Genomic DNA, 922,746 nt, shown 5'->3' with positions numbered 1-922,746 from the left:
CGCTCCCGGCAACTTCGACGGCAACGGCGCCAGCCTCTCCGCCCAGGGGCTCGCGACGGTCGGCGTCACCCCGGGGGCCACCGTCACCAAGAACGGGCTGACCTTCAAGTGGCCCAACGTCGCGGTGGGCACCCCCGACAACGCCATCGCCTCGGGACAGTCCCTCAAGGTGACCGGCACCGGCAAGACGCTCGGCTTCCTGCTGACCGGGACCTACGGCGCGGTGTCCGGCCCCGCCACCATCGTCTACAAGGACGGCACGAGGCAGACCTTCACCCTCAGCTCACCCGACTGGTACGGCACGCCCAGTCCGGCAGGCGACGCCGCCGTCGTGGCCCCCTACCAGAACCGGCCGAACAACCAGCGGCAGAACACCGCCGCGACCATCTACTACGTCGGCGTGCCGCTGCAGAACAAGGAGATCTCCCGCGTCGACCTGCCCAACATCAGCGCGCGGGCGGCGAACAACGTCGCGACGATGCACATCTTCGCGGTCGCGCTCGACGCCATCATTCCGCCCCCGCCGGCGGTCAAGCTGACCGTCACCGCCACCACCCGCTGCATCGGCTCCTCGGCCTACCTGGCGGTCACCGCCGTCAACGACTCCGACGTGCCGGCCACGATCACGCTGACCACCCCGTACGGCACCAAGACCGTGGCCGACGTGGCTCCGGGCAAGCAGGCCTACCAGTCCTTCAACACCCGGACCGCCCAGATCGGCGCCGGCAAGGTCACCGTGACCGGCACCGCGACGATCGGCGGCAAGGAGGTCACCTCGTCCTACGACGCCCCCTACAACGCGGCCAGTTGCTGACGACATCATGGGCGTCCCCGGCTGACCGCTGACCGCACCGCCGGGGACCACCCTCCACCCGCCGGGGCCGGCCGCCGATCCGCCGGCCGGCCCCGCCCCCCACAGATGGAGCGATCACAGGTCTCCATGACCGTCGCCGCCGGCGAATACCACTCCACCCTCACGCTTTCACTGTTCAACCAGACCTGACCCCGCGGGTGTGGCGCTGCCTCCGCCTCCCTCTGCCGGACGACCCCGAATGGCTCACCACACAGGGACAAGCTGTGGTGGAATGCCTGATAAGGGATCATGGGGAGCCCAGAAGAGCGAGAAGGGGGCAGCGTGGGGTTTTATGCCGAGACGGGGGCGATCTCGTTCCGGGCGAAGGTACGCGGCTGCCTGCTCGGCGGGGCGATCGGCGACGCCCTCGGCGCGCCCGTCGAGTTCGACCCGCTGGCGGTCATCCAGCGCGACCACGGCAGCGCGGGCCTGGTCGACTTCACCCCCGACTGGCGGGGCCAGGTCGGCCTGGTCACCGACGACACCCAGATGACGTTGTTCACCGCCGAAGGGCTGATCCGCGCCGACGTCCGCGTACGCGAGAGAGGCGTCGGCAGCGAGGCCGACGTGGTCCGCAACGCCTACCTGCGCTGGCTCGACACCCAGGAGCACCGCTCCCCGCCGCCGGCGGACGGTCTCGTCCGCACCGGCCGGCTTCGTGAGCAGACCTGGCTCTACTCCCGTCGCGCGCCCGGAAACGCCTGCCTGTCAGGGCTGCGCGTCGCGCCCGGCCCGGCCGCCGCTCCCGGCGAGCCCGGGCCGGTCAATCCCCGGTCGAAGGGCTGCGGCACGGTGATGCGCTCGGCGCCGTTCGGGCTGGCCGCGCGCGATCCGTACGCGGCCTTCGATCTCGCGGTCAGATGCGCCCAGATCACGCACGGTCACCCCACCGGCTACCTGGCGGCGGGAGCCTTCGCGGCGATCGTCTCCCTGCTGGTCGAGGGCAGGCCGCCGATGGAGGCCGTACACCACACCCTCGAACTGCTGCGGGACAAGCCCGCGCACGAGGAGACCACCACCGCCCTGCAGGCCGCGGTCGCCCTGGCGGACGCGGCGAAGCCGTCACCGGAGACGGTGGAGTCACTCGGTGGCGCCTGGGTGGCCGAGGAGGCGCTCGCGATCGGCGTCTACTGCGCTCTGGTGAGCGGCGACGACGTGGAGCGGGCGCTGCTGCTCGCGGTCAACCACTCCGGCGACAGCGACTCCACCGGCTCCGTCTGCGGCAACCTGCTCGGCGCCCGGCTCGGCGAGGCGGCCCTTCCCGAGCGATGGCTGTCCCGGCTGGAAGGCCGGGAGGTCATCACCGAGCTCGCCGACGACTTCGCTGACCAGTTCAGCGGCCAGTTCAGCGGGGGCCGCGCGGCGCCCGGCAAATATCCCGGCTGCTGACCCGCTCCGGCCGATGGTCGTCATCGACGTGGCGTGCCACCAGTTGTCACTCCAATTTGTCGGTTGTTTCGCCTGGCCCCGCGACTGAGGCGGAGATAAGTTCCATCAAGGAGGAACTTTCCACCTCCACTCGGAGGAATATATCGGGCAATCCGAAATAGCTCGCCGGCCGGGTGTCCGGTTGCCGAGGCTATAGGACGATGTCTACCTTTGACATCGAATGCGACGCGGGGGCGTGGAGCGAGCGGATCGGGGGACGGCGTGACGGAAGAGATGGTGCCCAACCCTCGTCACGCGCAACTCGTGGAACTACTCAAGGAAGTGCAGAGCCGAGCGCACGAGGTCGGCCAGGCATATCAAGGCGTTTATGCTGCGATGCAGTCGGACAAGGTCTGGACGGGACCGACCGCTACGAAATGGACAACCGAGGTGGCGGACCGGCATCACCGCCTGGCCCAGCTCGTACGGCAGATGACCCACGCGATCGAGGACGAACTGCACCGGCATCCCGCGATGGTGACCCGTTCCCAGGCCGAGCTCATCCGGCACCAGCTGACCGGACGCCCCTGAACGCTGTGCCCGCCTCGGTCCAGGAAGGACGCGATGACATCTCCCAGCGGCGATTTCTGCGGCATCGACCCGGCGGCGATGAACTCCATGGCGGCCGACCTGCGCCGGGCCGCCGACCGGCTCACCGCCTTCTCGGCCGACTTCGAGGGACTGTTCCGGGCGAACGAGGTGAGCACCACTCCCCTCAGGCAGGTCACCGCCATCGCCGACTGGGGCCGGGGCCAGGTGCCCAAACTCTCGGAGCGGGCCGAGCTGATCAAGGCGCTGAACGGGACCGGCGACCACACCTTCGCCCGCCTGCCGGACGCACTGGACAGCTTCGCGACCGGCCGCGACCTGGGCCTCATGTACGGCACCGGCCTCTTCGAGAACTCTGACTTCACCTCCGAAACGAAGGGCGAGCTCGCCCACCAGCACATCAAGGAGATCGCCGCCCTCGCCAAGGACCCCGCCGCAGCGGCGGCGTTCTTCGCCACGCTGCCGAAAGAGGTGCGCGAGGCGCTGCCGGATCTTCTCACCGCAACGGGCAGCCCCACCGCCAAGGAGGACCTGGCCGCGTTCAGCGCCGCCCTGGGCGTCGCTCTGCGCGCACCCGGCCGCATTCCGGCCGTGGAGAAGCTGAAGGCCGAGCTGGTAAGCAAGCCGGCCGACCGGGGCGTGGCGTGGAACCGGCTGGCGCTGCTTGCCGGAGCGAAGGCACCGACAGACGTCCGTGTGGCCGCCGCCCGCGCTCTCGCCCTGGACGACTTCATGAAGGACCCGCGCCAGGATTGGTTCGGCGGCAGTGCGAGCCTGTCCCGGACATACGGCTACTCCCCCGACACGATCGCCCTCGCGCTGGAGGTCCTTGTCGGGGACGGCAAGGCCGCACGAGCCACCTTCGCCCAGCTGGGCGGCGACGGTGCAAAGCTCAGTCCGGTCGAGATGATGAAGCGGTTCCTTGACTACAGCAAGACGGTCGGCTCCGGCAATGAGATAACCGGCGCCTTCGGCCGCGCACTGGCGACCGCCTCCGGAGCGTACGACGAGAAGGACGGGGCGCACTCGACGGAGGCCGCGAGATTCGCCTTCGACGTGATCCGCGAGATTCCCAAACTCGGCGTCCCGTACCCGATGCGAACGTCGATGGCCGAGATCGCGGGCTCCTACGCCACCGAGTTCACCGAGGGAGCCAACCTCGGCGATGCCAATCGCACCCAGCCCAGCGCCTTCGGGCCGGTCGAGACAATCGTGCCCGGCCTGAACCCGGTGTTCCGGCTCAGCCCGAAGGACACCTACGAGTTCATCAAGACGTTCGCGGATTCGGCCGCGCACATCAAGCCCTTCGAAGAAGGAATGGGCGACCTCACCGACAGGCTCGTCAACAACGCCGCCAAGATGGACCACGGTAAGAGCACCGATCATCTCGAACGGGCGATGCGGGCGCTCGGCTACGTCGCCGGAATGCAGTTCGCGACCGAGCGGGAGGTGCAGGGAAAACTCGACGCCGAGGACCAGGCCCGAGTCAAGGCAGAGATGTTCGCGTATGGCCTCGGTCTCGGCGTCACCGGGTTCGCCATCTCAAGCGTCGCCGGCCAGATTCTGTGGCTTGGCGTGTCCACCTTCACACCACTCGGCGTGGAACCCGCGATCACACCGGACAACACCCGGATGAGCGAACTGGACGCAAGGGATCGCGCCGCCTGGATGGCCCGAGAGTCCTGGCTGGCGAACATCCTGATGTCCAACGGCTTCAAGGCCAAGGTCCCTCCGAACGACCCACGCTTCTCCAAGGCACCCATCGCCGGAGCAGACGGCAAACTGCTGCCCTTCTCCGAGATTGCCAAGAAGAAGGAAGCCGTCCGCAACTTCGACAACTGGCTCATCGCCAACGGCTCCGGCGGACTGAACGACCGAAAACTCGGTGAGGTCCAGACATCTCTTGAGGAGCGCTTCGCAGGGGCAAGGAAAGTCGCAGAAACTCGAGGCCCATCCCCATACGAGTAATACTTTGCCTCATTTCATGAGAGGCAATCCGTCTCGCCCCGAACCTCAAATCTCCCCTTACCCGGAGCGGAAAGCTCAATCCGCGTATGATATTGGTCGCTCACGGCCTGCTGATAAGTTGGAGTCATGCCAGCTTTGACCAACCTGTAGTCAGCAATGGCGTCGAGCGTACCCACCAGCGCGAGTGTTATCCCCTCAGGATCTCCAGATCCAACCCTAGCTCTCGCCTTAACCGCATAGCTGCGTTTGTATTTATCGTTCCCGCAGGGAATGTCCCTGCCTCCGGGATCAGTTACCTCCACGTCTGTACCAAAAGCGTGCTGCACGGTCTGGTCGATGTGACGTTTGAGGATCTGCCCGGCTTCGGCTGCTGTTGGTTCAGGATCGCTACATGCGGACAGGGTCAGTCCAGCTACCAGGGAAATCGAAGTAATAAGCCGCAGTCGAAGCGTCACGCGATCCTCCAGACAACCAAGCCCACCTGCCGCACACCATGATGTCAACCAACCGGCCCATCGTACGTCCGGTTTACGGAATTACCTAGACCAGTCTCGCGGCATGGGCCAATACACGTGACCCGTTCACCAGGTCCAATAAACTCGGCTCTTTCCTGTCCCAATACCTGCGCTTGGCCGGCCCCGAGGTGGTCCGCGTCTCGCCGGGCGAGTGACCTGCGAGTGTTCCGGGAGGGGCGGCCTCTCATCACACCCCCTCAGGCAGGAGAGGCCGCCCCGGCCCCGCCGACCATGGCAACTGCGGTCGGCGGGGCAGCTCAGCGTGCGCAGCCGGTCAGCAACCCTCGCCACAGGTCACGGACCCGGCAAGTGATCAACCATTCGGTCTCGCGCACCTCGGGTTCCGAGCGCGTTTGGTCCGTACGGCGGATGAACATCAGTCCCCCCGCCGCGCACTACGACACGGCCAGGCACTCCTCGCAGGTGTGCCGGACGACCCGGACGGACGGGGTCCGCCTGGTCTCGGGCAGCCACCGAAGCCGTATGTGGCCGGGCTGGGCGGGCGGCAAGTGCAGACCAGGACAGGGGAAGCCAGTCCGCGTCCGGCCGCCGACCACTCACGCAGGCTGGACCGGCGTCGCCGGTCTCACCCGCTCGGCGTCGCCCTCCTGCCCCCAGGAGACGCCCTGCTCGGGGGCCTGCTGCTCGGCGATGCTCTCCTGCCGGGCGATGGCCCGGCACAATTCGACCAGGTCGTCGCCGTCGACCGTGCGGCACGCCCCCGCCTGCTCGACGAGCGCGGGGAACGGCCGCTCCCGGGACGCCCACAGGCACCCGGCATCGCTGCGCATGATCTTCCACCCGGCGAACCCCGGCGGTGAAGAAACGGCTCTATGGTTTGTCACAGGTCAGGACCTCGATTCCTGGCCAAGGGGTCCGTACGGCGTTCCCGCGCCTGCGGACCCCGCCTGTTCACCTCTTCCACCACCAATGACAACAGTCGGTAACCCCTGCGTCACAGATGCGATCGGGGGACACTGGGTGTGGTCACGACGCCCCACGTCTGACGAAGAGGTGCACAAGATGATTGCCGAACTTCCCGCATGGGCCGTGCGGCTCCGCGCCGAACGACGCGACCGGCTGTGGAGCCAGAAGGAGATGGCCCGTCGCCTGGTCGAAGCCGCCGACGAGGACACCCGCAAAGCCTGCCCGCCCGCGAAACCATCATCCGCAGGATCAAGGCGTACGAGGCCGGGCACAACGAACCCCGTGACCCCTACCGCATGCTCTACGCCCGAGCCTTTGGCATCACCGAACCCGACCTGTTCGGCGCCTCGCTGCCCGTTCTCCAACAGGACGACCCGGCCAGTGGTTACGAACGGCTCCGCCTCAGCCTTGACGAGGTGATGTCCGCCGGAGCCATGTCCGAAGCCGCGCTCGAACACTGGGAGACGACGACTCTCCTGCATGGAGAGGCCGTTCGCAGCCGATCTGCGAAAGTCCTGGTGCAGGATCTCGCGGCCGATCTCAATGACCTACGGCAGGTGATGGAGCGCCACCGATCGGCGTCCGCACTGCGGAGACTGACCCGAGTGGTCGCCCAGATGTCCGGCCTAATGTGCCTGACCTTGATTAAGCTCGACAACAGGACGGCTTTCCGAGGTTGGGCACGCACCGCACGCATCGCGGCCACCGAAGCGGGCGACACGACGACCCATTCCTGGGTCCTGGCTCAGGAGTCGTACGGGCACTACTACGCGGCTGACTACGCGGAGGCCATTCGAGTCGCCCAAGGAGCCCAGAGCGTCGCCTCATCCTGCGCCGGGGCGGTCCTGGGAGCCGCGTTGGAAGCCCGCGCGCACGCGGCTCTCAGCCCGTCCAGAGCGCCGGAATCCCGCGCCGCTCTTGCCCGCGCGAAACGAATTCTGGATGAGTTGCCGCCCGGCGAGGTCAACGCCTCTGCGTTCGGCTACAACGAAGCACAGTTCCGCTTCCACGAGGGCAACGTGTTCACTCATCTGGGCGACACGGCCGCGGCCTGGGCCGCGCAACAGTCGGCGCTGCGGCTGTGCCCTGAAGGCGATTACATGGACCGTACGCTCACCCGGCTCGATCGAACCATCTGCTTGGTCCGTGACGGGGACATGACCGGCGCGCTGGAGTACGCAACAGGCACTCTGGCTCCTCTGAGCAAGCAACAGCGGCTGGGGATCATCGCCGTACGTGGACGCGAAGTCCTCCGGGTCCTTCCCCGGCAGCAGGACCGGCCGGCTACACGCCAGTTGCGTGAGCTTCTGTCGCCCAGCACCTATCGAGGGGGTAACTGGATAGGTCCTTCGGCTGGTGCGTGTGATGTCACGCAACTGCGAGTAGCGCGCCGCCTTGGGTGACGTCGCGGAGGCGGTCCAGGAGTGTGAGTGGCCGGGCGGTTCCGGGCAGCCAGGGGCGCCCCTCGGCGAGTTCGACCAGGGCGTGGAAGAAGTGAACGCCGTGTTTGTGTGCGGTGGCCAGGTAGCTGCGGATCGCGCAGAACTGCTGCGCTCCGGCCAGGGTACGCAGGCAACCGGACACCTTCTGCCTCAGCTTGATCATCCGGATCTCGCGCTCGGCCGCATTGTTATCGAAGGGCACCCGCTCATCTCGGGTGAACCGCAGGTAGTCGTCGCGGCGGTCAAGCATCCGCCTGGCCAGCGCGTTGTGCTTCTTCATCAGTTTGCTGGAGCGAGCAGCGGTGTCGTTCTTGGCGATCGTGGCGGCGGCGCGCCACAGCCGGGCCTGCCCGGTCAGGGCGGCCTGGTCCAGGTGCTTCAGCCCACCGGCCTCGATCGCGGCTTCGACCAGAGCTTTCATCTCGATCAGAGCGTCGCTCGCCTGCCGGGCCCAGCACCAGTCCCCTTCGGGGGTGGTGTCAACGACCTGCTGCAACTCACGCAACAGATGAGCACTACACAGAGCATGCGTGGCATCGGTGTAGGTGTCGTAGGGCGCCCAGGCGTCGTGCACCGCGACCCCGGTGAAGATGGGCAGGACCCCGGCGGCGTCCATGGCCTCGACACCACGCTTGCGATGCACGGTGATCAGGCTCCACTTCCCCGTGGAAGCCGAGTGCACCCAGTACAGCCGCCCCTGGACCCGGAACCCGGTCTCGTCGAAATGCGCGACCGGCGCGGCGGCGATCTCCCGGACCGCGCGGGCCAAGAACCCGTCCAAGCGGGCGGCGGCGCGCCTGCCCACGTTCAGCACGGTCGCTCCGCAGACCGGAACGCCGAACAATTCCTCCAGCGCCTTGGCGGTGCGGTCCTTGGACAGGAACTGCCCGATGTACAGGTACAAGATGATCGCGGTGATCCGGGTGCCGTACTGCACCGCCGCCGTCACACCCTCCGGAGCCTGTCCGCGGGTAACGGTCCCGCACGAGCACTGCCGCGCAACCAGTTGATGCTCGGTGACCTCGACCGTGATGGGCGGGATGTCGAACACCTGGCGGCGCTCCATACCCGCCTCGGGCGCGCCGGCCAGGCTGTTGCCGCATCCCCGGCACGCGTGCGGTTCGTGCCGCTCGCGCCGGGTCGGGTTGTCGACTATCTTCAGCGTCTCGCCCGGATGGCCCTTGGCCCGGCCAGGCTTACGCTGCCCGGTCTTACGCAGCGATTTCGGCGCGGGTTTGGCAAGTCCATCCGACGATGGAGGCTTGGAGGAGTTGCCAGAGTTGAGCCCGAGCCGTGCCTCCAGATCAGCGATCCGCGCGTTCGCCTTGGCCAACTCACCGCTGGCCTGCTCCAGCATGTCGCTCAGCCGTACCACCAGCGCTGCGAGCTCGTCGTACGACGGCTTCGGCACGGAGGAGATCGACACCCGACAGATGATCGAGCATCACGCACTGCTGATCAAATCGGACACCCTTGCGAAGAGCCTAACCAGTTACTCGAGGGGAAGAGCAGGCATGACCGTAACCATAACGTCAGCGAGTGCCGAGCACACCGACGCGATCGTCATCCTCCTTGAGGAGATGGACCGCTTTTACGGGGCAACGCAATTCGAGTCCTTCGACGTTCGGACGCACCAAGTGCGACAGGCGCTCTTCACCGATCCACCCGCCGCGCATGCGCTTCTCGCCTGGGACTGTGGACAGCTTGTGGGGATCGCCTCGTACTCCTTCCTGTGGCCCGCCGTCGGGCTGGCACGGTCGCTGTATCTCAAGGAGCTCTTCGTCAGCGGCTCACGACGCCGGGCCGGAGTAGGAACGTCGCTGATGAACGCGCTTCTCGACATCACGGCGAAGCTGGGGTGCAGCCGCATCGAGTGGACAACTGACCACGGAAACGCAGCCGCCCAGCAGTTCTATGAGAAGCTGAATCTGTCACTGCTGCCATCCAAGCTGTTCTATCGAGCTGACGGCGATCTGCTCCCGCGTTCAGCCGATTCCTGGTCCTGACTCGCACCGAGTGGGATGCTCGCAGAATGGCGATTCAGGTTTCGGTGTGCGGGCCCCGGGACTGCACGGCCGAGGACGAGCGCAACGCGCGTGAGGTCGGTCGGCTTTTGGCCGAGCGCGGCGCGGTGGTGATCTGCGGCGGATACACCGGAGTGATGGCAGCGGTGACGGCGGGAGCGCGCTCCGCCGGCGGGACCGTCGTCGGCATCCTGTCCCGTCCGGACCGCGAGCACGCCAACCCCGACCTGAGCATCGTGATCCCCACCGGAGTCGGCGAGGCGCGCAACAACATCATCGTCAACTCCGGGGACGCCGTGATCGTCATCGGCGGCTCCTGGGGCACCCTCTCCGAACTCGCCCTCGCCATGCGTCACGGCCGAGCCCCCGTCGTTCAGCTCGGGGGCTGGCGCCTCCTCGACCAGCACGGCGATCCGGTCCCAGGCATACGGCACGCCACCTCGCCCGATCATGCCCTGGAACTGACGGGCCTCTGGTCGTAGTCCCCGTCTGACAAGAAGGTGCACGCGGTGACCGCCGAGCTTCCCCTGTGGGCCGTACGGCTCCGCGCCGAACGACGCGACCGGCTGTGGAGCCAGAAGGACATGGCCCGTCGCCTGGTCGAAGCCGCCGACGAGGGCACCCGCAACGGCCTTCCCGCCCGCGAGACCATCATCCGCCGCATCAAGGCCTACGAGGCCGGGCACAACGAACCCGGCGACCCCTACCGCATGCTCTACGCCCGGGCCTTCGGCACCACCGAGGCCGATCTGTTCGGCTCGGGACGGCAACGGTTCCTCTCCGCCGTCGGTGCGCCGGATCCGGACCTGTACGAGCGCATCACGAAGGCCATCGGGTGCCCGCGGCGCGTGGATGTCGCCACGATCGAGTGGCTCGAACGCTGCCTGGGCGAACACCGCCGCGTCGAGGACACTTTGGGAAGCGGCCCGCTGCTTCCGGTCGTGCGGGCCCAACTCGACGCGATCACTGCGCTCGCTCAGGGGGCTCCGCGACCGCTCGCGGACCGCGTGGCCGCCATGCTCGGGCAGTACGCCCAGTTCATCGCCTGGATGTACCAGGACTCCGGCGACCATGCCGCCGCGCTCGCCTGGTACGACCGTTCCCACGGCTGGGCGCTGGAGGCGTGTGACGCGGCCCTGGCCTCCACCACGCTGAACATGCGCGCCCACCTGGCCTGGAGCATCGGTGACCAACTCCGCTGCGTACGGCTCGCGGAGGCGGCGCGCTGGCACGACGGGCGGACGACCCCTGGTGTACAGGGCATGGCGGCCCAGATGGCGGCGCGGGGCCATGCCGAAATGGGCGAAGCCGAAGCAGCGCGGCGGCTGCTCGAAGAGGCCGAGGCGCTGATCCGGGCAGCGGGCGGACATCCCGAGGACGAGCCGCCGTGGATGTACTGCTACGACGACGGCTGGTTCGACATGCAGCGCGGAATGGCCGAACTGGCCCCCGGCGACGGCCCGCGCGCGGTGCGGTTCCTCGACCGCGGCTTGGCGACCCTGCCGGCGGAGTACCGGCGCGACCACGCCTGGTCGGGACATGCCTGGCGCGCGCCCACGTTCGGGCAGGTGACGCCGAAGCCGCCGAGCACCTCGCGGTGGCAGTTGCGCCCGACGCCGTCGCCGTCAACCGCTACGCCGTTCACGACCTGCGGGAACTGGCCGGCGAACTGCACACCGTCCACCCCCGAAGCGCACAGCGGATCGAAGACGCCCTGCGGGCTGCCGCCGAGCGATGACAACCCCGACACTCGCTCTACTCCTGTGGTGTCTGCCTGCCGGGATCGCCCAAGCCGACCTGGCGGAACCCATCCGGGCGGTCCGGCACGAACTCGGCACTCCTGTCGGAGTGGCCAATCCTTATCCGTACGGGAGAAGGGCAATCGATCTCGTCGCCGCGCGCCCCACGTTCCTCAGGCAGATCAACCCCAGCATGCTGAAGGCGTGCCAACTACCCGACCTGCTGCAGGATGCGCAGGGAAAGATCAAACGCCCCAGCCGATGGTGATCAGAAAAACATAGAGCCCGTCCGAGGACGGGGCTCCGGGCCACCCATCGAGATGGATGGTGCAGTGAGGGCAGTAAACGGGTTCGCTTACGTGTCTGTCAAGGCACTCACCGTAATCGAGGGACGCGACCTAAGGGAGTTCGTACGGCGACGGCTCGGTGAAGCGTTCCTGTCCCAGGACGGCGAGCAGCCGCAGCTTCTCGTAGCCCTCGCTGCGCGGAGGGGCGGTGAGCACGAGCAACGCCTGCGACTGGTCCTCGGTGAACAGCACCTGACAGTCCAGCTCGATCGGGCCGAGCTCGGGATGGATGAGCGTCTTGTGGTCCTCGAAGCGCTTCGCGACCTCGTGCCGGTCCCACAGTTCTGCGAACTCGGCGCTCGTCTTCCGCAGCGCCCGGACCAGCTCACCCGCCCGGGACCGCTCCCCCATCGACCCGTACGCGACGCGCAGGTTCGCCACCTGGGCGCGGCTCTGCCGGTCACGGTCGTCCTCGGGATAGCGCAGCCGCTCCGAGGGATCGGTGAACCACCGGTAGATCTCACTGCGGGCAAGGCCCGTGTAACCGGACCTGTCGCCGAACAGCGCGTCCGCCATCCGGTTCTGCACCAGCGTCTCGCCCAGGTAGTCGGTGGACATCGCCGCGAGCGCCGCGACCTCCTCGCGCCGCAGTCCGGGCGTACGGCGGCGGGCTCCGGCCGCGAGCCCGACGTCCTCCGGACGCAGGGCCTCACGGCGGCGGAGGAAGTCGGCGAGTCCGGCGCGGTCCATGCGCCCAGTATCCGCCCGGCGCCCGCGAGGCGATGACCGCCAACGGGGGACCGCTGATCCCCCGATAAGCGCTCTCTGCACCCGCGGCGGGCCGACGGCGAAAATGGGAGCATGGACATCTCGGGAAACACCATATTCATCCCCGGCTCCACCAGCGGGATCGGGCTCGCGCTCGCCGTCGCGCTGCACGACAGGGGAAACACGGTCATCGTCGGCGGACGGCGGGCCGACCTGCTGGAGCGCATCGCCGCCGAGCATCCCGGCATCGGCACCGTACGGATCGACACCGCCGACGCCGCGAGCATCGAGGCCGCCGCGAAGGACGTGCTGGCGAGATATCCGGACCTCAACGTGCTCGTCACGATGGCCGGCATCATGCGCGTCGAGGACCGGCACCGGCCCGAATCGTTCCTCGCCTCCGCCGAGGCGGTCGTCACGACCAACCTGCTCGGCACGATCCGCCTGATCGCCGCGTTCGTCGAGCACCTGCGGGCGCAGCCGGACGCCACCATCGTGACCGTCTCCTCGGGCCTCGCGTTCGCGCCGCTCAAGGCCACCCCGAGCTACAACGCGTCGAAGGCCGCCATCCACATGCTCAGCGAGTCGCTCCGGCTGCAGCTCGCCGACACGAGCGTGAAGGTCGTCGAACTCGAGCCGCCGTCCGTCCGCACCTCGCTGCTGCCGGGCCAGGAGGACAGCGAGGCGGCGATGCCGCTCGACGAGTTCGTGGCGGAGGTGATGGAGCTGTTCGAGACGCGGCCCGACGCGAAGGAGATCCAGGTCGAGCGGGTGAAGTTCCTGCGGTACGGCGAGGCGCGCGGCGACTACGACCAGGTCGTCGCGAGGCTCAACGCGTCCGACCCGCACGGCAAGGAGTAGCCGGGCGCGCGGCGCCGGGGCGGGCGACGGCCCGCCCCGGCGGACGGCTCAGTCCTTGTTCGACTGCCGCCAGTCGCGCACCGCGTCGCGGATCTTGTCGAACACCGCCACCGGCGGGCCGGTCAGCATGTTCACGGTCGCGGACTCCCCGGCGCCCGGGTGCGGCCGGGTCGGCGCGATCGCCTCGGCCGCCCGTACGGCGCCGGCCATCCGGCGCAGCCGCTCGGCGGAGAGCTCCTGGCGCAGGCGGGGGAACTCCTCCTGCTCCTCGTGCGTGGCGTGCTCGACGACCGCCTTCTCCAGCATGGCGAGCCTGGCGTCGAACTCGGGATGGTTCACGCCGAGGTCGTACAGGTCGGAGAGGGCGTGCTTGGCCTCGCTCTCCTCGTGCAGGCGGGCCTCGACGACCTCGTCGCCCGCCGACGAGCGCGCGGCGGGGTGCACGACCTGCTCCTCCGCGCTCTCGTGCACGGCCAGCAGCCGCACGAGGTCGTTGAACAGGTCGCCCTTGCGCTCGCCGTCCGCCACGACGATCCCGGCGAACAGGCCCTTGATCTGCTCGTGCTGCGCCAGCAGCAGGTCGATGACATCGCGGTCTTCGGTAGTGGTCAACTCGGTCACCTTTCGCTTCGGAACTGTGGCTCGCTTCGGGGCTTGCACTTCGGCAACCGGGGCCCACCTGCCCCTTTCCCACTCCCCTATGCCTGCCGTCCGCCGGATCCACCGGATCCCCTAAACCCCGCTTTCCAGGTTGACTTAGTGGGTATTTCTGTCGCATCCTTGGCGCATGCACCTGGAGACTCTCCACTGGTCGAACCTGCCCGTCGATCTCCGCAGGCAGGCGAGTGCTCTGTGTACGGCCTCCGCACCCGAGTGAGCACAGGCATCGGAACCGTACGACCAGGAGCATGGAATGACCGCTAACGCATCCACCCTCACCCGCACTCGGCTGGCCGACATCGCCCACGCGCTGGCCACCTCCCCCGACGAATGGATCCAGCGCGTACGGCTCAGCACCGACGGCCGCTGGTACGAGCGCCTGCACGGCGACGACGACCACGAGATCTGGCTGATCAGCTGGCTGCCCGGCCAGTCGACCGGGTTCCACGACCACGGCGGCTCGCGGGGTGCCTTCGCCGTCGCCCTCGGCAGCCTGCGCGAGCACGACCTGACCGTCGAACGGGATCTCGACGCCGGTGACGCGCGTGAGTTCGGGCCCGACTACGTGCACGAGGTGCGCAACGTCTCGTCCGCCCCGGCGGTCAGCGTGCACGTCTACTCGCCCCCGCTGTCGAGCATGAATCGCTTCGACCTCACCGACGGCCGGCTGACCAGGATCGCCGAGGAAGGCGCGGAGCAGTGGTGACGGGCGCGGCGGCTCCGGTCCGCCCGACAGGTGCCCGGAGCATCGACGAAATCCTCGCCGACAGCCGGCGCCGCCTGCGCCGGCTCACGCCGGAGGAGGCGTACGGCAGGGTCCAGGCAGGCGCACTGCTCGTCGACATCCGCCCCGCGGCCCAGCGGGCGGCGGAGGGCGAGGTGCCCGGCGCGCTGATCGTCGAACGCAACGTCCTGGAGTGGCGCTTCGACCCCGCCCAGGACGCCCGGCTGCCCGAGGCGACCGGATACGACGTGGAGGTGATCGTGATCTGTTCCGAGGGCTACACGTCGAGCCTGGCCGCCGCGTCGCTCCACGACCTCGGGCTGACGCGCTCCTCCGACGTCGTGGGCGGGTTCGTGGCCTGGCGGGCCGCGGGACTGCCCGCGACCGGCGGGCGTCCCGCGCCCTCCTGAACAGCCCGCCCGAACAGCCCTTCCGAGACCAGACCGCCGCGCTCTCCTTCTCCGCCGCGACCGTGGTGCCCACTCCCGGGCACCGCGCGATGAGGCCCTCGTCCCTGAGCAGGTCGAGGGCGTCTCTGACGGTGTTGCGCGAGGCCCCGAACTCCCGGGCGAGAGCGGCCTCCAGGGGCAGGTGGCCACCGTCGAAACCACCGCGCACGATCTCGCACCGCAGCAGGTCGGCCACCTGGCGGGCCCGGTCCGCCCGCCGCCGCCTCACATCCGCCAGCTCCATGGGGAAGAAGCCCAGCTTCCCCGTAGGAATATATGGATAACGGCCGGATTACGCCACCCCGAGCGGCCTCTCCATACCGCTGACCTGGTGGTACGCCCGCACAGAGCCGAGAACCGCCGCCCTCCGCCGTTCCCTTCACCCGTCTCCGCAGGCGACGGCGGCCTCGGGCGCGGGCTGGCCGGGCGGGCACCGGCCCGCGCCGGGCTCACTGCTCGCGCAGGCCCCAGGGGGTGCCGTACGCGGTGAGCAGGTCGAGGAAGGGCCGCGGCGGGAAGGCCTCGGGCCCCAGGACTCCGGCGCCGGACCAGGCGCCGGAGGCCATCAGTTCGAGGGCCACGACCGGGTTGACGGCGGTCTGCCACACCACCGCCTGGGAGCCGTACTCGCGCATGGACCACTGGTTGTCGACCACGTGGTAGAGGTACACCTCGCGCGGGCCGCCGTCCTTGGTGCCCTTGACCCAGGTGCCCGCGCACGTCTTGCCGCGCATGCGCTCCCCGAGGGTCGCCGGGTCGGGCAGGCACGCCGCGACCACGTCCCGCGGGGACACCTTGACGGCGGTGCCGCCCCCGGCGGCGACCTGGACGGGCTCGGTGCGGTCCAGCCCCAGCAGATGCAGGGTCCGCAGCGTGTCGATGAACTCCGCGCCCAGCCCGTACTTGAAGGTTACCCGCTCGGCGTCGATCCAGCGGGGCATGAGCAGGACCTCCTCGTGCTCGACGTTGACGCACTCGACCGGGCCGATGCCCTCGGGGAAGTCGAACACCTCGGGCTCGCTGAAGGGCGGGGTGGTGAACCATCCCCGGCCGGCCTCGTAGACCACCGGGGGGTTCAGGCACTCCTCGATCGTGGTCCAGATGTTGAACGACGGCGCGAAGTCGTATCCGTCGACCGTGAGGTCGGCGCCGTCCCGTACGCCGATCTCCTCGATGTGGTCGAAGAGCTCGTCGGCGGCGTACCGGGCGAACACGTCCGACAGCCCGGGCTCCACGCCCATGCCGACCAGCGCGAGCCTGCCTGCCCGCTCCCACTCGGCGGCAGTCTCGAACTGGGCGTCGCCCAGCTTGACCCCGCACTCCTCGTGCGGACGCTCCGGATGGGGCCGCGACAGCGACATCGCCATGTCCAGGTAGTGCGCGCCGGCCGTCAGCGCCGCCCGGAACAACGGCATGACGAACCGCGGGTCCGTGGCGTTGAGCAGGACGTCGCAGCGGTGCTCCGCCAGCAGCGCCGCGACCGCGGCCTCGTCACTCGCGTCGGCCCGGCGGGCGCTGAAGCGGGCGCCCGCCTCCCCGAGCGCGGCGACGGCCGCCTCGGCCCGGGACAGGTCGTAGTCGGCGACGACCATGTGCTCGAAGAAGGACCTGCGGGCCGCGATCCGGGTGATCGCCGTACCCACTCCACCGGCTCCGACAAGCAGCACACGCATGGTACAAACATCCCTTTCTTGGACAAACAGCTCTGATGTGTCGATCCAACGCCACCATCACCCCGAACGTCAATGGCGTTGGCATAAGGTGGGCGGCGAGGAGAGGGGGACGCCGTGCCGAAGCCGGTGGTGGGCGAGTCGTCGCGCCGGAGGCGCCGTCCGACGAAAAGCGGGGTGGTCCTCTCCGAGGGCCTGATCGTGCGGACCGCGCTGCGCATGCTGCGCGAGCACGGCCCCGCCGGGCTCACCGTACGGCGGCTCGGTCTCGCCCTGGGAGCCGACCCCAGCACGCTCTACCGTTACTTCAGGGGCGTCGACGACCTGACCCTCGCCATCGGCGACCTGCTCATCGGGCGGGCGATGGACGGCTGGCGCGGCGGCGGCGACTGGCGCGCCGGCCTTCGCGACCTGGGCCTGCGCATCCACGCCGCCTACCTCGAGCACCCGCAGGCCGCGGTGCTGACCGCCAGCCGCATCAGCGGCAAGGCGCACGAGATCGCGGCCGACGAGGCGATCCTCGGGCTGCTGCGCGGCGCCGGGTTTCCCGACCATGTGGCGGTCGGCGTCTACCACACCTTCATCGACATGACGCTGGCCTTCGCGGCGCTGGACGCGGCCTCCCTGGCGCTGCCCGCCGAGGCGCGCGAGGCCGACGAGGAGATCTGGCGGGCGACCTACGCCCGCCTGCCCCGGGACACCCACCCCAACATCGCGGCGGTCGCCCCCCTGCTGGTCGCCCACATGAACGACAGCGCCTACCCCGCCGCCCTGGAGATGCTCCTCGACAGCGCCGCGTCGCGGCTCAGGCGCTCCATGTCCCCGTCGGCTCGGCCCGGCCGGGACTGAGCCCGCCGGAGTCGCAAGGGGGCAGGCGCGGGGACGGGTGAGGGCGGGGGCGGGCAGGCAGGGGCAGGGCCGGAGGCCGGGAATGCTGCGGGCGGCCGGGGCGAGGGCCGGGCAGGCGAGGGCCGGGCAGGCGGGGACCGGGGCCGCCCGGACAAGGGTGCCTAGGGGTTTTCCACGCCTATCGCGCCTTTTAGTGTGATTGGTGTTTCAGCAGAAAGGCGAGTTCGCCTCCTTCAAGTTCGCTCGAACCGAGTGGACTCAGATCGAGCCCACTCGAATCGCGACCGTCGCGGCGGTATTCCCTTCCCCCACATCACGAGAGCGCCGGCGGTTCCGCGAGGACGCCCCGGCCCGCCTCTCGCCACACGAATATCCCGAAAACCCGCTCGATCCAGATAACCCGCTCAACCCAGATAACCCGCTCAACCCAGATAACCCGCTCAACCCAGATAACCCGCTCAACCCGGAAGACCACGTTCCGCGCCCCAAGGAAGGAGCAGCCATGGAGGAGACGACCGTTCCGGCCGAGGCGACGGAGGAGCTGACGGCGGAGACGCTGATCGAAGAGGTGTCGATCGACGGCATGTGCGGCGTCTACTGATGACCGATCCCCTGGACGAGGCCTGGGAGCTGTCTCCCCGAGTGGCCCTGCGGCCGGAGCCGTTCGGGGCGCTGGCCTACCACTTCGGCAACCGGCGGCTGACCTTCCTCAAGCGCCCCGAGCTGGTCTCGGTGCTCCGCGACCTCTCCGGCGAGCCCGACGCCCGTGCCGCGCTGACCCGCGCCGGCGTTCCCGCCGGCCGGTGGCCCGCGTACGCGGAGGCCCTGAGGGGCCTCGCCGGCGCGGACATGATCAGGCCGCGCGGGCAGGCGGAGACGAACCGGGCCCGCCCGGCCCAGGGCACGGCAGCACAGGGCACGGCAGCACAGGGCACCGCAGGCCAGAGCACCGCAGGCCAGACCATCGCGGCTCAGAGCGGGGCGGCGCACATCGCGGCAGCGCAGGCCGGTCCGGCGCGGTCAGGGACGGTGAGCGGGTCGCTGGCCAAGCGGTTCGAGTACGGCCTGGCCGCCCCCATCTGCCTGACCTGGGAGCTCACCTACGCCTGCAACCTGTCGTGCGTACACTGCCTGTCGTCGTCGGGTCGGCGTGACCCGCGTGAGCTCGCCACCGCCCAGTGCGAGGCGGTGATCGACGAGCTGCAGGCGATGCAGGTCTTCTACGTCAACATCGGCGGCGGCGAGCCGACCGTGCGGCCCGACTTCTGGCACCTCGTGCAGTACGCCGTGAACCACCAGGTCGGGGTGAAGTTCTCGACCAACGGGACGCGCCTCACCCCCGAGCGGGCGCGGTTCCTCGCCGCCACGGACTACGTCGACGTCCAGGTGTCGCTCGACGGCGCCACCCCCGAGGTCAACGACCGCGTCCGCGGCCCCGGGTCGTACGAGACGGCGCTGCGGGCGCTCGACAACCTCGCCGCGGCCGGGTTCGCCGACGCGAAGCTCTCGGTGGTCGTGACCCGCGAGAACGCGGGCCAGCTCGACGAGTTCAAGGCCATCGCCGACGAGCGCGGGGCGACGCTCCGGCTCACCCGGCTGCGCCCGTCGGGGCGGGGCGCCGACGTGTGGGACGAGCTGCATCCGACGGCGGCCCAGCAGCGCGACCTGTACGAGTGGCTGCTGCGCGCGGGCGAGGACGTGCTCACCGGCGACTCGTTCTTCCACCTCGCGGGGTACGGCGAGGCGCTGCCGGGGCTGAACCTGTGCGGCGCCGGCCGGGTGGTCTGCCTGATCGACCCCCTGGGCGACGTGTACGCCTGCCCGTTCGCGATCCACGACCGCTTCCGCGCCGGCAACGCGCTCTCCGACGGCGGGTTCGCCGCCGTGTGGCGGGAGTCGGAGCTGTTCGGCGACCTGCGGTCGCCGCAGACCTCGGGCGCGTGCACCGGATGCGAGTTCTTCGACTCGTGCCGGGGCGGGTGCATGGCGGCCAAGTTCTTCACCGGCCTGCCGCTCGACGGGCCCGACCCCGAATGCGTGCAGGGACACGCCGCCGCCGCGCTCGCGGCGGGCGGCCGTACGGTGCCCCGGCCCAGCCAGGACCACTCCCGCCGCCCCGGCGCCCGGCGGGCCGGAGCCGGGCCGGTTCCGGTGCGCATCGGACGCCGTCCCTCCCCCGCCGCACCGCCCGTGCACGCGTGCGCGGAGAGCCCGCTCGCCGGGTTCACCCCCTCATCCGACGTGTAGCGGAAGGACGACAGCTCGTGGCCGCGAACGCCTGGTTCGAGACGGTTGCGGAGGCGCAGCGCAGGGCGCGGCGCCACCTGCCGAAGTCGGTGTACTCCGCGCTGCTCGCCGGTTCCGAAAGGGGCCGGACGTACCACGACAACACGGCCGCCTTCGCCGAACTCGGCTTCGCGCCGCACGTGGCCGACCTGCCCGCCAAGCGCGACCTGGCCACCACCGTCATGGGACAGCAGATCTCCCTGCCGGTGCTCATCTCCCCCACCGGGGTGCAGGCCGTGCATCCCGACGGGGAGGTCGCGATGGCGCGCGCCGCGGCGGCGCGCGGCACGATCATGGGGCTGAGCAACTTCGCGAGCAAGCCCGTCGAGGAGGTCGTGGCCGCCAACCCGCAGACCCTCTTCCAGATGTACTGGATGGGCACCCGGGAGACCATGGCCGCGCACATGGAGCGGGCCCGCGCCGCCGGGGTCAAGGGGCTGATCGTGACCCTGGACTGGACGTTCTCCCACGGCAGGGACTGGGGCAGCCCCTGGATCCCCGACCGCCTGGACCTGAAGGCGCTCGCCCGCTTCGCGCCGCAGGGCCTGACCCGGCCGCGCTGGCTGCTCGGCTTCGCCAGGACCGGCCGCCTGCCCGACCTCACCGTTCCCAACGTGGCGGAGCCCGGCCGTCCCGCGCCGACGTTCTTCGGCGCGTACGGCGAGTGGATGCAGACCCCGCCGCCCGGCTGGGAGGACGTGCGGTGGATGCGCGAGCAGTGGGACGGCCCGTTCATGCTCAAAGGCGTCTCCCGGCTCGACGACGCCCGCCGCGCGGTGGACGCCGGGGTCACCGCGATCTCGGTGTCGAACCACGGCGGCAACAACCTGGACGGCACGCCCGCGACCATCCGGCTGCTCCCGGGCATCGCGCGGGTGGTCGGTGACCAGGCCGAGGTCCTGCTCGACGGCGGCGTACGGCGCGGGGGCGACGTGGTCAAGGCGCTCGCACTCGGCGCGCGGGCCGTGATGATCGGACGCGCCTCGCTGTGGGGCCTCGCGGCGAACGGCCAGGCGGGGGTGGAGAACGTGCTCGACGTCCTCAGGGGTGGCATCGACTCGGCACTGCTCGGGCTGGGCCGCGCGTCGATCCACGACCTGGAGCCCGACGACGTGCTGGTCCCGCCGGGCTTCACCCGGGAGATCGGGGCCACTCGCGAGATCGGGGCCGGCGGGGAGATCGGGGCTCCACGCGATGCGTGAGAGGGGCGAAGGCGAAGGCTGCCTGGCGGACCTGTCGTGGCCCGCGCTGCCGCCCTCGCCGACCGTGCTGGTGCCGCTCGGCTCCACCGAGCAGCACGGCCCGCACCTGCCCCTGCACACGGACACGGCGGTCGCGGCGGCGGTGGCGAGGGCCGCCGCCGCCCGCCTTCTCGCAGCGGCTCCGGACGACCCCGTCCTCGTGGCGCCGGCCGTCGCGTACGGCGCGAGCGGCGAGCACCAGGACTTCCCCGGCACGATGTCCATCGGGACCGCCGCCCTCCGGTTCCTGCTCGTCGAGCTCGTCCGCTCCCTGTCCCGCTGGGCCGGGCGCGTCGTGATCGTGAACGGTCACGGCGGGAACCTCGGCGCCCTCACGGCCGCGACGTCGCTGCTGCGCGGCGAAGGCCACGACGTGTGCTGGGCGCCGTGCGCGGCCGGGCCGGCCGACGCCCACGCCGGTCACACCGAGACCTCGCTCATGCTGCACCTGGCCCCGGGCCTGGTGGACATGGCCCGGGCGAAGCCGGGCAACCTCGCTCCGCTCGCCGAGATCATGCCCGACCTCGCGGCCGGGGGCGTCGCCGCCGTGTCGCCCTCCGGCGTGCTCGGCGATCCGACCACGGCCACCGCCGGGGAGGGAGGCCGCCTGCTCGACCGGATGGCCGGCGACGTCGCCGCCCGCATCCGGCACGGACGGGCCGACCACACCGGCCGCCTCCTGCCCGCACCCGCCCCGCCGTCCGGAGCCGCAGCCGCAGCACCCACCCCCGCCCCCGCGACGGCCTCCCCGACATGAGCCAGGTGAGCGGCGGGAGCGGCGGGAGCGGCCGGGACGGGGGCCCTCGGGTCGCCCTGGTGACCGGGGCGGCACGCGGGATCGGCGCCGCCGTCGTGCGGACGCTGTGCGCCAGGGGCTACCGGGTGGTCGCGGTCGACTCGTGCGCGGCGGACGGCCCGGCCCGGCCCGCCGGGGTGACCTACCCGCTCGCGGCCGACGCCGACCTGAAGTCGCTGGCCGACGACCTCCCCGGCGTTGTGGTGCCGTACATCGCGGACGTGCGCGACCGCGACGCGCTCGCCCGCGCCGCCGCCGTGGCGGCGGACCGCTTCGGCCGGCTGGACGCGGCCGTGGCCGCCGCGGCGGTCATGGCCGGCGGCCTGCCGCTGTGGGAGACGCCGGACGCGCACGTCCGCGCGCTGTGGGAGACCGACGTGCTCGGGGTGTGGAACACCGCCGCGGCGTGCGTCCCGCACCTGCTGGCGGGGCCCGAGCCGGGAGCGTGCCGCTTCGTCGCGGTCGCCTCGGCGGCCGGTTCACACGGGCTGTTCCGCCTGTCGGCGTACACGATGGCCAAGCACGCGGTGGTCGGGCTGGTGCGCGGCCTCGCGGCCGACCTGGTGGGCACCGGGGTGACCGCTGCGGCCGTCTCCCCCGGTTCGACCCGCACGCCGATGCTCGCCGCCACCGCCGAGGTGTACGGCCTGGACGGCGTCGAGGGCTTCGCCTCGTCCCAGCTGCTGCGCCGCCTGATCGAGCCCGCCGAGATCGCCGAGACGATCGCGTTCTGCTGCTCTCGCGAGGGAGGCGTCGTCAACGGATCGGTGATATCGGCGGACGGAGGCTTCACCCCTTGACATCTTCCCCTCCCTGACGGGAGGGGATTCCAACCCTCACAGGTTGGTCTTCCTGCTTCGCCGCCGGTTGCCCGCTCGGAGGACTCCGTTGAGGTCTTACACCAGCTCCACAGGCGTTTCACCTCTCCGCCGGCCCGGCGGCGAGGATGTTCCTGGCAGCGTTGACATCCCGGCCATGGACCGCGCCGCAGGCGCACTCCCACTCCCGGACGTGCAACGGCATCGCCTCGGCCAGCGCCCCGCAGGCCGAGCACAGTTTCGAGCTGGGGAACCACCGGTCGATCACCACGAGTTCCCGCCCGTACCACTGCGCTTTGTACGCCAGCATCGAGCGGAGTTCCCGCCAGGAGGCGTCGGAGATGGCGCGGGCCAGCGAGTGGTTCTTGACCATGGCGCGGACTGTCAGGTCCTCGATCACGACCACTTGGTTCTCGCGGACGAGCCGAGTGCTGAGTTTGTGCAGGAAGTCCCGGCGCCGGTCGGCGATCCGCGCGTGCAGGCGGGCGACCTTCACCCTGGCCCTGGCCCGGTTGCTGCTGCCTGTGGTTTTGCGGGCGAGGGCACGCTGAGCCCTGGCCGGTGCGCGCCGGTCGGCCCGCTCATGCCGGGGGTTGGTGATCTTCTCACCGGTCGAGAGAGTCACCAGGGCGGTGATCCCCGCATCCACCCCGACCGCGTCCCCGCTGGGGGTGAGGGGGCGGATCGTCTCCTCCACCAGGAGGGACACGAACCACCGGCCCGCCGCGTCCTTGCTCACCGTCACGGTGGACGGCTGCGCCCCTTCCGGGAGGGGACGCGACCACACGATGTCCAGCGGGATGTCCATCTTCGCCAGCGTGAGCTGCCCGTCGCGGTAGCGGAACGCCGAGCGGGTGTATTCGGCCGACGCCCGCGACTTCTTCCGCGACTTGAAGATGGGGTACCTGGCCCGCTTGGCGAAAAAGTGCGTAGACCAGGCGCACGCACCCGAACGTCCGGGCAAGCTCGGCGGCCTGCTCGGGGGTGGGATAGAAGCGGTACTTGTAGGCCCGCTTCACCGTCTGCGCCACGCCGCACATCATGCCACCCGATCAGCTGACGCTCGCGTGAATTCGCACAGCGGTTCGCCTTCCGGCGAAACGCCTACCCCCGCCCCGCTCCGTAGGGAGCCCGATCCCTCCCCCACCTGCAGGCGGGGGTTTCCTCGGAGGCATTGATGACCCACGATCAGATCACCCGCGACGAGATCCCGGACAACCCGACATCCGGCGACCCGGCTCTCAATGACCGGGCCGACGGCGGCCTCGGCCGCGGGGGCGGGGGCGAGGGCGAGGGCGAGGGAGCGGGTCCCCGTACGCCCGGCCGGCTTCCGGACGGTTTCACCGTCAGGCTGAACCGGCGGGTCCGGGTCCGCGACGGCGGCCGCACCCTCGTGGGCGGCGCGCCGACGCGCGTCATGTACCTCACCAAAGCCGCCGCGGATCTGTTCGACGGCCGTAGGCTGCGGGTCCGCGACCGCGTCTCGGCGCTGCTCGCCGACCGGCTGCTGGAGGCGGGCCTGGCCGACCCGGTCGTCGAAGACCTGCCCGGTCTCGACCCCTCCCAGGTGACGGTGGTCGTGCCGGTGCGCGACCGTCCCGCCGCGCTCGACCGGCTGTTGTCGGGCATCGGCGGCCGGCACCGGGTGATCGTGGTGGACGACGCGTCGGCCGCCCCGGACGCCGTCGCCGAGGTCGCGGCGGCGCACGGCGCGGTGCTCGTCGCGCTGGCGGAGAACGCCGGCCCCGCCGCGGCCCGCAACGCGGGCCTGCGCCGCGTGACCACGCCCTACGTCGCCTTCGCGGACTCCGACGTGGTTCTCGAACCCGGCACGGTGCCGACCCTGCTCCGGCACTTCGCCGACCCCCTGGTCGCCGTGGCCGCGCCGCGCGTGCTGGGGCTCCGCCTGCCGGGCCGGGACCGCTGGATCCGCCGCTACGAGGACGCGCGGTCCTCCCTCGACCTGGGCCTCGACCCCGGCATCGTACGCCCGAGGGCGCCGGTCTCCTGGGTCCCGAGCGCGTTCCTGCTGGCGCGGGCCGACGCGCTCGGCCACGGCTTCAGCGCCGAGATGCGCGTCGGCGAGGACGTCGACCTGGTGTGGCGGCTGGCGCGGGCGGGCCGGCGGGTGCGCTACGAACCGGCCGCGACGGTGCGGCACGAGCACCGCACGGTGGTCCACGACTGGCTGCGGCGCAAGGCCTTCTACGGCACCGGCGCCGACCTGCTCGCCCGGCGCCACGGCCGCGACGTGGCCCCCGCCGTGCTGGCGCCGTGGAGCGCGGCCTTCGTGCTGGCGCTGCTGGCGCAGCGGCGGTGGTCCCTGCCGGCCGCGGCGCTGATCTTCGCGGGCACGGCCGCGACGATGTCGGCCAAGGTCAGGCGGAGTGAGCACCCGGTGCGCCTCGCCCTGACGCTGACGTCCGACGGTGCCGTCGCCGCCGTCTGGCAGGCGGCGGCGCTCCTGCTCCGCCACTGGTGGCCGCTCGCCGCCGTCGGCTGCCTGCTGTCCAAGCGCCTCCGCCGGGCCGTGGCCGCCGTGGCCGTCATGGACGCGCTGACCGATCTGCGGCGCACCGGCGCGCATCTCGACCCGGTCCGCTACGCCGTGGCCCGGCGCCTGGACGACGCGGCGTACGGGTCCGGTCTGTGGCTCGGCGCGATCCGCGGGCGCTCGGTGCGCGCCCTGCTGCCCGACATCCGCTGGAAGACGCGTTCGTCGAGGCCGTCCCGATAGAAGCCGTCCGCCTGGAGAACGTCCGCCTTGGAGCCGTCCGCCTGGAGAACGGCCGCCTGGAGAAGCCGGTGAGCCGCCGCCCCGGGAGCGCCCGGGACGGCGGCCGCGGCGTCACCGGACACCGGTGAGCGCGTCGGTGCGGTGACACGCCACCCAGGACCGGGGCGACCCGTAGTCCGGCAGGCGCAGCCGGGGCCGGGGCCTCTTCGGCCCGGCGACCGGCGCGAGTTCTCCGTTGTCCGCGCGGTCCGCCGCGACGGCGTACAGGGCGCACACCAGCGCGCAGATCTCCTCCTCGGTGGGGTTTCCCGCGACCACCCGCAGTTCGGCGCCGGCCATCACATCGGGGGGTTTCCGTGCTTGCGCCGCGGCTCCGACGCCTGCTTGGCCCGGAGCAGACCGAGCGCCCTGGTCAGGGTGGCCCTGGTCTCGCCCGGGTCGATGACGTCGTCCACCAGTCCGCGCTCGGCGGCGTAGTAGGGGTGCATGAGCTGCCGGCGATACTCCTCGACCCGCCGGGCGTGCGCCTCGACGGGGTCGTCCGCCGCGGCGATCTCCCGGCGGAAGATGACGTTGGCCGCGCCCTCCGCGCCCATGACCGCGATCTCGTTGGTCGGCCAGGCGAAGGACAGGTCCGCGCCGATCGACCTGGAGTCCATCACGATGTACGCGCCGCCGTACGCCTTGCGCAGCACCATCGAGATGCGCGGCACGGTCGCGGCGCAGTACGCGTAGAGCAGTTTGGCGCCGTGCCTGATGATGCCGCCGTGCTCCTGGTCGGTCCCGGGCAGGAAGCCCGGCACGTCGACCAGGCTGACCAGCGGGATGTTGAAGGCATCGCACATCTGGATGAAGCGCGCGCCCTTCTCCGACGCCTTGATGTCCAGCACCCCGGCCAGGTGGGCGGGCTGGTTGGCGACGATGCCGGTGACGTGGCCGTCGAACCTCGCCAGCCCGCAGATGAGGTTCTGCGCCCAGCCCGCGTGGAACTCGAAGAACTCCCCGTCGTCGACGATCTCCTCGATCACCGCCGACATGTCGTAGGAGATCGCCGGATCAGCCGGCACCAGGTCGAGCAGGGCGTCGTTGCGCCGGTTCGCCGGGTCGGTGCAGGTGATCGACGGCGGCAGTTCCTGGTTGTTGGCGGGCAGCAGGGACAGCAGATAGCGGACTTCCTCAAGACAGGACACCTCGTCGGGGCAGACGAACCCCGCCACTCCGGAGAGTGTGCCGTGCACCCGCGCACCACCGAGGTCGTCGGCGCTGATCTCCTCACCGGTCACCGCCTTCACGACGTCCGGGCCCGTGATGAACATCTGGGCCGTGTTCTGCACCATGAACACGAAATCGGAGAGAGCCGGCGAGTACGCCGCTCCCCCCGCGCACGGGCCGAGCATGACGTTGATCTGTGGAATCACTCCCGACATCCGCACATTGCGCCGGAAGATACCGCCATAGCCGGCAAGCGCGGTCACGCCTTCCTGGATCCGCGCCCCGGCGCCGTCGTTCAAACCGATCAGCGGCACCCCGGCGGCCTCGGCCAGATCCATCACCTTGTGGATCTTCTCGGCGTGTGCCTCGCCGAGCGCGCCGCCGAACATCCGGAAGTCGTGGGCGAAGACCATGACGTCACGGCCGTAGACCTTGCCCCACCCCGCCACCACACCGTCGGTGTACGGCCGGCGGTGCTCCAACCCGAAACCGGTGGCCCGGTGCTGCCGGAACGCCTCCACCTCCACGAACGACCCGCTGTCGAGGAGCACGTCCAGGCGTTCCCGCACGGTGAGCTTGCCCTTGGCGTGCTGGCGCGCGGTCGCCTCCTCACTCGGGCCAGAATGGATGCTCTCCTTGAGCACCTGCAAATCCGCCAGCCGTTCCCGCATCGATTCTTTCGGCAGGTCGCTGACCCGCGTGACCACGGTCCCCATATGTATTCCTCCTGACGGCACAACCGGGTGCCCTCAGGGTAAGGCGGCCGATGAACGCGACAACACCCCTAAAAAGGACGGCGACCGCGCCAATAGGACGCGACCCAAAAAGGACCGGAAACAGTCCGGATATCGGTGTTCCGGTCCACCGGTGGCCGGCCCCTTACGGGCCGGCCACCGGGACCGCAGTGGCGTCACGTGGGACCACGGTGAACTCAGCCGACGGCGGCCCCGCCGAACTCGAGGACCGCGGGCAGGTCGGCCCGGCTGCTGATGTCGAGCTTGCGGTAGATCCGGGTGAGGTGCTGCTCCACCGTGCTCACCGTCAGGTACAGCTCACCGGCGATCTCCCGGTTGGTGTGCCCGGCGGCGGCCAGCACCGCGACCCGGCGCTCGGCCTCGCTCAGCAGCGCTGCACTGCCCCCGCTCAGCGCCGGGGCGGCCTGCCTGCCGGTCTCGGCCGCCGCCGGCGCGCCGCCGATCTCGGCGCCGCACTCCTTCATCAGGGCCCGCGCCCGGATCATGATCATGCCAACCCTCCGGTGCTCGCCCAGGCCGCGGTAGGCCTCCGCGAGGTCGAGGAGCGATCGGGCCTGCTCGTAGCGGTCGCCGCCGTTCTGCAGCAGGTCGGCGGACTTGCGCAGGAGCATCGGCCGGTGCCGCGGCTCGCTGGTGGCCGCCAGCAGGCGGATCGTCATGCCGAGCTCCCGCGGCGTGCGGGAGTTGCAGCGGGACAACTGGTCCTCGATCAACTTCGCGGCCTGCTCGGAGCGCCCCATCTGCAGGCAGGCCTCGGCGGCGTTCGCCCGCCACGGCAGCAGGCCCGGCACGTCCAGGCCCCACCTGCCGGTCAGCTCGCCGCAGAGCTGGAAGTCCCGCAGGGCCAGCGCCGCCTGCCCGACCGCCAGGCTGTAGCGGCCCCTGGCGTACAGGTAGTGCAGGCCGTACCGGCTCTCGAACATGGCGTCCAGCACGGGCCGGTCGAGGAGGTCGTGCACGTCGTCGAACCTGCCCATTGCGGTCAGCGCGATCACCAGGCTGCCGAGCGGGCTGCCCACCGTGACACCCCAGCTCGTGATGGGCATGAACTCCAGCGCGGCCCGCGCGTACTGCTCGGCGCTGACCATGTCGCCCTGCCGTACGGCCATCTCGGCGCGGATGGCCGAGAGCCTGGCCTGGCGGCTCGGGGCGCGCCGCGAGGACGCCTCGACGCTGAACAGGTCGCACAGCGGCGCGGCCTTCTCCGCCTGCCCGCCGTAGGTGAGCGCGAGCAGCGCGCACTCGACGGTGTCCATCGACATCTCGTCCAGGCGGGCGAGCCGCAGGATGCGCTCGACGGCGATCAGGGCGCCCTCGTGCGGGCCGTTCACGAGCACCTGTGCGAGCGCGGTCGCCGTCTCCAGGCGCCGCCCCGCGGCCACCGACACCAGTGCTGTTCCGGTGTCCGCGCGCGGCTCGCCGAGCGTGGACGCGAAGGCGGGATGGGTGGCGCGCAGCCACGGGCGCGCGATGTTGAGCTCCATCACCGTCTCGGGGTCGCTCTCGTATCCCGCGGTGGTCAGGTGCGCGATCACGTCCTGCGCGTCGTCGTACCTGCCGTGCCAGAGCAGCGCGCGGGCCAGGACCACGCCGTCGCCGCCGCGCAGGTGGCCGCGCTGCATGGCCTCGGTGAGATCGGCCAGGTGCCGGTCGGGCGCCTCGGGGTTGATGCGCCACTCGGCGCGCACCAGCATCGTGGCGATCTTGAGACGGCGCCTCTCGTCGGTGCACGCCTGCCACGCGAGGCGCAGGTAGTCCACGCCACGCTCAGTCCGGCCCTCGCGCAGCGCGTCCCTGGCCGCGTCCTCCAGCACCGGCACCACCCAGGGAGCGTCGATCGGGCCCGCCTGGACGAGGTGATCGGCGATCACCGACGTGGCCGCGCCGTCCGCGTGCGCCAGTTCGGCGGCGCGGCGGTGCAGGTCCCGGCGCTCGTCGAGGCCCACCTCGGCCAGCACGGCCGTACGGGCCGACTCGTGCCGGAACCGGCCCACGCTGAGCACGCCGCCGGCCGTCAGCGCGTTCATTGCCCTGCTGGTGTGGGTGTGGCCCAGGCCGAGCAGCCGGTCGAGCGAGTCGGTCTCGCCGAGCACCGCCAGGCACCGGGCGATCCGGAGCAGCTCGGGCTCGCCCCGGTGCAGGCAGGTCAGCACGGCCTGGCCGTACCGCTCGCCGGCCACCGGCTCGTCCGCCGCCGGCTCGCCGTCCCGTTCCCGCGCGGACGGGCCGCCGAGGTAGTCTTCGATGAGGGCGGCGGCCAGCAGCGGGTTGCCGGCACTGTAGGCGTACCAGTCCTCGGCGAAGCGGACCGCGACCTCCTCGCCGGCCCGCTCGCGCACAAGCGTGTGCACGCCCTGCCGGGACAGCGGGTTGAGGTGCACGACCCCGCAGTACGGCTGGCGCAGCAGGTCGGTCCAGAAGAAGGTGTCGGTGCTGCGCACGTAGTCGGAATAGCTGAAGATCGCCATGATCCGGGCGAAGCGTACGCGCCGGGCGAGGTAGGCCAGGCACAGCAACGACGGGCGGTCGGCGTAGTGCACGTCGTCGACCACGATCACCAGGGGATAGCGCTCCGACAGCTCCAGCAGCACGGTGCACAGAGCGTGCGCGATCTGGGCGTCCACCTGGTCCAGGGTCTCGGAGGCGAGCCCGGAGCTCATCGCGGTCCGCTTGCCCTCCTCGAGCAGCGCGAGCGCTCGCACGCGCTCCTCCTCCACCAGCGGCGCCTCTTCGATGAGCTGGCCCAGCACGCCGAGCGGCAGGTCCTGCTCCATGCGGGACGCGGTCGCGGCGACGGGCAGGGCGCCCAGCTCCACGGCCTGCCCGGCGAACGCGTCGAGCAGCGCGCTCTTCCCGGTGGCGACCGTGCCGCTGAGCATCGCGACCTTGCCCTTGCCGGTCAGTGCGGCCGCCAGCATCTCCTGTAACGAGGCCAGTGCCTCGTCTCTCTCGATCAAGTTCATCAAGCGGGCCCCCTCCAGCTGAGCTTCCGTCCTTACGAATGGACGCTTGCCTGCTTGTTGGAGACGATGTTCTCGCTGGCCGCTTTTGGATCTCTATCGCGCGCTTATCCCGTGCCCCGGCGTCCCCGCCACGGCCTCCTGAGCTGTGTCTCCACGCTCCGGGACGCCACGCTCCGGGACGCCACGCACCGGAAGACACCTCACGCACCGGGGCGGGACGCGCGACACCCGCCGCCCCCGGCCGTAGCAGGACGGAGGCGGCGGGTGTCGCGTCAGAACTTCAGCGGGCGGCCGGAGGGAGTGCGCAGGTCGGGCGCTTCGTCCCGGGCGGCGGGACGTCCCGAGGGCCGGCTCTTCTTCAGCTGCTTTCGCGTCATCGCGTCGTGCCCTTCCGTGCGGAGCCCGTGGACGAGGGCCGGAGGATGGTCGTGCGCGGTCACGCGGTGGTGGCCAGCCGCCGCCTGCGCGGGCGCGCGTGCGCGTCGCCCGGTTCGCGGTGGTGCCTGCCGGAGGGCTCGGCCCGCCGGGCGGCCCGGTGGACGACGGCCTGCACCGCCCGGAGCGCGGCCGCCTCGGCGTCCCCCTCGATTCCCACGCCCCAGTGCGTACGGCCTCCCAGGCGGCACTCGGCGTAGACCGCGACGCCCGCCGCGACGTCCCGCTCCCCCTGGCCGACGCCGGTCCGGTGGACGGCGCGGACCTCGATCCCCCAGTCGGCGAGGCTTACCCGGAGCGCCTGCAGCGCGTCCGCGCGCTCGGCGCCCACCTCGAAGCCTCCGCCGTCCACGTGCAGTTCGACGGCGAGCGGCTCCGGCCCGAAGACGGGCGGCCCGGGCGGGCACGTGTACTCGCTCTCGAACAGGTCCCGCACCCCGCTGGGGGTGATCTCCATGCCTTCGCTGTCGGCCCGCCGCTGCACCACCCGGGCGAAGTCGATCTGCAGGTCACGCGGCAGGTGCCTGCCGTACCAGGTGCTCATGATGTAGGCGACGCCGCCCTTGCCGGACTGGCTGTTGATCCGCACCACGGCCTCGTAGGTCCGGCCCACGTCCGCGGGGTCGACGGGCAGGTACGGCATGGCCCAGGGCATCTCGTCCATCGGGGCGCCGTGCGCGGCCGCCTCGCGCTCCAGCGCGTCGAAGCCCTTCTTGATGGCGTCCTGGTGGGAGCCGGAGAAGGAGGTGTAGACGAGGTCGCCCCCGTAGGGGTGACGCGGGTGGACCGGGATGCCGTTGCACTCCTCGACCACGCGGCGGATCGCGTTGAGGTCGGAGAAGTCGACACCCGGGTCGACGCCGTGGCTGAACAGGTTCATGCCGAGCGTGACCAGGTCCACGTTGCCCGCGCGCTCGCCGTTGCCGAACAGGCAGCCCTCGATGCGCTGCGCGCCGGCCATCATGGCCAGCTCCGCCGAGGCGACGCCGGTCCCCCGGTCGTTGTGCGGGTGGATGGACAGGCAGACGTGCTCCCGCCGGGACAGGTTGCGGTCGAGCCACTCGATCTGGTCGGCGAAGACGTTGGGCGTGCTCCGCTCGACGGTCGTCGGGAAGTTCAGGATGATCTCCCGCCCGGGGCCGGGCTGCCAGACGTCCATGACCGCCTCGCAGACCTCCAGGGAGAAGTCCAGCTCGGTGTCGTTGAACAGCTCGGGAGAGTACTGGAAGCCCAGGTCGCAGTCGCTCAGCGTCTTGTCCGCGTATTTCATCATCAGGCGCGTGCCCTGGACGGCCAGGTCCTTGCACTCGTCCCTGGTCATCCCGAACACCAGCCGCCGGAACAGCGGCGACGTCGCGTTGTAGAGGTGGATGGTGGCGCGGGGAGCGCCTTCGAGGCTCTCCACGGTCCGCCGGATCAGCTCGTCGCGCGCCTGCACCAGAACGGAGACGCGCACATCGTCGGGAATGAGGTCGCGCTCGATGAGCTCACGCAGGAAGGCGTGGTCGTCCTCGCTCGCCACGGGAAAACCGACTTCGATCTCCTTGTAGCCCATCCGGACCAGCAGATCGAACATGGCCGTCTTGCGCGCCGGGCTCATCGGACTGACCAGCGACTGGTTGCCGTCGCGAAGGTCGGTGGAAAGCCAGCGAGGCGCCCGCGTGATGACGTTGTCGGGCCAGCGGCGGCCGGACATCCGGACGGGTTCGGGGGCGCGGTAGCGCCGCAGCGCCTTGGTCATCCTCGTCAACGGAAGATCCCTTCTCTCTGGCTCAGGGTTAACCGTTCGAACCGAAATACGTCGAATAAGAACAAGGCGACAGTGTCACCTGGATCTGGAAGGAGGACACGTCACCGATGATGCGGAACATCACGGCGATCTCCGGATATGCGGCGGCCATTCCGAGATTGACGAAGTAGTGGTCGCTGTCGAATATCATGCGGTAGAGCCCGCGCTCCAACTGGGCGGTGTCCCATCCCTTCACGACGCCCGCACCGTCGGTCTCGGCGGTGGTCACGTGCCACCAGATGCCGTCGACCTCGCGCTCCAGGCGCAAACGAACGCCGGCCGCACCACGGCCGAAAACGCTGTCCAATGCCTGCGCCGTTATGTTCATCTCTCAGCTCACACCTGTCTATCGGACCCTGGGGACCGATCTCGAAGTCTCCGGTGACGTTTTCCGGGTCGCTTCCGCACAGCCTCGCAGCGCCGGCTATCGGTTCGCCTTCGCCGCTCTATCGGGGGCGCGGCGCCGTGCACGGGTGACGAGCCACCGGGCCGAGGCCACCCGGACAAGGGTGCCTAGGGGTGTCAACACGTCTTCCGAGACTTTTATAGTGATATCAGCGAAAGCGCAAGTTTGAACGATTTGTGAGCCTCATGAGAGGTGACGCCTCTGAGTACGCGACAGCCGCGGAAACCGTGAATCCAGCGATGAGAGACGAACGAGTCGCACGAACGAAAATGGAGCCGTCGGGAATCGACCCGACGGCTCCATTCGTCTGCCCGGCTCACCCACGGGCGGCGGCTCATTTGCGCACGGGGGTCTCCACGGTCCGCGGCGGAGGCCCGGAGGCCGGACGGCCGCGGACCGGCCGGGGGGAGCGCCGGCCGGGTGGCTGCGCCTTCTCCTCGTCGAGACGGCTCGCCACCACGCGGCGCGCGCCGGCCTCGTCGGAGCGGCCCGACTCGCGCTCCAGCAGGCCGATGCGGCGGCTGGCGAGGGCCACGCCCTGGTCGTCGCCGGTCTGCCGGAACAACTCCAGCGCGGTGTCGAGGCTGCCGCGGGCGTCGGCGTAGCGCTGCTCGGCGGCCGACAGCAGGCCCGTCGAGTAGTGCATGACCGCCTGTCCCCTGCGGTCCCCGGCCTGGCGGGCGGCCGTCAGAGCCAGAATGTTCATGTCGCGCCAGTCGTCGAAATAGACCCCGGACTCGAAGAAGGGCGCGGCGCAGATGGCCAGGTCCCAGGACAGGTCGGCGAGACCGGCCTGGGCGGCCTGACGGATCCCGGACACCAGCGTCAGCCGTTCGCGTTCGTACCACGGGAGCGGCTGCTGGACGAGCCGGCGGACCAGCGTGTCGGGCAGCGGCCAGCGAGCGGCTCCGCTGTGGAGGCCCGCGTAGTCGTCGCCGTACTGCTCGCGGTGCGCGTCCCGCGCGAGGTGGAGCAGGCAGCTCAGCACCCTGGCCAGCGCGGCGCCGCGCTCGGCGGCGGGTTCCTCGGCGGCCAGGCGCTCCCTGGCGAAGACCCGGATGAGGTCGTGGAAGCGGTACCGGCTCTGCGCACCCCTCCCCGTGCCGGTGATCTCGACGAGCTGGGCGTCGGCCAGGTCGTCCATCAGGTCCTGGGTCTCGTACAGCGGCCGGTCCAGCAACGCGGCGCTGACCCACGAGGGGAACGGCTGGAAGTCGAGGATGGCGAGCCGGCGAAACAGCGTGCGGGCCAGGTCGCCGGTGCTCTCGTAGGCGACCGCGATGCTGGCCCGCATGCCCATCTCGCCGTGCCTGAGCTCGTCCAGCCGCCGGGTCTCGTCCTGCAGCCGCCCCGCCAGATGCTCGATGCTCCAGTGCGGATGCGCGGAGAGACGTGATCCGGCGATGCGCAACGCGAGCGGCAGCCGGCCGCAGAGCTCGGTGAGGGCCCGGGCCGACGCCGGATCCGACCGCACCCGGTCCTCTCCCGCGATGTGGGCGAGCAGCCGCATCGACTGGTCCGGGTCGAAGGTCTCCACCTCGACGTTCCGCGCGCCGGGCAGGCCGGTCAGCCTGCCGCGGCTGGTGACGATGACCGAGCAGCCGGAGCTGCCCGGCAGCAACGGCACCACCTGGCTCTCGCCGGCCGCGTCGTCGAGCACCACCAGCACCGTGCGGCCGGCCAGCAGGCCGCGGTACATCTCGGCCCGCTCGTCCAGCGTCTCCGGTACGGCGCCGCCCGGGACGCCGAGCGCCCGCAGGAACCGGCCGAGCACGTCGAAGGGATGCACCGGGCGGGCCGCCCCTCCGTGGAGGGCGGCGAACAGCTGCCCGTCCGGGAACCGCCCGGCGACGGTGTGGGCGGTGTGGACGGCGACGGTGCTCTTTCCGACGCCCGGCTTGCCGATGATGACCGCGATCGGCACGGCGGACGACGCCCGTTCCGCCGGGGACGGCGTGACGAGGCGGCGTACGGCGTCGACCTGCGGGGCGCGGCCGGTGAAGTCGGCGATGCCGGCTGGCAGCATCCGCGGGGCGCCGGCCCGGGGCGCCGTCGTCACGGCGGCGCTCACCGGTGGCGTCGGCGCCGGCCGCCCCGTGTCGACGGAGACCCGGATCGCGTGTTCGAGCAGCCGCAGCCGCTCGTTCGGCTCTATCCCCAGCTCCTCGACGAGGATCCGCCTGCCCTCACGGTAGACGTGCAGGGCCTCGGGCTGCCGTCCCGACTGGTGGAGGGCGGTCATCAGCTGGCCGCGCAGCTGCTCGCGCAGCGGATACCGCTCCACCAGTTCCGTCAGCTCGGCTATCACCTCCCGGTGCCGTCCCAGGGAGAGCTCCAGCTCGATGCAGTTCTCGTGGGCGGCGATCCGGTCCTCGGTGAGGCGGCGGGCGGCCGCCCGGATCAGCCTGCCGTCGATCCCCTCCAGTGCGTGGCCCCGCCACAGGGCGAGCGCCTCGCGGTAGTGCCCGACGGCGGCCGAGGCCGCGCCGGCCGAGGCCGCCCGCCGGGCCGTCAGGACCAGGGTTCCGAAGCGGTCGGAGTCGAGTTCGTCGTCCCCGATCTCGATCGCGTACCCCTGGGAGTGAGTGGAGATCAGGTTGGGCCGGCCGTGCTGGGCGAAGACCCGGCGCAGGGCCGAGATACATATCTGCACCTGTGAGCGGCAGGTCGTGGGCGGGTTGTCGTCGTAGACCGCCTCGATGAGCCTGCCGATGGACGTGCCCCTGCTGTGATCCAGCAGGAGCACGGCGAGGGCCGTCTGCTGTCTCGTGCTGCCCAGGTCCACGCGATGCGCGCCGTCCATGACTTCCAGAGGCCCGAGAATGCGAAACTTCACCGCATGACTCCTTGCACTTATCGGGCCCGTCCTCCGGGCCCACAAGGATGATCGGTTTCACATGTTGATGGGGATGGACGAGAAGATTACCGTTGCGGACTGATCCTATGACCCAACCGATGGGGATTCCAACAGGTTGGCAGTCCCGGCAGCGGCCGCCTTAGGACAGACCGGCCCGATGTGTGGGTGTCGCCAGCACGACCCGCAGCCGCTCGGCCACCTCCGGGCCCAGCTTCGCCGCGACGGCCAGGATGCGGGCGACGGCCTCCACAGCCGACGCGTCGTCGCCCCGCGCCCGGTGCGCGTCCCGGAGCAGCTTGAGCGCGTTGACCTCGTCCAGCGGCACGCCGGCGAGCAGGTCGAGCGCCTGCTCGGCGGCGGTGACCGCGCCGGCGGAGTCGCCCTCGGCGAGGGCGAGCTCGGCCAGTGCGGCCAGCACCCGGCCCCTGCTGAGCCGGTCGTCGGTGGTGGTGGCCAGCATCAGGGCGTGCCGCAGCGTGCCGCTCGCCTCGGCCCTGGCGCCGAGCCGCAGCTTCGCCAGGCCCGTGCAGATCAGGGCGTACGACTCCCCCATGGGATCGCCGATCTTCTGGTAGACGGCGAGCGCCGCCTCCACGATCGTGAGCGCCGCCGCGTACCGGCCCAGCTCCAGATAGGTGTAGCCCAGCCTGACCTGGATGTAGGCCTTCTGCCGTCCGCTGACGCCGCCCGCCAGTTCCATCGCGTCCGACAGCAGGGCCTCGGCGCCCTCGGGGTCGGAGAACAACAGCCGGATCTGCGCGAGGTGGCAGAGCACGTTGCTGGTGTTGCTCGGCGTGCCGTGGCGCCGTGAGAGGTCGAGCGCCTGCCGGCACCGCTCGGCCGCGGCGTCGAGCTGTCCGGTGACCAGGTGGAGATAGCCGAGGTTGGCCAGCGCGGTGGCGAGGGAGCGCTGGTCGTCCAGCTCGGTGAACAGCTGGATCGCCGCCAGGTAGTCGCGGCGCGCGTCGTCGAACCTGCGCTCGTTGGAGGCCAGCGCCCCGTTGACGTACAACATGGCGGCCTGCCCGGCCATGTCCCCCGCCTGCTGCACGGCGGCCATCGCGAGCTGCTGCGCCTCGCGCCAGTCGTCCAGGTAGAACCGCGACAGGAAGAAGGTGGCGGCGCCGAGCGCCAGCCCCCAGCAGACCTCCGACAGACCGGCCTGCGCCGCCTGCCTGATGCCCGAGACGAGAATGGACCGTTCTCGTTCGAACCAGGTCAGCGGGTGCTCCACCAGCCGGTCGACCAGGGCCTCGGGCAGCGACCACGCCGGGGGCGGGATCAGGAGGCGGTCCTCCAGCTCGTTCCTCCTGGCCGCGTCGACGAGGGTCAGCAGGCCGCCGAGCATCCGGCCCAGGGCCGCGCTGCGCTCGGCGATGGGCTCCTCGGCGGCCAGGCGCTCGCGGGCGAAGACCCTGATGAGGTCGTGGAAGCGGTAGTGGACGTTGACGCCCCGGCCGGTGCCGGTCGTCTCCAGCAGCTGGGCGTCGGCGAGGTCGTCCAGCAGGTCCTGCGCCTCCGCGACGGGCCGGTCGAGCAGGGCCGAGCCGAGCCAGGCGGTGATGATGTCGCAGTCCAGGATGGCCAGCCGCCGGAACAGCCGCCTCGCGTCGCCGCTCACGCTCTCGTACGTGAGGGAGATGCTCGCCCTGATCGCCATCTCGCCGTGCTTGAGCTCGTCGAGCCGCCGGGTCTCGTCCGCCAGCCGCTCCACGAGCTGCTCGATGCTCCAGTGGGGGCGGGCGGCCAGCCGGGCGCCCGCGATGCGCAGGGCCAGCGGCAGGTGGCCGCAGAGCTCGGCCAGGGCCACCGAGAAGGCGGGCTCGGACTGCACGCGCTCGGCCCCCGCGATGCGGGAGAGCAGGTCGAGCGACTGCGCCGAGTCGAAGACGTCGACCTCGACGTGGACGGCGCCCGACAGTCCGGCCAGGCGGCTCCTGCTGCTGAGGACGACCGCCGCGTTGGGGCTTCCGGGCAGCAGCGGCAGGACCTGGCCCTCGGTGCCGACGTCGTCCAGGACGATCAGCACCTTCTTGTCGGCGAGCAGCATGCGGTAGAGCTCGGCCCGCTCCTCCAGGCCGTCCGGGACGGAGGAGCCGGTCACGCCGAGCGCCCGCAGGAAGCGTTCCAGCACCCTGATGGCGGCGACCGACCGGGAGGAGCCGCCGTGGAGGTTGGCGTAGAGCTGGCCGTCCGGATAGTGCTCGACGACCCGGTGCGCCACGTGCACCGCCATGGTGCTCTTGCCGATGCCGGGCTTTCCGGACAGCGCGACGATGGGCACGGCGTATCTGCCGGGACCGCCGCCGGAGCCCACCAGCCGTTCCATGATCTCGTCCACCAGTTTGGACCGGCCGCTGAAGTCGGCGATGTCGGTCGGCAGCAGCCGGGGCACGGCGACCGGCGGAGGGGGTGGCGGAGGCGTGCTCACCCGCACGGCGGTCGCGGGCGGGTTCAGCTCGGGGTCCGAGGTGAGGATCGCGTGCTGGAGCCGCTGGAGCCGCTCGTGCGGCTCGATCCCCAGCTCCTCGATCATCACGCGCCTGGCCTGGTTGTAGGCCTGCAGGGCCTCGGCCTGCCGGCCGGAGCGGTAGAGGGCCAGCATGAGCTGTCCCCGCAGCCGTTCGCGGAGCGGATACTGCGCCACCAGCGCGGTCAGCTCGCCGACCAGCTCGTGGTGGTGGCCGAGGTCGAACTGCAGGTCGACGCAGTCCTCGTTGGCCGCGACGCGGTCCTCGTCCAGGCGCATCGCGGCCGCCTGGACCACCCTGCTCTCGATGCCCTCCAGGGCGGGGCCCCGCCACAGGGCGAGCGCGTCGCGGTAATGGGCCACCGCGTCCTCGGCGCGGTTCTCCGCCCGGGCCTGCTTGGCCCGGCGCAGGAGGTGCTCGAACCGGCCGAGGTCGAGGCCCTCGTCGGCGATGCGCACCGCATAGCCGTTGGACTGCGTCGCGATGATGTCGGGCCTGCCGCAGTTGCCGAACAGGCGCCGCAGGGCCGAGACGCAGATCTGGATCTGGGCTTTGGCGGTCGGCGGAGGGGCGTCGTCGTAGATGGTCTCGGTGAGGCGGGAGACGGTGACCGTCCGGCCCGCCTCCAGGAGCAGCGCGGCGAGGACCGTCTGCTGTCTGGCTCCCCCGAGCTCCAGCCTTCGGTCAGTGAGAACGACCTCAAGTGGGCCCAGGATCCGGAAGTCCACCCACATCTCCTGTTGAGCTGGCGTAGCTCCCCCATGCCAGAGAACCTGACCGAGAGATTAATCCATCCCAATCGTGTGTGCTACGCCCGAACCTCAACAGCTGAGCCGTTCTCAACGACTTTCAGTCACTGTGATGCAGGGTGTCCCGTAAAGTCTCTTTCCAGATGAAAATGTATAAGACAAATGTATAGGACATATGGCGGCCCGACGGCCGCCGCACCCCTCGGCGTGCGGCACGAGACCATGCCGTTCGTGTCCGCCCTTGCCACACGCCGAGCGCCCCCGTGGTACCCGGCGAGGCCGCCCCCCTCGGCTGCTTCGACCGGGCACCACCCGTCATGGGCTGATCTCCCAGAGTGCGCGTACTTTCGCTGACGATCCGTCCAGAGCGGCACACCGCGTCAGCTTCGACTGTCCCAGATTGGGAAAGTCGCCCTACCCCCAACCGATCCCGCTCCACTGTGAGCGCGACCGGACCTAGTGAGAATCACACGATTCGATTTCCAGCCGGCAACAAGAATTCACGCCCTGTTAACGGGGCTCCCAGATCACGGAAACCCGCAGCAGAGCTTCGTGGCGGGCACCTCGTAGACCGGCTTGGCGTCAATGACGGCACCGGCGGCGGCGCCTCCGCTGAGCGGGAAGGCCACGAACGCGAACGTGACGACCATGGCTCCGACGATCCGGCCGAGGCGCGACAGCAGGGTGTTCTTCATCTCTTACCTCTCACATTGGCTGGGAACTCTGTCCGACGCCTTCACGGTAGGAAAGGCCGCCATCCGTCCGTTATTGGATCGGCTTTTTACAGGTCAGGGCGGGTTCGCGGGCGGCCCTGTGCTCCCGGGAGCCGTGGCACCGCGGCCACGAGGCGCCGTGTGCAGGGATGACGCGGCGATCCGAGCACCTCGGCGGTGGCTCCGCGCTCGACCACCCTCCCCCGGTCGAGGACCACGGTCTCCTCGCACAGCGCGGCCACGACGGCCAGGTCGTGGGAGACCAGCACCACGGTCAACCGCCTGTTCTCCCGCAGGTCGGCGAGCAGATCGAGGAGCCTGAGCCGGGTGGCGGTGTCCAGGGCGCTGACCGGCTCGTCGGCCAGCAGCACCCGGGGGGAGGCCGCTATCGCCCGCGCTATCGCTATCCGCTGCCGCTGCCCCCCGGAGAACTCGTGGGGATAGCGGCGGGCGGCGTCCGGAGGCAGTCCCACCGTGCGCAGCGCCTCCTCGACCATGGCCGTCGCCGCCGCGCCGCGGGCGACGCCGAGCGAGCGCAGGGGCTCGCCGACGATCCGGTCCACCCGCCGGCGTGGGTCCAGCGAGGAGTACGGGTCCTGGAAGACGGGCTGCACCGCGTGCCGCAGCGCCCGCATCCGTCCGCGCAACGGCAGGCCGTCGAGGAGCACCTGCCCCGTGCTGGGCCGCAGCAGCCCCAGCATGAGGCGGACCAGCGTGGTCTTGCCCGCTCCCGACTCCCCCACCAGAGCCAGCCCGCGGCCCGCGGTGACCTCGAAGGAGACGTCGCCGAGCACGGCGGGACCACGCCGGTAGGCGAAGCCCAGGTCGCGTACGCCGAGGATCGGAGGCGCCGGCGACGGTGGTGGTGGTGGCAGCGGCGGTGGCGACGTCACGGCAGCATCCGTTCCAGCGCTCCGTGCAGCCGCCGGGCGGCCGACACGAGGTCCTGGGTGTGCGGGTGCGACGGCGCCCCCAGCACGTCCCCGACCGCGCCCTCCTCCACCGCCCTGCCCCCCTCCAGCACCAGGATCCGGTGGCTGATCCGCGCCACCACGGCCAGATCGTGGCCGACGAACAGCAGCCCCATGCCGCGAGCCGCCACCAGCCGGTCCAGCAGCGCGAGCATCTCCGCCTGGACCGTGCCGTCCAGCGCGGCCGTGGGCTCGTCGGCGATCAGGAACGCCGGATCGCAGGCCAGCGCCATGGCCGTCGCCACCCGCTGGCGCTGGCCGCCGGAGATCTCGTGGGGATAGGACCGGGCGATGCGGTCCGGGTCGCTCAGCCGCACCTCCGCCAGCGCCTCGATGACCGCGCGCCGCGCCGCGGCCCCGCGCAGGCCGCGGTGGCGTCGCAGCGGCTCGGCGACCTGCGCGCCGACCCGCATCAGGGGGTCCAGGGCGGCGAGCGGGTCCTGGAAGACGACGGCGATCCCGCGGCCCCTGACCGTGTTCAGCACCCGCTCGGGCGCGCCGAGGATCGGCTCGCCGTCCAGGAGGACCCGGCCCGAGGCGGCCATGCCGGCCGGCAGCAGGCCGGCGACCGCCAGCACGGTCAGGGACTTGCCCGCGCCGGACTCCCCGATCAGCCCGAGCCGGTCTCCCCGGGCCAGGCGGAAGGACAGGTCGTGCAGCAGTTCGCGGCCGTCCGCCGTGCGCACCGTGAGATTCTCGGCTTCGAGCAGTCTCACCAGCGCCCCCGCAGCAGCGGGTCGGCGACCTCGCGGACGCCGTCGGCCACCAGGTTGGCGCCGATCACCAGGAGCACGAGCAGCAGTCCCGGGGCGACGATGCCGCCGGGGGCGACCAGCACCGTCGCCTGGGCCTCCCGCAGCATGTGTCCCCAGGAGGCGTTCGGCGGCGGCGGGCCGAGCCCCAGGTAGGACAGGCCGGCCTCCGCCAGGACGGCCCGGCCCAGCTGGAGGGCGAGGTTCACGGCGAGCGCGGGCCAAATGTTGGGCAGCACGTGCCCGGCGACGATCCCCGGCCAGGACGTGCCCGAGGTGCGGGCCGCCGTCACGTAGTCCTGCGCCAGCACCCGCTTCACCTGCTGCCTGGCCGGTCTCGCCACCACGGCGGTCATGGCCAGCCCGATGGCGGTCACGGCGGACAGCAGCGATCCCCGCCTCGCCGCGACCACCAGCATCGCCAGCAGCAGCGTCGGGAAGGCGATCAGGATGTCCAGCGCCACCGCCATCACGTCGTCCAGCCACCGTACGGCGAAACCGGCCGCGAGCCCGGCCAGCAGGCCGAGCGCTCCGCCGAGGGCCACCGCCCCCGCTCCGATCGACAGTGCCACCCGGGCGCCGATCATGAGCTGGGTGAGCAGGTCCCGCCCCAGCCGGTCGGTGCCCAGCCAGTGCTCCGGGCCCGGTGGCTCCAGCCTGCCGCCCGACGTGTCGCCCGGGTCGTACGGCGTCCACAGCGCCGAGACCAGCGCGATCGCGACCACCCCGCCCAGCAGGACGCAGCCCGCGACCAGCGCCCGCGACCTCACGCGGACGCCGTAGTACGGCGCAGCCGCGGGTCGATGAGGCGCTGGGCCGTGTCGGCCACGAAGCCGATCGTGAGCACGGTGGCCGTGCTCAGCGTCAGGACGCCCTGGATGACGGGGTAGTCGTGCTGGGCGAACGCCCGCACCAGCATGCTGCCGAGCCCCGGCAGCGCGAAGACGTTCTCCACGACGACCGCCCCCAGGAACGTGGTGGCCAGTTCGATGGCGAGGATCGGCACCACGGGCGCGGCGGCATTGCGCAGCCCGTGCCGCCGGAGCGCGGCGCGGAGCGGGGCGCCGAGCGCCCTGGCGGTCCGCAGGTAGTCGCTGTCGAGCACGTCCAGCGCGGCGGAGTGGACATAGCGGGTCAGCGAGGCCGCCATCACCAGCGCGATGGTGAGCACGGGCAGCAGGAGCGAGGTGAGCGCGGCGGCCGGGTCGGCCCAGTCCTCGGCCGGGAAGCCGCCGGCCGGCAGCCACCGCAGCCGCAGCGCGAACACGGTGACGAGCAGCATGCCCACCCAGAAGACCGGCACGGCGAGGCCCAGCTGACTCACCCCCGCCAGCAGTGTGCCGTACCAGGTGCCCCTGCGCAGCGCGATGAAGAATCCCGTGGGCACCGCGACCAGCGCGGCCAGCAGGAAGGCCAGCACCGTCAGAGGTACGGTGACGCCCAGCCGCCCGGCGATCTCGGACGCCACGGGCAGGGAGCTGACCAGCGACCGGCCGAGGTCCAGCCGCGCCAGGTCCCGCAGCCACCCGCCGAACTGCTGGGACAGCGGCAGGTCGGTGCCGAGCTCGTGCCGGGCGGCGGCCGCCTGCCGCGCGGTGGCGCCCATGTCGAGCAGCGCGTTGGCCGGGTCGCCGGGGAGCACCCGGAGCAGCACGAACAGCGCCACGCTGGAGACGGCGAGGGACACAGCCAGCAGGATCGCCCTGCGGACGAGATAGGCGGCCATCGGTCAGCGCCTGTCGATCCCGTAGACGGGGAACTGCGCCTGGACCGCGTTCGCCGCGTACCCGGTCACGCGGGCGGAGGCGACGACGATCTGCGGGTTGAGGTAGAGCCAGTCGCTGGCGGCGTCCTCGACGATCTCGCGGTTGGCCCGCCGGAGCAGGTCGGTCTGCTCCCGTGTGTTCTTCGCGGACTCCGACCTCCGGATCAGGTCGGCGACCTCGGGGTTGTCGTACCCCCAGTAGAAGCCGGGGTCGCCGTAGTAGCGGATGTCGCGGTCGTTGACGTGTTCCTGGAGGGTCGCGGCGAAGTCGTGGTGCTGGAAGACACGGGAGTACCACTCGTCGGCGCTGATGATGTCGATCGTCACCGTGATGCCGACCTTGGCCAGTTCCGACTTCACGAACTCGGCGATGGTCGGATGAGGGTCGTACTGCGGGGTGTCGAGCGTCATCGCGAAGCCGTCGGGGTAGCCCGCCTCGGCGAGCATCCTCTTCGCCGCCTCGACGTCGTAGGCGTTCTGCCCGCTCAGGTCCTCGTACCAGGGGTCGGAGGGCGGCACCATCGAGCCGATCACCATGCCGCGCTCGCCCCAGATGGACCGCAGCAGTTTCGCGTCGTCGATCGCGGCGCTGACGGCCCTGCGCACCAGCGGCTTGTCGAAGGGCGCGCGCCGGCAGTTGAAGGCGAGCAGCAGCTTGGTGGTGGACGTGCCCTCGGTGACCCGGAACGCCGAGGTGTCGGAGAACGGCGCCAGCGCGTCCGGGCTCTGCACGCTGGTGACGACGTCGACCGCGCCGGACAGCAGCGCGTTGTCGAGCGCCGCCGCCTCGGTGTAGTAGCGGAACGTCACCTGCCCGCATTTGGGCGCCGCCCCCCAGTAGCCGCCGAATCGCTCCATGGTCAGCGTGGCGCCGCGCTTCCAGGACGCGAGGCGGTAGGGACCGGTGCCGTCCTCCGCGGTCTTCGGATCGGCCAGCGTGTGGTTGACGATCCACACCTGGCTGAGGTTGTAGACGAGCGAGATCGACCTCCTGGAGAGCCGGACCACGACGGTGTGGTCGTCCGGCGCGTCGACGCTCCTGATCATGTCGAGCACGTTCTTACGTGAGGACGTGGACGTGCCGGCGAGGACGCGCCGCAGGCTGTGCCGGACGTCGGCGGAGGTCATCGGAGTGCCGGAGTGGAAGCGGACGCCACGGCGCAGCACGAAGGTGTAGGTGAGGCCGTCGGGGCTGACCGTGTAGTCGGAGACCAGCGACTTCTCGACGGCGCCCGCCTCGGTGAGGCGGAAGAGGGCCTCGTAGACGTTGCCGGCCAGCGCCTCCGCCGCGCCCTGTCCCCCGCCTCCGGCGTTGTCCAGATTCTGCGGCTCGTAGAGAGACCCGACGGACAGGGCACAGGAAGCGGACGCGCTGCCGCTGGGAGATGAAACGCAGGCCGTGGCCGACAGGATGACGACGGACAGCACGGCGGTAAGACGCCTTATCTGAAATTTCAACTTTCCCCCCATTGCATACCCCGGGCCATCCTTGCGCCTTGTCGCCCGGTCTGACCATAGACCGGGCCTGCGAAAATCGCCGTGCAGTCAAGAGGCGCGAGTGGAGGAAAGTGTCAAGTGGCGCAAGCCCGCCGCACTACCCGGCGGGCTCCCAGTTTGCGTTTTTCCGCAATTCGGCAGGTTAGGGTGGCCATTTACCCCCGCAGCGCGCTGGCCTGGCCGGGCAGGGCAGGCGTACGACCGGCGACGACCTCACGGATCACCCGCATGACGTCGGCAGCGTGGTCGTTGATGAAGAAGTGCCCGCCCCGGTAGACCCCGAGGTCGAACCGGCCGGTGGTGTGCTCGGCCCAGACGCGTGCCTCCTCGACCGTGACCTGGGCGTCCTCGTCCCCGATCAGCGCCACCAGGGGGCAGTCGAGCCGGGGACCCGGCCGGTAACGATAGGTCTCCGCGGCCCGGTAGTCGTTGCGCAGCGCCGGGAGGATCATCTCCACCATCTGCGGATCCGCGAAGAGCCGCGGATCGGTGCCCGAGAGCTTGTCGAGGCCGGCGATGAAGTCGTCGTCGCTCAGCAGGTGCACCCGCTCGTCGCGGAAGGTCGAAGGCGCCCGGCGCCCCGACACCACGAGGCCGCGGGGGTCCACTCCCGCCTGCGTCAGCCGTAGGCCGACCTCGAAGGCCAGCGTCGCGCCCATGCTGTGGCCGTAGAGGTAGACGGGCGGGCCCTCGCACCAGGGCCGCACCAGGGGGGCCAGCACGTCGGCCAGCACGTGCAGGTCGCCGATCAGCGGTTCGGTACGCCGGTCCTGCCGGCCGGGATACTGGATGGCCAGCACCTCGATGCCCGGCGAGAGGGTCCTGGACACCGGGAAGAAGTACGTCGAGGCGCCGCCCGCGTGCGGGAAGCAGATCAACCGGGCGGCGGCGTGCGGCGCCGGGTGGAACCTCCGGACCCAGCCGTCGCTTCCGTTCAGTTCGGACATCTCACTCAGCTCCCCATTGTCGTCACACGTCGGGCGGCGTCTCCCCCGCCGCCGGGAGGACGGGCCGAGGGTATGCCGCGTCATTCATTGAAACCGTGCGGGAGCGGCGGCGCCACCGGAGAATCGCCCCTAAACACCGGCGTGCGTCCCCTTGTCCGGAAAACAGCATGGGTACGGCGTCGCGGGGCGCCCGCGATGCCGTACCCATTGAATTCGGCCTGTCTGAATTCAGGATTATGCGCGAATGACTTTCTTCCGGCGGTCAGGTGGGCAGGGCGGCCTCGAGCGGCCGGTTGCGCAGCGTCCGCAGCACCGCGACCAGGGTGCCTCCGAGGGTCAGGACCGCCGCGGCCCCGGCGATCAGCAGGAAGATCAGCGGTGACCCGGCCGGCACGAGTTTGCCCGTCCGCCCGAGGGCGAACGTCACGAACGCGAGCGGCGCGATGAGTGCTCCGAGGCCGATGCCGATCAATGCCGTGAGAGCGCCCTCCACCGCCGTCATCCGCAGCACCTGCCTGCGGGTGGCGCCGATGAGCCGCTGCAGGCCGAACTCGCGTCTGCGGTGACCGGTGGCCAGGAACAGCGTGTTGATCACGGAGATCGCGATGAAGCCCATCAGCAGCGCGAGGAAGAGGTAGTTCACCAGCTCCTCCGCCCCGAGATGGTGCTCGAACGACCCGCGCAGGGTCTGCCGGTCGACGATCTGCGCTCCGGGGAAGGCGGCGACGACACCGCTCAGCGCGGCGGACAGCTGCGCGACCGACGTCCCGGGCTGGGGCGCGGCGAGGATGTAGAGCGGCAGGCCGGCGGTGGTGTGCTTGGACAGCAGGTCGATCGGCAGGATGATCGACTCGAAGCTCACCTTCTCCGACATCAGCCCCACGATCTTGACGTTCACCCGGGAGTTGTCGCCGAGACGCAGCGTGATCGTGTCGCCGACGCCCCTCTTCAGCTCTTTGGAGTAGACATCGTTGATGACGACGGTGTCGCCCTGCAGCTGCGTGAGCGAGCCCGAGGTCATCGTGGCCGCGCCCACCTTCTCGGCGGCGTCGGCGGTGAAGCCCTTGAACTGCCAGCCGCCGAGGTCCGCGCCGGCCCGCGGGTCCGGCGGGTCGTCGACGAACCCGGCGCTCGCGGTGAACTCCGACGCCGCCCCAACCCCGGCCACCTCGCGGACCCGGGGCAGGGCCTCCGGACCGAACCCGCCGGGCGGCGCCTTGATGATGACGTTGCCGGCCAGGCTCTCGGTGTAGATGTTGATCGACGCCGCCTCCGTCGTGATGACGTAGGTGGTGGCGGTGGCGACCGAGGTCATGAGCATGATCGGGGTGATGACCGCAGCCAGTTGCGGCACCCGCGCCCTGGCGTTCAGCGCGGCGAGGTAGCCGGACACCGACGACAGCCGCCGCAGCGGCGGGGTGAGCACCGCGACCAGGACCCGGGTGATGTCCCGGCCGAGGAGCATCACGCCGAGCGCGAACAGGATGGCCGCCCAGTTGGCCGGGCCCGCGATGAAGGGCCCGGTGACCAGGTTCAGCGCGACGAAGACCAGCCCGCCGCTGTAGGCGAAGAGCACCAGGCCGATGATCCGCCGGACCCAGCCCGCCCGCTTGACCACCGCGTCGGTGCCGGCCATGGCGGCGGTGGGCCGGGCGCGCAGGGCCCGCTTCCCGGCGATCAGGCCGGCGCCGAGCGAGGTCGCCACGGCCAGCACGTAGGCGATGACCGGAAGCACCCATCCGCGCTCGTAGGACAGCTCTTCGGGGGCCACGCCGATCCTGACCACCATCCGGTACAGGAACTCGCCGACGAACCATCCCGGCAGGACCGAGAGCGTGGTCGCGAGCAGCGACACCACCAGCGCCTCGGCGAGGATCATCCTGCGGGTCTGCCAGGGCGTGGCGCCGATCGCGCGCAGCACCGCGATCTCCCGCTCCCGGTTGCTGGCGACCAGCGAGAGCGTGGAGGCGACCGCGAGCAGCCCGGCGACCAGCGACAGCGCGACGAAGATGCCGGCGATCAGGATCAGGTCGTGGACTTCGAGGGAGGAGGGGAACTCGGCGTTGCCGCGGTCGTCCCCGGTGAGGACCGCGATGCCGGGAGCGCCCACGGCCGCCGAGGCCTTCGCGCCGAGCGCGGCGGCGCCGGTGCCGGGCTGGGCGACGAGGGAGATCGTGTCGACCCGGGCGGGGTCCCGCGCGAGCCGTTGGACGTCCGGGGCGGTGAAGAAGATGGAGCGCTCGGTCGTCGGCTGCGCCGGGGCGACGATGCCCGTGACGGTGAAGTCGCCGACGGCGCCGTGCGCGCCGATTTTGATCGTGTCTCCGGTGGACGCCCCGATCCGGCGCGCGGTATCGGTGTCGAGCGCGACCTCCCCCGCACGCTGCGGCGCGGCGCCCGCGCCGATCGAGTAGGGGCTGAGCACCGCCGATCCCCAGTCGCGCCCGTGGGCCTCGGTGTCGACGGGCCTGCCGTCGCGGAGCACGAACGTGTCGAAGGCGACGTCGGGGATGGCCGTCTTCACGCCGGGAATCGCGGCGAGCCTGGTCACCAGGTCACGGTCGATCTGCACGTGTTCGTTGAGCGCGCCGACCGGGTTGTCGGCCAGGATGTAGCGCGGGTCGCCCGCGACCACCACGTCCGCCCCCGCGAGGCGCTGGGGCAGGACGGTCTGCCGCAGGCCGGTCTCCATCATCCCGCCCGCGGCGACCAGCATCATGCTGCAGAAGAACATCCCGATGAAGGTCGCGACATATCCCCCCCACCGGTAGCGGAGGGTTCTCCGGGCAAGCTGGAACATCAGCGACCGCCCTCCGCGCGCGCGACCGAGCGCTGCTTCGCCCACTCGCCCAGCCGGGTGAGCTGCTCGGCGACCGACTCGGCCGTGGGGTTGGCCATCTCGGTGACCACCGACCCGTCGACGAGGAACACCACGCGGTCGGCGTAGGAGGCGGCGACGGGGTCGTGGGTGACCATCACCACGGTCTGGTCGTACAGGCGCACCGACTCACGCAGCAGTTCGAGGATCTCGCGGGCGGTCCTGGAATCCAGCGAGCCCGTGGGCTCGTCGGCGAAGATCACGGCGGGGCTGGCCACGAGCGCCCTGGCGATGGCCACCCGCTGCTGCTGCCCGCCGGACAGCTCGCTCGGCCGGTGGCCGGCCCGGTCGCCCAGGCCCACCTGGGTCAGCACGTCCCTCGCCCTGGCCTTGTCGATCTTTCGTCCGGCCAGTCGCAACGGCAGGACCACGTTCTGCTCCGCGGTCAGCGCGGGCATCAGGTTGAACGCCTGGAAGATGAATCCGACCTTGTCCCGCCGCAGCAGGGTCAGCGCGGTCTCGCTGAGGCCGTTGATCTCCTGGCCGTCGAGCTGCACCGATCCCTCGGTCGGCTCGTCGAGGCCCGCCGCGCAGTGCAGCAGGGTCGTCTTGCCGGAACCCGACGGGCCCATCACCGCGGTGAGCGTGCGCCGTTCGAAGCTCACCGTGACGGATTCGAGCGCGACCACGCTGTTGTCGCCCGTGCCGTAGACCTTGCGAACTCCGGACAGCGACACCGCATGCGGCGTCGGGGATTGCCGACTGCTCATGTGAACTCCTCACATGCTCGTGTGTCGTGTGGGGATGCACTGGACGTCGCCGCGGGCAGAGAGGGAACTCCGGGATCGAAGACGCCGAGAGGGAAGGGGGTCCGGCTCTCCGGCGGTGCCGGTGGAAGCCGGACCCCAGAGCGCGGGCGGTGCGGCGAGGGTGGGTTCGGGTGGGGCTCGCCGGCCGCCGCGTCGTGCCGGTCAAATCGCGGTGGGGACCTCCGGAGTGACCGGCCCGGGGAGCACCTCCTCTCCTTCCTTCGTGTACGTGACGTGGCTGAGCCGGGTCACCAGCAGCACGGCCGACACGAGCGCGATCACGATGCCGAGGATCGCGGTGAGGCTGGTCGCCTTGGCGAACGCCTCACGGGCGACCGCGAGCAGCGCTCTCGCGGCGTCGGGCGCCAGCGACTGGGTCACGGCGACCGCGCCACCCATGGTCTGCCGGGCGGCGCGCACGGCCTCGGCCGGCACACCGTCGATCTGGGTGCCCAGGTAGTTCCGGTAGATCGCGGCACCGATGGTGCCGAAGATCGCCAGGCCGAGTGCGCCGCCGAACTCCTGCAGCGTCTTGGTGAGCGCGGAGACCGCGCCGACCTGCCGCGGCGGAGAGATCGCGACCGCCATGTCGGTCAGCAGGGCGAACAGCAGCGCGGTGCCGACGCCGATGCCCACGATGCCGCTCACGACCAGGAAGATGCCGCTGTCGGCGGTGACCTGGGTCATGATGCCGAAGCCGATCGCGGCGAGCAGGAACCCGGACGCCATCAGGTAGGCCGGCTTCACCTTCTCGACCATGCCCATGGCGACCGGCACGAGGCTGCCCGCGATCACCGGGGACGCCATCGACCACAGCGCGGCCGGCAGCGGCCGCAGGCCGATGACCTCCATCAGGAACTGCGTGGTGAACACCGAGAACCCGATCACCAGGAAGAACCCGGTGGCGCTGACCGTCAGCACCGGCAGGAAGCCGCGGGTCCTGAACAGCTGCGGAGCGATCATCGGGTGGGTCAGGTGACGCTGCCGCAACGCGAAGATCACCGCGAGCACGATGCCGCCGACGACCGCGCCGAGCGGGACCGCCTCCAGGCCGTTGATCGCGAGCTCCTTGACGCCCCAGATCACGCTGAGCACCGCCACCAGCGACAGCAGCGCGCTGAGCGTGTCGAACCGGCCGACCTGGTCGCGCGGCGGCCGGAAGGCGGGGACGAGGAACGGCATCGCGATCAGCAGGATCGCGATGATCGGAGCGTTGATCAGGAAGATCGAGCCCCACCAGAAGTTGTTCAGCAGCACACCGCTCAGCACCGGCCCGAAGCCCGCGCCGGCCGAGATGGCCAGCGAGAACACCGTGATGGCGGTGCGGCGCTGCTTGGCGTCGGTGAAGATGACCGGCAGCAACGCGAGCGAGGACGGCATCAGCGCCGCTCCGCCCAGGCCCTGCACCGCGCGGCACACGATCAGCATCTCGGGACTCGTGGCGAACGCCGAGCCGAGGGACGCGAGCCCGAAGATGGTGCAACCGATCATCAGGGTGCGCCGGCGGCCGAACAGGTCGCCCAGGTTACCCATGGTCAAGAGCATGCCGGCCAGTACGAACCCGTAGATGTCGATGATCCACAGCTGCTGCGTGCTGGAGGGCTTGAGGTCTGCCGCGATCGACGGGATGGCGAAGTAGAGCACCGTGATGTCGATGGCGACCAGCAGAGGCGGCACCGCGAGTGCGACGAGCGCCAGCCATTCCTTACGTCCGGCGAGTTGATTCGTAGTCATGATTTAATCATACGTCCGTATTAGACCCTTGTATAGACCGAGTTGCCGCTGAGGATCCTGATCATGTGGTCGCTCCGTCTCGTCATCGGGGGTGACAGGGGAGGTGAACACGGATTCCGCACCGCAAGACAACCACGCCGTCACGGCGATCTGAAGGCAGAAGGCACAGGTCAGGGGTGTAGTAGGGGTCCGGCGGCCGACGCACCCCTACCGCGCGCCGAGGCCTCGCGGCGATGTCAGGGGTGCTTGCGGGAAGCGACGGACATCCCCGGCAGGACATCCTGTTCGGGAGATTCCTTGACGCACATACCACAGGAGGGCCGTATGGGCCGCGTGGAAAACAAGGTCGTTGTGATCACCGGTGCGGCGCGTGGGCAGGGACGCAGCCACGCCGTCCGGCTGGCGGAGGAAGGCGCCGACATCATCGCGCTGGACGCCTGCACGGACATCGAGGTCGCCCAGTATCCGATGGCCACCGTCGAAGACCTGAAGGAGACCGTCCGCCTGGTCGAGCAGACCGGCCGCCGGATCTTCAGCCGGCAGGTGGACGTCCGCGACCGCGCCGAACTGCAGAACGCGATCGACGACGGCGTGGCCGAGCTGGGCAGGCTGGACGTCGTGATCCCCAACGCCGGGATCAGCGTGCTCGGGCCGGACCGGCCGATCACCGCGTTCACCGACACCGTCGACATCAACCTGGTCGGCGTGATCAACACGATTCACGCCACGTTGCCGCACCTGAGCGAGACCGCCTCGGTCATCGTGGTCGGCTCGATGGTCGGCCTGATCCCCGACCGCGGGGACCCGGGCCCGATGGGCCCCGGCGGCCTCGGATACAGCCTGGCCAAGTCCACGCTGATCCAGTACGTGAACACACTGGCGCTCCAGCTCGCGCCCTCGGGCCGGCGGGTCAACGCCATCCACCCGACCAACGTCGACACCGACATGATCCAGAACGAGTCCGTGTGGCGGCTGTTCCGGCCGGACCTGGAGCACCCGACCCGGGAGGAGGGCAACGCCTCCTTCGCCATGATCCACGGCATGCCCATCCCGTGCCTGGACCCGTCCGACGTCTCGCACGCGATCGTCTACCTCGCGTCGGACGAGTCCCGCTACGTCACCGGCAACCAGTTCAAGATCGACGCCGGTGCCCTGCTCAAGAGGGGCGTGTGGTAAATCATGCGCTTTGGGTTGTTCTACCACCACCAGGTGCCGAAGCCGTGGACCGAGGACAGCGAGGAGCGGGTGCTCAGGGAGTCCCTTGAGCAGATCGAGCTCGCCGACCGCCTCGGCTACGACTATGTGTGGGAGACCGAGCACCACTTCATGGAGGAGTACTCCCACTCGGCCGCCCCCGAGGTCTTCCTGGCCGCCGCCGCGGCCCGGACGAAGAACATCCGGCTCGCGCACGGGATCGTCTCGATCCCGCCGAACGTGAACCACCCCGTACGCGTGGCCGAGCGCCTGGCCACCCTCGACCTCATCTCCGGCGGCCGGGTCGACTTCGGCAGCGGCCAGGGCAGCACGCAGCTGGAGGTGGGCGCCTTCGACGTCGAGCGCGACAAGAAGCGCGAGCAGTGGCGGGAGGCGATCGACGTCATCACCCGCATGCTCACCGAGGTGCCGTTCACCGGCCACCAGGGTCAGTGGATCAACGTCCCGCCGCGCAACGTGGTGCCCAAGCCCAAGCAGAAGCCCCACCCGCCGCTGTGGGTGGCGTGCAGCTCGCCCGAGACGGTGGAGTACGCCGCGCGCAACGGCATGGGCGCGCTGTCGTTCGCGTTCGTCTCCCCCGAGGAGGCCAAGGAGCGCGTCGAGACCTACTACGACCTGATCGCCTCCGAGGAGTGCGTGCCGGCCGGCTACGCGGTCAACCCCAACTTCGCGCTGGTCATGCCGTTCATGTGCCACGAGGACGAGGAGACGGCGCTGGACCGCGGCGTGCACGGCGCCCACTTCTTCGCCTACTCGTTCCTGCACTACTGGATGCACGGCGCGCACCGGCCGGGCGCCACCGACATCGCCAGGGACTTCGCGGAGAACCGCGACGCCTTCGGCTTCAGCCGGCACCTGCCCCCGGAGACCCGGGCCGACATGGACCCCGACCTGCTCGCCCGGATCGACAACCTCCGCAAGGCCATCGGCACGCCCGACCAGCTGCGCGAGCTGGTCCGGTCGTACGAGGCGGTCGGCGTCGACCAGATCATCTTCCAGGTGCAGATCGGCGCCAACAAGCACGAGCACATCTGCGAGTCGCTGGAGCTGTTCGCCCGGGAGGTCATGCCCGAGTTCGCCGAGCGCCGGGAGGACCTCGACGCGGCCAAGGCCGCGCGTCTCGAGGTGCCGATCAAGGACGCGCTCTCGCGCCACCAGCCGGCCACCGTCGACGTCTCCCACGTGGTGATCAGCGCGGAGCAGGCGGAGATGCTGGAGAACACCGACGACGAGGACGACTGACGGCCACGTCGCGCCACGTCACCCGGCGGAGGGCCCGGAAGGCGATGCCTTCCGGGCCTTCATCGTGCCTGCCCTCGGATGCGCCGGCGGCCGACTGTGCCTGCCCTCGGATGTGCCTGCCCTCGGATGTGCCCGGGCGCTCAGACGTGCTCGGGCTCGGGCTCCCGGGCGCCGCCGTTCCACATCAGGCCGGCGGCGATCTGGCGCAGCGCCACGGTGAGGTCGTGACCCGACGGCGCGTGGCCGGGGTCGATCAGCCACTGGACCATGACCCCGGTGACCAGGGCCTGGTAGAACGAGCCGACGGCGCGGGCGGTCTCCTGGTCGGTGTCCTCGCTCACCGTGCCGAACAGCCGGCCGAGGCCCTCCCTGCCCTGCTCCAGGCCGTCGGCGAGCACCTGGCGCACGGTCGGGACGTGCTCGATCTGCGCGAACACCTCGATGTTCGCGGCGCACAGGGCCCGGTCGTTGGCGAACAACTCGACGAGGCGGCTCCAGATGGACTCGAACCGCTCCAGCGCGCCGCCGTCCTGGCCCATCGCCGCGGCGAGCGCGCCCTCCAGTTCCTTGCCCCACTCCCCGAGCGCGTCGATCAGGGCCTCGTTGAGCAGGTTCTCCTTCGACCCGAAGTGGTACCCGATCGAGGCGAGGTTCGTATCGGAGACCGCCACGATGTCACGGGTGGTGGTACGGGCGTACCCCTTCTCGCGCAGGCAGCGCTTGGCGCCCTCCAGCAGGTCCTCGCGGTGTCCCATAATCGAAATCCTTACGCCGTCTAATACAGTTGTCTTAATCATACGTAAAAACGCGCGGCCGCCAAAGGGCGCCCGCTCGGCGAGCGGGCGCCCTGCGGGGCCATGACCATGGGTTACAGCGTCTCAAGCTCGTTGTCGAGGATCGCGAACAACTCGTCGGCGGTGGCCGAGCCGAGATCGATCTCCGGTGCCGGGAGCCTGGCGGCGAACAGCTCCACCAGATGGCGGGCGACCGCCGCGGCCGTCGGGTAGTCGAAGATCAGCGTTGGCGGCAGCCGGTGCCCGGTCGCCGTGGTGAGCCGGTTGCGCAGCTCCAGCGCGCTCAGCGAGTCGAAGCCGAGGTCGAGGAAGCCGCGGTCCGGTCCGATCGCCGTGTTCCGGTCGTGCCCGAGCACGGCCGCGGCGTGGGTGCGCACCAGGTCGAGCACCACCCGCTCGCGGTCGGCCGGGGCCAGCTCGGCCAGGCTCGCGGCGAGGTCGGAGGCGGCCGGGCGGCCGTCCGCCTCGGCGGCCACCCGCCGGACCCGCCGGCTGCGCAGGCCGCGCAGCAGCGCGGGCACCTCGTCGGTGCGGGCGTCCAGCGCGGTCCGGTCCACCCGCAACGGCACCAGGGCCGGGACACCGGCGGCCAGCGCGGCGTCGAACAGCGCCAGCCCGTCCGACGGGGACAGCGGCGGCAGGCCCTGCCGCCGCATCCGCTGCCGGTCGGCCTCGCCGAGGCCCGTGCTCAGGCCGGTGTCGACGTCCCACAGCCCGAACGCCATGGACGTCGCGGGCAGGCCCGCCGCCGTACGGTGGACGGCCAGCGCGTCGAGGAAGACGTTCGCGGCGGCGTAGCCGGCCTGGCCCGCGGCGAGCACCTGGCCGCCGGCCGAGGAGACGAGGACGAACGCCGACAGATCCAGCCCGGCGGTCAGCTCGTGCAGGTGCCACGCCCCGTCGGCCTTGGCCCGCAGCGACAGGTCGACGTCGGCCGGGGTGATCGTGTTGATCAGGGCGTTCTCCGCGACGCCCGCCGCGTGCACGACGCCGGTCAGCGGGCGCCCGCGCGGGACCCCGGCGAGCAGCGCCGCGACGGCGGCCCGGTCCGACACGTCGCAGGCGGCCACGGACACCTCCGCGCCGAGCGCGCGCAGCTCCCCGGCCAGCTCCGCCGCGCCGGGCGCGGCGGGGCCGCGCCGGCCGGCGAGCAGCAGGCTCCGCACGCCGTGCTCGGCGACCAGATGCCGGGCGATCACTGCGCCGAGCCCGCCGGTGCCGCCGGTGATCAGCACCGTGCCGGTGGCCGGCCACGGCGCGCTGTCCCCGGCCCCGGCGGCAGGCACCGTGGCAGTCACCGTGCCAGGCACCGTGCCAGGCACCGTGGCGGGCAGGGCGGCAGGCACCCTGGCGGGCAGGGCGGCGGTCGCGGGAGCGGGCACGCGGGCGAGCCTGGGCACCAGGATCTCGCCGCCCCGCACCGCGACCTCGGGCTCGCCGGACGCCACGGCGGCGGCGATCATCCCCTCACCGGTCTCCGCGTCGACGTCGACCACGGCGAACCGGCCGTGGTTCTCCGCCGCCGCGGCCCGCGCCAGGCCCCACACGGGCGCCTGGCCGACGTCGATCGCCTCGTCGTGGACGCGGACGCCGTTCCGGGTCAGCAGGACCAGCCGGGAGTCGGCGTACCGCCGGTCGGCCAGCCACGCCTGGACGGCGCCGAGCGCGCGCCCGCAGGCGGCCCGTACGGCGGCGGGCACGTCGGCGGCGGGCACGTCGGCGGCGGGCACGTCGGCGGCGGCCTCGTCGCCGCCGAAGCAGCGGTAGGCCACCAGGTCGGGCACGTTCTCGCCCAGCTGGGCCAGGTCGTCCACGACGGGCACCGCGCCCGTGCCCGGCGGCGGGGCGTCCGGCCTGGTCCACTCGACCCGCAGCAGCTCCGAGCCGGTCGGCGTGCGCAGCGCGCCGGCGTCCACGGCGCGGGAGACCAGCGCGCCCACCGACAGCACCGGCCGCCCGGACCAGTCGGCCACGAGGACCCCGGTGACCTCCTCGCGGCCCTGGCGGCGGATCCGCACCCGCAGCGCGGCCGCGCCCGTCGCGTGCAGCGACACCCCGGTCCACGCGTACGGCAGGAGGGTCTGCCCCGCGCTGTCCTCGTCCAGCAGGTCGGCGTGCATCGCGGCGTCGAGCAGCGCCGGGTGGATGCCGAACCGGCCGGGTTCCACGTGCTCGGGCAGCACCACCTCGGCGTACCAGTCGTCGCCGTCCCGCCAGGCGGACCGCAGGCCCTGGAACGCCGGGCCGTAGTCGTACCCGCGATCGGCGAGGCGCTCGTACGCGCGGTCCAGGTCCACCGGGGCCGCGCCGGGCGGCGGCCACTCGGCGAGCTCGGGCGCGGGCGGTGCCGCGAGCGCCGCCGAGAGCGCGCCCTGCGCGTGCCGGGTCCAGGGGGCGTCGAGCGGCCCGCCCGCGGGCCTGGAGTAGACGGTCACCGCCCGGCGGCCGGTGTCGTCGGCCGCGCCGAGGCTCACCTGCACCTCGACCGGCGCGTCGCCGAGCACCAGCGGCGCGTGCAGGGTGAACTCGTCCAGCGTGGGGCAGCCGACGTGGTCGCCCGCCGCGATGGCCAGCTCGACCAGGCCGGTTCCGGGGAACAGCACGGTGCCGGAGATGGCGTGGTCGGGCACCCAGGGCTGGGCCTGGGCGGACAGCCGCCCGGTCAGCAGCAGCCCGCCGGTGTCCGGCACGGCGACCACCGCGGTGAGCAGCGGATGGCCGACGGCCCGCTGCCCGAGGCCCGCCGCGTTCGCCGTCGCGCCGCACTCGTCGTCGGACCAGTACCGGCGGCGGGCGAAGGCGGTGGTCGGCAGGTCCGCGACGCGCGCGCCGCGGCCCTCGAAGAGCGCGGGCCAGGAGACCGGGACGCCGCCGGTGTGCAGGCGGCCGAGCCCGGTGAGCAGTGCCCGGGTCTCGGGCACGGTGCGGGCGAGCAGGGCGACCGTCTCGGCCCGGCCGGGTTCGAGCATCTCCCCCGCCAGGCCGGCGAGCGCGCCGTCCGGGCCGATCTCGACGAACCGGTCGGCTCCGGCGCTCGCCAGGAAGCGGACGGCGTCGGCGAAGCGGACCGCGTCCCGCGCGTGCCGCACCCAGTGGTCCGCCGACCAGGTGCCGGCGGGCGCCGGTTCGCCGGTCACCGTGGACACGATCGGGACGCGCGGCTCGCCGTACGCGATCTCGGCCGCGACCGCCGCGTACTCGGCGAGCATCGGCTCCATCAGCGGCGAGTGGAACGCGTGCGACACGCGGAGCCGGCTGGTCTTGCGGCCGAGGGCGGCGAAGTGGGCGGCGATCGCCTCCGTCTCCTCCGCGTCGCCGGAGACGACGACGGAGCGCGGGCCGTTGACCGCGGCGACGCCGGCCCGGCCGGTGAGCAGGGGCAGCACCTCCTCCTCGGCAGCCGCGACCGCGATCATCGCGCCGCCGGGAGGCAGGGCCTGCATGAGCGTGCCGCGCGCCGCCACGAGCCGCGCCGCGTCGGACAGGGACAGCACACCGGCGACGTGGGCCGCGGCCAGTTCGCCGATGGAGTGGCCGGCGAGGTAGCCGGGCGTGACGCCGAACGACTCCAGCAGCCGGTAGAGGGCGACCTCCAGCGCGAACAGCGCCGGCTGGGCGGACCCGGTCCGGGCCAGCGCCTCCGCGTCGCCGCCCCAGACGACCTCCCGCAGCGGGCGGGCCAGCCAGCCCTCCAGCGCGGCCACCGCCTCGTCGAACGCCGAGGCGAAGACCCCGAACGTGCCGTGCAGCTCCCGGCCCATGCCGAGCCGCTGCGTCCCCTGCCCCGCGAAGAGGAAGGCGGTGCGGTGCGCGGCGGCCTCGCCGCGCCACAGGTTCGGCCGGTCGCCGCCGTCGGCGAGCGCGGAGAGGCCCGCCACCGCCTCGTCCCGGTCCGCGGCGATCACGACGGCTCGGTGTTCGTGGACGGCCCGGCCGGTGGCCAGGGTGGCGGCGACGTCGAGCAGATCCGGCGCCGACACGGCGGCGGACCCTGCGGCGGACCCGGCGAGCAGGCGCGTCCGCAGCGCGCCGGCCTGCGCGCGCAGGCTCTCCTCCGTACGGGCGGACACGAGCAGGGGGACGGCGGGCAGGGGGACGGCGGGCAGGGGCAGGGGGGCGGGCGCGGGCGGCTCCTCCGGGGCCTCGCCGATGATGACGTGCGCGTTGGTGCCGCTCATCCCGAACGACGACACCCCCGCGTAGCGCGGCCGCGCGCCGGCCGGCCACTGCCGCACCTCGCGCAGCGGCTCCGCCCGGCCGGCCGACCAGTCCACGTGCGGGGTCGGCTCGTCGAGGTGGAGGATCTTCGGGAGCACCCCGTTGCGCAGCGCCTGCACCATCTTGATGACCCCGGCCACGCCCGCCGCGGCCTGGGTGTGGCCGAGGTTCGACTTGATCGAGCCGATGAGCAGGGGCGAGCCGTCCTCGGGCCGCTGCCGGCCGTAGGTGGCGAGCAGGGCCTGCGCCTCGATCGGGTCGCCGAGGGTGGTGCCGGTGCCGTGGGCCTCGACCACGTCCACGTCGGCCGGGGAGAGCCCGGCGTTGCTCAGCGCCTGGCGGATCACCCGCTGCTGGGACGGCCCGTTCGGGGTGGTCATCCCGCTGGACGCGCCGTCGGAGTTGATCGCCGACCCGCGCAGCACGGCGAGCACCGGATGCCCGTTGCGGCGCGCGTCCGACAGGGTCTCCAGCAGCACCACGCCGGCGCCCTCGGAGCAGCCCGTGCCGTCCGCGTCGGCGGAGAACGACTTGCACCGGCCGTCCCTTGCGAGGCCGCGCTGGGTGTTGAAGAAGACGAACATGTCCGGGTTGGCCATCACGGTCACGCCGCCGGCCAGCGCGAGCGAGCACTCCCCCGTACGCAGCGCCTGGGCGGCCAGGTGAATGGCGACCAGCGACGACGAGCAGGCGGTGTCGATCGTGACCGCCGGGCCCTGCAGGCCGAGGGTGAAGGCCACCCGGCCGGTGACGTCGCTGCCGCCGCTCGTGCCGAACCCGTAGTCGTGGTACATTACGCCGCCGAAGACGCCGGTCGTGCTGCCGTTCAGCGACGCCGGGTCGATGCCGGCGCGTTCGAAGGCCTCCCAGCTCACCTCCAGCAGGATCCGCTGCTGCGGGTCCAGCGTCAGCGCCTCACGCGGCGAGATGCCGAAGAAGCCGGCGTCGAAGTCGGCCGCGTCGTAGAGGAACCCGCCCTCCCGGGCGATGCTGTGGCCGGGTTTGCCGGGCTCGGGGTCGTACAGGCCCTCCAGGTCCCAGCCGCGGTCGGCGGGGAAGGCGGACACCCCGTCCCGGCCGTCCACGGCGAGCTGGAACAGCTCCTCGGGCGTGCTGACCCCGCCGGGATACCGGCAGGCCATACCGATGATCGCGATCGGCTCGGTCGCCGCCGCCGCGAGTTCCGCGTTGCGCTGCCGCAACGCCTCGTTGTCGAGCAGAGATTTCCGCAGCGCCGCGACAATCTCCTCAACCGGGACGTCCATGTACCCCTCCTGCTCAGTTCGACCCGGACAACGCCGCGCGCACAAGGTCGCTGACCGTCATTTCGGTGATTTCCTGCATCGTCGGCAGGCTCGGTTCCGCCTGCCCCTCCTCCGGAGACGTCTCGCCGGGCAGACCGGGCAGCAGCTCCTCCCGCAGGTAGCCGGACAGCTCCCGCGGGTTCGGATAGTCGAACATCAGCGTCGCCGGCAGCCGCAGCCCGGTGGCCGCCGACAGCCGGTTGCGCAGCTCGATCGCGGCCAGCGAGTCCAGGCCCAGCTCGGTGAAGCCCCTGCCGATGTCGATCGCGTCCGGGTCGGCGTGCCGTACGGCCGCCACCTCCGCCCGCACCAGGTCGAGCAGGATCCGCTCCCGGTCGGCCGGTCCGGCGTCCGCCAGCCGTTCGGCGAGGGTCCGCTCCGCCGGCCGGGCGGCCTCGGGCCGCGCCGCCTTCGCGGGCACGAAACCGGCCAGCATGGGCGGGACGGACGGCGCGGCGGCGAGCGCGGCCCGGTCGAGCCGGAGCGGCACGAGCACCGCGTCCGGCCGGGCCAGCGCGGCGTCGATCAGCGCCAGCCCGTCCTCGGTGGACAGGGCGGGCATGCCGAGCGCGGCCATCCGGCGCTCCTCCGACTCCCCGTCGACGGCCTCGCCGCCGAGCCCGGTCCGCGTGGACCAGAGCGGGAAGGCCAGCGACGTCGCGGGCCGCCCGGCGGCCGCGCGGTGCGCGGCGAGGGCGTCGAGGAAGCGGTTGGCCGCGGCGTAGTTGCCCTGCCCGGCGCCGATCAGCAGCCCGGCGAACGAGGAGAACAGCACGAAGGCGGTCAGATCGGCGTCGGCGGTGAGCTCGTGCAGGTTCCAGGCGCCGTCGACCTTGGGCCGCAGCACCGCCTCGACCTGCTCGGGCGTCAGCGACCCGATCAGCGCGTTGTCCATCACGCCGGCCGCGTGGACCACCGCGCGCAGCGGCCGGTCCGGCGGGATCGCGGCGAGCACGCCCGCCAGCGCGGCCCGGTCGGCGACGTCGCACGCCGCGATCGACACCCGCGCGCCGAGGCCGGTCAGCTCGCGCTCCAGGCGCCGCGCCTCCTCGGTGTCCCGGCCGCGGCGGCTGGTCAGCAGCAGGTGCCGCACGCCGTGCGCGGTGACGAGATGCCGGGCGAGGTGCGCGCCGAGACCTCCGGCGCCGCCGGTGACGAGCACGGTGCCCTCCGGGTCCCACGGCGGCGTCTCGCGGTCCGCGGTCGCCGGGGCCAGCCGGGGCACGCGGGCGACGCCCTGCCGCAGCGTGATCTCCGGCTCGCCGGAGCGGATCGCGGGCAGCAGCACGGCCGTCGACGCCGGGGTGCCGTCGGTGTCGACGAGCACGAACCGGCCCGGATTCTCCTGCTGCGCCGCGCGGACCAGGCCCCAGACCGGCGCGTGGGCCAGCTCCTCGGTCCCGTCCGCGTCACCCACGGCGTGCCTGGTGAGGATCACCAGCCGGGAGGCGGCGAGGCGCTCGTCGGCCGGCCAGGTGCGCAGCACCTCCAGCACCTCGTGGACGGCCGCCCGCGTCCGTACGGGGACCTCGGCGGGCTCGGCGAGGCACTGGTGGATCACCAGGTCGGGCACCGGCGCGCCGGCGTCGATCGCCGACACCAGCGCGGCGAGGCCGTCGTACGCGCCGCCGGCCCGCCGCGCGAGGCCGAAGTGGTCGGCCCCGGCCAGCACCGGGGCGGTCCCGGCCGTCGCCCCCTCCAGCGGCAGGTCGCGCCATTCGAGCCGGAGGACCGACCCGCCCCGCGGGTCGCCGCCGGCCGTCCCGGTCACCTCCCGTGCGGCGAGCCGCCGCACCGTGGCGACCGTACGGCCCCGGTCGTCGGCCAGTGTCATCGTGGACAGTTCGTCGCCGCGCAGCCGGCGGATGTGCACCCGCAGCGCGGCGGCGCCACCCGTGTGCAGGGTCGTACCGGTCCAGGCGAACGGGATGACGGTGCGGCCCTCCCGCAGGCCCTGCTCGTCGAGCAGGTCGGCGTGGAAGGCGGCGTCGAGCAGCGCCGGGTGCAGGCCGAACCTCCGTGCCTCGGCCGCCGCCCCCTCGGGCAGGGCGACCTCGGCGTAGACGTCGTCGCCGTCGCGCCAGGCCGCGCGCAGCCCCTGGAACGCCGGGCCGTACTCGTATCCGCGGGCGGCCAGCAGGTCGTACCCGCCGGTGATCGCCGTCTCGGTGGCGCCGGGCGGCGGCCACTGGGTGAGGTCGGCGGCGGGCTCGGCGAGGGCGGGATCGTCCTGCGCGGCGAGCGTGCCGGTCGCGTGCCGCGTCCACCCGCCGCCGTCCTCAGGCCGGGTGTGGATGTGAATCACCCGGGCCCCGGCCGGGTCCGGCGGTTCCACGGTGACCTGCAGGGCGAGGGCGCCGCGGCCCGGCACGACGAGCGGCGCCTCCATGACCAGTTCGGCGATGGTCCGGCAGCCCACCTCCTGACCGGCGCGCAGGGCGAGCTCGACCAGGCCGCTGCCGGGCAGCAGGATCCGGCCCCGTACGCGGTGGTCGGCGAGCCACGGCTGGCTGCTCGTGGACAGCCGCCCGGTCAGCACCACCCGGTCGTCGGGCGTGGCCACGACGGCCGACAGCAGCGGGTGCGCGGCCGCCTGCTGGCCGAGGCCGGTCGCGTCGGCGGCGACCTGCGGCGCGTCGAGCCAGAACCGGCTGTTCTCGAAGGGATAGGTCGGCAGGTCCACCTGCGTCGCGCCGGTCCCGGCGAAGAACGCCCGCCAGTCGACGGGGACGCCGCCGGTGTGCAGCCGGGCGAGCGCGGTCAGGACGGCGGCCGGCTCGGGCCGATCCCGCCGAGCGGTGGCCGTGAACAGCGCGGTGTCCAGGGCGGTGTCCGGGGCGCTCCGCTGGGCCAGGGCGGTGAGCACGCCGTCCGGGCCGAGTTCGGCGAAGCGGGTGACGCCCGCCGCCGCCAGGGCCGAGACGGCCGCGGCGAAGCGGACCGGCCGCCTGACCTGGTCGACCCAGTAGTCCGCGGTGCACAGCTCCGCGCCGGCGACCTCGCCGGTGACCGTCGAGACGACCGGGATCGACGGTGCCGTGTAGGTGAGCGACCCGGCGACCGCGCGCAGGCCGTCCAGCATCGGCTCCATGAGCGGCGAGTGGAAGGCGTGCGAGACCCGCAGCCGGGTGGTCTTTCGTCCCTTCGCCGCGAACTCGGCCGCGATGGCGAGCACCTCGGCCTCGTCGCCGGACAGCACGACCGAGTCGGGGGCGTTGACCGCCGCGATGCCGGCCCGGCCGGTCAGCCGTGGTGTCACCTCGTCCTCGGTGTCCGCGACCGCGACCATCGCCCCGCCGGGCGGCAGCGCCTGCATCAGCGCGCCGCGGGCGGCCACCAGCGCGGCGGCGTCCGGAAGAGACAGCACCCCGGCGACGTGGGCCGCGGCCAGCTCGCCGATCGAGTGCCCGGCGAGATAGTCGGGCCGCACCCCCCAGGATTCGAGCAGTCGGTAGAGCGCCACCTCCAGCGCGAACAGGCCGCTCTGGGCGTACACCGTCTGGTTGACGAGATCGCCGTCCTCGCCCCACAGCACCTCGCGCAGCGGCCGGTCGCCCTGGTGATCGGGGTGCCGGTCCAGGTGGCGGTCGAGCTCGGCGAGCACGGCGTCGAACGCCTCGGCGAAGACCGGGAACGCCTCGTACAGCTCGCGGCCCATGCCGGGGCGCTGGCTGCCCTGCCCGGTGAACAGGAACGCGGTCTGCCCGCCCGTGCCGGTCACTCCGGTGACGAGGCCGGCCACGCCGGGGTCGACGGTGTCCGCGGCGGCCAGCGCGGCCAGGCCGCGCTCCGCCGAGGCGCGTCCGTCGGCGAGCACCACCGCGCGGTGGGCGTGCGCGGTCCGGCCGGTGGCCAGCGAGTAGCCGACGTCGCGAAGGTCCGGTTCCGGCTGGAGCTCCAGATGGGTCAGGAGCCGGCCCGCCTGGGCGCGCAGCGCGCGCGGGGTCCGGCCGGAGACCACCAGCGGCACGATCGGCAGGCCGGTGGGACCGGACGACCGCGTCTCCTCCGCCGGTGTCTGCCCAGTCGGCGTCTCCCCAGTCGGCGTCTCCCCAGTCGGCGTCTCCCCAGTCGCTGTCTCCTCGGCCGGCGCCTGCTCCAGGATCAGATGCGCGTTGGTGCCGCTGAGCCCGAACGACGACACCGCCGCCCGGCGCGGCCTGCCCTCCTCGGGCCAGGCCACCGGCTCGGTCAGCAGCCGCACCTGGCCGGAGTCCCAGTCCACCTGCGGCGACGGCTGGTCCACGTGCAGGGTGCGCGGCGCCGTCCCCGCCCGCATCGCCATCACCATCTTGATCACACCGGCCACCCCGGCCGCCGCCTGCGTGTGACCGATGTTCGACTTCACCGACCCCAGCCAGAGCGGCCGCTCCCGGCCCTGCCCGTACGTCGCGATGATCGCCTGCGCCTCGATCGGGTCGCCGAGGGTGGTGCCGGTGCCGTGACCCTCCACCACATCCACGTCAGCCGGGGAAAGCCCCGCCGCCGCCAGCGCCTGCCCGATCACCCGCTGCTGCGACGGACCGTTCGGCGCCGTCAACCCGTTCGACGCACCATCCTGGTTCACCGCCGAACCCCGGATCACCCCCAGCACCCGATGCCCACGCCGCCGCGCGTCCGACAACCGCTCCAGCACCAGCAGGCCGGCGCCCTCGCCCCACGCGGTGCCGTCGGCCCCGTCGGCGTACGACTTGCACCGGCCGTCGGCGGCCAGCCCGCGCTGGCGGCTGAAGTCGACGAACACCTCCGGCGTCGGCATGACCGTGACGCCGCCGGCCAGCGCCAGGTCGATCTCGCCGCGCTGCAGCGCCTGGTGGGCCATGTGTACCGCCACCAGCGACGACGAGCACGCGGTGTCCACGGTGATGGCCGGGCCCTCCAGGCCGAAGGCGTACGCGACTCGCCCGGAGGCGACGCTGGCGGCGCTGCCGTTGCCCAGGTAGCCGGCCAGTTCCTCGGGGACCTCGCGCAGCCGGCTGGCGTACTCGTGGTACATCACCCCGGCGTAGACGCCGGTGCGGCTGCCGCGCGCGGACCTCGGGTCGATGCCGGCCCGTTCGAACGCCTCCCAGGCGGTCTGCAGCAGCAGCCGCTGCTGCGGGTCCATCGCCAGCGCCTCGCGCGGCATGATGCCGAAGAACTCGGGGTCGAACTCGGCGGCGTCGTACAGGAACCCGCCCCGGCGGGTGTAGGTCTTGCCGGGCACGCCGGGCTCCGGGTCGTAGACGCCGTCGTCCCAGCCGCGGTCGGCGGGGAACTCGCCGATCGCGTCGACGCCGTCGGCGACCAGCCGCCACAGGTCCTCGGGCGACCGTACGCCGCCGGGGTAGCGGCAGGCCATGCCGACGATCGCGATCGGCTCGTCCGCGACCCGCTCCGCGGCGCGAGTGGTGAGCACGGGGGCTCCGCCGGTTCGGTCGGCTGCACGGTCGCCCATCAGGGCGGCCAGGCGGTCGGCGAGGTGCGCGGCGACCGCGCGGGCGGTCGGGTGGTCGAAGACCAGCGTCGCGGGCAGTGTCAGGCCACTCGACGCGCCCAGCCGGTTGCGGAACTCCATCGCGGCCAGCGAGTCGAAGCCGAGATCGGTGAACGGGCGGTCCGGGTCGATCTCGCCCGACCCGGCGTGGCCGAGCACCGCCGCCACGTCCGCGCGTACGAGGTCGAGCAGGATCCGGTCGCGGTCGGCGGCCGGGCGGCCGGCCAGCCGGTCGGCGAGCGCGTTCCCGGCCGCCGGGGCTGCGGCTGCCTGGGCTTTCGCGCGGGCGGCGAAGGCGCGCAGCGGCGCGGGCAGTTCGTCGGTGCGGGCGCGCAGGGCGGCCCGGTCCAGCCTGATCGGCAGTTGCACCGGGTCCGCGCCGAGCAGCGCGACGTCCAGCAGCGCGAGGCTCTCGTCGGCCGACAGCGGCGTGATGCCCTGCCGTTCGATGCGGGCGACGTCGCTCTCGCTGAGCCCCTCCGCCATCCCGGCGCCGGTCCACAGGTGCCACGGCAACGAGAGGGCGGGCAGTCCGTGGGCGTGCCGGTGCGCGGCCAGGCCGTCGAGGAAGGCGTTCGCCGCGGCGTAGTTGCCCTGGCCCGCGCCGGCCAGCGTGCTCGCCGTGGAGGAGAACAGGACGAAGGCGCTGAGGTCGCGGTCGCGGGTCAGTTCGTGCAGGTGCCAGGCCGCGTCGGCCTTGGGCGCGAACACGGTGTCCAGCCGGCTCTGGGTCAGCGACTCGATCAGCCCGTCGTCCAGCACCCCGGCCGCGTGCACCACCGCCGTCAGATCCGGCACCCCGTCCAGCAACCGCGCCACCGCCTCCCGGTCGGCCACATCACAGGCCACCACCCGCACCCGCGCACCCAGCTCGGTCAGCTCCGCCGCCAGCAGGTCGGCCCCCGGCGTGTCCGGACCACGACGCCCGGCCAGCACCAGCGACCGCACCCCATGCGCCGTCACCAGATGCCGCGCCACCCGCGCCCCGACCCCACCAACACCCCCGGTCACCACCACCGACCCACCACCGAACCCCACCGACCCGGAGCCAGAAGCCACCTGGGCAGAGCCGGAAATCGCCGACGCGGAGCCGGAGGTCACCGGCCCGGAGTCGGGGGTCGCCGACGCGGAGCCGAGGGTCACCGGCTGGGTTTCGGGGGTCACCGTGGTCAGGCGCGGCACCCGCACCTGACCGGCCCGGATCAGCAGTTCAGGCTCACCCGTGGCCACCGCAGCGGCCAGCACCGCCTCCGACTCCTCGGTCCCGTCGATGTCGGCCAGCACGAACCGGCCCGGCCACTCGGCCACCGCCGACCGCACCAGCCCCCACACCGGCGCCACCGACACATCCACATCCTCACCCGCCAGCCCCACCGCACCCCGCGTGACCACCACCAACGGCCCACCCGGCTCCGGAACGGCGACCCACTCCCGCACCCGCTCCAACACCCCGGCCACCACCGACCGCATCCCCGACAGCACCCCAGACAGGGCCTCGGAAGTGGCGGGGACGTCGAAGCGGGTGAACTCCGGCGTGGCGGCCGACTGGGCCGAAGCGGTGACCGGAGCGGGGACCCAGTCGACTCGGTAGACCCGCTCCCCCACCGCCTGGGCCGACATCGCCCGGCACACATACGACTCCACCGACGCCACCGGCGCACCGGAGGCGTCAGCGATCTCCAATGCCACCGCGTCCCCCGCGACATCCGCCACCGGCGTGATCCGCACCCGCACCAGCGACGCCCCCGCCGCGAACACGCTCACCCCACCGAACGCGAACGGCAACCGCACCACCCCGGCATCAGCGGCCTCCCCGGCCGCAGCCTCGGCGCCGGGATCGGCGCTCACATCGGTCGCCTGCAACACCGCGTCCAGCAACGCCGGATGCACCGCGAACCCGCCCGCCTGCACACCCCCGCCCTGAACGCCCCCGCCCTGAACACCATCAGGCAACGCGACCTCCGCGAACACCTCCCCCGCACCCCGCCACACCTTCCGCAACCCCCGGAACGCCGGCCCGTACCCATACCCCCGACCGGCCAACTCCGGATACCACGACGACACATCCACCACCTCGGCCCCCCGAGGCGGCCACTCCGCCAAATCGAACCCCGCCACCCCCACAACAGGACCCACCACACCCGACGCGTGCCGCACCCACACCCCGCCCCCGTCACCATCCGGACGGGAGAAGATCTGCACCGAGCGCGTCAGTCCGTCACCGGCCGCGCCGAGGACCACCCGCAGGGCGACCCCGCCCTCGGCGGGCAGCACGAGCGGCGCTTCGAGGACGAGCTCGTCGAGGCTGGGGCAGCCCGCCCAGTCGCCCGCCTGGGTGGCCAGCTCGATGAACCCGGTGCCGGGGAACAGGACCCGGCCCGAGATCACGTGGTCGGCCAGCCACGGATGCGTCCGCGGGGAGACACGACCGGTCAGCACCACCTCGCCGGACTCCGGCGACTCCACGGCGGCCGACAGGATCGGGTGCGTGATGTGGTCCAGCCCGGCCGCGCCGACGTCGCCCGCGCCGTACGTGTACCCGTCGAGCCAGAACCGCCTCCGCTGGAAGGCGTACGTCGGCAGGTCCAGCTCGACCGGGGCCTCGCCGCCGAAGTACGCGGCCCAGTCGACCGCCACTCCGTGCCCGTACGCGCGGCCGAGGCCGGCGACGAGTTCGCGCGCCTCGTCGCGGCCCTTGCGCGCGAGGGCGACGAACGCGGCCGCGTCCTCCGCGACGCAGGCCTGTCCCATCGCGGCGAGCACCGCGTCCGGCCCGAGCTCGACGAAGGCGGTGACGTTCCGGGCGGCGAGGTCGCCAACGGCGTCGGCGAACCGGACCGGCTCCCGCACGTGCCGCACCCAGTGTTCCGGCGAGCCCAGCTCCTCGGCGGTGGCGAGCGTGCCCGTGAGCGTGGACACCACGGGGATGGCCGGAGGCGCGAACGACAGTTGCTCCGCGACGCCGCGGAAGCCGGCGAGCATCGGCTCCATGAGCGCCGAGTGGAAGGCGTGGCTCACCCGCAGGGGGGTCGTCCGGTGGCCGTCGGCCGCGAGAGCCGCGGCGACCCGCGACACGGCCGCCTCGTCACCGGAGATCACCACCGACTCCGGCCCGTTGACCGCCGCGATGTCCACGCCGTCGCCGAGCAGCGGGCGCACCCGCTCCTCCGCCGCGCGTACGGCGACCATCGCCCCTCCGGCCGGCAGCGCCTGCATCAGGCCGCCCCGCGCGGCGACCAGGCGGGCCGCGTCGGCCAGGGACAGCACCCCGGCGACGTGCGCGGCGGCCAGCTCGCCGATCGAGTGCCCGGCGACGTAGTCCGGCCGCACCCCCCACGACTCCAGCAGCCGGTAGAGGGAGACCTCCAGGGCGAACAGCGCGGCCTGGGCGTAACCGGTCTGGTTCACCAGGTCGCCGTCCTCGCCCCACAGCACCTCGCGCAGCGGCCGGTCCAGGTGGCGGTCCAGCTCGGCGAGCGCGGCGTCGAACGCCCCGGCGAAGATCGGGAAGGCGCCGTACAGCTCGCGGCCCATGCCGAGGCGCTGACTGCCCTGTCCGGTGAACAGGAACGCCACCTTGCCCTCGCGGGCCGCTCCGGCGGGCGCCGAGCCGTCCGCCAGCGCGGCGAGACCGGCCGCGAGCTCGGCTCTGTCCGTGCCGGTCACGACGGCCCGGCATTCGAGCGCGGCGCGCGTGACGGCGAGGGCGCGGCCGAGCTCGCCGATCTCCGCGTCCGGCAGCGTCTCCAGGTACGGCAGCAGCCGCTCGGCCTGGGCGCGCAGCGCCTGCGGGGTGCGGCCCGACACGACCAGCGGCACGGTCGCGGGGGCGGGCAGCGGTTCCCTCGCGGGTTCGGCCGGCGCCGACTCGACGATCACGTGGGCGTTGGTGCCGCTGATCCCGAACGACGACACCGCCGCCCGGCGCGGCCTGGCCTCCTCCGGCCAGGCCACCGGCTCGCTCAGCAGCCGCACCTGACCGGCGTCCCAGTCCACCTGGGGTGAGGGCTCCGCGGCGTGCAGCGATCTCGGCAGCTCGCCGTGGCGCATCGCCATCACCATCTTGATCACACCGGCCACCCCGGCCGCCGCCTGCGTGTGACCGATGTTCGACTTCACCGACCCCAGCCAGAGCGGCCGCTCCCGGCCCTGCCCGTACGTCGCGATGATCGCCTGCGCCTCGATCGGGTCGCCGAGGGTGGTGCCGGTGCCGTGACCCTCCACCACATCCACGTCAGCCGGGGAAAGCCCCGCCGCCGCCAGCGCCTGCCCGATCACCCGCTGCTGCGACGGACCGTTCGGCGCCGTCAAGCCGTTCGACGCACCATCCTGGTTCACCGCCGAACCCCGGATCACCCCCAGCACCCGATGCCCACGCCGCCGCGCGTCCGACAACCGCTCCAGCACCAGCAGGCCGATGCCCTCGCTCCAGCCGACGCCGTCCGCGCCCGCGCCGAACGACTTGCACCGGCCGTCGGCGGCCAGCCCGCGCTGACGGCTCATGTCCACGAAGGTGTCGGGGGTGGACATGACGGTGACGCCGCCCGCCAGGGCCAGGTCGCACTCTCCCCCGCGCAGCCCGGCGGCGGCCAGGTGGATGGTGACCAGCGACGACGAGCACGCCGTGTCCACGGTCATCGCCGGGCCCTCCAGCCCGAAGACGTACGCGACCCGCCCGGACGCGACCCCGGCCAGGCTGCCGTTGCCGTGGTAGGCGGCGATCTCCTCGGGCAGCGGGCCGAGCCGCAGGCCCCAGTCGTGGTACATGACCCCCGCGTAGACGCCGGTGCGGCTGCCGCGTACCGACCTCGGGTCGATGCCGGCCCGCTCGAACGCCTCCCAGGAGACCTCCAGCAGCAGCCGCTGCTGCGGGTCCATGGCCTGCGCCTCACGCGGGCTGATGCCGAAGAAGTCGGCGTCGAAGTCCGCCGCGTCGTACAGGAACCCGCCCTCGCGGGTGTAGCTGGTGGCGGGACGGCTCAGCTCCGGGTCGTACACGTCATGCGGCCAGCCCCGGTCGGCGGGGAACTCGCCGACCGCGTCGACGCCGTCGGCGACCAGCCGCCACAGGTCCTCGGGCGACCGTACGCCGCCGGGGTAGCGGCAGGCCATGCCGACGATCGCGATGTCCTCGGTGGGGGCGATGGCGACGGTGGTCTCCCGGCGGGCCCGCACCGGCTTCGCGTCGATGGTCTCGGCCAGGTGGGTGGCGAGCGCGAGGGGCGTGGGGTAGTCGAAGACCAGGGTCGCGCTCAGCTTCAGGCCGCTGATCGCGTTGAGCCGGTTGCGCAGCTCCACCGCCGCGAGCGAGTCGAAGCCGAGTTCGTTGAACGCGCGCGCGGGCGCGACGGCGGCGCCGCTCTCATGCCCGAGTACGGCGGCGGCCTCGGCGCGGACCACCTCGACCAGGGCATCGACACGCGCGGCGCCGGACAGGCCGGCCAGCCTCTCGGCGAGGCCCCCCTTGCCACCGGCGGGGGCGTTGCGGGCGCCCGCGCGCTTCGTCGCCGGGCGCACCAGCCCGCGCAGCAGCGTCGGGATGCCGTCGGCGCGTTCGCGGACCGCCCGGTGGTCCACCCGGACCGGGACGACCGCAGGCACACCGCTGCGTATCCCGGCGTCCAGCAGCGCGAGGTTCTCCTCGGACGACAGCGGCACCAGCCCGGACCGCGCGATGCGCGCCAGCGCGGCCTCGTCCAGTCCGGCGCCCATCCCGGCGCCGGCCCACAGGCCCCAGGCCAGCGAGGTCGCGGGCAGTCCGCAGGCGTGCCGGTGGGCGGCCAGGGCGTCGAGGAAGGCGTTGGCCGCGGCGTAGTTGCCCTGACCGGGCGCGTCGAACAGGGTCGCGGTGCTGGAGAACAGGACGAAGGCGCTGAGGTCGCGGTCACGGGTCAGCTCGTGCAGGTGCCAGGCGGCGCCGGCCTTGGGCGCGAACACGGTGTCCAGCCGGCTCTGGGTCAGCGACTCGATCAGCCCGTCGTCCAGCACACCGGCCGCGTGCACCACCGCCGTCAGATCCGGCACCCCGTCCAGCAACCGCGCCACCGCCTCCCGGTCGGCCACATCACAGGCCACCACCCGCACCCGCGCACCCAGCTCGGTCAGCTCCGCCGCCAGCAGGTCGGCCCCCGGCGTGTCCGGACCACGACGCCCGGCCAGCACCAGCGACCGCACCCCATGCGCCGTCACCAGATGCCGCGCCACCCGCGCCCCGACCCCACCAACACCCCCGGTCACCACCACCGACCCACCACCGAACCCCACCGACCCGGAGCCAGAAGCCACCTGGGCAGAGCCGGAAATCGCCGACGCGGAGCCGGAGGTCACCGGCCCGGAGTCGGGGGTCGCCGACGCGGAGCCGAGGGTCACCGGCTGGGTTTCGGGGGTCACCGTGGTCAGGCGCGGCACCCGCACCTGACCGGCCCGGATCAGCAGTTCGGGCTCACCCGTGGCCACCGCAGCGGCCAGCACCGCCTCCGACTCCTCGGTCCCGTCGATGTCGGCCAGCACGAACCGGCCCGGCCACTCGGCCACCGCCGACCGCACCAGCCCCCACACCGGCGCCACCGACACATCCACATCCTCACCCGCCAGCCCCACCGCACCCCGCGTGACCACCACCAACGGCCCACCCGGCTCCGGAACCGCGACCCACTCCCGCACCCGCTCCAACACCCCGGCCACCACCGACCGCATCCCCGAAAGCACCCCTGACAGCGCCCAAGACGGCGCGTCGCCCGATGGCCCGGACGACTCCGCAGACGACGGTCCCTCCGCCGGCACACCAGACGGTGCTTCCGCCAGCGCGTCCGACGAAGCGTCCCGGAGTGCGCTTGACGGGGCTTCGGGGGTGCCGGGGACGTCGAAGCGGGTGAACTCCGGCGTGGCGGCCGACTGGGCCGAGGCGGTGGCTGGGGCGGGGACCCAGTCGACTCGGTAGACCCGCTCCCCCACCGCCTGGGCCGACATCGCCCGGCACACATACGACTCCACCGACGCCACCGGCGCACCGGAGGCGTCAGCGATCTCCAACGCCACCGCGTCCCCCGCGACATCCGCCACCGGCGTGATCCGCACCCGCACCAGCGACGCCCCCGCCGCGAACACACTCACCCCACCGAACGCGAACGGCAACCGCACCGCCCCCACATCGGCCCCCTCGGGACCGCCAGCGGGATCGGCGCTCACATCCGTCGCCTGCAACACCGCGTCCAGCAACGCCGGATGCACCGCGAACCCACCCGCCTGCACACCCCCGCCCTGAACGCCCCCGCCCTGAACACCATCAGGCAACGCGACCTCCGCGAACACCTCCCCCGCACCCCGCCACACCTTCCGCAACCCCCGGAACGCCGGCCCGTACCCATACCCCCGACCGGCCAACTCCGGATACCACGACGACACATCCACCACCTCGGCCCCCCGAGGCGGCCACTCCGCCAGATCGAACCCCGCCACCCCCACAACAGGACCCACCACACCCGACGCGTGCCGCACCCACGCCCCGTCCCCGTCACCATCCGGACGGGAGAAGACGTCGACCACCCGCCGCCCGGCGTCGTCCGGTTCGGCCACCACGACCTGCACCGACACTCCGCCGCTGCGCTCGGGCACGACCAGCGGGGCGTGCAGGGTCAGGTCCTCGACCTGCGGGCAGCCGGCCTGGTCTCCGGCGTACACGGCCAGTTCGAGGAGGGCGGTGCCCGGGAGCAGCACGCGGCCCGAGATCACGTGGTCGGCCAGCCACGGATGCGTCCGCAGGGACAGGCGGCCGGTCAGCACCACGCGGTCCTCTCCGGCGGCGCGCAGCACGGCGCCGAGGAGCGGATGGTCCGCGGGCGCCTGGCCAAGGCCCAGGGCGTCGTTCGGCTCCTGCGGGGACATCCAGAAACGCCTGCCCTGGAAGGCGTACGTCGGCAGGTCGACGCGGCGGGCGGCCGGGCCGTACGCCGAGCCCTCCAGTGCGGCACCGCGCGTGTGGGCGACGGCCACCGCGGACAGCAGCTGGCGCACCTCACCGCGGTCCCGCCGCAGCACGGGCACGAAGGCGAGGTCGCCGGAGGCGTCGGCGAGGCAGTCCTGGGCCATCGCGCTGAGCACGCCGTCCGGCCCGATCTCCACGAACGTGTCCACGCCTCTGGCGTGCAGCGCGGCGACGCCGTCGCGGAACCGCACGGCGTCGCGGACGTGCCGCACCCAGTAGTCCGGCGAGCACAGCTCCTCGGCGGTGGCGAGTTCGCCGGTCACGGTGGACACGACCGGCAGGCTCGGCGGCGAGTACGTCAGGATCCCGGCCATCCGCGCGAACTCGGCGAGCATCGGCTCCATCAGCGGCGAGTGGAAGGCGTGGCTCACCCGCAGCCGCCTGGTCTTGCGGCCGTCGGCCTCGAACCGGGCCGCGATGGCCAGCACCTCCGCCTCGTCGCCCGAGACGACGACCGCCCGGGGGCCGTTGACCGCCGCGATGCCGGCGCGGCCGGTGAGTAGCGGCGTGACCTCGTCCTCGGCCGCCTGGATCGCGACCATCGCGCCGTCGGCCGGGAGGGCCTGCATCAGGCGGCCGCGGGCGGCGACCAGCGTGGCCGCGTCCTCAAGCGACAGCACCCCGGCCACGTGCGCGGCGGCCAGCTCGCCGATCGAGTGCCCGGCGACGTAGTCCGGCCGCACCCCCCACGACTCCAGCAGCCGGTAGGCGGCGACCTGCACCGCGAACAACGCCGGCTGCGCGTACGCCGTCTGGTGGAGGAGGTCGGCCTCAGGGGTGCCGGGCTCGGCGAACAGCACGTCCAGGAGCGGGCGGTCGAGCTGGAGGTCCAGATATCCGGCGGCGTCGTCCAGGGCGGCGGCGAAGACGGGATACGTCCCGCACAGTTCGCGGCCCATGTCCAGGCGCTGGCTGCCCTGCCCGGTGAACAGGTACGCCAGCGCGCCGCCGGTGACGCTTCCGCTGACGACGTCCGGGCCGCTCTCGCCCTGGGACAGGGCGCGCAGCCCGCGCAGGCACTCGTCCCGGCCGGCGGCCAGGACGACCGCCCGGTCCTGGAACGCCGTACGGGTGGTCACCAGGGAGAATCCGGCGTCGGCGGGCGTCACGGTGTCGTCGGCCGCCAGCATGTCGTGCAGCCGGGCGGCCTGGGCCCGCAGCGCATCGTCTCCCCGGGCGGACACCGGAACCAGGCACGGCGCCGTCGTCCGGGCCGGCGTCGTCTCCTGATCGGGCGTCGTCTCCTGATCGGGCGCCGTCTCCTGATCGGGCGCCGTCGCCGTGTCCGACGGCGGCTCTTCGATGATCACGTGGGCGTTGGTGCCGCTGACGCCGAACGCCGAGACGCCCGCCCGCCGGGGCCGTCCGTTCTCCTGCCAGGGCACGGGCTCGGTGAGCAGCGACACGCGGCCCGCCGACCAGTTCACGGCCGACGACGGCTGGTCGACGTGCAGGGTCTTCGGCAGCACCCCGTGCCGCATGGCCAGCATCATCTTGATCAGGCCGACGACGCCGGCCGCCGCCTGGGTGTGGCCGATGTTCGACTTCACCGATCCCAGCCACAGCGGGTCGTCCGGCCCGCGGCCCTGGCCGTACGTGTCGATGATCGCCTGTGCCTCGATGGGGTCGCCGAGCGTGGTGCCGGTGCCGTGCGCCTCGACCACGTCCACGTCGGCCGCCGCGAGGCCCGCGTCGGCGAGCGCCTGCCGGATCACCATCCGCTGGGCGCGGCCGCTCGGCGCGGTCAGGCCGTTGGACGCGCCGTCCTGGTTGATCGCCGAGCCACGCAGGACCGCGTGCACGGTGTGGCCGTTGCGGCGCGCGTCCGACAGCCGCTCCAGGACCAGCACGGCCGCGCCCTCGGAGAAGCCGGTGCCGTCGGCGGCCTCGGCGAACGGCTTGCAGATCCCGTCGGGCGCGAGACCGCGCAGCCTGCTGAACGCCGTGAACACCCCGGGGCTGCTCAGCACGGCCACGCCGCCCACCAGCGCGAGGCCGCACTCGCCGTTGCGCAGGGCCTGCGCCGCGACGTGCACCGCGACGAGCGAGCCCGAGCAGGCGGTGTCGATCGCGAGCGCCGGTCCGAGCAGCCCGAGCGTGTACGCCACCCGGCCGGCCACCACGCTGGTCGCGTTGCCGGTGATCAGGTAGCCGTCGAGCCCGTCGGGCGCGTCGGCGATTCGCGGGCCGTACTCCTGGGGCTCGACCCCGATGTAGACGCCGGAGCGGCTGCCCGCGAGCGAGGCCGGGTCGATGCCGGCGCGCTCGATCGCCTCCCAGGCGGTCTCCAGCACGAGCCGCTGCTGCGGGTCCATGGTCTGCGCCTCGCGCGGGCTGATGCCGAAGAAGTCGGCGTCGAAGAGCGTCGCCTCCGGCAGGAAGCCGCCGCGCCGCAGGTAGGTGGTGCCGGGCTGGTCCGGGTCGTGGTCGAACAACCTCTCCAGGTCCCAGCCGCGGTCGTCGGGGAAGTCGGTGAGGACGTGCCGGCCGTCGTCGACCAGGCGCCACAGCCCATCGGGTGAGTCGACCCCGCCGGGCAGGCGGCAGCCGATGCCGACGATGGCGATCGGCTCGTCGAGGGCCCGCCGCTCCCCCGCGACCGGCTCCGGGCCGGCCTCGGGGCCGGTGTCCCCGAGGAGCTCCGTACGCAGGAAGCCGGCGAGGGACGCCGGTGTCGGGTGGTCGAAGGCGGCGCTCACCCCCAGCGCGAGCCCGGTCACGGCGTTGAGCAGGCTCTGCAGTTCGACCAGGGCGATCGAGTCGAGACCGAGATCCCGGAACGCCCGGCGGGCCGAGACCTCTGCCGGGGCCTCCGGCCGGAACCTGCGCAGCACGGCTGCCGTCTGCGTGCACACCAGATCGAGCAGAAGGCGGTTTTGCTCGGCGAGCGGCAGACCGGTCAGGCGGGCGGCCAGCGCCGCTCCTCCATCCGGTATGCGTGTTGCCCACGACCCGTCGAACCCAGACTCAGACATGGCGTACCTCTGCCGAAATATAGGTGCCTGAAAAGGCGACACATCTCACCCACTATCTAGGCAAACCATAAGACAGGGAATCACCCGCCCAATAACCCCTATCGCCCCCAGACTTCGCCCGCGGTCGCGGCGCCCGGCGTTGCCGGAAGTCGCGGTGGAGTGTTATCAAAAAATAGTGATCCATGGCCATATGTCTCTGCACCGGATCCGTCTGGGTAACGATCTGCTGCACGAATTCCTCTTGCAATGGGCGGAATGGACGCCGGACAGTCCAGCCGTCATACAGCCGCGCGGCGACGGCGAATTCGACGTCATCACCTACGAAGGACTGCTGCGCCGGGTGGAGGAGTACGCTGCCGGGCTCGACGCGGCGGACCTCGACGTCGGCGACCGCGTCGTGCTCGAGTCGGACACCACCGCGGCGGGAATCGCGATGTTCCTGGCCTGCTCGGCGCGGGGCGTCACCTACATCCCGGTGAGCAGCGAGACCCCGCGGGCCCGGCGGCTGTCCATCGTCGAGTCGGCCGAGCCCGCGCTCTACCTGCGCGCCGCCGACCGGCCCGAGGTCGAACTTCCGCCGGAGGTCGGGACCGGGGTGTTCGGCCCCGACGGGGTGCGGATCGACACCGCACCCCGGGGCCGCCGGGCCGAGTGGCGCACGCCGATCCCGTCGGACCCGGCGTACATGATCTTCACGTCGGGCAGCACCGGCCGGCCGAAGGGGGTGGTGATGAGCCACCGGGCGGCCCTCGCCTTCTTCCGCGGGATGCTGGCCCACGAGATCGTCGGGCCCGGCGGGCGGGTGGCGTCCACGTCGCCGTTCCAGTTCGACTTCTCGCTGCTCGACATCGCGCTCGCCCTCGGCAGCGGCGCCGCCGTCGTGCCGGTGCCGCGCGACCTGCTCCGCTGGCCCAGGCGGTTCGTCGGGTTCCTGCGGGACGCGCAGGTCACGCAGGTCAACGGGGTGCCGTCGATCTGGCGGCCGGTGCTGCGGCACGAGGCCGGCGCCCTCGCGGAGCTCAACCGGATCTCCGGCATCCTCTACTCCGGCGAGAACTTCCCGCTTCCCGAGCTGCGGCGGATCCAGGAGCTGCTGCCCGGCGTGCGGATCGTGAACTGCTTCGGCAGCACGGAGTCGATCGCCGCCTCCCTGACCGACGTGCCCGACCCGCTCCCGCCCGACCAGAAGCGCCTGTCCATCGGCCGCGCGCACCAGGGCGCGGACCTGATGCTGATCGGCGAGTCGGGCAACCCGATCAACACGCCCGGCGTCGTCGGCGAGCTCTACCTGCGCAGCGCCGCCCTGTTCAGCGGCTACTGGGACGACCCCGAGGCGACCGCGAGGGCGCTCGTGCCCGACCCTCTCAACCCGCGCTCCGGCCAGCCGGTCTTCCGTACGGGCGACCTCGCCTATCTCGGCGAGTCAGGCGAGCTGTACTTCTGCGGCCGGGCCGACTCGCAGGTGAAGATCCGCGGCAACCGGGTCGAGCTCGGCGAGGTGGAGCGGCGGATCCTCGAGTTCCCCGGCATCGCCGGGGCCGCGGCGACCATGCTGCCGCGGCCGGGAGGAGATCCGGTGCTCGCGGCCTTCGTCGTGCTGGAGCCCGGCGCGCCCGCGCTGGAGCACCGCGACCTGGAGGCGTTCTGCCTGGCCACGCTGCCCGACTACATGGCTCCGCAGCGCATCGTGCAGCTGCGCGAGCTGCCCCTCACGCCCAACGGGAAGGTGGACCGCCTGGCGCTGGCCGCCCAGCACGGGTGAGCCGCCCGGGCCACGAGCCGCGACCGGTCCTCGCGTCAGGCGCCTGCCGCGAGGACCGGTCGCTTCGTCGTACGGGCCGGTCGTGCGGGGACCTTCGTCGCACGGGGACATAGGCACCGGGATGGGAGTGTGTGGGCATGCCACGGCCCTCCCCGGTGGCTGGGGGTGGGGCCACCGGGGAGGGCCGTGCCCTCGGGAGGGTTCCTCGGTCGATCAGGCGGTTCAGGATCAGGCGGTTCAGGCGATCGCGGCGGCCTCCCGGGCGAGGCGGGCCCGGTCGATCTTCCGGTTGGAGTTCAGCGGGAAGTCCTCGACGTGCCGGTACTCCCGGGGCAGCAGGCCGGACGGCAGTACCCGGCGCAGCCGGCCGGCCAGCTCGGCCTGCCGGGTGGGCACGCCGGTGTAGAAGGTCACCAGCTCGGTGGTGCCGTCGACCGTACGCGTCACCGCGACGGCGTCCTGGACGCCTGGGCAGGAGCGCAGGGCGTGCTCGATCTCGGCGAGCTCCACCCGCCAGCCCTGGACCTGCACCTGCGAGTCCAGCCGTCCCAGATAGACCAGCTCGCCGTTCGGCAGGACCCGCACGCGGTCTCCGGTGCGATACCAGCCGCGGCCGTCGTGGCGCAGGAACCTGCCCTCGTTGTCGTCCGGATCCAGATATCCCGAGGTCAGCTGCGGGCCGGTGATGCACAGCTCGCCCTCGGTGTCGCTGTGCTCGCCGTCCGCGGTGCGCAGCAGCCAGTCGTGGCCCTCGTGCACCGCGCCGATCGGCGCCAGGCCGTTGACGCACAGCCCCGGCGAGGTCTCCGGCGACCAGCGGTGCCCGGTGACGGTGATGGTCAGCTCGGTCGGACCGTAGATGTTCTCCAGGGTCGACCCGGGGGCGGCGGCCTGCCAGCCGGCCGCGTCGTCCCCGCGCAGCGCCTCGCCCGCGAACAGGCTCCAGCGGAGCGTCGGCATCGAGCCGGGCGTGAGTCCGCCCCGCCTGCGGACCAGGACGATGCCGCTCGGCGTGGAGAACCAGACGGTCATCCGCCGTTCGGCCAGGAAGGCCGGCAGGTCGAGGTAGGCGGTGGCCGGCACGGGGTGGACGCTCGCGCCCGCGCCCCACGCGCAGAACATGTCGAACATCGCGCAGTCGAAGTTCAGGTCGAACGTCTGTGAGAACACGTCGTCCGGGCCGAAGTCGTAGCGCTCGTCCATCAGCCGGAAGTAGTGGGCGGTGCTGGCGTGCGTGATCGGCACGCCCTTGGGCCGGCCCGTCGATCCGGAGGTGAACAGCAGGTACGCGATGTCGGTCGGCGCCACCGGCAGGGGGGCGTCGAGCGCCGTCCCGGCGGCGGGCCGGTCGACGCCGATCACCGGGATGTCCGTGCCCGACGCGGCGATCTCGTCGAGCACCCGCCGCCCGTGCCCGTCCGCGAGCACCACGGAGACGTCCGCGGCGGTCAGCATGCGCCGGGTCCGCTCCACCGGGAAGTCCGGGTGCAGCGGCGCGACCGCGGCTCCGGAGTAGAGACCGGCGAGGATGCCGGCGTAGCTCTCCACGGACTTGCCGGCCAGCACGCCGACCGCCTTCGGCCGTGCGCCCACGACGTCGAGCAGCGCGCCCGCCAGGCGGAGCGCGTGCTCGTGGAGCTCCGCGTAGGTGAGCACCCGGTCGCCGTCCCTGACGGCCGGGCGGTCGGGCGCGAGCGCGAGCCCGCGCAGGAACCGGGCGTACAGCGCGTGCTCGTCGGTCACGCCGGTCACGTGACCGTGCTGAGCGTCGCCCAGAGCGCGCCCGGCGTGGCGAAGTTGCCGAGGCTGAGCATGTCGTCGCGGAAGCGGACCTGGTAGGTGCTCTCCAGTGACGCGAGCAGGTCGACCATGCTCATTGAGTCGAGGCCGAGGTCACGCAGGTCGCTGCTCTCCGTGAGCTGGGTCCCGTCCGGCAGGAACGGCAGGTGTTTGCGGAGTAAGGTCTCGAATCGCTCGTCCCACATGATGACTCTCTCCACGGGGTGGTCTTCTAGGAAGGGCTCGCCCCGGCTCGGGCGAGGGTGTCTTGTGCGGCGCGCTGTTGGGCGGCGCCGCGCTCCTGGGCCGTGCGGTGCTCCTGGGCGGCGCGGTCCCGCCGGCGCGGACGCACGGCCCAGCGCGGGTCGAGCGCGACGACCTCGAAGTTGCGGGTGGTGACGCCCACCCGGCCCCAGAGCTGGTCGGGACCGGAGACGTACAGCTTCGTGACGCCCCGCTCCCGCAGCGTGCCGACGACGGCCGGCCAGCGGACCGGGCGGACGATCCCGTCGAGCAGGATGTCCCGGACGCCGGCCGCGGTGTCCCGTACGCCACCGTCCTGGTCCGCGACGACCGGAATCGCCGGGTCCGTGAACGTGAGCGTGGGGAACAGTTCGGCCTCCACCCTGTCCCGTAGGCCGCCGAAGGCGCGGCAGTGCAGGGGCGGGTCCATGACGTAGAGCGGAAGCCCGCCGTGCGCCCGCAGCCGGCCGCGCAGCCCGTCGAGCACGTCGCGCCGTACGGACAGCATGTGGAAGTCGTCGTCGACGTGACAGGAGACCTCGTACCACTCGCCGCGTTCGTCCATCTCGGCGAGCAGTTCGGCCAGCTTCTCCTTCGGCACCCGCACGAACGACTGGGTCACCACGTCGGGGTGCTCGGCCGCGAAATATTCGGTCTCGTAGCGCACCAGTTCGGCGGTGAGCCGCACCCCGTCGGCGAAGCTCAGCGCGCCGGAGTGGACGGCGGCCGCCTTGCCGCCGAAACTCGCTCCGGCGCACAGGCCCGGCGCGACGCCGGACTCCTCCCGCGCCCACGTCGCGAGCGCCACGCAGTTGACGAAGAAGGCGACCTGCGCGTATTCGGAATAGTCGCCGCCCGTCTCGCGGTAGCGTTCGAAGAGGTCATATCCCAGCACGTCGCCGGCGACCGCCACCAGCCGCCTGGCGACCGGGTTGACCAGCATGAACCTGGCCACGGTCGTGAAGTCGCACGGCCCCATGCCGGGAAAAACGATGGCGCTGTCCATGCTCAGAGGCGGCGGCCCGTGATCGGGAAGCCGGGGAACATGCCCGGCTTCACCTGGCCGTACAGAGTGCTGTCGTTGATCGTGGCGGTGAACTTCAGCTTGATCGGCATGGGCTTGGTCACCTTGAGCTTCCAGGTGACGGCGTTGCCGGTGACCTTGCCCTCCAGCAGCTCGGGGTTCGGCTCATCGGTTCCGGTAAGCGCGCCGACCAGTTCCTCCCCGTTCGACTTCAGGTCGAAGAAAAGGGTCTGCTTGCCCATGGGGCTCTGCATTTCGACCGCCCACTTGCCGTCGACAGGCATGGCATTCCTCACATTCACATAGCGGCTGATTCGAATTTCAACGTACACCGGCGGAGAACACGGCGGCACCCTTAGCGACCCCAGACGAGACGAACACCGACAGCTTTTCCTCGAGCAGGTCGAGTTCGTCGCGGATATGCGGCAGGGAAAGGGGCCGTTCGGCGTAGAGCGCGGCCTCGCGCTGTTCCGCGGTCTGGCCGTAGAGCATGCTGGTCGCCGCGCGGAAGCGCAGCGCGCCGGGGTCGTCGCCGAGGTGGTGGCCGCCGAGCACCGCCACCCCGAAGTCGTCGAGCAGCACCCGCTGCAGGGACGCCGAGTCGGTGACGCCGTGCCAGTCGAGCCTCTCGCGCAGCGGTCCGAAGTCCGGGTAGACGTAGAAACCGCCGGTCGGCGGGCGGCACAGCGCGCCCGCGCCTGCCATGATCTCGTGGACGGCGTTCGCCACGACGCCGTGCAGGCGGGTGTCCGCGGCGATGCGGCGCACCACCTCGGGCGGCTCGGCGAACACGTACTCCGCCACGGCCTGCATGGGGCCCGCCAGGGTCGACCAGATCTCGCTGGCGACCGCGAGCACCTCGTCGCGGATCCGCTCGCCCCACGGGCCGGACGGGAACCGGGCGGCGCCGATCCGCCAGCCGCCGAGCGCGATGCTCTTGCTCAGGCCGGTCAGCACGATCGTCCGGTCCGGCACGACCTCCGCCGGGCTCAGCACCGGGCGCCAGGGGTCGTGCACGATGTCGCGGTAGATCTCGTCGGAGAGGATCAGCAGGTCCTCGCCCTCGGCGATCTCGCACAACTCGCGGACGAGGGCCGGCGAGGCGACCGTGCCGGTCGGGTTGTCCGGCGTGGTGAGGACCAGGATGCGGGGGTTGTGCCCGGAGGCGCGCGCGGACCGGATGGTCTCGCGCAGCGCCTCCGGCTCCGGCACGCCGCCGCACTCGTCCGGGATCGGCACCCCGAACACCTTCTTGCCGGCCAGCCGCGCCTGCGGCGCGTAGGTGACCCAGGACGGCCTGGCCAGCAGGACGTCCCCGGGGAGCACCAGTTGCAGCGCCATCAGCAGCGGTTTGCTGCCCGGCGCGAGCACCGTCTGGTCGGCGTCGGTCGGCATGCGGCGGCGAGTGAAGTAGCCGGCCACCGCCGCGAGTGCCTCGGCGGAGCCCGCCACCGGTCCGTACGCGTTGCGCGACGCGCCCTCCAGCAGGCGGGAGACCAGCGGCCGGAAGACCGGCAGCCGTGACTCGCCGAAGCCCAGGTGCACGATGGCGGCGCCCTCGGCTCTGCGCCGGGCGACGAGTTGGTCGAGCGCGAGGTTCGGGGAGACGCTACGACTGGGCATGGGCCGCCTCCCTCGTCCACCGCCCGATCCGGGCCGCCCCGCCGTCGATGGCCGTCATGATGTCGTCGGGGGTGTCCGGGTCGAGTTCGAGCTCGGTGAGCCAGGCGGCCGTCGGCGAGTAGTGCGCCCGGAAGGGACGGCCGACGAGCGACGGCTGGCGGGCCTGCATGAACCGCAGGCGGAAGTAGCGGCCCTGCGGGGTCTCCTCGACCCCGTCCACGATCACCTTGCCGGGGGTCGCGGACATGACCGGTCCGCGCACCGTCCGCGCGAGGCCGGGCAGCGTGCGGAACGCCCCGTGGAAGATCTCCACCGAGCGGGCGAGCGGCACCCGGAAGTAGGCGTGCGGCCCGGTGTCCCGCTCGACGAACTGGTAGTACGGCACCGCCCCGGCGGCGAACTCCAGCCGCCAGAGCCGGGCCCAGGTGTCCACGTCGTCGTTGACGTACTTGATGAGCGGGGCCTGGCAGTACACCACCGCGCCGGTGCCGCGGATCCTGGCCAGCGCGGTGCGCGCCTCGTCGGTCTCCAGCTCGCGGGGGTGGCTGTAGTGCGCCATGACCGCGAGCGTCCGGCCCGAGGCCACCACCCGCTCGAACAGCCGCAGGAGGTCGTCGGCGTCGGGGTCGGTGGTGTACCGGTACGGCCAGTAGGCGGGCGACTTGCTGCCGATCCGGATCGTGCGCACGGTGTCCACGGCGAGCAGCGGCTCGATGTGGCCGCGCAGCCGCTCCGTCGTCATGATCATCGGGTCGCCGCCGGTGATCAGCACGTCCGAGACATCGGGGTGCCGGCCGAGGTATGTGATCAGCTGGTCGGGGTTCGGCGCGGCGAAGCGGAGGTCCGCGTCGCCGACGAACTGCGCCCACCGGAAGCAGTAGGTGCAGTAGGCGTGGCAGGTCTGGCCCTGGCTCGGGAAGTACAGGACCGTCTCGCGGTACTTGTGCTGGAGGCCGGGGATCTGCACGTCGCCCAGGGTGGGCACGTTCAGCTCCTTCTGCCCGGACGGATGCGGGTTGAGGTCCGCGCGGATGGTCCGGACGGCCTCCTGGAGGCGGCTCCGGTCGCCGGTGGCGCTGAACACGGACAGGATCCGCTCCTGCTCGTCCGACAGCATCCCGCGCTGCGGGAACACCAGCCGGTAGATCGGGTCGTCGGGGACGCGGGTCCAGTCGATCAACTGGGACAGGACGTAGTCGTTGACCCGGAACGGCAGGACGAGCGAGATCAGCCGGATCGCCTCGCGGGCGTCGCCGGAAAGCCCGTACCTGTCACCGATCTCATCGATATGACGAGGGCCGTAGGCGCGAAATCGCCCGACCTCCAAGGAACTGCCAGCAAGCAGCGTCATGCCGAAGTTCCTCCGATCTTCTGAGTCTGCTTGTTGCGAGCACTTGACGATAAATAGAATTCGGTCACCCGGTATACCCCTAATTATTCGTGCAGGCCCTTAGAAATCGCCTGCCCGCACGGGCGTCGCAGCGCGGTCCGGGACGCTCTCCAGGAACTCCCGGACAACCCGCAGGAAACGCTCCGGCTCCTCCAGATGCGGCAGGTGGCTGGAATCCTCGAAAATCTGCCAGCGGACGTCGGGAATGAGATCGGCGAACGGCTGGACGGCGGCCGGAGTCACCTCGTCGTGCCTGCCGGAGATGAGCAGCGTGGGCACGGCGATGTCGGGGCAGCAGTCGACGACGGAGTAGTCGCGCAGCGTGCCGTTTACGTGGAACTCACTCGGCCCGTTCATCGTGTAGTAGACGGCGGGGTCGTCGTGGATCTCCATCAGGGAGGCGATGAAGTCCCTGGGCAGCGGGTCGAGACGGCAGACGTGCCGGTCGTTGAAGACCTTCACGGCCCGCACGTACTCCGCGCTGTCGGTGGTGCCGGCCTCCTCGTGCCGGGTGAGCGTCTCCGCGACGTCCGGCGGGAGCGCGCGGCGCAGCACCGCCAGTTCCCGCAGCCACAGGGGGTACGACGCCGGGGAGTTCGCGATGACCAGCCCGCGCAGGCCGGCGGGCCGCGTCGCCGCGTGCCGCGCGGCCAGCACGCCGCCCCAGGAATGGCCGAGCAGCGTGTAGTCGCCGGCGATGCCGAGCGCGACCAGCAGATTCTCCAGTTCGTCCAGGAACAACTGGGGAGTCCAGAAATCGGCGCCCCGGCCGGGCAGGCGGGTCGAGCCGCCGTTTCCCAGCTGGTCGTAGTGGACGACCGGACGGCCGTACCCGGCGAGCTCGGCGATATTGCGCAGGTAATCGTGGGTGCTGCCGGGACCGCCGTGCGCGACCACCAGAGGCGGCACGCCCGCCCGCAGATCGCCGGTCACCCGATACCACGTCCGGTATTCACCGAAGGGCACGGTGCCCTTCGCGTTCGGCGCGAGAGCCATTGTTATTCCTCGAATCAGCCGGAACTCGGATCAGCTGGACCCGAATAAATCGAAACTCGGCTCAGCCGGAAATGGACTGCAGCCATTCGTCGACGACCCGCGCCGTGACATGCGCGCGTTCGTCGATCATGGTGAAGTGGTTCGCCTGCACCTGCCGTACGGTGTGGGCCGCGTCCCACGACGTGGCCTGCCACCCGTCCTCGGGCTCGGGGCCGAGGAACGACTCGGTGCACTGCGCGAACAGCACCGGCGCGGACACCGTGCCGATGTCGAGGTCGGGCAGCATGTCGAACCAGCAGCCCATGCCGGACAGCCGGGCGCTGTCGAAGCCGCCGAACATCTCCTCGACGTCGAACAGGCCGGCCGCGAGCCGCTGCATCGGGATCGCCTGCCCGGCGCCCTCGTGCAGCTTGAAGGTGTCGAGCAGGACCAGGCCGCTGGGCGCGGTCCCGTACCGCTCCTCCAGGCACGCGGCGGTCGCGTGGGCGAGGGTGCCGCCGGAGGAGTAACCGAGCAGCACGAACGGCTCGCCCCCGGCCGCCGCGATGACGGCCTCGGCCAGCGCGAGCACGCCCGCCTCCGGCGTCGCGGGAAGGCTGTCGCCGGCCGTGAATCCCGGCGTCGGGATGGCCGAGACGTGCCGCGGGGTGAGGTGCCGTACGAGCCGGGCGTGCTGGTGGACGCCGCCGGTGACCATCGGCGTCGACAGGCAGATCAGCCGCGGCCGCGCCGGGCCGTCGGCGAGCTGCACCGCCGGGATCGGCCCGCCGAGGTCGGCCGGGGTGCTGAACTTCGGCCGCAGGTTGGACACCGCGCGCAGCAGGTCGAACGCCCCCGCCACCTGGTTGTCGGTGATCGCGGCGCGGAACAGGGCGCTCAGCGTGTCGGGCGCCCGCTCCCCCGCCGCCGGCGTGGCCGCCGCCCCCGGCGCGGGGGCGCCGGCCGGCGTGACCGCCATCTCGTCGTGCAGGTACGCCGCCAGCTCCCGCGGCGTCTTGCTGTCGAACACCACCATCGGCGGCAGCCGCAGGCCGGTGGCCGCGTTGAGGCCGTTGCGCAGCTCCATCGCCGACAGCGAGTCGAACCCGGACTCCAGGAAGTCCTTGTCGAGGTCGACGTCGGCCGCCCCGGCGTGGCCCAGCAGCACGGCGGCGACCCCCCGCACCAGGTCCTCCAGCGCGGCCTTCCGCTCCGGCTCGCCGAGACCGGCCAGCCGGTCGCGGAACGCGCCCGGGTCGGCCTGGCCGACGCTCGCCCGGCGCCGCCCCGTGCCGGCGAGGCCGCGCAGCAGCGCCGGCGGCTCCCCGGGGCGGGAGCGGAGCGCGGCGCGGTCGACGCTCAGCGGCGTGAGCGCCGGGTACGGCGACGCCAGCGCCGCGTCGAACAACGCCAGGCCCTCCTCGGCGGTCAGCGGCGGCAGACCCTGGCGGCGGAGCCGGTGCAGGTCGGTGTCGCTGAGCCACTGGCTCAGCCCCGTGTCCACGTCCCAGAGGCCGAACGCCATCGCGGTGGCCGGCAGGCCGCTCGCGTGCCGGTGGACGGCCAGGGCGTCCAGGAAGACGTTGGCCGCCGCGTAGCTCGCCTGCCCGGCGGCGAGCACCTGGCCACCGGCCGAGGAGAACAGCGCGAACGCGGTCAGGTCCAGGTCGCGGGTCAGCTCGTGCAGGTGCCAGGCGGCGTCCGCCTTGGGCCGCAGCACGCCGTCCAGCCGCTCCGGCGTCATCGTGGACACCAGGCCGTTGTCGCCGATCCCGGCCACGTGCACCACGCCGCCGAGCGGGTGCTCGGCGGGCACGCCCGCCAGCAGCCCGGCCAGCTGGTCGCGGTCGGAGACGTCGCAGGAGGCGACGGTGACCGTCGCGCCGTGCGCGGACAGCTCGGCGACCAGCTCCGGGGCGCCCGCGGCGGCGAGGCCGCTGCGGCTGGTCAGCACCAGGTGCCGTACGCCGTGCCGCACCACGAGATGCCGCGCGACGAGACTGCCGAGCCCGCCCGTGCCTCCCGTGACGAGCACGGTGCGGTCCGGACGCCACGGCGACTCCGGCGCTTCGGCCGCCGCCGGGACGGGCACCAGCCGCGGCACGCCGGCCACGCCGTTCCGCACGATCACCTCGGGCTCCCGCGACGCGACCGCCTGGGCCACCACCGCGGGAGTCTCGGTGCCGTCCAGGTCGAGGATGGTGAACCGGCCCGGGTTCTCCGCCTGCGCGGCCCGCAGCACACCCCAGACCGGCGCCAGCCCCGGGTCGACGGTGAGCGCGGCGGGCGCGGCGTCCGAGGTGACCACGACCAGCCGGGCGTCGATCAAACGCTCGTCGGCGAGCCAGTCCCGCACCATGGTCAGCACGGCGTCCGCCGCGCCGCGGACGCCGGCCAGGACGTCTCCGGTCTCCGGGGCGGGGCAGCGGAAGATCGCCACCTCCGGCGCCGCCGGGAGGGCGGCCAGCCCGGTGACGTCGTCCACGACAGGGATGCCGAGGCCGAACTCGTCGCCGCCGACCGCCACCCAGGCGTCGGTGGCCGGTTCGGCCCGCGTGCCGGGCAGCTCACTCCATTCCGGGCGCAGCAGCGTTTCAAGCCCGCCCGGCCGGCTCGCGGCCAGCTGCTCCGGCGAGATCGCCCGCAGCGTCAGGCGCTCGACCGAGGCGACCGGCGTACCGGCCGGATCGGCGATGTCCAGCGCCAGCGTGTTCTCACTGAGCCAGGTCAGCCGCACCCGCAGGGCCCGCGCGCCCACCGCGTGCAGCGCGACCCCGTGCCAGGCGAACGGCAGCAGCGTGCGTTGCGCGTCGTCCGCCTCGTCGGGTACGGCGAAGCTCAGCCCGTGCATGGCGGCGTCGAGCAGCGCGGGGTGGAGTCCGAAGAGGGTGGCGTCCTGGTGTTCGTGGTCGGGCAGGGCGACTTCGGCGTACAGTTCCTCGCCGTGCCGCCAGGCCGCGCGCAGTCCCTGGAAGGCCGGGCCGTAGCCGTAGCCGCGCTCGTTGAGGATCGGGTAGGCGTCGGTGAGGTCCACCGCGGTGGCCTCGGCCGGAGGCCACTGGCTCAGATCCGCACCGGCCAGGTTCGCATCGGTCGTGTTCGTGGTGGCCGAGCCGGGGGCCAGGATGCCCTCGGCGTGCAGCGTCCAGGGCAGGTCGGCCGGGGCCTGCGCGGCCCGCGAGTAGATCGCCACCGTACGGCGACCGTCGTCGTCGGCGGCGCCGACCACCACCTGCACCTGCACCGCGCCCTCACCGGACCCGGCCGCCGGCAGCACCAGCGGCGCCGCCAGCGTCAACTCCTCCACCTGGCCGCACCCTGTGTGCTCGGCCGCATGCAGCGCCAGCTCCACCAGACCGGTCCCCGGCAACAACACACTCCCGAACACCTGATGATCGGCCAACCACGGATGACTCCGCACGGACAGCCGGCCGGTGAAGACCACCGCGTCCGAGTCCGGCGCGGGGATCGCGGCGCCGAGCAGCGGGTGCTCGACCGTCGCGAGCCCGGCCGACTCCGCGTTCACGCCGTCGCGGTTCGGCGGCACCCAGTAGTGCTGACGCTGGAAGGCGTAGGTGGGCAGGTCGACCCGGGTGGCGCCGGTCTCGGCGTAGAAGGCCTGCCAGTCGACCGGCACGCCGGCGGTGTGCAACTGACTCAGGGCCGCGACGACCGTGCCCGGCTCGGGGCGTCCGGCCCGCATGGTGGCCGTGAAGACCGCGCTGTCTGCCTCGTCGAGGGTCTGCTGGGCCATCGCGGTGAGCACCGCGTCCGGGCCCAGCTCGACGAACCGGGTCACGCCCTGCTCAGCCAGGGTGGTCACGGCGTCGGCGAACCGCACCGCACCCCGCACCTGACCCACCCAATACTCAGCGGTCCCGAACTCGGTGTCGGCGAGGCCGCCGGTGACCGTGGACACGATCGGGATCGACGGCCGCCCGTAGTCCAGGGACTCCGCCACTTCGGCGAAGTCGGCGAGCATCGGCTCCATCAGCTGGGAGTGGAAGGCGTGGGAGACCCGCAACCGGCGCGTCTTCCTCCCCTGCTCCGCCAACCGCGCCGCCAAAGCCAGCACCGGGCCCTCCTGCCCGGACACCACCACCGCGCGCGGCCCGTTGACCGCCGCGATGTCCACCCCGCCCGTCAACAGCGGGATCACCTCGTCCTCGGTGGCCTGCACGGCGACCATCGCCCCACCCGCAGGGAGCGCCTGCATCAACCGGCCCCGCGCCGCCACCAGACGGCACGCGTCCGGAAGCGACAACATCCCCGCCACATGCGCGGCGGCCAGCTCACCCACCGAATGACCGACCAGGTAATCCGGCCGCACCCCCCACGAGGTCAGGAGGCGGAACAGGGCCACCTCCACCGCGAACAACCCCGCCTGCGCGTACGCCGTCTGATCGGCCGCCTCGGCGTCGGAGCCCCAGATCACCTCCCCCAACGGCCGATCCAGATGCGCATCCAGCGCGTCCGCGACCGCGTCAAACGCTTCGGCGAACACCGGGAACGCCGCGTGCAGCTCCCGGCCCATGCCCAGGCGCTGGGCGCCCTGACCGGTGAACAGCACACCGACCTTCCCCGAAGATCGGGCGACACCCTGCACCACCCCAGGAACGGTGCGGCCCTCCGCCACCGCCGCCAGCCCCGCCAACAGGGCGGCCCTGTCCCCACCGGTGACCACCGCACGCCGCTCGAACGCCGCCCGCGTCATCGCCAGCGACAACCCGACATCCGCGACACTCAGAGCGGGGCGGTCCTGCACGAAGCCAAGCACCCGCGCCGCCTGACCGGCCAACGCGTCCGCCGTCTTCCCCGACACCACCCACGCCACCGGCGTTGCGGCCTCTGGCTGCGAGTCGTCGGCGCCATCGGCGAGCACCACACCCTGGACCATGTCCGGAGAGGGTGCCTCGGTGGGAGTGACATCGGCTGCGGCGAGGTCGGCAGGGGGCTGCTCGATGATGACGTGGGCGTTGGTCCCGCTGATACCGAACGACGACACCGCCGCCCGGCGTGGACGGTCCACCTCCGGCCACGGCATCGCCTCGGTCAGCAACCGGACCTGACCGGCCGACCACTCCACGTGCGGGGACGGCTCGTCCACGTGCAACGTCCTCGGCAGCACCCCGTGCCGGATCGCCTGCACCATCTTGATGACCCCGCCCACACCGGCCGCCGCCTGCGCGTGCCCGATGTTCGACTTCAGCGACCCCAGCCACAACGGCCGATCCTCCGGGCGCTCCTGCCCGTAGGTCGCGAGCACCGCCTGCGCCTCGATCGGATCACCGAGGGAGGTTCCGGTGCCGTGACCCTCGACCACGTCCACGTCGCTCACCGACAACCTGGCGTTGGCCAGCGCCTGGCGGATCACCCGCTGCTGGGAGGGGCCGTTCGGTGCCGTGAACCCGTTGGACGCGCCGTCCTGGTTCACCGCCGAGCCCCGGATCACGGCGAGCACCCGGTGCCCGAGCCGGCGCGCGTCCGACAGCCGCTCCATGAGCAGCAGTCCGGCGCCTTCCGCCCAGGCCGCGCCGTTGGCGCCGGCCGCGAACGACCGGCAGCGGCCGTCCGGCGACAGCCCCCGCTGCCGGGAGAACTCGATGAACATGGCCGGTTCGGACATCACGGTGACTCCGCCGGCCAGCGCCAGGGAGCACTCCCCCGACTTGAGCGCCTGACCGGCCAGATGCAACGCCACCAGCGACGACGAACACGCCGTGTCCACGGTGAGGGCCGGTCCCTCCAGCCCGAGGGTGTAGGCCACCCGGCCGGAGACGAGGCTGCCGCCGCTGCTGCTGGCGACGCCGACGCCCTGCCCGTAGTCGTGGTACATCACCCCGGCGAAGACCCCGGTCCTGCTGCCGCGCAGCGCTCCCGGGTCGATGCCCGCGCGCTCGAACGCCTCCCAGGAAGTCTCCAGCAGCAACCGCTGCTGCGGGTCCATCATCACCGCTTCGTTCGGAGAGATCCCGAAGAAGCCGGGGTCGAACTCCGCCGCGTCGTACAGGAACCCGCCGTGGCGGGCGTACGTCTTGCCGGGGACGCCCGGCTCCGGGTCGTAGATGCCCTCGACGTCCCAGCCGCGGTCGGCGGGGAACTCGCCCACCGCGTCGACGCCGTCGGTGACCAGCCGCCACAGGTCCTCCGGCGAGGCCACCCCGCCGGGATACCGGCAGGCCATGCCGATGATCGCGATCGGCTCGTCGTCGAGCGGCGCCCGCACGGCGACGCCGGCCTCGTCCCGCGTGCCGCTGAGCGTCTCGCCGATGTGCTCGGCCACCGCGAGCGCGCTGGGATAGTCGAAGACGAGGGTCGCGGGCAGCCGCAGCCCGGTGGCCTCGCCCAGCACGTTGCGCAGTTCGACCGCGGACAGCGAGTCGAAGCCGAGCTCCTGGAACGCGCGGTCCGCCTCGATCGCGTCGGCCGAGGTGTGGCCGAGCACCGCCGCGACGGTCGACCTCACCAGGTCGAGCAGCGCGGCCGAGCGCTCCGCCTCGCCGAGCCCGGCCAGCCGCTGCCGCAGCGCCTCGCCGCCGCCCGAACGGGCCGCCTGCCGGATCGGCACCCGCACGAGGCCGCGCAGCAGGTGCGGAAGCTGCTCCGGCTTGGCGCGCAGGGCCACCGGGTCGATGCGCAGCGGCACACGTACGGCGCCGGGGGCGGCGAGGGCCGCGTCGAAGAGGGCCAGACCGTCCTCCGCGGTGAGCGCGGGATAGCCCATGCGCCGCATGCGGGTGAGGTCGGCGTCGCTGAGCAGCGCGCCGAGACCGGCGTCCACACCCCACAGGCCGTACGCCATCGACGTGGCGGGCAGGCCGCAGGCGTGCCGGTGGGTGGCCAGCGCGTCGAGGAAGACGTTCGCGGCGGCGTAGTTGCCCTGACCGGCGGCGAGGACCATGCCGCCCGCCGAGGAGAGCAGCACGAACGCGGCCAGGTCGAGGTCCTTGGTCAGCTCGTGCAGGTGCCACGCGGCGTCGGCCTTCGGGGCGAGCACGGCGGCCAGCCGTTCCGGGGTCAGCGCGCCGACGAGGCCGTTGTCGGCGACGCCGGCGGCGTGCACGACGGCGGTCAGTGGACGCTCCGCCGGGATGGCCGCCAGCACCTCGGCCAGCGCGTCGCGGTCGGCGGCGTCGCACGCGGCGATGGTCACCTCGGCGCCGAGCGCGGTGAGCTCGTCGCGAAGCTCCGCCGCGCCCGGCGCGTCCGGGCCCCGCCGGCTGGTGAGCACGAGCGAGCGCACGCCGTACGCCGTGACCAGGTGGCGGGCGAGCAGCCCGCCGAGGCCGCCGGTGCCGCCGGTGATGAGCGCGGTGCCCTCGGGGTCCAGCGCCGGGGCGGTCGCCTCGGCCGGCCGCGGGGGCCGCGTGAACCGGGGGACGAAGACCTCGCCGGCCCGGATCGCGGCCTCCGGCTCGGCCGACGCGACCGCGGCGGCGACCGCGCCGGGCGAGCCGGGGTGGTCGTCGACGTCCAGCAGGGCGAACCGGCCAGGGTTCTCCGCGATCGCGGCCCGCACCAGGCCCCACACGGGCGCCTGGGCCAGCGCCAGGTCGCCGGCCTCCCCGGTCGCGACCGCGCCCCGGGTGACCACGACCAGCCTCGCGTCGGCGAACCGGTCCTCGGCCAGCCACTCCTGCACGATCTCCAGCACGGCGGTGGTCACCGACCGGACGCCGGACGGAACGTCCGCGGCGGGCGCGTCCGGCGCCTGCCAGACCACGGCGCCGGGCACGACGGCCGCGTCCGCGAGCACCCGGAGGCTCTCGACGACCGGCACGCCGTCGGGGAACGGGCCCGTGCCCAGAACCGCCCAGTTCGTGTCGTCCGATGCGGCCGGCGACGGGCTCCACTCGATGCCGAACAACGCCTCGTCGGCGACGTCCCGCGTCGCGCTGAGCTGGTCGGCCGACACCGGCCGGGACACCAGCGACGCGACCGTGAGCACAGGCCGGCCGGTCGCGTCGGCGACGTTCAGCGCCAGGCCCCGGGTGGCCGACGGCGTGAGGCGTACCCGCGCCGCGGGCGCGCCGGTGGCGTGCAGCGACACGCCGCCCCAGACGAACGGGAGGACCGTCTCGCCCTCGCCCCGCCCGTCGCCGTCCACCAGGATCGCGTGCATCGACGCGTCGAGCAGGGCGGGGTGGAGCCCGAAGAGGGCGGCGTCCTGGTGCGCCTGGTCGGGCAGGGCGACCTCGGCGAACAGGTCCTCGCCGCGCCGCCAGGCCGCCCGCAGCCCCTGGAAGGTCGGGCCGTAGCCGTAGCCGGCGGCGAGCAGCTCCTCGTACGCGCCCCGCACGTCGATCGGCGTCGCGCCCGGCGGCGGCCACTGTTCGAGCGACTCCCCGCGGACGTCCGGTCCCTCGGCCAGCACACCCTGGGCGTGTACGGTCCAGCTCTCCGCGTCGTGGTCGGGGCGGGACCGCACCAGCAGCGGCCGCCGGCCGGCGTCGTCCGCGGCCCCGACGACGACCTGCACCGCCAGGCCGTCGCGGTAGGCGCCCTCCGGCAGCACCAGCGGCGCCTGGAGGGTGAGCTCCTCCAGGATCGGGCAGCCGGCCTTGTCCCCGGCGTGGACGGCCATCTCCACGAATCCGGTGCCCGGCAGCAGGACGTTCCCGTAGACCTGGTGATCGGCCAGCCACGGGTGGGTGTGGACCGACAGCCTGCCGGTGAGGACCAGGCCCCCGGAGTCGGGCAGGGGGATGACCGCGCCGAGCAGCGGGTGCTCGACGGCCTCCAGCCCGGCGGAGGACAGGTTGCCGACGTAGTCGGCCGCCCAGGACTCGGACAGGTAATCGTAGGTGTCGAGCCAGTAGCGCTCGCGCTGGAAGGCGTAGGTGGGCAGGTCGACGCGGGTGGCGCCGGTCTCGGCGTAGAAGGCCTGCCAGTCGACCGGCACGCCGGTGGTGTGCAGCTGACCGAGGGCGGCGACGACGGTGCCGGGCTCGGGCCGCTCGGCCCGCATGGTGGCGGTGAACACCGCGCCGTCGGCCGCCTCGTCGAGGGTCTGCTGGGCCATCGCGGTCAGCACCGCGTCCGGGCCCAGCTCCACGAACCGGGTCACCCCCTGGGCGGCCAGCGTGGTCACCGCGTCGGCGAACCGCACCGCGCCGCGCACCTGGTCCACCCAGTATCGCGGGGTACCCAGCTCCTCACCGGCGAGGGCGCCGGTGACCGTGGACACGATCGGGATCCGCGGCGCGTCGAACGACACCGTGCCGGCCACCTCGGCGAAGCCGGCCAGCATCGGGTCCATCATGTGGGAGTGGAAGGCGTGGGAGACCCGCAGCTGGCGAGTCTTGCGTCCCCGGTCGGCGAACTGTGCCGCGAGGGCCATCACCGGGGCTTCCTGTCCCGAGATGACCACCGCGCGGGGGCCGTTGACGGCGGCGATGTCCACCCCGCCCGTCAGGAGGGGGGTCACCTCGTCTTCGGTGGCCTGGACGGCGACCATCGCCCCACCGGGCCGGAGCGCCTGCATCAGCCGGCCCCGGGCCGCGACCAGGCGGGACGCGTCGGCGAGCGACAGCATCCCGGCGACGTGCGCGGCGGCCAGCTCACCGACGGAGTGACCGGCCAGGTAGTCCGGCCGCACCCCCCACGACTCAAGGAGGCGGAACAGCGCCACCTCGACGGCGAACAGTCCGGCCTGCGCGTACGCGGTCTGGTCGGCGAGACCGGGGTCGGCGCCCCAGATCACCTCACGCAGCGGCCGGTCCAGATGCGTGTCCAGTTCGGCGACGACGGCGTCGAAGGCTTCGGCGAACACCGGGAAGGCCGCGTGGAGTTCGTGGCCCATGCCGAGGCGCTGGGCGCCCTGACCGGTGAACAGCATGCCGATCTTGCCACCGGAGCGGGCGATGCCCTGCACCACCCCGGGTGCGGTGCGGGTCTCGGCCACCGCGGCGAGCCTCGCCAGCAGGGTGGCGCGGTCGCCGCCGGTCACCACGGCCCGCCGCTCGAAGGACGTGCGCGTCGTCGCCAGCGAGTAGCCGATGTCGGCGATGCCGAGTGAGGGGTTGTCCTGCACGAAGGCAAGCGCCCGGGCCGCCTGCCCGGCCAGCGCGTCCGGCGTCTTGCCCGACAGCACCCAGGCCACCGGGGCCGTGCTCTCGCCCTCGCCCTCGATCGGGGTGGGGGCGGGGGCCTCGGCGACAGTGACATCAGAGGCGGCGAGGTCGGCGGGGGCCTGCTCGATGATGACGTGGGCGTTCGTGCCGCTGATGCCGAACGACGACACCGCCGCGCGGCGGGGGCGGTCCACCTCCGGCCACGGCATCGCCTCGGTCAGCAGTTCGACCTGGCCGGCCGACCACTCGATGTGCGGGGACGGCTCGTCCACGTGCAGCGTCTTGGGCAGCACCCCGTGCCGGATCGCCTGCACCATCTTGATGACCCCGCCCACACCAGCGGCGGCCTGGGCGTGACCGATGTTCGACTTGAACGATCCCAGCCACAGCGGCCGCTCCTCCGGGCGGTCCTGCCCGTAGGTCGCCAGCACCGCCTGCGCCTCGATCGGATCACCGAGAGTGGTGCCGGTGCCGTGACCCTCGACCACGTCCACGTCGCTCACCGACAAGCGGGCGTTCGCGAGCGCCTGGCGGATCACCCGCTCCTGCGACGGGCCGTTCGGAGCGGTCAGCCCGTTGGAGGCGCCGTCCTGGTTCACCGCCGTACCGCGAACGACCGCGAGCACCCGGTGGCCGAGCCGCCGCGCGTCCGACAACCGCTCCACCAGCAGCACACCACAGCCCTCGGCCCACGCCGTGCCATCCGCCCCGGCCGCGAACGACCGGCACCGCCCATCCGGCGACAACCCCCGCTGGCGAGAGAACTCGATGATCGCCTCCGGCGTGGCCATCACCGCCACACCACCCACCAACGCCAGCGAACACTCCCCCGACTTGAGCGCCTGCCCGGCCAGATGCAACGCCACCAGCGACGACGAACACGCCGTATCCACCGTCACCGACGGGCCCTCGAACCCGAACACGTACGACACCCGGCCCGAAGCGATGGATCCGGTGTTCGCGTTCGCGGCGTAGTCGTGATACATCATCCCGGCGAACACCCCGGTCGCCGACCCCCGCAACGCGCCCGGGTCGATGCCCGCCCGCTCCATCGCCTCCCACGAGGTCTCCAGCAGCAACCGCTGCTGCGGATCCATCACCAGCGCCTCGTTCGGCGAAATCCCGAAGAACCCCGCGTCGAACTCCGCCGCCTCGTGCAGGAACCCACCCGACTTCACATAACTGGTGTTCGGCCGCTCCCCACTCGGATCGAACAACCCCTCCACGTCCCAGCCACGATCAGCCGGCCAATCCGAAATCGCGTCCACACCATCGGACACCAGCCGCCACAAATCCTCCGGCGAGGTCACCCCACCCGGATAACGGCACGCCATTCCGATGATGGCGATCGGCTCATGCTGGGCGGCGATGATTTTGCGGTGCTCGCCGCGGAGCCGTTCCGTCTCCTTCAGCGAGGCCCGTAGCGCCTCGACCAGCTTGACGTCGGAGTCACTCATCGCCATCCTCACAATTCCTGCGTCATATCGTCGAGTTCCAGGCCCTGGAACGCCATGTTGATGAGACTCTCGGCGTCCATTTCGTCAATGGACGCCGTGGGTGCCGAATCGGCCGATTCGGCGGACTCGGCGCGGGCTCCGCCGAGTTCCAGCAGGGTGTCCAGCAGGCCCGCGTCGCGGAGCCTGCTCAGGGGGATCGCGTTCAGGATCCGGCGGACCTGTTCCTCGGTGTCCGCCGAGCCGTTCCGCCCGTCCGCGTCGGTCGCGAGTTCGCGGTCGAGGTGGGCGGTGAGCACGAGCGCGTTCGGGTAGTCGAAGACCAGCGTCGCCGGCAGGCGCAGCCCGGTGACCGTGTTCAGTCCGTTGCGGAATTCGACGGCCGACAGCGAGTCGAAGCCGAGCTCGCCGAATGCCCGGTCCGGCTCGATCGCCTCCGAGCCGCTGTGCCCGAGCACCAAGGCGGCCTGGGTGCGCACGATGTCGAGCAGCGCCGCCTGGCGTTCGGCCTCGGACAGACCGGCCAGGCTGCTCCGCAGGGCGGCGGCGGCCGACGCGCTTCCCGTGCCGCGCCGAGCCGGGCGGCGTACGAGGCCGCGCAGCAGGGCCGGCGGCTCGGTGCCGGCCGCGACCGCGGCCAGGTCGAGCCGGATCGCCACCACCGTGGCCGCGTCCCCGGCGCAGGCGAGGTCGAACAGCGCGAGGCCCTGCTCCTCCGTCAGCGGTTCCACACCGGTACGGCTGAGCCGCTGCCGGTCGGCGTCGGTCAGTCCCCCGCCGATGCCGCCTTCGTCGTCCCAGAGGCCCCAGGCCTGCGACTGCGCGGTCAGCCCGGCGGCCCGGCGGTGCAGCGCCAGCGCGTCGAGGAAGGCGTTCGCGGCGGCGTAGCTGCCCTGACCGGGGTTGCCGAACACACCGGCGGCCGAGGAGAACAGCACGAACGCCGATAGGTTCCGGTCGGCGGTCAGTTCGTGCAGGTTCAGCGCGGCGTCGACCTTGGCGCGCAACACGTGGTCCACACGCTCGGGGGTGAGCGAGGAGATCACGCCGTCGTCGAGCACACCGGCGATGTGCACGACGCCGGTGACGTCCACCGTCGACAGGAGCCCGGCGAGCGCGGGACGGTCGGCGGTGTCGCAGGCGGCGACCGTCACGTCGGCGCCCAGCGCGGCCAGTTCGTCGCGCAGCTCGGCGGCCCCCGGGGCGGCGAGGCCGCGGCGGCTGGTCAGCAGCAGGCGCGTCACGCCGTACCGCGTGACCAGGTGCCGGGAGACGAGCCGGCCCAGTGTGCCGGTCGCGCCGGTGACCAGGACGGTGTCGTCAGGTCCGAAGGACGCGGCGGGTGTGCCACCCTCGGCGGGGACCGGCGGCCGGGCGAGCCTCGCGGCGTGCGTCACGCCGTCGCGCACGACGATCTGCGGCTCGTCCGCCGCCAGAACGGTCGCGAGGTCGGCCGAGTCGTCGGTGTCCAGCAGCAGGATCCGGCCCAGGTTCTCCGACTGCGCGGACCGCACCAGCCCCCAGACCGCGGCGCCCGCGAGATCGGCGGAGTCCTCTCCCGGCAGTGGTACGGCGCCCCGCGTCGTCACGGCCAGCGTCGAACCGGCGAACCGGGGATCGGCCGCCCAGGCCTGCAGTACGGCGAGCGCCTGGTGCGTCGCGGCCCGCACCGCCGCCGCGTCGCAGCCGCGGCCGGCGTCCAGCACGACCACCTCCGGAGGCACGGCGTCGTCGGCCACATCGGCCCAGGCCGCCCACGACACGGGGACCGCCGCCGGGGCTGCGGCGATCGGCGTCCAGGACAGCTGGAAGAGCGAGTCGCCCGCGCCCGGCTCCGCCGCGCGAAGCTGCTCGGTCGACGTCGCGCGCAGGGTCAGGGACTCGACCGACGCCACGGGCACGCCGTACCGGTCGGTGATCTCCATCGACAGCGAGGTGTCGCTCAGCCAGGTCAGCCGCACGCGCAACGCGTCGGCTCCGGCCGCGTGCAGCACGACCCCGCGCCAGGCGAAGGGCAGCAGCGCCTGCTCGCGGTCGGCCGCGCCGTCCGGAGGCACGAGACCCAGCCCGTGCAGCGCGGCGTCCAGCAGCGCCGGGTGCACGCCGAACGCGGCGGCGTCCTCCCGCGCCTGCGCCGGAAGCTCCACCTCCGTGAAGATCTCCTCGCCGCGCCGCCACGCCGTCTTCAGGCCCTGGAACGTCGGGCCGTAGCCGTAGCCGCGCTCGTGCAGGATGTCGTACGCGTCGCTCACGTCCACCGGGGTCGCGTCGGCCGGGGGCCACTGCAGGTGTCCGGTGGAGGCGGTGGGCGCGGAAGCCGTCAGGGTTCCTTCGGCGTGGAGCGTCCACGCCTCGTCCGCCGGAGCGTTCTCCCTGCGGGAGTAGACCGCGACCGTACGCCGGTCGGCCTCGTCGGCGGCGCCGACCACGACCTGCACCTGCATCCCGCGATCACGCGAGCCGGGATCGCCGGCGGGCAGCAGCAGCGGCGCGGCCAGGGTCAGCTCCTCCAGGACGGCGCAGCCGACCTGGCTTCCCGCCGCGACCGCCAGCTCCACGAAGCCCGTGCCGGGGAACAGGATGTTGTCCAGCACCTGGTGGTCTACCAGCCAGGGGTGCGTACGGACCGACAGCCGGCCGGTGAACGAGACCCCGTCCGAGTCGGGGGCGGGGATCGCGGCACCGAGCAGCGGGTGCTCGACGCGCTCCAGGCCCATCGCCGCCGCGTCCACGCCCTCCTGCTCGTGTTCGAGCCAGTAGAACTCGCGCTGGAAGGCGTAGGTGGGCAGATCGACCCGGCGGGCGCCGGTCTCGGCGTAGAAGGCCTGCCAGTCGACCGGCACGCCGGCGGTGTGCAACTGACTCAGGGCCGCGACGACCGTGCCCGGCTCGGGGCGTCCGGCCCGCATGGTGGCCGTGAAGACCGCGCTGTCTGCCTCGTCGAGGGTCTGCTGGGCCATCGCGGTCAGCACCGCGTCCGGCCCCAGCTCAACGAACCGCGTCACCCCCTGCTCAGCCAGGGTGGTCACGGCGTCGGCGAACCGCACCGCACCCCGCACCTGACCCACCCAATACTCAGCGGTCCCGAACTCGGTGTCGGCCAGGCCGCCGGTGACCGTGGACACGATCGGGATCGACGGCCGCCCATAGTCCAGGGACTCCGCCACTTCGGCGAAGTCGGCGAGCATCGGCTCCATCAGCTGGGAGTGGAAGGCGTGGGAGACCCGCAACCGGCGCGTCTTCCTCCCCTGCTCCGCCAACCGCGCCGCCAAAGCCAGCACCGGGCCCTCCTGCCCGGACACCACCACCGCGCGCGGCCCGTTGACCGCCGCGATGTCCACCCCGCCCGTCAACAGCGGGATCACCTCGTCCTCGGTCGCCTGAACCGCGACCATCGCCCCACCCGCAGGGAGCGCCTGCATCAACCGGCCCCGCGCCGCCACCAGACGGCACGCGTCCGGAAGCGACAACATCCCCGCCACATGCGCGGCGGCCAGCTCACCCACCGAATGACCGACCAGGTAATCCGGCCGCACCCCCCACGAGGTCAGGAGGCGGAACAGGGCCACCTCCACCGCGAACAACCCCGCCTGCGCGTACGCCGTCTGATCGGCCGCCTCGGCGTCGGAGCCCCAGATCACCTCCCCCAACGGCCGATCCAGATGCGCATCCAGCGCGTCCGCGACCGCGTCAAACGCTTCGGCGAACACCGGGAACGCCGCGTGCAGCTCCCGGCCCATGCCCAGGCGCTGGGCGCCCTGACCGGTGAACAGCACACCGACCTTCCCCGAAGATCGGGCGACACCCTGCACCACCCCAGGAACGGTGCGGCCCTCCGCCACCGCCGCCAGCCCCGCCAACAGGGCGGCCCTGTCCCCACCGGTGACCACCGCACGCCGCTCGAACGCCGCCCGCGTCATCGCCAGCGACAACCCGACATCCGCGACACTCAGAGCGGGGCGGTCCTGCACGAAGCCAAGCACCCGCGCCGCCTGACCGGCCAACGCGTCCGCCGTCTTCCCCGACACCACCCACGCCACCGGCGTTGCGGCCTCTGGCTGCGAGTCGTCGGCGCCATCGGCGAGCACCACCACACCCTGGACCATGTCCGGAGAGGGTGCCTCGGTGGGAGTGACATCGGCTGCGGCGAGGTCGGCAGGGGCCTGCTCGATGATGACGTGGGCGTTGGTCCCGCTGATACCGAACGACGACACCGCCGCCCGGCGTGGACGGTCCACCTCCGGCCACGGCATCGCCTCGGTCAGCAACCGGACCTGACCGGCCGACCACTCCACGTGCGGGGACGGCTCGTCCACGTGCAACGTCCTCGGCAGCACCCCGTGCCGGATCGCCTGCACCATCTTGATGACCCCGCCCACACCGGCCGCCGCCTGCGCGTGCCCGATGTTCGACTTCAGCGACCCCAGCCACAACGGCCGATCCTCCGGGCGCTCCTGCCCGTAAGTCGCCAGCACCGCCTGCGCCTCGATCGGATCACCGAGGGAGGTCCCGGTGCCGTGACCCTCGACCACGTCCACGTCCCGCACCGACAAGCGGGCGTTCGCCAGCGCCTGGCGGATCACCCGCTCCTGCGACGGACCGTTCGGAGCGGTCAGCCCGTTGGACGCGCCGTCCTGGTTCACCGCCGTACCGCGAACGACCGCGAGCACCCGGTGGCCGAGCCGGCGCGCGTCCGACAGCCGCTCGACCAGGAGCACACCACAGCCCTCGGCCCACGCCGTGCCGTTCGCGCCGGCGCCGTACGCGCGGCACCTGCCGTCGGGCGACAGTCCCCGCTGGCGGGAGAACTCGATGAAGGTGTCGGGGGTGGCCATCACCGCCACACCACCGACCAGCGCCAGCGAGCACTCCCCCGACCGGAGCGCCTGCCCGGCCAGGTGCAGCGCCACCAGTGAGGAGGAACACGCGGTGTCGATCGTCACCGAGGGGCCTTCGAACCCGAAGACATAGGACACGCGGCCGGAGGCGATCGACCCGGTGTTCGCGTTGGCGGCGTAGTCGTGGTACATCATCCCCGCGAACACCCCGGTCGCCGACCCCCGCAGCGACCCCGGGTCGATCCCGGCCCGCTCCATCGCCTCCCATGAGGTCTCCAGCAGCAACCGCTGCTGCGGGTCCATCGTCAGCGCCTCGTTCGGCGAGATCCCGAAGAAGGCCGCGTCGAACTCCGCCGCCTCGTGCAGGAACCCGCCCGACTTCACATAGCTGGTGTTCGGACGCCTGCCCTCGGGGTCGAAGATCTCCTCGATGTTCCAGCCGCGGTTGACCGGCAGGTCGGAGATCGCGTCCACCCCGCCCGCGACCAGGCGCCACAGGTCCTCGGGCGAGGTCACCCCGCCCGGATAGCGGCACGCCATGCCCACGATCGCCAGCGGCTCGTCGGCCGAGCCGGCCGTGGCCGCGACCGCCGTACGCCGGGTGTCTGCGCCGACCACCTCGGCCGCGATGTGCTCGGCGACCGCGAGCGCGTTGGGGTAGTCGAAGACCAGCGAGGCCGGCAGCCGCAGTCCGGTGGCCGCGTTCAGTCCGTTGCGGAGTTCCACGGCGGACAGCGAGTCGAAGCCCAGCTCACCGAAGGCCCGGTCGGGCTCGATCGCCTCGACCCCGGCATGTCCGAGGACGGCGGCCGCCTGCGTACGCACGATGTCGAGAGCGGCGGCGACCCGCTCGGCCGCGGTCAGTCCGGCGAACCTCTCCCGTACGGCGGATGACGCGCCGCCGGCCGCGGCGGCCACCCGGCGGGTGGGCACGCGGACGAGCGTGCGGAAGAGCGACGGGAGCTCCGCTCCCGCTTCGGCGAGCGCGGCGAAGTCCAGCCGGATCGGCACCAGCGTGCCGGAGTCCACGGTGCACGCGACGTCGAACAGCTCCAGCCCCTGCTGAGCCGACAGGGGCTCCACCCCGTTGCGGCTCAGCCGCTGCCGGCCGGTGTCGCCCAGCTCACCGGCCATCCCGGCGTCGTCGGCCCACAGTCCCCAGGCCAGCGACTGGGCGGTGAGACCGGCCGCCCGGCGGTGCGCGGCCAGCGCGTCCAGGAACGCGTTCGCCGCGGCGTAACTGCCCTGACCCGGCGTGCCGAAGACTCCCGACGCCGAGGAGAACAGCACGAACGCCGACAACTCACGATCACGCGTCAGCTCGTGCAGGTTCAGCGCCGCGTCCACCTTCGGACGCAGCACCCGGTCCACCCGCTCCGGAGTCAACGACCCGATCACACCGTCGTCCAGCACACCCGCCAGATGTACGACTCCTGCCAGCGGATGCTCCGCCGGGATGCCTGCCAGCACTCCCGCGAGCGAGGCACGATCAGCGGCGTCGGCCGCCACCACCGACACCCGCGCACCGAGATCCTCCAGCTCGCCGACCAGGTCGGCGGCGCTCTCGGCCGATGCGCTCCTGCTGGTCAGCAGCAGACGACGCACCCCGTGCGCCACCACCAGATGCCGCGCCACCAACCGGCCCAGCATCCCCGTGCCACCCGTGACCAGCACCGTCCCCTCGGCGGAGAACGACGTCACCGGCTCGACCTCAGTGGTCGCGGCGGGCACGCGGACCAGCCGGGGCGCGTACGCGGCTCCGTCGCGGAGCGCCACCTGCGGTTCGCCGAAGGCCATGACGGCGCCGACGTCCACGCTGTCGTCCGCGCTCTCGTGCAGGTCGGCGAGGACGATCCGGTCGGGGTGCTCCCGCTGCGCGGTCCGCACCAGCCCCCAGACGGCCGCGCCGGCGAGGTCGGTCACGTCGTCCGCGCCGGGCAGCGGGGCGACCGCCCCCCGGGTGACGACCAGCAATCTGCTGTCGGCGAACCGCTCGCCGGCCGCCCACTCCTGCAGCGCGGCCAGCACCTGGTGGGTCGTGGCTCTGACCGCCGCGGCCTCGTCCGCGGAAGCCCCGCCCGAGTCGCCGGAGGGCACCCGGAGCACGATGGCATCCGGCACCGTCGGCGCGGCCGGGTCAAGGGCCGCCCAGTCGGCGTACGTCAGGGAGACGGCCGACGGCGTCGGCATCTTGGTCCAGTCGACCCGGTAGAGCGAGTCGTGCAGTTGCGCGGGCCGCAGCTGTTCCGGCGCGACCGGCCGCGACGTGAGCGACCGTACGGCGGCGACCGGCGCTCCCTCGGCGTCCGCGATCTCCAGGGAGAAGGCGTTCGGCCCCGCGGGCGTCAGCCGGACGCGCAGCGCCGTCGCGCCGACGGCGCTCAGCGACACGCCCGCCCAGGAGAACGGCAGCATCGTGGGGCCGCCGTCGGTGTCGTCCCCGCCGAAGTGCAGCGCGTGCAGTGCCGCGTCGAACAGCGCGGGGTGGAGTCCGAAGAGGGTGGCGTCCTGGTGTTCGTGGTCGGGCAGGGCGACTTCGGCGTACAGTTCCTCGCCGTGCCGCCAGGCCGCGCGCAGTCCCTGGAAGGCCGGGCCGTAGCCGTAGCCGCGCTCGTTGAGGATCGGGTAGGCGTCGGTGAGGTCCACCGCGGTGGCCTCGGCCGGAGGCCACTGGCTCAGGTCCACACCATTCTGCGCGGTCTCGGAGGCCAGGACGCCTTCGGCGTGCAGCGTCCAGGGCAGGTCGGCGGGGGCCTGCGCGGCCCGCGAGTAGATCGCCACCGTACGGCGGCCGTCGCCGTCGGCGGCGCCGACCACCACCTGCACCTGCACCGCGCCCTCACCGGACCCGGCCGCCGGCAGCACCAGCGGCGCCGCCAGCGTCAACTCCTCCACCTGGCCGCACCCGGTGTGCTCGGCCGCGTGCAGCGCCAGCTCCACCAGACCGGTCCCCGGCAACAACACACTCCCGAACACCTGATGATCGGCCAACCACGGATGACTCCGTACGGACAGCTGACCGGTGAAGACCACGCCTCCGGACTCGGGCAGCGGGAGGACGGCGCCCAGCAGAGGATGCTCGACGGCCTCCAGCCCGGCCGAGGAGAGGTTGCCGATGTGGTCGGCCACCCAGGACTCGGACAGGTAGTCGATCGGGTTAAGCCAGTAGCGCTCGCGCTGGAAGGCGTAGGTGGGCAGGTCGACCCGGCGGGCGCCGGTCTCGGCGTAGAAGGCCGGCCAGTCGACCGGCACTCCGGCGGTGTGCAACTGGCCGAGGGCCGCGACGACGGTGCCCGCCTCGGGCCGCTCGGCCCGCATGGTCGCGGCGAAGACCGTGCTGTCGGCCTCGTCGAGGGTCTGCTGGGCCATCGCGGTCAGCACCGCGTCCGGGCCGAGCTCGACGAACCGGGTCACGCCCTGGGCGGCCAGGGTGGTGACGGCGTCGGCGAACCGGACCGCACCCCGCACCTGGCCCACCCAGTACTCCGGGGTGCCGAACTCGTTATCGGCGAGGCCGCCGGTGACCGTGGACACGATCGGGATCGACGCCCGCCCGTAGTCCAGGGGCTCCGCCACGGTCTGGAAGTCGGCGAGCATCGGCTCCATCAGGTGCGAGTGGAAGGCGTGGGAGACCCGCAACCGGCGCGTCTTCCTGCCCTGCTCCGCCAACTGCGCCGCCAGAGCGAGGACCGGGGCTTCCTGCCCGGAGACCACCACCGCGCGCGGGCCGTTGACCGCCGCGATGTCCACCCCGCCTGTCAGCAGAGGCAGTACCTCTTCTTCGGTGGCCTGCACGGCGACCATCGCCCCACCCGCAGGGAGCGCCTGCATCAGCCGGCCCCGCGCCGCGACCAGACGGCACGCGTCCGGAAGCGACAACATCCCCGCCACATGCGCGGCGGCCAGCTCACCCATCGAGTGACCGGCCAGGTAGTCCGGCCGCACCCCCCACGAGGTCAGGAGGCGGAACAGCGCCACCTCCACCGCGAACAACCCCGCCTGCGCGTACGCCGTCTGATCGACCGCCTCGGCGTCGGAGCCCCAGATCACCTCACGCAACGGCCGATCCAGATGCGCATCCAGCGCGTCCGCGACCGCGTCAAACGCTTCGGCGAACACCGGGAACGCCGCGTGCAGTTCGCGGCCCATGCCCAGGCGCTGGGCGCCCTGACCGGTGAACAGCACACCGACCTTCCCGGTGGAGCGGGCGACACCCTGCACCACCCCAGGAACGGTGCGGCCCTCCGCCACCGCCGCCAGCCCCGCCAGCAGGGCGGCTCTGTCCCCACCGGTGACCACCGCACGCCGCTCGAACGCCGCCCGCGTCATCGCCAGCGACAACCCGACATCCGCGACACTCAGAGCGGGGCGGTCCTGCACGAAGCCAAGCACCCGCGCCGCCTGCCCGGCCAGCGCGTCCGCCGTCTTCCCCGACACCACCCACGCCACCGGAGCCACCGAGCCCACCGGAGTTCCGGCCTGGGCCTCACCGTCGGCGGGGACCAGAGCGGTGCCATCGCCGGACACCGACCCAGTGGCAGCGCCGGCGAGCACCACACCCTCACCCTCCACTGCGGCGGCAGACTGCCCGCTCTCGGCCAGGACCAGAGTGGTGCCATCGGACACCTCGGCCGTGGACGAGGAGACGGTGCCGGTGAGCAGCGCCGGAGAGGGCGACTCGGCGAGAGTGACATCAGCGGCGAGGTCGGCGGGGGCCTGCTCGATGATGACGTGGGCGTTCGTGCCGCTGATGCCGAACGACGACACCGCCGCGCGGCGCGGGCGGTCCACCTCCGGCCACGGCATCGCCTCGGTCAGCAACCGGACCTGGCCGGCCGACCACTCGATGTGCGGGGACGGCTCGTCCACGTGCAGCGTCTTGGGCAGCACCCCGTGCCGGATCGCCTGCACCATCTTGATGACCCCGCCGACACCCGCGGCGGCCTGGGCGTGACCGATGTTCGACTTCAGCGATCCCAGCCACAACGGCCGATCCTCCGGGCGCTCCTGCCCGTAGGTCGCCAGCACCGCCTGCGCCTCGATCGGATCACCGAGAGTGGTGCCGGTGCCGTGACCCTCGACCACGTCCACGTCGCTCACCGACAAGCGGGCGTTCGCGAGCGCCTGGCGGATCACCCGCTCCTGCGACGGACCGTTCGGAGCGGTCAGCCCGTTCGACGCGCCGTCCTGGTTCACCGCCGTACCCCGCACCACGGCCAGCACCCGGTGGCCGAGCCGGCGCGCGTCCGACAACCGCTCCACCAGCAGCACACCACAGCCCTCGGCCCACGCCGTGCCATCCGCGCCCGCCGCGAACGACCGGCACCGCCCATCCGGCGACAACCCCCGCTGGCGGGAGAACTCGATGATCGCCTCCGGCGTGGCCATCACCGCCACACCACCCACCAACGCCAGCGAACACTCACCGGATCGCAGCGCCTGCCCGGCCAGGTGCAACGCCACCAGCGACGACGAACACGCGGTGTCGACCGTGACCGACGGGCCCTCGAACCCGAACACGTACGACACCCGGCCCGAAGCGATCGACCCGGTGTTCGCGTTCGCGGCGTAGTCGTGATACATCATCCCGGCGAACACCCCGGTCGCCGACCCCCGCAACGCGCCCGGGTCGATGCCCGCCCGCTCCATCGCCTCCCACGAGGTCTCCAGCAGCAACCGCTGCTGCGGATCCATCACCAGCGCCTCATTCGGCGAAATCCCGAAGAACCCCGCGTCGAACTCCGCCGCCTCGTGCAGGAACCCACCCGACTTCACATAACTGGTGTTCGGCCGCTCCCCACTCGGATCGAACAACCCCTCCACATCCCAGCCACGATCAGCCGGCCAATCCGAAATCGCGTCCACACCATCGGACACCAGCCGCCACAAATCCTCCGGCGAGGCCACCCCACCCGGATAACGGCACGCCATGCCCACGATCGCCAGCGGCTCGTCGGCCGAGCCGGCCGTGGCCGCGACCGCCGTACGCCTGCTGTCCGCGCCGGCCACCTCGGCGGCGATGTGCTCGGCGACCACCAGCGCGTTGGGATAGTCGAACACCAGCGACGCCGGCAGCCGCAGCCCGACCTGGGCGTTCAGCGCGTTGCGGAACTCGACCGCCGACAGCGAGTCGAAGCCCAGCTCGCCGAACGCCCGATCGGGCTCGATCGCCTCCGCCCCGGCGTGCCCCAGCACGGCAGCCGCCTGCGTACGCACGATGTCCAGCAGCGCCGCCACGCGGTCCGCTTCGGACAGCGGCGCCAGTCGCTCGACCAGTCGCGCCGCCGCCGCGGGAAGTCCGGCCGCGCTTCTGCGGGCCGGTCGCCGGACCAGGCCGCCCAGCAGCGCCGGCGCCTCCGAGCCGGCCGCGGCGAGCGCGGTGAGGTTCAGCCGGATCGGCACCACCGCGGCGGCGTCCGAGGCGCAGGCCGCGTCGAACAGTTCCAGCCCTTGCTCCGCCGACAGCGGCTCCACACCGGTGCGGCTCAGCCGCTGCCGCTCGACGGCGGTCAGCTCACCACCCATGCCGCCCTGGGCGTCCCAGAGACCCCAGGCCAGCGACTGGGCGGCGAGTCCGCCCGCCTGGCGGTGCGCGGCCAGCGCGTCCAGGAACGCGTTCGCCGCGGCGTAGCTGCCCTGACCCGGCGTGCCGAAGACTCCCGACGCCGAGGAGAACAGCACGAACGCCGACAACTCACGATCACGCGTCAGCTCGTGCAGGTTCAGCGCCGCGTCCACCTTCGGACGCAGCACCCGATCCACCCGCTCCGGCGTCAACGACCCGATCACACCGTCGTCCAGCACACCCGCCATGTGCACCACCGCCGAGACGTCCACCCCGGCCAGCAGAGCGGCCAGCGCGTCACGATCGGCCACATCACACGCCACCACCGACACCTCGGCGCCGAGCCCGGCGAGCTCACCGATCAGATCGGCGGCGCTCTCGGCCGAGGCACTCCTGCTGGTCAGCAGCAGACGACGCACCCCGTGCGCCACCACCAGATGCCGCGCCACCAACCGGCCCAGCATCCCCGTGCCACCCGTGACCAGCACCGTCCCCTCGGCGGAGAACGACGTCACCGGCTCGGTCTCAGCGGTCGCGGCGGGCACCCGGACCAGGCGGGCCGCGTAGATCACCCCGTCGCGGACCACGACCTGCGGCTCGCCCAACGCCACCACGACCGGCACGTCCACCGAACCGTCGGTGTCCACCAGAACCACCCGGCCGGACAACTCCGACTGCGCCGAACGCACCAACCCCCACACCGCGGCACCGGCCAGATCGGTCACATCCTCACCCGGCAGCCCCACGGCACCCGACGTGACCACCGCCAGCACCGCATCCGCCGACGACTCCTCCCCCGGCCACGACCGCAACGCCGACAACACCGCATGCGTCGCCCTGCGCACCGCATCCGCCGACACACCCGCTTCAGAGCGGACCACGACCACCTCGGCCGGGCCGGCCGGGTCGATCGGGGTGGTGACCGGTGACGCGCCGCCGATCGGCGCCCACGAGAGGCGGAACAGCGGGGCGGCCTGCCGCGATCCGGCCGCGTCGAGCCCACCGGCCGGGATCGTCCGTACGGTCAGCGACTCGACCGACGCGACCGGGGCACCGGTGTGGTCGGCGACGGCGATGCGCACCGCGTCCGGGCCGACCGTCGTGACCCGGACACGCACCGCCTGCGCGCCGGTCGCGTGCAGAGTGACCCCCGCCCACGAGAAGGGCAGCGCCGCCTCCTCGCCGATCACGCTGGTCAGCCCGATGGCGTGCAGGCACGCGTCCAGCAGCGCCGGGTGGATCCCGAACCGATCGGCCTCCTCCCGTACGGACTCGGGGAGCGCCACCTCGGCGAAGACGTCGTCACCGCGCCGCCAGGCCGTCTTCAGGCCCTGGAAGACGGGTCCGTACGTGATTCCGGCCTCGGCCAGGTCGGCGTACAGGCTGCCGATGTCGACCGGGACGGCGCCGGCGGGGGGCCATTCGGACTCCGCCGCCGGCGGCTCCGGCACGCCCGGGACCAGCAGTCCGGTGGCGTGGCAGACCCACGGGGCGTCGACGTCCTCGCTCCGTGAGTGGACGCTGACCGCCCGGCGGCCCGACTCGTCGGCGGCGCCGACGGAGACGCGCACCGGGACGCCGCTTTCGGGCAGCACCAGCGGAGCCTGCAGGGTCAGTTCTTCAAGCACCTCGCAGCCGACCTGGTCACCGGCGCGGATCGCCATCTCGACGAAGCCGGTGCCGGGGAACACCACGTTGCCGAGAACCTGATGGTCGGCCAGCCAGGCCTGCGTGCGGGAGGACAGCCGCCCGGTCAGCACCACGCCGTCCGACTCCGGCGACGTGACGACGGCACCCAGCAGCGGGTGGTCCGCCGAGTCCAGGCCCGCCGACGCGATGTCGGCCACCCCTGCCGAGGCCCCGGCCCATGCTTCCCTCCAGTAGTCGAGGGTGTCGAGCCAGTAGGACTCGCGCTGGAAGGCGTAGGTGGGCAGGTCGACCCGGCGGGCGCCGGTGTCGGCGTAGAAGGCCTGCCAGTCGACCGGCACGCCGGCGGTGTGGAGCTGGCCGAGGGCCGCGACGACCGTGCCCGCCTCGGGCCGCTCGGCCCGCATGGTCGCGGTGAACACCGCGCCGTCGGCCGCCTCCTCGAGGGTCTGCTGGGCCATCGCGGTCAGCACCGCGTCCGGCCCCAGCTCCACGAACCGCGTCACCCCCTGCTCAGCCAGGGTGGTCACGGCGTCGGCGAACCGCACCGCGCCCCGCACCTGGCCCACCCAATACTCGGCGGTGCCGAACTCGGTGTCGGCGAGGCCGCCGGTGACCGTGGACACGATCGGGATGGACGCCCGCCCGTAGTCCAGGGGCTCCGCCACGGTCTGGAAGTCGGCGAGCATCGGCTCCATCAGGTGGGAGTGGAAGGCGTGGGAGACCCGCAACCGGCGCGTCTTCCTGCCCTGCTCCGCCAACTGCGCCGCCAGAGCGAGGACCGGGGCTTCCTGCCCGGAGACCACCACCGCGCGCGGCCCGTTGACCGCCGCGATGTCCACCCCGCCTGTCAGCAGAGGCAGTACCTCTTCTTCGGTGGCCTGCACGGCGACCATCGCCCCACCCGCAGGGAGCGCCTGCATCAACCGGCCCCGCGCCGCCACCAGACGGCACGCATCCGAGAGACTCAGCATCCCGGCCACATGCGCGGCGGCCAGCTCACCCACCGAATGACCGGCCAGATAGTCCGGCCGCACCCCCCACGACTCGACGAGGCGGAACAGCGCCACTTCCACCGCGAACAACCCCGCCTGCGCGTACGCCGTCTGATCGGCCGCCTCGGCGTCCGCGCCCCAGATCACCGCACGCAGCGGCCGATCCAGGTGCGCGTCCAGCTCGGTTGCCACGGCGTCGAACGCTTCGGCGAACACCGGGAACGCCGCGTGGAGTTCGCGGCCCATGCCCAGGCGCTGGGCGCCCTGACCGGTGAACAGCACACCGACCTTCCCCGAAGAGCGGGCGACACCCTGCACCACCCCAGGAACGGTGCGGCCCTCCGCCAGTGCCGCCAGCCCCGCCAACAGCCCGGCCCTGTCCCCACCGGTGACCACCGCCCGCCGCTCGAACGCCGCCCGCGTCGTCGCCAGCGACAACCCGACATCCGCGACGCTGAGGCCGGGGTGGTCCTGCACGAAGCCAAGCACCCGCGCCGCCTGCCCGGCCAACGCGTCCGGCGTCTTCCCCGACACCACCCACGCCACCGGCGTTGCGGCCCGGGACTCGTCCTCGTCAGCCTCTTCGGCAACACCGGCGAGCAGGGCCGGGGCGGGAACCGGGGAGGGGACCTCGGCGGCGAGGTCGGCGGGGGCCTGCTCGATGATGACGTGGGCGTTGGTGCCGCTGATGCCGAACGACGACACCGCCGCGCGGCGCGGGCGGTCCACCTCCGGCCACGGCATCGCCTCAGTCAGCAGTTCGACCTGGCCGGCCGACCACTCCACGTGCGGGGACGGCTCGTCCACGTGCAGCGTCCTCGGCAGCACCCCGTGCCGGATCGCCTCCACCATCTTGATGACCCCGCCCACACCAGCGGCGGCCTGCGCGTGACCGATGTTCGACTTCAGCGACCCCAGCCACAGCGGCCGATCCTCCGGGCGGTCCTGCCCGTAAGTCGCCAGCACCGCCTGCGCCTCGATCGGATCACCGAGGGAGGTTCCGGTGCCGTGGCCCTCGACCACGTCCACGTCGCTCACCGACAACCTGGCGTTGGCCAGCGCCTGGCGGATCACCCGCTCCTGGGAGGGGCCGTTCGGCGCGGTCAGCCCGTTGGACGCGCCGTCCTGGTTCACCGCCGTACCGCGAACGACCGCGAGCACCCGGTGGCCGAGCCGCCGCGCGTCCGACAACCGCTCCACCAGCAGCACACCACAGCCCTCGGCCCACGCCGTGCCGTCCGCGCCCGCGCCGTACGCGCGGCAGCGGCCGTCGGGCGACAATCCCCGCTGGCGGGAGAACTCGATGAAGGCCTCCGGCGTGGCCATCACCGCCACACCACCCACCAGCGCCAGCGAACACTCCCCCGACCGGAGCGCCTGCCCGGCCAGGTGCAGCGCCACGAGCGACGACGAACACGCCGTGTCGACCGTCACCGACGGGCCCTCGAACCCGAAGACGTACGACACCCGGCCCGAGGCGATCGATCCGGTGCTGCTGTTCGCGGCGTAGTCGTGATACATCATCCCGGCGAACACCCCGGTCGCCGATCCCCGAAGCGACGCCGGGTCGATCCCGGCCCGCTCCATCGCCTCCCACGAGGTCTCCAGAAGCAACCGCTGCTGCGGATCCATCACCAGCGCCTCGTTCGGGGAGATCCCGAAGAACCCCGCGTCGAACTCCGCCGCCTCGTGCAGGAACCCACCGGACTTCACATAACTGGTGCCGGGCCGGGTGCCGTCGGGGTCGAAGAACTCGTCCACGTCCCAGCCGCGGTTCACCGGGAACTCGGAGATCGCGTCGACGCCGTCGGCGACAAGCCGCCACAGATCCTCCGGCGAGGACACCCCACCCGGATAACGGCACGCCATGCCAACGATCGCCAGCGGCTCGTCCGTCGCGTCCGTGGCGGAACGTACGGCGGTGATCTTCCGGCCCGCACCGGTGAGTTCGGCGGCGAGGTGGCGGGCGAGCGCGGTCGGCGACGGGTAGTCGAACACCAGCGAGGCGGGCAGCCGCAGGCCGGTCTCGGCGCTCAGCGCGTTGCGGAACTCCACCGCCGACAGCGAGTCGAAGCCGAACTCGCCGAAGGCCCGGTCCGGCTCGATCGCGTCGGTGGAGGCGAAGCCCAGCACCTGCGCCACGTGTCCGAGCACGAGCCGCAGAAGCATGGGCTGCCGCTCCTCCTCGGGCAGTTCGGCCAGCCGCCGCGCGAGCGCGCCGTCGGCGGATCCCGCCCCGGCGCTGCGCCGGCGGACCGCGGGGACGACGCCGCGCAGCAGGTGGGGCAGGTTCTCGGCCTGGGCGCGCAGGCCGGGCAGGTTCAGGGTCAGCGGCGCCAGCACCGGCTCGGCGGTCGTGCGGGCGGCGTCGAAGGCGGCCAACCCGGTCTCGGCGGTCAGCGGGACGAAGCCGCCCTGGGAGAAGCGCGACTGCTCCAGGGTGCCGGCCATGCCGGTCGCCCACGGGCCCCAGGCCAGCGACTGCGCCACCAGCCCGCCCGCGCGGCGGTGCGCGGCGAGGGCGTCCAGGAACGCGTTCGCCGCGGCGTAACTGCCCTGACCCGGCGTCCCGAACACTCCCGACGCCGAGGAGAACAGCACGAACGCCGACAACTCACGATCACGCGTCAGCTCGTGCAGGTTCAGCGCCGCGTCCACCTTCGGACGCAGCACCCGATCCACCCGCTCCGGCGTCAACGACCCGATCACACCGTCGTCCAGCACACCCGCCATGTGCACCACCGCCGAGACGTCCACCCCGGCCAGCAGAGCGGCCAGCGCGTCACGATCGGCCACGTCACACGCCACCACCGACACCTCGGCGCCGAGCCCGGCGAGCTCGTCGCGCAGTTCGGCGGCGCCGGGCGCCTCCGGGCCGCGGCGGCTGGCCAGCACCAGGCGGCGCACGCCGTGCCGGGCCACCAGGTGCCGGACCACGAGCTCGCCCAGCGCACCGGTGCCACCGGTGACCAGGACGGCTCCGTCGCCGAACCCGGCGGTCTCGGCGTCCCGAGCACCGGCCGGCACCCGGGCCAGGCGGGCCGCGTAGATCACCCCGTCGCGGACCACGACCTGCGGCTCGCCCGACGCCACCACGACCGGCACGTCCACCGAACCGTCGGTGTCCACCAAAACCACCCGGCCGGACACCTCCGACTGCGCCGAACGCACCAACCCCCAGACGGCAGCACCGGCCAGATCGGTCACATCCTCACCCGGCAGCCCCATGGCACCCGACGTGACCACCGCCAGCACCGCATCCGCCGGCGATTCCTCCCCCGGCCACGACCGCAACGCCGACAACACCGCATGCGTCGCCCCACGCACCGCATCCGCCGACACACCCGGCTCAGAGCGGACCACGACCACCTCGGCGGTCGACGGATGGGCCGCGCTCACCGGGAGGGGCGACCACTCCACCCGGTAAAGGTTCTCCGGCAGGGCCGGCGACGACGCCTGCTCGGCGGAGATCGGGCGCAGCGTCAGCGAGTCGGCCGACAGCACCGGCCGCCCGCTCGGGTCGGCGACGTCCAGCGTCACCGTCCCGGCGCCGGCCGGGGTCAGCCGTACGCGGACGGCGGGCGCTCCGGCGGCGTGCAGGGTGACCCGTGACCACGCGAACGGCACGACGGCCTGCTGCTCGAACAGCCCGGCGAAGGCCGCGGTGTGCAGGCAGGCGTCCAGCAGGGCCGGGTGGATGCCGAAGTCGGCGGCGGACGACGCCGCCTGCTCGGGCAGCGCGACCTCGGCGAACACCTCGTCGCCGGAGCGCCAGACGGCCCGCAGGCCCTGGAAGACCGGGCCGTAGCCGAGGCCGGCTTCGGCGAGGTCGCCGTACAGGTCGCCGAGTTCGACCGGCGCGGCCCCGGGCGGCGGCCACTCGGCCGACGCGTCTTCGGCGGGGGCGGCCCCGGCGGTCAGCACGCCTTCGGCGTGCAGGGTCCACGGCAGGTCCGTGCCCGGCTCGTCGAGACGGGAGTAGATCGCCACCGTGCGCGCCGGGGACGCGGCGTCCTGCGGGCCGAGCACCACCTGGATCCGGACGCCGCGGTGGACGGAGTCCGCCTCCGGCAGCGCCAGCGGCGCGTGCAGGTTCAGCTCGTCGAGCACGGCGCAGCCGACCTGGTCGCCGGCGCGGATCGCCAGTTCGACGAACGCCGTCCCGGGCACCAGGACCCGGCCCATGACGCGGTGGTCGGCGAGCCACGGCTGCGCGCGGGTGGACAGGCGGCCGGTGAGGATGACCTCCCCGGAGTCGGGCATCTGGACGACCGCGCCCAGCAGCGGATGCCCCGGGGCGTCCAGCCCGGCGGCCGCCACGTCGGCGGTCGGAGCGGCCTCCACCCAGTATCTGCGCCGCTGGAACGCGTACGTCGGCAGGTCCGCCCGCGTGGCGCCGCTCCCGGCGAAGACGGCCTGCCAGTCGACGGGAAGCCCGCTCGTGTGCAGCCCGGCGAGGGCGGCGATCATGGCGGCGGGCTCCGGCCGGTCCTTGCGGAGGGTCGGGAGGAGTGCGCCGGTTCCGGCGGTCTGCCGGGCCATCGCGGTCAGCACCGCGTCCGGGCCGAGCTCGACGAACCGGGTCACGCCCTGGGCGGCCAGGGTGCCGACGGCGTCGGCGAACCGCACCGCGCCCCGCACCTGCTCCACCCAGTAGCGCGCGGTCCCGAACCCCGAGTCGGCGAAGACGCCGGTGACAGTCGACACGATCGGGATCGACGGCCGCCCGTAGGTCAGCGACTCCGCCACTTCGGCGAAGTCGGCCAGCATCGGCTCCATCAGGTGGGAGTGGAAGGCGTGGGAAACCCGCAACCGGCGCGTCTTCCTGCCCTGCTCCGCCAACTGCGCCGCCAAAGCCAGCACCGGGGCTTCCTGCCCGGAGACCACCACCGCGCGCGGGCCGTTGACCGCCGCGATGTCCACCCCGTCCGTCAGCAGCGGGGTCACCTCGTCTTCGGTGGCCTCGACCGCGACCATCGCCCCGCCGGACGGCAGCGCCTGCATCAGCCGGCCCCGCGCCGCCACCAGCCGGCACGCATCGGCGAGCGACAGCATCCCCGCCACGTGCGCGGCGGCCAGCTCACCCACCGAATGACCGGCCAGGTAGTCCGGCCGCACCCCCCACGACTCGACGAGGCGGAACAGCGCCACCTCCACCGCGAACAGTCCGGCCTGCGCGTACGCCGTCTGATCGACCGCCTCGGCGGCCTCGCCCCAGATCACCGCACGCAACGGCCGATCCAGATGCGCGTCCAGCGCGTCCGCGACCGCGTCAAACGCCTCGGCGAACACCGGAAACGCCGCGTGCAGCTCCCGGCCCATGCCCAGGCGCTGGGCGCCCTGACCGGTGAACAGGAAGGCGGTGTCGCTCTCGGCCGCCGTGCCCCGCACGACGGCCGCCGAGGGCTCGCCCGCGCCGAGCTCGGCCAGGCCGCGCAGCACGGACTCCCGGTCGGCCGCCAGCACCACCGCCCGGTGCGCGAGCGCGGCCCGGCTCGTCGCCAGGGAGTAGCCGAGGTCGACGACGGACGTGTCCGGCGACCCGTCCAGGTGCTCCAGCAGCCGGGCGGCCTGGGCGCGCAGGGACTCGGCGTCGCGTGCCGAGACCGGCAGCGGCACGGGCGTCGCGGCCGGCCACGCGCGCGGGCTCACCGGAACGCTCTCCGCCTCCGGCTCGGCGGGGGGCGCCTCCTCCAGCACGACGTGGGCGTTGGTGCCGCTCACCCCGAACGACGAGACGCCCGCCCGGCGCGGCCGGTCGCCCGACGGCCACGGCCGCCGCTCGGTCAGCAGCCGGACGTGCCCCGCCGTCCAGTCCACGTGCGACGACGGCTCGGTGACGTGCAGGGTGCGCGGCAGCACGCCGTGCCGCATGGCCATGACCATCTTGATCACGCCGCTGACCCCGGCGGCGGCCTGCGCGTGGCCGATGTTGGACTTGACGGAGCCCAGCCACAGCGGCCGGTCGGCCGGCCGGTTCCTGCCGTAGGTGGCGAGCAGGGCCTGCGCCTCGATCGGGTCGCCGAGGGTCGTGCCGGTGCCGTGGCCCTCCACCGCGTCGACGTCCGCCGTGGTCAGCTCGGCGCCGGCGAGCGCGTCGCGGATCACCCGCTGCTGCGCCGGGCCGTTCGGCGCGGTGAGGCCGGTGCTGGCGCCGTCGGAGCCGACCGCGGAGCCGCGGATCACGGCCAGCACGTGGTGCCCGTTGCGCTGCGCGTCCGACAGGCGCTCCAGCAGCAGCAGACCGGCGCCCTCGGCCCAGCCGGTGCCGTCGGCGCTGTCGGAGAACGCCTTGCACCGGCCGTCCCGCGCGAGGCCGCTCTGCTTGCTCATCCCGATGAACGGGCCCGGCGTGGACATGACCATCACGCCGCCGGCCAGCGCGAGCGCGCACTCCCGGTTGCGCAGCGCCTGCGCCGCCAGGTGCAGCGCCACCAGGGACGACGAGCACGCGGTGTCGACTGTCAGGGTCGGCCCCTCCAGGCCGAGGGTGTAGGCCACCCGCCCGGAGATCACCGCGGACGCGGTGGCCGTGCCCAGGTAGGCCTCGGCCACCTCCGGCGCCGCGTCCAGCAGGCCCGCGTAGTCCTGCATGCCGGAGCCGACGAACACGCCGACCCGCTCGCCGCGTACGGAGTGCGGGTCGAGCCCGGCGCGCTCCAGCGTCTCCCAGGCGACCTCCAGCACCAGGCGCTGCTGCGGGTCCATGGCGAGGGCCTCGCGGGGCGCGATGCCGAAGAAGCCGGCGTCGAAGCCGGCCACGTCGGCGACGAAGCCGCCCTCCCGGACGTAGCTGCGCTCGGTGTCGAGGTCCCAGCCGCGGTCGACCGGGAACGGGCCGATGGCGTCGACCTCGTCGGCGACGAGCCGCCACAGCTCCTCGGGTGAGGTGACGCCGCCCGGATAACGGCAGCCCATGGCGACGATCGCGATGGGTTCGGTGGCATCGGCCTCCACCTGGCGCAGGCGCGAGCGGGTCTGGTGCAGGTCCGCCGTGACCTTGCGCAAATATTCAAGGAGCTTCTCGTCGTTGCCCATCAGCGAGTCCCCAGTTAGTCCTCAGTCGGTGCCAGGTCGGCACCGGTCAGTGCTCGGTCATCAGTTCGGAGTCGATGAAGGCGAACAGGTCGTCCGCCGACGCCGTGGCCAGCCGCTCGGCCGTCGTCGCCTCCTCCGGCGCGGACGTCAGCCCGTCCAGCAGGGCCTGTAGCTGCGCGGCCACCCGTACGCGTTCCTCAGGAGCCAGCGCGTCCGCCTGCGCGCCGATCCGGTTGAGGTCGGCGAGCACGGCGTCCGCGGACGGCTCCTCCTGCGCGCACAGCGTGGCGCGGAGGTGCTCGGTGAGGGCCTTCGGCGAGGGGTGGTCGAACACCAGCGTGCTCGGCAGTTTCTCCCCCGTCGCGGTGTTCAGCCTGGTGCGCAGTTCGACCGCGGCGACCGAGTCGAAGCCCATGTCCTCGAACGACCGGCCGGGCTCGACCTCGGTCGCGTCGCCGTAGCCGAGCACCGCCGCCACCTGCGTACGGACCAGGTCGAGCAGCGTGCGCTGCTGTTCGGCCGGGCTCATCTCGCGGAGACCGGACAGCGCGGGGGATGGCCCGGCGGGCTCGGCTGCGCCGCCGACGCCGACTCCGGAACCGGCGTCCGCGCCGGCCGGCGGCAACGCGTTCAGCAGGGGCCGCGGCCGGGCCAGGGTGTAGGCGGGGACGAAGCGCGGCCAGTCGAAGTCGGCGATCACGACCTCGGTGTCGTCGTGGTCGAGCGCCTGGCCGAGGGCCTTGACGGCCCGCTCGGGCCGCATCGCCGGGGTGCCGATCCGGCGCAGCACCGCGCCGAGCTCGGCGTCGACCATGCCGCTCTCCCAGGGGCCCCAGGCGATGGAGGTGGCCGTCAGGCCGCGGGCCCGCCGGTCGCGCGCGAGCGCGTCCAGATAGGCGTTGGCGCTGGCGTAGGCGGTCTGCCCGCCGCTGCCCCAGATCGCCGCGCCCGACGAGAACAGCACGAACGCGTCGAGCGGCCGGTCGGCGAGCAGCTCGTCGAGGTGCCGCGCGCCCGCCACCTTGGCCGCGCCGACCTCGGCGAACTCCTCGACGCCGAGGTCGGCCGGCGACGCGATCCGCTGCAGGACCCCGGCGGCGTGCACGACGGCGGTGAGCGGCGGCCCGGCGGGCAGGTTGTCCAGCAGTTCTCGTACGGCGTCCCGCCGGGCGACGTCGCAGGCGACGACGCTCACCCGGGTTCCCCGGGCGGTCAGCTCCGCGGCGAGCTCGGCCGCTCCGGGGGTGGCCTCGCCCCTGCGGCCGGCCAGCACGATGTGCTCGGCGCCGCGGCCCGCGAGCCATCGCGCCACGTGCGCGCCCAGCCCGCCGGTGCCGCCGGTGACGAGGACGGTGCCGCGCGGCCGCCACGATCTCGCGGGTGCGGCGCCGCCGAGACCGGCCCGCACCATGCGCCGGCCGAGGATCCGTCCGGACCTGACCGCGACCTGGTCCTCCCCGGTGGTCCCGGACAGGACGGCGGCGAGTCCGTCGACGGACGCCTCGTCGATCGTCTCGGGCAGGTCGACCAGGCCGCCCCAGCGCTCCGGGTGGTCCAGGGCGACGCCGACGCCGAGGCCCCAGATCGTCGCCTGGCCGGGGCTCGGCGGCGCGTCGGCGGCGTCCGTGCTCACTCCCCGTCTGGTCGCGCACCACAGCGGCGCGGCCACTCCGGCGTCGCCGAGCGCCTGCACGAGCGTGAGGGTTGTGGCGGTGCCGGCGGGCAGCGCGTCGTGCCGGGGATGTGGGCGCTCGTCGAAGGCCAGCAGGGACAGCACTCCCGCGAGGGGCGTCCCGCCCGCGAGGGCCCGGCGGACGGCGGCGGCCGTCGCGGCGCGGTCGTCACCGGCTTCCAGCACCTCGACGGTCGCGCCCCGGCCGGTGAGCCCGGCCGTCAGCGTCGCGACCGCCGCGCGGGCGCCGTCCCCGATCTCTCCGCCGGGTACGGCGACCAGCCACGCGCCGGTCAGCGCGGAGCCGCCGGCGGGCACCGCGTGCCAGTCGATCGTGTAACGCCACGCGTCCAGGTCGGCGTCCGGCAGGGCCGGGGTCTCCCGCCAGTACTGCTTGCGCTGGAAGGCGTACGTGGGAAGGTCGGTCCGGGTGCCGCCGGTGCCCTCGTAGAAGGCCCGCCAGTCGATCGTACGGCCGCGCACGTGCAGGGCGCCCAGCGCCGAGACGACATCGTGCGCCTCGCCGGCGCTGCGGGAGGACCCGCGCAGCAGCGGCACGTACGCGCGGTCCTCGCCCGGCGCGCCGTCGGCGGCCAGCGCGGTGAGCACGGCGGCGGGGCCGAGTTCGAGGAAGGTGGTGACGCCGCCGTCCGCCAGCCACCGCACGGCCTCGTGGAAGCGCACGGTCTGCCGGGCGTTGCGGAGCCAGTAGTCGGCGTTGGCCAGCTCGGCCGCGCCGACCGGCCCTCCGGTGACCGTCGAGACGAGCGGGACCCGCGGCGGGTGGTAGGTCAGCCCCTGGGCCAGGGTGCGCAGTTCGGCGAGCATCGGCTCCATCAGCGGCGAGTGGAACGCGTGGGACACGCGCAGCCGCCGGATCTTGCGGCCCTTGGCCTCGAACCGCGCGGCGAGCTCGCTCACCGCGGCGTCGACGCCGGAGATCACCACGGCGGACGGCCCGTTGATCGCGGCCAGGCCGACCCGGTCGTCGAGCAGCGGCGCGATCTCCTCCTCGCTCGCCTGCACACTGATCATCGCCCCGCCGGCCGGCAGGGCCTGCATCAGCCGCCCGCGCGCCGCCACGAGCTCGGCCGCGTCCGCGACCGACAGCACGCCCGCCGCGTGCGCGGCGGCCAGCTCGCCGACGGAGTGACCGGCCAGATAGTCGGGCCGCAGTCCCCACGCCTCCAGCAGCCGGAACAGCGCCACCTCGATCGCGAACAGCCCGGCCTGGGTGTAGAGGGTCTGGTCGATCGCCCCGGTGTCGTCGTTCCACAGCACCTCCCGCAGGGGTCGCGCGAGGTGGACGTCCAGCTCGGCGGCGACCTCGTCGAACGCCTCGGCGAACGCGGGGAACGCGGCGTGCAGCTCCTTGCCCATCCCCGGCCGCTGCGCCCCCTGGCCGGTGAACAGGAACGCCGTCCCGCCTCGGGGCTGCGCCACGCCGCGCAGCACATCGCGGCCGTCGGTGCCGTACACCAGGGCGGTCAGGCCGCGCCGCAGGTCCTCGCGGTCGGCCGCGACCAGCACCGCGCGGTGCGGCAGCGCCGCCCGCGCGGTCGCCGAGGTGAACCCGATGTCGGGCAGTGACAGCTCCGGCCTGGTGTCCAGGTGGGTCAGCAACCGCACGGCCTGCGCGGGCAGCGCCGCACCGGTGTGCGCGGAGAGCAGCACCGGCAGGACCGGCACCGTCGAGGCCGGCGGGCGCGAGAAGACCTGCGGGTCCTCCTCGGTCGCCGGCGGCTCCTCGATGATCACGTGCGCGTTGGTGCCGCTGAGCCCGAACGAGGAGATCCCCGCGCGGCGCGGGCGCCCGGAGGCGGGCCAGGGAACCGGCTCGGCCAGCAGGCGGACGGCGCCAGACGACCAGTCCACGTTCGGCGAGGGCTCGTCGACGTGCAGCGTCTTGGGCAGGACGCCCTGACGCAGCGCCATGACCATCTTGATGATCCCGGCCACGCCCGCCGCCGCCTGGGTGTGGGCGATGTTCGACTTCAGCGACCCCAGCCAGAGCGGCCGGTCGGCCGGTCGGTTCCGGCCGTACGTCGCGATGATCGCCTGCGCCTCGATCGGGTCGCCGAGCGTCGTCCCGGTGCCGTGGCCCTCGACCACGTCCACGTCCTGGGCCGACAGTTGGGCGCTGGCGAGCGCCTGCTGGATGAGCCGTTGCTGGGACGGCCCGTTCGGGGCGGTCAGGCCGTTGCTCGCGCCGTCGGAGTTGACCGCGCTGCCGCGGACGACCGCGAGGATCGGGTGACCGCCCCGCTCGGCGTCCACGAGGCGTTCGACCAGCAGCAGGCCGACACCCTCGCCCCAGGCCGTGCCGTCCGCCGCCGCCGCGAACGACTTGCACCGGCCGTCGGCCGCGAGCCCCCGCTCCTGGCTGAACCCGACGAACGAGTCCGGCGCGGCCATGACGGTCGCGCCGCCGACGACGGCCAGCGTGCACTCACCGGCCCGCAGCGCCTGGATCGCCCAGTGCAGCGCCACGAGGGAGGACGAGCAGGCCGTGTCGACCGTGACCGCCGGGCCCTCCAGGCCGAAGCTGTAGGCGATCCGGCCGGACGCCACGCTGGCCAGCCCGCCGGCGCCGCCGCCCGGCGCGTAGTCGTGGTAGACGATGCCCGTGAAGACACCGGTACGGCTGCCGCGCAGCGTCGCCGCGTCGATCCCGGCGCGTTCGAACAGCTCCCAGGTGGTCTCCAGCAGCAGGCGCTGCTGCGGGTCGGTCTCCCGCGCCTCCCTCGGGCTGATCTTGAAGAAGTCGGCGTCGAACCGGCCCGCGTCGTGCAGGAAGCCGCCCATGGTGGTGTAAGTCTTGCCGGGCGCGCCGGGTTCGGGGTCGTAGAGCCCGGACACGTCCCAGCCGCGGTTGACGGGGAACGACGAGACGGCGTCGCCCCCGCTCGCCACCAGCTCCCACAGGTCCTCCGGGGACGAGATGCCGCCCGGGTAGCGGCAGCTCATCGCGACGATCGCGATCGGCTCGCCCTGCCGGGCCTCCATGTCGCGGAGCAACCGCTTGGTCCGGCTCAGATCGGCGGTCGCCCGCTTCAGGTAGTCCCTGAGTTTGTCGACGTCAATCATGTCAATCTCCACTGGAAGGGACTGTCGGCGAATCGACGCCGAGTTCGCTGTCGATGGCCGCGAACAGTTCCTCGTCGCTGGCGTAGCTGAAGTCGTTGTTCGTCGCGGCGAGGCCGCCCACCACCCGGGAGTCCTGCCAGCGGCGCAGCAGCGCCTCCAGACGGGCCGTGATCCTGCCGGACTCGTCGCCCATCACGTCGCAGTTCTCCATGGCCGTCTCCAGCGCGTCCAGCTCCGCGAACACCGGCGAGGCCGGGCCTCCGGCACTGATCTCGCCGTCCAGATAGGCGGCGATCGCCTGGCACGTCGGATAGTCGAAGACCAGGGTCGACGGCAGCGAGAGCCCGGCCAGCGCGCTCAGCCGCTTGCGCAGCTCGATCGCGGCCAGCGAGTCGAAGCCGAGCTCGGACAGCGCGCGGTCGGCCTCGACCGGCTCCTGCGAGGAGTGGCCGAGCACCACGGCGACCTGTTCCTGGACCAGGTCGAGCGCCGCCTGCGCCCGCGCGGCTCCGGACAGGCCGCCGAGCCGCTGCCGCAGCGCCACTGCGGCGTCCTCGTCGATCGGCGGCAGGTCGACCGCCATCCGGCCCACGCTCGGCCGGTCCGCGTCGATCCAGTAGCGCTGACGCTGGAAGGCGTAGGTGGGCAGGTCGACCCGGCGGGCGCCGGTCTCGGCGTAGAAGGCCTGCCAGTCGACCGGCACGCCGGCGGTGTGGAGCTGGCCGAGGGCCGCGACGACCGTGCCGGGCTCGGGGCGTCCGGCCCGCATGGTGGCCGTGAAGACCGTGCTGTCGGCGTCGTCGAGGGTCTGCTGGGCCATCGCGGTCAGCACCGCGTCCGGCCCCAGCTCCACGAACCGGGTCACACCCTGCTCAGCCAGGGTGGTCACGGCGTCGGCGAACCGCACCGCGCCCCGCACCTGACCCACCCAGTACTCCGGAGTGCCGAACTCCTCGCCGGCCAGACCGCCGGTGACGGTCGACACGATCGGGATGGACGCCCGCCCGTAGTCCAGGGGCTCCGCCACGGTCTGGAAGTCGGCGAGCATCGGCTCCATCAGGTGCGAGTGGAAGGCGTGGGAGACCCGCAACCGGCGCGTCTTCCTCCCCTGCTCCGCCAACTGCGCCGCCAGAGCGAGGACCGGGGCTTCCTGCCCGGAGACCACCACCGCGCGGGGGCCGTTGATCGCGGCGACGTCCACCCCGCCCGTCAACAGCGGGATCACCTCGTCCTCGGTCGCCTGAACCGCGACCATCGCCCCACCCGCAGGGAGCGCCTGCATCAACCGGCCCCGCGCCGCCACCAGACGGCACGCGTCCGGAAGCGACAACATCCCCGCCACATGCGCGGCGGCCAGCTCACCCACCGAATGACCAGCCAGGTAATCCGGCCGCACCCCCCACGACTCCAGAAGACGGAACAGGGCCACCTCGACGGCGAACAACCCCGCCTGCGCATACGCCGTCTGATCGACCACCTCGGCGTCGGAGCCCCAGATCACCTCCCCCAACGGCCGATCCAGATGCGCATCCAGCGCGTCCGCGACCGCGTCAAACGCTTCGGCGAACACCGGGAACGCCGCGTGCAGTTCGCGGCCCATGCCCAGGCGCTGGGCGCCCTGACCGGTGAACAGCACACCGACCTTCCCCGAAGATCGGGCGACACCCTGCACCACCCCAGGAACGGTGCGGCCCTCCGCCACCGCCGCCAGCCCCGCCAACAGGGCGGCGCGGTCACCACCGGTGACCACCGCACGCCGCTCGAACGCCGCCCGCGTCGTCGCCAGCGACAAGCCGACATCCGCGACGCTGAGGGAGGGGCGGTCCTGCACGAAGGCCAGCACCCGCGCCGCCTGACCGGCCAGCGCGTCCGCCGTCTTCCCCGACACCACCCACGCCACCGGAGCGACCGAAGCCACCAGAACACCGGCCTGGACCTCGCCCTCGCCCGACTGCGAGTCGTCAGCGCCATCGGCGAGCACCACACCCTCGACCAGGGCCGGGGCGGGAGACTCGGTGAGAGTGACATCAGAGGCGGCGAGGTCGGCGGGGGCCTGCTCGATGATGACGTGGGCGTTTGTCCCGCTGATACCGAACGACGACACACCCGCCCGACGGGGACGGTCCACCTCCGGCCACGGCATCGCCTCGGTCAGCAACCGGACCTGACCGGCCGACCACTCGATATGCGGGGACGGCTCGTCCACATGCAGCGTCCTCGGCAACTCCTCGTGCCGGATCGCCTCCACCATCTTGATGACCCCGCCCACACCCGCGGCAGCCTGGGCGTGGCCGATGTTCGACTTCAGCGACCCCAGCCACAGCGGCTGCTCCTCCGGGCGGTCCTGCCCGTAGGTGGCCAGCACCGCCTGCGCCTCGATCGGGTCACCCAGCGTCGTCCCGGTCCCGTGGCCTTCGACCACGTCCACGTCCCGCACCGACAACCGCGCGTTCGCCAGCGCCTGGCGGATCACCCGCTCCTGGGAGGGGCCGTTCGGAGCGGTCAGCCCGTTCGACGCACCGTCCTGGTTCACCGCCGAGCCCCGCACCACCGCGAGCACCCGGTGCCCGAGCCGGCGCGCGTCCGACAATCGCTCGACCAGCAGCACGCCGACGCCTTCACCCAGGGAGGTGCCGTCCGCGCCCGCGCCGTAGGCGCGGCAGCGGCCGTCCGGCGACAGCCCCTGCTGCTCGCTGAAGTCCACCAGCATCTCCGGGGTGGCCATCAGCGTCACTCCGCCTGCCAGCGCGAGGGAGCACTCCCCCGACCGCACCGACTGGGCCGCCAGGTGCAGCGCCACCAGCGACGAGGAGCACGCGGTGTCGATCGTGACCGACGGGCCCTCGAACCCGAAGACGTACGACACCCGGCCGGAGGCGATCGATCCGGTGCTGCTGTTCGCGGCGTAGTCGTGGTACATCATCCCCGCGAACACCCCGGTCGCCGATCCGCGCAGCGAGCCCGGGTCGATGCCGGCCCGCTCGATCGCCTCCCAGGAGGTCTCCAGCAGCAGCCGCTGCTGCGGGTCCATCGTCAGCGCCTCGTTCGGGGAGATCCCGAAGAACCCGGCGTCGAACTCGGCTCCGTCGTACAGGAAGCCGCCGCCCTGCGCGTACACCTTGCCCGGCGCGCCGCGCTCGGGGTCGTACAGCGCGTCGACGTCCCAGCCGCGGTCGGCGGGGAACTCGGAGATCGCGTCCACGCCGTCGGCGACCAGCCGCCACAGGTCCTCAGGCGAGGCCACCCCACCGGGATACCGGCAGGCCATGCCGATGATCGCGATCGGCTCGTCCGCACCCAGTGCGGCCGCCGACGCGGGCGCCGGGACGGCGGCGGAGGCCGCCGCCGGGGCGAGCAGTTCGGCCAGGCGGTTCGCCGCGGCGCGGCTCGTCGGATAGTCGAAGATCATCGTCGCGGGGAGCCGGAGGCCCGTGGCCGCGTTGAGCCGGTTGCGCATCTCCAGCGCGGTCAGCGAGTCGAAGCCCAGCTCCTTGAAGGCCCGGTCCGGCTCGATCGCGTCGGCCGACGAGTGCCGGAGCACGTCCGCGACGCAGGTCCGCACCAGATCGAGCAGCGTACGGCCGACCTCGTCGGGCCCGAGCCCGGCCAGCCGGTCGGCGAGCGAGCCGTCGGCCGTCCCGGTGTCGCGCGCGGCCCGGCGCGGCGGCCGCCGTACCAGGTCGCCGAGCACGGTGGGCAGCGCGTCGGCGGACGCCTGGGCGCGCAGCCCGGCCGCCTCCAGGCGGACCAGGGCGAGGAGGGCGTCCCCGGCGGCGAGCGCGGCGTCGAACAGGATCAGCCCCTGCTCGGGGGTGAGCGGCGGAAGCCCGTCGCGGCGCAGTCTCCGCGCGTGCTGCTCGTCGAGCGCGTCGGCCATGCCGACCCCGGTCCACGGGCCCCAGGCCATGGAGGTCGCCGGCAGGCCCGAGGCGCGCCGGTGGGCGGCGAGCGCGTCGAGGAACGCGTTCGCCGTGGCGTAGTTGGCCTGCCCGGCGGCGCCGATGGTGCCGGCGACCGAGGAGAAGAGGGCGAAGACGGCCAGGTCGAGGTGCTCGGTCAGCTCGTGCAGGTGCCAGGCGGCGTCCGCCTTGGGGCGCAGCACGGCCTCGAAGTCGTCCGGCGTGAGGGTGGCGAGCACCCCGTCGGCGAGCACGCCCGCGGTGTGCACGACGCCGGTGAGCGGGTGCCCGGCCGGAATCGCGTCGAGGACGGCGGCGAGCGCGGCCCGGTCGGCGACGTCGCAGGCCGCGATGACGACGTCGGCTCCCAGGCCGGTCAGCTCCTCGCGAAGCTCCGCGGCGCCGGGCGCGGCGTCGCCCCGGCGGCTCGTCAGCACCAGGTGGCGCACGCCGTACGCGGTGACCAGGTGCCGGGCGACGCGCCCGCCCAGGCCACCGGTGCCACCCGTGATCAGCACCGTTCCGTCCGGGTCGAGCACCCGGCCGCCGGGCACCTGAGCGTAGAGCGCCCCGCCGTCTGCCGCGCCGTCCTGTGCGGCGTCGGCCGGGAGGTTCGTGCTGTCCGTTTCGGGGACCACGGCCAGGCGGGGCATGAACAGTTCGCCGTCGCGCAGCGCCAGCTCGGGCTCGCCCGTGGCGGCGGCGCGGGCCAGCGTCTCGGGGCCCACGTCGGGATCATCGGTGTCGACCAGCACGAACGCGCCGGGGTTCTCGGCCTGGGCCGCCCGGACCAGGCCCCACACGGGCGCCTGCGCCAGATCGACGGGACCGCCGTCCACGGCGACGGCTCCCCGGGTGACCAGCACCAGCGGGCCGGTCGCGGCGCGCTCGTCGGCGAGCCGGTCGCGCAGCGCGGCGAGCACCTGCCGAACCGTCTCCCGCACGTCACCCGGCACATCGCCGCCGGACGTGAGGGGACAGCGATAGACGGCGACCCCGGCGCCTGCCCCGGCATCGGCCGACGAGGCCCCCGCGGGGACGTCGGCGGGTGCGGAGACCGGCCGCCAGACGATCCGGTACGGCGAGAGCGCCTTCGCCTCCGCCGCCGGAGCCAGCTGCTCGGCGGAGACCGGCCGGCTGACCAGCCCCGACACGGTCAGCACCGGACGGCCCGCGGGGTCGGCCGCCTCCAGGCGCACCGCGTCCGGCCCCTCCGGCGTCAGCCGCACCCGCAGCTCGGTGGCGCCGACCGCGTGCAGCGTGACGCCGGTCCAGGCGAACGGCAGGACGGTGTCGCCCGGCCCGGTCACCAGGGCCGTGTGGAGGGCGGCGTCCAGGGCGGCCGGGTGCACCGCGAACCGCTCGGCGTCGGCGTGTGCCTCCTCGGGGAGCCGCACCTCCGCGAACAGTTCGTCGCCGCGCCGCCAGGCCGCGCGCAGCCCCTGGAACACCGGGCCGTAGGCGTACCCGCGCTCAAAGAGCCGGTCGTACGCGCCGTCGAGCGCGATCGCGGTCGCGTCGCGCGGCGGCCAGACCGCGAGGCCGGCGCCGTACGGCGTCTCGGCACGGTCGCGCAGGGCGCCGGACGCGTGACACGTCCACGGCCCGTCGGGGTCGTCGTCCCGGCGCGAGTGGACGGCGACCGGGCGGGCGCCGGACGCGTCGGCGGGCCCGGCCACGACCTGGACCAGCACGCTCTCGTCGTCCGCCAGGATCAGCGGCGCCTGGATGGTGAGCTCTTCGAGCACCGGGCAGCCGGCCTGCCGGCCCGCGGTCAGCGCCAGGTCGACGAAGCCGGTGCCCGGCATGAGCACCGTGCCGAGCGCGTCGTGGTCGGCCAGCCAGGGGTGGGTCTTCAGCGAGACGCGGCCGGTGAACAGGTGCCCGTCGCCGTCGGCGAGGGCGACGGCCGCGCGCAGCAGCGGGTGGTCGATCGGCTCCTGGCCAAGCGCGGTCACCTCGACGGCCGACTCCGGGTTCTGCCAGTAGCGCTCGCGCTGGAAGGCGTACGTCGGCAGGTCGATCACGCGCGCGGCGGGCCGTCCGGCGGTCCAGTCCACCTTCGCCCCGCAGACGTGCGCGTTCGCGAGCGAGGTCAGGAACCGGGTGAGGTCGCCCTGGTCGCGGAGCAGCGACCCGACCACAGCGGCGTCGGCCTCCTCGGCCTCGAAGGTGGCCTCCACGCCGTGCCGCAGCACCGGGTGCGGGCTGCACTCGACCCACAGGTCGAACCCGTCCCGCAGCAGTGCCCGGGTGACCTCGTCGAACCGCACGGTCTCGCGGAGGTTGGTGTACCAGTACTCCGCGCCGAAGGCGGTGGTGTCGGCGAGGTCGCCGGTCACCGTCGAGTAGAACGCGACCGACGCGGGCCGGGGGGTCACCGGGGCGAGGATCTCGACGAGGCGCTCACGGATGGCCTCGACGTACTGGGAGTGGGACGCGTAGTCGACCGGGATGTTCTTGGCCCGCAGGCCCTCGCCGGTCAGTTCGGCGAACAGTTCGGCCAGCGCCCCGGGGTCACCGCAGACCACCACGGAGCCCGGGCCGTTGACCGCGGCCAGGCACAGCCGCCCGCCCCAGCGCTCGATGCGGGCGGTGGCGTCCTCCGCGCCGAGCGGAACGGACATCATGCCGCCCTGTCCGGCGAGCTCCTCGCCGATCAGCCTGCTGCGCAGGGCGACCACCCGCGCGCCGTCCTCCAGGGACAGCGCGCCCGCCACGACGGCCGCGGCGATCTCGCCCTGCGAGTGGCCGACGACGGCCTCCGGGACGACTCCGTTCGCCCGCCACAGCTCGGCCAGCGACACCATGACGGCCCACAGCACGGGCTGCACGACGTCGACCCGGTCGAAACCGGGCGCTCCGGGCTCGCGCCGCAGCACGGCGAACAGGTCCCAGTCGACGAACGGCTCCAGCGCCCGCGCGCAGGCCGCCATCCGGCCGGCGAACGCGGGCGCCTGGTCGAGCAGGTCCGCCGCCATCCCGGCCCACTGCGACCCCTGGCCGGGGAAGACGAAGACGGGACGGCGGGTCACCGGCGCGACACCGGTGACCACCTTGGCGTCGTTCCGGCCGGCGGCGAGCGCCGCCAGCCCCGCGACCAGTTCGTCCCGGTCATCTCCGAGGACGACGGCCCGGTGCTCGAAGCGGGCGCGGGCCGTCGCGAGCGAGTGGGCGACGTCCGCCGCCGCCGGCTCCGGGCGGGCGTCCAGGTGGGACCGGAGCTGCCCGGCCTGGGCGCGCAGCGCCTCCGGGCTCCTCGCCGACAGGATCCACGACGTCACCGGGGACGCGCCGGCCTCCGCCGGGGAGTCCGATGTGGACTCACCCGGGGTCTCGCTGCCGGTCTCGCTATGGGAAGCGGCCGGGGAGCCGGCCGCCTGTTCGATGATCACGTGGGCGTTGGTGCCGCTGACGCCGAACGACGACACCGCGGCACGCCGCGGCCGGTCGACCTCGGGCCAGGGCGTCGCCTCGGTCAGCAGCCGGACGTTGCCCGCCGACCAGTCCACGTTCGGGGTGGGCGCGTCCACGTGCAGGGTCCTGGGCAGCAGCCCGTGCCGGATCGCCTGCACCATCTTGATGACCCCGCCCACGCCGGCCGCCGACTGGGTGTGCCCCAGGTTCGACTTGAGGGAGCCCAGCCACAGCGGCCGGTCGTCGGGGCGGTTCTGGCCGTACGTCGCGATGACGGCCTGGGCCTCGATGGGGTCGCCGAGCTTGGTGCCGGTGCCGTGGCCCTCGACCGCGTCCACGTCCGCCGGCGACAGCCCGGCGTGCTCCAGCGCCCGGCGGATCAGCCGCTGCTGCGACGGCCCGTTGGGCGCGGTCAGCCCGCTGCTCGCGCCGTCCTGGTTCGTCGCCGTCGCGCGCAGCACGGCCAGCACGGGGTGGCCGTTCGCCCGCGCGTCCGACAGCCGCTCCAGCAGCAGCACGCCGCAGCCCTCGCCCCAGCCGGTCCCGTCCGCGGCCGCCGCGTACGACCGGCACCGGCCGTCCGGGGAGAGCGCCCGTTGCTTGCTGAACTCGACGAAGGCGTCCGGGCTCGCCATCAGGCACACGCCGGACGCGAGGGCCAGTGTGCTCTCCCCCGCGCGCAGGGACTGCGCGGCGAGGTGCACCGCGACGAGGGACGACGAGCAGGCCGTGTCCACCGTGACGCAGGGGCCCTCGAAGCCGAAGACGTAGGACACCCGGCCCGAGGCGACGGAGCCGGTGCCCTGCGCGTCGGCGTAGTCGTGGTACATCATCCCGGTGAACACGCCTGTGGCGCTGCCCTTCAGCGTCCCCGGGTCGATGCCGGCGCGTTCGAACGCCTCCCAGGTGGTCTCCAGCAGCAGCCGCTGCTGGGGGTCCATCGCCAGGGCCTCGCGGGGTGAGATGCCGAAGAAGGCCGCGTCGAATTCACCCGCGTCGTACAGGAACGCCCCCTCACGGGTGTACGCCTTGCCGGGTTTGCCGGGTTCCGGGTCGTACAGGTCCTCCGGCCAGCCGCGGTCGGCGGGGAACGCCGAGGTCGCGTCGACCTCGTCGACGACCAGGTTCCACAGGTCCTCCGGCGAGGCCACCCCGTGCGGGTAGCGGCACGCCATCCCGACGATCGCGACGGGTTCGCCGGAGGATCGGTGTTCCAGCTCGGCGAGCCGTCTCTTCGCCTCCCGCAGGTCGGCGGTGGTCCGCCTGAGGTATGCGAGCAGCCTCTCCTCGTTGCCCATTTCTTCTCCGCGAGGTCCCTATGCCGAGGTCTGGGAAACGGCCGAATCAGCGGGTGCGGCGTCGAGGACGCCGGAGAAGCCGGGATACTGCGCGATCGCCTCTTCGGCGGTCAGCGGCGGCAGCTTCGGTCCACGCATCATCGCCACCAGCAGCGGCAACGTCATCATCTTCTTGGGGGTGATCACCAGGGACGCCGCGCTGTAGGTCGCACGGGCCATGGCGGGGTGCTCGGTGACCACGCGGCTCCACCGCGCGGCCATCTTGAGCTGCGATGCGCCGCCGCGGAGGGTCAGGTTGGTGCGCACGTTCGGGAACCACCGGTCCTGGCCGATCGCCACTTCCCACCAGGGCTCGCCGGCCTTCGCGATGCGCCGCTGCGCCCGCCGGGCCAGGCCCTCGGTGAACCCCGTACGCTCCACTTCCTCCCGGAGCGCGAGCGCGCCGAAGGCCGAGATCGACATCCCGGTGGCGTAGTTGGGGTTGAGCGTCATCGCCGCGTCGCCGAGCACGACGAAGCCCTCCGGGACGATCCGCTCGAAGTGCCTGCGCCGGTTGGCCAGGCCGCGGTAGGCCCGGATCTCGCCGAGCGGCGTCGCGCCCGCGAGCAGGTCCGCGATGATCGGGCTCCGCATGCCGCGGGCGAAGTCGAGCCAGCCCTCCTCGTCGGTGGGCGGGTGCGCGCCCCTGGTGCCGATCAGCGCGACGATCCAGCGGCCGTCCTCGTTGGGGAGCAGCGCGGCGCCGCGGCCCGGCTCTCCGATGCTGTTGTCGGCCTGGATCAGGATGCCCGGGAAGTCGTCTCCCGCGGACGGGGGCGCCAGGAACGACCGTCCCGCGTACGCGAAGCCGGCGTCCAGCGTGTCCTCGGCGACCTCGGGCAGGCCCAGGTCGGTGAGCCAGCGGGGAGAGTCGGAACGGCGGCCGGCCGCGTCGACGACGAGGTCCGCCTCGATCGTCTCCTCCGGCCCGCCGTCACGCTCGACGCGTACGCCGGTGACCCGGGAGGCGTCGCCGGTCAGCCCGACGACCTTGGCCGACTGGATCAGGGTGATCCGGTGGTAGCTGAGCGCCTGGCGGCGTACGACGTGGTCGAGCAGCGGGCGGCTGCAGGTGACGACGAAGGGGTCGCCGTCGAAGCGCCGGCTCCAGCCCTGCGGGGACAGCATCGCCATCCGCTCGCCGATCCGCAGGTGGTGCGCCCCATGCGCGTAGAGCAGGTCGGTCGTCTTGGGCAGCAGCGTGTCGAGCGCCATCGCCCCGCCGCCGAAGAGCATGTGGTTGTGGTGGCCCTGGGGAAGCCCGCGCCGCTGGGCGGGCGAGCTGGGAAAGGTATCGCTCTCGATGATGGTGACCCGGTCGACGTGGCGGGCGATCGCAGTCGCCGCCAGCATCCCGGCCATCCCACCGCCGATGATCGCCGCGTGGGTCATCGTCGCACTCCCGGTTTCAGACGCTCGCCGCTCGGCGCTGGGCCTCCTGCTCCAGCGCCGTGAAGGTGTGGTGCATGTCGCGTGCCATGCCCTTGGCCCAGAACAGCTTGAAGACCGGCGTGAACCAGCCGGTCAACTGGACCCGGCGGGTCACCCTGACCTGGCCGGCGCCGATCTGCTCGTAGGTGTTGGTGATGGCCATGGCTCCGCCGGGCATCGGCGACTCGGTCGAGTACTCCTTGCCGGGAATGACCGCGACCACCGTGAACGGGCCTCCGGGGGCGCCGCGCGGCTTGGTCCAGCCCTCCGCGCCCGGCACGAAGTCGCCCTCGAAGCGCGACACGTCGACGTGCGGGTCCCAGCTCGCCCACGAGGCCGGGTCCGACACGGTCTCCCAGACTGAGGCGATGTCGCCGGTGATGGTGGCTGACTCCGTAAGACTCAGCATGAGGTACCTCTTCACTCATCAGGGTTCTTCGGGTGAGCTGGCCGTCGACCACGGCGGCGAACGCTCATTTGCTGATTCATTGAATCGGGATGCAACCCCGAACCGCCAGAGGATTCGCCCCCTATCATTGGCTTAGCAGGGATAGGGGTTTATTGTCCTTTTCAAGGGGAAACGCCCTGAGTGGCGACCGGGAGAATTCGCCCGCAAATGGGGTTAATAGTGGGAGTGCGCGCGATATTCAGCGCCGACCGCTCGATGCCCTGCGCCTGACACGCCGGGCGAAGACAGCCGGGCGGCGCCGCGAGCCGTCGGCTCACGCGCGGGGCGCGGGCCCAATGACGGGCCTGGTGACGGGCCTGGTGACGGACGTGACGACAGGTGGTCGTGACGACAGGTGGTGGGGACGGAAGGCCGGTGACTCACACCGGCTTGCGGACCACGCCGGCCTCCCTGGCCGGCAAGGCGAAGTCACGCTGATACCACAGCAGCGGGGTGCCGCCGACGTTCAGTCGCGTCGCCACCATCGACCCGACCAGCAGGTCGTGGTCCCCGACCGCGAGGGTGCCGCTCGACACGCAGCGGAAGGCCGCTTTCGCGTCGAGCAGGCAGGGCAGGCCGGAGTCGGGCCAGTAGCCCAGTTCGCCGCCCGCGAAGCGGTCGACGCCGTGGGTGGCGAAGGTCCTCGCCAGGTCGCGGTGCTGCTCGCCGAGGACGTTCACCACGAACTCGCGACAGGAGGTGATGGCCGCGTGGCAGCTCGATCGGCGGTCCACGCCGACCAGCAGCAGCGGCGGCTCAAGGGATCCAGACGTGACGGAACTGGCAGTGAAACCCCAGCGACGCCCATTCTCGTCCACTGTCGTGACGATTGTGAGCGGTGCCACGAGTTCCGCCATCGCCTGGCGAAAGGCGCCTGCGTCTATAAGTGATTCCACTTGCATTGTCACGATTTGAGTTTCACATCACGACATAGCCGGGCACATCCCCTGTTGACCCCTAACACCGACCGAAATTCGGTCGCCGGCGGGCGCAGGGAGCCCATGGTGAGCCCCCGGCGGCAACGATGGCCGCGATCCGGCGGACGGACAACCCCTACCGGGATCACCCCTGACAGACCCTGCAGATGCGCCCGCCGTGCCCCACGATGGATCTCCGACGCTTTCTCCCGCGGCGCCGGCCCGCTTAACTGGGCATCATGAACGAACCTGCGGCGATCAGGAGCATCCTGCCGCCCGAAGTGGTGGCGGTCGACACCTTTCACGACGCCCATGACGGGATGCTCTTCGCGGCGGAGGAGAAGGCCGTTAGCCGATCCGTGGACAAGCGCCGCAACGAATTCACCACCGCGCGCATCTGCGCACGCCGGGCGATGAAGCTGCTCGGCGTGCCCGAGCAGCCCATCCTGCGAGGTGATCAGGGCGAGCCGAAGTGGCCCGCGGGCCTGGTCGGCAGCATCACCCACTGCGCCGGCTATCGGGGGGCCGTCCTCGCCCCCCGCGGTGAGGTCGTCACCCTCGGCATCGACGCCGAACCCGACGACGCCCTGACGAACGGCGTCCTCGAAGCGATCTCCCTGCCCGAGGAACGCCTGGCCCTGCAGAAACTGGCCCGCAAGCATCCCGGTGTCGCGTGGGACAGGCTGCTGTTCTCGGCTAAGGAAGCGGTCTACAAGGCGTGGTTCCCGCTGACGAAGCGCTGGCTCGACTTCGAGGACGCGATGGTGACCATCGACCCCGACAACGGCCGCTTCACCGCCGCGCTGAAGGTCAAGGGGCCGTACGTCTCGGGAGCGCAGCTCACCGGCTTCTCCGGGCGCTGGGCCGCCACCAACGGCCTGCTGCTGGCCGCCATCGTCGTGCCCGCCCAGTCCCGCTGAGCGTGGATCAGGGGCCGCAGGCGACTGTCACGTCGGCGGTCCCGAAGACGTACTCGTCGGGGTTGTACCAGGAGGCGGCGCCCACCCTGCCGGCCGTCGTCGCACCATAGGAGACGAACCAGGCCGGGTGGTTCTCGCGGGCCTCCAGCGCGGTCGGATAGTTGGTGGGGCAACTGACCTGGAGGTTGCCGTACGAGAGGCCTCTGAGGTAGACGCTCTGCTTGAACTCGGGCCGGGGAAGCCCCGAAGGCTTCATGTTGGAGCACGTGAGCGTCAGCGTGACGGTGACGACGACAGGTCCGAATTTGGCCTCCTCCTGGAAGGTCTGGGAGTTGAAGAAGCCGATCTTCGCCATCTGCGCGCTGCCGTCGGGGACGGACTGCCAGAACTCGCTGAAGTGTGTGTACGACTGGTCTTCGGAGTTCCCGGTCTTCGCCGAGGCCGTGGCGCTGGTGATGTACGGGGTCGTCGACGGGCACTTCACCAGCGTGTACTTCGCCATCTGAGCGTTCGCCGCGGAGAGGTTCGACACCGTGGTCGTCACCTCGCCGGCGGCCGCGGCGAAAGCCGGAGCTGCCGGGCTCAGCAGCCCCGCGGCCGTGAGCCCCGCCACCGTCAGAGCGGCGGCCACGCCCGCGCGAGCGGTTTTCGTCGTCATCATCGTTCCCTTTCCTGCACAGGTCCGCGCCAGGAGGGCCCGGTGAGCGGCGCGAACGCGCTCGTTCACAGGTCTCGGCGCCTTGTCCCGATCACCGTAGGGACGCAGGCTTGAGTGGGAGTTCGCCGCGGCTTGGGAACCGCTTAACACCCAGCTGAGAGGCCCTGTTCCGACGGAACGGTCAGGCACGCCGAGGCGCGGCGGACCCGTCCGCGCGCGGACGCCGGGATGCGCGCAATGGCGGACAGAAGCATGGGTCGGCTGCCCGTCTCCACCGCAGTGCTCGGATGAATGTCTCACTGAGCGGCGGTCATCGGCATGCCTTTTGTTCGTGCCGATTCCCGGTTCGCCGCGCTTGTCGCATGCGACCGCCCACCCTCCGCGTGTCCCTCCCCGGGAAATGAGTCATGCTTCTACCAGCGATCACAAGGAGGGAGCGCCGTGACCGACACGCCGCGTGAGGGCGGATACCGGCCGGGCTACGAGGTGGCCGCGGAGCAGGTGCTGGAGTTGATCGCCCGGCTGGGCCTGCGTCCGGGCGACCGCATGCCGACGGAGAACGACCTGGCCGGGCAGCTGGGCACCAGCCGCACCGTCGTGCGCGAGGCGGTGAAGATCCTGTCCGCGCTCGGCCGGGTGCGCGCCCAGAAGGGCCGGGGCCTGTACGTCGCCGACGACGAGGGGATGCTCGGCGCCGGGCGGTTGGCGTCGTTCTTCCTGCCCACCGACCTCGACCACGTCTACATGCTGTTCGAGTTCCGCCGGGCCCAGGAGATGGAGACCAGCCGGCTGGCCGCCCGCCGCGCCACCCCCGCCGAGCTCAGAGCCGTCGAGGAGGCGGCCGCCGTGTGCCGCCACGGCTTCGAGACCGGGCGCGAGGGCCAGTTCAACGAGGGCGACGACGCCTTCCACACCGCCATCGCCACGGCCTCGCACAACATGTTCCTCCAGATCGCCGTACGCGAGGCGAGGCGGCTCCAGGCCCAGTCCAGCCTCATCGGGCTGCGCGGCTCGGTCGGCGGGCACGCCGCCAAGGCCGTCGAGGAACACGACGCCATCTACCAGGCGATTCGCGCCGGTGACGCGGAGGCGGCGGCCCACGCCGCGGCCACGCACATCGACAACACCCAGGACGACTACCGCAGGGAGATCCAGCATCGGCTCTTCTCCCCCGCCGAGCGGCCCGGCCCGGCGGTCAGCACGGGCTGGGCAGGGTGAGCGGGGCCGGTACGGACGACACGGTTCGGGGCGGACCGGTCGGCGCGGGGTCGCTCCATGGGCACTCCGGTGCGTCGCACGACTGAGTCGCGGAGTCTGACTCCTCGTCCTGGCAACTCGTCGTGACAGTGGTGGTGGTGAGGCAGAGCAAATACCACGTGTCCGGAGCCCGTCAAGTAGGGGCCCGGGCGGTCCCCTCGCCCGCGCGAGCCGACCTGCTCCTAAGGGACGGCGATCGCCCCGCCCGGAGAGCGCCGCGTGAAAGTTTCACCGGCGAGCGGGTCACGGTCAGCCCGCCGCGACGATCTTCCACTGCTGGTTGGCGCTGCCGCTGTCGGCGTACCGACCCGGGCCCGAGCCGCCGCCGGTGCGGCCCAGGCCGTCCGGGTGGAGACCGGTAGCGCGGTTCCCGATCCGCACGCAGGTGCCGCGCCCGTTGCCGACGTCCCAGGCGTACCGCCGGGACGACGGGGCACCGCGACCCCGGCCAATACCAGTGCCGCCATAAGCCTGAACATCCGACCACTCCTCTCGTACGAACGTAACCGCGGACAAATACGACACACAGGAGCCCGCCAAGAGCCCGCACTCCGGCCTTCCCAGCGCTTCTCCAGGGCTTCGGAGCCGCCCATCCGCGTTCCTCCTGAGGCTGGTCACGTCTCCTGTGGGCCAAACAGTATGAAACATTCATCCGTGATGAGCTGGCGCGCGGCAGGGCTGGCAGCGCGTCAGGGGTCCGATGATGAGTCTGAAACTTGGGCCTTGACGGACCGTTATGTTCCGCCGATAACTGGTATCCAGACCTCCGAGGCGGGCTCTCCCCGGGTCACGCCTCGCGGTCCGACCATCACGCCGGGCCCGGGATCACGTTCCCGGACCTCCCCGCGGTGGCCGCAGGCGTCGATTGCTTCATGACAGCAATTGTTAACGCTAACATTGCGAGCCGAGAAGGAAGGACCCCCCCTTATGAGCAGGCGAAAAGAGGCCCCGGTGCGCGGCGTCATGAGCGTCGTGGTCGCGCTCCTGGCGGTCGCGATGTCCCTAGTGGCCGTCGCCCCCGCGCGGGCGGCCGTCGCGATCACGATCAACGGCGGTTCCGGCGGCCGTACGCTCGACGGCGTCGGCGCGATCAGCGGCGGCGGGGGCAACAGCCGCCTGCTCGTCGACTACCCCGAGCCGCAGCGCGGCCAGATCCTCGACTACCTGTTCAAGCCCGGGTACGGCGCCTCGATGCAGATCCTCAAGGTCGAGATCGGCGGTGACACCAACTCCACCGACGGCGCCGAGCCGAGCCACCGGCACACCTCCGGCGACCTCGACTGCAACCGGGGCTACGAGTGGTGGCTGATGGAGCAGGCCAAGGCCCGCAACCCCGGCATCAAGCTGGTGGGCCTCGCCTGGGGCGCCCCCGGGTGGCTCGGCAACGGCAACTTCTGGTCGCAGGACACGATCAACTACCTGGTCGACTGGCTGGGCTGCGCGAAGAACACCCACGGGCTGACCATCGACTACCTGGGCGGCTGGAACGAGAAGGGCCGCGACACGAACTGGTACGTCAACCTCAACGCGGCCCTGGACTCCCGCGGCTACGGGAACGTGAAGATCATCGCCGATGACAACTTCGGCTGGGGCATGGCCGACGACGCGGTGAACAACAGCGCCTTCCGCAACGCGGTCGACGTGTACGGATCGCACTACGTCTGCGGCTACCGCGGCGCCCAGCAGAACTGTCCCAGCTCCACCAACGCGATCAACTCCGGCAAGGCGCTGTGGGCCAGCGAGAACGGCTCCGACGACTACAACGACGGGGCCAAGGCGCTGGCCCGCGGCATCAACCGCGACTACATCGACGGCAAGATGACCGCGTACATCAACTGGCCGGTCATCGCCGCGATCACCCCGAACCTGCCCTTCGCCACGATGGGCGTGGCGGTGGCGCCGCAGCCCTGGTCCGGTTACTACGCCATCGGCAAGAACGCCTGGGCGATGGCGCACACCACCCAGTTCACCGCCTCCGGCTGGAAGTACCTCGACTCCTCCAGCGGCTACATCGGCGGCAACCGGGGCAACGGCAGCTACGTGTCGCTGAAGTCGACGAACAACACCGACTACAGCACGATCATCGAGACGATGGACGCCACCTCCGCCCAGACGCTGAACCTCAGCGTCACCGGCGGCCTGTCCACCGGCCAGGTGCACGTGTGGGCGACCAACCTCAACTCCGGCAACTCCGCCGACTACTTCGTGCACACCAGTGACCTCACCCCGTCCGGCGGCGCCTACTCCCTGACCGTCCAGCCGGGGTACGTGTACTCGATCACCACCACGACCGGGCAGGGCAAGGGCGCCGCGACCAGCCCGGCCCGGGGCACGATGGCCCTGCCCTACTCCGACACCTTCGACTCCTACGCCGTGGGCCGGGAGGCGAAGTACCTGATGGACATGCAGGGCTCGTTCGAGGTCGTGGGCTGCGGCGGCGGGCGGTCCGGCCGGTGCGTGCGCCAGATGGCCCCGCGCCAGCCGATCCTGTGGACCGGCGGCTCCCACCCCTACGCCCTGCTCGGTGACCTGGCCTGGAGCAACTACACCGTCTCCACCGACGTACTGCTGGAGCAGAGCGGCTACGTCGAGATCATCGGCCGGGCCGGCGCCCAGCACTCCTTCGGCCCCGAAGGGCTGAACGCCTACTACCTGCGGGTGACCGACGGCGGCGCCTGGCAGATCATCCGCAACAACGTCGACAACGCGATGACGACGGTCCGCAGCGGCACCGTCGCCGGGCTCGGCACGGGCCGCTGGCACACCCTTGCCCTGACCTTCTCCGGCAGCACGATCACCGCGAGCATCGACGGGACGCAGGTGGGCTCGGTCACCGACGGCACCTGGGGCGCGGGCCAGATCGGCATCGGCACCAGCACGACCGAAACCGCGCAGTTCGACAACCTCACGATCACCCCCGGCCAGGGCGGCGGCACCGGCAACGGCAACCTGCTGCGCGGCCTGGCCAGCGGCCGGTGCGTGGACGTGCCGAACCAGTCGCAGACCAACGGCACCCAGGTGGCGCTGTGGGACTGCAACGGCGGCACGAACCAGCAGTGGACCTACACCTCCGGCAAGCAGCTCCAGGTGTACGGCAGCAAGTGCCTGGAGGCGGGCACCACCAACGGCGCCGCGGTCGTCATCAACGGCTGCTCCGGCGGAGCCGCCCAGCAGTGGAACCTCAACGCCGACGGCACCGTCACCGGCGTCCAGTCCGGGCTCTGCCTGGACGCCAACGGCGCCGGGACCGCCAACGGCACGAAGGTCATCGTGTGGTCCTGCAACGGCGGCGCGAACCAGCAGTGGAGCCGCAACTGACCCTGCCCGCTCGCCCGTCCCGGCGGTCCGCCGCCGGGACCCGGCCGGTCCCCGCTCCCCCGCCCGGCCGTGCTCCGGGCGGGGGCCAGGCGCCTCTTGACCCGCACCTGCGCAGGTCGAAGCGTTTCGACGAGAGGCGCGCTGTCACCGGGTGACCGGCGTCTCGCTCTCCCGGCGTTCGCAGGCGGCGGCGAGGATGAGATAGGCGCTGGCCGTCCAGGTATAGGCGCGGTCGCGGAGGCCGGCGCCGCTGCGGGCGTCGAAGTTCTCCGCGAACCCCGACTTCTCGCACAGCATCCGGAACCGGGCGCTGATCTCGTCGGCCTGCTCCGCGTATCCGGCGCGGCGCAGGCCGTCCTCGATCAGCACGGTCGAGGGCGCCCAGATCGGCCCGCGCCAGTAGCCGTCGTCCTGGTAGTGCGGGGAGGAGGGCGGCTCGGTGGCGAGCCCGAACTCGGTCAGGTGCGCCTCGACGCCCGCGGCGAGCGCCGCGCGGACGGCTTCCGGCAGCTCGTCGCCGAGCACGATCGGCATCAGGTCGAGCAGGCTGGAGCTGGACCAGGTGCGCCCCGACAGGGCGCCCCGCGCGACGAACCGCTCGCCGTCCCACAGCTCCGCGAGCAGCGCCTCACGCATCCGGCCGGCCTCCCTGTGCCAGGCCGCCGCCTCGTCCGTACGGCCGAGCCGTTCGGCGAGCCGGGCCAGCTCCCGCATCTGCAGCACCAGGAAGGCGGCCAGGTCGGCGGTCTCGACGACGCGCTCGGGGTCGAAGGTGGTGGCGTTGTCCCACCCGCTGTCGTTGCCGTGCTGGTAGTGGGCGAGCGGGCGGCCCGGCGCGCGCCGCTTCGTCAGCCAGAAGCCGGTCCACCGCTCCAGCAGCCGGTACGTCTCCAGCGACTCCGCCTGCGAGGGCAGGCGGCGCAGCGCCCAGCCGTGGATGGGCGGCTTGACGAAGTTGTAGAGGACCTCGGAGTGGGTGACGGAGTCGGGCAGCGCGCCCGTGGCGTCCTGGTGGTCGAAGGGCACCCGGAACTGGTCCCACGCCAGCTCCGGCAGGCCGTCGGCGAGGGCAAGGGCGTTGAAGCAGTGGTCCCAGCTCCAGACCTTGTCCATCCAGTGCTTGGACATCAGCACGGCGGAGCGCGTGACGAACCCCGCCGGGCGCACCGTGGCCGACCACAGGACGTACGCCGCGAGCTCGGCCGCGGGGGTGCGGTCGCTCCGCCAGGGCGCCACCGCCTCGGTGAACGCGTCGAAATCGGCCCGGGCCGCCGCGACCACCTGGTCGAAGTCGCGCACAGCGGCGTAGGGGGCGCGGGCGGTCTCGTACTCCTCGACGGCGATCTCCCACGGCTCGCCGTCGCCGGGCAGCACGACGCCGCGCTCGGCCGTGCCGAGCGCCTGCGCGCCCGCCGGCTCGGCCCGCCCGGCCAGCAGGGTGATCCGGTAACGGCGCCCGGTCTGGTAGACCGTGAAGACCCACGAGCCGTCGCAGGGATCCTGGTAGAAGTACGGCCCGCTGAACGGCGTCAGGACCGGGTCGGCCGCCTGGAGGTGCAGGCCCAGGCCGTGCCCGCGCAGCCGTACGGTGTCGGCGTTCTCGTACGCGAGGTCGATCCGGCCGGTGTCACAGGTCCAGGTGAGCAGCTGCGGCGCGGCGGTGACCGCGGTCTCCGCGCGGTCGCCCGCCACGACCGGCACCAGCCGCAGGATCGGGTGCATGCCGGTCTGGTGCGACACGAGATGGACGTCCCGCGCGTAGTTCTTCTCCCCGATCACCGGTGAGAAGCCGAACCAGGATCCGCGGAAGCTGAACGGGATCTCCTGCGGGGAGAACACCGGGCCTGCGGCGACGGTCATGACAACGATATCCCTTCTGTCCTGAAGAGGGCCGGTCCTGAAGAGAGCCGGGTCAGTGCTTCACCGCGCCGGCGGTGACTCCGGCGGCGACGTAGCGCTGGGCGACGACGAGGAGCACGGTGGCGGGGATCGAGGCGATCACGGCGGTGGCCATGATGGCGTTCCACTGCTGGTTGTTGTTGCCGATGTAGTGGTAGATGCCGAGGGTGATGGGCTGGTGTCCGCCGCCCTGGTCGAGGGTGCTCGCGAAGACGAAGTCCGACCAGGCCCACAGGAACGCGAACAGCGACACCGTGATGACGGCGTTGCGGCTGACCGGCAGCACGACCGACCAGAAGGTGCGGGTGGCCCCCGCGCCGTCCACCCGGGCCGCCTGCAGCAGTTCCTCGGGGATGCCGGACATGAACGTCGTCAGCACCAGCACCGCGAACGGCACCGCCAGCGTGGAGTCGGCCACGATCAGCCCGGGGAGCGTGTTGAGGAGACCGGTGCTGAGGAAGATGGCGTAGAACCCCATCGCCATGATGATCCCGGGGATCATCTGCGCGATCAGCAGCGCGAACGTCAGCGCGCCGCCGCCGCGCGGCCGGAGCTTGGCCAGCGAGTACGCCGCGGGCGCCGCGACCAGCAGGGTCAGCGCCACCGTGCCGAGCCCCACGACCAGGCTGGTCGCGAGGTACGGCAGCTGCCGGTCGAGCACCTCGTGGTAGCCCTCCAGCGTCCCGTTCACGGGGAACCAGTTCGGCGGCGACCTGCGCATGTCCTGGTCACGGGTGAAGGAGACGTTGATCATCCAGTAGACCGGGAACAGCATCAGGCCGGTGAGCACCAGCCCGAGCACGGTCTTCGCCGGACTGCGGGAGCCCCTCATCAGAAGGCCTGCCTTCGCTGGAGACGGATGTAGACCAGCCCGAACACCAGGGCCATGACGATCAGCAGGTTGCCGACGGCGGCGCCGGGCCCGAACGCCGGCAGCAGGTTGCCGAACCCCAGCCGGTAGGACCAGGTCGCGAACGTGGTGGACGACCCGCTCGGCCCGCCCCTGGTCATGATCCAGATGATGTCGAACACCTTGAGCGTGTAGACCAGCCCGAGCAGCAGCGTGATCGCCGAGACCGGCCGCAGCAGCGGGAACGTCACCCGCCGGAACCGGGTCCAGCCCGTCGCCCCGTCGATCTCGGCCGCCTCGTAGATCACCGGGTCGATGGCCTGCAGGCCGGAGTAGAGCACGACCAGGTTGAACGGGATGCCGATCCAGATGTTGGCGATGACGACCGACCACAGCGACCAGTCCGGCGAGGTCAGCCAGTGGACCGGAGCCGCGCCGAACGCGCCGAGGACGGCGTTGACGACGCCGGAGTCGCTGTTGAGCATCCACGACCAGGTCGAGGACGACACGATCAGCGGCAGCAGCCACGGCACCAGGAACAGCGCCCGCAGCGTGGCCGACAGCCGGAAGTTCCGGTGGAAGAACATCGCGAGGGCGAGCCCGATCGTGAACTGGAAGGCCAGCGAGACGACGGTGAACACCACCGTGTGCCAGAGCGCCGGACCGAACGTCGGGTCCGCCACGACCTTCGCGTAGTTGGCCGTCCCGGTGAACGGCGCGTCGCCCCGTACGAACGACCGGACGGTGTAGTCGCGCAGGCTCAGGTCGAGGTTGCGGTAGAGCGGGTAGGCGTAGAAGACCGCCAGGTAGACGACGACCGGGGCGAGGAAGGCCCACGCCGCCCACTGCCGGGACGGGGGCCGCGCCATCGCCCGGCGGCCCCGCCCCGCGGCCGGTGCGCGCGCGGCGGCGGGCGGCGCGGGCGCCTGTGTCACGTGATTCATGCTGTCCTTCGTCCGACGGGAGACCGCGAGAGGAGCGTGGCGCGGATTTCCGAAAAGGGGCCCCGGGGCGCCGATCCCCGGGGCCTGTCCATCGCCCCCGCGGCTACTGCGTGGCGCTCGCCGCGGCGGTCTGGGCCTCGGCCATCGCCTGCTGCGGGCTCTTCGAGCCGCTCAGCGCGGCCTGCACCGCGTTCCACATCGGCTCGGAGATCTTCGGATACTTGGTGCCGAGGTCGTCGCTGGTGCGGCCCTTGGCCGCCTTGACCGCCTCCACCCACACCTTCAGGCCCGCGTTCTGCTCCACCTGCTTGGCCTGCACCTCCTCGGTGGGCGCGATGTACGACAGCGCCGTCGTCGTGCTCAGGGAGTTGTCCGTGCTGGTCAGGCAGGCCACCAGCTTCTGGGAGACGGCGTAGCGGGCCGTGTCCTGCTGCACCGGGATGCCGACGAACTCACCGCCGGTCGGGGCGGGCGCGGTGCCGCCGTCCTTCGCCGGAACGGGGATGATGCCGTACTCGAACCCGGCCTTCTCGGCGTTGGCGAGCTGCCAGGTGCCGTTCTCGGCGAAGGCGAAGTCGCCGCCGGCGAACTCCTGCCAGCTCGTGGTCTGGGTGTTGTTGATCACCGAGTTGGGGGCGTACCCCTTCTTCAGCCAGTCGGTCCACAGCGCGACCGCCGAGACGCCCTCGGGTGAGTCGAGCTTGGTGAGCTGCGCGCCCGAGCCCCAGAACCAGGGCAGGAACTGGAAGCTGCCCTCCTCCGTGCCGATCGCGGAGAACGTGATCCCCTTCTTGCCCGCGGCCTTCACCTTCTCCAGGGCGGCGGTCAGCGACGCCCAGTCCTTGACCGACGCGACGTCCACGCCGGCCTTCTTCAGCACCCCCTTGTTGTAGTAGAGGGCGAGGGTGTTGGCCCCGATCGGGACGCCGTAGGTCTTGCCCCCGCTCTGCCCGGCCGCCAGCAGGTTCGGCGCGATGGCGGAGGTGTCGAGCTTGTTCTCCTCGGTGCTGGTGAGGACCCCGGCCTCGGCCAGCGTGGAGACCACCGGGTTGTCGACGATGAGCACGTCGGGCGCGTTGCCCTGCTGCGCGGCGAGCAGTGTCTTGTTGGTCAGGTCGGTGGTGTCGTAGGCGGTGCGCTCCACCGCGACGCCCGCCTGGGTGCCGCACGACTCGAGCAGCTTGACCCAGTCGGAGCTCTTGTCGTGCTGCGGGTAGGGGTCCCAGATCGTGTACGCCCCGCCGCCGGCGGCCTGGCCGCCGGACGCCTGGGCGTTCGCGCCGGTCGAGTCGCCGGCCGATTTGTCGGACGAGGAGCATCCGGCGAGCCCGGACGCGACCGCCAGGGCCGCAATAGCCAGACCGGCCGCGTGCCGGCCCGGTGCCGCTGATCTCATGATCGTAACCTCCGCTGACGCGCGTTACGCGGCTGTTTCGTTGGATATCGAATCGGTTCGCATGAACATAGGCCTACATATGGCCGACGTCAATGGATACCGCCGAATCCACCCGCCTGATGGCGGGCTCATCGGTTCGACCTAGGATGGACGCGGTCGGTCGGATCAGCGGTTGGCAGGATCAAAGGGGGCGCCGGTGAACATCGGGGAGATCGCCAGACGGTCGGGCGTGGCGCGCAGCACCGTCTCCTACGCCCTGAGCGGCAAACGCCCGGTGGCCGAGGAGACCCGCCGCCGCATCCAGGCGGTCATCGACGAGCTGGGCTACCAGCCGAACGCCACCGCCAAGGCGCTCAAGGAGGGCAGGACCCGGACCCTCGGCCTGGTCATCCCCCCGGCCAGCCGGCGCCTGACCGACCTGCAGCTCGGGTTCGTCGCCAGCGTCGTCGACGCCGCCGCCCGCGCCGACCTCGACGTCCTGCTGTCGCCGTCCGGCGGGGAGCACGACCGCTCGTTCGAACGGGTGGTCAGCGGCAGGCGGGTGGACGGGGTCATCCTGATGGAGATACGGCTGGAGGACGACCGGGTCGCCCGCCTGCGGCGGAGCAGGCTGCCGTTCGTCGGCATCGGCCACACGAGCCGCCCCGACGAGATGTCCTGGGTGGACGTCGACTACGAGACCCTGATCTCCGGATGCGTGCACCACCTGGCCGATCTCGGCCACCGCCGGATCGCCCTGGTGAACCGGTCCGCCGAGCTGGTCGCCGCCGGATACGGCCCCGCGCATCGGGCTCAGGCCGGTTTCACCCGCGCCGCGGCCGAACGCGGCGTGGAGGGCGTGGAGGTGTGCTGCGCCGACGACGCCCGCGCCGGGCAGTCCTGCGTCGAGCGGCTACTCGCCGAGGACCCCGGCCTCACGGCCATCGCCACCATCAACGAGGCCGCGATGCCCGGCATGTTCCGCGCGATCGAGCGGGCGGGCCTGGCGGTGCCCGGCGACGTCTCCATCACCGGCGTCGCCGCGCGCCTTTGGGCCGAGAGCCTGCACCCGCCGCTCACCGCCGCCGACATGCCCGCCGACGAGCTCGGCACGCATGCCGTGGAGATGCTCATCCAGCGCATCGCCGAGCCCGCCACCCCCCACCGCCATCTCCTCGTCGCCCCGCCCATCTCCCTGCGCGGCACGACCGGTCCTCGTCACGCGGTCACGGGGCCCACTCCATCGGGGCGGGCGGGGTGAACTCCGAGGTCAGGTCGACCGGCTTACCCGTCTCGTACGACTCCCTGGCGGCACAGAGGATCTCCACCACGTGCGCGGCCTGACGGCCGGTGGCCCGGTGGGGGCGGTCCTCCCGGATCGCCGCGGCGAGGTCGCGCACCGCCCTCCCCCACTCCACCCCCTTCCACGGCTCGCGCAGCGGGGGCACCGACTCGGGTTCGCGGCCCGGCGTACGGACCTCCACCGACGGGTCGAAATCGTGCCAGCTCTCCAGCAGCAGCGAGCCGTCGTCCCCGTGGAACTCCACCCCCTGCTGCCGGGTGGAGCCGTTGGGCACGTAGAAGGAGCAGGTCAGGCGGAGCAGGACGCCGCCGTCGAACTCCACGTTGGCGACCACGTAGTCGGGTGTGGTGATCGTGAACTCGCTGCCGTCCAGGCGCGTGCGATGGGGCCAGACGACGGAGGAGAACGCGGTGACCCGCCGGGCCGACCCGAGGGCCGTCGTCACGATCGTGAGCGGGTAGACCCCGACGTCGAACAGCGGCCCCACGGCGTAGAAGCCGTCGGGCTCGGGATGCCACGCCTCGATCCTGCCCCAGTTCACCTCGGCGAAGACAAGCCGCACCGGGCCGACGCGACCCTCTCTGAGCAGCTTGAGCGTGGTCTGCTGGGCCTCGCCGAGGAAGGTCGCCGGGGCGCAGCCGAGCCGGAGGCCGCGGCTCTCCGCGATCTCCACGAGCCCGGCCGCCTCCTCGTGCGTCAGCGCCAGCGGCTTCTCGCTGTGCACGTGCTTGCCGGCCTCCAGGCTGCGGCGGATCACCTCGTAGTGCGCCTTGTGGACGGTCAGGTTCACGACGATGTCCACGTCGTCGTCGGCGAGCACCTCGTCGAGCGTGCCGTACACCCGGCCGCCGTGCGGGGCCGCCAGCGCCTCGGCCCGCTCCGGCAGCACGTCCTGGGCGCCGACCAGGCGCATCTCGGGATAGCGGGCCAGGTCGGCGGCGTACCGGGCGGCGATGTTGCCGCAGCCGACGATCGCCACGCCGGTGCTGTCGGAAGCCACGTTCGCTCTCCTCTGATTTCAGTGAAACCACGACATCCCGCATGAAGCTACGCCGCCCTCACACATGGGTCAATGAACGATTGAGACCGACATATGACCCCTTGACGGGTGATACGACCCCGGCCTAGCGTCGCCAGAAGGGCGAATTTCACTGAAATTTCAGGACCGAGATTTCAGGGCAGACACCGGGATCGGGCTCCCTCGTGGAGGGCGTATGCGGCGGACGACGGGACGGTCCACCCTCAAGGAGGTGGCCGAGCGGGCCGGCGTCTCGATCGGCACGGCCTCCGCGGTCTTCGCCGGCAAGACGTGGGTCTCGCCCGCCACCGGTTCGGTGGTCCGCCGCGCCGCAGAGGAGCTCGGCTACCGCCCGCGGGCCCGCCGACCGGCCGAGACCGGCATGATCGGGTTCGTGTCGTGGGTGAGCGAGCTGTTCTCCCCCGACAACCTCTACTACGCCCCTGTCGTTTACGGCGCGCAGCAGGCGTGCGCCGAGCTGCAACTCTCGATGACGTACGAGGTGATCCAGCCGCGGGGCGACCGGCTGCCGCTGTGCGTCGAGCGCGGCCAGGTCGCCGGGCTGCTCGTGCTGAACGTCGGCGCGAGCCGCGACTACCTGGCGCGGATCCTCGACGCGGGGGTGAGCTGCGTCCTGCTGGAGCACGCCGTCATCGACCTTCCGGTGGACTATGTGCGCCACGACGACGAGACCGGCGGATACCTCGCCACGCGCCACCTCATCGGGCTCGGTCACACCACCCCGCCGCCCGCGATCATCACGGCGGGGGCGCACATCGTGCCCGCCGCCCGGCGGCTGGCGGGCTACCACCGCGCCTGCGCCGAGCACGGCCTCACCCCCGGCCCGGCGTACGTGCGGCCCGGCGACTTCACCGCACGGACCGGGTACGAGCAGATGACGGCGCTGCTCGACCTGCCCACGCCGCCCACCGCCGTGTTCTGCGCCAACGACCTGTCGGCGTTCGGAGCGCTCGACGCGCTGCGGGAGCGGGGCCTGCGCGTGCCCGGCGACGTCAGCGTGATCGGATATGACGACGTGGCGATGGCCGCGCACGCCTCGCCGCCCCTCACGACGATCGCCTCCGACAAGGAACTCCTCGGCGCTCAGGCCGTCTGGCACCTCGTCCAGCGCGTCCGCCGCCCCGAGACGACCAGCCGCGACACGATGCTCGGCGTCCGCCTCGTGGAACGCCGCTCCACCACTCCCCCACGCCGCTGATCCGGGTCCGCCGGCCGGGCCCGCCGATCTGCGCCCGCCGATCTGTGCCCGCTTGACCGTGCCAGCCGGCCGGGCCGGCGGCCGGTGCGGGCCTCCTACGCGATCTCGGCGGCCGGGCCGCTCCAGCCGAACTGGCCGAGGCGGTGCCGGGCGATCTCGATCTCGTCGTACGTGAACAGCTCCGCGAAGCGGGGCCGCACGACCAGGGCCTCCACGGTGAGGTCCAGCCGGCCGCGCTCCCACAGCGCCGCGAAGCCGTCCGACACGGCGGGCGAGCGCAGCAGCCTGCGCGCGGTCTCCATGCTCCCGTGCTCGGCCAGCATGCTGAGGAAGTAGGAGGCGTGGTAGTTCGCCTCGCTCCGGGCGCGGTCGTACACCGACCGCATCGCCGCGTCGAACTCCGCGTGCACAGGGTCGCCCGCCGGGGCAGGCGGGCCGGCGGGCTCCTCCGGCGGCTCCTCGTCGCCCGCCGCCGACTCGTTGCGCCGCCGCGCGTAGCCGAGCAGGGCGTCCACCGACGTGAAGACCTCGTAGCCCAGCTCCTCCAGCCGGGGCAGGTCCGCCATCTCCGGGTCGAGCTCCAGCACGACCGGCCTGCCCTGGCCCGGCTGCAGCCCGTCCGGCCAGTACGCCTCGGCGACGGCGAGGGCCCGGCCGGTCCGGGGGTCGGCGATCTCGCTGTCCAGCGCCGGGTCGGCGTATCCGAGGCGCGCCAGCTCCTCCGCCATCGCCTTGATCTGAGCGGTCCGTACGTCGTCCTGCTCCTCGGCGAGCACGGCGACCGGGCGCAGTTCCCCGGCGGCCACGGGTGCGGCGCCGTCGCGCAGCCCCGCGAGGAACGACTGCGCGGCGTGGGCGAGGAGCTCGCGCCGGGCCGCCAGGAAATCGAGATACCGGTCCGCCCGCCACAGGTCCCGGTCCGTCGGGATCCACTGGGAGGCGAGGACGCCGGGGTGCCTGGCCTCCGCCTCCGCGAAGTACTCCTCCGGAGCCCGGTTGCCGATCTCCAGGTTGGTGTCCTGGGTCAGGAAGCAGAAGTTGGCGACGGCGTTGACGTGGACGCGGTCGTACCCCTCCTTGTAGAGCAGGGCCTTGGGGAAGATGTGGTGCACCTGGAGCGAGGTGCGCCTGCCCAGCATCTCGGCGTGCAACTGGAGCCCGCTGCCGAAGTCGCGGGCGCCGTGTACGCGGGTGAGCATGTAGAGCAGCGGGTAGAACCGCGACCCGCGGGTCGAGCCGTCGAAGTCGTGCGGCCGGACCTCCAGGTTGCCGCCGCGCCACCGTTCGAGCGCCCCGACGAGCCCGTCGATGCCGAAGCGTTCCACCGTGTCGTAGTCCTGGGCGAGCACGGTCTCGGTCGAGCCGGCGAAGCGGCCCCACAGCGCCGCGTGGACGTACCAGAACAGCACCCTGTCGCGGTGCGCGCCGTCGAGGAAGGTGCCGCCCGGCGTGAGATGGAGCAGCCGGGAGACGACCGGGATCGCGTAGCGCCCCATGAGGACCTGGTCGTGGTCGAGCCCGAGCCGCCCGGAGACCGCGCCGAGGAGTGTGTCGACGTAGCCGGACGACTTCGCCAGCGCCGTCTCGAACTCCTTGTCCGCCACCGTGTCGAGCGTGGTGAAGACGGCGCGGCCGGTGGCCACGGCCGTGACGTTGCGCAGCAGCCAGTCGAGCGAGAACTCGAAGCCCTTGGCGCTCCACTGGTCGAGATGGTCGCGCATCACCTGGCGGGCGGGCGGCCACTGCGCGCAGATCTTGGCGAGGGCGAGGTCACCCTTCGACAGCGCCGTTCCGCCGGAGTTGACCCGGTTGAAGATGTCGACGACGACGTCGACGTTCTTGTCCGGGCCGGTGATCTTCTCTTCGTGGAACTCCCGGTTCTCCAGGTTCTTGAGCTTGTTCAGCCGCGCGATGTAGGTGGCGAACGTGTCCGGGTGCCGCGCGAACGAGCCGATGAACGGCTCCAGGCCCTCGGTGAACAGCCGGGTCACGTCCACCCAGCGCGGGTCGTCGCGCATCTTCGCCGGGCCGTAGAACTCGAAGGTCTCGTCCTCGACGTTGAACCGCAGGCCGGTGAAGGCCGAGGGGTCACCCTCGAAGAAGGCCGGCGGCCTGCCGCGCATGATCCCGTACAGCGAGGTGATCCGCTGCTGGCCGTCGAGGAGCAGCAGCCGCACGCCGCCACCCGATCCGCCGCCGCCGGTCCCGCCGCGTACGGAGGCCGTCTCGGGCTCGGTCGCCCACAGCAGCAGGCCGCCGACCGGATAGCCCCGGTAGAGCGAGCGCATCAGCCCGCGGACCTGGTCGCGGTTCCACACGTACCCACGCTGGAACTCGGGGAGAAGCACGGTGCCGTCGTCGATCTGGTGGAGGAGCACGGAGAGGGTGGCCAACTGTCCGTCCCTTTGTCGAAGCCTGGTCCATGGTCTGTTGATCTCTGCGCTTCACTGTAGGCACGCACTCACCACGGGTGCAGGCGGTCGGATAACGATCCAGGGTCGGCCCACGGCGGCGAGGCCGGGGTACGCGGATGGGCGGCGGCGGAGTGCGGGGCCAGAGCGCGTCGGCAGAGCGCGTCAACAGAGCAGCGCGGCGGCGTTTCAGTGGCGTGGTTCAGTGGCGTGGTTCAGGGGCGTGGTTCAGGGGCGTGGTTCAGGGGCGGGCCAGCTGGTCGCGGCGGCGGACGAGGTACGCCGTCTCGGCGGTGTTGGCGGCGAGGGCGATGGCCCGGTCGTACGCCGCCCGCGACTCCGCGCTGCGGCCCAGCCGGCGCAGCAGGTCGGCGCGGGTGGCGTGGAAGGCGTGGTAGCTCTCCAGCGGCAGACCGTCCACCTCCGCCAGGGCGACCTGGGGGCCGTCGATCTCGGCGACCGCGATCGCCCGGTTGAGCCGCACGATCGGCGAGGGGTCGAGGCGGACCAGCTGGTCGTAGAGCGCGACGACCTGCGACCAGTCGGTGTCCCGGACGTCGCGGGCGTCGGTGTGGACGGCGTTGATCGCGGCGAGGATCTGATAGCGCCCCGGCGCCTGCCCGGAGGCGAGGCGCGCGCGGACCAGGGCGTGGCCCTCGGCGATCAGCTCGCGGTCCCAGGCGCCGCGGTCCTGCTCACCGAGGGCGACAAGTTCGCCGCTCGCCGACACCCGAGCGGCCCGGCGGGCCTCCGTCAGCAGCATCAGCGCCAGCAGCCCGGCCACCTCGCCGTCCGCCGGCAGCAGCGCGCGGACCAGCCGGGTCAGCCGGATCGCCTCGGCGGTCAGGTCGGCGCGGACCGGCTCCCCGCCGGGGTCCGAGGCCAGGTAGCCCTCGTTGAAGATCAGATAGAGGACGGTGAGGACCCCGGTGACCCGGGCCGGGAGGTCCTCACGGAACGGCACGCCGTACGGGATCCGCGCCGCCTTGATCTTCGCCTTCGCCCGCGTGATCCGCTGTCCCATGGCGGTCTCCTGGACCAGGAAGGCGCGGGCGATCTCGGGCACGGTGAGCCCGCCGACCATCCGCAGGGTCAGCGCGATCCGCGCCTCCACGGCGAGAGCGGGATGGCAGCAGGTGAACACGAGGCGGAGCCGGTCGTCGTCGACGGCGCCGAGCGGCTCGGGGGTGTCGGACAGCATCAGCGCCTCCCTGTGCTTCTCGTCGCGCCTGACCTCACGCCGGAGCCGGTCGACGGCCTTGCGGTGGGCGGTGGTGGTCAGCCACCCGCCGGGGCTCGGCGGGACCCCCTCGACCGGCCAGCGCTCGACGGCGGTCGCGAACGCCTCGGCGGCCATCTCCTCGGCGACGTCGAGGTCACCGAGACGCCTGGCCAGGGTCGCGACCACCCGGGCCCACTCCTCGCGGTGGACCCGGGCGATCACCTCGCCGACGTCGGTCATTCGCCCAGGAACGGCCGGAGCTCGACCCTCCGGTTGCAGCTCTTCGACCCCGCGGCGGCGAGCCGCAGCGCCACGTCGAGGTGGGGCGCCTCGATGATCCAGAAGCCGACGATGTGCTCCTTCGACTCCAGGTAGGGCCCGTCGGTGAACACCGGCTCCGCGTCCCGGCCGTCGACGACCGTGGCCGTGCCGGGCGACCCGAGCCCTCCGGCGAACACCCAGTGACCGTCGGCCTGGAGCCGCTCGTTGAAGACGTCGATCGCGGCCTGCTCCTCCTCGGTGGCGACGGCCGACTCGTTGAGCACGGACATCAGGTACTGCGCCATCGCGATCATCTCCTGTCGTGTGGCCGCCCCCTCGGGCCGCCTCTCACCCCTGCTACGAACGCCGCCGTCCGGATCCGACACACTCCGCCGAACTTTCTCGAAGAATTTCCCAGCGCACCGATCGGGTCCGCCGACGGGGGCCGCTCGCGCCGGCCCGGGGCCGGCCCGCGGCTCGGGGGCCCGCAGCCGGGGGGTCAGCGCGCGGCGGCGAGGCCGTCGAGCAGCTCCCGCACCTTGCCGACGGTCGGATGCGCCGCGCCGTACCGCCGTTCCAGGTCGGGCAGCAGGTCACCCAGGGTCTGCCCCGCACGCACCCGCTCACCGGCCCCCAGCTCCAGCAGGCCGATGCGGCGCCGCAGCTCCAGGATCCGGTCCTCGTCGACCCTCAGCCGCCGCTCGTCGCGCAGCAGCAGGCGCATCTGTTCGAGCGCGAGCGCGGTGTCGCCCAGCGCCGCGTGACAGTTGGCCTCCATGAGGCGGAACCGGAGGACCATGTGGTCGTCCTCGCCTCTCCGCTCGGCGAGGTCGGCCGCCAGCCGCCGGAACTCGGGGGCGGCCCGCCGGTAGTCTCCGCCGAGGAACAGCACGTCCGCGAGCTCGATCCGCAGCTCCAGCCCCTCGTCGCCCTCGGGCTCCACGGACTGTACGGCCTCCGCCAGCAGGTCGGCGGCCTGCCGGTAGCGCGACTCCCCCTTGAGCGCGCCGGCGTCCCGCCGCACCCGGGCCATGCTCTGCCCACCCGAACGCCGGTGCCCGGCATCCCGGGAAACGGAACCCTGCGAAGCGGTGGCCTGCGCGGCATGCCCGTACGCGGGCGCGACGCTCCCGGTGGCGACGGGCCCGTGGACGGCGTTCCCAGTGACGGCGTTCCCAGTGACGGCGTTCCCAGTGACCTGCCGGGTGGCGTTCGTGGCGGCGTTCCCTGTGACGTTCGGAGGGGTGGCGACCCGGCCGACGACGGCGGCGTACATGCGCACGGGCTGTGCGGCGCCGCCGTCCACGAATCCCGGCAGGGGCGGCAGGTCACGGCAGAAGGGCAGCAGCCGTTCGTAGACCAGGGCCGCGCCGGACGGCCGATCCTCGGGCTTCTTGGCGAGCAGCCAGAGGATCAGCCGTTCGAGCCCCTCCGGGACGTCGCGCCGCAGCGTCCGCACCGGCACCGGCGGCTCGTCCACGTGCCTGCGCATCGAGGCCAGCGGGGTCTCTGCGGCGAACTGGTTCCTCCCGGCGAGCAGCTCGTGCAGGATCACCCCGAGCGCGTAGAGGTCGGTCTGCGGGCTGGTGGTGCCGCTCATCGTCTGCTCGGGGGCCATGTATTCGGCCGTGCCGACCACGACACCCGTGACGGTGAGCCGGGTGGACGACGGCGACAGCGCGGCGGCCACCCCGAAGTCGAGCACCTTCACCGTGCCGTCGGGGCAGAGCATCAGGTTGGCGGGCTTGAGGTCGCGGTGCACGAGCGAGCTGGCGTGCGCGACGGCGAGCACCGAGCACACCTGGGCGGCGACCGCCGCGGCCCAGCCGACGGGTAGCTCCTCCACCTCGTCGAGCAGATCGTTCAGCGGGGCGCCCCGGACGAGCTGCATGACCAGATAGAGATCGTCGCCGTCGGTGCCGCAGTCGTAGACCGCGGGCACCCCGGGGTGTTCGAGGCTGGCCGTGATCCGCGACTCACGCACGAAGCGCCTGGTCAGCTCGTCGTCCGGCCGTCCGTCGGCCAGGCGGTCGACCCGGATGAACTTGATCGCGATCGGCCGGTCCAGCCGCTTGTCATAGCCGAACCAGACCTCCCCCATCCCGCCCCTGCGGCGCGAGTTGAGGTCCAGCTCGTACCGGCCGCCTATGATCTTCGCCCTCACCACGTCCACATCCCCACGACCCCATGATTTCGCATTTCACCGCGCGTGGGCCGCCCTGCCGGAGATATCAGCTCAGGCGGCGCAGCACGCCACGGGCGCACAGGCGGGCCACGTGCTGGGCGGCCCGCTCCGGGGCGGCGCCGCCGCGCACCAGCAGGCCCGCCTCGATGTTCCTCGTCGCCCCCGACTGCGTCAGGTTCGCGCTCGACACCAGCAGCACCCGCTCGTCGGCGACGGCGATCTTCGCGTGCATCCTTCCGCCCTGCTCCGCGCGCTCGGCCACGGGCCAGTGCCACACCTGCACGCCCCGGACGCCCGCGAACGCGTGCGCGGGCTCGGGGCCGTTCAGCGCCGACCCCGCGCCCTGCAGGGTCTCGACCACCACCTTCGCCGTCGCCCCGCGCCGCACCGCGTCCGCGAGCGCGCCGAGCAGCGGTTCGTACGGCGCGGCGGAGTAGGTCATGAGCACGAGTTCGCGCGACGCCTCGTTCACCAGGTCGACGAGCACCTGCGCGGTGGAGCGCACCGGAACGGCGGGCGTGGACGGGCCCGTCCACACCGGTTCGACGGTGGTGGTGGCCCGATGCCGTTCGAATCCCGCCGCCACTCCGCGCAGGCAGGCCGCCGCCTCCCCCGCCGGCATCCGTACGGACGCCAGCGTGGCCAGCACCCGGCGCGCGGCGTCGGGGAAGCCGGCCAGCGGCACGGCGGCGACGATCCCGGCCTCCGAGCCGCCCTCGGCGATCCGGTCGGCCAGGGTTCGCAGGTGCGCCGGCCCGACCCGCTCAACGGCGTCCGCCGCCGCCCGCTCGAACGCCTTGAACGCGTCAGACGTCGCCCGGTCGACCGCGTCCGTCACGGTGACTCGGGATAGATCGCCAGGCCGGGCTCTCCGATCGGCACCACGAACCTGCGGTCGAGGAAGCGGTTGCCGCGCTCACACGTGGTCTCCGAGACGAACAGGCACACGTGGCAGGCCGCGCCGTGCAGGAAGTCCTCCGGCGTGCGCGGCAGCCGTTCGGCGCACAGCGGGTCGGAGGAGCAGCTCATCGCCCCGGTCAGCGCGCGCCTGGTCAGCCGGATCAGTTCGTCCGGCTGGGCGAGCGAGACCAGGCCGCCGAGGGTGCCCTCGGCGTCCGGCACCGCCGTGTAGATCAGGATGCCCGAGCGCCTGTCGTTCTCGGTCCCGGCGTAGATCCGCTCGGCGAGGCTGGCGGAGTTGTAGCCGCACTCCAGCGCGATCGTACGGATCAGCAGATGCGACAGCGTGTGCAGGACGTAGTAGCGCGGCAGGGGCCAGTAGTCGTACCGGGTCGACTGGTCGAACGGCTGGCCGGTGCGGGCCGAGTAACGGTACTCGCGGAAGCGGCCGTACGCCTCCTTGTGCAGCCGCATCGCCTCGGAGCTCTCGACCTGCGCCTCCCACCGGGCGAGCAGGTCGTCCGGCAGCCGCAGGAAGATCCCCTCGCCGCGCACCTCGCTCGCGGGCACCCACGTGGGCCTCGACCGGGCGAGCGGCACGCGCTTCACCAGCGCCGGGTCCTCCGGGTCGGGCGCGTCGAGCCGGGTGAACCCGATCATGGCGCGCACCTCGCGCAGCCGCTCCACGTGGACGACGTCGGAGTAGTAGCCCTTGAGCAGCGGCGGCACCGGCTCGTCCCGGTCCCGATAGGCGGTGAAGTCGTCGCTCGGCGGCGGCAGGTGGGCGCTGGAGAAGATCTCCCACTCCGGGGTGAGCAGGTCGGGGTAGCCCTCCGGGCCCTGCTCCGGCCCGGTGGCCTCCTCGCCGCGGCGCCGCTCGATCGCCGCCCACAGCTCCTCGTCGCCCCACTTCTCGAACTCGAACGACAGCGGCGGCATCGACCGCATGAACGGCAGCATGTCGGGAGCCTTGACGTGCTGGAGGTTGTCCCAGAACTGCGCCACCCGCGTGTCGAGTTCGCCGGCTCCCCCCTTCGGCAACGCGAGGGCCGACAGGGTCTGCGCGAACCACTGGTTCGACGCGCCGACGACGAGCACGTACGGCCGGCTCTCACAGGCCGAGAACGTGCCAAGGTGCGGGTGGCGGCCCCGGCAGCCGGGCAGCCGGTCCCGGCCGCGCTTGCCCATCGCCTGCCGGATGTTGCGCTCGGCGCCGCAACGCTGGCAGCCGATGCGCACGTTCGCGCCGAGGTTGCCGCCCCGGTCCTCCATCAGCAGGTTCGGCTTGGCCGCCGCCGGGCACGGACCGCCCTCGTGGACGAACTCCAGGTAGGGGAAGTCGTCCAGGTGCCCGTTCGTGCAGGCCAGGACGAAACGCGCCCCGACGGCGAGCCTCTTCTTGGTGCCCTTGCCGCACTGGTGGAAGAACCGCGCCTCGTGCGGCTTGTTCGGCTTGTCGTTCTCGAAGCCGAAGGCCCGGGAGTCGACGCGGGCCAGCAGGTTGCACGCCGTACACCGCATCCACCCGGGGAACGGCACCACCGGCACGCCGGTCAGTTCCGCTTGCGGGTAGGTGTCCTTGTCCGGCAACCAGGGCGCGGGCCGCAGGTGCTGGACGGTCCTGCTCAGCAGCGCCTGCACGGCCGCGAGCAGGCGTGGCTCCGCGATGAACGTCGCATGGCGCGGTGGTTCGCCGACGCCTCCCTGAGGAATGATCGGATGCTTCCAATCGTCGAGGCCCTTCACCAGCACGGAGAAGTTGGGCAGGTCGACCAGCGACCCCACGCCGGAGGTGTACATCAGGTGGCTGGGACGCACCGCGCCGACGCGGCTCCGAGGGGAGAAGGACCCGACCATCATTTGCCCTTTCCATCCTGGGCGGTGACGCCCATCTCGTCGCCCACCGGCTCGTCCGCGTCGGCGCCGGCGGCGCCCCCGACGAAACTCCACTCCGGCGCGCCCACCGGCCCGAGGAAGATGCCGTCGCCGGGCGGCAGCAGCAGGTTGATCTCGTTCTCGGTCTCGCGCATCGAGTTGCCGACCGTGCGGGAGTCCCAGGAGCCGTTGCCCGCGCGGTGCAGCAGGCCGTCCACGACCTCCTTGGCGGTGCTCTTCTTCCGCTCGTAGCCGAGCCGGGCCGGGCCGGTCTTGGCCGCGTTCCAGAGGTCGATCAGCATCTTGAGCCGCTCGTCCATCGCCTGCCGCGCGCGCGGGCCGCCGACGACCTCCGCCCGCGCGACCATCCGGCCGGCGAGGCGGGTCACCGCGTCGCCGTTGAGATCGACGTCTTCGGCGTCGCGGTTGCGCGAGTGGGCCTCCTCCACGTTGCGCACGGCCGCGACGAAGGCGCCGGTCGCGACCCGGTCCAGCGCCCGCGCGGTGTACGGCGTGACCGACAGCGCCTCCACCTGCCGGTAGAACGTGGCGTGGTAGTGCTCGAAGTCCTCGTAGTGCGCGAGGTCGCGCGGCCGGGACCAGTTGTACAACGTGACGACGAGTCCGGGACGGGCCGCGTCACGCCCGACCCGGGATGACGCCTGGATATATTCCGCCGTGTTCTTCGGCTGCCCGATCATCATCATCAGCCCGAAGCGGGACACGTCCACGCCCACCTGGAGCATCGAGGTGGCGAGCACGACGTCGACGGGCGGCCGCGCCGACCGCAGGCTCCGCAGGGCCCGGTAGCGGTCGGCGGCCGGATGCGCCCGCCGCTTCGACTCGTCCTTCTCCTTCATCAGCGCGGCGATCTCCTCCCGGCTCTCCCGGACGCGCCGCGAGGTGTCCAGCTCCGGGTCGAACCCGATCTCCAGTTGCTTGAGCACCTCGCTGATGTCGCCGGAGGAGATACGTGAGGTGAGCTCGACGACGTGCAGCAGGTCCGTACGGCTCAGCAGCCGGTTCGACAGCTTCTTCTGCCTGCCGTGGATGCGGATCCGGGTGGTGACGTCGTCGTCCATATAGCGCCGCATGCCCGCCAGCTCACGGGTGGCGTTGAAGTAGCCGACCAGCGTCATGTAAGGGTCGGCGGGCTCGCCGTACCCGTCGAAGAGCGTCTGCCCGGCGAGCAGCAGGATCTCGGCGAGCCGGATCTCGGCCGACTTGAGGCGCACCCCGTGCGCGCACACACCGAGGTAGCGCCGCCCCGGGTCCTTCGGCGTGACCGGCGCCTGCCGGGAGAAGAAGGTGTCGGCGACGTCGATCACCTGCGGCGGGAACACGGCCAGGTCACGGCCGAAGACGCCGAGCACCTGCCGGTCGGCCCGCTTGGTCGTCGCGGTCGACGCGATGATCTTCGGCCCGGCCTGCGCGCCGCCGGTGGTCCAGGTGCACAGCTCGTCGACGGCCGCCTCGAACAACCCGACGACCGTGCCCAGCGCGCCCGAGATGAGGTGCAGCTCGTCCTGGATGATCAGGTCCGGCGGCCGGAGCCGGATCACCGGGCGGCTCTCGGTCTTCGGCAGCCGGCCCTTGGCGTTGTGCCTGCCGCCGCAGCCGATCCGGTCGTCCAGGTCGTCGTGCCGGTAACCGTGCCGGGGGCAGCGCCGGCTCACCCGGCCGAACAGGTGCCCGGCGAAGCCGCGCCACGGAAGCTGCGCCAGCTTGTCGACGGTCGCGATGACGAGGCTCGGCGTCAGCCGATAGATCTCCTCGTCCACGGTGAGAATCGGCAGGCCCTCGCGCCGCGCGTACGCCTCGTCCGCGCCCGTGCCGGCGGGCAGCGTGCGCAGCTCGCCGAGCCGCGAGAACGGGCAGGGGTCGGCGTCGCCCTCGCTGCCGCGCCCGCAGTAGAGCAGCACGCGGCGGCGGTCCTCGTCGATGTCGAGGTTGGCCCCGGCGACCAGCTTCTCCCCGCACCACGAGCACGACAGCGTCTGCAGGACGTTGGTGTCGCGGTTGGAGTCCCTGGCCTCCTGGATCTGGTCCTTCGCCTCGGCGAACCAGTTGGGCGAGACCGCGTTGCCCACCCACAGACCGATGCGGAACGGTTCGTCGCCCCACGTCCCGGGGTCGTCGCGCCGCAGCACCTCACACGCGCACACCAGCGCGGCGGCGCGCTGGAACTGCTGCGCGGTGAGCAGCCGCAGCGTGTAGCGCATGAGCACCGCCACGCCGTCCAGGCCGCTGCGCGCCTCCGCCCCGGAGCCGACGACCTTCTGCAGCCGCCGGATCGCGAACGTGTACGCCGTGAGGCCGAGGTAGGCCTCGGTCTTGCCGCCGCCGGTCGGGAAGAACAGCAGGTCGACGGTCGCCGTGTGGGCGGCGGCCCGCTCCGGGTGCGCGGGATCGGTCAGCGACGGCAGGTTGAGCAGCATGAACGCGAGCTGGAACGGCCGCCACGACGCCGCCGCCGCGCCCTTCGCGTCGACCTCCGCCATCGCCTGCTCATAGCTCAGCCCCTGCTCGTCGCGGAGCTTCGCCACCGCCGTACGGCGCCGCTGGAGCGCCATCGCCCGGTTGGCGAACCGGAACGCCGCGTACGCCTGCTCGTGCCCGTCCGCGGTGGTCACCGTGAGCAGCGCGATCCCGGCGCGGATGCGCTCGGCGGCCCGCCGCGCCTTCCGTACGGCGACCTCGGCGGCCTCGCGCAGCGGCTCGGGCACGCCGGGGATCTGCCGCTCCTGCTCGTCCAGCCACGCCGAATAGCCGTCGGCCAGCGGCGTCAGCCCGGCGGCCAGCGCCTCGAGCGAGGCGCTCGCGAGGGCGTCCATCGACAGCTCCACGTCGGCGAGGGCCGTGCCCTCCCCCACCGGGGCGACCGTCGCGGGCACGTCGTAGTAAGGCAGCCAGGTGGTGCGCAGCTCCGTCGCCCGCCGCGCCTTCGGGGCGACCTCCGCGTGGACGGCCACGTTGCGGCCCACGGCATACCGGCGCTCGTTGCGGTAGAGCAGCCGCAGGTGCCTTTCCTCCAGGTCCTCCTGGCCGGCGTTTTCCTGGCCTGCGTGATCCTGGGCGGGGTCCGCCCGGCCGCCGTCGAGAGGGTCGTCGATCGGCAGGAAGACGCCTGCCGGGTCGCCGGGCTGTGTGGCGGCCTGGGCGGCGGCGACGAGCTCGGCCTGGAAAAGCCACGCGATGTCGGGGCTGGTCTCGGGCTCGACCTGCTGGTTGATCAGCGTCAGCTCGACGACCCGCCGCCCCTCCGGCCGGGGCCGCACGGCCACCGCGAGCAGCACGCCGGGCTCGTCGGCACGTTCCATCGTCAGCGGGATCTTCTGGCCGGGCTCGGCGAGCGGGATCGTCAGGCGGTGCTCGACCGGCCTGCGGCCCCAGACGCGCTCGGTCCGCAGCCTGCCCTTCCCGTCCTCCACCTCGGTCTCGACCTTGGTGTACGCGCCCCAGCGGGCGGTCACGGTGAGCGCGTCGAGGTCGCCGGGCACCGCGAACGACATGCCCATGGACGACGCCCACAGGCGGCCGAGGTTCTGCGGGGTGAGCACGTCGGGCAGCTCGCCCTCGGCCCCGTCACCCTCCGCGCCGATCTCCGTCTCGGGCAGTTCGTCGGCGTCCTCGGCCACCCGCTTCGGCGACGGCTTCGGGCCGAGCATGCCGACCAGGTAGCGCTCGCGCGGCCCTATAGCCTTGCGCTGCAGCTCCTCGAAGTCCCCGTCGTACGGCCCGAGCAGGTCGCGCCGGACGAGCTCCTGAAAGGCGTCCCTGACCTCGAACGACGTGATCGGCGGGAATTCCTGCGGGACGTCGAGCGGATGTCGCGTCCTTTCGCCGCTCTTCGCCTCCTCGTCACCCTGGCCGAACAGGTCGCCCTGGTCTGCTCCCGCGGCGAACAACTTCTCCTGCCGATCGAACACGTTGGGGGGTGTCCTTCCTCGCCTGACCGTGGACGCAACGGTAGTTGCTCCTGGTAAGCCTCCGGCAGCACGTGGCCGGATCGTAAGCAACCCCGAATTTCGCCCAACCGAAATGCCCCCATCAGGTGTCCCCCTCATTGCTGCCGGCACCGCCCTCAATGAGAAGCTGGACCACGTTTTGAATTGGGCAGAACGCTCTTGATGGCTGCTGGGAAGATGCGTGCGAGCTGATAGCCGACCAAGGCCACGGCTACACCGGCCGGCTGGGACAGCAGGAAGGCCGAATAGAGCGGGCGCGGACAATAATCTCGACGGACCGCGTGGGCGTGATCAGTCGTCCTTGGGGATCGGGCGGGCGAGATGCCGGGTCGCGAGTTCGATCAGGGCGGTCGAGGTCACCGGCCAGATGCGGGCCGTGTTGTCCCGACTGGCCGTGGCGAGATGCTGGCCGTCCGGGCTGAAGGACAGGCCCCACACGGCTTCTTCGTGCCTCACACGTGCCACCTCGGATGGCCCGCCGCCCCGCACGGACCATACTCGTACGTCACCGTCCTGGCAGCCTGCCGCGAGGTGGCTTCCATCAGGACTGAAAGCCACTGACTCCACCGCAGCGTCGTGCCGGATGTCCAGAGGCGTATCTTCTCCCTGGACCGGCCAGATGCGCGCATACTCAGCGCTGGCTGTGGCCAGCCGCGCTCCACCTGGTGAGAAGCTGACACCCCACACGATGTCGGTGTGGGGCAGCACCTTATGCACCCCGCCGTCCGCGATCAGCCAGACGCGTGCGCACGCGTCTGCGCAGCCCGTGGCCAGCAGGCGTCCGTCTGGGCTGAACTCCACACTCCAGACAGTGTCCTCGTGGGGGAACTGCGTGATGAAGGCTCCGGTCTCGATCTCCCAGATACGAGCGATCCGATCGGCCCCGCCTGTCGCGAGCAGGCGTGAGTCGGGGCTCAGCGCGATGCTTCTTATCCAGTCGGGATGCGGTAGCTCTGCGATCTCACGGCCGGTGCCGAGTTCACGCACACGAGCATATCCGTCGGCACCCGCGCTTGCGATCAACCTTCCGTCAAGGGAGAACGCCACGGACTGCGCGGGTCCGGTGTGGGAGTAGCTGCATATGCTGGTACCCGACGCAACATCCCAAATCTGGACTTCACCGCAGTAGCAGGCCGTGGCTACCCGAGTGCCCTGATGGCCGAAGGCGACCGCCTCGACCCAGGAATCATGCGTCAAGCGTGCGATCTCATCTGAGGCGTGGACATTCCACACGCAGGCCGACGCATCGGCGCCGGCGGTGGCCAGCTTGGCCCCATCCGGGCTGAAGACCACACAGTTGACTGGCCCGTCGTGAGCGACCCGTGCAGCTTCACTCCCGGTTCGGGCGTCCCAGACATGCGCGGTCTTACTGTCCCCGGCGACCGCGAGCCGGGTACCGTCAGGGCTAAAGGCGATGCTTTCCACCGAGCCCTCGTGGTGCAGGTGCTGAATCGGTGTTCCGCTCTGCGCATCCCAGATGCGCGCGCTTCCGTCACGTCCGGCAGTGGCGAGGAGACCGCCGTCGGGACTGAATGCCACCGTACGGACCCAGCCGCTGTGCTTGAGCCGGTTCTCTTCCTCTATGCGGGTTCGCCCGCCGGTTACGACGATGTTGTTGATCCTCTCTGCCGTCCAGATCCGCGCGCGCTCGTCGCGGCTGGCCGAGGCGAGCGCGCCGTCAGCGCTGAAGACCACAGCCCGAACCCATCCGTCATGAGGCAGTCGCGCGACCTCGACGCCGGCGGGGACGGTCCAGATCCCCACGGTCGTATCAGTGCTGGCAGTCGCAAGGACTCTGCCCTCTGGGTGGAATGCCAGATTGCGCACGACGTCGTCGTGAACCATGGTCGCGACCATCTGTCCACCACGCGGATCCCACAACCGTGCCCTTCCGTCGCCACACGCGGTGGCGAGGAATCGTCCATCTGGGCTGAAGGCCACGGACCATACGGTGTCATGATGCGGCAGTGAGCCGATGAGCGTTCCTGTCCACACATCGTAGATACCCACCTGGTCTTCGTGACCGCCCGTGGCGAGGAGATTCCCATCTGGGCTGAAGGCGACCGACCAGACGGCCATCGCATGCCGGATGGTCACTCGCGCACGCCCGGTCGCCGCATCCCACACACATACGGTGCCGTCGAAGCCCACCGTGGCGAGATGGGAGCCATCAGGACTGTAGGCCAGACAGCGTACGGCGTCCTCGTGCCCGAGGCGATGTTCCGGCTTGGTCGTGCTGGCGAGCGCGTGACGCAGTGCTCGATCCCCCTGGAGCAGGGGCATGCGTCGCAGGGAGCGGATGGCGTACTCCAGCGCCACGGTTGCGGTCTCCGTCGCCGAGAGTCGGGCCAGTTCGGATTGCGCCGCCAGGTGCATCGCATCGTTATGCGCCAGGAGGTCCCGTTGGCGGCGCTGTTCCTCACGATGCGCCTCCATGCTGTGGACGACATAGTCCATGATCCCCATCGCATGGTGCGGATGCTCCTCCACCACCTGGAAGGCACGATCTAGCAACGGCGCGGGCAACAGAAGTTTGGGATCCTGATTGTGGTTCTCCCACTGGGATTTGTAACCCTGGACCATTCCCGCCACGGCGAGAACCTCACTGTCCCGTGCCAACCAGATCTGCAGGCGATCCCAGCCGCGAAGCAAAGCCTCGTGAGCGACTTCAATCATCTCGTCACCGAAGGTCACCAGCCGCTTGTCGTGCAGAACCTTGGATACCGCCAGGTCGTCCAGGGAGAGCCGGTCCTGGCGCACCGGTTGCGCATAGTCGTTCGTTCCAGGAGTGACAAGCATGGTGAAAATCCGCTGCGCCGCGGCTTGCTGTCGCTGCGGAAGGCTGTCGATGACCTTGTCAGCGTACTTCGAAAGGGCGCTCACCCCACCCATCCGATAGTAGGCCTCCCGCGTAAGCCGCCACGGTGGGTCTTGTAAAGGCCACATCCGGTGAAGCACGAACTGGAGGAGCGGTAGTCGTCCCGGCTGTCGGCCGAAATCCGCGCTGAGCGCTTCGATCAGGTCCTCATCACACACAACCGGGCGTTCGGGATCAGCCAAGCGTGCGGGTTCCGTGATGGCGGATCGGAGGTCCACGTCCGAGAGCGCACGCAGGACCCGGGAACGGGCCTGAAGATACTCGCCGAGATGTTGGTGCTGGAGAAGGCCGCCGAAATGTTCTTCACGTATGGTCAGGACGACGGTGACGTCGGCCTGCTCCGACGGCCTCAGCTCCGTGGCGGTCTCCGCCAGCAGGTTGAGGAAAGCGGAACGTTCCTCGATATCAGCGCAGCGCGTGAGGATCTCCTCGGCCTGGTCAACCACCACGACCAGCCGGTCCACCCTCAGCCCGATCGCCAGCCGACGCCCCGCGTCCATCAGGCCCCGTTCCAGGAGGCGCGTACGCCACTGGTCGATCTGGGACATCTGGACATGAGCGTCTCGGACTTCGGCGGCGGCGAACTCACAGGCCAGTGAGAACGTCGGCAGGTCTCCTGGCCGGACGCGCACAACATGTATCGAGGATTCGCGCCGGAGCCGAGGGATCAGCCCCGCGCTGATGACGGACGATTTTCCGCAGCCTGAAGGACCTGTCACGGCGAGCAGCCGCCGGGACCTGGCGTCCTCAACGAGTCGCTGGACGAATTCGCCGCGGCCGAAGAACAACTCGGCGTGCGACTCCTCGAAGGGCAACAGCCCCCGGTAGGGATTACGGGGCGGCTGGTGAAGGACTGCGGGCCAGGCCGCGGCGAGCGCGTGCAGTCCGATTATGTAGATCTGCTGATCACCGGCAATCGCCTGGAGCATGCCCACGACCTCACCGCTGTCCCGGTGCCAGACCGGCCCTCCACTGAAGCCGGCTGCGGCTGTGATGCCTGATGCGATTCGCTGGTCGACCTGGCTGCGAACGGGGTCGGCCGCACCGAGGAGTTCGCCGGTGACGTGCCCCATCAACTGACGTTTCGGCAGAGGCCCCCATACCTGGATGTACGTCCCCGCCGGGCTGCCGATCGCTCGGAGCCGGGCTGGGGCTGTCAATGGAGGCGGCGGCTCCAGCAGTTCCAGCCCGGCGACGTCGCTCCAGTCGAAAGGTTGGTCACCGCCCGGATGCCACCTGATGATCTTTGCCGGACGGACGTGGCTATGGCGGCCGTCGCCTCCGAGTGGGAAGTCGACGAAGATCAGTGCGCCATCTGGTGGTGCGGCCGATTCGCGCTGTTCTCGACCGAGCGCCGAGTTGATGACATGTGCACACGTGACGATCTGCTCCTGGCCGACCAGAAAGCCAAGCCCCACGGGCCGTTTACCTCCTGCGAGGATGCGGACCGTCGCGCGTTCCGGCCGGGACGCGCTCCCGGTCACGACGCCGGATTCTGCGGAGCCCAGGTCATCGTGACGTTGAACGACGCCTCGGCGGTTCCCTTCGTGAAAATCAACCCCAACTCGCCGCCGAACTTGAGGCCGAACTCCACCTGGATCTCCTTGGGCTGGCGGGTGGCCGCCTGGAGTTTCGTCATTATCGTTTCGAGGGCGGGGCTGATGTCGTCAAGAGCCGCCGACAGCGAACGCGAAGCCTCTTCCAGCCTTCCGTCCAAGGAGGCGAGCTCCAGCGCGTCGTCAGCGTCCACTTCGGCTATCAGGTAGTGATTAGTACCAGATTGTCCGTCTCTGATCGGTATGCGCACTTGGATGGATCCCACGTTGCCTCCGGCTGTCCCACAGCTCCCGATATCAACGGTAATCGGTAAGCACTCCGGACGAGCCCGGAGTTAAGGTATTACCTACAACACGATCCATACGTGTGCGGGTGGTTGGACCCCGCACCGGCCATCCTCGGAGGCTCCTTGATGCGTTCTCCGGCGTTTGTGATCATGTTGCTGATGGTCCACGCCGCGTCCCTCGGAAGCTCGTTGATCATCCTTGTCGGTTCCCCCCTTGGAGCGGTGGGATGGACGGCGGTCGGCCTGTTTGCGGTGTCAGGCTTGGCGCTCGTGGTCGCCCTGCAGCACATCGTCCGGCAGCTGCCTTTGGGCTTGGTCCGCCTCCAGGAGGCAGTGAACTCCCTCGCCAACGGCGAGTCCTTACTGAAGGCCACCTACTACAAGGCCGACCGCGCCGAGGACGTCGAAAGGCTGCACCGTGATGCGGGCGAGGTCATCCGCATGGCCCCGCGCGGCGCCCACATCTATGCTGTCAATTCCTACGTTGAGGTGTTCAAGGCCTCTAACGAGCCGCGGTGGGCGCACATCCAACGTGCCTACCTCAGCGAGTTCGAGAGGCGGTTCGGTGAGGTGACCTATCACCGGATCATCCAGTCCGACGGCAACGGCGATCGCAGCCCTGGGCATCTCGCCGAACAACTCGCGCCCGCCTATCTGCACCACTACCGGAGCATCGCCAGGCACAGCTCCAAATGGGGAGCTCAGCGTCTGCGCGTCGCCGAGGTTCGAGCGACTCTCCCCACATCTTTCGTCCTGGTCAAACACGAGGACGGCGGCTCGATCATCTGGCAGATCCACAAGCACGCGCCCAGGCTGCGTGATGAGGACGCCGTACAGATCATGGGGATCTTCATCATCACCGACCCGGAGGGTATTTTCGTCCGGCATTTCATGTCGTGGTTCCGCGACATGGACCACCAACAGCTGAGAACGCTGACGGAGTCGGATCTGCAACCCCCCGACGTTGTCACCGCGTCCGATTAAGGTGCCTCGGAAGGAGGCGCGATGGACCCCCACGAAAAGATCATCAGAACACTCTTCTCGACGATCGACACGAACGACTGGGCCACGCTCAGAGAACTGGTCACAAGCGACATCACCTACGACCGTCCAGGGTTTCCCAAGATTATCGGTGTGGACGATCTCTGTGACTTCTACCAGGAGAAACGCCCGATCGGTAATGGAGTCCACGAGCTGCGTTCCGTGGTGAGCGATACTCTCCAGGGTTTCTGCTGGGGTCACTTCAGCGGCGTGTCCAGGGAGGGCGCAGCGCTGGACGAACTTTTCGCGGACTGGTTCGAGTTCCATGACGGCCGGGTCCGCCGCCGCCGGACCTTTTTCTACCGGCCGGCTATCTGAGCAAGTCTATGTGAGATGGCGCGGCAGGACCCAACGCCGACGAATGTGACATAGTGGCAGAGTCGGTACCCTCGGACATGCACGAGCCGGATTCGCGCGTACTCGATCCCGCGATGCCTGATGTCGTCGAAGAGCGGCCTGTCCGACTCTGCCTCTTCTCGCAGCAGGTTCACAGCCCGGTCCGAGTCGCCTCGGTGATAGACCTCCTGAGATCGATTGCGCTCTGGCTCATGATACGATTGTCGGCACTCACCCTTCAGGAAACGTTGCCGAAGGCGCGACCAGGCCATCGCGAAGCGTTCACCAAACTCCTCAAGATCGAGTCGCTCGCCAGCCTTGGTCACCCACGGCGGAGGATTTATCTCAGTTCTTGAGATTATTATCGTCGCCGTGATTTATGGGCGGTCCGATAAGGGGTACATCTCTCCGGCAAACCCCTCGCCTCTGCCGCAACCGGACACAGCGCGACGCCGTGTCACGCCGACACCGGCAGGGCAGGCCGCGATCGAGACGTGGGAATGCCCTGGCGAAGAGAGCTTCTACCTGGGAGAAGGAAACCACCCCTTAGTCAAGTACCCTTGGCGATCAACTGGTCACTCATTGTAATGTCCGGTCCATGGCCACACTTGATCACGAGACCCTCTTGGGGATCGTCCGTAATCGCCCGCTGCTGGCGGTCGCGCTTCTCCGGGCCGCGGCGTTCGTGGGTGAGAATGAGCCGGCCGACGGGGAGGCGATCGTCCTGCGCTTCCCGTGGACGCGGCTCGCCACAGCGGAGGAGCCCGCTCTCGCCGCTCGCTATCGCGAGATCATCGCCGCGGCCCGCCGAACCCGCGCGAACCTCGGGGAGTCCATGTTCGGGGAGATCATCGCCTTCCTGAACGCCCGCATAGAGGAGGGCCTCCACGAGACGGACCTGGTCGCGCGGAGGGGCGTGCGCGACTGGAGGGCGGAGCGGGACCTGTGGGCGAAGCGAGATCGTGTGGCGTTCCTGGAGTCCGTCCTCCTCGACGATTTCTACCTGGCGATCGAGGAGCACTCCCAGGCGGAGCACCTGCTCAAGCTGGAGGCCGCCGCCTACAACTGGCACGACGACTACCAGGACGAATGGCGCGTCTAGAACGAGTCGCGCAGCGGGCGGCCTGCCGTGGAGAGCCCCCTCAGGCGTACGGCAGGCCGCCCTAACCCCGCCGGCCACGGCCAGAGCGTGACCGGCGGGGAGCTTCACCGGGCCTGACCGGCCGGCAGACCGCGCCACCACTTGTGCCGACCATCGGGGTGATCGGGCATCGCGAAAGCGAGCCCGATCCTGGACCTCCTGGTCGAGTAGCGTCTGTTCGGCCACTCCAACGCCTTCTCAGGAGCACGTCGGTGTCTTACCCTTCGGCTTGGTGGGATGTTCGGGGGGGGTTCCGATCGGCATGGCAGCCGGTAGGCCTGAGCGACCAGCAAGCCTCTGCTACCTGGGACCGCAGGACCCCAGCACGGACGTACGGGCGGACGGGGGAAACGATGGCGGAGCCGACATCCCCGGGAACGGGACCCTTGTCGCCGGACTTCAGCGGCATCGACCCGGGGCGGATGAGCGAGTTCATCAACGCCCTCACGCGCAGCCACGACGTCATCAGGCAGGAAACGGACGCCATCCGGCGCGTGCTGGGCTCGGTGAACGTCTCGGCCGCCGCGCTGAACCCGGTCGGAGAAGTGCTGGCCTGGCTTGAGGCGGAGTTGCCGAAGCTGCGGCGCCGGCAGGCGACGATCCTCGCGTCGGAGAACATCGCGGGGTGGCTGCCCGGCATGGCCTCCGGGCTGGTACCGCTCGACGAAAGCGCCGTGCTCACGGCGTCCGAGGCGCAACGTCAGGGCAGGGCACTCGCGGAGCGGTTCTCCCGCACCGATGCGAGGGACTACGGCGTTCCCATCGGAAAGACGAACGACGAGACCTTCGCCCGCCTGGTCGCGGAACTGGACGCGCACCGCAACGACGCGGACTTCGTCGCCGCCTTCTTCGCGGCGCTCGGAGCCAAGGGGACCCTCGGGCTCACCGGGAAGCTCAGGGCCGGGATGGACGCCCCCGACAAGGCGCTCGACGTGGTGAGCCAAGCGTTCGGCACGGCCGTCCGGGAGGGCGCCGCCGTGCCGGGCTTCGCCGAGGTCAGGTACGAACTCGTTACCGGGAAGGCCCCTCCGACAACTGGTGCCTGGTTGCCGCCCTTGTCGACTTACCCCACCGGACCACACCCACCTGCGGACGCCGGATTCGCCGAACTTCGCAACGGCCAGGCCGCCGTTCCGGAGCATGGCGAACGGCGACTGGGCGACCTGTTGCGGGCCGGCAAGTTCCCCGCCGACTGGCTCGCCGCCGTCGTGAGCCTGCACGCGCTGGGCAAGGGGAGCACTGTCGGCGGTACGGACCTGGCGGGCTTTCTCAACGCCCTGGGCAACAATGCGAAGGCCGCCAGAACGGCGCTCTCCACCGCGTCCAGGGAGTACGGTTCCCTGCCGAAGGCACTCAGCGCACTGAACGAGAGGGCCGAGGTTCGATGGCATGCGCCGCTCCAGCCGGAAGCACAGAAGAACGAGAACTCCCGTGCGGACGCCTTCGGGCGCATGCTGGCCGCCGCGTCCGGAGCGTACGACGAGAAGGACGGCGCCCACTCCGCCGAGACCGCCCAAATGGCCTTCCAGCTCATGCGCGAGCTGCCCAAGCTCGACATCCAGGAACCGACCCGCGTCCACCTCGCCGAGATCGCCGGGGCGTACGCGACGGAGATCACCGAGGGCGCCAACCTCGGCGACGCCAACCGCACCCAGCCGAGCGCGTTCGGCCCGGTCAAGACCATCATCCCCGGCCTGAACCCCGCCTTCCGGCTGAGCCCGAAGGACACCTACGCCTTCGTCAAGACCTTCGCGGACTCCCCCGACCACATCAAGCCTTTCGAAGAGGGAATGGGAAACCTCACCAACAGAATCGTCAACGCCGCCGCGCGCAAGGATCGTGCTACGGGGAGCATCGACAACTTGGAGCGAGCGATGCAGGCACTCGGCTATGTATCTGGCATGCAGCTCATGGCGGAGCGGAAGAGTCAGGCCGCGCTTGACGCAGAGGAGCAACAGCGAATCAAGACCGAACTCTTCCTCGCCGGCGTTGCCCTCGGTGTGGTCGGATTCCGGATTCCGGAGTCGGGACAACTGCTGTGGTTCGGAGTCTCTACTCTCACACCTCTCGGGATGGAGCCGATACTCACCCCCGGCAAAACGCGGGTGGGAGAACTCGAAAAGAGGGATCGTGCAGCCTCGCTGGCACGAGAGAGCTGGCTGGCCACCACCTTGATGTCGAACGGGTTCAAGGCCGAATTTCCTCCCACCGACCCTCGTTTCTCCCATCCGCCTATAACCGACAAGGACGGGAAGCTTCTACCTCTGGACAGGATAGTCAAGGACAAGTCCGCACTCCAGAACTTCGACAACTGGCTCATCGCCAACGGATCTGGTGGACCAGACAAGACAAAGATCGGCGAGGCTCAGCAGCAGCTGAAGATTTCGTTCAGCGGAGCGAGGCAGGATGTGGAGCTGCGCGGGCCAGCACAACTTGAGTGACCATCAACTCAACGGCAAGCACTCCGTCTCACCCCGCACTATCATCTTGCCCTTGGCTGGAGAAGAAAGGGTGATGCGCGTTCGATATTGAGCACTCACCGCCTCCCTCTGGGTAAGGTCTTCGCTAGCGCTCACCAACTTGTATTTTCCCGCGTATTGCAAGGCGCCGATCAGAGCGGTCGCGATGATATCCGAGTCGGAGTCCCACACAGAGTCCGCCTTCACGGCATAGGTGCGCTTGTACCTGCCGTTTCCGCAGGGGATGTCCTTCCCGCCAGGATCGGCCACGCTCACGTTTTTGGATACGGCGTTCTTGATAGTCACGTCGATGTGGCTTTTGAGGGCGGGTTCGACTTGGGCTGCGGTGGGGAGCCTGGGTGCGGGTTCGGTACAGGCGGACAGCATCAGGCCGGCGAGCAGGGAAATGGTGACGAAGCTCCTCAGGCGAAGCGTCATGAAATCCTCCAGACAACCCGGTCCACGCGTCCCCGCTCCATGATGTCGCCCAACCGGCCCATCGTACGGTCGGTTCACGGAAATACATAGGACCCCTCTCGTGATTAGCTCGCGGTTATTCCTGTGCCGCATTGAGCGGCGCGGGATCGTCGTGCAAGCGAGCGGCCTGCCGTGGAAAGCCCCCTCAGGCGTACGGCAGGCCGCCCTGGCCCCGCCGGCCACGGCCAGAGCGTGACCGGCGGGGAGCTTCATCGGGACTGACCGGCCAGCAGGCGGTGCCACCACTCGTGCGCCTCCTCGATCCACCACCGCCGGGCCGTCCAGGACACCGGCGGCACATCGTGGCGGGCCAGGGCCCGGCGGCAGAACTGGTAGACCCCGCCGCAGCAGACCAGCTCATAAGAGGTCATCTGACAGGCGCAGGTGTGGGCGACGACCCGGCCACGCCCAAGGCTCTCCTCGATCCACCACAACCTCGTCCACCCGGGACGCGGCACGGCCGGATGCGGCGACACACCAGGACAGTCCTCCTCGTCGTCGTCCTCACCGGTGGCGGCGTCGGGCACCACGGCGGGCGCGGTCACCAGGCCACCCCTTCGGCGATGCCCTCCTGCACGGCGATCGCCTGGCACAACGCCACCAGGTCATCGCCGTCGACCGTCCGATGCGCGCCCGCCTCCTCCACCGCCGAGGGGAACGGCCGCTCCCGCGTCGCCCACAACCGCCCCGCGTCGCTCCGCATGATCCGCCACCCCGCGAACACCGGACGCCCGGCGGCAACACCCCTACTCTGTGTCATGGGTCAGGACCACCATCCTGATCAAGGGGTCCGTATGGTGTTCCTGCACCTGCGGATCCCGGCTTGTCTGCGTCTTCACCTCCAGATACAACAGCGTGTAACACCCTCATCACAGATGTAGTTGAGGGACACTTGGGGCGGTCAGAAAGCCCCGGTCTGACAAAAAGGTGTACGCGATGGACGCCGAGCTCCCCCCGTGGGCCATACGGCTACGCGCCGAGCGGCGCAGCCGACTGTGGAGTCAGAAAGAGATGGCCCGCCGCCTCGTCGAGGCCGCCGACGACGAGACACGCAAGTGCCTGCCCGTCCGGGAAACGATCATCCGCCGGATCAAGGCATACGAAGCCGGCCACAACCAACCGCGCGATCCGTACCGGCTGCTGTACACCCGCGTATTCGAAATCAGTGAAGCCGAGTTGTTCGACATGCCACAAGCGCCCTCCCGCCCGGCTCTTGACGATGTGCTCGCCAAGCTGCCCGACAGTGGCGCCCTCACTTCGCGCCTCCCTCGGACCGGACGGCGCATCGGAATGAGCACGATCATCGACCTGTCCGCGGCGGTTCATCGTCTGCGGCTGGCTGACGATGTACTGGCAGGCGGCGACCTTCTGCAGCCTGCGTTCCGCGAACTCGACGCCGCGACACGGCTCTACCGCGAAGCCACCTATTCCGAGAACACGGGACGCGCACTGCTCGGCAGGATAGGTGAATTTGCCCAGATCGCCGGGTGGGTCGCCAGCGATGCGGGACACCACGAGCAGGCAGCGGAAACCTATCGCCTCGGCATATGGGCCGCTCAGGAGGCCGGAGACGGCACTCTGGAATCGAATCTCCTCGGTTCCCTCGCCTACCAGATCACGAACGTCGGCGACCCGCATGAGGGGGTGACGCTCGCGCACGCGGCAGTTGATGCGGCCGGACCACATGCGCCGGCACGGGCACGCGCCCTCGCCTGGGATCGAGTTGCCTGGGCACATGTCCAGGTCGAGGAAGCCGACGCGGCCATGCGAGCGCTGAGCGAGGCCAGCGCGGCCCTGGAAGATCACAGTGACGAGGATGAGCCCGCTTACCTGTACTGGGTGAACGCGCACGAACTACAGATCATGGAGGCGCGCGCCTACACGGAACTACGGCGACCACTTCGCGCGGTACCGCTGCTCACCGACGTCCTACGCCAGTACGACGCCACCCACGCCCGCGAGCTCGCTCTGTACCTCTCCTGGCTCGCCGTCGCGCTCGCGGACGCCAACGAGCCGGAGGAGGCCGCACGTACGGCATCGCGGATGTTCGACCTGTCGAAGGACCTCGCCAGCGACCGAACCACGCGCCGTCATCGCGTCGTCCTCGGCCGCCTTGCGCCATACCGAGACGTACACCAAGTGCGAGAAGTGATCGAACGGTGCCGATGAAGAGCCGGAATCAGGCGGAGGTGATCTCATGACGGAACCCGAGGAGCGGACGCGTGATCACTGGTGGTGGCGCCCAGGCTGGCGGCGCGGCCGGTCGTTCTACACCTGGCACTTCCTTGTCGGTGATCAACCCGCCCTACGCGAGTTCGCGGCCCGGATGCGTCCCCACCTCGAAGAGGCGGGTGTTTTCGATCCCGTTCCCTTTGAGTGGCTGCACATGACGCTGCAAGGCGTGGGCTTCACCGACGAGGTAAACGACGGGGACCTGACCGCGATCAGTACGGCGGCGGCCGAGCGCGTGGCCTCCTTCCCTCCCATCTCGGTCGAGCTGTGCCCAGTGGTCGTCGGCACCGAAGGCGTGTTCCTGCCAGTGCGGCCGGCCGAGGCCGTAGCCGCCGTTCGCCAGGGCATCCGCGAGAGCATCGCAAAGGTCTGGGGGAACGCTCGTGTGCCCGAGGACGAAGACCTCTTCCACCCGCACGTCAGCCTCGCCTACGCCAACGCTTCCGGCACTCCCCTGGCTCCGATCCGGGAGACCCTGACCCGGCATGCCGAGATCGTGCCCATCACCCTTACGCACGTCTCACTGATCGACCTCAACCGGGACGAGGGCATGTACCGATGGAAGCTCGTCACGGCACCGCCTCTCGGCGGTTGACCTTGCGAGGCGCAGCCAACTGGCCGACCAGCCCAGGCGATCGGCGAGAACCTGCTGAGTCAGGCCCTTGCGATATGCCAGTACGCGACCCGCCCGGCGGTGGATTCACGCACGGCGCCATGGATAACTGACACAGGTCGTGTCACCTCGCCCAGTGGACGAGTGGTCCGGTGACGGAGATCGATCAGGCGTGATCTTAGGGAACGCGTCGTTACTATGAGTAATAGTGCTGTAGCGTTGCGTGCCATGCCATCCCCCCTGCACGACACACTGAACTTGATGTTCCAGAACCGGCCGCGACTCGCGGTGGAGATGCTGCGCGACCGGTTGGGTGTGGACATGCCCGACGGGCTGCCAGTCCAACTGGTGGGCAACGAGCTCAACGACCGCCCGTCCCTGGACCTGCGTCCCGACACGGTGATCGTTGTCGGGCCCCTGCGCTCCCCCGCCCACGCCATCATCGTGGAGATCCAGCGCACGAAGGAGGAGGAAAAGCGGCGACAGCTGCCGCGGTACGTCGCAGCGCTGTGGCTACAACTGGACTGCACGGTCACCATGCTGATGATCTGCCCCAACGCCGCCACCGCCGCCTGGGCGGCCGAGCCGATCACCACCAAGCTGCCCGGCACCACCCTCACCTGCCAGGTAATCGGTCCTGAACATATCCCACCTGTCACGGACCCGGCCGAGGCGGCGACGCATCCGGAGATGGCCGCGCTGTCGGTGATGACCCACGGAGACCACGTTCCGGTGGTGGAGGCGTTCATGGCCGCGCTGCAACACCTCCCCGACGAACACGCTCCGCAATACTATGAGTACGCATACCGCATGGCCTCACTGGCTGCCCGACACATCATGGAGAAGCTGATGGAATCAACCGCCTGGCCGGTCTACAGCCCCTTCGCCCGCAAGCACTACGGCAAAGGCCTGGAGACCGGCCGTACTGAGGGTCTTCAAGAAGGCTGTGCGAGGGGCGAGGCGAGGGCGGTACTGACCTTCCTGCAGGTACGGGGCATTCCCGTCTCCGACGCCGACCGCACCCGGATCACCAGCTGCACGGACCTGGACAGGCTCGACGAATGGACACGACGCGCCGCCACCGCCACCTGCGCCGCCGACCTGTTCACCGACGAGCCCGAACAGTCAGCCGGATGAGTCTCCAGGCCCTGAGAGGACGTCACGCACATTGATGTCCCATCCGTCGCTGCCACCATCGTGAACATCACCGACAGCATCAAGGGAAGCGTCGGAGCCAGAATCGCGTAGCCCCGTCACATGGCCGGGGGCCGTAGGCCGAGCCACTGCTCGGCGTCCCAGGCCTGGAACCGCTCGACCTCGGTGAACCCCAGCTTTGCCGCAAGGCGCATCGAAGCGACGTTGGCGCTCTGGGTGGTGAGCACCACCGGCTCGCCGGGAAGGACGCCGTCGAACCAGTCGAGCGCCGCCGCGCACGCCTCAGCGGCGTACCCTTGCCCCCAGGCCTTCGGCAGGAACAGGTAACCAAGATCGGCCTTCCCCACAGCAGCCGGGCGACGGTGCCCGACTGCTCTCCTGAGCAGGATCTGACCGATCATCGCCCCGTCGAGTTCGACGACAAAACTCCCGGGCCACCGCTCGGGCACCTCGGGCATCTCACGCTCAAGCTCGTCACGCGGGCGGGGACCGCCGAGGTAGGTGTGCACCTCTGGCGAGGCAAGCAGCTCGATGAACGTCGTACGGTCCCGCGCCTCGGCCTCACGGAGCACGAGCCGCTCGGTCCGGATCAGCTCAGGTGGCCAAGCCACATGTCCCAGATCTGACATGGGCGCAAGCTAACAACCCTGTAGGACGACGTTCAACGCGGGCATGAACGCGTTGCCCACCGGCCATGCTATGAGCGTGGCTGGGAGAACAATCCCGGCCCGGTCTCGACGAGGAAGGCGCCGCTACTCATAGGACCGTTGAGAAAGACGAGTTCAAGCGCGCCGCTGCCTGGCGACGGCCGCTGCCACCTTGCGCATGAGCTCGATGGCGAGCACGGCGCCCAGCACGGCCAGGGATTGTGTCAGTACGACCTCGTATACGGATTTCTGTCTCTCGATAACCCTCGCATGAGGAAGCACATCGGCCCTGGCGGGCGGTTCCCAGGTAGGGGCGACCGGATTCCTGCGAACTACTTCTTGATATTCGGCGTCCAGGATCCGGTTGAAGTGGCGCTCGCGGCGCGTGCCCGTGCTGGATATGCGGAGAGCTCTGACGTCATGCCAGAACTTACGCCCGATCGGGCCTTCAAGGACCGTGCGGGAAATTTCTCTCAGATGCGTTTCGGTGATGGCGCGTAATTCCCACATCAACAGCCAGTGGTTTATGATCATGTTGACATACATGTGCGCCTTCTGGCTGTCCTCCTCTTCCGCGGAGAAGAACGGCCCCCAGCATGCGCGATAAAGCGGATCTTCCATCGCCATCTTCATGAGGTCGCCGTGCAGCGCTCGCAGGGCCTGTTCCCGAGCCGCCTTCGCCTCTCGCGCCTGAAGAATCAGAGAGAACGACACGCCGATCAGGGCGAAGACCGCCAGTACCGCCGATGCCACCCCGTACGTCTGCCCTATGTCACTGAGCAGCATCCAGTCGTTGCGCTTACCCTTCAACACGTCGAGGAACAGGGGTGGGGAAACGACGAGAACGGAAACGAGGACGATGGACACGAAGAGGGATGCGATAACGGCGAAGCGGCGGCCGATGGCGCCGGCCACACGGGGAATGGGGCGTCGCGGACTCAATGGCTCAGGTGACGGGACTATCGGACTGCTGGAGAGGTGGAGGCAGCGCCGCACGCTCCTCGTGCAAGTATGGAAGCAGGTCGCGCCCCATGTCGAACAATCTCTCCACGTCCCGTCGGCAGGAGTCGATCAGTCCCCTGTCGACGATCTTCCGTGCTCCTGCGAGTGTTCCGTCTGCCGAATAGAGCACTTCATACATCACCGCCGAGTCCAGTATCACCAGCTCAGGCAACCGATAGGAGAATCCGGACTTCGGCAGGACATCGGATTCGAGAACGCGAATATCCTCGCCCGCCTGAGCCCGGAGTCGAATGTAGTACAGCTCCCATTGGACATACGGAGTGAACGGCTTCTCAACAATACGCACTCGTCGCATCGAGAAATCACGGGATTGCCGGACGGGTTCCTGGATCTCGTCGCGACGTTCGTCGATGAGACGTACGGCTTCGTTCCAGTTTCCGGCGTCGAGTGCCCGCCAACTGGCGTCATCCGGCTCCCGGAAATTCTGATAAGTCTCGAGCTTCCAAAAGACATCCTGCAACTTCTGAAAGTACGGCCAGAAATCGGACAGGTACTGTTCGGAGGTCAGGGCAGTAGAACGGGCCTGAACTACATCCTCAAGCATCTGGAATGTCCGACTTGGCGGCGATGATCATATTGCGGGGGATGACTACGAGCCGTTCGTCTTCGCCAACACTCACATCCGAGGGAAGGCGATCAGCATAGGCATGGGTAAGGTCACGGCCGATTACGCCGATATCCCCGTTCGACAGCTCCCAGATGTCCGGGCATGACGGGCTTCCGGTTGTGTTGCCCAATTCGAGCGCGGATTTCCCGAGACGTCTCCGAAGTTCGGCCGTAGTGTCGGCTTCCCAGGGACGAGGCACGGCACTCCCCCCATCCATTCATGCAGGCTGCCCTGAGTGTCGCACAACACGGGAGCACAGACAAGCAGGGATGGCGGAGTATCAGCAAGCAGACAGGAAAGCATCCGCCTATGAGAAAGCAATGTCATCACCCAGCATGTCACGGGCATCCTATGCCTCGCCGATTGCCCCACGCAACACTGGCAATAAGGGCTCGATAAGAGCTCGATGGGGCGGAGTACCTGCGCGATCAGAACTACTACGTTCCACAGATAGGACAACGGCATCATCGCCCGTTTTCGGACGCGCCGATAAAGGAGGCGGGATTTCCCTCGGCCGGTCGACATGCAGGCGCCACCACTGGGGCGCCGCCTCGCGCCCGCCTATAGGCCATATGGGACGTGGTCGGCAAGCCAGGGACTGAAGACGGGATCAGCGCTTATCGAGCGGGCCGCTGGACGGCGAGGACGTCCCGGACTGGGATCGGAGGTTCACACCTGTCCGCTGCCGATGCAGCCGGGGCAGGGCGTCCAGCCGTCGGCTCGGGCTTCCGCTGCGGGCATCCGAAGGACGTTATGCAAGTGGTTGCCCTGGCTCTCGCTGCCGAGCCGGCCCGCAAGCCACATGGGACATTCTTCGCTGACGTGGTAGCGGTCACTGCCTTTCGTAGTGATCACCTCGGAAGGGTCCGGCATGCCCACGCTCCTTCCCGATTCGGGTGCCGAGCGAGCAAGGTCCTGCCTCGCACACCGACGCTGCTGGTCCAGACGATCGGCCCCGAGTTCCGGCAGACGCACCACGGCACATCGCCTGTCACTCGAACTATGACCGCTGCCGAGCGAAACCGCTACCGGTTCAGAACAGGCTGGGCGGGGCGTCCCCGGACTCCTTGGTGGTGCGGGCGGAGTTGGTCGGCTTGGGCTTGGCGGACGTCTTCTTGTCGTGGAGGCCCTTGGCGACCTCTTCCGCGTAGCGCGCGTGGTTGAGTTCGAGCAGGCGGTCCACGAACTCGCGCTGAGCGTAGGGGCCGACCGTGTAACGCGTCTCTCGGCCGCCCACCTGGTGATAGCCGTGGTCAAGCTTGTCGAGCATGCCGTCCCAGCCATAGGCCCGGCAGACCGCCGCATCGATGTCCCGGTGAATGCGGCGCAACTCGACAATGTCCTCGTCCTGGCACGCCTGGTCGTTGACCAGGTTGTACGTCGCGGTCAGCCCGGCCTTGCGGGCGAGCATGAGATCCCGCCGGTACGTGTCGAGCCGATTGCCCAGCTCCCGCATCTCCTCGGTTAACTTGGGCAGCGCTAGCGTTTCAAATACATCCGACGGCGAGTAGTTGATGTCCGTTTTCATTGTGGAGCTTCTTCTGACTGTCCACCAATAGTGAGGTGCGCTCGATAGCAGCGAGAGCAGGGCGGTGTCATCCGTCGCAAAAACTCCAAGCTTGTGAGCGAACACCTGCCCAGTCGGCACCATCACCGGCATCACAACCTTACTGACCAGCGCGAGCACGATCACATCCCTCAACCCATCGATGGCCTTATATAATTCTATCGTTGGCCGCTTATATTGCCACCATCGCTCTCGAACTTGGGCATTGTTGTTACAATCCCGCTCAGGTTTCACATGGCGAAGCACAATGTGAAAGCACTTCTCATAGGACTGCGCCTTGGCTAGCGGCCAGTCTCGAAAGTTTATAATCCAGCGACTGGCAGAGCAATCAGAGCGAGAGTTTACATCCTGCCCATTAAGATACGGGAAGAGAACTTCCTCATTGCGCGGGTCGCTGACAATAAGGCCCTTTGCGGCTTCCGGCTCCATTGTGAAGCCCATCCCGAGGACATACGTGCCGAATATAGCGATCCCGGCGCTTCCCGTCAGCCGATAGGGGTTACCTACTGCGCGCGATTCTGCGTCGAGCGAAGGTGTGATGGCCGGAACAGCTATCCCATCGAGCGTCCGATCTCCATGCTCTCTCAGCGAGCATCGACTAGTCCAGATGGCACAATATTCGAGAGCCGCGCTTTTGGATGGCCATGGCTTACTCTTGATAGCCCTGCGGATAGCGACTCCGTTCCCCACTAGTTGATCCAGGCCGACCTCGCGAGTATCTCCCTGTGCCAGCGTGTTGGTTGCAATCAGCCCTGCCTGCCCTCTGCGGTTCAAGAGCACATGTACCCGTAGCGCGAAGTAGGCGACTAAATCGGCGTTGCCTTTTGTGTCACCAGCTACAGCAGAAACCAAGTGTTCTCGATAGGCAGGCCCGTTTGATCCGCTGATTTTGGAGCCGCCGAGGAAAGGCGGGTTGCCGATGATGGCGTCGAATCCGGGGCCGGGGGAATCGGCCGCAGGGTCGTCTGAATCAGAGGAACCGTCGGCCGGCTTCTCTTCGAAGACCTCGGGGAAGACCAGCGGCCAGTGGACGGGGCGGCGGTCGAAGGTGCCGGGGACCTGGTCGGTGGCGAGCCACTCCCGCCGGGCCTCCTCGGCCTTCGGGAGGATGCCGGGTTCGCCGTTCACCACGCTGCTCGCGACCTGCGCGGCGAGAAGCGAGGCCCGGTCGAAACCACGCAGCCTGCCGATCTCCGGGTCGGCGTCCGGGTCGCTGATCCTGCCCTGCTCCACCGCGTACCGCAGCGACGCCCCCACCAGCAGGTCGGCGAACAACCGGTGCTGGCGGGTCTCGCTCTCGATCTCGAAGAGGATGCTGCGCTTCTTGTTCAGCGCGTCGATCCCGTTTTCCTCCACCGTGATGCCGACGAGGCGCCGCCGCTTCTCCGCCGTGCCGCGCACCATGCGCTGCACGTCCGCCGTGAAGTCGAGCGCCGCGTCCCTGAAGAGCTTGCGCCCGCGCGACGGCGTGAGGTGCATGTATTCGAGCTGCTCCAGCGACGTGATGCCGAGCAGGGCGTCACCCACCGCGAGACGGTCGTCCACGAAGGTGAACGGCCGGGTGGCGTCCATCGACACGAGCCAGAGCGACAGCTTGGCCATCTCGACGGCCATCGGGTTGATGTCCACGCCATACAGGCAGTGCTCGATGACCTGCCGCCGGGCCTCGATGACGACCGGGTCCGCGTCGGCGTCGGCCGTGCGGTCCTCGGCGGTCTCCAGGTAGGCCGCGGCCTCCTCCCGGCCCTCCCGCGACCACGCCTCGATCAGCCGGTCCCCCAGATAACGCGCGGCGGCCACCAGGAACGCGGCCGAGCCCACTGCGATGTCGGCGATCTTCAGGCCGCGGTGGCCGTCCCCGCCGATGATCTCGGCCGAGCTACGCAGCCTCCACTGCGTGCGGTCGGCCGTCTGCAGCGGGCCGGGCGAGTAGACGAGCGGCTCCAGGGCGCCCTCCACGACCTGCTCGGCGAGGAACTTCGGCGTGTAGTGCGTGCCGGTGTTCTTGCGCAGCGCCGACTCGGTGACATACAGCGTGCCGGGCAGGATGACCACCGGCAGGCCGCGCAGGTCGTCGCGCAGCAGGTCCGCGTACGGCAGCAGCCGGCGCGCGAGGCCGGCGTCTCCGTCGGTGACGGCGAGCAGGCGGCGCGTGGCCTCCAGCTCGCCGGTCTCGTCGAGCGGCGCGAGCCTCCTGCGCAGCGTGGCCGCGCTGCCGATGCCCGAGTCCCGATACTTCTCCGCGAGCCGTTCGGCCAGGTCGTCGCCGCTCTCGCGGGCGAGCGCCTCCAACCCGGCGAGGTCGACCTCCTCCTCCTTGCCCGGCCTGCCGACCAGGCCGACGACCACGTCGGCCGCGCGGAAGCCGTCGAAGGACAGCAGGCCCTCGTACACGTAGCCGATCTGCTCGACGTCGAGCGAGCGGAAGCTGAGCGTGCGGCGCTCGCGGTTCCGGCCGCTGCCGACCTCGACGTACTGCACCGCGCGCAGCATGTGCATGACCGTGTGGTCGTCGATCGTGAGCGGCATCCAGGCGTACGCGTCGGGGTCGAACAACGAGCCGTCGTGAGCGTGCATGGTGAGGCGCGGGTGGTCGACGCCGCTGTGCACGGCGCGGAAGAGCGCGAGCAGGCGGTGCCAGGCAGCGTGGCTGTGGGTCAGCTCCTCCTCGCTGCCCTCGATCGCGCGCTGCTCCAGCTCCGCGCAGAGCCGCCCGGCCGAGTACGCCGTGGCGTACACCTTGTTGTCGGACGGCAGCAGGCCGCGTTCCTCGGCGAACAGCAGGAAGACGACGCGCATCATGACCGAGACGGCGCCGCGGTAGACGTCGTGCGCGGTGACGTCGCCGGGCACCCCGGCCCGGCCGACGGCGGCGACGAGCAGTTCGACGGCCTGGCGCACCTGAACGCCGAGGGCATCGGTGATGTCCTCCTGGCTGTCGAGGCTGGCCTTCAGCAGGGCGGGCAGGCGCTCCGGCTCCGGATAGGAGAAGAACCGGTCAACGCCCAGCAGCGAGACGAAGGCCCGCAGCACGTCGCGCTCGGCGGCCTCCGGCCACGGGATCGCGTCGAAGACGGCGGTGGTCGTCACGCCGCCGCGCGGCGCCCAGACCAGCGTCCACCAGCGGCCGTCGGTGACCAGGCCCAGCTCGACGCCGTGGTGGCGGCACAGCTGCGCCATGCGGTCGGCGGGGGTCGCGGCCCACTTGGCGTGCTTCATGCGGGCGGTCGGGTGCCCGCTGGTGACCATGCCGAGCAGCCGTACGGTGTCGGGCTTGGGCTGGTGGCCCGGCACGGCCAGCGCGAACGACGGTGTGATCGTGGTGTCGTGCTCGGGCACATCGAGGGCCAGGTGGTCGAGCCCGCCGACGTGGACGGCGTCGCCCCAGCGCAGCAGGCCGCGCAGGACGTGCTCGATCCAGGGGCGGAGGTCGCGGCTCTGCTGCCACGCGGTGTGGGCGAGGCGGAGCCGGTCGAGCCGCTGCCGGTCGACGGCGTCGAGCGCCGGCCAGGTGGCGCGCAGCACCGGGAGGCTGAGGAACGGCCCGGTCACCTCGACGAGGGCGAGCCATCCCTGGTGGTCGGCGTCGCGGCCGGCCATGCTCCTGAACCTGTTCACCTGACGGCCTCCCGCCTCGGCACGACGAAGACCACGGCCACCGGGAACCGGTGCGGCCGTGGATCGCGGTAACGCGCCGCGATCGCGTCCAGCTCACGGTTGTGCTCACGGCCGAGCCCGGCCAGGCGTTCCTCCCAGGACCTGCGGTCCCGGCGATACTGGTCGCGTTCCTCCTTGGACGCCGTCGCGTCGGCCCGGCTGAAGAGCGCGTCGCCCTGGTCGCCCTCGGAGAGCTTGGCCCGCAGGGTGGCCTCGAACCTCTCCAGGTTGGCGGTGACGCGGGCCGTCTCGGCCTCCATCCGCTGGGCGAGCTTGCGGTCGAGCTGTTCCTGCTTCTGCTCGGTGCGCCAGTCGATCGACTGCAGCAGCGGACCGGCGACGCGCGGCCACGCCTCGGCGAGACGGGCCCGTACGGGCGGGGAGGCCGGAGTGCCCTGGGTGAGGGCGCGGCCGAGGATGCCGCCGAGCACGGTCAGGTTCTCCAGCCGCCGGAACCGGCCGGTCCCGGGCACCCAGCCGCCCGCGTGCAGGACCTCCTCGTGCAGCCGTACGCCGTCGCCACCGACCAGCACGAACCGGGAGAACGCCCCGGCGAGGACGGTCTCCAGGGCGGGGTCGTCGCTGACGACGGCCGTCACGCGGTGCAGGCCGATCTCGGCGTTGGAGACGGCGGCGCGCAGCAGCCGCGTCGACATGGCGACGAGCGGGTGGCCGAGGTGGGCGAGCACGACGTCGTCGCGCACCCGGCCCTCCGGGTCGAACGTCGCCTCGGGGTCGAACGTCACCGGCCGCAGGCGCGGGGCCTCGTCCCTGCGGGTCGCCTTGGCGACGAGCCCGGCGCCCGCGCGTTCCCACGAGCCGGTCAGCGGCGGCACGCCGTACAGGCCCTCGGCGAGGTGCCGCTCGTCGCGGTGCGGGGTGAGCGGCTGCTGCCGGGCGAGTTCGAGCGCGGTGTCGACGACCCGCTTGACGTTGCCGGGGGTGATGCCCAGGGCGGCGACCGTCTCGTCCAGGTTGACGCGCAGCCTGCGCACCTGGTCGCGGACGTTGGTCTCGGCCGGGACGGCGCTCGTGGCGGCTCCGGCCCGCTCCACGTCGTAGTCGGGGATGTCGCCGAGCATGCGCCGCTGCACGGCCCGCGCGAGCACGGCGTTGACCGCGCCGAGGTCCTCCTCCATCTGGGCGACCTTGCCGGCCACCCGGGAGAGGAACTCCAGGTCGGCCTCGTAGGAGTCGACGGCGGTGTCCCAGCCGGTGCCCACGAAGTGGCGGATGTCCGGCGTGCGCTTCTGGCCCCACCGGTCGACGCGGCCGATGCGCTGCTCCAGCTTGTTGGGGTTGAACGGGATGTCGTAGTTCACCAGCCGGTGGCAGTGGTTCTGCAGGTCGATGCCCTCGCTGGCTGCGTCGGTCGCGACCAGGATCCGTACGGGGTGCTCGGCGGGGTCCTTCTGGAACGCCACCCGGAGCTGCTCGCGCTCGTCGGTCGCCATGCCGCCGTGCAGCACGGCGAGGTGGTCGCCGCCGAGGTCCTCCTGGCGGAGCAGGTCGACCAGCCACTTCTGGGTGTCGCGGTATTCGGTGAAGACGACGACCCGCTCGTTCTCCCACGTGTCTCCCGGGTGGCAGACCGCGCGCAGGTAGTCGATCAGCTCGCGGGCCTTGGCGTCGGGCGACGAGTCGTAGTCGCGGGCCCAGGCCCGCATCCGGCGGAGCAGCTCGATCTCCTCGTCGCCGGCGACGCCCTGCAGCGGCGCCGCAAGGGAGAGCGCGTCGTCCTCGGCCTCGGCGAGCGGCTGGTCGTCGAGGGTCGCCGTCTCCTCCCAGAAGTCCTCCATCCACTCCTCGTCGCCGTCGTCCTGCCCGGCGCCGCCCTGCCCGTCGCCGCGGATCTCCACGGGTTCGCGTACGCCGTCGAGGTAGACGTCGAGGGTGTGGCCGAAGGCGGCGGGGCTGGAGAACAGGCGCTTCTTCAGCAGCAGTGTGACGAGGTCGGCCGCCTTGCGGCCCTTGACGTTCCGGTTGAGCCGGGCGCGGCGCACCTCGGCGAACCGCTTGAGCAGGTCGTGCACCCCGCGCTCGTCGGCCGGGTAGAGGACCGGGATCGCGCTCGCCTCCCGGTCGACGAACCGCTTGGTGCCGTCGGCGTTCACGATGTGGCGCTTCAGCCGCCGGATCACCGTCTCGCCGACGGCGGCCGGGTCGGGATCGACGCCGCGGGCGAAGCGCTGGTCGTCCAGGATCTCCAGCAGCGCGGTGAACGATGCCTGGTAGCCGTTGTGCGGCGTGGCCGACAGGAACAGCCGATGGGTGAAGTGCGGGGCGAGGCGGCGGATGAGCTTGGTCTGCTGGGAGTCCACCGCGTACACCTGGCGGGGCGCGGCGGGCGCGACGTGATGGGCCTCGTCGAGGACGAGCAGGTCGAAGCGGCGCTCCAGCGCGCCCGGGTCGAGCACCTCGTCGAGCAACCGCTGCGCCTTGCGCCCGCGCAGCCAGGGCAGGCTCACGATGCTCAGCGGATAGACGGTGAACGGGTTTGCGGCGCTGCCGTGCGTACGGCGGACCTGGGCGCAGCGCTCGGTGTCGATGATCGTGAAGTCGAGGCCGAACTTCTCGGCCATCTCGTCCTTCCACTTGAGCGTGAGGCCTGCCGGGCACACGATCATGACGGTCCGGGCGCGGTGGCGCAGCAGCAGCTCCTGGGCGACGAGCCCAGCCTCGATCGTCTTGCCGAGGCCCACGTCGTCGGCGAGCAGCAGGTTGACGCGCGGCGCGTCGAGGGCGCGGGAGACCGGTTCGAGCTGGTAGTCCTCGATCGCCACCCCGGAGCGGTACGGCGCCTGCAGCGTCTTGACGTCGGCGCTGGTGACGGCCGACCAGCGGATGGCGTCGAGGAACGCCGCGAGCCGCTCGGGCGAGTCGAACCCGTCGGGCGTCACGTCGGGCAGCGAACCGCTCGGCAGCACCCGGCGGCCGGGCTCGATCTCCCAGACCACCTCCAGCGTGTCGCCGTACCGGCCGTCCTCGACGCTCTGCAGGGTCACCAGAGTGCTGGACTCACCCGGCTCGACCTCGCCGACCACCCACCGCCGGCCGCGCACCGCGACCAGCTCGCCGATGCCCGGCCTCTCCGCCGTCGCACTCGTCACCGCTCACCCCTCGCCGACCACCCTTGCCAGCTTGCGCCGTGCTCCGCCACACCAGGAAACCGTAATGCGGGTTCCGCGTGATAACTGAAGGACCGCTCCAAAACCGATCGCTGGAAGATCCAGTCCGGTAGCACGCGCCGCAATCTACGACAGATCATCGATACCTGTCTATAGCAATAGAGACTTGTGTTTCCTATTCACTAGTGATCTACTGGCGGCCCCTGACACAGACCGGGGCGTCGCGGCCCCGCTTACCGGCCGATGGGAGTCTCATGGCGGTTCGCCGGGAGCCGAAGCTGGTCACCGTGGTACGGAAGGCGCTGGCCGCCGGTCCCGTACCGGGTAAGGCCCTTGTCGAGGCGGTGCAGCAGGCGGGCCTGCGGCGCGTTGATTCCGGCCTGCTGTCGAGGCCGTACGCGGGAAACTGCGTCTTGAAGAGTGGACTTTTGAAGAGCGGAACGGACTGAACGGCGGCCAGCGCAACGCCGTGGAGCTCGCCCTCACGCCGACGCTCACGTGGCTGTGGGGTCCTCCGGGCACCGGCAAGACCACGACCGTCTCCGCGATCGTCGCGAAGTTGTGCGGGCGCGGGAAGCGGGTGCTGCTCGCCGCACCGACGAACGCGGCGCTGGACGTGGCGGTCCAGTCACTGCTGAAGCGCATGCCGGAGCTCGCGAACGGCGCTCTGGTGCGCCTCGGCCAGCCGGCCGATCAGTCGCTGGCCGACCGGGCGGAGGGCCGCGTCCTCATCGACGAGATCGCCGCCGAGCGCGGCGCTCCGCTGGCGAAGCACCGCGTGGAGGTGAGCGGCCGGCTGCGCGAACTGCGCAGGACACTGGACGCGCTGAAGCCGCACCAGGGGCGGCTCACGCTCGAGCAGGAGACCACCCGGCTGCGCGCGGAGACGGAGATCGCCGCGCTGCAGGCCGTCGTGCGTGAGCTGGACAAGAGTCTGCGTGACGTGCGGCGGCAGATCTGCCGGGAGGCGACCGTGGTCGCCGCGACCGCTCACCAGGTCGTCCTGGAAACGCTCAAGGAGATCTCCTTCGACCTGGTCGTCCTCGACGAGGCCAGCATGACCAGCGCCGCCCTCGCCATGCTCGTCGCCGGGGCCGGCCGCGGGCACACGGTGATCGCCGGAGACTTCCGTCAGCTGCCGCCGGTCGTCGTCGCGGACACCCCCGCCGCCCAGGAATGGTTGCGGCGCAGCCCTTTCGAAAAAGCGGGGATCGCGACCGCCGTCTCCGAGGGCCGGACGCCCCCTCGCCTGGCCGCCCTGACCGAGCAGTACCGGATGCGCCGGCGCATCGGCCATATCGTCAGCACGGCCTTCTATCCCGAGAGCCCGCTCATGACGGCCCGGAGTGTCGCACGCAGACCGGTCCGCAGCCGGGCACCGTGGGCAAGCGCCCAACTGGTGGTCGTCGACACCTCCGGCATGAAGGCGCGCACCGCCCGTCGGCAGGGCGCTTTCTCGCGCTACAACCTGATGCACGCGCAACTGGCGGCCGCGCTGGTGTCCGGAGTGAGCGAACAGGCCCGGGACATCGCTCTGATCAGTCCGTTCGCGCCTCAAGCCCGACTGCTGGAGTCGCTTCTGCCCGAGGCGCACCTCGACGAGTGGGCGGCCTCCACCGTGCACCGCTTTCAGGGTGGTGAGCGCGACATCGTCGTGTACGACACGGTCGACAGCGGTCGTGGCGTGTCCCGGCTGCACCGGTGGTTCACCGAGGGAGACACCGGAAGCGAGGGGGCTCGCCTGCTCAACGTGGCGGCCAGCCGCGCCCGTGATCACCTGGTGGTCGTCGGCGCACTCGATCGCCTGCACCCGCCCGGGTCCACCCGAGACCCTGTCTGGACGTTCTTCGCCCATCTGCTCGACCAGGCCACGAGCCTGCCCTGGGAGCACGTGCCCGCCTTCTCCCGTGGGGTCACCGAACGTGTGACGAGCGGGATCGACGAGCGCCTGCGAGACGATATCGGCCGAGCGGCCACCGTCGACATGTGGCTGCCGGGCTCACCCGTGCGGGGACTGATCGACCTCCTCCCCGCTCTGCGGGAAATCCGCCACGACGACCCGGAGTCGGAGGCGGTGACCGTCTGGGTCGAGCCGGAGGCCGATGGCCACGTGCCCACCGAGGCCATGTACGCCCGGCGCGAAGGTGTCAACGTCCGTCCCTGCCTGCCCATCCTGGAGTCCTGCGCCGTGATCGGCGACGTGGTCTGGTCCGCCGGTGAATCGCTGCTCGGCCCCTACCCCGGTGTGGTGTTGCGCACCGAGCACCGTGCGTTCGCCGACGCCGTACGACGCATGCAGCGTCGGCGTTCCGGCATGGCACCCGGAAGCGGCCGCCTCGGCGATGAGTGCGGACGCTGCCGCCGCATGCTCGTCCGCTACGAGCAGACCCGAACAGGACAGCCGGATGTCCGGTACGAGTGCCCGGCATGCGATCGGACGATCCTAAGTAGCGCCAGCAGGCGGCGCCGCACATAAAGAGGCGGTGCATGCCCTTACCGCCGATAATAACGACAAGCCGAATATCATGAAACATCAGGACAAAACGCCACATAGCCGTGACAGCCGCCTGTCGACTCTTTGGCGATGTCCATAACCGCGATTCAGGCGATCCATAGGCTCGAAAGCCTCGACCCTCCCATCGGTGTGGAGTGGCCGACTGTGGCCAGTCGGGAACTTTCCGTAAGTGGCCTATTTACATCTATTAGACGACCGGTCACCATATGACCGTGGCCACACCCCCTCATTGATCAGCGGCTGATGCGAATTGGTGTCCACTCGCGCCGACACATGAGGAGAGGACGTTCCGCGCGGCGCAATCACCGAGATCTGCACGGCCAGTGATCCCGAATTCGTTGCGGCATAACGCCGCGTCAGAAGGAATGACACCGTGAGAATGACGCGAGGAGTACGGGCCGCCGTGTGCGTGGCGGTGGCCGCTGCAACACTGGTGGCCGGGGTGGGGACGGCGTCCGCCGCGCCCGGGGTCACCCCGGCGGACGTGACGCTGAACCTGGGTCCGGGCGGATCGACGACGATCGCCAAGACCGTGTCCACTCCGGCGATCCCGCCCAAGCCGGATATCACTTTCCTGATCGACACGACCGGGAGCATGGGCGGGGTCATCGCGAACGTGCGGACCAACGCCAACACCATCTTGTCCACCGTCGCTTCGGCGCAGCCGGACGCGCAGTTCGCGGTTACCGAGTACAAGGACGCGGGGGACGCGACACCGTTCCGGGTGGCGCAGAACCTCACCGCCAACCAGACCGACGTCACCAACGGCATCAACTCCCTGGTCGCGTCGGGCGGCGGCGACTACCCCGAGGACGGCATCAACGGTCTGTTCCAGGTCGCGTCCGGGGCGGTCGCCTTCCGGCCGAACAGCACGCGGATCGTGTTGCTGATCGGAGACGCCCCCAGCCACGATCCCAGCAACGGTCATACGCTGGCCAATGCGATCAGCGCCCTGCAGGCAGCCGGCATCACCGTGCTCGCGTTCGACCTGTCCGGGCTGGACTCGACCGGACAGGCGACCGCGATCACCAACGCCACAGGCGGACGGCTGTTCTCCGGCCTCAACTCCTCGGAGGTCAGCGACACCATCCTGACGGCCCTGCACAACCTGCCGGTCACGGTCACCCACCAGCTGCGCGACTGCGATCCGAACCTGTCGGTGTCCCTGACCCCGGGCACCCGGACGGTGACCAGCGGCGATGACGCCACCTTCACCGAGACCGTCTCCGTCGGCGCCGGAGCCGTACCGGGAAGCACCATTACCTGCAAGGTGGACTTCCTGCTCAACGGCGTCCTGTCACCGGGCTTCACTGAAACGATCACCGAGCACGTCCCGAAGGCGACCCCAACGATCGCCACGACGCCATCGGGCCAGGTGCCCGCGGGCGGAAACGTCTCTGACGCAGCGACCCTGTCCGGCGGGTTCCACCCGACGGGCACCGTCACGTTCCAGTTGTTCGGGCCCGGTGACACGGGCTGTGCGACGCCCATCGCGACTCGTACCGGGACGGTGTCGGGCAGCGGCACCGCCGCGTCCGGGAACGTCGCCGCGGGCGGGGTGGGCACCTACCGCTGGGTGGCCTCCTACAGCGGCGACGCCGCCAACAACCCGGTCACCTCCGCGTGCGGCGATGAACAGGTCGTGGTCGTGAAGGCCACCCCGGGCATCGCCACCACCCCGTCGGGGTCCGTGCCGGCCGGCGGCGTCGTGTCCGACACCGCCACCGTCTCCGGCGGGTTCCACCCCACCGGCACCGTCACATTCCAGCTGTACGGCCCCGGCGACACCGCCTGCGCGACGCCGATCGCCACCCGCACCGGCACGCTGTCCGGCAGCGGCGCCGCCGCATCCGGCAATGTGACCATCGGCGCGGCCGGCACCTACCGGTGGACCGCCACCTACAGCGGCGACGCCAACAACAACGCCGTCACCTCACCGTGCAGCGACGAACAGGTCACCGTCACGCCGCAGCGGCTGACCGGACGGGCCTACGGCCTGACCGCAAGCGCCGCCCTCGCCGGCATCCAGCTGGTCAACATCGCACGCACCCCCGACACCGGCCCCGTCTCCACCACCTCGACCAGCGCCACCTCGGTGCCCTGCACTGCCACCCTCAGCGGACTGATCAGCGCGCACGCCCTGTGCGCCAAGGTCGCGACCACCGGATTCCCCGGCAAATCCGTGGCCACCGCCTCCATCGACGACACCACCATCGGGATCACCGGCATCCCGGTGATCACCGTCAAGACCGTCAACTCCAGCTCCACCACCACCTGCGCCGGATCAACCGGAACCACCACGATCGCCTTCCTCAAGGTCGGCAACACGGTGGTCATCGCAGAACCGACCAGTATCCCACCCAACACCGCGATCGACGTCGGCGTCGTCAAGCTCGTCCTCAACGAGCAGACCTCGTTCACCACCCCCGACAAGGGCCTGACCGTCAACGCCGTCCACGTCACCGTCGACGCCCTCGGCCTGGCCAAGACCAACGTCGTCCTGGCCTCCGCCGAAAGCGACATCGGCAACTGCCCATGACCCGGCCCACCTGAACCGATCGATCCCGAGGCCGGGCGGACACCGCGGATCCGCCCGGCCTCGGCCAGGCTTCAGGCACCCCCGGGTCGCTTCGGAGGTTCCTACTCCGGGGGTGCGAGCTCGCCCCTGCCGAAGCCTTTGACGATGGACGCGACGGCGGCGCGGCCGGCGACGCCGATGTCGCGAAGCTCGTCTTCGAACTCGAAGACCTTGCGGAACGTCTCGCCGTACCGCCGCTGCTCCTCGACGGGGACGCGCGGGACCTGCACGCGGCGCGGGTCGAACCGGCTGATGCTCGACTGGGTGCCACCGGGTGACGGCGTGGAGAGCGCTCTGAGGAATCCCGCGAGGAAGTAGGCGTCGATGCGCTGCGGGTCGGGCCGCAGAAGGGTGAGCCGCGGGCCGAGCACGACGCCCTTGTCCGCGACGACCCGGACGGCGAGCTCCCCCGCCCTGGCGGCGACGACGACGTCGCCCGGTTCCGTGACGACCCGGTCGTCCGGCTGGGTGCGGGCCTGCGGCGCGGCGCCAGAGAAGAGGTCCTGGTCGGTGAGGACGAGATCGCCGGAACCGGTGACGTCGTACCGCCCGGAGCTGAGCACCTTTATCGCCCCGGCCCGTTCGGTCTCGGCGAGATCGACCGTGGGCATCGCCTTCGCCGGGACGGCGACGACGTCGGGGATCATCGCCGAGAGCCGGTCGATGCGTTCGAGAAGCCGCTCGCGCACCGCCGGGAACTGCTGCTCCGGGGCCTGGTCGTCCGCGCTCACGTGCCGGCCGGGGGTGAGGTCGACGTTCTCGTCCATCAACTCGATGATGGGGACCGTACGCGCCGGACCGGTCCCCCGCGCCTCCGGATCCGGGGCCGTACGCGTCTCGTGCCAGCGGCTCGCGATCTCCTCGAACGTCTCCGGCTCGGCCTCCGCCAGGAAGACGTGGGACGGAACGGGGTCGTGGCCGGACGGCTTGCGCAGCACCCACAGGTGGAGCGGCAGGCCCGTGCCCACGCCCATCCGGGACGGCAGGCCGATGACCGCCTGCAGCGCCCCCTGACGCAGGAGGTTGCTCCTGATCCGGCGGCCGGACCGGCGGTTGGCGGCCACGGCGGGCATCAGCAGGACGGCGACACCGCCGGGTTTCAGGTGCGCCAGGGCGTGCTGCACCCAGGCGAGCTCCGACTCGGCCTTCGGCGGCAGCCCGTACTCCCATCGGGGGTCGCTGACCAGGTCGTCGTAGCCCCAGTTGCGCTCGTTGAACGGCGGGTGGCACAGCACCGCGTCCACGGTGAGGCCGGGCCAGGAGTCGTGGCGCAGCGAGTCACCGGTGCGTACGGCTCCCTCGATGCCCGCGAGGGCCAGCCGCGTGCGGGCGAGGCGCGCGACGGTGTCGTCCGCCTCCTGGCCGTGGGCCTGGTCGAGGTGGCCGATCGTGCTCAGCAGCGTGCCGAGGCCGCAGGCGGGGTCGAGGACCGACCGAATGCCCGAACCGGCCAAATCCGCCATGAAACGGGCGATCTCCGGCGGGGTCTCGAACAGGCGGCGGGAGTGGACCTCGGCGTAACGGTCGAGCAGGAACCGCGCCGCCTCGGCGCTCCCCTGCTCCTCGGCGAGTTCCTGGAGGAGCCGCCAGGCCGGGGCCGCGACGAGACGTCGTCTGCCCTGCCCCAGCAGTAGTTCCGCGGCCTCGGCGACCACCGCGCCGAGATGCAGGTCGTCGGCGGCGTTCCTGATCTGCTGCCAGGCCCGCTCCCTGAGCGGGACCTCGGCCACCTTGCCCTGGCCGAGCAGCCACTCCTCCACCGCTTCGAGGGAGAACGTGGGGCTGGTCGCGGTGCCGCCGACGGGCGCCGGGAAGTCCGCGTACCGCCGCCGCCAGTTGCTCACCGCCGCACGGCCGACGCCCACCATCCGGGCGATATCGGCCGCGGTGACGGTCGCCTCGTCTCCCGCCATCATCGGCCTCCTCCTGCTCGTGCTGGCAGGACCAGCGTGTATGGCATTCACAGTGTAGCCACACACCCTGTTCGGGGCGCCATCGGCGTCGGTCTACTCACGCCGAACGCGGGGACCTTGACCTCGGGAACCAATTGACTATTTGTGTCTGCGGTTCACAGTGTGTTGTACTTGCGCCTGTCGCTGTTCACACCATCGATGGAGAAGGCCTCCCATGCACACCAGCTCCCAGCAGCCGCCGTACCCCCAGACCGTCGTGGTGCAGAAGAAGGGCGGCGGCTGCCTGAAAGCCCTGCTGATCGGCGGCGCCGTACTCGTGGGCCTGATCGTCCTCGGCACGCTCCTCGGCGGCGGCGGCGGGAAGGACGACACGAGCGCGAAGCCGGCCGGCTCCTCCGAGCACACCGGCCAGGCCGCCAAGCCGAAGAAGCCCCGGACCGGCGATCCGGAGCAGCCCCAAGCCGACGAGCCGGAGGAGCCCCAGGCCCCCGGCCTCGGAGACGTGGTCAAGGACGGCAAGTTCGCCTTCAAGGTCACCAAGGTCGAGAAGGGCCTGTCCCAGGTCGGCGAGAGCTTCACCGTCTCCAAGGCCCAGGGCCAGTACGTCCTCGTCCACCTGACCGTGAAGAACATCGGTGACGAGGCGCAGCTGTTCAGCGACTCGGCGCAGAAGCTCGTCGACGCCAGGGGCCGCACCTTCGACGCCGACTCCGGAGCCGCCGCGATCGGCCTCAAGGACTCCAACGCGTTCCTCAACAACATCAACCCCGGCAACAGCGTCAAGGGGATCCTGCTGTTCGACGTGCCGAAGAACCTGACCCTCAGGTCGGTCGAACTGCACGACTCGATCTTCTCCGGCGGCGTGACCGTCTCCCTGGCCCGGTGAGGCATGGGGTACTACTCGCGGTTCATGGGCTGCGTGCTCGGTGGCGCGATCGGAGACGCCCTGGGCAGACCGGTCGAGTTCACGCCCCTCGCGCGGATCCGTGACACATACGGGCCGGACGGGCTGCGCGACATGGTCTCCCCCGAGATCACCGACGACACACAGATGACCCTGTTCACCGCCGAAGGGCTGATCCGGGCACGCCTGCACGGCGTGGACCCGGTGACGGCCGTCCACGACGCCTACCTGCGCTGGCTCGACACCCAGCAGTTCGCCGCGCCGCCCGCCGCCGACGAGGCCGTACGCAACGGGTGGCTCCGCCAGGAGGCCTGGCTCTACGCCAGGCGCGCGCCGGGCACGGCCTGCCTGTCCGGGCTGTTCGCCGCCGGGCGGCGCGTGGACGTCCCGGCCCCGGGCGCCATCGGTGAGATCAACGCGTTGTCGAAGGGCTGCGGGTCGGTCATGCGCTCCGCGCCCTTCGGACTGTCGGTGTTCGACCCGTTCGAGACGGCGGGCCGCTGCTCCTACCTGACGCACGGCCACCCGACGGCCTCGCTGTCGGCCGGCGCGTTCGCCTCGATCATCCACGACCTGGTCCGCGGCGACTCCCTGAAGCGCGCCGTACGGCGGGCGCTCGACCGCCTCGCCGGCTGCCCCGGGCACGAGGAGACGGCGGGCGCGCTGCGCGCCGCCGTCCACCTGGCCGCCGACTCCCGGCGGCCCACCGCGGAGAAGGTCGAGTCGCTCGGCGCCGGATGGGTCGCGGAGGAGGCACTCGCCATCGCCGTCTACTGCGCGCTGGCCGAACCCGACCCCCGCGAAGCCCTCCTCCTCGCGGTCAACCACTCTGGCGACTCCGACTCCACCGGCGCGGTCTGCGGCAACATCCTGGGCGCCCGGCACGGCCTGCGGGCGCTGCCCGCCGACTGGCTCGACGCCGTCGAGGGCCGCTCCACCATCGTGGAGCTCACCTTCGACCTCATGGCCGACCCCTCCCTCCCCAACAACTGGACCGACCGCTATCCCTCCTGACCAGCGCCGAACACCGAGGGTCAAGGACCTGCCGTCCTTCAGCCGCTGATCCGATTCCGCAACTCGCGTGCTCTCGCGTCGTCGAACTCGGCCAGCACGGTAAGGGCTTCCTCCCGGTACGAACTGAGGTCCTCACCGGCCCCCGCCTGTGTGATCGCCGTCATCATGTTCGCCAGCGCGATGGCCAGCTGCCACTGATCCCGAAGCTCACGATGAACTGTCGCCGCCCGGCGATGAAAGTCGAGCGCCTCCGTGGGTCGGCCGAGCGCACGGTACGCCTCGCCTGTCGCGTCCAGCGCTCGCGCTTCGCGGCTGCAGTCGCCCAGGCGCCGTTGAAGGCTCGACGCGCGCTGAAACGACACCAGCGAGTCGGCGGGGCGTCCGGCCGCCAGCTGCACCCGGCCGTACTCAAGCAGCCAGTAGCCCTCCCACATCAGGTTGGTCCGGTCCCGCGCGATGCTCAGGGCCTCCTCGATGTAGGTAGCGGCCTCGCCGGCGTGTCTGGCTTCGCGTCGCGCCATGGACATCAGGCGCAGGGCGTTCCCCTGCCCGTCCGGAAAGCCCAGTTGCCGGAAGCCGTCGAGCGCCCGCCCGGCGAAGTCCGCGCTCTCGTCGAGGCGGCCCATCTCATAGGCCGTCTCGGCAAGGTTCGCCAGTACGGTTGACTCCCAGCGGAGCTCGTCAAGCGGCCTGAGCGCGTCGAGGCTCTGTTCGAAGTCGGCATGCGCCTGACGCAGATGGCGGCGGCGAAGGTTGACCAGCCCCAGGGCGTTGAGCGATATGGCCTCTCCGAGGCCGTCTCCTATCTCTCGTCTGAGTGTGAGTGCCATGCGGTGATGCTCGGCGCCCTTGTCGAGCTGGTGGGACTGGACATAAGCCTTACCGAGGCTTTCGAGCACCTCCGCCTCACCGTACGAGTCGCCGGCGCGGCGGGCGGCCTCCAGCCCGATGGAGGCCAGCCCGAACCACGGCTCGAAAGGATTGTGCCGTGCGCAGTAGCCACGGGTGACGGCCGCCATCTGCCAGGCGAGGTCGTCCAGACCGTTCTGCTCCGCCGCCCGTGCGGCTGCGACCAGGTTCGGAAGTTCGACATTGAACCAGCGCAACGCCTCCTGGTATCCGGGAAAAGTCAGCGTGTTGACGGATGGATCCGGCTGATCCAGACGGATCGGCCGGTCGAGCGGCGCCAGCATCTCCTGGGCGTGTGCGGCGGTGCGCAGATACCAGGTGGCCACCCGCCGCAGCACTTCGCGGCGGCTCTCCGCATTCTCCTCAGCGACGGCCTGGTCCACCGCGTAGGCGCGCATCAGGTCGTGGAACTGGTAGCGGTCGGGTCCGATCTGCTCGATGAGGTGCGCGCCCACGAGCGTGTCGAGCATCTGCCGAGCCTGGGCGGGCGTGCTCGGGACGGCTGCTGCCACTACCGGCACCCCGAACTCCGGGCTCGGGTGCAGACCCAGGAGCCGGAACGCCCGTGCGGCCGGTTCGGGCAGTGCGCGGTAGGACCAGGCGAACACAGTACGCACCGCATCGGATTCGTCGCCGCTTTCCGCGGTGAGAGCGTCCCAGAGCGCCGACTCGTCACGCAGGTCCTGGATCAGCTCTCGCAGCGGCATCCATGGCCGGCTGGCGGCGCGCTCCGCCGCGATGCGCAGGGCAAGCGGAAGCCTGGCGCACAGGCGTGCGAGCTCGGCCAATTCCTGCGGATCATCCTCTCCCCGGTAGCCGGCGGTCACCCGGCGGATCAGCTCCAGTGCCTCCGACTCGTGCAGCGTGTCCACGGTGACGCGGTGCGCCCCCTCACGCGCCATCAGCCCGGAAAGGCGGTCTCTGCTGGTCACGATCACCAGGCACGTGTCCGTGCCGGGCAGCAGCGGACGTACCTGGGCCACCTTCGCCGCGTTGTCGAGCACCACCAGCATCCGCCGGCCTGCCAGCAGCGAACGGTACATCGCCGAGCGAGTTTCGAGATCTGGCGGGATCGCCGCCGCCGGGACCTCCAGAGCGCGCAGGAACCGGTCCAGAACCTCGTTCGCCGTGACCGGCTGGCCCGGGTCGTACCCGCGCAGGTTCACATACAGCTGACCGCCCGGGAAGCGCCCCCGGATCTGGTGCGCCCAATGCAGTGCAAGCGCGGTCTTTCCCACTCCGGCGGTACCGGCGATCATGCAGACACCGCTGGACCGGAACTGGTCGCCGTCCGGGATCAGAACCTTTGTGAGCCTGTCCAACTCGTTCACCCGGTTGACGAACCCGCGGACGTCGCCGGGCAACTGGCGCGGGACATGCCCGGGTGCGGGCACCGGGCCGTGGAAATGCACTCCTCCGTGCACATCCCGTGCCTGCACCACATCGCTCGCGCTGCCGGACAACTCCGAGCGCGTACTCCCGTCGTGCCTGTCGCCCGCGCCCTCCGGTCTCCTGGACCCCACCGTTTCCCTTCCTTCTGACTCCCCGAGACCCTGAACGACAGCGTCGATCCGGAACCCGACGTACGACGTCAGGCACCGGAACAGGAGAGTTCGAGCGTGGCTCCATTGCGGGCGAAGTAATCCGTCACGTCCTCGCCTGCCCGATACAGACGTTCGATCAGCGTTCTGCAACGCTCGATGAGCGAATGGTCCGCATATCGCACACCGCCGGAGAGAATGCCGTGCTCGTCATAGAGCACCTCGTACATGACGTCGTCACCCAGTACCACCAGTTCCGGCAGCGGACTCGCTGTCTCCAGCGCTCGCACCTCAGCCGCGCCGACCACTCGGACAAGACCGCCGTATCGGTGCCGAATACGGAGGAGTTGCAGCTCCCAGCGCAGATATGGAGTGACCGGTTCTTCTACAACTCGTACGCGTCGCGTCCGGAACCCGGCTTCATCGATTCGCCGGTAGTAGTCCCGGATGGCGTCCCGCCGCTCGTCCAGCAGCCGGAGCGACCTCTTCCAGTCGCCGGCTGAATACGCTGCCCAACTCTCGTCCTCCGGCTCCTGGAACGCCTGTCGCCGTTCCAGCTTCCAGAAACCGTAACTGGTTAGGTACCAGAGCCGTGCGCGTGAAATCAGGCTGCGGCAGCCAGCGGCGAGTTGCCGGCGGGTTCCCGGGTTCCGCTGAGAAGTGCGAGCGCCGGGGTGGCCTCGGGCAGCCAGGGGTATCCCTCGGCGAGTTCGGTGAGGGCGTGGAAGAAGTTGACGCCGTGCTTGCGGGCGGTGGCCAGATAACTGCGGATCGCGCAGAACTGCTCGGCCCCGGCCAGAGTGCGCAGGCAACCGGAGACCTTCTGCCGCAGCTTGATCATCCGGATCTCGCGCTCCGCGGGATTGTTGTCGAACGAGACGAGTTCGTCGCGGGTGAACCGCAGGTAGTCGTCTTGCCGATCCAGCATCCGCGTGGCCAGCGCGTGGTGTTTCTTCATCAGCTTGCCAGTCCGGGAACGGGTGTCGTGTCTGCCGATCGCAGCTGCCGATCGCCACAGCCGGGCCTGCTCCGCCAGCGCGACCTGGTCCAGATGCTTCAGCCCGCCGGCCTCGATCGCAGCCTCGACCAGGACCTTCATCTGCAGCAGCGCGTCGGTGGCCTGCTCGGCCCAGCACCACTCACCTTCGGGGGTGGTGTCGATGACCTGCTGCAACTCGCGCAGTAGATGAGCGTTACAAAGAGCGTGCGTGGCGTCGGTGTAGGTGTCGTAGGGCGCCCAGGCGTCGTGGACCGCGACCCCGGTGAAGGCCGGCAGCACCCCGGCGGCGTCCATCGCGGCGGTGCCACGCTTGCGGTGCACGGTGATCAGACTCCACGTGCCGGTGGAGGCCGAGTGCACCCAGTGCAGCTTGCCCTCGACGCGGAACCCGGTCTCGTCGAAGTGCGCGACCGGCGCGGCGGCGATCTGTTCAACGGCGCGGGCCAGGAAACCATCCAACCGGGTGGCAGCCCGGGCGGTCATCGACAGCACAGTGCCGCCGGTCACCGGGACACCGAACAGGTCGGCCAGCGCCTGAGCAGTGCGATCCTTGGACAGGAACTGCCCGACGTACAAGTACACGATGATCGCAGTGATCCGGGAGCCGTACTGCACCGGCGCGGTCACACCCGCGGGCGCGGTGCCCTTGGTGACGACGCCGCAGTCGCAGCACCGCCGCTCGACCAACTGATGCTCGGTCACCTGCACCTTGATCGGCGGGATGTCGAAGACCTGCCGCTTTTCCATGCCGACCTCGGGCGCACCGGCCAGGCCGTCCCCGCAGCCCCGGCACTGCTTCGGCTCGTGCCGCTCCCACTTGTCGGGGCGTTCGACCTGCGCGAGCGTCGCTCCAGGCGTTCCTTTCGGACGACCGGGCTTACGCTGCCCGCCCTTACGCAGCGACCTGGGCGCGGGCTTGGCCAGCCCATCCGAGCTCGGCGGCTTGGAGGAGTTGTCCGAGTTCAGCCCCAGCCGGGCTTCCAGCTCAGCTATTCGCCCATTCGCCTTGTCCAGCGCGTCGCTCAGCCGTACCATCAACGCCGCCAACTCGTCGTACGACGGCTTGGCGGCGGGGGAACTGGACACCCACCGATGATCGCGGATCACCAGAAGATGATCAAATCGGGCAACGGCCGGAGAGACCTAACCAGTTACCAGAAACCATGCTCGCGGATAGCCCAGAAATGTTCACTGAAGTCGTCTTGATAGGCCTTTCGGGTGAGTTCCTCGCCGTGGAAATCCTCGAGAAGATCACGCATCAGGTAAGTCCGCCTTGGCCGCGATGAGCATGACCCGGGGAATGATAACCAGCTTTTCATCCTCGGCGATGACCACACTCTCGGGCAGGCGCGATTCGTAGGAACGTGTGAGATCTCTTCCGATCACCGCTATATCTCCGTTGTCGAGTTCCCAGATGTCGGGACAACCATCGTCATTTCCGGTGCAGTTGAGTTCGGCCGCCGATTTGCCGATCCGCCGGACCATCGTCGCCGACGGGTCGGCGTAAGCATTCAGCCCAAGCGCATTTCGACGTTGAGCGATCACCATGTGTGATCGCGTGTGGGTGTGCGGGATTACAGCGTGTGGGGCTGGGTCAGGGTGTTGCCGGGCCGGGTGGCATCCAGGGGCGGCCGAGTAGAGCGTCATGGATGACGGCGACCGCGTTGCTGCCGTGTTTAACGGCGGTGGACAGGTAGCCGCGGATGGCGTACCGGTGTTCGGTGGCCCGCTCCGAGCGGAGCCGACCGGAGATCTTCTGCTGGGTCTTGGCCGGGCGGACGTCACGTTCTGCCTGGTTGGAGGTGGGCGGGACGTTCAGATCGTGGGCGAAGCGCAACACGTCGTTCTCGCGGCCGCGCAGGACTTCCAGCAGCAGGCGGCCGATCGGCTGCTTGACCTGCTTGCCGCCGGGCAGGCGGTGGACTTCCGACAGGCCGACCAGGACCCCGTGCCGGAACCCTCTGATCAGGCCGGCCTTGACCCGCGGGTCGATCTGCGCGGCGCCGGCCTTCCGGGCGAGGTTGGCCTCGTGGATCAGCCCGCGCAGGGCGCGCTGGATCTGCTCGGGCCAGTGCCGGCCCGGGTAGGTCTCGACACAGTCCTCAAGATCACGAAGTAGGTGGGCCGCACAGAGTTGATGGGTGTGCGAGCCGAGCCGGGCCGAGTCGTAGTTCTGGTACCGGTCATGCACGATGACCCCGCCCAGATGCGGGATGACCTGCTCGAAGGTGTCCAGGCTACGATCCCCCAGCAGGTACCAGGTGTACAGACGATCGCAGGCGACCATCAGGTACTTCTTGACCTTCTTGGGCCCGACCCGGATCGGTGTCTCGTCACAGCAGACCGCGTAGGCGAGGGTGAGCAGCATCCAGATGCGCCTGTTGGCGGCGGCGACCGCGGCGGCGGCACGCTTCAGCAGCCCGTGCACGAACCCCTGCGACGGCTTCGCGCCGGTCAGCGACTCGACCAGCTCCGCGCAGCGCTGCACCGGAATCGCGTGGGCGACCATCAAGTACACGCACAACGTCTGCAGCTTCACCCCAAAGCTGACCGCGGCCTCCGGCACCCCTTCCGGCCGAGGCGCGCTATGCACCGTGCCGCACCGGCAGGCCACCGTGTGCAGATCGTGCTGGAACCGCTGCGCCGACACCAAGGGAATCTCGATCTGCTGGTGACGCCCGGTCACGCCCAGATCGGTCGCGTCCGCCAGATCGGCGCCGCACCCACACATCCCCTCCGGGAAGTGGTCGAACGTGTCGGCGATCTCATCCGGATCGTCCGACCAGGCCAGATGCGTACCCGGCGCGCCTTTCTGCTTGCCCGGCTTGCGCTTGGCACTGTCCCTGCCGGCCTTCGAGGCGGTGGCGGGCTTGTCCTTCGGCTGCGCCTTACCTGGCTGATCGTCGCTGGAGGGCGGCATCCCCGAGTTCCCGCTGTTACGCGACAGCGCCCGCTCCAGCCGCGCCACCCGCTCGCGCAGCTCGGCGTTCTCCTCCTCCAACGCGTCGACCATCGCGGCCAACCGCGCGATCAACGCCTCCTGGCGGGCGGCCTGGACGCGGACGAGCTCGATCAGCTCCTCACGCGACATCTCCTCCAGGCCGGACACCCGACGATCTCACCACATCGCAGACAGGTGATCAAAATGACGGACCGTCACACAGGCGATCCGCATATCACTCCTCGCGAACGGCCTGAATGCTTACGGGTCGGCCTCCCATGCACGAGTCATCAGTGTTCTCCTTTGCAGATTTGTGAACCCGGTTGTTGTCTGGGTGATCAGTCAGTCGGGATTATTCGGACGAGATGTCTCGTCAACGGTCAGGAGGGACGGCAGGTGCCATTTCAGTTATCCAGATCGGTCCGTCACCGCACATCATCTCCACCCCACTTGCCGGTGCAAGGGCGGTTCGCAGCAGTGTCCTCCATTCACCATCTATCCGGGCGAACGGCCCGAGCTGCCCAAACAGCCCGAACCGGAAAACACGGACCTGGTCGTGAATCTCGCGTGCGCCACGACTCCAGTCCACGAACATGAAGTCCGGCTCCATCCAGCCGCCATAGTCGGCGTCGGTCTCGTCCTGAGGCTCGCCCTCGGCACCGGCGGCTGCGAGCTCGATGGCGGCAGGGAGCAGCTCCGCGATGGCCTCGTTGATCTCCCGCCACAACCCCTCGGTGACCAGGTCGTCCTCGATCTGGATACCACCTTTTCGCACGAGGATGTTCCCGTTGTCGAACTCGTCGTCCATCCAGTGGACGGTGACTCCGGTCTCCGGATCGCCGTTGCGGACCGCCCAGTGAATCGGTATAGGCCCTCGATAACGAGGCAGCAGAGAGGTGTGCACGTTGATGGCACCGAGTCGCGTGGTTTGCAGAACCTCCCGCGTAAGCTTCCATGGACAGCCGTACACGACGATGAGGTCTGCCTGATAACCGGCCAACGCCTTCGCCACGCCGCCTGCCGTACCAGGGAGCAGCAGATCCATGCCTGGCGGCAGGTAAGCATTCAGCTCTGATGCATTCCGGTGTTGCTTGATCGCGGTGTGTGATGGTGCATGGCCGCGAGTCGTCCCGGGGTGGGTGTTGGGGTCAGGCCGGTGTGGGATCGGGAGGCATCCAGGCGCGGCCGACGAGGGCGTCTCGGATCGCGGTCATGACATCGGCACCGTGCTTGGCCGCGGTGGACAGGTAGCCGCGGATGGCGTAACGGTGCGCGGTGGTTCGTTCGGAGCGGAGCCGGCCGGAGATCTTCTGCTGGGTCTTGGCTGGGCGGACATCGCGTTCCGCCTGGTTGTTCGTGGGAGGAATCCGCAGGTCGCGGGCGAAGCGCAGCACGTCGTCCTCGCGGTCGCGCAACACCTCCAGCAGCACGCGGCCGACGGGCTGGGTGACGGTCTTGGCCGGGCCGGGAAGACGGCGAACCTCCGACAGGCCCACCCGCACCCCGTGCCGGAAGCTGCTGATCCACATTCTCCGGGTGCCTTCGGCGATGGCGTCCCTGCCCTGCTCGCGGGCGAGGTTGGCGGCGTGGATCAGTCCGCGCAGCGCGATCTGGATCTGAGCCGGCCAGGCCGCACCAGGGTAGGTCTCGGCGCAGTCCTGCAGATCACGAAGCAGGTGAGCCACGCACAGCTGGTGGTCGTGCTCGCCGAGTTCGGCCGAGTCGTAGTTCTGGTAGCGGTCGTGGACGACGACGCCGGTCAACTCGGCGACGACGAACTTCTTGAACGTGGCCATGTCCCGGTCGCCGAGCATGTACGAGGTGAACACCTTCGTGCAGGCCACCAGCAGGTACTTTTTGGCCTTCTTCGGTCCGACCCGGATCGGCGTCTCATCGCAGCACACCACGTACGCCAGCGTGAGCAGCGCACGGATCCGCGCATCGGCCGAGGCGACCAGGCCCGCGGCGCGGGCGATCAGGCCGTGCACGAACCCCACCGACGGCTGTGCCCCGGTCAGCGAGGCGACCAACTCCACGCACCGATGCACCGGGATCGCGTGGACCACCAGCAGATACACACACCACGCCTGCAGATTGACCCCGAGGCTGACCGGCGCGGAACTCACCCCGTCCGGGCGGGCAGCGGTATGCACCGCACCACACCGGCAGGCGACCGTGTGCAGGTTGTGCTGCAGGCGGCGGGCGGTCACCAGCGGAATCTCGATCTGCTGATGCCGGCCGGTCACCCCAAGATCGGCCGCTCCGGCCAGATCGGCCCCGCACCCGCAGGCCCCCTCGGGAAAGTGCTCGACCATGTCGCGCTCGGCGACCTCATCCGACCACGCCAGACTCACCCCGGCAGCGCCCGGCTGCTTGCCCGGCCTGCGCTTGCCCGCCCCACGGGCCGCGGAAGAGGCCTTGGGCTGCTTCTTACCCGGCAGATCATCAGCCGAGGGCGGCATCCCCGAGTTACCGCTGTTGCGCGAGATCAGCCGCTCCAACCGCGCGACCCGCTCACGCAGCGCGGCATTCTCCTGCTCCAGCACGGCCACGTGCTCGCGCAGCTCGGCATTCTCCTTCTCCAGGATCACCGTCCGCTCGGCCAGAGCGCGCGCAAGAGCGATCAGCTCCTCACGCGACATCTCTTCCAGGCCAGGCACACGGCCATCACAGCATGCCGGAGATCAACGATCAAAGTGACGGAACGTCACACCAGCAAGCCATCGGTCACAAAGCGCGCATGACGTGAATGCTTACGGCGGCAGTGCTTGACCAATGTCCGCGATGGCCTCCGCAGAACGTCTGCTAGTGGTTCTCTGCTGGCGCAGTGATCGGGCGTGCACGAATGCGACCGGCGTGTGCCCCGCTTGAACGCAGGTGTCGTACAGAAGTTTGAAACCGCTCACAGCGAAAGAGATCAGGACTACACGCAGGCCATTCGTCACGCTGGTCGACTCCTCGATGCCGCCCGATTGGGCATCCTCCATGCGGTACAGCTTCGCTCAGTACCCGATCCTGTGAACCGGGGAGATCAGGCGAAATGAGCCGGGCAGTCACAGATCGCTGTCGCGGCTCTCCGGTGTCAGATCGCCGGGCACGCCGAAGCGCACCGCTCCGTGGATGTCCCTGGCCTGGAGGACGGAGCCGTGTTGGGAGCCTCCGCTGATCACGTTCTGCACGGCGGGTGATCTTATCGTCGAATCAGAGGCCGCGCGATGGGCTTGAAACATTCCATAGAGCGTCAGCCCTATGCCCGCTATCGCTGCCAGCGCACCGATGACGCTCGCCAGCTTGTCCGCTCTGTCAAGCCCGAGCACCGCGAAGTAGACCGCGGTTCCCGCGATGGTGGCAACGATGAGAAGGCCGCCCGCCCATAGTGATAATCGCCCTGGCATGACTTCCATCCTGAGCGTTCCAGACGGACATGACCAGCCCCGGCATTTGACGAACGAGGCCATAGTCCCGTCCCGCTGCAGGGATACCCCCTTGTGATCACTTCTATCCGCAATTACGGTCTAGCACACATTGCAGGGCAATGGACTCTTCTGCGCCCTTTCGGATGAAAGCCGTCAGGATGCGGCCCGCATCCGGCTACTACACCGGCCCGGCGGATGGAGGCCGTGCGGCACCGGGGCGCGCCTGGTGCCCCCGACGCGCCCTGGAGGGCCAGGTGTCAGACGGGGGTGGGGCCGCGGGTTTCGCGGAGGTGACCGCCGGAGAGGTCCAGCCACCGCTCCACTCCGATCTCGGCGAGGAACCGCTCGTCGTGGCTGACCACCACGAACGCCCCCTCGTACGCGGTGAGCGCGCTTTCCAGTTGCGCCACGCTCATCAGGTCGAGGTTGTTGGTGGGCTCGTCGAGCAGCAGAAGCTGGGGGGCCGGCTCGGCGCACAAAACGCAGGCCAGCGTGGCGCGCAGCCGTTCGCCGCCCGACAGCACGCCGACCGGCAGGTGGGCGCGCGTCCCCCGGAACAGGAAGAGGGCCAGCAGGTTCATCCGCTCCGCCGGAGGCATGCCGGGGGCGTAGGCCGCCAGGTTCTCCGCGACCGTCCGGTCGAGGTCGAGCAGATCGAGCCGCTGCGACAGGTAGGCGACCCGGCCGTCGGCCCGCCGCAGCATGCCGCCGTCGGGCGCCAGGTCGCCGCCGACGACGCGCAGCAGGGTGGACTTGCCCGCGCCGTTGGGGCCGGTCAGCGCGATGCGCTCGGGACCGCGGATGGTCAGGTCGAGACCCGGGCCGGCGAACAGGTCGCGGGCCCGCAGGCCTTCGCCGTGGAAGACCGTGCGCCCGGCGGGCACGTTCGTGCCCGGCAACTCCAGCGTGATCCGCTGGTCGTCGCGCAGCGCCCGCTCGGCCTCGTCGAGCCTCGCCCTGGCGTCGCCGACGCGGGCGGCGTGCATCTGGCCCGCCCGCCCGGCCGACTCCTGAGCGCCGCGCTTCATGCCCCCGGCGACGATGCGCGGCAGGCCGGCGCTCTTGAGGTTGCGCGCGGCGTTGCCCGCCCGGCGCTCGGCGCGCTCGCGGGCCTGCTGCATCTCCCGCTTCTCCCGCTTGAGCTCCTGCTCCGCGCCGCGCACGGTCCGCTCGGCGGCCTCCTGCCCGGCCCGTACGGCCGCCTCGTACGCGGTGAAGTCGCCGCCGTAGAAGCGGATCTCGCCCCGCTCCAGCTCGGCGATGCGGTCCATCCGGTCGAGCAGGGCCCGGTCATGGCTGACCACGAGCAGGCAGCCGGTCCAGTCGCCGAGCACGTCGTGGAGCCTGCGCCTGGCCGCGAGGTCGAGGTTGTTGGTCGGCTCGTCGAGCAGCAGCACGTCGGGCCGCCGGAGCAGCTGGGCCGCCAGGCCGAGCGAGACGACCTGGCCGCCGCTCAGCGTGCCCAGTGCGCGGTCGAAGGCGAGGTCGCCGAGTCCGAGCCGGTCGAGCTGGGCGCGGGTGCGCTCCTCGATGTCCCAGTCGTTGCCGATCGCGGTGAAGTGTTCCTCGCTCGCGTCGCCCGACTCGATGGCGTCCAGGGCGGCGATCACCGGGGCGATACCGAGCACCTCGGCCACGGTCAGGCCGGCGGTGAACGGCAGGTTCTGCGGCAGGTAGCCGAGCTCGCCCTCGACGGCGACGGCGCCGCCGGTGGGCCGGTGCTCGCCGGCGATCAGCTTGAGCAGCGTGCTCTTGCCGGCGCCGTTGGGGGCGACGAGCCCGGTGCGGCCGCCGCCGATGGTGCAGGACAGGCCGGTGAAGACGGGTGTGCCGTCGGACCAGGAGAAGGACAGGCCGGAGCAGACGATGAACGCGTCCATACCAGCCCGAGTCCGGCCGGTGCGGAGGTGGGCGCTGCCCATGTCCAGGGCAGCCTCCAGGTCTCGCCGCCGGACTGCTCGATCAGCACGCCAGGTGTTCACGCCGGGCTACCAGGGCCGGCTGGTCAGCCCCGGTGTCAAGATCGGGGACAAGCCGGCCGGGTACGCCCCGGCCGTACGGAACCGGGCGCCCGGCGGCGGCGCCTGACACGCGCCGTCCGCCGGACGCCCGACGACACCGACCGGATCAGCCCGTCCTGAGCAGGACGTGCTGCGTGTCGCCGGAACGGTCGTGCGGGCAGAAGCCGACCGTCCAGACGCCCTCGAATAGATCGAGCCTGTTCTGCGCGATCACGATCACCGCGCAGTTGCCGTCGGTCGCCAGCAGCGGGCGCACCTCCGCCGCGTCCGCCACGTTGTCCAGAACCACCAGGGCCCGGCGCGAGCGGAACATCGCCCGGAGGGTCATGGTCTGGTCCACCAGCGTGCCGGGGTGCCGGCTGCCGACGCCGAAGACCCGGGAAAGGGAGCTGACCAGCCCGGCCGGTCCGCGCGCGCCCCCCTCGGCGTTGACGTAGAACTGGCCGTCCGGAAAGTACTTCCGGAAGCGGGCCGACGCCTGCACGATGACCGCGGCCTTGTCGACGCCCGAGCCGCCGACGAGCTGCACCACCCTCGGCCCGGACGACCCCGGTTCGTCCGGGCCGTGCTGCCGGGTCGGCTGCTCGACCAGGACCTGGTACATCCACTCGATCAGCTCGGCCGTGGCCGGCTGTGACACGCCCCTCGGCGGGCACTCCTCTACGGGCGGCGTCCCGACGGCGATGTGCGGGCGCGCCGGCGGGGCCGGGACGCCGGCGGCCTGCCGCCGGGCCACCTGCCGGAACCTCTCGGACGCGTCGGCCTCCAGCATCAGGGCCTCCGCCAGCAGGCTCACCGACTTGCGGTGAGGCCTCTTCGTCCGCCCCCGTTCCAGGTCGGAGATCGCGCGGACACTGACCCCCGACCGCTCCGCCAGCTCCTCCTGGGTCAGGCAGGCTTCCTCTCGCAGCCCTCGCAGCAGCGCCGCGAGCTCGTTATGGCTCTCCAACTCGTCAGGTAACCCCATTCCACACCTTCCCCCGGTGCCGAACACAAGCAGAAACTCCCCGCGCCGAGTTTTAGTTGAGATTTCACCCATCAACTGGAAAACTCGCGTTCCCCAACAGTACACAGCCGATCTTGCAGGCGTCAATTACAGCAGTAGCGAATTGGAGCGGGGCGCGGCCGGACGCGGCCAGCCCGTATTGGACCGTTTTAAATGGCCGGCATTGCGGCGGGGGATCTCGCGCGCCAACTGCCCGGTACGGCGGCAACGCCGTACCGGGCGGGGCGGACGTGGGGTCGTCAGGTCACCGCGGGCGGGCCTCCTCGGCCTTTCGCTTGAGCGCGTCCAGCATTTTGCCGATTCCCTTCCGCGCATTCTTGTTCAGAATGGCCTCCGGCATGGCCCATTTGATTCCGAGTTCCTGCGAGACGCTTACCTCGCTCTTTCCTCCGCCGTCCCCCGTGACGGTGCAGCTGAAATCGAACCGGGTCATCACCTCACTGCCGACGAGGTGGTACTCGAAACAGCCCTCCGCCGGATACTCATACCGGAGAGAATGCGTCGCCCGCAGCCCCATGGCCTTGGCGTGCCAGGTGGCCTGCCGGGGACGTCCCCGCTCGTCGGTGTCCTCGATGTCGACCCGTTCGACGCCGGGCTGCCAGGAGGGGTAGTCGGCGAGGTCCAGCAGTATGGCGAGGACCGCCTCCGGGTCGGCGTCGATGATGATTGATCCGGTCACCACGCTCATGGGTGAAGCCTCCGTTTCGTCCTGCGCGCTCGGCGGGCGGCACCGGGGATCGCCCGCCGATTCCTGAGATCAATTGCCGCCGGTCCGGTCCACGGACGGGGCGGGGAGGTAATCCCCGATGCGGCCCCCCGGGTCCGCGGCGACGGCCGTCAGAATCCGTACGTACGCCGCGAGCCAGCGGGCGGGCGTGCCCTCCGGGAAGTAGCCGGACAGGTGGTTGAGGGAGATCTGCATGAACTCCCCGGAGATCGCGCTCTCGACCCGGAGCGGGTGGTCCGTCTGGGCCAGGACCTGGGCCGGCATCGCCCCGAGGACCGACATGAACCGCAGCAGGTTCTCGGTCAGCCTCGGCAGGTTCTCGCTGACGAGGTAGCTCTCGAAGAGCGGTTCCCCGGCGGGCGCGCCGGTGATCTCGTACAGCGCCGCGGGCGGCACGTACTCGTGGTCGGTGATCGCGGAGATCTTCTCCTGCATCTCGGCCAGCCACGGCAGCATCGGCGCGTCGGGGTCCACCCTGGCCACCAGGGGGAGGATGTTGAACATCAGGCCGGTCGCCCGGTCGACATCGACCGACGTGCTGCCCCGCCCGGAGAAGACCGCGCCGCACACCACGTCCCGCGCGCCGGTGATGGCGCTGAGCATGACGGCCCACGCGCCGTGCAGCACGCTGTTGATGCTGAAGCCGTGTGTCCTGGACAGTTCCAGGAGCCCGTTCGCCACCTCCGGCGGGACCGTCGCGCTCTCCTGCAGCAGCGGCGTCACGTGGTCGGCCGGCCGTTCAGCGGCCGGCAGGGTGATGGACGGCGCCGCGGACGGCAGGGGCGCGAGCTCACGCCGCCAGAACGCCTCCGCCTCCGTCATGTCCCGCCGGCTCTGCTCGACGCAGAAGTCGCCGTACGTCGAGGTGAAGGGCGCGTCCGCCGGCTCGCCGCCCGCCCGGAACGCCTCGTAGGCGGCGAGGAGGACCGGCATCATGATCTGGTAGCTCCAGCCGTCCTGGGCGGCCATGCAGAAGAAGTGGTCGTAGTCGTAGACGTCGTCCTCGATCCGGAACAGGAGCAGCCGCACCTGCGGCGGCGGGCCGGTGAACCCGCGCCGCCGCTGCGCCTCGAGGTGGGCGTGCCGCCGCCGCTCCTGCTCGACCGGCCGCAGGCCCCGGAGGTCGTACGTCTGGATCCGCAGCCGCACGTCCGGCCGGACGACCTGGACCCACCCGCCGTCCTCGTCCTGGAAGTAAGCCGAGCGCAGGTTGGGGAACCGGTCGACGGTGTGCTGCCAGGCCCGCTCCAGCGCGACCGGGTCGAATTCCTGGCCTGAGAGGCGGAACGACTGCTGGGTGACGTAGACGCCGGACCCCGGCCGCTGCCGGATCCGGTCGAGCATGTACCGCTGCATGCCAGTCACCGGGTAGGCGTCCTCCGCGCCGGGGTGGCGCGACCGCGCCCACTCCAGCACCCGCTGGTCCCGCTGGCCCGCGCCCGCGACGTCCACCCGGCCGCGGGACTCGGCCAGGGCCGCCAGGTCGGCGATGGTGTGGCTCTGGAAGACGTCCTGGGGGCTGAGCGCCAGGCCGATGGCCTTGGCCCGGCTGACCATCTGGATGCCGAGCAGCGAGTCGCCGCCCAACGCGAAGAAGCCCCGGTCGACGCTCACCTCGTGGACCCCGAGCACCTCCTTCCAGATCTCCGCGATCCGCCGTTCCATCTCGGTGCGGGGGGCGACGATCCCCTGCTCCGGCTCGACGCCCAGCTCCGGCGGCGGCAGCGCGTCGCGGTCGAGCTTTCCGTTGGCGCTGACCGGGAACTCGGCGATGGCGACGACGGCCGACGGCACCATGAAGTCCGGCACCTTCTCCCGCAGGAAGCTCCCGACGTCGCCGCTCAGCCAGCGGCTGAGCGCGGCGAGCCGCGGGTTGTTGACGTAGTGCGCGGCCGGACGCCCCGGTTCGCCCGGGTCCGTCCAGTCGACGAGATGACCGGCTTCCGGGCGGTGCAGCGTCACCCGGTAGGCGCCGTCGGCCGCCCCGCCCATCCAGGCGACGTTCACCTGGTAGGCGAGCTCCTCGCCCAGCCGCCACCAGACCTCGGGCTCGACGCCGGAGGGGTCCTCCGTACGGGGCAGCCGGTCGACCGGGCCGTCCGCCGGCGCGCCGTCCATCGCGGCGAGGACGGCGTTGACCGAGGCGACCCGGGCGTTGGGCACGCCGTCGACCCGCAGCACGTCCGGCCGGCGGCCTATGAGCACCCGGCGGACCTCGTCCACCGACGTCCAGGAGACCGTCTCCGGCGGCGGCTGGGCACCGGCCGCCTCTCCGACGTGGACGGCGACGTCGTAGCGGTACCGGGTCAGCTCGTTGTGGTGGTCGCCGCGCTTGAGCATCATCTCCACGCGGCTGACGGCCGGGACCTCCTCGCGCAGCGCGCTGAAGTACTCCGGCGCGAGCAGCAGCTCACGCTCGTACGCCCCGCGCCGGCGGATCCGCTCGCGCAGGCTCCCGACCGTGAGCCCCGGCTCGGTCCGCGCCAGCTCCATCTCCGCGTGGAGGGCCGGGAGCATCGGCAGGCTGCGCAGGTCGCCGAGGAAGAGCGCGCCGCCGGGCCGCAGGCAGGCCAGCGCCCTGCCGACGACCTCCCGGAGGTGTCCCGGGCTGTCGAAGTACTGGACGACCGAGTTGATCACCACGGCGTCGAACCGCTCGCCGTCCAGGCCGGTGAAGTCCTGGGCCTCCCGCTCGAACAGCCGGACGTCCACCGTGTCCGGCAGGCCGGGCACCAGGCGCTCCCGCACGTAGTCGAGGGCCTTGCCGGACAGGTCGGTCGCCCAGTACGCCGTGGTGTGCGGGGCGATCCGGGCGAGCAGCATGCCGGTGCCGCAGCCGATCTCCAGCACGCGCCTGGGCCGCAGGGCGAGGATGCGCTCCACCGTGGAGTCGCGCCAGACGCGCATCTCGTCGTCCGGCAGCCGCTCGCTCGTGTAGCTGCTGTCCCAGCCGACGGTGTTGAAGTCGGCCGCGCCGGCGGTCTCCCGCTGGTAGCTCTGGTCGAACAGGTCGCGCCAGGCCGACACGGCCGACGGCGCGGCGGAGTCGGGCGCGACCATGCCGTCCTCGGGGACCACGTACGCGACGAGCTGCTTGCTCTCGGCGTCGTGCGGGAGGTCGCGGGCCACGACCAGGACGTCGCGCACGGCGGGGTGCTCGGCCAGGGCCGCCTCGATCTCCCCCGGCTCGATGCGCATCCCCCGCACCTTGACCTGGAAGTCGGTGCGCCCGAGGAACTCCATCGTCCCGTCGGGGCGGAACCTCGCCAGATCGCCGGTGCGGTACAGCCGGGCGCCGGGCTCGGAGCTGAAGGGGTCCGGCAGGAAACGCTGCTCGGTCAGCTCGGGCCTGCGGTAGTAGCCGCGGCCCACCCCGACGCCGCCGATGTACGCCTCGCCGGGCGTGCCGAACGGCACCGGCCGCAGGTTCCGGTCGAGGACGTACACCTGGGTGTTGGCGATCGGCGTGCCGATCGACACCACGGAGGTCCCGGGGTCGCGCGGGCACTCCCAGCAGGTGCTGTCCACCGAGCACTCGGTGGCCCCCCAGAGGTTGTACAGCGTCGCCGCGGGCAGGCGTTCGTACAGCGACCGGATCGAGGCGAGGGGCAGCGCCTCACCGCTGGCGATGACCCGGGTGACGGACCGGCAGTCCTCGATGCCTGGGTGCTGGAGGAAGATCCGCAGCATCGAGGGCACGAAGTGCAGCGTCGTGATCCCGTGCTCCCGGATCACCCCGGCGAGGTACTCGGGGTCCTTGTGCCCCTCGGGACGGGCGATCACCATCCGCGCGCCGATCATGAGAGGCCAGAAGAACTCCCACACCGACACGTCGAAGCTGAACGGCGTCTTCTGCAGGACCAGATCGCCGGGGGTGAGCCGGAAGTAGTCCTGCTGCCAGTGCAGCCGGTTGACCACCCCGCGATGCCTGATCATGGCCGCCTTGGGCCGCCCGGTGGAGCCCGAGGTGTAGATCATGTACGCCAGGTCGTCCAGCCCCGCGATGTTCTCCGGGCGGGAGTCCGGCTCGGCGTCGAACTCCCCTGCCCGATCCAGCGGGACCACCACCGCGCCGTGCTCCGGCAGGCCGTCCACGAGCCGCTGCTGGGTGAGCAGGATCGCCGGTTCCGCATCGGCGAGCATGAAGGCCACGCGCTCGCGCGGATACGTCGGGTCGATCGGCACGTACGCGCCGCCCGCCTTGAGGATGCCCAGCAGGCCGGCCACCATCTCCAGGGAGCGTTCGGCGCAGATGCCGACCGGCTGGTCGGGGCGCACTCCCATGGCCCGCAGCCGGTGCGCCACCCGGTTCGCGCGGCGGTCGAGTTCGGCGTAGGTGAGGTGCTCGCCCTCGAAGGTCAGCGCGATCGCGTCCGGCCGCTCGTCGACGGTCTCCTCGATCAGCGTGTGCAGGCACCGGACGCGCTCCTCGGGGTAGACGCGCTCGGTGTCGTTCCAGTCGAGGAGGATCTCCCGCTCGGCCGAGGCCGGCAGCACGGGCAGTTCGGACACCCGCCGGTCGAGCCGGTCGGCGAACGCGTCCAGGAGCACCTGGTATCCGGCGAGGAACCGCTCGATCGTGTCGTGGTCGAAGATCTCGCTGTTGTACTCGGCGTCGACCAGCAGCGTGTCGGACATCTCGGTCACCGACACCTCCAGGTCGAACTTGCTGGTGTCGTTGTGCACCTCGACGATGTCCGCCAGGTCGTCCCGCCCCGCGCCGGCCCGGTGCCGCTTCATGTCGAAGACGACCTGGAACAGCGCGTTCGCGGTGAGTCCCCGGTTCGGGGCGAGCTCGGCGACCACCGCGTCGTACGGGACGTCCTGGTGGTCGTAGCCGTGCCGGACCGTCTCGCCGACCCGGTCGACCAGCTCCGCGATGGTGGGGTCGTCGCCGACATGGGTCTTGAGCACGACCATGTTGACGAAGAACCCGATGAGCTCCTGCACGGCGTCGTGGTTCCGGTTGGCCATCGCGGTCCCGATGACGACGTCGCCCGTGTTCCCGGTGTCGCCGGCGTACCGGTAGAGCGCGGCCTTGAGCGCGGCCAGCATGGTCGTGAAGAGGGTGACGCCGCGCTCGCCGCTGAGCGACCGCAGCCTGCCGGTCAGCTCCGCGCCGAGCTCGAAGCTCATGCTGCCGCCGCGGAAGCGCTGGGTGGCCGGCCGGGGCCGGTCGGGCAGCAGCTCGACTCCGGTGGGATCACCGCCGAGCGCCCGCCGCCAGCTCTCCAGCCGGGCGGCCAGCCCCTCACCGGCGAAGCGCTCGCGCTCCCAGAGGGCGTAGTCGGCGTACTGCACCGCGAGCTCCGGCAGCTCCGGGTCGCGGCCGCTCACGTAGGCCTCGTAGGCGGCGGTCAGCTCCATCCCGAACACACCACCCGACCACACGTCGGCCACGATGTGGTGCATGCCGAGCAGCATCCGGTGTTCGAGCGGCCCGAACCGGAACAGCGTCACCCGCAGCAGCGGCGCCTCGGCGAGGTCGTAGGGCCGCCGGGCAACCTCGCCGGCGATCCGCGCGTACTCCGCCTCCGGGTCCTCGGCCGCCGTCAGGTCGACGACCGGCACGCTGATCGTGAGCTCCGGCAGGATCTCCTGCCGGGCCTTCCCGCCGGGGCTGGGAAACCGGGTGCGCAGGATCTCGTGCCGCCTGACGACCTCGTTGACGGCCTTCTCCATCGCCTCCGGCCGCAGTTCTCCGCTCACCCCGACCGACAACGTCAGGTTGTACGCGGCGCTGTCCGGCACGAGCTGCTCCAGCGACCACAGGCGCTGCTGCGCGTACGACAGCGGGATCGGGTGGTCCGCCACCTCTCCCCGGCGGCGGTCGGCCGCGATCCGCAGCAGGGCGGGGCCGTCCTCCGCCCCGGCGGCTCCGGTGTCCGCGGCGATCTCGGCGAGGACGAACCGGGCGAGCGCGAGCGGGGTGGGCTGGTCGAAAGCCATGCTCACCGGCAGGACCAGCCCGGTCGCCCGGTTCAGCCGGTTGCGCAGCTCCAGGGCGGTCAGCGAGTCGAAGCCCAGGCGCAGGAGATCGGCGTCGGCGGGGATCTCCTCGGTCGAGTGGTGCCCGAGCACGCCGGCGATCGCGCCGACGACCAGTTCGAGCGCGACGCGCTCCCGCTTGTCGCCCGTCGTGGACAGCAGCCGTTCGCGGACGTCGTCGTGGTCGTCCTCGTCGTACGGCAGCGCCGCGAGCAGCTCGCTCTCCCCCGACGGGCCGCCCGGCGTGCCGGTGTTCAGCCAGAACCGCCGGCGCTGGAAGGCGTAGGTCGGCAGGTCGGCGGCTCCCCCGGATTCCCCGGTCTCCTGGGGGAAGGCCACCCGCCAGTCGACCGGGACTCCGCCGCAGTACGCCGCGCCCAGCGACGCGAGCAACTGGCTCCGGTCGCCGTGGCCCCGGCGCAGGGTCCCGGCCACGCAGAACGGCCGGCCGCCGGCCTCCAGCGCCTGCTGGATGTCGGGCACCAGGACCGAGTGCGCGCTGATCTCGAGGAAGCAGTCGAAGCCCTGCGCCGCGAGCGCCTCGACGGCGGGGGCGAACAGGACCTGCTCCCGCAGGGCGCGGAACCAGTAGCCGGCGTCCATCCGCGCGGCGCCGGCCGAGGTGTCCGCCCAGTCTCCGGTCAGGGTCGAGAACAGCGGGACGGCGGAACGCCTCGGTCGTACGGGGGCGAGGTCCGCCAGCAGTTCGTCCCTGAGCGCGTCCATCTGCGGCGAGTGGGAGGCGTAGGTGACCGACGTCCGGCGGGCGCGCAGTCCGTCGGCCTCGCAGCGGGCGAGCAGTTCGCCGACGGCGTCGCCGTCCCCGGACACGACGGTGGACGCCGGGCCGTTGACGGCGGCGACGACCAGCCGGCCCTCCCAGGGTCCGAGGAGGTCGCGGACCGTGTCCCCGCCGGCCGACACGACCGCCATCGCGCCGCGTCCCGTCATGGTCCGGGCGATCGCGCGGCTGCGCAGCACCACGACGCGCACCGCGTCCTCCAGGGTGAGGGCGCCCGCGACGTACGCGGCGGCGATCTCGCCCTGGCTGTGCCCGAGCACCGCGGCCGGTTCGACGCCGTAGGAGCGCCACACCGCGGCGAGCGACACCATGACGGCGAAGACCGCGGGCTGGACGACGTCCTCGCCCTCCAGCGGCGGCGCGCCGGGAACGCCGCGCAGCACGTCGAGCAGCGACCAGTCGACGTGTTCGCGCAGCGCCGCGTCGCAGGCCGCCATCTCCGCGGCGAAGGCGGGCTCGGTGTCCAGCAGACCGGCGCCCATCCCCGCCCAGTGGGAGCCGTGCCCCGGGAACACGAACACGGTGCGGCCGGTGGCGCGGGCCGCGCCCCGCACCACTCCGGCGGCCTCGGCATTGGCGGCCACCGCCGCCAGGCCGTCGAGGAACTCCTCACGGCCGCGCCCGACCAGCACGGCCCGGTGCTCGAAGGCCGACCGCGTGGTCAGGGCCCGGCCCACATCGTACGGCCGCACGTCCGGACGGGACTCCGCGAACGACGCCAGCGTGGCCGCCTGCGCCCGCAGCGCGGCGGCGGACCGGCCCGACACCACCCAGGGCAGGGGACCGCCGGGCGCGGGACCGTCCGGCGTGGGACCGGGCTCGTCGGCGGCGGACGGCTCGGGCGCCTGCTCCACGATGATGTGCGCGTTGGTCCCGCTCAGGCCGAACGACGACACCGCGGCCCGGCGCGGGCGGCCGGTGCGCGGCCACGGCCGGGTCTCGGTGACGAGCTCCACGGCCCCGGTCGTCCAGTCGACCTGCGGAGTGGGCGCGTCCACGTGCAGGGTGCCCGGCACCAGGCCGTGCCGCAGCGCCAGCACCATCTTGATCAGGCCGGCGACGCCGGCCGCGGCCTGGGTGTGGCCGATGTTGGACTTCAGCGCGCCGAGGAGCAGGGGGTGGTCCGCCGGCCGGTCCTGCCCGTACGTCGCGAGCAGCGCCTGCGCCTCGATCGGGTCGCCCAGCCTGGTCCCGGTGCCGTGCGCTTCGACGACGTCGATCTCGGCGGCGGACAGTCCCGCGTTCTCCAGCGCCTGGTGGATCAGCCGCTGCTGCGACGGCCCGTTGGGGGCGGTGAGCCGGCTGCTCGCGCCGTCCTGGTTGACCGCCGAGCCGCGCAGCACCGCGAGGACCCGGTGCCCCAGCCGCTGGGCGTCGGCGAGCCGCTCCACCGCGACGACGACGGCGCCCTCGGACCAGCCGGAGCCGTCCGCCGCCGCCGAGAAGGGCTTGCACCGGCCGTCGGGGGCGGCCACCCGCTGCTGCGAGAACTGGACGAAGGAGAACGAGCCGGCCATAACCGTGGCGCCGCCGACCAGGGCCAGCGAGCACTCCCCCTGGCGCAGCGCCGTCATGGCCGAGTGCAGGGCCACCAGCGACGACGAGCACGCGGTGTCGACGGTCATCGCCGGGCCCTCGAGCCCGAAGGTGTAGGAGATCCGGCCGGAGACCATGCTGCCGGAGCTCGTGTTGCCCACGTAGTCGTGGTACATCAGGCCCATGAAGACGCCGGAGCGGCTGCCCGCGAGCGACTTCGGATCGATCCCGGCGTTCTCCAGCGCCTCCCAGGAGCACTCCAGCAGCAACCGCTGCTGGGGGTCGGTCGCCAGGGCCTCGCGGGGCGAGATGCCGAAGAAGGCCGCGTCGAAGTCCGCCGCGTCGTAGAGGAACCCGCCCTCCCGGACGTACGAGCTGCCCGGGTGGTCCGGATCGGGGTGATAGAGCGTCTCCATGTCCCAGCCGCGGTCGTCGGGGAACCGCCCGATGGCGTCCTCGCCGTCGGTGACCAGCCGCCACAGGTCCGCCGGAGTGCGGACGCCGCCGGGCAGCCTGCACGCCATCCCGACCACCGCCAGCGGCTCCCGGGACGCCGCGGCGAGCTGCCGGTTGCGCATCCGAAGCCGTTCGTTCTCCAGCAGAGAGGTCCTCAGCGCCTCGACGACCGAGGCGGAAGATGTGTCCACCACTGCGTGTACCCTCCGTGAGTTCGTGTGGGCGGGCGCCGTACGTCAGCGGCCGTTGAACTGCTGGTCGAGCAGGGCGAAGAGCTCGTCCGGGCTCGCGGAGTCCAGCCGGGCGGCCGGTTCGGCGGGCTGGGCGGTCCATTCGCGCAGCAGACCGTTGATCCGGGACGCCAGGTGTCCGCGTGCGGTGTCGTCCAGCGGGTGCGCGGCCACCACCTGGCGCAGGTGTTCGACGGCGGCGTTCACCGCGTCCTCGCCGTCCCCGTCCGGCACCCTGTCCGGCATCCCGGCCGCGACAGCGCCCGGGACCGCGTCCAGCGCCAGCTCGGACAGCAGGTGCGCCGCGAGCGTGGCGGGAGTCGGGTAGTCGAAGACCAGGGTCGCCGGCAGGCGCAGGCCGGTCACGTCGGCCAGCCGGTTACGCAGCTCGACCACCGTGAGCGAGTCGAAGCCGAGCTCCTTGAACGCGCCGTCGGCGTCGATCGCCCCGGCGGCGGATTCGGGGTGGCCCAGCACCAGGGCCGCCTTGACGCGGATCAGGTCGACGAGCCTGCCCGGCCGGTCCGCCTCGGGCAGTGCGGCCAGCTCGCGGCGCCACGACGCGGAGTCGGACGCGCCCTGTGTCTGCGTGCCCTGTGTCTGCGTGCCCTGTGCCTGCCCCGGCGCCCGGGTCGGCGTACGCACGAGCGAGCGCAGGACGGGCGGCAGCTCACCCGCCCGCGCGATGGAGCGCAGCGCCGGGAAGTCGATGCGGGCCGTCACCACGCAGGCGGTCCCGGCGGTGCTGGCGGCGTCGAACAGCGCGAGGGCCTCCTCCGACGACATGGCCACGACCCCCGCGGCGGCGAGCCGTCTGAGCTCGGTCTCGTCCAGCGCGCCGGTCATGCCGCTGGGCTGCGCCCACTGCCCCCAGGCGAGGGACAGCCCCGGCAGCCCGAGGCCCCGGCGATACTCGGCGAAGGCGTCGAGAAAGGCGTTGGCGGCGGCGTAGTTCGCCTGGCCGGCCCCGCCGAGAACGCCGGACACCGACGAGAACGACACGAATTCGGTCAGCTCGTGGCCGAGGGTCAGCTCGTGCAGGTTGACCACCGCGTCGACCTTGGGCCGCAGCACCCGGTCCAGGCGCTCCGGCGTCAGCGACGAGACGACGCAGTCGTCGGTGCGGCCCGCCGCGTGGATCAACGTCGTCAGCGGGTGCTCGGCGGGGATGCCGGCCAGCACGTCCGCGAGGGCCGCGCGGTCGGCCGCGTCGCACCGGGCCATGGTCACGCTCGCCCCGAGCGCGGTCAACTCCTCGACGAGCCGGTCCGCACCCGGCGTGTCGCCGCCCCGGCGGCCGAGCAGCAGCAGCCGCCTCGCTCCCCGCGCGGTGACCAGGTGCCGGGCCACCAGGCCGCCCAGCGTGCCGAGCCCTCCGGTGATCAGTACGGTTCCCTCGGTGCCCCCGGCCGGCTGCGCCGCCGCCGCGTTCGCCCGTACGTCGGCCCGGACGAGCCGGCCCACCCGGACCACGCCCTCCCGGATCACCACCTGTGGTTCGCCGCACGCCAGGGCGGCGGGCAGCGCGTCGGCGGACCGGGCCGTCCGGTCCGTGTCCACCAGCGTCAGCCTGCCGGGGTGCTCCGACTGGGCCGACCGGATCAGGCCCCAGACCGACGCGGCGGCCAGGTCCGGGAGGCCGTCGCCCTCCAGCGCCACCGCGTTGCCGGTCAGGATGACCAGCCGGGAAGCGGCGAACCGCTCGTCGGCCAGCCAGCGCCGGACGAGGGCGAGCACCTCGCCGACGGACGACCGGACCGCGCCGGCGACGCCACCGGGAGCACCCGGTACGGGCTCGGGAAGCGGCACCACGACGTACTCCGGCACGGAAGCACCGGACTCCGGCAACCCGTTGAGCGCATCCGCCAGCCCACCGGCCGCTGAGTCGGTCTGAGCATCCGGCAGAGCGTCACCCAGCCCGCTGCCTGATGCGTCCGCCGCCCCACTGCTTGCTCCGTCGGCCACCACCCACCGGGCCGAGGCGGCGCCCGATCCGTCGGCCGGCGTCGCCGGGTGCGGGTAGTGGTGTGCCGCCCAGGGGGCGGGCTCGCCGCCGAGCACCGCGCACCGCTCCGCCCGTACGCGCTGGGCGGGCAGCGGTTGGAGGGCCGGCCAGTCGAGGCGGAACAGCGAGTCGCGGCTGGAGCCCCGCGCCGCGTGCAACTGCTCGGCCGTGATCGGGCGGGTCACCAGGGACTCGACGGAAAGGACGGGCGCACCGGTCTCGTCCGCGGCGAGCATCGCCACGCCCTGGTCACCCGTACGGGAGAAACGGACCCGCAGGGTGCCGGACCCGGCGGCGTGCACCGCGACGCCGTGCCAGGCGAACGGCACCCGCAGGTCCCCGGCCTGTTCTCCAGCCTTGTCCCCGGCCTGTTGTCCGGTCGCCGCCTGGCCGGCCGGCATCGCGTGCAGCGCGGCGTCGAACAGCGCGGGGTGGACGCCGTATCCCTGTGGGGCGGCCTGGGCGACCTCGGGCAGGGCCACCTCGGCGAACAGAACCTCGCCGCGCCGCCACACACCGCGCAGCCCGCGGAAGGCGGGGCCGTAGTGGAATCCGCCTTCGTCCAGACGGTCGTACACCCCGGTGACGTCGACCGCAGAGGAGCCCGGCGGGGGCCAGGAACCCCGCAGGTCGTCCCACTCCGGCGCGTCCGCGTCGCCGGGCGCGTCGGCTCGCAGGGTGCCTTCCGCATGCCGGGTCCACGGCCCGTCGGCGGCGGCCTCGTAGTCGGTCTCGCCGTCGGTGGCGGGCCGCGAGTGCAGGCTCAGGGACCGCCGGCCCGTGCCGTCGTCGGGTCCCACGACCATCTGCACGGTCAGGTCGCCTTCGGCGGGGATGACGACGGGCGCGTGCAGGGTCAGTTCCTCGACGCCGCCGAGCCCGGCGCGGGCCGCCGCGTGCGCGGCCAGTTCGACCAGCGCCGTGCCCGGCAGCAGGACGGTGCCGGCCACCGCGTGGTCGGGGATCCAGTCGTGGAGGGCGGGTGAGACGCGCCCGACGAGCACCTCGCCGCCGTCGCCCGCGAGATCGACGGCGGCGTCGAGCAGCGGGTGGCCGGGCTCGGACAGGCCGAGCCCCGCGGCGTCCCGTTCCCGCCGGGCGGGGGCGTCGACCCAGTATCTGCTGTGCTGGAAGGGATAGGTGGGCAGGGACACGCGCCTGGCCGTGGTCCCGGCGTAGAGGGCGGGCCAGTCGACGTGGGCGCCGTGGGTGTATGCCTCGGCCGCCGAAGTCAAGAACCTCGCGAAACCGCCGTCGCCCCGGCGGATCGAGCCGACCACCCCCGCCTCGACCCCCGCCTCCTCGACAATCCCCCGCAACCCCAACCCCAGCACCGGATGCGCACCACACTCCACGAACAACCCGTAACCATCACCCAGCAACGACCCCACCGCACCCGCGAAATCCACCGGCCGCCGCAAATTCTCAAACCAATACCCCCCACCCAACTCCTCCCCCGAAACCAACCCCCCCGTCACCGACGAATACACCCCCACCCCACACTCACGCGGCTCCACCCAGGCCAAAGCCTCACCCAACGGCTCCCGCACCGCCTCCACCTGCGGCGAATGCGACGCATACTCGATCGCCACCCGAGACACCCGCACCCCCGACCCCTCACAGAAGGCCGTCAGCTCCGCCAGCGCCCCCAACTCCCCCGACACCGCACACGACCGCGGGCCGTTCACCGCCGCCACCACCAACCGCCCACCCCACCGCCCCAGCAACACCTCCGCCTCCCCCGCCGAACACCCCAACGACACCATCCCCCCACGACCCGCCAACACCCGCCGGATCGGCCCACCCCGCAACACCACCAACCGCGCCGCGTCCTCCAGGCTCAACGCCCCCGCCACACACGCCGCCGCGATCTCCCCCTGCGAATGCCCCACCACCGCAGACGGCACCACCCCCACCGACCGCCACACCTCCGCCAGCGACACCATCACCGTGAACAACGCCGCCTGCACCACCTCGTCCCGCTCCAGCAGCGCCCCCGCACCACCGGCACCGTCGCCGCCGCCGCGCAGCACCTCCCACAACGAGAAATCCACCAACGGCTCGAACGCCGCCACACACTCCCCCACCCGCGCCGAAAACACCGGCGACTCCGCCAGCAACCCCGCCGCCATCCCCGCCCACTGCTGCCCCTGACCCGGGAACACGAAGACCGGGCCCGGGTTCGTCGTCGCGGAGCCCTCCACGAGGGTGTCCGCGGCTTCTCCGGCCGCCAGCGCCTCAAGGCCGGTACGCAGGTCCTTCCGGCCGGCGCCGACGACGACGGCGCGATGCTTCAGGGTGGCGCGTCCGGCGGCGAGGGACAGGCCGACGTCGGCGGGGGAGACCTCCGGCTCCGCGTCGAGGCGCGCGAGCAGCCCCGCCGCCATGGCGCGCAGCGCCGGGCGCGACTTGGCCGACAGCGGCCACGCGACGGCCGCCAGGTCCGCGGCGGGCGCTTCGTCGCCGGCGTCGCCGGCGTCGCCGGCGTCCTCGGCGGGCGCCTGCTCGATCAGCGCGTGCGCGTTGGTGCCGCTGATGCTGAAGGACGAGACTCCGGCCCGGCGCGGCCCCCCGGTCGACGGCCACGGCGTCGTCTCGGTCAGCAACCTGACGTCGCCGGCGGACCAGTCGACGTGCGGGGTGGGCTCGTCGATCCCGATGCTCGGCGGCATGACGCCGTTGCGCATCGCCATGACCGTCTTGATCACGCCGGCGATGCCCGCGGCGGCCTGGGTGTGACCGATGTTCGACTTCACCGAGCCGAGGAACAGCGGACGTTCCCGGTTCCGGCCGTACGCCGCCAGCAGCGCCTGCGCCTCGATCGGATCGCCGAGACGGGTGCCCGTCCCGTGCGCCTCCACCATGTCCACGTCCGACGGCGCCAGGCCGGCGGCGGCCAGCGCCTGCCGGATCACCTGCTGCTGGGCGGCTCCGTTCGGCGCGGTCAGGCCGTTGGACGCGCCGTCCTGGTTCACCGCGCTGCCGCGTACCACGGCCAGGACCTCGTGACCGGCGCGGCGGGCGTCCGACAACCGCTCCAGGACGAGCATCCCCACGCCCTCGGCGAAGGAGGTCCCGTCCGCGGCGGCGGCGAACGCCTTGCACCGGCCGTCCGCGGCGAGCCCGCCCTGGCGGGTGAACTCGACCAGCAGCGCGGGCGTCGACATCACCGCGACCCCGCCGGCGAGTGCCACCGAGATCTCGCCCCGGCGCAGCGCGTGACACGCGTCGTGCAGGGCGACCAGCCCGGACGAGCACGCCGTGTCGATCGTGACCGCTGGACCCCGCAGGTTGAAGGTATAGGCGATCCGCCCCGACGCGATGGCGTTCGTGTTGCCGTTGACGAGGAACCCGCCGAGCCCGGGCGTCCCCCGGCTCGACGTGGCCATCGGGATCGCGTAGTCGCCGGCCATCATGCCGACGTAGACGCCGGTGGCGCTGCCGCCCAGCGACTCGGGCGGAATGCCCGCCCGTTCGAGCGCCTCCCAGACGATCTCCAGCAGCAGGCGGTGCTGCGGGTCCATCGCGACCGCCTCGCGCGGTGAGATCTCGAAGAACTCGGCGTCGAAGCAGGCGGCGTCGTGGAGGAAGGCGCCGTGCCGCGAAGCGCACCGCGACGCCGGGTCCTCGCTGTCGGGGCCGAGCGCGGCGAGGTTCCAGCCCCGGTCCTCGGGGAACCCGGTGACACCGCTGTCCCCGTTCTCGACCAGTCGCCAGAGGTCCTCGGGGGAACGCACGTCACCGGGGAACCGGCAGGCCATGCCGACGATCGCGATCGGCTCCCCGTGGCTCCCCTCCGCCTCCGCGAGACGCTCCCTGGTCTCCAGCAGTTCCGCTGTCACGCGCTTGAGATAGCCGCGCAGTCTCTCCTCGTTCTCGGCGCCCACGGACAACTCTCCCCTCGTCCCCCCGCGCGCAGATCTCGGATCGCGCCGGAGCCCCGCCCCGTCTGTCGGCTCTCGACGGAATCACGCTGCTTGCGCATCCTCGGGCTACGCCGGGGACAGGGTCCAGGCAGAATTAGCGGCGAAACCTGTTACACATAGCGGATCGGCAGAAAACGCCGGATAACGGGCTTTGGCCGGTCACTTCGGATAGTCGCCATCGGTTCTGCCTGGACCCCGCCCGCGCGAGTGCGCATGATCCGGTCGCATCCCCGGTGAATCGGAAGCCGGGCATCGTGCTCAGACCGACGGAGGTCCGACTGTGGTCTTCAAACCCACCCGCGGCGATCTGCCCGCCCGCTTCGGCCCCGGGATCCCGAACGTGCCGCCGATCGGGCCGTCGACGCTCGACGCCGACGTCTACCGGGACCCCGAACGCTTCGAGCTGGAACGGCTCCGGGTCCTCAACCGGAGCTGGCAGATCATCTGCCGCTCCAGCGAGATCCCCGGTCCCGGCGACCACCACGTGTGGGAGGGCCACGGGGAGAGCATCGTCGTCACCCGGCGCAAGGACGGCGGCCTGGCCGGCTTCCACAACGTCTGCCAGCATCGCGGCACCCGGATCGTGGTCGATAACGGCGTCGGGGCACGCCGGTTCACCTGCCGCTGGCACAACTGGGCCTACGACGTCGAGGGCAGGGTGATCGGCGTTCCGGATCGCCCCGACTTCGACCGCGCCACTTTGGACGGCCTGTGCTCCCCCGCCGTCGAACTCGACGAGTGGGGTGGCTGGGTGTGGGCGGTCCTGGCCGGGCCGGGCGTGGCGGGGCCGCTGCTCGACTGGATCGGCCCGGAGATCGCCGGCGACCTCGGCGCCTTCCGCATGGAGGACATGAAGCTCGTCGAGAAGGTCGAATGGGAGGTCGACGTCAACTGGAAGGTCGTCATCGACGCCTTCAGCGAGTTCTACCACGCGCAGGCGCTGCACCAGATCCCCGCCGCCGACGTGAAGGACGCCCGGCAGGCGACCATGGACGTCTTCGGCCGCAACGGCATGATGGTCGTGCCGTTGATGGGCGTGCTGGAGGAGCTAGGGCGGACGCTCGACCACACCTCCCTCGCGATCTGCAACTACAACCTGTTCCCCAGCGCGGTCTTCAACTGCCACAACGTGCACACCCAGCTTTTCCGCTCGGTGCCGCTCGGCGTGAACAGGACCCGCTTCGAGGCGTGGGAACTGCAGTACGACACGGACGACGAGGACTACCAGGACCTCGCGGAGATGTTCTGGGAGGGCATCAAGGCCGTGGTGCAGCAGGACGTCGACGAGTGGGTCAACGTCGCGGCCGTCGCCCGGTCGTCGGCGTACCGGCAGAACATCTTCAACGAACGCGAGTGCCTGATCACCCACTTCCACCGGGTCTGCGATGACATGCTCGCCGGGGGCGACGGGCTGGGTCTCGAACCCGAACGGACGATGGCGCGGCCGCCCCGATCGTGAGCGGGCCCGCGTGACGGCCGGCCTGGCGCGCGTGCCGCCGGGCCGGCCGGGCTACAGGACGCGGAGCCGTCCCCAGAGGGCGGACCACCGCTCCCGCTGGTCCTCGCACAGCCAGATCGGGGCGCCCTGGAACGTGTTCTTCACGTTCAGGCCGTTGTCGACCGCCGCGACGCGGCGGACCCGGGTGAAGGAGTCGCGCAGACGGGCCGGCGGGTCGCCGACGTACAGCGTGACCGTCGCGTCGTCGGGGGGCGGGCCGAAGTACCAGAAACCCCGGTGCGGGCTGTAGCCGTGCGGCAGCCCGCGTGCGGGGCCGTAACGCTCGATCGCGCTCGCGCTCCAGTAGTGGCCGGTGACGACCACGGTGCGCCTCCGGACCTCCGGCGGCAGGGCCCGGTACGCCCCGGCCACCGCGTCGGCGAGCTCCGGCCAGCCGACGCTCTCGGCGTTGACGAGGTTCTCCGCGCCGTCCTGCCCGGCGAGGGTCTCCACCGGCCGCACTGGCAGCACCGCGAGCACCATGGCCGCCGACAGCACGGCCAGCGGCCACGCCACCCATACCGGCCACCGGCCGCGTACGCGGTCCAGGCCGACCGCGCCCGCCGCCCACAGCGCCGCGAACAGCCCCGTCACGTAGTAGCCGGCGCCGAAGGTGAGGACGAACACCAGCACCAACCCGGCCAGAGCCCACCCGAGGAAGCGATACTCGGGCGTCCGGAACGCGCGCCACAGGCCGTACAGGAGCAGCGGCGTGCCGAGGACGCCCGCCGAGCCCAGCAGCAGGAGGAAGAACCCGGCCGGGCTGTGCTCCCCGGCCAGCACGCCGCCCAGCTCCAGCTGGGGCCAGCCGTTGCGGGCCTGCCACAGCATGGCCGGGACGCAGGACAGCGCCGCCACCGCCATGCCGACGAGGAACGGCCGTCGCCGCAGCAGGTCGCGCGGCCCGACGGCCGCGATCGCCACGCCCGCGACCAGCCAGAAGAACACGATCGTGTACTTGCCCTGCAACGCGAGGCCGGTGACCAGCCCGGACCACAGCAGCAGCCGGTCGTCACGCAGCCGGATCCACCGGACCAGCAGCCAGGTGACGACGATCCACAGGAACGTGTCCACGGGCGTGGTGGCGAGCACGTGCCCGCCCGCGCCCAGCACCGGCGACCCGGCGACGGCGGCGGCGGTCAGCAGTTGCGCCCGGCGGGTGCCGCCCATCTCACGGGCGACGGCCGCGGCGAACAGCACCCCGCCCACGGCGCACACCAGGGCGGGAATCCTCATCACCACCAGCGATCTCGGAGCGACGACGTCCATCGCCCGGGCGAGCAGCGGCAGCAAGGGGGGCTGGTCGGCGTATCCCCAGTCGAGATGGTGACCCGCGGCCCAGAAGTACAGCTCGTCGCCGAAGTAGCCGTACCGCCCGCCGGTCAGCGCGAGCGCCAGGGCGAGCGCGCCCGCCACGGCGAGCACCGGCCAGGAGCCGGCGATGGTCGCGGCGGTCCGTCGCGGGGCGCGTACGCCGGCGGGCTCGTCCACGGCGGCCCCCGCACCGGCCCTCACCGAGGCTGGTCCGGGCGGGCCCGGCCGAGCTGTCCGGCGATGACGTCGGCGACGGCCGTCCAGTGCTCCTTCAGGTAGAAGTGCCCGCCCGGGAACACGTGCATCCGGAACTCGCCGGAGGTGTGTTCGCGCCACGCGTCGACCTCGTCCGCGCCCGCCTTGGGATCGTCGTCGCCGGTCAGCGCGATCGTGGGGCAGCCGAGCCTCGGCCCGGGCCGGTACCGGTAGGTCTCGACCGCGCGGTAGTCGCTCCGCAGCGCCGGCAGGATCATCTCGACCACCTCCGGGTCGTCCAGGACGCGCGCGTCGGTGCCGCTCAGCCGCTTCATCTCGGCGACGAGAGCGCTGTCGCCGCCCAGGTGCACGATCTCGTCGTCGCGGTCCCGCGATGGGGCCCGCCTGCCCGACACGAACAGCGCCGCGGGGTCGAGGCCGCGCCGCCGCTTCATCCGGGTCGCCACCTCGAAGGCGATCATCGCGCCCATGCTGTGCCCGAAGAGCGCGACCGGGCCGCCCATGAGGGGTTCCAGCGCGGTGAAGGCCTCGTCGGCGAGTTCGTCGATGGTGGACAGGCAGCGCTCGCGCAGCCGGTCCTGCCGTCCGGGGTACTGCAACGCCAGCACCCGGTGGCTGGTCCGCAGCAGGCCCGACAGCGTGGAGAAGTAGCTCGCCGATCCGCCCGCGTGCGGGAAGCAGACGAGGGTGGCGGGCCCGCCGGGTCCGTGCGCCCCGGGTCCGTCGTGGTAGCGGCGGACCCACACGTCGTCGAGGAGTGTCTCGGTCAAGGGTGATTCCGATCGTTGAGAAGAAGTGCGCGAACGAGGTCAGGGGGTTACGAAAAGCCGGTCTCGCTCCCGCCCGGGCGGGACGCGGTCGCGCACGTACGCCGCCAGGCCGGCGAGGAGGCGGTCGATGTCGTCGTCGTCGTTGTACGGGGCGAGCCCGACGCGCACCCCGCCCCGGTCGCCCAGGCCCAGCCGCCGGGACGCCTCGGCGGCGTAGAAGGTGCCCGACTCGGTGTCGATGCCGAGGGCCGCGAGGTGGTGCGAGACGTCCCGGGGGTCGTGTCCCTCGACGGTCAGCAACAGGGTGGGCGTACGGAGGGCGGCCCGGGAGTGCACCGTGACCCGGGGCAGCTCGGCGAGGCCCCGCTCCAGCCGGAGCCGGAGCGCGTCCTCGTGCGCCTCGATCGCGCCCAGCGCCGCCACGAGGCGTTCCCGGCGGGTGGCCGCCCGCACGGGGCTCAGCCCGGCCAGGAAGTCCACCGCCGCCCGGACCCCGGCGAGCACCTCGTACGGGAGGATGCCGAGCTCGAAGCGTTCGGGGACGACGTCGGTCGCGGCCGGCAGTTTGTCGGGACTCAGGGTGCGCAGCAGCTCCGGCCGCGCGGCCAGCACGCCGAGGTGCGGCCCGAAGAACTTGTACGCGGAGCAGGCGACGAAGTCGGCGCCGAAGCTGTCGAAGTCGACGCTGACGTGTGCGCTGTAGTGGGCGGCGTCGACGTAGCACAGCGCGCCCGCCTCGTGCGCCAGCCGGGTGATCTCCCGGATCGGCGGCCTGGTGCCGATCAGGTTCGAGGCGGCGGTGACGGCGACGAGGCGGGTCCGGTCCGACAGGACCCGCCGCACGTGGTCCGCCGTCAGCTCGCCGGTCTCCGGGTCGAAGTCGGCCCACCGGACCGTCGCCCCGGCGTGGGCCGCCGCCAGCACCCAGGGCTGGATGTTGGACTCGTGGTCCAGCCGGGTCACCACCACCTCGTCGCCGGGGGCCCAGGTCTTGGCCAGCGTCCGGGAGAACTCGTGGGCGAGCTGGGTGGCGTTCCGCCCGAACACGACGCCGCCCGGGTCCGCGCCGAAGAAGTCGGCGAGCGCCTGCCGGGCCTGGACGACGATGGCGTCCGCGTTGCGCCCGCCGGTGGTGTTGCTGCTCCGGTTGGCGAGCGGGCTGGACATCGCCTCCACGATCGCGTCGATCACCGCCCGCGGCACCTGCGGGCCGCCGGGGCCGTCGAAATGGGCCGAGCCCGCCCTGAGCGCGGGAAACTCGGCCCGTAAGGCGGCGACGTCGTACGGATGGAAGACGGTCACGTGTGCCCCCAGATCAAAACAGACAGCGGAGAAAGATTCCGCCTGGCGGGATCATTCACCCCCGCACCCCGCGGAACCAGGCAGAAACGGCGGAGAAGCTGCCGGCGCCCCGGCCTCCTCGCGCGTCTCACGTCCGGCCGTCGGCCGCGGCGCGGCCGGCCAGCCGGTCGAGCGCCGCGAGGACCCTCCCGGCGCCGTCCTCGGCGGCGATCCGCCCGCTCAGCGCCTCTGCCGCCGCCCGGTGCGCGGGACGGGACACGGCCGCGGAGATCGCCCCGGTGAGGCGGTCGACGCTGAGCTTCCGGTACGGAACCGGCGCCGGACCGGCGCCCAGCGCCGCGACCCGGCCGCCCCAGAACGGCTGGGAACCGAGGATGGGGATGGTCACGGTTGGCACGCCGGCGCGGAGCCCGGCCGCGGTCGTGCCGGCTCCCGCGTGGTGGACCACCGCGGCCGTCCTCGGGAACAGCCACTCGTGCGGCGTCTCGCCGATCGTGAGCACGTCGTCCGAGTGTCCGGTCAGCCCGGCCCACCCGGCCTGGAGCACGCCGCGCCGCCCGGTGCGCCGCAGCGCCTCGCCGACGATCCCGGCGATCCTCTCGGCCTCCTGCCCGGACATGCTCCGGCTGCCGAAGCCGACGAAGACCGGGGGCGGCCCCGCGGCGAGGAAGTCCGCGAGCTCCGCGGGCGGCCGCCAGCCGGGCGCGACCGCCGGCCAGAGGTAGCCGGACATCTCCATCGTCTCCGGCCAGTCCGCCGGCCGGGGCAGCACGGCCGGGCTGATCCCGTGCAGCACCGGCGTCCGCGCGATCTGCCGGGCCAGTTCCCGCCGGCTCAGCGCGGGCAGTCCCAGCCCCGCACGCAACTGGTTCGTCGCGCCGTCCAGCAGCAGCGAGAAGACGCCGTTCATGAGGTGGTGGGCGGTGCGGTTGCCCCACGACCCCAGCGAGCGGCTGATCGGCAGGTAGGTCGGCGGATACTCCGCGGTGGGATAGAGCGGGTCGAGGAACACGCCGGCGCAGGGGACCCCGAGGCTCTCGGCGACCTGAAGCCCCGGCATCGCGGGCAGCGACAGCAGCAGGACGTCCGGTCGCCGGGACCGGGCGGCGTCGAGGATGGCCCGGCCGCGTTCGAGCACCGTCTCCCGCATGCTCCGGATCGCCTGCCTGCCGTCCTCGGCCTGGGTCCACCCGCCGGCCGCCGCCGGGTCGCCGGAGACCTCCCGGAACTCCGCGCCGGTGGCGCGGACCATGCCGGCGAACCGGGGATAGGCCGCTACGGCGACCTCGTGCCCGCCGTCCCCCAGGCGGGCCGCGAGGCCCGTGTACGGCGCGACGTCGCCCATCGTGCCCAGCGCGACGATCAGTACTCGCATGGGGATCCTCCCGGATGCCGGCGGTCGTCGTACGTGGTCACGCGTCGAACTCCTGGTGCCGCGCGGTGAGCTTCTCCAGGGTGGGCACCACGTCGGCCGGGCTCGGGTCACTCGCCATCTCGGCCTGGAGCCGCTCGGCGCCGTCGGCGAACCGCTCCTCCGACAGCAGCCGCTCCAGCCCGCCGCGCAGCGCGGCCGGAGTCAGCGCGTCCTGCGGGACCGTCAGCCCGGCGCCGATCTCGGCGGTCCGCCGCGCCCGGTAGAAGTTGTCCCAGACCGAGGGGAAGACGAACTGCGGCACGCCGCACGCGGCCGCCGTGGACCAGGTGCCCGCGCCGCCGTGGTGGGCGATGGCCGAGCAGGTGGGCAGCAGCGCGTGCAGCGGGACGAAGTCCACGGCGCGGACGTTGTCCGGCAACATCGCGGCCCGTTCGCGCTGTTCGGCGTTGAGGGTCGCGACGACCTCGACGTCCAGGTCGCCGATCGCGTCGAACAGCCCCGCGAGGGAGCCGACGAGGTAGTCCGCGCCGTCCCTGGCGGTCAGTCCCACGGTCACGCACACGCGCGGGCGGTCCGGCGGCCGGCGCAGCCAGCCGGGCAGCACCGAGGTGCCGTTGTACGGGACGTAGCGCATGGGCACCGTGGGTTCGCCGAGCGGCAGCCGGATGCTGACCGGCATCTGGTCGATCGTCCAGTGCCCGCGGACCACGGTCTCGTCGAAGGTCAGCGCATAGCGGTCGAGCACCTCGGTGAGCCAGTCGGCCAGGGGGTCGCGGTGCGGCCCGCCCGGCCGGCCGGCCAGGTGGCCCAGGAACGCCACCCGCTGGTCGAGGAACAGGTCCGCACCCCACAGCAGCCGGGCGTGCGCCGCCCCCGCCGCCCTGGCGGCGATCGCGCCCGCGAACGTGAACGGCTCCCAGATCACCAGGTCGGGTCGCCAGTATCGGGCGAACCGCACCAGGTCGTCGATCATGGCGTCGCCGTTGACGTGCGCGAAGAACGCCTTCGGCAGCATGTCGTGGAGCGCGCCGACGAACTCGGCGGAGTGCACCTCGGGGCGGGCGGGGTCGAGGTCGACGGCGTTCCACGGCGTGCCGGCGTCGTCGACCTCGACGCCTGACATCGCCCCGCTCATCTCCCGGTCGTCGCCGACCGGTACGGCGGTCAGCCCGGCCGCGGTGATCGTACGGGTGAGGGCGGGCTGGCTCGCCACCCGCACCTCGTGCCCGGCGGCGCGCAGGGCCCAGGCCAGCGGGACGGAACCGAGATAGTGGGCGTCCAGGGCGAACGATGTGAACAAGACACGCAAAACGATCAGTCTCCTCCGGATTCATGACGTCGTCGGGTGCACCTGGTAGGCGGTGCCAGGCCTGGGAGCGGGCCCGGGGAACAGGCCTAGTGGGGTGTCTCACGAACTTGGCCTCGTCGGTCACTGCGCCGGCCTGGTCGGTCACTGCGCCGGCCTGGTCGGTCACTGCGCCGGAAGGAACCTCCGGTCCTCGCGAAGCCCGCTTCGCTGGGCCTTCGCTGCGGTCCTCGCTCCCTTCCGCTCCGCTCCCTCCGCCCCGGTGAACGTTGGCGGACAGCGCACTAGGAGGCGGTGCCGATCGCCCTGTCGATCAGCGCGAACATCTCGTCGTCGGTGGCGTCGTCGACGACCGTCGAGCCGACCGCGGGGGCGCCGGCCGCGCCCGCGGCGTGCCTGGCGGTCAGGGCCTTCAGCCGGGCGACGAGCGCCGCCCGCTCCGCGTCTGTCACGGCCGGCGAGCCGAGAGCCTCGTCCAGGTCGTCGAGCCGTGCCAGCAGCGCCCCGGCCGCGCCGGGCCCGTCGGGGTCCGGCTCGTCCGCCAGTAGCTGTGGCCGCAGGTAGGCGACGAGATCCGCCGGCGTGGGGTGGTCGAACACCAGCGTCGCGGGCAGCCGCAGCCCGGTCGTCTCGGTGAGCCGGTTGCGCAGGTCAACCGCGAGCAGCGAGTCGAACCCGAGGTTCTTGAACGACTGGGCGGGATCGACGGCGGTGCCCGGCTCGTATCCCAGCACCGTCGTCACGTGCCCGAGGACCAGGTCGGTGAGGGTCCGGTCCCGCCGCGCCGCGGGCATGGCCGCCAGCCGGTCCGCCAGCGACTGCGCCGCCACGGGCGCGGCCGCCGTCCGCCTCCGGGTCATGCCGCGCAGCAGCGAGGACGACACCTCGCCGAGATCGAGGCGGATCGGCACCAGGACGGCGTCGTCGCGGGCGACGGCCGCGTCGAACAACGCCAGGCCCAGCTCGGCGGACATCGGCAGGACCCCGCTGCGGGCCATCCGGCCCCGCCCGCCGGCCTCGCCCGCGCGGCCCGCCATCCCGCCGGCCTCCGCCCAGACACCCCAGGCCAGCGACGTCGCGGGCAGGCCGGCGGCCCGCCGCCGGACCGCGAGCGCGTCGAGGAAGGCGTTGGCCGCGGCGTAGTTGCCCTGGCCCGGCCCGCCGAACGTGCCCGCCGCCGAGGAGAACAGGACGAACGCGGACAGGTCGGCGTCACGCGTCAGCTCGTGCAGGTTCACCGCGGCGTCCACCTTCGCCGCGAACACCGTGTCGATCCGTTCGGGGGTCAGTGATTCGATCACCCCGTCGTCGACCACCCCCGCGGCGTGGATCACCGCGGTCAGCGGGTGGTCGAGCCCCGCGAGGACCCTCTCCAGCTCCCCGCGGTCGGAGGCGTCGCACGCGGCGAACGTCACCGACGCGCCCGCCTCGGCGAGGCCGGCGGCGAGCTCCCCGGCCCCGGGCGCCCCGGACCCCCGGCGAGACAGGAGCAGCAGGTGCCGCGCGCCGTGCGCGGCGACCAGATGCCGGGCCACCACCGGGCCCAGGCCGCCGCTGCCGCCGACGATCAGCACCGTGCCCTCGGGGTCGAGCGGGCGGGACGGCGCGGCGGGCGCCTCCCGCACCCGGGTCAGCCGCAGAGCGTACGGCCTGCCGTTCCGCACGGCCAGTTGCGGTTCTCCCGTCGCCACCGCCGCGGCCACCGCGGACCTGTCGCGGTCGCGGTCATGGTCACGGTAGCGGTCGTTGTCGCGGCCTTGGCCGTGGCCGTGGTCATAGTTGTGGCCGCGGTCATGGTCGTGGGTGTGATCATGGTCGTGGGTGTCATCGACGTCGACGAGCACGAACCGGCCGGGATGCTCGGCCTGCGCGGCCCTGATCAGCCCCCACACCGCCGCCTGCCCCGGGTCGCCCTCCGCGCCCCGGGTGACGACGACCAGTTTCGCGTCCGCGAACCGCTCCTCCGCCAGCCACCGCTGCGCCAGGGCGAGGACGCGGCGCGTGTTGACGCGAGCGGCCGACGCCGCGTCCCCGTCCCCGTCAGCCCCCTTCCCATCAGCCGCCTCTTCTTCGGCAGGGCTCAGTTCGATCGCGACCGCGCCGGGCACCTCCTCGGGCACGTCGTCGAGGTCGCCGGCGAAGAGGATCCCGGCGGCGGGCGGCGCATCCACCGGCACCCACTCCGGGCGGAAGAGGCAGTCGGCGCCGGGGGCGCGCGTCCCGGGCAGCCGGTCGGCCGAGAATGGCCTGGCGACGACGGACCCCACCGAGGCGACGGGCACGCCACGCGCGTCGCAGATGTCGAGCGAGCACGCCTCCTCGCCGCGCCGCACGATGCGGACGCGCAGATCCCTGGCACCCGACCGGTGAAGGGAGACGTCCGTCCAGGAGAACGGCAGCCGCGGCGCCGGCGCGCCGTCCCCGTCACGGCCGACGAACATCGCGTGCAGCGCCGCGTCGAACAGGGCCGGGTGCAGGCCGTACCCATCGGGGGCGGCCGCGTCGAAGGCGGCGTCCCGCGCCAGGCTCACCTCAGCGTAGGTCTCGTCCCCGTGCCTCCACACCCGGCGCAGCCCCCGGAAGGCGGGGCCGTAGTGGAATCCGCTGTCGCCGAGACGGTCGTAAAGGCCGTCGACGTCGAGCTCGGGGGCGGGCGGCGGCCAGCGCGTGAGCGAGACGGCCTCGCCGCCCGGCCGGGACGAGAGGAAGCCCACGGCGTGCGTCGTCCAGCCCGCGTCGTCGGGCTCGTTCTCGTCAAGGGAGTACACGACGATCTTGCGGCGTCCCGCGTCGTCCGGCGCGTCGACGACGACCTGCAGCCGCACCCCGCCGTCGCGCGGAAGGGCCAGGGGTGACTGCAGCGTGAGCTCTTCGAGCAGGTCGCAGCCGGTCTGTCGGCCCGCGTGCAGGGCGAGCTCGACGAGCGCCGTCCCGGGCAGGAGGGGGACGTCGTGCACCGCGTGGTCGGCCGGCCAGGCATGCGTGCCGAGGGAGAGCTTCGCCGTGAACAGGAAGCCGCCGGACGCCGGCAGCGGCGCCGCGGCGTCGAGCAGCGGGTGGCCGGGCTCGGACAGGCCGAGCCCCGCGGCGTCCCGTTCCCGCCGGGCGGGGGCGTCGAGCCAGAACCGGCGGCGCTGGAACGCGTACGTGGGCAGGTCGATCGTCCGGCCCCCGCCGCCGAGGAGGGCGGGCCAGTCGACCGGGGCGCCGTGGGTGTATGCCTCGGCCGCCGAAGTCAAAAACCGGGCGAATCCACCGTCGCCCCGGCGGATCGAGCCGACCACCCCCGCCTCAACCCCCGCCTCCTCGACAATCCCCCGCAACCCCAACCCCAGCACCGGATGCGCACCACACTCCACGAACAACCCGTAACCATCACCCAGCAACGACCCCACCGCACCCGCGAAATCCACCGGCCGCCGCAAATTCTCAAACCAATACCCCCCACCCAACTCCTCCCCCGAAACCAACCCCCCCGTCACCGACGAATACACCCCCACCCCACACTCACGCGGCTCCACCCAGGCCAAAGCCTCACCCAACGGCTCCCGCACCGCCTCCACCTGCGGCGAATGCGACGCATACTCGATCGCCACCCGAGACACCCGCACCCCCGACCCCTCACAGAAGGCCGTCAGCTCCGCCAGCGCCCCCAACTCCCCCGACACCGCACACGACCGCGGGCCGTTCACCGCCGCCACCACCAACCGCCCACCCCACCGCCCCAGCAACACCTCCGCCTCCCCCGCCGAACACCCCAACGACACCATCCCCCCACGACCCGCCAACACCCGCCGGATCGGCCCACCCCGCAACACCACCAACCGCGCCGCGTCCTCCAGGCTCAACGCCCCCGCCACACACGCCGCCGCGATCTCCCCCTGCGAATGCCCCACCACCGCAGACGGCACCACCCCCACCGACCGCCACACCTCCGCCAGCGACACCATCACCGTGAACAACGCCGCCTGCACCACCTCGTCCCGCTCCAGCAGCGCCCCCGCACCACCGGCACCGTCGCCGCCGCCGCGCAGCACCTCCCACAACGAGAAATCCACCAACGGCTCGAACGCCGCCACACACTCCCCCACCCGCGCCGAAAACACCGGCGACTCCGCCAGCAACCCCGCCGCCATCCCCGCCCACTGCTGCCCCTGACCCGGGAACACGAAGACCACGCCGCCCTCGGCCACCCGGCCGCGTACGACGCCGGGCGCCGGCCTGCCCTCCGCCAGTGCCGCGAGGCCGTCGGCCAGGCCGGCGCGATCCGGCCCGAGCACCACCGCGCGGTGCTCCAGCGAGGACCGGGTGGTCGCCAGCGACCACCCGACGTCGGCGGCGGACGCGTCCGACTCCGCCAGGAAGGCGCGCAACCGGTCGGCCTGCCCGCGCAGGGCGGGCTCGTCGTGTGCGGAGACGGGCCAGGCGAACGACTCCGGCGTCCCCGGCCTCCGTGGCCCGGTCACGGCGAGCGCCTCCCGGGACGACTCTCCGGGCGCATCGGCGGACCACTCACCGGACGGCTCGTCTGCCTGCTCGCCGCGCTGCCCGTCCGGCTGCTCGTCGGCCTGCTCCAAAATGACGTGGGCGTTGGTGCCGCTGATGCCGAACGACGACACCGCCGCGCGCCTCGGCCGGTCGGTCCCCGGCCACTCGGCCGGCTCGGTCAGCAGCGACACCGCACCCGCCGACCAGTCCACCCGTGAGCTGGGCGTACGGACGTGGAGGGTCCTGGGCAGCACGCCGTGCCGGATCGCCTCGACCGTCTTGATCACACCGGCGACGCCCGCGGCGGCCTGGGTGTGGCCGATGTTCGACTTCACCGAGCCGAGGAACAGCGGGCGTTCCCGGTCCTGACCGTACGCCGCCATCAGGGCCTGGGCCTCGATGGGATCGCCGAGACGGGTGCCCGTCCCGTGCGCCTCCACCATGTCGACGTCGGCGGGCGCGAGTCCGGCGTCCGCCAGCGCCGCCCGGATCAGCCGCTGCTGCGCGAGGCCGTTCGGCGCGGTCAGGCCGTTGGACGCGCCGTCCTGGTTCACGGCGGTGCCTCTGATCACCGCGAGCACCCGGTGGCCGTTGCGCCGGGCGTCCGACAGCCGTTCCAGCAGCACCAGCCCGGCGCCCTCGGCTCCCGAGGTGCCGTCGGCGTCGTCGCTGAACGGCTTGCTGCGCCCGTCCGGGGCGAGCGCGCGCTGCCTGCTGTACTCCACGAAGAGGACGGGGGTCGACATCACCGTCACGCCGCCCGCGAGCGCCAGCGCGCACTCGCCCCGGCGCAGCGCCTGGACGGCGAGGTGGATCGCCACGAGCGAGGAGGAACACGCGGTGTCCAGGGTGATGGCGGGCCCCTCCAGACCGAAGGTGTAGGCCACCCTCCCGGACGCGAGGCTGCCGGCGCTGCCGTTGCCCAGGTGTCCCTCCACCTCCTTGGGCACGGGCCGCACCCGTACGGCGTAGTCGTTGTACATGACACCGGTGAAGACGCCGGTCTGGCTGCCCCGGACCGACGCCGGGTCGATCCCGGCCCGCTCGAACAGCTCCCAGGAGGTCTCCAGCAGCAGCCGCTGCTGGGTGTCCAGTGTGAGCGCCTCCCGGGGTGAGATGCCGAAGAACTCGGGGTCGAACCCGGCGACGCCGTCCAGGAACCCGCCCTCACGGGCGTAGCTGTGCCCGTGGCTGTCCGGGTCGTCGTCGAACAGGTTCGCCAGGTCCCAGCCGCGGTCGTCCGGGAACCCGCCGATCGCGTCCTCGCCGGCGGACACCATCCGCCAGAGGTCCTCGGGGCTGGTGACGCCGCCCGGGTAGCGGCAGCTCATCCCGATGACGGCGACCGGCTCCCGGGACGCGGCCACCTGACGCCGCAGCCGCTCGGTCTCCTTCAGCGAGGTCCTCAGGGCGTCGAGAACGCGGTTGTCCTGGTTTGTCATGGATGGCGCCTTCCGAACGGCTGTTGTCATCAGTCAGTGACGCTGTTGGCCATGGCGATCAGGGCCTCGGCGTCCATCGAGTCGATCTGCTCGTCGTCGTGCCGGCCCTCGGCCCCCGGCTGCCCCGCGAGATGGAGCAGCCGGTCGAGCAGGCCGCTGTCGCGCAGGGTGTCCAGGGGAATCGCCGCGAGGGCGGCGCGGATCGCCGCGTCCCGGGTGGCCGCCTCGTCCGGCGCGGGAGCCAGCTCGGCCAGCAGGAACTCGGCGATCGCGCGGGGGGTCGGATAGTCGAAGACCAGGCTGGCCGGCAGCTTCAGCCCGGTCGCGGTCCGCAGCCGGTTGCGCAGCTCGACCGCCGTGAGGGAGTCGAATCCGAGGTCCCGGAAGCGCCGGTCCGCCTGCGTGAGGTCCCCCGGGCGGTGACCGAGCACCACCGCGGTCTCGGCGAGGACGGCCCGGACGACCGCCTGCTCGCGCTGCGCCTCGGGAAGGCTCCCGATCCGGCGCAGCAGGGCGTGGCCCCCCGCACCGCTTCCTGCCGCAGCGCCGTTCCCACCACCCGTGCCGCCTCCGCCCGCCGGGCGGGACGCGGCGGGCACGAGGGCGCGGAGCCGCGCGTTCAGCACGCCGTCCCGGGCCCGCCCACGCAGCACCGCGAGGTCGAAACGCGCCGCCACCGGTGCCGGTTCGCCGAGCGCGACCGCGGCGTCGAGCAGCGCGAGGCCCTGCGCCGAGGTCAGCGGGACGACCCCGGACGCGGCCATCCGCCTGCGGTCCTGCTCGCCGAGGCCGCCGGTCAGCCCGCTGGTCTCCTCCCACATTCCCCAGGCGACCGACGTGGCCGGCAGCCCGAGGGCCCGGCGGTGCGCGGCCAGCGCGTCCAGGAACGCGTTGGCCGCCGCGTAGTTGCCCTGGCCCGCCGCGCCGAGGACCCCGGCGGCCGAGGAGAACAGCACGAACGCGGTGAGATCGAGGTCGCGGGTGAGTTCGTGCAGGTGCGACGCGGCGTCCACCTTGGCCCGGAACACGGCGTCCAGGCGCTCGGGCGTCAGCGACGCGACCACCCCGTCGTCGAGCGCCCCGGCGGCGTGGACGACCGCGGTGACCGGACGCGCCGCCAGCAGGCCGGCCACGGCGTCCCGGTCGCCCAGGTCGGCCGCGACGATCACCGCTTCGGCGCCGAGCTCCGCCAGCTCGGCGGCCAGTTTCTCCGCGCCGTCGGCCGCCGCCCCGCTCCGGCCGGCCAGCACGAGCCGCCGGACCCCGTGCTCGGCCGCCAGGTGCCGGGCGACCAGCCCGCCCAGCGTGCCGGTGCCACCCGTGATCAGCACGGTTCCGTCCGGGTCCCAGCTGTGGCCGTCCGGCGCCGCGTCGGTTGCACCGTTGGTCGCGGCGTCCGTCGCGGCGGGGACGAGGCGCGGCGCGAAGGCGATCCCGTCGCGTACGGCGATCTGCGGCTCGTCGTGGGCGGCCGCGGCCTTCAGCGGTCCGGCGCCGGGCTCGTCCACGTCGACGGTCAAGAGCTGGAACCGGCCGGGGTGTTCCGCCTGGGCGGACCGCACGAGCCCCCAGGCGGCGGCGCCGGCGAGAGCGGCGGGCTCCGCCTCGGCCGCCTCCCGGCCGACCAGCACCAGCCGCGACTCGTCGAACGCGTCGTCCGCGATCCACGCCTGCACGAGCCGCAGCACGTGGCCGGTCGCGGAGCGTACGGCGTGGGGAAGACCGGGCTCGGCAGGGGGTTCGGCAGCGTGCTCGACCGGCGCGAACACCACCGCCGGGACCGGCAGCCCGGCCTCGATCGCCGCCCGCAGCTCCGCGATGCCGTCGAAGGCCTCCATCCCGGGCAGGTCGCCGCCGACGACCGCCCAGGGTCCGGCCGCCCAGGGTCCGGCGGCCGGGGTCCCGGGCACCGGCAGTTCCGTCCATTCCGTGCGATACAGGTGGTCGCCGCCGGGCGGGTCCATCGCGCGGAGGAGCAGCGACGACACCGTGGCCACCGGTTCGCCGAACGCGTCCGTGGCGAGCAGCGCGAACCCGTCCGCGCCGGTGGGGGTGATCCGCACCCGCAGGGTGGTCGCGCCGGTGGCGTGCAGCGCCACGCCGGACCACGAGAAGGGCAGCATCGGCGCACCCGCCTCGGTCACGAGCGCGAGGGGGTGCATCGCGGCGTCGAGCAACGCCGGGTGCAGGACGTACCCGGCCGCGTCGAGCTCGCCGAGGGGCTCGATCTCGGCGAAGATCTCCTCGCCGCGCCGCCAGACGGCCCGTACGCCCTGGAACGCCGGGCCGTACCCCAGGCCGGTGTCGGCGAGCCGGTCGTAGAGATCGGCGGTGTCGAGTGGCTCACCGCCGGGCGGCGGCCACTCGGCGAGGTCGCCGGGCCGCTCCGGGGAGTCGGGCGCGAGGGTTCCGGTGGCGTGCAGGGTCCAGTCGCCACCGCCGTCGGCGCGCGCGTGCACGGAGACGGACCTGCGGCCGTCCTCGTCGCCCGCGCCCACGGTGACCTGGACCTGCGTCGCGCCGTTCCCCCGCAACGCGCCGTCTCCCGCCAGCGCGCCGTCCCTCTCCAACACCAGGGGCGCCACGATGGTGAGCTCCTCGACGAAGGGGCAGCCGGTCTCGCTCCCCGCGCGGCCGGCCCATTCGACGAAGGTCGTGCCGGGCACCACGACCGAGCCCCGGACGGTGTGCCCGGTCAGCCACGGATGCGTGCCGGTGGACACCTTCGCGGTGAAGACGTGCCCGTCGGAGGCCGCGAGCGACACCGCCGCGGACAGCATGGCGTGGTCGACGGAGTCGAGGCCCGCCGAAGAGACGTCCGCGGCGCCTCCGGCGTCGAGCCAGTAGCGCCGGTGCTGGAAGGCGTACGTCGGCAGGTCCACCCGCCGGCCCGCGCCCTCCAGCGCGGCCCGCCACGCCACACCCGCTCCCGCCGCGTACGCCTCGGCCAGTGAGGTGTAGAGCCGCCGGAGACCGCCGTCGCCGCGCCGCAGCGTCCCGACGGCGGTGACGCCGTCGGCCGCGCTCGTCAGCACGGGATGGGCGCTGCACTCGACGAAGACGTGGTCCGCGAACGCGCGCAGCGCCTGGTCGAAGCGGACCGGGCTGCGCAGGTTGCGGTACCAGTACTCCGCGTCCAGCGTCGTGCCCTCGGCGAAGCCGCCGGTGACGGTGGAGAAGAACGGCACCTCCGTGTCGCGGGCCGCCACCGGCCCCAGCGCCTCCAGCAGTTCGTCCTCGATGCTCTCGACGTGAACCGAGTGTGAGGCGTAGTCGACGGGGATGCGCCGGGCGCGGTCCCATCGGGCCAGGACCTCCTCCAGCGCCTCCGGATCGCCGCCGACGACGGTGGCGTGCGGGCCGTTGACCGCTGCGACCGACAGCCGGCCGTCCCGGGCCAGCCACTCCTCCACCTCGGCGAGCGGCGCGGGCACTGACACCAGGCCGCCGTGCCCCGCCAGGGACCGGGCGATCACCTGGCTGCGCACCGCCACGACCCGGGCCGCGTCCTCCAGGCTCAGCGCGCCCGCAACGCACGCCGCGGCGATCTCCCCCTGCGAGTGGCCGACCACCGCCGAGGGCACCACCCCGAAGGACCGCCACACCTCCGCCAGCGACACCATCACCGCCCACAGGACGGGCTGGACCACGTCGACCCGCTCCAGGGCCGCCGCGTCATCGAGCGCCTCCCGCAACGACCAGTCCACGTGGCGGTCCAGCGCCCGCGCGCACTCGTCCAGCCGCGCGGCGAACACCGGCGACGACTCGGCGAGCTCCACCGCCATCCCCGCCCACTGCGACCCCTGGCCGGGGAAGACGAACACCACGCCCCGATCGCCTTCCGCGGCTGACGCCACCCCGCTCACCACGTTGGCGGCCGTGTCGTCGTCGATGATCGCGGTCAGGCCGGCCAGCGCCTCCTGCCGGTCGCCGCCGAGCACGACCGCCCGGTCCTCCAGCGCGGCGCGACCGGCCAGCGAGACCGCGACGTCCGTCAGGGCCGCCTCCGGCCGCGACTCCAGGAACGACCGCAACCGCTCCGCCTGCCCGCGCAAACCCTCCCCGCCGCGCCCCGACACCAGCAACGGCACCGGGCCCCGCCACTCCCGCTCCGGCGCCCGCTCCGGCTGCTCTTCCGGTGCCTGCTCCAGCACCACGTGCGCGTTGGTCCCGCTCACCCCGAACGCCGACACACCGACGCGCCGGGGACCGCACGTGACCGGCCACTCCGTCCGCTCGGTCAGCAGCGACACCGCCCCGGCCGACCAGTCCACGTACGAACTCGGCGCGCTCACGTTCAACGTCCTGGGCAGCACCCCGTGCCGCATGGCCTGGATCATCTTGATGACCCCGCCGACACCCGCCGCGGCCCCCGTGTGGCCGAGGTTGGACTTCAGCGCGCCCAGCCACAGCGGCCGGTCGCGATCCCGCCCGAACGTCTCGACCAGCGCCTGCGCCTCGATCGGGTCACCGAGCCGGGTTCCGGTGCCGTGCGCCTCCACCGCGTCCAGGTCGGACGGCTCCAGACCGGCGTCTGTCAGCGCGGCCCTGATCACCCGCTGCTGCGAGGGCCCGTTCGGCGCGGTCAGCCCGTTGGACGCGCCGTCCTGGTTCACCGCCGACCCGCGCAGCACGGCCAGCACCTCGTGCCCGTTGCGCCGGGCGTCCGACAGCCGCTCCAGCAGCACGATCCCGATGCCCTCGGCCCAGGCGGTCCCGTCGGCGTCGTCGCTGAACGGCTTGCACCGCCCGTCGGGCGCCAGCCCGCGCTGCCTGCTGTACTCGACGAAGAACGCGGGGCTCGACATCACCGTCACGCCGCCCGCCAGCGCGAGCGAGCACTCGCCCCGGCGCAGCGACTGCGCGGCCAGGTGCATCGCCACCAGCGACGAGGAGCACGCCGTGTCCACCGTCAGCGCCGGGCCCTCCAGGCCCAGCGAGTAGGCCACCCGCCCGGACGCGATGCTGCCCGTGTTGCCGTTCCCGAGGTAGCCTTCGACGTCCTTGGGCACCCGCCGCATCCGCATGGCGTAGTCGCCGGTCATGATGCCGGCGAACACGCCCGTACGGCTGCCGCGCAGCGACCTGGGGTCGATCCCCGCCCGCTCGACGGCCTCCCACGAGGCCTCCAGCAGCAGTCGCTGCTGCGGGTCCATCGCCAGCGCCTCACGGGGCGAGATGTCGAAGAAGGCGGCGTCGAAGTCCCCGGCCTCGTGCAGGAACCCGCCCGCGCGCACGTAACTGTGGCCGTGGCTGTCCGGGTCGTCGTCGAACAGGTTCGCCAGGTCCCAGCCGCGGTCGGCCGGGAACGCGGAGACGCCCTGGCCGCCGTCGAGCAGCAACTGCCACAGGTCGTCCGGGGTGCGCACGCCGCCGGGATAGCGGCAGCTCATCCCGACGATGGCGATCGGGTCGTCGGCGGAGTCCCCGGCCGGGGCGGCGGCGACAGGCTCTCGTACGGCGGCCCGCGCCACCCGCCGCGCGCCGGCGCCGGTCAGCTCCGTCATGAGCCGCTCCGCGAGCGCGGCGGGGCTCGGGTGGTCGAAGACGACCGTCGCGGGCAGCTTCAGGCCCAGCTCGGCGTTGAGCGTGTTGCGCAGTTCGACAGAGGTGAGCGAGTCGAAGCCCAGCTCGTCGAACGACCTGCCCGCCTCCACCGACTGCGGGCTGTGGTGGCGCAGGACGTCGGCGACGCGCTCACGCACCAGGCGCAGCACCGCGCCCGCCCGCTCGCCCTCGGGCAGGGCCGCCAGCTGACGGCCGTACTCTCCTCCTGCTCCGCCGGAGGCCGCGCGGCGAAGCGGTCCGCGTACGACGCCGCGCAGGAGCGGATGCGCCTCCGACGCCCGCACCCGGGTGGTGTCGAGCCGCGCGGCGACGTAGGCCGCCTGCCCGGCCGCCACCCCGGCGTCGAACATCGCCAGCGCCTCGTCCGTGGCCAGCGGGGACAGCCCCGACCTCGCCAGCCTGGCGCGGTCGGCTCCGGCCAGCCCTTCGGTCATGGCGCTGGCCTCGGCCCACTGCCCCCAGGCCAGGGAGGTCGCGGGCAGCCCGTCCGCGCGCCGCCCTTGGGCGATCGCGTCGAGGGCCGCGTTGGCGGCGGCGTAGTTGCCCTGCCCGGCCGCGCCGAACACTCCGGCCGCCGAGGAGAACAGGACGAAGGCGGTCAGGTCGCGGCCCCGGGTCAGCTCGTCGAGGTGACGCGCGGCGAGCACCTTCGGGTCATGGACCCTCGCCATCCGTTCGGGCGTCAGCGACTGGATCACGCCGTCGTCGAGCACGGCGGCGGCGTGCACGACGGCGGTGATCGGGTGGTCGGCCAGCACCCGCGCCAGCGCCTCCCGGTCGGTCACGTCGCACGCGACGACCGTCACGTCGGCCGGCACCTCCTCGGCCAGTTCGCGTACGCCCGGCGCCTCCGCCCCCCGGCGTCCGGCCAGGACGAGGCGGCGGACCCCGTGCGCGGTGGCCAGGTGCCGGGCGATCAGGCCGCCGAGCGTCCCGGTGCCGCCCGTGATCAGCACGCAGTCGTCCGCCGACCACACGGAGCCCTCCGCCGTGACCCGCTTCAGGCGGCGGACGAAGACCTCTCCTCCGCGTACGGTCACCTCGGGCTCGTCCATCGCGAGGATCCCGGCGACCAGCCCCTCGACGACGGTGTCCGCGTCGATCAGGACGATCCTGCCCGGGTGTTCCGCCTGGGCCGACCGGACGAGGCCGGCGACGGCGGCGGCCGCCGGATCGTGATCGGCGTTCGTGGTCACCACCACGAGCCGGGAGCCGGCGAACCGCTCGTCCGCCAGCCACGCCTGGAGGGAGCCGAGCACGTCGTCGGCGCCGGTGAGGAGCACCACGTCCGCCATCTCGGTGCGCTCGTCGATCCGGCCGACCGAGGTGATCGCCAGCGGCTCGGCGGCGGGCGGCTCGGCGGGCACCCGGTCCACGACGAGCAAGGGAGTGGCGGCGCCGATCCTCTCGGGAACCGGCCGCATGACGACCGACTCCGCCGTCAGCACCGGCCGGCCCTCGTCGTCGGCGAGGTGCAGGGAGAAGACGCCGTCGGCCGAGGGGGTCAGCCGGGCCCTGACCGTGGTGGCCCCCGCCGCGTGCACCGACACCCGCTGCCAGGCGAAGGGCAGCCGCGGGGTGCCGCTCAGCTCCAGGACGGCGGGCTGCAGGGCCGTGTCCAGCAACGCCGGGTGCAGCACGAACCCCTCGGGCGCGAGACCTGCGGGCGATGCCGCCTCGGCGAACCACTCGCCGTCCCGCCGCCACGCCCGCCGCAGCCCGCCGAAGGCGGAACCGTAGTCGTAGCCGTGGGCGGCGAGCGCGGCGCGCACCTCGCCGAGGTCGACCGGTGTCGCGTCCGGCGGGGGCCACGGCATCGGGCCGGCGGTGGCGGCGGCCCGGCTCACCGTCCCGGTGGCGTGGCGGGTCCACTCCGTCTCGCCGGCCGCGCGGGAGTGCACGGCGAGCGAGCGGCGCCCAGAGCCGTCGGGGGAGCCGTCGGGGGCGCCGTCGGGGGCGCCGACGCTCACCTGGATGTCAACCAGGCCGCCGTCCCGGAACACCAGGGGGTTTTCGAGCGTGAGCTCGTCGACCATCGTGCAGCCGGCCTCGTCCGCGGCGCGGACGGCCAGCTCGACGAACGCCGTGCCGGGCAGGAGCACCGTGCCCAGCACCCGGTGGTCGGCGATCCACTGCCGCGTGCCGGTGGACAGCCGGCCGGTGAGCAGCACGCCGCCGGAGTCGGCCAGCCGGGTCGTCGTGTCCACCAGCGTCTGGGAGGCGGACGTGCCGTCGAGCCAGAAGCGCCGGTGCTGGAAGGCGTACGTCGGCAGGTCCACCCGCCGGCCCGCACCCTCCAGGGCGGTCCGCCAGTCGACCGGGACACCCCGCACGTGCGCCTCGGCCAGCGACGTCAGGAGTCTGCCGATGCCGCCGTCACCGCGCCGCAGGGATCCCACCGACACGACGTCCGTGCCCGCCGTGACCACCGGGTGGGCGCTGCACTCGACGAAGACGTGGTCCGCGAACGCACGCAGCGCCTGGTCGAAGCGGACCGGACTGCGCAGGTTCCCGTACCAGTACTCCGCGTCCAGCGCCGCGCCCTCGACGAAGCCTCCGGTCACGGTGGAGAAGAACGGCACCTCGCCGTCACGGGCCGCCACCGGCCCGAGCACCTCCAGCAGTTCGTCCCGCACCGCCTCGGTCTGCGGGGTGTGCGACGCGTAGTCGATCAGCACCCGCCGGGCGCGGTCCCATCCGGCCAGGACCTCCTCCAGCGCCTCCGGATCGCCGCCGACGACGGTGGCGTGCGGGCCGTTGACCGCCGCGACCGACAGCCGGCCGTCCCGGCCGGCCAGCCACTCCTCCACCTCGGCGAGCGGCGCGGGCACCGACACCAGGCCGCCCCGGCCGGACAGCGAGCGGCCGATCACCTGGCTGCGCAGGACCGTGACGCGCACGGCCTCCTCCAGGCTGAGCGCGCCCGCCACGCATGCCGCGGCGATCTCCCCCTGCGAGTGGCCGACCACCGCCGAGGGCACCACCCCGAAGGACCGCCACACCTCCGCCAGCGACACCATCACCGCGAACAGCGCGGGCTGCACGACATCCACCCGCCGCAGGGCATCGGCGTCGCCCAGCACGTCGCGCAACGACCAGTCCACGTGGCGGTCCAGCGCCCGCGCGCACTCGTCCAGCCGTGCGGCGAACACCGGCGAGGACGCGGCGAGCTCCACCGCCATCCCCGCCCACTGCGACCCCTGGCCTGGGAAGACGAACACCATGCCCCGGGCGCCGTCCGGACCGTCCAGGCCGACCGGGCCCCGCACCACACCGGCCGCCGACGCGCCGCGCGCCACCGCCGCCAGACCGGCCAGCGCCTCCTCCCGGTCACCGCCGAGCACGACCGCCCGGTCCTCCAGTGCGGCGCGACCGGCCAGCGAGACCGCGACGTCCGTCAGCGCCGCCTCCGGCCGCGACGCCAGGAACGACCGCAACCGCTCCGCCTGCCCGCGGAGCCCCTCCGCGCCGCGCCCCGACACCAGCAACGGCACCGGGCCCCGCCACTCCCGCTCCGGCTCCGGCGTCTGTTTCTCTTCAGGGGCCTGCTCCAGCACCACGTGGGCGTTGGTGCCGCTCACCCCGAACGCCGACACACCGACGCGCCGGGGTGCGCCGGTGGCCGGCCACTCCGTCCGCTCGGTCAGCAGCGACACCGCCCCGGCCGACCAGTCCACGTGCGGCGAGGGCTCGTCGGCGTGCAGCGTCCGGGGCAGCACCCCGTGCCGCATGGCCTCGACCATCTTGATCACGCCGGCGACGCCGGCGGCGGCCTGGGTGTGGCCGATGTTCGACTTCAGCGCGCCCAGCCACAGCGGCCGGTCGCGATCCCGCCCGAACGTCTCGACCAGCGCCTGCGCCTCGATCGGGTCGCCGAGCGTGGTGCCGCTTCCGTGCGCCTCCACCGCGTCCAGGTCGGACGGCTCCAAGCCGGCGTCGGCCAGCGCGGCCCTGATCACCCGCTGCTGGGACGGCCCGTTCGGCGCGGTCAGCCCGTTGGACGCGCCGTCCTGGTTCACCGCCGACCCGCGCAGCACGGCCAGCACCTCGTGCCCGTTGCGCCGGGCGTCCGACAGCCGCTCCAGCAGGAGCACGCCGACCCCTTCGGCCCAGCCCGTACCGTCCGCGGACGCCCCGAAGGACCGGCACCGGCCGTCGGGAGAGAGCCCGCGCAGGCGGCTGAACTCGAAGAACACACCGGGGTTGGCCATCACCGCCGCGCCCCCGGCCAGCGCCAGCGAGCACTCGCCCCGGCGCAGCGACTGCGCGGCCAGGTGCATCGCCACCAGCGACGAGGAGCACGCCGTGTCCACCGTCAGCGCCGGGCCCTCCAGGCCCAGCGAGTACGCCACCCGCCCGGAGAGGACGGCGTCCAGATTGCCGGTGACGACGTGGCCCTCCAGTTCCGCGGGCACCTCCTCCAGCCTCGGCCCGTACTCCTGGCTGCTCGATCCGACGAACACGCCGGTGCTCGTGCCGTTCAGCGCCGTCGGGTCGATCCCGGCCCGCTCGAAGGCCTCCCAGGAGGTCTCCAGCACCAGGCGCTGCTTGGGGTCCATCACCAGGGCCTCGCGCGGCGCGATCCGGAAGAACGCGGCGTCGAAGCCGGCGACGTCCGCCACGAAGCCGCCGTGCCGCACGTAGGTCGTGCCGGGGTGGTCGGGGTCGGGGTGGTAGATCGCCTCGAGGTCCCAGCCGCGGTCGCGCGGGAACTCCGTGATCGCGTCCACCCCCTGGTCCACCAGCCGCCAGAGGTCCTCCGGCGACCGGACCCCGCCGGGAAAGCGGCAGCTCATCCCGACGATGGCGATGGGCTCGTCGGCGGTGGCCACGGTCGCGGCGGTGGGACGGGACTCGGCCGCGTCGCCGTACATCCGCGTCAGCAGGTGGGTGGTGAGCGCCTCCGGCGTCGGGTAGTCGAAGACGAGGCTGCTCGGCAGGGTGAGCCCCGTCGCCGCCGCCAGCTTGGTCCGCATGTCCACGGCGGTCAGGGAGTCGAAGCCCATCTCCCGGAACGTCCGTCCCGTCACCTTCGCCGCGTCGCTGTGCCCGAGCACCGCGGCGACCGTGCCGGACACCAGTTCGCGTACGGCCCTGCGGCGGTCGGCCGCCGCGACCACGCCGAGCCCGGCGGGTTCGGCGCGGTCGCCGGGCGGCGCGGGCGCCGCGGACAGCGCACGGCGGACCTCGGGCAGTTCGGAGATCAGCGGGCTCGGCCTGCCGACGGTGAACGCCGGGGCGAACGCCGCCCAGTCCACGTCGGCGACCGAGAGGAAGGTCTCGTCGTCCGACAGCGCCTCGTAGCACGCCGTGAGCGCGTCGCCGGAGCGCATCGGCCGCAGGCCGAGACGCGCCAGCCGCTCCCCCATGCCGTCGGCACCGCCCTCGCTGCCGGCCCACACGCCCCAGGCCAGGGACACCGCGCGCAGCCCGCGCGACCTGCGCCGCACGGCCAGCGCGTCGAGCATGGCGTTCGCGGCCGCGTAGGCGCCCTGGCCACCGCCGCCCCACACGCCGGCGCCCGAGGAGATCAGCACGAAGCCGTCGAGATCCCGGTCGAACAGCTCGTCGAGGTTCTCCGCCCCCACCGCCTTGCCGTGCATGACCTCGGCGGCCTCGGCCGGGGTCAGGTCGCGCAGGTCCCGCCAGTGCGGGATCCCGGCCGCGTGCACCACCGTACGGATCGGGCCGTCCGTCTCCACCGCGGCGACGAGCCGCGCGAGGGCGGCGCGGTCGGCGGCGTCGCACGCGGCGATCGTGACCCGCGCGCCGAGCGCGGTCAGCTCGGCCGCCAGGTCGGCGGCGCCCGGCGCGTCGGGGCCGCGCCGCCCGGTCAGCACCAGGTGCTCGGCGCCGTCGGCGGCGAACCGGCGGGCGATCCGCCCGCCGACGTTCCCGGTGCCGCCGGTGATCAGCACGGTCCCCCGGGGCCGCCAGGTGGCCTGCGTGCGGCCGGCCCGGGGAGCCCGCGTCAGCCGCCTGCCGAAGACCCCCTCGTGCCGGATCGCGACCTGGTCCTCGCCTCCGCCGGCCAGCACGGCCGCCAGGCGCCGGTAGACCGCCGCGTCGGCGTCTGCATCGATATCGTCGGGCAGGTCGACCAGGCCGCCCCAGCGGCCGGGGTGCTCCAGCGCGGCGACCAGCCCGAGGCCCCAGACGGCCGCCTGACGCGGGGACGGGGAGCCGGCGGCGACCGCGCCACGGGTGGCGACCCACAGCGGCGCCTCCAGACCGGCCTGGATCAGGGAGAGCGTGACGCCGAAGGGGTCGGAGTCGGTGAGCGCGGCGAGGGAGAGCACGCCGGCCAGGCCGGGGGTGCGGGCCGCGACCTCCGGCAGCGACTCCACGGGGACGGCGACCGCGGTCGCGCCGGCGGCGGCCAATGATGCGGTGACCAGCGCGGCCGTGACCGGGCCGGCCGGCTCGTCCCCGGTGGCCACGAGCCAGGTCCCACGCAGCCGGGGCGCCTCGTCCGCCGCGACGGCCCGCCATTCGACCCGGTAACGCCAGTCGTCCACGGGAGAGGCGGCCGGTGGGACGGGGGTGTCGAGCCAGTAGTGCTCCCGCTGGAAGGCGTAGGTCGGCAGGCTCACCACGCGGGCCCCTGGGCCGAAGGCCGGCGTCCAGTCGACCGGCGCCCCGCGTGTCCACGCCTCCGCCGCCGAGGCGAGGAAGCGCCGGGGCCCGCCGTCGTCGCGGCGGAGCGATCCCACGGCGACGACGTCCCGCCCGGCCCGTTCCGCGAGGTCCGAGAGACCCGCCGTCAGCACGGGGTGCGGGCTCACCTCGACGAACGCGTTGACGCCGTCGTCGAGCAGGGCACGCACGGCGAGGTCGAGGCGGACCGGCTCGCGCAGGTTGCGGAACCAGTAGCCCGCGTCAAGCCCGGCGCTGTCCAGGCGCTGCCCGGTGACCGCGGAGTAGAACGGGATGTCGGTGGTTCGGGGGGTGAGGGGGGCGAGGACCTCGGTGAGTTCGTCGCGGATCGCCTCCACGTGCGCCGAATGGGAGGCGTAGTCCACCGGGATCACCTTGACGTCCACCGGGATCGCCTCGGCCCTGGCCGCGGCGACGAACTCCCGCATCGCGTCGGCGTCGCCGGAGATCACCGTCGCCGACGGGCCGTTCACCGCCGCGACCTCGATCCGGCCCTCCCACCGCGACAGCAGCCGCCGCACCTCCGCCACCGGCAACGCCACCGACGCCATCCCACCGCGCCCGGCCAGCGACCGCGCGATCACCTGACTGCGCACCGCCACCACCCGCGCCGCGTCCTCCAGACTCAGCGCACCCGCCACACACGCCGCCGCGATCTCCCCCTGCGAATGACCCACCACCGCAGAAGGCACCACCCCGAACGACCGCCACACCCCCGCCAGCGACACCATCACCGCCCACAGCGCGGGCTGCACCACATCCACCCGCTCCAAAGCGGCGGCGTCCCCCAGCACCTCCCCCAACGACCAGTCCACAAAGCGACCCAGCGCCCGCCCGCACTCCTCCAACCGCGCGGCGAACACCGGCGACCACCCCGCCAGCTCCACCGCCATCCCCGCCCACTGCGACCCCTGACCGGGGAACACCAGCGCGACGCGCCGCGGCTCGCTCCCGCCGCCCCGCACGACGTCCGCGCCCGCCGGCAGTTCCGCGCGGCCGGCGCCGAGCAGCACCGCCCGGTACGGCAGCGTGGCCCGGGTGGTGGCCAGCGAGTATCCGACGTCGGCCGCCGCGAGGTCCGGGCTGGCCGCGACGAACTCCTTCAGCCGTTCCGTCTGGGCGTCCAGCGCGGCGGCGCTCCGTGCGGAGACCACCCACGGCACGATCGCCGGCGCCGTGCGGTCGCCGTCAATCTCAGACATTCGTCTCCCCCTGTTCCAGCACGACATGTGCGTTCGTCCCGCTCACCCCGAACGCCGACACGCCCGCGCGGCGTGGCCGGCCGGCCTCCGGCCAGGCCGTGTGCCCGGTGAGCAGCTCGACCGCGCCGACAGACCAGTCCACGTTCGGGGTGGGCTCGTCGACGTGCAGCGTCCTGGGCAGCACCCCGTGGCGCATGGCCTCGACCATCTTGATCACGCCGCCGACCCCGCTGGCGGCCTGCGTGTGGCCGATGTTCGACTTCAGCGACCCCAGCAGCAGCGGCCGCTCGCGCCCCTGCCCGTACGTCGCCAGCAACGCCTGGGCCTCGATCGGGTCGCCCAGGGTCGTCCCGGTGCCGTGCGCCTCGACCACGTCGACGTCGGCGGCGGACAGAGCGGCGTCCGCGAGCGCGGCATGGATCACCCGCTGCTGCGACGGCCCGTTCGGCGACGCCAGGCCGTTGGACGCGCCGTCCTGGTTCACGGCGCTTCCCCTCAGCAGCGCCAGTACCGGATGCCCGTTGCGGCGCGCGTCCGACAGGCGTTCCAGCACGAGGACACCGGCCCCCTCGCCCCAGGAGGTGCCGTCGGCCGCGGCGGCGAACGGCTTGCACCGGCCGTCCCGGGCGAGACCACGCTGACGGCTGAACTCCACGAAGAGCAACGGGCTGGACATGACGGTCACGCCTCCGGCCAGCGCGAGCGTGCACTCACCCCGGCGCAGCGACTGCGCCGCGAGATGCAGCGCCACCAGCGACGACGAACAGGCGGTGTCCACGGTTAGGGCCGGGCCCTCCAGGCCCAGGGTGTAGGCGACCCGCCCGGACGCGACGCTGACGGCGAACCCACTGGCCAGGTAGCCCTCGTACTCGCCCGACCCCTCGGGGGCGTTCAGCTGCCGCGCGCCGTAGGTGCTGTTCATCACGCCGGCGAACACGCCGGTCCGGCTGCCGCGGACGCTGTCCGGGTTGATCTCGGCCCGCTCCAGGGCCTCCCACGCGGCCTCCAGCAGCAGCCGCTGCTGCGGGTCCATCGCGGTGGCCTCGCGCGGGGAGATCCCGAAGAACCCGGCGTCGAACCGGGTCGCGTCGGTCAGGAAACCGCCCTCGCGCACGTAGCTGCGGCCGGGCCGGTCCGGATCGTCGTCGAACAGGTTCGCCAGATCCCACCCCCGGTCCGTGGGGAAGCCGGTGATCGCGTCGCCGCCGGACGCGACCAGCCGCCACAGATCCTCGGGCGACCGGACCCCGCCGGGAAAGCGGCAGCTCATGCCGATGATCGCGATGGGCTCGTCGGACCGGGCGGCGGCGGTGACCGGCGCGACCGGCTCCGCGCGCCCGTCCGGCGACTCGTCCACGAGTGCCCCCACGACGGCCTCCGCGACCGCCCGGGGGGTCGGCCGGTCGAAGACGAGCGTCGCCGGCAGCCGCAGCGCGAACTGCCGGTTCAGCCTGTTGCGCAGCTCCACGGCGGTGAGCGAGTCGAAGCCCATCTCCTTGAAGGCGCGGTCGCCGTCGACTTCGGCGGCCGAGTCGTGCCCGAGGATGCCGGCGACGTGATCGCGCACCAGCCGCAGCACGGCGTCGAGGCGTTCGGCCGCGGGCAGGGCGGCGACGCGGCCCGCCGCGCCGTCCCCCCTGGCGCCCATCACAGTGTCGGCGCCGCCGGACGCGGCGGCCTCCCGCCGCACCGGCGCCCGGACGAGGGCGCGCAGCATCGCGGGCACCTCCCCCGACGCCGCCCGCGTACGCAGCGTGGCGTGGTCCAGCCGGGCGACGACGGGAGTGCCCACGCCCGTGGCCAGGCCGGCGTCGAAGAGCAGAAGCGCGTCCTCGGTGGACATCGCGGCGATGCCGAGCCGGACCTGCCTGGCCCGGTCGGTGCCGGTGCGGTGGCCGGTCATGCCGCTCTCCTCCGACCACAGGCCCCAGGCGAGCGACGTCGCGGGCAGGCCCTCGGCGCGGCGGGCGGCGGCGAGCGCGTCCAGCGCGCAGTTGGCCGCGGCGTAGTTGCCCTGGCCCGGCGCGCCGAACACCCCGGCGACCGACGAGCACAGGACGAACGCGGTCAGGTCCCGGTCGCGGGTGAGTTCGTGCAGGTGGACGGCGGCGGTCACCTTCGCCGCGCGCACGGTCTCCAGCCGCTCGGCCGTCAGCGTCTGGATCACCCCGTCGTCGAGCACGGCCGCGGCGTGCACGACCGCCGTGACCGGGTGGTCCCGCAGGACCGCGGCCAGGGCGTTCCGATCGGTGACGTCGCAGGCCACGACGGCGACCTCGGCGCCCAGCTCGTCCGTCAGCTCGTCGCGGAGCCCGGCGGCGCCCGGCGCGGCCGGGCCGCCGCGGCTGACCAGCACCAGGCGGCGCACGCCGTGGGCGCGCACCAGGTGGCGGGCCAGCGCCGCGCCGACCGTTCCGGTGCCCCCGGTGATCAGCACGCGGTCCCGGTCGCTCCACGGGGGATCGTCCGGCGCGGGCTCGGACTCGGGCTCGGTGAGGCGCATGCGCGGCGCCTCGAACACCCCGTCGCGCACCCACACCTCGGGTTCGCCGGTGGCGAGGATCTCGGCGGCCTGGCCGGCGATCGCGTCCGGGTCACCGGTGTCCACCAGGACGAAGCGGTCAGGATGCTCGGTGATGGCCGACCGCATCAGTCCCCGCACCTCGGCCTGGCCGAGGTCCGTCCCGGCGTTCCGCGTGACGACCATCAGGCGTGACGTCGGAGGGCGCTCGCCTGACAGCCAGGCCTGCGCCACCTGGAGAACCCGTTCGACCGGGGCCGCGAGCAGCAGCACGGCGTCGGGCGCCGACTCCGGCTCGCCGAGCTCGGCCGCGGTGCGGACGACAGCCGTCGTCACGGCCGGGCGATCCGGCGGAGGCGTGACGGCCGTGGGCCGGATCGCGTACGGCCGGACGGCCGGACGGCCGAAGAGCCCCGCGGTCGCGGGCCGGGAGACGAGAGAGCCGGCGGTCAGCACCGGCCTGCCCTCGCCGTCGGCGAGCTCGACCGACAGTCCGGTGCTGACCGGCAACCCTGGGCCCGCGGGCGCCAGGCGGGCGCGCAGCGTGGTGACCCCGGTGCGGTGGAGGGCGATGTTCCGCCACGAGAACGGCAGCTCCAGGGTGTCGACGACGATGCCGTGCAGCGCGGCGTCGAGCAGGGCGGGGTGCACGCCGAAGCCGTCGCCCGGCACGCCGTCCGGCAGGACGGCCTCCGCGAAGATCTCCTCCCCTCGCCGCCAGGTCCGGCGCAGCCCCCGCAGGGCCGGGCCGTAGTCGTATCCCTGCGCGGCCAGCCGCCGGTAGACGTCGGCGGCGCCGGTCCCTTCGGCGGAGGCCGGCGGCCATTCTGTGAGCTCAGCGCCGGGCGGCGCGCCGGAGGCGAGGACTCCGGTGACGTGCGCCGTCCATCCGGCCTCGCCGAGTGCCCGCTCGTCCCTGGAGTAGACCGTGATCGTGTGCCGTCCCGCGTCGGCGGGTGGGGTGACCGCCACCCGCAGCCGGACGCCGCCGCCGTCGGCCGGCAGCGTGAGCGGGGTCTGTACGACCAGCTCCTCGACCAGGTCACGGCCGAGGCGGCCGCCCAGATGGAGCGCCAGCTCCACGAACGCCGTCGCCGGCACCGTGACGATCCCCTGCACGGCGTGGTCGGCCAGCCAGGGCTGGCCCGCGAGGGAGAGCCTGGAGGTGTAGAGGAACCCGCCGGACTCGGGAAGCTCGACCTCGGCGCCCAGCAGCGGGTGCCCGGCCGCCGACAGACCCAGGTCGGCCGCGTCGGCGGCCCCGGCCCTGCCGCCGTCGACCCAGTAGCGCCGGCGCTGGAAGGCGTAGGCCGGCAGGTCCACCCGCGGGCCCGCGCCGGTTAGGTGAGCGCGCCAGTCGACCGGCACGCCGTTCGCGTGCGCCTCCGCCACGGACAGGAGGAATCTGCCGCCGCCCCCGCGGCCGCGTGACAGCGAGCCGACCGAGGTGACGTCGACCGCCGGGGTCAGCACCGGGTGGGGACTGCACTCGATCATCACGTGGTCGTCGAACGTCCGGGCGGCATCGTGGAAGCGGACCGTGCGGCGCAGGTTCTGATACCAGTAGTCCGCGTCCAGCGTCGCGCCGTCGGCGAAGTCGCCGGTCACCGTCGAGAAGAACGGGATTTCGGTGGTTCGGGGGGTGAGGGGGGCGAGGACCTCGGTGAGTTCGTCGCGGATCGCCTCCACGTGCGCCGAATGGGAGGCGTAGTCGACCGGGATCACCTTGACGTCCGCCGGGATCGCCTTCACCTCGGCCGCCAGCTGTTCTATCGCCTCGGCGTCGCCGGACACCACCGTCGCCGACGGGCCGTTCACCGCCGCGACCTCGATCCGGCCCTCCCACCCCGACAGCAGCCGCCGTACCCGCTCCACCGGCAACGCCACCGACGCCATCCCACCGCGCCCCGCCAGCGACCGCGCGATCACCTGACTGCGCACCGCCACCACCCGCGCCGCGTCCTCCAGACTCAGCGCACCCGCCACACACGCCGCCGCGATCTCCCCCTGCGAATGACCCACCACCGCAGAAGGCACCACCCCGAACGACCGCCACACCCCCGCCAGCGACACCATCACCGCCCACAGCGCGGGCTGCACCACATCCACCCGCTCCAAAGCGGCGGCGTCCCCCAGCACCTCCCCCAACGACCAGTCCACAAAGCGACCCAGCGCCCGCCCGCACTCCTCCAACCGCGCGGCGAACACCGGCGACCACCCCGCCAGCTCCACCGCCATCCCCGCCCACTGCGACCCCTGACCGGGGAAGACGAACACCACACCCGGGCGGCCGCTCGCGGCCCGTACCACCCCGCTCACCACGTTGGGGGCCGTGCCGCCGTCGCCGACCGCGGCCAGGCCCGCGAGCAGACCGGCCCGATCACTCGCGATCACCGCCGCGCGGTGCGACAGCGCGGCCCGGGAGGCCAGCGCCGCGGCGACGCCGGACACGGGCAGCGGCTCGTGCCCCTCCACGAACGACGTGAGGCGCCGCGCGTGGGCGCGCAGGCCCTCCTCGCCCGCGCCCGACAGGACGAACGGGAACGGCCCGCCGGAGTGGGCGGCTGAGTGGACGGCGGGGTGGACGGCGGGGTGGGCGGCGGGGTGGGCGGCGGGAGCGGGGCCGGCCGGTTCGTCCGGCGCCTCCTCTATGACCACGTGGGCGTTCGTGCCGCTGAGCCCGAAGGACGACACGCCCGCGCGCCGCACCCGCTCTCCGGCGGGCCACCCGCGCTCTTCGGACAGCAGCCGCACCGCGCCGGCGGCCCAGTCGATGTGCGTGGAGGGCTCGTCCGCCCACAGTGTCCGGGGCAGCGTCCCGTGCCGCATCGCCAGCACCATCTTGATCACACCGGCCACGCCGGCCGCCGCCTGGGTGTGGCCGATGTTCGACTTCACCGACCCCAGCCACACCGGCCGGTCGTCCGGTCGTCCGGCGCCGTACGTCGCCAGCAGGGCCTGGGCCTCGATCGGGTCGCCGAGGGTGGTGCCCGTGCCGTGCGCCTCGACCACGTCGACGTCGGCGGGCGACAGGCCCGCGTTGGCCAGGGCGTCCCGGATCACCCGCTGCTGCGAGGGGCCGTTCGGCGCGGTCAGCCCGCTGCTCGCGCCGTCCTGGTTCACCGCCGAGCCGCGCACGACCGCGAGCACCCGGTGCCCGTTGCGCCGGGCGTCGGACAACCGCTCCAGCACCAGGACGCCCGCGCCTTCCGCGGGCCCGAAACCGTCCGCCGCCGCGCCGAAGGCCTTGCACCGCCCGTCGGCCGAGAACGCGCGCTGACGCGAGAAGGTGACGATGGTCGCCGGGCTGGACATGACCGTGCACCCGCCCGCCAGGGCGAGGGCGCAGTCTCCCTGGCGCAGTCCCTGCACGGCGAGGTGCAGTGCCACCAGCGACGACGAGCACGCCGTGTCCACCGTGACGGCGGGCCCCTCCAGCCCGAGCAGGTAGGCCAGCCGGCCGGAGGCGATGCTCGTCGAGTTGCCGGTGGCCGCGAAGTCCTGGACGTCCTGCGGTGCCCGCAGGGGGTCCGTGAGGTACTCCGAGGGCAGCACGCCGAAGTACACCCCGGTCCGGCTGCCCCGGAGGGAGGAGACGTCCAGGCCCGCCCACTCCAGCGCCTCCCACGACGACTCCAGCAGCAGCCGCTGCTGCGGGTCCATCGCCAGCGCCTCACGCGGGGAGATCCCGAAGAACCCCGCGTCGAAGTGCGCGGCCTGCGGGAGGAACCCGCCCGCCCGGACGTAGGTCTTCCCGGGCGCGTCGGGGTCGGGGTCGTAGAGCCGCTCGACGTCCCAGCCGCGGTCACCGGGAAACCCGCGGACGGCGTCGCGGCCCTCCGACAGCAGCGTCCACAGCGCCTCCGGCGAGTCCGCCCCGCCGGGAAGGCGGCAGGCCATCCCGACGATCGCGATGGGCTCCCGGCCTCGCTCGGCGAGCAGCCGGTTCTCCTCCCGCAGCCGTTCGGCCTCCTTCAGCGAGGACCGCAGGGCCCGCACTACCTCTTCGAGGGATGCGTTCATCGTCCGTCCCACCCTTCCGACCTGTTCACGCGCTCATCCCGGGGGCCAGCTTGAGCAGTTCGTCCACGCTCATCGCGTCGATCGCGCTCTCGTCCGCCCGCGGCACCGTCTCCGGCGCCTCCTCCGTACGACCGGCCAGCTCACGCAGGACGTCCACCAGCCGGGCCTGCCGGAGCCGCTCCAGCGGGATGGACGCCAGCAGGCGGCGCAGCTCGGCCTCCTCACCGTCGCCGCCGGGCTCCGCCGGCTGATCCCCGGGCGCCAGCTCGGTGACGAGGTATCCGGCCAGAACCTCCGGGTTCGAGTGATCGAAGATGAGGGTGGACGGCAGCCGCAGGCCGGTGGCCGCGCTGAGCCGGTTGCGGAACTCCACCGCGCTGAGCGAGTCGAACCCGAGGTCGAGGAACCCGCGGCCGGGGTCGATCGTCGCGCCGGACGCACGCCCCAGCACGGTCGCGGCGTGGGCGCGCACGAGGGTGAGGAGCGTCCGGTGGCGTTCGCCGTCCGGAAGCCCGGCCAGCCGGTGGGTGAGCGAGGCGCCGTCCGTGCCGCCGGCCGTGCCCGCCTCGGGCCGGGCGGCCGTACGCACCAGGCCCCGCCAGAGCGGTGAGAGGGTGCCGCCCGCCGCCTGCTCGCGCAGGCCGGTCGTCGACACCCTGGCGGCGAGTGTCAGCGCGTGGTCCATGCCGGTGACGACGTCGAACAGCCCCGCCGCCTGCTCTCCGGACATGGGCAGCAGGCCGAGGCGGGCGAGCCGGCCGTGGTCGGCCCGGGCCGTCATCTCACTCTGCTCGGCCCACAGGCCCCACGCGATCGAGGTGGCCGGCAGCCCCCGGGAGCGCCGGTGCTGTGCCAGCGCGTCCAGAAAGGTGTTCGCCGCGGCGTAGTGGGCCTGCCCGGCGCTTCCGGTCAGCCCGGCGGCGGAGGAGAACAGCACGAACTCCGCCAGGTCCAGGTCAGCGGTGAGCTCGTGCAGGACCAGCGCGCCGTCCACCTTCGGCCGCAGGACCGCGTCGATCTGCCCGGGGGTCAGCGTGTCCAGGACCGCGTCGTCGAGCGCACCGGCCGCGTGCACCACGGCGGTGAGGGGGTGCTCCGCCGGGATCCTCGCCAGCACCGCGGCGACGGCCTCCCTGTCGGCGGCGTCGCACGCCTCGACGGCGACCACCGCGCCGAGCCCGGCGAGTTCGGCGGCCAGCTCCGCCGCTCCCGGGGCCGACATCCCGCGCCTGCTCACCAGCACGAGGCGGCGGACGCCGCCGGCGGCCACGAGGTGCCGTGCGATCACCCGGCCGGCCATCCCGGTGGCGCCGGTCATCAGCACCGTGCCGCGCGGGTCCCGGCGGCGCGGCATCCGCAGCACGATCTTCCCGACGTGCCGTGCCTGGCTCATGAACCGGAACGCCTCGGGCGCGCGCCGCACGTCCTGCGTCCGGACGGGGGGCGGCGTCAGCGTCCCGTTCTCGAACAGGTCCACCAGCTCGGTCAGCAGACGCCGGACCAGGTCGGGATCGGCCCGGCTCAGGTCGATCGCCTGGTACCGCACGCCCGGGTGAGCGGCTTCGGCCTCGGCGGCATCCCGGATGTCGGTCTTGCCCAGTTCGACGAACCGGCCGCCGGAGCCCAGCAGCCGGAGCGAGGCGTCCACGAGCTCACCCGTCAGGGAGTTCAGCACGACGTCCACCCCGGCGCCGCCGGTGGCGGCCCGGAACCGCTCCTCGAACTCCGGCGAGCGGGACGAGGCGAGCCGCGCCTCCGCGACGCCCATGGCGTTCAAGGCGGGCCATTTGTCCGGATGTGCCGTGGCGAGGACACGCGCGCCCAGCGCGCCGGCCACCTGCACCGCCGCCGTCCCCACGCCGCCCGCGGCGGCGTGCACCAGCACCGTCTCCCCCGCCGACAGTCTCGCCACGTCGCGCAGGCCGTGCAGGGCGGTCAGGAAGGCCGCCGGCACCGAGGCTCCGCGCTCGAACGTCCAGCCGGCCGGCATCTGTACGACGTGCCGGTGGTCGACGACGACGGAGGAGCCGAAGGCGTCGGGGAAGATCCCCATCACCCGGTCTCCCGGCGCCAGCCCGGTCACCGCCGGGCCGGTCTCGACGACGACGCCGGCCCCCTCGGTGCCGATGCCCTCCTGGCCCGGCACCATCCGCAGGGCGACGACCACGTCGCGGAAGTTGAGCCCGGCCGCGCGCACCTCGATCCGCACCTCGCCGGGTGCCAGGTCCCGCGCCGCCTCCGGCGACGGCACGAGCGACAGGTCGTCGAACGTGCCGCGCTCGCCGGCCACCGACAGGCGCCACGGCGTGCCGTCGCCGGGAGGCGTCAGCGTCTCGTCCGCGGCCGCCCGGGCCAGCCGGGGGACCAGGACGGTGTCCCCGCGTACGGCGAACTCCGGCTCGCCGGACGCCACCGCGGCGCGCAACGCCCGGCCGGTCGCGCCGGCGGCGTCGCCGAGCAGGAAGCGCCCGGGATGCTCCTCCCGCGCGCCGCGGACGAATCCCCAGACGGCGGCCGCGGCAGGCGCGGGGCCGCCGTCGCCGGTCTCCACCGCGTTCTCGGTGAGCACGACGAGCGCGCACCTGCCGAGGCGCGGCTCGTCGAGCCACGACCGCAGGGTGGAGAGCAGGTCCCGGAGCGACCGCCCGACCTCGGCGGCGTCGCCCGGGACCGCCGGCGTGACAGGCAGCAGCACGACGTCCGGGGCTGACGCGCCGGAGTCGAGCGCGCCGGCGAGCTCCCGGAAACCGGCGTGGCGAGCCGCGCCGAGAACCTCGTCCAGCTCGGGCCTGCCCGTGCCGAGGACGGCCCAGCCGGACGTGCCGGGCAGGTCCGGAGCAGGACCGGCGGCGGAGTCCAGGGGCGTCCAGCCCAGGGTGTAGAGCGAGTCGGCCAGGCCGGAGGCGAGCAGCCGCGACTTCGGCACCGGCCGGAGGACCATGGACTCCGCCGAGAGGACCGGGCTCCCCGTGCTGTCGGCGACCACGACCCGGACGGCGTCCCGCCCCGCGGGCGACAGCCGGGCCCGCACCTCGGTCGCGCCGGACGCCGCGAGCGAGACGCCCCGCCACGAGAACGGCAACCAGGTGTCGTCCCCGGGGAGGAAGCCGCCGAGGAACAACCCGTGCATCACCGTGTCGAGCAGTGCGGGGTGCAGCCCGAAGCCGTCCGCGCCACGGGCGGCGTCCTCCGGCAGCACCGCCTCGACGAAGACCTCGTCCCCCCGCCGCCAGGCCGCGCGCAGCCCGCGGAACGCCGGGCCGTACCCGTAGCCCCGCTCGGCCAGCAGGTCGTACAAGCCGTCGACGGCCACCGGCGCCGCGCCGCGCGGCGGCCAGGTCCGCAGCTCCTCGTAAGGCGCCGCCCCCACCGGGCCGAGCACCCCGGTGGCGTGCCGGGTCCACCCGCCGTCCTCGCCCGCGGAGTGCACCGACACGCCGCGGCGTCCGGAGCCGGCCGTGCCGACGCGGACCTGCAGGCGCACGTCGCCGTCGGCCGGGAGGACCAGCGGGGCCTCCAGCGTCAGCTCCTCCACCTGCCCGCAGCCGGCCTCGTCGCCCGCGCGCACCGCGAGCTCCACGAATCCGGTGCCCGGGAACAGCACCGAACCGGACACCACGTGGTCGGCCAGCCACGGCTGCGACCGGGCCGACAGCCGGCCCGACAACAGCACCCCGCCGTCGTCGGCGATCTCGGTGGCCGCGCCGGCCAGCGGGTGTTCCGTGGGGGTCAGGCCGAGGGCGCCGGCGCCGGCGGACCGCGCCCCGCCCGTCTCGGCCCAGTAGCGCTCCCGCTGGAACGCGTACGTGGGGAGCCCGAGCCGCCGCGCCGGGCGCGGCAGGCGGTCCTCGTCCCAGGTGACGGGCGCGCCGTTCACCCAGGCCCGCGCCAGCGCGGCCCGCAGGGAGGCGGGCCCGTCCTCGTCGCGGCGCAGTGTCGGGATCACCACGGGCCGCACCCCCGCGGTCTCCGCTGCCTCCGCGCACTCCTCGACGGCCATGGTCAGCACGGGATGCGGGCCGCACTCGACGAAGAAGTCCTGGCCCCGGCTCATCAGCCGGGCGCAGACGTCGGCGAACCGCACCCGCCCGCGCAGGTTCTCGTACCAGTAGGCGGCGTCCAGCCCGGAGGTGTCGAGCAGGTCTCCGGTCACCGTCGAGTAGAAGCCCACGGCGGACGCGCGGGGCTCCACGTCGGCGAGCTCGGCCAGCAGCGTCTCCCGCACCTGTTCCATCTGCGGGGAGTGGGAGGCGTAGTCGACCTTGATCCGGCGGACGCGGACCCCGTCGGCCGCGCACCGGTCCGCGAACTCCCCCAGCGCCCCGGCCTCACCGGCCACCACGGTCGACAGCGGGCTGTTGACCGCGGCCACCGACAGGGTCTCGCCCCACGGGGCCAGCAGCCGCTCCACCACGTCCACGGGCGCCGCCACCGAGGCCATCGCCCCCGAACCGGACAGGTCCCGCAGCGCGCGGCTGCGCAGCGCGACCACCTTCGCCGCGTCCCGAAGCGACAGCGCCCCGGCCACGCACGCCGCGGCGATCTCGCCCTGCGAGTGGCCCACGACCGCGGCGGGCACCACGCCGCGGGCGCGCCACACCTCGGCCAGCGACACCATCACCGCCCACAGGACGGGCTGAACCACGTCGACCCGGTCCAGGCCCGGCGCGTCCGGCGAACCCGACAGGACGTCCAGGACCGAGTAACCGGTCCACGGGGTCAGCGCCTCGTCGCACGCCCGTACGGCGGCGGCGAACTCCGGGGACGAGCGCAGCAGGCCCGCCCCCATCCCCGGCCACTGGCCGCCCTGGCCGGGGAACACGAACACCGCACCGGACCGCCGTGCGACGCCGGACACGACGCCGAAGTCGGGGGCATCTTCGGCGAGCGCGGTCAGTGCGCGCGTCAGTTCGCCGTGGTCGGCGGCCACCACGGCGGCCCGGTGGTCCATCGGGGAGCGCGCCGCGCGCAGCTCCAGGGCGACGTCCGCGACCGGCACGTCCGGCCGGGACTCCAGCCACGACCGCAGCCGCGCGGCCTGCCCGCGCAGGGCGGCCGGACCGCGGGCCGACAGGGTCACCGTCACCGGCCCGGGCGGCGGGCCGGCCGGGTCCGCGACGGCGGCGGGCCCGGGCCCGGAATCGAGGTTTCGATCGAGGTCGGGCGCCTGCTCCAGCACCACGTGCGCGTTGGTCCCGCTGACGCCGAAGGACGACACACCGGCCCGGCGCGGCCGGCCGGTGTCCGGCCAGGGGACCCTCTCGGTCAGCAGCGACACCGCGCCTTCCGACCAGTCCACGTGGGAGTTGGGCGCGGACACGTGCAGGGTCCTGGGCGCCACCCCGTGCCGCATGGCCTCGACCATCTTGATGACCGCGCCGACGCCGGCGGCGGCCTGGGTGTGGCCGAGGTTCGACTTCAGCGAGCCCAGCAGCAGCGGCCGGTCGCGGCCCTGCCCGTACGTCGCCATCAGCGCCTGGGCCTCGATCGGGTCCCCCAGCCGGGTGCCGGTGCCGTGCGCGTCGACCACATCCACCTCGGACGGGTGGAGCCCGGCGTCGGCGAGCGCGCCGCGGATCACCCGCTGCTGGGAGGGGCCGTTCGGCGCCGCGAGCCCGTTGGACGCGCCGTCCTGGTTGGCCGCCGATCCCCTGATCACGGCCAGCACCTCGTGGCCGTTGCGCCGGGCGTCCGACAGCCGCTCCAGCAGGAGCACGCCGACGCCCTCGGAGATGCCGAACCCGTCGGCGTCGTCGGAGAACGGCTTGCACCGGCCGTCCGGCGCGAGCGTGTTCAGCCGCGCGAACTCCTTGAAGATGTTGAGGCTCGCGTTGACGGCCACCCCGGCGGCCAGCGCCAGGCCGCACTCCCCGCGCCGCACGGCCTGTACGGCGAGGTGCAGCGCGACCAGCGACGACGAGCACGCCGTGTCCACGGTGACCGACGGCCCCTCCAAACCGTAGAGGTAGGAGATCCGGCCGGACAGGACGCTGGCGGTGTTCCCGGTGAGGACGTACCCCTCCAGGTCGGGGCGCCGCTCCAGGCGCGCGCTGTAGTCGACGGTCATCGCGCCGACGAACACGCCGGTCGCGCTGCCGCGCAGCGAGGCCGGCACGATGCCGGCCCGCTCGAACGCCTCCCAGGAGGTCTCCAGCAGCAGTCGCTGCTGCGGATCCATCGCCAGGGCCTCGCGCGGGCTGATCCCGAAGAAGTCGGCGTCGAACAGGTCGGCGTCGTGCAGGAAACCGGCCTCACGCTGGTAGTGCGTCCCGGCCCGGCGCGTCTGGTCGTCGTAGGAGCCCTCGAGGTCCCATCCCCGGTTGTCCGGGAACCGCCCCATGGCGTCGGCCCCTTCGCTGACGAGGGTCCACAGGTCCTCGGGCCCGCGGACCCCGCCGGGATAACGGCACCCGGCGCCGACGATCACGACGGGGTCGTCGGACGCGGCGGCCGCGGGCGCCACGGCGGCGGCAGGCTCCGCGCCCGCCAGCGTGACGCGCAGGAACTCGGCGAGCTCACCGGGAGTCGGGTAGTCGAACACCATGGTCGCGGGCAGCCGCGTGCCCGCCGCCTCCATGAGCCGGCCGCGGATCTCCAGGGCGGTCACCGAGTCGAACCCGAGGTCCCGGAACTGGCGGTCCGGCGGGATCGGGCCGGGCGTGCCGAGCAGCGCCGCGAGCTCCCGGCCCACCAGGTCGAGCAGCAGCGCGCGCTGTCCTGCCTCGGTCAGTTCCGCCAGGCGCGCACGCAGCGGCGGCCGGCCGTCCTCCTCCTCGGCGGCGGCGGCCGCGGTCTCCGGCAGGGCGACCTCGCGGGGCTCGTGCCCGGCGTACACGGCGTCCCACTCCAGCGGCACGCCGTCGACGTGCAACTCGCCCAGCGCGCGCATGACCCTGCCGAGGTCGGCCTGGTCACGGCGGAGCGACCCGCGGACCGACACGGCGGCCCCGGTGGCCTCGACGGTCTGGCGCACCGCCCCGGTCAGCACCGGGTGCACGCTCACCTCCAGCAGCACGCCGTATCCGTCGTCCAGCGCCGCCCGCGTGGCCTCCTCGAACCGGACGGGCTCGCGGATGTTCCGGCACCAGTAGCCGGCGTCCAGGGGCACGTCGTCGGGCAGCACGCCGCCCAGCAGCGACGAGTAGAAGCGGATGCGGGCCCGCCGCGGCCGGATCGGGAGCAGCCTGTCGTGGAGGTCCGGGGTGATCGCGTCGATGTGCGGCGAGTGCACGGCCAGGTTCGTGCCGGTGGCCCTGACGCGGAAGCCGTCCGCGGTGAGCTCCTCGACCAGCCGCCGCGCCGCGTCCAGGTCACCGGAGACCAGCACCGACTGCGGGCCGTTCAGGACGCCGATCTCCAGCCGGCCGCCGTACGCGCCGACCCGGGCGGAGATCTCGTCCGCCGACGCCAGCACCGAGACCATCTCCCCGTGGCCGGTCATGGGGAGCATCGCCTGGCTCCAGAGGGCGACCACCCGTGCCCCGTCCTCCAGGGTCAGCGCCCCGGCGACCACCGCGGCGGCGATCTCGCCCAGGCTGTGGCCGAGCACGGCCGACGGCTCGACGCCGTACGACCGCCACAGGTCGGCGAGCGCGACCATCGTCGCGAACAACGCGGGCTGGATCACGTCCGTGCGGTCCAGGCGGGGCGCGCCGGGCGCCCCGCGCAGCACGTCGAGAAGCGCCCAGTCGACGTACGGCTCCAGCGCGCGGGCGCACTCCTCCATGCGGGCCAGGAAGACCGGCGAGGACGCGAGCAGGTCGACCGCCATGCCCTGCCACTGCGAGCCGTTGCCGGGGAACACGAACACTACCCCGCCGGGGTGGGCGCGCCCTTCGGCCAGCCCCGGGGCGCCGCCTCCTTCGGCGAGCGCCCGCAGCGCCTCCAGGAAGGCCGCGGGGTCCTCGCCGGCGATCGCCGCCCGGTGGGCGCCTCCGGCGCCGGCGCGGGCCAGCGACCACCCGACGTCGGCCGGGCGCCATTCCTGGTCACCGTGTCGGTCACCGTGCTGGTGGCCGCCGCCCAGGTGTCCGAGGAGGAGCCGGGCCTGGGCGCGCAGAGCGCCCGCGTAGGGGGCGGACAGCCCCCACAGCGTCGGGTGCCCCCACGATGTCGGGTGAGAGTCGGACGGCATGGTGTCTCATCGCTCCTTCAGGCACGGCATGGGCACGGCGGCGGGACGTCACGGTCGGGAGGAGTGCGGGGTCTACGAGCCGGCTCGTTCGTAGGCGCGGGCCACCAGGTCGGCCACGGCCATTTCCTTGATCGCGAGTTCGCCGTCGGCCTGCGGCGGGTCCTGCCCGAGCGGGTCGTCGGCCAGCCCCAGCAGCGCGTCCAGCAGGCCGGACGCCCGCAGCCGGGCCACCGGGAGCGTCGCGAGAACCCGCCTGATCGCGTCGTCCTCGGCGGTCCGCCCGGCGTCCGGCGCGGCTTCGGGCAGCAACGCCGCCACCAGGTAGCCCGCCACCGCCTGGACGCTCGGGTAGTCGAAGACCAGCGTGGAGGGCAGCCGCAGGCCGGTCACCGCGCCCAGCCGGTTGCGGAGCTCCACCGCCATCAGCGAGTCCATGCCCATGTCGAGGAACCCCCGGCCGGTCTCGACGGAGGCCGCCGCGGCGTGTCCGAGCACGGCGGCGACGTGCTCGCGCACGAGACCGAGCACCTCGCGCATCCGGTCCTGTTCCGGCAGTTCCGCCAGCCGCGCGCGCAGCGCCTCGGCCTGGGCGCCCGGCGTCCCCGCCCGTGTCTTCGGCCGCCGGATCAGGCCGCGCAGCAGTGGCGGCACCTGGTCGAAGCGGACCGCCTCCTTCCGCAGCCTGCCGAGGTCGAGCCGGGCCGCGACGACCGCGGCGGCACCGGCCGCGCTCGCGCGGTCGAACAGCGCGAGCCCGTCGTCCGCCGGCAGGGGTTCGACCCCGGCACGGGCCATCCGGGCGCGGTCGGCCTCGGCGATCCGGCCGGCCATGCCGCCGTTCTCCCAGGCGCCCCAGACGATCGAGAGGCCGGCGAGGCCGGCGGCCCGGCGTCGCTCCGCGAGTGCGTCCAGGAACCCGTTGGCCGCCGCGTAGTTGGCCTGCCCGGGCGTGCCGAACGTCCCGGCCAGCGAGGAGAACAGCACGAACGAGCGCAGGTCCGCGTCCCCGGTCAGCTCGTGCAGGTGCCACGCCGCGTCGGCCTTGGCCCGCAGCACGCCCTCCAGCCGCGCGCGGGTCAGCGTCTCGACGGTCCCGTCGTCGAGCGTCCCGGCGGCGTGGACGACGGCCGTCAGCGGACGCTCCGGGGGGATCTCCCGGAGCAGACGCGCCACGCTGTCGCGGTCGGACACGTCGCAGGCGACGACGTCCACGTCCGCGCCGAGTTCCGTGAGCTCCGCCTCGACACCCGGCTCCAGCCGGCCGCGGCGCCCGGCCAGCAGCAGGTGACGGACGCCGTGCGCGGTCACCAGGTGCCGGGCCACGGCCGTGCCCAGCGCGCCGGTGCCGCCGGTGATCAGGACGGTACCCTCCGGGTCGGCGAGGGAGGGCGGCGGCTCCGGCGCCCCGGCGCGGGTCAGCCGCGGCGCCAGCGGCTCGCCGTCGCGGATCGCGACCTGCGGCTCGTCCAGGACGGCGACGGCGGGCAGCGAACGGACGGACGCCTCCTCGTCGTCGAGGTCCACGAGCAGGAACCGGTTCGGGTGCTCGGTCTGCGCCGACCGCAGCATGCTCCAGACCGCCGCGCCGGCCAGGTCCGGGACCCGTCCCCCGGCCGCGGTCGCACCCCGTGTGACGATCATCAGCCTCGACGACGCGAGCCGATCGTCGGCCAGCCACGACTGCACGAGCGCCAGCGTCCCGGCGGTGGTGCCGAGCACGCCGGACGGGACGTCCCCGGCGGCCGGTGCTTCCCGGGCCGCTTGCCGGACGACCGGTGCTTCCCGGGCAGGTGGTGTGCACAGCGCGACGACCAGCGCGGGGGCCGGTTCACCCGCGGCGACGGCCTCCCGCAGGGAGGCGATGTCCGGGTGCCAGCGGCTGTCGCCCCACGACGACCGCAAGGCGTTCGTCACGCGTACGTCGTCGGCTCCGACGGACGCCCAGCCACCGCGCGGCACGCCGGACGGATCCTGCGGCGCCGGCCCGGCCGGCGTCCAGTCCACGGTGAACAGCGAGTCGTCCCGGGTCCGGCCCGCGCTCACCTGCTCGGCCGACGCCGGCCGCAGCACCAGCGTGCCGACCGTGGCCACGGGACGGCCGGAAGTGTCGTACGCCGCGAGCGCGACCGCGTCCGGCCCGGCCGGGGTGAGCCGGACCCGCAGCGCCACTCCCCCGGCGGCGTGCAGGGTCACGTCGTGCCAGGAGAACGGCAGCCGGGCCGACGACTCCTCACCGGCGGCGCCCAGGCCGTCCACGACCGCCGCCTGCAGGGCGGCGTCCAGCAGCGCCGGGTGCAGCGTGAACCTCCCGGCTCCCGCCTGCTGGTCGTCGGGCAGCGCGACCTCGGCGAACACCTCTTCACCACGCCGCCAGACCGACCGGAGCCCGCGGAAGGCGGGGCCGTAGGTGTAACCGCTCGACGCCAGGCGGTCGTAGGCGCCGTCCAGCGCCACCGCGACCGCGCCGGCCGGAGGCCACTCACGCGCCGCCGCGGCCTCCGAAGCCTCCCGGGTCTCCGCGGTCTGCGGGGTCTCCGCCCCGGGGGCGAGGAAACCGGAGGCGTGGCAGACCCAGGGCGCGTCCGCGTCGTCGTCCTCCGGCCGGGAGTACAGGCTGATCGCGCGCTCCCCCTGGTCGTCCGGCGGCTGCACGACCAGCCGCAGGTGCACCGCCGTACGCTCCGGCATCGCCAGCGGCGCCCGCAGGACCAGTTCCCGGACCCGCGCGCAGCCCACGAGCTCCCCGGCCCGGGCGGCCAGTTCGACGAGGGCCGCGCCCGGCAGCAGCGCGACGTCCCATATCGCGTGGTCGCCGATCCACCGGTGGGTGTCCAGGGAGATCCGTCCGGTGAGGACCAGGTCGCCGGTGCCGGGAACGTCCGCCGCCGCGCTCAGCAGCGGGTGGTCGACGGCCCCGAGCCCGAACCCGCTCGGGTCCCTCGGCGCCGCCGTGTCGTCGAGCCAGTAGCGCCGCCGCTGGAAGGCGGACGTCGGCAGGTCGACCCGGCGCGTCACGCCGGGGATCGCCGGGGACCAGTCCACGGCGACACCGTGGGTGTGCGCCACGGCCAGGGCGTTCAGGAACGACTCGGCCTCCGGCCGCCCCCGCCGCAGCACCGCGTGGAACATCGGCGCCACGTCAGGGTCGGGGCCCGGGTTGCGGTCCGGGTTGGGGTCCGGGTTGGGGTCCGGGTCCGGGTGGGCGTCGGCCACCTCACGCGCGGCGGTCGTCAGCCCGCCGTCCGGCCCGATCTCCAGGAAGCGGGTCACGCCCTGGGTGCGCAGCCACCGGACGCCGTCGCCGAACCGGACCGTGCGCCGCACCTGCGACAGCCAATAGCCGGCCGAGGTCGCCTGGTCGTCGCCGAGCGGCGTCCCGGTCACGGTCGACACCACCGGCAGCCGGGGCGGAGCGAACGCGACCGACGCGAGCACGTCGGCGAACCCCGCGAGCATCGGCTCCATCAGCGCCGAATGGAACGCGTGCGACACGCGGAGCGGTCTGGCGCGGACACCCTGGGCGCGGCAGTCGGCGGCGACCTTCGCGACCGCCGCCTCCTCGCCGGAGACCACGACCGCGGCGGGTCCGTTCACCGCCGCCAGGCTCACGTCGGCGCCGAGAAGCGCGAGCCGCTCCAGGACCCACGCCTCGGGGGCCGCGACCGCGAGCATCGCCCCGCCGCCCGGCAGTTCCCGCATCAGCCTGCCGCGGTACGCGACGACGCGGGCGGCGTCGGCCGGCGAGAGCACGCCCGCGACGTGGGCGGCGGCCAGTTCGCCGACCGAGTGCCCGATCAGGAAGCCGGGCCGGACGCCGAAGCTCTCCAGCAGCCGGTACAGCGCGATCTCCAGGGCGAACGTCGCGGCCTGGGTGTAGTCGGTCCGGTCGAGCAGCCGCGCCTCCGCGGTGTCCGGGCGGGCGAAGACCACGGACCTCACCGGGCGGTCGAGGTGCTCGTCCAGCGCGGCGCAGACCGCGTCGAAGGCGTCGGCGAAGACGGGAAAGGCGCCGTGCAGCTCGCGGCCCATGCGCGCCCGCTGGAAGCCCTGCCCGGAGAACATCACGGCGAGCCGGCCCGGCGACGCCTGGGCGTGGACCACGTCGGCCGCCTGCTCGCCCCTGGCCAGCGCGGCCAGTCCGCGTACGAGGCTCTCGCGGTCGGCGGCCAGGACGGCGGCCCGGTGTGCCATCAGGGGACGCCGCGTCAGGGCGACGCCGATGTCGGCCGGCTCGACCTGGGGATCGGCGACCGCGTACGCGCGCAGCTTGTCGGCGTAGCCCCGCAGCGCCTCCTCGGTCCGCGCGGAGAGCATCCATGGCAGCACCCGCGGGCCCGCGGCCGGCGGCGCGTCGTCGTCCGGCGGCTGTTCGAGGATGACGTGCCCGTTGGTGCCGCTGAGCCCGAACGACGACACCGCGGCCCGGCGCGGCCTGCCCGTCTCCGGCCACGGGGTCGGCTCCAGCACCAGCGTCGCCGCCCCGCCGGACCAGTCCACCTGCCGGGACGGCTCGTCCACGTGCAGCGTGGGCGGCACCATGCCGGCCCGCATCGCCAGCACCATCTTGATCACTCCCGCCACGCCGGCGGCTGCCTGGGTGTGGCCGATGTTCGACTTGATCGAGCCCAGCAGCAGCGGCCGGTCCGCGGGCCGGCTCCGGCCGTAGGTCGCCAGGATCGCCTGCACCTCGATCGGATCGCCCAGCCTCGTGCCCGTTCCGTGCCCTTCGACCACGTCCACGTCCGCCGCCGACAGCCCGGCGGCGTTCATCGCCTGGCGGATGACCCTCTGCTGGGCGGGCCCGTTGGGCGCGGTGAGGCCGTTCGACCGGCCGTCCTGGTTGACGGCGGACCCGCGGACGAGGGCCAGCACCGGGTGGCCGTGCTTCCTGGCGTCCGACAGCCGCTCCAGCAGCAGGACGCCGGCGCCCTCGGCCAGCCCGGTGCCGTCCGCGGAGTCGGCGAACGACTTGCACCGCCCGTCCGGGGACAGTCCCCGCTGCCTGCTGAACTCCAGGAACGTGTCCGGCGCCACGATCACCGTCGCACCGCCCGCCAGGGCGAGCGAGCACTCGCCGTTCCGCAGCGACTGGCAGGCGAGGTGCAGTGCCACCAGGGACGACGAGCACGCGGTGTCCACGGTGACCGCCGGTCCTTCGAGGCCGAAGGCGTAGGCGACGCGTCCGGAGGCGAGGCTGCCCATCTGACCGGACCACTCGTTCGGCATCACCCCGCTGAACACGCCGGTCCTGCTGCCCCGCAACGATCCGGGGTCCAGGCCGGCCCGTTCGAACGCCTCGGCGGAGCATTCGAGGAGCAGCCGATGCTGCGGATCGATCGACGGCGCCTCGCGCGGGCTGATGCCGAAGTGGCCGGCGTCGAACATCGCGGCGTCGTGCAGGAAACCGCCGTGGCGCGAGTAGGTCCTGCCGGGGCTGCCGGGCTCCGGGTCGTACAGTCCCGCGACGTCCCAGCCGCGGTCGCGCGGGAACTCCGACACCGCGTCGCGTCCCCCGGACACCACGTCCCACAGGTCCTGCGGCGAGCTCACCCCGCCCGGGTAGCGGCAGGCCATGCCCACGACGGCGATTGGCTCGCGCTCGCGTTCCTCCGCCGCGCGCAGCCGCTCCCGCAGATCCTGCATCTCGGCCGTGGCGCGCCGGAGATAATCCAGGTATTTCTGTTCGTCGGTCATCGCGTCGCCCCCACACCCTCGTGCTCCACGGCCGCCGCCCGACAACCGCCCCGTTTCGAAACCGAATGATTCGCAGTCCGGCCCCGCCCGGACAATGCGGTTCAGGCGGCAGAATCGCGAAACCTGGCCGACACATTTTCATCGGCGGTCACGGACCTTCGGGCGAACACCCGAGAAAGGCGAGGCCCGCCAAGCGTCTGACCAGTCAGTTCAGCGGAACCGCCGCCGATCCGGCCCCCCGTTCGACCGGCCGGCGCCACACCCGGAAAAGGAGCCGCCGCCCATGCTCATCGGCCCGGGGCGGAGCGGTCCACGCGGTTTCGGCGGCAGAAAAAAACTGCCGGTCACCCCGGAAAATCGCGACACAAAAAAGCATGGTTCGCCCAACAATTCGGTGCTAGCTTTCCCAGCAGCACGCGAACCATGGGCGCGGGGAAACAGGCGTCGAGCCGAGCCGACGCCCGCCCACGGGGGCGCCCGCTCCAGGGACCGGAGCGGGTGACGGGGGGCTCGCCATGCCGAGCGCGATACGGGGCTGACGGTGTCGTCCCCCTCGGGCGCCGGGATGACAGATCGGAGACAACACGTGCAGAGAACGTTCCGTCTGGATCAGGGGTCGGCGATCGCCGGCACCGCGACACCGCTCACCCGCCCTGTCGGCATCAGCGCGACCGGGCTCTACGTGCCCGAGCGCGTCGTGACCAACGACGACCTGGCCGAGACACTGGACACCTCCGACGAGTGGATCACCTCCCGCATCGGGATCAGGCAGCGGCGCTTCGTCGCCGACGGCATGGCCACGTCCGACATGGGCATCGCCGCCGCGCGGCAGGCGCTCGACCGGTCCGGCGTGGACGCCGGCGACCTGGACGTGGTCATCGTCGCCACGTTCACCCCCGACCAGCCGCTCCCCTCCACCGCGCTGATCGTCGCCGAGGCGCTCGGCGCGCGGCGCGCGCTTCCGCTCGACCTCTCGCAGTCGGCCTGCGCGGGCGGCATCCAGGCGATCCTCGTGGCCGCCCACCTGCTGCAGAACGACGCCTTCCGCAACATCCTGGTCATCGGAGCCGACGCCGGCTCCCGGCTGACCGACCCGCTGGACCGCGGGACACGGGTCTTCTTCGGCGACGCCGCCGGAGCCGCGCTGCTGTGCCCGACGGCGAGCGGCTTCGGGCTGCTGTCCTGGCACACCGGCGCGGAACTCTCCTACGAGGTGCAGATCCCCGCGGGTGGTTCCCGCAGGCCGACCAGCCCCGAAACGGTGGACGAGCGCGGCCAGTTCCTGAAGATGAACGGAAGGGTCGTCTGGGACATGGCCACCGGTCAGCTGCCGGGCAGCATCAGGCAGGCCGCCCTGCGCGCCGGAGTCGACCTGGGAGACGTACGGCACTTCCTCCTGCACCAGGCCAACCAGAACATCATCAACGAGACGGTGTCGAGCCTGGGCATCTCCGCGGATCGCGTGCCCACGACGGTGGGGCGGCTCGGCAACACCGGAGCGGCGAGCATGTTCACCGTGTTGCACGAGGCGATGGAGAACTCCGTCCGCCACGGAGACATCATGATCATGGCCGGGATCGGGGCCGGCTTCCTCTGGGGATCCGTCTGTCTCCGCCACTTCGGGCCGGATCCGTCCGACCACGCCTGGGGCTGAGACCATGCTGCGTACCGAGATCGCCGATCGCGTCGCCGTCCTGACCCTGGACCGCCCCGAGCGGCTCAACGCCCTGAGCTGGGAGCTGATGAACCGGCTCAGGAAGGAGCTCGAGTCGCTCGGCTCCCGCGCCGACGTCGGCGCCATCGTCCTCACCGGCGCGGGCCGCGCGTTCTCCGCCGGGGCGGACCTGCGCGACTTCGCGGCGAGCGAGGACATGCCCGCGGAGGTCGCGCACCACCTGGCCGCTACGATGGCGCCGCTGGCCGAGGTGGTGCAGGCCCTGCCGCTGCCGTTGGTCGCCGCGGTCAACGGTCCGTGCGCCGGCGGCGCCGTGGGCCTGGCGCTGCTCGCCGACGTGGTCATCGCCGCCCGGTCCGCGTACTTCCTCCTGCCGCAGGTGGTGCCTCTCGGCGGCGTGCCCGACCTCGGCGCGACCTGGGTCCTCGGCCGGGTCGTCGGGCGCGCCCGTGCTCTGGGCATGTCCCTGACGGGCGAACGCGTTCCGGCCGAGCGGGCCGAGCGGTGGGGCATGATCTGGCGCTGCGTCGACGACGACGAGTTGCCGGACCAGGCTCTCGCGACGGCCCGGGGGCTGGCCGCCGCGCCCGCCGCCGTCGTCGCGACCCGTGCGCTCCTCGACTCGGGTTTCGCGGCGACACTGCGCGACCAGCTGGACTTCGAGGCCCGGCACCAGTCGGCGCGGTTCGCCGACCCCGCCGTGGCGGCGGTGGTCGAGCGCTTCTCCGCAGGGGAGAAACCGCCCTCGCCGAAGACACGCCGATGAAGGCGATCGTGCTGGCCGGCGGCTCCGGGACGCGGTTGCGTCCCATCACCCACACCCATGCCAAGCAACTGGTGCCCGTGGCCAACCGGCCGGTGCTCTTCTACGGCCTGGAGGCGATCGCGGAGGCGGGCATCCGCGACGTCGGCGTCGTGGTGGGCGACACCCACGCGGAGATCGAGGCGGCCGTCGGGGACGGCTCCGCGTTCGGGATCGAGGTGACCTACCTGCGGCAGGAGGCGCCGCTCGGGCTCGCGCACGCGGTGCTGGTCGCCCGGGACTTCCTCGGCGACGACGCGTTCGTCATGTACCTGGGCGACAACTTCGTGCTCGGCGGCATCACCGGCATCGTGCGGGGCTTCGCCGAACGGCGGCCCGACGCGCAGATCATGCTCACGCGAGTGCCCGATCCCCGGCAGTTCGGCGTGGCCGAACTGGACGCCGGAGGCCGGGTGGTCGGCCTGGAGGAGAAACCCGCCCGCCCCAAGAGCGACCTGGCGCTCGTCGGGGTCTATCTGTTCACCCCGGTGGTGCACGAGGTGATCGCGGAGCTGAAGCCCTCCGCGCGCGGCGAACTGGAGATCACCGAGACCCTCCAGCTGCTGCTGGACTCCGGCCGGCGCGTGGACTCCACGGTGATCTCCGGCTACTGGAAGGACACCGGCAACGTCGCCGACATGCTGGAGGTCAACCGGCTGGTGCTGGAGTCCCTGGAGTCGCGGCAGGACGGCGTCGTCACGGACAGCGAGATCATCGGGCGTGTGGTGATCGAGGCGGGGGCCGACGTCAGCCGCTCACGGATCGTCGGCCCGGCCGTCATCGGCGCCGGTTCGATGATCCGGGACTCCTACGTGGGGCCCTTCACGTCGATCGGCGACCGGTGCCAGATCGTCGCCAGCGAGATCGAGTACTCGATCGTGCTGCGGGACGCCGCCATCTCGGGGGTCGGGCGGATCGAGGCCTCGCTGATCGGCCGGGACGTGGAGGTCACCCCGGCCGCGCAGACGCCCCGGGCGCACCGGCTGGTCCTGGGAGACCACAGCCGGGTGCAGATCAGTTCGTGAGGGGTCCCCGGCCCGGGGGAAGCCGTCTTCGGAGGCACCGGCCGTGGGTAGGGACTCCCTCGACATCGAGGGAGACCGGCTATGGACGCGGTACGGAACGTGATCGCCGGAGAGAGCCGCGAGCCGGCGTCGGGCGACTGGATGGACCTGGTCGACCCGTCCACCGAGAAGGTGTACGCCCGGGCGGCCCGCTCGGGCGGCGAGGACGTGGACCAGGCGGTCGCCGCCGCCGCGGAGGCCGCCCGCGCCTGGAGGCGCACCACCCCGGCCGAGCGTCAGCGGCTGCTCCTGGAGCTGTCCGACCTGATGACGGAGGTCAGGGAGGCGCTTGCCGAGGCCGAGGTGCGGGCGACCGGCAAGCCGCGCGGCACCGCGCTGAGCGTCGACGTGGACGGGGCCGTCGACGCCGTCCGCTATTTCGCCGGAGCCGCGCGGCTGCTGGAGGGCCTCGGCGCCGCCGAGTACGCCGAGGGGCACACCTCGTTCGTGCGCCGTGAGCCGATCGGCGTGGTCGCCCAGGTGACGCCGTGGCAGTACCCACTGATGATGGGCCGCGCATCTGCCGCTACTCGCGACGCCTGACGCGATCGTGCCTGTAGCCCTTGATCGCGATTCGTGACACGGCCGCCCCGGACCATGCAGCGGCATGATGGACCGCTGGTCTGGGCGCCCATCGCGCCTGCTCGCCTGGAGTCATTGGTTGCCGATGAGTTCCAGCAACGCGGCATGATCGGGAGCTCTGCGGATGCCTGCGACGCCGCTCTGCTGCGACGCGCTATGGGGGATCGTCGCGACCCGGTGATCGGTGTGGATTGTTCCGGTCACCGGGTCTTCATGCGACATCGATCTATGGGGACGGGGCCGACCGGTACGCGACCGGCCCCGGTTCAGTAGCGGGAATGCGCCGTGGCCGGTCGGGTTAGGCGCAGTTGATGGCGGTGTAGGAGGGGTCGTAGGTCGAGGTGACCTGCCGGCCATCGATCGTCGCGGTCGCCGTCACGGTCGCCGTGCCCGTGGCGATCTGCCCGGCCCTGGTGTTGAAGGACTGGTAGGCCTGCTTGCCTTGGGCGACGTCGGCCACGGCCTTCGAACCGTAGGGGGTGGTCAGCGTCACGTTCGCCGGCACGGCGGCGTCGTTGACCGCGGTCACGGCCACGTACGCCGTGGTGCCCACGCAGCGGGCGGTGGCGGTCACGGTCAGCGCGAGCTCCGGAGCGACCGGCACCGTGAACGACGCCGTACCTTCCGACGCCTTCAGGTGGTCGAAGCCGAGGTACTCGGCCTTGACCGTCCGGGTGCCCGCGGGCAGACCCGTCGGCAGCGTGACCGTGGCCGCGCCGTCCTTCAGGTGGGCGAGCTCCGACCACGAGCCGATGCTGAACCGCACCTGACCGCCGGTCTCGAACCCGTCGGCCGCCTCGACCGTGGCGGTGGCCGTGGTCGTCTGGGCGCCGCTCGCGTACGGCGCGACAGCCACCTTGGTGGTGGTCGTGACGTCGCTGTTCGGGATCCCGCGGATGTCGTTCCACTCGCGGAGGGTAAGCGGGATCACGGTGCCGTGACGCGGACGGACGACGCCCGCGTTGGTCATCGTGAGCGCCTTGGCGTTCCAGGTCGGAGCCTCGATGTTCTCGTGGCACGCGGCCTGGTATCCACCACCGTTCGTGTACCGGTCACCCCAGAGGTAGAACTGGCCGGGGCAGGAGGTGTCACCGGGGTTGGCCTTGAAGATGACCGGCCCCTCGTACCCCTGGTTGGCGTCCCACGTCGTGCGCCCCAGAGCCGGAGCGAGCAACGTCCAGTTGTTGATGTTGCTGTCCAGGAAGTCGGTGTGCTTCTCCGAGAAGATGTCCGAGCCCTGGTTGCCGGCCTCGTTCTTGGTCACGCGGTAGTAGTGGTCACCGACCCGGATCGCGGTCGTGTCGATCCGCGACAGCGGGGCCGGGTTCTGCCAGACCTTGGGAGCGGAGAACGTCTGGAAGTCGCGCGTCGTGGTGTACCACATCTGCGCGTTCCCCTGACCGGTGCGGTTCACGGGGTCGTTCCACATCGACTGCGCCCAGAACACGGCGTAGGCGCCGATCTCCTCGACCCACAGCGACTCGGGTGCGAAGGCGTTACCCGCGTTGTCGGGCGCGACCTTCACGTGCCGCTGAGGAGTCCAGTTCACCAGGTCGTGCGACTCGAACACCTCGATGTACTGGGTGTCGTTGATGGCATATCCGCCCTGGTCGTACCAGTTCAGGTCGGTGGCGATCATGTAGAACGTGTCGCCGTCGGGTGAGCGGACGATGTGCGGGTCACGAAGGCCCTGGTCACCCAGCTGGGAGACGAGCGACGGCCAGCCTCCGGTCAGACCGGTCCAGTCCAGAGCGGTGTTTCCGTTGGACGTCGCGAACATGATCTGCTCGCCGTCGGCGAGGTTCTCGCCCTTGAAGTACCCCATGAAGTACCGCTCGTGCTTCTCGGAACGGGGCTTGGCGGTGATGGTCACCGGGAACGACTTCGTCTTCGAGGCCGAACCCTTGGTGATGGTCGCCGTCAGGGCGGCGGTGACATCCGCACGGCCGAAGGCCGGGCGGGTCACCTCACCGGTCGGGGTGACGAGGCCGGTGGTCGACTTCCAGGTGATCGTGGATCCGAACTCGCCAGCGGCGGGAAGGTTGATGTTTCCGCGCACGTCGCCGGTGGCGTACAGGGTCAGGTCGAAAGCGTCACGGTCGACCGCCTGCGCGTCGCCGAACTTGGCCTTCACCACTATGGGGATCTCCCGGGTGGTGACCTCTTGGGCGCCCTTGCGGACGGTCGCCGTGAGCGTGGCCGTCGCGTCGGGCTGCCCCTGCGCGGGCCGGGTGATCCTGCCGGTCACCGCGACCTTGCGTGCGCTGGGGAGGGCCGGCGGGGTGGCGACCTCGACGACCGACGGGTCCGAACTCGTCCACGTGATGGCCGAGCCCGCCACGGATCCCACCTTGGGCAGAACGATGTCGCGTACGATCGCACTGGTCAGGCCGAGGTCGATGGCGGCGGCGTCGGCGTGAACGCCATTGGCGACGGTCTTTTTCGCCAGGGCGAGTGTCTCGTCGAGGCTCACCGCCCGGTCGTAGACCCGGAAGTCGCGGATCGTTCCGCGGAACGAGTAGTTGCCCGCCGTCTGGGAGCGAGCGAGGAAGTTGCAGTTGGTCCCCGCGGCGTTCACCGACGGCGGCGTGGTCAGGTTCGTCGACGTCGCGTGCTGCACGCCGTCGAGGTAAAGCGTGCCGGTCCAGCTCGTACCGTTCGCGTTCCGTGACTGCGTGTAGGTGACGTGCGTCCACGCTCCCTCGGTCATGCGGACCCGGTTCTGCTGGAGGTTCGCCGAACCGACCGCGACGCGGAACCGCTGGGTGTTCGAGGCGAAGATGGAGCCCTGGGCGCCGGTGTCAACGTCGCACGAGCCGGATTTCGCGCCGAAGCCCCACATCTGGTGCTCGCCGACGTTCGCCGGGTCGATCCACACGTCATAGTCGATGGTGAGGTTCGACATGCCGGCGGTGATGTTCTTCGGCAGCGCCACGTACGCACCATCGAGGGCGCTCGCGTAGGAGCCGGGGTTGAACCTGACTCCGTCGCCAGTCAAGGTCGCCTTCTCCGGATGCACGAGCGTGGCGTTCGCCGCCGAGCCCGCGCTACCCGAGTTGACCAGCGTCGTCCCACTGGTCTCGTCGAGGGCGAAGTGGTGCACCAGACCCTCGTTGAGCTTCTCCTCGGCAGCGTGCGAGGGCGTCGTCGCGAACGAGACCGAGAGAAGCGCACCCAGTGCCAGGCCCGCGACACCTCTGCCCTTGCGACTCAGCCTGTGACGTGACCTGTACTGTCGCACTCTCAATGATCCTCCTTGATCCGGTCGCTTCCGCGCGACTGGGGGGATGGGGCTATATGTCGCAGGTGTCCGGGTCTTAAATGCAGAGACTAACCTCCAGTTTCAGCGAAAGATAGTCTCAACAGAAGCAACTTTGTCAGGGAACCGCTGAAAGCTGCGCGAGGCCTGGATAAAGGCCTCCTCCTTGTCGGCGCTCATCAAGCACCAAAGCAACCATGGGGACCGGGGAAAATACTCCTTTCGGCTTTCCTCACGGTGTCCTGACCCGCACCACGGCAGGAGCCGGGGAAACGGCCGTCTTGGGAGACGCCGGCCGTGGGTAGGGCCCTTCTGGACATCGAGGGAGACCGGCTGATGGACACGGTACGGAATGTGATCGCCGGAGAGAGCCGCGAGCCGGCGTCCGGCGACTGGACGGACCTGGTCGACCCGTCCACCGAGAAGGTGTACGCCCGGGCGGCCCTCTCGGGCGCCGAGGATGTGGCCCGGGCGGTCGCCGCCGCCACCGAGGCCGCCCGCGCCTGGCGGCGCACCACCCCGGCCGAGCGTCAGCGACTGCTCCTGGAGCTGGCCGATCTGATGGTGGAGGGAAGAGAGGCGCTGGCCGAGGCGGAGGTGCGGGCGACCGGCAAGCCGCGCGCCACCGCGCTGAGCGTGGACGTGGAGGGGGCCGTCGACGCCGTCCGCTACTTCGCCGGAGCCGCGCGGCTGCTGGAGGGCCTCGGCGCCGCCGAGTACGCCGAGGGGCACACCTCGTTCGTGCGCCGTGAGCCGATCGGCGTGGTCGCCCAGGTGACGCCGTGGAACTACCCGCTGATGATGGCCGCCTGGAAGATCGGCCCGGCGCTGGCGGCGGGCGACACCGTGGTGCTGAAGCCGTCCGACACGACGCCCGGCTCGACCGTGCTGCTGGGCGAGATGTGCGCGCGGGTGTTCCCGCCGGGCGTGGTCAACGTCGTGTGCGGCGACCGGGACACCGGCCGAGCGCTGGTCGCCCATCCCGGAGTGGAGATGGTGGCGATCACGGGCTCGACGCGGGCCGGAGCCGAGGTGATGGCGGCCGCGGCGGGCGACCTCAAGGACGTCCACCTGGAGCTCGGCGGCAAGGCCCCCGCTCTGGTCTTCGCCGACGCCGACCCGGCCGCGACGGCCGCCGGGATCGCCTCGGCGGCGTTCTTCAACACCGGGCAGGACTGCACCGCCGTCACGCGCGTGCTCGTGGAGCGGCGCGCGTACGACGGGTTCGTCGAGGCGCTCGCCGAGGCCGCGCGGGCGCTCGTGGTCGGGCACCCCGACGAGGAGGGCGTGTTCCTCGGCCCGGCCAACAACGCGGTCCAGGCCGAGCGGGTCGCGGGCTTCCTCGACCGGCTGCCCGCGCACGCCCGCGTGGTCACCGGCGGCGGCAGGCTCGGCCGTCCCGGTTTCTTCTTCCCGCCGACCGTCGTCGCCGGGGTGCGCCAGGACGACGAGATCGTGCAGCAGGAGGTCTTCGGCCCGGTGGTGACCGTGCAGCCGTTCGCCGACGAGGACGAGGCCGTCGCCCTGGCCAACGGCGTCGACTACGGGCTCGCCTCCAGCGTGTGGACCAGGGACACCGGGCGGGCCATGCGGCTGTCCGCCGCGCTGGACTTCGGCGCGGTCTGGGTCAACTGCCACCAGGTGTTCGTCCCGGAGATGCCGCACGGCGGCTTCAAGCACTCGGGCACCGGCAAGGACCTGTCCCGGTACGGCCTCGACGCCTACACCCGCGTCAAGCACGTGATGATCAGCCACACCTGACCTACGGATCCTCCCCGAGATCACGGGAGGCGGGCAGGCGGACGTGACCTCCTGGCGGCGGCACGGACGCCAATGTGCGGCCCTTCAGGGGCACGCCTGCCGTCCCGGCGTCGCCGCATGCGCGCTTCGTTCGCCGAGCAGCAGGGCGGCGAACGCCTCCGGAGCCTCGTGCATCGCGTCGTGGCCGGTCGGGAGGTCGTGGACCTGCCACCCGGGATCGGCTCGCAGCCGGGCGCGGAGCGCGGCGAACGGTGTCCGGTCCGCCCATCCCGAGCAGTACACGAACTCCCGGCGGGGGACCCGGGCGAGCGTGCCTGTGAGCCGGATCGTCTGCAGAAACGAGGCGAGGGGATGGGGACGGCAGCGGGGATCCACGCCGTCCGGCGGCCGGACGGCGTAGCCGGTGGTCGCGGCGTCGGCCGCGAACGCCTCCCGGTATCGCTCGGTCGTCGACGACCAGCACGACTCGCCGTCGCGAGGCACGTAGGCGTCGAGATGCACCAGTCGTGAGACGCGGCCGTCGGCGCGATCGGCGGCGGCGATCACCATCCCGCCGTAGCTGTGGCCGACCAGCGTCGCGCCGGTGACGTGCGCGCGATCGAGGAGGCGCATCACGTCGCCGGCGTGCGTGTCGAGATTGGCGGTCGCGACCGTCGCGGCGTCGTCGTCCGGCCGCAGACCGGTCAGGGTCAGGGCGTGTACGGCATGACCGGCACGCTCCAGCAGTGGGACCACCTCCTCGAACGACCAGGAGCCGTGCCAACCGCCGGGCACGAGGACGAACGTCGCCATGCCGAACCGTTGCGGGACACAGTTCCGAACAGATGCGGCCGGAACCGCCGGGAAGACGGATCCGCTCGCCGTTTACACAATCTTCATTTGTTCGATGACGGGGCGTACCCTCGCCTCCCGCGGCCCTGAAAGGCCTTTTGAGCAGGTACGACCCTACCTCGCGGATGTCGTCGGCGAAGCCCGACAAAAAAGGTCAATTCGCCTAACTACGACATGCTATTTCCGGATTTATCGCCATTAGCGAATCTCCGAGCTGTCTGACTGCTCCGTTCGTGTCCAGCCCCCTCTCCTGGCCGGAGCAGCAGGCAGAAGGGGACGCTCGTGAAACGAGCCTTCGCCGCCCTCGCCGCCGCCCTCGGCGCCCTGTCCCTCCTCCTCACCCTGACCACCGGCCCGTCCCTCGCCACCCCGCCGAACATCCCGTCGGCGAGCACCGCCGCCTCCCGGCTGGCCTCGCTCACCGTGGCCGCCGAGTCGCACCAGTCGACCTACAACCGCGACCTCTTCCCGCACTGGATCACCATCTCGGGCACCTGCAACACCCGCGAAACGGTGCTCAAGCGGGACGGCAGCGGCGTCGTCACCGACTCGAGCTGCGCCTCCGTCTCCGGTAGCTGGTACAGCCCGTACGACGGAGCGACCTGGCACGCGGCCTCCGACGTCGACATCGACCACATGGTCCCCCTCGCCGAGGCGTGGCGGTCCGGCGCCTGGGCCTGGACCACCGCCCAGCGCCAGGCGTACGCCAACGACCTCGGCGGCCCCGAGCTGTGGGCCGTCACCGACAACGTCAACCAGGCCAAGGGCGACCAGGACCCCGCCACCTGGAAGCCGTCCCTGACCTCCTTCTGGTGCACCTACGCCCGCGCGTGGATCCAGGTGAAGTGGTACTACGGCCTCACCCTGCAGAGCGCCGAGAAGTCCGCTCTGACCACCATGCTCGGCTACTGCTGATTCCCCTCCCCCGCTGCGGCGGCGGCGCGACGCCGCCGCAGCGCCGGGCACAAGTCGATGGCGGGGACGGGAACAAGGCCTGGCTGTTCGGCGACGACCAGACCGCCGAAAGGGTCCTCGCCGCCGGTCACCCGAACGAGGCCAAGACCCTCGGCCGGACCGTACGCGACTTCGACGAGCAGGTCTGGAACGCGCAGCGGTTCGGCATCGTGGTCCGCGGCAGCCTCGCCAAGTTCGGCCAGAACGCGGACCTGCGCCGCTTCCTGCTCGCGACCACCGGCCGGGTCCTGGTGGAGGCCAGCCCCAACGACCGGATCTGGGGCATCGGCCTGACCGCCGGCGACGAACGCGCCGCTTCCCCCGCCACCTGGCAGGGCCTCAACCTGCTCGGATTCGCCCTGATGATCGCCCGCGAAATCCTCGCGGCCGACCCCTGACTTCCTGGCCTGAACGCCGGCCACGCGCCCGGCGCGGGGGTGGCGGATCGGCGACCTAGGATCGGGGCATGCCCTTGACCGCGAGCGACGTCGACCGGTTCGAGGCATCCAGGCCGCGCCTGGAGGCCATCGCCTACCGGCTCCTCGGGTCCGCCGGGGAGGCCGAGGACGCCGTACAGGAGACGTTCCTGCGCTGGCAGGCCGCCGACGTCGGCCGCGTCGAGGTCCCCGAGGCCTGGCTGACGAAGGTGCTCACCAACCTGTGCCTCAACCTGCTCACCTCCGCGCGGGCCCGCCGCGAGAGCTATGTGGGCCAGTGGCTGCCCGAGCCGCTGCTCGCCGGAGACCCGATGCTCGGCCCGGCCGACACCGCCGAGCAGCGCGAGTCGGTCTCGTACGCCGTCCTCACCCTCATGGAGCGCCTCTCCCCGAGCGAGCGGGCAGTGTACGTGCTGCGGGAGGCCTTCGGCTACCCGCACCGGGAGATCGCCGAGACCCTCGACATCACCGAGGCCGCCAGTCAGCAGATCTTCCACCGTGCCGGGAAGCACGTCGCGGACGGCAAAGCCCGCGCCGAGATCGACCAGGCCGCCGCCCGGCGGGTCGTCGAGGAGTTTCTCGCGGCCGCCGCCAGCGGCCGGATCGAGTCGCTCGTACGGCTGCTCACCGAGGACGCCGTCTCGATCGGCGACGGCGGCGGGAAGGTGCCCGCCCGCGCCAAGGCGTTCGAGGGCGCGGTCGCGGTCGCGAAGTTCCTCAGAGGTTTGTTCAAGCCCGGCGAGGCCAAGCGCGCCCTGGCCGGCGGCGCGCCCGAACTCTACGCGTCGACCGCCAACGGCGACCCCGCCGTCGTGGCCGTCGTGGACGGCCGGGTCGTCGGCGTCATGTGCCTGGAGGTCACCGCCGAGGGCATCGCCGCGTTCCGCAACCAGGTCAACCCCGACAAGCTCGAACGCGCCACGGCGCGCTGGGCGGCGGCCGACCACGGGAAGCCGCTGGCCACCGCCTTCTGAGCGCGGTGTGAGGTGCTTCACATCGCGTTCCTGTCAGCAAACGGCGCGCTGCCCGGTTCAAGGGGCAGATCACCACACGACAGGAGCACGGACATGCAGCACCGCATCGTCGTCCTCGGCGCCGGATACACCGGAGCCATCACCGCCGGACGCCTCGCGAAGCGGCTCCGCCGCGAGGACGTCGCCATCACCCTCGTCAACGCCGAGCCCGATTTCGTGGAACGCGTCCGCATGCACCAGCTGGCGACCGGTCAGGACCTCAGGCCCCGGCCGTTCGGCGAGATGTTCGCCGGCACCGGTGTCGAAGTGCGGATCGCGAAGGTCACCGGCGTCGACGCCGACCGCAGGATCGTCGCCGTCACCGGCGCGGACGGTGACGGCGAACTCGCCTACGACACGCTCGTCTACGCCCTTGGCAGCGGCTGGAATTCCCAGGGCGTCCCGGGAACCGCCGAGCACGCGTACGAGATCGCCGGCCGTCCCGGCGCGCTGCGGCTGCGCGAGCGCCTGGCCCGGCTCCGCGCCGGGCAGACCGTGGTCGTCGTCGGCGGGGGCCTCACCGGCGTGGAGGCCGCGACCGAGATCGCCGAGGCCCGCCCGGATCTCGACGTCGCCATCGCCGCCCGCGGCGGGCTCGGCGACTGGCTCTCGCCCAAGGGCCGCGAGCACCTGCGGAAGGTCTTCGGCAGGCTGGGCGTCACCGTCCACGAGCACGTCACCGTCGCCTCCGTCGAAGCCGACCGCGTCGTCACCGCCGACGGCACGGCCATCCCGGCCGGCGTCACCGTGTGGACCACCGGCTTCGCGATCCACCCCATCGCGAAGGCGACCACCCTGGAGGTCGGCGACACCGGTCAGATCGTGGTCGACGGGACGCTGCGCTCGGTCTCGCACCCGGACGTGTACGCCGTCGGCGACGCGGCCATGGCGATGGGCCCGGGAAACAAGCCGCTGCGGATGTCGTGCGCCTCGGGCACCCCGAGCGCCTGGCAGGCCGCGGACGCGATCGCGGCACGCCTGACCGGCGGGAAGCTCCCCAACGCGCCGATCCGCTACTTCAACCAGTGCGTCTCGCTGGGCCGCAGGGACGGTCTGATCCAGTTCGTCACCGCCGACGACCGCGCCGTACGGGCGGCCCTGACCGGACGGCTCGCCGCCTTCTACAAGGAACTGGTCTGCAAGGGCGCCGTCTGGGGCGTCGCCAACCCGATGCTCGGCCTGCCGGCCCGGCGCCGCCCCGTCACCCACAACCAGGCCACGGCGGCCTCGGCCGTCAGAGAGCACGCGTAGCCCACGAGGCCAGGTGAGCGCCCGCCGGGGTGATTGACCGGTTGGGAGGACGACCACCGATCACCGTTCTCCCAACCAGTCGGCAGATTCAGTCTTGGTGGCTCGAAGAAGAGGCTGTTGCCTGCGTCCACGGGTCACGTTGCTCTTCCCGTGGACCGTCCGACTGCCAAGCTCGGCAAAGGCGGCATTCCCGCATCTGCCGGGGCGCCTGGCCTCGGATAGGTCCGGATCAGGTCCTGATGTCCACCAGCGGTAGAAGGACATCGGCCGCGGCGCCGCGGCTCAGTTCCTCGTGGAATCTCTGGTTCCGGAAGCTGCGCAGACATCCATAACACGACGTTTCCGGACCGCAATCGCACTCGGACACGCGCTGCAGAGCGGCCTCTGCGACGTCCTGCAACCGGTGCGCGATGCGTAGAACGCTTCCCGCGCCTCCCGGTACCGCGTCGAACATGACGATGCCCACCCTTCTGCCGGGCCGGGGGAAAAGGGCACCGTCGATGTCGTCCCGGGAAAGCTCCAGGCGCTCGGCCGCGCCTTCGAGTAGCGCGTACAGCGTCGAGCGCCAGTGCACGGGCGAGGCGGACAGCGGCATCGCCAGGTGATCGAAATGCAGGTCCAGCAGGTCAGTCTCGTACGGATGCGCCAGTGCGCGCGGACGGAACGAACCTGTGCAGTCGGTGCCACGAAGAAGGTGGGTGTGGGTCGGTCCGATCTTCGTTCCAACAGGCACGCCCGCTCCGCACCAGTCGCAGATCAGGTAGCCGGCCCTCGTCGGTCCTTCGGAAATGGCGATGAGCCGTCCCCGCGATCCCGCTCGCCCGGTGACGACTCCGCCATTGGCAGCTGTCCAGCTCACCTCCTGAACCTCACTCGCGGCAAGCGAGAGGACGTGAGTGGCACCGTTCCAGGTACGCTTCGGCGGCGTCGTGGTGGTCTTCGACGGCTTTCCGTCGGCGACGAAACCGAACTCCGGCACGTAGTACTGCCGGGACGCCGCCTGTGAAACGATCGAGCACATCGGGCAGATCGCGTCGAGTTCCTCGTCCCCCTCCCGGTAGTGCTGGCAGTGCTCGCACACGGCGTAGTACTTGCTGACGAGCTCGCGGTCCGGCAGCCGGTACACGCCACCCGAGCGCCATAGGAGGCCACCGGCGACGACCTCGGCCTGAGGGGCGTACTCGTAGATGGCCGCTGACAGATCTCGGGTGAGCTCCAGCTTGGTGCCGACCGGCTCTCCCGAGTAGCTCGTGCGCAGTTCGACGGTGTCGACGGGGAACCCGTACTTCGGCAGCACGTTCCGGTTGGCCAGGTAACCGAGTAGTTCCCGCTGCCTCAGCGTGTTGATGGTCTTCGAGAACCGGTTGACCAGGTGGTCCTTGCGGTCCTCGTACGCCTTGCGTCGGCGCTCCTCGAAAATCTCCACGTCCTGGTCGAGTTGGCGACCGATCTCGTCCAGCAGCCGGGTGAGCTCGTCCACCCATTCACCGCTGTTGACGCCGATCTCTCGCTGCACCTCCGGCGGGAGCACCCGCATCAGCGACGCGAGCACGTCTCTCGGCACAGGGGTGAGGAAGGTCCGTACTCTCTCTGCGGGTGAATCGTCGCCGTACGGCAGAAAGAAGTCCCCGGCCGTGCTCCACGTCTGTCCCGCGGTCTCGCGGGCATGACGGAAGAACGCGGACAAGGCGATCGAGTGAGCGTGCCGCCGGTCGATCCGCTCGTTGCCCAGGGGCACGAACGGCGCCCGCACCTGCCCAGCGATCATGCTGGCCGGGTCCTGGAACCGGGAAAGGTCGTGAGAGCGCCGCTGCGCATAGGTGACCACGAGCGCGGCGGAGTCCGTACGGCGGCCCGCGCGGCCGGCCCGTTGCACGTAGTTCGCGGTGGTCGGTGGCATGTTTCGCAACACCACCGACTGCAGCTCGCCGACGTCCACGCCGAGCTCGAAGGTGGTGGAGCACGAGAGCATGTTGACCTCACCCCGCAGAAACTTCTGCTGGATGTCAGCCGCTTCCAGGCTGGTCCACTGCGCGGTGTGCTCTCGGGCCACCATCGGCACCGGCGTCATCGACCGGTAGAGGGATCGATAGTGGTTGTCGTCCTGCTCAGGCACCGGAACATCGGAGGGGAGCAGTCTGCCGGTGCAGGCCATCGTTGGGCACACACCACGGATGGAGACGGGTGCGATCCGGCGGCACAGATCGCATCGGTACACATGGCCCCTGACGGGCGCGAGCCGGAGCCACGTGTGGTCCAGCTGCCGGACCGTCCCCAGCGCGCGCACGGTCTCGCTGACGAGCCAGCCGTCGCGTTGCCCGGCGAGCACCTTCCAGCACCCTCGGAGCACGTCCGAGGGGTCGTCCGTCGACCCGATCGCCGAAAGCAACCTTCGCAGGTAGTCGAGACGGCGGTTGGACCCGCGGGTCGGCAGCCAGCTGAGCACCTTCCTGCCCGGCTCCGACCCCTCCTCCCGGATGTGGAGAGGCCCGATGCGCGGAGCGAATGCCTCATCCCGCGGGTCGACCTCGTCGGGCATGCTCACCACACCCGACTGGCGGAGGGTTCGCACCAGCTCCGACAGCAGCGCCCAGCACTCCTGCTCGGTGAGCCCGAGGGCCTTCATGCCCGGCGGAATCTGCCACCTTCGCTCCCGGTCCAGATCGACCCTCAGGAGGCCAAGCCCTTCCAGAGACTGGCGATCATCCATCGCGACGAGCTCCTGCATGATCCACAGAGCGGCTTCGCGTTCGCGCTGCTGACGGGTCATGCGCCGGGGGAAGACAAGGGCTCGGTCGGCCCGCTTCGCCACGTGGAACATGAGGTCGGCGACCGCGACGGCCTCGTCGTCGCGTGTGGCTGCCTGGAGCCCTTCCAGCATCAGGCGCCGATGCTGGATGCCGCCGTAGCTCGACTCCAAGTAGGGGGCGAAGAACGCTGCCGCCTGTCTACTGTCACTGAAGGACAGCAGCTTGCGGCCCTCCCCCGGCTGGTCGGCGACGGCGTCCTCGTTCGCCGGCGGCAACGCCTGGTAGAGAGCTGTGGCGAGCACGGACACCGCCGCGTCGTTGCCGCTCTCGAAGTGCCGCACCATGCCCGCGCCGCGCGCGCCGCAGGCTCCGCACCCGATCGGCGAGTCCTGCCGGACGTTGAGACGGTGGACCGGCCAGAGCGTGGTCTTCGTGCACCCATCCCGCAGACAACCGAGCCCAACGCCGGAGTACAGACCACCGCACCCCGAACAGAGGTAGACGAGCTCCCCCTTGACCTCCCGGGTCCCCTCGATGTCTTCGTCGTCCTCGTCGGCGATTACGGGAGCGTCCCCAAGGAGCAGCCAGACACGTTGCTCGTCCTGCCTGACTCTGGGGGCGAAGACATAACCGCCGCCGATGTGCCGTACGGCACCGACCAGATGGACGGCGCCGCATCTCTTGCAGGCACCGAACTCGAACATCGCCCCGCGGCAGGTGACGCAGATCTCGTGACGGCCGAGCGACACGTGTGGGCCACGGCCGGTGAGGCAGGTGAAAGCGCCCTCGGTCGCCCGCGCGAACAGGTGATACCTGGCCGACAGCACGGGTGAGCCGGTGAGGTCGCGCACCCGGCTGCCGACGGCGACCACCGCCCCCAGGGACTCCTCTGGCTGCTCGTCCGGGTCGAACAGCAGTCGTGCCAGCTCTCCGAACGTCTGGGGTCCGGCGGCCAGGCGCTTGCGCATGTCGGCCATGCTCTGCTCGTGGGCCAGGACGACACCGGGGTCGTCGCCGACGAAACCGCGCTCCTTGGCCAGCATGAGAATCTCCGCGCCGGGATCGTCCGCCTGCGCGAGCTGCCGGTACAGCCCGGCCGGCAGCGGTCCCCAGAACGGCGGGTCCGGAAGTTTCACCCGGCTGGCGCCGACGAGATCCTGACGGGATGCGTCTCCGGGCACCCATTCGAAGGGCACGTCGAAGAGCTTGGTGGCGAAGTCGGTCACCGCAGTGGGATCGTCGCCGACGGTGGCGCTCGTGGCGATGCACTGCAACGGCTGGTCCGGCGCGACCCGGTCGTGCAGCCGGCGCAGCAGCATGGCCAGTTCGGCCGCCTTCGCCCCGTCGTAGACATGTGCCTCGTCCAGAGCGATGAATCGCCAGGTGCGGCCCTCGAACAGGTCCAGGTCCGCCGGCCGCAGCAGCAGATACTCCAGCATCGCATAGTTGGTGAGCAGGATGTGAGGCGGCGTGGCCCGCATCTCATCGCGGCTCAGCAGCTCGTTGAGCAGCCGCGGCTGGTCCGGGTTGAGCGCCTCGAAGTTGTCCTCCGCGACGCGAGCGCTCTGCGGGGTGTCACCGGTGTACCGGCCGAACGTGATCTGGGGAACCTTCTCGAGGAGCTTCCGCAGCCGCTTGAGCTGGTCGTTGGCGAGTGCGTTCATCGGATAGAGCAGCAGCGCCCGGACACCGGGGCCGAGCTGCCCGCGAAAGTGCTCGGCGATGAGCGAATTCAGGATCGGCAGCATGAAGCTCTCGGTCTTGCCGGAACCGGTGCCCGTGGCGACCACGATATTCCTGCCGCTGGTCGCCTTACGTAGCGCCTGCTCCTGGTGCTTGTAGAGAGCCCGGTCCAACGGCAACTCCCGTCCGCCCAGAGCCTGGAATGCGGGGTGCAGGACCCCCTCCTGGATAAGCTCCCGAAGGGACGCACTCGTCTCGTAGGGCGGAGTCGCCTCCAGCAGCGGTCCCTTGGTCAGCATGGGGCTGCGCTTGATCTCGTCTCTCAGCGCGTCCGCAATGTGGGATTCGCGAACCGGCAACAGAGAGCGCAGGTAGCGACGGTAGCTTTCGACGATGAGTCCGCTGGTGGACAACGCGTCCAGCGTATGGGTCACTGCGCCTCCGTCTTGACGGTGCCGGTCAGCAGCTCGGCCAGCACGAGATCGATTGTCACCAGGTCGGGCGCCACGCTCGCGAGGCGAGCCCAGTCGTTGCGGAACATCTGCTCGGCGGCGCGGCAGGCCTCGTCACCTCTGGCCGCGAGCCGGGCGATAAGAGCGAAGGCCGCCGACGCCGCCGGGAGGCTGTACCAGCCGCCCCGGTCCTGGGGGTGCTTTCGCTGGACGACCTGCCGGAGCAACTCCGGCCGCTCCAGTAGCCGCGCGGCGGTCTTCACGGCGTGCGCGGCGACGATGCCCGTCTCCTTGGCCGCGGGCTCGTGCCGGGCTCTGAAAAGCTGAAGCGCACCAGCAGCTCGCGCGTCGGCGTCGAGCAGCGCCTTCGGGACGATATGAGCCGCGCGCAGGACCCCGTCGAACTGCTGCGGCGTCATCTGGGCCAGCCGATCCGTCTCCGAGCCGAACCGTCCCGCCTCGGGCGAGGGATCCGTTCCGATGGACCGGATCTCGATCAGGGCATCACCGCACTGCCGCTCGGCCGCGGCCAAGCAGTCCTCGTCGTCCAGGTCTCCGGCGAGCACGGCGGCCGCCGGAGTCGTCGCCCATATCTTCGCCACCGCAGCAGTATCGAGCTGTGGTACGGCAACCGCCGCCAGTCCCGACCTGATCAAGGCGTGCAGTGACCTGTCCGGTTCGAGGCCGAGCTTCACCAGGGTCGTCAGAGCATCCTCGGGGCGCCGGAGGATCGGCTGGGAACACTCCTGGACGAACCGCCGAACCACCGAGGAGACCCGCAGTCGGTCGGCGAGGTCGATCAACGTCCAGATCCGGCTCAGGTCTCTGACCTCGTCGGGGAAGCCTCCCTCCCCCGCGAGGTAGCGCGACAGCGCCACCTCCTCCGGGTCCTCGGAGACGAGGAACCCGTCCGCCGATGCGACCAAGTGGTTGTCGGGCCAGCGCGGCCACTCGACGGGCACCCACGGGTCGTCGACCTGGAGGCCCACCAGCAGGGATCCGCAGGAGTACAGGTCCCAGGGAAGCGGAACCGTGCCGCCTTCCTCGACCGGGACGATGACGGGCTCGCGCCATGGCGCACGTGCGGCGTAGACCCCAGCGGTCAGCCCTTCCACGAGGACGCACTCCAGCAGTTGGATGTGGTCGCCCTCCACCTTCGCGGCGGTGGCGAGCCGGCGAGGCCGTACGCTCGCGACCCTGACAAGCCTGCCGTCCGCCTCAACCAGGAGATCGGCCTGCTGCTTGTCGGTGACCGTGTCCTTGATCCTGACCAGGTCATACCGAGCGGTGTCGGCCTGGACGCTCCCGCTCGTGAGAATGTCCTGCACGACCTGGCCGGCCGTCATGACTTGGAGGGGCGGCATCTGCCTGAGATGCGGGATGCGAACGAGCAGGGTGCCCGGCTCGTCGGCGAACGCGTCCGTGGGGATCCGCAGCGGACCCGCCCGCCACGCCGGCGCCTCGCCCAGCCGGTCCTGCATCACCTGGACGTGCGGCGGGGTGACGACCAGGGGCTCGGTCTCGTCCTCTGCGCGGTACTCGACGATGCTCGCCAGTTCCCCGGACGAGAACCTGGTCACACGGGGTTCGACCCGAGCGCCGACGGGGGCGGACAGCTCCACACGGCCGTCCGCCAGGCCTGCGGGGCCGAACAGCCGCACCCGGGGCGTAAAGGTGGCGACGACCCCTTCCGCGATAGACAGCGATCGCCTGACACCGCGGCCGAGGGGGCCGCGCACGACGATGTCGAAGGCTCCGACCAGCGGCCGAGGCAACGCGTCCCACAGGTCGGTGACCGTCAGGGGTTCCCTGCACTGGTAGCTTTCGCTGACGAGCGTGGCATCCGCCCCGCTGCGCCGGATCTCCACGTGCCAGGTCGCCTCGGCCCCGGCGTTGCCGGGCAGCCAGATCTCGGGCACCTGAGAGAAGACCGGCGAGCCGTACGGCGTCGTGACACCGGCGACCGGATCACCCGTGGAAATCCGCGCATGCGTGTGTCCCCGGACGGTACGCCGTGCGGCCGGAGCCGTGTCCAGACCGAGCGAGCGGACGTCCTTGAGCGAGACCTTCCGCAGGCGCCACCCTTCCCAGCCCAAGGGGAGCTGCCCCTCGATCACCACATGAAGTGGTCCGTCGGGGAGCAGCTCGTGGTCCGCCGGATGCGCCACCCACACCCTGTCGGGTGGCAGCGGCATGGTCGCCGGGAGCCGTCGGCCGTCCTCGCCGAAGACGAGCATGGGCGCGGCCGGGTCCACCACCTGGAGCTCGGTCTGGTAGGGCCAGCCATCCATCGCGACGACCACGGTCCGGACCGGCCGCAACAGGCTGTGCGTGGTCGACGGGGCCTCCGCCACGCCCACCCACATGGCCTGGCTCCGCACCGTGGTCGTCACGCCGTCGGCCGTCACGTTCCATCGTGCGATGCCGTCCGGAGTGTCGCCGACGGGCGGCAGGACGACCTCGATTCCGCCGCCGAAGGGGTCGAGGGCGATGCGCGGCCGTTCCACCCTGGTTCTGCCGGTTGCCGGCGAACGAGGGGTCGCTAGATCGAGCCCGCCCTCGGACGCGAGCTGCCGAGCACGTTCCGTCACCCGCGGTGGAAGCCCGATGCCGTCCAGTTCCGCGGCCGGTTCACGCAGCCGGTCCAGCAGCTCGAAGGAACGGTCCACGAAATCCAGCGCGTACTCGGTACCGTGCTCCAGGAACCTGCGCACCGGCATATGGACGTCGTACAGGCGAGTCTCGACTCCCGGGGCCGTCGCCCATGAGACGAAGCCCTCGGCGTCGAGCCCACGATCCTGGGACCGACGGCGGAGCAGAAGAGTGAGGTAGCCCTCAAGGCAGCAGACGGGGATGCCGGCGTGCATCAGGATCGGACCGACGTAGGGCATGGGCATCCCGGGGAAGGTCGGCATCCCCAGCGCGTCGACGGCGACCGAGAACCCGCGACCCCAGATCGTCTGCTCCTCCGGCAGCCCTCGATAACGGACGGCCTTCCAGAGCTCGGGCCAGAACGTGCCCTGCTTGAGGTCACGAGCGGCGACACCGGTCATTGCCACGCCTACGCAGGCCGGCCAGCGGCGGAAGAACAGCTCGGGCTTCCGTCCGCTGGCGACCCACTTCTCATAGGCCCTGCCGAGCACCGAGGCCACCTGCTCGCTGTGCGCGTCCTTGACGTCGATCTCGGCCACGAGAGACGCGCCTCGCAGCTTCTTGGACCAGGCGCGCTCGCGCATGTCGAGCAGTTCCGTGGCGCTGACTTTCCTGATTCGGTTCTCGCCGCCAGGCCCCAACACTTCAGGCCTCGTCGCTTCGAGTCACAGTTACTCTCACTACTTCTTCGCTCACTCGATGTTCGCTACCGGGAAGGAGATGGGCTCGTCCTCCCAGGTATGGGGGTCGATCTTGGGACACCGGGAGAGCGGCTGCGCGTCGTCCTTCTCCCGCTGCAGGGTTTTCCGCCAGATTTCGATGGTCCCGGTGGTGAGGAACGGCCCGATCGGGATCATGACGGTATCGCTCTCGACGCGGACCGGCACGGTGTCCTTCGAGATCTCGATGTCGCTGTCCAGCCCGCCGTCAGCGGCGTCGATCGCGGCTTCCAGCTCGGCCAGGCTGAACGACCCGACCCAGTCGAAGCCGGGTCCGGTTGCCCGAGCGACGATCTGCCCCGAGTCCCAGGCGCTCTGGTAGAGCTGGAACTCAAGCGAGCAGCCGGCGAGGGGGTCCGCCGCCTCGACGTCCTCGTCCAGCCACTTGGGCCGATACTTGCTGAGCAGTGCCGTCATGGCATCGGCCAGCAGTACCCGGCGGGCGCTCAGGAAGTCGCGGTATGCCTCAGCGTGACGCAGCGGTGCCTCGTACGGTACGAAGTGCGCGGCGAGCTCCGCTTCGGTCAGCGGCGGGAGTTTGTCATCCACGAAGTACGCGCTGGGTGACCGGTCGCTGATCTTCCGGTTGGCCTTGCCTGAGATGAAGGCCAGGTTGGCCAGGTCGTTGATCTCGGTCTTGCTGTAACCGTTCGCGTGGTCCTTCAGCGTGGCCTGGGGATGAATGTGGTGGTACTCCAGCTTCTGTCCGGCCTCAGCGATGGCGGAGATCTCCGTGCCGTACCACCAGTCGTGACCGCCTGCGTGCTTGGCCACGAGAAAGCTCAGGAAAAAGTACGGGCTGCCCACGGTACGACCGACGAGGTCCTGCGGGGTCACCTCAATGCGCGCACCCCGAATGCCGAGGTTGTTCAGCAGCCGTTTGACCGGCTCGGCCTCCCGTGCGGCGGGGATGTCCTGGCCCAGTCGGGTGTCGGCCGAACTGCTATACCGGTTGCGGATGTTGGCGAGAAGGAACCAGTAGATGATGCCGTCGGCCGTGTCCTTGTCCATCGGGGCATCCGGCCACTCGCCGAGCAGCACAATGAGCGGAAGCAGCGCGACGTGCGAGGGAATCAGGTTGCTGTTGCTGACCTTGAGGTTCTCCTTCAGCAACGGAACGAGCCGCCGTAGTCCCCGTTGGACCGTGGCCCACCCTTGTTCCAGTTCCTCGTCGCTGGCAGCGATCAGCCGCCCATGCGACCACGTGGACAGGCCTCGCCCCAGCACCGTGCCAGTAAGTGCGCGGGTGAGGAAGGTGACATCGAGGTCCGGGTAGTGCTTAGCGGCCCAGTGCTTCGCCTCGTCCTCCAGCTTCTCCACCGTCTTGGGCCAGCGGGCGGACAGCGTCGCCAGGGCAAGATCACTCGTCTTGAGAGGCCTACCGCTGTTGACCCGGACGAAAATCTGCGCGATCTCGTCGTACGGATACTCCGTCAGAATTTCCATGTGGAACGCTCGCGAGCGGATCGCCGCGAGCTTGCCGATCCGCTCTCCAACCACATCGGGATCGAGAGTGGAGACCGCCTGACAGAGCCGGGTGGTGATGGGGAACTGCTTGGCACCGGGACGCGCGACCTCGTAGACCTTCACCCACCGGGGGTCCTTGGCGGTCGCCGCGCTCTGGTTCTGGAACGCTTCGGTCTCGACGTTGAAGACGATCTGTGCTTCGGCGTCGTCGTTGAGCACTCGATACAACGAGGTGAGGCGCTGCTGTCCGTCGAGAAGGTAGAGCGGCTGCACAGCCGGCTGCCCGTTGGGGCCGCCGATCGCGAGCCGACGAGTGACCGGCGTCTCGTTCGTCTTCCAGAACAACAGCGACCCGGTGGGGTAGCCGCGATACAGCGACTCGATCAGCTTGGCGACCTGCGTCGGTTTCCAGACATAGCCGCGCTGAATCTCGGGCAGGAGGATCTCCCTGCTCGCGATCTGTCCGACCAGTGTCTGGACGTCCTTCTCTGCTTTCTCCACCGGCATACGAACTCCGTGCGATCAGTCGGGGGTCTGACAGCATGTGTTGATCTTTTTATGGAGACTTTCCCATCACCGACCGATTGATAGATGGTTTAGGACGGAAAGTAGGGACTCCAGCTCCACTGCAGTGGGGGCTGCCTGCCCGCCGAGGTGTGGACAGGCAGACGCTCACGTCATCTGTCCTCGAAGCCGGCCTGATCGAACTTGAGGACGCGGGCTCTCGGTGACGCTCTGGTCGAAGTGATCCTCGGCGAGTTGACGGGTGAGCAGCCCGAACTGGAGGCCGAACTTCTCCTGCAGTTCCTCCTGCCACTGCTCGACCAGACCGCCGGCTGTGACGACCGCGCATCGCTCCAAGTCACCCTGGAGCATCAGCTCCTTCATGTACAGGCCGGCCTATGGTCTTGCCGGCGCCGGGGTCATCAGCCAGCACGAGCGCAGCGGGATGCGTTCGATGAGCTCGCCGTACACCGGCTGAATCTCGTGCGGCAGCGGCCCCAGGTCGCTGATCGTGACGGCGAGCATCGGGTCGAACCCGGCGGCCATGCGGATGCGCGACGCCTCCACAGCGAGCTTGAAGTGCGCCCCATCACCGTCGAACCCGTAAGGCGGCCGATGCCTTATGTATCGTCAGCCGCGACTCGTGGTCGTGGTAGAGGAGCTGGCCTTCGACCCGGCCGACACTGACCCGGTAGGTCAGGTTGACCGCGTACGACCCAGGCCACTTCACGGCGACGACGCTCGCGTCGTCCCCGGGGACCACTCCGCTGACCACTGCAAGCCCCTCCAGCCTGACGCCCGTCACTTTGCCCTCGCCGGCAACGGTCGCGGCCGACATTTCACGGGATTGCCAGCCTTTTATGCGCAAATGTAAGAAGTTCAATCTTCTACATCGTGTTGCGCTTTTGCGCAATAGCCCAGCTAGTTAAACCAAGGGAACATATCCGACAAACCTCCCATCCAAGCCGGAATACGGCACCAGTCCTCCCGCGCTGGCGCAACCACGCGCGGCCGATGGCTGATGCACGGCCTTGTGGGTCCCTTCGAACGAAAGGTCAAGCGCGAGTGCAATCTACCTGGGGAACAGCGGGAACACAAGCCTTATATGTGAACCGCATCCACAAGTTGTGATGCCCGGCAAAGCTTGAAGGCCCTGCCGCAGCTGGCTCTCATATCGCCAGGCGGCTGAGGCTCTCCCGCACCTTCATGGCTATCGGGTGGTTCGGGCCGTAGAGCCAGGTCAGGTCATCGAGCAGGCCGGCCAGCGTCGTTCGTGCTCGGTCCGTGTCACCCGCGCCGAGTTGCATGAGCCCGATCTGCTGTGGTTCACGTCATCACGGGGAAGCAGCGGAACATCGCCGCCAAAGAGCTCACCGCCGTGGAGGACGCATGGTGGTTCGGCGGGACAACCCGAATCTATGACAGAGCCGAAAACCGGGAACATATCAGTCCGTAACTGGCGCAAACGATACCTATATGGCAATTGAGGCAATTAGTGCTTGAATAGTCGATAGATCGCGGGATGGCCTTCTCGTACACCGGCTGGGCGCGGCAGAGGGCCACCTGATCGCTTGGAACGAGGTGTGCCGAGAGGGGGTCCAGAGGGGGCGACGTCCCGGAGGCACCGCCCGTCACGGCGGTCCGAGTTCGCCGCATCTGGGGTTTCGATGGAGAACGCGTCGTTCGGAGTCGCACTCCGGGATCTACGCAGGGAACGTGGCCTGTCGCTGGCGTCGCTCTCGGCGCTGACCCACTACAGCAAGGGTTATCTGAGCAGGATCGAGACGGGCGAACGGCCGCCGACGCCGCTGGTGGCCAGGCGGTGTGACGAGGTGCTCCGCGCCGAGGGGGCCCTCGCCGGGCTGGTGCCGGCGCGACGCCGGCACCAGGACGCGTTCCAGCGTCCGGCGCAGCTTCCGGCCGCTCCCCGCGCCTTCGCCGGCCGCGCGGCCGCGCTGGCCGGCCTCGACGACGCCCGGCGGAGTCATCAGACGGTGGTCGTCTCCGGCCCGGCCGGTGTGGGCAAGACGGCGACGGCGCTCTACTGGTCCCACCGCGCCGCCCGCCGGTTTCCCGACGGGTGCCTGTTCGCGGATCTGCGCGGCTTCGGTCCGACCGGCGCCCCGGCCGACCCCGCCGAGGTGCTCGCCCGGTTCCTCCGCGACCTCGGCTGCTCCCCCGCGTCCGTCCCGGCCGGGCTGGAGTCGCGCGCGGCCCGGCTGCGCACCCTGTTGGATGGCAGGCGCGTCCTGATCGTCGTCGACAACGCGGCGACGTCCGACCAGGTGCGCCCGCTGATCCCGGGCTCGGCCGGGTGCCGGCTGGTGGTGACCAGCCGCAGCCGGTTGTCCGGCCTGGTCGCCAGGGACGGCGCCGCGCGCGTCGTGCTCGCGCCGCTGCCGGAGTACGAGGCGCTGACCCAGCTCGGGCAGGCCATCGGCGGGCGGCGCGTCGCGGAGGAGCCCGAGGCCGCGGCGGAGATCGCCAGGAGGTGTGGTTATCTTCCGCTGGCGCTGCGCATCGCGGCCGAACGGGCGCAGGCACGGCCGTCGGTGCGGCTGGCGGCCCTCGCCACCGAGCTGGCGGTCACCCGCGAGCGGCTGAACCTGCTGGCCACCACCGAGGACGAGGCGACCACTGTCCGCTCGGTGTTCTCCTGGTCCTACCGCGCGCTGCCGCCGGACGCCGCCCGCATGTTCCGGCTGCTCGGCCTGCACCGCGGCGCCGATCTCGGCGTTCCGGCGGCCGCCGCGCTGGCCGGGACCGGCTGTTCCCAGGCGCGGCGCCTGCTGGAGGCGCTGGCCGCCGTCCACCTGCTGGAGGAGGTCTCCTCCGGGCGGTACCGCTTCCACGACCTGGTCCGGCTGTACGCCGCCGAGTGCGCCGAGGCCGACGAGCCCGCGGAGGACCGGTCCGCGGCCGTACGCCGGCTGCTCGGCTGGTATCTGCACGCCGCCGACGCCGCCGGTCGCCGGATCGATCCGCTGCGTCGCCGCGCGCGGTCCGACCCGCCCGACGGCCGGCCGGTCACGTTCGCCGGCTATGCCGAGGCGCTCGACTGGTTCGACGCCGAGCGCGCCAATCTGGCCGCCGTCGTACGGCACGCCGCCGAGGCCGGCCACAGCGCCCTCGCCTGGCGGCTGGCCGAGGCCGGGGGGGCTTACTTCGTCCTGCGCAAGCCGTGGGCCGAATGGGTCTCGGCGTACCAGGCCGGCCTGACCGCCGCGCGGGACGGCAAGGACGAGGCGGGTGAGGCCTGGATGCTGGACGGCCTCGCCGCGGTCCACCGGGACCTGGGCAGTCTCGACGAGGCGCTGGAGTGCTGCGAGCGGGCGCTCGTGATCTTGCGCCGCCTGGGCGACCGGGCGGCCGAGTGCGCCTGCCTCAACGATCTCGGCGACATCTCCCGCACGCTGGGCCGTACGGAGACGGGGCTCGCCCGGCTGCGCGAGGCGCTCGCACTGAGCCGTGAGATCGGCGGCGCGCGCGAGACCGCCACCGCGCTCGGCCGCATCGGCGAGACCTATCTGTGGACGGGTCAGATCGACCAGGCCCTCCGGTTCCTCTCCGACGCGCTCGCCGTGTTCACCAAGCTCGGCGACCGGAACGGCGAGGCGCGCGTGCTCGACACCATGGGCGTGGCCTACCAGACCCTCCGATGCGGAGACCGGGCCGTCGATCTCCTGCGCGCCGCGCTCCGGGTGCGGCGTGAGCTGGACGACCGGCACGGCGCGGCGACCACGCTGCTCCACCTCGGCGAGGTCTACCGCGACGTCCGCGCGGAGGCCCCCGCCCGGGTGGCGCTCCGCGAGGCGCTCACGATCTGTGAGGAGTCGGACGACCCGCGCGTCGGCCGGTTGCGGGAACTGCTGGGCGACCGTCGCGGGGACGCGCTGCCGTGACGCCCGCCTGAGGAGGGCGTCACGCGTGCCTCCGGGAGAAGAGGCGGGCGCCGAGCACCAGGCAGACGACGGCGGTGACGACCGCGACCGCGGCGCCCGTAACCATGACCGAACCGGTGTAGTCGCCGTACAGGGCGGTGCGCATGCCGTCCACGATGTAACGGAACGGCGTGAGCCGGGAGATGACGTCGAGCCACTGGGGCGCGAGGGTCATCGGGAGCAGGATCCCGGAGAGGAGCAGCAATGGGATGGCCGCCACGTTCAGCAGGGGCGTGAACGACTCCTCGCTGCGCACGAGCAGGCCGAGCCCGTGCGACAGGGCGGAGAGCCCGACCGCGATGGCCGCGACGAAGAGGAACATCAGGAGGAGGCCGACCAGCGGCGCGCGCAGGCCGAAGGCGTACGCCACGGTGAGCAGGACCACCGTCTGGACGAGCAGGACCACGGTGTCCCGCATGACCCGGCCGGCGAGCAGGGCGAAACGGCTCACCGGGGTGACCCGCATCCGCTCGAACACCCCCGAGCGCAGGTCGGCGATGATGGACAGACCGGCGAACAGGGGGCCGAACAGGCCGAGCTGGATCAGCAGGCCGGGCACGAAGAACCGCCACGCCGCCCCGGCCGGCAGGCCGTCGACCCCCGCCCCGGCCACGCTGACCAGCAGCGGGCCGAGGAAGGCCAGATAGAGCGCCGGCTGGAACAGGCCGATGATCGGCCACGCCGGGGAGCGCAGCGACAGCCGCATCTGCCGGACGAAGATCAGCGAACTCTCGGATATGAGGGACATGCACGCTCCTCTAGGGTCGGGGCCGCCGCCGCGCCGGGATCACGAGTGCTTCTCGTTCAGCGAGGATCCGGTCAGGGCGAGGAAGACGTCGTCCAGCGTCGGCCGGGCGATGTTGACGGACCGCAGGTCGAGGTCGGCCTGGTCCGCCGTGCGCATCAGCCAGACGAGCGCCTGCTCGCCGCCGCGCGCGGTCAGCCGTACGGTCTGCCCGGAGACGGCGATCTCGTCCAGGCCGGGGCACTCGGCGAGCACCGCCTTCGCGCGGTCGGCGTCGCCGCCGAGGGTCAGGCTGACCACGTCGCCGGAGATCCGGTGCTTGAGGGCGTCGGGGGTGCCCTCCGCGATGACCCGCCCGTGGTTCATCACCAGGATCCGGTCGCACAGCGTGTCGGCCTCGTCGAGGTAGTGCGTGGTCAGGAAGACCGTGGTGCCGAGCTCGTCGCGCAGGCGGCGGATGTGCGTCCACAGGTCGCTGCGGCTCTGCGGGTCCAGGCCCACGGACGGCTCGTCCAGGAAGACCAGCGGCGGCTCGTGGACGAGCCCGAGGGCGATGTCGGTGCGCCGCCGCTGGCCGCCCGACAGCGTACGGATGGGCCGGTCCGCGAGGCCGGTCAGGTCGAGACGCTCGCACAGGTCGGCGGCGCGGCGCACCGCGTCCTGCTTGCCGATCCCGTAGAGCCGCGCCTGCAGGATCAGTTCCTCGCCCACCCGGGAGTTGCCGTCGGTGCCGCCGGCCTGCGCCACGTAGCCGATGCGGCGGCGGACACCGGCGGGGTCGGCGTCCACGTCGACCCCGACGACGGTCGCCCGGCCCGAGGTGGGCTTCAGCATCGTCGTCAGGATGCGCAGGGTGGTGGTCTTCCCGGCGCCGTTCGGCCCGAGGAATCCGATGATCTCGCCGGGACGGACCTCGAAGTCGACGCCCCGGACGGCCTCGACCGTCTTGCCGCCGACGGTGAACGTACGGGTCAGCCCGGTGGCCTGGATGATGGGCACGGCCGCTCCTGATGTGCTCACGACCAGGCCGCCGCGACCGCGACGACCAGGTCACCCTTGTGTGTGATGGAGACGTCGACGCCCCGGACTCCGGCGGCGTCGGCGGCCGTGCGGGCGGCGCCCTCCAGCGTGACCTCGGGGGCTCCGGAGGAGGCGCGGGCGACCACGATCTCGCGCGGCGCGACGCCCTGGAACAGGCCCAGCCGGAACACCTTCAGCACGGCCTCCTTGGCGGCGAACCGGCCGGCCAGGAACTCTCTGGCGCGCTCCTCCGAGAGGCCCTCGGCCGCCGCGAGCTCGACGGGGGCGAACGCGTAGTCGTCGAACCAGCGGCGGGCGCGCAGCCGCTCCAGCTCGCCGATGGACATCAGGTCGACACCGACACGCATCAGACCACCCCTTCGGCCACGCGGCCGGGGCGGACGTCCCGGTCTCGCGAGGTGAAATAGTCGTCTCGCAACAGCCCCTGGAAGACGCCGCGGCGGTGGATGTTGCCGGTGCCCTCCATGAACTCGAAGGCCCGCACGTCCCGATACACCTTGTCCAGCCAGGGATGCTCGACCAGCGACGCCGGGCCGAGCAGCCGGGCGGCCAGCAGGGTGGCGTCCTCGGCGAGGCGCGCGGCGCGCATCTTGACGCCGCTGACCCGGAAGGTGTTGGGCGACCCGGCGTCGATCTCCGCCGCGACGTCGCGGAGGAGTCGGCGCAGCCGGTTCAGCCGGTCGATCATGGTGTCGACCTCGGCGCGGCCGGTGCCCGCGAGCGCGGGACGCTGCGCCAGCACGTAGTCGCAGGCCGCCCGGCCGACGCCCAGGGCGAACGCGGCGACGCTGGGCCGGAACCACAGCATCGCCTGCAGCGCTCCCTGCAGCCCGCGCCGGCTGCGCGGCCGGTGGCGGCCGAGCACCCGCGCGGGCGGGATGCGCATCCCGTCGAAGCGCAACCGGCTGATCCGCGCGCCGCGGAGCCCGATGAGCGGCAGCGTCTCGGCGTGGAAGCCGGGATCGCCGGTGTCCACCATGACCGCCTCGATGCCCCACGGTCCCGGGGCCCGGCGGCAGAACACCACGCCGACCCGCGCGTGCGCGCCGTTGCCGATGTACATCTTCTCGCCGTTCAGCACCCAGCCGTCGCCGGAGGGGTCGGCGTCGAGGCGGGCCGTGAGCTCGGTCGCCGCCGAGCCCTTCTCCGGTTCGGTCAGCGCGAAGAAGGCCCACGTGGGCCAGTCGGAGGTCCGGCCGAAGAACCAGTCCTGCTGCGCCTCGTCGGCGAGGGCCCGCAGGACCACCGTCGACAGGGCGGGCCCCGGGCTGGCCAGCGTCATGCCCGGATCGCCGTACGCGAGCCACTCCGCCGCGAGGATCCACTCGGCGCACGAGGCCTCCGCGGGCACGAACGACGGCAGGACGTCGTCGTGCCGGGCGAACCGGGCCGGGGTGAGCATGTGCTGCTGGAGCCGTACGGCGGGCAGGTGGAGGAACCGGTGGACGGCGTCCGGGTCGGCGTCGAGCGCCGCGCCCGGTTCGCGCAGCTCCCGCGCGGCCTCCCGGAAGTACCGTTCGAGCGCGTGCATCCGCTCGCCGCGCGTGTCCAGGGCGTACGGCGCGAACTCAGGCATGGTGGTCCTCCGCGCGGTGGTCCGGGCCGGGCTGGAGGTAGACGTTGCCCGCCACCTCGGCCAGATAGAGGTCGGCGCCGGGCCCCTCGGCGAGCATGCTGTAACCGCCGAGGAGGCGGAGCAGGACCCGGCCCGTGCGGGTCAGGCGCCGGTGGCGGGCCCAGCGGACGTCACGGCCGGCCGCCTCCTCCGGTTCCGCCGCCTCCTCCTGCAACTCCATCGCGACGTCGGCCAGGTCGGCCTGGAGCTGTGGCCGCGCCAGCAGGCTGGTGCCCTCGCTGACCCGTTCGCCCAGGCGGGTGATCGTGTGCGCCAGCGTCCCGCGGAGCACCGTGCGCTGCAGCGCGAGCAGCCCCTCGGCGAACCGGGCGGCCGTCGCGTCGTCGTGGGCGCTGCCGGCGGACGCGGGCACGCACGCGAGCCCGAAGCGGCCGAACCGCCCCGCCCCGGCCACGCCGAGCGCCTCCGCCGACGCGAGGACGCATCCGGACGGTGACGCGACGAACCCGCCGGACGTCACGTCGGCGTGCAGGGCGTCGAGCAGGGACGGATAACTTCCGAGAACGGCTGTCGTCATCGGCTCTCTCCCCGGGGGACGTCGGCGGCGGCCTCGGGGCGGGTGAACGTGGCGACGTGACTGATCCCGGTGCGCGGATCGGTGTCGCCGAGCACGACCGTCCGGTAGGCGGCGCCCCATTCGGCGTGGTGCCTGGCGAACTCCAGCCAGACGCCGGTGCAGTAGGAGCCGGGCGGCGCCTGGTGGGCCTTCGGCCCGGCCGGGCCCGTGTCGGCGGCCTCGGCCCACGAACCGGTCACCACCAGCCGCTCCCCGGGATCGGCGCCCTCCGGCAGCCCCGGCGGCTCGTCGAGCAGGGCGGCGAGGTCCCGGCCCGGCCCGGCCGAGGCGAGCCCGGCCAGCTCCCAGCCGCCCGCGGCGCCGAGCACCAGCAGCACCGCCGAGTCCACCAGGTCGCCGTCCTGGACGAACGGCTCCGGGTAGGGGTACGTCGTCTGCTCGACGATCACCACGGCGGCGCTGTGGCAGCGGCCGGACCGCAGATAGGCGCCGGCGATCCGCAGTGCCGTGAACGGCGCGCCGAGCCCCTGCTCGGAGACCGCGAAACTCATGGACCGGTCACCGAGCACGTGACCGAGGTGCGCCGCCAGGGTCTTCTCCGGCGCGTGCGGGTCGGGCAGCGCGTAGGCGACGATCAGCAGGTCCGGGCCGGGCAGCGGGCCGGGGGCCGCCCGCAGCACCCCCTCGGCGAGCTCCAGGAAGGTCGCGTTGCTCCCGCCCGCCGCGAACGACGTGTCGAAACGCATCCCGTACGGAGCGAGCACGCCCTCGTTGAACTCGGCGATGTCGGGTTCGAAGTGGCACGGACGGGTGGCGTGCGGCACGTAGGCGACCGCGGTCTCCAGTGACAGGGCCATGGCCGTGCGTCAGCCGGCGTTGCCGGTGGGGACCAGGTCCACGAGCCCCTGGAGGTAGTCGACCAGGGTGCCGATGGTGCGGAAGCTGTCCATGTCGAGACCCTCGGGGTCGATCTCGACGTCCATCGTGTCCTCGACCGCCATGAGCAGTTCGAGGATCGACGTGGAGTCGAGCTGGAGGTCGTCGAACAGCCGGGTGTCCTCCGTCACGTCGGGCACGTCCCGCTGGAGCACCTCGCCGACGGCCCGGACGACTGCTGTCACGATCTCGGATCGGTTCATTACCCGTTTTCCCTTCTCACTGTGGAACTGCTCACTGCGCGACAGGCTGTGCGACCGACTGGGCGACAGGCTGGTCGACCGGCCGGTCGACGAGGATCTGCCTGCCGAGCAGGTCTTCGACGGTGTCGCGGTGCCGGACGAGATGCGCGGTGCCGCCGGAGACGAGGACCTCCGCCGGGTATCCGTGGCTGAGGAACAGCACCGGGGACGACGTGGGACCGTAGGCGCCCGAGCGCTCGACCCCGATCAGGTCGCCGGGCCGCACCTCGGGCAGGGCCACCTTGCGGCCGAGCACGTCGTCGGGGGTGCACAGCGGACCGGTGATGGTGTAGCGGCGGTTGGCGAGCTCCCCCGGGTGGTCGATCGACCGGATGGGGAAGTTGCGCTTGACGAAGCTGCCCACCCCGACGGCGGCCATATGGTGGTTCATCCCGCCGTCGGTGACGACGAACCACTCCCCCTTCGACTGCTTCACGTACCGCGCCCGGACGACGTACGTGCCGCAGCGGCCCGCGAGGTAGCGGCCGAGCTCCATGATCACCCGGCAGCCCGGGTGTTCCGCCGCGAACTCCGCGACGACCGCGTTGACCCCGTCGGTCAGCCGGTCGAGATCGAGGTCCTTCTCGTTCTCGAAGTACGCGATGCCGAGCCCTCCGCCGATGTCGACGGTTTCGAGCGGGAAGCCGAGCGTCGCGCTCAGCTCGCGCGCCGCGGCGAGGATGCCGGCGGTGTTCTGGACGACGCCGTCCTCGTCGAGAATGCGGGTGCCCATGTACGCGTGGATCCCGGTGACGCGCACGTTGCGCAGCGCGCGCAGCGACGACGCGCTCTCCAGCAGCAGTTCGTGGTCGATGCCGAACTGCCGGGGCTTGCCGCCCATCGCCAGGCGGGCCCCCTTGGTGGTGAACGCCGGGTTGACCCGCAGCAGGGCGCGGCTCCCCGGCCCGCCGAGCCGGTCGAGCGCGGCCAGTTCCTCGAGCGACTCGCAGACGACGGCCGCGATGCCGCCCTCCAGGCAGGCCCGTAGTTCGCCCTCGGACTTGCCCGGCCCGAGGAAGATGACGTCGTCAGGCGCCACACCGGCCCACCGCGCCGTGGCGAGCTCCGCCATCGACGACACCTCGAGGCCGGCGCCGAGTGACCGCATCACGGAGCAGACGCTGACGTTCGGGTTGGCCTTGGCCGAGTAGAAGATGTCGACGGCGGGGTGGAGGCGCCGCCGGAGCTCCGTGTAGGTGTCGGCCAGCACATCGGCGTCGTAGATGTACAGAGGGGTGCCGAACCGGTCGGCGAGATCGGCGATCGGAATGCCCTGCACGGCGTACGCGTCGGTCATGAGTTCCCCCTGGGCTGGATCACGCCGGCGAGAGCGGCCCGTACGGCCCCGTCGAGCGCGGTCAGCCGGTCGTGGTCAGGAGCGGTGAGCAGGGTGTAGAGCCGTCCCTGGTGCGGTGTGCCGTCACCGGTGCCGGCGTTGCCGGTGCCGATGTTCACCGTGCCGAAGCAGGTGACGATCGCCCGGCCGCCGGACGCCGGGAACAGCAGCGGGCCGAGGACCCGGCGCAGGTCGTCGAAGACGAGCGGCGCCGCGGACCGCACCGGGTAGTGCCGGGCGAGGGCGACGTGACCGGGGGCGAGGAAGCGCTCGGTCATCCCGCCCTGGTAGGTCGACATGTTGAACCTGGCGTTGATCTCCAGGACGGGGTAGACCCGTTCGTCGTCCGCGACGATGGCGTCGATGCCCGCCACCCCGAAGAACCCGTCGGCGGCCAGCCGGCCGCCCACCTCCTCGGCGGCGCGGCGCAGCAGCGCGTGCTGGTCGTCGCTCAGGTCGGCGGGCATGAGGTGCCCCTGGTGGACGCCGCGCTCGGTCAGCGCCTGCTTGACGAAGTCGAGCCGTACGCCGCCGCGGCGGTCGATGGTGATCTGGAAGTTGAGGTCGGCGCGCTTGGGGATCCAGTGCTCGACCACCAGCGCGACGCGGTCGTCGCCGGTGCGGGCCGCGCGCCGTTCCAGGATGCGCACGAGCCGGTCGGCCTTCGCCGCGGTGTCGAGCACGACCAGCCCCTTGCCGGAGACGCCGTACGCGTCCTTGACCACCACCGGCCCCGGGAGGCCGGCGGCCTGGGCGAGCGCGTGGCGCAGCTCGCCGAGCGTCTCGCAGCACCACCCGGGCACGGGCGGCAGCCCGAGCTCCTCGGTGACGCGGCGGCTGTAGATCTTGCTGTTCACCCGCTCGAACGTCGCGGCGTCCGGCACGGCCAGCGGCACCTGGGCGGAGACCGCCAGCTTCTCCTCGAACTCCGAGGTCCCCATCGGGATGAGCCGGGCGCCCCGGCGGCCGAGGGCGCTCAGCCGGTCGAGCGCCTGCGGCGAGCTCAGCAGGTCCTCCGCGGTCGACCTGTCCCCGGCCGTCGTCTCCGGGACGAGCACGGCCGGGAGGCCGATCCCGAGATCCTCGCCGAGGTAGCGGAGATATCCCTGGTCGGGCGCGTTCTTGACGAGGATGACGTCGCCGGGCCCGGCGAGGAGGAGGCCGAGCTCCTCCATCCGCTGGACCACCTCAGCCGGCGCCGCCGCCGGAGCGGGCAGGCCGACGTGGTGCCGCGCCCACTGGGTCTCCACCTCGAAGTTGCACAGTAAGGCCAGCGGCGTGGCCGGATCCCCGGTCAGCGCGGTCTTCAGCCGCCGGAGGTAGTCGGTGCTCTCACGTGTCACAGCGTTGCCCCTATCCGCCGATCACCATCGCGGCGTACGTCGCGCCCAGGCCGACGGCGGCGAGCAGATAGACGCCGTCGTCGCGCAGCCGGCCCTCGTCACGCATGCTGGCGAGATTGATGAATGGGTCCGATCCGAAACAGTGGCCGAGCCGGGGAACATTGTCGAGATAAATTCGCTCGACCCCGAAACCCAGTTCTCGGATTACGCTCCGCCACGATGAGTTGTTTACGTTGTGCGGCACGATCATCGTTATCTCCTCCGGCCGCAGGCCCGCCTCGTGAACGGCCTGGCGGAGGATCCCGACAACGGTCGGCGTATAGGAGGTGAAGAAATCCGCGAGCACGTCGGGCTGCGGCCGGTACAGCTGCGCGAACTCACCGCGCGTCCGCACCGCGTACGACCGGATGCGCCGGCCGGCGCCGCCGACGCCGACCAGGCAGGCGGCCGACCCCTCCCCCATCAGCGTCGTGTTGGCGATCACCGAGAAGATCCGCGAGGTCGGTTTCTCACCGGTCACGACGAGGGCGCGCGCCTCTGTGTCACCGTCCGCCGACAGAAGCTGTACGGCGACGTCGACGGCGGCGAGCCCGCTCGCGCAGTTCTGCTGGGTGACCGCGAACGCCTCGGCTCTGGGCAGGTCCAGCCTGCGGCAGAGCTCCTGCGCGGTGCTGACGTGCGCGGGAGCGACGTCCGGGGCGGTGTGCGCGTAGATCAGGTAGCGGATCCGGTCCCGGTCGGCCGCGGTGGGGACGAGCGCCCGGGCGGGCGTGCCCAGCAGGTCGAGCAGGTCGAGGTCGGGGTCCATGGGCAGCCGTGCCAGGCCGTGGACGCGCTGGAAGAGCCGGAGCTGGTGCCGGTTGATCCCCATCCGGTCGGCCACCTCCTCGATGGCGACCGACCGGCGCGGGACGAAACCCTGCACCGCCTCAATGGCCGGGACGGGGGCGGTGGGCATGACACGTGCCTCCACATGCGTCATCGGATTCAAACGAGGCACACGCTAGGCCGAGCCGTCCCGGATGGATATTGGGGTTTTCCCTACCATCGCCCGCCGGCCCGGTGGTGCGACAGATGTGGAGATTTCCCCAATAGGCCGCCGGCCGCCCGGTGAATACCCTCCGTGTGAAATTCATCGATCCCCCGAGCGCTGGGTGTTCAGGAGGCGGCATGGGTGGCCTGGTATTCACCGAACGCATTCACGTGAAATTCGCCGGGGGACGCGCGGTGGAGGCGCCGCTGACGCTCGGGCAGATCAACACCCTCGAATGGCTTGGCGACGACACCCGGGCGGGGCTCTACCGGATGATGGAGTGGGCCGTCACGGTGCCGGACGGCACCACCCTGCGCGACGTGACCGACACCCTCGCGGTCCTGGTCGAGCGCCACGAATCGCTGCGGACCTCCTTCGTCACCGGCGACCGGCGGCGCCAGGTCGTGTCGGGCTCCGGTCAGGTGGCCGTCGACGTGTACGAGACCGACGCCGCCGCCGGCTCGCCCGTCGCCCACGAGGAAATCACCGACCTCATCGCGGCGCTCCAGGCCGCACCCGTGGACGACGTGGCGGACTCGCTGTTCCGGGCCGCCGTCGCCATGCACGACGGCGCCATCCGGGTGGTGCTCATCGCGTGCAGCCACCTGGCGGTCGACTGCGAGAGCCTGGCCGTGATCGTCCGGCAGTTCAACCAGCTGATCCGCGACCCGGACGAGCGCCACGCCGGGCCCCTCACGCACCAGCCCGCCGACCAGGCGATCGTCGAGCACTCCGCCCGCGGCCGGCGCCGCGCCGAGGCGTCCCTCCGATACTGGCGGCAGCTGACGTCACGGATGCCGCAGAGCCTGTGCGCCATGCCCCGGCCGGTCGGCGGCGACGAGCGCGAGGTGCAGCACGACTACGCGGTGCCCTCCTCCGGCGGCGAGGGGCAGCCGCTCGGCTGCTGGCTCGACTCGCCGGCGCTGCGGCTCGCGCTGCCGCACATCGCGGCGCGCACGCAGACCACGCTGCCCATGGTCCTGTCGGCCGCGTTCTGCGCGGTGCTCTCCTGGCGCACCGGCGTCTCTGACCTGGTGTTCGCGTCGCTGGCGAACAACCGGATCGGCAGGGAGATGCACGACTACGTCGGCACCCTGGCGCAGGACAGCCTGCTCGCCGTCGACGCCGGCACCACCAGCTTCGACGAGCTGGTCCGGCGGACCGGCGGCGCGACGCTCCGGGCCGCCATGCACGGGCTGTACGAGGTCAGGCTGCTCCAGGAGCTCCAGGAGGAGATCGGCGACCGCCGGGGCACCCTGTTCCAGCGCGACTGCGCCTCCAACATCAACATCTTCTTCGACGGCGAGGTGCGGCCGGCCGGGCCGCCGGAGGCGGCACAGGAGGCGCTCTCCCGGACCGCCCTCCGCTGGCACATCCCGCCGTACTTCCGGGTGCTGCTCCTGATGCGGGTCATCGACTCCGACGGCGAGCCGCTGCTCGGCCTGACCACCGGCCACGCCGACCTGATCCCCGCGGCCGAGATCGAGTCGCTGCTGCTCGGGATCGACCGGCTCCTCGCCGCGGCCGCCACCGGAGACGTCGATCTCCGCCGGATGACCGAGATCACCGGGCTGACGCCGGTCGTCCGCGGCCCGGAGTGGCTGCGGATGGACAACTGCTGGGTCGAACTGCCGGAGGTGCAGGCGGTGGTCGACGAGGCCGTGCAGGCGCCGGCCCGGGTGTTCGCCGAGCCGGGCGACGACGGCCGTCCGGTCCTGACCGCCTACGTCGCCGCGGGCGGCCCGGTCCGTACGCCCCGGGAGGCCCACCGCGCCTGCCTCGGCCTGCTGAACGGCCGCTACTCCGCGATGGCGCCCGGCCGGTACGTGATCTGCGCCCGCGCTCCCGAAGACACCGGCGACCCGGCCGCCTGGCGCCGCCAGCCCGTGCTCGCCGAGGGCGACGGCCGGGAGGCGCAGCGATGAGCCACGCCGAGCCGATCGCCGTACTCGGCCTGGCCTGCAGGCTTCCGCAGGCGCCCGACCCGGGCGGCTTCTGGCGGCTGCTGCGGACGGGCACGGACGCGATCACCGATCCGCCGCCCGGACGGCCGGAGGCCGGGCCTGGGCATCGGCCCGGCGGGTTCCTCGACCGGATCGACGAGTTCGACGCGGAGTTCTTCGGGATCTCACCGAACGAGGCCGCGGCCATGGACCCACAGCAGCGGCTCATGCTGGAGCTCGCCTGGGAGGCGCTGGAGAACGCCCGGATCGCGCCGACCTCGATCAGGGACCGCCAGGTCGGCGTGTTCGTCGGCACGATGTCCGGCGACTACGGCACGGTGCTCCACCGCGACGGGCCGCAGGGGATCACCCGGCACACCCTGACCGGCTCCAACCGCGGCGTCATCGCCAACCGGATCTCCTATCACCTCGGCCTGCGCGGCCCGAGCTTCGCCGTGGACAGCGGCCAGTCGTCGTCGCTGCTGGCCGTACACCTCGCCTGCGAGAGCCTCCAGAACGGGGAGGCGGAGCTGGCCGTCGTGGGCGGGGTCAACCTGAACATCGCGCCCGAGAGCACCGTCGGCGCGGAGCGCTTCGGCGGGCTGTCGCCCGACCACCGCTGCTTCACCTTCGACGCCCGCGCGAACGGATACGTCCGCGGCGAGGGCGCCGCGGCCGTCGTGCTCAAGCCGCTGCGCCGCGCCCAGGCCGACGGCGACCGGATCCACTGCGTGATCCTCGGCAGCGCCGTCAACAACGACGGGAACGATCACGGGAACACCGGCGCGCTGACCGTCCCGAGCCGTGCGGCGCAGGAGCGAGTGATCGAGCTGGCGACGCGCCGCGCGGGCGTCGGCCGCGACGAGGTCCAGTACGTCGAGCTGCACGGCACCGGCACGCGGGTCGGCGACCCCATCGAGGCGGCCTCGCTCGGCGCGTCCCTGGGCGCGGGACGGCCGGACGGCGACCGGCTCGCCGTCGGCTCCGCCAAGACCAATGTGGGCCACCTGGAGGGCGCGGCGGGAATCGTGGGGCTGCTCAAGGTGGCCCTCAGCCTCGCCCATCGGGAGCTCCCGCCGAGCCTGAACTTCGTCACGCCCAACCCGGAGATTCCGCTGGACCGGCTGGGCCTGCGGGTCCAGACCGAGCTGTCCCCCTGGCCGCGGCCCGACCGGCCGCTGGTTGCAGGCGTGTCCTCGTTCGGCGTGGGCGGCACCAACTGTCACGTCGTGCTCGGCGAGCCCCCGGCGGTGCTCCCGATCGACCCCCCGGTGACGCGTCCGGCGGACCCCCCCGCAGAGCGCCCGGCCGCGCGGGCCGCCACCACCGGTGACCTGCTCCTGCCGTGGGTGCTGTCCGCGAAGACCGGGCAGGCCCTGCGGGCCCAGGCCGGACGTCTCCGCGAGTTCGCCGAGGCCGACCCCCACCCCGGGACGGCGGACGTGGCGCGCTCGCTCGTCGTGACCCGGGCCTCCCTGCGGGAACGCGCCGTCGTCCTGGCCTCCGATCAGCCGGAGTTCCTGACGGGTCTCGCCGCGGCGGAACAGGGCGATTCCGCCGGTGACCTCCTGCGCGGCGGCGCCGACGACGAGGGCACGGTGGTCCTCGTGTTCCCCGGGACGCCCGAGGACGTCCCCGGCCGGCTCGCCGCGGCGGCCGGGCTGCTGGACTCGGCCACCCCTCCCGGGCGGACGTTCCGCCGCCACCTGGAGACGTGCGCGACGGAGGTCGAGCGGCGCACCGGCTGGTCGCCGCTCGACGTCCTGCGCGGCGCGCCCGGAGCACCCGCCTCCGACGCGCCGGAGGTCGCCCGGCCCGTGTCGTGGGCCGTCGCGGTGGCGTTCGCCGCGACGTTGCGCTCCTTCGGCGTACGGCCCGGCGCGGTCGTCGGCCACCTCGACGGTGAGATCGCTGCCGCCTGCGCGGCCGGTCTCCTGACCCCCGCCGAAGCCGCCGACCTGATCACCCGCACCGACGCCGCACGTCCTCACCCGGCCGGCCCGCCCGGCGCGACGGTGCCAGACGCCGGCGAGACTCCCTGCTACTCGACGTGTACGGGCGGCAGGCTCGACCGGGCCTCGGTCGGTGGCGCCCTTGGCGCCGCGCCAGCCGGCGATTCTGACCGGCTCGGTTCTCTCGTCGACGCCCTGGCCCGCGAGGGCCACCGGGTCTTCGTCGAGGTCGCCACGCGACCCCTGCTGACGGGCGCGATCGACTCCGCACTCACCGCCATGCCCGACGCCGACGAGACGAACGGCGGCGTGAGGGGCTGCACTGCCCTCGCTGCCGGGCCGGACCGTCTCGGGGTGCTGCGTTCGGTGGCCCTGGCTTATGTCCACGGGGCCGATGTCGACTGGCCCGCCGTGATCGGGGACGAGGCGGCCCTGGTCGACCTGCCGACCTACGCCTTCCAGCGCACGTCGCACTGGATCACCCCGATCGCCGCCGGGGCGTCGGAGCCTGCGCCCGCCAGGGCCGCCGGGGCGTCGGAGCCTGCGCCCGCCAGGGCCGCCGGGGCGTCGGAGCCTGCGCCCGCCAGGGCCGCCGGGGCGTCGGAGGCGGCGCCCACCCCCGCTCCGGCCCCCACCCCCGCTCCGGTCCGCTCCCCCGCCGTGGTCGCGACGCCGGAGCGGGCGGACGACGGCGCCGCGTGGCGGCGCAGGACGGCCGGGCTGCCGGAGGCCGAACGGCGTCAGGCGGTGGTCACGCTGGTGCGTACGCAGGTCGCCGACCTCCTCGGCCACGCCGCTCCGGAGGCCGTCGGCATGCGGCAGACCTTCGGCGACCTCGGCTTCGACTCCCTCACCGGCGTCGAGCTGAGCCACCGCCTGAGCGCCGCGACCGGGCTGCGCCTGCCGGAGACGCTGGTCTACGACCATCCGACGCCGGTCGCCCTCGCCGAGCACCTGGTCGCCGAGGCGCTCGGCCAGGAGGGCGAATCGGCGGACGCCCCGGCGAGCACCGCGACGGCCGGTACGACGACCGCCGCGACCGCCTCCGCCTCCGTCGCCGCCGCCGACATCGACGCCGACGATCCGATCGCCGTGGTGGCGATGGCCTGCCGGTACCCCGGTGGCGTACGGTCCCCCGAGGACCTGTGGCGGCTGGTGGAGTCCGACGTCTGCGCGGTGTCCGACGTACCCGCCGATCGCGGCTGGGAGGTCCCCGCCGTCGGCGGCTTCCTGGCCGACGCGGCGGGCTTCGACGCCGACTTCTTCGGCATCTCGCCGCGCGAGGCGCTGGCCATGGACCCGCAGCAACGGCTGATGCTCGAAGTCACCTGGGAGGCCCTGGAACGGGCCGGCATCCCCGCCGCGACGCTCGCGGGCGGCGACACGGGCGTCTACGTCGGCGCGATCCCGCAGGAGTACGGCCCGCGCGGGCACGAGGGACCCGACGAGCTCAAGGGCTACCTCATGACCGGCGGCACGGGCAGCGTCATCTCCGGCCGGATCGCCTACACCCTCGGCCTCGGCGGCCCCGCCGTGACCGTCGACACCGCCTGCTCGTCGTCGCTGGTCGCCGTCCACATGGCCTGCCAGGCGCTGCGGCTGCGCGAGTGCGGCATGGCGCTGGCCGGCGGCGTGACCGTGATGGCCTCTCCCACGATGTACACCGAGTTCGGACGGCAGCGCGGGCTCGCCGCCGACGGCCTGTGCAAGCCGTTCGCCGCCGCGGCGGACGGCACGAGCTGGGGCGAGGGCGCGGCGCTGCTGGTGCTCGAACGGCTGTCCGACGCCCGCCGGAACGGCCACCCCGTCCTGGCGCTGGTCCGCGGCAGCGCGGTCAACCAGGACGGCGCCAGCAACGGGCTGACCGCGCCCAGCGGCTCCGCGCAGCGGCGGGTGATCCGGGCCGCCATGGCCGCCGCCGGGCTCGGGCCCGCGGACGTGGACGCCGTCGAGGCGCACGGCACCGGCACCTCGCTCGGCGACCCGATCGAGGCCGAGGCCCTGCTTGCCACCTACGGCCGGGAGCGGCCCGCCGACCGGCCGCTGCTGCTCGGCTCGGTGAAGTCGAACATCGGTCACTCCCAGGCCGCCGCCGGTGCGGCGGGGGTCATCAAGATGGTCATGGCCATGGGCGCGGGCGTCCTGCCGAGGACCCTGCACGTCGACCGGCCCACCCCCCGGGTGGACTGGTCCTCCGGCGCCGTACGCCTCCTGACCGAGGCGACCGGCTGGCCGGACGCAGGCCGTCCGCGCCGTGCGGCGGTGTCGTCCTTCGGCATCAGCGGCACCAACGCGCACCTCATCCTGGAGCAGGCCCCCGCCGCCGCCCCGCCGGAGACCGCGCCGCCGACAACCACACCGCCGACAACCACACCGCCGACATCCACCCATGCGGACGACGAATCTCCCGCGACCTGGCTGATCTCGGCCAAGACCGAGCCGGCCCTCCGGGCGCAGGCGCAGCGGCTCAGGGACCACGTCGCCGCCCGCCCCGGCCTCGACGCGAACACCGTCGCGGCAGCCCTCGGGGCGGGCCGTACGGTCTTCGAGCACCGTGCGGTGATCACGGCGGCGGGCCGGGCGGCCCTGCTGTCCGGCCTCGGCGCGGTCGCCGCCGGCGAGGCCGCGCCCGGCGTGCTGCGCGCGACGGGCGGGACCGGCCGGACCGCCTTCCTGTTCGCGGGGCAGGGCAGCCAGCGACCCGGAATGGGCCGTGAGCTGTACGAGGCGTCCGAGGTCTTCGCGGCCGCGCTCGACGAGGCCTGCGCGCACCTCGACCCCCACCTGGACCGGCCGCTGCGCGACGTCATGTGGGCGCCGGCCCGGTCGCCCGAGGCGGAACTGCTCGGCCAGACCCGCTACACCCAGCCCGCGCTGTTCGCCCTGGAGACCGCGTTGTACGCGCTGGCCCGCGAGCGCGGCATCACGCCGGACTATCTCATCGGCCACTCGATCGGCGAGCTCACCGCCGCGCACGTCGCGGGCGTGCTGTCGACGGCCGACGCCGCGACGCTGGTGACCGCCCGAGGGCGGCTGATGCAGGAACTGCCGCAGGGCGGTGCGATGGTGTCGATCCGCGCCGCCGAGGACGCCGTACGCCCGCTGCTCTCCGGGCATGAGGAGAAGGCCGGCGTGGCTGCCGTGAACGGCCCGGCCGCGGTCGTCGTCTCCGGCGACACCGACGCCGTGCTCGACGTCGCGCGGCGCTGCGAGGAGCTGGGGTGGGCGACCCGGCGGCTGAACGTCAGCCACGCCTTCCATTCCCCGCACATGGACGGCATGCTCGGCGACCTCCTCGACGTCGCCGCCGCCCTGACCTTCCGGCCGCCCGCGATCCCCGTCGTGTCGAACCTCACCGGCCGGATCGCCACTCCGGAGGAGCTGTGCTCGCCCGCGTACTGGGTGCGGCACGCGCGTGAGGGGGTGCGGTTCCTCGACGGCGTCCACCGGCTCGCCGAACAGGGCGTCACCACCTATCTGGAGCTGAGCCCCGACGCCGTGCTCGCGCCGCTCGCCCGGACCACCCTCGCGGCCCTGTCGCCCACGCCCGACCCGGCGCCGGAGTTCATGCCAATCATGCAGCGCGGGCGTCCGGAGGCCGAGACCGCCGACCGGGCCGTCGCCTGGGCACGCGCTCGCGGCGCTGGGGTGCCCCCGCACGCGGGTCGCCTCGGGTGGGCGGCCGCCTGCGCCGACCTGCCCACGTACGCCTTCCAGCACCGGCGCTACTGGCTGACCGCCACGCCGGGCACGGGCGCGCCCGGCTCTGACCCAAGCGCAGCGCGGCCGTCCACGGCCGCGCCCGCGGAGACGCGCTTCTGGGCCGCCGTACGCAGCGGGGACACCGGCGCGGTCGCCGACACGCTCGGAGTCACCGGCGCGGACGAGCGGTCGTCACTGGGCGCGGTCGTCCCGATCCTGTCGGACTGGCACCAGCGGCACCGCGAACGGGCGGTCGCCGACGGACGACGCTACCGCGTCGCCTGGCGGCCGATCCCCGTGACGGCGGCCCCCGCCCCGCGCGGCGTCTGGCTCCTGGTCGTCCCGGCCGGGTACGCGGACCACGAATGGGTGACCGCCTGCGCGGACGCCCTCACCGACGGCGGCGCCGACGTCCGTACGATCACCGAGGTGGGCGGCGAGGTCGGCCGGGACGTGCTCGCGTCGCGGCTGCGCGCCGCACTGGGTCACGAAACCACAGGCCACTCAACCGCGGGTCACGGCACAGCGGGTCACCAAGCGGCGGGGGTGGGCGGCGTGCTGTCTCTCCTGGCGCTCGACGACCGCCCGGACCCGCGCCACGCCGAGATCTCCGGCGGCCTGTCGGCGACGCTGACGCTGGTGCAGGCGCTCGGCGACGCCGCGCTCGACGCGCCGCTGTGGTTGCTGACCCGCGGAGCCGTCGGCACCGGCTCCACGGACCCGGTCGAAAGCCCCGCACAGGAGCAGATATGGGCGATCGGCCGCTCCGTCGCCCTGGAACGCCCGCGCTCGTGGGGCGGGCTGGTCGACCTTCCGGCCGACACCCGGTCCGCGCCTCTCCTACGTACGGCCCTGAACGGGCCGGGAAACGAGGAGGAGATCGCGATCCGCGCCGCCGGGCTGTTCGGTCGCCGGCTGGTGACGGCGTCGCGGCCGGCGTCCGCCGGCGAACCCTGGCGCCCGCGCGGGACCATCCTCGTCACCGGCGGCACCGGCGGTCTGGGCGCCCACGTCGCCCGATGGCTGGCCACCGGCGGCGCGGAGCACCTGGTGCTCGTCAGCCGCCGGGGCAGTGCCACACCCGGCGCCGAGGCCCTCGAAGCGGAGCTCACCTCGCTCGGCGCCGCCGTCACCATCGCCTCCTGCGACGTGGCCGACCGCGCCGCGCTGGCCGATCTGATCGACGCCGTGACCGCCGAGCACGGCCCCATCCGGTCGGTGTTCCACACGGCGGGGGTCGGGCGGCGCGTGCCGATCGAGGATCTCACCGCGGGTGATCTCGCGGAGGCGTGCTCGAAGGCCGCCGGCGCCGCCAACCTCGACGACCTGTTCGGCGAGACCGCGCTGGACGCCTTCGTGCTGTTCTCCTCGATCGCGGGCGTCGGCCTGTGGGCCACCACCGGCCAGGCCGCGTACGCGGCGGCCAACGCCTTCCTCGACGCCCTGGCCGAGCGGCGCCGCGCCCGTGGCCGCACCGCGACCTCGCTCGCCTGGGGCCTGTGGGCCGGGCCGGGGATGGGCGCGGACGCCGCGTTCGCCCGCCACCTGCAGCGGCACGGCGTCGAGGCGCTGCCGCCCGAGCAGGCGATGGCCGCGCTGCGGTACGCGCTGGACGACGACGAGACCTGCGTGACCATCGCCGACATCGCGTGGGAGCGGTTCGTGCCCCCGTTCACCGCGGCGCGGCCCCGTCCGCTGCTCGACGACCTGCCCGCCGCACGGGAGGCGCGGGAGGCGCTGGGCTCTCCGGGGGGCGACCCCGGCCGCGCGCCCGGAACGTCCGGCCAGGGGCTGCGGCAGGAGCTCGCCGTCCTGCCCGCCGCCCGGCGGCGACCCCGGGTCCTGGACGTGGTGCTGGGTCACACGGCGGCGATCGTCGGCGAGTCCGCGGAGGGGGTCGACCCGCGCAGGCCGTTCCGCGACCTCGGGTTCGACTCCCTGATGACCGTCGAGCTGCCGGAACGGCTCACCGCCGCCACCGGCCTGGCGCTCCCCGCCACGCTGGCGTACGACCATCCGACCCCGGCCGCGGTCACCGACCTCCTGTTCGCCCAGCTCACCGGCGCGTCCGAGCGCGTCGCGCGCCCGGCCGCCACCGCCGCGCCCGCGCCGGTGGACCCGGACGCGGACCCCATCGCCATCGTCGCCATGGCCTGCCGCTATCCGGGGGGCGTGCGCTCCCCCGAGGACCTGTGGGACCTGCTGATGTCCGGCGCCGACGCGCTGTCGGAGTTCCCCACCGACCGGGGCTGGGATCTGGACCGGCTGTACGACCCGGACGGCGAACGGCCCGGCACGTCGTACACGAACCTCGGCGGCTTCCTCGACGACGCCGGGGAGTTCGACCCCGCCTTCTTCGACATCAGCCCGCGCGAGGCCGTCGCGATGGACCCGCAGCAGCGGCTGTTGCTCACGCTCGCGTGGGAGGTCATGGAGCGCGCCGGGATCGACCCCGCCGCCCTGCGGGAGAGCGACACCGGTGTCTTCGTCGGAGCGTCGTCACACCAGTACGGCGGCAACGGCACGCACGTTCCCGACGACGTCGCCGGTCACCTGCTGACCGGCACCGCGGCGAGCGTGAACTCCGGCCGCGTCGCGTACGGCCTAGGCCTGCGGGGACCGGCCCTGACGGTGGACACCGCGTGTTCGTCGTCGCTGGTCGCCGTACACCTCGCCGGTCAGGCGCTCCGCTCCGGGGAGTGCGGCATGGCGCTGGTCGGCGCCGCCACGGTGATGGCCACCCCGACCGTGTTCACCGAGTTCAGCAGGCAGCGCGGGCTGGCTCCCGACGGCCGGTGCAAGCCGTTCGCCGCCGCCGCCGACGGCACGGCCTGGAGCGAGGGCGCCGCGATGCTCCTGCTCGAACGGCTCTCCGACGCGACCCGCAACGGCCACCGGGTCCTCGGCCTCCTGCGCGGCAGCGCCGTCAACCAGGACGGCGCGAGCAACGGGCTGACCGCGCCCAACGGCCCGGCGCAGGAACAGGTCATCGCGCAGGCACTCGCCGCGGCAGGGCTCGGCCCGGCCGAGGTGGACGTCGTGGAGGCGCACGGCACCGGCACCGCGCTCGGCGACCCCATCGAGGCCAGAGCGCTGCTCGCCGCGTACGGGCAGGACCGGGACGCGCGGCCGCCGCTGCTGCTGGGATCGGTCAAGGCCAACATCGGGCACACCCAGGCGGCGGCCGGAATGGCCGGGATCATCAAGTTGGTCATGGCGATGCGGCATGGCGTGCTGCCGAAGACGCCGCACGTCGACCGGCCCACCCCGCACGTCGACTGGTCCTCGGGCGCGGTTCGCCTGGTGACCGAGCCGACCGCCTGGCCCGGCACGGGCCGGCCGCGCCGCGGAGGCGTCTCGTCGTTCGGCATCAGCGGCACCAACGCCCACGTCGTCATCGAGCAGCCCGCACCGCGGGAGACGCCGGAACCCCTGGACGGAGATCCGCCGTCCCACATCCCCGGAGCGAGTACGGAGACACCGGCGCTGGTCGCAGCACGCGTGGAGACACCGGCGCTTGTCGCAGCACGCGTGGAGACGTCGGCGCTTGTCGCAGCACGCGTGGAGACGTCGGCACCTGAGTCCGTCTCGGCGCGCACGGAGGCGCCGGCGCCGGCGCCCTGGTCCGTCTCGGCGCGGACAGAGATGGCGTCGCCGGCGCCCTGGCTCGTCTCCGCTCGCACGGAGACGGCGTTGCGGGCGCAGGCGGCCCGGCTCCGCGACTTCGCCCGGCGTCACCCGGAGCTCCCCCTCGACGACGTCGCCCACGCGCTCGTAACGACCCGGCACGCGTTCGAGCACCGGGCCGCCGTCACCGGCCGGACCCACGCCGAGGTCGCCGAGGCGCTGGATCGGCTCGCCCGTGGCGAGGACCATCCCGGCCCCGTCCCCGCCGTCGTCCCCGGCAGCGTTCCCGGCAGTGTCACCAGGGTGGTCCAGGGCGTCGCGAAGGCGGCACGGACCGCGTTCCTCTACCCCGAAGGCACCGGGCTGGTCAGCACCGGGCCGATTCACCCCGGGCAAACCGACAGCGGGCAGACCGGCAGCAGGCAGACCGGCAGCAGGCAGATCGGCAGCAGGCAGACCGATAGCGTGCTCGGGTTGTACGAGGCGTTCCCGGTGTTCGCCGCGGAGTTCGACGCCGTCTGCGGCGTGCTGGACGCCCATCTGGACACCCCCCTGCGCGACGTGCTCCGCGCCGCCCCAGGCTCCCTCGGGGACGGCCGCTCCGCCCACGCGTACGCGGCCCGGTTCGCGGCCGACGTCGCGCTCACCCGGCTGCTCGAATACTTCGGGGTCACGCCCGAGTTCGTTCTCGGGGCCGGGAGCGGCGAGCCGGCCGCCGCGTACGTCGCCGGCGCTCTCTCCCTCACCGACGCCGCGGCCCTGGCCGTCGCCCTGGGCCGGTTCGTGGGACGGCTCACGGGACGGCTCACGGGACAGGTCGCGGAACGGGGCGGCGAGCGGACCGGCGAGGACGCGGACGCGGCGCTGCGCGAGGTCCGTGCGGTCGTCGGGCGCACCCGGTTCAGCGAGCCCGCCATTCCGATCGTCCACGGCCCGACCGGGGGATTCGTGACCGCCGACGCTCTGGCCGACCCCGAGCACTGGACCCGCCGGGACACCACCGGAACATGGGACGGCACCGGAACATGGGACGGCACCGGAACATGGGACACCACCGGGCTGCTCTTCGACAGCGGGGCGGGTCGTGTCCTCGTGCTCGGTTCCGCCGCGCCCACTGGGATCGCGGTCGTGCGGCCCGGCCTCGGGGCGGCCCAGGGCCTGATCGCCGCGCTGGCCGAGGCGTACTGTCACGGCCGGGCCGTCGTGTGGCGCAACGTCCTGCCCGCCGGGCGCGGCACGGCCGTCGATCTTCCGACGTACGCCTTCGACCAGCGGCGGTTCTGGCTGCCTGCCGCCGGCCGGAGTCACGCCTCCGGCGTCTCGCGGGCCGCGGAGCGCCATCCGCTGGTGGACCAGGCGATCGAACTCGACGACGGCGGCATGCTGTTCACCGGCGGCCTGTCCGCGCGTACGCAGCCGTGGCTCGCGGACCACGAGGTGCACGGCCGCGTCGTCGTGCCGGGTGTGACGTTCCTGGAGCTCGCCGCGTGGACGGCCCGGCAGGTCGGGTGCGCGGAGGTCGTCGAGCTGACGCACAAGGCTCCTCTGATCGTGCCGCCCGACGGCAGGGTCGAACTGCAGCTGCGGGCCGGACCCGCCGGCCCGGCTGGGCGGCGGGAGTTCTCGCTGCGGTGCAGGGGCGAGGCCGAGGCTCGCGGGCGTCCCTGGTCGCAACTGGCCACCGGCGTCCTCGGCCCGGCCGGGCCCGGCGGCGTCGCGTCGTCGCCGAGCGGGCCCGCGAGAACGGACCGGCCCGCCGGCGTCCCCGACGGCGCGATCCCGATCGAGGTCGGGGACTTCTACCAGCGGTTCAACGACCGGGGCCACTACGGATGGGGTCCGGTGTTCCAGAGCGTCCGCGCCGCCCACCGGCACGGCGACGACCTCTACGTCGAGCTTCGGCTGCCCGAGGACCGGCGCCTGCATCCCGGCCTGTTCGGCCCGCATCCGGCGCTGCTCGACGCGACAATGCACGGGCTCGGCCTGGACGGCACGCCGGAGCGGCTCGTCGACCTGGTCGCCGATGCCGGAGACGGCACCCCCGGCGGCACCGGCGGCACCGGCGACGACACTGGGCGGCCGCGCATCCCGTTCATCTGGAACGGGGTCGCCCTCTCCGCACACGGCGCGCGTGAGCTCCTGGTCCGGATCTCACCGGCCGGCCCGGGAGCGGTGTCGATCACCGGGTGGGACGAGACCGGCCACCCGGCGGTCGTCGTCGAGTCGCTGCATCTGCTGCCCATCGCGCCGGAACGGCTCGGGCGTACGGTCGGCCGCCGCGGGGCGTTGTACCGCGTCGCCTGGCCCGTCGTCGAGACGCCGCACGAGCCGCCGTACGAGAAGCCGTACGAGAAGCCGTACGAGAAGCGGGGACTTGTGGTCACGGTGCCCGACGGCGATCTTTCCGCCGCGTGGGCGGCGGTCGCGACGGACGGGGAGCCGCCCGCCGCGGTGGTCGTGCCGCTGCCGTCGGACGACCACACGCCCGCCGCCGCGCGCCGCGCGACCCGCCGCACGCTGGAGCTCGCGCAGCGGTGGCTCTCCGACGACGCTCCCGCCGGCGTACGGCTGGTCTTCCTCACCCGGCACGCGGTGGCCGCCCTGCCCGGCGACCCGGTCGAGGACCTCGCCAACGCCGCGTCCTGGGGCCTGATCCGCTCGGCCCAGGCGGAGAATCCGGGCCGGTTCGCGCTCGTCGACGTCGACCGGGCGCCCGCGTCCCAGGACGCGATCGCGGCGGCGGTGGCCACCGGCGCGCCGCAGATCGTCATCCGCGACGGCATACTCCACCGTCCCGAGCCGGTGCAGGTCCCCCTGATCACGGGCCGGGCCGGACGGCGCATCGATCCCGGAGGCACGGTGCTCGTCACCGGCGGCACCGGCGGCCTCGGCGCGCTGCTCGCCCGCCACCTCGTCACCGAGCACGGCGTACGCCACCTGATCCTGGCGAGCCGCCGGGGCGACGCCGCGGCCGGCGCCCGCCGGCTCGTCGCCGATCTGGCCGGCCTCGGGGCGGAGGTCAGGGCCGTCGCCTGCGACGTCGCCGACCGCGGCGCCGTGGAGGCGCTGCTCGCCGCGGTCCCGGCGGACCACCCGCTCAGCGCGGTCGTCCACGCGGCGGGCGTGCTCGACGACGCCGTGATCACCGCCATGTCCGCTCAGCAGGTCGATGACGTCATGCGGCCGAAGGCCGACGGCGCCTGGCACCTCCACGAGCTCACCCGCGGGCTCGACCTGGACGCCTTCGTGCTGTTCTCCTCCGTGGCGGGCGTGCTCGGCACCGCGGGCCAGGCGAACTACGCGGCGGCCAACAGCTTCCTCGACGCCCTCGCCCGCCACCGCCACTCGCTCGGGCTTCCCGCGACGTCGCTCGCCTGGGGGCTGTGGGAGTCCGACGGCATGGGCGGCCGCCTCGGTCACGCCGATCTGGAGCGGATGCGGCGCGCCGGGATCACTCCGCTGTCCGTCGAGGACGGGCTCGGGCTGTTCGACGACGCGCTCGCCCTGGCGGAGCCACTGATCGTGCCGGCCGATCTGGACCTCGCGGCGACGCGTACCGGAACCGTGACCACGCCGGAGGCCGCGGCCGCGCCGGACGTCATGGCCGCGCTGCCGCCGTCCGGTCTGTCACCGGACGAACGCGACGCGCTCCTGCTCGACCTCGTCGTCGGGCAGGTCGCCGAGGTCAGCGGGCACGCCGCGGACTGGATCGAGCCGAACGCCACCCTGTTCGAGCTCGGCCTGGACTCGCTCATGATCGTGGAGTTGCGCAACCGCCTCGCGGCCACCAGCGGGCTGGCCCTGCCCGCCAGCATCGCCTTCGACCACCCGACACCAGCGGCGCTCGTCGACCACCTGCGGGACCGGCTGGCCGGAGACCGCGAACCGGCGGGCGCCTGATGTCACAAGGGTTCCCGATGTCACCAGGACGTCCGATGCCGTACGGGCGTCGGACGTCACGAGGTCGGGGCGTCCGCCCAGATGCCGGGCTCGGGCGCGGGATAGCGGAACCAGCCGCGTTCCGCCGCCCGTGCCCCGGCCTGGAACCGGCTGCGGGCGCCCAGCCGGTTCATCAGGTCGGCGGTGATCCGGCGGCAGGTCCTGGTGGAGATCCCGAGTTTGCGGGCGACCGCCTCGTCGGTGTGCCCCTCACACAGGAACCTCAGCAGCTCGCGCTCCTGGTCGGTGAGACCGTCGCGGTCGCGGGTGCGGGACGCGCCGAAGTCCCGGCCGCGTTCCCACATCAGGTCGAACAGCGTGCGCATCGCCATGACCATGCCCTCGCCGCGGACCAGCACCGCGCCCAGCGCGACGTGCTCGGGATCGACCGGGACCATCGCCACCTCACGGTCCACGATGATCATCCGGATCGGCAGCACCGGAAGGGTGCGCACCCGGCCACCCAGCCACGTGAGCCGGCGGGCATGGCCCGAGGTGACCGGATCCCGGTCGATGGTGTCGAGGAAGAGGGCGCGGACGGCCACCCCGCGCTCCAGCATCTGCTCGTCCAGCATCCGGCTCGCCGTGCTCTCGGCGGACGGCGTGCCGACCGGCGTCAGGGACAGGAACTCGTGGCGGGCGTCGCGGGCGAGCTGCACCAGCCGCTCACGGATCGCGTCGATGTCCGCGAGGCGTTCGAGGACGTCTCCGGACGCGTGCCGGGTGATCGCGTACTCGGCCTCCAGCACGGCGATCGCCGCCCGGCTCTCCGCGATCCGGTTCTGCCGGTGGACCAGCTCGGCCTCCTGGTGCTTGATGAGGGCTTCCAGGGCGATTCCCGGGCTCACCGGGCACAACACGCCCGGGTCCTCCCGGGACGGCCGGAGCAGCGAGAGCCGTCGCAGACGGTCCAGCGCGGCCCGGACGTCGTCCTCGCCCAGGGCCAGCCGGAGGGTCAGATCGGCTACCGTGCTGCCGGGATCCGCCAGAATCGTCAGGTAAACCGACTCGCTGGCATTATCCAAACCGAAACCCTGCAGCACACTGTTGCGGCAAGCCTGCGAATCCACACGCCACCTACCTCGTACACCGCATATCGCCGTACCGCGTCACTTGGTAGTTATGCGGCCCAGCACTCCCCGGCGGCCTGCCAGGCATCGTCATATTAGAGCCGGTCCGCCGAGCCGTCCCGGTGGCGTCCGTTGCCATCTGGTTTGGCAACCGTCCGTCCCACGAAGACGGCGACCGGTCTCCGACGGGAAGTCGTCAAACGCTCACGCAGCGTTGACCCACCTGTGCGGTGGTGCGGTTTTGGGAAGTGGTGACGGCGGACCGGCCCGGATTTCTTCCGCCCGTAATTCGATTCCCGGGGATTCGCGCCGGGTCCGACCGGCCCGGCACGCCCGCGCCCGCCTCGATCGACGCCCTGGTCCGTGGGCTCCGACAGAGCAAGCGCCCAGAGTTTCGGCGCCGGCCGTCACCTGACAACATCCTGCCAGGACACGTGCTGCCAGGCGGGAGCCCCTGACAGAGAGCGACAAGCTTGGGAAAATCGTGGGAGCGCTCCCACGATGCGCATCCAATTAACCGCCGATTGTTCCGCACCCGCGCCCGAATATCTATTGATGCGCATTCCGACCAGTGTCCGACAAAAGTGCGAGGCCATGGGTGAAGGATATGAGTGTGCCGCCGCAACGCTATCCGGCCTTTGACAACAGGCCGGTCATCGCGGCCCCTGCGCCACCCCGGCCGGTCAGCCCGCTTATCGGACGGGAGTCGCAATGCCGGGAGATCGAGGCCGCGGTCCAGGGCCTGTCGCAGGGCCGCCCGGCCTTCCTCGAAATCAGCGGAGATCCCGGAACCGGCAAGACCGCGTTGCTCGCCGAGGTGGTCCGCATCGCACGGGAGGCGGAGATCGCGGTGTTCGCCGGACGGCCGCAGCCGGTGGACGGCGACCTGGCGTTCGGCGCGATCGTCGACGCGCTGGACGGCCGGCTCTCCGTCGCCGCGAGCGAACGGCTCCACCGGCTGCCGGCGGCGCAGCGGGACGTGCTGGCGGCCGTCTTCCCCTCACTGGCGGCGGACGCCTCCGCGTCGTCGCCGCCGGACGTCGCGGCGCCCTACCGCGCGGGTCACGCCGTTCGGGCGCTGCTGGAGGATCTCGCGTCGTCCCGGCCGGTCGCCCTCGTCCTCGACGATCTGCATCAGGCCGACGCGGGCACCGTCGACGTGGTGTGCCGGCTGATGTGCACTCCGCCCCGCGCCCCCGTGCTCCTGGCCTTCGCGCATCGGCACCGGCAGGTGTCCCCGCGGCTACGCGCCACAGCCGACTCGGCGCGGGAGGTCGCCCGGCTGCGCCTGGAACCCCTGGCCGAAAGTCACGCCGGGGTTCTGCTCGGTGAGGACCTGCCCGCGCAGGCACGCGGGGAGCTGTATCGGGCGAGCGAGGGCAATCCCGGCTACCTCCGTGCCCTGGCGGACGTGCTGGAGCAGGGCCCGCCCGGCATCGACGAGGCTGACATCGCCCCGGTGCCGCCGTGGTTCGCCTCGGCGCTGGCCGCCGAGGTCGCCCGCCTCTCGGCCCTGGGAGGACTGGTCATCGCCGCGTGCGCGGTGCTCGGCGACCCGATCACCGTGCCGTCGGTGGCCGCGGTCGCGGAGGTCGGCGAGCAGGACGCCTATTCGGCGATCGACGAGATCGCCTCCCACGACCTCATCCGCCTCGTGGCGGGGACCGGGCGGTTCGGGTTCCGGCACTCCCTGGTCCGCCGTGCCGTCTATCACAATGTGAGTCCCGGCTGGCGGCTCGGCGCCCACGCGCGGGCCGCCCGGTCACCGGCCGGCGGCCGGGCGTCCGCCGTCGAGACGGCGCCGCACCTCACGCGCGTCGCCACGCCGGGCGACCGCGCCGCCGTCGCGCTCCTCGCCGCGGCCGCCGACGAGGTCGAGGCCGCGCGCCCGCGGCAGGCGGCTCAGTGGCGGCGGGCGGCGCTCGAACTGCTGCCGAACGACGGGAACAGGCCGGAGGACGGGAACAGGCCGGACGGCCATGACGGGCCGAACGACGGGAACGGGCCGGACGGCGATGACGCGCAGGCCGACAAGAACCAGCGGTCCGGCGAGCGCGGGCAGGCCGCCGTTCGCACCGGTCTGCTGCTGGCGCTCGGCAGAGCCTGCGAGGCGGCGGGCCAGTTGCGGCAGGGCTGCGACGCCCTGGCCGAGGCCCTGCGGCTGATCCCGCCCGGCGCGGGCGGCCGGCGCGCCGTCGTGGCCGCCGACCAGGCCCGCCTTCTGCACGACCTGGGCCGGTCCGGCGAGGCGCGCGCCCTGGTGCGCACCGAGCTGGCGCACGCCCGGGACGAGGCCGATCGCGCGGCCCTGTCGTTCGAACGGGCATGGCTCGAAGTGTCGAGCGGGTCCCCCGGCGCTGCGCACGCCGACGCCGCGCGGGCCGTCCACATCGCCGATCGGCTCGGCCTGCGCCTGCTGGGCTGCGCGGCGCGCGGGATGCTCGCCGTTTCGGCGGTCCTCGCCGGCACGCCGTCCGCGGGGACGTTCGACGACCTTCCCCGAGCCGCCGCGGTCCTCGACGCGCTCCCCGACGAGGAGCTCACGGCGCGCCCGGACGCACCGCTCTGGATCGGGTGGGCCGCTCTCGTGCTCGAACGGCCGCACGACGCGATACGGCATCTCGATCGTGCCGTGGCCGCCGGCAGGTCGGCCGGCAGGCAGGCGGTCGTCAGCCACGCGCTGGTCGCACGCGTCGCGGCGCTGTGTGCCGCCGGCCTGCTCACGGCGGCGAAAGAGAGCGCCGACGAGGCCGTGCGCGCGGCCTGGCTGTCCGGCAGCGCCGCGCTTCACTCCTCGGTGCTCGCGGCGCGCTGCCTGGTCACGGCACGCATGGGCGACCTCGACGCCCTGCGACGCCACCTGGCCGAGTACGGCACGCCCGTGGTCCAGGGCTGGCCCGGAGCGCTCGCCGCCGGGATGGTCGCGGAGGCGAGACCGGCCGCGGGCGGCCCCGGTGGACACCGGACCCTGATCGAAGCGAACGGCCTGACGGCCGGCACGACCGCGGACCTGACCGTGCCGGTGGTCGGATCAGCCGCCGCCGGACCGCAGAGCACCACCGGACTGCAGGGCATCACCGAACCGCACAGCACCACCGAACCGCACAGCACCACCGAACCGCGAAGCACCGCCGAACCGCGAAGCACCGCCGAACCGCGAAGCACCGCCGGGCCGCCCGCCGCCGAGCGGCCGGGCGCGGCCTCCCTCACCGAACGCGAGCGGCAGATAGCCCGGCTGGTCAGCGAGGGGCTGAAGAACCGGGAGATCGCCGACCGGCTCTACGTGACGCAGAAGACCGTGGAGATGCACCTGTCGCGGATCTTCGCCAAGCTCGGTGTGTCCAACCGGGTCGGAGTCGCCCGCACCCTCTACGCGGCACCCACGACCTGACGCGCTCCCCGGCCGAACCGAAGCCCGGCCGAACCGAAGCCCGGCCGAACCGAGGGCCGGAGCACCGCAGCACCGCAGCACCGCAGCACCGCAGCACCGCAGCACCGACAGAGACTGTCGCGCTCAGGCGAGCGGCACGATGGTCGACTCGCGCACCACGAGCCGGCAGGGGTGCGCGTGCCGGCCCGGAGAGGCGGTGCCGTTGATGGCGGCCAGCAGCATCTCGGCCGCCGACCGGCCGAGACCTTCGAGATCCATGTCGACGCTGGTCAGCGGTGGCTGGGCGCCGTCGGTCATCACGTCCCAGTTGTCGAAGCCGACGAGGGCGACGTCCTGCGGGACCCGCCGCCCGGCGGCGCGCAGCGCGTCGCCCACCCCGCGGGCGATCTGGTCGCTGCCGCAGAAGACGGCATCGAACTCCGTCCGGCCCGCCAGCAGGATTCCGACGGCCTGCCGTCCCCACGCCTCGCTCCAGCCGCCGAACAGCGGCGGCGCGACCGGTTGGAGACCTGCCTCGGCCAGCCGTTCCAGCGCCGCCGCCGCGCGCACCCGCGCGGAGTTGTGATGCTCCGGCCCGGTGACGTGGGCGATCCGGGTGCGCCCGACCGCCAGCAGGTGCTCGACCGCCTTCCGCGCTCCGCCCGCCTCGTCGGGGACCACCGAGCAGTCCCCCGGGTCGACGGAACTGATGAAGGCGTACACCACGGGAACGGGCAGGCTCGGGCCGATGGACATGCGCGCCTCGGTGCGCCGGCCGGTCACGATGATCCCGTCGACCCGGCGGCTGAGCAGGGTTTTGACGTAGTACTGCTCACGGATGGGGTCGTCCCGGCCGTCGCAGAGGAAGACCGACATCTCCCCGGCGCCGAGCGCGTCCTCGGCGCCCATGAGGACCGGGATGCTGAACCGGCCGATGGTGTCCGTGGTGATCATCCCGACGGTGTAGGTGCGCCCCGAGTGCAGGCTCCGCGCGCCGGCGTTGGCCTGGAAGCTGAGCTGCCGGGCAGCCTCACGCACGCGCGTCCGGGTCTCCTCGCGCAGCGACCCGCGCCCGTTGAGCGCTTTGGAGGCCGTGCCCACCGACACCCCGGCCAGTGCCGCGACGTCGGCGATGGTGGCGTGACGCTCCGGTCTCCCCACGTTTCCTCCAGTTTCCGGGGACGTTGCCGCAACTCACTGTATAGCGCGATGGAGCCCGGGTAACGCGCCGGAAACGCGGTGTTGACGCCCCAACACCACATTGGTAGCTTGTCGGCAATCGTTTTCCTTTGTTTCCAGCTGCCCCGGATTTCCCCCCTTCCTCGTTTCCCTGGCCGGCGGTCCCCGCGAGCCTCCCCGCACGAGAGATCAGGATGACCGAGCAGAAGCTGTCAGACCCCCCGCCCCCCGGCCTCGGCCCAAGGGAGTCCACCGCACCGGTCGCCCCGGTCACACCGGTCGCGCCCCGGCCCGGCGCCGTCGTCGCACTGCGGCCGCTCGGCGTGCACGAGGCCCGGCTGGACCCCGGCGGCCTCCTGGGGCGGTGGCAGCGGCGCAACGCCGAGGACACGCTCCCGCACTGCGTGGAGAACCTGCACGCTCACGGCAACATCGCCAACCTCCGCGCGGCGGCGGGCGAGTCCGGCGACGCCTTCACGGGCATGTGGTTCGCCGACTCCGACGTCCACAAGACGCTGGAGGGCGCGGCCTGGGAGCTCGCCTCCTCGCCCGGCGACGCCTCGCTGCGGTCGTTCGTCGACGACACGACCGCGCTGCTCGCCCGCGCCCAGCGACCGGACGGCTACCTCAACTCCTACTTCACCGTCGCCGCGCCCGACCAACGCTGGCGCAGGCCGGAGTGGAGCCACGAGCTGTACTGCGCCGGTCACCTCCTCCAGGCCGCCGTCGCCGCCGCGAGGACCGGCGTCAGCCCCGACCTCGCGGCCGTCGCCCGCCGTTTCGCCGACCTGCTGGTGGAGCGCTTCGGGCCGGGCGGCGCCGAGGAGGTCTGCGGGCACCCGGAGATCGAGACCGCGCTCGCCGAGCTGTACCGGCTGACCGGGCACCGGCCCTACCTCGACCTGGCCCGCCGGTTCCTCGACCTGCGCGGTCGGGGACTGCTCGGGCCCGGCCGGTTCGGCCCCGCGTACTACCAGGACCACGTGCCCGTACGCGAGGCGGCGGAGGTCACCGGGCACGCCGTACGGCAGCTCTATCTCCTCGCCGGGATGGTCGACGTCGGCGTGGAGACCGGCGACCACACACTGCTGGACGCGGCGGAGCGATTGTGGGAGGACGCCGTGCACCGGCGCACCTACGTCACCGGGGCGCACGGGTCGCGCCACCGTGACGAGGCGTACGGCGATCCGTACGAACTGCCGCCGGACCGGGCGTACGCCGAGACCTGCGCGGCGATCGCGAGCTTCCAGTGGAACTGGCGGCTGCTGCTGGCGACCGGCCGCGCCCGGTACGCCGACGAGATGGAGCGGGCGCTGTACAACGCGGTCGCCGTCGCCGTGTCCCTCGACGGCAGGCACTTCTTCTACTCCAACCCCCTGCAGTCGCGCACCGGCCACACCGGCTCCGGGGAGGAGGGGCAGGCGCGGCGGCTGCCCTGGTACTCCTGCGCCTGCTGCCCGCCCAACATCGCCCGGCTGATGGCCTCGCTGCACGGCTACCTGGCCACGGCGGGCGACGACGGCCTGCAGATCCACCTGTACGCCGCGGGCAGCGTGACCGCCGAGGTCGCCGGGGCCGCCGTGCGGGTGGACGTGCGCACCGAATACCCCTGGCAGGGCCGGATCGAGCTCACCGTGACGTCCGAGGCCGACGCCCCCTGGACGCTCGCGCTGCGCGTGCCGGAATGGTGCGACGCGTACGCGGTCCGGATCGGCGGCGGACCGGTGACCGCCCCCGCCCGGGACGGCTACGTACGGCTCACCCGGGTCTGGGCGCCGGGCACGACGGTCGTCCTCGACCTGGAGATGCCGGTCCGGCGGGTGACCGCGCATCCCCGCGTGGACGCGGTGCGCGGCTGCGTCGCCCTGGCCCGGGGACCGCTCGTCTACTGCCTGGAGCAGGCCGACCTGCCGCCCGGCACGGTGCTGGAGGACGTGCGGCTCGACCCCGCCGGCGCCGTCGAGGCGGGGCGCCGGGAGGACCTGCCGGAGTTCCCGGTCGTCCTCACGGCCGGCGGCACGCTCGCCGAGCCCGGCGTCTCCCTGTACGCCGACGCGCCCGCGAGGGAGCGTCACGGCGGCCCGCTCACCCTCACGGCGGTGCCGTACTTCCTGTGGGGCAACCGGAGCGAGGGCCCGATGCGGGTCTGGGTCCCGGTCGCCGCCACGGGATGACCACGCGGCCGCGCCGCATCGGAGAACGCGACAACATCGGCCGGACGCCGGCCGTCAACAGGGAGAACGAACATGGAAAGCCTTGACAGGAGACGGCGGGTCGCCGGCCTGGGCCTGGTGGCCCTCACCGTCGCGGGCGGCCTGACCGCGTGCTCCGGAAGCTCCGGCGAGTCCTCCGGCGGCGATGCTCCGGTGGGCGCGAGCCAGGCGGCCGGCGGCGGGACGTACACGATCTGGGATCCGTACCCGCAGTTCGACGACACCTCCGACTGGGTGAAGCTGCTCGGCCAGTGCGGGACGCAGGCCGGGGTGACCGTCAAGCGGACCGGTTACGACACCACCGACCTGACCAACAAGGCGCTGCTCGCGGCGCAGCAGGGCAACTCGCCGGACGTGCTCATCGTGGACAACCCGGTCGTCTCGACCCTGGCCGAGGCGGGGATGCTGACCTCGACGGACGAGACCAAGATCGACACCTCGGCCGCCTCGCCGAACCTGCTCGCGGCGGGCCAGATCGGCGGCAAGACGTACGGCATCCCGATCGGGGCCAACACCCTCGCGCTGTACTACAACAAGGACGTGCTGAAGAAGGCCGGGGTGGACGCCGGCGGCGTCAAGGACTGGGCGTCGCTGACGGCGGCGCTGGAGAAGGTGAAGGCGGCGGGCAAGAAGGGCATCACGTTCTCCGCGATCGGCACCGAGGAGGGCAGCTTCCAGTTCCTGCCGTGGTTCTGGGGCTCCGGCGCGAACCTGACCAAGCTGGACTCGCCGGAGGGCGTCGCGGCGCTGTCGCTGTGGACCGACTGGGTGAAGAAGGGGTACGCCCCCAACTCGGTGATCAACAACACCCAGACGACCAGCTGGCAGGAGTTCGCGACCGGCGACTTCGCCTTCGCCGAGAACGGCACCTGGCAGCTCGCCAACGCGAAGAAGGCCGGGTTCCCGTACGGCATCATCCCGATCCCCGCCAAGGACGGCGGCGCCGCTCCCGCCCCCACCGGCGGCGAGTTCGTGAGCGTCCCCGTGCAGCAGGACACCGCCCGTTACGCGACGACGCAGAAGCTCGTGACCTGCCTGGCCAGCACCGACAACTCGCTGACCACCGACACCACGTTGTCGTACATCGCCCCGACCGAGGAGGTGCAGGCGAAGCAGGTCGAGCAGAACCCGGACCTGAAGGTGTGGGTGGAGGCGGTCAAGGCGGCCAAGGGCCGCACCAGCGACGACCTCGGCACGAAGTACCCCAAGATCTCCGAGCCCCTGTGGAAGGCGACGCAGGCCGCGTTGAGCGAATCGCAGCCGCCGCAGGAGGCGCTGGCCGCCGCCCAGACCGCGGCGGCCAGCGCCACCCAGTAGGTGCCACGGGCCCGGGGCGCCCGCCCCGGGCCCGGGCCCAAGCCCGTACCCGGCCCACGGACGTCAGAGTCAGGCGAGGGAAAGCATGGAACACGCCACACGGACGCCGGCTCCCCTCCGGCGGGCGACCGGCGGGAGCGGGCCCCGGCGCGCGGGCAGGGCGGCGTCCGCCGGGTTCTCGCCCGCCGTAACCGGCCGGGCCAGTGGGCGGCCTGGGCGTTTCTCACGCCCCTGGTGGCCTACCTGCTCGCGTTCTACGCCTATCCGCTCTACCGGAACGTCGAGCTGAGCCTGCGCGACTACACACCGTGCGGTCGTTCGTACGGGGCGACGCGCCGTTCACCGGGCTCGCCAACTATCTGAAGGTCGTCCGCGACGCGACCTTCGGGCCCGCGCTGTGGCACACGGTGGTGTTCACCGTGGTGTCGCTGGTCTTCCAGTTCACCATCGGGCTCGCCCTCGCGGTGTTCTTCACCCGGCACTTCCGGCTGTCGGCGACGCTGCGCGCGCTGTTCCTGGTGCCGTGGCTGCTGCCGCTGATCGTGTCGTCCTCCACCTGGTCGTGGATGCTCAACAGCGACTCGGGGGTGGTCAACGCCGTCCTAGGCGCGTTGGGCCTCGTTCCGGTCAACTGGCTGACCTCGCCGGACTGGTCGCTGTGGTCGGTCACCATCGCCAACATCTGGATCGGCATCCCGTTTAACCTCGTCGTGCTCCACAGCGGCCTGCAGGCGATCCCGGCGCAGGTCCACGAGGCGGCCGAGATCGACGGGGCGACGGGCTGGACCCGGTTCTGGCAGGTGACGTTCCCCCTGTTGCGGCCGGTCTCGGCGATCACGCTGCTGCTCGGGCTGGTCTACACGCTCAAGGTGTTCGACATCATCTGGATCATGACGAAGGGCGGGCCCAGCGGAGCCTCCACGACGCTGGCCACCTGGTCGTACCGGCTGGGGTTCGGCAACCTGCTCCCGGCGTTCGGGCCCGGCGCCGCGGTCGGCAACCTGCTGATCGTCATCGCGCTGGTCTTCGGGCTGGTCTACATCCGCGTGCAGCGAAGTCCACCTGATGACAGCAGCCTGATGACGGCGACCGCCCGCGCCGGCGTGCTGCCGGCGCGGGCGGTCGGGTGTGACGGCGCGACTCAGGTGAGCTGGATGTAGTCCAGTTCGGCGTTGCCAGTGGCACCGGAGAATCCGGGAGAGCCCTTGGCCAGGCGGATCACGTTGTATCCGGCCTTGAGGCTGACGGTTGTGTCGGTGGTCGCGCCGAACTGGCCCCAGCCGGAGGTGGCCGGGTAGCTGACGGTGCCCCACGATCCGCCGTTCACGGCCAGGCCCTGGGTGGCGGTGGCGCCACCGCCGTTGGCGTAGCCGATGGTCATCGTGTAGGTCCGGGCGGTCGGCACGTTCACCACGAAGTCGACGTAGCTGTCGGTGCTGTGCGTGCTCGTGGCGTTGTCGATGCGGCCCACGTAGCCGCCCTCGGACGCGCTGGAGGCCGTCAGCCGCTGCGCGCGGAAGACCGATCCGTCCTCCGCCTCGTACCGCTGCTGATAGGAGGGCACTCCGCTGGCCGGCTGGACGACCACGTGATATCCGTCGGAGGCGGCCATGTTCGGCACGATCACCAGCAGTTGGTCGCCGGTCACGCGATAGACGGTGCTGGAGACAGGAGTGGCCGCCGGGGCCGAGGTGGAGCGGCTCTGCGTGTGCGTGGACTCCACGGTCACCTGGACGGAGGGGCCGAGCGCGGCGATGCCGGTCAGCCGGACCGTGTTGGTGCCGGCCTCGTTGCCCAGGATCACGTTCACGATCTTGCGGGTGCCGTCGTAGGAAGCGAAGCCGTCCAGCCCGGCCTGGCTCGGCGGGGTGGTGGTGACCATCCGGCCGGCCATGTCGCCGTACCACTTGTAGAGCCACCAGGTCCCGGTGGGCTGGGAGTTGTTGGTCACCAGCCCGTTCATGGTGCCGTACTCGTACCAGAACGCCCGGTGCGCCGACTCCACCCCGGCCCGCTCGAACTTGGCCACGTAGCTGGCGATCCGGCCGGGGACGTCCACCTCGCTCGTCGCGGCGTACTCGTTGATCGAGATCCGCCGGGGGCTGATGCCCAGCGACGACTCCAGCGCGCGGTAGTCGGCGATGTTGGCGGCGATGTTGTCGGGGCTGCCCAGCTCATGCCAGCAGATGATGTCCGGCAGCGTGCCGGCCGCCTTGGCGCTGCTGAGGAACGACGACAGCCACGAGCGGTTGTAGTAGGAGATGCTCGGCCCCACGATCGGCGTCGTGGTGTCCAGTGCCCGCACCGCCCGGAAGGTGCGCGTCCAGCCGTCGTTGAAGGCCCCGGCGTTGGCGGTCTTCCACGTCCAGTCCGGCTCGTTCCACAGCTCCCAGCCGAGGATGTTGCTCACCGAGGTGGCGTTCAGCCGGGCGCGGACCATCGTGTCCACCTTGGCGAGCCAGTCGTTCCAGCTCACCCACTGGTAGGGGAAGTTGGAGTAGATGTCCGGCATCCGGATGTACTCCCCCGCGCCGACCCGGGTGGCCTGCGGCGCCACCAGCAGCGAGTCTCCGCCGGGCGGCTGGCCGTTGGGCCGCTGTCCCACCCCGGGGGCCGGCTGCGTCAGCGAGTTGACCTTCAGCGGCAGCAGGGTGGAGTCCGCCGGCCTGCTGTTCTCCGCCAGGCCGTACAGACCGCCGGTCGCGACGTGGGTGACCGGCCGGAACGGAGAGCCGGCGGCCACGGTGAGCACCTTGCCCACGGGGTTCGCCGGAGGCGGGCTGCCCGAGGGGCTTGGCGACGGGCTTGGTGAAGGGCTCTGGGACGGGCTCGGTGAGGGGCTTGGCGAGGCGCTCGGTGAAGGGCTCTGGGACGGGCTTTGTGAAGGGGATGCGCTCGGACTTGGGCTGGGCGACCGGGTGGGGCTCGCCGACGGGCTGCTGACGGCGCCGGTGCAGGGGGTGCCGTTGAGGGCGAAGTTCGCGGGGACGGGGTTGGAGCCGTTCCAGGACGCGTTGAAGCCGAAGCCGGCCGAGCCGCCGGTGGGGATGGAGGCGTTGTAGCCGGCGTCGGTGACGGTGACCTGCGCGCCCGACTGGGTGTAGCTGCCGTTCCAGAGCTGGGAGATGGCCTGCCCGGCGCCGAACGTCCAGGTCAGCTTCCAGCCGCTGACCGGGTCACCGAGGTTGTCGACGCCGACGCTCGCGCCGAAACCGCCCGGCCACTCGCTGCTGATCGTGTAGGTGACCTTGCAGCCGGCCGCCGCCTGGGCGGCCGGCGAGAGGGTGAGGGCGGTGGCCCCGGCACAGAGGACGGCGGCCAGCGCCGTCCCCGATCGATGGGAGAAGAGTCGCATGTGTGTCCTCGAAGGCGGTGGTGGATTGGAGAGGAGAGCCTGAGCGGGAGCCGCCGAGGCGGGGCGCGAAGTTGCCGAGATACCGGTTTCCGGCTGGTTGCCGATGGCGGGGCGACTGACCGGGGAACGAAAACCTTCACGCACTCCACGTGCCACATTCGCCGCATCGCCGCTCGTGGTGAGCCCGACAAACGATTTCCTTCGTAGTGACTTCGGGTTCGCAGGCGGACCGTACGCACGTCCTGGTTCGGGCGTCAACGGACGGGCCGGCGGCGCACGACGGGGCACTCGGCACGGCACGGTCCCGGTGCCGCCCACGGGGCCTGTCGCGTCTGGCCGCGATCGAAGTTCGGCTGAAAGTTACACGGACCGGCGACGGCCGACGTGCCGCGCGAGCAGACCGCCCAGCGGCGCTCTCAGGGCCGCTCGCACCAGAGCAACCGGTGACCAGCCGGTAGTGCTGTGAGCCGACGGTGCTGTGGGAGGCTGCTCGCATGACACGCTTCGTCGTCGACGCTCCGGTCGCCGTCCGGCTCGCGACCGGCGGTCTGGCGATTCCACCGGGTCATGCGCTGTTCGCGCCGGCGTTGCTGCGATCCCAGGCACTCGCGCTCGTGTACGGCTCCGTCCGCCGAGGCGACATCGATGAGCGGGCGGCGAGGACGATCCTCGACGGCATCCGTTCGTTGCGTATCCGGCTGCTCGGGGACCGCGTGCTCCAATCCGTCGCCTGGGAGGTCGCCCGCACGCTGGGCTGGCCGGACACTTACAGGGCGGAGTACATCGCGCTGACCCGGCTCCAGGCGGACGCGCTGGTGACCTTCGACGACGAGCTCTCCGAGGCGGCGAGCACGATGGTCGCGACCGCTCCCCTGACCCAGGTGCTCCAGGCGCCGTAACCAATCCGCGGCGAGTCGCTCACAGCCGCGTGTCCGGCCTCACCGGACCGGGCCCCGCGAAGCGGCCGTAGGTTCCAGGCCACAGGGACAGGCGGCCGAGATCGTCCACCCGATCTCCGCCCAGGTCCCGCGCGTCGAGCCCGGTCGCGGCGGCCGGTCGGCGAGCAGCCTGGCTGGACCGCTCCGCACCCGCACTCCCGTTCGACCAATCCCAGGCGTCCTAACTTTCCGTGACGTTATATTTACACTGTGCTAACCAGCGTCTACATCGACGGGTTCAACCTCTACTACGGCTCCCTCAAGGGCACCCCATACAAGTGGTTGGACCTCGATGCCCTCTCCCGCCGTCTCCTGCCGCGGGACAACATCCGTCACATCCGCTACTTCACCGCCCGCACAACACCGAGGATCGGCGATAACGGCCATAGCCGGCAGGAGATCTACCACAGGGCGCTTGCCACAATTCCTCACTTGAGCATCCATCTGGGGTACTTCCAGCAGACGATCACTCGAATGCCACTGGCCTACCCACGACCAGGTGGTCCTACTACCGTGGAGGTGATCAAGACCGAAGAGAAAGGGTCGGACGTCAACCTCGCCGCCCATCTCATCGCCGACGCGTTCCTCGGCGACTGCGACATCGCTGTGGTTGTCAGCAACGACGGCGACCTGGCCGAGCCCATCCGCATCGTTCGCCACCAACTGGGCCTGCCGGTGGGCGTCCTCAACCCCTTCCCCGTAACGCGGCGCGCACGGGCGCTGGAGAGGGTCCCTCCGTCGTTCTTCAAACAGATCCGGCCCAGCGAGCTGCGGGTGTCCCAGTTTCCGGAAGTGGTTCACGACCGACAGGGAAAAATCACTCGCCCATTCGACTGGTGAATCGACGGAGAAAAAACCAGGGCCTCGCCCGATGGACGAGGCCCACGCCCACCCATCGAAATGAGTGGGGCGACTGAGACCAGTAAACCGCTCCCCGAGGGTGCACGTCAACTCACTCAGAGCAACAGTCCTCGCCCTGTATGCCGTCGGCGCCGAGTCGTCCGCGCACAGCGGTACCGCCGATCGCCAGAAGTCGGAACGCTCCAGGGGTCCACGCTCGCCTGCCTCCACGGCGACGCCCACCGCTTGGCCTATATGTACATATACGACCGATTTGCACGGGTTTACCTGTGAATCGCGTTCACCGTTGCCTCTTGCAGGCAGTCCGAGTATGGTCTCTTTCGTCCACCGGGTATCCCGTGCGCCGATCCTTGGCCGGCAGGGACTTGTCACCCCTCCTGCGCGGCCCTCACCCAGCCGTACTTCGCCCGGACCCGGCGGCATGATCGACGCTTCTCTGTCCACGGACGGTTCGCGCCCCACGAAAAGAAGGGGGACACGATGCGGCGTATCTGCAACGGAAAGGGCCCGCATGACCGGCACCCCGCGCCACTCGGTGACGTCGGCGCCCTGACCGCGTTCGCACAGGTCGGCCTGATCACGGCGGATGTGACGACCCGCGTGACCCCGGACGACCTGATGGTCATCCGCCACTACCCGCCGATGGTCCGCAAAGGTGTACTGAGCCACGTCAGACTCGGCGACGCCAGGCCGATACCCCGGCCCGCGCTCATCAACCTCGTCCGCATTCTCCAGGGCAACGACGGGAGACTGCCGACCTCCCTGGCCTGTGCGCTGAGCATGCCTTTCCTGCAGGGCTTCGACAACCACGACAACCTCTCCGAGGTCGCGTGCGCCCGCCTGCTGAGCCCCGCCGACGGCGCCGACGCCCTCTCCGCGGCCCCTGTGCTCACCCGGACGCTGACCACTGCCCAGGGTCTCGGCGAGAGCATGATCGATCTCGTCCTCGCCCACATCTACTCCCACGACCTGCCGCTGTCGGCCGTGGCGCTCGCCCTGCTCGTGGGCTCCACCGACCGGATGGATCCCGCCGCGGCGGACGCGGTCCGGTCCGCCTGGCGGGAACTTTGTGCCGGTCATCCCGTGCTTCCCGAAACGCCCATCACATTCTCCCGGCTCCGGGAGGCCGCCCTGTCCCTCCCATCCCATGGGTCGCTCCAGACCCCCCACGCCGACGCGTCTCATGACGAAGAGGAAGAGATGCTCCCGATCATTCGCGAAGCCGCTGAGAACGATCAGCGATCGTCCGCCTCGACGCTACGTGAGGAACTCGATCTCCTGCGCCGGACGCTCGGCAACGCCACGGACGCCGCCGACCGGATCCGGCGGGCATTCGCCGACGCCGGACGGCCTCTCGACGAGGATGTCGAGATGATCCTGCGCGGCGTGCAGGAGTTCGACGGGCTGCGAAGCAGGATCGAGGCCGTAAGCGGGTCCACGCTCTCCGGCACGACCGCCGACTCGCTCCAGCACGAGATCGTCCAGCTCGAATCCGCGGACGCCCGGCGCAGACGAATCCTCGCCCTGGCCCACATCGACGGTCCGTCAAGTCTCGAAGGTCTCCTGCAAACGGTCCGCGAGGCGGCTACGGTCGAGAGCCCGGTCCTGGAGTCGCTGGCGGAGCTCATCAGTCTGGCCCGCGACCCTGGCGACGACTCCCTGGACCAGATCGCCGACGTGCAGGACCGCTTTCTCCGGGAGGCGCCCCCCGAACTGCGGAAGCTGGGTCCGGCCGCCGTCCGGGGTCTGCTGACGGTTCCGGACCCGGCCGACGTGATCCTTCCGGCCCTCCCGTCCGGCGGTGCGCCTCAGGGGAAGGGCGACGACAACGCGGCCACCACACCGGACGGCGCACCGTCCGAAGGCTCCACGCACGCCGACCGGGCGCAGGATGACGAGGGAGGGGTCGCCCCGCAGCCGGACGAGCCGCGGGCACCCTTCTCGCCGTCCGCCGCGGCGGTTCCGCCCGAGCCGGCGCACGTAGGCGGGAACGCCGGCCCGGACGTCCCCGCCGAGCCGCAGGACCCGGACGAGCCGCACGGCACCAACGAGCCGCACGCCATCGACGAGCCGGACGTGCTCGCGGACCTGGACGCCTTCATCGAGACCGTGGCGCCGTCCATCAAGAACCCGCCGCCTCCGGTGAGGAGCGGTGCGACCGCACCGCAGGATCTCGGCCCTTCCTCCGGCACGGAGACGACCGCGAACGGCGCGAACGGCGCGAACAACGGCGCCGAGGGGGAACCCGCCCGGCGGGCCTTCTCCTCCGGCGGCACCGCGGAGACGACCAGCACAGAGCCAACCAGCACAGAGCCGACCGCCACCGGGCCGGCCAGTGCCGAGCCGACCAGCATCGAGCCGACCAGTGCCGAAGCCGGGGCCGAGGCCGCCGCGCTCCGCGCCGGGCGGTTCGGGTTGGCGGCGTGGCTGCGTGAGGCGGCCGGTCGATCGCCCGCGGAGGTGAGCGCGCGGCGGTGCGCCGCGATCGCCGCCGAGATGAGCGAGTTCGCCGGCCGGCTGTCGGCCGCCTTCACCGAAGCCGCCGGGAACGTGACCATGAGGGCTCTCGGCGACGACACTCCGGGCCAGTTGCTGGCCTGGGCCGCCGCGCTGCGCAGCGGCCTGGTTCACCCCACCCCGGAGGCGACCCGTCTGCTGGGCGAGCTGTCTCCGGCGCTGTCGCGCTATCGCGGTCTCAGGGCGTACGGCGAGGCGTTCCGCGCGATGGCGGAGAACGGAGCCTATCTGGTGCCCGGCCTGTCCGGACGGATGCACGACGCCTCACAGGCGGACGAAAGCCGGGAGCGGGCCACCGCCGCCGCGGCCAGGTTCCTGGAGGAGGGCCCATCTCAGAAGATCAAGTACGCGCTTGCCACCGAGGTCTGGAAGACCCTGATCCTGGACGACTCCTCGGGCCCGGGGAAGCTGCTGGCGATCGCCGCCCGCAATGACGAGTCTCTTGTCGACGAGACCGAACGCGAGCTCGACCGGATCAGAACCGGCGGCGAGATCGACCGGCTGATCGACGAGACGGGCAAGGCCCGGGCCTCCCGTAAGGGAGCCGACCGCATCCACTCCGGCGCGAGGGCGAAACTGATCGAGAAGATCGAGAAGGCGCTCGACCTCGTGGCCGGCTGGGTCGCCGCCGTGAAGAAGGTGGAGTCATTCCAGACGGACGGCTCCGGCGTCTCCCGGGTCGTCCGGCACCTCCACGAACTCCGCACGACCGTACACGAGAATCGGACACGGGTGGAGGAGGAGATCGCCGACCTGGAGGCCTCCGCCGACCCGCTCGTCGCCGCGGCGGCGAGGGGGGTCTCGCTGCTGGTCCGCGACACCCTGCGACTGCTGGACGGCGGGCCGCTCACCCAACCGGAGCCGCTGATCAGCCACCTGCTCAACGGCGACCTGCTCCTGTCTCCAGCCATCGGCTTCGACGGGGACACGGTCACGCCGCGCGCCCGGCCCGCGCTGGACGACCTGCTCCCCCTCTGCGCCGGCGACCGCGACTGGCGGGCGGCCTTCGAGGCCCGCGCCGGGGCAGGCGACCACCGCGGCACGCGGGCCCTCGTGTCGGTGCTGTCCCAGCAGGACCACACTCTCCACGCCGAGCTCCGCCAGCGCAGGGACAAGCTGGTCGACGAGGCCCGGCACAAGCGTGACGACCGCGTCGACGGCATCCAGGACCGGATCGCGGAGTGGCGCCGGGCGGGAGTGCTCCCCGAGGTGACGGCCAACCGGTTCTCCGCCGCGCTCCAGGCCCTCGGCAACGACGAGCGGGACGACTTCGACGTCATCACCCGCGAGCTCGACGTGCTGGAGCGGGACGCCGCGCGGGTCCGCGACGAGCAGATCGCCGCGGAGCTGGCCGTGCTGACCACCCTGAGCGCCGAGAACGCCGACGTCGCCGCCGTCCGGGACCGCATCGGCACCTACATCGAGGACGGTGACCTGACCACCGCCCGCGAGTTCACGGCCCAGGCGAAGAGCGGCAAACGGCTGCCGGAGATCTCGGACACGGTTCACCACCTGGAGCGGTTCTTCCCGGACTTCCCGCAGGCCTTCGAGAAGATGTCCGCCCGGCTGCCCGCCAGCCAGAAGGGGCAGGAAGGGGCGGAGTGGCTGCAACGGCTCAAGGAGGCGCTCCGTACGGGCCAGGAGGTCGGCGAGCGCGAGCTGAGCGCCCTCCTGCGGAGGACCGAGCTGTCGATCTCCGGCGTGCCGCGTACCCGGCGAGCCGTCGCGGGAGAGGGTCTGCGTCTCTGGCACGCCGTATCCCAGGGACCGAAGGCGGCGGGCAACCTCAGGTCCGCCGTCAGCGCCATCCTGCAGGTGATCGGCTTGGAAGGGGAGCAGGGGGCGTCCCGGGCCGAGCGGGACCGGCTCTGGATCACGCTCGACCAGGTGCGCACGATCATGGACCCGCAGCTGCCGGTCTTCGGCTCCCGGATGAGCCCGTCGGGTGACCGGCTCCAGCTCCTGCTGGTGTGGCGGCCGCCCGGGCCGCAGCAGGTCGTCGAGTGGCTGAAGGACCAGCCGGCCGACCAGACCGTCCTCGTTCTGTACTTCGGCGTGCTCACCGTGGAGCAGCGCCGCCAGCTGGCCGCGGTGAGCCGCAGACGTCCCACGCCGGTCGCGGCGTTCCTGGACGACGCCGCGATCAGCTACCTCGCCTGCCTGCCCGACGCGGACTGGAGCACGACGGTGAGCCTGCTGGCCCCGTTCACCGCCACCAATCCGTACGCGCCGACGGGCGACGTTCCGGAGGAGATGTTCTACGGCCGCCGGGACCAACTGCAGGAGGTGATCAGCCGGGCGGGATCCTCCTTCGTCTACGGCGGGCGGCAGCTCGGCAAGTCCGCACTGCTGCGCAAGGCCGAGCGGCACATCCGCAAGACCGACCCGAACCGGGTGGTCGTCTCCGAGGTCATCCAGAACATCGGCAAAATCGAGTCGGTCGCCGCGTTGTGGCGGACCCTCGCCGACCGGCTCAGGCAGGCCGAGGTCCTGCCGCTGTCCTCGGCGCCCTCTGCCGGCCCGGAGGAGATCTGCCGAGGCGTGAAGGAGTGGATCGAGGCCGACCCGGCGCGGCAGCTGCTGATCCTGCTGGACGAAGCCGACGAGTTCCTCAACGCCGACGCGCGGGACGCGTCCTTCGGCAACGTCATCTCGCTGCGCAACCTCATGAACGAGACGGACCGGCGGGTGAAGATGGTCTTCGCCGGTCTCCACCAGACGGCGCGCTTCGAAAGCCTGCCCAACCAGCCGCTCGCGCATCTGGGCACCCCCATCGCGGTCGGCCCGCTCGACCCGCAGGACGCGTACAGCCTGCTGACCAAGCCCCTGGAGGCGCTCGGGTTCAGGTTCTCCCCCCGTCTGGGGGCGCGCGTGATCGCGGAGGCGAACAACGCTCCGGCCCTCATCCAGCTGTTCGCCGACGCCCTGCTGACCCGGCTGCGCCGGAGCTCGGCGACGCACACGGCCCTGCCGTACGAGATCACGCGCGAGGACGTGGAGGCGGTCTGGCGGGACAACAAGCTGGCGCGCGGCTTCCATGACCGCTTCGAATGGACCCTGAACCTCGACAAGCGATACAAGGTCATCGCCTACACGGTCGCGTTCCACGCGCTCGACGAGGGCGCCGTCGGCGAGCTGACGGCCGAGCGGCTACGGGCCGAATGCCTGACCTGGTGGCCGCACGGATTCGCGGACTCGACCAGCGATGGGTTCCGCGGGCTGCTGGACGAATGCGTCAACCTCGGCGTCCTCGCCGCGGACGGCGAACACTACCGGCTGCGCACCCCGCACATCCTCAACCTGCTGGGCGGAGCCGACGAGGTGGTGACCGTGCTCGATCAGGCCGAGACGTTCGAGCGGCCCGAGGAGTTCGACGCGCAGGCCTACCGCGACCCTTACACGGGAAACGACGAGCGCTCCCCTCTCGCGGGCAGTCAGGTGACGCGGCTGCTCGGCCGCCGCAACACGCTGCATCTCATCGCCGGTTCCCCGGCCCTGCAGATCGACCGGGTGGCCGCCGCTCTGGAGGAGACGGCTTCCCACACCGGACAGGCCCGGACGCTCCGAGTCGGGGTGGACGGTCTCACTCTCGAAGGAGCACTGCAGCGCGCCGAGCTGAGTTTCGACCACGACATCGTGATCGTCGACCTCGCCGGCCAGCAGTCCACGAAGGCGGCCGCCTTCGTACGGAAGGCGGCGGAGGCGATCACGGCGCCGACCAAGGGAACCCGGTCCATCGCCCTCGTGGCGCCGCCCGAGTGCGCCTCGGAGTGGCTCTCGGCGGGGCGCGGGGCCGACGCGGGAGGCGACGGCTCCGGCGGCCTGACCGGCCGCGCCGAGCTGATCGAGCTCCAGCGCTTCAACCAGGCCGCCGTACGGCAGTGGATGCACGAGGTCGACCTCGGTTTCCGGGACAGGTCGAGTCAGGACGCGCTGCTGCGCACCACCGGCGGCTGGCCGTTGCTGATCAGCAGGGTGGTCCGGACGCTGGCCGCCCGCGACACCGACCCCGAACACGCTCTGGAGCGCTGCCGCGACTACCTGGCCGAGGCTCCGGAGGAGTTCGTCCGGTCGACCGGGGTGCTCGCCGGCCCGGCGCTCGACGCCGCGTGGCAGATTCTGGTGGAGATCCTCGACGCCGCGGAGAGCCCGGAGACGCTCGCCGGCATCCTCGCCGACGACACCCGGCTGTCCGAGCCGAATCTCCTGGAGGAGGGCTTCACCTCGACCGCGGACCTGGTGGAGGTGCTGCGGATTCTCGGCGCGCTGGTTCCCCAGGACGACGGGACGCTGCAGCCGGAGCCCGTCCTTCTGCAGGCCACCCTGCGGATGGGGCTCTCGCGGTGACGGACCTTCTCCTCCCGGTTCTGCACGCCGCGGCGGAGGTGATCCTCTCCCGGCCGGGGATGGCCGGGAGAGGACACGACGCGAAGCGGTTCACCGCCGACAACCGCCAAATGATCGTCGACGCGCTGGTCCGGGTGCCGGCCCTCCGCGCCCGGCTCCGCGAGGACCTGTCCGACGACCGCGGCCAGCCGGACGCGAAGGCCGTCGTCATCCTGCTCCTCTCGCCCGACGACGACGTCGTCCGGGCCGGCTTACGCCTCGCGGAGCGGTTGAACAGGGAGAGCGCCACGCGCCGCACCCTGCGCAAGCGCCATCAGGAGAAGACCGACGATCTCCGGGCCAGGCTGGCGACGGCCAAGGGGCGGCACGAGCACTCCGACCAGGCCTTCCAGAGCGCCAGGAGCGCGCTCGCCGACGCCGAGAAGCGGGCCGAGGAGCTGGACACCCAGGTGGCGGCGTTGCAACGGCGGCTGCGCGATCCCCGCGTGCTGGCGTCCACCCTGCTGGCGGTCCTGCAGCGGGCCCCCGACGCCGACGACGAGGGACCGGAGGCACGGGACCCGCGCAACGTCCGGACCGTACCGGACAAGGAGTCCGAGGCTCCCCTCGTCCGCGCGGCGCGGACCGCCGGCATCGCGCCGGAGGTTCTCGCGACGGCGCTCCAGACCCTGGCCGCGCCCCCGCGCCCGGTGCCGGCGCCGCATCGGGTGACCGTGACCGGCGAACGTCACCTGCGCGTTCACCCCCTGGGAGGCGCCGAGGAGATCGGCGGGTCCTGCGTGCTCGTCGAGGCGGGCGGGACCCGCCTGCTCGTCGACGCCGGGCTGCGGCCCGGCGACCCGGCGCTTCCGCCGCGCGACGTCGACCAGGCCCTGACCGGGCCGGTCCACGCCGTCGTGGTCACCCACGCGCACACCGACCACTGCGGCTACGTCCCTGCCCTGGTCGAATGCCTGCCGGATCTGCGGATCCTGGCCACTCCGGAGACGACCGCGCTGATGCCCCGGATGTGGGCCGACTCGGCGAAGCTGATGAGCGAGCGGGAACGGCTCCACCACCGATGGGGCGCGGACGGCGCGGTCCTGTACTCGCGCCGTGCGGTGGAGGCGGCCGTACAGCGCTGCGAGGAGGTCCCGTTCGGCGCCGTACGCAGGATCGGTGATCTCTCGGTGGAGCTGTTCCCGGCCGGGCACATCCTCGGCGCCGCCGGAGTCGTCGTCCGGGCCGGGGACCAGCGCGTCGTCGTCACGGGTGACATCTCCGGCTTCCGCCAGGAGACCGTGGACGGCTACTCCCTGCCCGACTCGGCCCGCGAGGCGGATCTCCTCGTCATGGAGTCCACCTGCTGCGCTGAGGATCACAGCGCACGCGAGACTCGTGTCACCGACCTCGTCCGGGCGGTCGAGGAGGTGTACACGGCCGGCGGGCGGGTGCTCATCCCGGCCTTCGCGCTGGGCCGGGCGCAGGAACTCGCAATGATCATGCGCAGGCATCTGCCGCACGTGCCGGTGCTGCTCGACGGGATGGCCGCCGATGTGACGTCGTCCTTCGAGCGCGTCACTGCGGACCGGCCGGCTCCGCTGCGCGTCCTCGGCGACGGCGTGGCCCGCGCACGGCGTCCCGGTGACCTGGAAGCGTTCACCTCCGGGGTCGTGATCACGACGTCGGGCATGCTCACCGGGGGTCCCGCCGTGCAGTGGGCCGCCCGGATCCTGCCGGAGCCCCGCAGCGCGTTGTTCCTCTCCGGCTACCAGGACGAGGAGTCCCCCGGCGCCAGGCTGCTCCAACTGGTCGAGAAGCAGGCACCCTACCTGTCCGTCAACGATCACGGCGTGCAGAAGGAGATCCCGCTGCGCGCCCGCGTCGAGATGATCCGCCTGTCCGCCCACGCCGACAGACGGGGGCTTCTGGACATCGCCGACGAGGTGGGCGCCCGTGAGGTGATGCTCGTACACGGCCTGCGCCAGCGCCAGCGAGACTTCGCCAAGGTCCTGCAGGTCCGCGGCCACGCCCCGGCGACAACCGCCCAATGGGGCGGCAACTGACTTACACCCCCCGCAAGAACCGACTGACCTGCGCCACTCTCCTCGCACTCACTCTCGTTCTTCGGATGGACCGCTTGCCTCCTTGGGTCCAGCGGTTTCTTTCTCATGCACTACTACAGCCACGGCGGCCGGAACTATTACCGAAACCAGTCATAGAGTTGTGTGTTCGGTTCACAGCCTGATCTACTTTGAAAGCTTCAATGACTGGACGCCCCCTTCGAGGAGAACGCTCATGTTCCGCCGTACGCTCGCCGTCCTGACCCTGGTGGCCGCCGCGCTCATCGCCCCGGCCACCGCGCACGCCGACACCACCTACCGCGGCGAGGGCGACGACGTCGTCCGCATCCACGCCACGAAGAAGCCCGGCCTCATCCGCTTCACGCACAACGGCGAGTCGAACTTCATCGTGCGCACGGTCGATCCCCGCGGAAAGGCCAGGGAGTACCTGGTGAACGAGATCGGCCCCTACAAGGGGACGGTGCTCTACAACGACTACGGCACCAAGGGCACGAGCGCACTGGAGATCAAGGCCGACGGATCCTGGACCGCGACGTTCCTCCCGTTGAGCAAGGCACGCTGCTGGTGCTCGGTGACGATCCGGGGCACCGGCGACCAGATCCTCAAGCTCTCCCCCACCCGCGGACTGCGCACCCTCCATGCCGCGCACAACGGCGAGTCGAACTTCATCGTGCACGCCTACACCCGCATCGGCTCGTACGGGGACCTGCTCTTCAACCAGATCGGCACGTATCGGGGCAAGGCCCTTCTGCCTGTCGGCACCCGGCTCGTCAGCGTCCACGCGGACGGCGCCTGGACCCTCACCCGCCGCTGAAACCGCTGGAGACAAGACCGAGCCGTACGAGTAGAACCGAGCGACAGCAGGGTTGGCGTTTCCGAACGTTTCAGGTGGAGACCGTACGCCGCCGGCGGCCTTCGCGGGGCTGACCTGAAAGGAGACGACGTCTCCTTCGCATCGTCACGACATGGCGTCAGGGCGCGTTTGACTCCAGCGTGTTCGCGTTCTTAGCGTCCCATGACGTCGGCCCCCACCAGGTTGGACGGTTCTAATGAAGCTCACGCGCCTGGCCGTCGCCCTCGGCACCGTCGTCGCCGCGGTAGCGACCGCGCTCGCGTCGCCACCCGGAGCGCAGGCCGCCGCCGGGGACGGGACACCCACGGACCCCAATATCCGCTTCGTCGGCCGCTGGGACACCCGCGACAGCGGCGCCTACGTCCCCGGCTGGGCCGGGGCCTATCTGACCACCGGGTTCACCGGGACCACCGTCAAGCTCAAGCAGCGCAACGCCATCGACCTCTACTACAGCATCGACGGCCGCCCCGACGTCTACCTGCAGAACGTGCGGGGCACGGTCAACCTCACGTCCACCCCGCTCTCGGCGGGCAACCACACCCTACGCGTGTCCTACCGGGTGGTGGCCGGCTCCTATCACGGTGACGCGGTGTTCCAAGGACTGGTACTCGACTTGGGCGCGCGCACGCTGCCCGCCCAGCCGGCCCGGGGAATGGTCGAGTTCGTCGGCGACTCGATCACCGTCGGCACCACCACCTCGAAGAACGCCCTCACCGCGTACGGATGGCTGGTCGGCGACCAGCTCGGGCTCGATCACATGCAGGTCGCCGAGGGCGGCGCCTGCCTGGTCAGCACCGCCGACGGCTGCGTCGGCCTGGACCGCCGCTTCGTGAAGGTCAGCGCCGCGGACGGGGCCGTCGACCACGACTTCGCCCGTTATCAGGCGGACGTCGTCGTGATCAACCTCGGTACCAACGACGCCGGCCACGGCGTCTCCACGACGCAGTTCCAGGACTCCTACACCGGCCTGCTGCGCACCATCCGGAGCAAGTACCCGAAGGCCGCGATCCTGGCCCTGCAGACCTTCCGCGGGCGGTTCGTCCCGCAGACCCAGGCCGCGGTGCAGACCGTCAACAACGCCGGTGACCGCAACGTCTTCTTCGTCGCCACCGACGGATGGGTGCCGTCCGACGGCCTGTCCGACAGCGTCCACCCCAACGACGCCGGTCACCGTTCGATCACGGCAAAACTCGCACCGATCGTGGCCGCTCATCTCGCTCCGCCCGCCACTCCCAGCCCGACACCGACCCCGACCCCCTCCGCGTCGCCCAGCCGCACCCCCACCCCCACGCCCTCGGCCACGCCCAGCGCCACCCCGAGCGGCCAGGTCGGCGCGTGCGCCGTCCACTACAGCGTGACCAACCAGTGGCCCGGCGGGTTCCAGAGCGAGGTACGGGTGACCAACACCGGCACCAGCACCCTGAACGGGTGGGCGCTGGGCTGGAGGTTCTCCGACGGCCAGCAGATCAGCCAGGGCTGGAACGGCACGTTCACCCAGACCGGCGCGGCCGTCACCGTCACGAACCCCACGTGGAGCCCCGCCCTCGCACCCGGCGCCTCCGTGACGGCCGGCTTCACCGCCAACTCGAACGGCGCCAACTCCGCCCCGGCGTCCTTCACCCTCAACGGCGCCACGTGCGCGCTGATCTGACGCGACCCGGCCGATCACGCGGCCACCGTACGACCCCGTGGCGCCTCCCGGCCCGCTGAGATCCACTTCCGCCCACCACGCCGCGCCGGTCCCCTGAACGGCGGAACGCCCGAGAAGGAGAAACCCGCTGATGAAAATGTTCCGGCGGCGCGCCGCGATGGCGATCGCATCCGCTGCAGCGGTGCTGACGTCGGTGGTGGGCCTATCACCCGCCGGCGCCGCGACCGGTTGCGCCGTCACCTACCGGATCACCAACCAGTGGACCGGTGGTTTCGGCGCGGACGTCACCGTGACCAACCTCGGCGACACGATCAACGGCTGGACGTTGACCTGGACCTTCTCCACCGGGCAGCAGGTCACCCAGGCCTGGAACGCGACGGTCACGCAGACCGGCGCGAACGTCACCGCCAAGAACGTCGACTACAACCGCACCATCCCGGGCAACGGATCGGCGAACTTCGGGTTCAACGGCTCGTGGAGCTCCGCCAACCCGGTGCCGGCGAGTTTCACGCTCAACGGCGCCACCTGCACCGGCGGAGTGACCAGCAGCCCCAGCGCCTCCCCGACCCGCTCCCCCAGCCCGAGCCCGAGCCCCAGCGCGACGCCGAGCGCGAGCCCGAGCCCGAGCCCGACGCCGAGCGCCACCCCGACTCCCGGCAAGATCACAGTCTGGCTGGCCGGCGACTCCACCGTCGCCAACAGCTCCGGCGACCCGATCGTCGGCTGGGGCCGCGAGCTCGGCCAGTACCTCACCGCCAACGCCACCGTGGCGAACAACGCCGTCGGCGGCCGCAGCATCCAGACGTGGCTCTACGAGTCGGCCGTCACCGGCACCACCAACTCCTCAGGCGAATGCGTCCTCAGCTCGACCGCCTACGCCGCCCGCTGGCAGTCCATGCTCGACGCCTCCACCGGGATGAAGGCCGGCGATTACCTGTTCGTCCAGTTCGGCATCAACGACGGCTCCCCCACCTGCCCCCGGCACGTCGGCTCCGCCCGCTATCGCGAACTCCTCACCGCCATGGTCCGCGCCGCGAAGCAGCGGGGCGCCAATCCCGTGCTGGTGACCCCCGTGGCCGCGCTGACCTGCAGCGGAAGCACCGCCACGCCCAACCGCGGCTACCTGACCGAGACCTTCGACGTCGGCTCCGCCACCGGCACCCTGGTCATCGACCTGCACAAGCTGAGCTACACGCTCTACAACAGCCTGCGCTTCTGTCCGTACAACGGCGACTACACCTCAGGCCCGGTGGGTGCGTTCTTCGCCAACGACCACACCCACTTCGAGGCGTACGGCGCCCGCCAGATCGCGGGCCTCGTCGCCGGAGCCGTACGCGACCAGCGACTCGGCCTCGCGGCATACCTTCGGTAACAGCCCGATCAGCCCGGCGCCGCCACCAACCCTCGACAGGGAGCCACCCGGACCGGAAGCGATCGGGTGGTCAGTTCAGGTCGTCGAACTCGCCGTCTTTGACCCCGCCGACGAAGGCATCCCATTCGGACTGCGTGAACGCGAGAACCGGACCGTCCGGATTCTTCGAGTCGCGGACCAGGAACAACCGCCGGGCATCCGCCTTGTGCTCCGTACCCGCCTCGGCGGCGTCGCCGACGGCGATCTCGACACAGTTCGAGCCATTGCCGCTACGACGGCTCTTTCGCCATGTGACGCGAGACAGGTACACAGGCAACCCCTTGGCTTCTCTCGGCAGAATCGCTCTCATCGGGACCCTTCGGCCAGTCGCGCGACGAGCCGCCTCGACTCGTCGGGGTCGAGCGCCATCGCTCGAAGATGGTCGAAGGCCAGCGAATACCGGTAGATCTCGGCATCGCTTTCGACGTACAGGTTACTTGTCGTGCCCTCGACGTACACCACATTTGGATCGTGGGTTTCACGGAATTCGAGCAGGGCGAAAGTCCCGGCCGTCGCGGGATGCGCGCCTTTGGTGAAGGGCAGCACCTGGATTGTGATGTTGTCCCGGTCCGCGAACTCGAGCAGCCTTTCGTACTGCTTGCGCATGATCGCCTCGGATCCGACTCTGCGGGTGAGCGCGGCCTCGTCGACGACGGTCCAGAACCGGAGTGGGCTCTCGTCCCGGAGCAGCAGCCGTTGCCGGGTTATGCGCACCTCCACCCGCCGCTCGACCTCGGCCGGGGAGGACAGGCCCATCAGAGCGGCGCGGATGATCTCCCGGGCGTACTCGTCGGTCTGCAGCAGGCCGTGCACGATCATGCCGTCGTAGCTGCGGATGAACGCCGCATCGGCTTCCAGCTGGATGTAGGCCGAGTAGTCGCTCGGCAGCGAGTCCGCGTAAGCGTCCCACCAGCCTCGGGTGCGCGCCGTCCTGGCCAGCGCGTGGAGGCCGGCCCGCCTGTCGTCGGCCAGTTCGTAGAGGTCGAGCATGCGGGTGAGGTCCGGCGAGGTGATCCCGACGCGGGCCGTCTCGATCCTGGACACCTTCGCCGCCGACCAGCCGAGGTGCTCGGCGGCGTCCTCCAGGGTCAGCTCCTTGCGTTCGCGCAGCCTGCGCAGTTCACCGGCCAACCGTCTACGCCGGACCGTGGGACCACGCCCGTTCGTCACGGAAACCTCCCTGATCGTCACGCACAGTGTGCCGCCCCAGGCGAGACCGCATCAGGGAAACAGGCGAAGACGCCGCGCAGAGCAAATTTGCAATTTCGCTTGCCTCGTTGCTTCCGAAGGATAACCATCAAGACGAGCCACTCACGGTGCGTTACCAATCGATGACCGAGTGCGCTAAACGGGTGCCAACCTGGCGAGAAGGGGTCGAAGATGCGGACGGGCGACCAGGGAAAGCAGGCCGTTCGGCCTTCCTCGTTTCCGCTTTCACCGGCAAGGTGGGTGACGCCCGAGCCGTACGTCGATCCCGGCTGTGCGGGTCTCCCGCAGCACGCGACGAAGGCGGTGGGGCTGCTGGGGCGGATCGACCTGCCCGGCGAGGCCGCGTCGGTGCGCGAGGCACGTCAGTACCTGCGAGTGCTCCTGGCCGGGACCGGCCACCCGCGGACCGACGACGCCGTGCTGCTGGTCAGCGAGCTCGTCGCCAACGCCGTACGGCACTCCGACTCGCGACTGCCCAGCGGCCAGGTGACCGTGGCCGTCGCCCGGCGCTCCGGAACGCTCCACGTCGACGTCGTCGACGCGGGCTCGGCCACGAGCGCACCCGGCGTACAGACCGGCACCGACGCGGAGACGTGCACGGGCCGGGGGCTGTGGCTGGTCCAGGAACTGGCGGCGGCCTGGGGCTGGCACGAGAGCGAGGCGGGGCGGGTGGTCTGGTTCCGGCTCGCGAACGGCTGACCGGCGACGATGGTCAGCCACCGGTGGCCGGTCGCGGCGGGCGACTACACCTCCCGGCCAGGGGCACGGTGGCCGTCAGTCGAACGCGCCGTGCTTGACGCCTCCGATGAAGGCGCGCCATTCGGCTGAGGTGAACGTCAGAACGGGCCCGTCCGGGTCCTTGGAGTCCCGTACGGCCCGTCCCCCACCCGCAAGCACCGCGACCTCGACACAGTTGTCGCCGGACCCGGAATATGAGCTCTTCTGCCATTCGAGGAGGTAGCGCGGGGGAAGGTCCATGATCGCCTCCTAGCGAGGTTGCTCGATCAACGTGGTCAAGTAGGCCACCGATAATTCCGGGCTGAGCGCGGACGACCGTACGAGGTCGAAGATCAGGCTATAACGCTCCAGCTCTTCCTGAGTCTCCAGGTACAGGTCGCTTGTGGCGGTCTCGATGTAGACGATGCTCGGATCGCTCCGATCCGGAAAGTTCAAGACCGTGAAGGCGCCATCCATCGCGGCGTGGGCTCCAGCCGAGTCCGGAAGGACCTGGATGTAGATGTTCGGCTTGGTGCTCATGTCGATGAGATGTCGCAGTTGCTGCCGCATCACCGCCGAACCGCCTACGGTCTTGCTCAGCGCGGCTTCGTCGATCACCGCCCACAGGGTGGGCGGCGTCTCCTCGCGGAGGACGCTCTGCCTCGCCATCCGTGCCTCCACACGGCGGCGGATCTGGGCATCCTCAAGCACCCGGCCGCCTTTGAACATCGCCGTAGCGTAATCCTCGGTCTGGAGCAGCCCAGGCACCCGGAGATCCTCATACGTGTTGATCAGGGCTGCCTCCGCTTCGAATCCCGCCAGCGAACCACGCCACACATCCTGGTAGTTGGCCCACCACCCCTTCTCCCGAGACTGACGGGCCAGGGTGAGGACGGCTTCACGCTGCACCGGGTCCGTCACCGAGTACAGGTCGAGGAGCGCCCGGATGTTGCCCAGGTCCGGCCTGGTCCACTTGTTGGCCTCCATCTTGTTGAGACGACCGCGCGACCATTCCAGTCGGCGCCCGGCCTCCTCGACGCTGAGCCCGGCTTGCTCGCGCAGGCGTATGAGCTCGGCCGAGAGTCGGCGTCGGCGGACTGTAGGGCTCGCCATGGTTACTCCTCAGCACAATCAGAACCTTTACCGCATAGAAACTTTCGCCTTGAAAGTATCTCTGGGCTAGATAACTATGAAGAGGCTACTCGTAACCCTCTGCGACGGGAGGCGTTGCCGACGATCTTCTGGGGAGCCGTTACACGAGAACGTTGATCGAAGCGAGCGGAGACAAAACCCCCGGCGTCCTCGGGCGTGGTGTTGCGACCACCCGCCCGAGGACTGGATCAGGAACTCGGAGCTACCTGACCTGATGAAGAACCCTAACCTCATCCCCCCGCCTCCCATAAGTGACGACGGCGCGAAGGAGGCATGCTGGGACCTGCCCGCCACCCCCGAAGCGGTGGGCAGTGCGCGCCGGCACACCCGGGAAGCCCTCGCGGCCTGGGGCCTGTCCATCCTCGCTGAGGACGTGACCATAGTTGTCTCCGAAGTGGTGACCAACGCGATCGTGCACGCGAAATCACCCGTGACTCTCGCCCTGTTCCGGCACGGACGGAGCGTACGAGGCGAGGTCGCCGACCACAGCGGCGTGTGGCCCGCCCTGCTCCCGACCGGCCCGGACGAGGAGCACGGCCGCGGGCTGGCGATCGTCACGGCCTACGCCGACCGGTGGGGCGTCGACCCCGCACCGGAGGGCAAGGCGGTCTGGTTCGTCTGCACAGCACGGGAATTCTCGTGAGTGGCCGCTGCGTCGGGCGACGTCCACTCGATAACCTCAGCCCATGCGAGGGAGCAAACCCGGTCAATCGCTCGATGCGCTGCCGCTGATCCGGCGTGCCTGGTCTGGGGACGCCGGGCACATCGCCGACGTGTTCCTCGCCGCCCGGGCGGAGATGACCTACCTGCCGCGCCTGCATTCCGACGAGGAGACCCGGGCCTGGATCACCCACATCATGCTCCCGGCCTCTCAGGTGTGGGTCGCCGAGCTACACGGTGAGATCGCAGGCTTCGCCTGCTTCCAGAGCGACTGGCTGGAACACCTGTACGTCGCGCCCGCCGCCCAGGGGCGCGGCGTCGGCACCGCGCTGCTCGGCCACGCCAAGAAGACGCACCCCCACGTGCTCGACCTGTACGTCTTCCAGCAGAACGACGGCGCCCGCCGTCTCTACGAACGGCACGGCTTCACCCTCGTCGAGGAACGGGACGGGAGCGGCAACGAGGAGAACCTGCCGGACGCCCACTACCGATGGCGGAGCACCGGCACTCCGGACGCGTCCTGAACCTACTCCGGGATGTACGCGACACATGGGTCGTGTACATCCCGGTGGCCGCGGCGGTTCAGCGGAAGCGGCGGAGCCTGAGGCTGTTGCTGACGACGAAGACGCTGGAGAACGCCATCGCCGCCCCGGCGATCATCGGGTTGAGCAGGCCCGCGGCGGCCAGCGGCAGGGCCGCCACATTGTAGGCGAAGGCCCAGAACAGGTTGCCCTTGATCGTGCGCAGCGTGCGCCGCGACAGCCGGATCGCGTCGGCCGCCACCCGCAGGTCCCCCCTGACGAGAGTCAGGTCGGCGGCCTCGATGGCCACGTCGGTGCCCGTACCCATGGCGAGGCCCAGGTCGGCCTGGGCGAGCGCGGCGGCGTCGTTGACGCCGTCGCCGACCATCGCGACCGTCCGGCCCTCGGCCTGCAGCCGCTTCACCACGTCGACCTTGCCGGCGGGCAGCACCTCGGCGATCACTTCGTCGATCCCGACCTCGGCCGCGACCGTACGCGCGACCGCCTCGTTGTCGCCGGTGAGCAGCACCGGCGTCAGCCCGAGCGCGCGCAGTTCGGCGACGGCGTCGGCGCTGGTGGGCTTGACGACGTCGGCCACGACCAGCACCGCACGCGCCCGGCCGTCCCAACCGACCGCCACCGCCGTACGGCCCGCGGCCTGTTCCTCCCCCAGCCTCTTCTCCAGCTCCTCGGGAAGGTGCTGTGACCATTCCTCCAGCAGGCGGGGCCGGCCGACGAGAACGGCGTGGCCGTCCACGATGCCCTGCACGCCGAGGCCCTCGACGTTGGCGAAGTCCTCCGGCGGCGGCAGGACCCCCACCCTCTCGGCCGCGCCCCGGGCGATCGCCTGCGCGATCGGGTGCTCGGAGCCGTGCTCCAGGGCCCCGGCCAGCCGGAGCACCTCGTCGTGGTCCTCCCCGTCGGCCAGGTGGACCCCGGCCAGGGTCATCCTCCCCTCGGTGACGGTGCCGGTCTTGTCGAGCACGATTGTGTCGATCGCGCGGGTCGACTCCAGCACCTCGGGACCCTTGATCAGGATGCCGAGCTGGGCGCCGCGGCCGGTGCCGACCAGCAGGGCGGTCGGGGTCGCCAGGCCGAGCGCGCATGGGCAGGCGATGATCAGCACCGCCACCGCGGCGGTGAAGGCCGCCCCGGCGCCCTCGCCCGTGCCGAGCCAGTAGCCCAGGGTGGCGACCGACAGGGCGATGACGATCGGCACGAAGACGCCGGAGACGCGGTCGGCGAGGCGCTGCACCTGGGCCTTGCCCGTCTGCGCCTCCTCGACCAGACGCGCCATTTGGGCGAGCTGCGTACCCGAGCCGACCCGGGTGGCCCGGACGACCAGCCGGCCGCCCGCGTTGACCGTGGCCCCGGTGACGGTGTCGCCGGGCCGCACCTCGACGGGGACCGACTCGCCGGTGAGCATGGAGGCGTCGACCGCCGAGGAGCCCTCCTCGATCACGCCGTCGGTCGCGATCTTCTCCCCCGGCCGTACGACGAAGTGGTCGCCCGCCTTCAGCTCGCCGACCGGGACGCGCACCTCGCGGCCGTCGCGCAGCACGGCGACGTCCTTGGCGCCGAGTTCCAGCAGGGCCCGCAGCGCCGCGCCTGCGCGCCGCTTGGAGCGGGCCTCGAAGTAGCGCCCGGCCAGGATGAACGCGGTGACCCCGGCCGCGGCCTCCAGGTAGATGTCACCCGAGCCGTCGGTGCGGGAGATCGTCAGGTCGAATCCGTGGGTCATGCCGGGCACGCCCGCGTCGCCGAGGAACAGCGCCCACAGCGACCAGCCCAGCGCGGCGATCGTGCCGAGCGAGACCAGCGTGTCCATCGTGGCCGTGCCGTGCCGCAGGTTGGTCCAGGCGGCCCGGTGGAAGGGCAGGCCGCCCCACACGACGACCGGGGCCGCGAGCGTCAGCGACAGCCACTGCCAGTACGTGAACTGCAGCACCGGGATCATCGCCAGTGCGATCACCGGCACCGCGAGCGCCACGGAGACCAGCAGCCGGGTCCGCAGGACCCCGAGTTCGTCCGGCTCCGAGGGCGCCTGATCCGGTGTGGGCGGCTCGGGGAGTCTGGCGGTGTATCCGGCCTTCTCCACCTCCGCCACCAGCGCCTGGGGGTCCAGGCCTTCGGGGAAGGTCACCTTCGCCTTCTCCGTGGCGTAGTTGACCGTCGCGGTCACGCCGTCCAGCTTGTTGAGCTTCCGCTCGATCCGGTTGGCGCACGACGCGCAGGTCATGCCGCCGATCGAGAGTTCGACCGCGCCAGGCGGCCGGTCACCGGTGATGGAGACCATCACCCCTCCTTTCCGCGTCATGCCCGGCGTCAGTGGCCGGAGTGGGTGTGCTCGGATCCGTGGCCTGCCGTGCCGGCGGGAGCGGCCCCGGAGGGTTGCCCCGCCCGTACGGTGAAGGCGGCGGTGCGCACGGTCCCGTCGTGCTGGAAGTCGAGGAAGAGCCGGTAGTCGCCGCGGCTGGGCACCTCGGCGTGGAAGGTGATGCCCGGCCCTGCCGGGGTGACGCCGTCGCCCGGGGCGCCGTCGGGGTGGACGTGCAGGTAGGCCAGGTCGCCCACGCGCAGCGCGACGAGGTGGCCGTAGGCCCCGAGGTACGGCTGCAGGTCGGTCACGGGCCTGCCGTCCTTGCTGATCTCGGCGACGAGCCTGCTCGCCGTACCCGGCGTGAGAGTGCCGTCGAGCCGGACGGTGTATCCGTCCACCGTGACCGTACGGCCGGCCGGCGGCAGCGGCCGGGGCGCGTAGTCGCCGGCGGCGTACAGGTCCGCGCCGAGGGTCAGGGCCTCCCCGCCCTGGGGGACGAAGTCGGCGAAGACCCGGTAGGCACCGGCGTCGGGCAGCGTCAGCGGAACCGACCAGGTTCCGTCGGCGGCGAGCTCGGGGTGCACGTGCCGGAAGACCGTCGCGTCGCGGCTCACCACGACGAGGTGCAGCTTCTTGTCGTGCCGCGTCTCGTAGGCGGTCACCGGGCGGCCGTCCGGGCCGTCCACGGTGAACCGGAACTCGGTCCGCTCGCCAGGAGTGATCGTCGTGGTCCGAGGGGTGAGGGTGTAGCCGCTCTGGGAAACCTGGAGCCCTCCCGGCACGTGGTCCGCCTTCGGCGCGGCCGGTGCCGGGGTCGCAGGGGCCGGTGCCGGTGTCGCGTGACCTCCATGTCCGCTCGTCACGGGCGCCGACGGCGGAGTCGCGCCGACCGCGCCGCCGATGCCGAACGCTCCCGCGAAGGCCACGGCGAGGCCGAGTGCGTAGGCGCCCATCCGGGCCGGTGTGTTCATGGATGATCCACCACTTCGTATCCGGCCTCCTCGACGGCGGCCCTGATCACGGCCGTGTCGAGGGGGTCGTCGCTTTCGACGGTCACGAGCCCGGTGGCCAGATCGACCTCGACACCGGTGACACCGGGGACCTCGCCGACCTCTTCCTTCACGGAACTGACGCAATGGCCGCAGGTCATGCCGGTGACAGTGTAGGTGGCGGTCGTCATGACGCTTCTCCTCAGCTTGACAATCAATCGGTAATGACGGGCAACGGCGCCGGAGGCTGTCCTGCCTCGGCGTCCTGTCCAACACCCTACCCCCCTAGGGTATTTCCACCACCCGCCGGGGCGGGGGCGACCGGCCACCCCCGCCGCGAAGCACGGCGAAGCCGGAGTCGATCGACTACTCCTCGGGTGTCAGCTCGACGTGGGGCACTGCCTGCCGAGCTTGGCGACTTTTCCGGAGAAGGCCTTCGCGTGCCTCAGCTCGTCCTTCGCGGTGCCGTTGAGCACTGCGGCCGCCTCGGTGTCGCCGGCCGCCGAGGCCTGCCGGGCGAAGCCCGGGTACATCCGCGTGCCCTCGTACGTCTCGCCCTTGATCGCCGCGCACAGGTTCGTCCCGGTGTCGCGGACCGCGCCGGCGAGATTCGCGTGCTCGGCGAAATGCTCGGTGCGCTCGACGGCGGCGGTGCGGTGGAACAGTCTGGCGAGCCTGGGCTGCCCGGTCTCCCGCGCCCGGTCTCCGTAGAGGGTGTACTTGGCGTAGGCGAAGGCCTCGCCCTTCATCGCCGCCCGGAGGTTCTCCAGGGTCCTGGACGAGGAGACCTTGGACGGGCCGGCCTGGATCTCCACCGGCTCGGCCCGTACGTCGGTCGGGATGGTCGCCCCGGACGACGGGTCGGTGACGGCCTTCCGCGCCTGGAGGAACTTCTCCCGGTGCCTGGCCTCGTCCCGGCCCACCTCGGAGAAGAGCCTGGCGGCCTCCTGGTCGCCGTCCGCCCTGGCCTGCCGGGCGAACTTCTTGTACATCGTCGTCGCCTCGTACGACTCGCCGCCGATGCTGTCGCGGAGATTCGCCGCGTTGTCGCCGACCAGGCCGATCAGCTCCGCCTGCTCGGTGAAGTGCTCGCGTAACTCGCTGTGCGCGGTGTGCCGGTACAGGTTCGCGACATCGGGCAGGTTCTCCCGGTCGGCCTGCTTGGCATAGGCGCGGTAGGTGACGTTCGCCAGCGCCTCGCCCTTCAGCGACTTCGTGACGTTGGTACGCGTCGACGGGTCGACGTCGTCCGAACGAGGAGCGGACGCCGCCATCGCGCACCCCGCTCCCAGGGACAGAACGACGACCGTGCCCGCGGTCGTGAGCGAGACTCTCCAGCAGATGAGACCTCGGGTTTCCATGTGACCCCCCGATGTGCGTGCGGTCCGGCACGAGCAGAGCGGTTTCCCGCGCGGTCATGGAAGTCGCGACGGAACACCAGCCCTTCTGACGGTGATACCCCGCCGGCCGCATCTCCGGGACTCGCGGTGGTCAAGGAATCGGACGCCGGTCAGGGCTGTCGGCCGCCGGCGGCGCGGCGAGGGAGGTAGGCGGTGTAGCCGGTGCCCCGGAGCCGGTGGGCCCTCCACGCGTGGGCGTAATCGGGAGGTGGGGAGCTTCTGTCGGCGAGCGCCGCGGTGGGTTCGGTCGCGGCGCGGCGCAGCAGGGCGGCTTCGGTGATGTTCTGGTTGTTGCCGCTGACGTCGGCGGAGGCGCAGCCGGCGTAGTAGCCGATCGGCTGCGAGTGACTGCCGGTGACCAGGCAGGGCGGGCGCAGGCCGAGGCGGCGCAGCCCGTCTGCGACCGCCTGGTAGCGGTCGGCGGTGGCCCGCGCGCCGGCGGCCCTCTCCTGGAGCACCTCGTACTGCACCGTCAGGTGCGCGGCGAGCAGCACGGCGAGGACACCCGCGACGACGACCCGGCCGGGGGCCGGGCGGACGGCCCGCACCGTGCCCGCCGCCAGCGTGGCGACGGGCAGGGCCAGCAGGGCGTAGACGGGCAGGAAGAAGCGCGGCGCGGAGTAGCCGATCAGGAGGAGGTAGGGGACGCTCAGCGCGGCGGCGCAGGCCGCCGGCAGCATGGTCTCGGCCGCCCGCCCGGTGCGCAGGGCCGCCGCGCAGGCCGTCAGCGCGAGCACGGGAAGGGCCAGCCACCATAGCGTGAGCGGCGGGTGCGTCAGCGGGACCGTGCAGGGGCGGCACAGCAGGGGCCCGTTGAGGCTGCGCCAGGCGTCTCCCCCGGCCCAGTGCAGGCCCATGCCGCCTTCGGTGGCGCTGGAGGCGTGCAGCCGGGCGCCGACGCCGCCCCACCGCACGTACGCCTCGGCGACCCATTGGGCGGCGCCCGCGGCGAGCCCGCCCGCGACGGCGAGGGCCGGGGCCGGGCGCCGCCAGGCGGGCACCACGCCGCAGGCGGCCAGCAGCGGCGCCGCGAGCCAGACGCCGTCGGAGAACCGGAAAAGGGTGGCCGCCGCGACGGCGCCGCCCAGGCCGAGGAGCACGCCCCAGGAGGCGCCGGGCCGCTGGGCGCGCAGGAACCAGCCGGTCGCCGCCACCGCCGACAGCGCCACCCACAGATTGGGCATGGCCTGGGGGCCGTACAGCACGGTGACCCACAGGCCCGCGAACAGCAGGCCGGCGAGCGCGGTCCGGCCCGGTCCGAGCAGCGGACGCCAGACGCGGTACGCCACATAGAGCGCGACGGCCGACAGCACCGCCAGCACGATCCTGATCACCGGCGTGGAGCCGGTGACGGCCAGCACGGGAGCCGCCAGGAAGCTGATCCCCCGCGAACGCGGCGCGCTGAAGTAGGCGGCCGGATTACGCGGATCGACCTGGGACAGATACACCGTCTCGTCCCAGCCGAGCCCGAGGAGAGGCGTGACGAGGGCCAGCTGGGCCGCCACGTACCCCGCGGCCACCAAAGCGAGCCACGGGAACCGCCCGCTCGCCCGGCCCGACGCCCCCTCCCGCTGCCGGTCAGCGGCCCGGATGGTCATGCGCCGACCACTTCGCCGTACGACAGTCGGGCGGCCCCGGCCAGGCACAGGAGAAGGGAAGTGGACATCGTCCCCCCGGAACGCGGGCCCATTCGGATCACAGCAGCCTACCGCCGGCAGCGGTTGCCGAGTGGTGACGGTTCGGGGGCCGTTCGGCACTGTCGGCCGGCCCGTCGGGGCTGTCGGATGGAGGCGACACTTCGGCGACACTTCCACGCGTGGAGGCTCGACATGCCGCGTACTCTCGGCGTCCTGGGTGATCGGTGGCGGGAACAGGCGTTCCTGGTGGCGACCGGCGGCGCGCTGGTGGGCGGTGGCGCGGCCTGGCTGGCCGGGGCCACGGCCGTCGCGGACGGGTTCTGGACGGCGGGGACCGCGGTGGCCGTCGTGCCCGCGATGGTCTGGGTGGCCGCCGCGGTGCGGAAGGGGCGGGCGGGTGTCGACCTGATCGCGGCGCTGGCGCTGGCCGGGACCCTGGCCGTCGGGGAGCACCTGGCCGGGGCCCTGATCGCGCTGATGCTGGCTACCGGTCGGGCGCTGGACGCTGCGGCGGAGCGCCGCGCGTCGCGCGATCTGCGTGCGCTGCTGGAGCATGCGCCGCGCTCCGCCCGTCGCCGCAGCGGCGGCGACGTGGTCGTCGTCCCCCTGGCGGACGTACGGATCGGGGACGTGGTGGTGGCCGGCCCGGGCGAGGTGGTGCCGGTGGACGGCCGGGTCCTGGCCGGGCCGGCGATGCTGGACGAGTCCGCGCTGACCGGGGAGTCCGCCCTGGTCGAGCGTGGCGCCGGCGAGGCGGTCCGCAGCGGCGTGGTCAACGCCGGCGCCGCGGTCGACATCGAGGCGACGGCGACCGCCGAGGACAGCACGTACGCGCAGATCGTCCGGCTGGCCGAGCAGGCGGGCGCGCAGCGGGCGCCGGTGGTGCGGCTGGCCGAGCGGTACGCCGCCTGGTTCCTGCCCCTGTCGCTGGGGGTCGCCGGGGCGGCGTGGTGGCTCAGCGGGTCCGCGGTGCGGGCGGTGGCGGTTCTGGTGGTGGCGACCCCGTGCCCGCTGCTGCTGGCCGCTCCGGTCGCGATCGTCTCGGGGTTGTCGCGGGCCGCGCGCCGGGGTGTCGTCGTCCGGGACGGCGGGGCGCTGGAGCGGCTGGGGCGGGCCCGCACTCTCCTGCTGGACAAGACAGGCACCCTGACCACCGGCCGTCCGCGGGTTCTGCAGGTCGTCGCCGCCCCCGGCCGTACGCCGTCGGAGGTGCTGCGGCTGGCGGCGTCACTCGACCAGATGTCCGCTCACGTGCTGGCCGAGGCGATCGTCGCGGAGGCGCGGGCCCGCGGCCTGACACTGCCGGCGCCGCGGGAGGTGACCGAGGAGCCCGGCCGCGGAGTGGCCGGCACGGTGGACGGGCGGCGCGTGACCGTGGGCAGGACGGTGACACCGCTCGAAGCCCTGCCCGGCTGGGCTCGCGCGGCCGACAACCGGGCCGCCCTGGACGGCGCCGCCGTCGCCTGGCTCACCGTCGACGGCGCGTTGTGCGGTGCGATCCTGCTGCTGGACCCCCTGCGGCACGACGCTCCCCGTACGCTGCGGCGGCTGCGCTCGGCGGGAATCGGCCGCCTGCTGATGCTGACCGGCGACCGCGCCGAGCCCGCCCGGGAGGTCGCCGCCGTGGTCGGGCTGGACGAGGTGCGGGCCGAGCAGTCGCCCGCCGACAAGGTCGCCGCGGTCAGGGCGGAGGCCGCACGGGCCGTGACGGTCATGGTCGGCGATGGCATCAACGACGCCCCGGCGCTGGCGGCGGCCGACGTCGGGGTGGCGATGGGGGCGCGCGGGTCCACCGCCTCCTCCGAGGCCGCCGACGTGGTGCTGGTCACCGACCGGGTGGACCGGCTCGCCGACGCCATGGAGATCGCGGTGCGCACGCGGCGCATCGCCGTGCAGTCGGCCGCGGGCGGCATGGCCCTGTCGCTGGCGGCCATGGTGGCCGCGCTGCTGGGCCTGCTGCCCCCCGCGGCCGGGGCGCTGCTGCAGGAGGGGATCGACGTGGTGGTCATCGTCAACGCGTTGCGTGCCGTGCTGCCCCGGCGCGGCGCCGGGCCGGTGCTGGAGCCGGCCACCGAGCACCTGATCCGCCGTTTCGCCGCCGAGCACGACGATCTCGCCGACGTGCTGGACGCCGTACGCGACGCCGCGAGCCTGCTCGTCGTCGAGCACGGGCCGCGCGCGCTGGACGCCGTACGGGAGGTCGACCGGTTGCTGACCGAGCGGTTGCTGCCGCACGAGTGCGCCGAGGAGCACGAGCTCTACCCGGCGCTGGCCGGTCCCCTCGGCGGAGGGGAGGCGACCGCGACGATGAGCCGGGCGCACAGCGAGATCGATCGCCTGGCCCGCCGGATCGGCAGGCACGTGAGAGTCGCCGGCGCCGCCGGCCGGTTGCGGCCCGAGCAGCTGGAGGACCTGCGGGCCTGCCTGTACGGGCTGCACTCGGTGCTGCGACTGCACTTCGTCCAGGAGGAGGAGAACTACTTCTCCCTCGCCCCCTGACCGTCAGGACCGTGATTCCTTCATCGAGGGAGAGGCGGCCGACCATGTCGCCGAAAGTTTCAATTTACGGAGTGTTCTTGTTCTCCGGGAAAACGGGTCACTAGTCTCGCGGCGACGTAGAAGCGCTTCGACGACTTCGAAGGGGACGGCCCCCACCGTGAGACCCGAGTTGAACCGCAGAAGCTTCGTCGCCCTCGCCGCGGCGACTCCCCTGATCGCCGCCTGCGGCGGCGGGGCGCGGCAGAAGGCCGGCGCGAACACCGGGGCGGGCCTGCGAGCGGCGTTGCCGTCCTACGTGCCCAGCGCCTCGGTCAGGCCGGACATCCCGTCCGTGGCGGGCGGAGCCGGAGCCGCGACCGATCCGGCCTTCCTGGCCTACCCCTCCAGCCGGGTCGCCACCGTACGGGGAACTCCGGGCAGGGGCGGAAGCTACACCGCCGTCACACCGCTGTGGGGCACGGTGCCGCCTGCGGGAAACTCCTTCTACGAGGCCGTGAACACGGCCCTGGGCGTCACGCTCACCATGAAGCCGGCGGACGGCAACAACTACAACACGATCATCCCGACGATGACGGCCGCCAGGCGCCTGCCCGACTGGATCCAGCTGCCGACCTGGTGGAATTCCCTCTTCGACGTCGGCGGGCTGGCCGGGACGCAACTCGCCGACCTGACGCCCTACCTGGCGGGCGACAAGATCAAGAGATATCCGAACCTCGCCGCCATCCCGACCGGCGCCTGGCAGACCGGCGCGTGGGGCGACAGGTTGTACGGCATCCCCTCCTTCTCCAGCGACTTCGTCGTCGCGGGCGCCGTCTTCCACCGCCGGGACCTCCTGGAGGCGAAGGGAATCACCCCCGGCCAGGTGCGGTCGGCCGACGACCTGATGAGCCTGGGCAAGGAGCTGACGGACGCCAGACGCGGCGTCTGGGCCTTCGACGACGTGTGGACCTATCTCTTCCCCGCCTGGAACGTCCCCCTGACGTGGGACGTCCAGGACGGCAGGCTGATCCACAAGTACGAGATGCCGCAGTTCTTCGAGGCGCTCGACTGGCACCACCGCATGGCGCGGGCCGGCTACCTGCATCCGGACGCCGTCGCCGGCCGGAACGCGGACGCCGCCACCCGCTTCTACTCGGGAAAGGTGCTGATCAGTGGGGGCGGCACCGGCGCCTGGAGCGTCGCCGACCACCAGTCCGGCACCGCCGCCGACGAGGACTACCGCCGCGGCGCCTTCGACTTCTTCGCCGCCGACGGCACGAGCGCGCCCCGCGTCGCCATGGGACCCTCCACGAACGTCGTCAGCTATCTCAACAGCGGGCTGCGGCCGGACCAGATCGAGGAACTGCTGGCGGTCGCCGACTATCTGGCCGCCCCCTTCGGTTCGGCCGAGTACACGATGGTGAACTTCGGGGTCGAGGGCGTCCACTTCACGATGAAGGACGGGGTTCCGACCGCGACCGAGGACGGCAGGAAGTTCGTCCAGGCGATGACCTTCCCGTTCCTGGCCTCGCCGCCCGCCGTGATCAGCAACCCCGGTGCCGCCGTCGTCACCAGGGACCACGCCGCCTGGCAGGCCGCCAACGTCAGGGCGCTCTACAAGCCGGTCTTCTGGAACATGAACATCGGCATGCCCCGGTCGCTGTCGGCGGCCAGTGCCGCGCAGGCCGTGGAGGACGCCGTCAAGGACTGCTACCACGGGAGAACGGAGGTCTCCGAGGTCCGGGCCGCCGTCTCCACCTGGAAGACCAGTGGCGGCGGCGACCGGCTCAGGCAGTGGATGACCGACAATGTGCTGGACAAGTACGGCACGGGCCGGTGAGCAGCACATCGCGCCCGTCGCGGGAGCGTCCGAGCCTGGTGGTCAGGCTGCGGCGCGACCGCTCTCTGTTGATCATGGTGGCCCCCGCGGTCCTCCTGCTGCTGATCTTCAACTACGCCCCGCTGTTCGGACTTGTCACCGCGTTCCAGTACTACGACCCGCCGGCCGGGGTCGGGAACAGCGACTGGGCGGGCTTCGAGCAGTTCCGCCGGCTGTTCGCCGACCCGCTGTTCTGGGGCGCGCTGCGGAACACGCTCTATCTCAGCCTGGTCCAGCTGGTCCTGTTCTTCCCGATCCCGATCGCGCTGGCGCTCCTGCTCAACTCGGTGCTCAGCGTGCGGGTGCGCACCTTCATCCAGTCCGTCGTCTACCTGCCGCACTTCTTCTCGTGGGTGCTGGTCATCACGATATTTCAGCAGATGCTGGGCGGTGCGGGCGCGCTCAACCAGTTCCTGCGCTCGCATGACCTGCAGACGTGGGACATCACCACCGATCCGGGCACCTTCGTGCTGCTGGTCACCTCCCAGGTGGTCTGGAAGGAGGCGGGCTGGGGGATCGTCGTTTTCCTGGCCGCTCTGTCGGCCATCGATCCCGGGCTCTACGAGGCGGCGGCCGTGGACGGCGCCGGCCCCTTCCGGCGGATGTGGCACATCACCCTTCCGGGCCTGCGCGGAGTGATCACGCTGATGCTGGTGCTCCGCCTCGGCGGCGCGCTCTCGGTCGGCTTCGAGCAGTTCCTCGTCCAGCGCGACGCGGTCGGCCACGACGCCGCGGAGGTGCTGGACACCTATGCCTTCTACTACGGCATCGGCACGGCCGACTACAGCCTGGGTGCCGCGGCCGGACTCTTCAAGAGCGTGATCTCGCTCCTGCTCATCTGGGGCGCCAACAGGCTGGCGCATTCCTTCGGCGAGGACGGGTTGTACCGGAGTTGACCAAGGTGCTCACAGACGGCACGAGCGCGGCGAGGGCACCGCGGGCGCGGGCGGAACGCCCGCCCTGGCAGGAGCGGCCGACCGTCGCGGGCCGGTCCGCCAAGGGCCTCTCCCTCGGCGGGGTGCTGGCGGTCATGCTGGTCCCGCTGTGGATCGTCGTGGTGACCAGCCTGTCCACTCCCGGCGCCGTGAACCGGGCCGGCGGCCTCGTGATCTGGCCGGACGGCCTCACCTTCCAGGCGTACCGGGAGATGCTGACCGACCCGACCGTACGCACCGCCCTGGTGGTCAGCCTCGGCATCACGGTCGCCGGCACGGCGCTGTCCATGGTCGTCTCGGTCCTGTGCGCGTACGGACTGTCGCGGCCCGGTTCGCCCGGGCACCGCCTCGTCCTGGCACTGTTGATCGTCACGATGTTCGTCAGCGGCGGGCTGATCCCCACCTTCCTGGTGGTGACGGGGCTCGGCGGCTACGGGCACTGGTGGGCGTTGGTCCTCCCGAGCGCGGTCTCGGTCTTCAACATCCTGGTGCTCCGCTCCTTCTACACGAGGACCTCCGCCGAACTGGTCGACGCGGCGCGGATGGACGGCGCGGGCGACTGGCGGATCCTCTGGTCGGTGGTCCTGCCGGCCTCGCGCGCGGTGACCGCGGTGATCGCCCTCTTCTACGCCGTCGGCTACTGGAACTCCTTCTTCACCGTCATGCTCTACCTGCCGACCGACAGCGAGAAGTGGCCGCTGCAGTACGTGCTGCTCACCTATGTCAACCGCGGGGCCGGGATGCCGGGATCGGTCAACGCGGGCTTCGGCATGGCGTACGCGCGGACCGCTCCCCTGTCGACGCAGATGGCGGTGGTGGTGCTGACTCTGGTGCCGCTCCTGGTCGTCTACCCGTTCGTCCAGAGGCACTTCCGCACGGGGGTTCTCACAGGCGCCGTCAAGGGGTGAACCACCCGGCCACCACGGGTGCCAGAATGGCTCCAGACCGTCGCGTCGAGGCCGGTCTACTCAGGCGGACGGCGTGACGGACGCGCCGTCGACGAGGGAAGGGCGAACGTGACGGACAACCGATCGGGCGGACCCGCGGCCGACGAGCAGAGCTCGACGGGCGGCGGGCCGGGGTCGGTCACCATCGCCTACATCGCCGAGTCCGCCGGGGTCTCGATCCCCACCGTGTCAAAGGTGATCAACGGGCGCTCGGGGGTGTCGGCCCAGACGCGCGCCCGGATCGAGGAACTGGTCAACCAGTACGGATACCGCAAGCCCGTCGGCAACCGGAGCAACGTCGTGGAACTGGTGTTCCGCGAGCTTGAGAGCATGTGGGCCGTGGAGATCATCCGTGGGGTCGAGCGGGTGGCGCGCAAGAACCGCGTCGGAGTCATGGTCTCGGAGTTCGGCCTCCACGACTCGGTGGGCATGTCCATCGACGACACCGTCGGACGCCGCCCTCAGTGCGTCCTGTCGGTGGCGCAGCTGACGCAGGCGGAGCGTGACCAGCTGACCGCGAAGGGCATCCCGTTCGTCGTCTTCGACCCGATCGACGAACTGCCGGACGACGTGCCGTTCGTGGGTGCCACCAACTGGAGAGGCGGCCAGGCGGCGACGCGGCACCTGATCGAGCTGGGGCACCGCCGGATCGCCATGATCAGTGGCCCGGATCACCCGTTCTGCCGTGCCCGGCTGGCCGGCTACCTCTCCGCGCTGGCCGAGGCAGAACTGCCCGCCGATCCCGGCCTCGTGGTCCGCACCCTGCTCACCCACGAGCACGGCTACGCCGCGGCGCGCGACCTGCTCTCCCGGCCCGACCGGCCGAGCGCGATCTTCACCGCGAACGACCTGCAGGCGCTCGGCGTCTACCAGGCCGCCCGCGAGGCGGGACTGTCCATCCCCCAGGACCTGAGCGTGGTGGGTTTCGACGACCTGCCGGTCGTGGCCTGGGTCGACCCGCCGCTGACCACCGTTCACCAGCCGTTGAACGAGATGGCGGCCGCGGCGACCGAGCTGGCGCTGGCCCTCGGGCGCGGCGAGGAGATCACCCAGGTCGGGCTGGAGATCGCGACCACCCTCACCGTCCGCGAGAGCACAGCGCCCCCGAAGCGCTGAGCACTCGCCGTCACCGCGTCAGCTTCGGGTCCACTTCTGGTTGTTCGCGCCGGTGCAGGACCAGATCTGCACCTTGGTGCCGTTGGCGGTGCCCGCCGCGTTGACGTCCAGGCACTTGCCGGCGCCGACGGCGGTGATGGTGCCGTCGGAGTTGAGGCGCCACTTCTGGTTGTTCTGGCCGTTGCAGTCCCAGATGATCACGCTGGTGCCGTCGGCCGTGCCGGCACCGTTGACGTCCAGGCACTTGTTTCCGTAGACGCGCAGCTCACTGGCGCTGGTGGCGGTCCACTGCTGGTTGGAGCCGCCGTTGCAGTCCCAGATCTGCGTCTGGGTGCCGTTGGTCTGGGAGACGTTGGCGACGTCCAGGCACCTGCCCGAGCCGACACCCTTGATCGGGCTCGCCGGCGAGGTGCCGCCGCCGGGGCGGCGATACAGGCCGACCTCGGCGATGGCGGGATTGGCCCGTGCGCCGGTGATCCGCAGCCTCACCCGGCTGGTGCTGACGGGAGAGGCCAGGCGGATCAGCTTCTTGTGCCCGATCGTGGTGTCGGTCGCGATCTGGGTCCAGGAGCTGCCGTTCCACGAGTCGAGCGCGAACGACCTGGTGCGCTGGCCGATGTTCAGGTCCTCCTGCACCGAGACGACGTCGAAGGTCTGCGCCGACGGCAGGGTCAGCACGAGCCCGCCGGTCGTGCCCGTCGGCTGCCAGGAGCTGTCCAGGTTGCCGTCCTGCGCGAGGTTCGGGGTGTGACCCGTGCTGCTGGAGGTCCCGCTGTCGTTGGCCACGCCGGCGCCGGCGGCCAGGTTGGTGGCGAACGTCTGCGACACCGTGGTGCCGAACTGCGACAGGGTGTCGATCGCCGACTGGTCCAGCAGGCCCTGCCGGTTGGGGGAGATGTTCAGCAGGAAGTTGCAGTTGCGTCCCACCGACCCGTAGTAGATCTCCAGCAGTTCGGTCGGGCTCCGCCAGGTCTCGCCGGTCTGCCAGAACCAGTTGTGGCGCGCCGACAGCGTCCCGTTGCACTCCGCGGGGGACCATCGCAGCACGTTCCACGCACTGGTCCCGTCCGACTTGCGCTGGGACAGCACCGCGTCGCCGCCCACGTCGGCGGCGGTGTTGAACCCGGGCACCGGCAGCGCGGTGTCGGCGGCGGTGGCGGGATCGCCGTTGGTCGGCACGACCGACCACTCCGACTGGCGCGCGTAGCCGTTCTCGTTGCCGACCCAGCGCACGTCCGGCCCGCCGTCGCCCTCCATGACGGCGTTGGGCTGCAGCCTGCGGGCCATGGTGGTCCAGTCCCTGAAGTTGTAGGGCTGGGTGCGGCCGGTCGGGTTGGCGCCGTCCAACCACAGTTCGTCGATGCCGCCGTAGCGGGTGAACAGCTCGTAGAGCGTGTTCTCGAAGTAGGTGTTGTAGTCGTCGGAGTTGAAGGTGAACGTCACCCCGTTGACGATCTCGGAGGAGTCGGTCGGGATCGTCACCTGCCTGGACGGGCTGCCGTTGGCGAACTTCCCGCCGGGCTGGTTCTCGTGCAGGTCGGCCGGCGAGACGTACAGGCCGGCCTTCAATCCGTACTTGTGCATCGAGTCGGTGAAGCTCTTCACCACGTCGCCCTGGCGGCTCTGCCAGGAGGAGGACGCGACGCCGAAGCTGCTGTACTTGGACGGGAACAGCAGGAACCCGTCGTGGTGCTTGGCGGTGAGGATCGCCCCCTTGAACCCGGCGGCCTTTATCGCGGCGGCCCACTGGTCGGTGTTGAGACCGCTGGGCTGGAACGCGTTCGGGTCCTCGGTGCCGGTGCCCCACTCCCTGCCGGTGAAGGTGTTGATGCCGAAGTGGATGAAGTTGTACTGCTCCAGCCGTTGCCAGGCCAGTTGGCGTGGCGACGGCACGATGTCCGCGGCCTTGGCGATGATCGTGGCCGACGATTCCGACGGCGCCACCGGCGCGACCTGGACCGAGGCCGCCGAGGCGGGGGCGGCCGTGGCCGGCGCGAGCACGACCAGACCCAGCACGGACAGCGCTGTCAGCGTTCTCCTCGCGAGGGCGCGTGTCCTCGGCGCGGATCCGAACCTGTTGGGGGGGTGCATGGGCAGTCCTTTCCGGAACATGTGGGGTGCGGCGTCAGCTTCGGGTCCACTTCTGGTTGTTCGCGCCGGTGCAGGACCAGATCTGCACCTTGGTGCCGTTGGCGGTGCCAAACGCCGAGACGTCCAGGCACTTGTTTGCGCCGACGGCGGTGATGGTGCCGTCGGAGTTGAGGCGCCACTTCTGGTTGTTCTGGCCGTTGCAGTCCCAGATGATCACGCTGGTGCCGTCGGCCGTGCCGGCACCGTTGACGTCCAGGCACTTGTTGCCGTACACCCGCAGCTCGCTCGCGCCGGTGGTCGCCCACTGCTGGTTGACGCCGCCGTTGCAGTCCCAGATCTGCGTCTGGGCGCCGTTGGTCTGGGAGACGTTGGCGACGTCCAGGCACCTGCCGGAGTTGACGTCGCGCAGGGCGCCGGTCGTCGTGCTGGGAGAGTTCTTCATCGGCCCGGTGAAGGTGAGCTTGACCACGTAGGCCAGCGCGGAGTACGGCTGGCTGGGCAGGGTGATGTGCAGGCCGGAGCTGTCCTGGGTGCGGGTGGGGAGGTTGACGTAGGTGCCGGCGGTGTTGCCGATCAGCTCGGCCTTGCTCAGGTTGGACAGGTCCATCTTCCCGGCGGCCAGCGAGGCGAGGTTGAGCGTCGAGCCCGGCCAGCCGAGCACGGTCGCGTACAGGACGGTGTTGTCCTTGCTGCGGGTGTAGCGGATGTCCTGTGCCGTGCCGGCCCGAGGCTCGACGAAGCTGCCGCCGCCCATCTTGGTGGGGCCCTCGCCGTAGGTGGTCCAGGCGCGGGTGGCGTAGATCGACTCGCCGTTGCGCTTCAGGTAGCCGCCGATGGCGTTCATCAGGTCCTTCTGCGGCTGCGGAATCGAGCCGTCGGCCCTGGGCGAGATGTTGAGCAGCATGTCGCCGTTCTTGCTCACCCGGTCGATCAGCGCGTGGACCAGCGCGGCCGAGCTGTAGTACGTGAGTGTCGGGGTGTAGGACCACGAGGGGTTGCTGACGGAGTCGTCGGTCAGCCAGGAGGGGGAGCGAATGTCGGCGGGGCCGCCGCGCTCGTAGTCGTACACCTCACCGTTGGTGTTGAAGCCGTCCTTGTACGCCGCGACGACCTCCTTACCCCACGAGTTGGCCTGGTTGTAGTAGTACGACAGGAAGTTGAGCCGCTTGGCCTCGTCGACGAGGTAGAGGCCGCCGTCCTGCCAGATCATGTCCGGCCGGTACTTGTCGACGACCTCCTTCAGCTTGTCGTACCAGAGCTGCTGCTCCTGGGCGTTGGGGAGCTGCCCGTACAGCTTCTTCAGCGTGGTGGTCGGCTGGGCGGGCACGTGGTCGTAGTAGCCGGTGAAGTTGTACAGGTGGTGCATCGAGACCATGAACTTCAGGTTCTTGGCGCGGATCGCGTCGGCGAACAGGCCGACCAGGTCGAGCTTGGGCCCGCGGGCGACCGAGTTCCACTCGTTCACCTGGCTGTTCCACATGGAGAAGCCGTCGTGGTGCTCGGCCACGGGACCGGCGAACTTCGCGCCGGAGTCGGAGACCAGTTGCGCGAACTCGGCGGGGTCGAAGTTGCCACCGGCGGACTTGAGCTTGGGCGTGAACTGCACCCAGTTGCCCGCCTTGTCTCGCGCGCCGTCGATGAAGTTGTGGTACGGCCACACCGAGGGGTCGCCGTAGACGCTCTTGTGGTGGTTGTTCTCGCTGGAGCCGTTGAGGTACATCGTGCGGGGGTACCACTCGGTGCCGTACTCCGGCGTGGCGAACGCGCCCCAGTGCCAGTAGACGCCGAACTTGGCGTCCTGGAACCACTCCGGGGCGGCCGGGTGCTGGTCGACCGACGCCCAGGTCGGCTCGTAGACGGAGGGGGCGGCCGTGGCCGTGCCGCTCAGGGACGGAGCGGTGAGCAGGGCTCCGGCGAGCAGAGCGGTACCGGCGAGAGCGGTTCGCCGGTGTAGCCGGGACAGCGTCGAAGGGGGCATGTCGTCTCCTGATCATGAGATTGGTCGTATCGATTCGATGATGGCGAATCGCCGATCTTGGACAGCTGGGGAGGACACGTGTTCCTCGTACGACCGGGCGGTGCGGGCCGGACCGCCCGCACCGCGGGCGGGTCAGTACGAGTAGGTCGTGGTGCAGACGGTGCCGTTCAGGGTGAAGGAGGCGGGCGGCGGGTTGGCGCCGGTCTGGTTGCCGACGAACCCGAGGCTGACGGTGTTGCCGGCGTTCGGAGCGAGGTAGGTGTTCGAGCTGACCGGGGTGACGACCACGTGGGTGCCGTTCGCCGAGAAGGTGCCGTTCCAGGTGCTGTCGGAGACCGATTCGGTCGTGGCCGGGAAACTGAACGCCAGTGTCCACCCCGTGATGGGGGTGGGACCGGTGTTGGTGACGCTGATGTTCGCCACGAAACCGCTGCCCCAGCCCGTCGCGAGGGTGTAGGTGACGGCGCAGGTGCTGTCGCGCGGCGTCCCCGTGACGAAGGTGACCGGCGTCGAGGGCATCGAGAGATGGCCCTTCTGGTCGGTGGCGAGCACGTTCAGCGTGTATGAGGTGCCGGGGACCAGGTTCCGTGCGGTGAAGGAGGTCGAGGTCGACTCACCGAGCAGCACGCTGTTGGTGCCGAACTGCCGGTAGACGGCGTAGCGGGTGACGGCGCCGCCGGTGGACGGCCGCCAGGAGATGGTCGCGGTGCCGGCGGTGACGTCGCTCGCCACCGGGCTGCCGGGCGCGGTCAGCGTGGTGCTGACCGGGTTGGTGGCCGACGGCGTGAGCTTGAGCGTCACGATCGAGTACGGCGGGACGACCTGCGTGCTCGCGGTGCCCCGCGTGGATGTGGCGATCGCGGTGTACCCGGAGCCGAGCGTGTGGACGGTCGGCGTGGCGTTGCTCGGGGTCCAGCCGTCGTAGGCGAGGTGGACGGTGTAGGCGTTGCCGGGGTCCTGGTTGACCAGTTCGACGCTGAGGCCGCCGTCGGCGTTCCGGGCCGCGTGCACGGTGACGAGCCGGTTGTCGGAGGCGGCCCTGACCAGCGTGTCACCGGGCAGCGCCACCCTGCTGAGCATCTGCAGCGCGTAGTAGGGCGCGAACGGCGTGTTCAGCGGTGGTTCGCAGACGTTGTCGCCGTTGCAGTTGCCGCTCGACAGCAGGCCTCCGTCACCGTACGACGTCGTCCCGTCGGGCGCGGTGGTGACGTCGCCCATGCCGTTGCGGGTGTCCCAGTAGTCCACCGTGAAGACGCCGTTCTCCAGCGCCGCGAAGTAGACGTCCGCGGTGAACAGGCCGCCGATCTGGGTGTCCGACTGGTAGTTGGAGGAGGTCTCGGTCAGCGCGATGCCGATGTTGGGGCCGTTCCGGCCGGCGTACTGGTCGATCTGCCGCCGCACCTGCTCCAGCTCGCCGGGGAGCAGCCGCACCTGCTGGAGGACGTCCGCGGCGGTGGTGTGGTTCGGGTAGTAATGCATGATCGCGAAATCGATGTACGGTCCCGCGATCGACAGCACCGTCTGGTTCCAGGCGGCGGTGTCCCCGTCTCCGACGACGCCGTCGGGCCAGTTTCCCGGATCGGTGACCACGGCCCCGATCTTGATCGTGGGATCGACCGCCTTCATCGCCCGGGCGTACTCCACCACGTTGTTCGCGTACGTGGCCGGGCTCTTGCTTTCGTGGTAGTCGAGCTCCCAGTCGGCGCCGTAGTGACCGTTGCCGAAGATCTCGTTGCCGATCTCCCAGTACTTGACGCCGTACCCCTTGGTGACGTTGGCGTACTTCACCCAGTCGGCGGCCTCCTGGGCCGTGCCGGAGCCGTAGTTCGCGATGAGGATCGCCTGCGCGTCGATGGCCTTGACCGTGCCCCTGAAGGAGTCGAAGTCGGTCCCCGGCGCGACGTACCCGCCGCCGGAGACGGTGCTGGTCTTCCAGTGGAAGCCGTCTCCGTACGAGCCGCCGGGATACCGCATCATCCGCACGCCGGCCTTGCCGAGAAGGTCCACCGACGCCGGGGTGTTCATGTTTCCGTCCCAAACCGCCTGGTTGAGGCCGTACGCGGTGCCGGGCACGGTGCCAAGGCCCTCACGGGCGTTGACGGTGACCTCGACGGCCGGGGTCGCCGCCTGGGCCACGGTGCCCGGGCTGGTGAGGACGGCACCGGCGAGTGCCACAGCCGCGCCCATGGCGAGCCGGCGCCGCCGGCCACGACCGCGGAGAAACGACAGGTCCACTGGTTCTCGCTTTCTGGAGTTCACCCGCACCGGAGACGGGGGCCGCGGCCGATGTGGCCGCGACCCCGCGTCGGTGTGTTGGTCAGGTGGTGCTGCCGGTCACCTTGGTGCCGGACTTGGTGATGTAGTAGGTGATCTTCGTTCCACTCCAGAAGTGGAAGGTGAGGGTGACGCGGCCGTCGTTGACCTCGGCGAAGAACTCGGGTTTCAGGATGATCGTGTTCGCGGTGTAGTCGGGCTGGAAGCTCGCCCAGAACTCCTTGTACGAGGTCCAGTTGGCCGGTCCGGCGGCGCTGCCGTCGGCGTACTTGGCCTCCATCGTGGCGAGCTGGTCGCCGCGGAACTGGGTGGGGATGGAGAACGAGGAGGTCGTGCCGGTGGCGGCGGCCTGGGTCGGCGGGTCGGAGGTGATGATGCTGATCTGCCAGGGCGCGCCCTGGGAGAAGCGGGCCTCGATGGTGGCGTTCACGCCGTAGGCCCGGTTGCCGGCCAGCCGGGTGAGGGCGGCCGCGGTGAGCGTCAGCGTGGTGCCGGACACGGTGTAGTCCGTGCCGTTCGCGAGGTTGGTGCTGCCCTGCCGCAGGCCCTGGAACGAGGTGCCGTTGAGGTTGAGCGTGAGCGACCTGGCGGTGATCGTGCCGCTGCGCGGGAGATACACCTGGTCGGAGGAGGCCGTACCGGATCTCACGGTCCAGCTGGCCTTCATCGTCTCGTAGATGCCCTGGTCGCGCCATCGCAGCTCGTTGCGCTCCAGGAACGAGCCCGCGTCCCAGAGCATGGTGGTGAGCTTGCGGATGCGGGCGTTGTAGCCGACGGCCTCGATGTACTTCAGGAACTCGCCGCGTTCGATGATGCCGGGCCGGGTGTAGTCGTAGGCGAGCAGCGCCCACTCTCCGATGATCACGGGGATCCCGCGGGACACGAACGTGTTGTACACCCGGTCGAAGCCGCCGACCAGGTCGCTTTCGACGTTGCTGTCGTAGCGGGTGCCGCCGGCGATGTTGGCGCTGAACGGCCACCACCCGTAGAAGTGCACCGTCGCGGCGAGGTTGGGGTCGCGCAGCTGGTTGAAGGTGCCCGTCAACGCGTCCAGCCGGGCCTGCTCGGAGCTGGTGTAGAGGGTGGGCAGCACGAGCAGCCGGGTGGCGTTGCCGCCGCCGGACGCGCGCACCTGGCGGACGAACGCGGTGTTGAGCTCGTTCAGCACCTGGTCGCTCTCGCTGTCACCCGAGGTGCCGGTGAACTGCGGCTCGTTGATGCTCTCGAACACCAGCTTCTGCGAGTAGTCACGGAACGTGCCGGCGAGCTGCCGCCACAGCGCGTTGTACCGGTTCAGCACGGTCGTACGGTCGCCGGGGTACCCGTTGATCCACTGCCAGGAGTCGTGATGCAGGTTGATCATCACGTAGAAGCCCTCGGCGAGGGACCAGTCGATCACCTGGCGGACGCGGCTCAGCCAGGCGGCGTCGAGGGTGTAGTCCGGCGCCGGGCCGTGGTGGTTGCTCCAGGTGATCGGGATCCGGATGCTGTTGTATCCCTGGGACCGCACGTAGTGCAGCATGGCCTGGGTCGTCGGCGGGTTGCCCCATGACGTCTCGTCGGGGATCGCGTCGAAGGTGTTGCCGAGGTTCCAGCCGGGCTGCATGGCCGCCACCCTGGCCATCGCGTCGCCCGGCTGCGGAGACGCCGACGGCGAGGGAGACGGCGACGGGCTGGGCGACGCCGAAGGCGAGGGAGACGGCGAGGGGGACCGCGACGGGCTCGCCGACGGCGAAGGGCTGGGGGATCGCGACGGGCTCGCCGAGGGCGACGGGCTGGGCGACGGCGAAGGGCTCGGTGACGGCGAGCCGACGTTCCCGGTGCACGCGACGCCGTTGAGCGTGAAGACGCTCGGCGCGGTGTTGGCGCTCGACCACGACCCGTTGAAGCCGAAGGAGACCGTCGCGTTGGTCGCGATGGCCGCGTTCCAGCTCACGTTGACGGCGGTGACCTGCGCGCCCGACGAGGTGATCGTGCTGTTCCACGGCTGGGTGACCTGCTGCCCCGAGGGGAACGTCCAGGTGAGCTTCCATCCGTTGATCGGATCACCGAGGTTGGTGATGCCCACGTCGGCGGTGAAACCGCCCGGCCACTGAGAGGTGACCGCGTACGCCACACGGCAGCCCGCGGCCGCCTGGGCGTTGACGGCCGTCAGCACCCCCACCGGCAGCAGTACGGCCAGGGCGCCGGCGACCATGCTCACCCACAGCCGCGCTCTGTGTAAGAGCCGCAGATTCAAGAGTGGCCTCCTTTGTCTTCTTTCACAGGTCTTGTCGTGGCGGACGGCAGGCCGGCTGCATGGGATTGCTCTCAGCAGCCGCATCAGGACGTGCCGATGCACGGCGGAACATGGGTGCCACTACCGTCGAACCGGTTCGGATACGTCGAGACGCGAAAGTAGAGCAGTCTCAATTACGCAACAACAACTGGATACAGCGCGAAACATAGCATCGCGATTCGCGGGAGTCGTCCCCCACCACATCGCCACCGGGGCGGCGCACAGGCATCCTCATCAGCGCCATCCCCACAGGAGGAGTCCTACTCCTTCCCGCTCCACGTCAGCGGCGTGATCACCATTCCCGCGTCATGTGTCCGTACCTACGAGGGATAGGAACCCGGAAATATCGAGAAACAGGAAGCTGAAAGTTTCAGCTGCCGGACACCGCTACGGCGGTCACCGAACCAGTCCCCCGGTAAGTCGTCTGCGGCTCCTCGGAAACGCTCCGGCGACAGTTTCCCTCCCCCTGCCTCGCTCCGCCGCCTGTGCCTAGGATCGGCAGGGTGACCACCCCCGCCGTGCGGGCCAGCGCCCGTGTTCTGCTGGTCGACCGCGACGATCGGCTCCTGCTGTTCCGTTTCCGGGCCTCCGACGATCTGCCCGTCTCCCACTTCTGGGCCACGCCCGGCGGCGGTGTCGAAGACCGGGAAACCCTCGCTCAGGCGGCGGCGCGCGAACTGTTCGAGGAGACCGGTCACACCCTGGCTCCGCAGCGGCTGGGTCCGGTGGTGGCCGTCTCCTCCGGTCCTGCCCGATTCGGCGAGTTCACCCTGCACGCTGTCGACTCGTTCTTCTTCACCCGCCTCGACAGTCTGGCCCTGGCTCCCCTGGACCTGGAGGCCCACGAGCTCGAGGCGATCGCCGCGCACCGCTGGTGGACCGTCCACGAGCTTCAGGCCACCTCCGACCTCGTCTTCCCCGTCGGCATCGGCGCGCTGCTGCCCCGGCTGCTCGCCGGCGACCTCCCCGCCGAACCGGTGCACCTGCCCTGGCGGCCGGCCACTGGGCAATGAGGCACCGAGAGCCTCAACCTGCTGACGAAGGCTTCGGCCAACCGCTGACGCCCTCCTCCGTCCGGCGGTCGTCCATCACCCTCCTCCAGTCCGGGAGAATGCGGACATGGCTGAACAGAGCATCTGGATGCGGAAAGGTCGCCGCCGACCCCGGTCACTCCACCTGGTTCATCGAGCGCTTCCGCTCCATGGCTCGCGCAGGTGACGACCTCGCCGGGGAAGCCCGCCTCGTGGACGCCATGGTGCCGCGCCACGCCCGCATCCTCGACGCCGGGTGCGGATCCGGCCGGGTCGGCGGTGCGTTGGCCGAGGCCGGCCACGACGTCGTCGGCGTCGACGTCGACCCGGCTCTGATCGAGGCCGCCGAGCAGGACCACCCCGGCCCGCGATGGCTGGTCGGCGACCTGGCCGAACTCGACCTTCCTTCGCAGGGCATCACCACGCCGTTCGACGCCGTCGTCTGCGCGGGGAACGTGATGACGTTCCTCGCGCCAAGCACCCGTCGTGAGGTGCTGCGGCGCTTCCGTGCGCACCTCGCGCCCGGCGGCCGGGCCGTGATCGGCTTTGGCGCCGGCCGCGGTTACGAGTTCGGCGAGTTCCTGGCGGACGCGGCAGCCGGCGCGCTCGAACCCGACCTGCTGCTGTCCACCTGGGACCTGCGCCCGTTCAGGGATGACTCGAGCTTCCTGGTCGCCCTCCTCCGCCCTGCCTGACAGCGCCGCCCTGCCTGACAGCGCGATGAGGCGAGGCGCGTCCGGGCCTGCGGCGGGCACCCAATGACTCCGGTGTGATCAACTGCGCACGAGGTCAGGCCGTGGCTGGTTGCCGGTGGCTACGCACCGCGTGGGGGCCGACCCTGGACCGTATGGCCGCTGCCGTTCCGGTTGGAGCGCACCATGTCGCACGCCAGGGCCGAGAGTACGGCGGCGCCCAGCGCCATCGCCCAGCCTGCGGGTGGCAGAGGCACCAGCGCGAGCGGCGCGCCCAGCGCCGGAATCACCGTCACGAGCACCTGCAGCGCCGCGGCGGCGGTCACCGCGACCATTACAGCACGGCCCCGCCACCAGCCGCGCTCGAAGGTCCGGCGGCGGGCCCTGACGACGTAGGCGAGGGTCAAGCGGGCGAAGACCAGCGCGAGAACGGCCTGGCTGCGGACCTGTTCCTCGCTCCAGCCGAGGCGGCGGGCGACCTCGACGGCCGCGAAGACGAGCGCGCCTACGGCCACCGCTCGCAGCGCGATCCGGGTCAGGACCGGCCAGGAGAGCAGACCTCCGGTGCAAGGGCGCAGTGCCAGCGGGTCGCCGGCGGGCCGGTCGACGCCGAGCGCGATGGCGGGGATGCCGTCCAGCACCAGGTTGATCCACAGCAACTGCACGGGAAGCAGCGGCACGACCAGATCCGGCCAGGCGATCAGGCCGGTGAGGACGATCAGGATCTCCGCGAGGTTGCCGGTGAGCAGATATCCGACCATCGAGGCGACGTTGTGGCGGAGCCGGCGTCCCTCGCGCACCCCTGCGACGATGGTGCCGAGGTCGCCGTTGGTGACGACGACGGCGGCGGCCTCCCTGGCCACGTCCGTTCCCTCCTCCCCGGCCATGGCCACCCCCACGTCCGCGTTGCGCAGCGCCGGGGCGTCGTTCACGCCGTCGCCGGTCATCGCCACGACCTGGCCGTCCGCACGCAGGGCGCGTACGAGGTCGAGTTTGGTGGCGGGGTCGACGCGGGCCAGCACGGCCGCCTCGCGCAGCCGGGCGGACCGCTTCGAACGATCGCCGTCCGAATCTCCGAGGGTCTGGAGCTCGGCGCCCGTCACCACAGGGTCGGCGTCGATGCCCACCTCCTCGGCGATGGCGCGGGCGGTGTCGGCGTGGTCGCCGGTCACCATCACCACGCGGATGCCGGCGGCGCGGCAGTCCGCCACCGCCCGCGCCGCCGAGGGCCGGATCTCGTCGCTGAGCGCGACCAGGCCCAGCGGACGCAGCCCTGTGGCGTCCAGGTCGTCAGTGTGCTTGTCGGCGAGCGTGAGCACCCGCAGGCCCCGGTCCGCCAGACCGGGCACCGCTCGTGCCAGCCGCTCGGTCTCCGGGCCGGGAACGCACCGGGCGAGCACCACCTCCGGGGCGCCCTTGACCGTCAGCAGAGGAACGCCCTCGCCGGCCGCGGTGATCACGGCCATCGACCTCGTCTCGGCGTCGAACGGCCGGGCGGCCAGGCGTTCCTCGTCGGGCGGCAGCCTCGTCCCGTGCCGCTCGGCGGCCACGGCGAGGGCCACGTCGACCGCGTCCCCGAGCCCGTCGCGGGCGTCGTTGCAGCGCAGCGCGGCACGCCACAGGTCGCTTTCGGACACCGCCACCTGGTCGGCCACGGTCAGATGCCCGGTGGTCAGCGTTCCTGTCTTGTCCGTGGCGATGACGGTGGTCGCGCCGAGCGCCTCGATGGCCGGCAGCCGCCGGACGATCACACCGAGCGTCGCCATGCGCTGTGAGCCGAGCGCCAGTGCCGTGGTCACGGCGGCGGCCAGGCTTTCCGGCACGGCGGCGATGGCCAGCGCCACCCCGGCCAGGATGATGTCGAGGAGCGTGGCCTCGCCCCGCTGGACCCGGGTGAGTCCGATGAGGATCATCACCGCACCCGCCATGACGGCGACCAGGCCGATCCGCCGCGACACCTGTGCGAGTTCCACCGCCAGCGGGCCCTTGACGCCGCCGCCCAGCGCGGAGGCGATGCGCCCCATCTCGGTGCGGGCGCCGGTCCGGGTCACCTCGGCCACCCCCGAACCCCGGACGACGAGCGTCCCGGCGAACAACTCGTCACGGCGGTCGGCGAGCGTGCCGCCGGCTCCGACCGCTTCCGCGGCCCGTTTGTCGGACGACAGCGACTCTCCGGTGAGCATGGACTCGTCCACGCCCAGGGCGTTCGCCTGCGACAGCCGCGCGTCGGCGGGAACGCGGTCTCCGGCCGCGACCTGCACGACATCGCCGGGTACGACCTCGGCGGCGGGAACCCTCCGTACGACGCCGTCGCGGACGACCTTGGCCATGGGCGCGGTGAGGGTGCGCAACGCCCGTACGGCATGGTCGGCCTTCGTCTCCTGGCTCACCCCGATGACCACGTTGACCAGGAGAATGGTCAAGATCGCCGCTCCCTCGGGAACCTCGCCGAGGACGACCAGGGTGACCAGTCCGGCTGTCAGCAGCAGGATCGACATGGGGTCGGCGAGCTGGCGGGCGGCCCGGACGGGCAGGCGTGGCGGCCTCGGCTGCGGGAACTCGTTCGGCCCGTACTCGGCCAGCCGCTCCGATGCCGCCTCCGCGCTCAGTCCGGCCGGCTCTCGCACGCTGATCTCCATGCCCCCAAGCAGATCATTCGGCTGTACGGGAAGGCCGCAGGCCAAAGGCATCCCGCCGGAGGACCTTCGGCCCAGGCCGCCGGAGACCGTTCACCGTGAGACCGGCACTCCGATCGGAGTGGCCTATCGCCGGGGAAGGGCCCGCGTCAGGTGGGCCAGGACGGCGAGGCGGCAGGGACGGGCCGGGAATCGAGGGTGGTCATGGTCGTCTCACAGCTCGAAGACCAGCCGGGCGGGGATACGGCCGGCGAGGATGTCCTCGAAGGACTGGTTGATGTCGTCGAGTTTGCGGATCTCGTACTTCACGGTCGTGCGGCCGGCGGCGTGCAGGCGGAAGACCTCTGCCAGGTCGGCGCGGGTGCCGACGATGGACCCGATCACGCTGATGCCGCCCAGCACCGTCTCGAAGACGGGCAGGGACATTGCGTTGTCCCGGGGCAGCGAGACCAGCACCAGGCGTCCGCCCCGACGCAGCGACACGTGCGCCTGCTGCAGGACGCGCGGGTCGGCCGCCAGGACGACGGCCACGTCGGCACCGCCCAGGTCGCGAATCGCGGCCACCGGGTCGTCGGCCGCGGCGTTGACGACGTGAGTGGCGCCGAGTTCACCGGCGAGGAGGAGCTTTTCGCCCGTCACGTCGACCGCGACGGTCTCGGCGCCGAAGATCTGCGCGTACTGCTGCGCCAGATGCCCCAGCCCGCCGATGCCGAAGATCGCCGCGCGCTCGGCCGGGCGCAGCCCGGAGACCTTGACGGCCTTGTACGTGGTGACCCCGGCGCAGGTGAGAGGAGCGGCGTCGAACGAGTTCACGGCCTCGGGCACGGGCACCACATGACTGGCGTAGGCGGCGACGTATTCGGCGTGGCAGCCGTTCAGGCTGTAGCCCGTGTTCAGCTGGTGCTCGCAGAGCGTCTCGCGCCCGCTCACACAGTAGTCACAGATGCCGCAGGCGTAGCCCAGCCATGGGACCGCAACCCGCTCCCCCACGGCCCGGCCGGTGACGCCGGCGCCAACCTGCTCGATCACGCCGATGCCCTCATGTCCGGGCGTGAACGGCAGAGCCGGCTTGATCGGCCAGTCGCCGCGGGCGGCGTGGATGTCGGTGTGGCACAGTCCGCTTGCCTCGATGCGGACCAGCACCTGGCCGGGCCGCAGCTCCGGCACCGGAACGTCACGAATCTCGATCGGGTTGTCGAACCGGGTGACCACCGCTGCACGCATTGCCTTCTCCTAATGAGTGTTAGCGAGTCGCCATCCGGCAGACTCGGTGCCTGGTAGCCGCCGGTAAGTGAGCACTTGTCCCTCCTGGACCCCGAGTCCTGGTGAAAGATCGTGCCCTTGCCGGTCGGCCGGGAGAGTTGATCGCTGATGGGATGTCGTGCCCGCCCGCTGTCGGCGTGAGCACTGCTTCATTAGGTCGCTGATGGTTCTCCCGCAGGCCGCTGACCAGCGCTGTTGGAACCGGGAGAGACATTGCGACTGTTCGTGGGAGATGACTGGGCCGAGGCGCACCACGATGTGGAGCTGATGGACGCCTCGGGCCGGCGCCTGGCCAAGGCGCGGCTGCCGGAGGGTGTGGCAGGGATGACCCGGCTGCACGCCATGGTCGGCGAGCAACTTGGCGAGGAGGCCGAAGAGGCGGAGGTGATCATCGGGATCGAGACCGACCGCGGGCCGTGGGTGGCGGCGCTGGTCGCCGCCGGGTACACGGTGTATGCGGTCAACCCGCTGCAGGCCGCCCGCTACCGGGAACGGCTGAGCGTTCCGCACGGACTCCCACCAGCTGCGGCCGGTGGCCGGCGACAGCCCGCAAGCCGAGGCGGTCAAGGTCGTGGCCCGGATGCACAAGACGCTGATCTGGGAACGTACCCGCCATACCCAACGGCTGCGGCACTCGCTGCGTCGGCACTCAAACGCGCCGGCCGCCGAGGCGATCTGGCTGCCAAGGCCGCGCCCATCCAGGCCGCGCTGCGCACCGAACAGTTGAGCCGGCCTGAGGTGGTCACCGCCCTGCACAAGGAGGTCGAGGCGCATTTTGGCCGACACCCGGCCGCTGAGATCATCTGCTCCCAACCCGGGCTGGGAGCGGTCCTCGGCGCCCGGGTGCTCGCAGAATTCGGTGACGACCCCGACCGCTACACCTCGGCCAAGGCCCGCAAGAACCACGCCGGCACCAGCCCGATCACCCGCGCCTCGGGCAAGAAGAAGGTCATCGCCGCCCGCTTCGTGCACAACGACCGCCTGATCGACGCCCTGATCACCCAGGCAGCTGCCGCCATCCGTTTCTCTCCCGGCGCCCGCGCCTACTACGACAGGCAACGCGCCCGCGACGCCGACTACAACACAGCGCTGCGTCAGGTCGCCAACCGCCTCGTCGGCATCCTGCACGGCTGCCTCAAGACCGGAACCCTCTACGACGAAGCCACCGCGTGGTCCAGCCACCCCGAATCGGTCGCTGCTTGACATCTAAGCTCCTGGGATGTCTTTCACCGGGCTTTCCGCGTCCTCCCGCGGCGCCCGCGCGGGCAGAGCTCCGCGGACGCAGGCGGGGATGGAAAGACGTCTCGATACGGCTTGTACGGTCCTGAGCCTCGTCGGCTGCTCCGGCCGTCAGTCGGCCATGCGGGCGGCCATCTCGATGAGCCGGTTGGCGTAACCCCACTCGTTGTCGTACCAGCCGAAGACCTTGACCAGTTCGCCGTCCGCCTGAGTGAGCGCGGAGTCGAACACACAGGAGGCGGGGTCGCCCACGATGTCGCGGGACACGATCGGGTCGGTGCTGTAGCGCAGCACGCCCTTCAGCTCCCGGTCGGCGGCTCCGGCGAAGGCCCGGTTGACCTCCTGCACCCCGGCCGGGCGGGACAGCACCACGGCGAGGTCGGTGAGCGATCCGTCCTCGACCGGGACGCGCAGCGCGACGCCGTCCAGCCGGCCGGCGAGCTCGGGCAGCACCTCACCGACCATCCGGGCGGCCCCGGTCGTGGTCGGGACGATGTTCACGGCGGCCGAGCGGGCCCTGCGAGGGTCCTTGTGCGGCGCGTCCAGCAGCCGCTGGTCCGCCGTGTACGCGTGCACGGTCGTCATGAAGCCGCGGACGACGCCGAAGTTCTCGTGCAGCACCTTCACCATCGGGGCCACGCAGTTGGTGGTGCAGGAGGCCATCGAGACGATCTCGTGGCGGCGGGGGTCGTAGGCCGCGTCGTTGACGCCTGACGTCCACGCTCTTGCCGGGCGCGGAGATGAGCACGCGGCGGGCGCCGCCCTTGAGGTGGCGGGCCGCGTCGTCCCGCGTGCGGAACCTGCCGGTGGCCTCGATCACCAGATCGGCGCCATAGGCCGCCCAGTCGATGTGCGCCGGATCGCTGTGCGCGGTGACCGGGATGCCGCGGCCGTCCACGTCGATGGAGGAGGCGCTCGCGGTCACCGGCACGCCGAGGGGGCCGTGTGTGGAGTCGAACCTGAGCAGATGGGCGAGGGTCGCCGCGTCCGCGAGGTCGTTGATCGCGACGACCTCGATGCCCATGGGGAGCGCACGGCGCAGCACGGCCCTGCCGATCCTGCCGAACCCGTTGATGCCGATCCTCATGGTGATCCTCCTCAGCTCTGGCTGTGCCGCCATCGTCTGTATCGGCACGAAGCGGCTGTAGAGGCGTAAGTGCCGGAGACAGAGGCGCAACAGCCCCCGCGCGAAGGCCTTCCGCCTCTCCGCCTGCACCGGGTGGCGGCGATGGGATGCGGGAGATGTCCCGAGGAGGAAGAGATGCGTGTGAAGGTCTCCCAGGTCATGGCCCGCGACGTCCCTGTGGTGGAGGGCGGCACGCCGTTCAAGACGGTCGCCCAGGTGCTGATCGCCGCGGACCTGGGTGCCGTGCCCGTGCTCGACGCCGGCGACCGTGTGATCGGAGTCGTCACGGACGCGGACCTGCTGCTCAAGGAGGAGTTCAAGGAGCAGTACGCCCACGAGAGCTACCGGCCGCCGCTGCGCGCGCGGCTGCGGCGCCTGTTCGGCCGGACGGGGCGCGGATGGCGCAAGAAGTCGCGGGGTGACACGGCCGCCGAACTGATGACCTCCCCGGCCGTCACGATCGGCCCGGGAACGGCGGTGGTGTTCGCCATCCGGCTCATGGACCAACACGGCGTCACGCACCTGCCGGTCGTCGGGGAGGACGGCACGCTCGAAGGCATGGTCGGCCGGCACGACCTGCTGCGGGTGTTCACCCGTCCGGACGCCGACATCGCCCGTGAGATCACGATCGACACGTTCGGCCGTTCCCTCTTCCGCGACCTGTCGATGGTGACCGTGACGGTCGACCATGGCGTCGTGACGCTGACCGGTCGCCTGCACTGGCGCAGCGACGCCCTGACGGCCACCCGAATGGCGCGCGGCGTCAACGGTGTGGTGGACGTGATCGACCACCTGGAGTGGGAGGAGGACGACACCCACACCTGGCGCCACCGATGACAAGGTCCCCGCCCGTCCCCTTCCACCCCCCGGATGACTTTGGTCCCCGTGATCGATGACCTCCGCTCGCAGAGGCAGGGCGACGGCGGCGGCGACAGTTGAAGCGGCGGAACGAGCGAGAGGGGACGGCGATGACGGTCACAGCGGTCAGGGCACAGGAGACCGCGCGGCAAGCCGCGCATGAGGCGTGGCGCGGCTTCCGCGGCATGGCCTGGCGCGAGCGGGTGGACGTGCGCGACTTCATCCAGGCCAACTACACGCCGTACGAGGGCGACGAGTCGTTCCTGGCCGGCCCGACCGAGCGGACCCGCGCGGTGTGGGCGGAGGTGTCGGCCCTGTTCCCCGAGGAGCGGCGGCGCGGGGTGTACGACGTGGACACCGCCACGCCTTCCTCCATCACCTCGCATCGGCCCGGCTACATCGACCGGGGCCGGGAGCTGATCGTCGGCCTGCAGACCGACGCCCCGCTGAAGCGGGCCATCATGCCGGCGGGCGGGCTTCGGATGGTGGAGAACGGCCTCGCCGCCTACGGGTACACGCTCAGCCCGCAGGTGAAGGAGATCTTCACGAAATATCGCAAGACGCACAACGACGGCGTCTTCGACGCCTACACCCCCGAGATCCGGGCGGCCCGCCGCGCCGGGGTCGTCACCGGCCTGCCCGACGCGTACGGCCGCGGGCGCATCATCGGCGACTACCGGCGCGTCGCCCTCTACGGCGTGGACCGGCTGGTCGAGGCCAAACGGGCCGAACTGCGCTCGCTCGACGGGGAGTTCTCCACCGACGCGGTCATCCGCGACCGGGAGGAACTGGCCGAGCAGATCCGCGCGCTCGGCGAGCTGAAGACCATGGCCGCCTCCTACGGCCACGACATCTCCCACCCCGCCGCGACGGCCCACGAGGCGATCCAGTGGCTGTACTTCGCCTACCTCGCCGCCGTGAAGGAACAGAACGGCGCGGCGATGTCGCTGGGCCGCACCTCCACCTTCGTGGACGTCTACCTGGAGCGGGACCTCGCCGAAGGCCGGCTCACCGAGCAGGAGGCCCAGGAGCTCGTCGACGACTTCGTCGTCAAGCTGCGCATCGTCCGCTTCCTGCGCACCCCCGAGTACGACCAGCTCTTCTCCGGCGACCCGACCTGGGTGACCGAGTCGATCGGCGGCATCGGCGCCGACGGCAGGCCGCTGGTCACCCGCACCAGCTACCGCTACCTGCAGACGCTGCGCAACCTCGGCCCGGCCCCGGAGCCGAACCTGACCGTCCTCTGGTCGCCGCGGCTGCCCGAGCCGTTCAAGCGCTTCTGCGCCGGGCTGTCCATCGAGACCAGCTCCCTCCAGTACGAGAGCGACGAGCTGATGCGGCCGGCGTACGGCGACGACACCGCCATCGCCTGCTGCGTCTCGGCCGCCCCCGTCGGCAGGCAGATGCAGTTCTTCGGCGCGCGGGTCAACCTCGCCAAGGCCCTGCTGTACGCGATCAACGGCGGGCGGGACGAGATGACCGGCGAGCAGATCGGCCCGGCCCATCCGGCGGTGACCGGCGACGTGCTCGACTACGAGGAGGTCGCGGCGGCGTTCGACCGGATGATGGACTGGCTCGCCAAGACGTACGTGAACGCGCTCAACGTCATCCACTACATGCACGACAAGTACGCCTACGAGCGCGTCGAGATGGCGCTGCACGACTACCCCGTCAAGCGCACCCTCGCCTGCGGCATCGCGGGCCTGTCGGTGGCCGCCGACAGCCTGTCGGCCGTGAAGCACGCGACCGTCCGGGTGATCCGCGACGCGAGCGGGCTGGCCGTGGACTACGTGGTCGAGGGCGACTACCCGGCGTACGGCAACAACGACGACCGCGCCGACGCCATCGCGGTGAACCTGGTGCGGTCGTTCATGGACAAGATCCGCCGCCACCCGTCCTACCGGGGCGCCGAGCACACCCAGTCGGTGCTCACCATCACCTCCAACGTGGTGTACGGCAAGCACACCGGCAACACCCCGGACGGGCGCAGGGCCGGCACGCCGTTCGCCCCCGGCGCCAACCCCATGAACGGCCGCGACCGGCACGGCCTGGTCGCCTCGGCGCTGTCGGTCGCCAAGCTCCCCTACGACCAGGCGCAGGACGGCATCTCGCTGACCAGCACGGTCACCCCCGAGGGGCTGGGCCGTACGGCCGGCGACCGGGTCGCCGACCTGGTGGGCGTGCTCGACGGCTACTTCGACGCGGGCGGCTTCCACATGAACGTCAACGTGCTCGACCGGGCCACGCTGATCGACGCGATGGACCATCCCGAGAAGTACCCGCAGCTCACGATCCGGGTCTCCGGCTACGCCGTGAACTTCGTCCGGCTCACCCGCGAACAGCAGCAGGACGTGATCGACCGCACCTTCCACGGGCGGCTGTGATGCGGGACCGGCTGCTGGAGGACGCCGCCGCCGAGCTCCGCGCTTCGGAGCCGGCGGCGGGCGCCGGCGTCATCGAGTCGTGGGACCTGTCGGTCGGCGTGGACGGTCCCGGCACCCGCTTCGTGGTGTTCACCTGCGGCTGCCCGCTGCGCTGCCTCTACTGCCACAACCCCGAGACCTGGCGCATGCGCGACGGCCGCGGGGTCACCGTGGACGAGGTCATGACCGAGGTGGACCGCTACCGCCGCTTCATCTCCGTCGCCGGCGGCGGGGTGACGGTCAGCGGCGGCGAACCGCTGCTGCAGCCCCGCTTCACCGGCGAGCTGCTGCGCCGCTGCCACGACAGCGGCCTGCACACCGCGCTGGACACCTCGGGATACCTCGGCGACCGCGCGAGCGACGCGCTGCTGGCCGACACCGACCTCGTGCTGCTCGACATCAAGCGGCCTGCACACCGCGCTGGACACCTCGGGATACCTCGGCGACCGCGCGAGCGACGCGCTGCTGGCCGACACCGACCTCGTGCTGCTCGACATCAAGTCGTACGACCCGGGGGGCTACCGGCGGCTGACCGGGGCACACCTGGAGCCGACCCTGCGCTTCGCCCGCCGGCTGGCCGACCTGGGCCGCCCGGTCTGGGTGCGGTTCGTCCTGGTCCCCGGCCACACCGACGCCGAGGAGAACGTCGACGGCCTCGCCCGGTTCGTCGCGACGCTCGGCAACGTCGAACGGGTCGACGTGCTGCCCTTCCACCGCATGGCCGCCGGCAAGTACGCCCGGCTCGGGCTCGCCTTCCCCCTGGCCGCGGTCAGGCCCCCGGACCGGGCCCTGCTGGAGCGCGTGCACGCCCAGTTCGCCGCGCACGGCGTCACCAGCGTCTGACTCGTGCCGCCTCTCGGAAGCCGACGACCGTCGGGTGGTCCGGGGACCTTCGGCCCTCCCCGGGCAGGGGCGGCCGGCGAGACGGTGGAGCCATGACGATCCTGAGCACCGAACCCCCTCTGATCCCCCGGCGACGCAACGACAAGGAAGATCGGGAACAGGCCACGGGTCCGCTCACGCGGCTCGCGGTGCGGGAGGCCTTGGAGAAGGCGTTCACCGACGTGGTGGACGACGTCCGCCTGGCGGAGGTCGACGGCATGGCGCACGTCTACGTGTCCATCCGCCCCGCCACCTCGGCATGCCCGGAACGCATCCGCACCACCGCCCGTGAGGCGTACCGGGCCGTCTGCGGCGAAGCAGCGGTGGCGCACGTGGTCGTGTCCTGTCCCGTCCACCGTCGTTGGTGGCGTCCTTGACGCCCACAGCGGATCGGTGGCGTACGCCGTCCATCCCGCCCTCCTCGCAGGCGGCGGGGACGACGCCACGACGGGGGCAGGACGACGAATGTCACGCCGAGGACGGCTCAACCGGTAGCCATGGCGAAGCCTCTCGCCCCGGTCAGGATGCGGAGCCGGCGGTGACTTCGAGGCCGCGGGCCGCCACCACCTGGGCGCTGCCGTCGGCCAGGCGGTAGCACAGGCCCACGACGGCGGCCCGACCGGCGCCGACCCGTTCGGCGAGCACCCGAGAGCGGTCCAACAGCAGGTCGACGGTGTGCCGTATGTGCTCGGCCAGGATCTCGTCGGCCTCCACACGACCTGCCGCCCGCGCCGCGAGCACGCTGGGCGTCACACGCTCGACGACGTCACGGACGTAGCCGGTCGGCGCCATCCCGTCCTCCAGCGCGGCGCATGCGGCGCCCACCGCGCCGCACGAGTCATGGCCGAGGACAACCACCAGCGGGCAGTCCAGCACGTCCACCCCGTACTCGATGCTGCCCAGCACCTCCGCGCCCATCACGTGGCCCGCGGTGCGCACCACGAACAGGTCGCCCAGGCCTCGATCGAAGATGATCTCTGCGGCCAACCGGGAGTCGGAGGGCCCCCCGGAAGATCGCCGATGTCCGCTCTGACACTCCGATGACGGACTCGGGCCGAAAGTCCCACGATCGCGGGACTTCGAGACAACCGGAGCGTGCCGTACGACTCCTGCGGCACAGCCGGTGATCGCGGTTTGCTTTAAGTGTCGAAAAGAGATGAAGTCATTGAAAGGGGCCGGTCATGGCCACCATCGAAAGGCGCCACCACGGCAACGACGTGGACGACGCCACTCCCCCCGTCACGGCCCAGACCCCCGCGCCTCAGACGACCACCGCCGGCCCGGTCCGGTACGTGTGGGCCGCCGCCCGGATCGCCATCGGCTGGGTGTTCCTGTGGGCCTTCCTGGACAAGCTGTTCGGCTGGGGCTTCGCCACCCCCACCGCCAAGGCGTGGATCAACGGCGGCAGCCCGACCACCGGCTTCCTGAAGGGCACCGCCGACAACACCTTCGGCGGCCTGTTCGACACCCTCGCCGGCCAGGGCTGGGTCGACTGGCTCTTCATGACCGGCCTCGCCGGCATCGGCGCCGCCCTCATCCTCGGCATCGGGATGCGCATCGCCGCCATCACCGGCGGACTGCTCCTGCTGATGATGTGGGCCGCCGAACTGCCGCTGACCACCAACCCTTTCATGGACGAGCACATCGTCTACGCCCTCGTCCTCGCGGGCCTCGCCCTGGCCGGCGCCGGCCAGACCATCGGACTCGGCAGGTGGTGGGCCGCCACCCCGCTGGTCCGCCGCCTCCCGATCCTCAAGTAGACCGCATTCGATCACGCGGCCCGTCGGCTCCAGTGCCCACCCCTGCTTCCGGGGGTGGGCACTGGCGTCTACTCGATGCGAAACTTCGCACCATGATGGAGAAGGAGCCCACTTCGCTGATCCCCAGCATGCGCCTGGACGATCTGCTGACCGAACTGCAGAGCCGTCTGGAGGCCGTGCTGGCCACCCGGGACCGGGTGCACGCACTGCTGGAGGCGGTCGTCTCGATCGGCAGCGACCTCGACCTGGAGACGGTGCTGCGCCGCATCGTGGCCACCGCCGCGACGCTGGTGGACGCGACCTATGGGGCGATGGGCGTGATCGGGGAAGAGAACACGCTCGTCCAGTTCGTTCCGGTGGGACTGAGCGAGGAGGAGATCGCCAGGATCGAGCACTGGCCGCACGGGCTGGGCCTGCTCGGCCTGCTGATCAAGGAGCCGCAGACGCTGCGGTTGGCCGACATCTCCCGGCACCCCGAGTCGTACGGCTTCCCGCCCGGCCATCCGCCGATGGGCAGTTTCCTCGGGGTGCCAATCCGGGTCCGCGAGGAGGTGTTCGGCAACCTCTACCTGACCGAGAAACGCGGCGGCGGGCAGTTCGACGAGGACGACGAGGCGATCGTCGTCGCCCTGGCCACCGCCGCCGGAGTGGCGATCGAGAACGCCCGCCTGTACGAGGAGAGCCGCCGCCGGGAGACCTGGCTGCAGGCGTCCTCGGACATCACCACCCGGCTGCTGTCGGGCGGTGAGCCGCAGGAGGTCCTCACGCTGATCGCCCGGCGTGCCCGTGAGATGGCCGACGCCGACGCCGTGGCGATCCTGCTGCCCGACCGGGGCCACGACATGCTGCGCGTCGCGCTGCAGGATGTCGAGCCGGCCGAGGACGGGCCGGGTGTCCGGCTTGTCGACGACGCGGTCGCGGTCGAGGGCTCGCTCGCCGGCCGGGCGTTCCTGAGCGGTGAGCCGCTGGCGTTGGACGATCTGGACCACAGCCAGGTGCACCTGATCTGGGCCGAGGACCCGCCGGTGGGACCGGCGGCGGCCGTGCCGCTGGGCGCGGCCAGGGCCGTGCGCGGGGTGCTGGCCCTGGTCAAACGCTCGGGGCGGATGCCGTTCAGCGAGTCGGAGCTGCGCACGCTGCACGCCTTCGCCGGGCAGGCGGCCGTCGCGCTGGAGCTGGCCGAGACCCGCAGGGACGCCGAGCGGCTCGGCCTGCTGGAAGACCGCGACCGCATCGCCAAGGACCTGCACGACGTGGTCATCCAGCGCCTGTTCGCCGTCGCGATGACCCTGATGAGCACGGTGCGGCTGGTCGAGCGGCCGGAGGCCTCCTCCCGGCTGCAAAGCGCGATCGACGAGCTGGACACCACCATCCGGCAGATCCGCTCGACCATCTTCGCCCTGCAGACGCCGCGCGAGGATGCCTTGCCCAGCCTGCGCGCCCAGGTGGTCGACCTGGTCGAGGGTGCCCGCGGGCACCTTGGCTTCATGCCGGGCCTGAGCCTGGAGGGCCGGCTCGACAACGACGTGCCCGCCGAGGTCGCCGAACACCTGCTCGCCGTCCTGCGCGAGGCCCTGTCGAACCTCGTCCGCCACGCCAAGGCCACCCGCGCCGACGTCGCCGTCCAGGCCGGAGACGGGCGGCTGACCCTCGTGGTGGAGGACAACGGCGTCGGCATCCCGGCCGAGGGCCGCCGCAGCGGCCTGCGCAATCTCGCCGACCGCGCCGAACGGCTCGGCGGCGCCTTCACCCTCACCACCCCGGGCACCGGCGGCACCCGCCTGGAGTGGAGCGTCCCGCTGGGCTGATCACCTCATGCCGCGTGCGGACGCCGCCGGCCTCCGCTGTTGCGGTACGTTCCCTGATGCGTCTGTCGAGCTTGACCGCGGTGACAGTGACATCGTTCGGCAGGTCTGCGCTACGTCACTGTTGGTGTTCGGCCTTGAGGCGGGCGGCGAGCGCGGCGGCCTGGGTGCGGCGCTGCATGTCGAGCTTGCTCAGCAGGGTGGACACGTAGTTCTTGACCGTCTTCTCGGCCAGGAACATCCGCTCGCCGATCTGGCGGTTGGTCAGGCCCTCGCCGATCAACTCAAGGATCTGCCGCTCCTGGTCCGACAGGGCGGCCAGCGGGTCCTTCTTCGTGGCCTGGTCGCGCAGACGGTGCAGCATGGCGGCCGTGGTCTGCGGGTCGAGCAGCGACTGCCCGGCGGCCACCGTGCGCACCGCGCCGACCAGGTCCGAGCCGTGGATCTGCTTGAGCACGTAGCCGGCCGCGCCGGCCATGACCGCGTTGAACAGCGCCTCGTCGTCGGCGTAGGAGGTCAGCATCAGGCAGGCCAGGCCGGGCACCTTCGAGCGCACCTCCCGGCAGACGTCCACGCCGTTGCCGTCGGGCAGGCGTACGTCGAGCACCGCCACATCGGGCCGCAGCGCGGGGATGCGGGCCACGGCCGACTCGGCCGTCCCCGCCTCGCCGATGACCTCGATGTCGTCCTCGGCCTCCAGCAGCGCCGCGACACCCATACGGACCACCTCGTGGTCGTCCACCAGGAACACACGAATCATGCCCATACGCTAAGCCCTCGCGGTGTACGCACACACCGGAGAGGGGCCGCTACTCCTGCGAACGCCCGTAGTAGGCGGCCCGCATCAGCGCCTGCATGTCCTCCAGCATCGGCATGCGGGGATTGGCCGGCGCGCACTGGTCCTCGTACGCGTTGAGCGCCTGCTGCGGGAGCGCGTCGAGGAACGCCTTCTCGTCGACGCCGATGTCCTGGAAGGACCGCTCGATCCCGACCGCGTCGCGCAGGCGCTCGATTGCCGCGGCGAGCGATTCGACCCCCTCGGCCGGCGTGACCGCGGGCAGGCCCAGCATCTGGGCGATCTCCTGGAACCGCTCGGGAGCGCGGTAGTCCTCATACTTGGGCCACCCCGACAGCTTCGACGGGACGGTGCCGTTGTAGCGGATCACGTGCGGCAGCAGGACGGCGTTCGTGCGCCCGTGGGCCACGTGGAACGTGGCGCCGAGCGTGTGGGACATGGCGTGCACGATCCCGAGGAAGGCGTTGCCGAAGGCCATGCCGGCGATCGTGCCGGCGTTGTGCATCTTCTCCCTGGCCTCCGGGTCGGCGGCGCCGCGGGTGACCGCGCGCTCCAGATACCGGAAGATGATCCGGATGGCGTGCAGGGCGGGGCCGTCGGTGAAGTCGTTGGCGTACACCGACACGTACGACTCGATGGCGTGGGTGAGGGCGTCGAAGCCGCTGTCGGCGGTGACCACCCGGGGCAGATCGGCGGCGAGGACCGGGTCCACGATCGCGACGCTCGGGGTCAGCGCGTAGTCGGCCAGCGGATACTTCTTGCCCGTCGCGGTGTCGGTGATCACGGCGAACGGCGTGACCTCCGCGCCCGTGCCCGAGGTGGTCGGCACGCACACCAGACGGGCTCGCTCGCCCAGGGCGGGGAAGCGGAAGGCTCGCTTGCGGACGTCGAAGAACTTCTCCTTCATGTCCGCGAAGACGACCTCGGGGTGCTCGTAGCGCAGCCACATCACCTTGGCCGCGTCCATCACCGAGCCGCCGCCGAGAGCGACGATCGTGTCGGGGCGGAAGGCGCGCATGAGGTCGGCGCCCTTGTCGACGGTCGCCACGCTCGGCTCGGGCTCCACGGCGTCGATGATCTGCAGGGCCACCCGCTCGCCGCGCCGCCGCAGCACGTCGGAGACACGGTCGACGTACCCCAGCCGGGTCATCACGGCGTCGGTGACGATCGTGACGCGGTGCACGTCCGGCATGTCCGCCAGATAGCGGATCGCGTTCGGCTCGAAGTAGATCTTCGGTGGGACCTTGAACCACTGCAGGTTGTTGTTGCGCCGCCCGATCCGCTTGATGTTGATCAGGTTGACCGCTGAGACGTTGTTCGACACCGAGTTGTGCCCGTAGCTGCCGCAGCCCAGGGTCAGCGAGGGCAGGAACGCGTTGTACATGTCGCCGATGCCGCCCTGGGAGGCGGGGGCGTTCCAGATCACCCGAACCGCCTTGACCCTGGTGCCGTACCGCTCGGCGAGCGCGGCGTCCTCGGTGTGGATGACGGCGCTGTGGCCGAGGCCGTCGAACTCGACCATGCGCTCGGCGAGGATCAGGCCCTCCTCCCGGGTGCGGGCGCGGAGCACGGCGAGCACCGGGCAGAGCTTCTCCCTGGTCAGCGGCTCGTTCGGGCCGACCTCGTCCACCGGGACGAGGATCAGGGAGGTGTCCGGCGGCACCGCGAAACCCGCCTGCTCGGCGATCCAGTGCGGAGCCCGCCCCACCACGTCGGGGTTGAGCCTCACCTCGGAGCAGGAGGCGCCGCGCGCGGACACCCCGAACACGAACTCCTCCAGCTTCGCCTTCTCCTCCGGCGTCGCGACGTAGGCGTGCAGCCGGGCGAACTCGCCCAGCACGGCGTCGTAGACCTCCTCGTCGAGGATGACGGCCTGCTCGGAGGCGCAGATCATGCCGTTGTCGAACGTCTTGGACAGCACGACGTCGTGCACCGCCCGGCGCAGCTTGGCCGTCCTCTCTATGTAGGCGGGGACGTTGCCCGCCCCCACGCCCAGAGCCGGCTTGCCGGCCGAGTACGCGGCCCTGACCATGGCGTTCCCGCCGGTGGCGAGGATGACCGACACGCCTTCGTGGCGCATCAGCGCGCCGGTCGCCTCCAGCGAGGGTTCCTCGACCCACTGGACGCAGTGCTCGGGCGCGCCGGCGGCGACGGCGGCGTCGCGGACGATCCGGGCCGCCTCGGCGCTGCAGCGCTGGGCCGCGGGGTGGAACGCGAACACGATGGGATTGCGGGTCTTCAGTGCCAGCAGAGCCTTGAAGATCGTGGTCGAGGTGGGGTTGGTGACCGGCGTGACGCCGCAGACCACCCCGACGGGATCGGCGATCTCGACGACGCCGCTGATCTCGTCGCGGGAGACCACGCCGACCGTCTTGAGGCCGGCCATGCTGTGGGTCACGTGCTCGCAGGCGAAGATGTTCTTGACCGCCTTGTCCTCGAACAGGCCGCGGCCGGTCTCCTCGACCGCCAGGCGGGCGAGCGCGGCGTGCCGGTCCAGCGCGGCGACGGACGCCTTCTTGACGATGTGGTCGACCTGCTCCTGGGTGAAGGACTCGTACTCCGTCAGTGCCTTCAGCGCGCCGGTCACCAGAGTGTCGATCGCGGCGTGCGCGTCGGCGGGCAGGGCGGCTCCGGTCGGGGAGTCGGTCATCTGGATCACCTCGTGGGGCTCGGTCGGCCAGCTTGTCACCTTCATCCTTCTGATGCCGGCGCGCCCGCACCGCTGCGCAAGGACCCCGCCCCCAAGGACCAAGGTCATCGAATCGGCGGTCGCCGGCCGGGTCCGGCCCCTCTCCCCCGGCGTCCGCACGGGCCCGGCGACGCGGGGGCGGGAAGGCGGGGTGCCCGAGACGCGAGAACAGGCCTCACGCCGACGGCGATCGCACCGGCTCCAGGCGGTTCGGGAAGCCCGGGCAGCGCAACGGCCTCGCCGGCCTGGTCTCCGCGGGAGGGAAGCCCGGCAAGAGTGATCAGTCCCTCGATCTGGCGACGGAAGTCCTCATCGGCCGGTCCCACAGGCCCTGCCGCCGGACCGGCACGGCCATGAAACTGGCAGCGTGAACACGACATTCGATTCCGACGCGGTTGTGGTGGAAACGAGCGGGCAGGTCCCCGCCGAGGCGATCACCGAGGCGCGCGAGCGCGTCGCGGCGCTGGCACGCTTCACGGGCAGGCCGATCCTCGCGGCCCGGGTCACGCTGAAGCACTCGCCCGGGCTGGCCCCGCCGGACCGTTACGCCGCGCGGGCGGTGCTCGACGTCAACGGCCAACCGCTGCACGCGCACGCCGACGCGGCGACCATGGACGGGGCCATCGCCGAGATGCAGGACAGACTCCGGACCGAGCTGGCACGGCTCCGGAAGCGGACCCGTTAGCCAGGCTGAGGGCCCAGCGCGCACCGCGGGTCCGCGCGGTCGCGCTGATCGCCCAGCCTGGGTCGCGCTGTTTCAGGGTGCCGACCGCGGGCTCCACAGAAGACTCGATGAAGAAGGTGCGCCGTGATGTCTCCCTTCGCCACAGAACGCGCTTTCCACCGGCTGCTCACCGTCGCCGGGCAGGCGCCCTCGGTGCTCAACACGCAGCCCTGGCGGCTCGAAGCGATCCGCGGGGAGTTCGCCGAGCTGCTGGCCGACCCCGACCGGCGGCTGCGCGTCAGCGACCCCCGCGGGCGCTCGCTGCACGTCAGCTGTGGCGCGGCCCTGTTCAACCTCCGGCTCGCCGTGCGGACGGCCGGTCACCGGCCCCTGGTCTGGCTGCTGCCGAACACCGCGGAGGAACCGCGGCTCCTGGCCGCCGTCCGCGTGTCGACGTACCGGCCGGCTTCCGCGCGCACGCGCGAGCTGTACGACCGCATCGGCCTGCGCCGGACCAACCGGGAGCCGTTCGGCGAACGGCGGGTTCCCGAGCAGGTGCTCGCCGACCTGCGCCACGCGGCCTCCTGTGAGGGGGCCTGCCTGGTCCTGCTCGGCCGGCACGCCGCGTCGGACCTGCTGGAGTACGTCGCCATCGCCGACGACGAGCTGGCCAAGGACGGCGACTACCAGGCCGAGCTGCGGGCGTGGACGATGAGCGGCAACCGTCGCGAGGGCCTGCCGTCCTACGTGCAGGGGCCCGGCTGCGCCGACGACCCGGCGCCGGTCCGTGACTTCGGACCGCACGGGGAGCGTGGGCCGGTCCACTTCGAGGCCCTTCCCCAGCTGGCGGTGCTCACCACGGCGGGCGACGGCCCCCTCGACTGGCTGCGCGCCGGCCAGGCGTTGCAACGCCTGCTATTGACCGCGACCGTCCACGGCATCTCCGCCTCGTTCCTCAACCAGCCGCTCGATCTGCGCGACATGCGCCGCCGCAGCGACCCCCACCACCGGCGCGGGCACATCCAGATGATCATGAGGCTCGGGTACGGCCCGGCGGTCCCCCGCGCACCCCGCCGTCCGGCTGCGGAGCTGCGTGAGTGAGGGAGGGCGACATCGTCTGTGACGAGACCCGGTGAACGGGGTTGCGTCGCGCGGGCAGGGCCGACACCCTGCCCGTCGGATCACAAGGGCGGCGGGCCGATCCAGATCAGGCCGGCGTCGAGCACGGCCTGGGCGAAGTCCGCGTTCTCGGCCAGGAAACCGTAGCCGGGATGGACGGCGTCCGCGCCGGTCTTCGCGGCCACCGCCAGGATCTTGGCGATGTCCAGATACGTCTCCGCGGGGCTCTGCCCGCCCAGCGCGTGCGCCACGTCCGGCACCCGCGCGTGCAGCGCGTCCAGATCCTGGTCGGCGTACACCGCCACGCTGGCCAGGCCGGCATCCCGGCAGGCCCGGGCGATCCGGAGGGCGATCTCACCACGGTTGGCGACCAGCACCTTCCGCATGGTCGTGCTCACAGACGTCCTCCAAGGCTCCATCTCGACTCACGCCACCCCTGGGAACCGGTCGTAAGGGGACCGCGCAGCCCAGACCGGCGCGCCAGATCGCGCCAGCCACAAGGCATCGGCCGTACGGCGGGTGTGGTGGGCAGCCGCACCCCGAGCAGCGCCACGGCCAGCGCGGCCAGTTCCTCGGGCGACGGAGCGCCCTTCATGACCCGGAACTCGGTCACAGCGGGATGTTCCCGTGCTTCTTGGGCAGCAGGGCGGCCCGTTTGCCGCGCAGCATCCGCAACGCGCGGACGACTTCCCTGCGGGTCTCGCGGGGCGCGATCACCGCATCGACGTAACCGCGTTCGGCCGCCAGGTATGGCGTGGCGAGGGTGTCCTCGTACTCACGCACCAGCTCGGCCCGCAGTGCGTCGGGGTCGTCCGATGCGGCCAGCGTCCTGCGGTGCAGGATGTTGACCGCGCCCTGCGCGCCCATCACGGCGATCTGGGCGGTGGGCCAGGCCAGGTTGACGTCCGCGCCGAGGTGCTTGGACCCCATGACGTCGTACGCCCCGCCGTACGCCTTGCGGGTGATGACCGCGACGAGCGGCACCGTCGCCTCGGCGTAGGCGTACAGCAGCTTGGCACCGCGCCGGATGATGCCGTTCCACTCCTGGTCGGTGCCCGGGAGGAAGCCCGGCACGTCCACGAGCGTCAGCACCGGGATGCCGAACGCGTCGCAGGTGCGCACGAACCGCGCGGCCTTCTCACTCGCGGCGATGTCGAGCGTCCCGGCGAAACTGGCCGGCTGGTTCGCGACGACGCCCACCGACCGTCCCTCGACCCGGCCGAAGCCGACCACGATGTTCGGCGCGAACAACGCCTGCACCTCCAGGAACTCGCCGTCGTCCAGCAGGGCGGCGATGACCTCGTGCATGTCGTACGGCTGGTTCGCCGAGTCGGGGATCAGCGTGTCGAGGGCCCGATCGCCCTCGCCGATCTCCAGGTCCGCCGGGAACTCCAGGGCCGTCGCGTCGTCGAGGTTGTTCTACGGCAGGTACGACAGCAGCGCGCGGGCGTAGTCCAGCGCGTCGTCCTCGTCCTCGGCGAGATAGTGGGCGTTGCCGCTGCGGCTGTTGTGCACGCGGGCGCCACCCAGCTCCTCGAAGGACACGTCCTTACCGGTCACCGTCTTGATGACGTCCGGGCCGGTGACGAACATATGGGACGCCTCGTCCACCATGATCGTGAAGTCGGTGAGGGCCGACGAGTAGACGTGGCCGCCCGCGCAGGCGCCCATGATCAACGAGATCTGCGGGATGACGCCCGAGGCGTGCACGTTGCGACGGAAGATCTCGCCGTACAGGCCGAGCGAGACGACGCCCTCCTGGATGCGCGCCCCCGCGCCCTCGTTGATGCCGACGATGGGCGCCCCGATCTTCACGGCCAGGTCCATGACCTTGCAGACCTTCTCCGATAGGACTGAGTTTCACCATGACGATACTGAGTCTCGCGACTCTGGACAAGCCCGGGGTCCGCGACAATGGCCCCATGTCCACACCGTCCATCAGCCACCGACTCGCCGAGGCGGCGGTGGCCCTGTTCGACGAGAACGGGTACGACGAGACCACCGTCGACGACATCGCGGCCCGCGCGGGGGTGAGCCGCAGCACCTTCTTCCGCTACTACCGGTCCAAGGAAGACGCCATCTTCCCCGACCACGACACGCTGCTCGCCCAGGTGGACGCCCGCCTGCGCGCCTCGACCGCGGACACCGCGATCGTCGCGGTGTCCGACGCGGTCCGCATCGTGCTGGCGCATTACGTGACGGACGCCGAGGTGTCGCTGCGCCGCTACCGCCTGGTCGGCCGGGTCCCCGCTCTCCGCGACCGGGAGAACGCCAGCGTCGCCCGCTACCAGCGGCTGTTCCGCGAGTTCATCGGCAAGTGGCTGGCCGGGACCCCCGACGCGAGCCTGCGCCAACTCGTCGAGCAACTGCAAGAAGCTGTGGCGGAAGGCGAGAGCCTCTTTCGGACGGGTACGGTGCCGCTGTTCGAGGCAGAGGCGTAAGCGACTGGGCCACTGTGGCTCGCCTTCAGGGAACAGGTCGGCGGTGAAGCGGAAACAGTTGTATTGGCTGTCGGCATTTGAATGATGGATCAGGCCGGGGCCGGCGGGGTGTCCGACGCGGTCGCGCCGCCACATGGCAGTGGCGGCTCCTTCGGGCGGCGATGCCGTACGGAGTCGACGACCTCTTCGTCGCCGGAGACACTCACCAGCGCATCTATGACAATCTGGTCTCGTTGTTTCAGGTCAGCACCGAGGTCGTCGGCCGCTCCAGGAAGTTGAAGCTCAACTACCGGACGACTGCGGAGATGCTGGCCTGGAGCATGAGCCTCCTACAGGACGAGCCGAACGACGACATGGGCGGCGAGATCGAATCACGCGCTGGTTGCCGGTCCGAGGTTCACGGCGCTCGACCGAAATCGCAGGGTTTTCCTACACAACACGCCGAGCTCGCACACCCCGCGTCTGCTGTGCGCGCGTGACGTCATCAAGGTGTGGAGGTCGGCCAGATCGGTGTCGCCATGCGCTCGAACACGCCCGCACTCGTTGATACCAAGGTCCCGCGCGACATGCCTGACGGGTTTGCCGGTCCCCACGCTAGGCGGGGAAGCTCGCCGGCGATCTCCCCGCCGAAGCCGGTGCACCTGCCCTGGCGGACGACCGTCACCCGGTGAGGTCCCGAGAACCTCGGAGCCCACGCGAAAGTCCGGGCGCTATTGCCGCCGGGCAGATGAACAGCGATCATGAACGCAGGGTGACGAAAGGGTGAACGCCGGACAGGCGACGGCGTCCGATACGCCGGCTTCGAGAACCGCTCTTCCTTCCGCCGTGTAGTCCAGCCCAGCCATACCTCCTGCTGCGCCCGCTTTCACTCACGAGCACCGCTACCCCCGGAGGCAGACGCATGGAAGTGCTCGTACTCGTGCTCGTGCTCGTACTGGCCGCCGCCAACGGAGCGAACGACGTGCCGAAGGGTGTCGCCACGCTCGCCGGCGCGGGTGTGACCAAAATCCGCACGGCCATCGCATGGGGCACGGTGGCCACCGCCCTCGGCTGCCTCGTCTCGCTGACACTGGCCTCGAAGATGACCGAGTTGTTCTCCAAAGGCATCGTCTCCGCCAAGCCCACCCCGGCTTTCACGGTCGCGGTGCTGATCGGGACCATCTTCTGGGTCGTCCTGGCCACGGTCCTGAAGCTGCCCGTCTCCACCACCCATGCCCTGGTGGGCTCGCTTCTCGGCGCCGGGAGCCTGTTCGCCGGTTCCTCGGTCGAGTGGAGCGGACTGCTCGGGAAGGTCGTGCAGCCGCTGCTGCTGAGCATCCTGGTCGCCTACGCCATCTCGGCCGTACTGGGAATCATCACCCGGAAGGTCGTGACGATCCGTACCGCGAGAAGGGAAAGGACCCCGGCTCCGGTCCCGGACGGTGACACGGCGCCGGTGACGACCGTGACGGAGCAGGCCGGGCCGACCAAGGCACAGCAGGCCATCGGGATCGCCCACTGGGCGACAAGCGGCCTGGCGAGCTTCGCGCGGGGCCTCAACGACGCCCCCAAGATCGTTGCCATCGGCTCCTTCGCGCTGATGGGCGGGATGACCCCGACCGGCCTGCTGTTCGCCGTCACCGCGGCCATGGCCGTCGGAGGTGTCGTGGCGGGCTCCCGCATCGCCAACCGGCTCGCGTACTCCGTCATCAAGATTCCGCACGTCGAAGGTTTCACCGCCAACCTCACAACCGCGAGTCTCGTCGGGCTGGGCGCCATGCTGGGCCTGCCCATGTCGACCACGCAGGTCTCGGCGGGAGCGATCTCCGGCATCGCGGCCAACGATCTCTCCAGGCTCAACAAGAAGACGGTCCGTGATCTTTTGATCGCGTGGTTGTGCACACCGCCCGTCGCCGCCGCCGTGGCCGCGGGGGCCTACCTGCTGCTCGCGTAACGCGGCGGTTCTGCCCCCTCCCCGACCGGTCGAAGGGACCAGTCATGCCCCCGGTGCCCAGCGTCCTGTTCGTGTGCGTACACAACGCCGGCCGTTGCCAGATGGCGGCCGGATGGCTCACTCGTCTGGCATCGGTTCGGGCAACAAGTTGCCTGGCAACTTGTTGCCCGGGAGCAGCGCTTCACCGATGACCTGCGCGAGGACGACAGTGATGACATGCGGCCGGTCTATTTTGGGCGGCAGAAACCGGCCCGCACCGACGGCAGAACCAGGTCATTCTGCGAGGCGACGACGTCCCTTCTCGCTGACCTGTCCTACGACTCGGGAGATCCTCATGCGGTTCGATCACTCTGCGGTTGAGCAGGTTCTGGCCAATGTCGAAGAACTCGGTCTCGTCAGCGAAGTGGAGCGAGGCGAGATACTGTCCGTGCTCACACCGGAGTTCCCCTACGCGGCCATGCTGCAGTACACCGATTCGGTGCACGCCCACGTCAAGGTCGACGACGTCGACGCGCTGCCGCACGGCAAGCTCAAGGAACTCGGCTATCGCCCCGAGAACGCCGAGCCGGGGTACGTCAAGTACTCCACGGACGCGGCGATCAATCTCATCTTCTCCTCGATCCCCATCGCGCAGGATGAGAACATGCCCGGGGCCGTCACCCTGTCGAAGCCGTTCATGGACCACGTCGGCATCGATATGCGGGATGAGGCCGCGCAGACGTTCGAGGCGTTCGAGGACGTGCCGGCGCGGGCGGCGGAGCTCGGCTGGCGCGAGGTCCCTCAGGGAGGCTCGACCCCGGTCCACTGCTGCCACACCCAGGTGAAGTCGAAGCACTGGGTCTACCCCCCGGAGACGTGGCAGGGCTGGCGGCGGCCGATCGAGTTCGCCTTCGGCACGCTCGTGATCTTCGACAAGAAGATGGGATGCGACCTCCGCCCGCTCGACCCCGGTCATCCTCTGGCGCAGCAGAGTGCGCCGTGCTGCGGCGCGCCCGCCGCCGACACCGCCGACGCGTCAGCCGAGTAGAGGGGAAAGACGAGGCCGGGCGAATGAGGATCGCCGTCTGCGGTGGTGTCTATTCCAATCCCTGGGCTCTTCGGGCGTTCATCGACGATGCCCGCCGTAACCACGCCGACCGCCTGTACTGCCTCGGAGATCTCGGCGGGTACGGCACGGAGCCGGACGCCGTATGGCCGCTGCTGACCGGCAACGACGTCGTCTGCGTGGCCGGCAATTACGACGTGGCGATCGCTTCGGGTGCGGAGGACTGCGGCTGCGGATATCGGGACCCCCGTGACCAGGAATACGCCGAGATGATGTACGACTTCACCCTCCGCACCACCGACCGCCGGTTCGCGGCGTGGATGGGGACGCTTCGCACGGAGCGGCGGGAGAAGCTGGATGGCTGCGACGTGCATTTCGTGCACGGCTCGACCACGGGCCTCAACGATTTCTGGTGGGAATCGCTGCCCGAGGCGGAGCATCGCCGCCGAGTGGAGGCGAGCGGCGCCGACGTCATCATGTGCACGCATTCGGGACTGCCCTGGATCAGACGCATCGGAGACAGTCTCGTGGTGAACGTCGGAGTTATCGGGCGGCCGGCCAACGACGGTGACCGGCGTGTTCGCTACGCACTGGTCGACCTCGAGGACGGAGTCGCGCGAGCGCGGATCATCCGCCTGCACTACGACTGGCGGTCACACGCCGAGGCGCTGCGCCGGGCGAAGTTCCCCGAGGCCTTCGCCCGCACCGTGACCACGGGCTGGTGGACGACCTGCCTCGAGGTGCTACCGACCCGTGAAAGAGCCAAAGGACGTTTCCACGTGTACGACTCCAGCGTCCCCCGTCTGCTGGAGCCTCTCGGCCTGGGCGAGGACGCCTGGCCGGACCCCGATCCCTCGATTCCCGTCCGATCCCTGTGGGGCTCGCCGCTCCTGCCGGATCACATCTGGTACACCCGCCCGCCGATAGGTGTCGAGGACCTGACCGAGGCCGCGGCCGGCTGTGCGATCTCACACGTGCGGCCTTCCGACGGGCACTCCCCCACCATGCGCTACATCGGTGCGGCAGGCCGGCCGCTTCCGGAGCTGACCCTCACGGATCAGGGCTGGTCATGGCACCCGCGGCTGGCCTTGGAACCGCCGTTCCTCGCCCATCCGGCCGAACTACCGCCGCTCGCCGCTTTCGTCGACGCCGCCCGAAGCAGAGCGGTGCAGGTCCTTCTCGAGGAACTGCAGGCGCAGAACCTGCTGCTGCCACCCAACTACTGCGCCGGTTGACTGAGCGCTGCCGGCTGACCATCGTCCGGCGCCGCGGCCGTACGCCCACGTACCGGTTTCAAAGGGAGAGCATGACCACCTCACCGGACGCCCTCAGCGCGGAATCGATCGGCACACGACTGGATCGGCTCCGCTGGAGCAGCACCCATCTGTCCATCCTGATGGCCCTCGGCGCGGGATGGCTCTTCGACTCCTTGGAAGTCAATCTCGTCGGCAGTGTCATCAATCCACTCAGCGAGCATTTCCAGGCGACGGTCGAGCAGTCGTCCCGGATCTTCTGGGTGTGGTTGCTCGGCGTACTGGTCGGGGCGTTGGCCGGAGGGATGCTCGCGGACCGGTTCGGGAGGCGCCGGCTCTTCCTCGTGACTCTCCTGTGGTACAGCGGATTCACCGTACTGACCGCCGCGAGCCCCAACCTGGATGTCCTCTACGTCCTCCGCTTCCTGACGGCGCTCGGCGTCGGCGCGGAGTATGGGATCATCAACGCCGCCATCATGGAGTTCATGCCGGCCCGCGTCCGGGGCAGGAGCGCGGCCGCGGTGATGAACTTCTGGTCCATAGGCGCCATCGCGAGCGGTTTCATCGCCTTCCTGCTTCTCAACACCTTCGCCCTCGCCTCGGCCGTCTCCTGGAGGTACGGCTTCGCGCTCGGCGGGATCCTGGCGCTGCTCGTGTTGTTGTTCCGGCGTCGCCTTCCCGAGTCTCCGCGGTGGCTGGCCTCGCAGGGGCGGGTGGAGGAGGCCGAGGCGATCCTGCGGAGGATGGAGCAGCGGGCGGGCATCGGCCCCGACGCGGCCGTCCCCGGGGACGCGCCCGAAGCCCCCGCGACAAGGCATCGCTCCGCCCTCGTCGAACTGGTCCGCCGCTATCCGGGGCGCCTGCTGCTCGGCTGCGTGCTGGACCTCTCCGAAGCTTTCGGGTACTACGGGCTCTCCGCGCTTCTGTCCATCGTCGTCCTCAAGCAGGTGCACTACACGGACGCGGAGATTCCCTTCTTCTTCATCCTGGGAAACGTGGGCGCCCTGATAGGGGGCATCGGCATGACCCTCGCGTTCGATCGCCTCGGGCGACGATGGTCGGTCGGCACCTTCTACGCGCTCGCCGCGGCGGGCGTCGGCGTGCTCGCGGCGGCCACGGCAACGGGCGACAAGGGCTGGGTCCTCGGCGCGACCATGCTGGCGAACGCCGTCGCCACGGGAGCCTGGACGGCCGCCTATCCGACCTTCACCGAACTGTTCCCCACGCACCTGCGAGCCGCCGGAATCGGCACCAGTGTCGCCGTCGGGCGGCTCGGCGCCGCCTACGGGGCTCTCTACCTGCCAACTCTGGCAGTGCAGATCGGCGCCACGGCGAGCTATCTCCTCATCGCGGCCTTCTGGAGCATCGGGGCCATCGCCATGATCGTCTGGTCTCTCGCCGGCGGCGTCGACGGAGCACGGCAGCCTCTCTCCGCGCTGAGCGCCGGGGTCCGCAGCCCGGCCGGCCTGAGCCCGTCCGCAGGCCCCCTCACGAAGTAGGCGGGCTCCTGGCGTCCTGGCCGAGGCCGCCCGGGCGACCGGATCTGGGCGTCGGCTTCGCCGGTGCATCCATTCGGCGGTCGCCTGTCGCCTGCTCTGGTCCGGGAGAATGCGGGCATGACTGAACAGAGCATCTGGATGCGGAAGGTCGCCGCCGACCCCGATCACTCCACCTGGTTCATCGAGCGCTTCCGCTCCATGGCTCGCGCCGGTGACGACCTCGCCGGGGAAGCTCGCCTCGTGGACGCCATGGTGCCGCGCCACGCCCGCATCCTCGACGCCGGCTGCGGATCCGGCCGGGTCGGCGGTGCGTTGGCCGAGGCCGGCCACGACGTCGTCGGCGTCGACGTCGACCCGGCTCTGATCGAGGCCGCCGAGCAGGACCACCCCGGCCCGCGATGGCTGGTCGGCGACCTGGCCGAACTCGACCTTCCTTCGCAGGGCATCACCACGCCGTTCGACGCCGTCGTCTGCGCGGGGAACGTGATGACGTTCCTCGCGCCGACCACCCGTCGTGACGTGCTGACGCGCATCCGTGCGCACCTCGCGCCCGGCGGCCGGGCCGCGATCGGCTTCGGCGCCGGCCGCGGTTACGAGTTCGGCGAGTTCTTCGCGGACGCGGCGGCCTGCGCACTCGAGCCCGACATGCTGCTGTCCACCTGGGACCTGCGCCCGTTCAGGGATGACTCGACCTTCCTGGTCGCCCTCCTCCGCCCTGCCTGACAGCGCGTAACCGTCACCGCGGCTTCGGCGAGGGTCTGCCGCGAACGTTGCCCGTGCGCCTCCCTCCCGTCAGCACCAGGAGCAGCCCCCTGGCTGGAAGACGAGGCAAGGCCGTACGTGCGGAGAAGCGTCAGCTCTCCGATCGGACGTCGATCTCGGCTATCAGAGATTCGATGCGACTTCTGATCTCGTCACGAATCGGGCGGACGGCCTCGACGCCCTGGCCGGCGGGGTCGTCCAGGGACCAGTCGAGGTACCTCTTGCCGGGGAAGATCGGGCAGGCGTCACCGCAGCCCATGGTGATGACGTAGTCGGAGGCCCGCACGGCCTCGGGGGTCAGCACCTTGGGGGTCTGGTCGGAGATGTCGATGCCGACCTCCTTCATCGCCTCCACTGCGGCCGGGTTGACCTGCTCGGCGGGCAGCGACCCGGCGGAGCGGACCTCGATCCGGTCGCCGGCCAGGTGGGAGAGGAAGCCGGCGGCCATTTGGGAGCGTCCGGCGTTGTGCACGCAGACGAACAGCACGGACGCGACGGGAGTGGTCGTGGGCATCATCGTTCTTCCTTGCCGATGGTGGTGGGGGTCAGGTCCGGGACAGGGTGGCGAGCAGGTCGATGTGAGCGAGCGATGGTGATGTGGTCACGGATAACCCTCCAGGTCCGGCGGGGGCGTGCAGGAGGTGGCGGCCGGGGCGTCGGATTCGCATCAGCACCGGCTGATGTGACAGTATCAGTACATGCTGATGTCAGTCGACAATGATCTATTGCGGGTGCTGGCCGATCCCCTGCGGCTGCGGATCGTGACCCTGCTCGCCCGGGAAACGCTGTGCACCACGCACCTCGTGGAAGAGACCGGCGCGCGGCAGACCAACCTGTCCAACCACCTGAAGGTGCTGCGGGACGCCGGAGTGGTGGACACCGAGCCGTGCGGCCGGTTCACCTACTACCGGCTCAAGCCTGACGTCATCGCCGCTCTGGCGGGGCGGTTCGCCGGCCTGGCCGAGACCGCCCGCGCCACCGCCGCCGCCGACAGGAAGAGGGCCTGCCCATGAAAGCCACCGACTCCGCACGCGCCGCGCGCGGCGGCGTGGCGGGCAAGCTGTCGATGCTGGACCGCTTCCTGGCGGTGTGGATTCTGGCCGCCATGGCCCTGGGCCTCGGCCTGGGCCGCGCCGTCCCGGAATTGAACGACGTGCTGTCGAAGGTCGCAATCGGTGGTATCTCCCTGCCGATCGCCCTCGGCCTGCTGATCATGATGTATCCGGTGCTGGCCAAGGTCCGCTACGACAAGCTGGACGCCGTCACCGGCGACCGCCGCCTGATGATCTCCTCGCTGGTCGTCAACTGGGTGATCGGCCCGGCCGTGATGTTCGCCCTGGCGTGGATCTTCCTGCCGGACCTGCCGGAGTACCGTACGGGCCTGATCATCGTCGGGCTGGCCCGCTGCATCGCCATGGTCATCATCTGGAACGACCTCGCCTGCGGCGACCGCGAGGCCGCCGCCGTCCTGGTGGCGCTCAACAGCGCGTTCCAGGTCCTGGCGTTCGGCCTGCTGGGCTGGTTCTACCTGCAGGTGCTGCCGGGCTGGCTCGGACTCGGCCAGGGACAGCACCTCGACATCTCCGCATGGAAGATCGCCCTCAACGTCGTCATCTTCCTCGGCATCCCGCTGCTCGCCGGATTCCTCACCCGCCGCCTGGGTGAGCGCCGGGTCGGCCGCGAACGCTACGAGAACGAGTTCCTGCCGAAGATCGGCCCCTTCGCGCTGTACGGGCTGTTGTTCACGATCGTGATCCTGTTCGCCCTGCAGGGCAGGACGATCACCTCCGAGCCCGCCGACGTCGCCCGCATCGCCCTACCGCTGCTGGCCTACTTCGCCCTGATGTGGTTCGGCACCTTCGCCCTCGGCAAGGCGATCGGCCTGCCGTACGACCGGACCGCCACGCTGGCCTTCACCGCGGCCGGCAACAACTTCGAACTCGCGATCGCAGTCGCCATCGCCACCTTCGGCGTCACCTCCGGCCAGGCCCTGGCGGGGGTCGTCGGCCCGCTGATCGAGGTTCCCGTGCTGGTGGCGCTGGTCTACGTCTCCCTTGCCTGGCACCGTAGATTCGCCCCCTCCGCACACTGAAGGACACGAGTGTGCGACAGCGCTCGGCGCCCGATCACCACAACCTAGGCCACGCCGCAGATCGGCATCGGCGCTCCCGTCTCCTCCGGCGGGTGCTGACGGCGGGTGCCGACGGCGGTGACCGACACGTACCGCAGACACCTCATCCTGTCGCGGCGGGGATCCGGTAGGTGGGACGCGGGTAACCGGGCTTGAACGAGGGGACGCCGGCGCTCTGTACGGCTGATGTGCCGGTGGCGGCGGACACCTCCTCCACCGCCTCGGCCACCGCGGCGTCGAGCTCGGCGGGCTCGCACGCGACGCGGGCGTTGAGCCGTGCCTCCGCCCCGGTGAACGGCCTCCCCGCAACGGCGTCCACGGTCGGCTCGGCGCCGCCGGCGGTCACGCTCACCTTGCTCAGGTCACCGGCGGACTCGAGGCTGACCTTCACGTGGCCGATCATCCAGCCGTTGCGGGCGGCGGTCGCGGAAAGGTGCTCCAGCAGCGCACGAGCCCAGGCGTCCGGGTCGAAGCCCTCCGCCGCCGTCACGTCAAAGCTGAGGTTCAGCCACGCCAGCGCGGCCTCGGCGTTGGCGTAGCGGTCGTAGTCGATGTCGAGGCCGCGTTCCGCGGGAGCCGAGCCCAGCCAGAGGGGCACCAGTCGTTCCAGCCCCTCACCGGTTTTCGCCGAATAACCGAGCACGGTGGCCGTGGGGTATCGCTCGCGCAGATCCGCGGTGATGGCGGCGGCTTCCGCCGCGCCGAGCAGGTCGATCTTGTTGAGCGCGATCACATCGGCTTCCTGCAACTGCTTGCCGAACAGGTAGGACATGTCCGACTCCGTGTCGTCCAGCGGCAGCGACGTACGGAGCGCGTCAAGCCTTTCCGGTTCGACGATGACGAGGAGGGGGGCGGGCGTGAAATGTTCACCGTAGTGGGCGCTGAGCGGCCGGATGACGGTGGCCTGCAGATCGGTACAACTGCCCACCGCCTCGGCGAGCAGTGTGTCCACCTGATGACCGTCGACCAGGCGCTGCGCGACGGTCAGCAGGTCTTCGAACCGGCAGCAGAAACATCCACCCGTGACCTCGCCGGCCTCCGCGATCGCGGACCTGGCGAGCTGGGTGTCCACCAGTTCGGTTCCCTGGTCGTTGGTGATGACCGCGACCCTGCGGCCCTGCGATTGGAGATGTTTCGCGACCGCGACGAGAGTGGTGGTCTTGCCCGCCCCGAGAAAACCGCTCAAGGTCATGAAGGTGATCAACCGGCGTTCGCCTCACTTCTGGTAACGGTGCTCCGTACAGATATCGCCGCATCGCACGGCACGAGTGAGTATGCGCGTCACAGGGTGTCGAGGTGGTGTCAGTGATCCGCCATTCGCAGTCAGCTAACCGCCTCTGTTCCACAAGGTCAAGATCCTTGACGCCAGGCAACAAATGATTAACAATGCCGCGGTGCCGTGCCGAAAAGGGGTATTGATGACGGTCAATACAGGTGCTATAATAAGCATGGAGCTATCTGTGCGCATAATTATCCGCGCATCATTTCCGCAATGACGGCATCGGCACCCGACCGCCCGCCGGATCGCCTATCTCGTGGCGACGGAAGGCAGGGCGATGATGCCCGTCAGGGCGGTGAGCGCCTCGGGCACGACCCGGTAGTAGACCCAGGTGCCCCGGCGGGTCGACGTGACGAGCCCGGCGTCCCGGAGAACCCTGAGGTGATGGCTGATGGTCGGCTGGGTGAGGTCGAACGCCCCGACGAGGTCGCACACGCACGCCTCGCCGTCGAGGTGAGAGGCGACGAGGGACAGCAGTCGCAGCCGTACGGGGTCGCCGAGCGCCTTGAAGCCCGCGGCGAGCGTGATGCTCCGCTCCCTGGTCATCGGCTCCGTCACCCGCGCCGGGCGCGGCACACCGGGTTCGACCACGGGAAGATCCTCATGCGGCAGCAGCACGGGCTCGTCGTGCTCGGCCATGGCGATCGGGTCCTCTCCCTAAGCGCCCCGGGCGTGGGTCACCCGGCCGCATCCCCCACGAGTCTAGACAACCCTTCCGCCCAGGAGGTCTCGTCATACCACGTCCCCCGCTGACCCATGCGGAGGCGACGGAGCGCGGCTCCCTGCTCCGCGTGCGGTCCTACGACCTCCACGTCGATCTGAGCCGGACCGGGGAACCGGTGTTCCGATCCAGGAGCACGGTCCGCTTCACCTGCGCCCGGCCGGGTGCCTCCAGCTGGGCGGACGCGCTGCCCCGGCGGGTGCGTTCCGCCGTGCTCAACGGGCGGCCGGTCGAGTACGACGGCGCGGGACGGATTCCGCTGCCCGATCTGGCGGCCGTCAACGAGCTGACCGTGGAGGCGGACTACGACTTCTCCACCGGCGGCGAGGGCCTCCACCGGTTCACCGACCCGGCCGACCGGCAGGTGTACGTCTACAGCCACCTGCAGCCCGGCCACGCCCCCCGGGTGTTCGCCTGCTTCGACCAGCCCGACCTCAAGGCGCCCTTCACGATCAGCGTGACCGCTCCCGACGGCTGGACCGTCTTGTCCAACGCCCCCGTGCTTTCCAGCACCCCGGGCGTCCACAGGTTCGCCCCGACCCCGCCGATCAGCACGTACGTGGTGGCGGTGGCGGCCGGCCCGTGGGCGTCGTGGACGGTGAACCACGAAGGCGCCGTGCCTCTGGGGGTGCACTCCCGGCGTTCCCTGGCGGCGCACCTCGACCCCGCCGTACTGCTGGAGCGGCTCGGAGCGGGGACGGCGTTCTTCGCCGAGGCCTTCGCGACGCCGTACCCGTTCCGGAAGCTCGACCTGTGCTTCGTGCCCGAGTTCAACTTCGGGGCGATGGAGAACGCCGCCTGCGTGTTCGCCGCGGAGACGTTCGTGTTCGACCGCGCGGTGACCCGGTACGCGCACCGCCGCCGGGACGAGATGATCTTCCACGAGATCTCCCACCAGTGGTTCGGCGACCTCGTCACGCTGCGCTGGTGGGACGACCTGTGGCTGAGCGAGGCGTTCGCCACCTGGGCGGGCGTCCACGCGCTGACCCGGCTCACGGACGACGCCGACGCCTGGGCCGACTTCGCCGCCGGCAAGAAGGCGCACGCGTACCTGCTGGACCAGTCGCCCTCCACCCACCCCGTCGTGACCGGCGTCCCCGACGTCGACGCCGCCGGGGCGGCCTTCGACGCGCTGACCTACCACAAGGGCGCGAGCGTGCTGCGCCAGCTCGTGGCGCGCCTGGGGCTGGCGGGGTTCCTGGAGGGCATGCGGCGCTACTTCGCGGACCACTCCCACGGCACCGCCGGCCGGGCCGAGATGCTCGGCGCCCTGGAGAAGGCGGGCGGCCGGGACCTGACCGCCTGGACGGACGCCTGGCTGCTGACGGCCGGGCTCACCGAGGTGCGGGCCGACTTCGACGTCGACGAGAGCGGGTGCTTCACGCGTTTCGACCTGCTCCAGGTCGGGTCGCCAAGGCCGCACCGTCTCGCGGTGGGCGTCTACGCGGAGGACCGCCACGGCGATCTCGTCCGCCTGCGGAGGCACGAACTCGACGCCGACGGCCCGCGCACGAGCGTGGACGCGCTCGTCGGCGCCCACTCCGGCGCGCTGGTGCTGCCCAACGACGGCGACCTGACGTACTGCCGGATCGTGCTGGACCCGCGCTCGACGGAGGAGGTCGTCCACCGGATCGGCCGGCTGGCCGATCCCATGGCCCGCTCGCTCTGCTGGACGGCGGCGTGGGACATGGTCCGGCACGGGGAGCTGCCGCCGCGGCGGTTCCTGACGATGGTCCTCGGCGGCCTTACGGCGGAGACGCAGATCGGCGTGTTCCAGCGGCTGCTCGTCCGGGTCGCCACCGTGCTGACGGCCTACACCGAGCAGGGCTGGGCCCGCGCCCACGGCTGGCCGTCGTACGTGGACCACCTGCTGCACATTGTCGACACCCCGGACGGCGACGCGGACCAGAGGCTGGCGGCGGCGCGGGCGGTCACGGACGCGGCGCTGACGGCCGGCCACGTCGGCACGGTGCGGAAATGGTTCCACGGAGCGGCCCCGATCGCCGTGGACGACGCGTTACGCCGCAGACTCGCCCGGTCCATGGTCGCGCATGGCGAGCCCCTGGACGACGTCAGCGGCGCCTTCACCGTTGTGGGAGACCGGCTCGCCGAGCTGCTCAGGGCGTCGGTGCCCACCGCGGAGGCCAAGGAGCAGGCGTGGACGACCATCCTGCGCAGCGGGAGCGTCGCGCAGGTCCGCGCGCTGGCCGACGGCTTCGCCCACCCCGCGCATCATCACCTGCTCGCGCCGTTCGCGCGGCGCTACGCGAAGGACGTCCCACCGCTGCCGGCCGCCGCGGGAGACCGGGAACCGGCGCGTACGGTCGTCGTCCGGATGTTCCCCTCCTGGTCGGTCTCACGGCGCACGCTGAACGTGATCGACCGCCTGGTCGACGGCCTGCCCGCCGACGACCCGTTCGTCAGGCTGACCGGCGCGGCCAGGGCCGAGTTCGCCCTCGCCGTGGACCTGTCCGAGCGCGACGCCGCCGGGTGACAGCCACTCCTCCGCGCCGTGACCGGCGGCGAACCTCTCGAACAGCTCCCGCAGGGCCGGCCCGGCGTCCGGGCCCGCGTACCACCGCTCCCCCGCCCGGCCGGCCAGGTGGTCCCACAGCGTCTCACGCAGCGCGAACGCCTGGTGATACAGCAGCGGGTAGCAGGGCTTGCCCTCCAGGTAGGTCTGCAGCCGATCCCACGCGGCCCCCCGGTCCACCGCGACGCCGAACTCCCGCTCGTACGAGCGCGCGTACTCCGCGGCCGGGTCAGGATGGCCGTCGTGCACGGCCATCTCGTAGCAGAGGCCGGTCGCCACCACGCGCCGGACGTGCTCACGCGCGAAGGCCAGGCGCTCCACCGCCTCGGCGCCGACCGTGACGCCGAGGTGGCGCCGCTGCCAGTCCGGCCGCCGGACGACCTGTTCCAGGGTGAAGCCGAACGCCTCGGTCAGCGCCGGATGCGTCCGCCACAGGTCGGCGGGGTGCCGGGTGCCCGCGGTGAAGTGCAGCGCGTGCCCGAACTCGTGCAGGAGCGTGGCGTGGTGCCCCAGCGTCGTGCCCGGCGTGACGGACACCCGCACATCGGCCGGCGGCGCGACCGGCGAGCAGAACGCCGTACCCGACTTGCCGGGCCGTGCGACGTCGTCGACGACGACGCGGTCCAGGCATCCGCCGAAACCCCACGCGCGTACGGTGGAGCGGACGCCGTCGAGCGCGCCGCAGGCTCCCTCGGGCAGGACGGCGCGTGCGGCGACGAGGCGGGCGTCCCCCATGGACGGGGTGGAGATCGCGTCGCGTGCCCGCCAGTCGTCCCATCGCCTGAGGAACGCCGCCCGTGTGGCGTCCAGCCAGCTCCGGGCGTGGGCGACGAACCGGTCCACCTCCGGGTGCAGCGCCCGCACCAGCGCGGCGTGCGTCGGGAACCCCAGCTCGGCCCGCGCCTCGGCGTACGCGTCGAGCCAGCGCCGACGGCCCTCGCGCAGCCGCTCGCCGACGTCCGCCAGGGCGGCCCGGACCTCGGCGCGCCGCCGGTCGTCGGTGACGGTCCGTGAGAAGGCGACGAGTTCCCCGTGGGTGAGCGTCCTGCCGCCGGCCTCGGCGGTGACGGTGCGCTGGAGCAGGCGCAGCCGCGCGGTCGCCTCCGCCAGCCGGACGCGGAAGTACCAGAGGACCAGTTCCCCGGCGTAGTGGAGGTCGCCGTGCTCCAGGGCCAGGAGGACGAGCCCGCCGTCGGTCAGCCAGGTGAGGCCGCCCTCCGGAAGCGCCGGATGGTCCTCGCTCTGCCCCGTCGCGGCGAGCCAGCGGGCATGGGCGACCCGGGCCTGCAGCGCCGCGAGGTCCTCGACGCGCCCGGCCAGATAGCCGGGAACGGTGGTCACGACGGGTCCACGGAGGCCGCCGGGGGCAGGCCGAGCACTTCCGAGGCGCCGTCGGCGACCTTCTGCCAGAAGTCGCGCCGGTCCTCGGGGAGCCCGGCGAACAGCTCCGAGCAGCGGCGGGTCATCTCCAGTGCCAGCCCGGGATGGGCCAGCACGCCGCGGATCCAGGCAAGCTGGCCGGGCTCCGGCGGGTCGATGCGCAACCCAGCGAGGCCCGCGCGGACCTTGCGTCCGACGCGCTCGTCCAGGGCGGCCGCGTAGCTCGCCCGGGCCTGCGGCGTGTCGCCGTCCAGCGCGAGGGGCACCGTGGCGGCGAGCGTCTCCGCCGCCGCGCAGGCGTCGGTGATGCCCGCGCCGAACAGCGGGTCCTTGTGGCAGTAGGCGTCGCCCGCCAGCCGCCAGCCCGGCCCCGCCGGCTCGCGGTGGAAGTTCCGCAGGCTCTTGGACGCGTACACGGGCGAGACCCGCCGTGCCGTACGCAACCGGTCCGCCATGGCGGGGATCGACCGGAGCCGGCGCTCGTACCCCTCGTATCCCTCTTCCGCCCGGATCGCCGCGTACTCCCCCACGGGCGCCGACAGCATGACCACCCACCGCCCGCCGTCGCAGGGGCCGGCCTGGAGCACGTGGCCGCCGTCGTGCCACAGCTCCAGCGCGGGCGAGGGCAGCGGGACGACGTCCTCCCAGTAGGCGTGGAACGTGCAGCGCATGGCCCCGGCGTCGAAGGTCGTGGCCGCGCCGGCCTGACGGGCGGTCGGAGATCCCCGCCCGTCCGCGCCCACGACGATCCTGGCCTTCTCCGACCACCCCGCGCCCTCGATGCCGATGACCTGGTCACCGTCCCGGCGCAGGGACCGCACCGGGCTGCGTTCCCTGATCTCGGCCCCGTGCCGGCCCGCGGCGCGCAGCAGGACCCCGCTCAGGGTCTCCCGGCGTACGCACAGGTTGTAGTGGTACGGCGAGCGGGGCAGCATGGGCGCACCGTAGTAGCCGCCCTCGACCTCCAGGTGCCAGCGCCGCAGCGGTGGCGCGCCGGTGGCGAGCACCTCCTCCAGCACGCCCAGCCGGTCCAGGAAGGCCAGCGTCGTCGGGCCGAAGAAATGGGTGGAGACGGCCGGGGCGGGCAACCGGGTGCGGTCGCACACCAGGACCCGAAGGCCCTCCCGCGCGAGCAGGGCGGCGCTCGCGGCCCCGGCGACGCCGCCGCCGACCACGATCACGTCATACATCGGCCGCTCCTCGCGTCATGTCCCGCCGGCCAGTACGAACGGCAGGCGGCCCGACCAGATCCTGCTCACGGCCCACCGGCGGTCGCTGACCGCGCGGAAGCGGCGGCCGAGCACCTCGCGCAGGTCCAGGGCGATCGGACGCTGCCGGAGGATCCCGGCCACCCGTCCGTCCCTGATCAGGAACCCGAGCCGCAGCCTGCCCTCGACGACCGGTGAGAGGCCGGCGCGCTGGTGCCCGCCCATCAGCGACTCGACGAGCACCCCCTCGCGGACGCCGGCCAGCAGGTCGTCGAAGGAACCGGCGTCGGCCGGTCCGGCGGACAGCGTCGCGCCGTTGAGCACCGGCGTGGCGGGCTTGAGCATCGTGCGGCGCAGCGCGTTGCCCCGGAACCCGTGCCCGGTGGCCGCCGTCCCGCACGCGGCCGCCGTACGGACGCTGTGGTAGGCCCGGACCGGGACTCCCCGCTCGACCAGCGTGAGGGGCGCGCACGGCACGCCGTCGTCGTCGCTGCCCGGCCAGGCCAGCCCGCCGGTGCCCTCGTCGTCCGGCACGGCCGGCTCCGAGGGGTGGTCGCGCAGGCCGATCGAGGGGTGCAGGAACGGCTCGCCCAGGTGCCCGGCGACGAACGAGCGGCCCGCGGTGACGGCGGTGCCGTTCAGCGCGGTGACCAGCGGGGTGAGCAGGGTGTGCACCGCGGACGGCGCGAGCAGCACGTCGTGGTCGCCGGAGGGCGCGTCGGCGGCGGGCAGCCCGTCCCAGCCGGCCGCGGCCTCCAGCCACGCGGAGAGCGCGGCGGGCAGCTCCGGCGTCCGGGTCCAGCCGGTCCAGGGCAGCTGGACGGCCGACCCCTCCGCCAGCGCGGCGACGTGGAAGAACCGGTCCGAGGTCGTGGTCCGCCGGTCCGGGGCCGCGCGGTGCACCGCCTGTTCCGTCCGGGTCACCGTGCCGTGCACGGTCAGCCCGGCCGGGCGTTGCAGCGCGCCCAGCCGCTCGGCCAGGAGCCGTACGGATCGGGTTCCCCCGTCTGCGGCGGACGTCCCGGCGGTCTCGGGGGCGGCGTTCCTCCCGGCGACCGGGTCGGGTGACGCCGGGGGCCCGTGCGCCGCGTTCCGTACGGCGTCGCCGACCAGCTCCCGCACGTCGTCGAGGCGGGTCGTGGTGGCCGTGCCCACCCGGCCGCGGTGGTGCACCCGCAGGCACAGCGCCGTCTCGTGCGCGGATCTGACCAGGTCGGGCACGCCCGAGCCGACCTCCACCACGGTGTCGTCGCGCTCGACGGCCAGGATCTCCCAGTGGTCGGCGCGGGCCGCGGCCTCCGCTCCGACCTGTTCCAGCCGGTCAGCCAGAGGTGACACGTATGCCTCGCAATCGCAGCGCGGGGCCCCAGGAGCTGACCGGCAGCGCGTTCTGGCCCTGCTTGCCGCAGCTCGCCGAGGTGTCGCCGCGCCACTGCTCACGGCCGATCGCGTCGATGGCCGCGAAGGCGCCGAGCACGTCGCCGGACAGCACCACGCCTCTGACCCGGCCGCGAACCTCTCCGTCGCGGATCTCCCGGCACTCCGCCGGCAGGAAGGTGAAGCCGGCGCGGTCGGTCTGCCCGCCGAGCACGCCACGGGCCAGCAGCCCGCGCGCCACCCCGCCGATCATCTCCTCCTCGGACGCGGCGCCGGGGGCGATGGCGATCGTCCGCAGCCGAGGGAGCGGCGGGTGGCGGAAGTTCAGGGCTCTGGCGTTGCCGGTGGGCTCCTCGCGGAAGGCCGCCGCGGTGGAGCGGTCGTGCAGCCGCGGCCGGGTGACGACACCCTCGCGCAGCAGCTCCACCGGAGACCCCGCCGTGCCCTCGTCGTCCACCGGCACGAAGCCCCGCGCGCCGGGACGTCCGGGATGATCGGTGATCGTCAGCATGGACGGGCCGAGCCGGCGTCCGGGGGCCAGGGACCGTTGCAGAGGCGCGTCCCCGAGGTGGTGGTCGGCCTCGGCGAGATGCCCGATCGTCTCGTGGGCCCAGATGCCGGCCAGCGGGCCGTCGCAGACCACGTCGTACTCCCCGGGTGCCACGACGGGGGCGGCGCGCAGATCTACAGCGGTCGCGACGGCGGCCTCCACGTCCGGGGCCAGGCCCCGCACCACGGAGAAGTCGCCGCCGCTGCCGGCCGACACCGAGCCGGCGGTCCTTGCGGCGCCGCCGTCGGCGTAGACGGTGATCTGCAGCGTCAGGTCCCTGCGCCGGTAGGAGACACCGGTCCCCTCGCTGGTGAACAGCTCCACGTCCGCGACCGACTCGCGGTAATAGACGAGCGCCCCGGTCACGCCGGGATGCGCGGCCAGCGCCGCCGCGTGGTAGGCGCCGAGCAGTTCCGCCTTCTCCGCCAGGCCGACCGTCTCGGCGAGCTCACCGATCTCGCCGGTCTCGCCGGTCTCGCCGGTCTCGCCGGTCTCGCCGGGATGGTCGTCCCGGTAGGGCCGGTGTGCGGCGAGACGTCCCGCCGCACACCCCAGCTCGACGGCGTCCCGCGCGGCCCTGCGCAGCACCGGCGCGGCGTCCACGGCGGTACTCGACGCGAACGCCGACCCCGACCGGCCGATCACCCGGGCACAGCACCCCTCGTCACGGCTGGTCACGCTGCTTTCCAGGCCGTCGCCGCGCCAAACCAGGTCGACGGTCCTGGCGCGTTCGACGCGTACCTCGGCGTAGTCGCCGGCCCGGAGGCCGGCGTCCCGGAAGAGCGCGGGCGAGGCGCCGGTCAGCAGCACGGTTGCGCGGGGCTGTCGTCCCGGTAGGCGAAGATCATGGCGCTGGTGACCTGCGCGCCGTCGCGGTACGGGACGAGCCCGTCGCTGCGCATGTCCACGCTGCCGAAGCCCGCGCCGAGCACCAGGTCGCGGTACTGGCTCTCGGTCATGCCCACCACGCACCGGGCGAAGTCCTCCGCGCCGGCGGACTCGCCGGCCGCCACGTCCGCCGGGGGCGGGCCGTCGTCGGAGTACACGACGTCGGAGATCACCGCCACCCCTCCCGGGCGCAGGACGGCCGCGACCGCGTGGAGCACTTCCTTCTTGTCGGGGAACATGCCGAGGACGCAGTTGCTCATCACCACGTCGACGCTGGCCTCGCGCACCGGCGGGCGCCGGATGTCGCCGACCCGCACGTCGATGTTCCTGAGGCCCATCTCCTTGGCCGCGCGGCGAGCCGTCCTGACCATCTGCATCGACGCGTCGACGCCGATGACCCGGCCCGTCTCACCCACCCGGCGCGCGGCGATCAGCAGATCGAGGCCGGCGCCGCAGCCGAAGTCCACGACCGTCTGCCCGGGGCGCAGGCCGATCGCGTTCATGGGCGAGCCGCAGCCGCTGGACAGCTCCAGGACCCAGTCGGGGATCTCGGCGAGCTCCTCCGGCGTGTACACCGATGTGGGAGAGCAGCACAGCGTGCTGGTGCCCTGCACCGCGAGCGCGTCGTAGCGCTTCTTCACGTGCGTCTCGACGGGAACGGGGCCCTGGTCGGCTGGGGCCGCTTCCGGGGCCGCGCAGCAGCCCGACGCCTGGTCCGCGGTCTGCGGGGCGCATCCGCAGGCGTCCGGCTCGGCGACCGTCCCGGCCGCCGTCCGCGGCCGGATCAGCTCATCCAGGGAAACGAACCCACGCGTGTCATCTGCTCCCACGTTCCCTCTTCTCCTTCCGGTCGGTTCGCGTGCTCCTGCTGCCTGCGCAACGCCATGGGCAGCAGGTAGGCCAGCTGGGTCTCGACCCGCGTCGTGATGCTGGACACCTTGGGGCAGTAGCAGGTGTTGAAGTCGCCGCCGTTGGCCGCCCACGCCTTGATGGGGCAGCCGCCGCCCCCGCAGAACAACTTCACGTTGCAGTCGCGGCACATGGGCACGGTGTCCACGTGGCGGTGCCGCCAGGGGTCCCGATAGCCGGCCGCGTAGCTGAACTCGGGGTAGAACGTCCCGCAGGCGTGCTGGGGACGGCCCACGGTCTCCGGGCAGCCGTAGATCTTGCCGTTGGGGTCGAAGGCGACGACGCTCGTGCCGGCGCTGCACCCCTGGAGGTTGGGCCGCAGCCGGTCGCCCTCCAGGACGGCCGACCTGATGCGGGCCAGGTCGGGCTGCAGCATGCGGTCCACCAGGGGGTTCTGCTTGACCATGCTCCAGAAGGCCTCCTGGAGCCCGGCCTTGACGTCCCCCCGGACCATGCGCTTGCGCTTCTCCTCGGGGTGGTCGGGGGTGACGTACAGGAACGTGGTGGCCTTGGTGAAGCCGTTGAACAGGCGGATCTTCGGGTGGTCGAGCCACCCCTTGGTCTGCGCGAACTCCGCGAAGCGCGGCATGTCGTCCACGCTGTCCTCGTCGACGAGCACCCTGATCAGCACGCGGATGCCGGCCTCCGCGGCCACGTCGATGCTCCGCTCGATGAGCTCGAACGTCGGCTTGCCGTTGCGGAACACCCGCCGGGTGTCGTGGGTCCTCGGCGTGCCGTCCAGGCTGACCTGGACCTCCTCGCAGCCGTACTTGAGCAGCATCGGCACGTACGCGTCCAGCGCCACGCCGTTGGTGATCGCGGTGACCGGGTAGCCGCGATCGTAGGAGCCGCGCAGGATCTGCTCCACGGCGCCGCGCTGGTATGCGGTGTCCAGCAGCGGTTCCCCGCCGAACAGGGTGATGTACGGCGGGCCGGAGTTCTGGTGCCGGTCCTGGATCTCCGGGATCGTGTCGAACGCGGCCTCGATCATCTCCTCGTCCATGCGCGGGCTCCTGGTGGTCAGCTCGCCCTCGAAGCAGTACGGGCACGCCAGGTTGCACACGAACGACGGGATGAACATGAACTGGAACGGCGCCTCCTGGATCGCCTGGAAGTAGCCGTCGACGATGGCGCGGTAGCGCGCCTCCTCCTCGACCGCGTCGGTGCAGACGTACCCGCGCTCCAGCAGGCCGGCCACGAGCTCACGGTCGACGGCGGCGTCCCCGGCGCGGACCCGTTCGAGCACGGCGACCTCGGCGGGGGTGACGATGTCCATCGATCCGGACACCGCGTTGGCGAGGACGCTCACCTTGCCGCCCTCGTCGAGATAGGCCGGGTCCAGGGTGCCCTCGGGGAGCTCCACCGAGAAGGTGACGGTGTTCGGGCTCACAAGCATGGTGTGTCTCCCAGAAACGGGGTCCGTGGTGCCGCCGGGGGGTGGGTCGTGGGGTGGGTGAGGGGGTGGGCCGGGAATTGGAGGGCGCGGCAGGGGATACCCGTGTCGTACGGTCCGCCGGCCACGGTCACTCGCAGCCGTCGGGGTCGTTGGCCATGATGCTGGTCACGACGTCGAGGTTCTTCCGGCCGCGCATGGCGGTGCAGCAGTCGGTCTGCTTCTCGGACACTTCGGCGTTCTCGATCATGGAAATGGCGATCATAGGTATCACCTCCTCCACTGTGATCTCTGCCGCGCTCTCCGGCCCGCTCCCCGCCGCGACGCGGCGGGGAGAGTCGTTGGTGGGGCGCGTGCCCCAGGTGACGGGTCACCGCAGGACCTCCCGCACGATGAGCACCGCCACGGTGATCAGGCCCTCACCGATGATCAGCCCGGAGGCGACGATCTCGGTGCCGCTGCGCCGGCCGGGGTTGCGGCGGGTGAGCAGCCACTGGGTCAGGCCGCCGGCGGCGAGGGTCAGCGAGTAGGCGGGGGGAAGCAGCACCCCGAGGCCGATCATCGTGGGCATGGCCGAGGTGAAGGCCAGGCCCAGGCCCACCGGGCCCGAGACGGCCAGTGCGAGGGCCACGGTAGCGGGGTATTCGGCCGATCCCCGGACGGTGGCGTCCACGAACTGGACCGCGGTGGCCACAGGGGCGGGGAAGGAACGTCCTCCGAGCACACTCGCGCGGCTGAGCACCGCGATCACGAGGACGCCGACGACGGCGCCGGCCAGGCCGCCCGCCAGTTGCGTCCAGCCCGTCAGCCGCCTGGGCGGCTCCGGCAGGCTCTCGGGACGGTCATGGGCGACCTTCACCGAGTAGGTGAAGTAGACCGCGGCGAGGGCCGCGCAACAGATGGTCGACGCCATGAGCAACGCCGCCGTCTGGTCCATGCCGGACACGGCGAAGGCCACGACGCTGAAGTACAGCGCCGGGGACAACGGCACCAGCCCGATCTCGCCGCCGGCCCGGGTGAGGAACACGGTCATCACGGCGAGCAGCACAATGCCGAGCAGGCCGTAGCCGAGATAGCGCAGAAGGGACGGGTACGCCAGCGCGAGGAGCGCCGTTCCCACGAGGACGGCGACGGCGAGCCACCGCGTACGGCCCGGGAGCAGGCGGCCCCCCCGGAGGGACCGCGCCAGCGGGCCGCGGACCCGGGCGATCGAGGCGATCGAGTAGCCGAGGATGAGGCCGACACCGGCGGCGAGCACCCAGGGATAGGACAGATGGCCGGTGTAGGCCACGGACCGGCCCGCCGTGCCGTCCTGGACCGCCCACACGACGACGGTGTACGCGGCGCCGGCCGCCAGCCACGCGCACGCGCGCGGGCCGATGAGGAACCCGACCCCGTACAACAGGGGCGAGAGTGCCAGGGCCAGATGGGTGCCCGTGACCTCCGGCGTGACGTCGTGGCCCCACAGGGCGACCCCCAGGGCCGACGCGGCGCCCACGCCGGCGGCGATGGGGAGCATGCGGCCGAGCCGGTCGCTCTCCCCGTCCTTCGGGGCGCTGAGCGACGCCATCAGGGTGATGGCCGGCTTCAGGGTCGGGTAGGGCAGTCTCTCGGCGACCACCAGTGTCCGCGCGACGAGCCCGCCGAGGAAGATGCCCACGGCGTTCGCGGCCATCGCCAGCACCACCAGGAAGCCCCAGGCCGGCAACTCGCCGGCCCGCAGTACGACGGCCCCGATGCCGGTGTCCAGCGCGGCCGTCGCCATGTATCCGCTGGACGCGATGGAGAAGACGACGAAGAGTCCCTGCCAGCTGAGCGCCCCCGCCACCCGGAGCAGCGCCGCGCCCAGCGCGGCCACCAGCGCCGACCCTCCGAAGGACGTCCCCGTACGGAACAGGACCAGCACATTGAGGACGCAGAGCAGCACGCCGATGGCCAGGCCGATGAGCGTGGCCCAGACGTACGACCCCCGCCAGCCGGCGGGAAGGTCCACCGCCGGGGTCGCGGGCGATGTGGTGGAGGATGCGGTGCGCTCCCTTCCTTCCACGAAGCGCCCCCTCATCTCGATCAGGTGGACCACTACATTGATAACTATCGATGTAGCCGACGAGTGCACATTAAATTGAGCCGACGGCAATGGTCAAGAGCCTTGACAGGATCGCCTATTCGTGCAGACTGCCTGCGTTACGCGAACATGACGATACGTTTCGGAATTACGCCATGCACATGCCGGCCAATCGCGTGGGGTCACAGCGCGCGATCGGCGAGCAGCGGATCGGCGTCGGCCTGTCCCGCCGTCGCCGCGCCCGGGTCGCGTCCGTACAGCCCGGCGACCGTCAGCCCGGGGTAGCGGTCTGCCTGGACGGCCACCAGTTTCGCTCGCCGAGCATCACCGCGAGAGCGGGGACGAGCAGTGCCCGGACGAGGAAGGTGTCGGCGAGCAGGCCCAGGGTGACCACAAAGCCGATCTGAAACAGCGCCTCCATCGGAAGCACCATCAAAGTCGCGAAGGTGGCGGCGAGCACGAGGCCGGCGGAGGTGATCACGCCGCCCGTCCGCTCAAGGGCCTCCGTCACCGCGCGGCGGGTCTCGTGCTGTCGACGCCGCTCGCTGATCCGGCTGAGGAGAAACACGTTGTAGTCGACGCCCAGGGCGACGAGGAAGATGAACGCGTACATCGGCAGATTCGGGTCTGAGGCCGGCTGGCCGAGGATGTGGGTGAAGATGAGGGAACCGACACCGAGGGCGAAGCCGAAGGACAGGACCACGGTCGCGATCACGTAGAGCGGCATCACCACCGCGCGCAGGAGCACGGCGAGGACGACGAGGATCAGGGCAAGGCTGACCGGGACGATCAGCCTGGTGTCACGTTCGAGTGCCTGGCGGGCATCGTAGTTCTCGGCCACGGTCCCGCCGATCAGGACGGTGTGGCCGTCGGCCGCGCGCCCGGCGACCTCGCGCAGCACCGGGACGGCGTCGGTGGCCTGCTCCGAGAACGGATCCATCCGCAGGTCCGCGTCGAAGATGAGCAAGTCCGTCGCGGACCTTCGCCGGCCTTGGGCCTCCGCACCCAGGGAGTCGCCGTCGGCCCCGACCGACCTGGCCACCGCGTGCATATCGGCGACGGGTGTGTGCGTGCCTTCGGTGAGAGCGCTCTGGACCTTCCCGCCCACCTCGTGGGCTACGACGATGCGAAGCGGCGCCGCCCGGCCGGGGATGAAGTGGTCGCGGATCACCTGCTGGCCGCGGACCGAGTCCGGCGCCTCGCGGAAGGACTCGGAGAAGTCGAGCGCCGGACGCCCGCCGATGCCGGCCAGCGCGCCCGCGGCGAGGAGAGCGGTGACCGCCGCGGCGATCACTCCCGGGCGTGCGTGAACGAGGCCCGCGACGCGCCCCCAAAACGTGACCGCAGGTGCGGACTCGGGCTCGAGGCGGGGAACAGCGGGCCAGAACGCCCGTCGTCCGAGGGCGGTGAGCACCGCGGGCAGAAGGGTCAGGCCGGCACACACCATGATCGCGACACCGAGGGCGAGGATCGGGCCCATCTCGCGCATGGCGTTGAAGTCGGCAAGGGCGAGGACCAGCATCGCGCCGACGACGATTGCTCCGGCGGAGAAAATCGCCGGGGCGGTGCGCTGGGCGGCGGCGACCATCGCCTCCTCGACGTCCCGCGCCCGGCGCAGCTCGTCGCGAAACCGCGCCACGATCAGCAGACAGTAGTCGGTGCCCGCACCGAACATCAGCACGATCAGGATCGCGGTCGTCTGGCCGCTGACCTCGGTGAGGCCAACGGCGACGAGGCCGTAGGCGAGGCCGGCGGTGACGAGATAGGCGAGGGCGACGACGGCCAGCGGCACCAGCGCAACCAGCGGCGAGCGGTAGGTCAGGAGCAGCAGGAGCAGCAGCACGGCGATCGTGACTGCCAAGAGGGTCCCGTTGATCCCTTTGAGCGCAGCTTTTCGATCGGCCTCGAAGCCGGCACGGCCGGTCACGAAGGCCCTCAATCCGCTCTCGTCGCCGGCGGCCGACGGGACTATCTCGCGGATTGCCGCGACCGCCTGCTCGATGTCGGGCGTCGAGTCGTCGGTCATCAGGACCGTGCTCAAGATGACGGTGTCGTCGGGTGAGGTGAGCAGCGAAGCGCCCGGGCTCATGTCGAGCGGATCGGTCTCGCCGCACGCGCGTTGGTACGGGGTGGCGACCATCGTCAAGTTCGGGATCGCGCCGGACCGGCACAGCGCGAGGGCGTCGGCGTCGGCGCGCCGTCCGTCGTCCGCGGTGATCCCACCCTCGCGGAAGTAGGCGATCACCGCCGCTGTCTCGCTGCCGCGCCGGAACCGCTCGTCGATGATCCGCTTGACCGTCGCCGACTCCGATCCCCGGACGAGGAAGGTCTCGCTCTCGTCGGCGGCCCGCTCGCCGAGCCTGGCTTGTAGCGGCACCGCGAGCATCGCGAGCGCAAGCCACACCGCGATCACGACCCACCGTGACCGCCGACCGGCGGAGATTACGGAAGCCCTGGTGAGAGGTCGCATCGGGTCGCCGACCTTAGAGCCCACCACCGACCCCCTCTATATAGCTGACGACGCCATCCGCGACGTAGACGTAGATCCTGGTCGGGTCGATCTCTATCGGCACGGGCCGGCTCTTGTCGTCCTCGCGCGAAACGATGATTCCGCAGTTGTGGCGGGCCGCCTTCTCACGCGCCTCGGCGAGCTCCAGCCCGAGCAGCTCCGCCGTATCGAAGGCGTTCTCCGCGGGCCTGTACTGGCTGACGCCACCACTCTGTCCCGTCTCCACCATCGGGCATTGAAGCGCGGTAAGGTCGCGCCCTCGCGCCTTCGCCTCTCCGGACTCGTCGCTACATCCGGTCAGAGCCAGTGCTCCGACGGCGATCGCAACCGTGGCCGCAGCGACGCCGGGAAGCCGCCGGTGAACCCTCTGCCCGCTCATAGCGGGGACGCTAGCGGACGGAACCGCCTCGATCAAGACAACTAACGCCTTTGGTAAACAAAAGGGTGGCACTACTAGTACCAGCTTTGGCGATTCACTGGCGAAAGTCCTTGACATCTGGACAAAAGGCGCACACGCTACGTCTAACCTTCAGGCGGTCGAACCACATCGCTCCGGCCGCGGGGCTGGTCGCCGCCGCATTGGGAGAGGAAGTGAGTGGTATGCGGAACGCCGCGCCGCCCGCGCGGAGCGTGAGGCGTTCTTTAGTCGCACTGACTGCGGTCGCTCTGGGGGCTCAGATGCTCGCCCCTGTGACCGCCGCCCAAGCGGAGAGCACCCACCTGACGGCTGCTGCCCCGGCGACGAGCACCGGGCAAGCTGGTAAAGCCCTCCTTGCGGCTTCCGCCCGGGCGGAGGACAGCAAGAGGGTCCTCATCTACACCGGCACGACCGGGTACCGGCACGCCGAGGCGATCGACAACGGCCGCCCAGTGGTGCAGACCGCTCTCAAGGCCGCAGGCTACGAGGTCGACTGGGAGGACTGCGACAACAACGGTGGCGGCACGAGCAACTGCAACCACCCGAACAAGAACCCCCGGATCTTCACCGACGATAACCTTGCCCAATACAACGCGATCCTGTTCCTGAACGCATCGTGGTCGTGGGCCGGCGGCGGTCGGACCGGACCGCTCTTCGACCAGGCACAGCGCGACGCGCTGATCCGCTTCACCCAGAACCGCGGCGGGATCGCCGCTGTGCACAACATGACCGACGCCGGCGCCGGCGTGTCCGTGTGGGACTGGTGGGACGGCGGGCCGGACAGCGTCATCGGCACGACGATGACCGCCCACTCGAACGGGTCGGCGACCGGCAACGCCGCAACCGTCCAGGTTGCCGACCACAACCACCTCTCCACCAAAGACCTGGCCGACACCTACCAGCTCGCCGACGAGCACTACAACTTCGTCCGCAGCGTCCGGGGCACCCACCACGTGCTCGAGACCTTCGACGAGCGCACCTACAACACCGGCACCCAGAAAATGGGCCAGGACCACCCCACGACGTGGTGCAAGCTCTACGACGGCGACAGGGTCAAGGACGGCACCAGCACCCCGCGGGCCTACGATGACGGCCGGACCTGGGTGACCTCGCAGGGCCACTTCGGCGTGCGTTACAGCGAGAACGGCGGCGACAACCCGCTGGTCAAGCAGATCGTCGGAGGGGTGCGCTGGGTCGCCGGCGAGGGGAACAAGACCGACTGCTCAGGCACCGTGTGGTCGAACTTCACCCGCACGACCCTGGTCGACAATGCGAACGGCCCGGTCGCTCTCGACGTGGCGGCGGACGGCAAGGTCTACTGGACCGAGATCGGCCCCACAACGGGCTACCAGTCCCAGGGCTACGTGAAGATGCACGATCCGAACGGCCCGGCGAACAACTCGACCACGGTCGCGACGATCCCGACCCGCGCCGACCACGGCAACTCCGAGGACGGCGTACTGGGGATGAGCCTGGAGCCGGGCTTCGACCTATCGAACCCGAGCAAGCGCGACATCTACGTCTACTATTCCCCGCGCAACCCCGACTGGCCGACCACGGGCAACCAGATAGCGGTCGGCTACAACCTGATCAGCCGCTTCACGCTGAACAAGACCGGCACCGCGTTCGAGCCCGCACAAGCAGGCGGGGATCCGGCACATCCATACGATGAGCGGGAGATCCTGCGCGTGCCCAAGGCGAAGATCTCGGGCAACCCCTCAGGCTTCCCGGGTGGCCCCACCGACAACGGCCCCGGCCATGTCGGCGGTGCGAGCCTGGTGTTCGACTCCGAAGGCAGCCTCTACATCGGCGTCGGCGACGACGTCTCCCCGAACGCGCCCGGCCACAACGCCTACCCGCCGATGGACCATCGCGCCTCCGAGCGCTGGGACTCGCGCAAGACGGCGGCCAACACCGCCGACCTGCGCGGCAAGATCCTGCGCGTCAAACCGGTCAAGGACATCCCGGCTCCGGGCCCAGGGCAGGCCCCCGACCCGGGCCTGGACAAGACCTACACGGTTCCGAAGGGCAACATGTTCCCGCCGGGGACCCCGAAGACCCGACCGGAGATCTACGCCATGGGCTTCCGGCAGCCGTTCACGGTGCACGCCGACCCCGCCCACCCGGGTACGGTCGTCGTCGGCGAGTACTGCCACGACAACACGGTGGACCAGGCCAACCGCAGCCCGGCCGGCACCTGTGAGTGGGATCTGGTCGACGGGCCCGGCTTCCAGGGCTGGCCGTTCTGCGTCGGCGACAACGCGAAGACCAACACCACGTGGCGCTGGAACTACGAGACCAACTCCTCGACCGGTCAGCAGTACGACTGCTCGCTCGACAAGATCCCGGCCGACCTCGCCTGGGCCCCGGCGGGCGGTAAGAATTCGCAACCCACATTCCAGGGCCTCGATGAAATCCCCGGCCCCGCGAAACCAGCGACGATCTGGCGCAAGTACCCCGGCAACCCCGGCGGTCAGGATCTGATGGCCTTCGGTGACCTGGGCGCCGGCGGCATGCAGCCGGTCACCGGCCCGGTCTACCGATACAAGGACACCTACGGTCCCGGCGCCTTCCCGCCCTACTACGACGGCTCGTGGCTGATCACCAACCGTGGCGCCGACAACGGGTTCTGGAAGGAGGCGCGCCTGCGGCAGGACAACAACCAGTTGCTCCGGGTCAACGACTGGCTGCCGGTCAACCACTTCGGTACGCCGAACAGCAGCTTCGTGATCCCGACCAGGTTCGGGCCCGACGGCGCCCTCTACATGGGGCGCTGGACCTTCGGCTGCTGCCGCGCTCAGCTCAACTCCACAGCGAAGATGGAGTTGGTCAAGATCGAGTTCAAGCCCTCCAGCAAGTGCACGGAGGACACCCAGGCGCCGACGGTCTCGCACCAGGTCGAGGGCCGGGCCCACCCCAGCCAGCAGAACGCCTACATCGACTCGGCCTCGCTCAAACTCAACGCCACCGATGTCGGCTGTGCCGGCGTGGAGAAGGTCGAGTACCGCGTCAACGGCGGAGCGTGGACCACCTACGACGCACCGGTCCAGTTCAAGGACCCGAAGGCGTACACGGTCGACTACCGGGCCACCGACTACTCCGGGAACACCTCCGCGTCGCAGAGCGCCGTCTTCACGGTGATCGACGGCGGCAGGACGCTCCCCACGACGTGCGACATCTTCGCCACGGGCACGGGGTGGAATCCCAATAACTGTGAGATCGCCCGCGGCGGCACCGTCACCTGGCACTTCAACGTGCCCGACGCGGGGATGCCGCACGATGTCTGGCTCGTGCCGCCCGGCGGCAATCCGGACCCGAACGGCGGCGACATCTTCGAGGTCACCAAGGGAGCCGTCTCGCCGGGAGGTCCGCCGGTCTCATACACCTTCGATCGGGAGGGGACCTGGACGGTCATCTGCAGGCTCCACTCCGGCTACGACGGCAAGCAGTGGGCGGGCATGGTCGCGACGATCACGGTCGGAGGAGGGGCCAAGGGTGTCTACACCATCTCCTCCAAGAGCAGCGGCAAGTACGTCACGCCGCAGAACGCCTCGACCGCCGACGATGCCAAGATCGTCCAGATGGGCGCGACGCAGGGCACCGAGCAGCAGTGGGAGGCCGTTCCCTTCACCGCGGGCGCCTACCAGCTCAAGAACGTCAAGAGCGGCAAGTGCCTTGACGTGCCGAGCGGCTCGACCGCGACGGGCACCCAGCTCGTCCAGTACTCCTGCCATCCCGATGGACACAAGGACCAGGTCAACCAGCGGTTCTATCTCATCCAGTTCGGAGATGCCTACCAGGTCAATCCGGCGGTAAGCGGCCTGTGCGTCGACATCGACGGCAACTCCAAGGCCGACGGCGCCAAGGTGATCCAGTGGACCTGCAACAACGCCGACAACCAGCGGTTCCGCTTCACCCCGGTCGCCGCGGCCGACAAGACGCCGCCGGTGACGACCGCGACGACCGACCCGGCGCAGCCGGAGGGCGGCTCGTTCACCGGTCCGGTCACGGTCACGCTGACCGCCGTCGATGAGGACAAGGGCAGCGGGGTCGACCGGACGGAGTACAAGCTGGACGGCGGTGACTGGAAGCCGTACACCGGGCCGGTCGTCGTCTCCGGCGACGGCTCGCACACGCTGGCCTACCGCTCGACGGACAAGGCGGGCAACGTCGAGGGTGCCAAGACCCTCACGGTGACCATTTCCTCTCCGCGGGTTCCGCTGACCGTGACCGCTTCGTCCCGCTGCGTGGGTACGTCGGCGTACCTGGCGGTGACGGCCGTCAACGACGGCGATGTGCCGGCGGACGTGATGTTGACGACCCCGTACGGTTCCAAGACCGTGGCCGACGTGGCCCCGGGCAAGCAGGCCTATCAGTCCTTCAACGCGCGGGCCGGGCAGATCGGCGCGGGCAAGGTGACTGTCAAGGGGACCGCGACGATCGGTGGCAAGCAGGTCACCTCGACCTACGACGCCGACTACAACGCGATCAGCTGCGGCTAGAGCTGTTGCTGAACGAGCCGTACTGAAATGGGGCCGGCCGGTCGGCCGTCTGGACGATCGGCCGGCCGGCCCCGCCTCCCATGCCCCCCATAAATGGAGCGATTACGTGAAGACGAGAACTACCCAGATACTGGCCGCGTCGGTGCTCGGCCTTGCGCTTGCGGGTGTGGCCGGTCCCGCGATGGCGGCCGACGGCCCTGATGGCGGCATCGATGTGTCGGTGAACATCGAGCCCATCCGCACTCCCGGTCAGCTGTCGATGACCGTGGCCGACAACAACGGGATCTCCCTGCAGGAGAACGGCTCCGACGCCGCCGCCCGCCAGTTCACCGGCACGATGCCGACGGTCACGGTGAGCGACACCCGCCTGCCCGAGGAGATCCCGGCGGGTGAGTACTGGGCGGTCGTCGGCCAGGCCGGCCAGTTCACCGCGACCGGCGACCCCGCCAAGACCATCGGCCCGCAGTACCTGGGATGGACCCCGCGCCTGCTGACCGACTCCTCCACCGGTGCGGTGGCGGCCGGCGAGCCGATCTCCAGCGTCATCTCCGACGGCACCGGCGCGCCCGCCGTGGGTCTGCAGGGCCAGGAACTGCTGGTGTCGGCCGCGAACTCCACCGACGAGATCGGCACCTCGAAGGTCAACGCCGACCTCGCCCTGCGGACTGCGGTAGACGTCGCCGCCGGCGAATACCACTCGACCCTGACGCTTTCGCTGTTCAACCAATCCTGAGTCGGCGGCGGGACGCCAGAAAGAAAACGGCCAGAAAGGAAACGGGCCACCCTTCGCCGAAAAAGGGTGGCCCACCCCACCCCGTTGCCGTGGACGGGTCTGTGGGCCGTAATTCCGGCTTTCAGGGGCCGAGGAAGACGACGAACCTGCTGGAGCCTAGGAGCGGGTTCTGCCGACGATCGGCCAGAGATATGCCATGATTCGGCAGAACTTAGGTGGTAACTGTCTGATCGACCGTCTCTGGAGCCAGGATGCGCTCGATGACCATCACGGCGGCGCCGGTAACGCCCGCCCGGTCACCGAGCTTGCTGGCGCGGATGCTGAGACTCTGGGTGGCCAGTGGCAACGAGCGGCCGTAGATCATTTCACGGACGCCTGCCAGAAGGTGATCGCCGGCTTCGACCAGGTCGCCGCCGATCACGATCATCGTGGGGTTGAAGAAGTTGACGATCGAGGCGAGCGTGCTGCCGACCTCTCTGCCGCCCTGCCGGACGAGGCGGATGGCCTGGGGATTGCCTTCCTTGGTCAGGCGGACGACGTCCCGGCCGTCGGCGACATCATGCCCGACGTCGCGGAGGCGGGCGACCAGGGCCGCGCCGCCGGCCACGGCCTCCAGACAGCCGAAGTAGCCGCAGCGGCACTGCACCTGGTCGAGGGTGGATATGCGGATGTGGCCGATATCCCCTGCCGCGCCCCGCGAGCCGCGATGCAGGCGGCCTCCGGCGATGATGCCGCAGCCGATGCCGGTGCCGACCTTCACGAAGATGAGGTGCGCGACACCGGGGTAGGCGGCCCAGTGCTCGCCCAGCGTCATGATGTTCACGTCGTTGTCGACGAGCACCGGAACGCCGAGCCGCTCGCCGAGCCAGTCAGGTACGGGGAAGCCGTCCCAGCCCGGCATGATCGGGGGGCTGACCGCCGTGCCGCTTTCGTGGTCCACAGGGCCAGGGAGGCCGACGCCGACTCCGCATACGTCCGAAACAGTGCGACCGCACTCGGCGAGCAACTCGCGGAAGGTGTCGAGAACCCAGCTCAGCGTCGGCTCCGGTCCGCGGTCGATGGGCAGGTCGGCGGCACGTTCTGCCAGGACCGCGCCACCGAGGTCACTGACGGCGACCCTGGCGTGGGTGACGTCGAGGTCGGCGGAGAGCACCAAGCGGGCCCCACGGTTGAAGGAGAAGGCGGTGGCGGGCCTGCCGCCCGACGGAGCCGTCTCCTCGGCGGGCAGGATCAAGCGCTGGTGCAGCAGAGCGTCAATGCGCTGGGACACCGCACTCCTCGACAGACCAGTGAGCTGGACCAGCTCAGCGCGGGTGCGCGCCCGCCCGTCGCGCAGGATCGAGAGCAGTGCTCCCGCTCCGGGTCCGCTGGGCATGCCCTGAGTCACCGGCACTCCTTCATGCTCGAATGGTCCTTATGCTTTATTCTACGGGTCTTTTGCTTGACCAAAGTCATAAGTCGCTTATACGATCACGGCGATACGAGCGGCACACCTGAAGGTTCTGACAAGCAGACGGTGCCGTTGGGAGCGATTTTATGACGTGCATTAACGGCGTGCCCGGGTCGAGAATCCAGAGAGTTCAGCAGTACGGCATCGGGCGGGCCTTTACCTCCTTCACCCCTGCGAGTGACTGCGCCAAGCGAATCCGCACGGCCTTCCTCTCCTCCGTTCCCGGTGCGGAGTAGACCCGATGCTGGCCATGACGGGCATCGGCAAGAGCTTCTTCGGCGTGCGGGTGTTATCCGGCGTCGACCTTGCGATCGCGGCGGGCGAGGTCCACGCGATCGTGGGGGAGAACGGAGCGGGCAAGTCCACGCTCATGAAGATCCTCGCCGGAGTGCACGCACCGGACGAGGGAACGATCAAGATCGACGGCCGGCGCGTGTCGTTCGGCCATCCGCTGGACGCTCAGCGCGCCGGCGTGGCGATCATCTACCAGGAGTTCAACCTGCTGCCCGAGCGGACCGTGTCCGAGAACGTCTTCCTCGGCCGGGAACCGATACGTCACGGCTTGGTCGACCGGACCGCGATGGACACCGCGACCGCCCGGCTGCTCGCCGAGCTGGGTGAGGACTCCTTCGGCCCCCGACAGCCGGTCAAGCGCCTGTCGGTCGCTCAGCAGCAGGTCGTAGAGATCGTCAAGGCGCTGTCGCTCGATGCCCGGATCGTCGTGATGGACGAGCCCACTGCCGCACTCGCCGAGCACGAGGTCGAACTGCTCTACCGGCTGGTGCGGCGATTGCAGGAACGAGGCATCGCCGTGCTCTACATCTCCCACCGGCTGCGCGAGGTGTTCGACCTCAGCGATCACGTGACGGTCATCAAGGACGGCAGGCTGGTCACCACGGTCGCCACCGAGGACGTCACCTCCGAGGATCTGGTCCGCCTCATGGTCGGGCGCGATCTGAGCGGTTACTTCCCGGCACGCTCCACCTCGGTTGGGGAGACACGGCTCCAGGTCACCGGCGGCGGCAACGGCCGGCTGCACGACATCGACCTGAAGCTGAACGCGGGAGAGATCGTCGGCATCGCCGGGCTCCAGGGATCCGGCCGATCGGAGCTGGCCAAGGCCTTGTTCGGTGCCGAGCCGTTCACCCGGGGCGAGATGACGCCGGTGCGCCCGCACTCGGTCCGGGAGGGAATCCGCGCCGGAATCGGCCTGGTGACCGAGGACCGCAAGAGCGAGGGCCTGGCCCTGCGCCAGTCGGTGCGCGACAACGCCCTTCTCGTGACCCGTGCGATGGGCCGTCGTGGTCGCCGCGGCAGGGTGGGTGAACTGCTGGAGCGGGTACGGCTCAGGCCGCCCCGCGAGGAGCAGGAGGTTCGCTACCTGTCCGGCGGCAACCAGCAGAAGGTCGTGCTCGCCAAGTGGATGACCGTCGCCCCGAAGGTGCTCCTGCTTGACGAGCCCACCCGTGGCGTCGACGTGGGCGCCAAGGCGGCCATCCACGACCTGATGCGCGAGCTGGCCGAAGACGGTATCGCGATCATGATGATCTCCTCAGAGCTGCCCGAGCTGATCGGCATGAGCGACCGCATCGTCGTGCTCCGCGAGGGCCGCATCATGGGCACCCTTCCCGCCGGCTCCTCAGAGGAGGCCATCATGAGCCTGGCCGCGGGCGAGGTGTCCCCATGACCCAGAACGTGCTTTCCGACCGCAGGGCCGGGTTCGCGGCGCTGGTCAACCCCACGAGTGTCGTCTTCCTGGCACTGGCCGGCGTGATCCTCGTGGGCTGGGCGCTGGTCGCCGTGGACGGGGGTCAGTTCCTCACCATGGAGACCGTCGTCGGGGTGCAGCAGCGCTCAGCGGCGCTCGGGATCGTCGCGGTAGGCCAGACGCTGGCCATCCTGGCGGGATCCCTCGACCTGTCGGTCGCCTACCTGATCAGCCTCACCTCGCTGGTCGCGGCGGTGACCATGGCGGGCCAGGACTCCAACATCGTGCTCGCGGTCGGCGCCGTCGTGGGAGTGAGCGTGCTGGTCGGGCTGGTCAACGGTCTGGTGATCACTAAGCTGCGAGTGCACGCGTTCATCGCCACGCTCGGCGTCGCGCTGATCATCAAGGGAATCCTGAGCCACCTCTACAACGGCCCGGCCGGCCGGGTGCCGGAGTCCTTCCAAAGCCTCGGCTACGACCGGTTGGGCCCGGTGCCCGTCTCGGCGTTGCTCTGGGCCGCGGTCGCGCTCGTCGCCTGGTTCCTGCTCAGCCGGACCAAATACGGCTACCGCGTCTACGCCGTCGGCGGTGACGTCGAGGTCGCCAGGTTGTCCGGCATCCGCACCGATCGGGTGATCATCATCGCGCACGTGCTGTGCTCGCTCTGTGCCGGAATCGCCGGACTGCTGCTGGCCGGCAGGCTCGGCGCCGGAGCCCCGACCGTGGGCACCGACGGTGGATACGACCTCGAGTCCATCGCCGCCGTCGTCCTCGGCGGCACCGCGCTGGCCGGGGGCAGAGGCGGAGTCGCGGGCACCGTGGGTGGCGTGCTGTTGCTCGCCGTCCTGGACAGCGTGTTCAACCAGCTGGAAGTGAACTCCTTCTTCAAGGACGTCGTGCGGGGCGTGGTGATCATTGTCGCCGTCGCCGTCTACGCCCGGCGTACGGGCCTGGTCGGAAGGAGGCGGACGTGAAGCGTACGCTGCCGATCCTCGCGGTGCTGGCGGTGCTGCTGGCCGCCATCGCGATCGCCAACCCGTTCTTCCTCGAGCCCGCCGGGTTCCTCTCCTTCGTCAGGCGCGCAGCGCCCCTGGTCATCCTCGCCGCCGGGCAGTACCTGGTGATCGTCTCCGGCGAGTTCGACCTGTCGGTCGGATCGCTGATCACCGTCGAGGTGGTCGTCGCCGCCCGCCTGATCGATGGGGACGAGGCGGCGACCTGGCCGGTTCTGGCCCTGCTGATCGTTCTCGGCCTGTTCGTCGGTCTGGTCAACGGTGTGCTGACGACCCTCCTCCGCGTGCCGTCGTTCATCACCACGCTCGGCATGATGCTCGTGCTGTCCGGCGCGGTCTTCCTGTGGACGGGCGGCGCACCGCGCGGCGCGCTCTCCCCGGCCTTCCGCGTATTCGGCAGAGAGACCGGATGGGCCGTGCTCATCGTCGTGGTCCTCGCCGTGGCGGCCGTGCTGCTGATGCGGGCGAACTTCGGCAGGACGCTCATCGCCACCGGCGACAACGAGCGCGCGGCCGCCCTGTCCGGCGTACGGGTCACCCGGGTGAAGATCATCGCGTTCACCCTCTCCGGCCTGTCCGCCGCAGTGGCCGGAATCCTGCTCGGTGGGTTCGCCGGAGTGTCCGCCCAGGTCGGCCAGGGACTGGAGTTCCAGGCGATCACCGCAGTCGTCCTGGGCGGCGTCGTCCTCGGCGGCGGCCGCGGCACGGTTGTCGCCGCGATGGCCGGGGCGTTCACCCTGGAGGCCTTGTTCACCCTGCTCAACCTGTACGGCATCTCCGGGGCGCTGGAGTACACCGTGCAGGGCGTCGTCATCATCGCCGCCGTAGCGGCCGGGGCCATCCGTCTTCCCTTCCTCAATCCCCCGAAAATAAAAGGAGACGCCCATGTCGCGTCATAGACCGCTCACCCTCGCCGTTGCGGCTCTGACGGTGCTCGCCGTCGGCGGCTGCACCAGCGACAAGCCCAGCACCACCACGGCCGCCGACGCGGCCGCCAGCACGGCGCCGACAGCGGCCGAGTCGACGGCGCCGGCCTCGGGGACCGGTGAGCAGTCCGAGTTCTTCGTCCAGGCCGACTACGACGCCCAGCTCGCGATGCGCTCGCAGACCGCGGAGGGACCGGCGGACAAGCCCTGGGAGCAGGCCATCGCGCCGCAGATGGTCTCCACCGCCAAGCACAAGAAGGACGGGCCGTACCACCTGTGCTTCTCCAACGCGGCGGTCGACAACCCCTGGCGGCAGGTCGGCTGGAAGACCATGCAGGCAGAGGTGGCGTTGCACAAGGAGATCTCCAAGCTCACCGCCCTCGACGCCGAGGGCAAGGACGACAAGCAGATCTCTGACATCGCCGAGCTGCAGGCCAAGGGGTGCGATGCGTTGATCGTCTCGCCGAACACGACGGCGACGCTCACCCCGGCCGTCAAGGGTGCCTGCGCCAAGGTCCCAGTCATCGTCTTCGACCGCGGTGTGGAGACCGACTGCCCGGTGACGTTCATCAAGCCGATCGGCGGCTACGCGTTCGGTGCCGACGCGGCCGAGTTCCTGATCGAGAAGGTCCCCGCCGGTGGAAAGGTGCTCGCGCTGCGCATCCTGCCCGGTGTGGACGTCCTGGAGACCCGCTGGTCGGCGGCGAAGGCCGCCTTCGACCAGAGCCAGGTCGAGGTGGTCGGCGTCGAGTTCACCGACGGCGACGCGGCCAAGACCAAGGGCATCGTCAGCGACTACATCCAGCGCTACGGCAAGATCGATGGCGTCTGGATGGACGCCGGCGCGACCGCGGTGGCCGCGATCGAGGCCTTTGAGGACGCCGGACTGCCGGTTCCGCCGATCAACGGTGAGGACCAGCAGGACTTCCTGCAGAAGTGGAAGGAAGGTGATCTCACCGCCGTCGCGCCCACCTACCCCACCTACCAGTGGCGCACACCGATCATCGCCGCGTTGAAGGTCCTCAAGGGCCAGGAGGTGCCGAAGGTGTGGAACCTTCCGCAGCCCAAGATCACGTCCGAGAACCTCGACCGGTACCTGCAGCCGAACATGCCGCCGCTGCACTACGCGCTGTGCGGCTGTGAGGACATGCCGGGATTCCCCGAGAAGTGGGGCGGTAAGAAGGGGTGAGCGGGTTCCCTCTCGGAGTGAACACCTGGGTGTGGGTGTCGCCGCCGACCGACGGCGACCTCGCATCTCTGGTGCCCCGTGTCGCGGCCTGGGGGTTCGACGTGATCGAGCTGCCGGTGGAGCGGCCCGGCGACTGGGATCCTCACAAGGCCGCGGCGCTGCTGGCCGAGCACGGGCTGAAGGCATCGGTGGTGCTGGTCATGCCGCCGGGGCGGGAGCTCGTGGCGACCGCGCCTGGAGTCGTCGAGGAGACGCAGGACTACCTGCGGCACTGCGTCGACGTGGCGGTGGCCGTGGGCTCGCCGGTGATCGGCGGGCCCGCCTACGCCTCCGTCGGCAGGACCTGGCGGATGTCGGACGACGAGCGCCGGGCGATCTACACGGAGCTCCGGAACAACCTGGAACCCGTGGTCGACTACGCGGGCGAGCGCGGCGTGGCGGTCGCGGTCGAGCCGCTCAACCGGTACGAGACCAGCATCCTCAACACCGTCGAGCAGGCCCTCGATGCCTTGCCCGACGGATGCGGCCTGGCCCTCGACGTCTATCACATGAACATCGAAGAGAAAGATCCGGCGCAAGCCGTACGTGCCGCGGCGGGCCGGATCGCGCATGTGCAGGTCTGCGGAACTGATCGGGGCACACCGGGCGCCGACCGCTTCGACTGGCCCGCCTTCACCCAGGCCCTGCGTGAAGCGGGCTATGCGGGCCCCCTCGTCATCGAGTCCTTCACCGCCCACAACCAGACGATCGCCACCGCGGCCTCCATCTGGCGTCCGCTCGCACCGAGCCAGGACTCCCTCGCCGTGGACGGTCTGGCCTTCCTCAGGTCGCTGTAGCCAGCGCTCCCGCGGTTCACCGCCATGGCGGGGAACCGCGGGAGCGCTGTCCGTGACCGTGTGCTCAGTAGCTGCGGGGCAGGGTGAGGCGACGACGGCATCCAAGTCGCGGCGGAGCCCGTTGGTGAAGGAGCGCAGGTAGGACAGGTCGTCGTCCTCGGCGGCGTCCATCCAGAAAAGCCACAATCCCCGATCTTGGGAACTGTGGCTCCGACCTGCTAGAACAGTGTCGGGACGGCGGGATTCGAACCCACGACCCCTTGACCCCCAGGCAACCCAACTGGTCCGTCCTTGCGGCACTAAAGCTACCCTGAGCTGGGAAAACAATCCCTGCTAGTCCGTCAGCATCCGCACACGTCCGGGTGCGTGGTCACTCAGTTAGTCACTCAAAAGGCCTCGTCACCCTCGGCTCTCCCGGGCGCCCCCGCCGGTGTTCAGACTGAAGCGCTCCGGCTTCGACAGAGGCCAGGCAACTGCACCGCCCGGGCGCCTGAGGCCGTCTTCACCGTCCGCACGTACGCAGACACGGCCACCAGGGTAGAGACATGATCGACTTAGTGCGCACTTTTCGCCGTTCCCGACGGGAAACCGCGAGGTCAGCGCCTTGCATTCAACGGTGATCTTGAGATGTGAGCCAAGTCAGGTTTCATGCGGAAGGACTCGCCTTCGGCGACCACGACGATGCTGTGGTGGAGCAGCCGGTCGACCATGCTGACGGCGGTGGTGTGCTCGGGCAGGAAGCGGGCCCCACTGGTCGAAGGGCCAGTGCGAGCCGATGCCCAGCGCGCGGCGTTCGTAGGCGGCGGCAAACCGGAACAGCAGTTGGGCGCCGGTGTCGTCGAGTGGGGCGAAGCCTACTTCGTCGATGATGACCAGGTCGTTACGGAGCAGGTCGTCGATGACCCGGCCGACAGAGTTGTCGGCCATGCCGCGGAAGATGGTCTCGACGAGGTCGGCGGCGGTGAAGTAGCGCTCCTTGTAGCCGGCGCCGATGGCGGCGACGCCGGTGCCGATCCGGCCGCCGGTTCAGCCGTCTCGCCGATCGTCGTTTCACTCATCGGGGGTGTCTCCTGGAGGCACCTCAGTCCCTCAGGTCTCCGAGGTTAGACCGTTGATCGTATAGACCCGTCGTACGCGACCGCGATGCGCGACCGCGTACGGCTCAGCCTGGACGGCGGCCGGTTCGCCGAGGACCAGTTCGCGCAGGTGGCGGTGACCCAGGCTGCGTCGGAGATCGGCTCGGCGATCCTGCAGGCCGACCGCAACGTGCGGGAGGTGTACGAGCACGCGGTGCGGGGCGAGACGATCCCGGCCGAGCTGCGCCTGTGGGTGCACAGAGACCAGGTGCCGCCACCGAGCGGGCGCTGGAGGCGATCGACATCCTGCCAAGACGGCCGGGGGCACCTCCCTTAGCCGGGGCGACCCGATCGAGCGGGCCTGGCGGGCGCCCAGTCGGGCAGCGTCCACGTGGCCAATGACGTCGATCTGGCCCTCGCGATGTACGGCAAGGGCGAGTTCGGCCTGGCCGTCGAGGACAACCTGATCTGACGCCCTGGCCGGTCGGTGGTCAGCGGCCGACGTTCCAGGTCTTACCCCGGCACAGGGGAGGGCCGTACGTGTAGGTCGTGCCGCTTTCCGTACGTGCGACCATCGCGTCGTCCGGACGCGGCCTATCGCACTGCTCGTCCTGCGGGTCGATGCTCGTGACCGCGTTCGGTGTCAGCGTGGCGAATGGGCGCGGGTGTCCTTGCACGGACACTGTGATCACCTCGCCCGTTTCGTTCACCACCTGGATGAATTCGCTGGCGAGGGGCGTGCACGAGCAGAGAAGGAACAGGGGCGGCCCCGCGAGACGGAGGGCCGCGCGGGAGGCCGCCATGCGTCGAGTGTCATGGCGTCTCATAACGGCCTCCCAGGGGGCGTATGACAAATGCTGCCGGTCGCGAGCGGGGATCCAGGTGGACGCATCGCAAGGCCGAGGAGGAACCCATAGCCGGAGCTATGGGCGACGACGAGAACGCAGCGAGGCGCCGCCTGGGCCACGCGTGGCAGGGCCATGATTTGTCGAACACCACCTAGCGACAGGAATTAGGGGACCTTGGGGGGGAGGGAGGCGGACCAGTCCACCGACGTGTCGAAGCCACCGCTGGAGGCGTCCACCGAGACGGGCAACGTGTCCACCCGGATGGCCATCAGCGTCGCCACCTTACCCGCGTTGAGGGCGAGGGATGCGGTTCCGTTATTGACGCCGACCTGGATCCACCGCAGCGGTGTCCGGGAGTTCACGTCCGACCACGCCACCAGCAGATAGCGGACAACCGGCGACACGGTGAGGTTGGTGGAGATGCTGACGGTGATAGGGCAGTCGCCTTGAGTCGCCTTCGGGCTGTTCTGGTGGGCGCGTTCGCCTTCCGCCTCGGATCGCGCGGCGCAGGCGACATCCCCAAGGGGGCCAACGTGCTGTACGCCCACCTCGGCGGCCAGCCCGCTCTCAACGCCTACAGCGGCGTCCTCCGCTGACCGCTCTGGCGGTGGGCCGGTGGTGCCCGTCCGATGCCTCGGACGGGCACCACCAGTTCGGTTACTTGGTGATGGTGATGGTGTCGACGTCGAACAGGGAGCCCGCTCCCCCGGTGAAGACCAGGAACAGCGGCCCGGAAGCCGACCCGCTCAGCGTGGTGGACACGGTCGTGAAGGTGTCCCAGTTCCCGGTCACCGGGACGGTGACCGAGCCCAGCAGGGTCCCGGTCTGCGAGCCGGACCGCACCTGGATGGTGCCACCGGCCCCCGCGGAGGAGACCCGCGCGGAGAAGCCTTTCGCCCCCTGGGTGCTGACCGAGGAGTAGCCGACCCAGTCGCCGTTGTCGATGTAGCCGACCGTCTTGCCGCCGCTCGCCGTGGCGTGGTTAGCCTGCTGCACGCCCGACTGCGACGTGTACGACTCCGCCTCCACCGTGGTCGCGGCGGAGTTGGTCAGTGAGAACGTGTCCAGGTCGAACAGGTTGCCGGCTCCCCCGGTGAAGACCAGGAACAGCGGCCCGGAAGCCGACCCGCTCAGCGTGGTGGACACGGTCGTGAAGGTGTCCCAGTTCCCGGTCACCGGGACGGTGACCGAGCCCAGCAGGGTCCCGGTCTGCGAGCCGGACCGCACCTGGATGGTGCCGCCCGCTCCGGCGGACGAGACGCGGGCGGTGAACCCGGTCGCGCCTGCCGTGCTGACCGAGGAGTAGCCGACCCAGTCGCCGTTGTCGATGTAGCCGACCGTCTTGCCGCCGCTGGCGGTCGTGTGGGACGCCTGCTGGATGCCTGACTGCGAGGTGTAGGACTCGGCCTCGATCGTGCCGCCGCCGCCGTTGCCGGGGGGAGCGCAGTTGGCCTGCACCATGCCCGCGGCGTACCTGATGCCGCCGAGCAGCAGACCGCGGAAGTTCGCCTCCGAGTAGGACGCGATCGTGTGGCCGAGGCCGGTGTAGAACGACCGTCCGGAGGCCTGCGGGTGGCACCAGGTGATCGGGTGGTCGCCCATGTTCCCGCCGCTGTAGCTGGTCTCGTCCAGGCTCTGCAGCACGTGGGTGGTGGACCGGGGGTTGGTGCGGTAGTTGTACCACTCGTCGGTCCGCGTCCACGTCGCCGGCAGGCCGGTGGTCGCGGGATGCGTGGCGTCCTCGGTCTTTATGTTCGCCTGCTGGATCGCCGGGTGACTGTTGAACCAGGCACCCACCAGCTGCCCGTAGTACGGCCAGTCGTACTCGGTGTCGGCGGCGGCGTGGACGCCGACGTAGCCGCCGCCCCCGTCGACGTAGGAGGCGAAGGCGGTCTGCTGGGCGTCGTTGAGCACGTCCCCGGTGGTGCTGAGGAAGACCACCGCCTTGAACTGGGCGAGGTTGGCCGTGGTGAAGGCCGTCGAGTCCTCGGTGGCGGTGACGGTGAAGTTGTTCGCGGCACCCAGGTCGCGGATCGCCTGGATGCCCGCCGGGATCGAGTCGTGCCGGAAGCCGGCCGTTTTGGAGAAGACGAGCACCTTGTAGGCCGGGTCGGCCGCCTGCGCGGCCGTGGGGAGTGACACGGTCGCGGTGAGCGTGACGGCAGCCGCCACGCCGCACCGGAACACGGCGTTCCGGAACACCTTACGTAAGACTGTGAGCATGGCCGGTCCTTCCGTGTGCGGCACGCCGTTCGTCCTGGCGTGCCAGGCGGCGGTGCGGACGCCTGACGGCCTCCGCACCGCGGCCTGCCGCTAACGGGTGATGGTGAAGGTGTCGACGTCGAGCAGGGAGCCCGTGCCGCCGGTGAAGGTGAGGAACAGGGTTCCGGATGCCGAACCGGTCAGCGTCGTCGAGACCGTCGTGAAGGTGTCCCAGCTCCCAGTGTTGGCCACGTTGACCGAACCCAGCACGGTCCCCGTCTGCGACCCTGAGCGGATCTGGATGGTCCCGCCGGCGCCGCCCGAGGACACCCGGGCCGAGAAGTTCTTCGCGCCCTGGGTGTTCACCTGTGAGTACGCGGCCCAGTCACCGTTGTCGATGTAGCCGAGCGTGTAACCGCCGCTGGCCCCCGCGTGGCCGGCCGGCTGCACGCCGGACTGCGACGTGTACGCCTCGCCCTCGACCGTCTGGCTGGTGCCGGTGTTGAAGGTGAAGGCGTCGAGGTCGAACAGGTTGCCCGCACCGCCCTTGAACACCAGGTAGAGAGTGGTCGTGCCGCTCGGCGCGTTGCTGATGGGCACGGTGACGTTGACGAAGGTGTCCCAGCTGCCGGTGCTCGCGACGGCCGCCGATCCCAGCAGCGTGCCGGTCGCCGACCCGGCCCGCACCTCGAGCGTGCCGCCGGAGCCCGCCGAGGAGACCCTGGCCGTCATGCTGGTGGCATTACTCAGGTTGTACGGCGTGAAGGAGATCCAGTCGCCGTTGTCGATGTAGCCGACCGTCTTGGCGCCCTCCGCCGAGGTGTGGTCGGCGAGCTGGATGCCCGACTGCGCCGAGAAGTGCTCGGCCTGCCGGTGCCGCGGCTGGAGTGTGCGGGCACTGGTGGAGGTCAGGCCGCCCTTGTCGGTGTAGGACGCCTCGAAGACACCGTAGATATTCGCCGCGGTGTCGTGCTCACCGTCGACCGGCACCGCGATGGAGCCCGTGCAGCCGGTCTTCGAGGTGATCTGGTGTCGGTGGCTGTCGTGGCCGAGGAAATAGGTAACCGTCACCTTCGAGCAGTCGATCGTGCCGTCCTCCGGGTCGCTCACGTTGACCTGGAAGGGCACTGTGTCACCGAAGGAGAACAGCTGGCCGTCCGCCGGCTGGGCCAGCGCCACCGTCGGCGCGGTGTTGCCCACGGTGATGATGACGTTCGCGGACCCGGTCAGCCCCTGGGGGTCCCTGACGGTCAGCGTCGCCGTGTAGGTGCCCTTGGTGGTGTAGGTCTTGCTCGGGTTGGCCGCGGTGGAGGTGGTGCCGTCGCCGAAGTTCCACGAGTAGGTCAGCGCGCCGCCCTCGGGGTCGGAACTGCCCGCCGAGGAGAACGTCACCGCAAGCGGAGCCGGTCCGGACGTCTTGTCGGCCGACGCCTTCGCGATCGGGTTGCGGTTGGTCCCTCCGATGTACTCAATTCTCCAGAGGGCCTGGTTGTTGCTGCCCGTGCCGTAGTCGAGCACATACAACGCACCGTCGGGGCCGAAGGCCATGTCCATGACCTGCGTGCCGGTCCAGGGGAACGCCCCGATGTCACCGTACGTGCCGTCGGCCTTGACCTCGATCGCCTTGATCCAGCGGCGGCCGTACTCCCCCGCGAAGAACCTGCCGTCGAGCGACTGCGGGAACTTGACGCTGGAGTTGAGCGAGGCGTTGTACCGGTAGACCGGGCCGCCCATCGGCGACTCCGAGCCGCTGCCGAACTCCGGCGGGGAACCCGAATCACCGCCGTACTTGATCCAGCTCGGCTTGGCCGCGGGCAGCGTGGTCAGGCCGGTGTTCCGGAAGGAGTTGTTGGCCGGGCCGCCCGCGCAGTTGTACTTGCCGAGGGAGGGACCGCTGGGGAAGGTCCACTCGCCGTAGGTCTCGGACGCGGTGTTGGTGCCGGTGCAGTACGGCCAGCCGTAGTTGCCCGGACCGGTGATCCGGTTGAACTCGACCTGCCCGCCGGGACCGCGAGTGGCGTCGGTGCCTCCGGCGTCGGGGCCGTAGTCGCCCAGGTAGACGATGCCCGTGGCCTTGTCGACCGACATGCGGAACGGGTTGCGGAAGCCCATGGCGTAGATCTCGGGCCGGGTCTTCGCCGTCCCGGGGGCGAACAGGTTCCCCGACGGGATGGTGTAGGTGCCGTTGGCCTCCGGGTGGATCCGCAGGAGCTTGCCCCGCAGGTCGTTGGTGTTGCCCGAGGACCGCTGCGCGTCGAACTGCGGGTTGCGGTCGGTCCGCTCGTCCAGGGGCGCGTACCCGGCGGAATCGAACGGGTTGGTGTCGTCACCTGTGGTGAGGTATAGGTTGCCCGCCGCGTCGAAGTCGATGTCGCCGCCGACGTGGCAGCACTGCCCGCGGTCGTTGGGGACCTGGAGCACGACCTTCTCACTCGCCATGTTGAGCGTGTTGTCGGCGTTCAGGGTGAACCGGGACAGGTTAAGGTTGCCCTTCCACTGGTCGAACTGCGCCTGGGTGCCGGTGGTCGGCGCGTCGCCTCCGGGCGTGCTCAGGGTGGGAGAGTAGTACAGCCAGACATAGCGGTTGGTCGCGAAGCCCGGGTCGACGGCGACACCCTGGAGCCCCTCTTCGTCGTGGGTGTAGACATTGAGCTTGCCGGCCTGCTTGGTGTTGCCGGCAGCGTCGGTGACCCGGACCGTGCCGTCACGGGCCGTGTGGATGACCGAGCGGTCGGGCAGCACGGCGAGGGACATGGGCTCGCCGAGCTCCGCGCCGCCGCTGGCGAGGGAGATCTGCTGGTAGTCGGAGGCGGGAATGGTGGAGGCGTGGGCCGCCGGGCCGGTGGCCACAGCGACCGCCGCTCCACTGGCGACCAGCGACATCGTGGTGAGCAGCCTCATCCACGGCCGAGGACGTGGTGACATCGGGGTCCTTCCTGACTTGGGGGGTTAAGCCAGGCAAGGCGGCGCGCCGCCGCGCTGTTGCCGGGGTACTGCGAGAGGTGCCGGGGTAGTGGGGGGTGCTCGGATGGTTGGGGTGCGGGTGATGCGAAGGAGATCGGCCGGAGGTGTGCCAACAACTCGGCCTTTCGTCGCTCCGCAGGGCTCATTTCGTCGCCAGATTGCCGACTTTCGTATCGTCAAGACGATTTAACCGTGTTTTAACATCTGTGCCCCGCCTCGTACAGCCCTGAGTACATCACCACCACCTCGCCCTCGCGGACCGACCGATGCGGGAGGCCCCCTCGAACGCTTCCTCAACCACCCCGAGCAGGGCATCTTCCGCGGGCCGGAGGCCTTGACGATCTCCGCGGCGGGGGCTGGCGGCGCGAGCCTTCTCCCTGCCCGTGGACGGGCTGGCGCACGCGCCGCTCCCGGCGATCGCGCACTGGAAGGGCAACCCTCGTCGAGGACCGCGGGGCCAGCGGCGGCGTCACACCCGCCGGAGGCGCCCGGTCCGGCGGAAGCCGGGGGCGGGGGTGAAGGCGAGCAGGACGCCGCTGTAGTCCTCGGTTAGCTCGGCGTCGGTGACACGCCGGCGCCCAGTCGCCAAGCGTGGGTAACCAAAGTCAGGAGGGATGCGTCTGTGAGCGGAGCACGGCATCCACTCAGAAGTCCGTCCTGCTCGTCAGGCGACACCGACCACGATCGCGACCAGACCGAACAAGGCCACCGGCGTCAGCGACTCCCGCAGCAGCAAGGTTCCGAAGAGCACGGCGAAGCCCGGCGAAGGGTAGAACGCCAACGCCGCGTGCGCCGGTCCGCTGCGTGCGCGGAAGCGCCGCGTTCGAGGGCGCGTCGGAAGAGCTCTCGATTTGAAGACCCCGGACGTCCGGCTTGCCGCGCTGACCGCTTCAAGTTGCGGCACCCGCATCCAGCTTTTCCTGGGCGGGTGAGCGGCTATGACAACGGCCTTCGGCGACTTCTTGCGTGAGGCGTCCGAGCAGATGAACACCGCCGTCTATTGCGCCGAGCGCTCCGTTTCCGGTGTCGCCGCCATCGCGACGATTGATCCGGAGCGCCGGATGACGACGGTCCTGCTCAGATACTTGGACGATCTCGCGCCCGAACGCGCCCCCGCGCCCATGGCGGCTGTCCCATCTTTGGGACCGGATGAACCATCCGCGCGTCCTGCTTGAGGAAGCCGACGTGATCCTGCGCGACCTCGACCGGCAACTCGCCGGCCGGGGTCGCAACGCCGCGCATCCCGTCCCGGTCCATGTCGGCGGCGCCGCGCTCGCCCTCGGTACCGGCCATGACCTGCTGAAGGACGCACTACAACCCGCGGTCGGACTGGGCGAACGCGATCGAGGACATGGGCGTCCGGCACGCGGTGCTGGACGTCGTGGCACGCCAGGCACAGCTCCTCGGCCGAGTCATGAAGGCGGCCCGAGCCGAAGTGCGCAGAGCGGGCGCCTGGACAGCGTACGGCTCGACCGATTGGTCACCGCGCTGCGGACCGCAGGTGACATCGCCTTTCGGGTGACGGCGCCGGGAGCCGCCGAGACGCTGGTCGCCGTACCCCTCAGGGCGACCCAGCCGCCGTCGGTGCTACCTGCGACCGCTTCAGTCGGGCAGCTCTGCGCCGGGATCATCACGAACGCCGAGGGGATACGCACGGCTCAGCCCGAGGCGGGAGGACAGCTGTCGTCCGCGGACTGCCGGCGCAACGCCACCGCCGCTGTCGTGGCCCTCCACTGCGCCTACCAGGCCGTCACAATGCTGACGCGGCGGCACACCGAACTGCATCCCGCCCGCGAACTGCTCGTCCGCCGCACGCTACGCCTGTCCGCGGGAGGCCTTCACCGTGTGCTCGACCGCTGGCAGGCCGTACGGCACCGCTGGCAGCGGCTCCTGTTCGACCAGCGACGTCCAGGCCCCGCGGATCACCTCGATCAGATGACCATCCGCCTGGGCCGTCTCATCTCGACCAACCCGGAGTGGACCTTCGAGCTGAGTAACCTGCCGACGCTGAAGTCCCCTGCCGAGCTCGCGCCGACGACCGCGGACATGTCGCAGATCCTGCTTTCCGTCCGACACGCCACAGAAGCCCTCGCCGAACTCGGCCATCGTGATCTGGCGCAGGTCACCACCCGGCCGGATTGAAGCAATCCACACGATGTCGAGAACCACCGCTGCCGTTAACGGCCAGGTGGGAGCATCCGGGGTAGGAGCCCTCGTGGGGGCGTACCGAGACGTCGTCGGCTACACGAACGCGGTGCTTGCGGATCTGAATCGAGCTGCTCTCGATACGGCCACTCCTGGGGAGCGTCCGAGCGTCATGGTCGCGCTGTCCATCCTCGACCGCCGCCGAGATCCCGCCCTGGTCTCGGCACTCTTCGACGACACCACCGTGGCCAACAGCGCGACGGCATCGCAGTACACCTCGAACATCCGGGTGGCTACCCTCGGCGCGGTCACGGCAGCCTCAAGGTCCAACTCCGACGGCGGGCGGCAGGCAAGCAAGCCGACGAGGTAGTGGCGGGGAGCGGGAAGACCTTGGTTGTCTCCCCGGCTCTCGTGCGCTCCGCCATCCTGGCCCTGGGCGGCCCGAGCCGAGCCGTGAGATCGTGACGGTCATGGCGATCGAAGATCCTCTGCGCCTTATAGGACAGCTCCGGCTCGGCCGGGAAGAATATTGCCAGCGGCTGCTGACCATGCTGATCCTCGGCGGGCCCTATCCGCGGTGGAACACGCCCAACGCTCCCTCGGGCCGCGGAGCCCGTTTCCTGCTTGAGCTGGACGCGCTCTCGTTCGGCACCGGTGCCTGGGAAGTTCGGCCGCAGTTCGTCGACGAGTTCGACCTTCCACGGCGGCATGACGACGAACAGGGCGGAGCACCGGACTACGCGATGCTCTGGCCCGAGCGCCTGTGGATGATCGAGCTGAAGACCGAGACCGCAAGTCACCGTCAAGGGCAGCTCTCGGGGTACCTCGCCCTCGCCGAACATCATCATCCGGCTCGCCGCATCGACCTCACCTACCTGACTCCGCCGATGCCCCACACACCGCCGGCCACCCAGGCGCGGACGCGCTTCAACCACCTCACCTGGACTCAGGTCATCCCGTTGATCACCGCTGTCTGGGGAGACGGCGACGACGCAGAGCGGCGCGCCGTCGAACTGCTGCTGGCCGCCTTGGACAGCATCGGAACCGACTGGAGCACCTGGCGCACAGCCCGGCTCCAGCACATGCCCGACGCCGAGATCGAGGCTCCCGTCACCGACACGCAGCCGACGGTCGAACCCGTCGAAGAGGCGATGGCGCTGGCCCACGCCACCGCCCGGGACGGACGGCAACGGGCCCTCAGTCACGCGGCGATGGACCTGCAGGAGCTGCAGGAGCTGCGCCTATCCCTACGGCAGGCCATCTGCGCCTCACCCGGCCCCTCCTCCATCCATCACGTGCTGCCCTGGATCTGGAGCGCCGCGACCAGCAGCGGAACGGCACTCACCGCCACTGGTGCGGAGACCGGATACGAACTGCGCCTGTCCCGGTATCGCAAGCCCATCTGCTGACGGGCTGCTCGGGCGACGCTCGTATCAATCGCGCAGGGCCCTGAAGGGCCGGGAGGGCTTGCTGGCGAACTCGGCCATCCACGAACGGATCGTCTCCAGATGCGTCGGCAGCAGCCCGACTCTGGGATCCGGCTGGACGAGCAAGGTGGGAATGCCTGCTGCCGTCCGGCCTGCGGCCCAGGCGTGGTCGGCGGGGGTGAAGTCGTCGTCGATCCAGACGGCCTGAGCGGCGTCGAGCCAGGCTGAGACGTCGTCCCGTTTCCAGAGGTAGCCGTTGGGGTGGCTCGTCGTGACGTCCTGACGCGCCAGCTCGACATGCGGGAACGACTCCAGGCCCAGCTTGGCGCCGATCAAGGGGCTGGCGTCGCCACGCCAACTGGTGCACCAGACCGGTGTCAGAGGCAGCTCGCTGATCAGCCCAGCCAGCATGGGGCCGTGCCTGGGATTCAGCCATATGGGGACGGGTGAGCCCGCGTCATAGCCGGTGGGGACGACGCTGTGCCTCACGTGAGTAGCCGGCCCGTTCCCCTCGCTGTCGGGGAACGGGATCAGCACGCCGTCGACGTCGATGAGCAGATAAACCTCGGGCACGACAGCCTCCTCGAACCGTCATGATCTACGGGCGACAACGAGCAAGGTCTTCGGGCCGGATCGCGACTCACCCAGGTGCTGGAGGTCGTCAATTAGGAATCCGGCTGCCGACAGCAGAGCAACCCAGCCGAGCACGCTCGGCTCCCAGCGGCGGATCGGCATTCTGCCGCCGGACGGCAACAGCAACGTGCTATTCCGGTCACTGCGTCTGGGATGCGGAACGGCGAAGGCCAGCACTCCGCCGGGCCGCAGCGCCCGCGTGATCAACGGCACGAGCACATTCGGCGAGGTGAGTCCCACGGCGCCGAAGACGGAGTAACAGACGTCGTACGGATGGGACGACGTCGCCAGGAACTGGACCGCGTCGGCGGTGACGAAGGAGATCCCCCGCAGGTACCCATAGCGCGTGCGCGCCCGTTCGATCTGCCTCTCGGAGATGTCGACGCCGACCCCGGTGGCGCCGTGGACTCCGACAAGGTGAGCGAGGTGATGGCCCGCGCCACACCCCAACTCGAGGACGCGCGCACAGGCGAGGTGTCCCAGGATCTCGGCTCCTGGCCCACCGTCAGGCTCCGGCGTCCAGTACATGCGAGACGGAGCCGCCGCCGGCAGTGCCGGCTCGACGGCCTGACGCTGCCGGGCGTGCTCTTGCCATGCCTGGCGGTTCATGGCACGAGCAGCCGTACGGCTTCGCGGAGGTGACGCCGTACGGCCTTGATGTAGACCGGATCGCTGCTTGGGTCGTTGATCCAGTGCACGGTCTGGTCCATGAACCACTCCACGATCCAGACCCGGTGCCAGCCGAGGGCCCACGCCTCGGCGGACAGACCACCCCGTGGCGCCAAGGCCTCCTGCGATCCGCCGACAGCGACGTAGGCTTCGATCAGCCTACGGACCCGTTGGACGTTGGCGGCCTGTTGGGTTCCCGGCCAGGAGGCCAGGTCGAGCAATCCGGGGCCGTTGAACGCGCGGGCGAAGTCAAGCAGTCGCCATCCCGATCGCCCGACGTGCAGCGAGCTGGGGTGAAACTCCGAGTGGCACAGCCCGAACGGCGCCAGCTCCGCCCTCTGGGCACGTGCGGGAGCCACCTTGTCCAGGGCGGAGAGCATCTCGGCGATGTCGAGAGTGGATTCCCAGCGCCGGACCTGCCGCAGGTAGTCCAGGTGTGCGAGCGCGCGCAAGGGCAAGGCCCGCAGTTCGTCGGCGTCGAGGGTCGTCGGCAGGATCTCCGAGGGGCGAACCCGGTGGAGGACGACCGCCGCCTTGACCCCGTCGTCGTCCGTTGCCTCCCGGACCGGTTCGCCAAGGTCCTGCATCAGCATGCCGAGGATGCCGCCGCTGACGGCGGAGGCGTACAGGTCGGGGACGGGCACGCCATGGACAGCGGCCAGCTTGAGGGCCCGGTCCTCGTCGGTAAACGGCTCGGCGGCGAATTTGAAAATGGCCGTGGAGCCGTCGGGAAAGTGCAGGCGTTCCACCGCCGACAGCGACCAGGCGCGCATCGGCTCGCGTTTCGGCTCACCCGGGAATCTCGCCTTGGCGCACAGCTCGGCGCACAGCCGGGTGACGGTCAACTCGTCCACGACGATCACTCCTTGGAAATCAGGGGGCGTACGGCCCGCGCTCACCGAAGCGCGGGCCGTACGGGAAGGGTCAGCTGGCGGTGCGGCAGGCGTAGACCTTGGCGAGCCATTCCTCACGGAAGCTCGTCAGCTCGGTGCGGAAGGTCTGCATCGAGGCGCCGTACGGCACGCAGGCGCCGCCGGATTGGTTGGGCACGGACTGGCAGCCGTGGACCAGCCGTCCGCCGAGCGCGGCGTGTGCCTTGATCGACTCGATGCGGCGGTACTCGTTGAACCAGGTGCCGTGGTAGACCTCGTCGAGCATGCCGCCCTCCTCCTCGTCCAGCTCGTAGACGACGGAGGTCGCGGCGGGGAAGAACCAGCACGGGCCGACGTTGGAGATGTGGCCGTCCAGCTCGACCTTGTTGAGCGCCATGAAGGTGGCCGCCTCGCGGAGCATCCGCAGGTGGCCGGCGGTGATCTGAGGCAGGCCGAGGGTGGGCAGGTGCTCCTCGCGGAACAGGTAGCTGTAGACCTCCCAGGCCGTGGCCAGCACTCGGCCGGCGTCGGAGGTGGAGAAGCCGTGCTCCTGCACGAACTCCAGGGCGAGCTGTTCGACGGCGGTCTCCGCGGACTCCTCGATGCCGAGAAGCTGGCCGGCGACGAGGTTCCAGTCACACAGGAGCCAGGTGGAGTTCTCGAACCGGAAGAAGTACTTCTCGGGGTTGACCGTGATGGTGGCTCCGTCCACGGTGATCCCGGGGATGCGGTTCCAGCGCGGGTCGAAGGCGACCGGCAAGTCGACGGCGAACGCGTCGAGCTGGGCGCTCAGGGTCATTGAGGCACTCTCCTTCTGACGTGGGATTGCTGGTGGAGGGGGAGCTATCGGGCCTGCCCGGTGAGCAGGCGCTGCCAGAGCTCCATGGCTCTGGCCGTCAGGAGCCACTCCGTCTCGCGTACGGACAAACCGGTCGGCTTGCGGACGGAGCGGCGGATGAACACCAGGCCGCCGGAAACGCACAGCTCGTAGACCACCGGCTGGCACTCACAGGTGTGCCGTCGTACCCGGAGATGCGTGCACCGCGCCGTCGGTTTCCTCCACACGAGCCTTTCGCAGCCTGTCTGCGGTGGCGCGACGTGGACGCCGTGGAACGGCGCGGGAAGCTGCGCGTCCTTGGGATCGCCGCGAGGTGCACCGTGCGAGACCATACGGGTGTGTTCCGGCTAACGGTCTACCTCGGCCAGCACACGCTCAATGCGGTCAGCGGCCTCGGTGACGTTCGTGACGAGGGCGATCCGTTCGGGCCAGGAGAACCAGAAGCTCCACTCCCCCTCCGCATCCGGCGCGATCATGACGTGTTCCGTGAGGACGGGAGCCTCAGGGTTCATCACGAACAGGTGGAGCGAGGACCCCTCACCGCTGCGGAGTCGCGCGGCGAAGCCCCGGACTTCGAGCGCGGTGGCGAGCGACTGGAGCGCGTCGCGGACCACCGCCCGATCGGCAAGCTGCGTACTCATGACGCGACCGTACGGCCGGCTCACGTGGGCAAACCCAACCAGCGGTTGGGGGTGGCGTTCAGGCGATGACGCGGGCTCTTGTCGCGAGGTCCAGCAACAGAGCCGGAGGGCGGCGCCTCGCCTCGATCATCTCGCCGATGGTCTGCCGTGCGAGCGGATTGAAGACGACGGTCTCCGTCGACTGTGTCTCTGACATCCGGAGGCAGGTGAGGGCTGCGTCGAAATCTCGCTGCCGCATATGCCCTCGCGCCAGATCCAGCAGGTGCTGGGCCCGCCGATTCGTCGAGGGAATCGCCGAGATGGTGATGGCCTTGGCCCGGTCGATCGCCGCGCTGGACCTCCCTGTCTCCACCTCTATCGCGACGCCGTAGATGGCGACGTTGGCCTGGCCGAACATCGTCAAAGGGTTGTGATGAGCAGGGCCGAGAGCGGAGGCGGCCCTGTGAGCGAGGTCCCAGTGCCGCCAGGCGTCAGCGCCGCGGTGGTTCTTCGCGCAGGCGATGGCGGCGAACAGGTGCAAGGAACCCCACGCCGACAGCACGGCCTGCGAGGAGTTCGACCCCGGCTCCAAGTAGGTCGCCGCGGTCGACGCCACCTCGAAGGCCTCGTCAACCTGGCCGCGCCCGAGTGCAGCCATCGTGGAAGTCCAGGCGGAGATCGCGATCAGATGCGGATCATCGGTCTCCTCGGCGGCGACCATCGCGCGGTCGGCTGCGCGGGCCGCCAGCTCGGCCTCCCCGACGCAGTAGAGAAAGCGCTGCGCGAGCTGGAACGTCGCGGCGACAAGCGCCCAGGTGGTGCACCGCATGCTGGGCGCGGCCGCTCGGTGCAGGTTCAGTGCGTCTTGTAGCAGGCCGGGCGCCACCGCACCCAAAGCGGTGTACGGCCGAGCCGACCCGTGCCAGGCCGACCAGGCGACGGCCAGCCGGCGCCGCAGCTTCTCGCTCTCGGCGGGCAGGTCGTCCACGGGCTGCGGCGGATAGATCGGCGTGGACAGTACCTGGCGAATGGCGGGGACCGCCTCGTGCCGGATCCTGCCGCCATCAGTGACGGTGCACGTCATGCCCTGCAGCCGGTCTTCGACGATGAGGCTCAGATCTCGTACGCCGAGCACGTTCGCAAGGGCGACGAGGGTGGAGAGCTTGTCCAGGCGCTGCTCACCGCGCTCGACCTGGCGCAGCCACTCCTCGGTCCGTCCGCACAACTCCGCGCAGGCGTGCAGTCCGAGGCCTCGACGCAACCGAAGCGCTCGGACGCGCCTGCCGATGCGCCGGTCCAGCTCTCCACTTTTCACGTGCTCAGTCGCCATGGCACGACCTCACGTTGGGGACGTAGTGTTCGCCTCGACCACGGTAACCGTGCCCGTGGGTCAGCGGACAGTAACCGATGGTGATCATAGAGGAATGGAGAACGGCGGGATATGGCAGAGGGCAAGCCGGTTCTGTATGTGATCGCGTGCGGAGGTCGGCCGGCGGGTGACCTTCCCGCCTTCGTCGAGCGCCTTCAGGCGGACGGCTGGACGGTCTGCATCATCGCGACGCCGTCAGCCACGAAGTTCATCGACACCGAGCGGCTCAGCACGCTCACTGGCTATCCCGTACGGCACGACTACAAGCGGTCGGAGGAACCGGACGTGCTGCCCCCGGCCGACGCCATGGCGGTTGTCCCGGCGACCTTCAACACGACCAATAAGTGGGCCCAGGGCATCAGCGACACCCTGGCATTGGGTCTGCTGAACGAAGCCCTCGGGCTCGGCCTGCCGATCGTCGCCGTCCCTTGGCCCAACCACGCACTTGCGAGGCATCCCGCCTTCCCCAGCAGCGTGGCCCGGCTCGAGGAATGGGGCATACGGGTGATCCTCGACTGGGACAGTCTCCCCGCACCCAACTCAGGCGCACCAGGAGCGGTTTCCTTCCCCTGGGACGATCTCTACGAAGCACTGCACGCCATACGTGGAGACTTCGTCTCCTAATGAGGCCACGGCCGTTCCAAGATCATGTTGTTAAGCCGAGGATGGTGAACGGCTTGGTCATGTAGCGGCAGGCCCAGCGGGTGGCTTCGGTGATGTCGGTTCGGCCGGCGAGGCGTAAGGCGCCGATGGCGAGGTTGCGCAGGGAGGCCATTACTCGGGGCCCGGAGCGGGTGCGGGTACGGGAGCGGTCCTCGCGGTAGAGGGTGTCTCTGATCCAGTGCAGCACCTCGATGCCCCACTGTGCTCGGACGTATCCGGCCAGGTGGGTGGGGGTGGCCTGGTCGGGGGCGGGGCTGGTGACGCCGAGCTGGGCGACGGCGGAGATCGGTTTGCCGTGCAGGTCGGTGACGTACCGTTCGATCAGGAAGACCTGGCTGACGTGCGGGAAGGGGAGGTCGTCGGGAGCGGGCAGGACCTGGATGGTGCGGGTGGTGATCCTGCCGTGGCCTTTGCCGGTGCTGGTGTGGGCGATCTCGGTGTCCCTCCAGGGCAGCGCGTCCAGGGCATCGAACAGCTTGCCGCGGTTCTCCTTGACCGGCAGGACGAAGTGGCCGCCCCGGGCGTGGATCACCTTGGCGGTGGCCTTGACGGTGTGCAGTGCGTCGGCGGTGGTGACCGTACCGGTCAGATCCAGGCGTTTGAGCAGTTCCCGGGCGGTGATGGTCTCACGGGGCTTGGCACCGTCCACCTCGGCTTGCGCGGCTACCACGGCCGTGTCCGGCGGTCCCAGCATGACCGCGAGCAGATGCCGCTGGGTTCCGTTGTCGTTCTTGGCGCCCCGGACAGTCTTGCCGTCCAGCCGCAGATGGGCAAGCGGCGTCCCCTCTTGGTCTGTCTCATCGCCGGCGTTCATACAGGTCGATAGGTTGGTCGTGAGCCAGGTGCCGATCGCGGCGTCCAGGGTGTCGGCGTCGGTGTCGGTGAGGACGCGCCAGATCGTGGTCATGCCTGGCGCGGGTGCCGGGGCCGCTCCTGCTCGCATGTAGAGGTCGGCCAGGACCTCGGCGGGGACATCCGCGATCCAGCCGGTGATCGCGCGGTAGCCCGTCATCCCGGCCACGGTCGCCGCCGCAGCCAGGGCGAGCACCGCCGCCACCGGATGGTCACGTCCTTGATCAGAGCGCCCATCGGCCACGCCTTTGAACAGTTTGAGCAGGTCGCCGCATGCTTCGCCGAGGGGGACACGGATGACGGGCTCGGCCGTTACCGGTTCGGCGGCCACGGTGGCACACTGGGTCACGCTGAAGCTCCATGCGCGCAAGCTGATCTGTGAGAAGACCCTTGCTAGCTGGAGCTTCAGCTCATTCCAGGACAAACACGCCGTACGTGATCAGATCGCGATCAACATCACTGGGCCTAACGACACCGCTTCACGATCTTGGAACGGCCGTGCACCTTCGTTGACCGTGGATCCCCTGGTCAGCTCCGGTATTGAGAGGCACCGGTCGGGAGCGGTCGGCACGTTCAGCTTCACGGTCAAACGACGGTCAGACAACAAAAGAGCCTGATCACTTGGAGAGTGATCAGGCCTCTGACCTGCTAGAACAGTGTCGGGACGGCGGGATTCGAACCCACGACCCCTTGACCCCCAGTCAAGTGCGCTACCAAGCTGCGCTACGTCCCGTTGCCCTGGTCTCCCCGAGCACATGCAAACCTTAGCGCAGTTTCCGGCCGTCTGCGTACATGACCGGCCGGGTCGGCCTAGGCTGGTGATCATGGGGAGGAAGACGCGCATCGACCAGGAGGAGCTCGCGCGGCTGGCCGCTGAGGGATGGACGAACGCACGCCTCGCCGACCACTTCGGCGTGACGGAGTCCGGCATTCTGCAGGCGAAGCGAGCGGCGGGGCTGTCGAAGCGCATGACAGACCACAGCCGGGCCCTGCCGTGGACGCTCAGGCGTGCGCACAGTCAGAGCGGCCCAGCCACCAACCTGCGCAATCTCTCCGCCGTGGCCCAGGGCCGCCGCATCCCTGCGGACAAGCTCAACACCGCCGTACGGTGGGCCACCCGGCTGGTGGACAACGGACTCGACATCGCCTACGACCCCGAGCGGGGTTTCCACGAGGTGCCCGCCGGAGCCGGCTCCCACGTCGCCCGGGTCCTCGCCGAGGCCCGCCAGGCCACCGAGCGGGCCCGGGAGGCGACGGGCCAGGCCCGCTGAGCGACCCCGCCTGGCCCTGGAGAAACAAACAGGCGGGCGGTGACATCCGCACATCCGCGGACACGTTCCGGCGGACCCTCCGCGTACGGCTCAGACGCCGTCGCGCGGAAGGGGCGTGGTCTCCTCGCGCACGTGTACGCGGCGCTCCCCCGGGTGGACGGTCGGGTGGACGGTGCTGTGCGTCTCGGTCTCGCGCACGTGGGTGTGCGGCTCCGCCGCCGGATCAACGGTGTACATCGTGTCCGGCTCGATGGTCGCCACCGTCTCCTCGGCCATCCCCGGCCGGCGGGTGTAGCGACTGGTGAGCACCATGCCGGCGATGCCCACGAGCATGAGAATCCACCCGATCATCTGCAGGTCGATTCCAGGAACGTCCCATTTCACGGCGAACGCGAGAACCGCGCCGACCGCGATGAAGGCGAGACTGGCCCCGAAGCCCATGGCAACCTCCTCTGCTGGTCAACGGCCCATTACCCGCAGAATCCACGATTACGCAATGCGTGAAGCGCGTATTCCCGGGCAGTGCGGATGAACAACGCACTCACCCCTGGAGGCAGATATGACCGCCGTGGCATGGGTGGCCGTCGCGATCGTCGCCGTGCTGGTGATCCTGGCAGTCGGCTACCTGGTGTCGGCGCGCAACCGCCGGCGCCAACTGCAGGACCGGTTCGGCCCCGAGTACGACCGGGCCGTACGGGAGAGCGACAGCCGCAAGGAGGCCGAGCAGGAACTGCGCGCCCGCGAGGAGCGCCACGCCGAGCTGGACATCCGCCCGCTCGACCCGAACACCCGGGACGAGTACTCGCGGAAGTGGACCGACGTGCAGGAGCACTTCGTCGACGCTCCCGGATTCGCCGTCACCGAGGCCGACGCCCTGGTCACCGCGGTCATGGCGGCGCGCGGCTACCCGACCGACGACTTCGAGCAGCGGCTGAGCGACCTGTCGGTGGCCCACTCGACCACTCTGGACCACTACCGCAACGCCCACGAGATCAGCACCCGGGCCGCCCGCCAGGACGCCACCACCGAAGAGCTTCGCCAGGCGATGGTCCACTACCGGGCGCTGTTCCAGGAGCTTCTAGGCGACGGCGCCGACGCTCCCGTGAACGGCCACACGAACGACCACCTGAACGGCCACGTGGACAGCGCAGACGACCACGTGGACAGCGACGGCGCCGCGCGGAACGGCACCGCCTACACGACCGACGATCACGACGATTACGACGGCGTCCCGGTGAACGGCCACCGGACCGACGTACGGAATGCGGGGCGATGACCATGCGGACGAACCGGTACGACCAGAGCGACGAGGTCGCCGAGCAGCCGACTCCCGAGACCCCCGAACCCCTGGAGGAGGAGGCCCGTCGCGAGCGGGCTCTCGATGACGCCAGGCGGGACGAGCACGAGGGTCCCGGCCCGGTCTACGCGCCCAGCGACGCCTACACCGCCGGCTACCGGGACGGCACGGTCCAGGACACCACGGACACCACGGACACCACGACCGACGACACCGCGTACGGCGACGGCACGGTGCGGGGCACCGGCGACGACCCTGACTTCGCGAACTATGCGGAAAGGAACGAAGCGGACCGCGCCGACGACCGCGCCGACGACCGCTTCGGGGACGCGCACGGCCAGGCGGGCGACGACGTCCTCACGTCGTCCGAAGAGTCGCCGCATGACTCGCGCCGGGACTCGCGCCGGGACGGCGTCGAGGATGACGTCCTCGTCGCGGGCGACCCGACCGGCGACGACGGGACCACCCCCGCCGCGGACCGGGACGCCCTGACGTCCGCGGACACCACCGCCGGCGGACCGGTGGCCTACCCCGCCACCCCGGACACCGCGTACGCCACCACGCCGGACACCACGCCGGACACCGCCGGTGCTTTCGACACCGCCACCACCCCCGACACCGACGGGACACTCGACGGGCCGGTGGCCTACCCGGCCGCGACCACGAACGCCTCGGGCACGGGGGCCGTTCTGGACGACGTGCTGGAAGGCCGGTGGCGTGAGATCAAGTCGGGGTTCGTCGACGATCCCCGTCAGTCGGTCGAGCAGGCGGACGCGCTGGTGGAGGAGGCCCTGTCGGCCTTCACCTCCCGCCGTGAGGCATTGGTCGGCCAGTGGAAGGACAACGAGCGGGGCGACACCGAGGCGCTGCGCCTGGCCCTGCACGAGTACCGCACGCTACTTGCCCAGTTGACCCGGAAGTGAGGTAACAATGCTCGCCATCGCCGCGGCGATCGTCTTCGGGATCGCCTTCCTCCTCGATCTCCTCAACGCGAGTATCGGCATCGGCATGACCGCGCTGATCGCCCTCGGTCTGTGCCTGCTCGCCCTGCATCAGGCCGGCATCGGCACCGCGGGCGTCAACCGCGGCAGCTGGCGCGGTGGGCGGGTCCGCCGCTGATCCTCCCCCGCGACGTGCGTCCCCCGGACCGGGACCCCACCCGGGAACCGGTCCGCAGGACCCACTCGAACGGAACCACAGGACGCACGAGCAGGACGCACGAGCAGGACGCGTACAGGCGGAACCGCACCGAACGCGAACACCACGAACGTGCCGCGTGACCTCCGGGCCTTGGTCACGCGGCACTCCTGTGTCAGCGCGGAGTACGCGCCACCGGATCAGCCGGGCACGACGGTCCCGGTCACGAGCGGGCCGACAGGGTGAACTCCTTGCGCGGCTCCTCGATGGCCCCCAGCGACACGATCTCCCTGGGGAAGAACATCCCGAGCGTCCAGTCCATGACGATCCGGGTCTTCCTGTTGAAGGTCGGCATCCGCATCAGATGATAGGTGCGGTGCATGAACCACGCGGGGAACCCCCGGAGCTCCCGGCCGTAGATCTGCGCCACGCCCTTGTAGAGCCCCAGGCTCGCCACCGACCCCGCGTACTTGTGCCGGTACGGCCGCCGGGGCTGCCCGCGCAGCGTCGCCAGCACGTTGTCGGCGAGCGTCCTGGCCTGCCGTACGGCGTGCTGGGCGTTGGGCGGGCAGAACTCCCCCGGCCGGGTGAGGTCGGGGACGGCGGCGCAGTCGCCGGCGGCGAAGGCGAAGTCGGTCCCGTGCATGCGCATCCCGGCGTCGACCCTGACCCGGCCCTTCTCGTCGACCGGCAGGTCCCCGGCGCGGACCAGCGGGTGCGGCTTGACCCCGGCGGTCCAGACGAGGGTGTCGGTGTCGAACTCCTCGCCGTCGCTGAGCACGATGTGGCAGCTCTCGGCCGACTTCAGCATCGTCCCCATGCGGACCTCGATGCCCCGCTGACGCAACTGCTGGGCCGTCCACCTGCCCATGTCGGGCCCCACCTCGGGCAGGATGCGGTCCGTCGCCTCCACGAGCACCCAGCGCATGTCGGCGCGGCTGAGCCCGTCAAAGTACTTGCAGGCGTCTGCGGCCATGTCCTCCAGCTCCGCCAGGGCCTCCACCCCGGCGTACCCCCCGCCGACGAAGACGAAGGTCAGCGCCCTGCGCCGGACCTCGGGGTCGGGAGTGGACGCGGCCACGTCGAGCCTGCCGAGCACGTGGTTGCGCAGCGCGATGGCCTCTTCGATGGTCTTGAACCCGATGCCGTTCTCGGCCAGGCCGGGTATCGGCAGGAGCCGTGAGATCGATCCGGGCGCCATGACCAGGTAGTCGTACGCGATGGTGAGGGCGGGCCCCTCGTGCGGCTCGAACTCCGCCCTGCGGTCGGCCAGCCGTACCTGGGTGATCCGTCCACTGAGGATCTGGCACCGGTTCAGCACCCGCCGGAGCGGGACGACGACGTGCCGGGCCTCGATGTTGCCGGCCGCGGCCTCCGGCAGGAAGGGCTGGTAGGTCATGTAGGAGTCGAGGTCCGCGACGGTGACGAGGGCCTCGCCCCGGCGGAGTCTGCGCTGCAGGCGCAGTGCGGTGTACATGCCGACGTATCCGCCGCCGACGATCAGAATCCGTGGGACAGCCATGGCCGTCCCTTACCCTCACTCCAGGCGGAAACGCATCATCACGGTGCTCCCGCCGGGTCCGGTGGTGACACGGAGGTCGTCGCTCAGCAGGCGGGCCACCCAGAGGCCCATGCCTCTGGTGGCGTTCTCGGGCGGCGGGTCGTGGCCCGGCACGGCCGGCGGACGCCACGCGCGGCCGTCATCGTGGACCGCCACCACCAGGGCCGGCCCCTCGCGCCACAATCCCAGCCGGGCCTTCGTCGACCCGTGTGTGACCGCGTTTGTGGCGACCTCGTTGAGCGCCACGAGGAAATCGCCCAGCGCGTCTTCCGGCATGCCGCGGCGCTGCGCCTCGGCGGCGGCGAACTCCCGCAGATCAGGAAGATCGGCCAAGGAGAAGGTACGCTCCCTCGCCGCTCCGGTGACGTGCGCGGGAACGCCGTCATCTTTCACGCGGTACACGCCTCCCGACGCCAATTCGGGCTATCTCAGGACCTGTGGGCTGTTGGCAGGACGAAGATACCTCGGAGCACCGCCTGAACACAGGCGGTGCCCCGGGTATCGTCGCGATCTTCTCATCCCGCGACGAGCTCCGCCCGAAGCTGGTCGAGGGTCTTGCGGAGGATCCGCGACACGTGCATCTGCGATATGCCGAACTCCGCCGCGATCTCGGCCTGCGTCATGTTGCCGTAGAACCGCAGCAGGAGGATGTTCTTCTCCCGCTCGGGGAGAAGGTCGAGGAGGGGCTTCAGCGCTTCCTTGTCCACCAGGGTGTCGAGCGCGTCGTCCTCTTCGGGGATCACGTCGCCGAGCGCGGCGGCGTCGTCGTCCGCGCCGATCGGCGCGTCCAGCGAGAGGGTGCTGTACGCCGCGGAGGCGTCCATGGTGAGGAGCATGTCCTCCTCGGACAGGCCCATCTTCTTGGCGAGCTCGGCGACGGTGGGGAACCGGCCGAGCTCCTGGGTCATGTCGGCGACGTGCCGGTTCAGCTCGGCGCGGCGCTCCTGGTAGAGGCGGGGCACCCGGACGGCCCAGGTGCGGTCGCGGAAGTGCCGCTTGACCTCACCCGTCATGGTGACCATGGCGTACCCGCGGAAGCTGTGACCCAGGGTGGGGTCGAAGCCGTTCATGGCCTTCATGAGGCCGACGTACGCGGCCTGGAGGAGGTCTTCCATCGGCTCGCCCCGGTTGAGGTACCGCCGGGCGATGTCCCTCGCCATCGGACGGTGCATTTCAACGATCATTTCACGGAGGCGTTCCCGCCGGGCCTCGGACACGTCGTCCCGGGTGAGCTCGTCCAGGAGCTCTTCGGCGGTCGGATTGCTGGCGGTCTCTGCACGGACCTCGGCAGCCATCTGCGCAGTCCCCTCGTATTTCTTCTCGCGAGGGCGCCTACGCGACTGGGGTGACCAGGCAGAAGGCACGCCTCGCTACAGTATCGAGACGAGGCCCTCTGCTGGACCTCTGCTTCAGTATATTGCCGCAAAGTCGGGAGTTTCACCACCCCTTCCGCGCCAGTAATGTTGCCGCAGAGGAGGCGCGAGGTGTCGAACAACGGATTGCTGTCCCTGTCGTCGAGCATGGCGGGAGACATCGTGGTGATCCACGTGAACGGTGTCCTCGACGCCACCACACGTGATCAGTTCTCGGACTTCCTGGACGCGGCGGCGGACGACCACGGCCCCGACATGATCCTCGACCTGGGCAAAGTCACGTTCATGGACTCCCGGGCGCTCGGCCTGATCGTCCACAACTGGCAGCGCTCCACCACCGCGGGCGGCAACTTCGCGCTGGTCTCCGTGCAGTACCCGAACTCCAAGGTGATGTGGGTGACGGGCCTGTCGCAGCGGCTGCCGCTGTTCGACACCCTCGACGAGGCCCTGGCCGCGTTCGCCGCCTGAACCGCCTGAACCGAATCGCCGAGCCGTTGGATCCGCTGAACCGTTCGGGCCGGCCCGTGCCCGCGCCGGCCCGGGGGCCATCGGGATGCGTGATCACTCCGGCGCCGCTCCCCCGTGCTTCTGCTGGTGCTCGGTGACCAGGAGCCGGGCCAGGTCGGCCACCTTGACCTGGTGATGCTGGGACACCCGCCGGAGCTCCTCGAACGCCTCCTCGGCCGAGCAGCCGCTCTTGGACATGATGATCCCCTTGGCCTGGTCGATCACCGAGCGGCCGGCCAGCGCCTCCTGCATCTGCGCCGCGCCGGTCAGCACGTCGTCGAACTCCCAGATGTTGGCCAGCGCCACGGTCACCTGCTCGCGCAGCAGGGCCATCAGCGAGCCACCGGCGGTGAAGACGCCGGGACGCACGCCGTACAGGCCGATGATCGCGACGGCGCTGTCGACCGCGACGGGCACGACGAGGACCGAGCGCACGCCGTGCCGTACGGCGGTGGCGGCGTAGCGGGACCAGCGGGACTCGCGCATCACGTCCGGGATCGACACCGGGCGCCCGCTCGTCAGGGCCTCCCTGGACGGGCCCTCCCGCAGGTCGCGCTCGCGGTCGATGAGCGCGGTGAGCTCGCTGTGGGAGGCGGCGAGCAGCACCCGCTCCTCCATCCAGAGCTCGGCGGTGCCGCCCGCGCAGCCGGGGACGCCCCGGGCCACCGCTTCGGTGATCCCGCGCAGGACGCCCTCGGCGGACGTGCCTTCCGTCACACGGCCGAGAGCCGCGAGGTCACGGGCGAGGATGGACGTTGTCTCCATGGTAGAAAGACCATTCCCATAGGTTCGGGGTTAATCCAGGCCGGATCGATTAGACCCGTTGTTTGGCGTAGCGTCTACGTCGAGAGAGGGGGGCAGCTTGCCCGACACCGCCGAACTCGAGCGCGCGCTGAGCGGGCTCGCCGACCGCATCGCCACGCTGCGGGACGCTCCCGACCCGGACGCGATGCTACGCGAGCTGGACACCGCCGAGGAACTGCTGCGCAAGGCCGTGGCCGAGGTGACGCGCAGCCGCAGGCGCAGGGACGGCGGCAGCCAGCGCGAGCAGAAGCTGCTGCGCCAGGTATTCCGCGCGCTGCCGATCCCCGTGATCATCATGGACACGGGCGGCACCGTGCGCCGCATCAACAACGAGACCACCCGCCTGCTCGGCAGCCCGGCCGGCTACCTCATCGGCCGCGCCTTCCCGCTTCTCGTCGACGTGGCCGCCCGCGCGGCGTTCCGCCAGCGCCTCGCCGCCGTACTGCACGGCGAGGACAGCGTCTCGTTCCCGACCCGCCTGGCGCACCAGGGCCGGGCCCACAACGTACGGCTGGTGCTGAGCCGCCTGCGGATGCCGGGCGAGCCGCAGGAGATGCTCGCCGGGGTCGTGCTGCCGACGGAGGTCCAGCTTCCGGAACCGGCGGCGGAGGCGGACGTCCCCGACGACACGGACCTTCTCGCGGCGGCGCGGCGGCACGAGCTGCTGTCACGGCTCACCCGGCTGCTGCTCGACGAGGAGAGCCTGCGCGAGCCGGTCGCCCTGCTGCGCGCGGCGCGGCTGCTGGCCGCGGAGACGGCCGACTGGGTGATCGCGGACGTCTCCGGGGACGGCGAGCCGGTCAGGTCGGTCGTCATCGGGCCGAGCGACCAGCCGGTCGGCCGGTTGCAACGGACGGTCGAGGAGGCCTCCCCCGCCGCGGCGCCGGTCGTCGCGCAGGTGCTGACCACGCACAGCGGCGTCGTCCACGAGATGCTGAGCGACGACTCGCTGCTCGGCGGTGACGTGCTGCAGGCGATGCGGGCGGGCTCCCTGCTCAGCGTGCCGATCCGGACCGAGGAGGAGGTGCGCGGGGTGCTCACGCTGGTGCGCCTGCGCGAGCGCCCTCCGTTCGGCCTCGCCGACCTCGGCCTGATGGAGGAGGCCGGCCTGCACCTCGGCCTGGCGATGCGGGCGCAGCGGGGCTTCCAGCGCCGCTCGCAGGCCGCCGACACGCTGCAGACCGGGGTCCTCCCCCGGACGCTGCCCGACATCCCCGGCTTCGAGATCGCGGCGGTCTACCACCCCGGCTCCGGCATGCGGGCGATCGGCGGCGAGTTCTACGACGTGTTCCCGGTCAAGAACGGCTGGGGCTTCGTCGTCGGCAGCACGGCCGGGCGCGGCGAGGAGGCGGCGGCCGTGACCGCGGTGGTCCGCAACGGGCTGCGCGTGCTGAGCGTGTGGGAGGACGACCCCGGAGAGGCGCTGCGGAAGGTCAGCGACGCGCTCGTCGCGCAGAACACGGGCCTGTTCGTGATGGCCGCGGCGGGCTTCGTGCGGGGGCGGAAGGTGCGGCTGGCCTCCGCGGGCCACCACCCGGCCGCGTTGGTCCAGGAGGGCGGCGGCGTCCGCTTCTCCGAGGGCGGCGGGGTGCCGCTGGGCTTCGAGGAGGGCTCGGTGCCCGCGACCGAGGACCTCACGCTGTCGGCCGGGGAGACGCTGGTGCTCTACAGCGACGGCCTGGTGGGCTCGCAGAGCCCCGCCGGGGACAACTACGGCGAGGATCGGCTCACCGAGGTCCTCGCCCGCTGCGCCGGCCAGCCCCCGAGCACGGTCGTCAAGGCGATCGAGGAGGACCACCGGGGCTTCTGCGGCACGCACGCCGTCGACGAGATCACCGTGCTCACGCTGCGCCGATCCCGCTGAGGCGGGGCGTCCCCGGGGCGCGGGAGATCGCATGATTTTTCCGGATTAGGTGTTTAGCTCGATTCGGAGTAAGGTAAACATCCTCTACATCGATCGTGCCTAGGACGCAGGCACACCTTTTCAAGCGCCTTCCTGTCTTGAGGTGTGCCATGGATATCGCGATCGTCTCCGCGCACGAACTCACTCCCGACACGCCCGCCATCGCGCGTGAGCTGGCCAGGGGCCACCGGGTGACCGTCTACACGCGGTCGAAGACGAAGGGCGCCGGCGTCGAGCACGTGCCCGCCGGACCCGACGTGGAGCTGTCGGAGAGCGACCTCCTCCCCTACATCCCCGACTTCAGCGCCGGGCTGGCCCAGCGGTGGAGGGAGCACCGGCCGGACATCATCCACGCCTACTCGTGGTCGAGCGGCCTGGCCGCGATCGCGGGCTCGGAGGGCATGGACGTGCCGGTCACCCAGACCTTCCACAGCCACCACGACGAGAGCCGGACCCCCGCGCCGGTGCGCCGGCTGGAGTGCGCGATCGGCCGCCGGGCCCGGGCCGTCATCGCCGCCTGCGCCGACGAGGAGTCCGAGCTGATCCGGATGGGCGTGCCCCGCCGCAACATCTCGGTCGTCCCCCACGGCATCGACGTCGAGCGCTTCCGCCGCCAGGGCCCGGCCTTCCCGCGGGGCGAGCGGCCCCGCCTGCTGCACGTGGGTCACGTGGGAGCGGAGTACGCGGTGCACGCGCTGCGGGCCGTGCCCGACGCCGAACTGGTGATCGCCGGTGGGGACGACCCCAGCATCGAGCGGTTGCGGGCCATCGCGGGCGAGCACGGCGTGGGCGACCGCGTGCAGACGCTCGGCATGGTCCCGCACACGGCGATGCCCAAGCTCATGCGCAGCGCCGACCTGGTGCTGTCGCTGCCGCCGACCGTCCCCACGGGCACGGCGGCGCTGGAGGCCATGGCGTGCGGGATCCCCGTCATCGCCTCGGCGTCCGGAGCCCACCTCGACTCGGTGGTGGACGGCGTGACCGGTTTCCTGACCCGGCCCGACCGCCCGCTGGAGATCGCCCACCGCATCCGCCGCCTGCTCGGCGACCCCACGCTGCGCACGGCCATCGGGTACGCGGCGGCCGACCGCGCCCGTTCCCGCTATTCGGTCGAGCGCATCAGCATGGAACTGCTCCGTGTATACGAGAAGACGTGCGCCTGACCGACAAGCGGCATTACCAGTTTCACCTCGTTATAAATGTCAATTCCTGTGGTTAACTCGGCTCATGTCACTTCATGGACCTGGTTCAGCCGTGGCGGCGGCGATGCTCATCGTCGCCGCCACCGCATGTTCGAGCGGGGACTCCACGAAGGTGTTCAACGCGGGCGGTGAGTCCGCCGCGCGGCCCCCCGCCTCCTCCCCCGACCTTCCCGGCTCCGCGCCCAACGCGGCCGGAGCGGGCGCGACCCGGACCTCCGTCCCCGGCGCCGCCGAACCCGCTGACAAGGCGTCCGCGGGCGACAGGACCTCCAAGGGCGCCTCCAGAACCTCCTCCGGCGTGTCGGCCGAGGCCGACGGCCGGTCCGTGCACGAAATCGGCGACGACGCCGCGGAGACGGCCGCCGAGAAGATCACGAACGAACCGGTCGGCATCGGCGCCCCCGCGCCCGGTCCCGCCCCCTCGTCCGGCCCGGCGCCGCGCCCGTCGCTCGTCCAGCGGGCGACGCCCCCGCCCACGGCCGCGCCGGGCGCCAGGGACAGCGGCACCGGCACCGGCACCGGCAAGAGCACCGGCAAGTCCGCGGACGGGACCACCGACGAGACCGGGGAGGGGACCGATCCGCCGATGCGCCTCGCCGCGCCGGCCCGCACCGGCCCCCGGCAGGTGGACATCGTCCAGCCGCGGGACGTCCCCGGCGACCCTGTGATCACCGATCGGCCGGCGGGGACCGCCGGGGGCCCGAGCGCCGGGAACGGCACGGCGGCCGGATGGAGCGGCCCGGTCCTCACCGAGGACTTCGGCCGGCAGCTCGACCCGTCCGCCTGGACGGCCTCCGGCTCGCGCGGAGCGGGCGGCATCGGCGGCGGGACGCTGCGCCTGACCGGCGGGACCGGCCTGACCGGCAGACTCACCCAGCAGTACGGCCGCTGGGAGGTGCGCCTGAGTGCCACCAAGGGCTCGGGCACCCCCGTGGTGTCGTTGCGGCCGGGAAGCGGCGGCGGCGCGGAGATCGGCCTGGCCGCCATCGGCGACCCGGACCGGCAGGCGGCGAACGCCTTCGTCGGTTCGGACAGCGGAGACCGCACCCATGGCGCGCTGCGGGCCGACTTCACGCTCTGGCACACGGTCGCCGTCGACTGGCTGCCCGACCGGGTGAGCGTCTGGCTGGACGGCACCCGTGTCTGGGACTACACCGGACGCGTCCCCGCCCAGCGCATGGGCGTGTCGCTGCGCAACGTCTGCGAGGGCTCCGATGCCTGCGGCGGGACCCTGTTCGTCGACTGGCTGCGCGTCTACCGGGCCGCGCAGCGCTGACCACCCGGCGCTGACCACCGCCCGGCGCTGACCGCCGCCCGCCCGCGCGCGGTGCGGGCGGGTCAGGCGCCGCCGAGGAGGGCCGCCGCCTTCAGCGACAGGTGGAGCAGCAGGCGGTCCTCCCCGTCGCCGAGGTCGAGCCCGGTGAGGCGGGCCGCCTTGTCGAGCCGGTAGTACAGCGTCTGCCGGTGCACGCCGAGCGCCGCCGCCGTCTCACCGGCGTGGCCCGCGTGGTCGAGGTACGCCTCGACGCTCGCCGCGATCCGGGGCGTGAGGGCGGCCGACTCGGCGGCGAGGCCGGCGAGGTCGCGCGGGGACAGCCGGACCAGCAGCCGGTAGACGCCGAGCGTGGCCCAGTCGGCGACCGGGGCGTGCCGCTCGGCGTGTTCGGCCACCCGGAGGGCCGGCAGCGCCTCGCGCCAGCTCTCCCACGCGTCGCGGGGGTCGTCGCGGGGGCCGCCGATCCCGGCGGCGAGGCCGTACAGGCCGTGCAGCAGCCCCGCGACCCGGGCCGCCTGCGCGGCCGGCGCGAGGATCGCGAGGATCCCCCCACCCACCACTGACGCAGCCGCTCCGAACGCAGCCGCTCCGGGCTCACCTGTCCCTGACTCGGTCACGTCGGGGTCGGCGAGCACGCCGCGCGGCAGCGTCCGCGGCAGGGCGGACAGCTGGGCCGCCTCCCGCGCCGGAGTCCGGACCGCGACGGCCGTCACCGGTCCGTCGGCCACCACCCCGGCGGCGGCGCGGGCCGCCGGGTCGGCGGAGAAGAACTGGCGCAGCGGGGCGTACCGGCCCCGGGCCTGCGCGGCCAGCAGCGCGGCCACCCGGCCGACCAGGGGCCCGGCGGCGGCCAGCCGCTCGTCGGTGAGCTCTCCCGACTCCAGCGCCCACAGGTACCCGTAGGTCACCCCGTCGTGCCGCAGCGGCACGCACACCCGGCCGAGCACACCGGGCAGCCCGGAGATCCGCACCGGCCCGGTCGCGGTCGCGATGCCGTACGCCTCGAAGTGGGCCCGCACCTCGTCGGACGCGCGCCTGCGCAGGATCGACTCCTGCCGGACGCTGTCGATGTCCCCGCTCTGCGCGCCGTACGCCAGGAGGTTGAACGATCGGTCCTCGAGCGTCACCGACGCGCCGAGCAGCCGGGAGATCTCATCGACGATGTCTTGCATACTGACATTGTTGTGCATTTGTCCAAAAATGCTGTGGCGGATGTCCGTGGAACTTTGGTGACGTGCGGATTTAGCCTGTGACCATGCTCGGTTCCCTGCTTCTCGCGGGCTCGCGCAGCCCGCTCGCCCGCCGGGCCGTGTCGGGCTTCCCGCTCACGCGCAAGGTCGTCGACCGCTTCGTGGCGGGAGAGTCAGCCGCGGACGCCGTCGAGGCGGCGCGCCGCCTGACCGGCTCGGGGCTCTCCGTCACCATCGACCATCTGGGCGAGGAGGTCCGCGACTCCGGGGCCGCCGTCTCCGCCGCCAAGGCGTACGTCTCGCTGCTGGAGGCGCTGGGGCCGCTCGGCCTCGGCGACCGGGCCGAGGCGTCGGTCAAGCTGTCGGCCGTCGGGCAGGCCCTCGATCCCGGCCTCGCCCTGGAGAACGCGCGGCAGATCTGCGCCGCGGCGCGGGAGTGCGGCTCCACCGTCACCCTGGACATGGAGGACCACACCACCGTCGACGCGACGCTCGGCGCGCTGCGCGCGCTGCGGGAGGACTTCCCGGAGACGGGCGTCGCGATCCAGGCGTACCTGTTCCGCAGCGAGGCCGACTGCCGCGACCTCGCCGGGTCGCGGGTGCGCCTGGTGAAGGGCGCCTACGCCGAGCCCGCCTCCGTGGCCCACCAGCGCGGGGCCGACGTGGACCGCGCGTACGTGCGGTGCCTGCGGGTGCTCATGGCGGGCAGCGGTCATCCCATGGTGGCCACGCACGACGACCGGCTGATGGCGATCGCCGAGTCGCTCGCGGTGAGCGCCGGGCGCGGCCCGGACGACTACGAGTTCCAGATGCTCTACGGCATCCGGGCCGACAGGCAGGCGGCGCTGGCCGCGGCCGGGTCGCGGGTGCGCGTCTACGTCCCCTACGGCGACGACTGGTACGGCTACTTCATGCGCCGCCTCGCCGAGCGCCCGGCCAACGTCGCCTTCTTCCTTCGTGCTCTGAGGGGTGGATGATGGATTCGATCACCGACGTCCCGGTGCCGGCGAACGAGCCGGTGCACGGGTACGGGCCCGGCAGCGCCGAGCGCGCCGCCCTGGAGACCCGGATCAAGGAGCTGGCCGGGGCGTCCCTCGACCTCACGATGACGATCGGCGGCGAGCGGCGCCTGGCCGGCGGCGCCCCGATCGACGTCGTGCAGCCGCACAACCACGCCGCCGTGCTCGGCCATACGGCCGACGCGACCGCGGCCGACGTCCGGGCGGCGGTGGACGCGGCGCTGGAGGCCGCGCCGCGCTGGCGGGCCCTGCCGTTCGAGGAGCGCGCCGCGGTCTTCCTGCGGGCCGCCGAACTGCTGAGCGGCCCCTGGCGGGCCACGCTGAACGCGGCGACCATCCTCGGCCAGTCGAAGTCGGCGCAGCAGGCCGAGATCGACGCCGCCTGCGAGCTGATCGACTTCTTCCGGTTCAACGTCTCCTACGCCCGCCGGCTGCTCGCCGAGCAGCCGCAGTCGTCGCCGGGCGTGTGGAACCGGATGGAGTACCGCCCGCTGGAGGGCTTCGTCCTGGCGATCACGCCGTTCAACTTCACCTCCATCGCGGCCAACCTGCCGGCCGCGGCTGCGCTGATGGGCAACGTGGTGGTGTGGAAGCCGTCGCCGACGCAGCAGTTCTCCGCGCACTTCACGATGCGGCTGCTGGAGGCGGCCGGGCTGCCGCCCGGAGTGATCAACATGGTCACGGGCAACGGCGCGGCCGTGTCCGAGGTCGCGCTGCCGCATCCGGAGCTGGCCGGGATCCACTTCACCGGCTCGACGGCCACCTTCCAGCACCTGTGGCGCACGGTCGGGGAGAACATCGCGGGCTACCGCGGCTACCCCCGGCTCGTCGGCGAGACGGGCGGCAAGGACTTCGTCCTCGCCCACCCCTCCGCGGAGCCCGGCGCGCTGGCGACCGCGCTGCTGCGGGGGGCGTTCGAGTATCAGGGCCAGAAGTGCTCGGCGGCGTCCCGGGCGTACGTGCCGCGCTCGCTGTGGGCGCGCATGCGCGACGACTTCGTCTCGGCCGCCGAGTCGCTCACCGTCGGCGACGTGTCGGGCGACCTGTCCACGTTCATGGGCGCGGTGATCGACGCGCGGGCGTTCGCCAAGCACCGGGAGGCGATCGACCGGGCCCGGTCGACGGACTCGATCGAGGTCCTGGCCGGCGCCTACGACGACTCGACCGGCTACTTCGTGCGGCCGGCGGTGCTGGAGTGCGCCGACCCGGCCGACGAGGTCTTCGTGAAGGAGTACTTCGGCCCGATCCTCGCCGTCCACGTCTACGACGACGCCGCGTACGACACCGTGCTCGACCAGATGGAGAGCGTCAGCCCGTACGCGCTGACCGGGTCGATCATGGCCGAGGACCGGTACGCCGTCGAGGCCGCCACGGAGCGGCTGCGCTTCGCGGCGGGCAACTTCTACGTCAACGACAAGCCCACCGGGGCGGTCGTCGGGCAGCAGCCCTTCGGCGGGGCCAGGGCCTCGGGCACCAACGACAAGGCGGGCTCGATCTTCAACCTGATCCGGTGGGTCAACGTCCGCACGGTGAAGGAGACCTTCGTGCCGCCGGTGGCCGGCGGGCCGTACCGCGGCGACGTGCCACAGGGCGGCTGGCAGCAGCCCGACCTGGGCACCCTCGGCTACTGACCGCCTGGATGCCTACCGCATCTGAGCGCCCTGCCGTTCCAGACGATCCCGCAGAACGACGGGGCGAACGCGACCCTGCCCGGCATGCTGCGCCGCTATAACGCCGGCGGGGGATACCGGTGGATCTCCGCCCGATGGCCGGTGGAGCCGGCGAACTTGGCGTCGTCCGTGAGAAGCGGGACTTCCAGCGCCTCGGCGAGCGCCACGTACATCGCGTCGTACGCGGTGAGGTTGTCGCGGAGCTCCAGTGCCCTGGGCTGCAGCGGCAGCATCGGATGCCGGACGATCCTGAGCTGCGCGTAACGCTCCAGCATCGTCCGGGCCCGTGCTCCCGAGATGCGCACCTCCGGCTTGCCGGTGATCAGATGTCCGCGCACGACGGAGGCGATCTCGACGTCGATCAGCGCGGGCGCGTGCAACCTGCGGGCCAGCCTCTGCCGGAGCAGGTCGTCGCCCTTCACGTTCGCCAGCAGGCGGAAGACGATCGAGGTGTCCACCACGAGGCTCACGGGCGGCCCTCGCGCAGGATCTCACGCACGAAGTCCGGGTCGTAGGCCACCGGCTCGTCACCGGCGATCCGCGCCATCACCTCGTCCGGGGTGGGGGAGGCCGCCTCCTCGTTCAGCAGGTCACGCACGTACGCGGTGAGCGACTTGCCCTCCCGCTCCGCTCTCTCCTTGAGAGTGCGCTCGGTCCCGTCCGGTACGTCTCGAACCTGGATGATCCCCATTCCCACACGCTAGCATGCAACCTGCATGCACTGCCAGTGTCTCGTCCACGGCCTGGAGCAGTGGACTGAACGCTCTACCGCTTAGTTGGGGTGTTTCGGGAGGTAGGGGGCGCGTTTTCGGGTACCGAGGCCGAGAGACGCTCCGCGAGCGAGCCGAGGTCGACATGCGTAAGTTCCTGGCAGCTCTTCTCGTCGGGGCCGCGGCCCTGACCGCCGCCTGCTCCGACATCAAGCAGGACTGGTACACCGAGACGATTCCGCAGAACGAGGGGGCGAACGCGAACCTGCCCGGTCTGCTGCTCCGCAACGCGTTCGTCATCGGCCCGCCGACACCGGCCGCGCCCGGCGCCGACATGCCGATGTACCTGATGCTGCTGAACGAGAGCGGGCGCGCCGACCGGCTCGTGTCGGTGGACACCGGCGGCGTCTTCCGGGAGGCCCGCCTGCCGGCCGGCGGCCTGGAGGTGCCCGGCGGGAAGCACGTCGGCGGCACCGCGCTCCCCCAGGTGCTGCTCGCCGGCCTCACCCGCCCGCTGACCGCCGGCGCCTCGATCCCCGTCACGTTCCGCTTCGAGAACGCGGGCGAGACGCGGGTGAACGTGCCGATCCTGCCGCCCGGGGAGTGGCGGGCGACCTACTCCCCCTGGCCCGGAGTGCCGGAGCCGTCGCCCGCTCCCTCGCCCACCCGCTCGCCGACCCCGCTGCCCACGGGCGCGCCGCCCACATCGGGCTGACCGGCCGCAGCCGGGCCGGCCGTCGGGCCGGCCGATGACTCGCACGTTGTTGCGCACCATCACGCTCATGACGCGCAAGGTACAAACCAATCCCCTGCACGGGCGATTTCGGGGCGGCCGTGTACCTGACGCGGTCGAGGGTAGACGGCGTGGATCCCCCGGCCGGCGGAGGCCCCCGGCCGCGGCGGACAGACATCGAGGAGAGGAGAAGGCATGACGACCGCTCGCGACATCATGACTCCCTGGGCGGAGTTCGTGCGCGCCGACGAGACCGTCTACGAGGCCGCCGAGAAGATGGCCCGCCTCGACGTGGGTTCGCTGCCGATCTGCGGCGCCGACGACCGGCTCACGGGCGTGCTGACCGACCGCGACATCGTCGTGAAGGTGCTGGCCCGGGGCAGGGACCCCAGGTCGTGCCAGGCCGGAGAGCTCGCCCAGGGCGAGGCCGTCACGATCGGCGCCGACGACGACGCGGCCGAGATCCTCGACACGATGGCCTCGCACAAGGTCCGCCGCCTGCCCGTCATCGACGGCCACAAGCTGGTGGGCATCATCGCGCTGGCCGACGTGGCCCGCGCCCTGCCCGACGTGCCCGTCGGCGACCTCGTCGACGCGATCAGCAGCGACTGACGCGGGCCGCCGTGCGGCGGGTGATCGCGAGGCCCGGCCCCGGCCCGGTGAGCCGGGGCTCCGCGCGTCCGGCACGCGACGCGCCGCCGAACGGGAGACGCGCGGCTCAGCGGGGCACGCCGTACGCCTCGTCGCTCACGAGCCGGGCCGCGCCGATGACCGCGGCGTGCTCGCCCACGTCGCTCAGCACGATAGGCAGGTTCTTCGTCGCCAGGGGCAGCGAGCGCCGGTAGATGACGCTCCGGATCTCGGCGAGCAGGACGTGGCCCAGCACCGCGAGCCCGCCGCCCAGCACGATGAGGCTCGGGTTGAAGAACGACACCAGGCCCGACAGCACCTCGCCCACGCGCCGTCCGCCGGTGCGCACGAGCTGGAGGGACGTGGCGTCGCCGGCGGCGACCGCCTCGGCCACCGCGGCGGCGCTCAGCGTCCCGTCGCGTTCGAGGAGCTCCCCGAGCATGGGCGAACGCCCCGACCTGACCGCTTCGAGGGCGTCGCGGGCCAGCGCCTCGCCGCCGAAGGTCGCCTCCAGGCAGCCGCTGTTGCCGCACGCGCAGACCGCGTCGGAGTCGGCGACCTGGATATGTCCGATGTCTCCCGCGCAGCCGTCCATGCCGCGGTAGAGCTCGCCCTTCGCCACGATTCCGCAGCCGACGCCGACGCCGATCTTGACGAACAGGAAGTTCTCGACCGTGCGCGCCGCGCCCGCGTGTTGTTCCCCGAGGGCCATGACGTTGACGTCGTTGTCCAGCACGACCGGGCATTCGAACCACCGGGCGAGGAGATCGCGGACGGGGTACCCGTCCCATCCCGGCATGACCGGCGTCGCCACGGTGATTCCGCGGCGGAAGTCGACCGGGCAGGGGACGCCGACGCCGACTCCGAGGGGCTGCTCCACCCCCGCCTTGGCGAGCAGCCCGCGAGCGCGTTCGGCCGCGAGTTCGAGCACCTGCTCGGGACCCTGGCGTACGTCGCACTCGGTGCGTTCGAACGCGACGATCCGCAGCCTGCCGTCCGTGATCGCGACGGACACCGCGCCCGTGTCCACGGCGATCGCGACGAATCTGATGCCGCCCGCTATATCGATGACCGTCGAACGCCGCCCTCCGCGGGATGCGGCCGGGCCGATTTCGGCAATAAGGCCCAACGCCGTCAACCGGCCGAGTTCCGCCCCCATCGTCGTACGTGACACTTCAAAGTGGTCCACCAGCTCAATGCGGGATCGCGGACCGGCATCACGTAATCGCGTGAGTATTCTGGCCTGCAGTTTCGTTTCGGGGCGGCCTGGGACCGATGTATCCACCCGATAAGTTTCCCACCCGGCGCGCGTGGCTTGTCACTCGGCGGGAACGCGAATTCACGCGCCAATGCGGGACACGGGACCCATTCCGGCCGCGCCGATCATCCCGCCTCGCCGTGATCGGCGACCTGGCCGAAGGTTCTGTCGCGGGCCAGGTCCGACAATCGCAGCGTGTCGAGGCCGTCGCAGACCAGCTCGGTCGAGGCGATCACGGCCCGCACCGCGGGCGTGTCGGGCCCCGGCAGGGCCACGGTCGCGGTCTGCAGGTACGTCCACTCACGCAGCGCCTTCAGTGACGCCTCGGGCAGCCGGGCCGAGTACTCGATCACCAGGGCGTCGTCCTTGACGAGCAGGTGGTCGAGGCTCGTCCTGGTGGGGATGTCCTCGTCGGACGGATCGTAGAAGGACTTCGCCGGATGCGTCCAGGAGGTCGTCTCGCCGGGGGCCGTCCGCGGCCGCAGGTCGCACGTGACCGGAGATTCCGCCGTACCGGCCGCGGGCCCGTTCGCGGGGTCGGCGGCGGAGGGGGCGGCGGACGTGGCGCCGCCACACCCGGCGCAGAACGCGAGCGACGTCACGGCGAGCGCGACCCAGGTGAGGGCCTGGCGCATCGATCCACTCCTGGTGTCGTCGGAAAGGCGTCTCGTCGGAAAGGCACCGGTGGCCCGGGCGCGGCGCGCCCGGGCCACCGGGAGGGGGTCAGCGCCCGCTGACCTTGAGGGAGGCCGAGCGGGAGACGACCTCGCCGGTCGGGTCGGTGATGCGGACCCGGTACTCGGAGCCGGAGACCTCCCGCGCCGCCGTGACGGCGATGGCGAAGGACGTCTCGCCGGTCATGTCGGCCCAGCCGGCCGAGCCCGGCGCCTTCACCTGCCACTGGTAGGCGACGTTCCGGCCCTCGGCCGGCGCGGAGAAGACCGCGACCTCGCCCGCGCCCACGGCCGTCGTCTTGGGCTGGGACACGAAGCCCAGGTGGACGCTCCTGCCGTCGAGCACCTTCATCCACGAGACGAGCTCGTCGGCCCGCTTCCGGAACGTGGCCTGCCGGGGCCCGTGGAGGTTGGAGTCGACCAGCTGCCGGAAGGTCTTCGCCTGCGCGAGGGCGCCGGCGTAGTCCTTCACCAGGTAGTCGTCGTACGACGCGGTGAGCGGCTGGCTGAGGCGGGCGGCCAGGTCGGCGCCGACGGACCCGTCCGCCACGCCGGCGGCGACCAGCTTGCGCACCTCCTCGTGGCTGACGCAGTTCGCCTCGGTCTGACCGGCGGCCCACTTGATGCCCTCGAGCATGTTCTTCTGGAACACCGGGTCGAGGGTGTTCGCCCAGTTGTGGAGCAGCGCCTGGGTGAACGAGCGTCCGCCGTCGTAGTTCTGGCACCAGGAGATCGGGTGGTCGGCGCCCTCGACCCGGCCCGCCGTGGCGCCGATGCTGCCGACGTACGTCGACTCGTTCAGGGTCTGCAGGACGTGCGTCTTCTGGCGCGGCAGACCGACCCAGTTGTAGAGCTCGTCGACGATCTTCATCCGGTCCGGGAACTTGCCGGTGGCCGGGTTGGTGTCGTCCTCGGTCACCAGTTCGCCGATGTTGCAGGCCCCGCAGGTGTTCTGGAGACCGCTGCCGTTGGAGCCGTGGTTGTCGAACTCGCCGCCGGCCAGGCCCTTGTACCAGTCCCACCCGTGCATGGAGTCGGTGGCGCCGTGCAGGGCGACGAAGCCGCCGCCCTGGTTGACGAACTGCTTGAGCACGGCCTGCTCGTCGACCTTGACGTTCGGGTCGGCCTGAGTGGGGCGGGCCGTGGAGAACACGCCGTTGCCGACGCTGGAGACGCCGACGACCACGTCGTACTTCGACAGGCGCTCGATGCTCTCGAACGGGTTCGGCACCGACACGTCGGGGGCGAGGTAGTCGTACACGTCGACGTCGAAGTTGTTGGCCCGGCCCATGTCCTGGATCACGGCCATGGTGAGCGGGATGTGCTCGTGCCGGAAGGCGCCCGGCTGGTTGCCGAAGAGGAGGATCCGGAACTTCGGCTTCTTGTTGCGCACGGACTCGGCCGGGAGCCGGAAGGGGGCGCGGTCCATACCGCGCGCCGCGCTCACGGTGACGCCGGTGGCGACGTCGGGGTGCTGGACCCCGCGCAGTTCCTTCACCAGGTAGGCCGCGTCCTTGACGAGGGAGTCGCGCATGTGGCCCTCGGGCACGACCTGGGCGGCCAGCGCGCCGAAGCGCGTCAACGCGGAAATCGCGGCGTCGCCGCCGGCGTCGGCCTCCGTGAGCAGTGCGAGCAGGCGGTCGCCGTTCGACGCCGAGACCTTCCCGGCGGAGACGTACCGCTGGACCAGGGCCCTGACGTCCCCGACCGAGGTGGTGATCTGGAAGGTCAGGGTGTACTTGGCGCCGTTGCCGGCGGCGTCTCCGAGAGTGACCGCCCAGGTGTGCACGCCGACGGACAGGGTGGCCGGGTCCAGCGGCAGGGGGTAGGTCCACTTGCCGTCGATCCACATGTCCCGCACCGCGGCCCCGCCCGACCCGGGGGTGGGGTCGGTGCGCGTCGGGGTGATGGAGGCGGCCGCCGCGCTGTGCGCCACCTTGCCGCCGGAGACGCCCGGCCAGGCCGCGACCGGCGGCTTGGTGTCGATCCGCACGCTGATCGTCTTGGCGGCCGAGGCGTTGCCGGCGGCGTCGACCGCGACGTAGCGGACCGTGCTGTTGCGGTCGCCCCTGACGACATAGGTGGCCGTGCCTCGGTTGCCGTTCGGCACGGCCGGCACCGTGACGGCGGCGTCCGTGCCCACCGTCACGAGGAACGACGCGACGGCGTCGTCATCGGTCGCGGACAGGTTCAGCGTCACCTCGTCGTTGGTGAACCAGCCACCGGTGCCGGTCGTGGTCGACGGGGTGTAGGCGGTGTTCGTCGCGCCGTTGTAGTTCGGCTCGGCGACCGGCGACAACGTGGCCGTGTCGAGGACGGGCGCCGCTCCGGACTCCGCGGCGGCGGCCGGGCCCGTGGAGCCGAGCACCAGGGCCGGCACCGCGAGCACAGCGGAGGCGAGGGCCGATCGCGACCGCAGTCCGGATCGTGTGCGTGAGGACATGTCACTCCTATGTCGGGACAGAAGTGCATCGCGCTTCGTACACCGACCTCACAAGTGCCGACCCGGTGAGGCGATGATCTACGGATAACGCGACGACTCTCGGAAGTGTGAGCCGGGTCACGCATCTTTGTCAACTAGGTTCTCAACCTTTCGCCGATTCCGGAGAAAGTTACGAGCGCAAGTGGAATAGTTGGTTCGGTCCTGTCAATTCTCGCCACGCCCCCAGCGAAAGGGGAGCCGGAGCCGGAGCCGCGACCGAGCCAGGTCCTGTTTGAGGCTGAGCGTGGGGTTATGTCGGCGCTGCGGCGGGGACCTCGGCAGGTTTCCGGCCCGCCGGCTCTGGCACGCCGACCCCGCGCGCGGCCGTCCGGCCGTCATGGCCGCGGCCACCGGGACGACCCGCTCGTGCCGCCGGGTAGGCACCGGTGCCAGGAGGGTCAGGCGGCCATCTCCTTGTAGGCGACGACCTTGCGCACGCTCAGGCGTACGAGGAGGGCGCCGGGGACGCCGGCGCGCTCACCGCACTCCTCCGCGTGCTCCTCGCCCAGGTAACGGCCGCCGATCTCGGCCGCCCACCGCCGCACCTCGTCGAGATCGCCCGACAGCGCCGCCTCGCCCTCCATCATCACGAACGAGTACGGCGGACGCTGGTCGTCCACGCAGAGGGTGGCCCGGGAGTCGCGGCGCAGTTCCCTGGCCTTGACGCTGCTCTCGTGGGTGGTGAAGACCACGTCGCCGCCGTCCAGGGCGAACCAGACGGGGGTCGCGTGCGGGCGCCCGTCCATCCTGGTGATCGCCAGCGTGCCCGTGCGCGTCTCCGCCATCGCGAACGCGCGCCACTCCGCCTCGGTCATCTGGTCCATGGTCCGAAAGTAACGCCCGCCGGGCCGTGCGGGTCTCAGCGCGCTCTCACCGCACCGGTGCCCGTTCCACCGCACAGTGCCGACTCCCCACTGGGCCCATCTACCGCAGCATGCTCCCCCCTTACCGGCTTTTCCGTATATGTACGGATACTTCTACGGATATTCAGGCACTGATCACGGCTCTAGCGTCTCGGCAGAGGCCGCCACCCCCCAGCCGGACCCGGCCCACCACTACGGACCCTCACTACGGACGCCTACTCCGGCCGCGACGACAGAGCAAGGAGCACCGTGACGTGACCTCTTCCTAGGTTCCGGATGACGCGGGCGGGCCATCCTCGCCCCGGCTCCCCCGGAACCACGCGTTTCTCTCCCTCACCCCCCGATCCCACCGTGTCCGCCGCCGGCCTCTCCCCCGGCGGCGCGACCGCCGTCGCCCGCACACCCAAGCGGACGCGGCGTGGGAGGCAGAGAAAGGACGACGCCCATGAGGCGTGGAGCACTGCTCGCGACGGCCGCCGCGCTGGCCCTGGCCGGCCTGGCCGCCCCCACCACCGAAGCGGCCGCCAAACCCCCGCCGGGCAGCCAGGAGCTGGTGCGGTCCGCCGCGGCCGACCCGGCGCAGCGCGCCGCGGCCGCGGCCGACCAGGCCGTCGCGAGCGGCCTGGACGACCTGCGCGTGACCCCCAACGAGAGCTACCGGCGCAGCGCCGTGACGGCGGGCGCCGGCGGCATGTACTACGTCAGCTACGAACGCACGTACAAGGGCCTGCCGATGGTGGGCGGCGACGCGGTCGTGGTCGCCGACGGCAACGGACGCGTCCGCGACACCTCGGCCGCCTCCGGCGCCACCACCCTGGGCGTGGCGACCACGCCGTCGGTGAGCGCCGCGAGCGCCACGGAGACGGCGAAGACCGTGCTGACCCGGGTCGACGACAGCGCCGCCCCGCGCCTTGTGGTCCTGGCCTGGGGCCACAAGCCGCGCCTGGCCTGGGAGGCCGTGGTCTCCGGCATCGCCGCCGGCCATCCGAGCATCCAGCACGTGTTCGTCGACGCGGCCACCGGTGAGATCGCCGACTCCTACGACCAGGTCAGGGAGGGCACCGGCACCGGCTACTACTACGGCACGGTGACCATCAACACCAGCGGCTCCGGCACGTCGTACTCGCTGACCGACTCCACCCGCAGCGGCCTCAAGTGCGGCGGGCAGAACGGGTCGGCCTACACCGGCACCGACGACGCGTGGGGCACCGGCGGCGGGACGAACCTGGAGACCGCCTGCGTGGACGCGCTCTACGCCGTCCAGCGCGAGTGGGACATGCTCTCCAGCTGGCTCGGCCGCAACGGCATCAACGGCAGCGGAGGCGGCTTCCCCACCCGTGTGGGCCTGGCCGACGTCAACGCGTACTGGAACGGCAGCTACACCAACTTCGGCCACTCGCAGGACAACGCCCGCCAGGCCACCTCGATCGACGTCGTGGCGCACGAGTTCGGCCACGCCATCTTCCAGACCACCCCCGGCGCCGCCGGTTCCGGCAACGAGAACGGCGGCATCAACGAGGGCACCGGCGACATCTTCGGCGCGCTCACCGAGGCGTACGCCAACAACCCGAACGACGCGCCGGACTACCAGGTGGGCGAGCTGGTCAACCTCGTCGGCAGCGGGCCGATCCGGTACATGTACAACCCGTCGCTCGCCGGCGACCCCAACTGCTACTCCTCCTCGATCCCCAGCACCGAGGTGCACTCCGCGGCCGGCCCGCTGAACCACTGGTTCTACCTGCTCGCCGAGGGCTCCTCGCCGGGCGGCGGCAAGCCGAACAGCCCGATCTGCTCCGGCGGCCCCTCGTCGGTGACCGGCATCTCCATCCAGAAGGCCGGCAAGATCTACATGGGCGCGCTGCAGCGCAAGACCTCGACCTGGAAGTACGCGGGCGTCAGGTCGGCGTCGCTGGCGGCGGCGGTCGAGCTGTACGGCGCGAGCAGCGCCGAGTGCGCGGCCACCAAGGCGGCCTGGAACGCGGTCGGCGTCCCGGTGCAGTCGGGCGAGCCGAGCTGCAGCGCCTCGGGCAACGACTTCTCCCTGTCGCTCAGCCCGACCGCGGGCACCGTGGCTCCCGGCTCGGCGGCCACCACGACCGTCTCGACGTCGACCACCTCGGGGAGCGCGCAGAGCGTCGCCCTCACCGCCTCCGGGCTTCCGTCGGGGGCCACCGCGTCCTTCAGCCCGTCCTCGGTGACCTCGGGCGGCTCCTCCACCCTGACCATCGCCACCAGCGCGTCGACGCCCTCCGGCACCTACCCGGTGACCATCACGGGTACCGGCTCGTCGGGCGGCCACACCGCGACGTACACCCTCACCGTGTCGGGCAGCTCCGGCGGACGCACGTTCACCAACGGCACGGACTACCCCATCAACGACCTCACGACGATCACCAGTCCGATCACGTCGACCGCGAGCGGTAACGCGGTGTCCCCGGTCCAGCTCAGCGTGACCATCTCGCACACCTGCGCCGAGGACCTGCGGATCAGGCTCCAGGGCCCGAACGGCACGTGGTACACCGTCAAGTCCAGCGGCGGCAGCAGCTGCACGTCGTTCGGCACCCGCACCTACTCGGTCGCGGTCACCCAGGCCGCGGCGGGCACCTGGACCCTGGAGGTCAGGGACCAGTACACCCTCGACACGGGTTATCTCGACTCGTGGAGCATCACCGTCTGAGCGACGGCGACGAGAACCCCCGGGACCGGCCCCACCGGTTTCGGGGGTTTCCGCGTCCCGCCGGGGAGACGTGGTCAGGCGGGCGGCGCGATCTGGGTCCGCGAGCGTACGCCGAGCTTGCGCAGCACGGTGGCGACGTGGGTCTCCACCGTGCGCGTCGACAGGAAGAGCACATCGGCGATCTCCCGGTTGGTCCGGCCGAGCGCGACGAGCCGGGCCACCTCCTTCTCCCGCTGCGACAGCCCGCCGGCCTTCCTGCCCCGCCCGCCCGGCAGCCGGACCTCCACGCCGATCTCGCGCAGCAGCCGGCGGCAGCGGGCGGCGTCGTGCGTCGCGCCGAGGCGGGCGTACCGCTCGGCCGTCTCCCTGAGGGCGGGCGTCGCGGCGCCGTCCCCGAGGGCGAGCCGGGCCCGCGCCTCGCCCTCCGCCGCCCGCGCCGCGGCGTACGGCTGGGGCAGGACCGCGTACGCCCGGCGGGCGCGGGCGAACAGGCCGGCGGCGTCGGCGTTCCGGCCCTCCGCCGACGCGAGCGCGGCCAGCGCGGTGTCGAGCGCGGCGTACGCGGCGGGGGCGACCCGGCCCGCGACGCCGCCGGCGTACTCGGTCGCCAGGTCGTGCGCCGCCCGCAACCGCCCGGCCGCGGCGAACGCGGTCACGGCGGACGGAACGAGGGTCGCGCCCCACACCCAGACGCCCTTGCGGCGCAGCCGGGCGACCGCCCGCTCGGCCTCCGCGGCCGCGGCGTCCACCCCGCCGCGGGCGAGGTGCAGGTCGACGAGGCCCCCGGCGGCGGCCGCCACGACCGGGGCGTGCCGCGCCTGCGGCGCGTCCAGCCCCGCGTTGTGGAGGTGCCCGCGTGCCTCCTCCCACTCGCCGGTCGCCAGGGCGAGCAGGCCGAGCACCAGCCAGAGGTCCACCGCGATCAGAGGGGTCTCGGTGGCCAGCTCCCCCAGCGACGCCGCCCGGTCCCGGAGCCCGTCCCAGCGTCCGGTGAGCCACTCCCTGCGGATCGTCGAGGCCTCGACGAGATAGGCGGGATACTGCGCGCCGGTCTCCAGCGCGAGCCGCCGGCCCTCCCGGGCGAACCGCTCGGCCGCCCCGTAGAGCCCCAGGGTGGTCGCCGAGTCGTGCAGGTTGCAGAACGCCCGGGCGGCCTCCCGCCGCACCTCCGTGACGGGGTCGGCGACCGGAAGCCGGGCGGCGACGGCGAAGGCGTCGGCCGACCCGATCGTCATCTCGAAGGAGGCCCGGTTGGCCAGCACCGCCGCCGCGAGCTCGGGGTTGTCGGCGGCGGCGACGAGCGCCTCGGCGCGGGCCATCCACCCCGCGTGCTCCGAAACCGGCTCGTCGCCCCACTCCGGCATCGCCATGCTGGCCCAGCCGCGCGCCGCCAGCGTCGGGCGGTCGCTCAGCTCGGCGAGGGCGGCCGTCATCTCCGGCCGTCCGGCGGCGACGTCGCCGGCCTGGTTGGACAGCACCAGGCCGAGGTTCAGGCGCACCTCGCCGCGCACGTCCCCGGACAGGAACTCGCCGCGCAGCAGGTGACGCAGCAGCCGTACCACCCGCTGGTGCGACAGGCCGGTCGCGGCGAGCCGGCTCAGCATGAGGGCGAGCGGGCCGCGGGCGGGGGCGGGCAGGCCGGGATCGTCGAGCATCCCCTCGATGACCTCCACGGCCAGGGCGGTGTCGCCGAGCGCGGTGGCCTGCCGGGCGGCGGCCGTGCCGTGGGCGATCCAGGCCGCGGTGTCCCCGGCGTGCCGGGCGTGGAACGCGAGCTGCACCAGCGGCGGCGACTCCATCGCCCCGAGCGCGGTCATCGCCCGGTCGTGCGCCGGTCTGCGGTCCGGTCCGGGGATCGCGTCGTAGACGGCCTGCTGGGCCAGCGCGTGGCGGAAGCCGTACCGGCCGCCGGGGTGCTCGTGCAGCACCCCGGCGCGCAGCGCCTCGCCCAGCCCGGCGGAGTCGCCGCTCACCGCGGCGATCAGGTGCTCGTCCGCGGGGAGCCCCAGCACCGCCGCCGCCTGCACCGTGCCCACCGCCGCCGGGGACAGGCAGGCCATCTGCTCGGCCATCGCCTCGCGCAGGAGCAGCGGCACACCGGCACGTTCCAGGGCGTCGGGCTCCTCGACGCCGGGCAGCGAACGGACCATCTCCTCCACCACGAACGGGATGCCGGCCGTGCGCTCGTGCAGCCGCGCGACGAACCCGGCCGGCAGGTCGGAGCACTCCAGCAGCGCGCCGGCCAGGCTGCCCACGCCGGACGCGTCCAGCGGGGTCAGGCGGACCACCCGGTGCGTGGTGTCCGGCTGGTGCCGATAGGCCAGGCCGAGCGGCGGTCCGGGCGGGCCGCCGTCCTCGCCCCTGCGGGTGACCACGACCGCGAGGCCCCCGGGCGGCTGGCCGCTGAGGAACCGCAGCAGGTCGCGGGTGCCGTCGTCGGCCCAGTGCAGGTCCTCGATGACCAGCACGGCCGGTCCGACGGCCGTCAGCAGGGCGCGTATCCCCCGGAACACCCGGTGCCGTTCGGCCCGCGGATCGTTCAGCGGCTGCGGCGACGGCGGCAGCGCGCCGGCGAGTTCGGGCAGGTGCCCGCGCAGTGCCCCGGTGACCGGGTTGAGGCGATGTGCCGCCGGGAGCCGTCCCCTGATGTCCCGCAGCGCCTCGAAGACCGGCCCGTACGGGAAGGGCTCGCGGATCTGGTGGCAGTAGCCGAGCAGGACGGCGCGGTCGCCGCGCGGGAGCCGGTCCAGCGCGGCGCGGACGAGCCGGGTCTTGCCGATGCCCGCCTCGCCCTCCACCAGGACGACCGCCGGCGGGCGGGTCATCGCGTCGATCAGGGTCGCCAGCTCGGGTGCGCGCCCGACCAACGGGGACGAGGGCACGATGCTCATGCACGGCTCCAAGGTGACGGTTGCGAGGCCCCCGGCCACTCGGACCAGTTATCCCCGTACCTTCGCCCGCGGTCAACCCCTCTGTGTAACAGCGGTGTTGCGAACCAGTCAAACCGCGAAACACCGCTTCGCCGCCGCGGAACCCGGCCGTTCATCGGGGGGCGGCGTGACGTCCCGCGGAGGCGTCGAACGACTTAAGCCACATAGCACCGGAAATCAACTGTTTCCGCCTTGATAGCGTTATTTTCCGGCAGGAAGAAGTGTCGACTCCGTCCCTTCTCCGGGACTACAGTTCGTCCACGACGATTTCCCGAAATCTGCGGGATCGAGGTGCGCCATGTCCTTTCGCGCGAAGAGGCTGAGAGTTCAGCTGCCCTGCGAAGGCGGGTCACTCGTCGAATTGGCGGACGCCGCCGGATGCGGGAACGCGGGAGCGTCGTGCGGGAACGCGGGAGCGTCGTGCGGGAACGCCGGCGCGAGCTGCGGGCTCTGTGGCACACGGTGAGCGTGGGCTGCCCGCCTCCCCCGACGTGCCCGCCGCAGACCCTGTGCCCGCACTACTGCTCGCTGCCGAGCCCCATCCACCAGGGGCCGACGGGAGGGACCGGCGGGGCGATCCACACCACCGAGGACCAGATCACCCTCGCGCCGACGTGCGCGGACTTTTGGAGCCAGGCCGTCTACGCGGCGGCGGACCGGCAGGGAGTGCTGGTCGATCCCGACTACCTACCGGTGCTGAAACTGCGGCTTGAGGCGAGGCTCAAGGAGATGGACAACGCCGCCAAGGCGCTCCGCGAACAACTCGACGAGATCTCCGAGGCCGAGCGCGCTCTGGGACGGGAAACCGAACAGTAACGGTGACCGTTTCAGCGGCCTACGTGAGCGCGTGATCGGAAACGGACCGGAAATGGACATCGAACGCGCCGTCTTCCGCGCGAACCCCGATTACGAGCTCGTCCTGACGGACCGCCTCGGCGCGGCCGAACGCGCACAACCGGGCTCGGCGGGCGAGGACGACTACGGGGTGCTCCGCCCCCGTCCTGGTGCGGAACTCGATTGGCGGTCCGTGTCGTGCGAGACGGCCCTGCTGTTCTTCTCGCTGGCCGAGCCGGGGCCGTTTCCCCGGTACGCCGCGGCCCGCCTCGGCGACCGTCTGGAAGAGACCGTCGCGCGTCTGGTGACCGACGGCGTGCTCCAGATCAGGCATGAGGGGTCGTACGTGTCGGGTCCTCCGGCCGGGCCCCTCGTCTTCCGCGCGCCCTCGGCCGGCGGGACCGGCCGGATCGGCGAGTTGTCGATCGCCGCCCTGCGGTACGGGCAGCGACTCCGGCACCTGGCCGAACCGATGCTCGCGGGCAGGCTCTACGCCTACGGCCGACTGCCCCTCTCCCCCCGGCTGAGGCGCCGGTTCCCCGGCGAGGAGGCGGTCGCCTCCTACCTGGGCATCAGACCGGGCGCCGCGTGGACGGCGGCGTGGTCCGAGGCCGGTCACTCCCCCACGACCTCCCGCCACTGGAGACAGTGGTGGCTCCGGTCCCGCTCCGGCGAGACGGGCCGGCCGGCGAGCGGCTACAAGCTCTACGTGAGCCCGGCCCTCGACGCCATGGAGGGCGTCGTCGGGACGGTGGCGGAGTCGCTGGCGGTCACTCCCGGCGTGCGGGCGTTCAAGGTGGGCTGCGACCTGCCCGGCGTGTGCCGCCCGGACAAGATCGTCGCCTACTTCGACCGGCTCGACGACCTGCGGCGCGCCGCCGGCACGCTGGAGGCGGCGCTCGCCGGACGCGCCGCCCACGGCGTGCCGTTCACCGCCGCCGTGACCGGCGACGGCCTGCTGTCCTGGGGCGCCGACCCGCCGGCGTACGGGCGGGAGTGGGGAGCCCCCTCCAGCTGGCGGATGTGGGTGAGCGAACGGCTCGCCGAATACCTGATCGCCACCCGCGCCGCGGACATGGACGGCCTCGAACCGTGGCGGTTCGCCCTCGACCGGTTGCGCGCCGGGGGCGTGGACACCGACACGTGGATCCCGGCCGGCGGCATGTGGCCGCGGGTCCTCATGAGCGGCTGAAGGACGGTCGGATGCTCGGTTCCCTGCTCCTCCCCGAGGACGTCGTCATCGTCCCCGTCTCCCGGCTCGCCCCCGGCATGCGGGACCGGATGGAACACGAGGACGGCGACCACTGCGTGACCCGCCCGCGCTCCCGCACGACGACCACCGTCGTGGACGCCAGGACCGCGGCGCTGCTGGAGCGGTTCCGGACGCCGTCGACGATCGTCGACGCCGTGGTGGCGTTCTGCTCCGCGGAGGGCTCCGACCTGCGCGCGAGCTGGTGCAACGGCGCGGCGGGACATGTCCCCCTCTGGGTCCTGGCACACGCGCTCCTCGGCGACGACCGGTTCGAGCACCTGGCGCGGGGCGCCGCCTGGACGGCGTACGAGGACCGGGCCGGGGCGCCCGGCGATCTCTGCTGCGGCTACGCGGGGCGCGCCTACGCCCTCCTCTGCCTGCACCGGCACCTCGGGGAGCCGGTCTGGCTCGCCCGCGCACGCGCCCTGACCGACCGCGCCGCGGCCTCCATCGAGGGCTACGCGTTCCGCCGGGAGAGCCTCTACAAGGGGGAGATCGGCGTGGCCCTGCTGGCCGCCGAGGTGAACGACCCCGCGCATGCGCGGATGCCCCTCTTCGAGGGAGAGGGCCGCCCTTCCGCCGTGCCGTGACGAGCGGCCCGCCGCTTGTCAGTGTCCGCGGAACGCCTCCTCCAGCCACCACGCGGGGGTGTCGGCGGTGACCTTCGCGTGGACGACGAGCGGCTTGTCGCGCGGGCCCTTCAGCCAGGCGGCGACGCCGGCCAGGTCCTCCTCCGTACGCACGGTCACCGCCTCGCATCCGAAGCCCCGGCCGATGGCGGCGATGTCCACGGGCGGGAAGGTGACGGCGCCGACCGGGAGCCCGTGCGGGGCGAAGTGGTGCACCTCCGCGCCGTACTCCTCGTCGTCGTAGACGACGACCATCATCGGCAGGCCGAGCCGTACGACCGTCTCCAGTTCGGCGATGCCCATCAGGGCGCCGCCGTCGCCCAGCGCGGCGACCGTCACGCGGTCGGGCCGGGCGAGGGCCGCCCCGATCGCGGTGGCGAGGCCCAGCCCGATCGACTGGAACGCCTGGGTGAAGCAGAACGCGCTGCCGTCGGGCACGGTGAGGAACATCGAGGGATAACCCATGAAGTTGCCCGAGTCGACGGCCACCAGGCGCTCCTCCGGGAGCAGGTCGTCGAGCCCGATCGTCAGCGTGCGGGGGTCGATGCGGCCCCTGGCGCCGGTGTCCTCGTACGGCACGTCGCGCCAGCGCCCCTCGCGGGCGATCCGCGCGGCGATCTCGGGGGTGCGGTAGCCGGGCGCGGGCTCGCTCCGCCCCCCGGGCCCGGCGAGCAGGGCGGCGACCGCCCGCGCGGTCTCGCGGACGTCGCCGACGACGCCGAGGTCCACCTCGCGGTGGACGCCGAGGGCGTCGCGATCGAGGTCCACCTGGACCACCGCGGCCTCCGGCCCGATGAGCGTGCCGTGCCGGGTGGTCCACGTGGTGAACGAGCACCCCCACCCCACGACCAGATCGGCGTCGCGGATCAGCTCGGCCGCGAGCGGGGTTGCGAACCCGCCGCTGACGTCGAGGTCCCAGGGGCTGCCGTGGAAGTGGCCCTTGGCGACCGCCGAGGTCGCGAACAGCGCGCCGACCTGCTCGCCGAGCGCCTCCAGCTCGCGGCGGGCGCCCCTCGCGCCCCGCCCGGCCACGAAGACCGGGCGGCTCGCCCCGGCCAGCAGCCGCGCGAACCGGGTGAGCGCGTCGGACGGCTCCGCCGCGAGCCCCTCCGGCTCCCCCTCCTCCGCCGGCGTTCCGGTCGGCGTTCCGGTCGGCGTTCCGGTCGGCGTTTCCAGGGACGGCTCCTTGGGGAACGTGAGCCCCCAGGGCGCGGGGACGCGGCTCGCCACGCCGCGGTGCGCGCCGCCCCGGCCCGCCACCAGTTCGCGTACGGACTCGGCGGTCTCCTCGGGAAGCTCCTCGGCCTGCACGTCCAGCGGCAGGTTGAGCACCACGGTGCGCCGCCCGAGCAGGGCGGCGAGGAAGGCCATCACGGTGTCGTCCAGGACCGTCTCGGCCGACCCGATGCGGGCGCAGTGCGCGCCCACGGCCTCGGCGAGCGCGGCCTGGTCGATCCGGAAGTTGGAGGTGGGCGAGGTCGCCTCCGGGGCGAGCACCAGCAGCGGCGTCCGGCTCTTGGCGGCCTCGGTGACGCCGGTCAGCGCGTTGGTCAGGCCGGGCCCCTGGTGGACCGACACGATCGTGACCGTGCCGCTCATCCGGGCGTAGGCGTCGGCCATCGTGGCGGCGCCGCACTCGTGCCGCGCCGCGACGTAGCGCACGCCGTGCTCGGCGAGCGCGTTGGTGACGTGGAAGTTGCCGCTGCCGACGACACCGAAGGCCGCCCGCACGCCGAGGGAGGCGAGGACCGCGCCGACGGCCTCCGCGACGTTCACCGCTCCACCAGCGCCGGCACGCGGACCGGGCTGATGCCCGCGATCGGCGTTTCCTCGGCGAGGATCGGTGTCCGCTCGCTCAGCGGCGCGGTGAGGTCGAGGACGTCGATCCCCCCTCCCCGCGTGCCGTCCAGCAGATCCCGCAACACCGACATTCCGCCTCCCAACTGTCAGGACACCCCCCGCTGATCCTCCTATACCGTCCCCCCGGACGCCATATGACGCTCTTTACACAAGCGGAGCCGTACGGGCGCGCCCCTTGACGTCGCCGGTCCGGCCGGACGAAGGTCGGGAACGGGCCGGCCGGGCCCGCGACTTCGCGAGGAAGCACGAGCAGGCACGAGGGAGACGTCTGTGAAGAAGCTGATCAACAGCGCCGGTTCGCTCGTCTCCGACGCGCTGCGCGGCATGGCCGCCGCCCACCCCTCGCTCCGCGTGGACCTGGAGAACGCCGTCGTCTTCCGCGCGGAGGGCCCCCGTCCCGGCAAGGTCGGGCTGGTCTCCGGCGGCGGCTCCGGGCACGAGCCCCTGCACGCCGGGTTCGTCGGGCACGGCATGCTCGACGCGGCCTGCCCCGGGGAGGTCTTCACCTCACCCGTGCCCGACCAGCTCGTCGAGGCCACCAAGGGCGTGGACGGCGGCGCGGGCGTGCTGTACGTCGTGAAGAACTACACCGGCGACGTGCTCAACTTCGAGATGGCCGCCGAGCTCAGCGGCGACGAGGGCGTCGAGGTCGCCACCGTGCTGGTGAACGACGACGTGGCCGTGCGCGACTCCCTCTACACGGCGGGCCGCCGGGGCACCGGGGCCACGCTGTTCGTGGAGAAGATCGCCGGCGCGCTGGCGGAGACCGGCGCGCCCCTCGCCGAGGTGGCGCGGGTGGCCCGGGAGGTCAACGAGCGAAGCCGGTCCTTCGGTGTGGCGCTGACACCCTGCACCGTCCCGGCGGCCGGCAGGCCCACCTTCGAGCTCGGCGAGACGGAGATCGAGCTCGGCATCGGCATCCACGGCGAGCCCGGCCGCAGCCGCGCCGCGCTGGGCGAGGCCCGCGAGATCGCCCGCATCGCCGTGGACGCGATCGGCGACGACCTGCCGCCGTCCGGCGAGACGCTGGTGATGGTCAACGGCATGGGCGGGACGCCGCTCATCGAGCTGTACGTCGTCTTCGCCGAGGTGGAGGCGTACCTTCGGGAGAAGGGCGCGACGGTCGTGCGCAGCCTGGTCGGCGACTACGTGACCAGCCTCGACATGCAGGGCTTCATGGTGACGACCTGCGCGCTGACCGGCGAGCTCACCCGCCTCTGGGACGCGCCGGTGGAGACGCCCGCGCTGCGCTGGGGCCGCTGACGGCCCTCCGGCCGGGACGTGCGCCCCGGAGCCGCCTCGGAACGCGTCCCGGAAACAAGCCGTGGTCCGCTGTGAGATCGCCCCGAGGTCCGTCCCGGAACCCGTCTTGAGATCCGCCCTGAGATCCGCCCTGAGATCCGCCCTGGGAGCCGCTTCGTGAACACCGAGTTCTTCGCCGCCTGGATCGAGGAGATCACCGCCGCCGTACGGGCCGGGCGCGACCACCTCACCGAACTGGACGCCGCGATCGGCGACGCCGACCACGGGACGAACCTCGACCGCGGGTTCACCGCCGTCGGCGAGGCGCTGGCCGCCGCCCCGCCGCGGACCCCCGGCGCGCTCCTCGTGCTGGTGGGAACCACGCTGATCAGCAAGGTGGGCGGCGCCTCCGGCCCCCTCTACGGCACGGCCTTCCGCGAGATGGGCAAGACGTTCGGCGAGGCCCCCGACATCGCGACGGCCGAGCTGAGCGCGGGCGTGGACGCGGCCCTGGCCGGTGTACGGCGCCTCGGCTCGGCGGCGGAGGGCGACAAGACGATGGTCGACGCCCTCGCCCCCGCCGCCGCGGCGCTGTCCCGGGCCGTACGGGACGGGCTGAAGCAGGAGGAGGCCCTGGAGGCGGCGGCCACGGCGGCGGCGGAGGGGGCGAGGGCGACCCTGCCGTTGCAGGCGCGCAAGGGCAGGGCGAGCTATCTGGGACCCCGCAGTGCCGGGCACGAGGACCCCGGCGCGGCCTCGACCGCTCTCGTCTTCGGCGCGCTCAGGGCCGCCGCCTCCCGATGACCGGGAGCCGCGGCCGGCGGTGCGCGGCGTGCTCAGCCCATGTTCCGATCAGGCAGGACGGCAGGAGTGACGAATGGTCGGCATCGTACTGATCTCGCACAGCGGCGGCCTGGCCGCCGAGGTGGCCGCGCTGGCCAGGCAGATCGGCGGGGCGAAGGTGCCGCTGGCGGCGGCCGGAGGCACCGAGGACGGTGGTCTCGGCACCAGCCCCGACCGGGTGAGCGCGGCGGTCGAGGAGGTGGACCAGGGGGACGGTGTCGTGCTGATCCCCGACCTGGGCAGCTCCGTGCTGACCGCCCGGCTGCTGGAGAGCCCCGGCCGGGTGGTGATCGCCGATGTGCCCTTCGTGGAGGGCGCCGTCTCGGCGGTCGTGGCCGCGGGCGGCGGAGCGTCTCTCGACGGCGTGCTGGCCGCCGCCGAGGAGGCGTGGCACGTCCGCAAGCTCTGACGACCCCGGCCCCGGCCGCCCTCAGCGGCCGGCCGCTGTCACTTCCACTGGAAGTAGACGAACAGGCGGCCGTGGTTCTTGGCGTCCTTGTCGATCCGGTGGTAGAGCGCCTTGATCTCCTTCTTCTCCAGGAAGCGCAGCACCTTCTTCTTGAGCTGGCCGGATCCCTTGCCAGGGATGATCTCCACCTGGGTCGCCTTCTTGCGTACGGCCTCCTGGATGATGCCGTGCAGCGCCCGGTCGATCTCGCCGCCCTTGTTGTAGATGTCGTGGAGATCCAGCTTCAGCTTCACCCGAGCCAGTCTAGATCGGTGCCCGCGCGAAGGCACGGGGCGAGGCGGCCGAAGGCTGCCCCGCCCCGTGGAGTGAGCCGTCAGCCGTTGATGTAGCCGACCAGGGCCTCCCGCTCGCTCTCCAGTTCCTGGATCGAGGTCTTGACCACGTCGCCGATGCTGACGATGCCCGCCAGGCGGCCGTCCCGGACCACGGGCACGTGCCGGATCCGGTGGTTGGTCATCGTGCGGCGCAAATCGTCCACGTTGGCGTCCGGGCCGCAGGTGCGCACCTCCGGGGTCATGATCGACGAGACGGGCCGGCCGAGCAGCGCGGCCCCGTGCTCGTTCAGCCGCCGGACGACGTCGCGCTCCGACACGATGCCGTCGATGGACAGGCCGTCCTGCGACACCACCACCGCACCGATGTTCAGCTCCGCCAGCCGGGCGAGAAGCTCTGACACCGTCGCGTCCGGTGGAACGGTCGCCACGCCTGTTCCCTTGCTCTGCAAGATCGTCCCGATGAGCATCGACACCGCCTTCCAGGGGCACTCGGGGGACCCGCCCCCTGTCTCCCGCGCCGGCCGCCCGGCACGGCACATCCTGTTTCCCCAGGCAACAGCGGCCGTCCTCCCTCGTCAAGGGCCTACACCCCTACGATGGCCAAATATCGCCGTGACCTGGAGATGATCGATGACCGGCAGGCAGCTCAACACGGGGAGTCACGATCTCCCGATCCCGGCGGCGCTGGACGAGTTCATGCGGGGCGGCTGGGCCGCCGCCGGGGAGACCGCGCCCGCGCCGCTGCCCGTCGCCGCGTACGCGGCCAAGCGGCGGGCGCGGCTCGCCGAGCGGCTGCCCGGCGAGCGGCTGGTCGTCCCCTCGGGCACCCTGCTCGCGCGCAGCAACGACGACGACCACCGGTTCCGGGCGCACAGCGCGTTCGCGTACCTGACGGGCGCCCAGGAGCCCGACGAGGTCTTGGTCGTCGAGCCGTCCGGCGAGGCGCGGCTCTTCCTGCGCCCCCGCCCGTCCCGCGCCGGGTCGCAGGAGTTCTACCGCGACCGGCGGTACGGCGACTTCTGGGTGGGCCGCCGGCCCGGCCTCGCCGAGGCCGAGGCGGCGTACCAGATCGAGTGCGCGCCCATCGACGACCTGCCGTCGGCGCTGCGCGGCCCGGCCCGGGTGCTGCGCGGGGTGGACGCCTCGGTCGACGCGCTGGTCTCCCCCGCGGACGGCGACGCCGAACTCGCCGCGGTCCTGGCGGAGCTGCGGCTGGTCAAGGACGAGTGGGAGATCGCGGAGTTGCAGCAGGCGGTGGACGCGACCGTGCGCGGGTTCGAGGACGTCGTGCGCGCGCTGCCCGCGGCCGTCGCGCACCCGCGCGGTGAGCGGTACGTCGAGGGCGTCTTCGGGCTGCGCTCGCGACTGGAGGGCAACGCGGTGGGCTACCAGTCCATCGTGGCCTCGGGGGCGCACGCCTGCGTGCTGCACTGGATCCGCAACGACGGGCGGCTCGACCCCGCCGAGATGCTCCTGCTCGACGCCGGGGTCGAGGGCGACAACCTCTACACGGCCGACGTCACCCGCACGCTGCCGCTGTCGGGCCGGTTCGGCCCGGTGCAGCGGCAGGTGTACGACCTGGTGTACGAGGCGCAGACGGCGGCCATCGCCGAGCTGCGCCCGGGGGCGCGCTTCCGCGACTTCCACGAGACCGCGATGCGGGTCATCTCCGACGGCCTGGTCGAGTGGGGGCTGCTCACGCGGGCGCAGGCCGGCGCGGGGCTGCACCGGCGCTACACGTTGTGCAGCAGCGGCCACATGCTCGGCCTCGACGTGCACGACTGCGCACGGGCGCGGGCGGAGAGTTACCTCGACGGCGTGCTGGAGGAGGGCCAGGTGCTGACCATCGAGCCGGGGCTCTATCTCCAGCCCGACGACCTGACGCTGCCGCCGGAGCTGCGCGGGATCGGCGTCCGCATCGAGGACGACCTGGTGATCACGTCCGACGGCGCCCGGTTGATGTCGGCCGCGCTGCCGCGCCGCGCGGACGAGATCGAGGACTGGATGTCCGCGCTCGCCGGGTGAGGCCGGGGCGCGGACGGCCACCCGGGCGGGCCGGGTGAGCGCGGGCGAGGCCCGGCGCACGGGGTGGCCCCGGCCGGGTGAGCGCCTCGGCATCCGGTAGGAGCCCACCAGTTCACTTGATCGTCACATCGCTGTCCTACAGTGACGTTGTGCGCCCTCCACTGGCCGTGGCCGGCCACACCGACGACGTGCTCGAACTCGTCGGCGGCACCCTGACGCCGGCCGAGCGCGAACGCGCCGAACGCTTCACCCGCAGCGGGGACCGCCGCGACTTCGTCGCCGCCCACCTGCTCGTACGGCACTGCGCCGCCGAACTGCTCGGCACGCGGGCCCGCATGCTGACCGTGGTGCAGCGCTGCGAGGAGTGCGGGCAGGCGCACGGGCGGCCCTGGCTGGCCGAGGCCCCCGACGTGTCGATCAGCCTCACGCACACCTCGGGATACGTCTGCGCGGTCGCCGGGTACGGCCGGGTCGGCGTGGACGCCGAGCACGTCACGGGCGGCCCCGCCGACGAGAACCTCGTGGCACTCGCGCTGACCCCCGCCGAGGCGAAGCTGGTGGGCGACGACAACCGCGGCCTCATCCGTCAGTGGGTCCGCAAGGAGGCCCTGGTCAAGCGGGGTGAACTGACGCTCGGCCGGTTGCGCGAGGCGGACCTGTCGGCCCTGCCGCTGGTGGACGGGCTGACGGTGGCGCTGGAGTGGCAGGGCCGTCACTTCCTGGAGTGGACGGCCGGCACCGTGATCGCCTCGGCCGTCACCGACGAGCCGGCCAAGCTACACCTCCTCGGCGGCTGACCGGCCCGGAGTGGGGTCGAGGAACACCTGCTTGATCTCCGGGAACCGCTCGGTGAGCCGTCGCTCCACCTGGTCGGCGGCGATCTCCAGCCGCTCCCCCGTCGTCTCGTCCACGAAGTCGATCTTCGCCGCGACCAGGATCTGGCCGGGGCCCATCAGGACGGCGGCGAGCTCGACGACCCCCTCGACCTCCGGCTGCTCGGCCAGCACGGCCTTGATCTTCTCCTGCAGCGCGGCCGGGGGCGCCTGCCCGATCAGCAGCGAGGCGTTCGTCCTGATCAGGGTCAGCGCCACGCAGAGCAGCAGCAGCCCGATGACGATCGACGCGGCGCCGTCCCACACGGCCGATCCGGTGAGCTGTGACAGCACCAGGCCGACGGCCGCCACCGCGATGCCGATCAGGGCGGCCGCGTCCTCCAGCACGACCGCCTTGAGCATGGTGTCGGAGGTGCGCTCCAGCAGCCGGCCGGGGCTCACCCGCCACCGCCGGGCCTCGGCCCGCAGTTGGCGCAGGGCCCGCAGGAGGGAGATCGACTCGATCGCGAACGACACCGCGAGCACGATGTACGACACGCGGACGTCGCCGAGGTCCTCTCCCCTGGTGATGGTCTGCCAGCCGTGCGTGAGCGAGAAGCCGGCCCCCACGACCAGCGTGAAGCAGGCCGCCACGATCGCCCACAGATAGGCGGCGCGGCCGTGCCCGAGGGGGTGACGGGCGTCGGCGGGCCGCTCGCCGTGCCGGATCGCGGCGAACAGCACGACCTCGGTGGCGGTGTCGGCGGCCGAGTGGGCGGCCTCCGACAGCATCGCCGAGGAGGAGCTGATCAGGCCGGCCACGAGCTTGGCCGAAGCGATCGCGAGATTGGCCGCGCCCGCTACCATCACGGTGCCCAGGCTCTCGCCGTTCTCGCCGTCAGGCATACCCGCTCCATCCCTTCACTTGATCTTATGCTGGTCGATATGGACGACCACCACCGCTGGCTGACCCCGCACGAGCAACGCGCGTGGCGGGCCCACCTGGCTGCGCACCGACTTCTCTTCCTCCAACTCGATCGAGAGCTCCAAGGGAGCGGCCTGTCGCTGAACGACTACGAGATCCTGGTCAACCTCTCCGAGAGCCCCGGCCGCCGTATGCGGATGAGCGAGCTCGCCGACGCGACCATCCAGTCGCGCAGCCGCCTGTCCCACCAGATCTCCCGGATGGAGGCGGCCGGGCTGGTCACCCGTGAAGAGTGCGAGGACGATCGGCGGGGCACCTTCGCCGTCCTGACCGACCAGGGCTGGGAGACGATAAGGCAGGTGGCGCCGGACCACGTCGACAGCGTCCGCCGGCACTTCATCGACCTGATGACTCCCGAACAGGTCTCCACGCTGGAACGGATCTACACGCCCGTCATCGACCATCTGCAGGGGGTCCGCGGCGTCCGGCGGGCCGACCAGTGACGACGGGGTGGCGGGGGAACTGCACCGATCCCGAGTTCCCCTGACCTGGTGCGTCAAACCGATTCCCGCGGGAACGCGTGCCACCCCCACCCGCTCGCTACGATCCGGCTGTGCGAAAAATCCTTGGGCTGGTCGTGGCCGGCCTCCTGCTCGTGACCGCCTGCGACGCGAAGAGCGAGACGGCCCTGCCGGACGGCCCCGCCCTGATGAAGCGGTCGGCCGAGGCGATGCGGGCGGTCAGGACGGTCGCCTTCACGATCGAGACCAAGGACAAGCCCGCCGTGCCCGTACGGCACGCCGAGGGCAGCCTCACCAGGGAGGGTGACGCCAAGGGCACCGTGCAGATCGAGATGCTGGGCCTGCAGGAGATCGACTTCGTGCTCGTCGGCGGCACGGTCTACTTCAAGGGCCCGACCGGCGGCTACCAGACGATGACCCGGCAGCAGCTCGCGGCGCTCTACGACCCCTCCGCCGTGCTGACCGGCGTGCCCGGCCTGCTGTCGGCCGCCCAGGACGTGCGCACGCAGGCGGAGGAGAAGGTCGGCGACGCCGCCGCCTACCGCCTGTCCGCCACCCTGCCGCAGGACGCGCTGGCCGCGCTGGTCCCCGGTGTCCAGCAGAAGGTCGCGGGCACGCTCTGGATCGACAAGGCCACCAGTCGCCTGCTCAAGATCGACCTGCCGCTCGGCGGCGGCTCGGCCGCCGTCACCCTAGCGGACTACGACGCCCCCGTGACCATCACCCCGCCCACGCCGTGACCGCCCCCGTGCGGCGCCGGCGCCTGGCGCTCGCCGTCGGCGGCGCCGCCGTGCTGCTCGCCGCGCTCGACGCGTACGTCGTCGTGACCATCCTGGTGGACGTCGCCGCCGACGTCGGCGTGCCGCTCAACCACCTGGAGAGGGCGACCCCGGTCGTCACCGGGTTCCTGCTCGGATACGTCGCGGCGATGCCCCTGCTGGGCCGGCTGTCCGACCGGTACGGCCGACGGGCGCTGATCCACGGGTGCCTGGCCGGGTTCGCCGCGGGCTCCCTCCTCACGGCCCTGGCGGCGGGCATCCCGATGCTCGTCGCGGGCCGTACGCTCCAGGGGGTCGCGGGCGGCGCGCTGCTGCCGATCACGATGGCCCTCATCGGCGACCTGTGGGACGAACGCGCCCGCCCGGTGGCGCTCGGCGCCGTGGGCGCGGCGCAGGAACTCGGCAGCGTGCTCGGCCCGCTTTACGGCGCGGGCCTGGCCGCGCTCGCCGGATGGCGCGGTGTCTTCTGGGTCAACCTCCCGCTCACGCTGATCGCCGCCGTCGCCGTGCAGGCGGCGGTGCCCGGCGGGCGAGAGCCGTACGCGGACGGCCCGCCCGTGAACGGCGCACAGCCGGACACCCCACCGGCGGGTGCGTCGCGGGTGGGTGGTTCCCGGCTGGATCTGGGGGGCGGGGCGCTGCTGGCGCCGGCGCTCGGCCTGCTGGTGGCCGGGCTCTACAACCCCTCCCCCGGCGCGACGGTGCTGCCGCCGTGGGGGCTGCCGTGCGTGGTCGCCGGAGTGGTGGCGGCCGTGCTGTTCGTGGTGTGGGAGATCCGCTCGCCGGTCCGCCTGCTCGACCTGACGGGCGTGCCCCGCGGGCCGCTGCTCGCCACGCTCGCGGTGAGCCTGCTCGCCGGGGCGGCGCTGCTGGTCACGCTGGTCGACGTGCAGCTCGTCGCACAGACGCTGCTCGGCCGCGATGCGGTGGGAGGCGCCCTGGTGCTCACCCGGTTCCTCGCCGCGCTGGCGGTGGCGGCCTTCCTCGGCGGATTCCTGGTGCGCCGGTTCGGCGAGCGGCCGGTGGCCGTCGCGGGCATGGCCCTGGCCGCGGCGGGCTACTGGATGATCTCCCGCTGGCCGCTCGACCTGGCCTCGGCCGGGGTGCGCATGGACGTCGACCTCGTGGTGACCGGCATCGGCCTCGGCGTGGTGATCGCCCCCGTCTCCTCCGCGGCGCTGCGCGTGGTCCCGGCGGCACGGCACGGCGTCGTGTCGGCGGCGGTCGTGGTGGCCCGGATGATGGGCATGCTGCTGGGCGTCGCCGCGCTCTCGGCGTGGGGCTTCCACCGGTTCCAGTCGCTCACCGCGCATCTCGACACGCCGCTGCCGTTCGGCGTGGACGCGGGCGAGTACGCCCGGAGGCTCGCCGGCTACACCGCGAAGGTCCGGGCGGCGCTGCACGCGGAGTACACCGAGATCTTCCTGATCACCTGCGGGCTGTGCCTGCTGGGTGCGGTCGCCGCCCTCGCCCTCCCCCGGCGTTCCGCGAACTGAGCCGGCCCGCAAGCCCGGCAGTGGGTCAGGAGGCGCCGAACCAGCCGGGCACGTCGAGACGGAAGACGTCCGCGGGCGTGACCCTGCGCAGGTCTGCTTCCAGCTCCCTGAGCCGTTCCGGGCCGATGATCGCGGCCCAGCGGGCCCGCAGATCGTCGAAGATGCGGGCCGAGCGGGCCAGCAGGTCGACGCCCGCCGGCGTGAGCCGCACGATCTTGCGGCGCGTGTCGCGGGCGTCGCGGGCGCGCTCCACGTAGCCCAGGCGCTCCAGCGTGTCGATGGTCTTGCCCGCCGCCTGCTTGCTGACGCCGAGCGTACGGCCGAGGTCCACGGCGGTCGTGCCCTCGACGCCGATCGCCTGCAGGACGAATCCGTGCATGGGCCGGGAGTGCGGATGCCCCTGACGGGCCAGCTCCGCGTGCAGGTCGTCGATGAGCACGCGAAATCCCAGGAAGAGCCGCAGCGGCAGCTCGAATCCGGGTGGGTCGATTGACACGATAGACAACCTGGTTCACTATTAAGGACAACAACGTTGTCTATTCTAGGAGACGTCACCGATGTCTGTCATCCACTCCGCCGACAGCCGCCGGAGCACCACGCCGAACGGCGTCATGACCACCCTCGCCTCCCCGACGCAGGGCGGGGCGGCGCACGCCGTGTGGCGTGTGGACATGCCCGCGGGCAACAGCGGGCCCCTGCACTCCTGCGACAGGGAGCAGGTGTGGACCTTCCTGTCCGGCGGCGCGACCGTCGACCTCGACGGCGAGACCTTCGGCGTCGGAGCGGGGGACACGATCGTCCTGCCGGCCGACCTTAGCCGCAGGGTGCACAGCGACGCGGAGTCCGGCTTCAGCGCGATCGCCGTCGCCCCGGCGGGCGCCGAGGTCTACGTTCCCGGCGGGGTCACCGCCGAGGACGCCTGCGACCTCGCGCCCAAGGGCACCGACCGGATCGTCCCGCCCTGGATGCGCTGACCACCCGCCCCATCCGGCCGCGACTCGCCGCGCCTCGCGTAACTTCCCGGCGGGGCGGGACGGGTGTCCCGGGCGCCCGGGACACCCACGGGTCCACCATGGCCGCGTACCTTTCCGGCGCTCGCCGCCCCGCAGAACCCCCGGGGCTCCGCCCGTACCTCACAGGAGGCCCCACAATGCGCAAGGTGTTCTTCGGTCTCGCCGTCGTGCAACTCGTCGCCGTGCTCGCCCAGTTCTACCTCGCCACGTTCGGCGCGTTCGAGCGGCCGTATCCGGCGCCGGGCGACCCGGGCGCCGCCATCGGCTACCACGCCATGAACGGCACGATGGTCATCCCGCTCGTCTCGCTGGTGACCGCCATCGCGGCCCTCGCCGCCCGCGCAGGCGGCCGGACGGCGGGCCTGGCGATCGTTCCGTTCGTGCTGGTGGCCGTGCAGTTGTTCGTGATCTTCCCGCTGGCCGAGCTCGCCGGGGCGTCGGAGACCGCCACGACGACCGCCGGCCTGTTCGTCCTGGGCTTCCACGCCCTCGACGGCGTGGCGATCCTCGCCGCCGCCGTCGTCCTCGTGCGGCGGGCCCACGCCCTCACGAAGAGCACCGCCGCGGTCCCGGCGCACGCCGCGGCGTGACCATCGCTCGGCTGATCGCTCTCGATCAGATCCTCTTCGTCCTGGTCGCGGCCGCCTGGGCCGCGACCGCCGGGATCGCCCTGACCGGCCTCCGGCAGCCCGCCGCGGCCGGGCGGCGGACCCGCCTGATCGCCGCGGCGTCGTGCGCCGCGGCGATCGTCGTGACCGCGCTCCGGGTCGCCGTCACCGCCGGCCTGGCCGGAGCGGGCTGGTGGTTCGTGGCCGAGAAGGTCGCCCTGGCGCTGCCCCTGGTCGTCGTGCCCGCGCTCGTGTCGGCCGCCGTCAGCCTGCCCCGCCTGCTGCGCGGCACGGCGACCGGCTCCCCGAGTGACTTCCCGGCAGACATCCCGGCCGGCATCCCGGCCGGCATCCCGGCCGGCTCGGCCCGGATCGTCGCGTTCCCCCTGCTGGTGACGGCGTACGGCGCGGTGGCCGGGATCGCCTGCGCGGTCGTGATCTCCTATCCGGTCACGGCCGGAGGCGCGGCGGCGGTGCTCGCGCTGTTCGCCGCGGCGTCCGCCGCGACGTGGCGGCTGCTCGGCCCGGCCCGCTCTCCCCGGCACGCCTGGCAGGCGGCGGGAACCTGCGTGCTCGCCCTCGCGCTCGCCCTCACGATCGGCGGCGGGTGGCCGAGCGGCCACCTCCACTCCGAGCACGACGCGGGCGGGCACGACGCGGGCGGGCGCGGTGTCTCCGTCGACCTGCTGCGCGGCCCCGCCCCCGCCGCGGCGGGCGGCCCGGCCGGGGCCAGGGAGCGGATCCGCCGCTTCACGCTCACCGCCCAGCCCGCCACCGTACGGCTGCCGTCCGGCGGCGGCGCCGAGGCGTGGTCGTTCAACGGGCAGGTGCCCGGGCCGGTGCTGCGGGTGCGGCAGGGCGACCTGGTCGAGGTCGTCCTGCGCAACCGGCTGCCGGTGCGGGAAAGCGCCGAACAGGCGGGCACCGGGCAGGGCGTCACGATCCACTGGCACGGGTACGACGTACCGGCCGCCGAGGACGGCGTGCCCGGCGTGACCCAGGACGCGGTCTGGCCCGGCCAGACCCACGTCTACCGGTTCCGCGCCGAGGACGCCGGCACGTACTGGTACCACAGCCACCAGAACTCCAGCGTCGCCGTGCCGCGCGGGCTGTTCGGCCTGCTGGTCGTCGACCCGGCGACCCCCGTGCCGGAGAGCGAGGACCACGTGCTCGCGCTGCACACCTTCGGCTCGCGCCCGACGCTGTCGGTGGACGGCGCCGCGCCGTCCGACCTGCTTACCCATCTCCCGCTTCCGCCCGGCGCCCGTACGCGACTGCGGGTGGTGAACACCGACACCCAGCCCGTGGTCCTCGGCCTGAGCGGCGCGCCGTACCGGATCGCGGCGGTGGACGGCGGGGACGTGCCGGGGGCGACGGACCTCGACGGCGCGCGCCTGCACCTCGCGGCGGGCGGGCGCTACGACCTCACCTTCACCGTGCCCTCCGGGCCGGTGCTGCTGACGGCGGGAAACCGGCCCGCGCTGCTGGTCAACGGACCGGCGACGCCTCCGCCCGCGGCCGGGCCGATCGTGGACATCACCCGGTACGGCACGCCCGCCGCCCTGCCCGCCCGGTTCGACCGGGAGACGACCTGGGTGCTGGACAAGACGCTCGCCGTCTCCGGCGGCCTGCCGAGACTCGCCCAGACGGTGAACGGCAAGGCGTGGCCGAACATCCCCACGCCGGTCGTCCGGCAGGGGGAGACCGTCAGGATCCGGGTGGTGAACCGGGGCACGGACACCCACCCGATGCATCCGCACGGCCATCACGTGCGGATCCTGTCCCGGAACGGCGTGCTGGCGACCGGGCTGCCGATGGACACCTTCGACGTCGCCCCCGGCGAGGTCTGGGAGGTCGCCCTCGTGGCGGACAACCCCGGCGTGTGGATGTCCCACTGTCACGATCTCGCGCACGCCGCGCAGGGGATGGAGTTCCATCTCGCGTACGAGGGGGTCACCACACCGTACGACATGACGAACGGCAACCACCCGGCCTGACTCCCGCCCGCCCGACCCCGTGCCGTCCTGCCCCGCGCGCCCTCACCCCGCGCCGGGTCCTCGACCCGCCCGGGCGGCGGCCCGGGCGGCGTGCCGTCAGGACCGCAGGTAGGCCAGCACCGCCAGGACGCGGCGGTGCTGGTCGCCGTCCTCGGCGTGCAGGCCGAGCTTGGCGAAGATGCCGCGGATGTGCTTTTCCACCGCGCCCTCGGTGACGACGAGACGGCGGGCGATCGCGGGGTTCGACCTGCCCTCGGCCATCAGTCCGAGGACCTCCCGCTCGCGCGGCGTCAGCGAGGCCAGCGGGTCGTCCCGGCGCCGCCGCACCATCAGCTGGGCGACGACCTGCGGGTCGAAGACCGTCCCCCCGGCGGCGACCCGGCGCAGCCCGTCCATGAACTCCTCGACGTCCACCACCCGATCCTTCAGCAGGTAGCCGACCGCTCCCCGCGCGTCGGCCAGCAGGTCGTCGGCGTACGACACCTCGACGTACTGCGACAGGATCAGCACCGGCGCGCCCGGCACCTTCTCCCGCGCCTCGACCGCGGCCCGCAGGCCCTCGTCGGTGAACGACGGCGGCATCCGGACGTCCACCACCGAGACGTCCGGCCGGTGGGCGACGACGGCCTCGACCAGCCCCTCCCCCGTTCCGGCCGTCTCGACGACCTCGCAGCCGAACTCCTCCAGCAGGCGGACGAGCCCCTCCCTGATGAGGACGGCGTCGTCGGCCACCACTACGCGCACTGAACCTCCGCCGTGATCGAGGTCGGTCCTCCGGCGGGCGAGCGCACCGTGAGCTCGCCGTCGACCGCCCGCAGGCGGTCGGCCAGGCCGGACAGGCCGTGTCCCTTGGCGACGTGAGCGCCGCCGACCCCATCATCCCCGATCGTGAGCAGCAGGACGTCCCCGATCCGGGTCAGCCCGACCATGCAGGACGTCGCCCGGCTGTGTTTGGCCACGTTGGTCAGGGCCTCGGCGGTGACGAAGTAGACCGTGTTCTCGATCAGGGCGGGATACCGCTCGGTCGTCTGGACGTCCAGCTCCACCGGCACCGTGCAGCGGCCGGCGAGGGCGGCGAGCGCGGGGGCGAGTCCGCGGTCGGCGAGGATCGGCGGGGCGATGCCGCGGGACAGCGCCCGCAGCTCGTCGAGCGTCTCCCGGGTGGCGCCGATGGCCTTGCCGATCGTCTCGTGCGCGGCGGTCGCGTCCCGCTTCAGCTCCCGCTGCGCCCGCGACAGCTCCATGGCCAGGTGGACCAGGCGCTGCTGGGGACCGTCGTGAATGTCCCGCTCCAGGCGGCGCAGCGCGTCCGCCTCCGCGTGGGCGGCGGCATTGCGGCCCTCGGTCAGGTCCTCGATGCGCTCCTGCAGCTCGGCGACGCCGGTCAGCAGCGCCCGGCCGAGCGACGCCTGGATCAGCGCACAGGACCGGACGACCGGGTAGAGCGTGAGCGCGAACAGGGCGCCCAGGCCCAGATAGAAGGCGCTGTCCACGGCGTAGCCGCGGCCGAGCCCGAGCAGTTCGGGCAGCTGGTGGTTGTCTGGGATGTTCGAGAAGACCCATCCGTACAGGGGGTAGGTCAGCCCGGAGATCGACACGGCCCACCAGGTGACGGTCACGCAGAACGCGGCGACCGCGACCGGGAAGGCCAGCAGGGCGTGCAGCGCGTCGAGCCAGGGCTGGCCCCCGGCGAGCGGCGTGACCGTGCGGCGCAGGATGCCCGCGCCCTCCGGTGCGCGCGGATAGCGCGGCCGGGGCAGTTCCCGGCCCAGGACCGGCCGCATGCGCAACCGTTCGACGTCACCCATCCCCCTGGTCAGGAGGAGGGTGAGCGCGAGGACCGGCACGCCCAGCCAGACCACCAGCAGGCCCGCACCGGCGGACAGGCCGCCCACGGTGAGGACGAACGTGATCGTCGCGAGCGGAAAACCTATGAGGACGTAGACCGTGTCACCGGCCAGACGGGAGAGAAGTCGGCGCATGCCCCCAACGCTATTGACCCGGGCACCGATGATCTATCCTGTGGGCGGCAGTCCCGGGGGTAGGGCCTGCCCTACCATCCCCCCACGGCCGGGCCGCCGGGGATGCGGCCGGGGGGTTACTTCTTCTTGCGCTTCTCCCGGATCTTCATCGTGACGTCGATCGGGGAGCCGGCGAAGCCGAACTCCTCCCGGATGCGGCGCTCGAGGAAGCGGCGGTAGGTCTCCTCCAGGAACGCCGAGGTGAACAGCACGAACTTCGGCGGCTCGGTCGAGGCCTGGGTGGCGAACAGGATCTTCGGCTGCCTTCCCCCGCGCACCGGCGGCGGCGTGGCCTGCACCAGCTCGGTGAGGAACTGGTTGAGCCGGGCCGTCGGCACCCGCGTGCCCCACGACTCCAGCGCCCGCTCGATGGCCGGGGTGAGCTTCTCGACGTGACGGCCGGTCTTCGCCGAGATGTTCACCCGCAGCGCCCAGGGCGTGCGGACGAGCTGCCGGTCGATCTCCTTCTCCAGGTAGTAACGCCGGTCCTCGTCGACCAGGTCCCACTTGTTGAACGCGACCACCATCGCCCGGCCCGACTCGATGACCAGGCCGATGATCCGCAGGTCCTGCTCGGTCAGCACGTCGGAGGCGTCGATCAGCACGACCGCGACCTCCGCCCGCTCCAGCGCGGCCCGGGTGCGCATCGCCGCGTAGAAGTCCGCGCCCTTCAGCTCGCGGTCGCGCCGCCGGATGCCGGCGGTGTCGATGAACCGGTACGTCCGGCCGCCCAGCTCGACCAGCTCGTCCACCGGGTCGCGGGTGGTGCCGGCCATCGGGTCGACCAGCACCCGCTCCTCGCCGGCGACCTTGTTGAGCAGTGACGACTTGCCCACGTTGGGCTTGCCGAGCAGCGCGATCCGGCGCGGGCCGCGCCGGTCGCCGAACGTCTGCGGCGGCGTCTCCGGCAGCGCGTCGAGCACCACGTCGAGCAGGTCGCCGCTGGCGCGGCCGTGCAGGGCCGAGACCGGGTACGGCTCGCCCAATCCGAGCGACCACAGCCCGGTCGCCTCCAGCTCCATCTGCTGGTTGTCGACCTTGTTGGCGGCCAGCACGACCGGCTTGCCCGAGCGGCGCAGGACCGCCCCGACGGTCTCGTCGGAGTCGGTGGCCCCGACGCTCGCGTCCACCACGAAAAGGATCACATCGGCCAGCTCGGCCGCGATCTGCGCCTGCTCGGCGATGCGCAACGCCATGCCGGTCGCGTCCGGGTCCCAGCCGCCGGTGTCCACCAGCGTGAACCGCCTGCCCCGCCAGGTGGCCTCGTAGGTGACCCGGTCGCGGGTCACCCCCGGCACGTCCTCCACGACCGCCTCACGACGGCCGATGATGCGGTTGACCAGCGTCGACTTGCCGACGTTGGGGCGCCCCACCACGGCGACGACCGGCAGCGGGCCCGCGTCGGGCTCCCGCTCCGCCTCATCGGCGGACAGCTCGGCGAGCTCGGCCTCGATCCAGCCGCCCTCGTCCTCGTCGTACTCCACCGTCACGTCCATACCCTGCCTCATCCGTCAGACCCGCTCCTTGACGATCCGGAGCACCTCGGCGATGACCTCGTCCAGGTCCAGCGGCGTGGTGTCGAGCTCCACCGCGTCCGCGGCCTTCGCCAGCGGATCGGCCTTGCGCGTCGAGTCGAGAGTGTCGCGGCGGGCCATCGCGGCCCGCTGCGTCTCCACGCTCGTCCCCTCCAGCTCCGCCGTACGGCGCAGCGCGCGTGCCTCGGCGCTCGCGGTGAGGTAGATCTTGACCGGCGCGTCCGGCGCGACCACGGTGCCGATATCGCGGCCCTCGACCACGATCCCCCCGTCCGGCAGGGAACCCGCGATGATCTCTCGCTGCAGGTCCACGAGCCGGCGGCGCACCTCGGGCACCGCGCTCACGACCGACACCGCGCCGGTGACCTCAGTGCCGCGGATCGGCCCGTTGACGGCGACGCCGTCGACGGCGACACCCGGCGCGTCCGGGTCGATGGTCATCGTCAGCGCGGGCTCGGCCGACCTCGCGGCGATCGCCGCCGGGTCCTCCAGGTCCACGCCCCGCTGGAGCATCCACCATGTGACCGCCCGGTACATGGCGCCCGTGTCGAGGTAGCGCAGGCCGAGGGCCCGCGCGACGCCCCGCGACGCGCTCGACTTGCCCGACCCCGAGGGACCGTCCATCGCGACGACCAGACCCGACACCGGTCTCTCCTTATCCTTCGGAATCGTCGTCACCGAGGCTACCGGGATACCGCCGGAAAGCTTGCATCGGCGGCCGGGCTCAGGCGCCGCCGGTCCGGTGGGTGTTGACCTTGCCCCTGGGTGAAGCCCCAGCATCGTCGGCACCGGCCATGCAGGCCGGGACGAGGAGGAGTGGTGGGAGATCTGCTGACCATCGGCGCCTTCGCGCGGGCCGCCCGGCTGTCGCCCAAGGCGCTGCGTCTGTACGACGAGCTCGGGCTGCTGCGGCCGGCCGCGGTGGACGGCGAGTCGGGATACCGCTACTACGGTCCCGGCCAGCTGGAGCAGGCCCGCCTGATCGCCTCGCTGCGGCGGCTCGGCATGCCGCTGGCGCGCGTCCGGCAGGTGTGCGACCTGCCCGCGCCGGACGCCGCCGAGGCGGTCGCCGCCTACTGGCGGCAGGTCACGGCCGAGACCGCGGCCCGCGGCCGGCTCGCCACCCTCCTCGTCGGCCATCTGTCGGGCCACCTGTCGGGCCACCTGTCGGGAAGGGACAATGCCGTGGAAACGAGCACGACCATGCCGGAGATCCGTTACGCCGCCCGGTCGGAACGGGGACCGGTGCGGACGAGCAACGAGGACGTCGCGTACGCGGGCGAGCGCGTACTGGCGGTGGCCGACGGGATGCGCGGCCCGGGTGGCGACCGTGCCGCCGCGGCGGCCGTCGAGGCGGTCAGGCGCCTGCGGAGCCGGTCCGCCCATGACGGCGGCCCGCCCGACGACCCGCCCGGTGACGTGCCGGAGGCCCTGCCCGAGGACCTGCCCGAGAAGCTGCCCGAGGACCTGCTCGGTGCGCTCGCCGACGCCGTCCGCGACGCCGAGCGGGCGATCCGGGACATCGCCGCCTCGACGCCGTCGGGAGAGACCGTCACCACGCTGACCGCGCTCGTGTGGGCGGGGCCGCGGTTCGCCCTGGCGCACATCGGCGACAGCCGGGCGTACCTGTTCCGCGACGGGGGCCTGTTCCGGCTCACCCAGGACCACACGTATGTGCAGTCGCTGGTCGGCGAAGGGCGGCTCACGCCCGAGGAGGCCGTCTCCGACCCGCGGCGCCCGCTTCTGGTGCGCGCGCTGACCGGCACGGCGGCCTCTCTCCCGGACCTGTCGCTCCACGAGGCCGTTCCCGGCGACCGGTACCTGCTCTGCTCGGACGGGCTGCCGGCCGTCGTGCCGGACCGCGTGCTGCGCGAGACGCTGGCCGGTCCCGGCGGCCCGCGGCAGGTCGTCGACGAGCTGATCGACCTGGCATACGCGGCCGGCGCCCCCGACAACGTCGCCTGCGTGGTCGCCGACGTGACCGCCGAGGCGACCGTCACGGAGACCTCAGCCGTGACCTCAGCCGTGACCTCAGCCGTGACCGCTGCCGACGGGCCCGCGGCCCTTGGCGACGGCGGGACCGCGCGATGAGCGCCGCGACGGAGCAGCGCCCGTCCCGCCCTTCCGCGAGAGCCTCGGCACGGGCCCTCACGATCGACCTGCGGCCGCTGGCCGTCCCGGCCTTCCGGCGGATGTGGGCCGCATCGGTGATCTGTGCCGTGGGCGGGTCGTTCAGCGTGGTCGCGGTGCCGACGCACCTGTTCACGATGACCGGCTCGTCGGCGGCCGTGGGAGCCGCCGCGGGGGTGTCGCTCGCCGCACTGGTCACGGCGGCGGTGTGGAGCGGCGCCCTCGCCGACGTGCTGGACCGGCGGACTGTACTGCTCGCCGCCGACCTCGGCCTGGCGCTGACGTACACGGCGCTGTGGGTCCTGGCGGTCCTCGGCGGCCGTTCCCTGCCCGCCCTGCTGGTGGCGGTGGCCTTCCAGGGACTGGCGTACGGGGCGGTCCTGACGACGGCCGGGGCCACCGTGCCCCGCCTCGTCCCGCCCGAACTTCTGCCCGCGGCCAACAGCCTCACCTCGCTGGTCCGGTACGGAGGGGCGATCCTGGGGCCGATGCTCGCGGGAGTGCTGATCCCCGTTCTCGGGCTCGGCACGCTGTATCTGCTCGACGCCCTCGCACTGCTCGCCGTGGTGTGGGCCGACGCCCTGCTGCCGCCGCTGCCGCCGCTGCCCGCCACCGCCGACCGGACGGGCGACGAGCACGGCCGCCGTACCTCATCGGCCATCGGCCGGGCACTCGCCGGGTTCCGGTGTCTGGCGGGCAACCGGCTAGTGGCCTCCGTGCTGGCCGTTGACCTCGCGGCCATGGTCTTCGGCATGCCGTCGGCGCTGTTTCCCGAACTGGCCCGCCACGTCTTCGGCGGCACGGCCGGAGGCGGCCCGGAAACCGGGCTGCTCTACGCGGCCTATCCCGCCGGGGTGTTCGCCGCCGGACTGCTGTCGGGCGCGTTCACGCGCGTCCGCCGCCACGGCGCTCTCGTGGCGGGCGCCGCCGTCGCGTGGGGGATCACGGTCATGGTCGTCGGCCTGGCCGGCGAGCTGTGGCTCGCGCTGGCGGCGCTCGCGCTCGGCGGCGCGGTGAACTTCGTGCTGAGCACCTTCCGCACCACGATCATCCAGACGCACACCGCTGACTCCGTACGCGGGCGCGTCCAGGGCGCGCTCACCGTCGTGCTGGTCGGAGGGCCGCAGCTCGCGAACGTGCTCCACGGTGTGACCGGCACGCTGTACGGCCCGCGCGTCGTGATCTTCACCGGCGGGCTGCTCACCGTGACCGCCGTCGGGGTGATCGCCTGGGCGGCCCCCGTGCTGCGCCGCCACGTCACCCCTGCCCCGCCGTCGTCGTCATCATCATCACGGGAGACCCGGAGGTCGCCGGACGCGGCGGGGGCCCGGGTCAGTTGGCGACCTGCCAGCCGCGCTCGCGCAGGGCCTCGGACAGCGGGGCCGCCGCCTCCGGCTGGACGTACACCTCCGCGGCGCCGAGCGGCAGGCCGGGGGCGTGCTCCAGCCGGATGTCCTCGATGTTGACGCCCGTCTCGCCCGCCGCCTGCACCAGGCGGGCCAGCTCGCCCGGACGGTCGCCGATGAGCACCTGCACCACCGCGTACGTGCGCGCTGGGCCGCCGTGCTTGCCGGGGATCCTGCCGGTGCCGCGCACCCCGCGCGCCAGCAGGTCGGCGATCTGGTCCATGGCCGCGCCGTCACCCGCCAGCGCGCGCAGCGATTTCGCGGCGGCGCCGAGGTCGGCCGCCACCGCCTCCAGCACCTCGGCCACCGGCAGCGCGTTGCCCGAGAGGATGCCCATCCACAGCGCCGGATCGCCGGCGGCGATCCGGGTGACGTCGCGCACGCCCTGGCCGGACAGCCCGAGCGCCGTCTCCGGCGCCTCGGCCAGCCGGGCGGCCACGGCGGCGGCGGTCACGTGGGGAGCGTGCGAGACGACCGCCACCGCCCGGTCGTGCTCGCCCGCGTCCACCCGCACGGCGTTGCCGCCGCACAGGTCGATCAGCTCCCGCACCGCGGCCACCGCCTCCGGCGCGGCGTCCTCCGTCGGGCAGTACGCCCACGGACGGCCGAGGAACAGGTCGGCCCGGGCCGCCGCGGGACCGGACCGCTCCCGGCCCGCCAGCGGATGCCCCGCGACGTACGTCGTCAGGTCGCAGCCGAGCTGGGCCGCCTGGGCCAGCGGAAGGGCCTTCACGCTGGCCACGTCCGTGTAGAAGCGGGCACCGCCCTGCTTCTGCAGGTCGAGCAGTTGCTGGGCGACGAATTGGGGCGGCACCGCGAGGACCGCGAGATCCACCTGCGGCGCGCCCGTCCAGTCCTCCCCCGCGCCCAGCTCACGCGCCAGCCGTACGGCTCCCGCGTCCCGGTCGGCGAGGAAGACCCGCAGGTCCCGCTGCCGCAGCGCCAGTGCGATGGACGTGCCGATGAGGCCCGTCCCGACAACGAGCACGCTGCCGATCCCGGCGCCCTCGATGGGAGTCATCGTGTTCTTCCTGCCGTCACCGTCCCGGGGACGCGTCCCGCGGGCGAATGCCTGTGGATGTGGGAAGCCCGTTCTACCGGATCCCCGGCCCGGGCGTCTTCCTACTGGCTTTTCCTACTGGGCGATGTCCACGCGAAGCGCCACGGCGCCGCGCAGGTACACGTGCTGGATCTCCTGCCGCGGCCGGTCGGTCTGCACGTGGGCCATGAGCCGCACCACGCGCGGGAGCGCGCCCGGCACGTCGATCTCGGTCGCGCACAGCAGCGGGACGTCGTGGAACCCGAGCTTGCGCGCGGCGAGGGCGGGGAACTCCGCGGTGAGGTCGGGCGTGCACGTGAAGATCACGCTGATGACGTCGTCGGTGGTGAGGTTGTTGCGGCCCATCACCTCGCTCACCAGCTCCGTCGTCCCGGCGAGGATCGCGTCACGATCGTTGCCCTCGACCTGGATGGCTCCGCGAACCGCCCGCACCATGTCGTTCCCCTCTCGCTGAGACGGGCCGCCTCGCCGCCGAGGGCGAGTGCGGCCCATCTACCGCCTGTTCCGCTTATTCTGCCCGGCTTGCGGGTGTATGCCCGCAGTTCGGCCGCCAGGCTACAGGCCGACCGCCGCGTACAGCTCGCCGATCTCCTGAACGGTGAGCGTGCGGATCGTGCCCGGCTTCAGCCGGCCGAGCTTGACCGGGCCGAACTCGATGCGGGCCAGGTCGATCACCCGGTGCCCGACGGTCTCCAGCAGCCGCCGGACGATGTGCTTGCGTCCCTCGTGCAGGATGATCTCGACCAGCGCCTGCTGGCCGTGCTCCTGCACGATCCGGAACTCGTCGACCTTGGCCAGGCCGTCCTCCAGCTCCACGCCCTTGCGCAGCACCTTGTGCAGGTCGCGCGAGACGGGGCCGGGCACCTTGGCCCAGTATTTCTTCTGCACACCGAAGCTCGGGTGGGTCAGCCGGTGGGCCAGCTCGCCGTCGTTGGTGAACAGCAGCAGGCCCTCGGTCTCGGTGTCGAGCCGCCCGACGTGGAACAGCCGGGGCGCGAGGTCCTGCACGTAGTCGTGCAGGCACGGCCGGCCCTCGGGGTCGTCCATCGTGCTCACCACGCCGATCGGCTTGTTGAGCGCGTAGTAGACGGTCTCGGTGGAGGTCGGGATGCGCTTGCCGTCCACATGGATGACCTGCTTCTCGGGATCCACGCGGGCGCCGAAGCGGCGCACGGTCTGGCCGTCCACCGTCACCCGGCCCTCGCCGATCATGTCCTCGCAGGCCCGCCTGCTCGCCACCCCGGCCTGGGCGAGCACCTTCTGGAGCCGGTCGCCGCCCGGCACCTCGGTGGTGTCGCGCTCGTCGGTGTAGTTCTCGTCGTAGAAGTCGGGGTCGCGCAGCGGCTGCCGGGAGGTCTTGAACGGGTTGCTCTGCGCTGCCTTACTCCCTGCTCCCCGGCCCCCGGCAGCCTGGCCCCGCGGGCCCGGACCACCCGTGCCGCGGCCACCCGTACCGCGGCCACCGGTGCCCTGTCCACCCGTGCCCCGGCCCGCTGCGGACCCGGCGCCGAAGGGACGGCCCGCGCCGGCGCCGCGCACCGGGCGTCGCGCGCCTCCCTCGGTGCCGCCGAAGCGGCCCCGCGTCGCTCCACCGGTACGGCCGATCGTCTGCACCTCGTCACGCCGGGTCCCGCCACGGGCCGCCCGGAAGCCGCCCCGCTCGTTCCGGTCGCCCCGCTGGGCACGGCTGTCGCGCTCGCCACGGTTGTCCCGCTGGCCACGGTTGTCCCGCTCGGCGCTGCTGCTGCGGCCGGTGCGGGACCCATGGTCGGTGCGGGCTTCGCGATCGTCGCGCCAGGAGCCCCTGGCGGCGCCGGCCCCGCCGACGCTGCGGGCGGCATAGCCGTCGCCGCGCTCCTCGCCGCCCCGGAAGGGACGGTCGGAGCCACGGTCCGTCCCACGGTCGGGGCCACGGTCACGCAGGCCGTCCCGGCCGCCCTCCGGCCTGCCGTACCGGCCGCGCGTCCCGGCTCCCTCCGTACGGAACGTGGAGCGACCCGCGGACGGGGACTCACGGCCACCGCGGTCCCGGCCGGACTCAAGGTCGAAACCACGCCCGCCGTCCCGGTCCCGGCCGGACTCACGACTGGAGTCGCGGTCGAAACCCCTGCCGCCGTCGCGGTCCCGGCCGAAGCCGCGCGCATGGTCGGAGCCACCTGAGCGGTCGAAGCCGCGCCCGCCGTCGCGGTCCCGCCCGAAACCACCCCGGTCACGGACAGGCTCACGGTCACGGCCGGGCCCACGGTCACGGCCGAAGCCGCGCCCACTGTCGCGCCCACTGTCGCGCCCGCCGTCGCGGTCGCCGGAGCGGCCTCCCTCGGGCCCGCCGTACCCGCCGCGCGAGCCGCCGCGCTCGGCGCGGAACGATGTGCGGTTGTCATCGCCGAAACGCCGTCCGCCGGGGCGGACGTCGCGGCGGTCGCCACCACGGGAGTCCCCGCCACGGGAATCTCCACTACGGGAGTCTCCGGCGCGGGCTTCCCTGGCAGGGCGGTCGCCGTACCGGTCGCCGCGCGGGGCGTCCCCGTCGCGGGACCGCCTGAAGTCGGGCCTGGAGTCGGGCCTGGAGTCGGATCTGGAATCGGACCTGAAGTCCGGCCTGGAGTCCGGCCTGGAGTCGGGCCTGGAGTCGGATCTGGAATCGGACCTGAAGTCCGGCCTGGAGTCCGGCCTGGAGTCCGGCCTGAAGTCGGACCTGGAATCGGAACCGTATCCGGACCGGGATCCAGGGACGCGGGAACCGCCGCGCCGGTCGCTCTGGGCACGGAAGCCGCCGGACCCGCCTCGGGATCCGCGCGCGCTCGCGCCCTGCTGACCGGTGCTCCGGCTCCGACCGCGTCCCTCACCGGACGGGGTGCCACGCCTGTTGTTCACTACTTCTGCTCCTCAAGAATTTCCATGTCGTCCGGGAGGAACGGGGCGAGCTCGGGAAGCTCGTCAAGGCTCCGCAGCCCCAGTCTCTCCAGGAAGTAACTCGTCGTCCGGTAGAGCACTGCCTGGCTCTCCGGGTCGGTTCCGGCCTCTTCCACGAGGCCTCGTGCGACCAGCGTCCGCATGACGCCGTCGCTGCTCACGCCGCGCACCGCCGCCACCCGGGCCCGGCTGACCGGCTGCCGGTAGGCGACCACGGCGAGGGTCTCCAGCGCGGCCTGCGTGAGCCGCGCCTGCTGGCCGTCCCTGACGAACCTCTCCACCAGCGCGGCACACTCCGCCCTGGTGTAGAAGCGCCAGCCTCCGGCCACCTCCCGAAGGTCGAAACCCCGCCCGGACGCCGTGTATTCCGCCGAGAGCGTGCGGAGCGCCGCGGCGACCTCCGCCGTCGGGCGTTCGAGCACCTGCGCGAGGGTGATCTCCGCGACCGGTTCGTCCACCACCATCAGGATCGCCTCGAGCGCCTGCGCGAGCGACGGCCCATCCGAAGACCCCTCCGAAGGCGTCTCCACGCCGCCCGGAGCGGCGTCGTCCGGCGGGGACGGCGCGGCCTCGGCGAGAAGTGGGGCGTCACCGGCGGGACCGGGCACAATATCGGTGACGTCGGTGACGTCTGTGCCATGTGTGCCGTCGGTGGGACCGGGGGTGCCGCTCGCTGTCATCGCTCCTCGCTCGTCGTCCATGGTCCCGCCTCCCGCCGCGCCGTCCCGGCCTCGCCGTCGCGTCCGGATCGCTCCGGGAACGTGTGGCCGGACTCACCACCCTGCCGCGGTCCCGCGCCCGGCGCGGGCGGGTCATTCCTCCGGCATGCCGGACGGCTCCGCCGGTTGCTCCTCGCGCCGGCCCTCGTCGTAGTCGTCGCCGACCGTGACGTCGCCGTCGGCGGTTCCCGTCCAGGTGACGTACAGATCGCCGAGCGGCTCGACCTGCTCGAAGGAGACCGCGGCCTCCCTGAACAGCTCAAGGACGGCCAGGAACCGGGCGACGACCTCGAAGGTTCCCGAGCAGTCGGCGGTCAGCGCCCGGAAGGTCGCCGTCTGCACCCGCCTCAACCGCTCCACAAGGATAGCGGCTTGCTCCCGGACGCTGGCGAGCGGTTGATAAATGTGTGCGACCGACACCGACGGCGGCGCCTTGGGCGTGAAGGCCCTGGCGGCGATCTTGGCGAGCTGCCCGGGCCCGATGCCGAGCACGAGTTCGGGCAGCAGGTCGGCGAAGCGCTTCTCCATCGGCACCTCGCGCGGGAAGCGCAGCGCCTCCTCGGCCATCCGCCCCGAAAAGATCTTCGCGACCTCCTTGTACGCCCGGTACTGCAGCAGCCGGGCGAACAGCAGGTCGCGGGCTTCCAGCAGGGCGAGGTCCTCCTCGTCCTCCACCTCGCCGGTGGGCAGCAGCCGGGCCGCCTTGAGATCGAGCAGGGTGGCCGCGACCAGCAGGAAGTGGCTCGTCTGGTCGAGGTCCCACTCGGGGCCCCGAGACCGGATGTACGCGATGAACTCGTCGGTGACCTTGTGCAGGGAGACCTCGGTGATGTCCAGCTTGTGCTTGGAGATCAACCCGAGCAGCAGGTCGAACGGACCTTCGAAGACGTCCAGGTGGACCTGGAAGCCGCCCGGCGCGCTCTCCTCGCTCCCCTGGTCCGTCTCCTGGCCGGTCGTCACGCCTGCCATTGTCCTCCACCGGCACGAGCGCCGGCACCCACATCGTCGCCGGCACTTACATCGTCAGGGTCAGACGCGGGCGGGCCACCGGGCCAGCAGCTCACGCGCCAGCTCGCGGTAGGCGGTGGCGCCCATCGAGCCGGGGTCGAACTGGGTGATGGGCTCTCCCGCGAGGGTGGCGTCCGGGAACCGCACCGTACGGTTGATGACGGTGTGGAACACCTTGTCGCCGAAGCCCTGCATGATCGTCGATAGGACCTCGCGGGCGTGCAGCGTCCGGGGGTCGTACATGGTGGCGAGCAGGCCGTCGATCTCCAGGCTCTTGTTGAGCCGTTCCTGGACCTTGCCGATCGACTCCATCAGCAGCGCCACGCCGCGCAGCGCGAAGAACTCGCACTCCAGCGGGATCATCACGCTGTGCGCGCAGGTCAGCGCGTTGACGGTGAGCAGGCCGAGCGACGGCTGGCAGTCGATCAGGCAGATGTCGTAGTACGGCAGCAGGGGCTCCAGCACCCGCTGCAGGGCGTACTCCCGCGCGACCTCGTTGACGAGCCTGATCTCCGCGCCGGACAGGAAGATGTTGCTCGGCAGGAGTTGCATGCCGTCGACGGTGGTGTCGAGCAGGACGTCCTCGACGGTGACGTCGGGCTCCTCCATGAGGAGGTCGTAGATCGTCGCCTCGAGCGGCCGGGGGTCGATGCCGAGCCCCACCGACAGCGCGCCCTGCGGGTCGAAGTCCACCAGCAGCACCCGCTGCCCCACCTCGGCGAGCGCGGCGCCCAGGTTGATGGTCGTCGTCGTCTTGCCGACGCCGCCCTTCTGGTTCACCATCGCGACGATGCGCGCGGGCCCGTGCGACTCCGGCGGTGTCGGATCGGGGAACGCCGGAGTGGGACGGCCGGTAGGCCCGATCGCACCGCCGGGAGACCTCGCGGTCCACGTCGGCTCTGTGGTCGCAGTCACCTGTTGGTCCTCCCCTGACGGCCTCGAACCTGATCGAATCTAAAGGGTCGGCACGCATGCGGCAAGGCGGCGCGCCACGCGCCCGCGGATGCGTACCTCAATGCAGGGCGCGGGGGTGCGCCGCCGCGTAGACCTCGCGGAGCTTGTCGACCGTCACCAGGGTGTACACCTGCGTGGTGGTCACCGAGGCGTGGCCGAGCAGTTCCTGGACAACCCTAACGTCGGCTCCGCCGTCGAGGAGGTGGGTTGCGAACGAATGTCGCAACATATGCGGCGATACGCCGGAAAGCCCGGCCCGTTCCGCCGCCACCTGCAGTACCTCCCACGCGCCCTGCCGGGTCAGCCGCCCGCCCCGCGCGTTGAGGAACAGCGCGGAGGTCCCCCGGCCGTGCGCGGCGAGCCCGGGCCGCGCCCTGACCAGGTACGCGTCGAGCGCCCGGCCGGCGAAGCGGCCGAGGGGCACGATCCTGCTCCGCCCGCCCTTGCCGCGCAGCCGCACCTGGTCGTGGTCGTGGTCGTGGTCATGGTCATGGTCATGGTGGCGGTCCCCTGCGTGGCCCGCGGGCACGTCGTCCACCGCCAGCCCCACCGCCTCGGAGATCCGGGCGCCGGTGCCGTACAGGACCTCCAGCAGCGCCCGGTTGCGCAGGGCGAGCGGGGCGTCCTCCGGCCCGCACGCGGCGATGAGCCGCTCCACCTCCGCCACCGTGATCGCCTTGGGGAGCCTGCGGAGCTGCCGCGGCGGGCGCACCTCGTGCGCCGGGTCGTGCCCGGCCACGCCCTCCCGCAGCGCGAAGCGGTGCAGCCCGCGTACGGCCGACACGGCGCGGGCGGCCGAACTGGCGACGAGGGCAGGGTGGTCGTCGTCGCCCTCCCGCAGCGCGGCGAGGAAGGCGACCACGTCCGCCTCGGCGACCTGCCCGAACGTCTCCAGCCCGCGCGCCCGGAGATACTGGACGTATCGGCGCAGGTCACGCCGGTAGGACGCGAGCGTGTTGGCAGACAGCCCCCGTTCCACCGCCAGGTGGGCGAGGTAGCTGGACAGCACCGCCTCGGGCTCGCTCAGGACGTCTCCTACGGAATCATGCCTCCGGCGCGTCGGCGGGACGAAGGCCCTTGAATCCGTCGGCGGAAGCAGCGTACGCCGCGAGGATACCGGCGACGGCGGGAGAATTGTGGATCATTCCGCTCAGCGTCTTTTCCACCGCCGTGACCAGGGGAATCCAGACCGCCGGCATGTCGGTCTCCTCGTGCTCGCGCACGTAGGTGTTCTCCTCGTCGGGGATCGGCTCCACGTCGCGGGCGAGGAAGATCCGGATCCGCTCGTCCGACATGCCGGGCGACGTGGCGAGGTCGACCAGCGTGTGCCACGTGCGCGCCCGGTAGGCGGCCTCCTCGGCGAGCTCGCGCGCCGCGCACTCCACCAGCGGCTCCCCCGGCACGTCGCGGATGCCGGCCGGGAGCTCCCACATCAGGCGCCGCATCGGGTGGCGGTACTGACGGATCAGCAGCACCCGGTCCTCGTCGTCCAGCGCGACCACCGCGACAGAGCCGGGGTGGACGACGTAGTCGCGGTCGGCGACGACGCCGCCGGGCATCTCCACGGTGTCGGTGCGCACCGAGATGACCCGCCCGGCGAAGTGCCGGGTGGTGGCGACGACGTTCCAGGACTCCTCGACGTCCGCCACGTTCCCCACGTCCACGTTCCCCGCGTCCTCCGTGTTCGCCGCGTCCTCCACGCTCACTTGGCCCGTCCCGCCTTCGCCGCGTTCTCGCGCTGCCCCGCGTACTCGAGGGCGGCCTGGACCAGGCCCGTGAACAGGGGGTGCGACCGGGTCGGCCGGGAGCGGAACTCCGGGTGCGCCTGCGTGCCGATGAAGAACGGGTGCAGGTCGGTCGACAGCTCGGCGTACTCCACGAGGCGGCCGTCCGGCGACAGCCCGGAGAACACCATGCCGGCCTTCTCCAGCCGGTCGCGGTAGGAGTTGTTGACCTCGTAGCGGTGCCGGTGCCGCTCCTCCACCTTCGCCTTGCCGTACAGGCTCCTGGCGAGCGAGCCCTCCGTGAGCTTGGCCGGGTAGAGGCCGAGCCGCATCGTGCCGCCCATGTCGCGCTCGCCGGCGACCACGTCCTTCTGGTCCGCCATGGTCGAGATGACCGGGTTCGCGGTCTCGGCGTCGAACTCGGTGCTGTCGGCGTCCTCGATCCCGGCCAGATGGCGGGCCGCGTCGATGACCATGCACTGCATGCCGAGGCAGATGCCGAGCAGCGGGACGCGCCGTTCGCGGGCGTGCCGGATGGCGCCGACCTTGCCCTCGATGCCGCGCACCCCGAACCCGCCGGGAACCAGCACGCCGTCGACGCCGTCCAGCTCGCGGGCCGCGCCCTCGGGGGTCTCGCAGTCGTCGCTCTTGACCCAGCGGATGTTGACGCGCGCGTCGTTGGCGAAACCGCCCGCGCGCAGCGCCTCGGTCACCGACAGGTACGCGTCGGGCAGGTCGATGTACTTGCCGACCAGCGCGATCGTGACCTCCTTGGCGGGGCGGTGGACCCGGCGCAGGAGCTGGTCCCACTCGGTCCAGTCCACGTCGCGGAACGGCAGGCCGAGCCGGCGCACCACGTACGCGTCGAGCCCCTCGGTGTGCAGCACCTTCGGGATGTCGTAGATCGAGGCGGCGTCGATCGCCGAGACGACGGCGTCCTCGTCCACGTCGCACATCAGGCTGATCTTGCGCTTGAGCGAGGAGGTGATCGGCCGGTCGGACCGGCAGACGATCGCGTCGGGCTGGATGCCGATGCTGCGCAACGCGGCGACCGAGTGCTGGGTCGGCTTGGTCTTCAGCTCCCCGCTCGGGCCGATGTACGGCAGCAGGGAGACGTGCAGGAAGAAGACGTTGTCGCGGCCCACCTCGTGGCGGACCTGCCGTACGGCCTCCAGGAACGGCAGCGACTCGATGTCGCCGACCGTGCCGCCCACCTCGGTGATCACCACGTCCACGTCCGGCCCGGCCATGCCCCGGATGCGGTCCTTGATCTCGTTGGTGATGTGCGGGATCACCTGGACCGTGTCGCCCAGGTACTCCCCGCGCCGCTCCTTGGCGATGACGTTGGAGTAGACCTGGCCGGTGGTGACGTTGGCGGAGCCGTGCAGCTCCGTGTCGAGGAACCGCTCGTAGTGGCCGACGTCGAGGTCGGTCTCGGCGCCGTCGTCGGTCACGAACACCTCGCCGTGCTGGAAGGGGTTCATCGTGCCGGGGTCGACGTTCAGGTAGGGGTCGAGCTTCTGCATCGTGACGCGGAGACCGCGTAGCTTGAGGAGGCGCCCGAGGCTGGAGGCGGTGAGCCCCTTGCCGAGACTGGAGGCGACGCCGCCGGTGACGAACAGATGCTTGGTTTGTGCGGCGCTGCGCAAGAAGACTCCCGTGGTCGTTCGTAGAACCGGCGCTCCGGATGGACGCCGCCTGCCCACGGGCTCTCAGAATATCAAACGCTGGGCAACATTGGGCTTGTCACGTGCACTAATCCGCAATAGCGGGACAAGGCGACCAAGCGGTAACTTGTCGCGTTATGTCGTTCGTGAAGCGCGCCGTGGGCCGCATGGCCCACCGCTGGTGGGCCTACGTGCGGGAGGCGGCGGCGGTAAGCCCCGCCGCCACCGGCGGATACCGGTTCCGCAGCCTGGGCGAGGGAGCGTGCATCTCGTTCCCGCAGGGCGCGATCTTCGGCGAGCAGTGGATCGAGATCGGCCCGCACACGCTGGTCGGGGAGCGGGTCTCGATCACGGCCGGGATGGGGCCCGGCGTGGACCTGGGCCCGGACCCGATCGTCCGGATCGGCGGGGGCTGCTCGATCGGCCGGGGCAGCCACATCGTCGGCCACCAGTCGATCGACATCGGCGACGACGTGTTCACCGGCCCCTACGTCTACATCACCGACCAGAACCACGTGTACGACGACCCCGAGACGCCCATCGGCCGCCAGTGGCCGCGCAACAGGCCGGTCTCGATCGGCGCGGGTTCCTGGATCGGCACGGGGGCGATCATCCTGCCCGGGACCCGGATCGGCCGCCAGTCGGTGGTCGCGGGCGGCGCGGTCGTCCGCGGCGAGTTCCCGGACCACTCGGTGATCGCCGGCGTACCGGCCAAGGTCGTCCGCCGGCACTCCCCCGGCCTCGGCTGGCACAGCCCCTCCGCGATCGCCCGCACCCCGCTCTCCCCACCCCATCCGGCAGGCAGACCCGCCCCGCTGTCCTGACCCGTACGGCCGGCCTGACCCGTACGGCCGGCCTGACCGGCGCGGCGAGTACGAGCACCCGGCGGACGACGTAAGTGCGCCCCTCCTTCGAAGGGATCGGGCGACCGAGGCCCCACCCCCTGAAACCGATCACCCATGGTCGTGAATCGTGCCAGGATCGTGATGGCAGGTGATCGTCCGGGGACGAGGAGGAATACGGGATGGCCGTGGCTCTGCCCGAGTGGTTCCATCCCGGCCCGCCCGGCGGGTGGACCGCTGACATGCTCGATCACCTTCCCCCCGACGCGCCCCGCCATGTCGAACTGATCGACGGGGCCCTCGTCTTCAGAGCTCCCCAGACCGTCTTCCACATGCTCATGGTCACGTTGCTGACCGACCGCGACCATGGCATCCGGCCGCCGGGTCATCTCGCGGTCGCCAGGGAGATGTCGGTGACGCTGGGGCCGCGTCAGCGGCCGGAACCCGACGTCCTCGTCCTCGGGCGGGAAGCGCTCTCGGACCTGCGGAGGACCTGGTACCGGCCGGAGGAGGTCCATCTCGTGGTCGAGGTGGTCTCTCCCGAGTCGGCGGAGAGGGACAGAGTGACAAAGCCGATCAAGTACTCGAACGCCGGCATCAGGTACCTCTGGCGGATAGAGCAGGAGGACCAGCACGCCGTCGCGTACACGTTCGAACTGGAGCCGAGCGTCAAGGCGTACGTGCCGACGGGCATCCACCGCAAGCGCCTCGTCACCTACGCGGGGTTCGACGTGGACATCGACCTGGACCTGGACCTGAGCCAGTTCATGGGCTGAGCCGTCCTCTGCCTACTCGCTCCCGGCACGGGGTCAGACGGGCGGGGACGCCGCGCGGGCGCGGCGCGCCTCCCTGAAGCGTCGCAGGCGGCGCAATACCCGCCAGGCGACGAACGCCAGCACGGCCAGTGCCACCACGACGAGCACCGGCAGGAAGATCGCGATCAGGCTCATCCCGATCGAGCCGACGTCCTCGACCGTGCTCACCACCGGTGCGCCCACGCCGGCCGTTGTGGCGTTGACCAACGGCCGGGCCCCGGCCTTGAGCAGATGCACCGCGAGGGCCACCGCGATGCCCAGCATCCAGCCCACCGCAGGGTGATCGGCCATCCAGGCCGAGTTGTCGAGCTTGGCCGCGGCGGCCGTGGCGCTGAAGACCACCCCGCCGGACGCCGGCCGCACCGCCGTCTGGATCAGGTCGTTGACGTGGTCGACCACCGGCACCTTGTCGAGGACGAACTCGGCGACCAGCAGCACCGCGATGATCGCGAGGACCCAGGTGTCGGACAGCCAGGCGTACTCGTGCGGCAGCCGTACCGCGTCGGTCACGCGCGCCAGCACGCCGACGAACAGCAGCGGGATGTACGCGTTGAGCCCGGCCGCGGTCGACAGCCCGAGCCCGGTGAGCGCCGCGAACATGAGCCACCTCCTCGATGCGGCGGGAAACTCCCGCCTTCCCCTCAACGGACGACCCCGGCTCCATGTCCCCGGCGGTGCGCTCCTGCCCCACGCGTCGGCGGCCCCGCATCCGCCTCACTTGCCGACGGATGGCCAGAAAAACATCACTATTTCGGTGATTTCCGGATGACCACGATCGATGGAACGTGACAACACGCCCGCACCAACGTCCTTCCCTGCCCGAGCGGGCCTCCACCGAGGGCCGGCCCCGGCTCCTTCGTCCCCGCCGTGCCCCGTTCGCCCCACTCCTGAGTCCCACGTCTCGACCACCCCCGGAGGTTCTCCCGTGATCACTTCGCTGAGGCGCGCCATGGCGCCGATCCTGGCGGCGGTGGCGGTGCTGGCCTCCGCGCCGCTCCCCGCCGACGCCCACGTCAACGCCCACGTCAACGCCCGGGCGGGCGTCGAGGACCGCGTCAACGCCGCGCTGAAACAGTGGATGACCGCCAACGGCGTCAGCAACGCCGGGCTCGCCGTGATGCGCGACAACGCTCTCACCGGTTCCTACGGCTACAACGAGATATCGGCGGAGACGCCGGTCAACGTGGCCTCGCTGTCGAAGGCGATCACCGCCGTCTGCCTCATGTCGCTCATCGACAACGGGCGGCTCCGGTTCGACACGCGGCTCGCGGCGATGCCACGGAGTTTCCGGCTGCGCCTGGGATACCGGGCGAGCCGGACGGCTCGCGACATCACCATCGAGCAGCTTCTCCGGCACACCAGCGGGATCACCTACGATCCCACGCAGAACGGGCTGGTCGGCGTCAGGAACGCCTTCTCTTCGGACGTGCCCCTCGTGCGCCGCGCCCTGGCGCGGCCGATCAGCGCCAAGCACGACGAGGTCTACAACAACATCAACTACGCGATCCTCGGTCTCGTCATCCAGAGCGTCACCGGGCAGCCGTACGAGAGTTACTGCCGCCGGATGGCGCTGGCGCCGCGCGGTGCGACGGGCAGGATCGGCCCCGGCACCCGCGCCATGAAGGCGTTCGGCGGCTGGGAGATCTCGGCGGTGGACTACGCGATGTTCGCCCGCGCCTTCGACCCGCGCGCCCGGCTGCTCAGCCCCGCCGCGCACCGCTTCATCGACGCCTCCGCCGTCAGCGGCAGGCCTGCCGCGTCCCTGGGCGTGTTCGTGGTGCCCACGGCGCACGGGCGCAATCTGTTCCACCACGGGAACTGGCAGTCCACGGCGACCCGGCCGAACGCCTTCAGCGCCTTCTTCGCCATGTGGGACAACGGCATCTCGGTGGTGGTGACCTACGACCGTAACCTGACGGACGCCGCCCGCGTCTCGCTGGACAACACCTTGCGGCAGGCCGCCTACAGTTGACGCCGGGGCATCCGTTACTTCACGCCGGCCTCGCGCATGTCGCGGACCTCCCGCTTGAGTTCCTTGATCTCGTCGCGCAGCCGGGCGGCCACCTCGAACTGCAGGTCGGCGGCGGCGGTGTGCATCTGCTCGGTGAGCGACTCGATCAGCGACTCCAACTGGGCGCGGGGCATCTCGCCCGCGATCGCCTTCGCGTGCTGGCCCGCGCCACGGGACGCGACCCCCGGCACCGGCGCCTTGCCCCGCGACTGCTGCCGCCCGGCTCCGCCGAGAAGCTGGGCGGTGTCGGCGTCCTCGCGGACCAGGCTGTCGAGGATGTCGGCGATCTTCTTGCGCAGCGGCTGCGGGTCGATGCCGTTGGCCTCGTTGTAGGCCACCTGCTTGGCCCGGCGCCGGTTGGTCTCCTCGATCGCCCGCTCCATGCTCGGGGTGATCTTGTCGGCGTACATGTGGACCTGGCCGGAGACGTTTCGCGCCGCGCGGCCGATGGTCTGGATCAGCGAGGTCTCCGAGCGCAGGAAGCCCTCCTTGTCGGCGTCAAGGATCGCCACCAGCGACACCTCGGGCAGGTCGAGGCCCTCACGCAGCAGGTTGATGCCGACGAGCACGTCGAACTCGCCCATCCGCAGCTCGCGCAGCAGCTCGATGCGGCGCAGCGTGTCGACCTCGCTGTGCAGGTAGCGGACCCGGATGCCGTTTTCGAGCAGGTAGTCGGTCAGGTCCTCGGACATCTTCTTGGTGAGGGTGGTGACCAGGACGCGCTCGTCCCGCTCCGCCCGGGCCCGGATCTCCTCCATGAGGTCGTCGATCTGGCCCTTGGTCGGCTTGATGACCACTTCGGGGTCCACCAGGCCGGTGGGGCGGATGACCTGCTCGACCACGTCGCCCTTGCCGCGGCCCAGCTCGTACGGCCCGGGCGTGGCCGACAGGTAGACGGTCTGGCCGATGCGCCCCAGGAACTCCTCCCACTTCAGCGGGCGGTTGTCCATAGCCGACGGCAGGCGGAACCCGTGGTCGACGAGGGTCCGCTTGCGCGAGGCGTCGCCCTCGTACATGGCCCCGATCTGCGGGACGGTCTGGTGCGACTCGTCGAGCACGAGCAGGAAGTCGTCGGGGAAGAAGTCGAGCAGCGTGTGCGGCGCCGTCCCGGGCCCCCGCCCGTCGATGTGACGGGAGTAGTTCTCGATGCCGGCGCAGGTGCCGACCTGACGCATCATCTCGATGTCGTAGGTGGTGCGCATGCGCAGCCGCTGGGCCTCCAGCAGCTTGCCCTGCCGTTCGAGGTCGGCCAGCCGCTCGGCGAGCTCGGCCTCGATGCCGCCGATGGCCCGCTCCATCCGCTCGGGACCGGCCACGTAGTGCGACGCGGGGAAGATGTGCAGCTCGTCGTCCTCGGCGACGACCTCGCCCGTCAGCGGGTGGAGCGTCGCCAGCTTCTCGATCTCGTCGCCGAACATCTCGATGCGGACGGCCAGCTCCTGGTAGACGGGGATGACCTCGACCGTGTCGCCGCGCACCCGGAACGTGCCCCGGGTGAAGGCGAGGTCGTTGCGGGCGTACTGCATGTCGACGAGCTTGCGCAGCAGCTGGTCGCGGTCCATCCGCTGGCCGACCTTGAGCTTGACCATCCGGTCGACGTACTCCTGCGGGGTGCCCAGGCCGTAGATGCAGGAGACCGAGGCGACCACCACGACGTCGCGCCGGGACACCAGCGACCAGGTGGCCGAGTGACGCAGCCGCTCGACCTCCTCGTTGATCGAGGAGTCCTTCTCGATGTAGGTGTCGCTCTGCGGGACGTACGCCTCGGGCTGGTAGTAGTCGTAGTAGGACACGAAGTATTCGACCGCGTTGTTGGGCATCATCTCGCGCAGTTCGTTGGCGAACTGGGCGGCGAGCGTCTTGTTCGGCTGCATGACCAGCGTCGGCCGCTGGACCCGCTCGATGAGCCACGCGACCGTCGCCGTCTTGCCGGTGCCGGTCGCGCCGAGCAGGACGGTGTCCTTGTCCCCGGCGTTGACCCGCCGCTCCAGCTCCGCGATCGCCGTGGGCTGGTCGCCGGACGGCGTCATGTCGGTGACGACCTCGAAGGGCGCGACCCTGCGCTTCAGGTCCGTCATGGATGTCATCGCCGCTCAGCTCCTCGCTCGCCCCGCCCACCGGACGGGAACCGGGGACGCGCCCGGCCCGCCGCCGTTCACACCTCCATAACCTACGCGCGGCCACCGACATTTCCGCTCCCCTCCGCACGCCGGGGCCCCGCTCACGGCCCGGCGCGGCGCCTGGCTGAGGGGCAGCCGCACATCACCCCGCCGCACCTTTGCCGGGGCATGACGCTCTCGTTACGATGCGAGCCGGGGCCGAGGATCACGGGATGCCGGAAATCACGGGATGGCGGGGCTGACCTATGGCGGGACTGCGAGATGCCGTCGGCCAGGCCGCCGCGTGGGCGGGCAAGAACGTCGACGGCGCCATCGCCCTGGTGCTGGCCGTGGTGGTGGGCGTGCTCGGCGTGCTGCCCGACGACGTGATCCCCGACAAGGTCAGGTCGCAGCTCGTCAGCGGCACCACGCTGGTCGTCCTCGCCCTGGTGGCGACCGCGCTGCTGCGCGACCGCGCCCGGCAGGAGCCGGTGGAGGAGGCCATGCACGCGACCTCCGGCGTCCTCGCGCGGCTGCCCGAGCGGCTGGACCGGCTCGACCAGCTGGAGGAGCTGGTCGCGGGCACCCGCAGGGCGCTGGAGGACATGGCGGTCATCCGCGTCCTCGGCAGCCGGCACGAGATCGCCCAGGCGCACGCCGACGCGCGGCGGGGCACCGACCACTGGACGTTCAAGGGCGGCACCGGCACCTACATGCGCGCCGTGACGCTCCCCGAGTGCGTGGCCGCCGCGCGGCGCGACCGGCGGCACCTCACGATCCGGATGGAGATCATCGATCCGACCGACGAGGCGGTGTGCGAGAGCTACGCGCACTACCGCAGGTCGCTGTCCGACCGCCCGGACGGCACCGGTGAGACGTGGACGACCGAACGCGCCAGGAAGGAGTCGTACGCGAGCGTCCTGGCCGCGTTCTGGCACCGCCAGCGGTACGGCCTGCTCGACATCGCGGTCGGCCTGTCCCCGGTCATGACGACCTTCCGCTGGGACATGTCGGACCGCTCCCTCATCATGACCTCCGAGGATCCGAACCGGGCGATCATCGCCTACAGCGGCTCGTTCTTCTACGGCGGTTGCGGCGCCGAGCTGCGCACCAGCTTCGAGCAGGCCCGCCGCCTGCCGATCGACCGCTACCGGTCGGTGCAGCTGAGCGACGAGCCGACCGTCGAGGAGGTCCGCAGGCTGTTCGACGGCGTCGAGCTTCCCCTGCCCAAGTCGTTCACCGACCGCGACGTCGTCGAGGTCACCCGCAAGGCCCTGCGCGCCAAGGACCCGTACGCGCCATGAGACGCCGGCCACCGACACGCCGGCCATGGGGGGACCGCCCATGAGATACCGGGAGGTGCTCGGCGTGCTGACGGGCGGGAACGCCCGCGAGTGGGCGCTGGGCGTGCTCACCGAGATCGCGGCGGGCCGCACCCCGATCCTGGGGGTGCGGCACCCGCTCGGGTTCCTCTGCCTGCCCGTGGAACGCGACGGCGGCCTCGGGGTGTGCGTGCACATCTGGACCTCCGCCGCCCGGCCCGCGCGCAGCACCACCTCACAGATCCACTGCCACAGCTGGGACCTGATCAGCCACGTCCTGTACGGCCAGGTGTGCAACGTGCACGCCGCGCTGACCGACACGGCCGAGTCCCCCACCCACCGCGTGTTCGAGGTGGTCAGCGCCCCCGAGGGCGACGTCCTGCGGCCCACCGGCAGGACGGTCCGGTACGCCCCCGGGCGCGCCGATCTCTTCGCGGCGGGCGACACCTACACGCTCGTCGCGGGCGCCTTCCACAGCAGCGTCATCCCCGGCGACGGCGAGGCCGCCACGGTGGCCCTCGGCCGTGTCCGGCCGGAACGGGAAGACCTGTCGCTCGGGCCGCTCGCCGCGCCCCTCCACCACGTCAGGCGGGAACGCCTCGACGCCGCCGACACCGCACGTGCCGCCGAGCTGGCCAGGAGAAGCCTGTGGACCTCGAACACGCAAGGCGGATAGCCGTGGAGGCCGCCCTGGCCGCCGGGTCGACGCTCCGGGAGAGCGTGCCGGGCGCGGCCGCCGCCCGCCCCAAGGGCACATCGGGCGACGTCGTGACCGACCTCGACCTGGCCGCCGAGAAGCTGATCGTCGAACGCCTCCGGGCGGAGTTCCCGGCCCACCGGATCGTGGCCGAGGAGTCGGGCGTCCACGCCGGCTCCGCTGCCGAATCCCCTGACGGCCCGCGCGGGGACGGAGCGGCGGGCGGGGAATGGACCTGGCTGGTCGATCCCCTCGACGGCACCAACAACGTGGCGATCGGCCTCCCGGCGTACGTCGTGGGCCTGGCGCTGTGCGCGGGCTCCCGCCCGGTGGTGGGCGTCGTCCACGAACCGGTGTCCGGCCACACCTGGTCGGCCGTACGCGACGCCGGGGCGCTCGGGCCCGCCGGGCCGTTGACCGGGCCGCCGCGGCGGGACCTCCCGCACGGCCCGGTGCTGGGCTGGACGCAGGGCCACGGGGTCTCCCGGCGCGACCCGGCGGCGCGGTCGCTGAGGATGACGATGGAGGTCCGCGCCCGGCGGGTGCTCCAGTTGTGGGCGCCGCTGCTGTGCTGGGCGATGCTCGCCCGCGGCGACATCGACGGCATGATCGGCTACCACGCCGAGGGCCTCGACCTGCCCGCCGGGGCGCTGCTCGCGCGGGAGGCCGGGGTGGAGATCCGGGGGTTCGACGGCGTGCCCTTCGAGGCGTCGGCCGAGGGACCGGCCGAGGACCGCAGCTTCGTCGCCGCGCCGCCCACCCTGGTCGGCGACCTCCTCGACCTGGTCGCCGAGGCCCGCCGCCTCGCTCCCGCACTCCCGCCGATGTAGCCGAAGGTCCGGCCACCCGCGCGGAGGGCGAGCGGCGGAGGAGGGGCCGGTCAGTCGTCCAGGCCGCGGGCGGCGAGCGCCTCGCCCAGGGCGTCGGCGTGCCGCAGCGCGCCCACCACGAGCGGGACGGCGAAGGCGCGCGGGCTCCGTTCGACCCCTCTGGCGCGCTGGGCCTCCCTGACCCGGGTTGCCAGTTCCGCGACGACCGGCACGCTGCGCAGCGTGAGGGACAGCAGCAGCGACAGGCGGTACGGATCGAGCCCGGCGAACCGCGCGGGGGCGAGGCACCGCTCCAGGAAGGCCATGAGGTCGCCGGTGCGCGTCGTGAGGGTGACCAGCCCGGCGAGGGCGATCGCGAGCACGACGCGGAGCGTGGACGACACCGCGCCGGCCAGGTCCGCGACCACCAGTTGCACCCCGAAGAGGGCGAGGGCGAACCAGCGGACCGGCCGCACCTGCGCCCAGGCCGCCGTCACCCCCACGCCCGACACGGCGTACAGGGCCGCCACGACGGCGGCGGCGACCGCCAGGGCGGCGGGCGGGCGCAGCAGCAGGAGCACCGTGCAGCACACGGCGAGCCCGGCGAGCTTGACGCCCGCGGGCAGCCGGTGCACGGGCGAGCCGCCCGGCACGTAGGCGCCGGTGAGGCCCTTCACGCCATCATCTTCCGGTAGTGGCCGATCGCGGTGGCGGGATCGGCGTCGGCGACGACCCGGCCCTGGTCCACCACGAGCACGCGGTCGAAGTCCGCCAGCAGCGCGAGGTCGTGGGTGACCACCACCACCTGCTGCGGCAGGGTCCGCAGCACGCCCGCGACCTGCCGGGAGTGCCGCAGGTCGAGCAGGGTGGTGGGCTCGTCCATGACGAGGATCTCCGGTTCGAGCACCAGGACCGAGCAGAGCGCGAGCAGCTGCTTCTGGCCACCGGACAGATGATGCGCGGGGTGGTCGGCGTGCTCCGCGAGGCCGTGCCTCTCCAGCGTCTCGCGCACCCGGCGGCCGGTCTCATCGCGTGACAGGCCCTTGCGCCGCAGCGAGAAGGCGACGTCCTCGGCGACCGTCGGCATCACGATCTGCGCGTCGGGGTCGGTGAACAGGAACCCGACCCCGCGCCTGATCCGGGCCGCGTGCCGGCGCGTGTCGAGCCCGAACACGGTGACGCTGCCCGACGACGGCAGCACCAGGCCGTTGAGCAGCCGGGCGAGCGTGCTCTTGCCCGAGCCGTTGGCCCCGATCACCCCCACCCGGCGCTCGGCCAGCGTGGTTGTGACGCCGCGCAGCACCTCCCGCTGCCCGAGCCGCACATGGACGTCCGTCAGCCGGATCACTCAGACCACCTCGAACAGGGCGGCGATCCCCAGACCGCCGCCGACCGCGACCGCCGCCAGGCCCAGCGTGCCCGGCGGCGCCCCCTCGCCGAGGAGCCGGCTGAACAGCCGGGTCACCACGACCGCGCCGCTCGCGCCCCAGGGATGGCCGAGGGCGAGCGCGCCGCCGTCGGCGCAGACCCGGTCCGCGTCGGCGCCGAGCGGGTCGAGACCCAGCGCGTCAGTGACGGCGAGCACCTGCGCCGCGAACGCCTCCACGAGCTCCACCGCCGCCACCCGCGCCAGGTCCGTCCCGGTCCGCTCCAGCACTCGCCGTACGGCGGGCACCGGCCCCCATCCGGGCAGCGCGGGGTCGCAGCCGGTCACGGTCCCGGCCAGCAGGCGCAGGCCGGGCAGGCCGGCCGCGGCGCGCAGCCGCTCCGGCACGACGGCCACGGCCGCGGCGCCGTCGCTCACCGGGGAGGAGTTTCCGGCCGTCACCGTGCCGCCCGGCACGAACGCGGCGGGCAGCCGGGCCAGCGACGCGGGCCGCAGGACACGCGGCCGCTGGTCGTCGGTCCGGCCGCCGATCGGGATGATCTCCCGCTCGAACCGGCCCGCCTCGCGGGCCGCCAGCGCCCGCTCGTGGCTCCGGCGGGCATAGTCGTCCTGGCGCTCCCTGGTCACGCCGTACGCGGCGGCGAGCGCCTCGGCCGCCGGGCCCATGTCGGGGTCCGGGTGGCCCTCCGGCGCGAACGGCGCCCGTTCGTACGGCACGCCCGGCTCGCCCTCCCGCCGGCTGACCCGCAGCGGCGCGGTCGAGGCGCTCTCGGCCCCGCCGGCGACGACGAGGGCGGCCTCCCCGCAGCGTACGGCCTGCGCCGCCAGCAGGATCGCGGCGAGCCCGCTGCCGCACTGCCGGTCGACGGTGACGCCCGGCACCCGCGGCCCCAGCCCGGCGGCCAGCGCGCAAACCCGCGCCAGGTTGCCTCCGGGGCCCGTGCAGTTGCCCAGCACCACGTCGTCCACCGGCACGCCGAGAGGCGCGGCGTCGCCGACCACCGCCTCGACGACCGGCGCGGCGAGCCGGTGGACCGGCACGGTCGCGAAGGCGTGACCGGCGGTGCCGATGGGGGTACGGCGGGCCGCCACGATCACCGGCTGATCGTCCATCTCAGCCGAGCCGCCGAATCTCCAGGCCACCGGTCACCGTGCCACCGTTCTCGGGGCTCCGGCGCGCGGGATCGCCGCTCTCCGGGTCGTCGGCGAAACGGGCGGCGAAACGGGTGGCGAGGTGGGCGGCGAGCAGGCCGCGGGCCGGCTTCCCGGCGGCCGTGCGGGGCAGGGACCGGGCGGCGTACCAGCGCCGGGGCCGCTGCGCCGGGTCCAGTTCGGCGCGCGCGACCTCCTCCAGAGCCGCCCGCGAGAGGCCGTCGCCCCGCGAGGCGCCCTCGCCGGCCTCTTCCACGACCGCGGTGACGACCGCGCCGAGGTAGGGGTGCGGCGTGCCGACCACGACCACGTCGTTCACTCCCGGCACCTTTCTCAGCACCTCCTCGACGTCCTCGGGCACCACCGTGGCGCCGCCGGTCTGGATCGCGCCGTCGCCGCGGCCGCGCAGCCGCAGGACCTCGCCCGGCCGGTACGGCTCGGCGAGGTCGCCGACCGTCGTCCAGCCGTCGCCGTCCCGGCGCAGGGGGCCGGCGGCGCCCGCCAGATAGCCCTCGCACTGCCAGGGGGAACGCACCCACACCTCACCCAGGGCGTGCCCGGGCTCCGGCCTGACGTCGATCTCGACGCCGGGGAACGACCGCAGCCCGCGGCCGTCGGCGTCCACGGCGACGAACGACAGCTCGGTCGCGCCGTAATAGGACACCACACGCACTCCGGCCCGCGCCGCGCGGGTCCGGGCGCCGGGGTCCAGGGCGGCCCCGCCCACCACGGCCGTACGCAGCGGGCCGCCGGCCGCCTCCAGGGCGTCCAGCACGGCCGGCAGCCGGTGGGGCACGACGTGGACCGCGGTCGCCCGGCTCAACTGCCCGGCCAGCGCCGCGGGAGACCACCGGCCGGGCACCACGGCGGTGGCGCCCGCCGCCAGGGTGTGCGCCGCCGCGAAGCCGTACAGGGAGGAGACCAGCGGGCCGGGGATCAGCACGACGTCGTCGGGGCCGATCCCGGTCAGCTCGTCCAGGTGGGGGAACGACCCGGTCCAGGAGGCGCGTGTGCGCACCACCGCGCGCGGCCTTCCGGTGCTCCCGGAGCTGAAACAGGCCCAGGTCAGGTCGCCCGGGGCCGGATCGTGCCGTACGGGCGGGCCGCCCGCCCCGGGCAGCGGGGCGTCGAAGCGGGCGGCGACCGGCACCGCGGCCATGACCTGCTCGCGCCGTTCCTCGCTCCACGTGTGGTCGCACAGCAGCGGCGTGGCGCCCGCGAGGTCGGCGGCGAGCACGGCGACGAGCAGATCCACCGGGTCGGCCTGGCCCACCGCGACCAGCGCGCCGCGCCCGGCCCCCCGGTCGCGCAGATCGCGGGCGGCCCGTCCGGCGCGGTCGGCGAGCTCGGCGTAGGTCAGGTCGCCTCCGGGGCCGGACACCGCCACCTGGTGCGGACGGCCGGCGGCGTGGCGCAGGACCCGGTCGGCTACCGGCACGGGTGGATCACCGTCCCCCGGTCCGCAGCCGCTCGCGGTGCACCGCCGGGATCGCGTCCGGGTAGGCCCGCTGGGTGCCCCGCGCCACGACCGTCGCCAGCACCGCCTTGATCAGGTCGCCGGGCAGGAATCCGGCGCTGAGCAGGGCGGTCTTGCCCAGGGGGAGCCCGGTGACCAGCGCCTGCACGGGGATGCCGCACAGGTAGACCACCCCGACGCCGCCCGCGAGGCAGGCGGCCAGCATCCGCGTCGTGCCCGGGGCGCGGCCGCCGCGCTCGACGATCCAGCCGGTCAGGGCCGCCCCGGGGAGCCAGCCGATCAGGAAGCCGGCCGAGGGGCTGGCGAAGACGCCGAGGCCGCCGCGTCCGCCGGCGAGCAGCGGAAGCCCCGCGGCGACCAGCACGAGCAGGACCGCGACGGCGAGGGCGGACCGCCAGGTGCCGAGGATCGCCCCGGCGAGCATGACGCCGAGCGTCTGCAACGTGATCGGCACCACGTCGCCGAAGACGTTCAGCGTGCCCGGCAGGCCGAGCACGGCGATCAGCGCGGCGAAGACGCTGACCCTGGCGATGTCTCCCGCGGGGAGACGCCGCCGCGATGGACCCTGTTCATCTGTCACGGGACGATCCCATACCAGGAACACCCTCCTGGCTCATGAGGATTTCGACAACTTTTTCCTGTGTCGTTCTCAACAGTGTCCATAGCCGCCGGCCGCCCACGACCTCGACCTCGCGGCGTACGGCGTTGTCCGCTGCCTGCCGGACGGGTCGCAGGAGCCGAAGAAGGCGTTCCACGCGTACGCCGCCTGGCCGGGCCGGCGGCCCGCTCAGCCGGTGAGGACCAGGCCCTGAGGCGCGCTCAGCCGGTGAGGACCAGGACGGTCACCGTCGCGGCGAGGCCGGCCACGGCGAGGCCCGCGCCGGTGGCGACGAACTTGGCCAGCGGCACCCGCACGTCCCCCCGGCGGCACCACTCGAACCACAGCAGGGTCGCTAGCGACCCCCACGCGTGATCACCGGGCCGAGGTTGGTGCCCGCGAGGAGCGACAGCAACTGCGTGTGGTTGGCCGCGGGGATGACCTGCTCGCCCGCGACGTACGCCGGGAGGTTGTTGACCACGTTGGACAGCGCGGCCCCGGCGGCGGCCGCGCGGTAGGCGCCGTCTCCGTCGCCGCCCACGCCGACGAGCCCGCGCATCACGTCCGCCAGGCCGAGGCGGCTGAGCGTCGGGACCACGAGGAACAGGCCGGTGACGAAGACCAGCAGCCGCCAGGGGAGCAGGCCCCACACGAGCTTCGCCCGGTCGCGCCAGGCGAAGGCGGCGACCACCGCGACCGCCGCGACGAGGGCCGCGACGCCGATCTCGACGCCCGCCAGGATCGCGGCGATGAACAGCAGGCAGGCCACCCCGGAGACGCCGAACAGCACCCGGTCGGCCACCGGGACCGGCGGCGGATCCTGTGGGACGTCCCGGGGCGCACCCGCCGCGCGACCCTGCTCGGCCTGCCGGAGGGCTGGGCCGCCTTCTCCCCCGGCGGGCTGTACAAGCTGGAGGGCGACGTGACGGGCCAGTTCTGGTTCGTGCTCGGCATGTGCCGGTTCGAGCCGGGTGAGCTGGACGAATACCTGCCGGAGGTCCGGCGGCTGGCCCTGGACGAGCCCTTCTGACACGTCGCGGGTCCGGCGCCCGAGCTCAGCGCCCGGGCGTGATCTTGGCGGCGCTCGTTTCGCGGGCGGTGCGGAGCCCGGAGACGACCATGTGGGCCAGCAGGGCGTAGCTCTCGTCCAGATCCTCGGCGAGACGGAACGCGCCCTCCGCCTCAAGGACGGCGAAACCGTGCGTCACGGCGCGCAGGCAGCGGACCGCGTGGATCGCCGCCGACCCCTCCAGCCCGTACGCCCGCAGCGCCGCGAGCATCACGCCGACGAGCCGTTCCCCCGCCTCGGCCGTCTCCGGCAGCGGCGCCTGGATCAGGACCGCATAGCGGTGCGGGTGCCGGGCGGCGTACGACCGCCAGCCGTCCATCAGGGCGCGCAGCGCGTCGTCGCCCGACCGGCCGAGCACCGCCTCCGCCGCGATCTCGGTCAGCTCCGCCAGCACCCGCCCGCAGATCTGGCCACGCACCTCGGCCAGGCCGCGTACGTGCTTGTAGAGCGAGGGGGTGGCGACCCCCGCCCGCCCGGCGACCGCGGACAGGGTGAGCGCGTCCGGGCCCTCCTCGTCCACGATCCGCAGCGCGAGGCCGACGACGGCGTCCGGAGACAGAGACGCTCTAGGCACGAGCCTCCTCCTTGAGGAACGCCAGCACGGCGGCGGCGACCTCGCCGGGGTGCTGCGCGTGCGGGTAGTGCCCGGCGCCGTCGATCATCGCCACCTTCCCAAGCCCGGCCGGCATGCCGGCGACCACGGCGTCCGCCTCGGCTCGGGGGTCGGCCCAGTCGGGGTCGCGGGTCCCCATGACGACCAGGGCGGCGCAGCGGACGCGGCCGAGGTGCGCGCCGGCGTCCTTGGGGGCGGACGCCCCCATCGCGCCGACCACGGCCATGCGGCCCGGCCTGCTCAGGTCGCCGTCGAGAGTGGTCAGGTATCCCGCCCAGTCGGCGGGCTTCACGCCGGGGTAGGCGTGGCCGAGGTAGCTCTTCCACAGGCCGGTGCTGCGGAGGATCGCCACCCCCATCAGCAGCGTCATGCCCCTGCGGTAGTGGCCGTTGCGCAGCAACCCGCCCAGGTCGGGCTGCTGCGGCCGGGTGAACGGGGCGATCTCCACGAGCGCGCCGACCAGCTCGGGCCGCCGCGCCGCCGCGATGGTGGCCGCCCCTCCGGCGAACGAGTGCCCCACGACCACGGCGGGACCGCCCAGGTGCTCGATCAGGGCGACGATGTCGTTCGCGGTGTCGGTGCGCGTGTAGGAGTCCCAGCCGAGGCTCGACTCGCCGTGCCCGCGCAGGTCCATGGCCGCCACGCGGTAGCCGGCGGCGGCCAGCGCGGGCGCGAGGAAGCGGTAGGCGCGCCTGCTGTCCCCCATGCCCGGGACCATCACGACCAGCGGGCCCTCCCCGATCACGTCGTACGCGATCTCACCGTCGCCGATCTTCAGGAACTGTGTCACGCCACTCTCGGTCACGCCGTCCTCCAGGCTCATCTTCATAGCCTTAAAGCTAATGGCATTAGCTAGATCCGTCAAGGCGCGGGCCCATGCGGGTGGCAGGAACATCACGCGAACGCCTTTACGATGTAGATTCGTAAGTAGGCCGGGCGCGCTTCGTCCGGGCTCCGGCTTCGCCGGGCGTCAGCGCTAGGAGGAGGCGCGGGTGCTCAGGTCCTGCCAGACCTTGTCGACCTGGGCCTCCAGCTGGTCCAGGGAGCCCTCGTTGGCGATCACGATGTCGGCGATCCTGAGGCGGTCCTCGCGGGAGGCCTGGGCCGCGATCCGGGCGCGGGCGTCCGCCTCCGGCATGCCGCGCGACCGCAGCAGCCGCTCCAGCCGGACGTCGTCCGGCGTGTCCACGACGATCACCACGTCGTACAGGGGGGCCAGGTTGTTCTCGGCCAGCAGCGGCACGTCGTAGACGACGACCGCGTCGTCCGGGGCCTCCCGCTGCAGTTGCTCACTGCGCTCGCCCACCTTGGGGTGGACGATCCCGTTGAGGACCCGCAACTTCTCGGTGTCGGCGAAGACGATCGAGCCGAGCCGTTCCCGGTCGAGGGCTCCGCCGGGGCGGAGCACGCCCTCGCCGAACGCCGCGACGATCTGCGCGAGCCCGGGGGTGCCGGGTTCCACGACCTCTCTGGCGATCTTGTCCGCGTCGACGACGACGGCGCCGCGGGCGGCGAGCCGGCGCGACACCTCGCTCTTGCCCGAACCTATGCCGCCCGTGAGCCCGACCTTCAGCACGTCCCGCAGCCTATCGGGCAGGCTGGGGCTCCCGGCGCAGGTGGACCAGCATCAGGTGGTCCTGCACCCGTTCCCGCTGGGTCTCGCGGTAGCCGAGACGCCGGTAGAGCCGCAGGTTCCCCTCCGACAGATGCCCCGTGAACAGGTCGAACGCCGCCGCCTCGGGCACGGCCTCGTGGATCGCGGCCAGCAACGCGGTGCCGATCCCCTGCCCCTGCCGGTCGGGTGCGACGACGAGACGGCCCACCAGGCACGTCGTGCCGGACAGCCGGCCCCGGACCGCGCCGACCACCCGCCCGCCGTCCGTCGCCTTGAGCACGAGCGCCGTCTCGATCACCATACGCACCTGGTCGAGCGACTCCACGAGCGGCGCGATGAACGGGTCGCCGTAAAGCTGCGCCTCGATCACGTACGCGGCCCGCTGCAGGGTGAGGATCTCCCCGGCGTCCCCGGGCACGGCCCTCGTGATCTCCACCACACCGCCACCCTATCGGCGATCGGCCCGGCGCGACCGGCGCGCCGGTCGCGGACAGCGGAAAGGCCCCGCCGAAGCGGGGCCTTCCCTATGGTGTCGCGGTGTCCGACCAGACCCTGCGTCAGCTCTGGCCGCCGGCCAGCTTCTCGCGCAGGGCCGCGAGGGCCTCGTCGGAGGCGAGAGCGCCGCCGCCGCCGCTACCGCTGCCGCCGCTGCTGGACGACTGCGCGGTGGTCTCGCCGCCGCCGCTGTAGGACGACGGAGCGGCCTCGCTGGCCGCCGCCTCCTCCTGGCGGGCCTTCTCGATCTGCGAGCGGTGGGCATCGAAGCGGGACTGGGCCTCGGCGTACTGCCGCTCCCACTCCTCACGCTGCTTGTCGAAGCCATCAAGCCACTCGCCGGTCTCGGCGTCGAAGCCCTCGGGGTAGATGTAGTTGCCCTGGTCGTCGTAGGTCGCCGCCATGCCGTACAGCGTGGGGTCGAACTCGACCTCGGCGCCGACGCCCTCGTTGGCCTGCTTGAGGGACAGCGAGATGCGGCGGCGGTCCAGGTCGATGTCGATGATCTTCACGAAGATCTCATCGCCGACCTGCACGACCTGCTCCGGGATCTCCACGTGGCGCTCGGCCAGCTCGGAGATGTGGACCAGGCCCTCGATGCCCTCCTCGACCCGGACGAACGCGCCGAACGGCACCAGCTTGGTGACCCGGCCGGGCACGACCTGGCCGATCTGGTGCGTGCGGGCGAACTGCTGCCAGGGGTCCTCCTGCGTCGCCTTGAGCGACAGCGAGACCCGCTCGCGCTCCATGTCGACGTCGAGAACCTCGACGGTGACCTCCTGGCCCACCTCGACGACCTCGGACGGGTGGTCGATGTGCTTCCAGGACAGCTCCGACACGTGCACCAGACCGTCGACGCCGCCGAGGTCGACGAACGCGCCGAAGTTGACGATCGAGGACACGACGCCCTTGCGGACCTGGCCCTTCTGGAGGGTGTTGAGGAACGTCTGGCGCACCTCGGACTGGGTCTGCTCAAGCCAGGCGCGGCGCGACAGGACCACGTTGTTGCGGTTCTTGTCGAGCTCTATGATCTTCGCCTCGAGCTCGCGCCCGACGTACGGCTGCAGGTCGCGGACCCGGCGCATCTCCACGAGGGAGGCGGGGAGGAAGCCCCGCAGGCCGATGTCGAGGATCAGGCCGCCCTTGACCACCTCGATGACCGTGCCGGTGACAATGCCGTCCTCGTCCTTGATCTTCTCGATCGTGCCCCAGGCGCGCTCGTACTGGGCGCGCTTCTTGGACAGGATGAGGCGGCCTTCCTTGTCCTCCTTCTGGAGGACCAGGGCCTCGACGTGCTCTCCGACCTCGACGACGTCGGCAGGGTCGACGTCGTGCTTGATCGAAAGCTCGCGGGACGGGATGACGCCCTCGGTCTTGTAGCCAATGTCGAGCAAGACCTCGTCTCGATCGACCTTGACGACGGTGCCTTCAACGATGTCGCCGTCGTTGAAGTACTTGATGGTCTCGTCGATCGCGGCGAGGAAGGCCTCCTCGGAACCGATGTCGTTGACCGCTACCTGCGGGGTGCTCGAGGTGGCCTCAGTGCTGCTCGTCATGTGTGGAATTGCTCCGAACCGGACAGATGTCGTTGTGACAGAAGCGCGGCGGGCCGTTTTCGTTCACCGGGATGCCGTTTGTGCCTGGTAGCGACCAGATGACCGAGCGCGAGCCCGCTCCGTCCGTGACGCGCGCGAGCCCACAGCGCAGCGATCAGCATATGAGACATGGCGAGCCGGGTCAATCCGAGGCAACCGGACGCGTTCGCCTAGTACGTGATCACCGACGTGGCCCGGCCCGGCGAGAGCGTTGCCCGGAGTTTGCGCGGCACGGACACCCGGTCCGGATCGCCGTCCGAGGTGTAACGCTCCTTTGGGTGTTCGCCGAGCCACTCCAGCCAGTAGGTCGTGCACCACCGCCGGCAGTCCCCGTGTTTTCCGTTGGACTGGATCCGCGGGATCGCGTAACGCGGGAAGCTTTTCGCGAACGGCGAAACCGTGGGCTCCGCTCCGGCCAGGAAGACGGCGTCGAAGTGGTACCCCGTGCCGTCCCACTTCCCGTCGTGCGCCCGGCTCAGCTTCCTCGGGCGCGAGCCGTACGGCAGGGCGAAGGTGGTGGAGGACGGCACGCCCATCTTCTTCAGCAGCCGCTCCTGCCGGACGATCTGCTCGCTCACCCCCTTGTTCGACAGCCGGTGGAGATCCAGATGGGAGTAGGTGTGGTTGGCCACCTCGAAGCCGTGGTCGAGCAGCCACTTCACGGCCTTCTTCTGCTGCGCCCGGTCGCGCAGGCCGAACGGGTCACGGTTGACCCAGAAGGTCGCCGTGGGCCGGAAGTTCGGATACTTCGCGGCGACCTCGTAGATGACCCCGACGGCCGTGTCGTTCTCCGGCATGCCGTTCCGGTCCGTCGCGAAGTGACTGGGATGTCCGTCGTCGAAGGTCAGGACGACGGGATGGGTCCCGGCGGGAATGTCGATCTTCCCGGCGACCAGTTCGGCCGCGGTGATCGGCACGTAGTCGCTCCTGGCCAGGCGCTCCAGCTCCTTGCGCAGCTGGTCGGGGGTCCGGTCGATCGAGGCGATCCGCTTGGGCAGGATGCGGTGATACATGATCACGGGAATCAGCCCGGCCTCGTTCGCCTTGACCTTCTTCGCCGACTCGGCGGTGGCGCGCACCGGGGGCGCGCTGGGCTGCGCCGACGAGGCGGACGGCTGGGGCTGGACCTTCGACCGGCCGTCCCCCTGGAAGCCGCCTCCCTGTGACCGGGTCAGCAGCACGAGCACGACGAGGCCGACCACGACGACGACGACGGTGGCGGCGAGGATGGTGGCGGCGGCGGTCATCCGGGCAAGGTTGCGCACAGTTATTTGACCTTACTGCCCGCCGTGTCCCTATTCATCTGTGTTGCAATTTTTCTGTGGACTGGAGCCTGCGTGCCTGCGGACGGCACGGACACGTCACCTACGCGCCGGACGAGGACGCGCTGCGGGCCCGGCTACGCGCCGAGACCCCGCTCGGAGAGGCGTGGCGCTGCCTGCGCTGCGGCGACTTCACCCTGGGCCCGCCGCGCGGCGCGGGACCGGCCGGGGACGCGCCGGTCGTGCTGCGCGGCCGGGCGCTGCGGGACGCCGCCGTGCTGCGGACGATCGCCGTCTTCCGCTGGGCCAAGGCGGTGCTCGTGCTGGGCGGCGCGTACGGCGTCTGGCGGTTCCGCGCGCATCACGACGCGGTGCGGCGGGCGTTCGACGAGAACCTCCCGCTGGTCGAACCGCTGGCCCACCGGCTCGGGTGGAACCTCGACCAGTCAGGCGTGGTGCACACCCTGCGGACCGTGCTGGCCGCGCGCACGAGCACCCTGGCCGGGATCGTCCTCGCCCTGCTCGCCCTCGCGGCGCTGATGCTCGTCGAGGGCGCGGGCCTGTGGCTGCTGAGGCGCTGGGGAGAGTACTTCTCGGTGGTCGTGACCTCGGCGTTCATCCCGGTGGAGAGCTACGAGATCGCCGAGAAGGTCAGTCCGTTCCGGATCGTGCTCCTGCTGGTCAACATCGCGGCCGTCCTGTACATCGCCCTGAGCAAACGCCTGTTCGGCCTGCGCGGCGGGCGGACGGCGTACGAGGCGGAGCGGCACGAGGCGAGCCTGCTGGAGGTCGAGGAGGCCGGTCTGACCAGGGCCGGACGGGCCCACAGGCCCGCCCGCTCATGACCGTCAGTGGCCGGCGTCCTCCCAGGTGGCGCCGACGCCGACGCCGACCTCCAGCGGCACGCTCAGGTCGTAGGCCCGGCACATCCGCTGCCGCACGATCTCGGTGAGCTCCTCCAGCTCGCCCGGCGCGACCTCGAACACCAGCTCGTCGTGGACCTGGAGCAGCATGCGGGAGCGCATGCCCGCGATCGCCCGCTGCACGTTGAGCATGGCGACCTTGATGATGTCGGCGGCCGAGCCCTGGATCGGCGCGTTGAGGGCCATCCGATCGGCCATCTCCCGGCGCTGCCGGTTGTCGCTGGTGAGATCGGGCAGGTAGCGGCGGCGGCCGAGGATGGTCTCGGTGTAGCCGTCCTTGCGGGCCTGCGCGACGATCGCCTCCAGGTAGTCGCGGACGCCGCCGAACTCCTCGAAGTACTCCTCCTTGAGCGCCTTCGCCTCCGCCACCGGGATGTTGAGCTGCCCCGAGAGCCCGAAGTCGGACAGCCCGTAGGCGAGGCCGTAGTTCATCGCCTTGATCCGGGCCCTCAGGTCGGCGTCCACCTGCTCGGGCGGCAGGTCGAAGACCCGCGACGCGGTCGCCTTGTGGAAGTCGTGCCCGGACTCGAACGCCGCGATCAGCGACTCGTCCCGCGACATGTGGGCCATGATCCGCAGCTCGATCTGGCTGTAGTCGGCGGTCAGCAGCGTCTCGTAGCCCTCCCCCACCACGAAGCCCCTGCGGATGCGGCGGCCCTCGACGGTGCGGATCGGGATGTTCTGCAGGTTCGGCTTCTCGCTCGACAGCCGCCCGGTGGCCGCCACGATCTGGTTGAACGTGGTGTGGATCCGCCCGTCGTCGGAGATCTCCTTGATCAGGCCCTCGACCGTGGTGCGCAGCTTGGCCTGGTCGCGGTGGCGCAGCAGGATCACCGGAAGCTCGTTGTCGGTCTGCTGGGCCAGCCACGCGAGCGCGTCGGCGTCGGTCGTGTATCCGGTCTTGATCTTCTTCGTCTTCGGCAGGCCGAGCTTGCCGAACAGGATCTCCTGCAACTGCTTGGGCGAGCCGAGGTTGAACTGCTCCCCCACGGCCTGGTGGGCGGCCTCGGTCGCCTGCTTGACCGCCGCGCCGAACTCGGCCTCCAGCCCCGCGAAGTACTCCCGGTCGGCGGCGATGCCGGCCCGCTCCATCTCGGCCAGCACGCGCACCAGCGGCAGCTCGACGTCGGTCACCAGGCGGGTGCCGCCACGCTTGGACAGATGACCCTCCAGCGCGTCGGCGAGGTCGCGCACCGCCTGGGCGCGCAGGGCCAGATCTCTGGCCACGCCCTCGTCGGCGTCCTCGAACAGCGACGTCTGCCCACCGGGGGCGGACTCCGCCCGCAGCTCCCGGTGGATGTAACGCAGCACCAGGTCGTCGAGCGGGAACGACCGCTGCCCCGGCATGGCCAGGTAGGCGGCGAGCGCGGTGTCGCAGGTCAGGCCGCGCAGGTCGTGGCCCTGGGCCCACAACGCCAGCAGCGCGCCCTTGGCGTCGTGCACGGCCTTCGGCCGGCTCTCGTCCGCCAGCCAGGCGCCCAGCGCCGCCTCGTCCTCCTCGGTGAGGCGCGTGGGGTCGAGGTAGGCGGCGCCGCCGGGGGCGGCGATCGCGATGCCGTCGAGCCGCCCGGTGCCGCTGCCGTACGCGGCCTGGAAGGCCAGCCCGGCGCGGCCGGCCGGGAGGGCGGCGAGCCAGGCCGCCACCCGGCCCGGCTCCGGCACGGTCACCTCCAGCTCGAAGCCCTCGCCGGCCTCGGGCTCGGTGGTGCCGAGGGTCTTGAACAGCCGCTCGCGCAGCTCACCCCGGATCTGCAGCGAGTCGAGGAGCTTGTTGACCTCCTCGCGGTCCCACCCGCCCATGGTCAGCGCGGACACCTCGGCGTCGACCGGGGCGTCGCGCTTCAGCTCGGTCAGCATCCGGTTGTGGATCACCTGGCCGAGGTGCTCGCGGAGCTTGTCGCCCGCCTTGCCCTTCACCTCGTCGGCCCGCCGGACCAGCTCGTCGAGCGAACCGAACTCCGCGATCCACTTGGTGGCGGTCTTCTCCCCCACGCTCGGGATGTTCGGCAGGTTGTCGCTCGGGTCGCCGCGCAGGGCCGCGAAGTCCGGGTACTGCGCGGGGGTCAGGCCGTACTTGTCCACCACGGCCTCGGGGGTGAAGCGGGTCATGTCGCTGATGCCGCGCCGGGTCATCAGCACCGTGACCTTGTCGTTCACGAGCTGGAGCGCGTCGCGGTCGCCGGTGACGACGAGCACGCTCATGTCCTCGGCGGAGGCCCGGGTCGCCAGCGTCGCGATCACGTCGTCCGCCTCGAAGCCCGCCAGCGACAGATGCGGGATCCGCAGCGCGTCGAGCAGCTCGAAGATGAGCTGCATCTGGCCGCGGAAGTCCTCCGGGGTCTCCGCCCGGTTGGCCTTGTACGCCTCGTACGCCTCGTGCCGGAAGGTGGGCTCGCTGCGGTCGAAGCAGACCGCGAGGTGACTCGGCCGCTCGTCACGCAGGATGTTGGCCAGCATCGAGGTGAAACCGTAGACGGCCTCGGTGCGCTGACCGTCCGTGGTCATGAGATTGGCGTCCTTCAGCGCGTAGAACGCGCGATAGGCGAGGGAATGCCCGTCCAGGAGCAGCAGACACGGACGGGTGGGGGTCGCTTCACTCTTCGGCACACCCGCAGCCTAGTCTCCCTCTACGACAGAAACCCGTGGTCTTCCCACCGGAGGCGTCCCCTTGACGTTGACGAATCCCGACGAGTTCGTGGCGGAGATGAACGCCTCGCCGGGCCTGCACCGGCGCATGGGCATCGAGTTCCTCGAGGCGAGCGCGGAGCGGGTGGTCGGCCGCATGCCCGTGGAGGGCAACACCCAGCCGTACGGCCTGCTGCACGGCGGCGCCTCGTGCGTGCTGGCCGAGACACTCGGCTCGACCGGCGCCGCCCTGCACGCCGGGCCGGGGCGCAGGGTCGTCGGCATCGAGATCAACGCCACCCACCACCGCGCCGCCACCTCGGGACACGTCACCGCCGTCGCCACCCGGGTGCACGGCGGGCGCACGCTCGCGACGTACGCCATCGAGATCACCGACAGCGAGGGCCGGATGGTCTGCACGTCCCGCCTCACCTGTCTCATCAGGCCCGAATGAGCGGGCCGCGCACGCCCGGGACGCCGGCATGCGGACAAGAGGTGCAACCGGCTCTCGGGACGCATCGAGGGCCAAACCGGAACGGCTTGCGACTCTCTTTGCACGCGGGTCGCTCCGGTCGCTAGCGTTGTGGCTCCAGAGCCCGTGGGGAACCGAGTAGACAACGTGCGGAGCCGGGGAAGCTGTGTACGGTCCCAAAGGTCACCCCACGGGCTCATCGTCGCTCCGCGCCGCCGGTTCTCAGCACCGTCGCCCCGAATGACTCATGACAGCCCGCTGACCTGCGAAAGCTTTTCTCACGTCAGTGACACACCATGGTCACCGATTGGTGACGAACAACCCTGAACCGGGCGTCCCAGGCTTATGCTCCGGCCACAACAAGACAGAACCTGTCCGATGTTGCGCGTCCGCGGTTGGGGCACGACCCCGCCACGACCTGAATCAGAGGAGCACCATTGCGCAGAGCCGTGATCGCGTTCACGGCCTTCATGGGTGGACTCGTCTTTCTCCTCACCGCCCCCGCGTGGGCGGACGGAGAGGCACTGAAGGGCACACTCCAAAACCAAGGCCAGCCGGTGAACGGCGTGAAGATCAGTGTGGTGGCGGAGGACGGCAAACCCGTCGACGACGCCACCTCGGGTGCCGACGGCAAGTGGGAGGTGCCCGTTCCCAAGGCGGGCAAGTACAAGGTCACCCTGGACGCCTCCACGCTCCCCGCGGGGATCGCCCTGAAGTTCCAGGACAGGTCGACGCTCGACGTGCAGGTGTACGACGGCAGCGTACGGAACGTCCTGTTCGCCCTCGTGCCGGCCGGCGCGAAGGGCGGCGCCGCGTCCGCCGACGACGGGGGGACCTCGTTCTGGGACCGGGTCGCGCAACTCACCTTCGAGGGCTTCAACCTCGGGCTCATCATCGCCCTCGCCGCCATGGGCCTGTCGCTGGTGTTCGGCACCACCGGCCTCACCAACTTCGCCCACGGCGAGCTGCTCACGTTCGGCGCGATGTGCGCCTACTTCTTCAACGTCGTCGTGGGGGTCCACCTCGTCTGGGCCGCGCTGATCTCCGTCGTGATCGGCGGGATCTTCGGGTACGGACAGGACCGGTTCTTCTGGGGACGGCTGCGCAGGAGAGGCAGCAGCCTCGTGGCCATGATGATCATCTCGATCGGCCTGGCCCTGTTCCTGCGGTACGTCTTCCTGTTCTTCTTCGGCGGTGAGGGCGCGCCGTACGCCAACTACAACGCCCAGCCGGGCGTCCAGGTGGGCCCGATCTCCGCCGCGCCGAAGAACTTCGTCGCCATGGGCATCGAGCTCCTCGTGCTCGTGATCGTCGGCCTCGCGCTGCTCAAGACCCGCATCGGCAAGGCCGCCCGCGCGGTCGCCGACAACCCCGCGCTGGCCGCCTCCTCCGGCATCAACGTCGACCGGGTCATCCGGATCATCTGGACCGTCGGCGGGGCGATCGCGTCGCTCGCGGGCGTCATGCTCGGCCTGTCGCAGAACGTCGGCTACCAGATGGGCTTCCAGATCCTGCTGCTCGTCTTCGCGGGTGTCACCCTCGGCGGGCTCGGCACCGCGTTCGGCGCCCTCGTCGGCTCCATCGTCGTCGGCCTGTTCATCCAGCTGTCCACCGTCGTGGTGCCGACCGAGCTGAAGACCGTCGGCGCGCTGCTGGTGCTCATCCTCGTCATGCTCTTCCGGCCGCAGGGCATTCTCGGCCGGCGCGAGCGCATCGGCTGATCGGAGACCACACGTGGACTGGAACGCAATCCTCATCACCACGGTCAAGGCCTCGATCGGCCTGGAGACCGTCGTCTACGCGCTCGCCGCGATCGGCGTCAACATCCAGTTCGGCTACGCCGGGCTGCTCAACTTCGGCCAGGCGGCCTTCCTCGGCGTCGCCGCGTACGGCATGGCCGTCACGGTGGCCACCTTCCACCTGCCGTTCTGGCTGGGCATCGCGATCGGCCTGGCCGCCACCGTCGTGCTGGCCTTCCTGCTTGGCATCCCGACCCTGCGGCTGCGGGCCGACTACCTCGCCATCGTCACCATCGCGGCGGCCGAGATCGTCCGGCTCGTCTTCAGGTCGGTGGAGTTCAGCAGCGTCTTCGGCGGCTCGGACGGCCGGCAGAACTTCTCCGGCGACTTCTTCGCGATGAACCCCTACTCCCCCGGCACGTACGGCATCGGCCCGATCGGCTTCAACGAGCGGGTGACCTGGATCCTGACCGTCGGCTGGGTGCTCATCGCGATCTGCTGCGGGCTGGTCTACCTGCTCATGAAGAGCCCGTGGGGCCGCGTGCTCAAGGCCATCCGCGAGGACGAGGACGCCGTGCGCAGCCTCGGCAAGAACGTCTTCTCCTACAAGATGCAGGCGCTGGTGCTCGGCGGCCTGGTCGGCTGCCTCGGCGGCTTCCTGTTCGCGCTCGGCCAGGCGTCGGTGCAGCCCGACCTGTTCAGCACCGAGTTCACCTTCTACGCGTACACGATCGTGATCCTCGGCGGCGCGGCCCGCGTCTTCAGCCCCGTCGTCGGCGCCGCGATCTTCTGGGTGCTGCTGGTCTTCGTCGGGAACACGCTCAGCGAGGCCGTCTCGGCCGGAATGCTCCCCTCGCTTTTCACCGTGAACAACATCGGCGCCGTCCGGTTCATGCTGGTCGGCCTCGGCCTGATGCTCCTGCTCATCTTCCGGCCCCAGGGCATCTTCGGCGACAAGAGGGAGATCGCGCTCGATGCACGCTGACAGCACCACGACGAGGAAGGCGGCGGCGGTGACGGCCTTCGCGGGCCTCGATCGCGAGCCGGGGGTCGCCAAGCCCGACCCCATCCTCGTCGTCGACAACGTCGTACGCCGCTTCGGCGGCCTCACCGCCGTCGACGTCGCCCACCTGGAGATCCAGCGCGGCTCGATCACCGCGCTCATCGGGCCGAACGGCGCCGGCAAGACGACGTTCTTCAACCAGCTCACGGGCTTCGACAGCGCCGACGAAGGGTCCTGGGCCTTCAACGGCAAGCAGCTCAAGGGCGTGCCCGCGCACCGGGTGGCCCGCACGGGCATGGTGCGCACGTTCCAGCTCACCAAGGCGCTGTCGAAGCTCACGGTGATGGAGAATATGCGGCTCGGCGCGCAGAACCAGCGCGGGGAGAACTTCTTCCGCGCGCTTGTCCCGGGCAGCTGGCGCCGGCAGGAGGACGAGATCACCGAGCGGGCCGAGGAGCTTCTCGAACGCTTCAAGCTCGACGCCAAGCGCGACGACTTCGCCGGCTCGCTGTCCGGCGGCCAGCGCAAGCTGCTGGAGATGGCCCGGGCGCTGATGGTCGGCCCCGAGCTGGTCATGCTGGACGAGCCCATGGCGGGCGTGAACCCGGCCCTGACCCAGTCGCTCCTCGCGCACGTGAAGGATCTGCGTGAGGAGGGCATGACCGTGCTCTTCGTCGAGCACGACATGGACATGGTCCGCGACATCAGCGACTGGGTCGTGGTGATGGCGCAGGGCGCCGTGATCGCGGAGGGGCCGCCGAACACCATCATGTCCGACCAGCGGGTGGTCGACGCGTACCTGGGCGCCCACCACGACGCGCCGATGTCGGCGGAGGAGTTCGAGGAGCAGCTGCAGGAGGCCGAGGCCGAGCTGGAAGCCGAGATCGAGGAGAAGGCATGAGCGCAGCCGAGCCGGACCGCTCCGTCACACCGGACGCCGCCGTCACGCCCGACGCCGCCGAGCCGAAGCCGGCCGAGACGGCCAGGTCAGCGGACACGGGGCCGGACACGAGGGCGGACACGGGGATGGACGACGACGAGAGCGTCTCCCGGGCGGCCGTCACCGACCGCTCCGAGCACGTCGCCGGGGCCGAGAGCGCGCTGCTGCGCGCCGACGAGCTGTACGCGGGCTACATCCCGGGCGTCAACATCCTCAACGGCACCGACCTGTACGTGAAGAAGGGCGAGCTGATCGGCATCATCGGCCCCAACGGCGCCGGCAAGTCGACCCTGCTCAAGACCCTCTTCGGGCTCGTGCCCGTACGCAGCGGCTCGGTCACCCTGGACGGCGAGGACATCACCAACCTCAAGGCGCACGCGCTGGTGTCCCGGGGGGTGGGCTACGTCCCGCAGACGAACAACGTCTTCCCCAGCCTCACCATCGAGGAGAACCTGGAGATGGGCGCCTTCCAGGTGCCCGGCAGGTTCAAGGAGCGGTTCGAGTTCGTCTGCGAGATCTTCCCCGCCCTGCGGGAACGCCGCAAGCAGCGCGCGGGCTCGCTGTCCGGCGGTGAGCGGCAGATGGTGGCCATGGGCCGCGCGCTGATGACGGAGCCGTCGGTCCTGCTGCTCGACGAGCCCTCCGCGGGCCTGTCGCCCAAGCTGCAGGACCTGGTCTTCATCCAGGCCCAGCAGATCAACAAGGCCGGCGTCACAGTGATCATGGTGGAGCAGAACGCCCGCCGCTGCCTGCAGATCTGCCACCGCGGCTACGTGCTCGACCAGGGCCGCAACGCCTACATGGCCAGCGGCCGCGACCTAATCAACGACCCCAAGGTCATCCAGCTCTACCTGGGCACGCTCGCGCGGGCCTGAGCCCGGCCGCACGACCCCTTCACAGGACCCCGGCGGAACTTCTCCGCCGGGGTCCTCGTCGTGGATCTGTGACCGGATCCGCATCCGTCCGGCACCCCGTCCGGCACTCTTACGCGCACAATGAGGCGTATGACGCGAAGCTTCCCACGGGCGGCGCTGGTCGTCACAACGGCCACCGCTCTCGTCGTGAACCTGTCCGCCTGCCAGGCCCCGGATCACGCGCCCACGCCGCGTGGCGCGACCACCTCGCCGGACGCCGCCGGCGCCGTCTACGTGACCGGGGCGAAGGCGGGGGACGACCCCTGCGCCCGCGTCGTGTCGGCCATCGGCTATCTGGGGCTGTCGCTGCTGCCCGCCGGGCAGGAGGAGGCCCAGCACTGGGACGGGGACGTGCGCGGCCGTTTCGGCTACCTCCGCGGGACCATGGCGATGTACGGCCCCCGGCTGCCCGCCCCGGCCGCTCCGGCCGTCGCGGCCGTCGACGGCCTCGCCGGGACCCTCTCCCTCGCCCGTACGGCGGACTCCCGGCGGCCCCGCCTGCTGCGCGAGTACCGTACGGCGTCCGCCGCCGTCCTCACCGCCTGCGGCCGTCCTTCACCCGGATAACGCGCACCCGGACGACGCAGCGGGGGCGGGCCGGTAGGACCGGCCCGCCCCTTTCACCGTCGTGCCGCCCGGCTAGCCGGAGATCTTGCCGGTGTTGAAGGCGACGTTCTTGTTGTTGTTGTCGGCGCCGTACTCGTAGACGCCGATCGTGGCCTCGGCCGGGTCACCGGCGTCGTTGAACTCGATCGGGCCCGACGCGCCGTCGTAGTCGATGTCCTTGCCCGCGGCCAGCAGGTCGGCGCAGGACTTGAAGTCCGTGCACTTCTCACCGCCGCTGGACACGTCCTTCAGCTTCGCCGCGATGTCCTTGCCCACATCGCTCTTGGCGGCGATCGCCGCGAGCGCGGTGACGATCGTGGCGTCGTACGACTCGGGGCCGTAGTTGAAGTCCTTGAGGCTCGGGTCGACCGACTTCAGCTTCTCCTTGAAGTCGTCGGAGACCTGAGCGCCCGGCTGGGTGCCCTTCGCACCGTCGAGCGTGCCCTTGGGGAACCCGTCCTTGCCGGTGCCGTAGTTGGACAGGTTGCCGTCGACGAAGTAGTACTTCACCTTCTTGGCGGTCAGGCCCTGCTTGACCAGCTCGGGGACGATCTTCTTGGTCTCGTCGAACCCGATCAGCGCGATGGCCTTGGGGTTCTTCTGCTTGATCTTGGCGACGTCCGCCGAGTAGTCGGCCGCCTTCGGGTCGTAGATGACCTTCTCCACGACCTCGCCGCCGCCGCCCTCGACCGCCTTCTGCACGTTGTCGGCCAGACCCGTGCCGTACGCGTCCTGGAGGGCGAGGATGCCGACCGTGTCGTTGCCGTCGGCGAGGATGAGGTCGCCGAGCACGCGGCCCTGCAGCACGTCCGGCGGCGCCGTACGGAAGTACAGGCCCTTGTCGTCGTACGTGGTGAACTGGTCGGAGGTGTTCGCCGGCGAGATCTGCACGACGCCCGCACCAGTGATCTTGTCGATGACCGACAGCGACACCGAGGACGACGCGGCGCCCACGACCACGTCGGCCTTCTGCTGCAGCAACTTGTCGACAGACTGGGAGGCAATGTTGGTGGAGGTGTCACCCGAGTCCGTGTCGATCTCGATCACCGGCTTGCCGAGAACACCGCCGGCGTCGTTGATCTCCTTGACGGCCAGCTTCACACCCGCGAACTCCGGCGGGCCGAGGAAGGCGAGCGAACCGGTCTGGGGCAGCAACGTGCCGATGGTGAGGACGCCGTCGCCCTGCGCGTCGGCGGGGGCCGAGGAGGCCGCCGGCGCCGGGGCCGAGGCGCTCGGGGCGGCGCTGTCCTCGCCACCGCCACAGGCCGCCAGCGCGAGCGTGGCGGCTGCGGCGACGGCCAGAGCCCGCCCGAGGGGGGCAATGCGGATCATGAAAGCATCTCCTTCATCCAGGCCCGGGAATCCGTCAGCGCTGCCGACTGTCCCGATCGAATGGCTGAAACGTACATAGCCGGGGGTGCCCCCGACCAGGGATGCATCAGAACTGTCCGCACTTGGATGCGGAGTCGTAATAACTCCTCAACTTAGCGGCACACGTCCCTGACCAGGAGTCTTCTCCTGGACGATCAGCAGGGGCGCGTGGTCAGGCGGTTGCCGTGGCCCCGCCGCCGTTCTCGTTCACCACGATCTGCGCCACCTGGCGCATGCTCATGCGCCGGTCCATCGACGCCTTCTGGAGCCACCGGAACGCCTGCGGCTCGGTCCACCCGTGCTGGGCCATGAGCAGGCCCTTCGCCCGCTCCACCAGCTTCCTGGTCTCCAGCCGCTCCGACAGCGTGGAGACCTCCTTCTCCAGCGCGGCGATCTCTTCGTGCCGGGTGACCGCCATCTCGATCGCGGGGACCAGGTCGCCCTTGGTGAACGGCTTGACCAGGTAGGCCATCGCCCCCGCGTCCCTGGCCCGCTCCACCAGGTCACGCTGCGAGAACGCGGTGAGGATGAGACAGGGGGCGATTCGTTCGGAGACGATGCGCTCGGCCGCCGAGATCCCGTCGAGCACCGGCATCTTCACGTCCAGGATCACCAGGTCGGGGCGGAGTTCCAGGGCCAGTTTGACCGCCGTCTCGCCGTCACCGGCCTCCCCGACCACGGCGTAGCCGTCCTCTTCGAGCATCTCCTTGAGGTCGAGGCGGATCAGCGCCTCGTCTTCCGCGATCACCACTCGCCGCTGCGTACTCACGCACAAGAGGTTACCGATGTCCGCTACATTGGAACCACGCCAGGGGCCTCGTGGGTGATCACCTGTTTGGTAGGCTACTGTGCGACGGGTTCGGACAAAGCAGGCAATGTCCGGATTGAAGCCCCGGTACCCCAATGGCATGAGGGAGCGGATTCAAAACCCGTACAGTGTGGGTTCGAGTCCCACCCGGGGCACTTTTCACCTCATGTGTTCGCTCGGAAACTGTCGGTGGCGACTGCCACGATCGGGCGTGTGTACGATTCCTCGACTCGCCGCCGGGCTCTCCGTCTCCTCGACTCCGGTCTCACCTCGACTCCGGTCTCACCTTGGCTCAGGCGAGCCGTCGCCTGGGCATCTCCCCCTCGACGCTCCGTGAGTGGCGGGACCACCCTGACCGGCCTCCCGCCCGGGCCGCGACCTGCCCGCGCTGCGAGGAGATCCCCGCGATGTCACCGAGCATCCGGGGCTCTTCGCGCGCGGTCTCATCCACTCGGACGGCTACCGGGGGACGAACCGGGTCCGGCGGCCGGTCGGCGGGGAGGACAAGTGGTACGAGTACCCGCGATACCTGTTCAAGAACGAGTCGGCCGACATCCTCCGGCTGTGCGGTGAGACGCTGGACCGCCTCGGCGTCGCGTGGCGCCACAACAAGCCCAACGAGATCTCGGTCGCCCGACGCGACGCCGTGGCCCGCCTCGACCGGTTCGTGGGCCCGAAGTATTGACCCGCACTCCTCCGCACCGCGCTTCTCGCCACCGCCCCCGTACCAAGACGCCGCGGACAGGGTCAGGCGAGGCTGTCGAGCCAGGCATGGTGGAGGCGGGCGAACCGGCCGGAGCGGGCGATCAACTGGTCGGGCGAGCCGTCCTCCACGATCCGGCCGTGCTCCATCACGAGCACCCGGTCGGCGATCTCGACGGTGGACAGGCGGTGGGCGATGATCAGCGCGGTCCGGTCGGCGAGGATCGTCCGCAGCGCCCGCTGCACAAGCCGCTCGCTGGGCACGTCGAGGCTGGAGGTGGCCTCGTCCAGGATCAGCACGGCGGGATCGGCGAGGAAGGCCCGGGCGAACGCGACAAGCTGCCGCTGCCCCGCCGACATCCGGCCGCCGCGCTTGCCGACCTGGGTCTCGTATCCCTCGGGGAGGGTGGAGACGAACGTGTGGGCGCCGATGGCCTCCACGGCCCGCGCGATCTCCGCGTCCGGCGCGTCGGGGCGCCCGAAGCGCACGTTGTCCGCGATCGTCCCACTGAACAGGTAGTTCTCCTGGGTGACCATGACCACGTGGCGGCGCAGGGTGTCCTCGTCCAGGCCGCGCAGGTCCACGCCGTCGAGCAGCACCCGCCCGGCCACCGGGTCGTGGAACCGGGCGACGAGCTTGGCCAGCGTGGTCTTGCCCGCGCCGGTCGTGCCGACGACGGCGACCGTCTGCCCGGCGGGGATCTCCAGGTCGAGCAGCGGCAGCACCGGCGGGCCCTCGGTATAGCCGAACCGGACGGCCTCGAAGCGCAGTTCCCCGGCGGCCCGCGGCAGCGGCACCGGCCGGGCGGGCTCGGCCACCGCCGGTCGCTCCTCGAGCACCCCAGACAGCTTCTCCAGCGCCGCCCCCGCCGACTGGAGGGCGTTGTAGAACTGGCTGATCTCCTGCATCGGCTCGTAGAACTGGCGCAGGTAGAGCAGGAACGCGGCGAGCACGCCGACCGTGACCGTGCCGCGCAGCGCGAGCAGGCCGCCGTACAGCAGGACGACGGCGACCGTGACGTTGCCGATCAGCTTGATGCCGGGCATGAACACGGCCACCAGTCGCGAGCCTCGCACGTTGGCGTCGCGGTAGTCCGCGTTGAGCCGCTCGAAGATCTCCTGGTTGCGCGGCTCCCGGCGGAACGCCTGCACCGCCCGGATCCCGGTCATCGTCTCCACGAAGTGGACGATCACGAGCGCGACGGCCTCCCGCGTACGGCGGTAGGTGACGCTCGACTCCCGGCGGAACCACCGGGTGAACAGCAGCAGGACCGGGAGCGGCAGCAGCGCCACCAGACCGAGGCGCACGTCGAGCACCAGCAGCATGACCGCGGTGCCGCACAGGGTGAGCACGGCGGTGACGAGGCCGTCGAAGCCCGAGTCCAGCAGTTCGGCGATCGCGTCCACGTCGGAGGTCAGCCGGGAGATGACCCGCCCCGAGGTGTACTTCTCGTGGAACGACAGCGACAGCCGCTGGAAGTGGTCGAAGACCCGGCGGCGCAGCTCCAGCAGGACGTCCTGGCCGATCCGGCCCGCCATCTGCAGGAACGCCTGCCGGGTGAGCGCCTGCGTGACCGCGGCCAGCAGCACCGCGGCGACGACGGCCAGCAGGGCCCCCGCGCCGTGCCCCCGCAGCATCGGGGGGATCCCGTCGTCGATGCCCTTCTTCACCAGGTACGGCAGGGCCAGCCCGGCCGCGTTGGACACGACGATGACCGCGGTGAGCACGGCGATCGCCCGGCGGTGCGGGCGGAGCAGGTCGCCGAGCAGACGGCGGGACCGGGTGCGCAGCAGCAGGGAGACCCGCTCGGAGATCTCGTCCCGCTCCTCGGCCGCGACCCCCCGCCAGGCTGTGTTTCCCGCTTCGCCCATCGGGGGGCTCACATCCGATTCGCTGTCGGTTTCCTGGGTCATGGCGCGGATCTCTCGGCGTCGAGGCCCGCGTCCTGGGCGAGCAGTTCGCGGTATTCCGGAACCGTGGCCAGCAGGTCGCCGTGCCGTCCCACGTGGGCGATGGTGCCGTCGCGGAGCAGCGCCACGCGGTCGGCGAGCAGCACCGTCGAGGCGCGGTGGGCCACGACGATGCCGGTGGCGTCGGCGAGCACGCGGCGCAGCGCCTCCTCCACCAGCGCCTCGGTCTCCACGTCGAGCGCCGACAGGGTGTCGTCGAGCACGAGCACGCGCGGGCCGCCGAGCACGGCCCTGGCCAGCGCCAGCCGCTGCCGCTGGCCGCCCGACAGCGACATGCCCTGCTCGCCGATGCGGGTGTCGAGCCCCCATGGCAGGTCGTAGGCGAACGTCGCCTGCGCGATCTCCAGGGCCTGCCTGACCTCCTCCTCGGTGGCGTCTCCGCGGCCGAGCGTGACGTTCTCGCGCACGCTCATGGAGAACAGCGTGGGTTCCTCGAACGCGGTGGCGACCACCGAGCGCAGCGAGACCGGCGACAGGTGCCGTACGTCGTGGCCGTCGATGGTGACGCGGCCCGCGGTGACGTCGCACAGGCGGGGCACGAGGGTGGTCAGCGTCGTCTTGCCCGAACCGGTGGCCCCGACGACGGCGACGGTCTCCCCCGGCCGCACCTCCAGCCAGACGTCGCGCAGCACCGGGCGGTCCGCGCCGGGGAAGCGGAACTCCACGCCCTCGAAGCGGACGTGGCCGCGGGGGCGCTCGATGACGGCCGCGCCGCCGCGGATCGCGGGAACCGTGTCGAGCACCTCGACGACCCGGTCCGCCGAGGTCATCGCCTCCTGCCCCATGGCGAGGATGTAGCCGAGGGAGGCGACCGGCCAGACGAGCTGGAGGACCAGCGTGGTGAACGCGACCAGCGTGCCGAGCGTCAGCGCGCCGGCCCCGACGGCGATGGCGCCAAGCAGCAGGACCAGTGCGAGCGTGACGTTCGGCACCACTTCGAGGAAGGTGAAGAACCGGGAGGCCAGGCGGACCTTTCCCAGGGTGGTGCGGCGGACCTCCCGCGCGGCGGCGGTGAAGCCCCCGAAGACGTGCTCGCGCCGCCCGAACGCCCTGACGGTGCGGACTCCGACGGCCGACTCCTCGACGAGTGTCGCGAGGTCGCCCTGCTGGTCCTGCAGCCGCCGGGAGATGCCGATGTAACGCCGCTCGAACCGCAGCGACAGGGCCACGACGGGGAGCGCGGAGGCGGCGACCAGCAGCCCGAGCGGCCAGTACATCCGCAGGAGCACCACCGTCACCGCGGTGAGCTGCAGGATGTTCATGATCAGGAACAGCACGCCGAACCCGAGGAACCGGCGGATCGTCGACAGGTCGCTCGTCGCGCGGGACAGCAGCTGGCCCGACTGCCACCCGTCGTGGAAGCTCATCGGCAGCCGCTGGAGCTGCCGGTAGACGTCGTCACGGATCGCGGTCTCGAGGCCGAGGACCGGCCCGGCCTGCGACCACCGGCGGACGAACGTGAGAACCGCCTCGGTCACACCGAGGCCGAGGGCGAGCAGCCCGAGCGGGACCAGCCCGGCCAGATCTCCGTGGGCCACCGGCCCGTCGATGATCTCCTTGCCGACGAGAGGGATCACCGTGCCGGCCGAGATGCCGCCGAGCGCCGCGAACCACGAGACGACCAGGCTGCCGGCGTACGGCCGCAGGTAGGCCCGCAGCCGCCACAGTGAGCGCCACGACGACCGGCCGTGGACGGGCCCGGGGGTCTGGGGGGATGCCATCAACGGGCGCAGCGCTCCTCCGGCGTCTGACAGGGCGGATTACTCGCTCCTGCCATGCTCCGTCGAAGAACGCCGCGTCCGCAAGCGGTTTGATCCCGCCGCCGGGGATCACAGCTCCCACGGAGGCCGGGCCCGTGCGGCCCGGCCCCGCGGGCCGCCGGTGTCAGCCCGCCGGGTGGGCGACGAGCGAGCCGACCGTGTGGACGCGCAGCGCGTTGGTGGACCCGTGGTTGCCGGGCGGGGAGCCGGCCACGACGACGATCTTGTCGCCCTTCTCGCACACGCCGAGGGCGAGCAGCGAGGCCTCCACCTGACGCACCATGTCGTCGGTGTGGTGGACGAACGGCACCTCGAACGTCTCGACGCCCCAGGTGAGCGCGAGCTGGCCGCGCACCTGCGGGTTGGAGGTGAAGGCGAGCAGCGGGATCGACGAGCGGTAGCGCGCCAGGCGGCGGGCGGTCTCACCGGACATCGTGAACGCCACCAGGGCCTTGGCCTTGACGATCGCGCCGACCTCGGCCGCCGCGCGGGCGATGGCGCCGCCGGTCGTCTCGGGCAGCCGGTCCAGGTTGTGGGTGGCCTGCAGCGTGGTGCCCTCGGCCGCGACCGCGATGCGGTCCATCGTGGCCACGGACTCGATCGGGTAGGTACCGACCGAGGTCTCGCCGGACAACATCACCGCGTCGGCGCCGTCCATCACCGCGTACGCGACGTCGGACGCCTCGGCGCGGGTGGGCCGCGGGGCACTCATCATCGAGTCGAGCATCTGGGTGGCCACGATGACCGGGTGGGCCTTCTCACGGCACAGCTCGATGATGCGGCGCTGGACGATCGGCACCTGCTCCAGCGGAAGCTCGACGCCGAGGTCGCCGCGGGCGACCATCACGCCGTCGAAGGCGTCGACGATCTCCTCCAGGCACTCGACGGCCTGCGGCTTCTCGATCTTGGCGAGGAGCGGGAGCCGGACGCCCTCCTCCTCCATGATCGCGTGGACGAGGGCCGCGTCCTCCGGCGACCGGACGAACGACAGGGCGATCATGTCGACGCCGGTGCGCAGGGCCCAGCGCAGGTCCGCCACGTCCTTCTCCGTGAGCGCCGGGGCGCTGACGGCGACACCGGGGAGGTTGAGGCCCTTGTTGTCGGAGATCATGCCGCCGATGACGACGCGGGTGACGACGCGCGGCCCCTCGACCGCGGTCACCTCGAGGTTCAGGCGGCCGTCGTCGACGAGGATGGTGTCGCCGGGACCGACGTCGCCGGGCAGGCCATCGTAGGTGGTGGAAACGATGTCACGGTCCCCGGGGACGTCCTCGGTGGTGATGGTGAAGACGTCGCCGAAGCCGAGCCGGACGGGGCCGGAGGCGAAGCGTCCGACGCGGATCTTGGGTCCCTGGAGGTCGGCCAGGATGCCGACGGCACAGCCCAGCTCGTCGGCGGCGGCCCTGACCCGGTCGAACACCTCCTTGTGCAGCTCATGGCTGCCGTGGGAGAGGTTGAAACGGGCCACGTTCATGCCCGCCGTGATGAGCTCGCGAAGGCGCTCCGGCGAGGAGGTGGCGGGCCCGAGGGTACAGACGATCTTTGCTCGACGACTCACAACACTACCCTAATTGGTACAGACCACTCGATGTGACGGCACATACAGCCGTCGCCAAATGTTCAGACACTTCACGCGATCACCCGCGTGCCCTAGCCTGCAGCCATGGAACGTACCCGGGCATGGGGGGCGATAACGGCGCTGTTCACCCTGGCGGCGTGCGGAGGCCAGGCTACCGAATCCCCCGCGCCTCCGCCGGGTGTTTCCGTGTCACTGAACCAGTGGCGCAGCGACGAGGCGGCCCACGAGCTCGAGGTCTCCGTGCGCAACGACGGCGACACCCCCGTCCGGTTCCTCGACGTGCAGCTCGTCACCGGCTCCTTCGCCACGCTCCCGCCGGCCCGGGTGGACTCCACGCTGGGCCGGACTCCGCGCACCGACCTGCGGATTCCCTACGGCGAGGCGCGGTGCGACCCCGCGACGATCCCGCCGGTCCGCCCCGCCACCGTCGTGGCGACCGTGCAGGCGGGCGAGGGACCGGCGCGCAGGGCGGAGTTCCCCGTACGCCATCCGGACCCGCTGCTGGCGGGGCTGGTCAAGGCCGAGTGCGGGGCGTACCTCCTGCGCCGGGCGGCGGACGTGACCTTCGGCGACACGTGGACCAGGGCGGGCCGGGCGCTGCGCGGGGTGCTCCTGGTGACCAGAAAGCAGGGCGCGGAGCCCGTGACGATCGACGAACTGGGCGCCACCACGCACTACACCGTCAGGCCGCTGTCGGGCCGCAGCCGTCCGGTGGCCGTGCTGGAGCCGGGGTCGCCGCGCCTGGAGATCCCGGTGGAGGTCACGCCCGCCCGCTGCGACTGGCACGCCTTCGCCGAGGCGAAGAAGGCGTACCTGTTCCCGGTCTACGGGACGGTGGGGGCGGGCGAGCGGCGCTACCTCATCGCGACGCCTCCCGCGCCGGTGCAGCAGACGTTCCTGTCGTACGCGAAGGACGTCTGCGGCGTCGGCGGATGACGACGGCCAGACCGGCCCAGGAGACGAGCACGACGGCGATCACGGCCAGCCGGACGGCCGTGACGTACTCCTCGGGATAGACGGCCCCTTCGATGTAGGTGTCGATGAAGCCGCCGGGCAGCAGGCCCCGCTCCCCCGCCCGGGCGCGTCCCCAGTTCTCCAGCGCCGTCAGCGGGCACTCCACCAGCCCGGTGAGCTGGACGAGCGCCCAGGCGCACAGCGCGAGGTGCGGCCAGGCCAGCCGGGGCCGCCACCAGGCGGCGAAGCCGCCCAGGGCGATGTAGGCGATGACCAGGAAGTGCGCGGCCATCGTGGCCTGCCAGACGAACCGGTAGATCATGATCTGCCCTCCTGAGAAGCCGAGGGTAGATCGCCGTACAGCCGCCGGGCATCCGGCGGCCTACTCAGTTCCGTACTCAGGCGGGTCGGCACTCAGGCGGGTCGGCACTCAGGCGGGTCGGCACTCAGGCGGGTCAGCGGGCGACGGTCGCGGCCCGGGCGGCGTCGACCAGGCCGTGGCCGAAGAAGCCGTTCCGGCTCGCGGGGCCCTCGCAGACCTGGGTCTCGCCGGTCCCGTAGCGGTAGGTGCGCGGCGAGGGGCAGCCCTTCGGCGTCGCCGTGGCGTAGAGCAGGCGCTCCACCTCCGCGGGGTCCATCTGGAGCCCGCCCGGGCCCGGCTTGCCGAACCGCCCGATGATGAGGGCCGCCACGCCGGTCACGTGCGGCGCCGCCATCGAGGTGCCCTCCATGTACTGGTAGTAGGCGCACTTGCCGGCACGGCACTCGCGGATCACCGAGTTGTCCTTCGGCATGCCCTTGGCGTCGAGGCGGCCCTGGGCGCGCAGGACGTGCTCGGGGGCGGCGGCGAGGATCTCCCGGTCGATCCCGCGCAGCGCGGTGCCGCCGTCGAAGACGTCGCCGCCGGGCGCCGAGATGTCGGTCTGCTCGGTGCCGTAGTCGGAGTAGGGCGCCTTGCGGCCGCTCGGGCCGACCGCGGACACCGAGATGACGCCGTCGAGCTCGGCCGGGACGTTGCGGCAGGAGTTGTCGACGGACCGGTTCTTCTCCGAGCCCTTCGGGAAGTCGGGGCTGGAGGTGTCGGTCTTCGGCTTGCCGAGGTCTCCCCCGGCGTTCCCGATGGCGGTGATCAGCGTGACGCCGTGCGACCGGGCGTAGTTGACCGCCCGCCGCATCCCCTCCAGGATCGCCCGCTGCTCCGACCGCTCGGCGGGCGTGTCGCCGGGGTTGTCCGGGCAGTTGAACGTCCAGGGGTCGACGTAGAAACTCATGTTGACCACGTCGACGCCGACGTCGGCGGCGTACTCCAGGGCGTCCAGGGTGGGCTTGAGGAAGAAGAAGCCCGAGTCGGTGCCGGCGCGCAGGTTGACCAGCGACACGTCGGGGGCGACGCCGGCGACGCCGATGCCGTTGATCGGCGAGCCGATCGTGCTCGCGACGTGGGTGCCGTGGCCGTCGTCGTCGACGTCGGCCGGGTCCTTGCACCCCTTGTACTCGCAGGGTCCGTCGAGCTTTCTGCCGTTGGGGTCGGTGGGCTGGTCGGTCACGAAGTTACGGCTCAGCGCCCGGTTGAAGTTCGGCGCGATGTCCGGGTGCCGGCCGTCGACGCCGGTGTCGATCACACCGACCAGCACCTTGTGGCTGCCCCTCGCCTTCGCGTAGGAGCCCGTGGGCGTGGCGCCGATCATCCTCATGTCCCACTGCCGGTCGGCGAGCGGTTCCGCGCCCCCTGCCCACCTCTCCCCCGCCCGCCTCTCCCCCGCCCGCGCGGCCCTGTCCGGGCGCGTCGCGCCGGGGGTCGTACGCCCTGTCGTACGCCCTGTCGTACGCCCTGTCGTACGCCACGCTCCGGCGGAGACGGGAGCGCCGGCGGTCCGGCCGATGGGGCGGTCGCGGGCGACGCCGACCACGGCGGGGTCGGCGCCGATCCGCTCGGGCGCGGAGGTGCGCACGAGGAGATAGCCGAGGCGGTCGTCGTGGGCCCGCACCGTGCCGCCGGCGGCCTCGGCCGCCCGCTGCGCGGCGGCCCGCCCGCCGTCCACGTAGAAGACCAGGTAGTCACCGGCCTGCCCGGCCGCGGTCGCGGACCCCGAGGGGCCCGGTGGAGCGGGTGTGCTCAGCGCGTCCGCTGTGCTGAACAGGATCAGCGCCGGGACGCCCGGTATCGCTGGTGCGCTGGACGAGGCGCCCAGCCCGCCGAGCAGTGCGATCGACATGATGGCCCCGGCGAGCCGCCCCCGTGCGTGCAACGCTCCTCCTCGATTCCGGGCCCGTGATCGGGCTCAGCATCTTCCCGGCAGCCAGCCGCGCGCCGCAACCCGCCGGACCGCGTGGCCCGAGAGCCGCACGGGCCGGCCGCCGCGCGGCCTGGCCTCCCGAGATGGAGGTATTCCCGGTTTGCCGGGTAATGCCGCCGGACGCGGTCCAATCCTCTGGGAACCGCGCCGGCGGCGCACATCGCGATCAGACGAGGGGCCGCGCCGTCGGGGGGATCGGCACGGGCAGGACCGTACGGCCGCTCAGGTGCCGGTCGACCGCCGCCGCCGCGGACCGGCCCTCGGCGATCGCCCACACGATCAGCGACTGGCCGCGGCCCATGTCGCCGGCCGCGAACACGCCCTCCACCGACGTCTCGTACGAGGAGTTCCTGGCCACGTTGCCGCGGGCGTCGAAGAACGACTCCGGGTCGCCCGACAGGGCGGCGAGGTCGTTCAGCAGCGGGCCCTTCTCCGGGCCGAGGAAGCCCATGGCGAGCGTGACCAGGTCGGCCGGGATCTCCCGCTCGGTGCCGGGGATCGGCGCGAACCCCGCCGCCGGGCCCTCGACGTCGACCAGGCGCAGCGCCCGCACATTGCCCTCGTCGTCGCCGGCGAACCCGGTGGTGGACACCGCGTACACGCGGTCGCCCGCCCCGGCCTCCAGCTCCTCGTGCGCGCTCTCCATCTTGAACAGCATCGGGTACGTCGGCCACGGCTGGCTGCCCGGACGGGCCGCCGGCGGCCTCGGCATGATCTCCAGCTGGGTGACCGACAGCGCGCCCTGCCGGACCGCGGTGCCGATGCAGTCGGCGCCGGTGTCGCCGCCGCCGATCACGACGACGTGCCTGCCCTCCGCCGAGATCGGCGACTCGGCGTAGTCGCCCTCCTGGGCCTTGTTGGCCGGGGGAAGGTACTCCATCGCCTGGTAGACGCCCTTGAGCTCGCGGCCGGTCACCGGCAGGTCGCGCCACGCCGTGGCGCCGCCCGCCAGCACGACGGCGTCGAACTCCGCGCGCAGCCCGGCCGCCGTGACGTCCACGCCCACGTCGACGCCGGTGCGGAACTCGGTGCCCTCGGCCTCCATCTGGGCGATGCGGCGGTCGACGTGCCGCTTCTCCATCTTGAACTCGGGGATGCCGTACCGGAGCAGCCCGCCGATCCGGTCGGCCCGCTCGAACACGACCACGTCGTGCCCGGCACGGGTGAGCTGCTGCGCGGCGGCGAGGCCGGCCGGGCCGGAGCCGACGACCGCGACCTTCCGGCCCGTCCTGACGGCGGGCGGCTGCGGCGTGACCCAGCCCTCGGCGAAGGCCCGGTCGACGATCTCGACCTCCACCCGCTTGATCGCGACCGGGTCGGAGTTGATGCCGAGCACGCACGCCGACTCGCACGGGGCGGGGCACAGGCGGCCGGTGAACTCCGGGAAGTTGTTGGTCGCGTGCAGCCGCTCGATCGCCTCGCGCCAGTCGTCGCGGTAGACGAGGTCGTTCCACTCGGGGATGAGGTTCCCGAGCGGGCAGCCGTTGTGGCAGAACGGGATGCCGCAGTCCATGCAGCGGGCCGCCTGCTTGGTCAGCGCGGGCTTGGGGAAGTCCTCGTAGACCTCGCGCCAGTCGCGGATGCGCACGTCGACCGGGCGGCGCGCCGGCAGCTCGCGCCCGTGTGTCAGGAACCCCTTCGGGTCAGCCATCGGTGTACCCCCCTTATCGTCGTGTGGGAACGGTGGTGGTGACGACGTTCATCGGCGTCACCCGTGGACGGCGGCCATGACCGCCTCGTCGATGTCGCGGCCCTCGGCCTCGGCGGCGGCCCGCGCCAGCAGGACCCGCTTGTAATCGGTCGGCATGATCTTCGCGAACCGGCCGAGCGCGGCGTCCCAGTCCGCCAGCAGCGCCTTGGCGACCGTGGATCCGGTCTCCGTGAGGTGCCTGTCGACGATCTCCCGCAGGAACTCGGCGTCCTCGTCGTTCAGCGCCTCGAGCTCCACCATCTCGCGGTTGACCCGCTCGGGCCGCAGGTCGAGCACGTACGCCACGCCGCCCGACATGCCGGCGGCGAAGTTGCGGCCGGTCGCGCCGAGGACGACGGCCCTGCCGCCGGTCATGTACTCGCAGCCGTGGTCGCCCACGCCCTCGACGACGGCGGTCGCGCCGGAGTTGCGCACGCAGAACCGCTCGCCCACGATGCCGCGGACGAAGACCTCGCCGGACGTCGCGCCGTACAGGCCGACGTTGCCCGAGACGACCTGCGTCTCGGCCTCGAACGGCGCGTCGGGGTGCGGCCGGACGACGATGCGGCCGCCCGACAGACCCTTGCCGAGGTAGTCGTTGGCGTCGCCGGTCAGCCGCAGCGTGACGCCGCGCGGCACGAACGCGCCGAACGAGTTGCCCGCCGAGCCGGTGAACGACACGTCGATCGTGTTGTCGGGCAGGCCCGCACCGCCGTACCGCTTGGTCACCTCGTGGCCGAGCATGGTGCCGACCGTGCGGTTGACGTTGCGGATGGGCAGCTCCAGCGTGACCGGCTCGCCGAGGCTCAGCGCGCCCTCGGCGAGCTGGATCAGCGTGTTGTCCAGCGCCTTGTCGAGCCCGTGGTCCTGCTCGGCGACCCTGCGGCGCGGGGTGCCCTCGGGCAGCTCCGGCTGGTGCAGGATCGGCGACAGGTCGAGGCCGGCGGCCTTCCAGTGCTCGACCGCGCGGGTGGTGTCGAGCAGGTCGGCCCGCCCGATGACCTCGTCGAGCGAGCGGTAGCCGAGCTCGGCGAGGTACTCGCGCACCTCCTGGGCGACGAACTCGAAGAAGTTCACCACGAACTCGGGCTTGCCGCTGAACCGCCTGCGCAGCTCGGGGTTCTGCGTGGCCACGCCCACCGGGCAGGTGTCGAGGTGGCAGACCCGCATCATGACGCAGCCGGAGACGACCAGCGGAGCGGTGGCGAAGCCGTACTCCTCGGCGCCGAGCAGCGCCGCGATGACCACGTCGCGGCCGGTCTTGAGCTGGCCGTCGGCCTGCACGACGATGCGGTCGCGCAGCCCGTTGAGCAGCAGCGTCTGCTGGGTCTCGGCCAGGCCGAGCTCCCAGGGGGCGCCCGCGTGCTTGACCGAGGTCAGCGGGGAGGCGCCGGTGCCGCCGTCGTGGCCGGAGATCAGCACGACGTCGGCGTGGGCCTTGCTGACGCCCGCCGCCACGGTCCCTACTCCGACCTCGGCGACCAGCTTCACGTGGACGCGGGCGCGCGGGTTGGAGTTCTTCAGGTCGTGGATGAGCTGGGCGAGGTCCTCGATCGAGTAGATGTCGTGGTGCGGCGGCGGCGAGATGAGGCCGACGCCGGGGGTGGAGTGCCGGGTCTTGGCGATCCACGGATACACCTTGTGGCCGGGCAGCTGGCCGCCCTCGCCGGGCTTGGCGCCCTGCGCCATCTTGATCTGCAGGTCGTCGGCGTTGACGAGGTATTCGCTGGTCACGCCGAACCGGCCGGAGGCCACCTGCTTGATCGCGCTGCGCCGCTCGGGGTCGTGCAGCCGCTCGGGGTCCTCGCCGCCCTCGCCGGTGTTCGACTTGGCGCCGAGCCGGTTCATCGCGATGGCCAGCGTCTCGTGCGCCTCCATGGAGATGGAGCCGTACGACATGGCGCCGGTGGAGAACCGCTTCACGATCGACTCGACCGGCTCGACCTCGTCGATCGGGATCGGCGCGCCGGCGGGACGCAGCCGGAACAGGCCGCGCAGCGTCATGAGCTTCTGGGACTGCCCGTCCACCAGGGACGTGTACTCCTTGAAGATCTCGTACCGCCGGGTGCGGGTGGAGTGCTGGAGCTTGAAGACGGTGGTCGGGTTGAACAGGTGCGGCTCGCCCTCGCGGCGCCACTGGTACTCGCCGCCGACCTCCAGCCGCCGGTGCGGGTTCTCCGCGCGGGGGTAGGCCCGCGCGTGCCGCTCCAGCGCCTCCCTGGCCAGCACGTCGAAGCCGACGCCGCCGAGACGGGAGGTGGTGCCGGTGAAGCACCTGTCGATGACCTCGGCGCCGAGGCCGAGGGCCTCGAAGATCTGCGCGCCGGTGTAGGAGGCGACCGTGGACACGCCCATCTTGGACATGACCTTCAGGACGCCCTTGCCGTACGCCTTGATGAGGTTGCGCACGGCCTTGCGCGGGTCCAGGTCGAGCTGACCGGTCGCGATCATGTCCTCGACCGTCTCCAGGGCGAGGTAGGGGTTGATCGCGCTCGCGCCGTACCCGACGAGCAGGGCCATGTGGTGGCACTCGCGGGCCTCGCCGGTCTCGATCACCAGGCCGACCCGGGTGCGGGACTTCTCCCGGATGAGGTGATGGTGCACCGCGCCGGTGAGCAGCAGCGACGGGATCGGCGCCCGCTCGCGGGAGGACCCGCGGTCGGACAGCACGATGATCCGGGCGCCGTCCTCGATGGCCCGGGAGACCTCCAGGCGGATCTCCTCCAGCCGCCGCACCAGCGCCTCGCCGCCGCCGGCGGCGTCGAACAGGCCGGACACGACGTACGGCTGGAAGCCGGGCAGCGCGCCCTCGTCGTTGATGTGAACGATCTTCGCGAGCTCGTCGTTGTCGATCACCGGGTAGGGCAGCACGAGCCGGCGGCACGAGGCCGGGCCGGGGTCGAGCAGGTTGCCCTCGGGGCCGATCGTCGACTGCAGCGAGGTGACGAGCTCCTCGCGGATGGCGTCCAGCGGCGGGTTCGTGACCTGCGCGAAGAGCTGGCTGAAGTAGTCGAACAGCAGCCGCGGCTTCTCGCTCAGCACGGCGACGGGGCTGTCGGTGCCCATCGAGCCGATCGGCTCGGCGCCGTTCCGCGCCATCGGCGTGAGGATGATCCGGAGCTCCTCCTCGGTGTAGCCGAAGGTCTGCTGCCGCTTGACCAGCGCCTCGTGGGTGGGGTGCTCGTGCTCGCGCTCGGGCAGCTCCTCGAAGCGGACCAGGCCCGCGTGCAGCCACTCGCCGTACGGCTCGGCGGCGGCGAGCTCGGCCTTGACCTCGTCGTCCTCGATGATCCGGCCGCGCGCGGTGTCCACGAGGAACATCCGGCCCGGCTGCAGGCGGCCCTTGCGGACGACCTTCTCCTGCGGGATGTCGGACAGCACGCCGGCCTCGGAGGCGAGCACGACCAGGCCGTCGTCGGTGACCCAGAACCGGCCCGGGCGCAGGCCGTTGCGGTCGAGGACCGCGCCGACCAGCGTGCCGTCGGAGAAGGTGATCGACGCGGGGCCGTCCCACGCCTCCATGAGGGTGGAGTGGAACTCGTAGAAGGCCCGGCGGGCCGGGTCCATCTCGGTGTGGTTCTCCCACGCCTCCGGGATCATCATCAGCACGGCGTGCGGCAGCGACCTGCCGCCGAGGTGCAGCAGCTCCAGCGTCTCGTCGAACGAGGCGGTGTCGGAGCCGTCCGGGTCGCAGATGGGGAACAGCCGCCGCAGGTCGCCCGGGATCAGGCCGGTGGCGAGCATCGCCTCGCGGGCGCGCATCCAGTTGCGGTTGCCGCGGACGGTGTTGATCTCGCCGTTGTGCGCGACGTACCGGTACGGGTGGGCCAGCGGCCAGGAGGGGAAGGTGTTGGTCGAGAAGCGCGAGTGGACCAGCGCGATCGCGCTCACGTAGCGCTCGTCGGACAGGTCGGCGAAGAACGGCTCGACCTGCAGCGAGGTCAGCATGCCCTTGTAGACGATGGTCCGCGAGGACAGCGAGGAGAAGTAGACGTCCGCCTCGTGCTCGGCCCGCTTGCGGAAGGCGAACACGATCCGGTCGAGGTCGGCACCGGTCTCGCCGCCGGGCGCGGTCACGAACAGCTGCGCGAAGTGGGGCATGACCGCCCGCGCGGTGGCGCCGGGCAGGTCGCGGTCCACCGGCAGGTCGCGCCAGCCGAGGATGTTCACGCCCTCCTCGGCGGCGATCCGCTCGATGATCCCGCTCGCGGCGGCCCTCGCCTGCTCGTCCGCCGGCAGGAACGCGGTGCCCGCGGCGTACGCGCCCTCCGCGGGAAGCTCGCCGGGCCATCCCAGCTCGGCGGTTACGGCGCGGAAGAACGCGTCGGGGATCTGGGTGAGGATGCCCGCTCCGTCGCCGGTGTCCGGCTCGCTGCCGCTCGCGCCCCGGTGGTCGAGGTTGCGGAGGGCCGTCAGTGCCTTGGCGACGATGTCGTAGCTGCGGCGACCCTGCACGTCTGCGACCATGGCGACGCCGCAGGCGTCATGCTCGAAGGCGGGGTCGTAGAGTCCCTGAGGCTCGGGGAGACCTCCGGGAAGGCCAAGGCGGGCAGCAGGCATGTAGTCACTCCCGTCGTCAACTTCTGCGTGGAACAGAGGGACGACGCTGGCCCTGCTGCGGTTGTGGTGCTTAGAGATTACAACACGCTGCCGGAATAGTGCCCCCCCGGTCCGCTTCGCGAACCTGCACAGGTCAGCGCGCTGGATGGGGCCTCGATAGGGTTTGCGCATGGGTGGACATGAGGCGATCGACGAACTGCTCGCGGAGGCCGGCGTGGACGGCCTGGGCCTGCGCGGGGCACTGGCGCTCCTGTCAGGCGGCCGCTGGTGGACCCTGCCTGACCTGGTACGGGAGACCGCGACGCCACGGCGGACGATCGAGTCGCTGCTGCGGGCGCTCCCCCTTGAGCACAGCGGCGACCGTGTCCGGATACCCATGGATCAGGTCAACCGCTTCAACGCGGGGGTCGAGCCGGATATTTCCGATCTGGGGAATCCGGTGTCCGAAATGGTGCCGGAACACGCCGAAACCCTGGCCCGCCTGGAGCGGCTGATCGCCGAGGCTCCCCGGGGCCGGCACGCGCTCGACCACGTCTCCGCGACCGCCGAGACCGTGCTGCGCCGCGCCCTCCTGCTGGGGCGGCGGTTCTGGCTGCCCGGCGCCCGCCTGCTGTGCGTCGGCGACCACGACCTGACCTCGCTGGCCGTGCGGATGGTCCACCCGGAGGTAGAGGTGGCGGTGGCCGACATCGACGACCGCATCCTGGAGTTCGTCGACGCCCAGGACCTCGGGGTGCGCACCCGGTGGGCCGACCTGCGCCTCGGCCTGCCGCCGTCGCTGCGCGGCTGGGCCGACCTCGCGATCACCGACCCGCCGTATACACCGGAGGGGATCGGGCTGTTCGCCGCCCGGGCCGCCGAGGGCCTGCGCGACCGCGAGCGGGGACGCATCCTTGTGGCGTACGGCGCCTCCGAGCGCACCCCGATGCTCGCGCTGAAGGTGCAGAAGGCTCTTGTCGACCTCAATCTTCTGCATGAGGCGATATTTCCGCACTTCAACCGATATCACGGGGCAGAGGCGATCGGTAGCGCAGCGGACCTCTACGTGCTGCGTCCCACCACGAAGACCTGGCCCGCGATCGCGGCGCGGCTCGACCGCCTCGCCACGGCCATCTACACGCAGGGCCCCCAGGCCGTGGAGTCCGCCCCCGCCGGGCGTCCCGGCAGGGCGGCGGCGAAGGCGGCAGGCGGCGCGGCCGGCCCGGGTGCGGAAAGCGCGGCGGACAGGGCGGCGGACAGGGCGGCGGACAGGGCGGCGGACAGGGCGGCGGACGAGGCGGCGGTGACCGCGTTCGGGCCGGGCCTGCTCGCCGGGGACTGGCCGCGCGGCCTGCTGCCCCAGGTGCCCCGCACCCGGCTCGCCACGCTGCTGGCCAAGCCGTACGCCGCCGACCCGGAGCGGGTGGCGATCGCGGTGCCGGCCGGGCTGGAGGCGGCCCTGCCCCGCCTGCTGCTCGCCACCCGGGCCCGGCACGTGCGGGTGCTCACCGCCGGCCCGGTCGCCGGGCTGCCCGCGCTGGCCGCGTTGCTCGCCCCGGTCTACGACCTCGCCGCCGAGGGCCGTGTCCTCGACGCCGTACGGCTCGCGCCGCCGGAGGGCGGGCCGGACCGGATCATCCGCGCGATCCTCGACAGCGCGCACGGCAAGCTCGCCAACACCTGGCGGGAGGCGCTCACCAGGACCGGCCCGACGACGACCGACCTCACCGAAACGCCCGGGCTCACCAAGCGGCAGGCCAGGGCCGCCGTGGAGTCGGCCGCTCCCTGGGCCGGCGACGCGACCCCGCTCGAACTCCCGCTCCACCGCCTCGCCCAGATGACGGAAGAGATCGCCGCCCCCACCCCGGCCTGACCCTCGCCGGGGATCCACCGGCAGGGCGAGTCCCGCACCGCGATCAGCCGCGCGGGCAGGCGCGTTCCCGGGACCCCGGCCAGTGCGCTGTCCTGCTGCCGGCCCTTACTGCTGGGCGGGCGGGACGGACGGGGACGGCGGCGCTGTAACGGAAGACGCCGGAGAGGCGCCGGGATCGGCCGGCGGGTCCTCCGCGGGCTGGGCGGTGTCGGCCGGGCCCGGCGGCTGGGCGGGTTCCGACGGCACGCCGGCGACCGCGACCACCCGGCGGAAGACCGCTCTTTCCGCCTCCCGCACGGCCAGGCCGAGCATGACGAAGTCGTCGTTCTCGCCCGGCTCGGCGCCGTCGGTCCTGCCGATCCAGGCCACGCCGAGGTAGTGCCCCATGACCTGGGCGCTGGCCTCGCTGTAGGTGCCGAACTTCGCCCGGGGGGATCCGAGCGGCTGCACCCAGGAGCCCCGGTAGAGCGTCGCCAGCGACGTCGCCAGCGACTCGGCGGAGGCGACGGACGACAGGTTGAACAGCGTGTACTGCGCCAGGTGGACCCCGTCGGCCGTGGCGTACAGGCCGCGGACGGCCTGGGTGCACCCGGCCTCCGCGAGGGAGTCGGCGAGGTCGGCGCCCCACACCGCTCCCCCGCAGGCCTGGTCGAGGCGGCTGGTGAGGCGGCGCAGCGTGGTCTTGCCCGCGCTGAGCGTCCGAGCGCCGAACACCTCCTGGACGCTCAGCGGCGCGGCGTCCGCCTTGCGGTCCGCGATCGGGGCGAACTCCTTGAGAGACGGCCAGGACTGGAAGGACGACGGCAGTCCCTGGCCCGAGATGTCCGCCGACGCCCCCGTCGGCGCCGCCGCGGGTCCGCCTCCGCCCAGCGCGTTGACCACCAGTGTCAGCACCAGGGCGATCGCCAGCACGCCCACGGCGGTCACGGACCAGACGAACACGCGCTGCTGCCGGTCGTCCAGCCCGAGATCGGTGAGGGTGGATCCGGCCCAGCGCTCGGCCGTCGCGGACGACCGGCGCTTGCGCTTGGTCATAGACCGCCTGTTCCGATCAGCGACCCCAGTCCCCAGGTCAGCGCCGCCGCCACGGCCCCCACCACGAGCTGGCGGAGGCCGCTGAACCACCAGCTTCTGGCCGTCACGCGCGAGACCACCGCGCCGGCGACGAACAGCGCCACCATCGACGCGGCGGCCGAGATCCACAGGCTCCGCGCGCCGAGCAGGTACGGCAGGAGCGGGACCAGGGCGCCGAGGGCGAACGATAAGAACGACGACCCGGCGGCGAGCAGCGGCGACGGCAGGTCGCCGGGGTCCACGCCCAGCTCGGCCCGCGTGTGGACGGCGAGCGCCTCCTCCGGGTCGCGGGAGATCTGGCGCGCGACCTCCCTGGCGGTCTCCGGATCCACGCCCCGCTGGACGTACATCTGGGCCAGCTCGGCCTCCTCGGCCTCGGGATGCCGCTCCAGCTCCCGCCGCTCGACGTCGATCTCGGCCTCGGCCAGCTCGCGCTGGCTGGCGACCGACACGTACTCGCCGCCCGCCATGGAGAACGCTCCGGCGGCCAGGCCGGCGATGCCGGCGAGGGCGATGATCCTGGTCTCGGCGGTGCCACCGGCGACACCCGCGATGAGCGCGAAGTTGGACACCAGCCCGTCCATCGCGCCGAACACCACGGGCCGCAGCCATCCGCCGGTGACGTCCCTGTGCTGGTGGTGTGCCTCGGCCCGTGCCCCCGTCCTGGCCTCGGTCATCGCCGCCCGGCCTCCGGATCCGGCATGGTCCCGCCGTCGCCGGTGGCGCCGGCGCCCGCCGGCGCCCTGTCCCCCTCACCGGAGTCCGCCGCGGCGTCTTCGGAACCCGCGGAAGCGGAGTCCACGGAAGCGGAGCCGGTGCCGTCCGTCTCCGCTGTGTCTCCCTGGGCGGTGATCAGGCCGCCGGCCTCCCCGCCGCCGAGCTCGGGCCCGTCGGCCTGGTCCCGCTGGTGGGCGGGGTCGGCGCCCTCGCCGTCCCCCGCGAGGACGCCGACCGGCTCCTCCCCCGTCCGGTTGCGGGACAGCAGCAGGTACGCGACGGCGCACAGGAAGATGACGATCGAGGTCCACTGGTTCAGCCGCAGGCCGAGGATCTCGTGGGCGGGATCGACCCGCAGCCCCTCGATCCAGAAGCGGCCCAGCGTGTAGCCCGCGACGTACAGCGCGAACACCCGGCCGTGGCGGAGGCCGAAGCGGCGGGCGGCCAGGATCAGCACGCCGGCGAGCGCCAGGTCCCACAGCGACTCGTACAGGAAGGTCGGGTGGTAGGTGGTCACGCCGGGGACGGTGCCCGGGCGGCCCGGCTCGATCTCCAGCGCCCACGGCAGGGTGGTGGGGCCGCCGAAAAGCTCCTGGTTGAAGTAGTTGCCCCAGCGGCCGATGGCCTGGGCGACGGCCACGCCGGGGGCGAGGGTGTCGGCCACTGCGGTGAAGGAGATGCCGCGGCGGCGGCAGGCGATCCAGACGCCGAGCGCGCCGAGCGCGATCGCGCCCCAGATGCCGAGGCCGCCCTCCCAGATGAACAGGGCGTCGATCGGCCGCTTGGGCGCGTCGGAGCCGAAGTAGATCTGCCAGTCGGTGACGACGTGGTAGAGACGTCCGCCGACGAGGCCGAAGGGCACGGCCCAGACCGCGAGGTCGGTGACCGTCCCCGGGGCGCCGCCGCGGGCGCGCCAGCGGCGTTCGCCGATCCAGACGGCGACGACGACGCCGAGCACGATGCACAGGGCGTACGCGCGGATCGGGATCGGTCCGAGATTCCAGACCCCCTGTGACGGGCTGGGAATCGAGGCGAGGAGGGGCATGTAACGTGACGTTACCGCAAGAGGGGGCGAGTCCGGTGCCCGCCGCGTTCATCGGTACCTGGACGTGCTCCGGCCGCCCGCCGGCGGGTCATCCGGGTAGGTCACCGACCGGCGCGGAGTGTGGGGCGGAACGGTCGTCGCGGGGCATGCCGGAATGCTCACCCGCCACACGGCGGCGAAACCCGGATCATCGACACCCCCGAGCATCGACACCGGGGCTGAGCCTCTCTCGCCGGGGTCAGCCCTTGGCGGCGTTGACCACGGCGTCGCGCAGCGCGCTCGGCACGAACGCGGTCGTGCTGTCGAGCTCCTTGCCGTTGACCTTGACGGTCGGCGTGCCGCCCAGCTTCTGCGTGCTCATGACCTGCTGCGTGTACGTCTGGTGCGCCTGGACGTTGCCCTGCTTGCGCACGCAGTCGTCGAAGCCGGAGGAGGTCACGCCCGCCTCCTTGCCCCACGTGATCAGCTGGTCCACGGAGAACCCGCTGGAGGTCTCGCTCGGCTGGTTCTTGTAGAGCTTGTCGTGGAAGGCCACCCACTGCCGGCCGTCCGTGACGCACCGGGCGGCCGAGGCCGCGCGCAGCGAGTTGCCCTTGGTCGGCTCCTGCGGGAAGATCGTGATCACGTGGTAGGCGACCTTCGCCTTGCCCTCGGCGGCCAGGTTCTTCAGCGTGGCGCCGCTGGTCTCCTCGAACTGCTTGCACGCCGGGCACTGGAAGTCCTCGTACACGTCGACCACGGGCGTGGTGACCCCCGGCTTGGCCATCACGACGGTCCCGTCCTCCTGCACGGTCACGGCGGCGAGGCCGCCGGCGACCTTCTCCGAGGCGCCCTGCCGCACCGACCACACGACGAAGGCGGCCGCGACCACGACGACCACCGCGATGGTGGCGATCATCGTGACGCGCCTGCGCTGGTCCTGCTTGCGCAGCGCCTCCCGCTGCGCCGCGATGCGCGCCTTGGCCGCCTCACTCGTCCGCTTGCTCACGAACCTTCCCCCCTGCTGTCACCGCGGCCGGGCCCAGCGCCGGACCCGCGGTCCTGTCTCTCAGACGCGGTCGTCCCGGTCCTCGTCCGGACCGTCCTCGTCCACCGGCTCCCGGGTTCCCCCGAAACCGAGAGCCGAGTCAAGCGACAGACGGCTCACCGGCTTCACGACGATCCACGCCGCGCAGGCGAGCAGCCCGATGTCACGTGCGAGTTCCCAGAAGTAGTTCGGATCCTGGCCCGCGGCGAGGGTGCCGTCGCCGCCGAAGCAGCCGCAGTCGATGCGCAGCCCCCTGGCCCACGCGGACCCGATGCCGATGACGAAGGCCACCATCAGCACGCCACCGGCTCCCGCCGCCACCCGGGTGAACAGGCCGACGAGCAGTAGCAGGCCCGCGATGATCTCCACGACCGGCAGGCCGTACCCGACGACCTGCGCCAGGGACTCCGGCAGCAGCTGATAGGCGCGCACCGCCTGCACCGACAGCGCGGGCGCACCGATCTTGAGCGCGCCGGCGACGATCAGCACGGCCGCCAGCACGACGCGCGCCGCGGTCGTGACCCAAGGGAACACCGGTTTCGCGGACGGTAACCGGCCGGACACCTGAGCGCCGGATGCCAACTGAACCATCAGACTCCTCGCCCGGTAGGCAACACCGACTGAACAGTACCGGGACCCAACCTCACCATGTGTGGGATAAGAGCATGGTAAGCGGTGGCGTTTCCGCTGTTCGCGGCGGTACCGGGGGGAGAAAGCCGGAGATCCGGCTCAGCGCCGGACACCCCTGGCGAGTTCCTCCCCGAGTTCGCGTACCGCCGCGAGTCCGGACGTCTCGTCCGGCGCGTCGAGCAGCCGCCGGATGAAGGCCGACCCGACGATGACCCCGTCGGCGTACGACGCGACCTCGGCGGCCTGGGCGCCGTTCCCGACGCCGAGACCCACGCAGACCGGCAGCGACGTGTGCGCCCTGGTCTTTTTGACCAGTCCCTCGGCCGCCGAGCTGACCGACTCCCTGGCGCCGGTCACGCCCATCAGCGAGGCCGCGTACACGAAACCGGTGCAGCAGGCGGCGACCCGGGCGATGCGCTCGTCCGGCGAGCTGGGCGCGACGAGGAAGACCGTGCCGAGGCCGGATTCCCGGCTCGCGTCGAGCCAGGGCCCGGACTCCTCGGGCGTCAGGTCCGGAGTGATGGTCCCGACGCCGCCCGCCGAGGCGAGGTCGCGCGCGAAGCGCTCGGCGCCGTAGCGGTCGATCGGGTTCCAGTACGTCATCACCAGCGTCGCGGCCCCGGACTTCGCCACGCCCTCGACGGTGCGCAGCACGTCGGCGATGCGGGTGCCGTTCTCCAGCGACCGGTGCACCGCGTCCTGGATCGTCGGGCCGTCCATCAGCGGATCGGAGTACGGCAGGCCGATCTCGATCACGTCGCAGCCGGCCTCGACCATCGCGGTCGCGGCCTTCACCGCGCCGTCCTTGGTCGGGAAGCCGGCCGGCAGGTAGCCGACGAGCGCGGCCCTGTCCTCGGCGCGTGCCTTGTCGAACACCGCCTGGAGTGTCGTCATCGGGATGCCCTATCGATGCTGGATCAGAGGTTGAAGTACTTCATGGCGGTGCCCATGTCCTTGTCGCCGCGTCCCGAGAGGTTCACCAGGATCAGGGCGTCCGGGCCGAGTTCGCGGCCGAGCCGCAGCGCGCCCGCGAGCGCGTGTGAGGACTCGATGGCCGGGATGATGCCCTCGGTGCGCGCGAGCAGGGCGAAGGCCTCCATGGCCTCCTCGTCGGTCACGCCCTCGTAGGTGGCGCGGCCGCTGTCCTTCAGCCACGCGTGCTCGGGGCCGACGCCGGGGTAGTCGAGACCGGCGGAGATCGAGTGCGACTCGATCGTCTGGCCCTCGTCGTCCTGCAGGACGTAGGTGCGGGCGCCGTGCAGCACGCCGACGCTGCCCTGGGTGAGGGTGAGCGCGTGCTCGCCGGACTCCGCGCCCCGGCCGCCGGCCTCGTAGCCGTACAGCCGGACGCCCTCGTCGGGGATGAAGGCGTGGAAGAGGCCGATGGCGTTCGACCCGCCGCCGACGGCGGCGCACACCGCGTCGGGCAGGCCGCCGGTGAGCTCCCGCACCTGGCGGCGCGCCTCGACTCCGATGATCCGGGCGAAGTCCCGGACGATCTCGGGGAACGGGTGCGGCCCGGCGACCGTGCCGAACAGGTAGTGGGTGTGCTCCACGTTGGTGACCCAGTCGCGGAACGCCTCGTTGATGGCGTCCTTGAGGGTCTGGCTGCCGTTCGTGACCGGGACGACCGTCGCGCCGAGGAGCTTCATCCTGGCGACGTTGAGCGCCTGGCGCTCGCAGTCGACGGCGCCCATGTAGATGACGCACTCCAGGCCCATCAGCGCCGCGGCGGTCGCGGTGGCGACGCCGTGCTGGCCCGCCCCGGTCTCCGCGATGACCCGCCGCTTGCCCAGCCGCTTGGTCAGCAGCGCCTGGCCGAGCACATTGTTGATCTTGTGAGCGCCGGTGTGGGTGAGGTCCTCCCGCTTGAGCAGGATCCGGGCGCCGCCCGCGTGCTCCGCGAAGCGCGGCACCTCGGTCAGCGTCGTGGGACGGCCCGCGTACGTGCGCAGCAGGTGGTCGAACTCGCGGACGAAGTCGAGATCGGTCTTGGCCTTCTCGTACTCGGCGGCCACCTCGTCGAGGGCCGGGATGAGCGCCTCGGGCACGTACCGGCCGCCGAATATGCCGAACTTGCCCCGGGCGTCCGGATCGTCGCCGCCGACTCCGCCCCCGGCCAGGTCGGCGGGGGTGATGAGGGTCTCGTCCGTCGAGGTCACGCGGCCTCCTTCTGCGGTGCTGTCGTTCACGGGTGCCTCTCGGAGCCGGTGTCCTGCCGCGAGGCCGGGTGCGCGCCCGCGGTCACCAGGTCGTTGACCGCGGCCTTGGGGTCCCTGCCGGTGACGAGGCTCTCGCCCACCAGCACCGCGTCGGCTCCCGCCCGCGCGTACGCGAGCAGGTCGTGCGGCCCGCGCACCCCGGACTCCGCGATCTTGATGACGCCGTCCGGCACCTTGGGCGCGAGCCTGGCGAACACCTCGCGGTCCACCTGCAGCGTCTTCAGGTCGCGGGCGTTGACGCCGACGACCTTCGCGCCGGCGTCCACCGCGCGGGTCAGCTCCTCCTCGGTGTGCACCTCGACGAGCGGGCAGAGCCCGATCGACTCGGCCCGCTCGATCAGCGAGACGAGCGCCTGCTGGTCGAGGGCCGCCACGATCAGCAGGGCGAGGTCGGCGCCGTGCGCCCGGGCCTCCCACAGCTGGTAGGAGGTGACGATGAAGTCCTTGCGCAGGACGGGCACGTCGACCGCGGCCCGCACGGCCGCGAGGTCGGCGAGCGTGCCGCCGAACCTGCGCCGCTCCGTCAGCACGCTGATGACGTGCGCGCCGCCCTCCTCGTAGTCGGCGGCGAGCGCGGCGGGGTCGGCGATGGCGGCGAGCGCGCCCTTGGACGGGCTCGACCTCTTCACTTCGGCGATCACCGAGACCCGGTCGCCGCCGAGCGCGGCGTAGGCGTCCAGGGGCTCGGGGGCGCGGGCGGCGATGCGCTTGAGCTCCTCGATCGGCACGTCGCGCTGCCGCTCCTCGAGGTCCTCCCGCACGCCCACGATGATGTCGTCAAGAACACTCACGCGTCCTCCTCGCCTTCGGCTCGGAGCTCGCGCGAATCACCTGTCCGCTCGCTCACGCGCAAGGGTCCCTCCGGTCGGCTGCTCTCGGTCGGCTGCTCTGCGTTCCTGCCCTGCGATGGTATCGGCCCGTCTCGCGTCGATCGGCCACAGGGTCGCGTCACGGAGCGAGGAAATGCCCGAAAGGCACATTACGCACTACCCAGAAGACGGCCGCGACGGCGATCAGCCCCCACAGGTAGGCGGGGCGTGCGGCGCCCGGGCCCACGGGCCGCCCCTGCCATGATCGTAACGTCCACCTGGCCCAGGCCGCGATCGCGACAGGAACGCAGACGACAAAGAGAAGGTTCATGCGCGCCGCCCCGGCGAGGTCGGCGTGCGCGAGATCGTGCACGGCGCGCAGCGCGCCGCAACCCGGACAGTACAGACCGGTGAGGTAGTAGAAGGGACAGACGGGGTAGTGACCCGGCTCGTGCGGGTCGACCACCGCCAGGTACGCCACCGCCGCGGCGAGACCGGCGGCGGCGCCGAGCGGCGCGCACAGCGACCATATCCGGTCCCGCGCGCGCCGTCCGGTCACGTCCACGTGCTCAGCCTAACGCTCAGGCGCGCACGACCACGGTGCCGACGATCTTGTCGGCGAAGGTCTGCCGCTTGGCGTCCCACAGCGGCCAGAGGAAGCCGATGTAGCAGGGCAGGCCGTCGATGATGTGGCAGAGGTACCGGACGAAGGCCATGCCGAAGCCGATGTACTCGCCCGTCTCCTCCTTGACCGTCTTGATGCCGAGGACCTTCTTGCCGACCGTCTGGCCGGTGGTGCCCTCCCGGTACTTCAGCCACAACGTGAGGCCGAGCGCGACGACGAGGCCCAGGAAGTAGATGACCACGCCGATCCCGCTGCCGCCCGTCGAGGTGAGCTGCCCGGTGTCCGGGTCCACCTCGAGGGAACTGGCGGTCATGGAGCCGCCGATGGTGTAGAGGATGCCGGACGGGATGCCGATGACCAGCGCGTCGATCAGGTAGGCGCCGACGCGCAGACCCCAGTGGGCGAGCTCGGGGCCGCCGTAGCCGCCGGAGGGCTGGCCGCCGTACTGGCCGGGGCCGTACTGGCCGCCCTGGGGCGGCGGGTAACCGCCCTGCCCGCCAGGCTGCTGGGGAGGCTGCTGAGGGGGGTAACCACCCTGGTTGTACGGGTCGTTGCCGTAGGTCATGTGGAGCTCCAGCGAAAGTGGGAGAAGGAACGCGAAGGGGAGGAGACCCGGGGCGGGGACTAACCGGCGACGTGCGCGACGCTCAGCGCCGCCAGCAGACCCAGCCCGATCGCGTAGAGGAGCCAGACGGCGGCGCCGGCGTAGGACAGGATCAGCCCGGCGATCGCGAGACCCCGGCCCTGTTCGCCCGTCCGGCGTGTCTGGTGCAACGCGACGTGACCACAGATGACGCCGGCGATCCCGGGAATCCCGCAGAAGAGCAGGCCGAGGACGCCGAGAACGAGCGAAGCGACGGCCATGCCGTTCGTGCGGGGACCATGGGGTTGGTGGTACCCGTACGGAGGGGGCGGCGGCGGATAGCCGTACCCGTGTCCATAGCCGTGGCCATAGCCGGAGACCGGCGGCACGCCGCCCGCGCCGGGCGGGTGGCCGTGGCCACCCGAGTCACCCGGCAGGTACCCGTGGCTCATCCGGTCTCCTGTGCGATCAACGAAGTCGCCGCGAAGCCTACAGACAGCCGGGCGACCGATCGGAGCGAAAACCCGGTTTGTGGGCTATTTGTAATCTGAGCTGGGAACGGTCCAGCACCCAGGCCGGCTCGCCGCCGGGTGAGCGGGTCAGCGCCCGCGGTCGTCGGTGGGGCCGTCTGGGCGGTCGTCGGTGGGGTCCTCGCCCTCGTCGAGCGCGTCCCACATGGCGCGGTCGGCGTCCCGCGCCGGAGCGCGTCCCGGCTCCGCGCGGGCGTGCCCGGCGTCCCGTTCGTACCTGCCCGACATGCCGGGCCAGCGCGCGCCGCGCACCGCCGCGACCACCCCGGACCCGAGCAGGACCAGCCCGCCCGCGGCGGCGAGCAGCGGCCAGACCCAGGCGCGCGACTCCACCGGGACCGCGGCGCCGGAGATCGTCGCCGTCGTCGCGTGCGCGCGGGCCGCGGCGGCGACCGTCGCGTCTCGGGTGCCGTCCCAGGCTCCGGCCGCGACCGCCGCGCCGAGCAACGCGACGACCCCGCCGATCGCCCGCCGCCCGATCCCCCGCGCCGCCAGTACGGCCACCGCGGCGGCGAGCGCGGCCAGCGCGGCGGGTGGGAGCCAGGCGACCAGGTCGCCGCCGGTGAGGCCGTCCTGCCCCGCTCCCCCGGGGCCCCCGGCGGCGCCGAGCGTCACCCACCGCCTGCCCGCGGCGAGCAGCGCGAGGCCGCCGCCGGCGGCGCAGGCGGCCAGCCAGACGAGCAGCGAGCGCCCCGCCGTACGGCCGGCCCGGCCCGGCGCGGCGGCGTGATCCGGGGCGGAAGCAGGGGTGGGAGTGGTCACGGCGCGCCGGTCACGCCGAGGACATCGAGGACGTCGGCGTCGAAGCAGGTGCGGTCGCCGGTGTGGCAGGCGGCGCCCACCTGGTCGACCTTCAGCAGGACCGTGTCGCCGTCGCAGTCGAGCGCGACGTGCCTGACCCACTGCACGTGGCCGGAGGTGTCGCCCTTCACCCAGTACTCCCCCCGGCTGCGGGACCAGTAGGTCGCCCGGCCGGTGGTGAGCGTGCGGTGCAGCGCCTCGTCGTCCATCCAGGCGAGCATCAGCACCTCGCCGGTGTCGTGCTGCTGGACGATCGCGGGCACCAGGCCGTCCGGGGTGCGCTTGAGCCGGTCGGCGATCTTCGGGTCGAGGGCCATGGGGCCAATTGTGCCGCAGCGCCCCGCCGCCCCCGCTCCCTGCCGCCCCTCCCCGGTGTCACCGGACGGTGGTGGCGGTGGTCCAGGAGGCGTAGAGGTCGGCGTACACGCCGGGCTGGGCGGCGAGCACGGCGTGGGGGCCGCGCTGGACGATCCGGCCGTGCTCGAACACCAGGATCTCGTCGGCCGCCTGGGCGGTCGACAGGCGGTGGGCGATCGAGACCGCCGTACGGCCCCGGGTGACCCCGTCGAGCGCCCGGGCGAGCCGCACCTCGGTGGCGGGGTCCACGGCGGAGGTGGCCTCGTCGAGCAGCAGCAGGTCGGGGTCGGCGAGGTAGGCGCGGGCCAGCGCGACCAGCTGCCGCTCACCGGCCGACAGCGACTCGCCGCGCTGGCCGACGGGGGTGTCCAGACCGGCCGGGAGGCCGTCGAGCCAGTCGGCCAGGCCGAGCTCGGTCAGAGCCCGCGTGATCTCCTCGTCGGTGGCGGAGGGACGCCCGAAGCGGATATTGCCGGCCAGGGTCGAGTCGAACAGGAAGCCGTCCTGGGGGACCATGACGATCCGCTCCCGCAGGGAGGCGAAGCCGACCTCGCGTAGGTCGGCCCCGTCCACCAGGATCCGGCCGGAGGTCGGGTCCATGAGCCGGGTGAGGAGCTTGGCGAAGGTCGTCTTGCCCGAGCCGGTCTCCCCCACCACCGCGACCCGCGTACGCGGGGCGATCTCGGCCGACACCTCGTGCAGGACGGGCGGCCCGCCCGGGTAGGCGAAGCCGACGCGCTCGAAGCGGACCTCGATCGGGCCGCGCGGCAGTGTCGCGCCGTTCTCCGGGTCGGCCACATCGGCCGGGGTGTCGAGCACGCCGAGGATGCGGCGCCAGCCCGCGATCGCGTTCTGTGCCTCGTTCAGCACCTCGGTCGCGGTCTGCAGGGGGCTGACGAACAGCGTGATCAGGAACAGGAACGCGATGAGCCGGCCCGCCGTGATGGACCCGGAGACGCCGAGCTCGACCCCGGCGACGACCACCAGCGCGACGGCGGCCGAGGCGACCAGCTCGGTGGTCGGGAACGTGAAACCGACGATCTTCTGGGCCCGGGTCTGCGCCGCGCGCATCCCGTCCACCGCCCTGTCGATCCGCTCGGCGGTGCGGTCCTCCGAGCCGTACGCGCGGATCACCGCGCTGCCGACGACCGACTCGCTGACGGCGGCGAGGACGTCGCCGGCCCGCTCGCGCACCCGGGTGTACGCCTTGGCCACCAGGCGCTGGAACCGCGGCAGGGCCAGCATCACCGGCAGGAAGCAGGCCCACACCAGCAGCGTGAGCTGCCAGGAGTAGACGGCCATGAGCACGGTCGCGACCAGCAGCTGGCCGACGGACACGATGACCATCAGCCCGCCCCACTGCATGAAGGAGCTGATCTGGTCGACGTCTCCGGTAACCCGCGAGACCAGGCCGCCGCGCCGCTCGCTGTTCTGGGTCAGCACCGACAGGTCGTGCACGTGCCGGAAGCCCTTGCCGCGCAGGGTGGCCAGGCCCGACTCCGTGGAGCGGTAGAGCCGCACGTTCATCAGGTAGCCGCACACCGCGGTCAGCGCCACCGCGACCGCGCACAGGGCGACGGCGTCGCGGATGAACGGCACGTCGGGCGCGCCCTGCCCCAGGCCCCGGTCGATCACCTGCTGCACGGCGACCGGCACCACGACCTTGCCCAGCGTGGCCAGCACGGCCAGCGCCAGGGTCCCGGCGATCCCGCGGCGGAACTCCGGCGACAGCCGCAGGCCCTGCCTGAGGGTCTCCACCGCCCCGCGCTCCGCCGACCGCAACGCGGTGGTCTCCCCGGTCTTCCCGCCGGTCTTCCCGTCGGTCTTCCCCGTGTCCGTGACGGCGGTCACCGGGCCACACTCCTCACTGAAAGCCGTGAAAGGTTCGTCATGCCACGACCTCCTCGCCGCTGTCGAGCGCGGCCCGTTCGGCCTCCTCGCGCTCGTACGCGGTGACGAGGGCGCGGTAGCCCGCGCAACGGGCCAGCAGCTCCTCGTGCGCGCCGTGGTCGGCGACGACGCCCTGCTCCAGGTAGACGACCTCGTCGGCGAGGGCGATCGTCGCCATCCGGTAGGCGACCACGATCACCGTGGCCTCGGCCGCGCCGTCGCGCAGGCCGTACAGGATGCGCTTTTCGACCTGCGGGTCGACGCTGGAGGTGGCGTCGTCGAGGATCAGCAGCCGGGGCTCGCGCACGAGGGCGCGGGCCAGCGCGAGCCGCTGCCGCTGCCCGCCGGACAGCGTCGCGCCGCGCTCGCCGATCCGGGTGTCGAGGCCGGACGGCAGCGCGCTGACGAACCCGTCGGCCTGCGCGAGGCGCAGCGCGGCCCAGACCCGCTCGTCCGGGACGGCCTCGCCGAGGGTGACGTTGCCGCGCACGGTGTCGTCGAACAGGAACGTCTGCTGCGGGACGAGCGCCACCGAGCGGCTGACCTCCCCTCTGGCCGCGTCGCGCAGGTCGACCCCGTCGACCCGTACGACGCCCTCGCCGGGGTCGACGAGCCGCGCCAGCAACTGGGTGAGGGTCGACTTGCCCGCGCCGGTCGGGCCGACGATCGCGGTCGTGCGGCCCGGCGCGACCGCGAAGGTCACGTCCTTCAGCACCGGGTTGCCGGGGACGTAGGCGAAGCCGACGCCCTCGGCGGCCGGCCGGGCCGGGCCGGAGGCGTCCAGGCGGGCCGTGCCGTGCTCCATGGAGCCGGTGGCGTCGAGGACCTCCCTGATCCGCGTCCAGCCGACGACGCTGCGCGGCAGCTCGGCCAGCACCCAGCCGAGCGCCCGGACGGGGAAGGACAGGAGCGTGAACAGGTAGGCCACCTGGATCAGGTCGCCGGCCGCGACGCCGCCCGACTCCAGGCGCACCGCGCCGACGAGCAGCACGGCCAGCACGCCGAGCGTGGGCAGCGCCTCCAGCAGGGGGTCGAACAGGCCCCGGACCCGGCCGACGGCGATGTTGGCGTCCCGCAGCGCGTCGGCCTTCGCCTGGAACCGGGTGGTCTCGGCGTCCTCCCGGCCGAGGGTCTTGACGACGAGCGCGCCGTCGAAGCTCTCGTGCGCGACCTCGCTCACCTCGGCCCGCAGCGCCTGGGCCCGCATGGCCAGCGGCGAGAGCCTGCGCTGGTAGACCAGGTTGAGCACGGCCACGGCGGGGAAGATCAGGAAGCCGACGACGGCGAGGACGGGGTCGACCAGCACGATCGCCACGGCGGCCGTCACGAGCATCACGACCACGCCCACCGCCATCGGCAGCGGCGCGAGCGGGGCCCACGCCGCCTCGACGTCGGAGTTGGCGTTGGACAGCAGCTGCCCGGTGGGGTGGCGGTGGTGCCAGGCGAGCGGCAGCCGCAGGTACTGGCGGGTGACCGCGCGGCGCGAGTGGGCCTGCATGCGGTACTGGTGAATGCCGGCCATGATCCGGCGGCCCATGACGCCCGCGGCCTTGAGCACCGCGACGCCCATGATCAGCGCCGCCGCGGCGACCAGCCCGCCGGTGGCGGCCTCGTGGTCCCGGAACGCCGGCAGCAAGGCGTTGTCGGTCGCCCAGCCGAGCGCCCAGGACGAGGCGACGGTCATCCCTCCGTAGAGGGCGCTGGCGAGGACCGCGCCGATGAAGATCCGCGGCTCCGTCCTGATCGCCACGCCGAGGACCTTGAGACCCTGGAGCATGATCGAGCTGCCGGGCCGCGCGGGAGACTCCTTCGTCGGCACGCGGGGTGTTTCCTTCCGGTCGGGGATCGTCCGGGGTCCGCTCCCTGTGAGCGCCCCGGACGGGGACGATACCCATGCGGGCGGGCCGCCGGATCGGCCGGAGGGCCCACGCCCGGCCGAGCCATTGGTCCTAGTGCCCCTCCCGCCGGTTTCCGCCCCGGGCAGACCCGGGCAGACCCCGGCAGTCGCGGGCCCTAGATACTCCCTATCATCCTGATCAAGCGGTTTATTCCGGCCGTTCCGCTTCGGAGCGGCCGGGGCGCCGGCCGTAGGCTGATCACGTGACTCACGCCCGTACGGAGCGCGCGGCGCTCTGCGACCTGCTCGACGACCTCGGCCCCGGCGCGCCCACGCTGTGCGAGGGCTGGGCCACCCAGGACCTCGCGGCCCATCTCGTCCTGCGCGAGCGCCGCCTCGACGCGGCCCCCGGAGTCGCGCTGCCGCTCCTGGCGGGCCACACCGCCGCCGTGCAGGAGCGTCTCACGCTGCGCCACTCCTACCCCGAGCTGGTGGGGCTCGTGCGGAACGGCCCGCCGCGCTGGACGCCGTACGGACTGGTGCCCGGCCTGGACGCGGTCGTCAACACCGTCGAGCTGTTCGTCCACCACGAGGACGTGCGCCGGGCGCAGGCCGGGTGGGAGCCGCGGGAGCTCCCCGAGGACCTCCAGGAGACGCTCTGGCGGCGGCTGCGGGGCGGCGCCCGCCTGTTCATGCGCGGGGCGCCGGTGGGCGTCGTGCTCCGGCGCCCGGACGGGACGAGGACGGCGGGCCGCATGGCCGAGCCCGCCGTCGTGGTCACCGGCGAGCCGGCCGAGCTGCTGCTGTTCGCCTTCGGCCGGCAGGAGCACGCCCGGGTGACCTACCAGGGGGACGACCAGGCGGTCGCCCGGCTGCGGCAGGCGAGATTCGGCCTGTGATCAGGCCACAGTGGGAACTGCCCGGAATTCCCACGTAAACATCTTGATATGGGGCAGCATGTGATCCAGACATGAGTGTTTGGGAGCCCCGATGAACCTCAAAAAGGTCCTGACCTATGTGGCCGTCGCGTTTGTGATCTTCTACTTGTTCACCCAGCCGGCGAACGCCGCCGCCGCGGTCAGGAACCTGTTCGGAGGCATCACGACGGGCGCGGAGCGGCTTTCGGCCTTCTTCACCTCGCTCGTCTCCGGCTGACCGCCGGGGCGGGCGTGAGGCGGCGCCGCGTCCGTCTCAGCCGCGCCTCCAGTCCGTCTCACGATGAGAGCGGAACGGGCTCGTGTCCTCGCGGCTAGTTATGATCATTCCTGCCGCCGGGTACAAACGTCCGGGAAACCGACAGCAGGAGGCCCCCCCGATGAAGTTGAAGAAGGTTCTTACGTACGCGGCCATCGCGTTCGTAGTTTTCTACCTCTACAACCAGCCGCACGCGGCGGCGGGCGCCGTCCGTGGCGTGTTCGACACGGTCAACACCGGGGCCAGCCGGCTCGCCACCTTCTTCACCTCGGTCCTACCCCGGTCCTGAGCCGGTCCTGAGCCGGTCCTGACTGAGCCGACCCTCGCGGCATCCCGGCCGCGAGATCCCTCACGGGGCCGTGAAGGAACCCGTTCCGGCACGGCCACGCTCTCCCGACAGGGCCCACCGGGCCCACAGGGCCGGCAGGGCAATCGCCCTCGCTCCGCCGGCTCTTCCCACCCGTCTCTCCGACCCGTCCCCTCAGTTCGTCACCTGACGCACCGGGCACGCCACTGTCCGCGACCGAAGCCGCGGCCGCCAGGCCGGGTCTTTCGCAGTCCTTCGCGACCCTTACCTCACTCGGGAACGGCGAGGTGCGCGTCACCGGTCCAGCCCCTTTACCCGTACAGGCCGCTCTCACACCAGCCCGCTCTCACACCAGCCCGCTCTCGAACCTGCCGGACCGGCGGAGTCGCCGCCCGGCGACGGCGGCTCGCGCGGCCTATGCGGCGACGGCGGATACGGCGCGAGCGATCGTGACGGCCACGACCGTCACGGCCCGGCTCCGCCCACCCCTCGCCCCGACAAAGCATGATCTTTCCCCACCAAGAAGAGAAAAGGGCGCGAAATCACTTATGCCCGATTCGTCCGCATGTCGCCCTGTTTATAGCTGAATGCCTGGACGGCTACGGCAGGCCCGGTGACCATTGGAGATGCCGATCCGGATCACCCCCACGCCCGTTCAGGCAGGAGACGTCAGCAGGACAGGAGGCAGTATGCCCGCCATGCGATTCCCGAGCCCGCTCGGTCTCGCGGTCCTCGCCGCCATCGGTCTCGCGGCCGCGCAACCGGCGCCCAGAGCGTTCGCCGAGACGGTCGTCCCCGTCGCCCACACCGGTTCCGCCCACCAGGTGTCCGGCCGGGGCTGTGACGGCCCCTACCAGGCGCAGTGGCAGTACCAGTCGCAGGCGTCCTCCTCGCTCGGCACCGGCCCCGCGGCCTTCCCCACGGCCATCGTGGAGATCGACGACGACTGACCGGCGACCGACCTTCGAGGACGTACGGGGCAGATCAGACGTACGGGGCAGGCCGGGCGGTGGAGTGCCCGGCCTGTCCTGCGTCTTCAGCGTGTTCCGCGTGTTCCGCGTGTTCCCCGTGTTCTGCCTGTTCAGCGTGTCCAGCGGACCGGGTGACCGGCCGCCCGCAACGTGTCCTTGACCTCGTGGATCTTGAGCTGGCCGAAGTGGAAGACCGAGGCGGCCAGCACGGCGTCCGCTCCGGCCTCCACGGCGGGCGGGAAGTCCTCCAGCCGCCCGGCGCCGCCGGAGGCGATGAGGGGGACGCTCACCGCGGCCCGTACGGCCCGCAGCATCTCCAGGTCGTACCCCGCCTTGGTGCCGTCGCCGTCCATCGAGTTGAGCAGGATCTCTCCGACGCCCAGTTCCTCTCCGCGCCTGGCCCACCCCACCGCGTCGATGCCGGTCCCCCGGCGCCCGCCGTGCGTGGTCACCTCGAAGCCCGAGGACGTGGGCGGGCCGTCGACCACCCGGCGCGCGTCCACCGACAGCACGATGCACTGGGACCCGAACCGGCGGGACGCCTCGGTCAGCAGCTCCGGCCGGGCGATCGCCGCGGTGTTGACGCCGACCTTGTCGGCGCCCGCGCGCAGCAGCCGGTCCACGTCGTCGGCCGACCGCACGCCGCCGCCGACGGTCAGCGGGATGAACACCTGCTCGGCCGTACGGCGCACCACGTCGAGCATGGTCTCCCGCTCACCGGAGGACGCGGTGATGTCGAGGAAGGTCAGCTCGTCGGCGCCCTCGGCGTCGTACCGCGCGGCCAGCTCGACAGGGTCGCCCGCGTCCCTGAGGTTCTCGAAGTTGACGCCCTTCACGACCCGTCCGGCGTCGACGTCGAGGCAGGGGATGATGCGCACCGCAACCGTCATCGCTCAGCCCCCGCCGCCGCGCGCCGCGCGGTAGGCCTCGACCTCGACCTCGACCAGCATGCGATGGTCGACGAGCCCGGCGATCTGCACGCTCGTGCAGGCGGGCCGCACGTCGCCGAAGATCTCCCCGTGCGCCTTGCCGACGGCGTCGAAGTCGTCGGCGTTCACGACGAACATGCGGGTGCGCACCACGTCGGCCCGCGTCGTGCCGGCCTTCTCGACGGCGTCCAGCGCGATCGAGAAGGCGGTGAGCGTCTGCCGGTAGGCGTCGCCCACGTGCTGCACCTCTCCGCCGACGGTGGCGGTGCAGCCGGACACGAGCACGTGCGGCCCGGCGACGACCGCGCGGGCGTAGCCGTACCGGTCCTCCCAGGGACCGCCGGAGGAGATCCGGCCCTCGGGCATCTGCGCCGAGGGTGGCGGGGCCGGTGGCTGTACGGGCGTCTGGGCAGACGTCTGGGCAGGTGTCGGGATGCTCATCCGGCTGTCACCGCCGCGAGCGCCTCCTGCAGCGTGAAGGCCCGGGCGTACAAGGCCTTGCCCACGATCGCGCCCTCGACGCCGTCCGGCACGAGCGTCGCGATGGCCCGCAGGTCGTCGAGCGACGACACCCCGCCGCTGGCGACGACCGGGCGGTCGGTCCGCGCGCAGACCTGCCGGAGCAGGTCGAGGTTGGGACCGCGCAGCGTGCCGTCCTTGGTCACGTCGGTGACGACGTAGCGGGGGCAGCCCTCGGACTCCAGGCGGTCGAGGACCTCCCACAGGTCGCCGCCCTCCTTCGTCCAGCCGCGGGCGGCCAGCGTGGTGCCGCGCACGTCGAGCCCGACCGCGATGCGGTCGCCGTATTCGGCGATCGCCTTGGCGCACCACGCCGGGTCCTCCAGCGCGGCGGTGCCGATGTTGACCCGGCGGCAGCCGGTGGCCAGCGCGGCCTCCAGAGTGGCGTCGTCGCGGATCCCGCCGGACAGCTCGACCTGCACGTCGAGCCTGCCCACGACGGAGGCCAGCAGCTCGCGGTTGCCTCCCCGGCCGAACGCCGCGTCGAGGTCGACCAGATGGATCCACTCCGCGCCGGCCTCCTGCCAGGCGAGGGCGGCGGCGAGCGGATCCCCGTACGAGGTCTCCGTCCCCGCCTCGCCCTGCACGAGGCGTACGGCCTGGCCGTCGGCGACGTCGACGGCGGGGAGCAATACGAGCGACATTGGGTCAAGACCTCCGGTCGAAAACGATGGTGACGAGCACCGGGAGCAGCAGGATCGAGCCGAGGAAGACGCCCAGCCGGGCCATCCACGACTCGAACAAGATCCAGGCGAGCGCCTGGACGAGGAACCACAGGGTGACCGCGACCCCGTTCTCGGTGCGGCGGCGGCGGGCGAGATACCCCCGCTGCCGGGCGACCCGCACCAGCCGCGCGGGCCGCGGGAGCACCGCGGCCCGGATGGGCCCGACGAGCCTGCCGCGCAGCTCGCGCCGCCTGGCGGCTCTCGCGTCGCGTTCGGCGCGGGCCGCCGCGAGGCGCTCGCGCTCGGCCTCGCGCTCCGCCCTCCGGCGGGCCCGCTCCTTGCTCATCGAGCCTCCCGCTCAGGTCTCTCGGTCACGGCTCTGGTCTTGTGGTCACGACTGCGATCACGACTGCGATCACGACTGTGGTCAGGTCAGGTCTGGTCACAGCCGCGGTCAGGGCTCTTCTGGTCACGGTTATAGCCCGGCCCGGCCGCGTCCACGTCCGTTTCCAGGCTCATTCCCAGGTCGGTGCCCATCTTCTTTCCCGCATTCCTGATCGCGTTCCTGATCGCGTCGTTGTTCATGTCGCGCACCGCCGCTCCCCAGTGTCGCACCGCCGCACCGGGATGCCGCGTGCCGCGCCCGCTCACAGCGTGCTGAGCCAGTTGGACAGCAGCCGGGCGCCCGCGTCCCCGGACTTCTCCGGGTGGAACTGGGTCGCCATGAGCGGCCCGTTCTCGACGGCGGCCACGAACGGCACGCCGTGCTCGGCCCAGGTGACCAGCGGTTCGCGGAAGCCGTCGCCCGTCTGGAGCAGCCACTCCCGCACGCCGTAGGAGTGCACGAAGTAGAAGCGGGTCGCCTCGTCGAGCCCCTGGAACAGCACGCTGCCCTCGGGGGCGGTCACGGTGTTCCAGCCCATGTGGGGCAGCACGGGCGCGTCGAGCCGCTCGACCGTGCCCGGCCACTCGCCGCAGCCCTCCGTGTGGACGCCGTGCTCGACGCCCTTGCCGAACAGGATCTGCATGCCGACGCAGATGCCGAGCACCGGCCGGCCGCCGGACAGGCGGCGCCCGACGATCTGGTCGCCGCGCACGCTCTTCAGCCCCTCCATGCAGGCGGCGAACGCCCCGACGCCGGGGACGACGAGCCCGTCCGCCTCCACGGCCGCGTCGAAGTCGGCGGTGACCGTCACGTCGGCGCCGACCCGGGCGAGCGCCCGCTCCGCAGACCGGAGGTTGCCCGATCCGTAGTCGAGCACCACCACGCGCCTGCTCACTGCCACCACATCACTCCCGCGGTCAGGGCCAGGGCCGCGCCGACGCCGGCGATCGCCGCCAGCAGCTTGATCCCCTGCCGTATGCCGGAGACGACCCCGCCGATCAGGAATAGCGCGATGAAGATCATTCCCCCGGACGCGAAGGTCATCAGAGGACGCCCTTCGTGCTGGGCACCCCGGTCGCCCTCGGGTCCCGCTCCGACGCCTCCCGCAGCGCCCGCGCGAGCGCCTTGAACTGCGCCTCCACGATGTGGTGCGCGTTGCGCCCGTACGGCACGTGCACGTGGAGGCAGACCGCCGCCTGCGCGACGAACGACTCCAGGATGTGCCGGGTCATGGTCGTGTCGTAGTCGGGACCGATCATCGGGGCCATGCCCTCGGGCTCGGTGTGGACGAGGTACGGCCGGCCGGACAGGTCCACGGTGACCTGCGCGAGCGCCTCGTCCAGCGGGCAGGAGGCGCTGCCGAACCGCCGGATGCCCGACTTGTCGCCCAAGGCCTCGCGGAACGCCGCGCCGAGCGCGATCGAGGTGTCCTCGATCGTGTGGTGGGCGTCGATGTACAGGTCGCCCTCGGTCTTCACGGTGAGGTCGAACAGGCCGTGCTTGCCCAGCTGGGCGAGCATGTGGTCGTAGAACCCGACGCCGGTCGCCACGTCGACGATCCCGGTGCCGTCGAGGTCCACCTCGACCAGCACCGACGTCTCCTTCGTCGTACGCTCGACCCGGCCGCGCCGCTCGTCGATCTCGGTCATGCGAGGACCCCCTCCAGCGCGGCGCGGAACGCCGCCATCTCTTCCGGCGTGCCGACCGACACGCGCAACCAGCCCGCGGGCCCGGTCTCCCGGATCAGCACCCCGCGCTCCAGCAGTCCCTCCCAGACGGACCGCCGATCGGGAAACCTGCCGAACAACACGAAGTTGGCGTCCGAGTCGGCGACCGTCAGGCCGCGTCCCCGCAGCCAGTCCACCGTGGCGTCCCGCTCGCCGCGCAGCGCGTCGACCGTGCCGAGCAGCTCCTCGCGGTGCGCGAGAGCCACCCGGGCCGCCGCCTGGGTCAGCGTGGACAGATGGTACGGCAGGCGGACCAGCAGCAGGGCGTCGACCACCGCCGGGTCGGCGGCGAGGTAGCCGAGCCGGGTGCCGGCCATCGCGAACGCCTTGGACATGGTCCGGGTCACCATCAGCCGGGGGTTGCCGGGCAGCAGCGTCAGCGCCGACGGCGTGCCGGTGCGGGCGAACTCGGCGTACGCCTCGTCGACGACGACCATGCCGGGCGCGGCGGCGAGGACCCGCTCGATCACCTCCAGCGGCAGGGACGTGCCGGTCGGGTTGTTCGGCGAGGTCAGGAACACCACGTCGGGGCGGTGCTCCTCTATCGCGGCCACGGCGGCGGCGGGGTCGAGCGCGAAGTCCTCCTCGCGCAGTCCCTCGATCCACCGCGTGTTCGTGCCGCCCGCGATGATCGGGTGCATCGAATAGGACGGCTCGAACCCCATGGCCGCGCGGCCGGGGCCGCCGAACGCCTGCAGTATCTGCTGGATGATCTCGTTGGAGCCGTTGGCCGCCCACATCTGGCGTGCGGTCAGCCCGTGGCCGAGATAGTCGGCGAGGTCCTTGCGCAGCTCGACGGCGTCCCTGTCGGGGTAGCGGTTGAGCGTGGCCGCGCCCCGCCGTACGGCCCGGGCGAGGTCGTCGATCAGCGCGGCCGGCGGCGGGTAGGGGTTCTCGTTGGTGTTGAGCTGCACCGGCACGTCGAGCTGCGGCGCGCCGTACGGCTGTTTGCCGCGCAGGTCGTCGCGGATCGGCAGGTCGTCGAGGGTCGTCATGAGGGCACTTCCCAGTCGAAGCGGGCGCGGACGGCGGCGCCGTGGGCGGGCAGGTCCTCGGCGTCGGCGAGCGCGCAGACATACGGCGCGGCCCCGGCCAGCGCCTCGCGACTGTAGTCGACGACGTGGATGCCGCGCAGGAACGTCTGCACCGACAGCCCCGAGGAGTGGCAGGCGCAGCCGCCGGTCGGCAGCACGTGGTTGGACCCGGCCATGTAGTCGCCGAGCGACACCGGCGCGTACGGCCCGATGAAGATCGCGCCGGCGTTGCGCACGCGGGCGGCGACGGCGGCCGCGTCGGCGGTCTGGATCTCCAGGTGCTCGGCGGCGTAGGCGTCCACGACCTTCAGGCCGTCCTCGACGTCCGAGACGAGCACGATGCCCGACTGGCGGCCGGCCAGCGCCTCCGTGATGCGCTCGGAGTGGCGGGTCGCGGCGACCTGGCCGGGCAGTTCCTTTTCCACCGCGTCGGCCAGCTCGGGGCTGGTGGTGACCAGGACGGCCGCCGCGATCACGTCGTGCTCCGCCTGACTGATCAGGTCGGCGGCGACGTGGGCGGGGTCGGCGGTCTCGTCGGCGAGGATCGCGATCTCGGTCGGGCCGGCCTCGGAGTCGATGCCGATGCGTCCCTTGAGCAGGCGCTTTGCCGCCGCCACCCAGATGTTGCCCGGGCCGGTCACCATCGCGACCGGGCGGCACTCCTCGGTGCCGTAGGCGAACATCGCCACCGCCTGGGCGCCGCCCACCGCGTACACCTCTTCGACGCCGAGCAGCGCGCAGGCGGCGAGGATCGTGGGGTGCGGCAACCCGCCGAACTCCTTCTGCGCGGGCGATGCCACGGCCAGCGAGGCGACCCCGGCCTCCTGGGCCGGGACGACGTTCATGACCACGCTGGACGGATAGACGGCCCGGCCGCCGGGGACGTACAACCCCACCCGGTCGACCGGGACCCAGCGCTCGGTGACCGTGCCGCCCGGCACGACCTGCGTGGTCGTGTCGGTGCGCCGCTGGTCGCGGTGGACCAGGCGGGCGCGGCGGATCGACTCCTCCAGCGCGGCGCGCACGGCCGGGTCCAGCTCCGCGAGCGCGCGGGTGATCGCCTCGGCGGGCACCCGGGCGGACTCGATATCGACGCCGTCGAACCGCGCGGTCAGCTCCCGTACGGCCGCCGCGCCGCGATGGCGGACCTCCTCGCAGATGGGCCGCACCTTCTCCAGGGCGGCCTCGACGTCGAGTTCGGCTCGGGGCAGCACGTCGCGCAGGTCGCCGGGCAGGGACCCGCGCAGGTCGATACGGGAAATCACCGTCCCAGTCTACGGACGACCACAGGCACATCCGTGTGTGTCCAGCATTCGGGACGGGCGTTTCACCGGCGCGCGTATCCCTCTGGAGCTGGGACGTCGTGCCGATCGCCCGGATTCGGGCCCGGCGCTTGACAGGTTTTCGGGCGCCGATCCACACTCTCGGGCGACATCGGTCATGTTCGGTCAGTCGAAAAGAGAGTCGCGTGCTTCCCGCCCAGCGCCACCAGCGGATCATCGAAACCCTCGGGCGCAAGGGGACCGTGCGTACCGAGGACCTCGCCGCGCTGCTCGGCGTGTCCCACGAGACCGTACGGCGCGACCTGGCGGTCCTGGAGCGCCGGGCGCTGCTGGTCCGGGTGCACGGCGGGGCGACCTCGGCCCCGTCGGGCACCGGGGAGGAGCTGTCCTACCTGGAACGCTCGACCAGCCAGTCCGGGGCGAAGGCCGTGATCGGCGGGCTCGCGGCGGGGCTGCTGCGGCCGAGGCAGACTGTGATCATCGACGTGGGGACCACCGCGGTCCACCTGGCGCGGGCCGTTCCGCCGTCGTTCCGCGGGGTGGTCGCCACCTGCTCGCTGCTGGTGGCGGCCGAGCTCGCCGGCCGTCCCGGCGTCGAGGTGCTCGTGGCGGGCGGGCGCGTCCGGCAGGGCGACCTGGCCGTCTCCAACGCCTGGACCGTGGAGTTCTTCGAGGACCTGCGCGCCGACGTCGCCTTCGTCGGCTCGGGCGGCGTGGACGCGCACGCCGGGCTCACCGACTATTTCCTGGACGAGGTCGCGACCAAGCGCGTGATCCTCGCCCGCACCGCGCGGACGTACGTGCTCGCCGACACCGAGAAGCACGGCAGGGTCGCCGCCTACCGGGTGTGCGGCCTGGACGGCCCGTCCGGTCTCGTCACCGACGCGGAACCTTCGCCCGCCCTCGCGTCCGCCCTGGCCAGGGCGGGTACGGAGGTGATCTCCCCTTGAGCCCGCGCGTGACCGCCGCCGGTAAGATGCTGATCATCACCGGCTCGCGGCACCGGTGGCGAGGAACGGCATGGTGACGAGATCGCGACGGAGGGCCTTCGAGCATGGCTGTCATCCACAAAACCACGCTGACGCCCGGCAAGCTGGAGCTCCTCGCCGCGTGGCTTCCTTCCCAGCCCTGGTACGAAGGTGGGGACCGCCACCCGGAACTCGCCAGAGCCGGCGGCTTCCGGCTCGACGACCCGCGGGGTGAGGTCGGCATCGAGTTCATGGTCGTCACCGACGACTCCGGCGACGAGCCGCTCTCCTACCTCGTGCCGCTCACCTACCGGGGGGCGCCGCTCGACGGAGCGGATCATGCCCTCATCGGCACCGCCGAGCACGGGGTCCTCGGACCGCGGTGGATCTACGACGGCGCCCATGACCCGATCCTCGTCGCACAACTTCTGGCGCTCCTCCAGGGCGCGGCCGAGCCGCAGGCCCAGAGCGTGAGCAACACCCCCGACCCCTCCGTCGTCAGCGGCTTCACGGGACCTCAGATCACGGGACCTCAGATCACCGGCCCGGTCACGTCGCCGGCCGCGGCCGGCGGACCGAGATGCACCGACATCGCCGTACGGACAGACTCGGTCGTACGGGCAGACTCGGTCACACAGGCAGGTGCGGTCACACCGGAAGGCTGGGCGGAAGGTCCGCAGCGCGGCCAGGACGGAGGACTGGTGATCCGGGTGAACCGCGTGCTGCCGCCCGGCGAAGAGGACACGACGGGGGCTCAGGGACACGTGACGGCCGGCTGGCGCCTGCCGGACGGCACCGAGGCCCGGGGCGTGTTCGCCACCGTCCGGAACGCTGCACCCTGACGCGACCCGCGCCCGACCACACCGCTCCGACCACACCGCCCCTACCGCGTCCCTGCCCTGCCGCAGCCTGGCCGGGCGGCACCGAGGCCAGGGACCTGTTCGCCGCCGCCCAGAACGCCGCACCGTAACGCGACCTGCGCCCCGAACACGCCCACCTGCCGCACCCTTGCCCTGCACCGCCCTGCCGCACTCTTGCCCCTCCACCCCCTGCCGCGCCCCTGAGCGTGCACCGCCATGCCGGACGGCACCGAGGTCCCGGTATTTGGCCGCCGTCCGGCGCGTGGCGGCCCGACGCACCCTCGCTCATCAGCCTTGTCCCCCAGCCTGTCTCTCCCGCTGCCTGCTCGCGCCCTCTGCCCCGCCGTTCGCTGACGCCCTGCTACTCCCAGTTCACGGCACTCGCGACGGAGGTCGGCCCAAATAACCGCCTCGGCCACAGTTGCGACTTCACGGCGCTGGCTCCAGTCCTCCGGTGTGGCCGGCCCACCCACCCCTCACTCCGCCACAGCCTGCCCGCCCCGACTCGCCGCAGGCTCTGCCCAGAAAAAGGCAATTAGGGAGAATGCCCGGAAAATCCTTTTGATGGAGGGCAACCTGCAGCTCCAACAATGTAGCCGGCAAGGCTGTTATCGACAGCGGGAGCATGGGAGAATTCATACAGGCTTTCGAATTGGTAAATGAGGAGGTGCCATGGGTCTGTTCGGCTTTGGTCCTGGCGGCCTTCATCGTTCGAATGATTGCGACGACGCCGAACACGGAGCAACCGGCAGCGAGGCGGCCGGTCCTGGCACTGGCCGCAGATACAACAGCAGCGGACCGGATCGCGAATCCAGTGACCCTGGATTCGACGGCACTGGATTCGGAGGCACTGGATTCGGAGGCACCGGATTCGGAGACACCAGAGCTTCGGCGGGCGCCGACGCCGACGGTCGTACCAGCCATCGGGAACGGTCGTCGTGGATGCTGGTGGCATCATTGCGCGAGACGGCGCAGGCGTTGGCGTTGACGCCGGCACCGGATGCGCCGGAGATTTGTCTGGCCGAAGCCGAGGACCTGCTGTTCGCCCGTGACCGGATTATGAGTGCGCTGGCCGAGCGCGTTGGCCGCGTACATCGAACGGGACAGGCCAAGCAGCATGGGCACGCCTCGACGCGGACCTGGTTGCGCACCGTTGGGGGAATGAGCACTCCTGAGGCGGGTCGTTTGCTGACTCTCAGCGAGGAGCTTTCCCGTCTGCCGGAGGTGGCGCGGCGGTTCGCCTCAGGCGAGATGGCGGCCGGGGTGGCGGAGGCCATCTGCGCCGCGACAGCCGGGATGTCGGATGACAATGCCGCGCTGGCCGAGCCGATTCTGGTGGAATTGGCCGAAAAGGCGACCGCCGCGGAAGTCTCCAAGGCGGGACGGTATCTGCGGGCACTGCTGGATCCCGACGGGGAGGAGCAGGATGAGCAAGCCGACTACCAGCGGCGCTTCATGACGGTACGCCCGACCAAGAACGGCGGAGTGGAAGGGCAGTTCTACCTTCCCCGCGAGGCGGCCGCGCGCCTGATGACCTTGCTGCAGACCTACGGCAAGCCCAGAGCCGAGGGAGACGACCGGCCGCGACGGGTGCGTAACGCGGACGCGTTCATCGCGCTCCTCGGGCAGAAGGTCGCCGCCGAGCTTCTTGTGATGGTCAGAGCCGAGTCCCTTCCCAATGACGACCCCGTCACGGGCGGCGCCCCCAGCCCCGGAAACGCCCCTGCTTCCGACAAAGGACCGGCCACCGCCGACAGCCCCCTTCCCGACAAGGGGCCGGTCCCTGACGACGACCCCGTTCCAGCCGGAAATCCGGGTGCCGCGAAGAAGGCCGAGCCCGACTGCTCGGAGTACAGCGGCCCGGAGTACAGCGGCCCGGACAGCACCGCTGCGGCCGATGACGATCCTGCTGGCCGTGTGTCCGGTGACTGCTTCCAATCCAGCCGCGTTCATCCCGCTTACGGCGATGGTGTCCCTGCCCCCGCCCCCGCCCCCGCCCCCGCCGACGGAACCAGGACGGAGCAGGCCGCACCCGACCAGGCCGCACCCGACCAGGCCATTCCCGACCAGGGCAGAACTGAGCAGGGCAGAACTGAGCAGGGCAGTCCTGAGCGGACTGCGGCCGCGGGAAAAATTCCGGAGGAACCGGTGGCAATCCCGGAGGAACCGGAGGGGACACCAGACGAACCGGAGGGCACACGAGACGGACCGGAGGGAGGGCCGGGGACACCGACGGCTTTGGCGTGGGCGCTGCTCGGGACCGCGCCCGGGCTGTTGCTGGCGACCGGGCAGATGCTCCCCGTTACCAGCGTGCATCGCCTGGCGCGCACCAGCGCTCTGGTCCGGATCGTGATGGATGCCGACGGGCAGGTGCTCGACATGGGCCGCAAGGTCCGCCTCGCCACGCCCGCACAGCGCCGGGCGGTCTTCGCCCGGTACGCCACCTGCTGGGTCGAGGGCTGCCCCCTCCCCGCCACGATGTGCGAGATCGACCACGCCGACAACTGGTGCAGCGGAGGGCTGACCGACCTGAAGCTACTGGGACCGGCCTGCCAGTTCCACAACCGCGATCGCTACCGCCGTCCCGGCCGCTACCTGCGCCGGAAGGTCGGCGAAGATCGCTGGGCCTTCACCTACCTTGGCCGCTTCGCTTCCTTCCGGCAACGCGAGTGAGCCCACTGGTACGGCCGGCCCTGGCCCGCCTGCTCGGCTTTCCTGCTGCCTGCCTCGGCCCGATCGGCGCGGGCAGGCTCGGCGCGGAAGCAGTGGCCGGGCAGTGCGGAAGCGACGCGGGGACGGAGAGGGATGCGGGGGCGGCAGGGACGACTGGACGGGGAACGGCGGGGGTGCCGCCGTTAGGCTTGCGGGCGTGAGCAAGACCAAGAGCAAGGGCGGCCAGAGCACTCCGGCGACGGTCGCCCTCACGCAGGCGAAGGCGGAGTTCACCCTCCACCCCTACGACCACGACCCGAACGCACAGGCGTACGGCGAGGAGGCGGCCGACGCGCTCGGAGTGCCGTACGAGCGGATCTTCAAGACGCTGGTGGCGGAGACCGAGGCGGGCCTGGCGGTCGCGGTCGTACCGGTGGCGGGCAAGCTCGACCTCAAGGCGTTCGCGGCGGCGCTGAAGGGCAAGCGGGCGGCGATGGCCGACGCGGCCAAGGTCGAGCGGACCACCGGCTACGTCGTCGGAGGCATCAGCCCGCTCGGCCAGCGCAAGCGACTGCCGACCGTGGTGGACGAGTCGGCGCTCGGCTTCGAGACCGTCTACTTCTCCGCCGGGCGGCGTGGCCTGCAGATCGAGACGGCACCGGAGAACCTCGTCCGGCTCGCGCAGGCGGTGACCGCACCCATCGCCAAGCTGTGAATGGCCAAGCTGTGAATCGCCAAGCTGTGAACCTGTCGACTGTTGCCATCGCCGGTACGGCTCGCCCGCCTCGACACTGGCGACAGCCGGATAGATCGGGGGAAGTGTGAGCGAACACGGCGAACAGGCCGGCCACCACGACGGCCACCACGACGGCGGGCCGGCGGACCTGACGGCGACGGAGATGGCCGCGCTGCTGCGGGCCCGGGAGGTGAGCGCCGTCGAGCTGACGCAGGCGTGCCTGCGGCGGATCGAAGAGACGAATCCGCAGGTCAACGCCATTGTGACGCTTACCGCCGAGCGGGCGCTCGACCAGGCCGCGCGGGCCGACGAGGACCTCGCACGTGGCCTGGTGCGCGGCCCGCTGCACGGCATCCCGGTCGCACACAAGGACCTCGCCGACACCGCCGGCGTGCGGACGACGTACGGCTCGCGGGCGTTCGCCGACCATGTGCCCGTCGAGGACGATCCCCTGGTGCGGCGCATCCGCGAGGCGGGCGGGATCGCGCTCGGCAAGACGAACACCCCCGAGTTCGGCACCGGGTCGCACACGGTCAACGAGGTCTTCGGCGCGACGCGCAACCCCTACGACCTGTCGAAGAGCGCGGGCGGCAGCAGTGGCGGGGCCGCCGCGGCGCTGGCCTGCCGGATGGTGCCGTTCGCCGACGGTTCGGACATGGGCGGCTCCCTGCGCAACCCCGCGTCCTTCTGCAACGTGGCGGGCCTGCGGCCGACTCCCGGCCGGGTGCCGTCGAAGTCGCCGACGGCGGCCTGGTTCACGCTGAGCGTCGCGGGACCGATGGCCCGTACGGCCGGCGACCTGGCACTGTTCATGTCGGCAATAGCCGGGTTCGACCCGGTCTCTCCGCTTGCAATTCGTGAGGACGGGTCGGCCTTCGCGGAACCGCTCGACATGGACCTCACGTCCGTCCGGGTGGCCTTCAGCCCCGATCTCGGAAGCCTGCCGGTCGACCCGCGTACCGCGACGGCGACGGCGCGGGCGGTGGAGGCGCTGGCCGGCCTGGGCGTGCAGGTCGAGCAGGTGGACCTGGACCTGTCCGACGCGGAGGAGGCGTTCCGCGTCTACCGGTCGTGGCACTACGCGCTCACCTTCGGCGACTTCCCCGAGGTGGGCCCCAACGTGGCGTGGAACGTGGAGCAAGGACGGAAGGTCACCGGAGCCGACCTCGGGCGGGCCGAGCGTCTGCGCACCCGGCTCTGGCACCGCATGCGGCGCTTCTTCGGCCGGTACGACTTCCTCGTGGCGCCCGTCAGCCAGGTGCCGCCGTTCCCGGTCGGGCAGCCGTACGTCACGGAGGTGGCCGGGGTGGAGATGCCCGACTACCTGGCCTGGATGCGCTCCTGCTACTGGATCAGCGTGCTGCACGCGCCCGCGATGTCGGTGCCCTGTGGTTTCACGTCCGACGGGCTCCCGGTCGGCCTGCAGATCGTCGGCCGGCCGTGGGCCGACATGGACGTCCTGCGTCTCGGGCACGCCTTGGAGCAGGCGACCGGCTTCTGGCGGACCGCTCCCCGCCTGCCCGAGCCGGCAGTGTGACCAGCAGTGCGACCAGCAGTGCGACCAGCAGTGCGACCGGCGTGCGACCGGCGTGCGACCGGCATGGCGACCGGCATGGCGACCGGCAGTCAGGCTTCGCGCTGACGGTAGCTCACGGCGAACTCGACGACCCAGTAGATCGCGGTGGACAGCAGGGGCCAGGCGAACAGCACGCCGTACGCCGTCACTCCCAGGGATGTCGTGGTGGTGAAGCCGCCGGGTCCCGCCGCCTGGACGGTCCCCTTCGCCGACGTGCCGGCCAGCAGGGCGACGTACGCGGCGAGCAGGCCGCCGCCGGCGAGCCCCACGAGCACCTCGACCGGCGGGTGGCGGCGCGACAGCACGTACGCCGCGATGCCGGAGGCCAGGCCGAACGCACCGGTGACCACGGCGAACCAGCCGTCGGCCTCGATGAGCGACTGCGTCTCCGGGTCGATGGGCTTCCGCATTCCCTCGACGATCACGTAGCGGGTGGCGGGGGCGAGCACCGACCACACGTACCCGGCGACGGCGCCGAGGAGGGCCAGCACCAGGACGGTCACGACGACCGTCGCCAGATTGCCCTTCACATGCCGCACCGTCCCGATAGTACTCACATAGCGATCGAATTCGGTCCCGTACTCTTGCAGCACCGAGTGCGGGGGACGCACGGCATGGGTGGGGCCAAGGAGGCCGAGTGAGCGAAGAGGTATGGCAGATCGACCCGTCGGGCCCGCTGCGGGGCGACGTGGAGGTCAGGGGATCGAAGAACGCGGTCTCCAAGCACATGGTGGCGGCGATGCTCGGAACCGGTCCGAGCACCCTGCAGAACGCGCCCGAGGTCGGCGAGGTGGGGCTGACCGCCGCCATGCTCGAAGCCCTCGGCATCCATGTGGACATCACCCCCGGTGAGATCACCATCGAGAGGGGCAGCGACATCCGGCCGCGGGTCCCGGAGGAGTACACCGGCCTCAACCGGATCCCGATCCTGATGCTCGGCCCGCTGCTGCACCTGGCGGGCGAGGCGTTCGTGCCGCTGGTCGGCGGCGACCCGATCGGCAGGCGGCCGGTGAACTTCCACGTCGAGGCGCTGCGGTCGATGGGCGCCGAGATCGAGGTCGGCGACAACGGCATCACGGCCAAGGCGGCCCGGTTGCGCGGGAGCCGCATCTCGCTCCCCTACCCCAGCGTGGGCGCGACCGAGACGATCCTGATGACCGCCGTGCTCGCCGAGGGCAAGACCGTCATCAAGGGCGCCGCCATGGAGCCCGAGGTGGTCGAGCTCGCGCTGTTCCTCCAACGCATGGGCGCCATGATCGAGCTCAGCCCCGACCGGCGCATCGTCATCGAGGGCGTCGAGCGCCTGCACGGCGCCTCCACCTGGCTGGCCGGCGACCGCATAGAGGCGTTCTCGTACCTCGTGGCGGGCCTGGTGACGGGCGGCGAGGTGCGGGTGCACGGCTGCCACCAGGACCGGCTGGTCACGGCCATCACGACGCTCGCCAGGATGGGCGCGCGGTTCGAGATAACCGACGACTGGCTGTGCGCCTCCGCGCCGGACGGCCTGCGCGCGGCGGCCGTGCAGACCGACACCCATCCCGGTTTCATGACGGACTGGCAGACGCCGCTCATGGTGCTGTTCACCCGCGCCGAGGGCATGTCGGTGCTGCACGAGACGGTCTTCGAGAACCGCCTGGTGTACGTGCCCGCGCTGCAGAAGATGGGCTGCGAGATCGAGGTGTTCGCCCAGTGCCTCGGTGGACCGGCCTGCCGCTACCACGACACCAACGCCAAGCACTCGGCGGTCGTACGGGGCATCTCCAACCTGCGCGGGGCCGACGTCACGCTGCCCGACATCCGCGCCGGGTTCTCCGCGGTGCTGGCCGCCGCCGTCGCCGAGGGCACCTCGACCCTGCGCGGCGTCAACCACATCGAACGCGGGTACCACAGGCCGTTCGAACAGTTCACCTCTCTCGGATTGAAGATCAACAGGCTGACGTAAAGCTTTTCGTCTCCCGGGTTTGGGAGAACGCCAGAGGTCGCACTGATATCCCGTGACCTCTCGTCTCCTCGGCCACGTTGATCTCGGGCGCGTCGGCCTCGGGCGCGCCCTCCTCTCGCTGAGCCTGTGCGGCGCGGCCGGAGGCGGACTGGTCGCCGGGCTGGTCATGCCCTTCGTGGGCGGGGCCGGCCTGGCGGCCAAGCGTGCCGCGTCCGCGTTCACCGAGCTGCCCGCACCGCTGCGGGAGGAGCCGCTGCCCGAGATGACGCGGCTGCTCGACCGCGACGGCCGGCAGATCGCCCAGTTCTACTACCAGAACCGGCAGTCGGTGCCGCTGAGCGCGGTCGCCCCGGTCATGCGGCAGGCCATCGTGGCCATCGAGGACTCCCGGTTCTACGAGCACGGCGGTCTCGACCTCAAGGGCACGCTGCGTGCGCTCGTCACCAACACCCGGGCGGGCGGCGTCCGGCAGGGCGGCTCGTCCATCAGCCAGCAGCTCGTCAAGAACATCATGCTGACCCAGGCCGAGACGGAGCAGGAGCGCGCGCAGGCCCTCGTACGCACCTTCCGCCGCAAACTGGACGAGCTGCGGTACGCGCTGGCGCTGGAACGCAAGTACACCAAGGACCAGATCCTGGAGCGCTACCTCAACATCGCCTACTTCGGCGCGGGCGCGTTCGGAGTCCAGGCGGCGGCCCGGCGGTTCTTCGGGGTCGACGCCGCCGATCTCTCACTGACGCAGGCCGCCACGCTGGCCGGCGCGGTGCGCACGCCGTACGACACCGACCCCTCCCTGGGCGACGACCACAGAGGGCGGCTGCGCGCCCGGCGCGACCTCGTCCTGAGCCGGATGGCCGAGCTCGGGCTGATCGGCCGGGACCGGGCCCGGAACGCGGCGGCCGCGCCGCTGGCGCTGCACCTGCGTCCCGAACCCGGCGGCTGCGCGGGCAGCGCGTACCCCTTCTTCTGCGTGTACGTCGAGCGGGAGGTGCTGACGAACCCCGCGTTCGGCTACACCAGGGCCGACCGGGAGCGGCGCCTCCAGCGGGGCGGCCTCACGATCTGGACGACCATCGACCCGGCCGCGCAGCGGGCCGCGGACCGGGCCGTCGCCGCGCGGGTCAGCCCGCGCGACAACCAGGTGGCGTCCGAGACGATGATCGAGCCCGGCACCGGGCGCATCCGCGCGATGGCGGTGAGCAAGCGGTACGGGCGCAACCCGCACGACCGCGCCCTCGGGCGCAACACCACTTACAACCTCGCGGCCGACGTCGCGCACGGCGGCGGCCTCGGCCTCCAGGCGGGCTCGACGTTCAAGGTGTTCACGCTGGCCACCGCGCTGAAGCAGGGGATGCGGTTCGGCGACGGCTTCACGATCCCCGGTTCGTACGTCCCGTCGTACGGTTACCGCGACTGCTCGGGCCGGGCGGTGAACGACCCTCACACGGTCATCCACAACGCGGGCGGCGAGGGCGGCGGCGGGCCGTACAGCCTGGAGATGGGCACCTGGCAGTCGGTCAACATCTTCTACATGCGGCTGGAGCGCGAGGTGGGGCTGTGCGACGTGGTCTCGACGGCCCGCTCGCTCGGCATCCGGCGCGCGGACGGCGCGCCGCTCCGCGAGGTGCCGACGTTCACGCTGGGCGCCAACGAGATGGACCCCACGACCGTGGCGGCGGCGTACGCGGCGCTGGCCTCGCGCGGCCGTTACTGCAGGCCGATGGCCATCGCGGCGGTCGTGGAGCACGACGGCACCCGGACCGAGGTGCCGCCCGCCTGCGTGACCGCACTGGAGCCGGCCGTCGCCGACGCGGTGAGCCACGTGCTCACGGGGGTGTTCACCAGGGGCACGATGCGCGGGCAGTCGATCGGCCGCCCCGCCGCGGGCAAGACGGGCACGAACAACGGCTACACCTCGGCCTGGTTCGCGGGGTACACGCCCGGCTTGGCCGCCGCCGTCAGCGTCGGGGACATTCGCGGCTCCTACCGCTATCCGCTCACGGGGGTCACCATCGGCGGCCGGTACTACGGCGCCGTCCAGGGCGCCTCGCTGCCCGGCCCGATCTGGGTGGACTCCATGCGCGCCGCCCTGCGGGGAACCCCGGCGTACGACTTCACCCCGCCGGACATGTCCAGGTTCGGCGGGGGCTTCACGCCGGGCCTGAAGGAGGCGCTGGAGAAGCAACGCAAGAAGCAGGAGAAGGAGAAGAAGAAGCGGGAGGCCGAACGCCGACGGCACGACGACGCCGCGTCCCAGACGGGCGGTACGGCGTCCGGCGGCGCGGGGACCCCCGGAAACCGGGCCACCCCCGCGCCCGGAAACGGCAGCCACCCCCTCGCCGCGGGAGGCGGGACGTTCCCCCTCGCCGCCGGAGGCGGCCGGGTTACACCGGCCGCGGGAGGCAACCGGGTTCCTCTGGCCGCGGGAGGCGGCCGGGCAGCTCCCGCCGTTTCCCCGATGCGCTTCCCGGCGGCCGGCCACGACTTCTCCCAGACCTTCGCCCGGATGTTCAGCCCTGACGTCGCCCGGACCTTCGCCCGCGTCTTCGGCCACAACCCGCCGGTCGCCTCCGCTGCTCACACGCCGGTTCGAGGCTCCTCTCCCCACGCGCCTGGCCGCCGTACGGGTTCGGGCGACGCACCGGCCGCCACCGGCAGAACAAGCAGCAGCACACGGGGAGGGATCAGTCACACCCGCCACCACGGCGCTCCTCGGCGAAACACCCTGCGAAGCGGTCACTGAAGCACTTATCGGCGCCCCTGCAGCACACGCAGAGCAGTCGGCGCCTGACGCGGGCAGTGGGACTCGGGCTCACCCACCGTCCCGGTTCCGGGCTCTCTCCTCCTCCGCCGCGTGCAGGCCCGCCTCGATCACCGCGTTCATGATCGGTGCGAGCCGCCGTACGCCGAGGCGGGGGGCGCGCCGGGCCATGCCCTCGACCAGGCGGCGCTCGCGCTCCATGTCCCGTCCCCGGAAGCCGCCGACGGGCTTGAGCCGCTGGATCCGCGCGGCCAGCAGGGCCCGTCGTTCGAGGAGGACGGCGAGAGCCGCGTCCACCCGGTCGATCTCTCCCCGGGCCTCGGTGAGGGTCCGCGGGGACCACGGGCGGACGAGGGCCGCCAGGACGGTCGCCACCTCGTCGGCCGCCGCGCGTGCTTCGGGTGGTGCGGCGGGGTCGAGCAGCAGGCCGTCGGCCCCCGCCGCGACGGCCGCACCCGCGAGGCCGCCGTCGCGGCCCAGCGCGGCGAGCACCGGCCGGCCGGTCCGCTCCCGCGCGGCGCGCATGAGCGCGAGGTCGGGCGCTGAGCGGAGGGCTGAATCGAAAGCCGCATGGGCGGCCGAGTCGGGAGCGGGGTCGAGTGCGGGGTCGAGTGCGGGGTCGGGGTCGAGTGCGGGCACGAGATCGGACGGCGAAAGGCGGGACGCCGTGACCGCCGGTTCCGTACTGCCCCTGCTCTCGCAGAGCACGATCGCCTCGTTGCCCTCGACCGCGCAGTCGTCGGCGACGGCCAGCCACTCCTCCAGCGTCGCCGCGCGTCCCCGCTGATCGACCCTCCGCAGGATGATCACGGGCAGCCCGAGCCGGGCCGCGGCGCGGACGAGGCAGGGTTCGCGGGCCCAGTCCGGTCCGATCACCACCGCGTCGGCGTGCCGGGCCACGGCGGGCAGGTCGGCGGCCGAGGAGGGCTCCACCAGCAGCGGCCCGGCCCAGCGCGCCCTCATCTCCCCGACCCTGTCCCCGATCGTCTCGCCGACCGCTTCCTCGAGAGCTCCGACCGCTTCCTCGAGAGCTCCGGCCGCTTGGGCCTGCGGCGGGTCATCGTCGGCGGGCAGACGCAGCCACCGGGCGTTGTCCCCGCCGATCACCACCACGGGGAGCCCGTGACCGATCATCAGGTCGCCGATCCGTACGGCGTCGCGGTCGAGCTGGACTGCCTTCGACATGCGGGCTCCTCGCAGGCCGGGAAATTCTGTTCAGTAGCTCTGGCCAGATCGTTCTGACAACGAAAAAGGCAGAGACGCTGGCGTCCCTGCCTCAAGCCGGCTCCGGATGGTCGCTAGCTCACGATCGCGACCGGCCCTCCCGGAACCGGCCTCGTAAACGAGCTGTACCTACCCATATCTAGGACCTTAGCAGCGACGGGCCACGACTCGAACCGATTTGTCTCGGATCTCGGGATGACGAGCCGTAGGGGCGGTTGATCCCTTTGCCATCCGTGGGACGATTCATGGGTCCAGGAAGGGGTTCGAGTGGCGCGTGCGGAAAGCCGGCTCGTCGGAGGCCGGTACCAGTTGATGGAGCCGATCGGCCGGGGTGGCATGGGCGTGGTCTGGCGGGCCCACGACCAGTTGCTTGACCGCCCCGTCGCGGTCAAGGAGGTCCGCTACGACAGCGCCATGGGCGACGAGCTCAGCGACCTCAACCGCCGCACCATGCGCGAGGCCCGCGCCGCGGGGCGTCTGACCCATCCCAACGTGGTGGTCGTCCACGACGTCATCGAGGAGGACGACCGGCCCTGGATCATCATGCAGCTCGTGCAGTCCCGCTCGCTGGGGCAGGTGATCAGGGAGGACGGCCCGCTGTCCCCCGAGCGCACGGTCGAGATCGGGCTGCAGATCCTCGACGCGCTGCGCGCCGCCCACCGCCAGGGCGTTCTGCACCGTGACGTCAAGCCGGAGAACGTGCTGATCACGGATGACGGCCGGGTGGTCCTCACCGACTTCGGCATCGCCCGGCTCGAAGCCGACAACACGATGACCCGCACCGGCCTCGTCGGCACCCCCGCCTTCATCGCCCCCGAACGGCTCCGCGGCGAGGCCGCGCAGCGCGAGTCGGACCTGTGGTCGCTCGGCGCCACGCTCTACACCGCGGCGGAGGGCAGGCCCCCGCACGACCGTGGCATGGCGATGGCCACCATGCACGCCGTCCTGAACGATGACCCCGCCCCGGCCCACCGGGCGGGCGCGCTGGGCCCGGTGCTGATGCGCATGCTCGCCAAGGAGCCCGCCGCCCGGCCCGGTTACGACGAACTCGTGCGGCAGCTCAAGCGGGCGGCGCGGGACCTGGCTGCGCCACCGACCCGGCCCGACGCGCCTGCCACGCCCGTCTCCCCCTCCGCGCCCGCCTCGCCCCGGCCCATGACGCCGGAGGCGTCCGAGTCCCCGAAGTCCCGGACGTCCGCGTCCAGGTCCGAACCGGGCAAAGCCTCCCGCGGTGTGACGCCGTACCCTCCGGCCGCGTCCGCGCGGCGCGACGACCATTCCCCGGCACCCAGCCGGAACGGCGACGGGCCGGACGCCGAGCCCGGCCGAAGCGGTGACGGCCCGGGTCATGCCGCAGGTCATGCCGGGGCCGGCGACGCCGAGAGCCCGGGCGAGACCACCTCCCCCATCCCGGTCGTCCAGGACGACGGCTCCCCCGGCTCGGCCGAGGCCGTCTCGGCTGCGGCTGCCCGGGGCGATGGAGTTCCGGGCGAAGGAGCCTCGGACGAGGCCGGGCAGGCGAACGAGATGCCGGAGACCGGCGTGCAGGCCGCCCCGCCCGCCCGTACGAAGCCCCCGGCGAGCCCGGCGACCGACCGCCGGGACGAGCCCGGGAAGGGCGGCGAGCCCGCCGGAAAGCCCGCCGGGGACACCACGAAGGACACCTCGAAGAGGACTCCTGGAAGCCCGGCCGCTGCGGCGGGGGCCGCGAGCACCGCGCGAAACGGCGCGAGCGAGCGTCTCCGCACGGAAACGACAGCGGACACCACAGGAGGCAGCACAGGAGGCAGCACAGCGGACGCGCCGGGCACGGGCGCCGGAGCGGTCGGCTTCGCGGGAGGCGTCGCGGGAGGTGGCAGCGCGGCCGGTGGCAGCGTCGGCGGGTCGCAGGAGCCCCTGGCCGTGCTCTCCCAGGAAGGGCCCGTCTGGCACGACACCACCACGACGCCCGTGACGTCGCGCGCGCCCGGTGGCCTGCTGAAGGCCGCACTGATACTGGCCGGGCTGCTGGTCATCGTGGGTGTCGCGGGCTACCTCGGCGTACAGGCGGGCAGGAGCGGCTCGGAGGGCGAGCCCTCCTCCGGGTCGGCCGCCGCCCCCGCCGGGACGGGGAAGAAAACCCAGGAGCCCTCCGCCTCGCCGCCCGCCTCGGCCGCGCCGTCCGCGTCCCCTTCGGAGGAGGCGACGGCTACGCCGTCCCCCGAGCCTTCCAAGACCTCCGAAGCGCCTGGGCCGGGGGACGTCCCCGACGGCTGGCACAAGTACAAGCACCCGAGCGGCTTCTCGCTCGCGCTGCCGAAGGGCTGGCACGTCGACGGCAGTGGCAACGGTGAGGTTCGCTTCCGCGGCGACTCGCACACCTACCTGGAGGTTCACCACACCTCCAGTCCCGAGTCGGACGCCCTGAAGGTCTGGCGGCGCGATGTGCCGGGGATGAGTCGGAACTTCCCCGGTTACGAACTCATCGAGATCCGAGAGGTCAAGGACTACTGGAAGACCGCGGCCGACTGGGAGTTCACCTTCGGAGACAGCCGTTACCGGTCACGCGTCATCGACCGCGGGTTCGTCACCGACAAGAACAACGGCTACGCGCTGCTCTACAAGACCCAGGATGAGGACTGGAAAAAGAAGAAGAAGACCTTCGAGACCATCGCCGCCACTTTCAAACCCTAGAAGCGGCGACCGCCGGACGTGCCACGCCGTTGGCCGCCGGGCAACCGTACTCGGGTGCCCGGTGGTCACGGCACGGTGGTCACGGCCGGCGGCGGCGCGATGCGGGTCAGGGCTGGCCGACGTAGTCGACCACGACGGTCACCGCACGGGCGGTCCAGCTGGTGGGCACCGGCGTGAACGTCACCTTCCCCGACCCGTAGCACGGAAGGGTCGCGGTGACCGGAATCTCGGCCTTGACCCCGTAGTAGCGCAGTCCGAGCGACTTCGCGACGGCCGACGGGTCGCCCAGGTCCACCACGATCGTGGTGCCGCCGCTGCCGGTGTAGCCCATGCTCACCGCCGACGACGAGATCGCTACGGGCCGCACCTCCACGGTCTGCCCGGCGAACGGATGACCGGTCTGTCCTGGGCGTACCGGCCCGAAGCACGCCATCTTGATGGTCGCGTGGCCGGTCTGGCCATTGACGAAGCCGTAGAAGTACTGGTTGGGGGCGATCGGTGCGGGGTCGACGACCTCGGCCGAGGCGGGGAGCGCGGTGGCCGCCACGAGGGCGGCGGCGGCGAGGGGGACGAGGCGCGCTGCGACGGTGCGGAACACGGGACCTCCGGCGGACGAAAGGGACGGGGGCGTGCGACCCGCACGGTAGGCCGATCCTTCCGGCCGGTCAACGCTCCCGCTCCCCCGCTCGATCCGGTGCTCGGGAGACGCGGCGGATCCCGTGAAAGGTTCACTTCGCCCCGAGGGCCGCCTCCGGTACCCGGCGCGGCCGGCTCCGTGCGCAACTGCTCGGCCGGGAGGTCACGCAGCGACTCCGGGCCGTCCGCCGAGCCCGCGAGGACGGCCACGACCTCCTCCAGCGACAGCCCGAGCCCGCGCGGTGCCCGTACGCGGTAGAGCCGGCGCAGGTCGCGCCTGGTGTAGCGGCGGACGCCCGGACGGCGTGCGCTCACCCGCGACGAGCACCGGAGGCCCACTAGGGTGGCCGGGGTGGCGACGGTCCTGGCCTTTCACGCGCACCCGGACGACGAGGCACTGCTCACCGGCGGCACGCTCGCGAGGCTGGCGGCCGAGAAACATCGGGTGATCGTCGTGGTCGCCTCCGACGGTGTCATGGGCGAAGCCACCGGCCCCGAGGGACGGGTGCGGCTGGACGAACTGCGGGCCGCCGCGACCATTCTGGGCGTCGCCCGGGTCGTGCACCTGGGCTACGCCGACAGCGGGCACGGGCCGATCCTGTTCCCCGACCCGCCGGATCGCCCGCGGTTCGCCCGCGCGCCGGAGGACGAGGCCGCCGCGCGGCTGGCCGGGCTGCTGCGCGACGAGCACGTGGATCTACTGCTCAGCTACGACGCGCACGGCGGCTACGGGCACCGCGACCACGTGAAGGTGCACCGCGTCGGCGCCCTCGCCGCCGAGATGACTGGTACGCGCGTCCTGGAGGCGACGATGCCACGGGAGCCGCTGGTGCGGCTGTTCAGCCTGCTCCGGTTCCTCCGGCTCCCGGTCCGCCACGAGACCGTCGGTTACAGCTCCCGGGCCGAGATCACCCACCGGATCGACGTGCGCCGCTTCGCCCGGCAGAAGCGGGCGGCCCTCGCCGCCCACCGGTCGCAGGTGTACGGGCGCGGCCGGGCCGGGGCGGTCTTCCGGGTCCTGGTCCGGCTTCCCGCGCCCGTGTTCGGCCTCCTGCTCGGGCGGGAGTGGTTCGTCGATCCAGCCGTCTCACCGGCCTCCGGCGTCCGCGACGACCTCCTCCGGACGGCAGCTCAGGAACCGCCTGGCTAGACTGCGGCTGCACACAGGTCGCGGCCCGGCACGGAAGGCCCGGCAGGGAGGGCACGAAGCGATGATCGACCGCGACACCGTCGCACTCGACGACCCGGTCGGCGCGTCGCTCCGCGGCCACCACGCGCACCTGGCCCGCCGGCTCGGCCGGGCGACCGGTTACCTGCCGGAGGTCGCGAGCTTCTCCACGGTGTCCGCCGAGCCGGACCCGGCGGAGTGGGACGACCTCGCGCGCCTGCTCGGTCGCGGCGGGTTCGCCGACCTGTTCAGCTGCCCGGCGACCCCGCCCGAGGACTGGGAGCCGCTCTTCACTCTCGACGGCCTCCAGCTGGTCTTTCCCGCGAGCCCCGGTCGCGCCGACGTCGAGCCCGACCCGGAGACGGTCGAACTGGGCGCCGGCGACGTGCCGGAGATGCTCGATCTCACCGCGCGGACCCGGCCGGGACCGTTCTGGCCCCGCACCCACGAACTCGGCACCTACCTGGGTGTCCGCGAGAACGGCGCCCTGGTCGCCATGGCGGGCGAACGGCTCCGCCCATCCGGATGGACCGAGATCAGCGCCGTCTGCACCGCCCCCGAAGCCCGCGGGCGGGGGCATGCCGCCCGGCTGGTGAACGCCCTGGTCGCACGTATCATCGCGCGGAACGAGCGCCCGTTCCTCCACGCGGCCGAGGCCAACACCTCCGCGATCGCGCTCTACGAGCGGCTCGGCTTCGCGGTCCGCAGGCGCGTGACATTCCGCGGCTTCCGGACGCCGTGATCCCGTCGTCGCGGATCACGCCGTAGCGGCCCCGGCGCCTGTTCCGAGGAGTTCGCGGAACTCGCCGACGGCCCTGCGTCCGCGCTGGTCCGCCGGTACGGCCCGCAGCACAAGACGCCCGGTCTGCACGATGTGGTGGCTGCGGTAGGCGGCCGGAAGGGTGGTGATCACGGTGGCGGCCTGGCGCAGGCCCGTGTCCACTCCTCCCTTGGAGACGGTGCAGAGCGCCTCGTGCAGGCGGACGTTGGCGTCGTACTGGTAGTCACGAGTGGCGGCGAGCACCTGCTGCCTCGCGCGGTCCGCCGCCGCCTCGTCACCCGCCCCGGCGTACACCCAGCTCTCCGCGAAGTGGATCTGGTCGGGCTTCCAGAAGCCGAACGTGTCGCCCTTGACACCGCCGGCCGCGAGTGCGACGAGGGCGCGCACGGTGCCGCGCGCCTCGTCGTGCCTGCCCAGCATGCTCAACGCCTTCGACCGGGTGGTGAGCAGGTCGGCCGTCGGCCCGCCCGCGATGCGCTCGGCGCTCTCGACAAGCCGCAGCACGGCCTCCGGGTCGCGCTGGCCGTACAGCCCGTGGCCCGCCTCCTCCGCACGCACCATCAGCCGCAGCCCGAGGTCGCCGGACGCGTCGGCCGCCTGGCGGGCCGTACGCCACCAGCGCAGGGCGGCGGCGTGCTCGCCCAGGCGGGTCAGCACGTTGCCCTCCACGGACGCGAGCGCGGCGGTGATGCGCTGCAGCTCGACGGCCTGAGTCGGCGGCGCCGTCTGCGACTGCCGCCGCACGGCCAGCAGATCGACAAGCAGATCGGACGCGACCTGGGCCGGGGGGCGGGTGCGCAGCGCGTACAGGTGATCGGCACAGACCGGCTCCCAGTCCTCGACGGACCGGAACTCCTGGCCGAACGCGTCACCGAGCAGCCGCCGAACGGGCTCTGAACCGGCGCCGAGCGTCCCGGCGATGGCGAGTTGCAGAAGATGCCGGCGTTCCGTCGCGATCTCCTCCTCCGCTCGTGGTCCCGTCGCCACCGTACGCAGCCTTTCCAGCTCGGCGACAGTGGCGTGCAGCGCCACAAGGTGCTGACCCGCGCCGAGAGCGGAGTCCAGCCGGGCCACCACGTCCGCGTGCGGGCGAGCGAGCCCGCGTTCCCACTTCGACAGGTCCCCGTCGTCCAGATAGGCGGCCTTGGCCACCTCGCGCTGGCTGAGATGCCGCACCTCCTCGCGCCAGTGCCGTACGGCGGAGCCGAGCAGATGCCAGGGGGAAGCGGCCGGGTCGACCGGCTCGGAGGAACGCGGCACGGACACCTTCCGGATGCTGGCCGGCGCTGGAGGCCGGGCGCCCAGCGCCGATCGTCTATCCGGCATCCCCGGCCGTTCCCCATGATTGCATCGTCCGAAGTCCATGACCTGGTAAAAGGCGGGACCCGCAGGCGTTCGCGGCACCCTACGACCCACGATCAGTAAGGAGATTCCCGGCTCATGCCACACGAAAGGGGCAACACCGGAGGGACGACGTTCGCCGAGTGGCGGATCATGCGGAGCGACGCGGGCCGCTTCTGGGCGACCCGGGAGCGTCCGTTCTCCCTCAGCGCGGAGGACGCGGGCGCCTTCCGCACCGTGGACGGCGACGACCTGCGCGAGCTGTGCCAGGCCATCGCCGAGCAGGAGAGCCTGGCCGACCTGGCGATGGGCCGCTGAAGCGCCTCGTCAGGCCCTTTCTGAGCGCTCGGCGGTGCCCGCCCCGGTGCGCGGAGAACCGTCGGGCCGGGGCGTCAGCGGGAGTAGTGCTCGACCACGAGCTGCTCGTCCACCGGGACCACGATCTCCTCACGTGCGGGGCGGCGCAGCAGGGTGAAGCGCAGCCCGCGGTGGTCGACGTCCAGATAGGGGGCGGTCCGCTCGTCCGCGTACGTGCCCTCGGCGGCGGCGACGAACGGCTGCATCCTGACGGACCGGTCCCGTACGGCCACCGACTGGCCCGGCTTCACCTGATAGCTGGGGATGTCCACCTTGCGGCCATCGACCGCGATGTGCCCGTGGTTCACGTACTGCCGGGCGGCGTAGATGGACGGCGCCAGGCCGGCCCGCAGGACGAGGGAGGCGAGCCGGGTCTCCAGGAGCGCCACCAGCTCCTCGCCGGACCGGCCGGGACGGCGGACGGCGAGGTCCCAGTAGCGGCGGAGCTGACGTTCGGACACGTCGTAGTACCAGCGGAGCTTCTGCTTCTCCAGCAGCCGCATGCCGTAGTCACCGGTGGTGCGGCGGTTGGTCCTGCGGCCGTGCTCGCCGGGCGGGTAGGGCCGGGCCTCGAAGTACCTCACCGCCTTCCGGGTGAGCGGAACGCCCGCCCGTCGCGACAGCCGCACCTTCGGTCCCGTGTAACGCATGACACCCTCTTTTCAAGTTAGGTAAGCCTTACTAAGGTGAGCCTAACCTCCATTGAAGGAGCCTCCCATGCGGCATCCCGTCACCGCTCCCCCGGTCCCCGAGCGCGTCCGCACCCTCGCGGCCCTGGCGGCAGGCCCGCGCCGCCGCCGTCGCCATCGCGGAGGCGTGCCCCGACGAGGACCTCTTCGCGGCCGTCGAGGGCGGCGAACCCGTGCTGCTGCGCGTCGACGTCTGCCACGTGATCTACCTGACCGGCGGGGATTCGGGCGTCCTCGACGCCGAGACCTACCTCGCCTCGGCCCCCGACCCGTTGCTACCGCCGGCCGAACGCATGGTGCGCCACGTCAACGAGTCCCACTCAAGGCAGCTCAGGGAGGCGGCGGAGAGGCTGGCGGGCGAAGCGGGCCACGGCGAGGTGTGGCTGTGGGAGCTGGACCGCTACGGCGCCACTCTGCGGCCGGGACCCGGGCATCTCGTCCGGGTCCCCTGGGCGGCGCCCGTCGCGACGCCCGAGGAGCTCGAACACGCCCTGGCGTGCCTGCTGTCGCCGTGACATGACCATGACGACGCGATGAAAGTTGCAACTCCATACGAAATCGACCCCAGGTCAGAGGGTTGCGGGGGGTCTTCTCGTTGACCGTACGGGGCGGCGGGGAACAGGATGCGGCTCGATCTGCGCCCGGCACGGGCGACAGCGCGATCGCTCGAAGGAGCTCCTCCATGCACGCCTCGCTCACAGGCCGGCGGCGCGTCGGACTGGCACTGCTGACGTCCGCGGCACTCGCCGCCGCGTCGGTCACGGCCGTCACCGTCGCGCCCGCGTCGGCCGCGACCTCCGCCACCGTGACGGTGAACACCGGCACGACCCTGGGCACGATCCCCGCCGCCGGGCACGGGGTCAACGTCGCCGTCTACGACGGGAACATGAACAGCGCCCCCATCGCGGGCCTGCTGCGCGACGCCGGTTTCACCGCCGTCCGCTACCCCGGCGGGTCGTACGGCGACATCTACCACTGGAAGACCAACACCGCCGACGGCGGCTACGTGGCGCCGAACACCGACTTCGACACCTACATGGGCACGGTGCGCTCGGCCGGCGCGCAACCGGTCATCATCGCCAACTACGGCTCGGGGACCGCCCAGGAGGCCGCCGACTGGGTCAAGTACGCCAACGTCACCAAGGGGTACGGCGTCAAGTACTGGGAGATCGGCAACGAGGTCTACGGCAACGGCCACTACGGCTCGGGCTGGGAGCAGGACAACCACTCCGACAAGAGCCCCAAGGCGTACGCGAACAACGTGCTCCAGTACATCACGGCGATGAAGGCCGTCGACTCCACGATCAAGATAGGCGTGGTGCTCACCACCCCGGGCGGCTGGCCGGACGGCATCGTCGGCTCCGGCGACAGCGCCGACTGGAACAACACGGTCATGTCGATCGTGAAGGACAAGGCCGACTTCGTCATCGTCCACTGGTATCCCGGCGCCACCTCGGCCGCCGACAGCCTCGGCAAGGTCTCGCAGATCTCGACGATCACCAGCACGGTCCGCTCCCTGATCGCCAAGTACGCCGGGAGCAGGGCGTCGAGCATCGGCATCTCGGTCACCGAGCTGAACCCCAGCTATCAGCTCACCACCGCGACCGCGGCGCTGTTCGCCACCGACAGCTATCTGACGTGGTTCGAGAACGGCGCGATGAACCTCGACTGGTGGAACCTGCACAACGGGACCAGCCAGGGCCCGGCCACCGGCGACGACGGGACCCCCGACTACCACGACGAGGGCATCCTGTCCTCCGGCGCCTCCGGCGAGCCCGCGGCGAACACGCCGTTCCCGCCGTACTTCGGCCTGTCCATGGTGGGCAAGGCCGGGTCGCCCGGTGACACGCTGGTCAAGGCGTCCTCGTCCACCTCGCAGCTCGCCGCGCACGCCGTGAAGACCTCGAACGGCGTCAACGTCGTGCTGATCAACAAGGACCTGAACAACTCCACGACGGTGTCGCTGTCCTACTCGGGCTTCTCCCCCGGCAACGCGGCGACCGTCGTGCAGTGGCGCAAGGGCGCCACCTCGATCAGCACGAGCAGCGCGTCGTCGGCCACCTCGATCACGCTCCCGCCGTACTCGGTCACCGTGCTCAAGGCGAGCGGCGGCGGCACGTCGTCACCCTCCCCGTCGCCGTCCCCCTCGCCCTCGCCGTCCCGCTCGCCGTCCGCCTCGCCCTCGCCGTCCCCGTCTCCGTCTCCGTCGGTCTCGCCGTCGGCCTCCCCCAACCCGGGACAGGGCTGCACGGCGACGTACACGGTGACCAACTCCTGGCCCGGCGGGTTCCAGGCCGAGGTGACGGTGAAGAACACCCGGACCACCTCGATCTCCGGCTGGACCGCCGGCTGGTCGTACCGCAACGGCCAGACGATCAGCTCCTCCTGGAACGCCACGGTCTCCCAGTCGGGGGCCGCGGTCACCGCGAAGAACGTGAACTACAACGGCTCCCTGGCGGCCGGCGCGTCCACGTCGTTCGGCTTCACCGGCAACGCGACCGGCGCGAACGACGTGCCCTCGCCGGTCACCTGCTCCGCGAGTTAAACGCTCTCGCCGTGCCCCGCCCGTACGAACGCGGGCGGGGCACGGGTGCGGGACGGGCTGGGCACGGGCCGCACGGCGGCGGCATGACTCCGGTCATGGTCCCTATGGCGGGTTACATCCGGACCGTGGCGATCTAGGGTCGGAGCATGGCGGGTTTCGACTGGCTTCGGGACGCCGACCGGCCGTTCCTGTTCAACCTCGTGTTCTGGGCGGTCACAGCGGTCATGGCGGCCGGCCTCGTGCAGGCGGTGCTGCTCGGCGTCGGCAGCGTGCTGGAGTACGTGCTCTTCGCCGCCAACCTCGGGCTGGTCGTGGCGCTGTGGCCGCTGCTGCCCTGGGACCCGGCGGAGGGCCGCCGCTGGGCGGCCCCGCTGTTCCTTGTGGCGACCACCATGCTGGGCATCAGCGGCGCCTACAGCACCCAGCTCCCGTTGATCCTCATCGCCGTGGCCAACCTGGCCTTCATCTACAGCATGCGGGCCGCGACGGTCATCCTGTCCTGCCTCGCGGTGGTGATGTTCGCGGCGGTCCCCCTGATCTTCCACAAGACCGTGCTCGACGGCCTGCAGGAGATGGGCCTCGGCGCGGTGCTCGCGGCGTTCGTGCTGGGCATGACCTCCTCCACGCTGGCGGCGCGGCGCAGCCGGGAGGAGGCGCGGGGGCTGCTCGAACGCATCAGGGAGCTGGCCGTCGCCGAGGAGCGGGCGAGGATGGCGGCGGAGATGCACGACTCCGTCGGCCATCACCTGACCGTCGTCAAGATGGGCCTGGAGAACGCCGAGCGCTTCCGGGAACGCCGCCCCGACGCCGCCTGGGAGGAGGTCCGCCAGGCCAAGGAGCTCACCGTCGAGGCGCTGGCGGACGCCCGGCGCTGGGTGCGCGCGCTGCGCCCGCTCGCGCTGGACGGCCGGGTGGGCAGCGCCGCGCTCGAACAGCTCGCCGCGTCGTTCGACGGCACCGGCATCAGCGTACGGTTCGAGGTGCGGGGCGAGGAACGGCTCCTCACGCCCGACGTCGAGCTCGTCCTCTACCGGGTGCTGCAGGAGGGGCTCACCAACGCGCTGCGGCATGCCGGTGCCGAGCACGTGCGGGGCACGCTCACCTTCGGCGACGACCGGGTCGTGCTCGTGGTCAGCGACGACGGGCAGGGCCGGGACGACCGGTCGTCCGGCGGCTTCGGGCTGACCTCGCTGGCCGACCGGGCCAGGGCGCTCGGCGGCACGCTGACCGGCGCCAACGCGACGCGCGGCGGGTTCGAGCTGCGCGCCGAGCTGCCGCTCACGGAGGTCGTGGCATGACGCGCGTCAGGGTGGTGCTGGTCGACGACCAGGCGCTCATGCGGCAGGGGCTGCGCAAGCTGCTGGAGGTCGAGGACGGCGTCGAGGTCGTGGGCGAGGCGGCCGACGGGCACGAGGCGCTCCATGTCATCGGCGAGTGCCGCCCCCACGTCGCGCTGGTCGACATGCGGATGCCGGGCATGAACGGCGTGGAGCTGATCGCCCGGCTGGCCGCCGAGCACCCGCAGGTGGCCGTCATCGTGCTCAGCACCTTCGACGAGGACGAGTACATCTTCGGCGCGCTGCGCGGCGGCGCGACCGGTTACCTGCTCAAGGACTGCTCGCCCGAGGAACTGGTCGCGGCCGTCCACCGGGTGAGCCGCGGGCAGACGGTGCTGGGCAGCCCGGTGGCCGCCCGGCTGGTCGCCGAGCTGCGGCAGCTGCCGCTGCGGGGCTCGGCCGGCTTCCCCGGACGGGAGCTGTTGTCGGAGCGCGAGCTGGAGGTCGCGCGGATGGTGGCCGCCGGAGCGGCCAACCGGGAGATCGCCGCGCGCCTTTCGATCAGCGAGGGCACGGTGAAGAACCACGTCTCCAGCGTGCTGCGCAAGCTGGGCCTGCGCGACCGGATCCAGCTCGCCCTGCGGCTTCGATCATGAACCGGCCGCGCGTCCGGCGGCTCCCGCCCAAGCGGCGGGAGCCGCCGGGACGGGCTCACCAGGCGGTGGGCTTGCCCTTCTGGTGGAGCCACACGTCGAAGAACGTCTTCAGGTCCATACCCGAGACCTTCTCCGCCGCCTTGACGAAGTCGGCGGTGCTCACGGTGCCGTACCGGTGCTCGGTGGCCCAGTCCCTGACGAGCCGGAAGAACGCGGTGTCGCCGATCTTGCCGCGGAGCGCGTGCAGCGTCATCGCACCCCGGTTGTACGGCACGTTGCCGAACATGTCCTCCGGGCCGGGGTCGGCCGTGACGACCTGCCAGAACGACGAGGTCGCCGCGCGGCCGTAGTTGCCGGAGCCGTTGAACGTCTGCTGCGCCGTCGCGCCGCCGCTGTGCTCGGTCCACAGCCAGGTCGCGTACGTCGCGAAGCCCTCGTTGAGCCAGATGTCGGACCACCTGCCGAGGGAGACGCTGTCGCCGTACCACTGGTGGGCGAGCTCGTGCGCCATTGTGCCGACGCTGGGCGCGCTGGAGAAGATCGGCTTGGTCTGGCTCTCCAGGGCGTACCCGACGTTGGGCGCGCGGTCGATGATCGCGCCCGCCGTGTTGAACGGGTACGGCCCGAAGACCGAGGAGAAGTACTCCAGGATGTCGGGAATCCGGGCGACGGCGCCCGCCGACTGCGTCACCAGGCGCGGGTCCACCGCCGTGTAGACGGGGATGCCGCTGGGCGTGGTCGTCTCGCTGACCACGAAGTTGCCCAGGGTCACCGTGGCGAGGTAGGTCGCCATCGGCTCGGCCGAGTCCCAGACGAACGTGGTCTTCGCGTTCTTGGTCGTCTTCGAGACCAGGCGGCCGTTGCCGACGACCGTGACGCCCTCGGGGACCGTCGCGCGGAAGGTGAACGTGGCCTTGTCCTTCGGGCTGTCGTTGGACGGCAGCCAGGCCGGGGCGCCCTGCGGCTCGCCCGGCACGAACACGCCGTCGTCCGTCGGCACCCAGCCCTCGATCGAATCGTCCGGGTCGGTGATGACGGGCGGCGTCCCCTTGTACGCCACCGTGACGGTGAAGGTCTCCCCGGTCTTGAGCTTCGGCCGCGGGGTGATCACGAGCTCCTGCCCGTCCCGGCGGAACTCGGCCGGGTGCTTGCCGACCTTGAGAGACGTGATCTCCGGGCCGCGGAAGTCGAGGTCGAACTGGTCGAGGTCCTGGGTGGCGACCGCGGTGATCACCGTCGTGGCGTCCAAGATCTTGGTGGCGGGGTCGTACGCGAAGGTGACGTCGTAGTGCCGCACGTCGAACCCGCCGTTGCCCTGGTCGGGGAAGTACGGGTCGCCGAGCGAGGGGGCGCCGGCGGAGTAGCGCGGCTCCCCGGGGTTTCCGGGCGCCGCGAGGGAGGCGGTCGCCTGGGTCGCGGTGAGCAGCGCGGCCGCGAGCGCCGCGCCGCCGAACCGCGCCGCCCGGCGGGTACGAGGCGATGTCATGGGGGTCCTTTCGATGGTCCGGCTCGATACTTCCGGCTTCGGTGCTTCCGGCTTCGGTGCTTCCGGGGGACCGGGCGGCCGGAGGCCGGCCGCCCGATGCAGGGTGCAGGGTGCAGGGTGATTGTGCAGGGTGCAGGGTGATTGTGCAGGGTGCAGGGTGATTGTGCGGTGGATCAGGCCACGACGGAGCGGAGCGGGATGCCCGCCGCGCCGAGGTCGCGGACCAGGTCGCGGACGAACGGGTGCTCGTCGGCCGCCAGGCCGTCCGGGTTCGGGATCGTGACGTACGCCGAGTCTCCCGCCGTCGCCGTGCTCGCCGCACCGGTGTACCGGGCCACCACGGCCTGGGTGCGGGCGAGGTCGGCGCCGGCCACCTCGATCACGATCGGACGCCACTCGCCGCCCAGGTTGGGCGGTTCCTCCGCCTTCGCCGCGGCGGCGCGCAGCGACTCCGCCGACTGCTGGGCCGGCGACTGACCCGGCGTCGGGGCCGCGAGGGCGCGCTGCTGCGCGGCGGGTGCCCCGGCCGGGTGGAGCAGCGCGTTCGCGAGGAGGTGGATGCCGTTCTCGTTGTAGGCCCGGAACAGCGGGTTGTAGGCGAACAGCACGGCGTGCCCGGCGCCGTTCGGCTCGTCCACGAGGGAGGCCGTGCCCTTGAGCGCCTCGGCTCCCACGGTGTAGCCGTTGGACCAGAACGTGTCCCCGGACGGATAGGTGAGCACGTTCACGCCGGTCTGGCTCGGGTTCAGGATGGGGTCGCCGTTGTTGAACTGGAAGTCCTCGGCGGGACGGCCGAGCGCGACCGGACTGCCCGCGCTCACGTCGACCCGGAAGTGCGAGCCGATGACCTGGTAGCCGGTCGGCTTGGCCTTCTCGGTGGTGGAGGTGAGGCCCGCCGCCCGGGCGACCCGGGTGCCCTCGTTGCGCAGCCCGACGTACGTGCCGCCCGCGGCCACCCACTGCCGGAGGTTGGCCAGGCCCTGCGCGGTCAGCCCGCCGTTGGAGCTGCTGCCGTCCGGGACGAGCAGGACCGTCCGCCCGGTGAACGCGGGGGTGTTGGCGTTGACGTCGGCGGTGGTGACCGGTGTGAGGCCGAGACCCCAGCGGGCCCCGAGCACGTACCGCGCCTCGCCGTACGAGCCGGAGGTCGTCGAGACGCCGGTGCCGGCGAACAGGCCGACGTCGGGAGTGCGCAGCGCGGCGCCGGAGGCCGGGCCGGCCCGGCCCTCGACGGTGACGCCCAGCGAGCGGGCCAGCTTGTCCAGCTCGCCGCGGTTCATCGCGGTGGCGGGCAGGCCGACGAGCCCGCTCCGGGTGTCGCGCGTCAGCGGGACACCCGCGCCGAGCAGCCGGAAGGTCAGCTCCGACGCGGCGGCCGAGTCCATCGGGTAGGCGTAGGACCCGCCGCGGGGCGCCGCGGAGGCCACGCCGCCGTCGGCGTCTTTGACGAGGTCGGCCTTCGGCGACAGCATGTCGCCGGTGGTGATGGTGTCCACGCCCGCGAGCAGCGGGTTGCTCCACGAGGAGACGTCGTAGAAGTAGGGGAACGGGACGTACGGGTCCTCGCCCATGACCGCCTGGATCCAGTGCTTCTGCGGCTGGTCCATCGGGATCCAGTAGGCGCCCTCGGGCACGGTCACGTCGCGCGCCGTGCGCCCGCCGAAGACGTGGGCGGTCGGCACCTTCACGGGCTTCTTCACCCGGTAGACCTCGACGTCCATGGCGCGCAGCCGGTCGACCAGCCTGCGTACGTCGCCGATCTGCCGGCCGGGCAGCAGGAAGTAGGACCGGACCGTGATGCCGGGCACCGGGAACCGGACGGTGTTGCTCGGCTGGACGACCTCGTTCGGCTCCAGGGCGCCGGCGGCGCCCTCGGCGAGCGCGGTCCGCCAGATCGAGAAGTAGCCGTCCAGGACCTCGCGCCGGTTGTCGGCGGCCCAGCCGGTGGTCGCCCACTGGGTGTTGAACTGCTGCTGCACCCGGTCCTCGACGGCCGACGTGCTGCCCTTCTCGAACGTCATGCCGGCGGCGCCGAAGCCCGCGGCCGGGACGCTGTCGCCGTAGCCCATGTAGAACAGGTCGTACGTCGCGTAGTTGAAGTAGCACTCGGTGGTGACCGCGCCGCCGCAGGCGCCGTTGTAACCGAAGCCCGCGGCGTTCGCCGCGCCGATGCGGTTGATCCAGTTCACCGGCTGGTCGGCGATCTCGTGGTGGATCGGGTCGGCGTTGGGCGGGAAGAAGTACTGCCGCCCGCCCATCTCGTGCGCGTCGACGAAGACCTGCGGCGGGTACGCCCGCAGCATGTCGATCTTGGCGTCGGTCTCCGGCTGGGTGCGGGCGAACCAGTCCCGGTTGAGGTCGAACCCGTAGTCGTTCTGCCTGCGATTCGCGTCGCGGCCGTCCGGGTTCTGGGTGGGCACGATGACCGTGACCAGGTTGTCGTTGCGCTTGACCACGTCGCAGGACAGGCCGGCGGCCAGTTCGTACAGGGTCTTGAGCGCCGCGTCGGCGCCGCTCTTCTCACCGCCGTGCACGTTGCCCGCGATCCAGACGATGGCGGGCGAGTCCTCGGCGATCCGCGCGGCCTTGTCCGCCCGCAGCGTCCTCGGGTCGCGCAGCGAACGGATCTGGTCGGTGATCTTCTTCAGCTGTCCGGGGACCATGTGGTGGGCATCGGACACGATGGCGTAGGGCAGGCCCTGGCCGGACACGCTGCGCGCCATCGTGCCGGTGACCACCCGGTCGGAGGCGCGCCCGACGGCCTCCACATATTTCGTGATCTCTTCGGTCGTGAGCACCCGGGGCTGTCCCTTGCCCAGCGGGAAGCCGAAGAACTGTTCGGGGGTGGGCACCTTGTCCAGGTGCGCGCTTGAATCACCGCACGGCGCGGGGGGTTTCTTCCCGGCCGCCGCGGCCGGATCGGCCTGCGCGGGAGAGACCGGCGTCAGCGCGAGCGCGGCCGACACCAGGACCGCGGCGCCGAGCGCCCTGCCGTAGGGGGATCTTCCGCACGTGGTCGTGCGCAACCGCATTTCGCCTCCAGGCGGGGGACGGGATGTCTCGGGGGGAGCTCCGTCCGGGAAACGACAAAGTCACTGCGGACAGTATTAGAAGGCAATAAACCGGACAAGGCCGACAAGATGTGTCGAAAATGCCACGGAGCAATGAGGGAAAGTGTGAGATGCGACATCTCCGCAGGTCAGGGCGATAAGAGTGGGCCGAATCCGCCTTTTATAACGCGCCATAACGACTGCGCATCAGGTTCGGCCACGCCGGCGTACCGTGGCGGCGGCACGGCGTGCGCGCGCTCCCGCCGTCGCCCGTCTCCCCGGCGCCGGGGATTTCCGTCACGGTGAACGGCCGGGCGTCCGCCTGTGGGACCATTCAGGGGGTTCCGAGGAGGGGCGGGTGGACGAGGAGCGTCGGGTGGCGGGCAGATATCGCCTGCTCGAACCGATCGGCCGCGGGGGCATGGGCGTCGTCTGGCGTGCCCATGACGACCTGCTCGCCCGTACGGTGGCCGTGAAAGAGGTGCTCTACCATCCCACCTCCGAGGAGGACCGGGACACGTTCAACCGGCGGACGATCCGCGAGGCGCGGGCGGCGGGCCGCATCGACCATCCCAACGTCGTCGTCGTTCACGACGTCATCGAGGAGGACGGCCGGCCCTGGATCGTGATGCAACTGGTCCAGTCGCGCTCCCTCGGGCAGGTGCTACGCGACCAGGGCCCGCTCCCGCCCGACCGGGTGGCCGCCATCGGCCTGCAGGTCCTCGACGCGCTGTGCACCGCGCACGCCGCCGGCGTGCTGCACCGGGACGTGAAGCCGGAGAACGTGCTGCTCAGCGGGGAGACCCGGGTCGTGCTCACCGACTTCGGCATCGCGACCATGCCGGAGGAGACCGGGCTGACCATGACCGGCGACATCACCGGCACGCCCGCGTTCCTGCCGCCCGAGCGGCTCAACGGCTATCCCGCGACCCCCGAGTCCGACCTGTGGTCCCTCGGCGCGACGCTGTACGCCGCGGTGGAGGGCAGGACGCCGTTCGACCGCAACTCGGCGGTGGCCACGATGGCGGCCGTGCTGCACGACGATCCCGCGCCGCCCCTGCGGGCGGGAGCCCTCACGCCCGTGCTCGAAGGCCTGCTGCGTAAGGATCCCGCGCACCGCATCTCCCCGGGCGAGACCGCCGCCCTGCTCAACGCCGCCCTACGCAACGCCGCGGCGGCCGGCCCCGGACCGGCGGCCGCCGCGCCCCCACCCGGCTCCTGGCAGCCGAACCCGTCCGGACCCCACCGGCCTTCCGGCGGCCCCTGGAACAGCGCGCCGCCGGCGCCGCCGCAGCCGGGTCCGGGCCCGTACGGCGCGACCGCCACGCACCCTCCGCAGTCCCCTCCTCCCCCGTCGAGCCGACGGCGCGGCCCGGCGGGCCGGGCGGCCCTGCTGGTCCTGCTTCCGGTGCTGCTCGTGGGTGTCGTGGCGGGCGGGTGGTACGGCTATCGCACGCTCACCGCCGCGGGGTCGGTCGCCGAGGATCCCGCGTCGGCCGCCCAGCAGGTGCCCGGAGACGGCACCGGGGACGGCACCGGGGACCCCACGCCGTCACCCGAACCGTCCACGGAGCCGTCCACGGAGGCGTCCACGGAGCCGTCCCCGCGTCCGGCCGCGCTGCCCGCCGGCTGGACGACCCACCGCGACCCGCTGGGCTTCTCGATCGCCCTGCCCTCCGGCTGGGTCCCGTTCGGCAGGGAGGCCACCCGGGTGCGCTTCCACGACCCCACCGGGCGGGACTACCTGCAGGTGGACCTGACGCCCTGGGAGGCCAGGGACCCGTGGGCCGCAGTGCGCACGGTCGAGGCGACCTCGACCAAGAAGGGATACCTGCGCGGCTACGAGCGCATCAACATGACGTACCGGAGCTACCTCGGTGTTCCCGCTGTGGACTGGGAGTTCACCCATATGACCAGCTCCGGCAAGGTGCGGGTGCTCGACCGCGCCTTCCGGCTCGCCGACGGCCGGTCCATCATGCTCTATTGGCAGGTCGCGGACCCTCGATGGACTTCCGGTTTGTCCTACTTCAACGCCTTCGCGCGCACCTTCAGACCAGGATAACGATTTGGCAAAGATCCGCAGGGTCAAGGGGAATTTCGTCCCAGAACAGTAACTGTGTCGCATGCGTTCCCCCAAGTGGGGTAGCGCGACAATCATGGCTGATGCGCAGACCTCCGAACGTGTCGTGGCAGGACGCTATCGCCTGATCGAGCCGCTGGGGCGGGGCGGCATGGGCACCGTGTGGCGAGCGGTCGACCAGGTGCTCGAACGCGAGGTCGCCGTCAAGGAACTGCACCAGTCCGCCGAGATGACCGGCACGGAACGGGACGTCTTCACGGTCCGGACCTTCCGGGAGGCCAGGGCGGCCGGGCGGATCAGCCATCCGAACGTGGCGGCGGTGTACGACGCCTTCGAGGAGGGCGGCTACCCCTGGATCGTGCTCGAACTGGTCCCGTCCCGGACGCTGGGATCGGTGATCCGCGAGGAGGGCCCGCTGCCGCCGCGCCGGGTGGCGGAGATCGGCTCGCAGGTGCTGGCCGGCCTGCGCGTCGCGCACGCGAACGGAGTGCTGCACCGGGACGTCAAGCCCGACAACGTCCTGCTCGCCGAGGACGGACGGGTCGTGCTGACCGACTTCGGCATCGCGGCGATGGAGGACGACTCCCCGGTCACCCGCACCGGGATGCTCGTCGGGACGCCGGCGTTCATCGCCCCCGAACGGGCGGCGGGGCAGCAGGCGCAGCGGGCGTCCGACCTGTGGTCTCTCGGGGTGACGCTGTTCCTGGCCGTGGAGGGGCGCTCGCCGTTCAACCGGGGCCACGCGCTGGCGACGCTGGCCGCGGTGATGTACGAGGATGCGGGACCGATACATCGGGCCGGGCCGCTGACCCAGGTCATCGCGGGACTCCTCGTCAAGGACCCCGATCTCAGGATGACGGCCGACCAGGCGGTGCTGCACCTGCACGCGGTGGCCACCGGGCGGGTGGCCGACCCGGTGGTGCCGCGCCCCCGGCAGGCGCCCCGGCTCGCCCGGTTCGTGCCGCTGTTCGACCAGGGTGAGGCGACCGCGCCCACCCCCGTTCCCGTGTCCGTGCCCACTCCCCTGCCCGCGTCCGTCCCCGCACCGGTCGCCGGTCGCACTCCTGCCTTCAGCCCGGTCTCCGCGCCGGCCCCGGCGAGCCCGCGCCGCAGGCCCTGGACGATGGCGGTCGGAACGGGCGCGCTCGTCGCCCTGGTCGGCGTGGCCGCGGGCGCGGCGGCGTTCGCGACCGCCCGGACCGCGGGCGACACCCGGGCCGCCGCCGTCAGCGTGCCCACCGTGACCGTCTTCGCGACCAAGACCGCCAAGCCCACGCCCGGCGAGGCCGGGGGCTCGGCGGCCTCCGGGTCCACCGAGGACACCGGAAGCGGCGCCTCCGGCCGTACGGCGACCAGGCCGGTGGCGAACTCCGGGGCCGGCTCCTACGGAGGGAACGGGCGGCAGGCGCAGGAGAACCGCGGCGGGCACACGGAGAGGGCCACCGAGCGGTCCGCGCCGAAGGCGAAGAGCCAGGCGAAGCCCGGCGGTAAGGCCAAGGCCCCAAAAGGCGGGCCCGCCGCGGCGGGCCCCGGCACCCCGAAGCCCGCCAAGGGCCCGAACGCCGGCGCGGCCCAGCCGCCCACCGGCAAGGGAAACCAGGGCAAGGGAAACTCGGGAAACCCCGGAAACCAGGGCCCGGGCAACCAGGGAAACCAGGGAAACGGAAAGGGCACCGGTAACGGCGACAAGGCCGGGGCGAGCGACGTCTCCGGGGACTTCCCGGACGGCTACACCCAGCCGGAGACCGACTGGAACGCCTGAGTCGCCCCGCGTTCAGCCCTCGTCGCCGAGGATCTCCAGCGCGCGGCCGAGGTCGTCGGGATAGTCGCTGGTGAACGTCATCCACTCCCCCGTCGCCGGGTGCTCGAACGACAGCGACACCGCGTGCAGCCACTGCCGGCGCACGCCGAGGCGGGCGGCCAGGGTCGGGTCGGCGCCGTAGAGCAGGTCGCCCACGCACGGATGCCTGAGCGCGGCCATGTGGACCCGGATCTGGTGGGTCCGGCCGGTCTCCAGCTTGATGTCGAGCAGCGATGCCGCCCGGAACGCCTCGATCGTGTCGTAGTGCGTGACCGAGTCCTTGCCCCCGGCGACCACCGCGAAGCGTCCGTCGCCTGAGGGGTGCCGGTCGATCGGGGCGTCCACCGTGCCCCGCAGCGGGTCCATGTGCCCCTGGACGAGGGCGTGGTAGCGCTTGTCGACGGTGCGTTCCTTGAAGGCCCGCTTGAGGTGCGTGTAGGCTCGCTCGCTCTTGGCGACGACCATGACGCCGGTGGTGTTGGCGTCCAGCCGGTGGACGATGCCCTGCCGCTCGGCCGCGCCGCTGGTGGAGACGCGATGGCCGCCGCCGAGCAGGCCGCCGATCACGGTGGGGCCGGTCCAGCCGACGGTGGGGTGCGCGGCCACCCCGATCGGCTTGCTCACCACGACGACGTCGTCGTCCTCGTACACGATCGTCATGCCGGGCACGGGCTCGGCCACGGGCATCGGGGCGGCGGGGGGCGGCGGGATCGTGACGTCCAGCCAGGCGCCGGCGTGGACGCGGTCGGACTTCGCCGGGACCGCGCCGTCGACCAGCACCTCCCCGGCGGCGATCAGCTCGGCCGCGCGGGTGCGGGAGAAGCCGAACAACCGGGCCAGGGCGGCGTCGAGGCGCTCGCCCTCCAGCCCGTCGGGCACCGGAAGACTGCGGCGGTCACCCATCGGCCCGCTCCCTCGACCGGTCCCCCGCCTGCTCCCGGACCTGCTCCCGGTTCTGCTCAGGGGCCTGTTCGCGGGTGTCCGCAGGCTCCGCCGCGTGCTCCGCGCCGGTTCCGGAGGTCTCCTCCTCGATCTGGCGGGTGCCGTCGATCTGGTAGCCGCGCCAGGCCAGGAACACCGCGAGCGCGCCGCCGCAGACGATCGCCGAGTCCGCGACGTTGAACACCGGGAACCGGGTGACCGGGAACGCCTGGATGAAGTCGACCACGTGCCCCTGGAACGGCGCCGGCGACCGGAAGATGCGGTCGGTCAGGTTGCCGACGGCCCCGCCGAGCAGCAGCCCGAGCGTGATCGCCCAGGGCAGGCTGCGCAGCTGCCGGGCCGTACGGACGATCGCGACGACGACGGTCAGCGCGATCACCGTGAACACGATCGTCATGCCGGTGCCGATGCTGAAGGCGGCGCCGGCATTGCGGATCACGGTCAGGACGAGCGCGCCGGGAACGACGGTCAGGGGCTCCTCGTGCTCCAGGAACCTCACCACGAGAAACTTGCTGACCTGGTCGAGCGCGTAGATCACCGTGGCCACGACGACGAGGAGGGCGATCCTCCGCGCCCGGTTGGGCCTCGCCGGGTCGGCGCCGCTCAGCGGCGCTCCTCCCGCTGCTTGCACGCTACGCACAGCGTCGCCCTCGGGAACGCCCGCAGGCGCTCCTTGCCGATCGGCTTGTGGCACGATTCGCACTCTCCGTATGTCCCTGCGTCGACGCGGGCGATCGCCCGCTCGTTCTGCGCGAGCAGGTCGCGCGCATTCAGGGTAAGGGCGATCTCGCGCTCACGCTCATGGGTCTTGGCGCCGGCGTCCGCCGGATCGTCCCCCGCGCCCTGGCTCACGTCCCCCGAGGCGAGCTGCTCCTCCGCCCTGGCGATGTCGGCGCGCAGCTCCTCGATCTCGTGCCGCAGCCGCTCGCGGACCCCGGCGAGCTCCTCGGCGGACCAGACGTCCTCACTGATGGCGGCTCTCGCCGTGCGGGTCGTCATTGCGGGCCTCCCCTTCGCGCAGGAGCACTTCGACCAGGTCCGGGAAGCATAGGCCGCCGATAACGAATCGGCAACGGCCTCGCCGAGGCTTTTACCCCATCCGTACCAAATGGCACGTTCGGCCAGTTCCTCCCGGTGTCCGCGTATGTTCCTCCGACGTATTCCCACCTCACGCCGGATCTCACCCGGGTTCCGCCCGCTGTCGCCGGTCGCCGCCCACATATCGGGAAGCCCGCACGGCCGGTCCGCGTTATCCTCGTAGTCTGCAAGGCGTTGATGGGGACGAGTACCTCCGCATCCGCCCGCTCAGCGACCCGGGGATGGTGTGAGCCCGGGGCGGGCCGCGGTGGGAAGATCACCCCGGAGCCGCCGGAGGAAAGGCCATCGGCCGAGTAGAACCGGCAGCGGCAGCCAAACGAGAGGGCGTCCGGCAGCGGGCGTCAAGAAGGGTGGTACCGCGGAGCCGTCCCCGGCTTCGTCCCTTCACGCGTGAACATGCACTGTCAGCCACCGCGTGGAGGGTCACACCCGACGATGTCTTCCCACTACTTCCGCTCACTTCCCGCGCAGGTCGACCTGCCGGCCCTCGAACGAGAGGTCCTCGAACGCTGGCGGGACGGGAAGATCTTCGAGCGGTCTCTGGAACAGAACGCCGCCGGCCCCTCCTGGGTGTTCTACGAGGGCCCGCCCACCGCCAACGGCATGCCGGGCGTCCACCACGTGGAGGCCCGGGTCTTCAAGGACGTCTTCCCCCGCTACAAGTCGATGCGCGGCTACCACGTGCCCCGCAAGGCGGGCTGGGACTGCCACGGCCTGCCCGTCGAGGTCGCCGTGGAGAAGGAACTCGGCCTGTCCGGCAAGCCCGAGATCGAGGCGTACGGCATCGCCGAGTTCAACGAACGCTGCCGCGAGTCGGTGCTGCGGCACGTGGACGCGTTCGAGGAGATGACCGAGCGGATGGGCTACTGGGTCGACATGTCCCAGGCCTACCGCACGATGGACCCCCAGTACGTCGAGGCCGTCTGGTGGTCGCTCAAGGTCGTCTGGGACAAGGACCTGCTGTTCCGCGACCACCGGATCACGCCGTACTGCCCCCGCTGCGGCACGGGCCTGTCCGACCACGAGCTCGGCCAGCCCGGCGGCTACGAGACCGTGTCCAGCCCGTCGGTCTACGTCCGGATGCCCGTCGTCTCCGGTCCCCTGGCCGACCTGGGCGCCACTCTGCTGATCTGGACCACCACCCCCTGGACCCTGGTGTCCAACACCGCCGTCGCCGTGCACCCCGACGTGACGTACGTCGCGGCCCGGCGCGGTGACGAGGTGCTCGTGGTAGCCGAGCCGCTGCTGCGGCGGGTCCTGGGCGAGGATGCCGAAGTGCTGGCCAGCTACCAGGGTTCGGAGCTGGAGCACACCGCCTACCGGCGCCCCTTCGACCTGGTGGACATCGAGAACGCCCACTACGTCGTGCTCGGCACGTACGTCACGGTCGAGGACGGCACCGGCCTGGTCCACCAGGCGCCGGCCTTCGGCGCCGACGACATGGCGGTCTGCAAGCAGTACGGCCTGCCGGTCGTCAACCCGATCGGCCCCGACGGGCGCTTCGCGCCGGACGTGCCGTTCGTGGGCGGGCTGTTCTTCAAGGACGCCGACGAGCCGCTGACGGAGAACCTGCGCGAGCGCGGCCTGCTGTTCCGCGGGGAGCACTTCGAGCACAGCTACCCGCACTGCTGGCGCTGCCACACCCCGCTGCTCTACTACGCGCTCCCCTCCTGGTACATCAGGACCACCGCCGTCAAGGACCGGCTTCTCGCCGAGAACGAGCGGACGAACTGGTTCCCCGAGACGATCAAGCACGGCCGGTACGGCGAGTGGCTCCGTAACAACGTCGACTGGGCGCTGTCTCGGTCCCGCTACTGGGGCACGCCGCTGCCGCTGTGGGTCTGCTCGGCCGACGAGGACCACGTCACCTGCGTCGGCTCGCTGAAGGAGCTGGGCGAGCTGGCGGGCCGCGACCTGACCGCGCTCGACCCGCACCGCCCGTACGTCGACGACGTGTCCTTCCCCTGCCCGGCGTGTCAGGCGGAGGCGCGCCGGGTGCCGGACGTGATCGACGTCTGGTACGACTCGGGCGCCATGCCGTTCGCCCAGTGGGGCGCGCCGCTGGTCAACGAGGACGTCTTCGAGAAGTCCTACCCGGGTCAGTTCATCTGCGAGGCGATCGACCAGACCCGTGGCTGGTTCTACTCGATGATGGCCGTCGGCACGCTGGTCTTCGGCCGCTCGTCGTACGAGAACGTGCTGTGCCTCGGGCTGATCCTCGCCGAGGACGGCCGGAAGATGAGCAAGCACCTCGGCAACGTGCTGCGGCCGATGCCGCTGATGGACCAGCACGGCGCCGACTCCCTGCGCTGGTACATGGCCACCTCCGGCTCCCCCTGGGCGCCCCGGCGGATCGGTCACGCCGCGCTGGAGGAGATCGTCCGCAAGGTCCTGCTGACCTACTGGAACACCGCGTCGTTCTTCACCCTCTACGCCAACGCCGAGTCGTGGTCGCCCGCCCGGGTGGCCGACGCGCCGGCGTACGCCGACCGGCCGCTGATCGACCGGTGGGCGCTGGCGGAGCTGCACCGCACGGTGACGGAGGTCACCGCCTCGCTGGAGGAGTTCGACACGGCCCGTGCCGGACGGCGGCTCACCGAGTTCCTGGACGACCTGTCCAACTGGTACGTCCGCCGCTCGCGCCGCCGTTTCTGGACGGGCGAGGCCGCGGCCTTCGCGACGCTGTACGAGTGCCTGGAGACCGTCACCCGGCTCATGGCCCCGCTCGTGCCGTTCCTCACCGACTATCTGTGGGACGCGCTGCGTGACCAGGACGCTCCGGCCTCGGTGCACCTGGCGTCCTGGCCGGAGACGAACGCGGCGCTGCTCGACCCCGAGCTGTCGGAGCGGATGGCGCTGGTGCGCCGGCTCGTGGAGCTGGGCCGGTCGGCCCGCGCCTCCTCCTCGGTCAAGACCCGCCAGCCGCTCGGGCGGGCCCTGGTCGGGGCTCCGGGCTGGGCCGCGCTCCCCGGCGAGCTGCGCGAGCTGATCGCCGACGAGCTGAACGTCCAGCGGCTTGAGGACCTGTCCGGCTTCTCCGCCGACCTGGTGACGTTCACCGTCAAGCCGAACTTCCGCAGCCTCGGCAAGCGGTTCGGGTCGCAGACGAAGCTCGTGGCCTCCGCCGTGTCGGCCGCCGACCCGGCGGAGCTGGCCCGTGCGCTGCGCGCGGGCGGGTCCGCGAGGGTCGAGGCCGGGGAGCTGGGCACGGTGGAGCTCGGCCCGGACGACGTGATCGTCACCGAGCAGCCGAAGTCGGGCTGGGCCGTGGAGACCGGGGCGGTCGACACCGGCACCGGTGAGACCGTGGCCCTGGACCTGGCGATCACCGACGAGCTGCGCCGGGCGGGCCTGGTGCGCGACGTGATCCGGCTCGTCCAGGAGGCCCGCAAGTCCACCGGCCTGGCCATCACCGACCGCATCGATCTGTGGTGGTCGGCGGACGGCGAGCTGGCCGGGGCGCTGCGCGAGAGCGGGGCGGCCGTCGCCGAGGAAGTGCTGGCGGCGAGCATGACCGAGATCACCGCGGGCGGGGCCGGCCCTGAGGAGGACCTGCCGGCTCACGAGGACACCGACCTCGGCCTGTCCTTCCGGCTCCGCAAGGCCTGAACGAGCCGGGCGGTGTCCGGCGACCTGCCGGGCACCGCCCGCCTCTCCCCGCCGCAGCGGGCCGGTCGATCGTGGGGTGGCGGGAACAGTCTCCGGCCCGCTCGGGCCGGGAGGATCAGCCGTTCCGGCAGACCGAGCAGGGGGTGAGGCCGGACGCGTCGGCCTCGGCCCGCGTCATGGTCTCCACATCACTGTCGTCGATTCCGCTGACCAGGGGACAATCGGCGTTGTGGTAGCGCCGTGTGCCGATCATCACCCGCACCCGCGCGTCCCCGCTCCGGTCCGCGTCCGCGGACGGCTCGGCGGGGTGACCGGGGACATCGGCGTCATCAGTGTCATCCGCACCGCTGGCGTCACCGGCACCGTCAGTGTCATCGGCACCCCTGGTGTCATCGGCACCGTCAGTGTCATCGGCACCGCTGGCGTCATCGGCGCGGCCGGCTCGCTCGGCCGCGCCGCTCTTACCTGCGCCGCCGCTCTTACCTGCGCCCGCGCCGGAATCGCCGTCGCCGTCCGCGGCTGACGTGACGCCCGCGTCGTCGCCGGACGTGGCGGGGGCCGGCTTTGCGGTGGTGGGGCCGGCGGACGCCTCGAACCCGGCGCGCCCGGATTCGGTGGTCTCCGCCGGCTCCACCGGCTTCTCGCCCGGTGCCTTGGTCTCACCAGGCTTGGCGGGCTCGGCGGGACGGGAGGAAGCACTCTCCCCCGGGTCCTCGCCTCCAGCGGCGTTGGCCGGGGCCGGGTCCCAGGGCCGAAGCTTGCCGGGCCTGAACCAGTCGTGTTCCGCCGTGTCGGTGATCGACTCGTCCGTCTCGTCGTCGGCCCGGCCCGGTTCGTCCCCGGTGCCGGACGGCGACCAGGACCGCACGGGCCACGACGACACAGAAGACGCCGAGGACCCGGAAGCAGCCGCTCCTGTCGATCCCGACGACCCAGACGACCCAGACGATGCGGACGACCCAGACGACCCGGTGCCGGACGCCGGGCTCCCGGCTCCGGACGGCTTCGACGTGCTCCGGCCGAACCAGTCCACCGACGTGTGATCATCGCCCTCGTCATCGGTTTCGCCGGACGACTTCTCACGCGTTTCGTCTGTTTTATCGGGCCCTGTCGACGAGCCGGCCGCGGACGGCCCGGACGCGGGCGATGAGACGGTCGACGAACCGATGCCAGACGAGGCCGAACCGGACTTGCCGGCGCCAGACGACCCGGCGCCGGAAGTCGCGGTACCAGAAGTCGCGCTGCCGGGAGCGGAACGGGAAGGCTTCGGGTCGGTGGCCGCGGAGGCCCCTGCGGGGCGGTGCGTCGTCGTGGGCCCGGCTTCGGCGCCAGGAGCGTCGGCGCGGAGAGCGGCGTCACCGGCCGTCTTGTCACGAGCCGGGCTATCCCCGGCCGTGTCACCGCCCTTGTCTGCGCGGAGAGTGCCGACACGGGTCGTGTCGTCGTCGGCCGTCTTGTCACGGGCCACGCTGTCACGGGCCACGCTGTCACCGGCCACGCTGTCACCGGCCACGCTGTCACCGGCCGTGGCACTGCGGGGGGCCTCGGCGCGGAGGGTGGCGTCGCTCACCGCGCTGTACCCCTGTGCCCTATCACCCTGGGCCGCATCACCGTGGGCCGCGCTGTCAGCGGCCGTGCCGTCGGAAGCCGCGTCACCGGGGGCCGCGTCGGCCCGGGCCTTGTCGTCGCCCGGAGCGCCGTCGCGTGGTGTGGGCTCCTCCGGCCCCGCCGTACGGGCGGAGATCTCGGGGAGGCAGGTGGTGCAGGGGGTGAAGCCCTCCTCGCGAGCCTCCTCGTAGGTGAGCTCCTCGGTCTCGCGCCCCGCGAGCTGGCGGCAGGTGGCCAGGTGGAAGCGCCTGCGTCCGGGGATCACCAGGACGATCGCGTCGAGGGCGAGGCCGCGGCCGGTGGTGGCGGGCGGCCGGGAGACCGGTGCCGTCCGCTGGGGAGGCTGCGGCGGGAAGGGCTGCGCGGGGAACGCCTGGGAGGGGAAGGGCTGTGCCGGAAAAGCCTGGGGTGGTACAGCCCCGTGATGCGTGACCGGCGGTGCCGCCACCATGGGCGTCGCCACCGGGTGCGCTGGTGCCCCAGCGAGGGTTCCGCCGTACGCCCCGCTCATGGCGCCCACGGGCGCGAGCTGGGACGCGGTCGAACCCTGGGGGGTGGGAGCGGTCCCCTCGGCGGCACGCCCGCCGGACGGGAACAGCTCGTGGCGCCTCAGCAGTGCTCCGATCAGCAGACAGACCGCCGACAGCACGCTGACGACGATCGACCACATCACTAGAGGGGGCGTCCCCAGCACGACGCCCGCAATGAGCAGGACGATGGCGGCGAGGACGAGTGCGGCACTGATGAGGATCACGGGGGTTCTCCGAGCTACCGGGTCCGTGGTGGGACCCGCCACTGCTTACCGGCGGTCGTTGTGGGGGCCGTCGGGACCGGGGAAGGCGCCGGAGTGCTGGGGAGGCTCCTGGGCGAACGGGTTGGGCGCACCCGTGACCTGCTGCGGACCCGGCGCGGCGGCGTGGGCCATGGCCGGACCGCCACCGAGGATCGGGAAGGGGCCGCTGCCCTCGGCGGAGACGTTCAGCTTGCTGAGCTGATCCTCCAGGAACAGCTTGAGGCGGCTGCGGTACTCGCGCTCGATGATCCGCAGGTCCTCCACCTTGCGCTCGATCTCGTCGCGGGTCTGCACCAGCGTGCCCATGGCCTGGCGGTGCCGCTCCTGGGCGTCGCGCTCCAGCGTCTCGGCCCGGGCGCGGGCGTCGCCGATGATCTGCTCGGCCTGGCGGCGGGCCTTGCCGAGGATGTCGTCGGCCTCACGCCGGGCGCGGGTCACCGTCTCGTCCGCCTCGCGGCGGGCGTCGGCGATCGCCTGGTCGGCCGTCTGCTGCGCGAGGGCGAGCACGCGGGCCGCGGTGTCCATGTTGTCCTCGGCGGGCGGCAGGCCCATGCCGACCGGCACCGGCTCGGGGCGCGCCGGCTCCGGAGGCTTGATCGGCTCCGGCTGGGGGGCCATCATCTCGGGCTTGGGCTCGGCCACGGGAGCCGACGCCATCTGCATGGAGCCCGGCATGCCCATGCCGCCGGGGACCTTGCCCCTGAGGCACTCGGCCAGCTTCGCGCGGAGTTCCTCGTTCTCCTGGATGAGACGGTCAAGCTCGGCCTCGACCTCGTCGAGGAACGCGTCGACCTCCTCCTCGTCGTACCCCGGCCTCAGCCGGGTGGTACTGAACTGCTTGTTCCGCACATCAGCGGGCGTCAACGGCATTTGGGTCTCCTTGGCGCGCTTGGAGTCTGTCCGGTAGAGCGTGTTACCCGATCAACGTGGAAGCGCGTTCACGACTTGGATCAAGACCAAAACCACAATGAACAGCACTGTGAAGCTCAGGTCAAAGGCCACCGTACCCAACCTGAGGGGCGGAATGAAACGGCGGAGGAACTTGAGGGGTGGGTCGGTCGCCGTATAGGTGACCTCCGCCAGCACCAGGACGACCCCGGTGGGCCGCCAGGCGCGGGCGAACGCCTGCACCGTATCTATGATCATTCTGCCGATCAGCAGAACCAGGTAGAGGGTCAGGGCGATGACCAAGATCTCGCTAATGATCCCCACGGTTGAGCCCCGCCTCCCCTCGGTTCCGCCGCCTGCGGGCCGCACGGGCGCCGCTCAGCCGGTCACTGTTCATGTATGGAACTCTAGCTCTGGTTGAAGAAGCCGCGTTCCGCGATTCTGGCCTTGTCCTCGGCGGTCACCTCAACGTTGGCGGGGGACAACAGGAACACCTTGTTGGTAACACGTTCGATGCTGCCGTGTAGGCCAAAGACGAGACCTGCCGCGAAATCGACAAGGCGCTTGGCGTCGCTGTCGACCATCTCCGTCAGATTCATGATGACCGGCGTGCCCTCGCGGAAGTGCTCGCCGATCGTGCGCGCCTCGTTGTACGTGCGCGGATGCAGGGTGGTGATCCGCGCCAGATCGGTCGTACGGCGCTCCAGCACGGCCGTGGGGGGACGCGGGGCCGGGACGGACGTCTCGGTGTCCTCATCGCGCTCCTGAGCCCCGGCGTGCGCGCCGGAGGACGCGGCGAAGCCGCGCCGCGGCGACTCGTAGTCCTCGTCGCCGTAGTCTTCGTCGGTGCCGTACTCCGCCGTGTACCTGTCTTCGTAGCGGTCGTCCTCCACGAGACCGAGGTAGACCGCCATCTTGCGCATCGCGCCGGCCATCGCTCGTCGTCCTCCGCGTTTCTGGTGCCTACAAGGTCCCTGGGGAAGGCCAGGGCGGTAGCCGTACCCCCCTTGGAGCTCACCGCTGATCGACCTCTACCTGGAGCGCGGACACCGTGGTCCACTTGGGGGACATTACCTGACGAAGGGCTTTCTGCGGCCGAGCAACGCCGTACCGACTCTCAGGTGTGTCGCGCCGTTCGCGATGGCCTGGGGGATGTCTCCGCTCATTCCGGCCGATATCACGTCCGCCTCGGGGTAGTCCTCGCGGAGCCGCCCGGAGACGGCCCGCAACCGGGCGAACGCCGGCGCCGGGTCCTCCCCCAGCGGGGCGACCGCCATGACCCCCCGCAGCCGCAGCCCCTCGGTCTTCGCGACGAGTTCCGCGAGGGCGGGCACCTCCTCCGGCCGCGCGCCGCCCCGCCCGGTCCCCTCGTCGAGGGAGACCTGGATGAGGCAGTCCACCTGGCGCCCGGCCCGTACGGCCTCGCGGCCGAGCGCCTCCACCAGGCGGGGACGGTCGACCGAGTGGACCATGTGAGCGTAGGCGACGACGGAGCGGACCTTGTTCGACTGCAGCTGGCCGATGAAGTGCCAGGTGAGGCCGAGGTCCGCGCAGGCGGAGGCCTTGTCCGCCGCCTCCCGGTCGCGGTTCTCGCCGACGTGCGAGACGCCCAGACCGGCGAGCAGCCGGACGTCGGAGGCCGGGTAGGTCTTGGTCACCGCGATGAGGGTGAGCTCCTTCCGCGACCGGCCGGCCGCCCGGCACGCCTCCTCGACGCGCCTCTCGACCTCCGATAAGGCGGCGGCCAGCTCCGCACGCCGGTCCGCCTGCCGGTCAGCCGGAAGGTCGTCCCGCCGGTCGTCTCGCCGGTCAGTCACTGACCCCACCCGCGAGCGGCCGCCCCGTCGCGCCCCTCACCTCGGCCACGCCGGGCGGGCCGGGCGGATCGGGCGGGCCAGGCGGGAAGGTCACTTGAGGAAGTCCGGCACGTCGAGCTCCTCCTCCTGCTCCTCGAACACCACCGGACGCCGGGGGCCCGGCTGGGAGGCGCGGGAGGTGATCGGAGTCGGCGGCTCCGGTGCGGGCCGCGGGATCGACACCGGACCGGTGACGCCCTGGTCACGCGCGCCGTCGGCCGCGTCCCGGGGGAACGGCGTGACTCCCTCGGCCTGCTGGGCCTGCGGCGCGGCCGCCTGCTGGGCGGGCTGGCCCACCGGCTGGGCCGGCGGCGGCACGGCGCCCGCCTGCGGCTGGGCGTTCATGGTGGCGGCCTGTGCCGGCTGCATGGTGGCGGGCGGCGGCGTGGGCGCCGGGGCGGGCGGCGTCGCCGAGCCGACCGGCCGTACGGCGGGCTGAGCCGGCTCCGGGCGCGGCTCCGGCCTGACCGGTGCCGGGGTGGCGGGACGCGCGGCCTGGGCCGGCGCCGGGCGGGCCTGCTGCGGGCGCGCCACCGGAGCGGCCACCGGCTTGACCGGAGCGGGTTCGTCGAACCCGGCCGCGATGACCGTCACCCGCACCTCGTCGCCGAGCGCGTCGTCGATGACCGTGCCAAAGATGATGTTGGCGTCGATGGCGGCGGCGTTGCTGACGAGCTGGGCCGCCTCGTTGATCTCGAACAGGCCGAGGTCGGAGCCGCCGGCGATGGACAGCAGCACACCGTGGGCGCCGTCGATGCTCGCCTCCAGCAGCGGGCTGGAGACGGCCATCTCGGCGGCGGCGACCGACCGGTCGTCGCCCCGCGCGTGCCCGATGCCCATGAGAGCCGAACCCGCGCCGGACATGACCGACTTGACGTCGGCGAAGTCCAGGTTGATCAGACCGGGCGTGGTGATGAGGTCGGTGATTCCCTGCACACCGGACAGCAGCACCTGGTCGGCCGCCTTGAAGGCGTCGAGCACGCTCACCTGGCGGTCGGAGATCGACAGCAGCCGGTCGTTCGGAATGACGATCAGCGTGTCGACCTCCTCGCGGAGGGTCTCGATTCCGGCCTCGGCCTGCATGGCCCGGCGCTTGCCCTCGAAGCTGAAGGGCCGGGTGACGACTCCTATCGTGAGCGCACCAAGTGAGCGGGCGATGCTGGCCACCACGGGCGCACCGCCGGTTCCGGTGCCGCCGCCCTCGCCGGCGGTCACGAAGACCATGTCGGCCCCCTTGAGGACCTCCTCGATCTCCTCCCGATGGTCTTCGGCCGCCTTACGGCCCACCTCCGGGTTGGCGCCCGCGCCGAGGCCCCGCGTGAGCTCGCGCCCCACGTCGAGTTTCACGTCGGCGTCACTCATCAGCAGCGCCTGGGCGTCAGTGTTGATGGCGATGAACTCGACGCCCTTGAGTCCCTCCTCGATCATCCGGTTGACGGCGTTCACTCCGCCGCCGCCGATGCCGACGACCTTGATGACCGCGAGGTAGTTCTGCGGTGCTGCCACGACGAGGGGCCTTTCCGCTCGTTTGCGTTTTCATGCGGGCAGGGCCCGCCGTCTCTTCTCTTGAACTCTCACCCTCAAGTTGAGATTTAGAGTTATGTCAACCTGAGGATTGATACGGACAGTAGGGTTGCGCCTCCCCCAGGGTCAACTAACCGCGCCGCAAGGCAGTCCGGCGTGTCGCGCGCTGTCCTATTCGCACGATGCCCCGTTCCAGGACGGCTTCGGCCGGTCCGAGCACGGTCAGTGAGATTTCTCACCTGACCGTCACCAGCCCGGGTGAGCTGACGTCGTAGCTCTTCCCCGGCTTGGCCAGCGCGGCGAGCAGCACCCGCCCCTTACGGGCCGAGTCGCCGGCGTCTCCCCAGGTGACGGAGCGGCCGTCGGTGAGCTTCAGGGTGATCGACCGGGGCGAGGGAGCGCGCAGCTCCCGCAGCCGGTCGAGGAGGTCGGCCGGCAGCGCCCGGAGCACGGTGAGGCCCGCCCGGGTGGCGGGATCGTCGGCGGCGGCCCGCTCGACGCGCAGCACCGGAAGCCGCGGCGGGGCGACCGTCACCTGCTGCAGGACGACCCCGTACCGGTCGATCACCGCGGTCTCGACGCCCAGGGGGACCACCGCCGCGGGGACGCGCTCGACCACGCTGATCCGCAGCGTGCCGGGCCAGACGCGGCCGGCCGTGGCCGACTCGACGGCGCGCAGCGCCCGCACCCGCCCCTCGACCCCGGCGAGGTCCACGGTGGCGAGCGGCGTGCCCGTCCGCACTCCCGCCGCCTCGCGCAGCTCCTCGGCCGGGACGCGGCCGTTGCCGGTGATCTCGACCTCCCGCACGCCGAGGACGGGCGAGAAGAACACGACCCAGGTGGCGACGCCCACGACACCGCCGGTCAGCAGGGTGGCGAGCGCCGAGCGCCGGACGGCCCGCCTCACCGGGCGGACAGCTCCGCGACGATTCGCGGGCCGAGCTCGGTGACGTCCCCCGCGCCCATCGTGAGGACGATGTCCCCGGCGCGGGCCCGGCCGGCGACGACTGCGGGCACGGCCGCGCGGTCGGGGGCGTAGACCACCCGCTCGGCCGGCAGCGGCACCTTCCCGGCGACGAGCGCCCCGGAGACGCCGGGCTCGGGGTCCTCCCGCGCGCCGTACACGTCGAGCACGACGACCTCGTCCGCCAGGCCGAGCGCGGCGCCGAACTCGTCGGCGAAGAACCGGGTGCGCGAGTAGAGATGCGGCTGGAAGACCGCGATGACCCGGCCGTCGCCGCCGACCACGTCGCGGGCGGCCCGCAGGTCGGCGGTCAGCTCGGTCGGGTGGTGGGCGTAGCTGTCGAAGACCGTCACGCCGCGGGCCTCGCCCTTGGACTCGAAGCGCCGCTTGGCGCCGGTGAAGGCGGCGAGGCCCTCCTTGACGTCGTCGAAGCGCAGGCCGAGGTGCAGCGCCACGGCGATCACCGCGGTGGCGTTGACCGCGTTGTGCCGGCCGGGCACGGCCAGGCGCACCTCTCCGCGTCCGGGCCCGCCGGGCGCACCCGGGCCGAGCTCCACCCGGAACTCCACGCCGAGCCCGCGCGGGGCGACGTCGGTCGTGCGCAGATCCACCCCGGCGCTCTCGCCGTACGTGACGACGGCGAGGCCGCGCTCGCGGGCGATCGGCACCAGGGCGGCGGCACCGGGGTCGTCGGCGCAGACGACCAGCAGCGACCCGACGTGCTCGACGAAGCGGGCGAAGCCGTCGTGGACGGCCTGGGGGTCTCCGTAGTTGTCGAGGTGGTCGGCCTCGACGTTGGTCACGACGGCGATCCGCGGCGCGAGCATGAGGAAGGAGCCGTCGCTCTCGTCGGCCTCGGCCACGAACACCTCGCCCGTGCCGTCGTCGGCGCCGAGACCGGTCGTGACGAGCTGACCTCCGACGCAGTACGACGGGTCCTCGCCGCACTTCTGCAGCGCCACGGTCAGCATGGAGGTGGTCGTGGTCTTTCCGTGGGTGCCGGCGACGGCGATGCCGGTGCGGCCGGACATCACCGAGGCCAGCGCCGCGGCGCGCGGGATCACCCGCAGGTTCTGGCGCAGCGCCTCGCCCAGCTCGGGGTTGGAGTCGCGGATCGCGGTGGAGACGACGACGGTGTCGACGTCCTTGATGTGGGAGGCGGCGTGGCCGACGTGGACGGTGGCCCCCAGCTCGCGCAGCTCGGTCAGCTGCGCGGACGGGCGCGCGTCGCTGCCCGACACCGGCACTCCCCGCTTGAGCAGGATCCGGGCGATGCCGGACATTCCGGAGCCGCCGATGCCGATGAAGTGCACCCGCCCCAGGTCGGCCGCCGGGACGGGGTCCACGAGCTTGACGAGACTCATCGGGAAGCGATCTCCAGCACCTTGCGGGCGAGCGTCGTGTCGGCGTCCTTGCGGCCCATCCGGGAGGCCGCCTCGGACATCGCGACCACGCGCTCGGGGTCGTTCAGGATCGGCAGCAGCGTGTGGACGATCCAGGCCGCCGACAGATCCGCGTCGTCGACCATCAGGCCGCCCCCGGCCCGGACGATCGGCTCGGCGTTGAGGCGCTGCTCGCCGTTGCCGTGCGGCAGCGGCACGAACGCCGCGGGCAGCCCCACGGCGGTCAGCTCGGCGCAGGTCATGGCGCCCGCGCGGGACAGGACGAGGTCGGCCGCGGCGTAGGCGAGGTCCATCCGGTCGACGTACGGGAGGATCACGTACTGCGGGTCGCCGGGCGGCGGCTCGATCTCGACGGTGTTCTTCGGCCCGACCACGTGCAGCACCTGGACGCCCGCGGCGCGCAGGTGGGGCGCGGCCTCCAGCGCCGCCTGGTTGACCGAGCGGGCGCCCTGCGAGCCGCCGAACACCAGCAGCGTCACCCGGTCGGACTCCAGCCCGAAGTAGGACCGCGCCTTGTCCCCCATCGACAGGCGGTCCATCATGCCGATCTCCCGGCGCAGCGGAATGCCGACGTACTCCGCGTTGGGGAGCACGGCGTCCGGGTGCCCGGTGAAGACGTGCTCGGTGAGGCGGGCGCCGAGCCGGTTGGCCAGGCCGGGCCGCGGGTTGGCCTCGTGGACCACGATCGGCACGCCGCGCCGCCGGGCGCCGAGGTAGGCGGGGGTGGCGACGTAGCCGCCGAAGCCGACCAGGACGTCCGCGCCGACCCTCTCCAGGATCCCGGCGGCACTGCCGATGGCCCCGGCGAGCCGGCCGGGCACGGTGAGGAGCTTGGGGCTGAGCGAGCGGGGCAGCGGCACGGCGGGCAGGAGCTCCAGCTCGTAGCCGCGCGCGGGCACCAGGCGGGTCTCGAGTCCGCGCTCGGTGCCGAGGCAGGTGATGCCGATCCTCGGGTCGAGCCGGCGAAGCGCGTCGGCCAGCGCGAGCGCCGGCTCGATGTGGCCGGCCGTCCCGCCGCCGGCGAGGACCACCCTCATGTCACTCCCTGCTCTCTCGCGGATGTTCCCGCGGACGTTCTCGCGAATGCTCCCGCGGCTGCTCCCGCGTCGTTTTCACTCGTGCCGTACGCGGCCGTGCCGTCCGCCGGACGGCCTCGCGCGGGGACGCGGGCCGGCGCCAGGCTCGGGCGTTCAGGCCAAGCCAGCTTAGAGCCCGCGCGGCCGGTCCGAGGCCACGGGCCGCCAGCGCCTCGGCCGCGCCCGGCTCCCGCTTGGCGAACGACAGCAGCATGCCGAGCGCCGCGAGCGTCGGCAGCAGCGCCGATCCGCCGTACGACACGAGCGGCAGCGGGATGCCGGTGACCGGGAAGACCCCGATGACCGCGCCGATGTTGACGACGGCCTGCCCGGCGATCCAGGCGGTGGCGGCGGCCGACGCCAGCCGGACGAAGGGGTCCCTGGTCCGCATGGCGATGCGCAGGCCCGCGTAGCCGAGCAGGCCGAACAGCGCGACCACCACGAGCGTGCCCAGCAGCCCGAGCTCCTCTCCGATGATGGAGAAGATGAAGTCGCTCTCGGCGTGGGGCAGATAGTTCCACTTCTGCCGGCTCGCGCCCAGCCCGATGCCGAACCAGCCGCCCGACCCCATCGCCATCAGCCCCTGCACGGACTGGAACCCCTCGTGCTGCGCGGTCTCCCAGGGATTCAGGAAGCCGGTCAGGCGGCGGAGCCGGTAGGGCTCGGCGATGATCATAGTCGCGGTCGCCAGCGCGAGCAGCCCGAGGATGCCGCCGAAGAGCCGCACGGGCGCGCCGACCACCCAGAGCAGCGCCAGGAAGATCATCATGAGCACGAACGTCGTGCCGAGGTCGCGCCCGATCATGACCAGGACGGCCAGCAGGGCCACGCCCGGCATCAGCGGGATCAGCAGCTGACGCCACTCGATGCGGCCGCCGCGCGCCCGCGCCGCGAGCAGGTCGGCCCCCCACAGCACCAGGGCCAGCTTCGCCGGCTCCGACGGCTGCACGGAGAACGGGCCGATGACGATCCACCGCTGGGCGCCCAGCAGTTCCTGGCCGAGGAAGATGACCATGAGCAGGCCGAGCACCGACAAGCCCATCAGCGGATAGCCGGTCAGGCGGAAGAACCGCTGCGGCAGCCGGGAGCAGACCCACATGAGTGGGAGCCCGATCGCCACCGACGTGACCTGCTTGACGAACCAGTAGAACGGGTTCCCGGTCCGCTGCAGCGCCTCGATGCTCGACGCCGACAGCACCATCATCAGCCCGAGGGCGAGCAGCAGCGCGCTGCAGCCCAGCACGAGGTGGTAGGACGTCAGCGGGCGGCCGAGCAGCTCACGCAGCGCCGCGACCTGGGCGCCGGCCCAGCCGCCCGGCGTCTGCTCGCCCGGCGTCCGATCACGCTGGGCCCGCTCGCCCTGGGCCGGCTCCGTCTGGGCCCGCTCACCCTGGGCCCGCTCACCCTGGGCCCGGCTCGCCCGGGTGCCGGCTCCCCCGCCGGCCCGGGCGCCGGTCGAGCTGCCGGCCTGGCCCGGCGTCCGGCCGCTCACCGCGCCGCCGCTCACCGCGCCGCCAGGCGGTGCACGGCTCGGGCGAAGGCCTCCCCACGCGCTGCGTAGCCGGCGTACATGTCCAGTGACGCCCCGGCGGGGGCGAGCAGCACGGTGTCACCCGGAGAGGCGAGCCGGGCGGCTTCGGTGACGACACGGTCCATGACCCCAGTGTCTTGCCCCGGCACGTCCACGACGGGGACATTCGCGGCGTGTCGCGCCAATGCCCGGCGGATCAGCTCGCGGTCGGCCCCCAGCAGCACCGCGCCGCGCAGCCGGGGCGCGGCCTGCCGTACGAGGTCGCTCACGTCGGCGCCCTTGAGCTGGCCGCCCGCGATCCACACGATCGAGGGATAGGCGGCCAGCGACGCGGCGGCCGCGTGCGGGTTGGTCGCCTTGGAGTCGTCCACGTAGTCGACCTCTCCCACCGTCGCGACGTGCGCGATGCGGTGCGGGTCGGGCGTGAACTCGCGCAGTCCCCGCCGTACGGCCTCGGGCGGCACACCGTGGGCGCGGGCCAAAGCCGCGGCGGCGAGCGCGTTGGCGACGTTGTGCGGCGCGAAGGGACGCACGTCCTCCAGCGAGGCCAGCTCCTCCGCCGAACGCGCCGGGTCGGCCACGAAGGCCCGGTCGACCAGCAGGTCCTCCACGATCCCGAGCTGCCCGGGCCGCGGCACGGCGAGCGTGAAGCCCACCCGGGAGGCGTACGGCTCGGCCAGGCGCGACGACCACGCGTCGTCGGCGTTGAACACGACCGTCCCGGCGCCGGTGAAGACCCGCGCCTTGGCCGCGGCGTACTCCTCCATCGAGCCGTGCCAGTCGATGTGGTCGGGCGCCACGTTGAGCACGGCCCCCGCGAGCGGCGCGAGGCTCGACGACCAGTGGAGCTGGAAACTCGACAGCTCGACGGCCAGCACGTCGTAGGGGCCGTCCACGGCCTCCACGATCGGCACGCCGACGTTGCCCACGGCGAGGGCCCGGCGCCCGGCGGCCGTCAGGATGGAGGCGAGCATGCGGACGGCGGTGGTCTTGCCGTTGGTGCCGGTCAGCGCCAGCCAGGGGGCGGCGTGCTCCCCGCGCAGCCGCCAGGCCAGCTCGACCTCCCCGATCACCTCGGCGCCCGCCTTCTCCGCCGCGACGAGGAGCGGATGACCGGGCCGCCAGCCGGGCGAGGTGACCACGAGCGAGGCGTCCCCGGGCAGGGCGGGCTCGCCGAACCGCACCTCGACCCCGAGGGCGTCGAGATCGGCGGCGGCGGCGCGCTGCCGCTCGCCGTCCACCGCCTCCAGCACGATCACCCGCTCGCCGCGGCGGGCCAGGGCCCGGGCCGCGGCCGCGCCCGACACGCCGAGACCGGCGACGACCACACTCACTGCTTCGGCATCCATTCGAGGTAGAACAGGCCGAGACCGGCGGCCACGCACAGCGCGGCGATCAGCCAGAAGCGGACCACGATCGTGGTCTCGGCCCAGCCGGACAGCTCGAAGTGGTGCTGGAGCGGAGCCATCCGGAAGACCCGTTTGCGGGTCATCTTGAAGAACCCGACCTGGATGATCACCGACATCGTGATGAGCGCGAACAGGCCGCCCAGGATGACCAGCAGGAGCTGCGTCCGGGTGGTGAAGGCGAGGCCGGCGATCACTCCGCCGAGGGCCAGCGAGCCGGTGTCGCCCATGAAGATCTTGGCGGGTGGGGCGTTCCACCACAGGAAGCCCAGGCAGGCCCCCAGCACCGCCGCCGCGACCACCGCCAGGTCGAGCGGGTCCCGCACCCAGTAGCAGTTGGGGCCGAAGCCGACCGTCGTGCAGCTGTTGCGCAGCTGCCAGTTGCCGATCAGCACGTACGCCGCGAGCACCAGGCAGGTGGCGCCGGAGGCCAGGCCGTCGAGCCCGTCGGTCAGGTTCACCGCGTTGGAGAAGCCCACGATGAAGAACAGGACCCAGACGACGAAGCCGATCAGCCCGATGGACGGCCCGATGTCCCGCAGGAACGACACGTGGGTGTCGGCCGGGGTGACGGCGTAGGCGTTGGGGAAGCGCAGCACCAGCACCGCGAAGATCGCGCCGATCACGAGCTGCCCGGCGGCCTTGGCGCCGCTGCGCAGGCCCAGGCTGCGCTGCTTGTAGATCTTGATGAAGTCGTCGAGGAAGCCGACCGCGCCCAGGCCGGTCATCAGGAACAGCACCAGCAGGCCGGAGGCCGTCGGAGGATCGCTGACCGCCGAGAAGACGGTCACCCCGTGGGCCGTGAAATAACCGATCAGCGCGGCGATGACGATCACCGTGCCGCCCATCGTGGGAGTGCCCTTCTTGTCGTAGTGACCCGACGGGCCCTCCTCCCGGATGTTCTGGCCGTAGCCCCGCCGGGCGAACAGCCGGATGGCCAGCGGCGTGCCGACCATGGAAAGCAGCAGCGAGATCGCCCCCGCGATGAGGATGTTCCTCACCGGGTGTCACCTCCGAGGATCGCCTCGGCGACCCGTTCCAGCCCGGCCGCGCGCGGCCCCTTCACCAGCACCGCGTCCCCGGGCGCGAGCCGGTCCGACAACTCCCGCGCCGCCGCGGCGGCGTCGGGCACGTGGATCGCGCCGGGGGCGCCCCTGAGCACCGGCCCGGCGTCCTCCCCCACGACGATCACCGCTTCCAGCCCCGCGCCGGCGGCCAGCCGCCCGAGGGCCTCGTTCAGCGCCGGGGCGTCCTCGCCCAGCTCGCGCAGCGCGGCGATCACGGCGAACCGCCGCCGCCCCGCGCCGATGACCCCGAGACTGCCGAAGGCGGCCCGCATGGAGTCGGGGTTGGCGTTGTACGCGTCGTTGATCACGGTCACGCCGTCGGGCCGGTCGGTGACCTCCATCCGCCAGCGGCTGCGCGGCTCGGCCGTCGAGAGCTCCTCGGCGATGGCCGCGACCGGCAGGCCCAGCTCGTAGGCGGCGGCCGCGGCGGCCAGGGCGTTCTCGACGGCGTGCGCGCCGTGCAGGCGCAGCCGCACCGGGGCGGCGCCGGACGGCGTGCGGAGCGTGAACGAGGCGCGGCCGGCCGCGTCGATCGTCTCGTCCTCCGCGCGCACGTGCGCGCGGGCCGAGCGGCCGAACCAGGTCACCCGGGCCTTCGTACGGCCGGCCATCTCACCGACCAGCGGATCGTCGGCGTTGAGCACCGCGGTCCCGTCGGCGGGCAGCGCCTCGACGAGCTCGCCCTTGGCCCGGGCGATCGCCTCCTTGCCGCCGAACACGCCGAGGTGGGCGGTGCCGACGTTCAGCACCACGCCGATGCGCGGCGGGGCGATCTCCGCCAGGTAGGCGATGTGGCCGATGTTGCGCGCGCTCAGTTCGAGCACGAGGAACCGGGTGCCCTCGTCGGCCTTGAGCACGGTCAGCGGGTGGCCGATCTCGTTGTTGTACGAGCCGACCGGCGCGACCGTCGGGCCCATCCGGGCGGCGAGACCGGCCAGCAGGTCCTTGGTGGTGGTCTTGCCCGCGGATCCGGTCACGCCCACCACGGTCGCGCCGGGAAGCTCCGTCACCACGGCGTGCGCCAGGGCGGCCAGGGCGGTCTGGGGGTCCCCCACGATCACGGCCGGCGCGTCGACCGGCCGGGTGGCGAGGACCGCGACGGCGCCCGCCTCGTGGGCCTGCCGGGCGAAGTCGTGCCCGTCGGCCCGCTCCCCCTTGATCGCCACGAAGAGCGAGCCGGGCACGACCGCCCGCGAGTCGATCACGACCGGTCCTCGGACCACGGCCGCGGGGTCGGCCAGACCGTTCAGGGCTCCGGACGTGATCTCGGCGACCCGGGCCAGCGGCAACGGGATCATGTGTCTGTCCTGCTCTCTTTCGCGTCGCTTGTCGGGCCCCCATGAACCGGCGCGCCATGCACCGGAGCATCGTGGACCGGAGCACCATGCACCCGAGCACCATGCACCGGAGCACCGTGAACCGGGACGCCTGGGACGCCCCGTAACACCGCCTCACGCACCGGCGGTCTCCCCTGCGGCCCGCCGTGCCCGGTTCCGCTCCGCGAGGGCCGCTGCGGCCACCTCACGGTCGTCGAAGGGGATGACCTCGCCCCCGACATACTGCCCCAGCTCGTGTCCCTTGCCCGCCACAACTACCACATCTCCGGGCGAAGCACCGCCGACGGCCAGGCGGATGGCGGCCGCCCGATCCGGCTCCACGACGACGTGCGCCCTCTCCTGCTGGCGTACCCGCAGAGCGCCCTCCAGCATCGCGGCGAGGATCGCGAGCGGGTCCTCCGTACGAGGATTGTCGCTGGTCAGGATCGCCACGTCGGCGAGGCGGGCGGCGGCCTCGCCCATCAGGGGGCGCTTGCCGCGGTCGCGGTCGCCGCCGCAGCCGAGCACGACGACCAGGCGTCCGCCGGGTCCCCCGTCCGGCCTGTCACCCGGTCTCTTGTCCGGTCTCTTGTCCGGCCCCTTGTCCGGGCCGTCGTCCAGCACCGCCCGCAGCGATCGGAGCACCGACTCCACCGCGCCCGGCTTGTGCGCGTAGTCGACGATCACCTGCACGTCCCCGGGCACGTCGCCGTCGCCCGGCACGCGCTCCATCCGGCCGGGGACGCCGGTGAACTCGCCGACACCGGTCACCGCGGCCTGCAGCGGGACGCCCGTCTCCACCAGCGCGACCAGCGCGCCGAGCGTGTTGGCCACGTTGAACGGCCCGGGCAGCGCCACCGCCACGTCGGCCTCCACGCCTCCGGGACCGACGAGGCGGAATCTGCTGCCGGCGGAGCCGAGGCGCACGTCCTCGGCGCGCCAGTCGGCCTCCGGCGCTCCCGAGGCGGAGAACGTGATGATCGGGATCTTGGCCGTGCCGGCCAGCTCGCGGCCGTGGGCGTCGTCGGCGTTCACCACCCCGAGGCGGCTGAGCTCGGGGGTGAACAGGCGCGCCTTGGCCGCGAAGTAGTCGTCCAGGTCCCGGTGGAAGTCCAGGTGGTCCTGCGACAGGTTCGTGAAGATCGACACATCGTAGAAGAGGCCGTCCACCCGGCCGAGGGCCAGCGCGTGGCTGGAGACCTCCATGGCCGCGGCGCTCACGCCCTGCTCGCGCATCAGCGCGAACAGGCCCTGCAGGTCGGTCGCCTCGGGGGTGGTCAGGTCGGGGGTGAACCGCACGTCCCCGGCGCGGATCTCCACGCCGCCGACGAGGCCGGTGCGGTGGCCCGCCGCCCGCAGTCCCGCCTCCAGCAGGAAGGTGGAGGTCGACTTGCCGCTGGTGCCGGTCACGCCGATGAGGGTGATGCCGGCCGCGGGCTTGCCGTACACCCAGGTGGCGACCTGCCCGAGCACCGCCCGCGGGTCGGGCACGACGAGCACCGGCAGGCCCGTGGCCACGGCCGCGTCACGGCCCTCCGGGTCGGTGAGGATCGCCGCCGCGCCCGCCGCGAGGGCGGCGCCGGCGAACTCCGCGCCGTGCCGGGAGGCCCCGGCCACCGCCACGTACAGATCGCCGCGCCGCACCCGGCGCGAGTCGAGGGTGACGCCGGTGACGGCGCCGCGGACCACCCGCGCTCCGGGGGAGGGTACGGCCGACGACGACGGGCCGAGCAGGGACGCGAGCGCGGACAGCGGGCGGGCCTGGACCGCCTCTGGACGCATGGACGACGCGGAACGCACGGCGAGAGCGTACCCCCCTCCGCCGTCCGGCTCCGCCACTCCGCCCTCCGCCACCGGGGCTCGCGTGCTCTCCACCCCGGCCGGTACGGTCCCGGTCACCCCGCGGGGCGAAGGACCATCGCGGGCGCCTTCGTGCCGGTCGGGGGGATCTTCCTGTTCTTCAACGCGAAAGTCATGACGTCCTTGAACACCGGGGCGGCGACGGCGCCGCCGTAGTGGTCCTTCTTGGGATCCTGGATGACGGCCAGGGCCATCAGCCGGGGCTGGTCCGCGGGGGCGAAGCCCACGAACGTCGCGGTGTATCCGCAGTATCCCGCGCACTTCTCGTCGTACCGCATGGCGGTGCCGGTCTTGCCCGCGACACGGTAGCCCTCGATCGAGGCCTCCTGTCCCGTGCCCTCGTGGCCGACCGCGGCCTCCAGCATGAGCGCGATGCGCCGGGCGGACGTCTCGCTGATCACCCGTGTGCTCCTGGCGGCCGGAGCGGGGACAAACGCGCCGTGCGCGTCGGTGGTGCCCGCCACGATCGAGGGGGTCACCCGCACTCCTCCGTTGGCGATCGTCTGGTAGACGCTGGCCATCTGCAGCGCGGTGACCGAGATGCCCTGGCCGTAGGCGATCGTACAGCGCTGGCTGCCCGACCACGTCTCCCACCTCGGCAGCAGGCCGTCCTGCTCGCCGGGGACGCCCGACCCGCTGCGCGCGCCGAACCCGAAGGAGCGGAACATGTCGTACAACCGCTGACTGGAGATCTTCTCCGCCGCCATGATGGTGCCCACGTTACTCGACTCCGCGAGGACGCCGGTGAACGTCATCGACTCGGGCCCGTGCGGATGGGCGTCCTTCAGCCGCTGGTCGGCGCACTGGATGTGGTCGGGCACCCGGAAGACGGTGTCCGGCGTGACCGCCCCCGCCTCCATCGCCGCGGCGGCCGTGATGACCTTGTTGGTGCTGCCCGGCTCGAAGATCTCCGACACCGCGCGGTTGGCGCGATCGTCGGCCGGAGCGGACTGCCAGTCGTTGAGGTCGGCCTGGGGCGCGTTGGCCATGGCGAGGATCCGGCCGGTGGGGATGTCCATCACGATCACGCTGCCGCTGCGCGCCCCGGTGTCGCGCACCCGCCGGGCCAGCGTCTGCTCGGCGGCCCACTGCAGGTCCCGGACGATGGTCAGCCGGACGTCCCGCCCGGGCACCGGCGCCTCGAGCTGGCTGCGCGTCATCGGGATGCGCTGGCGGTTCGCGCCGAGCTCGATGCTCTGCTTGCCGTCCCGGCCCGCGAGGACGTCGTCGTACGCGCTCTCCAGGCCCTCCAGGCCCCGGCCGTCCACGCCGGTGAAGCCGATCAGGCCGCCCGCGAGCGACTTGCCGGGGTAGAGTCGGCGGTAGGTCTCCTTGGTGCCCACGCCCCTGAGCTTGAACCCCATGATTCGCTTGGCCCGCAGCGGCGCGACGTCGCGGGCCAGCGGGATGTAGCGCTGGGTGACCTTGGCCAGCGCGGCGTCGATGTCCTGTTTGGGCTTGTTCAGCTCGCGCGCCAGCGTGGTGGCGACCAGGTCGCGCTTGGCCGGGTCGACGTCCTTGGGGTCGACGTAGACCTCCCTGGCCTCGACCGTCACCGCGAGCTCGTTGCCCTCCGCGTCGGTGATCGCGCCGCGCCGCGCCGGCAGGATCTCCGGCTGCACCCGCTGCTGTACGGCCTTCGCCTGGAGCACCTTCGAGTCGAGCCCCTGCAACTGCACGAGCCGTCCGGCGAACAACGACAGCACGATCGCCATCACCAGCATCGCCGCCCGCAGCCGCCGTACGGGGTTGCCCAGCCGCAGCACGGCCGGCGGGCGCGGAGGTGGAGGCGGGCCCGGCGCACGAGGCGGACGCGGCGGTGTGCGCCCCGACGCGCCCCCCGGTGCACGGGACGACGCGCGGGGCGGCGTGCCCGTCGGTGTGCGCGGCGGCGTGCCGCCCGCCCGGGCCCGGCCCTGCCCCGCGCCGCCGTTCTCGGCCCGCGACGCGCCGCCGCTCTCGGCCCGCGACGCGCGGTCGCCCGGCACCCGCTGATCGGCCGCTCGCTCGCCTCCCGCGCGGTTACCCCCCGCACGAATGGCCCCCGCGCGACTGCCAGGCGCGCGGGCGCCGTCCGTACGGTCACGGGCCGCGCGGTCGCCGCCGCGGCCGGTCGCCGCGCGGGCGGGACGGCCGGGGGTCGCGGCGTCGCGGTCCGCGGGGCCGCGCGTGCGGCCGGCGTCGCGAGCCCGCCCTGCGGCTCCTTCACGGCCCCGATCCGGGCCGCCGCTCTCGGCCCGCGACGCGCGTCCGCCGTCGGCGCCCGGGCGTGCCGGGCGGCCGGACGCGTCGCCGGACCCGGGATCGGACGGACGGCCGGGGCGGCCGGGGCGGCCGGGGCGGCCGGGATTCGGCGGCCCGTCCTCACGGGAGGACCGTCCCGGTGACCCCGGGTCACGCCTGCCGCCGCCCGGGCCCTGGCCGCCGCCACGCCCGGTGGGACCGCCACGCCCGGTGGGACCGCCGCGGCCGGGACCCGGGTTCCGGCCGCTGTCTCTCACCGGTCCGTGCCCTCCTCCGTGCCCGCGCCCGTGCTCGTCTCGCCGGTCTGCTGCCCGGCCGTGCCCTCGCCCGTCCTGATGAACCGAGGGGCGGAGTGGTCCGGCTGCACCTCACCCGTCCCGCGGCCCGCCTCGTCCACCGCGCCGGGCTGGGTCCACGTGCGCAGCAGGTTCCTCTGGTCATCCTCCTGCTGGTGCAGATCGTCGATGCTCGACCGCAGATCGCTCAGCTTGAAGGAGTCCTGCGCGAGGACCGTGTTGAGCAGCAGGAGGGTCACCAGACCCCCGCACATGAGACCCACGACGAGCAGCACGAACGGCGCACGCGGTGGCCGCCGGAACGCTCGCCGCGCCATTCTGGCACGCGGGGACGTCACGGGGGAGGCAGCGGCGCCCGCGCCACGCCGGGCACGTCCCGGCGCGGGCGCGGTCTCGGCCGTGTCCCGGCCCCCCCGCTCCCGGCTCTCCCGGAACGGCGCCGCACGCTCCGGCGCGCCCCTGCCCGGCGTCTCCCTGCCCGGCCTCGCACGGAGCGGCCTCTCGCTGGGCGGCATCTCGCTGGGCGGCATCTGGCTGGGCGGCATCTGGCTGGGCGGCGCGACACGGCCCGCCGCTGACGTCCGTACGGCGTTGCGCTTGGGGGCCGCGGCGGGCCCGGCGGCGGTCTTCGCCGGGGCCCTGCCCTTGCGGGGCGCCGCGGGCGCCTCCTGCCGGGCCCTCGCCTCGGCGGGAGCGGACCCACCCTGGCGGGCGGAATCCTGCCGAGCCCGCGCGCCGCCGCGGGCAGGCGGGACCGTTTCCGCCGCACGGCCGCGTCCGGCCGCACCACTGCGGGCGGGCCCGTCCTGGCGGGTCCTCGCGTCGGCGGGTGAGGCGGGGGCCGCCGCACGGCCCCGTCCGGCCGCGCCGCCGCGGGGAGCCGGGACGGCCTCACGCGGGAGCGCGTCGCCCGCGGCGGCGGGCCGGGTCCGGCGCGGCTGGTCGTCCTCACGCCGGCGGCGCGCGCCGCCGAGGGGCTTTTCGGGAGTCGCGACGGTCTCGCCCGCCGATCCGGCGGCCTGGCCCGGCACGCGACCGGGCACGCGGGACGGCGTGGCCACGCGTCCGGCCGCCCTCCTGCTCTCCTGCTCTGTCCTCATCCCTCGCGGATCCTCTCTGCCGCCCGCAAGCGGGCCGAGGCCGCCCGCGGGTTGCGGGCCACCTCTTCGTCGTCCGGGAGCTCCGCTCCCCTCGTCAGAAGGCGGAACCGAGGCTGGTGCGCCTCCAACGGGACCGGCAGCCCCGGAGGGCCCGTTTCCTTGGTTCGCGCCACGAGGACCCGCTTGGTGAGCCGGTCCTCCAGGGAGTGGTAGGCGAGCACGACAACGCGCCCGCCCAGTGCGAGCGCGCCGAGCGCGGCGGGGAGCGCGCGCTCCAGCGCGGTCAGCTCTCCGTTCACCTCGATGCGTAGCGCCTGGAACGTTCTCTTGGCCGGGTTGCCCCCGGTCCGCCTCGTCGCGGCGGGTATCGCCGCGCGGACGAGGTCGGCGAGCCGTTTGGTGCTGGTGATGGGGTCCTTGGCACGCTCCTTGACGATGAGGTTCGCCACGCGTGCCGCGAAGCGCTCCTCGCCGTAGTCGCGCAGGATGCGGATCAGGTCCGCGGCCGGGTAGGTGTTCACCACCCGCTCGGCGGTGAGCTCCTGGTCGCGGTCCATCCGCATGTCGAGGGGGGCGTCGTAGGAGTAGGCGAAACCGCGCTCCGCCTCGTCGAGCTGAGGGGAGGACACGCCGAGGTCGAACAGCGCGGCGTCGATGCGGGGCCGTCCGGCGTCACGGAGCACGTCGGCCAGTTCGTCGGAGACGGCGCGCACCAGGGTGATCCGGTCCGCGTACGGCGCGAGCCGCGCGGTGGAGCGCGCGATGGCGGTGGGGTCGCGGTCGATTCCGACGAGGTGGAGGGAGGGGTGGGCGGCGAGCAGCGCCTCGGCGTGCCCGCCGAGACCGAGGTTGGCGTCCACGGCCACCGGATCCGGTCCGGTGAGCGCCGGAGCGAGCAACTCCAGTACGCGATCGAGCATGACCGGAACGTGACCACCCGGCTGACCGGGCTCGTGCGACAACGCTTCCAACCCCCATTACGCCGCATTACTCGCGGATTCGCGGCTGTGCCGCCGGTGACTACCCAACGGATCCCCACCCATGCCGGTTCCCCCAGGGAACCGACCCGCCCGGCCAGGTCCCCATCCGCGTCGCCTTCCGTGGCGTCTGACACCGGGGAAGGTGCATCAGCTGCCCTTTGGGAGCGGGTGGAGACCTCGCCGAACGTCACCGACGGGTCTTCTGATCGAACGAGAAAGGGAATCGAGCTACAGGATCCCGGGCAGCACCTCCTCCGACAGATCGGAGAATGCCTGCTCCTGGGCATCCAGGTAGGTGTCCCACGCCTGGGCGTCCCAGATCTCCAGACGCGTGTTGGCGCCGATGACGACGCAGTCGCGTTCCAGCCCGGCATACCGCCTGAGCGTCTGGGGAATCGTGATGCGCCCCTGCTTGTCCGGCATCTCGTCGGACGCGCTGGCGAAGAAGACACGGCTGTAGTCGCGGACCGCCTTTGCCGTCACCGGTGCGGTGCGCAGGGCCTCGGTGATGCGCTGGAACTCCTCTACGGGGAAGACGTAGAGGCAGCGCTCCTGGCCTTTGGTGATCACCAGACCCTCCGCCAGCTCCTCGCGATACTTCGCCGGCAGGAACAGCCGTCCTTTGTCGTCTAGGCGCGGGTGGTGGGTGCCGAGAAACACCGGACCCACCTCCTGTGCCTTGCGGAGCGCTCAGCTCTGTAGCCTCTGCCCTCCACTGCGCACCACCATACTCCACTTCTCCCCACCGTCAACTGATTCCGGCCGTGTCCGCAATCAAAACCGGCGGCGTTTTCGCAGGTGAAACGGGGTGGGTCGGAGTGGGGCGCCGCGCCGCCCCCGCCCGCGCACGGGCGTGTCGGCCCACGGCGCGAGCCCCGGCCCGTACGGTGTTCCGGCCCGGCGGGAAGGCCGGCCGGGGAACCGGTGGGGAAAGCGGCCCGGAACGGGTGGGGGGAAGTGGAGCGGCCAGGATCGGCCCCCGGGATTCGGCTGGTCGCGGTACGTGACCTCGAAAGGTCCGGACTCTACCCGCAGTTCACTCCGTTTTCCGGACAAAGTCGCCCGCGAACCAGAGGGGACATAAGGTCAGTACACAGAATGGAAAAGGAACGTTTAACGCCCCATTCTCGGGGACGCACCCTCATGGAGGCCTGGTGGCTGTAACATCCGACGTCACCGACGCGACCGCCCCGCTTGAGGATCTGGTCGACACCGCGCACCGGATCCGCAACGCGATCGAATCAGTGATCGAGGGCAAGAGCGACGTCGTCCGCCTGACTCTCACCGTGCTCCTGGCGGAGGGCCACCTGCTGATCGAGGACGTCCCCGGCGTCGGCAAGACGATGCTCGCCAAGGCCCTGGCCCGCTCCATCGACTGCCCGGTCAAGCGCGTGCAGTTCACGCCCGACCTGCTGCCGAGCGACATCACGGGGGTCAGCGCCTACAACCAGCAGACGCGGGAGTTCGAGTTCAAGCCGGGCCCGGTGTTCGCGAACATAGTCGTCGGCGACGAGATCAACCGCGCCTCCCCCAAGACGCAGTCGGCGCTGCTGGAGTGCATGGAGGAGCACCAGGTGACGGTCGACGGCGTCACCTACGCGCTGGAGTCGCCGTTCATGGTCATCGCGACGCAGAACCCGATCGAGATGGAGGGCACCTATCCCCTCCCCGAGGCGCAGCGCGACCGGTTCACCGCCAAGATCGCCATGGGCTACCCCGAGCCCGCCGCCGAGCTGGAGATGCTCGACGTCCACGGCGCCTCCCAGCCGCTGGACAAGATGGAGCCGGTCGCGACCACGGCCGAGGTGGCCGCGTTGATCCGGGCCGTCCGCGCCGTCTACGTCTCCCAGCCGGTCAAGCGCTACGCCGTCGACATGGTCGCGGCCACCCGGAGCTCCTCCGACCTGCGGCTGGGCGCCTCCCCGCGGGCCACCCTCCATCTGGTGCGCGCCGCGCGGGCCCACGCGGCGCTGTCGGGGCGCGACTACGTGATCCCCGACGACCTGCAGGACCTGGCCGCTCCGGTGCTGGCGCACCGCCTGCTGCCCAGCCTCGAGGCGCAGGGACAACGCCGCCAGCCGGAGCAGTTCGTCGCCGAGCTGCTGCGGCGCGTCCCCGTCCCGGACGCGCACTGAGTCCCCGACGCGCACTGACGAGAGAGTGACGGAGTGCCCATGCCCGGGCTGAAGGCTCTGACCCCGCGGGGACGGTCGTTCCTCGCCTCCGGCGTGGCGGCCCTGGTGTGCGCCCTGGTCCTGGGCGAGCAGGACCTGCTGCGCGTGGCCGTACTGATCATCGCGATGCCGCTGATCGCGTCGCTGGTCGTGACGCGGACCCGCTACCGCCTGTCCTGCACCCGCCGGCTCGGCCCGGCGCGGGTGCAGGCCGGCGAGGAGAGCACGGTCACCCTGCGGCTGGAGAACGTCACCCGGCTGCCCACCGGGCTGCTGCTGGTGGAAGACACCCTGCAGTACGCGCTGGGCACCCGGCCGAGGTTCGTCCTGGACCGGATGGAGCCGCGCGGCGTCCGGGAGATCGACTACAAGGTCGGCTCCGACCTGCGCGGGCGATTCCCGATCGGGCCGCTGTCCGTGCGGATCGCCGACCCGTTCGGGCTGGTGGAGCTGGCCCGCTCATTCACCATCACCGACACGCTCGTGGTCACCCCCGAGGTGGTGCCGCTGCCGCCGGTGCGCCTGTCGGGCGACTACACCGGCGGGGGCGACAGCCGTACGCGGTCGGTCGCGGCGGCGGGCGACGACGACGTGGCGCCGCGGGAGTACCGCCAGGGGGACGACCTGCGCCGGGTCCATTGGCGCTCGACCGCGCGGCGCGGCGAGCTGATGGTCAGGCGCGAGGAGCAGGAGTGGCAGAGCCGCGGCGCGCTGCTGCTCGACACCCGCAGGTACGCCCACCGGGGCGAGGGGCCGCGCTCGTCGTTCGAGGTGGCGGTCTCCGCCGCCGCGTCCATCGGGGTCCACCTGTCCGCCGAGGGACTCGCCCTGCGCCTGGTCACCGACCAGGGCGCGCGGCAGACGGTGGACACCGGCCAGTCGTGGTCGCTGCTCGACACGCTCGCGGTCGTCCGGCAGAGCTCGTCGCGGTCGCTTGAGCACGGCATCGGCGTGCTGCGCCAGGGCGGCGGGGAAGGCCTGATCATCGCGGTCCTCGGCGCGGTCGACCCCGAGGAGGCCCTCGCCCTCGCGCGGCTCCGGCACCCGGGCGTGACCGCCGTGGCGGTGCTGCTCGACCTCGGGAGCTGGGACGGCTCCGGCGCCGGGCACGCGCAGGCCGCCCGGTCGGTGCTGACCGGGGCCGGCTGGCGGGTGCTCGACCTGCCCGCCGGTGCGTCGCTCGCGACCGTGTGGCCCGAAGCCGGAAACAGCAGGAGCGCGGCCTGAGCCGGCCGGGCCGGCCCCGGGGGAAGAGGTGGAACCCTTGACATCCTCCCCTCCCTGAAGGGAGGGGATTCCAACCCTCACAGGTTGGGTTTCCTGTTTCGCCGCCGGTTGCCCGCTCGGAGGACTCCGTTGAGGTCTTACACCAGCTCCACAGGCGTTTCACCTCTCCGCCAGCCCGGCGGCGAGGATCCTGGCGGCGTTGACGTCCCGGTCATGGACCGCGCCGCAGGCGCACGCCCACTCCCGGACGTGCAACGGCATCGACTCTTGCAGTGCCCCGCAGGCCGAGCACAGCTTCGAGCTGGGAAACCACCGGTCGATCACGACCAGTTCCCGCCCGTACCACCTGGCTTTGTATTCCAGCATCGAGCGGAGTTGCCGCCAGGAGGCGTCGGAGATGGCGCGTGCCAGGGAGTGGTTCTTGACCATGGCGCGGACGGCCAGGTCCTCGATCACGACCGTTTGGTTCTCGCGGACGAGCCGAGTGCTGAGTTTGTGCAGGAAGTCCCGGCGCCGGTCGGCGATCCGCGCGTGGGCGCGGGCGACCTTCACCCTGGCCTTGGCCCGGTTCGCGCTGCCCGCCGCTTTGCGGGCGAGCGAGCGCTGGGCCTTAGCCAGCCTGCGCCGGTCGGTGCGCTCATGCCGGGGGTTGGCGACCTTGCCGTCCTCGTCGGTCAGATCGGGTATCGGGCGGGACAGGGCCACCAGGCTGGTGATCCCCGCGTCCACCCCGACCACGTCCCCTATGGGGTCGAGGGGGCGGATCGTCTCCTCCACCAGGAGGGACACGAACCATCGCCCGGCCGCGTCCCTGCTCACGGTCACCGTGGACGGCTCCGCGCCCTGCGGGAGTGGACGCGACCACACGATGTTCAGCGGGTCGTCCATCTTCGCCAGCGTGAGCCGACCGTCGCGGTAGCGGAACGCCGAGCGGGTGTACTCGGCCGACGCCCGCGACTTCTTCCGCGACTTGAAGGTGGGGTACCCGGCCCGCTTGGCGAAGAAGTGGGCGAAGGCGGCCTGCAGGTGTCGCAGCGCCTGCTGCAACGGCACACAGGACACCTCAGCCAGGAACGCCAGCTCTTCGGTGCGCTTCCACGCCGTCAGCGCGGCCGAGGACTCGGTGTAGGAGACGCGGACGCCTTCCCGGGTGTAGGCGCGGGTGCGTTCTTCCAGGGCCTTGTTGTAGACCAGGCGCACGCACCCGAACGTCCGGACAAGCTCGGACGCCTGCCCGGGGGTGGGATAGAAGCGGTACTTGTAGGCCCGCTTCACCGTCTGCGCCACGCCGCACATCATGCCACCCGATCAGTCGCCGATCGCATGTTTGTTCGTACGGCGTTTCGCCTGGCGGCGAACCGCCTGCCCCTGCCCTGCTCCGCAGGGGGTCCGATTCCTCCCCCGCCTGAGGGCGGGGGTTTCCACGGAGGATCTTGATGAAACTGCCGATCACGGCGGGGCTCGCCACGGCGGCGGTCACGATCACGCTCTATGCGCTCTTCGAGGGCGGCGCGTGGTTCTGGTCCTGCATGGGGGTCATCCTGGTCGTCGCCGCCACCGGGGCGGTGGCCTCCCGCCTGGGCGCCCGTCCCTGGGTGGCGCCCACGGTCGCGCCCGTCGCGGTGCTCGTCTACCTGACGGCCGCCTTCACCGCGCAGGAGGCGTTCCTCCGGGTGATCCCCACCCTCGACTCGCTCGCCGGGCTCGTCGCGCTGGTCGGGGAGGGTTTCGACGACATCCAGCGGTACGCCGCCCCGGTGCCGGCCAACCCCGGCATCACCCTGCTCACCACGACGGGCGTGGCGGTGATCGCCCTGCTGGTGGACCTGTTCGCGGTGCGGCTGCGCCGCGCCGCGCTGGCCGGGCTGCCGATGCTCGCCCTGTTCACCGTGCCGGCCGCCGTGCTCCCCGAGCCGATCGGATGGCCGGCGTTCGTCGTCGCGGCGTTCGGATACATCGGCCTGCTCGTCGCCGACGGCCGGGAGCGGCTGAAGGGCTGGGGCCGGGCCGTGGTGGTCCGCCGGTCCGGCGGCCCGGCGTCCGGGGTGACGCCGGACACCGAGCGGCTGGCCCTGTCGGGCAAGCGCGTCGGCGTGACGGCGATCGTGCTCGCGGTGCTGGTGCCCGCGATCCTGCCGGCGTTGTCCCCCGACCCGCTGTTCGGCTTCGGCGTGGGCAACGGCCTGGGCGGGAGCGGCGGCAACATCGGCATCCCCGACGCCACCGCCAAGCTCGGCGGCCAGCTCAGGCAGGACCGCAACGCCACCGTCCTCACCTACAGCAGCAGCGACGACAAGCCGCACTATCTGCGGATCTACGCGCTCGACGTGTTCGACGGCGCCAAGTGGACCTTCAACCCGCTGCGGGGACGCCCGGAGGACCGGGTGTCGGAGGGGCCGCTGCCGCCCGTGCCCGGCCTCGGCCCCGGGGTGCCGGTGAAGCGGGCCACGATGCGGGTCACGATCAGCGAGGACCTCGACCGGCTCCACTTCCTGCCCCTGCCGTATCCCGCCCGGCAGGTCGACGCCGACGGTGACTGGCGGGCCGACCGCGGGTCGCTCATGGTCTTCTCCACCCGCGACGAGGTGGCGGGCCTGGACTACCAGGTGGTGACCGACGAGCCCGATCCCGGCCTCGGGGCGCTGCGCTCGGCGGTGGAGCGGCCCGAGAGCGAGCCCTTCCTGCGGCTGCCCGACGGGCTCGACCCGCGGGTGAACGCGCTCGCCCGCCGGGTCACCGCCGGGGCCGCCACGCCGTACGAGAAGGCGGTCAGGCTCCAGGAGTGGTTCACGCAGAAGGGCGGCTTCACCTACAGCCTCCGCGCGTCGGGGTCGGGGGCCGAGGCGCTGTCGCGCTTCGTGCTGCGCGACCGGGCCGGCTACTGCGAGCAGTTCGCCGGGGCGATGGCCGCGATGGCCCGGATGGCCGGCATCCCGGCCCGGGTGTCGATCGGCTACACGGGCGGCAGCAAGATCGACGGTAGGTGGACGGTCCGCACCCACGACGCCCACGCCTGGCCGGAGCTGTTCTTCGACGGCGTCGGCTGGCTGCGGTTCGAGCCCACTCCGGCCGGCGCCGGCGGGCAGGGCAGCGCCCAGGTGCCGGAGTACACCCGGCCCGTCGCCCCGGAGGCCGAGCCCTCGGCCGGTCCCTCGGCGGGACGGTCGGACGACGACGAGGAGACGACCGGCGCCGGCGGCCCGTCGCGGCCGAACCCCCGCCAGCTCGACCGCGAGTCGCAGGGCACGGCCGTCGCCGCCGACCCGGGCACGCCCACGAGCGTCAAGGCCGGTCTCGGGGTCGCGGGCGCGCTGGTGCTGCTGTTGCTGCCCGCCGCGGCGCGCCTGCTGGTGCGGCGTGGCCGCGACCGCCGGCTGGCCCGGTCGTCCGGCGGGCCGCACGCGGCGTGGGCGGAGCTGCGCGACACGCTGATCGACTTCGGCATGGCCGGGGAGCCGGGCGAGACGCCGCGAGCGGTCGGCCGCCGCGTCGGCGAGAGGTACGCGCTGGACCGGGGGGCCGCCGAGTCGCTCGCCCGCGTCGTCACGGCCGAGGAACGGCTGCGGTACGCGCCGGCTCCCCCGGCGTCCGGCCCGGTCCCCGCGGACCTTCACCGGATCAGGCGCGGGCTGGCCGCGCACCTGTCGCGGTGGCGGAGGCTGGGGGCCGCGCTGGCTCCGGCGTCGACGTTGCTGCGGGTGCGGGCGTTCGGCGAGAGCGCGCTCGACGTGTTCGACCGGATGGAGAACCTGACGCCCCGGCTGAGCAGGGCACGACTGAGCAGGGCACGGTTGACCAGGGCACGACTGAGCAAGGCGCCTCTGAGCAGGGCCCGGGAGGGCGGCCCGGATGGGCCGTTCCGCCGGCCGGCCGCCGGGGAGGCGCGGCACGACGCCGGGGCGGCGCGGGAGCGAACCCTCACCGGCACCCGCCGCTGAGCGGCGGGGCCGACGGCGGGCCGGCCCAGGCCCGGGCGGACGGCCCCCGCCGACGAACCCAGGCAGACGAACCCCGCCGACGAGCCTGTGAAGACGAACGCAGGCGGACGGCCCCCGCCGACGAGGCCGGAGAGACGAGACGGTGGGCCCGCTTTGCGGGCCCACCGGGGGTGGTTCAGAACGTGTGAACGAGCGCGGGGATCAGTGCTCGTCGTGTCAGTGCTGTCGTGTAAATGTGCTCGTCGTGTCAGTGCTCGTCGTGGCGGCGGCGCCAGCGCTCCTCCATGCGCTCCATGAAGCTGCGGCGCTGGGGGCGGCGGCCTCGGGTGCGGGACGACGGGGAGTCACCGAACCCGTTCATGCGTTTCCAGCTCGACAGGCCCCACAGGCAGGTGGCCAGCATGACCACGAAGCCGGCGGCACCGAGCCAGATCAATGCCGCGACGACGCCGACCATCAGCAGGACCACGCCGAGTGCGAAGCCTATGGAGGCCTTCACCAGGCGGCGCTTGTAGTGGCTGCGCGGATCACTGATCCGTACGGTGTTCGCCCACTTCGGGTCCTCGGCGTAGAGGGCCTGCTCGATCTGGTCGAGCAAGCGCTGCTCGTGCTCAGACAACGGCACGGCGCCTCCCAAGGACGGCCCCATTCAGGGGAAGACGGCAACGGACGACACGGGGTGTCCGAACCTCGCGGTCGGTTATCCCCAGAATACGAGTCCTCAGACGTAGGCGAAAGAAAACGACCAACGCGGTCCAAACGGGAGGCGACGTCATGGACCTATTGGACCAAACGGACGCCGAACAAGCGATGCCGGCTTCACCGCGTCCGGGCCGAAGCGGCGGGCCGCCCGGTCCATGGCCTGTTCGGCCTCCCGCCAGCCCGTCTCCCGTTCGCCCAGGCCGAGCTGGCGGGTCGCCGCGGCGGCCGGGCCGAGGTTCTCCACGCGCACCCCGACCAGCCGCAGCCGCACCCGTTCCAGCCCTGCCGCCTCGTAGAGCTCGCATGATGTGTCGTAGATCTCCTTCGCGACGTCCGTGGCCTCGCGCAGCGTACGCGACCGGGTGATGGTGGTGAAGTCCGAGCGGCGGAGTTTGACGCTGACGGTGCGGCCGACGTGCCCGGCGGCGCGCAGCCGCGCGGCGACCCGCTCCGACAGCCGGAGCAGCTCACGCCTGATCGTCTCGGGGTCGTCGACGTCGTGCGGGAACGTCTCCTCGTTGCCGATGCTCTTGTCGGGCGCGTGCGGCACCACCCGGCGTTCGTCGCGCCCCCAGGCGAGGGCCGCGAGGTGCGCGCCCGCGACGCCGAGCTCACGCCGGAGCGTCGCCACCGGCACCTGGGCCAGGTCGCCGACGGTCCGGATGCCGAGCCGTACGAGGGCCTGCTCGGTGCGCTCGCCCACCCCCCACAGGGCGGCCACCGGCAGCGGGTGCAGGAACTCCACCACCTTGCCGGCCGGGACCACGAGCAGGCCGTCCGGCTTGCACTGCCGTGAGGCGAGCTTGGCCACGAACTTCGTGCTCGCCACGCCCACCGAGCAGGTGATGCCGTACTGCTCCGCGACCTGGGCGCGGATCATCCGGGCGATGGCGGCGGGGCTGCCGAGCCTCCGCCTGGCCCCGCCCACGTCGAGGAACGCCTCGTCGGAGGCGATCGGCTCGACCTCGGGGGTGATCGACTTGAAGATCTCCATGACGCCGCGGGACACCTCGGCGTACTTGCCGTGGCTGGGCGGGATCACCGTGGCCTGCGGGCAGACGCGCCGGGCGCGGGTCATCGGCATCGCGGAGTGGACCCCGAACCGGCGGGCCTCGTAGGTCGCGCTCAGGACGACCCCCCGCGCGCCCGCCGCGCCCACGATGACGGGGGTGCCCCGGAGCTCGGGGTAATCGAGCAGCTCGACGCTGGCGAAGAAGGCGTCCATGTCCACGTGCAGGATCGGGCAGCCGCTGTCGTCGACGGGCCCCTCCGGCGGCGGCGACGGATCCCGGGGCAGCAGCTGGTTCCGGGACATGACGTCACCCTACCCGACCACCGCCCCGCCAATCTCACCCCACCCGAACGTCTTTTCTATTCGCGTCCGTCCGCGCCCATCCGCGTCTGTTCGCGGTACGCGATGACGTGGATCTGGGTGGCGATGTCCCGCAGCACGGGGTGGGTGGCCGCCGCCCGCTCCAGCGCGACCAGGCCGTCGGGGTCGCTCTCGGCCAGCATGCCCGGCACGAGGTCGGCGAAGATGCGCACGCCGTGCACCTCGCCGACCGCGAAGCCCGCCGTGCCCAGCAGCGCGGCCAGCGCCTCCCGGGAGAAGCGGCGCGGCGTCGGGTCGCGGTCGCCCCAGCGGCCCGCCGGGTCCGACAGGGCCTGGCGGGCCTCGTCGAAGTGCCCGGCCAGGGAGCGGTGGACGGCCGCGGCGACCGAGTTGGCGGCGAGCACGCTCACCACGCCGCCCGGCCGCAGGATGCCGGCGACGGCGCGCAGCGCGCCCGCCGGGTCCTCGACGTACTCCAGCACGCTGTGGCACACGACCAGGTCGGCGCTGCCGGGCTCCAGCAGGTCGCCGAGGTCGGCGGCGTCGCCCTGCAGGCCCTTGACCCCGACGCCCGTCTCGGCGGCGCGGCGCTCCAGGGCGGCCAGCGAGTCGGGAGTCGGGTCGACCACGGTCACGACGTGGCCGAGCGAGGCCAGCGGCACGGCGAAGCCGCCGGTGCCGCCGCCCGCGTCCACGATGTCGAGGGTCTCGCGCCCGAGGGCGGCCGCCCGCTCGGCGAGGACCGCGCGTAGCGCCTCCCAGACGACGGCGCGGCGTGTGGCGTCACGCACTTGCGGCCTCCTCCCGGCTCAGAGCGACAACGAGGGCTTGAGCTGCTTGAAGCGGGCCAGCAGGCCGTTGACGAACTGCGGCGACTCGTCGGTCGACAGCTCCCCCACCAGGTGCACCCACTCGCTGATCACCACGCCCTCGGGGACCTCCTCGGACCACAGCATCTCGTACGTGCCGCCGCGCAGGACGTTGCGGTCCACGGCGGGCATGCGCTCCAGGGTCCAGCCCTCGGCGTACGTCGAGATCAGCTCGTCGATCCGGTCGAGGTGCCGGACCACGCCCTCGACGAGGAAGGAGGTGTACTCGTTGACCGGCGGGTCCGCCCGCTCCACCCGCTCGGCGAGCACGTCGAGCGGGCTCACCTGCCGGGCCTCGGCTTCGAAGAGGACGTCCAGCGCGCGGCGGCGGGCCTTCCCCCGAGCCGACACGTCAGGCCCGACCGAGGTACTCGCCGGTGCGAGTGTCGACCTTGACCTTCTCGCCGGTGGTGATGAAGAGGGGGACCTTGATCTCGGCGCCGGTCTCCAGCGTGGCGGGCTTGGTGCCGCCGGTCGAGCGGTCGCCCTGCAGGCCGGGGTCGGTGTGGGCGATCGTCAGCTCGGCGGCCGCCGGGAGGTCGACGTACAGCGGGTTGCCCTCGTTGAAGGCGATGGTCGCCGTGGTGTTCTCCAGCATGTAGTTGGCGGCCGTGCCCACGACGGAACGCGCGATGTTGACCATGTCGTAGGTCTCGGTGTCCATGAACACGAAGTCGTCGCCGTCGAGGTAGGAGTACTGCATCTCCCGCTTGTCGACATTCGCCACGTCGACCTTCACGCCGGCGTTGAAGGTCTTGTCGACGACCTTCCCGGACATGATGTTCTTCAGCTTGGTACGGACGAACGCGCCGCCCTTACCCGGCTTTACGTGCTGGAACTCGACAACGGTCCACAACTCTCCGCCGTCGAGCTTGAGCACGAGTCCGTTCTTCAGGTCGTTCGTCGTCGCCACGTGCGTCTCCCGCGTGCGGCTGCCCTAGAGGACGAGCAGCTCCTTGGTCGTCAGTGTGAGAAGCTCCGGCCCGTCAGCACGCGTGACCAGCGTGTCCTCGATGCGCACACCGCCCGCGCCCGGAAGATAGACCCCCGGCTCGACGGTGATCGGAACTCGATCCTCTAGTCTACCGGTCCTGCCAGGGCCCAGGAACGGCAGCTCGTGGATCTCCAGGCCGACTCCGTGCCCCAGCCCGTGGCCGAACCGCTCGGCGTGGCCCGCCCCGGCGATCACCTCGCGCGCCGCCGCGTCCACCTCGCCGGCCGTCGCCCCCGGCCGTACGGCGTGGCGGCCCGCGCGTTGCGCCCGCCGTACGAGGTCGTACAGGTCGCGCTGCCAGACGGCGGGCGGGCCCACCGCGACCGTGCGGGTCATGTCGGCGTGGTAGCCGCCGTAGCGCGCGCCGAAGTCCATCGTCACGAGGTCGCCGCGCTCGACGCGCCGCTCGGAGGGCGAGTGGTGCGGGATCGAGCCGTTCGGGCCGCTCGCCACGATGGAGTCGAAGGCGGGCCGGTCCGCGCCGAGCTCGACCATGGCGGCCTCCAGCCACCGGGCGATCTCCCGCTCCGTGACGCCGGCCGCGACGCGCTCCACGACGAGGGAGAACGCCTCGTCGGTGAGCGCGCACGCGCGGCGCAGCGCCTCGATCTCCGCCTCGTCCTTGACGGCGCGCAGGGTCTCCACCAGGCCGCCGGCCGGGCTGAGCACGGTGCGGCGGCCGGGGCGGCTGCCGGGGCGGCTGTCGGGGTGACGGCGGGACAGCCGCTCCGAGAGCCGCTGGAACAGCCCGACCGGCATGTGGTCGCCCTCCACCAGGACCCGCGCCGCGCCGGCGCACCGGTCGAGCAGCACCCCGGTCACGTCGCGGTCCTCGATCACCTCGACTCCCGCGCACACCGCCTCGGCCGTCTCCCGGTAGCGCGAGTCGGTGGCGAGCGCGGCCTCCCCCGCCGCGGTGACCAGCACGGCGGCGTTGGAGCTGGTCAGCCCGGTCAGATAACGCACGTTCACCGGCCAGGTGACGAGGACCGCCCCGGCCTCGTGCTCCCCCAGCGCCGCGGCCAGCCGCGCGCGCCGCGCGGCGTGGGCCTCCTCGGCGGTCCTTCCGGCGGTCCTTCCGGCGGTCCCGTCGGCGGTCCTTGCGGCATCAGTCACAAACGGACTTTACCGCCGTCCTCCGGGCGCCCCCGCTCGCCCTGTGCACCGCACGCACCTCACGCTCTGGGGCGCCCCGGGCGCTCCCCGCCCCCGCTCGCCCGGGCGCGCCGCCTGTCAGGACGCCAGGTCCTTGATCTTCTCGATGAGCCCGACCCGCTCCTCGTGGGTGTGCGCGAACGGGGCGACGTTGAGCGTGGTGACCCCGGCCTCGCGCAGCGCCGCGATCCGCTCCCTGACGTGGCCCTCCGGCCCGGCCAGGGAGACGCGTTCGAGCAGTTCCCGCGGCACCAGCGCCTCGGCCTCCTCCTTCCTGCCCTCCAGGTAGAGGTTCTGGATCTGCTCGGCCTCCTTCTCGTAGCCGTAGCGGCGGGCGAGGTCGTTGTAGAAGTTCCTGCCCTTGGCGCCCATGCCGCCGATGTAGAGGGCGGCCATCGAGCGGCCCAGGTCCAGCACGTCCTCGACGTCGTCGCCGATCGCCAGCACGGCCTGCGCGATCACGTCCAGCTCGCCGAGCGCGGGGTCGCGGCGCGCCCCCCCGGCGGCCAGCGACGCGCCCCACACCTCTCGGGCCTTCTCGGGCATGAAGAAGATCGGCTCCCAGCCCTCGGCGAGCTCGGCGGCCAGCTCGACGTTCTTCGGCCCGATCGCCGCGACGACGATCGGGATGCGCTCGCGCACCGGGTGGTTGATCAGCTTGAGCGGCTTGCCGAGGCCGGTGCCGCCCTCCAGAGGGAGGGTGTAGTGCCGTCCCTCGTACTCCAGCCGCTCGCGCCGCCAGACCTTGCGGCAGATCTCGATGATCTCGCGGGTGCGGCCGAGCGGCGCGTCGTACGGCACACCGTGGAAGCCCTCGATCACCTGCGGCCCGGAGGCGCCGAGGCCGAGGGTGAAACGCCCGTCGGAGACGTAGTCGAGGCCCGCGGCCGTCATGGCCAGCAGCGCCGGCGTGCGGGAGTAGATCGGCAGGATGCCCGAGGCGATCCGCAGCCGCTCGGTCCGCGCCGCGATGTAGCCGAGCTGGCTGACCGCGTCGAAGCTGTACGCCTCGGCGACGAACACGATGTCGAGCCCGGCCCGCTCGTAGTCGGCCAGCTCCGCGACCGTCTCCTTGAAGCCCCCGGAGTAGTTGAGGGCCATCCCGATCCGCATCCGCCTCGTCCTTCCGCGCGTACACCGGTGAGTAACCGAATGATGTTCCGTCGGTGTGACCAAGGCTAACGACACCGACCGGCCGCGGCCACTCCGCCAAGGGGCGGCACAGGGGGCTCCGGTGGCGGCACATGGGGGTCCGATGGCGGCTCGGGGGCGCCTCAGGGGCGTCGGGCGACTCCGCCGAGCACCGGCAGGACCGGCCCGCTCAGCGGCAGCGCGTCGGGCTCGGGCCGCCACCGGTTCAACTCGACGACTCCGGGCTCCACCAGGTCGAACCCGTCGAAGAACCGGGCGATCTGGGTGGCGGGCCGGGCCTCGAACGGCGCGTTCGCCTTGCTGTACACACCGCTCATCGCGGCCATCGCGTCCGGAAGGGGATCGGCGCTGACGTGCGAGATCACGACGTGGCTGCCGGAGGGGAGCAGTTCGCGGTAGGCGGCTATGAGCCCCTCCGGGTCCTCCTCGTCGCGCACGAAGTGGAGGCACGACAACAGCAGCAGCGCCACGGGCCGGTCGAGGGCGAAGCCGTTCGCCTCCGCCGCGGCGACGACCTCCTCCGGCCGCCGCAGGTCGGCCTGCGCGAAACGCACCCGGAGGTCGCCTTCGAGCAGCGCCCGCGCGTGCGCCGCCACCACCGGGTCGTTGTCCACGTACGTCACCCGCACGTCGGGCGAGACGTCGAGGGCGATCTCGTGGACGTTGCCCTGCGTCGGCAGCCCCGCGCCAAGGTCGAGGAACGCGCGGATGCCGCGCTCGCGGGCCAGGAAGCGCACGGCCCGGCCGAGGAACGCGCGGTTCTCCCGTACGGCCTCCCGCACATGGCCCTGCGACAGCTCGATCACCCGCTCGGCCGCCGCCCGGTCGGCGGGGAAGTGGTTCTTTCCGCCCAGGTAGTAGTCGTACATTCGGGCGACGTTGGGCTGATTGACGTCGAACCCGCCGGGCGCCTGCTCCGCCATGACACGCTCCCGCTCGGCCGGATGATTCCTCGTGATCATAAGGCCGGGCGGCCGCCGCGCAGCCGCCGGAGGTCGTCCGGGGTGTCCACGTCGGCCGGGTCGCCCGCGTCGTCGCAGGCCACGGCCGTGACGAGGTCGGGATGGGCGCACAGGAAGGGACGGGCCCCCACATCGCCCACGGCCAGCGCCGCGACCTCCGCGAGGTGCTCGCGGGCGATCAGCACGGGGTTGCGCGGCACGCCTCCGTACGCGGCGACGGCGACCCGGGCTCCGCCCCGGAACGCCGCGACCAGGCGGCGCACCGCCTCGGGCCGTACGAGTGGCTGGTCGGCGAGGGCGATCACCACCGCGGCGGCGGACGGCGGGAGCGCGCGCAGCCCGGCCCGCAGCGACGAGCCCATGCCCGTCTCCCACAGCTCATTGCGCACGACGACCACGCCCACCTCCGCGCCCGCCTTCACACCAGATCCCGCATCCGCGGCCACGCCCCCGGCCGCGTGCTCGACCCCACCCCCGGCCGCGCCCGGCTTCGCTCCCCCCGCTGTGTTCTCGGACGTGCTCTCGGTCATGGCCCTGAGCTCGGCCTCGACCGCGGCTTGGGCGGCTCCGACGACGACCAGCACGGGCCGGCACCCGCCCTCGGCGAGCAGCCGGACGCCGCGGCCGGCGAGGCGCTCCCCCTCGAACTCCACCAGTGCCTTGGGCCCGCCGAACCTGCTGCCGCCCCCGGCGGCCAGCAGCAGCCCGGTGACGATCCCCTCGTCCGTCACGTCGCGTCACCGCTCGCCGTGGATGCGGCCGGAGGTCTCCGTGAGCGGCCTGCCGCTACCGCCCCAGCGGAGCCGGATCAGCTCCGCCGCGATCGACACGGCGGTCTCCTCCGGCGTGCGCGCTCCGAGATCGAGCCCGATCGGCGAGCGCAGCCGGGACAGCTCCTCCTCCGACAGCCCGGCCTCGCGCAGCCGCGCCAGCCGGTCCTCGTGCGTGCGCCGCGACCCCATCGCCCCCACGTACGCCGCCGGGGTGCGCAGCGCCGCCTCCAGCAGCGGCACGTCGAACTTCGGGTCGTGGGTGAGCACGCAGATCACGGTGCGCCCGTCGACCTCGGTGGTGGTCAGGTAGTCGTGCGGCCAGGCCACCACGACCTCGTCGGCCTCGGGGAACCGCCTGGCCGTCGCGAAGACCGGCCGGGCGTCGCACACCACCACGTGGTAGCCGAGGAAGCGGCCGATCCGCGCGACGGCCGCGGCGAAGTCGATCGCGCCGAAGACCAGCATGCGCGGCGGCGGCGCGAAGGAGAGCACGAACACCGGCAGGTCGTCCAGCCGCCGCTCGCCGGCCGGGCCGTACCGCCGCACGCCCGTCGAGCCCTGCGCGAGCATGCCGCGCGCGTCGTCGTCCACCGCGTCGTCGAGCCGGGCGGAGCCGAGCGAGCCCGAGGCCCGGTCCGGCCACACCACCCGGCGGGCGCCCACCCGGCCGGGACCGCCGATGATCGTGGCCACCGCGACCGGCCGCCGCGACGCCACGCCCGCGGCGATCTCCCCCAGCTCCGGGTAGTCGCGCCGCGACACCGGCTCCACGAACACGTCGATGATCCCGCCGCAGGTCAGCCCCACCGCGAACGCGTCGTCGTCGCTGACGCCGTAGCGCTGCAGGACCGGCGTCCCGTCCCCGGCGACCCGGGTGGCGAGTTCGTACACCGCCCCCTCGACGCAGCCCCCCGACACGCTGCCGACCACCTCGCCGTCCAGCACGGCCATCGCCGCCCCCGGCGGGCGCGGCGCGCTGCGGAACGTGCCGACGACGGTGGCGAGCCCGAACCGCCGCCCCGACTCCCACCACTCCAGCACCTGGTCGAGCACGTCACGCATCGGCCCCTCCCCTCCGTACGGCCCGGCCCGGATCCGCCCGCCGGCCGGCCAGCAGCGCGGCCAGGTCCTCGAACGCGGCCAGGCTGTGCCCGGCCACGAATTCCGTGACGTACGGCAGCGCCGCGCGGATCCCCGCGGTGAGCGGGCGGTAGGCGGGATCGCCCTTGTGCGGGTTGACCCACACCACCCGGCGGGCGAGCCGGGAGAGCCGGGCCATCTGCGCGCCCAGGAGGTCGGCCGGTCCCCTCTCCCAGCCGTCGGAGGCGATCACGACGATCGCGCCCCGGGGGTCGGGCAGCCGCAGCAGGGCCCGCACCTCCTCGCCCAGGCGGGTGCCGCCGCTCCAGTCCGGGATGGCCGCCGAGCACTCGTCCATGGCGAGATCGGGATCGTGGTGGCGCAGCGCGCCGGTGATCCTCGTCAGCCGCGTCCCCGCGCTGAACACCTCGGTCGCCCGGGGCTCGGCCCTCACCAGCGCGTGCGCGAACCGCAGCAGGGTGCCGGCGTAGGCGGCCATCGAACCGCTGACGTCGACGACCAGGACGAGCCGGAGCGGCCGCCGCCGGCGGGCGCGGCGGCGCGGCCGGGCCGGCTCCCCGCCGTCGCGCAGGATCTCCCTGATCGTGCGCCGCCGGTCGTACGCGGGACCGTGGGGCGACGGCCGGTAGCGCCGTGACCTGCGCGCCTGTCTCGTGCCGCGCAGCAGCGCGAGCAGGCGGTGGACCTCCCGCCGCTCCGCCTCGCTCATCCGCGCCACGTCCCGGTGCCGCAGCACCTCGATCTCGCTCGCCGTGGCCGGCGGCGCGCCCGGCTCGCCGGTGGTCTCCGGGCCGCCTGTGCCGTACGGCGCCGCCACCGGGCGGGTCACGGTCACCGTCGTGCCGCGGACGCGGCGGACCGGGCGGAGGGAGGCGGAGAAGTAGGCGGCGAAGCAGCGGTCGTACCGGGGCAGGTCGCCCGGCCCGGCGCACAGCGTGAGGCGGCCCGCCCAGTAGACGTCCCGCGCGACGGCGGCGTCGAGGTGGGCGAGGGCCGCCAGGAAGTTCCGCGTGCGCTGGGGGTCGGTCGGCACCCCGGCCGCCCGCAGCGTCCGGGCGAAGCCGACCAGCCCGCCCATGATCCGTTCCGCGTCGCCTGCCCGGCCTGGCCCGATCCCCTGAGCCTCGGGTGTGCGGCGCTCGGTGGGGCGGCGGTCGCCCGGGTCAGCCACGTCCGCCGTCCGCGTGGAGCAGCCCTCCCGCTCGCACCGTCTCCTGGTCCTCCCGGTGCTTGAGCAGGGCGCCGAGCGTGGCGGCGGCCAGGGCCGGGTCGAGCTCCGCCGCGCCGAGCGTGAGCAGGGCCTCGGCCCAGTCGAGCGTCTCCGCGACACCCGGCGGCTTGAGCAGGCCGGCCGCGCGCATCCGCCCGGCGGCCCGGGCCACGTCCCCCGCGAGCCGTTCGGCGCAGCCGGGCAGGCGCCGCCGCACGATGGCCACCTCCCGGTCGAGATCCGGGTGCTCCAGCCAGTGATAGAGGCAGCGCCGTTTGAGCGCGTCGTGCACCTCGCGGGTCCGGTTGGAGGTGAGGACGACGACGGGCGGCGTGGGGGCGCTGATGGTCCCGATCTCCGGCACCGAGATCGTGAAGTCCGACAGCACCTCCAGCAGGAACGCCTCGAACTCGTCGTCCGCCCGGTCGATCTCGTCCACCAGCAGCACGCTGGGCTGCGTCTCCAGGGCCCGCAGCAGCGGCCGGGCGATCAGGAACCGCCGGTCGTAGATCTCGCCCTCCAGCGCGGCCACGTCGGCGGCCCCCGCCGCCTCGGCCGCCTTGAGGTGGAGAAGCTGGCGGGGGAAGTCCCAGTCGTACATGGCCTGCGCGGCGTCCAGGCCCTCGTGGCACTGGAGCCGGATGAGCGGCGCGCCCAGGATCGCCGCCAGGGTCTTGGCGAGCTCGGTCTTGCCGACGCCCGCCTCGCCCTCCAGGAACAGCGGCCGCCCCATCTTGAGCGCGAGATAGGCCGCGGTCGTGAGCCCCTCGTCGGCGAGGTAGTCGTGGTGGTCGAGCAGCTCCGCCAGCCCCGCCGGCGAGTCGATGTCGGAGATGGTGGTGATCCGCCGCAGCACACGGACAGGTTACGCGCAGGCCGTCGCGCGCCGCTCTGGCCGAATCCGCCAAAGCCGCGCGGGCCTGGGACACCGCCTTGGCACAATCCCACAGCGGTTCCCACCCGGTCGCCGGACACTGCTTAGGGTCGGAGCATGTCCGACGACCGGAGCCCGCCCCGGCCCGCCTGCCTCACCGGCTCCCCCGCCGGGCGGGCGCTGGCCGCGGAACTCACCGCCCGATGGGCGGAGCCGCACCGCCGCTACCACACCACGGCCCACCTGCGGGCGGTCCTGTCCGCGATCGAGCCGCTGGCCGCCCAGGCCGCGGACGCCGACGCCGTACGGCTGGCCGCGTGGTTCCACGACGCCGTCTACGACGGGCGGCCCGGGCGGGACGAGGAGCACAGCGCCCAGCTCGCCCAGGCACGGCTGCCCGCCTGCGGTCTGCCCCCGGAACGGGTCGCCGAGGTCGCCCGGCTGGTGCGGCTCACAACCGGGCACACGTACGAGCCCGGCGACGCGAACGCGGCCGTCCTGTGCGACGCCGACCTCGCGATCCTCGGGGCGCCGCCCGAGGCGTACGAGGCGTACACGCGGGCCGTACGGGAGGAGTATCGGCACGTGCCCGGCGACGCCTTCCGGGCCGGCCGCGCCGCCGTGCTGCGCGCCCTGCTCGGCAAACCCCGCCTGTACGGCACTCCCGTGGGCCGGGACCTGTGGGAGGACCGGGCGCGCGCGAACATGACCCGGGAGCTGGCCGCTCTCTGAGGCGGCCGCCTTTACAATGTAGATCTGCTGCGGGCCTTCGGGCGACGCAGACCGGACGCGCGCAACCGCCGCACCAGCTCCTGGCTGCCGACCGGCTCGGCGCCGAGCAGGACGGCCCGGTCGTAGACCGTCTCCGGCACGTCGTAGTGGTCCCGGTCGAAGGCGCGTTCCGGCACGTCGAGCAGGCGGGCGAACGCGTGCAGCTCCCACAGTGACGAGTCGCTGACCAGGTGGGACCAGAGCAGCCCCCGGGGACCCGGCCAGTTCGGCCGGTCGATCAGCACCGCCATGCGCTCTCCCGTCGTCGCCGGCCAGCATAGGCCGGCGGCGCGGGCCGCCCACCGGCCGGGAGATCCGGATCCGGTGCGCCGGAGGGTGCTCAAGACCCAGGAGAGGGCGAGAGGCTCGAGACGCTTCCGGCGGGCGGATGTGACCGGCCGCAAAGTGCGCGCCGGTCACATCCGGGCGGTCTCAGGCGGCCGCGAGAATGCCCGGAGCGGCTCTGCCGGAAGGCCGCCCGCTACGCCGTCGGCCGCCTCCGCGTTCCGAGTCGATCGGCGGCTAACATTTGCCCGGCACGCGCTTGCACTTCGGACAGCACGTGAATTTGCGGTGGTTCGTGCAGCGGTTGGTGCACTTCGGCGGTTTCGGTTTCGCGACGGACGCGCCGGGAGCCGCCTGCGAGACGACCGCGCCCCTGGAGATCGCGGACGCCTGCGCCGGGGATCCCGCCGCCGGCCAGAGCGCGACCGTGGTGAGCAGCGCCGAGCCGATGGTCATGCCGAGTCGCCTACCTCGCATGGCCGTTCTCCTCTCCGATCACGTCACGCGTGGATTCGGGTGTTCCTCTCCCATAGTCCGGATCGGCTCCCGAGCGCGTCCAGTCCGACGGCCGACACCTGTACTAATCCAGGGTGAATTCATCGCGAGTCTCTATATCCCCATCGACGTGGATCGTCCGGGGGCCCATTCTGGTTCGACCGGTGATGGCCTGTTCCTGCATTCTCCTGGCCCGATATCTACGTTCTCCCATAACGGCACCTGTCAAGTGCCCGGCCGGTCATCGTGATGGGCTCCTCTGTATACGGCAAAAGCCCGAATATTTGGCATCCGTACGGCAACCTCGTCCAGAACACGCCCGCGGCGGTCCGGAGTCGGCAGGGCGGACGGTGCGCGGGCACCGCGCCGCGCGACCACAGCCGCGGAACCAGCCGCGGAACCTCGGTCGCGCGACCACAGTCGCGCAACCACAGGGTCTCAGGGGGAAACGATGGCCGCACGACATGCCCGATCCCTTACCGCGCTCACGGCCGCGGTCACACTGACGCTGGCGCTGCTCACCGGCTGCGGACGCACGACCACCGACGTGGCGTCCGGAGACGCGGCCGCCGCCGGCCCGGCGGTGGTCGCCACGCCGTCCGCGACGGAGAGCGAGTACGACTCGCCATGCCCGCAGGCCGGCAACGCCAGGCGGCTCGCCAAGACGCGCTTCGCGCTGCACGCGGGCCTCGCCCTCGGGGCCTTCCACCGCTACATCTACAAACCGCTGCGCAGTGGCGGTTTCCAGCAGGGAGCGGAGAAGCGCAAGCGGACGTTCGCCAAGGCCGCGGTGGCGGGCCTGTTCGCGCTGCACGAGCTGAAGGTGGCCAAGGGTTTCGCCGTGGCCAACCCGGGTCTGTGCCGGGCCGTCGAGGGTGTCGACTCCAAGATCACGGCTCTCACTGGCAAACTGCGGAGCGGCGACGCGACGGTGGCGGACCTCGACCTCGGCGAGAACGCCATGAAGGGTCTCCAGCAGGACGCCACGAAGAAGGGCTTCGGCTTCAAGGAGCGGAACGTCACCGTCCCGGGCGCGAGCTGACCACGGCGGCGGCCGCCGCTCCGGGCCCGGCCGGTGCCTCCGCGTACCCGGCCGGGGCGACCACCGGACGGGCGGCCGCGTCGCCTCCGCGAGGCGACGAGGTGAGGCGACGGGGTGAGGACGGCGCGGCCGGTCCGCGCCGGTCAGCCCACCCTGGCGAAGAACGCGCGGATGTCGGCCGCGAGGTGATCCGGCTGGTCCATCGCGATGAAGTGGTGGCCGCCCGGGTTGTCCTCCGGCCAGTGAAGGACGATGTTGTGCCGCTCGGCGAGCCGGCGGATGCCGGGCGGTCCGCTGTACACACCGGTCGGCGCGATGGTCTGGCCCTCCGGCCAGCCGGAGCCGGTGCTCTCGTAGTAGGGCCAGGCCGACGTCCCGAACGTCCCCGTGAACCAGTAGAGGCTGACGTTGGTCAGGAACAGGTCCCGGTCGACGACCTCCTCGAGTGGCCTGCCGGAGGCGTTGAACTCCTGGAACTTCTGGGTCATCCAGGCCAGCGCCGCGAGCGGTGAGTCGTGCCACCCGTACGTGAAGGTCTGCGGCGCCGCGCGCAGCAGCGCGTGGTGGTCGACGCCGTGCATCCAGTCCTGTTCCATCAGCCGGGCATAGGCCGCCCGCTCGTCCTCGGTCATCTCCGGAAGGTCCTTCTCCGTGGGGAAGCCGAGACCGCTGACGACGTAGACGCCGGCCACGTGGTCCGGCGCCGCTTTGGCCACCTCCGGGGCGACGTAGGCCCCGAAATCCCCGCCCTGCGCGCCGTACCGCTCATAGCCGAGACGACGCATCAGCTCCGCCCAGGTCCGCGCCACGCGCGCCGCGGTCCAGCCGGTGCCGCGCGGCGGCGCGGAGAAGCCGAAGCCCGGCAGGGAGGGCGCCACGACGTGGAACGCCAGGGCCGGGTCGCCGCCGTACGCACGGGGGTCGGCGAGACGGCCGATGAGCTCGGTGAACTCCAGGAACGAGTTCGGCCAGCCGTGCGTGAGGACGAGCGGCAGAGCGCCGGGCTCGGCCGATCGTATGTGCAGGAAGTGGATGTCCTGGCCGTCGATCTCGGTCATGAACTGCGGGAACTCGTTCAACCGCGCCTCGTGCCGGCGCCAGTCGTACTCCTGGCGCCAGTAGCGGGCGAGCTCCCGGAGGAGGGCGGCGGGGACGCCGCGGCTCCATCCGTCGCCGGGCAGCTCACGAGGCCACCGGGTGCGGTCCAGCCTGTCGTTCAGGTCGTCCAGGTCGGCCGAAGCGATCTCAATACGAAATGGGCGAATCTCTGTGCTCATGTCTCTCCCGATGCGTCGCGATGACGGATCGACGCTAGTGCGCATGTAGGTCGTGACCTGTCCTAGATGACCGGGCATGCTTGGTGCCATGAGTGACATGTCCGCGCGGTTGCTCACTCTGCTGTCGCTGCTGCAGACGCCCCGCGAGTGGCCGGGGAGCGAACTGGCCGGGCGTCTGGGAGTCAGCCCACGGACCATACGCCGCGACGTCGACCGCCTACGCGAGCTGGGATATCCGGTCCAGGCGACGATGGGCGCGGTGGGCGGCTACCGGCTCGCCGCGGGTGCGGCCATGCCGCCGCTGCTGCTGGACGACGAGGAGGCGGTGGCCATCGCCGTAGGCCTGCGCACGGCCGCCGCGCATCCGGTGGAGGGCATCGACGAGGCGTCCGTGCGCGCCCTGGCCAAACTGGAGCAGGTGCTGCCCTCCCGGCTGCGGCACCGGGTGGGCGCACTCGCCACCGCGACGGTGCCGATGCTCGCGGGAGCCGAGCCGCCCGTGGACCTGCGGACCCTGGTGGTGCTCGCCGGAGCCGTCGCCAACCGCGAGCGGCTGCGCTTCGCCTACCGGTCCGGCGACGGCGCCGAGACCAGGCGCCTGACCGAGCCGTACCGCCTGGTCGCGGCCGCACGCCGGTGGTATCTGCTGGCGTTCGACGACGACCGCGACGACTGGCGCTTCTTCCGCGCCGACCGCATCGGCGACCCTCACCCGACCGGCGTACGGTTCCCGGCCCGCGTGCCACCGGAACAGGACCCGGCCGAGTTCGTCGCCGCCAAGCTGTACTCGTCCGCACCCGTTTACGAGGTGGTGGCGACCCTGCGCCTTCCGGCCGGTCAGGCGGCACGCCGGCTCGGCGCCGCCGCGGGGAGCGTCGAGCCGGTGGACGACCACAGCTGCCGCGTACGCGGACCGGCCGACACCCTGGAGTGGCTCGCGTCGCGTCTGCTCATGCTCGGCTGCGAGTTCGAGGTGCACGAGCCTCCGGAGTTGCGCGCGTATCTGCGTGCGCTGGCCGCCCGCGCCGCCCGCGCCTCGTCGCGAGAGCGTCAGTAATCCTATTGACTTGGTAGGAAATGTCGGTAACCCTGTTGGGGAATCTTCCGACGTTCCCTGCGAGGTGTGTCCATGTCCGTCGTCGAACTCGGGGGCGGGGTCCGGGTGGAGTCCCGGTCCCGCCCCCGTGCCGCCGCCGCCCGCGCCGCAGCGAGGCGGTCGTACCGGTGGGTGAGCCCCGTGGTCGTCGTGCTGCTGTGGCAGGCCGCGAGCGGCAGCGGGCTGCTGCCCGCCCGATCACTCGCCGCGCCGTCGCGGATCGCGGCGACCGCGCTCGACCTGGTGCGGTCCGGGACGCTGCCGACGGCGATCGCCGTGTCGCTCGAACGGGTCCTGCTGGGCTTCGCGGCGGGCGCGGCGGCCGGCGTCGTCCTGGCGCTGGTGGCCGGGCTGAGCCGGGCCGGTGAGAACGCGGTCGACCCGATCATGCAGATGCTCCGGGCACTGCCGTTCTTCGGGCTGATCCCGCTGTTCATCCTCTGGTTCGGCATCGGTGAGGCGCCCAAGGTGCTGCTGGTCGCGCTCGCCGTGTCCTTCCCTCTCTACCTCAACACGTTCTCCGGCATCCGGGGCGTGGACGGCAAACTCGCCGAACTCGCCCGTACGCTCCGGCTCGGCCGGGCCGCGCTGGTGCGGCACATCGTGCTCCCCGGCGCGCTCCCCCAGACCCTCGTCGGGCTGCGCCAGAGCCTCGGCGTGGCCTGGCTGGCGCTGATCGTGGCCGAGCAGGTCAACGCCGACGCCGGGCTCGGCTACCTGATCAACGATGCGCGGGAGTTCCTCCGCACCGACGTGATCGTGGTCGGCCTGCTGGTCTACAGCGCTCTCGGCCTGCTCACCGACGCCCTGGTCCGGCTGCTCGAAAGGAGGGCGCTCGGATGGCGGCGCGAGTTCCTGTCCCGCTGAGCGGCACGGCCCCCGCCGGCGACGCGGGCCGCCCCGGCGGGCCGCCCGCCGCCTCCGTACGCGGGCTCACCCGGCGCTTCGGCGACCGCGCGGTGCTGGACGGCCTCGACCTGACGATCGCGCCCGGCGAGTTCGTCGCGCTGCTCGGCCGCAGCGGCTCGGGCAAGTCCACCCTGCTACGCGCGCTCGCCGGGCTGGACGAGGAGGTCGAGGGTGACATCGAGGTCGGCGGCTCGGTGGCCGTGGCCTTCCAGGAGCCCCGGCTGGTGCCGTGGAAGCGGGTGCGCGACAACATCACGCTCGGCCTGGACGCGCCCGGACCGGCCGCGAGGGCGGACGCCGCGCTGGCCGAGGTCGGCCTGACCGAGCGCGCCGGGGCCTGGCCGCTCACGCTCTCCGGCGGCGAGGCGCAGCGGGCGAGCCTCGCCCGGGCCCTCGTACGCGAGCCCCGCCTGCTGCTGCTCGACGAGCCGTTCAGCGCGCTCGACGCGCTGACCCGGATCACCGTGCACCGCCTCGTGCTCGACCTGTGGTCGGCGCACGGCCCGGCCGTGCTGCTGGTGACCCACGACGTGGACGAGGCGCTGGCCCTCGCCGACCGGATCCTGGTGCTCGACGGCGGGCGGGTCGCCCACTCCTGGACCGTCACCGCGCCGCGCCCCCGGCACCTCGACCACCACGACCTCCTCGCCCTGCGCGCGGCCCTGCTGGCCGCCCTGGGCGTGCCCCCGGAAGGAACGAAATGACCAGGAGACTCCTCGCCGCGCTGCTGCTCGCCCTGACGACCGGTACGGCGGCCTGCGGCTCGACCGGGCAGGACGCCGCCGGGCAGCCGGGCGAGGCCAAGGGACGCGTCACTCTGCGGGTCGGCGACCAGAAGGCCGGTTCGGAGGCCATCCTCAAGGCCGCCGGGCTGCTCGACGGCACCTCCTACACGATCACGTGGTCGCAGTTCACCTCCGGTCCGCCGCTGCTGGAGGCCGTGAACGCCGGCGCGGTCGACATCGGCGGCGTGGGCAACACCCCGCCCGTCTTCGCCGCCGCCTCCGGATCGAAGATCAAGGTGGTCTCGGCCTACCGGCAGAGCGCCAAGGGGTCGGCGATCCTCGTCCCCGGCGGGTCCGCGATCACCTCGCCGGAGCAGCTCAAGGGCAGGAAGGTCGCGGTGGCCAAGGGCAGCTCGGCCCACTACCACCTGCTCGCAGTGCTGAAGAAGGCCGGGCTGTCCTTCGCGGACATCCAGCCGCAGTATCTCCAGCCGGCCGACGCCCTGGCGGCCTTCTCCTCCGGCACGGTCGACGCCTGGGCCATCTGGGACCCCTTCACCTCCCAGGCGGAGATCCAGCACGGGGCGCGGCTGCTGGTCGACGGCACGGGCGTCGTGAACGGCCTGGGCTTCCAGGTTGCGGCCCGGGCCGCGCTCGAGGACACCGGCAAGCGGGCCGCGATCGCCGACTTCCTCACCCGCCTCGCCAGGGCCCGGGTCTGGGCCGCCGCCCACCTGGACGAGTGGGCGAAGGTCTGGGCGCGGGAGACCGGCCTGCCCGCCGAGGTGGCGAACGCCGCCGTAGCCAACGCCGTGGCCACCCCGGTCGAGATCGACGACGCGGTCGTCTCCTCCGAGCAGGAGATCGCCGACGCCTTCGGCGCCGAGGGCCTGATCCCCGGCACGGTCACCTTCTCCCAGTTCGTTGACGACCGGTTCAACGATGTCGTCGGAAAGGCCGCGAAATGAGATTCCACTGGTTCCTGCCCACGTCCGGCGACGGCCGGGCGATCGTCGGCGGCGGGCACGGCCTGACCCGGGGTCACGGCCTGTCCGCGGCGACCACGCGCCGCCCGCCCACGATCGACTATCTCGCCCAGGTGGCCCGCGCGGCCGAGCAGGCGGGGTTCGAGGCCGTGCTCACCCCGACGGGGACCTACTGCGAGGACGCGTGGCTGGTCACCGCCGCGCTGACCCAGGTCACCACGCGGCTGAAGTTCCTGGTCGCGTTCCGGCCCGGCGCGCTGTCGCCCACACTGGCGGCCCAGATGGCCGCCACCTACCAGCGGGTCTCCGGCGGGCGGCTGCTGCTCAACGTGGTCACCGGGGGTGAGACGGCCGAGCAGCGGCGCTTCGGCGACCACCTGGCCAAGGACGAGCGGTACGCCCGCACCGCGGAGTTCCTGACCATCGTCCGCGGCGCCTGGGACGGGCCGTTCGACTTCGCCGGCCACTACTACGACGTCGAGGGCGCGACGGTCGCCGAGCGGCCCGACCCCGTGCCCGAGCTCTACTTCGGCGGCTCGTCCGCCGCCGCCGGCCCGGTCGCGGCCCGGCACGTGGACGTCTATCTCACCTGGGGCGAGCCGCCGTCGCAGGTCGCGGCCAAGCTCGACCGGATGCGCGAACTGGCCGCCGCCGAGGGCCGTACGCTGCGCTTCGGCATCCGGCTGCACGTGATCACGAGGGACACGTCCAAGGAGGCGTGGGCGGAGGCGAAGCGGCTGCTCGACCAGATCTCCCCCGAAGACATCGACGCGGCGCGGGCCGTCCTCCGCCGCAGCGAGTCGGTCGGGCAGCAGCGGATGCTCGCGCTCCACGAGGGCTTCCGCGGCGGCAGGGTCAGGGACCTGGAGATCCACCCCGGTCTGTGGGCGGGGGTCGGCCTGGTGCGCGGCGGCGCCGGCACGGCGCTCGTCGGCAGCCACGCGGAGGTCGCCGATCTCGTCGAGGAGTACGCCTCACTCGGGGTGGAGGAGTTCGTCCTGTCCGGCTATCCGCACCTGGAGGAGGCCTACTGGTTCGGGGAGGGCGTACTGCCCGAACTGCGCCGCCGCGGCCTGCTCGGCGCCGCGCCCGTACGGCTGACCGCCTGACCCCGCGCGCCCGCCTCTCCGCGGCGAGGTCCCCGGCCGTCAGGGGTGGTCGGGGGCCTCGCCGCGTTCCCGGATGAGGGCGGTGAGCTGGGCGACCGCCCGGCGCGAGCGCTCCCTCTCGGTGCTCTGGATGCCCATCGCGCCCAGGCTGAGCCCGTTCGCGAGGTCCAGTTTGGGCCAGGGGTCGCCCTCCACCATCGTGACGTCGAGCACCTCGGCCCACTCGAAGTGGTGGACCCGCAGCGGGTTCACCACCGTGATCCCCCGCTCGTCCGCCCGCACCCGCAGGCGGCCGAGCAGGTGCAGCACGAACGCCACGAGCAGCCCGAAGCCGACCATGCCCAGCCGGTCGGGCAGCTGGAACTGTTCCGGCAGGCCGACCGCCAGCACGATCGCGCCGGTCACCATCACCGCCGCGAGGCCGTACGCGATGATCGTCGTGCTCCGGGGCCGCCAGGTGACGGGCAACGACGGCACGCCCTCAGGCATGACGATCCCCCTCACGGCTGCGTACGGCATGCCCGGCGGACGGACGGAACGTGATCACCAGTGACATCTTCCCGGCTCGGCGCTGCGGATGCGAGGATCGCGCGGGGGTCAGCCGGCGAGGCCGCGCAGGAGGACCGCGGTCTCCAGGGCGGCGATCGTCGCCTCGTACCCCTTGTCCTCGCTGCTGCCCGGCACGCCGGACCGCTCGACCGCTTGATCAAGGGTGTCACAGGTCAGCACCCCGTTGCCCACGGGGGTGGACTCGTCGAGGCCGACCCTGGTCAGCCCCGCGGTCACCGAGTCGCAGACGTAGTCGAAGTGGGCCGTGTCGCCCCTGATCACCACGCCGAGCGCGACGACGGCGTCACAGCGCCGCGCCAGGGCCTGCGCGACCACCGGGATCTCCAGCGACCCGGCCACCCGGGCCGTGACCACGGCCGCGCCGCTGTCCTCGGCCGCCCGGACGGCCCGGGCCAGGAGCTGGTCGGTGATCTTCTCGTGCCACCGGGCCGCGACGATGCCGACGGTGAGCCCGCCCGCCTCCACCGCCGCCGCGCCCGGCCGTCCCTCGCCGCTCATGCGCCCTCCTCGCCTGACGGCTCGGAGCCGCATGCGCGAAACGCGCTGTGCCTGCTCGTTCGCTCGCTTCGCTCACTCATGAGGCCTCCCTGCCGAAGTGCTCGCCGTGGATGTCGCGGGGTACGCCGCCGGAGATCTCGTGGCCGAGCCGGTCGCGCTTGGCCGTGAGATACCGCTCGTTGTAGGGGTTCATCGCCACCGGCATGGGTTCGCGGCCGAGGACCTTGACGCCGTAACCGTCCATGCCCCGCATCTTGGCCGGGTTGTTGGTCAGCAGCCGCACCGACCTCACGCCGAGGTCGGCGAGCATCTGCCCGGCGTTGGAGAACTCCCTGGCGTCCACCGGCAGCCCCAGCTCCAGGTTGGCGTCGACGGTGTCGCTGCCGTTGTCCTGCAGGCCGTAGGCCCGCAGCTTGGCCAGCAGGCCGATGCCCCGCCCCTCGTGCCCGCGCAGGTACACGATCACGCCGCGGCCGCACTCGGCGATCATCCGCATCGCGGTGTCGAGCTGCACCCCGCAGTCGCAGCGCAGGGAGCCGAGCACGTCGCCGGTGAGACACTCGGAGTGCGCCCGGACGAGCACGTTCTCGCCGTCGCCGAGGTCGCCGTACACCAGCGCGAGGTGCTCGCCGCCGTCGAGCGCGCTGGCGTAGCCGTACGCGCGCCACATGCCGTACCGGTTCGGGATGCCGGTCTCGGCGACCCGGGTGACCATCCGCTCCGACCGGCGGCGGTGCTCGACGAGCTGCTCGATCGACACGAGCGCGAGGTCGTGCTCGTCGGCGAACTCGCGCAGCCCCGGCAGGCGCGCCATCGTGCCGTCGTCGTTGACGATCTCGGCGAGCGCGCCGGCCGGGGACAGCCCGGCCAGCCGGGCGAGGTCCACCGACGCCTCGGTGTGGCCGCGGCGCGCCAGCACGCCGCCCTCGCGGTAGCGCAACGGGAAGATGTGTCCCGGCCGCACCAGCTCGTACGGCTCGGTCGCCGAGTCGCACAGGGTCCTGATGGTCCTCGCCCGGTCGGCGGCGGAGATGCCGGTCGTCACGCCGTCCCTGGCGTCCACGCTGATCGTGTACGCCGTGCGCAGGCGCTCGCGGTTGTCCTGCACCATCAGCGGCAGGCCGAGCCGGTCGAGCGTGGCGCCCTCCATGCCCACGCAGATGACGCCGCTGGTGTGGCGGATCATGAAGGCGACCAGCTCGGGCGTCGCCTTGGACGCGGCGAAGATGAGGTCGCCCTCGTTCTCGCGGTTCTCGTCGTCGACCACGACGACGGGCCGGCCATCCCGGATGTCGGCGACGGCCCGCTCTATCGGGTCCAGCCTGATCCCGCTCACGCGATCACCGCCCGCAGCGCGCGCGACTGGCGCAGCCAGTCGCGGAAGCCGATCATCACCATCAGGAAGAACAGCCCGTAGACCACCCCGGAGACGACCAGCCCGGAGCTGAACGCCAGCGGGACGCCCACGAGGTCGACGGCCACCCAGATGATCCAGAAGTCGACCAGGGCCCTGCCCTGCGCCCACGTCGCCGCCGCGCTGCCCACGAAGATGTACGCGTCGGGCCACGGGCTCCAGGAGATGTTCCAGCCCCGGGAGTTGAGGAAGGTGAAGGTCAGCGCCACCGCCACCGTCCCGGCCACGAGCAGGCCCAAGAGCGCCGCCCGCTCCCCCGGCCGCGCCGACCGGATCGGCAGCTGCGCGCCGCCGCGGGTGCCGCGCGACCACTTCACCCAGCCGTAGACCGCGAGGACGCCGAACAGCGCCTGCTTGAGCGCGTTGCCCGTGATGTGCGCGCCGACCGACGCCACGAACAGCAGGACCGACCCGAGCAGCTGCACCGGCCAGGTCCAGATCGTCTTCCTGATCGCGAGCCAGACCGTGCCCAGCGCGCACACGTTGCCCACCAGGTCGGTCCACAGGACGTGCTGGCCGTACACGTCGAATCCCGCCTCGGTCCAGCTCACGCCACGACCTCCCTGGCGGTCGCCGCGGTCAGCTTCTCGACGTACTTGGCGATGACGTCCACCTCGAGGTTGACCGGCTCGCCCGGCTGCTTGCGGCCGAGCGTGGTCAGCTCCAGGGTGGTGGGGATAAGGCTGACGGCGAAGGAGTCGCCGGTCACCGCCGCCACGGTCAGGCTGACCCCGTCCACGGCGATCGAGCCCTTCTCCACGACGTAGCGGGCGAGCCCGGCGGGCAGCGAGATCCGCACGACCTCCCAGTGCTCCCCGGGCTCGCGCGACAGCACCTCCCCGGTCCCGTCCACGTGGCCCTGCACGATGTGCCCGCCGAGCCGCTGGCCGGCCCGTACGGCGCGCTCCAGGTTGACCCGTGAGCCGGGGCGCAGCGCGCCGAGCGCGGACCTGACGAGGGTCTCCTTCATCACGTCGGCGGTGAAGGAGTCGCCCTCCGCGCCGGCCACGGTGAGGCACACGCCGTTGACGGCGATCGAGTCGCCGTGCCGGGCGTCGCCGGTGACGACCGGGCCGCGCACCGTGAGGCGCGCGGAGTCGCCCAGAGACTCCAGAGCCACGACCTCGCCGAGCTCCTCGACGATTCCGGTGAACATCTCAGCTCTCCTTAGGGGACTGTACGACCTGGGGATCGGTGACCAGGGGATCGGTGACCAGGGGATGCGCGGGAAGGGAGGACTGGTGCGCGGGGGTCTTGGGCCGCAGGACCACCTTGAGGTCCGGCCCGACGGGGGTCACCGAGGCGAACTCCAGCCGGTGGATCTCGGTGATCGTCGACACGCCCGCCGGGCCGAGGGCCGCCGCGCCGGCGCCCAGCAGCGCCGGGGCGAGGTAGCCGACGACCCGGTCGACCAGGCCCTCCCGCAGGAACGCGCCCGCGAGCGTGGGACCTCCCTCGACCAGCACGCTCACGATCCGCCTCCCGTGCAGCTCAGCCAGGAGGGCGTGGAGATCTATTCCCCCCTGGACACGGGGGATTCGTACGACCGGGGACAGGTGGGCGGGGACGGCGGCGTCCTCGGCCACCGCGACCAGCGTCGGCGCCGCGCCGTCCAGCACGCGGGCGCCGGCGGGGGTGCGGGCGCCGGGGTCGGCGACGACGCGCAGCACGGGCGCGACGCTCGGTTCGGCGCTTGATCCGGCGGGCGGCCGGACGGTCAGCCGGGGATCGTCGGCGAGCACGGTGCCGATGCCGGCGACGACGGCGTCGCTCTCGGCCCGCAGGCGGTGCACGTCGGCCCGCGCCTCCGGCGAGGTGATCCACTGGCTGGTGCCGTCGGAGGCCGCCGAGCGGCCGTCCATCGTCGCGGCGAACTTCCAGGTCACAAAGGGCCTGCGGGCCCGAACGAAGGTCAGCCAGGCGGCGTTGCCCTCCTCGGCCTCCGCCGTCAGCACGCCCTCGTCCACCCGCACGCCGTGCCGCCGCAGGACCTCCGCGCCGCCCGCGGCCACGGGGTTGGGGTCGGGGACGGCGACGACGACCCGCGCCACCCCGGCCTCCAGGAGGGCGGTGGCGCAGGGCCCGGTCCTGCCGGTGTGGGCGCACGGCTCCAGCGTCACGTAGGCCGTGCCGCCCCGGGCCCGCCCACCCGCGTCGCGCAGCGCCACGACCTCGGCGTGCGGGCCTCCGGCGTAGGCGTGGAAGCCCTCCCCGGCGACCTCGCCCGACGGGTCGAGGACGACGCAGCCGACGACGGGATTGGGGCTGGTGCCGCCCAGTCCGCGGGCGGCGAGCGCGATCGCGCGCCGCATGTGAAGGATGTCCCGCGAGGTCACCCGGTCTTCCTCTCGCCGTTGCCGTAACGGCGGGCCCCGGGGAACGATCGGGATGCGGCCACGCACCACCTGCGCGGGCAGCCCGCTGCCGGAGCGGCCCCGTGGGGGACGCCCGGCGGCACACGGCCGCCCGTTCGCGCGCTTCCTCCCATCCGGACTTTCACCGTCGGTCCTGGAGTCTCACCAGGTCCACCGGCCGATGGCTTCGGCCGGGTCGCGGACTTCACCCCTGGGGGCAGGGATGTCACCGCCGGTTCGGAATTACACCGACCCCGGAGCACGCTGCTCTGCTACCACCAGTGTAGCCATACCCGGCTCGACGGCCATAGTGCGGGATTGCGGTGATCGGAGAGGTGATCGAACAAGGATTCTTACCGTTGCGCTTCTTCTCGGGTATGTGTGGGTTATGTCACAAAGTTGTGACATAAGTGCATTCATGTAATATGCAGTGTCCCGCGACGCGTCCACCAAGGTCAACGCGGCCGCAGGACACAAGGTGATTTACATTGCACAACGAAGCAGGAACGCGGCGAACTGTCCGCGCGAAGTGATTGACCCCTGCCAAATCAGTTGCCAGGGTTCCCTATAGTCGGATCTCTTCCGATCGTTAATGGTCCACCCGGGAGCAACGAACCATGACGTTCCCCCCCTCGACCGCGACCGACGCCGCCGCGGAGCCCGCGGACACCGCGGACCCGGCCGCGTCCGGTTCCGCCGTCGTCGGCCGCTCGCCCGGGCGGCTCATGTGGCGCCGCTTCCGGCGCGACAGGACAGGCGTCGCCTCGGCGATCGTCGTGCTCGCCTTCTTCCTGATCGCGCTCCTGGCTCCCGTGATCGCCGGGTTGTACGGCAAGGACCCGTACACCACGTACGGGCAGAACCAGCCCGGGCTGCTCAACCCGTTCGGCTATCCCGTCGCGCCGAACGGCGGCATCAGCGGGGACTTCTGGTTCGGCCTGGAGCCCGGCCTGGGCCGCGACGTCTTCACGCAACTGGTGTACGGCATCCGCACCTCGCTGAGCATCGCCGTCATCGTGACCGTTCTCACCACGATCATCGGGGTCGTGATGGGCATCACGTCGGGTTACATCGGCGGCCGCACCGACTACGTGATCGGGCGGGTCATCGACACGCTGCTCGCGTTCCCCTCGCAGCTCTTCCTGATCGTCTTCCTCCCGGTCGTCGAGGCGGCTCTCGTGCTGCCCGAGGAGGAGACGCCCGTCTGGCTGCGGTACGTGTCGATCTGCGTCGTCCTCACCGTCCTCGGCTGGGCCACGATCGCCCGCCTGCTGCGCGCCCAGGTGCTGTCGCTGCGGGCCCGCGAGTTCGTGGAGGCCGCCCGCGTGACCGGCGCGTCGCCGGCCCGGGTGATCTTCAAGGAACTGCTGCCCAACCTCTGGACGCCGATCATCATCCAGGCCACGCTCGCGCTCCCGCTCTACGTCGGCGCGGAGGCGGGACTCGGCTTCCTCGGCGTGGGCATGACCGAGCCCACCCCCGACTGGGGCCGCATGTTCCAGGTGGGCGTGAACGTCTACCACTCCGACGTCACCTACCTGCTGTTCCCCGGCGTCTCGATGCTGATCTTCGTGGTGGCCTTCAACCTGCTCGGAGACTCCATCCGCGACGCCTTCGACCCACGCACCAAGCGCTGACCCATGAGCGCGCATCTCCATAGGAAGGACCACATGAGATCGCACAGCAGGCGATTCGTCTCCATGACGGCCGTGCTCGCGGCGGGCGCGCTGGCGCTGGCCGGCTGCGCCAAGGGCGGTGGCGGCGGGGCCCCCGAGGGCGCCGCGGGCAGCTCCCAGAAGCCGCTGGAGAACAAGGCCGTCAGCGCGATATCGGTCGGCACCGCCGACGACTCCGCGGGACCCGCCCCCGAGGTCCCGGGCGCCAAGCCGGGCGGCACGGTCTACATGATCGACCGTGACGACTTCAGCCACCTCGACCCCGGCCGCGTCTACATGAACTACAACGCCTCGGTGTCGGCCCTGTTCACCCGGACGCTGACCAACTACAAGCAGGACGACGCGGGCAACATCAAGCTCGTCGGCGACCTCGCGACCGACACGGGCGCCACCACCGACGGCGGCAAGACCTGGAAGTTCACCCTCAAGGACGGCCTGAAGTGGCAGGACGGCGCGCCGATCACCTCCGCTGACGTCAAGTACAGCTTCGAGCGCCTGTTCGCCGACTTCATCACCGAGGGCCCCGACTACGCCGAGACCTGGCTTGTCCCCGACGCGAACAAGCCGTTCCGCGACCAGTACAAGGGCCCGTACGACGGCAAGGAACTCGACACGATCGAGACGCCGGACGACAAGACGGTGGTCTTCCACCTGAACGCGGCGCACCCGGACTTCAACTTCACCGTCGCCATGACCGGCTACGGCGCCGTGCCGAAGGCGCACGACACCAAGCAGAAGTACGACAAGCAGCCCTGGTCGTCCGGTCCGTACAAGATCGTCAGTCACGTGACGGACAAGTCGCTCGACCTGGAGCGCAACGAGAACTGGGACAAGAACACCGACCCGATCCGGCACGCGTACCCGGACAAGTTCCACATGGAGTTCGGCCTGCAGAGCCAGCAGTCCACCGAGCGCTTCATGGCCGACGCGGGCAACGACAAGCAGGCGTTCACCTTCCACAACCCGGTCGCCCCCGAGCGGATCCAGGAGGTGCTCGGCAACGCCGACCTGATGAAGCGGTCGCTGCAGGGCCTGACGCCGTTCACGACCTTCTACAACATCAACACCAAGCGGATCACGGACGTCAACGTCCGCAAGGCGATCCAGCTGGCCTGGCCGTCCAAGCAGATCCAGCAGCTCCAGGGCGGCGAGATCTCGGCCGGGAAGATCGCCACCACCGTGATGAGCCCGACCGTGCTGGGCTACGAGGCGTTCGACCTGTACGAGAAGTCGAGCAAGCCCGAGGGCGACCCCGAGGCCGCGAAGGCGCTGCTGGCGAAGGCCGGGAACGCCACCCCGACCATCGTCTACGCCTACAACCAGACGCCGACGCAGGAGAAGGTCACCATCGCCATCAAGGAGGCGCTGGCCAAGGCCGGGATCAAGGTGGTGGGCAAGCCGCTGAACGCGGGCACCTACTATGACGCCATCGGCCCGGTGGACAACAAGTTCGACGTCTACTGGGGCGGCTGGGCGGCCGACTGGCCGACCGGCTCCACCGCGATCCAGCCGCAGTTCGACGGCCGCCAGATCTCCGACAACGCGCCGAACTACAGCCACCTGAACGTGCCGGAGATCGACTCGGCCATCGACCAGGCCAACGCGGCCACCGACCCCGCCGAGGCGGGCAAGGCGTGGGCCGCGATCGACCGGCAGATCATGGAACAGGCCGCGATCATCCCCGAGTTCTACCAGACCTACTTCGGCCTGTACGGCTCGGGCCTCGGCGGGGTGCGGTTCGACCCGATCCAGGGCGAGCAGTCCGCGCTGAACATCTACGTGAAGTAGCACCACCCGGGTCCGCCGCCGCCCCCGCGGGCGGGCGGCGGGCCCCCGCCCGTTCCGACCGCTGGAGCACGTACGAGACCATGACCAGCTTCCTGGTACGCCGGATCCTCGGCGCCCTCATGATCCTGCTGATCATCAGCGCGGTCACGTTCTACCTCTTCTACGCCGTCCCCCGCGACCCCGCCCGGGCGTTCTGCGGCAAGATCTGCCCGCCGGAGACGCTCCAGCTGGTCCGGCACAACCTGGGCATGGACGAGCCGCTGTTCGTGCAGTACTGGCACTGGCTGGCGGGAATCTTCGCCGGCCGGGAGCTCGTGCAGTTCGGCGACTGCCCCGCCCCCTGCCTCGGCTACTCCTTCGCCACCCAGGAGCCGGTGTTCGGCGCCATCGTGGACCGCTTCCCGGTGACGCTGTCCCTGACCTTCGGGGCGTCGATCGTCATCCTCGCGTTCGGCATCATCACCGGCATGATCGCGGCGTGGAAGGTCGGGCAACCGCTCGACAAGATCGCCAGCGCCTCGTCCGTCATCGGGGCCTCGCTGCAGATCTACTTCATCGGCCCGCTGCTGGCCTTCTACCTCGTCGACACCATGCAGCTGATCCCGCGCCCGTCCTACGTGCCGATCACCGACGACCCGGTGGGCTGGTTCACCCACCTGCTCCTCCCGTGGGTGGTGCTGTCGATCATCTTCACCGCGAACTACACCCGGATGACCCGCTCCCAGATGGTGGAGCAGCTCGCCGAGGACTACGTCCGCACGGCGCGGGCCAAGGGCATGTCGAACCGCACGGTGTTCTTCCGGTTCGCCTGGCGCGGCGCGATGATCCCCATCGTCACGATCTTCGGTGTCGACCTCGCCACCCTGCTGGGCGGCGCCATCATCACCGAGCAGACGTTCACCCTGCACGGCATCGGCGAGCTGGCCGTACGCGCGGTGCAGAACAACGACCTGCCGATGCTGCTCGGGGTGACCATCGTGGGCGCCGCGATGATCGTCCTCCTCAACATCGTGGTGGACGCGCTCTACGCGTTCATCGACCCGCGGGTCCGCCTGACCTGAGCCGCGCCGCATCGAGCCGTACGCCCGAAATCTGGAACTGGAGCAGCAAGTGACCACCGTGTCGTGGAGCGGCGAGCCGGGGACCTCTCGCGGCCCCGGGCCGTTCCTGTCCGTCCGTGACCTGAGCGTCGAGTTCGACACCGAGGACGGCGTCGTCCACGCCGTCGACGGTCTGTCCTTCGATCTGGAGAAGGGCACCACGCTCGGCATCGTCGGCGAGTCGGGGTCGGGCAAGTCCGTCACCAACCTCGCCATCCTCGGCCTGCACAATCCGGCGTACACGCGGATCGGCGGCGAGATCTGGCTGGAGGACAAGGAGCTGATCTCCGCCGAGCGCACGACGATGGAGAAGCTCCGCGGCGACCGGGTCGCGATGATCTTCCAGGACCCGCTGACCGCGCTGTCACCGTTCCACACGATCGGCCGGCAGATCGGCGAGGTCTTCCGCAAGCACCGGGGCGCGAGCAAGAAGGAGGCCCGGGACCGGGCCGTCGAGATGCTCCGGCGGGTGGGCATCCCGCAGCCGGAGGTGCGGGTGGACCACTATCCGCACGAGTTCTCCGGCGGCATGCGGCAGCGCGCCATGATCGCCATGGCGCTGGTCTGCGACCCGGACCTGCTCATCGCCGACGAGCCGACCACCGCGCTCGACGTCACCGTGCAGGCGCAGATCCTCGACCTGCTCAAGGACCTGCAGCAGCAGTTCGGCACCTCGATCATCCTGATCACGCACGACCTCGGGGTCGTCGCCAACACCGCCGACAACGTGCTCGTCATGTACGCCGGGCGGGCGGCCGAGCGCGGCACGGTCCGCGAGGTGCTGCGCGAGCCGCGCCACCCCTACACGTGGGGCCTGCTGTCGTCGATGCCACGGCTGAACTCCAGCGTGGACGTCCCGCTGAAGCCGGTGCGCGGCACTCCCCCGAGCCTGCTCAACCCGCCGTCCGGCTGCCCCTTCCACCCGCGCTGCGACTATCCGCGGCTCGCGGGGCCCGAACTGTGCTTCGGGCAGCGGCCGGACGTCTCCCCCGAGACGGGCCACGGGGACGCCTGTTATCTCACCCTCGCGCAGAAGAGCGAACTTCGCACCGCCCAGACCGAGCAGACCGAGGACCGGACGGAGGACCCCGCATGAACGAGACGCTGCTGGAGCTCAAGGGCCTGGTCAAGCACTTCCCCGTACGGGGCGGCGCGCTGGTCAAGCGCCAGGTCGGGGCCGTCCACGCGGTGGACGGCATCGACCTCGCCGTCGGCGAGGGCGAGACCGTGGGCCTGGTGGGCGAGTCGGGCTGCGGCAAGTCCACCACCGGCCGCCTCGCGGCCCGCCTGCTCGAACCCACCTCGGGCGAGATCCTCTATCGCGGGCGGAACATCGCCCACAGCTCGCGCCGGGATCTCAAGCCGATCAGGCCCGAGATCCAGATGATCTTCCAGGACCCGTACAGCTCGCTCAACCCGCGCCAGACCGTCGGCACGATCATCCGCGGGCCGATGGAGGTCAACGACATCGACCCGCCCGGCGGGCGCAGGCAGCGGGTGCAGGAACTGCTGGAGATCGTCGGCCTCAACCCCGAGCACTACAACCGCTTCCCGCACGAGTTCTCCGGCGGCCAGCGGCAGCGCATCGGGATCGCCCGGGCCCTGGCGCTCGACCCCAAGCTGATCATCGCCGACGAGCCGGTGTCGGCGCTGGACGTCTCCATCCAGGCGCAGGTGGTCAACCTGCTGCAGGAACTGCAGCGCGACCTCGGCATCGCGTTCCTGTTCATCGCGCACGACCTCGCGATCGTCCGGCACTTCTCCCAGCGGGTCGCGGTCATGTACCTCGGCAAGATCGTCGAGATCGGTGACCGGGCGTCGATCTACGAGCGGCCCCGGCACCCGTACACGCACGCCCTGCTGTCGGCGGTGCCGGAGCCCGACATGTCGAGCGAGCCGCGTGAGCGCATCCGCCTGGCGGGCGACGTGCCCTCGCCGATCAACCCGCCGTCCGGCTGCCGGTTCCGCACGCGCTGCTGGAAGGCGCAGGACAAGTGCGCCGAGGAGGTGCCGCCCCTGGTCCGGCTCAGCGGCAACCGCGAGGGCCACCTGACCGCGTGCCACTTCCCCGAGGCGCCCACCACCCAGGGCGAGGACGTGGTCCTCGACCCCGCCCTGGCCTGACCCCCGTCAGGCGGGCGGGGTGGCCCGCTCGGCGAGGTTCCTGAGCTCCTCGACGGCGCGGGCGGGGTCGTCGGCGCCGTAGACGGCGTTGCCGGCCACGAAGACGTCGGCCCCGGCCTCGGCGCAGCGCTCGATGGTCTCCGTGGACACGCCGCCGTCGACCTGGAGCCACACCTCGCCGCCGTACTTGTCGATAAGCGTGCGGGCCCGCGACACCTTCGGCAGCACGATGTCGAGAAAGCGCTGCCCGCCGAAGCCGGGCTCCACGGTCATGACGAGCAGCATGTCGATCTCGGGCAGCAGGTCCTCGTAGCCCTCCACGGCGGTCGCCGGGTTCAGCGCCAGACCGGCCCTGGCCCCGGCCGCGCGGATCGCCCGCAGCGTGCGCACGGCCGCCTTGGCCGCCTCGGCGTGGATCGTGACGCTGCCCGCGCCGGCCTCGGCGTAGTCGGGCGCCCACCGGTCCGGCTCCTCGATCATGAGGTGGCAGTCGACCGGCGTCGAGGTCGTCTTCAGCAACGACTCGACGACCGGCAGGCCGAGCGTGAGGTTGGGCACGAACCGGTAATCCATGACGTCGACGTGGAGCCAGTCGGCGACGTTCTCGACCCGCGCGGCCTCGTCGGCGAGGCGGGCGAAGTCGGCGGACAGGATGCTGGGCGAGATCTGAACGGCCATAGTCCCTGCAGTCTATTCAGCCCTGACGCCATGTCCCCGTGCCTGCCCGTGCCTGACCGGTGCCCGACCCGTGCCGCCCCGGGAGGCCGTGGCGACGGCGCTCCTCAGGGACGGCGCAGCAGGGCCAGGAACATCGCGTCGGTGCCGTGCCGATGCGGCCAGAACTGCGCGTACGGCCCGTCGCCGAGCCCCGGGACCTCGGGCAGGAACGCCCGCGCGTCCAGCACCTCGGCCCGGTCGCGCACGTCCTCCACCACCGCGCGGGTCTCGGCCAGGTGCGGCGAGCAGGTCACGTACGCCACCACGCCGCCCGGCCTGACGGCCTCCAGCGCCGAGTCGAGCAGCCGCCGCTGCAGCGCGGTGAGCTCGGGGATGCTCCGGGGGTCGCGCCGCCACCGGGCCTCCGGCCGCCTGCGCAGCGCGCCGAGCCCGGTGCAGGGCGCGTCGAGCATCACCCGGTCGAACGCGCCGGGCCGCCAGGCGGGCCGGGTGCCGTCCGCCGTGATCACCTTCGCCTCGCGGGTGGTGCCCCAGACCAGACGGGCGCGGTGATACTGCAGGTCGGCGGCGAGCAGCCGGGCGCCCCGCTCGGTGGCCACCGCATCGAGCAGCCCGGCCTTCCCGCCGGGGCCCGCGCACATGTCCAGCCAGGTCGTGTCGTGGTCGAGCGGCACGCGGGTCAGCGCGAGCGCGACCAGCTGGCTGGCCTCGTCCTGGACCGCCGCCCGCGCCTCCCCCACCGCCGCGAGGGAGCCGGGGTCGCCCTCCGGCAGATACGCGGCGTACGGCGAGTAGGCGGCGGGCTCCGCCCCGGCGTCGACCAGTTCCGCCACCGTGGCCCGCCCGGGCCGCGCCACCAGCGCCACCCGGGGCCGCTCGTTGTCGGCCTCCAGCAGCGCGGCCGTCTCGTCCAGGTCGCCGCCGACCGCGTCGCGCAGCGCGGTGACGATCCAGCGCGGATGGCTGTGGGTGACGGCGAGGTTGCCGGTCGGGTCCTCCTCGCGGGGCGGCGCCACGATCTCCAGCCACTGCTCCAGCGTGCGGCCCGCGACCTTCCGCAGCACGGCGTTGGCGTACTTGGACGGGCCCGGCCCGACGCGCAGCCGTACGAGGTCGATGGTGGCGCTGACGGCGGCGTGGGGCGGGATCCGCGTGCTCAGAAGCTGGTGCACGCCGAGACGCACCGCGTCGAGCAGCGGCGGGTCGACCTTCTCCGGCGGGCGGTCGCTGCACGCGGCGATCACCTCGTCGTAGGTGCCGAGGCCGCGCAGCGTCCCGTAGGCCAGCTCGGTGGCGAGGGCGGCGTCCCGGCCGCCGATCCGCCGCTGCCGCAGCAGCGTGGGCAGGAGCAGGTTGGCGTACGCGTCGCGCTCGTCGACGGCCCGCATCAGGTCGTAGGCGGCGTTGCGTGCCTCGTCGCGCGGCGGGCGGCCACGGCCCTGCCTCCGCTGCCCGGCCTTCGCCGCGTGCGCGGCCTGCCCGGCGTGCCCCGCCTGCGCGCCGCCTCCGGGCCGGGCCCGGCCGGAACCGCCACGCTGTCCTCGTCCGCTCTGGCCCCCGCTCGGGCCGCCCTGGCTTCCCGCCTGGCCGCCCCACCGGCCGCGCCCCGCGCCGCCCGCGGCGTCGCCGCCCTGACCCCTGCCCTGCTTCACCCTGCCGCCCTCAACCCTGCCGCTCTCGACCCTGTCATCCGCGAACCAGCCCGAAACCCTCAGACCAGCGTCTCACCGTCGGCGAAACGGACACCGCGGCCCCACTCGGCGGCGGTCATCTGCCGCTTGCCCTGCGGCTGCACCTCGCCGAGCTCGACGGGGTGGCTGGCGGTTCCGACGAGCACGGCCTTCCTGGTGGCCGCGATCTCGCCCGGCGCGAGCTTGTCCGCGTCGGGGGCGAGCCGCACCGGGCCGATCTTGACCCGCTGGCCGCGGAACTCCGTCCATGCGCCGGGAGCGGGGGCGCAGGCCCGGACGAGCCGGTCCACCCGCATCGCGGGCGCGGCCCAGTCGACGCGCGCGTCGTCGACCTCGATCTTGGGGGCGAGGCTGACGCCCTCCGCGGGCTGCGGGCGCGCCTCCAGCGCGCCGTCCTCGACGCCGTCCAGAGTGGCCAGCAACAGGCCCGCGCCCGCCTCGGCGAGCCGGGCCAGCAGCGTGCCGCTGGTGTCGTCGTCGCGGATCGGCTCGGTCAGCACGCCGAAGACCGGCCCGGCGTCCAGTTCCTTCACGATGCGGAAGGTCGAGGCGCCGGTCAGGTCATCGCCGTGCAGCACGGCGTGCTGGACGGGGGCCGCGCCCCGCCACGCCGGCAGCACGGAGAAGTGGAGGTTGATCCAGCCGCGGGGTGGGATGTCGAGGGCCGTCTGCGGGAGCAGTGCGCCGTAGGCGACCACCGGGCAGCAGTCCGGGCCGATCGCCCGCAGCCGCTCCAGGAAGTCCGGGTCGCCGGCCTTCGCCGGTTTGAGCACCTCGATGCCCGACTCCTCCGCGAGCTGGGCCACCGGGCTGGGGTGCACCCTCCGCCCGCGGCCCGACTGCGCGTCCGGCCGGGTGACGACGGCGGCCACCTCGTGTCGGGGCGAGTCCAGCAGGGCGCGCAGCGACGGCAACGCGGTGTCGGGGGTGCCGGCGAAGACCAGGCGCACTACAGGGCCCGTCCCTGCGTGGCGTGCGGCGAGAGCTTCACCACCGGGGCCGACAGGCCGCTCCACTCGGCCTCGCGGATCGCCTTCATGGCGAGCTTGCGCTGCTTGACGTCCATCCTGTCGATGAACAGCACGCCGTCCAGGTGGTCGGTCTCGTGCTGGAAGCAGCGCGCCATGATGTCGGTGCCCTCGATCGTCACCGGCTCACCGTGCATGTCGAAGCCCTTGGCGACCGCCCGGATCGCCCGCGGCGTGGGGAAGGACAGGCCGGGGAAGGACAGGCAGCCCTCCTCGCCGTCAGCGTCCAGCTCGTCACCGAGGTCGAGATCGGGGTTGATGACGTGCCCGAGCTGCTCGTCCACGTAGTAGGTGAACACACGCAGCCCGACGCCGATCTGCGGCGCGGCGAGCCCGGCGCCCGGCGCGTCCATCATCGTGTCGGTCAGGTCCTTCACGAGCCTGCGCAGCTCCTTGTCGAAGTCGACCACCGGCTCGGCCGGCGTGCGCAGCACGGGATCGCCGAACAGGCGGATCGGCTGAATGGCCAAGGGTCGGCTCCGTTCACGTCATGCACACGAGGAGGATCACCACAGTCTAAGGGCGTGAACGCGCCTTCATCGCCGTCTTCCTGGCCGTCTTCGCGATCAGCGGATCGGGGTGGTGCCGGCCGAGCATCTCCAGCACGGCGAGGGCGTCGGGGTGGTCGGCCCGGCCCATCTCGGGCACCAGCGCGAGCAGGTCCTCGCCGAGCAGGTCGAAATGGGCCACCGAATCGACCGGGGCGCCGATGTAGAGCAGGGCGGCGAGGGTGTCCACCGCCACCCAGGCGCCGTCGCCCTCGCCGAGGGCGGGCGCCTCCAGGTCACGCACGCCCAGCCAGGCCGCGGCGTAGCGCCACATCATCGGCTCGTCCAGGGCCTCCCGTACGGCCTGGGCGGCCTCGGGGCCGAGCTCCTCCAGCACGGTCCCCGCGGTGCCGCGCTGGGCCGCGTCACCCGACGCGGCGATCTTGATGAGCTCCCGCGCGGCGTCCTCCGGGACCCGGCGCTCCAGCCACAGGGTGGCGGCGCTGGCGGACGCCCGGCCGTGCAGCATCGCGTCGATGAGGTCGGCCGCCCCCAGCTCGGCCAGCGCGGCCACCTCGCCCAGGGACGGCGCGTCGTGCCCCTCCCGCAGCAGGTCGCGGCGCACCGCCCACACGCCCGGCCGGCTGAGGCGGACCAGCTCGCCGGTCAGCTCGATCAGGCCGCAGTACTCCAGCAGCGCCATCGCCGCCGACAGCTCGCCCGGCAGGGTCATCCGCAGCCGCCGCAGGTCCGCCGCCCGCCCCTCGCAGCCCACCTCGTGCGCCTGCAGGATGCCTCCGGCGAGCGCCGCGAGCGGCATGCCCTCGCGCACCGAGTAGATCGTGGCGAGGATCTCGGTGAGATGCTCGTCGACCACGGCCGAGCCGGTGAGGCCCTCCTCCGTCCGGTCGAGCACGTCCATGACCACGCCGTCCCAGAACTCCATGGGGTCCGGGACGCCCGGCCCGGAGCGGGCGCCCTGGCGGGTGACCTCCACGAGACGGCCGTTCACCGCGACCACCCACAGCAGCCGGAGCCGGGCGGCCGCCAGGCCCAGCGCGGCGACGGCCGCCTCCGCCTCGGCCGGGTGCGGCAGCCCCTGCTCGGTCACCTCGCAGAAGCCCCGGGGGGAGGCCGCGCAGCGGCCCTCGACCCACTCGGCGAGGCGGCGGGCGTCGCGTACGAGGGGGACCTCCCGGACCGCGTGGACGAGCTCCTCGTCGGGGGCGATGTCGACCGGCGGGAAGGTGAGCACGTCGCTGTCGGCCATTCCAGCAACTTACTGCACAGCAGTCACCTGATGCCCCGCGAACGTGCCTTGAAGGCGGCTTTCCGGGCGGCCTTCGCGGCCGCCTGGTCCCGCAGCGTGTTGCCGAGCAGCTCCAGGACCTCGACGACGTCGGGGTGCTCCACCCGCCACATGTCCTCGATCAGATGCGGGGGCGGGCCGGAGGCCGCGATGTTCTCCGCGAAGCCCTCGGGGTCGGCCTCGGCGGCGGGCAGCGCCAGCGCCAGCATGTCGACGCTCATCCACAGCACCTCGTCCGGCGTGAGCGCGGGGGCCTCCAGGCCGCGCGAGGACAGCCAGTGGATGGCGTGCGGGCGGAGCTCGGCGTCGTCCAGGTAGGTCCGCACGACGGGAGCCGCCTCCCGGCCCAGCCGGTCGACGATGGTCACCGCGACCCCGCGCACCTCCGCCGGGGCGCCCGCGACGGCGGCCAGCAGCTCCTCCGCGGCCTCCTCGGGCGTACGGCGGGACAGCCACTCGGCGATGTCCCGCTCGGCCGCCTCGTCCGCCGGGCCGTCGCCGATGAGGCCGGCGATGAGGCCGCTCGCGTCACCCTCGGCCAGGTCGGGGGCGAGCGGCGCGTCCAGGCCCATGCCCGCGTAGACCTCGCGCAGGCCCCACAGGGCGTGCGGGGTGAGGGTCAGGCCGTCCTCCGTACGCTGGACCGTTCCCGCGTACGCCAGGCCGTTCAGCGCCTCGTCGAGCCGTCCCACCGGCCGCCCGTCGGCCAGCTCACGCAGGTAGTCGGCGAGCGCGTCCACCGGGACGGGCGACTGCAGCCGGTAGAGCAGATCGTGGATCTGGGCCATCCCGTCGTCGACCACCCGCTCGCCGGTCAGCGGCACCAGACCCTCGACCAGCAGCTCCAGCGCCCCCGTCCAGAGGTCGAGCACCTCCTCGTCGCCGCGCCCCGCCAGGTCGCGGAAGCCCTCGGCCGCCTCGACGGCCGGAGGGCCGGAGTGGGCCAGCCCCAGTTCGAGCGCCAGGCGCCAGGCGGCCTCGGGCCGTCGCACGCCGAGGCCGTCCCTGATCGCGCGGGCGTCCGCGGCGCGCAGCGAGCGGCGCAGGGTGAGGGTGCGGCGGCCCTCCGCCAGCCACGTCACCACGCGGTGGGCGTCGGCGAGCAGCGGCACCTCGCGCGCCGCGCGCGCCACCTCCTCGGGCGGCGCGAGCCGTACGGGTGGCAGCGGCGCGCAGCCGGGGCAGTCGCAGTCGGGGCCGTCCGGCTCCCCCTCGGCCCGGCCGCCCGCGGCGTCGAGCTCCAGCGAGTCGGGGCCGATGGCGCTGAACAGGCTCTTGGCCATGCCGAACTTGGACGTGTCGGCGAGCGCCCGGGGCATCTCGGGCTCAATCTCGTCGATCGTCGTCCGCATGCGGGCGGCGGTCTTGCCGCCGATCTCGCCCGTGTCCAGGAGGAACTCGACCAGCGTGCGCGCCGCGGCGACCGTCTCCGGCGCGCTCTCGGGCGGCGCGATGACCTTGCGCGGGTAGATCTCCAGCAGGAGCTCCTCGAAGGTGCCCGGCCGGAAATCACCCAGCTCGTTCACCTCCAGATAGTCGCTGGCGTAGTCGCACAGCAGCCGTACCTCGTCGACGTCGACCTCGACGTTCCTCTCCCGCCCCCAGGCGCGGAGGCCGTCGACGGCCCGGTTCACCCATTCGATCGACACACACGCACGCTAACGGCTCGCTTTGTGCGAGGCGAATCGGTCAGATGAGATCGAGCGGATCAATGTTCACTCGGACCACCTCCGGTGCCTTGCGTGCCGAGCGCACCCCGGAGGCGCCCTTGAGCGCTCGGGCGAGCGCCGAGCCGAGATGGCGCGGCACCCGGACCATGGCGCGCTCCTGCCCGCCGTCCACCGGCACCGGCCCCAGCACCTGGGCCCCCGGGGGCAGATCGGCGCCCGCGAGCGTCTCCCTGACGGCGGCCGCCGGGCCGGTCAGCGTCGCCATCCGCACGGCCGGCGGGAAGCCCAGCTCGGCCCGGTCGTCGAGCTCCCGCTCGGCGAAGGTGACGGGGTCCCAGCGCAGCAGGGCCTGCACGGCCGGGACCGCCGCGTCGGCCAGGACGACCAGCTCACCCGCCGGCCGCAGCAGCGCGGCGGCGTTCGCCCAGCGCCGCAGGGTCTCCTCGGCCGCGCGCAGGTCGGGACGGCCGAGCAGGGCCCATCCGTCGAGCAGCACAGCGGCCGCGTAGCCGCCGGCGGGCACCGGTTCGGCCCCGGGAGTCGCCACGACCAGCGACGGGGCGCCGCTCACCCTGGCCAGGACCCCGTCGCGCCCGCTCGTGCGCACGGCCACGGACGGGAAGGCCCGGCCCAGCTCCTCCGCCGTGCGCCGGGCGCCGACGATCACGGCCCGCACGCCGTTCCCCCCGCAGGAGGGGCAGCGCCAGTCGCCCGCGATCCGGCCGCACCAGCGGCAGTACGGCATGGCGTGCCCGCCCCGCAGGGCCAGCGGTCCCGAGCAGACCGGCCCTGTGTTCGACGGCTCGGTGGGCGACGGCCCTGTGTTCGACGGCCCTGTGTTCGACGGCTCGGTGGCGGGGCGCGTCGGCGGCGCGCCCGAGCAGCGGGCGGGGGCGCGGCAGTGGCGGCACGCGAGCGCGGGCAGGTAGCCCCTGCGCGGCACCTGCACGAGAACCGGCCCGTGCTCCAGGCCCTCGCGCAGCGCCCGCCAGGCGACGCTGGGCAGGCGGGCGGCCCTGGCCGCCTGGTCGCGGGCCAGTTCGGCGTCGTCGCCCGCCGGGCGGACCCTCGGGGCCCGCGCCCGGACCGCCGCGCGGTCGGGCACCAGCGGGCCGGCCCAGCCCGTCTCGACGAGCGCCGTCGCCTCGGCGGTGCGGGCGTAGCCCCCCACGAGCAGGCCCGCGCCCGCCTGGTGGGCGCGCAGGCCGAGGACCTCCCGCGCGTGGGGATAGGGGGCGTGCCGCTCGGCGTGCAGGTCGTCGCCGTCGTCCCAGATGACCGCGAGGCCCAGCCGGGCCACCGGGGCGAAGGCCGCGGGGCGGTTGCCCACCGCGATGCCGGCCTCCCCGCGCAGTGCCTTGAGCCAGCGCCGGTATCGCTCGGCGGGCCCGAGGTCCGCGGTGATCGCGACATGCGGGGTGTCGCCGAGGGCCTCGGTCACCAGCGCCACGTCCTTGCCGTCGGGAACCACCACGACGACGCCCCGGCCGCCCTCCAGCGTCGCCCGCGCGGCCGCCGCGATGGCGTGGGGCCACGCCGGTCCGCCCGCGTCCGTGCCGGGCAGGGCGGTCCACACCGCCCGCGGCGCCCTGCCCTCCGCCAGCGCCTCCAGGAACGAGACCCCCGCCGGATAGGCCTCCCACGGACCCGCGTACGCGCTCACCGGCGTAGGCCTCGTCTGTTCCCGAGCCGCGTGCCGGCCCGCCTCGTCGCCCTCCGCCGGGGCGGCCGCGTCGGTGTCGGCGGGGAGATCGGCGTCGGTGTCGCCGGGGAGATCGGCGTCGGTGTCGCCGGGGAGATCGGCGGGGAGATCGGCCCGGCGGACGGGGGTGCGCGCCTCGGCCTCGACCCGGGCGTGCCGCGGCGGAATCGCCAGCCGCAGGACGTCGGGCAGGGTCCCCGCGTAGCGGTCGGCCACCGCGCGGGCCAGGCGGGCGATCTCGGGGGTGAGAACGGGCTCCGGGGAGATCACCCGCTCCAGGAAGGACAACCGTCCCTCGTGCTCACTCTCGGCCAGCCGTTCGAGCAGGTAGCCGTCGGCGAGCTGGCCGGCGAAGCGGACCCGCACGCGGCAGCCGGGCACGGCCTCGGCGTCCATCGCGGCGGGGACGAGGTAGTCGAACGGCCGGTCCAGGTGCGGTAACGGCGTGTCCACCACGATCCGGGCGACCGGAAGGCTCGCCGCCGCCTCACGCGCCCCCTTGCGCGCGCCCGCCCGGCCCCGCTCGGAGCCCGCCGCACGTGTCCGCGCGCTGTCTTCACGCGTCCGCGCGCTGTCTTCACGCGTCCGCTCGGTGCCGCCACGCGTCCGCTCGGTGGGCCGGGTGAACCGCTTCCCGGCGGCGGGAGGCGCCGGGAGGAGCGCCTCCTGCGGATGCGGGGCACGGGTCGGCTCGGTCACGTGTACGTCCTACCAGACCCGGCGGACCGCAACAGCCCGTGGTCGCGCCGAACCGGCGGGGCCGCCGGGACTGGTCAGGAAGCCGGCTTGCCGCAGCCGGGCGCGCCGGTCCGGCGCCGCCGCGAAGGGCGGCGCCGGACCGGCGCGACGACAGGCGGCGAGGTCCCTCAGGGACGGGTCACAGGCCCGCGGCGGTGCGCAGGGCGTCGGCCCGGTCGGTGGACTCCCAGGAGACGCCCTCACGGCCGAAGTGGCCGTACGCGGCGGTCTCGGAGTAGATCGGGCGCAGCAGGTCGAGGTCGCGGATGATCGCGGCGGGGCGCAGGTCGAAGACCTGGAGCACCGCGTCCTGGATCACGTTGACCGGCGCCTTCTCGGTGCCGAACGTCTCGACGAACAGGCCGACCGGCTGCGCCTTGCCGATCGCGTACGCCACCTGGACCTCGCAGCGGTCGGCCAGACCGGCCGCGACGACGTTCTTGGCGACCCAGCGCATCGCGTAGGCGGCCGAACGGTCCACCTTGGACGGGTCCTTGCCCGAGAAGGCGCCGCCGCCGTGGCGGGCCATGCCGCCGTACGTGTCGATGATGATTTTGCGGCCGGTGAGCCCGGCGTCGCCCATGGGGCCGCCGATCTCGAAGCGGCCGGTCGGGTTCACCAGCAGGCGGTATCCCTCGGTCTCGATCTCCAGGTCGGCCAGCACCGGCTCCACGACGTGCTCGCGGATGTCGGGGGCCAGCATCTCCCGCAGGTCGATCTCCGGGGCGTGCTGGGTGGAGACCACCACGGTGTCGAGGCGGACCGGCCGGTCGCCGTCGTACTCGATCGTGACCTGGGTCTTGCCGTCCGGGCGGAGGTAGGGAACGGTCCCGTTCTTGCGGACCTCCGACAGGCGCCGGGCCATCCGGTGCGCGAGCGTGATCGGCAGCGGCATCAGCTCGGGGGTCTCGCGGCAGGCGTAGCCGAACATCAGGCCCTGGTCGCCCGCGCCCTGGCGGTCGAAGTCGTCGGCGCCCTCTCCCGCACGGTGCTCGTAGGCGTCGTCCACGCCCTGGGCGATGTCCGGCGACTGGGCGCCGATGGACACCGACACGCCGCAGGAGGCGCCGTCGAAGCCCTTGTGGGAGGCGTCGTACCCGATCTCGAGGATCTTCTCCCGGATCAGGGCGGGGATGTCGACGTAGGTCTCCGTCGTCACCTCGCCGGCGACGTGGACCTGGCCAGTGGTGATCAGCGTCTCGACGGCGACCCGGCTCTTCGGGTCGTCCTTGAGCATCGCGTCGAGAATCGCGTCACTGATCTGGTCAGCGATCTTGTCCGGGTGGCCCTCGGTGACCGACTCGGAGGTGAACAGGCGACGGGACAACTCTGGGCTCCTCATGCAGCGGCTGCTGACGTCTGTGAACGACCGGCGGTAGGGCCTACCGGCGGCGTTCGATGCTCACGCGAGTCTAGCCTCAGGCGATGCGGCGCGGGACAGCCATACCGGGTACCGGCCCCGTCACCGCTCCCCCGATCGGCGGCGGGAAGGACGTGCCCGCAGAGGCGCCGGACGCCCGTCAGAGGTCGGGGAGGGGATCTCTGGGCAGGTCACCCGGGGAGAAGGCCTCGGCGTCGGCGGCCGCGACCACCGCCGCGTACTCGTCGTCGACCTCCAGGGTCATGCCGTCGATCTCGATCTTCGGTCCCGACCCGAACTCGAGCGGTCCGAGGCGGGTGCGGCGAGGATAGCGGGCCCACACCCGCGACGGCTCGTCCCGCGTGAGCATCTTGGTGGACAGCAGCGTGACCGAGCGGTTCGTCACGACGACGAGAAAACTGATCATGGCGGGCGGAGGCAGCGCCACCGCGGGAAAGACGTAGCGGATGTCCTCGCCGGGGCCGAGCATGGCCCGGCAGCGCTCTCGGATCGTGGCGGACACCGGCATGGCGATCGCTCCCTCGACGCACCCTGCGGAGGTGGGCACGGACGCCCGCACCGGCACCACTCGAGGTCCACGAGGGGTCGAGGTCCGCGAGGGGTCAGGGGAGACGCCGTACCACCAGGTTCCACACTACGTCGGCGAGATCCTCTTTGGGACCCCTCGGAATCTCCACCGGCTCTCCCTCCGCGGTGAGGACGACGGCGGCGTTGTCGGGCGTGCCGAAGGCGAGGTTCTCCCCCACCTGGTTGACCACGAGGAGGTCGCAGCCCTTGCGTTCCAGCTTGGCGCGCCCGTTGGCGAGCACGTCGTCCGTCTCCGCCGCGAAACCGACGATCACCCGGGGGTGCGTCCCGCTCCCGGCCCGGCGGGTCTCCCCCAGCTCAGCCAAGATGTCCGGATTTTTCGTGAGATGGATTGGATCGGGTTCGGCAGCCGACTTCTTGATCTTCGTGCCGCTCTGCCGTACGGGCCGGAAGTCCGCGACGGCGGCGGCCATGACGACGGCGTCGGCGTGCTCCGACGCGGCCAGGACCGCCTCGCGGAGCTGGGCCGCCGACTCGACCCGCACGACCTTCGCGCCCGCCGGGTCGGGCAGCGCCACGTTGGCCGACACCAGCGTGACCTCCGCACCCCTGGCGACGGCCGTACGGGCGAGGGCGTATCCCTGCAGCCCGGAGGAGCGGTTGCCGATGAAGCGGACGGGGTCGATCGCCTCTCGGGTGCCGCCGGCGGAGACGACGACGTGCCGTCCCGCCAGATCGCCGCCGCGGCCCGCGAGCACGCGCCGGCAGACCTCGAAGATCTCGGCGGGGTCCGGCAGCCGCCCGGTGCCCGTGTCGGCGCCGGTGAGCCTGCCGGTCGCGGGTTCGATCACCACCGCGCCCCGCTCCCGCAGCGTCCCCACGTTGGCGCGCGTGGCGGGGTGCTCCCACATCTCGGTGTGCATCGCGGGCGCGAACACCACCGGGCAGCGCGCCGTGAGCAGCGTGTTGGTGAGCAGGTCGTTCGCCATGCCGTGCGCGGCCCGGGCCAGCACGTCGGCCGTCGCCGGGGCGACGACCACCAGGTCGGCGGACTGCCCGATGCGCACGTGCGGCACCTCGTGCACCGACTCCCACACCTCGGTGGTCACCGGGTTGCCCGACAGCGCGGCCCAAGTCGGTTCACCCACGAAACGCAGGGCGTCCCTGGTCGGCACGACGCGCACGTCGTGCCCCGACTCCGTGAAGAGGCGCAGCAGCTCGCAGGACTTGTAGACCGCGATGCCCGCGCTCACTCCCAGCACGATCGTGTTTCCCGCTTCGCTCACCGGGGCGCTCACTTCCGATATGTCGTGCCAGAGGCTCGCTGGGAACACAGCCCTCGTCGCACTCTGGTCGCTTCGCTCCCGCGCGCTCCTCAGTCCAGAAACCGGCGCGCCCCTCCGGCTCGCTCGGGGTTTCCCGTTCAGCCGTGCGGGGCGGGGTCAGCCCTCGATGGGCTCGGAGGTCAGCAGGCCCTCGGCGACCTCGCGCAGGGCGATGGACAGCGGCTTCTCCTGGGCGTGGGTCTCCACGAGGGGGCCGACGTACTCCAGCAGGCCCTCGCCGAGCTGGGAGTAGTAGGCGTTGATCTGGCGCGCCCGCTTCGCCCCCATGATCACAAGGCTGTACTTGCTGTCGACGATGTCGAGGAGCGAGTCGATCGACGGGTTGGTGATGCCTTCCGCGTAGGCGGCGCTGCTTGCCACGTCAGTGATTCCCCTAGCTAGGTGAGTGTCCCAGCAAGGTTATCAGCCGGTGGCACACGTCATTGACCGACGTGTTGACGAGGGTGAGGTCGAACTCCTTCTCCGCCGCCATCTCGACGAGCCCCGCCTCAAGACGGCGGGCGATCACGTCGGGAGGCTCGGTGCCGCGGCCGCGCAGCCGCCGCTCCAGCTCCTCCCAGGTCGGCGGGGCCAGGAACACCAGCAGGGCCTCGGGCATGGTCCTGCGCACCTGCCTGGCGCCCTGCAGGTCGATCTCCAGCAGAGTCGGGACGCCCGCCGCCAGCTTCTCCAGCACCGGACGCCTGGGCGTGCCGTACCGGTTGCCGGCGAACTCGGCCCACTCGAGAAGCTCGCCGGAGGCGACGAGCAGGTCGAACTCGTCGTTGCCGGCGAAGAAGTACTCCACGCCGTGCGTCTCCCCCGGACGGGGCTTCCGGGTTGTCACCGAGACCGACAGCCACACCTCCGGGTGGGACCGCCGGAGCTCGGCGACGACCGTGGACTTGCCCACACCCGACGGACCGGACAGGACCGTCAGGCGCGGGCGGGGCGTGGAGTCACCTCCGCGTGCCCGGGACCCGCTGCAGGTGGCCGCCTCATGGGCCCGATCTCCAGCGGACCAGGACGTGTCGGTCACTCCGTACCCCCGTGAACTCGTTCGTACGCCGCCGAGATCAGCTCTCGGCGCCGCCGAACTCGCGCTCCAGGGAGGCGCGCTGGTTGGCGCCGAGACCCCGCACGCGGCGGGATTCGGCGATACCAAGGCGCTCCATGAGCTGCTTGGCGCGGACCTTGCCGACGCCAGGGAGCGACTCCAGCAGAGCCGAGACCTTCATCTTGCCGATGACGTCGTCGGTCTGCCCATCCTTCAGCACCTCAGCCAGAGAAACCGCGCCGTGCTTGAGACGGTTCTTGACCTCGGCACGCTCCTTGCGTGCCTTGGCGGCCTTCTCAAGAGCTGCGGTGCGCTGCTCGGGGGTCAAGGGAGGAAGAGCCACGCCGGGTCACCTCGAATTTCATGTCGATGTACTCGGACGATGGGGGAAACTAGCTGGTCTTGGCCGTAACGGCAACGTCAAGAGACGGTTCTTGGACCATAAAATCAATTTTACTACTTCCAGTATTGGAAAAGTTACTCTATGTAGATCAAAACCGCCTCAGCAGGCCCGGAACCGGATGACGCTTGGTGACGGGCCCGATGAGACGTTCAGGGACTTTCAGGGGTGCCCGGGGTGCTCAGGGGGTCCCCACGGGGCGCACGCGGCGCAGCGCGGCGGCGATCGCGGCGGCGGCGGCGCCGGGGTCGGGCGCCCCGGTGATGGGACGCCCGATCACGAGGAGGTCGGCCCCCTGGGCGACCGCGTCCTCGGGGGTGGCCACCCTCGCCTGGTCCTGGGTCCCGGTGCCCGCGGGCCGTACGCCGGGGGTGATGAGCGTGATCCCGGGACCGACCTCGGCCCGCACGGCGGCGACCTCGCGGGGCGAGCAGACGAGGGCCTGCGCCCCCGCTCCGACGGCCACGGCGGCCATACGGCGCGCGGCGTCGGCCGGGGGTCCCTGGATGCCCACCTCGCGGAGATCGGCCTCGGAGAGCGACGTCAGGAGCGTCACGGCCGCGATGCGCGTGCCGGGGGACGCCTCGACGGCCGCCCGGACCATGGCGGGACCCCCTGCGGCGTGCACGGTCAGGTAGGTGGGCTTCAGCCGGGCGACGGCCCGGGCGGCGGCGCCCACGGTGTTCGGGATGTCGTGCAGCTTCAGGTCCAGGAAGACCTGCACGCCGCTCGCGCCGCGCACCGAGGCGATCACGTCGGGCCCGTACCGCAGGTAAAGTTCCAGTCCCACCTTCACCGTGGAGACGTGCGGGGTGACCAGGCCGGCCCAGCGGGCCGCGGTCTCCAGGTCGGGCGCGTCCAGGGCGACGGCGATGGGGGCGGGCGTGATCAAAGCGAACTCTCCTCGAGATCCGTGCGTGTGCGTGGTTGCGCGCCCGCCGGGCGGTGGGCCAGGCCCACGGCATCGGCGAGGCGGTCGAACCCGCGCGCCTGCAGAAGCTCCTCAAGCTCCCTGAGGACGCGCGGGCAGGCGTAGGGGTCGTGGAACAGGGCCGTGCCCACCGCGACGGCGCAGGCGCCCGCCAGGACGAGCTCAAGGGCGTCCCTGCCGGTCGTCACGCCGCCCATGCCCACGATCGGCACCCCGGGCAGCGCCGCGTGCACCTGCCACACGCAGCGCACCGCCAGGGGCCGTACGGCGGGGCCGGACAGTCCCCCGGTGCCGGCCGCGAGCGCGGGCCGCATCGTGTCCACGTCGATGCTCATCCCGACCGGCGTGTTGATCATCGCGAGGGCGTCGGCGCCGCCGTCCACGCAGGCGCGCGCGACCGCGACGACGTCGGCCACGTCCGGCGACAGCTTGGCGATCACCGGCACGTCGTACGGCGTGGCCGCGCGCACCGAGGCCACGACCTCCGCGGCGGCCGAGCCCTCGCGGGCGAACACCCTGCCGCGGTCCTCGACGTTCGGGCACGAGAGGTTGACCTCGACGGCGGTGACGCCGGTGACCTCGGCCAGGCGCCGTGCCAGCGCCGTGTACTCGGTCACGGTGCCGCCGCCGATCGACACGACCGTGCGGGCGCCCCGCTCGGCCAGCCAGGGCAGCTCGCGCTCCAGGAAAGCCTCGACGCCGGGGCCCTGGAGACCCACGGCGTTCAGCAGCCCGGAGGGGGTCTCGGCCATCCGCGGCGTCGGCCGTCCCGCGCGCGGGGCCATGGTGATCGACCGGGTGACGAACGCGCCCAGCCGGTGGACGTCGGAGAACTGGGCGAGCTCACGGCCGGTCCCGCCGCAGCCGGAGGCGGTCAGGATCGGGTTGGGCAGTTCCACGTGCGCCAGATAGGTCCGGAGGTCGGCCGTCACCGCCGGCGCCCCCGCCCCGGCTCAGGCATGCCGTCCGCCTGGCGCGCCGAGCGCGTCGAACGGGATCGTTCCGACGTCGTCGAACCGCACGCGCTCGCCGCGGAACACCGGCCCGTCGGCGCACGCGCGGACCATCCGGGTCACGCCGTCGTCGCCGATGATCGGCACCACGCACGTCATGCAGACGCCGATGCCGCACGCCATCCGCTCCTCCACGGCGACCTGCACCGGGATGCCGAACTCGGCCGCGACCGCGGTGACGCCGCGCAGCGTCTCCATCGGGCCGCAGGCGTAGACGACGTCGGCCCGCGCGTCGGCGATGACCCCGGGCAGCACGTCGGTCACCCTGCCGCGCATGCCGAGCGAGCCGTCCGCGGTGGTCAGCGTGGTCGTCTCGCCCATCCGGCGGGCCCGCAGGGCGCCGAAGACCCGGTCGGCCGACGACGCCCCGAGCACGAAGTCGATCCGGCAGCCCCGCTGCTGCAGCCCGTCGCCCAGCGCGAACAGCGCCGCCGAGCCGTGCTCGTCGCCCACCAGCACGCAGGTGCAGGGATCGCGGGGCAGCGGGAAGGGCCGGCCCAGCGGGCCGACCAGGTCGAGCGTGTCGCGCGCCCTGAGGTCGGCGAGCCAGGCCGTCCCCGCGCCGCGCACGCCGAAGACGAGCTCCACCGTGCCACCGTAGTCCGGCTTCACGTCGTGGACGGTGAAGGCCCGCCGGGTGAGCATCGAGGTGTTCCGGCCGCCCACGGCGACCGTGACGAAGTGGCCGGGCCGGAACCGGTCGGCGATGCCCGGAGCGACGACGGTGAGCGCATGGTAGGCGTCCACCCTGCGCGTCGTCAGCACCGTGCCTGTGACCTGAACCGGACTCCCGGTCACTCCCTGCTCCTTTGCGCTCGTGGCGCGCTCCGCTGTCCCGGGCTAGTCTCGCAGCCTCCTGGCGTGTTCCTGGAGGGAACACACGTCGATGTCGCCCCGGACGATGTGCTGGATGCCCTGGACGGCGGCGGCCAGGCCCTGAACGGTGGTGATGCAGGCGATGCCGCGGTTGACGGCGGCGGTGCGGATCTCGTAGCCGTCCAGGCGCGGCCCGGACTGGCCGGGGCTGCCGAACGGGGTGTTCACGATGAGATCCACCTCCCCGTCGAGGATGCGCCGCACGATCGTCGGCTCGCCGCCGGGGCCCGTCCCGTCGCTCTGCTTGCGCACGACCCTGGCACGGACGCCGTTGCGGCGCAGCACCTCCGCGGTGCCCTCCGTGGCGAGGATCTCGAACCCGAGGTCCGCCAGCGCCTTGACGGGGAAGATCGCGGCCCGCTTGTCCTTGTTCGCCACCGAGACGAACGCCCGGCCCTTGGTGGGCAGCGCGCCGTACGCGGCCGACTGCGACTTGGCGTAGGCCGTGCCGAAGAACTCGTCGATTCCCATGACCTCGCCGGTCGAGCGCATCTCCGGCCCGAGGACGATGTCGACGCCGCGGAACCGGTTGAACGGCAGCACCGCCTCCTTGACCGCGACCGGCGCGTCCAGCGGCAGCGTGCCGCCGTCGTAGCCGTCCGGCAGCATGCCCTCGGCGCGCAGCTCGGCGATCGTGGCGCCCATCGTCAGGCGCGCCGCGGCCTTGGCCAGCGGCACCGCCGTCGCCTTTGACACGAACGGCACCGTACGGCTGGCCCTGGGGTTGGCCTCCAGGACGTAGAGCACGTTGGCGGCCAGCGCGTACTGGACGTTCAGCAGGCCGCGCACGCCGACGCCGCGGGCGATGGCCTCGGTGGCGGCGCGGATCCGCTTGACGTCGTAGCCGCCCAGCGTGATCGGGGGCAGCGCGCACGCCGAGTCGCCGGAGTGGATGCCGGCCTCCTCGATGTGCTCCATGACGCCGCCGAGGTAGAGCTCCTCGCCGTCGAACAGCGCGTCCACGTCGATCTCGATGGCGTCGTCGAGGAACCGGTCGATCAGCACCGGGTGCTCCGAGGCCGCTCTGGCCATGTAGGTCGCGAGCGTGTCCTCGTCGTACACGATGGCCATGCCGGCCCCGCCGAGGACGTACGACGGCCGTACGAGCACGGGGTAGCCGATTTCCTCGGCGACCGCCCTGGCCTCGTCCACGGTCGTCGCGGTGCCGTGCTTGGGCGCGGTCAGCCCGGCCTCGGCGAGGACCCGGCCGAACGCGCCGCGGTCCTCGGCGAGGTGGATCGACTCGGGCGAGGTGCCGACCACCGGCACCCCGGCGTCCTTGAGCGCCTGGGCGAGCCCGAGCGGCGTCTGGCCGCCGAGCTGGACGACCACCCCCGCGACCGGCCCGGTCTCCTGCTCGGCGTGCACGACCTCCAGCACGTCCTCCAGCGTGAGCGGCTCGAAGTAGAGCCGGTCGGAGGTGTCGTAGTCGGTCGAGACGGTCTCGGGGTTGCAGTTGACCATCACGGTCTCGTAGCCGGCCTTGGCCAGCTCGAACGACGCGTGGACACAGGCGTAGTCGAACTCGATGCCCTGGCCGATGCGGTTGGGCCCGCTGCCCAGGATGATCACCTTGGGCCGGTCCCCCACCGGCACCTCGGTCTCCTCGTCGTACGTGGAGTAGAGGTACGGCGTGCGCGCGGCGAACTCGGCGGCGCAGGTGTCCACGGTGTTGTAGACGGGCCGCAGGCCCAGCTCGTAGCGGGCCGAGCGCACCTCGGCCTCCGCCACGCCGAGGATCTCGGCGATCTGCGCGTCGCTGAAGCCGTGCCGCTTGGCCGTCTCCAGGGTGGGCCGGTCGAGCGCGGCGATCGACCGGGCGACCTCGTCGATCGCGAAGAGCTGGTCGACGAACCACGGGTCGACCGAGGTGGCCTCGTGGACCTGCTCGGGGGTGGCGCCCGCCCTGATGGCCTGCTGCATCGTGCGCAGCCGCCCGTCGTGGGGGCGACGGCAGGCCTCCAGGAGCGCGTCCAGGCCGCCGGGCTCGCCGGCCCAGGTGAACGACGACCCCTTCTTCTCCAGCGACCGCAGCGCCTTCTGCAGCGCCTCGGGGAACGAACGGCCGATCGCCATCGCCTCGCCGACCGACTTCATGTGGGTGGTCAGCGTCTGGTCGGCCCCGGCGAACTTCTCGAACGCGAACCTCGGCACCTTGACCACGATGTAGTCGAGCGACGGCTCGAACGACGCCGGGGTCTCCTTGGTGATGTCGTTGGGGATCTCGTCGAGCGTGTAGCCGATCGCGAGCTTGGCGGCGATCTTGGCGATCGGGAAGCCGGTGGCCTTCGACGCCAGCGCCGACGACCGCGACACGCGCGGGTTCATCTCGATGACGATCATCCGGCCGGTCGCCGGGTCGACCGCGAACTGGATGTTGCAGCCCCCGGTGTCGACGCCGACCTCGCGGATGACCGCGATCGCGACGTCGCGCATGTTCTGGTACTCGCGGTCGGTCAGCGTCAGCGCGGGCGCCACGGTCACGCTGTCGCCGGTGTGGACGCCCATCGGGTCGATGTTCTCGATGGAGCACACGATGACCACGTTGTCGGCCCGGTCGCGCATGACCTCCAGCTCGTACTCCTTCCAGCCGAGGATCGACTCCTCCAGGAGCACCTCGGTGGTCGGGGACGCGTCGAGGCCGGCGCCCGCGATGCGGTGCAGCTCCTCCTCGTCGTGGGCGAAGCCGGACCCGGCGCCGCCCATCGTGAAGCTGGGGCGGACGACGACCGGGTAGCCCAGCTCGCCGGCCGCGCGCAGGCAGTCGTCCATCGTGTGGCAGATCGCGCTGCGCGCCGACTCGGCGTTGAGGCCGTGCTCGGCGGCCACCTTCGCGACGATCTCCTTGAACCGCTCGCGGTTCTCCCCCGCCTGGATGGCGTCGATGTCGGCGCCGATCAGCTCGACGCCGTACTTGCCGAGGACGCCCGCCTCGTGCAGCGCCACAGCCGTGTTCAGCGCCGTCTGGCCGCCCAGCGTGGGCAGCAGCGCGTCGGGCCGCTCCTTGGCGATGATCTTCTCGACGATGTCCGGCGTGATCGGCTCGACGTAGGTGGCGTCGGCGAACTCGGGGTCCGTCATGATCGTGGCCGGGTTGCTGTTGACCAGGACGACCCGGAAGCCCTCGCTGCGCAGGACCCGGCAGGCCTGGGTGCCCGAGTAGTCGAACTCGCACGCCTGCCCGATGACGATCGGACCGGAGCCGATCACCATGACGGACCTGATGTCCGTACGCTTAGGCACCCTCGGCCCCCTTCTTCTTGTCCATCAGGTCACAGAACTCGTCGAACAGGTACGCGGCGTCGTGCGGGCCGGCCGCCGCCTCGGGGTGGTACTGGACGCTGAACGCCGGACGGTCCAGCAGGCGCAGCCCCTCCACGCAGTCGTCGTTGAGGTTGACGTGGCTGACCTCCGCCGCGCCGTACGGCGTCTCGAAGGGCCCGTCGAGCGGCGCCCGCACGGCGAAGCCGTGGTTGTGCGCGGAGATCTCGACCTTGCCGGTCCTGCGGTCCTGCACGGGCTGGTTCACGCCGCGGTGGCCGTACCGCAGCTTGTAGGTGCCGAGGCCGAGCGCCCGGCCAAGGATCTGGTTGCCGAAGCAGATGCCGAAGAACGGCACGCTCGCGTCCAGCACCTCGCGCAGCGACTCGACCGCGTACCCGGCCGCGGCGGGGTCGCCGGGGCCGTTGGAGAAGAAGACGCCGTCGGGGCCGAGGGCGAGGATGTCGGCGGCGCCGGCGGTGGCGGGCAGTACGTGCACCTCGCAGCCCCGCTCGGCCATCCGCTCGGGGGTCATCGCCTTGATGCCGAGGTCGACCGCGGCGACGGTGAAGCGTTTGCGCCCGCGTGCGGGCACGACGTACGGCTCGGGCGTGCTGACCTCACGGGCGAGGTCGGCGCCCTCCATGCCGGGCGAGCGCCGCACGCGCTCGACCAGTTCGGCGACGTCGCCGCCCTCGCTGAAGACGCCGGCGCGCATCGCGCCGCGCTCGCGCAGGTGGCGGGTGAGGGCCCGGGTGCCGGACATGGCGATGCCGACGACGCCCTGCTCGCGCAGGTAGTCGTCGAGCGTCCGGCGGGAGCGCCAGTTCGACGGGATCCGCGACGGCTCGCGCACCACGTAGCCCGCGACCCAGACGCGGCGGGACTCGGGGTCCTCGTCGTTCACGCCGGTGTTGCCGATGTGGGGGGCGGTCATCGCCACGATCTGGCGGTGGTAGGAGGGGTCGGTGAGAGTCTCCTGGTAGCCGGTCATGCCGGTGTTGAAGACCATCTCGCCGAACGTCTCGCCCACGGCGCCGTACGGCGTTCCCTCGAAGACGCGTCCGTCCTCGAGAACCAGCAGGGCTGTCATACGAGCTTCCCTTCGAGAACGGTGGGGCGGCCGCGCAGGAACGTGGCGACCACGCGGCCGGGCAGGGTCATCCCCTCGTACGGGGTGTTCCGGCTCTTCGACGCCATCGCGCCGGGGTCGACGGGCCGCCGGACCGACGGGTCGTACAGGGTGACGTTGGCGGGCGCGCCGGGCTCGATGGGCCGGCCGTGCCCGGCCAGGCGGCCGATCCTGGCCGGGCGCGCGGACATGCGGTCGGCGACGCCGGCCCAGTCGAGCAGCCCGGTCTCGACCATGGCCTCCTGGACCACCGGCAGGGCGGTCTCCAGGCCGATCATGCCCATGGCCGCCGCGGCCCACTCGGTCTCCTTGTCCTCGACCGGGTGGGGGGCGTGGTCGGTGGCCACGCAGTCGATCGTGCCGTCGGCGAGGGCCTCGCGCAGCGCCCGCACGTCCTCGGCGGTGCGCAGCGGCGGGTTCACCTTGTAGATCGGGTTGTACGGCCCGAGCGGCGAGGTCTCGGCGCGGGAGTCGGTCAGCAGCAGGTGGTGCGGGGTGACCTCGGCGGTCACGTCCCAGCCCTTCGACTTGGCCCATCGGATGATCTCGACGGAGCCCGCGGTGGAGACGTGGCAGACGTGCAGCCGGGAGCCGACGTGCGCGGCGAGCAGGCAGTCGCGCGCGATGATCGCCTCCTCCGCGACGGCCGGCCAGCCGGTGAGGCCGAGCCGGGCCGACACCTCGCCCTCGTTGAGCTGGGCGCCCTCGGTCAGCCTGGGCTCCTGGGCGTGCTGGGCGACCACGCCGTCGAACGCCTTGACGTACTCCAGCGCCCGGCGCATCAGCACCGCGTCCGACACGCACCTGCCGTCGTCGGAGAAGACCCGCACGCGGGCCGCGGAGTCGGCCATCGCGCCGAGTTCGGCGAGCTGGCGGCCCTCCAGGCCGGAGGTCACCGCGCCGACGGGCTGGACGTCGCAGTGGCCGGACTCCTGGCCGAGCCGCCAGACCTGCTCGACCACCCCGGCGGTGTCGGCCACCGGGGAGGTGTTGGCCATCGCGTGGACGGCGGTGTATCCGCCGCGCGCCGCGGCCTGGGTGCCGGTCTCGACGGTCTCGGCGTCCTCCCGGCCGGGCTCGCGCAGATGGGTGTGCAGGTCGACCAGGCCGGGCAGGGCGACCAGCCCGGAGGCGTCGACCGTCTGGTCCGCGCCCGCGCCCGCGAGGTCGCCGATCTCGGCCACGACGCCGTCGCGCAGCAGGATGTCGCGCGGGGCGCCGCCCAGGATGCGGGCGCCCCTGATGAGGATGGTGGTCACAGCTCCCTCGTGAAGGTCGTACGCGCTCATTCGGCGCCTCCGATGGCGGGCTCGGAACCGCCGAGCAGCAGATAGAGGACGGCCATGCGGACCGTCACGCCGTTGCCGACCTGCTCGACGATCGTCGAGCGCGGCGAGTCGGCGACCTCCGCGGAGATCTCCATGCCGCGGTTCATCGGCCCGGGGTGCATGACGATCGCTTCGTCGTGCAGGCGGGCGAAGCGGTCGCGGTCGAGGCCGTAGCGGCGGCTGTACTCCCGCGCCGAGGGGAAGTAGGCCGCGTTCATCCGTTCGAGCTGGACCCGCAGCATCATCACGACGTCCGACTTCGGCAGCACCGCGTCGAGGTCGTAGGAGACCTGGCAGGGCCAGCTCGCGACCGCCACCGGCAGCAGGGTCGGCGGCGCGACCAGCGTGACCTCCGCGCCGAGCGTGTGCAGCAGCAGCACGTTCGAGCGGGCGACCCGGCTGTGCAGCACGTCGCCGACGATCGAGATCTTCAGTCCGTCGAGCCGGCCGAGCCTGCGGCGGATGCTGAAGGCGTCGAGCAGCGCCTGCGTCGGGTGCTCGTGGGTGCCGTCGCCGGCGTTCACCACGCTGCCGCGCACCCAGTTGGCCAGGCGGTGCGGCGCGCCCGAGGCGCTGTGCCGGATCACCACGGCGTCGGCGCCCATGGCCTCCAGGGTGAGCGCGGTGTCCTTCAGCGACTCGCCCTTGGACACGCTCGACCCCTTGGCCGAGAAATTGATCACATCGGCCGACAGGCGCTTGGCCGCGGCCTCGAAAGAGATGCGGGTCCGGGTGGAGTCCTCGAAGAAGAGGTTCACCACCGTCCGGCCGCGCAGCGTCGGCAGCTTCTTGATCGACCGCTGCGAGACCCGGGCCAGCTCCTCCGCCGTGTCGAGGATGAGGAGGGCGTCGTCGCGGCTGAGGTCGCCGGTCGAGAGCAGGTGCGACTTCATCGGTCGTCCCCCTTGATGAGCACGACCGCGTCGCGCCCGTCCGTCTCCTGCAGGAAGACCTTGACCTTCTCGCTCTTGGAGGTCGGCAGGTTCTTGCCGACGTAGTCGGCGCGGATCGGCAGCTCCCGGTGGCCGCGGTCCACCAGCGTCGCGAGCTGGACCGCCCGGGGCCTGCCGACGTCGTTCAGCGCGTCGAGCGCGGCGCGCACCGTGCGCCCGGAGAAGAGGACGTCGTCCACGAGGACGACGGTCCTGCCGTCCACGCCGTCCGGGGGGAGCTCGGTGCGGCCGAGCGGGCGCGCCGGACGCAGGCGCAGGTCGTCGCGGTACATCGTGATGTCGATCGCGCCGACGGGAACCTTGATCCCCTCGAACTGCGCGATCCGGCCGGCGATCCGGTGAGCCAGGGTGGCGCCACGGGTGGGGATGCCGAGCAGGACGACGCTCCCGGCGCCTCTCGTCCGCTCCAGGATCTCGTGCGCGATCCGCGTGAGCGCCCGGTGGATGTCGGGCCCCTCCAGGACGGCACGGGCCTGATTTTGGGCATCGGACATGAAAAAGTCACCACCTTTCCCGCCTCACGGGACGGGTCTTAAAAGGGTGTCAGGTCTGCATAGAGTATCAGGGCCCTCCGTCATCCCCCCTCCCGCCAGGGGTGATGCGCCGGGAGGGCGGCGCCCGCCCCCGGCCTCCGAGGGATCGGAAGCCACATCACATCGGGTGTCGGGGATTTCGGTGAGAGCACTGTTTGGCGCTCTTTTTTCCAATCAGCTTGACCTTTGGGAGTGTCGGCTTTACCGTCACTGTCCGTAACCACAACACGCGACCTTCCTGGGTAAAACCCGACGCAGCGGTCACCGAAGGTACCGGGCCCAGTGCCACTCCCCGGTGCCAGCCCCGGTGTTCGGAACGCTTAGGACAAGGACGCACAATCAAGTGAGAAGAGACATAGAAAGCCGGGGGCCACACGATGCCGTCTGACTACGCCAAGTCGCTGGGCGCGCGCCTGCGCGCCATCCGGACCCAGCAGGGGTTGTCCCTGCACGGTGTCGAAGAGAAGTCCCGCGGCCGGTGGAAGGCCGTCGTCGTGGGCTCCTATGAGCGGGGCGACCGTGCGGTGACCGTGCAGAAGCTCGCCGAGCTCGCGGACTTCTACGGGGTGCCGGTCTCCGAGTTGCTGCCGGGCGGGGCCGCTCCCAGCCCGCTCGCGCCGGCTCCCAAGCTGGTCATCGACCTGGAGCGGCTGTCGCAGCTGCCGAAGGACAAGGCCGGTCCGCTGGCCCGCTATGCGGCCACGATCCAGAGCCAGCGTGGTGACTACAACGGCAAGGTGCTGTCCATCCGGCAGGAGGACCTGCGCTCGCTGGCGGTCATCTACGACAAGTCGCCCGTCGAGCTGACCGAGGAGTTCATCAACTGGGGCGTGCTCGACGCCGAGGCCCGCCGCGCCGTCGAGTCCTTCTGACCACTCCTGCCGACCGTTCCTTCCGGCCGCCGGGCCGCCGCGGCGGCCCCCGTCGGTCCTCCGCGCGCCGGGGAGCCGCGCCACGAGTGATTCCTGTCATACGGGGATAGGACAGGACATGACTTTTTTTGTGGGCTCGGAGGTGGGCAGGCTCCGCCAGGTCCTGGTCGACATCCCCGAACTGGCGCTCAAGCGGCTCACGCCCGGCAACAAGGACGGCCTGCTCTTCGACGACGTGCTCTGGGTGCACCGCGCGCTGGAGGAGCACCGGGAGTGGTGCGAGGTGCTCACCGCGCGCGGCGTCAGGGTGCACCACCTCGGCGACCTCCTGCGGGAGGTGATCGAGGTCCCCGACGCGCGCAAGCACATCCTCGACGGCAGCGTCGACGAGCACTGGTTCGGCCCGCTGGCCGGCGACGCGATCCGCAACACGCTGGACGCCCTCGACGGCGCCGCGCTCGCGCCGTACCTGACCGGCGGGATCACCAAGCGCGAGATCAGGGAGCTGGGCTGCGACCCGGGGTCCGTCGTCTTCCACGCGCTCGGCCCGGACGACTTCGTCCTCCCGCCGCTGCCGAACCACCTGTTCGCCCGCGACACCTCCTGCTGGGTGTACGGCGGGGTGTCGATCAACGCGATGCGCAAGAAGGCGCGCAGGCGCGAGACCCTCAACTACGAGGCGGTCTACCGGTGGCACCCGATGTTCGCCCCGGGCTACGGCGACCCGTCCGGCGGGGGGTTCGACGTCTGGTACGACGGCACCCGCATGGCCCCGGCGACCATCGAGGGCGGCGACGTGCTGGTGCTCGGCGACGGCGTCGTGCTCGTCGGGATGAGCGAGCGCACCCAGCCGCAGGCGGTGGAGATGCTGGCGACGAACCTCTTCCGCGCGGGCGCGGCGACTCGCATCGTGGCGCTCGACCTCCCCAAGACCCGCGCGTTCATGCACCTCGACACCGTGATGACCAATGTCGACGTGGGGGTGTTCACGAAGTACGCCGGGCTCGGCATGCTGCCCTCGTACACGGTGGAGCCGGGCGACACCGACAAGGAGCTGAAGGTCGTCGACCATCCGCCCGAGGACATGCACCGGGCGATCGCGCGAGCCCTCGGCCTGGACGACATCAAGGTCCTCACGCCGACGCAGGACGTGCACGCGGCCGAGCGCGAGCAGTGGGACGACGGCTGCAACGTGCTGGCCTTGGAGCCGGGAGTGGTCGTCGCCTACGAGCGCAACACCACGACCAACAACCACCTGCGCAGGCACGGCATCGAGGTCATCCCGATCCGCGGCAGCGAACTCGGCCGGGGACGGGGCGGGCCCCGCTGCATGAGCTGCCCGCTGGAGCGCGATCCGGCCTGACGCCGTCAGCCGGCCATCGGGAGGGTGGGGCGGCCGGGCAGGCCGAGGATCGACTCGACCTCGCCGACGAACCTGTCCGCCTCCGCTATGATCTCGTCTGCGTCGTTCTGAGTGACGGCCCGGACCATTCCGGCCTCGACCGCCGCTCGCTTGGTCGCGCTCACCGCGAAGTAGGCCGCCCAGTCCGCGAGCTTCGGCTCGGCCTCGGGAAGCAGCTCCCAGGCGCTGCGCAGCCGCCGCCTGCGGCCGTCCATCGGACGGGGGCGCGCGGCGAGGATCCCGGCGGCCGCGCGCAGCGCCGCGAGATGGGCCGACACGTAGCGGTCCGCGGGCGTGGTCCCGACGGTGGCGTCCGCGAGGCACGCCCTGGCGTCCGCGAGACGCGCCAGGACCGCCTGCGGAAGCCGGGGCCCGGTCCGCTGGTCGCCGTTCTCTTCAGTCATGCCCGCCTCCTTGAGTCGTGGCATCCGGCGAACTCCGCCGGTGACTTCACAGTCGCAGAAAGCACCGACAATTTCGCTCGGCCGCGTAATCCCGGGCACCACCGGGACCACACGCTTTCTCACGCTCCCGTGGGCGGCCGGACGAGGAGCTTCCCCTCTCCCCGTCCGGCCCACGCCGCGGGCCGTGCCGCATCCGTCTCCGCCGACGACGTAGGCACGGATCCGACGGTGTGGGCACAGGCCGCGAGTCCCGCGCCCACTCCATCGAACATAGATTCGACCATGGCCGCTGTCAAGGCTGTCAACGAACAAGGGTTCGAGGACTGGCGGGGGCACGTACGACGAAGGGCCCCACGCGAAAACGTCGCGCGGGGCCCTCCCATCAGCGGGCTACCGCCGGAAAGCGCCTCTGACGTGCACGGGGACACCTTTGCCGAGCATGCCCGGCAGGATCTCGGCGACGTTCATCGGCAGCCGCACGCAGCCGTGCGACGCCGGATAGAGCGGCACCGACAGCGCGCCGTGGAGGGCGATGCCGCCGTTGAAGAAGATCGGGTTGTAGAGCTGCCCCAGGTAGGACCGGTGCCAGCCCCTGGCCCGCCACGTGGTCGCGTAGTCGCCGGTCGGCGTGCGGGCGCTACCGGAGAACACCTGCCTCTTGCCGTTCCACACGGCGTACTCGGTGTAGGGGACGCCGCTGCCGCTGGAGATGTGGCTGATGAGCATCGGGACGCCCGCGCGATACAGAACCATCACCTGTTTGGTCAGGTCCACCTCGACCCGGGTGGCCCTGCCCCGGGGCACGAGGACCCTGGGCGCGCGGGGGTTCTCCAGCGCCCTCCAGGTGCGGGCGGCGACCGTGCCGGTCGGCTTGATCCCCTGCACCTTCTGGAACGCCCAGAGCGCCGTCAGCGTGGCCCCGCCGTAGCGGCCGTCGGCACTGCCGGGCACGTAGCCGAGTTCCCTGAGCCGCGCCTGCAGCGCCTTCACCGCGTCGCCCTTGGCGCCGAGCCTGAGCGTCTTCCCCGGCGCCTCGAACGGCGGGTATCCGGCCCGTCCGGGCAGGACTCCCCGCGCCCCGGCCGCCGTCGCCGTGAGCGCCGGCGCCCCGGCCGCCGACGCCGCACCGGCGAGCCCGGCCCTCGCGTACGTCACGGCTCCCGCCGGAACCGCGGCGGCCCGCGCCGGGCCGGCGACCCCGGCCGTCGCGAAGGTCACAGCCCCCACGGCGGCGAGCATGGCCACGGCCGGCCGCCGTCGACCTCTCATCATGACCAACCCCTCATAAGCCTGATTCCGAACAAAGGACTCACCTTACGGTGCGATTGCGAGCCGTGTGATCACAAGTGGCGATAATCGGCCGCGTCTGTCCTGGCAATCCGTTTAGAGTGGCCGGGTGCCGGAAAAGTTGCATCCCAACGTCGTCCGAGTCGAGCAGGCCCTGCGGGACCGGCAGGTGACCGGCGAGGTCGTCGTGCTGGACGACGCCGCGCCGACGGCCGCCACGGCGGCGGCCCGGCTCGGCTGCGAGATCGGCGCGATCGCCAACAGCCTGATCTTCGACGCGGATGGCGCGCCGCTGCTGGTGCTGACCAGCGGGGCCCATCGCGTGAACACCGACCTGATCGCGCGGCTCGTCGGAGCCGCGAAGGTGCGCAGGGCCGCGCCGGAGTTCGTCCGGGAGCACACCGGGCAGCCCATCGGCGGCGTGGCCCCGGTCGGGCACCCCGCGCCCGTGCGGACGCTGGTGGACACCTGGCTGGGCAAGCACGAGGTCGTGTGGGCCGCCGCCGGGCATCCCCACTCGGTCTTCCCCACCTCGTTCGACGAGCTCGTACGGATCACCGGGGGCACGCCCGCCGAGGTCGGATGACCTCCGCGACCGGCCTCGGGCCGCTTTGCTAGTGTGCGACGGGTGATCCGACTGCGCCGGGTGGGGCCCGACACGTTCAGGGCGGTGCTGGACACCGTGCTGGAGATCTACACGGACGCCATGCGTCCGCCGTCGGACCAGCTCGCGGGCCGCATGGCGATAATGCGCAACCACGCCGCCTATCCCGGCTTCGCCTGCGTACTCGCCGAGGACCCGCAGGGCCTGGGCGTCGCCGGCTTCGCGTACGGCTTCCACGGCGGCCCCGGACAGTGGTGGCACGACGTCGTCCGCGGGGGCCTGCAGGACCGGGCGGGCCCGGTGGTGGCCGACGAGTGGTTCGGCGACGCCCTGGAGATCGCCGAGATCCACGTGCGCCCCGAGTACCAGGGCAAGGGCGTCGGGCGGCGCATGATCCACGCGCTGTGCGAGGGCCGCCCGGAGCGCACCGCCGTGCTGTCCACGCACGACGCCCCCACGGCCGCCCGCCATCTCTACCGCGATGTGGGCTTCGCCGATCTGATGACCCGGTTCGTCTTCCCGGGCGGCTACGAGGAGTACGTCATCGCCGGAGTGCGGCTGCCGTTGCCCGGCCCCGCGCCGCTTCACGAGGACTGAGCGGGCGCGGGCGGGACGGGCGAACGGGTCAGCCGGCGACGGCCGGCACGCCGTGCAGCGCCTGGAACACCTCGCGGGTCGCGCTCGACCGGTTGAAGGTGATGAAGTGGATGCCGGGGGCGCCCTCGTCCAGGAGCGTCCGGCACATCGCGGCGGCGTGCTCGATCCCCAGGCGGCGGACCGCCACCGGATCGTCGGCGACCGCCGCGAACCGCTCGGCCACCTCCGGCGGGAACGGCGCGCCGGACAGCTGCTCGGACCTGGCGATCGTGCTCATCTGCGTCACGGGCATGACGCCCGGGATGATCGGCGTGTCGCACCCCTGGGCCGCCACGCGGTCGCGCAGCCGCAGGTAGTCCTCCGCGCGGAAGAACATCTGGGTGATCGCGTAGTCGGCGCCGGCCCGGCACTTCCGCACGAAGTAGCTCGTGTCCGACTCGATCGTGGCCGACCTCGGGTGCTTGTACGGGAAGGCCGCCACCCCCACGCAGAAGTCGCCCGCCTGGCGGATCAGCCGCACCAGGTCCTCGGCGTACAGGACGCCCTCGGGGTGCCTGACCCACTCGTCCAGCGGGTTGCCGCCGCGCGGGTCGCCGCGCACGGCGAGGATGTTGCGCACCCCGGCGTCGGCGAACCGGCCGACGAGGTGGCGCAGCTCACGGATCGAGTGGTCGACGGCGGTGAAGTGGGCCACGGGCGTCAGCGTCGTCTCGTGGGCCAGCCGCTCGACGATGTCCACGGTGCGGTCACGGGTCGAGCCGCCGGCGCCGTAGGTGACGGAGACGAACGTCGGCCGCAGCGCCTCCAGCTCGCGGATCGCGCGCCACAGCTGGCGCTCCCCCTCGTCGGTCTTGGGCGGCATGAACTCGAACGAGAACGAGCGCTCGCCCGCGGCCAGCAGTTCGCGGACCGTCGGGACGCGATCTGGGAGCCGCGAGGGCAGACCGAGAGCCATACGGGAAAGATTACCGCGCGGGCCACTCCCCGGCCTCCGCGGTCTCGCCATGTGGACTGGGCCGCTGGGCCGCTGGGCCGCTGGCGGAGCATGCGGACGTTTTGACCTAACAGCGCGAGCTGACCAATTTAGAGGGGATCTGCGCTGTGATGTCGGGATCTGCCCCGGTTACCCTCTGAGGCATGACCACTTCCGCCGCCACGCTCGACCACATCCGTACGGAGGTGGACCGCGTTCTCCGGGAATTCCTCGACCGGCAGCGCCCCCACTTCGAGGACCCGCACCTGGCCGTCCTGCTCTCCGCCGCGGAGGACTTCCTCGCCGGTGGAAAGCGACTGCGTCCCGCCTTCTGCCACTGGGGGTGGCGTGCCGGCGGCGGCGGCGACGAGCCGGGCCTGCCCTTCGCCGCCGCGTCGCTGGAGCTGCTCCAGGCCAGTGCGCTGATCCACGACGACGTCATGGACGCGAGCGACGTGCGCCGCGGCATGCCCTCGGCACACCGGCGCTTCGAGCGCATGCACGCGGACGCGGGCTGGCACGGGTCGGCGCGGCAGTTCGGCGAGGGCTCGGCCGTGCTGCTGGGCAACCTGCTGCTGGTGTGGTCCGGCGAGATGTGGCGCTGCAGCGGCCTCGACCCCCGGGCGATCGCCGCGGCCCAGCCCCTGCACGACTACATGCTCACCGAGCTGATGTGCGGGCAGTATCTCGACCTGCTGGAGCAGGCGCAGGGCGAGAGCACCTTCGACAGCGCTCTGCGAGTGGCCCTTTACAAGAGCGGTAAGTATTCCGTCGAGCAGCCGCTGCGCCTCGGGCTCGTGCTCGCCGCCCAGGCCCGGCACGCCTGGATCGACCGCCTGTGCGTGCAGTACGGCCAGCGGGTGGGCATCGCCTTCCAGCTCCGCGACGACATCCTCGGCGTGTTCGGCGACCCGGCCGAGACCGGCAAGCCCGCCGGGGACGACCTGCGCGAAGGCAAGCGGACCGTGCTCATCGCGCGGGCGCTCGCCGGGGCCACCCCCGCCCAGCAGGACGTCGTACGGACCCTGCTGGGCGACCCGGGGCTCGACGCCGACGGGGTCGGGCGGCTGCGCACGGTGATCGAGGAGACCGGCGCGCTGACGGACTGCGAGGACATGATCAAGCGCTATCTGGACGAGGCGATGCACGCCCTCGAACAGGCGCCGATCGAGGAGGACGCCCGCGCCGCGCTGGCCGCCCTGGCCGTCGCCGCCACCTCCCGCCGCACCTGACGACGCCCCCACCGGGCCCGCCGTTCCCGTCCGGGACCGGCGGGGGCCGGCTCACAGCGGGACGGCCGACAGGCGCGCCTTGAGAGCCGCGGCGGCGGCACCGGGGTCCTCGGCCTCGGTGACGGCCCTGACGACCACCGCCCGGCGCACGCCGTGCGCCATCACCTCGTCGAGGTTGTCCGGGCCGATGCCGCCGATGCCGAACCACGGCCGGCCCGCGCCCAGGCTCGCGGCGTGCTCCAGCAGCGCGGGGCCGGGCGCCGGACGGCCCGGCTTGGTCGGCGTGGGCCACACCGGCCCGCAGCAGAAGTAGTCCACGCCCGGCTCCACCGCGGCGGCCGACGCCTCGGCCGCCGAGTGGGTCGACCTGCCGACAAGCACGTCCGAGCCCAGGATCTCCCGGGCCACGGGGACCGGGAGGTCGTCCTGACCGAGGTGCAGGATGTCCGGCCGGGCGGCGTACGCGACGTCCGCCCGGTCGTTGACCGCCAGCAGCGCGCCGTGCCGGTCGCAGGCCGCGCGGAACACCTCGAGCAGGCCCAGCTCCTCGCGGGCCTCGAGGCCCTTCTCCCGCAACTGGACGATGTCCACGCCGCCGGCCAGGGCCGCGTCGAGGAAGTCCTCGAGGTCGCCGCGGTCCCTCCTGCCGTCGGTGCAGAGGTAGAGCCTGGCCTGCGCGAGCCGTCGCCGGGTGTCGTTCACCCGGCCAACAATGCCATGCGGCGGCGGTCAGAAGCCCAGCGCCTGGGCCCTGCGCTTGACCTCGGTGTGCCGGCCCTTGACGATCGCGTCGATCGGCGCCCCCGGCAGCGAGTCGTCGGGGGTGAACAACCAGCGGATCGACTCCACCTCGTCGTACCCGGCGTCGGAGAGGACGGTGAGCGTGCCGGGCAGGCCCTTGAGCACCTCACCGTGGGCGACGAACACCGACGGGATCTGCGGCTGGCCGCCGCCCCGCCGGACGCCGACGAGCTTCTTGTCCTTCAGGAGTTGCTTGGTGCGGCCGATGCTGAGCCCCAGCTTCTCGGCGGCCTGCGGAAGTGGGAGCCACTCCCCGACGAGCTGGTCGGTCTCCCGGTCTATCTGCGCAACAGTAAGCGTCACGGAACCACCATTACCACATGCGAGCCTCCGGGAAACACCTCGACTACGTCATAATGCAGTCGCGGAGCGGCACGGCCGGATCGGCCACCCGCCGGGGGTCGAGCCTCCGGCCGGCCTCCACCAGGCGGCGGCCCTGCACCACGTCGCGCGGCCGGTCCACGGTGAACACCGCGGCGAGCCGGTCCTCCGGGGTCAGCCAGCACACCGCCCACTTCCCGTCGGCCCGCGGGTCGCCGCGCAGCAGCACCCGGTCGTCCGGGGTCGGGTGTCCGGCGAACTGCAGCATGTGATCGAACTGCTCCGACCAGAAGTACGGCACGGGGTCGTAGACCGCCTCATCGCCCAGCAGCGTGGCGGCGGCCGTGTCGGGGGCCTGGAGCGCGGTGTCCCAGTGCTCGACCCGCAGCCGGGTGCCGAACCTGCGCGACCACCAGTTGGCGCAGTCGCCCACCGCGACCACGTTCGGCAGCGACGTGCGCAGGTGCTCGTCGACGACCACGCCGTCGTCGAGCCGTACGGCCGAGCCCTTGAGCCAGTCGACCGAGGGGCGCACCCCGACGCCGGAGACCACCACGTCGGCGGGCACCCGCGCGCCGGACATGAGCGTGAGCCCGTCGGCGTCCACCGTCCCGACCATCGCGCCGAGGCGCAGCTCGACGCCGGCCCGGGCGTACCAGCCGATCGTGTGGCAGCCGACCGCCGGGCCGACCGCGGCGGCGAGCGGGCTCTCCCCCGCCTCCACCACGGTCACCGCGCACCCCGCTTTGGCCGCCGCGGTCGCGACCTCGGCGCCGATCCAGCCGGCGCCGACGACGGCCACGCGGGCGCCGGGCACCAGCCGCTCGCGCAGCGCGAGCGCGTCGTCGATCGTGCGCAGCACATGCTGGTGGCCCTCGCCCCGCAGCCGGACCGGGGTCGCTCCGGTGGCGATGACCAGGCCGTCGTACTCCAGCTCTCCCTCGGTCGTCTCCAGCACGCCGTCCCGCAGTCCCTTGGCGGCCGTGCCGAGGCACAGCCGCACGTCCATGGCGTCGAGATCGGAGTCGACCACGGTGGAGTCGGCGTCGCCGAGCAGCACCGTCTTCGAGAGCGGCGGGCGGTCATAGGGGCGATGGTGTTCCTCGCCGATGAGCGTGATGCGCCCGGTGAACCCCCGGGACCTCAGCGCCTCGATGCTTCGCACGCCGGCCAGGCCGGCACCCACCACCACGACGTGATCCACGCCTTGACCATAGATTGTCAACAGGGGACCTGGCCAACCGGCTCCCCATAACGAGTTGGGCAAGGAGCGCGCACATCTCGGGCAGCCCCGATTGTGAGCCGCGTCACGCCCGCCCGCGCGAGCGCCGAACCGGGCGATCCGCCGGTATCCGCCACGTACTACGCTGTGGGGCGTAAGACGCGCGGGAGCCCGGCGGACCGGGCTGAGAGGAGAGCGTACGGCTCTCGACCGCCCACCACCTGATCCGGGTCATGCCGGCGAAGGGAGCGCGGTGTCCTCCACACGGCCCTCCGGGAGCGAGCCCGGCCACGACGTCGTGATCGTGGGCGGTGGCGTGGCGGGCCTCGCCGCCGCCTGGCGTACGGCCCGGCGCGGACTGTCCGTCGCCGTGGTGGACCCCGCGCCGGGAAGCGGCGCCACCCACGCCGCCGCCGGGATGCTCGCACCGGTCAGCGAGGTGACCTACACGGAGGAGCCGCTGCTGCGGCTCGGGCTGGCGTCGCTGGCCGCCTGGCCGGCGTTCCGGGCGGAGCTGGAGGACGAGTCCGGCACCGGCCTCGACTACCGCGCCGAGGGCACGCTGGAGGTCGCCCGCGGCGCGGACGACATGGCCCTCCTCGACGACCTCGCGGCCTTCGAGCGCACGCTCGGCCTGCGGGTCGAACGGCTGACCGGGCGTGAGTGCCGCTCCTTCGAGCCGATGCTCTCCCCCGCGGTGCGCGGCGGCCTGCTGGCCCGCGACGACGCCTGGGTCGACCCCCGCAGGCTCGTCCGCGCGCTGCTGACCGCGTTCGAGAAGGCGGGCGGCACGCTGGTGGCCGAACGCGCCGCCGAGGTCGTCGTCCCCGGGCGGGGCTCCCCGTCGGTGCGGCTGGCGTCCGGCGGGACCGTCCCGGCCGGCCGGGTCGTGGTGGCCGCCGGATCGTGGTCGGCCGCCCTGCTCCCCGGCCTGCCCGTACGGCCGGTCAAGGGGCAGATCCTCCGGCTGCGGGGCCCCCGGGGGTTCCTCACCCGGTGCGTGCGGGGACTGGTGCACGGCTCCCCCGCCTACCTCGTCCCCCGGGGCGACGGGGAGATCGTCCTGGGCGCCACCTCCGAGGAGCTGGGGTACGACGCGCGGGTCACCGTCGGCGGGGTGTACGAGCTGCTGCGCGACGCCCGCGAGCTGGTGCCCGGCCTCACCGAGCTCGAACTGGCCGAGACGGCCGTCGGCTTCCGCCCCGGGACCCCGGACAACCTTCCGCTCATCGGCCTCGCCGGGCCCCCCGGCGTCCTCGCGGCGACCGGGCACGGCCGGAGCGGCGTGCTGCTGTCCCCGATCACCGCCGAGGCCGTCGCCGCGCTCCTCACCGGCGGCGCGGTGCCGGAGGCCGCCCTGTCCTGCGACCCAGGGAGATTCCGCACATGAAGGTCACGATCAACGGAGGCCCGGCCGAGCTGCCGGAGGGGGCGACGGTGGGCGACGCCGTACGGACCCTCACGGCGCTCACGTCGGGCGTCGCGGCGGCGGTCAACGGCGAGGTGGTGAGCCGCGGCGCCTGGGACTCCACACGGGTGGAGGACGGCGACGGCGTCGAGGTGCTCACCGCGGTGCAGGGAGGATGACGGGAATGACGGAACAGGACGCCTCCGGCGACGTCTTCGTGCTCGGCGGGGAGAAGTTCGCCTCGCGGCTGATCATGGGGACCGGCGGCGCGCCGTCGCTGGAGGTGCTCGACCAGGCGCTGGAGGCGTCCGGCACCGAGCTGACGACCGTCGCGATGCGCAGGCTGGACCCGGCCGCCCGCGGCTCGGTGCTCGACCTGCTGCGGGCGCGGGACATCAGGGTGCTGCCGAACACGGCCGGCTGCTTCACGGCCGGCGAGGCCGTGCTGACCGCCCGGCTGGCCCGTGAGGCGCTGGAGACGAACTGGGTGAAGCTGGAGGTCATCGCCGACGAACGGACCCTGCTGCCCGATCCGATCGAGACCTTCGACGCGGCGGAACGGCTGGTGGCCGACGGCTTCGTCGTGCTGCCGTACATCGGCGACGACCCCGCGCTGGCGCGCCGGCTGGAGGACGCCGGATGCGCGGCGGTGATGCCGCTCGGCGCCCCGATCGGCTCGGGCCTCGGCATCCGCAACCCGCACAGCATCGAGCTGATCGCCGAGGCGGCCGCGGTGCCGGTCATCCTCGACGCGGGGATCGGCACGGCCAGCGACGCGGCCCTCGCGATGGAGCTGGGCTGCGACGCCGTGCTGCTCGCCAGCGCCGTGACGCGGGCGCACCGGCCCGGCCTCATGGCCGCCGCCATGCGGCAGGCGGTCACGGCCGGACGGCTCGCCCGCCTGTCCGGGCGCATCCCCCGCCGCCGTTACGCCGAGGCGTCCTCGCCCGTCCGCTCCGCGTGAGCGGCGCGTTTCCGAATCGGACGCCGGGTAAGGCCGGTTTTCGCATGAGGGACGGCTTTCCGGGTCCTGCGAAAGGGATCCGGACAGGTCTCGGTTTGGGATTCGGGAACACGCCCGACGGCAAATCACCCGTAAACTCGGGCGGGTGGACACGACGCTAACCGATCCGCTCGTGGGGCAGCAGCTCGACGGGCGCTACCGCGTCGAGTCCCGGATCGCCCGGGGCGGCATGGCCTCCGTCTATCTGGCTCTGGACATCCGGCTCGACCGCACGGTCGCCGTCAAGGTGATGCACCGTTCGCTGGCCGAGGACCCGCAGTTCGTCCAGCGGTTCATCGGCGAGGCCAAGTCGGTGGCGAGCCTCTCGCACCCGAACATCGTGCAGGTCTTCGACCAAGGCACCGACGGGGCGAACGTCTACCTGTCGATGGAGTACGTCCCCGGCAGGACGCTGCGCGACATCCTGCGCCGGCGTGGCCGCCTCCCGGCGCGCGAGGCCCTGGAGATGGTCATCCCGGTGCTCGCCGCCCTCGGCGCGGCCCACCAGGCGGGGCTGATCCACCGGGACGTCAAGCCCGAGAACGTGCTGCTCGCCGACGACGGCCGGGTGAAGGTCGTGGACTTCGGCCTGGCCCGGGCGATCGAGGCCACCAACCAGACCAAGACCGGCATGATGATCGGCACGATCGGCTACATGTCGCCCGAGCAGGTCACGACCGGCCTCGCCGACGCGCGCAGCGACGTGTACGCCGTCGGGATCATGCTGTTCGAGCTGCTCACCGGGCAGCCGCCGTACGCCGGTGAGACGCCGATGTCGATCGCCTACCGGCACGTGCACGAGACCGTGCCCGCGCCGTCCTCGGTCGTGCCCGGCATCCCGCCGCAGATCGACGCGCTCGTCACCGCCGCCACCGACAAGGACCCCGCCCGGCGCCCGGCGGACGCGACCGCCATGCTGGTCGCCGCCGTCGAGATCCACCGTACGCTGCCGAGGACCGGGCACACCGGCGGCCACACCCGCCCGGGCTCGGTAGTGGGCTCCGCGGTGGGCTCCCCGACGGGCGCGCACAGCGGCGCCGGCACGGGGACGCACCGCGCGCCCGTGGCCCCGGCGGGCGCGACCCCCGCGTCCGGCACAGCCGGGCACGCGCAGCTCGGCCAGACGGTGATCCAGCCGCGTGCGGACCTGCTGACCGGCGTCGTGACCGGCCCCACGGAGGCGGGAGGGCGCCGCGGGACCCGCAGGGCACGACCACGACCGGTCTGGTTCCTCGCCGCACTGGCCCTCGTCATGCTCGCGGGCGTCGCCTTCACGGGCTGGTGGTTCTCCGAGGGCCGCTACACGAAGGTGCCCGACCTGGTGAACAAGCCCCTGACGGTCGCCCGGCAGGAGGCGCAGAACCGCGGATTCGAGGTGCAGGTCCTCAAGCCGGTGTTCGACGACAAGGTCCCCAAGGACGTCGTCCTGAACACCGAGCCCGGGCCGGGCGCCGAGGCGGTCAAGGGAGCGGTGCTCAAGCTGATCCCGTCGGCCGGCCCGGAGACGATCCCGGTGCCGAAGGTAGAGGGCCTCAGCCTGGCGGACGCCCGGGCCAAGATCGCCGAGGCCGGGCTGACCCCCGGACGGGTCAGCCGGAGCGCGAGCGAGACGATCCCGCGTGACCAGGTCATCCGTACGAACCCGCTGGTGGGCAAGCGCGTCAGGAAGGGCGGCGCGGTCAACTTCGTGGTCAGCGCCGGGCTGCTGATGCCGGACGTCACGCAGATGATGCGCGACCAGGCGGAGAAGTTCCTGCGCGACAAGGGCTTCAACGTCCAGATCGACGAGACGGTGGACGACGCCCCACCGGGCACCGTGATCGCGCAGGACCCCTCGGGCGGCGCGGAGACGGCGGCCGGGGCGACCGTCCACCTGACCGTGTCACGCGGCCCGGACCAGGGCTTCCACTGGCCGTGGGAGACCGACCCCTCGCAGGCGGCGCCCGACTTCGTGAACGTGCCCGACGTGCGGTTCAAGGCGGTGCGGGACGCGGTGTCCGAGCTGAAGACGGCCGGCTTCAGGGTCAGGGTCCGCGAGCTGGTCGGCACCCAGCGGGTCGTCGGCGAGAACCCCCTCGGCCAGCAACCCCAGGGCAGCACCATCACGATCTGGCACTGACCCCCACCCGCCCGCCGTCGTAACTCTCCGCGCGCCGGTGGTCGTCTATGTGCTCCTGGTTGCGTTGTCGCGCTTCGGCGACGGCCTTCTCACCGCCGGTTTCGGTATGCGGCACGAAATCTGTACGGTCCTTGGCCATCGCCTCTCAGATGCGGTCAGTCCAGTCCTCAGTGACCGCTGCCCAGTCGTCCTTGTTCAGGAAGTGGCAGTAGGGAAGATTGGTGCCTTTGATCCGGAGAGGCTTGAACCCGGACCAGCAGGCCACCTCGATGTGCCCGAGTCGCAACCCCTTGATCGTCTCCACCGCCGGGAGAAGGCCGGTGTCACTCGAGAACAGCACCAGAGCGTCGTACTGCCTCCGCAGCGCCAGGTGGATGAGATCGACGGCCAGGGCGACGTCGATGCCCTTCTCCTGCGGAGGCGTCCCATCCGTCCAGCCACGGTAGTTGAGTTGCCGTCGAATCACCTGGACGCGGCGGTCGTGTGTCCACCGCGCCGCCTGAGCATCGTTTGCTGCTGCCGGTAATGGCTGATAGTTGGGATCAGGACGGCCTCGGTAGACCCGCACCGCCGTCACCTCACTCGCGCGCGACCTCCGTTGACCGATCAGGTCGGCGATCCCGGCGGGATCGGGCACGCATCTATATGGCGGCACACCGTAACTCTCGAAGAGACCGTGCCCGCTCAGATGGACGTTCTGAAAGTCCAGGAAAACCGCGACACGTTCGGCCACGAGGTCGTCTCCCACATGAAAAAGCCCCGCCAGTCCCGGAGGACGGCGGGGAGTAATGGTCCCAGTGTAGCAGAACGAGTCGTACTCGTTTCGCTACCCTTCGAAATCGTCCTGCCACCCTACTTCGCGACATGCTCGGTACGCAGCGATTCCACCGGTTCGGGTAGTCAGAGGAGGAGGGTGCCGGGGAGGCGGAGGCGGGCGAGGCCGCCGTCGGGGAAGATGTCGAGGCGGACGTGGGTGACGCGGCGGTCGTCGTCGAGCCGGAAGCGGTGGCGGGTGTCCGGTTGGAGCCGGGTCTTCGGCAGCAGCGGGAACCAGGCGGCGTCGTCCGGCAGCGGCGCTCGACCGGCGTCGTCCTCCGGCGGGAGCGCTCGGCCGTCGTCCAGGGGTGCCTGGCCGGTGTCCAGGGCCGGCGGTGTCGGCGCGGCGTGGCCGGTGTCGGCGCCCATCAGGGAGGCCCAGCCGGGGGCGTTGAACTTCAGGTGGGTGGTGTCGATCTCGGCCACGGCGATCCGGCCGGGCCCGGCGAGGGCGACGACGAGCCAGTCGTTGCCGCCGTCGCGCCGCCGGGCCGTCTCCCAGCCCTCGGCCTGGTTGCGGGCGAGGCCGGGCGCGAGGACGTTGTCCGGCGAGGAGTAGAACTCGTCGGAGCACGCGGTGACGAGCCCGCCGTTCTCCAGCGCGGCGAGGTCGACGGTCAGCCCGCGCAGGAACGCCGGGTCGGGCACGACCCGGCCGTGCACCCGCAGCCGCGCGACGCCGCCGTCGGGGAAGATGTTCAGCCGGACGTGCGTGAACCGGCGGGGATCGGTGACCGCGAACTCGTGGGCCGCGTCGCCCCCGAGCGGGCTCTTCGGCACGATCTCCACCCAGCCGTCCAGCTCCTCCGGCGCCGGGTGCCCCTCCGCCGCGCACGCCTCCACCGAGGCGTACGGCGGGTAGTTGCCGCGGAACCACGCGGTGTCGACGACGACGCCCCGGACGACCCCCGGCATGCCGAGGCGGACGATCGCCCAGTCGTGGCCCGCCTCGCGCCGCCGGCGCGTCTCCCAGCCGTCGTAGACCTGGCCCTTCGCGCCGAAGGTGTGCGGCCGGAACTCTGCCGGTCCTGGCCTGATGAGGGCCTCCCGCTCGGCGAACGACTCGTCGCTGGCCGCCACGACCGACCCGCCGTACGTGCGGAGGGCGAGGTCGGGCAGACGGGTGAAGGCGTTCACCGCGCTCCTCTGGTCAGCAGGCGTCCGCCGGGAGTGGCGAGGCCGGTGGGCGCGCCGCGCAGCCAGGTGGTGCGGACGACGCCGGAGAGGCGCCGCCCGTGGTAGGGCGACACGGGGTTGCGGTGGTGCAGCGCCGCCACGTCGACCGTGAACTCGGCGTCGGGGTCGAAGGCCACCAGGTCGGCGTCGTTGCCCGGCCTGATCGCCCCCTTGTACGGCAGGCCCGCGAGGCGGGCGGGGCCCTCGGCCATCCAGCGGACCACGTCGGCCAGGCCGTACCCGCGGGCGCGGGCGGCGGTCCACACGGCGGGCAGGCCGACCTGGAGCGAGGAGATCCCGCCCCACGCCTCGGCGAAGTCGGCCACCTTGAGGTCGGGCGTCGACGGGGAGTGGTCGGAGACGATCCCCATCAGCACCCCCTCGGCGAGCCCCTCCCACAGCGCGTCGCGGTTGGCCGCCTCCCGGATCGGCGGGCAGCACTTGTACGCCGGGCCGGTGACCTGTTCGGCCGCCAGGGTCAGGTAGTGGGGGCACGTCTCGGCGCTGACGCGCACCCCGGCCGCCCGCGCCTCCCGCAGCGGCCCGAGACAGGCGGCGGCCGACACGTGCACGATGTGCGCCCTGGCGCCCGTCTCGGCGGCCAGCGCGATCAACCGCTCCACGGCCCGCCGCTCGGCCTCCTGCGGGCGCGACCTGAGGAAGTCGTCGTACGCCGGGCCACCGGGCTCGGACAGCAGCGCCGGGTCCTCGGCGTGCGCGATCAGCAGGCCGCCGAAGCTCGCCACCTCCGCGAGCGCGGCCCGCAGCCCGTCGTGGTCGAGCTCGGGGAACTCCTCGACTCCGGAGGGGGACAGGAAGCACTTGACGCCCATGACCCCGGCCTCGTGCAGGGGGCGCAGGTCGGGGAGGTTCCCCGGGACCGCGCCGCCCCAGAAGCCGACGTCCACGTGACACCGCCCCTCGGCGGCCTTCCGCTTGACCTCCAGAGAGGCGACGTCCAGGGTCGGCGGCAGCGAGTTCAGCGGCATGTCGACGATTGTGGTGACGCCCCCGGCCGCCGCCGCCGCGGTGGCGGTCGCGAAGCCCTCCCAGTGGGTGCGGCCGGGCTCGTTGACGTGCACGTGGGAGTCGACCAGCCCGGGGAGCAGCGGCAGGTCGCCGAGGTCGACGTGCTCGGCGGCGCCGGGCGGGTCGTCGTAGGGCCGGAGGGCCTCGATCAGGCCCCCGCGCACGGCGACGGCGAGCGCCCGCTCCCCCTCCGGGGTCACGACCCGCCGCGACCGCACCACCAGGTCGCATCGCCGGCCGCCGCCGGGTGAGACGTCCTCTTCCCCCGCGTGATCCTGCAAAGAACCCACCGCTCCTCCCGCGATCCGGGCGCCTCCCGTCCTGGTTTCGCGCCGGTGCCTACCGCCTGGTGAGGTGCTCGGCCGCGATCCGCCGGGCCAGCCGTTCGAGCAGCGGCCCGGCCTCGGCCACGCACCTCGCGACGTCGGGCTCGATGTCGGTCAGCGCGTACGCCGCCTCGATTCCCGCCTTCCTCAGTTCGTCGTCGCCGACCGCGCGGCGGCCGCAGACGGCCACGACCGGCACGCCGTGGCCGGCCGCCGCCGCCGCGACGCCCACGGGCGCCTTGCCGCGCAGGGTCTGCTCGTCGATCGCGCCCTCACCCGTGATCACCAGCCGGGCGCCCGCCACGTGCCGGTCGAAGTCGACCAGGTCGAGCAGGTAGCCGATGCCCGGCCGGATCTCGGCGCCGAGGAAGACCAGCGCGCCGAAGCCGACCCCGCCGGCCGCGCCCGCCCCTTCCCGCCCGGCCACGCCCATCGCTCCGACGGGGCCGTCGTGCTCGGCCGCACCCTGCAGGCCGTGGGTGTGCGCGGCGACGGCCGCCAGCCGGGCCAGCCCGGCCTCCAGCACGGCGACGTCGCCCGGGCTCGCGCCCTTCTGCGGGCCGTACACCGCCGCCGCGCCGTACGGGCCGAGCAGCGGGTTGTCCACGTCGCTCGCGACCACGACCTCGAACCCGCGCAGCCGGTCGGAGGCGTCGATCGCGTGCAGGTCGCGCAGCGCCGCCCCGCCGGGCGGAAGCTCGTTCCCCCCGGCGTCGAGCAGCCGTACGCCGAGGGCCTGGGCCATGCCCGCGCCGCCGTCGGTGCAGGCGCTGCCGCCGAGGCCGAGCACGATCCGCGCCGCGCCGTGCCGTACGGCGTGGGCGACGAGCTCGCCGGCGCCGCGGCTGGTGGCGGTCAGCGGCGCGGCGACGCCCCGCGGGAGCCGCCGCAGGCCGGACGCCTCGGCCAGCTCGATCACGGCGACCCGGCCGCCCGGCTCGTCCCGCACGGCGTAGGCCGCCGGGACCGGCGTGCCGTCCGGGCCGGTCACCTCCGTCTCGACCCGGGTGAACCCGCTCGCCACGACCGCGTCGACCGTGCCGTCTCCTCCGTCGGCGACCGGCAGCGGCACGACGGGGACGTCGCCCAGCCCGGCGGCCACGTGCGCGGCGACCTCCGGAGAGGTGAGCGACCCCCGGAACTTGTCCGGCGCGATGACGACGTGCCCTGTCATGCCGCGTGCCCTGTCATGCCGCGTGCCATGCCGTGTGCGCTGTCATGCCTGGCCTTCCGATAGTCCGTCTGCGAACGTCTCAGAAATGATCCCCGGTGCGCAAGCGGCGGTGCGCGTCGGCTCCCGCCCGTGCGGCGGCCTCGCCCGGCACGGTGCGCAGTTCGCCGCCGTCCACCACGGTCCGGCCGCCAACGAGCAACCGGGCGAGCGGCGGGGTGGCGCCGTAGGCGAACGCGACGACAGGGTCGTCGATCGCGGCGTGGAAGCCGCCGAGGCGCCACAGCGCGACGTCGGCGAGCTTGCCGGGCTCCAGCGACCCGATCTCGGCCTCCCGGCCGAGGCAGCGGGCCCCGCCGAGGGTGGCCGTCTCCAGGGCCTGGCGGGCGGTGAGCGCGCGCGGGCCGTACCTCGCCCGCTGCATGAGCATGGCCATCCGGATCTCCCCGGCCAGCGGGGTCATCTCGCTGGAGGCGGGGCCGTCGACGCCGAGCCCGACCGGCGCGCCCGCCGCGAGCAGGTCGCTGATCCGCGCGATGCCGGCGCCGAGACGGCCGTTGGAGGACGGGCAGTGCGCGACCCCGGTGCCGGTCTCGGCGAAGCGCCGCACGTCCTTGTCGGTGAGGTGCACGCAGTGGGCCAGCCACACGTCGGGGCCGAGCCAGCCGAGCCGGTCGAGGTAGTCGACCGGAAGCACGCCGAACTGCTCCACGCAGTGCTCATCCTCGTCCGCCGTCTCCGCGCCGTGCGTGTGCAGCCGTACGCCGAGGGAGCGGGCGAGCTCCGCCGAGCGGGTCATGAGCTCGCCGCTGACCGAGAACGGCGAGCAGGGGGCGACGGCGACGCGCAGCATCGACCCGAAGGACGGGTCATGATATTTCCGGACCGCTTCCTCGGTCGCCCCGAGGATCTCGTCGATGTCCTCCACGACCTCGTCCGGGGGCAGCCCGCCGCGCGAGGTCCCCCGGTCCATGGACCCCCGGCAGGGATGGAAGCGCAGCCCGACCGCGCGGGCGGCCTCGATCTCCGCCTCGAACAGGTCGCCCCGCCCCTTGGGGAAGATGTAGTGATGGTCGGTCGAGGTCGTGCAGCCCGACAGGGCGAGCCAGGCCAGCCCGGCCGTCGCGGCGCCCGACACGACCTCGGCGTCCATCCGCGCCCACAGCCGGTAGCTCGCGACCAGCCATTCGAACAGGGTGCCGTCGGGCGTCACGCCCTGGGCCGCCCACTGGTAGAGGTGGTGGTGGGTGTTGACCAGGCCCGGGGTGGCCAGGCAGCCGGAGCCGTCGATCCGCTCGGCCTCCCCCGGCGCGTACGGCGCGGGGCCGGGGCCGACCGCGGCGATCCGGTCGCCCTCGATCACAAGGTGGCCGGAGGGGATCTCCTCCCCCCTGACGGGCACGATGTGGGCGTTCTCGACGACCACTCGCCGTGGCGCGGGATCACGCAACGAAGACTCCCTGCTCAGGCGGGACGGAGGCGGGCGGCGGCCGGTCGGTGTGCGGCCGAGGGCCGGCTCACGGCGGTGGCCGGAGGCGGGTGGCGGCGAGGCGGACCGCGTCGAGGATCTTCTCGTATCCGGTGCAGCGGCACAGGTTGCCGGCCAGCGCCTCCCGGATGTCGGCGTCCGGCGGCACGCCGTCCGCCTCGGCCAGCAGCGCGTGGGCCTGGACGACGAGACCGGGTGTGCAGAAACCGCACTGCACCGCCCCGGCGTCGAGGAACGCCCGCTGGACCTCGTGCAGCCCCTCCCCGGAAACGTCGCCGTGCGCGGGTCCGGCGTCGGGGAACGGGGTGCCGCCGCGGGACAGGCCCTCGACCGTGACGACCTCGCGCCCCTCCGCCTGGCCGGCGGCGACCAGGCACGCGCAGACCGGCGTGCCGTCGAGGTAGACCGTGCAGGAGCCGCACTCCCCCTGCTCGCAGGCGTTCTTGGCCCCCGGGAGGCCGAGCCGCTCACGCAGGACGTAGAGCAGGCTCTCGCCCTCCCACACGTCGTCGGCCGCCGTCGCGCGGCCGTTCACGGTGAGGTTCACTCTCATGCGCTCCCCCTGTCGTCACCGGCCCCCGAACCGCCGCCGGAATCGCGCCCGGAATCGCGCCCGGAATCGGCCCTGGTGCCGGCCCTGAAGTCGGCCCAGGCCCAGCCGAGCGCGCGGCGGGCCAGCACGGCCAGCGCGTGTGTGCGGTAGGCGGCGCGGCCGCGCACGTCGTCGATCGGGGCGGCGGCGCCGGCGACGAGTTCGCCGAAGCGGCGGGCCACGCCGGGATCGAGCGGCGAGCGCCCCTGCCAGTCGAGCCGCGCGGCCGCGAACTCCCCGGCGGCGACGGCCCGGCGGGGCGTCGGTGCGGCCGAGCCGACGCCGGTGCCCACCCGCCGCTCCGCCGCGTGCAGGGCGATCGAGAACGAGCACACCGCGATCACCATGGCGTTCCTGGTGCCGATCTTGGAGAAGTACTGCGGCCCGCGCGCCACCGGGACCCGCACGGCGCGGATCAGTTCGTCGGGCGCCAGCGCGTTGCGCTTGACCCCGGTGTAGAACTCACCGATCGGGATCAGCCGGGCGCCGCGCACCGACTCGGCCTCCACGACCGCGTCGCAGGCCAGCAGCGGCGGATGGCTGTCGCCCGCGGGCGAGGCCGCGCCGAGGTTGCCCGCGACCGTGCCCCGGTTGCGGATCTGCGGCGACCCGACCGTGCGGGACGCCTGGGCCAGGCCGGGCAGGCATGCCCCCAGTTCCCCGATCAGCCGCGCGTAGGTCACCCCGGCGCCGAGGCGGATCACGTCCCCCTCCCGCGACCACTCCCGCAGCTCGGGGATCGGGGTGAGATCGAGCAGGGCGGCGGGGCGGCCCCTGTCGAGGTTGATCTCCACCATGACGTCGGTGCCGCCCTGGATCGGGGTGGCCTCGGGGCGTGCGGCCTTCAGGTCCAGGGCCTCGGCCCAGGTGCGCGGGCGCAGGAAGTCCATCGGCTACTCCCAGGCCGGACCGGCGCCGGGCGCGTCCTCGCGCAGCACGGTCCCCTCGATCAGCCCGTACGGCCGGTCGGCGGCGAAGAAGACCTCCCCGTCGTTGGGCAGCCCGAAGGGCGCGAGGTCGACCGGGAAGTGGTGCCTGTTCGGCAGCGACAGCCGCACCTCGCAGATCCCCGGGCACTCGGCCAGCACGCGCGTGCCCATGGCGTACAACGTCTGCTGCAGGGACAGGCTGTAGGTGTCGGCGAAGGCCGTGAGCAGGGCCGCCCGGGTCTTCTCGTAGCTCTTGTCCCAATCCTGAGGGGGCTCGGCGTCCGCGTGCCGCCATGCCACGTCGACGGCGGTGGCGAGGACGCGGTCGCGGGTCTCCGGCAGCGTCGTGTACTCGTCCTTCGCGAACCCCCAGAACTCCGACCCGGTCGTGTTGAGCACGACGAGGTCGCGCAGCCCGGAGACCACCCACGACCGGGTTCCGTCGTGATGCGCCACGCAGGTACGCACCTCCCGCCCGGAGCGGACGAACGAGTGCCCGAACGCGCCGTTGCGCTCCCAGGCGTGCTCCTCGACGGCGACCCTGGCGTGGTGGATCGCGGGCTGGGAGCCCACGAAGTGCCGCGCCAGCAGCAGCGCGAAGTCCTCGATCGCCCCGACGCCGTGCTTCTTGGCGAACGCGAAGACGGTGTTCTTCTGCGAGTCGGTGGGCAGGACGGCGGAGTTGTCCCCGCTCAGGTGCACCTCGGCCATGTCGCCCGACAACGCCGTGCTCACCGTGAGGTCCTTGATCCGGTGGGCGTCGCCGTGCCGGGTCACCCGTACGACCCTCGTCTCGGCCTTGCCATACCTGTTGGGTCCCAGAACGGCCACGGCTAGCTCCCCCGATAGGTCGAGTAGGCGAAGGGGCTCAGCAGCAGCGGCACGTGGTAGTGCCCGCCGGGCTCCCGGACGGCGAACACCACGCTGACCTCCGGGAAGAACGCGCCGTCCCCAAGATAGGCGGCGGTGTCGAAGACGAGCCGGTAGGTCCCGGGACGCGGGTCGAGCGCCGGTTCCCACTCCCGGCCGAGCGGGGTCCATTCCCGGATGCGGCCGTCGCCGTCGGTGCGGCCCTCCGCGACCGGCACGAAGCCGTGCGCCGCGCGCCGCGACAGCCGTACGGGCACGTCCCCGGCGGGCGTCCCGGCGGCGGTATCGAGCACGTGCGTCGAGAGGCTCACGGGCCCTCCCAGAGCGTGGCCAGCCGCAACGCGACGATCTTCGAGAGCTCGTCCCTGACGACCCCGCGCTCGGTCTCCTCGTCGTTTCCGAGCCGCCCGCGCAGCACCGCCAGCAGGTCATCGGCGTCCCGGCCGGTCGCGCAGACCAGATAGACGTGGCCGAACCGGCTCTCGTAGGCGGCGTTGCCCTCGCGGAGCGCGTCGAGCACGTCCAGGCCGGCGCCGCCGGCTCCGGACTGCTCGGACCGCGACCACGCCGCCTCGCGTCCGGCGCCGCCGGGCCGCTCGCCGATGCGGGGGTGCGCTGCCAGCGCCTCCAGCACGTCGTCCCAGGCCAGGGCGGCGAGTGCCGGCCCGCTCGCGCGGCGCAGCCCGTCGAGGTCCCGGTACGGCCCGCGCGCGGCCACCTCCTCCCCCCATCTGGCGGAGGCGCAGCAGGACCGCAGGTCCTCCCGGCTCAGTTCGCGCATGCCCGTCAGTCAACCGCCGGGGCCGCGGCGGGGTCCAGCGGCGCGAGGTCCGAACCGCGTGCCCTGCTCCGGGGGCCGCTTTGTACGTTGTGACAAAGGGAGTGGTCACGGGGGCGGTCAGGCGGGCCGCGACTAACCTGGAGGGCATTATGACTACTGGCAATCTCATCGGCGGTCACGTCTTCGTCGCGGGCGGCCTGGCCAAGGGCGGGCTCACGTACGCGTCGGAGATCGGCGCGGAGATGATCCAGGTCTTCGTCACAAATCCGCGCGGCTGGGCGCTCAGCGCGGGCGACCCCGCCGAGGACGCGAAACTGCGCGAGTCGGGCGTGCCGGTCTTCCTGCACGCCGCCTATCTCGTGAACTGCGGGTCGCCGACGCCGGCGACCCTGGAGAACTCGATCGCGGTGATCCGTCACACGCTGCGCCGGGGCGCCGAGATCGGCGCGCGAGGGGTGGTCGTGCACACCGGCTCCGCCGTCAGTCAGTCGCGCGAGGACGCGATGCGCCAGATCCACGAGCACCTTCTGCCGGTGCTGGACGAACTGCCCGGCGACGGTCCCGACCTGCTGCTCGAACCGATGGCGGGGCAGGGCCGGATGCTGTGCGCCACGGTCCAGGACCTCGGGCCCTACCTGGAGGCGCTCGACCACCATCCGAAGGCGGGCGTGTGCCTGGACACCTGCCACGCCTTCGCGGCGGGGCACGACCTGGCCGCCCCGGGCGGGGTGAAGGAGATGCTGGACGCCCTGCACGAGGTCGCCCCGGGCCGGCTGAGGCTGATCCACGCCAACGACTCCAAGGACCCGTGCGGGTCCAAGAGGGACCGGCACGAGAACATCGGGGCCGGGCACATCGGCGCGCAGGCGTTCGCCGATCTCATGCGGCACCCGGCGGCCGCCGGAGTGCCGCTCTGCATCGAGACCCCCGGCAAGGTGGACAAGCACCGCGAGGACATCGACCTGCTGAAGCAGCTCCGGAGCGGCTGAGCAGCGCCTGATCCACGGAGGCCCGCGGCCGCCGGCGTCGCGCGTCGCCGCCGGTCAGGGGTGTTCGCGGCGATCCGGCGCCCCCGTATGGCCGGATCGCCGCGTCCCCCGGTAACGCGCGGGCGGGGCCCTTCCCCCCCGAGCAGGGCCCCGCTTGGTAGCCACCTGGTGACAATCGGCTCACTTGGTGATTACCCCGCGTGTCTTGCGACGAGCGAAACACTACGGGGTGTAATCGGGCCGCCGGATGGCCCTTCGGACGAGCGGTCCCTAGTTAGCGCCATGCGGCCCGCCCTCACACGACGAGCGGACTCACGTGAGCGACAAACGGTCGCTCCGGGCCCCGTCACGGCGGCCCTGGCCTCGGACGACCCGTCACGCTCGCGCCGGTCCGAGCCCTCCCAGGGACAGGACTGCGCCGAGACGGTCAGTTGTCGTCGCCGAACTCGTGCCTCTTCTCCCGTACGGGGCGCTCCTTCACGACGGTGTCCCTGATGACTTCCGGCACGACCAGGGTCGTGGGCCGCTCGTTCACCGGAGCACGGTTCACGTGATTGAAGTTCCGGTCGTTGTTCTCGCGGTTGTTGAAGAACTGGTTGTTGGCCCACCAGCTGTTGTTGAACCAGGCGTTGTCGCGGTTCGTCTTGTCCTGGAATCCGAGGGCGACGCCCTTGGCGACGATTCCGAAGCCGGAGTGGTCGTCGACACTGTCCTTCCACAGGCCCTGGTTCCAGAAGTTCTGGTTGTTCCACCAGTTGTTGTTGTCGTTGTTCCACTGGTTGTCGTTGATGTGCTCGTTTCCGTCGGCGAGCGGGACGGTCGTGGCACCCGCGGCGGCGGCGAGAGCGAACGATCCACCGGTGAGAGCGGTTCCCAGGGCCAGCCCGGCAAGAATCCTCGTGAAAGCAGGCATTGCGCGTCCTCCTCGACAGGATTTTCATTGCGCCAGATCGGCGAGCCAATCACCCCGAAGTATTCACGGCCGCTTCGGGGCCACCTTCTCGCGGTTTCTTGATTGCCTGCGGCGTCGCATCACAAACGAGGAGCTGAAGCGTTTTATCTGGCCTTATCTGAATATGACACGCATGAGACCCTCAATACCGCTTATGTTGTGGTATGTCCGATTTGCGACGTCAAGGGCGGAACTGCCGGACGAGTTGCTCACGCACCTGCCGGGTCAGCCTCCGGCTCACCGGCAGCGTCTCCCCGCCCACCTGGAGGACCACCCGCCCGGCGTCGAAACGCAACTCGCTCACGTGCCTCGCGTTGACGAGCGTGCTGCGATGGGCCCTGACGAACCCCGACCCCGCCCAGCGCCGCTCCAGTGCCGCGAGGGACATCCGTACGAGGTAGACGGCCTCGGCGGTGTGCAGGCGGACGTAGTCGCCGTGCGCCTCGGCGTAGCACACGTCCTGCCGGGCGACGAACTTCGTGCGGCCGGCCAGCTCGACGGGGATCGTCTCCAGGTCCTCGTCCGCACCGGGGGGCGCGACGGCGGCCGACAGGCGGCGCACGGCCTCCGCCAGGCGTTCGGGGCGCACGGGCTTGAGCAGGTAGTCGACGGCTTCCAGCTCGAACGCCTGCACGGCGCAGTCGTGGGCGCTGACGAAGACCAGTTTCGGCGGCGTGGGGAACCCGCCGATGAGCCGGGCCAGGTCGAGGCCGTCGAGCCCCGGCATGCGCACGTCGAGGAACACCCCGTCGAGACGCTCGCCGTCGGCGATCATCTGGACCATGTCGCGGAGGGCGGCCCCGCTGTCGGTGGCCGTGCGCACGTGCTCCACCCGGGCGTCCTGGCGCAACAGGAAGGCGAGCTCGGACAGGGCGGGGACCTCGTCGTCCACCGCGAGGACACGCAGCATGGCGTCCACCGTGCCGTGTGCCCGCCCCCCGCGCAAGGGGTGACCGGACGGTAGGTGACGACCCCGTCACGCCGGGGCATCACCGGTGCCTACGCGGAAAGCCCAAGTCAAGCCCGGGAACACTTTAGGGGGCATCTCCACCCATTTGCCCTTTTATCAGCCTTTTTGTCCCGCATGGTTGCCTAGGATGACGAGGGAAATCAGGCCGAACAAGGAACGTCGATGGGCAACAGGCGGGGCTCCCTTCCTCCCCGTTCCGGCTCCATCCGGGCACGGGTGACGCTGACGGTGGCCGCGCTGTCCGTCCTCCTCGTCGGCGTGATCGCGGCCGGTCTGTGCCTGCTGATCCGTAACAGGGTCGAGACCGACATCTTCAACGAGACGAGCCGCGTCGCGAGCGAATGGATCGGCTCGATGCGGCCCGGCCACATACCGCCGCCGGCTCCGACGGCGCGCGTCCCCCTCGTCCAGCTCACCGACTCGCGCGGCCGGGTGGTGCTGGGCGACCCCGTGGCCGGCTGGCGGCCGCTGAGCGCGGTCCGGCCCGCCAGCGGCAACCGCTTCCAGGACGTGACCGAGTGCTCCGGCGACCGGTGCGTCATGCTCACCGCGGCGCGGGTCCCGTCGTTGCAGGCGGCGGAGATCTGGCGGGGCGAGCCCCACTACGTGTACGCCGGCACGGACCAGCCGCCCTCCCTGCGCGGGCACCGGCTGGAGCTCCTCGCCGGCGCCAGCGGAGCGCTGCTGGCCGTGCTGTGGACGTGGACGACCTGGCGGGCGGCGGGCCGCGTCCTGCGGCCGATCACGGTGATCGGGCAGCGGATGTCGGAGATCACCGCCCACGACCTGTCCATGCGGGTGCCGCAGCCTCGCGGCCGGGACGAGATCGCCCGCCTCGCCCGCACCGCGAACCAGACGCTCGACCGGCTCGAATCAGCGGTCGCGCAGCAGCGGCACTTCGCCGCCGTGGTCTCCCACGAGCTGAAGTCTCCGCTCACCGGGCTCCGCACCGGACTGGAGGAGGCGCTGCTCTATCCGGAGATCGACGCGCGCGAGGCGATCGCCAGGTCCCTGCCGGTCGCCGAGCGCCTGCAGCGGATCATCGACGAACTGCTGGCCTTCGCCCGGCTCCGCAACGCCCCGTGCGCGTCCGAGCCGCTCGACCTCGGGGCCCTCGTACGCGCCGAGGTGGCGGCGCGCGGCGGAGAGATTCCGGTGTACGCAAGGACCGAGCCCGGATTGCGGGTCCTCGGCAGCCGCGTCCAGCTGGCCAGCGTCGTCACGAACCTGCTGGTGAACGCCCAGCGGCACGCGACCTCAAGGGTGGACGTGACCGCGGAGCCCGTCGGCGGGCAGGCGCTGGTCACGGTGCTGGACGACGGCGACGGCATCGCCGAGGAGGACCGCGAGCGGGTGTTCGAGCCCTTCGTCCGCCTCGACGCGGCGCGGCGCCTCGACCCCGGTGGCAGCGGACTCGGCCTGGCCCTGTGCCGGGCGATCGCGGTCGCCCACGAGGGCAGCCTCCGCATCGAGGAGTCCCCGCGCGGCGCGCGGTTCGTCCTGAGGTTGCCGCTCCTCGCCGCCGTCGCCCCCGGGCCGGCGAGCGGCGTCGGGCAGCACGGCCGCGCTGCGTCGGGCAGCACGGCCGCGTGACGGCGGCGGCGTCCGGTCAGGGACGGGCCGGGCCCGTACCGGGACGGGTGCGGGGGCGGGTCTTGGGGATCCGCAGCCGGATGCGGGTCCCCTTGCCCGGCGCGGTCTCGACGACCAGGCCGTAACCGGGGCCGTAGATGTGCCGCATGCGCACGTCGACGTTGCTCAGCCCGATGCCGGTCCGCTGCTCCCGCAGCGCGGCGTGCAGCTGCTCGGGATTCATCCCGACGCCGTCGTCCTCGACCCAGATGTGCGCCTCCGACCCGGCGTCCCTGATCACGACCCGCACCTCCCCCGGCATGCCGTGCTTGATCGCGTTCTCGACCAGGGGCTGCAGGCACAGGAACGGCACGTCGACCCGCAGCACCTCGGGAGCGACCTGGACGGTGAACCGCAGCCGGTCGCCGAATCTCGCCTGCTCCAGCAGCAGGTAACGGTCCACACAGGTCAGCTCGTCGGCGAGGGTGGTGAAGTCGGCGGCCCGGCGCAGCGCGTACCGGATGAAGTCGGCGAAGTCGAGCAGCAGTTCGCGGGCGCGCTCCGGATCGGTCCGGACGAACGAGGCGATCGTGGTCAGCGAGTTGTAGACGAAATGAGGGGATATCTGCGCCCGCAGGGCGCGCGCCTCCGCCTCCAGCGTGCGCCTGCGCGACGCGTCGAGATCGGCGAGTTCGAGCTGGCCCGACAGCCAGCGGCCCACCTCGGTCGCGGTGCGCACGAGCGCCGTGCCCACCCGCGCGTCGTACGCCGCCAGGGCCCCGACCACCCGGCCCTCCACGGCCAGGGGGACGACCACCCCGCGCCGGCCGCCTCCCCGGGACGCCGGGACGACGCGCGGCCTGCCCATGGCCGTCGCCGCGCGCACCTCGGCGAGGACGGCCTCGTCGCCCGGCTCGTCCGCGCCGTCCCTGGCCAGCACCCGGTCGGGCGTCGCGACGACCAGACCGGAGGTGCCCAGCAGCGTCCGCAGGTGCCGTACGGAGCGGCGGGCGGAGGCCCGGGTGAGCCCGGCGGCGCGCAGCGAGCGCGCGGCCAGACCGGCGACGCGCAGGGCGCGGAACGCCGCCTCACCGGGCGCCTCGCCCCGCACCTGACCCTCTCCCGGCGGCGGCTCGCTACGAGGCAGGGCGCGGCCGAGCACGCCGCCGCAGACTCCGCAGAGCGCGCACAGCGTGACCCACACGGCTGTCGACACGCCGGACACCGTAGCCCTTCGGCGGCCTCACGGCGGGCCCTCGCCCGGCTCCTCCTGGTATGAGTAGCGCTGCTCCTTCCAGGGGTCGGCCACGTTGTGGTAACCGCGCTCCTCCCAGAAGCCACGCCGGTCCTCGGTGAGATACTCGACGGCGCGCACCCACTTCACGCTCTTCCACGCGTACAAATGCGGCACGACGAGCCGGACGGGAAAGCCGCGCTCGGGAGACAGCGGCTTCTCGTCGAGGTGCGTGGCGAACAGCGTCGTCGGGCGGTCGAAGTCGGCCAGGCGGAGATTCGCGCTGTAGCCGTACTCCGCCCAGATAATCACGTGGCGTACGCCCGGCCCCGGCGCGACGCGGGCGAGCAGGGCCGAGGCGGGAAAGCCGCCCCACTCGTTCCCCATGATCGAGAACTTGGTGACGCAGTGGAAGTCGGACACGATTGTCGTGTGCGGCAGCGAGGAGAACTCCTCCCACGAGAACTCGTGGATCCGACCCGTCGCCGTCTCGCCGAACACCTGGAAACGCCACGTCTCCGGGCGGAACGCCGGCACCCTACCGTAGTGGACGACGGGCCGTCCGCGCGGGACGTACTGGCCCGGGGGCAGTCGCGTCTCCTCCTCAGGTGTCTCCGGCACGCAGGCCATCCTGCCACCCGCCGGAAAGCCGGCCCGCACCGGATCCCGGGCGCGCGGCCCCGCTCCGGCCACGCTCCGGCCACGCCCGCCGGAGAGCCGTACGGAACACGCCCGGGACGGGAGAGGTCGACGCGAGCATCGAGATGTGCGCTATATTGCGTCACATGCGTACCGCTTGGTCGTTTTGGTATGGCGACGGACCTGTGAGGACCGATCGCCTCCAAGCGCTGCGCTGACAGCCACGGAGAACGAAGGCCCCGGGTCCCCCACGGACCCGGGGCCTTCGTCGTTTTCCGGACCAGCATCATCCAGCCGCACCGATCCACCCGCACCGTCCGTTCGCACCGTCCGTCCGGACCACATCGAGAGCACGAGGAGACACCATGGTCATCGTCATGACCCCCGAGGCCACCCAGGACGACGTCGAGGCGATCACCGACCTCGTCGCCGCCGCCGGAGGGGAGGCGTTCGCGAGCCGCGGCGTGAACCGCACGATCATCGGCCTCATCGGCGACGTCGAGCAGTTCGCCACGCTCAATCTGCGGGCCATGCCGGGCGTCGCGGACGTCGTGCGGGTCTCCACGCCGTACAAGCTGGTGAGCCGGGAGAACCATCCCGATCGCTCCACGGTGACCGTGCGCGGCGTGCCCATCGGGCCCGGCACGGTGACGCTGATCGCGGGCCCGTGCGCGGTGGAGACGTCGCGGCAGACGCTGGAGGCCGCGCAGATGGCCAAGGCGGCGGGCGCGACGCTGCTGCGCGGCGGGGCCTTCAAGCCGCGCACCTCGCCGTACGCCTTCCAGGGGCTGGGCGAGGCGGGGCTGCGCATCCTGGCCGACGTGCGCGAGCAGACCGGGCTGCCGATCGTCACCGAGGTCGTGGACGCCCATGACGTCGCGCTCGTGGCGTCGTACGCCGACATGCTCCAGGTCGGCACCCGCAACGCGCAGAACTTCGCGCTGCTGCAGGCCGTGGGTGCCGCCGGGAAGCCGGTCATGCTCAAGCGCGGCATGACCGCGACCATCGAGGAGTGGCTGATGGCGGCCGAGTACGTCGCCCAGCGGGGCAATCTCGACATCGTCCTGTGCGAGCGGGGAATCCGGACTTACGAGCCCGCCACCCGCAACACCCTGGACATCTCGGCGGTCCCGGTCGTCCAGCGGCTGTCTCACCTGCCGGTGATCGTCGACCCGTCGCACTCCGGCGGCCGGCGCGACCTCGTCCTGCCGCTGACCCGGGCGGCCGTCGCGGTGGGCGCCGACGGTGTGATCATCGACGTGCATCCGCACCCCGAGCAGACGCTCTGCGACGGCCCGCAGGCTCTGGTCGACGGCGACCTCGACGGGCTCGCGGCGATCATGCGCGACTTCCCCTCGCTGGTCGGCCGCACCGCCGCCACCGTCAGGGAAACCACCGTCAGGGAAACCACCACCGGGGGAGCCGCGCCCGCCGCTCCCGCCCTGGCCTGACCACGCCGGGTCCGGTGCGGCCCGCGGCACGCGGGCCGCACCGGGCTCAGACGTCCAGCTTGTACGGCTGGATGGAGTCGGCGAGCTGGGCGGCGAGGTCCTCGGCGTCCAGGCGCCGCTCGATCAGCTTGAGGTCCTCGATCTTCGCGCGGGTCTCGGCCTGCCGGGACGAGAGGAGCGTGCAGCAGTCCTCGTCGGGCAGCTCGGAGATCTGCAGCGTGCCGATCCTGCGCGCCTCGGCCATGATCTCGCTCTTGTCCAGGCCGATCAGCGGCCGCATGATCGGCATGTCCACGGCGTGGTCCTGCGCGGTGATGTTGGTGAGGGTCTGTGAGGAGACCTGCCCGAGGCTGTCCCCGGTGACCAGCGCCTCGGCGCGGATGCGGTGGGCGACCTCCTCGGCCGTCTTGAGCATCAGCCGCCGCTGGGCGATCACCGCGAGCCGGTCCTGCCCCGAGTTCCTGATCGACTGCTGCGCCTTGCCGAACGGCACCACCCACAGCCGCGACTTTCCCTGGAACCTGTCCAGGTTGCGTACCAGCGCGTACGCCTTGTAGATCGACTCGGAGGTGGTGAACGGGATGCCGGAGAAGTGCAGGAAGTCGACCCGCAGGCCGCGCCGCATCATCCGGTAGGCCGCGACCGGCGAGTCGATGCCGCCGGACAGCAGCACGAGCCCCCGCCCGCTGGAGCCGACCGGCAGTCCGCCCTGGCCCGGCCGGCCGTCGGTGAACAGGAACGCCTCGTCCTTGTCCACCTCGATGTGCACGGTGAGTTCCGGGCGGCTCAGGTCCACCGGCAGGCCGAAGGTGTCGTTGATCGCCCCGCCGACCAGGCGGTCGAGCTCGTTGGAGCGCAACGGGAACCGCTTGTCGCGGCGGCGCGAACGCACCGCGAACCGTGCCAGACGGGCGACCTCGTCGCTGTCCCTGATCAGCTCGATGCCGGCCTTGGTGATCGTGTCCGGGTCCTTCGGGACCCGCCAGGCGAGGTGGACCAGCACGATGCCGGGCACGTCGGACACGCGGGCCGCCACCGCCTCGGCCACCTCGACGTCGGTGCCGGACGGCAGGAACAGCGCGATCACGCCGTGCCGCTGACGGATGTCGACGCGGTGGTCCTTGAGCGCGTGCTTGATGTTGGCCCGGAGGCGCATCTCGAAGATCTCGCGGTTCCGGCCTTTCAGGACCACCTCGCCTAACTTGAGCAGCACACAGGGCTCTCCCAGGGCGGTCATGGTCATGGGTGGAAACCTCCGGACGGACAGGGACGGCCTCGGCGCCAAGGGGGAGGCGCGGCCGGGAAAGGGTTCGCTGGAAGACAACGCGTCGCCCACGTGCGAGCTTCCCACTGTAACGCCGCCACCGAGCCGCACACTCCCTCAGTCGAGGTCGGCCAGGCCCTTCTCGATGGCGTAGCGGACCAGCTCGACCCGGTTGTGAAGCTGGAGCTTGCTCAGCGTGTTCTGCACGTGGTTCTGCACCGTGCGGTGCGACAGCACCAGGCGCTCGGCGATCTGCCGGTACGACAGGCCCTTGGCGACCATGCGCAGCACCTCGGTCTCCCGCTCGGTCAGCCGGGGGCCGTCCCGCTGCTCCTCCTCCTGGGCGCCGGGCCGCCGGTGTGCGAGCCTGCGGTACTCGCCCAGGACGAGCCCGGCCAGGCCGGGGGTGAACACCGCGTCGCCCTCGGCGGTCCGCCGGACCGCGTCGAGGAACTCCTCCCGGCCGGCCGACTTCACCAGATATCCCGAGGCGCCCGCCTTGACCGCCTCCAGCACGTCGGCCTCCTCCGCGCTGGCCGACAGGACGAGCACGCGCGGCGGCGCCGCCGACGCGCCCAGCCCGCGGGCCACCTCCACGCCCGGCAGGTCGGGCAGGTGCAGGTCGAGCACCACCACCTCCGGCCGGACCGCCGCCGCCACCCGCAGCGCCTGCCGGCCCTCCCCCGTCGCGGCGACCACCTCGTATCCGGCTTCGGTCAGATCACGGGCGACCGCCTCCCGCCACATCGGGTGATCGTCGACCACCATGACCCGCACCGGGGGCCGCCCGGCCCCCTCGTCTCCGGCCACGCTCACGCCCTCCTCCACGGCCGTCCTCCGCCCTCCCCACGCTCCCCCGCCGGGACCGACAGCTCGATCTCCGTGCCCGACGGCGAGGAGATGACGGCCGCTGTGCCGCCGAGGTCGGTCACGCGTCCCCGGATCGAACGGGCGACGCCCATGCGTCCCTCGCGGGCCGCCTGCTCCAGCCGTCCGTCGGGGATGCCCGGCCCGTCGTCGCGGATGGTGACGACCACCGCGTCGTCGTCCTCCTCCGCGAGTATCCACGCCCGGGTGCCCTCCGGGCAGTGCCGTACGACGTTGTCGAGAACCGCGCCGACGGCCGCCGCCACCTCCCGGGCGGTCGCGGCGGGCAGCGGCAGCGGCGTCGCGGGCGCGGACACGGTCACCCGGGCCGTGCCGTACGGCCGCAGCAGGTCGCGCAGGTCGGCGTACGGCTCGGCGTACGGCTCGGTCCGGGGCTCCGGCGCGGCTCCCGCGCCGGTGCGGCGCTCCGCCCGCGTCCCGCGCGCCGCGAACGCCGGTCGCAGGCGTCCCCGCAGGCCGGTCGGAGCGAGCTCCGGCGCCCGCGTGATGGGCGGGGCCTGCACCAGCGCCCGCAGGGCCGCCTCCTGCTCCCCGGCGAGCCTGCCGAGCTCGGCCGCCTCACCGCCGAGCTCCGCGCCCCGGCGCTGCACGAGGGCGAGCACCTGGAGCACCGAATCGTGGATGCCGCGCGCCAGCCGCTCCCGCTCCCGGCCCGCGGCCTCCATCAGCACGGCGCGCCGCATCCGCTCCTCCGCCTCCCGCGCGAGCCGGGCGACGTGCCCGACGACCACTCCGGCCAGGAACAGCAGCACCGCGCCGTTCACCTGCAGCGAGGCGAGCTCGACTCCGCTCCCGCCGCGCAGCCACAGGTCGGCCGCCGACACGACCGCGGCGGCGACCGCGCCCGCGCGGCGTCCTCCGGCCACGCCGTACGCGAGGACCGGCCCGGCCACCCAGGTCGCCGTCAGCGGCATCACACCGGCCGCCGCGTCGGCGGGGCTCTGCGCGTAGGGCGTGGCCAGCAGGCAGGCGACCGTGACGAGGAGGTCGGCGGCCAGCAGTGGCACGCGCCGGGCGGCGGGATACAGGGCGAGCGTGGCGACCGTCCAGACGGCCATCACCCCGATGACCGACCAGGACACGACCGGACGCGCGTACCCTCCCGCCCCCAGCACGAACAGCGCCGCGTACGCGAGCGACGCGACGCGGTAGACCGTGATCGCCCGCCAGAACGGTCCCTCGATGCCCATCGCGCGGCGCCTCTCGTGACTGAGCCGGGAGGGCCGGCCCCTCCGCTCACATACTGGGCGATTCCGGTTGGCGATCCCGCGGGTTCCGGCCTCTCATGCGTACGGCTCCCGCGCGGCGACGCGGGAGCCGTACGGACGGACGGTGGGCGGCCCGCCGGAGCGGGCCGTCACGGACCGGCGGGTCAGCCGATCGGTGTGATCAGCCGAAGAAGACCTCGGCCTCCGAGTAGCGGGAGTCGGGGACCGTCTTGAGCTCGGAGGTCGCCTCGTCGAGCCCGGCGCGGACGATGTCGGTGCCGCGCAGCGCGATCATCTTGCCGAAGTCGCCGTCGTGCACGGCGTCGATCGCGCCGAGGCCGAAGCGGGTCGCGAGCACCCGGTCGAAGGCGGTCGGAGTGCCGCCGCGCTGGATGTGGCCGAGGACCGTGGTGCGGGCCTCCTTGCCGGTGCGCTTCTCGATCTCCTTGGCCAGGAGCTCGCCGATGCCGCCGAGACGCACGTGGCCGAACGCGTCGAGCTCACCGGCCTGGAGCGCCATCTGGCCCTCCATGGGGTGGGCGCCCTCGGCGACGACGATGATCGGCGAGTAGCGGGTCTTGAACCGCGACTCGACGTAGGAGCAGACCTTGTCGATGTCGAACGGCTTCTCCGGGATGAGGATCACGTTGGCGCCGGCGGCCATGCCCGCGTGCAGCGCGATCCAGCCCGCGTGGCGGCCCATGACCTCGCAGATCAGCGCGCGGTGGTGGGACTCGGCGGTGGTGTGGAGCCGGTCGATGGCCTCCATCGCGATGTTCACCGCGGTGTCGAAGCCGAAGGTGTAGTCGGTCGCGTTGAGGTCGTTGTCGATCGTCTTGGGCACGCCGACGACCTTGACGTCGCGGTCGAACAGCTGCTTGGCGACGCCGAGGGTGTCCTCGCCGCCGATCGCGATGAGCGCGTCGACGCCCTGCGCGGCCAGGTTCTCCTTGATCCGCTCGACACCGCCCTCGATCTTGATCGGGTTGGTGCGGGAGGACCCGAGGATCGTGCCGCCACGCGGCAGGATCCCGCGGACGGCCTGGATGTCGAGCGGCATGGTGTCGCCCTCAAGGGGCCCACGCCAGCCGTCGCGGAATCCGACGAACTCGTGCCCGTACACGCCGATCCCCTTGCGGACGACGGCGCGGATCACCGCGTTCAGACCGGGGCAGTCGCCGCCGCCGGTCAGGACTCCAATACGCATGACGGGTATTCCTCCATCTTGGATACGCGGAATGGCGCGGCCGGGCCCGACGCGGACCCCGGTGCTCACCACACCGCGTTCCGCCCAAGCCTCACGACAATGGTCTAGACCAACAAGAGAGGCTACGCCACCCGGCCGACCACGACCAAAACAGTCTCGCACGGCGAGACCGCACCCGCCTGGTGACCCGTCTTCCCAACCGTACGCGGCGCCTCTATCTTTGACTAAGTCAAGTATTCCCTTGAGACGGACAACTAAAAATGGACATAGTGCCGCAAGTTCGCGCGTTCAACCGCTTCTACACCTCCGTCATCGGGGTGCTCGGCGCGGGGATGCACGACACCCCCTACTCGTTGACGGAGGCGCGGGTGCTGTTCGAGCTGGGCACCCGGGAGCGGGCGGCCGACGCGGCGGACATCAGGGGCATGCTCGGCCTCGACGCCGGTTACCTCAGCCGGATCCTGTCCAGGTTCGAGGCCGACGGGCTCGTCTCCCGCGAGAAGTCGCCGGAGGACGCCCGCCGCCAGGTCGTCCGGCTCACCCCGAAGGGCCGGGAGACCTTCGCCGTGATCGACCGGCGCTCGGCCGCCGAGATCGAGGCCCTGGTCGACAAGCTCGCCGACCCCGGACGCCGCCGGCTCGTCTCCGCGATGGACACGGTCAGGCGCCTGCTGGACCCGCCGGCCGCGCCGCGCGAGCCGTACGTGATCCGGCCGCCGCGGCCGGGCGACCTCGGCTGGGTCGTGCAGCGGCACGGGGCCCTCTACAGCGAGGAGTACGGCTGGGGCGCGTCGTTCGAGGCGTACGTCGTCAGGATCCTCGCCGGCTACCTGGACGACCACGATCCCCGGCGGGAGGCGGGCTGGATCGCCGAGGTCGCGGGCGAGCCGGCGGGGTGCGTCTTCTGCGCGCGCGAGGACGAGACCACGGCGCGGCTGCGCCTGCTGCTGGTCGAGCCGTCCGCGCGCGGCATGGGCATCGGCGGACGGCTGGTCGAGGAGTGCCTGCGCTTCGCCACCGCGGCCGGCTATCGCCGGATCACCCTCCTGACCCGGGACGTGCTGGTCAGCGCCCGCCGGATCTACCAGGCGGCCGGGTTCACCCTGACCGACAGCTTCCCGGGCGAGGAGTCGGGCATCCCCATCACCGAGGAGACATGGACCCGCGACCTCTGACCCCGCCCTAGCCTGATCACCATGCGAGGAGTGGCACGGCGGGTCGCGGGAGCGGTCGCCCTGACGGGGTGCATGGCTGGGTGCGTGGCGGCTTGTGCGGCGACCGGCACAGCGAGCGTCACTGTAGGTGCCACTGTAGGTGCCACTGTAGGTGCCACGGCCGCCGGTACGGCGGGCGCCACGGGTGAGCCGCGCGAGGCGTCCCCACCCGGCACTCCGTCCGTCGCTCCGTCCGTCGCTCCGTCCGGCGCTCCGCTCGCCGCTCCGCCCGTCGTCGTACCGGCCCTGAGCCCGGCCCCCGCGCGTGGCGTGCATGCCGAGGCGGCCCACAGCGTGGTGCGGGTGCGCGGCTTCGCCTCCGCGTGCGACCGGCGACTGGAGGCGACGGGCTTCGTCTACGCGCCCGAAAGGGTGCTGCTCAACGCGCATGCCGTCGGGGGCGTGGACCGGGACCTCAAGGTGGTCCTCGACGACGGGCGGCGGTTCGGCGCTTCGGTGGTCGCCTTCGATCCTCGGGCGGACGCCGCCGTCGTGCGGGTGCCGGGCCTTCGCGCCCGGCCGTTGCCGCCTGCCCGCGCCGTGAGGACCACTGCCGTGATCGTGGGCTATCGGAACGGGGAGAGATCCCCGATCGCGCTGCCCGCCACCGTCCGTGCGAACATGCCCGCCGAAACGTACGACATCTACAACCGCGTCCCGGTGTGGCGGCGGGTTCACCGTTTCCAGGGCGCCGACATCGGAAAGGGCATGTCGGGCGCGCCACTCCTCACCGGCGAGGGGCGGGTGATGGGCATGGTCTTCGCGAAGGACACGAACAAGGCGGGCATCGGCTACGCGCTCGCCGCCGGTGAGTTCGCACCGGTCGCCAGGGCCGGCCGGAAGGCCACCCGGGCGGTGCCCCACGGCCACTGCTGACGTCACGGGCCCCGCTGAGGGCGCCGGTCGGCCTGATATCAGGGGCTCGGGGCTGGCGGGTCCTGGAGCCGGGCCCGGCTCAGGCGCGTACGAGGTCCTCGAACGGCCCGGTGATCTCGATGGTCACGGGCGCCACGCCGGACCCGTCACCGGCGGGAGGGCGGCAGGAGAGATAGAGCCTGTCGCCCGCCGGGGACATGGACGGACCGGTGACCGTCCAGCCGTCCGGCATCCGCAGGAACGGCACCGCCCGGCCCTCCACGACGAGGACGACCTCCTCGTCGTCCCGCTCGCCTGGCCGCGTCTCGGATTCCCGAACCGTGGAGGAGCCCAGGCCGCGCGACCGGGTTGGGGCTCCGAGGGCGCCGGGGCCGGCCGGAGTACCGGAGGCCTCCGCGACGCCGAGGGCGACAGGAGTGCCGGGGGCGTCGGCCGTGCCAGGGATGCCGGTGCCGCCGGGGGTGCCGGGGGCGTGGAGAACATGAAGGCGCTCGGAGCCGGCGTCGTAGGCCCACACGCGGCCGTCGCCCTCGCTGACGAACCGCAGCACGCCGTCGTGGTAGTGGCAGGCGCCGCCGCCCGCGAACCGCCGGGCTCCCTTGACCTGGTCACGTACGGGCGCGCGGGACGCGGCCGGGGACGGCACCGCCTCCCACTCCACGGCCTCCTCGCCGGGAGCTCCGATCAGCACGTCGAGGACTCCGGTGGTGAGGTCACCCCAGTCGTCGGGGCGGAACCGGTACAGGCACCCGTCCGGCTCCTCCTCGGTGAGGTAGACGAATCCCCGGCTGGGGTCGCAGACCATGCCCCCATGGGTGAACAGGCCCATCGCGAGGCGGGGCAGCGGAGCGCGCAGGCCGTACGGATCGCATTCGAAGACCGTGCCGTGCGCCTTCCGCTCGCCCGACAGCCAGGTGTCCCACGGGGTCGCGGCGCCGGCCCCGTTCCGGTCCGCGCCGGACAGCACCCGGTATCCGCTGCGCAGGCTCCCGTCCGGCGCGAAGCGCAGTGCGGTCACGCCGCCGAGCAGCGGCAGCGCGCAGTTGGAGACGTAGATCCAGCCGTCGCCGTCCGGGAAACATCCGCCCCCGTCGGGAGCGGCGTGCCACACCACACCGCCGGCCCGCTCCCCCGACGACGCCACGATCCGGCCGGTGAACCCCGGCGGCAGGGCACGCGCCATGTGCCGGGCCACCAGGCCGGCCGCGTCGCTCCGCTCGGAGGGCTCGTTCCCGCCGTGCCCGTACGGGTCGCCTCCGCGAGGGAACGCCGTCCGCCAGAGCGATCCCGGCAACGCCGACACGGCCGCCGACAATGAAGTACCCCGCACGCTGACCCGCCTTCCCGACCTGCCCCTGGTCATGCCTTTGGTCGTGCGTGCGCCGTGAGGCGCAGTGATTCGAGTGGGTGATCCCCAGTCCGCCCTGGCGGGTGGTGTCGCCTCACCCGGGGTCGCCGGGACGCACGCCTTCTCACGTCGCCGTCCCAGCGCCGTCCCAGCGCCGTCCGGCCCCGAGGTCGGTCGTTGAGTGTGCCGCCTGACGCCGCCCGCTCCCTCTACCCCGCCCGGATCACATCTGACCGGGTCTTTGTCTCCCGGACGGCGGGTCGTACACGTGGACGCCCAGTGGATCGGCAACGCGTGAACACCGGGGGAACGGACATCTCCCATCGAGGCGAACGCTCCGGGAACCCCTCGCGCCTCCCTGTGAACGAAGCCCAGACGTTGACAGTGTCATCGTGACAGTGTCATTGTTGAGGCATGAGCGGGACGTGGACGATCGGTGAGCTGGCGGAGCGGGCGGCGGACCTGCTCGGATCCGAGCCGCGCGTCAACGGAAGGGTCCGCGAGGTGCCCAACGAACGGCTCATCCGCTGGTACACGACGATCGGCCTGCTCGACCCGCCCGCCGCCCGGCGCGGAAGGCTCGCCCTCTACGGCAGCCGCCACCTGCTCCAGCTCGTGGCCGTGAAACGCCGCCAGGCGGAGGGGCTGTCCATCGCCGCCATCCAGGCCGAACTGGCGGGGGCGACCGACGCCATGCTCCAGCGGATCGCCGGGCTCACCGAGGCGCCCCAACCGCAGGCCGGCCCCGACCACGCCCTCGCCGAACCGCCCGAACCGGGAATGACCGAACAGGGAGCGGCTGAGCCAGGGCGGCCTTCGGCCGACATGGTCCCCGACGTGGCCCGGACGACGGACCGGAAGCGGTTCTGGGCCCGGCCGGCCGGCTCCACCCACTTCGATCCGGCGGGCGCCGGTCCCACGGGGGCCGGACCCGGTGATCCCGTCCCGGCGCCGCGCCCGAGCACCGCGCCCGGCCGGCCCGGCACGCCAGACCTCCACACCGTCACGACGACTGTCACCGGCGAGCCGGCGGGGAAACCTCCGGGGGACGTCCTGTTCGGCGTCCGGCTCGCGCCCGGGGTGACGGTCATGCTCGAATCGGCCCACCGGCCTCCGGGCGGCGACGAGACGGCCACGCTGCGCCGGGCCGCCGCCCCGCTCCTCGCGGCGCTCGGCGCGCTCGGTCTGGCCGGGCCCTTCGAGGACGCCGAGACCACGACGCCCTGGAATTCACCGGATTCCGCGACAAACAAGGGGATGACCTGATGACCGTTCCCATCACACCTCTGCGGCCGGAGGAGTGCCGGCCCGTGCCGCATGCCGGGCTCGGCGCGCTCGAGACCGAGAAGGGCAACCTCCCTCTGGAGAGCGTGGACGTCACCGCCCGCCTCACCGGGCTGGTGGCCGGTGTCGAGGTCGTCCAGACCTTCCGCAACCCGTTCGACGTGTCGCTTGAGGCGACGTACGTCTTCCCGCTGCCGCCGCGAGCGGCGGTCACCGCCTTCCGCATGGAGGCGGACGACCGGGTGATCGACGGCGTGCTCAAGGAGCGCGGCGAGGCGCGGGCCGACTACGACCGCGCGCTCGCCGAGGGAAAGCGCGCGGCGATCGCCGAGGAGGACCGGCCCGACGTGTTCACGATCCGGGTCGGCAACATCGTCCCCCGGGAGCGCGTGGTCGTCCGGCTCACGATGAGCCAGCCGCTCCCCTACGAGGACGGCGCGGCCGAGTTCCGCTTCCCGCTGGTCGTGGCGCCGCGTTACATCCCGGGGGTTCCCCTGTCCGAGCCCGCCGCGGGCGACGGCGTGGCGCCCGACACCGACGCGGTGCCCGACGCCTCCCGGATCTCGCCGCCGGTCCTGCTGCCCGGGTTCCCGTCCCCGGTACGGCTGTCGCTGGCGACGACCATCGACTCCGCCGGGCTCGGCCTGCGGGAGGTCCGCTCCAGCCTGCACGAGGTCGAGCGGGAGGGCGACACGATCACACTGCGGCCCGGCGAACGGCTCGACCGCGACTTCATCCTGCGCCTGGCGTTCGACGCCTCCTCGTCCCTCGTCCTCGTCCCGGACGCCCTGCCCGACGACACGCCGGGGAATGTGCCGAGCGATATGCCCGGCGACCTGCGGGGCGGTGCCCCGGGAGCCTCGGAGGGGACCTTCGTGCTCACCCTCCTTCCTCCGCCGGAGGGCTCGGCACGGTCCGTGCCCCGGGACGTCGTCCTGCTGCTCGACCGCTCGGGCAGCATGACCGGATGGAAGATGGTGGCGGCGCGGCGCGCCGCGGCCCGCATCGTCGACACGCTGACCCGGCACGACCGGTTCGCCGTGCTCTCGTTCGACTCCGTGGTCGAGCGCGCGTTCCCGGGTGGCCTGGTGGAGGCGATCGACCGCAACCGGTACCGCGCCGTCGAACATCTCGCCCGGCTCGGCGCCCGTGGCGGCACGGAATTGCTCGCCCCACTGGAGGAGGCCCTGCGCCTGCTGGGCGAGCGCGACGACCTTTCCGGCGAGCCCGCGCGTGATCGGGTGCTCGTGCTGGTCACCGACGGCCAGGTGGGCAACGAGGACGAGATCCTCGAACGCGTCGGCTCCCGGCTGGGCGGCACCCGGGTCCACACGGTGGGCATCGACAGGGCGGTGAACGCGGGGTTCCTCGGGCGGCTGGCCCTGCTCGGCTCCGGCCGCTGCGAACTGGTCGAGTCGGAGGACCGGCTCGACGAGGCGATGGAGCACATCCACCGGCGGATCGGCTCGCCACTGGTGACCGACGTCTCCGTGCGGGCCGACGGCGTCGAGCTGGCGGCCGACACCGTCACGCACGCCGGTTCCCTGTACGCGGGGGTCCCGCTGGTCGTGACCGGGCGTTTCCGGGGCCGGCCGGCGGGGGCTCTCACCGTGCACGGCCGCACGACCGACGGGCGTCCCTGGGAGGAGCGCGTCGAGGGCCGTCCCGCGCGGGACGACGCGGCGCGGGCCGTGTGGGCGCGGGCGCATCTGCGCACCCTGGAGGACCGATACGCGGTGGGAGACCGCTCCCTGGAGCAGCAGATCGTCGACATCTCGCTCCGCTTCGGCGTGCTGTGCCGGTTCACCGCGTTCGTTGCCGTCGACACCCATGTGACCAGTGAGGGCGCTCCGGAGCATCGCGTCCTCCAGCCGGTCGAGCTGCCGAGCGGGTGGGAGATGCCGGCCGCGATGCCGATGATGGTGGCCGGTGCGCCGATGATGGCCAAGATGGCCGCCGTCACGAGCAGCGCGGCGGACGCGCCCGTCGGGGCGGCTCCCGGCGCTCCCGCGCCGAGCGCGCCCTTCGCCGCCGCGCCGCCCCCGCCTCTGTCACCTGCTCCGTCTCCGCCCCCGGTGTCGGGCGAACGGGGCGGCGGCGGCAAGGCACGGCTGTCCCGGGGGCTGCCCGCCGGAGGCTTCCTGTCGCGTCGGGGCCCCGCACCCTCGGCGATGACGAATCTCGACGGCGTACGGCCCCTGCTGGCCGAGGAGCTCGCGCGACTGGGTCAGGCGGAGGCGTTGCCGGAGCGGGAGCGCCGGGGCTACCTGGCGGATCTCGCCAGCCGCCTGCGGGTCGTCGCCCAGATGGTGGGAAATCACCCTGATCTCCTCGCGCTGGCAGCCGACCTCGACAAGGCCGAGTGGGCCGACAGCTCCCTCGACGACCTCTGGCGGCGGACCACCGAACTACTGACCGCCCTGGTCGGCGGCCCCGGCGAGGGTGAGCACGGCAAGGGTGAGCACGGCACCGGTCACCGCGAGGGTAGGCACGGCGCCGCAGCGGAGAAGGAGGGCAGGCGCCCCTTCTGGAAGCGGTCCTGACGTCCTCTGGGTTCCCCGGGCACGCCGCCACCGGCGATCCCGGGGAAGACCGAACGAACAGAACGCAGGATCCAGCCTTGTCCGGCGAGCCTTTCGTGGCCTCCGCGCGCTTTCGGGCGCAGCGCCGGTTAGCGCGGCTGTGGCCGGGGCACCGGCGGAGGCGCCGGGCCCGGCCATAGGCGTTCGCTGTGAGCGAAGTCCTACGAAGGTTCGGGTAGGCGGATGACGTCGGACGGCGGGGTGGGGACGGGACGCCGGGGCTCCCTCACCCCTCCCATGTCGGGCCGATCGTCCCGTCCACCTGCGGGGACGCGAGACCGGCGGCGCAGCAACCGATTGACGAGCTCTTTAAGCCCCATACCCGGCGAACGTAATAGATCCACCAGCGGTTCCGACAGAGGACCGGCGTCCGCTTCGGGCGAACTTCCTGACGGCTCACGGACATGCGGCGCGTAGTGTGCCGAACATGCATCCGGTGGTCCTCGACGGCGGTCTCGCGACGCATCTGGAGTCCCTCGGCTGCGATCTGAGCGACGACCTGTGGTCGGCCCGGCTGCTGGCCGACGATCCCGGCGTCGTCCGCCGCGCGCATCTCGACTACTTCCGCGCCGGCGCCGACGTCGCCACGACGGCGAGCTATCAAGCCAGCGTCCCCGGGTTCGTACGGCACGGCCTGTCGCCGCGGGAGGCCCGCGACCTCGTCCGGCTGTCGGTGACGCTGGCCGTGCAGGCGAGGGACGAGGCCGGGCACGGGCTGGTCGCGGCGAGCGTGGGCCCCTACGGCGCCTACCTCGCCGACGGCTCCGAATACACGGGCGACTACGACCTGGACGAGGACGGCTTGGCCGAGTGGCATCGCGAACGCTTCGGCCTTCTCGCCGAGGCCGGAGCCGACCTGCTGGCCTGCGAGACGATTCCCTCGCGGGCCGAGGCCCTGGCGCTGGCGCGGCTCCTGCGCGAGACGCCGTCCGTGCGTGCCTGGGTCGCCTTCTCCTGCCGGGACGGCGAGCACGTCAGCGACGGGACGCCCTTCGAGGAGTGCATCGCGATCTTCGCCGGGCTCCCCCAGGTGGTCGCCGTCGGCGTGAACTGCACGGCGCCCCGGTTCGTGCCCGAGTTGGTCGGGCGCGGGGCCGCCGTCGTCTATCCGAACTCGGGTGAGAGCTGGGACGCCGCGAACCGCCGCTGGCTCGGCCTCGCCGACCCCGTCGAGTTCGGCGGGGCGGCGGCCGGGTGGGTCTCGCGGGGCGCCCAGTACGTGGGCGGCTGCTGCCGCACCACTCCCGCCCACATCCGCGAGATCCGGTCCCGCCTCACCTGACCGGGCCCTGGCCTCGGACGGACCCGCCCGGCCCGGCTCCGGGTCGGCCCGGACCAGAGCCCGCTCCGACCCCAGGCCGACCCCACTCCAGCGCCGTCAGCCCATGCCGGCCTGGGCCTGGCCATCGCCGCCCCGGGACGCCAGCGGGATCTCCTTGAGGAACAGGGCCACGACCAGCGCGGCGACGACGAAGGGCAGGCTGGTGAGGAACACGTCGTCGATCGCGTTCGTGAACGCGACCAGCACGTGGCCCTTGACCGGCTGCGGCAGGTGCTGGATCGCCTGCACGTTGTCGGCGTTCACCTTTCCCGGAGGCATCCGGCCGCCGAACTCCGCGGCCAGGTGGTGGGTGAGCCGGCTGGTCAGGACCGCACCCATGACCGCCGTGCCGATGGCGGCGCCCATCATCCGGAAGAACGTCGCCGAACTGGTCGCCACGCCCATGTCGGCCCGCTCCACCGCGTTCTGGATCGCGGTGACGACCGTCTGCATGGTGAACCCGAGCCCGGCGCCGAAGAGGTAGGCGTAGATCGCCACCTGCCAGTACGGCGTGTCCACCCGGATCGTGGACAGCAGCCACAGGGCCACCAGGAGGACCGCAGCGCCGAGGATCGGGAAGATCTTGTAGCGCCCGGTGCGGCTCATCAGCTGGCCGGAGGTGATCGACGTGGAGAAGATGCCGACCACCGCGGGCAGCAGCGCCAGGCCCGACACGGTCGGCGACATGCCCTGCACCGTCTGCAGGTAGACCGGCAGGAAGATCATGCCGCCGAACATCGCGAGCCCCGCGAGGAAGTTGAAGGCGTTGCCCACGCTGAAGACCCCGTTGCGGAACAGGCGCATCGGCAGGATCGGCTCGGGCGCCCGCAGCTCCACCAGCACGAACAGGGCCGCGAACGCCACGAACGCGGCGAGCAGGGCCAGCGCGCCGGGGGCCGTCCAGCCGAGCTTGTTGCCCGCCCAGTCGAGGTAGAGCAGGAAGCACGACACGGCGGCCACGATCAGCGTCGCGCCGAGGTAGTCGACGCGGTGGCTGCGGCGCACGGTGGGCATCTTCAGCGCCACCGAGGTCACGACGAGCGAGATCACCCCGATCGGCAGGTTGATCCAGAAGATCCACCGCCAGCCCGGGCCGTCGGTGAAGAACCCGCCGAGCAGCGGCCCGGCCACACTGGAGGTGCCCCAGACGGCGCCGAAGTATCCCTGGTAACGCCCGCGCTCGCGCGGCGGGATCACGTCGCCGATGATGCTGAACGCCAGCGACATCAGGCCGCCGCCGCCGAGGCCCTGCAACGCGCGGAACGCGATGAGCTGGCCGATGTCCTGGCTCAGCCCGGCCAGGACCGAGCCGAGCAGGAAGATGCCGATCGCGGTCTGGAAGATCACTCGCCTGCCGTACAGGTCGGAGATCTTGCCCCACAGCGGGGTCGCCGCGGTCGAGGTGAGCAGGTAGGCCGTGACCACCCAGGAGAGCTTGTCGAGGCCGCCGAGCTCACTGACGATGCGCGGCAGGGCCGTGCCGACGATGCTCTGGTCGAGCGCGGCCAGCAGCATCCCGGCGGCGACCCCGGAAAGGACGATCAGGATCTGACGGTGGGGCAGGTATTCCGGCGCGGCCTGCTGCTCCTCGCGGACGCTCATGCCGCGCGCCCCCGTGACGCCCGGCCTGGGCCGGACCCCTGCCCGGCGGGCGACGGCGACGTACGGCACCTGTGTGCTGGCTCGGGCATGCGCCTTCCGATCTGAACCTCTGAATCACGTGCGCGGCGGACATCGCCACGTTACCCGTCCAGTCCGGAAGTATTAGGAATTCTCGCGGGCCGCCCGGGTCATTTCCGTCTTGGCCGCCGCCGCGTACTTGTCGACGTACTCCTGGCCCGACAGCTCCATCAGCACGTACATGATCTCGTCGGTGACGGCGCGGAGCACCAGGCGGTCGTTCTCCATGCCGTAGTAGCGGGAGAAGTCGAGCGGCTTGCCGTACCGGACGCCGGGACGGATGCCGAACCTGGGCACGGGCCGCCCGGGAGGCATCATCTCGAACGTGTTGACCATGGCCCACGGGATCACCGGCGCCCGAGACTCCAGCGCGAGCCGCGCCACGCCCGTCTTGCCCTTGTAGAGGCGGCCGTCGGGCGACCGGGTGCCCTCGGGGTAGATGCCGAGGACCTTGCCCTCCTTGAGGATGCGCAGTCCGGTGCGCAGCGCCGCCTCGCTCGCCTTGCCGCCCGAGCGGTCGATCGGCACGGTGCCGACGGCCGAGAAGAAGGCCCGGCTGACGAGGCCCTTGATCCCGCTGCCGGTGAAGTACTCCGCCTTGCCGAGCGAGATGACCTTGCGGGGCAGGAACCCGGCGCCGAAGAAGTGGTCGGCGAACGACAGGTGGTTGCCGGCCAGGATGACCGGGCCCTCCTTCGGGACGTTCTCCACGCCCTCCGCCCAGGGGCGGAACACGAAGTGGAGGAGCGGCCAGAGGATGGCCTTCACCACCCAGTACAACACGCGGACTCCCTCGGCTCTGATGTGAAGTCATCTTCGCACGCCCAGCCCTCTCGCACTAACGCTGACCAACGTGCGAGTATCGGGCGGAACACGCCGCCGTCCGACGGAGGTCTCCCATGCCAGTGCTGCCCGGTGCGGAGCCGTACCACCACGACGGCGGCGAGATCGGCGTCCTGCTCTGCCACGGGTTCACCGGCTCGCCGCAGTCCCTCCGGCCGTGGGGCGAGCACCTGGCCCGGGCCGGGCTGACCGTCTCGCTGCCGCGCCTGCCCGGCCACGGCACGAGCTGGCGAGAGATGAGCCGCACCCGCTGGGAGGACTGGTACGCCGAGCTGGGCAAGGCGTTCGCCGACCTGCGCGGCCGGTGCTCGGAGGTGTTCGTGGCGGGGCTGTCCCTCGGCGGCTGCATGGCGCTGCGCCTGGCCGAGGTCCACGGCGACGCCGTACGCGGGGTCGTGGTGGTCAACCCCTCCGTGGTCAGCGACGCGCCGTTGCTGCGGTTCGCCCCGGCGCTGAAGTTCGTGGTGCCCTCGGTCCCCGGCGTGGCGGGCGACATCAAGAAGGAGGGCATGGCGGAGCTCGGCTACGCGCGCACACCGGTGCGTGCCGCGGCCACGCTCCCCCAGCTGTGGAAGCTGGTCCAGCGGGACATCGGCGAGGTGACGCAGCCGCTGCTGGTGTTCCACAGCAGGGACGACCACGTGGTGAAGCCGGCGAGCGTGGCGTTCCTCCGGGCGAGGCTGGGGGACAATCTGGAGGTCAGGGAGCTGACGGACAGCTATCACGTCGCCACCCTGGACAACGACGCGCCCGCGATCTTCGAGGGGAGCCTGGAGTTCATCCGCTCCCACGCCTCGGTACCCTTGACGAAGGACCTGTGACCAGGGATCGACGTGACACCGCAAAGTGACGAGGACGAGGTCTGGCGCCAGATCGTCGCCTCGTTCAACGAAAAGGCCGAGGACGCCTCGGCCGATCAGCCATGGCCCGATCGCGAGAACGTGACCGAGGAGCCCCGCCCCGGCGTCGGCAACGGCGTCGGCAACGGCTCCGGTGACGGCTCCGCCGGCGATGACCGCGACGGCGCCCCGGACGGCGGCGATCCTGACGACGCCGCCGGCGAGGGCCCGGACGAGGCGGACGGCCGGTCGGCCCCCGTCGCGGTGAGCGAGGACGACGACCACTACATCCCGCCGCCCCCGCCGCCGCTCCCCCAGGCGGACGCGATCACGCGGGCGTCGTGGCTCGCGCTGTTCGGCGGCCCCGCCTATCTGCTGCTGGCCGCGCTGCTCGACTGGCCCAGGGACGGGTGGATCGTGTTCGCCGCCGTGGCGGCCTTCATCGCCGGGTTCGTGGTCCTCGTCGTACGGATGGGCGACGGCCCGCCCACCGACTCGGGCTGGGACGACGGCGCGGTCATCTGATCCCCGCACCTGCCGCGCCGGACCCCGCCCGACCGCCCCGCCGGACCGCCCTGCCGGGCTGTGCTCACCGGGTGGGCTCACCGGGCTGTGCTCAGCGGGCGGCGAGGGCGTGCGACGGGCCGAACCGCTCGACGAGGTCGGTGTAGCGCTCCTTGCCGTCCCTGCCGTTCAGCACGTGACCGACGGCCATGGTCAGCCCGCCGACGTGGGTGACCGCCTGCAACCGCACCTTGCGGTTCGCGCCGGACGCCTGGCCGCGCAGCCTGGTCCAGCGCGACCCGTCGTAGCGGAGCAGGAACCCCTCCGCGGCGCGGGCGGGGTCGTAGCCGGAGATCCAGAACACGCCCTCGCCGTCGCCGGTCACGCCGTACAGCTCGGCGTGCCGCTCCGGCGGCTTCGCCCGCTTCCAGCGCCTGCCGTCCCAGTCGAGGACCAGCGGGGAGATCTTCCCGTCCCGGTAGACGCCGCCGATCGCGACCGCCCGCTTGCGGCTCTCCGCGTAGACGTCGCGCAGGAAGCCGCCCTTGATCCGCGGCAGGTCGGCCCGCTTCCATCCGCCGCCGGCCAGGCGCATGGCCAGGGGACCGTCGCCCGAGTCGCCCACCGCCCAGCCGTCCGACCTGCCCGCCAGCGCCACGCCGTACAGGGCTCCGCCGGGCCCCTGACCGGTCTTCCAGACGGCCCCCTTGCCGGCGCCGCCGCTGCTGAGCAGGAACACCTGGCCGTCGCGGCTGCCGACGGCGGCCACCCGGCCGGAGGACGCGGCGATCCCGCCGAGCCAGTCACCCGTACGCAGCCGCGGCACGCTGACCCGGTCGAACCCGTCGGCCGACCCCTTCGCGAGATACGGCAGGCCGTCGTGCCCGTCGCCCACCGCCCAGACCTCCCCCGGGGAGGCGGCGGCGACCGACCGCAGGTGCCCGGCGCCCGTGGCGTCGCCCCTGATCGGCACCTCGCCCCAGGAGGAGCCGTCCCAGTGGGTGATGACTCCCCGGTTGCGCCAGAAGTCCCAGGCTTCCTGCTGGCCCACCGCCCAGACGTCCCTGGCCGAGAGGCCGGCGACGTCGGACAGCGAGGCGTCGGTCCTGAGATGCCCCGTGGGGAGCCCCGGGCCCAGGGCGACCTCGTCTCCCGACGGGGCTCGCTCCGGCCGGGCGGGGGCGGTCCCTGTATGCACGTGCCCTGTCTGCACGTGCCCTGTCTGCACGTGCCCTGTATGCACGTGCCCTGTCTGCACGTGCCCTGTCTGCACGTGCCCTGTCTGCGCGTGCGCGACCGATGTGGCGCACGGGAGGAGGCCGGCCAGCGGACCGGCGGACAGCACACACAACGGCACCGCACGCCGGATGCGGCGTCGGGTCATGGCAACGATCGTACGGGGAACGGGACCCTCTTCGTCGCGCAGGTCGCGGTTCCGGGCTCGGAGCGGCCCCCCGCGCGATGCCCGGACACGACCTCGGCGACGACCGGGCGGTGGTCGCTGGCGGCGGCCAGATCGCCGGGGGGCACGTCCGCCCCGCCGCACGAGAGGACCATCAGGCCCGGCCCCGCGAAGATCGCGTCGATGCGCACCCGGGGGTCGCGGGCCGGGAACGTCGCGCCGCCCCCGCCGCCGCTCTCCGCCATGCCGTCAGCCGTACGGGAACCCCCGGCCTCGGGCGCGGCGGCGAAGCAGTCGGCGTACCGGGCCCCGAGGAGGCGCCAGACCGGGGCGCCGGGGGGCTCGTTGAGGTCGCCCGCCAGCACGGGCGCGGCCCCGAACTCGCGGGCGGCGCCCTCCAGGATCGGCACGATCTCGGCGGCGTGGCTCAGCCGCGCCCCGGCCAGGAGGTCGAGGTGGGCCGAGCACACGGCGTACCTGTCCCGGCCCTTCTCCACGACCGCCACGGCGACCGCGCGCCGTTCGAGACCGGTGAACCACCGCAGGCGCCGCCCCTCCCCCCGCAGCAGCCGTACGGCCGGGGAGGCGAGGACGGCGGTCCCGTTCAGCCGGCCTCCGGCGGCCACGCACAGCCCGGCGGCGCGGGCGAGGGCGGTCAGGGAGACCGGGACGGCGCGGCTGAACACCGGCCGCCCGTGCCGCCGCACCGGCAGGCGCGGCACCTCCTGCAGGCACAGCACGTCCGGCCGGAGGGCCCTGATCACCCGGGCCAGCGCCCTCCGGTCGTCCTTCAGCCCGCGGACGTTGTAGGTCGCGACCCGCAGCACGCTCCCGGACGCGCCCTCCGGCACGTGCTCAGCGGAGCCTGGCGAGGTCACCGGCCCCCACCAGACCGGCGGACGGGCCCATCTCGGCCACCCGGATGTCGGCGAGCGGACGGTGGCCCCGGCCGGTCAGCCGCGCGGCGAACTCGTCGCGGACCCGGCCGGCGAACAGGTCGGCGGCGCCGGAGACGCCTCCGCCGAGGATGAAGCACCCGGGGTCGAGGATCGCGGCCAGGTCCGCGAGGCCCTGCGCGAGCCAGTCGGCGAGCGACCCGAAGGCGTCCAGCGCCGCGCGGTCGCCCAGGCGGGCCGCCTCGGTCACGTGCTCGCCCCGGATGCCCTCGACCGAGCCGCCGAGCCGCAGCAGGTGGGTGGCGGCGGCGGGGTCGGCCGCCGCGTTCGCCTTGGCCTCCGCCAGCAGCGAACTGCCGCTGGCGTACCGCTCCCAGCATCCGTTGTTGCCGCAGCCGCAGGGGCGGCCGCCGGGCACCGTCTGCATGTGGCCGAGCTCCGCGCCCATCCCCCACCGGCCGCGGTAGAGGTCGCCGCCGAGCACGATGCCCCCGCCGATGCCCGTGCCCACGGTCACGCACACGACGTGGCTCTCGCCCCGGCCCGCGCCGAAGCGATACTCGCCCCAGGCCATGGCGTTCGCGTCGTTCTCCACGACGACCGGCAGGCCGACCAGCTCGCCGACCTTCTCGCGCAGCGGCTCCTCCCGCCAGGCCAGGTTGGGGGCGAAGCGGATGATCGACCGGGTCTCGTCGACGAACCCCGCCGCGCCGATGCCCACCGCCTCGACCTCGTGCCGCGCCGCGAGCTCGTTCACCACATCGGCGATCGTGAGCGCCATCTTCTCGGGGTCGCCCGCGGGGCTGTGCCGCAGGCCGCGTTCCAGGATGCCGCCGCTCTCGTCCACGACCCCGAACGCGATTTTGGTGCCGCCGACGTCCACGCCGATGGTCAGCGCCATGCTGTCGTCCTTCCGCCCGATCCGCTACGCCGCGCTGATTGAAGCCGATCGCGCAGGGTTGTGGCAATTCCACCGACGCGTCCCGTTAACAGCCCTGTCACGCCAGATCGATGTGCTCCACCTCGGTCTCGCCGGATCGCCGCTCGCCGTCGGGCCGAGCCGGGGGACGCTGCAGGGCGTCGACCGCCTCCCGGAACGCCGCGAAAAGTTCACCTCCGGCCGCGATCAGGTGGCCGGTGACGTCCCCGCCGGCCTCCCGGCGCGCGGCGATCACCCGGCACACCGGGCAGGCGCGGCAGACGTACTCGTCGTGGTCCTCCGACACGGCCTCGCTCCACACGTCGCCGGACCGGCCCGCGCCGCCGCCGGCGAACGCGGACCCGATGCCGCTCGCGCCGCCGAAGGCGGACCCGATGCCGCTCACGCCGCCCTTCACCAGGCCCTTGCCGAACTCGCGGCCCATCCGCCGCTGCACGGCGTCGAGCAGCTTCATCGCCTCTTCCGCCGCGGACCCGACCGGGTCCTGACGGCGGGCGGTGCTGTCGTTCGAATCCGTCATCTCGCCCCTCCTGCCTCGAACCGTACCCGGAGCCGGCCGTCCCGGAGCGCGGCCGAGGAGATCTCCCGTCTGGCCAGGGCCGCGGGCAGGGCGACGACGCGCCGGTGGGACCCGGCGGTGACGATGAGCTCGTCGCCCTTGCGGGCGAGGTCGAGGTCGTCGCGGTCGGCGAGCGGCAGGCGGAGCGACAGCTCGTCGGCGGAGATCCGCAGCGGGGGCTCCACGTCCGGCCGGGCGAACGGGTCGCGGCCCCGGTAGAGCTCCTCGCCGACCCGCGCGAGCGCCTCGGTGCCGACGGGCTCGCCCGGAAGATAGGGAACGGTCAGGACGGGCAGCGGCGCGAACGACTCGTGTACGCCGGCGAGCTGCCTGGCCTGGGCCTCCACCCACCGGCGCCGCCACTCGTCGGCGTCCTCGGCCGGGAAGACCCGGTTGGCGATCACCGCGTCGACGCGGTAGCCGTACAGGCTGAGGGAGGTGAGCGTGCGGCGGGCCTCGGCGACGACCACGGCCTCGGGGGTGAGGACGAGCCGCACGGACGCGTCGTCGCCGGCGAGCAGCGCCCGCACCTCCAGCAGGCCCCGGTGCAGTCGCTCTCCGGCCGAGATGACCTCGCCCTGGGGCACACTCACCTTCGCGACGTGCCGGATGACCGGCGACAGCGCCCCGAGCAGCCGCCGGCCCGCCGGGAGCAGCCGGTTGACGTGCCAGTCGAGCGCCTCGGGCAGGGCGAGCAGGCGCAGCGTCTCGGCCGTCGGCGCGCAGTCGACGACGATCACGTCCCACCGGCCGGAACGGGCCTGCTCGCGCAGTTCGAGCAGCGCGATGACCTCCTCGGCGCCCGGCAGGACCGTGATCTCCTCGGAGGTGACCTCGTCGAGGCCGAGCTCCGCCAGCACGTCGCGGGCGTAGTCGCGTAACTCGCCCCAGTGCCGCTCCAGCGATCTCTGGGTGTCCACCTGCTGCAGGTGCAGGCCGGGCGCGGCCTCGACCGGGGCGTCCGAGGGCGGCACGCCCAGCGCGTCGGCGAGCGAGTGCGCGGTGTCGGTGGAGACCACCAGCGTCCTCCGCCCGCGACCGGCGGCGAGCGTGGCGGTCGCGGCGGCCACGGTGGTCTTGCCGACCCCGCCCTTCCCCGTGAAGAGGAGGACCCTCATCGGCCCTCGACGCGCCGCTTGAGCCCCTTCAGCGCGGTGTCGACGATGACCTTCTCGGCCTTGCGCCTGATCATTCCGATCATGGGGACCTTCAGGTCCACGGCGAGGTCGTAGGTGACCTCGGTGCCGGCGCCGTTGCCGGTCAGGCGGTAGCTGCCGGTCAGGCCCGAGACCATCCGGCCGGCGTCGACGATCCGCCAACTCACGCCCGCGTCGTCGTCCCAGTCGTAGCCGAGGACGTACTCGTCGCTGATCACACCCGCGTCGAGGACGAAACGGACCCGGGTGGCACGGCCGTCCTCGTCCGTCTCCAGCACCTCCGCCGCCTTCACCTGGCCCGCCCACTGCGGGTACGCGGGAAAGTCGGCGATGACGGCCATGATTGTCGACCGGCCGGCGCCGATCGTGATGCTCGACGAAGTGCGATCAGCCATGTGCCAACGGTACTTCACCACTCCAGGGCGAAAGGCGTGCCACGGCCGCGGAAATGACCGACGTTGACGCACTCCGTACGGCCGACCCGGGCGCGTCCGGCGAGCGGCTGGTGCACGTGGCCGAACAGCGCGAACCGCGGCTGCGTCCTCCTGATCGCCTCCAGGGTGGCCTCGCTCCCCCGTTCGAACCGCCGGGCGACCACGTCGTAGAGCAGTTCGGGGATGGCCGGCGGGATGTGGCAGCACAGCACGTCCACCTCGCCGACGGCCTCGACCTTGCGCGCGAACTCCTCGTCGTCGATCTCGTTCGGCGTGCGGTACCGCGTGCGCAGGCCGCCGCCGACGAACCCGAACCGCAGCCCCCCGATCTCCACGACCTCCCCGTCCAGGACCCGCTGCCCCGGGCGCAGGTGATCGGTCCCCAGGCGCGGCAGGTCCACGTTGCCGTACGTGAGATAGGCCGGCGTCGGCATGGCCGAGAAGATCCGCTCGTACTGGCGGCGGGCCGCCGTCTCGATGTGCTCCCGCGGGTCACCGCCGAGGGCCGCCCACAGCCCGGCCGACATCGCCCGCGCCTCGTCGAAGCGCCCCGCCGTGCGCAGCCCGACGTACTCGGTCGCCTTCTCCGCGCCGAACAGTTCGGGGAAGATGCCCTGCGAGTGGTCGGCGTAGTCCACGAAGAGGAGCAGGTCGCCGAGGCAGACGAGCGCGTCGGCCCCGTCGCCCGCGCGGGCGAGCGCGTCGGCCCGGCCGTGGACGTCGCTGACGACGTGGATTCGCATGACGAGATGATAACGGCGGCTTTACCGAGCACCGCTCGAGTCACGGAAAGGTGTCCGGCCCGCCGCGCGGGGGAAGGTGTCAGAGACCCTGATAGCGTCGTTTTCGATCCCGATGACGCTCTGGACGACGCTTCGGATAACGCCTGGGTGACGGATCTACCCCTGTGTAACTTCGGACGGTAGCGTCCAGTGAGACCCGAAGAGTGATGGTCCGCACGCGGTCCCGGCGCTGCCGTTGGAGGCCGCGGGGCCGTGCGCGAAGGAGTGACCGTGCGCGAGTTCAGCGTTCCCGTGCTGGTGGACGTGCCTCCGTCCGCGAACTGCACCGACGTGGTGTTCCGGCGCGGCGTGGACGAGCCGGACGCCGTCGTGGTCCGCCGCAAGGACGACGGGGCGGCGGCGGACGCGCCGTGGACGCCGGTGACCGCCGCGCAGTTCAGGAACCAGGTCGCGGCCGTCGCGAAGGGCCTGATCGCCGCCGGGATCGAGCCCGGCGACCGCGTCGCGCTGATGTCGCGCACCCGGTACGAGTGGACGGTCGCCGACTACGCGATCTGGGCGGCCGGCGCGGTCGGGGTGCCCGTCTACGAGACCTCCTCCGCCGACCAGGTGAAGTGGATCCTGACCGACAGCGGGGCGAAGGCCGCGATCGTGGAGACGGCCGCGCACGAGGAGACCGTACGCGAGGCCGTGCCCGGGCTGCCGTCGCTGTGGCGGATCGACGGCGGCGGGTTCGCCGAGCTGGAGCGGCTCGGGGCCGAGGTGGGCGACGGCACGCTGGCCGAGCGCAGGGCGAGCCGGGGCGGCCGCGACCTCGCCACGATCATCTACACCTCCGGCACGACCGGCATGCCCAAGGGCTGCCGGCTCACCCACGACAACCTGCTCTTCACCGCGCGCAACGTCGCGCAGGGGCCGCTGGAGGCGCTGTTCGAGGTGCGGGGACGGGCGGCCCTGCTGTTCCTGCCGCTGGCGCACAGCTTCGCCCGGCTGATCGAGATCGTGCTGATCGAGACCCACACCGTGCTCGCGCACAGCCCGAACATGAAGAACGTCGCCCCCGACCTGAGGGAGTTCAAGCCGACGTTCCTGCTCGGCGTGCCCCGGGTGTTCGAGAAGGTCTACAACGCCGCCGAGCAGAAGGCCACCGACGAGGGCAAGGGCAGGATCTTCCACGCCGCCGTACGGGCCGCCGTGGAGTGGAGCAGGGCGGAGAGCTCCGGCGGGGCCGGTCTCGGCGTGCGGCTGAAGCACGCGGTCTTCGACCGGCTCGTGTACGGCAAGCTGCGGGCGGCGACGGGCGGCGCCCTGACGGCGGCGGTCTCCGGCGGGTCGGCCCTCGGCGAGCGGCTCGGCCACTTCTTCCGCGGCGTGGGCATCGAGGTGTTCGAGGGCTGGGGGCTCACCGAGACCAGCGCGCCCTCGACGGTCAACATCCCGGGCGCCAACAAGGTCGGCACGGTCGGCAAGCCGTTCCCCGGGGTGAGCATCCGCATCGCCGACGACGGCGAGGTCCTGGTGAAGGGCCGCCACGTCTTCGACGGCTACTGGAACAACGAGCGGGCCACCAAGGAGGCCGTCGACCCCGAGGGCTGGTTCCACACCGGGGACATCGGCGGCCTCGACGACGACGGCTACCTGCGCATCACCGGGCGCAAGAAGGAGATCCTGGTCACCGCGGGCGGCAAGAACGTGGCGCCCGCGCCGCTGGAGGACGCCATCCGGGCGCACCGCCTCGTCAGCCAGGTCATGGTGGTCGGCGACGACAAGCCGTTCATCGGGGCGCTGGTGACGCTCGACCCCGAGGCCCTGGAGCAGTGGAAGCAGGCCAACGGGAAGAGCGAGGTCGGGGCGACGGACCCGGAGATCCTCGCCGAGGTGCAGCAGGCCGTGGACGGCGCCAACCGGCTGGTCTCCAAGGCCGAGCAGATCAAGAAGTTCGTGATCCTCGAAACCGACCTCACCGAGGAGAGCGGCCACCTGACCCCCTCGCTGAAGGTCAAGCGCAACCTCGTCATGCGCGACTTCGCCAAGCAGATCGACGAGCTCTACGCCCACTGAGCCCAACCATTGGTCCTTCGTTAGGTGTCGCTCCCGCTGTGCCGTTGCGGCCCGTGTTGGGATTCATGCGTGCCCCCCGGCCCGCCGCCCGACATCGACCGCACCGGCGGGGTCGCGCCCTCAACCCGTACAAGGCCTGCGACTCCACTGCGATCTCCGACGCGAGGAGTCCCCTGTTCCGGCACACCCGGCACCTCCAGTTCGAGGCCAAGCCCGAAAGGCCCGACCCGGTGTACGCGCGCAAGCTCCAGGAACTGATCGGGGGCGCGTTCGGCGAGATGACGGTCACGATGCAGTATCTGTTCCAGGGCTGGAACTGCCGGATGCCCGGCAAGTACAAGGACCTGATCATGGACATCGCGACCGAGGAGATCGGGCACGTCGAGATGCTCGCCACGATGGTCGCGCGCCTGCTGGAGGGCGCGCCCGCGACGGCGGTCACGAAGATGGCCACCATGGACCCGGTGGTCGGCGCGGTGCTGGGCGGGATGGACCCCCAGCAGGCCATCGTGGCCGGCGGCGGCCCGTTGCCCGCCGACAGCAACGGATATCCCTGGAACGGCCGCTACATCGTGGCGAGCGGCAACCTGCTGGCCGACTTCCGGGCCAACGTCGCGGCCGAGGCGCACGGCCGGCTGCAGACCGCCCGGCTCTACCACATGACCGACGACCCCGGCGTCAAGGACATGCTGAAGTTCAACCTCGCCCGCGACACCCTGCACCAGAATCTGTGGCTGAAGGCCATCGAGGAACTCCAGTCGGACGGGCTGGAGGACGTCGTCGTGCCCGACGACCTGTTCGACGAGGAGCACGCCGAGCACGCGGAGACGATCTGGGACCTCTCCGACGGCATCGAGGCGCAGGCGGGCGGCTGGGCGAGCGGGCCGCAGCCCGGCGGCCGCCACCAGTTCGGCTATCTTCTCAACCCCGAACCGCTCGGCGGGCTCGCCCAGGCCCCGCCGCCCGACCCGAAGCTGTACGACACCTACGACGGCAGCATGGGAGAGCCGCAGAGCCCCGCCCTCGGCACCGAGGTCGGCCCCATGGGCAAGCTCAAGGACAAGTTCACCTGACGCCGGGCCCGCTCCCGCCCGGCCTCCGCCTTCCGCCCGTTCCAGCACGCCGCCCGTTCCAGCACGCCGCCGGGACGGGCGGGGCGCCGCCTCCGTCCAGACCTCTCCTCAGCGAGGCTTCTGTCGGGGTCCCTCGCGGGCGTGGCGGGCGGCTTCGTTCCCCGCCTCGCCGGGCCGGACAGCCTGCTGCTGGCGACCGGGATCGTCGGAGCGACCGTCATGCCGCATGTCGTCTACCTGCACAGTGCTCTGACGCAGCACCAGGGGGCTCTCCTGCGGCAACCCGGGGGCATCCCTCAGCACCATGGGCCTCTCACCCGGCAGCCCCGAGCCCTCACTCAGAGCCGAGGCGCCCGGGACCCGCGCCGGGCGGCCCTCCAGGCCAGCCGCGTCGACATCGCCGTCGCGCTCGGCGCGGCGGGGCTGGTGAACATGGCGATGCTCACCGTCGCCGCCGCGACCTTCGACGGAAGCGACCTCGGCGGCCTGGAAGCCGTCCACGCCGGGCTCGGCGAGGTCCTCGGCCCCGGGGCGGCGGTCGCGTTCGCGCTCGCCCTGCTCGCCTCCGGCCTGGCCTCCTCCAGCGTCGGCACGTACGCCGGGCAGGTGATCATGGCGGGCTTCCTGCGCCGCCGCGTGCCGCTCCTGGCGCGCCGCCTGGTCACGATCCTGCCGGCCATGGCGATCCTGGCCGTGGGGATGGACCCTACCCGGGCGCTCGTCCTGAGCCAGGTCGCGCTGTCGTTCGGCATCCCGTTCGCCCTGGTCCCGCTCGTCGTGTTCACCGCCCGCCGCGCTCTGATGGGCGATCTGGTCAACCGCCGGGCGACCACCGCGGCCGGCATCGCCGTCGCCACCGTGATCAGCGCGCTGAACGGGTTCCTGCTGGTGGAGGTCTTCACCGGCTGAGGACCCATCACAGCAGTGCCGCGAACCGGGCCGCGACGCGTTCCCAGCCCCACTCCTCCTCGATCCAGGCCCGGCCCCGCTCGCCCATCGCGCGGGCGCGGGCCGGGTCGGCCAGCAGGTCGCACAGCGCGCCCGCCACTGCCGTGTGCGACCTGCCGTCGACCACCAGGCCGGTCTCGCCGTGCCGTACGGCGTCGGGGGCGCCTCCCGAGGAACCGGCGACCACCGGCAGGCCGGTCGCCGACGCCTCCAGATAGACGATGCCGAGCCCTTCGGCGTCGAGCCCCCCGAACCTGCTGCGGCACGGCATGGCGAACACGTCTCCGGCGTCGTAGTGGGCCGGGAGATCCGCCCACGGGACAGACCCGGTGATCACCACCGATCCGCGCGGCCCCGCCCCGGCGACCGCCCGTTCCAGCGACCGCCGTGAAGGGCCACCGCCGACCAGCAGCAGCACCGCTCCGGGCACCCGCCGCAGGACGAGCGGCCAGGCCCGCAGCAGCACGTCCTGTCCCTTGCGGGGCACCAGCCGGGAGACGCAGACGACCACCGGCCGGTCGCCCAGGCCGAGCGCCGCCCGGACCCGCCCGCCGCCCGCGCCGGGGCGGAAGGCTTCGGTGTCCACGCCCGGAGCGAGCCGTACGAGCCGGGGGGCGGGAATCACCGGGGCGAGCAGTCGGCGCGTGTACTCACCGAGGTAGGTCACGACGTCGGCGCCCGCCCCGATCCGGCGCAGCATGCCGCGGGCGCCGGGCAGCCGTGCCCAGGACGCCTCGTGCCCGTGGGTCAGCATGACGATCCGCGCCGCGCCGGCGGCACGCAGGGCGGGGGCGAGCAGGCCGAGCGGCGCGGCGGCGCCGAAGACGACGGTGGCGCCGTCCTCCACCAGCGCCGCCGCCCTGCCCGCCACCGCACGCGTCGGCAGCATGAGCGTGGAGGGATGACGGACCACCTCGTACGGCTGGCGGGTGTCGAACTCCTCACACCCCTTCCAGCGAGGCGCGTACACGACGACCGAGCCGGGCGGCCTGCGGGAGGCGAGGCCGTGCACGAACGCCTGGATGCCTCCCGGTCTGGGCGGGAAGTCGTTCGTGACGATCAACGTCTTGTTCGCCATCCTCACCCCCGGCATCGGTGCGGCGGACGGCCCACGGCCACGCGGCCCGCCCGGGAACGCATTCTCGCAGGCCCGTCCCGCCTCTCGCCTGCCCCAGGATCAGGACCGCGATCAGGACCGGGATCAGGACCGGGCCAGCTCGGCCCGTACGGAGGACCGCCAGAGGCGGGTCAGCTCGGCGGTGGTCAGCCCGAGGACATCCCGCAGCGCGGCATCGGCGTCCTCACGCAGCGCGGCGCGGTAGAGGGCGACCAGTCTCCGCTCACCGAACCGGGCGGCGATGTAACGGCAGGCCAGCCAGGCCTCCTCGTACGCCTGGGCGGGCCTGGCGGCGAAGTCCGCGGGTTCCGGCAGACGGGCCAACGGCGCGCCGGCCGCTGTGTCAGCCGCGGTGCCGGCCGCTGGACCAGCCCCTGTGCCGGCCTCCGCGCCGACCGCTGTGTCGGCTTCCGCTCCGGCTCCACCGCCGGCTCGCAGGTCCGCGGCGAGTTCGGCGGCGATCGTGTGAACGGGCAGGCCGCTGTCGAGGTAGCCCACATAGTCGGCGAAGCCCTCCAGGAGCCACATCGGCACCGCGCGGGGCCCGGAGGCCGCGACGTGCGTCAGCTCGTGGGTCACGACGACCTGGCGGCCGGCCGCGGACAGGCGGGCGAACGCGGCGGGCTGCACGATCACCCGGTCGCCGGTCGCGACGGCCGCGAGGCCGCCGACCACCGCCGGGGCGGCCAGAAGGGCCGCCTGCTCCTCGGTGCGCGGCACGAGGACCACCGCGCCGCCGTGCTCTCCCCAGACCCGCGTGACCGTGCGGTCGGCGCGGCCCGCCAGCCGGGCGATCTCGGCGACCAGCCGCCGCGGCGCGCCGACGACGACGGCGTGCTCGCCACGGGCGACGGAGGCGCCGGTCCACATGCCGGGCTGCTCGCGCACGGCGGCGCGGGCCCGGGAAAGCAGGGGCGAGAGGGGGTCGGGCGGCGCCGCGGCGGCCGTACCGGCCAGCAGCGCGGCCAGCGCGACGGCCATGGACGCGAACCGGCGGGGGCCGAAGCGACGAGCATGAGCTCCTCGGCGGGGACGCCGCAGATCCGGCCTGTGCCGCGCGTACGGCGCTCCCGCGGTCTCCTGCTTCGCCAGCCTGTGCCACATAGGGGGTCTTACCGGGTCTCCAGAGGCGTTCGAGCCTGCCAGCGACGTCCCGTCCGCGGGACCTGACGCGAGCACGCTACCAGGCGCCCGCCATCGCCGGCCGATCCGTCAGCCGGCCTGTCAGCGTCGGGGAACGCCACGGCTCCGCCCACCCGCGAGGGGAGGACGGAGCCGTGGAGTGATGCCGGCGACGACGGGCCCGGCACCGGGGACCGGGGGACCGATCAGACGCCGGGGCGTACGGCGCCCACGAAGGTCGCCCTGCGGTAGGAGTCGAGCTTGTCGATCCTGACCCGTGTGCCGCTGTGCGGGGCGTGGATCATCCTGCCGTGCCCGACGTACATGCCGACGTGGCCACCGCCGCTGGTGAAGATGAGGTCGCCGGGCTTGAAGTGACCCCAGGACACCTTCTTCCGTACGGCGCTGCGGATGGACCACGTCGTGCGCGGCAGCCGTACGCCGGCCTTGCGCCAGGCGTAGGTGACCAGGCCCGAGCAGTCGAACGCGCCCGGTCCGCTGGCGCCGTAGCGGTAGGGGTCGCCGATCTGCTTCCTCGCGGTCGTGACCGCTCGCTGCGCCTTGGCCAGCTGGAGCGTGGCCTTGCTGAGCTTCTTCCGCTTGGCGACCGCCTTCCTGGTCGCCTTCTTGGTCGCCTTCTTCGCGGCCTTCTTGGCCGCCCCTGTGGTGGCGGACCTCGCGTTCGTCTCCGCGGCCAACTTCGTGACCGTGACCGTCACCGAGTCGGCCGCCGCCGGCTGCGCGCCGGCGATCCCCACGGATGCCGTCAAAGCGGCACCCCCAAGGGCAATTCGGGCAAGACGGGACAGGCTAGCGGGGGTGGTAGACAGGATCTCTCCTTGGATCTTCCGCGTACGCCTACCGGGTTAGCTGACGGGTTCGGGCGGGGAAGTCGCCCTACGGCGCGTGGACGCGCCGATTCACCCCGGACCTTCGCGAAGAAGGTCGATGGTTCCCCGGCTCCGTGCCTCCTGACTGCACGGACTCGGCAGGTCCCCGGCGCCCGGAATATCCCCTGAGGGAGCAAGTAGACGGACGGCGCCGGCGACGGTGGATGACGCGGGCCCGGCCGGCCGGGCCGGGCTCGCCGCGGCGAGGCGTGCTCGCCGCGGCCCAGAAGCTACCCAGATCGGGCGGCTCTCGGCAAAGCCACCCCGGCATATAAAGATCGGATAACGAAGGCGGCACAGGAGAAACCGCAGCTTACCCACGCCACAGCAGGATGAGTGTGACTCTGCTCACACCAGGCATCGCAACGCCCAAATTCGGCACTTAGCGCACATCCGGAACAAAGATCACACTGGCCGTCAGGGGCGGACGGCACCGATCGCGTGATACTCCGCGAGTGTGACAATCTTCACAACATCGCCGGTCTGCGGAGCGTGGACGACCTTGCCGTCGCCCGCGTACAGGCCCACGTGACCGAAGCCCGCGTGGAAGAGCAGATCGCCCGGCTGGAGCGCGTCGAGGGACACGCGGCGGCTCGCGCCCCACGCCCACTGCTCGTAGCTCGTACGCGGCAGGCCGACTCCGCCCGCCGCCCAGGAGGCCTGGACGAGGCCGGAGCAGTCCCAGGAGTCCGGCCCGCTGCTCCCGTAGCGGTACGGCTTGCCGACCTGCTTGTAGGCGAACTGGAGCGCAGACAGGGCGTTGCCCGACGCGGAGCCCTTGTAGGCGACGCCCGCGCTGTTGGGATTGCCCGCGTTGTAGGTGCCGAGCGAGCGCAACAGCTTCATCTGCTCGTTGACGAGCGCGTCGACCTTCTTCTTCTCGTCGGCGAGCTCGCTCCTGACCTTGGCGGCCTCGGCGTAGACCGTCTTCGTCTGGTCCCGCCGGTCTTTCAGGCCCTGGATGGCGCCCTCGTACTGCTGGAGCCGCCCGACGCGCTCGGCGGAGATGTGGTTGTACGTGGCGAGACCGCTGAGCATGGTGTCGGGGTCGGGGTTGTAGAAGACGCCCCAGGATCCGATGTCGCCCACCTGGTAGCTGCTGACCGCCATGGTCACCAGCCCCGAGCGCAGCGCCTCGACCCGCGCGTTCTGCTTCTTGAAGTCGTCGTTGAGCGCCAGATACTTCTTCCTGGCCGACTTCCACTTCTCACCGGCCGCGTTGTAGCGGTCCACGAGCTTGTCCGCCTGCGCGTTCAGCCGGCTCAGCTTCGCCTTGGCCTGGGCAAGGGTGGGTTTCGGATCGGCCTGCGCGCCCGTCAGCGGCGTCAGCAGGACCACGGCGGCCAACCCAGCGGCCACCGGCACACGCCCTCGCACTCGGGCCCCCTTCGGGATCAACGAACCTGAGGCGCGACTCTATCTAGGCGATCTTGGCGCTTCAACCTATTCGCAGCTATTCGCGGCAGTCATCACTCACCGAATCGGCCTCCGTACGGAGCGTGCCGCACCGGATCAGCCGCGGCCGAGGCGACGCAGCAGCAGGAGCGAGGGCACCGGCCGGGCGCCCATGCGGCGGACGGAGTCGGCCACCTCGCGGTCGGAGGAGACGACCGCGATGCCGCGCCCCGGCGGCTCGGCGCGCACGAGCGTGCGGATGAGGTCGTCGGCGATCTCGCCGGGCGCGCTGAACATCACCCGCACCCCGCGCGGCGCTGAGACCTGCACGGGCCCGTTCAGCTCGGCGCCGTCGAAGACGCACGTCACCTCTACGCGCGCCTGCACGGCGAGGCCGCCCAGCCCGGTGAGCAGGCGGGCGCGCTGGTCGGCGAGGGTCAGCGTCGGATAGCCGGTCTTGGTCACGTTGTAGCCGTCGACGATCAGGTGCAGGTTGGGCAGCGCGAGGAGCAGGTCGAGGAGCTGGGGGTCGTCGTTCGCCAGCGCCCGCGCGGGCACCGCCGTCACGCCGGGCTCGCCCGGCACGATCGCGTTCACGTAGTCGGCCGGCCTGCTGATGGTGGTCGGCAGGCCGAGCTCCTTGCGCAGCCCCGCGGCGGCGTCCTGCAGGGCGTCCAGCAGCACCCGTACGCGGGCGTCCTCCATGCTGCGGCCCTCGCGGGCGGCGCGGCGGCTGGCCTCCAGCTGACGCTCGGTGTCCGCCAGGCGCTCCCTGAGCCTGCGCAGCTCGGTCTCCGCGGCGCCGTTGGCGCTCGCCGCCCTGGCCCGCGCCTCGGCCGTCCCGGCCTCCAGCTCGGCCGCCCTGGCCTCGGCCGCTTTGACCCGCTCACGCGCGTCGTGCAGCTTGCGCCTCAGGTCGGAGTTCTCCGCGCGGGCCGCCTTGAGCTGCTCGCGGACCCGGTCGATCTCCTCCCTGGCGGACGCGCGCTGCGCCGCGAGCTGCTCGCGCAGCCGCGTCTCCGCCTGCTCCCGCTGCGTGCCCGCCGCGGCGGCCTGCTCCAGGTCGGTCCGCGCCTGCTCGACCAGGTCCGGCCAGCCGGGCGGACGGGTCAGGTAGGCCGCCGCCGCGACCAGCACCGGCTCGGCCGCCGGCGGCACCGTCCCCTCGGCGAGGCTCGCCACCAGCTCGGGCCAGGCCGTCTCCAGCGCCTCGGCGACCTGCTCGCGGAACTCCTTGTCGTTCTCCAGCTGGGCCGCGATCGGTGCGCTGCCCAGGCGGGCGCGCTTGCGCGGGTCGAACCTGGCGATGCCGCGCAGCGGCGGCGGCACGGTCGCGGCGGGCATCGTGCCCAGCACCTGCCCCGCGACCTCCACGACGTGTAAGCGGACCTGCTCCGGCAACGGACGAGACAGGCCTTCTCCGGCTGAACTCATCTCGTCGCTCCTCGGCCGTTCCTGCAGACCTGCCGCCTGCCGGGATCGCCCGGCGGCGCCTCGCGGAGCTGTCGCCCCCGGTGTGGGGGCCCGGGAGCGGGCTCCGACGAGGCCGGGCCTCGCGGCGCGCCCGCACGGCGCCCCTCACACGGCAAGATCTGCGAGATAGTCCTCTGTTCTTGTCCTTCTTCAAGGGTACGGCCGTCGCACCGTGTCCATGTCCGGTTCATGATCTGTCACCGGCCGCGCGGTGATCCGCTGGCGCCCGGGGCGGTCCGGTCCGTACGCTCGGCGGAGTGTTCACCCCGCCGTACCCGATCATCACCCCCCGGCTGGTCCTGCGTCCCTTCACCGAGGCGGACCTCGACGACCTGCACGCCTTCCAATCGCTTCCCGAGGTCACGCGGTATCTCTACTGGGACGCCCGTACGCGGGAGGAGACGAAGCGCCTGGAGGCCCGTCTGGTCGAGAACGAGTTCTTCGCCGGCGCGTGGAGCGACGAACTGGTCTACGCGATGCTGGCGCGCGAGTGGCGGGCGTCCCCCGCCGCCTCCGCCGGGCACCGGGCCTGACGCCCGCCTCCACCCAAGGGCGGAACCGCGGGAAATGAAAGAACGGGCCGTTCGTTTCAGGCGTCAGCGCAGCATACGGCGTGGAATAAGTTTGACGCGTTGACTAACTCCCCGGTGGATTTTACGGTACGGGCACTTCGGACGCGGCCCCGCGGCGACGGGGAGCCGCCCCGGCCGTCACCGTCGCCGGCCGGTGCGGGCGCCTCCCGGGCCTCGACACGGCGTCACCCGTCACTCAGGGAGATTCGATGCGCCTCACCATCCCCCGGGCCCGCGCGGCTCGCCTGGCCGCCGGGGCGGCGGCGGTCACCCTCGCCGCGGCGGCGCTGGCCGCCACGGCGCCCGCCCAGGCCGCGACCGGCTGCGCCGTGACCTACACCTACAGTGAGTGGTGGGGCGGGTTCAGCGCGAGCATCACGATCCAGAACCTGGGCAGCGCGATCAACGGCTGGACCTTGGGGTTCACCTTCCCCGACCCCGCCCAGAAGGTCGACGTCGGCTGGTCGGCCACCTACAGCCAGAGCGGGCAGAACGTCACCGCCAGGAACATGGACTACAACGCCGCCATCGCCACCGGCGCCTCGGTGCTGATCGGCTTCAACGGCACCTGGTCGGGTTCCAACCCCAAGCCGGCCGCGTTCACCCTGAACGGTGAGGCCTGCAACACCATCAACGTCAGCCCGAGCGCGACCCCCACCCGCACTCCCCAGGCCACCCCCACATCGACGCCGACGTCGACCCCGACCTCGACGCCCACGTCGACCCCGACGTCCACACCGACGTCCACGCCCACGGGACCGTCCGGCTCCGCGCTGTACGTGTCGCCGGGCGGCGCCACAGGTGCGTCCGGGACGATCTCGGACCCGACGACGCTCGCGTCGGCGATCACCCGCGTCGCCGCCGGCGGGACGATCTACCTGCGCGGCGGGACGTACAACCTCTCGCAGACGGTGACCATCGCGGCGGGGAACAACGGCACGTCGAGCGCCCGCAAGAAGCTGTCGGCCTACCCCGGCGAGACCCCGGTGCTGAACTTCTCCGCGCAGAGCCAGTCCTCGTCGAACCGGGGGCTCGCGCTGTACGGGTCGTACTGGCACGTCTACGGCGTCGTCGTCCAGCGCGCCGGCGACAACGGGATCTACGTCGGTGGCAGCAACAACATCATCGAGCGCACGGTGACGCGGTTCAACCGGGACACCGGGCTGCAACTCGGCCGGATCGCCTCCGACACCCCCCGCGCCCAGTGGCCGTCCAACAACCTCGTCGTGAGCTCGGAGTCGCACGACAACGCCGACTCCGACGGTGAGGACGCCGACGGCTTCGCCGCGAAGCTGACCGTCGGCAACGGCAACGTCTTCCGCTACGACGTCTCCCACAACAACATCGACGACGGCTGGGACCTCTACACCAAGACGGACACCGGAGCCATCGGCCCGGTCACCATCGAAGACTCCCTGTCCTACAACAACGGCACCCTCACCGACGGCAGCCAGGCCGGGGCCGGCGACCGCAACGGCTACAAGCTCGGCGGCGAGGACATCGGGGTCAACCACGTCATCCGCCGCAACATCGCCTATCACAACGGGCACCACGGGTTCACCTACAACCGCAACCTCGGCACGATGACGATCTCGGACAACGTCAGCGTCGACAACGCCGAACGCAACTACTCCTTCGACGCGGGCACCTCGGTGTTCCGCAACAACACCTCGTGCCGCAGCGGCGGCGGATCGAACGACAAGATCGTCGGCAACTCCGACAGTTCGAACCAGTTCTGGTCCGGCTCGAACGGGTCCCGCTGCTCCTCCTACCGGGGAGCGCCGCGCTGGTCCTTCGCCTCCGACGGCCGCCTCGTCGTGACCTTCGGCTAGTTTCCTCCGGGGCGGTCCGGCCAGGCCGGGCCGTCCCGGGAGGAAGCTCCCGGGCCGCCCAGGGAAGGCAAATGTCGGTCGGAATCTCTATGGTCTTGGCGTGGACGCGGTACAGGGCACGCTGGACGAGCTCGGCACTCCCCTGCGGGAGGTGACGTTCGTCGTCTTCGACCTGGAGACCACCGGCGGGTCGGCCGCGGAGCACGCCATCACGGAGATCGGGGCGGTGAAGGTCCGCGGCGGCGAGGTGGTCGGCGAGTTCGCCACCCTGGTCGACCCCGGCGGCCCGATCCCGCCGTTCATCTCCGTGCTCACCGGCATCACCGACGCGATGGTCATGGCCGCGCCGAAGTTCACCGAGGTGCTGCCGAGCTTTCTGGAGTTCATCGCGGGGGCTGCGCTGGTGGCGCACAACGCGCCGTTCGACATGTCGTTCCTGAAGGCGGCCTGCCAGGCGGGCGGCTACCCGCCTCCGGCCAACCCCGTGGTGGACACGGCCGACCTCGCGCGCCGGGTGCTCACCCGTGACGAGACCCCCAACTGCAAGCTCGGCACCCTCGCCCGGGTCTTCCGCAGTTCCACCGAGCCCTGCCACCGGGCGCTGGCCGACGCCAAGGCCACGGTCGACGTGCTGCACGGTCTCATCGCCCGGGTCGGCTCGCTCGGCGTGCACACGCTGGAGGAGCTGCGCGGATTCGTGCGCGCCCCCACGCGCGAGCAGCAGCGAAAACGCCACCTCGCCGACGGGGTGCCCGGCGCGCCGGGCGTGTACGTCTTCGAGGACGCCAGGGGCGAGGCGCTGTACATCGGCAAGAGCTCCAACCTGCGCAACCGCGTGCGCAGCTACTTCACCGCGAGCGAGACGCGCTCGCGCATCCGCGAGATGGTCGGCATCGCCGAGCGGGTCAGGACCATCGTCTGCGCCACCGCGCTGGAGGCGGAGATCCGCGAACTGCGGATGATCGGGACGACCAAGCCCCGCTACAACAGGAGGTCCCGCTTCCCCGAGCGGGTGGTCTGGCTGAAGCTGACGAACGAGCCGTTCCCGCGGCTCAGCGTCGTCCGGGAGGTGCGCGACGACGGTGCGGCCTATCTCGGGCCGTTCGGCAGCAGCCGCACGGCCGACGACGCGCGCACGGCGATGCACGAGGCGCTGCCGCTGCGCCAGTGCACCGAACGGCTGTCGGCCCGGGCGCGGCGGCCGGCCTGCGCGCTCGCGGAGATCGGCCGCTGCGGCGCGCCCTGCGAGGGGCGGGAGAGCGAGGAGACCTACTCCCGGCACGCCGACCGAGCCCGGCACGCGATGGAGCACGACGCCGAGGCCGTCTTCTCCGCGATGGAGGCGCGCATGCGGCGCCTGGCCGACGAGCAGCGATACGAGGAGGCGGCGGTCGACCGCGACCGCCTCGCGGCCTACGTCCGGACCGCGGCGCGCATGCAGCGCCTCCGGTCGCTGACCGGCATCCCCCAGATGGTCGCGGCCAGCCCCGCCTTCGGCGGCGGTTGGGACATCCACGTCATCCGGTACGGCAGGCTCGCCGCGGCGGGCGTCATGCCGCGGGGCGCCCACCCCACGCCGTACGTGGACGCGCTGGTCGCCACCGCGGAGACGGTGACGCCGGGCCCCGGCCCGACCCCCGCCGCCAGCGCCGAGGAGACCGAATGCGTGCTGAGGTGGCTCGACTCCCCCGGCGTGCGCCTGGTCCAGGTCGACGGCGTCTGGAGCCTCCCGGCGTACGGCGCGGGGCGGCTGGTCGGCCGGATCGAGCGTGCCTACCTGCACCTGCGCGGCGACCGCCGCGAGGGCCGCCCACTACGGTGATCCCACGCGCACCGGAGGACCCGGCGCGCGGCACCGCCCGCGCCACTGCCAGGTGACATCGCAGTACCGGCCCGAAATAGAGGGCGCTGACGGGGGCACTAGTGTCGGGTGCGACAGCGAAGCCGCGACACAGCAGGAGAGGCCCGAATGGTCACCGCGATCGTCCACATCAAGGCGGATGTCGACCGGATTCCCGAGGTCGCCGAGGCCATCGCCGAGGTCGACGGCGTCAGCGAGGTGTATTCGATCACCGGCGAGTTCGACCTGCTGGCCATGGTCAGGGTCGCCAGGTACGACGAGGTGGCCGAGGTCGTGCCGGGCCGCATCAACAAGGTGACCGGCGTGCGGCACACCGAGACCCACATCGCCTTCCGGACCTACTCCCGCCACGACCTGGAGGCGGCCTTCTCGATCGGCCTCAGCGACGCCGACTGACTCGGCCAGGCCGCCCGGGACGGTCAGGCGGGGCGCAGGAGGCGGACGCGGACCTCGAAGCCGCCCGGCAGCGGATGCTCGGCCACCGAGCCGCCGAACAGCGCCGCACGCTCCCAGGTGCCGTGAGCCCCGGCGGCCGGGTCAGGCGCCGGAGGAGCCGAGCGTGCGGCTCAGGTCCACCCACCGCTCCAGGGTCTTCGCCGCCCTGCCCGAGTCGACCGCCTCCACCGCCCGCGCGTACGCCGCGCGCAGGTCGGCGACGAGGTCGTCGCCGGGGCCGTCGTACGCGACCAGGCCGGCCGCCGCGTTGAGCAGCACGGCGTCCCGTACGGGCCCGGTCTTGCCGCGCAGCAGGTCGTGCACCGCCGCGGCGTTGAAGTCCACGTCGCCGCCGCGCAGGTCGCCCGGTTCGGAACGGGGGATGCCGAGGTCGGCCGGGTCGAAGACGGTCCGGGTCGCGGTGCCCTCCCGGACGACGAAGACCGTCGACGGCGCGGCCGTCGACAGTTCGTCGAGGCCGTCGTCGCCCCGGAACACGAGCGCCGAGACACCGCGCTCGGCGAACACGCCGGCCATCACCGGCAGCATCCGGGCGTCGAACACTCCGATCGCCTGGGCGGCGGGGCGCGCGGGATTCGCCAGCGGCCCGACGAAGTTGAAGACCGTCGGCACGCCGATCTCCTTGCGCGGCGGGCCGGTGAACCGCAGCGCGGAGTGGTAGAGGGGCGCGAAGCAGAAGGCGATGCCCGCCTCCACCGCCACCCTGGCGGTGAGCCGCGGCGCCAGGTCGAGCGCGACACCCAGGCGTTCCAGCACGTCGGCCGCCCCGCACAACGAGGAGGCGGCGCGGTTGCCGTGCTTGACGACCCTCGCTCCGGCGGCGGCCGCGACGATCGCCGCCATCGTCGAGACGTTCACCGTGTGCGCCCGGTCGCCGCCCGTGCCGACGATGTCGAGCACCGGCCCCTCGACCGTGAGCGGGGTGGCCAGCTCGAACATGGTGCGGACGAGGCCGGTCACCTCGGCGACCGTCTCGCCCTTGGCCCGCAGCGCGACGGCGAAGGCGGCGATCTGCGCCGGGGTCGCCGCCCCCGACATGATCTCCCCCATGACCCAGGCCGTCTCGTCGGCCGTCAGGTTCTCCCCCGCGAGCAGGGCGTTCAGCGTCGAGGGCCAGGTGGTGCGCGTGTCCATCGTGGGCTCCGCGATATGTCGAGGTCAGGTCGGAGATGCCAGGTCGTAGAGGGCGCCGGGTGAAAGTTGCGGCAAGACCCTGGCTGAAACGCCGGAAGAGCAGGTCAGTGCGCCCGGGTGACGCTCAGGCGGCGCCGCATGAGGTCGGCGACCGCCTCCGCGAGCACGACGGGGTCGAGCGGGTGCGCGACCACCGCGTCGGCGCGGGACCAGTTGGCCAGCCAGCGGTCGTCCCTGCGGGCGATGAGCAGCAGGATCGGCGGGCAGTCGTGCACCTCGTCCTTGGCCTGGCGGCTCACTCCCATGCCGCCGGCCGGCACCGCCTCGCCGTCGAGCACGGCCACGCCGATCTCACCGGAGTCGAGCTGCCTGAGCACGGCCGGCTGGGTCGCACACTCGACGATCTCGACGAGGGGCACGTCAGCGGCGGGGCGCCGTCCGATGGCCAGCCGCACCTTCTCCCGGGTGCCTGCGTCGTCGCTGTAGACGAGAACCCTCATTACACGCTCACTGTCGAATCGCGGGGTATGGTCATCGTGATGCTACCGGCGCGGCTGCCAGGCTCGCAGCCCCGGGGCTCCCGCCATGGCATGCCCGCTTCCGAGGGCGCGGACGGACCCTAGCGGGGGGTCGTGGGGCGACCCGACCTGGAGAGCCGCAATAATGCTGGGCGTGGCGACAGCATCCGCAATTACTACGACGACGAGACCGCACGGGTCCAGCCGGCCGAACCTGGTCCAGGTGGGCACCATCGTGTGGTTGTCCTCTGAGCTCATGTTCTTCGCGGCGCTGTTCGCGATGTACTTCACCATCCGGTCGGTCAGCCTCGGCCAGGGCACGCACTGGCCCGAGGCGCACCTCGAAGTCCCGTTCGCGACCTTCAACACGACCGTTCTGGTCCTGTCGAGTGTCACGTGCCAGCTGGGCGTCTGGGCTGTGGAAAGAGGCCAGGTCAAGAAGCTGCGTTTCTGGTATGTCGTAAGCTTCCTGATGGGCGCCTTCTTCGTGGGCGGTCAGCTTTACGAGTACGGGAACCTGGCGCGCGAGGGTCACGTCCTCTCGCACTCCCCGTACGACTCGGTGTTCTTCCTGACCACGGGCTTCCACGGTCTGCACGTGACGGGTGGTCTGATCGCGTTCCTGTTCATCCTGGGACGCACGTACGCCGCGAAGCGCTTGACGTATGAGCAGCAGACCAGCGCGATCGTCGTGTCCTACTACTGGCACTTCGTCGACGTGGTCTGGATCGGCCTTTTCGCGACCATCTACATCATCAAATGATCGGAACGGGGATTTCGGTGAACTCCATCACCGCCCGACGGCGCCATCCCCTCGCGCGAGTCGCCGTCGTGGCGCTCGCGCTGGGCCTGCTCGGCGGCGGGTACGCGCTCGCCGCGCCGAACGGCAGCACCGCCGACGCCGCGATCGCGTCCGGCAAGGCCGACGACGCGGCGGAGGGCAAGAGCCTCTTCGTCGCGCACTGCGCGAGCTGCCATGGGTTGAACGCCGAGGGCACCAGCAAGGCCCCGACGCTCATCGGCGTCGGCGCGGCCGCCGTGGACTTCCAGGTGAGCAGCGGCCGCATGCCGGCCGCGGACGCGGGTCCCCAGGCTCCGCGCAAGCCCAGACCCGAGTGGGCCACCGACCAGGCGATCGACCAGCTCTCGGCGTACGTCCAGACACTGGGCGGCGGCCCGACGCGGCCGACCGAGGAGCAGGTGAACCCCGCGCTGGGCGACCCCGCCAAGGGCGGTGAGCTGTTCCGGGCCAACTGCATCCAGTGCCACAACTTCGTGGGCGCGGGCGGTGCGCTGACCTACGGCAAGTACGCCCCGTCGCTGAACCCGGCGACGCCGACGGAGATCTACGAGGCGATGGTCACCGGCCCGCAGGCGATGCCGGTGTTCAACGACTCCACGATCACGCCGGAGCAGAAGCGTGACATGATCGCCTACATCACCCACGTCCGGTCGCAGGTCGACCCGGGCGGGTCGGGCCTGGGCCGCATCGGCCCCGTCACCGAGGGCATCGTGGCGTGGGTCGTGGGTCTCAGCCTCCTGATCCTGGCCTCCATCTGGATCACCGCGAAGAAGCGACGGGCGCAGGCATGACAGAGCAGAACGAGTATCCCGAGAGCGGCCGGGTGCCGACGCGCGTCATCGGCACGCCGCCCGCCGACGCGCCCATCGAGGAACACGACCCGATCCACGAGCCCGCGGGCGTCGAAGGTGTGATCCCGCAGGACCCGGTCAAGGTCCGCAAGGCGGAGCGCATGGTCGCGTTCCTCTTCCTGATCACCTTCCTGGCCGGCGCGGCCTTCATCGCCGCGTACGTGATCTTCCAGGTCGGCACGATCGACAAGACGGCCGCGTCGAACTACGCGCTCGGCGGCACGCTGGCGCTGGCCCTGCTCTCGCTGGGCGCGGGCGTCACGGTGTGGGTGCGGCAGATCATGCCGAAGTACAACCTGGTCCAGGAGCGCCACCTGATGGCCTCCGACGGGGACACGCGCGAGCACGTCAAGGAGACCTTCCTCCAGGGCGCGGACGAGAGCGGCTTCGTCAAGCACAGGCTGCTGCGCCGCACGCTGCTGCTGGCCGCGGCGCCGCTCGGCCTCGCCCCGCTGGTGCTGCTGAAGGACCTCGGCCCGCTGCCGGGGACCTCGCTGCGGCACACCGTCTGGGGAGAGCCCATGAAGGGTGGCAAGCCGCGCCGGCTCGTCGTCGAGGGCACCGGCCAGCCGATCCGCGCCGCCGACTTCAACTCGCCCGGCGGCATCCTCTCCGTGGTCCCCGAGGGCTACGAGGAGGACCTGAACGCGCTGGCCAAGGCGACGCTGATCCTGCTCAAGTTCCGCCCGGAGGAGATCAAGTCCGGCACGAACAAGAACTGGACCGTCGACGGCATCGTCGCCTACTCCAAGATCTGCACCCACGTGGGCTGCCCCGCCGCGCTGTACGAGCAGACGACGCACCACATCCTCTGCCCGTGCCACCAGTCGACCTTCGACGCGGCCGACGGCGCCAAGGTCATCTTCGGTCCCGCGGCCCGGCCGCTGCCGCAGCTGCCCCTCGGCATCGACGAGGAGGGGTACCTCGTCGCGAAGTCCGACTTCAAGGTCCCCGTCGGCCCCAGCTTCTGGGAGCGCGGCGACGCCGAAGCTGAAGTAAGAGAGAAGGCGTGATGAACGCTCCTCCGAAGGCCATCACGGGCCCGTCGACGTTCCTCGACGACCGGCTGGGAGCGGGGAACTTCCTCAAGCGCAACCTGCGCAAAGTCTTCCCCGACCACTGGTCGTTCCTTCTGGGGGAGATCGCGCTCTACTCGTTCGTCATCCTGCTGCTGACCGGCACGTTCCTGACGTTCTGGTTCAAGCCGAGCATGGGCGAGGTCAACTACCTGGGGAACTACGCCCCGCTGTACGACGTCCGCATGTCGGAGGCGTACGCCTCGACCCTGCACATCAGCTTCGACGTCCGCGGCGGCCTGCTGATGCGGCAGATGCACCACTGGGCGGCGCTGCTGTTCGTCGCCGGCATGACGGTGCACGCGCTGCGCATCTTCTTCACCGGCGCCTACCGCAAGCCGCGTGAGCTCAACTGGCTCATCGGCGTCGGCCTGCTCACGCTGGCGCTGCTGGAGGGCCTCACCGGCTACTCCCTCCCCGACGACCTGCTCTCCGGCGCGGGCCTGCGGATCACCCAGGGCGTCGCGCAGTCGATCCCGATCGTCGGCACCTACGTCTCGTTCTTCCTGTTCGGCGGGGAGTACCCGGGCCACGACGTCATCCCGCGGTTCTACACGATCCACATTCTGCTGATCCCGGGCATCCTGCTCGCGCTGATCTCGGCCCACATGATCCTGATGTGGGTGCAGAAGCACACGCAGATGCCGGGCAAGGCGCGGACCGAGAAGAACGTCGTGGGCGCGCCGTTCTATCCGGCCTTCATGGCCAAGTCGGGTGCGTTCTTCCTGTTCACGTTCGGGGTCATCGCCCTGCTCGGCACGTTCGCCCAGATCAACCCGATCTGGCTGTTCGGGCCGTACAACCCGGCGAACATCTCGGCCGGCTCCCAGCCCGACTGGTACATGGGCTTCCTGGAGGGCGCGCTCCGCATCATGCCGTCGTGGGAGATCAACTTTCTCGACCACACGGTGACGCTGAGCGTGCTGATCCCGGCGCTGGTGCCGATGGGCATCATCATGACGGGCCTGGCGCTGTACCCGTTCCTGGAGCAGTGGGTCACCGGCGACCGGCGCGAGCACCACGTGTGCGACCGGCCGCGCAACAACCCGCACCGCACCTCGATCGGCATCTCGGCCATCACGTTCTACGGAATCCTGTGGCTGCTCGGCGCCAACGACGAGATCTCGTCGACCTTCCACATCGACCTCTACACGACCACCTGGATCGGGCGGTTCGCCGTCTTCATCGGCCCGGCGATCGCGTACTGGATCACCTACCGGATCTGCATCGGCCTCCAGCGCAAGGACGCCGAGGTGCTGTCGCACGGCGTGGAGTCCGGGGTCATCAAGCGGATGCCGAACGGCCAGTACATCGAGGTCCACACGCCGCCGGCGGAGGACATCGCCGAGCACATCCGCGGCAAGAAGGAGATCCCGGTCCTGACGGGCGCGGCGGACGGCGACGGCATCCCGCCCAAGGGCGCCCGCAGCGCGATCGGCCGGCTCCGGACCAGGATGAGCGAGGCGTACGGCACCGACCGTGTCCCGCTGACCGACGGCCACCACAACGGCCACCACGAGGAGGAGCACGCCGCCGTCGGCGCCGGCGAGCGCAAGGAACTCCTCTGACGCACAACCTGACCGGCACGACCTGACCGGCGCGCAGCGGCCCGGCAGGGGGAACCACTCCCCCGCCGGGCCGTCGTGTTTCCCGCTTCGCTCATCGGGGCGCTCACGCCCGATGTCTTCCCTCGTCGCGCTCTGGTCGCTTCGCTCCCGCGCGCGCTCCTCAGTCCAGACACCGGCGCGCCCCTCCGGCTCGCTCGGTGTTTCCCGCTTCACTCATCGGGGCGCTCTCGTGCTCACGCGGGGGGTGACACGAGGCCCGTCTCGTAGGCGATGATGACGAGCCGTACGCGGTCGCGGGCGTCGAGCTTGGCCAGCAGCCGCGTCACGTACGTCTTGACGGTCGCGGGGCTGATGAACAGCTCGGCGGCGATCTCGGCGTTGGACAGTCCGCGTCCGACGAGGGTCAGCACCTCGGTCTCCCGCTCGGTGAGCCCCGCGACGCGGCGAGGCCGCGGGCCGGGCGCGGGCCGCTCGGCGAACTCCTCGATCAACCGGCGGGTCACGCGCGGGGCGATCAGGGCGTCGCCCGCCGCGACGACCCGGATCGCGGCGAGGATGTCGTCCAGGGCCATGTCCTTGACGAGAAACCCGGACGCCCCCGCACGAAGCGCCCCGTAGACGTGCTCGTCGTCGTCGAACGTCGTCAGGACGAGGACATGGGCCCCGCAGCCCGCGGTGATCAGGCGGGTGGCCTCGATGCCGTCCATCTCCGGCATGCGGATGTCCATCACCACGACGTCGGGCCGGACCCCCCGCGCCATCCGCACCGCCTCCGCGCCGGTGCCCGCCTCTCCGGCGAGGTCGAGACCGGGCGCGTCGGCGATGACCATCTGCAGGGCGGCGCGGATCAGCGGCTGGTCGTCGGCGAGCAGCACGCGGACGGTCACGGGACCGCCGCGGAAACCGGCAGCCGGGCCTCGACCCGGAAGCCTCCCCCGGGACGGGGTCCCGCGGAGAAGGACCCACGCAGCAGCCCGACCCGCTCGCGCATCCCGACCAGGCCGTAGCCGGCCCCTACGCTGCCGCCGCCCCGCCCGTCGTCGAGAACCTCGACGCGTACCTCGTCGTCCCGGTAGTCGATCGACACCCGGCAGGACGTCGTACCGGCGTGACGCACCACGTTGGTGACGGCCTCCTGGACGACGCGGTAGGCCGAAACGTCGATCTCCGGCGGCAGCGGACGCCGCTCGCCCCGCCAGTGCACGTCGACGCGTATCCCGGCGTCCGTCGTCCGCGCGGCCAGTCGCTCCACGTCGGCCAGGCCCAGCCCCGCATCCGGGGACGCCGGTTCCAGGGACGGTTCTGGAGACGCTCTCAGGGACGCCGGATCCGGCCCCGGTTCCCGAGGTGCCGGCCGCGGTGAACGTCCCGGCTCGGGGCTCCGCAGCGCGCCGAGCATCCGGCGCAGCCCGGACAGAGTCTGGCGGCCGGCCGTCTCGATCTCCCCGAGCGCGTCACGTGCCCGATCCGGCTGGGTGTCGATGACCCGCCGCGCCGCGCCGGCCTGGAGCGCGATGACGCCGATGCTGTGCGCGACCATGTCGTGCAGCTCACGGGCGATTCTGAGCCGCTCGTCGGTGACCGCCTGGGTCGCCGCGCGGGCGCTCAGCTCCTCGGCGTGCTCACGCGACTGGCGCACGGAGTTGCCGAGCAGCCAGGCGATGACGGTCGTCAGGGCCACGGCCAGCTCGGCCGAGGTGCCGATCGTCCAGCCGCACAGCAGCCGGGTGGCCAGAAAGCCGGTGAGCACCGCGAGGGCCATGACGAGGGCGGCGGCGCCGATCGCGCCCGGACGGGCCGCGGCGATGAAGAACACCGCCACACCGACCGCCAGGAACTGGGGCAGCGGGATCTCCCCTGCCGCCAGCGGCATCGTGGCGATGACGGACCCGGCGAGCAGCAGGGTCAGGGCCGGCAGGGGACGGCGGCTCAGCAGCACGCCACCCGCCAGCGTCAGGGCGGTGGCCAGCCCGAAGGCCGCCAGGCCGTCCCAGCGGTAGAGCTGCGTCGTCGGGCGCTCGGCGGAGGACCACTCGCCGGGCAGCCGCAGTCGCGTCAGGAACGTGTACGCCAGCCCGGCGCCCCAGGCCAGGACCACCCAGCCACCGGGCGGCAGCCGCCTCAGCAGCGGGCTGGGGGAGGTGACCTGCATGATCAGAGCGTAACCGCCGGCCCTCAGCCCGGCATCCGACCAGGGGTCTACAACCATGGTCGACTGGCACCGAGGCGAATGTCCCTGAAGGTCCGATGCGGTGCGTACGCGCCTCGCGACACCGTGAACCGGGTGATCGACTCCCCACGACCGCCGGCCCCTGACCGGATACCGCCGCCGCCCGCCCTCCCGCCCGGCGGCAGGGACATAGGACGCGTCTCTCTCGCCTTCCTCCGCCACGGCCCGGCCCAGAGCCCGCTGACCCGGAGCCGTCTGGGCCGGAGCCGCCCACGCCCGGCCCGGCGACGCCGGAGGCTGCTGGCCGCGCTCGTCACCGCCTCGCTGGCCGTCCCGGTGATCGGCGCGGCGCGTCCCGAGGCGGTCCCCGCGCCCGTCCCGCCGCCCCTGCCCCCGCTGCGGGCCGCGACCCCCACCGCTCTGGCGGACCGGTACGCCGCCACCCGGCGCGCCGTCGAGGCGGCCATGCGGGCCGCGGCGGCGCGCGGCCACCGGTGGCGGGCCGCCATGCTGCGTGCCATGGCCGATCCGGCGCGGCACTTCCTGTCCTTCGACGGCCGGGACGGCGGACGGGCCGCCGAGGTGTTCGGCGACCTGGCCGGGGCCGACCGCATCGCGGTGATCGTCCCCGGATCCGGCACCGGCCTCGACACGTACGGACTGCTGCGGGGCGGCTCGATGCGGCTGCAGCGGGCGCTCGGGGGCCGGGGAGCCGTCATTGCCTGGCTCGGGTACCGGACCCCGAGCACGGTGAGCCTCGCGGCGGCGACCCCCGGCCGCGCCGACGAGGCCGCCCCCACCCTGCGCGCCTTCGTACGGGACCTGGTCGGGCTCAAGCCCGCCGCTCGCGTCAGCCTGCTGTGTCACTCGTACGGCGGCGTGGTGTGCGGCCGGGCCGCGCACGGCCTGGACGTCGCGGACGTCGTCCTCTACGGCAGCCCCGGCGCCGGGGTGGACGACGCCGCGTCGATGGGCACCCGTGCCGCCGTCTGGGCCGCCCGAGGCACCGGGGACTGGGTCGGCCACCTGCCGCACGCGGCGGTGCGCCTGCCCTTCGGCACGATCGGGCTCGGCGCGGACCCCGTGGATCCCCGGTTCGGCGCACGGATCTTCGCCGCCGGGGGCGGCGGCCACAGCGACTACCTGAAGGACGGCTCCCCCGCGCTGGCCGACATCGCCCGCATCGTCTCCGGGCAGGCGAGCGCCGAGGCGGGGTCGTGATCGGTGACCTCGTCCGGCGCGTCGAACAGACGACCCCTGCCGGGCGCGACCGCGCCGTCGACGCGCTGCGTGCCCTCGCCATCCTCGGGGTGGTGCTCGGCCACTGGCTGGTGACCGCGCCGGTCGCCGACAGCGGCGCTCTGCGCGTCACCAGCCCGCTGAAGTACATGCCGTGGCTCGCGCCCGTCTCCTGGCTGCTGCAGACCATGGCGGTGTTCTTCTTCGTGGGCGGGCGGGTGGCCGTGGAGAGCCACGGCCGGGCCCGGGACCGGGGCGCCGGCCACATGCGCTGGGCCGCCGCCCGGACGGCCCGCCTGTTCCGCCCGGTCGCGCCCGTGCTGGGAGTGTGGAGCGCGGTTGCGGTCGCGACGCTCGCCGCGGGCGCCGACCCCGGGACCGTGTACGCGCTGGTCAAGCTGGTGTGGTCGCCGATGTGGTTCCTGGTGGTCTTCGCGGCGCTGACGGCGGCGACCCCGCTCACCGCCCGGCTGCACCCCGTCGGGCCGCTCGCCGCCGTCGCGGCCGTCGACCTCGTGCGGTTCGGCCTGGGCGGGCCGTCCTGGCTCGGCTGGATCAACGTGGGGACCGGCTGGCTGGTGCCGTACTCCCTCGGCGCCCTGTGGGCGCGTGGGCGCCTGGGCACCCGGATGACCGGATGGGCGCTGCTGCTCGGCGGGGCCGCGGCCACCGCCGGCCTCGTCCTGTGGGCCGGCTATCCGGCGTCCATGGTCGGGGTGCCGGGCGCGCCGGTCTCCAACCAGGCTCCGCCCACCCTGGCGGCCGTCACGTTCGGGCTGGCCCAGTGCGGGGCGGCCCTGGTGCTGTCCGGCCCGCTGCGACGGGTGCTGCTCCGCCCCACCGCCTGGGCGCTCGTGGCCGCGGCCAACCTCTCCGCGATGACGATTTTCCTCTGGCACCAGACCACCATGATCGCGGTCACGGCGGCGGCCCTGCGGCTCGCCGGCCGGGCGCTGCCCGGCCTGCACACCGTCCCCGGCGATCCCGGCTGGGTGGCCGCCCGCCTGGCGTGGCTGCCGGCGTTCGCCGCGGCCCTGGCCGTCTGCTGGGCCGCGTTCCACGGCTACGAGAGGCGGCGTGAACGGACCCCCGGACCGGCCCCGGCCCCGTCGGCCGCCCGGCGGAGCCGGTGAGCGGGGCCGGTCAAAGGGGGCCGGTCAGAGGGGGTCGGAGAGGGCGGCGCGCAGGCGGCTGCGCTTGAGCCACGCCGGCCAGTCGTCCTGCCAGTAGCTCCACCCGTTGTCCGCGTCCAGCTTGCGCGGAGTCCCGGTCACGACGATGGGGTCGCCGACGAGGGTGTTGTTCTTGAACCACTTGGCGTTCTCCGGGCTGACGTTCACGCAGCCGTGGCTGACGTTGGAGTTGCCCTGGTCGCCGACGGACCAGGGAGCGCCGTGGACGTACTCGCCGGTGTTGGAGATCCGGACGCTGTTGTACACGGTCGTCTCGTAGTAGCCCGCCTGGCCGGGACCGGCGTCCGGGGAGGTCATGACCGTGACGTCCTCCCTGGACATCGCCACGTGGACGCCGCTGGTCGTGTTGTGGCGGAAGACGTCGCCGCTCCCCGCGCTGATCGGCATGTCCTTGATCTGCCGGCCGTCCAGCTCGATCTTCATGTGGTGCGTCTGGGTGTCGGCCACGCTGATCTGCGACCGGCCGATCCTGAAGTCGCGGACGTAGTCCTGCTTGCCGTACATGCCGTCGCCGCCCCTGATCCCGGCGAGGCGGGCGGTCACCCGGACCTTCGTGTACGGCGGCCAGTAGTGCCGGGGACGGAAGACGACGTTCTTGGCGTCGAGCCAGTGCCACGCGCCGTCGACGGGCTTGGACGCCTGCACGAAGAGGTTGCGCTCCACCGACACCCGGTCGGTCACGGGCTTGTCGAAGGTCAGGATGATCGGCATCCCGACGCCGACCGTGAGGCCGGTGTCCTCCTTGTTCGGCACCAGGGTGGCGACGGCGAAGGTCTTGGCGGCCGGCCGCGTGGAGAAGCGGGCGGTCCTGCTCGCCGGGCCGTCCGGGCCGGTGGCCGTCGCCTCGACGCTGTAGGACGTGCCAGGGGTCATGGGACGGGCGCTGCGCCATTGGGACCGGTCGGCGCTGAACACGCCCTCCACGGGCTGCCCAGCGGCCTGTACGGCCACATGGGTCAGGGTGCCGCCCGCGGCGCCGACGAGGATGGGCAGTTCCGGCGGCAGTTCCCCGGCCCCGTCCAGCGGGGTGATGCTGATCGGCGTTCCCGACCGGCGTTCCTCGTCCCCTCGGTCGGAGAGGGAACACCCGGCCACCACCACGAGAAGGGCCAGCGCCCCCGCACGAGCACGCACGTCCGTCTCCCTCTCAGGTCGCTTTCCGGGAAGTATTCCCCGGGCACGTCCCCAGCGAGCAGACGCCGTACCGAAGGTCGGCAAAGAACGACGGCGCCGGAGGCCGGCGGAAAACCGGCCTGGCGCACACGCGAACGGCCGGCCGGCGGGATCGCCGGCCGGCCGTCGCCGGGTCAGGGGTCAGTGCGAGAAGTTGCCCCGGTAGTACTGGAAGACGAACCCGATCATGCTCATCAGCGTGCAGAACACGCCGACGAAGAACAGCCACATGCCCACGGCGAAGCCGAAGAACGTGAGCGCGGCCGACAGGCAGACGAACAGCGGCCACCAGCTATGCGGGCTGTAGAAGCCGATCTCGCCCGCGCCGTCGCTGATCTCGGCCTCCTTGTCGTCCTCCGGCTGGTCGCCGATGCGCCGCGCCGTGAACAGCAGGTAGTAGCCGATCATCAGGGCCAGGCCGACGGAGATCGCCATGGCGGTCGTGCCGGTCGGCTCCTTGGACCAGAACCAGTAGACCACGTCGGCCGCGGCGAAGAAGACGCCGCAGAGCAGGAACATCCAGCCCTGGATCTTCATCGGGCCTCCTCCACGAGCTCGGGCTTGGCCGTGATGTGCGGATACTTGAGGTCGAACGCCGGGCGCTCGGACCTGATCCGCGGCAGCGACAGGAAGTTGTGCCGCGGCGGCGGGCAGGAGGTCGCCCATTCGAGCGAGCCGCCGAAGCCCCAGGGGTCGTCCACGGTGACCTTGGGCGCGAAGCGCCAGGTCCGCCACACGTTGTAGAGGAACGGCAGCGTGGACGCGCCCAGCAGGAGCGCGCCGGCCGAGGAGATCATGTTCAGGTCGGTGAAGCCGTCCACCGGCGAGTAGTCGGCGTACCGCCGCGGGAAGCCGATGACGCCCAGCCAGTGCTGCACCAGGAAGGTCAGGTGGAAGCCGAAGAACAGCATCCAGAAGTGGACCTTACCGAGCTTGTCGTTGAGCATCTTCCCGGTGAACTTGGGCCACCAGAAGTAGAAGCCCGCGAACATCGCGAACACCACGGTGCCGAAGACCACGTAGTGGAAGTGGGCGACGACGAAGTAGGTGTCGCTGATGTGGAAGTCGAGCGGCGGCGAGGCCAGGATGACGCCGGTCAGGCCGCCGAACAGGAAGGTCACCAGGAAGCCGACGGCGAACAGCATCGGCGACTCGAACGACAGGTGTCCCCGCCACATCGTGCCGATCCAGTTGAAGAACTTCACTCCGGTCGGCACGGCGATGAGGAACGTCATGAACGAGAAGAACGGCAGCAGCACCTGGCCGGTGACGAACATGTGGTGCGCCCACACCGTGACCGACAGGCCCGCGATGGCGATGGTCGCGCCGACCAGGCCGACGTACCCGAAGATCGGCTTACGGCTGAAGACCGGCAGGATCTCGGTGATGATGCCGAAGAACGGCAGCGCGATGATGTAGACCTCGGGGTGGCCGAAGAACCAGAACAGGTGCTGCCACAGCATCGCGCCGCCGGTGGGCGAGTCGAAGATGTGCGCGCCGAGCTTGCGGTCGGCCTCCAGGGCGAGCAGCGCCGCCGCCAGCACGGGGAAGGCCAGCAGCACCAGGATGCTGGTCAGCAGGATGTTCCAGGTGAAGATCGGCATCCGGAACATCGTCATGCCGGGAGCCCGCATGGTGAGGATCGTGGTGATGAAGTTCACCGCGCCGAGGATCGTGCCGAGGCCGGACATCGCCAGGCCCATCACCCACAGGTCACTGCCGAGGCCCGGCGAGGTCACCGCGTTCGACAGCGGCGCGTACGCCGTCCAGCCGAAGGAGGCGGACCCGCCCGGGGTGAAGAAGCCGAGGACGGCGATGGTGCTGCCGAACAGGTAGAGCCAGTAGCTCACCATGTTGAGCCGCGGGAACGCCACGTCGGGAGCGCCGATCTGCAGCGGCATCAGCTCGTTGGCGAAGCCCGCGAACAGCGGCGTCGCGAACATCAGCAGCATGATCGTGCCGTGCATCGTGAACAGCTGGTTGAACTGCTCCGACGACACGAACTGCAGCCCGGGCTGGGCGAGCTCGGCGCGCATCACCAGCGCCATGACGCCGCCGATGAGGAAGAACACGAACGACGTGATCAGGTAGAGGTGCCCGATCACCTTGTGGTCGGTCGAGGACAGCCACTTGGCGATGACCGTGCCCTTGGTGTACGGCCGTGCGGCGACGCCGGCCGGTTCCTGGATGGCGGTCACTGCGCACTCCCCGCCTGGCTCTTGATGTACTGGTCGAACTCGGCCTGGGGGACGAGCTTCACGGAGAACAGCATCCTGCTGTGGTCGGTGCCGCAGAGCTCGGCGCATCGGCCGACGAAGACACCCGGCTTGCCGAGCGTCGTGATCTGGAAGTGGTTCACCACGTTGCCCGGGAAGACGTCCTGCTTGAACAGGAACGCCGGCACCCAGAACGAGTGGATGACGTCGGGCGAGTGCAGGTCGAACTGCACCTGGGTGTTGACCGGCAGCACGAGCTGCGGACCCTGGGGGTTCTCGACGCTCTGCTTGCTCAGGTCCACCGGCACGCCCGCGACCACGGCCTTCTGGCCCTGGTAGTCGGTCGTGAAGCGCCAGCTCCACTGGTAGCCCTCGACGGCCACCTTGACCGGGGCGTCGTTCGTCATCCGCGTGAGCTCGGTCTCGTCACGAGCCGTGAAGTAGAAGAAGACCGCCACCATGATGACCGGGACCACCGTGTAGAGGATCTCGATCGGCAGGTTGTAGCGCACCTGCGGAGGCAGCTCGTCGGGGCTGTTCTTCTTCTTGCGGTGGAACACGCACGCCCACAGGATCAGGCCCCAGACGACCACGCCGGTGGCGAGAGCCGCGATCCAGCTCCCGTTCCAGAGCGTCTGGACGATGCCGGCCTGCTTGGTGGCGCCTACCGGCATGCCACCACGAGACCACTGATCGATCGCCTGGCTGCTACACGCCGTCCCGGACGCCACCAGCAGCGCCAGGGCGGCGGCTCCGGGCAACCGGCGGCGTGCCCACGGTCGCCGTGTCGTACGGCGGGTCGGACTCACGGATCGCCTACCCCACAGATGAAGCCCAAGAGTTCCTCCCTTGGGCGGGTTTTCCAATTTGACCCAAAGGTGCGACCGGCTGCGATGTTTCCGCCGGTCTGCCCTTTACTTGGTTGAGTTCACGCTGGGGGACACATTAGCGCGGACCGGCGCCGCCCCTCGGAGCAGCCCCCGTTAATGTCCTAACCGTGGCCTACCTCGACGCGGCGTCGACCGAACCTCTCCATCCCGCGGCGCGTGACGCCCTGCTGACGGCGATCGACGCCGGATGGGCCGATCCCGCCCGCCTGTACGGCGCGGCGCGCCGCGCCCAGATGTTACTGGAGCGCGCGCGGGCAGAGGTAGCCGAACTGATCGGCGCCCGCGCCGACGAGGTGTCGTTCACCTCCTCCGGGACGCAGGCCGTCCACCTCGGGGTCCTCGGCACGCTGGCGGGCCGCCGCCGGGCCGGGCGCCGCCTGGTGGCGAGCGCGGTCGAGCACTCCAGCGTCCTGCACGCCGGGCAGGTCCACGAGCGCGACGGCGGCGAGGTGGAGATCGTGGGCGTCGGCCGTACGGGCCGGGTGGACGCCGAGGCGTTCGCCGCGGCCGTCGCGCGCCCGGGAGCCGCCCTCGCGTGCCTGCAGACGGCCAACCACGAGGTCGGGACCCTCCAGCCGGTCGAGGAGGCGGCGCGGGCGTGTCAGGAGGCCGGTGTGCCGCTGCTGGCCGACGCCGCCCAGTCGGCGGGCCGCCTGCCGGTCCCCGGGGGCTGGTCGGTGCTCACCGCGAGCGCCCACAAGTGGGGCGGCCCGGCGGGGGTGGGCGTGCTGGCGGTCCGCAAGGGGGTCCGCTGGCGTTCGCCGCTGCCGGAGGACGAACGGGAACGGCGGCGCGTGCCGGGCTTCGAGAACGTGCCCGCGATCGTGGCCGCCGCGGCGGCGCTGCGCGCGCGGTCGGCGGAGGCGGAGGCCGAGGGGCGGCGGCTGTCGGCCCTCACCGCACGGATCCGCGCCGAGGTGCCCCGGCTGGTGCCCGACGTCGAGGTCGTCGGCGACCCGGACCTGCGCCTGCCGCACATCGTCACCTTCTCCTGCCTGTACGTCGAGGGCGAGGCGCTGCTGACCGAGCTCGACAAGGCCGGTTTCGCCGTCTCGTCCGGAAGTTCCTGCACGGCGAGTACGCTTCGTCCATCGCACGTCCTCGAAGCAATGGGCGTGCTTACGCATGGGAATGTCCGGGTATCGCTGCCCCGTGGCGTGTCCGAGGACGACGTCGATCGGTTCCTCGCGGTGCTGCCGGGCATCGTACGGCGGATCCGGTCGAGCTTGGGGGTGCGGTGATGTGGCGCAGACGGCCGGACGGCCGGGACACCCGGACGGATCGGCATCGGGGGGCCGAGGAACCGGAAGCGCCACCCCAGCCCGCGGAGGCCCCCGCGCTGACGATCGACGCGCTGGGCCGCAAGTGCCCGATCCCGATCATCATGCTCGCCGAGCGGATCAACCAGGTGCCCGTGCGCGGGGTGGTGGCCGTGCTGGCCGACGATCCCGCCGCCTTCACCGACGTCCCGGCCTGGTGCCGGCTGAAGTCACACGAGCACGTGGCCAGCTACGAGCTCCCCCAGGGCGGCTGGTCCATCCACGTCCGCCGCAACTACTAGGTCCGCCGCAACTGACCAGGGCCGCCGCAACAAACCAGGGCCGCCGCAACTGACCAGGGTCGTGACCGCCGGCGGCCTCGTGGTTCGCCGCAAGCCCTTCCGGGGGCGAACCACGAGTCACGACGGTACGGGGAGGCCTGAGCCTCAGGCGTAGTGGCAGCGGGCGTGGGCGGCCACCTCGTCCGCGGCCTCCTGGCCGTACGCCGCGGCGAAGCGCTCCACGAAGACGCTCTGGCGCAGCTCGTACTCTTGGCCGCCGACCCGCTCCAGCACGTGGGTCGCGATGAGGTTGCCGATCTGGCCGCAGCGTTCGAGCGACAGCCCCCAGGCGAGACCCGCGAGGAACCCGGCCCGGAAGGCGTCGCCCACCCCGGTCGGGTCGGCCTTGCCGAGCTCGGGAGCCGGCGGGACGTGGATCGAGGGCTCGCCCCCGCGGTCGATCCTGGCGCCCTTGGGGCCGAGGGTGGTCACCCGTACGCCGACCCGGTCGAGGATCTCCTCGTCCGACCATTCGGTCTTCTGCGCGATGAGCCCGAGCTCGTAGTCGTTGCTGAACAGGTAGGCCGCGCCGTCGACGAGCCTGCGGATCTCCTCGCCGGGCATCCGGGCGAGCTGCTGCGACACGTCGGCCGCGAACGGGATGCCGCGGGTGCGCGCCTCGTCGGTGTGCCGGAGCATCGCGTCGGGGTCGTTGGGGCTGATCAGGACCAGGTCGAGCCCGCCCACCCGCTCGGCGATCGGGGCCAGCTCGATCTCCCGGGCCTCCGCCATGGCGCCGGTGTAGAACGACGCGATCTGGTTGTGGTCCTCGTCCGTGGTGCACAGGAAGCGCGCGGTGTGGCGCAGTTCGGAGACGTGGAGGGAGCCGCAGTCCACGCCGTGCCGCTCCAGCCAGGAGCGGTAGTCGGCGAAGTCGGTGCCGACCGCGCCGACGAGGATCGGGGTGAGCCCCAGGCAGCCCATCCCGAAGGCGATGTTGCCCGCGCAGCCGCCGCGGCGGATCTGCAGATCGTCGACGAGGAACGACAGGGACACCCGGTCGAGCTGCTCGGCGATCAGCTGGTCGCCGAAGCGGCCGGGGAACGTCATCAGGTTGTCGGTGGCGATGGAGCCGGTGACGGCGATGCGCACGGGGTCATTCTCCTCGTTGTCAGCATCAGGGAGACAGTCAGAAAGACAGGGGCAGGAAGACACGGGCGGGGACAGTCATCCCGCCATCCCGCCGAACCTGTCGAGCGTACCGTCTCGGGCACGACGACGCCCCGCACGGACGGTGTCCGTACGGGGCGCTCGGATCCCGGCCGCCGGGCGCGGCGGCGCCGTCAGTTGAACGAGTCGCCGCAGGCGCACGAGCCCGTCGCGTTGGGGTTGTCGATCGTGAAGCCCTGCTTCTCGATCGTGTCGACGAAGTCGACCGTGGCGCCGACGAGGTACGGCGCGCTCATCCGGTCGGTGACGACGTTCACGCCGCCGAAGGTGGAGACCACGTCGCCGTCCATGGAACGGTCGTCGAAGAAGAGCTGGTAGCGAAGACCGGAACAGCCACCCGGCTGGACGGCCACCCGGAGCTGCAGCCCTTCCTCGCCCTGCTGCTCGAGCAGGTTCTTGACCTTCGCGGAGGCCGCGTCAGTCAGGATCAGGCCCTGCTGCGTGGTCTCGCTGCTCTCAACCGTCATGTGCTGACTCCCGCGTCTGCGCCAACCGCCCACCCGGAGCGGTCGAATGGTTCTGACGTCCTATCTAGACGCTACCAACACCCGCCGCTCCCTACACATTCCATGGCCGCCCCCGCAACCCTGCGGACGAACAGGGCGAAACGATGTGTAATGATTAGTCGTCAGTTAGACGATAAGTCCCCGAGGGGGTGTGGTCGTGACGATCACCGAGACCGGCCTTCCGCTCTTCATCCTCGGCCAGGGCACCGACGCGCACAGCGAGCGCGGCGTCGACTGCCCGGGCGAGCTGCCCGCCGCGTCCGACCCGGCGCTGGTGGAGCGAGCCCGCGCGGCCAAGGAGCGGCTGGGCGACCGGCTGTTCGTGCTCGGTCACCACTACCAGCGTGACGAGGTCATCCAGTTCGCCGACGTGACGGGCGACTCGTTCAAGCTCGCCCGTGAGGCCGCGGCCCGGCCGGAGGCCGAGTACGTCGTCTTCTGCGGCGTCCACTTCATGGCCGAGTCCGCCGACATCCTGACCGGCGACACGCAGAAGGTCGTCCTCCCCGACCTGGCCGCCGGCTGCTCGATGGCCGACATGGCCACCTTCTCCCAGGTGGAGGACTGCTGGGACGCCCTGGAGGACGCCGGGATCGCCGACCGCGTCGTGCCGATCACGTACATGAACTCCAGTGCTGACATCAAGGCGTTCTGCGGGCGCAACGGCGGCGCCGTGTGCACCTCCTCGAACGCGCGGCGCGCCCTCGACTGGGCCTTCGAACAGGGCGAGAAGGTCCTGTTCCTGCCCGACCAGCACCTCGGGCGCAACACGGCCGTGCTGGAGATGGGCCTGTCGCTCGACGACTGCGTGGTCTACAACCCGCACCGCCCGAACGGCGGCCTCACCCGCGAACAGCTCGAGAACGCGAAGATGATCCTGTGGAAGGGCCACTGCTCGGTCCACGGCCGCTTCTCCGAGGCGTGCGTGGACGAGGTGCGCGCCCGCATCCCGGGCGTGAACGTGCTCGTCCACCCCGAGTGCCGGCACGAGGTCGTCGACAAGGCGGACTTCGTCGGCTCGACCGAGTACATCATCAAGAAGCTGGAAGAGGCTCCCGCCGGGTCCTCCTGGGCAGTCGGCACGGAGCTGAACCTGGTGCGCCGCCTGGCGAACCGGTTCCCCGACAAGACCATCACGTTCCTCGACAAGACCGTGTGCTACTGCTCGACGATGAACCGCATCGACCTGCCGCACCTGGTCTGGGCGCTGGAGTCGCTGGCCGCGGGCCAGGTCGTCAACCAGATCACGGTCGACGCCGACACCACCCACTGGGCCAAGGTCGCCCTCGACCGCATGCTCGCCCTGCCGTAACGAGGAGACACAAGAGGCGCCCCCGAGTCCGCGCCGGGTCTCACAGGCCCGGCGCGCCCCAGACGGGGAACCAGCTCGCGAGATCGGGCTCGATCCTGAGTTCCTGCTCCAGGACGCCCCGCACCTGCAGTTCCAGGGCGTTGTCGCGGCGCGGCTCCCCGGCGGGAGCGAACGGGTAGAACGTGCCGCGCTTGTAGAGGTAGACGATCGCCAGCTTCCGCTGCGCGGAATCGGCGAACGTCACCAGCGTGCACAGCAGCGAGGGCCCGAACCCGGCCGACTCCAGCGACGAGTTCGCGGCGTGCAGGTCGGTCACGAGCCCGGCCACGTCGGGGTTGCGCACCGACAGCCAGGTGTAGCCGTACGCGTCCTGCGACACCCGCGTCTCGCCCATCAGGGCCTCGATCTCCTGCTGGAGCCGGGCGAACGCGCCCCCCTCGGCCGCCCGGAAGCAGACCGACCCGGTGCCCACCGGGGCGAACCCGGTGGCGGCCCGGAGGGTGACGGCGGCGGACGGCAGGGCGAACAACGCGTCCAGGTCCGGTCTCGCGGCCTTGGACCGGCCGAGCAGGGCGTCGAACCAGCCCATCAGCGCTCCCCGGCCATCAGCCGCTCCCCGTCCATCCGGCCGGTCATCAGCGGCCCAGGGCCGCGGAGATCCGGGCGAGCTGCTCCAGCCGCCGCTCCAGCGGCGGGTGGGTCGACAGCAGCGCGGCGACGCTCTGGCCCGACAGCGCGGGCGCGAAGTAGAAGGCGTTGAACGGCTGCGCCTCGCGCAGGTCCCGGGTCGGGATCCGGGCGATGTCCCCGCTGATCTTGGTGAGGGCGCTGGCCAGGGCGCTCGGCCGCTGCGTGAGCAGCGCGCCCGCGCGGTCGGCGGCGAGCTCCCGGTACCGCGACAGCGCCCGCGTCAGCAGGAAGCTGACCGCGTAGACCAGGCCGGAGACCGCGAAGATGATCAGCCCGATCGGCGGGCCGTTGTCGTTCCTGCGGTTGCCCAGCCCGGCGTACAGCGAGAAACGGGTCATCAACCCGGCGACGATCCCGAGGAACGAGGCGATCGTCATCACCGCGACGTCCCGGTGGGCGACGTGCGACAGCTCGTGCGCCAGCACCCCTTCGAGCTCCTGCGCGTCGAGCCGGCGGAGGATGCCCGTGGTCACGCAGACCACCGCGTGCTTCTGGTCGCGCCCGGTGGCGAACGCGTTCGGCATGTCGGAGTCGGCGATCGCCACCCGCGGCTTGGGCATCCCCGCCATCGCGCTCAGCCGGTCGACGATCCCGTGCAGCTCGGGAGCCTCCTGCGGGGAGACCTCCCGTCCGTTCATCGCGAACAGCGCGATCTTGTCGGACAGGAAGTACTGCACCAGCAGGAGACCCGCGGCGATCACGAGGACCATGACCGCCCGGACGCCCGCGGCGATCAGGACGGCCATGAACGCCACGTAGAGCAGCCCGAGCAGGAACATCGTCACGGTCATCCGCACGCTCAGGCCGCGATCAGGGGCGAATCGCGTGGAAGCCATCAGCCGGGAATGAGCCCGGTGTCCCCGAGCATCTCCCGCACCTCCTCGATCGAGGCGTCGGCCGGCGGCAGGATCAGCTCGGACGGCTCCAGGGAGTCGTCCGCCAGCGGCCTGCCGACGTCGCGGACCTTGTCGAGCAGCGCGTGCAGCTTGGCACGGAACTGCGTCTCGTCATCCGTCTCGATGGCGGCCTCAAGCTCACCGTCGAGCTCGTTCAGCACGTCGATGTCGGCGGGGGCGATCTCCACCTGCCCCTCGCCCATGATCCGGACTATCACAACCCCTCCCCCGGCTTACGGAGCTGCTGCGTGTGCTGCTGGGCGGACGGGGCCGCCTGGCCCTGCTGCCCAGCCTCGATGGCGCTCTGCGGCGCCGGGCCCTGACCGAGCTCGGCCTTCATCCTGGCCAGTTCGAGCTCCACGTCCTGGCCGCCGCCCATGCGGTCGAGCTCCGCCTGGATGTCGTCGCGCTGCCCGGTGAAGTCGTCCAGCGCGCCGCTGGCCAGCAGCTCGTCGATCGCACCGGCACGGGCCTGCATCTGCGCGGTCTTGTCCTCGGCCCGCTGGATGGCCAGGCCGACGTCGCCCATCTCCTCCGAGATGCCGGAGAACGCCTCGTTGATCCGCGTCTGGGCCTCGGCCGCCGTGTAGGTGGCCTTGATGGTCTCCTTCTTCGTACGGAAGGAGTCGACCTTGGCCTGCAGCCGCTGGCTGGCGAGGGTGAGCTTCTCCTCCTCGCCCTGGAGGTTGCTGTACTGGATCCGCAGGTCGGCGATCTGCGCGTTCAGGCCGTTTCGGCGGGCCAGCGCCTCGCGAGCGAGGTCCTCGCGCCCGGCCGACAGCGCCTGCCTGCTCTGGTTCTCCAGCTTCGCGGTCTGGCTCTCGAGCTGGTTGATCTGCAGCTCCACCCGCTTGCGGCTGGTGGCCACGTCGGCCACGCCACGGCGGACCTTCTGCAGCAGCTCAAGCTGACGCTGGTAGGAATAGTCCAGCGTCTCCCGCGGATCCTCCATCTTGTCCAAGGCCTTATTGGCCTTGGACTTGAAGATCATGGAAAGTCTCTTCATCACGCTCATGCGCGTCGGCCGTCCCCTTCTCCAAGGTCCTGCGTGGGTGACCCCAGCCGTCTTAAAGCCCCTTGCCCAGGCGGCGGAACCGCCTGGGTTCACCCTACGCATAACGCGCGAGGGCGTCACTAAGTTGCACTCCCGGTAGGCTGAGTGACGTGTTCCGACGTCGCACCCAGACCTCTGCGGAGGACTCCCCCGTCCCTGTAGAGGATCCTAAGCCCCACGGCACCCCGGGCAAGGGCCGTCCCACTCCCAAACGGAGCGAGGCACAGGGCCGCCGCCGCTCCCCGGTGACCGCGCCCTCGAACCGCAAAGAGGCCTACCGCCTGGCCCGCGAGCGCGACAAGGCGCTGCGGTCCCGGCAGCGTGAGGCCATGCTGCGCGGTGACGACCGGGCGCTCCCCGTACGCGACCGCGGCCCGGTCCGCAAGTTCGCCCGTGACTGGGTCGACTCGCGGCGCCTGCCGGGGCAGTACTTCCTGCCCGTCGTCTTCGTCATCATGCTGTTGTCGATGGTGCCGTTCCCGATCCAGATCCGCTCGGCGGTCCTCCTGGTCTACACGCTCTCCCTGCCGGTCGTGATGGTGCTGGTGCTGGCCGGCTCGTTCTACGTCGCCGGGCGCGTGAAGAAGGAGGCGGCGGAGAAGTTCCCGGGTGAGAGCCTCAAGGGCATCGGCTTCTACGCGGCGATGCGCTCGTCGCAGATGCGGCGCCTGCGCTTCCCCAAGCCCACCGTCCTGCCCGGCGGCATCCCGGTCGAGCTCAAGAAGTGACGCCCGTACGGTGATCCTCGTACGGTGACTCTCGTACGGTGATCCCCGCACGGTGACGCCGGCTCGGTCACGCCCGCTCGCCGGATCAGCTCAGCCGTGGATCAGGCGGACGTCCAGTCCAGCGCGCCGCCACGCACCACCGGCCGGAAACCGTCGACCTCGGCGGCACGGCTGAGTGCGTCGGCCGTGGCCTTCAGCAGCGCGTAGTAGGACGACCAGTCGGCCTCGTAGTACGGCAGGTCCGGCGACGCCTCGCCGACCCCGCCGGTGGCGGCGTCGGTCACAAGGTAGTCGCCGGAGTCGTCGGAGATGTCGGAGTCGTCGGCGAAGGCGACGGGGATGCCGCCCACCCCGCACGCCTCCGGCCAGGCGGAGACCATCTGACTTGTGCTCATCATCAGGTGGAACGGCGGGAGCCGGAAGCTCGCGCCGCCACGCGAACCGTCGTGGCGCAGCAGCGACGCCCGCAGGGAGTCGGGCAGCCGGGTCCCGATCCGTGCCTCCGCCCTGGCCACCAGTCGCGGGGTGGCCGGGCCGTTCAGGGAGGCGTACGTCCGCGGCGCGTGCGCCCTGAGCCATCGCTCGATGCGCCGCCACTGCCGGTTCACCCCGGCGCTCACGCGGCGGGAGACCGGCCGTACGGATGGCCTTCCCCGGGGCGCCGGATGGAGCACGCAGCGGGGGTCGGGAGACGTCTCCGGCTCCGCCGTGGCGGGCTCCCCGTCCTCCGCGTACGCGGCGCCCGGCGCCCCGCACTCGTCCGTACAGCCGGGCTCGCCGAAGAGGAGCGCGTCGCCCTGCCCCGGCTCGCAGGCGTCCGCCGGGCACTGCTCGGTGTGGCCGCCCTCGTCGGACGTCCAGCCGTACGACGTCCAGGCGTCCGGACCGAACACGGCGCTCTCCAGCAGTTGCCCGCCGAGGACCAGCAGGCCGAGCGAGACGACCGCCGCCGCCGTCCAGCGGCGCGCCCTCGTCCCGCGCGGCGGCACGAGCCCCCTGACCGGCGGGAGGCCCCGCAGGAGGCGGAAGACGGGAGCGCCGCCCTCCGGCCGCCGGTACCGCTCCAGGTCCTCCTCGGTGGCCCGTCCCAGCACCGGCTCCGGGCCGCGCCGGTCCTCCGTGTCACCGCTCTCCCCTCCCGGCTTGGCGGCCCCGGACGGCCGTACGGGAGCGGCGGGGCGGCGCCGCCTTACGGCCAGGACCAGCCCGGCGGCGGCCCCGGCGACCAGCGCGGCCAGCAGTGCCAGCCGTACGGGACGAGAAGAGATCAACCGGCGCACGCCGGGCACCTTACCGCGATCCGATCACCGGGGTACCGAGACTCATGACCTAATGTCAAGCACATGGAATACCGTCATCTTGGCCGCAGCGGCCTCATGGTCAGTGAGATCAGCTACGGAAACTGGATCACCCACGGTTCCCAGGTGGAGGAGGACGCCGCCGTCGAGTGCGTCCGCGCGGCCCTCGACGAGGGGATCACCACCTTCGACACCGCCGACGTCTACGCCGGGACCCGGGCGGAGGAGGTGCTCGGCCGCGCGCTGAAGGGCGTGCGCCGCGAGTCGCTGGAGATCTTCACGAAGGTCTACTGGCCGACGGGCGAGGGCAGGAACGACCGGGGACTGTCCCGCAAGCACATCACCGAGTCGATCAACGGCTCGCTCCGCCGCCTGCAGACCGACTACGTCGACCTCTACCAGGCGCACCGCTTCGACGTCGAGACGCCGCTGGAGGAGACCCTGCGCGCGTTCGACGACCTCGTACGGCAGGGCAAGGTCCTCTACGTCGGCGTCAGCGAGTGGACGGCCGACCAGATCGCGCGGGCGCTGAAGATCGCCGACGAGATGGGGTTCGACCGGCTGGTGTCGAACCAGCCGCAGTACTCGATGCTGTGGCGGGTCATCGAGTCCGAGGTCGTGCCGCTGTGCGAGAAGGAGGGCCTCGGACAGATCGTCTGGTCGCCCATCGCGCAGGGCGTGCTGACCGGCAAGTACCTGCCCGGCCGGCCGCCGCCGGCCGGGTCGCGCGCCACCGACTCCACCGGCTCGGGCTTCATCGACCGGCTGATGCGCGACGACGTGCTGCGGCGGGTGCAGGACCTCAAGCCGATCGCGGCCGACCTCGGCCTGTCGATGGCCCAGCTCGCCGTGGCGTGGGTGCTGCAGAACCCCAACGTGTCGTCGGCCATCGTCGGGGCGACCAAGCCGGAGCAGGTGCGCGACAACGTCAAGGCCACCGGCGTGAAGCTCGACGCCGATGTGCTCAAGAAGATCGACGACGCGCTGGAGCCGGTCGTCGAGCGTGACCCGGCCAAGACCGTCAGCCCGTCCAGCCGTCCCTGACGTCCCGCCCGCTCATGCCGGCGCGCCGCCCGGCTCCCGCACTCGCGGGGCCCGGGCGGCGAGCGCCGTCTCACTCGGCGCGCAGGGACATCCCCGAGTATTCGACCCGCTCGTCCTCCAGCAGCGACACCTGCTCGACGCCGGCCTCCAGCAGCTCGCGCCAGCTCTCCCCCAGCCACGACTCCGCGTCCGACTGGCTGGAGAAGATCTCCCGGGGCAGCGGGCGGTCCGTGACCTCGCCGCCGTTCGCGTCCTCGTAACGCCACCGCCAAATCATCCGCACCCGCTCCTTCGCTTCCTCGCCGTCCCCGCGCCCGGGACTCACGCCGGGCCGCCGCGACGCGACGGCCGTGCAGCCGGACCCTATCCTGGCTACCCGATCTCGGCGGAGCGCGGAAGGGGGCGACATGAAGGTCCGGGTGGAGGGCACCGGCGGCTCCGAGGGCTGGCCCGTGCCCGGTTGCGCCTGCGCGTCCTGCGGGCGTCTCGATCCCGGCCACCGGCGTCCCGCGTCCATCCTGGTCGACCAACGCGTACGGCTCGCTCCGTCACGACAGCCTTCGGAGGCGGGCCCCGCGACCGCGTCGGACATCGCGACGGGACCGGACGCTCCGGCCGGACCGCACCCGGGGGTCGAGGAGGGCCTGCCCGAGGGATACCGGCTGCTCCGCACCTCGGACGGCCGCGAGGTCACCGCGCCCGAGGGCGGCCGGCTGCTGTATGCCGTGGGCCCGCCGTCCCGCCATGGCGAGCCCGGCGACGGACCGCCTCCTGACTCGCCCTTCGACGTGGTGCTCATCGATCTGCCGGACCGGCCGGAACGGCTGGGCGACCTGCGCCGGCGGGGGCGCGTGACGCCGAGCACCCGGATCATCGCGGTGAACCTCTGCCATCGCGTCCCCTCGGAGGGCGAGCTCGCCCGCAGGCTCGGTTTCTGGGGAGCGGAGGCCGTCCCCGACGGAACCGTCATCCGCACGGCGAGCACACCGATCACAGGCGGTCCTTCCGAGGCCACCGGCGGGCGGCCCCGCCGCACGCTGCTGCTCGGCGGGTCGCGGTCGGGCAAGTCCGAGGAGGCCGAGCTGCGCCTCGCCGCCGAGCCCGAGGTGACCTACGTCGCGACCGGGCCCTCCGGGGGCGACGACCCGGACTGGCTGGCCCGCGTACGGACTCACCGGGAACGACGCCCCGCACACTGGCGGACCGTGGAGACCACCGATCTCGCGGCGGTGCTCTCCGGCGGACGGGGGACGTTCCTCGTCGACGGGATCGGCACCTGGCTCGCCGCCGTGTTCGACGAGTCCGGCGCCTGGCCCGGCGACACCCGCCCGGACGACCTTCGCCGCCTCGCTCTCGACCAGGTGGAGGAGCGGTGCGAGGCGCTGGTGGACGCCTGGCGCGGCGCCCGCGCCCGGGTGGTGGCGGTGAGCGACGAAACCGGCTTGGGGGTGGTTCCGGCCACCGCCGCCGGCAGGCTGTTCCGCGACGCGCTCGGCCGCCTCAACCAGGCACTCGCCCGGGAGTCCGAGGAGGTCGCCCTCGTGGTCGCCGGCCGGGTCGTCCCTCTGCCCATCTGATCGCGACCCCCTCGACGCCCCTCACCGGCGGCAAGCCGTGAGCCAGGGGGCCGCTACCATCGAGCCTCGTGCCCGATGCCCCCCGCGTGAGTCGTGTGCGCCCCGGTGCGGCCTGGTGGTTCGCCGTGGGAACCCTCACGATCTTCCCGGTGCCGCCCGTGCCGGTCGACCGCTTGGTGGCGGGGCGCGCCATGTCCCTGGCGCCGTTCGCCGGGATGGCCCTCGGTGTGGCGGGCTCCGCCGTGTTCGTGGTCGCCGGAGCGGCGTCCGGCTCGCCGCTGATCGGCGCCGTCCTCGCGGTCGGGACGCTCGCCTGGCTGACCCGGGCCCTGCACCTCGACGGCCTCGCGGACCTGGCCGACGGGCTCGGCAGCGGAAAGCCGGCCCGGGGGGCGCTCGACGTGATGAAGCGCTCCGACATCGGGCCGTTCGGGGTCGTCACCCTCCTGATCACCCTGCTTCTCCAGGTCGCGACGCTCCAGCGGGCCGGGCCGTTCGCCTGGGCCGTGCTGGTGACGGCCACCGCGACCGGCAGGCTCGCCGTCACCTGGGCCTGCCGCGCGGGGGTGCCCGCCGCCCGGCCGGGCGGCCTCGGCGCTCTGGTCGCGGGCACCGTACGGCGGAGCGCGGCCGTCGCGGCGACCGTCGTCACCGCTGCCGTCGTGGCTCTCGCCGGTCTCGTCGCGGTGACGGTCGCCTACGCGGGAGCGGAGCCCGCCGGTCTGCTGTACCGCCTCTCGGACGATCCGTGTCTCAGCGTCACCGCCGGTCTGCTCCTGGCGATGGCCGCCGGGCTGGTGTCCGCCGCCCTGCTGCGCCGCCGGGCCGTACGGCGGCTGGGCGGCATCACGGGCGACGTGCTCGGCGCCCTGGTGGAGACGGCCACGACGGCGACGCTGCTGGCCGCCGCCGTCCTCGTCTGACGCCTGACCCGGCTGGGCGGGTCAGCGCGGCGCGGACACCGGACGCAGGCGGAAGGCGACGAAGACGACGACCGCGAGCAGCACCCAGCCGACGATCCCGGTGATCCCGGCGAGCGCCGGGTTCGGCGGGGCGCCCGCGTCGCCGAGGAGCAGCGCCAGGCCCGCCACCGCGTTCAACGAGCCGTGTGCGATGACCGCGGGCCACACGCTGCGCGAGCGCAGCCGCATCCAGCCGAGCAGCGCCCCGAAGACGACGCAGAAGCCGACGAACAGCGCCGCCGCCCAGGCGCCGAGTGCCGGGTAGTTGTATCCCTTCAGCGTGAGGGGAGCGTGCCAGAGACCCCAGATCACCCCGGACAGCACCAGCGCGGGCCACACCCGGCGTCCGCGCCGCTCCCCCGCGACCCCGTCCCCGGCGCCCGGAACCTCGGTGCCGGTGTTCGTGACCCCCGCGTTCCCGGCGCCGACGTGCCCAGGGGCGGGCGGGGGCGTGACGGCGGGGTCGCCGAGCAGGCGCGGCAGCAGCCAGCCCCGCCAGCCCCACTCCTCCCCGAGCGCGGGAATCGCGTTGATGAACGGGGCGATCAGCACGGCCTGCACGGCCTGGACGACGTACAGGATCCGCGGGTCCAGCGGCACCCGGTCGAGGGCCGCGCCCAGCTGCTCGCGGAACAGGCTCAGCCCCGCGAAATCGAGGCTCATCATGCCGGTGGCGGCGCTGATCAGGAGGGCGACGGCCACGAGGAGCGGCACGCCGAGCAGGACCGCCGCCAGGAGCGCGGCGGTCCTTCCCCGGTCCGGTCCGAGCGTGAGCCCGGTCGTCCGCGCCCACTCCTTCAATGGCGTGCCGCGCCGCCGCAGGACCCGCACGGCCATTACGCCGAGGGAGGGCGTCAGCATCATCAGCCCCCCGACCAGCGCGAAGGCCGGCGTGCCGAGCCGTACGGCCCCCAGCCAGACGGGCAGCGCGATCAGCCACGAGGCCCCGAACGCGACGAGGAGGAAGAGGAGGACATCGGCGTGGCGCCGGATCACGGTCGTCACCTTTCGAACGAGGACGGCGGTGGACGGACTGCGGACCCCCGCGGAGCGGCACGACGGTGAGGCGGTGTCGCGGGCGGTGAGACCACGGTCGGACGAGGTGGGCGTTCGCCCCGCGGAGCGCCGCGACGGTGGGGCGACGACGGTGGGGCGATGGGGTGGGGTCGCGGCGCCGAGCCGACGAGTCAGGCGGTCTTGCGGGCGGCGAGGGCGTTGAGCAGGGCGGCGCCGGTCTCGGCGTCGTCGACGCTGACGGCGAGCTGCCCGCCGGAGGTGTAGCGCACGACCAGGCACTCACCTCCGCGGATCATGATGGTGGCCCTGCCCGGCAGGCCGCGGATGCCCCATCCGCCCACCTGCACAGGAGACCTCCACTCCACCCAGGCTCGCTCGATCCGGTCCAGCCGTACGGTGCGCGAGGGCCACCGTAGCGGGCCGAACGCCATGGTCAGCCCTTCGGGCGCGATCCGTACGGAGACCGACGACACCGCCAGGCCGACCACGCCCGCCAGGGCGAGCGGGAGGGCGGTGGACCAGCCCGCGGGGGCCAGGCCCCACAAAGCGGCGGCGGCGAACGACAGCGCCGCGGCGGACGCCACGACCCCCAGCCCCACCGCCCAGGGCGCCGTGGCGGTGGACACCCATACCGGCCGCCTCCCGGGATCGAGGTCGATCAGCGGACCCGGCCGCTCCCGCTCCGGCGGCGCGTCGTCCGGGCCGAGCCGCCCGGCGAGCCTGCCCAGCGCCCCCAGCACGAACGCGCCCACGACGACCACCGCGACCTGCCAGCTCAGCGAGGCCGCCCGGCTCCAGCCGTCCCGGTCGAGGTTGGCGGCGATCGTGACCGCCTGGATGCCGATCAGGAAGCCGCCGATCCAGCCCAGCCCGGCCGCGAACCAGGCGCGTGTCGCCCTGCGGATCTCCCCGCGCGCCCGCGCCAGCCCGACGAGGCCCGTCCCCGCGACCACGAGCCACACCAGGGCGAAGAGCGTCAGCGCGGCCGCCGGCATGGACCTGTCGGGCCGCCCGGACGGCCCCCAGTGACTCGCGACGGGATCGGGGAGCCGGCCGGCGAAGGTTAGCGGAACCGCCACGAGCACGGCGGCGACCAGGACGGTCCAGGCCGTGGCGGCCAGGAGGAAGCGAGCGCGCACGCCCGGGTCGGAGGTCCGGTGCGGATGGGTCATGGCGATTCCTTCATGTGTTCCTTCACGATGGCGAGGACGTCTCCGGGGCCGAACCCGTAGTGGGCGGCCTCGTCGAGCAGGTCGCGCACGCGGGTCCGGAGCGCCGCACGCCCGTCGGGCCGCCGGAGCACGGACACGCCGCGCCCCCGGCGGAACTCCAGCAGGCCCTCGTCCCGCAGTTCGCGCAGCGACCGCAGGACCGTGTTGGCGTTGACCCCCAGTGCGGCGGCCAGGTCCCGGGCCGGCGGCAGCCGGTCGCCGGGCGTGACGTCCCCGGTGGTGATCGCGCGCTTGATGGCCGCGCTCACCTGCTCGTGCAGGGGACGTGGGTCGTTGAGATCGAGCGTGAGCAACATGGTGCTAGCCACATTAGCATTATTTGCCGGTTGGTGCTGTTTCCAACAGCACCATCCATCGCGGCAATAGATGGGATGACCCCTCGTTTATGCGTAGCCGAGTAAGCCCAGCTAGCATCGGCTCACGTGACCACAGTGCGTATCAACGCGTCTGACGCGGTCTCCACCGAGACCGGCGCCCTCATAGTCGGCATCCATACGACCCCCGACGGCCCACGCACGGCCCCGGGCGGCGAAGGCCTCGACCAGGCCCTGGACGGCCGGCTGGCCGAGATCCTCACGGCGATGGGGTTCACGGGCAAGCCCGAGGAGGTCGTGAAGATTCCGACCTTCGGCGAGCTGCCCGCTCCCCTCGCCGTCGCCGTCGGTCTGGGCGAGGCGCCCGAGGGCGACTACGACCAGGAAACCCTGCGCCGGGCGGCCGGAGCGGCCGTACGGTCGCTCGCCGGCACGCCGTCCGCGGCGCTGGCCCTGCCCGCCCGTACGGCCGCGGAGGCGGCGGCCGTGGCGCTGGGCGGCCTGCTGGGGGCCTACGACTTCACGCGATATCGCACCGGCGGCGACCGCAGGCCGCCCGTCGGCGAGATCGTCGTCCTGTCCGGCGCGGCCGGGGCCGAGGAGGCCGCCGAGCGCTCGGCGACGGTCGCCGAGTCGGTCACCCTCGTCCGCGATCTGGTGAACACGCCGCCGTCCGACCTGTGGCCCGCGCGCTTCGCCGAGATCGCGCAGGAGAAGGGCGGCGAGGCCGGCCTCTCGGTGGAGGTCTGGGACGAGGTGCGGCTCAAGGAGGAGGGGTTCGGCGGCATCGTCGGCGTCGGCCAGGGGTCGGTCAACCCACCCCGCCTGGTCCGCCTCGCCTACAGCCACCCCGATGCCTCCAAGAAGGTGGCCTTCGTCGGCAAGGGCATCACGTTCGACTCCGGCGGCCTGTCCCTCAAGCCCAGCGCCGCGATGGACTGGATGAAGTCCGACATGGGCGGCGCGGGCGCCGTGTTCGGCGCGCTTCTCGCGATCGCCCGGCTGGGCCTGCCCGTCAACGTGGTCGGCTACCTCTGCCTGGCCGAGAACATGCCCTCCGGCAGCGCCCAGCGCCCCTCCGACGTGCTGCACACCTACAGCGGCAAGACCGTCGAGGTGCTCGACACCGACGCCGAGGGCCGCCTGGTGCTGATCGACGGCATCGCCCGCGCCACCGAGGACGCGCCCGACGTGATCATCGACGTCGCCACCCTCACCGGCGCCCAGATCGTCGCGCTGGGCTGGCGTACGGCCGGGGTGATGGCCAACGACGACGCGCTGCGCGAGGAGGTCGTCCGCATCGCCGGCGAGCAGGGCGAGGGCGCCTGGGGCATGCCGTTGCCCGCCGAGCTGCGCAAGGGGCTCGACTCCGCGGTCGCCGACATCGCCAACCTCCAGCCCGAGCGCTGGGGCAGCATGCTCGCCGCGGGCATCTTCCTGCGGGAGTTCGTGCCCCAGGGCGTCCCGTGGGCGCACGTGGACATGGCCGGGCCCGCGTTCAACAAGGGCGAGGCGCACGGCTACACGCCCAAGGGCGGCACCGGCGCGCTGACCCGCACGCTCGTCGCGATCGCCGAGCGGTACGCGGGGAACGGCACGTCCGCGCGGACTGTTTAACAGGTGGACGGCTCGGCAGGAGGACGGCGTGTGGCGGCGTGCCCGCGGGCCGGGGCCATGATCGTCCGGGACAAGTGAGAAGATGCCGCCTTATCCGGCGGAGTGAATACGATCAAGGAGCATTCCAGTGGCTGATGGCAGCGGCCCCTACGACATCGTCGTCCTGGGTGGCGGTAGCGGTGGATACGCCTGTGCCCTCCGGGCGGCCGAGCTCGGCATGAACGTCGTCCTCATCGAGAAGGACAAGGTCGGGGGCACCTGCCTGCACCGCGGCTGCATTCCCACGAAGGCGCTGCTGCACGCGGCCGAGCTGGCCGACCAGGCCCGCGAGGGCGAGTCGTTCGGCGTGCGCACCCGGCTGGAGGGCATCGACGTCCCGGGCGTCCACGCGTACAAGGACAAGGTGATCGGGGGCCTCTACAAGGGTCTCGCCGGCCTCATCAAGAGCAAGAAGATCACCGTGGTCGAGGGCGAGGGCCGCCTGGCCGGCCCGGGCCGCGTGGCGGTCGGCGACCAGGTGTACGAGGGCCGCAACGTCGTGCTGGCGACCGGCTCGGTGCCGAAGTCGCTGCCCGGCCTCGACATCGACGGCGAGAAGGTGATCAGCAGCGACCACGCGCTGGTCCTGGACCGGGTGCCGTCCTCGGTGGTCATCCTGGGCGGCGGCGTCATCGGCGTCGAGTTCGCCAGCGTGTGGCGCTCGTTCGGGGCCGAGGTCACGATCGTCGAGGCGCTGCCGCACCTGCTGCCGCTGGAAGACGAGTCGAGCTCCAAGCTGCTGGAGCGCGCCTTCCGCCGCCGGGGCATCAAGTACGAGCTGGGCGCCCGGTTCGAGAGCGTCAAGACCACCGGCACCGGGGTCGTCGTCTCCCTGGAGAACGGCAAGACGCTCGACGCCGAGATCATGCTCGTCGCGGTCGGCCGCGGCCCGGTCTCGGCCGGTCTCGGCTTTGAGGAGAACGGCGTCTCGATGGAGCGCGGCTACGTGCTCGTCGACGAGTTCTGCCAGACCAGCGTGCCGGGCGTGTACGCCGTGGGCGACCTGATCCCCACGCTGCAGCTCGCCCACGTCGGCTTCGCCGAGGGCATCCTGGTCGCCGAGCACATCGCCGGCCTGTGCCCGGTCCCGATCGACTACGACGGCGTCCCGCGCATCACCTACTCCGAGCCCGAGGTCGCGTCGGTCGGCATCGCCACGTCCGTCGCCCGTGAGCGCGGCCACGACGTCGTCGAGCTGAGCTACAACCTCGCGGGGAACGGCCGGAGCAAGATCCTGCAGACCCAGGGCGAGGTCAAGGTCGTCGCCGAGCGCGACGGCCGGGTGCTCGGCGTCCACATGGTCGGCGGCCGGGTGGGCGAGCTGATCGCGGAAGCCCAGCTGATCTTCAACTGGGAGGCCACGGCCACCGACGTCGCCCAGCTGATCCACCCGCACCCGACCCAGTCCGAGGCCCTCGGCGAGGCGATGCTGGCCCTGGCCGGCAAGCCGCTGCACGTCCACAACTGAAGCCCTCCTAGCGAACGCGAGAGAAGAAACCATGCCGGTCTCCGTAACCATGCCCCAGCTCGGCGAGAGCGTTACCGAGGGCACCGTCACCCGCTGGCTGAAGAAGGAAGGCGAGCGCGTCGAGGCCGACGAGCCGCTGCTCGAGGTGTCGACGGACAAGGTCGACACCGAGATCCCTTCGCCGTCCGCCGGTTACCTGACCAAGATCATCGTGGCCGAGGACGAGACCGTCGAGGTCGGCGCCGAGCTCGCGCTGATCGACTCGGAGGCGGGCGCCGCTCCGGCCGCCGCCGAGGCCGCGCCGGCCGCGCCCGAGCCGGCCCCGCAGCCCGAGCCCGAGCCCGCGCCGCAGGCCGCCGCGCCCGCGCCCGCGCCGATCTCCTCGATCCCGCAGCCCGCGCCCGCCGTGGTCACGCCGCAGCCGGCCCCGCAGGCCCAGCCCGCCCCGCAGCCGCAGGCCCAGCCCGCGCAGCCCGCTCCGGCGGCCGAGCCGACCCCGCTGCCGTCGTCCGGCGAGAGCCCGTACGTCACGCCGCTGGTCCGCAAGCTCGCCGCCGAGCACGGCGTCGACCTCGACGCGCTGACCGGCACCGGCGTCGGCGGCCGGATCCGCAAGCAGGACGTGATCGAGGCCGCCCGCGTCCAGCGCGAGCAGGCCGCCGCCGCCCCGGCCGCCCCGCAGGCGGCGCCCGCCGAGGCCCCTGCCGCCTCTGCGGCCCCCGCCGCCGCGCCCGCCGCGTCGGAGGTGCGGGTCGACACCACGCTGCGCGGCCGCACCGAGAAGATGTCGCGCCTGCGGCAGACCATCGCCAAGCGCATGGTGGAGTCGCTGCAGGTCTCGGCCCAGCTCACCACCGTGGTCGAGGTCGACGTCACCCGCATCGCCCGCCTGCGCGACCAGGCCAAGGGCGAGTTCCTGCGGCGCGAGGGCGTCAAGCTGTCGTTCATGCCGTTCTTCGCGATCGCCGCGATCGAGGCGCTCAAGCAGCACCCGAAGCTGAACGCCACGATCAACAGCGAGACCAACGAGGTCACCTACTTCGACGTCGAGCACCTCGGTTTCGCGACCGACACCGAGCGCGGCCTGCTCGTCCCGGTGATCAAGAACGCCGGCGACCTCAACATCGCCGGGCTCGCCCGTAAGATCGCCGACCTCGCCGAGCGCACCCGCACCAACAAGGTGAGCCCGGACGAGATCACCGGCGGCACGTTCACGCTGACCAACACCGGCAGCCGGGGCGCGCTGTTCGACACGCCGATCCTCAACCAGCCGCAGGTCGGCATGCTGGGCACCGGCGCGGTCGTCAAGCGCCCGGTCGTCGTGGACACCCCGGAGGGCGAGGTCATCGCGGTCCGCTCGATGGTGTACCTCGCGCTCAGCTACGACCACCGCCTGGTCGACGGCGCCGACGCCGCCCGCTTCCTCACGACGATCAAGCGTCGTCTGGAGGAGGGCCGCTTCGAGGCCCAGCTCGGCCTGGCGTAGTTCCGCACCACGATTCCACACCGTGATTCCACACGGCGAAGCCGTCCCGCATCCCGCGGGGCGGCTTCAGGCGTATAAGGGGCTGTGGAGACGATGACGACAGTGGTGACCGGTGCGTCCGGTCTGCTCGGCTCGGCCCTGGTGAGCTCGCTGCGGGACGACGGGCACGAGGTGCGCCGCCTGGTGCGGCGCGAGCCCGCGGCGCCCGACGAGCGCTTCTGGGACCCGGCGGGCGGGGTGCTCGACCCGGCCGCCCTGGAGGGCGCCGACGCCGTCGTCCACCTGGCCGGGGCGGGGATCGGCGACCGCCGGTGGTCCGACGCGTACAAGCGGGAGCTGGTAGAAAGCCGGGTCTCCGGCACGCGGACGCTCGCCGAGGCGCTGGCCCGCGCGGACGGCGGGCCGCGTGTCCTGCTGTCCTCCTCGGCGATCGGCTTCTACGGCGACACGGGCGACCGGGCGGTGGACGAGTCCGCTCCGCCGGGAAAGGGCTTCCTGGCCGACCTGGTGCGCGCCTGGGAGGACGCCACGGCGCCCGCCGCGGAGGCGGGCCTCCGGGTGGCGCGGCTGCGCACCGGCATGGTGCTCAGCGGCCGGGGCGGCGCGCTCGCCCGGATGCTGCCGATCTTCAAGATGGGCGCGGGAGCCGTCCTCGGCAGCGGCAGGCAGTACGTGTCGTGGATCTCGCTGCCCGACTGGGTGGACGCGGTCCGCTTCCTGCTCTCCCGCGAGGACCCGTCCGGGCCGGTCAATCTGACGGCGCCCGAGCCGGTGACGAACGCCGACTACACCGCCGCGCTCGCGAAGGCGCTGAAGCGCCCGGTGATGCCGGTCCCGGCCCCGCGCCTCGCGCTGCGCCTGGCGCTCGGCGAGTTCGCCGACGAGGCCCTGCTCGCGGGCCAGCGGGTGCTCCCCCGGCGGCTCCTCGACGCAGGTCACCGGTTCGCCCATCCCGCCATCGGCGACGCCCTGGCCGCCGTACTCTGAAGAGTCAGTCGATCCGGACACGGAAGTGGTGGGGCATGAGCCGCATCGGGCAGTCGCACATCGTCGCCATCGGGGGCGGCTCGTTCCGGCAGTCGGAACGGTACGGGTTCATCGAGCCGACCGCACTGCTGCGTTACGTCCTCGACCTGACCGGGCAGGACCGGCCCAAGCTCGGGCTGCTCGCCACCGCCACCGGGGACGACGCCGACTGGCTGCTGAAGATGTACGGCGCGTTCGCCCGCTGGGACGTCGAGGTCAGCCACCTGACGGTGTTCCCGATGCCGAACGTCGCCGACCCCCGCGAGTGGATCCTGGAGCAGGACGCGATCTACGTGAGCGGCGGCAGCGTCGCCAACCTCGCCGCGCTGTGGCGGCTGCACGGCCTCGACGAGGCGTTCGCCGAGGCCTGGCGCGCGGGCGTGGTGCTGTCCGGGCAGAGCGCCGGGGCGCTGTGCTGGCACGTCGGGGGCAACACCGACTCGTTCGGGCCGAGGCTGCGGCCCTGGTCCGAGGGCCTGGCCCTGCTGCCGTACTCCTGCGGCGTCCACTACAACTCCGACCCGCAGCGCCGGGCGCTGCTGCACGAGTCGGTCGCCTCGGGCGAGCTGCCGGAGGGGTACGCCGCCGACGAGGGCGTGGCGCTGCACTACGTCGGCACCGAGTTCATCCAGGCCGTGACCACCGATCCCCGGGGGTGCGCGTACCGGATCGAGCGCGACGGGCCCTCCGTCAAGGAGCTGCGGGTCGAGCCCCGGCTGCTGGCCTCCACTACCCTGTCATCGTGAAGGGCTTGGCCATCGTCCGCCTGGGAGTGGACGTTCCGTACGAGCAGGTCTGGGCCCTGCAGCGGCGGCTGCACGCCCGCCGCGCGGCCGGCGAGATCTCCGACCTGTGCCTGATGCTGGAGCACGCCCCCGTCTACACCGCGGGCAAGCGGACCCTGCCGCACGAGCGACCGGCCGACGGCACCCCCGTCATCGACGTGGACCGGGGCGGGAAGCTCGCCTGGCATGGTCCGGGCCAGCTCGTCTGCTACCCGATCATCCGGATCACCGACGTCGTCTCCTACCTCCGGCTGCTGGAGGAGGTCCTGATGCAGGTCTGCGCCGACTTCGGGCTGACCGCGCGGCGGGTCGAGGGGCGCGGCGGGTTGTGGGTGCCCGGCGACCCGTCCCACGGGCTGCCCGACCGCAGGCTCGGCACGATCGGGATCCGGGTCGCCGGCGGGGTGACCATGCACGGCTTCGCGCTCAACTGCGCCAACGACCTGAGCTGGTACAACCGCATCACGGGGAACCTCACCGGGGACGACGCGGGGGTCACCTCGCTGTCGGCGGAGACCGGCAGGCGCATCACGGTCGACGAGGTCATGCCCTTCGCCGGCAAGCGCCTCGCCGAGGCGCTCGGCGAGGAGCCGTACGACCTGTACGAGGAGGACCTGGGCGAGACGGGCGAGGTCGGGCCGGGTAATAAGCTGGACTGGTGACGGTCGCTCCGGAAGGTCGAAAGCTCCTCCGCCTGGAGGTGCGCAACAGCCAGGTCCCCATCGAGAAGAAGCCGCCGTGGATCAAGACGCGGCTGCGCAACGGCCCGAACTTCACCGAGATCAAATCGCTGGTGAAGGGCGCGGGGCTGCACACCGTGTGCCAGGAGGCGGGCTGCCCCAACATCTCCGAGTGCTGGGAGGACCGCGAGGCCACCTTCCTCATCGGGGGTGACCAGTGCACCCGGCGCTGCGACTTCTGCCAGATCGACACCGGCAGGCCCGCGGAGTACGACAGGGACGAGCCGCGCCGCGTCGCCGAGTCGGTCCTCCAGATGGGCCTGCGCTACGCCACGGTGACCGGCGTCGCCCGCGACGACCTGCCCGACGGCGGCTCCTGGCTGTACGCCGAGACCGCCCGGCAGATCCACGAGATGGTCCCCGGCTGCGGCGTCGAACTGCTGGCGCCCGACTTCAACGGCGACCGCGGCCAGCTGGAGGAGGTCTTCTCCGCCCGGCCCGAGGTCTTCGCGCACAACATCGAGACCGTGCCGCGGATCTTCAAGCGGATCCGCCCGGCGTTCCGCTACGAGCGGTCGCTCGCGGTGATCACCATGGCCCGCGAGGCGGGGCTGGTCACCAAGTCGAACCTCATCCTCGGCATGGGCGAGGAGCGGGAGGAGATCGTCCAGGCGCTGCGCGACCTCCACGAGGCCGGATGCGACCTGGTGACGATCACGCAGTACCTGCGGCCCACCCCGCGCCACCACCCCGTGGACCGCTGGGTCAAGCCCGAGGAGTTCGTCGAGCTGCAGCGCGTGGCCGAGGAGATCGGCTTCGCCGGCGTCATGTCCGGCCCGCTGGTCCGCTCGTCCTACCGGGCCGGACGGCTCTACCAGCAGGCGATCGCCGCCCGTGCGTGAGTCTCGTTTTCATTAAGTCAGCTCGGCGTTTGTATCCTTCAGGACATGGCCAAAGACGCAGCGGCTCCGGGACGCCTCAAGCAGATCCGGATGGTCGCACAGATCATTCAACAGGCGAATCCGAAGGGCATGCCGATCGTCTACGCGTCGGCTGCGGGAACACTCGCCCTGTTCGTCGTCATCGGTGTGATCTTCGGCTGGACGTGGATCGTCTTCGGCGTCTTCGCCGCCGTCCTCGTGGGCATGTTCGTCTTCAGCCGTTACGCGCAGAAGTCGCAGTACTCCATGCTGCACGGGCGGCCGGGCGCGTCGTACGCGATCCTGCAGAGCCTGCGCGGCACGTGGTACGTCGAGGAGAAGCCGGTCGCGGTCAACCGCGACCAGGACATGGTCTTCCGGGTGGTCGGCTTCCCGGGGGTCATCCTGGTCTCCGAGGGCCCGCCGAACCGGGTCCAGCGGATGCTCGTCGCGGAGAAGAAGCGCGTGCAGCGCGTCGCCACCGACGTGCCGGTCTACGACATCCAGTGCGGTGACGCCGACGGCCAGGTCCCCCTGGCCAAGCTCCAGCGGCACATGATGAAGCTGCCCCGCAACCTCAAGAAGGGCGCGGTGTCCGAGGTCAACAACCGGATGCGCGCGCTCACCCCCGCCGTGCCGATGCCGAAGGGGCCGATCCCCAAGGGCATGCGCATGCCGCGCGGCCCGAAGATGCGCTGACGAGAACCGCTCGGAAGACGACGACACATGGACGGCGGACGGCGGCCGGTCTCCCGGTCGCAGACCTCCCGGGCCAACCGGGGCTGGTGGGACGGCGCGGCCGACGACTACCAGGCCGAGCACGGCGGGTTCCTGCGCGACGACGGCTTCGTCTGGTGCCCCGAGGGGCTCGACGAGGCCGGCACGCGCCTGCTGGGCGAGGTCGCCGGCCGCCGGATCCTGGAGATCGGGTGCGGGGCCGGGCAGTGCGGCCGGTGGCTGCTCGGGCAGGGCGCGACGGTCGTCGGCGCCGACCTGTCCCTCCGGCAGTTGCAGCACTCCCGGCGCATCGACATGGCGGCCGGGGTGAGGCTGCCCGTCGTGCAGGCCGACGCCGAGACGCTGCCGTTCGCGGACGGCTCCTTCGACCTCGCGTGCTCCGCCTACGGCGCCCTGCCGTTCGTCGCGGACGCCCGGGCGGTGCTGGCCGAGGTGCGCCGGGTGCTGCGTCCCGGCGGCCGGTTCGTGTTCTCCGTCAGCCACCCCGTCCGGTGGGCGTTTCCCGACGATCCAGGGCCGCGCGGCCTGACCGCCGACCGCCCCTACTTCGACCGGTCCCCGTACGTCGAGTACGACGACGAGGGTGAGCCGTCGTACGTGGAGCACCACCGGACGCTGGGCGACTGGGTCGGCCTGATCGCCGGCGTCGGCCTGACGCTGACCGCCCTGACCGAGCCGGAGTGGCCGCCCGGCCACGACCGCACCTGGGGCGGCTGGAGCCCGCTGCGCGGGCGCCTGCTGCCCGGCACGGCGATCTTCCACTGCGCCGCGCCCTTCCAGAGCGCCGCGCCCTTGTAGAGCACCGCGCCGTGCGCGCGGCAGGTCATCCGCGACTACCTCCAGCGCGCCCGCCAGGGCGAGCGGGTGCCGGACAGCATCCTGACGCCCCGCGAGGAGGAGATCGTCAAGCTCATCGCCGAGGGCAACTCCGCCAAGGAGATCGCGGAGACGCTCTACATCAGCGCGAAGACCGTCGACCGGCACCGCGCGAGCATCCTGCAGAAGCTCGGCATGCGCGACCGGCTCGACCTGACCCGCTACGCCATCCGGGCCGGCCTCGTCGAACCGTGACCGCGGGCCGCCCCCTTCCCGTACGGACGGTCAGAGGTTGACGACCACCGTGCCGGACGCGCGGTCGTGCAGGCCGCGCCGGTCGCGGTCCCAGATCAGGGCGGGTACGGCGAGGCACAGCAGGAACGTGCGGATCAGCACGCCCAGGAAGCGCGGGCGCCCGCCGTCGAGCCCGGCCACGCGGATGCCGAACAGCCGCATTCCCAGGGTCGTCCCGATCGTGCCGACCAGCAGGACGTACTCCGCGGCGAACACGCCGAGGCCGACCGCGCTCATGTCGGCGCCGCGGACGCGCAGCAGACCACCGGCGATGGCCCAGGTGCACAGGAGCCAGTCGACGACGACCGCGCCGAGCCTGCGCCCCCAGCCCGCGACCGCGCCGGGGCCGTGCTCCGGCAGGCCGAGCCGCTCGCCGGGGTAGCCGAGATCGATCCCGGCGGCGCGGGTGCCGCCGAGCCAGGTCTGCGTCCAACGCGGCTGCCGGTCACTCATGGTTCACCAGCGTATCGGGGAGGGTCACCGCCCTGGCGTGCGGCCGCGAAGCCGTCCATGATGGGGCAGGTCGGTCCCATCAAATGCCCTGTATGGTGGGCCATTTACGACTTAGGCGTTTGGAGGGAACCGTGCGGCCGGCGGACCCCGATGACATCGACGCGCGTTTCGAGGCGCTGGTCGCGCAGTTCGGCGAGGACGAGATCCGCAGCATGGTCACGGCGGCGGAGCGGGACCCCCTCACCCGCCGGGCAAGGCGGCGCCGCCTGCCGGCCGTGTTGGTGGCGATCGCCGCCGCCGTCCTCGTCGTGGGCCTTGTCGTCACCGTACGGCCCGACGCCCTGGAGCGACTGGGCGTCGGCGGCACGGCGCCCGGGGACGACGACCGGTTCGTCACCGGCGCGGTGGTCGCCCGGCCCGGCCCGGTGCTGACACCGATCCCCGACGGCGAGGAGGGCCTGGCCGACCTCGACCCGGCGCCCGCCGGTCCGTTCACGGGCACCCCGGCCGCCGGGTTCGCCGACGGCGAGGAGGGGCTGGTCATGCCGCCGGCGCGGAAACTGGGCGGGCTCACGGAGGACGAGGTCGGCCGCGCGCTGCTGCGGGTGCGGGGGCTGCTGTCGGCCGCGCACCTCGACCCCGCGACGGTCCGCGGCGGCCGGCCGGATCGGTTCGCCGGCCTGCTGCACCCCCGGCAGCGCAAGACGTTCCTGAGCGGGCTGGACGAGAGCGGGCCGTCCGGCACCCGCTCGTGGGTCTTCAGCCTCGCGCCCGGTGCGGCCGACCCGGCCGGGGACGTCGTGAAGGTCTCCGGGGCGATGACGGTCGGCGCGCGGACCGGCGGAGGCGTCCGGATCGAGGCCGACTACCTGTTCGTCCATCCCGTCACCCGGCCCGGTGACTCCCTGACCGTGACGAGGGTCGTCGAGCACCACAGGAGCGAGTTCGCCGCCTACCGGGAGGGCGGGAGGCTGGTCGTCTGGCTGGACGGCGACCGGTCGGCGCTGTTCGGCGCGAGCTGCGACACGGGCGACGGGTTCGTCCATCCGTACTTCCCCGGCGACCCGCGCGAGGCGCGGCCCTCCGGCGAGCCCGTCAACCCGTACGATCGCGCCTCAGCGGTCTCGCGGCGACCGGCATGTCCGGCCGCGTATGCCACCTGACCTGCGAGAAGGTCGTACGATGGAGACTGGGGACGAGCGAGGCCGGTGTTCACACGGCGGCCGCCCGGGTAGCGCTTTCCCTTAACACGCGCGAAACAATCGAGACATGGGGCGGAAACGGCATCGGCCTATTTTCGGGTTGCGCTAGCCCATGCCCCTGGGAGGTTCGAGAGTGTTCAACTCCGCCGATGACGTCCTCAATTACATTCGGGACGAGGGTGTGCAGTTCGTTGACGTCAGGTTCACGGACCTGCCGGGGACGACGCACCACTTCACCTTCCCGTCCGAGAACTTCGGTTCCAATGTCTTCACCGACGGCCTGATGTTCGACGGATCGTCGATCCGTGGTTTCCAGGCCATCCACGAGTCGGACATGCTGCTGCTGCCCGACCCCACAACGGCGGTGATCGACCCGTTCCGTCAGCACAAGACGCTGAACATCAACTTCTTCGTGCACGACCCGCTGACCGGCGAGGCCTACAGCCGTGACCCGCGCAACGTCGCGCGCAAGGCCGAGGAGTACCTCAAGGGCACGGGCATCGCGGACACCGTCTACTTCGGCCCCGAGGCCGAGTTCTACATCTTCGACGACGTCCGCTTCGAGACGCGCCAGAACGCCGGCTACTACTACATCGACTCCATCGAGGGCGCCTGGAACACCGGCAAGGCCTCCGAGGGCGGCAACCTGGGTTACAAGCCCCGCTACAAGGGCGGCTACTTCCCGGTCCCGCCGATGGACCACTTCACCGACCTGCGCTCGGAGATGGTCCGCAACCTCATCGAGGCCGGCATCGAGACCGAGATGCAGCACCACGAGGTGGGCACCGCCGGCCAGGCCGAGATCGACTTCCGGTTCGGGACGCTGCTCCAGACGGCCGACAAGCTGATGCTGTACAAGTACATCATCAAGAGCACGGCCATCCAGGCGGGCCGCACGGTCACGTTCATGCCCAAGCCGATCTTCGGTGACAACGGCTCCGGCATGCACTGCCACCAGTCGCTGTGGAAGGACGGCGAGCCGCTGTTCTACGACGAGGTCGGCTACGCCGGTCTGTCGGACACCGCGCGCCACTACATCGGCGGCCTGCTCAAGCACGCCCCGTCGCTGCTCGCCTTCACCAACCCGACGGTGAACTCCTACCACCGCCTGGTGCCCGGCTACGAGGCCCCGGTCAACCTGGTCTACTCCCAGCGCAACCGGTCGGCCTGCGTCCGCATCCCGATCACCGGGTCGAACCCGAAGGCCAAGCGCATCGAGTTCCGCGTGCCGGACCCGTCCTGCAACCCGTACTTCGCCTTCGCCGCCATGCTGATGGCCGGCATCGACGGCATCCGCAACAAGATCGAGCCGCCGGAGCCGGTCGACAAGGACCTGTACGAGCTTCCGCCCGAGGAGGCCCGCAACATCCCGCAGGTGCCGGGCTCGCTGGAGAAGGTGCTCGACGCGCTCGAGGCCGACCACGACTACCTGCTGGAGGGCGGCGTGTTCACGCCGGACCTCATCGAGACCTGGATCTCCTACAAGCGCGAGAACGAGGTCGACCCGATCCGCCTCCGCCCGCACCCGCACGAGTTCGAGCTCTACTACGACGTGTGATCCGCTGAGCTGTTGACCTGGAGGGGAAGCCGAACGACCCCCACTCAGGGCACATCCAGGGCACTCGCGTCCGCAGGGAGGCCATCGGCCGGCGCCCCACCAAAGGCACGGTCGATGGCCTTTCGCATGCGCTCCTCGCCCGACGGCATCAGGTGTGTATACGTCCGGAGGGTGAACCCGGGGTCATGATGACCGAGGAAGTCGGCGAGGCTGCGCACATCGACGCCGTCCGCGAGCAGCGCGCTCGCGAAGTGATGCCGAAGCGCGTGGAAACCGTCCTCTCGGCTTTCCGCCCACTGCCGCGACGGCCCACGCCGTTCCGGGATCACCCCAACCGCTTCAAGGCCAGGCTTCCAGACGAACGAGTTGAAGTAGTTCCGGTTCATCGCCTTGCGCTCGCGCGAGGTGAAGACGAGCTGGGCCGTGACCGGCTTCCCTGCCGGTTCCTTCCAGGGCAGCGTCACGATGACAGGTGGGTGTTCGGCGATGTGCGCCGCCAGCCGAAGCGCCACCGACTCAGGCAGCGGGACATCCCGCGGCTTACCGCCCTTCGGCGGCGCGAAGCACAGCTTGGCTCCCACGATCTTCACCTGACGCACAACATGGACGACGCCCGGCAGGAACTCGATGTCATCAACGGCCAGGCCGAACACCTCACCCTGCCGCAGGCCGAGACCGGCCCCTAGGTCGACCGTCGTCCGATAGCGGGCCGGTAGCGCTGCCCGCACAGCCTCAACCCGATCTCGGGACCATGGCCGGATCTTTTTACGGGTGGGAGCAGGAGGCTTGACCGAGCCGGACCGACAGGGGTTTTTGACGATCAGCCCGTCGTCTACCGCCGCCGTCAGGACTGCCGAGAGGTTGGCGAAGACGGTCCGGACGTAGTTCGGCGCCAGCGACTTCTGGAGCCCGCGTGTCCACCCCTGAATCACCGAAGGCCGAAGGGACCGCAGCTCTCGCCCGCCGAGCTCTGGGTACACGTGCAGCCGGAAGCGCAGCGCTACAGCCTCGCGCGTTGACTCCTCAAAGGTCTGAGCGGCGAGCCACTTGTCTCCGTACTCCCTGAGCGTGATCTTTCCCGCGCTCGGGTCTATGTACGTACCTGCCGCAAGGTCCGATTGCACCTTGGCGTCGAATCGGTCAGCGTCCGCCTTCCGCTCGAAGTTCTTCTTACGCTGCTGGCCGGCATCGTCTCTCCATCGGACCTGCCACCGCTCCCCTACCCCATGCTCAGAAGTCGGTGCCTTCTTGTGCTCCGAGCAGCGCGCGTCACCAGGTCGCGGACGTGACTTGTGCCAGCGGTCATAGACCGTCATGTCTGCTCCCGCACCCAGGCACGAACGTCCTCCGGAAGGTAGCGGAGGTGACGACCGATGCGACGGCCCTTGGGACCGACGCGACGGTGACGCCAGGCGTAGACCGTGGCCACGGGCACGCCGAGGAACCCCGCCACGTCCTCGACGCTCCACAGCCGGTCATCTTCGGCGGCAAAGGTTGCCTCTTTCCTGGTCATGCGGCGGCTCCGGGAGCACGAGCAGGCCAGCGGGAGCGGCGGCGTTCCTCGCGTTCCTCGCGGATGAGCTGGGCGACGTAGAGGTCTGCGGGGTGGGTGTAGCCCTGACCGGCGTAGCGCCAGGAGCCGACGACGAGCGTGGAGTCATCGGCGGGCTCGCCGGTCAGGGTGTCGTGTCCGTGTTCGCGGGCTTGGCGGGCGCGAAAGGAACGCCTCGCATCGCGCAGCTTGCCCAGGGTGGTCGAGTAAGAGCCGGACTTGGTTGAGAAGTGGCCCCGGAAGCCGAGCATGTGCGCCCACCCCCGCAGCCGCAGCGGCTTGAGCTCGTCCAGGTCGCCGAGCCGCCAGCAGGTTTCGATCAGCCGACGCTGATGAGCGGTCAGCGTGACCGCGTTCAGGTCCGACAGGTCCTTGATCCGGCGATCCACGGTCCCTTCGGTGGTCGCGCCTTTGGTTGCGTACTTGGCGATGTAGCCCGCCACCTGCGCTTCGGTCAGCGCGTCTTCGGTCAGTTCCCCCGTGACGATCGGGGTGATGTCGATCTGCGGGCCGAACACCATGCGACGCGCCCCGCCCACCTGCGCACAGTCCGGGGAGTCCACATGGACGCTGGCCGCAGCGGTGCGGGCCGCACGGTCGAGGAGATCCACCGTGGCCCAGTCCGGTGGCGGCAACGGCGTGCCGTCCTCGGTGCGGCCGTCGAGCCGGACTACGGCGTGAAAGTGGACGACGCCCCGGGCTTGGTATTCGGCGACCTTGGCGAAGCTCACGCGGACGTGGGCGTTGAAGGCTTTGGCGGTCATGCCCGCCGCGTAGGCCAGTTCGCGGCGCAGGTAGATGGTGAAGCGGCGCCATAGGTCCGGGGCGTGGGCGTTCCACAGCGCGTGGCCGTCGTAGTCGTAGCACTCCGGACACAGCGGTTGCCCGATCTCCGGGGCGTCCGGCCCGTGCCGCTCGGTGCAGGACAGCGGTGTGCCGTGCGGGCAGGTGCCGGCGGATCGGCGCGGGCGGCACGGCAGGACGGTTCCGTCATCCTTGGTGCGGTGGGCGTGGACCGGCCCGAACGACGGCGCGGTCAGCGTGACCAGCGCGCGGGGATGCTCACGCACCGTGTCCGGGACGCCCTTGTCGCCGCCGAGCAGACCGGCGCGGATCAGGTGGAAGGTGTCGGCCCGGTAGACCTCCGAACACGACGGGCACCGCGACGCGCGCCGGTTGCCGCAGGCCACCAGCAGGACGCCGCCGATCTCACGCTGGGTGCTGTAGACCTTCTGCTTGACGCCGTCGGGATCGACGCGGGACAGCTCACCGCGCACCCGGATCGGCTGGGAGCAGCCGCCGAGGCGGGACAGGTCGCGGTAGCGCCGCTTGAGCCCGCCGACGAGGGAGAAGTACCGGGAGATCTCCGGATCAACGGCCATGCTCACGCGCTCACCCCCGCACGCAGCCAGCGGCGGCCCCCGACGCGGCGGGAGGGCAGAGCCACCCGCGCGAGGACGGTGCGCAGGCAGCCGAGCAGGGTCGGGCGGGGGCGAAGGCCCGGGGCGAAGCGGCCGACCGGGCGAAGCAGGGCTTGCGGGAGCATCGCGGCCTTGGCCCGGTTGCACGGGTAGCAGGCAAGCACCAGGTTGGCGAGCTTCCAGCCGGGGATCTGCACCTGCGGGATCAGGTGATCCAAGGTCGCTTCCGCCACGTCCGCGAACGGCGTGCCGCAGTAGAAGCAGCGCGCACCGTCGCGCTTGGCCAGAGACCGGCGGATCTGGCGGCGCCGCTCAGCGGTCGGCCGGTTGTGTCCCCCGCCCGCTTGGCCGAGCCGAGGAGCGGGGGTCAGGGTGGCGGTCATGCCGCCCCCCTACGGTCGTTGTCCCGGCGGGAGGCGTTGCCCTGCTTCCAAGCCAGGTACTCGGCGTACTCGGGATCGTGAGCGAGACCGCCGGGCGCGTCCACGAGCGTGGCGACGCGCTTGGTGGTCGTAGGGGCCGCGACGACCACGGTCTCTTCGGTGAAGGTGATCCGGCGCATGCTCATGCGGCCTTCCCCGACCACCGCTTGCCCGCCGGGCACCAGCAGGCGACCCGGTCATAGGGCTGGTTCTCCTCATCGACCACGAACAGGTAGCCGTAGCCGTTGCAGCAGTGTGGACCGCTGATGATGTAGGTGGGTTCCGCGGACCTCTGGGTACGCTTGACACGCATCGTGAAGGCTCCAAACTCTCGATGCTCTGGCCTCAGCGGGTGGCACCCCGCTGGGGCCTTCTGTTTCTCCGAGGCAACTCCGAGCTACCTCGTACACATAGTGCACATAGTGTCGATAGAGTGTCAAGCATTGAAGCGCCATCTGTCGTGAGGCAGGCTGTTGTACTAAGTGCGTCAAGACTTGCGACCGCCAAAGGATGTGCCGCCGTGACCGCGATGTCAGGAATCCCCGCGTATGTGCAGGTGGCGGAGGACCTCCGCTTCAAGATCCGGCAGGGAGTCTTTCCGCCCGGCTCGCAGCTTCCGTCTATGACACAGCTCAGGGAGTCGTACACCGTTTCGAGCACGGTCATCCGCTCAGCGCTCAATGAGCTGCGACGAGATGGCTTGATCGTCGGGCAGCAAGGTAAGGGCGTCTTTGTCCGCGAGCAGCCCGAGGATGACGGCTCCACACAGGAGATCACCGAGCTACGCCGGCGGCTTGACGACCTGACCGAGACCGTACGCCGTTTGGACGACCGGCTAACGATGGTCGAACACGTAGCCGAAGGCGCAGCGGGCCGAAGCTGACTCATTCGACGGCCGATCCATGGTGGCTTGCTCATAGCCACCAGGAAACCCGGGCACAGGTAGTTGCCAACAGGGTGATCACCCGTCAACCCGGATTCACTCACATTCACTCAACCGAGCAGAGGACGTGAGCACATGGATCATGGCAAGGACGATGCGGCCCAACAGGCCGCCAGTGCTCTCATAGCCGAGCTACGGCACTGGCGAGAAGTAGCGGGCGTGTCGCAAAAGGCTCTAGCGAAGCTAGTTGGCTACACCCCCTCATACATCAGCAAGATAGAAAGCGGATCACTTATCCCTAGCCGCGAGTTCGTTGAGAGCGCGGATGAGCATCTACGGACAGGGAATGCCTTGCTTCGCCGTTGGAAGGCCCTTCGTGATGCAGGGGCCGAGAACCGAGGTGAAAGGCATCAAGGCAGCATATCTGGTGATGATCCGCAGGCCGCGCCGGGAAACTCTCTGATTGTCGAGCACGAAAAAGCTGAACTCGCATTCCGTGACGGCATGTTCAAGACGTGCATTCGTAGGCATTTGCAGAATGCAGGCAACGAGCCCGTCACGCAATATCTTATCCGCATAGCAGTTGACCGGTACCCGGGTGATCCTGAGCGTTCCAATAGGCTCTACAGAGAGTTTCCCCTTACGTGGGAAGAGATCGGGCTCTCGGCAGTATGTCAGGGTGAGCCGATGACATGGAGAGCCAAGCACGATCGAGATGCGTTCAAAGAGGTCTGGTTACTCTTCGAAAACGGCGACGAGCGGTTTCCGCTATACCCCGGACAAAGCACCTGGATCGAGTACGTCTACACCGTTAGCGCGGACAAGTGGGGACCGTGGTGGACGCGTGCCATCAGGCTTCCCACTAAGCGGCTGAGCATGACACTCGACTTCCCCGCCGAGATGCAACCTAGCGTTTGGGGAATCGAGACCTCGATGACTGCCGAAGCTTCGCCATTCAAGACACCGATCAATCGTGCAAATTCAAGCGACCGAGTGATTTTCTCCTGGTCCGCTGACTCTCCACCCTTGCATGCCAGGTACAGAATCGAATGGAAGTTTAAGAACGAGATAGCCAGAGAGGTTGATGCGATGAAGACACTTGCGCCGAGCGAGCGAATGCAGTCCCTCGGTATTGCTCAGGAAGGGGAAACCGTACTCTATGAGGTTTCTCGCCGCTTCGATCTGCCGACAGAGGCAGAAGACGCGAGACGAGTAGTCTCCCAACTGGTCTCAACGATGGAACGAGTTGCCCAGGCTCATACCTTTGCTAAGGGTATGGGCGTAGCCGCACCTCAGATCGGTATCAGTAGGGCCGTAGCAGTTGTGCGGACACCCGACGGGGAAACGATCACTCTGATTAATCCTCGCATAATAGACGAGTCAACCGAGATGGACGAGCAGTACGAGGGATGCCTCAGCTTCTTCGACGTACGGGGAATGGTCCCGCGACCGGTTTGTATCGAGGTGGAACACCAAGACGTAGACGGGAACACGCATATCACGATGTTCGACGGCCCGATCTCCCGCTTGGTGAATCACGAGATAGACCACCTGTTCGGGCAGCTCTATCGGGCAAAGATGAGGCCGGGAGTCGAGCCGATCCCCGTCTCTCAGTACAAGGGCACCGGCCAGCCTTGGACCCAAGGCAGGACGTAGCGACCGACCCCGTGTTACGACTTCGCTTACGTCTTCAAGCCGCCTTCGGCGGGGAGCGGTGGGAGGGGGAAGGAAGGCGCCACGGGGAGGATGCGCGAGGGAGCGGCGGGCTCGACGATCCGAGACAGAAGGCGGGCCACCAATAGGAGGACCCGCCGGGGAAGGGATCGGCAGAGAAGGGGCTGTTTCCTGAGCTGCCTTCCAGTGACACCGTGAGGGGGGTCGAACGATGGGGGGAGCACACCGCAGCCCGGGAAGCCATCACGGCCCGCACTTCCGAGGGGGAAGGCACGCAGACACAGGGTGTGATTTCCGCTGGGGCGCGCGCCCGCCCCGCCGGCGGGCTGCGGCTCTCCGGCCGGTCCCGCCGGCAGGCGGCGCGCACCCTGCGCCGACAAGCGGCGCGGTGTTTGACCGATGGCGGCAAGCGGCAATGTGCGGAAAGTGATCTCTCTCCCCGAGGTGGTGAACGGTCGTTGGGTCACGAGCGGCACCACGATGCCGAAGAACCCGGAGACCAGGGGGCGACGCTGGCAGACGGGAGAAGAAGGGAAGAGAGAGCGGAGGGGAACGGACGGAAGGAGCAAGGGCAAGGACCTTGGGGCGCTGCCCCAAACCCCGGGGCCTCCGACTCCGAGAGCCAGAGGGCCGCGCACGGATCACGCCGTAGGTGGCTGGGGTGGAAGCCTGATCGCTCGCCTGCCATCGACCCAGGCAGAGCCCAGCAGCCCGGCTCCTCCAGGTCAAGCCCAGCCGTGCGGGCAGGGCAACCAGCGCGCGAGGAAGGTCACCGGGAGCAGGTACACGCGAGGCAGGGCTTGACCCTCCGTCCCCGGCCCGCTGTCGCTTCGCGATGGGTCGAGGGCAGACGAGAGATCAGGACAAGGCGAGCGCGCGGAGACCGCACAACGGATGGCGCAGGGCATAGTTGCAAACACGACCCCTTGACCCGGGGTCAAGTGCGCTGCCAGACTGCGCGACGTTCCGGCGCTCCCGAAACCTCGGGACCGCGCAGCTACCTTATCGCAGGTCCACTTCGCGAGTGGCACGCATCTTCGCGTAGAGAACCCTGGCGATGGGAGTGAGCGAGTTCCACCGGGCCATAACTGCTGTTTCGCTCAGTGACGAGTCTTTCCACAAGGCATCTAACAGATCGTCCCCGTACAGGCCGTCGTATCGAGATGGGTCGAACTCCTGGAACAACTCCTTGTGCGCGGTCCACGAAGCGTCCATGCCCCATTTGTGCACGGGGATGCGGTCCTTATAGTCGTGGCAGTCGAGGCATGTCGGCACGACTCTCGTACCGCCCGCCGACCTTGGGACCGGAAAGTGGTCATGCTCGTGCCGCCCTAGTTCGGTCTCGCAGTAGAAGCACAGTCGACAGGAGCATTTTTGGGACCTGCGGCGCAACTCGCTCGGCTTCACGGCTACCCTCCAGACACCCGCGTGACTCGAAGCAGGCTATACGAGGGCACTGACATTCTTTAGGCGGGCGAGACCTATCAGGCTCGCAGGGCACAGCCAGGGCACACGAGCGCCAGAAGCAGCGCGAAATGATGAGAACCAGCGAACACTGAAAGCCCAGCTCACGGTATGAGCCGGGCAATCGCCCCAGGCCAGCCGCTAGGACGAATCAGATCTACGACGTGTGAGCCCCTGAGCTTCTGACCTGTGTGCCCTGGCGGTTGAGCCGCCAGGGCACACACAGGGCACTCAGGCCTCCCGCGAAAGGCCGTCGACCGTCCCGCCGTTGAGGGCACGCTCGACGGCCTTTCGCCTGCGCTCCTCCACCGACGGCATGAAGTGTGTGTAGGTCCGCAGCGTGAACCCGGGGTCCTCGTGGCCGAGGAACTCGGCGAGGCTGCGGATATCGACGCCGTCCGCCAGGAGAACGCTCGCGAAATGGTGCCGCAGGGCGTGAAACCCCTCCTCCCTGCTCTCGGTCCATCTGCGCGTGCCCGTCTCACGGACCGGGATGACTCCCGCGGCTTCGAGGGCCGGCTTCCAGGTGAACGCGTTGAAGTAGTTCCGGTTCATCGCCTTGTGCTCCCGCGAGCCAGAGGTACTCCGGTCAGCGCGGCGGCTGGGGGGGGTGTTGCTGGCCAGAAGATTGTTGACGGGGCCAGCGAGCAGGGAGGTCAAAGTTTTCGAGCCCAGTGTTCTAGTTGGGCGTCGGTCGAGGGTGCCGACGCGTTCGGCGGCCTTGGTGGCGACTAGTCGGCGACGGTCTGGTCGGAGAGTTCGCCGTTCATGGTGATCGGCCTGGTGTCGATCTGGGTGCCCCAGCGCAGCACGCGGGCGGGTTCGTCGGACCCAGCCGTCGGTTTCGATACGCGCCTGCGGCGCTACTCGACCCACGCAGAACGTCAGCCGAGCGCGAGCGACACCCCTGCCACGACGGTGTACGCCGTCACCGCGGCCAGGATGATCGCGAGCGTGCGCCAGCTCTCGCGGGCGCGGAGGCACTGCGCCCCGCCGAGCGCGAATGCGAGGCCGAGCAGCACGAAGCCGATGACGTCGTCCTCGCGCGGGTTCTCGGTGATGCCGCCGGCGAGCCGCCAGACGATCGCGCCGACCGCGATGAGGGCTCCCGCGACGACGAGCGCCCAGAGCGCCGCGAGGAGCAGCCCGCGCGGTCGGTCCTCCGACGCGACACCGCCCGCGGGCAGGCTGCGGCGGTCGGGCGCGAGGAGCACGGTCGGCACGACGAGCAGCGCGAGCCATCCGACCGCGAAGATCGCGGCGCCGACGAGGTCGTGACCCTGGATGACCGACGAGACCACGCTGGTGATGCCCAACGCCGCGAGCATCGCGACGAACCAGGCGGTGAGCGCCGACCGCCGGCGCGGCAGTACGGCGAGGACGATGCCCGCGGCGCCGACCGCGCCCATGGCCGCGGCGCTCACGGTGTCGGCCGTCCGGTGCAGTTCCGGCGTGCGGGTCCAGCCGTGGTCTGTGGTGTCGGCGAAGCTCACCCACGGCGTGAGGATCGACAGCCACACGCCGAATCCGACTATGAGCAGCAGCGCGATCGCGGCGACGATGATGCGGAACGCGATGTGGCGACGGACTCGCGTGGGTGACGCGGGTGCGGATTGAAACGCTTCGGCGGACAGGGACATGGGATCTCCTTCGGATCATGAACTGGTGGACTGGGTCGTGCTCGACCAGCGTCGCGGCGCGGGGGCGCCCCGGGACAGGGCGAGGGAACCCGTCGACTCGGGCGATGTGCCCGGCCGAACGGGACACTGGCCCGTGGCGTCCCGGGCGCGCAGGCTCCAGACTGATCCCATGTGGGTCCCGAGAGCCGCCGTCGGCGCAGTCGCCGTGCTCGTCGGCGTGGCCGGCCTGGCGGGCGCGGCGGCCGAGGGGTTCGCCGCGGCCGCCTACGGCGCACGGCTCCCCCTCACGCTCGCGCTGGCCGGCACGCTGGTCGGTGTCGGATGGTCCGTCGCCGGTGCGCTCCTCGCCTGGCTCCGCCCCGCCAACGCGATCGGCTGGCTCCTCCTCGTCGTCGGGACCGTGACCCAGCTCTCGCTGACCGAGGAGGCGTTCGCCGCGGCCGGATGGCTCGGCCCCGCAGCGGCCGCGCGCGACTGGATGGCACGCGCTCCTGGGCTGGTCCTCACCCTGGTCGGCGGATGGAGCATCATGGCGATGCTGGGCACGCTGCCCGCGTTCTTCCCCACCGGGCGCCCGCCCGGACGTACCTGGTGGTGGCCGGTGGGCGTCGTCGCCCTCGGCGCGGTGCTCATCCAGCTGCACTGGCTCGCGGGGCAGCCGTCGGACGGCCCGCTCGGCGCGGTGTCTTTCGTCGTGTACCTGGCCGGTGCGGCGACGATCTGGGTGCTCGCGATCGTCAGGTTGGCCAGGTCGGCCGCGCCGCGACGCCAGCAGCTCGCGTGGCTGCTCGGCAGCGTCATCCTCATCATCGTGGTGAACTTGCTCGGCGACAGCCTGGTCGCCCAGATCGCCCAGGTCACGAGCCTGTACCTGCTGCCGGCGGCGATCGCGATCGCGGTGCTGCGCTATCGCCTGCTGGGCATCAACGCGTCACCACGGGCGGATCCGGTGCGGATCGTAGCCGAGATCGGCACGCACGTCGGCGCGCCGGCCGACACCGACGGTGAACTGCTCACCGCGGTACTCGCCGCCGTGCGGCGGTCGGTCGACGCCCCCGGCGCCCGGATCCGCGACGCCTCCCGATCGATGATCGCGTGCAGCGGCGACCTGCAGCCCGACGCCGAGCTTCCCGCCACGGCGTTCAGCGCCACCCTGGCGGTCGGCGACATGCCGCTCGGCGTGCTCGAGGTCGCGCCGAGATGGCCGGAGGAGGGGTTCGCACGGCGCGAGGAACGGATGCTCGCCGCGCTGGCCGCGCAGGTGGCCGCCGTGCTCCACGCGCGGGGCCTGGCCGAACAACTGGAAGCGCAGCGGGATGCCGCGATGGAAGCCCGCACGCGGGAGCGCGAACGGCTCCGCCACGAGCTGCACGACGGGCTCGGGCCCGCCCTGACGGGGATGGGACTGGGGCTTGCCGGACTGGAGGACGCGATCCGGGCGCCCAGTGCGACGACCGCGCTGCAGATCACCGGGGTGCTCCGAGCCGAGGTGGCCGGGACCGTGTCAGAGGTGCGTCGCATCCTCGACGACCTGCAGCCGGTGGCGCTCGAGGAGCGCGGCTTCGCCGAGGCGATCCGGCGCGGGGTCGTCTCGGTGGCCGCGACCCTGCCGGTCAGCGTGGAGGTCGGTCCGCTGCCCGCGCTGCCGCCGAGGGTGGAGCAGACGGCCTACCGGGTCGTGGCCGAGGCGGTGACCAACGCCGTCCGCCACGCCGGCGCCACGCAACTCGACGTGTGCGTGCGAGGCGACGAGGGCGACAACCTCGTTATCGACGTGCGCGACGACGGCGCAGGATTCGACCCGTCCCGGTCGCCGCGCGGCGGGATCGGCCTGGCCTCGATGCGGGCACGCGCCCGCGAGCTCGGCGGCGAGGTCGCGATCAGTTCGTCGGACGCGGGCACCACGGTGACGCTGAGGGTGCCGACGGCGGTGCCGATCGCATGAGCGCGTCGGTCGATGCATCCGCCCCCGTGCGTCTGGTCGTCGCCGACGACCACCCGATGTTCCGCTTCGGCCTGCGCGCGGCGCTGACCTCCTCACCCGACGTCGAAGTCGTCGGCGAGGCCGCTGACGGCGCGGAGCTGGTCCGTCTCGTGGAGGAACTGTCGCCCGAGGTCGCGCTCACCGACCTTGAGATGCCCGGGGTCGACGGGCTCAGTGCCCTCGCCATGCTGACCGCCCGCTTCCCCGACCTCGGGGTGCTCGTGCTGACGATGCACGCCGACGACGAGCGGCTGCTCGCCGCGGTCCGCGCCGGCGCCCGCGGCTACCTGCTCAAGGGCGCGGAGCGCGAGGAGATCACCCGCGCCGTCCTCGTGGTCGCCGCTGGCGGCACCGTATTCGGCGGAGAGGTCGGCCTCCGGATCGCCGCATACGCGACACGGCCGCTCACCGCCGCGGGCAAGGTCTTCCCAGAGCTCACCGATCGCGAGCACGAGGTGCTCGGCCTCGTGGCGGCGGGGTTCGGCAACCACGAGATCGCGGCCAGGCTCGTCCTCTCCGAGAAGACCGTGCGCAACCACGTCGCCGCCATCCTCGCCAAGCTCCAGGCGCGCGACCGTGCGGCGCTAGTCGCGCGCGCCCGCGACCGCGGACTCGGGCAGCATCCGGTCGAGTGACGTTGTGCGCGCGCGGCGGACCCACCATTGCCAGCACCGGGAATCGAGCTGGGAGGGGCCGGCCGGTAGCTCGGCCCAGTCCTCCTCGACGGCCAGGCGCTCGACCAAGCGGGCGATGTGCCGAAAGCCCGGGCGGGCCAGGACGCTCTGGTTGGCCTGGACGGCCACCGCGTACGGCAGGCCACGACGTTCCAGGAACGCGCGGAAGGCGCCGTCGCGGCCGTAGACCTCATCGGCGGCCACACGCACCCCGCCCTCGGGCAGAGCGGGCAGGATCCGGTCGATCATCTGCTCGGCCAGGCAGGGCTTGGTGGCGAAGGCGCGCTCGGGCGGGATATGCGCAGCCTGACGCCCGACCTCATCGGCGATCCACTGCCGGGGCAGGTACAGTCCCCGATCGATCATCGCCTGCCCGGCCGCGGTGGCCCAGGCGGCGACCACGCCGATCTGGCAGTTAACCACACCGCCGGCGGTTCCGGAGTACTGCCGGGCCACTCCGGCCGAACAGTCGCCCCGTTTCTCAAAACCCGCTGCCAGCCGTTCTTGCGTGAGACCGGCCCCAGCAGCCCCCGCACGCAGGCCGCCGCCCGCCGCCGTAGATCCGCCCTCCGGAAGGCCCGGCCCATCTCCAACAGCAGGTTCCCCAGCTGGTCCGACCACTCCTCGACCCATTCCCGGTCAGTGACAACCGGACCGACCCCCAGCACGGGGGCTCGCATGCCGCAACCCTCGCTCCAGTTCCGTTCCCTGGAACTACCGCGAGGGTGAGAAGGGCAGGGTCCGCCGCACCCCGGCAGGGGTACGGTTGCGCTCCTCTCCGGCCGGGCGGTCCGGCCCGCACCCTATGGCGAGCGGACGGGCGGATCGCCGAACGTCCCGTCCCGCGCGTCCGGAGTGGCCTGCCATCATGATCGGGTGCAGCAGGCATGGAACGCGTGGGGACATGTCGTCGTCGCGGCTGTCGTGGCCCTTCCCGTCGCGGCTCTCCTCGCGTTCGTGCTCGCACGCCGCCGGGCCCGGAGGGGGCAGCCCTTCCCCCGCCGAACGGCCGTCGCCGATGTCTCCGCCGTCGCCGGGACCGCCCCATGGGTCTGGATGATCCTCACGCCCGGGGCGGGGCAGGGCGTGCGGTTGACCCCCCTCGTCGACCTGGCGGATCAGATCACGCGGATGTCGCCGGGAGCGGCGTTCGTACAGATCGTGGGCAATCTCCTGGTGTTCGCGGCACTCGGTGCGATGCTCCCGGTTCGTTCGGCGCGCTTCGCCTCGCTCAGGGCGGTCGCCGCCGTCGCGGCCGCCGCATCCCTCACCGTCGAGATCCTTCAGTACGTCCTGCGGCTCGGCCGGGTGAGCTCCGTGGACGACGTCATCCTGAACACGGCCGGGGCCGTGCTGGCGGCACTCGCCACCCGCAGATGGTGGATGCCGAAGCGCGTCGCGGACGAGAGCGCGGTCACGCCGTCCGGTCCGGCGGGAGGCGGTAGACGGAGACGTGGGAGGGCGACTCGGCGGTGAACTCGGCGCCGGCCCAGTCCGCCTGCCTGGACTCCAGCTCGAAGCCGGCCAATTGGGCCATGAGGTCGAGCTCGCTCGGCCAGATGTAGCGGTGGGGGCTGCGGAACACACGAACCGGCCGCCGGGCACGAGGTGACGGGCGGCGTTGCGGAAGCACGCGACCTGCTCGGCCTGGGTGAGCAGGTTCGAGATGGTGTTGTAGACGAGGTAGACGAGCGCGTACTCCCCCGGCGCGACGGCCGTCGCCATGTCACCGACGATCACCGGAATCGCCGCCGCGTCCGCCTTCGTACGCAGTTGCTCGATCATCGGAGGTGACAGTTCGATGCCGGTGACGGGCACTCCCCGCTCGGCGAGCGGGACGGCCACGCGCCCGGTTCCGATCGCGAACTCAAGGGCCTGGAGCCGTTGGCGGCACGCGGCGCTCACCATTCCGGTGATCACCACCGCGATCGTGACCCTAATGGCCGCGACACCCCCTGGTGGGAACTTCCCGCTGGTCCTGGCCGCGGTACCCGCCTGGCTGGTGTCCGGACTGGTATGGCTCGCGGCTCTCCTGTTCCGTGGCTACCGGCGGAGCCCCTGGGTCCTGGCGCCGCCCCTCGCCGCCCTTGTCACCTTCGCGCTGGCGGCACTCGACGTGCCGATGAAGGCGGCTTTCCTGGTCTCCGAACCCGCCCTCACGAAATACGTCGAGTCCGTGCGCGGCGAGAGGCTCTGGGAGAATACAGGCGATCATGTCGGGCTGTTCACGGTGGGCCGGATTTTCCGGCAGGACGGCGTGACCGAGCTGGTGATGGCCGATTCCGGCGGCTTTCTGGAGGACTGCGGATTCGCCTACAGCCCTCGTGAAGGCGCCGGGCTGCTCGCCTTCTCCAGCGTCGACCGCCTGACCGACAGGTGGTACGCCGTGTGCACCGACTACGACTGAACCGCCTCCGGTTACCGTCCAGGTGCGGTGTCGCGGTAGGTCCACATCTCGGCGAGCAGGCCGTCCTCCACGCGGACGAGCCAGACGAGCCGGGTGCTCGCCGTCCCCTGGCCGGCGGTTCCGGTGACGGCCACCAGATCGCCGTCTCCGAGAACGGCGTCGATCGTGAACCGGAGATCGGGCCGCGCCTGGCGGATCCGCCCGACGGCCTGCCGGACGCCGCCGGGCCCGGCCACTTCGGGATGGGCGTGGTCGATCCAGGCGGGGCTCAGGATCTCGTCGGCCGCCGACGCGTCCCCCGTGTTCCACATCTCGAAGTAACGCGTCACGAGCCATCGGGCAGAGCGGGTGACGTCGGCGCCCATCGGCGGTTCGTCCTCCTTCGAGCCGGAAAAGGTCATCCGGACGAGCCCTGGGATCGGCTGCGCATGCCGCTGACGCGGCGCAGGATGTCCCACCAGAACGGCGCGCCGAACAGCACGGCGACCAGGGTGAGTAGCAGCCCCGGCCAGTGGCCCGGGGTCGAGAGACGCCGCCACCAGTCCCCGGCGTGCCACTCCCAGGCCGGGCCGCCGGCGTCCATGCTGACGCTGACGGGGGCGTGCGTGAAGATCTTGACGAACGCCGGGGTGCTCAGCACGTCGGTCACGCACGCGTAGGTGTCCTGGGCGGGCGCGCACCGCTCGCGCAGCGGCTCCAGCGCCTGAGGGCCCGACTGGGCGAAGGCGGTCACCTCGCTCCGGTAGGCGTTGTCCTGCAGCAGCGTCTTGCCGTACTCCAGGGAGTCCAGGCCGAACACGAGCGTGACGACGAGGCCGAGCGCGGCGATGACCCAGCGCACGTAGCGGCGGTAGAGCAGGGTGAGCCGCTCCATCTCCCCGTCGAACCAGTCCTCCACCCCGCGCCGGAACGCCTCCAGGTCGTGGCTGGCCCTGTTCCACACCGCCTTGAGCGGCCGGGAGAGCGGGCTGTTGAGCGCGTCGAGGTCGCGCATGAGGACCTCGACGCCGCCGTGCTCGGTGGCGATCTCCAGGACGGCGACGGCGAAGCGCGCCGGAGGGATGTCGGCGATGGTCGTCCGGCCGCGCTTGGAGTGGTCGATCTCCTGCAGGCGCTCATGGAGCAGTTCGGCCATCGACTTGCCCTCGCCGGGCAACGCCACCCCGCCCACCGCCGCATCGGCCACCCCACCGGCGACGGTCGCGTCCGCCACGCGCGCGTCCGTGCCACTCGCGTCCAGGGTGCTCGCGTCCAGGGTGAGTACGGCCTGCTCCAGAGGGTCGGCCTGATCGGCGGAGTGCGCGGGATCCACCGCCGCGCCCACAGGGCCCGCAGAGCCGCTCACAGAGCCGCCCACAGAGCCTCCTGCAGTGCCCGTCGCCGGGCCGCCGTCCGGTGATCCGGTGGCGGCCTGCGGTACGACCGCCTGGTCGGCGCTCGCCTGCTCGGCGGCCATCATCTGCTCGGCGGCGACCGTCCCGGTGGCGGGCGCGAGCGGCGGGCTCTGCGCGGGCGGCGGCTCCTGGCTGAAGGCGGGCCGCGGGTCCCGGCCGAACGGCAGCCGCGCGAACACCCCCAGCACGGTCGCCGGCAGGCGCGAGCGCCCCTCCCCCGGCGACGGCGCGGCCGTGAGCGGCGTGCTGATCCGGCGTACGAGCCTCTTCAGCACGTCCACGATCCGGTCGAGCCGCGAGGTGCCGTCTGCCGTCTCCGCGCCGTCGAGGGTGTCGCGGAGGTAGGCCCACAGGAACTTGCTGCGGATGCCGAGCAGCCTGACGATGCCCTCGTTGATACCGCTGACGAGAAGCGACAGCAGCAGGAAGGCCAGGATCAGCCCGATGGCGAGATCGGCGTAATACGAGATCAAAGAGATCACCCGTCCCCGTTGATACACCGTCACGGGCTGCGATGGCAACGCTCCGATCCGCACACATATGGTTCATATCGCCGCAAGCATCGCCGGAGGGCGGTAATCCCCTACCGCGGGCTCGTAGCCGTTGAGGTGCCCGAAGCCGTGGCGGTACCCCCGTCCCCTGTGATCCCCGCGGACCGCACATGCCCGCCGCGATCTCCGCCGGACCGCACACGCCCGCCGCCATCCAGGTCGGACCGCACACGCCCGCCGCCATGGTCCGTCCGTCAGGCCGCACGCCTGCGGCCGTACGCCCAGATGCGCCCGGAAACGGCCGCACCGGCGCCGGGAGGCGGATTGCCCAGGCGCCGGCGCGGAAGATGAGATCAGGAGGCGGTGCAGGTCAGGGATGCCGGAGCGCCGCTGCTCCCGCTGGAGGAGCCGGTGAAGCCGAAGGTGGTCGAGGCTCCGGCCCCGAGGGCGCCGTTGTAGGAGACGTTGCTCACCGTGACCGCGGACCCGCTCTGGGAGAGGGTGCCGTTCCAGACCTGGGTGATGGTCTGGCCGCTGGGGAACGTCCAGCTCACCGACCACGAGGTGGTGGCGGCGGCGCCGGCGTTCCGCACCGTCACCTCGCCCTGGAACCCGCCGGGCCACTCGTTGACGACCCGGTAGGCGGCGGCGCACCCCCTGCCGCCAGGCGACTGACTCGGAGACTGGCTCGGAGACTGACTCGGAGACTGACTCGGCGACTGACTCGGCGAGGACGAGGGAGAGGCCGACGGCGACGGCGACGGTACGGTCTCGTTCTTGATGTCCTGGTAGGCCGCCTCAAGCCCGGCGGCGGACATGACGGACCGCGCGCCGGTCGGCCAGTTGCCGTTGGTGACCGTGGTGTTGCCGTAGGCGGTGTTGCCGCGGTCGCCGTTCGTCACGTCGGTGGAGCTGCTGGACGCCCAGTTGTTGGTGACCGTCAGGGCGCCGGTGTTGTTGCCGCCCTGGTAGTTGCCGTGGGCGAACATCCACCAGCTGCCGTCGAAGACGTTGTTCGTCGCCGTGATGGAGCGGGATCCCTCGTCGAAGTACAGGCCGAACTGGCCCGTGCCCGCCCTCAGGCAGTAGTTGCCGCTGACCTGCCCGCCGGGGTTGGCCGACAGTGTGTAGACGCACGCCCCGTCGTTCATCTGCTGCATGACGTCGTGCACGTAGTTCTGGGTGATCTTGTTGTTCGACGCGGTGGTCGCCGTCGAGTACCGCGGCTGGTAGTTGTACAGGCCCCGGTTGGTGTAGTCGGGGCTGCCGCCCGCATCGTTGGAGCCCCATCCGTACCCGAAGGCGACCCCCAGGTACGGCATGTTGTAGATCTCATTGTGCGAGATCGTGGCGTTGGTGACATAGGTGGGCAGGAACGAGGTGATGCCCCGGTAGTCCACGCCGATGTCGTGCACCAGGTTATTGGTGAAGGTGAGGTCGCGGTTGACCATCCGGGAGTCGCTCGGATGGTGCGCGTCGGCCTGCACGCCGCCCGCGACCACCGCGCCCGCCGCGCTGTACGCGAACACGTTGCCCGTCACCGTGATCGAGCTTGCCCCCAGCCCCACGCCGGATGCGTGGGCGTTGGCGTCGTTGCCAATGCCCAGCGCCGTCTGGCCCAGGTTCAGGAACCGGTCACGGACGAAGCTGATCGTGTTGGCCGCCGACACCTGGACGGCCGCGGGCATCTGGTTCCAGTGCGGACGCACCGACTCGAACTGGGTGCACCCGTACTGGCAGGACGACAGCGCGTTGCTCGGCCAGTTCCAGTCGCCCGAGATGTACGCCCCCGTCTGCTGGTCGGCGTACCCCTGATTGCTGCTGGGCCCCAGCCAGCTCGTCCCGGCGAACGTGATGCCGGAGAAGGTGATGTGGTGCGCGGGCGCGGCGTAGGTGCCGCCGAGCTGCACCAGCGACTGCAGGAGGGGAAGCTCCACGTCCGCGGTGTTCATGTTCTTTCCGGACGGCGGGATGTAGTACAGAACCCCCGTGCCGGTGTTGAGGTACCACTCGCCGGGCGAGTCCAGGAACTCGTACGCGTTCTCCAGGTACATCGGTCCCTTGCGGTAGGGGTTGACGATGGTGTCGTACCCGAAGGTGTTGTTGTTCCAGGCCGGCTGCTTCATTGTGATGAAGTTGCCGGAGATGCTCTGCACGGGCACGTACCGGTCGGTGAACGAGCCGATGCCCTGCAGCTCGATCCGGCTCTGGCCGGCCAGGTTGTTCAGGTAGCTCAGCGCGTTGTTGCTGAACCGCAGGCCGGTGCCGGTGGCGGTGAAGTCGGCCCGGTTCACCGTGGTACGTGCCCGGGTGGCCATGCGGCCGTCGACGTACAGCTGCCGGGTGTCGATCCCGGTGCCGACACTCGCCTTCCAGATGTTCTTCTCGGAGTCGGCGACGGTCCATCCGGTGACCTGCCTGGCGCCGCTGATGACCGGGCGCGCCCCCGGCGCCGACTGCCAGACGACCCGGTAGCCGTTGCTTCCAGAGTCGGCGGCGGTGAACCTGAGCGGCGACGTGCGCCGGTACACGCCGTCGGCGAGCTGCACGACGATGTCGCCGGACATGGAGCCGTTCTGCGACCGGACCGCCGTCTGCGCCGCGTCCAGTGAGCACGGCTCGGCGGAGGAGCAGGCGCTGCCGGTTCCGGAGGGCGACACGTACAGGGTCGTCGTGGCGGCGAGTGCCGGGATCGCAGAGGCGGCGGCGACGACCGCCGTCGCCGCCGCCGCGATCCCGGTCACAAGCGGTCTCAGCACCGCTGCCCGAGGGGAACGGCCGTGTCGGCGCGGCTTGTCACGATGGTTCACGTGTTTCTCCAGGGAATGCGCGACGCGTCTCGTGGTGGGCCGGGGACGCCGGACAGGCCGGCCAGGCGAGTGCCCTCGAAGCTTCCGCCCGCGGTCGCCGTCCTGGCCGGGTCACCGGGGCCCAGTGGCTTGAGTACTAATTACCCTGTGATCAGCGAAGCAGGTCAAGGCGCTTGTGCATGCCTATTTCCGACCCCGCGCGCCGGGGGTGCGGTCCGGAAGCGCTCTACCTCCCCCGATATCACGATCTACCTCAGGGTTCGCCTCTCTCGGTCCGCCACTGACAGGAGATGAGTCGTACTCAATGAGGCTCCCAGCCGGGGGTTCCGGGATGAATGAAACCTGAAACGAAGCCGCGGTCGTGCGGCGCCACGGCATGCCGGACCGCCGAAGCCAGGCCGCGCGTGCCGGCCCGTCGGGAGACAGCGGGCCGAGAAAGGGATCTGGACAAGGGGGACCGCGACCGCGCCCGGCGGGTCCCGAAAGACGGGGGACCAGCCGGGCGCGGCGGGGGTCAGCCCTCGTAGAAGACGCGCTCCACGACGGTCCTGGCCCGCCGGGTGGCGCGCCGGTAGTCCTCCACGAAGTCCTCGGTGCCCTCGGGCGGGTAGCCGAGGGCCCGCGCGAGCAGCAGTCGCTCCTTGACCAGCGTGGGGATGCTGTCGGCGGCCCGGCCGCGCACCAGCATCAGGGCGTCGCGGATGCGCGAGGCGAACAACCACGCCTCGGCGAGCACCGCCTCGTCGGCCGGGTCGAGCAGGTCCTCCGCCGCCGCCGCGCGCAGCGCGTCCAGCGTGCGCGTGGTGCGCAGCGCCGGTACGGCTCCCGCGTGCCGCAGCTGGATGAGCTGGGCCACCCACTCCACGTCGGTCAGCCCGCCCCTGCCGAGCTTGGTGTGCAGGGCCGGATCGGCGCCGCGCGGCAGCCGTTCGGCCTCCATCCTGGCCTTGAGCTTGCGGATCTCCCGTACCGCGTCGACCGATATGCCGCCCTCCGGGTAGCGCAGCGGATCGACGAGGGCGGTGAACTCCCGGCCGAGGTCGGCGTCGCCCGCGCAGAACCGGGCGCGCAGCAGCGCCTGCGCCTCCCAATGCGAGGCCCAGCGGTCGTAGTAGGCCTTGTAGGAGGCGATCGTGCGGACGAGCGGCCCCTGCCGCCCCTCCGGCCGCAGCCCGGTGTCGATCTGCAGCGGCGGGTCGGGGGCAGGCCGCGCGAGCAGCCTGCGCGTCTCCTCGGCCACCGCGTGGGCCGCGTCGGTCGCGTCCCGCTCGGCCACGCCGGGCAGCGGCGCGTGCACGAACATCACGTCGGCGTCGCTGGCGTAGGAGCTCTCCAGGCCGCCGAGGCGGCCCATGGCGATCACGGCGACGCGGGTCGGGAACGACTCCCGCCGCTCCAGCGTGACCTTGTTGATCGCCGCGCCCAGCGCCGCCTGGATCGTCACGTCGTTGAGCGACGAGAGCGCCTGGCCGACCTCCTCGATGTCGATCAGCCCGGACAGGTCGGCGCAGGCCGTACGGAGCAGTTCCCGGCGGCGCAGCGCGCGGGCGGCGGCGACGGCGGTCTCGGCGTCCTCGGCGTAGCGGGCCACCGCGGCGGCGGCCTCGCCGGCCAGCGTCGCGGCCGGCCGTACGGCGAGCTCGGCGGGCGAGCCCAGCATGCCGACCGCGTCCGGGGCGTGCAGCAGCAGGCCGGTGACGTACTTGCTGGTGCCGAGCAGGTGGGCGAGACGCTCGGCCACGGCGGTCTCGTCCCGCAGCAGGCGCAGGTACCACGGCGTGCTGCCGAGCTTGTCGCTCACCTGGCGGAACCCGAGGAGGCCGGCGTCCGGGTCGGGGGCGCCCGCGAACCAGCCGAGCATGACCGGCAGCAGCGTGCGCTGGATGGCCGCGCGGCGGGAGACGCCGCTGGTGAGCGCGGCGATGTGCCGTAAAGCGCCCTCGGGGTCGGCGTACCCGAGCGCCTGGAGGCGCGCGGTGGCGGCGGCCGTGGACAGGCGGGCCTCGGACTCCGGCAGGCGGGCGACGGCCTGCAGCAGCGGCCGGTAGAACAGCTTCTCGTGCAGCCGCCGCACCTCCAGCGCGTGCCGCTTCCAGGTGGTGGTGAACTCGCCCACCGGGTCGGTCGTCATACCGAGCCCGCGGCCGATGCGCCGCAGGTCGGCGGTGTCCGACGGCACCATGTGCGTGCGGCGCAGCCGGTGCAGCTGGAGCATGTGCTCGACCTGCCGCAGGAAGGTGTACGCCTCGGCGAGGGCCTTGGCGTCGTCACGCCCGACGTAGCCGCCCCGCGACAGGGCGGCGAGGGCCGACAGCGTCGCCCTGCGGCGCAGCAGCGGGTCGGAGCGGCCATGCACGAGTTGCAGGAGCTGGACGGCGAACTCGATGTCCCGCAGCCCGCCGGGCCCCAGCTTGATCTGCCGGTCGGCGTCGCCCACCGGCACGTGCGCCTCCACCCGGCGGCGCATGGACTGCACGTCCTCGACGAAGTTGGGCCGCGCCGCGGCCTGCCAGACCAGGTCGTTGACCGCGGCCACGTACTGCTGGCCGAGTTCCAGGTCACCGGCGACCGGCCGGGCCTTCAGCAAGGCCTGGAACTCCCAGGTCTTGGCCCAGCGGCGGTAGTAGGCCAGGTGGCTTTCCATGCTGCGGACGAGCGGGCCCATCTTGCCCTCGGGCCGCAGGTTGGCGTCCACCTCCCACAGTGCGCCCTCACGGGTGCTCGCCGAGCAGGCCCGCATCATGCCCTGCGCGAGCCGCGTCGCGATCTGCAGCGCCTTGGTCTCGTCGACGCCCTCCCTGGGCTCGGCCACGAACACGACGTCGACGTCGGAGATGTAGTTCAGCTCGCGCGCCCCGCACTTGCCCATGCCGATGACGGCCAGCCGAACGTCGCCGGCGTCGGCCACCTCCGCCCGGGCGATGGCGAGGGCGGCGTCGAGCGCCGCGGCGGCCAGGTCGGCCAGCGCGGCGGCGGTCTCGGCGAGCGTGCACTCGCCGGTCACGTCACGGGCGGCCAGGTCCAGCAGCCTGGTCCGGTGGGCGACGCGCAGCGCGTCCATCGCCTGGGCCGTCGCGCCGGGCTCGGCCGCGCCCGCCGTGGCCCCGCCGGCCACCGGCTCGGCGTCGTCCGGGTCCGCCCCGACCGCCAGCAGCATCTCCTCGCACAGCTCACGGGCGACCGGCCACTGCGGCGACCCGGCCACCGCCAGGCAGTCCGGGTGCCGTACGACGTGCTCGCCGAGCGCCGCGCTGATCCCGAACACGCCGAGCAGCCTGCGGCGCAGGGCCGGATCGTCGCGGAACGTGCCGAGCACGCTCGGGTCCCGCTCGACCAGGCGGCTCAGCGTGGTGAGCGCGAGATCGGGGTCGGCCGCCCTGACCAGGTCGTCGAGCAGCGCGAAATCGCCGACCGCCTCGGGGCCGAGGTCGTCGAGCAACCGTTCGGCCCGCGCGCCGTCGGCGAATCCCAGTGCGGCCAGGCGCCCGGCCGTCGTCTGTATCCGCGGCGCCGCGTTCACCGTTCCTTCCTCCACCCCGACGTCGATCACGTCGGTCCCCCGAGACATGCCTTCCCAGTAACCGTACACAGGGATGGACGCCTCCTCGCAGAGATCGGTCCCCCCTCGGGACCCGATTCTCGACCGGACGCCTCCCGGCGTCCATGGATGTCACAGCTCGGCGCGTGCCGGGCTCGCGCACACGGTAACCCGATGGGTTGTGCGGCGTCCTTAGTGGTTTCTCTGCGTAATCGGCGCATCACGCGGTTTGCCCGCGCCCCTTCCCCCGCCTCTCCGGCGCGGCGGGACGGCAGGTCAGAGCCGCGTCACGGCCGCGTCACAACCGCGTCACCTGGGCCGCGAACGCCTCGGCCAGCGGCCTCCAGGTCTGTTCGAGCTCCCGCCCGGCCGCCGTGACCTGCGCGTTCAGCTCCGCCGCCGCCTCGGGCGGAAGATCGCCGCTCTCGGCCCAGGAGGTGAAGATCGCGGGCGTGGCCTCGGGGTGGAACTGCACCGCCCAGGCACGGTCGCCGAGCCGGTAGGCCTGGTTGGCGTACCGCGCGCCGGTCGCGAGCCGCACCGCGCCGGGCGGCAGCGTGGTCATCGCGTCGTAGTGGTACTGCACCGTCCGCAGGGGCTCTGTTCCCGGGGACGACGTCCCGCCGGGCGGCGCGGAAAGGAGCGGGTCGTCCGCCGCCTCGGGCAGCCGCTCGATCTCGCCCAGGCCGATCTCCGGGCCCGCGTCGCCGCGCTCGACGGTCCCGCCGCAGGCCAGGGTCATGAGCTGGGCGCCGAGACAGATGCCGAGGACCGGCACGCCGCCGTCCACCGCACCGGCGAGCAGGTCCCTGGTGGCGGGCAGCCACGGATACCCCTCGTCGTCCCACGCCGCCGCGGCGCCGCCGAGGACGAGCAGCCCGCCGCCGGCGGTCGCGGGCACCGCCTCTCCCTTGTACGGCCGGACGACCTCGACGCCGACGCCGGCGGCCTCCAGCCAACCGGCGAAGTAGCCCAGGCCCGCCTCGGCCTCGTGCTCGATGACGAGCAGACGTTCACCCATAGCGCGCAGCTTAAGGACACGTATCAGGACAGGCGAGACCTGACCGGCCGTACCGTACAGTCCGCTCATGGAGTTCGACGAAGTCGCCGTCCCCGGCGGGCGGCTGCGGATCGCCCGGTTCGGCGACGGCCCTCGCCTGATCATCGCGGCGCACGGCATCAGCGCCTCCCTCATGTCCTGGCGCGCGGTGGGCGACGCGCTGCCGCCCGGCTGGTCGCTGATCGCCGCCGACCTGCGCGGCCGCGGCCACAGCGCCGGCCTGCCCGGCCCGTACGGCCTGGACCGGCACGCCGACGACCTGGAACTGGTGGCCGAGCACGTGGGCGCGGACGGCACCAGCGTGCTCACCGGGCATTCGATGGGCGCCTACGTCGCCGCCCTGCACGCGGCGGCGCGGGCCGGGGCCGCGCGGGACGGCGGATGGCGTTACGCCCGGGTCGTCCTGGTGGACGGCGGACTCCCGCTGCCGCTCCCGCCGGGCGCGGACCCCGACGAGGTGATGGCGGCGACGCTCGGCCCCGCCATCGCCCGGCTCTCCCAGACCTTCCCGGACGTGGAGGCGTATCTCGACCTGTTCCGCGCCCATCCCGCGCTGGCGGAGAACTGGTCTCCGGTCGTCGAGGAGTACGTCCGCTACGACGCCACCGGGCCGGACGGCGCCGTGCGGTCACGCGTCCGCGAGGATGCCGTACGGCAGGACGGCCGCTGGCCGCTGACGAGACATGCGGAGATCGGCGCGGCGCTGAAGGCGATCGGGCCCGGGCCGCTCCTGCTCCGCGCGCCCAGGGGGTTGCTGAACCAGGACGTCGGGCTGCTGCCCGACGACCTCACCGCGCGGTGGCAGGCGGAACTGCCGGGGCTGCGCGACGAGGTCGTCCCCGGCTGCAACCACTACACGATCCTGTTCGATCCCCGCTGCGCCGCGCTCGTCGCCGCCCGTCTCACCGCCGGCTGATCGCCTGGGTCACCTGGGTCACTTCGGGATGATCCAGGTCGCCTGGGCGGCGGCCACCAGCGTGCCGTCCACCTCGTAGACCGCGCTCGTGCCGAAGATCTTGCGGCCCTCGCGGCCGGTCGCCCGGGCGACGACGGAATACCGGCCCATCGGGTAGACCCGGCGGAACACCTGCCCGGTCAGCCGCCCGAGGAGCGGCGGCCGGGTGGGCCTTTCGCCGGTGAACCCGCGGTGGTGCGCCCACCCGGTGGCGCAGTCGAGCGCCGCCCAGACGATCGAGCCGGGGACGACGCCCTGCTCGTCGGTGACGTTGAACGGCACCCGCCATCCGGCGGCCACCAGGTCGGTGCCGTCCACCGGACCGGGGAAGATCCGCAGGCCGTCGCCCGGCTCGCGCAGCCCGCAGGCGAAGCAGCCCGCGATGGCGTGGCCGTGCCGCCCGGCGAAGCCCGCCTCCGCCCGCGCCGCGCCGGTGAACGACACGAACGGCGGCGGCGTCAGCGGCTCCGCGACGGGGATGGCCTCGGCGAGATGGCTCTCACCGCCACTCTCGCCGCCGCTCAGGACGACGGCGTTGCCGACCTGTTCGAGTGTCAGCCCGGTTTCGAGCGGGACCGGTCTGCGGAGGGTGACCTCCACCGGCGAGTCATGACCGGCCCCCGTCAGCGTGCCGGCGAGGGTGCCCGCGATCCATCCGCCGTTGGCGGTGCCCTCGGGTCCCCGGAAGCGCTTCGGTACGGTCAGAACGGTCTGCAGCCCCGCAGCCGCCGTCATATGGCCACGCCCTCCCTGAGTCACGTCGATACGGCTCACCCGTAAGGGTCGCAACAAGTGTGCCGATTTTACTGTTCCGGCATAGGAAACAGTTAAACAGACGGGAGTGTCGGGAAGATTTGCAACCTGTAACGTCGCCGTGACGCGGAGACCAATGCGGCGGCTACAGCACCGGCAGGTAGCGGCCGAGCTCGTACTCGGTCACCTGGCGGCGGTACTCCTGCCACTCCGAGCGCTTGTTGCGCAGGAAGTAGTCGAAGACGTGCTCCCCGAGCGTCTCGGCGACGAGCTCGCTGTGCTCCATCGCCACGATGGCCTCGTCGAGCGACTGGGGCAGCGGCTGGATGCCGAGCGCCCGCCGCTCCGCGCTGGTCAGCGCCCACACGTCGTCCTCGGCCCCCGGCGGCATCTCGTACCCTTCCTCGATGCCCTTGAGCCCGGCCGCCAGGATGACGGCGAAGGCGAGGTAGGGGTTGCAGGAGGAGTCGAGCGACCGGAACTCGATGCGGGTGGAGCCGCCCTTGTGCGGCTTGTACATCGGCACCCGCACGAGCGCGGAGCGGTTGTTGTGGCCCCAGCAGATGTACGAGGGGGCCTCGCCGCCGGCTCCGGCGATCGCCTCGGCGCCGCCCCACAGCCGCTTGTAGGAGTTCACCCACTGGTTGCACACGGCGGTGATCTCCGCGGCGTGCCGGAGCAGGCCGCCGATGAACGATCGGCCGATCTTGGAGAGCTGGTAGTCGGAGCCGGGCTCGTAGAAGGCGTTGCGGTCACCCTCGAACAGCGACATGTGCGTGTGCATGCCGGAGCCGGGGAAGTCGGTGAACGGCTTGGGCATGAACGAGGCCCACACGCCCTGCTCCAGCGCCACCTCCTTCATGACCAGCCGGAACGTCATGATGTTGTCGGCGGTGGTGAGCGCGTCGGCGTACCGCAGGTCGATCTCCTGCTGGCCCGGGGCGCCCTCGTGGTGGCTGTACTCCACCGAGATGCCCATCGACTCCAGCATCATGATCGCGTTGCGGCGGAAGTCGTGGCCCGCGCTGTGCGGGGTGTGGTCGAAGTAGCCGCCCTCGTCGATCGGCTCGGGCCTGCTGCCCTTCTCCGGCCGGTTGCGCAGCAGGAAGAACTCGACCTCGGGGTGGGTGTAGAAGGTGAAGCCCATGTCGGCCGCCCTGGCCAGCGTCCGCTTCAGCACGAAACGCGGGTCGGCGTGCGACGGCGAGCCGTCCGGCATCAGGATGTCGCAGAACATGCGGGCGGCGCCCGGCGTCTCGCTGCGCCACGGCAGGATCTGGAACGTCGAGGGGTCGGGCTTGGCCAGCATGTCCGACTCGTAGACCCGCGAGAAGCCCTCGATCGCCGAGCCGTCGAACCCGATGCCCTCGGCGAAGGCGCCCTCCAGTTCGGCCGGCGCGATCGCCACCGACTTCAGGAAACCGAGCACGTCGGTGAACCACAGCCGGATGAACCGGATGTCTCGCTCTTCGAGCGTGCGGAGGACGAATTCCTGCTGGCGGTCCAAGGCGTACCTCTCGGAGTTCACAAAACGACGTGTCTACCAGTCTGCCTCGTCCGTGTTTCACAGGGGTTACGAGGGGGTGTGAGAGCGAACCAACCGGGCCCGCGCGTCGTCGTTCCCATTGATCCGGCGTTGATCCGGCGACCAGTGAGCGTCGATCCGCGCGTTCTACGGTCCCCGCATGCCGGTGCACGACCAGAAGGAGCTCCCGCCCGTGGCACGACCGCCGCTCGACCCGCGCGCCCTCGACTGGCCCGCCCGGGTGCGGGCGTACGGCCCGGCCGTCGCGGTGGCCGTCGCGTGCGCGGCGATCGCCCTGGAGATCGGCGACATCTGGGTGACCGCGCGACTGCCGCCGTCCCCCTACAACCCCCTGCCGTTCGCCCCGGAGGACGTGGCCGGCACCACGTTCCCGATCTTCGGGGCGCTGCTGGTGATCTCCCGGCCCCGGCTGCTGCTCGGCTGGCTGCTGTGCCTGGGCGGCCTGGGCTCGGCCGCCAACATCCTGGCGGCCAACACGGCGGCCCTGCTCGTCCTGAACGGAGGGCACCCGCTGGTCCACCCGCTGTGGGTGTTCGCCGACGGGGTGTGGAACCTCACGACGTACACCCTCGGCGTGCTGCTGCCGTTGCTGTATCCGACCGGGCGGATCCTGTCCAAGCGGTGGTGCGTGCCCGGAGCGATCACCGCGACGGCCCTCGGCCTCGACTGGCTGTGCTCGTGGATCGCCCCGTCGAGCGTCCGCACCGGCGGCAACGCGCTGGAGGTGGCGGCCTTCGCGCCGTACTACGAGCACACCCGGCAGGGCCTGCACATGGTCGTCGCGGTGGGGATGGCGCTGGCGTTCTCCTCGCTCGTCGTGCGGTTCCACCGGGCCGACGGGATCGAGCGCCGGCAGATCCTCTGGCCGCTGGTCGCCATGGCCGGCCTGGTCGTCCCGTGGGTGATCGGCTATCCGGTCTGGTGGACGGCCACGCTGACGCTGCCCCTGGTGCCGGCCGCGATCGCGGTCGCGGTGCTGCGGTACCGGCTCTACGGCATCGACACGCTGATCAGCCGCGCCCTCGTCGGCGCCGGCCTGGTCGGCGTGGTCGCCGCCGTCTACGTGCTCGTGGGCGCGGGCTCCAGCCTGGTCCTGTCCGGCGTCGACCGGTTCGCCGGGCTGGCCGCGGCCCTGTTCGCCGGGGCGTTCTTCCATCCGATCCGCCGCGGCCTGCAGCGCCTGGCCGACCACGCGTTGTACGGCAGGGGCGGCGACCCGCACGCGCTGGCCGCCGGTCTCCGGCGGCGGCTGCCGCACGCCGACCCCGCGCACGCCCTGCTCACCGCCCTGGACGTGCTGCGCGACGGCCTGTCGGTCACCGGCATCGCGGTGCGGATCGGCGGGGAGATCGACGGGAAGACCACGACCAGCGGCCGGGTCGGCCCGGTGGCGCGCGAGATGCCGCTGGTGTGGCACGGCGAGCCGGTCGGCCGCATGCTGATCGGGCCTCCGGGCCGCCGCCGGTTCCCCGCCGCCCACGACGAGCGGGTGATCGCGGTGCTGGCGCCGTACGTCGCGGACGCGGCGCACACGGTGCTGCTGACCACCGCGCTGCAGCGCTCCCGCGAGCGCATCCTGACCGCCGGGGAGGAGGAGCGGCGGCGGCTGCGCCGCGACCTGCACGACGGGCTCGGGCAGACGCTGGCGTCGATGGCGATGACGCTCAACGTGGCGCGGGTCACCCTGGAGGGCTCCCCCGACGCCGCCGACACGCTGCTGCGCGACCTGCGCGAGGGGATGGACACCGTCACCGCCGACGTCCGCCAGCTCGTGTACGGCCTGCGGCCCCCCGCGCTCGACGACCTCGGGCTGGCGGGAGCCGTACGGGCCCTGGTGGAGGAGGCCCGGCCGGGCCTGGCGGCCGGGGCGGAGTCGGTCGCCGAGGTCGAGGTGACCGGCGACCTCGCCGGGCTGCCCGCCGCCGCGGAGGTGGCGGCCTACCGGATCGTGCAGGAGGCGCTGACCAACGTGCGCAAGCACGCGCGGGCGCGGCGCGTGCGGGTGACCCTGCACCGGAACGGCGAGCTGCGGGTGACGGTGGCCGACGACGGCGTGGGGCTCCCGGCGGACCGCAGAGCGGGGGTCGGCCTGTGCTCGATGGCGGAGCGGGCGGCCGAGCTGGGCGGCACCTGCGCCGTCGCCTCCGAGCCCGGCCGGGGCACGACCGTCACGGCCCGCCTGCCGGCCGTACCCGGGCCGTCCCTCGGGGGCGCGTGGCCCTGACGGCCGGAAAGGGTGATAATCCCTTTCAGGATGGACACAAATCCCCCAGCCTTCTCCGGGCGGGCGCTGGCCTGGGTCATGGCTGCCGTGGCGTTGGTCCTGACCCTTCTGGGGGTGCTGGTCCAGCTCCGGCTCCCCGCCGAATGGCAGCCGCGGCCCCCGCTGAGCCCGGACTTCGGCGTCGCGCTGACGTTCCCGCTGACCGGGGCGTTCCTGGTGTCCCAGCGGCCCCGGCTCAGCATCGCCTGGCTGATCTGCGCCGGCGGCCTGCTGGGCTCGGGGAACGTCGCCTCCATGGCGCTGATGTTCCACTGGGCCTCCCAGGGCGACATGCGGGCGGCGTTCGTGGCCCGGGCGGTCCAGCTCGTGTGCTGGGCGGTGGCGGGCCTGATGCTGGCGGTCCTGGTCCCGCTCTACTCCCCCACCGGGACCCTCTCGTCCCGCCGCTGGCGGGTGGTCGTCGTCCTCGGCACCGTCGTCACCCTCGCGGAGATCGTGCTGGGCCTGCTGCGGCCCGACCCCGATCCCGCGGACTACCTGTGGCCCGCCGTGATCCACAATCCGCTGCAGGTCACGGCCCTCGCCCCCTATTACGGCACGTTGTGGGAAATTCTGCAGTACGCGGTGCAGGTCTGCGTGGTGGCGGCGCTGGCCTCGCTCGCCCTCCGGCTGCGCCGCGCCGACCCCGTGACCCGGCGGCAGATCGCCTGGCCGCTGTCCGTCTTCGCCCTCTACGTCGTGTTGTACGTGCTCGGCGAGGCGATGTGGGTCCCGGCGACGGTGGTGACGGCGCTCATCCCGTTCGCGATCCTCTTCGCGGCCCTGCGTTACCGGTTGTACGGCATCGACACCGTCATCAGCCGGACGTTCGTCACGGCCGGACTGCTCGTCGTGGTCGGCGCGGTGTACTTCGGCGTCGGAGCCGCCTCCAGCCTGTTCGTCTCCGGCTATCACCAGGTGGCCGGGCTCGCGGCGGCGCTGTTCGCGGGCGCGTTCTTCCAGCCGCTGCGCCGGGCGCTGCAGCGTGTCGTGGACCGCGCGCTGTACGGGCCGGTGGGCGACCCGGCGCTGCTGGCCGAGCGGCTCACCCAGGAGGTTCGGCGGGCCGACCCCGCCGACGCGCTCGCCTCGGTGGTCACGGTCGTGCGGGAGGGCCTCGCCGTGAGCGGGGTCGCCGTCGAGATCACCGACGGCAGGCCGCGGTACGTCGAGAGCGGCCACATCGGTCCCTCGCCCCGCGAGGTGCCGCTGGTCTGGCACGGCGAGCCGGTGGGCCGGCTGCTCGTGGGCCGCCCGGGCGTCACGAGGTTCGCCGCCGCGCACGACGAGCGGGTGCTCGCCACCCTGCTCCCCTACGTGGCCGACGTGGCCCACGCCGTACGCATGGCCGCCGACCTGCAGCGGTCGCGGGAGCGCATCCTGGCCGCCCGCGAGGAGGAGCGCCGGCGGCTGCGCCGCGACCTGCACGACGGGCTCGGCCAGACCCTCGGGGCGATGGCGATGACGCTCAACATGGCGCGGGTGAGCCTGACCCGGTCGCCCGCCGCCGCCGACGGCCTGCTGCGGGACCTGCGGGTCGGCATGGACGCCGTGGCCGGCGACATCCGCGAGCTCGTGTACGGCCTGCGTCCCCCCGCCCTCGACGACCTCGGGCTGGCGGGAGCCGTCCGCGCCCTCACGGAGGAGACGCTGCCCGCCGGCGGCTCCGGGACGGAGCAGGGCGGTATGGCGCCGGTCGACGTCGCGGTGCGGGTCGAGGGCGACCTCGCCGGGCTGCCCGCCGCCGTGGAGGTCGCGGTCTACCGCATCGTGCAGGAGGCGCTGAACAACGCGCGCCGGCACGCGCGGGCCACCCGGGTCCGGGTCGAGGTCGCCCGGACGGCGGAGGCGGAGCCGGGCGGCGGCGAGCTGCGGGTGCGGATCGCCGACGACGGCATCGGCCTGCCCGCCCGTCCGCGCGCGGGAGTGGGCATGTCTTCGATGCGCGAACGCGCGGCCGAGCTCGGCGGCAGCTGCACCGTCACCGCCCCCGACATCGGCGGCACCGTGGTCGAGGCCCGGTTCCCGCTCACCGCCTGACCTCGTCGCGAGGCATGTCACGACCTCGTGACAGAACCGAAAGGCGCTCGGCACGTCTTCGGTGGTCGCTGCCTTTACGCTTACCCATGCGATGGTGATTTTTCGTGCTCTGGGGCCGTTCGAGGCTACTTCCGATGGTGAGACGCTCGATCTGGGCGGGCAACGGCAGCAGGCCGTGCTCGCCCGGCTGCTCGTGGCCGGAGGGCGCGCGGTGCCGGTGAGCGCGCTCATCGACGAGCTGTGGCCCGGTGAGCCGCCCGCCCAGGCGCTGTCCACCATCCAGGGGTACGTCTCCCGGCTGCGGCGGGCGCTCGAACCCGGCCGCGCGCCGCGCGAGGAGGCGGGCATCCTGGTCTCGGCGCCCCCGGGGTACGCGCTGCGCGCCGGCGTCGAGGAGGTGGACTCCTGGCACTTCGAGCACCTGGTCAAGAACGAGCACGACGGCCCGGCCGTGACGCTGGAGCGGATGGAGACGGCCCTCGGCCTCTGGCGGGGGCCGGCACTGGCCGGTTTCCAAGAGCTGATGTGGGCGCAGGCCGAGGCGATGCGGCTGGACGAGCTGCGTCTCCTCGCCGTGGAGCGTCGCGCGGACGCCGCCCTGCGGCTCGGCCGCACCGGCGCCCTGATCCCGGACCTGGAGGCGTACGCCTCGGCGCACCCGCTGCGGGAGGAGGCCTGGCGGCTGCTCGCGCTCGCGCTCTACCGCGCCGGGCGGCAGGGCGACGCCCTCGGGGCGCTGCGGCGCGCCAGGGAGGCGCTGCGCGACGAACTCGGCCTCGACCTCGGCCCCACCCTGCAGCGTCTGGAGCAGGACATCCTCGCGCAGGCGGGGCACCTCGACGCACCCGAGGCAGGGGCTCCGGCCTCCGGTGCGTCGTCCGGAGCGCGGGTCGTTTCCCCCGCTCCCGGCGCACCCGACGTGCCGCGCGGAACGGAGCCGGCGCGGGCCGGCAACCGGGCCCTGCGCGTGCTGATCGCCGACGACCAGGCGCTGGTGCGCACCGGCCTGAAGGTGATCCTCGACAGCGAGCCGGGGCTCGACCTCGTCGGAGAGGCGGAGAACGGCGAGCAGGCCATCGCGCTCGTCCGCGGCGCACGGCCCGACGTGGTGCTCATGGACATCCAGATGCCGCGCCTGGACGGCTTGGCGGCGGCCCGCCGGATCCTCGCGGCGGAGGCTCCCCCCAAGGTCATCATGATGACCACCTTCGGCACCGACGAGAACCTGTACGCCGCGCTGCGGGCCGGGGTGAGCGGGTTCGTGCTGAAGACCTCGGCGCCCGAGCAGCTCATCGCGGCGGTCAGGGCGGCCATCGCGGGTGACGCCCTGCTGGACCCGGCGGTCACGACCCACCTCATCTCCGCCTTCGCGGGGCGGCGCGACCCGGCGGCGCCGGAGGGTCTGTCCGACGCCGACATCGACCTGATCAAGCTCGTCGCCCGGGGCTTCACCAACCGGCAGATCGCGATGACCCTGGACGTGCCGGAAGGCGAGGTGGCCGGCGAGGTGACGGCGCTGCTGCGCGGGCTGGGGCTGGTCGACCGCGCCCAGCTGGTGGTCCTCGCGTACGAGAGGGGTCTGGTCAGCCCGGGATCGCCCGGAGCCTAACCCCCCTTATCGTCAGTTTGACGACAAAAAACCGGACACCTTAGGGTGGGGGCGTGGCTCAATTGCGTATCGCTCTCGCCCAGACCAATCCCGTCGTCGGAGACGTCGCCGGCAACGCGGAGACCCTCGTCGAGTGGACCCGCCGGGCCGCCGGGCGCGGCGCGCACCTCGTCGTCTTCCCCGAGATGTTCCTGACCGGCTACCCGGCCGAGGACCTGGTGCTCCGGTCGTCGTTCGCCGAGGCGTCGATCGCGACGCTGTCCGAGGTGGCGGCGCGGCTCGCCGATGAAGGGCTCGGAGATCTCCCCGTCGTCGTGGGATATCTCGACCGGGCCGACCTCGCCCCCCGCGTCGGGCAGCCGAAGGGCGCCCCGCTCGACGCCGCCGCCGTGCTGTACCGGGGCAGGGTCGTGGCGAAGTCGGCCAAGCACCACCTGCCCAACTACGGGGTGTTCGACGAGTACCGCTACTTCGTGCGCGGCGACCGGCTGCCCATCTTCCGGCTGCACGGCGTGGACGTCGCGGTGGCCCTGTGCGAGGACCTGTGGCAGGAGGGCGGGCCCATCTCGGTGGTCGCCGAGGCGGGCGCGGGGCTCCTCGTCGTGCCCAACGGCTCGCCGTATGAGACGAACAAGGACGACGTGCGGCTGGAGCTGTGCGCGCGGCGGGCCCGCGAGGCGGGCTGCGCCCTCGCGTACGTGAACATGGTCGGCGGCCAGGACGAGCTGGTCTTCGACGGCGACTCCCTCGTCGTGGACGCCTCCGGCGCGCTGGTCGCCCGGGCGTCCCAGTTCCGGGAGGAGCTGTTCGTCACCGACCTGGAGCTGCCGGAGGCCACGGGTGAGCTCGGCGAGCTCGGCGAGCCGAGTCACGAGGCCTACGCCGGCACCCACGCCTACGCCAGCACCCACGCCTACGACGCCCACGACGGAACGGTCATCACGGTCGAACGGGTACTGCTGTCGGCCGCCCCGGTCGAGCCGTACGAGCCGGAGCCCCCGGTCGTCGCCGAGCGGCTGGACGACCTCGCGGAGATCTACCAGGCGCTGGTGACCGGAGTGCGCGACTACGTGCGGAAGAACGGCTTCACGTCGGTCATCCTCGGCCTTTCCGGCGGCATCGACTCGGCCCTGACCGCCACGATCGCGGCCGACGCCATCGGGCCCGAGCGGGTCCACGCGGTGCTGATGCCGTCGCGGTACTCCTCGGACCACTCGATCACCGACGCCGAGGAGCTGGTGCGCCGCCAGGGGGTGAACGCGCAGGTCGTGCCGATCGCCGACATCGTCACGGCGTTCGAGAAGGAGATCGGACTGACCGGCCTGGCCGCGGAGAACCTACAGGCCCGGGTGCGCGGCATGCTGCTGATGAGCCTGTCGAACGAGCACGGCCACCTCGTGCTGACCACCGGCAACAAGAGCGAGCTCGCCACCGGCTACTCCACGCTGTACGGCGACTCGGCCGGCGGCTACGCGCCGATCAAGGACGTGCTGAAGAGCGTCGTCTGGAAGCTGTCGGAGTGGCGCAACGCCCAGCCGGGGCGGCCGCCGATCCCGGAGAACTCCATCACCAAGGAGCCGAGCGCGGAGCTGCGGCCCGACCAGCGCGACACCGACTCGCTGCCGCCGTACGAGGTGCTCGACAGCCTGCTGCGCGACTACGTGGAGGGGGACATGGGACGCGACGAACTGGTCGCGGCCGGGCACGACCCCGAGCTGGTCACCAAGGTGATCCGCCTGGTGGACCTGGCCGAGTACAAGCGCCGCCAGTACCCGCCGGGCCCGAAGATCACGCCCAAGAACTTCGGCCGCGACCGCCGCCTGCCCATCACGAACCGCTGGCGCGAGCGTCTCTAGCCACCCGCCGCCCGCCCGTCGCGGGCGGTGCCACGCCCGGTCACGCGTCCGCGCGGCCGGGCGTGGCCGGCCGCGCGAGGGGTCGATCGGCGGGTTGCTCGGCGGGCTACTCGGCGGGGCGGGGGCGGAAGCCCTTCAGCGCCTCGTCGACGATCCGCTCGGGCAGGTCCGCCGGGGAGTGCCCGTCGGACCACTTCGTGAGCCACACCATGGCGCCGCTGAGCAGTGCCAGCGCCATGTCGACGTCGAGGTCCGCCCGCAGCTCCCCGGTGTCCATGCCACGGCGCAGGACGGCCGCCACCACCGCTCTGCGCGGCTCCACGGCAAGCTCGCGGAACCGCTCCGCCAGGTGGGGATGCCGCTCGGAGTCGCTCATGGCGATGTTCATGATGCAGCGGGTGCGCAGGTGGCGGGTCTCCTCCTGGATCACCCGGAGGTAGGCCACCAGGTCGTCCCGGACGGTCCCGCCCTGAGGCAGCGGGATCGGCGGTTTGAGGGCCGCCAGGGCGTCCACCACGAGGTCTTCCTTGTTGGACCACCTGCGGTAGATCGTGGTCTTCCCGACACCGGCGCGGCTGGCGATCGACTCGATGGACAGCTCCGACACGCCGATGCCCTCGCCGAGCAGGTCGAGGGTGGCCTCGATGATCGACCGCTCCGCCTTCTCGCTGCGCGGGCGGCCCGCCGGGCGGGCCGCCCCTTCAGCCGTCTGCTGCGTATTCATGGCAGGTTCACACTACCGCCGCTTCCTTTTCGGTCCCGGCCTTGTCGGCCGCGACCTCGGCTGGAGCCTTGCCCGGCATCCAGCGGGCCACCACGAGGGTGCCGAGGAGGGCGACGAGGGCCGAGCCGAGAGCCGCCCAGTGGATGCCGGTGACGAACGCGGCGTTGGCCGTGTCGAGCAGGCTCGCGCCCCGCGCGCCCAGGTGACCGGCGACCCCCGCCGCGCCCGAGATGGACTCGGTGGCGACGTGGCGAAGCTCCTCCGGCAGGGCGGTGGCCTTGCCCTCCATGTCACCGCGGTAGCTCGCGGACAGGACCGCGCCCAGGATGGCGATGCCGAGCGTGCCGCCGACCTGCCGGACGACGTTGCTCATCGAGGAGCCCACACCGGCCTTCTCCCTCGGCAGCGCGTTCATGATGGCCGTGGTCGCCGGGGGCATGATGTTGGCCATCGCCGCGCCCTGGACGAACCCGATGGCGAGCAGCAGCCAGACGGGGGTGTCCACCTGCACGAAGGCGTAGGCGGCGAGGGCCAGCGTGATGACGAGCATCGCGACCGTGCCGACGGCCCGGGCGCCGTACTTCTGGACCAGGCGCGCGCTCTGCGGCGCGAAGATCAGCTGGGCCGCGGCGAACGGGAGCACGAGCGCGCCGGACTGCAGCGGCGAGTATCCGCGCACGATCTGCCAGTAGAAGGCCAGGAAGAACATGACGCCCATGGCCGCGAAGAACACGAGGCCGACGCTGGCGATCGCCGTGGAGAACCCCGCGTTACGGAAGTTGCGCACGTCGAACGCCGGGTGCTCGATGCGGCTCTCGTACCACACGAACGCGGCGAGGATCGCGAGCCCCAGCAGCGAGGGCGCGATGACCGAGACGTCCGCGACGGTGCCGAGGTCGCTGATCCGGACGATGCCGTAGACGAGGCTGATCAGACCGGCGATGGACAGCAGCACGCCGACCGGGTCGAGGCTGTTCTTGCTCGGGTCCCTGGAGTCGGGGACGAGCGCGGCGATCAGCACGAGGCCGATGATGACGATCGGCACGTTGACGAGGAAGACCGAGCCCCACCAGAAGTGCTCCAGCAGCACGCCCCCGGTGATCGGGCCGATCGCGACGGCGATGCCGACGCCGCCCGCCCAGATCCCGATCGCCTTGCCCCGCTCGTGGATCGGGAAGACGTTCGAGATGACCGCCAGCGTGGCCGGCATGATGGCCGCGCCCCCGAGGCCCATCAGCGCCCTCGCCGCGATGAGCTGCATCGGGTCCTGGGCGTACGCGCTGGCCAGGGAGGCCAGGCCGAACAGGACCATGCCGACGAGGAGCATGCGCTTGCGCCCGTAGCGGTCGCCGAGCACCCCGAAGGTGAACAGCAGGCCGGCGAACACCAGCGTGTAGGAGTTCATCGCCCATTCGAGCTCGCTCTGGGTCGCGCCCAGCCCGTGGACGGGATCGGCGATCGTCTTGATCGCCACGTTGAGGATGGTGTTGTCGAGGACGACGGCCAGCAGGCTGAACACCATCACGCCGAGGATCTGCCAGCGGCGTGGATGACCGGTGTGCGCTTCCAAGGAATCCCCCATGATTGCGGTACGCATGATTTCGATACGCTTGAGTTTCGCTACGCCAGCGTAGCGCCAGGCGGTTCCGATACGCAACGGCACCGTTTCATAATCGCCCGATGCCTCCGTACCAAGCGCCCGGGAGCGGGTTCTATTCCCCGGCGGACGCGCGCAGGGAGGCCGCGTCCGAAACGGTGGCGTCCGAAACCGCCAGGACCGAAACGGCCGCGCCGGGGACGGCGGCCGGCGCCCTGCGCCAGACGAGCGCGGCGATCACGGCCGGCACGAGCCCGGCCGCTCCGGACACGGCGAAGGCCCAGGCGGGGCCGTGGGCGTCGAGGATCCCGCCGGCGATCGGCCCGGCCAGGGCCCCGCCGATCGTCAGCGAGGCGCCGTGGAGGCCCATCGCCTCTCCCCTGGCCGCCGCCGGGACGCGCCGGTTCACCGCGTCCACTGTGGACGACAGCGCCGGCGCGCACAGCAACCCGGACGGCACCAGCGCCAGGCAGAGCCACCACCAGCCGCCGCCGACCAGCCCGACGGGTACGGTCAGCGCGCACAGGCCGCCCGCGAGCAGCACGGGCGACAGCCCCCGCGGCAGCCCGCCGTACACGAAGCCGCCGATCAGCGAGTACGCGCACCACAGCGCGACGACCAGCCCGGTCCAGGCGGTCGCGTCACCGGCCTTCAGCATCGCGACGACGGCCAGCTCGGTCGTCGTGAGCACGAAGGTCAGCCCCGTCACCATCCCGAACAGGGCGAACAACGCGGGCCGCAGCCACTGCCGCCGGGGGACGGCCCCCTCGTGCCCCGCGGCCTCCTCGGCGGAGCGCGTGGGCGGGTTGAGCAGGTAGAACGCCACTCCCGCGCCGACGAGCCCGGCCGCCAGGCCGTACATCGTCGGCGTGCTGCCGAACGCCGTCACGCACATGACCGCGAGCGCGGGCCCGACCATGTACGACAGCTCCACGCCCATCGAGTCGAGGGCGAAGCCGGTCTGGTGGTTCTCCCGGGGCACCATCGCGGCGATGCACTGCCGCACCGCCCCGAACACGGGCTGGCTGAACAGCCCGCCGATGAGCGCGCCCGGCAGCAGCACGGCGTACGGCATCGCCGGCGCGGCGCACCACAGGCACAGCTGCACCGCCGTCGTGACGACCATCACCGGCCGCAGCCCGCGCCGGTCCACGAACCTTCCGACGATCGGCGAGCCGACCGCGGCCCCCGCCATGGACGCCGCGCCGACGAGGCCGGCCTGGAGGAACCCCAGCTTCTGGTGGTTGACCACGTGCAGGGTCAGGGTCATCCCGGTGCCGGTCAGGGGGATTCTCGCGATCATTCCGACCAGCAGCAGTGTCCGCACGCCCGGCAGGGCGAGCACCCGCCGGTAACGATCAAAAGCCATTGTGGTTCCTTACCTCCGGAGGCATTGTGCCTGGTGGGTCCGACAACTTCGCCGCCGGGGCCCCATGCGTCCCACCCGTCTCACCCCTGGATTAGGCCGCCGATCCGGGGTGTTCCATGCCATGCCGGCATGCAATGATCGGACTGTCCGGGGACGCCACAGGGGCGCCACGAGGCCTGGAGGTAGCCATGTCCTCTGTTACAGCTGTGTCCACATCCGCCCTGTACGGCGGCGCCGCGGGTCGCAGGATCACCGTCCGCGACATCGCGGCCGCCAGGGAGCGGCACGAGAGGTGGCCGATGGTCACGGCGTACGACGCCATGACCGCGAAGGTGTTCGACGAGGCCGGGATTCCGGTACTGCTCGTCGGCGACTCGGCCGCGATGGTGGTGTACGGCTACGACTCGACGCTGCCGGTCACCGTCGACGACCTGATCCCCCTCACGGCCGCCGTGGTGCGCGGCTCGTCACGCGCGATGGTCGTGGCCGACCTTCCGTTCGGCTCCTACCAGGCCTCGCCGCAGCAGGCGCTGGAGACCGCCGCCCGCTTCATGAAGGAGGCGGGCGCGCACGCCGTCAAGCTGGAGGGCGGCCACCGCGTGCTCCCGCAGGTGGAGATGCTCGTGTCGGCCGGCATCCCGGTCATGGCCCACCTCGGCCTGACCCCGCAGTCGGTCAACGCCTTCGGCGGCTACCGGGTGCAGGGCCGCGGCCAGGCGGGCGACGAACTGATGGCCGACGCCAAGGCGCTGGAGCACGCGGGCGCCTTCGCCGTCGTGCTGGAGTGCGTGCCGAGCGACCTCGCCGCGCGGGTCACCACCTCGCTGAGCATCCCCACGGTCGGCATCGGCGCCGGGCCCTGCACCGACGCCCAAGTGCTCGTCTGGCAGGATCTGATGGGCCTCACCCCCCAGCCGGCCAAGTTCGTGAAGAAGTACTTCGACCTCGCGGGCGAGATGGACCGCGCCGTGCGGGCCTACGCCGACGAGGTCGTCTCCGGCGTGTTCCCCACGCCGGAGCACAGCTACCGGTAATCCCTCCCGAGCCGCCTCACGAGGCGGCTCGGGACCCGTTTCACGAGGCGTTTCACGAGCCGGTCACAGGGCGTCGAGCGCCTGGGCGAAGTCGGCCCACAGGTCCTCCGGGTGCTCGATGCCGGCGGCCACCCGCACCGTCCCCTCGCCGATCCCGGCCGCGGCCAGGCCCGCGGCGCCCACGGTGCGGTGCGAGGTGGTGGCCGGGTGGAGGATCAGCGTCTCGACGCCGCCGAGCGACGGCGCGAGCAGCGCGAGCCGTACGCCCCGCATGAACGCCTCGCCGGCGGCGCGTCCTCCGGCGAGATCGAAGGAGAACACCCCGCCGAAGTCGGGCAGCAGCTTGGCCGCGAGTTCGTACGACGGATGCGACGGCAGGCCCGGCCAGTGGACCGCGGCCACGGCTGGGTGGCCCGCGAGCCGCGTCGCGAGCAGGCGGGCGTTGGCGCAGTGCCGCTCCATGCGCAGCGGCAGCGTCTGGATCCCGCGCAGGGTCAGCCACGCGGCGAACGGATCGGCCGTCGCGCCGAGTTCCACGGCGTACGACCACACTCCGCGGTGCAGGTCGTCGTCGGCGAAGACGGCGATCCCGCCGACGACGTCGGTGTGCCCGGAGAGGTACTTCGTGACGGAGTGCACGACGACGTCCGCGCCGTGCTCGATTGGACGGCACAGGATCGGCGAGGCGAAGGTGTTGTCGACGACGGTCAGGATCCCGGCCTCGCGCGCCGCCGCGCACATCCCCGGCAGGTCGGCCACCTGCGTCATCGGGTTGGCGATGGTCTCCAGGTACAGCAGCCGCGTCGTGGGCCGCACGGCGGCGCGCACGGCGGCGGGGTCGTCCTGCGGCACGTAGGTCACCTCGACGCCGAAGCGCCGCGCGAGGTCGGCCAGCGTCTGGGCGGTGGCCCCGTAGAGCGCCGACTGGGCGATCACGTGGTCGCCCGACTTCAGCAGCCCGAGCAGCACGGCGTTGATCGCGCCCATGCCGGAGCCGGTGGCCACGGCGGCCACGCCGCCTTCCAGGCCGGCGACCGCCTCCTCCAGGGCCCGCACGGTGGGGTTGGAGAGCCTGCCGTAGACGTACGCCCCGTCGGGCCGCCCCATGCCGTCGGCGAAGACGGCCGGGTCGTCGAAGACGAACCCCGAGGTCTGGTAGATGGGCATGGAGATCGGGCTGCTGCCCTCGGGCACGGGCCGGGGCAGGTGGACGACACGCGTTTCCGGACGCAGGGAGCTCATGTCGTCCAGAATGACCCACAAAAGCCGCTCTTGTCAGTTTGGCCCGCCGGCGGACGAACGGCACGGCTCCGACGGGCTCACCGGCATCCGCAGCCGGGTCGAGGCCCACGACGGCCGTCTCACCCTGGCCGGCCCGCCCGACGGGCCGACCGCACACAGCGGGCTGGAACGGCTGACCACCCGGGAGTTCGACGTGCTCGCCCTGATGGCCGAGGGACTGGGCGACACCGCCGTCTCCGAACGGCTCTTCGTGAGCGAAGGCGCCGTCCACAAGCACATCCGCAGCATCTTCGCCAAACTCGACCTGGCCCCCACCGACCGGGCGGACCGGAGGGTCACAGCCGTCCTGCGCTACCTGGAGGAGACCCAACGCCGCGGCTGACGTCGTACCCGCCGCACCCCGCCGGCAGCCGAGACCGGCAGCCGCGTGAGCCTGTTGTACGGGCCTGCTGTATGGCCTGCTGTACGACGACATGGCCGGCTTCCAGATGGCCGATGGAAGCCCGCCGGTGCGGCGGGGTGCCTGGTCGGAGCGCTGGTCATCATGTACGCCCCGCACCGGTGAACGTCGTTCTCAGCCGGACGTGCCGTGGTTCGGAGAGGCCGCCTGGAGGGACCTGCGCCTCCACTTGTTGTGACTCCAGGTAATTGCCACGGTGGCTTGTTCTATACAGAGAGTGATGAAAGGATTAGGGTAAGAGTTCGAATCGCAGGAGCGATGGGAGGAGAGGCGCATGGAGTCTCCGACGTTCGACGTGCCATCGCCGCGTCCTCCGGCTGATCCCTGGTGGGCCAGGATCATCGACGGCCCGCCGGCCCAAAGCGCCCCTGGTGGCACTCCCCACCGCGCTTCTGGCGGTGCACCCACCGAGGCGTCCGGCACTGATCGGAGCGATGCGGGCCGGGATCGGGATCGGGATGCCGGTGGTGCGTCCGGCGACGTCCCCTGTGGCGCTGCGGGTGCTGCTTCTGGCGGTGCTAATGGTGCGGGGTCGTCGTCGTGGGTGGCGGTGGCGGCTGTTGCCGAGGCGGCCCGGGCGGTGGCTCTCGTGCCGGTTCCTGAGGCGGTTGAGGTGTGCCTGGCCGAGGCCGAGGAGTTGCTGTCGGTTCGCGACCGCATCACTTCGGCGCTGGCCGCCCGGGTCGGCCGCGTCCACCGGGCCGGAGAGGCCAAGAACCACGGGCATGCCTCCACCAAATTGTGGTTGCGCTCGGCTGGGGGGATGACCCCTGCGGGGGCGGGCCGGTTGGTGACGATGGGCATGGAGTTGGATCGTCTGCCGCAGGTGCGTGAGCGGTTCGCGGAGGGCAGCCTGCCTGAGGGGGTCGTGGAGGCGATCTGCACGGCCACCGCGGGGTTGACCGATGAGCAGGCGGCGACGGCTGAGCGGATTTTGCTGGAGTTGGCGGTGTCGGCGGGCGCGGCGGAGGTGGCCAAGGCAGGGCGGTACCTGCGGGCGGTGCTCGACCCCGACGGCCACGAGCAGGACGAGCACACCGACTTCGACCGCAGGTTCTTCCGGATCCGCAGGCGCAGGAACGGCGGGCTGGAGGGGGAGTTCTATCTACCGGTAGAGGCAGCCGCGCGGTTGCAACACCTGCTCGACGTCTACGCCAAGCCCAAGGCCGAAGGCGATGACCGCCCGCTGAGCGTACGTAACGCCGATGCGTTCATCGCATTCCTGGAAAACAAGATCGCGACTGAGCTGCTGGTGCTGGTCACCGCCGAATCCCTCCCCGACGACCCCACAGCCGACCACGCCACCAGCGACCCTGCAGGCACCAACCCGTCAGGCACCGACCCGGGTGACGACCCCACTCCGGCCCCGGACTCCTCAAGCAAGGAGCCTGACCTCAGCTCCGACTCCTCCGCCCCTGCGGCCAACGGCCCCGGCTTTGTCCCGTCGGACGCCGACAGCGAGCACTCCGATCCCGGGCACCCCGTGGACGGCCTGGGCAGCGAGCGCTTCACCAGCGACACGCCAGTCCTTGATGGCGAGCACCCGGACCTCGGGCACTCCGCGACCGCTCCCGGCAGCGAGGACCGTGCCGGTGATGCACCGGTACGCGACGGTGGGCGCTGCGGGAGCGACGTGCCCGAGCACTCGACCACGGGCGGCCCGGCCGCCGGCTGGCCGCACTTCGACTCGGCCCACGGCGACGAGCGTGCCGACCGCGGCAACCTCGGCGATTTCGGTGACGCCCGGGAGGGCCATGCCGACCAGGCAGAAATGCAGAGACACCGGGCGGGGAGTTCGCAGTGCACACCTTCGCGGCAGGCCCACGCCCCTGATCCCCCACCCGAGCACGGCGACACTCCTGACACCCAAGCCGAGGATCGCCCCGCGAAGGACTGTCCTGGGGGCTGTCCGGCTCCCGGCTGCCCTGGCGGGGATTGCCCTGTCGGCGATTGCAGGGCGGGGGACTACCGGCATGCCTTCACGCCGGGTGAGGTGCGCGGAATGCCGGGGGCGGGAGCCGATGCCTGGCCGGGAGCGGAACGCAACGCCCCGCCGGATGGGGAGGGCGACAGCCCGCCGGAGGCCGGCCCCGACGCTCCGCCGTGGGCGGGAGGCAGCACCTGGCCGGGGGCGGGAGGCAATGCCCGGTCGGGAGGTGAGGTCTGGCCGGGGGTGGGGGGCAATGTGCCGCCGGGGGTGTGGTTGCGGGGGTTGCCGGGGCTGATCCTGGCGACCGGGCACCTGCTGCCCGCCTCCAGCGTGCACCGGCTTGCCCGCACCAGCACCCTGGTGAGGATCGTCATGAACGCCGCCGGGCAGGTCCTGGACATGGGCCGCAAGGTCCGCCTGGCCACCCCGGCCCAGCGCCGGGCGGTCTTCGCCCGGTACGCCACCTGCTGGGTCGACGGCTGCCCCCTGCCCGCCACCATGTGCCAAATCGATCATTGCGACAACTGGTGCAGCGGCGGGCTGACCGACCTGAACCTGCTGGGGCCGGCGTGCCAGTTCCACAACCGCGACCGCTACCGCCACCCCACCCGCTACACCCGCCGAAAGGTCGGCGACGACCGCTGGGCCTTCACCTACCGCAACCCCCGCACCACACGGCGGGTGAGGACATGACGGGGAAGGGGCCGCGGACACATGTGATCGAAAACGCCCTGTTCACAGCGGACGGTAACACCGAGCCGATCGCCGACGCCATCGAGCGCGGGCTCCACGAGGGAGCCCGGCCTGTCCACTGCGGTGACCCTCCGTACGGCTGAGCAGCTTCACCGGACCGCGAGGGGCTGGCGAGCATCGCTCCGGCGGCGTACGCCCCGGAGGAGATGCGGATCGGCGAGCGGGAACTCTACGTCTACTTCCCCGACGGGCTGCGGCGTCCCAAGCTGCCGCCGCTGCTGGAGAAGCCGGCCGGTTACGCGGCGAGCGGAGACCGATCCCGTCGCCGCCGCCTACGGCGAGGATGAGGGAATGGATGTCAGCTTTCTCCTCGTGCACAGCCCCTCCGTCGGTCCCTCGACCTGGGCGCCGGTCGCCGAGGCCCTCCGGGCGCGCGGCCACCTCGCGGTCGTGCCGCCGCTGACCGACGTGACGGCCGGCCCGCCGCCGTACTGGCCGGGCCTGGTGCGGCAGGTGACGGCGAGCGCGCCGCGCGGGCCGCTGGCGATCGTGGCGCACAGCAACGCCGGGCTGTTCGTGCCGCTGATCGCCCAGGCGCTCGCCGGGCAGGTCGCCGCGTGCCTGTTCGTGGACGCCGCCCTGCCGCCGCGCGACGGCGCGTGCCGTGCGGCGGAGCCGGAGCACCTCGGCTTCCTGGGCTCCCTCGCCGACGACTCGGGCGTCCTGCCGCGGTGGACCGACTGGTGGCCCGAAGAGGACGTCGCCGCCCTCCTGCCCGACCCCGTGACGCGCCAGGTGGTCGTGGCCGAGCAGCCGCGCCTGCCGCTCGCGTACTACCAGGAGGAGATCCCCGTGCCCGCCCGCTGGGACCACGTCAGGAGCGGCTACCTGTGGTTCGGGGACGCGTACGCCGCCCTGGCCGGGAAGGCCGGTGAGCGCGGCTGGCCGGTCGCGCGCATCCCCGGCGAGCACCTGCACCAGCTCGTCGCCCCCGAGGCGGTGGCCGACTGGCTCGTCGCCACCGCCGTGTGACGGGCGGGCGCCTCCAGCGGGCGCCCTCAGCGGGCGCCGAGCGGGCGAGGGAGCCGGACGACGACGAGGCGGTTCGGCACGCCGCTGTCCACCAGCCTGCCGTCGGGGCCGAAGTCGCCGAGGCCGAAGTCGTTGTCGTTGGCCAGCGCGATCGTGCGGGAGTCGAGCAGCGCCAGCCCCTCGATCTTGCCGGGCAGCGACGGCACCAGCGCGTTCGGCCACCTTCCGGCGGCGCAGGTCGAAGGTGAGGATGCGCCCGATCCGCGGATGGCTAGACGTCGGTGACCCGGAGGCCGGCGTGGGCCTTGTACCGGCGGTTGACCGAGATGAGGTTGGCGGTCAGCGCCTCGATCTGGTGGGCGTTCCGCAGCCGTCCCGCGTAGATTCCACGCGCGCCGGGGATGCGGGCGGCGAGCGCCCGCACGACGTCGGTGGCCTCCCTGTCGTCGCCGAGCACGAGCACGTCGAGGTCGATCTCCGCCACCGAGGGGTCGAGCAGCAGCACCGCCGACACGTGGTGGAACGCCGCGACCACGCGGCTGCCGGTCAGCACGGCCGCCGCCTGCTGGGCCGCGCTCCCCTCCTCCACCTGCAGGGCGTACGCCCCCTGCTTGTCGAAGCCGAGCGGGTTCACGCAGTCGACCACGATCTTGCCGGTGAGCGGCTCGCGCAGCGCCTCCAGCAGCGCCCTGTGCCCCTCCCAGGGCACGGCGACGATCACGACGTCGGCCTCGGCCGCCACGTCGGCGTTCGCGGCCCCCCGCACGCCGATCTCCCGTGCGGCCTCCTCCGCGCGCCCGGCGCTGCGCGAACCGATCAGCACGGTGTGACCGGCGAGGGAGAACCGGCGGGCCAGCCCCTTGCCCTGGTCTCCGGTGCCGCCCAGGATGCCGATGGTCAGCCCGGACACGTCGGGGACGTCTGTGGTGTGCTCAGCCATGCCTCAGATCATGCCAGCAGGCCGGGGGCGGGGAACCACCCGGGCGGGGCGCGTCCGGGGGCGCGAGCGGCTCAGCAGTTGCCGACGGCGGGCAGCCCGGCGACCCGGGTCGCCAGCCAGGCCACCGCCAGCGGGGCGCCCTCGACCGCGCCGAGCACGTGGCTGCCGGCCGGCAGGCCGGTCCACAGGACGTTCGCCCCGCGCGCGCAGTAGTCCCGCCGCAGCGTCCGGCCCAGCCCGTACGGGATGATCTCGTCGCCCGTCGCGTGGTACAGGAACAGCGGCGCCTTCGGCGCGGACCCGCCGAGGCGGTTCTCGGCGAGGCGTGCCCGCCACTCCGGCAGGTTCAGCAGGTCGGCCGTGGTCAGCTCCGACAGGCGCCGCCCACCGAGCTTCGCCCGCAGGTCGCTCACGCAGTCGTCCCGCGCGTCGCCGAACAGCGCGGCGCCCTCGGCGGTGAGGTGGCTCTCCAGGCGCAGCTCCGGATAGGCGGCGTCCAGCCCGAGGCCGGCCGCGGCGGCCAGCCCGAAGTTCTCCGTGCCGTCCAGGTGATCGGCCACCGCCCGCAGGTCGGCCGGGACCCCGCCCGCGGCGACTCCTTTGAGCCGAAGCTCGGGCGCGTACGACGACTGGAGTTGGGCCGCCCACGCCGCCGACGAGCCGCCCTGTGAGTAGCCCATGACCACGACCGGCGCGGCGTCGGACAGGTTCGCGTCCGGCACCCGGACCGCGGCCCTGATCGCGTCGAGCACGGCGTGCCCCTGGGAGAGGCCCGCCATGAACGTGTGGTCGCCCGGCGTGCCGAGGCCCTCGTAGTCGGTCACCGCGACGGCCCAGCCCTTGAGCAGCATCAGGCTCATGATCGCGAGCTCGGCCTCGGTGCCGTTCGTCATGGCGGCCGAGGGGGCGCACTGGTCGCCCAGGCCGTGGGTCCCGACGGCGTAGCCCACGACGGGCCGCCTGCCCAGGAGGTAGGGGGCGGCCGGCACGAGAAGGGTGCCGGAGACGACGTTCGGCCGGCCCGTCGCGGAGGTGGAGTGGTACCGGAGGTGCCAGGCCTTCACCGGCACCTCCAGCAGCCGGCCCGGCGCGAGGTAGACGGTGGTGGCACGAGCCTCCACGACGTCCCCGGCCGAGGTCGCCCGCGCGGTGCCGCCGAGGGCGGGCAGCAGGAGGAAGACCCCGATCATGGACACGAGGGCGCGGACGCGCAGGTTCATCGAGCCGCCTTCCGGCCGTTGGGCGCACATGACGATCTCAGCGCCGTGGGCTGATCGTCATCCTCCGGTAACGGTGTGTCAAGAACCGGATCGGCGGGACTTCACTCGTGTCTGTCAGGCACGATGACGTTCATGGACGCCGCATCGGTGAATCTGCTGCGGGAGGTGCTCGCCTCCACCGGCTGGCTGGAACGCACGCGCGAGCTCGGCCTCGCCCTCCGGGCCACCAGGTCGCCCGGCGGGCTCCTGGTCGTCGGCACCCCCGAGGACGAGCCCTGGCACGTCACCGCCCATCTCGCCGACGAGGCCCGGCTGTCGGGTCTCAACCAGCTCTCCCCCACACTCGTCCGCTGGGCGCCGCCGCCCGGCGCTCCCCCTCATCTGCGCGTCGGCATGGACCGGCTGCGGAGCGCGGGGCGGGGCGAGACGCTCTTCGTGGTGGCCGAGCAGCGGGCGCCCGTGCCGCTGCTGGAGCGCGTGGACGACGCCCGCCGCACCGGCGCCACGATCCTCGCCGTCGACGGCGGCGATCCGGAGCTGGAGTCGCTCGCCCACGACGCGATCGCCGTACCGCCCGAGGGGGGCGTGCTCAGCTTCGACGCGGCCCAGCACCTCGTGAGCAGCGCGGCCGGTGAGGTACGCCGTCGGGCCGGCCTGCGGGACCGCCTGGCCCTGCTGGCCGACCGCATCACCGGCCCGCGCGTGAGCGACTGAGGCGAGCGGCGGGATCATTGGGGCATGAGCACTTCTCCGGACGGAGGGCCGTCCTGATGTCCGCCTTCATCACGATCATCGGCACCGTGGGGGCCGTCGTCCTACTGGCGGCGTACGCCATGGTGTCGTCGGGCCGGATGTCCGGGGACGGGCTGCCGTACCAGCTCCTCAACCTCGGCGGGGCGGCCGCGCTGATGGTCAACAGCGCCTACCACTCGGCCTGGCCCTCGGCGATCCTCAACCTGGTGTGGAGCGGGATCGGCGTGTGGACGCTCGGCCGGCTCGTGGCCCGCCGCGCGGCGCGGCGCCGGGCGGCCGGGGTCCAGGCCGCCGACACCCCGGCCGGCTGACCCCGCCTACGCCGGCCCGTGCAGACAGACCCGCGTACGTCAGGGGATCGGGGTCAGTCGTCCCACTCCTTGTCCTGTTCCTTCCACTTCTTGTTGCGCTCGGCCGCCGTCTGCAGGGCGTGGGAGGCGGCGTCCCGGGAGTCGTAGGGCCCGAGCCGGTCCTTGTTGGGGCAGCCCTTCTCCGGCTCGACGGTCATGTGCTTCAGGCAGAACCACCATTGATCGCTCACGGCACTAATCGTGCCCAGTGGAAGCGCAACTAGACTTGGCGGCATGTCCACGCTGCTGCGCCCCGGGCGTATCTCGCCCACCCGCAAGGTCCCCGCCCACATCCCCCGCCCCGAGTACGTGGGCAGGGCCGAGCCCAGGAAGGGCGACAGCGACGTCCAGACCCCCGAGACCATCGAGAAGATGCGGATCGCGGGCCGGATCGCCGCGCAGGCCCTGGAGGAGGTCGGCAGGCACGTCGCCCCCGGCGTGACGACCGACGAGCTCGACCGCATCGGCCACGAGTTCCTCTGCGACCACGACGCGTACCCCTCGACGCTCGGCTACCGCGGCTATCCGAAGTCGCTGTGCACGTCGATCAACGAGGTGATCTGCCACGGGATCCCCGACGACACGATCTTGCGCGACGGCGACATCGTCAACGTCGACATCACCGCCTTCATCGGCGGGGTGCACGGCGACACCGACGCCACCTTCCTCGTCGGGGACGTCGACGAGGAGTCGCGCCTGCTGGTCGAGCGGACCCGCGAGGCGACGATGCGGGCGATCAAGGCGGTCGCGCCGGGCCGGCAGCTCAACATCGTCGGCCGGGTCATCGAGGCGTACGCAAAGCGCTTCGGCTACGGGGTCGTCCGCGACTTCACCGGTCACGGCATCGCCACGTCGTTCCACTCGGGGCTGATCGTCCCCCACTACGAGGACACGTCGCTGTCGGTGACGCTGGTGCCCGGCATGACGTTCACGATCGAGCCGATGCTCACGCTGGGCACGATCGACTACGAGATCTGGCCCGACCGCTGGACCGCCGTCACGAAGGACCGCAGGCGCACCGCGCAGTTCGAGCACACGATCGTGGTGACGGAGACCGGCCACGAGATCCTGACCCTGCCCTGAGGCCGCCCCGCGCCGGCCCGCGTGAGCCCGCGTAAGCGTAAGTGGTCAGCGGGACCGGTCGCGCCGGTTCAGCTTGGACAGGTAGTCGTTGTAGGCGTCCAGTTCGGCGTCTCCGGTGCCGCCGCCCGATTTCGCCGCGGCGGCGTCGGCCCGGCGGTCGGCCCGGCGGGCGACGCGCTCGTCGGCGCGCCACCACTGGAAGCCCAGCGCGAGCAGCACGATCAGGGTGGGGATCTCGCCGAAGCCCCAGGCGATGCCGCCTCCGGTCTGCTGGTCGGCCAGGGACGAGGCGCCCCAGGTGCGCCCGAGCTGGTCGTAGTACGTGCCGGCCAGCACCGTGCCCATGCTCATCAGGGCGATGCCGAAGAACGCGTGGAACGGCATGGTCACCATGAGCAGCAGCAGCCGCCCGGCGTGGGGCAGCTTGTGCGGCGCCGGGTCCACGCCGACGATCACCCAGAAGAACAGGGAGCCGCTCAGCAGGAAGTGGGTCGTCATCGCGATGTGCCCGAGATGCTCCTCCATCGCGGCGCCGAACAGCGGGGTGAAGTACAGCGCGAACGTCGACACCACGAAGATCGCCGTCGCGATCGCGGGGTGGCTGACGAACTTCATCACCCTGCTGTGCAGGATCACCGTGATCCACTCACGGGGTCCGCGGTCGCCGCGCCGTACGGCGGGCTTGAGCGCGCGCAGCGCCAGCGTCACCGGCGCGCCGAGCACGAAGAAGATCGGGACCAGCATCGACAGGATCATGTGCTCGGTCATGTGCACGCTGAACAGCACGGGCGCGTAGCGCGCGATGCCGCTCTGGGTGCTGAGCACCAGGATGACGACGCCGAGGAACCAGCTCACGGTGCGGCCCACCGGCCACTTGTCACCCCGCCGGGCCAGCCGCACGACCCCCGCGCCGTACAGGCCGGCCAGGGCCGCGGCGAGCACGGCGAAGAACAGATCGAACCACCAGAGCGTGAACAGGTTCGCGAGCGACAGCGGAGGCGGGATCAGGTAGCCGAGGAGCTCGAACGCGCGGTCGACCGGCGTGTCGACGGGCGGCGGGGCTGTCCTCGACAGGGCCACCGCGACCCCCATCGTCGCGCCCATGAGCACGACCTCGCCGAGGGCCAGGCGCAGGAACGCGTGCGGCTCGCCCGCCGACAGCCGCGGCAGCGTACCGCCCCGGTGGCGCCATCCCAGGAACCCGAGCCCGGCGAACGCGGCGACCTTGACGAGCAGGAGCAGGCCGTAGGGTGAGGTGAACAGGTCGCCGATCGTGGCCAGGCGCGAGGCGCCGGCGGCGACGCCGGAGACGCCGACCCCGGCGAAGCACCACAGCGCCATCCGCGAGAAGCGGGTGGCGGCGATGTCGACCTGCGCCTGCCCACGCAGGGCGTGGAAGCAGAGCGCGGCGAGGCCCCCGACCCACAGTGCCAGGAAGAGCAGGTGCATGGCGACGGAGGTGGTGGCCAGGCCGTGGTTGGGCGCGGAGGAGGAGTGCCCGGTGAGCGCGGGCGGCAGGAGCGTGACCAGCGCGAAGACCAGCAATCCGGCGGCGGCGCCCGTCGTGATCGCGCCCCGCGCGAACAACGCGATGGCGACGGCGAACAGCACGACCAGGGTCAGCGCGATGCCCTGTGGGACCTGGCTGGCGTAGCTGGTGAGCTCGTTGCCGGCGAGGATCTCCCCCACCGGCGCGCCGAGGGTCTCCGACAGGCTGAAGACCAGCGCCACCGCCGCGGCCACCGCCCAGGCCAGCGCGGACCACGAGGCGCCCTTCACATAAGTCTGGGCCGGCCTGCCGAGCAACCCCTTGTCGCTGGGCAGGAAGGCCGCGGCCACGGCCAGCAGTCCCACCGTCACCACGCCGGAGACGTCCATCGCGAGCTTCGACAACGGAAGCATCCAACGCGTCAGCGTGCCCTCGTCGGGCAGGCCGGGGATGATCCTCGGGGTCGCGGCGCCGCCGACCACCATCGCGACCACGAGCGCGCCCGCCGTGGCGCACAGCGCCGCGACGGTCAGGCGGGCGACCCTGCTCACGGCTTCTTCCGCAGGCTCAGGAACATGCCGATGCCGATCCCGGCGATGCCGAAGACCACGGCCCAGAGCCAGCCGGGCACGCCGCCCCCCTCGTCGTCGGCGGTGTGGGACGCCTGTGCCATGCCGGACCCGGCGTCGGACCCGGCGGCGGACGACGTGCCGGGCGCGGCGGCGGGCGCGGCGGCCGTGTCCTGAGGCTCGGCCACGGAGGTCGCGCTGCCCAGCGCCTGGTCACCCGTCACCGTGAAGGGGATCTCCCCCTCCAGGGGGTGACCGTCGGGAGAGACCACCCGCCAGGCGATCGTGTAGCGGCCCGGCGGCACCTGGTCGGCCACCGCCTCGGTGACCTTGGGACCGTCGACGGCCGGAGCGCCCTTCTCATAGCGCTTGCCGTCCTCACCGCGGACGATCACGACCGGGAAGCGCACGGACTCCGCGAACTCCAGGGTGACCTTGCTCAAGGTCGTGACCCGGGCGTTCTTCTGCGGGTCGCTGCTCTTGAGCGAGGTGTGCGCCTGGGCCGGCAGGACCGGGGCCGCGCACAGCAGGAGCGCCACCAGGAACGCGGCGAGGCCGGCGAAGGCGGCGAGGATGGGTCTCTTCATGACAGTCCCAGGCTACCGACGCGTGTGTCCGGTCCATACCCCCGCACCGGAAGACGGCAACAACCTGTGCTATCCCCTGCTCAAGAGCCCGGCCGCACAGACGGAGCCGGGCCGGAGCGCCATACGCTCCGGCCCGGTACGTCAGGTCTACACGGGGCCTATATATGAGGCCCCGTAGACGAGCGATGCGACGGGACGCCCGTCACAGCCCGGCGCAGGCGAGGGCCCGCTGGTAGGCGGCCACGCTCTGCCGGTCGTCGCCGATCCGCCGGCGCATCTCGCCGATCGTCATCCAGTCCTCGGCCGTCTTCCGGGTGGGCAGCGCGCTCTCCAGCCAGTCACTCACAATGTCCAGTTCGCCCGCCGCCTTGTCATCCTCATGCAGCAGGAAACGCGCCTGGCTGAGGAGGAGGGCGGCTCGTGTCTCCAGCCACCCGGAGGTGCCGCGCACCAGGTCGACGGCGGCCTCGGCGTACTCCACGGCCTGCTCGGGATAGTGAAGAACGATCTCTGCCCACGCAAGAGCCAGCGCGCACAGGGCTCTGTCGAAGGTGCTGGTGGCCGCCCCCTCCATCTCTCGCTGCGCCCGGAGCAGGAGATCGCGCGCCTTCTCCGACTCCTCGGGGTGCAGCCTGAGGACCATGTTCGCGTACGCCTGCCGGAGGCGCGCCAGGTTGCGCGGCTCTCCGGTCTCGGACTGGATCGCCAGCGCACGCTCGATCAGGGCGAGAGCCTCCTCACCGCGTCCCGTCTGCTCCGCGACGAGAGCGGCGTTCCAGGACGACGCGACGGCGGCCCGCGGGGAGCCCAGGGTCTCGGCGGCCGCCAGCAGTTCGGCGGCGAAATGCCTGGCCCGCAGCATGTCGCCCCGGCGCAGATAGACACTCAGCAGCGTGGCGCCGAGCTCGACCAGAGCGTCGTTCCACCCGGAGCGGGACATCGTCTCCAGCGCGTGCTCGCCAACCTGGACGGCGGCCGAGTAGTCGCCCCGCTCCCGATGGCAGCGGCACAGCGCCAGGGCCACGGCGACCTTGCGTTCCTGACTGATCACCTCGGTCTCGGACTTGCCGAGCTCCTCCAAAACGGAGATCGCCTCGGCGACCTCTCCGCACGCCTCCGAGGCCAGCGCGTAACCGTAGCGGGCCTCCACCCGGAGCGAGGCCAGACCCAGGAGGTTGCCGTCGGCGAGCAGTTCGGCGTACCGGCGGCGGGCCTCGGCGACTTCGCCGTTCTCCAGCGCCATGCGGGCGAAGCTGAGGCCGACCTCGAGGTCCTCCATCTGCTCGGCGGTGACGCCGTTGACAAGATAGGTCAACGAACAGTCGAGCTTCTGCGCGAGTAGTTCCAGAACGGCGGGGGTGGGCGTGCGCTTACCACTTTCGATCAGTGATACGTAACTATCGGAGAGTTCAGGATGTGCCAACTGCGCTTGCGAGAGCCCCCGCTGCCGGCGAATCGCCTTGATGCGCTGTCCGACCAGATCTTGCGCGGCCATTGGCAACTCCTGGAATATTGTAGGCCCGGCAGTCAGAGCTGATGGGAGATCCACCGTGCGCCGCCTTGCCCTACTCGTTCTTACCGTCATCATTTCGGCCCTACTGGCCGTTGGAGCCGATGCTACGCTAGCCAGTGCCGCTACGTCTCCTGCGCTGACGAAATACCTCACAGCGTGCGAGTGCTGCTGACCACGGCAACCGTACGGCCTCCGCGCCCGGGACGCCGGCGACGAAGATCACTGGTCGTCCGGCATCACGCGCTCTCTCCGGCGTCCCGGCACCCTCCGCGGGAAATGAAGGCCGTCGCCATGCCGACACTTTCGGGGACATACCGAACGCCACATTCGGTCTGATAAGTCAACCCCCGGAGGACCCCTTACCGATTCCCGGAAAAGAGAACCATTTTCACGGGACATTTTGGCCACCATTCTCCACGGGCCGGCAATCAAATTCGGCGTCATATTCTCCCGCCTGGCCTGCACGAATTCAGGGGGCCACGAATGGGGAAGTATTTCCCGGTCCTCAATAGGCGAGAGCGGACGCCGCGCAGCCCTCCCCACCCTGCCGCCGCCGCCAGGGCCGGGGCATCGAGTCGCAGCCCCCGCGAAGCGCCCTACTCTGGTCTTAGCTCCCGAAGCGACGCAAAGGCCATCAAACCGCCGCTAATCAGGCTCCCGAGCCCAGCGTGCCATGCGCTCCCGCCGAGTGGCGCTCCATCGCCACGGGAAGCGCCCCACCTCGCGTCCGGGCACGGACTGACCCAATCTCATCCTCACATCTAGACAAAATCTAGATAAGTGCTGGCATATTTGAAGTTCCGGCAAACTAGGGGTCAAGGGTCCACCACTACGGCGGACACGGGGATGACTTCGTAATGCACCCACTAGTGGAGGAACATCGGGGGCTCGATGAGTGCGGTCACCGCTTGCGCGCACCGGCGCCTTCAAACGATCCTGACAGACTTCCACAGATCGCGTCTGTGTCGTTACCCTATGGAGTCCGACGACGTATGGATAACGCGGAAGAGCACGGAACGTCGCAATGCTCACCGTACCGCCTGCAACTCCTGGGGCCCGTGGCGGCGTGGCGCGAAGGCCGGACCGTCGACCTCGGGCCGCCGCTGCAACGTGCGGCCCTGTGCGTCCTCGCCGTCCGCGCGGGGCGGATCATCACGAAGGACACGCTGATCGGCGGGCTCTGGGGGGATCGCCCGCCGAACACCGCCGAACAGAGCGTCTACACCTACATCGCCGGTCTGCGGCGGGTGCTGGAGACGGCGCCGGGCCGACGCGGCCCCTACAGCACCCTGGTCTCCCGGTCGCGGGGCTATGTGCTGGAGCGCGGGGCGGTGGAGGCGGATGTCGGCGACTTCGAACGTCACCTGGCCGAGGCCCGGCGGCTCCAGACCACAGGAGATCCGCGTGCGGTCCTGCGCGCGTTGGAGGCTGCCTCTGACTGCTGGTCGGGGCCCGCCCTGTGCGGCGTTCCCGGCCCCTTCGCCGAGGCCGAGCGGGTCCGGCTGGAGGAGTTGCGCCTGACGGCTTTGGAGGACCGGGCCGGCGCACTGCTCGACTTGGAACTCCACCAGCAGGCCGTGACGGCCCTCACCGAACTGGTCGCGGAGGCCCCCCTGCGGGAGCGGACCCGTGACCTGCTCATGCTGGCGCTGTACCGGTCGGGCAGGCAGGCCGACGCGCTCACCACCTACCTGGACGTCAAGCGACTACTCGCCGAGCGGCTCGGCGTCGACCCCGGCGAGGCCCTGCGCGAGCGGTACGAACTGATCCTGCGTGCCGACCCCTCCCTTGACCCGGCGCAGAGCGAGACGACCACCGGCGGCGCGCAGTCTCGGCCGCCGCGTCAGCTTCCGCGCGCGGCCACCGGCTTCGTGGGCCGGGTCGAGGAACTGGTCCGCCTGCGGTCGCTGCTCACCCCATGGGACGGCGGCGTCCCGCAGGCCGTGGTCGCGATCACCGGCGCCCCCGGAACGGGCAAGTCCGCCCTGGCCGTCCAGGCCTCACACACCGCGGCCCACGCGTTCCCCGACGGCCAGCTCTACGTGAACCTCCTGGGAGCGACGCCGGGGGTGGAACGCCTGGAGCCGATCGGCGTGCTCGGCAGGTTGCTGCGTGCGCTCGGGCTGGAGGGCAAGGCCGTGCCGTCCGAGGAGGACGAGGCCGCCGCCGTGCTGCGCGATCGGCTGGACGGCCGCAGGACCCTCATCCTGCTCGACGACGCGGCCGCGCCGGAGCAGGTGCGCTCCCTGCTGGGCCTGCCGTCGGGCAACACCGTGCTCATCACGAGCCGGGAGTCCTTCGCCGTGGCCGACGACTGCGTCCGGCTCGTCCTCCGCAGGATGCGGCGGTCCGAAGGAGTCACCGTCCTGTCGAAGCTGGTCGGGGCGGAGCGGATCTCGGGGGATCCGGCCGCCGCATCCCTGCTGGTCGAGCTGTGCGGTGGGCTGCCGCTCGCCCTGCGACTGGCCGCCGCGCGGCTCGGAGAGCGGCCGGACTGGAGCGTGCGGGACCTCGGGGGAAGGCTGGAGGACCGGCGGCGCACGCTGCACGAGCTGGAGTCGGGCCAGATGGCCGTGCGGTCCAGTCTTGAGCTGAGCTACGAGGCGCTCGCCCGCGGCGGCGCGCTCGATCGCCTGGCCGCGCGGACGCTGTGTCATCTCGGCGTCCTGCACGTGGCGAGCGTGACTGCCGACGTGGTGGCCGCCCTCATCGAAGAGCCCGCCGACGCCGCCGAGCGCGCCCTCGACCGCCTGGTGCGGGCGCATCTGCTGGAGACCGGCGAAGCAGGCCGCTACCAGCCACACGATCTCGTGCGGCTCTTCACGATCGAACTCGCGGACACCCACCTCACGCCGAAGGTGCGCTTGGACGCGCTCATGCGGGCGCTCGGCTTCTACGGCGGGACCACACGTCACGCCAGCACCCTGCTCGATCCCCACCGCGTGCATCTTCCCTGGCCCGACGTGCCGCAGCGTCCGCTGGCGCTGGGCACTTCGGCCGAGGCCAGAGCCTGGCTGGACAAGGAGCTGGCACATGTGATCTCCGCCGCGTCGCAGGCGATGGCGAGCGAGGACGACGAGATCGCACGCCTGGGGACCTACGTTGGGTTCGCCCTGATCTGGGAGCTGACAAGGGGCACGCACGTTCGCGAGCACCTCAGCCTGAGCCGGCAGGCACTGGAGGTTGGTGAACGGATCGGCGACCAGGGAATTCTGCCTCTCGCCCACATGCAGCTGATGTGGGCCCTGATCGCAGTGGGCCGACCGGCCGAGGCGCTACCCCACCAGGTGGCCGAGCTAGGGCTGAGACGTGCACAGGGAGACCGGTTCGGCGAGATGCGCGCGCTGGGAAACCTGGGCCTCGTCCATCTCCATTTGGAGCGGTACGCCGACGCACGTGAGTACACGGAAGCACAGCGCGTGATCGCCAGGGAGATCGGCTCCCAGGTCGGGGAGCGTCATTCGCTGCTCACAGGCGGAAGCGCCTGCCTCGGCCTGGGCGAGATACCCGCGGCCATCGCGCTTCTCCGCGAGGCCGTCACCCTTGCGGAGGCGGCCGGAGATCGTTACCACGAATGCGACGGTCTCCTGACGCTGGCCAGGATCTACCTGGATCGTGCTGAACCACTGACCGCGCAACCACACCTCGATCGCGGCCTGTCCCACGCCCGCGAACTGAGCCACGTGACGATGGAGTGCGACGCCCTCATCATGCTGGCACGAACGCATCGCCTGCTCGGCCGGCCCGAGCCGGCCCTGCACTGCGCGCTGGAGGCCCTGGCCATCGGGCAGCGGTCCGGGGACGAGAATCTGTGCCGCCTGGCGGAGGACGAGCTTCGCGAGATCGGGGAGGCGTTCCCCGGGGTGGAGGTCTCGCCTCCGCACTATGCGGAGGAGGCGCTGAGCCACTGAGGGCGTCGGGGGCTAACCGGCGCGCAGGGCTAACCGGCGCGCAGGGCTAACCGGCGCGCAGGGCTAACCGGCGCGCAGGGCGAGGAAGAGGTCGACGCGGTCGGCCATGGACGACAGGTCCCTGCCGGTCAGCTCCTCGACCCGCCTGATCCGGTAGCGCACCGTGTTGACGTGGACGTGCAGGCGCTCGGCGCAGGCGTTCCACGAACCGGTGCAGTCGAGGAACGCGCCGAGCGTGCGCACCAGCTCGGCGCCGTGCCGGCGGTCGTAGTCGAACAGCGGCCCGAGCAGCCGCTCGGCGAAGGACGACCGCACCTCGCCCGGCGAGGTCGCCAGCAGCAGCGCGTGCGTGTAGATCTCGTCGCCGGTGACAACTCCCCCGCCGCGCGCCTCGGCCAGCCGCCGGGCGTGGCCCGCCTCCTCTACCCCACCCCGGATGGCCTGCGGGCCGGTCAACGCCCCGCTCACCCCCATCGACACCGTAAGCGCCGGCAGCCCGCCCGCGATCACCGCCGCCCGCTCGCGCAACCGCTCCGCGAGGGCGTCGCGGTCGTCCCCGTACGCGTCGCCGCGCAGCGGGACCAGCGTCACCGACGCGTCGGCGCCGGCCACCGCCACCACCCGCCGGTCCAGCAGTTCCTCCACGATCCGGCCGCCCAGCAGGGCGGGGTCGGGGCCGTCGGTCGCCCCGCGCCGGCTCGCCGCCGCGGCGACCACGGCGTACGGCTCCGCCGGGTCGACGCCGCAGGTCCGCAGCCGCGCCGACAGCTCCGTCGGCTCCCCTCCGGCGCAGGCCAGGGCGATCAGCTGTTCGGCCAGCCGCCGCTCCACCCGCCGGCCCGCCTCGGCCCGGGTGCGCTCCAGCGCGACACACGCCGCCAGCTCGAAGCCGATCTCCGCGTCGATCTCCCCCCGGCACACGAGGGCCCAGCCGGCGGCCCGGTGCGCGCGGTCCACGGCGAACAGCGTGAACGTCCCGTCGCGGTCCACCACCACGGGCAGGCGGACGGCGGCCAGGTAGTCGCGTGCCAGCCGTACGGCCTGGTCCTCGGGCAGGGCGCCCGCGACGACCGAGCCACAGGCGGACACCACGGCGGCCGTGACGCCGAGCTCGGTCTCCACGAGCGCGAACAGCTCCCCCAGCCCGGCTCCCTCGGCCACGGCCGCGACGATCCTGCGGTGCCGCCCGAGAGCGCCGCGCAGGTCACCCGCCTGTACGGCGGCGGCGCGCCGGCCCACGAAGTCGGTGACGGCGCCGAACGACACCTCGACGGGCACCTCCAGCAGCGGCAGGCCGTGTTCCCGGCAGGCGGCCACCAGGTCGTCGGGCACCATGCCGAGCCGCGCGTCGCCCGCGCCGATCGCGACCACCCCCGCCTCGGCCAGGGCGGCCACGAACCGCGCGGAGTCGCCGGGAGACCGCCGCCACATGAGGCCGGTCAGCACCAGCTCGCCGCCCGACAGGTAGCGCCGGGGGTCGGGCAGGTCGGTGATGAGCACCCCGCCGATCTCACGGTCCGGCGGCTCGTCGCCCGTCAGCAGGACGAGCCGCAGCTCCGGAGCGGAGAGCAGATCACGCAGCAGCACGACCGACAGCCTATTTGGAGGTATGTACAAGCATCGACCCCGCCCGCCATGCCGTTTCCCATGACCACGCCGATAGGCCCGGCCCGGCCGGGTTGCTGTACTACGAGAGTGACGCGGCCATCGACGACGGACACACAGCGGCCCTCCGGGAGGCCCTCGGGGATCGGCGAGAGCGTGCCGCGCCCGGACGGCACGCTCAAGGTGAGCGGGGAGTTCGCCTACTCCTCGGATCTGTGGCTGGAGGGCATGCTCTGGGGCGCCACCCTGCGCAGCCCGCACCCGTCGGCGTGGATCCGCTCGATGGACGTCGGCCCCGCCCTCGCGATGCCCGGCGTGTTCGCCGTGCTGACCCACGAGGACGTCCCCGGTGAGAGGTTCTACGGGCTGGAGCACCGGGACCAGCCGGTGCTGGCGGTCGACCAGGTCCGCTACCAGGGCGAGCCCGTGGCGATCGTGGCCGCCGACCATCCGGAGACCGCGCGCCGCGCCGCCGCCGCGATCGTCGTGGACTACGAGGTGCGGCCGGCCGTCACCGACCCCCGCCGGGCCGCCTTCGACCCGTCCTGCCCGGCCGTCCACCCCGGGGGCAACCTCGTACGGCACCAGCCGGTCAGGGTGGGGAGCACCTTCGCGGCCGAGGTGGTCGTCACCGGCGAGTACGAGGTCGGCATGCAGGACCAGGCGTTCCTCGGTCCGGAGTCGGGCCTCGCCGTGCCCGCCGAGGACGGCGGGGTGGACCTGTTCGTCGCCACGCAGTGGCTGCACGTCGACCAGGGGCAGGTGGCGCCGTGCCTCGGCCTGCCGCCGGAGAAGGTGCGCCTGACGCTCGCCGGGGTCGGCGGCGCGTTCGGCGCGAGGGAGGACCTGTCGATGCAGGTCCACGCCTCGATGCTGGCGCTGCGGACCGGCCGCCCTGTCAAGATGGTGTACGGCCGCGAGGAGTCGTTCTTCGGCCACGTCCACCGGCATCCCGCCCGGATGCGGTACGAGCACGGCGCGACGGCCGGCGGGCGGCTCGTCTACGTGCGGGCCGAGATCCTGCTCGACGGCGGGGCCTACTGCTCGTCCACGCTCGCCGTGGTCGGCAACGCCGCCTCCCTCGGCGTCGGGCCGTACGAGGTGGACAACGTCTGGATCGACGCGTACGGCGTCTACACCAACAACCCGCCCTGCGGCGCGATGCGCGGGTTCGGGGCGGTGCAGGCCTGTTACGCGTACGAGTCGCAGATGGACCGGCTCGCGGCGGCCTGCGGTCTGTCCCCGGTGGAGATCCGGGTCCGCAACGCGGTGTCGCAGGGGTCGCGGCTGGCCACCGGGCAGCTGATCGACAGCCCCGCGCCGCTCGCGGAGATGCTCACCGAACTGGCCGCGATGCCGCTGCCCCCGGGTGCGCCGTCCACGGGTGCGCCGTCCACGGACCCGGCGGGCACCGGGATGGACGCCGCCGGGCCCGACCTGCGCCTGCTGCCGGGCGGCGTGGCCCAGGCGACGCGCGGCGAGGGCGTGCGGCGGGGCGTGGGCTACGGCGTCGGCATCAAGAACATCTGCTTCTCCGAGGGCTTCGACGACTACTCGACGGCACGGGTGCGGGTCGAGGCCGCCGGTGGCGAGCCCCACGTGCTCGTGCACACCGCCGCCGCCGAGGTGGGCCAGGGCCTCGTCACCGTGCAGGCCCAGATCGCCCGTACGGAGCTGGGCGTCGAACGGGTCACCGTCGCCCCGGCGGACACCGGGGTCGGCTCGTCCGGGTCGTCTTCGGCCTCCCGCCAGTCGTACGTCACGGGCGGGGCCGTCCGGGCCGCCTGCGTGGCGGTCCGGGAACGCCTCGGCGCGCTGCGCGCCGCGCATCCGGAGCTGTCGCTCACGGAGGTGCTGGAGCGGTGCGGGCCGGTGGAGGAGACCCGGGAGTTCCGCCACCGGCCGACCTTCCCGATGGACCCGGTCACCGGCCAGGGGAACTCCCACACCCAGCTCGCGCTGTGCGTGCACCGCGCGGTGGTCGACGTGGACGTGGACCTCGGCCTGGTCAGGGTGGTCGAGCTCGCCGCCGTGCAGGACGTGGGGAAGATCCTCAACCCGCTCGCCCTCGAAGGGCAGATCCACGGCGGCTCGGCGCAGGGCCTGGGGCTCGCGCTGATGGAGGAGATCCAGGTCAGGGAGGGCAGGGTGCTCAACCCCTCGTTCACCGACTATCTGATCCCCACCATTCTCGACATGCCGCCGATGCGGCTGTCGATCCTGGAGAACCCCGACCCGCACGCGCCGTACGGGCTGCGCGGGGCGGGCGAGCCGCCCACGCTGTCGTCGACCCCGGCCGTGGCCGCCGCCGTCAGGGCCGCGACGGGGCTGGATCTCCCCCGCGTGCCGATCCGGCCCGAGGACATCGCCCTCGTGTGACCGCGGCTCGCGGGCTCAGTCGGCGATGTAGCCGATGGAGGTCACCTCGTAGCCGCGGGCCTTCGAGCCGCCGACCCGCATGAACATGGCGCCGCCCTCGTAGGAGTAGGCGCAGCTGTAGCCCTTCGAGTCGCGGTTGCAGCCCTGGAACATGTAGGCCACCCCCTTGGGGTCGAACCTGTTCCGGAAGAGCGTGGCGACGGCCTTGTTCGTGGCGGCCTCCAGACCCCGGTAGCGGTCGCCCGCGCGCCACGCCTGGAACAGGCGCGTGGCGGCGGCGGACGGCGTGACGAGGTGGCGGGACTCGTAGACCTTCACGACCTTGGAGCCCGAGACGACCATCAGGATGCCGTCGAGCCCGCCCGGGACGTTCACGCTGGTGTGGACGAACCGGCAGTCGCGCCCTCCGGTGCAGCCCGCCAATTTGTCCGGGGCGCGGAAGGGGTAGGCGAAGATCGTGGAGACCGCGCCGGCGGTGGCGACCCGGGAGGCCGCGTGGCGGTCCCGGCGCAGCCAGGCGTCGAAGAGTCTCCTGGCGACCGTCGCGGGCGCGGGCCCGACCCGCGCGGACGCCGCCTGTACGGCGGATGGGGCCAGGGCCTGCGCGGACTGCGCGGACTGCGCGAGGGCGGGAGCGGCGGGGAGAAGCAACGCGGCGGCCGCGGCCGAACCGGCCACGCCTCGCAACCATGGTGCTGACACGCCCCGCACGCTACCGGACCGTGCTTGCACCCCGATTGCCCACCGCTTGCACGCCGGGCCGCCCGATGGAGGTCAGACCATGTCGTCGGGGTCGCAGGCGACGCCGTCGTGGTCCACGTCGACGTACCAGTAGTACTCGGGGTGGCGGCCCTTCGTGTACGGCCCGGCGCCGTGGGCCTTCGCCTCCTTGCACGAGGCGTACCGGACGTCGTTCCCTCCGGACGCGCCGCCGGAGGTGAGCGTGGCCTGCGTGGCCCCGGGCTGGGCGGCGCCCGTCCCCGAGCCGGAGCTGATCGTGCCCTGTCCGCCGTTCTGCTGGGAGACGCCGGGCGGGGTCGAGCCGGGCTGGGGGGCGTACTGGTTCGTGCCGGACTGGTCGAGGCCCTGCTGGGTCCCACCAGGCTGCGTCCCGCCCTGTTGCGTGCCGCCCTGCTGGGTTCCATCCGGCTGGGTTCCACCAGGTTGCGTGCCGCCCTGCTGGGTCCCGTCCGGCTGAGTTCCACCAGGTTGCGTGCCGCCCTGCTGGGTCCCGTCCGGCTGACCGGCGCCGGGAGATGACTCCGGCTGCTGGCCCGCGGGGGCCGATCCTCCGGTCAGCAGGCCGATGATCGCGTCGGCCTGCGCCTTGTCGAAGCCCGCGATGCCGAGGCTGTCCTGGGTGATCTCCTGGGCGACGCGGGGCGCCGCGACGACCTTCTCCCCCACCACGACGGCGAGCTGCTGCTTGACGGTGTCCCGGGTGAGCTGGGCGATCTCCTCCCGGCTCGACGGCGACAGCACGAGCCGGACCGAATAGGTGCCGTCGTTGTCGGGCACCTCCTCGATCTTCTGCACGGTCTTGACCGTGACCCCCGGGTCGAGCAGGTAGCAGGTGGTCCCCTTGTCGTCCGGAATCGCGTCGGTCCCCTCGCAGGGCGCGGGCCGCACTCCGGTGACCGGGGCGAAGTGCACGGGGACGCTCAACGTGTGGACGGGCGTCTGCTTGAGCGGCGGCGCGTCCGGATTGCGGGTCATCAGCACGGCGACCGCCCCGAGGACTCCGGACATCACGACCACCATCACGAGCGCCGCCACGAGGGCGATCGTCGTCCCCCTCGCCGCGCGGGGCTCCGAGGGCCCCTCCGGCGCCGCCGGGCCGGCGGGTGCGTCGAGGGGCACGTCACCCGGAACCTCCTCGACCACCTCGACCACGGCGTCGGACGAGACGGGAGGCAGGTCGGCGAGCACCTCGGCCGGAACGCCGGGAGGCAGGTCGGCCGGAACGCCGGCCGGAACGCCGGGGTCGTCGTCGGGCAGGCCCGCGACCCCGTACGGGTCGTCCGCCACGCCGGGACCGTACGGGCCGCCGCCCGCACCGGGAACGGCGCCGATCACCTCGGTCTGGCCGAACCCGTCCGGCGGGATCTCCTTCGGACCGTACGGGTCGCCGGCCGTGTCCAATCCGTCTCCTGGCATACCGAGGTCGCCGCCGGGCGGGCCGTACGGCGCGGCATGGCTGGCGCCGGTGTCGTCCGGGCCGGCCAGACCCCACAACGGTGCCGTCTCAGTCCCCGGGGTCGGTCCGCCGGGCCGCGGACCGGGTTCCTCGTCTCCCGGCACGGGCACGTTCTGCATCCCCACCTCGATCCCTGACATCGCTCGCAGAGCCTACCGACCTATGCCAACCGTAGGTAACCGGGTGACCCTACGCGGTTCAGCACCGTCCAATCTTGACCATTTGTCATGAACGCCCGCCCAAATGGTGCTCACTGCCCACTGCCCGGGCAAACGTGGCGAGCAGAAAGTGGAGTACATGAAGGTGGGAGTGCCCCGAGAGATCAAGACCCATGAGTACCGCGTCGCGCTCACCCCTGCCGGGGCCAACGAGTTCGTCCGCAAGGGCCACCAGGTCGTCGTGGAGCAGGACGCCGGAAGGGGGTCGGCGATTCCCGACGGCGACTTCGCCGCCGCGGGGGCGGTGGTCCTCGACTCCGCCGACGAGGTGTGGGCGGAGGGCGACCTGATCCTGAAGGTCAAGGAGCCCGAACCGGACGAGTACCACCGGATGCGCGCGGGCCAGGTGCTGTTCACCTATCTCCACCTGGCCGCCTCGGAGCCGTGCACCCGGGCCATGCTGGAGTCGGGCGTCACCGGCATCGCGTACGAGACCGTGCAGCAGCCCGACCGCACGTTGCCGCTGCTCGCGCCCATGTCGGAGGTCGCCGGACGGCTGGCTCCCCAGGTGGGCGCCTACCACCTCATGCGCCAGGGCGGCGGGCGGGGCGTGCTGATGAGCGGCGTCCCCGGCACCTATCCGGCCAAGGTCGTAGTGATCGGCTCGGGCGTGTCCGGCATGAACGCCGCCGCCGTCGCGGTGGGCATGCGGGCCCAGGTGCTGCTGCTCGACCGCGACGTCGACCGGTTGCGCCACGCCGACCTGGTCTTCCAGGGCGGCTGCCAGACCATCGCGTCCAACGCGTACGAGGTCGAGCGGGCGGTGGTGGACGCCGACCTGGTGATCGGCGCGGTGCTCGTGCCCGGCGCGAAGGCGCCGACCCTGGTGAGCAACGATCTCGTGGCCCGGATGAAGCCGGGGTCGGTGCTCGTCGACATCTCCGTCGACCAGGGCGGCTGCTTCGAGGACTCCCGGCCGACCACGCACGCCGACCCGGTCTACCGGGTGCACGGGTCGGTGTTCTACTGCGTGGCCAACATGCCCGGGGCGGTGCCGCACACCTCGACGTACGCGCTGACCAACGTGACGCTTCCGTACGCGCTCTCGATCGCCGACCTGGGCTGGCGCGGGGCGCTGACCGCCGACCCCGCGCTCGCCCTCGGCCTGAGCACCCATCAGGGCCACCTCACGAGCCGCCCGGTGGCGGAGGCCCACGGGCTCGACGCCGTGCCCGTGGACCGCCTGCTGGTTCCCTGAGCCCTTCCGGGAGGGACGGCCCCGGTCAGGAGGACGGGGACTCGCTGGGCATCGGCTCCTGGCTGGTCTCCGCCTGCGGCGGCGGGAGCGGCTGGTCGGAGGTGGTGCCGATGCCGCCCGAGCAGGACGCGCCGTACTCGGGGGTGTAGGTCGGGTTCTGCTTGTACTTCTTCACGAACTCCGGCAGGCGGGGGTCCTCCGCGCCGTCGAGCGTGATCTGGTGGTCCCAGGACGAGGCGACGACCTTGGCCGGCAGGTTCGGGTACGGGCTGAGCAGCATGTAGTCGGCCGACGCGATGGTCTTCAGCTTGTCGACCTCGGCCTTCGGCAGGTCGGGGCGGTAGGTGATCCACACCGCGCCGTGCTCCAGCGAGTGGACGCCATGCTCGTTGTGGATGGGCTTGTCGTAGATCCCGCAGTTCTGCCAGTAGTAGTTGTGCTGGCCGCCGACGGGCGGGTTCTCCTTGTAGTCCACCTTCGTCCAGGCGTGGTCGGAGCCCTTGTAGTTGAAGGACTTGACCGCGCCGAGCGACTTGCCCGAACGGTCCTTCACCACCCAGACGGCGACAAGAGCGACCAGGACCACGATGACGAGGCCACCTATGCCCCACATGAGAAGCGCGGCGCGCCGCTCCTTGCGCTTCTGGTCGGCGCGCATGCGGGCGAGGTGCTCACGCCTCGCCTGCGCCTTCTCCTTGGTCATCGCTCCTCCAAGCACTGATCACTGACGCCCCCGCTGGGTATGGAGAATAGTGGTTATACCTACCACTTCGGGTAGATCTTGTTTGCCAGCGGTAACGTGTGGGTGATGAGCACTGACCTCGACGCCCCGGTGGAGACCGCCTCCCCGCCCCGGCGCGCCTTCCCCCTTCTCGGGCTGATCGCCGTACTGCTCGCGGCGGCGGTGCTCGTGCTGTTCTTCATCAGGCAGGGAACGCCCTCGGACTCCTCCCCCGAGGCGGGGTTCGCGCGGGACATGGGGGTCCACCACGCCCAGGCGGTCGAGATGTCCTTCGTCCTCCGCGACAAGACCTCCGACCAGGCGCTGCGCGCCCTGGCGTACGACATCATCACGACGCAGAGCACACAGCGTGGAATTTTCATGGGCTGGCTGCAGCAGTGGGGGCTGGACCAGAGTTCGAGCCGCCCCCCGATGGCCTGGATGTCCGGGCACGGGCACGGCGGCGGGGCCGCCACCACGACGGCACCCGGCGGGACCATGCCCGGCATGGCCACCCCTGCCGAGATGGACAAGCTCGGCGCGGCCACCGGCAGGGACGCCGAGATCCTCTTCCTCCAGCTCATGATCCGGCATCACCAGGGCGGGGTGGAGATGGCCGAGGGCCTGCTGCGGCTGTCGTCCCGGGACGAGGTGCGGGCCTTCGCCCAGCACATCGTGGACAGTCAGAACGCCGAGATCCGCACGATGAAGGAGTTCCTGGCCGCCCGCGGCGCCCAGCCCCTGCCCGCGCCCTAACTCCCGGCGCCGCCCACGGTCCAGGCCCGTAGCTCACTTCGGCGGTCATGGACGGCATTGCGCATCCGCGGTGACGGGGAACGCCCCAGGATCGCGCACGGCTCTCCGAGCGCGCTGCTGGGAGAGTGGGCTCTCAGTCCGCCGTCTCCTCGCTTGGCGCCCGGCTGAGTTCCTTGACGAATGCCCTGTTGATGGCGGGATCACGGCCGTCGACATATCGTTCGGTCGGCTGGTAGCCGACCTTGGTGTAAAGGGCGGTGCGTGTCGTCATGCGTTCGCCGGCTCCTCGTCGAGCTCAGGGAGGAACTCCGAGGCTACCGAGGAGCGGCTTCGCCGGGCGCCCGGTCTGCACCTCACTCAGGCGCGCAGTTCCTCGGCGAGCGCGGCGGCGAAGGCGTCCACGTCGGCCTCGGTGGTGTCGAAGGCGCACATCCACCGCGCCTCGATCTTCCCGCCGCCGATCCGCTCGTCCCAGTTGTAGAACCGGAACCGCTTGCGCAGCCGGTCGGCCACGTCGGCGGGCAGGACCGCGAAGACGCCGTTGGCCTCGACCGGACGCGGCACGGTCACGCCGGGCAGGTCCCGTACGGCCGCGGCGAGCCGCCGGGCCATCGCGTTGGCCTGCCGCGCGTTGCGCAGCCACAGGTCGCCCGCGAGCAGCGCCTCGAACTGCACCGACACGAAACGCATCTTGGAGGCGAGCTGCATGCCCGTCTTCCGCAGGTACGGCAGACCCCGGGCCGCCGACGGGTTGAGCACGACGACGGCCTCGCCCAGCATCAGCCCGATCTTGGTGCCGCCGAACGACAGCACGTCGACGCCCGCGTCCGTGGTCAGGGCGCGCAGCGGCACGTCCAGGGCGGCGGCGGCGTTGGTGAGCCGCGAGCCGTCGAGGTGGACGACCAGGCCGAGCTCGTGGGCGTGGTCGCACAGCGCCCTGATCTCGGCGGGCGTGTAGACGGTGCCCACCTCGGTCGCGTTGGAGATCGTCACGGTCCGGGGCTGGGCCCGGTGCACGTCGCCGAAGCCCCACGCCTGCCGGTCGAGGAGATCGGGCGTCAGCTTGCCGTCCGGGGTGGGCACGGTCAGCAGCTTGAACCCGCCGACGACCTCCGGGGCGCCGCCCTCGTCGCTGTTGACGTGGGCGGTCTCCGGGCAGATCACCGCCTCCCAGTGCGCGCACATCGACCGCAGCGACACCACGTTGGCCGCCGTGCCGTTGAAGACCGGGAACGCCTCGGCCTGCTCGCCGAAGTGGCGGCGGAAGACCCCCTGCAGCGCCTCGGTGTAGACGTCGTCGCCGTAGGAGACCTGGTGTCCCTCGTTGGCGAGGGCGATCGCCTCCAGGATCTCCGGGTGCACCCCCGCGTAGTTGTCGCTCGCGAAGGTGCGGCTCGCCGGGTCGTGCCGCCGCACGGCATCGGTTGTCACGAAATCTCTCCCCACAACAGCTCAGCGAAAGCGGAACAGCGGCGGATCAGGCGGCCGGATCGGGCGTGAGGTCGACGCGCCGGCCGTTGACCTCCGCCGCGCCCTGATCCCACAGGCCCGCGACCGCCGCCGCCAGATCCTGCACGTCGGTGAAGGTACGGTACGGCTTATCCGGGTTCGCCGCCCTCATCTCGTCGTGTACCAGCGCGGTGACGACGAGGACCACGGCCGCGGCGGAGGTGCCGGTGAACGCGTCGGCGAGCGACAGCGTCCACGCCTCGGCGGCGGCCTTGGCGGCGGCGTAGGCCGCGCCGCCCTTCGTCGGCTTCCCCGCCGCCCGCGCCGACACGATCACGAAGCGGCCGTCGTCGCTCGCCCGCAGCAGCGGCTCGAACTCCAGCGACACGTTCTGCAGGGTCCTGATCAGCAGGTCGTGCAGCAGGTCCCAGTCGTCGAGCGAGGTCTCGGCGAAGGTCTTCGACCCGCGCCAGCCGCCGACCAGGTGGACGACGCCGTCCGCCCGGCCGTGCTCGGCCCGCACCCGTTCGGCCAGGCCGCGTACGGCGTCCCGGTCGAGCAGGTCGACGGCCAGGGCTCCATCGGCGCCGGTCTTGTCGACGGCGACGACGGTGTCGCCCCGGGCGGTGAGCCGCCCGACGACGGCGCGTCCGGCCGGGCCGCCCGCCCCGGTGACCACGATCACCCTGCTCATCTCACGTGCCTCCCGATCTCACCCACGCCGTCCGCGCTCACGCCCGGATGCCCCGGGTCGACTCCACCACGTCGGTGAGCTTACGGCGCAGCGCCTCGTAGAACATGCTCAGGGGGAACTCGTCGGGCAACACGGCGTCGACCGCGGCCTTCTGCTCGGCGGGCAGCGCCTCGGCGCCCCGCTGCCACACCGAGGCCGGGTCGGGCTCGACGTACGCCGACACGAGCCGGTGCGCGGCCAGCCAGTGGGCGCGCTTGGACCGGTCGATGCCGTCCCGGTAGAGCTTCTCCACCTCGCCGCGCAGGTCGGCGACGCCGTCCGCGACCCGCGACCAGTCGATCGAGAGCCGGTTGTCGGTCCACCGGACGACGCCCTGCCGGTGCAGGTAGGCGAACAGCAGCTGGCCGCCGAGCCCGTCGTAGTTGCGCACCCGCTCCCCGGTGATCGGGAACCGGAACAGCCGGTCGAACAGGATGGCGTACTGCACATACCGCGCGTGCGGCACGCCCGCGGCCTCCAGCTTCACGGCCTCGCCGTACGCCGTGAGGTCGCAGCGCAGCTCCTCCAGGCTGTAGAGCCAGTACGGCATGCGCTGCTTGATCATGAACGGGTCGAACGGCAGGTCGCCGTGGCTGTGCGTGCGGTCGTGGACGAGGTCCCAGAGCACGAACGTGTCCTGGGCGAGGTCCTGGGAGGCCAGCAGCCGGGCGGCGTCCGGCGGCAGTTCCAGCTTGAGCGTGGCGGCGGCCGCCTCGCTGACCCGGCGGAACCGGGCCGCCTCGCGGTCGCAGAAGATGCCGCCCCAGGTGAAGCGCGGCGGCGTCTGCCGCACGGCGACGGTCTCGGGGAACAGCACGGCCGAGTTGGTGTCGTAGCCGGAGGTGAAGCCCTCGAACGCGATCGGCACGAACATCGGGTTGTCGTAGCCGTTCCGCTCCAGCGCGGCCAGCCACTCCGGCCACACGACCCGGATCCAGACCGCCTCGACGTTCCGGTTGGGGTTGCCGTTCTGGGTGTACATCGGGAAGACGACCAGGTGCTCCAGGCCGTCGGTCCGCTGGGTGTCGGGGTGGAAGGCGTTCAGCGAGTCGAGGAAGTCGGGCACGCCCAGCCCCGCCGCCACCCACGCCCGGAAGTCCTTCATGACGGCGTCGAGATAGTCGCCGTCGTGCGGGAAGTGCGGCGCGAGCCGCGCGACGCCGTCGACGATCTCGCTGATGCACGCCACTGCCTCGTCGTGGTCGCCGGTGACCGAGCCGTCCTTGGCCTGCAGCGGGCGCAGCCGCTCGACGGCGGCCGCGAGCGCGGCGAAACCGGCCGCGACCTCCTCGTGCCGCGCGTCGCGCGCCGCCGCGCCGGACGCCTCGGGCACCCTGGCGGCCCAGGTCGCGAGGTTGCCCCACAGCTTCTCGTGGTCGTAGTCGCGGATCGAGTCGTCGCCGAACAGGTCGGAGTCGGCCAGCACGACCACCCGGCCCCTGCCGTGGCGTACGGCGGCGGCGAGCGGGGCTCCCGCGGGGTCGGCGGACGCGGAGGCGGCGAACAGCACGCTCCCCCCGGCCGGGACGCCGAGCGTTCCGGCGCGGTAGAAGCAGGCCCGCCTGACCTCGGCGAGCAGGTCCTGGGCCACGCCGCCGGGCTCGCTCACGGCCTGCGCGGAGGGGACGCCGAGGACCCAGGTGGCCACGGTGTTGTGGCAGTTGCCGGGGTCCTGCACGGTCGCGTGCTCGACCGTGACCCCGAAGCGGGCGAGCAGGGCGGCGAGGTTGCTGCCGTACTTGTCCTGCTCGTGCTCGGCCAGCACGATCAGCCCGCCGCCGCCCGCGACGTACGCCTCGACGGCGTCGATCTCCCCGTCGGCGAAGACCGGGCTGCCGGCGCCGGTCGTGCGCTCCCAGCGGGCGTCGGAGGGGTGCGCCAGCACGAAGACGTCGCACCCGTCCAGTACGGCCGGGGTGAGGGGGCCCTCGGTGTGCGCGCGGACCGTGTGGCCGAGCCGCCGCAGCGTCCCGGCGGCCTCCGCGTAGCTGTTGTCGTCGGGGTGGGCGGGATTGATGGCCTCGGCGACCTCCCGCCGGATGGTCCAGGCCTCGCTGTGCGCCTCGTCGAACAGGACCGACGGGAATGCCTTCATGGAAAATCTCCCGTTGTGTGAGCCGTCTTCCGGAAAATATACACATACCTACCCTGGTGGCGATAAGTAGCCCCAGCGGATGAGGACGCGTCATCCGTGCGGCGGACGAGCCTCCGCGTTCCGGTCGCCTACCGTCACCGGCCGTAGGAGTCAGACCCACGGAGGGAAAATGTTCAAGCTCTCGGACTCGACCGGCTTCCGGCGCTCGGCCGTCGGAGCCGCGGTGTTGCGGATGGGTGACGCCAGATGGGCGTCGTACTACCCGAGCGCCGACCCCGGCGTCACCACGCCCGACTCGTACGCGAACACGACCGCCTGAGTGCGCAGGGGAACCACCGGTCGATCACGACCAGTTCCCGCCCATACCACCCGGCTTTGTACGCCAGCATCGACCGCAGCTCCCGCCAGGATGCGTCGGAGATAACGCGGGCCAGCGAATGGTTCTTGACCATGGCGCGGACGGTCAGGTCCTCGATCACGACCACTTGGTTCTCGCGGACGAGCCGAGTCGACAGCTTGTGCAGGAAGTCCCGGCGCCGGTCGGCGATCCGGGCGTGGGCGCGGGCGACCTTCAGCCGGGCCTTGGCACGGTTCGCGCTGCCCTCGGCTTTGCGGGCCAGCGAGCGCTGGGCCTTGGCCAGGCGCCTGCGATCGGCCCGCTCATGCCGGGGGTTGGCGACCTTTCCGTCCTCGTCGGTCACCCCGGGGATCGGGCGGGACAGGGCCACCAGGCTGGTGATCCCCACATCCACCCCGACCACGTCCCCTGCGGGGGCGAGGGGGTGGATCGTCTCTTCTACCAGGAGGGACACGAACCACCGTCCGGCCGCGTCCCTGCTCACGGTCACCGTGGACGGCTCCGCTCCTTGCGGGAGTGGCCGCGACCACACGATGTCCAGCGGGGCGTCCATCTTCGCCAGCGTGAGCCGGCCATCGCGGTAGCGGAACGCCGAGCGGGTGTATTCGGCCGACGCCCGCGACTTCTTCCGCGCCTTGAAGGTGGGGTACCCGGCCCGCTTGGCGAAGAAGTTCGCGAACGCGGCCTGCAGGTGCCGCAACGCCTGCTGCAACGGCACACTGGACACCCCGTTGAGGAACGCCAGTCCCTCCTCGCGCTTCCACGCCGTCAGCAAGGCCGAGAACTCTCCATAGGAGACCCGGCGGCCCTCCAAGGCGTAGGCGCGGCTTCGTTCCTCCAGCGCCTTGTTGTAGACCAGGCGCACGCACCCGAACGTCCGGGCAAGCTCGGACGCCTGCTCGGGGTGGGATAGAAGCGGTACCTGTAGGCCCGCTTCACGATCTGCGCCACGCCTCACATCATGCACGCTCAGTCGAGCATCGCGCAGTTGTTCGACACGGCGGTTCGCCTGACGGTGAACCGCCTACCCGGGCTCTGCTTCCCCTGAAGACGGGGGTTTCCACCGAGGATCTTGATGATGACCTTGGGCGGATGGGGCGCGTCGAGCACCCCCCTGGCCGCGGCGAGCCCGTCCATGCGCGGCATCGAGATGTCCATCAGCACGATGTCCGGCCGCACCCGGCCCGCCAGGGCGACGGCCTCGGCGCCGTCGGCGGCCTCGCCCACAGCTCCGGGTCTCGGCCGCGCCGTAGCTCTCGGCGACCGTGAACGCCTCGAGGGTGCCCAGCGCCATGATGGCCACGCCGATCAGCAGGTTGACACGGGGGACCGAGCGGAGGGGGAAGCGCGCATGACGCGCAGCGTAACTCTTATCCGGATTAACGCGCATCAGCCGAATCCGCCGCGCAATCGGCCTGCAAGCGGTTGTCAAGTGACCGCCTTGATCATTGGCCTGTATCAAGTGGATGTCGGTCACGGTGCTCACCTTGTCGAGCACCGTCCGCACTGAGACGCTTAAAACCGATCCGAGAAGGCCGAGGAGACGCAGAATGCCCCGCCTGCACTCCCTTGTCGCGGGGCTGGGCGCGTTCGCCGTGCTCGCGGCGCCCATGCTCCACCCACACCCGAGCGGCTCCACCGACCGCGTCACCCCGGGTGCCGTACGCGTCGAGTCGTCCTCAACCGTGTCCATCACGCTGCTGGACGACCGCGGCGTGATCAAGCAGATCGCCCGGAAGTACGACGTGGACCTCGACGGAGGGAGCGGCTTCACCATCACGCCCGACGGGGTGATCGTGACCGCCACCCAGGTCGTGCAGTCCGCCCAGGACCCCCGGGTCTACGCCGCCAACCGGGTGTTCGCCGAATACTTCAAGGTGAAGGTGCCGGCGGACTTCAAGCGGCACTCGCTCGACGACCCCGACCTCGACCGGCGGCTCCAGGGGTGCTATCCCCCGCAGAAGAGCGACTCGACCTGCATCGCGACGGTCACCACCAACGTCACCGTCTACCCCTACCTCGACCCGCCGACCGGAGGACTGCCCGCGCAGATCCTGACGACCGGCGCCTCCCCGGCCGCCCCGGCCGTGCTCAAGGTCACCAAGGGCGGCGAGAAGCAGTCTCTGCCCACGGCGCCGCTGGGCACCGCGATCGCCGGCACCATCGCGTCGCTCGACGTGATGACGCTGACCGGCAGGCCGTCGGCCAAGCTGCCGCCCAAGCTCGACACCGCGCACCTCGACCCGCCGGGCAGCCGGACCTTCAAGGACGACGAGCGCGACAAGCTCGCCGGGCTCCTCGCCGAGGGCGCGCCCGGCGCCGCCCTCATCGACGACGGCAGGAGCGAGGTCGTGGGGCTGCTCGCCGGAGGCGGCGACGTCCCGCTGACCATCACGCCCGCCGACGAGATCCGCACCGCGCTCGTCGGTGTCGGGATCACCCCCCGCCGCGGCCCGGTCGACGTGGTCTTCGAGAACGCGCTCGCCTCCTACCACAACAAGCTCTACTCGAACGCGGCGCCGGTGCTGGAGCAGGTGCTCAAGCTCCGGCCCGACCACGCCGTCGCGGCCGACCACCTGCGGGTCGCGAAGGCCAAGGCGGGCACGGCGGAGGACTCGGGCGCCAAGCCGTCTGCCCGGCCCGTGTCGGCGGATCAGCCCAAGTCGTCCGTGTCACCGCTGGTCTGGGCGGCGGGCGGCGTGGTGGTCCTGGTCCTGCTCATCGCGGGCGTCGTGCTGCTGCGCCGCAGGAACGCCGCGGGCCGCGCCGCTCCCGAGCCCCAGGACCTCGCCCACGCCAACAGCGCCCACCACGAGGCCTACCAGGACGCCTATCCCGTCAGCCACCCTGGCGTCCAGCCCGGTGCCCAGCACGGTGACGGGCCGGCGGGCGGGACCGGGGACGCCGGGCCCTCCTGGCCGCCGTACGCGGTCACCCGGGTCTTCGGAGCCGAGGCCGCCCGGTCGCCCGAGGTGATGCAGCCGCCGCCCACGAGCGGACCGCCCGCCCCGCCGCCGGTGGACCCGTCCCCGCCCGGTGGGCACTCCCACCCCCCGGACCCGTCACCGCCGCAGGGGCGGTCGTACCCGCCGGACCTCTCGCCGCCACGGGGGCAGGCGCAGCTGAAGTTCTGCACGCAGTGCGGCATGCGACTGGGCCAGGGACATCGTTTCTGCGGCTTCTGCGGGAACCCGGTCGATCAGTGATCCGAAGAACGTTCAGGGGGGAATCCGCATGACGGAGGGGCCGGTGATGCCTCCGCTCATCGGGCGGCGACTCGGCGACTACACGATCGAGGCGATCGTCGGGCGCGGGGGGATGGCCACGGTCTACCGGGCGCGCGACCAGCGGCTCGGGCGGGCCGTGGCGCTGAAGGTGCTCGCGCCGCAGCTCGCGCAGGACGACCGCTTCCGCGACCGGTTCGTACGGGAGTCGCGGCTGGTGGCGAGCATCGACCACCCCAACATCATCCCCGTGTACGAGGCCGGCGAGCGCGACGAGCTGCTGTTCATCGCGATGCGGTACGTCGAGGGCAGCGACATGCGCAAGCTGGTGCAGTCGGAGGGGCCGCTGCCGGTCGGGCGGGCCAATCCGCTGTTCGCGCAGATCGCCTCCGCGCTGGACGCCGCGCACTCCCACGGCCTGGTGCACCGGGACGTGAAGCCGGCCAACATCCTGGTCACCCGGTCCGAGCACGTCTATCTCACCGACTTCGGGCTGACCAAGAGCTCGTCGGCCGAGGCCGGGCTGACCAGCCACGGCCACTTCATGGGCACCCCGCGCTACGTCGCTCCCGAGCAGATCCGCGGCCTGCAGGTCGACGGGCGCAGCGACCTGTACGCCTTCGCCTGCGTCGTCTACGAGGCGCTCGCCGGGCAGCCGCCGTTCCAGCGGGACACCGAGCTCGCCCTGCTCTACGCCCACGTCTCGCATGATCCGCCGCCGCTCACGCCGTACCGGCCGGACCTGCCGCACGCCGTGAACGCCGTGCTGACGCGGGCGCTCGCCAAGGCGCCCGAGGACCGGTACGCGACCTGCCTGGCGTTCGTGTCGGCCCTGCGTGACGCGATCAGCGGCGGGGCGGTCGGCCCGGCCGAAGCGGGCTCCTCCTACCCGCCGGTCTCCTATCCCGGCGGGTCCCATCCGGCCCAGTCCTATCCCGCCCAGTCTCATCCGGCAGGGTCCCATCCGGCAGGGTCCTATCCCCCGGCGTCGTCCTCCGTCCCGCCGTCGTCAGTCCCGCCGTCGCCGGTGCCGCAGTCGTCGGTGCCGCCGGTCTCCCGGCCATCCGCCGGGCAGCAGGCCTCGTACCCCGGCGCCCAGCACGGCTCGTATCCCGGCACGCACCCGGGCTCGTACTCCGGCGGCCCGGCCGGATCACATGCCGGATCACACGCGGGATCTCACCCTGGATCTCACCCCGGTTCGCATCAGGGGTCGTATCCTCCGGGCTCATACTCCGCGGGCTCGCATCAGGGCCCAGGTCAGGGCGCGCATCAGGGCTCGTATCCGCCGGGGTCGTCCCGCACGCAGGCCACGGTCGCGGCGGGGACGGCGCCGGCGGCCCGGCGCAGGATCCCGCTCGGACCGCTGATCGGCGGCCTGGCGGTCCTGACGGCCATCGCCGTCGCCGCCACCCTGCTGCTCACCCGGGGCGGGGACACCGCCGCGACGTGGAACACCTACCCGGGCAGCACCGCCGCGCCGTTCACCATGGCCTACCCATCGACCTGGGGCGAGGCCAGGACCAACGCCGACCAGTGGATGATCGCCTCCCCCGCCGTCGACGAGTTCGACGCGTTGTTCGCGGTGCCGGGCAACACCGACTGGTCGAAGGTGGACCCGATCATCACCGGCCAGCCGGACCGCGCGAGAGGCGTGTTCGCGCAGGTCAGCAATACCCTGAGCACCTCCGACTCACCGATGGAGCTCCAGGACAGCCTGCAGACGGCCTTCCCCGGCACGGCCGCCTACACCGGCGTCCCGTCCCCCACGACCGTCGGGGCCAAGCCGGCGTTCCTCATCGAGGGCGTGCTGAGCGACCCTCAGCAGGGCGGCCGACTCGACTTCTACGCCTACCTCGTACGGCAGGGCGACACCGGCACCACGGTCCTGATCACGTTCTTCTGCCCGTCCGGCAAGTGCGACCGCGGCCTGATGGACCACATGGTGAACACCGTGACCTTCAAGTGACGGCGATCAAGTGACGGCGACCTTCAGGCCGTAGCGCGTTCCCCCCAGTCGCGCGCGCCGTCGAGGACGGCCCGGTGGACCGCCCGGGCGATCCGCGCGCCCCAGACGGAGCGCGGGCCGCCGAACGGCTCCGCCGTGCCCTCCCGCCGTACGGCCACGCAGACCGCGTCCGACGCGGTGCCGGTGCAGGGGAAGCCCGCCTCCAGCAGCGCCTGGGTCTTGGCCTCGGTGACCGTCATGACGGCGTTGACCAGCGCCGCGTCGCAGAACGCCACGGGCACCGCCACCAGGATGTTGACCGTCCCCGGGCGCGGCACGCACGCCCCCGCGTCGCCCGCGCCGAGGGCCTCCCGCGCGGCCTCCGGCCCGCGCTCCGGAGCGTCCCGGCCTGCCGCCGCCTCCCGTGCGGGGCCCCGATCGGGCTCCGGGACCGTGGGCAGGCCGTGATCGGGCGCGCCCTCGGGTGCCGCCGCCCAGGTGGGCACGCCCAGGCCGACCGTGGCGACGGCCTCCGCTCCCCCGTCGGAGGCCACGCGGAACCGCTCGACCGGCGCCGCCGTCATCATGCCGACGCCGGGACCCTCGGGGCCGAGCGAGGCCATGTGCTCCACCGGGTCCATCCGCGCGTAGCCGCTCGCGACCTGCGCGTTCAGCACCCAATCCCGGGGGCCGATCCCGCCGCCCAGCATCGCCGAGGAGATCATCCGCCAGCCCGGCCCGAACCGCCACAGCAGCGTGCCGAGGCGCGCGCCGTCCTCGGCCCGGTGCGTCAGCGACGGGCGCGGCAGGCCGGTCATCCCTCCTCCACGGCGGAGACCGGGGAGGGCACCGGCGGGCGCACCAGGTGGACGAGCGGACGCCCGTCGGCGCCGGGCTCCACCCGGACGCGGGCGCCGAAGTGCTCGGTCAGCAGCGGCTCGGCCAGCACCCGCCCGGGCGGGCCCGCCGCGACCGCGCGGCCCTCCGCGAGCAGCACCAGCGCGTCGGCGTACTGCCCCGCGAGGCTGAGGTCGTGCAGCGTGGTCACGACGGTCAGACGGTCGGCCAGGCGCAGCCGGTCGACCAGTTCGAGCACCTGCTGCTGGTGCCCCAGGTCGAGGGCGGTGGTCGGCTCGTCCAGCAGCAGCACCGGCGCCTGCTGCACCAGCGCGCGGGCGAGCACCACCCGCTGCCGCTCGCCGCCCGACAGGTGCCCGAGCGGCCGGGCCGCGAAGCCGTCCAGGTCGAGCCGCTCCAGCACCGACCGCGTCACCTCGCGGTCCCGGGCGCTCTCGCTGCCGAGATAGGAGATGTACGGCGTGCGGCCGAGCAACGCGTAGTCGTACACGGTCATGTCGGGCGGCAGCGCCGGGCTCTGCGGGGCGTAGGCGACCAGGCGGGCCCGCCGGCGCGGGCGCAGGCCCTCCACGGCCGCGCCGTTCACCAGCACCTCTCCCCGGCGCGGGATCAGCCCGGCGACGGCCCGCAGGAGCGTCGACTTGCCCGCGCCGTTGGGGCCGATGACCGCCAGCCACTGCCCCGGCGCGGCCGACAGGGTGACGTCCGCGAGCACCGGCCGCCCGCCCAGCGTGACGCCCAGCCCGCGTGCCTCCACCGCCGGGACGCCGGGGCCGGCGGTGTCGCCGCTCACGTCTCCACCCGCCGGGTCATCCGCAGGACGGCGACGAAGAAGGGCGCCCCGACGAACGCGGTGACCACCCCGATGGGCAGTTCGGCCGGGGCGAGCACCGTACGCGCGATGGTGTCGGCCAGCACGAGGAACGCCGCCCCGCCGAGAAGCGACAGCGGCAGCACGACGCGGTAGGACCACCCGGCGAGCCGCCGTACGACGTGCGGCACCACGATCCCGACGAAGGCGATCAGCCCGCTGACGGCCACCGCGGACGCGGTGGCGAGCGAGGCGGCCAGCAGCACGGCGAACCGCACGCGCGTCGCGTGCAGGCCGAGGCTGACCGCCTCCTCGTCGCCGACCGACAGCACGTCGAGCAGCCGCCCGTGCAGCAGCATGACCACCGTCGACACCACCGCGTACGGCGCGATCATGCGGAGCTGCTCCCACCCGCCGCCGACGTCGCCGAGTATCCAGGAGTAGATGCGCTGCAGCTCGTCGACCTTGAGCTGCTGCACGAAGGTCTGGATGGCGGTGAGGAACGAGGTGACCGCGACCCCGGCGAGCACGAGCGTCGCGGTGCCGCCGCCCCGGCCCGCCGTGTGGCCCAGCGCGTACGCGAGGACGACCCCGCCGACGGCCCCCGCGAAGGCGGCGACCGGCACGGCCGCCACCCCCGCGTCGCCGCCCAGGAAGACCACGACGAGCGTCACCGTGAGGCCGGCCCCGGCCGCCGCGCCGAGCAGGTACGGGTCGGCCAGCGGGTTGCGGAAGACGCCCTGGTAGCCCGCCCCCGCCAGGGCGAGCAGGCCGCCCACGACGGCGGCCAGCAGCACCCGGGGCACCCTGAGCTGGAAGACGATCCCCTCCTCGTTCGGCTGGAGGCCGGAGTGCAGGGACACCAGCGGTAGCCGGTCGAGCAGGGCCAGCGCGATGGCGCGGGGCGAGATGACCGCCGCGCCGACCGCCAGCCCGGCGACCAGGCTGACCAGCAGCACGACGGACACGACGAGGAGCGCCCGGCGCGGACGGCCCGGCGCCGTCACCCCGCCATCCGGCCCTGTCGCGGCACCGGATCTCACCGGTGAACCGCTCTCATCGGAGCACCGCTCTCACCACGGCACCGGTCCCACCGCCACCGGGGGCGTGCGCGTCGTCACCGGCTCAGCCCGCCGCCTTCCGGACGGCGTCGCTGACGACCTGGGCGAGGTCGGCGACGCGCGGCCCCCAGCGGGAGGCGACGTCGTCGTCGAGCTCCACCACGCGGCCCTGCTTCAGGGCGGCCAGGCCGGACCAGCCCGGCCGCTTGGCCAGCGCGGCGGCGTTCTGGCCACAGCACTTGGTGTCGCCGAGGAAGATCAGGTCGGGGTCGGCCTTGGCCACGAACTCCGCCGACAGCTTGGGATAGCCGCCCGCCGCGTCGGGTGCCTCGTCGGCGATGTTCTTCAGCCCGAACAGGCCGTAGACCTGCCCGATGAACGTGCTCGACGTGGCGGCGTATGGCGTGGTGTCCAGCTCGTGGTAGTAGGTCAGGCTCTTGCCCTTGGGCGCCGCCGCGGCGAGCGCGTCGATCTTCTGCTTGACGCCGCCGGCCACCTCCTCGGCCTTGTCCGTGTTGCCGGTGGCCGCGCCGAGGTCCCTGATCTGGTCGTAGGTGTCCTCCAGCTTGGTCGCGGCGGGCTCCAGCAGCACCGGGACACCGACCTTCTTCAGGCCGGAGACCACGCCCTCCAGGTCGTTGGCGAGCACGACGAGGTCGGGCTTGGCGGCGGCGATCGCCTCGACGTTGGGCTTGAAGCCCGACAGTGACGTCTTCGGCGCCTCGGGTGGATAGGTCGACTGGTCGTCCACCGCGCTCACCTGGGCGCCCGCGCCGATCGCGAACAGGATCTCGGTGGCCGTCGGGGACAGCGACACGATGTGCTCGGGCCGCTTGCCGATGGTCACCGCGCCGTTGCCCGCCTGAATGGTGACGGGGAAGGCGGCGGTGTTCGAAGCGGCGGTGTTCGAAGCTGTGGGGGGTGGGGGCGACGCGGACGTGGCGGTGCCGTCGCTCTGGCCGCAGCCGGCCAGTCCGAGCACACCCAGCACCACACCCGCGACGGCCGTACGCAGGGGCCTCACGAGGGTCCTCCAAGGGGGGAAAGCCGGGAAATCGAGAGACCCGCGTGATAAGACGGATCACCCTTTTCCACGAGGGTTGATGGCGTCGGCGCACAACGCAGGCGACCTGGCTCGTCCCCGGGGGAGGGGAACCACAGTTGCGGGACAGCGCCGGGTTCTCACCGGACTTCGCTGCGCTGCGCGCGTCGGACGCAACCGTACCAACTCCCCCGCCGCGCCATCATCCTCCCCCTGTCGCCGAGGCCCGGCCGCCCGCCCGTACGCCGCGGTGGTAGGGCAGGCCCCACCCCGGAGGCGGGGGCTCACCCAAGATCGGGAGTAGTGGCTCCGTCGCTGCGCCGGACGGCGCCCGGGCGGGAGCCTGGAGCGGCCGGGAAACCCCGGCGGAAGCTCCCGCACTGTCTCTCCCCCGGGCTCCCACCCCGAGCCCTCCGGCTCTCCCCCGGGCCCTCCCCGGGCTCTTCTCCCCCGGCCGGCGCCGGATCGGGTGGTCGCGACCGCCCACCGCTCCGGCCGGGCCCGCGACTGACCACGACCGACGACCGAAGGCGGCGCCCCCGTGTCCCTGACCATGTTTCCTCCCGCCCCCGTGCGGGCCCCGGCAGCCCCCGGGCCACGGGACCGCTTCATCGACGTCCTGCGCGTCTTCGGGATGGTCCTCGTGGTCGTCCAGCACTGGGCGATGCCGGTCCTGTCGTACGCCGGAGGTCGGCTGACCACGGGAAACGCCCTGGCGGCGGTTCCGTTCGTCACCTGGATCTCCCAGGTGATGCCGCTGGTCTTCTTCGCCGGGGGCGCGGCCAACGCGATCAGCTTCCGGTCAGCGGCCCGCCGCGCCGGGCTGGAGGACGCGGGCGAGACGGGCCCGGCCTCTCGGGAGGGGACAGCCGGGCGGTCGAGCGCGCACAAGTCGACGGCGCGGGAGTGGACGGCGCGGCGGATGCGCCGCCTGGCCTGGCCGGTGGCGCCGCTCGCGGCCGTCTGGCTGCCGCTCCCCCACCTCCTGACCGCGCTCGGCGTGCCCCCGCAGCCGGTCGAGGTGGCCGCGCGGACCGTCGGCCAGTTGCTGTGGTTCCTCGCCGTCTACCTGCTCGCGGTGGTGGCCACGCCCCGCCTGCTGCGCGTACGGGCCGGGATCGCCCTGCCGGTGCTGGCGGGCGGCGCGGTGCTGACCGACGTGATCCGCTTCTCGGGGCTGGAGGCCGCCGGCTATCTCAACGTCGCGTTCGTGTGGCTGGCCGTCCACCAGGTCGGGTTCCGCTACGCCGACGGCGGCCTGGAGTGGCTGCGGGGACGCCGCGCGGCGGCGCTCGCGGGGGCGGGGTTCGCGATGGTGGCGGCCCTCGTGGCGGCCGGCCCGTACCCCGCCAGCATGATCGGGATGCCCGGCGCGGTCTCGAACATGGCCCCGCCGAGCGCGTGCCTGCTCGCGCTGTTCGCCGGCCAGCTCGGCCTGGCGATGCTGCTCCGCCCCGCCCTGAACGCGCTGGCCCGCCGGCCCCGCGCCGAGGCGGTGCTCACCGTGCTCGCGCCGCGCATGATGACCGTCTACCTGTGGCACATGACCGCGCTCGTCACCGTGGCCGGGGTCGCGGTCATCGGGTTCGGGCTGGGCACCCCGCTCCCCGGCTCGGCGGCCTGGTGGAGCCGGGACCCGCTGTGGCCGGCCGCCCTCGCGCCGGTCCTGCTCGGGCTCACCGCCCTGTTCGGCCGGTGGGAGGAGCCAACGGGAACCGCCACCGGCCGGCACGTGGCGGTCGCCGCGCCGCTCGTCGGCGGCGCGCTGCTCACCCTTACGGTGACCGGCTTCGCGCCGGGGCCGGCTCCGGTGATCGCGTCCGTCGCCCTGCTCGGGGGCCTGTGCCTGGTCAGCCGGGGGCCACGGCATCGCCGGGCCGGTTCACCCGATCGGGTGAACCGGCCCGGCGAAACGCCCTGCGACGGCTCAGGGCGTCAGCGCGCCGACCTGGCGCGGAGCCCGAGCAGGACGTCGATCACCAGGAACGCGGCCAGGGAGATGCCCATCAGGGGCACGTAGTAGCCGATCACGGAGGTGAGCAGGGCCAGCGGCACCAGGAGTCCCCAGTGCAGGCCCCGCCAGCCGCCCCGGGGGTAGGGCCGGCCGAAGCCGCGGGTCGGGCGGCGCCGCCACCACATGCGGTAGCCCAGCGCGATCAGCGTGATGAGCCCGGCGGCGATCGCGGCCAGGACGATCTGGTTGGCCAGGCCGAACAGCAGCCCCATGTGCGCGTCGATCCCCCACCGGGTGAGCTTGGCGGCCAGCGGGTAGTCGGCGAACCGCAGCTCGCCCACGACCCGCCCGGTCGCCGGGTCGAACGCGATCTGGTCCAGGCGCGTGGGGAAGGTCTTGCGGATCTCCTTGACCACGTACGCCGACCCGGGCTCGGCCGGCAGCACGACCTCCAGCGGGCCGGACAGCCGCCAGGCGGCCGCCGCCCGCATGATCTGGTCGACTCCCACATCCGGAGTGGCGCCGGCCTGACCGCCGCTCGTGGCGTGCCCGGCGTGCCCGGCGTGCCCGGCGTGCTCACCGAGATCGGTGTTGATCGACGGGGTGGCCCAGCCGAACCTCGTGCGCAGCTCGTCGATGTTCTCTCCGGCGTACTTCGACCAGGTCAGCCCGGTGGCGGACAGGAACAGCAGGCCCAGCAGGGCCCACAGGCCCACCGAGCCGTGCCACGACAGCGTGCGGCGCGACCCGGTCGCGGCGCGGTCGGGAGTGAACAGGCCGCGCAGGCCACGGCCGGCGCGGCGGCGCCTGCTCAGCCACAGCGACAGCCCGCCGAGGGCGACCACCCACAGCCAGCTGGCGGCCAGCTCGCTGTAGATCCGGCCGGGCTCGCCGAGGTGCAGGCGACGGTGCAGGTCGGAGATCCAGGCGCGCACGGGCAGCGCGCCGGAGCTCCCGTAGCTCTCCAGCGTGCCGCGCACCTGGCCCGTCCCGGGGTCAACGAAAACCGCCATCTGGGTGCTTTCGGGCAGGTTTGGCACGTCCAGCAGCACCCGGGTGGTCAGGCCGGGCTCGGCGGCGGGCCGCACCGCGGTGACCTTCCCTTCGGGCAGCGCCCGGCGGGCCGCGGCGACCTGCTCGCTCAGGGGGACGGCCGTCTGGCTCACCGGCGCGGTCAGCTCGTGCCGGTAGACGACGTTCTCGATCTGGAAGGAGGCGGCGTACAGCAGGCCCGTGGCCGCCGCGACGAGCAGGAAGGGGGCGATGAGGATCCCGGCGTAGAAGTGCAGGCGGATCACGAGCGGGCGCAGCGCCGCCCAGTTCGCGCGCCTGCGGCGGGGAGGCCGCGGGGGGTCGGCGACGGAATGGACGTCGGTGGTCGAGGTCATGGGGGGGTTCTCCGTTCGGCCGTGAGCGCGTGCCCGCGGGCACGCCTCACCAGGGCATGGGGGGAGTGTCCGGCGACCGCCACCCGTCACGAGGGGGCACAGATGGACGCGTCGCACGGCGGAGGAGGCCGGAGCGGAGCCCCGGCCGACGGCTCCGGCCCTGCGCGCATCCCGGAAGGAATGCCGCAAGGGGGCCTGTACGGCGAGGCGTCACCCGGGCCACTCACGGCGGGACGTGCGTGCCGGACACGAGCCGCGACCGCGCGGTGCGCGGTCCAGGGCGGCTGGGAACGGGCGTGCGGCAGGTCGGCGGCCGCCGCCCCCGGAGGGGCGAGCCCGGATCAGAGAACGGAGACGACCGGAGGCGGACCCCGCCGGGCGACCACCACGGCGAAGTCGGCCCGGCGCGGGAGCGGAAGGGAGAACCGTCCGCGGACGCCCGGGGGAAGCGGGGCGGCGCCGGTCGGCGGGCCCGCGAGGACGACGGCCATCGCCCACAGCCGCCGCACGGGCGCGACGGCCAGATGCACGATCACGGCCAGCGCCGACTCGCCGCGTTCCAGGGCCCAGGCGGACAGGACCGCCGCCGCGGCGTGGATCAGCAGCATGCCCAGCCCGGTGCCGTGCTCCCCCGTCCACATGGGCGCCGGCTCGTGCGCGGCGCCGACGGTGAACAGGTGGTGCAGGCCGTACTGCGCGGCGAAGCACGCGCCCAGCAGGACATCCATGCCGCGCCGGCGGCCCGCGAGCAGAAACGCGCCCAGCCAGGTCAGCGCCAGCGCGGCGACGAGGGCGCCCGCACGCACGGGAGCCCCTCCGGCCAGCATGTGCAGCGCGGCCGAGACCAGCACGCACGCGGCCGCGAACACCGCGGCGCGGAACGCGCGCAGGGACGGCCGGCCGGTGAACACGGCGCAATCCTGGCAGAGCGCGGGCGCCGTCACCATCCTTGACTTGTTTGGATGCGCTCGACTATGTCTGTCCGTTTTCCGCACAGCCGCGCGGACGGCCTACCGTCTATGACACCGGAGGGCACCCCCGGATGCACCCGTGAAACGTTCACGCGCGGGCCGACGCCGGCGGGAAGGTCGTATGCACGTGCACCGCCTCCGCCGGACGTCGGCCCCGGTCCCCGGAGCCGCGCTTTCCGGCGGGGGCGGCGCGGTTGGAGCGCGCCGCGTGGGCAAGAGTGGGTCGGCGAAGAATCGAGGTGCTGTGAACGTCATCCTGCTGAGACACGGCGAGACCGAGTGGAGCAAGGCCGGGCGGCACACGGGCCGCACCGACGTCCCGCTCACCCCGCACGGCGAGGAGCAGGCGCGCGCCCTGTCCCGCCTGGTGGCGGGCCGGTCGTTCGCCCAGGTCCTCGTCAGCCCCGCCCGCCGGGCCCGGCGTACGGCCGAGCTGGCCGGCGCCGGGTCGTACGAGGTCGACCCTGACCTGTGGGAGTGGGACTACGGCGGCTACGAGGGCGTGACCACTGCGGACATCCGCGACTCGCACCCCGGCTGGTACGTCTGGCGGGACGGCGTCGTCCCGGGCGACGAGGCCCACCCGGGCGAGACCGTCGAGCGCGTCGGGGAGCGGGCGGACAAGGTCCTGGCCCGGATCCGCTCCACGGACGGCGACGTGCTGGTCGTCGCGCACGCGCACATCCTGCGCGTGCTCGCGGCCCGCTGGCTCGGCCTGCCGCCCGCTTACGGCGGGTACCTCCGCCTCGACACCGGGACGTACTCGGTGCTGGGCCACGAGCACGGCGACGAACCCGTCCTGCTCCGCTGGAACGCCCCCGCATAAGCCATGCCGTGCGCCCAACCGTGCGCACAAGTGCGCACAAGCCAGGCCCGGAGCCGGCTCCGAGTCGGCTCCTGCGTCAGTTCTGGGCGACCGGCTGAGGCTGCGGCCCTCGGCCGGTCAGCCACTCCAGGACCTTGCGGTGGCCATGGCGGGCGTCCTCGAAGTGCCCCCACCGCCAGTATCTGGGCTGCTCCCGCACCCCGGTGACCCACGTCCGGTACGCGACCGCCCTGGGCCGCCCGTCCTGCGGGTCGGCCGGGGAGGCGACGCCGTAGGTGCGGACAACCACGCGGCCGCCGGGTGCGAAGAGCACGTCGTCGGCCACCGGATAAAGAGTCATCTGCTCCAGCACGAGGTCCCCCCTTGCGATTCTCTTGGGGGTCCAATGTGCCGGATCCTTGTTACGGCGCCCGCCTTGTGGTGTTACGCCCGCGAGAAGCGAGTGAACAGAGGGTTACACCAGGAGGCCGTCGAACTCGCCGTCCTTGACCCCGAGCACCAGGGCCCGGATCTCGTCCCGCGTGTAGATGAGGGCCGGCCCCTCGGGATAGCGCGAGTTCCGCACGGCCACACTGCCGTCGGAAAGCTCGGCCAGTTCCACGCAGTTGCCGGTCGAGTTGCTGTGGGCGCTCTTCCGCCAGGTGACCCCGGAGAGGTCGGTTGCGGGCATCCCGTTATATGTCTGCATTCATGTCTCTCTGAGAAGATCGCCGAGGATCTCGGCGGTGCCGCCGGGCGTGGTGCTCTCCACGCACAGCTGCTCCATGGCCGTGAGGTAGGGATCGATGTCCTCACGTTTGTCCAGATAGAGCGCACCCCAGAGCTGCTCGACGTAGACCACGTCCGAAAGATCGGAGTCCGGGAAGCGGAGGATGGTGAACGCGCCCCCCTCGGCCGCGTGCATCCCGAAGCGAAGGGGCATCACCTGCAGGGTGATGTTGGGCAGCGTCGACACCTCCAGCAGGTGCTGGAGCTGTTCCCGCATCGTCGCACTCCCTCCGATGGGCCGCCTGAGCGCGGCCTCGTCGATGACGGCCCACAGCCGGGGGCCGTCCTTGCGCGTGAGCCTCTCCTGCCGCTGGAGCCGCAGGTTGACGCGTTGATCGAGCGTGGCCTCCGTCGCGTCCGGATGACCGAGCCGGATCACCGAGCGGGCGTACTTCGCCGTCTGCAGCAGGCCGGGCACGAACTGCACCTCGTAGGTGCGGATCACGCTGGAGGCCTCCTCCAGGCCGACGTAGGTGACGAACCAGTTCGGCAGCACCTCGCCGTACTTGTGCCACCACCCGGGCGTGTTCGCCTCGCGGACCATCTCCAGCAGGCCACGCCGTTCGTCGTCGTCGTGGACGCCGTACAGCGTGAGCAGGTCTTCGACGTCACGTGTCTTGAACCCGACCCGGCCGAGCTCCATCCGGCTGATCTTCGACTCCGAGGCACGGATGTGGAAGCCGGCGACCTCACGGGTCAGTCCGCGTTCCTCGCGCAGGCGTCGAAGGCTCGCGCCGAGCATGATTCGCCGAACGGTGGAACCGGATCCGGGCGGATCTATGGACACGTGCTATTCCTCCGCTTTGTGGACTGGTTCACAGTCTGTCAAAGATCGCCCCCTTCGTCCCAGTGGTGTCGGGGGTAACGGTAGCGCCTGCACAACGCGCTTGCACGTGCATTCGCTCTTGCACATGCACGGGAGTGTCCTACATCATGATCTCGTGCAGTCCACGAACCTGACTCGTGGCCAGATTCACTGGTCGGCGCTCGACTGGTGGCCGCCCATCGGCTGGTGGCCGGAGCCCGCTCGCGGCCTCCTCCAGCCCGGTGCGGCGAGCGCCAGCGCCACATTCGTCCTCCCGCCCCGCGCGGAGTCGGTGCACTCGGCACGCAGCTTCGCCGCCGGGACGCTCTCGGGCTGGCGGATGACCGACCTGCTCGACGGGATGGAACTGGTCGTCTCCGAACTGGCCACCAACGCGCTGCGGCACGGCATGACGCTCACCGGGGAACGCCCGAGGGAGGTCATCCGGCTGTCGCTGATCCGCAGGGGAGCGCACGTGGCGTGCGCGATCACCGACCCGGGGTCGAGCGCGCCGGTGCTGAGGGACCCCTCCCCCTTCGAGCCGGGCGGGCTGGGGCTGCACATCGTGGAGTCGCTGAGCGCGTGCTGGGGCTGGTGCCCCCTCGTCCCGCAGGGCAAGGCGGTATGGGCCGTGCTCGCGGCCTGAGCCCCGGCCCGGAGCCGGGAAGACGGACGGACGGCGGCGCGCCCTCCGAAAACCTAACTCCGTCGTTAGATCTTGCTGTCGCCGATCGCGGTCCGCCGGCCGAAGAGCGCTCCCGTGCAGCCCGGAATGCATGGGAGCGCCCTCCGGCCGGCGGCCCGGATTCCCCGGAACTCTCCCGAAGCGTGGGCGTGGCGGGCGATGATGTGCAGACGTCGGGCCGGAGCGGCCCAACAGCACGCCCGTTTCCAACCGATCGGCGGAGACATATCGTGATCTCGGAACTCGTGAGCGCGACCTGTCCGCCGGTGCGCGGACCCCGCCGAGGCTGTGATCTGCACTACGGTGTCTGCCTGGGACTCCCGAGAGATCTGTTATGGACGCTCACATAGTCGGCTGGCTGACCAGTCTTGACGAAGACAGGCTCGCCCGCGTCCTGGCCAACCGGCCGGACGCGATCGCACCGCCGTGGCCCCGGCGCATGGACGCCCTCGCCCACCGGCTGACCGACACCTTCGCCGTCATGGAGGTCATGCGCGGCCTCCCCCTGCCCACGCTCGAACTCCTGCAGGCGTGCCTGGTCGCCGGGGGGCACCCGACGGAGGACGAGCTGGCCCGCTTCCTCGGGGTGAGCACCTCCGAGGTCGTCCCCTGGCTCGATCATCTCTACGACCACGCCGTCGCCTGGCCGGGCCCGGACGGCCGGATCACCCTGGCCAAGGCGGTGGCCCGCTGGTGGACCGCGCCCTGCGGCCTGGGCGAGCCGCTCGCGGCGTACCTCGACTCCTGGAAGCTCAGCACCGAGGCGCTGCGCCGGGTGTGCCGGACGCTCGACCTGTCCGGGCACGGCGGCAGACGCCAGGTGGTCGCGCGGATCACGGCGCTGCTCGGCGACTCCGAGCGTCTGGGGACGCTGCTGGACGACGCCCCGGACGGCACGCTCGGCATGCTCGACGACTTCGCCTGGGACGGGCCCGTGCGCAGCGTCGACGGCAACCGGTTCATCACCCCCGGCACCCCGGAGAAGTGGGCGCTCGACCGCGGGCTGCTCTTCCGCACCCAGTGGAACCTGGCCGAGATGCCCCGCGAGGTGGCGCTGGCGCTGAGGGGGCCCGACTACCGCGGGCCGTTCACGCCGTACCCGCCCGATCTCGCCACGTCCGGCGCCGACGCCGGCGCGGTCGAGCACGCGATGTGCCTGGCCGCGCCGCGGGTGCTCGACCGGGCGACGGCGTTGCTGGAGAACGTCGACAAGACGACGCTGCCGCTGCTCAAGCACGGCGGGGTCGGCGTACGGGAGATCAAGCGGCTGGCCAGGGAGATCGGCTGCGCGGAGGACGAGACCCGGCTGCTCCTGGAGGTCTGCGCCGTCGCCCGGCTGGTCGCCGTCGACGACGAGGCCGGCGGGCTGACCGCGACGGCCGGGTTCGACGCGTGGCGGCTGGAGGAGGCTCCCGCGCGGCTGTGCGCCCTGCTCGCGGGCTGGTGGCGCATGGAGCGCTCGTCGCTGCGCCGGGTGGACGGCCGTCAGCCCGCCGCGCTCGGCGACGACCCGGCCGGCGAGACGATCGCGAGGATTCGGTGGGCCCTGTTCGCCACGCTCGCCGAGATCCCCGAGGGCAGGGCCTTCGCGACGCTCCGCGAGCTCGTGCAGCGGGTGCACTGGCGGTCCCCGCTGCTCGACCGGGAACTACTCGCCGACTGCGCCGCGGCCGTCCTCGACGAGGCCCGCCTGCTCGGGCTCGCCGCCTGCGACATGCTCACCGGTCTCGGCCGGGCACTGGCCCCGCTGGCCGCGGTGGCCGGGAACGAGAGCCACGAGTGCGTGCCGGAGGTCGAGCACGATCCCGGGCTGGCCGCCGCCGCCACCCACGCCATGGCGAGCGCCCAGCGCACGGCGCTGTTCGGCGCCGACCTCACCGCCGTGGTGACCGGGCCGCCGTCGGTCGAGCTCGCGGCACTGCTCGACCGCGCGGCCGACCGGGAGTCGCAGGGTACGGCGTCGGTGTGGCGGTTCGGCCCCGCGAGCGTACGGCGGGCCCTCGACGCCGGCGACACGGCGGAGACGCTGATCGCCGGCCTGGCGGAGGCCGGGACGCTCCCGCAGCCCCTGACGTACCTGATCCGGGACGTGGCGCGGCGCCACGGCGAGGTCACCGTGTCGTCGGTCGGGTGCATCATCCAGGGCTCCGACCCCGCGCTGCTCGCGGAGATCGCCGCGCACCGGAAGCTGGGCAGGCTGGGCCTGCGGCTGCTGGCGCCGACCGTGCTCGCGGGCGCGGCGCCCGCCGAGGCGACGCTGGCCGCCCTGCGCGACGCGGGGTACGCCCCCGTGCCGGTGGACGACACCGGCGAGATCACGGTCAGGCGGGAGCCGCGGAGCGGGCGGCTCATCCTCCTGCCCGGCGGGCGGGTCGCCGAGCTCGATCCCCCCGCGCATCTCCTGGAACCCCCGCCCGACCCGCGCGAGCACGCCCGGCGGCTGCTCGTCAGCGGCGGGCCGGCGGCGGGGGAGACGGCCGGGGAGGCGCGGGCCCGCCAGACGTGGGCGGTCATCGGCCGGATGGCGACGCGGCTGCCCGCCGCCCAGCAGTCGCTGCTGGGCTTCGTGGTCGACCGCGACATCCGGGCGCTCATCACGCTCGCCGACGGGGTCACCGCCACGGTCAGCCACGGCGAACTGCGCAGCGGCGTGCTCGACGCCTGGTGCGAGGAGGCCGGCGACTACCTGGAGTTTCCCCTCAACGAGATCGCCTCCGTCGTCAACGCCTGACGCTCGCCCCTGCTCAGCGCACGCCGCAGCGGCGCAGGGCGAGCAGCGCCAGGGCGCGGGTGACGTCGCGGACCTCCCGCAGGTCCACCTGCTCGCGCGGGGCGTGCGCGAAGCGGACGTCGCCGGGGCCGTAGTGCAGGGTCGGCACGCCCGCCGCCGCGTAGAGGCGCAGGTCGCTCCCGTACGGCGCGGCCGTGCGGGACGGCGCGGCGCCGGTCGCGGCGGAGACGGCCGCGGCCGTCTCCGCCGCCAGCGGATGCCCGTCGGGCAGCCGTCCGCTGGCGAACTGCCCGCCGGGCCAGGTGACGCGTACGGGATTGTCCCGCAGCCAGGGGTCGTCGAGGCCGGCGAGCGCCGCCTCCAGGGCCGTCCGCGCGTCGGCGGGGTCCTCGCCGAGCCGGACGCCCAGCCGCCCCTCGGCCACGAGCAGGTCGGGCACCGTGCTCGCCCAGTCTCCGGCCCGCACGGTGCCGATCTCGATCGGGTACGGCACCGGGTTGCCGCCGAACAGCGCGTCGCGGTCCCGGTTGCGCTCCCGCTCCAACTCCCGCACGGCCCGCAGGACCGGCCAGAACGCCTCTACAGCGTTGACGCCCTCGTAGCGGGTGGCGCCGTGCGCGGCCCGGCCGGCGACCTCCAGGCGGAAGGTCAGCGCCCCGGCGGTGGCGGTGATCAGCGCCCCGCTCGTCGGCTCGGTGATCACGGCGGCCTCGCCGGTGTGCCCCCTGGCCAGGGTGGCGAAGGCGCCGAGCCCGCCGTCCTCCTCGCTGACGACGCAGTGGACGGCCAGCGGGCGCGCGAGCCGTACACCGGCCCGGCGCAGCGCGCGGACGACGGCGAGGTTGGCGGCGAGACCGGCCTTCATGTCGCAGGCGCCCCGGCCGTGCAGGGTGGTCGCGGTGAGGCGGGCGCCGAACGGGTCCTGCCCCTCCCACTTGCCCGGATCGCCGATCGGCACGACGTCGGCGTGCCCCTGCAGGATCAGCGCGGGCACGCCCTCGCCCTCGGTGACGCCGACGACGCCGTAGCCCTCGGCGCGCTCCGCCTCCGTCCCCGGGAACCCCTCGCGGGCGCGGAGGTCGTCGAGGTCGAGCTTCCACATGTCGACGTCGAGGCCCCACTCGGCGAGCATGCGGGCACATCTGTCCTGCAGGTCCGACTCCGCGTCGCTGCCGGTGACGCTCGGCACCCGGACCAGATCGGCCAGCAGGCCCACGGTCTCCGCCTCGTCGATCGCGTCCAGGACCCTCGCTTCGACATCCATGCCGAAAATGTACGGCCTGCCCGCGTCGGTGTGGACACCTGAGGAGCGCGGCGCCCGGCCCGTAGGGTGGATCATCATTCCGAGTGGCTTGGCGAGGGGGCCGAGGATGACGAAGCGGACCGCCGGCGGCGGGGCGGGCTGCCGGAACGTCCTGCGCGGCCTGCTCGCCTGGCTCGTGGTCGCGCCGTTCGCGCTGTGGGCCCTGCTGCGGCTGGTGCCGGGCGACGTCCACTTCCGCTGGGTGCAACTGGTCGCGTTCACGCCGTACGCCGCCCTCGCCTCGGTCGCCGCGCCGGTCGTCGCGCTGCTCACGCGGCGCCGGGCCGCGCTCGTGGCCGGCGTGGCGGTCACCGGGGTGCTCGTCGCCTGCGTGCTGCCCCGTGTTCTCCCCGACCCAAAGAGTGCTCTCCCTGACCAGAAGAGTGCTCTCCCTGACCCGAACAGCGCGCTGCCCGACCCGGGTCATGCGGGCTCGGCAGCGGCGGCGGGCACGCCGGACACGCGGGGGCCGGTCCTCCGGGTCCTGTCGGCCAACCTGCTGAAGGGCTCGGTGCCGCCCGCCGCGCTGGTCGATCTCGTGCGGACGCTGCGCCCGGACGTGCTCACCGTGCAGGAACTCACCCCGGCGGCCCTGGACGGCCTGCGGGGCGCGGGGCTGACCCGGCTCCTGCCGTACGGGGACGAGCGGGCACGGGAGGGCTCCAGTGGGTCCGGGCTGTTCACCCGGTTCCCCCTCCGCCCGGAGACGATCACCGGCCCCGGCGACTCCCGGCAGGCGCAGGGCGGCGTCGAGGTGCCCGGCGCGGAGCCCGTCGGCGTCGTGTCCGTGCACCCGTGCGCGCCGCGCTACGTGGCACGGCTCACGTGCTGGGCCGACGGGCTCGCCGCGCTGCCCCGGCCCGCCCGGCAGGTGCGGATCCTCTCCGGGGACTTCAACGCGACGCTCGACCACGACCGGGTCCGGCGCCTGCTCGACGCGGGCTACCGGGACGCGGCCGACGCGACCGGCGACGGCCTGGCCGGGACCTGGCCGTACCGGCGGTGGGACTTCAGGGGACTGCCGGTGCCGCCGGTCACGATCGACCACGTCCTGGTCGACCCGCGCGTCGCCGTGCGGGCGTTCGGCGTCCACCGGCTGCCGGTGACCGACCACCGCGCGATCTTCGCCGAACTGGTCCTGCCCCCGGCTAGGACGTCAGCGACACCCGGGTGAAGCGGGTCTCGAAGCCCTCGCCGCTCGGGGCGGCGCACATGACCCCCGCGAGGGCGAGCGTCTTCGGCGGGAAGTAGGCGAGGCGCAGCATGTGCTCCGGCTCCGCGCCGTTCACGCCGTACCGGACCGTGACGGCGTCTCCGGCGCGCTCGAAGTCGAACGTGGCGGAGACGAGGCCGGCGGGCGCGGGCGTGACGGACCAGTCGGAGAAGCCGCGCGTGACGACCACGCTGAGCTGGTGGCCGCCGTCGACGAACTCGACCCCCGCCTTGATCCAGTTCTCCTCGTCGATCCGCAGCACCGCCCCGGCCTGGTCGTACTGCTCCGCGTAGCCGGCGTCGAACGTCACCGTCAGCCGGAGGTCCCCGGCCACCTCCCGGCCGAACATGTGCGCCGTGTCGAACGAGTATCCGTAGTGCGTCTTCTGCCACAGGTCGGTCCGGGCGCCGGCGACGGCCCGCAGCCCCTCCCCGTCCCCCGACCATTCGGCGGGCTCGTTCACCCACGTGAAGCCTTCGATCGCCATGCCGCCCCCTTGCGTTCGCTTTACCGGATCCTGCCTATGAGAGCGCTCTCAGCACCTCCGGGTCAAGGACGATCTACCGAGCGATGACTCTCTTTTGTCCTATTTACTGTCTCTTTCCATATACTCGTGCCTCACATCACGTTTGACCCTTTTGTACGCCCCCACCCCTCGCGCGACTCGTATCCCATCCCTCCCCCTCGGATCACGCGCCCGATCGGCACCCGCGCCCCGCCCCCGGGGCCGCTCCGCGCTGCCCGGACGCGTACGGGGCCCGGCCCACCCCGGCCGGAAGCCCTCCACGACGCGCGGCCCTCCCCCAGAGGGCCGCGCCGCGAGCGACCCGAAAGGAAGCCCATGCACAAGCGAGCCCGTCAGGCGGTCACCGCGGCCCTGGCCGGAACCACCCTCCTCCTCGGCACGGCCGCCACCGCGGAGGCGGCGGTGGCGCCTCAGGCTCCGCCCGCGGTGTCCCTGCCCCCCGCCGACGCCCCCCGCCCGGTCCTGGACCCGGTCGCCATCGGCGCGGCGCTCAACGCGGCCCTCCGCGCGGCCGCCGCGGACGCGAAGCGGCTCGCCGCCCTTCCCTCCGGCAGGGCGACCGCCACGTCCTTCTGGGACGCCTCCACCGCCTCCGGCAAGCCCATGCGGTACGCGACGCTCGCCAGCCCCTACTGGCCCCTGGGCACGAAGGTGAAGATCACCTACAGGGGGAAGAGCGCGGTCGGGGTGGTCGAGGACTTCGGCCCCGCCGAGTGGGCCGTCGCCCAGCACGACATCCCCGCGATCGTCGACCTCTCCGAGAAGATGATGGCCGACCTGTCCGGCGTCGCCTCCAACACCGTCCATGTGCGCTTCCAGGTGCTGAAGTGGGGCAAGGGCCGCGTCTACCGCCACTCGGGGACCGGCTACGACCTGGCCATGGGCCGCTCGTGAGCTCCTGACCTCCGTCCGCCTCCGATGACGGCGCCCGGGCGGCCTCCGCGTACACTGCGAGGGTGCCTGACCCGAAGTTCGAGATCCAGATGCTCCACGACCGCGTGATGGTCAGGGTCGAGCGGGAGTCCGAGGAACGGCGCAGCACCTCGGGCATCGTCATCCCGGCCACGGTCACGATGGCCAACCGGCTGGTGTGGGGCGAGGTGTACGGCGCGGGAGTCGGTGCGCGCACGGTCAAGACCGGCGACAAGGTCCTGTTCAACCCCGAGGACCAGTACGAGGTCGAGGTGCAGGGCCAGCTCTACCTGGTGCTGCGCGAGCGGGATCTGCACGCCGTGGCGACGCAGCAGACCGACCACGGCACCGGCCTCTATCTCTGACCCGTCGTGCGCGGCACCACCGGGTCCGCCGCCGCACCCGCCTGTCAGGCCCCGCCGCCGAGATCCGCCGTGGTGGTCACGCGGCCGGTCTCCGCGGCGGCCGGGAGGAGCCCGTGGTGGTGCAGAAGGCCGCGGGCGTGAGCGATGGCGGTGGGAGTGTCGGGGAAGATCAGACCGTCGCGGTAGAGGTGGCCGGCGATGCCGAGGGCGGCCAGGACCTGGCCGTGTCCGGGTTTCACGCCGGAGATCAGGACGGTGATACCCCGGCGTTCCATGCGGACGATGGCATCGCCGAGGATCTGGGCGCCGGTGGCGTCCAGGGTGGTGATCCGTGACATCCGCAGGATGACCACGCGGACGTCCGCGACCTCGGACAGTTCGAGCAGGAAGCGGTGGGCCGCGGCGAAGAACAGCGGCCCGTCGAACCGGTAGGCGACGATGTGCTCGCTCAGCAGCCGCTGTTCCTCGGCGCTGTGGTCACCGGCGTCGAGCGGGACCTGGTCGAGCCGGGAGGTCCGGGCGACCGCGCGGAGCGCGAGCACGACGGCCAGGCCGAGACCGACGGCCACCGCGGTGATGAGGTCGAACACGACGGTCACGACGAAGGTCAGGACGAGCACGGCGGCGTCGCCGCGGGTCGCGCGGGCCAGCGCCCGCAGGGAGCCGACCTCGACCATGCGGACGGTGGTGGCCAGCAGCACCCCCGCGAGCGCCGCGAGCGGGATCCGGCCGACCAGAGGGCCGGCGGCGAGCACGATGCCGGCGAGGACGGCGGCGTGGGTGAGCGCCGCCAGCCGGGACCGGGCCCCCGCGCGCACGTTCACCGCGGTACGGGCGATCGCGGCGGTCGCCGGCACGCCGCCGAGAACGGGTGCGGCGAGGTTGGCGATGCCCTGCCCGAACAGCTCCCGGTCGGGGTCGTGTCTCTCGCCGACGCTCATCCCGTCGGCGACGGTGGCGCACAGCAGGCTCTCCAGCGCCGCCAGCGCCGCCACGGCGAGCGCGGACGGCAGGAGCGTTCCCACCATGCCGGGATCGAGGAAACCGAGCGACGGGGCGGGCAGCCCGGCCGGCAGTGCCCCGATCCGGGCGACATCGAGCGAGAACACCTGAGCACCCAGCGTCGCGACCGCGACGCCGAGGAGGGAGAACGGGACACCCGGCCGCAGCCGGGCACCGGCCAGCATCACCGCGGCCACCGCCAGCGCCATGAGCGGCGCCGCCCAGGCCGGATGAGCCGCGAAGTGTGCCACGGCTCCGGCCGCGACCTGCCACACTTT

688 protein-coding genes, 2 tRNA genes, 14 pseudogenes and 4 riboswitches (2 of these 708 only partly in view) are annotated in these 922,746 nt (G+C 72.0%); of the genes and pseudogenes, 274 read left to right on the top strand and 430 right to left on the bottom strand.

Annotated elements, in window-relative coordinates; genetic code table 11:
* From OG344_RS23820 to OG344_RS23805, 4 genes are all read left to right on the top strand, one after another.
* Positions 1 to 814: the 3' portion of a glycosyl hydrolase family 95 catalytic domain-containing protein gene (locus OG344_RS23820; protein WP_405084974.1), read on the top strand. 2,795 nt of this gene lie to the left of the window's left edge; 814 of the gene's 3,609 nt are visible here — the last part of the coding sequence; the start codon falls outside the window, past its left edge; its stop codon occupies positions 812 to 814.
* 321 nt (positions 815 to 1,135) lie between these two features.
* Entirely contained in the window at positions 1,136 to 2,242 is a 1,107-nt protein-coding gene (locus OG344_RS23815; protein ID WP_405084973.1) for an ADP-ribosylglycohydrolase family protein, read from the top strand.
* Positions 2,243 to 2,671: 429 nt separating this feature from the next.
* Positions 2,672 to 2,812 (top strand): hypothetical protein, encoded by a 141-nt coding sequence (locus tag OG344_RS23810; protein ID WP_208801024.1) that lies wholly within the window; start codon positions 2,672 to 2,674, stop codon positions 2,810 to 2,812.
* A gap of 87 nt (positions 2,813 to 2,899) precedes the next feature.
* A complete protein-coding gene (locus OG344_RS23805) occupies positions 2,900 to 4,798 on the top strand; it encodes a hypothetical protein (protein WP_405084972.1) in 1,899 nt (632 codons plus the stop codon).
* A gap of 14 nt (positions 4,799 to 4,812) precedes the next feature.
* On the opposite strand, the gene OG344_RS23800 is transcribed toward OG344_RS23805, so the two are convergent.
* Entirely contained in the window at positions 4,813 to 5,253 is a 441-nt protein-coding gene (locus OG344_RS23800) for a hypothetical protein (RefSeq protein WP_405084971.1), read from the bottom strand.
* A gap of 617 nt (positions 5,254 to 5,870) precedes the next feature.
* Positions 5,871 to 6,104, bottom strand: coding sequence for a hypothetical protein (locus tag OG344_RS23795; RefSeq protein WP_405084970.1), 234 nt, complete (start codon positions 6,102 to 6,104; stop codon positions 5,871 to 5,873).
* Positions 6,105 to 6,536: 432 nt separating this feature from the next.
* Here OG344_RS23795 and OG344_RS23790 point away from each other — a divergent pair, with 432 nt between their 5' ends.
* Positions 6,537 to 7,643: a hypothetical protein gene (locus OG344_RS23790; RefSeq protein WP_405084969.1), complete on the top strand. Its 1,107-nt coding sequence runs from the start codon at positions 6,537 to 6,539 to the stop codon at positions 7,641 to 7,643.
* Here OG344_RS23790 and tnpC (OG344_RS23785) read toward each other — a convergent pair.
* Complete coding sequence (tnpC, locus tag OG344_RS23785; RefSeq protein WP_405084968.1) at positions 7,609 to 9,108, bottom strand: IS66 family transposase; 1,500 nt, start codon at positions 9,106 to 9,108, stop codon at positions 7,609 to 7,611. The genes OG344_RS23790 and tnpC (OG344_RS23785) overlap by 35 nt on opposite strands.
* A gap of 7 nt (positions 9,109 to 9,115) precedes the next feature.
* Here tnpC (OG344_RS23785) and OG344_RS23780 point away from each other — a divergent pair, with 7 nt between their 5' ends.
* The 3 genes from OG344_RS23780 to OG344_RS23770 are packed head-to-tail and all read left to right on the top strand — an operon-like array spanning position 9,116 to position 11,727.
* Positions 9,116 to 9,688 carry a GNAT family N-acetyltransferase gene (locus OG344_RS23780; RefSeq protein ID WP_405084967.1) on the top strand — a complete coding sequence of 191 codons (573 nt, stop codon included), beginning with the start codon at positions 9,116 to 9,118 and terminating at the stop codon, positions 9,686 to 9,688.
* 26 nt (positions 9,689 to 9,714) lie between these two features.
* On the top strand, positions 9,715 to 10,188 hold the full coding sequence (locus OG344_RS23775) for a TIGR00725 family protein (RefSeq protein ID WP_405084966.1): 474 nt from the start codon (positions 9,715 to 9,717) through the stop codon (positions 10,186 to 10,188).
* Between the two features lie 27 nt (positions 10,189 to 10,215).
* Entirely contained in the window at positions 10,216 to 11,727 is a 1,512-nt protein-coding gene (locus OG344_RS23770) for a hypothetical protein (RefSeq protein WP_405084965.1), read from the top strand.
* Between the two features lie 116 nt (positions 11,728 to 11,843).
* Here the strand turns inward: OG344_RS23770 and OG344_RS23765 are convergent, their stop codons facing one another.
* Positions 11,844 to 12,482 carry a hypothetical protein gene (locus OG344_RS23765; protein WP_405084964.1) on the bottom strand — a complete coding sequence of 213 codons (639 nt, stop codon included), beginning with the start codon at positions 12,480 to 12,482 and terminating at the stop codon, positions 11,844 to 11,846.
* 111 nt (positions 12,483 to 12,593) lie between these two features.
* Between OG344_RS23765 and OG344_RS23760 the strand changes: the two genes are divergently transcribed.
* Entirely contained in the window at positions 12,594 to 13,361 is a 768-nt protein-coding gene (locus OG344_RS23760) for an SDR family oxidoreductase (protein ID WP_405084963.1), read from the top strand.
* 48 nt (positions 13,362 to 13,409) lie between these two features.
* Here the strand turns inward: OG344_RS23760 and OG344_RS23755 are convergent, their stop codons facing one another.
* On the bottom strand, positions 13,410 to 13,973 hold the full coding sequence (locus OG344_RS23755) for a hemerythrin domain-containing protein (RefSeq protein ID WP_405084962.1): 564 nt from the start codon (positions 13,971 to 13,973) through the stop codon (positions 13,410 to 13,412).
* A gap of 301 nt (positions 13,974 to 14,274) precedes the next feature.
* Between OG344_RS23755 and OG344_RS23750 the strand changes: the two genes are divergently transcribed.
* Positions 14,275 to 14,727, top strand: a complete 453-nt coding sequence (locus tag OG344_RS23750; protein ID WP_327045481.1) for a cysteine dioxygenase family protein — start codon at positions 14,275 to 14,277, stop codon at positions 14,725 to 14,727.
* Positions 14,724 to 15,155, top strand: a complete 432-nt coding sequence (locus OG344_RS23745; protein ID WP_405084961.1) for a rhodanese-like domain-containing protein — start codon at positions 14,724 to 14,726, stop codon at positions 15,153 to 15,155. Before OG344_RS23750 ends, OG344_RS23745 begins: the two co-directional genes overlap by 4 nt.
* A gap of 118 nt (positions 15,156 to 15,273) precedes the next feature.
* On the opposite strand, the pseudogene OG344_RS23740 reads toward OG344_RS23745, so the two are convergent.
* Positions 15,274 to 15,438, bottom strand: a pseudogene (locus OG344_RS23740) (GntR family transcriptional regulator); the annotation flags it as partial.
* Positions 15,439 to 15,643: 205 nt separating this feature from the next.
* Complete coding sequence (locus OG344_RS23735) at positions 15,644 to 16,867, bottom strand: saccharopine dehydrogenase family protein (RefSeq protein ID WP_405084960.1); 1,224 nt, start codon at positions 16,865 to 16,867, stop codon at positions 15,644 to 15,646.
* Between the two features lie 114 nt (positions 16,868 to 16,981).
* Here OG344_RS23735 and OG344_RS23730 point away from each other — a divergent pair, with 114 nt between their 5' ends.
* The 6 genes from OG344_RS23730 to OG344_RS23705 all read left to right on the top strand — a co-directional run bounded on the left by OG344_RS23730 (position 16,982) and on the right by OG344_RS23705 (position 22,836).
* Positions 16,982 to 17,713, top strand: coding sequence for a TetR/AcrR family transcriptional regulator (locus tag OG344_RS23730; protein WP_405084959.1), 732 nt, complete (start codon positions 16,982 to 16,984; stop codon positions 17,711 to 17,713).
* Positions 17,714 to 17,915: 202 nt separating this feature from the next.
* Positions 17,916 to 18,314: a mycofactocin precursor MftA gene (gene mftA, locus OG344_RS23725; RefSeq protein ID WP_405084958.1), complete on the top strand. Its 399-nt coding sequence runs from the start codon at positions 17,916 to 17,918 to the stop codon at positions 18,312 to 18,314.
* A complete protein-coding gene (mftC, locus tag OG344_RS23720) occupies positions 18,314 to 19,960 on the top strand; it encodes a mycofactocin radical SAM maturase (RefSeq protein ID WP_405084957.1) in 1,647 nt (548 codons plus the stop codon). Before mftA ends, mftC begins: the two co-directional genes overlap by 1 nt.
* 17 nt (positions 19,961 to 19,977) lie before the next feature.
* Positions 19,978 to 21,201, top strand: a complete 1,224-nt coding sequence (mftD, locus tag OG344_RS23715) for a pre-mycofactocin synthase MftD (protein ID WP_405084956.1) — start codon at positions 19,978 to 19,980, stop codon at positions 21,199 to 21,201.
* Positions 21,194 to 21,997, top strand: a complete 804-nt coding sequence (mftE, locus tag OG344_RS23710; RefSeq protein WP_405084955.1) for a mycofactocin biosynthesis peptidyl-dipeptidase MftE — start codon at positions 21,194 to 21,196, stop codon at positions 21,995 to 21,997. Before mftD ends, mftE begins: the two co-directional genes overlap by 8 nt.
* The gene (locus tag OG344_RS23705) at positions 21,994 to 22,836 is read left to right on the top strand and encodes a mycofactocin-coupled SDR family oxidoreductase (protein WP_405084954.1); all 843 of its coding nucleotides are present in this window, start codon (positions 21,994 to 21,996) and stop codon (positions 22,834 to 22,836) included. Before mftE ends, OG344_RS23705 begins: the two co-directional genes overlap by 4 nt.
* Here the strand turns inward: OG344_RS23705 and OG344_RS23700 are convergent.
* A pseudogene (locus OG344_RS23700) lies at positions 22,826 to 23,894 on the bottom strand (RNA-guided endonuclease InsQ/TnpB family protein). The gene OG344_RS23705 and the pseudogene OG344_RS23700 overlap by 11 nt on opposite strands.
* Before the next feature lie 137 nt (positions 23,895 to 24,031).
* Between OG344_RS23700 and mftF the strand changes: the two are divergent.
* Positions 24,032 to 25,591, top strand: a complete 1,560-nt coding sequence (mftF, locus tag OG344_RS23695; RefSeq protein WP_405084953.1) for a mycofactocin biosynthesis glycosyltransferase MftF — start codon at positions 24,032 to 24,034, stop codon at positions 25,589 to 25,591.
* Positions 25,592 to 25,702: 111 nt separating this feature from the next.
* Here the strand turns inward: mftF and OG344_RS23690 are convergent, their stop codons facing one another.
* From OG344_RS23690 to OG344_RS23610, 17 genes are all read right to left on the bottom strand, one after another.
* Positions 25,703 to 25,930: an acyl-CoA carboxylase subunit epsilon gene (locus OG344_RS23690; RefSeq protein WP_405084952.1), complete on the bottom strand. Its 228-nt coding sequence runs from the start codon at positions 25,928 to 25,930 to the stop codon at positions 25,703 to 25,705.
* Entirely contained in the window at positions 25,930 to 27,519 is a 1,590-nt protein-coding gene (locus tag OG344_RS23685) for an acyl-CoA carboxylase subunit beta (RefSeq protein WP_405084951.1), read from the bottom strand. The genes OG344_RS23690 and OG344_RS23685 overlap by 1 nt, the downstream gene beginning before the upstream one ends.
* Before the next feature lie 215 nt (positions 27,520 to 27,734).
* On the bottom strand, positions 27,735 to 30,521 hold the full coding sequence (locus OG344_RS23680) for an AAA family ATPase (RefSeq protein WP_405084950.1): 2,787 nt from the start codon (positions 30,519 to 30,521) through the stop codon (positions 27,735 to 27,737).
* A gap of 436 nt (positions 30,522 to 30,957) precedes the next feature.
* Positions 30,958 to 32,697 (bottom strand): 2-isopropylmalate synthase, encoded by a 1,740-nt coding sequence (leuA, locus tag OG344_RS23675; RefSeq protein ID WP_405089159.1) that lies wholly within the window; start codon positions 32,695 to 32,697, stop codon positions 30,958 to 30,960.
* Positions 32,698 to 32,734: 37 nt separating this feature from the next.
* Positions 32,735 to 33,073 carry a hydroxyisourate hydrolase gene (locus OG344_RS23670; protein ID WP_327045464.1) on the bottom strand — a complete coding sequence of 113 codons (339 nt, stop codon included), beginning with the start codon at positions 33,071 to 33,073 and terminating at the stop codon, positions 32,735 to 32,737.
* 412 nt (positions 33,074 to 33,485) lie between these two features.
* Complete coding sequence (locus OG344_RS23665; protein WP_405084949.1) at positions 33,486 to 35,987, bottom strand: AfsR/SARP family transcriptional regulator; 2,502 nt, start codon at positions 35,985 to 35,987, stop codon at positions 33,486 to 33,488.
* 160 nt (positions 35,988 to 36,147) lie between these two features.
* Entirely contained in the window at positions 36,148 to 39,207 is a 3,060-nt protein-coding gene (locus OG344_RS23660; RefSeq protein WP_405084948.1) for a BTAD domain-containing putative transcriptional regulator, read from the bottom strand.
* 548 nt (positions 39,208 to 39,755) lie between these two features.
* A complete protein-coding gene (locus tag OG344_RS23655; RefSeq protein ID WP_327045461.1) occupies positions 39,756 to 39,923 on the bottom strand; it encodes a hypothetical protein in 168 nt (55 codons plus the stop codon).
* A gap of 86 nt (positions 39,924 to 40,009) precedes the next feature.
* Complete coding sequence (locus tag OG344_RS23650; protein ID WP_405084947.1) at positions 40,010 to 40,834, bottom strand: ABC transporter ATP-binding protein; 825 nt, start codon at positions 40,832 to 40,834, stop codon at positions 40,010 to 40,012.
* Complete coding sequence (locus OG344_RS23645; protein ID WP_327045459.1) at positions 40,831 to 41,628, bottom strand: ABC transporter ATP-binding protein; 798 nt, start codon at positions 41,626 to 41,628, stop codon at positions 40,831 to 40,833. The genes OG344_RS23650 and OG344_RS23645 overlap by 4 nt, the downstream gene beginning before the upstream one ends.
* A complete protein-coding gene (locus tag OG344_RS23640) occupies positions 41,625 to 42,434 on the bottom strand; it encodes an ABC transporter permease (RefSeq protein WP_327045458.1) in 810 nt (269 codons plus the stop codon). The genes OG344_RS23645 and OG344_RS23640 overlap by 4 nt, the downstream gene beginning before the upstream one ends.
* A complete protein-coding gene (locus OG344_RS23635) occupies positions 42,431 to 43,390 on the bottom strand; it encodes an ABC transporter permease (protein ID WP_405084946.1) in 960 nt (319 codons plus the stop codon). The genes OG344_RS23640 and OG344_RS23635 overlap by 4 nt, the downstream gene beginning before the upstream one ends.
* Before the next feature lie 3 nt (positions 43,391 to 43,393).
* On the bottom strand, positions 43,394 to 44,857 hold the full coding sequence (locus tag OG344_RS23630) for an ABC transporter substrate-binding protein (RefSeq protein WP_405084945.1): 1,464 nt from the start codon (positions 44,855 to 44,857) through the stop codon (positions 43,394 to 43,396).
* Positions 44,858 to 45,081: 224 nt separating this feature from the next.
* On the bottom strand, positions 45,082 to 45,873 hold the full coding sequence (locus OG344_RS23625) for a thioesterase II family protein (protein ID WP_405084944.1): 792 nt from the start codon (positions 45,871 to 45,873) through the stop codon (positions 45,082 to 45,084).
* A 262-nt stretch (positions 45,874 to 46,135) separates the two neighbouring features.
* Complete coding sequence (locus OG344_RS23620) at positions 46,136 to 48,673, bottom strand: FtsX-like permease family protein (protein WP_405084943.1); 2,538 nt, start codon at positions 48,671 to 48,673, stop codon at positions 46,136 to 46,138.
* Positions 48,673 to 49,461, bottom strand: coding sequence for an ABC transporter ATP-binding protein (locus OG344_RS23615; RefSeq protein ID WP_327045453.1), 789 nt, complete (start codon positions 49,459 to 49,461; stop codon positions 48,673 to 48,675). Before OG344_RS23615 ends, OG344_RS23620 begins: the two co-directional genes overlap by 1 nt.
* A gap of 201 nt (positions 49,462 to 49,662) precedes the next feature.
* Positions 49,663 to 51,234: an MFS transporter gene (locus OG344_RS23610; RefSeq protein WP_405084942.1), complete on the bottom strand. Its 1,572-nt coding sequence runs from the start codon at positions 51,232 to 51,234 to the stop codon at positions 49,663 to 49,665.
* Between the two features lie 324 nt (positions 51,235 to 51,558).
* Between OG344_RS23610 and OG344_RS23605 the strand changes: the two genes are divergently transcribed.
* Both OG344_RS23605 and OG344_RS23600 read left to right on the top strand, forming a co-directional pair.
* The gene (locus OG344_RS23605; protein WP_327045451.1) at positions 51,559 to 52,410 is read left to right on the top strand and encodes a mycofactocin-coupled SDR family oxidoreductase; all 852 of its coding nucleotides are present in this window, start codon (positions 51,559 to 51,561) and stop codon (positions 52,408 to 52,410) included.
* A gap of 3 nt (positions 52,411 to 52,413) precedes the next feature.
* The gene (locus OG344_RS23600; protein WP_405084941.1) at positions 52,414 to 53,691 is read left to right on the top strand and encodes an LLM class flavin-dependent oxidoreductase; all 1,278 of its coding nucleotides are present in this window, start codon (positions 52,414 to 52,416) and stop codon (positions 53,689 to 53,691) included.
* 140 nt (positions 53,692 to 53,831) lie between these two features.
* On the opposite strand, the gene OG344_RS23595 is transcribed toward OG344_RS23600, so the two are convergent.
* From OG344_RS23595 to OG344_RS23585, 3 genes are all read right to left on the bottom strand, one after another.
* Positions 53,832 to 54,446 (bottom strand): TetR/AcrR family transcriptional regulator, encoded by a 615-nt coding sequence (locus OG344_RS23595; RefSeq protein WP_327045449.1) that lies wholly within the window; start codon positions 54,444 to 54,446, stop codon positions 53,832 to 53,834.
* 113 nt (positions 54,447 to 54,559) lie between these two features.
* Positions 54,560 to 59,968 carry a type I polyketide synthase gene (locus OG344_RS23590; RefSeq protein ID WP_405084940.1) on the bottom strand — a complete coding sequence of 1,803 codons (5,409 nt, stop codon included), beginning with the start codon at positions 59,966 to 59,968 and terminating at the stop codon, positions 54,560 to 54,562.
* Positions 59,969 to 59,981: 13 nt separating this feature from the next.
* A complete protein-coding gene (locus tag OG344_RS23585; protein ID WP_405084939.1) occupies positions 59,982 to 76,442 on the bottom strand; it encodes a type I polyketide synthase in 16,461 nt (5,486 codons plus the stop codon).
* Positions 76,443 to 76,683: 241 nt separating this feature from the next.
* Between OG344_RS23585 and OG344_RS23580 the strand changes: the two genes are divergently transcribed.
* A complete protein-coding gene (locus OG344_RS23580) occupies positions 76,684 to 78,204 on the top strand; it encodes an AMP-binding protein (RefSeq protein WP_405084938.1) in 1,521 nt (506 codons plus the stop codon).
* A gap of 237 nt (positions 78,205 to 78,441) precedes the next feature.
* Here the strand turns inward: OG344_RS23580 and OG344_RS23575 are convergent, their stop codons facing one another.
* From OG344_RS23575 to OG344_RS23510, 14 genes are all read right to left on the bottom strand, one after another.
* Positions 78,442 to 79,956: an amino acid adenylation domain-containing protein gene (locus tag OG344_RS23575; protein WP_405084937.1), complete on the bottom strand. Its 1,515-nt coding sequence runs from the start codon at positions 79,954 to 79,956 to the stop codon at positions 78,442 to 78,444.
* A complete protein-coding gene (locus tag OG344_RS23570) occupies positions 79,953 to 80,204 on the bottom strand; it encodes an acyl carrier protein (protein ID WP_405084936.1) in 252 nt (83 codons plus the stop codon). The genes OG344_RS23575 and OG344_RS23570 overlap by 4 nt, the downstream gene beginning before the upstream one ends.
* 11 nt (positions 80,205 to 80,215) lie before the next feature.
* The gene (locus tag OG344_RS23565) at positions 80,216 to 81,232 is read right to left on the bottom strand and encodes an ACP S-malonyltransferase (RefSeq protein WP_405084935.1); all 1,017 of its coding nucleotides are present in this window, start codon (positions 81,230 to 81,232) and stop codon (positions 80,216 to 80,218) included.
* Between the two features lie 2 nt (positions 81,233 to 81,234).
* Positions 81,235 to 81,534 carry a hypothetical protein gene (locus OG344_RS23560; RefSeq protein ID WP_327045442.1) on the bottom strand — a complete coding sequence of 100 codons (300 nt, stop codon included), beginning with the start codon at positions 81,532 to 81,534 and terminating at the stop codon, positions 81,235 to 81,237.
* Positions 81,535 to 81,571: 37 nt separating this feature from the next.
* On the bottom strand, positions 81,572 to 82,873 hold the full coding sequence (locus OG344_RS23555) for a pyridoxal phosphate-dependent aminotransferase (protein ID WP_405084934.1): 1,302 nt from the start codon (positions 82,871 to 82,873) through the stop codon (positions 81,572 to 81,574).
* The gene (locus OG344_RS23550; protein ID WP_405084933.1) at positions 82,860 to 84,224 is read right to left on the bottom strand and encodes a KamA family radical SAM protein; all 1,365 of its coding nucleotides are present in this window, start codon (positions 84,222 to 84,224) and stop codon (positions 82,860 to 82,862) included. The genes OG344_RS23555 and OG344_RS23550 overlap by 14 nt, the downstream gene beginning before the upstream one ends.
* Positions 84,225 to 84,323: 99 nt before the next feature.
* Positions 84,324 to 85,259 carry a proline iminopeptidase-family hydrolase gene (locus tag OG344_RS23545; protein WP_405084932.1) on the bottom strand — a complete coding sequence of 312 codons (936 nt, stop codon included), beginning with the start codon at positions 85,257 to 85,259 and terminating at the stop codon, positions 84,324 to 84,326.
* A gap of 61 nt (positions 85,260 to 85,320) precedes the next feature.
* Positions 85,321 to 96,768, bottom strand: a complete 11,448-nt coding sequence (locus OG344_RS23540; protein ID WP_405084931.1) for a type I polyketide synthase — start codon at positions 96,766 to 96,768, stop codon at positions 85,321 to 85,323.
* A gap of 8 nt (positions 96,769 to 96,776) precedes the next feature.
* Positions 96,777 to 117,848: an SDR family NAD(P)-dependent oxidoreductase gene (locus tag OG344_RS23535; RefSeq protein ID WP_405084930.1), complete on the bottom strand. Its 21,072-nt coding sequence runs from the start codon at positions 117,846 to 117,848 to the stop codon at positions 96,777 to 96,779.
* A gap of 46 nt (positions 117,849 to 117,894) precedes the next feature.
* On the bottom strand, positions 117,895 to 122,607 hold the full coding sequence (locus OG344_RS23530) for a type I polyketide synthase (RefSeq protein ID WP_405084929.1): 4,713 nt from the start codon (positions 122,605 to 122,607) through the stop codon (positions 117,895 to 117,897).
* A 1-nt stretch (position 122,608) separates the two neighbouring features.
* Complete coding sequence (locus OG344_RS23525; protein WP_405084928.1) at positions 122,609 to 131,221, bottom strand: type I polyketide synthase; 8,613 nt, start codon at positions 131,219 to 131,221, stop codon at positions 122,609 to 122,611.
* A gap of 18 nt (positions 131,222 to 131,239) precedes the next feature.
* Entirely contained in the window at positions 131,240 to 132,652 is a 1,413-nt protein-coding gene (locus OG344_RS23520; protein WP_405084927.1) for an NAD(P)/FAD-dependent oxidoreductase, read from the bottom strand.
* A 16-nt stretch (positions 132,653 to 132,668) separates the two neighbouring features.
* Positions 132,669 to 133,100, bottom strand: coding sequence for an SRPBCC family protein (locus OG344_RS23515; protein ID WP_327045433.1), 432 nt, complete (start codon positions 133,098 to 133,100; stop codon positions 132,669 to 132,671).
* Between the two features lie 419 nt (positions 133,101 to 133,519).
* A complete protein-coding gene (locus tag OG344_RS23510; protein WP_327045432.1) occupies positions 133,520 to 133,996 on the bottom strand; it encodes a flavin reductase family protein in 477 nt (158 codons plus the stop codon).
* A gap of 299 nt (positions 133,997 to 134,295) precedes the next feature.
* Here OG344_RS23510 and OG344_RS23505 point away from each other — a divergent pair, with 299 nt between their 5' ends.
* Entirely contained in the window at positions 134,296 to 134,976 is a 681-nt protein-coding gene (locus tag OG344_RS23505) for a 4'-phosphopantetheinyl transferase (protein ID WP_405084926.1), read from the top strand.
* Between the two features lie 7 nt (positions 134,977 to 134,983).
* Here the strand turns inward: OG344_RS23505 and OG344_RS23500 are convergent, their stop codons facing one another.
* The gene (locus OG344_RS23500; RefSeq protein WP_405084925.1) at positions 134,984 to 135,637 is read right to left on the bottom strand and encodes a hypothetical protein; all 654 of its coding nucleotides are present in this window, start codon (positions 135,635 to 135,637) and stop codon (positions 134,984 to 134,986) included.
* A 438-nt stretch (positions 135,638 to 136,075) separates the two neighbouring features.
* On the opposite strand from OG344_RS23500, the gene OG344_RS23495 reads away from it, so the two are divergent.
* Positions 136,076 to 136,852: a FadR/GntR family transcriptional regulator gene (locus OG344_RS23495; RefSeq protein ID WP_405084924.1), complete on the top strand. Its 777-nt coding sequence runs from the start codon at positions 136,076 to 136,078 to the stop codon at positions 136,850 to 136,852.
* A 288-nt stretch (positions 136,853 to 137,140) separates the two neighbouring features.
* On the opposite strand, the gene OG344_RS23490 is transcribed toward OG344_RS23495, so the two are convergent.
* Positions 137,141 to 137,272 (bottom strand): hypothetical protein, encoded by a 132-nt coding sequence (locus tag OG344_RS23490; protein ID WP_405084923.1) that lies wholly within the window; start codon positions 137,270 to 137,272, stop codon positions 137,141 to 137,143.
* Positions 137,273 to 137,842: 570 nt separating this feature from the next.
* Here OG344_RS23490 and OG344_RS23485 point away from each other — a divergent pair.
* Complete coding sequence (locus OG344_RS23485; protein WP_405084922.1) at positions 137,843 to 140,209, top strand: ricin-type beta-trefoil lectin domain protein; 2,367 nt, start codon at positions 137,843 to 137,845, stop codon at positions 140,207 to 140,209.
* Positions 140,210 to 140,353: 144 nt separating this feature from the next.
* Here the strand turns inward: OG344_RS23485 and OG344_RS23480 are convergent, their stop codons facing one another.
* From OG344_RS23480 to OG344_RS23465, 4 genes are all read right to left on the bottom strand, one after another.
* Positions 140,354 to 142,069 (bottom strand): amylo-alpha-1,6-glucosidase, encoded by a 1,716-nt coding sequence (locus tag OG344_RS23480; RefSeq protein ID WP_405084921.1) that lies wholly within the window; start codon positions 142,067 to 142,069, stop codon positions 140,354 to 140,356.
* A 52-nt stretch (positions 142,070 to 142,121) separates the two neighbouring features.
* On the bottom strand, positions 142,122 to 142,940 hold the full coding sequence (locus OG344_RS23475) for a carbohydrate ABC transporter permease (RefSeq protein WP_405084920.1): 819 nt from the start codon (positions 142,938 to 142,940) through the stop codon (positions 142,122 to 142,124).
* On the bottom strand, positions 142,940 to 143,893 hold the full coding sequence (locus tag OG344_RS23470; RefSeq protein ID WP_405084919.1) for a carbohydrate ABC transporter permease: 954 nt from the start codon (positions 143,891 to 143,893) through the stop codon (positions 142,940 to 142,942). Before OG344_RS23470 ends, OG344_RS23475 begins: the two co-directional genes overlap by 1 nt.
* A 112-nt stretch (positions 143,894 to 144,005) precedes the next feature.
* Positions 144,006 to 145,298 (bottom strand): extracellular solute-binding protein, encoded by a 1,293-nt coding sequence (locus OG344_RS23465; protein WP_405084918.1) that lies wholly within the window; start codon positions 145,296 to 145,298, stop codon positions 144,006 to 144,008.
* Between the two features lie 196 nt (positions 145,299 to 145,494).
* On the opposite strand from OG344_RS23465, the gene OG344_RS23460 reads away from it, so the two are divergent.
* Complete coding sequence (locus OG344_RS23460) at positions 145,495 to 146,538, top strand: LacI family DNA-binding transcriptional regulator (RefSeq protein ID WP_405084917.1); 1,044 nt, start codon at positions 145,495 to 145,497, stop codon at positions 146,536 to 146,538.
* Here OG344_RS23460 and OG344_RS23455 read toward each other — a convergent pair.
* Positions 146,504 to 147,580, bottom strand: coding sequence for a Gfo/Idh/MocA family protein (locus OG344_RS23455; protein ID WP_405084916.1), 1,077 nt, complete (start codon positions 147,578 to 147,580; stop codon positions 146,504 to 146,506). The two genes, OG344_RS23460 and OG344_RS23455, sit on opposite strands and share 35 nt — an antisense overlap.
* Before the next feature lie 214 nt (positions 147,581 to 147,794).
* On the opposite strand from OG344_RS23455, the gene OG344_RS23450 reads away from it, so the two are divergent.
* Positions 147,795 to 148,817: a LacI family DNA-binding transcriptional regulator gene (locus OG344_RS23450; protein ID WP_405084915.1), complete on the top strand. Its 1,023-nt coding sequence runs from the start codon at positions 147,795 to 147,797 to the stop codon at positions 148,815 to 148,817.
* Between the two features lie 95 nt (positions 148,818 to 148,912).
* Here the strand turns inward: OG344_RS23450 and OG344_RS23445 are convergent, their stop codons facing one another.
* From OG344_RS23445 to OG344_RS23405, 9 genes are all read right to left on the bottom strand, one after another.
* A complete protein-coding gene (locus OG344_RS23445) occupies positions 148,913 to 151,210 on the bottom strand; it encodes a DUF262 domain-containing protein (RefSeq protein ID WP_405084914.1) in 2,298 nt (765 codons plus the stop codon).
* A gap of 259 nt (positions 151,211 to 151,469) precedes the next feature.
* Entirely contained in the window at positions 151,470 to 152,690 is a 1,221-nt protein-coding gene (locus tag OG344_RS23440) for an RNA polymerase sigma factor (protein WP_405084913.1), read from the bottom strand.
* The gene (locus OG344_RS23435; RefSeq protein WP_327045418.1) at positions 152,687 to 153,016 is read right to left on the bottom strand and encodes a YciI family protein; all 330 of its coding nucleotides are present in this window, start codon (positions 153,014 to 153,016) and stop codon (positions 152,687 to 152,689) included. Before OG344_RS23435 ends, OG344_RS23440 begins: the two co-directional genes overlap by 4 nt.
* A 194-nt stretch (positions 153,017 to 153,210) precedes the next feature.
* Positions 153,211 to 154,875, bottom strand: a complete 1,665-nt coding sequence (locus OG344_RS23430; RefSeq protein WP_405084912.1) for a protein kinase domain-containing protein — start codon at positions 154,873 to 154,875, stop codon at positions 153,211 to 153,213.
* Between the two features lie 67 nt (positions 154,876 to 154,942).
* On the bottom strand, positions 154,943 to 155,734 hold the full coding sequence (gene drmC, locus OG344_RS23425; protein ID WP_405084911.1) for a DISARM system phospholipase D-like protein DrmC: 792 nt from the start codon (positions 155,732 to 155,734) through the stop codon (positions 154,943 to 154,945).
* The gene (drmB, locus tag OG344_RS23420; RefSeq protein WP_405084910.1) at positions 155,731 to 157,656 is read right to left on the bottom strand and encodes a DrmB family protein; all 1,926 of its coding nucleotides are present in this window, start codon (positions 157,654 to 157,656) and stop codon (positions 155,731 to 155,733) included. Before drmB ends, drmC begins: the two co-directional genes overlap by 4 nt.
* Positions 157,653 to 161,600, bottom strand: a complete 3,948-nt coding sequence (drmA, locus tag OG344_RS23415; RefSeq protein ID WP_405084909.1) for a DISARM system helicase DrmA — start codon at positions 161,598 to 161,600, stop codon at positions 157,653 to 157,655. Before drmA ends, drmB begins: the two co-directional genes overlap by 4 nt.
* Before the next feature lie 330 nt (positions 161,601 to 161,930).
* A complete protein-coding gene (locus OG344_RS23410) occupies positions 161,931 to 165,935 on the bottom strand; it encodes a trypsin-like peptidase domain-containing protein (RefSeq protein ID WP_405084908.1) in 4,005 nt (1,334 codons plus the stop codon).
* 62 nt (positions 165,936 to 165,997) lie between these two features.
* Positions 165,998 to 166,267, bottom strand: coding sequence for a CU044_2847 family protein (locus OG344_RS23405; RefSeq protein WP_405084907.1), 270 nt, complete (start codon positions 166,265 to 166,267; stop codon positions 165,998 to 166,000).
* Positions 166,268 to 166,486: 219 nt separating this feature from the next.
* Between OG344_RS23405 and OG344_RS23400 the strand changes: the two genes are divergently transcribed.
* Together OG344_RS23400 and OG344_RS23395 are read left to right on the top strand one after the other, a co-directional pair.
* A complete protein-coding gene (locus OG344_RS23400; protein WP_405084906.1) occupies positions 166,487 to 167,344 on the top strand; it encodes a hypothetical protein in 858 nt (285 codons plus the stop codon).
* A 21-nt stretch (positions 167,345 to 167,365) separates the two neighbouring features.
* A complete protein-coding gene (locus tag OG344_RS23395; RefSeq protein ID WP_405084905.1) occupies positions 167,366 to 167,719 on the top strand; it encodes a nuclear transport factor 2 family protein in 354 nt (117 codons plus the stop codon).
* On the opposite strand, the gene OG344_RS23390 is transcribed toward OG344_RS23395, so the two are convergent.
* Complete coding sequence (locus OG344_RS23390) at positions 167,701 to 168,009, bottom strand: hypothetical protein (protein WP_405089158.1); 309 nt, start codon at positions 168,007 to 168,009, stop codon at positions 167,701 to 167,703. The genes OG344_RS23395 and OG344_RS23390 overlap by 19 nt on opposite strands.
* Positions 168,010 to 168,335: 326 nt before the next feature.
* Between OG344_RS23390 and OG344_RS23385 the strand changes: the two genes are divergently transcribed.
* On the top strand, positions 168,336 to 168,839 hold the full coding sequence (locus OG344_RS23385) for a hypothetical protein (protein ID WP_405084904.1): 504 nt from the start codon (positions 168,336 to 168,338) through the stop codon (positions 168,837 to 168,839).
* A 461-nt stretch (positions 168,840 to 169,300) separates the two neighbouring features.
* The gene (locus tag OG344_RS23380) at positions 169,301 to 171,319 is read left to right on the top strand and encodes a DUF6571 family protein (protein WP_405084903.1); all 2,019 of its coding nucleotides are present in this window, start codon (positions 169,301 to 169,303) and stop codon (positions 171,317 to 171,319) included.
* A gap of 3 nt (positions 171,320 to 171,322) precedes the next feature.
* Here the strand turns inward: OG344_RS23380 and OG344_RS23375 are convergent, their stop codons facing one another.
* The 3 genes from OG344_RS23375 to OG344_RS23365 form a co-directional block, all read right to left on the bottom strand.
* The gene (locus OG344_RS23375) at positions 171,323 to 171,775 is read right to left on the bottom strand and encodes a hypothetical protein (protein WP_405084902.1); all 453 of its coding nucleotides are present in this window, start codon (positions 171,773 to 171,775) and stop codon (positions 171,323 to 171,325) included.
* 248 nt (positions 171,776 to 172,023) lie between these two features.
* Positions 172,024 to 172,359 carry a hypothetical protein gene (locus OG344_RS23370; RefSeq protein ID WP_405084901.1) on the bottom strand — a complete coding sequence of 112 codons (336 nt, stop codon included), beginning with the start codon at positions 172,357 to 172,359 and terminating at the stop codon, positions 172,024 to 172,026.
* Complete coding sequence (locus OG344_RS23365) at positions 172,356 to 172,574, bottom strand: hypothetical protein (RefSeq protein ID WP_405084900.1); 219 nt, start codon at positions 172,572 to 172,574, stop codon at positions 172,356 to 172,358. The genes OG344_RS23370 and OG344_RS23365 overlap by 4 nt, the downstream gene beginning before the upstream one ends.
* Positions 172,575 to 172,750: 176 nt before the next feature.
* Between OG344_RS23365 and OG344_RS23360 the strand changes: the two genes are divergently transcribed.
* The 3 genes from OG344_RS23360 to OG344_RS23350 all read left to right on the top strand — a co-directional run bounded on the left by OG344_RS23360 (position 172,751) and on the right by OG344_RS23350 (position 175,796).
* Positions 172,751 to 173,983 carry a transcriptional regulator gene (locus OG344_RS23360; RefSeq protein WP_405084899.1) on the top strand — a complete coding sequence of 411 codons (1,233 nt, stop codon included), beginning with the start codon at positions 172,751 to 172,753 and terminating at the stop codon, positions 173,981 to 173,983.
* A 28-nt stretch (positions 173,984 to 174,011) separates the two neighbouring features.
* Positions 174,012 to 174,641: a 2'-5' RNA ligase family protein gene (locus tag OG344_RS23355; protein WP_405084898.1), complete on the top strand. Its 630-nt coding sequence runs from the start codon at positions 174,012 to 174,014 to the stop codon at positions 174,639 to 174,641.
* A gap of 279 nt (positions 174,642 to 174,920) precedes the next feature.
* Positions 174,921 to 175,796, top strand: coding sequence for a hypothetical protein (locus OG344_RS23350; RefSeq protein ID WP_405084897.1), 876 nt, complete (start codon positions 174,921 to 174,923; stop codon positions 175,794 to 175,796).
* A 116-nt stretch (positions 175,797 to 175,912) separates the two neighbouring features.
* On the opposite strand, the gene OG344_RS23345 is transcribed toward OG344_RS23350, so the two are convergent.
* From OG344_RS23345 to drmD, 6 genes are all read right to left on the bottom strand, one after another.
* A complete protein-coding gene (locus OG344_RS23345) occupies positions 175,913 to 176,443 on the bottom strand; it encodes a GNAT family N-acetyltransferase (RefSeq protein ID WP_405084896.1) in 531 nt (176 codons plus the stop codon).
* A 153-nt stretch (positions 176,444 to 176,596) separates the two neighbouring features.
* Entirely contained in the window at positions 176,597 to 177,376 is a 780-nt protein-coding gene (locus OG344_RS23340) for a DUF6082 family protein (protein ID WP_405084895.1), read from the bottom strand.
* 31 nt (positions 177,377 to 177,407) lie between these two features.
* Positions 177,408 to 178,028 (bottom strand): DUF6879 family protein, encoded by a 621-nt coding sequence (locus tag OG344_RS23335; RefSeq protein WP_405084894.1) that lies wholly within the window; start codon positions 178,026 to 178,028, stop codon positions 177,408 to 177,410.
* A complete protein-coding gene (locus tag OG344_RS23330) occupies positions 178,021 to 178,308 on the bottom strand; it encodes a hypothetical protein (RefSeq protein ID WP_405084893.1) in 288 nt (95 codons plus the stop codon). Before OG344_RS23330 ends, OG344_RS23335 begins: the two co-directional genes overlap by 8 nt.
* An 816-nt stretch (positions 178,309 to 179,124) precedes the next feature.
* Positions 179,125 to 183,276 (bottom strand): Eco57I restriction-modification methylase domain-containing protein, encoded by a 4,152-nt coding sequence (locus tag OG344_RS23325; protein ID WP_405084892.1) that lies wholly within the window; start codon positions 183,274 to 183,276, stop codon positions 179,125 to 179,127.
* Complete coding sequence (gene drmD, locus OG344_RS23320) at positions 183,273 to 186,425, bottom strand: DISARM system SNF2-like helicase DrmD (protein WP_405084891.1); 3,153 nt, start codon at positions 186,423 to 186,425, stop codon at positions 183,273 to 183,275. Before drmD ends, OG344_RS23325 begins: the two co-directional genes overlap by 4 nt.
* Before the next feature lie 424 nt (positions 186,426 to 186,849).
* On the opposite strand from drmD, the gene OG344_RS23315 reads away from it, so the two are divergent.
* Entirely contained in the window at positions 186,850 to 188,919 is a 2,070-nt protein-coding gene (locus OG344_RS23315; protein ID WP_405089157.1) for a DEAD/DEAH box helicase, read from the top strand.
* 418 nt (positions 188,920 to 189,337) lie between these two features.
* Positions 189,338 to 191,497, top strand: coding sequence for a choice-of-anchor P family protein (locus OG344_RS23310; protein WP_405089156.1), 2,160 nt, complete (start codon positions 189,338 to 189,340; stop codon positions 191,495 to 191,497).
* 101 nt (positions 191,498 to 191,598) lie between these two features.
* Here the strand turns inward: OG344_RS23310 and OG344_RS23305 are convergent, their stop codons facing one another.
* A complete protein-coding gene (locus tag OG344_RS23305; RefSeq protein ID WP_405084890.1) occupies positions 191,599 to 193,452 on the bottom strand; it encodes an N-6 DNA methylase in 1,854 nt (617 codons plus the stop codon).
* 211 nt (positions 193,453 to 193,663) lie between these two features.
* On the opposite strand from OG344_RS23305, the gene OG344_RS23300 reads away from it, so the two are divergent.
* Positions 193,664 to 194,335, top strand: a complete 672-nt coding sequence (locus OG344_RS23300) for a DUF4352 domain-containing protein (RefSeq protein ID WP_405084889.1) — start codon at positions 193,664 to 193,666, stop codon at positions 194,333 to 194,335.
* Positions 194,336 to 194,338: 3 nt separating this feature from the next.
* Entirely contained in the window at positions 194,339 to 195,367 is a 1,029-nt protein-coding gene (locus OG344_RS23295) for an ADP-ribosylglycohydrolase family protein (protein WP_405084888.1), read from the top strand.
* 38 nt (positions 195,368 to 195,405) lie between these two features.
* On the opposite strand, the gene OG344_RS23290 is transcribed toward OG344_RS23295, so the two are convergent.
* The 9 genes from OG344_RS23290 to OG344_RS23250 form a co-directional block, all read right to left on the bottom strand.
* Positions 195,406 to 197,739 carry an ATP-binding protein gene (locus OG344_RS23290; RefSeq protein ID WP_405084887.1) on the bottom strand — a complete coding sequence of 778 codons (2,334 nt, stop codon included), beginning with the start codon at positions 197,737 to 197,739 and terminating at the stop codon, positions 195,406 to 195,408.
* A gap of 128 nt (positions 197,740 to 197,867) precedes the next feature.
* A complete protein-coding gene (locus tag OG344_RS23285; protein ID WP_405089155.1) occupies positions 197,868 to 198,422 on the bottom strand; it encodes a DUF6879 family protein in 555 nt (184 codons plus the stop codon).
* Positions 198,422 to 199,903: an IS66 family transposase gene (gene tnpC, locus OG344_RS23280; RefSeq protein WP_405084886.1), complete on the bottom strand. Its 1,482-nt coding sequence runs from the start codon at positions 199,901 to 199,903 to the stop codon at positions 198,422 to 198,424. The genes OG344_RS23285 and tnpC (OG344_RS23280) overlap by 1 nt, the downstream gene beginning before the upstream one ends.
* 165 nt (positions 199,904 to 200,068) lie before the next feature.
* Positions 200,069 to 200,365, bottom strand: coding sequence for a hypothetical protein (locus OG344_RS23275; protein ID WP_405084885.1), 297 nt, complete (start codon positions 200,363 to 200,365; stop codon positions 200,069 to 200,071).
* A 46-nt stretch (positions 200,366 to 200,411) separates the two neighbouring features.
* A complete protein-coding gene (tnpC, locus tag OG344_RS23270; RefSeq protein ID WP_405084884.1) occupies positions 200,412 to 201,926 on the bottom strand; it encodes an IS66 family transposase in 1,515 nt (504 codons plus the stop codon).
* Between the two features lie 205 nt (positions 201,927 to 202,131).
* Positions 202,132 to 202,803 carry a methionyl-tRNA formyltransferase gene (locus OG344_RS23265; protein ID WP_405084883.1) on the bottom strand — a complete coding sequence of 224 codons (672 nt, stop codon included), beginning with the start codon at positions 202,801 to 202,803 and terminating at the stop codon, positions 202,132 to 202,134.
* 103 nt (positions 202,804 to 202,906) lie between these two features.
* Positions 202,907 to 204,400 carry an IS66 family transposase gene (tnpC, locus tag OG344_RS23260; RefSeq protein WP_405084882.1) on the bottom strand — a complete coding sequence of 498 codons (1,494 nt, stop codon included), beginning with the start codon at positions 204,398 to 204,400 and terminating at the stop codon, positions 202,907 to 202,909.
* Between the two features lie 411 nt (positions 204,401 to 204,811).
* Entirely contained in the window at positions 204,812 to 205,216 is a 405-nt protein-coding gene (locus tag OG344_RS23255; protein ID WP_405084881.1) for a hypothetical protein, read from the bottom strand.
* 215 nt (positions 205,217 to 205,431) lie between these two features.
* Positions 205,432 to 207,054: an ABC-F family ATP-binding cassette domain-containing protein gene (locus OG344_RS23250; RefSeq protein WP_405084880.1), complete on the bottom strand. Its 1,623-nt coding sequence runs from the start codon at positions 207,052 to 207,054 to the stop codon at positions 205,432 to 205,434.
* 40 nt (positions 207,055 to 207,094) lie between these two features.
* Between OG344_RS23250 and OG344_RS23245 the strand changes: the two genes are divergently transcribed.
* The gene (locus OG344_RS23245) at positions 207,095 to 207,262 is read left to right on the top strand and encodes a hypothetical protein (RefSeq protein WP_405084879.1); all 168 of its coding nucleotides are present in this window, start codon (positions 207,095 to 207,097) and stop codon (positions 207,260 to 207,262) included.
* A gap of 39 nt (positions 207,263 to 207,301) precedes the next feature.
* On the opposite strand, the gene OG344_RS23240 is transcribed toward OG344_RS23245, so the two are convergent.
* The 4 genes from OG344_RS23240 to OG344_RS23225 form a co-directional block, all read right to left on the bottom strand.
* Complete coding sequence (locus tag OG344_RS23240) at positions 207,302 to 208,162, bottom strand: helix-turn-helix domain-containing protein (RefSeq protein WP_405084878.1); 861 nt, start codon at positions 208,160 to 208,162, stop codon at positions 207,302 to 207,304.
* Between the two features lie 283 nt (positions 208,163 to 208,445).
* Entirely contained in the window at positions 208,446 to 208,889 is a 444-nt protein-coding gene (locus OG344_RS23235) for an SRPBCC family protein (RefSeq protein WP_405084877.1), read from the bottom strand.
* 69 nt (positions 208,890 to 208,958) lie between these two features.
* Positions 208,959 to 217,901: an amino acid adenylation domain-containing protein gene (locus OG344_RS23230; protein WP_405084876.1), complete on the bottom strand. Its 8,943-nt coding sequence runs from the start codon at positions 217,899 to 217,901 to the stop codon at positions 208,959 to 208,961.
* 45 nt (positions 217,902 to 217,946) lie between these two features.
* Positions 217,947 to 223,832, bottom strand: a complete 5,886-nt coding sequence (locus OG344_RS23225) for an SDR family NAD(P)-dependent oxidoreductase (RefSeq protein ID WP_405084875.1) — start codon at positions 223,830 to 223,832, stop codon at positions 217,947 to 217,949.
* 319 nt (positions 223,833 to 224,151) lie between these two features.
* Between OG344_RS23225 and OG344_RS23220 the strand changes: the two genes are divergently transcribed.
* Positions 224,152 to 225,330, top strand: coding sequence for an aromatic ring-hydroxylating dioxygenase subunit alpha (locus tag OG344_RS23220; protein ID WP_405084874.1), 1,179 nt, complete (start codon positions 224,152 to 224,154; stop codon positions 225,328 to 225,330).
* 51 nt (positions 225,331 to 225,381) lie between these two features.
* Here OG344_RS23220 and OG344_RS23215 read toward each other — a convergent pair whose 3' ends face one another.
* From OG344_RS23215 to OG344_RS23170, 10 genes are all read right to left on the bottom strand, one after another.
* A complete protein-coding gene (locus OG344_RS23215; RefSeq protein WP_405084873.1) occupies positions 225,382 to 226,860 on the bottom strand; it encodes an ArnT family glycosyltransferase in 1,479 nt (492 codons plus the stop codon).
* A gap of 20 nt (positions 226,861 to 226,880) precedes the next feature.
* Positions 226,881 to 227,669, bottom strand: coding sequence for a thioesterase II family protein (locus tag OG344_RS23210; RefSeq protein ID WP_405084872.1), 789 nt, complete (start codon positions 227,667 to 227,669; stop codon positions 226,881 to 226,883).
* Between the two features lie 39 nt (positions 227,670 to 227,708).
* Positions 227,709 to 228,971: a cysteine desulfurase-like protein gene (locus OG344_RS23205; protein WP_405084871.1), complete on the bottom strand. Its 1,263-nt coding sequence runs from the start codon at positions 228,969 to 228,971 to the stop codon at positions 227,709 to 227,711.
* A 127-nt stretch (positions 228,972 to 229,098) separates the two neighbouring features.
* Entirely contained in the window at positions 229,099 to 230,346 is a 1,248-nt protein-coding gene (locus tag OG344_RS23200) for a glycosyltransferase (protein ID WP_405084870.1), read from the bottom strand.
* A gap of 37 nt (positions 230,347 to 230,383) precedes the next feature.
* Positions 230,384 to 231,655, bottom strand: coding sequence for an activator-dependent family glycosyltransferase (locus OG344_RS23195; protein ID WP_405084869.1), 1,272 nt, complete (start codon positions 231,653 to 231,655; stop codon positions 230,384 to 230,386).
* 281 nt (positions 231,656 to 231,936) lie between these two features.
* Positions 231,937 to 237,582 (bottom strand): SDR family NAD(P)-dependent oxidoreductase, encoded by a 5,646-nt coding sequence (locus OG344_RS23190; protein ID WP_405084868.1) that lies wholly within the window; start codon positions 237,580 to 237,582, stop codon positions 231,937 to 231,939.
* Positions 237,583 to 237,611: 29 nt separating this feature from the next.
* Positions 237,612 to 251,009, bottom strand: coding sequence for an SDR family NAD(P)-dependent oxidoreductase (locus OG344_RS23185; protein ID WP_405084867.1), 13,398 nt, complete (start codon positions 251,007 to 251,009; stop codon positions 237,612 to 237,614).
* Complete coding sequence (locus tag OG344_RS23180; protein ID WP_405084866.1) at positions 251,002 to 257,553, bottom strand: SDR family NAD(P)-dependent oxidoreductase; 6,552 nt, start codon at positions 257,551 to 257,553, stop codon at positions 251,002 to 251,004. The genes OG344_RS23185 and OG344_RS23180 overlap by 8 nt, the downstream gene beginning before the upstream one ends.
* Before the next feature lie 25 nt (positions 257,554 to 257,578).
* Entirely contained in the window at positions 257,579 to 265,687 is an 8,109-nt protein-coding gene (locus OG344_RS23175; RefSeq protein ID WP_405084865.1) for an SDR family NAD(P)-dependent oxidoreductase, read from the bottom strand.
* Between the two features lie 72 nt (positions 265,688 to 265,759).
* The gene (locus OG344_RS23170) at positions 265,760 to 271,381 is read right to left on the bottom strand and encodes a type I polyketide synthase (protein WP_405084864.1); all 5,622 of its coding nucleotides are present in this window, start codon (positions 271,379 to 271,381) and stop codon (positions 265,760 to 265,762) included.
* A gap of 586 nt (positions 271,382 to 271,967) precedes the next feature.
* On the opposite strand from OG344_RS23170, the gene OG344_RS23165 reads away from it, so the two are divergent.
* From OG344_RS23165 to OG344_RS23150, 4 genes are all read left to right on the top strand, one after another.
* On the top strand, positions 271,968 to 273,035 hold the full coding sequence (locus tag OG344_RS23165; RefSeq protein WP_405084863.1) for a 3-oxoacyl-ACP synthase III family protein: 1,068 nt from the start codon (positions 271,968 to 271,970) through the stop codon (positions 273,033 to 273,035).
* A 4-nt stretch (positions 273,036 to 273,039) separates the two neighbouring features.
* Positions 273,040 to 273,822 carry an enoyl-CoA hydratase/isomerase family protein gene (locus OG344_RS23160; protein ID WP_405084862.1) on the top strand — a complete coding sequence of 261 codons (783 nt, stop codon included), beginning with the start codon at positions 273,040 to 273,042 and terminating at the stop codon, positions 273,820 to 273,822.
* Positions 273,819 to 274,883, top strand: coding sequence for a glucose-1-phosphate thymidylyltransferase (locus OG344_RS23155; RefSeq protein ID WP_405084861.1), 1,065 nt, complete (start codon positions 273,819 to 273,821; stop codon positions 274,881 to 274,883). The genes OG344_RS23160 and OG344_RS23155 overlap by 4 nt, the downstream gene beginning before the upstream one ends.
* Before the next feature lie 81 nt (positions 274,884 to 274,964).
* A complete protein-coding gene (locus OG344_RS23150; protein WP_405084860.1) occupies positions 274,965 to 275,465 on the top strand; it encodes an aldehyde dehydrogenase family protein in 501 nt (166 codons plus the stop codon).
* A gap of 111 nt (positions 275,466 to 275,576) precedes the next feature.
* Here the strand turns inward: OG344_RS23150 and OG344_RS23145 are convergent, their stop codons facing one another.
* Both OG344_RS23145 and OG344_RS23140 read right to left on the bottom strand, forming a co-directional pair.
* Positions 275,577 to 275,726 (bottom strand): hypothetical protein, encoded by a 150-nt coding sequence (locus OG344_RS23145; protein ID WP_405084859.1) that lies wholly within the window; start codon positions 275,724 to 275,726, stop codon positions 275,577 to 275,579.
* 76 nt (positions 275,727 to 275,802) lie between these two features.
* Positions 275,803 to 278,745 (bottom strand): immunoglobulin-like domain-containing protein, encoded by a 2,943-nt coding sequence (locus OG344_RS23140; RefSeq protein WP_405084858.1) that lies wholly within the window; start codon positions 278,743 to 278,745, stop codon positions 275,803 to 275,805.
* 354 nt (positions 278,746 to 279,099) lie between these two features.
* Between OG344_RS23140 and OG344_RS23135 the strand changes: the two genes are divergently transcribed.
* Positions 279,100 to 280,524 (top strand): aminobutyraldehyde dehydrogenase, encoded by a 1,425-nt coding sequence (locus OG344_RS23135; protein WP_405089154.1) that lies wholly within the window; start codon positions 279,100 to 279,102, stop codon positions 280,522 to 280,524.
* An 84-nt stretch (positions 280,525 to 280,608) separates the two neighbouring features.
* Here the strand turns inward: OG344_RS23135 and OG344_RS23130 are convergent, their stop codons facing one another.
* Entirely contained in the window at positions 280,609 to 281,316 is a 708-nt protein-coding gene (locus tag OG344_RS23130; RefSeq protein WP_405084857.1) for an alpha/beta fold hydrolase, read from the bottom strand.
* 321 nt (positions 281,317 to 281,637) lie between these two features.
* On the opposite strand from OG344_RS23130, the gene OG344_RS23125 reads away from it, so the two are divergent.
* The 4 genes from OG344_RS23125 (at position 281,638) to OG344_RS23110 (ending at position 285,010) form a co-directional block, all read left to right on the top strand.
* The gene (locus OG344_RS23125; protein ID WP_405084856.1) at positions 281,638 to 282,270 is read left to right on the top strand and encodes an HNH endonuclease family protein; all 633 of its coding nucleotides are present in this window, start codon (positions 281,638 to 281,640) and stop codon (positions 282,268 to 282,270) included.
* Positions 282,201 to 282,707: an NADAR family protein gene (locus tag OG344_RS23120; RefSeq protein WP_405084855.1), complete on the top strand. Its 507-nt coding sequence runs from the start codon at positions 282,201 to 282,203 to the stop codon at positions 282,705 to 282,707. Before OG344_RS23125 ends, OG344_RS23120 begins: the two co-directional genes overlap by 70 nt.
* A 68-nt stretch (positions 282,708 to 282,775) precedes the next feature.
* A complete protein-coding gene (gene sigJ, locus OG344_RS23115; protein WP_405084854.1) occupies positions 282,776 to 283,720 on the top strand; it encodes an RNA polymerase sigma factor SigJ in 945 nt (314 codons plus the stop codon).
* Between the two features lie 93 nt (positions 283,721 to 283,813).
* Entirely contained in the window at positions 283,814 to 285,010 is a 1,197-nt protein-coding gene (locus tag OG344_RS23110; RefSeq protein WP_405084853.1) for an NAD(P)/FAD-dependent oxidoreductase, read from the top strand.
* Positions 285,011 to 285,239: 229 nt separating this feature from the next.
* On the opposite strand, the gene OG344_RS23105 is transcribed toward OG344_RS23110, so the two are convergent.
* From OG344_RS23105 to OG344_RS23080, 6 genes are all read right to left on the bottom strand, one after another.
* A complete protein-coding gene (locus OG344_RS23105) occupies positions 285,240 to 289,877 on the bottom strand; it encodes a DEAD/DEAH box helicase (RefSeq protein ID WP_405084852.1) in 4,638 nt (1,545 codons plus the stop codon).
* Positions 289,874 to 293,191 (bottom strand): hypothetical protein, encoded by a 3,318-nt coding sequence (locus tag OG344_RS23100; RefSeq protein WP_405084851.1) that lies wholly within the window; start codon positions 293,189 to 293,191, stop codon positions 289,874 to 289,876. Before OG344_RS23100 ends, OG344_RS23105 begins: the two co-directional genes overlap by 4 nt.
* A 48-nt stretch (positions 293,192 to 293,239) precedes the next feature.
* The gene (locus OG344_RS23095) at positions 293,240 to 295,240 is read right to left on the bottom strand and encodes a DUF262 domain-containing protein (protein WP_405084850.1); all 2,001 of its coding nucleotides are present in this window, start codon (positions 295,238 to 295,240) and stop codon (positions 293,240 to 293,242) included.
* Between the two features lie 165 nt (positions 295,241 to 295,405).
* Positions 295,406 to 295,621 (bottom strand): hypothetical protein, encoded by a 216-nt coding sequence (locus OG344_RS23090; protein WP_405084849.1) that lies wholly within the window; start codon positions 295,619 to 295,621, stop codon positions 295,406 to 295,408.
* Positions 295,622 to 295,633: 12 nt separating this feature from the next.
* Positions 295,634 to 295,783: a hypothetical protein gene (locus OG344_RS23085; RefSeq protein ID WP_405084848.1), complete on the bottom strand. Its 150-nt coding sequence runs from the start codon at positions 295,781 to 295,783 to the stop codon at positions 295,634 to 295,636.
* A gap of 43 nt (positions 295,784 to 295,826) precedes the next feature.
* Positions 295,827 to 296,042 carry a hypothetical protein gene (locus OG344_RS23080; RefSeq protein ID WP_405084847.1) on the bottom strand — a complete coding sequence of 72 codons (216 nt, stop codon included), beginning with the start codon at positions 296,040 to 296,042 and terminating at the stop codon, positions 295,827 to 295,829.
* 862 nt (positions 296,043 to 296,904) lie between these two features.
* Between OG344_RS23080 and OG344_RS23075 the strand changes: the two genes are divergently transcribed.
* Positions 296,905 to 299,139 (top strand): ATP-binding protein, encoded by a 2,235-nt coding sequence (locus OG344_RS23075; RefSeq protein WP_405084846.1) that lies wholly within the window; start codon positions 296,905 to 296,907, stop codon positions 299,137 to 299,139.
* A 19-nt stretch (positions 299,140 to 299,158) separates the two neighbouring features.
* Here the strand turns inward: OG344_RS23075 and OG344_RS23070 are convergent, their stop codons facing one another.
* From OG344_RS23070 to OG344_RS23025, 10 genes are read right to left on the bottom strand one after another with little or no spacing between them, the layout of a single operon-like run.
* Positions 299,159 to 299,926, bottom strand: coding sequence for an ABC transporter permease (locus tag OG344_RS23070; protein ID WP_327045374.1), 768 nt, complete (start codon positions 299,924 to 299,926; stop codon positions 299,159 to 299,161).
* A 39-nt stretch (positions 299,927 to 299,965) separates the two neighbouring features.
* Positions 299,966 to 300,916 (bottom strand): ATP-binding cassette domain-containing protein, encoded by a 951-nt coding sequence (locus tag OG344_RS23065; RefSeq protein ID WP_405089153.1) that lies wholly within the window; start codon positions 300,914 to 300,916, stop codon positions 299,966 to 299,968.
* A 23-nt stretch (positions 300,917 to 300,939) separates the two neighbouring features.
* Entirely contained in the window at positions 300,940 to 301,311 is a 372-nt protein-coding gene (locus OG344_RS23060) for a holo-ACP synthase (RefSeq protein ID WP_405084845.1), read from the bottom strand.
* The gene (locus tag OG344_RS23055; RefSeq protein ID WP_405084844.1) at positions 301,311 to 302,540 is read right to left on the bottom strand and encodes an acyl-CoA dehydrogenase family protein; all 1,230 of its coding nucleotides are present in this window, start codon (positions 302,538 to 302,540) and stop codon (positions 301,311 to 301,313) included. The genes OG344_RS23060 and OG344_RS23055 overlap by 1 nt, the downstream gene beginning before the upstream one ends.
* Positions 302,533 to 303,117: a hypothetical protein gene (locus OG344_RS23050; RefSeq protein WP_405084843.1), complete on the bottom strand. Its 585-nt coding sequence runs from the start codon at positions 303,115 to 303,117 to the stop codon at positions 302,533 to 302,535. The genes OG344_RS23055 and OG344_RS23050 overlap by 8 nt, the downstream gene beginning before the upstream one ends.
* On the bottom strand, positions 303,114 to 303,974 hold the full coding sequence (locus tag OG344_RS23045) for a hypothetical protein (RefSeq protein ID WP_405084842.1): 861 nt from the start codon (positions 303,972 to 303,974) through the stop codon (positions 303,114 to 303,116). The genes OG344_RS23050 and OG344_RS23045 overlap by 4 nt, the downstream gene beginning before the upstream one ends.
* A gap of 9 nt (positions 303,975 to 303,983) precedes the next feature.
* Positions 303,984 to 304,256, bottom strand: a complete 273-nt coding sequence (locus tag OG344_RS23040) for an acyl carrier protein (protein ID WP_327045369.1) — start codon at positions 304,254 to 304,256, stop codon at positions 303,984 to 303,986.
* A 31-nt stretch (positions 304,257 to 304,287) separates the two neighbouring features.
* The gene (locus OG344_RS23035; RefSeq protein ID WP_405084841.1) at positions 304,288 to 305,592 is read right to left on the bottom strand and encodes a type III PLP-dependent enzyme; all 1,305 of its coding nucleotides are present in this window, start codon (positions 305,590 to 305,592) and stop codon (positions 304,288 to 304,290) included.
* Positions 305,589 to 306,974: an ATP-grasp domain-containing protein gene (locus tag OG344_RS23030; RefSeq protein WP_405084840.1), complete on the bottom strand. Its 1,386-nt coding sequence runs from the start codon at positions 306,972 to 306,974 to the stop codon at positions 305,589 to 305,591. The genes OG344_RS23035 and OG344_RS23030 overlap by 4 nt, the downstream gene beginning before the upstream one ends.
* Positions 306,975 to 306,984: 10 nt before the next feature.
* Complete coding sequence (locus OG344_RS23025; protein WP_327045366.1) at positions 306,985 to 307,932, bottom strand: ketoacyl-ACP synthase III family protein; 948 nt, start codon at positions 307,930 to 307,932, stop codon at positions 306,985 to 306,987.
* Positions 307,933 to 308,144: 212 nt separating this feature from the next.
* Between OG344_RS23025 and OG344_RS23020 the strand changes: the two genes are divergently transcribed.
* A complete protein-coding gene (locus OG344_RS23020) occupies positions 308,145 to 309,932 on the top strand; it encodes a condensation domain-containing protein (protein WP_405084839.1) in 1,788 nt (595 codons plus the stop codon).
* Positions 309,929 to 323,131: a type I polyketide synthase gene (locus OG344_RS23015; protein ID WP_405084838.1), complete on the top strand. Its 13,203-nt coding sequence runs from the start codon at positions 309,929 to 309,931 to the stop codon at positions 323,129 to 323,131. The genes OG344_RS23020 and OG344_RS23015 overlap by 4 nt, the downstream gene beginning before the upstream one ends.
* Positions 323,132 to 323,187: 56 nt before the next feature.
* On the opposite strand, the gene OG344_RS23010 is transcribed toward OG344_RS23015, so the two are convergent.
* Positions 323,188 to 324,195, bottom strand: a complete 1,008-nt coding sequence (locus tag OG344_RS23010; protein ID WP_405084837.1) for a LuxR C-terminal-related transcriptional regulator — start codon at positions 324,193 to 324,195, stop codon at positions 323,188 to 323,190.
* Positions 324,196 to 324,847: 652 nt separating this feature from the next.
* Here OG344_RS23010 and OG344_RS23005 point away from each other — a divergent pair.
* The gene (locus tag OG344_RS23005) at positions 324,848 to 327,631 is read left to right on the top strand and encodes a helix-turn-helix transcriptional regulator (RefSeq protein WP_405084836.1); all 2,784 of its coding nucleotides are present in this window, start codon (positions 324,848 to 324,850) and stop codon (positions 327,629 to 327,631) included.
* 123 nt (positions 327,632 to 327,754) lie between these two features.
* Here OG344_RS23005 and OG344_RS23000 read toward each other — a convergent pair whose 3' ends face one another.
* The gene (locus OG344_RS23000; protein WP_405084835.1) at positions 327,755 to 328,771 is read right to left on the bottom strand and encodes a LacI family DNA-binding transcriptional regulator; all 1,017 of its coding nucleotides are present in this window, start codon (positions 328,769 to 328,771) and stop codon (positions 327,755 to 327,757) included.
* Between the two features lie 212 nt (positions 328,772 to 328,983).
* Here OG344_RS23000 and OG344_RS22995 point away from each other — a divergent pair, with 212 nt between their 5' ends.
* The 3 genes from OG344_RS22995 to OG344_RS22985 all read left to right on the top strand — a co-directional run bounded on the left by OG344_RS22995 (position 328,984) and on the right by OG344_RS22985 (position 333,479).
* Entirely contained in the window at positions 328,984 to 330,963 is a 1,980-nt protein-coding gene (locus tag OG344_RS22995) for a glycoside hydrolase family 127 protein (protein ID WP_405084834.1), read from the top strand.
* Positions 330,964 to 331,035: 72 nt separating this feature from the next.
* Positions 331,036 to 332,319, top strand: a complete 1,284-nt coding sequence (locus OG344_RS22990; RefSeq protein WP_405084833.1) for an extracellular solute-binding protein — start codon at positions 331,036 to 331,038, stop codon at positions 332,317 to 332,319.
* A gap of 308 nt (positions 332,320 to 332,627) precedes the next feature.
* Positions 332,628 to 333,479 (top strand): carbohydrate ABC transporter permease, encoded by an 852-nt coding sequence (locus OG344_RS22985; protein ID WP_405084832.1) that lies wholly within the window; start codon positions 332,628 to 332,630, stop codon positions 333,477 to 333,479.
* Here OG344_RS22985 and OG344_RS22980 read toward each other — a convergent pair.
* Positions 333,461 to 335,674, bottom strand: a complete 2,214-nt coding sequence (locus OG344_RS22980) for a cellulose binding domain-containing protein (RefSeq protein WP_405084831.1) — start codon at positions 335,672 to 335,674, stop codon at positions 333,461 to 333,463. The genes OG344_RS22985 and OG344_RS22980 overlap by 19 nt on opposite strands.
* Before the next feature lie 494 nt (positions 335,675 to 336,168).
* On the opposite strand from OG344_RS22980, the gene OG344_RS22975 reads away from it, so the two are divergent.
* From OG344_RS22975 to OG344_RS22945, 7 genes are all read left to right on the top strand, one after another.
* Complete coding sequence (locus OG344_RS22975; RefSeq protein WP_405084830.1) at positions 336,169 to 336,573, top strand: type II toxin-antitoxin system VapC family toxin; 405 nt, start codon at positions 336,169 to 336,171, stop codon at positions 336,571 to 336,573.
* A gap of 249 nt (positions 336,574 to 336,822) precedes the next feature.
* Complete coding sequence (locus OG344_RS22970) at positions 336,823 to 337,452, top strand: NYN domain-containing protein (protein ID WP_405084829.1); 630 nt, start codon at positions 336,823 to 336,825, stop codon at positions 337,450 to 337,452.
* Between the two features lie 501 nt (positions 337,453 to 337,953).
* Entirely contained in the window at positions 337,954 to 344,337 is a 6,384-nt protein-coding gene (locus OG344_RS22965) for a hypothetical protein (protein ID WP_405084828.1), read from the top strand.
* The gene (locus OG344_RS22960) at positions 344,334 to 346,382 is read left to right on the top strand and encodes an MBL fold metallo-hydrolase (protein ID WP_405084827.1); all 2,049 of its coding nucleotides are present in this window, start codon (positions 344,334 to 344,336) and stop codon (positions 346,380 to 346,382) included. Before OG344_RS22965 ends, OG344_RS22960 begins: the two co-directional genes overlap by 4 nt.
* Before the next feature lie 232 nt (positions 346,383 to 346,614).
* Complete coding sequence (locus tag OG344_RS22955) at positions 346,615 to 347,214, top strand: hypothetical protein (RefSeq protein WP_405084826.1); 600 nt, start codon at positions 346,615 to 346,617, stop codon at positions 347,212 to 347,214.
* Between the two features lie 235 nt (positions 347,215 to 347,449).
* Entirely contained in the window at positions 347,450 to 348,904 is a 1,455-nt protein-coding gene (locus OG344_RS22950; protein ID WP_405084825.1) for a cellulose binding domain-containing protein, read from the top strand.
* Between the two features lie 130 nt (positions 348,905 to 349,034).
* Positions 349,035 to 350,276 (top strand): cellulose binding domain-containing protein, encoded by a 1,242-nt coding sequence (locus OG344_RS22945; RefSeq protein WP_405084824.1) that lies wholly within the window; start codon positions 349,035 to 349,037, stop codon positions 350,274 to 350,276.
* A 70-nt stretch (positions 350,277 to 350,346) separates the two neighbouring features.
* Here OG344_RS22945 and OG344_RS22940 read toward each other — a convergent pair whose 3' ends face one another.
* Together OG344_RS22940 and OG344_RS22935 are read right to left on the bottom strand one after the other, a co-directional pair.
* On the bottom strand, positions 350,347 to 350,625 hold the full coding sequence (locus OG344_RS22940) for a DUF397 domain-containing protein (protein WP_405084823.1): 279 nt from the start codon (positions 350,623 to 350,625) through the stop codon (positions 350,347 to 350,349).
* A complete protein-coding gene (locus OG344_RS22935) occupies positions 350,622 to 351,485 on the bottom strand; it encodes a helix-turn-helix domain-containing protein (RefSeq protein ID WP_405084822.1) in 864 nt (287 codons plus the stop codon). Before OG344_RS22935 ends, OG344_RS22940 begins: the two co-directional genes overlap by 4 nt.
* Before the next feature lie 279 nt (positions 351,486 to 351,764).
* Between OG344_RS22935 and OG344_RS22930 the strand changes: the two genes are divergently transcribed.
* The gene (locus tag OG344_RS22930) at positions 351,765 to 352,223 is read left to right on the top strand and encodes an ATP-binding protein (RefSeq protein WP_405084821.1); all 459 of its coding nucleotides are present in this window, start codon (positions 351,765 to 351,767) and stop codon (positions 352,221 to 352,223) included.
* Positions 352,224 to 352,298: 75 nt separating this feature from the next.
* Here the strand turns inward: OG344_RS22930 and OG344_RS22925 are convergent, their stop codons facing one another.
* Together OG344_RS22925 and OG344_RS22920 are read right to left on the bottom strand one after the other, a co-directional pair.
* Positions 352,299 to 352,502, bottom strand: coding sequence for a DUF397 domain-containing protein (locus OG344_RS22925; RefSeq protein ID WP_405084820.1), 204 nt, complete (start codon positions 352,500 to 352,502; stop codon positions 352,299 to 352,301).
* Positions 352,503 to 352,511: 9 nt separating this feature from the next.
* Positions 352,512 to 353,354, bottom strand: a complete 843-nt coding sequence (locus OG344_RS22920; protein WP_405084819.1) for a helix-turn-helix domain-containing protein — start codon at positions 353,352 to 353,354, stop codon at positions 352,512 to 352,514.
* A gap of 253 nt (positions 353,355 to 353,607) precedes the next feature.
* Between OG344_RS22920 and OG344_RS22915 the strand changes: the two genes are divergently transcribed.
* Positions 353,608 to 354,036, top strand: a complete 429-nt coding sequence (locus tag OG344_RS22915) for an ATP-binding protein (protein WP_405084818.1) — start codon at positions 353,608 to 353,610, stop codon at positions 354,034 to 354,036.
* Between the two features lie 43 nt (positions 354,037 to 354,079).
* On the top strand, positions 354,080 to 354,577 hold the full coding sequence (locus OG344_RS22910) for a GNAT family N-acetyltransferase (RefSeq protein WP_405084817.1): 498 nt from the start codon (positions 354,080 to 354,082) through the stop codon (positions 354,575 to 354,577).
* A 58-nt stretch (positions 354,578 to 354,635) separates the two neighbouring features.
* Here the strand turns inward: OG344_RS22910 and OG344_RS22905 are convergent, their stop codons facing one another.
* From OG344_RS22905 to OG344_RS22885, 5 genes are all read right to left on the bottom strand, one after another.
* On the bottom strand, positions 354,636 to 356,870 hold the full coding sequence (locus tag OG344_RS22905; RefSeq protein WP_405084816.1) for a heavy metal translocating P-type ATPase: 2,235 nt from the start codon (positions 356,868 to 356,870) through the stop codon (positions 354,636 to 354,638).
* A 29-nt stretch (positions 356,871 to 356,899) separates the two neighbouring features.
* Positions 356,900 to 357,865, bottom strand: coding sequence for a hypothetical protein (locus tag OG344_RS22900; RefSeq protein ID WP_405084815.1), 966 nt, complete (start codon positions 357,863 to 357,865; stop codon positions 356,900 to 356,902).
* Positions 357,862 to 358,074 carry a heavy-metal-associated domain-containing protein gene (locus tag OG344_RS22895; RefSeq protein WP_405084814.1) on the bottom strand — a complete coding sequence of 71 codons (213 nt, stop codon included), beginning with the start codon at positions 358,072 to 358,074 and terminating at the stop codon, positions 357,862 to 357,864. Before OG344_RS22895 ends, OG344_RS22900 begins: the two co-directional genes overlap by 4 nt.
* Before the next feature lie 189 nt (positions 358,075 to 358,263).
* Positions 358,264 to 359,244, bottom strand: coding sequence for a ferritin family protein (locus OG344_RS22890; protein WP_405084813.1), 981 nt, complete (start codon positions 359,242 to 359,244; stop codon positions 358,264 to 358,266).
* 149 nt (positions 359,245 to 359,393) lie between these two features.
* Positions 359,394 to 360,881 carry a hypothetical protein gene (locus OG344_RS22885; RefSeq protein WP_405084812.1) on the bottom strand — a complete coding sequence of 496 codons (1,488 nt, stop codon included), beginning with the start codon at positions 360,879 to 360,881 and terminating at the stop codon, positions 359,394 to 359,396.
* 231 nt (positions 360,882 to 361,112) lie between these two features.
* On the opposite strand from OG344_RS22885, the gene OG344_RS22880 reads away from it, so the two are divergent.
* The 5 genes from OG344_RS22880 to OG344_RS22860 all read left to right on the top strand — a co-directional run bounded on the left by OG344_RS22880 (position 361,113) and on the right by OG344_RS22860 (position 368,275).
* Complete coding sequence (locus tag OG344_RS22880) at positions 361,113 to 363,419, top strand: heavy metal translocating P-type ATPase (RefSeq protein WP_405084811.1); 2,307 nt, start codon at positions 361,113 to 361,115, stop codon at positions 363,417 to 363,419.
* Between the two features lie 169 nt (positions 363,420 to 363,588).
* Positions 363,589 to 365,238, top strand: a complete 1,650-nt coding sequence (locus OG344_RS22875; protein WP_405084810.1) for a hypothetical protein — start codon at positions 363,589 to 363,591, stop codon at positions 365,236 to 365,238.
* On the top strand, positions 365,235 to 366,173 hold the full coding sequence (locus tag OG344_RS22870) for an ABC transporter permease (protein WP_405084809.1): 939 nt from the start codon (positions 365,235 to 365,237) through the stop codon (positions 366,171 to 366,173). The genes OG344_RS22875 and OG344_RS22870 overlap by 4 nt, the downstream gene beginning before the upstream one ends.
* 5 nt (positions 366,174 to 366,178) lie before the next feature.
* Entirely contained in the window at positions 366,179 to 367,120 is a 942-nt protein-coding gene (locus tag OG344_RS22865) for a carbohydrate ABC transporter permease (RefSeq protein WP_405089152.1), read from the top strand.
* Between the two features lie 108 nt (positions 367,121 to 367,228).
* Entirely contained in the window at positions 367,229 to 368,275 is a 1,047-nt protein-coding gene (locus OG344_RS22860) for a LacI family DNA-binding transcriptional regulator (protein WP_405084808.1), read from the top strand.
* 18 nt (positions 368,276 to 368,293) lie between these two features.
* Here OG344_RS22860 and OG344_RS22855 read toward each other — a convergent pair whose 3' ends face one another.
* The 4 genes from OG344_RS22855 to OG344_RS22840 form a co-directional block, all read right to left on the bottom strand.
* Positions 368,294 to 370,291, bottom strand: a complete 1,998-nt coding sequence (locus OG344_RS22855) for an alpha-L-fucosidase (RefSeq protein ID WP_405084807.1) — start codon at positions 370,289 to 370,291, stop codon at positions 368,294 to 368,296.
* A gap of 109 nt (positions 370,292 to 370,400) precedes the next feature.
* Positions 370,401 to 372,344 carry an alpha-L-fucosidase gene (locus OG344_RS22850; RefSeq protein ID WP_405084806.1) on the bottom strand — a complete coding sequence of 648 codons (1,944 nt, stop codon included), beginning with the start codon at positions 372,342 to 372,344 and terminating at the stop codon, positions 370,401 to 370,403.
* A 132-nt stretch (positions 372,345 to 372,476) separates the two neighbouring features.
* Complete coding sequence (locus OG344_RS22845; protein ID WP_405084805.1) at positions 372,477 to 374,579, bottom strand: cellulose binding domain-containing protein; 2,103 nt, start codon at positions 374,577 to 374,579, stop codon at positions 372,477 to 372,479.
* Positions 374,580 to 374,661: 82 nt separating this feature from the next.
* Complete coding sequence (locus tag OG344_RS22840) at positions 374,662 to 376,857, bottom strand: cellulase family glycosylhydrolase (protein ID WP_405084804.1); 2,196 nt, start codon at positions 376,855 to 376,857, stop codon at positions 374,662 to 374,664.
* A 542-nt stretch (positions 376,858 to 377,399) separates the two neighbouring features.
* Here OG344_RS22840 and OG344_RS22835 point away from each other — a divergent pair.
* Positions 377,400 to 377,909 carry an NUDIX hydrolase gene (locus tag OG344_RS22835; RefSeq protein ID WP_405084803.1) on the top strand — a complete coding sequence of 170 codons (510 nt, stop codon included), beginning with the start codon at positions 377,400 to 377,402 and terminating at the stop codon, positions 377,907 to 377,909.
* Between the two features lie 98 nt (positions 377,910 to 378,007).
* Complete coding sequence (locus tag OG344_RS22830) at positions 378,008 to 378,622, top strand: class I SAM-dependent methyltransferase (RefSeq protein WP_405084802.1); 615 nt, start codon at positions 378,008 to 378,010, stop codon at positions 378,620 to 378,622.
* Positions 378,623 to 378,741: 119 nt separating this feature from the next.
* Here the strand turns inward: OG344_RS22830 and OG344_RS22825 are convergent, their stop codons facing one another.
* Complete coding sequence (locus tag OG344_RS22825; RefSeq protein WP_405084801.1) at positions 378,742 to 381,258, bottom strand: cation-translocating P-type ATPase; 2,517 nt, start codon at positions 381,256 to 381,258, stop codon at positions 378,742 to 378,744.
* Positions 381,259 to 381,468: 210 nt separating this feature from the next.
* The gene (locus OG344_RS22820; RefSeq protein WP_405084800.1) at positions 381,469 to 382,479 is read right to left on the bottom strand and encodes a zinc-dependent alcohol dehydrogenase; all 1,011 of its coding nucleotides are present in this window, start codon (positions 382,477 to 382,479) and stop codon (positions 381,469 to 381,471) included.
* A gap of 252 nt (positions 382,480 to 382,731) precedes the next feature.
* On the opposite strand from OG344_RS22820, the gene OG344_RS22815 reads away from it, so the two are divergent.
* Complete coding sequence (locus OG344_RS22815) at positions 382,732 to 383,721, top strand: transposase (RefSeq protein ID WP_405084799.1); 990 nt, start codon at positions 382,732 to 382,734, stop codon at positions 383,719 to 383,721.
* A 147-nt stretch (positions 383,722 to 383,868) separates the two neighbouring features.
* On the opposite strand, the pseudogene gap reads toward OG344_RS22815, so the two are convergent.
* Positions 383,869 to 384,850: pseudogene (gap, locus tag OG344_RS22810) on the bottom strand (type I glyceraldehyde-3-phosphate dehydrogenase).
* A 168-nt stretch (positions 384,851 to 385,018) separates the two neighbouring features.
* On the opposite strand from gap, the gene OG344_RS22805 reads away from it, so the two are divergent.
* The 5 genes and pseudogenes from OG344_RS22805 (at position 385,019) to OG344_RS22785 (ending at position 389,423) form a co-directional block, all read left to right on the top strand.
* Positions 385,019 to 385,720, top strand: a complete 702-nt coding sequence (locus OG344_RS22805; RefSeq protein ID WP_405084798.1) for a CBS domain-containing protein — start codon at positions 385,019 to 385,021, stop codon at positions 385,718 to 385,720.
* 131 nt (positions 385,721 to 385,851) lie between these two features.
* Complete coding sequence (pflB, locus tag OG344_RS22800) at positions 385,852 to 388,125, top strand: formate C-acetyltransferase (RefSeq protein WP_405084797.1); 2,274 nt, start codon at positions 385,852 to 385,854, stop codon at positions 388,123 to 388,125.
* Positions 388,125 to 388,505, top strand: a pseudogene (locus tag OG344_RS22795) (4Fe-4S cluster-binding domain-containing protein); the annotation flags it as partial. The gene pflB and the pseudogene OG344_RS22795, both read left to right, overlap by 1 nt.
* A gap of 142 nt (positions 388,506 to 388,647) precedes the next feature.
* On the top strand, positions 388,648 to 389,007 hold the full coding sequence (locus OG344_RS22790) for a hypothetical protein (protein WP_405084796.1): 360 nt from the start codon (positions 388,648 to 388,650) through the stop codon (positions 389,005 to 389,007).
* A gap of 92 nt (positions 389,008 to 389,099) precedes the next feature.
* Positions 389,100 to 389,423, top strand: coding sequence for a hypothetical protein (locus OG344_RS22785; protein ID WP_327045312.1), 324 nt, complete (start codon positions 389,100 to 389,102; stop codon positions 389,421 to 389,423).
* Positions 389,424 to 389,565: 142 nt separating this feature from the next.
* Here the strand turns inward: OG344_RS22785 and OG344_RS22780 are convergent, their stop codons facing one another.
* Positions 389,566 to 390,033, bottom strand: a complete 468-nt coding sequence (locus tag OG344_RS22780; protein ID WP_405084795.1) for a carbonic anhydrase — start codon at positions 390,031 to 390,033, stop codon at positions 389,566 to 389,568.
* 194 nt (positions 390,034 to 390,227) lie between these two features.
* On the opposite strand from OG344_RS22780, the gene OG344_RS22775 reads away from it, so the two are divergent.
* Positions 390,228 to 390,806, top strand: coding sequence for a hypothetical protein (locus tag OG344_RS22775; RefSeq protein WP_405084794.1), 579 nt, complete (start codon positions 390,228 to 390,230; stop codon positions 390,804 to 390,806).
* A gap of 92 nt (positions 390,807 to 390,898) precedes the next feature.
* Positions 390,899 to 392,614, top strand: coding sequence for a GAF domain-containing protein (locus OG344_RS22770; protein ID WP_405084793.1), 1,716 nt, complete (start codon positions 390,899 to 390,901; stop codon positions 392,612 to 392,614).
* Positions 392,615 to 392,729: 115 nt separating this feature from the next.
* Here the strand turns inward: OG344_RS22770 and OG344_RS22765 are convergent, their stop codons facing one another.
* Together OG344_RS22765 and adhE are read right to left on the bottom strand one after the other, a co-directional pair.
* Complete coding sequence (locus OG344_RS22765; protein ID WP_327045308.1) at positions 392,730 to 393,371, bottom strand: response regulator transcription factor; 642 nt, start codon at positions 393,369 to 393,371, stop codon at positions 392,730 to 392,732.
* Between the two features lie 49 nt (positions 393,372 to 393,420).
* A complete protein-coding gene (gene adhE / locus OG344_RS22760) occupies positions 393,421 to 396,096 on the bottom strand; it encodes a bifunctional acetaldehyde-CoA/alcohol dehydrogenase (protein WP_405084792.1) in 2,676 nt (891 codons plus the stop codon).
* Positions 396,097 to 396,463: 367 nt separating this feature from the next.
* On the opposite strand from adhE, the gene OG344_RS22755 reads away from it, so the two are divergent.
* The gene (locus OG344_RS22755; RefSeq protein WP_327045306.1) at positions 396,464 to 396,781 is read left to right on the top strand and encodes an HPF/RaiA family ribosome-associated protein; all 318 of its coding nucleotides are present in this window, start codon (positions 396,464 to 396,466) and stop codon (positions 396,779 to 396,781) included.
* 126 nt (positions 396,782 to 396,907) lie between these two features.
* Entirely contained in the window at positions 396,908 to 397,861 is a 954-nt protein-coding gene (locus tag OG344_RS22750; protein WP_405089151.1) for an Acg family FMN-binding oxidoreductase, read from the top strand.
* Between the two features lie 86 nt (positions 397,862 to 397,947).
* On the opposite strand, the pseudogene OG344_RS22745 reads toward OG344_RS22750, so the two are convergent.
* The 3 genes and pseudogenes from OG344_RS22745 to OG344_RS22735 form a co-directional block, all read right to left on the bottom strand.
* Positions 397,948 to 398,265 (bottom strand): annotated as a pseudogene (locus tag OG344_RS22745) (biotin carboxylase N-terminal domain-containing protein); the annotation flags it as partial.
* Between the two features lie 8 nt (positions 398,266 to 398,273).
* Complete coding sequence (locus OG344_RS22740) at positions 398,274 to 398,492, bottom strand: acyl-CoA carboxylase epsilon subunit (protein ID WP_405084791.1); 219 nt, start codon at positions 398,490 to 398,492, stop codon at positions 398,274 to 398,276.
* Positions 398,489 to 399,733 (bottom strand): annotated as a pseudogene (locus OG344_RS22735) (acyl-CoA carboxylase subunit beta); the annotation flags it as partial. The pseudogene OG344_RS22735 and the gene OG344_RS22740, both read right to left, overlap by 4 nt.
* 68 nt (positions 399,734 to 399,801) lie before the next feature.
* Here OG344_RS22735 and OG344_RS22730 point away from each other — a divergent pair.
* The 8 genes and pseudogenes from OG344_RS22730 to OG344_RS22695 all read left to right on the top strand — a co-directional run bounded on the left by OG344_RS22730 (position 399,802) and on the right by OG344_RS22695 (position 406,773).
* Complete coding sequence (locus OG344_RS22730; protein WP_405084790.1) at positions 399,802 to 400,320, top strand: TetR family transcriptional regulator; 519 nt, start codon at positions 399,802 to 399,804, stop codon at positions 400,318 to 400,320.
* A gap of 161 nt (positions 400,321 to 400,481) precedes the next feature.
* Positions 400,482 to 400,799, top strand: coding sequence for a hypothetical protein (locus OG344_RS22725; protein WP_405084789.1), 318 nt, complete (start codon positions 400,482 to 400,484; stop codon positions 400,797 to 400,799).
* Between the two features lie 422 nt (positions 400,800 to 401,221).
* Positions 401,222 to 402,253 carry an inorganic phosphate transporter gene (locus OG344_RS22720; RefSeq protein WP_405084788.1) on the top strand — a complete coding sequence of 344 codons (1,032 nt, stop codon included), beginning with the start codon at positions 401,222 to 401,224 and terminating at the stop codon, positions 402,251 to 402,253.
* A 44-nt stretch (positions 402,254 to 402,297) separates the two neighbouring features.
* Positions 402,298 to 402,393 (top strand): annotated as a pseudogene (locus OG344_RS22715) (heat-shock protein HtpX); the annotation flags it as partial.
* A 194-nt stretch (positions 402,394 to 402,587) separates the two neighbouring features.
* Positions 402,588 to 403,280, top strand: a complete 693-nt coding sequence (locus OG344_RS22710; protein ID WP_405084787.1) for a hypothetical protein — start codon at positions 402,588 to 402,590, stop codon at positions 403,278 to 403,280.
* Positions 403,232 to 404,533 carry a metallophosphoesterase family protein gene (locus OG344_RS22705; RefSeq protein ID WP_405084786.1) on the top strand — a complete coding sequence of 434 codons (1,302 nt, stop codon included), beginning with the start codon at positions 403,232 to 403,234 and terminating at the stop codon, positions 404,531 to 404,533. Before OG344_RS22710 ends, OG344_RS22705 begins: the two co-directional genes overlap by 49 nt.
* A 71-nt stretch (positions 404,534 to 404,604) precedes the next feature.
* Positions 404,605 to 406,050 (top strand): MFS transporter, encoded by a 1,446-nt coding sequence (locus tag OG344_RS22700; protein WP_405084785.1) that lies wholly within the window; start codon positions 404,605 to 404,607, stop codon positions 406,048 to 406,050.
* A gap of 117 nt (positions 406,051 to 406,167) precedes the next feature.
* The gene (locus OG344_RS22695) at positions 406,168 to 406,773 is read left to right on the top strand and encodes a class I SAM-dependent methyltransferase (protein ID WP_405084784.1); all 606 of its coding nucleotides are present in this window, start codon (positions 406,168 to 406,170) and stop codon (positions 406,771 to 406,773) included.
* A 130-nt stretch (positions 406,774 to 406,903) separates the two neighbouring features.
* On the opposite strand, the gene OG344_RS22690 is transcribed toward OG344_RS22695, so the two are convergent.
* Positions 406,904 to 407,329, bottom strand: coding sequence for an arsenate reductase ArsC (locus OG344_RS22690; protein ID WP_405084783.1), 426 nt, complete (start codon positions 407,327 to 407,329; stop codon positions 406,904 to 406,906).
* A 181-nt stretch (positions 407,330 to 407,510) separates the two neighbouring features.
* Between OG344_RS22690 and OG344_RS22685 the strand changes: the two genes are divergently transcribed.
* Together OG344_RS22685 and arsB are read left to right on the top strand one after the other, a co-directional pair.
* Positions 407,511 to 407,825 carry an ArsR/SmtB family transcription factor gene (locus tag OG344_RS22685; RefSeq protein WP_405084782.1) on the top strand — a complete coding sequence of 105 codons (315 nt, stop codon included), beginning with the start codon at positions 407,511 to 407,513 and terminating at the stop codon, positions 407,823 to 407,825.
* Complete coding sequence (arsB, locus tag OG344_RS22680; RefSeq protein WP_405084781.1) at positions 407,822 to 408,904, top strand: ACR3 family arsenite efflux transporter; 1,083 nt, start codon at positions 407,822 to 407,824, stop codon at positions 408,902 to 408,904. Before OG344_RS22685 ends, arsB begins: the two co-directional genes overlap by 4 nt.
* Before the next feature lie 142 nt (positions 408,905 to 409,046).
* On the opposite strand, the gene OG344_RS22675 is transcribed toward arsB, so the two are convergent.
* Both OG344_RS22675 and OG344_RS22670 read right to left on the bottom strand, forming a co-directional pair.
* Positions 409,047 to 410,147, bottom strand: coding sequence for a GTP-binding protein (locus OG344_RS22675; RefSeq protein ID WP_405084780.1), 1,101 nt, complete (start codon positions 410,145 to 410,147; stop codon positions 409,047 to 409,049).
* Positions 410,148 to 410,471: 324 nt separating this feature from the next.
* Positions 410,472 to 410,768, bottom strand: coding sequence for an ArsR/SmtB family transcription factor (locus OG344_RS22670; protein WP_405089150.1), 297 nt, complete (start codon positions 410,766 to 410,768; stop codon positions 410,472 to 410,474).
* 245 nt (positions 410,769 to 411,013) lie between these two features.
* Here OG344_RS22670 and pepN point away from each other — a divergent pair.
* Positions 411,014 to 413,281: pseudogene (gene pepN, locus OG344_RS22665) on the top strand (aminopeptidase N); the annotation flags it as partial.
* An 18-nt stretch (positions 413,282 to 413,299) separates the two neighbouring features.
* On the opposite strand, the gene OG344_RS22660 reads toward pepN, so the two are convergent.
* The 11 genes from OG344_RS22660 to OG344_RS22610 all read right to left on the bottom strand — a co-directional run bounded on the left by OG344_RS22660 (position 413,300) and on the right by OG344_RS22610 (position 426,134).
* Positions 413,300 to 414,817 carry a hypothetical protein gene (locus OG344_RS22660; protein ID WP_405084779.1) on the bottom strand — a complete coding sequence of 506 codons (1,518 nt, stop codon included), beginning with the start codon at positions 414,815 to 414,817 and terminating at the stop codon, positions 413,300 to 413,302.
* Positions 414,814 to 416,046 carry an NAD(P)/FAD-dependent oxidoreductase gene (locus OG344_RS22655; protein ID WP_405084778.1) on the bottom strand — a complete coding sequence of 411 codons (1,233 nt, stop codon included), beginning with the start codon at positions 416,044 to 416,046 and terminating at the stop codon, positions 414,814 to 414,816. The genes OG344_RS22660 and OG344_RS22655 overlap by 4 nt, the downstream gene beginning before the upstream one ends.
* 15 nt (positions 416,047 to 416,061) lie before the next feature.
* Entirely contained in the window at positions 416,062 to 417,402 is a 1,341-nt protein-coding gene (locus OG344_RS22650) for a metallopeptidase TldD-related protein (protein ID WP_405084777.1), read from the bottom strand.
* A complete protein-coding gene (locus OG344_RS22645; RefSeq protein WP_405084776.1) occupies positions 417,386 to 418,801 on the bottom strand; it encodes a TldD/PmbA family protein in 1,416 nt (471 codons plus the stop codon). Before OG344_RS22645 ends, OG344_RS22650 begins: the two co-directional genes overlap by 17 nt.
* Positions 418,792 to 419,709, bottom strand: a complete 918-nt coding sequence (locus OG344_RS22640) for a methyltransferase domain-containing protein (RefSeq protein ID WP_405084775.1) — start codon at positions 419,707 to 419,709, stop codon at positions 418,792 to 418,794. Before OG344_RS22640 ends, OG344_RS22645 begins: the two co-directional genes overlap by 10 nt.
* Positions 419,664 to 421,184: a radical SAM protein gene (locus OG344_RS22635; protein WP_405084774.1), complete on the bottom strand. Its 1,521-nt coding sequence runs from the start codon at positions 421,182 to 421,184 to the stop codon at positions 419,664 to 419,666. Before OG344_RS22635 ends, OG344_RS22640 begins: the two co-directional genes overlap by 46 nt.
* A 127-nt stretch (positions 421,185 to 421,311) precedes the next feature.
* Entirely contained in the window at positions 421,312 to 421,446 is a 135-nt protein-coding gene (locus OG344_RS22630) for a hypothetical protein (protein ID WP_259402773.1), read from the bottom strand.
* Between the two features lie 105 nt (positions 421,447 to 421,551).
* Positions 421,552 to 423,228: an OPT/YSL family transporter gene (locus OG344_RS22625; protein ID WP_405084773.1), complete on the bottom strand. Its 1,677-nt coding sequence runs from the start codon at positions 423,226 to 423,228 to the stop codon at positions 421,552 to 421,554.
* A gap of 200 nt (positions 423,229 to 423,428) precedes the next feature.
* Positions 423,429 to 423,551, bottom strand: a complete 123-nt coding sequence (locus tag OG344_RS22620; protein ID WP_405084772.1) for a hypothetical protein — start codon at positions 423,549 to 423,551, stop codon at positions 423,429 to 423,431.
* Complete coding sequence (locus tag OG344_RS22615) at positions 423,518 to 425,632, bottom strand: MMPL family transporter (RefSeq protein ID WP_405089149.1); 2,115 nt, start codon at positions 425,630 to 425,632, stop codon at positions 423,518 to 423,520. The genes OG344_RS22620 and OG344_RS22615 overlap by 34 nt, the downstream gene beginning before the upstream one ends.
* A gap of 97 nt (positions 425,633 to 425,729) precedes the next feature.
* Entirely contained in the window at positions 425,730 to 426,134 is a 405-nt protein-coding gene (locus OG344_RS22610; protein WP_405084771.1) for a hypothetical protein, read from the bottom strand.
* A gap of 311 nt (positions 426,135 to 426,445) precedes the next feature.
* Between OG344_RS22610 and OG344_RS22605 the strand changes: the two genes are divergently transcribed.
* Both OG344_RS22605 and OG344_RS22600 read left to right on the top strand, forming a co-directional pair.
* Positions 426,446 to 430,675, top strand: a complete 4,230-nt coding sequence (locus OG344_RS22605) for an OmpL47-type beta-barrel domain-containing protein (protein ID WP_405084770.1) — start codon at positions 426,446 to 426,448, stop codon at positions 430,673 to 430,675.
* Between the two features lie 106 nt (positions 430,676 to 430,781).
* Positions 430,782 to 431,408, top strand: coding sequence for a hypothetical protein (locus OG344_RS22600; protein WP_405084769.1), 627 nt, complete (start codon positions 430,782 to 430,784; stop codon positions 431,406 to 431,408).
* Between the two features lie 211 nt (positions 431,409 to 431,619).
* On the opposite strand, the gene OG344_RS22595 is transcribed toward OG344_RS22600, so the two are convergent.
* Positions 431,620 to 432,783 carry an ROK family protein gene (locus tag OG344_RS22595; protein ID WP_405089148.1) on the bottom strand — a complete coding sequence of 388 codons (1,164 nt, stop codon included), beginning with the start codon at positions 432,781 to 432,783 and terminating at the stop codon, positions 431,620 to 431,622.
* Between the two features lie 316 nt (positions 432,784 to 433,099).
* On the opposite strand from OG344_RS22595, the gene OG344_RS22590 reads away from it, so the two are divergent.
* The 5 genes from OG344_RS22590 to OG344_RS22570 are packed head-to-tail and all read left to right on the top strand — an operon-like array spanning position 433,100 to position 438,530.
* Positions 433,100 to 434,545 carry a sugar ABC transporter ATP-binding protein gene (locus tag OG344_RS22590; RefSeq protein ID WP_327045293.1) on the top strand — a complete coding sequence of 482 codons (1,446 nt, stop codon included), beginning with the start codon at positions 433,100 to 433,102 and terminating at the stop codon, positions 434,543 to 434,545.
* Entirely contained in the window at positions 434,542 to 435,540 is a 999-nt protein-coding gene (locus OG344_RS22585; protein WP_405084768.1) for an ABC transporter permease, read from the top strand. Before OG344_RS22590 ends, OG344_RS22585 begins: the two co-directional genes overlap by 4 nt.
* A complete protein-coding gene (locus OG344_RS22580) occupies positions 435,537 to 436,478 on the top strand; it encodes an ABC transporter permease (protein WP_405084767.1) in 942 nt (313 codons plus the stop codon). Before OG344_RS22585 ends, OG344_RS22580 begins: the two co-directional genes overlap by 4 nt.
* Positions 436,465 to 437,694 (top strand): substrate-binding domain-containing protein, encoded by a 1,230-nt coding sequence (locus tag OG344_RS22575; protein ID WP_405084766.1) that lies wholly within the window; start codon positions 436,465 to 436,467, stop codon positions 437,692 to 437,694. Before OG344_RS22580 ends, OG344_RS22575 begins: the two co-directional genes overlap by 14 nt.
* 17 nt (positions 437,695 to 437,711) lie before the next feature.
* Positions 437,712 to 438,530 carry a sugar phosphate isomerase/epimerase family protein gene (locus tag OG344_RS22570; protein WP_405084765.1) on the top strand — a complete coding sequence of 273 codons (819 nt, stop codon included), beginning with the start codon at positions 437,712 to 437,714 and terminating at the stop codon, positions 438,528 to 438,530.
* 639 nt (positions 438,531 to 439,169) lie between these two features.
* On the opposite strand, the gene OG344_RS22565 is transcribed toward OG344_RS22570, so the two are convergent.
* The gene (locus OG344_RS22565; RefSeq protein ID WP_405089147.1) at positions 439,170 to 439,523 is read right to left on the bottom strand and encodes an ATP-binding protein; all 354 of its coding nucleotides are present in this window, start codon (positions 439,521 to 439,523) and stop codon (positions 439,170 to 439,172) included.
* A gap of 150 nt (positions 439,524 to 439,673) precedes the next feature.
* Between OG344_RS22565 and OG344_RS22560 the strand changes: the two genes are divergently transcribed.
* Positions 439,674 to 439,943, top strand: a complete 270-nt coding sequence (locus OG344_RS22560; protein ID WP_405084764.1) for a hypothetical protein — start codon at positions 439,674 to 439,676, stop codon at positions 439,941 to 439,943.
* A gap of 154 nt (positions 439,944 to 440,097) precedes the next feature.
* On the opposite strand, the gene OG344_RS22555 is transcribed toward OG344_RS22560, so the two are convergent.
* Together OG344_RS22555 and OG344_RS22550 are read right to left on the bottom strand one after the other, a co-directional pair.
* Complete coding sequence (locus tag OG344_RS22555) at positions 440,098 to 440,289, bottom strand: hypothetical protein (protein ID WP_405084763.1); 192 nt, start codon at positions 440,287 to 440,289, stop codon at positions 440,098 to 440,100.
* Between the two features lie 329 nt (positions 440,290 to 440,618).
* Positions 440,619 to 440,858: a hypothetical protein gene (locus OG344_RS22550; RefSeq protein WP_327045287.1), complete on the bottom strand. Its 240-nt coding sequence runs from the start codon at positions 440,856 to 440,858 to the stop codon at positions 440,619 to 440,621.
* Between the two features lie 42 nt (positions 440,859 to 440,900).
* On the opposite strand from OG344_RS22550, the gene OG344_RS22545 reads away from it, so the two are divergent.
* Positions 440,901 to 441,050 (top strand): hypothetical protein, encoded by a 150-nt coding sequence (locus OG344_RS22545; protein ID WP_405084762.1) that lies wholly within the window; start codon positions 440,901 to 440,903, stop codon positions 441,048 to 441,050.
* A 61-nt stretch (positions 441,051 to 441,111) separates the two neighbouring features.
* On the opposite strand, the gene OG344_RS22540 is transcribed toward OG344_RS22545, so the two are convergent.
* The 3 genes from OG344_RS22540 to OG344_RS22530 all read right to left on the bottom strand — a co-directional run bounded on the left by OG344_RS22540 (position 441,112) and on the right by OG344_RS22530 (position 446,530).
* Positions 441,112 to 442,677: a ThuA domain-containing protein gene (locus tag OG344_RS22540; RefSeq protein WP_405084761.1), complete on the bottom strand. Its 1,566-nt coding sequence runs from the start codon at positions 442,675 to 442,677 to the stop codon at positions 441,112 to 441,114.
* Between the two features lie 90 nt (positions 442,678 to 442,767).
* Positions 442,768 to 445,581, bottom strand: a complete 2,814-nt coding sequence (locus OG344_RS22535; protein ID WP_405084760.1) for a carbohydrate-binding protein — start codon at positions 445,579 to 445,581, stop codon at positions 442,768 to 442,770.
* A gap of 703 nt (positions 445,582 to 446,284) precedes the next feature.
* Entirely contained in the window at positions 446,285 to 446,530 is a 246-nt protein-coding gene (locus tag OG344_RS22530) for an EamA family transporter (protein WP_405084759.1), read from the bottom strand.
* Between the two features lie 28 nt (positions 446,531 to 446,558).
* On the opposite strand from OG344_RS22530, the gene OG344_RS22525 reads away from it, so the two are divergent.
* From OG344_RS22525 to OG344_RS22510, 4 genes are all read left to right on the top strand, one after another.
* Positions 446,559 to 446,795, top strand: a complete 237-nt coding sequence (locus OG344_RS22525) for a hypothetical protein (RefSeq protein ID WP_405084758.1) — start codon at positions 446,559 to 446,561, stop codon at positions 446,793 to 446,795.
* Positions 446,770 to 447,762 carry a hypothetical protein gene (locus OG344_RS22520; protein ID WP_405084757.1) on the top strand — a complete coding sequence of 331 codons (993 nt, stop codon included), beginning with the start codon at positions 446,770 to 446,772 and terminating at the stop codon, positions 447,760 to 447,762. Before OG344_RS22525 ends, OG344_RS22520 begins: the two co-directional genes overlap by 26 nt.
* A 73-nt stretch (positions 447,763 to 447,835) precedes the next feature.
* Positions 447,836 to 448,135, top strand: coding sequence for a hypothetical protein (locus OG344_RS22515; protein ID WP_405084756.1), 300 nt, complete (start codon positions 447,836 to 447,838; stop codon positions 448,133 to 448,135).
* A 91-nt stretch (positions 448,136 to 448,226) separates the two neighbouring features.
* Positions 448,227 to 449,174: a hypothetical protein gene (locus OG344_RS22510; protein WP_405084755.1), complete on the top strand. Its 948-nt coding sequence runs from the start codon at positions 448,227 to 448,229 to the stop codon at positions 449,172 to 449,174.
* Between the two features lie 24 nt (positions 449,175 to 449,198).
* Here OG344_RS22510 and OG344_RS22505 read toward each other — a convergent pair whose 3' ends face one another.
* The 7 genes from OG344_RS22505 to OG344_RS22475 all read right to left on the bottom strand — a co-directional run bounded on the left by OG344_RS22505 (position 449,199) and on the right by OG344_RS22475 (position 454,154).
* Positions 449,199 to 449,765, bottom strand: a complete 567-nt coding sequence (locus OG344_RS22505; RefSeq protein WP_405084754.1) for an HAD domain-containing protein — start codon at positions 449,763 to 449,765, stop codon at positions 449,199 to 449,201.
* Positions 449,766 to 449,783: 18 nt separating this feature from the next.
* On the bottom strand, positions 449,784 to 450,434 hold the full coding sequence (locus tag OG344_RS22500) for a class I SAM-dependent methyltransferase (protein ID WP_405084753.1): 651 nt from the start codon (positions 450,432 to 450,434) through the stop codon (positions 449,784 to 449,786).
* On the bottom strand, positions 450,431 to 451,348 hold the full coding sequence (locus OG344_RS22495; RefSeq protein WP_405084752.1) for a hypothetical protein: 918 nt from the start codon (positions 451,346 to 451,348) through the stop codon (positions 450,431 to 450,433). The genes OG344_RS22500 and OG344_RS22495 overlap by 4 nt, the downstream gene beginning before the upstream one ends.
* 70 nt (positions 451,349 to 451,418) lie before the next feature.
* Positions 451,419 to 452,165: a hypothetical protein gene (locus OG344_RS22490; RefSeq protein WP_405084751.1), complete on the bottom strand. Its 747-nt coding sequence runs from the start codon at positions 452,163 to 452,165 to the stop codon at positions 451,419 to 451,421.
* Positions 452,166 to 452,209: 44 nt separating this feature from the next.
* Positions 452,210 to 452,362 carry a hypothetical protein gene (locus tag OG344_RS22485; protein ID WP_405084750.1) on the bottom strand — a complete coding sequence of 51 codons (153 nt, stop codon included), beginning with the start codon at positions 452,360 to 452,362 and terminating at the stop codon, positions 452,210 to 452,212.
* Positions 452,363 to 452,551: 189 nt separating this feature from the next.
* Positions 452,552 to 452,845 (bottom strand): hypothetical protein, encoded by a 294-nt coding sequence (locus tag OG344_RS22480; RefSeq protein ID WP_405084749.1) that lies wholly within the window; start codon positions 452,843 to 452,845, stop codon positions 452,552 to 452,554.
* Between the two features lie 58 nt (positions 452,846 to 452,903).
* The gene (locus tag OG344_RS22475; protein WP_405084748.1) at positions 452,904 to 454,154 is read right to left on the bottom strand and encodes a helix-turn-helix domain-containing protein; all 1,251 of its coding nucleotides are present in this window, start codon (positions 454,152 to 454,154) and stop codon (positions 452,904 to 452,906) included.
* A 111-nt stretch (positions 454,155 to 454,265) separates the two neighbouring features.
* Between OG344_RS22475 and OG344_RS22470 the strand changes: the two genes are divergently transcribed.
* Positions 454,266 to 454,817: a flavoprotein gene (locus OG344_RS22470; protein ID WP_405084747.1), complete on the top strand. Its 552-nt coding sequence runs from the start codon at positions 454,266 to 454,268 to the stop codon at positions 454,815 to 454,817.
* Positions 454,818 to 454,839: 22 nt separating this feature from the next.
* Here the strand turns inward: OG344_RS22470 and OG344_RS22465 are convergent, their stop codons facing one another.
* Entirely contained in the window at positions 454,840 to 456,057 is a 1,218-nt protein-coding gene (locus OG344_RS22465) for an ISAs1 family transposase (RefSeq protein WP_405084746.1), read from the bottom strand.
* 310 nt (positions 456,058 to 456,367) lie between these two features.
* Positions 456,368 to 456,441 (bottom strand) — tRNA-Pro (locus OG344_RS22460).
* Between the two features lie 91 nt (positions 456,442 to 456,532).
* Between OG344_RS22460 and OG344_RS22455 the strand changes: the two genes are divergently transcribed.
* Positions 456,533 to 456,979 carry a hypothetical protein gene (locus OG344_RS22455; protein ID WP_405084745.1) on the top strand — a complete coding sequence of 149 codons (447 nt, stop codon included), beginning with the start codon at positions 456,533 to 456,535 and terminating at the stop codon, positions 456,977 to 456,979.
* A gap of 90 nt (positions 456,980 to 457,069) precedes the next feature.
* Here OG344_RS22455 and OG344_RS22450 read toward each other — a convergent pair whose 3' ends face one another.
* Positions 457,070 to 457,420: a DUF6458 family protein gene (locus OG344_RS22450; protein WP_327045283.1), complete on the bottom strand. Its 351-nt coding sequence runs from the start codon at positions 457,418 to 457,420 to the stop codon at positions 457,070 to 457,072.
* 118 nt (positions 457,421 to 457,538) lie between these two features.
* Between OG344_RS22450 and OG344_RS22445 the strand changes: the two genes are divergently transcribed.
* From OG344_RS22445 to OG344_RS22435, 3 genes are read left to right on the top strand one after another with little or no spacing between them, the layout of a single operon-like run.
* On the top strand, positions 457,539 to 458,255 hold the full coding sequence (locus tag OG344_RS22445; protein WP_405084744.1) for a hypothetical protein: 717 nt from the start codon (positions 457,539 to 457,541) through the stop codon (positions 458,253 to 458,255).
* The gene (locus tag OG344_RS22440; protein ID WP_405084743.1) at positions 458,252 to 459,199 is read left to right on the top strand and encodes a hypothetical protein; all 948 of its coding nucleotides are present in this window, start codon (positions 458,252 to 458,254) and stop codon (positions 459,197 to 459,199) included. Before OG344_RS22445 ends, OG344_RS22440 begins: the two co-directional genes overlap by 4 nt.
* Before the next feature lie 7 nt (positions 459,200 to 459,206).
* Complete coding sequence (locus OG344_RS22435; RefSeq protein WP_327045280.1) at positions 459,207 to 459,395, top strand: hypothetical protein; 189 nt, start codon at positions 459,207 to 459,209, stop codon at positions 459,393 to 459,395.
* 241 nt (positions 459,396 to 459,636) lie between these two features.
* On the opposite strand, the gene OG344_RS22430 is transcribed toward OG344_RS22435, so the two are convergent.
* From OG344_RS22430 to OG344_RS22420, 3 genes are all read right to left on the bottom strand, one after another.
* Complete coding sequence (locus OG344_RS22430; protein ID WP_405084742.1) at positions 459,637 to 460,935, bottom strand: NAD(P)/FAD-dependent oxidoreductase; 1,299 nt, start codon at positions 460,933 to 460,935, stop codon at positions 459,637 to 459,639.
* 15 nt (positions 460,936 to 460,950) lie between these two features.
* Complete coding sequence (locus OG344_RS22425) at positions 460,951 to 461,367, bottom strand: ATP-binding protein (protein WP_405084741.1); 417 nt, start codon at positions 461,365 to 461,367, stop codon at positions 460,951 to 460,953.
* 122 nt (positions 461,368 to 461,489) lie between these two features.
* Entirely contained in the window at positions 461,490 to 462,269 is a 780-nt protein-coding gene (locus OG344_RS22420; protein WP_405084740.1) for a SigB/SigF/SigG family RNA polymerase sigma factor, read from the bottom strand.
* A 189-nt stretch (positions 462,270 to 462,458) separates the two neighbouring features.
* Here OG344_RS22420 and OG344_RS22415 point away from each other — a divergent pair, with 189 nt between their 5' ends.
* Entirely contained in the window at positions 462,459 to 462,815 is a 357-nt protein-coding gene (locus tag OG344_RS22415) for an STAS domain-containing protein (protein WP_327045276.1), read from the top strand.
* 93 nt (positions 462,816 to 462,908) lie between these two features.
* Here OG344_RS22415 and OG344_RS22410 read toward each other — a convergent pair whose 3' ends face one another.
* The gene (locus OG344_RS22410) at positions 462,909 to 463,619 is read right to left on the bottom strand and encodes a GAF and ANTAR domain-containing protein (RefSeq protein WP_327045275.1); all 711 of its coding nucleotides are present in this window, start codon (positions 463,617 to 463,619) and stop codon (positions 462,909 to 462,911) included.
* 97 nt (positions 463,620 to 463,716) lie between these two features.
* On the opposite strand from OG344_RS22410, the gene OG344_RS22405 reads away from it, so the two are divergent.
* The 3 genes from OG344_RS22405 (at position 463,717) to OG344_RS22395 (ending at position 468,039) form a co-directional block, all read left to right on the top strand.
* A complete protein-coding gene (locus tag OG344_RS22405; RefSeq protein WP_405084739.1) occupies positions 463,717 to 465,522 on the top strand; it encodes a SpoIIE family protein phosphatase in 1,806 nt (601 codons plus the stop codon).
* A 149-nt stretch (positions 465,523 to 465,671) separates the two neighbouring features.
* Positions 465,672 to 466,724 carry a glycosyltransferase gene (locus tag OG344_RS22400; RefSeq protein WP_405084738.1) on the top strand — a complete coding sequence of 351 codons (1,053 nt, stop codon included), beginning with the start codon at positions 465,672 to 465,674 and terminating at the stop codon, positions 466,722 to 466,724.
* A gap of 103 nt (positions 466,725 to 466,827) precedes the next feature.
* A complete protein-coding gene (locus OG344_RS22395) occupies positions 466,828 to 468,039 on the top strand; it encodes a family 16 glycosylhydrolase (RefSeq protein ID WP_405084737.1) in 1,212 nt (403 codons plus the stop codon).
* Between the two features lie 62 nt (positions 468,040 to 468,101).
* Here OG344_RS22395 and OG344_RS22390 read toward each other — a convergent pair whose 3' ends face one another.
* Entirely contained in the window at positions 468,102 to 469,211 is a 1,110-nt protein-coding gene (locus OG344_RS22390) for a PucR family transcriptional regulator (RefSeq protein WP_405084736.1), read from the bottom strand.
* Between the two features lie 83 nt (positions 469,212 to 469,294).
* Between OG344_RS22390 and OG344_RS22385 the strand changes: the two genes are divergently transcribed.
* Together OG344_RS22385 and pruA are read left to right on the top strand one after the other, a co-directional pair.
* A complete protein-coding gene (locus OG344_RS22385; protein WP_405084735.1) occupies positions 469,295 to 470,206 on the top strand; it encodes a proline dehydrogenase family protein in 912 nt (303 codons plus the stop codon).
* Complete coding sequence (gene pruA / locus OG344_RS22380; protein ID WP_405089146.1) at positions 470,206 to 471,879, top strand: L-glutamate gamma-semialdehyde dehydrogenase; 1,674 nt, start codon at positions 470,206 to 470,208, stop codon at positions 471,877 to 471,879. The genes OG344_RS22385 and pruA overlap by 1 nt, the downstream gene beginning before the upstream one ends.
* A gap of 95 nt (positions 471,880 to 471,974) precedes the next feature.
* Here the strand turns inward: pruA and OG344_RS22375 are convergent, their stop codons facing one another.
* Together OG344_RS22375 and OG344_RS22370 are read right to left on the bottom strand one after the other, a co-directional pair.
* A complete protein-coding gene (locus OG344_RS22375) occupies positions 471,975 to 472,388 on the bottom strand; it encodes a type II toxin-antitoxin system VapC family toxin (protein WP_405084734.1) in 414 nt (137 codons plus the stop codon).
* Positions 472,385 to 472,609: a FitA-like ribbon-helix-helix domain-containing protein gene (locus OG344_RS22370; RefSeq protein ID WP_405084733.1), complete on the bottom strand. Its 225-nt coding sequence runs from the start codon at positions 472,607 to 472,609 to the stop codon at positions 472,385 to 472,387. Before OG344_RS22370 ends, OG344_RS22375 begins: the two co-directional genes overlap by 4 nt.
* 164 nt (positions 472,610 to 472,773) lie before the next feature.
* Here OG344_RS22370 and OG344_RS22365 point away from each other — a divergent pair, with 164 nt between their 5' ends.
* Entirely contained in the window at positions 472,774 to 473,343 is a 570-nt protein-coding gene (locus tag OG344_RS22365; RefSeq protein ID WP_405084732.1) for a copper chaperone PCu(A)C, read from the top strand.
* Between the two features lie 213 nt (positions 473,344 to 473,556).
* On the top strand, positions 473,557 to 473,973 hold the full coding sequence (locus tag OG344_RS22360) for a CBS domain-containing protein (RefSeq protein ID WP_405084731.1): 417 nt from the start codon (positions 473,557 to 473,559) through the stop codon (positions 473,971 to 473,973).
* A gap of 106 nt (positions 473,974 to 474,079) precedes the next feature.
* Here the strand turns inward: OG344_RS22360 and OG344_RS22355 are convergent, their stop codons facing one another.
* The 4 genes from OG344_RS22355 to OG344_RS22340 all read right to left on the bottom strand — a co-directional run bounded on the left by OG344_RS22355 (position 474,080) and on the right by OG344_RS22340 (position 479,229).
* Positions 474,080 to 475,150: an ROK family protein gene (locus OG344_RS22355; RefSeq protein WP_405089145.1), complete on the bottom strand. Its 1,071-nt coding sequence runs from the start codon at positions 475,148 to 475,150 to the stop codon at positions 474,080 to 474,082.
* Positions 475,151 to 475,374: 224 nt separating this feature from the next.
* Positions 475,375 to 475,884 (bottom strand): hypothetical protein, encoded by a 510-nt coding sequence (locus OG344_RS22350; RefSeq protein WP_405084730.1) that lies wholly within the window; start codon positions 475,882 to 475,884, stop codon positions 475,375 to 475,377.
* A gap of 88 nt (positions 475,885 to 475,972) precedes the next feature.
* A complete protein-coding gene (locus tag OG344_RS22345; protein ID WP_405084729.1) occupies positions 475,973 to 478,366 on the bottom strand; it encodes a ThuA domain-containing protein in 2,394 nt (797 codons plus the stop codon).
* A gap of 437 nt (positions 478,367 to 478,803) precedes the next feature.
* Positions 478,804 to 479,229 carry a PPOX class F420-dependent oxidoreductase gene (locus OG344_RS22340; protein ID WP_405084728.1) on the bottom strand — a complete coding sequence of 142 codons (426 nt, stop codon included), beginning with the start codon at positions 479,227 to 479,229 and terminating at the stop codon, positions 478,804 to 478,806.
* A gap of 484 nt (positions 479,230 to 479,713) precedes the next feature.
* Between OG344_RS22340 and OG344_RS22335 the strand changes: the two genes are divergently transcribed.
* On the top strand, positions 479,714 to 481,945 hold the full coding sequence (locus OG344_RS22335) for a M4 family metallopeptidase (RefSeq protein WP_405084727.1): 2,232 nt from the start codon (positions 479,714 to 479,716) through the stop codon (positions 481,943 to 481,945).
* 74 nt (positions 481,946 to 482,019) lie between these two features.
* Here OG344_RS22335 and OG344_RS22330 read toward each other — a convergent pair whose 3' ends face one another.
* The gene (locus OG344_RS22330) at positions 482,020 to 484,836 is read right to left on the bottom strand and encodes an ATP-binding protein (protein ID WP_405084726.1); all 2,817 of its coding nucleotides are present in this window, start codon (positions 484,834 to 484,836) and stop codon (positions 482,020 to 482,022) included.
* Between the two features lie 417 nt (positions 484,837 to 485,253).
* Between OG344_RS22330 and OG344_RS22325 the strand changes: the two genes are divergently transcribed.
* The 3 genes from OG344_RS22325 to OG344_RS22315 are packed head-to-tail and all read left to right on the top strand — an operon-like array spanning position 485,254 to position 487,551.
* Positions 485,254 to 485,691, top strand: coding sequence for a hypothetical protein (locus OG344_RS22325; RefSeq protein ID WP_405084725.1), 438 nt, complete (start codon positions 485,254 to 485,256; stop codon positions 485,689 to 485,691).
* Between the two features lie 52 nt (positions 485,692 to 485,743).
* A complete protein-coding gene (locus OG344_RS22320) occupies positions 485,744 to 486,901 on the top strand; it encodes a hypothetical protein (protein ID WP_405084724.1) in 1,158 nt (385 codons plus the stop codon).
* An 11-nt stretch (positions 486,902 to 486,912) separates the two neighbouring features.
* On the top strand, positions 486,913 to 487,551 hold the full coding sequence (locus OG344_RS22315) for a lanthionine synthetase LanC family protein (protein ID WP_405084723.1): 639 nt from the start codon (positions 486,913 to 486,915) through the stop codon (positions 487,549 to 487,551).
* Between the two features lie 18 nt (positions 487,552 to 487,569).
* On the opposite strand, the gene OG344_RS22310 is transcribed toward OG344_RS22315, so the two are convergent.
* Both OG344_RS22310 and OG344_RS22305 read right to left on the bottom strand, forming a co-directional pair.
* A complete protein-coding gene (locus OG344_RS22310) occupies positions 487,570 to 489,366 on the bottom strand; it encodes a thiamine pyrophosphate-binding protein (protein ID WP_405084722.1) in 1,797 nt (598 codons plus the stop codon).
* Positions 489,363 to 489,521, bottom strand: coding sequence for a hypothetical protein (locus OG344_RS22305; protein WP_327045251.1), 159 nt, complete (start codon positions 489,519 to 489,521; stop codon positions 489,363 to 489,365). Before OG344_RS22305 ends, OG344_RS22310 begins: the two co-directional genes overlap by 4 nt.
* Before the next feature lie 199 nt (positions 489,522 to 489,720).
* Here OG344_RS22305 and dhaK point away from each other — a divergent pair, with 199 nt between their 5' ends.
* The 3 genes from dhaK (at position 489,721) to dhaM (ending at position 491,944) form a co-directional block, all read left to right on the top strand.
* Positions 489,721 to 490,713, top strand: a complete 993-nt coding sequence (gene dhaK, locus OG344_RS22300; protein ID WP_405084721.1) for a dihydroxyacetone kinase subunit DhaK — start codon at positions 489,721 to 489,723, stop codon at positions 490,711 to 490,713.
* 156 nt (positions 490,714 to 490,869) lie between these two features.
* The gene (gene dhaL / locus OG344_RS22295; RefSeq protein ID WP_405084720.1) at positions 490,870 to 491,496 is read left to right on the top strand and encodes a dihydroxyacetone kinase subunit DhaL; all 627 of its coding nucleotides are present in this window, start codon (positions 490,870 to 490,872) and stop codon (positions 491,494 to 491,496) included.
* A gap of 73 nt (positions 491,497 to 491,569) precedes the next feature.
* Complete coding sequence (dhaM, locus tag OG344_RS22290) at positions 491,570 to 491,944, top strand: dihydroxyacetone kinase phosphoryl donor subunit DhaM (protein WP_405084719.1); 375 nt, start codon at positions 491,570 to 491,572, stop codon at positions 491,942 to 491,944.
* A 38-nt stretch (positions 491,945 to 491,982) separates the two neighbouring features.
* Here the strand turns inward: dhaM and OG344_RS22285 are convergent, their stop codons facing one another.
* Together OG344_RS22285 and OG344_RS22280 are read right to left on the bottom strand one after the other, a co-directional pair.
* Positions 491,983 to 492,237: a Smr/MutS family protein gene (locus OG344_RS22285; protein ID WP_405084718.1), complete on the bottom strand. Its 255-nt coding sequence runs from the start codon at positions 492,235 to 492,237 to the stop codon at positions 491,983 to 491,985.
* An 80-nt stretch (positions 492,238 to 492,317) separates the two neighbouring features.
* Positions 492,318 to 492,746 (bottom strand): CBS domain-containing protein, encoded by a 429-nt coding sequence (locus OG344_RS22280; protein ID WP_405084717.1) that lies wholly within the window; start codon positions 492,744 to 492,746, stop codon positions 492,318 to 492,320.
* 163 nt (positions 492,747 to 492,909) lie between these two features.
* Between OG344_RS22280 and OG344_RS22275 the strand changes: the two genes are divergently transcribed.
* Together OG344_RS22275 and OG344_RS22270 are read left to right on the top strand one after the other, a co-directional pair.
* On the top strand, positions 492,910 to 494,304 hold the full coding sequence (locus OG344_RS22275; RefSeq protein ID WP_405084716.1) for an aminopeptidase P family protein: 1,395 nt from the start codon (positions 492,910 to 492,912) through the stop codon (positions 494,302 to 494,304).
* A gap of 149 nt (positions 494,305 to 494,453) precedes the next feature.
* Positions 494,454 to 495,101 (top strand): phosphopantetheinyl transferase-like protein, encoded by a 648-nt coding sequence (locus tag OG344_RS22270; protein ID WP_327045237.1) that lies wholly within the window; start codon positions 494,454 to 494,456, stop codon positions 495,099 to 495,101.
* On the opposite strand, the gene OG344_RS22265 is transcribed toward OG344_RS22270, so the two are convergent.
* Positions 495,081 to 496,022: a cation diffusion facilitator family transporter gene (locus OG344_RS22265; RefSeq protein ID WP_405084715.1), complete on the bottom strand. Its 942-nt coding sequence runs from the start codon at positions 496,020 to 496,022 to the stop codon at positions 495,081 to 495,083. The genes OG344_RS22270 and OG344_RS22265 overlap by 21 nt on opposite strands.
* 39 nt (positions 496,023 to 496,061) lie before the next feature.
* Here OG344_RS22265 and OG344_RS22260 point away from each other — a divergent pair, with 39 nt between their 5' ends.
* The 3 genes from OG344_RS22260 to OG344_RS22250 all read left to right on the top strand — a co-directional run bounded on the left by OG344_RS22260 (position 496,062) and on the right by OG344_RS22250 (position 498,837).
* The gene (locus OG344_RS22260) at positions 496,062 to 496,544 is read left to right on the top strand and encodes a MarR family transcriptional regulator (RefSeq protein WP_327045235.1); all 483 of its coding nucleotides are present in this window, start codon (positions 496,062 to 496,064) and stop codon (positions 496,542 to 496,544) included.
* Positions 496,545 to 496,654: 110 nt separating this feature from the next.
* Positions 496,655 to 497,302, top strand: a complete 648-nt coding sequence (locus tag OG344_RS22255) for an LppX_LprAFG lipoprotein (RefSeq protein WP_405084714.1) — start codon at positions 496,655 to 496,657, stop codon at positions 497,300 to 497,302.
* Positions 497,299 to 498,837 carry an MFS transporter gene (locus tag OG344_RS22250; RefSeq protein ID WP_405084713.1) on the top strand — a complete coding sequence of 513 codons (1,539 nt, stop codon included), beginning with the start codon at positions 497,299 to 497,301 and terminating at the stop codon, positions 498,835 to 498,837. Before OG344_RS22255 ends, OG344_RS22250 begins: the two co-directional genes overlap by 4 nt.
* A 25-nt stretch (positions 498,838 to 498,862) precedes the next feature.
* On the opposite strand, the gene OG344_RS22245 is transcribed toward OG344_RS22250, so the two are convergent.
* Entirely contained in the window at positions 498,863 to 499,333 is a 471-nt protein-coding gene (locus OG344_RS22245; RefSeq protein WP_405084712.1) for a MarR family winged helix-turn-helix transcriptional regulator, read from the bottom strand.
* 61 nt (positions 499,334 to 499,394) lie between these two features.
* Between OG344_RS22245 and OG344_RS22240 the strand changes: the two genes are divergently transcribed.
* The 3 genes from OG344_RS22240 (at position 499,395) to OG344_RS22230 (ending at position 502,455) form a co-directional block, all read left to right on the top strand.
* The gene (locus OG344_RS22240; protein ID WP_327045231.1) at positions 499,395 to 499,811 is read left to right on the top strand and encodes a cupin domain-containing protein; all 417 of its coding nucleotides are present in this window, start codon (positions 499,395 to 499,397) and stop codon (positions 499,809 to 499,811) included.
* 176 nt (positions 499,812 to 499,987) lie between these two features.
* On the top strand, positions 499,988 to 500,440 hold the full coding sequence (locus OG344_RS22235; RefSeq protein ID WP_327045230.1) for a DUF6220 domain-containing protein: 453 nt from the start codon (positions 499,988 to 499,990) through the stop codon (positions 500,438 to 500,440).
* Positions 500,437 to 502,455 (top strand): multicopper oxidase family protein, encoded by a 2,019-nt coding sequence (locus tag OG344_RS22230; RefSeq protein ID WP_405084711.1) that lies wholly within the window; start codon positions 500,437 to 500,439, stop codon positions 502,453 to 502,455. The genes OG344_RS22235 and OG344_RS22230 overlap by 4 nt, the downstream gene beginning before the upstream one ends.
* Positions 502,456 to 502,551: 96 nt before the next feature.
* Here OG344_RS22230 and OG344_RS22225 read toward each other — a convergent pair whose 3' ends face one another.
* From OG344_RS22225 to cmk, 4 genes are all read right to left on the bottom strand, one after another.
* Entirely contained in the window at positions 502,552 to 503,199 is a 648-nt protein-coding gene (locus OG344_RS22225) for a response regulator transcription factor (protein WP_150933197.1), read from the bottom strand.
* A complete protein-coding gene (locus OG344_RS22220; protein WP_405084710.1) occupies positions 503,190 to 504,437 on the bottom strand; it encodes a sensor histidine kinase in 1,248 nt (415 codons plus the stop codon). Before OG344_RS22220 ends, OG344_RS22225 begins: the two co-directional genes overlap by 10 nt.
* A gap of 116 nt (positions 504,438 to 504,553) precedes the next feature.
* A complete protein-coding gene (der, locus tag OG344_RS22215) occupies positions 504,554 to 505,972 on the bottom strand; it encodes a ribosome biogenesis GTPase Der (RefSeq protein ID WP_405084709.1) in 1,419 nt (472 codons plus the stop codon).
* 15 nt (positions 505,973 to 505,987) lie between these two features.
* Positions 505,988 to 506,635 carry a (d)CMP kinase gene (gene cmk, locus OG344_RS22210; RefSeq protein ID WP_405089144.1) on the bottom strand — a complete coding sequence of 216 codons (648 nt, stop codon included), beginning with the start codon at positions 506,633 to 506,635 and terminating at the stop codon, positions 505,988 to 505,990.
* A gap of 195 nt (positions 506,636 to 506,830) precedes the next feature.
* Here cmk and OG344_RS22205 point away from each other — a divergent pair, with 195 nt between their 5' ends.
* Complete coding sequence (locus OG344_RS22205) at positions 506,831 to 508,102, top strand: MerR family transcriptional regulator (protein WP_405084708.1); 1,272 nt, start codon at positions 506,831 to 506,833, stop codon at positions 508,100 to 508,102.
* Positions 508,099 to 509,337, top strand: a pseudogene (locus OG344_RS22200) (MFS transporter); the annotation flags it as partial. The gene OG344_RS22205 and the pseudogene OG344_RS22200, both read left to right, overlap by 4 nt.
* A gap of 136 nt (positions 509,338 to 509,473) precedes the next feature.
* Here the strand turns inward: OG344_RS22200 and OG344_RS22195 are convergent.
* From OG344_RS22195 to OG344_RS22185, 3 genes are all read right to left on the bottom strand, one after another.
* Positions 509,474 to 510,568, bottom strand: a complete 1,095-nt coding sequence (locus OG344_RS22195; RefSeq protein ID WP_405084707.1) for a prephenate dehydrogenase — start codon at positions 510,566 to 510,568, stop codon at positions 509,474 to 509,476.
* A 114-nt stretch (positions 510,569 to 510,682) separates the two neighbouring features.
* On the bottom strand, positions 510,683 to 511,042 hold the full coding sequence (aroH, locus tag OG344_RS22190; protein ID WP_150933190.1) for a chorismate mutase: 360 nt from the start codon (positions 511,040 to 511,042) through the stop codon (positions 510,683 to 510,685).
* 120 nt (positions 511,043 to 511,162) lie between these two features.
* On the bottom strand, positions 511,163 to 512,221 hold the full coding sequence (locus OG344_RS22185; RefSeq protein ID WP_405084706.1) for a pseudouridine synthase: 1,059 nt from the start codon (positions 512,219 to 512,221) through the stop codon (positions 511,163 to 511,165).
* A 150-nt stretch (positions 512,222 to 512,371) separates the two neighbouring features.
* Here OG344_RS22185 and OG344_RS22180 point away from each other — a divergent pair, with 150 nt between their 5' ends.
* Complete coding sequence (locus OG344_RS22180; RefSeq protein WP_405084705.1) at positions 512,372 to 512,767, top strand: hypothetical protein; 396 nt, start codon at positions 512,372 to 512,374, stop codon at positions 512,765 to 512,767.
* Between the two features lie 713 nt (positions 512,768 to 513,480).
* Here the strand turns inward: OG344_RS22180 and scpB are convergent.
* The 6 genes from scpB to OG344_RS22150 all read right to left on the bottom strand — a co-directional run bounded on the left by scpB (position 513,481) and on the right by OG344_RS22150 (position 519,574).
* The gene (gene scpB, locus OG344_RS22175) at positions 513,481 to 514,200 is read right to left on the bottom strand and encodes an SMC-Scp complex subunit ScpB (protein WP_405089143.1); all 720 of its coding nucleotides are present in this window, start codon (positions 514,198 to 514,200) and stop codon (positions 513,481 to 513,483) included.
* 132 nt (positions 514,201 to 514,332) lie between these two features.
* Positions 514,333 to 515,208, bottom strand: coding sequence for a segregation and condensation protein A (locus tag OG344_RS22170; protein WP_405084704.1), 876 nt, complete (start codon positions 515,206 to 515,208; stop codon positions 514,333 to 514,335).
* A gap of 60 nt (positions 515,209 to 515,268) precedes the next feature.
* The gene (locus OG344_RS22165) at positions 515,269 to 516,162 is read right to left on the bottom strand and encodes a ParA family protein (protein ID WP_405084703.1); all 894 of its coding nucleotides are present in this window, start codon (positions 516,160 to 516,162) and stop codon (positions 515,269 to 515,271) included.
* Positions 516,163 to 516,259: 97 nt separating this feature from the next.
* On the bottom strand, positions 516,260 to 517,210 hold the full coding sequence (locus OG344_RS22160; RefSeq protein ID WP_405084702.1) for a site-specific tyrosine recombinase XerD: 951 nt from the start codon (positions 517,208 to 517,210) through the stop codon (positions 516,260 to 516,262).
* Between the two features lie 34 nt (positions 517,211 to 517,244).
* Positions 517,245 to 517,907 carry an NUDIX hydrolase gene (locus OG344_RS22155; protein ID WP_327045220.1) on the bottom strand — a complete coding sequence of 221 codons (663 nt, stop codon included), beginning with the start codon at positions 517,905 to 517,907 and terminating at the stop codon, positions 517,245 to 517,247.
* Positions 517,904 to 519,574: a CTP synthase gene (locus tag OG344_RS22150; protein ID WP_405084701.1), complete on the bottom strand. Its 1,671-nt coding sequence runs from the start codon at positions 519,572 to 519,574 to the stop codon at positions 517,904 to 517,906. Before OG344_RS22150 ends, OG344_RS22155 begins: the two co-directional genes overlap by 4 nt.
* Before the next feature lie 155 nt (positions 519,575 to 519,729).
* Here OG344_RS22150 and OG344_RS22145 point away from each other — a divergent pair, with 155 nt between their 5' ends.
* Both OG344_RS22145 and OG344_RS22140 read left to right on the top strand, forming a co-directional pair.
* The gene (locus OG344_RS22145; RefSeq protein ID WP_405084700.1) at positions 519,730 to 520,416 is read left to right on the top strand and encodes an acyltransferase; all 687 of its coding nucleotides are present in this window, start codon (positions 519,730 to 519,732) and stop codon (positions 520,414 to 520,416) included.
* 200 nt (positions 520,417 to 520,616) lie between these two features.
* Positions 520,617 to 521,210 (top strand): Uma2 family endonuclease, encoded by a 594-nt coding sequence (locus OG344_RS22140; RefSeq protein ID WP_405084699.1) that lies wholly within the window; start codon positions 520,617 to 520,619, stop codon positions 521,208 to 521,210.
* A gap of 33 nt (positions 521,211 to 521,243) precedes the next feature.
* Here OG344_RS22140 and OG344_RS22135 read toward each other — a convergent pair whose 3' ends face one another.
* Entirely contained in the window at positions 521,244 to 521,849 is a 606-nt protein-coding gene (locus OG344_RS22135) for a DUF4126 domain-containing protein (RefSeq protein ID WP_405084698.1), read from the bottom strand.
* Between the two features lie 325 nt (positions 521,850 to 522,174).
* On the opposite strand from OG344_RS22135, the gene OG344_RS22130 reads away from it, so the two are divergent.
* Positions 522,175 to 523,221 carry a serine hydrolase domain-containing protein gene (locus tag OG344_RS22130; RefSeq protein ID WP_405084697.1) on the top strand — a complete coding sequence of 349 codons (1,047 nt, stop codon included), beginning with the start codon at positions 522,175 to 522,177 and terminating at the stop codon, positions 523,219 to 523,221.
* Between the two features lie 14 nt (positions 523,222 to 523,235).
* Here OG344_RS22130 and uvrB read toward each other — a convergent pair whose 3' ends face one another.
* Positions 523,236 to 525,347, bottom strand: coding sequence for an excinuclease ABC subunit UvrB (gene uvrB / locus OG344_RS22125; RefSeq protein ID WP_405084696.1), 2,112 nt, complete (start codon positions 525,345 to 525,347; stop codon positions 523,236 to 523,238).
* A gap of 278 nt (positions 525,348 to 525,625) precedes the next feature.
* On the opposite strand from uvrB, the gene OG344_RS22120 reads away from it, so the two are divergent.
* From OG344_RS22120 to OG344_RS22110, 3 genes are read left to right on the top strand one after another with little or no spacing between them, the layout of a single operon-like run.
* A complete protein-coding gene (locus tag OG344_RS22120; RefSeq protein WP_405084695.1) occupies positions 525,626 to 526,663 on the top strand; it encodes a hypothetical protein in 1,038 nt (345 codons plus the stop codon).
* Between the two features lie 40 nt (positions 526,664 to 526,703).
* Entirely contained in the window at positions 526,704 to 527,357 is a 654-nt protein-coding gene (locus tag OG344_RS22115; RefSeq protein ID WP_405084694.1) for a hypothetical protein, read from the top strand.
* A complete protein-coding gene (locus tag OG344_RS22110; RefSeq protein WP_405084693.1) occupies positions 527,330 to 528,208 on the top strand; it encodes an inositol monophosphatase family protein in 879 nt (292 codons plus the stop codon). Before OG344_RS22115 ends, OG344_RS22110 begins: the two co-directional genes overlap by 28 nt.
* A gap of 50 nt (positions 528,209 to 528,258) precedes the next feature.
* Here OG344_RS22110 and OG344_RS22105 read toward each other — a convergent pair whose 3' ends face one another.
* The 12 genes from OG344_RS22105 to OG344_RS22050 form a co-directional block, all read right to left on the bottom strand.
* Positions 528,259 to 528,864 (bottom strand): energy-coupling factor transporter transmembrane component T family protein, encoded by a 606-nt coding sequence (locus OG344_RS22105; protein WP_405084692.1) that lies wholly within the window; start codon positions 528,862 to 528,864, stop codon positions 528,259 to 528,261.
* Entirely contained in the window at positions 528,861 to 529,535 is a 675-nt protein-coding gene (locus tag OG344_RS22100; RefSeq protein ID WP_405084691.1) for an energy-coupling factor ABC transporter ATP-binding protein, read from the bottom strand. Before OG344_RS22100 ends, OG344_RS22105 begins: the two co-directional genes overlap by 4 nt.
* Complete coding sequence (locus OG344_RS22095; protein ID WP_405084690.1) at positions 529,536 to 530,687, bottom strand: thiolase family protein; 1,152 nt, start codon at positions 530,685 to 530,687, stop codon at positions 529,536 to 529,538.
* 1 nt (position 530,688) lies between these two features.
* Positions 530,689 to 532,164 (bottom strand): class I adenylate-forming enzyme family protein, encoded by a 1,476-nt coding sequence (locus OG344_RS22090; RefSeq protein WP_405084689.1) that lies wholly within the window; start codon positions 532,162 to 532,164, stop codon positions 530,689 to 530,691.
* 7 nt (positions 532,165 to 532,171) lie between these two features.
* Entirely contained in the window at positions 532,172 to 532,783 is a 612-nt protein-coding gene (locus OG344_RS22085) for a biotin transporter BioY (protein WP_405084688.1), read from the bottom strand.
* Between the two features lie 373 nt (positions 532,784 to 533,156).
* A complete protein-coding gene (locus tag OG344_RS22080; RefSeq protein ID WP_405084687.1) occupies positions 533,157 to 533,603 on the bottom strand; it encodes a hypothetical protein in 447 nt (148 codons plus the stop codon).
* 253 nt (positions 533,604 to 533,856) lie between these two features.
* Positions 533,857 to 534,444 (bottom strand): TetR/AcrR family transcriptional regulator, encoded by a 588-nt coding sequence (locus tag OG344_RS22075; RefSeq protein ID WP_405084686.1) that lies wholly within the window; start codon positions 534,442 to 534,444, stop codon positions 533,857 to 533,859.
* Entirely contained in the window at positions 534,437 to 535,312 is an 876-nt protein-coding gene (locus tag OG344_RS22070) for an alpha/beta fold hydrolase (RefSeq protein ID WP_405084685.1), read from the bottom strand. Before OG344_RS22070 ends, OG344_RS22075 begins: the two co-directional genes overlap by 8 nt.
* A 147-nt stretch (positions 535,313 to 535,459) precedes the next feature.
* Positions 535,460 to 536,059: a dephospho-CoA kinase gene (gene coaE / locus OG344_RS22065; RefSeq protein WP_405084684.1), complete on the bottom strand. Its 600-nt coding sequence runs from the start codon at positions 536,057 to 536,059 to the stop codon at positions 535,460 to 535,462.
* A 10-nt stretch (positions 536,060 to 536,069) separates the two neighbouring features.
* Complete coding sequence (locus OG344_RS22060) at positions 536,070 to 536,537, bottom strand: GNAT family N-acetyltransferase (protein WP_405084683.1); 468 nt, start codon at positions 536,535 to 536,537, stop codon at positions 536,070 to 536,072.
* A gap of 118 nt (positions 536,538 to 536,655) precedes the next feature.
* On the bottom strand, positions 536,656 to 538,149 hold the full coding sequence (gene rpsA / locus OG344_RS22055; protein WP_405084682.1) for a 30S ribosomal protein S1: 1,494 nt from the start codon (positions 538,147 to 538,149) through the stop codon (positions 536,656 to 536,658).
* A gap of 209 nt (positions 538,150 to 538,358) precedes the next feature.
* A complete protein-coding gene (locus OG344_RS22050) occupies positions 538,359 to 539,435 on the bottom strand; it encodes a polysaccharide deacetylase family protein (protein ID WP_405084681.1) in 1,077 nt (358 codons plus the stop codon).
* A gap of 74 nt (positions 539,436 to 539,509) precedes the next feature.
* Here OG344_RS22050 and OG344_RS22045 point away from each other — a divergent pair, with 74 nt between their 5' ends.
* The gene (locus OG344_RS22045) at positions 539,510 to 540,295 is read left to right on the top strand and encodes a DUF2127 domain-containing protein (RefSeq protein WP_327045197.1); all 786 of its coding nucleotides are present in this window, start codon (positions 539,510 to 539,512) and stop codon (positions 540,293 to 540,295) included.
* A 3-nt stretch (positions 540,296 to 540,298) separates the two neighbouring features.
* On the opposite strand, the gene polA is transcribed toward OG344_RS22045, so the two are convergent.
* Positions 540,299 to 542,980 (bottom strand): DNA polymerase I, encoded by a 2,682-nt coding sequence (polA, locus tag OG344_RS22040; RefSeq protein ID WP_405084680.1) that lies wholly within the window; start codon positions 542,978 to 542,980, stop codon positions 540,299 to 540,301.
* A gap of 97 nt (positions 542,981 to 543,077) precedes the next feature.
* Here polA and OG344_RS22035 point away from each other — a divergent pair, with 97 nt between their 5' ends.
* From OG344_RS22035 to OG344_RS22010, 6 genes are all read left to right on the top strand, one after another.
* On the top strand, positions 543,078 to 543,452 hold the full coding sequence (locus OG344_RS22035) for a PaaI family thioesterase (RefSeq protein WP_405089142.1): 375 nt from the start codon (positions 543,078 to 543,080) through the stop codon (positions 543,450 to 543,452).
* 584 nt (positions 543,453 to 544,036) lie between these two features.
* Positions 544,037 to 545,191 carry a branched-chain amino acid ABC transporter permease gene (locus OG344_RS22030; protein WP_405084679.1) on the top strand — a complete coding sequence of 385 codons (1,155 nt, stop codon included), beginning with the start codon at positions 544,037 to 544,039 and terminating at the stop codon, positions 545,189 to 545,191.
* 13 nt (positions 545,192 to 545,204) lie between these two features.
* Complete coding sequence (locus OG344_RS22025) at positions 545,205 to 546,194, top strand: branched-chain amino acid ABC transporter permease (RefSeq protein WP_405084678.1); 990 nt, start codon at positions 545,205 to 545,207, stop codon at positions 546,192 to 546,194.
* A complete protein-coding gene (locus OG344_RS22020) occupies positions 546,184 to 547,113 on the top strand; it encodes an ABC transporter ATP-binding protein (RefSeq protein ID WP_405084677.1) in 930 nt (309 codons plus the stop codon). Before OG344_RS22025 ends, OG344_RS22020 begins: the two co-directional genes overlap by 11 nt.
* A gap of 125 nt (positions 547,114 to 547,238) precedes the next feature.
* Entirely contained in the window at positions 547,239 to 548,027 is a 789-nt protein-coding gene (locus OG344_RS22015; RefSeq protein WP_405089141.1) for an ABC transporter ATP-binding protein, read from the top strand.
* Between the two features lie 129 nt (positions 548,028 to 548,156).
* Entirely contained in the window at positions 548,157 to 548,633 is a 477-nt protein-coding gene (locus OG344_RS22010; protein WP_405084676.1) for a hypothetical protein, read from the top strand.
* 72 nt (positions 548,634 to 548,705) lie between these two features.
* Here the strand turns inward: OG344_RS22010 and OG344_RS22005 are convergent, their stop codons facing one another.
* Together OG344_RS22005 and OG344_RS22000 are read right to left on the bottom strand one after the other, a co-directional pair.
* Positions 548,706 to 550,004, bottom strand: coding sequence for an ABC transporter substrate-binding protein (locus OG344_RS22005; protein WP_327045190.1), 1,299 nt, complete (start codon positions 550,002 to 550,004; stop codon positions 548,706 to 548,708).
* 211 nt (positions 550,005 to 550,215) lie between these two features.
* The gene (locus OG344_RS22000) at positions 550,216 to 550,794 is read right to left on the bottom strand and encodes an ANTAR domain-containing response regulator (protein ID WP_405089140.1); all 579 of its coding nucleotides are present in this window, start codon (positions 550,792 to 550,794) and stop codon (positions 550,216 to 550,218) included.
* A gap of 138 nt (positions 550,795 to 550,932) precedes the next feature.
* Between OG344_RS22000 and OG344_RS21995 the strand changes: the two genes are divergently transcribed.
* A tRNA-Leu gene (locus OG344_RS21995) sits at positions 550,933 to 551,006 on the top strand.
* Positions 551,007 to 551,598: 592 nt separating this feature from the next.
* Here OG344_RS21995 and OG344_RS21990 read toward each other — a convergent pair.
* From OG344_RS21990 to pyk, 3 genes are all read right to left on the bottom strand, one after another.
* Positions 551,599 to 553,425, bottom strand: coding sequence for an ABC transporter ATP-binding protein (locus tag OG344_RS21990; protein WP_405084675.1), 1,827 nt, complete (start codon positions 553,423 to 553,425; stop codon positions 551,599 to 551,601).
* 38 nt (positions 553,426 to 553,463) lie between these two features.
* Positions 553,464 to 555,245, bottom strand: a complete 1,782-nt coding sequence (locus OG344_RS21985; protein WP_327045186.1) for an ABC transporter ATP-binding protein — start codon at positions 555,243 to 555,245, stop codon at positions 553,464 to 553,466.
* A 163-nt stretch (positions 555,246 to 555,408) separates the two neighbouring features.
* Positions 555,409 to 556,842: a pyruvate kinase gene (gene pyk / locus OG344_RS21980; RefSeq protein ID WP_327045185.1), complete on the bottom strand. Its 1,434-nt coding sequence runs from the start codon at positions 556,840 to 556,842 to the stop codon at positions 555,409 to 555,411.
* Positions 556,843 to 557,049: 207 nt separating this feature from the next.
* Here pyk and OG344_RS21975 point away from each other — a divergent pair, with 207 nt between their 5' ends.
* A complete protein-coding gene (locus OG344_RS21975) occupies positions 557,050 to 557,799 on the top strand; it encodes a hypothetical protein (RefSeq protein ID WP_405084674.1) in 750 nt (249 codons plus the stop codon).
* Here the strand turns inward: OG344_RS21975 and OG344_RS21970 are convergent.
* From OG344_RS21970 to gltB, 4 genes are all read right to left on the bottom strand, one after another.
* A complete protein-coding gene (locus OG344_RS21970; protein WP_405084673.1) occupies positions 557,723 to 558,139 on the bottom strand; it encodes a DUF2784 domain-containing protein in 417 nt (138 codons plus the stop codon). The two genes, OG344_RS21975 and OG344_RS21970, sit on opposite strands and share 77 nt — an antisense overlap.
* A 133-nt stretch (positions 558,140 to 558,272) precedes the next feature.
* Entirely contained in the window at positions 558,273 to 560,066 is a 1,794-nt protein-coding gene (locus tag OG344_RS21965) for a S8 family peptidase (RefSeq protein WP_405084672.1), read from the bottom strand.
* A gap of 214 nt (positions 560,067 to 560,280) precedes the next feature.
* Complete coding sequence (locus OG344_RS21960; protein WP_405084671.1) at positions 560,281 to 561,765, bottom strand: glutamate synthase subunit beta; 1,485 nt, start codon at positions 561,763 to 561,765, stop codon at positions 560,281 to 560,283.
* 57 nt (positions 561,766 to 561,822) lie between these two features.
* Positions 561,823 to 566,364, bottom strand: coding sequence for a glutamate synthase large subunit (gltB, locus tag OG344_RS21955; protein WP_405084670.1), 4,542 nt, complete (start codon positions 566,362 to 566,364; stop codon positions 561,823 to 561,825).
* A 169-nt stretch (positions 566,365 to 566,533) separates the two neighbouring features.
* Here gltB and OG344_RS21950 point away from each other — a divergent pair, with 169 nt between their 5' ends.
* Positions 566,534 to 568,216, top strand: a complete 1,683-nt coding sequence (locus tag OG344_RS21950; RefSeq protein ID WP_405084669.1) for a bis-aminopropyl spermidine synthase family protein — start codon at positions 566,534 to 566,536, stop codon at positions 568,214 to 568,216.
* 105 nt (positions 568,217 to 568,321) lie between these two features.
* On the opposite strand, the gene OG344_RS21945 is transcribed toward OG344_RS21950, so the two are convergent.
* The 15 genes from OG344_RS21945 to OG344_RS21875 form a co-directional block, all read right to left on the bottom strand.
* Entirely contained in the window at positions 568,322 to 569,251 is a 930-nt protein-coding gene (locus OG344_RS21945; protein ID WP_405084668.1) for a hypothetical protein, read from the bottom strand.
* Positions 569,248 to 569,967, bottom strand: coding sequence for a VIT1/CCC1 transporter family protein (locus OG344_RS21940; protein WP_405084667.1), 720 nt, complete (start codon positions 569,965 to 569,967; stop codon positions 569,248 to 569,250). The genes OG344_RS21945 and OG344_RS21940 overlap by 4 nt, the downstream gene beginning before the upstream one ends.
* Complete coding sequence (gene lgt, locus OG344_RS21935) at positions 569,964 to 571,052, bottom strand: prolipoprotein diacylglyceryl transferase (RefSeq protein ID WP_405084666.1); 1,089 nt, start codon at positions 571,050 to 571,052, stop codon at positions 569,964 to 569,966. The genes OG344_RS21940 and lgt overlap by 4 nt, the downstream gene beginning before the upstream one ends.
* Before the next feature lie 238 nt (positions 571,053 to 571,290).
* The gene (locus OG344_RS21930) at positions 571,291 to 572,040 is read right to left on the bottom strand and encodes a DsbA family protein (protein ID WP_405084665.1); all 750 of its coding nucleotides are present in this window, start codon (positions 572,038 to 572,040) and stop codon (positions 571,291 to 571,293) included.
* A 60-nt stretch (positions 572,041 to 572,100) separates the two neighbouring features.
* Positions 572,101 to 572,613 (bottom strand): DoxX family protein, encoded by a 513-nt coding sequence (locus tag OG344_RS21925; protein ID WP_405084664.1) that lies wholly within the window; start codon positions 572,611 to 572,613, stop codon positions 572,101 to 572,103.
* A 195-nt stretch (positions 572,614 to 572,808) separates the two neighbouring features.
* Positions 572,809 to 573,603: a tryptophan synthase subunit alpha gene (gene trpA, locus OG344_RS21920; RefSeq protein ID WP_150933139.1), complete on the bottom strand. Its 795-nt coding sequence runs from the start codon at positions 573,601 to 573,603 to the stop codon at positions 572,809 to 572,811.
* Positions 573,604 to 573,626: 23 nt separating this feature from the next.
* Positions 573,627 to 574,832, bottom strand: a complete 1,206-nt coding sequence (trpB, locus tag OG344_RS21915; protein WP_405089139.1) for a tryptophan synthase subunit beta — start codon at positions 574,830 to 574,832, stop codon at positions 573,627 to 573,629.
* A 65-nt stretch (positions 574,833 to 574,897) separates the two neighbouring features.
* The gene (trpC, locus tag OG344_RS21910; RefSeq protein ID WP_204283735.1) at positions 574,898 to 575,722 is read right to left on the bottom strand and encodes an indole-3-glycerol phosphate synthase TrpC; all 825 of its coding nucleotides are present in this window, start codon (positions 575,720 to 575,722) and stop codon (positions 574,898 to 574,900) included.
* A 157-nt stretch (positions 575,723 to 575,879) separates the two neighbouring features.
* A complete protein-coding gene (locus OG344_RS21905) occupies positions 575,880 to 576,305 on the bottom strand; it encodes a DUF2752 domain-containing protein (RefSeq protein ID WP_405084663.1) in 426 nt (141 codons plus the stop codon).
* Positions 576,306 to 576,321: 16 nt separating this feature from the next.
* Positions 576,322 to 576,930, bottom strand: a complete 609-nt coding sequence (locus OG344_RS21900) for an RDD family protein (protein ID WP_405084662.1) — start codon at positions 576,928 to 576,930, stop codon at positions 576,322 to 576,324.
* A 59-nt stretch (positions 576,931 to 576,989) separates the two neighbouring features.
* Positions 576,990 to 577,400 carry a DUF4190 domain-containing protein gene (locus OG344_RS21895; RefSeq protein ID WP_405084661.1) on the bottom strand — a complete coding sequence of 137 codons (411 nt, stop codon included), beginning with the start codon at positions 577,398 to 577,400 and terminating at the stop codon, positions 576,990 to 576,992.
* 147 nt (positions 577,401 to 577,547) lie between these two features.
* The gene (locus OG344_RS21890) at positions 577,548 to 578,240 is read right to left on the bottom strand and encodes a TIGR02234 family membrane protein (protein ID WP_405084660.1); all 693 of its coding nucleotides are present in this window, start codon (positions 578,238 to 578,240) and stop codon (positions 577,548 to 577,550) included.
* Positions 578,237 to 578,596, bottom strand: a complete 360-nt coding sequence (hisI, locus tag OG344_RS21885; protein ID WP_405084659.1) for a phosphoribosyl-AMP cyclohydrolase — start codon at positions 578,594 to 578,596, stop codon at positions 578,237 to 578,239. The genes OG344_RS21890 and hisI overlap by 4 nt, the downstream gene beginning before the upstream one ends.
* Positions 578,597 to 578,654: 58 nt before the next feature.
* Entirely contained in the window at positions 578,655 to 580,487 is a 1,833-nt protein-coding gene (locus OG344_RS21880) for an ABC transporter ATP-binding protein (protein WP_405084658.1), read from the bottom strand.
* 37 nt (positions 580,488 to 580,524) lie between these two features.
* A complete protein-coding gene (locus OG344_RS21875; RefSeq protein ID WP_405089138.1) occupies positions 580,525 to 582,303 on the bottom strand; it encodes an ABC transporter ATP-binding protein in 1,779 nt (592 codons plus the stop codon).
* Between the two features lie 323 nt (positions 582,304 to 582,626).
* Between OG344_RS21875 and OG344_RS21870 the strand changes: the two genes are divergently transcribed.
* From OG344_RS21870 to OG344_RS21855, 4 genes are all read left to right on the top strand, one after another.
* On the top strand, positions 582,627 to 583,262 hold the full coding sequence (locus OG344_RS21870; RefSeq protein ID WP_405084657.1) for a TIGR03085 family metal-binding protein: 636 nt from the start codon (positions 582,627 to 582,629) through the stop codon (positions 583,260 to 583,262).
* A gap of 91 nt (positions 583,263 to 583,353) precedes the next feature.
* Entirely contained in the window at positions 583,354 to 583,518 is a 165-nt protein-coding gene (locus tag OG344_RS21865) for a hypothetical protein (RefSeq protein WP_167521588.1), read from the top strand.
* Between the two features lie 160 nt (positions 583,519 to 583,678).
* A complete protein-coding gene (locus tag OG344_RS21860; protein WP_165900427.1) occupies positions 583,679 to 583,846 on the top strand; it encodes a hypothetical protein in 168 nt (55 codons plus the stop codon).
* Positions 583,847 to 584,553: 707 nt separating this feature from the next.
* The gene (locus tag OG344_RS21855) at positions 584,554 to 584,814 is read left to right on the top strand and encodes a hypothetical protein (RefSeq protein WP_405084656.1); all 261 of its coding nucleotides are present in this window, start codon (positions 584,554 to 584,556) and stop codon (positions 584,812 to 584,814) included.
* A gap of 131 nt (positions 584,815 to 584,945) precedes the next feature.
* Here OG344_RS21855 and hisF read toward each other — a convergent pair whose 3' ends face one another.
* The 10 genes from hisF to hisD form a co-directional block, all read right to left on the bottom strand.
* Positions 584,946 to 585,725: an imidazole glycerol phosphate synthase subunit HisF gene (hisF, locus tag OG344_RS21850; protein ID WP_405084655.1), complete on the bottom strand. Its 780-nt coding sequence runs from the start codon at positions 585,723 to 585,725 to the stop codon at positions 584,946 to 584,948.
* 3 nt (positions 585,726 to 585,728) lie between these two features.
* Positions 585,729 to 586,130 (bottom strand): RidA family protein, encoded by a 402-nt coding sequence (locus tag OG344_RS21845; protein ID WP_327045164.1) that lies wholly within the window; start codon positions 586,128 to 586,130, stop codon positions 585,729 to 585,731.
* A 71-nt stretch (positions 586,131 to 586,201) separates the two neighbouring features.
* Positions 586,202 to 586,927 carry a bifunctional 1-(5-phosphoribosyl)-5-((5-phosphoribosylamino)methylideneamino)imidazole-4-carboxamide isomerase/phosphoribosylanthranilate isomerase PriA gene (priA, locus tag OG344_RS21840; protein ID WP_327045163.1) on the bottom strand — a complete coding sequence of 242 codons (726 nt, stop codon included), beginning with the start codon at positions 586,925 to 586,927 and terminating at the stop codon, positions 586,202 to 586,204.
* Between the two features lie 4 nt (positions 586,928 to 586,931).
* Positions 586,932 to 587,294: a hypothetical protein gene (locus OG344_RS21835; protein ID WP_405084654.1), complete on the bottom strand. Its 363-nt coding sequence runs from the start codon at positions 587,292 to 587,294 to the stop codon at positions 586,932 to 586,934.
* 86 nt (positions 587,295 to 587,380) lie between these two features.
* Positions 587,381 to 587,542, bottom strand: a complete 162-nt coding sequence (locus tag OG344_RS21830; protein WP_405084653.1) for a hypothetical protein — start codon at positions 587,540 to 587,542, stop codon at positions 587,381 to 587,383.
* 53 nt (positions 587,543 to 587,595) lie between these two features.
* A complete protein-coding gene (hisH, locus tag OG344_RS21825; protein WP_327049565.1) occupies positions 587,596 to 588,228 on the bottom strand; it encodes an imidazole glycerol phosphate synthase subunit HisH in 633 nt (210 codons plus the stop codon).
* Entirely contained in the window at positions 588,225 to 588,377 is a 153-nt protein-coding gene (locus OG344_RS21820; protein WP_165900426.1) for a hypothetical protein, read from the bottom strand. The genes hisH and OG344_RS21820 overlap by 4 nt, the downstream gene beginning before the upstream one ends.
* Positions 588,377 to 588,982, bottom strand: a complete 606-nt coding sequence (gene hisB, locus OG344_RS21815) for an imidazoleglycerol-phosphate dehydratase HisB (protein WP_405084652.1) — start codon at positions 588,980 to 588,982, stop codon at positions 588,377 to 588,379. The genes OG344_RS21820 and hisB overlap by 1 nt, the downstream gene beginning before the upstream one ends.
* Positions 588,979 to 590,055 carry a histidinol-phosphate transaminase gene (locus tag OG344_RS21810; RefSeq protein ID WP_405084651.1) on the bottom strand — a complete coding sequence of 359 codons (1,077 nt, stop codon included), beginning with the start codon at positions 590,053 to 590,055 and terminating at the stop codon, positions 588,979 to 588,981. Before OG344_RS21810 ends, hisB begins: the two co-directional genes overlap by 4 nt.
* The gene (gene hisD, locus OG344_RS21805; RefSeq protein ID WP_327045159.1) at positions 590,052 to 591,359 is read right to left on the bottom strand and encodes a histidinol dehydrogenase; all 1,308 of its coding nucleotides are present in this window, start codon (positions 591,357 to 591,359) and stop codon (positions 590,052 to 590,054) included. Before hisD ends, OG344_RS21810 begins: the two co-directional genes overlap by 4 nt.
* A gap of 203 nt (positions 591,360 to 591,562) precedes the next feature.
* Between hisD and OG344_RS21800 the strand changes: the two genes are divergently transcribed.
* From OG344_RS21800 to OG344_RS21780, 5 genes are all read left to right on the top strand, one after another.
* Complete coding sequence (locus tag OG344_RS21800; RefSeq protein ID WP_405084650.1) at positions 591,563 to 592,327, top strand: DeoR/GlpR family DNA-binding transcription regulator; 765 nt, start codon at positions 591,563 to 591,565, stop codon at positions 592,325 to 592,327.
* Positions 592,328 to 592,431: 104 nt separating this feature from the next.
* Positions 592,432 to 593,187, top strand: a complete 756-nt coding sequence (locus tag OG344_RS21795) for a maltokinase N-terminal cap-like domain-containing protein (RefSeq protein WP_405084649.1) — start codon at positions 592,432 to 592,434, stop codon at positions 593,185 to 593,187.
* 690 nt (positions 593,188 to 593,877) lie between these two features.
* Positions 593,878 to 595,878 carry a DUF222 domain-containing protein gene (locus OG344_RS21790; RefSeq protein WP_405084648.1) on the top strand — a complete coding sequence of 667 codons (2,001 nt, stop codon included), beginning with the start codon at positions 593,878 to 593,880 and terminating at the stop codon, positions 595,876 to 595,878.
* Between the two features lie 196 nt (positions 595,879 to 596,074).
* Positions 596,075 to 596,572 carry a Cys-tRNA(Pro) deacylase gene (gene ybaK, locus OG344_RS21785; RefSeq protein WP_150933113.1) on the top strand — a complete coding sequence of 166 codons (498 nt, stop codon included), beginning with the start codon at positions 596,075 to 596,077 and terminating at the stop codon, positions 596,570 to 596,572.
* A 106-nt stretch (positions 596,573 to 596,678) separates the two neighbouring features.
* The gene (locus tag OG344_RS21780; RefSeq protein ID WP_405084647.1) at positions 596,679 to 598,130 is read left to right on the top strand and encodes an amidase; all 1,452 of its coding nucleotides are present in this window, start codon (positions 596,679 to 596,681) and stop codon (positions 598,128 to 598,130) included.
* Between the two features lie 89 nt (positions 598,131 to 598,219).
* Here OG344_RS21780 and OG344_RS21775 read toward each other — a convergent pair whose 3' ends face one another.
* Positions 598,220 to 598,708, bottom strand: coding sequence for a hypothetical protein (locus tag OG344_RS21775; protein WP_405084646.1), 489 nt, complete (start codon positions 598,706 to 598,708; stop codon positions 598,220 to 598,222).
* A gap of 98 nt (positions 598,709 to 598,806) precedes the next feature.
* Here OG344_RS21775 and murA point away from each other — a divergent pair, with 98 nt between their 5' ends.
* Both murA and OG344_RS21765 read left to right on the top strand, forming a co-directional pair.
* A complete protein-coding gene (gene murA, locus OG344_RS21770) occupies positions 598,807 to 600,111 on the top strand; it encodes a UDP-N-acetylglucosamine 1-carboxyvinyltransferase (RefSeq protein ID WP_150933110.1) in 1,305 nt (434 codons plus the stop codon).
* A 52-nt stretch (positions 600,112 to 600,163) separates the two neighbouring features.
* Positions 600,164 to 602,854, top strand: coding sequence for a transglycosylase domain-containing protein (locus OG344_RS21765; protein ID WP_405084645.1), 2,691 nt, complete (start codon positions 600,164 to 600,166; stop codon positions 602,852 to 602,854).
* Between the two features lie 69 nt (positions 602,855 to 602,923).
* Here the strand turns inward: OG344_RS21765 and OG344_RS21760 are convergent, their stop codons facing one another.
* Positions 602,924 to 604,057 (bottom strand): chorismate mutase, encoded by a 1,134-nt coding sequence (locus OG344_RS21760; protein WP_405084644.1) that lies wholly within the window; start codon positions 604,055 to 604,057, stop codon positions 602,924 to 602,926.
* A gap of 306 nt (positions 604,058 to 604,363) precedes the next feature.
* Here OG344_RS21760 and OG344_RS21755 point away from each other — a divergent pair, with 306 nt between their 5' ends.
* Positions 604,364 to 606,769 (top strand): protein kinase domain-containing protein, encoded by a 2,406-nt coding sequence (locus OG344_RS21755; protein WP_405084643.1) that lies wholly within the window; start codon positions 604,364 to 604,366, stop codon positions 606,767 to 606,769.
* A gap of 106 nt (positions 606,770 to 606,875) precedes the next feature.
* Here the strand turns inward: OG344_RS21755 and OG344_RS21750 are convergent, their stop codons facing one another.
* Together OG344_RS21750 and OG344_RS21745 are read right to left on the bottom strand one after the other, a co-directional pair.
* Positions 606,876 to 607,367 carry a hypothetical protein gene (locus tag OG344_RS21750; protein ID WP_405089226.1) on the bottom strand — a complete coding sequence of 164 codons (492 nt, stop codon included), beginning with the start codon at positions 607,365 to 607,367 and terminating at the stop codon, positions 606,876 to 606,878.
* Positions 607,368 to 607,612: 245 nt separating this feature from the next.
* Positions 607,613 to 607,720 (bottom strand): annotated as a pseudogene (locus OG344_RS21745) (MerR family transcriptional regulator); the annotation flags it as partial.
* A 37-nt stretch (positions 607,721 to 607,757) separates the two neighbouring features.
* Between OG344_RS21745 and OG344_RS21740 the strand changes: the two are divergent.
* Together OG344_RS21740 and OG344_RS21735 are read left to right on the top strand one after the other, a co-directional pair.
* The gene (locus OG344_RS21740) at positions 607,758 to 608,555 is read left to right on the top strand and encodes a PIG-L deacetylase family protein (RefSeq protein ID WP_405084642.1); all 798 of its coding nucleotides are present in this window, start codon (positions 607,758 to 607,760) and stop codon (positions 608,553 to 608,555) included.
* A gap of 61 nt (positions 608,556 to 608,616) precedes the next feature.
* Complete coding sequence (locus OG344_RS21735) at positions 608,617 to 609,315, top strand: GNAT family N-acetyltransferase (protein ID WP_405084641.1); 699 nt, start codon at positions 608,617 to 608,619, stop codon at positions 609,313 to 609,315.
* Between the two features lie 15 nt (positions 609,316 to 609,330).
* Here the strand turns inward: OG344_RS21735 and OG344_RS21730 are convergent, their stop codons facing one another.
* Complete coding sequence (locus tag OG344_RS21730) at positions 609,331 to 610,620, bottom strand: helix-turn-helix domain-containing protein (protein ID WP_405084640.1); 1,290 nt, start codon at positions 610,618 to 610,620, stop codon at positions 609,331 to 609,333.
* A gap of 174 nt (positions 610,621 to 610,794) precedes the next feature.
* On the opposite strand from OG344_RS21730, the gene OG344_RS21725 reads away from it, so the two are divergent.
* Positions 610,795 to 611,013, top strand: a complete 219-nt coding sequence (locus OG344_RS21725; RefSeq protein ID WP_405084639.1) for a hypothetical protein — start codon at positions 610,795 to 610,797, stop codon at positions 611,011 to 611,013.
* A 74-nt stretch (positions 611,014 to 611,087) separates the two neighbouring features.
* Here OG344_RS21725 and rpsD read toward each other — a convergent pair whose 3' ends face one another.
* Entirely contained in the window at positions 611,088 to 611,702 is a 615-nt protein-coding gene (gene rpsD, locus OG344_RS21720) for a 30S ribosomal protein S4 (RefSeq protein ID WP_405084638.1), read from the bottom strand.
* Positions 611,703 to 611,914: 212 nt separating this feature from the next.
* Between rpsD and OG344_RS21715 the strand changes: the two genes are divergently transcribed.
* Positions 611,915 to 612,256 (top strand): DUF2470 domain-containing protein, encoded by a 342-nt coding sequence (locus OG344_RS21715; protein WP_405084637.1) that lies wholly within the window; start codon positions 611,915 to 611,917, stop codon positions 612,254 to 612,256.
* 1,453 nt (positions 612,257 to 613,709) lie between these two features.
* On the opposite strand, the pseudogene OG344_RS21710 reads toward OG344_RS21715, so the two are convergent.
* A pseudogene (locus OG344_RS21710) lies at positions 613,710 to 613,925 on the bottom strand (hypothetical protein); the annotation flags it as partial.
* Here OG344_RS21710 and OG344_RS21705 point away from each other — a divergent pair.
* The 3 genes from OG344_RS21705 (at position 613,834) to OG344_RS21695 (ending at position 616,219) form a co-directional block, all read left to right on the top strand.
* On the top strand, positions 613,834 to 614,286 hold the full coding sequence (locus OG344_RS21705) for a cellulose binding domain-containing protein (protein WP_405089137.1): 453 nt from the start codon (positions 613,834 to 613,836) through the stop codon (positions 614,284 to 614,286). The pseudogene OG344_RS21710 and the gene OG344_RS21705 sit on opposite strands and share 92 nt — an antisense overlap.
* A 146-nt stretch (positions 614,287 to 614,432) precedes the next feature.
* On the top strand, positions 614,433 to 615,584 hold the full coding sequence (locus OG344_RS21700) for a sensor histidine kinase (protein WP_405084636.1): 1,152 nt from the start codon (positions 614,433 to 614,435) through the stop codon (positions 615,582 to 615,584).
* The gene (locus OG344_RS21695) at positions 615,581 to 616,219 is read left to right on the top strand and encodes a response regulator (protein WP_405084635.1); all 639 of its coding nucleotides are present in this window, start codon (positions 615,581 to 615,583) and stop codon (positions 616,217 to 616,219) included. Before OG344_RS21700 ends, OG344_RS21695 begins: the two co-directional genes overlap by 4 nt.
* Before the next feature lie 55 nt (positions 616,220 to 616,274).
* Here the strand turns inward: OG344_RS21695 and OG344_RS21690 are convergent, their stop codons facing one another.
* The gene (locus OG344_RS21690; protein WP_405084634.1) at positions 616,275 to 617,705 is read right to left on the bottom strand and encodes a M1 family metallopeptidase; all 1,431 of its coding nucleotides are present in this window, start codon (positions 617,703 to 617,705) and stop codon (positions 616,275 to 616,277) included.
* Between the two features lie 173 nt (positions 617,706 to 617,878).
* Positions 617,879 to 620,737: a M14 family zinc carboxypeptidase gene (locus OG344_RS21685; RefSeq protein WP_405084633.1), complete on the bottom strand. Its 2,859-nt coding sequence runs from the start codon at positions 620,735 to 620,737 to the stop codon at positions 617,879 to 617,881.
* A 376-nt stretch (positions 620,738 to 621,113) separates the two neighbouring features.
* On the opposite strand from OG344_RS21685, the gene OG344_RS21680 reads away from it, so the two are divergent.
* Positions 621,114 to 622,817 carry a serine/threonine-protein kinase gene (locus tag OG344_RS21680; RefSeq protein WP_405084632.1) on the top strand — a complete coding sequence of 568 codons (1,704 nt, stop codon included), beginning with the start codon at positions 621,114 to 621,116 and terminating at the stop codon, positions 622,815 to 622,817.
* Positions 622,818 to 622,911: 94 nt separating this feature from the next.
* Complete coding sequence (locus OG344_RS21675) at positions 622,912 to 624,597, top strand: protein kinase domain-containing protein (RefSeq protein WP_405084631.1); 1,686 nt, start codon at positions 622,912 to 622,914, stop codon at positions 624,595 to 624,597.
* A 12-nt stretch (positions 624,598 to 624,609) separates the two neighbouring features.
* Here the strand turns inward: OG344_RS21675 and OG344_RS21670 are convergent, their stop codons facing one another.
* The 3 genes from OG344_RS21670 to OG344_RS21660 are packed head-to-tail and all read right to left on the bottom strand — an operon-like array spanning position 624,610 to position 626,577.
* The gene (locus OG344_RS21670) at positions 624,610 to 625,539 is read right to left on the bottom strand and encodes an RluA family pseudouridine synthase (RefSeq protein ID WP_327045135.1); all 930 of its coding nucleotides are present in this window, start codon (positions 625,537 to 625,539) and stop codon (positions 624,610 to 624,612) included.
* Positions 625,532 to 626,209 (bottom strand): signal peptidase II, encoded by a 678-nt coding sequence (gene lspA / locus OG344_RS21665; protein WP_405084630.1) that lies wholly within the window; start codon positions 626,207 to 626,209, stop codon positions 625,532 to 625,534. The genes OG344_RS21670 and lspA overlap by 8 nt, the downstream gene beginning before the upstream one ends.
* On the bottom strand, positions 626,182 to 626,577 hold the full coding sequence (locus OG344_RS21660; protein ID WP_405084629.1) for a TraR/DksA family transcriptional regulator: 396 nt from the start codon (positions 626,575 to 626,577) through the stop codon (positions 626,182 to 626,184). The genes lspA and OG344_RS21660 overlap by 28 nt, the downstream gene beginning before the upstream one ends.
* Before the next feature lie 534 nt (positions 626,578 to 627,111).
* Between OG344_RS21660 and ileS the strand changes: the two genes are divergently transcribed.
* Positions 627,112 to 630,285 (top strand): isoleucine--tRNA ligase, encoded by a 3,174-nt coding sequence (gene ileS, locus OG344_RS21655; RefSeq protein ID WP_405084628.1) that lies wholly within the window; start codon positions 627,112 to 627,114, stop codon positions 630,283 to 630,285.
* Between the two features lie 115 nt (positions 630,286 to 630,400).
* Here the strand turns inward: ileS and OG344_RS21650 are convergent, their stop codons facing one another.
* From OG344_RS21650 to mraZ, 18 genes are all read right to left on the bottom strand, one after another.
* Positions 630,401 to 632,647, bottom strand: coding sequence for a hypothetical protein (locus tag OG344_RS21650; RefSeq protein ID WP_405084627.1), 2,247 nt, complete (start codon positions 632,645 to 632,647; stop codon positions 630,401 to 630,403).
* A 45-nt stretch (positions 632,648 to 632,692) separates the two neighbouring features.
* Complete coding sequence (locus OG344_RS21645; protein ID WP_405084626.1) at positions 632,693 to 633,556, bottom strand: DivIVA domain-containing protein; 864 nt, start codon at positions 633,554 to 633,556, stop codon at positions 632,693 to 632,695.
* Positions 633,557 to 633,607: 51 nt separating this feature from the next.
* Positions 633,608 to 633,898 carry a YggT family protein gene (locus tag OG344_RS21640; RefSeq protein ID WP_150933093.1) on the bottom strand — a complete coding sequence of 97 codons (291 nt, stop codon included), beginning with the start codon at positions 633,896 to 633,898 and terminating at the stop codon, positions 633,608 to 633,610.
* Between the two features lie 83 nt (positions 633,899 to 633,981).
* A complete protein-coding gene (locus OG344_RS21635; RefSeq protein ID WP_405084625.1) occupies positions 633,982 to 634,509 on the bottom strand; it encodes a cell division protein SepF in 528 nt (175 codons plus the stop codon).
* A gap of 135 nt (positions 634,510 to 634,644) precedes the next feature.
* A complete protein-coding gene (locus OG344_RS21630) occupies positions 634,645 to 635,391 on the bottom strand; it encodes a YggS family pyridoxal phosphate-dependent enzyme (RefSeq protein ID WP_405084624.1) in 747 nt (248 codons plus the stop codon).
* 90 nt (positions 635,392 to 635,481) lie between these two features.
* Positions 635,482 to 636,936, bottom strand: coding sequence for a cell division protein FtsZ (gene ftsZ, locus OG344_RS21625; RefSeq protein ID WP_405084623.1), 1,455 nt, complete (start codon positions 636,934 to 636,936; stop codon positions 635,482 to 635,484).
* Positions 636,937 to 637,189: 253 nt separating this feature from the next.
* Entirely contained in the window at positions 637,190 to 637,861 is a 672-nt protein-coding gene (locus tag OG344_RS21620) for an FtsQ-type POTRA domain-containing protein (RefSeq protein ID WP_327045126.1), read from the bottom strand.
* A complete protein-coding gene (gene murC, locus OG344_RS21615; RefSeq protein WP_327045125.1) occupies positions 637,858 to 639,282 on the bottom strand; it encodes a UDP-N-acetylmuramate--L-alanine ligase in 1,425 nt (474 codons plus the stop codon). The genes OG344_RS21620 and murC overlap by 4 nt, the downstream gene beginning before the upstream one ends.
* Positions 639,279 to 640,358 (bottom strand): undecaprenyldiphospho-muramoylpentapeptide beta-N-acetylglucosaminyltransferase, encoded by a 1,080-nt coding sequence (gene murG, locus OG344_RS21610; protein ID WP_327045124.1) that lies wholly within the window; start codon positions 640,356 to 640,358, stop codon positions 639,279 to 639,281. Before murG ends, murC begins: the two co-directional genes overlap by 4 nt.
* 1 nt (position 640,359) lies before the next feature.
* On the bottom strand, positions 640,360 to 641,682 hold the full coding sequence (gene ftsW, locus OG344_RS21605) for a putative lipid II flippase FtsW (protein ID WP_405089136.1): 1,323 nt from the start codon (positions 641,680 to 641,682) through the stop codon (positions 640,360 to 640,362).
* A 218-nt stretch (positions 641,683 to 641,900) separates the two neighbouring features.
* Positions 641,901 to 643,277, bottom strand: coding sequence for a UDP-N-acetylmuramoyl-L-alanine--D-glutamate ligase (murD, locus tag OG344_RS21600; protein ID WP_405084622.1), 1,377 nt, complete (start codon positions 643,275 to 643,277; stop codon positions 641,901 to 641,903).
* The gene (gene mraY / locus OG344_RS21595; protein ID WP_327045122.1) at positions 643,259 to 644,335 is read right to left on the bottom strand and encodes a phospho-N-acetylmuramoyl-pentapeptide-transferase; all 1,077 of its coding nucleotides are present in this window, start codon (positions 644,333 to 644,335) and stop codon (positions 643,259 to 643,261) included. The genes murD and mraY overlap by 19 nt, the downstream gene beginning before the upstream one ends.
* Positions 644,332 to 645,699, bottom strand: coding sequence for a UDP-N-acetylmuramoyl-tripeptide--D-alanyl-D-alanine ligase (gene murF / locus OG344_RS21590; protein WP_405084621.1), 1,368 nt, complete (start codon positions 645,697 to 645,699; stop codon positions 644,332 to 644,334). Before murF ends, mraY begins: the two co-directional genes overlap by 4 nt.
* 153 nt (positions 645,700 to 645,852) lie before the next feature.
* Entirely contained in the window at positions 645,853 to 647,499 is a 1,647-nt protein-coding gene (locus OG344_RS21585) for a UDP-N-acetylmuramoyl-L-alanyl-D-glutamate--2,6-diaminopimelate ligase (RefSeq protein WP_405089135.1), read from the bottom strand.
* Positions 647,500 to 647,612: 113 nt separating this feature from the next.
* Positions 647,613 to 649,565 carry a peptidoglycan D,D-transpeptidase FtsI family protein gene (locus OG344_RS21580; protein ID WP_405084620.1) on the bottom strand — a complete coding sequence of 651 codons (1,953 nt, stop codon included), beginning with the start codon at positions 649,563 to 649,565 and terminating at the stop codon, positions 647,613 to 647,615.
* A gap of 509 nt (positions 649,566 to 650,074) precedes the next feature.
* Positions 650,075 to 651,217, bottom strand: a complete 1,143-nt coding sequence (locus OG344_RS21575) for a hypothetical protein (RefSeq protein ID WP_405084619.1) — start codon at positions 651,215 to 651,217, stop codon at positions 650,075 to 650,077.
* Positions 651,214 to 652,137 carry a 16S rRNA (cytosine(1402)-N(4))-methyltransferase RsmH gene (gene rsmH, locus OG344_RS21570; RefSeq protein ID WP_405084618.1) on the bottom strand — a complete coding sequence of 308 codons (924 nt, stop codon included), beginning with the start codon at positions 652,135 to 652,137 and terminating at the stop codon, positions 651,214 to 651,216. The genes OG344_RS21575 and rsmH overlap by 4 nt, the downstream gene beginning before the upstream one ends.
* A gap of 288 nt (positions 652,138 to 652,425) precedes the next feature.
* Positions 652,426 to 652,857 (bottom strand): division/cell wall cluster transcriptional repressor MraZ, encoded by a 432-nt coding sequence (mraZ, locus tag OG344_RS21565; protein WP_117409747.1) that lies wholly within the window; start codon positions 652,855 to 652,857, stop codon positions 652,426 to 652,428.
* A gap of 494 nt (positions 652,858 to 653,351) precedes the next feature.
* Here mraZ and OG344_RS21560 point away from each other — a divergent pair, with 494 nt between their 5' ends.
* Both OG344_RS21560 and OG344_RS21555 read left to right on the top strand, forming a co-directional pair.
* Positions 653,352 to 654,332, top strand: a complete 981-nt coding sequence (locus tag OG344_RS21560) for a MoxR family ATPase (RefSeq protein ID WP_327045117.1) — start codon at positions 653,352 to 653,354, stop codon at positions 654,330 to 654,332.
* A 39-nt stretch (positions 654,333 to 654,371) separates the two neighbouring features.
* On the top strand, positions 654,372 to 655,598 hold the full coding sequence (locus OG344_RS21555; RefSeq protein WP_405084617.1) for a DUF58 domain-containing protein: 1,227 nt from the start codon (positions 654,372 to 654,374) through the stop codon (positions 655,596 to 655,598).
* 90 nt (positions 655,599 to 655,688) lie between these two features.
* On the opposite strand, the pseudogene OG344_RS21550 reads toward OG344_RS21555, so the two are convergent.
* Positions 655,689 to 656,894, bottom strand: a pseudogene (locus OG344_RS21550) (RNA-guided endonuclease InsQ/TnpB family protein); the annotation flags it as partial.
* A 140-nt stretch (positions 656,895 to 657,034) separates the two neighbouring features.
* Here OG344_RS21550 and OG344_RS21545 point away from each other — a divergent pair.
* Positions 657,035 to 659,536, top strand: a complete 2,502-nt coding sequence (locus OG344_RS21545) for a DUF3488 and DUF4129 domain-containing transglutaminase family protein (protein WP_405084616.1) — start codon at positions 657,035 to 657,037, stop codon at positions 659,534 to 659,536.
* A 247-nt stretch (positions 659,537 to 659,783) separates the two neighbouring features.
* On the opposite strand, the gene OG344_RS21540 is transcribed toward OG344_RS21545, so the two are convergent.
* The 12 genes from OG344_RS21540 to OG344_RS21485 all read right to left on the bottom strand — a co-directional run bounded on the left by OG344_RS21540 (position 659,784) and on the right by OG344_RS21485 (position 670,643).
* Positions 659,784 to 660,161: a DUF3040 domain-containing protein gene (locus OG344_RS21540; RefSeq protein WP_117409750.1), complete on the bottom strand. Its 378-nt coding sequence runs from the start codon at positions 660,159 to 660,161 to the stop codon at positions 659,784 to 659,786.
* 147 nt (positions 660,162 to 660,308) lie between these two features.
* Complete coding sequence (gene dinB / locus OG344_RS21535; RefSeq protein ID WP_405084615.1) at positions 660,309 to 661,553, bottom strand: DNA polymerase IV; 1,245 nt, start codon at positions 661,551 to 661,553, stop codon at positions 660,309 to 660,311.
* A 56-nt stretch (positions 661,554 to 661,609) separates the two neighbouring features.
* Complete coding sequence (locus OG344_RS21530) at positions 661,610 to 662,362, bottom strand: methyltransferase domain-containing protein (protein ID WP_327045113.1); 753 nt, start codon at positions 662,360 to 662,362, stop codon at positions 661,610 to 661,612.
* An 18-nt stretch (positions 662,363 to 662,380) separates the two neighbouring features.
* Positions 662,381 to 662,791 (bottom strand): transcription antitermination factor NusB, encoded by a 411-nt coding sequence (gene nusB / locus OG344_RS21525; RefSeq protein WP_150933076.1) that lies wholly within the window; start codon positions 662,789 to 662,791, stop codon positions 662,381 to 662,383.
* A 1-nt stretch (position 662,792) separates the two neighbouring features.
* Entirely contained in the window at positions 662,793 to 663,353 is a 561-nt protein-coding gene (efp, locus tag OG344_RS21520; RefSeq protein ID WP_150933075.1) for an elongation factor P, read from the bottom strand.
* 24 nt (positions 663,354 to 663,377) lie between these two features.
* The gene (locus OG344_RS21515; RefSeq protein ID WP_405084614.1) at positions 663,378 to 664,550 is read right to left on the bottom strand and encodes an aminopeptidase P family protein; all 1,173 of its coding nucleotides are present in this window, start codon (positions 664,548 to 664,550) and stop codon (positions 663,378 to 663,380) included.
* Between the two features lie 117 nt (positions 664,551 to 664,667).
* Positions 664,668 to 665,702 carry an LLM class F420-dependent oxidoreductase gene (locus OG344_RS21510; protein ID WP_405084613.1) on the bottom strand — a complete coding sequence of 345 codons (1,035 nt, stop codon included), beginning with the start codon at positions 665,700 to 665,702 and terminating at the stop codon, positions 664,668 to 664,670.
* A gap of 161 nt (positions 665,703 to 665,863) precedes the next feature.
* Positions 665,864 to 666,664, bottom strand: a complete 801-nt coding sequence (locus OG344_RS21505) for an SAM-dependent methyltransferase (protein ID WP_405084612.1) — start codon at positions 666,662 to 666,664, stop codon at positions 665,864 to 665,866.
* A gap of 35 nt (positions 666,665 to 666,699) precedes the next feature.
* A complete protein-coding gene (locus OG344_RS21500) occupies positions 666,700 to 667,434 on the bottom strand; it encodes an NTP transferase domain-containing protein (protein WP_405084611.1) in 735 nt (244 codons plus the stop codon).
* 6 nt (positions 667,435 to 667,440) lie between these two features.
* Entirely contained in the window at positions 667,441 to 668,538 is a 1,098-nt protein-coding gene (locus OG344_RS21495; protein WP_405084610.1) for an XdhC family protein, read from the bottom strand.
* Complete coding sequence (locus OG344_RS21490) at positions 668,531 to 669,748, bottom strand: vWA domain-containing protein (RefSeq protein ID WP_405084609.1); 1,218 nt, start codon at positions 669,746 to 669,748, stop codon at positions 668,531 to 668,533. Before OG344_RS21490 ends, OG344_RS21495 begins: the two co-directional genes overlap by 8 nt.
* The gene (locus tag OG344_RS21485; protein ID WP_405084608.1) at positions 669,741 to 670,643 is read right to left on the bottom strand and encodes an AAA family ATPase; all 903 of its coding nucleotides are present in this window, start codon (positions 670,641 to 670,643) and stop codon (positions 669,741 to 669,743) included. Before OG344_RS21485 ends, OG344_RS21490 begins: the two co-directional genes overlap by 8 nt.
* A 135-nt stretch (positions 670,644 to 670,778) precedes the next feature.
* Between OG344_RS21485 and OG344_RS21480 the strand changes: the two genes are divergently transcribed.
* On the top strand, positions 670,779 to 671,393 hold the full coding sequence (locus tag OG344_RS21480; protein ID WP_405084607.1) for a metal-dependent phosphohydrolase: 615 nt from the start codon (positions 670,779 to 670,781) through the stop codon (positions 671,391 to 671,393).
* An 11-nt stretch (positions 671,394 to 671,404) separates the two neighbouring features.
* Here the strand turns inward: OG344_RS21480 and OG344_RS21475 are convergent, their stop codons facing one another.
* The gene (locus OG344_RS21475) at positions 671,405 to 671,683 is read right to left on the bottom strand and encodes a DUF4031 domain-containing protein (RefSeq protein ID WP_327045103.1); all 279 of its coding nucleotides are present in this window, start codon (positions 671,681 to 671,683) and stop codon (positions 671,405 to 671,407) included.
* Between the two features lie 271 nt (positions 671,684 to 671,954).
* The gene (locus tag OG344_RS21470) at positions 671,955 to 672,194 is read right to left on the bottom strand and encodes a hypothetical protein (protein WP_405084606.1); all 240 of its coding nucleotides are present in this window, start codon (positions 672,192 to 672,194) and stop codon (positions 671,955 to 671,957) included.
* 469 nt (positions 672,195 to 672,663) lie between these two features.
* Here OG344_RS21470 and OG344_RS21465 point away from each other — a divergent pair, with 469 nt between their 5' ends.
* The gene (locus tag OG344_RS21465) at positions 672,664 to 673,254 is read left to right on the top strand and encodes a hypothetical protein (RefSeq protein ID WP_405084605.1); all 591 of its coding nucleotides are present in this window, start codon (positions 672,664 to 672,666) and stop codon (positions 673,252 to 673,254) included.
* A 143-nt stretch (positions 673,255 to 673,397) separates the two neighbouring features.
* Here OG344_RS21465 and OG344_RS21460 read toward each other — a convergent pair whose 3' ends face one another.
* A complete protein-coding gene (locus tag OG344_RS21460) occupies positions 673,398 to 674,531 on the bottom strand; it encodes an epoxide hydrolase family protein (RefSeq protein ID WP_405084604.1) in 1,134 nt (377 codons plus the stop codon).
* An 88-nt stretch (positions 674,532 to 674,619) separates the two neighbouring features.
* Here OG344_RS21460 and OG344_RS21455 point away from each other — a divergent pair, with 88 nt between their 5' ends.
* The 5 genes from OG344_RS21455 (at position 674,620) to OG344_RS21435 (ending at position 679,356) form a co-directional block, all read left to right on the top strand.
* On the top strand, positions 674,620 to 675,588 hold the full coding sequence (locus OG344_RS21455; RefSeq protein ID WP_405084603.1) for a helix-turn-helix transcriptional regulator: 969 nt from the start codon (positions 674,620 to 674,622) through the stop codon (positions 675,586 to 675,588).
* Positions 675,589 to 675,660: 72 nt separating this feature from the next.
* Positions 675,661 to 676,494 carry an ABC transporter permease gene (locus OG344_RS21450; protein WP_405084602.1) on the top strand — a complete coding sequence of 278 codons (834 nt, stop codon included), beginning with the start codon at positions 675,661 to 675,663 and terminating at the stop codon, positions 676,492 to 676,494.
* Complete coding sequence (locus tag OG344_RS21445) at positions 676,467 to 677,240, top strand: ABC transporter ATP-binding protein (RefSeq protein ID WP_405084601.1); 774 nt, start codon at positions 676,467 to 676,469, stop codon at positions 677,238 to 677,240. Before OG344_RS21450 ends, OG344_RS21445 begins: the two co-directional genes overlap by 28 nt.
* Positions 677,237 to 678,229, top strand: coding sequence for an ABC transporter substrate-binding protein (locus OG344_RS21440; RefSeq protein WP_405084600.1), 993 nt, complete (start codon positions 677,237 to 677,239; stop codon positions 678,227 to 678,229). The genes OG344_RS21445 and OG344_RS21440 overlap by 4 nt, the downstream gene beginning before the upstream one ends.
* Positions 678,226 to 679,356 carry an LLM class flavin-dependent oxidoreductase gene (locus OG344_RS21435; RefSeq protein ID WP_405084599.1) on the top strand — a complete coding sequence of 377 codons (1,131 nt, stop codon included), beginning with the start codon at positions 678,226 to 678,228 and terminating at the stop codon, positions 679,354 to 679,356. Before OG344_RS21440 ends, OG344_RS21435 begins: the two co-directional genes overlap by 4 nt.
* 39 nt (positions 679,357 to 679,395) lie before the next feature.
* Here the strand turns inward: OG344_RS21435 and OG344_RS21430 are convergent, their stop codons facing one another.
* The 6 genes from OG344_RS21430 to ribD all read right to left on the bottom strand — a co-directional run bounded on the left by OG344_RS21430 (position 679,396) and on the right by ribD (position 684,174).
* Positions 679,396 to 679,845, bottom strand: coding sequence for a PH domain-containing protein (locus tag OG344_RS21430; RefSeq protein ID WP_327045092.1), 450 nt, complete (start codon positions 679,843 to 679,845; stop codon positions 679,396 to 679,398).
* A 108-nt stretch (positions 679,846 to 679,953) separates the two neighbouring features.
* Positions 679,954 to 680,424 carry a 6,7-dimethyl-8-ribityllumazine synthase gene (ribH, locus tag OG344_RS21425; RefSeq protein ID WP_327045091.1) on the bottom strand — a complete coding sequence of 157 codons (471 nt, stop codon included), beginning with the start codon at positions 680,422 to 680,424 and terminating at the stop codon, positions 679,954 to 679,956.
* Positions 680,425 to 680,500: 76 nt separating this feature from the next.
* The gene (locus tag OG344_RS21420; protein ID WP_405084598.1) at positions 680,501 to 681,760 is read right to left on the bottom strand and encodes a bifunctional 3,4-dihydroxy-2-butanone-4-phosphate synthase/GTP cyclohydrolase II; all 1,260 of its coding nucleotides are present in this window, start codon (positions 681,758 to 681,760) and stop codon (positions 680,501 to 680,503) included.
* A complete protein-coding gene (locus OG344_RS21415) occupies positions 681,757 to 682,389 on the bottom strand; it encodes a nicotinamide riboside transporter PnuC (protein WP_405084597.1) in 633 nt (210 codons plus the stop codon). Before OG344_RS21415 ends, OG344_RS21420 begins: the two co-directional genes overlap by 4 nt.
* Positions 682,386 to 682,994: a riboflavin synthase gene (locus OG344_RS21410; RefSeq protein WP_405084596.1), complete on the bottom strand. Its 609-nt coding sequence runs from the start codon at positions 682,992 to 682,994 to the stop codon at positions 682,386 to 682,388. Before OG344_RS21410 ends, OG344_RS21415 begins: the two co-directional genes overlap by 4 nt.
* Before the next feature lies 1 nt (position 682,995).
* Positions 682,996 to 684,174, bottom strand: a complete 1,179-nt coding sequence (ribD, locus tag OG344_RS21405; RefSeq protein WP_405084595.1) for a bifunctional diaminohydroxyphosphoribosylaminopyrimidine deaminase/5-amino-6-(5-phosphoribosylamino)uracil reductase RibD — start codon at positions 684,172 to 684,174, stop codon at positions 682,996 to 682,998.
* Positions 684,175 to 684,308: 134 nt separating this feature from the next.
* Positions 684,309 to 684,459: riboswitch (FMN riboswitch) on the bottom strand.
* Positions 684,460 to 684,809: 350 nt separating this feature from the next.
* On the opposite strand from ribD, the gene OG344_RS21400 reads away from it, so the two are divergent.
* From OG344_RS21400 to OG344_RS21380, 5 genes are all read left to right on the top strand, one after another.
* Positions 684,810 to 685,829 (top strand): ABC transporter permease, encoded by a 1,020-nt coding sequence (locus tag OG344_RS21400; RefSeq protein ID WP_405084594.1) that lies wholly within the window; start codon positions 684,810 to 684,812, stop codon positions 685,827 to 685,829.
* A 33-nt stretch (positions 685,830 to 685,862) separates the two neighbouring features.
* Positions 685,863 to 687,656 (top strand): ABC transporter substrate-binding protein, encoded by a 1,794-nt coding sequence (locus OG344_RS21395; protein WP_405084593.1) that lies wholly within the window; start codon positions 685,863 to 685,865, stop codon positions 687,654 to 687,656.
* An 80-nt stretch (positions 687,657 to 687,736) separates the two neighbouring features.
* Positions 687,737 to 688,717 carry an ABC transporter permease gene (locus OG344_RS21390; RefSeq protein ID WP_405084592.1) on the top strand — a complete coding sequence of 327 codons (981 nt, stop codon included), beginning with the start codon at positions 687,737 to 687,739 and terminating at the stop codon, positions 688,715 to 688,717.
* Positions 688,718 to 688,766: 49 nt separating this feature from the next.
* Positions 688,767 to 689,852 (top strand): ABC transporter ATP-binding protein, encoded by a 1,086-nt coding sequence (locus tag OG344_RS21385; protein ID WP_327045084.1) that lies wholly within the window; start codon positions 688,767 to 688,769, stop codon positions 689,850 to 689,852.
* On the top strand, positions 689,849 to 690,880 hold the full coding sequence (locus OG344_RS21380; protein ID WP_405084591.1) for an ABC transporter ATP-binding protein: 1,032 nt from the start codon (positions 689,849 to 689,851) through the stop codon (positions 690,878 to 690,880). The genes OG344_RS21385 and OG344_RS21380 overlap by 4 nt, the downstream gene beginning before the upstream one ends.
* Positions 690,881 to 690,886: 6 nt before the next feature.
* On the opposite strand, the gene rpe is transcribed toward OG344_RS21380, so the two are convergent.
* From rpe to pyrR, 21 genes are all read right to left on the bottom strand, one after another.
* On the bottom strand, positions 690,887 to 691,558 hold the full coding sequence (gene rpe, locus OG344_RS21375; protein ID WP_150933048.1) for a ribulose-phosphate 3-epimerase: 672 nt from the start codon (positions 691,556 to 691,558) through the stop codon (positions 690,887 to 690,889).
* A 104-nt stretch (positions 691,559 to 691,662) separates the two neighbouring features.
* Positions 691,663 to 692,946: an RsmB/NOP family class I SAM-dependent RNA methyltransferase gene (locus tag OG344_RS21370; protein WP_405089134.1), complete on the bottom strand. Its 1,284-nt coding sequence runs from the start codon at positions 692,944 to 692,946 to the stop codon at positions 691,663 to 691,665.
* 323 nt (positions 692,947 to 693,269) lie between these two features.
* A complete protein-coding gene (gene fmt / locus OG344_RS21365) occupies positions 693,270 to 694,199 on the bottom strand; it encodes a methionyl-tRNA formyltransferase (RefSeq protein ID WP_327045082.1) in 930 nt (309 codons plus the stop codon).
* Positions 694,199 to 694,747, bottom strand: coding sequence for a peptide deformylase (gene def / locus OG344_RS21360; protein WP_327045081.1), 549 nt, complete (start codon positions 694,745 to 694,747; stop codon positions 694,199 to 694,201). The genes fmt and def overlap by 1 nt, the downstream gene beginning before the upstream one ends.
* A gap of 46 nt (positions 694,748 to 694,793) precedes the next feature.
* On the bottom strand, positions 694,794 to 696,035 hold the full coding sequence (locus tag OG344_RS21355; RefSeq protein WP_327045080.1) for a hypothetical protein: 1,242 nt from the start codon (positions 696,033 to 696,035) through the stop codon (positions 694,794 to 694,796).
* Positions 696,036 to 696,058: 23 nt separating this feature from the next.
* Entirely contained in the window at positions 696,059 to 697,723 is a 1,665-nt protein-coding gene (locus OG344_RS21350) for a hypothetical protein (RefSeq protein ID WP_405084590.1), read from the bottom strand.
* 40 nt (positions 697,724 to 697,763) lie between these two features.
* Positions 697,764 to 700,145 carry a primosomal protein N' gene (locus tag OG344_RS21345; RefSeq protein ID WP_405084589.1) on the bottom strand — a complete coding sequence of 794 codons (2,382 nt, stop codon included), beginning with the start codon at positions 700,143 to 700,145 and terminating at the stop codon, positions 697,764 to 697,766.
* Between the two features lie 178 nt (positions 700,146 to 700,323).
* Entirely contained in the window at positions 700,324 to 701,511 is a 1,188-nt protein-coding gene (metK, locus tag OG344_RS21340) for a methionine adenosyltransferase (RefSeq protein WP_405084588.1), read from the bottom strand.
* A 193-nt stretch (positions 701,512 to 701,704) separates the two neighbouring features.
* Positions 701,705 to 702,124, bottom strand: coding sequence for a hypothetical protein (locus tag OG344_RS21335; protein WP_405084587.1), 420 nt, complete (start codon positions 702,122 to 702,124; stop codon positions 701,705 to 701,707).
* A 43-nt stretch (positions 702,125 to 702,167) separates the two neighbouring features.
* Positions 702,168 to 703,379, bottom strand: a complete 1,212-nt coding sequence (gene coaBC / locus OG344_RS21330; RefSeq protein ID WP_405084586.1) for a bifunctional phosphopantothenoylcysteine decarboxylase/phosphopantothenate--cysteine ligase CoaBC — start codon at positions 703,377 to 703,379, stop codon at positions 702,168 to 702,170.
* A gap of 156 nt (positions 703,380 to 703,535) precedes the next feature.
* Positions 703,536 to 703,799 (bottom strand): DNA-directed RNA polymerase subunit omega, encoded by a 264-nt coding sequence (gene rpoZ, locus OG344_RS21325; RefSeq protein ID WP_117408572.1) that lies wholly within the window; start codon positions 703,797 to 703,799, stop codon positions 703,536 to 703,538.
* A gap of 13 nt (positions 703,800 to 703,812) precedes the next feature.
* A complete protein-coding gene (gmk, locus tag OG344_RS21320; protein ID WP_405089133.1) occupies positions 703,813 to 704,358 on the bottom strand; it encodes a guanylate kinase in 546 nt (181 codons plus the stop codon).
* Between the two features lie 136 nt (positions 704,359 to 704,494).
* Positions 704,495 to 704,818 (bottom strand): integration host factor, actinobacterial type, encoded by a 324-nt coding sequence (gene mihF / locus OG344_RS21315; protein WP_405084585.1) that lies wholly within the window; start codon positions 704,816 to 704,818, stop codon positions 704,495 to 704,497.
* Between the two features lie 238 nt (positions 704,819 to 705,056).
* Positions 705,057 to 705,764, bottom strand: coding sequence for an orotidine-5'-phosphate decarboxylase (gene pyrF, locus OG344_RS21310; RefSeq protein WP_405089132.1), 708 nt, complete (start codon positions 705,762 to 705,764; stop codon positions 705,057 to 705,059).
* Positions 705,764 to 706,738, bottom strand: coding sequence for a dihydroorotate dehydrogenase (locus tag OG344_RS21305; protein WP_327045074.1), 975 nt, complete (start codon positions 706,736 to 706,738; stop codon positions 705,764 to 705,766). Before OG344_RS21305 ends, pyrF begins: the two co-directional genes overlap by 1 nt.
* A gap of 21 nt (positions 706,739 to 706,759) precedes the next feature.
* Complete coding sequence (locus OG344_RS21300) at positions 706,760 to 707,617, bottom strand: dihydroorotate dehydrogenase electron transfer subunit (RefSeq protein WP_327045073.1); 858 nt, start codon at positions 707,615 to 707,617, stop codon at positions 706,760 to 706,762.
* 42 nt (positions 707,618 to 707,659) lie between these two features.
* The gene (carB, locus tag OG344_RS21295; protein WP_405084584.1) at positions 707,660 to 710,938 is read right to left on the bottom strand and encodes a carbamoyl-phosphate synthase large subunit; all 3,279 of its coding nucleotides are present in this window, start codon (positions 710,936 to 710,938) and stop codon (positions 707,660 to 707,662) included.
* Complete coding sequence (gene carA, locus OG344_RS21290) at positions 710,931 to 712,049, bottom strand: glutamine-hydrolyzing carbamoyl-phosphate synthase small subunit (RefSeq protein ID WP_327045071.1); 1,119 nt, start codon at positions 712,047 to 712,049, stop codon at positions 710,931 to 710,933. Before carA ends, carB begins: the two co-directional genes overlap by 8 nt.
* Positions 712,046 to 713,347 (bottom strand): dihydroorotase, encoded by a 1,302-nt coding sequence (locus OG344_RS21285; protein ID WP_327045070.1) that lies wholly within the window; start codon positions 713,345 to 713,347, stop codon positions 712,046 to 712,048. Before OG344_RS21285 ends, carA begins: the two co-directional genes overlap by 4 nt.
* 26 nt (positions 713,348 to 713,373) lie before the next feature.
* Positions 713,374 to 714,309, bottom strand: coding sequence for an aspartate carbamoyltransferase catalytic subunit (locus tag OG344_RS21280; protein ID WP_405084583.1), 936 nt, complete (start codon positions 714,307 to 714,309; stop codon positions 713,374 to 713,376).
* A complete protein-coding gene (pyrR, locus tag OG344_RS21275) occupies positions 714,306 to 714,863 on the bottom strand; it encodes a bifunctional pyr operon transcriptional regulator/uracil phosphoribosyltransferase PyrR (protein WP_327045068.1) in 558 nt (185 codons plus the stop codon). The genes OG344_RS21280 and pyrR overlap by 4 nt, the downstream gene beginning before the upstream one ends.
* A gap of 416 nt (positions 714,864 to 715,279) precedes the next feature.
* On the opposite strand from pyrR, the gene OG344_RS21270 reads away from it, so the two are divergent.
* Positions 715,280 to 715,774 (top strand): transcriptional regulator, encoded by a 495-nt coding sequence (locus OG344_RS21270; RefSeq protein ID WP_117408562.1) that lies wholly within the window; start codon positions 715,280 to 715,282, stop codon positions 715,772 to 715,774.
* A gap of 118 nt (positions 715,775 to 715,892) precedes the next feature.
* Positions 715,893 to 717,137 carry an arginine deiminase gene (locus OG344_RS21265; protein ID WP_405084582.1) on the top strand — a complete coding sequence of 415 codons (1,245 nt, stop codon included), beginning with the start codon at positions 715,893 to 715,895 and terminating at the stop codon, positions 717,135 to 717,137.
* Positions 717,138 to 717,142: 5 nt separating this feature from the next.
* Here OG344_RS21265 and OG344_RS21260 read toward each other — a convergent pair whose 3' ends face one another.
* Together OG344_RS21260 and OG344_RS21255 are read right to left on the bottom strand one after the other, a co-directional pair.
* Positions 717,143 to 717,580, bottom strand: coding sequence for an SAV_6107 family HEPN domain-containing protein (locus tag OG344_RS21260; RefSeq protein ID WP_327045066.1), 438 nt, complete (start codon positions 717,578 to 717,580; stop codon positions 717,143 to 717,145).
* Between the two features lie 390 nt (positions 717,581 to 717,970).
* Positions 717,971 to 718,852 carry a peptidoglycan-binding protein gene (locus OG344_RS21255; protein ID WP_405084581.1) on the bottom strand — a complete coding sequence of 294 codons (882 nt, stop codon included), beginning with the start codon at positions 718,850 to 718,852 and terminating at the stop codon, positions 717,971 to 717,973.
* 124 nt (positions 718,853 to 718,976) lie between these two features.
* Between OG344_RS21255 and OG344_RS21250 the strand changes: the two genes are divergently transcribed.
* Positions 718,977 to 719,453, top strand: a complete 477-nt coding sequence (locus OG344_RS21250) for a YbaK/EbsC family protein (RefSeq protein WP_405084580.1) — start codon at positions 718,977 to 718,979, stop codon at positions 719,451 to 719,453.
* 42 nt (positions 719,454 to 719,495) lie between these two features.
* The gene (locus OG344_RS21245) at positions 719,496 to 720,068 is read left to right on the top strand and encodes a GNAT family N-acetyltransferase (protein WP_327045063.1); all 573 of its coding nucleotides are present in this window, start codon (positions 719,496 to 719,498) and stop codon (positions 720,066 to 720,068) included.
* A gap of 28 nt (positions 720,069 to 720,096) precedes the next feature.
* On the opposite strand, the gene metF is transcribed toward OG344_RS21245, so the two are convergent.
* Positions 720,097 to 721,023: a methylenetetrahydrofolate reductase [NAD(P)H] gene (gene metF / locus OG344_RS21240; RefSeq protein WP_327045062.1), complete on the bottom strand. Its 927-nt coding sequence runs from the start codon at positions 721,021 to 721,023 to the stop codon at positions 720,097 to 720,099.
* Between the two features lie 182 nt (positions 721,024 to 721,205).
* Here metF and OG344_RS21235 point away from each other — a divergent pair, with 182 nt between their 5' ends.
* Entirely contained in the window at positions 721,206 to 722,273 is a 1,068-nt protein-coding gene (locus OG344_RS21235) for a polyprenyl synthetase family protein (RefSeq protein ID WP_405084579.1), read from the top strand.
* Positions 722,274 to 722,324: 51 nt separating this feature from the next.
* Here the strand turns inward: OG344_RS21235 and thiE are convergent, their stop codons facing one another.
* The 3 genes from thiE to OG344_RS21220 are packed head-to-tail and all read right to left on the bottom strand — an operon-like array spanning position 722,325 to position 724,599.
* Complete coding sequence (gene thiE, locus OG344_RS21230) at positions 722,325 to 722,975, bottom strand: thiamine phosphate synthase (RefSeq protein WP_405084578.1); 651 nt, start codon at positions 722,973 to 722,975, stop codon at positions 722,325 to 722,327.
* A 27-nt stretch (positions 722,976 to 723,002) separates the two neighbouring features.
* On the bottom strand, positions 723,003 to 723,377 hold the full coding sequence (locus tag OG344_RS21225) for an Rv2175c family DNA-binding protein (protein ID WP_405084577.1): 375 nt from the start codon (positions 723,375 to 723,377) through the stop codon (positions 723,003 to 723,005).
* Between the two features lie 43 nt (positions 723,378 to 723,420).
* On the bottom strand, positions 723,421 to 724,599 hold the full coding sequence (locus OG344_RS21220) for an NAD(P)/FAD-dependent oxidoreductase (RefSeq protein ID WP_405084576.1): 1,179 nt from the start codon (positions 724,597 to 724,599) through the stop codon (positions 723,421 to 723,423).
* A 171-nt stretch (positions 724,600 to 724,770) separates the two neighbouring features.
* A riboswitch (TPP riboswitch) is annotated at positions 724,771 to 724,882 on the top strand.
* On the opposite strand from OG344_RS21220, the gene thiO reads away from it, so the two are divergent.
* From thiO to pknB, 4 genes are all read left to right on the top strand, one after another.
* A complete protein-coding gene (gene thiO / locus OG344_RS21215) occupies positions 724,871 to 726,007 on the top strand; it encodes a glycine oxidase ThiO (RefSeq protein ID WP_405084575.1) in 1,137 nt (378 codons plus the stop codon). It overlaps the preceding riboswitch by 12 nt.
* Complete coding sequence (gene thiS / locus OG344_RS21210; protein ID WP_327045056.1) at positions 726,004 to 726,204, top strand: sulfur carrier protein ThiS; 201 nt, start codon at positions 726,004 to 726,006, stop codon at positions 726,202 to 726,204. Before thiO ends, thiS begins: the two co-directional genes overlap by 4 nt.
* Positions 726,201 to 726,989, top strand: a complete 789-nt coding sequence (locus OG344_RS21205) for a thiazole synthase (RefSeq protein WP_405084574.1) — start codon at positions 726,201 to 726,203, stop codon at positions 726,987 to 726,989. Before thiS ends, OG344_RS21205 begins: the two co-directional genes overlap by 4 nt.
* A gap of 145 nt (positions 726,990 to 727,134) precedes the next feature.
* Positions 727,135 to 729,147, top strand: coding sequence for a Stk1 family PASTA domain-containing Ser/Thr kinase (gene pknB, locus OG344_RS21200; protein WP_405084573.1), 2,013 nt, complete (start codon positions 727,135 to 727,137; stop codon positions 729,145 to 729,147).
* Here pknB and OG344_RS21195 read toward each other — a convergent pair.
* The 11 genes from OG344_RS21195 to uraD form a co-directional block, all read right to left on the bottom strand.
* The gene (locus OG344_RS21195; RefSeq protein ID WP_405084572.1) at positions 729,131 to 729,286 is read right to left on the bottom strand and encodes a hypothetical protein; all 156 of its coding nucleotides are present in this window, start codon (positions 729,284 to 729,286) and stop codon (positions 729,131 to 729,133) included. The two genes, pknB and OG344_RS21195, sit on opposite strands and share 17 nt — an antisense overlap.
* A gap of 6 nt (positions 729,287 to 729,292) precedes the next feature.
* Positions 729,293 to 729,880, bottom strand: coding sequence for an NYN domain-containing protein (locus OG344_RS21190; protein WP_405084571.1), 588 nt, complete (start codon positions 729,878 to 729,880; stop codon positions 729,293 to 729,295).
* 167 nt (positions 729,881 to 730,047) lie between these two features.
* On the bottom strand, positions 730,048 to 731,100 hold the full coding sequence (gene alc / locus OG344_RS21185; RefSeq protein ID WP_405084570.1) for an allantoicase: 1,053 nt from the start codon (positions 731,098 to 731,100) through the stop codon (positions 730,048 to 730,050).
* A complete protein-coding gene (gene allB, locus OG344_RS21180) occupies positions 731,097 to 732,449 on the bottom strand; it encodes an allantoinase AllB (protein ID WP_405089131.1) in 1,353 nt (450 codons plus the stop codon). The genes alc and allB overlap by 4 nt, the downstream gene beginning before the upstream one ends.
* Positions 732,450 to 732,507: 58 nt before the next feature.
* Positions 732,508 to 733,668 carry a glycerate kinase gene (locus tag OG344_RS21175; RefSeq protein ID WP_405084569.1) on the bottom strand — a complete coding sequence of 387 codons (1,161 nt, stop codon included), beginning with the start codon at positions 733,666 to 733,668 and terminating at the stop codon, positions 732,508 to 732,510.
* 79 nt (positions 733,669 to 733,747) lie between these two features.
* Positions 733,748 to 735,115, bottom strand: coding sequence for an 8-oxoguanine deaminase (locus tag OG344_RS21170; protein WP_405084568.1), 1,368 nt, complete (start codon positions 735,113 to 735,115; stop codon positions 733,748 to 733,750).
* Between the two features lie 67 nt (positions 735,116 to 735,182).
* Positions 735,183 to 735,707, bottom strand: coding sequence for a (2Fe-2S)-binding protein (locus OG344_RS21165; protein WP_327045049.1), 525 nt, complete (start codon positions 735,705 to 735,707; stop codon positions 735,183 to 735,185).
* Positions 735,704 to 736,636 carry an FAD binding domain-containing protein gene (locus OG344_RS21160; protein ID WP_405084567.1) on the bottom strand — a complete coding sequence of 311 codons (933 nt, stop codon included), beginning with the start codon at positions 736,634 to 736,636 and terminating at the stop codon, positions 735,704 to 735,706. The genes OG344_RS21165 and OG344_RS21160 overlap by 4 nt, the downstream gene beginning before the upstream one ends.
* Before the next feature lie 3 nt (positions 736,637 to 736,639).
* A complete protein-coding gene (gene pucL / locus OG344_RS21155) occupies positions 736,640 to 737,506 on the bottom strand; it encodes a factor-independent urate hydroxylase (RefSeq protein WP_405084566.1) in 867 nt (288 codons plus the stop codon).
* A gap of 2 nt (positions 737,507 to 737,508) precedes the next feature.
* On the bottom strand, positions 737,509 to 737,856 hold the full coding sequence (gene uraH / locus OG344_RS21150; protein ID WP_327045046.1) for a hydroxyisourate hydrolase: 348 nt from the start codon (positions 737,854 to 737,856) through the stop codon (positions 737,509 to 737,511).
* The gene (gene uraD / locus OG344_RS21145) at positions 737,853 to 738,326 is read right to left on the bottom strand and encodes a 2-oxo-4-hydroxy-4-carboxy-5-ureidoimidazoline decarboxylase (RefSeq protein ID WP_405084565.1); all 474 of its coding nucleotides are present in this window, start codon (positions 738,324 to 738,326) and stop codon (positions 737,853 to 737,855) included. The genes uraH and uraD overlap by 4 nt, the downstream gene beginning before the upstream one ends.
* A gap of 149 nt (positions 738,327 to 738,475) precedes the next feature.
* On the opposite strand from uraD, the gene OG344_RS21140 reads away from it, so the two are divergent.
* Positions 738,476 to 739,315 carry a deoxyribonuclease IV gene (locus OG344_RS21140; RefSeq protein WP_405084564.1) on the top strand — a complete coding sequence of 280 codons (840 nt, stop codon included), beginning with the start codon at positions 738,476 to 738,478 and terminating at the stop codon, positions 739,313 to 739,315.
* A 427-nt stretch (positions 739,316 to 739,742) separates the two neighbouring features.
* Here OG344_RS21140 and OG344_RS21135 read toward each other — a convergent pair whose 3' ends face one another.
* Together OG344_RS21135 and OG344_RS21130 are read right to left on the bottom strand one after the other, a co-directional pair.
* Positions 739,743 to 740,228: a hypothetical protein gene (locus OG344_RS21135; protein ID WP_405084563.1), complete on the bottom strand. Its 486-nt coding sequence runs from the start codon at positions 740,226 to 740,228 to the stop codon at positions 739,743 to 739,745.
* Between the two features lie 220 nt (positions 740,229 to 740,448).
* Positions 740,449 to 741,177: a LytTR family DNA-binding domain-containing protein gene (locus OG344_RS21130; protein WP_327045040.1), complete on the bottom strand. Its 729-nt coding sequence runs from the start codon at positions 741,175 to 741,177 to the stop codon at positions 740,449 to 740,451.
* Between the two features lie 222 nt (positions 741,178 to 741,399).
* Here OG344_RS21130 and OG344_RS21125 point away from each other — a divergent pair, with 222 nt between their 5' ends.
* Positions 741,400 to 742,830, top strand: coding sequence for a sensor histidine kinase (locus OG344_RS21125; RefSeq protein ID WP_405084562.1), 1,431 nt, complete (start codon positions 741,400 to 741,402; stop codon positions 742,828 to 742,830).
* 16 nt (positions 742,831 to 742,846) lie between these two features.
* Here the strand turns inward: OG344_RS21125 and OG344_RS21120 are convergent, their stop codons facing one another.
* Complete coding sequence (locus tag OG344_RS21120) at positions 742,847 to 744,025, bottom strand: sensor histidine kinase (protein ID WP_405084561.1); 1,179 nt, start codon at positions 744,023 to 744,025, stop codon at positions 742,847 to 742,849.
* Positions 744,026 to 744,052: 27 nt separating this feature from the next.
* The gene (locus OG344_RS21115; RefSeq protein WP_405084560.1) at positions 744,053 to 744,673 is read right to left on the bottom strand and encodes a sulfite oxidase-like oxidoreductase; all 621 of its coding nucleotides are present in this window, start codon (positions 744,671 to 744,673) and stop codon (positions 744,053 to 744,055) included.
* Positions 744,674 to 745,047: 374 nt separating this feature from the next.
* On the opposite strand from OG344_RS21115, the gene aroF reads away from it, so the two are divergent.
* Complete coding sequence (aroF, locus tag OG344_RS21110) at positions 745,048 to 746,133, top strand: 3-deoxy-7-phosphoheptulonate synthase (RefSeq protein ID WP_405084559.1); 1,086 nt, start codon at positions 745,048 to 745,050, stop codon at positions 746,131 to 746,133.
* A 46-nt stretch (positions 746,134 to 746,179) separates the two neighbouring features.
* Here aroF and thiI read toward each other — a convergent pair whose 3' ends face one another.
* The 4 genes from thiI to OG344_RS21090 all read right to left on the bottom strand — a co-directional run bounded on the left by thiI (position 746,180) and on the right by OG344_RS21090 (position 750,700).
* On the bottom strand, positions 746,180 to 747,376 hold the full coding sequence (thiI, locus tag OG344_RS21105; protein ID WP_327045035.1) for a tRNA uracil 4-sulfurtransferase ThiI: 1,197 nt from the start codon (positions 747,374 to 747,376) through the stop codon (positions 746,180 to 746,182).
* Positions 747,377 to 747,514: 138 nt separating this feature from the next.
* Positions 747,515 to 748,165, bottom strand: a complete 651-nt coding sequence (locus OG344_RS21100; protein ID WP_405089130.1) for a response regulator — start codon at positions 748,163 to 748,165, stop codon at positions 747,515 to 747,517.
* A 44-nt stretch (positions 748,166 to 748,209) separates the two neighbouring features.
* On the bottom strand, positions 748,210 to 749,475 hold the full coding sequence (gene macS / locus OG344_RS21095; protein WP_405084558.1) for a MacS family sensor histidine kinase: 1,266 nt from the start codon (positions 749,473 to 749,475) through the stop codon (positions 748,210 to 748,212).
* 199 nt (positions 749,476 to 749,674) lie between these two features.
* The gene (locus tag OG344_RS21090) at positions 749,675 to 750,700 is read right to left on the bottom strand and encodes a 6-phosphofructokinase (RefSeq protein ID WP_405084557.1); all 1,026 of its coding nucleotides are present in this window, start codon (positions 750,698 to 750,700) and stop codon (positions 749,675 to 749,677) included.
* A 260-nt stretch (positions 750,701 to 750,960) separates the two neighbouring features.
* Between OG344_RS21090 and OG344_RS21085 the strand changes: the two genes are divergently transcribed.
* Together OG344_RS21085 and OG344_RS21080 are read left to right on the top strand one after the other, a co-directional pair.
* Positions 750,961 to 751,875: a GNAT family N-acetyltransferase gene (locus OG344_RS21085; protein ID WP_405084556.1), complete on the top strand. Its 915-nt coding sequence runs from the start codon at positions 750,961 to 750,963 to the stop codon at positions 751,873 to 751,875.
* A gap of 21 nt (positions 751,876 to 751,896) precedes the next feature.
* Positions 751,897 to 752,790 (top strand): trypsin-like peptidase domain-containing protein, encoded by an 894-nt coding sequence (locus OG344_RS21080; RefSeq protein ID WP_405084555.1) that lies wholly within the window; start codon positions 751,897 to 751,899, stop codon positions 752,788 to 752,790.
* A 79-nt stretch (positions 752,791 to 752,869) separates the two neighbouring features.
* Here the strand turns inward: OG344_RS21080 and OG344_RS21075 are convergent, their stop codons facing one another.
* Positions 752,870 to 754,120, bottom strand: a complete 1,251-nt coding sequence (locus tag OG344_RS21075; RefSeq protein ID WP_405084554.1) for an alkaline phosphatase PhoX — start codon at positions 754,118 to 754,120, stop codon at positions 752,870 to 752,872.
* Between the two features lie 432 nt (positions 754,121 to 754,552).
* Here OG344_RS21075 and OG344_RS21070 point away from each other — a divergent pair, with 432 nt between their 5' ends.
* The 3 genes from OG344_RS21070 (at position 754,553) to mmuM (ending at position 759,286) form a co-directional block, all read left to right on the top strand.
* Positions 754,553 to 755,404, top strand: coding sequence for a helix-turn-helix domain-containing protein (locus OG344_RS21070; protein WP_405084553.1), 852 nt, complete (start codon positions 754,553 to 754,555; stop codon positions 755,402 to 755,404).
* Positions 755,404 to 757,965: a VIT domain-containing protein gene (locus tag OG344_RS21065; protein WP_405084552.1), complete on the top strand. Its 2,562-nt coding sequence runs from the start codon at positions 755,404 to 755,406 to the stop codon at positions 757,963 to 757,965. Before OG344_RS21070 ends, OG344_RS21065 begins: the two co-directional genes overlap by 1 nt.
* Positions 757,966 to 758,431: 466 nt before the next feature.
* On the top strand, positions 758,432 to 759,286 hold the full coding sequence (gene mmuM, locus OG344_RS21060) for a homocysteine S-methyltransferase (RefSeq protein ID WP_405084551.1): 855 nt from the start codon (positions 758,432 to 758,434) through the stop codon (positions 759,284 to 759,286).
* A 96-nt stretch (positions 759,287 to 759,382) separates the two neighbouring features.
* On the opposite strand, the gene OG344_RS21055 is transcribed toward mmuM, so the two are convergent.
* Both OG344_RS21055 and OG344_RS21050 read right to left on the bottom strand, forming a co-directional pair.
* The gene (locus OG344_RS21055; RefSeq protein ID WP_405084550.1) at positions 759,383 to 760,927 is read right to left on the bottom strand and encodes an MDR family MFS transporter; all 1,545 of its coding nucleotides are present in this window, start codon (positions 760,925 to 760,927) and stop codon (positions 759,383 to 759,385) included.
* Positions 760,928 to 761,089: 162 nt separating this feature from the next.
* Positions 761,090 to 761,788 carry a lysophospholipid acyltransferase family protein gene (locus OG344_RS21050; RefSeq protein ID WP_327045025.1) on the bottom strand — a complete coding sequence of 233 codons (699 nt, stop codon included), beginning with the start codon at positions 761,786 to 761,788 and terminating at the stop codon, positions 761,090 to 761,092.
* Between the two features lie 116 nt (positions 761,789 to 761,904).
* Between OG344_RS21050 and OG344_RS21045 the strand changes: the two genes are divergently transcribed.
* Together OG344_RS21045 and OG344_RS21040 are read left to right on the top strand one after the other, a co-directional pair.
* Complete coding sequence (locus OG344_RS21045) at positions 761,905 to 762,669, top strand: alpha/beta hydrolase (RefSeq protein ID WP_405084549.1); 765 nt, start codon at positions 761,905 to 761,907, stop codon at positions 762,667 to 762,669.
* A 12-nt stretch (positions 762,670 to 762,681) separates the two neighbouring features.
* Positions 762,682 to 763,212: a hypothetical protein gene (locus OG344_RS21040; RefSeq protein WP_405084548.1), complete on the top strand. Its 531-nt coding sequence runs from the start codon at positions 762,682 to 762,684 to the stop codon at positions 763,210 to 763,212.
* A gap of 91 nt (positions 763,213 to 763,303) precedes the next feature.
* On the opposite strand, the gene OG344_RS21035 is transcribed toward OG344_RS21040, so the two are convergent.
* The 7 genes from OG344_RS21035 to OG344_RS21005 form a co-directional block, all read right to left on the bottom strand.
* Positions 763,304 to 764,575 (bottom strand): hypothetical protein, encoded by a 1,272-nt coding sequence (locus tag OG344_RS21035; RefSeq protein WP_405084547.1) that lies wholly within the window; start codon positions 764,573 to 764,575, stop codon positions 763,304 to 763,306.
* Positions 764,572 to 765,471, bottom strand: a complete 900-nt coding sequence (locus tag OG344_RS21030) for an endonuclease/exonuclease/phosphatase family protein (protein WP_405084546.1) — start codon at positions 765,469 to 765,471, stop codon at positions 764,572 to 764,574. The genes OG344_RS21035 and OG344_RS21030 overlap by 4 nt, the downstream gene beginning before the upstream one ends.
* Positions 765,449 to 766,390 (bottom strand): ROK family glucokinase, encoded by a 942-nt coding sequence (locus tag OG344_RS21025; RefSeq protein WP_405084545.1) that lies wholly within the window; start codon positions 766,388 to 766,390, stop codon positions 765,449 to 765,451. The genes OG344_RS21030 and OG344_RS21025 overlap by 23 nt, the downstream gene beginning before the upstream one ends.
* A 97-nt stretch (positions 766,391 to 766,487) precedes the next feature.
* A complete protein-coding gene (locus tag OG344_RS21020) occupies positions 766,488 to 766,949 on the bottom strand; it encodes a hypothetical protein (protein WP_405084544.1) in 462 nt (153 codons plus the stop codon).
* On the bottom strand, positions 766,946 to 768,106 hold the full coding sequence (locus OG344_RS21015) for an ArsA family ATPase (protein ID WP_405084543.1): 1,161 nt from the start codon (positions 768,104 to 768,106) through the stop codon (positions 766,946 to 766,948). The genes OG344_RS21020 and OG344_RS21015 overlap by 4 nt, the downstream gene beginning before the upstream one ends.
* On the bottom strand, positions 768,103 to 768,540 hold the full coding sequence (locus tag OG344_RS21010) for an SRPBCC family protein (RefSeq protein ID WP_327045017.1): 438 nt from the start codon (positions 768,538 to 768,540) through the stop codon (positions 768,103 to 768,105). The genes OG344_RS21015 and OG344_RS21010 overlap by 4 nt, the downstream gene beginning before the upstream one ends.
* A gap of 14 nt (positions 768,541 to 768,554) precedes the next feature.
* The gene (locus OG344_RS21005) at positions 768,555 to 769,322 is read right to left on the bottom strand and encodes a metallophosphoesterase (protein WP_150932991.1); all 768 of its coding nucleotides are present in this window, start codon (positions 769,320 to 769,322) and stop codon (positions 768,555 to 768,557) included.
* A gap of 270 nt (positions 769,323 to 769,592) precedes the next feature.
* Here OG344_RS21005 and OG344_RS21000 point away from each other — a divergent pair, with 270 nt between their 5' ends.
* The 3 genes from OG344_RS21000 (at position 769,593) to OG344_RS20990 (ending at position 773,365) form a co-directional block, all read left to right on the top strand.
* The gene (locus OG344_RS21000) at positions 769,593 to 771,383 is read left to right on the top strand and encodes an AMP-dependent synthetase/ligase (RefSeq protein WP_405089129.1); all 1,791 of its coding nucleotides are present in this window, start codon (positions 769,593 to 769,595) and stop codon (positions 771,381 to 771,383) included.
* A 173-nt stretch (positions 771,384 to 771,556) separates the two neighbouring features.
* Positions 771,557 to 772,456: a manganese catalase family protein gene (locus tag OG344_RS20995; protein ID WP_405089128.1), complete on the top strand. Its 900-nt coding sequence runs from the start codon at positions 771,557 to 771,559 to the stop codon at positions 772,454 to 772,456.
* Positions 772,457 to 772,597: 141 nt separating this feature from the next.
* The gene (locus OG344_RS20990) at positions 772,598 to 773,365 is read left to right on the top strand and encodes an Nramp family divalent metal transporter (RefSeq protein ID WP_405084542.1); all 768 of its coding nucleotides are present in this window, start codon (positions 772,598 to 772,600) and stop codon (positions 773,363 to 773,365) included.
* A 7-nt stretch (positions 773,366 to 773,372) separates the two neighbouring features.
* On the opposite strand, the gene OG344_RS20985 is transcribed toward OG344_RS20990, so the two are convergent.
* From OG344_RS20985 to OG344_RS20965, 5 genes are all read right to left on the bottom strand, one after another.
* On the bottom strand, positions 773,373 to 774,482 hold the full coding sequence (locus tag OG344_RS20985) for a glycosyltransferase family 4 protein (RefSeq protein WP_405084541.1): 1,110 nt from the start codon (positions 774,480 to 774,482) through the stop codon (positions 773,373 to 773,375).
* 123 nt (positions 774,483 to 774,605) lie between these two features.
* Positions 774,606 to 775,502, bottom strand: a complete 897-nt coding sequence (locus OG344_RS20980) for a hypothetical protein (protein WP_327045012.1) — start codon at positions 775,500 to 775,502, stop codon at positions 774,606 to 774,608.
* Between the two features lie 347 nt (positions 775,503 to 775,849).
* A complete protein-coding gene (locus tag OG344_RS20975; protein ID WP_405084540.1) occupies positions 775,850 to 776,413 on the bottom strand; it encodes a C40 family peptidase in 564 nt (187 codons plus the stop codon).
* Positions 776,414 to 776,483: 70 nt separating this feature from the next.
* A riboswitch (cyclic di-AMP (ydaO/yuaA leader) is annotated at positions 776,484 to 776,644 on the bottom strand.
* Between the two features lie 306 nt (positions 776,645 to 776,950).
* A complete protein-coding gene (locus OG344_RS20970; RefSeq protein WP_405084539.1) occupies positions 776,951 to 777,892 on the bottom strand; it encodes an NlpC/P60 family protein in 942 nt (313 codons plus the stop codon).
* A 153-nt stretch (positions 777,893 to 778,045) separates the two neighbouring features.
* A complete protein-coding gene (locus OG344_RS20965; RefSeq protein ID WP_405084538.1) occupies positions 778,046 to 779,362 on the bottom strand; it encodes an NYN domain-containing protein in 1,317 nt (438 codons plus the stop codon).
* A gap of 296 nt (positions 779,363 to 779,658) precedes the next feature.
* Here OG344_RS20965 and OG344_RS20960 point away from each other — a divergent pair, with 296 nt between their 5' ends.
* From OG344_RS20960 to OG344_RS20945, 4 genes are all read left to right on the top strand, one after another.
* Positions 779,659 to 779,934, top strand: coding sequence for a GNAT family N-acetyltransferase (locus tag OG344_RS20960; protein WP_405084537.1), 276 nt, complete (start codon positions 779,659 to 779,661; stop codon positions 779,932 to 779,934).
* 248 nt (positions 779,935 to 780,182) lie between these two features.
* On the top strand, positions 780,183 to 781,805 hold the full coding sequence (locus tag OG344_RS20955) for a cellulose-binding domain-containing protein (RefSeq protein ID WP_405084536.1): 1,623 nt from the start codon (positions 780,183 to 780,185) through the stop codon (positions 781,803 to 781,805).
* A 100-nt stretch (positions 781,806 to 781,905) separates the two neighbouring features.
* A complete protein-coding gene (locus tag OG344_RS20950; protein ID WP_405084535.1) occupies positions 781,906 to 783,627 on the top strand; it encodes a DEDD exonuclease domain-containing protein in 1,722 nt (573 codons plus the stop codon).
* A gap of 147 nt (positions 783,628 to 783,774) precedes the next feature.
* The gene (locus OG344_RS20945; RefSeq protein WP_150932978.1) at positions 783,775 to 784,062 is read left to right on the top strand and encodes an Lrp/AsnC family transcriptional regulator; all 288 of its coding nucleotides are present in this window, start codon (positions 783,775 to 783,777) and stop codon (positions 784,060 to 784,062) included.
* Between the two features lie 141 nt (positions 784,063 to 784,203).
* On the opposite strand, the gene trpD is transcribed toward OG344_RS20945, so the two are convergent.
* Together trpD and OG344_RS20935 are read right to left on the bottom strand one after the other, a co-directional pair.
* Positions 784,204 to 785,256: an anthranilate phosphoribosyltransferase gene (gene trpD / locus OG344_RS20940; RefSeq protein ID WP_405084533.1), complete on the bottom strand. Its 1,053-nt coding sequence runs from the start codon at positions 785,254 to 785,256 to the stop codon at positions 784,204 to 784,206.
* 104 nt (positions 785,257 to 785,360) lie between these two features.
* Positions 785,361 to 785,756 carry a hypothetical protein gene (locus OG344_RS20935; protein WP_405084532.1) on the bottom strand — a complete coding sequence of 132 codons (396 nt, stop codon included), beginning with the start codon at positions 785,754 to 785,756 and terminating at the stop codon, positions 785,361 to 785,363.
* A gap of 163 nt (positions 785,757 to 785,919) precedes the next feature.
* Here OG344_RS20935 and OG344_RS20930 point away from each other — a divergent pair, with 163 nt between their 5' ends.
* Genes OG344_RS20930 through OG344_RS20915 form a run of 4 tightly spaced genes read left to right on the top strand, consistent with a single transcriptional unit; the run spans position 785,920 to position 790,071 of the window.
* Positions 785,920 to 786,537, top strand: a complete 618-nt coding sequence (locus OG344_RS20930) for a heme-copper oxidase subunit III (protein ID WP_327045001.1) — start codon at positions 785,920 to 785,922, stop codon at positions 786,535 to 786,537.
* Positions 786,538 to 786,554: 17 nt separating this feature from the next.
* On the top strand, positions 786,555 to 787,367 hold the full coding sequence (locus OG344_RS20925) for a c-type cytochrome (protein ID WP_405084531.1): 813 nt from the start codon (positions 786,555 to 786,557) through the stop codon (positions 787,365 to 787,367).
* Positions 787,364 to 788,440 carry a Rieske 2Fe-2S domain-containing protein gene (locus OG344_RS20920; RefSeq protein ID WP_405084530.1) on the top strand — a complete coding sequence of 359 codons (1,077 nt, stop codon included), beginning with the start codon at positions 787,364 to 787,366 and terminating at the stop codon, positions 788,438 to 788,440. Before OG344_RS20925 ends, OG344_RS20920 begins: the two co-directional genes overlap by 4 nt.
* Positions 788,440 to 790,071: a cytochrome bc complex cytochrome b subunit gene (locus OG344_RS20915; RefSeq protein ID WP_405084529.1), complete on the top strand. Its 1,632-nt coding sequence runs from the start codon at positions 788,440 to 788,442 to the stop codon at positions 790,069 to 790,071. Before OG344_RS20920 ends, OG344_RS20915 begins: the two co-directional genes overlap by 1 nt.
* 233 nt (positions 790,072 to 790,304) lie before the next feature.
* Here the strand turns inward: OG344_RS20915 and OG344_RS20910 are convergent, their stop codons facing one another.
* Positions 790,305 to 790,958 (bottom strand): response regulator, encoded by a 654-nt coding sequence (locus tag OG344_RS20910; RefSeq protein ID WP_405084528.1) that lies wholly within the window; start codon positions 790,956 to 790,958, stop codon positions 790,305 to 790,307.
* Entirely contained in the window at positions 790,955 to 792,223 is a 1,269-nt protein-coding gene (locus OG344_RS20905) for a sensor histidine kinase (RefSeq protein ID WP_405084527.1), read from the bottom strand. Before OG344_RS20905 ends, OG344_RS20910 begins: the two co-directional genes overlap by 4 nt.
* Before the next feature lie 132 nt (positions 792,224 to 792,355).
* On the opposite strand from OG344_RS20905, the gene OG344_RS20900 reads away from it, so the two are divergent.
* A complete protein-coding gene (locus OG344_RS20900; RefSeq protein ID WP_405084526.1) occupies positions 792,356 to 793,462 on the top strand; it encodes an alpha/beta hydrolase in 1,107 nt (368 codons plus the stop codon).
* Positions 793,459 to 794,613, top strand: a complete 1,155-nt coding sequence (locus tag OG344_RS20895; protein ID WP_405084525.1) for an acyltransferase — start codon at positions 793,459 to 793,461, stop codon at positions 794,611 to 794,613. Before OG344_RS20900 ends, OG344_RS20895 begins: the two co-directional genes overlap by 4 nt.
* Before the next feature lie 24 nt (positions 794,614 to 794,637).
* Here the strand turns inward: OG344_RS20895 and OG344_RS20890 are convergent, their stop codons facing one another.
* From OG344_RS20890 to coxB, 4 genes are all read right to left on the bottom strand, one after another.
* Entirely contained in the window at positions 794,638 to 795,807 is a 1,170-nt protein-coding gene (locus OG344_RS20890) for an Ig-like domain-containing protein (RefSeq protein WP_405084524.1), read from the bottom strand.
* A 180-nt stretch (positions 795,808 to 795,987) separates the two neighbouring features.
* A complete protein-coding gene (locus OG344_RS20885) occupies positions 795,988 to 796,383 on the bottom strand; it encodes a cytochrome c oxidase subunit 4 (protein ID WP_327044992.1) in 396 nt (131 codons plus the stop codon).
* Entirely contained in the window at positions 796,380 to 798,044 is a 1,665-nt protein-coding gene (gene ctaD, locus OG344_RS20880) for a cytochrome c oxidase subunit I (protein WP_405084523.1), read from the bottom strand. The genes OG344_RS20885 and ctaD overlap by 4 nt, the downstream gene beginning before the upstream one ends.
* Positions 798,041 to 798,736 carry a cytochrome c oxidase subunit II gene (gene coxB / locus OG344_RS20875; RefSeq protein WP_405084522.1) on the bottom strand — a complete coding sequence of 232 codons (696 nt, stop codon included), beginning with the start codon at positions 798,734 to 798,736 and terminating at the stop codon, positions 798,041 to 798,043. The genes ctaD and coxB overlap by 4 nt, the downstream gene beginning before the upstream one ends.
* 323 nt (positions 798,737 to 799,059) lie before the next feature.
* Here coxB and OG344_RS20870 point away from each other — a divergent pair, with 323 nt between their 5' ends.
* Together OG344_RS20870 and OG344_RS20865 are read left to right on the top strand one after the other, a co-directional pair.
* The gene (locus OG344_RS20870; RefSeq protein WP_327044989.1) at positions 799,060 to 800,193 is read left to right on the top strand and encodes an aminotransferase class V-fold PLP-dependent enzyme; all 1,134 of its coding nucleotides are present in this window, start codon (positions 799,060 to 799,062) and stop codon (positions 800,191 to 800,193) included.
* Positions 800,193 to 800,513: a sulfurtransferase TusA family protein gene (locus tag OG344_RS20865; protein ID WP_405084520.1), complete on the top strand. Its 321-nt coding sequence runs from the start codon at positions 800,193 to 800,195 to the stop codon at positions 800,511 to 800,513. Before OG344_RS20870 ends, OG344_RS20865 begins: the two co-directional genes overlap by 1 nt.
* Positions 800,514 to 800,657: 144 nt before the next feature.
* Here the strand turns inward: OG344_RS20865 and OG344_RS20860 are convergent, their stop codons facing one another.
* Positions 800,658 to 801,644, bottom strand: coding sequence for a carbohydrate kinase family protein (locus OG344_RS20860; RefSeq protein WP_405084519.1), 987 nt, complete (start codon positions 801,642 to 801,644; stop codon positions 800,658 to 800,660).
* 191 nt (positions 801,645 to 801,835) lie between these two features.
* Complete coding sequence (erpA, locus tag OG344_RS20855) at positions 801,836 to 802,189, bottom strand: iron-sulfur cluster insertion protein ErpA (protein ID WP_327044986.1); 354 nt, start codon at positions 802,187 to 802,189, stop codon at positions 801,836 to 801,838.
* A gap of 196 nt (positions 802,190 to 802,385) precedes the next feature.
* Between erpA and nadA the strand changes: the two genes are divergently transcribed.
* Positions 802,386 to 803,540: a quinolinate synthase NadA gene (gene nadA, locus OG344_RS20850; RefSeq protein ID WP_405084518.1), complete on the top strand. Its 1,155-nt coding sequence runs from the start codon at positions 802,386 to 802,388 to the stop codon at positions 803,538 to 803,540.
* 40 nt (positions 803,541 to 803,580) lie between these two features.
* On the opposite strand, the gene OG344_RS20845 is transcribed toward nadA, so the two are convergent.
* The 4 genes from OG344_RS20845 to OG344_RS20830 are packed head-to-tail and all read right to left on the bottom strand — an operon-like array spanning position 803,581 to position 806,141.
* Positions 803,581 to 804,129, bottom strand: a complete 549-nt coding sequence (locus OG344_RS20845) for a hypothetical protein (RefSeq protein WP_405084517.1) — start codon at positions 804,127 to 804,129, stop codon at positions 803,581 to 803,583.
* A 46-nt stretch (positions 804,130 to 804,175) separates the two neighbouring features.
* Complete coding sequence (gene htpX, locus OG344_RS20840; RefSeq protein ID WP_327044983.1) at positions 804,176 to 805,066, bottom strand: zinc metalloprotease HtpX; 891 nt, start codon at positions 805,064 to 805,066, stop codon at positions 804,176 to 804,178.
* A complete protein-coding gene (locus OG344_RS20835) occupies positions 805,066 to 805,344 on the bottom strand; it encodes a PspA-associated protein PspAA (protein WP_117409171.1) in 279 nt (92 codons plus the stop codon). The genes htpX and OG344_RS20835 overlap by 1 nt, the downstream gene beginning before the upstream one ends.
* Positions 805,341 to 806,141, bottom strand: a complete 801-nt coding sequence (locus OG344_RS20830) for a PspA/IM30 family protein (protein ID WP_405084516.1) — start codon at positions 806,139 to 806,141, stop codon at positions 805,341 to 805,343. The genes OG344_RS20835 and OG344_RS20830 overlap by 4 nt, the downstream gene beginning before the upstream one ends.
* A 149-nt stretch (positions 806,142 to 806,290) precedes the next feature.
* Here OG344_RS20830 and OG344_RS20825 point away from each other — a divergent pair, with 149 nt between their 5' ends.
* On the top strand, positions 806,291 to 806,908 hold the full coding sequence (locus OG344_RS20825; RefSeq protein ID WP_327044981.1) for a DUF3043 domain-containing protein: 618 nt from the start codon (positions 806,291 to 806,293) through the stop codon (positions 806,906 to 806,908).
* Positions 806,909 to 807,009: 101 nt separating this feature from the next.
* Here the strand turns inward: OG344_RS20825 and OG344_RS20820 are convergent, their stop codons facing one another.
* A complete protein-coding gene (locus OG344_RS20820) occupies positions 807,010 to 808,188 on the bottom strand; it encodes a hypothetical protein (RefSeq protein WP_405084515.1) in 1,179 nt (392 codons plus the stop codon).
* A 63-nt stretch (positions 808,189 to 808,251) separates the two neighbouring features.
* Between OG344_RS20820 and OG344_RS20815 the strand changes: the two genes are divergently transcribed.
* On the top strand, positions 808,252 to 809,250 hold the full coding sequence (locus OG344_RS20815; RefSeq protein WP_405084514.1) for an aldo/keto reductase family protein: 999 nt from the start codon (positions 808,252 to 808,254) through the stop codon (positions 809,248 to 809,250).
* A 70-nt stretch (positions 809,251 to 809,320) separates the two neighbouring features.
* On the opposite strand, the gene OG344_RS20810 is transcribed toward OG344_RS20815, so the two are convergent.
* Positions 809,321 to 809,527: a hypothetical protein gene (locus tag OG344_RS20810; RefSeq protein ID WP_117409166.1), complete on the bottom strand. Its 207-nt coding sequence runs from the start codon at positions 809,525 to 809,527 to the stop codon at positions 809,321 to 809,323.
* 130 nt (positions 809,528 to 809,657) lie between these two features.
* Between OG344_RS20810 and OG344_RS20805 the strand changes: the two genes are divergently transcribed.
* On the top strand, positions 809,658 to 810,827 hold the full coding sequence (locus tag OG344_RS20805; protein WP_405084513.1) for a bifunctional adenosylcobinamide kinase/adenosylcobinamide-phosphate guanylyltransferase: 1,170 nt from the start codon (positions 809,658 to 809,660) through the stop codon (positions 810,825 to 810,827).
* An 86-nt stretch (positions 810,828 to 810,913) separates the two neighbouring features.
* Positions 810,914 to 811,750: an adenosylcobinamide-GDP ribazoletransferase gene (locus OG344_RS20800; RefSeq protein WP_405084512.1), complete on the top strand. Its 837-nt coding sequence runs from the start codon at positions 810,914 to 810,916 to the stop codon at positions 811,748 to 811,750.
* 21 nt (positions 811,751 to 811,771) lie between these two features.
* Here the strand turns inward: OG344_RS20800 and OG344_RS20795 are convergent, their stop codons facing one another.
* The 3 genes from OG344_RS20795 to OG344_RS20785 all read right to left on the bottom strand — a co-directional run bounded on the left by OG344_RS20795 (position 811,772) and on the right by OG344_RS20785 (position 814,346).
* A complete protein-coding gene (locus tag OG344_RS20795; RefSeq protein ID WP_405084511.1) occupies positions 811,772 to 812,794 on the bottom strand; it encodes a CPBP family intramembrane glutamic endopeptidase in 1,023 nt (340 codons plus the stop codon).
* 182 nt (positions 812,795 to 812,976) lie between these two features.
* A complete protein-coding gene (locus OG344_RS20790; RefSeq protein WP_405084510.1) occupies positions 812,977 to 813,978 on the bottom strand; it encodes a DUF1648 domain-containing protein in 1,002 nt (333 codons plus the stop codon).
* Positions 813,975 to 814,346, bottom strand: coding sequence for a GntR family transcriptional regulator (locus OG344_RS20785; RefSeq protein ID WP_405084509.1), 372 nt, complete (start codon positions 814,344 to 814,346; stop codon positions 813,975 to 813,977). The genes OG344_RS20790 and OG344_RS20785 overlap by 4 nt, the downstream gene beginning before the upstream one ends.
* A gap of 114 nt (positions 814,347 to 814,460) precedes the next feature.
* Between OG344_RS20785 and OG344_RS20780 the strand changes: the two genes are divergently transcribed.
* The 10 genes from OG344_RS20780 (at position 814,461) to OG344_RS20735 (ending at position 824,182) form a co-directional block, all read left to right on the top strand.
* Positions 814,461 to 815,969, top strand: coding sequence for a leucyl aminopeptidase (locus OG344_RS20780; RefSeq protein WP_405084508.1), 1,509 nt, complete (start codon positions 814,461 to 814,463; stop codon positions 815,967 to 815,969).
* A gap of 127 nt (positions 815,970 to 816,096) precedes the next feature.
* Positions 816,097 to 817,476, top strand: a complete 1,380-nt coding sequence (lpdA, locus tag OG344_RS20775) for a dihydrolipoyl dehydrogenase (RefSeq protein ID WP_405084507.1) — start codon at positions 816,097 to 816,099, stop codon at positions 817,474 to 817,476.
* 31 nt (positions 817,477 to 817,507) lie between these two features.
* The gene (sucB, locus tag OG344_RS20770) at positions 817,508 to 818,962 is read left to right on the top strand and encodes a 2-oxoglutarate dehydrogenase, E2 component, dihydrolipoamide succinyltransferase (protein WP_405084506.1); all 1,455 of its coding nucleotides are present in this window, start codon (positions 817,508 to 817,510) and stop codon (positions 818,960 to 818,962) included.
* Between the two features lie 93 nt (positions 818,963 to 819,055).
* A complete protein-coding gene (locus tag OG344_RS20765) occupies positions 819,056 to 819,949 on the top strand; it encodes a TIGR01777 family oxidoreductase (RefSeq protein ID WP_405084505.1) in 894 nt (297 codons plus the stop codon).
* Positions 819,950 to 819,984: 35 nt separating this feature from the next.
* On the top strand, positions 819,985 to 820,734 hold the full coding sequence (locus tag OG344_RS20760) for a peptidase E (RefSeq protein ID WP_327044969.1): 750 nt from the start codon (positions 819,985 to 819,987) through the stop codon (positions 820,732 to 820,734).
* Positions 820,731 to 821,435, top strand: coding sequence for a lipoyl(octanoyl) transferase LipB (gene lipB / locus OG344_RS20755; protein WP_405084504.1), 705 nt, complete (start codon positions 820,731 to 820,733; stop codon positions 821,433 to 821,435). Before OG344_RS20760 ends, lipB begins: the two co-directional genes overlap by 4 nt.
* Complete coding sequence (gene lipA / locus OG344_RS20750; RefSeq protein WP_327044967.1) at positions 821,432 to 822,355, top strand: lipoyl synthase; 924 nt, start codon at positions 821,432 to 821,434, stop codon at positions 822,353 to 822,355. The genes lipB and lipA overlap by 4 nt, the downstream gene beginning before the upstream one ends.
* A 45-nt stretch (positions 822,356 to 822,400) precedes the next feature.
* Positions 822,401 to 823,072 (top strand): DUF4191 domain-containing protein, encoded by a 672-nt coding sequence (locus OG344_RS20745; RefSeq protein WP_405084503.1) that lies wholly within the window; start codon positions 822,401 to 822,403, stop codon positions 823,070 to 823,072.
* A gap of 27 nt (positions 823,073 to 823,099) precedes the next feature.
* Positions 823,100 to 823,909: a class I SAM-dependent methyltransferase gene (locus OG344_RS20740; protein ID WP_405084502.1), complete on the top strand. Its 810-nt coding sequence runs from the start codon at positions 823,100 to 823,102 to the stop codon at positions 823,907 to 823,909.
* A 66-nt stretch (positions 823,910 to 823,975) separates the two neighbouring features.
* Positions 823,976 to 824,182, top strand: coding sequence for a response regulator transcription factor (locus OG344_RS20735; RefSeq protein WP_405084501.1), 207 nt, complete (start codon positions 823,976 to 823,978; stop codon positions 824,180 to 824,182).
* Positions 824,183 to 824,212: 30 nt separating this feature from the next.
* On the opposite strand, the gene OG344_RS20730 is transcribed toward OG344_RS20735, so the two are convergent.
* Entirely contained in the window at positions 824,213 to 824,674 is a 462-nt protein-coding gene (locus OG344_RS20730) for an RDD family protein (protein ID WP_405084500.1), read from the bottom strand.
* Between the two features lie 131 nt (positions 824,675 to 824,805).
* On the opposite strand from OG344_RS20730, the gene OG344_RS20725 reads away from it, so the two are divergent.
* Positions 824,806 to 825,837 carry a hypothetical protein gene (locus OG344_RS20725; RefSeq protein WP_405084499.1) on the top strand — a complete coding sequence of 344 codons (1,032 nt, stop codon included), beginning with the start codon at positions 824,806 to 824,808 and terminating at the stop codon, positions 825,835 to 825,837.
* Positions 825,838 to 826,009: 172 nt separating this feature from the next.
* Complete coding sequence (gene glnA / locus OG344_RS20720) at positions 826,010 to 827,434, top strand: type I glutamate--ammonia ligase (RefSeq protein WP_405084498.1); 1,425 nt, start codon at positions 826,010 to 826,012, stop codon at positions 827,432 to 827,434.
* Positions 827,435 to 827,478: 44 nt separating this feature from the next.
* Here glnA (OG344_RS20720) and OG344_RS20715 read toward each other — a convergent pair whose 3' ends face one another.
* From OG344_RS20715 to OG344_RS20690, 6 genes are read right to left on the bottom strand one after another with little or no spacing between them, the layout of a single operon-like run.
* Positions 827,479 to 828,750, bottom strand: coding sequence for a tyrosine-type recombinase/integrase (locus OG344_RS20715; RefSeq protein WP_405084497.1), 1,272 nt, complete (start codon positions 828,748 to 828,750; stop codon positions 827,479 to 827,481).
* Positions 828,747 to 828,947 (bottom strand): helix-turn-helix transcriptional regulator, encoded by a 201-nt coding sequence (locus OG344_RS20710; RefSeq protein WP_405084496.1) that lies wholly within the window; start codon positions 828,945 to 828,947, stop codon positions 828,747 to 828,749. The genes OG344_RS20715 and OG344_RS20710 overlap by 4 nt, the downstream gene beginning before the upstream one ends.
* Positions 828,944 to 830,368: a replication initiator gene (locus tag OG344_RS20705; protein ID WP_405089127.1), complete on the bottom strand. Its 1,425-nt coding sequence runs from the start codon at positions 830,366 to 830,368 to the stop codon at positions 828,944 to 828,946. Before OG344_RS20705 ends, OG344_RS20710 begins: the two co-directional genes overlap by 4 nt.
* A 2-nt stretch (positions 830,369 to 830,370) precedes the next feature.
* Positions 830,371 to 830,790, bottom strand: a complete 420-nt coding sequence (locus OG344_RS20700) for an HNH endonuclease (protein ID WP_405084495.1) — start codon at positions 830,788 to 830,790, stop codon at positions 830,371 to 830,373.
* Positions 830,787 to 830,975 carry a hypothetical protein gene (locus tag OG344_RS20695; RefSeq protein ID WP_405084494.1) on the bottom strand — a complete coding sequence of 63 codons (189 nt, stop codon included), beginning with the start codon at positions 830,973 to 830,975 and terminating at the stop codon, positions 830,787 to 830,789. The genes OG344_RS20700 and OG344_RS20695 overlap by 4 nt, the downstream gene beginning before the upstream one ends.
* Positions 830,972 to 831,142 (bottom strand): hypothetical protein, encoded by a 171-nt coding sequence (locus OG344_RS20690; protein WP_405084493.1) that lies wholly within the window; start codon positions 831,140 to 831,142, stop codon positions 830,972 to 830,974. The genes OG344_RS20695 and OG344_RS20690 overlap by 4 nt, the downstream gene beginning before the upstream one ends.
* A 216-nt stretch (positions 831,143 to 831,358) precedes the next feature.
* Between OG344_RS20690 and OG344_RS20685 the strand changes: the two genes are divergently transcribed.
* Positions 831,359 to 831,712 (top strand): GntR family transcriptional regulator, encoded by a 354-nt coding sequence (locus OG344_RS20685; protein ID WP_405089126.1) that lies wholly within the window; start codon positions 831,359 to 831,361, stop codon positions 831,710 to 831,712.
* Between the two features lie 135 nt (positions 831,713 to 831,847).
* Positions 831,848 to 833,368 (top strand): peptide deformylase, encoded by a 1,521-nt coding sequence (locus OG344_RS20680; protein WP_405084492.1) that lies wholly within the window; start codon positions 831,848 to 831,850, stop codon positions 833,366 to 833,368.
* Between the two features lie 1,713 nt (positions 833,369 to 835,081).
* On the opposite strand, the gene OG344_RS20675 is transcribed toward OG344_RS20680, so the two are convergent.
* Positions 835,082 to 835,405, bottom strand: coding sequence for a tyrosine-type recombinase/integrase (locus tag OG344_RS20675; protein ID WP_405084491.1), 324 nt, complete (start codon positions 835,403 to 835,405; stop codon positions 835,082 to 835,084).
* 329 nt (positions 835,406 to 835,734) lie between these two features.
* A complete protein-coding gene (locus tag OG344_RS20670; RefSeq protein WP_405084490.1) occupies positions 835,735 to 836,490 on the bottom strand; it encodes a hypothetical protein in 756 nt (251 codons plus the stop codon).
* Between the two features lie 169 nt (positions 836,491 to 836,659).
* Between OG344_RS20670 and OG344_RS20665 the strand changes: the two genes are divergently transcribed.
* Entirely contained in the window at positions 836,660 to 838,435 is a 1,776-nt protein-coding gene (locus OG344_RS20665) for an ATP-binding protein (RefSeq protein ID WP_405084489.1), read from the top strand.
* Positions 838,432 to 839,109, top strand: coding sequence for a response regulator transcription factor (locus tag OG344_RS20660; protein WP_327044953.1), 678 nt, complete (start codon positions 838,432 to 838,434; stop codon positions 839,107 to 839,109). Before OG344_RS20665 ends, OG344_RS20660 begins: the two co-directional genes overlap by 4 nt.
* Here OG344_RS20660 and OG344_RS20655 read toward each other — a convergent pair.
* Positions 839,059 to 839,781, bottom strand: a complete 723-nt coding sequence (locus tag OG344_RS20655; RefSeq protein ID WP_405084488.1) for a transposase — start codon at positions 839,779 to 839,781, stop codon at positions 839,059 to 839,061. The genes OG344_RS20660 and OG344_RS20655 overlap by 51 nt on opposite strands.
* A gap of 243 nt (positions 839,782 to 840,024) precedes the next feature.
* Here OG344_RS20655 and OG344_RS20650 point away from each other — a divergent pair, with 243 nt between their 5' ends.
* Positions 840,025 to 840,624: a VanZ family protein gene (locus OG344_RS20650; RefSeq protein ID WP_405084487.1), complete on the top strand. Its 600-nt coding sequence runs from the start codon at positions 840,025 to 840,027 to the stop codon at positions 840,622 to 840,624.
* Here the strand turns inward: OG344_RS20650 and OG344_RS20645 are convergent.
* Positions 840,563 to 841,077 (bottom strand): annotated as a pseudogene (locus OG344_RS20645) (class I SAM-dependent methyltransferase). The gene OG344_RS20650 and the pseudogene OG344_RS20645 overlap by 62 nt on opposite strands.
* Before the next feature lie 10 nt (positions 841,078 to 841,087).
* On the opposite strand from OG344_RS20645, the gene OG344_RS20640 reads away from it, so the two are divergent.
* Positions 841,088 to 841,555 (top strand): hypothetical protein, encoded by a 468-nt coding sequence (locus tag OG344_RS20640; RefSeq protein ID WP_405084486.1) that lies wholly within the window; start codon positions 841,088 to 841,090, stop codon positions 841,553 to 841,555.
* A gap of 11 nt (positions 841,556 to 841,566) precedes the next feature.
* Here the strand turns inward: OG344_RS20640 and OG344_RS20635 are convergent, their stop codons facing one another.
* The 5 genes from OG344_RS20635 to OG344_RS20615 all read right to left on the bottom strand — a co-directional run bounded on the left by OG344_RS20635 (position 841,567) and on the right by OG344_RS20615 (position 850,809).
* A complete protein-coding gene (locus tag OG344_RS20635) occupies positions 841,567 to 841,920 on the bottom strand; it encodes an ester cyclase (protein WP_405084485.1) in 354 nt (117 codons plus the stop codon).
* 32 nt (positions 841,921 to 841,952) lie between these two features.
* The gene (locus OG344_RS20630; protein ID WP_405084484.1) at positions 841,953 to 843,431 is read right to left on the bottom strand and encodes a hypothetical protein; all 1,479 of its coding nucleotides are present in this window, start codon (positions 843,429 to 843,431) and stop codon (positions 841,953 to 841,955) included.
* Positions 843,432 to 843,793: 362 nt separating this feature from the next.
* Complete coding sequence (locus tag OG344_RS20625) at positions 843,794 to 846,199, bottom strand: cellulose binding domain-containing protein (protein WP_405084483.1); 2,406 nt, start codon at positions 846,197 to 846,199, stop codon at positions 843,794 to 843,796.
* A 565-nt stretch (positions 846,200 to 846,764) separates the two neighbouring features.
* The gene (locus tag OG344_RS20620; protein WP_405084482.1) at positions 846,765 to 849,818 is read right to left on the bottom strand and encodes a bifunctional [glutamine synthetase] adenylyltransferase/[glutamine synthetase]-adenylyl-L-tyrosine phosphorylase; all 3,054 of its coding nucleotides are present in this window, start codon (positions 849,816 to 849,818) and stop codon (positions 846,765 to 846,767) included.
* A 268-nt stretch (positions 849,819 to 850,086) separates the two neighbouring features.
* Positions 850,087 to 850,809, bottom strand: a complete 723-nt coding sequence (locus OG344_RS20615) for a type 1 glutamine amidotransferase (RefSeq protein WP_405084481.1) — start codon at positions 850,807 to 850,809, stop codon at positions 850,087 to 850,089.
* Between the two features lie 67 nt (positions 850,810 to 850,876).
* Here OG344_RS20615 and OG344_RS20610 point away from each other — a divergent pair, with 67 nt between their 5' ends.
* Positions 850,877 to 851,764 carry an alpha/beta fold hydrolase gene (locus OG344_RS20610; protein WP_405084480.1) on the top strand — a complete coding sequence of 296 codons (888 nt, stop codon included), beginning with the start codon at positions 850,877 to 850,879 and terminating at the stop codon, positions 851,762 to 851,764.
* A gap of 18 nt (positions 851,765 to 851,782) precedes the next feature.
* Here OG344_RS20610 and OG344_RS20605 read toward each other — a convergent pair whose 3' ends face one another.
* Positions 851,783 to 852,538: a hypothetical protein gene (locus tag OG344_RS20605; protein WP_405084479.1), complete on the bottom strand. Its 756-nt coding sequence runs from the start codon at positions 852,536 to 852,538 to the stop codon at positions 851,783 to 851,785.
* A gap of 163 nt (positions 852,539 to 852,701) precedes the next feature.
* Positions 852,702 to 854,063, bottom strand: a complete 1,362-nt coding sequence (glnA, locus tag OG344_RS20600; RefSeq protein WP_327049555.1) for a type I glutamate--ammonia ligase — start codon at positions 854,061 to 854,063, stop codon at positions 852,702 to 852,704.
* 178 nt (positions 854,064 to 854,241) lie between these two features.
* Here glnA (OG344_RS20600) and OG344_RS20595 point away from each other — a divergent pair, with 178 nt between their 5' ends.
* The 4 genes from OG344_RS20595 (at position 854,242) to OG344_RS20580 (ending at position 861,870) form a co-directional block, all read left to right on the top strand.
* Positions 854,242 to 856,326, top strand: a complete 2,085-nt coding sequence (locus OG344_RS20595) for a sensor histidine kinase (RefSeq protein WP_405084478.1) — start codon at positions 854,242 to 854,244, stop codon at positions 856,324 to 856,326.
* 30 nt (positions 856,327 to 856,356) lie between these two features.
* Positions 856,357 to 858,405 carry a sensor histidine kinase gene (locus OG344_RS20590; protein ID WP_405084477.1) on the top strand — a complete coding sequence of 683 codons (2,049 nt, stop codon included), beginning with the start codon at positions 856,357 to 856,359 and terminating at the stop codon, positions 858,403 to 858,405.
* Positions 858,406 to 858,496: 91 nt separating this feature from the next.
* Positions 858,497 to 860,014: a BTAD domain-containing putative transcriptional regulator gene (locus OG344_RS20585; protein ID WP_405084476.1), complete on the top strand. Its 1,518-nt coding sequence runs from the start codon at positions 858,497 to 858,499 to the stop codon at positions 860,012 to 860,014.
* A gap of 53 nt (positions 860,015 to 860,067) precedes the next feature.
* A complete protein-coding gene (locus tag OG344_RS20580; RefSeq protein WP_327044940.1) occupies positions 860,068 to 861,870 on the top strand; it encodes an NAD+ synthase in 1,803 nt (600 codons plus the stop codon).
* A gap of 106 nt (positions 861,871 to 861,976) precedes the next feature.
* Here OG344_RS20580 and OG344_RS20575 read toward each other — a convergent pair whose 3' ends face one another.
* From OG344_RS20575 to OG344_RS20565, 3 genes are all read right to left on the bottom strand, one after another.
* Entirely contained in the window at positions 861,977 to 862,594 is a 618-nt protein-coding gene (locus OG344_RS20575) for a TetR/AcrR family transcriptional regulator (protein ID WP_405084475.1), read from the bottom strand.
* Between the two features lie 7 nt (positions 862,595 to 862,601).
* The gene (locus OG344_RS20570) at positions 862,602 to 864,176 is read right to left on the bottom strand and encodes an MFS transporter (RefSeq protein WP_405084474.1); all 1,575 of its coding nucleotides are present in this window, start codon (positions 864,174 to 864,176) and stop codon (positions 862,602 to 862,604) included.
* Between the two features lie 130 nt (positions 864,177 to 864,306).
* On the bottom strand, positions 864,307 to 865,560 hold the full coding sequence (locus OG344_RS20565) for an MFS transporter (protein ID WP_405084473.1): 1,254 nt from the start codon (positions 865,558 to 865,560) through the stop codon (positions 864,307 to 864,309).
* 188 nt (positions 865,561 to 865,748) lie between these two features.
* On the opposite strand from OG344_RS20565, the gene panB reads away from it, so the two are divergent.
* Positions 865,749 to 866,594, top strand: coding sequence for a 3-methyl-2-oxobutanoate hydroxymethyltransferase (gene panB, locus OG344_RS20560; protein WP_405084472.1), 846 nt, complete (start codon positions 865,749 to 865,751; stop codon positions 866,592 to 866,594).
* A 63-nt stretch (positions 866,595 to 866,657) separates the two neighbouring features.
* Here the strand turns inward: panB and OG344_RS20555 are convergent, their stop codons facing one another.
* Positions 866,658 to 867,836 carry a trans-sulfuration enzyme family protein gene (locus tag OG344_RS20555; RefSeq protein WP_405084471.1) on the bottom strand — a complete coding sequence of 393 codons (1,179 nt, stop codon included), beginning with the start codon at positions 867,834 to 867,836 and terminating at the stop codon, positions 866,658 to 866,660.
* Between the two features lie 10 nt (positions 867,837 to 867,846).
* Between OG344_RS20555 and OG344_RS20550 the strand changes: the two genes are divergently transcribed.
* The 4 genes from OG344_RS20550 to OG344_RS20535 all read left to right on the top strand — a co-directional run bounded on the left by OG344_RS20550 (position 867,847) and on the right by OG344_RS20535 (position 871,951).
* Entirely contained in the window at positions 867,847 to 868,218 is a 372-nt protein-coding gene (locus OG344_RS20550) for a response regulator transcription factor (RefSeq protein WP_405084470.1), read from the top strand.
* A 667-nt stretch (positions 868,219 to 868,885) separates the two neighbouring features.
* On the top strand, positions 868,886 to 870,919 hold the full coding sequence (locus OG344_RS20545; RefSeq protein WP_405084469.1) for a DUF222 domain-containing protein: 2,034 nt from the start codon (positions 868,886 to 868,888) through the stop codon (positions 870,917 to 870,919).
* A 206-nt stretch (positions 870,920 to 871,125) separates the two neighbouring features.
* The gene (locus tag OG344_RS20540) at positions 871,126 to 871,266 is read left to right on the top strand and encodes a hypothetical protein (protein ID WP_405084468.1); all 141 of its coding nucleotides are present in this window, start codon (positions 871,126 to 871,128) and stop codon (positions 871,264 to 871,266) included.
* 4 nt (positions 871,267 to 871,270) lie between these two features.
* Positions 871,271 to 871,951, top strand: a complete 681-nt coding sequence (locus tag OG344_RS20535; protein WP_405084467.1) for an alpha/beta hydrolase — start codon at positions 871,271 to 871,273, stop codon at positions 871,949 to 871,951.
* Positions 871,952 to 871,977: 26 nt separating this feature from the next.
* Here OG344_RS20535 and OG344_RS20530 read toward each other — a convergent pair whose 3' ends face one another.
* The 3 genes from OG344_RS20530 to OG344_RS20520 all read right to left on the bottom strand — a co-directional run bounded on the left by OG344_RS20530 (position 871,978) and on the right by OG344_RS20520 (position 874,111).
* Positions 871,978 to 872,157, bottom strand: coding sequence for a hypothetical protein (locus tag OG344_RS20530; RefSeq protein ID WP_405084466.1), 180 nt, complete (start codon positions 872,155 to 872,157; stop codon positions 871,978 to 871,980).
* Positions 872,158 to 872,222: 65 nt separating this feature from the next.
* On the bottom strand, positions 872,223 to 872,891 hold the full coding sequence (gene npdG / locus OG344_RS20525) for an NADPH-dependent F420 reductase (protein WP_405084465.1): 669 nt from the start codon (positions 872,889 to 872,891) through the stop codon (positions 872,223 to 872,225).
* Positions 872,892 to 872,962: 71 nt separating this feature from the next.
* Positions 872,963 to 874,111 (bottom strand): lipase family protein, encoded by a 1,149-nt coding sequence (locus OG344_RS20520; RefSeq protein ID WP_405084464.1) that lies wholly within the window; start codon positions 874,109 to 874,111, stop codon positions 872,963 to 872,965.
* A 132-nt stretch (positions 874,112 to 874,243) separates the two neighbouring features.
* On the opposite strand from OG344_RS20520, the gene OG344_RS20515 reads away from it, so the two are divergent.
* Positions 874,244 to 874,825 (top strand): hypothetical protein, encoded by a 582-nt coding sequence (locus OG344_RS20515; protein WP_327044928.1) that lies wholly within the window; start codon positions 874,244 to 874,246, stop codon positions 874,823 to 874,825.
* 56 nt (positions 874,826 to 874,881) lie between these two features.
* A complete protein-coding gene (locus OG344_RS20510; protein ID WP_405084463.1) occupies positions 874,882 to 875,175 on the top strand; it encodes a hypothetical protein in 294 nt (97 codons plus the stop codon).
* A gap of 53 nt (positions 875,176 to 875,228) precedes the next feature.
* Here OG344_RS20510 and OG344_RS20505 read toward each other — a convergent pair whose 3' ends face one another.
* On the bottom strand, positions 875,229 to 875,405 hold the full coding sequence (locus OG344_RS20505; protein ID WP_327044926.1) for a hypothetical protein: 177 nt from the start codon (positions 875,403 to 875,405) through the stop codon (positions 875,229 to 875,231).
* A gap of 43 nt (positions 875,406 to 875,448) precedes the next feature.
* Between OG344_RS20505 and map the strand changes: the two genes are divergently transcribed.
* Positions 875,449 to 876,297 (top strand): type I methionyl aminopeptidase, encoded by an 849-nt coding sequence (map, locus tag OG344_RS20500; protein WP_405084462.1) that lies wholly within the window; start codon positions 875,449 to 875,451, stop codon positions 876,295 to 876,297.
* Positions 876,298 to 876,342: 45 nt separating this feature from the next.
* Here the strand turns inward: map and OG344_RS20495 are convergent, their stop codons facing one another.
* From OG344_RS20495 to OG344_RS20485, 3 genes are all read right to left on the bottom strand, one after another.
* On the bottom strand, positions 876,343 to 878,337 hold the full coding sequence (locus OG344_RS20495) for a cytochrome c oxidase assembly protein (protein WP_405084461.1): 1,995 nt from the start codon (positions 878,335 to 878,337) through the stop codon (positions 876,343 to 876,345).
* Entirely contained in the window at positions 878,334 to 878,942 is a 609-nt protein-coding gene (locus tag OG344_RS20490) for a copper resistance protein CopC (protein ID WP_405084460.1), read from the bottom strand. Before OG344_RS20490 ends, OG344_RS20495 begins: the two co-directional genes overlap by 4 nt.
* A gap of 202 nt (positions 878,943 to 879,144) precedes the next feature.
* Positions 879,145 to 880,437: a helix-turn-helix domain-containing protein gene (locus OG344_RS20485; protein ID WP_405084459.1), complete on the bottom strand. Its 1,293-nt coding sequence runs from the start codon at positions 880,435 to 880,437 to the stop codon at positions 879,145 to 879,147.
* A 1,076-nt stretch (positions 880,438 to 881,513) separates the two neighbouring features.
* Here OG344_RS20485 and OG344_RS20480 point away from each other — a divergent pair.
* Positions 881,514 to 884,366 (top strand): BTAD domain-containing putative transcriptional regulator, encoded by a 2,853-nt coding sequence (locus OG344_RS20480; RefSeq protein WP_405084458.1) that lies wholly within the window; start codon positions 881,514 to 881,516, stop codon positions 884,364 to 884,366.
* 63 nt (positions 884,367 to 884,429) lie between these two features.
* On the opposite strand, the gene OG344_RS20475 is transcribed toward OG344_RS20480, so the two are convergent.
* On the bottom strand, positions 884,430 to 885,953 hold the full coding sequence (locus tag OG344_RS20475; RefSeq protein WP_405084457.1) for a PucR family transcriptional regulator: 1,524 nt from the start codon (positions 885,951 to 885,953) through the stop codon (positions 884,430 to 884,432).
* 108 nt (positions 885,954 to 886,061) lie between these two features.
* On the opposite strand from OG344_RS20475, the gene OG344_RS20470 reads away from it, so the two are divergent.
* Positions 886,062 to 888,350: a xanthine dehydrogenase family protein molybdopterin-binding subunit gene (locus OG344_RS20470; protein WP_405084456.1), complete on the top strand. Its 2,289-nt coding sequence runs from the start codon at positions 886,062 to 886,064 to the stop codon at positions 888,348 to 888,350.
* Between the two features lie 15 nt (positions 888,351 to 888,365).
* Here the strand turns inward: OG344_RS20470 and OG344_RS20465 are convergent, their stop codons facing one another.
* On the bottom strand, positions 888,366 to 889,052 hold the full coding sequence (locus OG344_RS20465) for a hypothetical protein (protein ID WP_405084455.1): 687 nt from the start codon (positions 889,050 to 889,052) through the stop codon (positions 888,366 to 888,368).
* A gap of 72 nt (positions 889,053 to 889,124) precedes the next feature.
* A complete protein-coding gene (locus OG344_RS20460; RefSeq protein ID WP_405084454.1) occupies positions 889,125 to 890,687 on the bottom strand; it encodes a SecDF P1 head subdomain-containing protein in 1,563 nt (520 codons plus the stop codon).
* 157 nt (positions 890,688 to 890,844) lie between these two features.
* On the opposite strand from OG344_RS20460, the gene ald reads away from it, so the two are divergent.
* Positions 890,845 to 891,963 carry an alanine dehydrogenase gene (gene ald / locus OG344_RS20455; protein ID WP_405084453.1) on the top strand — a complete coding sequence of 373 codons (1,119 nt, stop codon included), beginning with the start codon at positions 890,845 to 890,847 and terminating at the stop codon, positions 891,961 to 891,963.
* Positions 891,964 to 891,988: 25 nt separating this feature from the next.
* On the opposite strand, the gene OG344_RS20450 is transcribed toward ald, so the two are convergent.
* Positions 891,989 to 892,666: a DUF3105 domain-containing protein gene (locus OG344_RS20450; protein WP_405084452.1), complete on the bottom strand. Its 678-nt coding sequence runs from the start codon at positions 892,664 to 892,666 to the stop codon at positions 891,989 to 891,991.
* 105 nt (positions 892,667 to 892,771) lie between these two features.
* On the opposite strand from OG344_RS20450, the gene OG344_RS20445 reads away from it, so the two are divergent.
* The gene (locus tag OG344_RS20445) at positions 892,772 to 893,440 is read left to right on the top strand and encodes a DUF305 domain-containing protein (RefSeq protein ID WP_327044914.1); all 669 of its coding nucleotides are present in this window, start codon (positions 892,772 to 892,774) and stop codon (positions 893,438 to 893,440) included.
* Positions 893,441 to 893,573: 133 nt separating this feature from the next.
* On the opposite strand, the gene OG344_RS20440 is transcribed toward OG344_RS20445, so the two are convergent.
* The 4 genes from OG344_RS20440 to OG344_RS20425 all read right to left on the bottom strand — a co-directional run bounded on the left by OG344_RS20440 (position 893,574) and on the right by OG344_RS20425 (position 897,717).
* The gene (locus OG344_RS20440; protein WP_405084451.1) at positions 893,574 to 893,711 is read right to left on the bottom strand and encodes a hypothetical protein; all 138 of its coding nucleotides are present in this window, start codon (positions 893,709 to 893,711) and stop codon (positions 893,574 to 893,576) included.
* 86 nt (positions 893,712 to 893,797) lie between these two features.
* Entirely contained in the window at positions 893,798 to 894,871 is a 1,074-nt protein-coding gene (locus OG344_RS20435; RefSeq protein WP_405084450.1) for a threonine aldolase family protein, read from the bottom strand.
* A gap of 46 nt (positions 894,872 to 894,917) precedes the next feature.
* On the bottom strand, positions 894,918 to 895,583 hold the full coding sequence (locus OG344_RS20430) for an SDR family NAD(P)-dependent oxidoreductase (RefSeq protein WP_405084449.1): 666 nt from the start codon (positions 895,581 to 895,583) through the stop codon (positions 894,918 to 894,920).
* 37 nt (positions 895,584 to 895,620) lie between these two features.
* Complete coding sequence (locus OG344_RS20425; RefSeq protein WP_405084448.1) at positions 895,621 to 897,717, bottom strand: DUF6421 family protein; 2,097 nt, start codon at positions 897,715 to 897,717, stop codon at positions 895,621 to 895,623.
* A 169-nt stretch (positions 897,718 to 897,886) separates the two neighbouring features.
* Here OG344_RS20425 and OG344_RS20420 point away from each other — a divergent pair, with 169 nt between their 5' ends.
* A complete protein-coding gene (locus OG344_RS20420) occupies positions 897,887 to 898,036 on the top strand; it encodes a hypothetical protein (RefSeq protein WP_405084447.1) in 150 nt (49 codons plus the stop codon).
* A gap of 3 nt (positions 898,037 to 898,039) precedes the next feature.
* On the opposite strand, the pseudogene OG344_RS20415 reads toward OG344_RS20420, so the two are convergent.
* Positions 898,040 to 899,026: pseudogene (locus tag OG344_RS20415) on the bottom strand (RNA-guided endonuclease InsQ/TnpB family protein); the annotation flags it as partial.
* A gap of 18 nt (positions 899,027 to 899,044) precedes the next feature.
* Complete coding sequence (locus tag OG344_RS20410) at positions 899,045 to 899,302, bottom strand: response regulator (protein WP_405084446.1); 258 nt, start codon at positions 899,300 to 899,302, stop codon at positions 899,045 to 899,047.
* Between the two features lie 323 nt (positions 899,303 to 899,625).
* On the opposite strand from OG344_RS20410, the gene OG344_RS20405 reads away from it, so the two are divergent.
* Together OG344_RS20405 and OG344_RS20400 are read left to right on the top strand one after the other, a co-directional pair.
* Positions 899,626 to 901,281: a zinc ribbon domain-containing protein gene (locus tag OG344_RS20405; protein ID WP_405084445.1), complete on the top strand. Its 1,656-nt coding sequence runs from the start codon at positions 899,626 to 899,628 to the stop codon at positions 901,279 to 901,281.
* Positions 901,282 to 901,309: 28 nt separating this feature from the next.
* Positions 901,310 to 903,268 carry a protein kinase domain-containing protein gene (locus tag OG344_RS20400; RefSeq protein ID WP_405084444.1) on the top strand — a complete coding sequence of 653 codons (1,959 nt, stop codon included), beginning with the start codon at positions 901,310 to 901,312 and terminating at the stop codon, positions 903,266 to 903,268.
* A 23-nt stretch (positions 903,269 to 903,291) separates the two neighbouring features.
* Here OG344_RS20400 and OG344_RS20395 read toward each other — a convergent pair whose 3' ends face one another.
* The 4 genes from OG344_RS20395 to OG344_RS20380 form a co-directional block, all read right to left on the bottom strand.
* Positions 903,292 to 904,065 (bottom strand): adenosylcobinamide amidohydrolase, encoded by a 774-nt coding sequence (locus OG344_RS20395; RefSeq protein WP_405084443.1) that lies wholly within the window; start codon positions 904,063 to 904,065, stop codon positions 903,292 to 903,294.
* Complete coding sequence (locus tag OG344_RS20390) at positions 904,062 to 904,898, bottom strand: ABC transporter ATP-binding protein (protein ID WP_405084442.1); 837 nt, start codon at positions 904,896 to 904,898, stop codon at positions 904,062 to 904,064. Before OG344_RS20390 ends, OG344_RS20395 begins: the two co-directional genes overlap by 4 nt.
* On the bottom strand, positions 904,895 to 905,923 hold the full coding sequence (locus tag OG344_RS20385; protein WP_405084441.1) for a FecCD family ABC transporter permease: 1,029 nt from the start codon (positions 905,921 to 905,923) through the stop codon (positions 904,895 to 904,897). Before OG344_RS20385 ends, OG344_RS20390 begins: the two co-directional genes overlap by 4 nt.
* Positions 905,924 to 906,041: 118 nt before the next feature.
* Positions 906,042 to 907,001 carry an ABC transporter substrate-binding protein gene (locus tag OG344_RS20380; RefSeq protein WP_405084440.1) on the bottom strand — a complete coding sequence of 320 codons (960 nt, stop codon included), beginning with the start codon at positions 906,999 to 907,001 and terminating at the stop codon, positions 906,042 to 906,044.
* 52 nt (positions 907,002 to 907,053) lie between these two features.
* Positions 907,054 to 907,198: riboswitch (adenosylcobalamin (AdoCbl) riboswitch) on the bottom strand.
* A gap of 362 nt (positions 907,199 to 907,560) precedes the next feature.
* Here OG344_RS20380 and OG344_RS20375 point away from each other — a divergent pair.
* Complete coding sequence (locus OG344_RS20375; RefSeq protein ID WP_405084439.1) at positions 907,561 to 909,039, top strand: acyltransferase; 1,479 nt, start codon at positions 907,561 to 907,563, stop codon at positions 909,037 to 909,039.
* Here OG344_RS20375 and OG344_RS20370 read toward each other — a convergent pair.
* Together OG344_RS20370 and OG344_RS20365 are read right to left on the bottom strand one after the other, a co-directional pair.
* A complete protein-coding gene (locus OG344_RS20370) occupies positions 908,955 to 910,361 on the bottom strand; it encodes a PepSY-associated TM helix domain-containing protein (protein ID WP_405084438.1) in 1,407 nt (468 codons plus the stop codon). The two genes, OG344_RS20375 and OG344_RS20370, sit on opposite strands and share 85 nt — an antisense overlap.
* 341 nt (positions 910,362 to 910,702) lie before the next feature.
* Complete coding sequence (locus tag OG344_RS20365; RefSeq protein ID WP_405084437.1) at positions 910,703 to 911,272, bottom strand: hypothetical protein; 570 nt, start codon at positions 911,270 to 911,272, stop codon at positions 910,703 to 910,705.
* A gap of 304 nt (positions 911,273 to 911,576) precedes the next feature.
* Between OG344_RS20365 and OG344_RS20360 the strand changes: the two genes are divergently transcribed.
* Entirely contained in the window at positions 911,577 to 912,158 is a 582-nt protein-coding gene (locus OG344_RS20360) for a histidine phosphatase family protein (RefSeq protein ID WP_327044897.1), read from the top strand.
* A gap of 76 nt (positions 912,159 to 912,234) precedes the next feature.
* On the opposite strand, the gene OG344_RS20355 is transcribed toward OG344_RS20360, so the two are convergent.
* The 3 genes from OG344_RS20355 to OG344_RS20345 all read right to left on the bottom strand — a co-directional run bounded on the left by OG344_RS20355 (position 912,235) and on the right by OG344_RS20345 (position 913,668).
* Positions 912,235 to 912,510, bottom strand: coding sequence for a hypothetical protein (locus tag OG344_RS20355; protein ID WP_405084436.1), 276 nt, complete (start codon positions 912,508 to 912,510; stop codon positions 912,235 to 912,237).
* A gap of 102 nt (positions 912,511 to 912,612) precedes the next feature.
* Positions 912,613 to 912,846 (bottom strand): DUF397 domain-containing protein, encoded by a 234-nt coding sequence (locus OG344_RS20350; RefSeq protein WP_327044895.1) that lies wholly within the window; start codon positions 912,844 to 912,846, stop codon positions 912,613 to 912,615.
* Complete coding sequence (locus OG344_RS20345) at positions 912,847 to 913,668, bottom strand: helix-turn-helix transcriptional regulator (RefSeq protein WP_327044894.1); 822 nt, start codon at positions 913,666 to 913,668, stop codon at positions 912,847 to 912,849.
* A 199-nt stretch (positions 913,669 to 913,867) separates the two neighbouring features.
* Here OG344_RS20345 and OG344_RS20340 point away from each other — a divergent pair, with 199 nt between their 5' ends.
* Together OG344_RS20340 and OG344_RS20335 are read left to right on the top strand one after the other, a co-directional pair.
* A complete protein-coding gene (locus OG344_RS20340) occupies positions 913,868 to 914,377 on the top strand; it encodes an ATP-binding protein (protein WP_327044893.1) in 510 nt (169 codons plus the stop codon).
* 373 nt (positions 914,378 to 914,750) lie between these two features.
* Positions 914,751 to 917,147 carry a helicase-associated domain-containing protein gene (locus OG344_RS20335; RefSeq protein ID WP_405084435.1) on the top strand — a complete coding sequence of 799 codons (2,397 nt, stop codon included), beginning with the start codon at positions 914,751 to 914,753 and terminating at the stop codon, positions 917,145 to 917,147.
* Between the two features lie 13 nt (positions 917,148 to 917,160).
* Here the strand turns inward: OG344_RS20335 and OG344_RS20330 are convergent, their stop codons facing one another.
* Entirely contained in the window at positions 917,161 to 918,411 is a 1,251-nt protein-coding gene (locus OG344_RS20330; RefSeq protein WP_405084434.1) for an ArgE/DapE family deacylase, read from the bottom strand.
* A 106-nt stretch (positions 918,412 to 918,517) separates the two neighbouring features.
* Between OG344_RS20330 and OG344_RS20325 the strand changes: the two genes are divergently transcribed.
* On the top strand, positions 918,518 to 919,624 hold the full coding sequence (locus OG344_RS20325; RefSeq protein WP_405084433.1) for an endonuclease/exonuclease/phosphatase family protein: 1,107 nt from the start codon (positions 918,518 to 918,520) through the stop codon (positions 919,622 to 919,624).
* Here the strand turns inward: OG344_RS20325 and OG344_RS20320 are convergent.
* Positions 919,599 to 920,150: a DUF1349 domain-containing protein gene (locus OG344_RS20320; RefSeq protein ID WP_405084432.1), complete on the bottom strand. Its 552-nt coding sequence runs from the start codon at positions 920,148 to 920,150 to the stop codon at positions 919,599 to 919,601. The two genes, OG344_RS20325 and OG344_RS20320, sit on opposite strands and share 26 nt — an antisense overlap.
* A gap of 354 nt (positions 920,151 to 920,504) precedes the next feature.
* Between OG344_RS20320 and OG344_RS20315 the strand changes: the two genes are divergently transcribed.
* On the top strand, positions 920,505 to 921,083 hold the full coding sequence (locus OG344_RS20315; RefSeq protein ID WP_405084431.1) for a hypothetical protein: 579 nt from the start codon (positions 920,505 to 920,507) through the stop codon (positions 921,081 to 921,083).
* A gap of 62 nt (positions 921,084 to 921,145) precedes the next feature.
* A complete protein-coding gene (locus OG344_RS20310) occupies positions 921,146 to 921,466 on the top strand; it encodes a GroES family chaperonin (protein WP_405084430.1) in 321 nt (106 codons plus the stop codon).
* Between the two features lie 44 nt (positions 921,467 to 921,510).
* On the opposite strand, the gene OG344_RS20305 is transcribed toward OG344_RS20310, so the two are convergent.
* A protein-coding gene (locus OG344_RS20305) for a SulP family inorganic anion transporter (protein ID WP_405084429.1) crosses the window boundary here: on the bottom strand, positions 921,511 to 922,746 show its 3' portion. Its footprint extends 459 nt past the window's final position; only the last 1,236 of its 1,695 coding nucleotides appear in the window; its start codon lies off the right edge, out of view; the stop codon is at positions 921,511 to 921,513.

Source organism: Microbispora sp. NBC_01389 (assembly GCF_045040095.1).
Classification (GTDB): Bacteria; Actinomycetota; Actinomycetes; order Streptosporangiales; family Streptosporangiaceae; genus Microbispora.
This window is presented reverse-complemented; position numbering and strand designations above follow the sequence as displayed.

What these genes read in the sequence shown, in the direction of transcription:
- OG344_RS23805 (WP_405084972.1), top strand. Translation starts at nt 2,900, where the DNA reads ATGGCGGCCGACCTGCGCCGGGCCGCCGACCGGCTCACCGCCTTCTCG.
- OG344_RS23795 (WP_405084970.1), bottom strand. Translation starts at nt 6,104, where the DNA reads ATGCGCAGCGATGCCGGGTGCCTGTGGGCGTCCCGGGAGCGGCCGTTC.
- OG344_RS23790 (WP_405084969.1), top strand. Translation starts at nt 6,537, where the DNA reads ATGCTCTACGCCCGAGCCTTTGGCATCACCGAACCCGACCTGTTCGGC.
- OG344_RS23780 (WP_405084967.1), top strand. Translation starts at nt 9,116, where the DNA reads ATGATCGAGCATCACGCACTGCTGATCAAATCGGACACCCTTGCGAAG.
- OG344_RS23775 (WP_405084966.1), top strand. Translation starts at nt 9,715, where the DNA reads ATGGCGATTCAGGTTTCGGTGTGCGGGCCCCGGGACTGCACGGCCGAG.
- OG344_RS23765 (WP_405084964.1), bottom strand. Translation starts at nt 12,482, where the DNA reads ATGGACCGCGCCGGACTCGCCGACTTCCTCCGCCGCCGTGAGGCCCTG.
- OG344_RS23760 (WP_405084963.1), top strand. Translation starts at nt 12,594, where the DNA reads ATGGACATCTCGGGAAACACCATATTCATCCCCGGCTCCACCAGCGGG.
- OG344_RS23750 (WP_327045481.1), top strand. Translation starts at nt 14,275, where the DNA reads ATGACCGCTAACGCATCCACCCTCACCCGCACTCGGCTGGCCGACATC.
- OG344_RS23735 (WP_405084960.1), bottom strand. Translation starts at nt 16,867, where the DNA reads ATGCGTGTGCTGCTTGTCGGAGCCGGTGGAGTGGGTACGGCGATCACC.
- mftC (WP_405084957.1), top strand. Translation starts at nt 18,314, where the DNA reads ATGACCGATCCCCTGGACGAGGCCTGGGAGCTGTCTCCCCGAGTGGCC.
- mftE (WP_405084955.1), top strand. Translation starts at nt 21,194, where the DNA reads ATGCGTGAGAGGGGCGAAGGCGAAGGCTGCCTGGCGGACCTGTCGTGG.
- OG344_RS23705 (WP_405084954.1), top strand. Translation starts at nt 21,994, where the DNA reads ATGAGCCAGGTGAGCGGCGGGAGCGGCGGGAGCGGCCGGGACGGGGGC.
- mftF (WP_405084953.1), top strand. Translation starts at nt 24,032, where the DNA reads ATGACCCACGATCAGATCACCCGCGACGAGATCCCGGACAACCCGACA.
- OG344_RS23690 (WP_405084952.1), bottom strand. Translation starts at nt 25,930, where the DNA reads ATGGCCGGCGCCGAACTGCGGGTGGTCGCGGGAAACCCCACCGAGGAG.
- OG344_RS23685 (WP_405084951.1), bottom strand. Translation starts at nt 27,519, where the DNA reads ATGGGGACCGTGGTCACGCGGGTCAGCGACCTGCCGAAAGAATCGATG.
- OG344_RS23680 (WP_405084950.1), bottom strand. Translation starts at nt 30,521, where the DNA reads ATGAACTTGATCGAGAGAGACGAGGCACTGGCCTCGTTACAGGAGATG.
- leuA (WP_405089159.1), bottom strand. Translation starts at nt 32,697, where the DNA reads ATGACCAAGGCGCTGCGGCGCTACCGCGCCCCCGAACCCGTCCGGATG.
- OG344_RS23670 (WP_327045464.1), bottom strand. Translation starts at nt 33,073, where the DNA reads ATGAACATAACGGCGCAGGCATTGGACAGCGTTTTCGGCCGTGGTGCG.
- OG344_RS23655 (WP_327045461.1), bottom strand. Translation starts at nt 39,923, where the DNA reads ATGAAGAACACCCTGCTGTCGCGCCTCGGCCGGATCGTCGGAGCCATG.
- OG344_RS23635 (WP_405084946.1), bottom strand. Translation starts at nt 43,390, where the DNA reads ATGGCCGCCTATCTCGTCCGCAGGGCGATCCTGCTGGCTGTGTCCCTC.
- OG344_RS23625 (WP_405084944.1), bottom strand. Translation starts at nt 45,873, where the DNA reads ATGTCCGAACTGAACGGAAGCGACGGCTGGGTCCGGAGGTTCCACCCG.
- OG344_RS23620 (WP_405084943.1), bottom strand. Translation starts at nt 48,673, where the DNA reads ATGTTCCAGCTTGCCCGGAGAACCCTCCGCTACCGGTGGGGGGGATAT.
- OG344_RS23615 (WP_327045453.1), bottom strand. Translation starts at nt 49,461, where the DNA reads ATGAGCAGTCGGCAATCCCCGACGCCGCATGCGGTGTCGCTGTCCGGA.
- OG344_RS23610 (WP_405084942.1), bottom strand. Translation starts at nt 51,234, where the DNA reads ATGACTACGAATCAACTCGCCGGACGTAAGGAATGGCTGGCGCTCGTC.
- OG344_RS23605 (WP_327045451.1), top strand. Translation starts at nt 51,559, where the DNA reads ATGGGCCGCGTGGAAAACAAGGTCGTTGTGATCACCGGTGCGGCGCGT.
- OG344_RS23600 (WP_405084941.1), top strand. Translation starts at nt 52,414, where the DNA reads ATGCGCTTTGGGTTGTTCTACCACCACCAGGTGCCGAAGCCGTGGACC.
- OG344_RS23595 (WP_327045449.1), bottom strand. Translation starts at nt 54,446, where the DNA reads ATGGGACACCGCGAGGACCTGCTGGAGGGCGCCAAGCGCTGCCTGCGC.
- OG344_RS23590 (WP_405084940.1), bottom strand. Translation starts at nt 59,968, where the DNA reads ATGGACGTCCCGGTTGAGGAGATTGTCGCGGCGCTGCGGAAATCTCTG.
- OG344_RS23585 (WP_405084939.1), bottom strand. Translation starts at nt 76,442, where the DNA reads ATGTCTGAGTCTGGGTTCGACGGGTCGTGGGCAACACGCATACCGGAT.
- OG344_RS23565 (WP_405084935.1), bottom strand. Translation starts at nt 81,232, where the DNA reads ATGGACAGCGCCATCGTTTTTCCCGGCATGGGGCCGTGCGACTTCACG.
- OG344_RS23560 (WP_327045442.1), bottom strand. Translation starts at nt 81,534, where the DNA reads ATGCCTGTCGACGGCAAGTGGGCGGTCGAAATGCAGAGCCCCATGGGC.
- OG344_RS23555 (WP_405084934.1), bottom strand. Translation starts at nt 82,873, where the DNA reads ATGCCCAGTCGTAGCGTCTCCCCGAACCTCGCGCTCGACCAACTCGTC.
- OG344_RS23550 (WP_405084933.1), bottom strand. Translation starts at nt 84,224, where the DNA reads ATGACGCTGCTTGCTGGCAGTTCCTTGGAGGTCGGGCGATTTCGCGCC.
- OG344_RS23545 (WP_405084932.1), bottom strand. Translation starts at nt 85,259, where the DNA reads ATGGCTCTCGCGCCGAACGCGAAGGGCACCGTGCCCTTCGGTGAATAC.
- OG344_RS23540 (WP_405084931.1), bottom strand. Translation starts at nt 96,768, where the DNA reads ATGAGTGACTCCGACGTCAAGCTGGTCGAGGCGCTACGGGCCTCGCTG.
- OG344_RS23535 (WP_405084930.1), bottom strand. Translation starts at nt 117,848, where the DNA reads ATGGGCAACGACGAGAAGCTCCTTGAATATTTGCGCAAGGTCACGGCG.
- OG344_RS23530 (WP_405084929.1), bottom strand. Translation starts at nt 122,607, where the DNA reads ATGATTGACGTCGACAAACTCAGGGACTACCTGAAGCGGGCGACCGCC.
- OG344_RS23525 (WP_405084928.1), bottom strand. Translation starts at nt 131,221, where the DNA reads ATGGGCAACGAGGAGAGGCTGCTCGCATACCTCAGGCGGACCACCGCC.
- OG344_RS23520 (WP_405084927.1), bottom strand. Translation starts at nt 132,652, where the DNA reads ATGACCCACGCGGCGATCATCGGCGGTGGGATGGCCGGGATGCTGGCG.
- OG344_RS23515 (WP_327045433.1), bottom strand. Translation starts at nt 133,100, where the DNA reads ATGCTGAGTCTTACGGAGTCAGCCACCATCACCGGCGACATCGCCTCA.
- OG344_RS23510 (WP_327045432.1), bottom strand. Translation starts at nt 133,996, where the DNA reads ATGGCGGAACTCGTGGCACCGCTCACAATCGTCACGACAGTGGACGAG.
- OG344_RS23505 (WP_405084926.1), top strand. Translation starts at nt 134,296, where the DNA reads ATGAACGAACCTGCGGCGATCAGGAGCATCCTGCCGCCCGAAGTGGTG.
- OG344_RS23500 (WP_405084925.1), bottom strand. Translation starts at nt 135,637, where the DNA reads ATGATGACGACGAAAACCGCTCGCGCGGGCGTGGCCGCCGCTCTGACG.
- OG344_RS23480 (WP_405084921.1), bottom strand. Translation starts at nt 142,069, where the DNA reads ATGACCGTCGCCGCAGGCCCGGTGTTCTCCCCGCAGGAGATCCCGTTC.
- OG344_RS23475 (WP_405084920.1), bottom strand. Translation starts at nt 142,940, where the DNA reads ATGAGGGGCTCCCGCAGTCCGGCGAAGACCGTGCTCGGGCTGGTGCTC.
- OG344_RS23465 (WP_405084918.1), bottom strand. Translation starts at nt 145,298, where the DNA reads ATGAGATCAGCGGCACCGGGCCGGCACGCGGCCGGTCTGGCTATTGCG.
- OG344_RS23450 (WP_405084915.1), top strand. Translation starts at nt 147,795, where the DNA reads ATGCGGCGGACGACGGGACGGTCCACCCTCAAGGAGGTGGCCGAGCGG.
- OG344_RS23440 (WP_405084913.1), bottom strand. Translation starts at nt 152,690, where the DNA reads ATGACCGACGTCGGCGAGGTGATCGCCCGGGTCCACCGCGAGGAGTGG.
- OG344_RS23435 (WP_327045418.1), bottom strand. Translation starts at nt 153,016, where the DNA reads ATGGCGCAGTACCTGATGTCCGTGCTCAACGAGTCGGCCGTCGCCACC.
- drmB (WP_405084910.1), bottom strand. Translation starts at nt 157,656, where the DNA reads ATGATGGTCGGGTCCTTCTCCCCTCGGAGCCGCGTCGGCGCGGTGCGT.
- OG344_RS23400 (WP_405084906.1), top strand. Translation starts at nt 166,487, where the DNA reads ATGCGTTCTCCGGCGTTTGTGATCATGTTGCTGATGGTCCACGCCGCG.
- OG344_RS23395 (WP_405084905.1), top strand. Translation starts at nt 167,366, where the DNA reads ATGGACCCCCACGAAAAGATCATCAGAACACTCTTCTCGACGATCGAC.
- OG344_RS23390 (WP_405089158.1), bottom strand. Translation starts at nt 168,009, where the DNA reads ATGGCCTGGTCGCGCCTTCGGCAACGTTTCCTGAAGGGTGAGTGCCGA.
- OG344_RS23385 (WP_405084904.1), top strand. Translation starts at nt 168,336, where the DNA reads ATGGCCACACTTGATCACGAGACCCTCTTGGGGATCGTCCGTAATCGC.
- OG344_RS23380 (WP_405084903.1), top strand. Translation starts at nt 169,301, where the DNA reads ATGAGCGAGTTCATCAACGCCCTCACGCGCAGCCACGACGTCATCAGG.
- OG344_RS23375 (WP_405084902.1), bottom strand. Translation starts at nt 171,775, where the DNA reads ATGACGCTTCGCCTGAGGAGCTTCGTCACCATTTCCCTGCTCGCCGGC.
- OG344_RS23365 (WP_405084900.1), bottom strand. Translation starts at nt 172,574, where the DNA reads ATGACACAGAGTAGGGGTGTTGCCGCCGGGCGTCCGGTGTTCGCGGGG.
- OG344_RS23360 (WP_405084899.1), top strand. Translation starts at nt 172,751, where the DNA reads ATGGACGCCGAGCTCCCCCCGTGGGCCATACGGCTACGCGCCGAGCGG.
- OG344_RS23355 (WP_405084898.1), top strand. Translation starts at nt 174,012, where the DNA reads ATGACGGAACCCGAGGAGCGGACGCGTGATCACTGGTGGTGGCGCCCA.
- OG344_RS23350 (WP_405084897.1), top strand. Translation starts at nt 174,921, where the DNA reads ATGTTCCAGAACCGGCCGCGACTCGCGGTGGAGATGCTGCGCGACCGG.
- OG344_RS23345 (WP_405084896.1), bottom strand. Translation starts at nt 176,443, where the DNA reads ATGTCAGATCTGGGACATGTGGCTTGGCCACCTGAGCTGATCCGGACC.
- OG344_RS23335 (WP_405084894.1), bottom strand. Translation starts at nt 178,028, where the DNA reads ATGCTTGAGGATGTAGTTCAGGCCCGTTCTACTGCCCTGACCTCCGAA.
- OG344_RS23330 (WP_405084893.1), bottom strand. Translation starts at nt 178,308, where the DNA reads ATGGATGGGGGGAGTGCCGTGCCTCGTCCCTGGGAAGCCGACACTACG.
- OG344_RS23310 (WP_405089156.1), top strand. Translation starts at nt 189,338, where the DNA reads ATGACGCGAGGAGTACGGGCCGCCGTGTGCGTGGCGGTGGCCGCTGCA.
- OG344_RS23305 (WP_405084890.1), bottom strand. Translation starts at nt 193,452, where the DNA reads ATGATGGCGGGAGACGAGGCGACCGTCACCGCGGCCGATATCGCCCGG.
- OG344_RS23300 (WP_405084889.1), top strand. Translation starts at nt 193,664, where the DNA reads ATGCACACCAGCTCCCAGCAGCCGCCGTACCCCCAGACCGTCGTGGTG.
- OG344_RS23295 (WP_405084888.1), top strand. Translation starts at nt 194,339, where the DNA reads ATGGGGTACTACTCGCGGTTCATGGGCTGCGTGCTCGGTGGCGCGATC.
- OG344_RS23275 (WP_405084885.1), bottom strand. Translation starts at nt 200,365, where the DNA reads ATGGTGATCGCTCAACGTCGAAATGCGCTTGGGCTGAATGCTTACGCC.
- OG344_RS23265 (WP_405084883.1), bottom strand. Translation starts at nt 202,803, where the DNA reads ATGGATCTGCTGCTCCCTGGTACGGCAGGCGGCGTGGCGAAGGCGTTG.
- tnpC (WP_405084882.1), bottom strand. Translation starts at nt 204,400, where the DNA reads ATGTCGCGTGAGGAGCTGATCGCTCTTGCGCGCGCTCTGGCCGAGCGG.
- OG344_RS23255 (WP_405084881.1), bottom strand. Translation starts at nt 205,216, where the DNA reads ATGGCCTCGTTCGTCAAATGCCGGGGCTGGTCATGTCCGTCTGGAACG.
- OG344_RS23250 (WP_405084880.1), bottom strand. Translation starts at nt 207,054, where the DNA reads ATGGACGCGTTCATCGTCTGCTCCGGCCTGTCCTTCTCCTGGTCCGAC.
- OG344_RS23245 (WP_405084879.1), top strand. Translation starts at nt 207,095, where the DNA reads ATGTCCAGGGCAGCCTCCAGGTCTCGCCGCCGGACTGCTCGATCAGCA.
- OG344_RS23240 (WP_405084878.1), bottom strand. Translation starts at nt 208,162, where the DNA reads ATGGGGTTACCTGACGAGTTGGAGAGCCATAACGAGCTCGCGGCGCTG.
- OG344_RS23235 (WP_405084877.1), bottom strand. Translation starts at nt 208,889, where the DNA reads ATGAGCGTGGTGACCGGATCAATCATCATCGACGCCGACCCGGAGGCG.
- OG344_RS23200 (WP_405084870.1), bottom strand. Translation starts at nt 230,346, where the DNA reads ATGCGAGTACTGATCGTCGCGCTGGGCACGATGGGCGACGTCGCGCCG.
- OG344_RS23190 (WP_405084868.1), bottom strand. Translation starts at nt 237,582, where the DNA reads ATGACAAACCAGGACAACCGCGTTCTCGACGCCCTGAGGACCTCGCTG.
- OG344_RS23185 (WP_405084867.1), bottom strand. Translation starts at nt 251,009, where the DNA reads ATGTCTGAGATTGACGGCGACCGCACGGCGCCGGCGATCGTGCCGTGG.
- OG344_RS23180 (WP_405084866.1), bottom strand. Translation starts at nt 257,553, where the DNA reads ATGAACGCATCCCTCGAAGAGGTAGTGCGGGCCCTGCGGTCCTCGCTG.
- OG344_RS23175 (WP_405084865.1), bottom strand. Translation starts at nt 265,687, where the DNA reads ATGCCGTCCGACTCTCACCCGACATCGTGGGGGCACCCGACGCTGTGG.
- OG344_RS23170 (WP_405084864.1), bottom strand. Translation starts at nt 271,381, where the DNA reads ATGACCGACGAACAGAAATACCTGGATTATCTCCGGCGCGCCACGGCC.
- OG344_RS23160 (WP_405084862.1), top strand. Translation starts at nt 273,040, where the DNA reads ATGCTGCGTACCGAGATCGCCGATCGCGTCGCCGTCCTGACCCTGGAC.
- OG344_RS23155 (WP_405084861.1), top strand. Translation starts at nt 273,819, where the DNA reads ATGAAGGCGATCGTGCTGGCCGGCGGCTCCGGGACGCGGTTGCGTCCC.
- OG344_RS23150 (WP_405084860.1), top strand. Translation starts at nt 274,965, where the DNA reads ATGGACGCGGTACGGAACGTGATCGCCGGAGAGAGCCGCGAGCCGGCG.
- OG344_RS23145 (WP_405084859.1), bottom strand. Translation starts at nt 275,726, where the DNA reads ATGTCGCATGAAGACCCGGTGACCGGAACAATCCACACCGATCACCGG.
- OG344_RS23135 (WP_405089154.1), top strand. Translation starts at nt 279,100, where the DNA reads ATGGACACGGTACGGAATGTGATCGCCGGAGAGAGCCGCGAGCCGGCG.
- OG344_RS23130 (WP_405084857.1), bottom strand. Translation starts at nt 281,316, where the DNA reads ATGGCGACGTTCGTCCTCGTGCCCGGCGGTTGGCACGGCTCCTGGTCG.
- sigJ (WP_405084854.1), top strand. Translation starts at nt 282,776, where the DNA reads ATGCCCTTGACCGCGAGCGACGTCGACCGGTTCGAGGCATCCAGGCCG.
- OG344_RS23110 (WP_405084853.1), top strand. Translation starts at nt 283,814, where the DNA reads ATGCAGCACCGCATCGTCGTCCTCGGCGCCGGATACACCGGAGCCATC.
- OG344_RS23095 (WP_405084850.1), bottom strand. Translation starts at nt 295,240, where the DNA reads ATGCCGGTGGAGAAAGCAGAGAAGGACGTCCAGACACTGGTCGGACAG.
- OG344_RS23090 (WP_405084849.1), bottom strand. Translation starts at nt 295,621, where the DNA reads ATGAAGGAGCTGATGCTCCAGGGTGACTTGGAGCGATGCGCGGTCGTC.
- OG344_RS23085 (WP_405084848.1), bottom strand. Translation starts at nt 295,783, where the DNA reads ATGGCCGCCGGGTTCGACCCGATGCTCGCCGTCACGATCAGCGACCTG.
- OG344_RS23075 (WP_405084846.1), top strand. Translation starts at nt 296,905, where the DNA reads ATGGAGAACGCGTCGTTCGGAGTCGCACTCCGGGATCTACGCAGGGAA.
- OG344_RS23070 (WP_327045374.1), bottom strand. Translation starts at nt 299,926, where the DNA reads ATGTCCCTCATATCCGAGAGTTCGCTGATCTTCGTCCGGCAGATGCGG.
- OG344_RS23060 (WP_405084845.1), bottom strand. Translation starts at nt 301,311, where the DNA reads ATGCGTGTCGGTGTCGACCTGATGTCCATCGGCGAGCTGGAGCGGCTG.
- OG344_RS23055 (WP_405084844.1), bottom strand. Translation starts at nt 302,540, where the DNA reads ATGCCTGAGTTCGCGCCGTACGCCCTGGACACGCGCGGCGAGCGGATG.
- OG344_RS23050 (WP_405084843.1), bottom strand. Translation starts at nt 303,117, where the DNA reads ATGACGACAGCCGTTCTCGGAAGTTATCCGTCCCTGCTCGACGCCCTG.
- OG344_RS23045 (WP_405084842.1), bottom strand. Translation starts at nt 303,974, where the DNA reads ATGGCCCTGTCACTGGAGACCGCGGTCGCCTACGTGCCGCACGCCACC.
- OG344_RS23040 (WP_327045369.1), bottom strand. Translation starts at nt 304,256, where the DNA reads ATGAACCGATCCGAGATCGTGACAGCAGTCGTCCGGGCCGTCGGCGAG.
- OG344_RS23035 (WP_405084841.1), bottom strand. Translation starts at nt 305,592, where the DNA reads ATGACCGACGCGTACGCCGTGCAGGGCATTCCGATCGCCGATCTCGCC.
- OG344_RS23025 (WP_327045366.1), bottom strand. Translation starts at nt 307,932, where the DNA reads ATGCCCACCGCCCCCGTCCCGGCCATTGAGGCGGTGCAGGGTTTCGTC.
- OG344_RS23020 (WP_405084839.1), top strand. Translation starts at nt 308,145, where the DNA reads ATGGGTGGCCTGGTATTCACCGAACGCATTCACGTGAAATTCGCCGGG.
- OG344_RS23015 (WP_405084838.1), top strand. Translation starts at nt 309,929, where the DNA reads ATGAGCCACGCCGAGCCGATCGCCGTACTCGGCCTGGCCTGCAGGCTT.
- OG344_RS23005 (WP_405084836.1), top strand. Translation starts at nt 324,848, where the DNA reads ATGAGTGTGCCGCCGCAACGCTATCCGGCCTTTGACAACAGGCCGGTC.
- OG344_RS22995 (WP_405084834.1), top strand. Translation starts at nt 328,984, where the DNA reads ATGACCGAGCAGAAGCTGTCAGACCCCCCGCCCCCCGGCCTCGGCCCA.
- OG344_RS22990 (WP_405084833.1), top strand. Translation starts at nt 331,036, where the DNA reads ATGGAAAGCCTTGACAGGAGACGGCGGGTCGCCGGCCTGGGCCTGGTG.
- OG344_RS22980 (WP_405084831.1), bottom strand. Translation starts at nt 335,674, where the DNA reads ATGCGACTCTTCTCCCATCGATCGGGGACGGCGCTGGCCGCCGTCCTC.
- OG344_RS22975 (WP_405084830.1), top strand. Translation starts at nt 336,169, where the DNA reads ATGACACGCTTCGTCGTCGACGCTCCGGTCGCCGTCCGGCTCGCGACC.
- OG344_RS22965 (WP_405084828.1), top strand. Translation starts at nt 337,954, where the DNA reads ATGCGGCGTATCTGCAACGGAAAGGGCCCGCATGACCGGCACCCCGCG.
- OG344_RS22955 (WP_405084826.1), top strand. Translation starts at nt 346,615, where the DNA reads ATGTTCCGCCGTACGCTCGCCGTCCTGACCCTGGTGGCCGCCGCGCTC.
- OG344_RS22950 (WP_405084825.1), top strand. Translation starts at nt 347,450, where the DNA reads ATGAAGCTCACGCGCCTGGCCGTCGCCCTCGGCACCGTCGTCGCCGCG.
- OG344_RS22945 (WP_405084824.1), top strand. Translation starts at nt 349,035, where the DNA reads ATGAAAATGTTCCGGCGGCGCGCCGCGATGGCGATCGCATCCGCTGCA.
- OG344_RS22940 (WP_405084823.1), bottom strand. Translation starts at nt 350,625, where the DNA reads ATGAGAGCGATTCTGCCGAGAGAAGCCAAGGGGTTGCCTGTGTACCTG.
- OG344_RS22925 (WP_405084820.1), bottom strand. Translation starts at nt 352,502, where the DNA reads ATGGACCTTCCCCCGCGCTACCTCCTCGAATGGCAGAAGAGCTCATAT.
- OG344_RS22920 (WP_405084819.1), bottom strand. Translation starts at nt 353,354, where the DNA reads ATGGCGAGCCCTACAGTCCGCCGACGCCGACTCTCGGCCGAGCTCATA.
- OG344_RS22915 (WP_405084818.1), top strand. Translation starts at nt 353,608, where the DNA reads ATGAAGAACCCTAACCTCATCCCCCCGCCTCCCATAAGTGACGACGGC.
- OG344_RS22910 (WP_405084817.1), top strand. Translation starts at nt 354,080, where the DNA reads ATGCGAGGGAGCAAACCCGGTCAATCGCTCGATGCGCTGCCGCTGATC.
- OG344_RS22905 (WP_405084816.1), bottom strand. Translation starts at nt 356,870, where the DNA reads ATGGTCTCCATCACCGGTGACCGGCCGCCTGGCGCGGTCGAACTCTCG.
- OG344_RS22900 (WP_405084815.1), bottom strand. Translation starts at nt 357,865, where the DNA reads ATGAACACACCGGCCCGGATGGGCGCCTACGCACTCGGCCTCGCCGTG.
- OG344_RS22895 (WP_405084814.1), bottom strand. Translation starts at nt 358,074, where the DNA reads ATGACGACCGCCACCTACACTGTCACCGGCATGACCTGCGGCCATTGC.
- OG344_RS22890 (WP_405084813.1), bottom strand. Translation starts at nt 359,244, where the DNA reads ATGGAAACCCGAGGTCTCATCTGCTGGAGAGTCTCGCTCACGACCGCG.
- OG344_RS22885 (WP_405084812.1), bottom strand. Translation starts at nt 360,881, where the DNA reads ATGACCATCCGGGCCGCTGACCGGCAGCGGGAGGGGGCGTCGGGCCGG.
- OG344_RS22880 (WP_405084811.1), top strand. Translation starts at nt 361,113, where the DNA reads ATGCCGCGTACTCTCGGCGTCCTGGGTGATCGGTGGCGGGAACAGGCG.
- OG344_RS22850 (WP_405084806.1), bottom strand. Translation starts at nt 372,344, where the DNA reads ATGCCCCCTTCGACGCTGTCCCGGCTACACCGGCGAACCGCTCTCGCC.
- OG344_RS22830 (WP_405084802.1), top strand. Translation starts at nt 378,008, where the DNA reads ATGCGGACATGGCTGAACAGAGCATCTGGATGCGGAAAGGTCGCCGCC.
- OG344_RS22825 (WP_405084801.1), bottom strand. Translation starts at nt 381,258, where the DNA reads ATGGAGATCAGCGTGCGAGAGCCGGCCGGACTGAGCGCGGAGGCGGCA.
- OG344_RS22820 (WP_405084800.1), bottom strand. Translation starts at nt 382,479, where the DNA reads ATGCGTGCAGCGGTGGTCACCCGGTTCGACAACCCGATCGAGATTCGT.
- OG344_RS22805 (WP_405084798.1), top strand. Translation starts at nt 385,019, where the DNA reads ATGCGTGTGAAGGTCTCCCAGGTCATGGCCCGCGACGTCCCTGTGGTG.
- pflB (WP_405084797.1), top strand. Translation starts at nt 385,852, where the DNA reads ATGACGGTCACAGCGGTCAGGGCACAGGAGACCGCGCGGCAAGCCGCG.
- OG344_RS22785 (WP_327045312.1), top strand. Translation starts at nt 389,100, where the DNA reads ATGACGATCCTGAGCACCGAACCCCCTCTGATCCCCCGGCGACGCAAC.
- OG344_RS22775 (WP_405084794.1), top strand. Translation starts at nt 390,228, where the DNA reads ATGGCCACCATCGAAAGGCGCCACCACGGCAACGACGTGGACGACGCC.
- OG344_RS22770 (WP_405084793.1), top strand. Translation starts at nt 390,899, where the DNA reads ATGATGGAGAAGGAGCCCACTTCGCTGATCCCCAGCATGCGCCTGGAC.
- OG344_RS22765 (WP_327045308.1), bottom strand. Translation starts at nt 393,371, where the DNA reads ATGATTCGTGTGTTCCTGGTGGACGACCACGAGGTGGTCCGTATGGGT.
- OG344_RS22750 (WP_405089151.1), top strand. Translation starts at nt 396,908, where the DNA reads ATGTCTCCCTTCGCCACAGAACGCGCTTTCCACCGGCTGCTCACCGTC.
- OG344_RS22730 (WP_405084790.1), top strand. Translation starts at nt 399,802, where the DNA reads ATGTCCACACCGTCCATCAGCCACCGACTCGCCGAGGCGGCGGTGGCC.
- OG344_RS22725 (WP_405084789.1), top strand. Translation starts at nt 400,482, where the DNA reads ATGCCGTACGGAGTCGACGACCTCTTCGTCGCCGGAGACACTCACCAG.
- OG344_RS22720 (WP_405084788.1), top strand. Translation starts at nt 401,222, where the DNA reads ATGGAAGTGCTCGTACTCGTGCTCGTGCTCGTACTGGCCGCCGCCAAC.
- OG344_RS22710 (WP_405084787.1), top strand. Translation starts at nt 402,588, where the DNA reads ATGCGGTTCGATCACTCTGCGGTTGAGCAGGTTCTGGCCAATGTCGAA.
- OG344_RS22700 (WP_405084785.1), top strand. Translation starts at nt 404,605, where the DNA reads ATGACCACCTCACCGGACGCCCTCAGCGCGGAATCGATCGGCACACGA.
- OG344_RS22695 (WP_405084784.1), top strand. Translation starts at nt 406,168, where the DNA reads ATGACTGAACAGAGCATCTGGATGCGGAAGGTCGCCGCCGACCCCGAT.
- OG344_RS22690 (WP_405084783.1), bottom strand. Translation starts at nt 407,329, where the DNA reads ATGATGCCCACGACCACTCCCGTCGCGTCCGTGCTGTTCGTCTGCGTG.
- OG344_RS22685 (WP_405084782.1), top strand. Translation starts at nt 407,511, where the DNA reads ATGCTGATGTCAGTCGACAATGATCTATTGCGGGTGCTGGCCGATCCC.
- arsB (WP_405084781.1), top strand. Translation starts at nt 407,822, where the DNA reads ATGAAAGCCACCGACTCCGCACGCGCCGCGCGCGGCGGCGTGGCGGGC.
- OG344_RS22670 (WP_405089150.1), bottom strand. Translation starts at nt 410,768, where the DNA reads ATGACCAGGGAGCGGAGCATCACGCTCGCCGCGGGCTTCAAGGCGCTC.
- OG344_RS22655 (WP_405084778.1), bottom strand. Translation starts at nt 416,046, where the DNA reads ATGTATGACGTGATCGTGGTCGGCGGCGGCGTCGCCGGGGCCGCGAGC.
- OG344_RS22635 (WP_405084774.1), bottom strand. Translation starts at nt 421,184, where the DNA reads ATGCTTGTGAGCCCGAACACCGTCACCTTCTCGGTGGAGCTCCCCGAG.
- OG344_RS22630 (WP_259402773.1), bottom strand. Translation starts at nt 421,446, where the DNA reads ATGATCGCCATTTCCATGATCGAGAACGCCGAAGTGTCCGAGAAGCAG.
- OG344_RS22615 (WP_405089149.1), bottom strand. Translation starts at nt 425,632, where the DNA reads ATGCTCGCGGTGCCGCTACAAGCCAGGCTCGGCGAGCGGGCCGCCGAC.
- OG344_RS22610 (WP_405084771.1), bottom strand. Translation starts at nt 426,134, where the DNA reads ATGAGCGGGCAGAGGGTTCACCGGCGGCTTCCCGGCGTCGCTGCGGCC.
- OG344_RS22595 (WP_405089148.1), bottom strand. Translation starts at nt 432,783, where the DNA reads ATGCCCAGCGGACCCGGAGCGGGAGCACTGCTCTCGATCCTGCGCGAC.
- OG344_RS22590 (WP_327045293.1), top strand. Translation starts at nt 433,100, where the DNA reads ATGCTGGCCATGACGGGCATCGGCAAGAGCTTCTTCGGCGTGCGGGTG.
- OG344_RS22585 (WP_405084768.1), top strand. Translation starts at nt 434,542, where the DNA reads ATGACCCAGAACGTGCTTTCCGACCGCAGGGCCGGGTTCGCGGCGCTG.
- OG344_RS22575 (WP_405084766.1), top strand. Translation starts at nt 436,465, where the DNA reads ATGTCGCGTCATAGACCGCTCACCCTCGCCGTTGCGGCTCTGACGGTG.
- OG344_RS22560 (WP_405084764.1), top strand. Translation starts at nt 439,674, where the DNA reads ATGCGCGACCGCGTACGGCTCAGCCTGGACGGCGGCCGGTTCGCCGAG.
- OG344_RS22540 (WP_405084761.1), bottom strand. Translation starts at nt 442,677, where the DNA reads ATGCTCACAGTCTTACGTAAGGTGTTCCGGAACGCCGTGTTCCGGTGC.
- OG344_RS22535 (WP_405084760.1), bottom strand. Translation starts at nt 445,581, where the DNA reads ATGTCACCACGTCCTCGGCCGTGGATGAGGCTGCTCACCACGATGTCG.
- OG344_RS22530 (WP_405084759.1), bottom strand. Translation starts at nt 446,530, where the DNA reads ATGCGGGTGCCGCAACTTGAAGCGGTCAGCGCGGCAAGCCGGACGTCC.
- OG344_RS22525 (WP_405084758.1), top strand. Translation starts at nt 446,559, where the DNA reads ATGACAACGGCCTTCGGCGACTTCTTGCGTGAGGCGTCCGAGCAGATG.
- OG344_RS22520 (WP_405084757.1), top strand. Translation starts at nt 446,770, where the DNA reads ATGAACCATCCGCGCGTCCTGCTTGAGGAAGCCGACGTGATCCTGCGC.
- OG344_RS22500 (WP_405084753.1), bottom strand. Translation starts at nt 450,434, where the DNA reads ATGAACCGCCAGGCATGGCAAGAGCACGCCCGGCAGCGTCAGGCCGTC.
- OG344_RS22490 (WP_405084751.1), bottom strand. Translation starts at nt 452,165, where the DNA reads ATGACCCTGAGCGCCCAGCTCGACGCGTTCGCCGTCGACTTGCCGGTC.
- OG344_RS22480 (WP_405084749.1), bottom strand. Translation starts at nt 452,845, where the DNA reads ATGAGTACGCAGCTTGCCGATCGGGCGGTGGTCCGCGACGCGCTCCAG.
- OG344_RS22475 (WP_405084748.1), bottom strand. Translation starts at nt 454,154, where the DNA reads ATGGCGACTGAGCACGTGAAAAGTGGAGAGCTGGACCGGCGCATCGGC.
- OG344_RS22470 (WP_405084747.1), top strand. Translation starts at nt 454,266, where the DNA reads ATGGCAGAGGGCAAGCCGGTTCTGTATGTGATCGCGTGCGGAGGTCGG.
- OG344_RS22455 (WP_405084745.1), top strand. Translation starts at nt 456,533, where the DNA reads ATGGGGAGGAAGACGCGCATCGACCAGGAGGAGCTCGCGCGGCTGGCC.
- OG344_RS22450 (WP_327045283.1), bottom strand. Translation starts at nt 457,420, where the DNA reads ATGGGCTTCGGGGCCAGTCTCGCCTTCATCGCGGTCGGCGCGGTTCTC.
- OG344_RS22445 (WP_405084744.1), top strand. Translation starts at nt 457,539, where the DNA reads ATGACCGCCGTGGCATGGGTGGCCGTCGCGATCGTCGCCGTGCTGGTG.
- OG344_RS22440 (WP_405084743.1), top strand. Translation starts at nt 458,252, where the DNA reads ATGACCATGCGGACGAACCGGTACGACCAGAGCGACGAGGTCGCCGAG.
- OG344_RS22435 (WP_327045280.1), top strand. Translation starts at nt 459,207, where the DNA reads ATGCTCGCCATCGCCGCGGCGATCGTCTTCGGGATCGCCTTCCTCCTC.
- OG344_RS22430 (WP_405084742.1), bottom strand. Translation starts at nt 460,935, where the DNA reads ATGGCTGTCCCACGGATTCTGATCGTCGGCGGCGGATACGTCGGCATG.
- OG344_RS22420 (WP_405084740.1), bottom strand. Translation starts at nt 462,269, where the DNA reads ATGGCTGCCGAGGTCCGTGCAGAGACCGCCAGCAATCCGACCGCCGAA.
- OG344_RS22410 (WP_327045275.1), bottom strand. Translation starts at nt 463,619, where the DNA reads ATGGAGACAACGTCCATCCTCGCCCGTGACCTCGCGGCTCTCGGCCGT.
- OG344_RS22400 (WP_405084738.1), top strand. Translation starts at nt 465,672, where the DNA reads ATGGATATCGCGATCGTCTCCGCGCACGAACTCACTCCCGACACGCCC.
- OG344_RS22395 (WP_405084737.1), top strand. Translation starts at nt 466,828, where the DNA reads ATGCTCATCGTCGCCGCCACCGCATGTTCGAGCGGGGACTCCACGAAG.
- OG344_RS22390 (WP_405084736.1), bottom strand. Translation starts at nt 469,211, where the DNA reads ATGCAAGACATCGTCGATGAGATCTCCCGGCTGCTCGGCGCGTCGGTG.
- OG344_RS22385 (WP_405084735.1), top strand. Translation starts at nt 469,295, where the DNA reads ATGCTCGGTTCCCTGCTTCTCGCGGGCTCGCGCAGCCCGCTCGCCCGC.
- pruA (WP_405089146.1), top strand. Translation starts at nt 470,206, where the DNA reads ATGGATTCGATCACCGACGTCCCGGTGCCGGCGAACGAGCCGGTGCAC.
- OG344_RS22370 (WP_405084733.1), bottom strand. Translation starts at nt 472,609, where the DNA reads ATGGGGATCATCCAGGTTCGAGACGTACCGGACGGGACCGAGCGCACT.
- OG344_RS22365 (WP_405084732.1), top strand. Translation starts at nt 472,774, where the DNA reads ATGCGTAAGTTCCTGGCAGCTCTTCTCGTCGGGGCCGCGGCCCTGACC.
- OG344_RS22360 (WP_405084731.1), top strand. Translation starts at nt 473,557, where the DNA reads ATGACGACCGCTCGCGACATCATGACTCCCTGGGCGGAGTTCGTGCGC.
- OG344_RS22355 (WP_405089145.1), bottom strand. Translation starts at nt 475,150, where the DNA reads ATGGGGGCGGAACTCGGCCGGTTGACGGCGTTGGGCCTTATTGCCGAA.
- OG344_RS22350 (WP_405084730.1), bottom strand. Translation starts at nt 475,884, where the DNA reads ATGCGCCAGGCCCTCACCTGGGTCGCGCTCGCCGTGACGTCGCTCGCG.
- OG344_RS22345 (WP_405084729.1), bottom strand. Translation starts at nt 478,366, where the DNA reads ATGTCCTCACGCACACGATCCGGACTGCGGTCGCGATCGGCCCTCGCC.
- OG344_RS22340 (WP_405084728.1), bottom strand. Translation starts at nt 479,229, where the DNA reads ATGGACCAGATGACCGAGGCGGAGTGGCGCGCGTTCGCGATGGCGGAG.
- OG344_RS22335 (WP_405084727.1), top strand. Translation starts at nt 479,714, where the DNA reads ATGAGGCGTGGAGCACTGCTCGCGACGGCCGCCGCGCTGGCCCTGGCC.
- OG344_RS22330 (WP_405084726.1), bottom strand. Translation starts at nt 484,836, where the DNA reads ATGAGCATCGTGCCCTCGTCCCCGTTGGTCGGGCGCGCACCCGAGCTG.
- OG344_RS22325 (WP_405084725.1), top strand. Translation starts at nt 485,254, where the DNA reads ATGCGGGAACGCGGGAGCGTCGTGCGGGAACGCGGGAGCGTCGTGCGG.
- OG344_RS22320 (WP_405084724.1), top strand. Translation starts at nt 485,744, where the DNA reads ATGGACATCGAACGCGCCGTCTTCCGCGCGAACCCCGATTACGAGCTC.
- OG344_RS22315 (WP_405084723.1), top strand. Translation starts at nt 486,913, where the DNA reads ATGCTCGGTTCCCTGCTCCTCCCCGAGGACGTCGTCATCGTCCCCGTC.
- OG344_RS22305 (WP_327045251.1), bottom strand. Translation starts at nt 489,521, where the DNA reads ATGTCGGTGTTGCGGGATCTGCTGGACGGCACGCGGGGAGGGGGGATC.
- dhaM (WP_405084719.1), top strand. Translation starts at nt 491,570, where the DNA reads ATGGTCGGCATCGTACTGATCTCGCACAGCGGCGGCCTGGCCGCCGAG.
- OG344_RS22280 (WP_405084717.1), bottom strand. Translation starts at nt 492,746, where the DNA reads ATGCTCATCGGGACGATCTTGCAGAGCAAGGGAACAGGCGTGGCGACC.
- OG344_RS22275 (WP_405084716.1), top strand. Translation starts at nt 492,910, where the DNA reads ATGACCGGCAGGCAGCTCAACACGGGGAGTCACGATCTCCCGATCCCG.
- OG344_RS22265 (WP_405084715.1), bottom strand. Translation starts at nt 496,022, where the DNA reads ATGCCTGACGGCGAGAACGGCGAGAGCCTGGGCACCGTGATGGTAGCG.
- OG344_RS22260 (WP_327045235.1), top strand. Translation starts at nt 496,062, where the DNA reads ATGGACGACCACCACCGCTGGCTGACCCCGCACGAGCAACGCGCGTGG.
- OG344_RS22240 (WP_327045231.1), top strand. Translation starts at nt 499,395, where the DNA reads ATGTCTGTCATCCACTCCGCCGACAGCCGCCGGAGCACCACGCCGAAC.
- OG344_RS22235 (WP_327045230.1), top strand. Translation starts at nt 499,988, where the DNA reads ATGCGCAAGGTGTTCTTCGGTCTCGCCGTCGTGCAACTCGTCGCCGTG.
- OG344_RS22220 (WP_405084710.1), bottom strand. Translation starts at nt 504,437, where the DNA reads ATGCGCCGACTTCTCTCCCGTCTGGCCGGTGACACGGTCTACGTCCTC.
- der (WP_405084709.1), bottom strand. Translation starts at nt 505,972, where the DNA reads ATGGACGTGACGGTGGAGTACGACGAGGACGAGGGCGGCTGGATCGAG.
- cmk (WP_405089144.1), bottom strand. Translation starts at nt 506,635, where the DNA reads ATGGACGGTCCCTCGGGGTCGGGCAAGTCGAGCGCGTCGCGGGGCGTC.
- OG344_RS22195 (WP_405084707.1), bottom strand. Translation starts at nt 510,568, where the DNA reads ATGACTCCCATCGAGGGCGCCGGGATCGGCAGCGTGCTCGTTGTCGGG.
- aroH (WP_150933190.1), bottom strand. Translation starts at nt 511,042, where the DNA reads ATGGTGCGGGCGGTTCGCGGAGCCATCCAGGTCGAGGGCAACGATCGT.
- OG344_RS22180 (WP_405084705.1), top strand. Translation starts at nt 512,372, where the DNA reads ATGGTCGGTGCGGGCTTCGCGATCGTCGCGCCAGGAGCCCCTGGCGGC.
- scpB (WP_405089143.1), bottom strand. Translation starts at nt 514,200, where the DNA reads ATGACAGCGAGCGGCACCCCCGGTCCCACCGACGGCACACATGGCACA.
- OG344_RS22170 (WP_405084704.1), bottom strand. Translation starts at nt 515,208, where the DNA reads ATGGCAGGCGTGACGACCGGCCAGGAGACGGACCAGGGGAGCGAGGAG.
- OG344_RS22145 (WP_405084700.1), top strand. Translation starts at nt 519,730, where the DNA reads ATGTCGTTCGTGAAGCGCGCCGTGGGCCGCATGGCCCACCGCTGGTGG.
- OG344_RS22140 (WP_405084699.1), top strand. Translation starts at nt 520,617, where the DNA reads ATGGCCGTGGCTCTGCCCGAGTGGTTCCATCCCGGCCCGCCCGGCGGG.
- OG344_RS22135 (WP_405084698.1), bottom strand. Translation starts at nt 521,849, where the DNA reads ATGTTCGCGGCGCTCACCGGGCTCGGGCTGTCGACCGCGGCCGGGCTC.
- uvrB (WP_405084696.1), bottom strand. Translation starts at nt 525,347, where the DNA reads ATGACATCCATGACGGACCTGAAGCGCAGGGTCGCGCCCTTCGAGGTC.
- OG344_RS22120 (WP_405084695.1), top strand. Translation starts at nt 525,626, where the DNA reads ATGGCGGGACTGCGAGATGCCGTCGGCCAGGCCGCCGCGTGGGCGGGC.
- OG344_RS22115 (WP_405084694.1), top strand. Translation starts at nt 526,704, where the DNA reads ATGAGATACCGGGAGGTGCTCGGCGTGCTGACGGGCGGGAACGCCCGC.
- OG344_RS22095 (WP_405084690.1), bottom strand. Translation starts at nt 530,687, where the DNA reads ATGGACGATCAGCCGGTGATCGTGGCGGCCCGCCGTACCCCCATCGGC.
- OG344_RS22070 (WP_405084685.1), bottom strand. Translation starts at nt 535,312, where the DNA reads ATGAAGATGAGCCTGGAGGACGGCGTGACCGAGAGTGGCGTGACACAG.
- rpsA (WP_405084682.1), bottom strand. Translation starts at nt 538,149, where the DNA reads ATGACGAGCAGCACTGAGGCCACCTCGAGCACCCCGCAGGTAGCGGTC.
- OG344_RS22050 (WP_405084681.1), bottom strand. Translation starts at nt 539,435, where the DNA reads ATGACCGCCGCCGCCACCATCCTCGCCGCCACCGTCGTCGTCGTCGTG.
- OG344_RS22035 (WP_405089142.1), top strand. Translation starts at nt 543,078, where the DNA reads ATGAACGCCTCGCCGGGCCTGCACCGGCGCATGGGCATCGAGTTCCTC.
- OG344_RS22020 (WP_405084677.1), top strand. Translation starts at nt 546,184, where the DNA reads ATGCACGCTGACAGCACCACGACGAGGAAGGCGGCGGCGGTGACGGCC.
- OG344_RS22015 (WP_405089141.1), top strand. Translation starts at nt 547,239, where the DNA reads ATGGACGACGACGAGAGCGTCTCCCGGGCGGCCGTCACCGACCGCTCC.
- OG344_RS22010 (WP_405084676.1), top strand. Translation starts at nt 548,157, where the DNA reads ATGACGCGAAGCTTCCCACGGGCGGCGCTGGTCGTCACAACGGCCACC.
- OG344_RS22005 (WP_327045190.1), bottom strand. Translation starts at nt 550,004, where the DNA reads ATGATCCGCATTGCCCCCCTCGGGCGGGCTCTGGCCGTCGCCGCAGCC.
- OG344_RS21990 (WP_405084675.1), bottom strand. Translation starts at nt 553,425, where the DNA reads ATGGGCGAAGCGGGAAACACAGCCTGGCGGGGGGTCGCGGCCGAGGAG.
- OG344_RS21985 (WP_327045186.1), bottom strand. Translation starts at nt 555,245, where the DNA reads ATGGCATCCCCCCAGACCCCCGGGCCCGTCCACGGCCGGTCGTCGTGG.
- OG344_RS21970 (WP_405084673.1), bottom strand. Translation starts at nt 558,139, where the DNA reads ATGATCTACCGGTTCGTCTGGCAGGCCACGATGGCCGCGCACTTCCTG.
- OG344_RS21960 (WP_405084671.1), bottom strand. Translation starts at nt 561,765, where the DNA reads ATGGCTGACCCGAAGGGGTTCCTGACACACGGGCGCGAGCTGCCGGCG.
- gltB (WP_405084670.1), bottom strand. Translation starts at nt 566,364, where the DNA reads ATGCCTGCTGCCCGCCTTGGCCTTCCCGGAGGTCTCCCCGAGCCTCAG.
- OG344_RS21950 (WP_405084669.1), top strand. Translation starts at nt 566,534, where the DNA reads ATGGGTGGACATGAGGCGATCGACGAACTGCTCGCGGAGGCCGGCGTG.
- OG344_RS21945 (WP_405084668.1), bottom strand. Translation starts at nt 569,251, where the DNA reads ATGACCAAGCGCAAGCGCCGGTCGTCCGCGACGGCCGAGCGCTGGGCC.
- OG344_RS21940 (WP_405084667.1), bottom strand. Translation starts at nt 569,967, where the DNA reads ATGACCGAGGCCAGGACGGGGGCACGGGCCGAGGCACACCACCAGCAC.
- lgt (WP_405084666.1), bottom strand. Translation starts at nt 571,052, where the DNA reads ATGCCCCTCCTCGCCTCGATTCCCAGCCCGTCACAGGGGGTCTGGAAT.
- trpA (WP_150933139.1), bottom strand. Translation starts at nt 573,603, where the DNA reads ATGACGACACTCCAGGCGGTGTTCGACAAGGCACGCGCCGAGGACAGG.
- OG344_RS21900 (WP_405084662.1), bottom strand. Translation starts at nt 576,930, where the DNA reads ATGACCTACGGCAACGACCCGTACAACCAGGGTGGTTACCCCCCTCAG.
- OG344_RS21895 (WP_405084661.1), bottom strand. Translation starts at nt 577,400, where the DNA reads ATGAGCCACGGGTACCTGCCGGGTGACTCGGGTGGCCACGGCCACCCG.
- hisI (WP_405084659.1), bottom strand. Translation starts at nt 578,596, where the DNA reads ATGGCCCTCGACCCGAAGATCGCCGACCGGCTCAAGCGCACCCCGGAC.
- OG344_RS21875 (WP_405089138.1), bottom strand. Translation starts at nt 582,303, where the DNA reads ATGCTCCAGGGTCTCAAGGTCCTCGGCGTGGCGATCAGGACGGAGCCG.
- OG344_RS21865 (WP_167521588.1), top strand. Translation starts at nt 583,354, where the DNA reads ATGAACCTCAAAAAGGTCCTGACCTATGTGGCCGTCGCGTTTGTGATC.
- OG344_RS21860 (WP_165900427.1), top strand. Translation starts at nt 583,679, where the DNA reads ATGAAGTTGAAGAAGGTTCTTACGTACGCGGCCATCGCGTTCGTAGTT.
- OG344_RS21855 (WP_405084656.1), top strand. Translation starts at nt 584,554, where the DNA reads ATGCCCGCCATGCGATTCCCGAGCCCGCTCGGTCTCGCGGTCCTCGCC.
- hisF (WP_405084655.1), bottom strand. Translation starts at nt 585,725, where the DNA reads ATGACGGTTGCGGTGCGCATCATCCCCTGCCTCGACGTCGACGCCGGA.
- OG344_RS21845 (WP_327045164.1), bottom strand. Translation starts at nt 586,130, where the DNA reads ATGCCCGAGGGCCGGATCTCCTCCGGCGGTCCCTGGGAGGACCGGTAC.
- priA (WP_327045163.1), bottom strand. Translation starts at nt 586,927, where the DNA reads ATGTCGCTCGTATTGCTCCCCGCCGTCGACGTCGCCGACGGCCAGGCC.
- OG344_RS21835 (WP_405084654.1), bottom strand. Translation starts at nt 587,294, where the DNA reads ATGAGCAAGGAGCGGGCCCGCCGGAGGGCGGAGCGCGAGGCCGAGCGC.
- OG344_RS21820 (WP_165900426.1), bottom strand. Translation starts at nt 588,377, where the DNA reads ATGACCTTCGCGTCCGGGGGAATGATCTTCATCGCGCTATTCCTGATC.
- hisB (WP_405084652.1), bottom strand. Translation starts at nt 588,982, where the DNA reads ATGACCGAGATCGACGAGCGGCGCGGCCGGGTCGAGCGTACGACGAAG.
- OG344_RS21810 (WP_405084651.1), bottom strand. Translation starts at nt 590,055, where the DNA reads ATGACGACCCTCGACGACCTGCCGATCCGCGACGACCTGCGCGGCAAA.
- OG344_RS21795 (WP_405084649.1), top strand. Translation starts at nt 592,432, where the DNA reads ATGGCTGTCATCCACAAAACCACGCTGACGCCCGGCAAGCTGGAGCTC.
- OG344_RS21790 (WP_405084648.1), top strand. Translation starts at nt 593,878, where the DNA reads ATGGGTCTGTTCGGCTTTGGTCCTGGCGGCCTTCATCGTTCGAATGAT.
- OG344_RS21760 (WP_405084644.1), bottom strand. Translation starts at nt 604,057, where the DNA reads ATGTCGAAGGCAGTCCAGCTCGACCGCGACGCCGTACGGATCGGCGAC.
- OG344_RS21735 (WP_405084641.1), top strand. Translation starts at nt 608,617, where the DNA reads ATGATCGACCGCGACACCGTCGCACTCGACGACCCGGTCGGCGCGTCG.
- OG344_RS21725 (WP_405084639.1), top strand. Translation starts at nt 610,795, where the DNA reads ATGCCACACGAAAGGGGCAACACCGGAGGGACGACGTTCGCCGAGTGG.
- rpsD (WP_405084638.1), bottom strand. Translation starts at nt 611,702, where the DNA reads ATGCGTTACACGGGACCGAAGGTGCGGCTGTCGCGACGGGCGGGCGTT.
- OG344_RS21700 (WP_405084636.1), top strand. Translation starts at nt 614,433, where the DNA reads ATGGCGGGTTTCGACTGGCTTCGGGACGCCGACCGGCCGTTCCTGTTC.
- OG344_RS21695 (WP_405084635.1), top strand. Translation starts at nt 615,581, where the DNA reads ATGACGCGCGTCAGGGTGGTGCTGGTCGACGACCAGGCGCTCATGCGG.
- OG344_RS21690 (WP_405084634.1), bottom strand. Translation starts at nt 617,705, where the DNA reads ATGACATCGCCTCGTACCCGCCGGGCGGCGCGGTTCGGCGGCGCGGCG.
- OG344_RS21685 (WP_405084633.1), bottom strand. Translation starts at nt 620,737, where the DNA reads ATGCGGTTGCGCACGACCACGTGCGGAAGATCCCCCTACGGCAGGGCG.
- OG344_RS21675 (WP_405084631.1), top strand. Translation starts at nt 622,912, where the DNA reads ATGGCTGATGCGCAGACCTCCGAACGTGTCGTGGCAGGACGCTATCGC.
- OG344_RS21670 (WP_327045135.1), bottom strand. Translation starts at nt 625,539, where the DNA reads ATGGGTGACCGCCGCAGTCTTCCGGTGCCCGACGGGCTGGAGGGCGAG.
- OG344_RS21660 (WP_405084629.1), bottom strand. Translation starts at nt 626,577, where the DNA reads ATGACGACCCGCACGGCGAGAGCCGCCATCAGTGAGGACGTCTGGTCC.
- ileS (WP_405084628.1), top strand. Translation starts at nt 627,112, where the DNA reads ATGTCTTCCCACTACTTCCGCTCACTTCCCGCGCAGGTCGACCTGCCG.
- OG344_RS21645 (WP_405084626.1), bottom strand. Translation starts at nt 633,556, where the DNA reads ATGCCGTTGACGCCCGCTGATGTGCGGAACAAGCAGTTCAGTACCACC.
- OG344_RS21635 (WP_405084625.1), bottom strand. Translation starts at nt 634,509, where the DNA reads ATGGCCGGCGCGATGCGCAAGATGGCGGTCTACCTCGGTCTCGTGGAG.
- murC (WP_327045125.1), bottom strand. Translation starts at nt 639,282, where the DNA reads ATGAGTCTCGTCAAGCTCGTGGACCCCGTCCCGGCGGCCGACCTGGGG.
- murG (WP_327045124.1), bottom strand. Translation starts at nt 640,358, where the DNA reads ATGAGGGTGGTCCTCGCCGGCGGCGGGACGGCCGGCCACATCGAGCCG.
- murD (WP_405084622.1), bottom strand. Translation starts at nt 643,277, where the DNA reads ATGGATGCCGAAGCAGTGAGTGTGGTCGTCGCCGGTCTCGGCGTGTCG.
- murF (WP_405084621.1), bottom strand. Translation starts at nt 645,699, where the DNA reads ATGATCCCGTTGCCGCTGGCCCGGGTCGCCGAGATCACGTCCGGAGCC.
- OG344_RS21585 (WP_405089135.1), bottom strand. Translation starts at nt 647,499, where the DNA reads ATGCGTCCAGAGGCGGTCCAGGCCCGCCCGCTGTCCGCGCTCGCGTCC.
- OG344_RS21575 (WP_405084619.1), bottom strand. Translation starts at nt 651,217, where the DNA reads ATGAGGACAGAGCAGGAGAGCAGGAGGGCGGCCGGACGCGTGGCCACG.
- rsmH (WP_405084618.1), bottom strand. Translation starts at nt 652,137, where the DNA reads ATGCTCGATCGCGTACTGGAGTTGCTCGCTCCGGCGCTCACCGGACCG.
- OG344_RS21555 (WP_405084617.1), top strand. Translation starts at nt 654,372, where the DNA reads ATGCCCGGGCTGAAGGCTCTGACCCCGCGGGGACGGTCGTTCCTCGCC.
- OG344_RS21545 (WP_405084616.1), top strand. Translation starts at nt 657,035, where the DNA reads ATGAAACTGCCGATCACGGCGGGGCTCGCCACGGCGGCGGTCACGATC.
- dinB (WP_405084615.1), bottom strand. Translation starts at nt 661,553, where the DNA reads ATGTCCCGGAACCAGCTGCTGCCCCGGGATCCGTCGCCGCCGCCGGAG.
- OG344_RS21510 (WP_405084613.1), bottom strand. Translation starts at nt 665,702, where the DNA reads ATGCGGATCGGGATGGCCCTCAACTACTCCGGGGGCTTCAAGGAGACG.
- OG344_RS21505 (WP_405084612.1), bottom strand. Translation starts at nt 666,664, where the DNA reads ATGGCGGAGCAGGCGCCCGGCGGGTTCGACGTCAATCAGCCCAACGTC.
- OG344_RS21495 (WP_405084610.1), bottom strand. Translation starts at nt 668,538, where the DNA reads ATGCGTGACGTGCTCGACCAGGTGCTGGAGTGGTGGGAGTCGGGGCGG.
- OG344_RS21480 (WP_405084607.1), top strand. Translation starts at nt 670,779, where the DNA reads ATGTCCGACGACCGGAGCCCGCCCCGGCCCGCCTGCCTCACCGGCTCC.
- OG344_RS21475 (WP_327045103.1), bottom strand. Translation starts at nt 671,683, where the DNA reads ATGGCGGTGCTGATCGACCGGCCGAACTGGCCGGGTCCCCGGGGGCTG.
- OG344_RS21470 (WP_405084606.1), bottom strand. Translation starts at nt 672,194, where the DNA reads ATGCGAGGTAGGCGACTCGGCATGACCATCGGCTCGGCGCTGCTCACC.
- OG344_RS21465 (WP_405084605.1), top strand. Translation starts at nt 672,664, where the DNA reads ATGGCCGCACGACATGCCCGATCCCTTACCGCGCTCACGGCCGCGGTC.
- OG344_RS21460 (WP_405084604.1), bottom strand. Translation starts at nt 674,531, where the DNA reads ATGAGCACAGAGATTCGCCCATTTCGTATTGAGATCGCTTCGGCCGAC.
- OG344_RS21455 (WP_405084603.1), top strand. Translation starts at nt 674,620, where the DNA reads ATGAGTGACATGTCCGCGCGGTTGCTCACTCTGCTGTCGCTGCTGCAG.
- OG344_RS21450 (WP_405084602.1), top strand. Translation starts at nt 675,661, where the DNA reads ATGTCCGTCGTCGAACTCGGGGGCGGGGTCCGGGTGGAGTCCCGGTCC.
- OG344_RS21445 (WP_405084601.1), top strand. Translation starts at nt 676,467, where the DNA reads ATGGCGGCGCGAGTTCCTGTCCCGCTGAGCGGCACGGCCCCCGCCGGC.
- OG344_RS21440 (WP_405084600.1), top strand. Translation starts at nt 677,237, where the DNA reads ATGACCAGGAGACTCCTCGCCGCGCTGCTGCTCGCCCTGACGACCGGT.
- OG344_RS21435 (WP_405084599.1), top strand. Translation starts at nt 678,226, where the DNA reads ATGAGATTCCACTGGTTCCTGCCCACGTCCGGCGACGGCCGGGCGATC.
- OG344_RS21430 (WP_327045092.1), bottom strand. Translation starts at nt 679,845, where the DNA reads ATGCCTGAGGGCGTGCCGTCGTTGCCCGTCACCTGGCGGCCCCGGAGC.
- ribH (WP_327045091.1), bottom strand. Translation starts at nt 680,424, where the DNA reads ATGAGCGGCGAGGGACGGCCGGGCGCGGCGGCGGTGGAGGCGGGCGGG.
- OG344_RS21410 (WP_405084596.1), bottom strand. Translation starts at nt 682,994, where the DNA reads ATGTTCACCGGAATCGTCGAGGAGCTCGGCGAGGTCGTGGCTCTGGAG.
- OG344_RS21400 (WP_405084594.1), top strand. Translation starts at nt 684,810, where the DNA reads ATGACGTTCCCCCCCTCGACCGCGACCGACGCCGCCGCGGAGCCCGCG.
- OG344_RS21395 (WP_405084593.1), top strand. Translation starts at nt 685,863, where the DNA reads ATGAGATCGCACAGCAGGCGATTCGTCTCCATGACGGCCGTGCTCGCG.
- OG344_RS21390 (WP_405084592.1), top strand. Translation starts at nt 687,737, where the DNA reads ATGACCAGCTTCCTGGTACGCCGGATCCTCGGCGCCCTCATGATCCTG.
- OG344_RS21380 (WP_405084591.1), top strand. Translation starts at nt 689,849, where the DNA reads ATGAACGAGACGCTGCTGGAGCTCAAGGGCCTGGTCAAGCACTTCCCC.
- rpe (WP_150933048.1), bottom strand. Translation starts at nt 691,558, where the DNA reads ATGGCCGTTCAGATCTCGCCCAGCATCCTGTCCGCCGACTTCGCCCGC.
- OG344_RS21370 (WP_405089134.1), bottom strand. Translation starts at nt 692,946, where the DNA reads ATGCGGGCCGTCGACGAGCGCGACGCGTACGCCAACCTGCTCCTGCCC.
- OG344_RS21355 (WP_327045080.1), bottom strand. Translation starts at nt 696,035, where the DNA reads ATGGCCGACAGCGACGTGCTCACCTTCCCGCCGGTCGACATCGCCCCC.
- carA (WP_327045071.1), bottom strand. Translation starts at nt 712,049, where the DNA reads ATGACAGCCCTGCTGGTTCTCGAGGACGGACGCGTCTTCGAGGGAACG.
- OG344_RS21280 (WP_405084583.1), bottom strand. Translation starts at nt 714,309, where the DNA reads ATGAAGTCGCACCTGCTCTCGACCGGCGACCTCAGCCGCGACGACGCC.
- pyrR (WP_327045068.1), bottom strand. Translation starts at nt 714,863, where the DNA reads ATGTCCGATGCCCAAAATCAGGCCCGTGCCGTCCTGGAGGGGCCCGAC.
- OG344_RS21270 (WP_117408562.1), top strand. Translation starts at nt 715,280, where the DNA reads ATGCCGTCTGACTACGCCAAGTCGCTGGGCGCGCGCCTGCGCGCCATC.
- OG344_RS21265 (WP_405084582.1), top strand. Translation starts at nt 715,893, where the DNA reads ATGACTTTTTTTGTGGGCTCGGAGGTGGGCAGGCTCCGCCAGGTCCTG.
- OG344_RS21260 (WP_327045066.1), bottom strand. Translation starts at nt 717,580, where the DNA reads ATGACTGAAGAGAACGGCGACCAGCGGACCGGGCCCCGGCTTCCGCAG.
- OG344_RS21255 (WP_405084581.1), bottom strand. Translation starts at nt 718,852, where the DNA reads ATGATGAGAGGTCGACGGCGGCCGGCCGTGGCCATGCTCGCCGCCGTG.
- metF (WP_327045062.1), bottom strand. Translation starts at nt 721,023, where the DNA reads ATGGCTCTCGGTCTGCCCTCGCGGCTCCCAGATCGCGTCCCGACGGTC.
- OG344_RS21235 (WP_405084579.1), top strand. Translation starts at nt 721,206, where the DNA reads ATGACCACTTCCGCCGCCACGCTCGACCACATCCGTACGGAGGTGGAC.
- thiS (WP_327045056.1), top strand. Translation starts at nt 726,004, where the DNA reads ATGAAGGTCACGATCAACGGAGGCCCGGCCGAGCTGCCGGAGGGGGCG.
- OG344_RS21205 (WP_405084574.1), top strand. Translation starts at nt 726,201, where the DNA reads ATGACGGGAATGACGGAACAGGACGCCTCCGGCGACGTCTTCGTGCTC.
- OG344_RS21195 (WP_405084572.1), bottom strand. Translation starts at nt 729,286, where the DNA reads ATGGCCAAGGACCGTACAGATTTCGTGCCGCATACCGAAACCGGCGGT.
- OG344_RS21175 (WP_405084569.1), bottom strand. Translation starts at nt 733,668, where the DNA reads ATGACAGGGCACGTCGTCATCGCGCCGGACAAGTTCCGGGGGTCGCTC.
- OG344_RS21165 (WP_327045049.1), bottom strand. Translation starts at nt 735,707, where the DNA reads ATGAGAGTGAACCTCACCGTGAACGGCCGCGCGACGGCGGCCGACGAC.
- OG344_RS21160 (WP_405084567.1), bottom strand. Translation starts at nt 736,636, where the DNA reads ATGGACTTCCTGCGCCCGCGCACCTGGGCCGAGGCCCTGGACCTGAAG.
- uraD (WP_405084565.1), bottom strand. Translation starts at nt 738,326, where the DNA reads ATGCGCGAACTGAGCCGGGAGGACCTGCGGTCCTGCTGCGCCTCCGCC.
- OG344_RS21140 (WP_405084564.1), top strand. Translation starts at nt 738,476, where the DNA reads ATGACTACTGGCAATCTCATCGGCGGTCACGTCTTCGTCGCGGGCGGC.
- OG344_RS21135 (WP_405084563.1), bottom strand. Translation starts at nt 740,228, where the DNA reads ATGCCTGCTTTCACGAGGATTCTTGCCGGGCTGGCCCTGGGAACCGCT.
- OG344_RS21130 (WP_327045040.1), bottom strand. Translation starts at nt 741,177, where the DNA reads ATGCTGCGTGTCCTCGCGGTGGACGACGAGGTCCCCGCCCTGTCCGAG.
- OG344_RS21125 (WP_405084562.1), top strand. Translation starts at nt 741,400, where the DNA reads ATGGGCAACAGGCGGGGCTCCCTTCCTCCCCGTTCCGGCTCCATCCGG.
- OG344_RS21115 (WP_405084560.1), bottom strand. Translation starts at nt 744,673, where the DNA reads ATGGCCTGCGTGCCGGAGACACCTGAGGAGGAGACGCGACTGCCCCCG.
- aroF (WP_405084559.1), top strand. Translation starts at nt 745,048, where the DNA reads ATGGTCATCGTCATGACCCCCGAGGCCACCCAGGACGACGTCGAGGCG.
- thiI (WP_327045035.1), bottom strand. Translation starts at nt 747,376, where the DNA reads ATGACCATGACCGCCCTGGGAGAGCCCTGTGTGCTGCTCAAGTTAGGC.
- OG344_RS21100 (WP_405089130.1), bottom strand. Translation starts at nt 748,165, where the DNA reads ATGGTGGTCGACGATCACCCGATGTGGCGGGAGGCGGTCGCCCGTGAT.
- macS (WP_405084558.1), bottom strand. Translation starts at nt 749,475, where the DNA reads ATGGGCATCGAGGGACCGTTCTGGCGGGCGATCACGGTCTACCGCGTC.
- OG344_RS21090 (WP_405084557.1), bottom strand. Translation starts at nt 750,700, where the DNA reads ATGCGTATTGGAGTCCTGACCGGCGGCGGCGACTGCCCCGGTCTGAAC.
- OG344_RS21085 (WP_405084556.1), top strand. Translation starts at nt 750,961, where the DNA reads ATGGACATAGTGCCGCAAGTTCGCGCGTTCAACCGCTTCTACACCTCC.
- OG344_RS21080 (WP_405084555.1), top strand. Translation starts at nt 751,897, where the DNA reads ATGCGAGGAGTGGCACGGCGGGTCGCGGGAGCGGTCGCCCTGACGGGG.
- OG344_RS21070 (WP_405084553.1), top strand. Translation starts at nt 754,553, where the DNA reads ATGAGCGGGACGTGGACGATCGGTGAGCTGGCGGAGCGGGCGGCGGAC.
- OG344_RS21065 (WP_405084552.1), top strand. Translation starts at nt 755,404, where the DNA reads ATGACCGTTCCCATCACACCTCTGCGGCCGGAGGAGTGCCGGCCCGTG.
- mmuM (WP_405084551.1), top strand. Translation starts at nt 758,432, where the DNA reads ATGCATCCGGTGGTCCTCGACGGCGGTCTCGCGACGCATCTGGAGTCC.
- OG344_RS21055 (WP_405084550.1), bottom strand. Translation starts at nt 760,927, where the DNA reads ATGAGCGTCCGCGAGGAGCAGCAGGCCGCGCCGGAATACCTGCCCCAC.
- OG344_RS21045 (WP_405084549.1), top strand. Translation starts at nt 761,905, where the DNA reads ATGCCAGTGCTGCCCGGTGCGGAGCCGTACCACCACGACGGCGGCGAG.
- OG344_RS21035 (WP_405084547.1), bottom strand. Translation starts at nt 764,575, where the DNA reads ATGACCCGACGCCGCATCCGGCGTGCGGTGCCGTTGTGTGTGCTGTCC.
- OG344_RS21025 (WP_405084545.1), bottom strand. Translation starts at nt 766,390, where the DNA reads ATGGCGCTGACCATCGGCGTGGACGTCGGCGGCACCAAAATCGCGTTC.
- OG344_RS21020 (WP_405084544.1), bottom strand. Translation starts at nt 766,949, where the DNA reads ATGACGGATTCGAACGACAGCACCGCCCGCCGTCAGGACCCGGTCGGG.
- OG344_RS21015 (WP_405084543.1), bottom strand. Translation starts at nt 768,106, where the DNA reads ATGAGGGTCCTCCTCTTCACGGGGAAGGGCGGGGTCGGCAAGACCACC.
- OG344_RS21010 (WP_327045017.1), bottom strand. Translation starts at nt 768,540, where the DNA reads ATGGCTGATCGCACTTCGTCGAGCATCACGATCGGCGCCGGCCGGTCG.
- OG344_RS21005 (WP_150932991.1), bottom strand. Translation starts at nt 769,322, where the DNA reads ATGCGAATCCACGTCGTCAGCGACGTCCACGGCCGGGCCGACGCGCTC.
- OG344_RS20985 (WP_405084541.1), bottom strand. Translation starts at nt 774,482, where the DNA reads ATGGCGAACAAGACGTTGATCGTCACGAACGACTTCCCGCCCAGACCG.
- OG344_RS20980 (WP_327045012.1), bottom strand. Translation starts at nt 775,502, where the DNA reads ATGGCCGTCGCGCTGGCCGCGCTGCTGGCCGGTACGGCCGCCGCGGCG.
- OG344_RS20965 (WP_405084538.1), bottom strand. Translation starts at nt 779,362, where the DNA reads ATGAGTTCAGCCGGAGAAGGCCTGTCTCGTCCGTTGCCGGAGCAGGTC.
- OG344_RS20955 (WP_405084536.1), top strand. Translation starts at nt 780,183, where the DNA reads ATGCGCCTCACCATCCCCCGGGCCCGCGCGGCTCGCCTGGCCGCCGGG.
- OG344_RS20945 (WP_150932978.1), top strand. Translation starts at nt 783,775, where the DNA reads ATGGTCACCGCGATCGTCCACATCAAGGCGGATGTCGACCGGATTCCC.
- trpD (WP_405084533.1), bottom strand. Translation starts at nt 785,256, where the DNA reads ATGGACACGCGCACCACCTGGCCCTCGACGCTGAACGCCCTGCTCGCG.
- OG344_RS20935 (WP_405084532.1), bottom strand. Translation starts at nt 785,756, where the DNA reads ATGAGGGTTCTCGTCTACAGCGACGACGCAGGCACCCGGGAGAAGGTG.
- OG344_RS20930 (WP_327045001.1), top strand. Translation starts at nt 785,920, where the DNA reads ATGCTGGGCGTGGCGACAGCATCCGCAATTACTACGACGACGAGACCG.
- OG344_RS20920 (WP_405084530.1), top strand. Translation starts at nt 787,364, where the DNA reads ATGACAGAGCAGAACGAGTATCCCGAGAGCGGCCGGGTGCCGACGCGC.
- OG344_RS20915 (WP_405084529.1), top strand. Translation starts at nt 788,440, where the DNA reads ATGAACGCTCCTCCGAAGGCCATCACGGGCCCGTCGACGTTCCTCGAC.
- OG344_RS20905 (WP_405084527.1), bottom strand. Translation starts at nt 792,223, where the DNA reads ATGCAGGTCACCTCCCCCAGCCCGCTGCTGAGGCGGCTGCCGCCCGGT.
- OG344_RS20885 (WP_327044992.1), bottom strand. Translation starts at nt 796,383, where the DNA reads ATGAAGATCCAGGGCTGGATGTTCCTGCTCTGCGGCGTCTTCTTCGCC.
- coxB (WP_405084522.1), bottom strand. Translation starts at nt 798,736, where the DNA reads ATGCCGGTAGGCGCCACCAAGCAGGCCGGCATCGTCCAGACGCTCTGG.
- OG344_RS20865 (WP_405084520.1), top strand. Translation starts at nt 800,193, where the DNA reads ATGTGGCGCAGACGGCCGGACGGCCGGGACACCCGGACGGATCGGCAT.
- erpA (WP_327044986.1), bottom strand. Translation starts at nt 802,189, where the DNA reads ATGACGGTTGAGAGCAGCGAGACCACGCAGCAGGGCCTGATCCTGACT.
- OG344_RS20845 (WP_405084517.1), bottom strand. Translation starts at nt 804,129, where the DNA reads ATGGGCTGGTTCGACGCCCTGCTCGGCCGGTCCAAGGCCGCGAGACCG.
- htpX (WP_327044983.1), bottom strand. Translation starts at nt 805,066, where the DNA reads ATGGCTTCCACGCGATTCGCCCCTGATCGCGGCCTGAGCGTGCGGATG.
- OG344_RS20830 (WP_405084516.1), bottom strand. Translation starts at nt 806,141, where the DNA reads ATGAGCGTGATGAAGAGACTTTCCATGATCTTCAAGTCCAAGGCCAAT.
- OG344_RS20815 (WP_405084514.1), top strand. Translation starts at nt 808,252, where the DNA reads ATGGAATACCGTCATCTTGGCCGCAGCGGCCTCATGGTCAGTGAGATC.
- OG344_RS20810 (WP_117409166.1), bottom strand. Translation starts at nt 809,527, where the DNA reads ATGATTTGGCGGTGGCGTTACGAGGACGCGAACGGCGGCGAGGTCACG.
- OG344_RS20805 (WP_405084513.1), top strand. Translation starts at nt 809,658, where the DNA reads ATGAAGGTCCGGGTGGAGGGCACCGGCGGCTCCGAGGGCTGGCCCGTG.
- OG344_RS20790 (WP_405084510.1), bottom strand. Translation starts at nt 813,978, where the DNA reads ATGACCCATCCGCACCGGACCTCCGACCCGGGCGTGCGCGCTCGCTTC.
- sucB (WP_405084506.1), top strand. Translation starts at nt 817,508, where the DNA reads ATGCCGGTCTCCGTAACCATGCCCCAGCTCGGCGAGAGCGTTACCGAG.
- OG344_RS20765 (WP_405084505.1), top strand. Translation starts at nt 819,056, where the DNA reads ATGACGACAGTGGTGACCGGTGCGTCCGGTCTGCTCGGCTCGGCCCTG.
- OG344_RS20760 (WP_327044969.1), top strand. Translation starts at nt 819,985, where the DNA reads ATGAGCCGCATCGGGCAGTCGCACATCGTCGCCATCGGGGGCGGCTCG.
- OG344_RS20745 (WP_405084503.1), top strand. Translation starts at nt 822,401, where the DNA reads ATGGCCAAAGACGCAGCGGCTCCGGGACGCCTCAAGCAGATCCGGATG.
- OG344_RS20740 (WP_405084502.1), top strand. Translation starts at nt 823,100, where the DNA reads ATGGACGGCGGACGGCGGCCGGTCTCCCGGTCGCAGACCTCCCGGGCC.
- OG344_RS20730 (WP_405084500.1), bottom strand. Translation starts at nt 824,674, where the DNA reads ATGAGTGACCGGCAGCCGCGTTGGACGCAGACCTGGCTCGGCGGCACC.
- OG344_RS20715 (WP_405084497.1), bottom strand. Translation starts at nt 828,750, where the DNA reads ATGACGGTCTATGACCGCTGGCACAAGTCACGTCCGCGACCTGGTGAC.
- OG344_RS20710 (WP_405084496.1), bottom strand. Translation starts at nt 828,947, where the DNA reads ATGACCAGGAAAGAGGCAACCTTTGCCGCCGAAGATGACCGGCTGTGG.
- OG344_RS20705 (WP_405089127.1), bottom strand. Translation starts at nt 830,368, where the DNA reads ATGGCCGTTGATCCGGAGATCTCCCGGTACTTCTCCCTCGTCGGCGGG.
- OG344_RS20700 (WP_405084495.1), bottom strand. Translation starts at nt 830,790, where the DNA reads ATGACCGCCACCCTGACCCCCGCTCCTCGGCTCGGCCAAGCGGGCGGG.
- OG344_RS20695 (WP_405084494.1), bottom strand. Translation starts at nt 830,975, where the DNA reads ATGAGCATGCGCCGGATCACCTTCACCGAAGAGACCGTGGTCGTCGCG.
- OG344_RS20690 (WP_405084493.1), bottom strand. Translation starts at nt 831,142, where the DNA reads ATGCGTGTCAAGCGTACCCAGAGGTCCGCGGAACCCACCTACATCATC.
- OG344_RS20685 (WP_405089126.1), top strand. Translation starts at nt 831,359, where the DNA reads ATGTCAGGAATCCCCGCGTATGTGCAGGTGGCGGAGGACCTCCGCTTC.
- OG344_RS20680 (WP_405084492.1), top strand. Translation starts at nt 831,848, where the DNA reads ATGGATCATGGCAAGGACGATGCGGCCCAACAGGCCGCCAGTGCTCTC.
- OG344_RS20675 (WP_405084491.1), bottom strand. Translation starts at nt 835,405, where the DNA reads ATGAACCGGAACTACTTCAACGCGTTCACCTGGAAGCCGGCCCTCGAA.
- OG344_RS20670 (WP_405084490.1), bottom strand. Translation starts at nt 836,490, where the DNA reads ATGTCCCTGTCCGCCGAAGCGTTTCAATCCGCACCCGCGTCACCCACG.
- OG344_RS20665 (WP_405084489.1), top strand. Translation starts at nt 836,660, where the DNA reads ATGTGGGTCCCGAGAGCCGCCGTCGGCGCAGTCGCCGTGCTCGTCGGC.
- OG344_RS20660 (WP_327044953.1), top strand. Translation starts at nt 838,432, where the DNA reads ATGAGCGCGTCGGTCGATGCATCCGCCCCCGTGCGTCTGGTCGTCGCC.
- OG344_RS20655 (WP_405084488.1), bottom strand. Translation starts at nt 839,781, where the DNA reads ATGGGTCGAGGAGTGGTCGGACCAGCTGGGGAACCTGCTGTTGGAGAT.
- OG344_RS20640 (WP_405084486.1), top strand. Translation starts at nt 841,088, where the DNA reads ATGGCCGCGACACCCCCTGGTGGGAACTTCCCGCTGGTCCTGGCCGCG.
- OG344_RS20635 (WP_405084485.1), bottom strand. Translation starts at nt 841,920, where the DNA reads ATGGGCGCCGACGTCACCCGCTCTGCCCGATGGCTCGTGACGCGTTAC.
- OG344_RS20620 (WP_405084482.1), bottom strand. Translation starts at nt 849,818, where the DNA reads ATGTCTCGGGGGACCGACGTGATCGACGTCGGGGTGGAGGAAGGAACG.
- OG344_RS20615 (WP_405084481.1), bottom strand. Translation starts at nt 850,809, where the DNA reads ATGGGTGAACGTCTGCTCGTCATCGAGCACGAGGCCGAGGCGGGCCTG.
- OG344_RS20610 (WP_405084480.1), top strand. Translation starts at nt 850,877, where the DNA reads ATGGAGTTCGACGAAGTCGCCGTCCCCGGCGGGCGGCTGCGGATCGCC.
- OG344_RS20605 (WP_405084479.1), bottom strand. Translation starts at nt 852,538, where the DNA reads ATGACGGCGGCTGCGGGGCTGCAGACCGTTCTGACCGTACCGAAGCGC.
- OG344_RS20595 (WP_405084478.1), top strand. Translation starts at nt 854,242, where the DNA reads ATGCCGGTGCACGACCAGAAGGAGCTCCCGCCCGTGGCACGACCGCCG.
- OG344_RS20590 (WP_405084477.1), top strand. Translation starts at nt 856,357, where the DNA reads ATGGACACAAATCCCCCAGCCTTCTCCGGGCGGGCGCTGGCCTGGGTC.
- OG344_RS20585 (WP_405084476.1), top strand. Translation starts at nt 858,497, where the DNA reads ATGGTGATTTTTCGTGCTCTGGGGCCGTTCGAGGCTACTTCCGATGGT.
- OG344_RS20575 (WP_405084475.1), bottom strand. Translation starts at nt 862,594, where the DNA reads ATGAATACGCAGCAGACGGCTGAAGGGGCGGCCCGCCCGGCGGGCCGC.
- OG344_RS20570 (WP_405084474.1), bottom strand. Translation starts at nt 864,176, where the DNA reads ATGGGGGATTCCTTGGAAGCGCACACCGGTCATCCACGCCGCTGGCAG.
- OG344_RS20565 (WP_405084473.1), bottom strand. Translation starts at nt 865,560, where the DNA reads ATGGCTTTTGATCGTTACCGGCGGGTGCTCGCCCTGCCGGGCGTGCGG.
- panB (WP_405084472.1), top strand. Translation starts at nt 865,749, where the DNA reads ATGTCCTCTGTTACAGCTGTGTCCACATCCGCCCTGTACGGCGGCGCC.
- OG344_RS20555 (WP_405084471.1), bottom strand. Translation starts at nt 867,836, where the DNA reads ATGAGCTCCCTGCGTCCGGAAACGCGTGTCGTCCACCTGCCCCGGCCC.
- OG344_RS20550 (WP_405084470.1), top strand. Translation starts at nt 867,847, where the DNA reads ATGACCCACAAAAGCCGCTCTTGTCAGTTTGGCCCGCCGGCGGACGAA.
- OG344_RS20540 (WP_405084468.1), top strand. Translation starts at nt 871,126, where the DNA reads ATGCGGATCGGCGAGCGGGAACTCTACGTCTACTTCCCCGACGGGCTG.
- OG344_RS20535 (WP_405084467.1), top strand. Translation starts at nt 871,271, where the DNA reads ATGGATGTCAGCTTTCTCCTCGTGCACAGCCCCTCCGTCGGTCCCTCG.
- npdG (WP_405084465.1), bottom strand. Translation starts at nt 872,891, where the DNA reads ATGGCTGAGCACACCACAGACGTCCCCGACGTGTCCGGGCTGACCATC.
- OG344_RS20520 (WP_405084464.1), bottom strand. Translation starts at nt 874,111, where the DNA reads ATGAACCTGCGCGTCCGCGCCCTCGTGTCCATGATCGGGGTCTTCCTC.
- OG344_RS20515 (WP_327044928.1), top strand. Translation starts at nt 874,244, where the DNA reads ATGGACGCCGCATCGGTGAATCTGCTGCGGGAGGTGCTCGCCTCCACC.
- OG344_RS20510 (WP_405084463.1), top strand. Translation starts at nt 874,882, where the DNA reads ATGTCCGCCTTCATCACGATCATCGGCACCGTGGGGGCCGTCGTCCTA.
- map (WP_405084462.1), top strand. Translation starts at nt 875,449, where the DNA reads ATGTCCACGCTGCTGCGCCCCGGGCGTATCTCGCCCACCCGCAAGGTC.
- OG344_RS20490 (WP_405084460.1), bottom strand. Translation starts at nt 878,942, where the DNA reads ATGAAGAGACCCATCCTCGCCGCCTTCGCCGGCCTCGCCGCGTTCCTG.
- OG344_RS20485 (WP_405084459.1), bottom strand. Translation starts at nt 880,437, where the DNA reads ATGGCCGCGCAAGATCTGGTCGGACAGCGCATCAAGGCGATTCGCCGG.
- OG344_RS20460 (WP_405084454.1), bottom strand. Translation starts at nt 890,687, where the DNA reads ATGTCAGGGATCGAGGTGGGGATGCAGAACGTGCCCGTGCCGGGAGAC.
- ald (WP_405084453.1), top strand. Translation starts at nt 890,845, where the DNA reads ATGAAGGTGGGAGTGCCCCGAGAGATCAAGACCCATGAGTACCGCGTC.
- OG344_RS20450 (WP_405084452.1), bottom strand. Translation starts at nt 892,666, where the DNA reads ATGACCAAGGAGAAGGCGCAGGCGAGGCGTGAGCACCTCGCCCGCATG.
- OG344_RS20445 (WP_327044914.1), top strand. Translation starts at nt 892,772, where the DNA reads ATGAGCACTGACCTCGACGCCCCGGTGGAGACCGCCTCCCCGCCCCGG.
- OG344_RS20440 (WP_405084451.1), bottom strand. Translation starts at nt 893,711, where the DNA reads ATGACGACACGCACCGCCCTTTACACCAAGGTCGGCTACCAGCCGACC.
- OG344_RS20430 (WP_405084449.1), bottom strand. Translation starts at nt 895,583, where the DNA reads ATGAGCAGGGTGATCGTGGTCACCGGGGCGGGCGGCCCGGCCGGACGC.
- OG344_RS20425 (WP_405084448.1), bottom strand. Translation starts at nt 897,717, where the DNA reads ATGAAGGCATTCCCGTCGGTCCTGTTCGACGAGGCGCACAGCGAGGCC.
- OG344_RS20420 (WP_405084447.1), top strand. Translation starts at nt 897,887, where the DNA reads ATGTTCAAGCTCTCGGACTCGACCGGCTTCCGGCGCTCGGCCGTCGGA.
- OG344_RS20405 (WP_405084445.1), top strand. Translation starts at nt 899,626, where the DNA reads ATGCCCCGCCTGCACTCCCTTGTCGCGGGGCTGGGCGCGTTCGCCGTG.
- OG344_RS20400 (WP_405084444.1), top strand. Translation starts at nt 901,310, where the DNA reads ATGACGGAGGGGCCGGTGATGCCTCCGCTCATCGGGCGGCGACTCGGC.
- OG344_RS20395 (WP_405084443.1), bottom strand. Translation starts at nt 904,065, where the DNA reads ATGACCGGCCTGCCGCGCCCGTCGCTGACGCACCGGGCCGAGGACGGC.
- OG344_RS20370 (WP_405084438.1), bottom strand. Translation starts at nt 910,361, where the DNA reads ATGACCTCGACCACCGACGTCCATTCCGTCGCCGACCCCCCGCGGCCT.
- OG344_RS20350 (WP_327044895.1), bottom strand. Translation starts at nt 912,846, where the DNA reads ATGCAGACATATAACGGGATGCCCGCAACCGACCTCTCCGGGGTCACC.
- OG344_RS20345 (WP_327044894.1), bottom strand. Translation starts at nt 913,668, where the DNA reads ATGCTCGGCGCGAGCCTTCGACGCCTGCGCGAGGAACGCGGACTGACC.
- OG344_RS20335 (WP_405084435.1), top strand. Translation starts at nt 914,751, where the DNA reads ATGGACGCTCACATAGTCGGCTGGCTGACCAGTCTTGACGAAGACAGG.
- OG344_RS20330 (WP_405084434.1), bottom strand. Translation starts at nt 918,411, where the DNA reads ATGGATGTCGAAGCGAGGGTCCTGGACGCGATCGACGAGGCGGAGACC.
- OG344_RS20325 (WP_405084433.1), top strand. Translation starts at nt 918,518, where the DNA reads ATGACGAAGCGGACCGCCGGCGGCGGGGCGGGCTGCCGGAACGTCCTG.
- OG344_RS20320 (WP_405084432.1), bottom strand. Translation starts at nt 920,150, where the DNA reads ATGGCGATCGAAGGCTTCACGTGGGTGAACGAGCCCGCCGAATGGTCG.
- OG344_RS20315 (WP_405084431.1), top strand. Translation starts at nt 920,505, where the DNA reads ATGCACAAGCGAGCCCGTCAGGCGGTCACCGCGGCCCTGGCCGGAACC.